This is a genomic window from Daejeonella lutea, assembly GCF_900168015.1.
Taxonomy (GTDB): Bacteria; Bacteroidota; Bacteroidia; order Sphingobacteriales; family Sphingobacteriaceae; genus Daejeonella; species Daejeonella lutea.
This window is the reverse complement of the sequence record NZ_FUYR01000001.1, coordinates 964971-1887716: the sequence shown is the minus strand read 5'-3', so window position 1 is coordinate 1887716 and position 922746 is coordinate 964971. Positions and strand designations below refer to the sequence as shown.

At 42.5% G+C, this 922746-nt stretch carries 804 protein-coding genes, 8 tRNA genes, 1 other RNA gene, 2 pseudogenes and 1 riboswitch; of the genes and pseudogenes, 444 read left to right on the top strand and 371 right to left on the bottom strand.

From position 1 onward, the window contains the following. The first annotated feature begins 296 nt into the window (after positions 1–296). From B5X60_RS08425 to B5X60_RS08415, 3 genes are all read left to right on the top strand, one after another. Positions 297–369: transfer RNA gene (locus B5X60_RS08425), tRNA-Phe, on the top strand. Positions 370–639: 270 nt separating this feature from the next. Then, a complete protein-coding gene (locus B5X60_RS08420; RefSeq protein WP_079702138.1) occupies positions 640–1002 on the top strand; it encodes a DUF4180 domain-containing protein in 363 nt (120 codons plus the stop codon). Between the two features lie 115 nt (positions 1003–1117). Beyond that, the gene (locus tag B5X60_RS08415; RefSeq protein ID WP_079702137.1) at positions 1118–1807 is read left to right on the top strand and encodes a PAS domain-containing protein; all 690 of its coding nucleotides are present in this window, start codon (positions 1118–1120) and stop codon (positions 1805–1807) included. Between the two features lie 42 nt (positions 1808–1849). On the opposite strand, the gene B5X60_RS08410 is transcribed toward B5X60_RS08415, so the two are convergent. The 3 genes from B5X60_RS08410 to B5X60_RS08400 form a co-directional block, all read right to left on the bottom strand. Further along, positions 1850–3427 (bottom strand): aminotransferase class V-fold PLP-dependent enzyme, encoded by a 1578-nt coding sequence (locus B5X60_RS08410; protein WP_079702136.1) that lies wholly within the window; start codon positions 3425–3427, stop codon positions 1850–1852. Between the two features lie 227 nt (positions 3428–3654). Next, a complete protein-coding gene (locus B5X60_RS08405; RefSeq protein ID WP_079702135.1) occupies positions 3655–4062 on the bottom strand; it encodes a response regulator in 408 nt (135 codons plus the stop codon). Between the two features lie 84 nt (positions 4063–4146). Continuing rightward, positions 4147–4797, bottom strand: coding sequence for a glucosaminidase domain-containing protein (locus B5X60_RS08400; protein WP_079702134.1), 651 nt, complete (start codon positions 4795–4797; stop codon positions 4147–4149). Positions 4798–5184: 387 nt separating this feature from the next. On the opposite strand from B5X60_RS08400, the gene B5X60_RS08395 reads away from it, so the two are divergent. After that, entirely contained in the window at positions 5185–6291 is a 1107-nt protein-coding gene (locus B5X60_RS08395) for a glycoside hydrolase family 18 protein (protein ID WP_079702133.1), read from the top strand. A gap of 110 nt (positions 6292–6401) precedes the next feature. On the opposite strand, the gene B5X60_RS08390 is transcribed toward B5X60_RS08395, so the two are convergent. Continuing rightward, entirely contained in the window at positions 6402–6734 is a 333-nt protein-coding gene (locus tag B5X60_RS08390; protein ID WP_079702132.1) for a YegP family protein, read from the bottom strand. 207 nt (positions 6735–6941) lie between these two features. Between B5X60_RS08390 and B5X60_RS08385 the strand changes: the two genes are divergently transcribed. The 6 genes from B5X60_RS08385 to B5X60_RS08360 all read left to right on the top strand — a co-directional run bounded on the left by B5X60_RS08385 (position 6942) and on the right by B5X60_RS08360 (position 13559). Beyond that, positions 6942–7151 (top strand): hypothetical protein, encoded by a 210-nt coding sequence (locus tag B5X60_RS08385; protein WP_079702131.1) that lies wholly within the window; start codon positions 6942–6944, stop codon positions 7149–7151. Between the two features lie 492 nt (positions 7152–7643). Beyond that, positions 7644–8033 (top strand): BlaI/MecI/CopY family transcriptional regulator, encoded by a 390-nt coding sequence (locus B5X60_RS08380; RefSeq protein WP_245803485.1) that lies wholly within the window; start codon positions 7644–7646, stop codon positions 8031–8033. A gap of 3 nt (positions 8034–8036) precedes the next feature. Then, the gene (locus B5X60_RS08375; protein WP_079702130.1) at positions 8037–9710 is read left to right on the top strand and encodes a M56 family metallopeptidase; all 1674 of its coding nucleotides are present in this window, start codon (positions 8037–8039) and stop codon (positions 9708–9710) included. Positions 9711–9779: 69 nt separating this feature from the next. After that, positions 9780–10889 carry a TlpA family protein disulfide reductase gene (locus tag B5X60_RS08370; RefSeq protein WP_079702129.1) on the top strand — a complete coding sequence of 370 codons (1110 nt, stop codon included), beginning with the start codon at positions 9780–9782 and terminating at the stop codon, positions 10887–10889. 116 nt (positions 10890–11005) lie between these two features. After that, on the top strand, positions 11006–12142 hold the full coding sequence (locus B5X60_RS08365) for a glycosyltransferase (protein WP_170878409.1): 1137 nt from the start codon (positions 11006–11008) through the stop codon (positions 12140–12142). A 232-nt stretch (positions 12143–12374) separates the two neighbouring features. Continuing rightward, a complete protein-coding gene (locus B5X60_RS08360; protein WP_245803484.1) occupies positions 12375–13559 on the top strand; it encodes a GAF domain-containing sensor histidine kinase in 1185 nt (394 codons plus the stop codon). Positions 13560–13564: 5 nt separating this feature from the next. On the opposite strand, the gene B5X60_RS08355 is transcribed toward B5X60_RS08360, so the two are convergent. From B5X60_RS08355 to B5X60_RS08340, 5 genes are all read right to left on the bottom strand, one after another. Beyond that, the gene (locus B5X60_RS08355; RefSeq protein WP_079702127.1) at positions 13565–13816 is read right to left on the bottom strand and encodes an RNA polymerase sigma factor; all 252 of its coding nucleotides are present in this window, start codon (positions 13814–13816) and stop codon (positions 13565–13567) included. Positions 13817–13834: 18 nt separating this feature from the next. Next, positions 13835–14161, bottom strand: coding sequence for a sigma factor (locus tag B5X60_RS08350; protein WP_079702126.1), 327 nt, complete (start codon positions 14159–14161; stop codon positions 13835–13837). 12 nt (positions 14162–14173) lie between these two features. Further along, on the bottom strand, positions 14174–14311 hold the full coding sequence (locus B5X60_RS18260) for a hypothetical protein (protein WP_170878408.1): 138 nt from the start codon (positions 14309–14311) through the stop codon (positions 14174–14176). Between the two features lie 398 nt (positions 14312–14709). After that, on the bottom strand, positions 14710–14982 hold the full coding sequence (locus B5X60_RS08345) for a hypothetical protein (RefSeq protein ID WP_079702125.1): 273 nt from the start codon (positions 14980–14982) through the stop codon (positions 14710–14712). Between the two features lie 360 nt (positions 14983–15342). Further along, complete coding sequence (locus B5X60_RS08340; RefSeq protein ID WP_079702124.1) at positions 15343–16146, bottom strand: DUF3667 domain-containing protein; 804 nt, start codon at positions 16144–16146, stop codon at positions 15343–15345. 230 nt (positions 16147–16376) lie between these two features. On the opposite strand from B5X60_RS08340, the gene B5X60_RS08335 reads away from it, so the two are divergent. Continuing rightward, positions 16377–17885 (top strand): sulfatase family protein, encoded by a 1509-nt coding sequence (locus tag B5X60_RS08335; RefSeq protein WP_079702123.1) that lies wholly within the window; start codon positions 16377–16379, stop codon positions 17883–17885. Positions 17886–17974: 89 nt separating this feature from the next. On the opposite strand, the gene B5X60_RS08330 is transcribed toward B5X60_RS08335, so the two are convergent. Continuing rightward, complete coding sequence (locus tag B5X60_RS08330) at positions 17975–18859, bottom strand: hypothetical protein (RefSeq protein WP_139377402.1); 885 nt, start codon at positions 18857–18859, stop codon at positions 17975–17977. 493 nt (positions 18860–19352) lie between these two features. Here B5X60_RS08330 and B5X60_RS08325 point away from each other — a divergent pair, with 493 nt between their 5' ends. The 10 genes from B5X60_RS08325 to B5X60_RS08280 all read left to right on the top strand — a co-directional run bounded on the left by B5X60_RS08325 (position 19353) and on the right by B5X60_RS08280 (position 33271). Next, complete coding sequence (locus B5X60_RS08325; RefSeq protein WP_079702121.1) at positions 19353–22268, top strand: ligand-binding sensor domain-containing protein; 2916 nt, start codon at positions 19353–19355, stop codon at positions 22266–22268. Then, the gene (locus B5X60_RS08320) at positions 22258–22890 is read left to right on the top strand and encodes a response regulator (RefSeq protein WP_079702120.1); all 633 of its coding nucleotides are present in this window, start codon (positions 22258–22260) and stop codon (positions 22888–22890) included. The genes B5X60_RS08325 and B5X60_RS08320 overlap by 11 nt, the downstream gene beginning before the upstream one ends. Before the next feature lie 127 nt (positions 22891–23017). Continuing rightward, positions 23018–23383: a hypothetical protein gene (locus tag B5X60_RS08315; RefSeq protein ID WP_079702119.1), complete on the top strand. Its 366-nt coding sequence runs from the start codon at positions 23018–23020 to the stop codon at positions 23381–23383. Between the two features lie 3 nt (positions 23384–23386). Continuing rightward, a complete protein-coding gene (locus B5X60_RS08310) occupies positions 23387–24250 on the top strand; it encodes an AraC family transcriptional regulator (protein WP_079702118.1) in 864 nt (287 codons plus the stop codon). Positions 24251–24633: 383 nt separating this feature from the next. Then, the gene (locus B5X60_RS08305) at positions 24634–27738 is read left to right on the top strand and encodes a SusC/RagA family TonB-linked outer membrane protein (protein WP_079702117.1); all 3105 of its coding nucleotides are present in this window, start codon (positions 24634–24636) and stop codon (positions 27736–27738) included. Positions 27739–27751: 13 nt separating this feature from the next. Then, positions 27752–29257, top strand: a complete 1506-nt coding sequence (locus B5X60_RS08300) for a SusD/RagB family nutrient-binding outer membrane lipoprotein (RefSeq protein WP_079702116.1) — start codon at positions 27752–27754, stop codon at positions 29255–29257. A 213-nt stretch (positions 29258–29470) separates the two neighbouring features. After that, positions 29471–30607: an HlyD family secretion protein gene (locus tag B5X60_RS08295; RefSeq protein ID WP_079702115.1), complete on the top strand. Its 1137-nt coding sequence runs from the start codon at positions 29471–29473 to the stop codon at positions 30605–30607. Continuing rightward, positions 30604–32037, top strand: a complete 1434-nt coding sequence (locus B5X60_RS08290; RefSeq protein WP_079702114.1) for a TolC family protein — start codon at positions 30604–30606, stop codon at positions 32035–32037. The genes B5X60_RS08295 and B5X60_RS08290 overlap by 4 nt, the downstream gene beginning before the upstream one ends. Before the next feature lie 190 nt (positions 32038–32227). Continuing rightward, a complete protein-coding gene (locus tag B5X60_RS08285) occupies positions 32228–32665 on the top strand; it encodes a TlpA disulfide reductase family protein (RefSeq protein WP_139377401.1) in 438 nt (145 codons plus the stop codon). A gap of 3 nt (positions 32666–32668) precedes the next feature. After that, positions 32669–33271 carry a thioredoxin family protein gene (locus B5X60_RS08280; RefSeq protein WP_079702112.1) on the top strand — a complete coding sequence of 201 codons (603 nt, stop codon included), beginning with the start codon at positions 32669–32671 and terminating at the stop codon, positions 33269–33271. A gap of 6 nt (positions 33272–33277) precedes the next feature. On the opposite strand, the gene B5X60_RS08275 is transcribed toward B5X60_RS08280, so the two are convergent. Next, positions 33278–34027 carry a Rossmann-fold NAD(P)-binding domain-containing protein gene (locus tag B5X60_RS08275; RefSeq protein WP_079702111.1) on the bottom strand — a complete coding sequence of 250 codons (750 nt, stop codon included), beginning with the start codon at positions 34025–34027 and terminating at the stop codon, positions 33278–33280. Positions 34028–34097: 70 nt separating this feature from the next. Between B5X60_RS08275 and B5X60_RS08270 the strand changes: the two genes are divergently transcribed. From B5X60_RS08270 to B5X60_RS08195, 16 genes are all read left to right on the top strand, one after another. Continuing rightward, the gene (locus B5X60_RS08270; RefSeq protein WP_139377400.1) at positions 34098–34478 is read left to right on the top strand and encodes a winged helix-turn-helix transcriptional regulator; all 381 of its coding nucleotides are present in this window, start codon (positions 34098–34100) and stop codon (positions 34476–34478) included. 106 nt (positions 34479–34584) lie between these two features. Beyond that, complete coding sequence (locus B5X60_RS08265; protein ID WP_079702109.1) at positions 34585–35439, top strand: DUF5694 domain-containing protein; 855 nt, start codon at positions 34585–34587, stop codon at positions 35437–35439. An 84-nt stretch (positions 35440–35523) separates the two neighbouring features. Next, a complete protein-coding gene (locus B5X60_RS08260) occupies positions 35524–35973 on the top strand; it encodes a nuclear transport factor 2 family protein (protein ID WP_079702108.1) in 450 nt (149 codons plus the stop codon). 244 nt (positions 35974–36217) lie between these two features. After that, a complete protein-coding gene (locus B5X60_RS08255) occupies positions 36218–36805 on the top strand; it encodes an RNA polymerase sigma factor (RefSeq protein WP_079702107.1) in 588 nt (195 codons plus the stop codon). Between the two features lie 67 nt (positions 36806–36872). Further along, complete coding sequence (locus B5X60_RS08250; protein ID WP_170878407.1) at positions 36873–37871, top strand: FecR family protein; 999 nt, start codon at positions 36873–36875, stop codon at positions 37869–37871. A 130-nt stretch (positions 37872–38001) separates the two neighbouring features. Continuing rightward, on the top strand, positions 38002–40665 hold the full coding sequence (locus B5X60_RS08245; RefSeq protein ID WP_245803483.1) for a TonB-dependent receptor: 2664 nt from the start codon (positions 38002–38004) through the stop codon (positions 40663–40665). 3 nt (positions 40666–40668) lie between these two features. Continuing rightward, complete coding sequence (locus B5X60_RS08240) at positions 40669–41472, top strand: DUF4249 domain-containing protein (RefSeq protein ID WP_079702104.1); 804 nt, start codon at positions 40669–40671, stop codon at positions 41470–41472. 371 nt (positions 41473–41843) lie between these two features. Next, positions 41844–43091 (top strand): efflux RND transporter periplasmic adaptor subunit, encoded by a 1248-nt coding sequence (locus B5X60_RS08235; RefSeq protein WP_079702103.1) that lies wholly within the window; start codon positions 41844–41846, stop codon positions 43089–43091. A gap of 2 nt (positions 43092–43093) precedes the next feature. Then, on the top strand, positions 43094–44593 hold the full coding sequence (locus B5X60_RS08230; RefSeq protein ID WP_221406216.1) for a TolC family protein: 1500 nt from the start codon (positions 43094–43096) through the stop codon (positions 44591–44593). A 78-nt stretch (positions 44594–44671) separates the two neighbouring features. Further along, positions 44672–45340, top strand: a complete 669-nt coding sequence (locus tag B5X60_RS08225) for an ABC transporter ATP-binding protein (RefSeq protein ID WP_079702102.1) — start codon at positions 44672–44674, stop codon at positions 45338–45340. A gap of 151 nt (positions 45341–45491) precedes the next feature. After that, positions 45492–46691 carry an ABC transporter permease gene (locus tag B5X60_RS08220; RefSeq protein ID WP_079702101.1) on the top strand — a complete coding sequence of 400 codons (1200 nt, stop codon included), beginning with the start codon at positions 45492–45494 and terminating at the stop codon, positions 46689–46691. Further along, positions 46688–47797: an ABC transporter permease gene (locus tag B5X60_RS08215; RefSeq protein ID WP_079702100.1), complete on the top strand. Its 1110-nt coding sequence runs from the start codon at positions 46688–46690 to the stop codon at positions 47795–47797. The genes B5X60_RS08220 and B5X60_RS08215 overlap by 4 nt, the downstream gene beginning before the upstream one ends. Beyond that, positions 47731–49062, top strand: coding sequence for an ABC transporter permease (locus tag B5X60_RS08210; protein WP_079702099.1), 1332 nt, complete (start codon positions 47731–47733; stop codon positions 49060–49062). The genes B5X60_RS08215 and B5X60_RS08210 overlap by 67 nt, the downstream gene beginning before the upstream one ends. Further along, the gene (locus B5X60_RS08205; protein ID WP_079702098.1) at positions 49059–50240 is read left to right on the top strand and encodes an ABC transporter permease; all 1182 of its coding nucleotides are present in this window, start codon (positions 49059–49061) and stop codon (positions 50238–50240) included. The genes B5X60_RS08210 and B5X60_RS08205 overlap by 4 nt, the downstream gene beginning before the upstream one ends. A gap of 199 nt (positions 50241–50439) precedes the next feature. Then, positions 50440–51822: a sigma-54-dependent transcriptional regulator gene (locus tag B5X60_RS08200; RefSeq protein WP_079702097.1), complete on the top strand. Its 1383-nt coding sequence runs from the start codon at positions 50440–50442 to the stop codon at positions 51820–51822. After that, a complete protein-coding gene (locus B5X60_RS08195; RefSeq protein ID WP_079702096.1) occupies positions 51806–53098 on the top strand; it encodes a sensor histidine kinase in 1293 nt (430 codons plus the stop codon). The genes B5X60_RS08200 and B5X60_RS08195 overlap by 17 nt, the downstream gene beginning before the upstream one ends. A 210-nt stretch (positions 53099–53308) precedes the next feature. On the opposite strand, the gene B5X60_RS08190 is transcribed toward B5X60_RS08195, so the two are convergent. The 6 genes from B5X60_RS08190 to B5X60_RS08165 all read right to left on the bottom strand — a co-directional run bounded on the left by B5X60_RS08190 (position 53309) and on the right by B5X60_RS08165 (position 59042). Beyond that, complete coding sequence (locus B5X60_RS08190) at positions 53309–53863, bottom strand: cupin domain-containing protein (protein WP_139377399.1); 555 nt, start codon at positions 53861–53863, stop codon at positions 53309–53311. Positions 53864–53928: 65 nt separating this feature from the next. Continuing rightward, the gene (locus B5X60_RS08185; protein ID WP_079702094.1) at positions 53929–54570 is read right to left on the bottom strand and encodes a Crp/Fnr family transcriptional regulator; all 642 of its coding nucleotides are present in this window, start codon (positions 54568–54570) and stop codon (positions 53929–53931) included. Positions 54571–54693: 123 nt separating this feature from the next. Continuing rightward, the gene (locus tag B5X60_RS08180; protein ID WP_079702093.1) at positions 54694–54930 is read right to left on the bottom strand and encodes a hypothetical protein; all 237 of its coding nucleotides are present in this window, start codon (positions 54928–54930) and stop codon (positions 54694–54696) included. A gap of 414 nt (positions 54931–55344) precedes the next feature. After that, entirely contained in the window at positions 55345–56946 is a 1602-nt protein-coding gene (locus B5X60_RS08175) for a PAS domain-containing sensor histidine kinase (protein ID WP_079702092.1), read from the bottom strand. Positions 56947–57370: 424 nt separating this feature from the next. Continuing rightward, positions 57371–58351, bottom strand: coding sequence for a hypothetical protein (locus B5X60_RS08170; protein ID WP_079702091.1), 981 nt, complete (start codon positions 58349–58351; stop codon positions 57371–57373). A 118-nt stretch (positions 58352–58469) separates the two neighbouring features. After that, positions 58470–59042: a helix-turn-helix domain-containing protein gene (locus B5X60_RS08165; RefSeq protein ID WP_079702090.1), complete on the bottom strand. Its 573-nt coding sequence runs from the start codon at positions 59040–59042 to the stop codon at positions 58470–58472. 318 nt (positions 59043–59360) lie between these two features. On the opposite strand from B5X60_RS08165, the gene B5X60_RS08160 reads away from it, so the two are divergent. Next, complete coding sequence (locus tag B5X60_RS08160; RefSeq protein WP_139377398.1) at positions 59361–59831, top strand: hypothetical protein; 471 nt, start codon at positions 59361–59363, stop codon at positions 59829–59831. Positions 59832–60374: 543 nt separating this feature from the next. Here the strand turns inward: B5X60_RS08160 and B5X60_RS08155 are convergent. Next, a complete protein-coding gene (locus tag B5X60_RS08155; RefSeq protein WP_079702088.1) occupies positions 60375–61208 on the bottom strand; it encodes a DUF3667 domain-containing protein in 834 nt (277 codons plus the stop codon). Between the two features lie 184 nt (positions 61209–61392). Between B5X60_RS08155 and B5X60_RS08150 the strand changes: the two genes are divergently transcribed. Genes B5X60_RS08150 through B5X60_RS08130 form a run of 5 tightly spaced genes read left to right on the top strand, consistent with a single transcriptional unit; the run spans position 61393 to position 65253 of the window. After that, on the top strand, positions 61393–62253 hold the full coding sequence (locus B5X60_RS08150) for an STAS domain-containing protein (RefSeq protein ID WP_079702087.1): 861 nt from the start codon (positions 61393–61395) through the stop codon (positions 62251–62253). 11 nt (positions 62254–62264) lie between these two features. Further along, the gene (locus B5X60_RS08145) at positions 62265–62669 is read left to right on the top strand and encodes an STAS domain-containing protein (protein ID WP_079702086.1); all 405 of its coding nucleotides are present in this window, start codon (positions 62265–62267) and stop codon (positions 62667–62669) included. Continuing rightward, on the top strand, positions 62632–63063 hold the full coding sequence (locus B5X60_RS08140) for an anti-sigma regulatory factor (RefSeq protein ID WP_245803482.1): 432 nt from the start codon (positions 62632–62634) through the stop codon (positions 63061–63063). The genes B5X60_RS08145 and B5X60_RS08140 overlap by 38 nt, the downstream gene beginning before the upstream one ends. After that, positions 63056–64066 (top strand): ATP-binding protein, encoded by a 1011-nt coding sequence (locus tag B5X60_RS08135; RefSeq protein ID WP_079702085.1) that lies wholly within the window; start codon positions 63056–63058, stop codon positions 64064–64066. The genes B5X60_RS08140 and B5X60_RS08135 overlap by 8 nt, the downstream gene beginning before the upstream one ends. Next, a complete protein-coding gene (locus B5X60_RS08130; protein WP_079702084.1) occupies positions 64063–65253 on the top strand; it encodes a sensor histidine kinase in 1191 nt (396 codons plus the stop codon). The genes B5X60_RS08135 and B5X60_RS08130 overlap by 4 nt, the downstream gene beginning before the upstream one ends. Before the next feature lie 50 nt (positions 65254–65303). On the opposite strand, the gene B5X60_RS08125 is transcribed toward B5X60_RS08130, so the two are convergent. Then, positions 65304–66677: a L,D-transpeptidase family protein gene (locus B5X60_RS08125; protein WP_079702083.1), complete on the bottom strand. Its 1374-nt coding sequence runs from the start codon at positions 66675–66677 to the stop codon at positions 65304–65306. A gap of 355 nt (positions 66678–67032) precedes the next feature. On the opposite strand from B5X60_RS08125, the gene B5X60_RS08120 reads away from it, so the two are divergent. From B5X60_RS08120 to B5X60_RS08085, 8 genes are all read left to right on the top strand, one after another. Further along, positions 67033–67704, top strand: a complete 672-nt coding sequence (locus tag B5X60_RS08120; RefSeq protein ID WP_079702082.1) for a response regulator transcription factor — start codon at positions 67033–67035, stop codon at positions 67702–67704. 2 nt (positions 67705–67706) lie between these two features. Then, the gene (locus B5X60_RS08115) at positions 67707–68984 is read left to right on the top strand and encodes a sensor histidine kinase (RefSeq protein ID WP_221406215.1); all 1278 of its coding nucleotides are present in this window, start codon (positions 67707–67709) and stop codon (positions 68982–68984) included. 85 nt (positions 68985–69069) lie between these two features. Beyond that, the gene (locus B5X60_RS08110) at positions 69070–69501 is read left to right on the top strand and encodes a thioredoxin family protein (protein WP_079702081.1); all 432 of its coding nucleotides are present in this window, start codon (positions 69070–69072) and stop codon (positions 69499–69501) included. A gap of 4 nt (positions 69502–69505) precedes the next feature. Beyond that, positions 69506–70441 carry an FAD:protein FMN transferase gene (locus B5X60_RS08105; protein ID WP_079702080.1) on the top strand — a complete coding sequence of 312 codons (936 nt, stop codon included), beginning with the start codon at positions 69506–69508 and terminating at the stop codon, positions 70439–70441. A 1-nt stretch (position 70442) separates the two neighbouring features. Continuing rightward, positions 70443–70673, top strand: coding sequence for a DUF4266 domain-containing protein (locus tag B5X60_RS08100; RefSeq protein WP_317043744.1), 231 nt, complete (start codon positions 70443–70445; stop codon positions 70671–70673). Between the two features lie 6 nt (positions 70674–70679). After that, positions 70680–71888, top strand: a complete 1209-nt coding sequence (locus B5X60_RS08095; RefSeq protein ID WP_079702079.1) for a DUF3570 domain-containing protein — start codon at positions 70680–70682, stop codon at positions 71886–71888. A gap of 96 nt (positions 71889–71984) precedes the next feature. Continuing rightward, positions 71985–72440, top strand: a complete 456-nt coding sequence (locus B5X60_RS08090) for a DUF2231 domain-containing protein (RefSeq protein ID WP_079702078.1) — start codon at positions 71985–71987, stop codon at positions 72438–72440. Positions 72441–72532: 92 nt separating this feature from the next. Continuing rightward, positions 72533–73006 carry a LuxR C-terminal-related transcriptional regulator gene (locus tag B5X60_RS08085; protein ID WP_079702077.1) on the top strand — a complete coding sequence of 158 codons (474 nt, stop codon included), beginning with the start codon at positions 72533–72535 and terminating at the stop codon, positions 73004–73006. Positions 73007–73260: 254 nt separating this feature from the next. Here the strand turns inward: B5X60_RS08085 and B5X60_RS18255 are convergent, their stop codons facing one another. The 5 genes from B5X60_RS18255 to B5X60_RS08065 all read right to left on the bottom strand — a co-directional run bounded on the left by B5X60_RS18255 (position 73261) and on the right by B5X60_RS08065 (position 78707). Further along, positions 73261–73410, bottom strand: a complete 150-nt coding sequence (locus B5X60_RS18255; protein ID WP_170878405.1) for a hypothetical protein — start codon at positions 73408–73410, stop codon at positions 73261–73263. A gap of 59 nt (positions 73411–73469) precedes the next feature. Continuing rightward, a complete protein-coding gene (locus tag B5X60_RS08080; protein WP_079702076.1) occupies positions 73470–74000 on the bottom strand; it encodes a hypothetical protein in 531 nt (176 codons plus the stop codon). 373 nt (positions 74001–74373) lie between these two features. Then, positions 74374–76818, bottom strand: coding sequence for an ABC transporter permease (locus B5X60_RS08075; protein WP_079702075.1), 2445 nt, complete (start codon positions 76816–76818; stop codon positions 74374–74376). A gap of 145 nt (positions 76819–76963) precedes the next feature. Further along, the gene (locus B5X60_RS08070) at positions 76964–77692 is read right to left on the bottom strand and encodes a LytR/AlgR family response regulator transcription factor (RefSeq protein ID WP_079702074.1); all 729 of its coding nucleotides are present in this window, start codon (positions 77690–77692) and stop codon (positions 76964–76966) included. After that, on the bottom strand, positions 77658–78707 hold the full coding sequence (locus tag B5X60_RS08065) for a sensor histidine kinase (protein ID WP_079702073.1): 1050 nt from the start codon (positions 78705–78707) through the stop codon (positions 77658–77660). Before B5X60_RS08065 ends, B5X60_RS08070 begins: the two co-directional genes overlap by 35 nt. A gap of 252 nt (positions 78708–78959) precedes the next feature. Between B5X60_RS08065 and B5X60_RS08060 the strand changes: the two genes are divergently transcribed. From B5X60_RS08060 to B5X60_RS08050, 3 genes are all read left to right on the top strand, one after another. Continuing rightward, on the top strand, positions 78960–79898 hold the full coding sequence (locus B5X60_RS08060; RefSeq protein ID WP_079702360.1) for an ABC transporter ATP-binding protein: 939 nt from the start codon (positions 78960–78962) through the stop codon (positions 79896–79898). A gap of 20 nt (positions 79899–79918) precedes the next feature. Next, positions 79919–83503, top strand: a complete 3585-nt coding sequence (locus tag B5X60_RS08055) for an ABC transporter permease/M1 family aminopeptidase (protein WP_221406214.1) — start codon at positions 79919–79921, stop codon at positions 83501–83503. Between the two features lie 112 nt (positions 83504–83615). Next, entirely contained in the window at positions 83616–84008 is a 393-nt protein-coding gene (locus B5X60_RS08050; RefSeq protein ID WP_079702071.1) for a VOC family protein, read from the top strand. 57 nt (positions 84009–84065) lie between these two features. Here B5X60_RS08050 and B5X60_RS08045 read toward each other — a convergent pair whose 3' ends face one another. After that, positions 84066–84425 (bottom strand): response regulator, encoded by a 360-nt coding sequence (locus B5X60_RS08045; protein WP_170878404.1) that lies wholly within the window; start codon positions 84423–84425, stop codon positions 84066–84068. 289 nt (positions 84426–84714) lie between these two features. On the opposite strand from B5X60_RS08045, the gene B5X60_RS08040 reads away from it, so the two are divergent. The 8 genes from B5X60_RS08040 to B5X60_RS08005 all read left to right on the top strand — a co-directional run bounded on the left by B5X60_RS08040 (position 84715) and on the right by B5X60_RS08005 (position 95435). Continuing rightward, entirely contained in the window at positions 84715–85578 is an 864-nt protein-coding gene (locus tag B5X60_RS08040) for a chromate resistance protein ChrB domain-containing protein (protein ID WP_079702069.1), read from the top strand. 60 nt (positions 85579–85638) lie between these two features. Further along, entirely contained in the window at positions 85639–86799 is a 1161-nt protein-coding gene (locus B5X60_RS08035) for a chromate transporter (RefSeq protein WP_079702068.1), read from the top strand. A gap of 154 nt (positions 86800–86953) precedes the next feature. After that, positions 86954–88423, top strand: a complete 1470-nt coding sequence (locus B5X60_RS08030; RefSeq protein ID WP_079702067.1) for an ankyrin repeat domain-containing protein — start codon at positions 86954–86956, stop codon at positions 88421–88423. Position 88424: 1 nt separating this feature from the next. Next, a complete protein-coding gene (locus B5X60_RS08025; RefSeq protein ID WP_079702066.1) occupies positions 88425–88916 on the top strand; it encodes a DUF2271 domain-containing protein in 492 nt (163 codons plus the stop codon). A gap of 9 nt (positions 88917–88925) precedes the next feature. Continuing rightward, on the top strand, positions 88926–91121 hold the full coding sequence (locus tag B5X60_RS08020) for a PepSY domain-containing protein (protein ID WP_079702065.1): 2196 nt from the start codon (positions 88926–88928) through the stop codon (positions 91119–91121). A gap of 1 nt (position 91122) precedes the next feature. Continuing rightward, positions 91123–92115 carry an FAD:protein FMN transferase gene (locus B5X60_RS08015; protein ID WP_170878403.1) on the top strand — a complete coding sequence of 331 codons (993 nt, stop codon included), beginning with the start codon at positions 91123–91125 and terminating at the stop codon, positions 92113–92115. Between the two features lie 74 nt (positions 92116–92189). Beyond that, positions 92190–94361: an alpha-L-fucosidase gene (locus B5X60_RS08010; protein WP_139377397.1), complete on the top strand. Its 2172-nt coding sequence runs from the start codon at positions 92190–92192 to the stop codon at positions 94359–94361. A 234-nt stretch (positions 94362–94595) separates the two neighbouring features. Further along, on the top strand, positions 94596–95435 hold the full coding sequence (locus B5X60_RS08005) for a hypothetical protein (protein ID WP_221406213.1): 840 nt from the start codon (positions 94596–94598) through the stop codon (positions 95433–95435). Positions 95436–95581: 146 nt separating this feature from the next. Here the strand turns inward: B5X60_RS08005 and B5X60_RS08000 are convergent, their stop codons facing one another. Further along, positions 95582–95989, bottom strand: a complete 408-nt coding sequence (locus tag B5X60_RS08000) for a hypothetical protein (protein ID WP_079702063.1) — start codon at positions 95987–95989, stop codon at positions 95582–95584. A 207-nt stretch (positions 95990–96196) separates the two neighbouring features. Here B5X60_RS08000 and B5X60_RS07995 point away from each other — a divergent pair, with 207 nt between their 5' ends. Then, complete coding sequence (locus tag B5X60_RS07995; RefSeq protein ID WP_079702062.1) at positions 96197–96652, top strand: SRPBCC family protein; 456 nt, start codon at positions 96197–96199, stop codon at positions 96650–96652. Between the two features lie 120 nt (positions 96653–96772). Here the strand turns inward: B5X60_RS07995 and B5X60_RS07990 are convergent, their stop codons facing one another. Beyond that, complete coding sequence (locus B5X60_RS07990) at positions 96773–98287, bottom strand: sensor histidine kinase (protein ID WP_139377396.1); 1515 nt, start codon at positions 98285–98287, stop codon at positions 96773–96775. Positions 98288–98661: 374 nt separating this feature from the next. Here B5X60_RS07990 and B5X60_RS07985 point away from each other — a divergent pair, with 374 nt between their 5' ends. The 6 genes from B5X60_RS07985 to B5X60_RS07960 all read left to right on the top strand — a co-directional run bounded on the left by B5X60_RS07985 (position 98662) and on the right by B5X60_RS07960 (position 103679). Further along, complete coding sequence (locus tag B5X60_RS07985) at positions 98662–98991, top strand: DUF6970 domain-containing protein (protein ID WP_079702060.1); 330 nt, start codon at positions 98662–98664, stop codon at positions 98989–98991. Positions 98992–99122: 131 nt separating this feature from the next. After that, entirely contained in the window at positions 99123–99335 is a 213-nt protein-coding gene (locus B5X60_RS07980) for a hypothetical protein (protein ID WP_079702059.1), read from the top strand. Positions 99336–99976: 641 nt separating this feature from the next. Then, complete coding sequence (locus B5X60_RS07975; protein ID WP_079702058.1) at positions 99977–100411, top strand: LexA family protein; 435 nt, start codon at positions 99977–99979, stop codon at positions 100409–100411. Then, a complete protein-coding gene (locus B5X60_RS07970) occupies positions 100395–101648 on the top strand; it encodes a Y-family DNA polymerase (protein ID WP_079702057.1) in 1254 nt (417 codons plus the stop codon). Before B5X60_RS07975 ends, B5X60_RS07970 begins: the two co-directional genes overlap by 17 nt. A gap of 324 nt (positions 101649–101972) precedes the next feature. Beyond that, complete coding sequence (locus B5X60_RS07965) at positions 101973–102587, top strand: SOS response-associated peptidase family protein (protein WP_079702056.1); 615 nt, start codon at positions 101973–101975, stop codon at positions 102585–102587. A 174-nt stretch (positions 102588–102761) separates the two neighbouring features. Beyond that, positions 102762–103679, top strand: a complete 918-nt coding sequence (locus B5X60_RS07960; RefSeq protein ID WP_317043743.1) for a hydroxypyruvate isomerase family protein — start codon at positions 102762–102764, stop codon at positions 103677–103679. 110 nt (positions 103680–103789) lie between these two features. On the opposite strand, the gene B5X60_RS07955 is transcribed toward B5X60_RS07960, so the two are convergent. Beyond that, a complete protein-coding gene (locus tag B5X60_RS07955; protein ID WP_079702055.1) occupies positions 103790–104578 on the bottom strand; it encodes an energy transducer TonB in 789 nt (262 codons plus the stop codon). Between the two features lie 28 nt (positions 104579–104606). Further along, positions 104607–106760 carry a GH92 family glycosyl hydrolase gene (locus tag B5X60_RS07950; protein WP_079702054.1) on the bottom strand — a complete coding sequence of 718 codons (2154 nt, stop codon included), beginning with the start codon at positions 106758–106760 and terminating at the stop codon, positions 104607–104609. Between the two features lie 387 nt (positions 106761–107147). On the opposite strand from B5X60_RS07950, the gene B5X60_RS07945 reads away from it, so the two are divergent. The 6 genes from B5X60_RS07945 (at position 107148) to B5X60_RS07920 (ending at position 117471) form a co-directional block, all read left to right on the top strand. Then, positions 107148–110192: a SusC/RagA family TonB-linked outer membrane protein gene (locus B5X60_RS07945; protein ID WP_079702356.1), complete on the top strand. Its 3045-nt coding sequence runs from the start codon at positions 107148–107150 to the stop codon at positions 110190–110192. A gap of 21 nt (positions 110193–110213) precedes the next feature. Continuing rightward, positions 110214–111932, top strand: a complete 1719-nt coding sequence (locus B5X60_RS07940) for a RagB/SusD family nutrient uptake outer membrane protein (RefSeq protein WP_245803481.1) — start codon at positions 110214–110216, stop codon at positions 111930–111932. A gap of 184 nt (positions 111933–112116) precedes the next feature. Further along, positions 112117–113004, top strand: coding sequence for an ROK family protein (locus tag B5X60_RS07935; protein WP_079702053.1), 888 nt, complete (start codon positions 112117–112119; stop codon positions 113002–113004). 11 nt (positions 113005–113015) lie between these two features. Further along, positions 113016–115307 carry a GH92 family glycosyl hydrolase gene (locus B5X60_RS07930; RefSeq protein ID WP_079702052.1) on the top strand — a complete coding sequence of 764 codons (2292 nt, stop codon included), beginning with the start codon at positions 113016–113018 and terminating at the stop codon, positions 115305–115307. A gap of 41 nt (positions 115308–115348) precedes the next feature. Next, positions 115349–116392 carry a LacI family DNA-binding transcriptional regulator gene (locus B5X60_RS07925; RefSeq protein WP_079702051.1) on the top strand — a complete coding sequence of 348 codons (1044 nt, stop codon included), beginning with the start codon at positions 115349–115351 and terminating at the stop codon, positions 116390–116392. A 5-nt stretch (positions 116393–116397) separates the two neighbouring features. Continuing rightward, a complete protein-coding gene (locus tag B5X60_RS07920; protein WP_079702050.1) occupies positions 116398–117471 on the top strand; it encodes an acyltransferase family protein in 1074 nt (357 codons plus the stop codon). A gap of 14 nt (positions 117472–117485) precedes the next feature. Here B5X60_RS07920 and B5X60_RS07915 read toward each other — a convergent pair whose 3' ends face one another. The 4 genes from B5X60_RS07915 to B5X60_RS07900 form a co-directional block, all read right to left on the bottom strand. Next, on the bottom strand, positions 117486–117899 hold the full coding sequence (locus B5X60_RS07915) for an EamA family transporter (RefSeq protein ID WP_079702049.1): 414 nt from the start codon (positions 117897–117899) through the stop codon (positions 117486–117488). Between the two features lie 22 nt (positions 117900–117921). Next, positions 117922–118569, bottom strand: a complete 648-nt coding sequence (locus B5X60_RS07910; RefSeq protein WP_079702048.1) for a phosphatase PAP2 family protein — start codon at positions 118567–118569, stop codon at positions 117922–117924. Positions 118570–118580: 11 nt separating this feature from the next. Then, positions 118581–119762, bottom strand: a complete 1182-nt coding sequence (locus tag B5X60_RS07905; protein WP_079702047.1) for a BamA/TamA family outer membrane protein — start codon at positions 119760–119762, stop codon at positions 118581–118583. 166 nt (positions 119763–119928) lie between these two features. Beyond that, positions 119929–120288 carry a response regulator gene (locus tag B5X60_RS07900; protein WP_079702046.1) on the bottom strand — a complete coding sequence of 120 codons (360 nt, stop codon included), beginning with the start codon at positions 120286–120288 and terminating at the stop codon, positions 119929–119931. A gap of 213 nt (positions 120289–120501) precedes the next feature. Between B5X60_RS07900 and B5X60_RS07895 the strand changes: the two genes are divergently transcribed. Then, positions 120502–121236 (top strand): DNA-formamidopyrimidine glycosylase family protein, encoded by a 735-nt coding sequence (locus B5X60_RS07895; protein ID WP_079702045.1) that lies wholly within the window; start codon positions 120502–120504, stop codon positions 121234–121236. Here the strand turns inward: B5X60_RS07895 and B5X60_RS07890 are convergent. The 4 genes from B5X60_RS07890 to B5X60_RS07875 all read right to left on the bottom strand — a co-directional run bounded on the left by B5X60_RS07890 (position 121216) and on the right by B5X60_RS07875 (position 124791). Then, the gene (locus tag B5X60_RS07890) at positions 121216–121467 is read right to left on the bottom strand and encodes a PLDc N-terminal domain-containing protein (RefSeq protein WP_079702044.1); all 252 of its coding nucleotides are present in this window, start codon (positions 121465–121467) and stop codon (positions 121216–121218) included. The two genes, B5X60_RS07895 and B5X60_RS07890, sit on opposite strands and share 21 nt — an antisense overlap. Positions 121468–121561: 94 nt before the next feature. Continuing rightward, the gene (locus B5X60_RS07885) at positions 121562–123241 is read right to left on the bottom strand and encodes an aminotransferase class V-fold PLP-dependent enzyme (RefSeq protein WP_079702043.1); all 1680 of its coding nucleotides are present in this window, start codon (positions 123239–123241) and stop codon (positions 121562–121564) included. 417 nt (positions 123242–123658) lie between these two features. Then, complete coding sequence (locus B5X60_RS07880) at positions 123659–124255, bottom strand: fasciclin domain-containing protein (RefSeq protein WP_079702042.1); 597 nt, start codon at positions 124253–124255, stop codon at positions 123659–123661. A 71-nt stretch (positions 124256–124326) separates the two neighbouring features. Further along, a complete protein-coding gene (locus B5X60_RS07875) occupies positions 124327–124791 on the bottom strand; it encodes an NUDIX domain-containing protein (RefSeq protein ID WP_079702041.1) in 465 nt (154 codons plus the stop codon). A 73-nt stretch (positions 124792–124864) separates the two neighbouring features. Here B5X60_RS07875 and B5X60_RS07870 point away from each other — a divergent pair, with 73 nt between their 5' ends. Further along, the gene (locus B5X60_RS07870) at positions 124865–125074 is read left to right on the top strand and encodes a DUF6965 family protein (protein ID WP_079702040.1); all 210 of its coding nucleotides are present in this window, start codon (positions 124865–124867) and stop codon (positions 125072–125074) included. Between the two features lie 90 nt (positions 125075–125164). On the opposite strand, the gene B5X60_RS07865 is transcribed toward B5X60_RS07870, so the two are convergent. Beyond that, entirely contained in the window at positions 125165–125611 is a 447-nt protein-coding gene (locus B5X60_RS07865) for a hypothetical protein (protein ID WP_079702039.1), read from the bottom strand. A 254-nt stretch (positions 125612–125865) separates the two neighbouring features. Here B5X60_RS07865 and B5X60_RS07860 point away from each other — a divergent pair, with 254 nt between their 5' ends. From B5X60_RS07860 to B5X60_RS07840, 5 genes are all read left to right on the top strand, one after another. After that, positions 125866–126609, top strand: coding sequence for a DeoR/GlpR family DNA-binding transcription regulator (locus B5X60_RS07860; RefSeq protein ID WP_079702038.1), 744 nt, complete (start codon positions 125866–125868; stop codon positions 126607–126609). Positions 126610–126785: 176 nt separating this feature from the next. Further along, positions 126786–127979 carry an anhydro-N-acetylmuramic acid kinase gene (locus tag B5X60_RS07855; RefSeq protein WP_079702037.1) on the top strand — a complete coding sequence of 398 codons (1194 nt, stop codon included), beginning with the start codon at positions 126786–126788 and terminating at the stop codon, positions 127977–127979. 32 nt (positions 127980–128011) lie between these two features. Then, complete coding sequence (locus tag B5X60_RS07850) at positions 128012–131026, top strand: SusC/RagA family TonB-linked outer membrane protein (RefSeq protein ID WP_079702036.1); 3015 nt, start codon at positions 128012–128014, stop codon at positions 131024–131026. 19 nt (positions 131027–131045) lie between these two features. After that, a complete protein-coding gene (locus B5X60_RS07845) occupies positions 131046–132356 on the top strand; it encodes a RagB/SusD family nutrient uptake outer membrane protein (protein ID WP_079702035.1) in 1311 nt (436 codons plus the stop codon). Between the two features lie 59 nt (positions 132357–132415). Further along, a complete protein-coding gene (locus B5X60_RS07840; protein ID WP_079702034.1) occupies positions 132416–134212 on the top strand; it encodes a serine hydrolase domain-containing protein in 1797 nt (598 codons plus the stop codon). A gap of 42 nt (positions 134213–134254) precedes the next feature. Here the strand turns inward: B5X60_RS07840 and B5X60_RS07835 are convergent, their stop codons facing one another. Together B5X60_RS07835 and ligD are read right to left on the bottom strand one after the other, a co-directional pair. Next, positions 134255–136912: a PAS domain S-box protein gene (locus B5X60_RS07835; RefSeq protein ID WP_079702033.1), complete on the bottom strand. Its 2658-nt coding sequence runs from the start codon at positions 136910–136912 to the stop codon at positions 134255–134257. Positions 136913–137053: 141 nt separating this feature from the next. Continuing rightward, the gene (ligD, locus tag B5X60_RS07830; protein ID WP_079702032.1) at positions 137054–139747 is read right to left on the bottom strand and encodes a DNA ligase D; all 2694 of its coding nucleotides are present in this window, start codon (positions 139745–139747) and stop codon (positions 137054–137056) included. Between the two features lie 218 nt (positions 139748–139965). On the opposite strand from ligD, the gene B5X60_RS07825 reads away from it, so the two are divergent. The 4 genes from B5X60_RS07825 to B5X60_RS07810 all read left to right on the top strand — a co-directional run bounded on the left by B5X60_RS07825 (position 139966) and on the right by B5X60_RS07810 (position 146255). Next, positions 139966–140724: a hypothetical protein gene (locus B5X60_RS07825; RefSeq protein ID WP_079702031.1), complete on the top strand. Its 759-nt coding sequence runs from the start codon at positions 139966–139968 to the stop codon at positions 140722–140724. Beyond that, the gene (locus tag B5X60_RS07820; protein ID WP_079702030.1) at positions 140721–143489 is read left to right on the top strand and encodes a TonB-dependent receptor; all 2769 of its coding nucleotides are present in this window, start codon (positions 140721–140723) and stop codon (positions 143487–143489) included. The genes B5X60_RS07825 and B5X60_RS07820 overlap by 4 nt, the downstream gene beginning before the upstream one ends. Before the next feature lie 283 nt (positions 143490–143772). Beyond that, on the top strand, positions 143773–146190 hold the full coding sequence (locus B5X60_RS07815) for a hypothetical protein (RefSeq protein WP_139377395.1): 2418 nt from the start codon (positions 143773–143775) through the stop codon (positions 146188–146190). Further along, positions 146181–146255 (top strand) — tRNA-Val (locus B5X60_RS07810). Before B5X60_RS07815 ends, B5X60_RS07810 begins: the two co-directional genes overlap by 10 nt. Positions 146256–146306: 51 nt before the next feature. Here the strand turns inward: B5X60_RS07810 and B5X60_RS07805 are convergent. Further along, positions 146307–146756 (bottom strand): response regulator, encoded by a 450-nt coding sequence (locus tag B5X60_RS07805; protein ID WP_079702028.1) that lies wholly within the window; start codon positions 146754–146756, stop codon positions 146307–146309. A gap of 170 nt (positions 146757–146926) precedes the next feature. Here B5X60_RS07805 and B5X60_RS07800 point away from each other — a divergent pair, with 170 nt between their 5' ends. Further along, positions 146927–149731 carry a S8 family serine peptidase gene (locus tag B5X60_RS07800; protein WP_079702027.1) on the top strand — a complete coding sequence of 935 codons (2805 nt, stop codon included), beginning with the start codon at positions 146927–146929 and terminating at the stop codon, positions 149729–149731. Here B5X60_RS07800 and B5X60_RS07795 read toward each other — a convergent pair whose 3' ends face one another. Together B5X60_RS07795 and B5X60_RS07790 are read right to left on the bottom strand one after the other, a co-directional pair. After that, complete coding sequence (locus B5X60_RS07795) at positions 149732–150190, bottom strand: hypothetical protein (protein WP_079702026.1); 459 nt, start codon at positions 150188–150190, stop codon at positions 149732–149734. Between the two features lie 185 nt (positions 150191–150375). Beyond that, positions 150376–150960: a thymidine kinase gene (locus B5X60_RS07790; RefSeq protein WP_079702025.1), complete on the bottom strand. Its 585-nt coding sequence runs from the start codon at positions 150958–150960 to the stop codon at positions 150376–150378. Positions 150961–151100: 140 nt separating this feature from the next. Between B5X60_RS07790 and B5X60_RS07785 the strand changes: the two genes are divergently transcribed. Then, entirely contained in the window at positions 151101–152036 is a 936-nt protein-coding gene (locus B5X60_RS07785; protein ID WP_079702024.1) for a hypothetical protein, read from the top strand. Here the strand turns inward: B5X60_RS07785 and rodA are convergent. Both rodA and mrdA read right to left on the bottom strand, forming a co-directional pair. Continuing rightward, on the bottom strand, positions 152029–153288 hold the full coding sequence (gene rodA, locus B5X60_RS07780; protein ID WP_079702023.1) for a rod shape-determining protein RodA: 1260 nt from the start codon (positions 153286–153288) through the stop codon (positions 152029–152031). The two genes, B5X60_RS07785 and rodA, sit on opposite strands and share 8 nt — an antisense overlap. Continuing rightward, on the bottom strand, positions 153285–155207 hold the full coding sequence (gene mrdA / locus B5X60_RS07775) for a penicillin-binding protein 2 (RefSeq protein ID WP_079702022.1): 1923 nt from the start codon (positions 155205–155207) through the stop codon (positions 153285–153287). The genes rodA and mrdA overlap by 4 nt, the downstream gene beginning before the upstream one ends. Positions 155208–155493: 286 nt before the next feature. Here mrdA and B5X60_RS07770 point away from each other — a divergent pair, with 286 nt between their 5' ends. Both B5X60_RS07770 and B5X60_RS07765 read left to right on the top strand, forming a co-directional pair. After that, positions 155494–156384, top strand: coding sequence for an AraC family transcriptional regulator (locus B5X60_RS07770; protein ID WP_079702021.1), 891 nt, complete (start codon positions 155494–155496; stop codon positions 156382–156384). After that, positions 156362–156799 (top strand): DUF983 domain-containing protein, encoded by a 438-nt coding sequence (locus tag B5X60_RS07765; RefSeq protein ID WP_079702020.1) that lies wholly within the window; start codon positions 156362–156364, stop codon positions 156797–156799. Before B5X60_RS07770 ends, B5X60_RS07765 begins: the two co-directional genes overlap by 23 nt. Positions 156800–156808: 9 nt before the next feature. Here the strand turns inward: B5X60_RS07765 and B5X60_RS07760 are convergent, their stop codons facing one another. The 7 genes from B5X60_RS07760 to B5X60_RS07730 form a co-directional block, all read right to left on the bottom strand. Then, positions 156809–157324 carry a rod shape-determining protein MreD gene (locus B5X60_RS07760; RefSeq protein ID WP_079702019.1) on the bottom strand — a complete coding sequence of 172 codons (516 nt, stop codon included), beginning with the start codon at positions 157322–157324 and terminating at the stop codon, positions 156809–156811. Further along, positions 157324–158151, bottom strand: coding sequence for a rod shape-determining protein MreC (gene mreC / locus B5X60_RS07755; RefSeq protein ID WP_079702018.1), 828 nt, complete (start codon positions 158149–158151; stop codon positions 157324–157326). The genes B5X60_RS07760 and mreC overlap by 1 nt, the downstream gene beginning before the upstream one ends. A 90-nt stretch (positions 158152–158241) precedes the next feature. After that, positions 158242–159264, bottom strand: coding sequence for a rod shape-determining protein (locus B5X60_RS07750; protein ID WP_079702017.1), 1023 nt, complete (start codon positions 159262–159264; stop codon positions 158242–158244). Positions 159265–159399: 135 nt separating this feature from the next. Then, the gene (gene purH / locus B5X60_RS07745; RefSeq protein WP_079702016.1) at positions 159400–160926 is read right to left on the bottom strand and encodes a bifunctional phosphoribosylaminoimidazolecarboxamide formyltransferase/IMP cyclohydrolase; all 1527 of its coding nucleotides are present in this window, start codon (positions 160924–160926) and stop codon (positions 159400–159402) included. A 107-nt stretch (positions 160927–161033) separates the two neighbouring features. Further along, a complete protein-coding gene (gene purN / locus B5X60_RS07740) occupies positions 161034–161612 on the bottom strand; it encodes a phosphoribosylglycinamide formyltransferase (RefSeq protein ID WP_079702015.1) in 579 nt (192 codons plus the stop codon). Between the two features lie 265 nt (positions 161613–161877). After that, positions 161878–163002, bottom strand: coding sequence for a 4-hydroxyphenylpyruvate dioxygenase (hppD, locus tag B5X60_RS07735; RefSeq protein WP_079702014.1), 1125 nt, complete (start codon positions 163000–163002; stop codon positions 161878–161880). Positions 163003–163021: 19 nt separating this feature from the next. Further along, positions 163022–164188, bottom strand: coding sequence for a homogentisate 1,2-dioxygenase (locus B5X60_RS07730; protein WP_079702013.1), 1167 nt, complete (start codon positions 164186–164188; stop codon positions 163022–163024). Between the two features lie 319 nt (positions 164189–164507). Here B5X60_RS07730 and B5X60_RS07725 point away from each other — a divergent pair, with 319 nt between their 5' ends. Both B5X60_RS07725 and B5X60_RS07720 read left to right on the top strand, forming a co-directional pair. Next, entirely contained in the window at positions 164508–165509 is a 1002-nt protein-coding gene (locus tag B5X60_RS07725; RefSeq protein WP_079702012.1) for a fumarylacetoacetate hydrolase family protein, read from the top strand. A gap of 91 nt (positions 165510–165600) precedes the next feature. Continuing rightward, positions 165601–166488 (top strand): flavin reductase family protein, encoded by an 888-nt coding sequence (locus B5X60_RS07720; protein ID WP_079702011.1) that lies wholly within the window; start codon positions 165601–165603, stop codon positions 166486–166488. A 50-nt stretch (positions 166489–166538) separates the two neighbouring features. Here B5X60_RS07720 and B5X60_RS07715 read toward each other — a convergent pair whose 3' ends face one another. The 6 genes from B5X60_RS07715 to B5X60_RS07690 form a co-directional block, all read right to left on the bottom strand. Continuing rightward, on the bottom strand, positions 166539–167279 hold the full coding sequence (locus B5X60_RS07715) for a LytR/AlgR family response regulator transcription factor (protein WP_079702010.1): 741 nt from the start codon (positions 167277–167279) through the stop codon (positions 166539–166541). Positions 167280–167281: 2 nt separating this feature from the next. Then, positions 167282–168250 carry a sensor histidine kinase gene (locus tag B5X60_RS07710; protein ID WP_079702009.1) on the bottom strand — a complete coding sequence of 323 codons (969 nt, stop codon included), beginning with the start codon at positions 168248–168250 and terminating at the stop codon, positions 167282–167284. A gap of 153 nt (positions 168251–168403) precedes the next feature. Beyond that, positions 168404–169207, bottom strand: a complete 804-nt coding sequence (locus B5X60_RS07705; RefSeq protein WP_079702008.1) for a LiaF transmembrane domain-containing protein — start codon at positions 169205–169207, stop codon at positions 168404–168406. A 185-nt stretch (positions 169208–169392) separates the two neighbouring features. Beyond that, on the bottom strand, positions 169393–170154 hold the full coding sequence (locus B5X60_RS07700) for an NYN domain-containing protein (RefSeq protein WP_079702354.1): 762 nt from the start codon (positions 170152–170154) through the stop codon (positions 169393–169395). A gap of 212 nt (positions 170155–170366) precedes the next feature. Then, complete coding sequence (locus B5X60_RS07695) at positions 170367–171440, bottom strand: winged helix DNA-binding domain-containing protein (protein ID WP_079702007.1); 1074 nt, start codon at positions 171438–171440, stop codon at positions 170367–170369. 32 nt (positions 171441–171472) lie between these two features. Further along, the gene (locus tag B5X60_RS07690) at positions 171473–172216 is read right to left on the bottom strand and encodes a DeoR/GlpR family DNA-binding transcription regulator (protein ID WP_079702006.1); all 744 of its coding nucleotides are present in this window, start codon (positions 172214–172216) and stop codon (positions 171473–171475) included. 169 nt (positions 172217–172385) lie between these two features. On the opposite strand from B5X60_RS07690, the gene B5X60_RS07685 reads away from it, so the two are divergent. The 6 genes from B5X60_RS07685 (at position 172386) to B5X60_RS07660 (ending at position 178475) form a co-directional block, all read left to right on the top strand. Next, a complete protein-coding gene (locus tag B5X60_RS07685) occupies positions 172386–174200 on the top strand; it encodes a glycoside hydrolase family 9 protein (protein WP_245803480.1) in 1815 nt (604 codons plus the stop codon). Next, positions 174197–174907, top strand: coding sequence for a polysaccharide deacetylase family protein (locus tag B5X60_RS18485; protein WP_079702005.1), 711 nt, complete (start codon positions 174197–174199; stop codon positions 174905–174907). Before B5X60_RS07685 ends, B5X60_RS18485 begins: the two co-directional genes overlap by 4 nt. A 35-nt stretch (positions 174908–174942) precedes the next feature. After that, a complete protein-coding gene (locus B5X60_RS07675) occupies positions 174943–175893 on the top strand; it encodes an ROK family protein (protein ID WP_079702004.1) in 951 nt (316 codons plus the stop codon). A 5-nt stretch (positions 175894–175898) separates the two neighbouring features. Then, positions 175899–177059, top strand: coding sequence for an MFS transporter (locus tag B5X60_RS07670; RefSeq protein ID WP_079702003.1), 1161 nt, complete (start codon positions 175899–175901; stop codon positions 177057–177059). A 21-nt stretch (positions 177060–177080) separates the two neighbouring features. Next, the gene (locus B5X60_RS07665) at positions 177081–177842 is read left to right on the top strand and encodes a sugar isomerase domain-containing protein (RefSeq protein WP_079702002.1); all 762 of its coding nucleotides are present in this window, start codon (positions 177081–177083) and stop codon (positions 177840–177842) included. 135 nt (positions 177843–177977) lie between these two features. Then, positions 177978–178475: a hypothetical protein gene (locus B5X60_RS07660; RefSeq protein ID WP_079702001.1), complete on the top strand. Its 498-nt coding sequence runs from the start codon at positions 177978–177980 to the stop codon at positions 178473–178475. Positions 178476–178482: 7 nt separating this feature from the next. Here B5X60_RS07660 and B5X60_RS07655 read toward each other — a convergent pair whose 3' ends face one another. The 5 genes from B5X60_RS07655 to B5X60_RS07635 all read right to left on the bottom strand — a co-directional run bounded on the left by B5X60_RS07655 (position 178483) and on the right by B5X60_RS07635 (position 183010). Then, on the bottom strand, positions 178483–179679 hold the full coding sequence (locus tag B5X60_RS07655) for a glycoside hydrolase family 88 protein (protein ID WP_079702000.1): 1197 nt from the start codon (positions 179677–179679) through the stop codon (positions 178483–178485). An 8-nt stretch (positions 179680–179687) separates the two neighbouring features. Continuing rightward, positions 179688–180863 carry an alginate lyase family protein gene (locus B5X60_RS07650; RefSeq protein WP_079702352.1) on the bottom strand — a complete coding sequence of 392 codons (1176 nt, stop codon included), beginning with the start codon at positions 180861–180863 and terminating at the stop codon, positions 179688–179690. 14 nt (positions 180864–180877) lie between these two features. Next, on the bottom strand, positions 180878–182068 hold the full coding sequence (locus tag B5X60_RS07645) for an alginate lyase family protein (protein ID WP_079701999.1): 1191 nt from the start codon (positions 182066–182068) through the stop codon (positions 180878–180880). Positions 182069–182217: 149 nt separating this feature from the next. Then, positions 182218–182727 (bottom strand): hypothetical protein, encoded by a 510-nt coding sequence (locus tag B5X60_RS07640; protein WP_079701998.1) that lies wholly within the window; start codon positions 182725–182727, stop codon positions 182218–182220. Positions 182728–182776: 49 nt separating this feature from the next. After that, positions 182777–183010, bottom strand: coding sequence for a RagB/SusD family nutrient uptake outer membrane protein (locus B5X60_RS07635; protein ID WP_079701997.1), 234 nt, complete (start codon positions 183008–183010; stop codon positions 182777–182779). Between the two features lie 443 nt (positions 183011–183453). Between B5X60_RS07635 and B5X60_RS07625 the strand changes: the two genes are divergently transcribed. Beyond that, positions 183454–183690 carry a hypothetical protein gene (locus B5X60_RS07625; protein ID WP_139377394.1) on the top strand — a complete coding sequence of 79 codons (237 nt, stop codon included), beginning with the start codon at positions 183454–183456 and terminating at the stop codon, positions 183688–183690. Positions 183691–183731: 41 nt separating this feature from the next. On the opposite strand, the gene B5X60_RS07620 is transcribed toward B5X60_RS07625, so the two are convergent. Both B5X60_RS07620 and B5X60_RS07615 read right to left on the bottom strand, forming a co-directional pair. Continuing rightward, on the bottom strand, positions 183732–185015 hold the full coding sequence (locus B5X60_RS07620; RefSeq protein WP_079701994.1) for an MFS transporter: 1284 nt from the start codon (positions 185013–185015) through the stop codon (positions 183732–183734). A gap of 102 nt (positions 185016–185117) precedes the next feature. Beyond that, a complete protein-coding gene (locus tag B5X60_RS07615; protein ID WP_079701993.1) occupies positions 185118–186629 on the bottom strand; it encodes a family 43 glycosylhydrolase in 1512 nt (503 codons plus the stop codon). A gap of 224 nt (positions 186630–186853) precedes the next feature. On the opposite strand from B5X60_RS07615, the gene B5X60_RS07610 reads away from it, so the two are divergent. The 4 genes from B5X60_RS07610 to B5X60_RS07595 all read left to right on the top strand — a co-directional run bounded on the left by B5X60_RS07610 (position 186854) and on the right by B5X60_RS07595 (position 192062). Continuing rightward, positions 186854–187957: an acyltransferase family protein gene (locus tag B5X60_RS07610; RefSeq protein ID WP_079701992.1), complete on the top strand. Its 1104-nt coding sequence runs from the start codon at positions 186854–186856 to the stop codon at positions 187955–187957. 140 nt (positions 187958–188097) lie between these two features. After that, the gene (locus tag B5X60_RS07605; protein ID WP_079701991.1) at positions 188098–190872 is read left to right on the top strand and encodes an outer membrane beta-barrel protein; all 2775 of its coding nucleotides are present in this window, start codon (positions 188098–188100) and stop codon (positions 190870–190872) included. A 61-nt stretch (positions 190873–190933) separates the two neighbouring features. After that, the gene (locus B5X60_RS07600; protein ID WP_170878401.1) at positions 190934–191632 is read left to right on the top strand and encodes an SIMPL domain-containing protein; all 699 of its coding nucleotides are present in this window, start codon (positions 190934–190936) and stop codon (positions 191630–191632) included. Between the two features lie 37 nt (positions 191633–191669). Further along, a complete protein-coding gene (locus tag B5X60_RS07595; RefSeq protein ID WP_079701989.1) occupies positions 191670–192062 on the top strand; it encodes a VOC family protein in 393 nt (130 codons plus the stop codon). Here B5X60_RS07595 and B5X60_RS07590 read toward each other — a convergent pair. The 7 genes from B5X60_RS07590 to B5X60_RS07560 all read right to left on the bottom strand — a co-directional run bounded on the left by B5X60_RS07590 (position 192049) and on the right by B5X60_RS07560 (position 197980). Next, positions 192049–192408: a cupin domain-containing protein gene (locus B5X60_RS07590; RefSeq protein WP_079701988.1), complete on the bottom strand. Its 360-nt coding sequence runs from the start codon at positions 192406–192408 to the stop codon at positions 192049–192051. The two genes, B5X60_RS07595 and B5X60_RS07590, sit on opposite strands and share 14 nt — an antisense overlap. A 6-nt stretch (positions 192409–192414) precedes the next feature. Then, entirely contained in the window at positions 192415–193038 is a 624-nt protein-coding gene (locus B5X60_RS07585) for an alpha/beta hydrolase (RefSeq protein ID WP_079701987.1), read from the bottom strand. Positions 193039–193043: 5 nt separating this feature from the next. Then, positions 193044–193979, bottom strand: coding sequence for a ring-cleaving dioxygenase (locus B5X60_RS07580; RefSeq protein WP_079701986.1), 936 nt, complete (start codon positions 193977–193979; stop codon positions 193044–193046). A 78-nt stretch (positions 193980–194057) separates the two neighbouring features. Beyond that, a complete protein-coding gene (locus B5X60_RS07575; protein ID WP_079701985.1) occupies positions 194058–194639 on the bottom strand; it encodes a Crp/Fnr family transcriptional regulator in 582 nt (193 codons plus the stop codon). Positions 194640–194703: 64 nt separating this feature from the next. After that, the gene (locus B5X60_RS07570; protein ID WP_079701984.1) at positions 194704–195315 is read right to left on the bottom strand and encodes a DedA family protein; all 612 of its coding nucleotides are present in this window, start codon (positions 195313–195315) and stop codon (positions 194704–194706) included. 49 nt (positions 195316–195364) lie between these two features. After that, a complete protein-coding gene (locus B5X60_RS07565; protein WP_079701983.1) occupies positions 195365–197677 on the bottom strand; it encodes a DUF4838 domain-containing protein in 2313 nt (770 codons plus the stop codon). A gap of 54 nt (positions 197678–197731) precedes the next feature. After that, positions 197732–197980, bottom strand: coding sequence for a hypothetical protein (locus B5X60_RS07560; RefSeq protein WP_221406212.1), 249 nt, complete (start codon positions 197978–197980; stop codon positions 197732–197734). Positions 197981–198047: 67 nt separating this feature from the next. Between B5X60_RS07560 and B5X60_RS07555 the strand changes: the two genes are divergently transcribed. Next, positions 198048–198260, top strand: a complete 213-nt coding sequence (locus tag B5X60_RS07555) for a DUF5808 domain-containing protein (RefSeq protein WP_079701982.1) — start codon at positions 198048–198050, stop codon at positions 198258–198260. Between the two features lie 2 nt (positions 198261–198262). Here B5X60_RS07555 and B5X60_RS07550 read toward each other — a convergent pair whose 3' ends face one another. Further along, positions 198263–200845, bottom strand: coding sequence for a family 78 glycoside hydrolase catalytic domain (locus B5X60_RS07550; RefSeq protein ID WP_456073009.1), 2583 nt, complete (start codon positions 200843–200845; stop codon positions 198263–198265). 202 nt (positions 200846–201047) lie between these two features. On the opposite strand from B5X60_RS07550, the gene B5X60_RS07545 reads away from it, so the two are divergent. After that, positions 201048–202502 carry a sulfatase family protein gene (locus B5X60_RS07545; protein WP_079701980.1) on the top strand — a complete coding sequence of 485 codons (1455 nt, stop codon included), beginning with the start codon at positions 201048–201050 and terminating at the stop codon, positions 202500–202502. Positions 202503–202615: 113 nt separating this feature from the next. Here B5X60_RS07545 and B5X60_RS07540 read toward each other — a convergent pair whose 3' ends face one another. After that, entirely contained in the window at positions 202616–206038 is a 3423-nt protein-coding gene (locus tag B5X60_RS07540; RefSeq protein ID WP_245803478.1) for a DEAD/DEAH box helicase, read from the bottom strand. 144 nt (positions 206039–206182) lie between these two features. Between B5X60_RS07540 and B5X60_RS07535 the strand changes: the two genes are divergently transcribed. Beyond that, entirely contained in the window at positions 206183–207094 is a 912-nt protein-coding gene (locus B5X60_RS07535) for a pirin family protein (protein ID WP_079701979.1), read from the top strand. A gap of 15 nt (positions 207095–207109) precedes the next feature. Here B5X60_RS07535 and B5X60_RS07530 read toward each other — a convergent pair whose 3' ends face one another. Genes B5X60_RS07530 through B5X60_RS07485 form a run of 10 tightly spaced genes read right to left on the bottom strand, consistent with a single transcriptional unit; the run spans position 207110 to position 216642 of the window. Next, entirely contained in the window at positions 207110–208024 is a 915-nt protein-coding gene (locus tag B5X60_RS07530) for an SdiA-regulated domain-containing protein (RefSeq protein WP_139377393.1), read from the bottom strand. A gap of 26 nt (positions 208025–208050) precedes the next feature. Next, a complete protein-coding gene (locus B5X60_RS07525; RefSeq protein ID WP_079701977.1) occupies positions 208051–208497 on the bottom strand; it encodes a PepSY-like domain-containing protein in 447 nt (148 codons plus the stop codon). 56 nt (positions 208498–208553) lie between these two features. Further along, positions 208554–209819, bottom strand: a complete 1266-nt coding sequence (locus B5X60_RS07520) for a sensor histidine kinase (RefSeq protein ID WP_221406211.1) — start codon at positions 209817–209819, stop codon at positions 208554–208556. Next, complete coding sequence (locus B5X60_RS07515; RefSeq protein ID WP_079701976.1) at positions 209816–210496, bottom strand: response regulator transcription factor; 681 nt, start codon at positions 210494–210496, stop codon at positions 209816–209818. The genes B5X60_RS07520 and B5X60_RS07515 overlap by 4 nt, the downstream gene beginning before the upstream one ends. A 50-nt stretch (positions 210497–210546) precedes the next feature. Beyond that, positions 210547–211893 (bottom strand): DUF58 domain-containing protein, encoded by a 1347-nt coding sequence (locus tag B5X60_RS07510; protein ID WP_079701975.1) that lies wholly within the window; start codon positions 211891–211893, stop codon positions 210547–210549. Positions 211894–211914: 21 nt separating this feature from the next. Then, positions 211915–212892, bottom strand: coding sequence for an AAA family ATPase (locus B5X60_RS07505; protein WP_079701974.1), 978 nt, complete (start codon positions 212890–212892; stop codon positions 211915–211917). A gap of 1 nt (position 212893) precedes the next feature. Further along, positions 212894–214072 carry a DUF4350 domain-containing protein gene (locus B5X60_RS07500; protein WP_079701973.1) on the bottom strand — a complete coding sequence of 393 codons (1179 nt, stop codon included), beginning with the start codon at positions 214070–214072 and terminating at the stop codon, positions 212894–212896. Beyond that, positions 214069–214794 (bottom strand): hypothetical protein, encoded by a 726-nt coding sequence (locus B5X60_RS07495; RefSeq protein WP_079701972.1) that lies wholly within the window; start codon positions 214792–214794, stop codon positions 214069–214071. The genes B5X60_RS07500 and B5X60_RS07495 overlap by 4 nt, the downstream gene beginning before the upstream one ends. 5 nt (positions 214795–214799) lie before the next feature. Then, positions 214800–215687 carry a hypothetical protein gene (locus tag B5X60_RS07490; protein ID WP_079701971.1) on the bottom strand — a complete coding sequence of 296 codons (888 nt, stop codon included), beginning with the start codon at positions 215685–215687 and terminating at the stop codon, positions 214800–214802. Next, entirely contained in the window at positions 215671–216642 is a 972-nt protein-coding gene (locus B5X60_RS07485) for a stage II sporulation protein M (protein ID WP_079701970.1), read from the bottom strand. Before B5X60_RS07485 ends, B5X60_RS07490 begins: the two co-directional genes overlap by 17 nt. A gap of 82 nt (positions 216643–216724) precedes the next feature. Here B5X60_RS07485 and B5X60_RS07480 point away from each other — a divergent pair, with 82 nt between their 5' ends. Then, the gene (locus B5X60_RS07480) at positions 216725–217462 is read left to right on the top strand and encodes an RDD family protein (RefSeq protein WP_079701969.1); all 738 of its coding nucleotides are present in this window, start codon (positions 216725–216727) and stop codon (positions 217460–217462) included. Here the strand turns inward: B5X60_RS07480 and B5X60_RS18635 are convergent. Beyond that, positions 217459–217752 (bottom strand): DUF2752 domain-containing protein, encoded by a 294-nt coding sequence (locus tag B5X60_RS18635; RefSeq protein WP_079701968.1) that lies wholly within the window; start codon positions 217750–217752, stop codon positions 217459–217461. The genes B5X60_RS07480 and B5X60_RS18635 overlap by 4 nt on opposite strands. 124 nt (positions 217753–217876) lie before the next feature. Beyond that, positions 217877–218779, bottom strand: a complete 903-nt coding sequence (locus B5X60_RS07470) for an aldo/keto reductase (RefSeq protein ID WP_079702348.1) — start codon at positions 218777–218779, stop codon at positions 217877–217879. Between the two features lie 224 nt (positions 218780–219003). Here B5X60_RS07470 and B5X60_RS07465 point away from each other — a divergent pair, with 224 nt between their 5' ends. The 4 genes from B5X60_RS07465 to B5X60_RS07450 all read left to right on the top strand — a co-directional run bounded on the left by B5X60_RS07465 (position 219004) and on the right by B5X60_RS07450 (position 223997). Then, on the top strand, positions 219004–221949 hold the full coding sequence (locus B5X60_RS07465; protein WP_079701967.1) for a ligand-binding sensor domain-containing protein: 2946 nt from the start codon (positions 219004–219006) through the stop codon (positions 221947–221949). Between the two features lie 3 nt (positions 221950–221952). Continuing rightward, complete coding sequence (locus tag B5X60_RS07460) at positions 221953–222585, top strand: response regulator (RefSeq protein ID WP_079701966.1); 633 nt, start codon at positions 221953–221955, stop codon at positions 222583–222585. Between the two features lie 139 nt (positions 222586–222724). Next, positions 222725–223144 (top strand): VOC family protein, encoded by a 420-nt coding sequence (locus tag B5X60_RS07455; RefSeq protein ID WP_079701965.1) that lies wholly within the window; start codon positions 222725–222727, stop codon positions 223142–223144. Further along, complete coding sequence (locus B5X60_RS07450; protein ID WP_079701964.1) at positions 223113–223997, top strand: AraC family transcriptional regulator; 885 nt, start codon at positions 223113–223115, stop codon at positions 223995–223997. The genes B5X60_RS07455 and B5X60_RS07450 overlap by 32 nt, the downstream gene beginning before the upstream one ends. A gap of 15 nt (positions 223998–224012) precedes the next feature. Here the strand turns inward: B5X60_RS07450 and B5X60_RS07445 are convergent, their stop codons facing one another. Continuing rightward, on the bottom strand, positions 224013–224570 hold the full coding sequence (locus B5X60_RS07445) for a hypothetical protein (protein ID WP_079701963.1): 558 nt from the start codon (positions 224568–224570) through the stop codon (positions 224013–224015). Positions 224571–225443: 873 nt separating this feature from the next. Here B5X60_RS07445 and B5X60_RS07440 point away from each other — a divergent pair. The 3 genes from B5X60_RS07440 (at position 225444) to B5X60_RS07430 (ending at position 230968) form a co-directional block, all read left to right on the top strand. After that, complete coding sequence (locus B5X60_RS07440) at positions 225444–228695, top strand: SusC/RagA family TonB-linked outer membrane protein (RefSeq protein WP_079701962.1); 3252 nt, start codon at positions 225444–225446, stop codon at positions 228693–228695. Positions 228696–228761: 66 nt separating this feature from the next. Further along, on the top strand, positions 228762–230369 hold the full coding sequence (locus B5X60_RS07435; RefSeq protein WP_079701961.1) for a SusD/RagB family nutrient-binding outer membrane lipoprotein: 1608 nt from the start codon (positions 228762–228764) through the stop codon (positions 230367–230369). A 101-nt stretch (positions 230370–230470) separates the two neighbouring features. After that, positions 230471–230968 carry a hypothetical protein gene (locus B5X60_RS07430; RefSeq protein ID WP_079701960.1) on the top strand — a complete coding sequence of 166 codons (498 nt, stop codon included), beginning with the start codon at positions 230471–230473 and terminating at the stop codon, positions 230966–230968. Positions 230969–231053: 85 nt separating this feature from the next. Here the strand turns inward: B5X60_RS07430 and B5X60_RS07425 are convergent, their stop codons facing one another. The 4 genes from B5X60_RS07425 to B5X60_RS07410 form a co-directional block, all read right to left on the bottom strand. Beyond that, on the bottom strand, positions 231054–232292 hold the full coding sequence (locus B5X60_RS07425) for a PQQ-dependent sugar dehydrogenase (RefSeq protein ID WP_079701959.1): 1239 nt from the start codon (positions 232290–232292) through the stop codon (positions 231054–231056). A gap of 90 nt (positions 232293–232382) precedes the next feature. Then, the gene (locus tag B5X60_RS07420; RefSeq protein ID WP_079701958.1) at positions 232383–233783 is read right to left on the bottom strand and encodes a serine/threonine-protein kinase; all 1401 of its coding nucleotides are present in this window, start codon (positions 233781–233783) and stop codon (positions 232383–232385) included. A gap of 128 nt (positions 233784–233911) precedes the next feature. Beyond that, positions 233912–235177, bottom strand: a complete 1266-nt coding sequence (locus B5X60_RS07415) for a cysteine desulfurase-like protein (protein ID WP_079701957.1) — start codon at positions 235175–235177, stop codon at positions 233912–233914. 46 nt (positions 235178–235223) lie between these two features. Next, positions 235224–236420 (bottom strand): alanine racemase, encoded by a 1197-nt coding sequence (locus B5X60_RS07410; protein WP_079701956.1) that lies wholly within the window; start codon positions 236418–236420, stop codon positions 235224–235226. A gap of 191 nt (positions 236421–236611) precedes the next feature. Here B5X60_RS07410 and uxaC point away from each other — a divergent pair, with 191 nt between their 5' ends. The 6 genes from uxaC (at position 236612) to B5X60_RS07380 (ending at position 244393) form a co-directional block, all read left to right on the top strand. Next, positions 236612–238012 carry a glucuronate isomerase gene (uxaC, locus tag B5X60_RS07405; protein ID WP_079701955.1) on the top strand — a complete coding sequence of 467 codons (1401 nt, stop codon included), beginning with the start codon at positions 236612–236614 and terminating at the stop codon, positions 238010–238012. 170 nt (positions 238013–238182) lie between these two features. Next, positions 238183–239205, top strand: a complete 1023-nt coding sequence (locus B5X60_RS07400; RefSeq protein WP_079701954.1) for a putative metal-binding motif-containing protein — start codon at positions 238183–238185, stop codon at positions 239203–239205. A gap of 138 nt (positions 239206–239343) precedes the next feature. Further along, complete coding sequence (locus B5X60_RS07395; protein WP_079701953.1) at positions 239344–239793, top strand: (2Fe-2S)-binding protein; 450 nt, start codon at positions 239344–239346, stop codon at positions 239791–239793. 25 nt (positions 239794–239818) lie between these two features. Beyond that, complete coding sequence (locus B5X60_RS07390; protein WP_139377392.1) at positions 239819–241915, top strand: xanthine dehydrogenase family protein molybdopterin-binding subunit; 2097 nt, start codon at positions 239819–239821, stop codon at positions 241913–241915. Between the two features lie 489 nt (positions 241916–242404). After that, positions 242405–243526, top strand: a complete 1122-nt coding sequence (locus tag B5X60_RS07385; RefSeq protein ID WP_079701951.1) for a lactonase family protein — start codon at positions 242405–242407, stop codon at positions 243524–243526. A 102-nt stretch (positions 243527–243628) separates the two neighbouring features. Beyond that, entirely contained in the window at positions 243629–244393 is a 765-nt protein-coding gene (locus B5X60_RS07380) for a DUF72 domain-containing protein (protein ID WP_079701950.1), read from the top strand. A gap of 12 nt (positions 244394–244405) precedes the next feature. Here B5X60_RS07380 and B5X60_RS07375 read toward each other — a convergent pair whose 3' ends face one another. The 3 genes from B5X60_RS07375 to B5X60_RS07365 form a co-directional block, all read right to left on the bottom strand. Next, positions 244406–245206, bottom strand: coding sequence for a mechanosensitive ion channel family protein (locus tag B5X60_RS07375; RefSeq protein WP_079701949.1), 801 nt, complete (start codon positions 245204–245206; stop codon positions 244406–244408). 67 nt (positions 245207–245273) lie between these two features. Beyond that, positions 245274–246869 carry an ATP-dependent DNA ligase gene (locus tag B5X60_RS07370; RefSeq protein WP_079701948.1) on the bottom strand — a complete coding sequence of 532 codons (1596 nt, stop codon included), beginning with the start codon at positions 246867–246869 and terminating at the stop codon, positions 245274–245276. Further along, positions 246866–247891 carry a ligase-associated DNA damage response exonuclease gene (locus B5X60_RS07365; RefSeq protein WP_079702347.1) on the bottom strand — a complete coding sequence of 342 codons (1026 nt, stop codon included), beginning with the start codon at positions 247889–247891 and terminating at the stop codon, positions 246866–246868. Before B5X60_RS07365 ends, B5X60_RS07370 begins: the two co-directional genes overlap by 4 nt. A 111-nt stretch (positions 247892–248002) precedes the next feature. Here B5X60_RS07365 and lepB point away from each other — a divergent pair, with 111 nt between their 5' ends. Then, the gene (gene lepB / locus B5X60_RS07360; protein ID WP_079701947.1) at positions 248003–249112 is read left to right on the top strand and encodes a signal peptidase I; all 1110 of its coding nucleotides are present in this window, start codon (positions 248003–248005) and stop codon (positions 249110–249112) included. Positions 249113–249132: 20 nt separating this feature from the next. Here lepB and B5X60_RS18565 read toward each other — a convergent pair whose 3' ends face one another. The 3 genes from B5X60_RS18565 to B5X60_RS07345 all read right to left on the bottom strand — a co-directional run bounded on the left by B5X60_RS18565 (position 249133) and on the right by B5X60_RS07345 (position 255522). Then, the gene (locus B5X60_RS18565) at positions 249133–253224 is read right to left on the bottom strand and encodes a PKD domain-containing protein (RefSeq protein WP_139377391.1); all 4092 of its coding nucleotides are present in this window, start codon (positions 253222–253224) and stop codon (positions 249133–249135) included. A gap of 233 nt (positions 253225–253457) precedes the next feature. Continuing rightward, on the bottom strand, positions 253458–254717 hold the full coding sequence (locus B5X60_RS07350) for a prephenate dehydrogenase (RefSeq protein ID WP_079701945.1): 1260 nt from the start codon (positions 254715–254717) through the stop codon (positions 253458–253460). Between the two features lie 40 nt (positions 254718–254757). Further along, positions 254758–255522, bottom strand: a complete 765-nt coding sequence (locus B5X60_RS07345) for a DeoR/GlpR family DNA-binding transcription regulator (protein ID WP_079701944.1) — start codon at positions 255520–255522, stop codon at positions 254758–254760. A 253-nt stretch (positions 255523–255775) separates the two neighbouring features. Here B5X60_RS07345 and B5X60_RS07340 point away from each other — a divergent pair, with 253 nt between their 5' ends. The 3 genes from B5X60_RS07340 to B5X60_RS07330 are packed head-to-tail and all read left to right on the top strand — an operon-like array spanning position 255776 to position 259626. Then, the gene (locus tag B5X60_RS07340) at positions 255776–257377 is read left to right on the top strand and encodes a glycerol-3-phosphate dehydrogenase/oxidase (RefSeq protein WP_079701943.1); all 1602 of its coding nucleotides are present in this window, start codon (positions 255776–255778) and stop codon (positions 257375–257377) included. Positions 257378–257381: 4 nt separating this feature from the next. Next, positions 257382–258869: a glycerol kinase GlpK gene (gene glpK / locus B5X60_RS07335; protein WP_079701942.1), complete on the top strand. Its 1488-nt coding sequence runs from the start codon at positions 257382–257384 to the stop codon at positions 258867–258869. A gap of 25 nt (positions 258870–258894) precedes the next feature. Next, positions 258895–259626, top strand: a complete 732-nt coding sequence (locus B5X60_RS07330) for an MIP/aquaporin family protein (protein ID WP_079701941.1) — start codon at positions 258895–258897, stop codon at positions 259624–259626. 72 nt (positions 259627–259698) lie between these two features. Here B5X60_RS07330 and B5X60_RS07325 read toward each other — a convergent pair whose 3' ends face one another. The 20 genes from B5X60_RS07325 to B5X60_RS07230 form a co-directional block, all read right to left on the bottom strand. Further along, positions 259699–260382 (bottom strand): GDSL-type esterase/lipase family protein, encoded by a 684-nt coding sequence (locus B5X60_RS07325; RefSeq protein WP_079701940.1) that lies wholly within the window; start codon positions 260380–260382, stop codon positions 259699–259701. Between the two features lie 7 nt (positions 260383–260389). Further along, positions 260390–261727, bottom strand: coding sequence for a glycerol-3-phosphate transporter (glpT, locus tag B5X60_RS07320; protein WP_079701939.1), 1338 nt, complete (start codon positions 261725–261727; stop codon positions 260390–260392). A 1-nt stretch (position 261728) separates the two neighbouring features. After that, entirely contained in the window at positions 261729–262628 is a 900-nt protein-coding gene (locus B5X60_RS07315) for a glycerophosphodiester phosphodiesterase family protein (RefSeq protein WP_079701938.1), read from the bottom strand. Between the two features lies 1 nt (position 262629). After that, positions 262630–264042, bottom strand: coding sequence for a calcineurin-like phosphoesterase C-terminal domain-containing protein (locus tag B5X60_RS07310; protein ID WP_079701937.1), 1413 nt, complete (start codon positions 264040–264042; stop codon positions 262630–262632). A 129-nt stretch (positions 264043–264171) separates the two neighbouring features. Beyond that, positions 264172–265728: a DUF5689 domain-containing protein gene (locus tag B5X60_RS07305; protein WP_245803477.1), complete on the bottom strand. Its 1557-nt coding sequence runs from the start codon at positions 265726–265728 to the stop codon at positions 264172–264174. Between the two features lie 23 nt (positions 265729–265751). Continuing rightward, positions 265752–267305, bottom strand: a complete 1554-nt coding sequence (locus B5X60_RS07300) for a SusD/RagB family nutrient-binding outer membrane lipoprotein (protein ID WP_079701936.1) — start codon at positions 267303–267305, stop codon at positions 265752–265754. 11 nt (positions 267306–267316) lie between these two features. Further along, positions 267317–270616, bottom strand: coding sequence for a SusC/RagA family TonB-linked outer membrane protein (locus B5X60_RS07295; protein WP_245803476.1), 3300 nt, complete (start codon positions 270614–270616; stop codon positions 267317–267319). A 254-nt stretch (positions 270617–270870) separates the two neighbouring features. After that, positions 270871–271353, bottom strand: coding sequence for a hypothetical protein (locus B5X60_RS07290; RefSeq protein WP_079701935.1), 483 nt, complete (start codon positions 271351–271353; stop codon positions 270871–270873). Positions 271354–271579: 226 nt separating this feature from the next. After that, positions 271580–272077: a DinB family protein gene (locus tag B5X60_RS07285; protein ID WP_079701934.1), complete on the bottom strand. Its 498-nt coding sequence runs from the start codon at positions 272075–272077 to the stop codon at positions 271580–271582. Positions 272078–272177: 100 nt separating this feature from the next. Continuing rightward, complete coding sequence (locus tag B5X60_RS07280) at positions 272178–274415, bottom strand: xanthine dehydrogenase family protein molybdopterin-binding subunit (RefSeq protein WP_079702344.1); 2238 nt, start codon at positions 274413–274415, stop codon at positions 272178–272180. A gap of 2 nt (positions 274416–274417) precedes the next feature. After that, positions 274418–275413: an FAD binding domain-containing protein gene (locus tag B5X60_RS07275; protein WP_079701933.1), complete on the bottom strand. Its 996-nt coding sequence runs from the start codon at positions 275411–275413 to the stop codon at positions 274418–274420. Beyond that, the gene (locus tag B5X60_RS07270) at positions 275400–275888 is read right to left on the bottom strand and encodes a (2Fe-2S)-binding protein (protein ID WP_079701932.1); all 489 of its coding nucleotides are present in this window, start codon (positions 275886–275888) and stop codon (positions 275400–275402) included. The genes B5X60_RS07275 and B5X60_RS07270 overlap by 14 nt, the downstream gene beginning before the upstream one ends. Then, positions 275869–276753, bottom strand: coding sequence for an SMP-30/gluconolactonase/LRE family protein (locus B5X60_RS07265; protein WP_139377390.1), 885 nt, complete (start codon positions 276751–276753; stop codon positions 275869–275871). The genes B5X60_RS07270 and B5X60_RS07265 overlap by 20 nt, the downstream gene beginning before the upstream one ends. A gap of 73 nt (positions 276754–276826) precedes the next feature. Beyond that, complete coding sequence (locus B5X60_RS07260) at positions 276827–277624, bottom strand: DUF1835 domain-containing protein (RefSeq protein ID WP_079701931.1); 798 nt, start codon at positions 277622–277624, stop codon at positions 276827–276829. 64 nt (positions 277625–277688) lie between these two features. Beyond that, complete coding sequence (locus B5X60_RS07255) at positions 277689–278819, bottom strand: acyltransferase family protein (RefSeq protein WP_079701930.1); 1131 nt, start codon at positions 278817–278819, stop codon at positions 277689–277691. Between the two features lie 138 nt (positions 278820–278957). Next, on the bottom strand, positions 278958–279719 hold the full coding sequence (locus tag B5X60_RS07250) for a TIGR03915 family putative DNA repair protein (RefSeq protein WP_221406209.1): 762 nt from the start codon (positions 279717–279719) through the stop codon (positions 278958–278960). Between the two features lie 18 nt (positions 279720–279737). After that, the gene (locus B5X60_RS07245; protein WP_079701929.1) at positions 279738–280991 is read right to left on the bottom strand and encodes a putative DNA modification/repair radical SAM protein; all 1254 of its coding nucleotides are present in this window, start codon (positions 280989–280991) and stop codon (positions 279738–279740) included. A 95-nt stretch (positions 280992–281086) separates the two neighbouring features. Continuing rightward, positions 281087–281338 carry a hypothetical protein gene (locus B5X60_RS07240; protein WP_079701928.1) on the bottom strand — a complete coding sequence of 84 codons (252 nt, stop codon included), beginning with the start codon at positions 281336–281338 and terminating at the stop codon, positions 281087–281089. Positions 281339–281369: 31 nt separating this feature from the next. Next, positions 281370–281912, bottom strand: a complete 543-nt coding sequence (locus B5X60_RS07235) for an SRPBCC family protein (RefSeq protein WP_079701927.1) — start codon at positions 281910–281912, stop codon at positions 281370–281372. A gap of 10 nt (positions 281913–281922) precedes the next feature. After that, positions 281923–282423 (bottom strand): hypothetical protein, encoded by a 501-nt coding sequence (locus B5X60_RS07230; RefSeq protein WP_079701926.1) that lies wholly within the window; start codon positions 282421–282423, stop codon positions 281923–281925. Positions 282424–282582: 159 nt separating this feature from the next. Between B5X60_RS07230 and B5X60_RS07225 the strand changes: the two genes are divergently transcribed. The 9 genes from B5X60_RS07225 to B5X60_RS07185 all read left to right on the top strand — a co-directional run bounded on the left by B5X60_RS07225 (position 282583) and on the right by B5X60_RS07185 (position 291451). Continuing rightward, complete coding sequence (locus B5X60_RS07225; protein ID WP_079701925.1) at positions 282583–283161, top strand: YbhB/YbcL family Raf kinase inhibitor-like protein; 579 nt, start codon at positions 282583–282585, stop codon at positions 283159–283161. Between the two features lie 176 nt (positions 283162–283337). Next, positions 283338–284588, top strand: coding sequence for an L-fucose:H+ symporter permease (gene fucP, locus B5X60_RS07220; RefSeq protein WP_079701924.1), 1251 nt, complete (start codon positions 283338–283340; stop codon positions 284586–284588). Next, the gene (locus B5X60_RS07215; RefSeq protein WP_079701923.1) at positions 284585–284914 is read left to right on the top strand and encodes an L-rhamnose mutarotase; all 330 of its coding nucleotides are present in this window, start codon (positions 284585–284587) and stop codon (positions 284912–284914) included. Before fucP ends, B5X60_RS07215 begins: the two co-directional genes overlap by 4 nt. Next, positions 284914–286590 carry a UxaA family hydrolase gene (locus B5X60_RS07210; protein ID WP_079701922.1) on the top strand — a complete coding sequence of 559 codons (1677 nt, stop codon included), beginning with the start codon at positions 284914–284916 and terminating at the stop codon, positions 286588–286590. The genes B5X60_RS07215 and B5X60_RS07210 overlap by 1 nt, the downstream gene beginning before the upstream one ends. A 17-nt stretch (positions 286591–286607) precedes the next feature. Beyond that, positions 286608–287372 (top strand): SDR family NAD(P)-dependent oxidoreductase, encoded by a 765-nt coding sequence (locus B5X60_RS07205; RefSeq protein ID WP_079701921.1) that lies wholly within the window; start codon positions 286608–286610, stop codon positions 287370–287372. A 72-nt stretch (positions 287373–287444) separates the two neighbouring features. Continuing rightward, positions 287445–288302, top strand: a complete 858-nt coding sequence (locus tag B5X60_RS07200) for a fumarylacetoacetate hydrolase family protein (protein ID WP_079701920.1) — start codon at positions 287445–287447, stop codon at positions 288300–288302. Further along, the gene (locus B5X60_RS07195; RefSeq protein ID WP_079701919.1) at positions 288289–289125 is read left to right on the top strand and encodes an amidohydrolase family protein; all 837 of its coding nucleotides are present in this window, start codon (positions 288289–288291) and stop codon (positions 289123–289125) included. The genes B5X60_RS07200 and B5X60_RS07195 overlap by 14 nt, the downstream gene beginning before the upstream one ends. Positions 289126–289160: 35 nt before the next feature. Further along, on the top strand, positions 289161–290669 hold the full coding sequence (locus B5X60_RS07190) for a sulfatase family protein (protein ID WP_079701918.1): 1509 nt from the start codon (positions 289161–289163) through the stop codon (positions 290667–290669). Next, the gene (locus B5X60_RS07185) at positions 290669–291451 is read left to right on the top strand and encodes an L-fucose dehydrogenase (RefSeq protein WP_079701917.1); all 783 of its coding nucleotides are present in this window, start codon (positions 290669–290671) and stop codon (positions 291449–291451) included. Before B5X60_RS07190 ends, B5X60_RS07185 begins: the two co-directional genes overlap by 1 nt. An 80-nt stretch (positions 291452–291531) precedes the next feature. Here B5X60_RS07185 and B5X60_RS07180 read toward each other — a convergent pair whose 3' ends face one another. Continuing rightward, the gene (locus B5X60_RS07180) at positions 291532–292890 is read right to left on the bottom strand and encodes a putative oxidoreductase C-terminal domain-containing protein (RefSeq protein ID WP_170878399.1); all 1359 of its coding nucleotides are present in this window, start codon (positions 292888–292890) and stop codon (positions 291532–291534) included. A gap of 185 nt (positions 292891–293075) precedes the next feature. Here B5X60_RS07180 and B5X60_RS07175 point away from each other — a divergent pair, with 185 nt between their 5' ends. Continuing rightward, positions 293076–294221 (top strand): glycoside hydrolase family 18 protein, encoded by a 1146-nt coding sequence (locus B5X60_RS07175; protein WP_139377389.1) that lies wholly within the window; start codon positions 293076–293078, stop codon positions 294219–294221. 368 nt (positions 294222–294589) lie between these two features. Here the strand turns inward: B5X60_RS07175 and B5X60_RS07170 are convergent, their stop codons facing one another. Beyond that, complete coding sequence (locus B5X60_RS07170) at positions 294590–295486, bottom strand: serine hydrolase (RefSeq protein ID WP_079701914.1); 897 nt, start codon at positions 295484–295486, stop codon at positions 294590–294592. A gap of 131 nt (positions 295487–295617) precedes the next feature. Here B5X60_RS07170 and B5X60_RS07165 point away from each other — a divergent pair, with 131 nt between their 5' ends. After that, the gene (locus tag B5X60_RS07165; protein ID WP_245803475.1) at positions 295618–297102 is read left to right on the top strand and encodes a M14 family zinc carboxypeptidase; all 1485 of its coding nucleotides are present in this window, start codon (positions 295618–295620) and stop codon (positions 297100–297102) included. A 104-nt stretch (positions 297103–297206) separates the two neighbouring features. On the opposite strand, the gene B5X60_RS07160 is transcribed toward B5X60_RS07165, so the two are convergent. From B5X60_RS07160 to B5X60_RS07150, 3 genes are all read right to left on the bottom strand, one after another. Then, positions 297207–298190 carry a glycosyl hydrolase family 18 protein gene (locus tag B5X60_RS07160; RefSeq protein WP_079701913.1) on the bottom strand — a complete coding sequence of 328 codons (984 nt, stop codon included), beginning with the start codon at positions 298188–298190 and terminating at the stop codon, positions 297207–297209. A 10-nt stretch (positions 298191–298200) separates the two neighbouring features. Further along, positions 298201–299139 (bottom strand): N-acetylmuramoyl-L-alanine amidase, encoded by a 939-nt coding sequence (locus B5X60_RS07155; protein WP_245803474.1) that lies wholly within the window; start codon positions 299137–299139, stop codon positions 298201–298203. A gap of 97 nt (positions 299140–299236) precedes the next feature. Continuing rightward, a complete protein-coding gene (locus tag B5X60_RS07150; protein ID WP_139377388.1) occupies positions 299237–300532 on the bottom strand; it encodes a D-alanyl-D-alanine carboxypeptidase in 1296 nt (431 codons plus the stop codon). A gap of 195 nt (positions 300533–300727) precedes the next feature. Here B5X60_RS07150 and B5X60_RS07145 point away from each other — a divergent pair, with 195 nt between their 5' ends. Continuing rightward, positions 300728–301858 (top strand): DmpA family aminopeptidase, encoded by a 1131-nt coding sequence (locus B5X60_RS07145; protein WP_139377387.1) that lies wholly within the window; start codon positions 300728–300730, stop codon positions 301856–301858. A gap of 7 nt (positions 301859–301865) precedes the next feature. After that, positions 301866–302681 (top strand): aminotransferase class IV, encoded by an 816-nt coding sequence (locus tag B5X60_RS07140; RefSeq protein WP_079701909.1) that lies wholly within the window; start codon positions 301866–301868, stop codon positions 302679–302681. A 101-nt stretch (positions 302682–302782) separates the two neighbouring features. On the opposite strand, the gene B5X60_RS07135 is transcribed toward B5X60_RS07140, so the two are convergent. Then, positions 302783–303232 (bottom strand): YhcH/YjgK/YiaL family protein, encoded by a 450-nt coding sequence (locus tag B5X60_RS07135; protein ID WP_079701908.1) that lies wholly within the window; start codon positions 303230–303232, stop codon positions 302783–302785. A gap of 75 nt (positions 303233–303307) precedes the next feature. After that, positions 303308–304333: a sugar kinase gene (locus B5X60_RS07130; protein WP_079701907.1), complete on the bottom strand. Its 1026-nt coding sequence runs from the start codon at positions 304331–304333 to the stop codon at positions 303308–303310. 216 nt (positions 304334–304549) lie between these two features. Between B5X60_RS07130 and B5X60_RS07125 the strand changes: the two genes are divergently transcribed. The 3 genes from B5X60_RS07125 to B5X60_RS07115 all read left to right on the top strand — a co-directional run bounded on the left by B5X60_RS07125 (position 304550) and on the right by B5X60_RS07115 (position 309364). Beyond that, complete coding sequence (locus B5X60_RS07125) at positions 304550–305212, top strand: bifunctional 4-hydroxy-2-oxoglutarate aldolase/2-dehydro-3-deoxy-phosphogluconate aldolase (RefSeq protein ID WP_079701906.1); 663 nt, start codon at positions 304550–304552, stop codon at positions 305210–305212. A gap of 242 nt (positions 305213–305454) precedes the next feature. Further along, entirely contained in the window at positions 305455–308178 is a 2724-nt protein-coding gene (locus B5X60_RS07120) for a PKD domain-containing protein (RefSeq protein WP_079701905.1), read from the top strand. 172 nt (positions 308179–308350) lie between these two features. Next, a complete protein-coding gene (locus B5X60_RS07115) occupies positions 308351–309364 on the top strand; it encodes a PorP/SprF family type IX secretion system membrane protein (protein WP_079701904.1) in 1014 nt (337 codons plus the stop codon). A gap of 135 nt (positions 309365–309499) precedes the next feature. Here B5X60_RS07115 and rpoN read toward each other — a convergent pair whose 3' ends face one another. Then, positions 309500–310972, bottom strand: a complete 1473-nt coding sequence (gene rpoN, locus B5X60_RS07110; protein ID WP_079701903.1) for an RNA polymerase factor sigma-54 — start codon at positions 310970–310972, stop codon at positions 309500–309502. A gap of 158 nt (positions 310973–311130) precedes the next feature. Between rpoN and mscL the strand changes: the two genes are divergently transcribed. The 5 genes from mscL (at position 311131) to tsaB (ending at position 313217) form a co-directional block, all read left to right on the top strand. Then, positions 311131–311544, top strand: a complete 414-nt coding sequence (gene mscL / locus B5X60_RS07105; protein ID WP_079701902.1) for a large-conductance mechanosensitive channel protein MscL — start codon at positions 311131–311133, stop codon at positions 311542–311544. A gap of 113 nt (positions 311545–311657) precedes the next feature. Further along, positions 311658–311816, top strand: a complete 159-nt coding sequence (gene rpmH, locus B5X60_RS07100) for a 50S ribosomal protein L34 (RefSeq protein ID WP_079701901.1) — start codon at positions 311658–311660, stop codon at positions 311814–311816. A 75-nt stretch (positions 311817–311891) separates the two neighbouring features. Then, positions 311892–312287 carry a ribonuclease P protein component gene (locus B5X60_RS07095; RefSeq protein WP_079701900.1) on the top strand — a complete coding sequence of 132 codons (396 nt, stop codon included), beginning with the start codon at positions 311892–311894 and terminating at the stop codon, positions 312285–312287. Then, positions 312277–312513, top strand: a complete 237-nt coding sequence (gene yidD, locus B5X60_RS07090; RefSeq protein ID WP_079701899.1) for a membrane protein insertion efficiency factor YidD — start codon at positions 312277–312279, stop codon at positions 312511–312513. Before B5X60_RS07095 ends, yidD begins: the two co-directional genes overlap by 11 nt. A gap of 17 nt (positions 312514–312530) precedes the next feature. Then, complete coding sequence (gene tsaB, locus B5X60_RS07085; protein WP_079701898.1) at positions 312531–313217, top strand: tRNA (adenosine(37)-N6)-threonylcarbamoyltransferase complex dimerization subunit type 1 TsaB; 687 nt, start codon at positions 312531–312533, stop codon at positions 313215–313217. A 3-nt stretch (positions 313218–313220) separates the two neighbouring features. Here the strand turns inward: tsaB and B5X60_RS07080 are convergent, their stop codons facing one another. Both B5X60_RS07080 and B5X60_RS07075 read right to left on the bottom strand, forming a co-directional pair. Then, positions 313221–314633, bottom strand: coding sequence for a DUF5723 family protein (locus B5X60_RS07080; RefSeq protein WP_079701897.1), 1413 nt, complete (start codon positions 314631–314633; stop codon positions 313221–313223). 39 nt (positions 314634–314672) lie between these two features. Continuing rightward, entirely contained in the window at positions 314673–316289 is a 1617-nt protein-coding gene (locus B5X60_RS07075) for a hypothetical protein (RefSeq protein WP_139377386.1), read from the bottom strand. Between the two features lie 214 nt (positions 316290–316503). On the opposite strand from B5X60_RS07075, the gene B5X60_RS07070 reads away from it, so the two are divergent. The 4 genes from B5X60_RS07070 to B5X60_RS07055 all read left to right on the top strand — a co-directional run bounded on the left by B5X60_RS07070 (position 316504) and on the right by B5X60_RS07055 (position 321170). Beyond that, a complete protein-coding gene (locus tag B5X60_RS07070; RefSeq protein ID WP_079701895.1) occupies positions 316504–317457 on the top strand; it encodes a carboxypeptidase-like regulatory domain-containing protein in 954 nt (317 codons plus the stop codon). Positions 317458–317590: 133 nt separating this feature from the next. After that, positions 317591–317977, top strand: coding sequence for a DUF423 domain-containing protein (locus B5X60_RS07065; protein WP_079701894.1), 387 nt, complete (start codon positions 317591–317593; stop codon positions 317975–317977). Further along, on the top strand, positions 317977–320460 hold the full coding sequence (gene priA / locus B5X60_RS07060) for a replication restart helicase PriA (protein ID WP_079701893.1): 2484 nt from the start codon (positions 317977–317979) through the stop codon (positions 320458–320460). The genes B5X60_RS07065 and priA overlap by 1 nt, the downstream gene beginning before the upstream one ends. Before the next feature lie 53 nt (positions 320461–320513). Further along, the gene (locus B5X60_RS07055; RefSeq protein WP_079701892.1) at positions 320514–321170 is read left to right on the top strand and encodes a protein-L-isoaspartate(D-aspartate) O-methyltransferase; all 657 of its coding nucleotides are present in this window, start codon (positions 320514–320516) and stop codon (positions 321168–321170) included. Between the two features lie 6 nt (positions 321171–321176). On the opposite strand, the gene smpB is transcribed toward B5X60_RS07055, so the two are convergent. Beyond that, positions 321177–321626 (bottom strand): SsrA-binding protein SmpB, encoded by a 450-nt coding sequence (gene smpB, locus B5X60_RS07050; protein WP_079701891.1) that lies wholly within the window; start codon positions 321624–321626, stop codon positions 321177–321179. A gap of 147 nt (positions 321627–321773) precedes the next feature. Here smpB and B5X60_RS07045 point away from each other — a divergent pair, with 147 nt between their 5' ends. Beyond that, positions 321774–324053: a TonB-dependent receptor gene (locus B5X60_RS07045; protein ID WP_079701890.1), complete on the top strand. Its 2280-nt coding sequence runs from the start codon at positions 321774–321776 to the stop codon at positions 324051–324053. Position 324054: 1 nt separating this feature from the next. Then, positions 324055–324510: a thioredoxin family protein gene (locus B5X60_RS07040; RefSeq protein ID WP_170878398.1), complete on the top strand. Its 456-nt coding sequence runs from the start codon at positions 324055–324057 to the stop codon at positions 324508–324510. A gap of 17 nt (positions 324511–324527) precedes the next feature. On the opposite strand, the gene B5X60_RS07035 is transcribed toward B5X60_RS07040, so the two are convergent. Together B5X60_RS07035 and B5X60_RS07030 are read right to left on the bottom strand one after the other, a co-directional pair. After that, the gene (locus B5X60_RS07035; protein WP_079701888.1) at positions 324528–326399 is read right to left on the bottom strand and encodes an Nramp family divalent metal transporter; all 1872 of its coding nucleotides are present in this window, start codon (positions 326397–326399) and stop codon (positions 324528–324530) included. Next, positions 326396–327052 (bottom strand): metal-dependent transcriptional regulator, encoded by a 657-nt coding sequence (locus B5X60_RS07030; RefSeq protein ID WP_079701887.1) that lies wholly within the window; start codon positions 327050–327052, stop codon positions 326396–326398. Before B5X60_RS07030 ends, B5X60_RS07035 begins: the two co-directional genes overlap by 4 nt. 135 nt (positions 327053–327187) lie before the next feature. On the opposite strand from B5X60_RS07030, the gene B5X60_RS07025 reads away from it, so the two are divergent. Further along, positions 327188–327658: an Lrp/AsnC family transcriptional regulator gene (locus B5X60_RS07025; RefSeq protein ID WP_079701886.1), complete on the top strand. Its 471-nt coding sequence runs from the start codon at positions 327188–327190 to the stop codon at positions 327656–327658. Between the two features lie 58 nt (positions 327659–327716). Here the strand turns inward: B5X60_RS07025 and ung are convergent, their stop codons facing one another. Then, complete coding sequence (ung, locus tag B5X60_RS07020) at positions 327717–328394, bottom strand: uracil-DNA glycosylase (protein WP_079701885.1); 678 nt, start codon at positions 328392–328394, stop codon at positions 327717–327719. A 74-nt stretch (positions 328395–328468) separates the two neighbouring features. Here ung and B5X60_RS07015 point away from each other — a divergent pair, with 74 nt between their 5' ends. After that, on the top strand, positions 328469–329023 hold the full coding sequence (locus B5X60_RS07015) for a hypothetical protein (RefSeq protein WP_079702340.1): 555 nt from the start codon (positions 328469–328471) through the stop codon (positions 329021–329023). Between the two features lie 66 nt (positions 329024–329089). On the opposite strand, the gene B5X60_RS07010 is transcribed toward B5X60_RS07015, so the two are convergent. Both B5X60_RS07010 and lysS read right to left on the bottom strand, forming a co-directional pair. Further along, positions 329090–329299 (bottom strand): hypothetical protein, encoded by a 210-nt coding sequence (locus tag B5X60_RS07010; RefSeq protein WP_079701884.1) that lies wholly within the window; start codon positions 329297–329299, stop codon positions 329090–329092. A 114-nt stretch (positions 329300–329413) separates the two neighbouring features. Further along, positions 329414–331135 (bottom strand): lysine--tRNA ligase, encoded by a 1722-nt coding sequence (lysS, locus tag B5X60_RS07005; protein ID WP_079701883.1) that lies wholly within the window; start codon positions 331133–331135, stop codon positions 329414–329416. A 491-nt stretch (positions 331136–331626) separates the two neighbouring features. Between lysS and B5X60_RS07000 the strand changes: the two genes are divergently transcribed. Further along, positions 331627–333270: a tetratricopeptide repeat-containing sensor histidine kinase gene (locus tag B5X60_RS07000; RefSeq protein ID WP_079701882.1), complete on the top strand. Its 1644-nt coding sequence runs from the start codon at positions 331627–331629 to the stop codon at positions 333268–333270. A 46-nt stretch (positions 333271–333316) separates the two neighbouring features. On the opposite strand, the gene B5X60_RS06995 is transcribed toward B5X60_RS07000, so the two are convergent. Then, on the bottom strand, positions 333317–334153 hold the full coding sequence (locus tag B5X60_RS06995; protein ID WP_079701881.1) for a ferritin-like domain-containing protein: 837 nt from the start codon (positions 334151–334153) through the stop codon (positions 333317–333319). A gap of 11 nt (positions 334154–334164) precedes the next feature. Next, positions 334165–334866, bottom strand: coding sequence for a ferritin-like domain-containing protein (locus tag B5X60_RS06990; RefSeq protein ID WP_079702339.1), 702 nt, complete (start codon positions 334864–334866; stop codon positions 334165–334167). A gap of 215 nt (positions 334867–335081) precedes the next feature. On the opposite strand from B5X60_RS06990, the gene scpB reads away from it, so the two are divergent. From scpB to B5X60_RS06975, 3 genes are all read left to right on the top strand, one after another. Continuing rightward, the gene (scpB, locus tag B5X60_RS06985; protein ID WP_079701880.1) at positions 335082–335648 is read left to right on the top strand and encodes an SMC-Scp complex subunit ScpB; all 567 of its coding nucleotides are present in this window, start codon (positions 335082–335084) and stop codon (positions 335646–335648) included. 100 nt (positions 335649–335748) lie between these two features. Then, positions 335749–335961: a hypothetical protein gene (locus tag B5X60_RS06980; RefSeq protein ID WP_079701879.1), complete on the top strand. Its 213-nt coding sequence runs from the start codon at positions 335749–335751 to the stop codon at positions 335959–335961. A gap of 64 nt (positions 335962–336025) precedes the next feature. Then, positions 336026–337147 carry an N-acetyltransferase gene (locus B5X60_RS06975; protein ID WP_079701878.1) on the top strand — a complete coding sequence of 374 codons (1122 nt, stop codon included), beginning with the start codon at positions 336026–336028 and terminating at the stop codon, positions 337145–337147. 76 nt (positions 337148–337223) lie between these two features. Here the strand turns inward: B5X60_RS06975 and B5X60_RS06970 are convergent, their stop codons facing one another. From B5X60_RS06970 to mce, 8 genes are all read right to left on the bottom strand, one after another. Next, a complete protein-coding gene (locus B5X60_RS06970; RefSeq protein ID WP_079701877.1) occupies positions 337224–337559 on the bottom strand; it encodes a helix-turn-helix domain-containing protein in 336 nt (111 codons plus the stop codon). Between the two features lie 418 nt (positions 337560–337977). After that, entirely contained in the window at positions 337978–338820 is an 843-nt protein-coding gene (gene prmA / locus B5X60_RS06965) for a 50S ribosomal protein L11 methyltransferase (protein WP_079701876.1), read from the bottom strand. A 75-nt stretch (positions 338821–338895) separates the two neighbouring features. Next, positions 338896–339663, bottom strand: a complete 768-nt coding sequence (tpiA, locus tag B5X60_RS06960; protein WP_079701875.1) for a triose-phosphate isomerase — start codon at positions 339661–339663, stop codon at positions 338896–338898. A gap of 77 nt (positions 339664–339740) precedes the next feature. After that, on the bottom strand, positions 339741–340925 hold the full coding sequence (locus tag B5X60_RS06955; protein ID WP_079701874.1) for a putative sugar nucleotidyl transferase: 1185 nt from the start codon (positions 340923–340925) through the stop codon (positions 339741–339743). 65 nt (positions 340926–340990) lie between these two features. Continuing rightward, entirely contained in the window at positions 340991–341239 is a 249-nt protein-coding gene (locus B5X60_RS06950) for a type B 50S ribosomal protein L31 (RefSeq protein WP_079701873.1), read from the bottom strand. Positions 341240–341328: 89 nt separating this feature from the next. Then, a complete protein-coding gene (gene bla, locus B5X60_RS06945) occupies positions 341329–342102 on the bottom strand; it encodes a subclass B1 metallo-beta-lactamase (protein ID WP_079701872.1) in 774 nt (257 codons plus the stop codon). A 33-nt stretch (positions 342103–342135) separates the two neighbouring features. Continuing rightward, a complete protein-coding gene (locus B5X60_RS06940; RefSeq protein ID WP_079701871.1) occupies positions 342136–342840 on the bottom strand; it encodes a hypothetical protein in 705 nt (234 codons plus the stop codon). A 68-nt stretch (positions 342841–342908) separates the two neighbouring features. Further along, positions 342909–343322, bottom strand: coding sequence for a methylmalonyl-CoA epimerase (mce, locus tag B5X60_RS06935; RefSeq protein ID WP_079701870.1), 414 nt, complete (start codon positions 343320–343322; stop codon positions 342909–342911). Positions 343323–343447: 125 nt separating this feature from the next. Here mce and B5X60_RS06930 point away from each other — a divergent pair, with 125 nt between their 5' ends. From B5X60_RS06930 to B5X60_RS06915, 4 genes are all read left to right on the top strand, one after another. Continuing rightward, on the top strand, positions 343448–344659 hold the full coding sequence (locus B5X60_RS06930; protein ID WP_079701869.1) for an IscS subfamily cysteine desulfurase: 1212 nt from the start codon (positions 343448–343450) through the stop codon (positions 344657–344659). A 135-nt stretch (positions 344660–344794) separates the two neighbouring features. Continuing rightward, positions 344795–345208 (top strand): Fe-S cluster assembly scaffold IscU, encoded by a 414-nt coding sequence (gene iscU / locus B5X60_RS06925; RefSeq protein ID WP_079701868.1) that lies wholly within the window; start codon positions 344795–344797, stop codon positions 345206–345208. Between the two features lie 29 nt (positions 345209–345237). Continuing rightward, positions 345238–345564 (top strand): HesB/IscA family protein, encoded by a 327-nt coding sequence (locus B5X60_RS06920; protein WP_079701867.1) that lies wholly within the window; start codon positions 345238–345240, stop codon positions 345562–345564. A 130-nt stretch (positions 345565–345694) separates the two neighbouring features. Next, positions 345695–347605: an AMP-dependent synthetase/ligase gene (locus B5X60_RS06915; protein ID WP_079702338.1), complete on the top strand. Its 1911-nt coding sequence runs from the start codon at positions 345695–345697 to the stop codon at positions 347603–347605. A 48-nt stretch (positions 347606–347653) separates the two neighbouring features. Here the strand turns inward: B5X60_RS06915 and B5X60_RS06910 are convergent, their stop codons facing one another. Continuing rightward, complete coding sequence (locus B5X60_RS06910) at positions 347654–348430, bottom strand: LytR/AlgR family response regulator transcription factor (RefSeq protein ID WP_245803473.1); 777 nt, start codon at positions 348428–348430, stop codon at positions 347654–347656. 96 nt (positions 348431–348526) lie between these two features. Next, positions 348527–349651 (bottom strand): cyclic dehypoxanthinyl futalosine synthase, encoded by a 1125-nt coding sequence (gene mqnC, locus B5X60_RS06905; protein ID WP_139377424.1) that lies wholly within the window; start codon positions 349649–349651, stop codon positions 348527–348529. Between the two features lie 190 nt (positions 349652–349841). On the opposite strand from mqnC, the gene B5X60_RS06900 reads away from it, so the two are divergent. From B5X60_RS06900 to B5X60_RS06875, 6 genes are all read left to right on the top strand, one after another. Continuing rightward, positions 349842–351077 (top strand): M16 family metallopeptidase, encoded by a 1236-nt coding sequence (locus B5X60_RS06900; RefSeq protein ID WP_079701864.1) that lies wholly within the window; start codon positions 349842–349844, stop codon positions 351075–351077. Between the two features lies 1 nt (position 351078). Further along, on the top strand, positions 351079–352356 hold the full coding sequence (locus tag B5X60_RS06895; protein ID WP_079701863.1) for a M16 family metallopeptidase: 1278 nt from the start codon (positions 351079–351081) through the stop codon (positions 352354–352356). Between the two features lie 138 nt (positions 352357–352494). Next, the gene (gene guaB, locus B5X60_RS06890; protein WP_079701862.1) at positions 352495–353964 is read left to right on the top strand and encodes an IMP dehydrogenase; all 1470 of its coding nucleotides are present in this window, start codon (positions 352495–352497) and stop codon (positions 353962–353964) included. A 97-nt stretch (positions 353965–354061) separates the two neighbouring features. Continuing rightward, positions 354062–354646 (top strand): LOG family protein, encoded by a 585-nt coding sequence (locus tag B5X60_RS06885; RefSeq protein ID WP_079701861.1) that lies wholly within the window; start codon positions 354062–354064, stop codon positions 354644–354646. A gap of 394 nt (positions 354647–355040) precedes the next feature. Next, the gene (locus tag B5X60_RS06880; RefSeq protein ID WP_079701860.1) at positions 355041–355901 is read left to right on the top strand and encodes a sigma-70 family RNA polymerase sigma factor; all 861 of its coding nucleotides are present in this window, start codon (positions 355041–355043) and stop codon (positions 355899–355901) included. Positions 355902–356184: 283 nt separating this feature from the next. Beyond that, positions 356185–356967, top strand: coding sequence for a PhzF family phenazine biosynthesis protein (locus B5X60_RS06875; RefSeq protein WP_079701859.1), 783 nt, complete (start codon positions 356185–356187; stop codon positions 356965–356967). A gap of 119 nt (positions 356968–357086) precedes the next feature. Here B5X60_RS06875 and B5X60_RS06870 read toward each other — a convergent pair whose 3' ends face one another. Further along, positions 357087–357794: an LOG family protein gene (locus tag B5X60_RS06870; protein ID WP_079701858.1), complete on the bottom strand. Its 708-nt coding sequence runs from the start codon at positions 357792–357794 to the stop codon at positions 357087–357089. A 19-nt stretch (positions 357795–357813) separates the two neighbouring features. Further along, a complete protein-coding gene (locus tag B5X60_RS06865) occupies positions 357814–359322 on the bottom strand; it encodes a sodium:solute symporter (protein WP_079701857.1) in 1509 nt (502 codons plus the stop codon). Positions 359323–359466: 144 nt separating this feature from the next. Here B5X60_RS06865 and recR point away from each other — a divergent pair, with 144 nt between their 5' ends. From recR to B5X60_RS06850, 3 genes are read left to right on the top strand one after another with little or no spacing between them, the layout of a single operon-like run. Then, complete coding sequence (gene recR / locus B5X60_RS06860; RefSeq protein WP_079701856.1) at positions 359467–360084, top strand: recombination mediator RecR; 618 nt, start codon at positions 359467–359469, stop codon at positions 360082–360084. A 20-nt stretch (positions 360085–360104) separates the two neighbouring features. Further along, on the top strand, positions 360105–360920 hold the full coding sequence (locus B5X60_RS06855) for an SDR family oxidoreductase (RefSeq protein ID WP_079701855.1): 816 nt from the start codon (positions 360105–360107) through the stop codon (positions 360918–360920). Then, positions 360917–361762 carry an alpha/beta hydrolase gene (locus B5X60_RS06850; protein ID WP_079701854.1) on the top strand — a complete coding sequence of 282 codons (846 nt, stop codon included), beginning with the start codon at positions 360917–360919 and terminating at the stop codon, positions 361760–361762. The genes B5X60_RS06855 and B5X60_RS06850 overlap by 4 nt, the downstream gene beginning before the upstream one ends. 8 nt (positions 361763–361770) lie before the next feature. Here B5X60_RS06850 and B5X60_RS06845 read toward each other — a convergent pair whose 3' ends face one another. After that, positions 361771–362634, bottom strand: a complete 864-nt coding sequence (locus B5X60_RS06845; protein WP_079701853.1) for an SDR family oxidoreductase — start codon at positions 362632–362634, stop codon at positions 361771–361773. Between the two features lie 133 nt (positions 362635–362767). Between B5X60_RS06845 and B5X60_RS06840 the strand changes: the two genes are divergently transcribed. After that, positions 362768–363079 carry a DUF3817 domain-containing protein gene (locus tag B5X60_RS06840; RefSeq protein ID WP_079701852.1) on the top strand — a complete coding sequence of 104 codons (312 nt, stop codon included), beginning with the start codon at positions 362768–362770 and terminating at the stop codon, positions 363077–363079. A 216-nt stretch (positions 363080–363295) separates the two neighbouring features. Here the strand turns inward: B5X60_RS06840 and B5X60_RS06835 are convergent, their stop codons facing one another. Next, positions 363296–364195, bottom strand: a complete 900-nt coding sequence (locus tag B5X60_RS06835; protein ID WP_079701851.1) for a YitT family protein — start codon at positions 364193–364195, stop codon at positions 363296–363298. A gap of 327 nt (positions 364196–364522) precedes the next feature. Here B5X60_RS06835 and trpD point away from each other — a divergent pair, with 327 nt between their 5' ends. From trpD to trpA, 4 genes are read left to right on the top strand one after another with little or no spacing between them, the layout of a single operon-like run. Next, positions 364523–365509, top strand: coding sequence for an anthranilate phosphoribosyltransferase (gene trpD / locus B5X60_RS06830; RefSeq protein WP_079701850.1), 987 nt, complete (start codon positions 364523–364525; stop codon positions 365507–365509). Beyond that, complete coding sequence (locus B5X60_RS18360) at positions 365506–366165, top strand: phosphoribosylanthranilate isomerase (protein ID WP_245803472.1); 660 nt, start codon at positions 365506–365508, stop codon at positions 366163–366165. The genes trpD and B5X60_RS18360 overlap by 4 nt, the downstream gene beginning before the upstream one ends. A 51-nt stretch (positions 366166–366216) precedes the next feature. Beyond that, positions 366217–367425 (top strand): tryptophan synthase subunit beta, encoded by a 1209-nt coding sequence (gene trpB, locus B5X60_RS18355; protein ID WP_079701849.1) that lies wholly within the window; start codon positions 366217–366219, stop codon positions 367423–367425. 17 nt (positions 367426–367442) lie between these two features. Beyond that, positions 367443–368213 carry a tryptophan synthase subunit alpha gene (gene trpA / locus B5X60_RS06815; RefSeq protein ID WP_079701848.1) on the top strand — a complete coding sequence of 257 codons (771 nt, stop codon included), beginning with the start codon at positions 367443–367445 and terminating at the stop codon, positions 368211–368213. A 126-nt stretch (positions 368214–368339) separates the two neighbouring features. Here the strand turns inward: trpA and B5X60_RS06810 are convergent, their stop codons facing one another. Beyond that, a complete protein-coding gene (locus tag B5X60_RS06810) occupies positions 368340–368960 on the bottom strand; it encodes an L-threonylcarbamoyladenylate synthase (protein WP_079701847.1) in 621 nt (206 codons plus the stop codon). 76 nt (positions 368961–369036) lie between these two features. Here B5X60_RS06810 and B5X60_RS06805 point away from each other — a divergent pair, with 76 nt between their 5' ends. After that, positions 369037–369528 carry a VOC family protein gene (locus B5X60_RS06805; protein ID WP_079701846.1) on the top strand — a complete coding sequence of 164 codons (492 nt, stop codon included), beginning with the start codon at positions 369037–369039 and terminating at the stop codon, positions 369526–369528. Between the two features lie 63 nt (positions 369529–369591). Here the strand turns inward: B5X60_RS06805 and B5X60_RS18245 are convergent, their stop codons facing one another. From B5X60_RS18245 to B5X60_RS06785, 5 genes are all read right to left on the bottom strand, one after another. Next, positions 369592–369762, bottom strand: a complete 171-nt coding sequence (locus B5X60_RS18245; protein ID WP_170878397.1) for a hypothetical protein — start codon at positions 369760–369762, stop codon at positions 369592–369594. A 108-nt stretch (positions 369763–369870) separates the two neighbouring features. After that, on the bottom strand, positions 369871–371319 hold the full coding sequence (gene asnS, locus B5X60_RS06800; protein ID WP_079701845.1) for an asparagine--tRNA ligase: 1449 nt from the start codon (positions 371317–371319) through the stop codon (positions 369871–369873). A 374-nt stretch (positions 371320–371693) separates the two neighbouring features. Beyond that, positions 371694–372119 carry a c-type cytochrome gene (locus B5X60_RS06795; protein WP_079701844.1) on the bottom strand — a complete coding sequence of 142 codons (426 nt, stop codon included), beginning with the start codon at positions 372117–372119 and terminating at the stop codon, positions 371694–371696. Beyond that, positions 372109–372759: an SCO family protein gene (locus tag B5X60_RS06790; protein WP_079701843.1), complete on the bottom strand. Its 651-nt coding sequence runs from the start codon at positions 372757–372759 to the stop codon at positions 372109–372111. Before B5X60_RS06790 ends, B5X60_RS06795 begins: the two co-directional genes overlap by 11 nt. A gap of 38 nt (positions 372760–372797) precedes the next feature. Next, entirely contained in the window at positions 372798–374534 is a 1737-nt protein-coding gene (locus tag B5X60_RS06785) for a phospho-sugar mutase (RefSeq protein ID WP_079702336.1), read from the bottom strand. Positions 374535–374701: 167 nt separating this feature from the next. Here B5X60_RS06785 and B5X60_RS06780 point away from each other — a divergent pair, with 167 nt between their 5' ends. The 3 genes from B5X60_RS06780 to B5X60_RS06770 all read left to right on the top strand — a co-directional run bounded on the left by B5X60_RS06780 (position 374702) and on the right by B5X60_RS06770 (position 377774). Continuing rightward, entirely contained in the window at positions 374702–376015 is a 1314-nt protein-coding gene (locus tag B5X60_RS06780; RefSeq protein ID WP_079701842.1) for an aspartate kinase, read from the top strand. 32 nt (positions 376016–376047) lie between these two features. Then, positions 376048–377202 (top strand): diaminopimelate decarboxylase, encoded by a 1155-nt coding sequence (gene lysA, locus B5X60_RS06775; protein ID WP_079701841.1) that lies wholly within the window; start codon positions 376048–376050, stop codon positions 377200–377202. Positions 377203–377468: 266 nt separating this feature from the next. After that, entirely contained in the window at positions 377469–377774 is a 306-nt protein-coding gene (locus tag B5X60_RS06770; protein ID WP_079701840.1) for a hypothetical protein, read from the top strand. A gap of 53 nt (positions 377775–377827) precedes the next feature. Here B5X60_RS06770 and B5X60_RS06765 read toward each other — a convergent pair whose 3' ends face one another. Further along, positions 377828–379048 (bottom strand): acyl-CoA dehydrogenase family protein, encoded by a 1221-nt coding sequence (locus B5X60_RS06765; RefSeq protein ID WP_079701839.1) that lies wholly within the window; start codon positions 379046–379048, stop codon positions 377828–377830. Between the two features lie 299 nt (positions 379049–379347). On the opposite strand from B5X60_RS06765, the gene B5X60_RS06760 reads away from it, so the two are divergent. Beyond that, positions 379348–379752 carry a hypothetical protein gene (locus B5X60_RS06760; protein WP_079701838.1) on the top strand — a complete coding sequence of 135 codons (405 nt, stop codon included), beginning with the start codon at positions 379348–379350 and terminating at the stop codon, positions 379750–379752. 105 nt (positions 379753–379857) lie between these two features. On the opposite strand, the gene B5X60_RS06755 is transcribed toward B5X60_RS06760, so the two are convergent. Then, positions 379858–380271, bottom strand: a complete 414-nt coding sequence (locus B5X60_RS06755) for a hypothetical protein (RefSeq protein ID WP_079701837.1) — start codon at positions 380269–380271, stop codon at positions 379858–379860. A 228-nt stretch (positions 380272–380499) separates the two neighbouring features. On the opposite strand from B5X60_RS06755, the gene B5X60_RS06750 reads away from it, so the two are divergent. The 3 genes from B5X60_RS06750 to B5X60_RS06740 all read left to right on the top strand — a co-directional run bounded on the left by B5X60_RS06750 (position 380500) and on the right by B5X60_RS06740 (position 382223). Next, positions 380500–380688, top strand: a complete 189-nt coding sequence (locus tag B5X60_RS06750) for a DUF551 domain-containing protein (RefSeq protein WP_170878396.1) — start codon at positions 380500–380502, stop codon at positions 380686–380688. Positions 380689–380832: 144 nt separating this feature from the next. Beyond that, positions 380833–381273 carry a DUF2147 domain-containing protein gene (locus B5X60_RS06745; protein WP_139377384.1) on the top strand — a complete coding sequence of 147 codons (441 nt, stop codon included), beginning with the start codon at positions 380833–380835 and terminating at the stop codon, positions 381271–381273. A gap of 38 nt (positions 381274–381311) precedes the next feature. Next, the gene (locus tag B5X60_RS06740; RefSeq protein ID WP_079701834.1) at positions 381312–382223 is read left to right on the top strand and encodes an SdiA-regulated domain-containing protein; all 912 of its coding nucleotides are present in this window, start codon (positions 381312–381314) and stop codon (positions 382221–382223) included. A gap of 37 nt (positions 382224–382260) precedes the next feature. On the opposite strand, the gene B5X60_RS06735 is transcribed toward B5X60_RS06740, so the two are convergent. Beyond that, positions 382261–383538: a sensor histidine kinase gene (locus B5X60_RS06735; RefSeq protein ID WP_079701833.1), complete on the bottom strand. Its 1278-nt coding sequence runs from the start codon at positions 383536–383538 to the stop codon at positions 382261–382263. Positions 383539–383678: 140 nt separating this feature from the next. Here B5X60_RS06735 and B5X60_RS06730 point away from each other — a divergent pair, with 140 nt between their 5' ends. Then, the gene (locus tag B5X60_RS06730; protein ID WP_079701832.1) at positions 383679–383978 is read left to right on the top strand and encodes a hypothetical protein; all 300 of its coding nucleotides are present in this window, start codon (positions 383679–383681) and stop codon (positions 383976–383978) included. An 86-nt stretch (positions 383979–384064) separates the two neighbouring features. Here the strand turns inward: B5X60_RS06730 and B5X60_RS06725 are convergent, their stop codons facing one another. Further along, positions 384065–385516 carry a M48 family metalloprotease gene (locus B5X60_RS06725; protein ID WP_079701831.1) on the bottom strand — a complete coding sequence of 484 codons (1452 nt, stop codon included), beginning with the start codon at positions 385514–385516 and terminating at the stop codon, positions 384065–384067. A 40-nt stretch (positions 385517–385556) separates the two neighbouring features. Further along, positions 385557–386327, bottom strand: coding sequence for a non-homologous end joining protein Ku (gene ku, locus B5X60_RS06720; protein ID WP_079701830.1), 771 nt, complete (start codon positions 386325–386327; stop codon positions 385557–385559). 183 nt (positions 386328–386510) lie between these two features. Between ku and B5X60_RS06715 the strand changes: the two genes are divergently transcribed. Further along, entirely contained in the window at positions 386511–386834 is a 324-nt protein-coding gene (locus B5X60_RS06715) for a hypothetical protein (protein ID WP_079701829.1), read from the top strand. Positions 386835–386877: 43 nt separating this feature from the next. Here B5X60_RS06715 and B5X60_RS06710 read toward each other — a convergent pair whose 3' ends face one another. Continuing rightward, positions 386878–387642 (bottom strand): 3-keto-disaccharide hydrolase, encoded by a 765-nt coding sequence (locus B5X60_RS06710; protein ID WP_079701828.1) that lies wholly within the window; start codon positions 387640–387642, stop codon positions 386878–386880. A gap of 74 nt (positions 387643–387716) precedes the next feature. On the opposite strand from B5X60_RS06710, the gene folB reads away from it, so the two are divergent. Genes folB through B5X60_RS06695 form a run of 3 tightly spaced genes read left to right on the top strand, consistent with a single transcriptional unit; the run spans position 387717 to position 390110 of the window. Then, entirely contained in the window at positions 387717–388076 is a 360-nt protein-coding gene (folB, locus tag B5X60_RS06705) for a dihydroneopterin aldolase (protein ID WP_170878395.1), read from the top strand. Position 388077: 1 nt separating this feature from the next. Next, positions 388078–389475, top strand: a complete 1398-nt coding sequence (locus tag B5X60_RS06700) for an FAD-binding oxidoreductase (protein ID WP_079701826.1) — start codon at positions 388078–388080, stop codon at positions 389473–389475. A gap of 2 nt (positions 389476–389477) precedes the next feature. Further along, on the top strand, positions 389478–390110 hold the full coding sequence (locus B5X60_RS06695) for an MgtC/SapB family protein (protein WP_079701825.1): 633 nt from the start codon (positions 389478–389480) through the stop codon (positions 390108–390110). Here the strand turns inward: B5X60_RS06695 and B5X60_RS06690 are convergent. Continuing rightward, positions 390079–390528, bottom strand: a complete 450-nt coding sequence (locus tag B5X60_RS06690; RefSeq protein ID WP_079701824.1) for an acyl-CoA thioesterase — start codon at positions 390526–390528, stop codon at positions 390079–390081. The genes B5X60_RS06695 and B5X60_RS06690 overlap by 32 nt on opposite strands. Positions 390529–390665: 137 nt before the next feature. Between B5X60_RS06690 and B5X60_RS06685 the strand changes: the two genes are divergently transcribed. Both B5X60_RS06685 and B5X60_RS06680 read left to right on the top strand, forming a co-directional pair. Then, the gene (locus B5X60_RS06685) at positions 390666–391115 is read left to right on the top strand and encodes an Hsp20/alpha crystallin family protein (protein WP_079701823.1); all 450 of its coding nucleotides are present in this window, start codon (positions 390666–390668) and stop codon (positions 391113–391115) included. Positions 391116–391213: 98 nt separating this feature from the next. Next, positions 391214–392524, top strand: coding sequence for a nicotinamide mononucleotide adenylyltransferase (locus B5X60_RS06680; protein WP_079701822.1), 1311 nt, complete (start codon positions 391214–391216; stop codon positions 392522–392524). Between the two features lie 30 nt (positions 392525–392554). On the opposite strand, the gene B5X60_RS06675 is transcribed toward B5X60_RS06680, so the two are convergent. Continuing rightward, positions 392555–393046, bottom strand: coding sequence for a YajQ family cyclic di-GMP-binding protein (locus B5X60_RS06675; protein WP_079701821.1), 492 nt, complete (start codon positions 393044–393046; stop codon positions 392555–392557). Between the two features lie 88 nt (positions 393047–393134). On the opposite strand from B5X60_RS06675, the gene B5X60_RS18240 reads away from it, so the two are divergent. The 3 genes from B5X60_RS18240 to B5X60_RS06660 all read left to right on the top strand — a co-directional run bounded on the left by B5X60_RS18240 (position 393135) and on the right by B5X60_RS06660 (position 396834). Beyond that, the gene (locus tag B5X60_RS18240; protein ID WP_079701820.1) at positions 393135–393776 is read left to right on the top strand and encodes a hypothetical protein; all 642 of its coding nucleotides are present in this window, start codon (positions 393135–393137) and stop codon (positions 393774–393776) included. 117 nt (positions 393777–393893) lie between these two features. After that, a complete protein-coding gene (gene ppk1, locus B5X60_RS06665) occupies positions 393894–395948 on the top strand; it encodes a polyphosphate kinase 1 (RefSeq protein WP_079701819.1) in 2055 nt (684 codons plus the stop codon). Between the two features lie 4 nt (positions 395949–395952). Next, positions 395953–396834 (top strand): Ppx/GppA phosphatase family protein, encoded by an 882-nt coding sequence (locus B5X60_RS06660; RefSeq protein WP_079701818.1) that lies wholly within the window; start codon positions 395953–395955, stop codon positions 396832–396834. A gap of 2 nt (positions 396835–396836) precedes the next feature. Here B5X60_RS06660 and B5X60_RS06655 read toward each other — a convergent pair whose 3' ends face one another. Together B5X60_RS06655 and B5X60_RS06650 are read right to left on the bottom strand one after the other, a co-directional pair. Next, entirely contained in the window at positions 396837–397472 is a 636-nt protein-coding gene (locus B5X60_RS06655; RefSeq protein WP_079701817.1) for a phosphatase PAP2-related protein, read from the bottom strand. 113 nt (positions 397473–397585) lie between these two features. After that, positions 397586–399031 (bottom strand): murein hydrolase activator EnvC family protein, encoded by a 1446-nt coding sequence (locus B5X60_RS06650; protein ID WP_245803471.1) that lies wholly within the window; start codon positions 399029–399031, stop codon positions 397586–397588. 15 nt (positions 399032–399046) lie between these two features. Here B5X60_RS06650 and B5X60_RS06645 point away from each other — a divergent pair, with 15 nt between their 5' ends. The 4 genes from B5X60_RS06645 (at position 399047) to B5X60_RS06630 (ending at position 402284) form a co-directional block, all read left to right on the top strand. Then, positions 399047–400186 (top strand): MFS transporter, encoded by a 1140-nt coding sequence (locus B5X60_RS06645; protein WP_317043741.1) that lies wholly within the window; start codon positions 399047–399049, stop codon positions 400184–400186. Continuing rightward, positions 400167–400376 carry a DUF3820 family protein gene (locus B5X60_RS06640; protein WP_079701815.1) on the top strand — a complete coding sequence of 70 codons (210 nt, stop codon included), beginning with the start codon at positions 400167–400169 and terminating at the stop codon, positions 400374–400376. Before B5X60_RS06645 ends, B5X60_RS06640 begins: the two co-directional genes overlap by 20 nt. 74 nt (positions 400377–400450) lie before the next feature. Further along, positions 400451–401860 carry an exonuclease domain-containing protein gene (locus tag B5X60_RS06635; protein ID WP_079701814.1) on the top strand — a complete coding sequence of 470 codons (1410 nt, stop codon included), beginning with the start codon at positions 400451–400453 and terminating at the stop codon, positions 401858–401860. A gap of 115 nt (positions 401861–401975) precedes the next feature. After that, positions 401976–402284, top strand: coding sequence for a hypothetical protein (locus B5X60_RS06630; protein ID WP_079701813.1), 309 nt, complete (start codon positions 401976–401978; stop codon positions 402282–402284). A 66-nt stretch (positions 402285–402350) separates the two neighbouring features. Here the strand turns inward: B5X60_RS06630 and ppnP are convergent, their stop codons facing one another. Continuing rightward, positions 402351–402632 (bottom strand): pyrimidine/purine nucleoside phosphorylase, encoded by a 282-nt coding sequence (gene ppnP, locus B5X60_RS06625; RefSeq protein ID WP_079701812.1) that lies wholly within the window; start codon positions 402630–402632, stop codon positions 402351–402353. Positions 402633–402684: 52 nt separating this feature from the next. Further along, positions 402685–403386 (bottom strand): sensor histidine kinase, encoded by a 702-nt coding sequence (locus B5X60_RS06620; RefSeq protein WP_079701811.1) that lies wholly within the window; start codon positions 403384–403386, stop codon positions 402685–402687. A 148-nt stretch (positions 403387–403534) separates the two neighbouring features. Here B5X60_RS06620 and B5X60_RS06615 point away from each other — a divergent pair, with 148 nt between their 5' ends. Next, positions 403535–403726: a Sec-independent protein translocase subunit TatA/TatB gene (locus B5X60_RS06615; RefSeq protein ID WP_079701810.1), complete on the top strand. Its 192-nt coding sequence runs from the start codon at positions 403535–403537 to the stop codon at positions 403724–403726. Between the two features lie 104 nt (positions 403727–403830). Beyond that, the gene (locus B5X60_RS06610; protein ID WP_079701809.1) at positions 403831–404853 is read left to right on the top strand and encodes a glycosyltransferase family protein; all 1023 of its coding nucleotides are present in this window, start codon (positions 403831–403833) and stop codon (positions 404851–404853) included. 47 nt (positions 404854–404900) lie between these two features. On the opposite strand, the gene B5X60_RS06605 is transcribed toward B5X60_RS06610, so the two are convergent. The 7 genes from B5X60_RS06605 to trpS form a co-directional block, all read right to left on the bottom strand. Next, entirely contained in the window at positions 404901–405272 is a 372-nt protein-coding gene (locus B5X60_RS06605; protein ID WP_079701808.1) for a VOC family protein, read from the bottom strand. A gap of 242 nt (positions 405273–405514) precedes the next feature. Further along, positions 405515–406387 carry a cysteine synthase CysM gene (cysM, locus tag B5X60_RS06600; protein ID WP_079701807.1) on the bottom strand — a complete coding sequence of 291 codons (873 nt, stop codon included), beginning with the start codon at positions 406385–406387 and terminating at the stop codon, positions 405515–405517. Then, a complete protein-coding gene (locus tag B5X60_RS06595; RefSeq protein ID WP_079701806.1) occupies positions 406387–407202 on the bottom strand; it encodes a serine O-acetyltransferase in 816 nt (271 codons plus the stop codon). The genes cysM and B5X60_RS06595 overlap by 1 nt, the downstream gene beginning before the upstream one ends. 164 nt (positions 407203–407366) lie before the next feature. Beyond that, the gene (locus B5X60_RS06590; protein WP_079701805.1) at positions 407367–408458 is read right to left on the bottom strand and encodes a serine hydrolase domain-containing protein; all 1092 of its coding nucleotides are present in this window, start codon (positions 408456–408458) and stop codon (positions 407367–407369) included. 32 nt (positions 408459–408490) lie between these two features. Then, complete coding sequence (gene kdsB / locus B5X60_RS06585) at positions 408491–409237, bottom strand: 3-deoxy-manno-octulosonate cytidylyltransferase (RefSeq protein ID WP_079701804.1); 747 nt, start codon at positions 409235–409237, stop codon at positions 408491–408493. A 19-nt stretch (positions 409238–409256) separates the two neighbouring features. Further along, the gene (locus tag B5X60_RS06580; RefSeq protein ID WP_079701803.1) at positions 409257–409871 is read right to left on the bottom strand and encodes a deoxynucleoside kinase; all 615 of its coding nucleotides are present in this window, start codon (positions 409869–409871) and stop codon (positions 409257–409259) included. A gap of 81 nt (positions 409872–409952) precedes the next feature. Then, positions 409953–410948 (bottom strand): tryptophan--tRNA ligase, encoded by a 996-nt coding sequence (gene trpS, locus B5X60_RS06575; protein ID WP_079702334.1) that lies wholly within the window; start codon positions 410946–410948, stop codon positions 409953–409955. Between the two features lie 96 nt (positions 410949–411044). On the opposite strand from trpS, the gene B5X60_RS06570 reads away from it, so the two are divergent. From B5X60_RS06570 to B5X60_RS18110, 6 genes are all read left to right on the top strand, one after another. After that, positions 411045–411791, top strand: coding sequence for a lysophospholipid acyltransferase family protein (locus tag B5X60_RS06570; protein ID WP_079701802.1), 747 nt, complete (start codon positions 411045–411047; stop codon positions 411789–411791). A 14-nt stretch (positions 411792–411805) separates the two neighbouring features. Next, positions 411806–412099 (top strand): Asp-tRNA(Asn)/Glu-tRNA(Gln) amidotransferase subunit GatC, encoded by a 294-nt coding sequence (gatC, locus tag B5X60_RS06565; protein WP_079701801.1) that lies wholly within the window; start codon positions 411806–411808, stop codon positions 412097–412099. Positions 412100–412156: 57 nt separating this feature from the next. Continuing rightward, positions 412157–412912 (top strand): ABC transporter ATP-binding protein, encoded by a 756-nt coding sequence (locus B5X60_RS06560; RefSeq protein WP_079702333.1) that lies wholly within the window; start codon positions 412157–412159, stop codon positions 412910–412912. Between the two features lie 111 nt (positions 412913–413023). Beyond that, on the top strand, positions 413024–413572 hold the full coding sequence (locus B5X60_RS06555; RefSeq protein WP_079701800.1) for a cob(I)yrinic acid a,c-diamide adenosyltransferase: 549 nt from the start codon (positions 413024–413026) through the stop codon (positions 413570–413572). A gap of 81 nt (positions 413573–413653) precedes the next feature. Continuing rightward, positions 413654–413875, top strand: a complete 222-nt coding sequence (locus B5X60_RS06550) for a DUF2795 domain-containing protein (RefSeq protein WP_002996718.1) — start codon at positions 413654–413656, stop codon at positions 413873–413875. A gap of 135 nt (positions 413876–414010) precedes the next feature. Further along, a complete protein-coding gene (locus B5X60_RS18110; protein ID WP_139377382.1) occupies positions 414011–414166 on the top strand; it encodes a lmo0937 family membrane protein in 156 nt (51 codons plus the stop codon). A 46-nt stretch (positions 414167–414212) separates the two neighbouring features. Here the strand turns inward: B5X60_RS18110 and B5X60_RS06545 are convergent, their stop codons facing one another. Together B5X60_RS06545 and queA are read right to left on the bottom strand one after the other, a co-directional pair. Then, positions 414213–414884, bottom strand: coding sequence for a 2-C-methyl-D-erythritol 4-phosphate cytidylyltransferase (locus B5X60_RS06545; protein ID WP_079701799.1), 672 nt, complete (start codon positions 414882–414884; stop codon positions 414213–414215). A 53-nt stretch (positions 414885–414937) separates the two neighbouring features. After that, positions 414938–415987, bottom strand: a complete 1050-nt coding sequence (gene queA, locus B5X60_RS06540; protein WP_079701798.1) for a tRNA preQ1(34) S-adenosylmethionine ribosyltransferase-isomerase QueA — start codon at positions 415985–415987, stop codon at positions 414938–414940. A 291-nt stretch (positions 415988–416278) separates the two neighbouring features. On the opposite strand from queA, the gene B5X60_RS06535 reads away from it, so the two are divergent. After that, positions 416279–417526 (top strand): ABC transporter permease, encoded by a 1248-nt coding sequence (locus tag B5X60_RS06535; protein ID WP_079701797.1) that lies wholly within the window; start codon positions 416279–416281, stop codon positions 417524–417526. A gap of 265 nt (positions 417527–417791) precedes the next feature. Here B5X60_RS06535 and B5X60_RS06530 read toward each other — a convergent pair whose 3' ends face one another. Next, a complete protein-coding gene (locus B5X60_RS06530) occupies positions 417792–418769 on the bottom strand; it encodes a bifunctional heptose 7-phosphate kinase/heptose 1-phosphate adenyltransferase (protein ID WP_079701796.1) in 978 nt (325 codons plus the stop codon). 251 nt (positions 418770–419020) lie between these two features. Continuing rightward, on the bottom strand, positions 419021–420217 hold the full coding sequence (locus B5X60_RS06525) for a pyridoxal phosphate-dependent aminotransferase (RefSeq protein WP_170878394.1): 1197 nt from the start codon (positions 420215–420217) through the stop codon (positions 419021–419023). A gap of 126 nt (positions 420218–420343) precedes the next feature. Here B5X60_RS06525 and B5X60_RS06520 point away from each other — a divergent pair, with 126 nt between their 5' ends. From B5X60_RS06520 to B5X60_RS06505, 4 genes are read left to right on the top strand one after another with little or no spacing between them, the layout of a single operon-like run. Then, entirely contained in the window at positions 420344–421327 is a 984-nt protein-coding gene (locus B5X60_RS06520) for a cation diffusion facilitator family transporter (protein ID WP_079701795.1), read from the top strand. After that, the gene (locus tag B5X60_RS06515) at positions 421320–421772 is read left to right on the top strand and encodes an NUDIX domain-containing protein (RefSeq protein ID WP_079701794.1); all 453 of its coding nucleotides are present in this window, start codon (positions 421320–421322) and stop codon (positions 421770–421772) included. Before B5X60_RS06520 ends, B5X60_RS06515 begins: the two co-directional genes overlap by 8 nt. After that, a complete protein-coding gene (gene bioA / locus B5X60_RS06510) occupies positions 421754–423028 on the top strand; it encodes an adenosylmethionine--8-amino-7-oxononanoate transaminase (RefSeq protein ID WP_079701793.1) in 1275 nt (424 codons plus the stop codon). Before B5X60_RS06515 ends, bioA begins: the two co-directional genes overlap by 19 nt. 1 nt (position 423029) lies before the next feature. Continuing rightward, positions 423030–423638: a hypothetical protein gene (locus B5X60_RS06505; RefSeq protein ID WP_079701792.1), complete on the top strand. Its 609-nt coding sequence runs from the start codon at positions 423030–423032 to the stop codon at positions 423636–423638. Positions 423639–424120: 482 nt separating this feature from the next. On the opposite strand, the gene B5X60_RS06500 is transcribed toward B5X60_RS06505, so the two are convergent. From B5X60_RS06500 to B5X60_RS06485, 4 genes are all read right to left on the bottom strand, one after another. Next, positions 424121–424903 (bottom strand): class I SAM-dependent methyltransferase, encoded by a 783-nt coding sequence (locus B5X60_RS06500; protein ID WP_079701791.1) that lies wholly within the window; start codon positions 424901–424903, stop codon positions 424121–424123. A gap of 1518 nt (positions 424904–426421) precedes the next feature. Next, entirely contained in the window at positions 426422–427573 is a 1152-nt protein-coding gene (locus B5X60_RS06495) for a MalY/PatB family protein (protein WP_079701790.1), read from the bottom strand. A gap of 12 nt (positions 427574–427585) precedes the next feature. After that, complete coding sequence (gene egtB, locus B5X60_RS06490) at positions 427586–428779, bottom strand: ergothioneine biosynthesis protein EgtB (RefSeq protein WP_079702331.1); 1194 nt, start codon at positions 428777–428779, stop codon at positions 427586–427588. Positions 428780–428790: 11 nt separating this feature from the next. Next, positions 428791–429777, bottom strand: coding sequence for an L-histidine N(alpha)-methyltransferase (locus tag B5X60_RS06485; protein WP_079701789.1), 987 nt, complete (start codon positions 429775–429777; stop codon positions 428791–428793). Positions 429778–430050: 273 nt separating this feature from the next. Here B5X60_RS06485 and B5X60_RS06480 point away from each other — a divergent pair, with 273 nt between their 5' ends. Then, a complete protein-coding gene (locus B5X60_RS06480; protein ID WP_079701788.1) occupies positions 430051–430434 on the top strand; it encodes a VOC family protein in 384 nt (127 codons plus the stop codon). 139 nt (positions 430435–430573) lie between these two features. Here the strand turns inward: B5X60_RS06480 and B5X60_RS06475 are convergent, their stop codons facing one another. After that, positions 430574–430717: a hypothetical protein gene (locus tag B5X60_RS06475; RefSeq protein WP_221406207.1), complete on the bottom strand. Its 144-nt coding sequence runs from the start codon at positions 430715–430717 to the stop codon at positions 430574–430576. A gap of 203 nt (positions 430718–430920) precedes the next feature. On the opposite strand from B5X60_RS06475, the gene B5X60_RS06470 reads away from it, so the two are divergent. Further along, a complete protein-coding gene (locus tag B5X60_RS06470) occupies positions 430921–431580 on the top strand; it encodes a DUF305 domain-containing protein (RefSeq protein ID WP_079701787.1) in 660 nt (219 codons plus the stop codon). Between the two features lie 26 nt (positions 431581–431606). Then, positions 431607–431951: a four-helix bundle copper-binding protein gene (locus tag B5X60_RS18560; RefSeq protein WP_079701786.1), complete on the top strand. Its 345-nt coding sequence runs from the start codon at positions 431607–431609 to the stop codon at positions 431949–431951. Positions 431952–432297: 346 nt separating this feature from the next. Here the strand turns inward: B5X60_RS18560 and B5X60_RS06455 are convergent, their stop codons facing one another. The 4 genes from B5X60_RS06455 to B5X60_RS06430 all read right to left on the bottom strand — a co-directional run bounded on the left by B5X60_RS06455 (position 432298) and on the right by B5X60_RS06430 (position 436933). Further along, positions 432298–433356, bottom strand: coding sequence for an NAD(P)-dependent alcohol dehydrogenase (locus tag B5X60_RS06455; RefSeq protein ID WP_079701784.1), 1059 nt, complete (start codon positions 433354–433356; stop codon positions 432298–432300). 222 nt (positions 433357–433578) lie between these two features. Beyond that, positions 433579–433977, bottom strand: coding sequence for a hypothetical protein (locus tag B5X60_RS06445; RefSeq protein WP_079701782.1), 399 nt, complete (start codon positions 433975–433977; stop codon positions 433579–433581). A gap of 227 nt (positions 433978–434204) precedes the next feature. Further along, positions 434205–436067 (bottom strand): LTA synthase family protein, encoded by a 1863-nt coding sequence (locus B5X60_RS06435; protein WP_079701780.1) that lies wholly within the window; start codon positions 436065–436067, stop codon positions 434205–434207. A gap of 194 nt (positions 436068–436261) precedes the next feature. Continuing rightward, positions 436262–436933 (bottom strand): DUF4412 domain-containing protein, encoded by a 672-nt coding sequence (locus B5X60_RS06430; RefSeq protein WP_079701779.1) that lies wholly within the window; start codon positions 436931–436933, stop codon positions 436262–436264. A 163-nt stretch (positions 436934–437096) separates the two neighbouring features. Here B5X60_RS06430 and B5X60_RS06425 point away from each other — a divergent pair, with 163 nt between their 5' ends. From B5X60_RS06425 to B5X60_RS06405, 5 genes are read left to right on the top strand one after another with little or no spacing between them, the layout of a single operon-like run. Continuing rightward, a complete protein-coding gene (locus B5X60_RS06425; protein WP_079701778.1) occupies positions 437097–437888 on the top strand; it encodes a PorV/PorQ family protein in 792 nt (263 codons plus the stop codon). Beyond that, positions 437878–439908, top strand: a complete 2031-nt coding sequence (locus B5X60_RS06420; RefSeq protein ID WP_139377381.1) for a ComEA family DNA-binding protein — start codon at positions 437878–437880, stop codon at positions 439906–439908. Before B5X60_RS06425 ends, B5X60_RS06420 begins: the two co-directional genes overlap by 11 nt. 1 nt (position 439909) lies before the next feature. Further along, a complete protein-coding gene (locus B5X60_RS06415; protein WP_079701776.1) occupies positions 439910–442006 on the top strand; it encodes a ComEC/Rec2 family competence protein in 2097 nt (698 codons plus the stop codon). Between the two features lie 36 nt (positions 442007–442042). Then, positions 442043–442819 (top strand): enoyl-CoA hydratase/isomerase family protein, encoded by a 777-nt coding sequence (locus B5X60_RS06410; RefSeq protein ID WP_079701775.1) that lies wholly within the window; start codon positions 442043–442045, stop codon positions 442817–442819. Between the two features lie 37 nt (positions 442820–442856). Continuing rightward, positions 442857–443912 carry a metallophosphoesterase gene (locus B5X60_RS06405; RefSeq protein WP_079701774.1) on the top strand — a complete coding sequence of 352 codons (1056 nt, stop codon included), beginning with the start codon at positions 442857–442859 and terminating at the stop codon, positions 443910–443912. Here the strand turns inward: B5X60_RS06405 and B5X60_RS06400 are convergent. Together B5X60_RS06400 and B5X60_RS06395 are read right to left on the bottom strand one after the other, a co-directional pair. Continuing rightward, positions 443884–444813: a diacylglycerol/lipid kinase family protein gene (locus B5X60_RS06400; RefSeq protein ID WP_079701773.1), complete on the bottom strand. Its 930-nt coding sequence runs from the start codon at positions 444811–444813 to the stop codon at positions 443884–443886. The genes B5X60_RS06405 and B5X60_RS06400 overlap by 29 nt on opposite strands. 3 nt (positions 444814–444816) lie before the next feature. Further along, the gene (locus tag B5X60_RS06395) at positions 444817–445152 is read right to left on the bottom strand and encodes a MerR family transcriptional regulator (protein WP_079701772.1); all 336 of its coding nucleotides are present in this window, start codon (positions 445150–445152) and stop codon (positions 444817–444819) included. 153 nt (positions 445153–445305) lie between these two features. Here B5X60_RS06395 and alaS point away from each other — a divergent pair, with 153 nt between their 5' ends. The 5 genes from alaS to B5X60_RS06370 all read left to right on the top strand — a co-directional run bounded on the left by alaS (position 445306) and on the right by B5X60_RS06370 (position 452297). After that, positions 445306–447921 carry an alanine--tRNA ligase gene (gene alaS / locus B5X60_RS06390; protein WP_079701771.1) on the top strand — a complete coding sequence of 872 codons (2616 nt, stop codon included), beginning with the start codon at positions 445306–445308 and terminating at the stop codon, positions 447919–447921. Positions 447922–448051: 130 nt separating this feature from the next. Further along, positions 448052–449524: an Asp-tRNA(Asn)/Glu-tRNA(Gln) amidotransferase subunit GatB gene (gene gatB / locus B5X60_RS06385; RefSeq protein WP_079701770.1), complete on the top strand. Its 1473-nt coding sequence runs from the start codon at positions 448052–448054 to the stop codon at positions 449522–449524. Beyond that, positions 449521–450618: a peroxiredoxin family protein gene (locus B5X60_RS06380; RefSeq protein ID WP_245803470.1), complete on the top strand. Its 1098-nt coding sequence runs from the start codon at positions 449521–449523 to the stop codon at positions 450616–450618. The genes gatB and B5X60_RS06380 overlap by 4 nt, the downstream gene beginning before the upstream one ends. A 103-nt stretch (positions 450619–450721) precedes the next feature. Beyond that, complete coding sequence (locus tag B5X60_RS06375) at positions 450722–451411, top strand: response regulator transcription factor (RefSeq protein ID WP_079701769.1); 690 nt, start codon at positions 450722–450724, stop codon at positions 451409–451411. 166 nt (positions 451412–451577) lie between these two features. Then, on the top strand, positions 451578–452297 hold the full coding sequence (locus tag B5X60_RS06370; protein ID WP_079701768.1) for an RluA family pseudouridine synthase: 720 nt from the start codon (positions 451578–451580) through the stop codon (positions 452295–452297). Here B5X60_RS06370 and B5X60_RS06365 read toward each other — a convergent pair. Together B5X60_RS06365 and B5X60_RS06360 are read right to left on the bottom strand one after the other, a co-directional pair. Further along, positions 452294–452827, bottom strand: a complete 534-nt coding sequence (locus B5X60_RS06365; RefSeq protein ID WP_079701767.1) for a DUF695 domain-containing protein — start codon at positions 452825–452827, stop codon at positions 452294–452296. The two genes, B5X60_RS06370 and B5X60_RS06365, sit on opposite strands and share 4 nt — an antisense overlap. Before the next feature lie 155 nt (positions 452828–452982). Further along, positions 452983–454365 (bottom strand): arginine decarboxylase, encoded by a 1383-nt coding sequence (locus B5X60_RS06360; RefSeq protein ID WP_079701766.1) that lies wholly within the window; start codon positions 454363–454365, stop codon positions 452983–452985. Positions 454366–454445: 80 nt separating this feature from the next. On the opposite strand from B5X60_RS06360, the gene rocF reads away from it, so the two are divergent. Both rocF and argS read left to right on the top strand, forming a co-directional pair. Then, positions 454446–455411, top strand: a complete 966-nt coding sequence (rocF, locus tag B5X60_RS06355) for an arginase (protein ID WP_245803469.1) — start codon at positions 454446–454448, stop codon at positions 455409–455411. Positions 455412–455438: 27 nt separating this feature from the next. Next, complete coding sequence (gene argS / locus B5X60_RS06350; RefSeq protein WP_079701765.1) at positions 455439–457217, top strand: arginine--tRNA ligase; 1779 nt, start codon at positions 455439–455441, stop codon at positions 457215–457217. Positions 457218–457379: 162 nt separating this feature from the next. On the opposite strand, the gene B5X60_RS06345 is transcribed toward argS, so the two are convergent. Continuing rightward, positions 457380–458267, bottom strand: coding sequence for a 3-hydroxyacyl-CoA dehydrogenase family protein (locus tag B5X60_RS06345; RefSeq protein ID WP_079701764.1), 888 nt, complete (start codon positions 458265–458267; stop codon positions 457380–457382). A gap of 400 nt (positions 458268–458667) precedes the next feature. On the opposite strand from B5X60_RS06345, the gene B5X60_RS06340 reads away from it, so the two are divergent. Both B5X60_RS06340 and B5X60_RS06335 read left to right on the top strand, forming a co-directional pair. Then, positions 458668–461646 carry a SusC/RagA family TonB-linked outer membrane protein gene (locus B5X60_RS06340; RefSeq protein WP_079701763.1) on the top strand — a complete coding sequence of 993 codons (2979 nt, stop codon included), beginning with the start codon at positions 458668–458670 and terminating at the stop codon, positions 461644–461646. Between the two features lie 11 nt (positions 461647–461657). Continuing rightward, positions 461658–463049, top strand: a complete 1392-nt coding sequence (locus tag B5X60_RS06335; RefSeq protein ID WP_079701762.1) for a RagB/SusD family nutrient uptake outer membrane protein — start codon at positions 461658–461660, stop codon at positions 463047–463049. Positions 463050–463123: 74 nt separating this feature from the next. Here B5X60_RS06335 and bioD read toward each other — a convergent pair whose 3' ends face one another. From bioD to B5X60_RS06315, 4 genes are all read right to left on the bottom strand, one after another. Beyond that, complete coding sequence (gene bioD / locus B5X60_RS06330; RefSeq protein WP_079701761.1) at positions 463124–463735, bottom strand: dethiobiotin synthase; 612 nt, start codon at positions 463733–463735, stop codon at positions 463124–463126. Next, on the bottom strand, positions 463725–464852 hold the full coding sequence (locus tag B5X60_RS06325) for an aminotransferase class I/II-fold pyridoxal phosphate-dependent enzyme (protein ID WP_245803468.1): 1128 nt from the start codon (positions 464850–464852) through the stop codon (positions 463725–463727). Before B5X60_RS06325 ends, bioD begins: the two co-directional genes overlap by 11 nt. A gap of 67 nt (positions 464853–464919) precedes the next feature. Continuing rightward, positions 464920–465369: an EMC3/TMCO1 family protein gene (locus B5X60_RS06320; RefSeq protein WP_139377380.1), complete on the bottom strand. Its 450-nt coding sequence runs from the start codon at positions 465367–465369 to the stop codon at positions 464920–464922. A gap of 77 nt (positions 465370–465446) precedes the next feature. Next, positions 465447–466223, bottom strand: coding sequence for an XRE family transcriptional regulator (locus B5X60_RS06315; protein ID WP_079701759.1), 777 nt, complete (start codon positions 466221–466223; stop codon positions 465447–465449). A gap of 97 nt (positions 466224–466320) precedes the next feature. On the opposite strand from B5X60_RS06315, the gene B5X60_RS06310 reads away from it, so the two are divergent. After that, positions 466321–466695: a GIY-YIG nuclease family protein gene (locus B5X60_RS06310; protein WP_079701758.1), complete on the top strand. Its 375-nt coding sequence runs from the start codon at positions 466321–466323 to the stop codon at positions 466693–466695. On the opposite strand, the gene msrB is transcribed toward B5X60_RS06310, so the two are convergent. From msrB to B5X60_RS06295, 3 genes are all read right to left on the bottom strand, one after another. Then, positions 466696–467190 carry a peptide-methionine (R)-S-oxide reductase MsrB gene (gene msrB, locus B5X60_RS06305; RefSeq protein WP_139377379.1) on the bottom strand — a complete coding sequence of 165 codons (495 nt, stop codon included), beginning with the start codon at positions 467188–467190 and terminating at the stop codon, positions 466696–466698. It abuts the gene before it with no gap. A 151-nt stretch (positions 467191–467341) separates the two neighbouring features. After that, positions 467342–470467, bottom strand: a complete 3126-nt coding sequence (locus B5X60_RS06300) for a DPP IV N-terminal domain-containing protein (protein WP_079701756.1) — start codon at positions 470465–470467, stop codon at positions 467342–467344. Between the two features lie 95 nt (positions 470468–470562). Continuing rightward, positions 470563–473025: a transglycosylase domain-containing protein gene (locus tag B5X60_RS06295; RefSeq protein ID WP_079701755.1), complete on the bottom strand. Its 2463-nt coding sequence runs from the start codon at positions 473023–473025 to the stop codon at positions 470563–470565. A 122-nt stretch (positions 473026–473147) separates the two neighbouring features. On the opposite strand from B5X60_RS06295, the gene B5X60_RS06290 reads away from it, so the two are divergent. Continuing rightward, positions 473148–474029: a polyphosphate kinase 2 family protein gene (locus B5X60_RS06290; protein ID WP_079702327.1), complete on the top strand. Its 882-nt coding sequence runs from the start codon at positions 473148–473150 to the stop codon at positions 474027–474029. Positions 474030–474041: 12 nt separating this feature from the next. Here B5X60_RS06290 and B5X60_RS06285 read toward each other — a convergent pair whose 3' ends face one another. The 3 genes from B5X60_RS06285 to B5X60_RS06275 are packed head-to-tail and all read right to left on the bottom strand — an operon-like array spanning position 474042 to position 476349. Then, positions 474042–474326: a GNAT family N-acetyltransferase gene (locus B5X60_RS06285; protein WP_079701754.1), complete on the bottom strand. Its 285-nt coding sequence runs from the start codon at positions 474324–474326 to the stop codon at positions 474042–474044. A gap of 60 nt (positions 474327–474386) precedes the next feature. Beyond that, positions 474387–475166: an amidohydrolase gene (locus B5X60_RS06280; RefSeq protein WP_079701753.1), complete on the bottom strand. Its 780-nt coding sequence runs from the start codon at positions 475164–475166 to the stop codon at positions 474387–474389. Between the two features lie 40 nt (positions 475167–475206). Beyond that, complete coding sequence (locus B5X60_RS06275; RefSeq protein WP_079701752.1) at positions 475207–476349, bottom strand: methionine aminotransferase; 1143 nt, start codon at positions 476347–476349, stop codon at positions 475207–475209. A gap of 416 nt (positions 476350–476765) precedes the next feature. On the opposite strand from B5X60_RS06275, the gene B5X60_RS06270 reads away from it, so the two are divergent. After that, on the top strand, positions 476766–477536 hold the full coding sequence (locus B5X60_RS06270) for a queuosine precursor transporter (RefSeq protein ID WP_079701751.1): 771 nt from the start codon (positions 476766–476768) through the stop codon (positions 477534–477536). Here B5X60_RS06270 and B5X60_RS06265 read toward each other — a convergent pair whose 3' ends face one another. Then, on the bottom strand, positions 477537–478289 hold the full coding sequence (locus B5X60_RS06265) for an FKBP-type peptidyl-prolyl cis-trans isomerase (protein ID WP_079701750.1): 753 nt from the start codon (positions 478287–478289) through the stop codon (positions 477537–477539). Positions 478290–478479: 190 nt separating this feature from the next. Here B5X60_RS06265 and B5X60_RS06260 point away from each other — a divergent pair, with 190 nt between their 5' ends. Further along, positions 478480–479694 carry a sterol desaturase family protein gene (locus B5X60_RS06260; protein ID WP_079701749.1) on the top strand — a complete coding sequence of 405 codons (1215 nt, stop codon included), beginning with the start codon at positions 478480–478482 and terminating at the stop codon, positions 479692–479694. Continuing rightward, entirely contained in the window at positions 479688–480383 is a 696-nt protein-coding gene (locus B5X60_RS06255) for a lysoplasmalogenase (protein WP_079701748.1), read from the top strand. Before B5X60_RS06260 ends, B5X60_RS06255 begins: the two co-directional genes overlap by 7 nt. A gap of 74 nt (positions 480384–480457) precedes the next feature. Here B5X60_RS06255 and B5X60_RS06250 read toward each other — a convergent pair whose 3' ends face one another. Beyond that, a complete protein-coding gene (locus tag B5X60_RS06250) occupies positions 480458–481252 on the bottom strand; it encodes an SRPBCC family protein (RefSeq protein ID WP_245803467.1) in 795 nt (264 codons plus the stop codon). A gap of 170 nt (positions 481253–481422) precedes the next feature. On the opposite strand from B5X60_RS06250, the gene B5X60_RS06245 reads away from it, so the two are divergent. From B5X60_RS06245 to B5X60_RS06225, 5 genes are all read left to right on the top strand, one after another. Continuing rightward, positions 481423–482169 (top strand): hypothetical protein, encoded by a 747-nt coding sequence (locus B5X60_RS06245; RefSeq protein ID WP_079701747.1) that lies wholly within the window; start codon positions 481423–481425, stop codon positions 482167–482169. After that, positions 482166–484952 carry a TonB-dependent receptor gene (locus tag B5X60_RS06240; RefSeq protein ID WP_079701746.1) on the top strand — a complete coding sequence of 929 codons (2787 nt, stop codon included), beginning with the start codon at positions 482166–482168 and terminating at the stop codon, positions 484950–484952. Before B5X60_RS06245 ends, B5X60_RS06240 begins: the two co-directional genes overlap by 4 nt. 305 nt (positions 484953–485257) lie before the next feature. Further along, positions 485258–486412 (top strand): DUF4249 domain-containing protein, encoded by a 1155-nt coding sequence (locus B5X60_RS06235; RefSeq protein ID WP_170878393.1) that lies wholly within the window; start codon positions 485258–485260, stop codon positions 486410–486412. A gap of 9 nt (positions 486413–486421) precedes the next feature. Further along, positions 486422–488839 carry a hypothetical protein gene (locus B5X60_RS06230; protein ID WP_079701744.1) on the top strand — a complete coding sequence of 806 codons (2418 nt, stop codon included), beginning with the start codon at positions 486422–486424 and terminating at the stop codon, positions 488837–488839. Between the two features lie 2 nt (positions 488840–488841). Further along, positions 488842–490518 (top strand): gliding motility-associated C-terminal domain-containing protein, encoded by a 1677-nt coding sequence (locus B5X60_RS06225; RefSeq protein WP_079701743.1) that lies wholly within the window; start codon positions 488842–488844, stop codon positions 490516–490518. 215 nt (positions 490519–490733) lie between these two features. On the opposite strand, the gene B5X60_RS18630 is transcribed toward B5X60_RS06225, so the two are convergent. Further along, positions 490734–490988 carry a pentapeptide repeat-containing protein gene (locus tag B5X60_RS18630; protein WP_221406206.1) on the bottom strand — a complete coding sequence of 85 codons (255 nt, stop codon included), beginning with the start codon at positions 490986–490988 and terminating at the stop codon, positions 490734–490736. A 34-nt stretch (positions 490989–491022) separates the two neighbouring features. Between B5X60_RS18630 and B5X60_RS06220 the strand changes: the two genes are divergently transcribed. The 3 genes from B5X60_RS06220 (at position 491023) to B5X60_RS06210 (ending at position 494675) form a co-directional block, all read left to right on the top strand. Continuing rightward, on the top strand, positions 491023–493497 hold the full coding sequence (locus tag B5X60_RS06220; protein WP_079702325.1) for a family 20 glycosylhydrolase: 2475 nt from the start codon (positions 491023–491025) through the stop codon (positions 493495–493497). A gap of 112 nt (positions 493498–493609) precedes the next feature. Next, positions 493610–494065, top strand: coding sequence for a GNAT family N-acetyltransferase (locus B5X60_RS06215; protein WP_079701742.1), 456 nt, complete (start codon positions 493610–493612; stop codon positions 494063–494065). 145 nt (positions 494066–494210) lie between these two features. Further along, positions 494211–494675 (top strand): hypothetical protein, encoded by a 465-nt coding sequence (locus B5X60_RS06210; protein ID WP_079701741.1) that lies wholly within the window; start codon positions 494211–494213, stop codon positions 494673–494675. A 111-nt stretch (positions 494676–494786) separates the two neighbouring features. Here B5X60_RS06210 and B5X60_RS06205 read toward each other — a convergent pair whose 3' ends face one another. Continuing rightward, positions 494787–497243 carry an ABC transporter permease gene (locus B5X60_RS06205; protein ID WP_079701740.1) on the bottom strand — a complete coding sequence of 819 codons (2457 nt, stop codon included), beginning with the start codon at positions 497241–497243 and terminating at the stop codon, positions 494787–494789. Positions 497244–497521: 278 nt separating this feature from the next. Here B5X60_RS06205 and B5X60_RS06200 point away from each other — a divergent pair, with 278 nt between their 5' ends. Continuing rightward, on the top strand, positions 497522–498328 hold the full coding sequence (locus B5X60_RS06200) for a DUF1206 domain-containing protein (RefSeq protein WP_221406204.1): 807 nt from the start codon (positions 497522–497524) through the stop codon (positions 498326–498328). A gap of 159 nt (positions 498329–498487) precedes the next feature. On the opposite strand, the gene B5X60_RS06195 is transcribed toward B5X60_RS06200, so the two are convergent. Continuing rightward, complete coding sequence (locus B5X60_RS06195; RefSeq protein ID WP_079701739.1) at positions 498488–500596, bottom strand: ATP-binding protein; 2109 nt, start codon at positions 500594–500596, stop codon at positions 498488–498490. Positions 500597–500978: 382 nt separating this feature from the next. Here B5X60_RS06195 and B5X60_RS06190 point away from each other — a divergent pair. Continuing rightward, a tRNA-Lys gene (locus B5X60_RS06190) sits at positions 500979–501052 on the top strand. Between the two features lie 266 nt (positions 501053–501318). Here the strand turns inward: B5X60_RS06190 and B5X60_RS06185 are convergent. The 4 genes from B5X60_RS06185 to B5X60_RS06170 all read right to left on the bottom strand — a co-directional run bounded on the left by B5X60_RS06185 (position 501319) and on the right by B5X60_RS06170 (position 503904). Continuing rightward, positions 501319–501984 (bottom strand): hypothetical protein, encoded by a 666-nt coding sequence (locus B5X60_RS06185; protein ID WP_079701738.1) that lies wholly within the window; start codon positions 501982–501984, stop codon positions 501319–501321. A gap of 3 nt (positions 501985–501987) precedes the next feature. Beyond that, positions 501988–502491 (bottom strand): RNA polymerase sigma factor, encoded by a 504-nt coding sequence (locus tag B5X60_RS06180; protein ID WP_079701737.1) that lies wholly within the window; start codon positions 502489–502491, stop codon positions 501988–501990. Between the two features lie 306 nt (positions 502492–502797). Continuing rightward, the gene (locus tag B5X60_RS06175; protein ID WP_079701736.1) at positions 502798–503193 is read right to left on the bottom strand and encodes a VOC family protein; all 396 of its coding nucleotides are present in this window, start codon (positions 503191–503193) and stop codon (positions 502798–502800) included. Positions 503194–503394: 201 nt separating this feature from the next. Next, positions 503395–503904 (bottom strand): DinB family protein, encoded by a 510-nt coding sequence (locus B5X60_RS06170; protein ID WP_079701735.1) that lies wholly within the window; start codon positions 503902–503904, stop codon positions 503395–503397. A 249-nt stretch (positions 503905–504153) separates the two neighbouring features. On the opposite strand from B5X60_RS06170, the gene B5X60_RS06165 reads away from it, so the two are divergent. Further along, on the top strand, positions 504154–505500 hold the full coding sequence (locus tag B5X60_RS06165; protein WP_079701734.1) for a serine/threonine protein kinase: 1347 nt from the start codon (positions 504154–504156) through the stop codon (positions 505498–505500). A 561-nt stretch (positions 505501–506061) separates the two neighbouring features. Here B5X60_RS06165 and B5X60_RS06160 read toward each other — a convergent pair. Further along, on the bottom strand, positions 506062–506418 hold the full coding sequence (locus B5X60_RS06160) for a DUF2200 domain-containing protein (RefSeq protein ID WP_079701733.1): 357 nt from the start codon (positions 506416–506418) through the stop codon (positions 506062–506064). A 164-nt stretch (positions 506419–506582) separates the two neighbouring features. Then, positions 506583–510014 (bottom strand): gliding motility-associated C-terminal domain-containing protein, encoded by a 3432-nt coding sequence (locus B5X60_RS06155; RefSeq protein ID WP_079701732.1) that lies wholly within the window; start codon positions 510012–510014, stop codon positions 506583–506585. A 155-nt stretch (positions 510015–510169) separates the two neighbouring features. Between B5X60_RS06155 and B5X60_RS06150 the strand changes: the two genes are divergently transcribed. The 5 genes from B5X60_RS06150 to B5X60_RS06130 all read left to right on the top strand — a co-directional run bounded on the left by B5X60_RS06150 (position 510170) and on the right by B5X60_RS06130 (position 518841). Continuing rightward, positions 510170–513088 (top strand): gliding motility-associated C-terminal domain-containing protein, encoded by a 2919-nt coding sequence (locus B5X60_RS06150; RefSeq protein ID WP_079701731.1) that lies wholly within the window; start codon positions 510170–510172, stop codon positions 513086–513088. A 318-nt stretch (positions 513089–513406) separates the two neighbouring features. After that, a complete protein-coding gene (locus tag B5X60_RS06145; RefSeq protein WP_079701730.1) occupies positions 513407–514483 on the top strand; it encodes a calcium:proton antiporter in 1077 nt (358 codons plus the stop codon). A gap of 488 nt (positions 514484–514971) precedes the next feature. Further along, entirely contained in the window at positions 514972–516789 is a 1818-nt protein-coding gene (locus B5X60_RS06140) for a PAS domain-containing sensor histidine kinase (protein WP_079701729.1), read from the top strand. 396 nt (positions 516790–517185) lie between these two features. After that, the gene (locus B5X60_RS06135) at positions 517186–517539 is read left to right on the top strand and encodes a helix-turn-helix domain-containing protein (protein WP_170878392.1); all 354 of its coding nucleotides are present in this window, start codon (positions 517186–517188) and stop codon (positions 517537–517539) included. Positions 517540–517542: 3 nt separating this feature from the next. Continuing rightward, positions 517543–518841 (top strand): type II toxin-antitoxin system HipA family toxin, encoded by a 1299-nt coding sequence (locus B5X60_RS06130; RefSeq protein WP_079701728.1) that lies wholly within the window; start codon positions 517543–517545, stop codon positions 518839–518841. A gap of 554 nt (positions 518842–519395) precedes the next feature. Here the strand turns inward: B5X60_RS06130 and B5X60_RS06125 are convergent. The 6 genes from B5X60_RS06125 to B5X60_RS06095 all read right to left on the bottom strand — a co-directional run bounded on the left by B5X60_RS06125 (position 519396) and on the right by B5X60_RS06095 (position 526875). Beyond that, positions 519396–520757, bottom strand: a complete 1362-nt coding sequence (locus tag B5X60_RS06125; RefSeq protein WP_079702322.1) for an alpha/beta hydrolase family protein — start codon at positions 520755–520757, stop codon at positions 519396–519398. Positions 520758–521187: 430 nt separating this feature from the next. Beyond that, positions 521188–522927 carry a hypothetical protein gene (locus B5X60_RS06115; RefSeq protein WP_079701726.1) on the bottom strand — a complete coding sequence of 580 codons (1740 nt, stop codon included), beginning with the start codon at positions 522925–522927 and terminating at the stop codon, positions 521188–521190. Next, positions 522924–523754: a hypothetical protein gene (locus B5X60_RS06110; RefSeq protein WP_079701725.1), complete on the bottom strand. Its 831-nt coding sequence runs from the start codon at positions 523752–523754 to the stop codon at positions 522924–522926. Before B5X60_RS06110 ends, B5X60_RS06115 begins: the two co-directional genes overlap by 4 nt. A gap of 286 nt (positions 523755–524040) precedes the next feature. Then, the gene (locus B5X60_RS06105; RefSeq protein ID WP_079701724.1) at positions 524041–524499 is read right to left on the bottom strand and encodes a hypothetical protein; all 459 of its coding nucleotides are present in this window, start codon (positions 524497–524499) and stop codon (positions 524041–524043) included. 234 nt (positions 524500–524733) lie between these two features. Further along, positions 524734–526056, bottom strand: coding sequence for a PAS domain S-box protein (locus tag B5X60_RS06100; protein ID WP_079701723.1), 1323 nt, complete (start codon positions 526054–526056; stop codon positions 524734–524736). A gap of 381 nt (positions 526057–526437) precedes the next feature. Next, positions 526438–526875, bottom strand: a complete 438-nt coding sequence (locus tag B5X60_RS06095) for a response regulator (protein ID WP_079701722.1) — start codon at positions 526873–526875, stop codon at positions 526438–526440. 204 nt (positions 526876–527079) lie between these two features. On the opposite strand from B5X60_RS06095, the gene B5X60_RS06090 reads away from it, so the two are divergent. Then, positions 527080–530184, top strand: coding sequence for a lantibiotic dehydratase (locus B5X60_RS06090; protein ID WP_079701721.1), 3105 nt, complete (start codon positions 527080–527082; stop codon positions 530182–530184). On the opposite strand, the gene B5X60_RS06085 is transcribed toward B5X60_RS06090, so the two are convergent. The 10 genes from B5X60_RS06085 to B5X60_RS06050 all read right to left on the bottom strand — a co-directional run bounded on the left by B5X60_RS06085 (position 530165) and on the right by B5X60_RS06050 (position 542126). Further along, the gene (locus tag B5X60_RS06085) at positions 530165–530881 is read right to left on the bottom strand and encodes a LytR/AlgR family response regulator transcription factor (protein WP_079701720.1); all 717 of its coding nucleotides are present in this window, start codon (positions 530879–530881) and stop codon (positions 530165–530167) included. The two genes, B5X60_RS06090 and B5X60_RS06085, sit on opposite strands and share 20 nt — an antisense overlap. A 4-nt stretch (positions 530882–530885) precedes the next feature. Continuing rightward, positions 530886–531860 carry a sensor histidine kinase gene (locus B5X60_RS06080; RefSeq protein ID WP_170878391.1) on the bottom strand — a complete coding sequence of 325 codons (975 nt, stop codon included), beginning with the start codon at positions 531858–531860 and terminating at the stop codon, positions 530886–530888. Positions 531861–532401: 541 nt separating this feature from the next. Beyond that, positions 532402–534048: an alpha/beta hydrolase family protein gene (locus tag B5X60_RS06075; RefSeq protein WP_079701718.1), complete on the bottom strand. Its 1647-nt coding sequence runs from the start codon at positions 534046–534048 to the stop codon at positions 532402–532404. A gap of 10 nt (positions 534049–534058) precedes the next feature. Further along, positions 534059–536815, bottom strand: a complete 2757-nt coding sequence (locus tag B5X60_RS06070; protein ID WP_079701717.1) for an outer membrane beta-barrel protein — start codon at positions 536813–536815, stop codon at positions 534059–534061. Further along, on the bottom strand, positions 536816–538576 hold the full coding sequence (locus B5X60_RS06065) for an O-antigen ligase family protein (protein ID WP_079701716.1): 1761 nt from the start codon (positions 538574–538576) through the stop codon (positions 536816–536818). A 7-nt stretch (positions 538577–538583) separates the two neighbouring features. Continuing rightward, positions 538584–539024, bottom strand: coding sequence for a hypothetical protein (locus B5X60_RS06060; protein ID WP_079701715.1), 441 nt, complete (start codon positions 539022–539024; stop codon positions 538584–538586). Further along, the gene (locus B5X60_RS06055; protein WP_079701714.1) at positions 539021–540214 is read right to left on the bottom strand and encodes a DUF4221 family protein; all 1194 of its coding nucleotides are present in this window, start codon (positions 540212–540214) and stop codon (positions 539021–539023) included. The genes B5X60_RS06060 and B5X60_RS06055 overlap by 4 nt, the downstream gene beginning before the upstream one ends. 62 nt (positions 540215–540276) lie before the next feature. Next, positions 540277–540450 carry a hypothetical protein gene (locus tag B5X60_RS18235; RefSeq protein ID WP_170878390.1) on the bottom strand — a complete coding sequence of 58 codons (174 nt, stop codon included), beginning with the start codon at positions 540448–540450 and terminating at the stop codon, positions 540277–540279. Positions 540451–540494: 44 nt separating this feature from the next. After that, positions 540495–540677 (bottom strand): hypothetical protein, encoded by a 183-nt coding sequence (locus B5X60_RS18095; protein WP_139377375.1) that lies wholly within the window; start codon positions 540675–540677, stop codon positions 540495–540497. Positions 540678–541316: 639 nt separating this feature from the next. Further along, positions 541317–542126, bottom strand: a complete 810-nt coding sequence (locus tag B5X60_RS06050; RefSeq protein ID WP_079701713.1) for an N-acetylmuramoyl-L-alanine amidase — start codon at positions 542124–542126, stop codon at positions 541317–541319. Between the two features lie 590 nt (positions 542127–542716). On the opposite strand from B5X60_RS06050, the gene B5X60_RS06045 reads away from it, so the two are divergent. Beyond that, the gene (locus B5X60_RS06045) at positions 542717–543349 is read left to right on the top strand and encodes a hypothetical protein (protein ID WP_079701712.1); all 633 of its coding nucleotides are present in this window, start codon (positions 542717–542719) and stop codon (positions 543347–543349) included. A gap of 254 nt (positions 543350–543603) precedes the next feature. Here B5X60_RS06045 and B5X60_RS06035 read toward each other — a convergent pair whose 3' ends face one another. After that, entirely contained in the window at positions 543604–544722 is a 1119-nt protein-coding gene (locus B5X60_RS06035; RefSeq protein WP_079701710.1) for a Fic family protein, read from the bottom strand. 168 nt (positions 544723–544890) lie between these two features. On the opposite strand from B5X60_RS06035, the gene B5X60_RS06030 reads away from it, so the two are divergent. The 15 genes from B5X60_RS06030 (at position 544891) to B5X60_RS05955 (ending at position 565027) form a co-directional block, all read left to right on the top strand. Further along, a complete protein-coding gene (locus B5X60_RS06030) occupies positions 544891–545658 on the top strand; it encodes an SDR family NAD(P)-dependent oxidoreductase (RefSeq protein WP_079701709.1) in 768 nt (255 codons plus the stop codon). Between the two features lie 37 nt (positions 545659–545695). Beyond that, positions 545696–545926: a helix-turn-helix domain-containing protein gene (locus B5X60_RS06025; protein WP_079701708.1), complete on the top strand. Its 231-nt coding sequence runs from the start codon at positions 545696–545698 to the stop codon at positions 545924–545926. Positions 545927–546068: 142 nt separating this feature from the next. Beyond that, positions 546069–546383 carry a hypothetical protein gene (locus B5X60_RS06020; protein WP_079701707.1) on the top strand — a complete coding sequence of 105 codons (315 nt, stop codon included), beginning with the start codon at positions 546069–546071 and terminating at the stop codon, positions 546381–546383. 126 nt (positions 546384–546509) lie between these two features. Then, positions 546510–547292, top strand: coding sequence for a hypothetical protein (locus B5X60_RS06015; protein ID WP_079701706.1), 783 nt, complete (start codon positions 546510–546512; stop codon positions 547290–547292). 533 nt (positions 547293–547825) lie between these two features. Beyond that, complete coding sequence (locus B5X60_RS06010) at positions 547826–549454, top strand: DUF6119 family protein (RefSeq protein ID WP_079701705.1); 1629 nt, start codon at positions 547826–547828, stop codon at positions 549452–549454. Between the two features lie 393 nt (positions 549455–549847). Further along, entirely contained in the window at positions 549848–551290 is a 1443-nt protein-coding gene (locus tag B5X60_RS06000) for a PD-(D/E)XK nuclease domain-containing protein (protein ID WP_079701703.1), read from the top strand. A 198-nt stretch (positions 551291–551488) separates the two neighbouring features. After that, positions 551489–554563 carry a type I restriction endonuclease subunit R gene (locus B5X60_RS18455; protein ID WP_079701702.1) on the top strand — a complete coding sequence of 1025 codons (3075 nt, stop codon included), beginning with the start codon at positions 551489–551491 and terminating at the stop codon, positions 554561–554563. Between the two features lie 5 nt (positions 554564–554568). Beyond that, positions 554569–556185 carry an HsdM family class I SAM-dependent methyltransferase gene (locus B5X60_RS05990; protein WP_079701701.1) on the top strand — a complete coding sequence of 539 codons (1617 nt, stop codon included), beginning with the start codon at positions 554569–554571 and terminating at the stop codon, positions 556183–556185. Beyond that, positions 556178–557575 carry a restriction endonuclease subunit S gene (locus tag B5X60_RS05985; RefSeq protein WP_079701700.1) on the top strand — a complete coding sequence of 466 codons (1398 nt, stop codon included), beginning with the start codon at positions 556178–556180 and terminating at the stop codon, positions 557573–557575. The genes B5X60_RS05990 and B5X60_RS05985 overlap by 8 nt, the downstream gene beginning before the upstream one ends. After that, positions 557562–557870: a hypothetical protein gene (locus B5X60_RS05980; protein WP_139377374.1), complete on the top strand. Its 309-nt coding sequence runs from the start codon at positions 557562–557564 to the stop codon at positions 557868–557870. The genes B5X60_RS05985 and B5X60_RS05980 overlap by 14 nt, the downstream gene beginning before the upstream one ends. A gap of 5 nt (positions 557871–557875) precedes the next feature. After that, a complete protein-coding gene (locus B5X60_RS05975) occupies positions 557876–558592 on the top strand; it encodes a hypothetical protein (protein WP_079701698.1) in 717 nt (238 codons plus the stop codon). Beyond that, the gene (locus B5X60_RS05970) at positions 558579–560750 is read left to right on the top strand and encodes an AAA family ATPase (protein WP_221406203.1); all 2172 of its coding nucleotides are present in this window, start codon (positions 558579–558581) and stop codon (positions 560748–560750) included. The genes B5X60_RS05975 and B5X60_RS05970 overlap by 14 nt, the downstream gene beginning before the upstream one ends. A gap of 9 nt (positions 560751–560759) precedes the next feature. Then, positions 560760–562142 carry a 5-methylcytosine restriction system specificity protein McrC gene (locus tag B5X60_RS05965; protein ID WP_079701697.1) on the top strand — a complete coding sequence of 461 codons (1383 nt, stop codon included), beginning with the start codon at positions 560760–560762 and terminating at the stop codon, positions 562140–562142. A gap of 245 nt (positions 562143–562387) precedes the next feature. Beyond that, a complete protein-coding gene (locus tag B5X60_RS05960; RefSeq protein WP_079701696.1) occupies positions 562388–563584 on the top strand; it encodes a phospholipase D-like domain-containing protein in 1197 nt (398 codons plus the stop codon). 6 nt (positions 563585–563590) lie between these two features. Next, positions 563591–565027 carry a hypothetical protein gene (locus tag B5X60_RS05955; RefSeq protein WP_079701695.1) on the top strand — a complete coding sequence of 479 codons (1437 nt, stop codon included), beginning with the start codon at positions 563591–563593 and terminating at the stop codon, positions 565025–565027. 139 nt (positions 565028–565166) lie between these two features. Here the strand turns inward: B5X60_RS05955 and B5X60_RS05950 are convergent, their stop codons facing one another. Continuing rightward, entirely contained in the window at positions 565167–566093 is a 927-nt protein-coding gene (locus tag B5X60_RS05950; protein WP_079701694.1) for a Shedu anti-phage system protein SduA domain-containing protein, read from the bottom strand. 544 nt (positions 566094–566637) lie between these two features. Between B5X60_RS05950 and B5X60_RS05940 the strand changes: the two genes are divergently transcribed. From B5X60_RS05940 to B5X60_RS05925, 4 genes are all read left to right on the top strand, one after another. Next, complete coding sequence (locus B5X60_RS05940; protein ID WP_079701692.1) at positions 566638–566817, top strand: hypothetical protein; 180 nt, start codon at positions 566638–566640, stop codon at positions 566815–566817. A 124-nt stretch (positions 566818–566941) separates the two neighbouring features. Next, a complete protein-coding gene (locus B5X60_RS05935; protein ID WP_079701691.1) occupies positions 566942–567763 on the top strand; it encodes a helix-turn-helix domain-containing protein in 822 nt (273 codons plus the stop codon). A 66-nt stretch (positions 567764–567829) separates the two neighbouring features. After that, entirely contained in the window at positions 567830–568198 is a 369-nt protein-coding gene (locus tag B5X60_RS05930) for a VOC family protein (RefSeq protein ID WP_079701690.1), read from the top strand. Between the two features lie 12 nt (positions 568199–568210). Further along, on the top strand, positions 568211–568636 hold the full coding sequence (locus B5X60_RS05925) for an LIC_13387 family protein (RefSeq protein ID WP_079701689.1): 426 nt from the start codon (positions 568211–568213) through the stop codon (positions 568634–568636). Positions 568637–568972: 336 nt separating this feature from the next. Here the strand turns inward: B5X60_RS05925 and B5X60_RS05920 are convergent, their stop codons facing one another. Both B5X60_RS05920 and B5X60_RS05915 read right to left on the bottom strand, forming a co-directional pair. Next, positions 568973–569758, bottom strand: a complete 786-nt coding sequence (locus B5X60_RS05920; RefSeq protein WP_079701688.1) for a TonB-dependent receptor plug domain-containing protein — start codon at positions 569756–569758, stop codon at positions 568973–568975. A 5-nt stretch (positions 569759–569763) separates the two neighbouring features. Beyond that, a complete protein-coding gene (locus tag B5X60_RS05915) occupies positions 569764–571515 on the bottom strand; it encodes a hypothetical protein (protein ID WP_139377373.1) in 1752 nt (583 codons plus the stop codon). A 496-nt stretch (positions 571516–572011) separates the two neighbouring features. Between B5X60_RS05915 and B5X60_RS05910 the strand changes: the two genes are divergently transcribed. The 3 genes from B5X60_RS05910 (at position 572012) to B5X60_RS05900 (ending at position 575695) form a co-directional block, all read left to right on the top strand. After that, positions 572012–572290 carry a hypothetical protein gene (locus tag B5X60_RS05910; protein ID WP_079701686.1) on the top strand — a complete coding sequence of 93 codons (279 nt, stop codon included), beginning with the start codon at positions 572012–572014 and terminating at the stop codon, positions 572288–572290. 15 nt (positions 572291–572305) lie between these two features. Further along, positions 572306–573562, top strand: coding sequence for a hypothetical protein (locus B5X60_RS05905; RefSeq protein WP_079701685.1), 1257 nt, complete (start codon positions 572306–572308; stop codon positions 573560–573562). A 129-nt stretch (positions 573563–573691) separates the two neighbouring features. After that, the gene (locus B5X60_RS05900) at positions 573692–575695 is read left to right on the top strand and encodes an AAA family ATPase (RefSeq protein WP_079701684.1); all 2004 of its coding nucleotides are present in this window, start codon (positions 573692–573694) and stop codon (positions 575693–575695) included. 221 nt (positions 575696–575916) lie between these two features. On the opposite strand, the gene B5X60_RS05895 is transcribed toward B5X60_RS05900, so the two are convergent. Beyond that, a complete protein-coding gene (locus B5X60_RS05895; RefSeq protein WP_079701683.1) occupies positions 575917–576414 on the bottom strand; it encodes a hypothetical protein in 498 nt (165 codons plus the stop codon). 544 nt (positions 576415–576958) lie between these two features. Beyond that, complete coding sequence (locus B5X60_RS05885; protein WP_079701681.1) at positions 576959–577963, bottom strand: IS110 family RNA-guided transposase; 1005 nt, start codon at positions 577961–577963, stop codon at positions 576959–576961. A 789-nt stretch (positions 577964–578752) separates the two neighbouring features. Between B5X60_RS05885 and B5X60_RS05875 the strand changes: the two genes are divergently transcribed. Then, complete coding sequence (locus tag B5X60_RS05875; RefSeq protein WP_079701679.1) at positions 578753–579478, top strand: hypothetical protein; 726 nt, start codon at positions 578753–578755, stop codon at positions 579476–579478. A 35-nt stretch (positions 579479–579513) separates the two neighbouring features. On the opposite strand, the gene B5X60_RS05870 is transcribed toward B5X60_RS05875, so the two are convergent. Both B5X60_RS05870 and B5X60_RS05865 read right to left on the bottom strand, forming a co-directional pair. Next, the gene (locus B5X60_RS05870; RefSeq protein ID WP_079701678.1) at positions 579514–581187 is read right to left on the bottom strand and encodes a hypothetical protein; all 1674 of its coding nucleotides are present in this window, start codon (positions 581185–581187) and stop codon (positions 579514–579516) included. A 115-nt stretch (positions 581188–581302) separates the two neighbouring features. Continuing rightward, positions 581303–582187, bottom strand: a complete 885-nt coding sequence (locus tag B5X60_RS05865) for a type I restriction enzyme HsdR N-terminal domain-containing protein (protein ID WP_079701677.1) — start codon at positions 582185–582187, stop codon at positions 581303–581305. Between the two features lie 98 nt (positions 582188–582285). Between B5X60_RS05865 and B5X60_RS05860 the strand changes: the two genes are divergently transcribed. From B5X60_RS05860 to B5X60_RS05840, 5 genes are all read left to right on the top strand, one after another. Further along, complete coding sequence (locus B5X60_RS05860) at positions 582286–583350, top strand: DNA adenine methylase (protein ID WP_139377372.1); 1065 nt, start codon at positions 582286–582288, stop codon at positions 583348–583350. Between the two features lie 2 nt (positions 583351–583352). Next, positions 583353–584933: an ATP-binding protein gene (locus B5X60_RS05855; protein WP_170878389.1), complete on the top strand. Its 1581-nt coding sequence runs from the start codon at positions 583353–583355 to the stop codon at positions 584931–584933. A gap of 4 nt (positions 584934–584937) precedes the next feature. Next, positions 584938–586134, top strand: a complete 1197-nt coding sequence (locus B5X60_RS05850; RefSeq protein ID WP_170878388.1) for an AAA family ATPase — start codon at positions 584938–584940, stop codon at positions 586132–586134. Then, positions 586134–586319 (top strand): hypothetical protein, encoded by a 186-nt coding sequence (locus B5X60_RS05845; RefSeq protein WP_079701674.1) that lies wholly within the window; start codon positions 586134–586136, stop codon positions 586317–586319. The genes B5X60_RS05850 and B5X60_RS05845 overlap by 1 nt, the downstream gene beginning before the upstream one ends. A gap of 421 nt (positions 586320–586740) precedes the next feature. Next, positions 586741–586968, top strand: coding sequence for a hypothetical protein (locus B5X60_RS05840; protein WP_079701673.1), 228 nt, complete (start codon positions 586741–586743; stop codon positions 586966–586968). Positions 586969–586986: 18 nt separating this feature from the next. On the opposite strand, the gene B5X60_RS18625 is transcribed toward B5X60_RS05840, so the two are convergent. Then, complete coding sequence (locus B5X60_RS18625) at positions 586987–587229, bottom strand: helix-turn-helix domain-containing protein (protein ID WP_079701672.1); 243 nt, start codon at positions 587227–587229, stop codon at positions 586987–586989. Between the two features lie 334 nt (positions 587230–587563). Between B5X60_RS18625 and B5X60_RS05830 the strand changes: the two genes are divergently transcribed. The 4 genes from B5X60_RS05830 (at position 587564) to B5X60_RS05815 (ending at position 593888) form a co-directional block, all read left to right on the top strand. Next, a complete protein-coding gene (locus B5X60_RS05830; protein ID WP_079701671.1) occupies positions 587564–587887 on the top strand; it encodes a hypothetical protein in 324 nt (107 codons plus the stop codon). Between the two features lie 126 nt (positions 587888–588013). Further along, positions 588014–589312 (top strand): TlpA family protein disulfide reductase, encoded by a 1299-nt coding sequence (locus B5X60_RS05825; RefSeq protein ID WP_079701670.1) that lies wholly within the window; start codon positions 588014–588016, stop codon positions 589310–589312. Between the two features lies 1 nt (position 589313). After that, the gene (locus B5X60_RS05820; protein ID WP_079701669.1) at positions 589314–592502 is read left to right on the top strand and encodes a SusC/RagA family TonB-linked outer membrane protein; all 3189 of its coding nucleotides are present in this window, start codon (positions 589314–589316) and stop codon (positions 592500–592502) included. 30 nt (positions 592503–592532) lie between these two features. Next, the gene (locus B5X60_RS05815; RefSeq protein WP_079701668.1) at positions 592533–593888 is read left to right on the top strand and encodes a RagB/SusD family nutrient uptake outer membrane protein; all 1356 of its coding nucleotides are present in this window, start codon (positions 592533–592535) and stop codon (positions 593886–593888) included. 49 nt (positions 593889–593937) lie between these two features. Here B5X60_RS05815 and B5X60_RS05810 read toward each other — a convergent pair whose 3' ends face one another. The 3 genes from B5X60_RS05810 to B5X60_RS05800 form a co-directional block, all read right to left on the bottom strand. Beyond that, a complete protein-coding gene (locus B5X60_RS05810) occupies positions 593938–594234 on the bottom strand; it encodes a hypothetical protein (RefSeq protein WP_079701667.1) in 297 nt (98 codons plus the stop codon). A gap of 120 nt (positions 594235–594354) precedes the next feature. Next, on the bottom strand, positions 594355–594771 hold the full coding sequence (locus B5X60_RS05805) for a MauE/DoxX family redox-associated membrane protein (RefSeq protein ID WP_079701666.1): 417 nt from the start codon (positions 594769–594771) through the stop codon (positions 594355–594357). A 55-nt stretch (positions 594772–594826) separates the two neighbouring features. Then, positions 594827–595045, bottom strand: a complete 219-nt coding sequence (locus B5X60_RS05800) for a DeoR family transcriptional regulator (RefSeq protein ID WP_079701665.1) — start codon at positions 595043–595045, stop codon at positions 594827–594829. A 202-nt stretch (positions 595046–595247) separates the two neighbouring features. Between B5X60_RS05800 and B5X60_RS05795 the strand changes: the two genes are divergently transcribed. The 3 genes from B5X60_RS05795 to B5X60_RS05785 all read left to right on the top strand — a co-directional run bounded on the left by B5X60_RS05795 (position 595248) and on the right by B5X60_RS05785 (position 599913). Beyond that, positions 595248–598034: a lantibiotic dehydratase gene (locus B5X60_RS05795; RefSeq protein WP_079701664.1), complete on the top strand. Its 2787-nt coding sequence runs from the start codon at positions 595248–595250 to the stop codon at positions 598032–598034. A gap of 71 nt (positions 598035–598105) precedes the next feature. Further along, on the top strand, positions 598106–598897 hold the full coding sequence (locus B5X60_RS05790) for a hypothetical protein (protein WP_079701663.1): 792 nt from the start codon (positions 598106–598108) through the stop codon (positions 598895–598897). 23 nt (positions 598898–598920) lie between these two features. Beyond that, on the top strand, positions 598921–599913 hold the full coding sequence (locus B5X60_RS05785) for a protein-glutamine glutaminase family protein (protein ID WP_079701662.1): 993 nt from the start codon (positions 598921–598923) through the stop codon (positions 599911–599913). Positions 599914–600008: 95 nt separating this feature from the next. On the opposite strand, the gene B5X60_RS05780 is transcribed toward B5X60_RS05785, so the two are convergent. Continuing rightward, positions 600009–600752 (bottom strand): LytR/AlgR family response regulator transcription factor, encoded by a 744-nt coding sequence (locus B5X60_RS05780; RefSeq protein ID WP_079701661.1) that lies wholly within the window; start codon positions 600750–600752, stop codon positions 600009–600011. 1 nt (position 600753) lies between these two features. Beyond that, entirely contained in the window at positions 600754–601830 is a 1077-nt protein-coding gene (locus tag B5X60_RS05775; RefSeq protein ID WP_079701660.1) for a sensor histidine kinase, read from the bottom strand. A gap of 299 nt (positions 601831–602129) precedes the next feature. On the opposite strand from B5X60_RS05775, the gene B5X60_RS18230 reads away from it, so the two are divergent. The 23 genes from B5X60_RS18230 to B5X60_RS05655 all read left to right on the top strand — a co-directional run bounded on the left by B5X60_RS18230 (position 602130) and on the right by B5X60_RS05655 (position 623333). Further along, positions 602130–602288, top strand: coding sequence for a hypothetical protein (locus tag B5X60_RS18230; RefSeq protein WP_170878386.1), 159 nt, complete (start codon positions 602130–602132; stop codon positions 602286–602288). 97 nt (positions 602289–602385) lie between these two features. Continuing rightward, a complete protein-coding gene (locus tag B5X60_RS05765; protein WP_139377369.1) occupies positions 602386–602583 on the top strand; it encodes a hypothetical protein in 198 nt (65 codons plus the stop codon). Positions 602584–602784: 201 nt separating this feature from the next. Beyond that, the gene (locus B5X60_RS05760; protein ID WP_079701657.1) at positions 602785–603210 is read left to right on the top strand and encodes a helix-turn-helix domain-containing protein; all 426 of its coding nucleotides are present in this window, start codon (positions 602785–602787) and stop codon (positions 603208–603210) included. A gap of 327 nt (positions 603211–603537) precedes the next feature. Next, positions 603538–604830 (top strand): hypothetical protein, encoded by a 1293-nt coding sequence (locus tag B5X60_RS05755; protein ID WP_079701656.1) that lies wholly within the window; start codon positions 603538–603540, stop codon positions 604828–604830. Between the two features lie 222 nt (positions 604831–605052). After that, a complete protein-coding gene (locus B5X60_RS05750) occupies positions 605053–606303 on the top strand; it encodes a hypothetical protein (RefSeq protein WP_139377368.1) in 1251 nt (416 codons plus the stop codon). A gap of 263 nt (positions 606304–606566) precedes the next feature. Beyond that, positions 606567–606836: a hypothetical protein gene (locus tag B5X60_RS05745; protein WP_079701654.1), complete on the top strand. Its 270-nt coding sequence runs from the start codon at positions 606567–606569 to the stop codon at positions 606834–606836. Between the two features lie 753 nt (positions 606837–607589). Further along, complete coding sequence (locus B5X60_RS05735) at positions 607590–608234, top strand: DUF6266 family protein (protein WP_079701652.1); 645 nt, start codon at positions 607590–607592, stop codon at positions 608232–608234. A 240-nt stretch (positions 608235–608474) separates the two neighbouring features. Next, positions 608475–608843: a hypothetical protein gene (locus tag B5X60_RS05730; protein WP_079701651.1), complete on the top strand. Its 369-nt coding sequence runs from the start codon at positions 608475–608477 to the stop codon at positions 608841–608843. A gap of 253 nt (positions 608844–609096) precedes the next feature. After that, entirely contained in the window at positions 609097–609753 is a 657-nt protein-coding gene (locus B5X60_RS05725; protein WP_139377367.1) for a DUF6266 family protein, read from the top strand. Continuing rightward, on the top strand, positions 609743–610609 hold the full coding sequence (locus B5X60_RS05720; protein ID WP_079701649.1) for a hypothetical protein: 867 nt from the start codon (positions 609743–609745) through the stop codon (positions 610607–610609). The genes B5X60_RS05725 and B5X60_RS05720 overlap by 11 nt, the downstream gene beginning before the upstream one ends. 11 nt (positions 610610–610620) lie before the next feature. Further along, positions 610621–611136, top strand: a complete 516-nt coding sequence (locus B5X60_RS05715; protein WP_079701648.1) for a hypothetical protein — start codon at positions 610621–610623, stop codon at positions 611134–611136. A gap of 55 nt (positions 611137–611191) precedes the next feature. Next, positions 611192–611794 (top strand): TetR/AcrR family transcriptional regulator, encoded by a 603-nt coding sequence (locus B5X60_RS05710; protein WP_079701647.1) that lies wholly within the window; start codon positions 611192–611194, stop codon positions 611792–611794. Between the two features lie 76 nt (positions 611795–611870). Beyond that, positions 611871–612362, top strand: coding sequence for an acyl-CoA thioesterase (locus B5X60_RS05705; RefSeq protein WP_079701646.1), 492 nt, complete (start codon positions 611871–611873; stop codon positions 612360–612362). A 36-nt stretch (positions 612363–612398) separates the two neighbouring features. Then, positions 612399–612938: a DUF1572 family protein gene (locus B5X60_RS05700; RefSeq protein WP_079701645.1), complete on the top strand. Its 540-nt coding sequence runs from the start codon at positions 612399–612401 to the stop codon at positions 612936–612938. A gap of 47 nt (positions 612939–612985) precedes the next feature. Continuing rightward, complete coding sequence (locus tag B5X60_RS05695; protein ID WP_079701644.1) at positions 612986–613501, top strand: DinB family protein; 516 nt, start codon at positions 612986–612988, stop codon at positions 613499–613501. An 84-nt stretch (positions 613502–613585) separates the two neighbouring features. Further along, positions 613586–616234 (top strand): DUF7133 domain-containing protein, encoded by a 2649-nt coding sequence (locus B5X60_RS05690; RefSeq protein ID WP_079701643.1) that lies wholly within the window; start codon positions 613586–613588, stop codon positions 616232–616234. 365 nt (positions 616235–616599) lie between these two features. Beyond that, the gene (locus tag B5X60_RS05685; RefSeq protein ID WP_079701642.1) at positions 616600–616875 is read left to right on the top strand and encodes a hypothetical protein; all 276 of its coding nucleotides are present in this window, start codon (positions 616600–616602) and stop codon (positions 616873–616875) included. A gap of 2 nt (positions 616876–616877) precedes the next feature. Beyond that, the gene (locus B5X60_RS18620) at positions 616878–617249 is read left to right on the top strand and encodes a phosphatase PAP2 family protein (protein WP_079701641.1); all 372 of its coding nucleotides are present in this window, start codon (positions 616878–616880) and stop codon (positions 617247–617249) included. Positions 617250–617519: 270 nt separating this feature from the next. Beyond that, positions 617520–619931, top strand: a complete 2412-nt coding sequence (locus tag B5X60_RS05675) for an outer membrane beta-barrel protein (protein WP_079701640.1) — start codon at positions 617520–617522, stop codon at positions 619929–619931. A gap of 14 nt (positions 619932–619945) precedes the next feature. Next, positions 619946–620560 (top strand): HD domain-containing protein, encoded by a 615-nt coding sequence (locus B5X60_RS05670; protein ID WP_079701639.1) that lies wholly within the window; start codon positions 619946–619948, stop codon positions 620558–620560. Positions 620561–620623: 63 nt separating this feature from the next. Further along, positions 620624–621391, top strand: a complete 768-nt coding sequence (locus B5X60_RS05665) for a phosphatase PAP2 family protein (protein WP_079701638.1) — start codon at positions 620624–620626, stop codon at positions 621389–621391. Between the two features lie 26 nt (positions 621392–621417). Beyond that, positions 621418–622098 carry a response regulator transcription factor gene (locus B5X60_RS05660; protein ID WP_245803465.1) on the top strand — a complete coding sequence of 227 codons (681 nt, stop codon included), beginning with the start codon at positions 621418–621420 and terminating at the stop codon, positions 622096–622098. Continuing rightward, the gene (locus tag B5X60_RS05655; protein WP_079701637.1) at positions 622095–623333 is read left to right on the top strand and encodes a sensor histidine kinase; all 1239 of its coding nucleotides are present in this window, start codon (positions 622095–622097) and stop codon (positions 623331–623333) included. Before B5X60_RS05660 ends, B5X60_RS05655 begins: the two co-directional genes overlap by 4 nt. A 292-nt stretch (positions 623334–623625) precedes the next feature. On the opposite strand, the gene B5X60_RS05650 is transcribed toward B5X60_RS05655, so the two are convergent. The 3 genes from B5X60_RS05650 to B5X60_RS05640 are packed head-to-tail and all read right to left on the bottom strand — an operon-like array spanning position 623626 to position 625410. Continuing rightward, a complete protein-coding gene (locus tag B5X60_RS05650; RefSeq protein ID WP_079701636.1) occupies positions 623626–624153 on the bottom strand; it encodes a DUF892 family protein in 528 nt (175 codons plus the stop codon). Positions 624154–624169: 16 nt separating this feature from the next. Further along, a complete protein-coding gene (locus B5X60_RS05645) occupies positions 624170–624532 on the bottom strand; it encodes a response regulator (RefSeq protein ID WP_079701635.1) in 363 nt (120 codons plus the stop codon). Between the two features lie 41 nt (positions 624533–624573). Then, positions 624574–625410 carry a PAS domain S-box protein gene (locus B5X60_RS05640; RefSeq protein ID WP_079701634.1) on the bottom strand — a complete coding sequence of 279 codons (837 nt, stop codon included), beginning with the start codon at positions 625408–625410 and terminating at the stop codon, positions 624574–624576. Positions 625411–625621: 211 nt separating this feature from the next. Between B5X60_RS05640 and B5X60_RS05635 the strand changes: the two genes are divergently transcribed. The 3 genes and pseudogenes from B5X60_RS05635 to B5X60_RS18615 form a co-directional block, all read left to right on the top strand. Further along, positions 625622–626830 (top strand): GAF domain-containing sensor histidine kinase, encoded by a 1209-nt coding sequence (locus B5X60_RS05635; RefSeq protein ID WP_079701633.1) that lies wholly within the window; start codon positions 625622–625624, stop codon positions 626828–626830. A 393-nt stretch (positions 626831–627223) separates the two neighbouring features. Then, positions 627224–628393, top strand: a complete 1170-nt coding sequence (gene nhaA / locus B5X60_RS05630) for a Na+/H+ antiporter NhaA (RefSeq protein ID WP_079701632.1) — start codon at positions 627224–627226, stop codon at positions 628391–628393. 118 nt (positions 628394–628511) lie between these two features. Further along, a pseudogene (locus B5X60_RS18615) lies at positions 628512–628727 on the top strand (TlpA family protein disulfide reductase); the annotation flags it as partial. Here B5X60_RS18615 and B5X60_RS18610 read toward each other — a convergent pair. Then, positions 628722–628880, bottom strand: a pseudogene (locus B5X60_RS18610) (SDR family NAD(P)-dependent oxidoreductase); the annotation flags it as partial. The pseudogenes B5X60_RS18615 and B5X60_RS18610 overlap by 6 nt on opposite strands. 73 nt (positions 628881–628953) lie before the next feature. Then, on the bottom strand, positions 628954–629643 hold the full coding sequence (locus tag B5X60_RS05615) for a YczE/YyaS/YitT family protein (RefSeq protein ID WP_079701631.1): 690 nt from the start codon (positions 629641–629643) through the stop codon (positions 628954–628956). A 248-nt stretch (positions 629644–629891) separates the two neighbouring features. Here B5X60_RS05615 and B5X60_RS05610 point away from each other — a divergent pair, with 248 nt between their 5' ends. Next, complete coding sequence (locus B5X60_RS05610; RefSeq protein ID WP_079701630.1) at positions 629892–631133, top strand: glycosyltransferase; 1242 nt, start codon at positions 629892–629894, stop codon at positions 631131–631133. Between the two features lie 269 nt (positions 631134–631402). Further along, a complete protein-coding gene (locus tag B5X60_RS05605; RefSeq protein WP_079701629.1) occupies positions 631403–633868 on the top strand; it encodes a TonB-dependent receptor domain-containing protein in 2466 nt (821 codons plus the stop codon). Between the two features lie 95 nt (positions 633869–633963). On the opposite strand, the gene B5X60_RS05600 is transcribed toward B5X60_RS05605, so the two are convergent. The 4 genes from B5X60_RS05600 to B5X60_RS05585 all read right to left on the bottom strand — a co-directional run bounded on the left by B5X60_RS05600 (position 633964) and on the right by B5X60_RS05585 (position 638217). After that, positions 633964–634455, bottom strand: coding sequence for a hypothetical protein (locus B5X60_RS05600; RefSeq protein WP_079701628.1), 492 nt, complete (start codon positions 634453–634455; stop codon positions 633964–633966). A 189-nt stretch (positions 634456–634644) separates the two neighbouring features. Then, positions 634645–635010, bottom strand: coding sequence for a response regulator (locus B5X60_RS05595; protein WP_079701627.1), 366 nt, complete (start codon positions 635008–635010; stop codon positions 634645–634647). A 413-nt stretch (positions 635011–635423) separates the two neighbouring features. After that, positions 635424–637508: an NHL domain-containing protein gene (locus tag B5X60_RS05590; protein ID WP_079701626.1), complete on the bottom strand. Its 2085-nt coding sequence runs from the start codon at positions 637506–637508 to the stop codon at positions 635424–635426. 160 nt (positions 637509–637668) lie between these two features. Next, positions 637669–638217 (bottom strand): RNA polymerase sigma-70 factor, encoded by a 549-nt coding sequence (locus B5X60_RS05585; protein ID WP_262485818.1) that lies wholly within the window; start codon positions 638215–638217, stop codon positions 637669–637671. Between the two features lie 196 nt (positions 638218–638413). On the opposite strand from B5X60_RS05585, the gene B5X60_RS05580 reads away from it, so the two are divergent. The 11 genes from B5X60_RS05580 to B5X60_RS05530 all read left to right on the top strand — a co-directional run bounded on the left by B5X60_RS05580 (position 638414) and on the right by B5X60_RS05530 (position 652003). After that, positions 638414–639553: a FecR family protein gene (locus B5X60_RS05580; protein ID WP_079701624.1), complete on the top strand. Its 1140-nt coding sequence runs from the start codon at positions 638414–638416 to the stop codon at positions 639551–639553. Between the two features lie 131 nt (positions 639554–639684). Then, the gene (locus B5X60_RS05575; RefSeq protein ID WP_245803464.1) at positions 639685–643299 is read left to right on the top strand and encodes a SusC/RagA family TonB-linked outer membrane protein; all 3615 of its coding nucleotides are present in this window, start codon (positions 639685–639687) and stop codon (positions 643297–643299) included. A gap of 20 nt (positions 643300–643319) precedes the next feature. Further along, positions 643320–645059 (top strand): RagB/SusD family nutrient uptake outer membrane protein, encoded by a 1740-nt coding sequence (locus B5X60_RS05570; protein ID WP_079701623.1) that lies wholly within the window; start codon positions 643320–643322, stop codon positions 645057–645059. Further along, positions 645053–645937: an endonuclease/exonuclease/phosphatase family protein gene (locus B5X60_RS05565; protein ID WP_079701622.1), complete on the top strand. Its 885-nt coding sequence runs from the start codon at positions 645053–645055 to the stop codon at positions 645935–645937. The genes B5X60_RS05570 and B5X60_RS05565 overlap by 7 nt, the downstream gene beginning before the upstream one ends. Positions 645938–646007: 70 nt before the next feature. Continuing rightward, positions 646008–647084 (top strand): SGNH/GDSL hydrolase family protein, encoded by a 1077-nt coding sequence (locus tag B5X60_RS05560; RefSeq protein WP_079701621.1) that lies wholly within the window; start codon positions 646008–646010, stop codon positions 647082–647084. A gap of 153 nt (positions 647085–647237) precedes the next feature. After that, positions 647238–647414, top strand: coding sequence for a DUF3606 domain-containing protein (locus tag B5X60_RS05555; protein WP_079701620.1), 177 nt, complete (start codon positions 647238–647240; stop codon positions 647412–647414). A 200-nt stretch (positions 647415–647614) separates the two neighbouring features. Continuing rightward, complete coding sequence (locus B5X60_RS05550; RefSeq protein ID WP_079701619.1) at positions 647615–648868, top strand: cation:proton antiporter; 1254 nt, start codon at positions 647615–647617, stop codon at positions 648866–648868. 134 nt (positions 648869–649002) lie between these two features. Next, positions 649003–650535 (top strand): sensor histidine kinase, encoded by a 1533-nt coding sequence (locus tag B5X60_RS05545; RefSeq protein WP_079701618.1) that lies wholly within the window; start codon positions 649003–649005, stop codon positions 650533–650535. Then, complete coding sequence (locus tag B5X60_RS05540; RefSeq protein WP_079701617.1) at positions 650536–650910, top strand: response regulator; 375 nt, start codon at positions 650536–650538, stop codon at positions 650908–650910. 136 nt (positions 650911–651046) lie between these two features. Beyond that, on the top strand, positions 651047–651409 hold the full coding sequence (locus B5X60_RS05535; RefSeq protein WP_079701616.1) for a response regulator: 363 nt from the start codon (positions 651047–651049) through the stop codon (positions 651407–651409). Between the two features lie 63 nt (positions 651410–651472). Beyond that, positions 651473–652003, top strand: a complete 531-nt coding sequence (locus B5X60_RS05530; RefSeq protein WP_079701615.1) for a DUF892 family protein — start codon at positions 651473–651475, stop codon at positions 652001–652003. Here the strand turns inward: B5X60_RS05530 and B5X60_RS05525 are convergent, their stop codons facing one another. After that, entirely contained in the window at positions 652004–653845 is a 1842-nt protein-coding gene (locus B5X60_RS05525) for a PAS domain-containing sensor histidine kinase (protein WP_079701614.1), read from the bottom strand. 295 nt (positions 653846–654140) lie between these two features. Between B5X60_RS05525 and B5X60_RS05520 the strand changes: the two genes are divergently transcribed. Continuing rightward, positions 654141–655715, top strand: a complete 1575-nt coding sequence (locus B5X60_RS05520) for a glycosyl hydrolase family 18 protein (RefSeq protein ID WP_079701613.1) — start codon at positions 654141–654143, stop codon at positions 655713–655715. 315 nt (positions 655716–656030) lie between these two features. On the opposite strand, the gene B5X60_RS05515 is transcribed toward B5X60_RS05520, so the two are convergent. From B5X60_RS05515 to B5X60_RS05500, 4 genes are all read right to left on the bottom strand, one after another. Further along, positions 656031–656102 (bottom strand) — tRNA-Arg (locus tag B5X60_RS05515). A gap of 57 nt (positions 656103–656159) precedes the next feature. Then, positions 656160–657260 carry a redox-regulated ATPase YchF gene (gene ychF / locus B5X60_RS05510; protein ID WP_079701612.1) on the bottom strand — a complete coding sequence of 367 codons (1101 nt, stop codon included), beginning with the start codon at positions 657258–657260 and terminating at the stop codon, positions 656160–656162. A gap of 287 nt (positions 657261–657547) precedes the next feature. Then, complete coding sequence (locus B5X60_RS05505) at positions 657548–657877, bottom strand: DUF3276 family protein (RefSeq protein ID WP_079701611.1); 330 nt, start codon at positions 657875–657877, stop codon at positions 657548–657550. 158 nt (positions 657878–658035) lie between these two features. Beyond that, entirely contained in the window at positions 658036–659820 is a 1785-nt protein-coding gene (locus tag B5X60_RS05500; RefSeq protein ID WP_079701610.1) for an ABC transporter ATP-binding protein, read from the bottom strand. A gap of 562 nt (positions 659821–660382) precedes the next feature. Between B5X60_RS05500 and B5X60_RS05495 the strand changes: the two genes are divergently transcribed. The 9 genes from B5X60_RS05495 to B5X60_RS05460 all read left to right on the top strand — a co-directional run bounded on the left by B5X60_RS05495 (position 660383) and on the right by B5X60_RS05460 (position 666408). After that, complete coding sequence (locus B5X60_RS05495; protein ID WP_079701609.1) at positions 660383–661471, top strand: Glu/Leu/Phe/Val family dehydrogenase; 1089 nt, start codon at positions 660383–660385, stop codon at positions 661469–661471. Between the two features lie 30 nt (positions 661472–661501). Next, positions 661502–662449: a transcription antitermination factor NusB gene (nusB, locus tag B5X60_RS05490; RefSeq protein ID WP_079701608.1), complete on the top strand. Its 948-nt coding sequence runs from the start codon at positions 661502–661504 to the stop codon at positions 662447–662449. 7 nt (positions 662450–662456) lie between these two features. Beyond that, positions 662457–662918, top strand: a complete 462-nt coding sequence (locus tag B5X60_RS05485) for a DUF1573 domain-containing protein (protein WP_079701607.1) — start codon at positions 662457–662459, stop codon at positions 662916–662918. A gap of 27 nt (positions 662919–662945) precedes the next feature. Beyond that, a complete protein-coding gene (gene yajC / locus B5X60_RS05480; RefSeq protein ID WP_079701606.1) occupies positions 662946–663230 on the top strand; it encodes a preprotein translocase subunit YajC in 285 nt (94 codons plus the stop codon). Between the two features lie 82 nt (positions 663231–663312). Continuing rightward, positions 663313–664260, top strand: a complete 948-nt coding sequence (locus B5X60_RS05475) for a CdaR family protein (RefSeq protein ID WP_079701605.1) — start codon at positions 663313–663315, stop codon at positions 664258–664260. Then, positions 664260–664859 carry a dephospho-CoA kinase gene (coaE, locus tag B5X60_RS05470; protein WP_079701604.1) on the top strand — a complete coding sequence of 200 codons (600 nt, stop codon included), beginning with the start codon at positions 664260–664262 and terminating at the stop codon, positions 664857–664859. Before B5X60_RS05475 ends, coaE begins: the two co-directional genes overlap by 1 nt. Then, positions 664849–665796 carry an MBL fold metallo-hydrolase gene (locus tag B5X60_RS05465; RefSeq protein WP_079701603.1) on the top strand — a complete coding sequence of 316 codons (948 nt, stop codon included), beginning with the start codon at positions 664849–664851 and terminating at the stop codon, positions 665794–665796. The genes coaE and B5X60_RS05465 overlap by 11 nt, the downstream gene beginning before the upstream one ends. Then, positions 665790–665948: a DUF5522 domain-containing protein gene (locus B5X60_RS18225; RefSeq protein ID WP_170878385.1), complete on the top strand. Its 159-nt coding sequence runs from the start codon at positions 665790–665792 to the stop codon at positions 665946–665948. Before B5X60_RS05465 ends, B5X60_RS18225 begins: the two co-directional genes overlap by 7 nt. A gap of 10 nt (positions 665949–665958) precedes the next feature. Next, entirely contained in the window at positions 665959–666408 is a 450-nt protein-coding gene (locus B5X60_RS05460; protein WP_079701602.1) for a MarR family winged helix-turn-helix transcriptional regulator, read from the top strand. 151 nt (positions 666409–666559) lie between these two features. Here the strand turns inward: B5X60_RS05460 and B5X60_RS05455 are convergent, their stop codons facing one another. The 3 genes from B5X60_RS05455 to B5X60_RS05445 are packed head-to-tail and all read right to left on the bottom strand — an operon-like array spanning position 666560 to position 668566. Further along, a complete protein-coding gene (locus tag B5X60_RS05455) occupies positions 666560–667273 on the bottom strand; it encodes a ZIP family metal transporter (protein WP_079701601.1) in 714 nt (237 codons plus the stop codon). After that, positions 667255–667836, bottom strand: a complete 582-nt coding sequence (locus tag B5X60_RS05450) for a phosphatase PAP2 family protein (protein WP_079701600.1) — start codon at positions 667834–667836, stop codon at positions 667255–667257. The genes B5X60_RS05455 and B5X60_RS05450 overlap by 19 nt, the downstream gene beginning before the upstream one ends. After that, entirely contained in the window at positions 667829–668566 is a 738-nt protein-coding gene (locus tag B5X60_RS05445; protein ID WP_079701599.1) for a class I SAM-dependent methyltransferase, read from the bottom strand. The genes B5X60_RS05450 and B5X60_RS05445 overlap by 8 nt, the downstream gene beginning before the upstream one ends. A gap of 85 nt (positions 668567–668651) precedes the next feature. Between B5X60_RS05445 and glmM the strand changes: the two genes are divergently transcribed. The 4 genes from glmM (at position 668652) to B5X60_RS05425 (ending at position 672526) form a co-directional block, all read left to right on the top strand. Continuing rightward, positions 668652–670040: a phosphoglucosamine mutase gene (gene glmM / locus B5X60_RS05440; protein ID WP_079701598.1), complete on the top strand. Its 1389-nt coding sequence runs from the start codon at positions 668652–668654 to the stop codon at positions 670038–670040. A 9-nt stretch (positions 670041–670049) separates the two neighbouring features. Beyond that, a complete protein-coding gene (locus B5X60_RS05435; RefSeq protein ID WP_079701597.1) occupies positions 670050–671189 on the top strand; it encodes a cysteine desulfurase family protein in 1140 nt (379 codons plus the stop codon). A 139-nt stretch (positions 671190–671328) separates the two neighbouring features. After that, on the top strand, positions 671329–671538 hold the full coding sequence (locus tag B5X60_RS05430; protein ID WP_139377366.1) for a hypothetical protein: 210 nt from the start codon (positions 671329–671331) through the stop codon (positions 671536–671538). Positions 671539–671629: 91 nt separating this feature from the next. Continuing rightward, positions 671630–672526, top strand: coding sequence for an MBL fold metallo-hydrolase (locus B5X60_RS05425; RefSeq protein WP_079701595.1), 897 nt, complete (start codon positions 671630–671632; stop codon positions 672524–672526). A 70-nt stretch (positions 672527–672596) separates the two neighbouring features. On the opposite strand, the gene accD is transcribed toward B5X60_RS05425, so the two are convergent. Next, entirely contained in the window at positions 672597–673439 is an 843-nt protein-coding gene (gene accD, locus B5X60_RS05420; protein WP_079701594.1) for an acetyl-CoA carboxylase, carboxyltransferase subunit beta, read from the bottom strand. 165 nt (positions 673440–673604) lie between these two features. Here accD and fbaA point away from each other — a divergent pair, with 165 nt between their 5' ends. The 4 genes from fbaA to B5X60_RS05400 all read left to right on the top strand — a co-directional run bounded on the left by fbaA (position 673605) and on the right by B5X60_RS05400 (position 677297). Continuing rightward, entirely contained in the window at positions 673605–674684 is a 1080-nt protein-coding gene (gene fbaA, locus B5X60_RS05415) for a class II fructose-bisphosphate aldolase (protein ID WP_079701593.1), read from the top strand. A gap of 192 nt (positions 674685–674876) precedes the next feature. Next, a complete protein-coding gene (locus B5X60_RS05410; RefSeq protein WP_079701592.1) occupies positions 674877–675428 on the top strand; it encodes a low affinity iron permease family protein in 552 nt (183 codons plus the stop codon). Then, positions 675418–675846 (top strand): GNAT family N-acetyltransferase, encoded by a 429-nt coding sequence (locus B5X60_RS05405; RefSeq protein WP_079701591.1) that lies wholly within the window; start codon positions 675418–675420, stop codon positions 675844–675846. Before B5X60_RS05410 ends, B5X60_RS05405 begins: the two co-directional genes overlap by 11 nt. A 20-nt stretch (positions 675847–675866) precedes the next feature. Next, entirely contained in the window at positions 675867–677297 is a 1431-nt protein-coding gene (locus B5X60_RS05400) for an arylsulfatase (RefSeq protein ID WP_079701590.1), read from the top strand. A 14-nt stretch (positions 677298–677311) separates the two neighbouring features. Here B5X60_RS05400 and B5X60_RS05395 read toward each other — a convergent pair whose 3' ends face one another. The 8 genes from B5X60_RS05395 to B5X60_RS05360 form a co-directional block, all read right to left on the bottom strand. Continuing rightward, entirely contained in the window at positions 677312–678160 is an 849-nt protein-coding gene (locus tag B5X60_RS05395; protein ID WP_079701589.1) for a hydroxymethylglutaryl-CoA lyase, read from the bottom strand. An 82-nt stretch (positions 678161–678242) separates the two neighbouring features. Next, positions 678243–679550, bottom strand: coding sequence for an NAD(P)/FAD-dependent oxidoreductase (locus B5X60_RS05390; protein ID WP_079701588.1), 1308 nt, complete (start codon positions 679548–679550; stop codon positions 678243–678245). A gap of 144 nt (positions 679551–679694) precedes the next feature. After that, entirely contained in the window at positions 679695–680015 is a 321-nt protein-coding gene (locus B5X60_RS05385; protein ID WP_079701587.1) for a 2Fe-2S iron-sulfur cluster-binding protein, read from the bottom strand. A gap of 2 nt (positions 680016–680017) precedes the next feature. After that, positions 680018–681022 (bottom strand): NAD(P)/FAD-dependent oxidoreductase, encoded by a 1005-nt coding sequence (locus tag B5X60_RS05380; protein WP_079701586.1) that lies wholly within the window; start codon positions 681020–681022, stop codon positions 680018–680020. Between the two features lie 94 nt (positions 681023–681116). Continuing rightward, the gene (locus B5X60_RS05375) at positions 681117–681551 is read right to left on the bottom strand and encodes a MarR family winged helix-turn-helix transcriptional regulator (protein ID WP_079701585.1); all 435 of its coding nucleotides are present in this window, start codon (positions 681549–681551) and stop codon (positions 681117–681119) included. A gap of 101 nt (positions 681552–681652) precedes the next feature. Continuing rightward, entirely contained in the window at positions 681653–684619 is a 2967-nt protein-coding gene (gene secDF, locus B5X60_RS05370) for a protein translocase subunit SecDF (protein ID WP_079701584.1), read from the bottom strand. Between the two features lie 111 nt (positions 684620–684730). Beyond that, positions 684731–685216, bottom strand: a complete 486-nt coding sequence (locus B5X60_RS05365) for a dihydrofolate reductase (RefSeq protein WP_079701583.1) — start codon at positions 685214–685216, stop codon at positions 684731–684733. After that, positions 685213–686007, bottom strand: coding sequence for a thymidylate synthase (locus B5X60_RS05360; RefSeq protein ID WP_079701582.1), 795 nt, complete (start codon positions 686005–686007; stop codon positions 685213–685215). The genes B5X60_RS05365 and B5X60_RS05360 overlap by 4 nt, the downstream gene beginning before the upstream one ends. Before the next feature lie 250 nt (positions 686008–686257). Between B5X60_RS05360 and ispE the strand changes: the two genes are divergently transcribed. After that, positions 686258–687061: a 4-(cytidine 5'-diphospho)-2-C-methyl-D-erythritol kinase gene (gene ispE, locus B5X60_RS05355; RefSeq protein WP_079702316.1), complete on the top strand. Its 804-nt coding sequence runs from the start codon at positions 686258–686260 to the stop codon at positions 687059–687061. Between the two features lie 62 nt (positions 687062–687123). Here the strand turns inward: ispE and B5X60_RS05350 are convergent, their stop codons facing one another. From B5X60_RS05350 to tgt, 8 genes are all read right to left on the bottom strand, one after another. Further along, the gene (locus B5X60_RS05350) at positions 687124–689223 is read right to left on the bottom strand and encodes a S9 family peptidase (RefSeq protein WP_079701581.1); all 2100 of its coding nucleotides are present in this window, start codon (positions 689221–689223) and stop codon (positions 687124–687126) included. 102 nt (positions 689224–689325) lie between these two features. Next, positions 689326–690771 carry a SusD/RagB family nutrient-binding outer membrane lipoprotein gene (locus tag B5X60_RS05345; RefSeq protein ID WP_079701580.1) on the bottom strand — a complete coding sequence of 482 codons (1446 nt, stop codon included), beginning with the start codon at positions 690769–690771 and terminating at the stop codon, positions 689326–689328. A gap of 11 nt (positions 690772–690782) precedes the next feature. After that, positions 690783–693905, bottom strand: a complete 3123-nt coding sequence (locus B5X60_RS05340; RefSeq protein WP_079701579.1) for a SusC/RagA family TonB-linked outer membrane protein — start codon at positions 693903–693905, stop codon at positions 690783–690785. A 619-nt stretch (positions 693906–694524) separates the two neighbouring features. After that, positions 694525–694812, bottom strand: coding sequence for a hypothetical protein (locus B5X60_RS05330; RefSeq protein WP_079701577.1), 288 nt, complete (start codon positions 694810–694812; stop codon positions 694525–694527). A gap of 61 nt (positions 694813–694873) precedes the next feature. Next, complete coding sequence (locus B5X60_RS05325; protein ID WP_079701576.1) at positions 694874–697594, bottom strand: TolB family protein; 2721 nt, start codon at positions 697592–697594, stop codon at positions 694874–694876. 799 nt (positions 697595–698393) lie between these two features. Beyond that, positions 698394–699281: a DMT family transporter gene (locus B5X60_RS05320; protein WP_079701575.1), complete on the bottom strand. Its 888-nt coding sequence runs from the start codon at positions 699279–699281 to the stop codon at positions 698394–698396. Positions 699282–699362: 81 nt separating this feature from the next. Next, positions 699363–700442, bottom strand: a complete 1080-nt coding sequence (locus tag B5X60_RS05315) for an LptF/LptG family permease (protein ID WP_170878384.1) — start codon at positions 700440–700442, stop codon at positions 699363–699365. A gap of 2 nt (positions 700443–700444) precedes the next feature. Further along, a complete protein-coding gene (gene tgt, locus B5X60_RS05310) occupies positions 700445–701575 on the bottom strand; it encodes a tRNA guanosine(34) transglycosylase Tgt (protein WP_079701574.1) in 1131 nt (376 codons plus the stop codon). A gap of 112 nt (positions 701576–701687) precedes the next feature. On the opposite strand from tgt, the gene B5X60_RS05305 reads away from it, so the two are divergent. The 4 genes from B5X60_RS05305 to dprA all read left to right on the top strand — a co-directional run bounded on the left by B5X60_RS05305 (position 701688) and on the right by dprA (position 705241). Continuing rightward, positions 701688–702803, top strand: a complete 1116-nt coding sequence (locus tag B5X60_RS05305; RefSeq protein ID WP_245803463.1) for a glycosyltransferase — start codon at positions 701688–701690, stop codon at positions 702801–702803. Next, positions 702794–703408: an RNA polymerase sigma factor gene (locus B5X60_RS05300; RefSeq protein WP_079701572.1), complete on the top strand. Its 615-nt coding sequence runs from the start codon at positions 702794–702796 to the stop codon at positions 703406–703408. Before B5X60_RS05305 ends, B5X60_RS05300 begins: the two co-directional genes overlap by 10 nt. Beyond that, positions 703398–704024, top strand: coding sequence for a 16S rRNA (guanine(527)-N(7))-methyltransferase RsmG (rsmG, locus tag B5X60_RS05295; protein WP_079701571.1), 627 nt, complete (start codon positions 703398–703400; stop codon positions 704022–704024). Before B5X60_RS05300 ends, rsmG begins: the two co-directional genes overlap by 11 nt. 128 nt (positions 704025–704152) lie before the next feature. Continuing rightward, on the top strand, positions 704153–705241 hold the full coding sequence (dprA, locus tag B5X60_RS05290; RefSeq protein ID WP_317043738.1) for a DNA-processing protein DprA: 1089 nt from the start codon (positions 704153–704155) through the stop codon (positions 705239–705241). Between the two features lie 13 nt (positions 705242–705254). Here dprA and B5X60_RS05285 read toward each other — a convergent pair whose 3' ends face one another. From B5X60_RS05285 to sppA, 4 genes are all read right to left on the bottom strand, one after another. Then, positions 705255–705755: a SixA phosphatase family protein gene (locus B5X60_RS05285; RefSeq protein ID WP_079701569.1), complete on the bottom strand. Its 501-nt coding sequence runs from the start codon at positions 705753–705755 to the stop codon at positions 705255–705257. Then, the gene (locus B5X60_RS05280; RefSeq protein ID WP_079701568.1) at positions 705748–706725 is read right to left on the bottom strand and encodes a glycosyltransferase family 9 protein; all 978 of its coding nucleotides are present in this window, start codon (positions 706723–706725) and stop codon (positions 705748–705750) included. Before B5X60_RS05280 ends, B5X60_RS05285 begins: the two co-directional genes overlap by 8 nt. A 1-nt stretch (position 706726) precedes the next feature. Continuing rightward, positions 706727–708397: a DNA polymerase/3'-5' exonuclease PolX gene (locus B5X60_RS05275; protein WP_079701567.1), complete on the bottom strand. Its 1671-nt coding sequence runs from the start codon at positions 708395–708397 to the stop codon at positions 706727–706729. 310 nt (positions 708398–708707) lie between these two features. After that, a complete protein-coding gene (gene sppA / locus B5X60_RS05270) occupies positions 708708–710477 on the bottom strand; it encodes a signal peptide peptidase SppA (RefSeq protein WP_079701566.1) in 1770 nt (589 codons plus the stop codon). An 86-nt stretch (positions 710478–710563) separates the two neighbouring features. Here sppA and folK point away from each other — a divergent pair, with 86 nt between their 5' ends. Together folK and B5X60_RS05260 are read left to right on the top strand one after the other, a co-directional pair. Next, complete coding sequence (gene folK / locus B5X60_RS05265; RefSeq protein WP_079701565.1) at positions 710564–711046, top strand: 2-amino-4-hydroxy-6-hydroxymethyldihydropteridine diphosphokinase; 483 nt, start codon at positions 710564–710566, stop codon at positions 711044–711046. A gap of 16 nt (positions 711047–711062) precedes the next feature. Continuing rightward, the gene (locus B5X60_RS05260) at positions 711063–711449 is read left to right on the top strand and encodes an Hpt domain-containing protein (RefSeq protein ID WP_079701564.1); all 387 of its coding nucleotides are present in this window, start codon (positions 711063–711065) and stop codon (positions 711447–711449) included. Here the strand turns inward: B5X60_RS05260 and purS are convergent. From purS to rho, 3 genes are all read right to left on the bottom strand, one after another. Beyond that, positions 711446–711697 carry a phosphoribosylformylglycinamidine synthase subunit PurS gene (purS, locus tag B5X60_RS05255; protein WP_079701563.1) on the bottom strand — a complete coding sequence of 84 codons (252 nt, stop codon included), beginning with the start codon at positions 711695–711697 and terminating at the stop codon, positions 711446–711448. The genes B5X60_RS05260 and purS overlap by 4 nt on opposite strands. Then, a complete protein-coding gene (gene pssA, locus B5X60_RS05250; RefSeq protein WP_079701562.1) occupies positions 711694–712380 on the bottom strand; it encodes a CDP-diacylglycerol--serine O-phosphatidyltransferase in 687 nt (228 codons plus the stop codon). The genes purS and pssA overlap by 4 nt, the downstream gene beginning before the upstream one ends. A 75-nt stretch (positions 712381–712455) precedes the next feature. After that, positions 712456–714123, bottom strand: coding sequence for a transcription termination factor Rho (gene rho / locus B5X60_RS05245; RefSeq protein ID WP_079701561.1), 1668 nt, complete (start codon positions 714121–714123; stop codon positions 712456–712458). 233 nt (positions 714124–714356) lie between these two features. Between rho and pyrF the strand changes: the two genes are divergently transcribed. The 3 genes from pyrF to B5X60_RS18445 all read left to right on the top strand — a co-directional run bounded on the left by pyrF (position 714357) and on the right by B5X60_RS18445 (position 716805). Continuing rightward, positions 714357–715187, top strand: a complete 831-nt coding sequence (pyrF, locus tag B5X60_RS05240) for an orotidine-5'-phosphate decarboxylase (RefSeq protein WP_079701560.1) — start codon at positions 714357–714359, stop codon at positions 715185–715187. Between the two features lie 114 nt (positions 715188–715301). Beyond that, a complete protein-coding gene (locus tag B5X60_RS05235; protein ID WP_079701559.1) occupies positions 715302–716582 on the top strand; it encodes a DUF2851 family protein in 1281 nt (426 codons plus the stop codon). A 1-nt stretch (position 716583) separates the two neighbouring features. Further along, positions 716584–716805, top strand: a complete 222-nt coding sequence (locus B5X60_RS18445; RefSeq protein ID WP_079701558.1) for a PspC domain-containing protein — start codon at positions 716584–716586, stop codon at positions 716803–716805. A gap of 188 nt (positions 716806–716993) precedes the next feature. Here B5X60_RS18445 and B5X60_RS05225 read toward each other — a convergent pair whose 3' ends face one another. Next, positions 716994–717641, bottom strand: a complete 648-nt coding sequence (locus B5X60_RS05225) for an ankyrin repeat domain-containing protein (protein ID WP_079701557.1) — start codon at positions 717639–717641, stop codon at positions 716994–716996. Between the two features lie 298 nt (positions 717642–717939). Between B5X60_RS05225 and B5X60_RS05220 the strand changes: the two genes are divergently transcribed. The 4 genes from B5X60_RS05220 to B5X60_RS05205 all read left to right on the top strand — a co-directional run bounded on the left by B5X60_RS05220 (position 717940) and on the right by B5X60_RS05205 (position 722271). After that, the gene (locus B5X60_RS05220; RefSeq protein ID WP_079701556.1) at positions 717940–720474 is read left to right on the top strand and encodes an FtsK/SpoIIIE family DNA translocase; all 2535 of its coding nucleotides are present in this window, start codon (positions 717940–717942) and stop codon (positions 720472–720474) included. A gap of 32 nt (positions 720475–720506) precedes the next feature. Next, positions 720507–721160: a LolA family protein gene (locus B5X60_RS05215; RefSeq protein ID WP_079701555.1), complete on the top strand. Its 654-nt coding sequence runs from the start codon at positions 720507–720509 to the stop codon at positions 721158–721160. Between the two features lie 71 nt (positions 721161–721231). Then, the gene (locus B5X60_RS05210) at positions 721232–721507 is read left to right on the top strand and encodes a hypothetical protein (protein ID WP_079701554.1); all 276 of its coding nucleotides are present in this window, start codon (positions 721232–721234) and stop codon (positions 721505–721507) included. Beyond that, a complete protein-coding gene (locus B5X60_RS05205; protein WP_079701553.1) occupies positions 721504–722271 on the top strand; it encodes an MBL fold metallo-hydrolase in 768 nt (255 codons plus the stop codon). Before B5X60_RS05210 ends, B5X60_RS05205 begins: the two co-directional genes overlap by 4 nt. 59 nt (positions 722272–722330) lie before the next feature. Here B5X60_RS05205 and B5X60_RS05200 read toward each other — a convergent pair. Together B5X60_RS05200 and B5X60_RS05195 are read right to left on the bottom strand one after the other, a co-directional pair. Beyond that, positions 722331–722414, bottom strand: a tRNA-Leu gene (locus B5X60_RS05200). A 41-nt stretch (positions 722415–722455) separates the two neighbouring features. After that, a tRNA-Leu gene (locus B5X60_RS05195) sits at positions 722456–722539 on the bottom strand. 100 nt (positions 722540–722639) lie between these two features. On the opposite strand from B5X60_RS05195, the gene B5X60_RS05190 reads away from it, so the two are divergent. The 6 genes from B5X60_RS05190 to B5X60_RS05165 all read left to right on the top strand — a co-directional run bounded on the left by B5X60_RS05190 (position 722640) and on the right by B5X60_RS05165 (position 728870). Then, positions 722640–723077 (top strand): DUF2147 domain-containing protein, encoded by a 438-nt coding sequence (locus B5X60_RS05190; RefSeq protein ID WP_317043737.1) that lies wholly within the window; start codon positions 722640–722642, stop codon positions 723075–723077. Continuing rightward, positions 723074–724093 carry a WD40/YVTN/BNR-like repeat-containing protein gene (locus tag B5X60_RS05185; protein ID WP_079701552.1) on the top strand — a complete coding sequence of 340 codons (1020 nt, stop codon included), beginning with the start codon at positions 723074–723076 and terminating at the stop codon, positions 724091–724093. Before B5X60_RS05190 ends, B5X60_RS05185 begins: the two co-directional genes overlap by 4 nt. Before the next feature lie 119 nt (positions 724094–724212). Further along, positions 724213–724749: a class I SAM-dependent methyltransferase gene (locus B5X60_RS05180; protein ID WP_079701551.1), complete on the top strand. Its 537-nt coding sequence runs from the start codon at positions 724213–724215 to the stop codon at positions 724747–724749. 52 nt (positions 724750–724801) lie between these two features. Continuing rightward, positions 724802–725836, top strand: coding sequence for a hypothetical protein (locus B5X60_RS05175; protein WP_079701550.1), 1035 nt, complete (start codon positions 724802–724804; stop codon positions 725834–725836). Between the two features lie 72 nt (positions 725837–725908). Next, positions 725909–727537: an acyl-CoA carboxylase subunit beta gene (locus B5X60_RS05170; RefSeq protein WP_079701549.1), complete on the top strand. Its 1629-nt coding sequence runs from the start codon at positions 725909–725911 to the stop codon at positions 727535–727537. Positions 727538–727712: 175 nt separating this feature from the next. Then, a complete protein-coding gene (locus tag B5X60_RS05165) occupies positions 727713–728870 on the top strand; it encodes a dipeptidase (protein WP_079701548.1) in 1158 nt (385 codons plus the stop codon). Positions 728871–728951: 81 nt separating this feature from the next. On the opposite strand, the gene B5X60_RS05160 is transcribed toward B5X60_RS05165, so the two are convergent. Further along, a complete protein-coding gene (locus tag B5X60_RS05160) occupies positions 728952–731132 on the bottom strand; it encodes a DUF5916 domain-containing protein (protein WP_079701547.1) in 2181 nt (726 codons plus the stop codon). A 285-nt stretch (positions 731133–731417) separates the two neighbouring features. Between B5X60_RS05160 and trxB the strand changes: the two genes are divergently transcribed. From trxB to B5X60_RS05145, 3 genes are all read left to right on the top strand, one after another. Continuing rightward, entirely contained in the window at positions 731418–732383 is a 966-nt protein-coding gene (trxB, locus tag B5X60_RS05155; protein WP_079701546.1) for a thioredoxin-disulfide reductase, read from the top strand. Positions 732384–732534: 151 nt separating this feature from the next. Continuing rightward, entirely contained in the window at positions 732535–733134 is a 600-nt protein-coding gene (locus tag B5X60_RS05150; RefSeq protein WP_079701545.1) for a DUF4230 domain-containing protein, read from the top strand. Between the two features lie 91 nt (positions 733135–733225). After that, positions 733226–733852 (top strand): hypothetical protein, encoded by a 627-nt coding sequence (locus B5X60_RS05145; RefSeq protein WP_079701544.1) that lies wholly within the window; start codon positions 733226–733228, stop codon positions 733850–733852. Positions 733853–733939: 87 nt separating this feature from the next. Here the strand turns inward: B5X60_RS05145 and B5X60_RS05140 are convergent, their stop codons facing one another. The 4 genes from B5X60_RS05140 to B5X60_RS05125 are packed head-to-tail and all read right to left on the bottom strand — an operon-like array spanning position 733940 to position 736181. After that, positions 733940–734545: a hypothetical protein gene (locus B5X60_RS05140; protein WP_079701543.1), complete on the bottom strand. Its 606-nt coding sequence runs from the start codon at positions 734543–734545 to the stop codon at positions 733940–733942. Continuing rightward, on the bottom strand, positions 734532–735041 hold the full coding sequence (locus B5X60_RS05135) for an RNA polymerase sigma factor (RefSeq protein ID WP_079701542.1): 510 nt from the start codon (positions 735039–735041) through the stop codon (positions 734532–734534). Before B5X60_RS05135 ends, B5X60_RS05140 begins: the two co-directional genes overlap by 14 nt. A gap of 24 nt (positions 735042–735065) precedes the next feature. After that, a complete protein-coding gene (locus tag B5X60_RS05130; protein ID WP_079701541.1) occupies positions 735066–735584 on the bottom strand; it encodes a hypothetical protein in 519 nt (172 codons plus the stop codon). 6 nt (positions 735585–735590) lie between these two features. After that, complete coding sequence (locus tag B5X60_RS05125; protein WP_139377364.1) at positions 735591–736181, bottom strand: hypothetical protein; 591 nt, start codon at positions 736179–736181, stop codon at positions 735591–735593. Between the two features lie 1017 nt (positions 736182–737198). On the opposite strand from B5X60_RS05125, the gene B5X60_RS05115 reads away from it, so the two are divergent. The 4 genes from B5X60_RS05115 (at position 737199) to rpmA (ending at position 740184) form a co-directional block, all read left to right on the top strand. Next, positions 737199–738605 carry a dicarboxylate/amino acid:cation symporter gene (locus tag B5X60_RS05115; RefSeq protein ID WP_079701538.1) on the top strand — a complete coding sequence of 469 codons (1407 nt, stop codon included), beginning with the start codon at positions 737199–737201 and terminating at the stop codon, positions 738603–738605. Between the two features lie 50 nt (positions 738606–738655). Then, complete coding sequence (locus B5X60_RS05110) at positions 738656–739162, top strand: hypothetical protein (RefSeq protein WP_170878383.1); 507 nt, start codon at positions 738656–738658, stop codon at positions 739160–739162. Positions 739163–739288: 126 nt separating this feature from the next. Beyond that, a complete protein-coding gene (gene rplU, locus B5X60_RS05105; protein ID WP_079701537.1) occupies positions 739289–739600 on the top strand; it encodes a 50S ribosomal protein L21 in 312 nt (103 codons plus the stop codon). Positions 739601–739698: 98 nt separating this feature from the next. Further along, complete coding sequence (gene rpmA / locus B5X60_RS05100; RefSeq protein WP_079701536.1) at positions 739699–740184, top strand: 50S ribosomal protein L27; 486 nt, start codon at positions 739699–739701, stop codon at positions 740182–740184. A 52-nt stretch (positions 740185–740236) separates the two neighbouring features. Here the strand turns inward: rpmA and B5X60_RS05095 are convergent, their stop codons facing one another. The 11 genes from B5X60_RS05095 to bamE all read right to left on the bottom strand — a co-directional run bounded on the left by B5X60_RS05095 (position 740237) and on the right by bamE (position 753275). Then, positions 740237–741211: a polyprenyl synthetase family protein gene (locus tag B5X60_RS05095; protein WP_079701535.1), complete on the bottom strand. Its 975-nt coding sequence runs from the start codon at positions 741209–741211 to the stop codon at positions 740237–740239. A gap of 125 nt (positions 741212–741336) precedes the next feature. Continuing rightward, positions 741337–742545, bottom strand: coding sequence for a DUF1624 domain-containing protein (locus B5X60_RS05090; protein WP_079701534.1), 1209 nt, complete (start codon positions 742543–742545; stop codon positions 741337–741339). A gap of 181 nt (positions 742546–742726) precedes the next feature. Further along, complete coding sequence (rnr, locus tag B5X60_RS05085; RefSeq protein WP_079701533.1) at positions 742727–744856, bottom strand: ribonuclease R; 2130 nt, start codon at positions 744854–744856, stop codon at positions 742727–742729. 369 nt (positions 744857–745225) lie between these two features. After that, entirely contained in the window at positions 745226–745939 is a 714-nt protein-coding gene (locus B5X60_RS05080; RefSeq protein WP_079701532.1) for a 3'-5' exonuclease, read from the bottom strand. A gap of 70 nt (positions 745940–746009) precedes the next feature. Continuing rightward, the gene (locus B5X60_RS05075; protein ID WP_079701531.1) at positions 746010–746654 is read right to left on the bottom strand and encodes a YceH family protein; all 645 of its coding nucleotides are present in this window, start codon (positions 746652–746654) and stop codon (positions 746010–746012) included. Positions 746655–746827: 173 nt separating this feature from the next. Further along, positions 746828–747013, bottom strand: coding sequence for a hypothetical protein (locus tag B5X60_RS05070; RefSeq protein WP_079701530.1), 186 nt, complete (start codon positions 747011–747013; stop codon positions 746828–746830). 78 nt (positions 747014–747091) lie between these two features. Next, positions 747092–747496 carry a hypothetical protein gene (locus B5X60_RS05065; protein WP_079701529.1) on the bottom strand — a complete coding sequence of 135 codons (405 nt, stop codon included), beginning with the start codon at positions 747494–747496 and terminating at the stop codon, positions 747092–747094. 21 nt (positions 747497–747517) lie between these two features. Beyond that, a complete protein-coding gene (topA, locus tag B5X60_RS05060; protein ID WP_079701528.1) occupies positions 747518–750097 on the bottom strand; it encodes a type I DNA topoisomerase in 2580 nt (859 codons plus the stop codon). Between the two features lie 218 nt (positions 750098–750315). Then, complete coding sequence (gene mnmA / locus B5X60_RS05055) at positions 750316–751404, bottom strand: tRNA 2-thiouridine(34) synthase MnmA (RefSeq protein WP_079701527.1); 1089 nt, start codon at positions 751402–751404, stop codon at positions 750316–750318. A 105-nt stretch (positions 751405–751509) separates the two neighbouring features. Next, entirely contained in the window at positions 751510–752880 is a 1371-nt protein-coding gene (locus B5X60_RS05050; protein WP_079701526.1) for an NAD-dependent succinate-semialdehyde dehydrogenase, read from the bottom strand. A gap of 14 nt (positions 752881–752894) precedes the next feature. Continuing rightward, complete coding sequence (bamE, locus tag B5X60_RS05045) at positions 752895–753275, bottom strand: outer membrane protein assembly factor BamE domain-containing protein (protein WP_079701525.1); 381 nt, start codon at positions 753273–753275, stop codon at positions 752895–752897. An 88-nt stretch (positions 753276–753363) separates the two neighbouring features. Here bamE and B5X60_RS05040 point away from each other — a divergent pair, with 88 nt between their 5' ends. Further along, positions 753364–754503, top strand: coding sequence for an alpha-amylase family protein (locus B5X60_RS05040; protein WP_139377363.1), 1140 nt, complete (start codon positions 753364–753366; stop codon positions 754501–754503). Between the two features lie 3 nt (positions 754504–754506). Here the strand turns inward: B5X60_RS05040 and B5X60_RS05035 are convergent, their stop codons facing one another. Then, positions 754507–755751, bottom strand: coding sequence for an APC family permease (locus tag B5X60_RS05035; protein WP_079701523.1), 1245 nt, complete (start codon positions 755749–755751; stop codon positions 754507–754509). 114 nt (positions 755752–755865) lie between these two features. Further along, positions 755866–756061, top strand: a riboswitch (cobalamin riboswitch). A 93-nt stretch (positions 756062–756154) separates the two neighbouring features. Here B5X60_RS05035 and B5X60_RS05030 point away from each other — a divergent pair. The 4 genes from B5X60_RS05030 to B5X60_RS05015 all read left to right on the top strand — a co-directional run bounded on the left by B5X60_RS05030 (position 756155) and on the right by B5X60_RS05015 (position 760733). Further along, positions 756155–757123 carry a ribonucleoside-diphosphate reductase small subunit gene (locus B5X60_RS05030; protein WP_079701522.1) on the top strand — a complete coding sequence of 323 codons (969 nt, stop codon included), beginning with the start codon at positions 756155–756157 and terminating at the stop codon, positions 757121–757123. Positions 757124–757227: 104 nt separating this feature from the next. Next, the gene (locus tag B5X60_RS05025; protein WP_079701521.1) at positions 757228–759621 is read left to right on the top strand and encodes a ribonucleoside-diphosphate reductase subunit alpha; all 2394 of its coding nucleotides are present in this window, start codon (positions 757228–757230) and stop codon (positions 759619–759621) included. A gap of 14 nt (positions 759622–759635) precedes the next feature. Beyond that, positions 759636–759845 (top strand): cysteine-rich CWC family protein, encoded by a 210-nt coding sequence (locus B5X60_RS05020; protein ID WP_079701520.1) that lies wholly within the window; start codon positions 759636–759638, stop codon positions 759843–759845. Positions 759846–759983: 138 nt separating this feature from the next. Next, positions 759984–760733 (top strand): MBL fold metallo-hydrolase, encoded by a 750-nt coding sequence (locus B5X60_RS05015; protein WP_079701519.1) that lies wholly within the window; start codon positions 759984–759986, stop codon positions 760731–760733. Positions 760734–760841: 108 nt separating this feature from the next. Here the strand turns inward: B5X60_RS05015 and B5X60_RS05010 are convergent, their stop codons facing one another. The 6 genes from B5X60_RS05010 to B5X60_RS04985 are packed head-to-tail and all read right to left on the bottom strand — an operon-like array spanning position 760842 to position 769156. Then, a complete protein-coding gene (locus B5X60_RS05010; RefSeq protein ID WP_079701518.1) occupies positions 760842–761996 on the bottom strand; it encodes an aldose epimerase family protein in 1155 nt (384 codons plus the stop codon). Positions 761997–762006: 10 nt separating this feature from the next. Then, positions 762007–763065, bottom strand: coding sequence for a glycoside hydrolase family 2 TIM barrel-domain containing protein (locus B5X60_RS05005; protein WP_139377362.1), 1059 nt, complete (start codon positions 763063–763065; stop codon positions 762007–762009). 12 nt (positions 763066–763077) lie between these two features. Beyond that, entirely contained in the window at positions 763078–764172 is a 1095-nt protein-coding gene (locus tag B5X60_RS05000; RefSeq protein WP_079701516.1) for a glycoside hydrolase family 43 protein, read from the bottom strand. Next, positions 764156–765586: a sulfatase gene (locus tag B5X60_RS04995; RefSeq protein ID WP_079701515.1), complete on the bottom strand. Its 1431-nt coding sequence runs from the start codon at positions 765584–765586 to the stop codon at positions 764156–764158. The genes B5X60_RS05000 and B5X60_RS04995 overlap by 17 nt, the downstream gene beginning before the upstream one ends. A 17-nt stretch (positions 765587–765603) precedes the next feature. Next, positions 765604–767838 (bottom strand): glycoside hydrolase family 2 protein, encoded by a 2235-nt coding sequence (locus B5X60_RS04990; RefSeq protein WP_079701514.1) that lies wholly within the window; start codon positions 767836–767838, stop codon positions 765604–765606. Positions 767839–767848: 10 nt separating this feature from the next. Then, entirely contained in the window at positions 767849–769156 is a 1308-nt protein-coding gene (locus B5X60_RS04985; RefSeq protein ID WP_079701513.1) for an alkaline phosphatase family protein, read from the bottom strand. A 222-nt stretch (positions 769157–769378) separates the two neighbouring features. On the opposite strand from B5X60_RS04985, the gene B5X60_RS04980 reads away from it, so the two are divergent. Beyond that, on the top strand, positions 769379–771352 hold the full coding sequence (locus B5X60_RS04980) for a DUF1800 domain-containing protein (RefSeq protein WP_079701512.1): 1974 nt from the start codon (positions 769379–769381) through the stop codon (positions 771350–771352). Positions 771353–771366: 14 nt separating this feature from the next. Further along, a complete protein-coding gene (locus tag B5X60_RS04975; protein WP_079701511.1) occupies positions 771367–772635 on the top strand; it encodes a DUF1501 domain-containing protein in 1269 nt (422 codons plus the stop codon). 7 nt (positions 772636–772642) lie between these two features. On the opposite strand, the gene B5X60_RS04970 is transcribed toward B5X60_RS04975, so the two are convergent. Continuing rightward, positions 772643–773239: an RNA polymerase sigma factor gene (locus tag B5X60_RS04970; RefSeq protein ID WP_245803462.1), complete on the bottom strand. Its 597-nt coding sequence runs from the start codon at positions 773237–773239 to the stop codon at positions 772643–772645. Positions 773240–773489: 250 nt separating this feature from the next. Between B5X60_RS04970 and B5X60_RS04965 the strand changes: the two genes are divergently transcribed. Together B5X60_RS04965 and B5X60_RS04960 are read left to right on the top strand one after the other, a co-directional pair. Further along, positions 773490–774800, top strand: coding sequence for a M23 family metallopeptidase (locus B5X60_RS04965; protein ID WP_079701510.1), 1311 nt, complete (start codon positions 773490–773492; stop codon positions 774798–774800). A gap of 56 nt (positions 774801–774856) precedes the next feature. Further along, positions 774857–775114: a hypothetical protein gene (locus tag B5X60_RS04960; RefSeq protein WP_139377361.1), complete on the top strand. Its 258-nt coding sequence runs from the start codon at positions 774857–774859 to the stop codon at positions 775112–775114. Positions 775115–775163: 49 nt separating this feature from the next. Here B5X60_RS04960 and B5X60_RS04955 read toward each other — a convergent pair whose 3' ends face one another. Continuing rightward, positions 775164–775418, bottom strand: a complete 255-nt coding sequence (locus B5X60_RS04955) for a SemiSWEET family transporter (RefSeq protein WP_079701508.1) — start codon at positions 775416–775418, stop codon at positions 775164–775166. Positions 775419–775507: 89 nt separating this feature from the next. On the opposite strand from B5X60_RS04955, the gene B5X60_RS04950 reads away from it, so the two are divergent. The 4 genes from B5X60_RS04950 (at position 775508) to B5X60_RS04935 (ending at position 781448) form a co-directional block, all read left to right on the top strand. Beyond that, the gene (locus B5X60_RS04950; protein WP_079701507.1) at positions 775508–776188 is read left to right on the top strand and encodes a helix-turn-helix transcriptional regulator; all 681 of its coding nucleotides are present in this window, start codon (positions 775508–775510) and stop codon (positions 776186–776188) included. Between the two features lie 265 nt (positions 776189–776453). Beyond that, entirely contained in the window at positions 776454–777005 is a 552-nt protein-coding gene (locus tag B5X60_RS04945) for a helix-turn-helix domain-containing protein (RefSeq protein WP_079701506.1), read from the top strand. A 111-nt stretch (positions 777006–777116) separates the two neighbouring features. Beyond that, a complete protein-coding gene (locus B5X60_RS04940) occupies positions 777117–779432 on the top strand; it encodes an InlB B-repeat-containing protein (protein WP_079701505.1) in 2316 nt (771 codons plus the stop codon). A 78-nt stretch (positions 779433–779510) separates the two neighbouring features. After that, positions 779511–781448, top strand: a complete 1938-nt coding sequence (locus tag B5X60_RS04935) for an OmpA family protein (protein ID WP_079701504.1) — start codon at positions 779511–779513, stop codon at positions 781446–781448. Positions 781449–781569: 121 nt separating this feature from the next. Here the strand turns inward: B5X60_RS04935 and B5X60_RS04930 are convergent, their stop codons facing one another. Further along, positions 781570–782529, bottom strand: a complete 960-nt coding sequence (locus tag B5X60_RS04930) for a hypothetical protein (protein ID WP_079701503.1) — start codon at positions 782527–782529, stop codon at positions 781570–781572. Between the two features lie 64 nt (positions 782530–782593). On the opposite strand from B5X60_RS04930, the gene rlmF reads away from it, so the two are divergent. The 16 genes from rlmF to B5X60_RS04850 all read left to right on the top strand — a co-directional run bounded on the left by rlmF (position 782594) and on the right by B5X60_RS04850 (position 796658). Further along, complete coding sequence (rlmF, locus tag B5X60_RS04925; protein ID WP_245803461.1) at positions 782594–783553, top strand: 23S rRNA (adenine(1618)-N(6))-methyltransferase RlmF; 960 nt, start codon at positions 782594–782596, stop codon at positions 783551–783553. A gap of 139 nt (positions 783554–783692) precedes the next feature. Beyond that, the gene (locus tag B5X60_RS04920) at positions 783693–784793 is read left to right on the top strand and encodes a toxin-antitoxin system YwqK family antitoxin (RefSeq protein WP_079701502.1); all 1101 of its coding nucleotides are present in this window, start codon (positions 783693–783695) and stop codon (positions 784791–784793) included. Between the two features lie 195 nt (positions 784794–784988). After that, the gene (locus B5X60_RS04915; protein ID WP_262485816.1) at positions 784989–785588 is read left to right on the top strand and encodes an RNA polymerase sigma factor; all 600 of its coding nucleotides are present in this window, start codon (positions 784989–784991) and stop codon (positions 785586–785588) included. 39 nt (positions 785589–785627) lie between these two features. Then, positions 785628–786884, top strand: coding sequence for a hypothetical protein (locus tag B5X60_RS04910; RefSeq protein ID WP_079701501.1), 1257 nt, complete (start codon positions 785628–785630; stop codon positions 786882–786884). Continuing rightward, positions 786884–787432, top strand: a complete 549-nt coding sequence (locus B5X60_RS04905) for a YceI family protein (RefSeq protein WP_079701500.1) — start codon at positions 786884–786886, stop codon at positions 787430–787432. Before B5X60_RS04910 ends, B5X60_RS04905 begins: the two co-directional genes overlap by 1 nt. Positions 787433–787441: 9 nt before the next feature. Continuing rightward, positions 787442–788347, top strand: a complete 906-nt coding sequence (locus B5X60_RS04900; RefSeq protein WP_079701499.1) for a DUF5777 family beta-barrel protein — start codon at positions 787442–787444, stop codon at positions 788345–788347. 29 nt (positions 788348–788376) lie between these two features. Beyond that, complete coding sequence (locus tag B5X60_RS04895; protein ID WP_079701498.1) at positions 788377–788808, top strand: QcrA and Rieske domain-containing protein; 432 nt, start codon at positions 788377–788379, stop codon at positions 788806–788808. A 385-nt stretch (positions 788809–789193) separates the two neighbouring features. Beyond that, on the top strand, positions 789194–791020 hold the full coding sequence (locus tag B5X60_RS04890) for a serine hydrolase domain-containing protein (RefSeq protein ID WP_139377360.1): 1827 nt from the start codon (positions 789194–789196) through the stop codon (positions 791018–791020). A gap of 333 nt (positions 791021–791353) precedes the next feature. Next, complete coding sequence (locus B5X60_RS04885) at positions 791354–791677, top strand: ArsR/SmtB family transcription factor (RefSeq protein WP_079701497.1); 324 nt, start codon at positions 791354–791356, stop codon at positions 791675–791677. Positions 791678–791698: 21 nt separating this feature from the next. Then, entirely contained in the window at positions 791699–792166 is a 468-nt protein-coding gene (locus B5X60_RS04880; RefSeq protein ID WP_079701496.1) for an SRPBCC domain-containing protein, read from the top strand. A 5-nt stretch (positions 792167–792171) separates the two neighbouring features. Next, positions 792172–792558, top strand: a complete 387-nt coding sequence (locus B5X60_RS04875) for a DoxX family protein (protein ID WP_079701495.1) — start codon at positions 792172–792174, stop codon at positions 792556–792558. Between the two features lie 21 nt (positions 792559–792579). Then, positions 792580–793137 carry a DUF4256 domain-containing protein gene (locus tag B5X60_RS04870; RefSeq protein WP_079701494.1) on the top strand — a complete coding sequence of 186 codons (558 nt, stop codon included), beginning with the start codon at positions 792580–792582 and terminating at the stop codon, positions 793135–793137. A gap of 11 nt (positions 793138–793148) precedes the next feature. After that, positions 793149–793739, top strand: a complete 591-nt coding sequence (locus tag B5X60_RS04865; RefSeq protein ID WP_079701493.1) for a YdeI/OmpD-associated family protein — start codon at positions 793149–793151, stop codon at positions 793737–793739. 1269 nt (positions 793740–795008) lie between these two features. Further along, the gene (locus tag B5X60_RS04860; protein ID WP_079701492.1) at positions 795009–795326 is read left to right on the top strand and encodes an ArsR/SmtB family transcription factor; all 318 of its coding nucleotides are present in this window, start codon (positions 795009–795011) and stop codon (positions 795324–795326) included. A gap of 7 nt (positions 795327–795333) precedes the next feature. Then, positions 795334–795819 (top strand): SRPBCC family protein, encoded by a 486-nt coding sequence (locus tag B5X60_RS04855; RefSeq protein WP_079702308.1) that lies wholly within the window; start codon positions 795334–795336, stop codon positions 795817–795819. After that, positions 795819–796658, top strand: a complete 840-nt coding sequence (locus tag B5X60_RS04850) for an alpha/beta fold hydrolase (RefSeq protein ID WP_079701491.1) — start codon at positions 795819–795821, stop codon at positions 796656–796658. The genes B5X60_RS04855 and B5X60_RS04850 overlap by 1 nt, the downstream gene beginning before the upstream one ends. 93 nt (positions 796659–796751) lie before the next feature. Here the strand turns inward: B5X60_RS04850 and B5X60_RS04845 are convergent. Next, positions 796752–796837 (bottom strand) — tRNA-Leu (locus B5X60_RS04845). 64 nt (positions 796838–796901) lie between these two features. Beyond that, positions 796902–796977, bottom strand: a tRNA-Gly gene (locus B5X60_RS04840). Between the two features lie 234 nt (positions 796978–797211). Between B5X60_RS04840 and B5X60_RS04835 the strand changes: the two genes are divergently transcribed. The 4 genes from B5X60_RS04835 (at position 797212) to B5X60_RS04820 (ending at position 801523) form a co-directional block, all read left to right on the top strand. Next, positions 797212–797439 (top strand): hypothetical protein, encoded by a 228-nt coding sequence (locus B5X60_RS04835; protein WP_079701490.1) that lies wholly within the window; start codon positions 797212–797214, stop codon positions 797437–797439. Further along, positions 797439–798068, top strand: a complete 630-nt coding sequence (locus B5X60_RS04830) for an HAD family hydrolase (RefSeq protein WP_079701489.1) — start codon at positions 797439–797441, stop codon at positions 798066–798068. Before B5X60_RS04835 ends, B5X60_RS04830 begins: the two co-directional genes overlap by 1 nt. Positions 798069–798124: 56 nt before the next feature. Continuing rightward, positions 798125–800977 carry a M16 family metallopeptidase gene (locus B5X60_RS04825; RefSeq protein WP_079701488.1) on the top strand — a complete coding sequence of 951 codons (2853 nt, stop codon included), beginning with the start codon at positions 798125–798127 and terminating at the stop codon, positions 800975–800977. A gap of 300 nt (positions 800978–801277) precedes the next feature. Next, positions 801278–801523, top strand: coding sequence for a hypothetical protein (locus tag B5X60_RS04820; protein ID WP_079701487.1), 246 nt, complete (start codon positions 801278–801280; stop codon positions 801521–801523). A gap of 10 nt (positions 801524–801533) precedes the next feature. Here the strand turns inward: B5X60_RS04820 and B5X60_RS04815 are convergent, their stop codons facing one another. Beyond that, positions 801534–801872 (bottom strand): cupin domain-containing protein, encoded by a 339-nt coding sequence (locus B5X60_RS04815; RefSeq protein ID WP_079701486.1) that lies wholly within the window; start codon positions 801870–801872, stop codon positions 801534–801536. Positions 801873–801978: 106 nt separating this feature from the next. On the opposite strand from B5X60_RS04815, the gene B5X60_RS04810 reads away from it, so the two are divergent. Next, positions 801979–803292, top strand: coding sequence for a hypothetical protein (locus tag B5X60_RS04810; RefSeq protein WP_079701485.1), 1314 nt, complete (start codon positions 801979–801981; stop codon positions 803290–803292). Positions 803293–803476: 184 nt separating this feature from the next. Here the strand turns inward: B5X60_RS04810 and B5X60_RS04805 are convergent, their stop codons facing one another. Next, positions 803477–803953 (bottom strand): regulatory protein RecX, encoded by a 477-nt coding sequence (locus B5X60_RS04805; RefSeq protein ID WP_079701484.1) that lies wholly within the window; start codon positions 803951–803953, stop codon positions 803477–803479. A 59-nt stretch (positions 803954–804012) separates the two neighbouring features. On the opposite strand from B5X60_RS04805, the gene B5X60_RS04800 reads away from it, so the two are divergent. Together B5X60_RS04800 and B5X60_RS04795 are read left to right on the top strand one after the other, a co-directional pair. Next, positions 804013–806472: a bifunctional UDP-N-acetylmuramoyl-tripeptide:D-alanyl-D-alanine ligase/alanine racemase gene (locus B5X60_RS04800; protein WP_079701483.1), complete on the top strand. Its 2460-nt coding sequence runs from the start codon at positions 804013–804015 to the stop codon at positions 806470–806472. Continuing rightward, on the top strand, positions 806465–807055 hold the full coding sequence (locus B5X60_RS04795) for a DUF502 domain-containing protein (RefSeq protein WP_079701482.1): 591 nt from the start codon (positions 806465–806467) through the stop codon (positions 807053–807055). The genes B5X60_RS04800 and B5X60_RS04795 overlap by 8 nt, the downstream gene beginning before the upstream one ends. A gap of 75 nt (positions 807056–807130) precedes the next feature. On the opposite strand, the gene B5X60_RS04790 is transcribed toward B5X60_RS04795, so the two are convergent. After that, on the bottom strand, positions 807131–807703 hold the full coding sequence (locus tag B5X60_RS04790) for a 2'-5' RNA ligase family protein (protein WP_079701481.1): 573 nt from the start codon (positions 807701–807703) through the stop codon (positions 807131–807133). 133 nt (positions 807704–807836) lie between these two features. Further along, on the bottom strand, positions 807837–809885 hold the full coding sequence (locus B5X60_RS04785) for an OPT family oligopeptide transporter (protein WP_079701480.1): 2049 nt from the start codon (positions 809883–809885) through the stop codon (positions 807837–807839). A 71-nt stretch (positions 809886–809956) separates the two neighbouring features. On the opposite strand from B5X60_RS04785, the gene B5X60_RS04780 reads away from it, so the two are divergent. Next, positions 809957–810442, top strand: coding sequence for a D-glycero-alpha-D-manno-heptose-1,7-bisphosphate 7-phosphatase (locus tag B5X60_RS04780; protein ID WP_079701479.1), 486 nt, complete (start codon positions 809957–809959; stop codon positions 810440–810442). Positions 810443–810551: 109 nt separating this feature from the next. On the opposite strand, the gene B5X60_RS04775 is transcribed toward B5X60_RS04780, so the two are convergent. From B5X60_RS04775 to ffs, 3 genes are all read right to left on the bottom strand, one after another. After that, complete coding sequence (locus tag B5X60_RS04775; protein ID WP_139377358.1) at positions 810552–811529, bottom strand: YpdA family putative bacillithiol disulfide reductase; 978 nt, start codon at positions 811527–811529, stop codon at positions 810552–810554. 133 nt (positions 811530–811662) lie between these two features. Continuing rightward, entirely contained in the window at positions 811663–812322 is a 660-nt protein-coding gene (gene fsa / locus B5X60_RS04770; RefSeq protein WP_079701477.1) for a fructose-6-phosphate aldolase, read from the bottom strand. Positions 812323–812432: 110 nt separating this feature from the next. Then, an RNA gene (gene ffs / locus B5X60_RS04765) (signal recognition particle sRNA small type) lies at positions 812433–812532 on the bottom strand. Between the two features lie 216 nt (positions 812533–812748). On the opposite strand from ffs, the gene gltB reads away from it, so the two are divergent. After that, the gene (gene gltB, locus B5X60_RS04760) at positions 812749–817275 is read left to right on the top strand and encodes a glutamate synthase large subunit (RefSeq protein WP_079701476.1); all 4527 of its coding nucleotides are present in this window, start codon (positions 812749–812751) and stop codon (positions 817273–817275) included. Next, complete coding sequence (locus tag B5X60_RS04755) at positions 817275–818750, top strand: glutamate synthase subunit beta (protein WP_079701475.1); 1476 nt, start codon at positions 817275–817277, stop codon at positions 818748–818750. The genes gltB and B5X60_RS04755 overlap by 1 nt, the downstream gene beginning before the upstream one ends. Before the next feature lie 168 nt (positions 818751–818918). On the opposite strand, the gene B5X60_RS04750 is transcribed toward B5X60_RS04755, so the two are convergent. Genes B5X60_RS04750 through B5X60_RS04735 form a run of 4 tightly spaced genes read right to left on the bottom strand, consistent with a single transcriptional unit; the run spans position 818919 to position 822156 of the window. After that, entirely contained in the window at positions 818919–819719 is an 801-nt protein-coding gene (locus tag B5X60_RS04750) for a GNAT family N-acetyltransferase (RefSeq protein ID WP_079701474.1), read from the bottom strand. Positions 819720–819722: 3 nt separating this feature from the next. Continuing rightward, positions 819723–820385, bottom strand: coding sequence for a YdeI/OmpD-associated family protein (locus B5X60_RS04745; protein WP_079701473.1), 663 nt, complete (start codon positions 820383–820385; stop codon positions 819723–819725). 11 nt (positions 820386–820396) lie between these two features. Next, complete coding sequence (locus B5X60_RS04740; protein ID WP_079701472.1) at positions 820397–820924, bottom strand: RNA methyltransferase; 528 nt, start codon at positions 820922–820924, stop codon at positions 820397–820399. 2 nt (positions 820925–820926) lie between these two features. Then, entirely contained in the window at positions 820927–822156 is a 1230-nt protein-coding gene (locus B5X60_RS04735) for an MDR family MFS transporter (protein ID WP_170878382.1), read from the bottom strand. A 129-nt stretch (positions 822157–822285) separates the two neighbouring features. On the opposite strand from B5X60_RS04735, the gene B5X60_RS04730 reads away from it, so the two are divergent. After that, complete coding sequence (locus B5X60_RS04730; RefSeq protein WP_079701471.1) at positions 822286–822867, top strand: hypothetical protein; 582 nt, start codon at positions 822286–822288, stop codon at positions 822865–822867. Positions 822868–822947: 80 nt separating this feature from the next. Here B5X60_RS04730 and B5X60_RS04725 read toward each other — a convergent pair whose 3' ends face one another. After that, a complete protein-coding gene (locus tag B5X60_RS04725; protein WP_079701470.1) occupies positions 822948–824666 on the bottom strand; it encodes a M56 family metallopeptidase in 1719 nt (572 codons plus the stop codon). Between the two features lie 4 nt (positions 824667–824670). Then, entirely contained in the window at positions 824671–825048 is a 378-nt protein-coding gene (locus tag B5X60_RS04720) for a BlaI/MecI/CopY family transcriptional regulator (RefSeq protein ID WP_079701469.1), read from the bottom strand. Positions 825049–825325: 277 nt separating this feature from the next. On the opposite strand from B5X60_RS04720, the gene mutS reads away from it, so the two are divergent. Next, the gene (mutS, locus tag B5X60_RS04715) at positions 825326–827902 is read left to right on the top strand and encodes a DNA mismatch repair protein MutS (protein WP_079702306.1); all 2577 of its coding nucleotides are present in this window, start codon (positions 825326–825328) and stop codon (positions 827900–827902) included. Between the two features lie 85 nt (positions 827903–827987). Here the strand turns inward: mutS and B5X60_RS04710 are convergent, their stop codons facing one another. Both B5X60_RS04710 and B5X60_RS04705 read right to left on the bottom strand, forming a co-directional pair. Continuing rightward, entirely contained in the window at positions 827988–829217 is a 1230-nt protein-coding gene (locus tag B5X60_RS04710; protein ID WP_079701468.1) for a PQQ-dependent sugar dehydrogenase, read from the bottom strand. A 110-nt stretch (positions 829218–829327) separates the two neighbouring features. Further along, complete coding sequence (locus tag B5X60_RS04705) at positions 829328–829816, bottom strand: YMGG-like glycine zipper-containing protein (RefSeq protein ID WP_079701467.1); 489 nt, start codon at positions 829814–829816, stop codon at positions 829328–829330. A gap of 125 nt (positions 829817–829941) precedes the next feature. On the opposite strand from B5X60_RS04705, the gene B5X60_RS04700 reads away from it, so the two are divergent. The 4 genes from B5X60_RS04700 to B5X60_RS04685 all read left to right on the top strand — a co-directional run bounded on the left by B5X60_RS04700 (position 829942) and on the right by B5X60_RS04685 (position 832777). After that, the gene (locus B5X60_RS04700; protein WP_079701466.1) at positions 829942–830244 is read left to right on the top strand and encodes a hypothetical protein; all 303 of its coding nucleotides are present in this window, start codon (positions 829942–829944) and stop codon (positions 830242–830244) included. After that, complete coding sequence (locus tag B5X60_RS04695) at positions 830241–830897, top strand: ATP-binding cassette domain-containing protein (RefSeq protein ID WP_079701465.1); 657 nt, start codon at positions 830241–830243, stop codon at positions 830895–830897. The genes B5X60_RS04700 and B5X60_RS04695 overlap by 4 nt, the downstream gene beginning before the upstream one ends. Before the next feature lie 106 nt (positions 830898–831003). After that, a complete protein-coding gene (locus B5X60_RS04690) occupies positions 831004–831549 on the top strand; it encodes a C40 family peptidase (RefSeq protein ID WP_170878381.1) in 546 nt (181 codons plus the stop codon). 286 nt (positions 831550–831835) lie between these two features. Continuing rightward, complete coding sequence (locus B5X60_RS04685; RefSeq protein WP_079701464.1) at positions 831836–832777, top strand: 3'-5' exonuclease; 942 nt, start codon at positions 831836–831838, stop codon at positions 832775–832777. Between the two features lie 12 nt (positions 832778–832789). On the opposite strand, the gene B5X60_RS04680 is transcribed toward B5X60_RS04685, so the two are convergent. From B5X60_RS04680 to queG, 6 genes are all read right to left on the bottom strand, one after another. After that, a complete protein-coding gene (locus B5X60_RS04680) occupies positions 832790–833620 on the bottom strand; it encodes a hypothetical protein (protein WP_221406200.1) in 831 nt (276 codons plus the stop codon). Positions 833621–833659: 39 nt separating this feature from the next. Further along, a complete protein-coding gene (locus tag B5X60_RS04675) occupies positions 833660–834340 on the bottom strand; it encodes a LytR/AlgR family response regulator transcription factor (protein WP_079701462.1) in 681 nt (226 codons plus the stop codon). Positions 834341–834389: 49 nt separating this feature from the next. Further along, on the bottom strand, positions 834390–834962 hold the full coding sequence (locus B5X60_RS04670; protein ID WP_079701461.1) for a hypothetical protein: 573 nt from the start codon (positions 834960–834962) through the stop codon (positions 834390–834392). Between the two features lie 135 nt (positions 834963–835097). Next, positions 835098–836624, bottom strand: a complete 1527-nt coding sequence (locus B5X60_RS04665) for a sensor histidine kinase (RefSeq protein WP_079701460.1) — start codon at positions 836622–836624, stop codon at positions 835098–835100. A 25-nt stretch (positions 836625–836649) separates the two neighbouring features. Continuing rightward, positions 836650–839076 (bottom strand): beta-sandwich domain-containing protein, encoded by a 2427-nt coding sequence (locus B5X60_RS04660; protein WP_079701459.1) that lies wholly within the window; start codon positions 839074–839076, stop codon positions 836650–836652. A 267-nt stretch (positions 839077–839343) separates the two neighbouring features. Further along, positions 839344–840273 (bottom strand): tRNA epoxyqueuosine(34) reductase QueG, encoded by a 930-nt coding sequence (gene queG / locus B5X60_RS04655; RefSeq protein WP_079701458.1) that lies wholly within the window; start codon positions 840271–840273, stop codon positions 839344–839346. A 150-nt stretch (positions 840274–840423) separates the two neighbouring features. Here queG and B5X60_RS04650 point away from each other — a divergent pair, with 150 nt between their 5' ends. Further along, a complete protein-coding gene (locus tag B5X60_RS04650; RefSeq protein WP_079701457.1) occupies positions 840424–841785 on the top strand; it encodes an OmpA family protein in 1362 nt (453 codons plus the stop codon). Between the two features lie 94 nt (positions 841786–841879). Here B5X60_RS04650 and ruvB read toward each other — a convergent pair whose 3' ends face one another. The 3 genes from ruvB to B5X60_RS04635 form a co-directional block, all read right to left on the bottom strand. Continuing rightward, positions 841880–842899: a Holliday junction branch migration DNA helicase RuvB gene (ruvB, locus tag B5X60_RS04645; RefSeq protein ID WP_079701456.1), complete on the bottom strand. Its 1020-nt coding sequence runs from the start codon at positions 842897–842899 to the stop codon at positions 841880–841882. A gap of 54 nt (positions 842900–842953) precedes the next feature. Continuing rightward, on the bottom strand, positions 842954–843715 hold the full coding sequence (locus B5X60_RS04640) for a polyprenol monophosphomannose synthase (protein WP_079701455.1): 762 nt from the start codon (positions 843713–843715) through the stop codon (positions 842954–842956). A 159-nt stretch (positions 843716–843874) separates the two neighbouring features. Then, entirely contained in the window at positions 843875–845236 is a 1362-nt protein-coding gene (locus B5X60_RS04635) for a peptide MFS transporter (protein WP_079701454.1), read from the bottom strand. A 157-nt stretch (positions 845237–845393) separates the two neighbouring features. Here B5X60_RS04635 and B5X60_RS04630 point away from each other — a divergent pair, with 157 nt between their 5' ends. Further along, on the top strand, positions 845394–846644 hold the full coding sequence (locus B5X60_RS04630; RefSeq protein WP_079701453.1) for a DUF819 family protein: 1251 nt from the start codon (positions 845394–845396) through the stop codon (positions 846642–846644). Positions 846645–846945: 301 nt separating this feature from the next. Here the strand turns inward: B5X60_RS04630 and B5X60_RS04625 are convergent, their stop codons facing one another. The 3 genes from B5X60_RS04625 to B5X60_RS04615 all read right to left on the bottom strand — a co-directional run bounded on the left by B5X60_RS04625 (position 846946) and on the right by B5X60_RS04615 (position 850171). Further along, the gene (locus B5X60_RS04625) at positions 846946–847839 is read right to left on the bottom strand and encodes a hypothetical protein (RefSeq protein ID WP_079701452.1); all 894 of its coding nucleotides are present in this window, start codon (positions 847837–847839) and stop codon (positions 846946–846948) included. Between the two features lies 1 nt (position 847840). Next, positions 847841–849022, bottom strand: coding sequence for an acetyl-CoA C-acyltransferase (locus B5X60_RS04620; protein ID WP_079701451.1), 1182 nt, complete (start codon positions 849020–849022; stop codon positions 847841–847843). 135 nt (positions 849023–849157) lie between these two features. Continuing rightward, positions 849158–850171, bottom strand: a complete 1014-nt coding sequence (locus B5X60_RS04615) for a metallophosphoesterase family protein (protein WP_079701450.1) — start codon at positions 850169–850171, stop codon at positions 849158–849160. Between the two features lie 97 nt (positions 850172–850268). Here B5X60_RS04615 and B5X60_RS04610 point away from each other — a divergent pair, with 97 nt between their 5' ends. Further along, positions 850269–851129 (top strand): metallophosphoesterase, encoded by an 861-nt coding sequence (locus B5X60_RS04610; RefSeq protein WP_079701449.1) that lies wholly within the window; start codon positions 850269–850271, stop codon positions 851127–851129. Positions 851130–851503: 374 nt separating this feature from the next. On the opposite strand, the gene B5X60_RS04600 is transcribed toward B5X60_RS04610, so the two are convergent. Next, the gene (locus B5X60_RS04600; protein ID WP_079701447.1) at positions 851504–851983 is read right to left on the bottom strand and encodes a DinB family protein; all 480 of its coding nucleotides are present in this window, start codon (positions 851981–851983) and stop codon (positions 851504–851506) included. A gap of 135 nt (positions 851984–852118) precedes the next feature. Then, complete coding sequence (locus B5X60_RS04595; protein ID WP_079701446.1) at positions 852119–854608, bottom strand: family 10 glycosylhydrolase; 2490 nt, start codon at positions 854606–854608, stop codon at positions 852119–852121. A 265-nt stretch (positions 854609–854873) separates the two neighbouring features. Between B5X60_RS04595 and B5X60_RS04590 the strand changes: the two genes are divergently transcribed. Then, on the top strand, positions 854874–856310 hold the full coding sequence (locus B5X60_RS04590) for a phytoene desaturase family protein (RefSeq protein WP_079701445.1): 1437 nt from the start codon (positions 854874–854876) through the stop codon (positions 856308–856310). 2 nt (positions 856311–856312) lie between these two features. After that, positions 856313–857569, top strand: coding sequence for a YeiH family protein (locus tag B5X60_RS04585; RefSeq protein WP_079701444.1), 1257 nt, complete (start codon positions 856313–856315; stop codon positions 857567–857569). Between the two features lie 241 nt (positions 857570–857810). Here the strand turns inward: B5X60_RS04585 and B5X60_RS04580 are convergent, their stop codons facing one another. The 5 genes from B5X60_RS04580 to B5X60_RS04560 form a co-directional block, all read right to left on the bottom strand. Further along, positions 857811–858230, bottom strand: coding sequence for an arsenate reductase ArsC (locus tag B5X60_RS04580; protein ID WP_079701443.1), 420 nt, complete (start codon positions 858228–858230; stop codon positions 857811–857813). An 8-nt stretch (positions 858231–858238) separates the two neighbouring features. After that, positions 858239–858730 (bottom strand): GNAT family N-acetyltransferase, encoded by a 492-nt coding sequence (locus B5X60_RS04575; protein WP_079701442.1) that lies wholly within the window; start codon positions 858728–858730, stop codon positions 858239–858241. A gap of 9 nt (positions 858731–858739) precedes the next feature. Beyond that, positions 858740–859300, bottom strand: a complete 561-nt coding sequence (locus tag B5X60_RS04570) for a DUF6428 family protein (RefSeq protein ID WP_079701441.1) — start codon at positions 859298–859300, stop codon at positions 858740–858742. 38 nt (positions 859301–859338) lie between these two features. Then, positions 859339–859668 carry an ArsR/SmtB family transcription factor gene (locus B5X60_RS04565; protein ID WP_079701440.1) on the bottom strand — a complete coding sequence of 110 codons (330 nt, stop codon included), beginning with the start codon at positions 859666–859668 and terminating at the stop codon, positions 859339–859341. Positions 859669–859754: 86 nt separating this feature from the next. Then, positions 859755–860189 carry an OsmC family protein gene (locus tag B5X60_RS04560; RefSeq protein WP_079701439.1) on the bottom strand — a complete coding sequence of 145 codons (435 nt, stop codon included), beginning with the start codon at positions 860187–860189 and terminating at the stop codon, positions 859755–859757. 48 nt (positions 860190–860237) lie between these two features. On the opposite strand from B5X60_RS04560, the gene B5X60_RS04555 reads away from it, so the two are divergent. Then, entirely contained in the window at positions 860238–860681 is a 444-nt protein-coding gene (locus B5X60_RS04555) for a PaaI family thioesterase (RefSeq protein ID WP_221406199.1), read from the top strand. 4 nt (positions 860682–860685) lie between these two features. On the opposite strand, the gene B5X60_RS04550 is transcribed toward B5X60_RS04555, so the two are convergent. The 3 genes from B5X60_RS04550 to B5X60_RS04540 all read right to left on the bottom strand — a co-directional run bounded on the left by B5X60_RS04550 (position 860686) and on the right by B5X60_RS04540 (position 864236). After that, positions 860686–861216, bottom strand: coding sequence for a DinB family protein (locus tag B5X60_RS04550; RefSeq protein ID WP_079702303.1), 531 nt, complete (start codon positions 861214–861216; stop codon positions 860686–860688). A 373-nt stretch (positions 861217–861589) separates the two neighbouring features. Beyond that, positions 861590–862834 carry a nucleoside recognition domain-containing protein gene (locus B5X60_RS04545; protein ID WP_079701438.1) on the bottom strand — a complete coding sequence of 415 codons (1245 nt, stop codon included), beginning with the start codon at positions 862832–862834 and terminating at the stop codon, positions 861590–861592. Between the two features lie 169 nt (positions 862835–863003). Continuing rightward, a complete protein-coding gene (locus B5X60_RS04540; protein ID WP_079701437.1) occupies positions 863004–864236 on the bottom strand; it encodes a M14 family zinc carboxypeptidase in 1233 nt (410 codons plus the stop codon). A gap of 725 nt (positions 864237–864961) precedes the next feature. Here B5X60_RS04540 and nhaA (B5X60_RS04535) point away from each other — a divergent pair. Next, on the top strand, positions 864962–866128 hold the full coding sequence (nhaA, locus tag B5X60_RS04535; RefSeq protein WP_079701436.1) for a Na+/H+ antiporter NhaA: 1167 nt from the start codon (positions 864962–864964) through the stop codon (positions 866126–866128). Between the two features lie 109 nt (positions 866129–866237). Here nhaA (B5X60_RS04535) and B5X60_RS04530 read toward each other — a convergent pair whose 3' ends face one another. Beyond that, entirely contained in the window at positions 866238–866504 is a 267-nt protein-coding gene (locus tag B5X60_RS04530) for a hypothetical protein (protein WP_079701435.1), read from the bottom strand. Between the two features lie 143 nt (positions 866505–866647). On the opposite strand from B5X60_RS04530, the gene B5X60_RS04525 reads away from it, so the two are divergent. The 3 genes from B5X60_RS04525 (at position 866648) to B5X60_RS04515 (ending at position 869588) form a co-directional block, all read left to right on the top strand. Beyond that, entirely contained in the window at positions 866648–867418 is a 771-nt protein-coding gene (locus tag B5X60_RS04525) for a potassium channel family protein (RefSeq protein ID WP_079701434.1), read from the top strand. 84 nt (positions 867419–867502) lie between these two features. After that, positions 867503–868882, top strand: coding sequence for a TrkH family potassium uptake protein (locus tag B5X60_RS04520; protein WP_079701433.1), 1380 nt, complete (start codon positions 867503–867505; stop codon positions 868880–868882). 28 nt (positions 868883–868910) lie between these two features. Beyond that, complete coding sequence (locus B5X60_RS04515) at positions 868911–869588, top strand: potassium channel family protein (protein ID WP_079701432.1); 678 nt, start codon at positions 868911–868913, stop codon at positions 869586–869588. Between the two features lie 44 nt (positions 869589–869632). On the opposite strand, the gene B5X60_RS04510 is transcribed toward B5X60_RS04515, so the two are convergent. The 4 genes from B5X60_RS04510 to B5X60_RS04495 all read right to left on the bottom strand — a co-directional run bounded on the left by B5X60_RS04510 (position 869633) and on the right by B5X60_RS04495 (position 873297). Continuing rightward, positions 869633–871783: a cation:proton antiporter gene (locus B5X60_RS04510; protein ID WP_079701431.1), complete on the bottom strand. Its 2151-nt coding sequence runs from the start codon at positions 871781–871783 to the stop codon at positions 869633–869635. A 12-nt stretch (positions 871784–871795) separates the two neighbouring features. Next, entirely contained in the window at positions 871796–872368 is a 573-nt protein-coding gene (locus B5X60_RS04505) for a hypothetical protein (RefSeq protein ID WP_079701430.1), read from the bottom strand. Between the two features lie 25 nt (positions 872369–872393). Continuing rightward, positions 872394–872636, bottom strand: a complete 243-nt coding sequence (locus tag B5X60_RS04500) for a hypothetical protein (RefSeq protein ID WP_079701429.1) — start codon at positions 872634–872636, stop codon at positions 872394–872396. Positions 872637–872724: 88 nt separating this feature from the next. After that, complete coding sequence (locus B5X60_RS04495; RefSeq protein ID WP_079701428.1) at positions 872725–873297, bottom strand: hypothetical protein; 573 nt, start codon at positions 873295–873297, stop codon at positions 872725–872727. Between the two features lie 328 nt (positions 873298–873625). Between B5X60_RS04495 and B5X60_RS04490 the strand changes: the two genes are divergently transcribed. The 5 genes from B5X60_RS04490 to B5X60_RS04470 all read left to right on the top strand — a co-directional run bounded on the left by B5X60_RS04490 (position 873626) and on the right by B5X60_RS04470 (position 880522). Beyond that, entirely contained in the window at positions 873626–874723 is a 1098-nt protein-coding gene (locus B5X60_RS04490) for a mechanosensitive ion channel family protein (RefSeq protein ID WP_079701427.1), read from the top strand. A 19-nt stretch (positions 874724–874742) separates the two neighbouring features. Beyond that, entirely contained in the window at positions 874743–875588 is an 846-nt protein-coding gene (locus tag B5X60_RS04485) for a universal stress protein (RefSeq protein WP_170878380.1), read from the top strand. A gap of 524 nt (positions 875589–876112) precedes the next feature. Next, entirely contained in the window at positions 876113–877822 is a 1710-nt protein-coding gene (locus tag B5X60_RS04480) for a tetratricopeptide repeat protein (RefSeq protein ID WP_079701425.1), read from the top strand. A gap of 290 nt (positions 877823–878112) precedes the next feature. Beyond that, entirely contained in the window at positions 878113–878250 is a 138-nt protein-coding gene (locus tag B5X60_RS18605) for a hypothetical protein (RefSeq protein WP_407641462.1), read from the top strand. Between the two features lie 67 nt (positions 878251–878317). Further along, positions 878318–880522, top strand: a complete 2205-nt coding sequence (locus B5X60_RS04470) for a bifunctional alpha,alpha-trehalose-phosphate synthase (UDP-forming)/trehalose-phosphatase (protein WP_079702301.1) — start codon at positions 878318–878320, stop codon at positions 880520–880522. 27 nt (positions 880523–880549) lie between these two features. Here the strand turns inward: B5X60_RS04470 and B5X60_RS04465 are convergent, their stop codons facing one another. Continuing rightward, entirely contained in the window at positions 880550–882337 is a 1788-nt protein-coding gene (locus B5X60_RS04465; RefSeq protein WP_079701424.1) for a glycoside hydrolase family 15 protein, read from the bottom strand. A 190-nt stretch (positions 882338–882527) separates the two neighbouring features. On the opposite strand from B5X60_RS04465, the gene B5X60_RS04460 reads away from it, so the two are divergent. From B5X60_RS04460 to B5X60_RS04450, 3 genes are all read left to right on the top strand, one after another. Next, positions 882528–882929 (top strand): hypothetical protein, encoded by a 402-nt coding sequence (locus B5X60_RS04460; protein WP_221406198.1) that lies wholly within the window; start codon positions 882528–882530, stop codon positions 882927–882929. A 227-nt stretch (positions 882930–883156) separates the two neighbouring features. Beyond that, entirely contained in the window at positions 883157–884347 is a 1191-nt protein-coding gene (locus tag B5X60_RS04455) for an AGE family epimerase/isomerase (RefSeq protein WP_079702299.1), read from the top strand. 54 nt (positions 884348–884401) lie between these two features. Beyond that, positions 884402–885643, top strand: a complete 1242-nt coding sequence (locus tag B5X60_RS04450; protein WP_079701423.1) for a sugar MFS transporter — start codon at positions 884402–884404, stop codon at positions 885641–885643. Positions 885644–885659: 16 nt separating this feature from the next. Here the strand turns inward: B5X60_RS04450 and B5X60_RS04445 are convergent, their stop codons facing one another. After that, positions 885660–886490: an ion transporter gene (locus B5X60_RS04445; protein ID WP_079701422.1), complete on the bottom strand. Its 831-nt coding sequence runs from the start codon at positions 886488–886490 to the stop codon at positions 885660–885662. Between the two features lie 285 nt (positions 886491–886775). Between B5X60_RS04445 and B5X60_RS04440 the strand changes: the two genes are divergently transcribed. Next, complete coding sequence (locus B5X60_RS04440; RefSeq protein WP_079701421.1) at positions 886776–887453, top strand: hypothetical protein; 678 nt, start codon at positions 886776–886778, stop codon at positions 887451–887453. A gap of 88 nt (positions 887454–887541) precedes the next feature. On the opposite strand, the gene B5X60_RS04435 is transcribed toward B5X60_RS04440, so the two are convergent. Both B5X60_RS04435 and htpG read right to left on the bottom strand, forming a co-directional pair. Continuing rightward, positions 887542–887916 carry a DoxX family membrane protein gene (locus tag B5X60_RS04435; RefSeq protein ID WP_079701420.1) on the bottom strand — a complete coding sequence of 125 codons (375 nt, stop codon included), beginning with the start codon at positions 887914–887916 and terminating at the stop codon, positions 887542–887544. Positions 887917–888129: 213 nt separating this feature from the next. Continuing rightward, positions 888130–890013: a molecular chaperone HtpG gene (htpG, locus tag B5X60_RS04430; protein ID WP_079701419.1), complete on the bottom strand. Its 1884-nt coding sequence runs from the start codon at positions 890011–890013 to the stop codon at positions 888130–888132. A gap of 401 nt (positions 890014–890414) precedes the next feature. Here htpG and B5X60_RS04425 point away from each other — a divergent pair, with 401 nt between their 5' ends. After that, positions 890415–892133: a L,D-transpeptidase family protein gene (locus B5X60_RS04425; protein ID WP_221406197.1), complete on the top strand. Its 1719-nt coding sequence runs from the start codon at positions 890415–890417 to the stop codon at positions 892131–892133. A 154-nt stretch (positions 892134–892287) separates the two neighbouring features. Here B5X60_RS04425 and B5X60_RS04420 read toward each other — a convergent pair whose 3' ends face one another. Both B5X60_RS04420 and B5X60_RS04415 read right to left on the bottom strand, forming a co-directional pair. Next, positions 892288–893880 (bottom strand): peptide chain release factor 3, encoded by a 1593-nt coding sequence (locus B5X60_RS04420; protein WP_079701417.1) that lies wholly within the window; start codon positions 893878–893880, stop codon positions 892288–892290. Positions 893881–893920: 40 nt separating this feature from the next. Further along, positions 893921–894853, bottom strand: coding sequence for a Smr/MutS family protein (locus B5X60_RS04415; protein ID WP_079701416.1), 933 nt, complete (start codon positions 894851–894853; stop codon positions 893921–893923). A gap of 72 nt (positions 894854–894925) precedes the next feature. Between B5X60_RS04415 and B5X60_RS04410 the strand changes: the two genes are divergently transcribed. The 5 genes from B5X60_RS04410 (at position 894926) to B5X60_RS04295 (ending at position 908461) form a co-directional block, all read left to right on the top strand. Beyond that, entirely contained in the window at positions 894926–895210 is a 285-nt protein-coding gene (locus B5X60_RS04410; RefSeq protein ID WP_079701415.1) for a VF530 family protein, read from the top strand. Positions 895211–895336: 126 nt separating this feature from the next. Continuing rightward, positions 895337–905695: an Ig-like domain-containing protein gene (locus B5X60_RS18090; protein ID WP_170878379.1), complete on the top strand. Its 10359-nt coding sequence runs from the start codon at positions 895337–895339 to the stop codon at positions 905693–905695. Positions 905696–905805: 110 nt separating this feature from the next. Then, entirely contained in the window at positions 905806–906360 is a 555-nt protein-coding gene (locus tag B5X60_RS04305; protein WP_139377356.1) for a hypothetical protein, read from the top strand. An 89-nt stretch (positions 906361–906449) separates the two neighbouring features. After that, positions 906450–906989, top strand: coding sequence for a DUF3347 domain-containing protein (locus tag B5X60_RS04300; protein WP_139377355.1), 540 nt, complete (start codon positions 906450–906452; stop codon positions 906987–906989). Positions 906990–907171: 182 nt separating this feature from the next. Further along, positions 907172–908461, top strand: coding sequence for a citrate synthase (locus B5X60_RS04295; RefSeq protein ID WP_079701412.1), 1290 nt, complete (start codon positions 907172–907174; stop codon positions 908459–908461). A 38-nt stretch (positions 908462–908499) separates the two neighbouring features. On the opposite strand, the gene B5X60_RS04290 is transcribed toward B5X60_RS04295, so the two are convergent. The 5 genes from B5X60_RS04290 to B5X60_RS04270 all read right to left on the bottom strand — a co-directional run bounded on the left by B5X60_RS04290 (position 908500) and on the right by B5X60_RS04270 (position 913220). Next, complete coding sequence (locus B5X60_RS04290) at positions 908500–909504, bottom strand: DUF3667 domain-containing protein (RefSeq protein ID WP_079701411.1); 1005 nt, start codon at positions 909502–909504, stop codon at positions 908500–908502. A gap of 1 nt (position 909505) precedes the next feature. Then, entirely contained in the window at positions 909506–910747 is a 1242-nt protein-coding gene (locus B5X60_RS04285) for a nucleoside permease (RefSeq protein ID WP_079701410.1), read from the bottom strand. An 85-nt stretch (positions 910748–910832) separates the two neighbouring features. Further along, the gene (locus tag B5X60_RS04280) at positions 910833–911429 is read right to left on the bottom strand and encodes a bifunctional nuclease family protein (RefSeq protein ID WP_079701409.1); all 597 of its coding nucleotides are present in this window, start codon (positions 911427–911429) and stop codon (positions 910833–910835) included. A 38-nt stretch (positions 911430–911467) separates the two neighbouring features. Further along, positions 911468–912445, bottom strand: coding sequence for an electron transfer flavoprotein subunit alpha/FixB family protein (locus tag B5X60_RS04275; RefSeq protein WP_079701408.1), 978 nt, complete (start codon positions 912443–912445; stop codon positions 911468–911470). Positions 912446–912482: 37 nt separating this feature from the next. Then, positions 912483–913220: an electron transfer flavoprotein subunit beta/FixA family protein gene (locus tag B5X60_RS04270; protein WP_079701407.1), complete on the bottom strand. Its 738-nt coding sequence runs from the start codon at positions 913218–913220 to the stop codon at positions 912483–912485. Between the two features lie 44 nt (positions 913221–913264). On the opposite strand from B5X60_RS04270, the gene B5X60_RS04265 reads away from it, so the two are divergent. Both B5X60_RS04265 and chrA read left to right on the top strand, forming a co-directional pair. Further along, the gene (locus tag B5X60_RS04265; protein WP_079701406.1) at positions 913265–913600 is read left to right on the top strand and encodes a hypothetical protein; all 336 of its coding nucleotides are present in this window, start codon (positions 913265–913267) and stop codon (positions 913598–913600) included. Next, positions 913601–914803, top strand: a complete 1203-nt coding sequence (gene chrA, locus B5X60_RS04260; protein WP_079701405.1) for a chromate efflux transporter — start codon at positions 913601–913603, stop codon at positions 914801–914803. Between the two features lie 21 nt (positions 914804–914824). Here chrA and dnaB read toward each other — a convergent pair whose 3' ends face one another. Beyond that, the gene (gene dnaB, locus B5X60_RS04255) at positions 914825–916384 is read right to left on the bottom strand and encodes a replicative DNA helicase (protein ID WP_079701404.1); all 1560 of its coding nucleotides are present in this window, start codon (positions 916382–916384) and stop codon (positions 914825–914827) included. 287 nt (positions 916385–916671) lie between these two features. Between dnaB and rlmB the strand changes: the two genes are divergently transcribed. Beyond that, the gene (gene rlmB, locus B5X60_RS04250) at positions 916672–917457 is read left to right on the top strand and encodes a 23S rRNA (guanosine(2251)-2'-O)-methyltransferase RlmB (protein ID WP_079702297.1); all 786 of its coding nucleotides are present in this window, start codon (positions 916672–916674) and stop codon (positions 917455–917457) included. On the opposite strand, the gene B5X60_RS04245 is transcribed toward rlmB, so the two are convergent. Then, positions 917450–918532, bottom strand: a complete 1083-nt coding sequence (locus B5X60_RS04245; protein WP_079701403.1) for a mannose-1-phosphate guanylyltransferase — start codon at positions 918530–918532, stop codon at positions 917450–917452. The two genes, rlmB and B5X60_RS04245, sit on opposite strands and share 8 nt — an antisense overlap. A gap of 15 nt (positions 918533–918547) precedes the next feature. Beyond that, positions 918548–919513 (bottom strand): KpsF/GutQ family sugar-phosphate isomerase, encoded by a 966-nt coding sequence (locus B5X60_RS04240; RefSeq protein WP_079701402.1) that lies wholly within the window; start codon positions 919511–919513, stop codon positions 918548–918550. 94 nt (positions 919514–919607) lie between these two features. Between B5X60_RS04240 and recQ the strand changes: the two genes are divergently transcribed. Together recQ and kdsA are read left to right on the top strand one after the other, a co-directional pair. After that, on the top strand, positions 919608–921794 hold the full coding sequence (gene recQ / locus B5X60_RS04235; protein WP_079701401.1) for a DNA helicase RecQ: 2187 nt from the start codon (positions 919608–919610) through the stop codon (positions 921792–921794). Then, positions 921794–922606, top strand: coding sequence for a 3-deoxy-8-phosphooctulonate synthase (gene kdsA, locus B5X60_RS04230; protein WP_079701400.1), 813 nt, complete (start codon positions 921794–921796; stop codon positions 922604–922606). Before recQ ends, kdsA begins: the two co-directional genes overlap by 1 nt. Positions 922607–922746: the final 140 nt, after the last annotated feature.

The window sequence follows — 922746 nt, the reverse complement described above, 5'->3', positions numbered from 1 at the left end:
ATATCTTTGAATATAAAAGATGCATAGATTGAGATGCGTCGATCAGACAGGAACAAAAAGTTTATAAACCGCTATTTGGGGAAACGGCGGGCTAAGCTGTAGGAAAGGGAAGTTTAGAGGATAAGTATATAGGTTTAGGTTAATGATAAAGGATTTGTCTTCAGGGGCAAGTCCTTTTTTATTTCGCAGGTTTATGATATTGTTTAATCACAACTGTCGCGACTATTTTTAAATTTTATTTTCTTAAACCAAAAAAGACACTACATTTGCAGTCCCGAACAAAACGGGTATGGTTTGGTGCCATAGCTCAGTTGGTAGAGCAAAGGACTGAAAATCCTTGTGTCGCTGGTTCGATTCCAGCTGGCACCACAAAAGCTTCACAGAGATGTGAGGCTTTTTTTGGTTTTAAAGCAGTTTGAGATTTTTGGTCGCTGGTTCGTTACGATAGCTATCGGAACCAGCTGGCATCACTTAAAGCCTCAGAGAAATCTGGGGCTTTTTTTGGTTTATCCCTTAGAATTCTACTCGTTTCATAAGCACAATTATGATGGGTTTTGGAATTCTAAAAAGCGACATTTAGTCACCCTTTTTAGAAGTTCTCGCCGAGTAGTTTTAGATAATAGATTCTACCTTTATTAGATGATTATTGAAATACATGAACAAGGAGAAATCCGTATTGCCGAGCTTATAGCCGACCAGATTCTTGTAAATAATGCCGATGAAGGACTTCAAGTGCTTGTAGATCTTTATTACCAGGACTTTGACCGAATCATTTTACATGAGAAGAATATCAGTCCTTCGTTCTTTGACCTTAGAAACAAGCTCGCTGGAGAAATACTTCAAAAATTTTCGAACTTCCGGGTGCGGCTCGCTATTGTTGGTGAATTCAATAAATATACGGGACAGAGTATCCGGGATTTTATAGCTGAAAGTAATAAAGGAAACCTTGTTTGTTTTGTGCCTGATCTCGCAGCTGCTAAGCAAAGGCTTTTCGAGCGATAACGTCAAAATCCCAGTTCTTATTCCCCCGGCCAGATTACTTTAACCGGCAATAATACAATCAAAGTCGTAAATTGCGGACCTTATCAACTGGAGGAAAAGGGTTTAGGTTTAAAATATGTCGGAGGGCACCCATAATTCTAAGTCAGCATTTGAGCAGGCCATAAGGCATGAAAAGGAACTCGAACTGATCTACAATACCGTCACGGATGTCATTTATATGATTGATGTCGAACACGATGGGAAATTCAGGTTTGCGTCTATTAATCAGGCATTTCTGAGTGCTACTGGCCTGCAATCATCTGATGTCGTCGGAAAATATCTTGACCAGGTAATTCCACCAGCTTCAATCGATCTCGTACTCGGTAATTACAGGGACGCGATCCGCACCGCTTCTTCAGTCACGTGGGAGGAGGTTTCCGTTTATCCTTCAGGCACCAAATACGGATTGGTCACGGTCACGCCAGTGTTTGATGAAAATGGAGTGTGTGTTCGAATGGTTGGATCCGTCCATGATATAACAGAAAAGAAAGAAAAGGACCTGGCGATCAGTAAGGTTATAAAGGAAAGGGAAGACCTTCTTGCACAGCTGCTAAAACGAAATGAAGATCTAGAACAGTATACTTATATTGTATCTCACAACCTAAGGGCACCGGTAGCAAATATCATGGGTCTTGCAGAAGTACTCAAAACAACGGAGCTGGAGATAAACGAACTGCTCAGTGTGATAAGTGATCTCTCGGAGTCAGCCATTAAACTGGATAATGTGATCATTGAACTGAATACTATTCTGCAGCCAGGCAAATAAAATTCCAGTTAAAGCTCACTTATCTCGCTGGTGTTGCCACGGTTATCTCACAAGCAAAGGGGGATAAACATGGCGTGTAGCTTTCCACTCAGCATGCCCATATTCACTTAAGCTTAGTTTTCCTATTAATTCGCCGGCAATTATTTTACCGGTAAATGTATAGTTTATTCTTGCCCCACCCGCGCTATACGAGCTCCGGATCAAAACATCATCACCGTATATGCTTCCTTCAAGCCCGCGGGAGCCAATTGATCCATAATGCGTGCCGACCAGCTTATTTCCCTGCTGCTCAATAACGAATGTGTGGCTGACGGTACTCGCAGTAAACATGATCTGCAGATCCCATTGCCCAGTTAAATCTGCCGATGGATTCCCTGAAGGCTTGTCCAGTTTTGGCGGATTGGACATTAAAGTAAATATTCGGTCTGCTATAATCCTATCTTCCCCGGGTTCGAGCTGAGATGCGTTTACGCTGATCGAGGGCTGCAGGTTGGGAGGGAAGGGCAGGTAGCTCCCTGAAAGACTAACAACAATCCGGGGATTTCCATCGTAAAGAAGACGTTCGGCATCGGAGCCTGTCAGCGGTATTTTTTCCATGTCCCAGCTAATCCTGAGTGAAGCGGCATTCGCCGTAAGGATTAATCCGGGTATATTTTTAAGTCGGCTGGCCATGTTCTGAACCAGGGCTGCGCTCTGCTTCGCTTCTGCCTCCATATCCCGTTTGAACCACATTTCTACTGCCGCCATCAATCCCATGATCTCCTCGCGGCCAACCTTATAGCCCCTTCCGAAGCCATGGTGCGGACCTGTGTTAATCCGCGCAGCAGGGATCAGGTCTTTTCGCCCGATCAATAAACCTGAGCATTGCGGACCCCGCAGCTTTTTGCCGCCGCTATAGGCTACCAGGTCGGCTCCCTGACTAAGATGCGGATTCGGAACTTCCAGGCCCTCCGCGGCGGCGTCAACCACAATTGGAATCCCCATTGGCTTGGTGACACCCGCAATGACAGAAACTGAGAGCGGGCCGGTGCGTGACAACGCCCCGCCTAAGACCAGCACCATTGCCGTTTTAGGTCCCACAGCTGCACGAAGTTCCTCCACAGTTGATACCTGCACCATTTTCGCACCCGTGGCTCTCGCAGCGGCATCATAGGCTGTGCGGGAGTAAGCAGGAATAATCACTTCATCTTTCATCCCGCGGGTGTCAGGCAGCATCCACATTTTATCCGGGTCGCCACCCGTAATGCAAGCTGCCGTTGCCGCGGTTATTGCCGCTGAAGCTCCCGGAGTGATACATCCCGATTCAGCGCCTGTAAGTTCAGCAAGCCTGCGGCCTACACCATCCATTAGTTCGAAAAGGTGCACATATTCTTTTACCGCACCATCCATTGCTTTTTGAACTTCGGGCAGTACACGGCTGGCGCCCACCACGGTAACCGTCCCTCCGCCGTTTAATAGCGGTCGAACGCCCAAAGGTTCGTAGATGCTTTTATTAGTGAGCTTTTGCGGCTGCGCTGCACGAGTTTCATCTGAGCCTAATGCGGAGTTTAGAGTCCCTGCAATTGCTCCGGAAGTCAGTGGGAGCAAGGTGAAACCTTTGATAATATCGCGTCGTTTCATATGGTCTACTTTTAGTGGTGGCTTTTCGAACTTCTGCAATTTCCTGCATGGAGAACGAGGCAATATTAAGCGCCCCGCGTGATCGCGAACATTTCAAGATCCGACAGCCATAAATAAGAGTGTATATTTTCGAATATTCCCTAGTCAGGTTCGCGCGTAGTGTAAAAAAAGACAGCGAATATCAATCCGCTAAGCGAATAGAATAGGGTTTAATAGACTTTATTGACTTATTCAGCTAGAACGCCCTCTTTGATCTTATTAAACGTGTCTCGCGACAATGGTTTAAGCTGAAATCCGTCCACGATGTCATACCCTTTAGCTCTTTGCATATCTTCAGCAGAGATCGAAGAGGTTAGCATGAAAATATGTACTTTTTTCTGCAGGTTTATTTGAGTTAATCCATCAAGAACCTGGAACCCGTCCAGGTCAGGCATGCTCAGGTCCAGGAGCAGAATGTCCGGCAGCAGTTCTTCATTATTTTGATGTTGAATAAAATACTCAAGGCCCTGCTTAGGATCCACAAAAGACCGGGGATCGCAATCAGGTTCGCAGCTCATTATAATCTTTCTGGCAATAAACTGACTTACCGGGTCATCATCAATAGTGATAACCGAAAGTGGTTTTACTCTGTTCATTTGAGGAGGCGTAATTCAGAATAAATTTAAACAAAAAAAGGTTGCCGAAATAGGCAACCTTTAATAATTCTTATTTTTTTGTTTTTAACGCTTTAATGTGCTGGCCGCTATACCACCTCCAGTAACCAAACCTGGAATGGCTGAAATGGTGCTGAATATATCGAACGGATTCATACTTGCCTGTGAAGTGATCATATTTTTTTGTGTGTTTTCTGATCCGAAAATGGCGTTGCTGTTTATAGCTCTGTCAATACGTACTAAATAATCTGAGGTGGTCGAATAGAACTTCTGGATATAGGTTCGATACTCCTGCTTATTGTTGCTGGGAAGCTTCGCAATAATAAAGCTTTGAAATAAAGCATAGTCCACTACTGATTCTTTCCAATTCCTGTACTGAGCATGGTTGCGGTTCGTCCCGATTGCAGAGGTTGGCCTGCTTCCAGCTACCTTCATTCCAAATAGATTGTGGTTTTCTTTGAAGATATCTGAAGTAAAATTACCGGTCTCGAGTATTGCCTGGGCCAATACTGTCTCAGGATATTTTATTTTAAGTTTCTTCATATATGCTAGTAAAGCTTCGGCTGAAAATTCCTCAGTATCTGTGGTGTCAACAGCAACATATGCTTCAGCGGGATTTGTATCCTTGGTTGGGAAATAAAAGTGACCAGCACCATATCCCATGAAAATCAGTAACCCATAAAACAAATAGCTTTTCAAACTCTTTTTCTTTATCATAAATTTTTATTTAGGTGCACCAAACGTGCCGTTAATAATAAATGTATACATCTTAAACGGAGCTTATTTTGGTTTAGTACGCCTTTTTTGACCCTTTTACGGGTTCTTATGCGGGAGGCATAGCTGCGAAACAAAAAGTGCCTCAGTGCGCTTTAAACGCACTTTTTTCGTTGGTATTTCCCCGGAAAAATCAGTTAAAATTGTCATGAAATTGCCATTAAAACTTCAGCTGCTACTACGAGTCTTCTGAAGCTATAAAATTGGACCTTTACAGTTACGAGGTGTCAGGCAGGCTTAAAAGGATTGCAACATTTTCAACAGGAAAGCATTAATTTCTTTCAAATGAATATATTTAAATGAAGATATTATCCCTGTAATCCTGGTCTTATGCTAACAATAAAATTCGCAAAATCTAGTGCTCTTGTAGCGCTTTCTTTACTGACACATACTGCATTCAGCCAGATCCCGAAAAACAACATTAAGGTATTATCGTATTATTCGGGCTCAGCGGCCGGCCTCGATAGCGTTGATGCAAATCAGATGACTGATATCATTTTTTGCTTTGGCAGGCTGGAAGGCAATAAATTTAAACTGAGACGAGCGCAGGATACATTGACCATTCGAAAAATGGTTTCAATGAAAGCACAGAATCCGGATTTGAAGGTGCTGCTTTCTCTTGGAGGTTGGGGCGGCTGTCCCACCTGTTCCGATGTATTCGCAACCGAAATTGGAAGGAAGGAATTCACCCGGTCAATAAAGGAGCTTTATGATTATTTTCAGGTAGATGGTCTGGATCTCGACTGGGAATACCCGGGTGTACAGGGCCCTGAAGGACATAAATTTACACCGGAGGACAAGCCGAATTTTACCCTGCTGGTCAAAGAGCTCCGAAAACTTGGGAAGAAATATCAGCTGAGCTTTGCAGCAGGTGGTTCGCAGCGTTTCATTGATGACGCGATCGAATGGAAGAAGGTGATGAAGAAAGTAGATTATGTGAATCTGATGAGTTATGATCTTGCAGGTGGCACCCGGGCGACCCATCATACGGCTCTTTACTCCACGGAAAAACAACCCAGGTCTGCTGATACCATTGTTAAAACACTTTTAAAGATTGGTGTACCGGCCAAAAAAATAGTGGTCGGTGGTGCCTTTTATGGGAAATTGTTTGAGGTGCCTGGCATTGAAGGAGGTCCTTATCAAACGGGTACCCAGAAAGGGACCGTTAACTATAAACAAATTGCAGCCCAAATGCCAAAGTCGGCAGGCTGGCAATACCTTTGGGATGACGTAGCTCACGCACCGTATATCTACAATCCGCAGCTAAAGCAGTTATTTGTGTATGACGACAAGCGCTCAATTGCCGACAAAACCAAGTATGTGATCGACCATAAGCTTGGCGGTATTATGTTCTGGCAGCTGGGGGGTGATATTTATAGAAACGGGCTTTTAAACGAGATTAATACCGTTAAAATGACCTACGATTCACTAAAATAAACGTACGTCGTTTTTTACTTGCCGTCAGGTACGGTTTGAGTGTCAGACATTAAATGCACCCCGGCCTTTGTTTAGGACCTGTATGGCCAGGGAGCATGGTGTATGGCATCTTATACAGTCTGATCATCCACTTTTGCACCTTTCGCATTACTCTGTACAGAATCAACTCCCTTGTCTCGGGATGATGAACTTTCATACATTTCACTGGTGCCAATAATTTGTCCGTTTGAAGCTTTAAGGCTGAAATAGTATTTCATATTTGCCGAAATCTTTCTTTCGAACCTGGATTCATCCTGAGAATTCGTCCTTACTGATTCAATCCCATTCTCACACCCCGATTTTGTGGTGTAACCTTCACTTGTTAGGATGGTCTGTCCGTTTCCTGCTTTCAGGTCGAACTGAAACTCCCCATTATTCCGTTTTTTGATTACAAATGTGCCCATGAGTTTATGTTTAGTTAGTTATACTAAATCTAAAAAATTATAATCAATTACATACGGTCATTTCGACTATTGTTTTTATCGCCAGAATAAGTATGTACAGCCTCCGGAGTCCTGGCGCCATTTTATTTAAAATCGGAAAAAATAATTTGGATGTGTAGTATTTATGCTTACTTTGTATATCAAAGTACTTTTTTATTACCAAACAATATGAAAAATAAAGCAGGTAAGATCATCGGTTTTCTCATCGGCTTCGCCGGATTTTTATTATTCTTTAAACTGGTCTTTCTGGATCGTTTAACACCAGAAGATGAACTCGCACCTGGAGTAGTTATGATTGCGGCGGCGGTGAGCGGGGTGGTGCTGGGATATTTAGGAGGCTTAGTACAGCAAAACTTTATCAGACATACTGAAATTTAAATCGGCATTTCATGCAAATATCGGTGGATAAACCTTTTCATTCGATCTTTGCAAGCCCTTAGTAATCTGATCATTTTAGGTCGATAAGTAATCCCAATTACTGATTTAATAGGTCATAAAAAAGGGCCGGGTATAAATACCCGACCCTACATCTACCTATGAAAAACATGCCCTTTTGGAGGGCATATAAATCTATTCAATCCTTATACCAGATCCTTAAATTGCTTTTGTAAGCAGGAAAGGCGGTATGCCAATTTTTTCAAATCTCAGTTTGAGAAATTTAAACCTCTCAACGGGTCGTTATTTCTACAGCTTCCTTCATTAAGTTTATATAAAGTAAATAAAGCTTCATTCCTGTGGGCTGAGGATAAAAATATCGATTCAATGCCTGGCGCTTGACCTTGAACTTCAAGTTATAATAAAAAAATCAAAAAAAATTTGAATGTACGATTTAAATCGTACATTAGATTTTAAATACGATTTAAATCGTACATGGAGCCTATTATGAGTATCAAGAACTATAAGCCAAGTGAAACAGAGCTGGAAATTCTCCAGATCCTGTGGGATAAAGAAAAATGCACTGTTCGTGAAGTACATGAAATCCTGGAGCAAAATAAGGAGACTGGATATACAACAACTCTGAAACAGATGCAGGTCATGCACGAAAAGGGATTGCTGAGCCGAGATGCGTCGTCCAAGATCCATATTTACAAAGCTGAGGCAGGTAAAGAAGAAGTGCAGCAGCAGATTCTAGGCAAAATGATAGATACTGTTTATAATGGATCTGCGGCAAGGCTTGTTATGCAAGCCCTGGGGAATCATACGGCGAGCGACGAGGAAATTGATGCGATTCAGAAATACCTCACACAATTAAGAAAATAAGCGATGGCAAATTTTTATGCGACATTGGTTAAGGCTACCGGCTGGAGTATTATCCATTCATTGTGGCAAGGAGCATTGATCTTTTTACTTCTGCATTCTATATTAATACTTAATCCCAACTTAAAACCAAGATTAAAGCATAATCTTTCATTTATTGGGATGTGTGGTATGCTGCTCTGGTTTATTCAAACCTTTTACGTTCAATTTAATTCGGGAATGGGTGTTGGGATGGCGGGAGAGCCGACGGTAACATCCACTGACTATCCGGATGTTGTCTGGAATTTGAGCTCTTCTGTGTTTACTGAAACGGAACAAATTTTCCCCCTGATTGCTTTAGTATATACCCTGGGCTTAATTACACAGGTTGCTATTCTTTTGGCGGGGTATCACAAAGTAAACCAAATTAAAAATAAGGGGATAAGTGCAGTTTCCGACGAACTGACTGCCAGGTTCCGTACGCTAGCCCTGGGCATGGGCATAAGCCGGGTAATAATTTTCGTCCAATCCGCAAAAGTTTACGTGCCTACGGTGGTTGGATATCTTAAGCCGATGATATTGCTGCCAGCTTCCGTCTTGAGCCAATTTACTCCCCAACAGCTCGAAGCAATTATTATCCATGAGTTAGCACACATTCGCAGAAATGATTACGTGGTCAATATGCTGGTAGTAAGTATTGAAACAATTTTGTTCTTTAACCCCTTTGTTTGGTTAGCCGGAAGATCGATTGATACCGAAAGGGAGAATGCCTGCGATGACCTTGTCTTGGAATTAACAGGGCATCCTCTTGATTATGCTCTAACGCTGTTAGAGCTTGAAAAGGTTAAAAAGCAGGATCAGTTATTAAGCATGGCAATAACAGGGAAAAGCTATTCTTTGTTAAATAGAATTAAAAGGATAACAAATGGGCAGCCCCGCCGCCTGAATCTTAAGTTTCAATTATTTGCAATCTTAGCGGTGCTCTCCAGTATTCTATCCCTGGCCTGGTCGCCAGCGGAAAATGATCTGCGTATTGATAACGTGTCGAAAAATTCGACCCCGGTTTTACCGCAGACTAAAAGTGATATGCTCAAAATTGGGCCAACCGTATTGCTGAGCGTTAACAAAAAGCCTTATGATACAAAGCATATTTCTGCCCGCCTCAGTCGAGTATTGACACCTGACACCAATGCTTCGATCTCTCAAAACGCAAGCAACGAAAATGCAGGACAGAAATCTTCCAATCTTACAATTGCAGCTGCATCTACAGATAATTATAACTCTGCTTTTTATCCGGAAAGAAGTGTAATCTGGCTGGATAAATCTGGTAAGCTAATCTCAGCAGATCCCAAAATAATCTATTATTCACAAACCCTTTCCGGATACACCATCGACAAAGATGGCAACATCCTCGACGGTAATGGCACTTTGCTGGATAAGCTTGAAGGAGGTAAGCCGATAATTAAAATAGATAGCACTGGTAATACGTCCCAAAATTCAACCCATTCGGTGACCGGCATTTTAGGAAATCCGCGTCTTACAACAGCTAAAACCCTTACCGGGTTCAACAAGGCTCACAAGCCCGGATCTGTAAAACCTGATTCAACAAAGAATATACGAAGTACCGCGCGCAGTTACGACGTTACTGAATTCCTTAAACAAAATGCAATCCTGAAAGCACATACCACCGGGGTGCCATAACATAGGCTTAATGGCAAGTCCCGTATAGAGAAAATCAAAAACAAATATTTTATTTAAACTAAAAAGTATATGAAAACTATCCTTCTAGCCACTGCTTTGATTTTTTTTCAGCAGTCATTGTCGGCACAAATCCCAACTGAACTATTGGATAAGGTCTTTAAGGCCCAGAGAAATTTAAAAACAATCTCATACCGGCTAAACAGGCAGGACACGCTTGTCACGGGCGATAACCGCACGGTCAGTGGCCAGGCTAAAATCCAGGTCAACGCGGCAGATAAAGTTTTTGGATTTTCTTACTGGGGGCGCCGAGATGGTGTTAACAGGGAAACGGTTTACGACGGCAAGTCAGTGTTGGATGTGAACCATGGTAACAAAACCTATCAGCTTACTAAAAGCCCGGTTATGTTTGCACCCTCACTGGGTCAGCCCGGGGGACAAATGATCTATACCGACCTTATCAGGCTTGATACCACAACCGTCACCGCATATGATGTGACAGAAGATTCTAAGAACTATTATCTGACAATGCATTTTCCTGATAAAAAAGAGCTGGATCTGGCAAAGAGATATAAAAAACTGACTATTGATAAAATTCTGATGCTGCCTGTTGGAATAAAAAATCACCAGGAAACTCTGGGTAAAGTGCAGGATCTCACGTATATCATATCAGATATCCACATTAACGATCCTTTATATGCATATGATTTCAGCGCTCAGCGTTTTCCCGGCGACTATTTACCAGCGGCTGCCTCCGCATATGCACCATCACCTCTTTTACTTAAACCTGCGCCACTTTTCGAACTAACTTCTTTTGACAACAAGTCGGTTAACCTAAAGGCCCTCGAAGGAAAAGTTGTCCTGCTGGATTTCTGGGAAGTGTGGTGCAGTCCATGTATTGGCTCTATGCCAAAGGTGGATAGTCTGTATAAAATGTATCGCGACAAGGGATTGGAAGTATATGGAATTGTAAACGATGTTCGACAGGTTGAATCTTCTAAGCTATTCCTCCAAAAAAGAAAAGTCGAATTTCCTTCCCTGATTGGTAGCCAGGCTATTGAAAAAGATTATTTCGTGAATGGAATCCCTTACTATATTCTTATCGACAAAAAGGGTGTTATAGCTTTCATGAGTTATGGGTATACAGATAAATTGGAGGAAGCAATACGAAAATTAATGTGACAAGCAGCGTTCAGGCAGCTTTTTAAAATGGTAATTTAACAGGGCGGGGCACAGGCTTCGCCCTTCGTATATACCCAAAAAATGATGACTTTTGGATTTAAATAACCCCTATAAATTTGCTGCTATTTTATTACCTGCTGGTCTGTCTGATTCTTTGGTTAGGAATCGCAATATATCTCGGTGTAAATCTGCGTAAAATCCAATTTCTTCGATCTCAGGAGCTTTCAGCTGAGTCACCTGCTGTTGCGATAATTATTGCGGTGAGAAATGAAGAGGAAAATGTCGGGCAGGCATTAAAGAGCGTCTGTGAATTAAATTACAGCAATTATCAGGTCATTGTTGTAAACGACAGATCAACCGACGGCACTGCGGAAATCCTAAAACAGCTTACAGCCCAATATCCCCATTTGGAAATACAGGAAGTCGAAACGCTTCCTCACCTTTGGCTTGGTAAAAATCATGCGCTTTTTAAGGGATCAACAAACCGAAAAGAAGAATGGCTGCTTTTTACTGACGCAGATGTGGTGTTCGACCCTGGTACGCTGAACAGGGCAATGAAGTATTGCCTTACGAATAAGCTGGACCACCTGACCATCCTCCCCGATGTACACTCCAGATCAACGATCCTGAACAGTGTTTTGGCCACCTTTAAGCTCATGCTATGTATACGTCTGCAACCCTGGGCTGCTAAAAACCCCCGTTCAGATGCATCTATCGGTGTGGGTGCTTTCAACCTTCTTCGCAGAACTGCCTATGAGACTGCAGGAACGCATGCGGCAATCAAAAACCGGCCGGATGATGATCTGATGTTGGGAGCCTTACTAAAGCGCTGCCGGTTCCGTCAGGATGTTCTATACGGTGACGATCAGATCAAACTGGAATGGTATCCGGGTATTCGTGAATTTGTAGACGGACTGATGAAGAATACTTTTGCGGTCTCTAACTACAATGTCACCATGGCCTTGTCGGGCGGCACGGCGGTGATCTTCTTTTTTTCGCTTCCCGTTCCCGCCGGTCTACTATCCGGTTCCTCAGTAAATGTGCTCCTGGCATTATGCCTACTGGCGATCCAATGCCTTCTCTTCCTGGTAATCCCTGGCAGAAGGCGCTGGTGGGATTTCCTTATGATTCCATTTGCCGGTATGCTGATGTCGTATATCATATTCAAATCGACATTTCTCACCTTGCAAAAAAATGGTATCCACTGGCGGGGAACTTTTTTTTCACTTGATGATCTGCGCAAGAACGATTAACTGTGATCGTAGGTGATCCGACAAATTCTGTGCGAATTTTGTTTGCATTGATAACTCGACATGAAATTACTTACAACCTTTAAGAATAGTTTATGAATTAGATAATGACTCTGCTCCAGTATATTACCCATTTTTTGTATTATTGAGGTCTGCGCGTTAGAGCAAACAAGACGCAGGGTGTTTTTCGATTTAAATCGAGTTTGATTATTTTAGTATATAAATACCGCGAAATTTGAACTCCCTACCATCCGATATTCAACAGGATATCACCCGGATTGATAAAATATCTGTTGTCCCTACCATCCTGGAAATGATTTGCCGTACCACTAACATGGGCTTTGCAGCCGTGGCGAGGGTAAGCGATTCATATTGGGTAGCTTGCAGCGTGCGGGATGAGATCGGCTTCGGACTCAAACCCGGCGGCGAATTGAAACTCGAAACAACGATCTGTGATGAGATCAGGCAAAGCGGCAATGGGGTGTTCATTGATCATGTTGCAGAGGATGAACACTTTTGTAGTCATCATACGCCTGCCATGTATGGCTTTCAAAGCTATATCTCTATCCCAATCATCCGGAGAGATGGAAGTTTTTTCGGCACCCTTTGCGCAATAGACCCACAGCCGGCAAAAGTGAATAATCCGGATGTAATTAATATGTTCAGGATGTATTCGGAACTAATTTCCTTTCATCTGGATGCACTCGAACAGCTCGAGCAGTCGGAGCAAAGACTGAAAGAAGAGCATTATATCGCTGAACTCCGTGAACAATTTATTGCCATTTTGGGCCACGATCTAAAAAATCCCATTGGTGCAATCGCAAACAGTGCGCAGCTTTTGATGCGGCTCAATGGGGATGAGAAATCGCTGCGGCTTGCAAACATCATAGCCGATAGTTCTTTCCGTATGAGCGGACTGGTGGAAAATCTACTTGATTTCGCACGGGGAAGGCTGGGCGAGGGAATTCAATTAAAGCTCAGCGAGGAGCAACAGGCGCACGTTTTCCTTCATCAGATTATTTCGGAACTGCAAAGCATCTGGCCGGAGTCGACCATCGAAGCAAGGTTCGATGTCAGTCACCCGGTAACCATGGACAGTAAGCGAATTTCCCAGCTTTTTTCTAACCTGCTGGCGAATGCCTTGAGTTACGGTAAGCCGGGGCATCCGGTGATAGCCAGGGCATATTCGTGTCCCGATTACTTTACCCTGGACGTTTCCAATGCTGGCGAAAAAATTTCTGATTCTTCGATGCCCTTACTATTTCACCCTTTTTCGAGGGGTAAGGTGCAGCATGGAAAAGAAGGTTTAGGATTAGGATTATTTATCGCTTCCGAGATTGCAAAAGCGCATGGAGGTAAATTAACAGTCACCTCTACTGATGAGGAGACTACCTTCTCTTTTCATATGCCTTTAAAGTAATATCGCTATTCTGGGCGGCATCCAGCCCGGAGTTGTCGTACAGCTAACGCTAACCGCAGCTTCACTTCCGCAACCGGCAAAGAAAACCGGGTAGAAATTTCTTCAACACTGAAACCTTGAAAATAGATGAGGTTGAGCATCATCCTGTATTTAGGCTCTATGGAATCGGCCAGTTTCCGTTCTCCATTCTTGTCATGTGTCACTCCGGCCGCATGAACAACCCGCAGGCTTACTGTTCCCGGCTTATCTTTATGCATATGTTGCTCTTCCTGTATTTACTGATCCTCTAATTCGGTGGAGGCAACCATCCGCGCAATGGAAACCATCCAGGTGAATAAGTGCAATTTTGCGGGGTCATATTGCTCGATAGTTTCCCAGGTTCGTTCCAGGCTAAGCTGTAAAACTTTTTCAGCCCCGAAATCATCCTGCACAATACGCCGGATTATCCCATACAGTGCCGCAGAGTAGGTTTGCTGCAGCAATTCCATAGCATGAACATCACGCTTTCGCAAAGCACCAACAAGCTCATTTTCGAATTCGCGGTCCTGGTTCAGGTTAATACCTCTTTGTATGTCAGGCTTTGGTGCAAATAAAGGAATCATTTTCTGGCTTCTTTATGCAGCAAACTTACGTGATGGGCGTGTCGCTGTATTTAGCGATTTCAAAATATTTAAATCACTTTTCAACAGTTTGAATAATTGCTTGTCGAAGCTTATCAGTAATTTCTCGGCGGTGGTTTTGGTCGGTTTCATATGCGGTTTATTTATACAATAGATACTTCAAAACCATGCCGGGCTTCTTTAAAGCCAAAACCCCTGAAATTAACCTGCTTTGTCTGCTGCTTAGTACATTCGAAAAGGATTGTGTTTATCAGACAGGGCAACATTTCTATTTTAAACTTTGAATATTGTTAAACACAATGGGTCTTGTTTTCTTTATTCAATTTGCTATACTACAACCAGCTACAAAGACGCGTTTCGAGTTGGGTTTGAACCTAAAAGGCCAGCCGGCTGAGGGCAAATAGAGGCTATTAGCACTCCGGGTGCCATGTGTTCACATAAGATCAATCTGACAGGAAGCGACGAAATTGATGCGGAGGTTGTCGAATGGCTAAAAAAGAGGTACGAACGAAGCTGAAGCAATTACCTGATTATCCGAAAATACTCAGCAGGATCAGCCAGGTACAAAATCCTACTGGTACAAGGATCGCCGCACTGACCAGGAAGGATTTGCCAGCTTCCGCTTTTCCAATCAAAAAAAAGAAGATGCCCGCTATCACATTCAGGAGCACCTGAATAGCAATGCACACGCCCATTCCAACGGCAATATTAAATCCCTTGTCGGCAATTGATGAACTTAAATTAATGAGCAGGCCATAAGCTGTAAATACAAGGAGATTGATACCTACTACTTTCTTGATCATAGCTTTTTTACAGTTAAAAATCTATCTGCAAAAGCTGTGCTAATAATTATAAAATGCGGGAAAGGCGAGAAGTGCCAGGGATTTTACCGGTAATCATATTTGTATTGTTGGTCACAGAGCCGCACTCTCTTTATAAAGTAATTATGAATGGACCGGGTACCTATTACTTTTTTACTGGCGGACTAAATAAAACACAATTCTGAGAGACAAATTAAACATCTTCAACAACCAATTCGAAGTAGACATTCAATTGGAACAGTAGGCGAAATGATTAGTAAACGAAAACCATGGGGATTGGGATTTGGAGTTATCAATCATTTATTTACGGTGTGATGCTCATCAAAACAAAAGCACGATAAATCATAAATATCGTGTGAGTACCGGGCTAATCATCGATATGATGGTGAAATAAATGATCTGTACTAAAATTCCCTTAAATATGGTTCGCCACTTCGGTTCCTGGAAAAACTGCCTGTATGCAACAATAGAATAAATTATATTGATCAGGATATAACCATACATTATTGGGACCACTTGTGAAGGTATTAGCAGGTAGAGGGGTATAATGAATATTAAAAAGATGGTGGTATAACCACAGGTCACAAAAACCTCGAGAACCAAATTTTCCGCATAATTGAATTTTTGCTTCCTGAAGAACCTCCAGGTCAATAGGGAAATTACTGGTAAAAACAGGAAATTTATGAGCTTCGAGTGATCCATAGCTTTTTTCGTACTGGTCTCTGCCTCATCCATCTTCTTTTCCACTGTTCTAATCTCAGCATCGGCCTTATTTTTATCGGCCCTGGAAGCAGTACTGCTCGATTTAATATAGCCGGTAGTTATTTCTTTAACCCGTTGGGTGAAATGCCCATAGATATTTGTCTTATTGCTGACATACACCATCAGGGCAATCAGTATAATGAGCAGTGTAAAGGGATTGAAATAGCGTTTTCGCATCCCCGAAATATATTCATATGCTACCCGCCCCGGCACATATAAGAGCTTCCTGAGTAGAAGCAATGCACCACTGTCAAAGTGGGTAACGTTGTGAATTACTTCATGTACAATGTTTCCCAAGGTCAGGCGATGTACGCTGGCACTTTGAGAACAGTTTGGGCAGTATTTTCCGGTAAATTCAGAGTGGCAATTTTTGCAGGTTGTCATGTTAATAGTAATTCATTTCAGTCATATAAAATAGACCGACGGTATGGATACGGGCTAACAGCCTAACTGCTAAGATATGGCAAATGAAAATGTCAAGTGTGCCGAAATAACTTTTTTTATTTCAAATTATACAAAGGAAATCTGGATAAGTAAAATTTTTTCAAGCCCATTTTGCTGATGGCTTTTAGGGTTTTTCTAAGATTTACTAAATTGTACCTAAATATTTTGAGATGAAAAAAATCTTCATTTTACTTCTAATTTCTTTTTTGACATGCGATCTATTCGCTCAACAGCGATACAATGTCGTCTTCATTTTGGCAGACGATCATAGATATGATGCCATGGGATTTATGGATAAGTTTAAAGGTCTCAAAACCCCAAATATGGACATGCTTGCCGCAAATGGCGCACATATAAAGAACGCGTTTGTTGCAACAGCTTTGTGTTCGCCTTCGCGGGCTACCATACTAACAGGACTGTACCCTCACGCTCATACCGTGGTTGATAATCAATCGCCGGTTCCAGATAATTTACGTTTTTTCCCGGAGTATATGCAGCAGCAAGGTTACCAAACAGGCTTTTTTGGCAAATGGCACATGGGCAGTGATGGTGCCGAAAAACAGCGGGGCTTTGACCAGTGGGTCAGCTTCCGGGGGCAGGGGGTGTATTATAATCCAACCTTATCGGTTAACGGGAAGGCGGTTTCGTATAAAGACAGTTCGTATGTTAGTGACCTGCTAACTGATTATGCATTGGAATTCATGACCAAAAGGAAGCGCGACAAACCGTTCTTCGTTTATCTTTCTCACAAAGGGGTGCACCTTGATTTTGTTCCTGCCAAACGCCACAAGGGAATGTATGAAAATCTGACATTTAATGCACCACCCTCCATGTTTAATACGGCTACTGATAGCTCCGACTACATAGACCTCTGGAAAGAAAAAAGCAATCCCAAGATCCAGGGAGGCTATCCGGTAAATCACAACGATATTCCCAAATGGGTCCGTAACCAGCGCGATTCTTATCACGGTGTTGATAAGATGTATTATGGTACGCCGAAATTTCTTCCTTTCTACCGGGATTATCTCGAAACGCTGATGGGAGTTGACGAGAGCGTCGGGCGTGTGATAGATTATCTCAAAAAGAATAACCTGCTTCAAAACACCGTGGTTTTCTATATGGGAGACAATGGTTTCAGTTTTGGAGAACATGGCTTAATAGATAAGCGCCACGCTTACGAGGAATCTATGCGGGTACCGCTACTGGTTTACGCTCCGTCCTTTATTGAACCTGGGACTAAGGTTGACCAGGTTGTTCAAAATGTTGACATAGCCCCAACCATTTTAGACATAGCCAGAGTGCCTAAGCCTGGCAATTTCCAGGGCAGTTCATTTTTACCATTGCTTAAAAAGCAGAGTATACCCTGGCGCGATCGGGCCTTTTATGAGTACTACTGGGAATATGCCTATCCTCAAACCCCATCAATGTTTGCCGTTCGTTCAGACCGATATAAATACATATTCAACTATGGTAACTGGGAGATAAATGAATTATATGACCTGAAAGCCGATCCATACGAGATGAATAACCTTATCAGGAAACCGGAGCATGCTCAACTCGCGCTCGGGTTTAGAAAGGAAATATTTGACTGGCTGGAAAAGACTGGTGGCTTGCAGATTCCCCTGCGGCCATTAAAGGATCAGCCAAGGATAGATCATTTGTATAAGGATACCTACTGATTGTAAGGACGTAACCACGGAGTATACCTTTTTCCTATTGTTTCGGCCGGTACGTCAGAAAGGGCGGAGGCAGCTCATTTTTTCGAACATTATTTCAAAATCTCTGGGACTCTTTCCTTGTTCTCCAGAAGCTGATCAATAAGGTCATTGACAAAAGGCAAAAGCTCTCGCTTCAGCATAGCTAAATCGAAGTCCCCCTTATTCAAATCCCGCGCTAATGCTTGCAGTTGGGTAATAAAAATGGGCAGCAGCGTCTCCTTTTCAGAGAATTTCACGTCGTCTGCCATGAAGTCCAGGTGATGTTTGAAAACGCGGGCATTTCCTACCTTAATGAGCATCCTGAGATAAGAAGGAATATAGCGGGTCTTGTAGAAGTTCTGGCGCTCGCCGCAGTATCTTTTGCAATAGGGGAGGTCCTTTATATCGCCAACCTGTGCAAATACTTCTGTTATAGCTATATCGAGGTCACTTTTAGATGTTTCAGCCCTGAATTTAGCAACTTTGTACGCCTTTTCTATATCCAGTTTTGCAAGCGCCTTTAAACCAGCTGCTGCCTCCTTCGCATTTTTCAAGAGGGACGAATTAAAGAACAAGTCGTAGTGAGCCTGAGTGTCTATCTCAGAGAGTTTTTCCAATGCTAACATCCGCATTTGAACCTTTTCATCTTCTTTCGCTAAACGAGCCAACTCCATCTCAATTTCTGCAGTCACCTTTTTGTAATCAAAATTCTCCACGGCAAATTCCCTGATCATAGAGCAGGGGTCCTTCATCGCATCCAGCATGATGTATGAAGGGACAAGCCCGCCCGACAGCATTGCCAGATTTTTTATTGCCGACAGTCTTGAGTGATAATCGCTTGACGTGTAAAATTCGTTCAGATTATCAGAGGATTCCTTAGTATGGAGTTTAAGGACCTTGTAAGTATTGCGGGTAATGGGTCTGATCGAATTTTCCTGATTATGGTTTAACTGCATAACATTTAAATTTGAAGTCAATGAGCTCATAGGGACTGGTATGGGGCAAAATTACTTATACGGATATCCTATACTATCGACACAAATCACCATTTATAGAGCTAAGGACGAGAGATTCGAATATCCCTGTTACATTAATAAAAAATATCATCAAAGATACCGCTGTGCTTCCAGCGCTACTATCACCCAAGTCGGGGGGTTTTTGAAAATTTTAATTAAATCTGCAATACTTCTGTTACAAATCCTCTCAATTTAAAGCTTCACAGAGTGGAACAATAGGGACATTAATAGGCATTATTGTGAAAAAAGGTGATTTGGGTATATCATTGATTAAGATGCTATCCTTTATACAAGCTAAATTTGTCCGCCCGGCCATTCGGCAGAAAGCATTTCACATTAATCGTTGTTAGATTTACATGATTGGTTGTTTATTGTCGTTTTTAACTATATTATGTATCGTCAAACTTCTTCAATGAAGTTCCCTTCATCCTGAATGTCTACAACAGCAGTAAAATATATTCTGGCAATATTTCTGGTAATTGCTTTTCGATACCAGGGCTTCTGCCAGAAAATGATATTTAATCACTATGAGGTCGGGGATGGCCTGGTCCAATCGCAGGTTAACCAGATTTCGCAGGATTCCACCGGAACGCTTTGGATCACTACCCTTGGCGGGATAAGCCGCTTTAATGGAACAGCTTTTTCCAGTCTGACTAAAAAGGACGGACTATTAAATAACAGAGCCTTTGCAGCTATAGCCGACAAAAAGAAGAATATCTGGATAAGTACTGCCGGGGGCATTTCAATTCTTCGCGATCGACATCTTAAAAACTTAAGAGTTCCCAGGTTTCATAATGAATGGATGTGGGATATGGTGTGCGACAGTAAAAACCGGATCTGGGGAGTGGCAAGAGGGTCATTGTTTATGATCACTGATACCCTGATTACCCAGATAATCACTATTAACGGCAGACAGCCCCAAATTGAGTCAATTCAAACTGATAGCGAAGGGACACTATGGGTGAGCATCCGCAAGGAGGGTCTCTATTCATTCAAAGATAGGTGGATTAAAGAAGTCGACTTCTCATTCCTCAAGGAAGATGAGACTATCCGGAGTTTTTTTGTAGACCCATTGCGCAAAGTTTCGATGGTAACTGGTTCTGCTCTTTATCTTTTTGATGAGCAGGGCATTAGGGCTATCCATAGTGAATATTTCAAAAACATTACCGAGGATTTGTATTCGGTGTTGGTGGATTATAATGGATATACTTGGATAGGGTCCAGTAAAGGCGCTTTCAGAGTGTCGGAACGATCTCAGGAGCATTTCACCGCAAAAAATGGCTTGACAGATGCCCCTATCTACGGCCTGTTCATGGATTTTGAAAAAAATCTCTGGCTGGGTACCAACGGTTACGGCTTATTCCGATTCAGTAACGATGATTTGAAAGTTATTGATACCGACTTCGGTCTGGTAGACAATGTAGTTACGGCTCTTGAGACGGATAGTAAGGGTAAAATATGGATCGGCACCGCCGGAGCAGTTTATGTATTGGAGAACGGGAAATTGCAAAGGCTTAATCATCCATGGCCTGCGAGTCAGGTACTAACCATTTACCGGGATAAAACCAGCAGGATCTGGATTGCAACAAGTGCCGGCCTGGGATATTTTTTGGGCGGTACCTTTAAGATCATTGATAATATACCTAACGTATTATCCATTGCTGAATCCGATGTACACGGAATATTGATTGGGGCGCGGACAAAATTATACTCGTATCATAAGGGGCATCTTCAGGAGATACCACACTTCAGTGATATGCCCATTTCCTTCTGTCAGATAGATAATGGGAAAATTCTAATCGGCACTACTAACGGAATTCAAATGTTATCCGGGCAGAGTCTGACGAAGCCTTATGAGTCGCTTCCATTTTCTCATTCGCAAATTGTTTCGCTGGTCAAATACCAAAATCTGATGCTTGTCGGTACCAGTGACCAGGGAATATTCTTATGGGATATGAAAACTGGTAAAGTGGCTAACTGTACAGTGGTCGATGGGCTGCTTTCGGATGTAATCTACAGCCTAAAAGAAGATAAATATGGCGTGGTCTGGGCTGGAACGGGCAGAGGTGTGAACAAGATTAAGATAAATACCGAAAGATTCAAATTCCAGGTATTTCCGGCTTCAGAAGGCGGTACCCCAGCGGTAGAATGTAACACGATGGCATTAATATTCAATGGTGGTGAAGTCTGGTTTGGTACTACAAAGGGTATCTATATATATAATATTAAATCCGTTACGGCACCTGTTTTCGCACCTAAGCTACAGATCACCAACACCCAGCTTATTAATATTATAAATGGCAAGGCCACGTTAACTAATGTTTCAAAAGATCACAGGCATAAATTCAATCCAGATGAAAATAATTTAAATATAAGCTATCAAGCAGTTTATTTGAGCGACCCGGAGAACGTCAATTACCAGCATCGGTTGGTCGGACTTGAGAGTGCTTATTCTCCTCCTGGCAGAAATACAAATGTTTCTTACAGTTCGTTGAGCCCGGGAGAATACGAGTTCCGGGTGATTGCTTATAGCCCCCGCGGAGTAAAGTCGAACACTGCAACCTTTGCATTTTACATTTCGCAGCCCTATTACGATACACTGTTATTCCGTTTATTTATTATTCTGCTGATGGGCATAACGTTTATCAGTATCAGGGAATACCTTGCTGCGCGCAAGCGTCAAAAAGTGCTGTTGCGGGAGCGGATCAAAGAAGAGGAGCAACTGAAAGTCCGCCAGCAGACTTCCGAAGATTTCCATGACGATCTCGGAAACAAACTTGCGCGGATCTCTGCCTTGTCAGATCTCCTTAGTCGCATGACTGCCGGGAAGGATGAAGCGGCGAAAGACGTTATCAGAAAAATAAAGCTCAATGCCGCTGAGCTTTACGAAGGTACTAAGCATATCATTTGGTCTATAAGTCCGGAGAGTGATAATTTTTATGAGATCGTTTTATTTATCAGGAATTATGCGACGTCTCTTCTTGAAGATACAACTATTGATTTCAAGGTATCCGGAGTATTTCATGAGCTAAACGAAATTCAGCTCCCATACCAATATTCCCGGCACCTCACGATGATCTTTAAAGAGGCATTGAACAACGTTTTAAAGCATTCGAAAGCTTCGAGTGTTGAGCTTGCGGTAAGCCAGCCTGACAATAATCGCATCGAGATCACTTTGTTCGATAACGGTATCGGTATTCAGGAAGACATCAAGAAGTACAGCAATGGCTTAAAGAATATGAAAACACGTGCGCAGAGGATAAATGGCGACCTCCAAATTGATTCGATTCCCGGCAAAGGCACCACGATAAAATTAACATTCTCACCTCTCGGAAAGCATGAAGGATAAAGATTTAATAAGGGTCACAATAATTGAGGATGACCACGTGCTACGTGAGACTTATGCTGCGCTAATTGATAGCGAACCCGGCTTTATAGTAGTATCTTCTTATAATTCATATGAGCAGTCGGCAGCTGAGATCGGTGCCGACGATCCTGACGTAATCTTGCTCGACATCGAGCTCCCAGGGCTGAGCGGAATTGAAGCTGTAACACATTTGAAACAGCTAACACCCCGCAGCCAAATTGTTATGCTGACCGTTCATCAGTTTGAAGAGGGTGTTTTAAAAGCCTTGTCTAATGGTGCTATTGGATATCTCACTAAAGATATTTCAATAGAAAAAATGCTCAGCTCTATCAGGACTGTCGTTAGTGGAGGTGTGCCATTAAGTGATAACATTGCGCGAATGGTCATTCAAACTTTTCATAAGAATCCCAACTCTCCGCTGTCAGAACGACAAACTGAAATTCTTAAGCTGATGTCGCAGGGGAAAGGGCGTGGTGAGATAGCGAATGAACTGAATATTGATGGTGAAACGGTTAAGTCACATGTGAAGAATATTTATCTGAAGCTGGAGGTAGGGTCTAAAGTTGAGGCTATCCAGAAAGCAAAGGCACTAAAGCTCTTATAATAAATTTTTGTAACGAAAATATTGCCCTACTATTTCTTTTTAAGTTAAAAACCCCCCGACCTGGGGGATAGTACACCTAAGCGTTCCTCAATACCTTTGTTTATCAATTACTGATAGAATGGGGAGAATGGATAATTTAGTAAGGCTTGGTGTTCGTTATCCTGTATTTAAAGCGAAAAATACAAATATCGCTGTGCAGATCTACAGCCAGCTTTTCGGATTAGAAAATACAACAAGCGTCGAAATGTTCGACGCATTGGTAATCAAAAACTCTCACGCCAGCGACAACGGATTTGTTCTTGTCCGGAACAGTCCAACCCTGTCCTATTCCTTCCTTACAACAAGTAACTGCATCCATCACACACTGAGACTAAAGAATTCAGGCTTCAGCTGTACTGAGCCCCCAATCTCCACCACGCTGGGCTTAGCCTCAAAGTTTCAGGATGAACTAGGAAACGTAATAATACTGCTTGAAGAACGCGAATACTCATAGAATATGAAACAGGTCAGAGTTTTAGAGACAAATAGTGCGCTGATGTCTCACGTCATTACAGATGAAGGGTACCAGGAAACTATTTCCGGATTCTCGATTCATACCGTCTTTAACGGAAATAAAGAGTATCTCCTGGGACGTCGGAATGTGACCATTTATCCAGGTGATTTTCTGGTATTAAATAACGGTAGCTCCCGATCTGGGACCTTTGATTCCAAATCGCCCGTTAATGCTTTTTCTATTCAGTTTAACCCTGGCTTTTTGAGCGACTACCGTTCAGTGCTTGTTAACCGTACTGAAAAGCTGCTTGACAATCTGGACCTCAGAAAGGACGGACAGCAATGGTGCCCGGAAAATATTTACCCGTTTAAGGGTGATATGAAGTATAATATCATGCATTTAAAGAACTACATGGATAATGAACTGGAGGACGACCTGCTGCTCCAGGAGCATTTATTCAGATGCCTGATCGATTTCTCTAAGGTATACCACAATGAGGTACTGATGAAGGCTGAAAAACTCAAGTTCTCAAGCCTCTCTACCCGAAAGGAAGTTTACCGGAGACTGGCCATCGCCCGCGACTATATCCTGAGCAATTATAACAAAGCACTCACGCTGTCAGAGATCGCGAACGCAGCTTGCCTTTCCGTTAATCATTTGCTCCGAACATTCAAAGATGCCTTTAACCAGACTCCCTTTCAGTTCCTGACCAGGATCCGGCTTGAACGTGCACAGTTTATGCTTAAAACCAGTTCATCAAGTGTGCGGAACATTAGCATGGAAGTAGGCTTTGGATGCTCCAGCGCATTTATCAGGGCTTACAAGCGCACATACAGCACTACCCCAACAGAATTGCTTAGGGCTTGAGGTCTAGGTTATAGGTTGTAAGTTATAAGTTGTAAGTTATAAGTGGAAGCATACCTCGTTGGTTATACGTGAAAGCGTAACCGTTATTTATACGTTATATGGGAAAGCGTACCTAACGGTTAAACCTCTATCAATTACCGCTTCCTTATCCGCCCAATTCTAAAACGTAATCCCCCTTCCTCCGCCCAGACTTATAACTTACAACCTAAAACTTACTACTCCACACCCGCCCATACGTATAACGTATAACGTACAACGTACTACTCCTTCCCCCGCCCAGACGTATAACTTTAAACGAACAACTCCCCAATAGGTGATCTGGGTATATACTTCCGGATAGAGAACTGCTACTATTGCCGATTGATAACCATAACCAATTTATTATGAAAGTAAAACTACTCATGTTATTATTATTGGGGGTCTTAATCTCCCAATTCACGATTGCTCAAACCAGGGCAATCTCAGGTACTGTTAAGGGAGATGATGGGCTGCCTTTACCAGGAGTTTCGATCCGTGTTAAGAATACCAGCGCCGGCACAACAACAAGCTCAACCGGCCAATACGTGTTACAAGTTCCCCGGGGAGCCAGCCAGCTGGAGTTTAGCTATGTAAGCTACAAAACGCAGCTTATTACAATAGGTAGCTCGGATGTAATCAATGTAACGCTTGTTACTGATCTGACCATGCTCAACGAAATCGTTGTGACAGCAGGGGGTGTAAAAAGAAACAAAGCTGATTTGGGTTATTCAGTGGCAACAGTTTCCAGTGAAGAGCTGATTACCGGAAGAACTTCCAATCCGGTTAACGCTTTGGCTGGTAAAGTAGCCGGTGTAAGAGTAGCGTCTACAAGTGGAAGTGTGGGCTCGTCTTCAAGTATTTTTATCAGAGGCTTTACAACGTTTACCGGTTCAAATCAGCCCTTATTCGTTGTTGATGGCGTGCCAATTGACAACACCGGAGGTTTAAACAGTATAAATTCAGGTGTAACAAATTCGAACAGAGCTATTGATATTAACCAGGACGACATTGAAAATATGTCTATTCTGAAAGGTCCGGCCGCTGCTGCCTTATATGGCTCGAGAGGCTCAAATGGTGTTATTCTCATCACTACTAAAAAAGGCAAAACTGGGGCTAAGAACAGCGTTGAGTATAATTCTTCTTTCAACCTGGTAGAACCAAATGTGCTGCCTGATTATCAAAATACTTACGCGCAGGGCACGGGCGGGACTTATAGTGCGAATTCGATTTTATCCTGGGGTCCGGAAATTAAGGGCCAGGCAGTAACTAATTTTTTAGGCACAACTGAAAATTTGACTGTATATCCGAATAACGTTGAAGATATATTCAGACAGGGTCATAACCTGCAAAATAACGTGAGTTTTCAGGGCGGAACCGATAGGTCTAATTACAGATTATCATACGGTAACTTACAGGAAAAAGGCTATTTGACCAATAATGACCTGAAAAGAAACAATTTTACCCTGAATGCAAGTTCACAGGTTGCTCCGAAGTTTTTAGTCGGGGTATCTGCCCAATATGTCCTTTCGAATTCTTCGAGATCACAATTCGGTAATCAAACCTCTAACCCTTTTTTCAGGGCTTATTTCCTGCCTCGTTCTTATGATCTGAAGAATTATCCTACGGAAACCGCCGATGGTTCTCCTATATACTTTGACGCTACAGACAATCCAATCTGGACCTTGAAAAATAACACCTATGATGATGTTGTCAACAGGGTAATTGGGAATGCTAATTTCAAATATGATGTGCTGCCATGGATGAGTCTTAACTACAGGTTGGGTGTGGACTCTTACGGTCTGGATGCCCTGTCGTACGACCAGATAGGAGCCAGAGGTAACGGTAGTACATCTGCTTCCTCGACCGGCGGAATCTTGAATGAAGCGTTAAATTCACGGGACATCAATTCCTATTTCCAGATTATTGGAAGCAGGAATATCACCAAGGATTTAAGAGCTGATTTTAATATCGGTAACGAAATTGTAGAAAGGAACTATAGCTATACCTCAACCACAGGTAAATCATTATCTATAAGAGACCTGAAAAACGTTTCCAATGCAGCAACAATTACTGCGTCAAACAGTAAAAGCCAAACCCGCTTGATTGGCTTATTTGGGGAGCTGAACTTTGGGTATAAGGGTTTTGCAAATCTTAGTTTTACAGGAAGGAATGATTATTCATCGACATTCGGTGCAGCAAATAATTCATACTTCTATCCTTCAGTTGCCGGTAGCTTTACAGCCACCGAAGCTTTCCCGGGTCTTAAAAATAATATTCTGAGCTTTTTGAAAGTTTCTGCAAACTATGCGAAGGTTGGTAAAGAGGCAGGCGCCTATGCTACGAATACTGTGTTTGTGCAGGCGAGCGCATCTGATGGGTTTGGACCTGCGATCGCCTTCCCGTATAACAGCTTGAACGGACGAAGTTTGAGTAATATCCAGCGGGATCCAAATTTGAAACCGGAGTTTACCGCCTCCAAAGAAATAGGACTTGAAATAAGGTTCTTAAAAGACAGGTTGGCTATTGAGGCAAACGCTTACAGAACATCATCTACTGACCTTATTTTTGAGGTTCCTGTCGGTCCTTCAACAGGATTCCAGTCACAGAACAGAAATGCCGGCACATTAAAGCAAAAAGGCTTCGAGCTGATGCTGTCAGGAACTCCATTGAAAACGCAGAATGGTGCATGGACAGTTTCTGCAAACTGGTCTAAAATTACGCCGACTGTCGAGTCATTAGCACCTGGAGTAGCCTTTATCCAATTGGGTGGTTTCGTATCTCCCGGAACACGTTTATACGCGGGTCAGCCTTATGGCTTATTATTTGGCTCCAAGTTTAACCGTGCGCCGGATGGTAAATTACTCATTGGAGCAAACGGATTAACATCCTTAAGTCCGACATTGGGTGCTATCGGTAATACAAACCCTGACTGGACTGCCGGTATCACGAACAATATCAGGATCAAAAACTTCAATACCAGTTTCCTGCTGGATATACGTAAAGGGGGAGATATCTATTCAAGGAATATAGGTGACATTTATAGAACGGGTGTAGCAAAAGAAACTGCAGAATTCGCCCGTCTTGATGCTGCCGGTGTACAAACTAAACCTTATGTAATTGAAGGAACTCTTGCCAACGGACAGCCGAATACTACACCAGTTACGGCACAGGCATATTGGGATAACTTATATGCATTCGGTCTCGGAGAATCATACGTTTTTGATGGCTCATGGTTCAGAGTAAGAGAAGTATCTGTTTCGTATACACTACCTGCTAAATTGCTCCAAAAAACGCCAGTAGGTAAACTGGAAATTGGTGTGAATGGAAGAAACCTATATCTGTATGCGCCTAACTTCCCTCATTTCGATCCCGAAACTGCCGCGCAAGGTGTTAGTAATTCTCAAGGGTTTACATCAAATGATTTGCCTCAGGCAAGAAATTATGGTTTCTTCCTTAGAGCTACACTATAATTAACTGAAAAATATGAAGAAGATTAAAAATATAATAATAGGGTCGATGGCAATGGTTTTGCTGTCAGTGACCTCCTGTGAGAAATATCTGGATATAAATACGAATCCAAACTCACCGACCTTTGCTCCAATCCAACAGGTGTTAACAAATGTAACTGTCAATGTTGGTTTCAACAACGGGAGTGACCTCCACAGGTTTACAGCTACAACTATACAGCAGTTGGATGGTCAGAATGCGCCTGGCACACAGTCGAGAGAATACACCAGGTATCAGATTCAGCCTACGGATCTAAATACAATGTACAGCCGGATGTTCGCAACCATATTACAGGATATTGAGTATGTCCTAAAAAACAGTGCCGGAAGTCCTCATTACACCGGGGTTGCGAAAATATTGAAAGCCTATGTATACTCTCAGGGAGTTGATCTTTTCGGAGATCTACCGTACTCTGAGGCTCACAAGGCACCTGAAATCAATCAGCCGAAACTTGACAATGACGAGGATATCTACAAAGCGATCATCGTTTTGCTCACAGAGGGGGCAGCTGACGTTAAGGCTACCACATCTGCCTTATCGCCTGGTACAAACGAAACGATTTTCAAAGGAGACAGGGTTAAATGGGAGAAATTTGCAAATACATTGAAATTAAGGTTATTTCTGCGTTATTCAGCAAAGGACGCGGCTTTCGCAAAGGCACAACTAGATGCGTTAATTGCGAGTAATGCGCCGTTCATGACCTCAAACGCTGATAATTTCCAAATGGATTTTGTCGACGCAGCATCTTCATATAATCCAATTCACCAATATGAGATTTCGAGGTCTGACCAATATTTCCCAAGTAAGTACTTTGTCGATCTGTTGAATTCTAAATCAGATCCGCGGAGACCAAGTTATTTTACAGAATATCCATTTGGCTCAGGTCAATATAAAGGTTCTACGCCTTTGGACGCTCAATCTTATGCATATTCAAGGATGCACACTTTCTTAAGAGGCAACTTGAAATCAGCTTTGGTTCCTGATGCACAGGGGAGAATCCCGGCTAATACAACGAACAACAATGCCTATACAGGAGCAGGGCCGATAAGAATGCTGACTTTTGCCGAGTATAATTTCATCAGGGCAGAACATGCACTTAGATATGGCGCTGGCGCATCGGCGGCTCAGCCGTTCTTCGATGCTGGGATCAGGGCATCAATGACAATGGCTGGCGTGGCAGCTTCAGCTCAGGATGCGTATATATTGACCCAGGGGCAACTGAATGGTGCAAACCTGGAAGCCAATGTAGCTAAGATCATTACGGAAAAATACATTGCTAACTATGGAGTTGCTCTGGAGCCATGGAATGACTGGAGACGTACAGGATATCCGGTACTTACCCCTGTTGACGCTTCGATTCGCGCTGAACCTGAAATACCACGCTCGTTATTTTATCCGGAGAGTGAAACTTCTGCAAATCCGGCAAATTTCGTGCAAAAGCCAAATAGGTTAGCCAAAGTTTTCTGGGATACCAGGCCTTAATCTTAAAAAGGTTAAAACCTGAATTTACTGCCGGGTATGATCCGGCTCAGTGAATCCTTTTAAATAAAAAGGCCCATCGCGTAAAAGGCGGTGGGCCTTTAGAGATTTATACAATGGCGGTAATGCTTAACCTGAATCGCGTAATGTCAACGCTGTGGATGATGAATCGATTTTTTAACCTGTGGCACTACAACAAGCATAAACATTCAAACTTTGGAAAGGGATATTAATAAAAAGAAGTGGGTTGAGACAAAGATACCGGTAATTGTCGGCGCTTTAATAGTCCTCGCCTGTGTTGCCGCTGCCTTATACTTTGCCTCCGGAATCGAGAAGCTTGCAATAGAAAAATCATTCGTAAAAAAGGGCGCATATCAGGAAACTGTTGCAATTGATGGAATCGTTATGCCCCTGGCGGCCGTTCAACTCGATGCGTCAGAAGGAGGCAGAGTGGTTGAGATTTTGGTTTCAGAAGGCGATTATGTGAACAGGGGGCAGGCGATACTTAGGTTATCGAATACCGATCTGCAGACAAGCCTCGCAAATCAGGAAACGGCTGTACTTAACGTTCTTTCTAAAATGCAGAGCATCCGCAATAGTTCTGATCAGAATTCAATGCGGCAATTGAACCAGCTTGCAGAAGTTGAGAACGCGCTTGCTGAAGCTGAACGCGTTTATAATCTTAATAAATATTTATTCGCCGAGAAGGCCATTGGCTCCCAGGAATTAAAGTCGTACGAGAATAGCTATAAATACCAATTAAAGCGTCTAAGCCTGACGCGTGAGGCATTAAGCAAAGATTCTGCATCTGTAAGGCGGCAATTGCGGCAAATGGAAAATATTTATAACCGAATGCAGAGCGAACTGGCGGAATTACGCCAGAAATCGGGGAATATGATTGTGCGATCCCCGGTCGACGGTCAGCTCAGGTCGGTAAACGCCAGGGTCGGCCAGGTAAAAGGTAAAGGCGAAAGCCTCGGACAGGTTGACATCGTAAGCGGATACAAGATCAGGGTCGGACTAAGCCCGTCGTATAAACAAAAAGTATTTGAAGGTATGAAAGGCTCATGCACCGTCGATGGGATCAATTACAGGCTGCTTGTGCATAAAGTTTATCCTGAGGTCGTAAATGACCGGTTCCATATGGATATGGTCTTCGAGGAGAAAGTGCCTGTCGGGCTTCGCAGTGGCGGGAAATTATCTGTACAGCTATCTCTTATCGAAAGGCTACAGGCCTTTCTGTTCTCACGGCCTGCCCCTTTTTCATCAACCGGACGACAAATGTCGTGCTGTGATAAATATTGGGATACTCAGGAACTGATAAATGAAGCAATTAAAATGCACCGATTATGAAGACGAGATATTTTTTATGTTTAGCAGCTTGCTTGACGATAGCTCATGGAGCTTACGCTCAGCAGGAAGTTAAGAAATTGACCCTAAAAGAGGCTGTCGATATTGCTTTAAAAAATAATCCGCAAATCGCGGAAGCCGCGCTCAGGTCAGAATCATCCGCTATAACCCTGAATCAGTCCAAGCGGGATTTGCTGCCGTCCATTCAGTTCAACGTTAATCACGGGATGAACCAGGGAAGAAGTATCGACCCTTATACAAATTCATACATCGGTCAGGACCATAGATTTGCAAGCTATTCTTTTGGGGGGAATGTAATGCTCTTTAATAGCTTGCTAAATCAGAATGCTATCAGGCAAAACAATTTGGCTTTGCAGGCATCCAAAATGGAGGAGTTGAAGATAAAAGAATCTATCACCCTGAATGTAATGCTCACTTATTTGCAGTTACTTTCAAATACTGATCTGCTAGCGCAGGCAAAGCTTCAGGCGGAATTAACCCGTGTGCATGTGAAACGCCTGCAAACGCTTGATAACGGTGGTGCCATACCTCCCTTTCATTTGTATGACCTGGAGGGTCAACTCGCAACAAACGAGCTGAGCATTACAAATACTACCAATTCAATAAATGCGTCTAAGCTCGCTCTGGCGCAGTTAATGAATGTAGATTTTATTCCTGAAATTTCGGATCTGATAAGCAGCAGTGCTGTTCCACAGAAGTATGGCTACTCTGTGGCAGAAATTCAAAATTCTGCGTTAAACCATCTGGCAGCGATCACCGGAGTTAAGTTGCGGAGGGAAAGTGCGGAACGCGGTCTGCAGATCTCCAAAGCACAGCGCTTTCCGAGCCTAAGCTTGGGTTCAAATGTTTACAGCAATGCTTCCTCGCTGGTCAATAATTTTGAGCTGATAGGTTTGCGGCCCGTAAGAACTCCTGACTATGTCATCTTAAACGGGAATCAAATTTCCGTGATCAGGCCGCAACCCACGTTTTCATCCACAAAAGTTCCATATAGCGAGCAGTTAGGAAATCATTTAGGTTCATCACTTAGCTTTAATCTCCGAATTCCTATTTTAAACTCGGGGTATTCGAAGATGAAGATTGCCGAATCCCGGGTGCAGTTGAAGCGCGCAGAGCTTAGTGAGCAAACAGAGATAACTCAGGTTAAGCAGGCTGTTGACCTGGCATATCTGAATACGGAAGCTGCCTGGGAACGTTTGCAATCAATTAATAAGCAAGTAGAAGCGTATCAAAAAGCTTTTAGGGCAGCACAGGCACGTTTCACTGTTGCTGTTGGCAATTCGGTCGATTACACCACAGCTAAAAATAGTTTAGATCAGGCGCAGATCAATCTTATCAATGCGCGTTATGATTATGTTATGCGGGCTAAAATTCTGGACTATTATCGTGGGGAACTCACCCTTACTGAATGATATAAAACTAAATGATCAACAACTCTACCCGTCGTTTCACAATGCGAATGAGAAATATTGTAACAAGTAGCGGCTGAACTCATCAAAAATCAAATAAATCATCAATAACAGCCATTAAATAAATTTTTTAAATTATAAAATGCGTACGCTTTTCAGGTGCTGGATTATTTTCTGTTTAATATTTACTGTGATGCCGCGTGTAAACGCTCAAACAGTAAAGCTCCTCACGTTAAATCAGCTTGATCAACGAATAAAGCAGGGCAGGGATACCACCTATATTGTAAACTTCTGGGCTACCTGGTGCGCACCCTGTTTGAAGGAGCTGCCCTATTTCGAGAAGCTCGGAGCAAACCTGAAAAATAAAAAAGTGAAAATCTTTTTGGTCAGTGCCGATACAAAGTCTAAACTCGAAAAAGCGGTCATACCTCTCGCCAAACGATTAAAACTTAAAAACGAAGTTTTTCTGCTGAATGAAAAAAGCCAGCAGGTTTATATCGACCGGGTTGATAAAAGCTGGTCGGGTGCCCTGCCAGCAACCCTCTTTATTAATAAAGCTAAACGTAAGCGTGAGTTCTACGAAAAGGAGTTCACCTATGCAGAACTATTGAAAACCTATAATTCAATTTAAAATATGAGAAAGTACCTATTATTATTACTGATGTCGGCTGCCATTAGCAGCAGTGCTCAGATTAAGACCCTTGTTGTGGGCCAGAGTGCCCCGTTTTTTACGCTGAGAAACGTGGATAACAAATTGATTTCCTTTAACAGTTATCCAAAGGCTAAAGGTTTCATAATTGTATTCACCTGTAACACTTGTCCGGTAGCAAAAGCCTATGAGCAGCGTATTATTGAGCTCGGAAAAAAGATGGCTCCCCTGGGTTATCCTGTACTAGCGGTTAATCCGAATGATGCCGACATTTCATCCGGTGATAGTTTCGCCAAAATGCAGGCTAGGGCTAAAGATAAAAACTACCCATTCCCTTATCTCTACGATGCGGGTCAGAGGGTAACAAATATGTATGGAGCAACCAAAACACCGCAGTTATTTATAGCCCAAAAGACTAAAAAGGGTCTGATCATTCAATACACCGGTGCGATAGATGATGATCAGGAGCTGGAAAATCCCGGGCGCACTAAATACGTTGAGCGGGCGGTAGCTGCCCTAAACGCTAATAAGCTGCCAGCCATTAAAGCTACAAAGGCAATCGGGTGTTCGGTAAAAAGGGCCGACTGAGTCGGCTCAGCCTTTCCTCAGCTCATTTGTCAAAAAATAATCAAGGTAATACCGGGGATCAGCATTTGAAGTGGTGTTAGCTGTAGTTCGCGCAGCAATCTTAAATGCCCCCTGGTTAAACGGCTCAAAGAAAGATCTTGACTCTTCAGTCATCAACATTTCCCGGGAGTCTGCACCGGTCAGTTGGCAGAATTCATTCATTGAGTAATCCGCTGGACCGAGTAATACGTCGACAGAATGGCCGACAAAATTCCTTTTGCTCAAATAATCTGAAGCTACGCCTGCGATCTCATGTGTAGAAATATAGGGCAGTTTCAAATCTCCCTCGTACCCATTATTCAGGCCCCATTTGAGATTATCAAAAAAGTTGGCACAACGCAGGTGTTTTATATGAACATCCGCCAGAGTGTTTAGCTTCGTTTCAAAGGAATTTAAAATACTGGGCTCCCCATTCTTTTCAATAACAGCATTGCTGATATTCACAATATGGCTTACGGGGCTTTCTTTAATTGCATTTGTAAGCAATTCGGCATAATCTTCCCAATTTGGGTAAAGAGAGCCAGGAAGAATGGAGAAAATGGATTGAGCATTTGAGGCGATGTCTTTCAGGAAGTCCGGGTCCATCAGGTCGCCGCTGCGAATCCCATCTGGAGCACCGTTTGCCGACCTGATACCCAGGAAGGGTATATCTAAATGTTGAAGATTTGCTGTTACTTTTGAGCCTACATTTCCTGTGGCACCAATTATTACGATCATAATTTTTAAATTAACTTTGCTGTTCTTGTTTCCGGAAGCAAGTCTAGCTGATCGCCAAAATATATCCTATATGGGACAAATTAATCCCCCTAAAAAATCGGTAACATACAGTCGTAAAATGGACATCAAGGCGGATTGCCCCATGGAGGTTTCGCTGCATGTATTGACAGGAAAATGGAAACCTGCTATTCTTAGTGCTCTTTTCAGAGGGCCTCAACGGCCACGTGATTTTGCTGCCGGTCTTCCTGACGCCTCAAAACGCGTATTAACCCGCCAGTTAAATGAACTTGAGGCGCATGGCCTGATCGCTAAAACAGTTTTTGACGTTCTCCCGCCCAAAGTTGAATTCTATCTGACACCCTTAGGATTGAGTATGAAACCTCTTATGGAGGAACTGAATAATTGGGGATTGCATTTTGAAAAGTTCAATCGCGAAATTCTCCCCAAATAATGGCAAACGTATTTTACCGAATTAGGTGAAATTGGCACATCTTTCTAAATTCATCCAGCATACTTTTAATTTCTAAGGGCTAACCTGCAAATCCCTAAGAAATAGTATGAAGCTGATTTTCTGCGCTACGTGCGCCTTCCTTTTATCTATCACCCATTTCGCGAACTCCCAAACTAACGGTAAACCGAACTCTCCCTCCGATTTCTTTCCGAAAGAAAGAGCCAGGGTGCTGACGGTGGGAACCTTTCATTTTGATTATCCTAACCTAGATGTCAATAAAATTGATGAGGAGAACAAAATCGACGTGCTGAAAGAACCTAAGAAATCTGAGGTAACGGAGATTGTAGAACACATCAAGAAATTTAAGCCCACAAAAATTGCTATTGAAGCCTTGCCTTCCTGGAAAGCAGGTGAACGTTTCCGGAGATATAAAAAAGGCGAATTCCAGACACAACGCGACGAGCGCTATCAACTGGGATTTCGTCTGGCGCGCGACCTGCAGCTCGACACCATTTACAGCATTGATGCAGGATCGTTTAGTGACGACCTTGAGAAACTGGATTCTGCTTATGCAAAAAAGCTGTTCGCTGATTATGACTTCAAGAGCAGCGATAAATACGATAAGATGTTCACAGAATGGTTCGACTATGAGCAGAAACTGCCAGCCAAAATGAACCTCCTTGATTATTTAAAACGGACAAATACCCGGGAATCTCTACAGCTCAATTATGGGGCTTATTTGGTCGGCGATTTCAAACTCGACAAACAAAGAGGAGCAGACATCCTTTCGCTGTGGTGGTATAACAGAAACATGAGGATTTTCCGCAAGATCCAGGAAATCACTACGAGTGAACAAGACCGTATCCTGGTAATATTTGGAAATGGCCATGTCTCTATCTTAAATCAACTACTGGAAAGCTCACCGGAATTCGATCTTGTGGAATTCGATAGCTTAAAATAAGGTAAACCTTCGAAGTAAACTAAATGGTGTTTTGGGTCAATTAAAATAAAGCGGCATAATTCATATTTAGGAAAAATTAAGAAAATGAAAATAAGATCTTTTGCCTTCAGTGCCGTCTTGATAGCTGCTATTGCCAACTTATCATTCGCCGGGTTTCCCCCACGCGACATTAAAAGCATCCTCAGTGAATTTGCCGACAGCCATGTGAATAGCGACGTGAGAAAAATGGAGGGTATTTTAAGTGAGACGGCGGTACTTAAATTTACAAGAGAAAACGAAGTTCAGACCTATAGTCAGCAGTCCATCATACACTTAATGAAGTTAAACCTGGGCGTCAAACAGAATTGCACAACACAAATCGGTGTCATTGCAGACAGCGACGCACTTGCCATTGCCAAAGTAAACTTTATTTATGACGGGTTTGTGATAGAAAACTACCTTACGCTTGAATGGCATAAGGGGGCATGGAAGATAACACGGATCGATAAGTTCTTCAATGCCGATAAGTCTCCGAAAGTACTGACGCAGGAATAAAAGTCTTTCCCGAACCATCAGTATTTGATAGTAAATTCCGGCTATAATTTTTAGTCCTATATAAGAAATCACTCCACTCGCTTACAATTGTTCCCAGCTAACAATTTAAACGTCCGGGTGATGATATTCCTCAATGATCATGAAGCTCCGAGCTATTCCTTAGCTAATAGTTTGAAGTTGCGGATTTCGGTCAATCGTTTGCGCTTTCAATTTCTTTATATTAACGCGCCCTCTAAATTGAACAATGCAATCCGAGCTTAATACAAAATTGCTGGTACATCAGCTGGTCGAAGGCAACATTCGGGCGTACGACGCATTATACTGGCAGTATCATCAGGCCATTTACCGGAACATTCTCAAATACGTTAAAGATCCACAAGACTCGAAGGATATTTTACAGGATGTTTTCGTGGTGCTATGGGAACACCGCCATGAGCTTGATCCCGGAAAATCGATCAGCGGCTGGCTGCATGTGGTGAGTTTCAACCGTTCCATGGATCATATAAGAAAAGTACTCCGGGCAAGAACCCTGGAGGGACAGCTCGCTGCCGAAATGGAGAAACCGGAATCGCTCCAGTCGGAAAGCGATGATCTGCGGGATGAGATCCTGGAAGAGGCGATCAAGAAACTCTCCCTACAACAGCAAAAGGTATTTATCCTTTGTAAAATTGAGGGCAAAAGCTATGCAGAGGCCGCAGCAGAACTCAATATCTCAAAACATACCGTAAAGGAATATCTTTCCCTCGCCATGGCTGCTGTAAAAGAATATGTTAAGCAGTATCCGGGCGACTATCATTTGGTGCTGGCAGCCCTGGTGCTCAACTGCCTGTAAAAATAAAAATCGGGTACCCCCCCCCCCCCTTTTTACTCCGATCGGCGTATTTAGTAAAATCAACACCATGAATACAAATCAGGAAAGGGCAAAGCAGCTGATCAGCCGGTACCGTAACTTGTCTCAACAGGATAGCATATGGTTGTCTAACTATTTGGAATCAGCTGACCCCGATGAGTTTAGAGAGTTTCTTGAACCTCATCCGGAAGGTGAGAAATCACCGGAAGCTGACCTCTTAGATAAAGCTGTATCCGCAAAATTGTTAAGTTCTATTCACAAGCGAATTTCGTCAGAGTCTGGCAATCCCCCGGTCCGAAAATGGCCTGCTGCCCTGCTGGCAATTGCAGCATCGCTACTCCTGTTGTTAACTATTGGGATATTCTACAGGAATAATCTATCCATAATTACCGGGCAAGAACAGCTCAGTGCAGCAACTTCGTGGGGTGAACGTAAAACAATCATCCTCCCGGATGGAACAAAAGTCTGGCTGGCACCAGGCACGAAGCTAAATTATCCAGATCGTTTTCAGGGCAACATCCGCCCGGTTGAACTCGAAGGCGAAGCCTTTTTCGAGGTTTCGCACGATAAAGAACACCCTTTTATCATATCCAGTGGAGAAGTCAAGACGACGGTGTTAGGCACCAGCTTCAACGTTAGCGCCTACCAGAAGGAGCAAACTATTAAAGTTGCCGTGTTAAGCGGAAAGGTGCGGGTGGAAGCCAGTGAGCAGGGAAAAACCCAGCGGCAAATACTGCTTCCTAACCAGCAGGCAATTCTTGAAAAATCCAGCAAGTCGCTCAGTATGCAAAGCTACCCGCAATCTTCAAAATATCTCTTGCAGCGGGAGGGCAGGTTCGAATACCAGGGAGCGCCTATTCAGGATTTGGCTGCTGAAATGGAACGACAGTTCAATGTTCGTTTTGTCGTCGACGAATCCCTTAAGGGTAAGGCCTTTTACGGCAGTTTGGATATGAATAATAAGCCTGCTGAAATACTGAAGAAACTTTCTTTGGTCATGGAAACCACCTGGGAGGAAAAAGCTGGTGTCTATTTTATTAACCCTTAATCTCCCTTTATGTAATTAGATAAAAAAAAGACCCGCTCTGCAAGCAGAATCGGGCCCTTGTGGAAACAACAGCTTGCCCCAGCCTTCGAAAACATAGGGCAATGCACATCATTAACCTTCAATTAAAGATATGAAAATCTACACATTTATTGGCGTTCTATCGATGTCTGACCCGCTCAGGCGATACACGTATACCGCATTCCTGTGCTTCGCATTGGTATTGATCAATCAGCTTTCCTTCGCACAGAGCGTATTGGACAAAAAGATCAATATTGTCATTAATGATGCCACTCTTAAAGAATCTCTGGGCCAGATCACCAGGGTGAGTGGTATAAAATTCACCTTTAACGAAGAGGTAGCAAACGATAAACAAAAACTGAGTGCCAGGGGAGTTAATAAGCCCCTCAGGATTTTGCTGTCTGAACTGTTAAAATCCACCCGCTATAGTTTTACAAAACTAGGCAGCGAAGTCTTGATACGAATCGATCAGAAAAACCAAAAGGTTTACCCAGGAGCGGCAAGGACCGACATGTCAACTCAGAGCTATGCCATCAGCGGCAGTATCAAGTCGGCCAGAACCGGTGAAACCATTCCCGGAGGTACGATCATGATCGCAGGCCTCCAGCAGGGTACAAGCACAAATGATTACGGCTTCTACTCGTTGCGCTTACCTCAGGGTAATTACAGTTTGATCGTTAGTGCAATCGGGTTTAAAGAAAGACAGCTGCAAGTTTCGCTTAGCGCCGACTCCACGATGAATTTCGCACTTGATGAAAGTTCATACCAGCTAGCAGAAGTAAAAGTAACAGGTGATGAAGGCAATCAGCCTTTGAATGCTCAGATGGGGCTTGATAAGGTGAGTGTCCGCGAGACTTCCAACATTCCTGTTCTGTTTGGCGAAAGGGATATCTTAAAGACTATTCAGCTCCTGCCTGGGGTAAAAGCCGCAGGTGAAGGAAGCAGTGGTTTCTATGTGCGGGGTGGGGCAGCGGACCAGAACCTGATCTTGCTCGACGAGGCTCCTGTTTACAATGCCTCACACCTGATGGGGTTTTTCTCCACCTTTAATTCTGATGCGATAAAGAATGCCAGTATCTATAAAGGGGGTATGCCGGCACAATATGGAGGCAGATTATCTTCTGTACTGGACATCAAAATGAATGATGGCAATAACCAGCAGCTTGGTGTGAGCGGGGGAATCGGGCTGATCGCGAGCAGGCTTAATGTGGAAGCACCTATACAAAAAGGGAGATCTTCCTTTCTGATATCGGGCCGGCGAACTTATGTAGATCAGTTCCTCAAATTGTCTTCTGACACGGCTGTTGACGGTATAAAGCTCTACTTCTACGATCTGAATGTAAAGGCCAATTACCAGATAAATAACAGTAACAGGCTTTATATCTCAGGATACTTTGGCCAGGATGTGTTAAGCTCCGATGATTTGGGTGGAATCAATTGGGGAAATGCGACAGGTACCCTGCGATGGAACCACATTTTCAACAACCGGGTGTTTTCAAATACATCGTTGATCCTTAGTAATTACGACTATAAGATCAATGTCAATCTCGGCATTAATAAGTTCAATATTTTTTCACAGATCCGGGACTGGAACTTTAAGGAAGATGTGCAATGGAACCTTAACAACAGGAACACATTAAGTTTTGGTCTCAATTCCATCTACCATACCATCAAGCCGGGAGAGATCTCGGCCCAAGGGGTTGCAACTACGGTGCGGGAGCGGCTGCAAAATCAGTACTCTGTTGAAAATGCTGTATATATCAGCAATGCCTGGAGTATCAGTAATAAGCTTAGCGCTACCTATGGCCTGCGCGTGCCGGCCTTTACTATTCTGGGGAAAGGGAACTTTTACACGCTTGATCTGAACGGAGAGGTTCTTACCACCAAGAGCTATAAATCGCGCGAAGTAGTTAAAACCTATATCAACTTTGAGCCCAGGCTGGCTCTGGGGTGGGAGTTCAGCCCGGGCAATTCGGTTAAAGCATCGTACGTCCGCAATACTCAAAATTTACACCTGATCAGTAATTCAACTGCAGAATCTCCAACTGATAAGTGGGTAGGAAGTACTAACCTTATAAAGCCCGAAACAGCCGATCAGTTTTCCCTGGGTTTTTATAAAAAAGCGGCCGGCAACGTTTATGAATTCAGCACCGAAGCCTATTATAAAACAATGAGCAATCAGATCGACTATCGTCCGGGAGCTGATGTATTCACTAATGCTCCTATAGAAACCCAATTGCTTTATGGAAAGGGCAGGGCTTATGGTATAGAGTTTCTGGCAAAGAAAAAGGCTGGAGCACTAAGCGGATGGCTGAGTTATACCCTTTCGAAAACGGAAAGACAGATCAACGGCATTAATAACAACAACTGGTATAATGCACGGCAGGACAGGACCCATGATGTAGTCATTACGGCCATGTACCAGGTGAACCCCAAATGGGCATTATCCGCGAACTGGGTGTTTTATACCGGAGATGCGGTCACCTTCCCGAGCGGGAAATATCGCGTTGATGATCAGACCATTTTCTATTTCACCGAGCGAAACGGGTATCGCATGCCTAACTACCAACGCCTGGATCTTGGCGCAACACGCCAGCTTAAACAAACGAAAACCTTTTCATCCGAATTGATTTTAGGTTTGTATAACGCGTACGGCTACAACAATGCCTACCGGATCACCTTCAGGGAGAGTAAGACGGTCCCCGACAAAGCAGAGGCATTGCGAACTACACTATTCAAATATGTCCCATCGATCACTTACAACTTTAAATTCTAAACAATGAAACAACTGATCAACTATACATACTTTTTAATTGCCACGGCAATACTATGCTCCTGTGAAAAAGTTATCGATGTAAATCTCAGTGATAGCGAATCGAAATACGTGATCGAGGGCATCGTAACAAATGAAGCAGGCAGCAGCAGGATATTGGTAACCCGTTCCAATAACTTTGCTGATGGATCTTATGAAAATATCAGGGGTGCGCTTGTGGAAGTAGAAAGCAATGGTACGGTCACCACCTTTACTGAAGCTAATCCTGGTGTGTACCGTAATACAGCGTTCAAAGGGAATTCCGGAAATGTTTACAACCTTCGAGTGGTAATCAATGGCCAAACCTTTACCTCGAAATCAACTATGCCGGCGAGGGTGACTCTCGACAGCTTATTTCTCACCGTCGACAATCTCGACAAAACAACCCGATATGCAACGGTAAGCTATCGCGATCCGAGGGGCCGTAAAAATTATTACCGGTTCATACAATTTAAGAACGGCAAAAAGGAGAAAAGCATTTTTACTGAAAGCGATGAATTCAGCAATGGCGACCAGGTGGAAACCCAGTTAGACAATTCCGACCGGATCGATGATTCAAACCCAGCGCTCAAAAAGGGCGACTTGCTGGAAGTCGAAATGCAGTGTATAGATGCCGCGGTATATAAATACTGGTTTAGTGTTGTCGATGGCGGCGCCAACGGCAATTCTGAGAATGCAGCACCAGCTAATCCCGTCACCAATATTATCGGCGGCGCATTGGGTTACTTCAGCGCCCATACCATGCAAAAAAAGTCGCTGATTATTCCCTGATCATTATTGCAGATTATCAATGACGTCTCCTCTCTGTGCTATGTTTTCGAACACTTCCGGGTCTTGATTTATACAAAAAATAGTAAGAGTTGATTTCACACGTAGTAATTAAATAACCATGCATTTCGTCAACGCATAGGTGGGGTGTTTAGATAGTCTCGAGTCACATTGGGTATATATTTGTGCAGCAAACTTTAGCTGTTAAAGTCCCCGTGTTAACTTTTCAGGAATTTACTGTCCACTATGAAACAACCTGTCCATTATGGAACAGTTTTCAAGGCTTATAAATTTTTAACTATCAAATTATCAGGTAGTTAAATGTGGCACAATCGTTGGAAACTCCCCGGTATTAACAGAGGAATAATACCAACATGGACACCGAATTATCCGCAGATTTTAAACGGAAGGCTTTATTCAGAAAATGGCTTATCGCAGGCTCAATCATTATCGCAATGACGATTGCATTTTTTGGTTTCAGAAGCCTGATAGAACCGTCAATAGAACGCTCAAAAATTACAATTGAAACAACAGAGGTTGGAACCATAGAAGCAACCATCCCTGCTTCCGGGGTGATCGTTCCTGAATACGAGTTTTTGATCACAAGCCCTATCAACGCGAAGATTGAGCAAGTTCTGCACAGTGCCGGGGAGGCTGTACAGATGGGCGAATCCATTTTGAAACTCAATAAGGAAACTACTCAAATAAATTACGACAAGCTGCTGGACGAGCAGGAAGTTAATCGCAACAAAATAAATCAGCTCAGGCTCAGTTTGGAGCGCACCTTAAATGACCTGCAAACCCAGTATTCAATAAAGGAAATGCGAATCCAGAGCCTGGAATCAGCTCTGGAGCACGAGCGTTCCTTACTTAAGATCGGTGGCGGCACAGCAGAAAGAGTGAAACAGGCTGTTCTTAATCTCGACATCGCGAAAATTGAATTAAAACAACTGAAGAATCAAATTTCCAATCAGCAAAAAACCATGCAGGCCGACCTGCGAAGCCTGGGTCTGCAGATGAGTATCCAGAATAAAAGCATCTCGGAATCTGACAGGAAACTTAACCAGGCTGAAGTACGCTCACCAGCAAACGGAATAATTACCTGGGTAAGCAGCCAGATAGGCTCAGAGGTTAGCGAAGGGTCAGAAATCGCCAAAATAGCGGACCTTCGCAGCTTTAAGGTTGAAGGCAGCATATCAGACGCCTATGCGTCTCAACTGCGGAATGGCGGATGGGTAATCATCCGTATTAATGATACTGATCTGCGCGGCCGGATTAGCAGTATCCAGCCAGCCGTAGAAAACGGCACAGTAAAATTCTTTGTGAACCTTGATAAGAAAGATCACCCGCTTTTGAGATCCAATCTCAAGACTGAGATTTTCATAGTGACTTCGGTAAAAAATCAGGTGCTGCGTTTAAAGAACGGTTCCGCCTTCGATGGGTCTGCACACCAAAAATTATTTGTGGTGAATGGAAATCAAGCATCCAGCAGGGTAGTGACTGTTGGGGAAAGCAATTTTGACTACATAGAAATCCGGTCAGGGTTAAAGGCTGGGGACAAAGTCATCGTCACCGATATGAAAGATTTTGAGAACCAGGATAAAGTTGAAATTAAGGACTAGCGATGAAAAGGAATAGATTCAACTTTAGCATTCGTTTCAATCTAACATGTTTCGGTTGTGCTTATGCGGCCATGGTATTTCTACTTTCTTTTCAAAGCTATGCCCAGGAAATACCTGTAGTACGTCTGGGTTTAAAGGAAGTGATAAGCATTGCTAAACAAAACTCCACCGCGTCACTGCAGGCTGCAACTATAAAAGAAAACCGGTATTGGCAATGGAAAACATTCAGGTCTAATTACAGACCCCAACTGATGCTTAATGGTACCCTGCCTGAATTCAACCGCGACAATATTCCAGTAACGCAACCGGACGGGACCGTTGAATTTCAACCCGTGGCAAATGATAATTCGTCGCTAAACCTGGGGATCACGCAGAACATAGGCCTGACAGGTGCCCAGGTATTTCTTAACTCCAGCTTACTTCGTTTCCAGGATTTCGACCGGAGGCAGACCCGTTACAATGGAAATCCCCTGATCATTGGCTTTAACCAACCCCTCTTCGCTTTCAACCCGCTTGCCTGGGATAAAAAAACAGAGCCATTGAAATATGAAGAATCGCAAAAGAAATTTTCCGAAGATATTGAAGAAGTAGGCTACAGGGCATCTTCCTTATTCTTTAACCTGATGATCAGCCAGATCAATCAGGGTATAGCCGAAAAAAACAAGATTAATAATGATACCATCTACAAAATAGCTTTGGTAAGGTCCGAACTGGGCAAGCTTTCCAAAGACGAGCTGCTTCAGCTCAGGTTGGCTTCCTTAAATGCCGGGAAGGCACTTGCACAGGCAAATCTAAATTCAGAAAGTGCAATGCTGCAATTGAAGTCGTATATCGGCTACAAAGAAAACAGTGTGATCGAGCTCGTTCTGCCAGAAAACCTCCCCAATTTCGAAGTTGACCCGGAGGCCGCCATTCGTGAAGCCCGGGCTAATAAAAGGCAGACCGTGGAATACAAACGTGCATTGCTTGAGGCACAGCGTGAAGTTGCCCGTGCACATGGTGATAATGGACTTAATGCAAGTCTTTTTGGGACTTTTGGTCTTACCAACCGCGCGCCGGATATTGGAGGCATATACCGCGACCCCAGGGATCAGCAGCGCGTCCGACTGGGTTTTCAGATCCCCATCATGGATTGGGGAAGATCTGCTTCCCGGATTAAAACCGCCGAGGCTAATCAGAAACTGGTACAGTATACCATTGCCCAGGAGGAGATTAATTTTGATCAGGCCATTTTAACCCAGGTGAAACAGTTCAACATGATCCGTGCACAGATGCAAAGCAACCGTGAAGCAGATCAGACTGCGGAAGAACGGTATGGAATAGCGCGAGCCAGGTATATGCTGGGCGATCTGAGTATAACAGATCTGAACATTGCACTTCAGGAGAAAGACCAGGCAAAAAGGGACTATATTTTCTCGCTCAGAAATTTCTGGGATGCTTACTTCAACATCCGCACACTGACATTATACGACTTCGAAAAGAACCAGAAAATACTGAACTAGAAAGCATACTTAATACTTAATACTTAATACTAATACGCGATACTTAATACTTAATACCTGATAATTAATACTAAACAAATGATAAAGTTAACAGACGTAGAAAAAGTTTACCGCACGAGCACCATTGAGACTATGGCCTTGAGCAAAGTAAATATTGTTATCAATAAAGGCGAATTCGTTTCCATTATGGGTCCGTCCGGATGCGGAAAAAGTACACTTCTGAATATTATGGGACTTCTTGATGAACCCAGCTCCGGCAAGATAGAGATCGACAACACACTTATTTCAGGGTATGCCGACAAACGCCTGGCACATATGAGAAATCAGAAATTGGGTTTTATTTTTCAAAGCTATCACCTGATCAATGACCTTTCTGTGGTCGACAATGTAGAAATCCCCTTACTCTATCGCAAAGGTGTATCGGGATCTGAACGACGCAAAAAAGCCCTTGAGGCCCTTGAAAAAGTCGGCTTGAACAGCCGCACCAAGCACTATCCGAACCAGCTTTCCGGCGGACAAAGGCAACGAGTGGCAATTGCCCGTGCCATTGTGGGCAACCCCGAGATCATCCTGGCCGATGAACCAACAGGTAACCTCGACAGCGTCATGGGAGAAGAGATCATGAACATCATGCTGCAATTGAACAAAACTGAAGGCACCACCATTGTCATGGTCACACATGACGAGAACATGGCAAATAAGACCGAGAGGGTGATCCGGTTTTTCGATGGAAGGCAGGTGAATTAGGGAGAAGAGATTAGGTGTTAAGTATTAGGATTTAGGCTTTAGGCTTTAGGCTTTAGGTTTTGACAAGCGTACCTATTCGTACAACCGTGAGTCTAACCGAGCGGAAAGGCCCTAAAGCCTAATACCTAACACCAACTAACCAACTATACCAATGCTAAAAAACTACATAAAAATTGCTTTCAGAGTCATGCTCCGGCAGAAGTTCTTTACGGCAATCAGTATTTTCGGAATAAGCTTTACGATCATGGTTTTTTCCATCATAGCGAGCATAACTGCCATTACGTTCGGAAATGATGCACCTAACATAAACCGTGAGAGAACGCTTTACTACAGGGGTTTCACTGTCGAAGGAGATCAATTCAGATTTTCGGCCCCGGAACCTGTTTTCTATGATCAGGTCGAAAAGCTGGCGAATGTCGAGACTATGGGCCGGTATATCGCTGGCCAGCTGACTTCTTTTAAAAATGGTAAAAAAACCTCAATCGACGTGGTTTTCACTGATGAGAAAGTCTGGAAAATCTATAAACATGATCTTCTCGAAGGGCGTACGTTTACCGCCGATGAAGCCCGTGGAGCTCAGTCAATAGTGGTGATAACTGAATCAGTTAAAAAACATTATTTCGGCGATGAAAAAGCGGTTGGTCAATTCCTCGAAACCACTCCCAGGCTCAGAGTAATCGGGGTGATAAAAGATTTCCTGCATATTGGAGGTGTCGGACCAGAGGCTGCTCAGGCATTCATACCGTTAAATCGCTACCACTTCGGTGCAAATAAAAACCCGATCTATTCTGCTATAATAGTCGCGAAGCAACAGTCGGATCTTCCTGAAATTAAACAAAGTCTTAGTAAACTGATAAACGAACGCTATAATCCTAAAAAGCGGAACGTCGAATTGTGGGCGAATGATGTATATGAGCGCAATGACTTTGGCGATTATTTGGCTATAATGGCTGTATTCATATTTTTCACCATGGTAATTCCGGCCCTGAACCTGGTTGGTATAAATATCGGCCGAATCGCTGAGCGGAGATCTGAGATTGGCATCCGAAAAGCTTTTGGCGCTTCGTCTTCCGTGCTGGCTGGGCAATTCATAGCAGAGAGTATTATCATAACACTGATAGGTGGCCTATTGGGCGTCCTGTTAACCTACGCTTGCTCAGGCCTGGTTATCACCCATATCGTGGCCTCCAATGACGATGTCATAGCATCTAACAGTGTGCTTATTCATTGGGATGTAATTATGTACGCTGTGCTCGCATCCTTGTTTTTTGGTTTGCTGTCGGGTGCAGTGCCTGCCTGGAGGATGTCCAGGCTACATGCCGTAAAGGCCTTAAAGAACGGAAACTTATGATCAGGCACCTTTTGAAACTAGTGTGGAATAAGAAGATGAAGCATCTTGTTCTTACAGTCGAGCTTTTTTTTGCGTACCTGGTCATGTGCTTTTTGTTCTTACTCCTTTCCCTGGCAGTAACAACCTCAAAACAGCCAAACTTTAATGTTGATCAGGTGGTAAGCGTGTATCCAGGCTCTTCCGGCGACACAGCCAGAACCATCTTGCGTTCGATAAAAGAAGTACAACATATCAGTAACACATCGCACAGGCCTTATTCAAATATTGCCACAAATGACACCCTCTTTTATGGTGACAAATTTATGCGGGTCTACAAGAATCACGCAGATGAAGGACTGACATCAGTACTCAAGATTTCCATGTCTTCCGGCAGATGGTTCGACCAAACGGATCGGGGAGCTGCAAAACTGCCTGTTGTGATAACGACCGTATTGCGTGACCAGCTTTTTCCAAAAACAAAAGCAGAAGGTCAGGTACTTAAAATAGGGACGACAGTATATAAAATTATCGGTGTGGCAAATGATCTGAACGATCCCACAGGTTACCAGGACAGGCCCCATGTTTTTGTTATGGAACCGGCAAATATGTTCCTTGTGAGGCTGACGAAACCCATTGATGACAAAATTTATAATAAACTAAAATCTGCCGCGGGCGGTGATGAAAGCGAATTTTCGGATAATATCATTCCAATCAGCCTTTATAAAGCGGAATATGATTCCGAACACAGTCGTATGATGGCCGGTATGATGATCATGAGTAGTTTTCTGCTGATAAATGTCGTGCTGGGGCTTTTTAGTATTCTTTACCAGAACATCAACCGCCGAAGGCCGGAGATCGGTCTGAGAAGGGCTGCCGGTGCAACGTCCGCACAGATATACTGGCAAATAGTGCTTGAAGTAGGCTTGCTGGCAACAATCGCTATTATCCCGGGAGTTATCGTGGCTTTACAATTCGTCTTTTTCGAGTTCTTTGGTAAACAGCCGGGTTATTACCCGTCAATCATATATGCAGCTGGTGTAATCTACCTGGTAGTTATGCTATGTGCCTTGTATCCGGCTGGACTCGCTTCAAGGATCCAACCGGCGGTGGCGCTCCACGAAGAATAATCGATATGCTAAAAAACTACATTAAACTCGCCTTCAAGGTAATGCTTCGCAAGAAGTATTTCACGTTCCTGACGCTCGTGGGTATCAGCTTCACGATTATGATCATTACTATAACAGCGGCATTTATCGACCAGATCGTGGGTGCGAGTGATACGGAGCCCAACCGCGGGCGAACACTCGTCCTCAAAGAAGTTTTCCTCATGAAAGATGACCGGGGCCGTCCTGACGAAGTCAGCCTGCCCTTCCTGCAGCGTTATATTACCACCTTGAGAACACCGGAGAGAATTTCGATTTATCGGGATGGGGGATATGTCTCGGCCCGTAATGGGGTTCCCAGAGCGCACCGGTTAAAATATTCCGATGAAAATTTTTGGTCGATAACCAACTTCAAGTTCCTTGAGGGCAGGCCATTCGATGCCCGGCAGGTAAAAAATGCCAGCAGGGTTGTAGTTATCTCTGAAGAACTCAAGGATTATTATTTCGGTGAGGGGAATGCTGCTGGAAAGATAATTGAGCTATTTGGTATCCCCTTCCGCGTAATAGGGGTTGTCAAGAGTGCACCGCTTTTAAGTGATGCAGGATCTGACGCCTGGATACCTTATACTGCTGATCCCGCTCCTGTACCGCCCCCTGCCGAATGGCCGACCATCCATGGTCAATATAAAGCAATGCTGCTTGCCCGCTCGGGCGAAGATGCGGAGAAAGTGAAGGCTGAAATCGATGCCAGGATGAGGAAGATTGTACCTCCCAATCCGCAGTTTACTTCTGTAAAAGCCAATGCGCTCACAGCCTTACAGCACTTCGCAAAAGTACGCAACTCTGATCCTGATCCAGATTTCGCCCAGTTATTTACGGCACTTTTTGCTTGCCTGTTCTTGTTCCTGCTGATACCAGTGATAAGCCTCATCAACCTTAATATAAGCAGAATTTCAGAACGGGCTGCAGAGATAGGTGTCCGTAAATCGTTCGGAGCTTCATCATCCACTCTTGCAGGACAGTTTATTGTTGAGAATATCATCCTAACGCTAACCGGCGGGCTTATCGGAGTAATCTTAGCCTATTTATTTTCAGATGCGCTGATCCTGATGCTGAACGCTTTCGATCCCCTCTTCCAGATTTCGTTCGGGCAGTTCATACTGAGCTGGAGGGTGGTCGCATTTTGCATTGGCTGCTGCTGTTTTTTCGGCTTTCTTTCCGGCGTATACCCAGCATACAGGATGTCTAAAATGCATCCCGTTAACGCACTTAAAGGCAATAACTTATGATCAGACACACCTTCAAAATGCTATGGCGCAAGAGGAAAAGTAATTTTTTGCTGGTCTTCCAGTTGTTTATTTCATTCGTTGCTCTGACGTTTTTTATAGCACTTAACGTCGACAAGTTTTTAGCCTATTTCAAACCCTACTATTATAACTATGATCATGTTTGGGCGATATCATTGGGCCTGGATAAGGTTCCAACAGATAAGGCGCAAGGCTACGTAAGTGCTATTGAACAAAAATTACGCGCAATGCCTGAAGCGGAACTGGTGAGCAATGCCTCCCTGATCCCGTTCTATTCATGGCCAACTGATGAAAAAGCTGTCATTCAGAACAATAAATTATCTTTCAGAACCTTTATTGCGGACGAGCACTTCAATCAGGTATTAGAGCTCCCGATAAAAAAGGGGCGATGGTTTACAAAGGACGACAGGCTTTCAGCTATCGTTCCAATCATAATTACGGAGGATCTTTCAGAGGAATATTTCAATGGTCAGGATCCGATCGGTCAGACAATCCTTCTGAGCGGCAAAAAGACGAGGATAGTAGGTGTGACTGCTGAGTATAGAGATAATTTCTCCCGCGAGATAGGAGGTAATGGGAAGGGCTATATATTTAAACCGATTGGTCCGGATACCACCGGCTCAGCGATCCTGGTAAAATCAAAATATGCCAATAATTTTTTCTTGATGGAAGGAAAGATCAGGAAAGTACTTGAAACAATCAAAGACGACAATTTTACTGTACGGAATAGCTCGCCAATGAACATGGTAAAGAAAATGAGCAATAAAAATGATCTCATTCAGCTCACACTGGCTTTAGTGGTCTTCGGTTTTCTGGTTCTCAATATCTTCCTTGGAATTTCAGGAGTATTCTCCTACGCAATCGCGAAAAGAAGATCGGAAATTGGTTTAAGGGTAGCAACCGGCGCGGTCTCAGGTAATATCCTGAAGCAATTCCTGACTGAAACAATTGTACTAAGCAGTTTCGCCACTATACCAGGAGCATTTGTTGCCCTACAGTTCATCATCGCCGGCTTTTTCGGAAATCTTAGTCTTCGTGAAGGAATGTTGGGCGTTGCCGGCGCTGCACTTTTTATATACCTGTTGATGATCGCCTGTAGTTTATATCCAAGTTTAAGAGCATCCAAAATTCAACCTGCAGAAGCTTTGTATGAGGAATAGGTCCACTGCTCAATTTACTGGGTATTTATTGATGACAATTTTTTTTACCTTGACTGGAAGTCGTAGGCTGAAGTCGGAAGGAGGTCTGAAGTCTGAAGCTAGACGTCTAGCACCTAATGCCTAAAACCTAATACCTAAATAACTAACCATACATATCCGCCCAGACTGGCAACTGATAACTCGCAACTGACAACTGACCATGATCCTCATCATCGACGACGATATCGCCATCCGCACCTCCCTAAGCCTGCTTTTAAAACAGGAAGGCTTCGAAATCACTTCCGCTGAAGGACCCGAAGAGGGGTATGCCCGTCTTAAAGAAAGGGCAATTGAATTGGTGCTGCTTGATATGAATTTCTCGCTGGAAACCTCCGGTTTGGAAGGGCTTCAGGCGCTGAAAACAATAAAGAAATTGAAGCCGGAAATTCCAGTTATCCTGATGACAGGCTGGGGCTCAATAACCCTGGCTGTTGAGGGGATGAAGAATGGAGCTGCCGACTTTGTTCATAAGCCCTGGGATAATGCAAACATCATGCAGGTAATCCGGACCGCATTGGAGCTTTCGGACAAAAATCGTTTACAAACAGAAAACTCATACAACAGAAAGCAATTAAATGACAAATACGGATTAGAGAATATTATAAGCGAGGATGCCCGTATGCTGTCGATTTTAAAAACTGTTGGCCGTATCAGCTCGACCGACGCCTCGGTTCTCATTACCGGGGAAAGCGGCACCGGAAAGGAATTGATTGCCGAAGCGATTCATCAAAACAGTAACCGGCGTAATAAACCCTTCATTAAGGTAAACCTGGGCGGGATTTCCTCTTCGCTGTTTGAAAGTGAAATGTTCGGGCATAAGCGCGGCTCATTTACTGACGCTAAAAATGACCGTCTTGGCCGTTTTGAAATGGCGCACAAAGGCACCATATTTCTTGATGAAATTGGAGACCTGGATCTGAACAGCCAGGTAAAGCTCCTCCGGGTACTTCAGGACCGAACCTATGAAGTACTGGGCGATAGCCGCACCAAGACAGTCGACGTACGCGTGGTTTGCGCTACAAACCGCAACCTGCAGGAAATGGTGGCTGAAAACAAGTTCAGGGAAGACCTGTATTATCGCATTAACCTGATAACGGTTAACCTGCCACCATTAAGAGAACGTTCAAATGATATCCCTTTACTGATTAATTATTTTCTAGATAATTTAAAAACGATTTATGGACGTGATGAACTGAACATCAGCCGAGAAGCAATCAACTGGCTCAAAAGCAGATCCCTGCCAGGGAATATCAGGGAACTTAAAAATCTGGTAGAGCGCACCGTTCTGGTCAGTGAAACAGATATGCTTGAGATAAAAGACTTTGAGAAACAAACCGAGCATCGCAAAATTCAGAACTCCAAGTTTACTTTGCCGGAAGTAGGAAGCGTGACGATCGACGAGATGGAATTGTCCATGATTCAAAAAGCAATGGAGTTTCACAGGGGAAATATCAGTAAGGTGGCACGCTCGCTGGGCCTGAGTCGCGGGACACTTTACCGCAAGCTCGAAAAATATAATATCCCGTATGAAGCTCAGAAGTAAATTTCTGCTCTACAGCAGCCTGACACATCTTACTTTGATCTTTCTGCTATTTCTGCTCCTGGAAGTAAATAAATACCTGTTTATTTTGGGAGAAATCCTTGTCCTGTGTTCCATTGGCGTTTCCATTTGGCTTTACCGGTCCATTAGTGAGCCGTTTAAATTAATTTCCTCTGGCATTGAATCGATAAAGGACAAGGATTTTACTACCCGGCTTATACATGTTGGCCACCCGGAGATGGATGAGCTTATCGATGTGTACAATCAAATGATCGACCAGCTTCGTGAAGAACGAATCAAGCAAAGTGAAAAGAACTATTTCCTTTCCAAGCTTATAGAAGCATCTCCATCAGCGATAATAATGCTTGATTCTGAAAACAAAATAGCTTCGATGAACCCGGCGGCAGCAACTCTTCCCGGTTTTGAAGCCAATTTTATCGGGCAAAAATTAGATAAGCTCAGTGGAACCCTTGCATCTGAGTTGAACAACCTGCAGGATGGGAAATCGGAAATCTTAACGATTAATGGAACACAGATTTACAAATGCCAAAAAGCTTATTTTGTCGACCGCGGGTTTTCCCATTATTTCATCATGATCGAGGAGCTTTCGGACGAAATCTACAAAAAAGAAAAGAGCGCTTTTGAAAAGGTAATACGTATGATGTCGCATGAGACCAATAATTCCATCGGCGCGATCAACTCCATTCTTAGCACCATATTAACGTATAAAAGTCAGCTGGAGGAAAAGTACCGTGATGATTACGACAATGCCCTAACCGTGGCAATAAACCGTAATAAGGCACTTAGTACCGTCATGTCTAATTTTGCCGATGTCGTAAAAATCCCCGAGCCCATCAGGGAATCAATCGACGTCCACTCTTTACTCAAAACCGTACAGGTCTTGATGGACGCTCAGGCTAAGGATAAAGTAATTAACTGGGAGTGGCAGCTGGAATCGAAGTCGCTTATAGTTGAAATTGATGTGCAGCAAATCGAACTGGTACTTATCAACGTGATTAAGAACGCTATTGAAGCAATTCAAAGTACTGGCACCATCATTTTACGTACCTCCAGTTCACCCCGCAGCCTGTCAATTTTGGATAACGGGCACGGTATTTCCAGGGAAGTTAGCAAGCAGCTATTCTCCGCATTTTTTAGCACGAAGAAAAATGGGCAAGGTGTTGGCCTTACCCTTACAAGGGAAGTTCTTTACAATCATGGAATGGAGTTCTCCCTGGAGAGCAGGGGAGGCTGGACGGAATTTAAAATATCTTTCTGATGGCAGCAACAAATACAATGCAATATGAATAATGAGACCCAAAAACCAAGAAATGCTTACCAGAAATTTTTATTGTTTCTGGTGGCATTAGTGATTTTACTTTTTATGTATAGAGCCTATCGGGAATTTAATTCTAACGCGAACGACTCGAAAATTGAAAAAGTTCCACGTTAGTTCCGCCTTGCTCAGGAGGTGAGCGTACAACAAGCTTTACTCCATTCCGGTGTACTTGGTATATGATTTACCCCATCCGGCAATAACACCTGCAGCATAAAAGATAGTGATCACAGCTTTGAAAACTGGTGTGGGAATTTGTACCGGTCGCGTTAGCGAACTGATTTTCATCCGTCTCATAAAGTAGCACATTTTCGGAATATTTACCTGCCCGCGCTTATCATAATCACCATCCAGCACCAGGCCCGCCATACATTGAAAAAATGTAAAAGTCTCGGATGCATTGCTAAATTCCACTTCACATATAAGAACATCACTGCTGTTATTCATAGCAATATGCGGCTGGCCTTTATAGGCCGTAAAGGTATCACCGGGTTTTCCCACGTGTTCTTTGCCGTTCACCCTGATCAGTAATTGCCCTTGCTTTACCCTGAAGGTTTCGTCCTGATTATAGTGAATATGTTCTGAAGGTACGTGCCCTCCGGGTTGAACGGTCCATTCGAAAACAAAAGTTTCTTTGGTACTGGAAATGCAACGAAAGGTTTCGCCTGCATTGGGATTGGTAAATCCTTCAAAAAGATCAATTGCCATATTTTCATGTTTGATGGCAAATCTAAAGGCAACCCAAATTTCATCAGTTGATTTCAATCAACTAATCATTTCCCGGCAATTTTTCTGCGGATGCGGCTAATCGTTTCAGTCCGTATACCGAGATAAGCCGCGATATAATGCTGGGGCACACGAAGTATGAGAGAGGGGCGGGTTTGAATTAAACGCAGATACAAACTTTCGGGGGTATCAGTTTTTAGTCGGGTGGCCTCATTGATAATTCGGTTATGGTCCACCGCATAGCGCACATCAAGGAATTTTCTGTAGGCAGGAAAAGATTGTAGCCCAATTTCGGCATTATTCAAACTGATTCCCAGGATCTCGCAATCTTCAAGCGCCTGCAGGTACATCTCTGTTGCGGAGTTCATTCGCATACATTGCACTTCTCCGGCAAACCAGCCTTCCTCAGCAAAATAAACGATTTGTTCATCGCCTTCTTCATTAATGAAGAATTTCCGCATGCAACCTTTCAGGATAAATGGGCTGTATTTAGGAATGTCACCGGCACGGTAAAAATAATCTCCTTTGGCAACTTTAAACGGTTTAAAAAGTTCCAGGAATTCCGGAAAGTCTTCCTCCTTAAAGTCCGAATACTTCTGTAATTCCTGCAACAATATATGAGTGGCCATTCCAGAGACAATAATAGCGAAAACAAAGGTTCCCCCAAAAGTCTCTATTATGGTCGACATACTCGACCGTCCAGATTGTTAGCGGTTCGCATTTAAATGTTGACGAGTTATGTGCGACCGCCTTTGGGGTCGGGATGGGAGCATACAACTATTTTGTCCCGGGATTAAGAAACGACTGCTGTGTTAACTCAGCCTAAACCGCAGCGAAAGCGAATGCCCAATGGCATTGAGCAAGTCGGGTTTTAAATGCTGAGCATCTGAGTTTTTTTGAGCCCAGCCTGTTGGAGTTTTGCAAATTAAGATCTCTTCTTCCCCTAACCGGATTCTAAATTCCTTTGTTTCTTTAGTTACCGGGCTATCTTTGATAAGCTTAAATACGTAGTCAGAATTGTTGTGCGTGATTCGTAAAGGATGTTCCATAGTACTATTTCTAACGCACGATATTGATAATAGGTATAGGAATGAAAAATAATTCTGGTCTCTCGTAACTTAAGAGTTGAATGAAGTGATACTAAGTGATCCCATAAATCTGAGGGCTGATTCCGGTATCTGCCGCATTTTCAGAATATTATGGATCTTCCTTAGCCCCCTGGTTTAAGAGTTCAGCGAAGCGCTCTTAAATCATAGCAAGAAAGAAGAGGACTCTGTCCGGCATCAAAGCCAGCATTTCGTTTATGGAGTACTCGACAATTGCCGGACAGAGTCCTGATTTTTATTTTTAGGTTTAAGTGATCCTTTGGAACACTTAAACCAAGAGGGATAATAGGTATAGAAATGAAAAATAATTCTGGAGCTTCGGGACGAGTATGGATGATGGTAAGCCCGTTAAGCGACCTAAACAGCTGGCTTTCGGGGTAGCGAGAAATGAAAACTGGATCCTTTGCCTGGATCGCTTTCGACCCAAATTTTACCCCCATGGCGTTCAACAATTTCTGCACTGAGATATAATCCTATACCGAAGCCGGATATATGTAAGGTTGAGCTGCTTTCAACACGGTAGTAACGGTCAAAGATTTTACCCTTATTCGGTGTGTCAATACCTATTCCTTCATCGGTCACGCTTACGGTGACTTCGTTTTCGCTGGCAGAGCAGCTTATGGTAACTGATGTACTTTCTGCGGAGTATTTAACGGCATTGCTCACCAGATTGGATATGACAGAGCTTATTTTATCCCGGTCTGCATAAATATCTGTATTAACACAGGCATTCAGCTTTAATTCATGGGTTCTGTTCGTAAGTCTGATTTCGTCAATTACCTCGTGCATTAATTCGCCGATATCAAATACCTGTTTCTTGATAATGATTTTTCCTGACTCCAGTCGTGAGATATCCAGAAAACCATTGATCATGGTGGTCATCCTTCTCACCTGGGCTTCTGCCTTTGCCATGGCAGTTGCTAAAAACTTGTCCTCGCTATTTTTCAATTTAGCATGTGAAACCTGGATGATGGCCGACAGTGATGTAATTGGAGTTTTGAGTTCATGGCTAACCATCCCTATAAAATCATTCTTCCGTTGTTCCTCGGCTCGTCTTTCCGTTACATCCATCAGCACACCGGTCAATGCTGAGAATTCGCCGGAAGGATCGGCTTTCAAATTCCCTATTGCCCGGAGCCAGCGAAATCGCTTGTCGTGCAATCCGATCACCGGATAGGTTACGTCAAAGTCTTCCTTATTTGTAATCGCATTTTCAAGTTTGATTGCGATTAGGTCGCGGTATTCATCCGTGATCTGAGCGAGCGACTGTTCAATAGAAATTTCCTCATCCGGCAAAAATCCGTAAAGTTCCTTCAGGCGTACGTTTGTAATAAATTCCCGGGGTTTCGAATTAATGAACCAGGTGCCAAAATTGGCGGCTTCTATAGCCAGGCGTAAAGCGGCTTCACCGTCTTCCACTTTTTGAGTAGCCTTCGTCAGCCGCTCATTGAGCGAATTCAGTTCGTCATTTGCAGCGATTAATTCTTCGTTGGATGTTTCGTATTCTTCATTTGAAGCAGCTAGTTCTTCATTGGTGGATTGCAAGGCCTCTTCTGCAAGCTTCCGGAACGTTATATCGCTTGCTGCTCCAAACCATTCGATTATTTCGCCCTTGTCATCTAAAATCGGCACCGCCCTCGAGAACGTCCATCCGGGTGTCCCGTCTGCACGGTTAACCCTATGCTCAAGCTGAAATATAGATTTTGTGCGGATCGCTTCGTTAATGGCATTATTCACCATCACCATGTCATCAGCGTATACGTTGGTAGTTTTCCAGGTGGTGGTTGGTTCCACTGCATCTAATAAAAAGCCGCGTCCATCAAGCGGATACATCGTACTCCAGTCCGGACTTAAGCTATAGATGACATCTGAAGTGGCTATGACCAGGGCTCGAAATCGTTCTTCATTTGCAGCAATCTGTTGTGGTGTATGTTCTTTCTTCGGGACGGATTTGGCCATAGCAAATAAAATTATTTGAAGCACAGGAAAAATATGAAAATGTTTTTTGAAATGAGCTTGCCAGAGGCATATTTAAGCGATATGCAGGTTCGCGCAAACCTGTCGGCAGACAGGCTTGTGCGGGAATGACGCCTTATAGGAAGATGTGCGATTCCAGCTTTCGCGGGAATAACATGTATGGTTAGAAAGCCCGAGGTACTTGGGTATTACTTCCCAAGTCTCCCCTTGGTTTAAGAGTTCAGCGAGGCGCTCTTAAATCATAGCAAGAAAGGAGAGGACTCTGTCCGGGATCAAAGCCAGCATTTCGTTTATGGAGTACTCGACAATTGCCGGACAGAGTCCTGGTTTTCATCTTTAGGTTTAAGTGATCCTTTGGGACACTTCAACCAAGAGGTATGGTTAGAAAGTCCTTGGTATTTGGGTGTTATTTCCCAAGTCCAAACCTCTTATTCCTGGTATCAAGGATCAACTTATGTCCGAGGAATAGTTTATTTCCCGTCATACCTCCCATACCCATTTTGACCATCATGTCGATCTCGCTGGTGCGTGCACCTTGCATAAAGGTGATATGCTGCAAGGGTAGCGTCTGGCCTCCAATTTGGATGAGGGCGTCGGTGCTAAGGGTGTTTGCGATCATTGTTCTTCCCCAGGAGCTGACCTTGCTGGTTACGGGTACTGCATTCGCCACGGCCATAGCCTTTGCTGTTTTTTCATCAGTAAGGAGCGAGTATCTGCTTGAGCCTGTATCAAAGAACAGCATAGTTTTTTTATTTTGAATAACGGCCGGCAGCAGTATACTGCGCTGGTTATAGGTGAAGGGCATATATGTGATGCCTTTTTTAAGTTTTTCAGGTATTTCGGGACTAATAGTAAGTTTTTGCTTCGGGTAATCGATAACGAGGGTTTGACCATCAAAAAGATCGACTCCAATAGTCCCGATTATTTGTGGTTTTTTACCGGACCAATCAATTTCATTGCTGCCAAAGTCCCGGATATTTATTTCCGCTGCGTTAATTTCACTGCCCCTTTGCTTGAAACTTAACGAAGCCGTGTTTGCACTGGTTACATTTACTTCTGTTCCCGGGTATTTATTTTTAATGGCTTCAAGCTTCTTCTTGTAGAAAAGTGAATAGGGTGCGCCAAGGTCAAACTGCAGGTAGAATGTCTTGGGGCAGCCTTTCAGTTTTACCGGTACCAGGATGGCCGAGTGCTTTTCGAAGGTATTATTGACACTGTCTCCCTGCCATTCAAATTTCAATTGGTAAGCGCTTGCTGGCAGGCTCAGTTTGTTGTAAATCTGTTGCGGCATCTGCGATTTTGCAGGGAATGCCATTGATAAGAGTAAAAGTATAGCCAGGAAATTCGCTGATCTGATAGGAGTGTTTAGGAAGTTTTTGTTTTGCATATCGATTTTTTTGTCGCTGCAAAGTTATCCTTAACACCTTCCCTTAATGCCGTTTAACACGCGTCTTTCGCACGACAATCAAGCGACATTTCGTCCTTTGTTCTGTTTTTTAGGGGAATTAGCGAAAATGACGATTGATGGTGACGAAGTTTTTCGTCAGGATTACAGCATTAAGTGTGTACATGATAAAGAAGGGGAGCAGAAAATTGATAATGACAATTTTATCAAAGTAGATGGCGCTGATAAAGTTAGAAGCAAGGCAGGCCAGCATGATTCCGTTGATTGCCACTGTCCAGATAATCTGGGTTCGGATAGTCTGCCTTGCCACGTTTAGGGTCACTTCGTCATGGCTGCCAGATTTTTTTAAAATATAGATTGGGATTAAAGCATGTACGATCGGGATCAGCAAATAACTAAAGCAGCTTAAGGTTAAGAGTTTTAAGAAGTGCTTTTCTTTCTCGTTTGTATTCTTAACACTTGTTATTTCATTATCCTGCACTTCAGCTTGCAGTTCCTGGAATGTCGTACCCAAAGCCTCGGCGATAGCGTTAATAGTAAATGCTCGTGGTATGCTCTGGCCATTTTCGATTCGCTGGATGGTTCGCGTGGTTAAATTTGTCAGATCTGCCAGCTCCTGTTGGGTGATTCCCTTCTGTTTTCTCGCTTTGGCTATTTTTTCCCCGGCTTCCATGCTTCTCAATTAATGATTTATCTACCGCGTTCAATCCGGGAGAGATGGGGGCGAATTTAGTATTCCGGATTAAAAGATGTTTGTTTATTTACAATTGTTATCCTGCTGGTTTAGGGTCTTTCTGATATCCTGAGGATAGTGGTTCATCCAGTCATTTTGTAGTATGGGTATATAGGTCTTTGTTTAAGAGGAAGATTAGGTGACATTGATTGCTGAGTATATACTGTGATCACCTTTATCAAATACGGATGTTGCGTTTCTTATTTCAGACCCGTACTTGGATTTAAAGGACCCACGGAAACATTAGAAAAAATGAAAATGAAAAACTTACAATACGGACTGATCACATCGCTATTACTGATAACGGCTTCATGTGATGACAAGGCAGAGACTGGAATCTCGTTAGATGGCAACTATTCGGGCTATTTTTACCACATCCCTCCGGGACAGACCAAAGTTGTTAAAGCCCCGGCAGAAGTGAATATAAAACTGGATGGCAGCCAATTCGCTGTAAATGGAACTCAAAACAGGTATCCTGCGGGAGGATCCGGAACTTTCAGCGTGATAAACCGGAAAGAGGTTGATTTTAAAGATGAAAATTTCTGGACGGCTGACTTCGACTGGAATCTGATTTTGAATGGGCGCTATAGTTATGAAATCAAGAGTGACAGTTTAATCCTGACACGGACTCGCACTTCTTGCCCTTCATGCGATTATGTCGATCCGGATGGCAAGACTAGCCTCTATCAATACCGTTTAGGGAAGGTGAATGTAATGCAGGCGAAATAAAATGGGGCATCCCGCGTGGGGAATATGTGCGCTGCCAGCAGCAGCGCACATATTCCCCACAATCCCCAACTGTCGCATGTCATCCCGGCGAAAGCCGGGACCTCCAGATATTTCCTTACTAATTCATCTGTATTGCAATCCCGAAGCCGGGACCTCCAGACATTTCCTTACTAATTCATCTGCATTGCAATCCCGAAGCCCGGACCTCCAGATATTCCCTTATCACTTCAGCTGCATTTGTCATCCCGAAAGCCGGGACCTCCAGACATTTTCTTACTAATTCATCTGCATTGCAATCCCGAAGCCCGGACCTCCAGATATTCCCTTTTCACTTCATCTGCATTTGTCATCCCGAAAGCCGGGACCTCCAAACATTCCCTTACTCATTCATCTGCATTGCAATCCCGAAGCCGGGACATCCAGATATTCCTTTGTCACTCATCTGAATTTGTAATCCCGAAAGCCGGGACCTCCAGATATTTCCTTACTAATTCATCTGCAATAATATCCCGACGCCGGGACCTCCGGATATTTCGAGAAGGCTCAGATAAATATCACAAAGGTAATAATCCCATACAAGATCATTGCGACTATATACCCAGAACAGAATAACACCATGCTGAGCGTACTTTTCCAGAGATTAAGATTATAAACCCGCTTAAAGAAGAATAAAATGTAGCAACAGATTGCTAACAGGCTTATTACCACCATCGCAATAATTGCAGTTTCACTTTTAAAAATAGCAAGGATGGCCTGGGTGATCAGGCCGACTATAATATAGAACCCGGCCACGATAAGAGAATTAAGCTCTAACGATGCGATGCCCATATCATAAGGACTAAGTTTTTTATCCTTGTGAAACTTTAGAAGCTTTTGCACTCCCCAAAGCACGGGAATGGTCAACGGTAAAAACAGGAGGGTGGCCAGCTTTCCGTAATTGTGCTTTTTTTCATTATAACGTCTGGCTAATGCTGTTTCACTCAGATGTACCCGCCGGCTTTTATTCAGCGCTATCTCTTTCTTCCACTTACTCACTCCACCGCCCGAAACTTCCGTCTGATACGTGGTTACCATATTATTACTGATGGTGAAGGTATTGGGAATTAGGAAATACACCAGTGTGATAATAACAAAAAGGGAGCTCAGTTTGAAGTAGCGCTGCGTTATCCCTTCTTTGACATGGAGGGTAACCAATCCCGGATGTGTAAAGATCGTTTTTAAGGTCTTTACAAATTTTCCATCGAGATGGGTAAAGAAATGCACGAACTCATGTGCCAAATGGCCAAGTGTTCGCTCTTCTGGAATTATATTCTTCTGGCCGCATACATGACAATATTTGCCTGCCAGACCGTTTCCGCAATTTTTGCAATTTCCCATCTACCAGGCTAAAATAAGAAATTCAATCGGGACCTCTTTCTCCATATTCCAATGCTGTCCCTATATCCAATTAAGGCGGTAAATATTTTTAGATATTAATCTGTTTGTTTACCTTTCCTGAATTAATTCAACTTGCACAAGTTTGGATAGTATAGATTAATCGCTAACCTGTATCCTTCATTCAATGGCACTTAAAACCTATAAATTGTTACAAAATAAAAAAAAGAACATCCTTGAACTCTGGATGAAGAACCAGTTGGCTGATGAAGGCCTGCGGGAGGATCTGATCAGCAATGATGAATTGCGGAGCCAGTCAGAAGAGTTAATCACAGCCCTTGTTTCTAATCTATCCGACGAAAATTTCAACGATCTCAATTCTGACGAATGGAGCCCGGTGCTTGAAATTTTAGGCGGGATCGCAATAACCAGAGCGCGACAGGGATTCAGCCCGAGGGAAACAGGCAATTTTGTATTCTCTCTGAAGGAAGCTTTGCTGCAGGTCTTGCAGGAAGAATTAAAGGGCGATCAGCAGGCATTTTTTAACGAAAGTGCTAAGATCAACCGCTTAATGGACAATTTAAGCGTGATAACCTTTGAGACATTTATCAAAGGCCGTGAAGAAGTGATTTTGCGCCAGACTGATGAGATCGCTGAGATCTCTACGCCGGTAATACGCGTATGGGACGGAATTCTTGCCTTGCCTATAATTGGTACGCTGGACAGCGCCAGGACACAGGTTGTAATGGAAAACCTTTTGCAGGAGATCGTGGAAACTGGTTCCAGTATTGCCATCCTTGATATTTCAGGTGTTCCGGCAGTAGATTCGCTAGTGGCCCAGCATCTGATCAAAACGGTAAGTGCCACGCGCCTGATGGGTGCGGAGTGTATCATCAGCGGTATCCGCCCCGAGATTGCTCAAACAGTTGTGCATTTAGGAATAGACCTTTCGAATATTGTAACTAAGGCTACCCTGGCTAGCGCATTGGCACATGCCTTTAAGATTATGCGCTTAGAAGTGAAAAAATCTACGATCATTAAATCCTAAATCAAAACCTGATGGATAAAATTCCTATTCTCAGAATGGGGGCCTTTTTGCTCGTGACCATACAGGTGGATCTGTACGATAGGTTAGCTCTTAACCTGGAATCAGATCTGGTTAATATGGTGAACAAGACAAGTGCGAAAGGTGTACTAATTGATATTTCTGCAGTTTCTATTGTCGATTCCTTTATGGGACGAATTATAGGAAACATTGCCAGCATGTCAAAAATTTTAGATGCCGAAACGGTAGTAGTCGGTATGCAGCCTGCTGTAGCGATAACATTGATCGAATTGGGTTTACCCCTGAAGGGTGTCCACACAGCTTTGGATATGGAAAAAGGTATGTCTCTTTTAAAGTCAATGATGGACAGCGATGATCCTGATGAGCAAGAAACTGCCGATGATACTATCACTGAGTAAAGACCCCGTCCAGGTACGTCAGGAACAAGACGTGGTTTTTCTGAAAAACCGGGTTAAGGAGGTGGCCGTTAGGATCAAGATGGGCCTTGTTAATCAAACACGCCTGATTACCGCAGCCAGCGAATTAGTCCGAAATATGATGAGGTATGGCAACGGTGGTGTATGTCTGATTGAAGTCGTATCAAGCGGCAGGATCAACGGCGTTCGGCTTACTTTCACCGATAAAGGCCCGGGAATACCCGACATTGCAGCCGCCATGAGAGATGGGTTTTCGACAGGAAAAAGTCTGGGACTCGGATTGCCGGGAACAAAAAGACTAGTAAACGAGTTTGATATAAAAAGCAAAGTGGGAGAAGGAACAACGGTGACAATTATAAAGTGGGCAAATGGTTGATGCCACGCACGTTAGCTTTAATGCAAACGACCGGAGTTACTTTTCGCTGATCAAGAAGGAAATTCATCGGGTTGCAGAAGAGGCCGGAATGAACTCCGGCAGGATAAATGAACTCGATCTGATCGTTGCTGAGTTAACTTCCAATCTTTTCAAGTACAGCGATGATGGAGAGATCTTGATGGGCGTTTTCTCCAATGGCGGTTCTCCATATATTGAGCTGATCAGTATCGACAATGGTCCTGGTATGGCGAATCCATTACGGATGATGCAGGACGGGGTGTCTACGTCAAATACGATGGGCCATGGTCTGGGAAGTATGAAGCGATTGTCGGATGTATTCGAACTTTATTCTATCCTGGGCTGGGGAACAATAGTTTTATGCCGGATCTATAATGACCCGGAGGCAGCCAAAGGCCGGCCGGATGTAACGATCAGACCGATAGTTGTTTCCAAGCCAGGTGAAACAAAAAGCGGGGATGGCTTTGTTGTAAAGCGCACCGACAAGTATATCAAAATCATGGTAGTGGACGGCCTTGGTCATGGGCCGGAAGCGAATAAAGCTACTAACGAAGCAGCAATGGCTTTTAAGGTATTTCCGGAATATAGCCCAACTGAAACCTTGCGTTTTATTCATAGTTCCATTAAAAAAACACGCGGAGGGGTGATCAGTATTGTTGGATATAATTTTTCAACGAAAACATGGTCCTGTGCAGGCGTCGGTAATATTGCTGTCAGAATGTTCAGTCCGGCCAACCTGAGAAACCACATGTCTTATAACGGAATTGTAGGTCATAATATCCCAGGATCAATGAAAGATCAGCACTATTCATCGGATGATTTTAATCACGTGATGTTATGCTCAGATGGAATTAAGACCCGGATAGACCTTATTAAATACCCGCAAATTTATAAATACGATTTGTCCGTTTTAGCGGCGGCTATTTATAAAGACCATGCCCGCAAGAGTGATGATATGTCAGTTGTCTTAGTAAAAGTCAAATGATTAAAGTTGTAAGTATATCGTTAGAAAATGAAATGGACCTTGTTTTAGCACACAAGCGTTCTATGAAGGTGGCAGAAAGGCTGGCACTTACCGTGGCCACTCAAACTACATTTGCAACAGCTGTTTCTGAAATTGCACGGAGCGTTATCGAGCAAACCGACAATGGCACCCTGGATATCGGTCTGGAGCAAAACAAGCAACGTTATAACCTCGTCTGCATGGTGGCATTTGATTGCGGCATTCGCTTCACCAATGATGATGCTGGCTTCCATTATGCACAGAAGCTGGTTCCTGAGTTCTTTTTAGACGAGGGTCCGGAGCTTAATGTCATCACGATGAAATTAGGTTTGCCCCGGTCGCTAAAGCTTGATCCGATTAAGATTAATTTATTGCAGAAATATTTCGATGCGGATCAGCCCCTGAATCCCTACGAAGAAATTAAAAAGCGGAATGTAAGCTTGCATAAGATTGCGGGTCAAAAAGATGAAGAACTTCGCCAGTCCCGCCTGATCGATGAAAAAAAGACAGAATTTATATCCATTGCAAGCCACGAGTTTAAAACCCCGATAACAATCATCAAGGCCTATACTCAAATAGCGAAAAAAATAAAACCGCAGACCAACGATCAGGTTACCTCGATATTAGACAAGATAGATGCACAAGCATCCAAGCTTCAATCCCTGGTGATGCAGTTGCTCGACGTTTCTAAAATGGAAAACGGGAGCCTGCAATATAATATGGAGCAGGTGGAGATGAATCAATTCATTGAAAATATGATTGATATTCAAAGGCATATCTTACCTGATCATGCTGTTGTTTTCGATGTTCCGGCGAGCGTTACCGTGTTTATTGACAGGCTGCGGATGGAACAGGTTTTTTCCAATCTCCTCGGCAATGCGGCGAAATATTCACAGAAGAATACGAAGATCTATATAGGTTGCCGGAAGGAGCTGGACGGGTTTTTGACTATCTCGGTGGCAGACGAAGGCATTGGCATGTCTGCCAGGAGTATAGATTCAATTTTTGAGAAGTTCTACAGGGATGAAGATGTTATAAAGACACATGCTGGATTAGGCATGGGCCTTTATATTTCTTCAAAGATCATCAATGACCATGGCGGCAAGATCTGGGTGAAGAGCACTGAGAATGTGGGTTCAACATTTTACTTCACCATTCCAATTCAATAAGAATACATCTCCCCGACCTGGATTGCCCTGCAAATCCCCGCTGAAACCCTTTACTCTCCTGCATTTAACATAACCGCAGCCGGATATCCCTTTCCTTTAAGTGCTGCAATCGGAACCGACAACTCTTTTATTCCCGTGACGTTACGGGTTACCTTGCCGGTCTTCGCTCCCTGCTGCTTACTGGCAGCTACACCATCTTTAGCTGGAGTTGTGGAACCTGTACTTGCTAAAGTTGTATCTGTTGAGCTGCTTTGTTCGGCTATCGGATTTCCGTTTGAATCAAGATTCATTTCCGTCAAAGCTGTGGTTAGCGACTGTTTTTCTGCAGGGCTTAGCTTTTGATAATCTACACCGTAGACCTGCAGGATACGCACAAGGTCGGCTACCGTATTAGTTCCGCGTTCATACACATCCTGGAAGATATGGATACTGCCATTTTCGGCAACGATGGTTTCGTACCGGAGCTCAATTGGCACAGGTGTAGAAAGTTTTATCGTTTCAGTCTTTTTTGGTTGTTTCTCAAAATTGCTGATCTGCTCTGCTGTTACAGAAGAGCCCCCGAGTTGTCCGAGCATCGTAGTAAAGTCTTGAACCTGCTCATTCGTCAAGCCCACACAGCCATGGGAAGCAAAATTGCCGAGTTTTTCTTTGTCTTTTCCACCGTGGATCAGTGAAGGCAAACCGATAGGGATCTTAATAACGCCCAGCGGATTTAATTTACTGCCTGCAGCTACCTTTCTGCCCGGCTGGAACTTCCCTTTTACCCATGGCTCATCGGGTGGGGTCCAGGTGGGATTAAAAATGATACTTTCGGCTTTGCGCATTCCGGTCGGTAAGGGGAATTCGGGATAGCCAATACCAATCTTATAGGTTTTTACCAGTTTTCCCTGCTGAAAAACATCCATCCTGAAAGCCGGTGCGTTGATCACAACCCGGGTATCATTTGGCACTGCATTAGGTGTTGTTGGGAATAAGCCTTCAATATCCCCACCGGCATAGCGATAGGCCACCAGCCGGGCTAAAGATTCAGCTTTCTCCTCCCCAAGAATACGGCGGATCTCGTCCTCCGATTGCTTCCGGGCGGCACGTGCCGAGCCCAGGTAGTTTGTTCCACCTTCACTTAATTCTGCTACGGCTTCACCAGCTGCGGTTTCTAACTGCTTGATCTGTTCGTCTGTAATCTCCAGCTCTGTTTTCAATTGTTGTTTAAATCCTTCTTCAATGAAGAGTGCGTTAAGCACAGGCAGCGTGAGGCTGAAGTCCTGGACCCTGCTTGTCGTGTCAGTTTTGACTGGTGGCGGAGGGGCCTGTGTAGCATTTGTTGAGGTCGTTTTTTGATCATCGCACGATGCGAGTAAACCAATTAGCCCGAAAAAGATCACCGGGCGGTATATGATGCTTGGAAAAAAATTGGATATATTCATAAGGTTGAACTATAAAAAATCTTGAAGGAATTTCAATTGATGAGATTGGGGTTTCTAGCATATCCGTTTATACGCCTTGTAGCCATCTGTTATACAACTGATGGGGTGGGATTTTGTTTAGTCAGGGTGAGATTTTCTTGATCACAGCGCTGCACTTCCTTTGCAGAGTACATCAGGCGGGTTTGGTTTTCCTGTCGCTTATTTGGTACGAACTGGTTAAATTGCATGTACGGAATCGATCTGGTGAAGACGATGATAAATGAGGACATTGCCTTGCCGGAACACCAAATGGTTAACACGCCGATTAACAGATGAACTTCAAACTCTCCACAAAATTAATTATCATATTTACGGGATGAAGCTCCTGATCATTGAAGATGAAGCCAGCCTGAGAAGCAGTATACAAAAGTATTTAACCGCTGAGGGAAATGTGTGTGATATCGCCGGGAATTTTGATAATGCTTACCAGAAGATTGCTATATATGAATACGATTGCATCCTGCTGGACCTCGGATTGCCCGGGGGTGAAGGATTGGATCTACTTCGTTTTCTACGCAAAGAGCAGAAGGAAGATGGTGTGCTCATTATTTCTGCCAGGGATTCAATAGAACAAAAAATTGAGGGTTTAAGCCTGGGTGCCGATGATTACCTGGTTAAACCTTTTCATTTATCAGAACTTTATGCCAGGATACACGCCGTGGTTAGGAGGAGGCAACAAAAAGGAAATAATATTATTTCCTTCAATGAAATTGAAATTGATGTGCTGGCAAAGGAAATTAAAGTGTACGGTGTGACCGTGTATTTTACCAGAAAAGAGTTCGACCTCTTATTATATTTTGTTTCGAACAAATCAAAAGTAATTTCGAAGGCTGCCGCAGCGGTTCACATTTGGGGTGATAATGCTGATATGGCTGACAGTTTTGATTATATCTATACGCACATTAAAAACATCCGAAAAAAGCTTACCGATGCTGGCTGCAGGGATTATTTCCAATCGGTGTACGGTGTTGGATATAAATTTCAATGAGTATGAAGCTGTTTACCCAGTATAACAGAGTTTTATTGCTCATCGGATTTTTTGGCCTGCTGGTTATCGGATCCTTATTCTATCAGACACTCAGTTATTATCTTAATAAGCAGATCGATAATTATTTGCTGGAGGAATTATTGGAAGTGCAGGATTACGATCATAAGATGAATATCCATCCTGCACCCATACTATTTAAAGACCTGGTTATTGAGTATCGAAAGGTCGAAAAATTCCGTAACATCAAAATTTTTGCAGACACTGTTTTTTTTAACCCAAAAAAGCAGATCACCGAATCGGCAAGATATCTGAAAACAGGTGTTAAGCTGCAGGATGGACCTTACAACGTTACAATCATTACATCGAAGGTTGAAAGCCAGAACCAGGTCATGACAATTTTGCTTGTCATTATAATTCCCGTTTTAGTATTGCTTCTTATTCTTCTTGTGATCAACCGGCTTTTGATGCGTCGCTTGTGGGATCCGTTCCGTCAGTTGCTGGAAAATATTAAGTCATTTAATCTGAACAAGGAGAGGCCGTACGAAACTATCAGCACTCCCATCCTGGAGTTTCAAGAGCTCAATAATGCGATCCTTGACATTTCTTTAAAAGTCCGTTCTGATTTCCAAGAAATAAAGCTGTTCACTGAAAATGCTTCCCATGAGATGATGACTCCGCTGGCGGTAATTAACGCTAAACTCGATACATTGCTGCAGTCCAACACTCTTGGTAAAGAGGAGAGCGACACATTGATTGATCTCTACAGGGCCACCTCGCGTCTAACGAAACTGAACCAGTCACTTTTGTTGCTGGTAAAAATCGATAACGACCTGATGGGGGAAAAAGAAACTGTTGATTTAATGGAGCTGATCGAAGACAGTATCGTTTATTTCAGGGAACTCATTCAGGAAAGAGATCTCACTGTCTTTAAAAATTTTCAAGCTGTTAGCGTATTTGGCAGCAGGCAGCTTTTGGAAATTATGGTAAACAATCTTTTTAGCAATGCCATCCGGCATAACTATGAGGGGGGAAGTATTTCAATAATACTGAGTCATGAAGCGCTGATCTTTCGTAATACCAGCAATCAGCCCGAATTGGATGAATCGGTCTTCGATCGTTTTTCAAAAGGCAGGGATTCTGAAGGTACCGGCCTCGGTCTCTCAATCTTAAGGCAAATTTCTTCAAAGCATGGAATGAGGCTCACATATGAGTTTAAACGTGGCGATCATTGCTTCATCGTTACATTCAAGCCTGAGGTTTCGCCGGGAAGTTTAAAATAAAATCAAAACTTCATGTTTCCTCCAGAATTCGATTGGAACTTTGGAGGAACAGGTTAGGATCATTCCTCCTTATTAAATCTTAATCATGAAAATTCTTCTTATATCATTGCTTTTTGCGTTCGCGACACCGGTTGTGTGGAACGGAAACATTACTACAGTATTGAAGCAGGCAAAAAGCTCCGACAAAAATGTCCTGATTAATTTCTCAGGTTCCGACTGGTGTGGGCCATGCATCCGCCTGAAAAAGGAAATATTTGAGTCGGAAGCCTTTACCGATTATGCCAGCAAAAATCTGCTGCTTGTTCGTGCCGATTTTCCACGTCAAAAAAAGAACAAACCTGCTGCTGAGCAAATTAAATTAAATGAGGCGCTAGCCGAGAAATATAATCCTGCCGGCAAATTTCCTTATACTCTTTTGGTAGATGAAAATGGTAAGGTTCTTAAATCCTGGGACGGTTTGCCGAAAGCGACTGCCCCGGAATTTGTAAAGGAAATTTCGAAGTTCGATTCAAAGTAGTTATATGCAAAACCTTGTCTCTTGTAAGCGAATTCTGAAACTGATGGGCAACCGTTTTGAGTTCACTGTTCTGGCAGAAGATGAGCAGCAGGGGCAGGATGCTATTGATTCTGCGATCAACGAAGTGATACGGATCGAAGAGCTCCTGTCAACCTTTAAGGAAACCAGCGAAACAAATCTTATAAATCAGAACGCAGGCTCAATGCCGATAAAGGTTTCAACAGAAGTGATTGAACTTATCCTGCGAAGCCAGAAAATATCTGAAATAACGCAGGGAGCTTTTGATATCACCTACGGTTCGCTGGATAAGAGTCTCTGGAATTTTGATGTGAAAATGACAGCCTTGCCCGACCCCGATCTTGCTCTTCAGAGTGTGCATCTGATCAATTACAAAAATGTAATTGTCGACCCAGAGAATAATACAGTTCAATTGAAAAACCCAGGAATGAGAATTGGCTTTGGTGGTATTGGAAAAGGATACGCGGCAGACAGGGCAAAGATCATTCTTAAAAATGCGGGAATACGAAGCGGAATTGTTAATGCTGCGGGCGACCTGATCACGTGGGGAAAGCAGCCAAACGAAAAGCCATGGACTATAGGAATTGCCGATCCGGATAAAAAAGGTCATCCTTTTTCTTCTCTTAATGTCAGTGATATGGCCATTGCAACCTCGGGCAATTATGAGAAGTTTGCAACAATTAATGGGAAAAGGTATTCACATACAATTAATCCCAGGACAGGTATGCCGGTGCATGGTATCAAAAGTGTCAGCGTGATCTGCCCAAGCGCTGAACTGGCCGATGCCCTTGCGACTCCTGTGACGGTGATGGGGAGAGAGATCGGTTTGGATCTTATTAATCAGCTCACAAACGTGGCATGTATAATAGTTGATGAAAACAATCATGTGCATACCACCAACAATATTCATTTGAAAAATTAACATGGAACCAGTGATGAAAAATGCTTTGAAAATAGCTTTAGCTGTTTTTGTTATAAATGGCTTAAGCTCATGCGTGGCAGTAAAGCCTTACCAAAAGAACAAGCTGAATGATGCGGAGATGAATTTATCTGCCAGGACGGCTCAGAAATTTGAACAAAGCTTCCAATTGTATCGCGAAGGCAGTTCAGGAGCTAATGGGGGCAAGAGCGGTGGTGGCTGCGGGTGTAATTAGTAGTTTATGAAAAAGGTATTTTTAAACGTTCTGCTGCTGTTCCTGGGAATCGTAGGAGTGAGGGGGCAGGTTAAATCCACTGCTGAGCCCCGGGATACCACCGGTTATGTAAGCAGGAAACTTAAGTTAGATGAGGTAAATCTGGTATCCGCTTATTATCATCAGGAAGGTAATAACTCAGCAGTTACAGGAGGCCTGGGAACGGAGAAATTAAGTGATTTTGCCAATACAATTGATCTTCAACTGTCAAAATATAATAAAGCCGGGAAGAAAAACACCTTCTTTTTAGAGCTGGGAATCGACCATTATACGTCGGCATCTTCTGATAAAATAGACCCCAATACTATATCGTCGGCATCCAGCGCCGATACCCGTATTTATCCTACCTTGAACTGGACGCGCAGCAACGAACAAACCGGCAATTCTTTTGGATTTACAGGTTCATTGTCTCATGAATATGATTATCAATCAATCGGAGCGGGTTTCAATCTGACCCGACTATCAAAAGACAAAAACACTCAGTTTGACTTTAAGATGCAGGCCTTCATGGATACCTGGAAAGTGATACTTCCCGTCGAGCTCCGTGGCCGCAGTGGCGGCACTCATCGCGATGGCCAGTCAAGCCCTAGAAATTCTTTCAATACATCGTTCTCCGTATCGCAGGTTATCAATGAAAAGCTGCAGGCGCTTTTAATTTTGGAACCAGCGTATCAGCAGGGCCTTCTAGCGACAAAATACCAGCGCGATTACTTCACCGACGGATCTGTGAGGGCAGAAACCCTCCCTGACAACAGGACAAGGTTTCCTATAGCGGCGCGGTTGAATTATTTTGCTGCCGAGAATTTAATAGTCCGAAGTTTCTATCGGTACTATATGGATTCCTGGGGTATTAAAGCTCATACTGCGGAGTTGGAAGTTCCGGTTAAACTATCGCCCTTTATTTCCCTTAGCCCCTTCTATCGCTATAGCAAGCAGGAAGGAACTAAATATTTTGCAGCGTACGGGCAACACAGTCCTTCAGCAGAATTTTACACCAGTGATTATGATCTGGCATCCTTAAATAGTAATTTTTTCGGGGCAGGAATTCGAATGGCTCCGCCTAAAGGTGTACTGGGACTGCAGCACCTAAATATGATTGAAATTAGATATGGTCATTATAACAGGTCTTCAGGTCTTACTTCTGATGTAATTACGCTGAATTTTAAAGTGAAATAAAGAAATTAGGAACTCCAGAGTTCCTACAAATTTGCCTGGTATTATTGTAACAATGAATTTCCAAAATAATCCATTTACGAAATTAATCGCGCAGCCATGGACCTTACCCACCTTCACTTACTAATAACCCACTTACCTATAGTTGGAACATTATTAGGAACATTTGTGCTAATTTATGGCTTATACACCGACAGCCATTCAACCGTGATTGCATCGTACTGGGTTCTGGTCATTTCTTCTATAGGCGGTGTAATTGCTTACCTTACCGGGGAATCGGCGGAAGAGGTTGCCGAGCACCTTCAGGGAGTTTCAGAGCAAGTTATTAAAACTCACGAGGAAGCCGCAGAACTTGCACTCATCTCATTAGCTATATTAGGCCTTTTGGCCCTGATTGGCGTGGTATTTAATGCCAGATTGATTGCTTACAAACGAACCCTATCCATTTTCATTTTGGTCTTTTCTATTATTAGTTTCGCACTAGTAGCCAGAACCGGATATTTCGGTGGCATGATCAGGCATTCTGAGGTTAATCAGGCACTGCACGATTCCTGATAAACGCGCATGTAGAGTGTTCGCATGATCCACGAGTTGCGACTCCATAAGATAAGGGTAGAACGGTATGGGAGGTTGATGTTATAGTGCTGGTGTTAAGCTTTGCCGATCTGCAGGGATTTAACTATTCAGAGCTGAGGTCAAAGTCGGGGGCAAAGATTCTTGTGATGGCCAGTCTTGACCCGGACTACAGCGTAGTTAGTGCCCTCCACCCGGGTGCTGATGGCTATGTACTGGCAACAGATCCTGTTGAAGAGCTGGTACTGGCTATTACACGCCTCGCTGAAGGAAAGCGTTTTTTGGCGAGCTCGATCGGCTTTGCGCTCCTGACCCCGGAGAGATGGAAACAGCTAAGCGTTGACAGGGTGCATTCGACAAGCAGGGAACTGGAGATCCTCAATTTGATAGGGGATGGCCTGACCAACCAGGAAATAGCCGACCGTTTATTTACTAGTAAACGAACCGTGGAAGGGCATCGCGGTACTTTGCTTCAAAAAACAGGAGCCCGTAACAGCGCTGCCCTGATCAAATTTGCGATGGCAGGGAAGCTCATGATTAATGAGTAATAAAGAATAATAAAAAGCTATATCCGAAGACATAGCTTAATTGTCAAACTATAGGAAGGGTAGATGTAATGTCCGGAAAACGTTAGCATTTCCCACAAAAAAGGGCTCCTCCCAGGAACCCTTTCAACTAAACCTATTAACCTATGAAAATTCTTTAATTATATCTTTTGTGTCTTTCTGTGTATCTCCGCCCAACTCTTTCGGCTTTCCGCTTTCCACTTTCAACTCTCCTCTTCCACCTTTCACCTCAGCCGTCAACCATCAAATGTCACCTTTCCTCTTACACCTTCTTCCTGTACTTTCCGCCCAGCCACTTTCCACTTTCCACTTTCCACTTTCCACTTTCCACTTTCAACTTTCCACTTTCCACTTTTTCCTGTGCTCTCCGCCCAGCCACTTTCCACTTTCCACTCTCAACTCTCCACTTTCAACCGTCAACCGTCAACTGTCAACTCTCAACTGTTTAAGGTTGCGTCACCGTATAAACCACCGGTATCACATTCGCACCAGTCGTCTTTCCTGCATAAGCACCATTAGCACCGATCAGGTAAGAAACATTGAATTTATTTGTTGAGTTAGAGCCGTTCCAAGATGAAGACGTTGCTGTAACGATTGTTGCTGCTGTACCACCTGATGCTGGTAAGGTAACTCCTGACCCGTAAGTGATGCCGGCAGTATTTCCTGCGTTAGTAGTTCCGATTGCTGAAGTCAGCTTTACTGAGCCGGGAGTTAATGCTGCAGTCCCAGTTACTGTTCCGGCGATTGCTTTAACAACAAATCCTTTAGAGCTGACAACACTGATATGATCAGTTGCTAAAGCAGTGATACCATTGGTGTATTTTTCTTCTGTATCAAAGTTTACAGTAAGAGCAGCGGGCTGAGTTACTGAGAATGAAAGAACATCAGATAAGGTGATGTTCAGATTTGCTGTTTGTGCAAATGATGCTGAACTTATTAGAGTAACGAATGCGATTAGTGCGAATATCTTTTTCATTTTTTGTCTTTCGGTATTTGCATCTACTAAGACAAAGGCGGGTCCAAAATGGAAAATGCGTTTTTAAGACTCCAAATGCGTTTTTTTTCTGAGATGCCAGAAAAATTATTGGGATAGAATTCCCCAATTGGGGAAAGCTTTCCCGATTGAGAAGACTGACGCAAAGACTCATATCCACCCCCAACCCCCGCCGGCGGGGAACAAAGGGCGGCAATGTAAAACGAAATCTGAGTTATCAAGATTTGACATGAAGAACCGATATACTTGAGCATCCTAGTTCACGCTGCCTACCCGCACTTTCTACCTGATACCTGATACCTGATACCTGATACTTCATTCTTCCTGCCTCTCACTTCCATTCCAATCCTCCATCTCAACTCCTTAAATTCCTGACCGGGCTTGAGAGGGCCGCTTTAATCGCCTGGAAACTTGTCGTTAACAAGGCTGTCAAAATGGCGAGGAAACCCGCAGCGGCGAACATCCACCATTCTACATCTATATGATATGCGTATTCCTGCAGCCACTTGTTTGCTCCCCACCAGGCAAGCGGAAAACCGATACAGATTGCTATTAATACCAGTTTCAGGAAATCTTTTGATAAGAGGGCAGCCAATCCAAGAACATCCGCTCCCAGTACTTTGCGTATTCCGATTTCTTTAACCCGTTGCATTGCAGAAAATGTAGCCAGGCCGAACAAGCCCAGGCAAGCAATAAAAACACTGGATAATGCTGCCCAGATAATCATGGTTTGACGCCTGTGATCTTCGATGTAGAACTTTGCAATCTGGTCATCGAGGAAGTTATACTCAAAAGGATCTTGCTGATCATTATTCAGCATTACTTCCTTTAACTTGCTCAGGCTGCCTTTAACATCTGAAGATGAAATTTTAGCTGTAAAGTAATCTATCGGTTGCACCGGATTTTGGTTGTATGCGAGTACCAGCGGTTCAATTTTATCTCTTAGCGATTGAAAATGAAAATCTTTGACAATACCGATTACTTTGGCTTCAAACGGAAGATTTGAATCTGAGATGGCCTGGTAAGATAATCCGCCGCTGGCAGCTGAAGGGATCTCAACTAATTGCTCATCAGCCCGTGTAATACCCAGCATCTTTGCTGCCGTTTCATTAAGAATGACAGAGGCTGAATCATTCACAGTATCAAAAGTCCTTCCATCCAGGAGATGAACACCGAAGGTTTTTGTAAAATCTTTATCTGCCCCCACGAAAAATGCAATCCGGTGATCATCTGAGCTGCCTCGTGGTTTGATCTTGACGTTCATAAACGTTTTCCACTCTCCGGGAACCCTTGATGACACTGACACACTTTTTACGGAAGGGATCTTCATCATCTCATTTTTCACCATTTCAAAATTTGATCTTGCTTTACCGGAATTCACATCAATAACCACCAGGAGATCCTTATCGAAACCGAGATTGGTTTGATTCAGGAACTGAACCTGCTGGTAAAGAATAATTGTAGCAAAGATCATCACCGTTGAGATCGTGAACTGGAATACCACCAGTACTTTCCTTAAGGATACATCTTTGTTTGAGTGCAGGTTTAACCCTTTCATTAAAGAAACGGGTTTGAAGCGAGCAAGCAAGAATGCAGGATAGGTGCCGGCTAAAATCCCTGTTAATGCCGTAAACGCCAGCGCATACAGCCAAATTTTAAAATCTGTTGAAAAGCCCAGGGACAATTCTTTGCTCGTGAACGTATTAAAAGCCGGCAGGGCAAGATTTAATACGATTACAGCCAGCGCAAAAGAAATAAAGGTTAGCATCAATGATTCTATAAGAAATTGCCTGATCAGGTGCCCCTGCATAGCGCCGGCAACCTTGCGTACACCAATTTCTTTCAAGCGGTTAGATGCCCGTGCAGTAGTTAGATTCATGTAATTTATACCACCAATAAGCAGCACGAAGAAAGCGATAAATGAAAATATTTTGATATATAAAAGGCTTCCGCGGGGCATTGGATCGACATTTGAGTTCCTGGCCCCATCCCTAATTTCAGAGGATTTGAGATGGAGATCGCTCAGGGGCTGCAGACTGAACGAAAAGCTTGTTCCTAACTCCGGTTGAATTTTATCAAGAACCAGTTTTGTCAGTTTAGTCCCGACAAGGCTTGCATCGGTATCTTCTTCCAGCACCGTGAAAACGTTATAATCGTTTCGGAGCCAGTCAACCGGACCCTCATTTTTAATTGTGGCATCTGATAATAGTAAATTAAATCTCAGGCTAGAGTTTGCGGGTAGTTTTTTCAATACCCCGGTAATTTTTAAAGGCTCTTGAAGAAAATTAAACACCAGGGTGTTCCCCAGCACATCCGTACTGTTAAATAATTTCTTTGCCAGCTCTTCATCCACAACGATAGAATTTGGCTCTTTTAACGCAGCATCCTTATTGCCGTAGAGCAGGGGGAAGTCGAAAACTTGCAGAAACCGTTCATCGGCCATGGCTATTGTCTCCTGGTTATTCACCGGATTTTGTGGGTTTACAAGATTATCCCGGCCGATAAATCTGATCTTAGTCGTGTTTTCGATCTCAGCAATGGATGATCGTGATTGCTCAGCGAGAGTGTGACTTGCAGAACCGATGATACTTGCTTCACCCTTAGTATTTATATGCTGTACAACCCGGTAAATCTGCTTTGCTTTGCTATGTTGCTGATCAAATGTTAGTTCATCAAAAACATACAGCCCGATAAGCAGGAAACAGGTGATGCCAAAAGTCAGCCCTGCGATATTCAGGAGGGTATAAAGCTTGTTGCTGAATAAATTACGCCAGGCGGTTTTTAAGTAATTCTTTATCATACGGTGATCATCTATCGTTCAAGCCAGCATACCTAAACCAGTGCCAATATTTTAAAGCCTTTATTTTCAGCACCTTGGGTGTAGATTCGCGGAAGTGCTGTTCACATTCGGACAGTATATGTTCGATTAAGGACGGGCGCCAGTATTATGACAAGCCCTTCAGCTTATTATAAAACGCCTCAGAATACGTGTCACTGATCGGAATGATCTGATCAGCGATTCGGATCCTGTTTTTTTCAATATGATCGATTTTGTCCATTGCAACCATGAAGGAACGGTGTACGCGGACGAAATTATTTGCCGGCAGAAGTTCTTCGAGTTTGGCAAAGCTGGTCAGCGTCATGATCTTTTCAGAAGCCGTCGAAACCCGGAGGTAGTCTTTCATGCCTTCGATCAGGAGGATATCGCGGATGTCGATGCGTTGGATGCGGTGGCCAACTTTCAGGAATATGTAGTCCTGATCGGGTTTGCTTTCGGTCAGGTTGGCTTTCTGCTCAGGTGCTTGTTTACTGCTGTGATCCTGGTACACCCGCAGAACTCCCTTGTAAAATCGTTCAAAGGAGAAGGGCTTTACCAGATAATCTATCACTTCCAGCTCATAGGCTTTCAGCGCATACTGGTCGTAGGCAGTGGTCAGAATGATCATCGGTCGCGGGTTCAGCATAGGAATGAAGCTGAGCCCATCCAGGTCAGGCATGTTAATGTCGAGCAGGAGGAGGTCTGGCTTATCGTTCTTTAACTGCTCAGCAGCCTCAAGGGGGCTTGAGAAAGTGCCCTTCAGTTCAAGAAAGGGAACCTTGCTCACATATTCTTCGAGGATCTCCTGGGCGAGGTACTCATCATCTATGATATAACAGGTCAGCTTCTTTTTCATGAGCCATTAATTTGAGGCCTTGGATTTTGAGTTTTACAGTAAATGTCCCGCCGGAGTTGTTTGCTTCTAAAGAGTGCTTGCCGGGATATAATAACGCCAGCCGTTTCCTGACATTCGGCAGGCCGATTCCGCCCGGTTCATCAACCTTTCTACCCGGATTGGTGCTAACAGGGTTTTGTACCATGAAGGTAAGAGTATCTCCGGTGATTTTCATGTTCACTTTCACCTCTCCTGGTTCGAGGCGTGCAGGGCTGTGCTTGTAGGCATTTTCCAGTAGGTGTATAAACAAAAGCGGTGCGATATGGCAGCTGTCAGTAAGACCCTCCACCTGCAGGTCAACTACGGGTGAATTTTTATATTTCAGCTGCTGTAAGCTCATGTAATCCTGCAGATAAGTCATTTCACGACTGAGCGGCACCAGTGGGGAATTCGATTCGTAGATCATATAGCGCATGAGCGATGCCAGTTGAAGTACAGCCTCAGGAGCTGCCAGAGCCTGCTTATATACCAGTGTGTGGATATTGTTTAAGGTATTGAAAAGGAAGTGTGGGTTTATCTGCGATTTGAGATAATAAAGCTCGGCTTCCACGGCCTGCTTCTCCAACTGCTCTTTTTTAAATGTATTTATCACGAGGTTTTCGGTGACCCGCGCCAGCCAGCTAAGGAACACGAAAACAGGTACCATAGAGATGAGGCTGATAATGTAGTAGTTGAAGAAGAGGAAGAATGTGTCAAATTTTACATGATGAAATAGCAGGAAGGGTAGGTTCCCCGTAAGGATGATCAAACCCAGCCTGAGAAAGTAAGGACGCCGTTTCTTTTTGCCGGAAAATTGTTTGAGAAGAATAAAATGGCTGTAAAAAACATAAAGGGTGGTCAGCATGATCCCTGTGGTCATGGTAAGCCAGTGCTCGCTACTCGGCCGATCCTGGCTGAGTTGGAGAGCTACGAGCAGGCCAAACAAAACCCAAAGAACGATATGGACATTGCGGAATACCCTTTTAATTCGATGCATAGGACAAAGGTATTTTTTCCGGCTATTCTTTAATAACCTTCTCGACAGTTGCCTTCTTCCGATCTGCGAAAGTGCTGAATGAGCCTGCCAGCTTTTTCGCGGATGCAAAGCAGGGCTTGGTCGATTAGTTTACGGGATCGGTATATGGGGTTTGGGGATGGGGGTGAGGAATGGTTGTTTTGGAGAAAGAAAAAAGAGCAAAGAACAAGGAACAAAGACTTGGTCAGCTTGCATTTAAATAGACAGCATAGAATGAAAAATATCAGCGAACACGCACAAGATCTGACGATACGGAACGTCTCAAAAACTTATGCAAATGGCGTTCATGCTTTAAATAATGTGTCACTAACTATTCCTCCGGGGATGTTTGGACTGCTGGGCCCGAACGGGGCGGGTAAATCAACATTGATGCGGACGCTGGCTACCTTACAGGAGCCAGACCAGGGGGAAATTTTTTTGGGAGGACTGGATGTGATCAGGCAAAAAGATCAAATACGTCAAACTTTGGGCTACCTGCCCCAGGAGTTCGGCGTATATCCGAAAAGTACGGCCGAAGAATTATTGGATTACTTTGCCGTGCTTAAGGGTTTTGCGAACCGGGCTTCCCGAAAAGAAGTAACCGAACGGCTGCTTAAACAAACCAATTTGTGGGACAAGCGCCGGCAAAAGCTGGGCGGATATTCGGGCGGCATGCGGCAGCGCTTTGGGGTGGCTGTAGCACTCCTTGGTAATCCCCGCCTGCTGATCGTTGATGAGCCTACCGCGGGATTAGATCCGGCAGAGCGGGTGCGCTTCCTGAACCTGCTGAGTGAGCTGGGTGAACAGAGTGTTGTAATCCTCTCGACTCATATTATCGAAGACGTTTCGGAGCTGTGTACAAACATGGCCATAATCGACAAAGGCAAAATACTGTTGGAGGCAAAACCCGATCAGGCTATCGCAGATCTGCAGGGTAAGATCTGGCGTAAGCTTATTGATAAAGATCAGCTGAATGATCTTTCAAATGAACATCAGGTGATTTCTGCTAAACTATTGGGCGGGCGCACCATAGTGCATGTGTATAGCCAAACAGACCCCGGTGCTGGCTTTGAACAGCAGCATCCGGACCTGGAAGATATTTATTTCAGTGCCATGACCGGTTTTCATGGGCGCAGGACCGAACTTCAGCAAGCAGGGGAGGTGCAGTCATGAAGTTTCGAAAGATTTTGCTGATGGAGCTCAGCTACCAGTTAAGGCAAGTTTCTACCTGGCTGTATTTTTTGGTGATGATGGTTCTGGCTTTCTTACTGGTCCAGGGAAATTTTGTTCATGACGCACGTGATGGATATCACCTTGTGAATGCCCCGGTGATCGTTGGCTGTGTCACGGTTTTATGCTGTACTTTCTGGCTTTTGATCGGTGGGGCAGTAGCGGGGGATGCGGCCGCGAGAGATGTGCAAACGCGGATGTTTTCACTGACTTATACCAGCCCTGCCCGCAAATCGGTGTACCTCGGCGGGCGATTGCTTGCCGCTTTTCTGCTGAACGGCTTTATTCTGACCGGTATCCCACTGGGTATTTTGCTGACCATGTACTTTACTGGCATAGAGGCTGAGCTTCTCGGTACATTCAGGCCGGCTACTTACCTGAGCACATACTTCTTCCTGGTTCTGCCGAACGCGTTCTTTGCGACCAGTATACAATTTGCCCTGGCTGCGGTCACACGGAAATCAATGGCAAGTTTCCTTGGGGGAGCAATTCTTTTTGTCGCCGCTTATATCCTGGGGCAGGTGTTAGATGGTCCATTGGCCATGCGGGATTTGGGCACCCTGATAGATCCGATGGGATTGACCCCCGTCCTCGCTAAACAAAGTTCCTGGAGCACCATTGAATTGAATACCCGCCTGATTGAACTCGAGGGGATCTTTCTGGCAAATCGCTTAGTCTGGCTGGGTATATCTCTTTCAGTGCTTGCCTTCGCATATTTCCGTTTTCAGTTCACAAGCCCTGCTTCTGTTGGCAGTGCTAAAAAAAGTGTAAATGCTGATAGCAGGACTGATTCAGCGCTGCTCGACTGGCGTGGTACAGCATCGTTACCATTAGAAAGCGGCGATTTTAATCTGGCTGCAGGGTTTCAGCAGCTAAGGGTCATGGTATCTCAGTCGTTTATGGCGATTGCTAAAAAGGGTTCGGGACTTTATCTCCTGGCTTTTATTGCGCTTATCGTCGGGGCGGCGATGCCAGGAAACTTAAAAGCCAAGGGTGTGCCCCTGCTGGCATCAACTGACCAGGTATTGCTCCTCTTAAATGGCCCGCTTACTAATCCGGGGAAGTTCTGGATCCTGATCTATCTGCTAACTATTTTCTATGCGGGTGAGCTCCTATGGCGGGAAAGGGAAAGCGGTGTTGCCGAGCTGTTAAACCCGGCACCTGTACCTAACTGGGTATTATTCGTGAGTAAGTTCCTGGCGCTAGCACTTATGCTTATTTGCTGGTTGGTATTTTTGACGACAGCAGGGATTTTAGCCCAGCTCGCCATAGGGGGAGCCAGCTTGGAGCCGTCGCTATACCTGAAAACTCTTTTTGGCTTTCAGCTGATCGAATGTCTGATTTTTGCGGCCTTGATCCTGTTTTTGCATGTGCTGATAAATCAGAAATATGTTGCCCACCTGGTTTCCCTCATTGTTTTTGCATGTATCGTTTATGCCGCAAATCTCGGTTTGGAACATAAACTGCTGATATTTAGTGCCAGTCCGGAATGGTCCTACACCAGCATGGGCGGGTTTCAGTCTGTATCAGCATGGCTTTGGTTTAAGGCTTATTGGATAGGCTGGTCGCTTTTGCTCGCCGTGATTGCTAAACTGCTTTGGGTTCGCAGCAGGGAGACGAGCCTGGGAGCACGTCTGCAGCAGATGCGGCGGCGCTTTTCGCGCCAAACTGCCTTTGGACTTTCTGCTGCAGTTGCTCTTGTGGTATTGACAGGTGGCTTTATCTATTACAATACTAACATCCTCAATGAGTACGTCCCATCCACGGACATTACTGCCGGGCGGGCGGAATATGAACACCGTTATGGCCGGTACAGAAACCTGGCTCAACCCCTTGTAGCCGACGTCGACCTGCACGTTGAAATATTCCCTGGCAAAAGGCAGTTCACCGCGAGGGGGAACTATCAATTAGTGAACAGGAGCCCGGTATCAATTGACACGATATTAGTTGCAGTATCCGATCTGTCGGAAACTAACGGAATAAACTTTAGCCCTGCGGCAAAGCTGCTTGCAACTGACCGGGAAGCAGGTGTATTGATCTATACACTTCAGGAATCACTTTCTCCGGGCGACTCGCTCCGGATGAATTTTCTTGTTGAGCACCAGGCGCGCGGGTTCACGAATAATGGGGAGATCCAGATAGTGAAAAATAAGGGTACAAATTTCAGCAATCGGGAGCATCTGCCTGTCATTGGTTATCAGCCCTACCGCGAACTTGATGAAGCTGGTAAACGTAAAGAGTTTCAGCTTGCTGCCCGCCAGACTAATGCTTCGCTATATGACCTGCAGGCGAGGAAATATGCGCCGTTCGCAGAGCACATCAAGTTTAATGCAGTCGTCGTTACTGATGCTGATCAGTTGGCGGTCGCACCCGGAACATTGCGCAAAACCTGGACGAAAGGCAAACGGAAGTACTTTCACTACGCTTCAGATGCGCTGATCCGGAATGAGTACTTTTTCTTTTCAGCGAACTATGCCAGTTATCGGCAGATATGGAAGTCGTCCAACGCAGCCTTCCCGCCGGTTGCTATTGAGATTTTAAATAACCCGGGTCACAGCGAGAACATCAGTCTGATGGTGAACAGTGTTAAAGCCTCGTTGGATTACTTCAGCCGGGAATTCGGTCCTTATCCCCACAAACAGATCCGGTTTGTGTCCTATCCCGGGTATGGAATGGGCAATCATGCATCAACAATTAATATTACCGCCGAGGAAGGATTCTTCCTGTTAAATCCAAAGGAGGATGAGCGTGGTTTTGACCTGGTGACAGCGGTAGTGGCTCATGAACTTGCACACCAGTGGTGGGGCAACCAGCTGCGATATGCCTATCTTGAAGGTGCCGGTTTGCTGTCGGAAAGCCTGGCGTGGTATACCGCAATGGGGGTCATGGAGGAGAAATATGGTGCCGGCCACCTGGAAAAACTCTTGAATTTTCTCCGCGAGGAATACGAAAACCCACGTACCCGTGCGGCGGTTCCCCTATTGATGGCTGCTGATTTTTACCAGAATTATCGCAAGGGCCCACTGGCGCTGTATGCGATGAGTAAATACATTGGCCGAAACAAAGTGAATACGGCCATAAGGAATCTGCTCAACAAGCACAGTAAGCCCGGGCAAAGCCTGTCCAATTCCCTGGATCTATATCATGAACTGGAAGCAGTTACACCGGATTCTGTGCAGTACCTGCTTGCCGACCTCTTTAAGAGAAACACCTTTTGGGACCTCGAGGCTAAGCAAGCCAAGCTCAGGAAGACCAAAACCGGACAATGGGAGGTGACCTTTGTAGTGAATGCCCGTAAAAGTTTAGTAAGTGCCCGCGGCCGGGAAACCGAAGTTCCCCTGCGGGATTGGATTGAAATCGGGATTTATGCACATGCAAAAAATGCTCAGGAAAGAAGGGCGCTTTATCTTGATAAGTATCTTATACATTCGAAACAGCAGACGATCACGGTGACAGTTCCAACTGAACCTGCTGTCGCTGCTATAGACCCGGCAAACCTGCTTATTGACTGGGATACAAAGGATAATTTTATTGAGGTGAAAAAATAAGAGTGTCAATCCTGATCAGTTTGTCCGGAACTGCCCCCTAACATGACCTGTTTGGCATTTTAAAAAATTCTCGTATGCCCTAACTTTATGAGATGAACTAATACTTATCAATATGAACGAAAACATTATTTGCTGGTTCGAGATCTATGTAAAAGACATGGAGCGGGCAAAGAAATTCTACCATGCGGTTTTAGGGACGAATTTTATTGACAGTGGAGCTCCCGGTGATTCTCCTGAAGAAATGAAGATGTCTTTTTTCTCACCAATGGAAAACCAGGGTGTATCCGGGGCACTGATTGAAATGGCGGGCACCAAAGAAGGAGACGGCAATTGTGTCAATACAATGGTGTATTTCCCATGTAAAGATGCCAGCGTAGAAGAAAGCCGCGTCAAAGAAGCAGGGGGAATAGTAAGCCGTCCGAAATTTTCTATCGGCGAATTCGGATTCTGTTCGATCTGTGTAGATACTGAAGGAAATCCTTTCGGGCTCTTCTCAATGGAATAATTTATTCCTGTTCCTGTAAAGGATATTTACAGGAACGGAATATTTAAAGAAATAAGACTACTCTGCCAGCTCGCTTTCAACAGCGTCGATCAGGTCTGAAATATCAAAGGGTTTGCCTATAACTTTATCAGCACAGATCGAATGGATCTTATGCGGTTCCATATGTGTCGATAGGGCAATAATTGGTGTATACTTCAGCTCGGGATCAGCCTTGATTTCCCGGCAAAGAATGGTGCTTTCTGCCGTAGGTCTGATAATGTCAAGTAACACCGCATCGGGCTTTTCATTCTGAATTCTTTCCAATACTCCAAACTCAGCCGAAAACGGTGTAACCACATATCCATGGTCCTGAAAGATATGTGTTAGGATGTTCAGGATATCAGGATCCCGTTCAACAATAAATAAGTTTTTCCTCACGGATGCAAAGATAAATAAATAAGTGGAAAGTTGAGAGGGGACGGTTGACAGTTGACGGTGGACGGTTGAGGGTTGAGAGTTGAGAGTTGAGAGTTGAGAGTGGAAAGTTGACGGTTGACGGTTGACGGTTGACAGTTGACGGTTGAGAGTTGAGACTTGAAAGTGGAAAGGTGAAGAGATTACCGATTACCGATCACTGATTACCGCTTACCATTTCACATTTAACGGGAAGGTTTAAGATAGGGAATTACGGTTCATATTCTGGATATTTACTTCCTCAAGGAACAATATGACAAAGTGGATTACTCGTGAGAAGCCGAAAATTGACCGTATTGCATGTCCGTGGTTGATCAGGCGGTTTATAGATGCAGAAGCGGAAATTATTTATGTGCCTTACGACCGGGTGCTTTCTCAGGCTAAGGAACTTGGCGCAATTCCCTTTGATCTGCCCGGCGTGGAATACAGTCATTATGATGATCAGTGTACCTTTGATTATATTCTGAAAAAGCATCAGCTGAAAGATCCGGCGCTGTATCGTATTGCAGCGATCGTTCGGGGAGCCGACACCGATCGCCATGATTTTGCACCGCAGTCTGCAGGCCTCGAAGCTATTTTTTCGGGTCTGGCTTATAACAGCTCAAATGACCACGAATTGCTTGCTATAGGTCTGCTTATATATGATGGCCTATACAGCTGGGCTCGGCATTTATATAAAAAGAAGCACAGTCAGGGGGATACCGCGGAGCAGCTTTTATTACAGGTTTACCATCAGTATCTGAAAAAAGAAAAGGGCAGCCGAACACCCGCATGGGCAAAGTCGCTGAAAGAGATGATCCAGGATCAGCTGGACACCAACATGACCTTAAGCCTGCAGCAGGCTTCCAGTGAACTGGAGATTAATCCGGCATATCTTTCCAGGGAATTCTCCAAGCATTTCGACAATCTAAGTTTTGGCGATTATATGCGCAAGCTGCGGATCGACAAAGCCTGTCAGTTAATCGAAACCGCCGAGCATAGCCTTACCGAAATTGCTTACCTGACGGGCTTTTCTGACCAAAGTCATTTTACGCGGATCTTCAAGAAACAAACAGGGGCCAGTCCGGCGAACTATAAAAAAGAAAACCTGAAAAGTAAAAAGGATGCTAAAAGTTAATAACGTTCTATTTTAAGGTTTGCCAGGAATGTAATCTTGCAAAAAGATTATTGATCGCAAATGAGCAAGCCGTCCTATTCACTAAAGGAACTCACTTTATATTTCTTAAAACTCGGTACATGGGGCTTTGGCGGGCCTGTTGCCCTGGTCGGCTATATGCACCGCGATCTGGTGGAGGAAAAAAAATGGCTCACCGAGGAAGAATACAAAGAGGGGCTCGCTTTGGCTCAGCTGGCTCCCGGACCCCTGGCAGCTCAATTAGGAATCTATATCGGCTTCGTACATTATAGGCTGTTAGGTGCAACACTGATCGGCCTCGCTTTTGTGCTTCCGTCCTTTGTCATGGTGCTGCTGCTGGGAATGGCTTATAAATTATATAGCGGGCTACCCTGGATGCAGGCCGTTTTTTATGGAGTGGGCGCTTCTGTTATCGGCATCATTGCAATGAGCGCTTATAAGCTTACCATTAAATCAATTGGTAAAGTAAATTTGGATTCCTTCAGGTCAAACTGGCTGCTGTGGATTTTTTATTTGATCGGTGCGATCATTACTGTGATCACTCAGCGGGAAGAGGTACTGTTGTTTGTGTTAGCTGGTCTGATCTACATGTTTATCAAGGCTCCCCCGAAATGGTTTAAAAAGCCGGTACTACCATCAGTGTTATTGACAGGAATAGGTTTTTGGGATTATTCAACAACAACCTTGGTCCAGATAGCCTTTTTCTTCACCAAAGCCGGGGCATTTGTTTTTGGCAGCGGGCTCGCGATAGTGCCGTTCCTGCATGCTGGTGTCGTGCAGGAATATCGGTGGCTGACTGAAGCTGAGTTTGTTGATTCGGTAGCCGTTGCTATGATTACACCCGGACCTGTGGTAATTACCGTGGGATTTATAGGTTATCTGGTCGCGGGATTTCCCGGTGCATCAGTTGCTGCTTTGGCGACCTTCCTGCCTTGTTTTCTATTTACGGTTGTTTTGGCGCCTTCCTTTAAGAGAATAGCAAAGAATCGGAGTATAAAGGCATTCGTCGACGGTATTACGGCGGCCGTAATTGGTGCACTTTTAGGTTCGGTGATCATTATTGCTATGCGATCAATTATTGATACCCCTACTGCTTTAATCGCGGCAGTATCTGTGTTGGCATTGATTTATATTAAAAAGCTGCAGGAGCCCTATGTTATTTTAGCGGCGGCTATCGTCGGAATACTGATAAAAAGCTTTTAATTAAACATTCCCGCTCCAGGCCATTCAGCGCTTAATTCAGACCATTAATAATATATTTCACTCGATCCTTCTTATTTAGAATCAATCTTATTAAATTTGCCGGCAGCTGGGTAACCAGTCTGGAATTTTAATATCATCATCTTAAATAATTGAAATGAAGTATTTATTAACTGCAATGCTGGCTTTCGGTTCATTCGCTGTAAGCGCACAAAATGTATTTCTTGACCGGGCTTACTGGAAAACGGCTCCAAATGTTGCTTCTATTCAGGCTGAAATCCAAAAGGGAAACGACCCGGCAGCGTTAAACAGCGCCAACTATGATCCGGTGGTGTTAGCGATTTCAGAGAAAGCCCCCAATGAGTCGATAAAATTTCTGCTGTCGCAAAAAGGAAACGACGTGAACAAACTTACCCATGACGGTCGGACTTATATTTTCTGGTCGGCCACTGCCGGTAACACCGAGATTATGGAATTCCTTTTGAATAAGGGGGCAAAAGTAAATATGGTTGATGACCATGGTGCAAACCCGGTAAATTTCGCGGCTGGTTCTGGTCAGGCGAATACTAAGGTTTATGACCTTTTGCTGAGCAAAGGTGCAGACCTGAAAAAGGATGTGAACCAGGATGGAGCAAATGCCTTGCTGATCAGTGCCGGCGCCGACAAAGACTTTGCTCTGCTAAATTATTTCACGTCGAAAGGACTCGATATCAATAATACAGATGCCAATGGAAATACTATTTTCAATTATGTGGCCCGAACAGGTAAAATAGATGTTTTAGCTAAACTGATTGAAAAAGGTGTGAAGTACAATGATAATGCATTCCTTTTTGCAGCCCAGGGCGGTCGCTCAGGCGCCAATACGCTGGAATTATATCAATACCTGGAGAACTTAAAATTAAAGCCGACGGTGATTGGTAAAAATGGCGAGACTGTGTTACACGCTATAGCACGTAAAGACAAACAATCTGAAATAATAAAATATTTTATCTCGAAGGGAGTAGACGTTAATAAAGCCGACATTGACGGTAACACTGCGTTTATGAATGCGGCAGCGGCGAACAGAGACCTGGCGGCAATTGAATTGTTAGGTGCCAGCGTAAAAGACATCAATCAGAAAAATAAAAATGGCCTTTCGGCACTCGCTCTGGCTGTGCGCGGTAACAGTCCTGAAGTTGTGGCTGCTCTGATTGCCAAAGGAGCTGATGTTAAGGTTGTGGATAAGAATGGAGATAACCTGGCTTATTACCTGGTACAATCTTATACTCCGCAGAATTCAGTTGCTTTTGATGCTAAGTTAAAGCTGCTTCAGGACAAGGGATTAAATTTTGCAGCACCTCAGCAAAACGGCAATACCCTTTACCACCTTGCTGTTGCGAAGAATGACCTTACACTTATCAAAAAGGTTGAAGGTCTTAATATTGATAAAGACGCGAAAAATAAAGAGGGATATACTGCGTTGCATAAAGCAGCAATGAGTGCTAAAGACGATAGCCTGATTAAATACATGCTTGAGATTGGTGCAAAGAAAGCAACCAAGACTGAGTTTGATGAGACAGCGTACGACCTGGCCAAGGAAAATGAGTACTTGTCGAAAAATAAGGTATCAATAGACTTCCTGAAATAATATGAATAGCCTTTTTAAAATAACACTGGCGTTTGCCCTGTTGATCTGCAGTTCAGTTTTTGCTTTCGCGCAAAAGCCCGGGACTAAGAAATATAAATGTATGGTCCAGATGACCAACTACGTGGGTGAGGAAGCTTATATCGTCGTTTCTCTTATAAATCCGAAGGGTGCGTATGAAAAGACTATCTATATGATGGCTACGGATAAAGAATGGTACAAGGATCTGGAAGAATGGCATAAGTTTCAGAAGAAAAAGCCTGTTAACATCAGCGCGATCACTGGTGCTTCAGTAGCTGGAGGCGACCGTGCAATCAAGGTATTCGAAATAGAAGATTCGAAGATCGACAAAGGTTATACGCTGCGGTTTGAGGTAGCTGTGGAAGACAAAGAATATCACGTTAAAGACCTGGAAGTACCCCTTACCAAAGCAAATGTTTCCGGCAAAATTGATGGCAAAGGCTATATTCGATACGTTCGCATGAGCCCTAACTAAGCAGGCTTTATGACGATTTCAATCTGGAGATACAGTCATTTAGCCCTGGCTGTATCTTCTTTTATTTTTATACTTCTTGCTTCCTTCACCGGCATCATCCTGGCCTTTGATCCGGTAGCTCAAAAAACTCTTCCCTACCGGGTTAATAATTTCAACCAGATCACACTGGCAGAAGCGATACCAGCGATAAAAAAAGCTTATCCTGAGGTAACCGACATTACGGTTGATGCCAATCAGTTTGTGATCCTGAACGGTACAAATGAGCAACTGGAGAATGTAACCGTATATATCGATCCCCGGACAGGAAAGTCCCTGGGTATCCCGGCCGAGCAGAGCAGCTTTTTTCAATGGGTTACTGCATTTCACAGGTCTTTGTTTTTAAAAGAAACCGGAAGGTTTATAATCGGGCTTACTTCATTTCTCCTGCTTCTGATTGCCGTTTCCGGCACCATTCTGGTCATACAGCGGCAGCGCGGGGTAAAGCGTTTTTTTTCAAAGATCGTCAGGGAGAACTTTGCACAATACTACCATGTGGTACTGGGGCGTGTTTCTTTGATATTTATCATAATTATCGCTTTTTCGGGAACATATCTGTCGCTTGCCAGGTTCGAGGTAATAAAAACCCAGCAGATCTCACATAATATCGACTTCGACTCTATCAGCACTGATAATAAGCGTGTACCAGCAGAATTTCCGGTCTTTACTAAGACTCTTTTTGCCGATGTTAAAAGCATCGAATTTCCTTTCTCAGAAGATCCTGAAGACTACTATACCCTGAAGCTTAAGGACAGGGAGTTGGTGGTTAACCAGCTAAACGGCGACATCCTGAGTGAAATACCTTATACCCAAACGGCCATGCTGACTGAGCTCAGCCTTGACCTTCATACCGGGCGAACGAACTGGATCTGGGCTTTGATCCTTGCCCTGGCAACCGTTAATATTTTGTTCTTTATCTATTCTGGTTTTGCTATTACGCTGAAGCGGATCGCTAATAAGGTGAAGAATAAATATAAAGCGGGTGATTGCCGTTTTATTATTTTAGTAGGCTCGGAAAACGGCAACACCTTCTTTTTTGCCAGAACGATTTATAAGCAGCTTTTAGATGCGGGGGAGAAGTGCTACATCGCTGAGCTTAATAGTTATGATACCTTCCCAAAAGCAGAGCACCTCATCGTGCTGACTGCAACCTATGGCCTGGGTGATGCTCCGGTTAACGCTGCGAAATTCCTGTCGCGCCTTGAAAAAATCCACCAGCCTAAGCCGGTTAAGTTTTCTGTTGTGGGGTTCGGATCGCATTCCTACCCGGATTTCTGCAAGTTTGCTTTTGAGGTCAATAATAAGCTTGCGGCTCAGGAATGGGCCCTGCCACTGCTGGAGATCCATACGGTCAATGACCGGTCGCCTGACGAATTTATGCAATGGGCTTCCCAATGGTCGCAGCAGGCTGGAGTGCAATTAAATATTTCTCCGGCAGTATTCCAGGTGAAGCCGAAACGTCCTCAGACCCTAACCGTGACCGGAAGATCGGAGCTTAGCCATGCGGAAGGGGCTTTCCTGATCACGCTCAAGCCTTCGGGACGGGTGAAATATACGTCAGGGGATCTGTTAGCTATTTATCCGGCCAACGACCACCGCGAGCGCCTGTACTCGATTGGGAAAATCGGCGACGCTATCCAGCTAAGCGTGAAACTCTATCCCGGTGGGCTCGGATCCGGTTATTTGAACAGTCTTAAGCCCGGAGATAAGATCAGGGCACGGATAGATGCGAACAAGCATTTCCATTTCCCTAACAATGGAGCACCGGTTCTGATGATTTCCAATGGCACCGGTATTGCGCCTTTTCTGGGTATGATCGACCAGAATAAATTGAAGTCTTCGTGCTATTTGTATTGCGGCTTCAGAGGGGAGCAATCATTCCGTTTATATAAGGATCTGCTCGACGCAAGTTTAAGAAGTCTGAAATTAAAGCAATTGCAGGTAGCCTATTCACGCGAGGGCGACAAGAAATACGTTAAAGACATACTGGCCAGAGATGAAAGTTTTGTGGCAAGCCTGCTGGACGATGGGGGTACCATCATGATCTGCGGATCGCTGGCCATGCAGCAAAATGTGATTGAATTACTAGAAGATATCTGCGGGAAGGTAAATAATCGTGACGTAAGTTACTTCCAGGCGAGGGGACAGATCCTGATGGACTGTTATTAAAATGAAACGGATTCTGATCATTATATTCTTATTCCTTGCTTTCAACGGCAGCGCCCAGGTTTTGCAAAGCAGGGCCGTTCGCCTGATGGGGAGCCGCTTTGATATCACCATTGTTGCCAAAGACAGCGCCCTGGCGGAGAGATACATTGATACCGTAATAGCCGAAGTGGACCGGATAGAAAATCTGATATCAGACTGGCGGCCGCAAACCCAGGTCTCGGAGATTAACAGGAACGCCGGTATTAGACCAGTAAAAGTCGACCGCGAAGTTTTCGAGCTGACTGAACGAGCTCTCTATCTCTCCAGGATAACCGATGGAGCTTTCGATATTAGCTTTGCAGCCATGGACAGGATCTGGAAGTTCGATGGTTCCATGAAAGAAATGCCGGCACCTGAAGCAATCAGAAGATCGGTGGAAAAGGTGGGTTATAAAAACATTATTCTCGACAGGGAAAACAGCACCGTATTTTTGAAGCTGCCGGGCATGAAAATCGGTTTTGGTGCGCTGGGCGAAGGCTACGCGGCAGATCAATGCCGCAACATGATGAAGGCTAAGGGCGTCACCGCAGGTATTGTGAATGGATCGGGCGATATGAACACCTGGGGCCGGCACCCTAATGGAGATAGCTGGAAGATAGGAGTAACAAACCCGGTTGACGATAATGAGCTTTTTGCAATCCTTCCGCTGGAAGAAAAAGCTGCGGTAACTTCGGGCAGTTACGAAAAGTACGTGGTATTCAACGGAAAGCGATACGCCCATATCATCAACCCGAAAACAGGATACCCGGTAAGCGGCTTGTCAAGCGTGACCATTGTTGGCCCGAGTGCCGAATTTGCAAATGGCCTGAGCACGTCTATAATGGTGCTTGGAAAGAGAAGAGGTTTAAGGCTTTTAAGGTACTTTCCAAAATATCGCGGGATTTTTGTCAGTGATAAAGGAAAAGTTACCACCACCAGGGGCATGAAGATCGAAACAGTTGATCGTCTTCAATAAAATTCAAATTCCATCTTTGTTGGGAGTGTAATTATCGAATCCTTCGGTATATTGCTTTAACAAAACCTAGAAAAATGACTGGAAGCTCAAAAAAATCATCCACTTGTTTACTGCTAATTCTGCTGTGTCTAATGCTCAATGCTGGATTGGCGAAAGCTCAGCAATACCAGCCGAACTGGCAGAGCCTGGATAAACGCACGGTGCCTGAATGGTACACCCAAAGTAAGTTCGGGATCTTCATTCACTGGGGTGTGTATTCAGTGCCCGGCTGGAGCACCAAAGGGAATTATGCCGAATGGTACCAGCAAGGTTTGCAAACGACCGACAAAGCACGGCAGGAATTTCACAAAAAGAAGTTTGGCGACAGGACCTATTACGATCTGGCAAGCGATTTCAAAGCCGAATTATATAATCCAGATGACTGGGCTAATCTTATTGAAAGCTCAGGCGCAAAATATGTGGTGCTGACCTCCAAACACCATGATGGTTACGCGCTCTGGCCGAGTAAAGAAGCCGACAGAACCTGGGGCTTTCCCTGGAACTCTGTGAGCTCTGGTCCGAAGCGTGACCTCCTGGGCGATTTGTTTACCGCATTACGTAAAACTTCAGTGCGGCCGGGAATGTACTATTCATTGTATGAATGGTTCAACCCGCTTTGGAAAACTGATAAAGACAAGTATATAGATACTCACATGTGGCCTCAGATGAAAGAACTGGTAAACACCTATAAGCCCGAAGTTTTCTGGACAGACGGCGAGTGGGATCTGCCTGCTGAACGGTGGAAATCGGAACAGTTCCTCGCATGGCTTTATAACGACAGCCCGGTGAAAAATTCGGTGGTAACCATCGACCGTTGGGGGTCGGGCGTGCGCTTTAATCATGGCGCTGTCTACAGTCCGGAATACCAGCCCGATCTGGATTTTGAAGATCACCCATGGGAGGAAAGCCGGGGAATTGGCTATTCCTATGGCTACAACAGGGAAGAGGATGCCTGGGATTATACTTCAACGCAGTCGCTTGTCATATCCCTCGTTGATAAGGTTAGTCGTGGCGGGAACTTCCTGCTCGATATCGGTCCTGATGAACATGGGAAAATACCGCCGATCATGCAGGAGCGCTTGCTGCAGATTGGCGACTGGATGAAGGTTAATAATGAAGCGATTTATAATACAGTTAGATGGAAAACACCCTCACAGTGGAGCGAGGGCAACCGCAATTATGTGGCGAAAAAAGTCGAGGGCGACTGGAAAACCACCAACGATTACATGATGAAGATCACCGTGGATCCGGATTTGGGCTATGCAGTGAAGGAGGTGTTTTATACCTACAATCCAACTAGCAATACCTTATACGCGATCCTCCCAAAATATCCTTCTTCGAAGAAAATTACATTGAAGGATGTGCAGCTCGGTCAGCAGGTAAAAGCCAGGCTGTTAAATTCCGGATCAGATTTGACTTTTAGAGTCGATGGGAGCGGGACCGAAATAAGCTTGCCCGAGTATGACCCGAATACCGTGAAAGCACCCTATGCGTTCGTTATCAGATTAACAGATTTCGGGGCATTTGCAAAGCGGCCATCCATTTCAGTTTTACAAAATAATAAATCGCTAAAAGCTGAGGTAAATATTACTGCCGAACCCGGATCAGAAATCTTTTATACCCTTGATGGAAGCGAACCATCCACCTCGTCTACAAGGTATTCAAAACCATTTGCCTTAAACGCACAAGGCACTATTAAAGCTATTGCGGCAAAGGCAGGCATGCTTGATAGTAAGGTAAGCAATGCTGATGCAAAGCTATACACCTGGAACAGCGCTTTGCGTGCTACAGTTAAACCTGGCATAGCCTACGAATACATTGAGCCGGAAGGAAAAATAACAATGGAAAGTGCTGACCAGGGCGCTGCTAAGATCACAGGTACAGCAGGGGAATTCTCGCTTACCCAAAAGCAGCGGGCTGAAAAGTTTGCATTTCGCTTTGCGGGTTACCTTAGCATTGAGTCCGACGGGATCTACACTTTTTTCCTTGATTCTGATGATGGGAGCAAGCTGATGATTAATGATAAACTGATCGCCCTGAATGACGGCCCCGAGAAGAAACCTGAGGGAAGCATTGCGCTAAAGAAAGGGCTTCATAAGATCAACTTAAGCTATTACGATAGCGGGGGCGGTAATCATTTGAAAGTCAGCATTCAGAAATATGGAGGTGAAAAAATTCCTCTGCCGGCTGCATTGCTGTTCCGGTGAAAGCACGGCACTGACACCATTTTGACTTTTCAAAACTAACCCGAAGTCTACTTTACCGAACTAATTTTTATTTTCACAAGAAAATTAATTGTAAGTTAAGATTTGCATTTACTGTAAATTGGGACCTTCAAGAATTAATACTTGTTTTTAAAAAAAGCCGTGAAGTGCTCATAAGAATTAAAACAATCCATCATGTCCTGTTGTAATTCATCTAAACTAACTGAAACTAATGCTATGAAACTATTAACCAACTACTGCACACTAATTTTGCTGCTCTGTGCTTTACCCGGGTTTGCCCAGCAGGACACGACTACCCGAAGAACAAATACCAGGGGCGACCGAAACACATCCGTTACAACTTCCTCTCAAACCAATGTGCCAAGGGCCCAAAGGCAGACTATTCCAACAAGTCCCTATAGGCCAACTGACCCAATAGGCTCAGATCAGCCTGATGTTTTGCTGGATGTTCCCCATCTTTCAGTAGATGAGATCACTGTTGAGGTGGAGAATTTAAAAGCCAATCTTTCACTGGATGCGCGCGTTGCAAGCCTGGTGCAGCTTAAAGCTGGTGTGGATGTGGGGATCGATAAAGTAAAAATTGGGATAAAAGGCGTTCAGGCGAGCGTATTGCTTGTGGTCCGACTGGATAATGTGAGAGCAATTATTGACAAGACCCTGACCACTTTAGATAACAACCCGCAACTAGTTACTCAATTGCTTCAAACCGTTGATAACACTGTAAATACAGTAGGCGGTGTTGCTAATACAGCTTTAGCGCCCGGAGGTGTATTAAGTCAGACCATCAACACCCTCGGTCAGACTGTTCAGCGTACTCTTGACACAACAGGAAATATCGTTGAAAAAACACTGGACACCACCGGTAAAGTTGTAAGCTCAAATAACGTGGGTAAACTGCTCGATTTACCGGTTATCAGTCAGACTACAAATGCCGCTGGCAATGTAGTAAAACGGGTTCGCGATACTACCGGCGCAGTACTTGAGTACACGCTCGACTCAGCAGGTAAAATTTTGAACTCCCGGGTGGTAAGTTCAGGACCGGCAACGAATAAATAGAATCAGGCATGGAATTTCAGGGTCGTTTATCGCAGCCATCGCGTTGTGCATAAACGACCTTTTTTATTATTTGCATTCTAATCAATTTCAGCTCCTGATACCTGACTCCTGATACCTCATACCTCATACCTCCTACTTCTTACTTCTTACTTCCTACTTCCTACCTCAGACCTCCGACCTCCCTTATCCAACACATACAGCATCCCAGACGAAATAACACACATCAATACCGAGGCGATAATCATTGAATTCTCTTTTTCGAGCGTTCCAATTATCGCATCCCCGATAAACATAACCAGGAGGAAAATATAACTGATGGTAAGCATTGGAACCGATTTTTTATAGGTGGAGTACGCTAAAATAACACCCAGCGCAAATTGCCGGGCAGCCCACATATATATCAGATAAAGAACACCCGACGCACCGAGATCCACTTTTTCTGTAATAGATTCAGGCGACAAGCAGAGTGCGAATGCAGCGAAAATTTCCATTAAGGCGAAAAACCCCGATACGATCAGGATCCAGACTGGCAGTGTTTTTTGATTGGCATCCATGCAGTTCTTTTTCCCTGAAGTTACAGAATTTTTAAATTACATATTACCCCCGCATTTCTCCATTCTCCATTCTCAATTCGTCCTTCCACCCAATAAATCCCTTAGTCGCAATCTCCCCCTAATTTTGTCTCTTTTAAGCCTCATCTCCTGAACCCTAATCTGTTATTTTTGTTCATTACCTAATACCTAATACCTAAATACTCGACCATGGAAAAGTTAAAATTCACTAAGGAAATCAATGCTCCGGCACAAAAAGTATGGAAAGCTCTTTGGAATGAAGAAAGCTATGCCCGGTGGACTGAATCATTTAACCCGAACGGAACCGGTTCTGCAATGACCAGCGACTGGCAAGTAGGAGGCAGAACGATCTTTTCGGACAAGGAAGGCAATGGAATGATCAGCACGATCAAAAGCATGAACGAACCTACTGATGTTGTATTCCAGCATTTGGGAGAAATAATAAAAGGTGTTGAAGATACCACCAGCGAAAAGGTACTAAACTGGGCAGGCTCTCTGGAATCGTATCATCTGACCGAAAACAATGGAACTACCACCCTGACTGTACAGGTAGAAACCCTAAAAGAGTGGGAAAAAATGATGACAGATGGGTTTGGTAAGGGGTTGGAAATTGTGAAGGAAATTTCGGAGAGAGTTGACGGTTGACGGTTGACAGTTTACGGTTGACGGGTGACAGTTGAAAGGTGAAAGTGGACCCAGACTCCCTGTCGGTAGCTTTTGACATCTGACATCCGACCTCCGACCTCCGACTTCCGACTTCCGACCTCAGACTTCCGCAGGCAAACTTACCCAAAACGTGCTTCCTTCGCCGGGTTTGCTTTCGGCCCATATCTTACCTTCATGCCGCTGGATAATCTGGTGAGTGAGGTACAGGCCTATACCTAAGCCTGATATATTTGGATCATCTTCTGCCCTGTAAAAGCGGCCGAAAACATGCTTAAGCTTATCTTCTGATATTCCTATGCCATAGTCTTTGATGCCAATTATCACCTGATCATTCTCATGATGCAGTGAAACCTCGATCACGTCTGCTTTAGGTGAATATTTGATAGCATTGGTCATCAGGTTAACCAGGGCTTGCTCTATCCGGTGGGCATCGGCATTGATGGTTAACTGAATACCATCTGAATGAACCTTAATTCTATGGGTAGTGTTGGAATGTTCTAGTAATTGAATAGCGTCATCCAAAACTTCTCTGATATTAACATGAGTTTTTGTCAGGTGCAGCTGCCCGGATTCGATCTTTGATACATCCAGGAGATCGTTTACCAGTGATGACAGTTTGCTTACCTGCTGCAGTGTTTTTGTAAGGAACATTTTTGGCTTTTCTTCCGTAATCACCCGGTCAAGAATCTGAAGATAAGCCGAGATAGATGTCAGCGGGGTTTTTAGCTCGTGGCTCGCCAGGCCGATAAACTCATCTTTCTTGGAATTCAGCGATTTAATCTCCTGATACAATCTTTCCGCTTCTTTCTTTGCCTCGACCTCGACCGTAACATCCCGGGCTATTTTTGCCGCCCCAATAATTTGGCCGTCAATGATTATGGGCGAAACGGAAAGGGAGATAGGTATCAGTTTGCCATTCTTATGCCGCCTGTAAGTTTCGAAATGGTCGACTTTATTTCCTTGTTTAATCTTGCCGATTATATAATCTTCTTCCCTGATCCTTTCCTCAGGTATAAGGGTCGAAATATGCTTCCCTATAATTTCATGTTCCGTATAGCCGAACATCTTTTCCGCGGCTTTATTCCAGCTGGTGATTATCCCCTCCAACGTTTTGCTCAGGATCGTATCATCCGAACTATCTACAATCGCTGCCAGCTTCGCCTGCCTTTCGCTGGCTACGGTTTTATCTGCAATGTCACGCGCGATCTTCGAGGCACCAATCACCTTCCCATTTGCGTCGTGTATAGGTGATACAGATAATGATATCAGCACTTCCTTTCCCGATTTTGCAAGCCGTACTGTTTCGAAATGGTCGATTTTAGTACCTTGAGAAACCTGTCTTATAATCAGGTCTTCTTCGTTTAACCTGTCTTTAGGAATAATCAGCGAAATGTGCTGCCCAACAGCTTCCGCCTCAGTATAGCCAAACATTCTCTCCGCCGACTTATTCCAGCTCGTGATAACCCCTTGAAGCGTTTTGCTGATAATCGTATCGTCGGAAGTATCAATAATCGCCGCCAGCATAGATTGTCTTTCTTCTGGGGAAAGTGTGGAGGGCAGGTTTTGCAGCATATAATATGATCTGGTATTTTGGGGATGACCTATCAATCTCACAACAAAAAGTTGTAAGCGATTCAGCTTGTTAACAATCGTTAACCGAAATTGTTAGTCTAGTTGGTTATATAATGCAGACGGCCAACTATTCCGATCGAGTAGTTGACTAGTCGGTAGTTAAACGTAGAGACTTGCAAGTATTTGATCTGTTTGAAAGCAGTTTGTTCGAATAAGCAGTAAATAACGGCATATATCGAGCTCTCGTTTACATATGAGCGGTCGATCTGATTATACCCGTCTAAAAACAAGTTCTAAAAATTCTTGTTATTTCAATGAAATCGCCCTGGATGGGATTTTTAGTTACGTTCATAATTTGCATCGCTTAGTGCCGAGGCACATAATTTTAAGCTTGACAATTTTTTAATTCCCTGCCTATGAAATTTTTGACTTGTTTGCTTCTGTCTGCAATAATCGTGGTTGCCTGCACCACACAAAAACCTTCCCTGCCAAAATGCCTTGAGGCTAAGATCAAAGAATACAGCACATCATCATCCTGTAGCGATGCTAAAGTTGATGAATATACTTTCCAGGGAAAGACGGTTTATGCCTTTGGCCCGGGTACCTGCGGGGCAGATATGACGACAGAAGTTATGACAGCTGATTGCACAACATTAGGGCGTTTAGGTGGAATAGCAGGAAACACCAAAATTAACGGAGAGGAATTTTCGAACGCAAAATTTGTTAAGACCGTTTGGAAAAAATAATCTGGTCTGGATCTCCTCTTTTCAGAAAACTTATTACAAATCAAACATGTATGTAATAACCGCATTACAGGCGCGGGTGTTGTAGTAGCAAACCTGAATATTTAAATGCCGAAACTTTTTAGATTGAAAATATGGAAGTTTATTTATCAGATTTCAGCCAGGGGAATATTCGTGCTTTTGTTACCCAAGACCAGGCACGGAGCTTTCTAGTAGATATTCCGCAGTACAGGCTTTCATTAACCCTGGTTGAAGAGGAAGAGGAATGGCGATGCAGCCAGTCTTCAGGAATCTATAACCCGGCCTGGATTAACGAGATCGTCTGGCAAATTCGTCAGATCATTTAACATTTATCTTGACATAAAATCTGCCTCTGCGTGCGGTTGATAAGGATATGTTTGGGGATACTCCACAGGATATTGTCCAAAATTTATCAACCAACAAGCAACGCACAAGTGTTGTAGTCACTTTCATGATTTGCAATAAATTCATACGGCTTGTATTGCGCCGTTAAGACTAAAATGTGGATTTGCGAGAAATATCAGGCAGGCGCGGCTGTTACTCGTATTTAGTTATTGTTTTAAGGCACTCGTGATTTCCCTCTGGTCCTTTATATTTGGTTTTATCATAGAAATCGGCATGCCTACTTTTTGCCTGAAGAAACCTCGGCAAAGCGGAAGCTTTAATGCCTATAAAAAACATCGTAATTAAATTCTTATTGGGAGTAAAATAAAAATACTAAAAATATTAGTATTATCAATTCCAGATACCTAGCTTTGATTCCTATTTGCAGAATATGAGTTTACAGCACAATATCCCAAGTGACCATGTAAAACAGAATCTATGGTAAGGCCGGATATATCCCCAATCAAGCTTGAACTATTGGAGCACAGGAAATATATCCAATTTCAGCGCCGCAATGAATATCGTGCAGCGGTCCAGAACAGTCTGTACCCCTATTCAAACGAAATTGAAACAAGTGATAACGATGACAAGAGTAAAAAAGCAAGCCAATAAGCGCGATGTACTTGGTTTCCGGCTGCCCATGATGATGCATGAGGAGCCGACACTTGACATCAGTGATATTTTAGTGATAGATCCTGATAATACCTTTTACATGCGTATGGGAAGTGAGGCGATGACCAGTTACCATATACTGAAAGATCAGGTCCTGGTAATTGACCGTGGACTTAAACCTATTCCAGGAAGCATTGTGGTCTTCTATCATGGCGACGAGTTTTTGACGCGTGAGTACCGACCGGACGGATCCCGCTTGTTGTTGAAGGCAGCGCGTGAGCAGGATACGATCGTTATAGACGATACAGATACCTGGAGCTGCTGGGGAGTAGTTACAGTTACATTAAATCCGGTATTGCAGCCGGGGCATATGATAGGGAGGTACGCACGTGTTTGCGCATGTTGACATCAATAACTGCTATGTAAGCTGCGAAACGCTTTTTCAGCCTCATCTAAGAGGGAGGGTGGTAGTGGTACTGTCGAATAACGACGGCTGTGTGATAGCCCGAAGCAATGAGGCAAAGGCTATCGGAATTAAAATGGCCGACGCTGAATTTCTTGTCCGCAAGCATCTGGCAGAAAATAATGCAATCATTTTTAGCAGTAATTATGCATTGTATGCAGATATGAGCGCCCGGATGATGAACAACCTAGCACGTTATACCCCGATGCTCATGGTTTACAGTATTGATGAAGCGTTTCTGGATCTTCAAAATATTAGAGGCCTCGATTTGCACAAGCATGCACAGCTAACGAGCACAAATGTGATGCGGGATACCGGGCTTTCGATCACACTGGGTATTGGCCCCACTATGGCGCTTGCTAAATTGGCGAACAAAGCGGCAAAAAAGCTAAAGCGGGATTACTTAGTGCTCGACACGGAGGCCAGGATCAAAGATGCGGTAAAAAAATTCCCGATTGAAGATGTATGGGGTATTGGTCCGGCTTATTACAGCAAACTACGCCAGTATAATATTATGACAGCTCAGGATTTTCGCGAACTCAAGCCGGATTTTGTACGTCAGCACATGACGGTACAAGGATGGCGTTTACACCAGGAACTTTGGGGTAAACCCTGTAACGTAATCAATGATGTGGCCGAGCGATCAAAGGGAATTGAATCCAGCCAGAGTTTTAATATCTATCAAACAACCCTGGAGCCCATTGAAGAAGCGGCAGCCATGCACGCAGCTGCTGTTGCACTCAAACTGCGGCAGCAAAAAAGTATGGCAATCACGCTCACCATTTATTTGCGCACCAACAAACATAATATCAAACATGATCAGCATTATCCGAGCATCACCGTGAAAGTTCCTTTTGCTGCGAATAGCACCCATCAGTTAACCCGTATTGCCGTGCAGGCGATCCGTGCTATCTGGCAGCCGGGCTATAATTACCTTAAGACCGGGGTTCGCGTTACTGGAATTATTCCCGAAAACGAAGTCCAGTACAACCTTTTTACCAAATACGAGCATAGCCGTGAACAAAAACTGGCAGGCCTGATGGATGATTTAAACGGCCGTTACGGCCGGGGTACGCTGCGTTTGGCAGTCGACAGCCTTGAGAGGAAATGGGCAATGAAACAGGAATACCTGAGTAAACAATATACCACCGACTGGAAAGACATTATCGTAACGCAATGAAAAGGATATTTTACAAGGAACTCCAAAGGCCTAGCTGTTCTTTCCACCTGAAAAGAAGAAGAAAAATATCGATGAATTTGCCCGGAAGGTCTGCCTGATCATTTGTGCAAAACTTAAGGAGCTGGGGAGGGAGGACATTTCAATCACAATCACGATGCGGCATATTGTTTCCGAAATCAGTCATTGGAAGACCTTTTACATCGACAAGCGTCAAAGCGAAAAGCAAGTGGCACCCTCACTGGAGAAAGAGAAGGACTGGTATTACAGCGCTGCATGAAAACTAAAAGACTAAAATAATTAGTAAAACTATTCGTTTAGAATGGTATGTGCGGACACGTAGAAATTGGTGAGCAAAAGGACCTCAGGATTATTAGCAGGGATGGCTCATCGTACACTCCAAAAAGCGATAGTGGCGGTAAACCTGGCTCAATGATGCCAGTCGTCACAGATGCATCACCAACCAAAGTTCAATCCTTTCGGTGGGGTTTACTGTCTCTTGACGATGATCGGATCCATAGCAAGAACAAACATGCGCGCATTGAATCCCTGTTCACCGTCCCGGTATGGAAAGAGCTCATCGGCCGAAAGCACTGTGTGGTTCGGATCCAGGCTTTTTTTGAATACAACCGTGAGCAGGAGCGAACTTACCGAATCGAACGTGCAGATGGACAGCCATTTTATATCGCCGGTTTATGGGATATCTGGCTGGACATCAAAACCAATGTGCTTCTACCCACTTTTGTGATGATCACCATGCCGCCGAATTCAGCGATGGCAGAAATTCACGATAGGATGCCTGCGATCCTGGAACGTAATCAGGTTAAGACCTGGTTAAACGGAACCTATACCGGATCGCAGCGGGTTGCATATTTGAGGGAAAATCCTTGTGTTGCTGAGGATTTGAAGATTCGTGTTGAAAAGGATCATCGGATTGGGTGATAGTAGGTTGACGTCATGTTTTGCCGTTACTTCGAATATCTTTTTTCACGAAAGAACGCAATGCCACCGCTAAAGTTTGTGTATTATTTCAGCCCCTCATTAGATTTTTGCAAAGAAATAATAACTTGCGTTAGAGTTCCCTAAGACTACAATGAACTTGGGTATTAAATTCCTATGATGAAAAGAAACGAATTTCTTAAAAAAAGCCTTTTGCTCGGTGTGACAGCTGGTTTCGCAAACTCAGGTATGGCAGCGATGCTGAACAATCCAACGGCGGAGAAGACTTTTAATCTCAATTATGCACCTCATGCGGGAATGTTTGAAAACCATGCGGGGAAAGATTTTATTGACCAGATAAAGTTTATGCATGATCAGGGTTTCCGGAGCATTGAAGACAATGGCATGATGGGGCGCAGTCCGGCAGATCAGACGAAGATTGGCGAAACTCTAGCCCGCCTTGGAATGACAATGGGAGTTTTTGTGGTGGAAAAGGGAGGGAATTCAGCAAATACTCTGGCCGCAGGAAAGAAAGAATATATCGACATATTTTTAAAGGGGTGTACAGAGGCCGTTAACGTGGCAAAGCGAGTAAATGCAAAATGGGTGACGATCGTGCCGGGTGACTATGAAAGGAATCTTCAGATTGGTATACAGACCGGACATGTGATCGAGGCATTGCGCCGTGGGGCAGATATTCTTGCTCCACATAACATCACCATGGTGCTGGAACCGCTTAGTGATAGCCCCAATCTGTTTCTTCAGAATGCGGATCAAACCCATTTAATTTGTAAGGCTGTAAACAGTCCTGCATGTAAGATCCTGTATGATATCTACCACATGCAGCGGAATGAAGGCCATTTAATAATGACCATGGATAAATGCTGGGATGAGATCGCTTACATCCAGATCGGTGATAACCCGGGCAGGAAGGAACCGACCACCGGGGAGATCAATTACAAAAACGTCTTAAAACATATCTACAATAAAGGATACAAAGGCGTTCTGGGAATGGAACATGGAAATTCGATAAAGGGGAAGGACGGGGAGCTGGCGCTTCTTAAAGCGTACAGGGAGGTGGATAGCTTTATATAAGTATCAGGAATTAAGTACCAAGAATTAAGTATCAAGTATCAAGTATCAACCTGCCCACAGTTGATGCAAATGACCTGCTTGTGTCCATCACAGGCTGGTGTTTGATCTTATCAACCCAATCTAAAATTTAAAGGCATCTTGTGCCTCGCTTTAGCTGGTCGCCCAAATTGTAAAGCCGGAATCCATAAGGGCATGCCTTTTACTACGCGAATGGCTTCGTTGTCGATATCTTGACTAACACTTTTTAAAATAGTGATGTCCTTGATCTCTCCAATGGCGGTGATTGTAAATGCTACAATGACAGTGCCCTGAACTCCCCTTTCTCTGGCTTCAGGGGGATATTTTAAAGTACGAACCAAATAGGCACCAAAACCCTTATCGCCTCCGGGGAATGACGGCTGACGGTCAATTTTTGACCTATCGGTTTCTGTTTCACCGTTTGTTTTGAAGTATTCCGCATTGACTATGTCACCTTCCTTGTATACAACCGCAGCGGAGACCTTATCATCGAGATAATATTTCCAGGGGCCTTCATGTTTGTCGTTTTCATATCGCCCATGGCTGTCAACATTTTTACCGAGATAAGTTACCGCGTAACCATGCTTGACTTTAAGCTCAGCATCCATGTAAGTAATTTTCTGCTCCGGTTGACTTGTTTTACTGAATATCTCTTCCACATAACCGCTGTCGGTTTTTGTGACAAGCTTCAGGTATTGTGCCTGCTTTCTCTTGCCGACTTCCTTGTATTCTGAATTTAGGTAGAGGGTGTCCCGTTCAGATAAATAGGTTGAACGTTGGAAGGAGAGAGTTGAAGGGAGCCGAAGAGCCCGATTGTGAATCAAGGGTGGCTTAAATGATACAAGCGCACAAGTCAACAATGTTAATAAGATGAATTTCATATTTTCAGAATAGATGAACTAATATAAATTATTTTGTCAGGATTTGGATCGTACCTCCATTTTTAAAAAGATCATGAGGCACATAATAGCCCTTATTCTCTTTCCCGTCTACCCGGATAGATTTCAGGTCGCGGCCCTTCCCGGGTTTTTTGATTGTCAGCCATTTTCCGGTACTCGTTTTCCATTTCACTTCGTCAAATAAAGGGACTGTTACCAGGTATTCCGGATCTGTTGCTGAAAATGTATAGAGGCCCAAAGCGGTAAAAACATACCAGGCCGACATTTCCCCGGCATCATCCATCCCCGAAAGGGTGAGTCCGTCACTCATGCCGTATAAATTATTCAGAATGTAGTCAAGTATCTTCTGGCTCTTTTCCGGTTTTCCTATGAAATAGTAGCTGAAGGGAGCCTCATGATCAGGCTGGTTTCCATGACAGTATTGTCCGATCATCGTTTCAATATTCCTGGCGATGTGATTTGGATTCCAGGGTACAGTAAAAAATGAATCAAGTTTTGACTCGAACCCTTTGGGACCGCCATATAGTTTGATCAGGCCAGGCATATCGTGCGGTGCGTAAAAAGAAACCTGCCAGGCATTGGCCTCCCTGTACATATATTCGTAATAGGGGTATTGCGGATCGAAGGGTTTGATCCAATCACCATTATCCAGTCGGCCGCGCATAAAGCGGGTGGATGGATCAAACATGTTTTTGTAATTACCAGAGCGGGCCATAAGTATGCGGTAGTTCGCTGTATCGCCCAACTTTTTTGCGATCTGAGCCAGGGAGTAGTCATCGTAAGCGTACTCAAGGGTTTTGGATACCCCTGCTTTCGCTTTTGTTTCCACATGGGGTTTGGGGATGTCCGGATCAGAGATATAACCTTTAGCCATATATTCAGCGAGGTGCGGGCGCGCCCGTCCCGGTACATTTGCATTTCTAAGCAATAGCTGATAGGTAGCCCTGATGTCAAAACTATCTATACCCCGAAGGTATGCCCCAGCTATTGATGAAGCGCCATGGTCACCATGAAAGAAGGTCGGAATATAGCCTGTTTTATCACCAACATCTTTCATTGATTTTATCACGTCGACAGTAACATCAGGGCTGATTAAGCCCAGCAGTACGTCTTTATTGCGATAGGTGTCCCACAAGGAAGGCTCGGTATAGTAGTTAAAATTTCCTTTTACAGTATTCTTTGCTGCATCCTTATATTCTCCGTTTACGTCGCTGCGGAGTGCCGGCCAGAGAAACGAACGGTACAGACATGAATAGAACATTTCCCGCTGTTTCTCAGAGCCACCCTTAACCTGGATTTTTGAAAGGAGCGTTTCCCATGTCTGATTTGCTTCTTTACGAATTGTTTCGAAAGATTTGTTACCGATTTCCGATTCAAGATTTTGCTTTGCGTTCGCTGCGCTGACGAATGACAAACCAATCTTTAATTCGACTGGTCCAGCAGTGCCATCAGCGAGATGTACAATAGCATATCCGGACTTGGTACCTTCATCAGTTTTCACCAGTTTTTCTATTTTGGTATTAAGTACCGCATAGAAATATATGTTTTCTCCGCTCTGAAACCCCTGTAATGCAGCATCACCGGCCTGTTCTATGTTCCAGGTACTCACCCGGCTAAGTGCTTTTGAAAGATCAAAAAGGATTTGCCTTCCTTTATTGTTTTTGAATTCATATTTGTGATACCCAGCCCTCAACGTGGAGGTCAGACTGACCAATACATTGTAGTCGTCGAGATATACCTGGTAAAAACCCGGCGAGGACTTTTCTTTTTTATGTGTAAAGCGTGAGCCAAATTTCGGCCCGGGATTAGAAAGCGGCAGTACAGGAATATTTCCGAGGTTCCAATGCCCCTTATTTGTATGGCTGAAACTCACGATCACTGAATCTTCGTACTCATACCCTGCGCCTGCGGGCTGGTATTTAGTCATGGGGCTGAGCTGCACCATTGCATTCGGTACTGAGCTGCCGGGAAAGGTCAGGCCGGCCCATGATCTCCATCCCTCAGGCAGCTTATATCCTAAAATTTTGGGGTCGGTGAGTGGACTGGTGCCTACGAAGGTGTTTACGTATCGGGTATATCCCGAGCTTGTTTGCCCGTAAATACTGGTACTGATTTGAGACGCTGCAAAAATGAGCAGTAAAGAAATTTGCCTGAAACATTTCATAGTAGATGAATAAGTTTATCAATATGCTAAAATGATTTAGTATTTATCTATAGGTTTATTGAGAGTGAAAAATATTTCGTTGTTCAATATTAGCTTGCAGACCTAATGCACGCATATTGTTACATGTAAAATGCGTATTTCACGCAATCGAACCAGTTTGTAACTAAATTATTACTAATATACTTTAACTATTCTTTTTTTTGTCGTTGAAAGATTTCTAATTTCAGTTTGCTAAAACGTTTTAGTAAAACTATACCTAATCTTTCGAAACATGCCTTTAAACCAAATGAAACCTTTTAGCCACGGCTAAGGTAAACCTGCCTGGACAAAATTTCAGGCGCTTTAATGAAAAACCAACTAAATCAATTTTTAACAAAATCTATTATTATGACTAAAAAGTTTACCAGATTAATCGCCCGGCGATTTACTAAGAGCGGGTATGCCTATTGTTTAGGATCCCTCTTTTTTATTGGCACGACAGCTTCGGCCGGAGCAGCAAGCTTAAATTCAGAACCGGCTAATGCTGCAAGCAGTGTCAGGAAAGCTGATATTGTGATCAGGGGAAATGTTAAAGATGAAGGTGGAGTTACTCTGCCAGGTGTATCTGTAAAGGTAAAAGGAGCAAGTACTTCAACCAGCACAGATAACAACGGTAATTTCACCATTAATGTACCAGGTGAATCTTCCGTGCTTGTATTTACCTATGTTGGCTTCACTTCTCAGGAGATCGTTGTTGGATCACAAACAAATCTGAATGTCCGGCTTGCAATCAGCACTAAATCATTAGAAGAAGTTGTTGTAGTTGGGATTGGTTACGGTACGCAGGGTATTAAGGAAGTAACGTCAGCGGTAGCCCACGTTGGTCCGGAGCAATTCAGACAAAGTGGGTCGAGAAATCCACTGGACCTTATACAGGGTAAAGTTGCAGGACTTAACCTTACCAGAACCAGCGGCTCAAATCCTAACAGTGGGGTTTCAATTCAGTTGCGTGGCGTCGTTTCCGTTGCAGGAAGTGCCAGCCCATTATTCGTGATTGACGGAATTCCAGGTGCGAACGCAGATCTTCTGCAACAAGACGATATTGAATCGATCGATGTGTTGAAAGACGGGTCAGGTGCGGCTATTTATGGAACCAGTGCAAACGCAGGAGTTATCATCATCACTACTAAAAAAGGCCGTCCAGGTCCGCCGAGATTCGACTACAATAGTTATTTGAGGACGGAAAGGCTTGGGCCAAATAGAAGAGAATTCCTTACCGCTGATGAGTTCCGTCAAAAGATCAAGGAAGGACAGATAGCGCAGCAGGATTTTGGAAGTTCGACAGATTTTTTAGATCAGCTTATCAATCACGATAACCTATCGCAAAATCATAACCTCTCTATGTCAGGTGGTAGTGATAAGACAAGTTACCGGGCTAGTTTAAACTTTCGGAACCTCGAAGGGATAAGTAAAGAGAACAGCAGGAAAGAATATGCTTTAAGGTTGAATATGAATCAGAAAGGTCTTCAAGACAAGTTGAATGTTCAACTGAACCTGGTTACTAATTTCAATAATGCAAATTTATTAGGCGGTGGAGGCTGGGAAAGTGAAGCGACCAAGAATCCGACGCTTTCTAACTTCAAACCTGACGGAACGTACCGCTTTGACCTTACCAGTACAAATGAGTATGCTCGGTTATTCCAGGAAACCAATTACAGAAAACAGCAAACCAGTTCAGCTGATGTTAAGGCTGATTTAGAGATTCTCAAAGGCCTGACGGCATCTGTTTTTGGATCGGTTACACGTAATAGCTGGCTGGATGGTCAATACCGTTTAAAGGCAAGCGAGAATTCAGTTGAGAACACGGATTTTCCAAGTGGCGGGTATGCTTATCGCAGTCCTTTCCTGTCAAACGCGTTTGCTGTTGAGCCGACTATTACCTACAATAAACTAATTGATAAGCATAACGTGACTGCCCTTGCCGGATATAGTTATCGTTACTACCTTGAAGAAGGTGGCGCATTTTCCAACCGGGGTTTTATCAATGACCTGTTTCATGAGGATAACATTGCTCAGGGATCTGCTCTCGCGCTTGGAAAGGCAAGCATGAGTAGTTTTAAGAATGATAATACCCTGATTGCATTCTTTGGGCGTGTAAATTATTCATACAACAACAAATACCTTGCGCAGTTTATCCTGAGAAGAGAAGGTTCATCCAGATTTGGTGATCAAAACAAATGGGGATATTTCCCCGCGGCCTCAGTTGGCTGGAATATTTCCGACGAGTCTTTCATGGATAATGTAAATTTTGTTGATAACCTGAAACTTAGGGTAGGATATGGTGTGACTGGGAACAGTGGATTTGCCAACAACGCCTCCAGGGTAACTCTGGGTGGTGGTGGCCGTTACTTATTCCCGGATGGACAGTACCTCGAAACCTATGGGCCAACGCGGAATGCTAATCCTAATCTGAAGTGGGAAACGAAGCATGAGCTCAATGTAGGCATGGATTTTTCATTGTTCAAAACTAAAGTCAACGGTAGTCTTGAAGTCTTCGACCGCCGGGTGGTAGACCTTCTGGATACCTACACTTCACCTCAGCCGCCTTTTATACAGAGCAGCATTTACACGAACGTGGGGACTATCTCTTCCAAAGGGATTGAGCTTGCTTTCAATTATGCTCCAATAAATCGCAGCAACCTCGGATGGGATATGGACTTCACGGGAAGTACCCTCAAGAATGTGCTTGATTCTTATTCCAATGACGAGTATAAGGTGCTTTTCAAAACTTTCGGTGGTATCGGCGGCGCTGGTGCGTTGGGAGACGCGATAGTAACCTATGAAGGGGAACGTCTTGGTGAATTCTGGGGTAAACGTTTTGCAGGATTTGACGCAACGGGTAAATGGCTGTTCTATAACCGTAAAGGTGAAAAAGTACTGAACGCGCAAATCAACAATTCCAGAGATAGAGCAGTTACAGACCTTGTTAAAATCGGAAACGCGATTCCTAAATTCTATGCCTCGATGACACAGAACCTAAGGTTTAAAAACTTCGACTTCCGTGTTTTCTTCCGAGGTAAATTCGGACATGATATCCTGAACACTTCAGCAATTTCCTATGCAAACAAAACCTGGAGTGGTAACCTGCTGAAGAGCACCTTTGATAAATACAGTGAAATTAAGGATACCTACATGTATTCTGATTACTACCTGGAAAAAGGCAGCTATGTTAAGCTTGATGAAATTACGCTGGGATACAACTTTAAGTTGAACACGAAATACATCCGTAATATGCGGGTATATGCGAATGGTCAGAACCTCGCGACCATTACAGGATATACAGGCAGTGACCCTGATTATGTACCTGATAATGGATTAGGCCCTGGTATTGACGGCAGGGGACCCTATCCAAGCACAAGATCGTTTATGGTAGGATTGAATTTAGGCTTTTAAATTTTTGAAGATGAAACCATCATGGGCATACCGCTCACAAACGGACATGAATATGCCCACGATAGCTTCATTGCCGATAAAAAACAAAATTATATTCAAATGAAAAGTAAGAAATTATTATATATGGCAATAACGGGCATTCTGTGTGTTAGCACGGCATGTACCAAATTGGATGAGAATGCTTATGACCAGCTCCTCACCGATGATTTTTACAATAACAAAGCAGAAGTTCTTTCGGCGGTTCTAAGGCCTTACACACATGCCAATGCCTGGGTTACACCGTCGGGACAAGACGGATGGTGGAGACCAGCTGAGCTTTCTGGCGACCAGCTTGCATGGCCAACAAAAGGGCGTCATGGTGAAGACGGCGGAAAATGGAAACGTCTGCACTACCATACCTGGACAACTGATGAGGGAGGATTGAATAATGCCTGGTCACTGATGTTCTGGGGTATGGGCCTTTGTAATGACCCAATTGAAAATATTTCTAAAAGGGATATTTCTAAAATGGGAATCACGCAAGCTGAAAAGGACGGCTATGTGGCTGAGCTAAAATTGCTGCGTGCGTTTCACTACCTGAAGTTGATGGACCTTTTTGGAAATATTCCAATTGTAACGCAGGTTGGTGTTCCAGCGAAGCCAGAAACTATGCCTCGTGCTGAGGTCTTCAAATTCATAGAAAAGGAGATCAAGGAGAATATTGACAAAGTGCCAAAATTATCGCGTGCGATGATGGGACGTATGTCACAAGCTGGAGCTTATGCGATGCTGGTTGAACTTTACCTTAATGCAGAGGTTTGGACTGGTACGCAAAGATGGGATGATTGTATCGCCGCAGCAAATAAGCTGATCAGCGGTGAAGCAGGTGGACAAAATGGTGCAATGGCATTGGATCCAAATATCATCGATACTTACAAGCCAGAAAATGACCTTTCGAAAGAGGTGATCTTCAGTATTGCCTACAATTTCAGCGTTGCTAACTTCCAGCCTTCCTGGACCGGTGAGTTTTATCACTTCAAACAACAGGAAATTTATGGTGGAGGTCGTAATGGTAACGATGGTATAGTGGTTATTCCAGGTGTTTACTCAACTTTTGAAGCAGCTGATCAACGGCGCTCGAACTGGATGCTGATAGGCCCGATGGTGAAATTTACTGATGGCGTTACTCCGGTTCTTGCTTCGGAAGAATATGCCGGACAGCAATTGGTGTTTGTTGACAATATCCGTAAAAATAAAACCAACTCAACCGTCACAAACATGAGCGAAGGTGAAGAAAACAGCGGTGTACGGTTTAACAAGTACAAGCTTGGAAATCAATTCCCGGGACCAGGCGGTAATCCACCTATCAATCCAAATTATAATAACACCGACTGGAATATCTATCGCCTGACGTGGATCTATTTCGCAAAAGCCGAAGCTATTATGCGGAAAAACAATAAAACGGCAAATGCTGAGGCCGTTCAATTGATAAATGACACTAAAAAGCGCGCATTCTTTGCAGCTGATTGGGCAACACGAGCTTATACTCCTGCAACCCTGACTATGGACGAATTACTTGCTGAACGGGGAAGAGAATTTATTTTTGAAGGATTCAGAAGAAACGATTTGATCCGTTTCGGTAAATTCAGTACTGCAGCATGGTGGGATCATACTCCTACAGCAGCAACTCGTGAGCTGTTTCCAATTCCACAACAGCAGATTAACCTTAATGGTAACCTGAAACAAAACCCTGGTTACTAATTCTGCCTATACAAAGCGGGTGCCTTATGCACCCGCTTTTTTAATACCTGATAATCCCAGACAGATGATGCCAGGATATATTATCCCGTCTCTAGATCTTTGTCAAAATTTGCCATTTTTAGCAGGGATTAATTAAAATACAATTAAGTTTAGGGTGTTGCGGGCATCTTTTTTAAAATTAGAAATGGAAAATCCTCTTGTATTGGGTGTTGATATCGGAGGTTCACATATAACAGCTGGGCTGATTAATCTGGGAGAGCGAAAAATAATCAGCACATCTATAAAGTATAAAGAAATAAACCCTCATGAAAAAGCTGAGGTGATTATAAATGCCTGGTGCCAGGTAATTGAAGAAGCCTATGCAGGCTGGAATGTCAGGGAGAAACGAATTGGGCTTGCATTACCAGGACCGTTTGACTATGAAAATGGGATCTGCCTGATTAAGGAACAGAATAAATTCCAGTCTCTTTATCTGATGAATATCAGGGATGAATTTGTTCGACGTTTAAATGTCAAGCTCTACAATATTAAGTTTGTTAATGACGCGGAGGCGTTTTTAAGAGGAGAACTATTCGCTCATCCACCCGGCGAGCAATCAGTGCTTGGGATCACATTGGGAACTGGCCTTGGTTCAGCCTTATGCCTTAAGGGCGAAGTCTCTGATGCAGATCTTTGGAATACGCCATTTTTGGATGGAATTGCCGAGGAATATTTGGGAGGAGGATGGCTGATCACTCGTTATCACCAATTAACAGGTGTTCGCTTACCCGGGGTCAAAGAATTGAGTGCAAGGGTGAACAGCGATCAGAAAGCAAAACAGGTGTTTGGAGAATTTGGACATAACCTGGCGCGCTTCATCGACAGCCAGATTAATATGCATCGCCTTGACCAGGTGGTTATAGGAGGGAAAATCTCCCATGCTTTTGATCATTTTTCAAAGGAACTCACGGCAAACCTGCTCCATAGGGAGGAAATGGTGTTAATCCGGGTTTCAGAATTGAAAGAAAATGCAGCGCTTCTGGGGGCTGCAACCGAAGAGTTTGACAGGAAATTGAACCGACAGGAATTATAAATAAAGAAACCATGAGAAATAAATTACTGATTATACTTATCGCATTACCATTTTTTGGCGCTTTTGCACAGAGCGTCCATAAGTCTGCTGAACTGGTCGATTTCGTTAATCCACTAATGGGGACTGATTCAAAGCCATCATTGTCCAACGGAAATACCTATCCAGCAATCGGCCTGCCCTGGGGAATGAATTTGTGGACTCCACAAACCGGCAGAATGGGGGACGGCTGGGCATATACCTACGCTGCGGATAAGATTGTAGGTTTTAAACAGACTCATCAGCCCTCACCCTGGATGAACGACTACGGTCAGTTTTCAATAATGCCTGTAACCGGCAAACTCAGGGTTGCCCAGAATGACCGTGCCAGCTGGTTTTCTCACAAGTCTGAAATCTCAAATCCATATTATTACAGTGTTTATCTGGCTGACCACGACGTCACGACCGAGATCGTCCCTACAGAACGTTCGGCACAATTTCGATTTACGTTTCCAAAGTCAGACAGCTCCTTTGTAATATTAGATGCTTTTGATAAGGGCAGTTTCGTTAAGATCATCCCTGCAGAAAGAAAGATCATCGGATATTCCACACGTTACAGCAGGGGGCCACTAAAGAATTTTAAAAATTTCTTTGTTATCCAGTTTGATAAGGACATTACCGTGTCGGGGACATGGGATGGAAAGGTTTTCACGGCGGGGAAAAACGAACTTCTTGCCGATCATAGCGCTGCAGTCATTGGATTTAAAACAGTTAAAGGTGAGCAGGTGAACGCTCGGATAGCATCGTCATTTATAAGTGTAGAACAAGCTCAGGTAACATTGAACCGGGAAGTAGGAAATTCGACATTTGATCAGACGAAAATGAACGGGCGTAAGATATGGAACGAGACGCTGGGCCGGATTAAAGTTGAGGGTGGAAGTGTCGACCAGTTAAGAACATTTTACTCCTGTCTTTACAGGTCGGTGTTTTTCCCAAACAAGCTTTATGAGATCAATGCAGAAAATAAAATAGTTCACTGGAGCCCTTACACCGGAGAAACACTTCCGGGTTATATGTTTGCTGGGACTGGATTTTGGGATACGTTCCGGGCCCTGTATCCATTTTTGAACCTGGTGTACCCTTCTATCAATAAAGAAATGCAGGAAGGGCTGATCAATGACTATAAAGAAGGCGGCTGGCTTCCTGAATGGTCAAGTCCGGGATACGCCAATATAATGATAGGGCAGAACTCTGCATCGGTGGTAGCAGATGCTTATATAAAAGGTTTAAGAGGTTATGATATTGAAAGCTTATACCAGGCGATAGTCAAAGGAGCTAATAATGAAGGACCGATAGAGGCCGTTGGCCGGGAAGGTGTGGAATATTACAACAGTTTAGGCTATGTTCCTTATGATGTGAAGATCAAGGAGAACGCTGCCCGGACACTGGAATATGCCTATGATGATTTTGCGATCTATCAGCTTGCAAAGGCATTAAATAAACCGCAGGCGGAAATTGATCTGTATGCAAAGAGAAGCCAAAATTATCGTAATTTATTTGATCCGTCAACGGGTCTTATGAGGGGAAAGAATAAAGATGGAAGTTTTCAATCCCCGTTCAATCCATTTAAATGGGGAGGAGCTTTTACAGAGGGGAACAGCTGGCATTATACCTGGTCTGTATTTCATGACGTAAAGGGGCTCGCAAATTTGATGGGCGGCAATGAGAAGTTTGTTACCAAGCTGGATTCCGTATTTTCAATGGCTCCTATATTCGATGAAAGCGCTTACGGTGGGGTAATTCATGAGATCAGAGAGATGCAGATTGCAAACATGGGCCAGTATGCCCATGGAAACCAGCCTATCCAGCACATGATCTATCTGTACAACTACGCCGGGGCGCCCTGGAAAACTCAATACTGGGTACGCCAGGTTATGGATCGTCTGTATAAGGCTACGCCTGATGGATATTGCGGAGATGAGGATAACGGTCAAACTTCTGCGTGGTATCTTTTCTCGGCGATGGGGTTTTATCCCGTTACTCCGGCCACGGATCAGTATGTATTAGGGGCACCATTGTTTAAAAAGGTAACCTTAAAACTGGAAAATGGGAAAGAGCTGGTCATCAAGGCACCTGAGAATTCAAGCTCTAATGTATATGTTCAGCAAATGAAGCTAAATGGTAAAAATCATGAGCAGAATTGGGTCAGTCATCAGCAGCTATTGAAGGGCGGCGAGCTTAACTTTAAAATGTCCGCATCACCTGAAATGAAAAAAGGTATCACTTCTGTGACGTTTCCATATTCCTACTCAGACGATAATAAATAAAATATAAGAAAAGAATATATTGCGTTTATAACGTTTTCAGCTTGAAGAAAAGATCGTCCATTACTGATATTGCAAATGTTCTAAAGATTTCGCCGACTACAGTATCCTTTATCTTGAATGGAAAGGCGAGGGAAAAAAGGATAAGCGTCGAACTTGTAGAAAAGGTAGAGAAGTACATTGCGGAGGTTGGGTATAAACCAAATTCCCTGGCAAGAAGCCTGCGTACTGGAAAGACCAATATTATCGGGTTGATGGTTGAAAGCATTTCCAATCCCTTTTTTGCAACGATCGCGCGGAGGATTGAAGAGCTTGCTTACAAAAATGGCTATAAGATTATCTACTCCAGCACCGATAATAATACTGTAAGGACCAAGGAGCTTATCCAAATGTTCCGCGAACGGCATGTGGATGGTTATATTATTAGTCCCCCCGAGGGGATAGAGGAAGATGTAAGCTCCTTAATAAATGCGGGTATTCCAGTTGTTTTCTTTGACCGATACCTCACGGATGTTGCCGTCGACTCAGTAACAATTGACAATTTTTCAAGCAGCTATGATGCGGTTAAACATTTGATCAGTACAGGTTGCAGGAATATCGGTTTTGTTACCCTGGATTCACTGCAAACGCAAATGCAGGACCGGCTGAGCGGCTACGAAAAGGCAATCGAAGAAGCGGGGCTTACCCTCCATGTGAAGGAGATTGGTTTTAATCAAAGTACCGAAAACATTGTGAGGCATATCGTTACTTTTCTTAAACGAAGTGTCAAACTTGATGCTATTTTCTTTGCAACGAATTACTTGGGCATCAGCGGCCTCAAAGCAATCCGGACACTTGAACTGGACGTGCCTAATGACCTTTCTGTAATTACGTTTGATGATCATGAATTATTCGAATTACATAAGCCTTCCATTACAGCGATCTTTCAACCCGTTGATGAGATTTCGGATAAAGTCATAAACATCTTGCTGAATAAAATGAAATCGGGAGCGAAACATAAAAAGGAGCAAAACCTGGTGCTCCCTACTGAGTTAGTAATACGTGATTCGACCATCGCGGCCACGGTTCCTATGGTAAATAACGACTAAAGGTCATGAACACCGACCTGCTTCAATCCAAACAGCATTTCCAAATTCTAGATGGTTTGAGAGGAGTGGCTGCACTGGCTATAGTTATTTTCCATTTTATGGAAATGGTGTTTGAGTTCAGCAAAAATTTCATTGGGCATGGTTTCCTGGCAGTTGATTTCTTTTTTTGTTTATCCGGATTTGTAATAGCTTATGCTTACGATAATCGCATCGCAGGCATGGGAACCTGGGAGTTTTTTAAAGGAAGGCTAATCCGACTTCATCCCCTTATAGTGTTTGGGTCGGCCCTGGGACTAGTAAGCTTCCTGATAGATCCGTTTTCTGCTTACAGCAACGTGTACAGCGCGGGAAAGCTCGCCTTAATGTCTCTGGCTTCAATCTTTCTTATCCCCTTGCCCATAGCCGAAGAACGTTCTTTTAATCTTTTTACTCTGAATGCACCGACCTGGTCGTTGTTTTGGGAGTATATTGTCAACATTTTTTATGCCTTGATTCTTTATCGCTTAAGTCGGCGCCCCTTGTTATTATTGACAGTCATCGCGGGTCTTATCTTGTGTTTTGTTTCATTTCGTGCAGGAAATCTGCTTGGTGGATGGAGCGGAGGTACTTTCTGGGACGGCGGTGCGCGTGTTTGTTACTCCTTTATGATCGGCATGCTAATCTTCCGTTCAAACTGGATCATTAAAAACAAGCTGGGCTTTGCTGGCCTGGCAGCGCTTCTTTCTCTGGCCTTTATAATGCCCTATTCAGATTGGAATTGGCTGACCGAAGCGATCGTGGTATTGTTTTATTTTCCACTGATTGTTGCTTTGGGTGCCGGAGCCACTGTTAGCCCGGAGATGAGGAAGCTCTGTGAATTCTCGGGGAATATTTCATACCCTCTTTACATGACACATTACATGGTCATTTGGGTGTTCCTTAATTATTATACTGCTTATAAACCGGAAACTGCTCAGCTCACCCTTATTATTATCATTGGGACAATGCTGTTGATCGCGTTTGCTTATCTTGTAATGATGTTTTACGACATCCCTATCCGAAGCTATCTGGTGAGAATAAGGAAGCAGAAACTTCGTTAGAAGCATCTTCTGACTCAGGAAATGATCACAAATGTTCCTGCTACAATGAGCAAGCCGCCGATAACAGTTTTTAGTTCCATCGGTTCCTTTAGAAACACAAACGATAAACCCATTGCGATGGCAACACTAAGTTTGTCGATAGGTGCTACTTTTGAGACGTCGCCTGTTTCTAGGGCCTTGAAATAGAATATCCACGACAAGCCTGTTGCAACACCCGAAAGAACCAGGAAGATCAGATTTGTTCGGCTAAGCTGCTTTACTTCCTTTAGTTCGCCTGATAATAAAATTATCCCCCAGGCCATGAAAAGAATGACAACGGTTCGGACCGCCGTGGCAACGTTCCCGCTAATTCCTTTTACACCTACTTTTGCCAGCACAGCTGTTGCGGCTGCAAAAAGGGCAGATAACAGCGCATAATATTTCCACATACTTAAACGTAAGGATTAGCACTCAGGAATGCTCACTATGATTATGATTCTTCATGTAAAAATAACTTAGTCCAAACAGTATTAAAATACCAAGCAAGGCTCCGCCAAGTACATCTGTGAACCAGTGAGCGCCCAGATAAATTCTGGAGACCGGCACGGTGAATATCATAAAGGCACAAAATGCCATCACGCAAATCCGCAATGACTTGTTAATATCTTTCAGATGATACATCAAGATGATAAGAAAACCAAAGAATGAAACATAGAACAGTACATGGCCACTTGGAAAACTTTGATGTTTGGCTTTCTCTATAATAAGGACCAGGTCGTCTGTTGGCCGGGGACGGTCGATCAAGATCTTTAAGGACCGACCTATAATTCCTGATATCATCGTCAGCAAAATAAAAAGGCTTTCTTTTCGGCGTTTGTATAAGAAAAAGATCGCCGCTACGGTTAGCACAATTATAATCGACTGAGGGGCATAACCTGGCCAGCTAATAATCTTCATGACAGAATCAATGAAGGGGTGCTGGTGTTCCTGAATTTCTTCCGAAAACTCCCGGTCAACTACAGAAACAGGAAATGAAGATACCAGGATGGTAAGAGCTATAAAGCCCAGAAATATTCCTCCGAGCACATATAGTAAGATACGTTTCCTCCGTTCCTTCATAAATGGCTCTGCTAGAAACGCTGCCGAAGAGCTACTGTAGGCTGTAAACGCTCATTTGAAAACCCAGCAATTCCACGGATAAAGAGTTTATTGAATGGTGTTGCAAATACACCGGCACCAAATCCATGGTGAATGGTGTTTGATGATTCATTTTTTACCCATATCCGGCCTGCATCGTAGGATCCGATAAAACCAATTTTTCCAGGCATAAGCTTGCGGAGAAAATTAGGGATGGTTATTCGTGCTTCCAGGTTATTGTACAATACATGATCGCCTGCAAACCTATGTTTCCTGAATCCTAGCAAATTATCCTGACTGCCGAGAAAAGCGCTTTGATAAAATGCCGGGCTCCCGATGGTAAGCCCGCCACCAATTCGATTTGCAAGGACGAAGTTTCCATTCGCGTCCAGTGATTTGTAGAATGATAACTGGCTGAATAATTGCGCAAATGACTGCGAGCTCTTGTTTAATCCTTCAAAACCCTGCGCTAATATGTTGAAATTTATTCCCCGGGTTGGGAGCACTTTATCATCACGGCGATCCCAGTTAAAGTCGATCAACAATCCACCATGCAGTTTGTCGGTGTAGAGATCAGTAAACTGAGTGCTTACTGCCGGAGTATTAAAATATCTGCCGTCATTGCTGCCGTCGACAAAATGCTGAAGGGAAGGCCCTGCGGTTATCGAAACTTCCTTATTTAACTTGAAGCGCAATGCCGGTTTTAATTCGTAAAACGAAAAATTTACCCGATAGTATTTTCTGAAATCGCCCGACTGATCAAACTCTGTGTCGTTACCCAGACCAAAGAAATTAATGATGTTACCGTTCATGTCTGCCAGGGCTTTAATCGTAAGATCTGTGCGGCCGAAGACCTCTTTTATATCAGCTTCGTACTCAATCACAAAAGAGCTCGTAGTTAGGCTGTGCAGGGCTTTTATATTTTGAAAACTACCAGCCTGCCCACTGCTGGATTTATCACGTTGAATTTTGTAGGAAAGGCCAAGCGAAATTCCATCGATAGCCCGGAGATCAGCGGTGGGGCTTAAGCGTGCACCAAGAAGACGATTGCCAAGCCCAGGCTCCTCCGTTGTATCTTTAATGCCTTTTAGCGTCTCGGGCTGGCCTATTCCCTGAGCAGATGATGAAACTGCGAAATGAAACGTAATTAAAAAAAGGATCAGAATTCTTGACATAGTGTTTGTTTTTGATGGTTAAGAATTCGCGATTCTTGGTGTATTGGAATGCTTGGTCTATACTTTGATTTTAGCGATAACAAAAATTTAGGACCGAAGTTTCTTTTTAGTATTTATATGTCACTTGTATTACAAAGCTTGTTCTCTGGTCAACATTCGATAGAGGTCAATTCACATACGTTTCGACCTGGGTTAATAAGTACTGGATATCGAAAGGCTTAGGAATGAATGTTTCCGCATTGCAAGTTTTTTCCCCAGCAGAATATATCGTGTCTGAAGCTGATATGATGATGATAGGAATATGTTGAGTACGGGGATCGCCTTTTAAGTATCTGCAAAGATCGCGTCCGTCAATATCTCCGAGAACTATATCGAGCAAGATAATATTTGGATCATAGTCGATAACCGAATCTGAAAGATTTAAGCCCGAATTGATACACTTAACTTCGTAACCATTCAACTCCATCAAAATTTTGATCACGTCGAGTATTTCCTGGTTATCGTCTACAACTAAGACTCTTTTCATTCAGAATTTGTGACTATGCTCGTAAGCAATTTTTATGCCCTGTTATCTCAAATATTAATAGCTGGCCTCAGAAACTTGAGTATATATTAAAAAACTATCTCATTCAGCAATATTGTGACAAACAGAGCCGATTGTATAAACCAACGGCTATAAAAATTGTACAGTGCTGAACTATTTTTTAAACAGTTCCTTCAGCCCTGTGTTAAATAATTCATGCCTGAAGGACCAACCATTAAATTGTTAGCAGAAGAAACTCAGCTATTCGTTGGAAAAAAAGTAATCAAAGCTTCAGCCCTGACAAATGATCTTGACCTTGCTCGCTTTAAGGGCCAGAAGATAAAATCGATCAAATCGTTTGGTAAACAGTTGCTGATAAGTTTCGATGACTTCGCTGTTCGAATACACCTTATGCTCTTTGGGTATTACGCTATCAACGACACTTTTCCTGCAGGTAAACTCCGTCTCGGACTTCATTTTAAGGAAGGTGAAATCAATTTCTATGCGGCCGATGTACGATTTTTAGAAGAGCCTATTACAGATTTATATGATTGGAGAATAGATGTACTAGACTCCGTTTTTGATAAAAAGTTAGCTGTGAAGAAGCTTAAAACCCTTGACAATGAACTCATCTGTGATGCATTACTGGACCAGTCGATCTTTGCCGGTGTTGGAAATATTATCAAAAACGAAATGCTCTTTAAGGCCTGCGTACACCCTTTGAGTAAGGCAGTTGATATACCGGATGAGAAAAAACGGGAACTGGCGCGGGAAGCTGTTATTGTTAGTATTGACTTCCTCGATTGGAAACGTTCCGGGGTGAAAAAGAATCGGTTTATTGCACACTACAAAAAGATTTGTCCGAGAGATGAAGTACCTTTTAAAAAGTTGAAAGTCGGAAGGGGAAAGCGGGTGTGTTACTTTTGTGAATTATGCCAGGTTAAATATTGATGTTTTAGCCTGGCTACTCCCGGAAAAGTTTTTTCCGTAAAAAATATACACGAATACACCAAATAACGGGAAGAGCAGTACGACATTTGTCCATGCCCATTTTTTATCTCTCAGTTTGTACGGGTGTTTGGAGATATCGTATACGGCCCAGATGTCGAGTATGATAATTGGAATTGCCAGAATGAAAAATATTAACATTGGAAAATGCCGGAAGTATTCTAACAGACTCATCGTTTAAGTTTGAGTTTAAAGATAAATTATTTTCAGTAAAAAGCCGCCCATATAGGAAGGCGGCTTAGTTCGAATCATCTTGAATTTTATATCCTCAATTTCCCAATGGCGGCCCCTTAGGAACGACCACGTTCACTCTGGCATTTGGATACGTGTAGCGTTTTGCGGTAAATTTCGAAGTGAGATATTCTCCCATGTGTATGTCGCCAGTCATCGTATCACCCGACACAGTACCGTAGAAAGTATAATCAATCGTGTCTCCAGGAACCGACCATCTGCTGTTGAATTTTATTTGATCGCCATCAATCGATCCAACTAATTCGCGGGATGAGAAATCTCCTTTATGTGTGCCCTGAATATAATTTCCGTCTTGCTTTTCAATGTAAAAATTGTGCTGGCTTGTACCCGTATAAAATTGCACCGTAACATCCCAGCGGCCTGCCAAATCTGTCGATGGAGCTTTCATAGGTATTACTGTTTTAGCTTCCCGTTTTCTGGTAAGCACTTCCGTGATGCGGTCGCCTATTACTTTTATCTGATCGGGCTGCAACATCGATCCACTTACGGATATCGAGGTTAAATTCGGGTTCGGTGCCGCACCTGCCGGACCGCGGCCTCCACCGCTTAAACCTATTCTTGGTGGGGTATTGGCAAGTTCATCGGTAAGCTCCGCGCCCGTGATGTGAAATTTGTTTGGATCCCATGATATAGTAACCCGCGGGCTTGCGTTATTTAGGGTTTCAGGGGCTGGTTCTGTAACCTGCGCGGTGACACCATCGATAGCAGTCACCTTTTTGGCAATAGCATCCATCCATGATTTCCATAATCTGGCTTCAGCAGCATGATCGCGGACTGCCCAGGCCTCCACCGCGGCCAGCATTCCAATGTGTTCCTCACGTCCGACTTTATTGTCGCGACCCGGACCATGGTGGGGTGAGCCTGATTGCCATGCAGCCATAAGCAGGTCTTTTTTCCCAAGGAGCAGTCCTGCACATTGCGGACCACGGATAACCTTACCCCCGCTGTAGGCGACAACGTCGATACCATTGTTCAGGTGGACATTGGGAATGGTAAGCCGTTCAGCAGCGACGTCGAGGAGAGTTGGTATGCCTTTAGCTCGAGCTATTTTTGCGACTGCCTGTGTGGTAAATGGTTCGCGATACCCAAACATGTAAATCAATGCCGTTCTCGGGCTAATAGCATTTTCAAGTTCTTCAAGTGTTTCAGGCATTATAACCTTCATCCCCGTATTGCGTATTGCATGATCGTAAAAATTCCGCATTGGCTTTGGAATAATTACTTCGGTTTTTTGAAAGCCTTCAAGGTTTGGAATCCGAACCAGCTTTTCGGGATTACCATCAGTGAGGCAGCCCACAGCCACGTGCTTTAGACCTGCAGCACATCCCGACGAGACCATACCCCATTCAGCACCCGTAATCTCACTCAATCTCTTTCCCACGGCCATAGCTAACTCATCTAGTTGAACATTGTAGAGTGCAGCATGCTCCATCGCTGTACGCACCTCAGGAAGTTCAACAGACGCCCCAATCATCGTAAGCGTTCCCCGGCCATTGATGATTGGCTCAACGCCGATCGATTGATAAATTCTTGGTCCTGGTTTCAGCGGCCCCGGAAGAACAGGTTCCGTGTTTAAAGGGTTTGGAAGCAGTCCTTCTGTGCCTGTTTCAGCAAAGGCAGACTGTAAGGAATTGCCAGCCACAGCCCCCGCTAATGGCAAAATTGACAAGCCTTTGATAACGTCTCTGCGTTTCATATTAATACTGTTTTTAGTTTATTGATTGCATTATAAATATGAAGAAATAAATTCCTAATTGGAATGATATCAAGGTAATATATGCATTACGGAGGGAGGCTTTTCAGAGAGAACGTTGTGAGTATTTACCCCTGGAATCTGAGATAGGAGGACTATGGTATATATGATCGGATCTTAAAGACAAGGATCCGAATTATATAATGGGGACGCAAAAATGTCGACCTTTTCCGATAGGTTTAAGGTTAAATGAACGTTCGTGGTCCTTGTCTCGCGAACACCTTCGAGCGTTTGCGCCGTCCTGCCTGCAGGTTTAATTATGTATCCAGCGACTTTTTTTCAAATTCGACATAAACAGAAAAAGCCCTCTCAAATTAATGAAAGGGCTCCTTCTGAAAAATTATTAAATAACTCTGCGGTTTAGTTAGGCATTAAAACACCATCTATAACATGAGTGACACCATTGCTTGAAACCACATCAGGAATGGTTACGGTCGCTCCACCAACCCATACCTTACCGTCTTTGACAGTAACTTTAAGTTTTTGACCCTGCACGGTAGTTAATTCCTGTCCGTCTTTCAAATCTGCCGCCATTAAAGCTCCCGGAACAACGTGGTAAGTAAGAACTTTCGTCAAATCAGCTTTCATCTCCGGCTTCATCAGGTTATCTAATGTTGCTTTAGGAACTTTAGCGAAAGCTGCATTTGTAGGCGCAAATACGGTGAATGGGCCCGTACCACTTAACGTTTCAGCCAGTCCTGCTGCCTGAACCGCCGCCACCAGGGTGGTGTGGTCGCTTGAACCTACAGCATTCTCAACAATATTTTTTGAAGGAACCATCATTGCACCTCCAACTTCAACACCTTCTGAAGTCATAGTTGATGCTGAATCCATCATAGCTGTTGAATCCATCATGGCACTGTCCTGGCTAGCAGATTCTGTTTTTGTCGAATTACACGCTGTCATTGTAGCGGCGAAAGCTGCAGCCACCATCAGGCTTAAAAATTGCTTTTTCATAAAATTTTGTTTTGGGTTTTAAGTTTTATGAGGCTACATACGATGTTAGCAGAAATTCGGATTTGCAGAATTTAATTATTTTCTAATAATTTCGAAAGCTCGTCAAGTAAGGGTACCTGACCAGCTATTATTTTTTCTTTAGCAGCGGTGATGCTTAACCATTCAACCCTGTCGATTTCTGCAAACTGTTGGATTTTTCCCGATCCCGGAGGCCATTCCAGGGGAAAGGTGTTTGATTGGATCGTCGATGGATCCAAATCTCCTTTAACTGCCCAGGCCAGTACCTGCTTGCCTGATTTTTGAACAACCGGATGTAGCTCGATCAAATCACCGGCAATACCCGTTCCCAGTTCCTCTTTAAATTCACGAATAGCGGCATCCTGAGGTTTTTCAGTGTCATCGAATTCGCCTTTCGGAATAGACCAAACGCCCCGGTCTTTGTTCCTATAATATGGACCTCCGGGATGAGCCAGCAGGACTTCAGGGAGATCATTGTTGCAACGATACATTAGAATGCCAGCACTTCTTTTTTTCATCTGGTCTAATTTTTGTGTTATAGGATACGATAGTCTACAGGATTGTAAACCTCACCTTTAAAAGTTTCAATTTATGGCTTTAGATGAACTACATGCATTTTTCAGCTCGGTAATTTTGCCTGATACGATCTTCGTGTCTGAAGGAGTTAAAATAATTAATGTCCCTGATTTTATACAGGGGCATTTACAAGCGTTGAAGGCAGTGGGTGAAGAACCTGTCGCAGCAGTTTTTTATGAACGCCTTGTGATGATCAAAGACTTGCTTATCAATCAAGTTGCCTGACAACCAGGGATGCAAATATTGATCTGGTAATTTTGAATTGATATAGAATTGGTATTGCCCGCTGTTACTGCAAGCAATACCATTGAATTTTTAAGCGGATTTTTTCCCCATGAGACTTAGTACACCTGCGGTCACTATCGCACCGAAAACGTAATAAGCAACAGTCATTATTTCCCTCTTATCACTATTAGCTACGTGTTTTTCATTTAAACCCATAGGTTTAGGCGCTTTAACCGCCGCAATTCCAGCGGATATTCCTGCCCCTATGGCACGGAGAAGCATAAATTTCCGGCCACCCATCCCGATTGCGGCAAAATACGAAGCATTCGTAACCATATCTCCGGCCAGCGTTATTCCATAAAGTTTTTTACCAGTCGGTGCATCAACATTCATCGCCTCAGCAGATTTCTTTACTGCCTGTTCTCCAACAAGATCCATCCTTGGAGCCTCGCTGTCAAATTTTCTCATAGTTTCATGCAGGATATTAAGTGCTGCTGCACCGGCAAAGCCTGCTATTAGTGATTTTGCAAAGTTCATAGTTGTAGTTTTAGGAGATAACAGAATAGGGAAGGGAAGGTTTTGGGAAATGATCTTGATGGTGGGAGGTCGGAAGTCTGAAGTCGGAGGTTAGAAGTAGGAAGTCAGGACAATGGGATAGGGTGGTGTGGAAGTTAATGGTCAGTCAGGAGTTAATTGAACCCGGTACGTTTTTAGTCAACTGTCAACCGTGAACTGTCAACCGTCAACTTTCAACAGTTTTTCCTAATTTGTCTCCCCAATTGACACTGCTCATGCTCAAGGAAGAACGATTAAATTACATAATCAGCCAAATAAACATTCATAACAAAGTTTTGTCTGCAGAGCTCAGCCTGCAATTAAGTGTTTCCGAAGATACTATCCGACGGGATTTGAATGAGCTCACAGAAAGCGGACTGATATTAAAAGTGCATGGCGGGGCAATATCCCGGTCATTTCATTCTCCCTTTTCAGAACGGGGGGTGTATAAAAAGGACGCAAAAAAGGAGATTGCGCGACGTGCCCTCGGATTAATTGAGGATGGGATGGTTATCCTGGTAGGTGGGGGAACGACCATGATCGAATTAGCTCGGATGGTTCCTGAGCAGCTGCATTGCACTTTTTTTACTATAAGTCCCCTGGTAGCTTTAGAACTGGCTGAATCTCCAAATCTTGAAGTACATCTTATAGCCGGGAAACTTTCTTCAAATTCTCAGATCCTTGTCGGTTCACAGGTAATCCATCAGCTCAGCGAGATCCATGCTGACCTGTGCTTTCTGGGTGCAAATAGTGTTTCGATAAAGGACGGTGTGACAGATTCTGACTGGGAGGTCGTCCAGGTGAAAAAGGGGATGATCAAAGCAGCGTCAGAAACAGCAATTCTGACCATTGCTGAGAAATTAAATTCCTTTCAGAAAATGAAAGTGTGTGGTCTGGGTGATATCAAGTACATGATCACTGATTTAGATAAAAAGCATGAAAGCTTCCAGCAGTATTCTAAGAAAGTAAAACTGATATAAAGATAAGTTAGACACCAGGCCTTGCAGTATTTTGCAGGTTTTTATAAAAGCGTGCAAAATAATTTGGTTTGTGATGAAAATCTCCCCACATTGCATTAAATATCAATTATTTTAAAAAGTTTAAAGCTCTTTTTTTCGTTTATTATGATTGATAATTGCTCTCGATCCAATAAAAAATGAATGCTAATATTCAGAATTTATACGATGTTGCGTCTAAGCCGGTTAGACGAATAATCGGTTTAATGTCTGGTACCTCCTTCGACGGACTAGATATTGCCGTTTGTGAGTTCCAAGGGAGCGGCCTTGGCACCCAAATTAAGGTCTTAAACTTCGTAACCAAAGACTATAAAGCGGAATTCAAAGAAGATCTTAAGTCTATTTTTGCAAAGAAGTTTGCCGATCTGGAAAAGATCACCCTGCTCAACGCGGTTATCGGAACTTATTACGCTGAATTAATTCTGGAATGCCTCGCTGAATGGAACATTTCACCAGATGACATCGATTTAATTGCCAGTCATGGTCAAAGTATTTACCATGCTCCATCACATCAGCATGGCATCACGGGCTACCCGAACGCAACCCTTCAAATCGGAGATGCAGACCATCTTGCGATGAAGACCGGAATCACGACATTGAGTGATTTTCGTCAAAAGCACATAGCTGCAGGCGGCGAGGGTGCGCCTTTGGCTGTGTATGGTGATTACCTGATCTTTTCAAGTGCAACGGAGAACCGGATCATGTTAAATATTGGTGGAATCGCCAATTTTACTTTTCTGCCTTCTGGCCATTCAACAGGTTTTTTCTCTTCAGATGTTGGCCCAGGAAATACGCTGATGGATCAATTTGTTCAACTGAAGTATCCTGGTAAATATTATGACAAAAATGCCGAAATCGCTAGTTCCGGTAAGCCCGACGTAGGCTTGCTCAACGCATTGCTGGATCATCCGTTTTATCAGGCAGGTTTTCCTAAAACTACGGGTCCTGAGCTGTTCAGTCTGGAATATTTAAACGGTGCGATGGCTCGGTCAGGGCAAAATAATCTTTCCAATGAAGATGTAATGGCAACCCTGGCCTTATTCTCTGCGAAAGGTATTATAATGGCTATAGAAGAATCCGTGAAGGGTAGAGGAGAATTTGAAATTTATTTAAGTGGTGGAGGAATGTATAATCCACTTCTGGTGAACTATGTGGAAGAACATTTCAACCGGAAGTTAAAATTTACATCCGATCTTGGGATTAATCCGGATGCTAAAGAAGCTGTGTTATTTGCTTTGCTGGCAAATGAGGCAGTGGCCGGTGGTAATACGCCTTTTGGCGACCGTCCGGGCGTACCTACTGTGTCAATGGGGAAAGTCAGTTTCCCTAAATAGCTAAATTAACAAATCAATTAAAAATCAGAAGTATGGAAAAAGTGTTACAAACATTCAGAAGATGGCCACAGCTGCTTGTAGTCGTAGCCATTATGTGTTGTCAGTTGGCAACAGCGCAAACTTCGCGATCCACCATTAAGGGTGTTATCACAGATGCGCGAAATAAGGAGCCACTCATTGGGGCTGCTGTTAAAATTTCAGGTACCAATCAGGGTACATCGACTGATGTCAATGGTGCCTTTACATTGAATGCTGATTTGCCTGCCGGAAGTTACCCGGTAGTCATCAGTTATACCGGTTATAAAAGCGTCACACGGACAGTAGCTTTAAACTCAGCAGGAGTTACACTGAACGTAGAAATGACAGAAGATGCCCTGAGCATCGACGAGATTGTAGTTACCGGTACCACGGTGGCCACAAGTAAAAGGCAATTAGGAAATGCAATATCTACGGTTTCTGCAAAGCAACTGGAAGGTGGGGCTGCCACCTCGGTTGACCAGGCTCTTGCCGGAAAGGTTGCCGGTGCCCAGATCTCCCAAAACTCGGGTAACCCTGCGGGTGGAATTAGTGTCCGTTTACGTGGTAACAGTACGATCGCAGGATCCAGTGATCCGCTTTATATTATTGATGGTGTAATCGTTAATAACAGTTCTGCAGAGCTTGTCGACTTGGGTGGATATACTCAGAACAGACTTGTTGACATTAACCCGGCGGATATTGATCGGATTGAAATCATTAAGGGTGCAGCTGGTGCAGCTATTTACGGATCACGTGCAAGCAATGGCGTGGTTCAGATATTTACTAAGCGAGGTAAATCAGGCGCCCCGGTAGTTTCAGTTTCAACCCAGTTCCGCAGCAATTCACTAAGGAAAAAGATAGAATACAATGAATATCCTTTCCGTTTTGTTGATATTTCTGCAGCTGCAAATGCAAACACAACACAGGTTCCTGTGACTCGTTACGATATCCAGGATGAGATCTTTGAAACGGCATTAGGTTCAGAAACAAACGTTTCTGTTTCCGGTGGTTCAGATAACAGCCAATATTACGTGAGTGCTGGATACCTTGGAAACAACGGAATTATCAAAAATACTGATTTCAACAGGGTAACTGGTCGTTTGAGATTTGACCAGCGGTTTAACAGCTGGTTGAAATTAAGTACCGGTTTAAATTATACAAGAAGTACCAGTGCTGAATTACCGAATGGCGGTATCAATTCTGCCTGGGGTGCTTTGACAGGATTTATTTTTGGCAATAACTATGTCAATCCAAATCCAGATCCTGTTACCGGGGTTTATCCAACATTAGCCCCAACAGGTTTATTAAGAACAAATCCTTTAGAGGCGATAAATCGTTTCAATTTTGATCAGCAAACAAACCGTTTGATCGGTGACGTAACGCTGTCTGCCGAGCCGACAAAAAATTTCTCGGTTAATTATACTCTCGGACTTGATAATGCTACGCAACTTGCTACAGCCTATATTCCAATTGGGAACACAACACCGGCAAACACTACAGGGTATGCTAGAAAAGCGGACAGGATTAGTTTGTTGCTAAATAACGACCTCAACCTGGCTTATAAAGCTAAAATTGGTTCATGGCTGGAATCGACGACTACTGCTGGTGGAACCTTGCAGTCGGAGCGTGTTAATTCTAACAGTATTACCGGAACTCAGTTAAGTCCTGTTAGTCAGGCAGCATCAAGTGGTGCATCAATTGTGACAGGAGATTTCAATTCGACTTTGAATATTTTTGGTTTCTACGTTCAGCAAACCTTTGGCATAGCCAACAAGCTATATCTTACTGGAGCTATCCGCAGGGACGTGGCTTCTTCTTTTGGTGTAAACAACCGCTGGAAGACCTATCCTAAGCTGAGCGGATCTTACATTATTTCCGAGGAAAACTTCTGGAAGGAATCTGCTCTTGGTTCGGTTATCCCGAACCTGAAGCTGCGTGCTTCTTACGGAAAATCAGGGAATTTAACTGCGATAGGGCCTTACGATCAATTTACTAATTATGCAAACGTTTCTTTGGCGGGCTTGCCGGGACTGTCGGCTCCAGGCCAGTTAGGAAATCCTGACGTTAAACCAGAGCGCCAGACTGAAAAGGAAATTGGTTTAGATGCAAGTTTCCTGAAAGACAGGTTAGGTCTTGAAGTATCACTTTACGACAAATCAGTTCAGGATCTGCTCCTTTTAGTAACCTTACGTCCTTCAACGGGTTATCTGACTCAATATCAGAACATTGGTAACATGACTAACAAAGGTTTTGAAATGATGCTTCGCGGTGTTCCTGTTCAAAGCAGCAATTTCAAATGGAGTTCAGCGTTAATCTTCTCGAAGGTTAAAAATAAAGTTAGCGATGTTCCTGGTGGTGTAGTTACATTCCCTGGTGGTTTTGGGCAGGTAGCGGCAGTAAATGGTTATCCCCTCGGCGCATTTTATGCAACAAAATTCGCGCGTGACGCGTCTGGTGCCTTACTTCTTAACGCTGCGGGATTCCCTCAGCCAGAGCAGAGAAGCCGTAACGCTGCTGGCCAGCCAACTGGTGGTAATCTTCCAGGTGTTATTGGAGATCCTAACCCGGATTGGACTGCATCATTTACGAATGAGTTCAATGTAGGTAAGAATCTTACCCTGAGAATGCAGTGGGATGCGTCCTATGGTAATGATGTGTTCAACTTTACCAGACGTGTCGGAGATCGTGATCTGTATGGTGGTTTGAAAGGTTATGAGGATGAGCTCCGCGGAACGGTTAAAAAAGGAACTTCAACCGCTTTGTTCAGCATTATGGAAAACTGGATTGAAGACGGATCTTATTTAAAGTTCAGAGAGATCGCAGCTTCGTATGATATCCGTCTAAAGGCGTTGAATAATAAACCACTAAAAGTAACTGTTTCCGGTAGGAACCTGTTATCGATTGATAAGTATAAAGGATGGGATCCTGAGACTAATGCCGCTGGTCAAAGTACTGGTGTGCGTGGTTTTGACTTTGTTGAAGTTCCAATCCCAAGAACTATTGCTGTGGGCTTAAATTATACTTTTTAATTATTAAAACTGAAAAGAGATGAAAACGAATTTTATATATAAATATCTCCTTCCTGTGATGGTGTTATTTGTCTCCTCGTGTGACCTGGATCAAACAAACCCTAACAATGCAACTGATGCGCAGGTGCTGAACTCTAAAGAAGGTCTTATTGCCCTTAGTATCGGGATAAGACAGAACTACTCAACAAATGGACTTGGCAACTTAATGCTTGCTCCAACCGTTACTGCGAGAGAGATGAAAGGCTTTGCAACTTTCACAAATACCCTGGAACTTGAGGCCGGTGGTACTGCATTACCAAGCGCAAATGGCATTATTCTGAACTACTGGTCAGGAATGCAGAAACAAATGAACATGAGTGAGAACCTGATTGCAAATGCGCCGAACGTTGCCGGTCTGGAGCCGGGACTGCTGAGCGGAATGATGGCACAGGCTTATCTGTTCAAAGCGCTTGCATTGGCTAACCTTGCCCTGGTATTTGAACAGGCTAACCTCAACAGCGATATTGCTGAGCCGGTAACCTTCGTGCCACGTGCCCAGGTATTGGCGGAGTCTCTAAGACTCATCGGACTTGGGATCACTGCAATTACCACAACACCGCCATCTTCGTCATTTACTGCACAAATTTCTGGTCCGGATTTCGACCTTAGAAATTCCCTGTATGCTATGCAGGCTAGAGTAAATATGATGGCAGGAAATTATGCGCAGGCCTTGACAAGTGCTAATACGGTAGACCTGACTAAGAAGTCAAGCTTTACCTACACCACCATCAGTCCGAATCCTACGTATACAATTTACAATGTCACCAAATCATATCGTCCGAGAGAGAATTTCGGACTACCTGCAGGCTTGTTCGAACCAGCTGATAAACGTTTAGCGTTTTATTTTACTACTCCAAGAGATGTATTAAACGGAGATCCGGTTGTTACCTTAACTGGATTTTCAGCCGCTCAAACAACTCCAATACCGGTTTATCTACCAGATGAGATTAAGCTGATCAAAGCTGAGGCAATTCTGAGAACTGATGGTCCTTTGGCTACAGCTCTTGCATTGATCGATGAGGTCAGAACTCAAGCATCAGGCGATCTTTTCGGTGTGAATGCTGGTCTTCCTGCATATACTGGCCCGGTTACAAAAGATGCGTTGCTGCTTGAAGTTTACAAGCAGCGTTGTGCTGAGCTTTATCTGAGCGGTTTAAAGTTGGATGACACCAGACGATTCGGTCGACCGGCCCCGCCTGCTAACAACTCAGAACGCAATCGTATTTTCTATCCTTATCCGGATCAGGAAAGGATAAATAATAAAAATACTCCTGCAGATCCTGCAATTTAATTTAGACACAAGTACTGAGAGAGGAACGAATTGTTCCTCTCTTTTTTTTGACCTCAATTATGAGAAAAATATTATCTCTACTGCTCATTTTCGCTTCGTCAATAACTTTTGGGCAGGAATCAGGTACCTCCGCTGGAATGAATGTTGCGGAACATAGCACTGTTGTTCTTAATAATATTTATGGAACGATTCCTCTGAAAAATTTAAGCGACCTGAAAATTGCGAGTTTAGATCTGCGATTTCCAAACTCGGCTGCATTTGACAGCATCGCACGGAAGTACTGGGCGGTAGTCGATTTCAGGGGTGATACGATCAAAACTTCTGAGGGTTTTAACTTCATGCACATGAAGCTGAAACTGTACAATACAGTTATTCTTAAATTATCGGATCAGAGCACCATTAATTCAGCATTAAATCATTTCATCTCGGATCTGGAAAGCCAGACCAGGTTAATTATTGTTCTATCGGGAAACGGAAACACCCTGGCAAAGTTAGATAAAGTGAAATCGCCGGTAGTTTGGATGAAGCTAAAAACTCCGGAGGCCGCGTCTGTTGCCGCTCAGGTTATTTTTGGAGGAGTGGCGTCAAAAGCAAAACTTGATAATAATTACGGTACAACCTTCAGGAAGGGAAGTGGCTTTAATACTGACAAAATCAGATTAGGATATTCTGTTCCTTCAGAAGTTTCATTGAGCCCAAACTTTGGTTCTGGTATTGATGCAATTGTGAAAGAAGGAATAGCCGCGCATTCTGCACCTTCAGCGGTAATTCTCGTTGCTAAAGACGGCAAAGTCATCTTCAATAAAGCTTACGGATCGCATAGATATGATGGGCCAGTTCCCACAAAACTGGATGACATTTATGATATGGCATCCGTAACTAAGGTGACAGCCACGACTCCCTCTATCATGCGTCTTTATGATCAAAAAATGATTGGGCTGGACAGTCTGATTAGTAAATACGTGGCTACAACGCGAAATATCCCGGACAAGAGCGACATAAAAATTAAAGAAGCCTTACTTCACGAAGCCGGATATTTCCCTTATATCAAATTCTTCGAATTACTTAAACCGGGAGAGATGAGCAAAGATTCCTCGGCTGCTTATCCTGTTAAAGTTGCTGACGGCTACTTCCTGCGTGCAAATTATTTTGAGGATGTGATGTGGCCGGTAACGTTGAAGTCGCACGGTGGAACACGGGGAAAATTTGTATACAGCGACATCAGCATGTACATGTTAAAGGAGGTTGTTGAACAGGTAACTCATCGGCGACTTAACGAATATGTAATGAACGAATTCTATCTCCCTCTCGGAATGCAGGCTACTGGTTTTTTACCGCGGAATCGATTCGACCGATCGCGAATCGTCCCTACTACAGAAAATGATAATTGGTTTAGAGATATGCTTGTTCAAGGCTATGTGAATGACCCTGGTGCCGCTATGGCCGGCGGTGTGGAAGGCCATGCAGGACTGTTTTCGAATGCCAATGATCTTGCTATTTATTACCAGATGCTGCTCAACAAGGGCACATACGGTGGTGAGAAATTTTTTAATCCGGCGACGGTAGATCTGTTCACTTCACGGCAATCCCGGGTTAGTCCGCGTGGCTATGGTTTTGCGAGATTAACCGAAGCAGAAGAAAAGGCAAATAAAGGTTATCCTTCTCAGCTTGCATACGGACATAGCGGATATACGGGAACCTACGTTTGGGTTGATCCGAAGTATAATTTGGTGTACATCTGCTTAACTAACAGGGTATATCCCGACGATAATAAGACTTATGGTGTTTCGAAGGTTAACTTGCGGGCAAGGGTTTTAGACTATGTTTACGAGGAGATTATAAAAGCTCAAAATTAGTAGAAAGGATAGTTCAAAGATATTTTACTGGCAGCTGCAAATTCAGTTATCAGGCACATTATCTGCAGCCAGCGGTAGTGCAAAACAGAATGTTGAACCTTTGCCTTCCGCACTGGTGACCCAAATTCGGCCACCTTCCCGTTTTATTATCTCGGATGAAATGTAGAGACCGAGACCAAGTCCTGGAAAAGTGTGCTGCATATTTCCGCTTACCCGGTAAAATTGCTCGAACACTTTTTCCAATTTATCCTGTGAAATGCCGATCCCGAAATCCGTGACACACAATTTAATCTCGTCTTCTTTTACTGAAGTATGAATGATGATCTTTTCAGAATTTGGGGAGTATTTGATCGCATTCGTTATCAGGTTCGAAATCACTTGTCCAATACGTTCTTTGTCACCAAATACTAAACCATCGCCTTCATATTCCTCAACAAGGAGATGTTTGTCGGTAGTACGCTGAAGATCTTCAATCAATTCTTTTACCATTGGAATAAATTGAAAATCCCGATCATTGAACTGAAGTTTTCCTGAGTTAATTTTTGTTACATCAAGAAGGTCGCCAATAAGACTGGTAAGCCGGTTAATCTGGCCATCCATTCTGCTAATCATTTCAGCTTCTTTGGTTTCGCCTTTTTTGGAAAGTATTTTTTCAAGTACCTGTGTGTACGCCTTAATACTAGTAACCGGAGTTTTCAGTTCATGGCTAGCGATGCCTATAAAATCATCCTTTTGCTGCTGTAGGTGCTTTTGTTCTGTAATGTCTACACATGCTCCAATATATCCTGAAAACGTTCCGTCAGCACGGTATTGCGGCTGTCCGTTTGTAACACACCAATGAATTTTACCGTCGCTATGCAATAGCCGGAACTCAACTTCATAGAAATGCTTTTCTGCAAGATCGGATAGGATTTTATCCTTCACCCGGTTTCGGTCGTCTTCGTGGACCGACTCCAGCCAATTCCAGCCCAGGTTTTCTTCAAAACTACGGCCGGTCCAGTCAAGCCAGGTTTGATTGTTATACGTTACAAGCCCTTGCTCATCAGCCATCCAAAGTGCGGTTGGAGCGGCTGTTGTAATAGTTCTTAATAGTTGCTCACTCTCAGCCAGGGCCTGTTTTGCCGCCAGTTCAGGGCGTAGGTCTCTCATGACTGCTCCGACAGCGATCGGGTCTCCGGAAACAGGATCATCGATTCGGATACAGTTATTGAAGACGGGGAAAACTTCTCCCGTTTTCAGGTGTTTGACCCTCATTTGACCCGACCAGCTTCCTTCTTTCATGACCGTAGGCAGAACATCTCTCTCTACGATTTCCAGGTCTTCAGGTAAATGCAGGCTGCCAATTGGAGTCGAACGCACTTCTTCATCCGTGGTGAATCCTAGTAAATCTTTCCCCGCTTTATTGATATATGAATTTATTCCCTGTAGGTTCAAAATTGACATGAGGTCAACGCTATTGTCAACGAGTGTTATGAGTTTACGTTGTTCCTCTTTGGCTATTCTCTGTTCAGTAATGTCGAGCAGAGTTCCCAGTATCCGAACAGGTTTTTTACCCTGATAAATTACTTTCCCTTCAACTCTCACCCAATGCACGGATTTGTCTTTCCAAATCACCCGGGCTTCGTAAAACAACTCGCCTGTTTTCAGAGCATCTTTATGAGCCTGTTCTCGTTGATCAAGGTCGTCGGGGTCAAAGACTGTCACGTATTTCCGGCGTGAGACAGGTTCATCAAAGCCAAAAATATTCGCGAATTGCCTGGTTGTGAACATCTCCCCGGTGAGGAGATTCAGATCATAAGTGCCAAGCCCGACTGCATCAACTGCCAGGCGTGCACGTTCTTCTGCATCGGCGATTTGCTGTTTGGCATTAACCTGATCGGTAACCTCGGTTGCTAAGGCAATTACTCCGCTAATCGTTCCGTCGCTTTCCCGATATGGTTCGTAAACAAAATCGACGTAAACTGTTTCCAATTTCCCCTTTCGCATAAGCGGAACCATCATGCCTGCGCCTTTGAATGGCTCACCAGTTAGTCGGACATTATCCAGGAGAGCCTCAAACCCCATTCCCTTAGCATGTGCAAGGACATCGAAAACATTCTTTCCCGCCATCTCCTCCATGGTTTTCCCGTAGATTTCGCTCAGGGGCGGATTAATAAGATCCACAATGTAGTCTGGTCCTTTGAAAATTCCGATGCCAACGGGTGCCTGCATGAAAGTATTATGCAGCATTTCCTCCTGGTTACGCAGAGCGGTAATTCCAGCTTTTTCTCTTTCAGAAAGTTTATAGAGCTCTGTTACATCCAATGGTGAGTGAATGAAATAGATCACCTCACCATTATCATCAAGCACGGGAGTATTGCTCGTTGTCCAATATCTTTCTTCAAATTCATTAGTGCCCGGAATAGGGATATCATAGCGGTAATTGCTCATTACGTGAGCCTTCTTACTTGTAATTGCCTGGTGAAAAGAAAAGATAGTGCGTTCGATATTTTTAGAAATATTATCCGTCGGATTTTCCGGAAACACTCCAAATACCGGTTTGCCGATTAAATCTTCGCGGGTTGTATTAGTCGCAGCCAGATAAGCATTATTCACATCAAGCATGGTGTAATTTGGCGCATCAATGTCAATGATCAACATGGTGGCGGGACTGTTGTAGAAAATTTCTTTGTATTGGTCTCCGGGAAGTTTTTTGCTCATGCTTGATTGTGGGATGTCCAGCTAATTTAGGAATTATATTACGACGCAATTTCAGTTAATCGAAACATATGTGACTAACCGTATAAACACCGGGTTTAAAAAAGTGAAAATAACAAGTTTAAAGAATGGTGTAGAAAGCATTTAAATATCAAAGGTATTTTGAGCTTTTTTTATCACTTTTTCGAGCTCAATTCCTTTTTCAAGAACACCTTTAAATAAGTCCCCCTCAGCTTTCAAACGATCCATGGCGTTGAAAATGGTAAAATGTTTCATTGTCAGTCCCGGTTTCACCTCGTCCCAGTGCAGAGGCATGGAAACCGTAGCTCCCGGTTTTGGACGTAGTGAATACGGCCCGGCAATAGTTGCCCCAGGTCGGTTTTGTAAAAAATCCAGATACATTTTTCCATTTCGTTTAGCAATCATCCGTTCGAGGCTGGTGTACGTGGGAAGCTGTTTGTGAACGATATTGACAATAATGCGCGCAAACATTTGCGATTGATCATATGAATATTTTGCCCCCAGGGGGATGTATATATGGATACCTGTAGATCCCGAAGTTTTACAAAAGCATGGAACGTCGATAGCATCGCAAACTTTTTTAACCTCCCGGGCAGCCTCAATCACCTGATCGAATGTATTTTTGTCTGGGTCAAGGTCGATAACGCAATAATCCGGATTATCTGGCGACTGTATTCGGCTAAACCATGGGTTCATTTCTATGCATCCCAACGAAGCCATCCACAGTAATGTCGCTTCGTCCGCTCCCACCAGATATTCTTTGTGTTCACCTTCACCGTTTACGTAGGGAAATGTTTTTACCCAGTCCGGGGCTTTTCCTTTAACATCCTTCTGATAGAAACTTTGCCCGTGGATGCCACCAGGAAAACGGTTCAGAGACTGCGGGCGGTCTTTTAGGTAGGGAAGTATAAAATCGGCTACTTGGTAGTAGAAATTGAACATATCTCTTTTTGACACACCATCCTCTGGCCAGTATAATTTGCTGAGATTTGTAAATTTAAGATCATGCCCGCAAATTTTTCTGACCTGAGTTTCATCCTTAGGGTTCAGCAGAGTTTTCTTTGTTTTATTTTTTGGCGGGCTTACGGCAGCTTTATGAATAGATTCCTGTTCATCTACAACTACCTCCGTGGACTGAGGAACTTCCATTACAACCTTGCTGGCGGTCTTATCAATTCGCATTCCCTGAAATGATGGATGGCGGAAAACACCATCACTCGTTACCTCTGTAAAAGCAACTTCGCAAACAAGTTCCGGTTTAAGCCAGGTCGCTTTTGCTTTTGGAGGGTTGGGACGGAACCTTGAGGGTTTATTATAATCCGGCTCAATAGAAAAAGGGCTTTTATCGGTAATCAGAGGTTTAAATTGGCTGATCATTTCTTTTTGCTGGGCTAATGAAAAACCAGTTCCTACTTTTCCGACATACTTAAGGTGGCCACGATCATAGACACCGAGTAATAAAGAACTAAATGCCTTGGTAGTGTCCTCATTTTTTGTGTAGCCCCCAATTACAACTTCCTGACGTTTACTTACTTTGATTTTAAGCCATTCCCTTGAACGGACATTCGGCGAATAAGTGCTGGCTGCTTTCTTTGCAATGATGCCTTCGAGCCCCATCTTTTCGGCTGCTTTAAAAAAATCGGTGCCGCTGGCATTAAACACTTTACTCAACCTGATGCTGTCATCATCTGTGGGGAGTACTTCTCTGAGGACCTGTTGCCGCAGCAATAATGGAAGTTCGGTCAGGCTTTTACCCTCATACCATAGAATATCGAATACGTAAAACACTAGTTCACCGTCGGCCTCGCTCCGCCAGTTCTGAAGGTTTCCGAAACTGGAAACACCCTTGTCATTAATAACCATTATTTCCCCATCAACAACGGCATTTATTTTCCAGGTCTCCAGTGTTTTTTTGATGGGATAGAATTTGTCATTAAAGCTTTTGTTGTTCCGTGAGGAGATGTCAACATTGCCGTTTTGTATAAAGGCAAGCGCCCTGTAGCCATCCCATTTTACCTCATATACCCAATCCTGATCATCAAAAGGCTCATCAACAAGCGTTGCGAGCATAGGTTTCATGCCAGCTGGAAATTTTGACTTTCTTGTTTTTTTAAGGATTTCTTTTGCAGTTAATGCCGAGCTAATTGAGGCAGCATCACCTGGTTCTTTAGTTTTTTTTTTGAGAGCTTCTTCAGTCTTCTTTATTGATTCTTCATGCCCGGCTTTCCAAACTTTTTCGCTGGTTTTTTCCATAGATTCAATCGTTTTACCAGACAAGACAGATTTATCTTTTTTTGTAATATCCGTCGGCGAAGCAAAGTCGTCTTTATGTTTAATTAGGAGCCAGCCATTTTCACCCATGCCATTTGTTTTTACCAAAGCGTATTCGCCTTCCACCTTTTTACCCTTCAGCTTTATTTTTAAAGAGCCCTCTTTTAACTGCTTGAGGAGATGTTTTTCCTGTGCTTTTTTGCCTTTTATTTCTTCAATAGGCTCGTAGGTTCCCTCGTCCCACACAATGACAGTTCCTCCGCCGTATTCTCCCTGAGGGATAATTCCCTCAAATAGCCTGTAGTCATAGGGGTGATCTTCCACCATCATGGCAAGGCGTTTAGTCTTTGGATCGGTCGAAGGACCTTTAGGTACGGCCCAGCTTTTCAACACTCCCTCCATTTCCAGCCGGAAATCATAATGGAGCCGGCTGGCGTCGTGCTTTTGAATGACAAACCTAAGTTTCTCCTTATCTTTGCTTTTCCCTGCCTTCGGCTCAGAGGTTTTTGTAAAATCTCGCTTTTTTACGTACTTATCAAGGCCCATTGTTTTGAAATTTAATACGGAGGTGTGGTAGTTTAACACCCGCGAAACCGAAAAGTTTATGGAATTGATTTCTGGATAGCTATGATAACCGTTTACAATGATTATTTACAAAACCTTTGCTTTCATAGAATTTTATTAATAGGTTTAGTAGGGCTGAAATAAGTAAACCTTTAAAGCCAGCCATGACTTTTAACTTTTGAAGAACTTAATCATTGTCAATGAGGAGAATATTTTGGGTTTTTGTTAATATCCTGGCGTTTTCACCTATCTTTTCTAAGGCCCAGCTTATCGCTGATACGACTTCTAACTCCCCTGGTTTAGCAAAAGCATTATCTTATTACATCGCTGCTGTGGGAATCAACGCAGCAATATACTCTGGCAGCGAGAACGTAGAACCCAGGTACCCAATACATGACGGCTATGCATTTTTCGAAACAAATGAACCGGTGCCTGGCGAAATACTTTATGATGGTATTCTTTACAAAGGCGTTATTATGTGGTACGATATCGTTCGGAATGAAGTGGTGGTACAACATCCTACTATGAACTCAAGAATAGCCTTGAACAACAAAAAAGTAAGCTATTTCCGCATAGGAGAACATCCTTTTGTGCCGGTTAACAGGGAATTGCCTGGATCTGCAGATATGCCGGATAAATTCTACAAGGTACTCCATGATGGTAAAACGACGCTCCTTGGCCTTTATACTAAAAATATGTTTGAAGGCATTCAGGAAAGTCATTATGTGACTAATTACGGTAAACAACAAAGCGGGTATTTTCTTCAAAAGAATGGCAGATACCAGCCAGTGAAAAGTATGGGTACGCTATTGAATATCCTCGGGGATAAAAAGCAGGAATTGCAGCAACATCAAAGAGAATTTGAGCAAGATGCGAAAAGTAATAAAATTCGGAAGAAGGAAACTCCTGAACAGTCGATGGTACGGGTATTAACCTATTATGACAAGATCAGCTTATGAAGTTTAATATCTTCCGCCTGGTTGTTATTATTCTAGTCCTCTATTGCAGCAGCGGCTTTTCACAAGATAAAAAGCCAATAAGTGGCAATTTCAAAGATCTTACAATAGAGCAGTTTGCCAAACAGTTGGAAGCACAAACTGGATACAAGATCTATTACGACCAATCGCAATTTGACAGTCTCAGGGTAAATCTTGATGTAAACAACAAGCCCATAAGTGATGTTTTTTCTGAGCTATTCAAGAATACCAATTATTCATTTGCAATTGACAGGAATAATCGAGTTTATCTGACTCGCGGGCGCAGAATCAATACTGAGCTTCCGGCAGGTCTATTCGCTTCACGCAGCCAGGGAGCCATAATTGAGACTCAAATAACTGATCTAGGTACAACTAATGAAGCTGGGCCTGTTATAGCGACGACTGAGAATAAATTGTATGAAGTTGGAATACGCACGTCCTCTTTAACCGGCACAGCAACCCTTAGCGGCGATCTGCGAGATGCTAAGACAGGGGAAGCATTGGTTGGCGCTGCAATTTATGTTGATAATCCCCGTATCGGCACAACATCCGACCAGTTTGGTTCTTATAATCTTACCCTGCCTAAAGGTGCGCACACATTAAATATCAAGGCGATGGGGATAAAAGATACCAAGCGTCGTATCATGTTGTATTCGAACGGAAAGCTGAATTTCGACGTTCAGCCGGAAATAACATCGCTGAGGGAGGTCATCATTTCCGCTGATAAGGTTGCGAACATTAAGGATGTGCAAATGGGTGTGGAGAGGATAAGTATCGCTACAATTAAGCAGGTTCCGGCGGTTTTTGGGGAAGCCGACGTGTTGAAAGTTGTTTTGACTTTGCCCGGCGTGAAGTCGGTTGGGGAAGCCAGCACAGGATTTAATGTTCGCGGGGGGGCAACGGACCAAAATCTTATACTTTTCAATGACGCTACAATTTATAACCCAACCCATTTTTTTGGACTTTTCTCTGCATTTAACCCCGAGGTCGTAAAGAATGTGGAATTGTATAAAAGCAGTATTCCGGCTCGATTCGGAGGGCGCCTTTCGTCTGTTCTTGATGTAAATGGCCGCGACGGAAACATGAAGAAGATAACCGGAACTGCGGGGCTTGGTCTGATCACAAGTCGTATAAACGTCGAAGGGCCGATTGTTGAGGACAAGTCTTCATTTATATTGGGCGGCCGCACAACGTATTCAAACTGGCTGATGAAGCTTTTGCCAGACGACGCCTCTTATAAGGATAGCAAGGTGTCATTCTATGATCTCAACCTGATGCTAACAAATAAAGTGAACGATAAAAATGATCTTTATTTTACGGGGTATATGAGCAGCGATGCTTCTAATTTGAATACAGATACTTTATTTGGATATAAGAATGCTAATTTTTCCATCAAGTGGAAGCATGCTTTCAACGACAAGCTGGTAGCAGTAGCGACAACGGGGCTCGACAAATATTCGTATAACAATCATACCCAAAACAGCAGTGTAAACGCCTACGACCTCGATTTTGGGATTCAGCAGCTGAATGGAAAACTGGATTTTAATTATTTCCTTAATTCAAGATATACAATTGATCTTGGCTTTAATACGATCAGATACATAGTCGATCCCGGGAATTTCCAGCCACGTGGTTCCGAATCCCTGGTGATGCCTGACTTGCTGGAAAGAGAACAAGCTCAGGAAAGCGCACTTTACCTCGGAAATAGATTTGATATCACGCCTGCATTTTCCGTTGATTTCGGTGTCAGGTATTCGATGTTTAATTACCTGGGTCCGAAAAAAGTGAACCAATATGCTCCAAATGTCACCCGCGACCCAACGAGTATTACGGGAACCACTTCATATGCAAAGGGGGATTTAATTAAAACCTATCATGGGCCTGAAGCCCGTTTGTCAGCACGATATGCTCTTACAGAAGATTTCTCAGTTAAAGCAGGATACAACACCCTTAGGCAATATATCCATATGTTGTCCAGTACAACAGCAATTGCACCGACAGATATCTGGAAGCTCAGTGATCCAAATATAAAGCCGCAATATGGGGATCAAGTATCATTCGGACTATATAAAAATTTCAAAGCTAATACCATCGAAACGTCTGCAGAGGTGTACTATAAGCAACTGAAGGATTATTTAGATTATAAAAGTGGTTCGAAGATCGTGATGAACCACGATATCGAAAATGCTGTTTTCAATACAGAAGGGAAAGCTTACGGATTGGAGTTGATGATTAAAAAGTTAACGGGTAAATTCAATGGCTGGCTTAGTTATACGTATTCAAGGACCCTTTTGAAGCAGGATGATCCGAACGCCGGCGAGGTCGTTAATAATGGGGATTACTATCCTTCAAATTATGATAAGCCTCATGACGTAACGCTGATAAGCAATTTTAGAATTTCACACCGTATAAGTTTTTCATTCAACAGTACATACAGCACCGGACGACCAGTGACTGTACCGATAGGTAAATATTTTTATTCGGGATCTTTCAGGGCTTTGTATTCGGACAGGAATGCTTATCGCGTGCCGGATTATTTCAGAATGGATCTTTCCTTGAACGTTGATGGAAATCATCGAGTAAGTCAAACGACACATAACTTCTGGACTTTTGGGGTTTACAATCTTACCGGAAGGAAAAACGCTTACTCTACTTACTTTATCTCAGAGAAGACTGAAATAAAAGGGTATAAGCTTTCTGTATTTGGCAGCGCGATCCCGTTTGTTAATTACAATATTAAGTTTTAATCGTGGTTCGGGCTCTTAAAATAGCAAGTTATATCATTTTGGTCCTCTCCGGATGCCGGGAGCCTTACGATCCCTCTTTAGAAACAGGAGTACTGAATTATCTTGTTGTGGAAGGATTTATAAGCGGTAACGGAAGTACCCACATTCGGCTTTCCCGAACCCAGCAGTTAACCAACCCCATTTGCGTTGATTGCAGGTTAAGAGGAAACAGTACTAAACCGTCGTTTTGGTAGTATCAGAACGCCATTGCAGAAAATTAGAAGTGACGAATGAAATGAGTTATATGAACATTAGACTTCCAGGGATTATGAACAGCCTCCGAGCGATGGCAATCTTTGTAATTTTGCTGATCTCCCTTAATTCAGCGTTGGCTCAGCAGAACTTTACTCAAGTCAAAGCGGCATTTGAAAGATATCAATCGGGTGCATATTATGAGAAGGTATTTATTCACACTGACAGGGAGTTTTATCTGGCTGGTGAATTAATGTGGTTCAAATCATATAATACAGATGCCGCAACAAATAGACCATCGGTTCTCAGTAAAGTTACTTACCTCGAACTTTTCGATGCTAATAAAAAATCAGTACTTCAAACCAAGATTCCTATAAATGGTGGGTCAGGTAATGGTTCGGTCTTTTTGCCCTTATCCTTACAATCAGGAAACTATGTTTTAAGAGCATATACCAGCTGGATGATGAACTTTGGTCCCGACCTGTTTTTTGAAAAAAAGATAACTATACTAAATTCTTTATCTCCAGGGGGCGTGGAACCTGTGTCTGCGTTGAGCTATGATGTTCAGTTTTTCCCGGAAGGAGGAAACCTTCTAGCAAATGTTGAGAATAAAGTTGCATTTCGGGTTACAAATAGCGGAGGATTTGGGGAATCTTTCCGTGGAGCGGTAATTGATGAGCGTAATGATACGGTTGCCAGGTTTCAGCCATTAAAGTTCGGTATTGGTAATTTCTCTTTTATGCCGGCTGCAAACAAGAAGTATCGGGCTATCGTATATGTAAAAGGCAATTCACAGACCGTATCTGCTGAACTCCCAACTGTTCGTACATCGGGTTATAATCTCAAAGTTATCACAGCTGGTCCCGGGCAGGTAAATGTTAAAGTCAATTCCGTTCAAAACAGTGGGCCAGTTTATCTTTTTATACATAATAGGCAGCAAACAAAGGTCGCGGAGGTTGGTGTGATTGAAAACGGGACAGCTTCATTTAACGTTGATATTGCGAAATTAGATGAGGGGATATCTCATTTCACTATTTTTAATTCCGACCTCCGTCCCGTGGCCGAACGCTTATATTTCAAACGCCCGAAAAGACAATTGGCTATTCAGGCTACGACAGATAAGCGCGATTACAGCCAAAGGAATAAGGTGAACATCGGCGTGGAAGCTCAACTGAACAACAGGCCGGCAGAAGCAGATATGTCTGTGGCGATATATAAATTGGATTCCCTGAGTTCGGCTTCAGGAACCGATTTTTTCAACTATCAATGGCTTTCTTCTGAGCTGAAGGGCAATGTAGAACAAGCGGACTATTATTTTCGGGAAAGCGGATCTGAAATTGATCAGGCGCTAGATAATCTGATGCTAACGCATGGTTGGCGTAGATTTCAGTGGACTGACGTATTGAAAGGTCAGGAGCCGGTGATAAATCATATACCTGAATTTGATGGGCATATTATAACCGGCACCATTAAAGATCGCAATACCGGCCGTCCCGCATCTGGTATAATGACATTTTTGTCAATTCCATCTAAGAGGACGCAGATTTATTCTTCGCGAAGTGATGAGAATGGGAAAATCAGGTTCTTCACTAAAGGTCTCCAGGGCCCGGGCGAGGCTGTGGTGCAGACTAATTTAATGCAGGACAGTTCTTATGTGATTGAAATCAGCAATCCATTTTCCGAGGCGCTGCCACAAACTTTGGCAGGTGTATTCAAAGTACCCGGGGTTTCGTATTCCTTATTACAGGATCACCATGTAAATACACAGGTTCAGAACGTATATTTTGCAAACAAGCTTAGAAGTTTTAAAGCATCCTCAGTCGATAGCACTTCATTCTACGGCCAGCCGGAGTTTATTTATAACCTCGATGATTTTGTGCGTTTCAAAACAACGGAAGAAGTTTTGAGAGAGTATGTTCCTGCGGTAGTTATTTTCAGACAACGTAATAATTTTAACGTGGTAGTTGACAAAAAGACAGCTTCCGGACCGGTAGGCTCTGTTCCCTTAATAATCCTGGACGGAGTACCAATTTTCGATCGAGGCAACAAAATTATGGCCTATGATCCCGCTAAGATCCAAAGACTTGAAGTGTCGACTAAAAATTCTTTTCTTGGAGACACAACATTCAATAGTATTGTTAATTTTACATCATTCAAAGGTAACCTGGAGGGTTTCGAACTGGATCCACGTGATTTGGTAATTGATTATGAAGGCTTACAGCTTCAGCGGGAATTTTTCTCACCATTATATGAGACTGAAGTAGAGAGGTCATCACGCTTGCCAGATATGAGGCAACTGTTGTATTGGTCGCCAAATGTCAGGACTGACAAGAACGGGAAAAGCTCAGTAAGTTTTTATACGTCTGACCAGTCTGGAAAATACGTAGTAGTAATTCAAGGAATCACTGCTGATGGTAAGCCGGGAAGCGCTGCAGCAACATTTGAAGTTAATAACAGCCAGGGAAATTAGCTCAGCTGGTTTAGAGCACTACCTCGACAAGGTAGGGGTCGCTGGTTCGAACCCAGTATTTCCCACTTGAACAAAAAACCCCTCAGATCACTCTAAGGGGTTTGTTGTTAATTTCTCTATTCAGGACAATTGTGGAGGTTATATTCTTTCATCAGTGCTCCATGGAGTTGTAGAAGGTAATTAACTGAGATAGGATGCTTAAGAAAATCAATAACAAAGGGATATTTTTCTGCGCGTAGTATATCGCTTTGATCTACAGACTGTGAGGTAATAACAATTTTTGTTTCTTTGAAGAAAGGCCATATCCGGGTGGTGAATTGGTCCATAAACTCCCATCCATCCAGGACCGGCATCTGAAGATCAAGAAAGATAACTTTCGGATAGTTGCCATTTAGATATTCACCTTTATCTACAAGCTGCTGGCAATACCTAAACGCCTCATTACCGTCCTTTTTTTCCACTATCTGCTCGGCGAAGTTTGCTTTGCTTATGGTGCGTTTTAGAATGAATAATGTGATTTCGTTATCATTTACGCACAACACTGTATTTAATTTTTCAAGAAGCATCTTTCGTTTTTCTCCGCTGATGGTTTTTATACGATATCCGCTGAATTAGTGTTTCATTAATATCTATTCATTAACGCAGGATTGATAAATGCGAGACAATTTATCTCCGAAGAGTGTTGATCGTTATACAGTTATGGCCTGATTTTGTTATTTTTGGGAAACGCTGCTATATGAGGAGACTTTTACTGCTAATTTGTTGCTTTCTTGGATTAACAGTATATGGTCAGAGTAATTTGACCAGCAGTCCCCGAACCTTTAAACTTCCCAATGGCGTCGGCGCAAATGACTTTTTACCGAATACGGTTATCATCAAATTCAGAGATGGCAGCAGTATCAATCAGATAAGAGCTGCCACGACTACTCTCACTTCGAATTCTCTTAATATTACTACGGCTGATTTGAAGGATGTTAAGCAACTCTTTAAGGCAACTGTTCAGTCAGCAAATTGGCCGCAACAAACTTATGATCCCTCTAGTAGTATTGGTCTCGATCGAATTTATGAGTTTAGGTTCAGCGGGAGCAATGCTATAGAAAAGGTTATCAATGAGATTCTGGAAAACCCAATTGTTGAATATGCCGAACCAAGCTACATTTATCATACTTCATACATTCCATCTGACCAATTTTATAATTCTTCCCAAAATTATTTAAGGCAAATAAAAGCCGACCTGGCCTGGAATGTGATCAGGAATTCGTCGGGAATTATCATAGCCATTGTCGATTCCGGATCAGATCTGGATCATGAAGATCTCAGACCCAATATCATACTTCCGGGAAAAGATTTGGTGGGTGCGAGTTACACCACCATGATTGAAGACAACGATCCTGATGTTAAAAGTGATTCAACCGATCATGGAGTTCGCGTTAGCGGTCTTGCATCAGCTGTTTCAGACAATGGGATCGGCATAAGCAGTGTTGCGTTTAACGCAAGGCTCCTGATTGTGAAAGCTGGAGCCGATAATAATGCGACTGCGATTTACAGAGGCTATGAAGGAATTAAGTATGCCGCCGACAATGGTGCTAATATTATCAATTGCTCATGGGGTGGTCCCGCAGGAGGTGCTTACGGACAGGATGTTATCAATTATGCGATAGCAAAGGGTTGTCTGGTAATTGCCGCCGCTGGGAATGAGGGGTCGATTGAACCTGAATACCCAGCAGTTTACCAGGGGGTAATGGCGGTAACAAGCGTCGATAACCTCGACAAAAAGAGCAGTTTTTCAAATTATGGATCACACGTTTCTATTTCTGCTCCAGGGGAGACGTTTTCGACTGGGAACAGGAATAATTATACAATTGCACGTGGGACATCATTTTCAGTTCCGCTTGTTTCAGGAACGGCCGCCCTTGTCAAAACCCGGTTTCCAAACTTTGACATGAGTCAGGTAAAAGAACAAATAAGGGTGACTTCCGACAATATCGATGCGGGAAATTTGAACTTTGTCGGTCTGATTGGGAAAGGAAGATTAAATGTGTTCCGGGCGGTGACGGAAAGTCCGCCTTCTGTTCGACATCAAAAGATAACGTTAATTGATAAGAGCCGCGGTTCTATTCCACCCGGGGACACCTTGCGAATATTTTTTGATCTCAAGAATTTTTTATCGCCTGTTTCGGGTTTGGTTGTCCGGCTGAGCTCTGATAATCCCGACGTTCAGGTAATTGATGAACAGGTAAATGTCTCCTCTTTAGGTACCTTGCAAACTCAGGCTATGGTTGGAGCATTCCGCGTTTTTATAAAGCCGGGTGTTTCTGATAATGAGGATGTGATTTTTAAACTCACTTATACTGCGGCTGGCGGGTATAACGATGCCGAGAGTTTTACTATCCGTGTTGCACTTGATTATTTGAACATAAGTGTCAATAAAATTGGAACGACCATAAGTAGTAATGGCAGGATTGGTTTCAGCGGCCCCGAGGGCACAAAAGGCTTAGGATTTACATACATGAATGAGCAGCTGCTGTTTGAAGCTTCGCTGATGATTGGCAGTTCACCTACAAAGGTTTCTAACAATGCCCGGAATGATAAGGGAGGAACCGACGAGCATTTCGTAAAAAAGGTACGGGTCGGTAAATTGGAAGATAGTCAGTCGGCCTTCAAAGCACAATCTGAGTTCGAGGATTCAGCAAATCCATCGCGGGTGAATGTTGGGGTTAAACATACACAGACGGCATTTGCATCCGCACCTGACGATAAATATACTATTGCTGAGTATGAGATCCGAAATACCAGCACTGCAACAATAAGTGGTCTGTATGCCGGAATATTGACGGATTGGGATGTCGATCCGTCTAGTCGTGACGTCACCAGGTTTGATCCCTTAAATCGGCTGGGAATGGTGTTCCCAAAAACAGGAACTGGCAAATTTGCCGGAGTCAAGCTGCTTACCTCTGAATTTGCTCCCTCGTATTACCCGATGTCTGATCAAATAGTTGGTGACCCATCTCAAAGTGGGGGCGGACTAAGTATTTCTGAGAAGTATGAAAGCTTATCCAGCGGCATAAAGGCGACTACACTGGGTGAAAACACGCCGAATGGAATTGACGTAATGTTTGTAAGTGGTTACGGCCCATTAACGATACCGGTAAACGGATCAGTAAAAGTCGCTTTTGCTTTATTAGCAGGGGATAATTTGACGGATTTACAGGCTAGTGCACTGGCCGCGCAAAAGAAATATAACGAGGTTATACAGCCTGGACCTGTTATTCCACAAGATGATTTTATACTGGAGCAAAATTCTCCAAACCCTACGGTTGGATTAACTACAATTAATTTTAGTATTCCGGAACCTGGGATGACTTCGATCATTCTCTATAGTATCACCGGTCAGCAAGTGCGTGAACTTGTTAACTCTAGTTTACCGAAGGGTAATTATACTATAAATTTGGATTCTTCAGGGCTTGAGGCAGGGATTTACGTTTACAGAATGAAGTTCAAAGCGAAGGAAAAAGCCCTTAAGCTTATCGTAGCAAAATAATCACTTCTTTAAAAAGGTTTTCCGCTCAGCGATTATTGAAAGTGGAATTCCTACGCATATTATAAGGATTGTAACTGAAGTTGCTGCGCCGAGATACGTAGATTGCTGAGAGGGGGTGTTTGAAAGCGGAATGATAAGAAATTTCATTATTAACCACACGAAAGTGCCGTAAATCATTAAGATCAACACGTTGTTTTTGATTAAAGAATGCATTTTTGGGTATAAGAAAAAGAATAGGACGGTAAATGCTAGTGCGATGAGGTAGTGGAAAATAAGGCCTGCAAACGCCATCACATAGCCTCCACTGAAGGCTCTGGCTCCGAACACTCCGCTTGCTATAAATTTGAATACTGCCGAAGGCTCCTTGCGGGTATTTAAAATGAATTGGAGACACGCAGCAAGAATATCGAGTGTCCCAACCAGTAAGCCAGCTTTTAGAATCTGATTTAAATTCTTCATTCAGATGATTTTATCTCTAAAATTAAAAAATATCGGAATGATAAATACTTGATACTTTCTTTCTAATTAATGAAAGAATTGCTCTATTTCTTGTCGACGTACATGTTATTCTGGATAGGGTCTCAAGGAATGGAATCATTAATTAAGTGTTGCCTTGAAAAAGGAGAGTCAATGTATCTGATTACCTATATATCTGAACTCGAATTATAACACATCCGGCATCTTGGCTCATAGCTTTCTTTTTCCCCAAGCAGGATTTTTGCTTCGCTCGCAGCGGTTCTGTAGGAATACGTTGCCGGACCACCGCATTGAACGCACACAGCATGAACCTTGGTTACAAGTTCAGCAATAGACATTAATGCTGGCATTGGTCCGAAAGGTCTTCCTTGAAAATCCATATCCAGTCCGGCAATTACCACACGGATACCTCTGTTTGCCAGTTTATTACATACGTCGGGTAATTCATCATCAAAGAATTGAGCTTCGTCAATTCCTACCACTTCTGTATTCGCACCGAGTAAGAGTATGGAGTTAGCGCTTTCAACTGGAGTAGAATGAATCGAGTTAAGATCGTGAGATACTACAGATGTTTCATCATAACGTGTATCAGTCTTGGGCTTAAAAATTTCGACATTTAGTTTGGCAATCTGAGCTCTCCTCAACCGTCTAATTAGTTCTTCTGTTTTGCCCGAAAACATGGATCCGCAAATAATTTCAATACTTCCTCCAAGTTCTTTTCGCCGTTTAAAATTGTGCTCACTAAATAACATCTTATCCTTTCACCCGTTTGTTTAAGACTTCTAATATCTGAATTTCAATGGGAAAAAATGCGTTATTGTAATTATCTTTGAAATATCGATTTAATGCCTGAGAACCAAATAAATGATCTGGTCAGCATATTTTAATGAGGATGAATAAAAAGGAAATTTTAAAAAAGGTCGGTGGCATACTTGCTGAATTGAATGAACAGTATGAGTATCTTTCCCAAAGTCCGGATAATCATAATGAGTTAGAACTGGAGCTGTTTTCTGCTAATGCTAATTTCCTTTCTGATCACTTGTCAATATTAGTCAAATTAAATCTTAGTAAAACACCGATTCAGCAAGCGGCAGATCCTCCCGTAGCTGAGAACAACAACGTGGAGGAACCTGAAGAGCCAGAATCCGAACCAATTCCTGTAGAGGAGCCGGATATATACAAACTAGAAGCAGAAGAACCTGTCGCAGACTGGAAGTTTGAGTTAGAGAAGGAGCCCCCCATGACCTTTGAGTTTGAGGAGAAAAAGCCTGATGCTCTTTTTGACCGTCCCCTAACTGAAGAGGAAAAAAGAGTAATTGACGAAAAGACAAGGCTAAAACCTGTGGTTGAGGACGACAAAGACTATATTGATTTTGAGGAAGAGACAGAAGATGATATAGAGGAAGTGGTGGCTGATGAAGATGAGGAAACTGAAGAAAATATTCATGTCAAGGAAGTAGTTATATCTGAGCGTACGATAGCAGTTCCGGTTGAACTACCAAAAGAGGAACCTGCAGTCCCTACGGTCAATGATCTTCTTTCCAGGAATATTTCGCAAGCAACTATTGCGAGTCAATTTAACTTACGTCAGACTAAGGATCTAAAGAGCCTGATAAGCCTTAACGATAAGCTGTCATTTGTTAGGGATCTTTTTAACGGATATAGCCTGGCTTATAGCGAGGCAATTGAACTCTTAAACAGATTCGACAGCTTTGAAGCTGCTGATAATTTTCTAAAACAGAATTATGCCTCTAAGAACAATTGGGGAGCGAAGCAGGATGTTGCTGATAAGTTTTACGAGATACTTAACCGCCGTTTCTCTAAATAATTCCCATTCTGTTTGAATCCAGCTTAAGCAGAATAAATAGCAATATCGTAAAGCTCCATAGCGATGAACCCCCGTAGCTTAGAAATGGCAGGGGAATACCAATTACGGGGATCAGACCAATGGTCATACCTATATTGATAAAGAAGTGGAAGAAAAGGATAGATGCTACCCCGTATCCATAGATCCTGGAGAATGAAGAACGCTGCCTTTCCGCGATTATAACAATCCTCAGCAGCAGGAAGAGATAAAGGCCAATTACTACAAAGCATCCTGCAAATCCCCACTCTTCGCCAACTGTGCAAAAAATAAAATCGGTACTTTGTTCCGGCACGAAATTGTATTTCGTTTGCGTTCCCTGTAGATATCCTTTTCCCCACAATCCGCCTGATCCAATAGCGATCTTGGACTGGTTCAGGTTATAACCTATGCCCCGTGGATCGTTAACTTTTCCTAGAATCACATCAATACGATTTTTTTGATGCGGCTTTAATATGCTGTTATAAGCGAAGTCCACAGAGAATACAAAAACAACCGAGAAAACAAGCCCGACACCAATGACGGTTATCATATTTCGGTTCTTCCGATAAAGATATATTAAAAGCCCCGCGAGCAACATCACGCCGACAATGACAAGATATTTATTATAGAGGACCGTAAGAACAAATAATAAGATTGACAGACCTTCAATTACCAGGAAATATCCTGAAAGGCCTTCCCTGTAGAGGACCAAAATCAGGGAACTAAATGTAAGGGCGGACCCTGCATCGGGCTGCAAAAGGATCAGGGCAGTTGGAATCAAAATTATAAAAGCAGCTATAACCTGAGTCCTGATATCCTGAACTTTAACTGTGCCTGAGCTTAAATAACGTGCTAACAGCAGGCATGTCGCAAATTTTGCGAATTCAGAAGGTTGTAATCTGAAACTTCCGATAGGAATCCAGGCCTGATTGCCCCCAACATTTCTTCCGATTACTAGCACTAAGACCAGCAACAATAAAGTTATACCATAGAAAATAGGGGAAAAGGCATTAAAAAATTTTCCTTCTAGCAGGAGTATTACGAACCCTATTATTACAGCTGATATAATGAAGATCAGTTGCTTACCATAATTTGTATCGAGATCAATAATACTTGGGTTTTCAGGATCATATACTGCCGCATGGATATTGAACCACCCAATAATACACAGAGTTAGATAGGTTAATATGATAAACCAGTCAACATTAAAGAAGAGGCTCCGCTGGTTATTCATCTTGTTGTAGTTGTTGGGGTTGCAGGTTTTTGAACTTGATTTTTTCCCTTCGCGCTGTCGGGTGTGGCTCCTTTTTTAGGGACCTTTGGCTTAGGTATTCCGGGCAAAAGATTTGCTTCGAGGAGTCTATCCATATAAGCTTTAGGCCGGGAGATCGAATCGGTTAGGTATTTTTCAACCATCAAACTGGCTATAGGGGCAGACCATGTAGCACCAAATCCTGCATTCTCAACGACAACTGCAATTGCGATTTTCGGATTGTTTCTGGGTGCGAATGCCACGAACACAGAGTGATCTTTACCATGCGGATTCTGAACCGTTCCGGTTTTACCACACATTTCAATATTATCGATCTTGGAATAATAAGCTGTTCCCCATCCTTGATTCACCACCTCGCTCATTCCCTGAATGACCACATCGAAATATTTAGAATTGATTCCTGCGCTATTTTTAACGGTATATTCCTCTTTAACAACTTTTTCATCTCCGATGGCTTTAATCAAATGGGGTTTATAGAAGAAGCCCCGGTTGGCAACAATTGCCATTACATTAGCCATTTGTAAAGGAGTAATTCCAAGTTCTCCTTGTCCAATAGATAAGGAAATCGTGTACGATGAACCCCACTTATCATTCCTGAAACGTTTGGTATAAAGTTCGTCAGTTGGTAACAGTCCCTTACGTTCTCCTGGCAGATCAATTCCAAGCGGGCTTCCAATGCCGAATGCTGAAACGGAATTCCTCCACCTTTTATATGCATTGACCGGCCTCATACCTGCCTGGTCGATCATTCTTGCGTAGGTGTATCCATAATATGTATTGCACGATTCCCTTATGGATCCACGAAGATCAATAGATCCATGAACATGCGTGCAGCCCATCCAACCCCTGCGGCCATATCTGTACCCACCAGGACAGAAGAACATGGTTTTTTCATTTATCATCCCATATTGTTGAGCGACAAGGGCATTAACAACTTTAAAAATTGAACCTGGAGGATACTCAGCCTGGATTGGGCGCACAAACATCGGTTTATAGGTGTCGTTAAGAAGTGCCATGTAATTATTGCCGCGCTGGCGACCGACCATGAGGTTTGGGTCGTATCCCGGGCTGCTGACAAAGGATAAAATTTCACCGCTGGAAGGTTCGATAGCCACTATGCTGCCGATCTTATTCTTCATTAGCTTTTCGCCAAGTTTCTGAAGTTCTTTGTCAAGAGATGAAACCATATGCTCTCCTGAAACTGCAACGGTGTCATATTTGCCGTCTGCATAGTGTCCTTTCGGCCGGTTTAGCGCATCAACCATAAGATTTTGTACGCCACGCTGCCCGCGTAGCAAATCTTCGTATGATTTTTCTACACCAGTGATGCCAATGTAATCTCCAAGATTATAAAAGCCGCCGGACTTCTCAATTGCTTTTTGATTCACCTCGCCGATATAGCCAACAAAATGGGCCCCAATACTATCCGGATAGCGGCGGACTGTTCTATTTTGTACGAAAAATCCGGGAAAGTCAGATAATCTCTCCTGGAATGATGCATAAATTTGGACGGAAAGCTGTTTTTCGAAAATAGACGCTTTATATGGTGAGTAATTTCGGGCCTTTTTAAACTGTCGATCGAATCTTACTTTGTCAATGCCAATAAGTTTACAAAATTCAAGTGTGTCAAAAGGTTTAACTTCTCTTGGTATGACCATCAGGTCATAAACAGGTTCATTTTGCACAAGAATCCGCTCCTTTCTGTCAAGAATTACGCCTCTTGCAGGATAAACCGGAAGTCTCCTAATAACATTATTCTCCGCAGAAAGCATATATTCATCGCTGACGACCTGGATGTAAAATAATCGCATCAGCAGAATAATTGCTATGGCAATAAAGATCCCCTGCACAACAAACTTTCTGGCAAAAAAACTATTCATTAATTTTTATATAATATTTCGGTTAACGCAGCTTTAAGCGTGCTTGTATGTGAGCTGGAATCAGACTGTAAAAGTAAGAAACAATTAATTCAAATTTCTATTTAAGGCTGCTGATGAGGAGTTTCTTCCGTAATAAATTTCTAAAATAATTGCTCGTCCATTATATTTCAAACGGGCATTTCCAGATTTCATTATTTGGGTTAGAATTTTATGTCAATAAGTAAATAGTACCATTTATTCCACGAATTGTCCCATAATATGAGTTCAGATATGGGTAAATTTGTATATGTCAAAACAGGTTCCTGTCTACGATATCAGTTCCGTTTCCGAGTTTCGCAAGGAAGATCTCCTGATCAGCCGTTTTGCGCCATATTACGAAACCCACACAAATCTGCGTCAGGCTCACCGTCATAGCTTTTATCACCTCGTTTTATTCACAGAGGGGAAAGGCACACATTCTATAGATTTTGAAACATTTACTATACAGCCCTTTCAAATTTATTTCATGATTCCGGGACAAGTTCACAGTTGGGATTTTGAGGGCTTTGTAGACGGGTATGTAATTAATTTCTCCCCCGAAGTGTTCAATTCCTTTCTGTTGAATCCTGATTTCATAGAATCATTTAACTTTTTCCGCGGTAATGCTTCCGATTCTGTTATCAATATCCCTGGAGAAAGCCGTCCGAAAATAAAAAACCTGTTTGATGAGATCCTGGTGGAAAGCGTTGAGAATAAAGGCTCGGAATTTTTTATGATTAAAATTTTGATGATTAACATTTTTCTGCTGGTTTCTCGTTTTGGTCCCTCAGCAGAACCCGAAATTAAGTCGTCATATAATTATACCTTGCTCAAGAATTTCCAAAAGCTTATTTCTGGTAACTATAAGATTTTGAAATTACCAAAAGACTACGCCCAACTTCTTTACATAACACCAAATCATTTAAATGCATTGTGTAACGATCTACTTGGACAATCAGCTGGTGAAGTGATCCGAAACCGGGTTTTCCTCGAGGCAAAACGCTTGCTAATAAACCCTGAACTGAGCATTTCAGAAATTGCAGGCATTCTGAATTTTAAAGATAACTCCTATTTCACTAAAGCATTTAAGAAACATCTTGGGTTAACTCCTGAAGAATTTAAAAAAACAATTAAAGATGAAAGCATCAACCGAGAATAATAATCGTAAGACCTCGCAATTCTACGCCCTTGTACATTCGAAATGTCCCCGCTGCAGAAGGGGTGATGTTTTTCAAAATTCTATGTATGGGTTTAAATCGCAGAAGATGAACGACAATTGCCCGCATTGTAACCTCAAATTTGAACGTGAACCGGGTTACTTTTATGTGGCGATGTTCGTAAGTTATGGATTCAATGTATTGCAAATGATCCTGGCAGGATTAGTCACGTATCTTATTACCGGGAATACTACAAATCCTTGGCTGTATATGGCAGTTATTTTCCCGGCAGTGGTGATTCTTTCGCCATTTAATTACCGGTACTCCCGGCTTATACTTTTGTATTACCTAACCCCGGGACTGAATTATGTTCCTGAAATGAGCGGAGATCGAAAGTTAATTGAAAAGCGCAGATAGGTAGGCTGACTAGCGAACTTTTTTACGGTAAAAGACAAATTCGGTAATCAGGATCAGGCAAGTGCTGAGTAATGCGCTCAACAAAACTCGGATTATTGTATATCCAAATTCCGAGATTCTGAAGGCTTCGAATGAAAACAAAAATAAGTGATGGAAAAATGCTAGAATAAGAGCATAAAATATGAACCATCTAAATCCCATAATGCCAAGACGTGGTTCTGGTTCATTATCAAATCCATCCCTTTGGACAGTCACACTTATAAATATTATCCTCACAAAAGCCATAACACTGCATGCAAGGGCATGCAAGCCTAAGGTATCATAAAAAACATCGATTGAAATTCCTGTAATAAATGCTAGCAAAAAGAGGAGCCCATTTGGAATATTGAAGGGCAGTAAAAGAATAAACAATATATAAAGATAAGGGACGCTCAGATTATAATAGCCTGTATTTTTCAGGAGAAAAACTTGTGTTGCTATTAGCAGGATAAACCTTATTGTATTAACAATTATCGCTCTTCCCATTACTCAACTTTGTTTAAAGCTTCAAGAGACAATTGTTCATTGGAAAGCATGTTGGTTATCACGTAAACGTACTGAAGCGCTGAAAAGTCCGTATCAAGCTTAACCTGGATGTTTAATGCACTGTCGTCTCCTTTGACTCCGGTTTTAAACACTTTGCCAATATTTGTTCCTTGCGGGAAAAGAGAAAATTCAGAGGTGACCACCCTTGAACCCTTTTTAACAACCAGATGGGCTTGAATATCTTTCAGTATTGCATAACGTGCGTCAAAGTTGCCTTCACCCCATACCAGCGATCCAATATTGCCATCAACGCTTGCACTTACCTTAGTTTCTGTATGTAGTAGCGACCTGATCGTTGAGAAATTATCCGATACGTTCAGAACAATACCAACCACTCCAGTTGCCGACGTTACTCCCATGCCTTTTGCAATGCCATGTTTTTTACCGCGATTGATAGTTATATAGTTATTTTTTTGATGAACTGAATTATTTATAACCTTGGCGACTGTATAGGTGTATTGCTGTTTCAGGAGAGTATCGTTAACTTGTACTTGTTTAACGCTGTCGCTGAACAGGGATGATTTTAAAAGGTTCCGAAGTCGTGCATTCTCCGCAGCGAGACTGTCATTAGTCTTTCCAAGAACAAGATAGCTGCTGAACTGATTCACCTTTTCATAGGTGCTGCCAACAAGCTGATTGGAAGAATTCCAAACACTGGCGCGCTGATATGAGTTATTATTCACCATTAATATTAATGAAGTGGTGAAGAAAATGACCAGCAAAAAAAATGCGTTGTACTTACTTATGAAAAGCCAGAGGTTACGCATGGGTATTAATTACGAATTAAGAATTGCGAATTAGGAGTTAGTATCCTTCTGTTTAAGACGTAAAACTTATCACGTATAACGTCCAACTCTCTACTGCATTAAGAATTTGAAATTACCGATATTTTTCAGTGCGATACCTGTTCCTCTTACAACTGCACGCAGGGGATCTTCTGCAACATGCACAGGGAGTTTAGTTTTTGCAGCGATACGCTTATCCAGCCCACGAAGTAGTGCTCCGCCACCTGTTAGGTAAATGCCAGTCTGGTAAATATCTGCAGAAAGCTCCGGCGGAGTGATCTCCAATGCTTTGAGGATCGCCTCTTCAATTTTTGAAATCGACTTATCAAGACAATGTGCAATTTCAGTGTATGAGACAGTAATCTGTTTTGGAACCCCTGTCATCAGATCTCTCCCCTGAACAGCATAATCGGTAGGAGGGTCCGACAATTCAGGTAATGCTGCACCAACTTCAATCTTAATTTTTTCGGCTGTGCGGTCGCCAATCATAATATTGTGCTGACGACGGATATATTGAACGATATCACTGTCGAAGTTATCACCTGCGACACGGATAGACTGATCACAGACAATTCCTGAAAGAGCAATAACCGCAATCTCAGTAGTTCCACCACCGATATCAATGATCATATTTCCCATTGGCTCTTCCACGTCGATACCGATCCCTACCGCGGCTGCCATTGGCTCATGAATTAAATAAACCTCCTTCGCACCAGCTATCTCAGCAGAGTCACGTACCGCGCGTTTTTCGACTTCTGTAATCCCTGAAGGAATACAGATCACCATACGCAAAGATGGAAAAAACCAACCCTTACCGTTGTTGATCATCTTGATCATACCACGAATCATGTACTCTGCAGCATTGAAATCAGCGATTACACCATCTTTCAAAGGTCTCACCGTCCGGATATTATCGTGCGTTTTACCTTCCATCTGCATTGCCTGCCGACCGATAGCGATAACCTTGTTTGTTGTACGGTCAAACGCCACAATCGAGGGCTCGTCCACAACAACCTTATCGTTATGTATAATAAGAGTATTTGCGGTGCCCAGGTCAATCGCGATCTCTTGTGTAAACCAATTAAATAAACCCATTCGTGTAATGTTAGATGTTGATAATGTTTGCTAAGATAAACTCTTTTTTGGTAATCGTTATTGTGGAGCGTCAGTACTTATTCGATTGTCGTTTCATATAAGCCGCCTCAGGCAGAATTCATGACACTTATCTTCTTAATGCTTAAAATGTCTGATTCCAGTGGTAACCATGCCTATGCCTTTATTGTTTGCCATGTCTATGGAATCCTGGTCCTTGATAGAACCGCCCGGTTGTAATACCATGACCACACCAGCATCAGCAGCTATTGACACGCAATCTGGGAATGGAAAAAATGCGTCAGAAGCCATGACACTTCCTGAAAGATCGAAGTGAAATGCCCGGGCTTTCACAATCGCTTGCTGAAGGGCGTCTACGCGCGATGTTTGACCTACTCCGCTGGCAATTAAACGGCTATCCTTTACCAATACAATTGTGTTTGATTTAGTATGTTTAACAATTTTATTAGCAAAAGCTAGATCTTTCAGTTGCTCCTCATCTGGTTTCCTGTCTGTAACCGACACCATTTTTTCTGCGCCCTCGATCTGCAAATCTTTGTCCTGCTCGATCACACCATTTAGAAGTGTTTTAAATTGCTTTGTCGGAAGCTGAACTTCTTTTCTCTTAAGAATGATCCTGTTCTTTTTGCCGGTTAGGATAGAAAGTGCTTCATTTTGGTATGAAGGTGCTATTAGCACCTCAAAGAAAAGGTTGTTTATTTCTGAGGCGGTATCTGCATCGATTTCTCGGTTGCATATTAAAACCCCTCCGAAGGCGGAAACGGGATCGCAGGCAAGGGCCGCTTTCCAGGCTTCCAGAATTGAGTCCTTAGAAGCTATACCACATGCATTCGTATGCTTTAATATAGCAAATGTCGGCTCCTCGAACTCATCAATTAATGAAACTGCAGCGTCAACGTCCACAAGATTATTATATGAGAGCTCTTTGCCATTAAGCTTTTCAAACATTTCGTTTAAATCACCATAAAAGAAACCTTTCTGATGCGGGTTTTCGCCGTACCGCAGAGTGCTTATTTTTTGCTCACTGTATTTGAACACTCCTATCGGATCTTCCTGATTGAAATAATTGAAAATTGCTGTATCGTAATGCGATGACGTATTGAAAGCCTGGCGGGCAAATGATTTACGATGAGATAGCATGGTATACCCACCATTTTCTGTTAATATATCACCTAAGGTTTTGTAATCGTCTTTTGATGCGATGATAACTACATCGTTATAGTTTTTTGCGGCAGCACGGATGAGTGAAATGCCGCCTATGTCGATCTTTTCAATTATATCTTCTTCCTTTGCACCAGATTTGACTGTTTCTTCAAAAGGATATAGATCAACGATTACCAGGTCAATTTCCGGAATCTCATATTCTCCGATCTGGCTTTGATCTTCTTTGTTTTCACGACGGTTTAGGATACCACCAAAAACTTTAGGATGAAGGGTTTTCACCCGCCCTCCCAGGATGGAAGGGTATCCTGTCAGATCTTCAACGGGAATAACATCAATGCCAAGGTCACGAATAAATTTCTCGGTTCCACCAGTGGAATAAAAAGTAACCCCATCAGCATGCAATTGCCGGATAAGCGGTTCTAAATTATCTTTGTAATAGACTGAAATTAAGGCGTTTTTAATCTTGACAGGATGGCTCATTGAAAAATATTACTTGAAGCCGCAAAGATAGTTTTTTTGAAGGGGAACGAGAAAATAGAATCGATAAAAAAGGGAGATAAAAAGAAGTCTGCCCCTGGACCAAATAATTAACTCTTCATTTTCTTGAGCAATCCTTCCACAACCTTAGGATAATGCAAATGCTCCAATTGCTGACCCTTGAATTTGATCATTTCCAGATCATCCCCCTGCTCAATCCGGAACCGGGATTGATGGATTACCTCGCCGTCGTCAAAATTTTCATTCACAAAATGCACAGTTATACCTGATTCTTCTTCTTTTGCATCCAGTACTGATTGATGGACTTTATCACCATACATACCTTTGCCTCCAAATTTTGGCAGAAGAGCCGGGTGAATGTTAATGATCTTGTTCGGAAAGGCTTTCAAGAGATTTTGAGGAATCAACCATAAAAAACCAGCCAGCACGATGAGGTCAATTTGAAGGTTTTTTAGAAGCTGAACAATGTCATTAGTTTTCGTAAATTCATGTTTATCGAAAATGTGTGAGGGTATTTCAAAATTGTCTGCACGCTGCAATACGTATGCTTCTGGGTTGTTTGTAAGTACAATAGCAACTTCCGCGTCATCATGTTTTTTGAAATACTCCATGATCTTTTGGGCATTAGATCCGGAACCTGAGGCAAAAATGGCTATTCGTTTCTTCAAACTATATGTTTTTTAACAAAGATATTATTTTGAGGCTTTTACCGAAATGATTTAAAGAATTCGTAATATAAACACAGAGCCTTTGGGGATTTTGCTTACTGGATTGCTGGTGTTAGTTTATAAGGATCATCAAAATCGGAATGATGGTTTCCAGCGCTAAACCCTTGTGTGAAGCCAGGGCTCGGCACTTAAACGTTTTTACTTTTGAGAAAAAGCTTTAAATGTCGAGCCCTGAGGTAGTATAATCGCTTGTTAAGAAATGTTCTTATAAATTACCTCTCAACTCCTGCTCTCTTTCCAGCGCCTCAAACAGGGCTTTGAAATTGCCCGCTCCGAAGGACTTTGCACCTTTACGCTGGATTATTTCGAAAAAAAGCGTCGGTCTGTCTTCAACAGGCTTTGTGAATATTTGAAGGAGGTAACCTTCTTCATCCCTGTCGACAAGTATGCCTAATTCCTTTAAGGGCTCAATATCTTCTTCTATTTTTCCGACTCTCGCCTCGAGGTCATCATAATATACCGTTGGTACTTTTAGGAATTCTACACCTCGGTCCTGAAGTTTAGTTACTGTGTCAACGATATTGTTTGTCGCAATAGCAATATGCTGAACACCTTCATCTCCATAGAAATCTAAATATTCTTCTACCTGGGATTTCTTTTTCCCTTCTGCCGGTTCATTAATTGGAAATTTAACATACCCATTGCCGTTACTCATAACTTTGCTCATCAACGCAGAATACTCAGTGGAAATTTGCTTATCATCAAATGTCAGGATGTTTTTAAAGCCCATAATGTCTTCATAGAATTTCACCCACTTATCCATTTGGTTCCAGCCTACATTTCCCACGCAATGGTCGACATACAATAATCCGGTCTCTTCCGGATTGTAATGGCTCTCCCATTTTGCAAAACCGGGCATGAAAAGGCCATGATAGTTTTTTCGTTCCACAAATAAATGCACTGTTTCACCATATGTATAAATCCCGCTCATTTTTAGAACGCCGTTTTCATCTTCGAGTGTTTGGGGTTCCATGTAACTTTCCGCACCACGCGACACGGTTTCATGGTAAGATTTATAGGCATCGTCTACCCACAGAGCAATGATTTTAACTCCATCACCATGTTTGGTCAGCTGTTCCGAAATTGGGTGTTCGGGGTATAATGGAGTGGTGAGTACCAGTCTGATCTTGTTTTGGATAAGGACGTAGGAAGCTCGATCTTTTACACCAGTTTCCGGGCCCGCATAGGCCAGATTTTGAAATCCAAAGGCGGTTTTATAGAAATGCGCAGCTTGCTTTGCGTTCCCCACGTACATTTCTATATAATCCGTGCCGTTTAAGGGGAGGAAATCGGTATTTTGAGTTTTATTTTCGGTGGTTTCTGTTTTCATAATTCAATTTTTGAAGCTGCTATTCGACGTTTTCCTGCCAGCTTTTATGGTAAGATTCATCTTCAATGCTAATGGCATAATCTGTAAGCATCAAAGGTTTAAATGGATCGATCATCACGGCAAGTTCTTCTGTTTTTTCCTTGCCAATCGATTTCTCAACAGTTCCCGGATGAGGTCCGTGAGGAATTCCCCCGGGATGTAGAGTAATTTGGCCTTTGACTACACTTTTTCGGCTCATAAAGTCGCCGTCAACATAATAAAGTACCTCGTCGCTATCTACATTGCTATGATTGTAAGGTGCCGGGATCGATTCAGGATGATAATCATACTTACGTGGTACAAACGAGCATATCACAAAATTATGTCCTTCGAATGTTTGGTGTACTGGCGGCGGTTGATGTACTCTCCCGGTGATGGGCTCAAAATCATGAATGGAAAATGCCCATGGGTAATGAAAACCATCCCAGCCTATGAAATCGAAGGGGTGGGTTCCATATATATAAGGATACATTAAGCCTTGCTTTTTAATTAAGACTTTGAAGTCCCCGATTTCATCATTGGTTTCCAGATCTTGCGGTCTTTTGATATCCCGTTCGCAAAATGGCGAATGCTCCATTAGCTGACCCCAGGCGTTTCTATAACGTTTAGGGGTTCTTATCGGACTAAAACTTTCAATTATGAAAAGCCTGTTGCTTTCGCTATCGAATTCCATCTGATATATGGTTCCGCGAGGGATAACCAGATAATCACCATATGCAAACTTTATTTTACCAAATCCAGTTTTTAGAATTCCGCTTCCCTCATGAATAAATATTACCTCGTCAGCCTGGCTGTTCTTATAGAAATAGTCAGTCATTGATTTTCGCGGAGCAGCCAAAGAAATATGAAGATCGCTGTTTACAAGCACTGGTTTTCGGCTTTCCAAAAAATCATCTTCGGGTTTGATATTAAAACCAATAAGACTGGTATGTTTCAGGTGCTTTTCCCGGACAATAGTGGGTTCAACCGAATAGGGCTCACCTAACGACTTTACAATCGTAGGTGGATGCGTATGATAAACCAGTGAATATAGGCTGGAAAATCCTTCAGTAGAGACCAATTCCTCAGCATAGAGCGTTCCATCCGGTTTACGGAAAACGGTATGTCGCTTATGAGGAATAGATCCTAATGTATGATAAACTGGCATAGATTAGAATTTATTGGTTGTATAATTGGTAATGCAAAGGTAACGATTTCCAGTAATGAAAGTTTCAATAGAATCAAGTATCAAAGACTCATCCGAATGTCGCTTGGACAAAATGGGAAGAAAAAATACAGGACAAGCCCTAGCGGAAAGGTACTAGAATATGACGGTTATAAGATTGAATCGTTTGGCTTTGTCGTTTTGAATCTGGTAACTCACAACTAACAAGCAATCCAACATTCAATACGCAAATTCTCATTTTTCAAAAAACCTTAATCCAATTCAGTAGTTTTGAATACTCCGCTAACCAAAACGAAACGCTATGAAATTAGTTTCCTATAAAACTGAAGACCGTGAACACCTCGGTGTTTTTATAAAAGGACATATATATAATCTCAATTCTTGTGATAAGCTTATTCCCGATAATATGAATGAGTTTTTGAGTGGAGGAGAAGAACTGATGGAGCGGGCTAAAAAGGTTAATGAACAGATCAAATCAGGGAAACAGGAAGCAAAAGAGGAAGTTTTCTATGAGGTGCTCGCCCCTGTACCCCATCCTTCATCCTGCCGGGATGGTTACGCCTTTCGGCAGCATGTAGCATCGGCTCGAAAGAACCGGCGCGTTGAGATGATACCGGAGTTTGATCAATATCCAATTTTTTATTTCACCAATCATAATGCGATCCAGGGAGTTGGTGATATCGAATGTATGCCAGATCATTTTGAAAAGCTTGATTTTGAACTGGAGGCAGCGATAGTGATTGGAAAAAAGGGAAAAAATATCCCAGCCGCTGAAGCAGATTCATATATAGCCGGATACATGATTATGAATGATCTTAGTGCACGAACGCTGCAAATGGAAGAAATGCTGCTTAATCTCGGTCCAGCAAAGGGGAAAGACTTTTCCACCGTAATCGGACCGTGGTTAGTAACACCCGACGAACTTGAGGAGTTTAGAACCTCGCCAAAAGAAGGTCACACAGGAAATGCTTACGACCTTTCTATGAAGTGCTGGGTAAATGGAATCGAGGTTTCTTCAGGGTCAATGGCAGATATGGACTGGACCTTTGCTGAGATCATAGAACGATGCTCTTATGGTGTAGATATTTTACCGGGTGATGTTATCGGATCAGGAACTGTTGGAACAGGATGTTTTCTTGAACTGAATGGAACAGGGCTATTAAAGGATCCAAATTATAAACCACAATGGCTGAAGTCAGGTGATATTGTTGAAATGGAAATAACCGGGCTCGGACGCCTGACTAATACTATTCGTAAGGCGGATACGGATTGGTCGATACTTAAATTGAAAAAGAACAAATAAAAAACACAGGGAAAAGAAATCAAGCCATAACGGTAAATGTTGCCTTTGGAATCTTGATTCATGGTCCCTGATCCCTGGCTCAACAAAGAAGATGTTAACCCTCAACCCCTCAGATCTCACTACTGTCGAATTGCAAAACTATCTGCAATATGCAATTGCGCCTCGACCGATCTGTTTCGTGTCCACAATCGATAAAGAGGGGAACGTAAATCTTAGTCCGTTCAGCTTCTTTAATATGTTCAGCACGAATCCGCCGGTTTGCATTTTTTCGCCGGCGCGTAGAGTTAGGGACAATACAACAAAACATAGCCTTGAGAATGTTATTGAGGTTCCTGAGTGCGTGATCAATATTGTTAATTACAATATGGTGATGCAAACATCGCTTGCAAGTGTTGAATATCCTAAAGGAGTTAATGAATTTATCAAGTCAGGGTTGACAGCTTTGGCATCGGATCTGGTTAGGCCGCCAAGGGTTGGTGAATCGCCTGTTCAAATGGAATGTAAGGTAAAGCAGGTTATACAACTGGGCGACAATGCTGGTGCTGGTAATTTGGTCATAGCTGAAATACAACGTATTCATATCAGTGAAGAAATTCTGGATAGTTCAGGCAAGATCGATCAGGTAAAAATCGATCTGGTGGCAAGACTAGGAGGGGATTGGTACTGCCGTGTCACTGAAGATAATCTTTTCCAGGTTGAAAAACCGGTCCGCACTTTGGGAATAGGGGTGGATACCATTCCAAAGACAATCAGGAACTCTAATGTCCTCACAGGAAATAATCTGGGTCAATTAGGAAATGTTGAGCAGCTCCCAAGTGATGACGAAATTGCGCAGTTTCAAACGGATCCTGAACTTAAACAAATACTGGATGCCACAATCGGCGATATTACAAATCGCGAACGTGAGCTTCATCAGTATGCCCGTAAGCTATTGGATGAGGGAAAGGTAATTGAAGCTTGGAAAGCCCTTCTGTCTTAGATTGTCGGTAATCCAGCAGTATTTACTGTCAACTCTCTCTAAACAACTAATCAAAGGCCCAGAACCTGTCTCAGTTTCGGATAACCGGTTTTACTTACTGGAATTTTCTCCCCTGATTTAAGAATGGCCAGATGAGATTCCTTTTCATATGGGTCAATCCTTGTAATCTCATCAATTTTTACAATGTATGAGCGATGAACACGCACAAAATCATCGTCGCCTAATAGCTTTTCGAAGTAAGCCATGGTTTTGTTTTTAAGAAACGACCCTTCGGCAGTGTGTATCTTTACATAATCATCGTCAGCGGCAAGGAAGATAATATCATTTACAGGAATGATCTTGATCTTATTTCCAGTTTTTACAACTACACGCTCATTTTTGGGCGAGGAAGTTTGGATATTATCAAGGATTTCCGTTGTATCTTTTTTAGCTTCTACAGTTGGCTTAGTATCGAGCCATTTTTGGACGGCCTTGTCAAAACGTTCTTTCGTGAATGGTTTCAGCAGGTAATCGATAGCGTGCTCCTCGAATGCCTTAATTGCGTATTCATCAAATGCTGTTGTAAAGATGACTGAAGGCGGTTGGTCAATTAGTTCGAGCATCTCAAATCCGTTGATTTTAGGCATTTGGATGTCTAAAAAGATCAGGTCAGGTTCATGCTGGGCGATTGCTTTAACGCCTTCAAAGCCGTCGCTGCACTCCTGCACGATCTCTATCTGCGGCCACGACTGCAAATATTCTATTACTACCGAACGAGCCAGAGGTTCGTCATCAATTAAAATAACACGCATTTTTATACCTGAGGAATTTTTACAGTTGTTGTAAATATATGGGTATAAGATGTAGTTTCCAATAGGTCTGTGCGGCCGAATAATAAATGTAATCGACGTTTCACTCCGCTGAGTCCGAACCCGGTGCCATGCTTAGGTCGGGTAGTATCCGGATCATAAGGATTTTGTACCGTTACATGGAGCTCATTTTCAACACATTCTGCAAAAATGCTGATTGTTACCACTCCTGTGGTATCATAGAGGCCAAACTTAATAGCATTCTCCACAATAGGCTGCAACAGCATTGGAGGTAACAGCAATGATCTGCATGATTCGTGATAAGATATTTCTGTTGATAAGCGATGCCCAAATCTTACTTTTTCAATATCAAGATAAAGTTGCAGATGTTCGAGTTCGGCTTCCAGGGTTACAGGTGCCTGATCTTCTTTTTTGAGGGTTCCCCGTAGGAAATCTGAAAGCTGGTGAATCATTTTTCTGGCTTCCTCCGGCCTCCCGCCGATCAGAGCAGTTATCGAATTCAAGCTATTGAATAGAAAGTGCGGTTGAAGCTGTTGTCTTAAATTGTAAAGCTCGGCGTCGCGGGCAAGCCTCTCAGCTTCGATTTTACGTTTTTCAGTTTCTTTTTGATCTTGCTGAGTATAATATACAACACTTATCATTGCCATCAGGCTGATCATCAACAAACCCAGAAAAAATCTTACAGGTAAGGAGTTATAAAGAAATTCACCATAATGCGGATCAGTTAATACCAGCGAGTCGAGAATCCAGTGATTAATTAACAGCCAGATTGAAGCCAGTATAGCACAGTACATTAACATTAGAAGGTAACGGTTCTTCTCTGGCCTGTAATATCTTAAGTTATTGCCGATTAAGTAACAGGCAATTGCAAGTAATATGGTACTGACGGATCCGTCGATTACTGATGTTGCCGGAGTAAATCCGTACCAGAATAATATCGCCGATTGTGCCATAACACAAACTACAATACACTGGATTACAATCAGGATGATCTTATTCCTCGACAAAACTGCGCCTGATATTGCAGATGATCTTATTTGATGCTGAGACACCGACGTTGGATATGATTTTACTGGTAGATTATATTGTTTTAATGTATTGACTGATTAGAAACTTTTGATGTCTATGCCACCAAAAATCGATGTCCCCTGAATTACAAGTACCTTTTCAGCTGCTGCATTCAACTGCGGTGGACGTTTATCTTCAATTCCACCGAAGATGGCTACCATCTCAGAATGAACTGTCCAGTTAGCCGGCACTATAATCTTAGTTCCGCCAAATACCTGAACAACTTCCAGATGTACCCGACCAGTTACATCCGCCTGCATCAGATTGATTTCGGATCCGCCAAAAAAATTTACTATTTCACCACCTTTGAAATTTTTAGAAACGATGTTCTTTTTAATCCCTCCAAAGATCGAAACTGATTCTACGCGATCCTCAGGGAAAGGTGTTCCACCTGCTTGGTCAGGGTTTAACGGATCTGCAGGACCTGTAGAAGCCGGATCAACCTCGGTCGCAGACCAGGCATTGGGATCGTAATCTGATTTCTTCCCCCAATTGGAGAATCCGTCCATTTTTGGTGTTTTTCTACCCATGATCATCCAGACACCGAAAGCAATAACAAGGAAGGGCCAGAAAAACCTGCTGAGGTCCATATCTGGTAAAACGCGATTGCTTAAAAAGATAACACCAATGATCAGTGGCACGAAAGCCGACGGCCGGTCAAAGCCCTGACGGCTTCCAATAAAGCAACCTATGATTATCATAAAAACAGGCCAGCTTAACAGCCATCCCGGTATAAAAAATATGTCGAGTGTTCTGAGTAATAATATACATCCCACACCAAGTAATATCATCCCAACTAAGGCTTTACCTGATTTTTGATTGGAGCTTTTTAGATTTTGCATATCGTATTAATTTCTATCTAAACTAGTGTAAAAAAGGGCATGAGCAAATGCATATTAGGCAAGGTTACCCTAGTTGTCGGTGAATGTCGGGAATTTGTCGGTAAAAAAATAACTGCATGACGCGTGTTGTAGGGCTTGCGCTGAAAAAGAGTACGCATCGGTGCTCCAAAGTGACGAAAATTCAATTACTTAATTTTAATATAAACATGTTTTATGTTCGCTTTGCCAGTTACGCGCTCGTCGAAATCAAACATATTCAAACTCTTTATTAGCGGTAATAGTTTAGGGTAGTTGTAATTTCTCGAATCAAAGTCAGGTTTCTTTTTCAGGATAAGATTTCCAAGGTTTCCCAGGTATGCCCAACCATTCTCATCTTCAAGATCCGAAACGCTGTCTTTTATAAGCCTGATCAGTTCTTTATCGATGTTATTCAAAGGAGCAGCGCTCTTTCGATTAGTATTTTTTGATTTTTTTACCGGTTGTTGATCGTCTGCTGATGATTCGTTGTCCTTTAATATTTCAAGGTAAATAAATTTATCGCAGGCGGTAATAAATGGAATCAACGTTTTCTTTTCTCCGATTCCAATTACTTTCATTCCAGCTTCTCTCAGGCGCGTTGCTAACCGTGTAAAGTCACTGTCACTTGATACTATGCAAAATCCGTCAACTTTACCGGAATAGAGGATATCCATGGCGTCAATGATCATTGCACTGTCGCTTGCATTTTTTCCAGTCGAATAACTGTATTGCTGAATTGGCGTTATTGCATTCTCAAGCAGTACTTTTTTCCACCCCGATACAGTCGGTTTTGTCCAGTCTGCATAAATACGCTTGAAAGTTGGTGTTCCGTATTTGGCAATTTCCTGAAACATGGGTTTTACGTTGGAATAAGGAACGTTATCAGCGTCGATAAGGACAGCGAGCCTGAGATCTTTTGTTATTTCCATTCTGTTATAGTCTGATTCCATGAATCTAATCTAACCTTTATATTTATAGTTTAACTCCTTTCTCGCTAGCTTTATCAGCCGTCAAGCCTGTATGCTTTAATGGATTCATGTTTGGTTGTCATGATCAGATTTAACATATTCTCTAAGTGTAAGGTGCTTGCTTCTGAAAAAAAAACAAGCTTTAGCGTTTCGACTTTTAAAGAATATCTTCTTCATTTTTTCCTGTTCAAGTTTTCAGAGAATTGAACGTAGTTTTCGACAGCTTTTTCCATTGCTTTTATTTCGCTACGGCTAAGATCCAGGAATGGGAAGGCTTCAACATGTACTGTTTTTCCTTTGACTGTACGGGTCCATGTGCCTTCAATTTTGCCACTTAATATTATCATCCTATTAAATATTGGATTGCCGCGGCTTACGGTTTTACCCTTATTCCTTGGGTTGAAAAGTGAAGAACGATCCTTGTATGACATGCCATATTCATCGTAGTCGGGCATGAGGAAAGATATTTGATCATTAATGTCTAGCTTGTATTCCCTGTCCTCGAAAATATATTCAGACCCATCAATATTTTCAGTTATAAAACCTTGAGTCATCCCCGAAATACCTTCCCGTGCTTCTTTAACCGTTAATCCTGACCAAGTGGTAAAATCCCGAATTGTGGCTGGGCCACGGCTTCTGAAATACTGATCGCAGAGTTTAGCAAGGGCTTCTGCCTTCAACATGTCCTTAACTGCTGGAACACGTTCTTCCAAAAGAGCATAGGTGAATTGTTTTCCATCACGGGGTCCGCTGCAGATTACACCTTCCAATTCGGCATACATCATAATTGCACTGAGCCGAATTCCTTCGGCGATAATATTATGTCTTTTAAGTTCCAAGTTGAGAACTTGCCGGTTAAGATGTTTTCCACCCGTGAGCTTTTTTTCTATGATCTTCGCACACTTAACTAAAATATCGGTGCTCAACTCCATCTGCCTATAGGTAAATGAATTAAACTGATGAACTCTGGGTGCGGTTAGTTTAGTCATCCATCGGATGTCTTCTTTGCTCACAAAATGCCATGTCGGCCGCATAATATGAGTCCGTAGTATTGACCAATTGTTGAAAGCTTCTTCAATATCCTGGTCGTTCGATCCGACGCAGCGTAGGCCTATAGCCCATTTGGCCATTGCATATTCCTGGGCCTGCATGGCCACCATCCAACTTACAACTTGCGCCGGGTTTGTGAATTTTGATCGGGCAATCTGTTGGTTGATTAGCCGGTACGTGTTAATTCTGCCGATCATAGTTAAAAACGTAGCGAAATTGAATCCTCCGCTTAAATGATTTTACAAGTTTGCGAGTACGTCAAAAGTTTCTTATCGCCCGGGTCTAAATCAGTGATCAGGTAGTCTAACGCATTTATTTTGCACACCTGCAATTTATGATTGGTTTCAAGTTTTTCGCTTATACTCATCACCGCAACCTTTTTTGCAGATTTTATCAGGCTCTTTTTTACCTGAACAGTCTCCCAGTCGTATTCTGTAAGACCGTCGCCCAGCGACAAGGCATTTGTCCCTAAAAAGCACAGGTCTGCATGAATTTCGGAAAGTTGGCTAACAACCGATGCACCAGTGCATATGTATGAATTTGGTGATAATTGTCCGGCCAAAAGGATAACATTGACGCTTGAACGCTGAGCAACTTCTAATGCAACAAGAGGACTAACGGTAAAGAATGTGCCAATGAGATCAGGCGGAATTATTTTTGCCAGCTCCAACATTATTGTGCCTCCCCCCGTCAAAATACTCATTCCATCATGAATCAGTTTTAACGCTTTCTCAGCGATCTTTTTCTTCTCCGCCTGGGCATAAATTGCGGGCTGTTGAAATGGCTGATGAAATGTTTTGGCCAGCGCTCCGCCATGCACTTTTATAATTTTCCCATCTTTCTCTAATTCAGCTAAATCACGTCTCACCGTATCTAATGACACATTCAACAGCAAACAAAGATCATTCGACAATACTTTATGGTGCAGGGTGATTTGCTGTAAAATTATTTTATGTCTTTCTTCCTGAAGCATTGTTGTTATTTCTTAGATTAATTCTGAAATTATAGTCAAATATAATCGAATCTAATTAACAGGAAGTTTCTGAAAATCGGCAACAACTTAAATTTGATGTATGCGTTTTATTGCAATATTTATATATTTGAAATTGAATATCGCAAATAATTGCACAACCTGAGATGCCATGGATATAATTAAAAGTACATTATTGGTGATGTGGATAGGGGCTTTTTCCATAGGTGCTGTAGCACAGCAATCCGCAAAGAGTTGGATCAGGATCAATCAAATGGGATATGCTGAAAATGCAGTTAAAGTTGCTGTGTTGGGATCCAAGAGTCACGACAAATTAAAGAATTTTGAACTTATTGATGCGATCACCTCCAGGGTGGTTCTAAAAAGGTCGATCGGAAAAAACTTCGGGGAATACGGCCCGTTCACTTCAACTTATCGTCTTGATTTTTCGGAATTTAAGTCGCCTGGATCATACTATTTAAAGGTAGGTGATACACGCTCACCAAAGTTTTCAATTGGATCGGAAGTATATACAGGATCGGCAGATTTTGCACTGAAATATATGCGACAGCAAAGATGTGGCTATAACCCTTTTTTAAAAGCCAGTTGCCATCCTGTTGACGGATATTCAGTTTATGGGCCAATGCCTGATAAGACTTTTATCGATGTGACCGGAGGCTGGCACGACGCGTCAGACTATCTTCAATATTCAACAACGTCTGCAAATGCAACCTATCATCTCCTTGCAGCTTATCGAGATTTTCCTGCTGTTTTTTCGGACAAGCACCTTTCAAATGGTCTTGACGGGGCCAATGGATCGGCAGATGTTCTAGATGAAGCAAAGTGGGGATTAGACTGGCTCCTTAAAATGCATCCACGTGAAGACTGGATGTTCAATCAAATAGCAGATGATCGGGACCATGCTGGCTATAGATTACCCCACCTGGATTCGGTAAATTATAGTTACGGCCGCGGAACAGGGCGTCCGGTATATTTTATTACCGGAGAAAAGCAGGGTTTGGGGAAATTTAAGAATAATGCCACGGGGACCGCTTCAACGGCAGGCAAATTCGCGAGTGCATTTGCTCTGGCATCCCAACTGTATAATTCAAAAGATAAATTCATGGCTGATATGTACCGAAAGCGGTCAATTTCCGCTTATAATTTTGGTCTTGCTAAGCCTGGTAATGCACAAACCGCCTCAGTATTATCACCCTATATTTATGCGGAAGGAAACTGGGTAGATGACATGGAGCTCGGCGCTGCAGCTATTTATCAGATGACCGGGGAAGAAATTTATATGAATCAGGCGTCAAAATATAGCGACGAAGAAAAAATAACACCCTGGATAGGAGCTGACACAGCCAATCATTATCAATATTATCCCTTTCATAATTTTGGGCATTTTGAACTGGCTAAGAAAAGTGATGAAGCCACCCGGGCTAAGCTTATTGGATATTATAGAGAAGGAATCGAAAAGGTTTGGCAGAAATCAAAAGGTAACGCATTCTATAGAGGGGTACCATTTATATGGTGCTCAAATAATTTAACAACGTCATTTGCCATTCAATGTTATTTATACAGAAAATTGAGCGGAGACAATACCTATCTTCAACTGGAACAGGCTAGTTTTGATTGGCTTTTCGGACTCAACCCCTGGGGAACAAGTATGGTGTACGGCCTGCCATCCCATGGCGATACACCAGTGGATCCACATTCATCTTTCACGGTCCTGAAAAATTATCCATTGGACGGCGGTTTAGTTGACGGACCGGTTTATGGCAGTATTTATAGCAGCCTTATTGGCATTCAGTTGAAAGATCCTGATGAATATGCTGAATTCCAGTCCAGACTTGCGGTATATCATGATGATACTGGTGATTACAGTACAAACGAGCCTACTATGGACGGTACAGCGTCTTTAATTTATTTACTTGCTGCTAAAGAGAATGACTCCAGGGAGGGAGCCAATGGAAAAAAGCAATAGCCGACTCGCATGGAGCATTAATACGAGGCGATGTTTCAAGAAAGAATATATCAATCGTTTTCACTGGCGATGAGTTTGCAGACGGTGGTGAGGTTATTCGTAAAGCGTTAAAAGAAAATCATACTCCCGCTTCGTTTTTCCTTACTGGCAACTTTTATGCGAACAGTAACTTTAGTAAACTCATTAAAAGTCTAAAAAAAGAAGGCCATTATTTAGGCGCACATTCCGATAAACATCTATTGTATGCTGATTGGGTAAAAAGGGATAGTCTTCTAATTAGCAGAGACGAGTTTGAAAACGATCTTCGTAAAAACTATGAAAGAATGGCAAGGTTTGGTATAAGCAAATCGGATGCACCCTATTTCTTGCCGCCCTATGAATGGTACAATAAGACAATAAAAGTGTGGACTGATAATCTGGGATTTAAACTCATCAATTTTTCACCCGGAACCCGATCTATTGCTGATTATACATATCCGGAAATGGGGGCTTCTTATCGGCCGAGTGATGAAATTTACCAGTCGGTGCTTGACAAGGAAAAGGCTGATCCAAATGGTTTAAATGGATTTATCCTCCTCGTGCACATCGGAACAGATCCACGTAGAACTGATAAATTTTACAACTTGCTCGACGGACTAATTAAGGAATTGAAACTCAAGGGATATAGGTTCGTACCCTTAAAAACCCTTTTTCTGGAGAAAAAATAAGACACAGTTAATAATCGAATTATTAAATACTAAGCATGTCAGTACTCGGAATAGATATAGGCGGAACTAAAGTAGCTGCTGCACTTTTTACTGAAGAGGGGGCGATGATTAGCAGGAAATCTGTAACTATTGGAAACAAGGGTGGGGTGGAGGTGGGACAACTGATCATGGATTTTGTTGCTGAGTTTTTAAGTGCTTCTGGAGGGAATGAAATTCGTTCTGTTGGAGCATGTGTCCCAGGGATCAGCCGGAGCAAAACGGGAACAGTGTGGGCACCTAACATCATTGGGTGGGATGATTATCCGCTGCTCGATGATTTAAAAACTGTTTGTCGGGGTTTGCCAGTCAGTATCGACAGTGATCGTGCTTGTTATATCCTGGGAGAACATTGGAAAGGAAATGCGCAGGGTTGCAGCGATGCAATTTACCTTTCAGTTGGTACAGGGATAGGCGCCGGTATTCTCATAAATGGAGCAATACTGCGAGGTGCGCATGATGTCGCTGGGGCAATCGGATGGATGGCACTTGACCGTCCTTTCAAGGAAGTATATACATCATGCGGATGTTTTGAATATCATGCGTCCGGTGAAGGAATTGCAAAAGTATGCAGGAATTTGATTAAAGAGACAACTGAGTATACAGGATTTTTCAGCAATATAGACCTGGATAAGTTATGTGCTGCAGATGTGTTTTCTGCATATGAAAACGGTGATGGTATTGGAAGAGAAGTGATAAGGCAATGTATTGAATTTTGGGGAATGGCAGTTGCTAATCTGATAAGTTTATTTAATCCGGAAAAGATCATTTTGGGCGGGGGAGTATTTGGTCCTGGACTACAATTGATTTCAGAAATAAAATCTGAAGCTGATAAATGGGGTCAGCCTATATCCGTAACTCAGGTTAGCATTGAGAAGTCAGGTCTAGGAGGTGATGCAGGGGTTTACGGTGCTGGATTTTTGGCTTTGCAACATCTAAACAAGCTATAGATATCATGTATAAAGCCAGACTAGTTTTTTTTGCTGCCTGCCTTGGACTTCTTCTTTTCGGGATTGGTCTGATTACACTTGGTTCAGTAGCGACCGGGCTCCATGATAAATTTAGCCTAGATGAACTGACAGCTGGAACGTTGTTCTCAATCATGCCCTTTGGTATTCTTACCGGGTCCTTAATCTTCGGGCCGTTGTGCGACAAATATGGTTATAAGTTGTTCCTGGTAATCTCCTGTCTTTGCATGTTTGGTGGGTTTCAGGGAATTGCTTATGCAAGCAACATTGACCTATTGAAAATATCTATTTTTCTGTTCGGAATAGCCGGCGGAGCTATTAATGGCGCAACTAATGGGGTAGTCGCTGATATAAGCATGAAGAATAAGGCAGCCAATTTAAGTCTGCTTGGTGTTTCTTTTGCAATAGGCGCTCTTGGTATGCCATTTATTCTTGGCGCATTCAATGAGCGATACTCATTTAGCGTAATTCTTTCCTCTGTAGGTTTTCTAGCGCTCTTCGCTGCGGTATTTTTTATAATAATCAAATTTCCCCCTCCTAAACAAAAGCAAGGAATTCCAGTGTTGCAGGGAGTTAAACTTTTTAGAGACAATTTTATTCTTTTGATCGCATTTTTCCTGTTTTGCCAAAGTAGTTACGAGGCGATCATTAATAATTGGACTACAACTTTCCTTATCGAGCAGCTTGATGTTTCGAGGAGTGCCGCTCTATATTCATTATCGTTATATGTAGTGGGTATGGCGCTTACTCGGCTTGTGGTCGGAAGTGTTTTTCGAAGCGTAAAACCCGAGGTGGTGATGTATGCATCATTAGCATTGCTTTTAGTTGGAGCTACACTTCTGCGATTGAATTATTCATTTCCGGTTTCGGTCACGGGCTTGATCCTCACAGGTGCCGGTCTTGCTTCAGGATTTCCAGTAATGCTAGGCTTTGTAGGCGAAAGATATACGGATCTTTCAGCAACCGCCTTCAGTTTTGTACTCGTGATTGCCCTTACAGGAAATATTCTGATTACTTATTCAATGGGTCTTATCGCTCAATTTTACGGCATATCGAATTTGACACTTGTGACTTATGTGCTTAATGCAGCCATGTTATTATTAACAATATTCATACTTAGGGAAACAAAGATCACGACAAATAAATAATCATAAATAATATATACAGTTATGCTAGCACAACAATGGCTAAAAAATGCAAGGGACGTAATGACCCGGATCGAAGAAACGCAGATGGACAATATTCGGATTGCGGCCGAAATAATGGCGGATTCAATTGAGGCAGGAAGGTGGGTTCATACCTTCGGATGCGGCCACGCTACTATCCCGATTGAGGAAATGTATCCAAGAATAGGGGGCTTCGTAGGTTTTCACCCAATGGTTGAGCTCCCATTAACTTTTTTTACCAGAATTACAGGTGAGATGGGCGTGCATCAATTCGTATTTCTTGAGCGGGTTGAAGGATACGGTGTCGAGATCATGAAAGGATATACCTTTGACACACGTGATACCATGTGGCTTTTTTCACACACTGGAATAAATAATGTAAATATCGACGTCGCGCTGGAAGCAAAGAAAAAAGGCATGAAGGTTATTGTGTTCGGATCAGCCGCCGAAGCAGTTGGTAAGAAAACACGCCATTCAAGTGGGAAAACAATTTTTGATATTGCTGACCACGTTGTTGATTCATGTGCTCCTATCGCGGATGCATCTGTTGATCTGAAAAATCATCAGGACAAAGTTGGACCTGTTTCGACTATGGCATTTATAACCTGTGTTTGGATGACTGTAACAACCGTTGCAGAAATACTTGCTGACCGGGGAGTTAAGCTCTTCATCCATCCCTCACACAATGTTCCCGGAGATGACACTGCGAAGGAAAGGTTGGAGGATTGCCTCGCAGAGTACAAAAGGAGGATTGCAGGCGTGTAGGGTATCTTTCAGATATTCTTGAACTCATGTTTTGCTCGAAGGGCTGCTTATATTGAATTAAGCGGCCTTTTTATTGTTCACCTTTATGGAAAACAGTCTGCACGAACATCTTGTTTATAATCTAAACCATGACATATGACCAAGAAAAAAATCCTGATCGGTTTTCTGATTCCCTTAAGCCTTGCAATATTTGGGTGTAACCGTGACCAGACTTCCAAAAAACCAGTAGTCGAAAAAAAGATGGCATGTTACAAATCCATATCTGGTAACGATACCGCCTGGCTTTCAATTGATACTGCCAGAACGGAAATTACAGGTACGCTTAAAGTGAACTATGCGACTAAAATGGAAATCTTTCACGGCAAATTCAATGGAAAAATGTATGGTGATACATTGAAAGGTTATTTTGATTTCAAAATTAATAAAGGAAAAGAGCCGTTTCGTAATCCCCTCGCATTTCTTAAACGAGATAACAAGCTGACAATGGGAGTGGGGCAATTCATGATGGTTATGGGGACAGCGCATTTCGATGACAAAGTCCCGATCGATTACGGAGCTGCGCGGTTTGTTTTTGAGGCTGGGGAATGTGAAAGTACCGAACCAATTGGTACTGGAGAGAAGGTCGGGCAATAGAACAACGCTAATACTTGACCTTCTGTTTTCGGATCAGTGCCTCCAGGTAGTAGTAGTCTGCATAGTTAATTGGTACATCTATTTCGCTTTTAGCGGGTTTATTACCCGTACTATGATTGAGGATAAATCCATAATTTGTTCCAGGCTTTGAAGAGTATTTAGTTGTTACACTGTTCATGATCTTATCAGCTTTCGCCAGATAATCGCCTCGGTTATCGTCACTGTAGGTACTCAGCTCGTATAGTGCGGCAGCTGTTACCGTTGCTGCCGAAACGTCTCGGGGCTCGCCTGGCAATACCGCAGCATCATAATCCCAGATGGGCACCAGGTCTTCAGGCATGGATGGGTGGGAGAATATAAAACTTGCTATCTTTTCCGCCTGACGGAGGTAAATGGGATTCTTTGTTTCGCGATAGCACATCGTGTAGCCGTAAAGGCCCCATGCCTGGCCGCGCGCCCAGGAAGACGTGTGACTATACCCCTGGTGAGTTTGCTTCTTTACCACTTCCCCGGTTTCAGTGTTGTAGTCTACCACATGCCAGGTACTGTTGTTATCCCGGTAATGGTTCTTCATGGTGGTATTTGCGTGAGATACAGCAATCTTGTAAAAACTCGAGTCTCCTGTGAGCCTGGTGGCTTCAAATAATAATTCTAGGTTAAGCATGTTATCGATTATTACCGGGTATTTCCACAGGTAGTCGTGGTGATCCCATGAGCGTATAGCACCTACTTTTGGATTAAACCGGGTAGACAGTGTTTTTGCACCTTGTATGATCACTTCTTTCGCATGTTCATCTTTGGTTAGACGGTATTGGTGGCCAAAGCTGTTATAGATCTTAAATCCCATGTCGTGTGTAACGCCATTCATTTTTTCCCGCTCAACGGGCTTGGTATATTCAATGGCATGATCACGCCACTCGGGTTTTCCGGTAAGCTCATACAGGTACCATAAGTTTCCGGCAAAAAAGCCGCTGGTCCAGTCGGTAGAGGCAACCAATTTCAACTCATTGTTTTCAACCGTCCTTGGCGAAAAAAGGGCAGTGTTCTTCTGGGCTGCCTGGGTGCGCTTTGTCTCCTCAAGCAAAATCTTCGTTTGCGATTCGGCATGGGCAAGAACTTTAGAAACGATTAGTTTTTTAGAGCAGGCAGACGAAAGGAATGCCGCGGCAAATAAAAGGATCAGAACTTTAGGATATCTTCTCATAGTAATTTTTAAAACCAGATCAGGGGATTTCTAATAGGCATATTGCGCACCACTTCAGCTTCTGTGGGATTATGGTCGAGATTTTTCCAGGTATTAAACCAGTCTGCATTTGCAAAGGCCCTGGCACCAAATAGTAAGGCCGGCTGGGCGACCGGCCAGGAATTCCAGTACATGACATCCTGTTTGAAGGGCCAGGCCGCCTTATTTTTCAGGTAGGGGTACAGGTATTCAATGCCTTTTTTAATGGAGCGTCCGTCCGTCGTCTCATACGTCCATAGCTTATCAGAATCTACGGATAGTATCTGACAGATAGCAGCCATCGCATCGAGATTGAATATTGAATAACCGTATGGTTTTGTCCTGGCGAGTTCAAGCGGGAAACTACCATCGGCGGCCATCTGGTTTGGCAGGAGCACTGTTTTATACCGTTCGCGGCAATCTGCCATAACCTGCTCGTTGGCTGTGAACTTAGCGAATGAGGCTACCTGCATTACCCAGCAGGTGGCATGATTATTCTTTGCCTGCTTCTCATCCAGGCCATTCTTGCTGGTGGTAAGCCAAACAATGTACTCGGAAAACCAATGCTGTATTGCGGAATAAACAGTTTTGTCGATTGCAGATCTTAGTACGAGAGCACCCTGTGCCACCTCCATCAAATGGACGGTATCGATAATACCCACCCCTCTGCCTGTTGTTACGCCTTTAATGGCCTGCGCGTAATTCAGGTTTGGATTCATTCGCGTATCTGTGTCGAGGAACCAGGCTTTCAGATGAACCACGGCGTGACGAGCATACTTTTCATCACCGGTGATCTTGTAGGCTGAGGCCAGGCTTCCGATGATGGTCCCGAAACGGATCATAGCCAGTCGGTGATCAGAAAAGTTATCCGGGTTGCTTAAGCCGTCGCGCTGAATGTAGGGTCCCGAAGGATTAGCCGGATTTGGCCACCAGTAATCGCCTTCGGAATAGAAATCATGCTTCCCGCCGGCACTGCGTGCGGAAAATGCAGCAGTAACCGTAAGGGGCTTTTGCCCGAGCGCCCATTGGGCCTGCTTGAGCACCTGGTCTTTTAGTACAGTTTCAGCATTCTGCACCCAACTCGAACGATCTCTTTTACCCACAGTACACCCAGCCGAAATCAGCAGCAATACGATGAGCGAAGTAAAAGAAACAGTTCTGTTCATTTTCATTCAGAGGTTCATTTTCCGGGCAAGGAGTAAAGCAGATCGTCGATTGCTGTAGCAGTAGAAGGTTTATAGGAATTGGCAAGGTTGTTAAAACTCTCTTCTTTGTATTTATGGTGGGCTATTTTGAGCAAGGAGTAAACATCTTCCTTATTAAAAGGATTGATCTGTTCGTAGGTTCGTTTTTCAATGCCTACTGTAAATGGAATGAGCCATTCAATTGCTCTATGAAGTGCTGGTGGTGTACCGCCAAGTTTCCACAGATCATAGTTGAACTTCTCGCCAAGTAACGCGAGGCTATACCAGCCACTGAGATTCATAGCGCTGTACGAATAGGCATTGGTACGTTCTAGTTCAAGAGGCTGCTTGCCGTCTTCGTGGATCTGCAGTTTGATCCTGTCTTTAAGCTTGTCAAAAGTCTTGCCGATCTGGGTTTTGTTATTTGTAAACGCAGCAAAAGAGGCTACCTGTAACTCGTAGAAGGTACCATGATTATTTTCAGCCTTTGATTCATCCACACCATTCTTGCTTTCAAGCAACCAGCTCAGGTATTGAGCAAACCAGTCTTGCAAACCTGGTTTGTTTTTGGCAAAGGACACATCTGCTGAAAGAAGGTCTATCCAATCCACCAGGTACGCTAAGAGCCTCGATTCGATAATACCAATCCCTCTGCCTTCATTCAGTCCGGGTATAGCCTGGCCGAAATTAAGGTTGGGGTTCATCTTGGTTTCGGGGTTCAGAAACCATACCCGTATTAGTTCATTGGCTTTCTCTGCGTATTGGGGTCGTCCTGTAAAGTAATAAGCCAGGGATAGATACTTACAGCGTGTTTCCAGCTGACCCAAATAATCCCGGTCGGTTATTCTATTGATTTCAGGATTTCTTTGCCCGTCCTTGCGGATGTATGGCAGTCCGTCAGGCTTTGCCGGATCCGGCCACCAGTAAGGTCCCATGCTCATGTAATCGTGCTTCGTTCCGCTCGACGGAGTAAAATTCTTATCCATTACCGAAAGCGGTTTAACATTCAGCATTTCATCAGCACGGCGAATGATCTGATCCACTTTCTTCACGATTGCAGGATCCTTTTTCTCGTAGGCCTTTTTGTTCTTCTGCAAAACCTGGGGGTCGATCAGGAAGACTTCCTGAGCACTTAAGGAGACTGAATACAGCAGGGTGAATGAGAGGCAGGTGATAAATCGCTTCATTTGATAATTGGTTGTTTACGCTAAAATAGCAAAATGCCGGAGCTGCTGTGTATAAAGCGCTTACCTTTAATTACACCTTTCGGGAGTATCAGATCTTTTAGCAAAGCGGGCATTGAAAGGATGGCCCCACATTGTGCAGGGCCATCGGTTTACCTGATCTCCAGCGGACGTTTATTAGCAGTAGAAAACATATCTACACGGTAATCCGGAAGAATATTATAGATGATATTTATGTCAACCGAACGGGTTCCCGTTGCCGGGTTGTTCAGTAATTTCACATAAATCGTATCGGTAGCTTTCGCCGCTTTAGGGAATACCAGTTTGTATTTCCCGTCAGTAGAGGCGATTACCGCACCGTTCTTGTCGACGATATTAAAGTCCTTACCTAACACCGCCGGGGCAGTTATTCCCGTTGTGGAAACTTCGTAAACGGCTACAGCATCATAGGACCTGACAAAGGCCGAATAGAACTGAACCGGGAATTTAACAAGCGCGGTCTGATTCTTTGTCACTGTAACCTTGGTATTATTATTCGGAAGATAGGCGGCATAGTAGTGATTGTCGAACTCCGGTGTTCCTGCTTCATAATCATTGTCTTCGCACGATGTGAAGTGCATAAGCATGATAGAAGCGAGTGTTATGTATGTTAATGATTTCATATTACCTGTAATTATTGCCAGTTAGGATTTTGTACAACATTGCCATGACTCAGCGGTTTGTGCGGAATGCCCGTTTAGAAGCTTCTTCAACAACCAGAACACCATCAGCATTGAGAAGTAAGCTGTTTGCAGGCGTGTTTGGCCAGTCGGCGGCTATAAACTTTGCACCAAGCAAGGCTTTTGGCTGCACTGTTTCGGCAGTTTTCCATCTGATCAGATCGTCGTACCTGAAGCCTTCAAGCGCAAGTTCTACGGTGCGCTCCCTGCGAATCTCTTCCCGCATGTTTAGGTTATTGGCGCTTACAAATGCGTTGATTTAGGATAAAGTCGCCGTTGCGTTTCAATATCTCAGCAAATGAAAGTGATGAAGATGTGTCTTCCAGAAATTCAATTTCTGCGTTATGGAAAATATGTTCTTTCCTTAAGCTGTCGAGAGGAAAAGGGATTTGCGCAAACACAGGGGGAGCTAGCCACACTAGTATAATTGTGACAACAAGGATCAGATTACTTCGAATGCCCATTAAGCTTGTTTCGGATTTTTTACAACCTATAAATATATAAATAGATCAGAATCAATCCTGAGGGGAAGGAGTTATTATTTTTATGCTTTCCAGGTTAAAATCCTTAATTCAAATTGTCATAAAGTTGCTATTGAACAATGTTCCTTATGAATCTGCGTTTAAATTTTTTTACCTAAGGCATCTTTTCCACCTCATAATGGTTAATATGACACATCAAATCGTTTTATCCGGACACGGAACCAAATATGTTTTGCAGTTGATAGCATCTACGTTAAAAAGCTTAAGGGTTTGGAATGTACGGTTTCAGGACGGAGCTGAAGCAGTACTTTTCAAATGTGGTAGCGAATGGATGCAACGTAATGAAGACAATCTGGACCATTGGCTAATTAAAGCGATTGGTGAAAAGATCGATCAGATCAATCCCCAGATCTCTTTTTCCTGAACTATTAATCACGGATCTTTCGAACCTTAAAATCAGAATAATTATTCTGCCGGGTCTTTCATCATGCCGCGAGAACCCAGCAACGCGAGCAGGGTGAGCCCGGCGGCGACGGTCAGATAGTAGCCCACATATGTCAATCCGTAATTCTGCGCGAGTGTTGTAGCTAAGTAGGGTGTGAGTGATGCCCCTAAGATTCCTGCAAGTGTAAAGGCCAATGAAGCGCCTGTATAGCGTACGCGTGCCGGGAATATTCCTGCCAATGCGGTACCGATAGGCCCATATGTCAAACCCATAAGAAACATGCCGAGCGAGAGGAATATGCCAGTCATTGGCAGATTCTCAGCCTTAAATAGAGCGGCAAATACCAGTCCGAATACCATGATACCAATTGTGGCGGTTACTAACATCCGGTTACGGCCATATTTATCAGCCAGTACGGCGGACAATGGAATGCCAAGTGCGAAGAACAACATGGATATCATTTGCAGGATGAGAAAATCACTCTTCGGGTAATGTAATGCCGATGTTCCCCAACTAAGGGTGAACACGGTCATCAGATAAAAAAGCAGGAAAGTTGTGATTGTAGCAAGCGTCCCGAGGGTAATTGCCTTGGTATGTTTAATAAATACGTCAGCAACTGGCATCTTTGAGCGCTGATTGTTGTCGAGGACCTTTACGAAATCTGGAGTTTCCGATATTTTGAGCCTAACATACATTCCGACAAATACAAGCAGCGCACTGGCGATAAAGGGTATGCGCCAGCCATAGCTGATAAAGTCGGCATCATTCATTGTTTGAGTTAGAATGTAAAATGTGCCGGTAGAAAGGAGGAAACCGATTGGCGCTCCTAACTGAGGAAACATCCCATACCAGGCTTTTTTATTCGGTGGGGCATTTTCAGTAGCCAGTAGTACAGCACCGCCCCATTCTCCTCCCAGGCCTAATCCTTGGCCAAAGCGAAAGATCGCTAGTAAAATTGGAGCAGCAATTCCGATAGAATCGTAGCCGGGTAAGAGACCGATAGCTACTGTGGATGGTCCCATTGTCATGAGTGCAGCAACTAACGTTGCTTTCCGTCCCATTCTATCGCCGAAGTGGCCAAAAAGTGCAGCACCTAAAGGACGGGCAAAAAAGGCAAGTGCAAAAGTCGCGAGAGACTCGAGAGTAGCAAGTGCCGGGTCTGAGGCGGAAAAAAACAGCTTAGGAAATACCAGCACAGCAGCGGTGGCATAAATATAAAAATCGAAGAATTCTATTGTTGTGCCGATAAGGCTGGCGGCCAGAATGCGGCGTACTGGATTAGCTGGAGCGGGCTGCTTTGTCATGGGATCAAGTTTGTGGAACGGAATATATTGAACAGTAAATTGGAAATGAAGTAATAAGCAGATAGAGCGGCGTCATCCTGGTCTGATAATTATATTTAATACTTATTGATACGTAATATTGAAATTATCGAATTGCCCATCCTGGTCGGGAAGGCCTTTGAAATGCAAGCCTGCTCTCGGACTCCTGTCCCATTGTGGTAAAGCGGCGGCAGTTACAGGGTTATGAGCTCGAAGCTCTTTCCAGTCGCTGTTTATCTGTTTGTAGAAAAACTTACAGATCCTATCGGGACCGAGCTGAAGCCGGAGCTGGACTGGTGATTCAGCAACAATAGTTTGGGAAACCAATTCCGCAAACTTATTCCCTTTAACCAACCAGACTATCACCCGGTTATTTTCGACACCTATCCCAAGCGAAGCATTGGCATCGCCGTAGTAGGACAATCCTTTAAGTGCTGTATTGTTGTTACTAATCGTGGTTGTCATTGTGAAATTATCTGACACAGGTCGGATTGTAAGGACAATTCCAGACTCATTTCCTTGTTTTAAGCTTCCCGACAAATAGAGTCGCCCATTTTGCTGTTTAACTACAGGGCTGGAATTACGGAAATCCCATTGCCAGTAAGTATCGGGCTTCTTTGAATCGAAAGAACTATTTACCTCGGTTATCGGGTTGCCAGCACTTTGCTGCGCGTTAAAGGTCGGCCAATCCTTGCCCCAGTTCAGTTCGGATAGCAAGCCCTGGCGACCGGTAAAAACGGTGCTTTGTTTGTTATAGGCATGGTGTAGATAAACATCATTATTATCCGGGCTCTTGACAAAGGTTCCATGACCCATACATTTCCAGTTGTCATTTTCAGAAAGTATAGGATTATTTGGGTGCGCTTCATAAGGACCAGTAAATGCTTTCGAGCGGACAACAGTTGCATTGTAGCTGCATTTTACACCGCAACAATTACCCCCTGAATAGAAGATGTAGTAATAGTCTCCGTGTTTTAGAATGCTTTGGCCCTCCATTCCCAAACCTTTTTCATCCTTTAACAGCGTGAAGGGCTCGCCCTCTAGCCTTAACCCATCAGACGAGAGTTTGCTGGCGAGAATTTCAATCGGGCGTTTGTCCAGCCCATACGCTTTAAAGGTGATGTATAGCTGACCCTCATCTTTATAGATGAATGCATCAATTGCTTCTTTTCCATAGGTGACAAGCAAACCGTGGTCGATAAAGCCTTTATCTGGGTATTTAGATGTCGCAACTCCGATGTAGGAGGTGTTATCGGATTTTCGCCTTGCGGTATAGTATATATAATAGGTGTCTTTTATTTTATAATATTCCGGTGCCCAGAAAGAAGACGATGACCATTCGGGCGTCTTGTCAAAAACATAGCCTGACTGTTTCCAGTTTTTGAGATCCCTGGATTTAAAAATGGGAAAGTGGGGAGCCCATTCTGATGAAGTTCCGACAGCGAAGTATGTCTTCCCAACTTTTATAACAGAAGGGTCAGCAAAATCTCCGGGGATAATTGCTGCATCATTTTTCTGCGCAGAGAGTGAAAAAGGGAAGATAAAAGCTACTGTAATAGCCAGGATAACTTTAGTGAAATGTGAGGATTTTATCATGTCGATCAGTACAAGAATGGGTTGAGCGGGTTAAAATCAGATGCTAAGATTTCACTCATAAATTCCTTGCTTTTTAAAAGTATCAATTTTTACTTAATTCACATGATCCGCGTGACCGCCAGAACACATTGATTAAACTTTCGAACTGTTTATTGTGGTGTTTTTTATTCGCAGAATATCTCTTACATTGGTTGTCATTATTTCCAATTTGTATCAACGCTCAGATGAAGTTTACATTAATTCAGGTTTTTCGTGGTATAGCAGCCATGCTGGTTGTAATGCATCACCTAATAGCAAATTCCAAGAGTCACCTCAATTACATTCCATACAACAACTTCTTTAACTGGGGCTTTGTAGGAGTGGATTTCTTTTTTGTTTTAAGCGGGTTCATCATCACCTACGTCCATTTCGACGATCTGAAGTCCGACGGAATAAATTCCTGGAACTTCTTTAAGAAGCGTTTCATCAGGATCTATCCCATTTATTGGATTATCGCCATTCTTTTTGTTGCTGTATACTTCATAAATACTCCGCAGTTCATGGTGGATGAGGGTTTAACGATGGATTTTACTTCCCCTCCTGTAGTTAAGATGCTCACTGAGTCATTTCTGTTGCTTCCCAATCCTGACATACGTTTAGTGGGAGTTGCGTGGACACTATCTTATGAAATGCTTTTCTATATAGTTTTCGGAATATGTATTACTTACGGTTTCGGGTTCTCCAGGATTATAGCTGCACTGTGGGTTTGTCTTATACTTCTATATACCTGGGCGAAAACTCCTGGTGGAATATACCCGGATTTCTTTTTTAACATTCTTATTCTGGAATTTTTAATGGGGTGTATGGTTGCCTACTTTATCCGCAGTAAGGTCGTGGTGCCAGCTAAGTATATTATGCCATTACTTGTTATCCTGCTGATCCTGTTGACGCAAACGATGCATATAAATGGACTTGTGTTTTTCAGGGATATTGTAACAGTCACGTTGATGGGCCTATTCTTTTCGCTAATCACTTACCTGGCTGTGAGATTTGATCAAACGAATACTTCTGTAAAGTTTCCGGCATTCCTGATACTAATCGGAGATGCATCCTATTCAATTTACCTTTCGCACAACATGTTATTATCTGCTTTGACCAGAATCTACGCACTGATAAATCCACAATCGTCAGGTAAAGAATTTTTGCCGGTAGTCGTGACCTTTATATTTCTTCTTGCTGTGTTTATCGGCGTTCTTATTCACCTTTACGTCGAAAAGAAACTGTTGAGATATTTCAACCGAAAGTTCTTCCCACAAAAGGGTAGGGTAACTGCAAATGCAATGGCCTGATGATCCAGGTTCATCAATCTGTAACGCTCCTTTTACCTCTCTGCATATATCACCAGCAACAATAATTATATCTTTAAGGTATTCGAAATGCGCTTTTAAGATCATCCTATGTTTCCTGGCAAATTTGGCGGGGCTGCTCAATGAAAAAAACAGTTTTACTTTTGTTTACAATAATTTTTGGCAGTCATGTGTCAGCCCAAACCAGCCGGGAAGTCAGCGGGTCGGTTCGGGATACCTTAGGAGCAGGAATTATAGGCGCAACGGTGAAGATCGTGCCTGCCGGAACAAGCGACGACACCTTGCGCACACGTACGGGCATTGATGGAATATTCAGCTTTAAGAATGTAAAATACTCACAGTTTACGATACAAGTCACCAGCCTCGGATTCCAGCCTGTTCGTATCCGATCCTTGAATGCCGAAGGTAGCACACCAATTATTCTTGATGTACCAATAGTTATGCGGAGCACCTCGATCAGCCTCAATCAGGTTACTGTAATTGGTGCCACACCGGTAGTACTTAAGCAAGACACTATAGAATACGATGCCTCAACGTTCAAATTAAAAGAAAATGCTGTCGCGGAGGATCTCATCAAGCGATTAGATGGCGTCGAAGTCGACAGGGAAGGAAATGTAAGTTCGCAGGGCAAGGCTGTAACCCGGGTGCGTGTTAATGGCAAAGATTATTTTGGAGGGGATGTAAAAACAGCAACTAAGAATATCCCGGTTAAGGCGATTGCAAAGGTACAGCTGGTGAATGATTATGGCGACCAGGCAAATTTCACCGGGCTCAGGGACGGTGAGCCTGAAACGATCATTAATATTGTCACCAAGCCAGGTATCACCAAAGGAGTAATAGCTAATGCAACTGCAGGAGCAGGAACGGACAGCCGATACCAGTTCTCCGCATTTGGAAACCAATTGAAAAAAGAGCGAAACATTGGTTTGACAGCAAACCTTAACAATAATGGCACCCAGGTGGGGGGCTTCGGTTTTGGAGGCAGGGGAGGGCCAAGTGCAGTCACCATGGTAAACACCTCGGGGGGGAGTGGAAGTTTTGGTGCAGGTGGCGGAGCAATTACAGGCGGCCCATCTGGTATCACAATTCTAGGATCTGCGGGGCTCACTTACAGCGACCGCTGGAATAAAAAGCTTATGGTTACTGCTGGATATTATTTCTATAACACCGATAATAGTACGATCAGTACCAGCATTGGAGAAAATGTGACTGCTCTCGGTATAATATTCGCCAACACGGCATCCGATCGCGGAGTAAATAGTCATGCTCACAGCATGAATGCACGCATAGAATATTCGATCAGTCCTAACGATATGATGGTGATTTCGCCATCTGTAGGATTTACAACCGGACGAAGTGATTTGCTGAGGTCAAATTTCCAGAGTGGCATTGCAAGACAGGATCAGCGAACCACTGTTGATAGTAAGATTTACACACCAAGTATTGGAGGGAATGCATTGTACACCCATAAATTCAAAAAGAATGGACGTAATTACTCCTTGAACGTTGGGGCACGTACCAATGGAGTTGACTCGGATGACGACAATCTGAATAATATACGATACTATAATCTTTTGACCAATTCTCTTGAAAAGGATTCTATCGAGCGCCGGATAAATTCCATAAACAACCAGACCCTGTTAACAGCGGTGCGTTTCATTTACAGCGAACCACTTACCAAGACCAGCAGCATGCAGTTCAGCTATAATTTGAATTATAATCATTATGAAAATAGCAGGATCACAAGCAGAGAAAATCCGCAGGGAACTGTAGCTGCAATAGATTCGTTAAGCAATATTTTTGACTATTCATTCACATCTCACCAGGTTGGGGTCAACTACAGCTACCGAAACACAAATGATGAATTGGCGATAGGAGTAACAGCTAATCCTGCAAATCTTACGGGTAATTCGATTTCGCTTGCAGCGCCTGTCAGCCGTTATAACTTTTACTTAGCACCGATTTTACGTTATACCCACCGCTTCTCCCGGACTAAAAATCTCCAGGTTAATTATACAAGCAGGGCGAGCGAGCCTACGTTCAGCCAGCTTCAACCGGTACGGGATATTTCGGATCCGCAACGACAGCTGATTGGGAATCCCAATCTTAATAGCTCATTTAACCACAATTTAACTGCCAATTATAATACATCTAACCCAGATAAATACACTTCTTTCTTGCTCCGGATTCAAGGTTCATTAACCAGTGACCGGATCGTAACCAATACCATACTCGTGCCTGATGTTTATAACAGCTTTAAGCGTGAGATTCGATATTTGAATGCCGGCGGCACTTATTCATACAATGGGAATTATAGCTGGCAAAAGTCTTTTGCTGACCGCCAGTATACAGTAAAGTTAAATGGAAATGCAGGATTCGCAAGGAATGTATCATTTGCGGATGATTTAAGGAACTCTGCAGGAGAATGGAGTGCAAGGCAAGGATTAGGGCTTCAGATCAATCCCGGCAGCTGGCTGGAATTGAGTCCGGCTCTTTCATACCGTTATGCTAACATTGCATATACCCTCCCAACGAATAGGGATATTAAAATTCAAACCTATGCTATCGATGTCGACGGGAATGTCTTCTTCCTGAAAAACCGCTCTCTAATATGGCGTTTTACAGGGATTAAGAATTTTAATTCTGGCTTTTCAGGACCGCTGAACATGAATCCCTTTGTTTTAAATACATCGATTGAAAAAGCTTTTCTCAAAGACAGGTCGGCAACAATCCGGCTGCTCGCATTTGACGTTTTTAATCAGGCGAATAATATTTATCGGAACTTAACAGATAATGGCTTTGCAGATATCCGAACTAACCGTTTAACACAGTATTTCATGATGACCCTCACAATGCGTGTGAATAAGCTTGGAGAAGGCAAAACAGCGGAGAATTAACTCATAGCAATTTTTCTGTATGGAAATATCCTTCTTTTCACATCATATTATAAAAGCTATTATGAAGAAGATAATTTTATTATTCGTGGCAGGATCCGTCCTTTGGACATCGTCATGCTCCGAAAAGTCGGCCAGCGAAAAGATTGAAGTAGTGGGAAGTGCTGAAACCGAAGTTACTCCCGATATTGTTTATGTGGGCATTTCCTTGCGGGAATACTTTGTAAGCGGGACTAAGCAGCGGGTCTCCATTGAAATACTGGAAACAAAACTACTGTCGTCTTTACAATCGGCAGGAATTGATTCGAAAAACCTTTTGGTTAACAATGTTGCAAGTTACCAGGAGTATTATAACAGAAAACGCGACCCACAATTCCTGGCAGGAAAACAATACCGGTTAAAATTGCCTGATGTAAAGAAGCTTGATGCAATTCTTGCTGCAATTGACCCGCGCGGGGTTCAGTATACCCAGATTGAAGGGTATGATTATTCCAATCTGGACACTATAAAGAAGAATCTTAAAATCAAAGCCTTGAAAGCAGCTCAGGCTAAGGCACTTTATTTAACTGAATCGATTAATAAAGAATTGGGTGAAGCCATCGAAATCTCTGAACTTGCTGAACCAACCCAACAGATGAACCGGCAGATGAACGCAGGTAATGGTGCTTTATATGAAGCGGTGGAACAATCAGCTGCGTCTGCTGTTAATTTCAAATCAGTGAAATTAAGTTCGCAAATAAGGGCTGTTTTCGAAATGAAATAGAATCCTTGAAAATGTTAACAACTCCAATGCTTCAGTAATGTCCATAACATTTACCCGGATTAATCATTTTCATATTTGTGTCGAACCAGAAAATTTGGAGGAAGCAAAGATTTTTTACAGTGAGATCCTTGGATTACAATTAATTGAGCGCCCTGATCATATCTTTGAAACTCCGGGATACTGGTTCAACATCGGCGATGCCCAACTTCACATTGGAGTTGAGACACGTCGCCATACCACCGACAGACATACTGCTATGGAAGTTTCAGATATCAAATCAGCCAGAAATCATCTGGAAGCCAACGACATTGAAATACACGCCCAGGCTAAAGTCGCCGGCTGGGAAAGGTTCGCATTTGTTGATCCATTTGGGAACCGGATGGAATTGCTTCAAGTTACAGGCAAGGAATCCACCTCTACTGAAATGTGATAAATAAAGATTCGCGCTCTATTGCCTCAAGGTTTCGGGTGCGATGACCTTTTCCGGTAATATCTTCCACCTGCAGAATTTCTCCAGCACCAAAATTGCGTTTTTCTCCCAGCGAGGTTTCAATCTCAATCGTTCCGTTGAGAAGCACGATGAACTGTTTGGAAGGAGGGTTGTGGAAATCGTAATCGTAAGAAGGAATGACCTTCCGGAAAATCAGGTTTTCCACTTTATATTTTTCTGAAAGATAACCAATTGTCCCACCAGAATGCAAGGGGATACTTATGTTTTCAAAGTGCGAATCCCCATTAACATCGGAGTAAATACGAGTGATTTTTAGTGCATCCATTGTATATTATTTCAAAACAAGGTCATTTGCAAGCTGAAGCTCTTCGTTCTGAATAGTATGAGATCTTCCATTGTAAACCTTTAAAGTGACACTGGCATTCAAATTTTTTAACATGTTCACTGTTTGTTCAACACGAACTAGGGGAACATGCGGGTCCGGATTTCCAGTTGTAATTAATACGGGTGTGCCCGCTAAATCCCCTGTGTACTTTTCTGAATTTAGCTGATCTCCGATCAATCCGCCTGTATAGGCAATTACTCCGCCATAGCCTTCAGCATGACGTGCTATATACTCGAGAGCGAGACAAGCTCCCTGAGAAAACCCCAGAAAATAAATTTTATTCAGTGGTATCCCTGCTGCCAAAGCATCTTTCACCAGATCATCAATAAGCCCGAGTGCTGAATCCAGGGCCGGCTGATTTTGTTCAACCGTCACCAGAAAGCTATAAGGGTACCAGCTGTGATTGGTTGCCTGAGGTGCTATAACCGCTGCTCCTGCTAAATGTAATTCATCTTTCAAACTCATTATACTTTCCGCGGTGGCACCCCTGCCGTGCAGCATAATGATTGCTTTTTCAGCTTCTGCAAGGGGCAAGCCACTTGTCAGAATTTGTTTACTATGTTGGTACATATCTTTTAGACTAAAACTGCCAGTCGCTTGGTAATATCATCTCTGCTGCTTTCATATTGGGCAGGAAGCTTCAAGCCAGATCCTAATTCTTCAACCGACTCATCAATCGCAAAACCTGGATTATCTGTAGCAATCTCAAACAGAACACCGCCGGGTTCACGGAAATACAAAGAATAGAAATAATTTCTGTCAATCTTTTCGGTGATGTTTAATCCAGCGGCAACAACTTTATCTCTGTAATGCATCAATACCGTATCGTCCTTTACGCGGAAAGCAACATGATGCACCGAACCTGCGGCCACATGGCCGATAGATTCACCGGGAGCTTCCACCAGGTCTACGATGTTTGCTGTGTCAATTGCATCGGTTACAAAGCGGTGTCTGTTTACATGGCTCTCCAAAAGCTTATAGCCGAAAATATTTGTTAGGACATTTGCTGTGGCTTCCATTTTATTAGTGGTAATTGAAATGTTATGAAACCCTTTTAAAGCGTGTTCTCCGGAAATTTGTTCTGTTTCCCAGGGCAGCCGGGTGTCGGATTGTTTTGAAGTGATCAATTCAAACTTCAATCCATCCGGATCCAGGAATGTAAGATATTGTTCTCCGAATTTCTCCGATATTTTATTATAGATAACGTTATGCTTTTCAAAACGGGAAAGCCAGAAGTCAAGGCTATTCTGAGGGACCGAATACCCGATCTCAGTTACCTGACGGCTGCCACGGCGGCCAGCCTGCATACCTTCCCATGGGAAGAATGTCAGTATAGATCCCGGGGTACCGACTTTATCTCCATAGTAAAAATGATATGTGTATGGATCATCGAAATTGACTGTTTTCTTAACTAATCGTAGTCCCAAAATATTAGTATAGAAATTGTAATTGCGTTTTGCTTCACCGGCTATCGCTGTGATATGATGAATTCCTAATATTCTATCTTCCATCGTTTTTGTTGTTTTCTGTAATTGATAGTACAAATTTACGGTATACAGAAACCCAGACTCTTGATGTAGGATAAGAACTCAATCTTTTTTTAAGATTTTTGATTTGATGCGGCTAAGTGATTCGGGGGTAATCCCAAGATAGGAAGCAATTTGCAGCTGGGGAACCCTTTGCGGGATGCTTGGATATTTTTTAAGGAAATCCAGGTAACGATCCTCCGCCGAATGGGTAATGGTGGCATAAAAGCGACTTTCCAGCACAGAGTAGGCTCTTTGCATCATGATGCGAAATACACGCTCAAGAGAGGGTATTTCACTGAATAAAGACTGTTTACTTTCAAAATCAATCATCAAAACTTCTGTGTCCTCAATAGTTTCTATAAAAAGATTTGATGGCTTTTGTTCGGAAAAACTGCCGATATCACTGATCCACCAGTCTTCTAAAGCAAACTGCAGTATGACTTCTTCCCCTTCCGGATCGATATAATATTTCTTGACACAGCCTTTTACGATGTAAGCTTCAAATTTGCATATTTCGCCCTGCTCAAGCAATCGTGTCTTCTTTTTAAATGTTTTATGTTTCAGTTTCAGATGAAATCTTTCCAGATCAGAAGATTCAATCCTTGCACAGCGGGTAATATGATTATCTACTTCTTGAAACACTTTTACAGTTGACGGTTGACGGTTGACGGTGAAGGGGCTAATATACGAAGCAAGTGTGCTTTCCTCAGCGTTCCAGTTCAGCCTTTTTTCTCACTTCCCTGATTACAGGAATCAGGGCAACTATTATGCTGGCGGGGAGTATATACCCGAGATAGTTTTTAATTTCTGGGAACTGCGATCCGATCAAAAATCCTGTAACAGTAAAGACGCAGGTATATGAAGCGATTGCGACAAGCGAAAGCGCAAAGAATTTCGAAAAGGGCATAGCGCTGGTACCTGTTATTACTGGAGTGAATGGTCGGATGATGGGCAGAAATTTACCAATAACGATAGCCCCTTTTTTGTGCCTGCGCACATACTCTTCAGCGAGGGTCAGGTATCGTTTTTTGAAATACCATGTGTCCTTTTTCTTGTGAAGACGATCTTTAAATTTCTTACCAATATAAAAGCCAGAAATATCCCCTGAGATACCCGCTAGGATGACGCCGATCAGCAAAGTGCCTATGTCCGTCTGGAGTGTTCCAGTACTTACTAACAAGCCGGAGGTAAAAAGCAGAGTTTCGCCACCGGGTACAATAATTCCCAGCAGTAAACCGGTTTCTAAAAAGACGAAAGCTAGGATAATAAATAATCCGCCCCATTCAATCAAATTGGAATTTTCTATTAAAAGCAACATGTATTGTTAACGAACAAGACTTAGAATGGTTTCCTGGTAGTACACTACTTCACATAACAACAATTTGATCCGTGTAAATTGATATTGGTTGTCCTGATCGAATATGCCATTTTGGTGTTGTAAGCAAACTTTCTGCATGAACTTTTACATAACGGGCAATTTCTCCGTTAAATTCGGAGTGAAAGGGTTGAACATAGGTATTTATAATCGCAGGATTTGTTGCCGGATCGGGGTTATGCGGGTTTATGATCACGACAGGTTCAGTATATTTTTTTCCGTCAGCAGAGATTGAGTAACTCACTGATTTCGGCAAAGCAAAAAGGTGCCAGTCGGGTTGTGCCTGCGGATTTAAGAAATCCATATGAACCGAATTAATGGGAATTAACGCCCCAAGGTCAAGTACGAAATCCATGTGCTCACCTGTGTAATAAACGAAGTTTTTATCTGCGGATTGCCAGGATTCAAATGATCCAAATAAGCCGTCAGTAAGCGCCTCTGGACCTTTGGATTTTTGATTAGGCATGGTAAGCGGGATTATCTTTTTACCAAAAGACTTTGTTTTGCTGGTTGCATCCATTTTTTCGAAGATGCGGGTGTAGGAGGCAAGGTAGTGATCGGGTGTGCCCGCTCGTTCCCTTATTAAATTTACATTTTCTGCCTTGCATTTCGAGACAAAATCCTGCACAAGTGCCTTCATTTCTGGCTTAGCTAATGTTATCCCATCAGTGCCCTGTTTGTACATACTTCGTTCCGTGTTAATTTCAGTCCGTCCAATTTGAATCGCCGCATACATAATTGGTAAACGCGCTGTTTGTACTCTTCTTAGCAATGTTTTATTCGCCCCTACGGTTTTTTCAGCCTGGTCAAATAGATTGTTGTATTTAGACATCATATCCGCTGATAAGAAGGCCTCTTTCGCGTCTATCGGATCCCCGAAAATATTCAGCTTCATACCGCTCTTTACCAGCGAAGCCTGCATATCGTCAATATACTGGCGAATATACATGCCTGCCGACCCGAAATATCCATTTAGGAAATCGTCTATAAGATCTTTTTCGCTGGCTTCAGGCTGCCACATTAACTTATTAATTAGGTAGGCCCGCAAAAGTGCCATATCTGCTGCCGGCTCATTATTCGCCTGCATGAATAATGCCTTAACGTTGTTATCTGTGTAAAATTTAATATTGGACTTTAATGTGAAGAGATTAGGAAAGGGTGCAATGAAATTCGTAAACTGAATATTGTAATCCCATATAATTATATCGCTCGCTATAGTGCCCCAGTCTTTAAGGTCTGCAGAAAAGGCGGGGTCGGTTTCGTATACCGGGGCGTGTCTTAGACTTTCAATATTGCACAGCATGATATTAACATTGGGCTCTGCCTTTATATTTTTTGGTGCCTTGCGCGAATACCAGTAGGCGAGAGTCGAGATCATTTTGCCAGGTATAGCCCGTGCAACCTTATTGACAAAATGAATAATACTACCGCTTGGAACGCCACCAAATTTTTCATTTAGTGCGTTGCAGTTATCGCAGCCACAATATTGATCATTATCATCCTGACTAACCGACCAGTACCTGGAAGCAGGTTTTTCAGCAATTTTCTTCTTTAAATTCGCAATTAGAACCTGTACTACCTCGGGATTTGACAGGCATAACTGAGTTCCTGGTCGGCGCGTTCCATTGATCAGTGAAAAATATTCGGGGTTTGTGTCCGCATAATCTTTTGCTGGGATGAGGGTATGAAAAGTATGAACAAAAAGACCCCATTCAGATCTGGATGACAGTTTGTGCCAATTGCTGTAGTCTTCTCCACCCATTGCACCATACGATGTTGTTCGGTAATTTATTTTCGGCGCGAATGATCTTACCGACTTAGGAATCATAAGCGCCTTACTTTTTGGGATAAGGGTAGAGTCGGGCGCATATTTCCGAAACCCCATTTCCTCAAGTAAATCATAAACGCCATACAAAAGCCCTTTCTTCGATCCTCCAGCTACGATTAAATTATTTCCGACTGGTTTTAAGATATAAGCATCTTCGGAGAGCTTATTGAAATCAATGCTTTGAGCTTTGGCAAATGCTGTCTGACCCAGATAAAAGGCATTTTCAATTATATTTTGATCTTCCTCCACTACAGAAATTGTTGCTTCTGGGAGCTGCGACAAGTATTGTTTGAGTTGCTCGGCGGCAAACTTCTCTGGTGCGCTGCCCATTGATGGGATAATAATGCGGAAGTTTGCAGCTGTTGTTGTTGTCATTGATCTTACCATGCCTGGAAGGAATGTCAGCCCTGTTGCTATAAGCCCCGAGGTTTTTAAGAATTGAAGTCTGGACAGATCGCCGTTATTACCTTTTGCCATGATGATGAAATTTGCTAACTAAATATATTAAATATAGCCGGTTTCTCATTTTGATTAACTGGACGCTCTCCATATTCCAATAACCCCGACTGCAATCCAGAAAACGTTCAGCAGGGTGTAGGCTTTATCTTTTTTAAGGACCGAACACCATGATAGCAGGATCGCATCGGCCGTATTAAAGATCCAGACAAACAAAAAAGGACTTTCCGGCCCAAGCCAGCTAACAAGAGTAAAGCTTATTATTCTCATCATAACGCCGGTCATCTCAAACGCCCTGATATTCTGGAGGATATATTGATTCATATTCAACTTCTTAAATTTATGGAATGGGCTGTGAGTATTTTGTAGATTAATTTCTCAACATAAAAACATGAACGAACTTGACGAAGAAAATCTTAAATTTTGGAAAGCAGGGATAATTTACAACAATCCTAATGATCCCGATATTTGGGTAAGGAAAAAGACTGGCTTGGGGTGGACGCTAAATTTTGCACACTCGCAGTCTTACTACATTGTTGGACTTTTTCTTGTATTTACTTTGACTATAGTGGTATTTGCAATGTTAAATGATCAAACTGTCTAATTTCACTTAATTTCAAACTCATATATGCCTGCTTCAATCCTGATATCCTGAGCTATTTGCTTCCCCTTATTATACGCTTTTTGACCCGATAGTAATGGAAAATGTACATTGGCTGTAGAATTTGCAGGAATAAAAACTGAGTATGTGACCGAAGTGCCATTTCGCTTCCAGGACGAAACAATTTTCCCAAATGGACCCTGATGCGCAGACTCGAAGTAATCCAATTCGCTCACAAAATTTGGTTCCAGCTTTACGTTTTTGAATCCCGGATTCTCCTCGTCAACCTTTATTCCGCCGAGGCCCTTGAAAAACCAGGCCCCAATCTCACCAAACATCATGTGGTTTAAAGAGATGTCCCGCTCGGCATTGATATCCCAATTTTCATAGAGCGTTGTCGCACCATTTGCGATCCACCACCCCCATGAAGGGTAGGTATTTTGTGCTGCGAGTTTGTAGGCGGTTTCAGCCTGACCATTATCGCTGAGGGCGTTAAGAATAGCTTTTGCGCCCAGGACACCCACGTCGAGATGCATGCCGTCTGCTTCCACCCGTTTTGCGAGATTTGACGCCACCTTGCCTTTTAAAGTTTCCGGAACCAATCCCCATTGCAGCGCTACACTTAATTCAGTTTGTGTACCGCTTGCATAGCTGGCTTTGTTAGCATCAAAATATTTCCTATTTACGGCATCTTTAATTTTTCTGGCAAGGTTTGAATAATAAACTCTGTCATCTTCATGGCCAAACAGCTTCGCAGCCTTTGCAAGGATTGTAGCGTCGACGTAAAAATAAACAGACGATGTATATTCAAGTGAAGATGTTGATTTTACCGGTACCCAGTCACCACGTCCCCAGGTGGTCAGGCCGGATGGGCTAATCTGGTTGATATAATTCACATATTTCTTAATGGCACCATAACTGTCTGAAAGTAATTTGCTGTCGCCATAAAACATATAAATGTTCCATGGGATAATTGCGATCGTACTCGTCCAGTCGGTGCCATTGGCTGTTCCATATCCCCAGCCTCCCGTAGGGATAATATCAGGGAGCACGCCATTAGGTTGCTGCTCATCGCGATGGTCAGCCAGCCATTTTTCATAAATCGTAATTCCGTCAAAATTGTAAAGGCCCGTTTCTATCGCGAAGTGACCATCACCCGTCCAGCCATTTTTTTCCCGCTGAGGGCAATCGGTCGGGTAACCATACAAATTAGAAAGATAGGAGTTATTCGTTGCCCACCACAATTTATTAATCAAAGGATTAGAAGTATTGATAGTTCCAGAGGCTGGTACATCGCTGTGCATAAAGTATCCAGTCAGACTTTCCTTATTTAATTTTATTGGTCTATTGCTTGTGACTTCAACATACTGAAAGCCCTTGTAGTTGAATTTTGGCATGAAATCCTCATTTTCTCTTCCACTTAAAATTACAATATCGGTTTGAAAAGGATCTTTATCATCTTTCGGACGGTGATAAACATCGATATTTGACAAATCCACCCGGCCGTTTGAATACAGCCGTTCACCGTGCTTTAAACGTATAATCGTACCAGTTTCGCCGGAAAGTCTGATTTTACTTACTCCGGCAATGTTTTGGCCCAAATCGAAAATGTAGGTGGTGTCGTTAATCTTGTTGATCGATTTTGCAGGGATCTCTTCAACGTTTCGGATTGGATGCAAAACCTGTGCGACAATATTTTGTGAAGGCGCTGCACGGAGGGTAATGCCGTTCCATTTGCTATCGTCGAAGTTTACAGTATTCCAGCCCGGTTGTTCCAGGCGGGCGTCGTAATGTTCGGCAGTATATATACTGTTGAACACAATAGGACTAAGCTTAGTTTTCCACTGGTTGTCTGTGTTTACAACTTCCACGGTTCCATCATCATATGTGATGCGGACATCAAGGCAAAATGTCGGCCTGGCACGCCATGGTGCATTATGGAAATCCCATACCGCCAGCGACTGGTGGTTGTACCAACCGTTTCCAAGTAAAACACCTATTGCATTCTTTCCACTAAGCAAATAGTTCGTAACATCATAAGTAACATACAGGTTTCGTCTGTCAAAACGCGTGTACATAGGATCCAATCGGTGATTTCCAACTTTTTTTCCATTTATAAATAATTCGTATAACCCTGCGGCTGAGATGTATGCCCGAGCAGAACGAATTTTGCGCGATGAGGTAAATGTTTTACGGAAATAAGGAGCTGGGCGAATGTTGATGTCATTCCTGTCACTTATCCAGGTACCAGTCCAGTTTTCCATTCTCATCATACCGGTTTCGAAAGTGGCAACTTGTGTTCTCGGCAGGAGTGTGCCGTCTTTGGCCCACTGGTCAACAGTCCAGAAGTATTTTGTAAATGGCTCCAGTGTTGTGCCTTGATAGATCACTAAGTTCATTGAGGAAGGCTTCTTTCCCGAATCCCACACCATATTCTTTTTTTGCAATAGCGATACCGAATCTTTTGAAACATATACACGATAGGCTGTCTGGCGTGCTCCGGGGCGAGTGTCGTCCATGATCCACGTCAAACGGGGATCTGTTACATCAATGCCAATCGGATTCCACATGTGTTCGCACTTTAACATTCGGTCTGTTGAAGCAGGCCTACCATTAGACTTTGAAGTGGAAATTATCAGAAGAAGAAACAAAATTGATGACAATAGTTTCATAGGAAAGATGCTGGAGGTTACCAAAATAAGCGCATTACCGAATTTATAAAGAAAGGACTTAGATGTTGAATATTTCCCAAAATTTTCAATAAGCTTTCAATTTCATTAATTTACCTCTATGAACTATTTATTCTCATTAAGATCTCAACGGTTCTTGCTAGCCTTGGGTACACTGTTCCTTCTGCTATCAACTGGTGCCACCCCGAAAGGAAAATCGCAAACCCCCAATATCGTGCTTATCTTCCTGGATGATATGGGTTATGGGGATCTTTCAATAACGGGCGCTCTTAATTATCAAACACCTAATATCGATCGTATGGCCGCAGAGGGAATCAGATTTACGAACTTTCTGACTGCTCAGGCCGTCTGCTCAGCGTCAAGGGCGGCTTTGTTGACTGGCTGTTATCCGAATAGGTTGGGAATTAGCGGCGCGTTTGGCCCGAATTCTCAAGTGGGTTTAAATCCGAAAGAAGAGACGATTGCAGAACTGCTCAAGGCTAAGGGTTATGCAACCGCCATCTTTGGAAAATGGCACCTTGGGGATCACCCGACAATGCTACCCATGGCCCAGGGGTTCGATGAGTATTTTGGAGTGCCTTATTCGCACGATATGTGGCCGCTTCACCCAAACCAGACCAAGGCTAATTATCCACCATTAAATCTGATAGAGGGAGCGAAAGTGGTTAAATCTGTTCAGAATCTTGATGATGCTGCTGAGCTCACTACGGCCATAACGACACGGGCGACAGCATTTATCCGACAAAACAAAAGCAAGCCATTTTTTTTATACGTACCACACCCGCTTCCACATGTGCCTCTCGCGGCATCGGCAAAATTCAAAGACAAAAGTGGGAGGGGCATATTTGGCGATGTGATGATGGAGATCGACTGGTCTGTGGGACAAATATTATCAGAATTAAAAAAACAGAATATTGATAAAAATACTCTTGTAATATTCACCAGTGACAATGGACCATGGCTTAACTATGGTGATCATGCCGGATCGGCCGGAGGATTTCGGGAAGGTAAGGGAACCACATTTGAAGGTGGGCAGCGGGTACCATGTATCGTTCGCTGGCCGGGAGTTGTCCCTGCAGGACGGATTAGTTCAAAACTGATAACTGCTCTCGATATTCTACCTACGATCGCAACAGTTTGTGAAACAAAGCTGCCGGCACTTAAAATTGATGGAATTGATTTCTCTAAAATACTGAAAGGCGATGATTCACAATCTCCCCGCGAGCAGTTTCTATATTACTATCGGAAAAATAATCTTGAAGCAGTAAGGCAAGGTAACTGGAAATTAGTTTTTCCTCATCCGGGCCGAACTTATGAGGGTTTTGTACCCGGAAAAAATGGACAGCCTGGCCAACTAAATGAAAATTACAGCATCGCTGGGGGTTTGTATAACCTGGAGCGAGATCCCGGTGAGCGTTATAATGTCAGGAGTGAATTTCCGGAAATTGTGAGTGCGCTCGAGAAAATTGCAGAAGCAGCTCGTGCTGATCTTGGTGATGATCTTCAAAGCCGATCGGGCGCAAATAACCGCCCAGCAGGGAGGATCAGCCCATAGGGTTAAGCTTTGGCCTTCCTTATATTCCAATGCTATTCAGCTAGATATTATTATTAATCAATGTTAAACGCAAGTTTGAATGGGTTTTTCCAAGAGCCAAAGGATTTTAACTTTCATCCAAGAACCCTTAGCAATTCATCCTTACTAAATGATTTGACAAAACTCCCGTCAGTCTTGACCAGCTCATTCATAAGGCCTTTTTTAGATTCCTGCAGTTTTAAAATTTTCTCTTCTACCGTTCCCTCACATATCAACCTGATTGCGACTATATGTTTATCTTGCCCAATTCTGTGGCAACGATCTATCGCCTGGTTTTCTACTGCCGGGTTCCACCAGGGATCAACCAAATATACATAGTCGGCAGCGGTAAGATTCAATCCCGTTCCGCCGGCTTTCAGGCTAATCAGGAAAACTCGGATTTCAGGATTATTCTGGAACTCATTGATAACTCCTTCGCGCTTAGTAGTAGTGCCGGTTAAATAACTGAATTTAATCTCACGATCAATCAGTTCTTTTTTAATTAAATCCAGCATGCCGACAAACTGCGAGAAGACTAAGATCTTATGGTCAGCGCGTTTGTTTTCTATCTGTTCTATAAGGGTGTCGATCTTGGCCGAAGAATAGGCGGTTAGTTTACGGTCGGAAAGGAGGAGGGGCGAATCACAAATCTGACGGAGAGTCGTTAGGCCCTTCAATACATTCATTGGATTTTTCTTCAGCTCTTCATTATCTGAAGCAGAGATATACTCACGGAACTCTTTTTCATAAGCGTCGTATATTTTCTGCTGCTCCTCTTTCATCGTGCAGTACAGCACCATCTCTGTTTTATCAGGAAGTTCTTCGGCAACCTCCTGCTTCGTACGGCGCATAATGAAGGGTTTGATAATGTGCTGCAGTTCCCTGGCCCTTCTTGTATCATTGAAACGGTCGATGGGACTCGAGTATATATCCCGGAAGTATTGTTTTGTGCCGAGTAATCCTGGGCAGGCAAACGACAACTGACCGTACAAGTCGAAAGTGTTATTTTCGATAGGGGTCCCGGTGATGGTTATTTTGTTTCTTGATGTTAGTGTTCGGGCAGCCTTATACCGCTGTGACTCTGGGTTTTTAATGTTTTGAGACTCATCAAGGAAGATATAATTAAACTCGTAGTTTTTAAGAAGACTGATATCTGTAAGCAAGGTGCCGTAAGTTGTCAGGATTATCTCATAAGCAGCCCAATCGTCTGATCTTTTTTTCCGATCAGCACCGTAAAATGTTTTTATCCGGAGAGACGGGGCAAATTTTGAAACTTCGGCCTGCCAGTTGAATACGAGTGACGTGGGTACGATTAGCAAATTGACGTTATTTTTAACTTTTTCTCGCTGAGATAAAATAAATGCAATGATTTGCAGTGATTTGCCCAGACCCATATCATCTGCCAGACATCCGCCAAAATTGAATTCATCCAGGAAATTCATCCAATCAAGTCCTCTTTTTTGATAAGGACGAAGCGTGGCATTTAGGTCTTTTGGAATTTGCACGGATGTGATCTGATCAAAATCGCCAACTTTCTTCCGATAAAGGTTGATTTCATTCTTTACCTCCTCGCTCCACAGTTTTTCATCATAATATTTCTCTATCGCTGAGAAATTTGATTTCGGAGTTTGTAAGGTTTCCTCGTCGACAATTTCGCCGGCATTGAAATAATTGGTGAACTTTTCCAGCCATTCTGCCGGCAGGATTCCCTGACTGCCATCGTCCAGGCGGACAAACTTCGTTTTATTGCGAATAGCACGATAAACATTCTTAAGCGAAGCCTTCTTTTTACCAAAGCGCACGTTTATAACTGTATTAAACCAATTGATGCCGCTGATCACCTGAATAGTAATCTTGGCCTTATTGGGATTAAGCTTATTACCTGTCAACTCGCTGAACCCATGTATAGTGATATCGTTTCCTTCCCATTCTTCAAATGCATTTAAAAACCATTCTTCTTCAAGAAACCGTTTCTTGTGCAGATAGAAATATTGAAGACCGTTTGTGAGTTGCTCTTCGAAAAAGGGGTGCTGCCTGATCAATAGGGAAGTAAAGGCAATTTCTTCATGCGTGTCACGGTAAATCATAAATTCATTACCCTTGCTATCGAGCTGGTAAACCTGTCGCCCTGAGCGAATTGATATTTCTGCCTCACCATATCTCATAACGGGAATGATCATAACCTGGCTGCCAAAATCCGAAAGGTAGATAATCTTTTCCAGGCTGTGCTCGGCTTCGTATTGCTCAAGCTGTAGATGTGTTGCTGGTTTGATGTATTGATAATCTATTGGAATGCTGTATTCAAGTCTTTCTAAAAGCTGTCTTTTAAATTCTTTGTATTGAGAAGCATGAACGAGTAAATTATCAGACTTTTTCTTCAGCAGGTCGATAAGTGAAAGAAGATGCAGGTTGTCCACAAGAAATAACTCGTTATCTAAGCGGAGAAAATAAGTAAATTTCAAGTCCAGCTCCCTGAGGTCGTATTCGCGTTCTTCTATTCGAATAATTAAGGAGATCTCATAGAATTGATCCTTTCGGCTAACCCGCACTATTATGTTATTTGACAGGTTCCGCAATGTAACCGGAACCAATGAGGCTGCCGTTAAGTTTTCGGATACTGCACTGTCGTGATAATAGACGTGATAAGATAGCGGATTTTCTATTATTGCGAGTAAGGCGTTAATGTCGTGCTGGCTTCTTGCAGGATCCAAAGCATTCTGAAAAGCCGTAATTCCGGTATAAAATTTTAATTCCTTCTTGTCCTCGGACTGCCAGATCAAATCACGCGGCGATAAGAAGCTTAAGGGATTTTTTATTTTTTTCTCTTTGGTGATTTGTGCGTCAAAAAGTTCGACAAGCAGGTTTTTGTAGTATTTATGCTGTTTAAGTACCAAGCCTGTAATTTTTTCCTCATCAGGCCAGGGAGGAGGACTTAAATTAATTTCCAGACCCAGCTGTATTTGCAAATTGTTTAAGCCGGCTTTATTCGCAGGGAGTAAGCCGGGAGATCGTGGGGTGATCAGCACCTTTCTTTGCTGATATCCGATTTCAAAAAACCTTTCCAGGTCTGTTTCAGTTTGCAGGCCGAACTCTGCCGCGAAGCTTTTTAATCGTTTGAAGCGAAGTTTCTCATCAAAAAATATCCGCAGGTCATCGTTTTTCAGGATAGCAAGGAGTACATGAGACTGATGCTCGCAAAGCCGTTTTTCTTCTTCAGAACAGGCGCAGGAAATCTGGAGCTGTTCGGCAGTCTGTAATATGTTAACATCCGGGAAGCTTAGTGTGCCCGACTGATTGGTAAATGTTCCTGCGTTTAGAGCCAGCTTTTTAGGAAAGATGTGTTTGTAAAAATCTTGCGAATGGAGGGCAGCCGGACTATGCTCAAATATGAATTTTGCGGATAATGAACTGATGCCGTGACCTTCAATAACAATTGCGTGGTCGGGGGAGGAAAAGTCTTTTTGAATGGTGATAGGTGACAATTTATTCAGCTCAAATGCAGCGGCAAGATATCTCAAAGAAAATTAATTAGCTTTATAATTTGTTAATTTTGGTGGTGCTTAGTTAAGGTTGGTGACTGCTTATTAATTGTAGTATTTTATAATTTTTCAACTGCCGCTGCGCACTTTCAATAGTCCATTGTCAACTGTCATCTATTTATTATGCTAGATATCGTTATTGAAGCCAGAAAAGCGGCTCTTGCTCCTGGTATGGATGTAAAGCGGATCCTCCCGTTTAGGTTACATCGAATGGTTGGTCCTTTTATATTTATGGATCATGCAGGTCCGGTTAATATACAGCCTCAGATAAGTTCAAATATAGATGTTTTGCCGCATCCGCATATTGGCCTCTCTACGGTAAGTTATTTATTTGGCGGGCAGGTAATGCATCGCGATAGCCTGGGAGTGGAGCAAATAATCCTTCCCGGCGAGGTGAACTGGATGACTGCTGGCAGAGGAATATCACATTCTGAACGGTTTGAAGACCCTGCAGTTTTGGCCAGCGGTCAGCTTGAAATGATCCAGACCTGGGTAGCGCTGCCTGAAAAGGATGAGGAAGCGGACCCTGCATTTGATAATTACAAACCCGAAGAGCTTCCGATCTTCACAGACGCCGGGGTATGGATGAGGCTTATAGCTGGAAATGCTTACGGTCTTAAGAATTCTGTTAAAATTCACTCGCCATTATTCTACATGCATATTGTGCTCAATAAAGACGCACGATTTGGCCTTCCCACTGAACATGAAGAGCGGGGTTTTTATATTGTCAAAGGACGCATCGAATTATCAGGTGTTAGTTATCCTGCTGGTCAAATGCTGGTATTTACGAGAGGTGTAGATCCGGTGATTATCGCCAAAGAAGATTCAGTGCTGATGATGCTCGGGGGAGAGCAATTGGGTCCGCGCCATATTTGGTGGAACTTTGTTTCCTCGAGAAAAGAACGAATTGAACAGGCTAAAGCAGACTGGGCTGCGGGCAGGATTCTGCTGCCACCGACAGATAATCTGGAGTTTGTTCCATTGCCCCAGGATAAAAGGGCACAGGGCAACCCTCCACCCGAGGCTCTGTCGTGATGCCACAAAATAGCTTTAAAATTTAGAGATATCTACCCTTAAAATATTACCCGGAGCTTTGTTTCCTTCGTTCGAAATATAAAGCTCACCATCCGGACTAAAGCTTATGCCCTCTGGCTGGTTGAAGTCCTTGCTGTTGAGGTCTCTAACTGATTTTATTACACTTTTGTTATCCAGGATAAGCAACTTAGGCTTGGTGCCTTCAGTAATATAAAGATCACCTGTTGACGGGTGGATTGCTATTCCGGATGGTTGCATCTGGCTCCCCTGCTTCTTCGCTTTAAAGCTTGCCAGTGCCGGGTCTCCAAGGTTTATCTTATATGCCGGAGTTTTGTCCATTTTGAAATCAGAAAGGCTCATACTATAGATCCCTTTATAATTCGTGCCTGCCGGATCAGGACCTTTGATGGCGATCAATAATCGATTGTTCTTATTGTCGTAGCACAAGCCTTCAGTATCCTGTTTTACCGTCAAATGAGTTTTATGCTGAACCGTTGTGCTTCCAGATGCTGAATAACCTTTGACCTCAAAAACAACTCCATCAGCGCGAAGCACATAGGCATTCTTTCCAACGACTGCAAGGCCCTCATAATCGCCAGCAGCACCAAATTCTATTTCATTTTCTATTTTTTTGGTGCTTGTGTTATAAATAAAGATCGTACCTAATTCGTCCTGCACACATGCGAAACGATCTTTGTCGAGATAAACAACTGCCGAAATCTCTTTAAGCACTTCGGGAAGGTCATGTTTGGTAATAATTTGGACATCAGAACTGCCTGCAGTCATATTATCATCTTTGTCTTTATCCTTCTTTTTTTCTTTTTTACCTTTTTTATTTTCTACGATATCCTCAACATTTGTGAAGCGTATCGTAAAGGCTATTCCGATAGCGAGTACTATAAAAGCGATGATGAATATTGCGGTGCGCATGATCTGATGTTTTAGTGAACGTTTAGTTAATCCCAATAAGGTAGTGCAGAATTCTCTTTGCCATCTGCTGAAAAAACTATTTTTCTATCTGGTTTCCCTTTTCTTTCAAGTTCAACCTGATAGTAGGTTATCTCGGCTCTCATTACCTGTTGTACATCATCAATAAGATAGCTGCTAAACTGGTCTTTCAAGAGGGAACTGATGACTGCAGGTAGTGAGCCTTCCGGAATTTCTTTCTTGTGCATTAGTTTTCTCCCATCGGTGGCAAATTGTGCATGCTGTTCAATACCGTTAAGTTCAAATTCAACTTCATAATTGCCTTTGATTTTTTCCCATTCAAGTTTTTTTGCTGCAGGAAAATCCGTTTGAAAGGTGTTTAAAACGACAGACGGTACTTCGGCAATGGGGATGTCATTACTACATGCTCCCAATGTTGTTCCGAACAAGCAGATTATTAATGCTAAATTCTTCATAAGACAGATTGTATCACAAAGGTGCTATACAAATCTGGAAAGATTTGGGAACGAGCTTACACAGCGGGTGTTACCGTAAAAATATGTTTTCCCTCATACCGGTAATTAAGGCTCAGAAGGCTTACTTTGGCAATTGCCTTTGCGATGGCAAGCCCGAGGCCAGTAGAACTTTCTGACTTGCTAATCTTGTGAAAACGCTGGAATAGGAGTGACTCATCTAATGCTGCCGAACCTTCATTTTCAAAGCTAATTGACGAGCTTTTTATTTTGATACTAATAATGCCTCCCTGTGGTGTGTGTTTAATTGCATTCTTTATAAGATTGGAAAACATTATGTCTGCCAGGTCGGGATTCATTCTCCAAATACATTGTGATTGCTCGCTAAATGTGAAAACTAGTTTGTAAAAGTCAATTTGATCGCTAAAGTCATCTTTAAGCTTATTTATCAGCAAATTGACATTAACTTCCCTCACATCTTCGAATTGATCATTTTCTATTTTTGACAAAAGCAACAAAGATTGGTTAAGACGTTTTAGGCGCTCGAGATTGTCCAGCGCAGTTTCAAGTAATTCCGCCTGTGCATCACCCAGTGAATTGTGTTCTGCCAAGAGCTCAAGCTTATTTATTGCAATTGCAAGCGGAGTCTGGAGTTCATGAGATGCATTTTCAATGAATTGCTTTTGCTGATTATACACAGACACCGTATTGTCAAGGAAGAGTTGTACGGTGTTTTGCATCAGATTGAATTCGTCAACCCGGGTTTGCGACATTTTTATCTGCTGGATATTTGTAAGCTTAAATGTCTGCAATTGCCTGATTAGCCTGTAAAAGGGTTTCCAAATATTCTTCAGCAAAAAGTTATTAAGCACAAGAATCGTGGCTACAAGTCCAAAATATAGCCACATCAGAGAATAGCCCAGTTCAGAAACTAGATCATCTTCTTCGACCATCGAAGTTATCACCCGCATTTGATAATAATCCTCACCTTTACGGAATACTGTCTGCAGCATTCTGACTGGTTCAAAATCTTTCTCGTTTTGCATGTACATCATCGTGTCGATATACAAATCTGTATGTTTCCTGGCTGCATTAGGAGAAACCGGCATAACGGCATAATTACCTTCTTCAAAATCTTTATGAGTAAGAATTGCGGTGTCGAGTGCTGCTTTTGAGATAATAAGTTGCCGTTGATTGTCCAACCCGTCATCCATACTGTCATACACTTCATCCAACATCGCATAATAAAACAACCCAGCCCAAATAGGGATGATAACCATCAGAACAATCAAAAAATACCCTGAAGTGTAATTGAGAAGTTTCATTCTGCCTGAAGCTTATAACCCACTCCATAAATGGACTGGATATCTACCAGAGCTTTCGCGTCTTTAAGTTTTTTACGAATGTTTTTTATTTGTGAATAGATGAAATCGAAATTATCCGCGCTGTCAATATGATCACCCCATACATGCTCAGCAAGAGCGGCCCTGTTAACCAAACGATTCTTATTCGTTACAAGGTAGAGTAAAACTTCAAACTCCTTTCTGTTTGTAATAAACGGCTGTTCGCCTACATAAGCAGATTGCTGGCTGATGTCTATCTTTAAATTACCTGCATTGATGTGGTCATTGCCTGAGAAACTGCGACGCCTGATTACTGCCTTGACCCGAGCCAGTAATTCCGATAGATGAAATGGTTTAGCCAGGTAATCATCGGCACCCAAATCCAATCCCGCAACTTTATCGTCAAGGGAATTTTTTGCCGAAACGATGATGACTCCATCAGCTTTATTTAGCTTTTTGAGTTCGCGTAGAATATCTAACCCGTCTCGGGTATTTTGTAAAGAAATATCCAAAACGATACAATCATATTGATAGTCGGAAACTTTTTGAATAGCGCTATCATAGTTGTCGGCCGTTTCAACCAGATATTGTTCGCCTTTAAGCGCATCGACAATATTGTCTAACATAGCTGCTTCGTCTTCAATAACTAAGATCTTCATTTACCTTTAACGAATTAAGGTGCAGGTGGTTTGATTTTACCTCTTTAGGTTCAAAAGCTTTGGCGAGCTTTAAGTTCGAGGTATTTGTTTATTGTATTCACCGTTAGCTGCTGGGGTGTGCTCAGAATTGTCTGAATGCCGTGTCTTGCGAGTTCCTTGACAATTTGTTTCTTTTCATGCGCGAACTTAGCCGCGATAGTTTGAATATAGATTTCTTCGATATTTCTCGCCGGTTCTTCTTTTAACTTCTGAAGCTCTGTGTTTTCAAAAAATATCACAAAAAGCAGATGAAACTTTGCTATGCGCTTTAAAAATGGCAGCTGCCTTTCCATAGCCGACAAACTTTCGAAGTTCGTGAAGAAAAGTAGAAGACTTCGTTGCTTTGCTGTTGTACGAACGGTGCTGTACAGCAGTTCCATGTTTATCTCCAGATAGCGGGTTTTTTCTCTATATAACACCTCCAGGATCTTGTTGAGCTGGGCGGGGCGCCTGTCTGCCGGAACTATAGCGCCGATCTTTTCAGAGATGGTGATAAGTCCGGCTTTATCTTCTTTAATTAACGCAATGTTTGAAAGTACGAGGCTCGCATTGATAGCGTAATCCAGCAGACTTAAGCCTTCAAAAGGCATTTTCATGGACCTGGATTTGTCAACTATGCAATATACATGTTGCGACTTTTCATCAGTGTATGAATTAATCATCAGGTCACCTTTCCGGGCAGTAGCTTTCCAGTTCACACTTCGCTGGTCATCACCGCTTACGTACGTGCGGATGTGCTCGAATTCCATGCTATGCCCCAGTCTTCTGAGCTTTTTAATACCAGTTTCACTTAGACGGTTTGAAATTGCCATCAGCTCATACCTGCGCATTTGTAAAAACGACGGGTAAACAGGTAGTATTTCTGAATCATCAAATTGATATCGTCGTGATATCAGACCTATAGGAGATCTTACATAGAGAAGAATCCTGCCGAAATCATATTCTCCACGCTTTACAGGCCTTAACTGGTAGGAGATAACCTTAATTTCTCTGGGCTTTAGTTTTACATCGAACCAAATATTCCTTTGTTGAAACTGGAATGGTATCTCATCAATGATCCCCACATGAATACTGAATGGATAAAAGTTTTCGGTGTGGATACCGAAATCATTATCATCGCCATTACTCAAACGGTCTGGCGAATGACGCCTGGCGAAGATGCCATTTTGAATGCGGTACAATAATAGTAGGTCAATGGCAATGAGCCCCAGTAAAGTCACAAATGAAACGAGTGGAATAACTCCCAGCCAGGGAAAGAAGAAAGAGAATGTAAACAGCAACGAGACACCACCCAGTCCCGCGAACAAGCGGTTCTGCAAGAATAGATTTAAATAAAACTGGTTAAAAAGTGATCTCAAAGTTGTGTCGTTAATGCGAATTTATCTGGGTATTTCGATCTTCTGGATGATCTGGGCTACCACATCATCCGGACTGATCCCTTCCATTTCCTTCTCAGCAGTAAGCATAATTCGATGTCTTAAAACGGCCGGTGCAATTTTTACAATATCGTCAGGTGTGATAAAATCGCGTCCATTGATCGCGGCAATGGCTTTCGCTACATTGATTATTGCGATCGAGGCGCGCGGAGAGGCACCAAGAAATAATGATTTATTCGTGCGGCTTTCATGGATGATCTTAGCTACAAACTCAATCAGTTTTGGTTCAACATGAAAGGCACGAATCTGCTTCCTGTAACTTGTGATCTCATCGCCTGTTATCACTGGAACCACACGATCAAGCTGTTCTCTTGTAGTCTGAGAATGTTGCATGGTCAGAATATTGATCTCTTCCTCAAGGGTGGGATATTTCACTTCGATCTTTACGAGAAATCGATCCAGTTGAGCTTCGGGTAATCGGTATGTGCCTTCATGTTCAATTGGATTTTGTGTAGCAAGAACGATAAATGGTTCGTCCATTTTATAGGTCCGGCTGTCCATTGTGACTTGACGTTCTTCCATAACTTCAAATAATGCCGATTGGGTTTTGGCAGGTGCCCTGTTAATCTCATCCACAAGAATTATATTTCCAAATATGGGACCTGACTTAAATTCAAATGACGTTTCACGCGGATTAAAAATGGAAGTCCCCAGCACGTCAGAGGGCATAATATCTGGTGTAAACTGTATCCTTGAAAACTTCGCACTCAACGTTTTTGCAAGCAGTTTGGCGGTCAATGTTTTTGCAATTCCCGGCACACCTTCAATCAAAATATGGCCATCCGCAAGTATGCCGGCAATCAGCAGTTCAACCATTTCGGTCTGACCGACTATGATACTGCCCAGCGATTTTTTTATCTGCTCAACTGCCGAGCTTAACTGGCTTAAATCTGTTCTTTGTCCGGTAAATTCCTGGTCCATATTATGCTGATTTATTATAAAAATTTTCTATTTCCCTGTTGAATTCGATGAGTTGCTGATCGCTAATCTTTGTAAGTTCTGAATAGTGTTTAACTAAGGCCATCAGATTTTGGATGGCTTCTCTTGATATCTCCGTTTTATTGCTAAGTGTTGTAATAAATTCCTCGTCAATATTATTCGTGTTGAGGCGGTATCGCGAGCGGATGTTTTCAAACAAGTAAGCAATTTTTTTGTCAATCAGGTTTTTATGGTCCTTGCGTTCATAGTAAACCTGACCTACTACATTCACAAATTCTATGGTGTTATTTTGCAAAGGCTGAATTATGGGTATAATGCGCTGGCGTCGCTTTATTTCGAAAAACACGAACGCGATCAGGCTGAATAAAGCTATGTAATAAGCCCATTTTAATTCGGGAATATTTAAGAATACACTAAGTGGGGCATTGACTTGCCCGGGTCCTTTTGCTGAAAATTCATCCCAAATTAAATCTCCGCCCGGCGAAAGGTATGACATTGATTTGGCCGCAAAGTCAGCTCCATCGTACTTAATAAGATTATAATTGGTAAAGAATTGAGGGCTCGACATTAAGTACAGAGCACCTTTACCGAAGGGATATTTAATAAATGTGCTGTGTCCATTGTTGTTCACGGCTAAAACAATAGCTCTTGTAGTGTCTAATTTGCTGAAATACTGATTCCCTATATCCTTATCGAATAAGTATTTTTTTGCCGGATTCAAGGATGGATTGGTGAAGTGCTGCGAATATCCCTTATCATTCAGCTTTATTTCGCTGCTTATTGTTGTCTTGAGAGTGTCATTCAAGAAGTTACCGAGGTAATATGTCGCGATAAAAACATTGCTCCCCGCTTGCATATACTTGACTAGCTTTTTAAAATCATATATGTCAAGGTTAATCGAACCTGCAATAATCAAATAGTTGCCTGCTTGGACATTCTCTTCCTGAAAAACGTTGAATACAGGCTTCCGCCGAACTAATACCTTGCTTCCCGGTAGAATATCATTAATTTGACGGTGCAATAAGTAGGTGCCATACGGAATTTTGTCGTCCTTTGAATACGTCGGTGTCCAATCGACTGGCAGCGGTTTATTATGTTGGGCAATCAGATAAATCACTAAAAGAAGTGAACCTAAGGCAATATAGATCTTAAGGTCTCTCATGATAAACCCTGGTTAAAATCCTTAAAATCTTGCTTGATAGCTGTAAACACGGACTGGTCTATGTTAAATTCTCCATACCAGATAAATTCGAATTGTCGTGTTAGTGATGCAAACTGTTGTTTTCTGTCGTGATTTACTAGCTCAGAAATATAAGCGGAGTTTGTCTTGTCGATTTGCCATGAAATAAATCCGGCATCACTAAGTTTCTTAAGGCATTTAAGGTATAGCATACGTACAGCGAGCCGGTAATCACGATTTTGCGTTGCTTTCTCGATTTCAGGATCAAAGTCAATCTCATGAATATTGTCAAGAGATTCAGCGTACGCCAAAGGCACGACCCTGGCTTTTCCAGTAAATAGCTGCAGGACTCCCGCCCCGGAAAATTTTATTACAAGAAATATGATCAAACCCGCCAGGATAATTGCTGAAACATTTCGTGCGAGGTTACTCGATGTCGAATCGGAGACTGCGCTGCTGAACTGGTTCCAGAACCATTTCCAAAAACGGTCCCACCACGATAATGCAGTTTGGTACTTCTCTCCATACTGAAAGTCGGAATCCGAGCGATGCTTGTCCAATGCCGCCTGATTAAATGATTTTGCTACTACAAGACTGCTATCCAACTGGATGCGGTTTGGCTTTTTCACGTTGACCGCGCTGAATGATTGAGGGATAGTTCCCAGAGCAAGAAGTAGGAATAAAACAAGGATGAATTTCTGCATTCTGATCAATATTCCTCGGGCGCCAGCTCGGGATTACCCGTGTCTTTTTTTCCGAAACTCTTTATTCGATCCATGAGACCTGTACCATCCTTCTGTTCGCTCAAACTGTAGTAGGATAAGGCGATGGCAATATTTGGAAAGACGAAAAAGGCCATGTTAATATGGGCAATCACAACCTTTAGAACTACGTTGAGAGTATTCATTTTGGCGATGCCGGTGAAGAAGCCGCCCATACCAGCGACCATCATCGGAATATAAAATACGAACCCTGCCAGGGTAATAAGTATTAGCATAATTGCCTGTACCCCAAAGGTTGCCCACCAGTTGCCTTTGATCAATGTAAAGGCTTTACTAAATGCGAATCCCAGGTTAGTGCTTTCTATAAGCATTATCGGGAAAATAAGGGAGATAATAGGATATAGATAAATTCCGGGGACCAGGCAAAACATAAACCCCACAAAAAATAGAATAAACATTAGTATTCCGCTTCCCAGGAATTGGAAAAAGTAAAATTTAACAAAAGTCCAAACCTCTTCTACAGTAGGAACTTCATTTCCTTTTTCCCTGTATAAATGTATGAATGACAGCGTGGTTAGGGTGATCACCGTGTACGTCATAAATGAGAACAGCATGGCGACTATATATTCGAATCCCAACATGTTTGATAAAATGCCAAACGGATTTCGGGGAACATTTGCAAAGCCCTCCCGCATTCCTTTCATCATCCGAAACTGCTGTAACAGCGTGGCAAGCAAACTTCCAATCACAAAAAAGCCGCAGATCGTTGCATAAGCCTTCAGTAAAGGTTTCCAGGTTTTGAATATGAAGACGAAGGTGTCATTTATGATTTCTCCGAAATCGCGCACTTTCCTGGGTTCAAAGCTTTCTTCCATTGCTCGTTTTATAGCTTAATGATTTATGTAAATAGTTAGGGTATAATATGACATACCAGATGATAAATAACAGGGAGCTTCCAAGAATGAAAACGCTCATCCAAACGGGCATGTCTGTATGTCTGGTTATGAAGCCTTCCAGGAACGCTGCAAAAACCCAAATTGGCACAAGTCCAATGCAAATTTTCATACCATCCTTTGCGCCTCGTTTAAATGACTCCATCCGTTTATATGTTTTTGGAAATAGAATGCTGTTCCCGAGCACCAGACCAGCTCCGCCGGTTAAAATTATGGCTGAAATTTCGAGGGTGCCGTGGATCCAGATAACCAGGATAGACTCTATGCCCAAACCTTTACTAAAAAAGTAATATTCAAAAGAGCCCAGCATAATGCCATTTTTCAAAAGAGCAATTATGGTTCCTACGGATAGAAAAATCCCACTGGTGAATGTGTAAAATGCGGCATTCAGGTTGTTTTGTGCGATATAGTAAAACATTGGAAATTCAGGGGCTTGTTTATACACTCCGAACGGATCACCTTTGGCGATGTTTTCATTGGTCATGTTGACGTACTGGTGGCCCATAATCATTCTGACAAACTGATCATCGTATCGGGCGGAGAAAATGCCGATCAGAAGGGCGAACACGAAGAAAACAAACGAATAGAACAAAGGCTTTTGATATTGTTTGAAAAGCATTGGCAACTCGATTTTCCAAAATAATATAAACCGGTTGGACTTCTCCTTTTTGTTGCGATAAATAGTCTGATGAAATCGTGAGGCGAGTCCATTCAGATAGTCAGTGGTTTTAGATTTTGGATAAAACGTCTTTGCGTAGGCCAGATCATCCGTGATCTCCAGAAAAAATTGAGCAAGTTCATCCGGATTGTCGGATTTGAAGCTGTCGTACTTTTTCCATTTAGCAGAATTATGCTTTACAAACAAAGCTTCTCTCATTGGTAGATGATCCGAATATTGTGTTAAAATAATTACATTTTTTAATTTATTCTAACAATATTGTTGAACATTATTATTGTCGATGCAAACGGTAAAAATCCACACTTCTCAAAATATCACAATTGATTATCCCGTAGCTGGTTTGGGGGAGAGAATTCTGGCAAGGCTAATTGATTTAGGGATATTCATTATCCTGTATATTCTGCTAATGACAATTTCCTCCTATGCAACACCAAGTGGACTGGGCAAAAACCGGACAGTCGTACTCTGGACTTATGGCGCTATCTTCTGCTTTTATGACCTGGTCTGCGAAGTTTTTTTTAGGGGTCAGAGCATTGGTAAGGTGGCCATGAAGATTAGAGTAATAAGCTTGAATGGCGCAAGGCCAACACTGGGCCAGTATTTAATCAGATGGGTATTCAGGATGGTCGATTTTTCTCTTACTGCCCATTTAGCAGCGGTAATTTCAGTAGCTTCAACACCCAATAAGCAGAGAATTGGTGATCTCATTGCGGGGACCACGCTCATTAAGACGGAACCGCACACACAGTTGGATCATTTAGCTTTCATTCCTGAAGATGATAATTACCAGCCAGTTTATCAGGAAGTCATTCATTTAACCGACAAAGAAGTACTGCTAATTCAGGAAGTATTGAATACTTTCTCGGCCAGCGGCAACAAGAATTTATTGTACAACATGAAAATCCAGGTCGAGGAGCACCTTGGAATAAAAACTTCAGGGTATGTTAGTGAATTAGAGTTTTTAGAGACTATTGTCAAGGACTACAACCACCTTTCGGTTCGCAGCGATTCGATTTAACCTCCTGCATTTAGCAGCTTTAAAATGTAAGATATAAATACAGTTGCGACGGATAAAAAAAAGAGCCCTTGAGTAATCAAATTATGATTCTTGACCGGGTAACGTGTCCCAAGGATTGTCCATAAACCAAAAAGCAGAATAGGAATCAGGCCAGGGTAAATTGCAAAACTGCTAAGAAAATCTCCCCGTATCAAATAAATAAGCGATCGCTGAAATCCACATCCGGGACAATCCGCTCCGGTGATCGCTTTAAATACGCATCTTAATAAATTATTCTCAATCCATTCCATTTTTCTGATTGACAGTTGACACCCGATAGCTAAAGGTTGAAATGGACAATGTAAGTTTAGCTTTTGTAATCGCTAAGGATTCCAAAAGCGTCTAGACAACTGTCAACTCTCCACTGTCATCTAGTTAAGATTTTACACCCTGGAATTCAGCAGAAACATTATAAAGCTCATACCAATCCTGGTGATCAAGGTCTATTGAAAAACTATTAGCAATGTTTCTTATTCGCTGCTCATTAGTTGTGCCAATCAGGGGAATTGCTCCGAGTTTAACAAGCCAGGCTACAGCAAGTGCTTCGATGTCAGCATTGTACTTTCCGCTTAGTTCGTCAAGCTTTTCACGTACTCTGGTAGCTTGAATTCCAGTGCCATTCGCTATCTCTCCCTCTGCAAGAGGTGCTGACGCAAGTGCCTGCATATATTTTTGCTTGATATAATCGAGTTGACCGTTATCAAGCGCCTGAGTTTTCAATAGGTTGAACTCGATGTGATTTGTCACAATTGGTTTCCTTAAATACGAACTCAGTAGCTGATGCTGGAAGACTGAGAAATTTGCAATTCCAATATTTTTAATCTTTCCCGAATCTGCAAGCTTTTCAAGTGCGAGTGCCGTTTCCTCCAGGTTGGAGATCGGGTCAATCCGGTCCAGTAAGAAAATATCGATATAATCGGTTCTTAACTTTTTTAAAGACGCGTCAACACTTTTCGTAACATGTGAAGCGGATGTGTTATAATGCCTAGTGCGGATATCCGGGTTATGAGAGTTCGGAACCCGCAGGCCACATTTTGTAAAAAGTACAACGTCTTCTCTTTTGAACACTTTATCGGCGATAAGCTCTCCAAACAGCTCTTCGCATTGATAAGCACCATAACTGTCGGCATGATCAAAGGTGTTAATCCCTAGTTCGAGACAAAGGCCAACTATTTTCTTTAAGGTGGTCCTGGGATCTTTAACATCTTCCCACCTGTAAAATCCGTAAACCGCGGGCGAAACCTTCAACCCAGTATCGCCCATGTATATTTTCTGCATATTCATTTTATAGAAGTCGATGCAAGTTAATCAATCTGACAATTTACTTTTGAAAAATTCTGAAATACTAATCCACCTTAAGGGTGGACAAAAATGACGATATTCGCATATCCCACCCGCAAAACCTAAGCCTTCCAGTTCGTATCTTCGCTCAGATTTGCATATTTATGCTAATTAGGTAATTTTAGCTAGAACACCTGATAAATAGTCATTTTCCAATTATAATGTTTACGATTCTTAGTAAGATAATTTTCCGAAGTTTTATCGTTATGATTTCTCTGGTCTTGAACCAGCAAGTATACGGTCAGCGTTATAATTTTAAGAACTATGACATCGAAGATGGACTTATTCAGTCGCAGGCACAGAGGATTTTTCAGGATCGTGAACACAATTTATGGATTTCCACATTTGGGGGCATTTCCAGATTTAACGGCCGGGACTTCACCAATTTTATAAGCAGTGACGGTGCCGCTGGAACTGCAACCGCAATGGCAGAGGATGGTGCTGGAAGGGTGTGGTTTGCCAGCCGCACATTAAGTTATTTTGATGGCCAAAACATGCTGACGCTAAAAAAGCCGGCAAAATATGGTAAAGGGATTTTTCATCATTTGGTAAAAGCGAAGGATGGGAACTTGTGGGGAGCTGTTGGATATGAGATGTTCATGGTGAAGGATCTTCGAGTTCACGCTGTTGTTCTTCCATGGAAAGTGTCAGTAGACGCAATGGCTACTGATCCTGAGGGTAATATTCACGCATCGTTCCGACATAAGGGTTTGTATCGTTTACAAGGAAAAACATGGCATCGCGTCACGTCATACGGAAAAATATATGATCAGCTTGCAGTACGCAACATAATTTTCGATAAGATCCGCAAGCACACCATATATCTGCAGTCTTTCGGTGATTTTTTGTCCGTCGAAAATGGTAAGATCGCAGCCTATGCGAATCCTGAAATAAAGAAAATCCATGGGGCGATCCTCGCGGTTAAACAAGATGAATCGGGTTCTCTGTGGTTTTGCACAACTGCTGGTTTGTTTAACATTGGCTACGATACATTCAGAAGTTTCAATTCATCAAACGGCTTCACTGACAATGCCGTGAACGATGTTTGCCTGGATAATGCCGGGAATATATGGCTCGCCACTGAAGGATCAGGTATTTTTCGCTTTAATGGCGATATGTATGTAAGGTTTGATCAGACGCAGCGGCTACCAAATGAAGTTATCATGAGTCTTGCGGGCAATAAAAGGCAGGGAATCTGGATGGGTACCTTTGGAGGCGGACTGGTTAATTACAAAAACAATCAGTTAAGCTACTATAAAATCCCTGCCGATGGTCCTCGCTCGCAAAGTATTTTTAGCTTATATATTGACAGGGAGGAAGCATTATGGATCGGAACCTTAAGAGCTGGATTGTGGAAGTATAAAAACGGCAGATTTACGCAAACCCCGCAAAGTCCAACGGGGCCTTACCTGGTTAATGGGATTATTGGTGATCATAAAGGCCAGGTTTGGGTTAGTTCGCCGGAGGGCTGTTACTATTACGAGGGCAGTAAACCCGTGAAGTTAAGCGATTATAAAGGATCAGCCAGTTGTATCGCGGAAATAGGAAAAGATTCAATTCTCCTGGGTAGCGATAATGGGGTTACGTTAATTACCAACAAAAGAGTGGATCTCAGCTATAAAATACCTGGGATTGAAGGGAAAAATATACTCAGTGTTAAAAAATATGGCAGGTTTATAATGCTTGCGACAGCTATTGACGGGTTGTACATTTTGAACACCCATAATAAAAAGGTAAAAAATTACAGGCAGGCAGATGGACTTTACTCAAATGCGGTGTATAGCATCACTTCCGATAACCGAAATATTTGGCTTGGAACCGGCAGAGGAATTAATAAGCTAAGACTGGATCCTGCCACAATGAATATCACAATATTAAACGATCACCGTCCAATCAGACTTGTTGTAGAAGCAAATCAGAATGCCGCATTGTTTGATGGCTCAAAAATCTGGATTGGAACAGCTAAGGGAGCTTTTGTGTATGATCCATTGAAAACGATGAAGTTTACGCGACCTGAAGTTAAAATTCAAACAGTCAGGATTTCTCAGCCGGGAGTGGATACGGTTGTGAAAGGCACTCCTTCTGTTAAGCTTCTAGAACCAAATAAGACCCATAGTCTTCCGTATAAACAGAACAATTTAGTGATATCATATTCCGGCATTTATCTAAGCGATCAGGATGCGTTGAGATATCAGTACCGACTTGTTGGCCTCGCCGACAATTTCAGCATCCCGGTAAGAAATACAACGGTAAATTATCTATCCATCCCAGAAGGGTCTTATACCTTTGAGGTCAAAGCTGTATTAGAAAACGGCATGTCATCGTCCGTAAAGAGCTTTTCATTTGTAATTGTGCCACCTTTTTATCGTACAACTCCCTTTAGAATTCTGGTATTTTTGCTTATCGTACTTCTGATATTTTTGACTCAGTCTTATCTAATAACGAGAAAGGAAAAACGAAGGCTACTGATCCAAAGTATAACAAGGGAGGAGAAACGCAAGATCCGGGAGCAGACCGCCGAAGATTTTCATGACGATATGGGCAACAAACTTACCCGTATTTCCATCCTTTCCGATATTCTTGCCTCTAAAATTGATCCCGATAAAATCGAGGAACGAAAGCTGGTAACTCAAATAAAAGACACAGCTTCAGCGCTCTATAATGGAACAAAGGATATCCTTTGGGCTTTGGACCCGAAAGCTGACAATTTATATGAAATATTAAGCCACCTGTATTATTTTGGGAGTGATCTGTTTAGCAATACAGGAATCACTTTCCATTTTAACGAGCCCGAAAGCTCATTTAAAAAGATTAAGCTGCCGATGGAATACAGCAGGAATGTGACGATGATTTTCAAAGAGCTATTGAACAATGTTTTAAAACATTCTGACGCTAAAAATGCATGGTTGAATGTTAGCGTTACAAATGGAGAGATCAAAATTGAACTTTCTGATGACGGAAAAGGATTTGATACTAATAAGAGTCATTCAGGCAAAGGGATGATTAATATTCGAAATCGTAGTGCCCGCTTAAAAGGGGACGTTACTATGGTATCTGAAACAGGTAAGAGTACAATAACAACTTTGAAAATACAGCAGCCGGGTTAATCCATGACAGACAAAGAGAATATTCGAATTATATTAATTGAGGATGACGAAGTTATTCGGAATGGCTATTCTTTTTTGCTGGGCCAGGTAGATGGATATGAAATAGTTAGCACCTATGGTTCTTGCGAGGAGGCGGTGAAGAATTTGCGTATCGACAATCCTGATGTAATTTTGCTTGATGTTGAGTTGCCGGGAATTAACGGTGTAGAGGCAATTCCATTGCTGAAAAGTATCGTGCCATTTGCAAACATTCTTGTCCTTACAGTCCATGATTCGCAGAAAACGGTGTTTGAAGCGTTTTCAAACGGTGCAGCTGGCTATATTACCAAAAATACACCGCCGCCGAAAATACTCGAAGCAATCAAGGAGGTTTATGAAGGGGGATCTCCTATGAGCGTAAATATAGCGAGGTTGGTTGTTGAATCGTTTCAAAAGAGCAAAGAATCACCTTTGTCCAAACGCGAAACCGAGGTTCTCAAGCTGATTAGTTACGGGAAAAATCGTGCTCAAATTGCCGAGGAACTTTTTATCAACGTCAGTACTGTAAAAACACACATCAAAAATATCTATGTAAAACTAGATGTCGACACACGTGATAAGGCTCTTAAGAATGCTCGCCGCGACCGACTGATCTAGTCTGTTTACTGATTCAAAGCCTACGTGCAAAACCTTCTGCATAGGCTCGAATGATCTAAATTTTTGTTACATAAATATCACCCCTTCGGGTTGAAGACAATGGCATGCCACAGATCTAAATTTGTTAAAACGATCTGCTATGGAAGAAAGCTACATCCCCGTCATTGTAAACAAGCTCGATAGAGCCCTCCGGTTTTTTACCGGCAAACTGAATTTTATTGTTTCGCAGGAAGTGGAATTGCTTCCTGGTTTGAAAACCCAGGTGGTAAGCCCTCAAAATAGGACCCTTTCCCTTGTCCTAGTAGAGTCTCCAAGCAGTGATCACATCTACTCCAGAAACAAGATCATCATTAAAACTGACGATTGTATCAGGGATTACTGCACGTTCAAAAAGGCTGGGGTTAGATTTAAGAGCGAGCCTCAGTACAACTCCACCGGCTTAATGGCAAATTTTAGTGATCCTTTTGGAAATTTATATGCATTGCTGGAAGTAAGGAATTATAAAGTGTCTGATAACTATATCGAGAATGAGAATTACCAAATATCTGCGGGTTCTTGATAACCGGAATGAAATATTCTATGAAAAGGTAACTGAGGCTTCAGATCAGCATGTTCGAAGCAAGTTTTCCTTACGTGTGGTGTTTTCGGGTAATGAAACCTATATTCTGGGGAGCCGGCAAATAACACTTTATCCGGGAAGTTTTTTGGTAATAAACGAGGGAACGAGTTACACACGTATAATTCATTCAGAAGTCCCTGTAACTAGTTTTTCAATTTCCTTCGATCCTGAATATCTCGACAAATTTTCACGGTCGCTCAAATCAAAACGGGCGGGTGATCTCTTCATGCCATATCGAACCAGCGAGAACGAAGACCTAATATTGATAGATTCGATGTACACCTTAACGGGGGATATGGAATATAATATTATGCATTTGAAAAATCATGCTGATAAAGGCTTAACCGACCAGTTCATGATAAGCCAATATTTACAACATCTGTTGTTAAATTATTGCAAAATTTACAACGAGCAGCTTTATAGTAAAACCAGCAAGCTCCATCAGAATGCTAAAAATGGTGTGAGGATGGATATAATCAAGCGCATAGCTATGGCTAAAGATTTTATCATTAGCAACCACGAAAAGAATATTAAGCTTGAGGATATTTCCAATGTAGCGTGCCTGTCCGTTAGCCATCTTATCAGAATATTCAGACTTATCTACGATAAATCTCCGTATCAATACCTTATCCAGGTTAGGCTCGAACGTGCTAAATACTATTTGAGAAATAGCGGATCATCAATTCAGGAGATTGTGAATATGGTAGGTTTTGAAAACCCCAGTTCTTTTATACGTTCATTCCGAACAACCTACGATATCACACCAGGCGCGTTCAGGCAGGTCCAGCTTTAGGACCTTATCCAAATCTTATTTTCTCAGTGAGCGATGTGCCGGGGTAAGATACTTCCGGAGAAGCACTTTAGGTTGCTCTGTGACAAATGAATCGCTGAATTCGATGAGGATATTTATTTGGCCGAGACAGAAAAGCTCTGAGTGTATTATCCCGTAGGCAATCTGGCTAAAAGACAAATGATTGGGAAAGATCCGCTCAGTTACTTCGAGTGACAGCACTTTTTTAAGCTCCGCTATTAATAGGAAATGGACACTTTTGAGATCCGCAATTAGACTTGCCCATTCTTGATCCAGAATATTCTCGGGAGCGGTTATTTTCATTTTTTCAGCCTCTTTATTGAAATTTATGTCTTCCCCTTTTAGATATTCAATTAATAGTTTTTTCCATTCCACAATTTCCATAAGCATAATCCATAGATTCTTTTTGATAAAGTCGGGTTTACTTATAATATTCCTCGGAGAATTGCGCAAAAGAATGCTTTCGGTGGTGACCCCATGCCAGGGATGGCCATCGTAATTAGCTTTGAATATTTCGATAATCTTCAGAAGATCCTGTTCAAATGAATGTACCATAAATTCCTGCCAGAGCTGTTATTTAACGATTCAAAGATAGCACAAAGCTTAAGCTCACCTTTAGAGTATATCAACTATGGCGATTCTTGCATACTTTTTAAATGGTCCCATTCATTCCATCGATTATCAATTAAAAGCCACCTGTAAATTTCGACTCCTATGGCTCATTTTTGTTACCGGTGGGTCGGTTAGAAACGGCAAAAGAGTTTTGCGTTCGCCTGTTTCTTTTTTGAATGCGTGAATCCGCCTTTGCGTACTAGTTAATCTGCGAACTTTGGCACATAAAATCCATTCATCTTGTTGTTTTTTTAATAATGAATTTATAATGAAGTAGTTGTCTTGGAATTAAGTTTCTGGATTTTATACTAATTAAGCTGTTTTTTGATACGATGTTAAGTCTGTTACACACGAAAACACACTTCAGTATTCATGAGGATGCGAGTAAAATTGTAAATTACTGGTAATCAACGAAATGGCCTTTAATCTTATTTTGATTTCCATGTCTTAATTTTCGCTAAAGTGCGCTTTATCAGTATTTTTTGACCTATCTGCATTATTTCAACAAGGCAGCTATTGTGCGAAAATGATCATACATATCACGCCGCTTAATAAAATCACGTAAGGCGCGAAGCTTTATAGCCATTTCAATTAAACTTTCCAAAATGCCCTGATTACCCATTTGGGTGGAGATTTTAGGAAGTATTCTGACATAAATTCAATCTTTAGTTCCGGAAGGTAGACAAACGCCATCAAAACTAAGGTCTTCAAACATCATCATTCCCGCACATTTAAATTTAGGCGTCTTAGATATCATTGCGGTTAATTTACGTGTGAAGAGGTGCTTCCCACTGACTAACCAAATTCCATATTATTATGAAACAAAAATTACTAATGTTATTGTTATTGGGATTATCTGTAGCCCAAATAACTTTCGCCCAAACAAAAACCGTCAGGGGGACTGTGAAGGGCGCGGATGATGGTTTGCCAATACCTGGTGCTACGGTGAAAATCTCCGGCACAACCAGAGGTGTGCAAACCGGGGGTGATGGGACATATTCCATCGAAGTAGCCGGCCCAGCAGCCCAGCTGGAATTCAGCTTTATTGGATATTCTACTCAGCAAATTACTGTCGGGTCATCCACTACCATTAATGTATCCCTACGGGTTGACGCGAAACAACTTTCTGAAGTCGTAGTTACAGCCTTTGGAATCGAACGTCAGAAAAGGTCGGTTGGTTATTCTACCTCTACTGTTGGTGGTGATCAGCTATCTCAGAAGTCTGAAATAGATCCGTTGCGAGCTTTGTCGGGAAAAGTTGCAGGAGTGAACGTTACAGCAGCAAATGGCGTCCCGGGAAGTTCAACAAACTTTATTATCCGTGGAAATAACTCCTTCCTGGGTAATACTCAGGCCCTGATGGTTGTTGATGGAATTCCCTTTGATAATGGTTATGCACAGTCAGGTGCTTCAGCTTTAGTGAATAACAATGCCGTATCAAACCGTGCTGTCGATCTTGATCCGAATAACATAGAATCTATAACCGTTCTGAAGGGTGCAGCCGCTGCAGCACAGTATGGTTCCAGGGCTGCTAATGGTGTGGTATTAATTACTACCAAAACTGGCAGGACAGGCGCAGGTCGTAAAGGTTTTGAGGTGTCTTATGTCGGCGGTTACGCAATTGAGCAAATTACCGGCCTGCCAGACTATCAAAATAAGTATGGAGCGGGTACGGAGTTTAATTATGCAAACGCCAATGGAAGCTGGGGTCCTGCTTTTGATCAGCCTAGCATATTCCCTCAGGGTAACGGTATTACAAACGGTACTATTCCACATTGGTTCGCGGGTAATGCAGCATTACCACAATTCCCTGCCGGGACTACAACACCATACAAAGCTTTTGCAAGTAACGTTGAAGATTTCTTTGTAAACGGTGGTGTTATGGAGAACTCAGTTCAGATTTCCAGCGGCAATGATGTAAGTAATTTTACAGCCTCACTCGCCAGAAGCAAAAATGACGGTATTATCCGCAATTCAGATTTCACCCGTACTAACGTTAATATTGGTGGAAACTATAAACTGGCAAACAAAATAAATGTTTCCGGCTCTTTGTCATACGTTAATTCCAATCAGAATGGGCCGATCCTTGGAGCACAGAATGGTATTGGACAAGCCTCGGCATTTGCCCGGACTCTTTACCTTGGTCGTAACTGGAATACATCTGATTTTAGTGTAATGCCCTACCAAAATCCGGTAACTCTTGGGCAACTTTTCCCTGTGGCAGGAGTTGACAATCCATACTGGTCAGTAGAAAATAACACATACAAAAGTGATGTAGACCGCGCATACGGTAACGTTGGCTTTGATTACAGCATCAATAGCTGGCTTAAATTGAACTACAAAATTGGAGTTAATACGTATACTGACAGGCGTATTAGGACGATAAGAAGAGGATCAGTAGGGGCGAATGGAATCGGTGAAGTTACTGACGATGTCCTGGCGAATCAGGAGATCGAGTCTACTCTGCTTGCAACCGTCTCAAGAAAGCTTCTTCCGGATCTGAACTTTAGCGCAACCTTAGGACATAACGTCAATCAAAGAAAGTTTGAGAGACAAGCTGTTCAGGGAACTGGAATGGTCGTATTTAATATCGATGATATTGATAATACTGCTACCGTTGTTCCTTTTGGCGGTGGCTTTACTAAAAGAAGAATTATAGGAGCTTTTGGTGATGTTCAGTTTGATTATAAATCATATTTATTCCTGAACGTAACGGGACGTAACGATTGGTCATCTACCTTGCCTAAGGCTAACCGTAGTTTCTTCTATCCAGGTGCGAGTACGGCTTTCGTGTTCACTGAGCTTATCAACAATGAGAAGATCAAAAACATTATTTCTTATGGAAAGCTAAGAGCTGCTTATGGTAAAGTTGGTAATGATGCCGATCCTTACTCACTTGATGCTACATACCTTGTTAATCCGACATTCGGAAACAATGCAAGTAATATCGTATTTCCGTTCCTGGGCACCTCGGCAGGGACAGTTGGTAACGTATTAACGGATCCTAACTTAACACCGGAGTTTACTACCGAGTACGAACTTGGTGGTGAGCTGAGGTTCTTAGAAGATCGAATTGGTATTGATTTCACCTATTACAATAAATTATCTGAAAATCAGATTGCTGCTATTTCTATTCCAAGTTCAACCGGGTTTGTTTCGAAACTGACTAACTTCGGAAAGCTTAGCAATAAGGGAATCGAAATTGGGCTCGACCTGAATCCAATTAAAAATTTAGGCGGTTTCAGCTGGAATATCTATGGAACATTTGCGAGGAACCGCAACCGCGTTGAAGAGTTAACAGCAGGACTTAATGAGATTTCTGTAGTTCCTAGCTTCGGCGATCCAGCAGTTGTTTTGCGCCCGGGAAGGCCGTACGGTATCATGGTTGGAACCAAGGCAGCGAAAGATGACGATGGCAATTTTCTTATCAATCAGCAAACTGGGCTGATGCTTCGTGTTCCGCTTCAGGAAATAGGGGATCCAAATCCTAACTATACTTCTTCCCTTACAAACACTTTCAAATTCAAGGGTCTAAGCCTTTCTGCGCAGTTAGATTACCGTGATGGTGGGGATCTTTATTCAGGAACCGTAGCACAGTACTTAGGTCGTGGTGTAACTACCGACACAGAGGACAGGCTTACTCCGAAAATTATCAAAGGATTTTATGGAAACGCGACGACATTCAAACCAATTCTTGATGCCAGCGGGAACAAAATTCCTAATAATGTTCAGACGACGGCAAACGACCTTTACTTCAACGGTACTGGTGGTTTAACAGGTGTATCAGAATTGATGATTTACGATGCGACCGTTTTCAGAGTGAGAGAGGTGGCATTGGGTTATGACATTCCGAAAAAATGGTTAGGCGGAACGCCACTCGGATCATTAAACCTTTCTGTGACTGGCCGTAACCTTTATTTTAACGCCCCTAACTTCCCTAAAGGAACCAACTTCGACCCTGAAACCAGTACATATGGTGCCAGTGCAACCAGGAATGTTCAGGGTATTGAATATACAAATGCTCCTACCACCAAGAGATTTGGTTTTAACCTGAGGGCAACGTTTTAATTAACTAATTATAAGATAGGTAAGCCAAAACTCGGGCTCATCTTCTTTACAACTAAAAAGAATAGAATGAAAACTAGGTTTAAATATATAAGCAGTATAGTAGCTGTCGCAGCTGTGCTAATATTGCCAGCCTGTGAGAAGAATTTTTTGGATATCAACACTGACCCAAAAAATCCTACTGACTTGCCGCTGACGCAGATCCTTCCGGCGGGCGAAACTGGCCTTGCTTTTAACCTGAGCATGAATATTGCAGGTTTGAACGCAGCAGCTTCAACATTTGTGCACCAGTTAGTCAACTTCAGAGTTGAAGAATATGTGGTGGACGGAACAAACTTCGGTAATGCGTGGAGTGGTTCCGGTGCCACTTATGGTTTATATTCAGGCACACTTAAAGACCTGGAAACGGTAATTGAAAAAGGAAAAGCGGTTAATGCTCCGCATTTCGCAGGTGTAGCACAGGTTCAGAAGGCATACGTTTACAGCATCTTAGTCGATCTTTTTGGGGATATTCCCTACACGGAGGCACTTAAGGGGAACGAATTTCTGACCCCTAAATTTGATAAAGATTCTGATGTTTATGAGAGCCTACTCAAATTGCTTGATGAAGCTATAACGAACCTTAACGCTACAACATCATCCATTTCCCCTGACGCAAGCAACGAGTTTATATACAGTGGCGATCGCGTCAAATGGGTAAGGTTAGCAAAATCGCTTAAACTGAAGATGTTGAATCAGATTCGGTTAACGAGAGATGTCAAAGCTGAAATGAATACGTTGATCACTGAGGGAAATTTAATTCTAAATGCTGCGGATGACTTTCAAATTCGTTTTGGGACATCAAGTTCACCGGAGAATCGTAACCCCGGCTTCGTAGCAAATTATAATGCTGCAGGGCAGAGAGAAAGCTGGGTAAGCCCATTCTTCTATAATGTTATGAAGAATAGCACTGACCCGCGTTTGCCATATTACGTTTACAACCAATTGACTGCTACCAACAATCCAGCGAACCCAACAGACTATAGGGATGGCAGGTTCGTTTCAAGAAGATTCGCATCGCAGGGCCCTAATAAATCTTTTGACCAGAGGAATTTTCAGTCGCTTGTGGGATTGTTCCCGGTTGGTGGCAGGTATGATGATGGAGCTGGAGGCACAGGAACGTTAACAAATGGCCCTTCTGACGCGCCATTGCGTTTGCTCACTTCTTATACGATGAAGTTTATTCTTGCTGAAGCTGCCTTAACAGCCGGAACAAATGGTAATCCGCGTACGTTGCTCGAAGAAGGTATCAGGGCACATTTTACAAAGGTTAATGCTTATGCTGCCACCGTTCCGGGATCTGTACAGACTGTTCCTCAAATCCCGGCTGCAGCAATTAATACTTATGTTAATGCCATTCTGGCGAATTATGATGCAGCCACCGCAGCGGGAAAACTTGAAATTATTATAACTCAAAAATGGATAGCAGGTTTTGGTTTCGGAATCGACCTTTATACAGATTACAGGAGAACGGGTTATCCGGTAATTCCTGACCCGGTTACTGATGGTGACGCAGAAACTCAGGCACAGAGGACATTCCCGAACAGGTTCCCTTATCCGAATTCTGAGATTCAGGCAAATCCGAATGCACCGGCACAGCCTGATGTTTACACAACAAAAATATTCTGGGACAAATAAAAAAGACGTTATGAAACCATTATGATTTTCCCATAACCCTAGGGGTATAATTATTAAATCATGATAGCTTCATCACCGAATGAAACTTAAAAATTAAACAGATGAAATACCTTAAAATTATATTATCTCTTCTGGTTGTAGCAGGCCTTACTTCATGTGAGAAGGAAGATCGTTTTCCGGAAGTTGAAAATGGCGCTAATGCTCAGTTTACCCGGGCTCTTGGTGTGCCAGCAACTGTTGCAAGTTTTAATAATGCAACATTAAGCAAAGCTAATCCGACAGTAAAAGACAACTTTACATTGAAGATCGTCGAGTCAGGAAATGTAGCTTCTGTCCGCCTGATGGTGGATTATATCAAGGGAACAACCACCACAACAAAACAGCTTGAGGAGGTGAAAACCTGGCCGGCAAATTATAGTTTAAGTCTAAATGATTTGACGGCGCTAATGGGTATAACAACAGCATCCACCGCAGCGGGCGACAGATTTATATTGAGAACCGATTTTACTCTTAAATCAGGCACGGTAGTATCGAGTCAGGCAGCAGTACTTGCAGCGGCACCTTATGCGATCAGGCTGACTTATACTGTTGCTAATTAAACAATGGAATAGAATAAAACCAGTTGTAATTAAAAAGGCCCTGACAAACAGGGCCTTTTTTCACATCTGCAAAAAATGATTTGCGTTATTTTTTTCCAATCCAATACAATTTTCCTTGATCGGTGATTGCATACAGCGCACCATCTTTACCTTGTATTACAGCTCTGAATCGCTGGTTTTCTCCTGCAAGAAGTCTTTCTTCGCCGGTGACTTTGTTATTTTCAATAACGAGTCTGGCGATGTGCATCCCGCTTAAAGCTCCTACAAACAAATTGTTTTCCCACTCTGGAATACTAGTCCCTTTATAGAATGTCATTCCGCTGGGAGAAATAACCGGATCCCAGTAGTAAACTGGTTGTTCAAGACCGTCTTTCTGTGTAATGCCGGCACCTATTGTTTCGCCACTGTATTCGATACCATATGTGATAGTCGGCCATCCATAATTTTTTCCTGGTTGTACAAGATTGATTTCATCTCCACCGCGTGGACCGAATTCACCTTCCCAAATATCTCCGGTAGTGGGATGGATAGCAAGTCCCTGGACATTTCGGTGTCCATATGAATATATTTCCGGACGTGCAGCATCTATTGTCGGGTTCCCCGATGCAGGCTTGCCCTCAGTTGTCAATCTGATCACTTTACCCAGCCCTGACTTAGGATCCTGTGCCTGTGGGCGGGTAACCATATCCGACCGCTCACCGGTACTAAGAAGGAGATTTCCATTATTATCAAAAATCACCCGTCCGCCATAATGTTTATCGCCGTTATAGGCAGGCGTAGCCCGATAGATCACAGTTGCATTTTCAATGCTTTTTTCGTCTGCGGAAAGCTTACCCTTTGCCAGGCTTGTATGATTTCCCCCGGATACAGGTTCTGAAAACGCCCAATACACCATACGATTTTGATCAAATGCCGGATCAATCGTTACCCCCAGTAGTCCACCTTGTCCTTTAGAATCTACAACTGGAATTCCGGATAATGCTGCGCTCACCGTACCGGAAGTGGTCACGATTTTCATCGTTCCACCTTTCTCTGTTACCAGCAATTTTCCATCAGGCAGGCTGGCAATTCCCCATGGACTCTTCAAGCCGGATGTTAAAACTTTGCTTTGGTATGCGGTGGTAGTTTTCACCGAAGGAATGCGTGTTTGGCCTGCAAAAGCTGGTTTGTAGGTTGAATTTGGCGCCTTGGTTTCAACAGGAACGGATACTGAATCAGATGAAATGGAATCCGTTTTTGATGAGTTTACATCTGTTACGTTGTTACCGCAGGCATACAGGGCCAGGGTTGCCGCCGCCATTAAAATTGGAAATTTTTGTTGCATGATCAATATTTTAGGTTTGTCAGTTATTTAATTAATTAGCAAAAATTGTGCCTTAAGATTACAGAAGAAGGATAGGACCGAGTGGAGAAACTAATCCTTTCGCCTCTTCTTAAAGAGAAATTTAAGGAAAGGCTTTCTAGTGCGTGTTTCTCCTGTAGTTACCTCCTCATTATCTTCGGATGACCTGACAGGTCGGACCGTGGAGGCTCTCAGCGTTCTTTTTCTTAGCTCACTATCTTTAATACTGTCGAGATTCAAAACGACAGTAGCTGGGAACGCCCTCGATATATCATTTGAAACATCCCGGTCGCTGATTGGATTATTAGCTGTACTGTCAGCTACTCCCATAACAACTGCTGGTCGATCATTGCTGAAATAATTATACCCCGCGAAAAGTAAAAGGGCTGATAACAGGATAACTGATACAAAAAATACTGGTGCAGGAATGCGAATAGCTGATCTGCTGCTCCTTCTGTTTTCCCGAATTTGCTGGCGAAGAGCTGATATTTTAAGATCTTTTTCAGATATGATTCGCTGATATTTTTCGTCTCCTTTTGTTTGACTTAATTCGCTAATCTGCGCTTGTGAAATACTATTTTCGATAATGAATTCCTGTAGCTCTATGCCGCTTCCAAAGCGTTTTGAGGGCTTTTTCTGCAGACACTTATTTAAAATGGTCAGCAACCATAGTGGAACCTGCATTTCCCTCGCCTGTTTTTCTGGAGACCACGTGATCGGGAGATTTTTCCTGCGAAGTTCCAGAACATCGGGAATTGGCGTTTCTATATGTGAAACGCGAACATTATTACGCGCGGTCTCACCGTTGTCAAACAATGGGAAGGGAACTTGTCCAGCAAGAATTTCATATAATACAATCCCGAAACTATATATATCAGATTCTAAGAGCATTTGCCCTTCATATTGTTCAGGTGCCATGAACTCAATCGCGCCGGCGTGCCGCAGACTTGTTCTTCGTTGCTCATCAGACATGATAGCCAGTCCGAAGTCTAAAAGAACATAATTCCCCGTAAACGCATTGTATTTGACATTATTGCTCTTAATATCACCGTGCTTTACATTCACCGAATGGCAATGTGCGATGGCATTCGCCAGCTGCTCCGTTACTTTAATTGCTTCTTTTAATGTAAAGATTGGGTCATGAGGAGGTTTTAACAACTCTTCCAGGTCATGCCCTTCAATGTATTCCATTTCAATGAAAGGGAATGAACCACTATCAGATAGACCTGAACTGAGAATTTTAACTACATTAGGACTTGGATTCTCATTAACTTTCTTCAGCTTCTCAACTTCGTTGCTGAAATCACGATAGTTTTTATTCTCCATACTTTCTTCCAGAATAGGTGTTGGAAGAAGTTTTACAGCAGTAACAATCTTGCCCGTTCGCCTGCCCTTATAAACAGAACCCTGCCCTCCTGTTCGGAAGGCCCCGAGGTTTTCTAAACCATCCGTGATTGTGAATACTTTGCTCATTGATTTCTGGTCGCGGCGCTCCGCTATACTGTGTAGATATGTTTAGTAAACAATTCTCATACCAGTTCCTCCCAATGAGCATAAAATTCTGTATTGTTGAAAAATATCTGGAAGTCAAAAGCAATGGATTAGGAACCAGCGATCACTTTAACAACTGATAATGTCCGATCAATTTCGTCCTTTGTGTTGTATGGAGCGAGCCCGATCCGTACCAATCCTCCACTTTCGCTTAAGCCAAGCGCCCGCATAAGGCCAACAGCATAGAAGCCGCCCGCCCACACGAAAATTCCTTTTTCAGCCAGGCTTTTTGCAACGTCTAAAGGGTGCAAATCCTCGAGCCTGAAGGATATAGTAGAAGTGCACAAATGTCCCTTCGGAGGCGAAAAAAGTCCTAATCCCTTAATTTTTTTAAGCTCATCTTTGAAATATTCGGCAAGAGGGATTTCGTATGCCTCCAGCGCTCTCATCCCGCTGATAATATTATTTCTTCTTTGACTCGCAACCGAATCCGGAGTAAGAATATGTTCAGGATGCTTCCTTCCAATATCCGCTATGAATTCAATTGCTTCGGCCGCCCCGGCAATTGCTTCATGGTTTAGCGTGCCGGTTTCAAACTTGTCAGGTGCATAGTTCTTTTGTGCGCTTACTTTTAGAGTTTTGAGCACGTTCATCCGTTCGCTCTTACTATATAAAACTCCAATATGCGGACCGAAAAATTTATAAGCCGAACAGAATACAAAGTCGGCGTCGAGTTCTTTAACGTCTAACACACCATGTAACGCAAAGTGCACAGCGTCAACCACAGTAATGGCTTTTACAGTTTTTGCAAGATCAATGATTGTTTTTGCATCACTGATTGTCCCAACTGCATTAGACCCATAGTTAAAGGCAACAACTTTTGTTTTTTGAGTAAGCTTGCGTTTATAGTCTTCGAGGTCAATGGTTAGTGTTTCAGTGTTTACCCTAACACTTTGAACAATCACACCCCTTTCGGCAAGTATTTCCCATGGACTTCTATTAGCATCGTGATCAATATCCGTAATAATTATCTCGTCACCTGCCTTGAGGTCCCTTGCTATTGCCTGCGATAATTTAAAATTGAGTGTAGTAGAATTTTCTCCAAAAGATATCTCCTCCGGAGAACAATTGAAAAAATCAGCAAAAGATTTTCTTGTTTCTAAAATCATGCTGTCGGTTTCAACAGTAGTAGCGAAAACACCACCACTGTTAGCGTTGTGGTTTATCATATAGTCCACCATTTTGTCGATCACCCGTTGCGGAGTTTGGGTGCCGCCCGGGCTGTCTAGATAAATTGCCTGGTTTCCGTTGATATTTCTTTTCAGCGATGGAAATTGAGATCTTATACCTTCGATATCAAAACTATTTTTGATCATTTTATTTGAGTGTAATTCGTGTGGTGAAACTGAGCAATCCTAAAATCTAGGAATTCCAGTTCTTGTTATTAAAAGCATCTAGGGTATAATCAGAAATTCGGCTGTTAACCACTCCGAGTGCCCCGAGTATATCATAGCATCCGCTGATATCTGCAAGGAATTTTATATCAACATTTGGTCCTATTACTTCAGCGTAATGATATTTATCCAGAATCTCTTCCGGTACATCAGTTACATCAACTGTAGTTGCACCGGAGGAAATCTTGCCGATGACAGGGATTTTGTAACCGGCAATAAACATGTATACACCTTTTGGATTACTGTCAATCTCACTTAGGAGCCGGAGATAGCCATGCTTGTATCCGATATGAACCAAGGCAAGGCGGATATCCCTTTTCGTTTTATACGCCCCGCCGTATCCTATCGTTTCTCCCTGTTTTACCGTTTTAATCTGGGATATTTTCGCATAGACCTCCATGGTGTGCCGCGCGTCAGGCGAAATTGGACTGTTGGCGTTCGGGGCACCGCCAACAAGGCCTATACCCGGACGAATCATGTCAAAGTTGAAAATTTTGTTGTCCAGCAGGATTACGCTGTCTGTACAGGCAAACGAAACAGGCCTGAAAGGAAGTTTTGAGCGATAATCGTTAAGTACGTCAAGTTGTTTATAACAGTTCGACGGGTCTGATCCTTTGATGTCAAAGAAGTGGCTGATGTAAAATTCGATTTCGAGATGTGAGGTCAGGATTTCAAAGTTTTCACTTAATTCCAGAACTTCATCATCCAGAAAGCCAAGTCGATTCATGTGGGTGTCGAGATGAATAATTGCGGAACCTTTCCCATGATTTTTGCAGTAGGAATTCCATCGCTTTAGCTGCTCCAATGAATTCAGGCACGGAACAATGTCAAATCTTTTAAAATAGGCTTCTTCGTTATGGAGAAGTCCGCCCAGTGCATATATATGTATATTATCATAGGGGAGCAATCCTCTCAATTCGATTCCTTCACCGAGCTCCTCAATAAAAAAATATCGCGCACCTGCATTATAAAGTGCCGGCGCTACATCCTTAATCTGTAACCCGTAAACATCACCTTTTAAAACCGCTGCGCAAATCGTACCTGTCGCATCGGCTTTAGCTTTAAATAAATTATAATTATGTACTACAGCATCTATATCCCGTATTCGGACGATAGCTTTACTGCCAAATGCCTCGTCAGGAATATGCCTGAAATTTTGTGTCATGTTTACTTAACTGAAAACCGGCTCAAGATAGGAAATTTTGAACGGATGTTGATTTCGATGCTGTTTTTGCGGTAATGAAAAACTATCTTGTAACCCTAATGAAGGCTATGTTCAATAATTGTAAGTACTGCATTCCGGAGTTTTGCATCGTAATTAAAATACCTTAGATTTTCTCAAAATATTTCTCAACTATGAAACCATTTTTAGACGAAGACTTTCTTCTGCAAACCAATACGGCAAAAAAACTTTACCATGATTTCGCGGCTAAGATGCCCATCATCGATTACCATAATCATCTGCCACCGGAACAGATTTCATCCGATAAGATGTTCGATAATATTACCCAGGTATGGCTTTCGGGAGATCATTATAAATGGCGAGCAATGCGTGCTAATGGTGTAAATGAAAGGTTCTGTACTGGTGACGCTTCCGATCGTGAGAAGTTCGATCAGTGGGCGGCGACAGTTCCTTATACGCTAAGGAACCCTTTGTATCACTGGACGCATCTGGAGTTAAAAAGATATTTTGGTATTAAGGAAATCCTCTCTCCGGAAACATCTGCACGGATTTGGGATGAATGTAATGAGAAGTTGAAGTCGCCCGAATTTTCAGTTCGAGGCATGCTAACTATGATGAACGTTAAAGTGGTCTGTACAACAGATGATCCACTTGATAAGCTGGACCACCATCAGAAAATTTCAGCTGACGGCTTTAGTATAAAGGTTCTTCCTGCATTCCGTCCGGATAAAGCAATGAATGCTGATGACTTGCAGGGGTTAAATAATTATATAGATAAACTGCAAGAAATTGAAAATGTCAGTATTGCCGACGTTTCAAAGTACTTAGAGGCGCTAAAAAATCGTCATAACTATTTTGCTGCTAATGGCTGTACCATTTCAGATCACGGTATGGACAGGATTTATGCCGATGATTGGACTGAAGAAGAAGTTGATGTTATATTCAAGAAGATTCGTTCATCGCAACCAATCTCAGTGGCAGAAAGTTCTAAGTTTAAATCAGCAATGCTTGAACACTTTGCATTGTGGGATCATGAAAAAGGTTGGGTGCAGCAATATCATCTTGGTGCACTAAGGAACAATAATTCGAGGAAATTTAAAGAGCTTGGACCGGATACAGGATGGGATTCCATTGGTGAGTTTACTCAAGCTCAAACCTTATCTAAATTTCTGAGTAAACTTGATAATAATGATCAGTTAACCCGCACGATTCTATATAATCTCAATCCTTCTCACAACGAAGTTTTTGCGGCGATGATAGGAAACTTTAATGATGGCTCTGCAGCCGGAAAAATGCAATTCGGTTCAGGATGGTGGTTCCTGGATCAAAAGGATGGTATGACCAAGCAGCTTAATGCACTCTCCAATTTGGGCTTGCTAAGTAGGTTTGTTGGAATGTTAACTGATTCAAGAAGCTTTATGTCTTTCCCGCGGCACGAATATTTCAGGCGAATAGTATGTAACCTGTTTGGCTCAGAAGTAGAAGCGGGCGAGTTGCCGAATGATGTAGAATGGATTGGAAAAATCGTGCAGGATATATCATTCAATAATGCAAAATCATACTTCAATTTTTAATCGGGGGTTTACCACTAAGTTTGTTTCGGCGGCGTAGTGATTACCATAGCTTAGCAAGATGAAATTGGAATGTCGGCAGGCCATAAGTTGACTGCAGTTTTTGTAAAATTTTCCTTGAGTTTCAATTAGGTTTTATATAACTTGGTGTAAATAAACCTACTAGAAATCCTATGAAAAAGTTTTTTTACGTTTTTGTACTATCGCTATTCACATTTGTCGGCTGTCAGAAGCCGGAGCAAGGGCAATTTTTTGATGGAGATACTGGCAAAATGTTGGGAAAGAGTGACAAGGTCACAATTTGTCACTCGACCGGAAATGGAGCTTTCCAAACTGTCTCAGTTCCTCAATCAGCTTTGAAGGCCCATTTAAATCACGGAGATTATATTTTGGATGCTGACGGGGACGGTTATACAGCAGTCGGAGCCTGTGAAGGCACCAAAAATGATTGCAATGACAACGATGCATCTATTTCTCCAGCAGCATCTGAGGTGTGCGGTGATGGAATTGATAATAACTGCAATGGAATAATTGATGAGGAGTGCGGCCCGGATTTCAGCGTATTTTACATCAGAAATTCAAATTTAACCGCAAATAAAATTTCAGCACCCTGGGATACAGACATAATTCTCAGCGAAAATGCTGCTGGGGACGGTTTCACCTATGGCACACCCCGGGGAGGTCAAAAAGTAGGCTACGGAACGAAATTTTTTGACGGGTACAAAATTAATTCCATAAGCAGTACAAACTGGAATTTAGTCTATGGCAATCCGGGAGTAGGACCCTATTTGAATATTTGGGTGACTGACGGCCTGGGCAATTATGCTGTGATTGCTTCGGAAAACCAATACAAAGGAACTGACTTTGCGACCCGCAGGGAGTGGAAAATCTTTGAATATGGGACTTCCACCAGTAACTTCAACTGGCTGTTTGACGGTGGAACCGGCGGAAGGGATGCCAGCCAATATTTAACACATAATGGAACAAGAGTAACCTTGTCGCAGCTTAGTGACAGAATCATAATAGGAGATCCGGGCTCATATCCTTTGCCAAATGTTGGCACCGGGGCTCCGAGAGGTGGATATGGGTTTAATCTGATTTGGGGTGATACCCAGGCAAATTTCACCCAGAAGAATGGTCAGATAGCAGGTCTGACCGTAAGCAGTGGGGGTGTAACTCACGTAGCGGCCGATTAAGTACATCATTTTTTTCGAAAGGAATATCCCGGCAAGGTCGGGATATGCCTTTTTTTAAGCGGTTCCGTAGTCATTATTTAAAATGTTACTTGGATGAGTTTGCCTTTTGATGTAACTTAAGATGTTTAAGGACATATCATGGTTCTAACAATTAATGGCAAATCCGTAACTGTAAATGCCGGTCCTGATTCAGATCTGCTCACTGTTCTGCGCGAAGAGCTCGATCTTACTGGAACTAAATATGGATGTGGAGAAGCAGCATGCGGTGCATGTATGGTGCTTATCGACGGATCGGCGACACCTTCGTGCGTCACCCGCATTAACTCTCTTGAGGGGAAAAAGATCGAGACTATTGAAGGCCTGGAAAAAAATGATAAGCTTCATAAAGTCCAGGAGGCTTTTCTGAAAACTGATCCTTTTCAATGTTCCTATTGTGCTTCGGGAATGATCATTGCGACAGTATCGCTACTTTCCCGAAACCCTAAACCGACTGATGCTCAAATCGTCGATGTCATGAACCGTAATATCTGTCGTTGCGGTACATATGCAAATATTATAAAGGCCATTAAGCTGGCCGCATCGAGCTAAGGCTATGGAGAAGACCGAGAAACAAATGAGCATTCACAGCGATCCGGGTCAAAATTATCTAAACCGGAGGAAATTTTTCAAGCTTTTGGGAGGCGGCCTCGCGGTGGTATTTGTTTCCAATGATCTATTATCACTTGCCTCAAATCGAACTTTCATCCCAATCCCTGAGAACCAGATTGGTGCATGGGTTCATGTAGGTGAGGATGGAATAATCACCGTGTTCACTGGTAAAACAGAGGTGGGGCAGAACATTCGGACATCGCTTGCGCAGGTTGTTGCTGAGGAACTGCAAGTTTCATTAGATTCCGTCAGATTGGTCATGGCGGATACAGATCTGGTACCGAACGATTTCGGTACCGTAGGCAGTCGGTCAACTCCTCAGATGGGTGCTCAGTTACGCAAAGCCTCTGCAGCAGCCAGGCATGAACTTATCAGGGTGGCAGCAGCTGTATGGAAGACGGATCCTGACACATTAGTTGCCGACGGGGGATTTGTCAGCGATCCAACAAACAAGAATAAGATGTCATATGGGCAATTGTCCGGAGGAAAGCGGCTCCTTGTCCCGATATCCGATGCTACTAAAGTTATACCCATTGCTGAAAGAAAGATAAGCGGAACATCTGTTCCAAAAGTCAATATCAAGTCCTTTCTTACAGGTAAACACAAGTATGTTTCCGATATGAAAGTAACGGGAATGGTTTACGGTAAGATCCTGCGCCCCCCGGCATACAAATCCGAGTTAATTGATGCCGACACCTCGGCTGCAAAGGCAATTCCCGGCGTAATTATCGTGCAGGAAGGCGGCTTTATAGGTGTCACAGCTAATGACCCATGGACAGCGGCAAAGGCTATTAAAGTCATTCACGCAAACTGGAAAACATCCCCGCAGAAGGCGCGTTCAGAACTATTTGAGCACTTAAAAAACACGGGTGATCCGGGAAGGTCATCGGGTATTCAGGGAGATCTTAGTAAGGGACTCAGGGAAGCTGACCATAAACATAAGGCAAGTTACCAGGTTGACTATATCGCGCATGTGCCGCTCGAGCCCCGTGCAGCAATAGCGTTCTGGGAGCAGGGAAAACTAACTGTTTATACCGGCACTCAGCGTCCATTTGGTGTGCGTGATACACTTGCCGGATTGTTCAACATTCCAAAAGAAATGGTCAGGGTCATCGTCCCCGACACCGGATCAGCATATGGAGGTAAACACAGCGGTGAAGCCGCTGAAGAGGCCGCAAAACTATCTAAGGCTGTTGGCAAACCAGTTAAACTTGTTTGGACGCGCGAAGAAGAATTTACCTGGGCCTATTTCAGACCAGCCGGTGTCATAGAAATAAATAGCGGTGTCAGGAAAGATGGTACGATTACCGCATGGGATTTCCATAATTATAATTCCGGCCCCGCCGCTATCGCGACGCCATATACCGTTGCCAATCAGCAAAATCTATTTCACCCAGCCGATACTCCTCTCAAGCAAGGTTCTTATCGGGGCCTTGCATCAACTGCAAATGTATTCGCCCGCGAAAGCCATATGGGAGACCTGGCACGGATGCTGGAGATGGATCAGTTGGATTTCAGGCTTAAAAATCTGAAAGAACCACGGTTCAAAGCTGTGCTGGAAGCCGCCGCAAAAAGCTTTGGCTGGGGGGCACGAAAAAAGTCTCCAGGCAATGGATTTGGAATCGCTACCGGTTTCGACAAAGGCGGATATGTGGCCACCTGTGCAGAGGTATCCATAATTAATAATCGCGTTAAGGTTATTCGAATTACTGAAGCATTTGAGTGTGGGGCAATTGTTAACCCGGCTCATCTTCACAACCAGATTATGGGTTCGATCGTACAGGGCCTTGGCGGTGCTTTGTTCGAAGCAGTGGACTTTGCTGGGGGCAAAATCTTGAACCCTTCCATTTCATCATATCGTGTCCCAAGATTTAGTGATCTCCCGGAAATAGAAATAGTTATGATCGATCGTAAGGATCTTCCATCGGCAGGAGCTGGCGAAGCACCTATTATTGGTGTAGCACCGGCAATACGAAATGCAATTTTAGACGCAACAGGTATCGGATTGACAGCCCTGCCTCTCATCCCCGATGGTAAAGTAGCAGATAATGTGTCGGGATAGCTCCAAATAATTTGCAATCCTGAATTTATTTTTTAACTTTAAGTAAATAATTCCAGCCCTATTTATTGATTAATTTTCTGACTATTCTAAAAGCGTATATGCTTCGGGAAGGGTAGGTAGCTGTTAGGTACTTGCTACGTACCAGTTCCGGGACAGTTCCGGGACAGTTCCGAGACAGCTTCGGGAAATTACCGAAACCATCCCGAATCCTTGGCGGATCTTTCATCTATCGTTTACGAATTTGCCTACAAGAATTTCCGAGCAGCAATTGGACCTAATAGTAAGGAAAGTAAGGAGAGGATTGAAAATCAGGAGGGAGTATTTCGTTAAACGAAAATACTAAGAGCTGAGATTTATAACAATTTTTACTGAAAATTCTCTGCGCAATAGAACTGCAGAAATAACACATTGTAACACTGTAGTTTGAAAAGCCCTATTCTTTTATACTAATCTTTAATTTTTATATCTTGGGATCTTAAAACTAAAAACATGAACCTTAAAAAAATTATAAGCTTTTGTGCCATTCTTGGACTGACAGGGTCTTTGTTTGCTCAAGGCACTAAGTATCATTTGTTGATCGGTACCTACACATCTCCGGAAAAGAGTGAAGGGATTTACGTTTACGAGTTCGACACCAAAGATGCATCCACTACATATAAATCAAAGGTTGTTTTAGGCAGTCCATCATATTTTGCTGTAACAAACGACCGCAAGTTTGTATATACTGTGAGCGAGGACCGCAGCAAGAACATCAATGCCTTATCATTTGATTCAAAGACAGGTGATCTTAAGCTTTTAAATAGCGTTCCTTCCGGCAGCGGGGGTCCGACGTATATCTCAGTTGATGCGAAAGGGAAATATGTGTTTGCCGGTAACTACGGTGGTGGAACATTAACAGCTGTGCCGATCAATGCCGATGGAACATTAGGTTCTGATATACAGGATATCAAGCATGAAGGTAAAAGCATAGCAAAGAATAAACCGTTTGTTCACTCTGCAGTAGTTTCGCCGGACAATAAATATGTGATCACTGCGGATCTGGGAACAGATAAGATGAATGTATATGCTTTCGATGCCAGCAAACGGCCAAATCCACTTACTCCCACTGCTCAGGGTTTTGTCACTCTCGCACCGGGTGCTGGTCCCCGCCACTCTACTTTTCATCCTAACAAGAAATTTTATTATGCTGTAACGGAGCTTGATGGAACTGTGAATGCCTTTACCTACAAAAAAGGAAAGATCAATTTGATTCAAACCATCAAAATGGCTGCGGATAGTTATACTGGCAAACCAGATGGCGCTGATATCCATGTTTCGTCTGATGGCAAATTTTTGTATGCCTCAACGCGTAATGTACTCAATGAAATTGCGATCTATTCTGTGGACCAGAAGACCGGAAAGCTTACTGTAGTTGGCAGACAACCTATAGGAGGCAAGAGTTCAAGGACCTTTGACATTGATCCCTCAGGTAACTGGATGCTTGTTACCAGCCAGGGTACGAATGAAATCATTTTCTTTAAGAGGGATCAGCAAACCGGTTTGCTAACCCCAACAGGCCAGAAAATCCAGCACGACAAGCCTTCACTGGTGAAGTTTGTTAAAATGGACTAAGAAAAGAGGAATAGATTAAATATGAAGAGGGGCTCATTTGGGTCCCTCTTTTTTTATACAGTAATTTCTCAAACCTTAACATGTGGATGATGTTACTCAAACATGAATCTGCCAAAGAATTTCTATTCAGGAACAAGCGGGATGGCATTGCCCGTACCAAATAAGACTTTATACCCTAAAGAATTTCAAAGCGGATCGCGACTCAACTATTATTCTCACCTTTTCAACAGCATTGAAATTAACAGCTCATTCTACAAAATTCCTATGGCCAGAACTGTGGCCAATTGGGCTGCTGAGGTGCCAGATAATTTCCGCTTTACCTACAAATTATGGCGCGATATCACTCATGTGAAGGACTTGCTATTTAAAGATGATGATGTTCATAGGTTTATGCAGGTTATAAATACCGTTGCTGATAAAAAAGGATGTTTGCTTGTTCAGTTTCCTCCTAAACTCGACCTGTCTGCGGAAAAACGGGTCGAGCGCTTATTGGTTAAAATTCGTGAAGCAGATCCTAACTACGAGTGGAAGGTATTTCTGGAGTTTCGTAGAATGGATTGGTATAAAGAAGACGTTCATCAAATGCTGGACAGCTATAAGGCTGCCTTCGTACTGCATGACAAAGCAGGATCCCAATCAGAATTTATCGAACAGGACGGAAATGACGTTTATCTGCGGTTTCATGGCCCTGGTGGAAATTACAGGGGCTCGTATTCAGATGATTTCTTATTCGAGTATTCCCAGTACATAAGATCCTGGTTGACAGACGGGAAATGTGTATACACCTATTTCAACAATACCATGGGTGACGCGGTCAAAAATCTGTCCGTCCTTAATTCCTTTGTGGCGTCAGATGATGCAGTATGATTATGATTTCGATTATTCTTTTGCAGGTTCCATTCCCGGAAGTAATACCCCCGATTTCTTCATGTATGACATGATTTTTTCCTGCAGGGCGAGCCTTGCATCGTGATACCCGTGAGCATGCAGCCACACATTGACCATAACTTTATAGCCATCATCATCAAGTGCTGAGACACCTACTCTTCGCTCAGCTTTGTGGAGAAGATTGACAGAGTCGTCAATGGCATTTTCCAAATTCCGTTTGATCGTTTCATATTCAATACCGTAACTGAATTTTAATTCTAAATCCAGCCGACGGTTACCCTCTCTGCTCAAATTTATTATCACCTCATTCAGCAGCTTACCGTTGGGTACAATTACCGATCTGTTATCAAACGTCGTTACAATCGTGTAAAATATCTCGATCGTGGTGACTGTACCTTCCATGTTTTGAGTGATGATATTATCACCGACAACAAAAGGTTTTAAGAGTAGAATGAGCACACCACTGGCAAAATTTTGTAATGTCCCGGAAAGGGCAAGACCCGCAGCCACACCTACAGCTCCGATTACTGCAGCGAAAATGGTCATTTGGATGCCGACAATCTGCATAACGACCAACACAAGCAGCACGCGAAGGGCAATTCCGACCAGGCTCAGAAAGAACGGTTTCAGTGATGCGTCGACCTCTTTCCTACGCATATGCGCCTTGAACCAGTTCAGCGTTACGCGTATAAGCCAAAAGCCCACAAGGAGTATTATCAATCCGAGCAGTACACGTGGGCCGCTGGAAAGTACCCAATCGTAGGCTTTATCGTAGAATTTTTCGCTTTCCATGACTATCCAACGTGGAGCAGTCTTAATTGTTTAGGAAGAAGGATAGTAAAGGAAATTTTTACATTCACTAATTGAACTGTGATAAGAGGGCTTTGAGATTCTGCAGCGTATCTGCCTCATTAACTGTTTTGTCAGTTCGCCAGCGTAATATCCGGGGAAAGCGAACTGCGATGCCGGATTTATGCCGGGTTGATGCGTTGATACCTTCAAAGCCAATTTCAAACACCAGCTCTGCCTTTACCGTGCGCACAGGACCGAATTTTTCAAGAGTGTTCCTCTTTATAAAATAATCGACTTTTCCAATTTCCTTGTCGGTAAGCCCAGAATATGCTTTCGCAAAGGGTACCAGCTTGTCTTCATCCCACACAGCGAAGGTGTAGTCGGTGTAAAGTTCAGCTCGGCGGCCGCTTCCTTTTTGGGCGTAGACCAGAACGGCATCGATACTCAGGGGATCCGTTTTCCATTTCCACCAGTCGCCTTTTTTTCTTCCGGAAAGATAAGGTGCTTCCTTATGTTTTAGCATAAAGCCTTCAGCAGCAAATTCCCTTGCACGCAAGTGAAGATCTTTCAGCTCCTGCCATTCGCGGAAATCGATAAGGGGTGAAAGTTTGAACACCGCTTGAATGCCTGCATCATTGACTATCGTTTCGAGTACTTTTCGCCGTGCTTTCTGTTCTTCATTGCGGATATCTTTTCCTCCAAATTCCATGAGATCGTAGGCAATGAAAACTGCCGGTGCTTCCTCGAGGATTTTTTTGGTGAGATTTTTCCTGCCAATACGAGTTTGTAACACATTAAATGAAAGGGGCTTTGTTTCACCAAAACAGATGAGTTCGCCGTCGAGAACTGTTCCCTCGGGAAGGTGATCTTTCAGGATGTGGAGTTCTGGAAATTTATCGGTGATAAGTTCTTCACCCCGCGACCAGATGTAAATTTCGCCATCGCGATAGATGATTTGTGATCTGATCCCATCCCACTTCCATTCTGCAAACCAGTCTTCAGGACTGCCAAGATCGTCAACAGTGCCCTGAATTGCATATGAAAGATAAAAAGGATAGGGTTTGGAATACTCATCCCCAGCGTTTTCGGAATGAATCAGTTCCTTATAGGATGTCGAAGCCGGATCCCATGATCCCATCAACCGATGGGAAATAATAGCGGGTGTACTGTCAGTTATCTCTGAGATAGCTCTTGTTACCAGAGTTTGGGACACGCCAATCCTGAAGCTGCCCATAAGCAGTTTATTAAAAACAAAGATCTCGAAAGCCGAGAGTTGTCTCCATGCTTTAAGGATAAAGTCTTTCTTTTCTTCATCGCTGGCAGTTTTCAAGTCAGCAAGACCACTGAACCATTCTGCTAATGTTTTTTCCTCGCTAACTTCCGTGGGCTGTGGCAGGATCAGTGAAACCGTTTCCGCCAGGTCGCCAACACTGCCATAGCTTTCCCTGAATAGCCAATACGGTATACCAGCGAGCTCGAGTGCCCATTCTTGAACCTGCGATGATTTTATTTTTCGTGGTGGTCTTCTTCCGGTAAAAAGTGCGAGTGCCCAAATCTTATCCTCGTCAGGTGCCGAAAGAAAATAGCTTTTAAGCAATTCAACTTTCTCGTTCGTTTTGTTCGTTCGGTCGAGTTGAAGGAATAGTTCGGTAAATCGCTTCATGACTCCGCAATTATTTCTTCTTCAGCTGCCTCTTCTTCCTGCCCGTACATTGTTTTTACCTCAGCGGCTTCAATACCTTTTTCATTTAGCCAACGTGCATACGTGTCTGTATATCCGTGTGTAACGTACACCTTTTGTGCTCCTGTTTCCGCAATAGCCGATTCGAGGTCATTCCAGTCTGCGTGGTCCGACAGCACAAATCCCCGGTCAATCGCTTTCCTGTTTTTGGCACCCCGAACTGCCATCCAGCCTGAGCAATATCCAGTTGAATACGGTTCGAATTTCTTTATCCAGCTGGTATTTAACACCGATCCCGGGGCAAGTATCAGGGCTCCCCGAAACAGCTTCCGGTCTGTGTCTTTAGTTATCAAAGGAATAAATGGCAGGTCATGACCTACAGCTCTCAGCCGCTCATTGAGATTAAAAGTTGCCCCATGTGCAAATACAGCTCCATCAAATGGCTGCAGGTTTTTAATGAGACGCTGCATCTTCCCCAGGGAATAGCCCATTAGTATACTAGCTTTCCCTGTCATGCGGTTCTGACGCCACCATTCACTGATATCATTCATTATGTCAGCCTGAGCCGGCCACTTGTAGATTGGTAAGCCGAAGGTGGATTCTGTAATGAAAGCATTGCATTTGACGGGTTCAAAAGGTGCAGCAAAGCCATCGTCCTGTAGTTTGTAGTCCCCGCTTGCAACCCATACCTCGTCTTTATGCTCCACCCTGATCTGCGCAGATCCTATAATATGTCCTGCGGGATGAAGTGAGAATTTTACACCGTTTATGCTAAATTCCTCTCCATATTCGACCGTTTGAAGTGAAATGTCTTCTCCTAGTCGGAGACGTAAGATGCTCTCCGAATCCTTATGGGCTAGGTAATGCTTGCAGCCGAACTTCGCATGGTCGCTATGGGCGTGGGTGATAATTGCCCGGTCGACTGGTTTCCACGGATCAATATGAATGTCCGCGGCAGGGCAATAAATACTGGATGGTGTAAATTTTAACAGAGGTTTATTCATGTTCAGCACGTTGCTATTAACAACACCGGGAACCGGTATCAGTTTTGAATGCCCGGATTTTGTAACAAACTTTTGCGGTTTTAGTCTGATAAACAACTCAATTTCCTTGTTATGAAACTTTCAAAATTGTTCGCACGCAAGTCCAAATCTGAAGAAACTGAAGTAGCAGAGCGAAAAAGCAAAACCCGGGAATGGTTAGATGCCATGGTATTCGCAGTAATTGCTGCCACGGTGATCCGGGGCCTTTTGTTCTCGGCATACGCCATCCCAACAGGCTCTATGGAAGGAACCCTTTTAACAGGTGATTATCTATTCGTTAGCAAACTTTCTTACGGACCAAGAATGCCAATAACGCCTGTATCGATACCGTTTTTGGAATCCAGGCTAGGTGAATCAAAGATCAAAACTTATTGGGAAGGAATTAAATTACCATACTTCAGGCTTCCCGGATTGGGAGAGGTAAATAGGGGAGATGTGGTCGTGTTTAATTATCCCCCAGATTCAGACAATCCCGTAGATATGCGGGTACATTATATAAAGCGCTGCCTTGGTATTCCCGGCGATGTTGTTTCAATGAGAGATTCGAGAGTTTATATCAATAATCAATTATTCAAAAATGCTCCTGAAGCACAGAGTTCATTCCTGGTCAGCACCGACGGGAATGGAATTAATCCGGAATTACTTAAGGATCTTAACATTGAAATATTCCAGCAAGTCAATACCACAGATTATATTATGATCATCCCTCCGGCAAGTTTTGACGATTTTAAAAGCCGGAATAATATCAAGTCAATCACCGAGGTTATTACACCCCACGGTGTTTATGATGAAAACGTTTTCCCGCAGAGCAAGCTGTTCCGTTGGAATCAGGATAATTTCGGTCCTCTGACCATCCCCGCAAAGGGTTGGACGGTAAGGCTTAACGATACCACGATGGCTTTGTACAGAACTGCTATTGAGGTGTATGAAAATAACAAAGTCGAAAAATCTGCCGGGAAGTTTTTTATAAATGGTAAGACAGCGGAAACCTACACTTTTAAAATGAATTATTACTGGATGATGGGTGATAACCGGCATAATTCTGAAGATTCCCGATACTGGGGATTTGTACCCGAGGATCACATTGTTGGGAAAGCAATGGTTACATGGCTGAGTACGGATAAAGATGCATCTCCATTAGATAAGATCCGCTGGAGCAGGATTCTGCGTGGAATTAATTAAGGCGCAACGGACTTATTTTTCTATCGTATAATTGAAACCGAACCGGATACAACCTTTCGCCCGTTTTTCGGATTAATGATATAGTAATAAGTACCTACCGGTAACTCTGAGCTATTAAAGGTGCCATCCCAGGGTTTCAGATAATTTTCGATCTTAAAAAGCCTGTCACCGTATCGATTGAATATATCGACGGTTGCCCCGGGGTAAAATTCGAGATGTTTTACGTTCCAGGTATCGTTAACACCATCGCCATTAGGTGTGAATGAATTAGGGACCTCAGGCATTTTGAGAACCTTGACGAATACGCTGGCTGTGGCTATGCAGCCTTTATCCGTGGTAACAGTCAGGGTGTATGTTATATCATCAGTAGGTTTAGCTACAGGGACAAGAATATCATCGTTATCCAGATAAAGAGCCGGGCTCCATTTATATGATATGATATTACCAGTGACCACTGCAGGAAGCTTGATGTCTGCTCCATCCAGCACAAACAGCGGCGGACCAAGGCTTGCAGTAGGAATTGGATTAACAGTTATTGTTTGTGTTTTGGAATCAACACAGCCATTGTCTGCAACAAAAGTATAAGTTATGGTGTGTGTCCCTAAGCCTGCTATTGCCTGGCTAAATTGACCAGTTGCGGTTATGCCTTTGCCTGTATAGGTTCCCTTACCACTTAACACACCATGTATTTCTTTAGCCTGAGTGAGAGTAATCGGCTGCGAGTCAGAGCAGATGTCAGGGATTGGGTCAAATTGGACACGCGGTACGGCATGTAATGTCACCGAGACTAATTCTTCATCCACACAGGTTGCTCCAGAAAAAGCCAGCATTCTTACAATGACTGTTTTAGTCGCAGGACTGAAGAACATCGGGTACGAATGGGTATACTGCCGAGGAGAGTCAGTACGTTTTGCCGGGTTATCATCAGTAAATTTCAGGCTGGGATTGTTCCCATAATCATAGTACCATTCTATTTTCGTGACTTCCCCGAAAGCGATTTTTGTATGATCTTCGAAAATTACTGGTGCATCGCTGCACAGCTTATCCGGAGTAAGAACTGTGAATGCGGCATCAGGCACGCTGCCAGCAACTGTAAGGGTTTTGATTATGGTTGTTGAACATCCACTTGAAGAAGTAACCACTAACTTCACGATGTAATCCCCAGCTTTTGAATATTTATGCGCAGGGTCAGTTTCACTTGATATATTTGGATTCTGAGGTGTCGAGAGTGTGTCACCAAAATCCCACGCATAACTTAGCGTCAGACCTGTTCCGGCGATGCTCGACTTATTCTTGAATTCAGCCGTTCCGTTCGTCAAACAAGCCGGGGGCAGGTCAAATTCTGCCAACGGGACTGCCAAGACAGTCACGCTTTTAGTGATGATACTTACACAGGTTCCCCCTGTATACGCAAGTATCCTGACCTGGTAGGTCATTGAAGCAGGCGAGGTGAATGTTGGATATTTATGAGAATAAACACGGGTAGGTGCTGCCCGGATTGCAGGCTCATCATCAATTTCCTTAACCGTTGGATTGTTGGCGAAATCATAAATCCATTCGATCTTTGTGACTTCTTCATCGAGATCGACTACCACTTTGTCTTCGAATTCTACCAGCCCATTGCTGCAGGCGCCTGGATTTTTTATGTTGAAATCGGCTTTTGGAACGCTTCCATTTACAACGAACATTTTGGTGATCGTAACTTCGCAGCCATTAGCCGATTTAACGGTCAACCTGACAGTGTATCGGCCGGCCTTGGTGTAGCGGTGTGAAGCATCTTTAAGTGTGGAAGTATTTGGACGCTGTGCATTTGCCTGTGAATCACCGAAATCCCACAGATAGGTAAGTTGAGAGCCAGTGCCGTCAGCGATTGTCGTTTTGTTGGTGAATTGAGCGGCTCCGTCTGCAAGACAGAAGTCAGGAACTTCGAACGCAACTTCCGGTATTGCATTAACGACAACATTCTGTGTAGACTCGTTACTTAAACAGCCCTTATCGGTCTGCACTATGAGTTTTACAACATATGTTCCTGCTTTAGAGAACGAATGAACTGGATTTTGTTCCGTCGACGTGTTTCCATCCCCAAAATCCCAGTTCCATTTCGTGATCGATCCCTCATTGGCGACGGATTTATCTGTAAATTGAAAGGCCTGTGTTTCACACTTTAGAGCCGGAACGGAAAATAATGCATCCGGAGTTCTATTTATGTGAATTGCCAAGGGCGTTATAGGCGAGGATTGGCAGCCTCCATCGGTTTCGGTTACCAGGGAAACCTTATAATCTCCTGCAGCGGCATAGCTATGCTGCACAGGTTCACCTGTAGTTTTTATCTCTTTTATACCGTCACCAAAATCCCAATACCATTTTACGATTGTGGTTCCGTTTGAGACTGTTCCGTCTGTAAATGTGATGGGTGATGAAATGCAGGACTGTTGTATGTCTGAGGTGAATGAAGACTGGGGGACATTCTGCATGTCCAGATCAAGATTTACTTCATCGGCTGAGCCACATCCATCGGTTGTAGATTTTTCGACGATAAGCTTTATGGAATAACGTCGGGCTGTGGTAAATTTTACATCATTAATAACCTCATAAGTATAGTTTGTTACACCATTTATCACTTCAGTTTTGGTGAGCTTTATAGGCACCTGCACAGCCGGGTCTCCGTTGTCCAGATCAAGAGTGAGTTTAGTGGGTTCATATGGCAGTGTCACGTCGAAATTATATCCTTCATTAATGCAGCCCACTGTTTTTACTTGTTTCGTGGATGCTGATCGAGCCTGTAATCCCGCAGATTCCAGGCTTGCACCTGCGGCGTATCCATAAGACTCCGCTGAACCAAAACCATAAGCTATAGCGTTGAAACCAATATCTGCCTGAAGATTATGGGTTCCCGCATTCATATCAAGTTGAGCATAAGAAAAGCCGGGCGCACTGGCAACTGGTAAAAAGAGTGCTGATTTGGAAACCCCATCGACTTTAAATGATGAAACCCCGCTGGTTGGTATTACCACATTTATATAGTGCCGCAAGATCTGAAACAATGGTGTCGAATACATCGTTATCTTGCTTAAAGTCTGCGAAAGTGGATTCAGGAAAATCATTTCCGGATCACCAACATCCCCTGCAATAGGTGCGCAGTTAATCGATTTCCCCTGAGTAACTGCATATTGTATGACCTGGATAGGCTTATCTGATTCGACATAGTTAACCACCTGCGAAGGGAAGTCGTAATACAGCCCATTTGTGAAATCTGTGGACTGGATGATAGCTCCATTTACTTTCACTACCGCACTTGGGTCGCTTTTAAAAACTCTATAGATATCGTAATTCCGATTCTTTGAGGGTACTGTTACAAATGAATTTCCCCAGGTAGCGGTTGGATATACCTGTTGAAACAGATTGTCAGCAGATCCAGCCTGGCCGTTCGGGGCATTGTTAGCAAGGCAACCAATAGAGATCTTCCCGCTGCCGGAGAAAACGGCTATTTTTTTGCAGATTTCGTTACTTGTGGATATTGATTTGATTACTGATCCTGTCAGGTCTGTTCCGCGAAATGGGTTTGACGATGATGTTTTAGTGCCAAAAACCTGATATACTTCGCCTTTATTGAGTGAAATCGGAGCAGAAGTTACGCCAGCTTGCAATCCTCCTAAGGTGTTGACTGAAGGTTTGATAGTTATTTGGGTGTTATCTTCAATGGCAACGACAAAGAAGAATGAAAACGAATTATCATCGTTTGAAACTTGCTGATAATTAATTGAATAGTATTCCTTCCCAAGGGTATTTGTGGGTAAAACAAGCGTTGCACCTGACACTGATGTGTCATAGATATGTGAGTATACAACCACCGGTTTTAGTGACGTAATATGGATGCCTTTGTTAGTGATCTTTCCTTCCGAATTTCCTAAGTATGCAGCTTGAGGAACATTTACGTTGGTGATTGCATTAGCCGTGACGGTGAAGGGAATGTTCGTCCCCCCGACGCTTAGTATTCCTGAAGTGTTCACATCGGATGTGATGTAGACAATCATTTCCTGCCCAATCACCGGCGTATAGCCTCTTACATGGTTTCCATAAGCCAGCCAGAAGTCTGTACCCTTATTTGACAAGTTTTGGGCATAGCTCAAATTAAAATTAAGCAGCCACAAAAATGTGCTAAGTAAAACAACTTTAATTAGAGAGCGCAATGGTTATAAAGCTAAACGGAGTAAAGATAAAAGTAATAAAACATTTTATCAGCGCACCACTATTTGTAAAAATGATCACTCCCAGCGGCTCTAACTATAGGTTTACGAAAATTAATGTCGGGAATCAGATCAGACCTCTGACTTCAGACCTCAGTCTATTCCATCTGAAGTTTTCTTATTAGTTCTGCGCTCTGTTTTCTACCCTGATCGAGTCTTTCTGAGAAAAAGGATTTAACCTGTTCGAAATGTTGTTTGTAACCTTCCATGTCGCCATAAACAATTATAGACGACCATTCACGAACAGCAGAGTGAAACTCCAGATCATCGCCGCGTATAGTTTTGTCAAAAAGAGCAGCGTTGATAGATTCTTCCAGCAACTCTTCATTTTTGAAAAGATACTCTGCAATTCCAAGCCTCAAGCGAAACGGTGGGGTCTGGCAGATAAGGTTATCGTAAGGATTTACCTTAAGATGATGCCATGCATCAACCATGCTTAAAAGGCTCAAATGTGAATTGGGCTTCCTGCTTTCCGAACCGGCAGATAGTGAAAACTCCTGCATAACTTTTTCATCAAGCATCAGCGGTTTGTGATCTTTGCCGAATATAAAATCCCGCGCCTGATATAGTCGTTTTCTAAATGCTGCTTCTTCCTCCTTTATCATAAGCTTGAACAGCTCAGATTCTGATTCAGCATAACGTTTTATTTGGTGGCGTGCATAAGGATTCAGTATTGCCAGTCCGCCATAAATGTGGGCTTTGTAACTAAAGATGCGGAGAGTGATCAGGATCTTCACATTATCTATACCGCCGAGGTAAGAAGCATTTTCCCATGGAAAAAATCCCGCTTCCTTCCAGGCTGTCCCCATGCTTTCAAAACCCATATGGGTAACAGCCTGGGTATCGGCCACGATTTTATCGTGTTCATGATAATCGGGGATTTCGTTTATTACGGAACCCAGTCCGGATAGCAGATCTGTCATTCGCTGGTATGCTTCTTTACTTGTCCGGTGAGGAATGACAATCATTTTTTGCCCTTTAGGATCAAAACCGGGCCCATGCAGAGAGTGGCAGGTAATGATGTGAACGTCTTTGGGCAGGAATTTTTCAAATGCCTCAATTTCAGGGTGTTTAACGGACGTTTGTCCGGCGACAATGGCTCCGTGTTTCGTATAAGAACCATATAACTGCACTACCTCTGCAATTCGTTCTGCTTCCACCGAGTAAAAAATTACATCGGAAATTCTCGAAACTTCCTTTCCGTCAGCAAGTACTTCTATCCCCGCAGGTTCAAGTTCAGCCTTGAGCAGCTCAGTGCGATGAGGAAGATCACATCCGTACACGCGATGGCCGGCTGTAGCAAATGATTTTGCGTAAATGCAGCCCATATCACCAAGGCCGATAATTCCAATATTCATCTTATTTGCAGCAGTATTGGTAAGACAATTGAAGGATTGATTAGACGATTGTAACCTTCACACCCATACTTTCCAGTTGTTTCACTGTATGATCAGAAATGCCCTTATCAGTAATTACATGATCGATTTCATCAATATTGCAGATCTTGCCAAAGCCGCGTTTGCCGAATTTCGTCGAATCAGTAAGAACAATAGTCTTTTGGGAAACGCTAATCATCTGGCGATTCAGGTGTGCCTCCATCATATTCGTCGTAGTCAGGCCGAATTCAAGGTCGATTCCATCAACACCAAGAAATAGTTTATTGCAGAAAAAGTCCTTTAGGATATTTTCAGAATAAGGGCCCATTACAGATGTTGAGCTTTTCCTCATCATTCCGCCAAGCTGAATAACCTCGGTGTTTGGATGCCGTGATAATTCCATGGCCACGTTTAATGCCGATGTGATTACGGTAAGGTTCAGGTTTACAGGAAGACAGCGGGCGAAGGCCAGCACAGATGTGCCAGAAGCAATAATGATAGAATCGTTCTCTTTGACCAGGTCCGCAGCTACCTGACCTATACTTGATTTTTCATTAGACTGAAGCTTCTCTTTTTCGTTTACTGAGCGGTCGACTGTATATGGATTGCTCAGGGTTGCTCCTCCGTGAATTTTGAATAGCAGATTCTTATCTTCCAAAAGTTTTAAATCCTTTCGAATCGTTACAGACGAAACCTTTAGTTCAGCGCAGAGGTCTACCACATTTATGTACTGTTCCTTTTGAAGCTTTTTAATAATATACTGGTGTCTTTCGGCTAAACTACTCATGTAATGACGTCTTTTGTGATAATGCAAAATAAGGAAAAATTATTAAAAATTGCTTATAAAACCGCTTGCCGGGCAAGGCTTATTTTTTTTTAAAGAATAAGCAAATGGTTTCGAAATGTTTATTATAATTGCGTATTATTTCGATTTATTATTTTTATGCAACCCGTGGCCGGCGCACAGCATATTTAAAACAATTGATAGTCATAGGATAGCATCAAGCGGGTTGTAGCCATAAAAGACAGATTATATACTAATGAAATATTGTAAACAGGAACGGGGAATTCTTGGATCAACAACTGAATGGGACCTCATCGTGATAGGGGGAGGTGCCACGGGCTTAGGCACGGCCCTGGATTCTGCTTCCCGCGGATTTAAAACACTTTTACTTGAGCAATCAGATTTTGCAAAGGGAACATCCAGCCGAAGCACCAAACTGGTTCATGGAGGGGTGCGGTATCTTGCGCAGGGAGATATTTCGCTGGTATACCAGGCTTTAAGAGAGCGGGGATTGCTCCAGGTAAATGCAGCACACCTGGTCTCAAAAGAAGAATTCATCATCCCTTGTTTTAGCTGGTTCTCAGTAGCGAAATATCTGGCAGGACTTAAGATGTATGACTGGCTGTCCGGAAAATACAGTTTTGGCCGGTCGAAATTTTTATCACGGAAGGAAGTTTGTGCAAAGATACCCGGACTTGATGACAAAGGTCTAATTGGAGGAATAAGTTATTTTGATGGGAAATTCGACGACGCGAGACTAGCCGTAAATATTGCCCAGACGTGTATGGAGCAAGGCGGGACTGTCCTTAATTATGTAAAAGTAACTGGTCTTTTAAAGGACGAAAATGGCAAAATTTCAGGTGTCAGTGCTTTTGATTCCATTACTGAAACAAAGCATAAATTATATGCAAAGGCTGTGGTGAATGCAACAGGGGTTTTTGTTGATGATATTCTTCAAATGAATATCCCTAATGCAGAAAAGCTGGTTCGACCAAGCCAGGGAGTTCACGTAGTTTTAAATAGCTCATTTCTGAACAGTGACTCGGCTTTAATGATTCCTGAAACTTCGGACAAGCGAGTTCTTTTTGCAGTGCCATGGCATTCCCGTTTATTAGTTGGTACTACAGATACACCAATTGAAAGCCACAGTCTGGAACCACGTGCTTTAGACCAGGAAATTGATTTTATTTTGAGCACAGCCTCCCAGTATTTTAAAACGGAAGTGACTAAAAAAGATGTCCTGAGCGTATTCGCTGGCTTGCGACCACTTGCTGCTCCGGGGAAAAATGATACGAACAGTACCAAGGAAATATCGCGCGACCATAAGCTGATCGTTTCTGATTCTGGCCTGGTTACCATTACAGGTGGTAAATGGACTACTTACAGAAAAATGTCCGAAGAAACAGTCAATCAGGTAATCCGTACCGCGAATCTTGAGGACAGGAAATGTGTGACTAAGGAGTTAAGAATTCATTCTTCAGAGGTCAGTTCTTCCAAAAGCCATTTAAAAATTTATGGGACCGACCGGCCGTTTATTGAAGAATTGGTTAACGAGAATCCCGAATGGAATGCTAAATTACATCCGCATTTTCCAAATATAAAAGCAGAGATTGTTTGGGCAGTGAGAAACGAAATGGCCTATACAGTCGAAGATGTTCTTGCACGCAGACTTAGAATATTATTTGTCGATGTAAGGGCAGCTATGGAAATGAGCAGGGACGTAGCAAAATTGATGGCCGCTGAATTGAATAAAGGAGCCGATTGGATTGAAGATCAGGTCCGAGAATTCAAGGCAATAGCAAATCAATATTTATTAGAACCACAAATTGAAACGGAAGAGATCTTATTAACCAAGTAATTTTATGGCAGATTATATTTTAGCGCTAGACCAGGGTACAACAAGTTCAAGGGCAATAGTTTTTGACCGGAAAGGTAATATTAAAGCCATTGCCCAAAAGGAGTTCGAACAAATTTATCCTCAGCCGGGGTGGGTGGAACATGATCCAATGGAAATATGGTCCAGTCAGCTTGCAGTAGCAGCTGAAGCAATTGTAAAAGCTGGAATTGGTGCAAGAGATATTCACGCGATAGGAATTACAAACCAGCGTGAAACAACGGTAGTTTGGGACAAGGAATCAGGCCTGCCTGTTTATAACGCTATTGTGTGGCAGGATCGCCGTACTTCAGACTATTGTGATTCTATTCGTAAAACTCATGGTGAAATGATCCGGAATAAAACCGGTTTGATCATCGACTCTTATTTTTCAGCTACTAAAGTCAGGTGGATTCTTGAGAACGTAGAAGGAGCAAGGCAAAAGGCAGATGAAGGGAAACTTCTTTTCGGGACAATTGACAGCTGGCTGATCTGGAAATTATCAGGCGGCACCACTCACGTTACCGATGTGAGCAATGCTTCCCGAACTATGATCTATGATATCAATACGTTGAAGTGGGACCAGGAATTGCTGGATACATTTGGTATTCCAAACTCCATGGTTCCTGATGTTCGTTCGTCGAGTGAAGTCTATTGTGAGACCGCAGGAAATATCCTTGCAGCGAAAATTCCAATCGCAGGAATTGCCGGAGATCAGCAGGCAGCCCTTTTTGGTCAAATGTGTACAGAAGTAGGAATGGTTAAGAATACCTACGGTACGGGTTGTTTTATGTTGATGAATATTGGTTCGAAGCCGACCATATCAAAAAACAACCTGCTAACTACTATAGCATGGCAGATCAATGGCAAGGTAAGTTACGCTTTGGAGGGTAGTATATTTATTGGAGGAGCTGTAGTACAATGGCTTAGAGATGAGCTGGGGATAATTAAAACTTCCGGAGATGTTGAAGATCTTGCTGCAAAAGTTAAGGACACTGGCGGCGTTTACATGGTTCCGGCTTTCGCGGGATTAGGTGCGCCGCATTGGGATCAGCATGCTCGCGGCACGATCACGGGGATAACAAGAGGCACGAATTCCGGGCACTTTGCCCGGGCTGCACTGGAAAGTATCGCTTACCAGACCAGGGACGTTTTGAAAGCTATGGAAGCCGATGCAGGCACTCCAATAGCTGAACTTAGAGTCGATGGCGGTGCGACTGCCAATAACCTCTTGATGCAATTTCAGGCTGATATTCTAAAAAGCAAAGTTATCCGACCAAAAGTGACCGAGGTAACGGCTTTAGGATCAGCTTATCTGGCCGGTCTTGCAACGGGATTCTGGGGTGGTGTGGATGAAATTGCTGAGCAGTGGCAGGTTGACAGAAATTTTGAGCCAGCTGAACTTGCGAATCACGATGAGTTGATTAACGGCTGGAACCGCGCAATAAAGGCAGCGAAAGCTAATGTAAGTTTGTAGTTTTAATCTTTAACCGTAAAAAAATATGACGCCATTTTTAGCCGAATTTCTCGGTACCGCATTATTGATATTATTGGGCAACGGGGTAGTTGCCAATGTAGTTTTAAATAAGACAAAGGGGAATGGGGGAGGATGGATCGTAATTACAACTGCCTGGGCGCTTGCTGTGTTTGTTGGAGTCGTTGTAGCAGGCCCTTATAGTGGGGCGCACTTGAATCCTGCTGTAACTATCGCTCTTGCGATTGCCGGGAAATTTGAATGGGCGATGGTCCCGTCATATATGCTTGCACAATTGCTGGGAGCTATGACGGGAGCTTTAGTCGTATGGTTAAAATACATCGATCATTTTAAAGTTACTGACGATAAAGGTCTTAAACTTGCTGCATTTAGCACAGGTCCGGCAATCAAAAATACTACTGCAAACCTGTTCAGCGAGATCATCGGATCATTCGTTCTTTTATTTGTGATCTTCTATATCACCAGTGCTGAAATTACCGACACCAAAACTCCAGTCGGCTTAGGGTCAATTGGTGCGATACCCGTAATGTTCCTGGTATGGGCGATTGGTTTATCGCTAGGTGGCACCACCGGGTACGCTATAAATCCTGTTCGTGACCTTGGGCCAAGAATCATGCATGCTATCCTTCCGGTTTGGGATAAAGGCTCAAGCGACTGGTCGTATTCCTGGATACCCGTTTTGGGACCAATAATAGGTGCAAGTCTTGCCGCGGTACTTTATAATGTTTTAAATCAATAAGAAGTTTGAATATTCAGTGAATTTGCAAATGGCTCATGGGGTTAAATTTGCAAATTCCCTGCTTATCCGCTGCTATTTCAAATATTTTCCATCCCGGAGTAATTTCACCCAATTCTTATATCCCGCTGCAGTTAAATGCAGCCCATCATGGGTGAATTCGGAAATTAGTCGTTTGTCCTTGTCCAAAAACGCGGGGTAGAGATCAATCACAAATACTTTTTCATTGTCGGCCAGCTTGCGTATAGCGTCATTCACAAAGAGGATGTGCTGATCTTTCCCATAATGATTCGGAAATTTGTTGAATGTATGATTTACAGGCATCAGCGTATGAATGTAAAGCCTGGTTCGCGGTGATTCGGTTCTAACTCTGCTCACAATGCGCTGCAGATTCCTAACAATTAGTTCATCAGGAATATTTCTCGAAATGTCATTAATTCCTATGAGCAGGAAAATTTTTGAGGGCATTCCTTTGGTCACATCCGATAGCCTTTCGAGTACACCAAAAGTAATATCTGCTGAAATGCCTCGATTTTTCGCCCTTTTTTCTGACAGTAGCTCAGCCCAGTCGGTATTGGCTGTAATGCTGTTGCCCAGGAAAACAAAATCACGCGGGGAGCTCTTGTACGAACGAAACTGGTCAACCTTTATATTGTAAGCTGGCGGACGAAATGTGCTGTCCCAGGCAGCGGTCTGCGCCTCTGCTGGCCTGTTATAAATTGTAAGTAATAGAGCAAAAATGTATACTAACTTTTTCATAGGTATTTTAGAGATTTAAGTTTGCTTTTTCCCTGTTCCAGGTGAATGCGGTAAAAATTATTGACAATACGCAAGCTAAAACGATCACGATAAATCCGCCAGTCCAACTCCATTTATCAACGACAAATCCCATGGCAATATTGGCAAACAAGGCTCCGCCAAGGTATCCGAATAAACCTGTGAGTCCAGCTGCAGTACCTGCGGCCTTTTTAGGTACAAGGTCTAAAGCCTGAACACCGATAAGCATCACCGGTCCATAGATCAAAAAGCCGATAGCAATCAGGGCCGCATTATCAACCCAGATGTTCCCCGGAGGATTTTGCCAGTAGATAATTACAGCTATTAATACCAGTATCATGTAAATGATAGTCGCAGGAGCGCGTCGGCCTTTAAATACCTTATCGCTTATCCAGCCGCAAAGAAGGGTGCCCGGGATGCCGGCATACTCATAGGCGAAGTAGGCCCATCCAGTCTCTTTAACACTAAAGCCCTTGGCTTCTTCAAGATAAGTTGGCGACCAGTCAAGTATGCCATATCTAACCAGGTAAACAAAGGCATTCGCAATGGCGATATACCAAAGCATACGATTATTGAAAACATAATTGAAGAAGATTTCCCTGGCAGACAGCTCCTCTTCGTGTTTTGCTGAATAATTAACCGGGTAGTCGTTCTTATATTCTTCGATGGGAGGAAGGCCCATTGACTGCGGCGTATCGCGGATCATTAAATATGCTATCAGTGCCACAAATAAAGCCACTATTCCCGGGAAATATAGTTTGCTTTCCCAATCTGAAAAAATAGCGATCGCTAAAATCGCAACAGGACCGATCAATCCTCCGCCGACATTATGCGCCACATTCCAGATCGACATTTTGGTTCCGCGTTCTTTTGTTGAGAACCAGTGCACCATCACTCTACCACTCGCGGGCCAGCCCATGCCCTGAAACCAGCCGTTTATAAATAGCAGAATAAACATCAGGGCGATAGATGATGTAGCAAAAGGTACTAATCCCATGAAAATCATCGTGAATGCTGATAAGACCAAACCTATCGTCAGAAAATTCCGGGCGTTACTGCGGTCTGATAAATTGCCCATTAAAAATTTGCTCAGTCCATAGGCTATAGAAACACCTGAAAGAGCAATTCCCAGCTGCGATTTGGTATATCCCTGATCTATCAGATCCGGCATTACCAGGGAGAAGTTTTTTCTGACAAGGTAGTATCCGGCGTAACCGATAAAAATTCCCAGGAATACCTGCAGCCTGAGTTTTTTATATTCCGGATCCTGACGATCGACAGGAAGTAGTTCTTTGTGAGGTGCTGGCTTGAAAATGTTGAACTTCATCTTACTTGGTTAAGAGATTTGGATAGTCTGAAATAATTCCGTCAACACCCAGGCTTTTTATCCTGGATATTTCGTCTGCTGTGTTTACAGTCCAGGGAATTACTTTCATGTTTTGCTGATGCGCCTGGCTAACAAATTCCTGGTTTACCATTCTCGCTATAGGACTGATGATGAATGGCTTGAATCCAAGAATGGCAATGTTTTCATTCAAAGTCTTATCGTTGTCAACCAGCAAAGAGGTCTTAATATGCGGGTATTTACGATTGATCACCTGCAAGGTTCTAACATCAAAGGATTGTATAACGGAGTATGGAGTAATTTTTTTCTGGTCGAGAACCTTTACAAGCAAGTCGACAAATTTTTCCGGAGCAGGATGAAGCTTATCATCTCCCGCAGGCTTACTCTTTGTTTCAATGTTATAAAATACCTGCTGTTTACCTTTTGATTTAATATAGTTCTGAACTGAATCGATTACGTCAGCCAGCAAAGGGATATAGGTCTTGATTTTTTTCTGCTGAGGAAATCCTGTATTACCTTTAGAACCTGCATCAAATTTTTTTATCTCAGCATAGGTCATTGTATACAGTGGATATTTCTTATTGTCCGTTTTTGCGATTTCCCTTCCCTCCGGATCCAGGGTGAAGAGTGGATTTATAAAATCATCATGTGACAACATTACCTTTTGGTCAGCACTGATGTGCGTATCCATTTCCAGTGTAGTGACACCAAGATCGATGGCATTTTTCATAGCTGGTATCGTATTTTCTGGCATGAGCCCCCGTCCTCCGCGATGGGCCTCGGTAGAAAATGAAGGAAATGCTACGGGCGTACTTGTTGGGCGTGTTTTGCAGCCCGCAGAAGCCAGAGTAAAAAAAGCAAGGGGTATGATGATATTTCTCATGTTAACTGTCAAATTTTATTGTCTTTTCGTATTTCTCGCCAAATCGATCTGTTGCAACCACTCTCACATGCTGAACTTCAGGGCCAAAATGTGCGGCAAACATATGCTCGTTCAGTCGCGGTTCAGGGAATCCTCTTCCAGCAGGCAGGTTTGGTCCTTTGTAAAGTTTTACGGCAAGCGGATCATAAGCCTTTTCATTTGGAAGCGCGCCCATTGCTTTTTTGTCGAGATAATACTCGACTTTCCACGCCGGATCCCAGTTCCATACATTGGCGATAAGTCGTTTTTGATTGGTTAATGTGTCAACTGTGAGGCTTATCTGATGGTCTTTCGGGAGGCCGGTTGGTTTATAGTACCACTTTAACTTTGTTCCATCCACTTCATATATCCCATATCCCCTTGGCGTTCCATCTTCGCATATAGGACCTGTCCACCAGGCTCCGCAAACGGTTCCATGATTATGTTCGTAAAGTCCATTTTTGACCACATTAACGTTGTAATGAGTGTGTCCTGACATGATATGGACGTTTTTGAAACCTGTTAGTATTGCATAGAGATCTTGCTTATTTTTAACGGCATTATGAACCGGGATATGGACGCATACGATCAGGAGGTGATCTTTAGGTACATGTTTTAGGTCATTTTTGAGCCAGTCGAGCTGATGCTGCGAGATAAACCCATCGTAAAGCCGGTCTTTGCCAAGATACCTAACATCGTCCATCACAACATAATGAGCCTTTCCACGATTAAAAGAGTAATAGGTAGGTCCGTAAAAATCCTGGAAAGTGCTGTCTGATGTTTCGTCACCGCCTTTGTTGTAATCCATGTCGTGATTACCGAGAGCCTGGAAGAATGGTATCCCCATGCGACCTACGGCCTTATTGTAATCATTGAAGAAACTAAGGTTATCCCAGGCAAGATCACCTACACCAATGCCATGGATCAGCGTACCGTATGGCAGCGTGCTGACATATTGCTGTACATCTGGAACCGAGGTTGCCATCATTTGCGCAACATCATTCGCATTTCTTACCTGAGGATCGGCCCATATGATGAACTGATGTTTAGAGTCTTTTTTTGAAAGCTTTCTAAGATTAAAGTCATACTCGCTTCTTACACCAATCCGGTGGTAGGACCGCGCAATATTATCTACTGTATTGAACTCATAACCAGAAGGAATGCTGATGTGTACAAACTTCGCATCAGCATGATTGTCAAATGCGTAATGGCCCTGTTTATCGGTGAGAACTACACTGTAGCCATCAGAAACTACAACATTTGGTACGCCGCGATTGCCATCCAGCACTTTTCCGTTTATCCGCTGAGCTTTTTTAAAAAACGGGTATGCGTCTACGCTTAAACCCAGGCTCCCGGTAAGTAATCCGAGGCGGGAAACGAACGATCTTCTATCCATAGATGTTTCAAAATATAACAAAGGATACCCAGAGAGTATCCTTGAGTACGAATCAACTCCGTACAACACAAAAAAAAGTACAATAGAACGGAAGCTCCGGGAAGCTTCCGTGTTTTTGGTTAGCAGTTATTATTTAATTTCAGTTGTTACGTTGGGTACGTTCTCAATTTCGGCGATCGTCGAGGTTGCAGTCATTAGAATTCCTGTTTGTGATCTGACCTTAGTCCACTTGCCGAGATTGGTATCAAATGCGCCACCGAAAGCCTGAAAAAATCCTGCGTCACCTGGTGTCAGGTAAGGGAACGCATTTAAGTTTGTACCGGCGCGGTAAAATTCCTGAGGAGCTCCCGTGCTAGGATCAGACTGGTCATACAGGTCGCTCGTGGTAATACGATATCCTGCTGCCGGCGGACCTGCACTATAGATCGTACCGCCTGTTCCAATAAAGATAACATCAACCGGCACGGTGTTTATATTGACAACAATACCCTTGAATATAGCAACCCCTGACGCGTTTCCGCTGTTAGCAAGCAAGTTCCCCGTTTTAGTTCCGCCGGCTGCTGTGGCACCGTTAAGGATATCACTGTCCAATCCATTGTAATCATATGACCTGATCCATTTTGCGGAAGCTATAGATGTTGAACCCGATCCGTTTATCGTTTTCTGTGTTCCGCCAACATAAAAGTATTCGCCTTTCACTACAGTCCCTGAAGTCATGTTGATCTTGTAGGTTCTCGCACCGCCAGTACCCCAGCCATAAGGCGGAGTTCCAGGGCTACCTGCGTTGTTCGTTGTTACGACTGAGTAGTTTTCCGTAGCAAAATTAATATTACGTGTAGCTCTGAACTGTATGTATTCGTAGTTTACATCAGAACCTTTAGGGTCAGCACAAATTCCGGTTATCACGAAAGGTGGAACTTCGGGGGCTGTAAGAACTTTCGCGTCAGCAGTAGTTCTCATCCTTAAGTGTGGTATCAATTTACCATCAGTATTTGCTGTCAATACGATCACGCCAGTGTAGTTGGCATAAACGTTTGGTTTATCGTTCGCGAATGTCGCACCTGCATCCGTTCTGAGGATGAGGTCACCAAAGGAATCATTTATAAGCTTATCTCCTGAATATGTTCCGGTGGGAGCCAGGGGAGGATTAAATGTCACCTTCGCTATAGTCACCTGAGAGCTTTCGTAACGCGCTGGATCTGCCAGAATTTGAGCTGTTGTTGCTTTATTCGTCGGGATGGTATTTCCGGATGACACCTTCGTAATATCCGATTCGGCAACACCTGTTACCTGAAGCATCCCATTTTTACGCGTCAGCGTTTTGCCTTCTATTTTTACCCGAACAAGATCCCCAAGTTTGTAGTTAGCTGCGGCCGGGCCGGCAGAGATTGCAATACTTCTAATGGAGTCAGCCGAAGAAATGTTGCGGGCATTTTGAACCATAAGGTAGCCGCTAAGCATGTTCTTCGAAGTATGATCAGAAACAACCACTCCCTCAATTGAATTTGCTCCGCCCATATTTTCGCTGGTAAGTACCACGTCCGCATTTTTATAGATTTTGAGCAGATCGAAAGCAAAAACGTATGGGCTGGGAATCCCGCCTTTATAAGTGGTTTCATCATCACATCCCGACCATGTTGCAGCCATTGTGAGGACAATTAAACAGTTATATAATATCTTCTTCATGTTTATAAGTTTATCCGTTAAAACTATGGTTTTTGCCACCATACCTGAGTGCTGATCAGATCCGGCCCTTGTATTGCTATTGTAGCATTATAATTATCCCGATTTGCAGTTTGAACGATCACCGGGTAATATAAACGTGCTGGCATAACGCCGCCATTGGCAAAGCTTGTCCCTGATACATTGACCGGCAGTATCGGGTGTCCGGTTCGGCGGTATTCAAACCATTGCTGTGAGTCAACAAGAAATAAGGCGTAATATTTTTGCAGTAGAAGTGCTTCCATTTTGTCCTTCATCGGCTGTGCATCTTCCCATTGGATGTCTGCTGCAGTCATGTAGCTGTTTAAGCTACTCGTCGGATAGGTAGGTATCCAGTATTGGATCATATCTAAAACGCCCTTATTATAGTATGTTGCAACTGAACCTGTGATCCAGCCCTTTAAAACTGCTTCTGCCAGAATAAAATCAACCTCTGCAACGTTCATAAAGATGCCTGTGTAAGGGTCAACCTGCAGACTGTAACCTGCTGATGCAGTACCGCTGCCCGGAACATTATCGAAAGAATAGAACTCTGATTGGGCACTGCTAATGCTGCCGGGACTGAACCCGCTCGGTACACCAATTAAGTTCCCATTAACCGGCCTGATACCCCAACGATTAACGTTATTTCTTCCATATGTAGCACTGTTCAGCACCGGGTGTCCCCAGTCGCGAAGATTATCGATAAAGAATTTTGAGATAGCACTCCTGAAATCAAGACCACGAATTGTTGTATAAGGAGATGAATATAATGCAGTACTCGTAGATGAGGTTGTCCACAATAGTTTAGCTGTATCGTTATTAGTAGTCATGATTGGGTACTTACCAGGATTACCAACGATTTCTTTGAATTTGGCTATAGTTGTAGCTGACACTTCCGATTTTCCCGAAATACGCAGCAATAAGCGGAGATAAAGTGAATTGCCAAATTTGCGCCATTTTGAAATATCTCCCGAGAAAACAGGGTCACTTGCTGCTGGAATAGCAACTCCGGATGTCAACAGGGTGTTTGCTTCTTCCAGATTTTTGAAAAGGTCAAGATAAATATCTTTCTGCCTGTCGAACTTAGGCTCTACTATCCCTAATTTTCCTTTGTTAGCCTCCGTATAGGGAATATCGCCGTATGTATCTGTCAAAATGGAGAATGCGTAGGCTTCGAGGATCCGTGCGATCCCCATAAACGAGGAATTCTGGTTATCCTTTTCACTTGCCAGGGTATAAATGTCGCGGACGTTTGTCAGCTCGGTGAATAATCCGTTCCATGTATAATCAGCCCAGTTTCGGCGGAAATCGTAACGATTTACAGTACCTTCAGCATCGCTGATTGATACGGAAACCTGCATCAGCTCGTTGTTAAAAGTCCTGCCTCTAAGCATATTTACTGACAGTAAATTAACCAGTGCTGGCGCCAAAAGCTGAGCAGGAGTGGTTGATTTATTCCCGATAGGATCGGTGTTAACTTCTGTGAAATCCTTGCATGATGGCAGCATGAAGCCGACGATTAATGCAGTACAGACAATTTTTATCTTAATATTCTTCATTTTCTTTTTGATTATATGCCCACAACTAAACGGAATCCATAACTGCGGGTTGATGGAAGCTGTCCAACTTCAAAACCAGTCACGATATCATTACCTGACAGGGAACCGAACTCAGGATCAAAAACAGGCCATGGTGACCAGATATACAAATTACGACCGAAACCGCCTATCGTTACTTTGTTTAAACCGAGCTTTTTGGTAAATGTTGCCGGAAGAGAATAGGTGATATTAGCTTCACGAAACTTTATGAAGTCTGTGCTGAACATAGCACCTTCAGCGTTATCATAATAAACGGTTCTATAATAAATTGGTATGTTCGTGGCAATAACATCGTTGGGAACAAAAGTGCCAGCTGATGTCATTTTAACTCCATTACCAATGATACCGTTATATCTTCCAGGAAGAGTAAGTACTGACTTTCCATTTTCAGCAATCCTTGCCAATGAGAAGGCATTGCCTACGGCACCAAACTGAGCGTCGAAGAGGGCAGAAAAACTAACTTTTTTGTAACTGAGGGTGGTTCCTAAACTGCTTTTAAATTTAGGGAGTGAATTACCAAGGTAAACAGGGTTAGCGTCTACTAAAGGCATTCCGTCCTTGTACACAATTTGTCCGTCCGGTGAACGCACAAACCCAAGTCCGTACATGTCTCCCATGCTGCCCCCAATGTTCGCTACTACCTGTGCATTACCGATTGGACTGTTACGAAGTACCACCGAACTATCCAGCAACTCTTTTATTTCATTCCGGTTAGCAGAGAATGTCGCGGTCATATTCCACTTAAATGATTTTGTTTGAATTGGTGTTCCATTTAAGCCAACTTCTATTCCTTTGTTGTCGATTCTACCAGCGTTAATTACCGCGCTTGCGTAACCAGATGAACGGTCGACCACACGACTAAGAATTTGATTTTTTGTATTACCCATGTACAACGCTACGTCAAGGTTCAAACGATTTCTGAACATTCGAACATCCGTTCCCACCTCGAAAGTTGTTGTCATTAATGGTTTAAGGTCTAAAGCAGGAAGTAATGTGGGGTTAGTCGTCGATCCATTTGGGTATAATCCGTTATTCGCTGGCAAGTAATTATATGCCGTGCGATAAGGTACTGTACTACCACTACCAACCTGTGAATATGAGGCTCTGAATTTAAGCATATCGAATACTTTAGGCATATCCCAAAGGTCAGATGGGACAAAGGCCATGTTTACAGATGGATAGAAGAATCCAACGTTGCTCGAACGCAATGGTGACGCGAGTACACTGCTCCAATCCTGACGCCCGGTAACATCCAAGAACAAGTAATCCTTATAGGAAGCAGAAATCAGTCCGTATGCACTCACAAATTGGTAACGCGCGGTATCAGGAACCGATATGATCGGGTTTATGTTATTCGAAAGATCAAAAACGGCAGGAACTCTCAATCCGTCTGCCCTGCTTTCGCCTTTGCGATATTCATTGTTTAGCGTACTTCCTCCGCCAGTTACACTAAGAGTTATATCCTTGTTAATCTGACGATCGTACTTAACCATGACGTCAGTATTCTGCTCATAGGTCGTAGCACGTTGGATACGATATGAACCCTGAGCAAATTTAGTTCCGGCCGCGTCATAAGGACGTAGTTGTTCGGTTACGTTCTTATTTAAATCGAGCGAGGTACGTACTTGTGCGACCAGCCCTTTTGCAATTTGGTATGAGGCCTGAACACTTCCGAGAATACCATTACGGCGTTGAGTATTTATATATTCGTTCGAAATCGCCCATGGTGATTCAAGGGTCGTTGTGGTGATGTTTGTGAACTGGCGATTCTCCAGTCCTCTAACCCAGTAATCCCGATAATAATTGGGATCTACGTTTGGCTGTGAAAAGTATACCCAGTACATGTACGATTGGTTACCAAAGCCGGTAGTTGGCAGGTTGTCGCTGTTTTTATTGTTATAAGTCGCTTTAGCATTCAGGGAAAGCTTCTTAGTGATTTTTGAATTCGCCGACAACGCTACAGATGTTCTGTCGAAACCGGTATTCGGTGCAATCCACTTGTTTTCACCATGATTAACCGCCAAACGAAGAGCAGTATTCTTTACGTTTCCATCGAGACTAAGAGAGTTGTTGATATCGCTGCCGGTTCTGAAGAATGCGTCAATCGGATTCTCTTTTGCAACCCAGGGTGTGCGGGTTGTTCCTGTATTTTGAAGTGCCGGATCCCATTGGAAGTAGGATTGACCGTCAAACTTTGGACCCCATGCAGAGCTTGTAGCATTCGTGTTCGGACCGTCTGCAGAAGCATTTCGGGAATAGTAAGCCGCTCCTCCAAGTCCCTGTCCGTATTCTCTCTGAAGTTCCGGCTGTCTGTTGATATCTTCAAAGGTCGTGTTTGATGTAAAGTTGATGCCTACCACTTTCCTTTTTGCATTTCCAGATTTGGTTGTGATCAAAATCGCACCATTTGCACCACGTTGTCCATAAAGTGCAGATGCACCAGGACCTTTCAGCACGGTTACACTTTCAATATCTTCAGGGTTGAGATCATTAATTGCGCTTCCATAATCCACAGGCATATTATCACCCGAAGTGCCATAAACACCTCCGGAAGGAGATCCACGACGGGAGCTGCTAGCGCTGGCTACCACTCCGTCGATAACTATAAGGGCTTCGTTGTCACCTGTAAGATTGTTTTCTCCACGGAGAATGATTTTGTTAGAACCACCCGGACCGCTGTTACGAACAAGATTTAAACCAGCAACTTTCCCTGATAAGGCATCAGTCCAGTTGTTTGAAACGGCATTTGTAAGAGCGGTACTATCGATCACGGAAGTTGCAAAACCCAGTGATTTCTGCTCACGTTTTATACCCAAAGCGGTAACAACTACTTCACTCATAGTATTAGAAGAAGCTGTCAGACGTATAGTAAGTCCTGTCTGATCAGCTGAATAGGTCGCTGTAGAAACCCCGTAACCCAAATAATTAAAACGGACCTCAGTACCCTTTGGGATGCGGATCGAAAAAGCACCGTTCACATCAGTTATGCCGAGCACCTTGCGCTGTGCGTCGGCAATGGATACTCCTGGCAATGGCAAGGCATCACCGCCATCAACTACAGTCCCTTTCACCGTAATAAGATCCTGTGCGAAGGATGTGTAGACCATAGGCGGTGCCATATGTACAGCAACCAGTAACAACACCTTAACATACATCAGCCTGCCTTGCGGTCTTTTTAGCAGGTTTAGTACGGATGTCTCAAGCCTGTTGCTTACCTGCAACACATTTTGAGACAGCACCTTACCCAAGTGTTCAGTAAATGTTTTGTTCATAATTTAATCATTTTAGGAGTAGAGGTTTTGTATTTCGTTTTATTTCATGTTGGTTCGAAAACTTACTGAAAATCTTTTTAAATGTTTCGAATTTAATCAATTAATAATAAAACGAAACTATAAACAAAAACTTACAAAAGGAAAAAAACTTTTAATTTTAATACTGGCGTAACATTAGATACGAGAATTACTTAAAAAGCTAGTTTCAAGCAAGTTTTATTAATAAATTGTTAACAAAAATTAAATATTAGTTTTTATTTCGATTGATCGGCGAACGTAACATTTTTGCCAGTTATCAATCCCGTAAGATTAAACTTGAACTCTTCGCACGGGAGTTCGGAATTTATTGCACACCAGTTTATAATTGCTCCAAGACAAATGGAAGACTGGTTCAAGACAAGTCCAAGACAAATTCGATCCACCGCCAGGTGGTTGACGGGATTGCCTCGAGGCTTCTCCGGCATTTGTTTCGGTGTTCTTCGGGGAATTATGTGCATTTGTAGCACCACGCTTCGGGAGTTGTTCGGGAAAACACCCCATTTGTTCGGGAACTCTTCGGGAAACGTTCGGGAAAAGGACGTTTTCTTCGGGATTCCTTCGGGAGCTGCAGAAGGGTTTCGCAATCTTTGCCGAAGCGCAGCGAGTAAACAAGAAGTGATGAGTCGAATCTGTCTCCTCTTTTTCTCCCCTTCTTCTGCTCTTTGTCTGCCATCATTCTGGATCAAATCTTCAGGCATCCTTCTTTGATCAGAGATTAATATCCGTCGCACCGGCAATTCACGGTAATTGGCGGCAATTGGCGGCAAAAAATTGTATCTGTTTTAAACATTAGCCATCTTCAATTTAAATAAATCGCTGGTGGAACGGCAGATTGTTCTTTGACATATCGAGCCCAAAGATTTGACGGTTGACGCAAACGAAAGCCGCTCCGGAACAGTTGAACTCCGGCCAACTCACATTAATCTACAAAGCGCTGATAATCTTTTTTAATTGATTGTTATGGCGCATGGTATGAAAATTTATAAAACTTAGCCATTCAAATCTTGTCAGACAGCCATTTGCAGGAAATGCGAAATCCAGGCATAACAGCGAAAGGTCATCATTTTCTGCGATCGCCATGAGCGCATTAGTGCGGGTGCGGAGGCCCTGAAGCATCTTTTCCTTTTCGATGGGCTCATTGGAAGGGATAATGAAATCCGGTGATTCCATCTTAGTCTCAAAATTTAAAAATATATCTTTCAACCCCTGCACGTTTTGGTCATACGGCCTGCTTGGAGCTTCGGTTCTGCCTTTCAGCACGTTTACAGCATCATAAGATTTGAATAAATGATCAGCTAATTGGCCTGGAGTCCAGCTTCCTTCAAATGGAACTGAGTTGAATTTCTTCTCGTCAATAGAGGACAACATTGAGATCAATTCTCTAAAAGTTTGTTCAACTTCCTGCTTTAATGAATTCGACATGGCATTATTTGATTTTACGACATAAAATTAAAGCTAATACTGATCGTAGGGCTTGTTCAAACAAGCCAAAAAAGAGGGGCAATTGCGACAAGCAAATGACTTAGGCCATCAATTGATCAAGCGTAATTGGGAGATTGTTGATTCTTTTTCCTGTGGCATGAAAGATAGCATTTGCTATGGCCGGAGCTACTCCGACGATGCCGATCTCACCAATTCCCTTTATCTGCAGATCATTCACGATTGTATCATTCTCCTCGACGAAGATGACTTCCAGTTTATTGATGTCTGCGTTGACCGGGATATGATATTCAGCCAAACTCGAATTCATGATCCTTCCAAAACGGTGATCCATAATAGTTTCCTCCCGGAGAGCCTTGCTGATTCCCCAGACCATTCCACCCAGAATCTGGCTTCGTGCAGTTTTGGGATTGATTATCTTACCTGCCGCAACAACATTGAGCATACGGGTTACTTTAACCAGGCCAAAGTCTTCGTCAACTTCTACCTCAACAAATACTGCGCTGTGCGCACAACGCACATATTTTCGCTGCTTCAAAACACGGGGAAAGCCAGTGTTCCTGCTTTTTATCTCTTTTTGCCCGGTTGCCGCTACGATGGCTGAGAGTGATAATACTTGATCTGTCGTGCCCTTGATCCTGATCGAATCATTTGCAAATTCAACGTCATCTGTTGTTGTTCCCTTAAACATCTCAGGCTTAAGCTTCTTAGCTTGTTTAAGTAATTTACCCTGCAAACCGAGGCAAGCCGCCTTTACAGCCATCCCAACGGAGGCTGCTGTAAAGGATCCGCCCTGAATAGGGGCGAAGGGCATTTTGGTATCCCCTAATTGAAATTCTACATTGTCGATACTCATCCCCATACCATCTGCTGCGATTTGAGCCATTACAGTATAGGTGCCCGTGCCGATATCGGCAGTAGCACTGCTCACGATCAATTTTCCATCAGCCCGAAGCAGGCATTCGGCGCGTGCCGGCAGATGATTAGCGTCCCATAATCCCACAGCCATTCCCCAACCGACAAGCTTCCCATCTCTTTTCATCGATCGGGGTTCCGGATTTCGCTTGTGCCAACCAAAACTTTCGGATCCTTGACGGAAGCATTCTTTAAGGTCTTTACTGGAATAGGGCTTGCCGCTACTGTCGTCGTGATCAGAATAATTTATCATCCTGAATTCGATAGGGTCGATTTTAGCTGCAAATGCCAGCTCATCTATGGTGCACTCAATCGCGTGGAGGCCAGTTACGCCTCCAGGGGCCCTCATATCCATAGGACTGGCAACGTCGAGGGGGACCAATTTATAATCCAGACTTACATTTGCAGACGGGTAGATCATATTAGCCCAGTTCACTACTGTTTCTGAATAATCTTCAAATCGTGATGTTTCGCCTATTGCCGTATGGTTCAGCGATTGGATCTTTCCGGCGCGATCTGCTCCGAAATGCGTGTCCTGTACCGTATAAGGTCTATGGCCAAAACTGAACATCTGATGCCGGTTCATGCTCACCCGAACAGATCGTTTTAAATCTAGGGACGCCATAACTGCCAGAAATAACTGGTGCTGGGGGCGGAGCGCTGATCCGAAGGCACCGCCAACGTATGGTGAAATAACCCGTACATTTTTGAAAGACTTTCCGAATACATTTGCAACATACAGCTGGGAATTTACGGCGCCTTGCGTTTTATCGTAAATAGTCAGCTTGCCGCCCTCTTCATACATTACTGTCGAAGAGAACATTTCCATGGGATTATGGTGCTCCATGCCGTGGATAAACTTGCCAGAAGCTTTGAAAGCCGAACTTTCGAATACTTCGTCAGCATTACCTTTAGGTTTAGGCGGACCAGGTTTAAAGAACGAAGCTAAACCCTTTTTGGGCTTCCTTGCCGCATCTAAATTTGCCATCAGGTCGGTATGATGATCTTCCGTATCATAATCGATCTCCACAAGCGTGGCGGCGTACCTCGCAAGTTCGAAACTTTCGGCGACAACCAATCCAATTGGCTGGCTGTTATACCTGATTTTTTTATCGTGCAGCGGTTTGAATGGAATCCCGGGGGGAGCATCCATATCCGCATACTTTAAGTCCAGCCATGCTGTATTCTTACGGTTCTTGTAGGTGAAAACTTTTACGACACCTGCAAGTGCAGTAGCTTTTTCCGTCCTGATGGTTTTAATCTCGCCCTTTGTAATTGTGCTGTTGATGATGTATCCATAAAGCAGATTGGGGGCATTGAATTCTGCCGCGTACTTAGCTTCTCCGGTGACTTTTGCATAGCCGTCTACGCGGTTTATTGGCTTACCAAAGTAATCGTTCTTCATGCTCATACCTGAGATTGATTTACGGCCTTCAGCCCATTACGAACGATTGCTCTTTTAGCGAGCTCTATCTTGAACGTATTGTGTTCATAGCCTTTTGCTTCTTTAAGAATAATATCAGCGGCTATCGCAAAGTTCTGTGCATTTGGCTGATTATCCTTGAGATATCCTTCCGCCTCACTATTCCTCCAGGGCTTATGGGCTACGCCACCAAGAGCTATCCTGGCATCTTTAATTAACCCGTTTTCTATTTTAAGAGCAGTGGCTACAGATACGAGGGCAAATGCGTAAGACGTGCGGTCCCTAAGTTTAAGGTAGGAGTAATGCGAATCAAACCTTTCAGGAGGAAGATCGATCGAAGTTATAAGTTCGCCAGGCTGTAAATTATTATCCAATTCTGGTGTGTCTCCGGGAAGCCGATGGAAGTCGGCAAAATCTAATGTGCGGTCGCCATTTATGCCGCTGATGTTGAGGCTAGCACTGAGAGCAGCCAATGCAACGCACATATCACTGGGAAAAACTGCTATACAATTATCGCTAGCCCCAAGTATGGCATGAATGCGATTATAACCACCAAGGGCGGAACATCCGCTCCCGGGATCTCGCTTGTTGCATGGGGTTGCAACGTCGTAAAAATAATAGCATCGCGTACGCTGCAACAGGTTGCCTCCATTTGAAGCCATATTTCTAAGCTGGGGTGAAGCACCGGCGAGAATTGCTTGCGAAAGCAAAGGGTATTTTTTTGCGACGATTGCATGGTAGGCAGTATCCGCATTTTTTGCGAGAGCTCCAATGCGGAGGCTGCCGTCCCTTAGTTCTTCGATCTGCCCAATACCCTGGATTTTGTTTACGTCTATTAGGGTATCCGGCCGGGATATATTCTCCTTCATCAGGTCGATGAGGTTGGTTCCTCCAGCGATAAATTTGCTCAGGATGTGGGACTGTGAAAGACTGGAAGCTTCAGCCGTGCCTTTCGCCACCAGATAATTAAAGGGGACCATTTTTACCCTCCTTTACTTCCATGATGGCATCAACAATATTCGTATATGCGCCGCAACGGCACAGATTACCACTCATTAGCTCCTTAACGTCCTCCCTGGTATTTGCATGCCCTTCATTTAACATCCCCACCGCCGAACATATTTGCCCGGGTGTGCAATAGCCGCACTGAAAAGCATCATGGTCTATAAAAGCCTGCTGAAGCGGATGAAGCTGAGTTTCAGCGAGCCCTTCAATGGTAGTGATCACAGCCCGATCATACATAACGGCAAATGTCAGGCAAGAGTTAATCCGCTTCCCGTCAACCAGAATAGTGCAGGCTCCACATTGCCCGTGATCACATCCCTTCTTAGTCCCTGTGAGATTTAAATGCTCGCGCAAGACGTCCAGCAAACTAGTCCAGGCCTGAACCTGAACCAGCGTTTCTTTGCCATTGATATTTAGAGTAATTGAATGGCTACTTAACTTCGTATGCAACTATCGTATTTTTAAAGAATGTTGGTACATAAACGGTCTTGGTTTCTTTATCAAAACCAATGTCTGCTGTATTTTTTTGGGCCGCCCTGGTGTCAAGCAGCATCTCTTTGGTTCCATCAGCGTTAATATACCAGATAAGGCCTTCCCAGCACGAAATGATATAATCACTGCCTATTACATTCTCTAGTCCGTCAGCGTTTCCATCCAGTCCGTCTGTAATTTTAGTTAAGGTCCTGTCAGCATTGACCTTGTGCATCGCCTGATTGTCCAGCACAAAAATATCGGTTCCATTGATGAACAATCCATTGGGGCCATTCAGATTGTCGAGAAACACTTCAGACTTGCCCTTTTCAAAACGAAAAACCCGTTTTCCTGGCGAATCAGAGATGTAAAGCACACCCTGACCGTCAACAGCAATATCATTCAGTCCTACTGCACCTGCAATAGGAACTTTTTGTTCAATTTTACCTGAAGCAATGTCGATGATGACAAGGTTTGTCAGATCGGCAGCATATAATTTCCCGTTAAACATCCCCAAGCCTTTGGGAGATTCCAGTCCGGTAACCCATTCGGCAGAAATTACTTTTCCATCGAGATCAACCTTACCGATCGACCCTTTCCCATCAGCTTTCCATGGGTCCTGGCCATCTATATTTGAAACGTACAAAACTTTGTTTTGCCTGTCGAGTAAAACGGACTCTGGGACCTTCAATGAACTATCAGTTTCCCATTTGAGTACAAGCTCGTGTTTTGTGCTGTCACCCGTTGAAGTGCTATCTGCTGCTGATTCACTTGTCTGTGATGAATTACAGGCCGAAAATAGAATTGGCGATGCAGCAAGAAAAAAGAAAGTTGTGATTTTCATGATGTTAGGATTAGGTTAATTACGCTAATTTATATTTAATTCCGCAAGATATTTACCCAACACAGAAGAAAGCTCAGAGTTTTAATCTGACTGAATAATCACGTATTTCATAAAGAACCCCCTGGTAATCGAGTTTACCCATACGAACTAATTCTTTCAAGCGCCAGTTAAGATAAGAGCCGCATGCCGTTTGCCATTGATCAAAAATGTCTGCAAGTGTTTCCCCAACTATCCAGGCTGATCCCCGAAAATCGCTGGTACATCGCATAATAAGTTTATCGTCCAAATAATCGTCTCCAACATGCTTGATATCACCAAATTCCATTCTCAATAAAGAATCTGAATTTGATATTTCCACCCAATCGTTTATGTAGGTGTTTCGCTCAGCTTGGCCCAGAGATTCGAACAGCACATCAAGCTCAGCGATCTGTCCGGGACGTAGCAGGCCTACGTGAAGAAACGGAAACTCACCGATCGGATATTGCACAGTCTTTGGGTATCGTAGAATGAAAATATTAAGGTTAAGGTCGGATAATTCAAACATTAATCTTAAAAAGCCGAGATGACTTTTGGTATCCGCTCCGCACCAGATATAAATCGGTTGAGATGAGGTGATGGCCTTAATTATTTCATAGGTCGCCAGATCTGAACTAAGCAGGTAGGGAAGTGATGAGGTATGAGCACCGATTTCTGAAAGCCAGGCTGTTCTCGCTGTACGCCCATCCTCCATATGGATATCCCGTAAAGGGCCGATTGATAAATCTTCGTTGAGTGCGATGATTTCACCCGCCAATGCCGGATTAAACTCGAAGCTTTGTTTTACATACGATTCGGCAAAAGTTCCAAAAGTTATATGAATGGGTGAGGTCATTGGTTATGATTTTCCGTTAGCTTTTTGAACCGCGAAGGTACGACCAATTAGCTGGGACAATTTCTCACACCCGCAAAAATACTTTCTTTCTATAGAGGAAATATAAAAATGCCCATTGAACTAGTACAAAGCAAATTGCCTTTACCACCGCATCATAAGGTTCGCCTGTGAGCTGGAAAAGCCATCTGAAGACACCGTTGCTTGCATAATCCCAATCGATAAACCTGCCTGATATATAGATCAGGATTGAATTCATACCGATAATTTTAAAGAAGAATGCCCATCTGGTAAAACCAAGGGTATCAATTATATAGTAGAAAAGAGACAGCAACAAAAGGCTCCAGCCGCCTACATACATCACAAAAGAGCTGGTCCATAGATTCTTGTTTATGGGAAAATCGAGGTTCCATACCTGCCCGATGATCAGACAGACAATTCCAGCAAGCGCCATGTAAAGCGCTTTCTTCTGCCGGGATTCCACACCATATTTGAGCAGTCCACCAGTCAGGATTCCGAGTAAAGCTGTTCCGATCGACGGGATCACTGACACTAACCCTTCAGGATCATGAATTTTTAGATACAGTCTTCCTGGCAGAATTGAGCGGTCAATGTAAGATGCGAAATTACCTTCCATTGTTAGATCGCCCGGTGCAAAGCCTGGAGCCGATGTAAACTTCAACAAGAGCCAGTAACCTATGAGCAGTCCACCAAACCAGATCATTTGTCCGGTTCTTTTGGTATATAAAAAAATAATATTAGCGAACATGTACGCAAGTCCAATTCGCCCCAATACGCTGCAGAACCGGAATGCATCAACACTGTCGCGCAGACGCAGGCCATTATTGTAAATTACGCCCAGCAGCACGAGTACCAGACCCCTTTTTATAACCCTTATGAGAAGTTCGTTGCGGCTTTTCCCATTTTCAAGTTCGCGTCCTACAGAGTAGGGGGTCGCAACACCCGCTAAAAACAGAAATAACGGAAAGATAAGGTCATAAAAAGCGAAGCCATGCCAGTCAGGATGAGTCAGTTGGTCGGCCATCGTTACCCAAAGAGGGAAGCCTGTAATCTTCGCCAGGCTGTGGAAGATTTCTTCGGCCCCCATAATCCAGAACATATCGAATCCGCGGAGAGCGTCTAATGAGTAAAGTCGTCCTGCGTGAGCTTCGACTGCAGCTGTTTCTGATCTTTTCATCCCCTGATAAGAAATAAATTAAAATGACTGTGTTTATTTTCTGTTATCGAAGGTGTAAAAAAATAACTTAAAAGAAAAGAGTGGGAGAAGTCTGTAAGTAAGAATCAATTACGGCGAATCTGCGGATCTCTTGAACTGCTAATCAACCAATTTCTCGGTTAGATGCTTCCAGTACCGTCGCGGTACATGCATTAGATGGAGTTTAGTGTTTTTTCGTTCGGTGATGTTAACGTGGGCAAAGTATTCCTGCCATAATTTTTGATACAAAGGCTCGTCGTCAGAAAAAATATTTTTGCCTTTTTTTTCTGCCCCGGTACGGTCAATAATTACTTCTGACACTACTTCGAGATCATAATAGATTCCATAATTTCTTTTAAGATCAAATATTAACCAGCGCTGATCAGCATACCGGTTCTTAAAGTGCTTAGCAATCAACGGAAGAACATTGAAATCCGGTTCGATTGTGGCGAAGTAAAGGTCATCCCGGGTTAGTTGAAACCGGATAAAAGCTTCCATTCTATGTTTTTCCCGATGGACCATCCGATCAACTTTACTAATCCGCAAAACTGATGGTATTGCATACGCTTGTTCGGGTGATTCCGGCATGTCAAATGCTAGTCGGATAAACGTGCAGATCGAACTTCCAATATCGGGCAATTCTGACAAATAGCAGGTGTAGAGTCGGTGCATTGCTTTTTTCGAGATTCGAGTAGCCAGCCCGTCCCAGACTCTTCTTGCGCGTAGCTCATCTGAAACAACTTTATTCACTTCGCTAAATGCATCAGGCATAAAGCGACTTTCAGATACAACGGCAATTTGATCTAGCTTTTTTGCATAAACCTCATAAACACAACAAAGAAGGCCTATCCATGTGCCATCATATACTAAAGTGTTCATCATTTTTAAAACTTCCTCGGTTTAAAATAGAGCAAGCTGTTCTGTATTGTTTCTTAGATATTTACTATGAGATTCTGCAAGGATAAATTGCCTGATTTTCATCTCTGTTAAATCTCGTCGCTCGAACTGATTGCTGCTGCAGATAATGAAATATTTAGCCCGGTTGAGAGCTACGCCAATCTTTTTAAGATTTTCCCAGGTTAGTTTTTGGAATCTGCGGGCCTGTGTAATTTTATGCGCAGACTGCATACCAACTCCGGGGATTCTAAGGATCTGTTTTATGTCTGCTTTATTGATGTCAACGGGAAAGCAGTTCAGGTTTCGCAAGGCCCAGCTCAGCTTAGGATCTATATCCAGATCGAGGGTGGGATTATTCTCATTCAGTAGCTCTCGAATATCAAACCCGTAAAAACGCATTAACCAATCGGTCTGGTAAAGGCGATTTTCTCTAACCATTGGAACTGCGGTGCCAATAACAGGCAAGCGTTGATCATTGCTAATCGGAACATAACCCGAATAATAAACGCGTTTAAGATTGAAACGCTTATATAATTTATTAGCGGTATACATAATGTCACGATCAGTTTCCGAACCTGCGCCAACTATCATCTGGCTGCTCTGGCCTGCAGGTACAAAAAGGGGAGCGCTTTTAAAGAGCTTTTTCTCATCTTTCTTGGAAATGATTTCGTTTTTTAGATACTCCATGGGCATGATCATGTCTTTTCGATCTTTGTCCGGAGCAAGCAATTTTAGTCCGCTTTCCGTTGGAATCTCGATATTAATACTTAAACGATCAGCATACAAGCCAGCTTCATGCATAATTTCGTCGCTTGCTCCAGGAATCGACTTTAAGTGAATATATCCGTTGAATTTGTGTTCTGTGCGCAATTTTTTTGCAACCTGAACCATTCGCTCCATGGTGTAATCTGCATCCTTGAAAATGCCGGAGCTTAAAAAAAGGCCTTCAATATAATTTCTGCGATAAAAATTAATGGTCAGGTCGACCACTTCCTGCACAGTAAATGATGCACGCTTGATATCGTTACTTTTCCTCGTTACGCAGTATGCACAATCGAAAATGCAGACATTGGTAAACAGGATCTTTAATAGCGACACACAGCGTCCGTCTTCTGTATAAGTATGACAGATTCCATTCCCAGTATCCCCAAGGCCCTTATTTTTATTTTTGCGTGTGCTTCCGCTGGATGAACATGAAACATCATATTTAGCAGCGTCCGAAAGGATACGAAGCTTCTCAACTATTCGGTCAGACATAAAGCAAAAATACTAATAATTTTAGTATTTTTGCTTTATGAAGTTGCAATATCAACTCCTTTTGGGAATAGCTAGTGAATAGAAATTTGACGAGTCTATTTGGGACACTCATGCCTGGAGAAAACGTCCACTTCATCCTCAAGTACCTCAGCGTGAAAGCCAGACTCGTTAAGGATGTCGATAATATGTTTTGGATCTACCTCTGTTTCACATTTTACTCGTAAGATGCGATCACGGTCTTCGAGATCAAAATTAACGCTGTAGTTTGAAAATGTCCTTTCCAATTTCTCAATTAGCCTGCCGGCATCATCAAAATCTTCAATATTTGTTTTAAAGACTTCTACCATGGAGGGTTTTCACGTTTCGATTTACCTTCGTTTAACTATGTGAATACGTTTTTTCCAATATCCTTTTCAATGTGGTAAGACTCGTATCCATATCCTTTACCAGCATTTTTTTCATAAAAAGGGTCATTAAATTCATTGGGTATTTCTGCGTGCCTTCCATCGACCAATTTACTTTGGTTTGATCAGAGCTAACACCTTCAGTGTTCAACCGAGTTTGTGCGACACCCTTGAAAGGCTTTTCAAAGCGGATTTCAATATCGACGTTTTTCCCTTCAACGATATCTACAATTTCCTGTTCTCCTTTCCCTGCGCTTTTATTTTCACTGTCCCAGGCATAAATAAATCCAATGGAACCATCAGTCCCACGAAAGTCTGTTTTTTTGTCAGGATCACTCATTACCCATTTACTGTAAAAGTCCTGATTTCTAAGGTATCTGACATAGTCAAACACTTCCTCCTTAGGTCTATTTATAATTATTTCACTTTCGACACGATAGGTTTTGCTGACAAATAAGGCTGCGACTAAAATTAACACCAGCAACGCAGCGATGATTAATAGAATGTTTACAATCATAAATAAGAAATTACATATATTTCATCGCTTCATAGCCAAGAAGCCTTCTCCATAAAGCTATCTGCCCGATGCAATTTGCTTCCCTGTAGGTTACAAAAGTGATCATATCGAAAAGGGGAAATTGCATCCCGGGCATTTCTATATTTTTATCAAGCTGTTCGTCGGTCGCTTTAATAAGTAGTTCCCTCAAAATCGGACTGATCTCTTGCCAATCGTTCTTGAATTGCTCAAGAGATGGGTATTGTAAACCATCCTTTATTCCCTGGTTATCTTTAAATAACTGATCTGCCTGTTGTTTATATGATGTCGATTTATCGATATCACAAGCAAGTTCGCATCGCTGCTGAACCAAGCTTCCCGCCAGCCAGGCAATGTGATTAGCCTTTGTCTCAAGGCGGGAATGCGCGTCTTTATCGGATATTCCTTCAAGAGCACTAATGAAGAATTTGGTTTGCATATCATAAAGGGCAGGAATTGTCGCCATTCTGATACTTTTCGTTTTTACGTCCATATAATACAGATTGTTTAAACAAATCTAATTAAAAGGACCGCCGTCAAATGGGGTTGAATAAGACATTCTAAAGGGTTAATTGCGACATGCACTATAAATTGTGAGAATTATTTGGGAACAGGTATCTAATGACTATTTTGCTTTTCAAAATAAAACCACATGAAAAATATCCTCGCAGGAATATTGATATTAATTTCCGCTTCGAACGTTACAGGACAAACACCTGTAGCGCCTTCAATTATGGCTCTAGCCACGCCAGCTTTTCCCGATGGGGGTATTATTCCGGTAAAATTTAGTCAGGCAGCGCCCGGAGCGGCACCAGGAGAGGGCACTTCGCCCGCATTAAGCTGGGCCGACGTCCCTGCAGGAACACAAAGTTTTGTACTTCATATGCATGATCTTGATTTCGTGAGAAATAAAACCACGGATGACCAGGTACATTGGCTGGTTTGGAATATTCCTGCTGATTCCAGGGGCTTTCCGGAGGGATTGCCTAAAGGGGCAACGTTGCCGGACGGTAGTTATCAGATCAGCGTAACAGGACTGGTTTATCGGGGACCCGGAGCAGCAGCAAATGGCCCGGTTCATCATTACGTTTTTGAGCTTTTTGCACTTGATAAAAAACTCGATGTAAAGCCTGCTGCCGATGCATTTGAATCACGGAAATTGGTTATGGAAGCCATGCAGGGACATATTTTGGGACGCGCAGCGTATGGGGGAAGATTTAAGAGGCCTTGATGGGTTGAGAGTTGAGAGTTGAGAGTTGAGAATTGAGGTTGAGAATGGAGAGAACTCCCAAGCTAGTGCAATAGGTGTGTGTCTTTAAAGCTCATAGCTTTCTTCGACCTAATAGTTAAAACAGATTACCCATAGCTATTTATTATTATTGTAATGCTGATTTCAACAGCCACGAGATGACAAAAAATAAATATTTCTTTCCGCTGGTAATGGTCACATCCCTTTTTTTTATGTGGGGATTTGTACATAATCTCGATCCGATCCTGATACCGCACTTAAAGAAATCGTTCAGTTTGACTAACCTTCAGTCGTCATTGGTCGATTCGTCGGTTTTCATTGCTTATTTGTTGATGGCCTTGCCAGCTGGTTACCTGATGAAAAGGTTCGGCTACAAGGCTGGAATCATTACAGGATTGCTATTATTTGCAGTAGGATCTTTCCTGTTTATTCCAGCGGCAAATACCCAGTTGTATGAATTTTTTCTGGCAGCATTATTTGTCATAGCATGCGGTCTTACAATTCTGGAGACAGCAGCAAATCCCTACGTTTCTCTGCTTGGGGATCCGGCGACCGCAACCCGCCGTCTGAATTTCGCACAATCTTTTAACGGGTTGGCGGCTACCCTGGCTCCCATTATCGGAGCGCGGATAATACTTACAAAGGGCTACCCTGATGCAGAGCTCAACGCGATGTCGGAATCTGCAAGACAAGCAGCGTTAGCATCCGAGGCATCAAGTGTTAAAGGACCTTATCTTATTTTAGGCAGTATCATCCTTATAGTCGCCATCATATTTTATTTCATTCGTTTACCTGAGATTGAAGAAAGCTCCGAGAAAACGGAAAGCAAAAATGTATTTCACGCGCTGCGCCATAAACATCTTAGCTGGGCAGTTGCAGCACAATTTTTTTATGTCGGAGCTCAAGTATGTGTTTTTAGCTTTTTTATTTTATATGCTGTTGATGTAGCAGGACTGGACAAAGTCATCGCGGCCAACTATCTTGGTTGGGGCTGCGGATTAGCTTTTATGATAGGACGCTTTTTTGGTGTTTTCCTGATGCGGTATATGCTCCCTGAACGTTTACTTGCCTTATATTCACTGATTTGTATTGCACTATCACTCATTGCTGTTTTTGTGTCAGGCATGCCAGCGGTATACGCTGTTGTCGGCATCGCATTTTTTATGTCTGTGATGTTTCCGACGATTTTTTCGCTTGGAATTAAAGGGTTGGGAAGGGACACTAAGTTTGGCAGTTCTTTAATAGTGATGTCGATAGTGGGAGGGGCAATTCTGCCACCATTATTTGGATATATCAGCGATATTACCGGCGATATCAGGTACGGACATCTGGTTAGCCTGTTATGCTTTGCTGTGGTTTTGGCTTTTGCCTTGACGGGCCATAAGATCGTTAAACCTAGGACGGTATGAACAGATATTGCCTTACGCTGGACTTAAAAGACGACGCAGACCTGATCCGTGAATATGAGCGATTTCATGCTAATGTTTGGCCTGAAATAAAGGATAGTATCCGTTCATCAGGGATTGAAAGTATGCAGATTTACCGATTTTTAAACCGGCTTTGTATGATCATGGATGTTAATGATAATTTTAGTTTTGAGCTAAAATCGGCTGCAGATGCAGATAATCCTAAAGTACAGGAATGGGAAAATCTAATGTGGAAATTCCAGCAACCTGTTCCAGGATCAAAAGCTGGTGAGAAGTGGGTGTTGATGAATAAAATTTTTGAATTGTAATGGACACAGAATTAAAAGGTAAGATAAAACATCAGTTTCTGCAGATCCATGAGAGGGATAACGTTCTCGTTGCTCTTCAGGATCTGTCGCAGGGGACTAATATTGCATTTAGAGGCGAATCGTTCTATCTCGTTACCCCGGTAGCATCCAAGCATAAGTTTGCTGTTCAATCGCTGGAAAGGGACGACAAGGTTTTTATGTATGGTGTTCTGGTTGGCAAAGCTTCTACTAAGATCGAACGTGGCGAAGCCCTGACTGTTAATAATGTTTACCACGCATCTGATGATTTTGTGCTTGGCGACCGTAAGCTTGATTGGAATCAACCCGACACGAGCAAATTTATTCAAAGAACGTTTCAAGGGTATCACCGAACTGATGGCTCGGTGGGCACATCAAATTACTGGCTCGTTATACCCCTTGTGTTCTGCGAAAACAGGAATATAAATGTCTTGAAGGAGGCTCTTGACGAAAAATTAGGATATAAACGAACCAAAAGTTACGAGAACGAAGTAGAGGGTTTGATCTCCCTATATAAAACCGGAAAGTCAACAGAGCAGATCCTTAATGCTGATATGCAAAGTACTCCAACAGGCGATCGTAAAACGCGACTTTTCCCTAATGTGGATGGCATTAAATTCCTTACACATGATATGGGTTGCGGAGGTACTCGTACGGATTCGGATGCCTTATGCGGATTAATTGCCGGATATATTACCCATCCAAATGTGGCTGGTGCTACCGTGCTAAGCCTGGGATGCCAGCACTCGCAAATAAGCATACTTCAGGATGAAATAAAAAAACGAGACCCTGAGTTCGCGAAACCCCTGGCAATCCTTGAACAGCAAAATCTGGGCACAGAAACCAGGCTGCTTCAGGAAGCTTTGAAGCAAACTTTTGCCGGGCTGATCGAAGCGAACAAAGTTACACGTCAGCCGGCGCCGCTTGCAAAGCTTTGTATAGGTCTTGAGTGCGGCGGCTCAGATGGCTTTTCAGGAATTTCCGCAAATCCGGCTTTAGGATATCTTTCTGATATTCTTGTAAGCCTCGGTGGTTCTGTTATCCTTTCCGAGTTTCCCGAGCTGTGCGGTGTTGAGCAGGAGCTGAGCGACCGGTGTGTAGATGAGATAACGGCTAATAAATTTATGCACCTGATGCGGACATACAACGCCAGGGCAGAAGCTGATGGTTCTGGGTTTTACGCTAATCCATCACCCGGAAATATCAGAGATGGCCTGATAACGGATGCCATAAAATCAGCCGGAGCTGCAAAAAAAGGCGGAACATCCCCCATCACCGCGGTTCTGGATTATCCCGAAAAGGTAAGCAAGCCCGGTTTGAACCTACTGTGCACACCGGGGAGTGATGTGGAAAGCACAACTGCCGAAGTTGCATCTGGAGCGAATATTGTCCTCTTCACTACCGGTCTCGGAACGCCAACAGGTAATCCCATCGCACCAGTTATCAAACTCAGCACCAACACAAGAACTTTTCTGAAAATGCCTGATATTATCGATATTGATTGCGGTCCAATCATCGACGGCCTTGAGACAATTGAAGAGTCGGGTATCCGTATCCTGGATTATGTGATCAGCGTGGCAAGCGGGGATGTTCAACCTAAAGCCGTACAGTTGGGGCAAGATGATTTTATTCCATGGAAAAGAGGAGTGTCACTTTAGTATTCAAATAATTAAATATGTTCAGTTTAAAGGGTAAATCGGCAATTATAACAGGTGGTGGCAGCGGCATTGGCAAAGCAATCTCCGTGCTTTTCGCTGCACAGGGAGCACATGTGCACATTGTTGAATTGAACTCTGAGTCGGGCGAAATAGTTGCAGGGGAAATCAGGTCGAACGGAGGACAGGCGTCTGTACATTCCTGCGATGTCTCTGACCAACAAAAGGTAGTAGCGCTTTTCAAGGGTATAGAAAAAATAGATATACTGGTAAATAATGCTGGCATAGCGCATGTCGGGAAAGCGGACACTACCTCTGCTGAAGATTTTGAGCGGGTTTATAATGTTAATGTCAAAGGCGCATATAACTGTTTGTTCGCCGCCATTCCCATCATGAAAAGCCTTGGTGGCGGAGCAATCGTCAACCTGGCTTCAATTGCGGCGATCGTGGGTCTTTCCGACCGGTTCGCGTACTCGATGAGTAAGGGAGCAATTTATGCGATGACCCTTTCTGTAGCCAAAGATTACCTTGGGCATAATATTCGATGCAATAGTATTTCCCCGGCTCGCGTGCATACTCCATTTGTAGATGGTTTTATCGCGAAAAATTATCCGGGGAAAGAGGATGAAATGTTTGATAAGCTCTCGAAAAGCCAACCCATTGGTCGGATGGCTAAACCTGATGAGGTGGCCAGCATGGCCTTATACTTATGCTCGGACGAGGCGAGTTTCCTGACCGGGTGCGATTACCCTGTGGATGGCGGCTTTATTAAATTGAATACCTGATAAGGGTCTAACATTTGTTTATACATAAATCTAATAGCGGCCTACCGCTTAATAGCATAAAAATCAACAACAATGAAGTTAATACGATGGGGCAATCCCGGTAATGAGAAAACGGGCGTCATTATCAATGATCTGAGGTACGATACATCGGGTTTTGGTGAAGATTATAATGAGGATTTTTTTGAGAATGATGGGCTGGAACGCCTGCGCGGGTACTTAAAAGCTAATGATGGGAAGCTACCTGTCGTTAGTTCTGACGAACGTTTGGCAGCTCCGTTTGGCAGACCCTCAAAAATTCTTTGTATTGGTCTTAATTATGCTAAGCACGCTGCGGAAACCGGCGCGGCAATTCCTGCAGAGCCGATATTATTCATGAAATCCACCACCTCTCTTGTTGGTCCAAATGATGACATCATTATCCCAAAAGATTCTCTGAAGACAGATTGGGAGGTGGAACTTGCTTTTGTAATTGGCAAAAGGGCGAGCTACGTATCAGAGGAGGAAGCTATGGATTATGTGGCCGGCTATTGTCTCCACAATGACGTGTCAGAGCGCGAATATCAGCTTGAGCGCGGAGGAACCTGGGATAAGGGCAAGGGTTGTGATACGTTTGCCCCTATGGGACCTTTCCTTGCTACAACTGATGAGGTTCCAGACCCTCATAATCTTAGACTGTGGCTTAAGCTAAACGGTGACATTCTACAGGATAGCAATACCGACGACCTGATTTTCAATATTCCTTTCCTGGTATCCTATGTAAGTCGGTTTATGACGCTGCTTCCAGGTGATGTAGTTTCAACGGGGACTCCAGCAGGCGTAGGATTGGGGCTTAAACCCCCGGTTTTTTTGAAAGAAGGCGATGTGGTTGAGTTAGGTATCGAGGGCCTGGGTGAAGCCAGACAGGTTGCAAGAGCCTATGTTAAAAGTTGATTCACATCAGCATTTTTGGATTTTTGATCCTCTGAGAGATAAGTGGATTACCCACGATATGGAAAATATTCGTCGAGATTTTCTTCCGGAGGATTTGAAACCTATACTTCAGGATAATGATATCTCAGGATGTATTGCAGTTCAGGCAGACCAGTCTGAGCAGGAAACGAAATTTTTGCTTGACCTGGCTGAATATAACGACTATGTGCTAGGGGTTGTAGGCTGGGTTGATTTACGCGCTGGCAATCTGAGGGAGAGGCTTGAATACTATAAAACGTTTTCAAAACTTAAGGGTTTCAGGCATATAGTGCAAGCAGAAGGCCCGGGTTACATGGTTGATCCGGTGTTTTTGAGGGGTATCCGTACTTTGACGGACTATGGTTTTGCATACGATATTCTGGTCCGCTCAGAACAGATTTCAGAGGCATCAAAGCTTGTTGAATTAAACCCCGATCAAAGGTTTGTGCTGGATCACATAGGGAAACCACTGATCAAAAAAGGTGAAATTAGAGACTGGGAGAAAGAAATCCGGCAATTTGCATCCTACGACAATGTTTCTTGTAAACTTTCAGGTTTGGTAACAGAGGCAGATATTGAACATTGGAAATACTCAGAAATACTTCCTTATATGGAGATCGTGCTGAATGCATTTGGCGCGAACCGAGTGATGTTCGGAAGTGACTGGCCCGTGTGCAAGTTGGCGGCAGAATACGGTGCAATATGTGATGTCATCTCGTCTTTTTTAGAACCGCTAAGCAGCTCTGAAAAGCAATTTATTTGGGGGCAAACGGCCCTGGAGTTTTATAGACTTGAATTGAATTAGTATTCATTAAATTTAGATTGCTTTACTTATTTACTATGAAGAAAATCCTATTTGTTCTAATGTGCTTGTTCCTTGCTGATGAAGTAGCAGCCCAAACTCCATATAATGTTGTATTTATCCTGGCAGATGATCACCGTTACGACGCAATGGGATTCATGAACAAATTCAAGGGGCTGAAAACGCCGAACATGGACATGATGGCAGCTCAGGGTGCACATATTAAGAATGCTTTCGTTGCAACCGCGCTTTGTTCGCCCTCAAGGGCAACAATACTTACGGGCTTATATCCACATGCACACGCGGTAGTTGACAACCAATCACCTGTTCCTGAGAGCCTGCGATTTTTTCCAGAATACCTTAAGCAAAGTGGTTATCAAACTGCATTCCTCGGCAAATGGCACATGGGGGTTGAGGGGGAAAAGAAACAGAAAGGTTTCGACTATTGGGTAAGCTTCAGAGGGCAGGGAGTTTATTATAATCCTACTCTATTTATTAACGGCGAAACAAAAACCTTCAGGGACAGTTCGTACGTTACCGATCTGTTAACTGATTACACCATAGAATTTCTGGAGAAACGTAACAAGGCCAAGCCTTTTTTTATTTACTTGTCGCACAAAGGCGTACATGATGGTTTTCAGGCCGCGAAGCGACACAAGGGAATGTACAAGAACTTGACTTTTGAAGCACCGCCGTCAATGTTTATTACCGCGACGGACTCTGCTAAGTATCTGGATCTTTGGAAGGAAAAAGGCAATATGAAATCTCAAGGGGGGTATCCGGTAAATCAAAACGATATTCCGAACTGGGTTAGGCATCAAAGATATTCCTGGCATGGCGTGGATTTCATGTATCACGGTGCGCGGACCTTTATGGATTTTTATCCTGCCTATCTGGAAACCCTTATGGGGGTTGATGAAAGCATTGGGACCGTTATTGGTTATCTAAAGAAGAACGATCTGATGAAAAATACAGTGGTTTTTTACATGGGTGATAACGGATTCAGTTTTGGAGAACATGGCCTGATCGATAAACGACATGCCTACGAAGAGTCCATGCGTGTGCCATTTCTAGTTTATTCACCCTCAATGATACAGCCGGCAACCCAAGTGGAACAAGTGGTTCAGAATGTTGATATAGCACCAACAATATTGGAGATGGCGGGTGTAAAGAAGCCTGCGAATTTCCAGGGAAGTTCATTTCTGCCTTTATTGAAAAAGCAAAACATTGCCTGGCGGGATCGCGCCTTTTATGAATATTATTGGGAATATGATTTTCCGCAAACTCCTTCTATGTTTGCTGTAAGGACAGATCAATATAAATACATTTACAACTACGGGATTTGGGATACGAATGAACTGTATGATCTCAAAGCAGATCCTTATGAAATGAACAACCTCATCAATAAACCGGAACACAAACAACGAGCTCTTGGTTTCAGGAAAGAAATTTTTGAATGGCTTGAAAAAACGGGCGGAATGCAAATACCTCTCCGGCCACTTGGAAATCAAAGCAGGTCAGATCATATTTTTAAAGGCAGATACTAATGGATCTTCAACTTAAAGATAAGGTCATTATCGTTACCGGTGGTGCAAAGGGAATTGGCGAAGGCATAGTAAGAGTTTTGGCCTCAGAAGGCGCAATACCTGTTGTAGTTGGGCGAAACTTATATGATAACCAGAAAGTTGTTTCAGAAGTCGAAACGACCGGCGGGAGAGCCTTTCAGGTCGTGGCCGAATTAAGCGACCCAAAACAATGTGAGGATGCTGTAAGGGCAGTAATCAAAGAATTTGCGAAAATAGATGGCCTGGTAAATAATGCAGGTGTAAACGACGGTGTTGGTCTTGAAAGTGGGAACTATGAAAAATTTGTTGAAAGCTTACACAGAAACCTCATTCATTATTATCTCATGGCTCACCATGCGCTGCCTGAACTGAAAAAATCAAAAGGTGCAATTGTTAATATCGGGTCTAAAACTGCTGAAACGGGGCAAGGAGGTACTTCTGCCTACGCTGCTTCCAATGGCGGCCGCAATGCGCTTACCCGCGAGTGGGCAGTAGAGCTTCTTCATGAAGGGGTCCGTGTAAATTCGGTCATTGTAGCTGAATGCTGGACACCTTTATATGAAAGCTGGATCAGGACAGTGCCAAATCCTGAGCAAAAGCTTCAGGAAATTGTTCAGAAAATTCCATTGGGGAATCGTATGACAACTACCAGGGAAATAGCAGATACTGTTGCGTTTTTACTTTCAGAAAGATCCAGTCATACCACCGGGCAATTGATCCATGTGGATGGAGGTTATGTGCACCTCGACCGGGCTTTGGGCTAGGGATCAAGAATCAAGAATCAAGAATAAAGAACCAGGAACCTAGAACAAGAATCAAGAAACAACAGCGAGTAATCAAGAGGCTATTCTCGTTTTGCTATCTTAAGCGCCTCAATCGTTGTGAAATATTTTGCTCTCATATTTGGAGCTTCCCATTCAGGCATCCTGCCCTCTTTGATGTAACTGATGGCTACTTCGGCTGAGTTGGTGCGTTGAAAAGCCCCTGGTTTTATCTGCCATTGATCACCAATCCGAATGAACTCAGTCCCCGGATATTTTGCCTGTAGTTGTTGCTCTGCGGTTTTAATATATTTAGCAAACTCATCAAGGTCAGTATATTTCCCAGGTTTGACAAACAGTGTGGCTTTATACTGTTCTGCTGCCCCCTGGCGGATTTCCAAATCTGCCTTTGTGCCGCGCATAAGGGAATAGTGGGTGTCACTGCTTCCAGGCGGCTCTTTGTAATTCCACAAGACGGTGACTTTTGAATGAATTCCCTTGATTGTATAATTAATTTCTCCATTTGAATAGACAGAGAGAATGCTGTCTTTGAGATCTTTTTTGAGATATTCGGGGTACTTATTGAGCTTTGTTACCAATTTGAACTCCGAAGGCGTTAGCCTGGATGCCCACTCTCTGGACGAAATCACTTTGATATCAGTTTTATAATCCAATGATTTACCAGGAAAGCTGAGCCATTGATTAAGGTCAACAAGATGGGTACTTACATCTACGATTCCATGTCCCTGCTGGTTCACGTCGAAAAACCAACCTGGCCTGACTGCCGTTTGACCGGCTGGTCCCTTCAAATAATGGTGGAGGTTCGCCTGCACCAGGGCAGGGTTTTCCAACGTGCCCTTTTGGAGGCTTCCAAATAGTTCGGGAATTTGAGAAAGTTCCTTTTGCAGAATGTTGCTGATGTCATACCGCAGATCCATAGGATCAAACAGAACAACTTTTTTGCGCGCAGCTGTAGCAAATGATTTTTCCAGTGATTTAAAATCATTGATGGCCATTGGCTTATCTGCTATCACATGAAAGCCTGCGTCAATGGAGCGTGTTATATACTCGGATTTTTTGCTGTTATTCCCCGAAATTAGAACTGCATTACCTTTTTTATCAGCTATCATCCTTTCCAGGTAGTCAGAGTGGGTATACATTACCAGTTTCCAGTTGGTCGGATTTGATTTCCTGTTATTACCGCGTTCGATAGCATTTATATATTGCTGTACATCCGGGCCTGCAGGCGCATAAACGTGTACTTCCTGATCTATCGCAGGATTCATCGTTCCCTGCATAAAGGTTGCATGGCCGTGGCCCGGATCAAGGATAATCAATTTTACAACCGGGGAATCAACTGTGTTGATTAAAAAACTAACGTTAGTAGTCCATATTACCCCAATGCAAACAATTAACGCTAAGGATTTTCTAAAAAATTTCATTTTGAACATAATCTAGATGAAAATATGAAATACTAACTCAATAGAATAAAGATTCTCACCTTTAATCTTTCAGGCAATAAATTATCGTCAATATTGTGACATCAAAAGGCATTGAACTATTTGTATATTAGTCACCTACAGCATTCATCAGCAAGTTTTATTGAATATTAACACTTATAAAAATTATGATAGCAAAGTTTTTTCAAGCCTCGAAAATTGCATTAATAATCATCATGGCTATGTGGTCGGCCAGCTCATTTGCACAGGTCAAAAAGAAGAAATACATTGTTAATGGATATGTCGGCGGCTATAGGGGGCTTGTTAATGCAGATGAGATTGATGCTGCAAAGCTGACACACATCAATTATGCGTTCGTGAATGTAAAGGATAGCATGGCCTTTTTAACAAATCTTAAAACAGATTCAACAAATTTCCGCAAGCTCAACGAGCTGAAAAAGATCAACCCGGATCTTAAGATTATTCCATCGATTGGCGGCTGGTCATGGAGTGAGAACTTTTCGGATGCGGTGTTAACTCCATCATCAAGGAAGAAGTTTGCCAAAAGCAGTGTCGATATTGTTAGAGAGTATAAATTAGACGGAGTAGATATCGACTGGGAATACCCAGGAATGCGTGGCGAAGAAGGGAATGTCTACCGGCCTGAAGACAAACAGAACTTTACGATGATGTTCGAAGAGATTCGCGCGGAGCTAGATAAACTTTCAGCTGAAACAGGTAAAAAATACTTGCTTACTGCTGCTGTTGGGGGTTCGAAGTCTTTTGTCAATAATACGGAGATGGACAAGGTCGGCAAGATCCTTGATTACATCCTTATCATGACTTATGATTATGGTGGCCGAAATGTTTCCCATCACACGAATCTTTATCCTTCCAAAGGACAGGAGGGTGGAAGTTCAGCCCATCAGTCAGTCGTTGATTTCATGGCAGCTGGAGTCCCGTCCAATAAAATTGGTTTAGGTGCGGCATTTTATAGTCGTAGTCGCGAAGCAACAACGACTGATCAGAATGGTCTGTTGCAGGCGTCGGTTAGTGGATCTAAAGCCGTGGCCGGTCAGGGCGGCGGATATACGAAGATGAAGGACGAATTTATTGACCAGAAAGGTTACAAGAGATATTGGGATAAAGCTGCTCAGGCGCCTTATTTATTTAATCCTGAAAATAAGGTATTCCTTACATATGATGATGAGAGATCTATTCAGAAAAAAGCTAAATACATCAAGAAAAACAAACTAGCTGGAATCTTTTTCTGGGAATATTTTAATGATCCGAAAGAATACTTATTGACAGAAATTGACAGGGTCCTGCCGTAGTGAACAAAGAGCAAAGATTAAAGAACAAAGACAAGTGGAACAGATTTGAGTTTCTATTTGTCTTTTAATTAGAGGGAACTGTGGTAAAGTATGTGGTAACGAGTGGGGATCGAGGTTCCCACTCAATGAACAATGCCCTTTCATAGAGAAAGTCGGTTAGCTGAGGTTCCCGCTTTCGCGGGAAGGACAGGTTATTTCATTAAAGAGAGGGGAAGATGTGGGCTGCCCGCAGCAGCCCATATCTTCCCCTCTAAATTCCCAAATGCGCTTTGTCATCCCGGCGCAGGCCGGGACCTCAAATAGCTATTTGTATCTCCCAAACACAGCCTTCTATTCTTTAGCCTTTATTCCTCGCTCCTTTATCCTTACTAACTCCCGACAAAGTAATCATAAACCATCTTGCTCACATTTGCCATCGCAGCTACTCCAGCCTTATCATCCGTCATTTCTTTAGAAAGCAGCACCAATACATATTTCCTTCCATCCGGTAGATAAACGATTCCTGCATCATGGTTAATACCTTTGATCCAGCCGGTTTTATGTGCCACTTTTACGTTTTTTGGAAGCTGAGCAGGGATCTTATCATTAAACGCCTGGTCGAGCAGGATTTTAATCATAGCATCTGACGACTTTTTATTTACGATCTTTCCCGTTGCCATAGCTTCAAAAATGAGCATCTGATCATAAGCAGTAGTGGTGTTATTCATTCCTTTTTGAAACGCTTTGCTGTCTTCTACACCACGCAAAACCTGTATGTCGTGCGCTCCCAATTCACGCATGGTTTTGTTGGCGTTCTGGGCCCCGACCAGATCAATAATAATATTAGTCGCAAGATTACTGCTCTTAATGATCATCAGGTAGAGGAGATCATATATGGGAAGTTTAGTGCCGACTTTAGTGTAGAGTAATGAATCACTGTCGTCGCCAGCGTCAAGCGAGTACAAACTGCCGTCAACTATACTTTTAAATTCATTCTTGACTAGTATCGGCTGGTCGATGTTGAATTTTCCTGCTTCAGCTTGCTTATATGCTTCGATCAGTACCGGAGTTTTCATTGTGCTGGCCGCATGGAAGTTTATTCTTTCATTTATCAGTATTTCTTCGCCTGTTTGGATATTCTTGAAAGCAATACCAAAAGTCCCTTTTTGTTTCGCAAGTTCTGCCTTAATCTGTTCTTTGAGCTTTTCGGGGTTCATTTTCGGGTTCAGGGTAGGCAAGATCATCACTGAAAGAGTAAGTAGGATAGCTGATACGGTTGTGGTCATAATAATTTAATATAATTAAAGATACAATTGTATTTTTATCTGATAAAGCCACCAAACATTAAATTCTTGTATGATATTATTCAGAAACAAGTTTTAATCAGGAGCCATAAACATTAAAAACGTACAATCAGATGAAAATTAGATTATTGGTATTTTTTAACCTCATGCTTGTCACCTCTCATATTGCGATGTGCCAGAGTTCATCACAAAATAGTGTTGCGATAGAGAAGATCTGGGGACAATATGACAAGTATAAAGAGCCTGCAATTAAAAACAGGTTTATGAAACACGCGGAAATGATGCCTTTGATACAGAAACACGTCGATTCGAAGTTATTATCCAAAGAAGAAATTGGAAAATCTGTACGCGGAAGAAGCATCAACCACCTAACAGCCGGCCGCGGTAAAACTAAAGTTTTGCTTTGGTCCCAAATGCACGGAGACGAATCTACAGCGACTATGGCCTTATTCGATGTGTTCAATTTCCTGAGTTCGAACGATGACAATAACGAGTTAAAGAGGCTGATCCTGGATAATCTTGAGCTTCATTTTGTTCCAATGCTTAATCCGGATGGTGCTCAGGCATGGAAAAGAAGGAATGACCTCGAGATTGATATCAATCGCGACGCACGTATGCAGGTTACTCCAGAAGGACGTGCCCTGATGGGCCTGGCAAAGAAACTTCAGCCTCAAATCGGGTTTAATTTACACGACCAGAACTACCTTTACTCTTCAGGGCGATCAAAGAATTCAGCTACAATATCTTTCCTGGCGCCAGCTTACAATTATCCGAAAGATATGAACGCTGTCCGGAAGCGGGCAACTCAGATCATCCTGTCGATGAATAAAGCCTTGCAAAGTAAATCGCCGGGAAACGTAGCGAAGTACAATGATGATTTTGATCCGCGTTGTTTCGGGGATACTTTCCAAGGAATGGGAATATCAACAATTTTGATTGAGTCCGGTGGGTACTATCACGATCCGGAAAAGCAGTTCATCCGTAAACTTAATTTCCTGGCATTGCTTACGGCGTTCGAATCAATTGCCAAAGGCTCATTTGAAAAAGAAGATATCAAAGATTACGACGCGATCCCCGAGAATGATAACTCCTTGTATGACGTTTTCGTGAAAAATGTTATGATTACCAAGGAAGGGCAGGAATTTATAACTCATTTGGGTGTAAATAGATCGCAGATCCGGGCATCAGATAATTCCGCCATGACCTACAGCGGGCGCATTGCTGAAATTGGCGATCAGGAGCTTGTTTTTGGATATGATGAGATTGATGCTAGTGGTTTGAAATTTACTCCCGCAAAAGTCAAAACAATGACTAGAGCAGAATGGGATAGACTAACCCCTCAACAAGAACTTGATTTGATAAAAGAAGGGTATCTTTTTGTTAAATGGTCGGATGGCCAGTCTCCAACTGGAGCGATAAAAAATCGCTTGTTAAATCTTACAAACAATGCTGAAAACACAGTTCAGTCAGCAAGTATAGGTCAGAATGCGCAGTTCCTTCTTTCCAAGGATGGTAAACCGGTATTTGCTGTCGTGAATGGTTATAAGGTGGACTTAAGTCAGCCGGCAAAAGTGTTGGTTAATACGTACGGCTATTAGCTTTGAGCTTTGGAGTGAAGCATACAAAATGGGGCAGCGATAAATTCACTGCCCCATTTTTATTTAATATCAGTATAATTTGCCCGAAGCTCACAGCTCAATGCTCATTTCCCGTAACCAACATCGTTAATCAACTTCAGCAGCGACTGATCGCCGGGAGCATCGCCCAGAATTTGCCAGATCATTATTCCTGAAGCCTTTTCCTTTGCCAGTAGGACTTTCTTCCTCATTGTCTCCGTTCCGTTGTAATACATGATCTGCCCGGTAGGTGTAGTTACCTGATCTGAGTTTTCAGCACCAGGGAATGTTTTAATTATTTGACCATAGTTCATGCTGGATGCTTTAGATGTTAGCTCAGGTCCGAACCCGTACCCGTAAAAGCCAACTCCTAAAACAATCTTTTTTTTGGGGATCTTACGATCTACAGTAAAATAGTTAAGGTCCGCAACTGCATGTTCGTAAGTAGAATGCGGCCCGGGTTTCGAAGGGGTCCATGGTCCGGTATGATCGTAGCTCATCAGATTGACAAAGTCATATTGCTTAAGGGCGCGGTCGGTTAACTGATTTTTGTAGAATACAGCGATTGCGGAGGTCGTTAGTTTTTTCCTGGCTTTTAGCGCTTTTTTTAATTCAACAACGAATGCTTCGTAATTAGTGTCAATATCACTCCCTTCAATATCCACATCGATTCCATCAAAGTCGTACTTTTCTGCAATAGCTACCAGATCATTCACAAATTTACCACGCATGTCATCGCGAAGAAGTTTGTGATAATAGTCATGTCTGCCTCCGCCCGCAATTGATGGCAGGACTTTTACTCCTTGCTCATGAGCTGCCTTGATGAATGGAGCCAGGCCGGAGAGGTCCTGGGTGAAATTTCCCATTGTATCAGGGTTTAGAAACGAGAGATTAACATGCGTCATTTTGTCAAAGGGGACGGTTTTGAGATCAGCGTTCATTGCAGATCGTAGGGAGTAGTAACCTACAACTCTGAATTTCTTCTTGGCAGAAGCACTGGGCTTTGTTTGAGCCTCTGCCTGACTGAAAAAGAACAGAAATGCTGTAACTAAAAGTATTGATCTTTTCATTATTATGATTTTAGATGTTGGGATAGAATTCTCTTACGCGTGTTTCTTCCTGAATGGCTTGCTCCGTTTTACCTAGTTTGCGCAAAAGCACTGCGCGAAATTTGTGACACTTGCCAGCTACCGGTGAATCAGGGAAGGATTTTGCAGATTGCGAGAAAAGGTCGTATGCTTTTTGTAAGGAGGCTGAATCTTTATTTTTCATCAACTCACGTCCGTCAATATAATCCTGCATCCAGCGGCGGGCGATGGGGCTCATACGTTCTGCTTCCTGTAAAGTTTGGAACTGCGGTGGGAATTTAGAAAGAGTTTTTGGAAGGATAGCAGCAACAGGCTTCCTGAAAAAGGTCTCTATTGCATTTGCGAAGGCAATCGCTTCACCCAGATTATGTTCTTTTTCTTTTAGCCTGCTTTCCTCGGCTGGATTCGTAAAAAATGAAGCTTCTGCAAGTACACCTGGTATCCCGTAGGTGCCACGAAGCACGCTCGCTCCACTCCCCGAAAAGATCGTGAAGTCGGAAACAATACTAACATGGGTCTTCGTTTTGTACATATGCTTTCTGAGATTTTTCGCCAGGTGCTTGCTAAATTCCACGCTTGCAACATTTTCAGATGCAAGACCGTGATAATAAATAATAGGAAAGTTTACAGCTGGGTCTGCGGTCGCATTGTGGTGAATGGAAACAAAGAAGTCTGCTTTATTATCTACAGCCATTTTAGAACGTTCCGCCAGCGGAAACGTGACGTCTTCGCTTCTTGTTAGAAACACTTTAGCACCTTTCTCTTCAAGTAAGCCTTTTAAAAGTATTCCTACGCGTAGGTCAATCCACTCTTCCCGCTCCCCTGTAGGTCCCTGTCTATAGCTATCTGTAGCTGCAGAGCCCCCGTGACCAGGATCTATTACGATTACTTTTCCTGTTAGCGGAGTTGACTTCTGGGCGTTAGAAGTCAAAATGCCCGTCAGTAGTATACAGCATGAAAGAAAACCTATTCGTTTTATTTTATTTAACAGTAACATCTTGATTATATAATTTCCTAATTGACTAAACCTAATATTTCTCGTGGATCATAGTCATGATACGCACCATCTCATTGCTGATGTCAGCAGAAGGAATTAAGAAATTATTATTCATGAAAGAATAGATAAATTTTTTCCCTTTGCGTGTGACAATATAGCCACCCTGGATTCTTACGTTAGACAGCGTTCCTGTTTTCGCCCAAACAAATGGAACTCCATTATCAGTCTTAAACGCTGTGCGCAAAGTCCCGCTAACACCACCAACCGGGAACATATTAAGCAGTCGCTGCTCGTTGCCGACTTTATCACGTACCTTAATAAGCATTTTCACGATTGACCGCGGACTAAAGTAATTATTCCTTGACAGGCCGGAACCATCACGCCATTGAAAAAGATCCGGAAGATCGGTCAGATAGTTTTTTAAACTATGAGCAATTGCTGCCTCGACACTCAGTTTTCCCGGAAGGGTTGACGAGCAAAGGTAAAGGATTTGCTCGGCCAGGTAGTTATCGCTCGGAAGCATCATCCTTTTGTAGAGTGAATCGGAAGGGATACTGTAAAGAGTTTTAGCACTTTCAGGTAAGGCCATATTTGTAACATTAACAGGTTTTCCAAGCACTTCACTGAGAGTCTGCTGTGTCAATCCAGCTCCGGGAACAAGGTACACCGTTTGCTTAAAACCTGCCGGCACCGCCATAGAGGGATAGCTAAACGTGTTAGTACGCTCATCCCGTCGTACCGTAAATGATCGCGGATGATAGGAAGTGTCTTCCTTCAAGTAGTTATTTAGAAATTCTGGTTTCAATCTTACTTTTCCGTCGGGTCCGGCATACGCCTGTGCAGTGTTTTCTCCAATAGGTAATGAAACCATCGCAATTGTATAAATAGCCGAACCCACAAAATCAGTACTCGCATTACTATGGGAATAGAAAAGCTTTTTATTGGAGTTTTTTAAGAAGTCGTAGACTTTTGTAGATTTTAGATCGGGATGCATCATAGAAGGATCGCCAGTCCCCCAAAATATAAGTGAGTCACCCTTTGTAACGTAGCGCAGCCCGGGAATTGAATCACCGAGCATATTCAGTGCCGTGTATAACGTTATAATTTTGGTATTTGATGCGGGAATAGCAGGTTTATTAGCGTCCAGCTCATAAACCATTTTGTCTTTAACAGGATCGTAAAGTGCAAAACCTGTATAGTGATTGTTGACAATCTCAGAAGCTTTAAAGATCTTTTCAATCTTTCTCTTGCTTTGTGCTTTTGTTTGATCAAATGTTGCCAGGAATAAGATCAATGCCAGGAAGTAATTTAATTTTGTAGTTTTCAATTTTTTTGTTTTTGTAATGAGCGCTGGTTTTGAGAGAGCTTATTTTGGGTAAAATCTTTAATGCTTTAGGGCAGTTTGGTAATTTCAAATGCAATATAGTTCTCTGATTGATAAAATAAAATACCCCGGTTAATGGTCCAGATTGGCCATAGTAGAATTTCTTTGGACTCGGGATTATTGATTAATATTGTGCAAATGCAAAAACAATTTTTTCTAGCACTGCTTTTTCTAGCTCCTCTATGTGTTTGTTCGCAGGAAAGGCCACTTCCACGTAGCATAGGCTTAAAAATTGGGGTAATTAACCCTGGTAAGTTGAATGCCATCACCGATGTACCGGGGGTTAAAGTTGGGCATGAAACCATAATTAAGGGTGATTCTATAAGAACCGGTGTAACAGCTATAATACCTCAATCCGGCAATATTTTTCAACTGAAACTCGCGGCAGCTATTTTTAGCGGCAATGGTTTCGGGAAGCTAGCCGGCAGTACTCAGGTTGACGAACTTGGAAATTTGGAGACCCCAATTATATTAACCAATACTCTTGGTGTCGCTGCAGCGATGGAAGGCTTGATTGAACATACGTTGTCTCAGCCCGGAAACGAGGCAGTTCAGTCGGTTAACGCTCTTGTGGGTGAAACTAATGATAGCTATCTCAATGATATTCGTGGCCGGCATGTCAGCAGGCAAAATGTCCTAAATGCTATTGACAATGCAAAAGAAGGCCAGGTTGAACAGGGAGCAGTTGGTGCAGGGACAGGAACAGTATGTTTTGGCTTTAAGGGCGGAATTGGAACATCATCAAGAACCTTACCCCAAAGTTTGGGAGGATACACAGTGGGTGTTCTCGTACAAACTAATTTTGGCGGTGTGCTGCAAATTGACGGCGTGCCTGTAGGGGAAGAGCTTGGAAAGTTTTCCTTCAGTGATAAGTTGCTAAATAACGTTGATGGATCTTGTATGATGGTGGTGGCTACCGATGCCCCACTCGACGCACGCAACCTGGAAAGGCTGGCTAAAAGAGCTTTTATGGGCATGGCTAAAACTGGCGGTATTGCGTCCAATGGTAGTGGTGATTATGTGATTGCTTTTTCAACGGCTGCAGCGATTCGGATTCCGCACCAGCCACAAACTCCCGTTTCCACGACTGGCTATCTTCACAATGATTTTACTTCCCAGGTGTTTATGGCTGCAATTGAAGCGACAGAGGAAGCTATCATTAATTCCCTGTTTTCCGCTACAACGACACGAGGACGGTCGTCGCGCTTGGTAGAAGCATTACCACTCGATAAAGTTATCCCGATACTAAAAAAATATAATCGTTTATAAAATAGATATGTACGTTCTGCTTAATAACTCAATAATTGCCGAAGAAGAAGCGACTCTCAAAATCTCTGATCTTGCTATTCAACGCGGATATGGAATATTTGATTTTTTAAAAACTGTTGGAGGGAAACCTATATTTCTGGAGGACCATCTTGACCGCTTTTATAGCTCTGCGGAGCAAATGCGACTGCCGGTAAAACTTTCAAGAACAGAGTTGACAGAACTCCTCTACATGCTTATCGAAAAAAACCAATTGGCAGAATCGGGTGTAAGAATAACCTTAACCGGGGGATATTCGCCAGATGGATTTAACATAGCCGCGGCATCAAATATCATTGTAACACAGCAAGACTTTGTTATTAACAGAGATTTCGAAAAATCGATAGGATTGATGACATACGACTACCAGCGCCAATTCGCTTCAGCCAAAACACTGGATTATTTAAAGGCCATCTGGCTTCAGCCCGTTCTTAAAGAAAAAGGGGAAGACGATATTCTATACCACGATAATGGAGTTTTACGGGAATGTCCGCGAGCGAATTTCTTTCTTATAAATGAAAAAGATGAGATTCTTACTTCCAAGAGCAATATCCTCAAAGGTGTTACCAGGAAGCACATTCTTAAATTCAGCAATCAGAATTTCAAAATTGACGAGCGGGAACTGACTATGGACGATCTAAGGCACGCAAAAGAAGCCTTTATCAGCAGTACAACAAAGAATATTTTGCCGGTGACAAGGGTTGATGGTCGTGTTCTTGGCGATGGGACACCGGGCCCGGTTACAAGAGCGTTGATGAAACAGTTTGACAAATATGTCTACGGTTGATTCATGATCTAAGAACAAATAACAAAGAGCAAAGACAAAGTATTTAATACCTGATTTTTATCAAGTTGTCCTTGTTCTTTGCTCTTTGTTCCTTTATCCTATTAGGCTTTTACCTTGATAATCATTTTCTTAACTACGCCGTCAGCTATCATCGGAGCATGAACATCCTCAGGAAAGAAGATTGCAAATTGATTGTCGTTTAGTGTAAAATGCATATCCGGAGCATCGTTAAAAAACAGAACATCTTTTTCTGCATTATATTCTCCCTTTGGCGATGAACAGGTGCTCCTTGGGCGCCATCCAAATGTTTCAGGACCAGTTATAACTAACTGGATGTCAATGTTATTGTTATGACACTCGAATTTCGTTGCAGACTCTTCTGCTGTCATACCTTCTTTTTCCGCAATAGCTCCTTTTAATCCTTCACTAATATCGAATTTGCTTACTTCAAGCGACTTAAGATTTTGCTGACTGATATATTCAAATGCTTTTTGAAAAAGGGGGTGTACGCCGTAATATTTAGCAGCGTTGTCAAGAGTATCTATGATCATATTTCTTCAATTAAATATTAGGTTTAAAAAAACCCACCTATTTGAGTAGGTGGGCTCTTTATTTTTATGTTTTAATTATCGCTGCACACGGCCAGATCCGTCGCCACCAACTAATGCTTTTACATCAGATAATGTTGCGTGGTTAAGATCTCCAGGAATTGTGTGCTTAAGTGCCGATGCAGCAACACCAAACTCAGCAGCATCAGACATTTTCATTCCTGTTACCAAGCCGTAGATGAAACCGCTTGCAAACGAATCGCCACTACCAACACGGTCAACGATACGCACTTCGTATTGTTTAGTTCTGTAGAATTCGGTTCCATCGTAAACCAGAGCCGACCATCCGTTATCAGATGCGCTGTGGCTTTCTCTCAAACTCGAAGCAACATATTTGAAGCCAAATTTTTCTTTTAACTGCCTGCAAACATCTTTGTAACCATCCAGATTCAATTCTCCCTTGGTTACATCTGTTCCTTTGCTAGTAAAACCTAGGCTGTCGTGAGCGTCTTCCTCATTTCCGATACATACATCAACATGCTGACAAAGTCTGGTCATTACTTCCCTCGCTTTTTCTTTACTCCAAAGTTTTTTACGGTAGTTAAGGTCGATACTTGTCGTAATTCCTTTAGCTTTTGCAGCTTTTAACGCCGCTTCAGTCAACGCCGCAGCGGAATCACTTAGCGCGGGCGTAATACCGGTTGTATGGAACCAGTCCGCACCTTCAAAAATTGCATCGAAGTCGAATTCTGATGCGTCAGCTTCCGATATTGACGCATCGGCACGGTCATAAATTACCTGTGACGCGCGCATGGAAGCACCTGTTTCAAGGAAATAGATACCTAATCTTTTACCACCTCGAGCAACATGTTGTGTATCTACCCCATAACGGCGTAGATGGTTGATTGCAGACTGACCTATGGCATTGTCGGGAACTTTAGAAACAAATGATCCATTTAATCCATAATTGCAAAGTGCGGCAGCTACGTTTGCTTCACCGCCACCATAGGTTACATCAAAACTGTCGCTTTGTACGAATCTTTTGAAATCAGGAGTTGATAAGCGTAACATTATTTCTCCAAGGGTTACGACTTTTTTAGCCATTGTTGTGTGTTATTTAAGTTGAAAAGTAGGTTTGTTAATTAATCGCAAAGGATTAAACAAAAATACACTAATGACCCGTATTTGAAAGTTTTTCGCATCCAAACGTAAAAAAACTTGAAAATTGTTACGTATGAATTTCAGCACAGATAGGTGATAGAGATTTTACATAAAGAAATTTATAAAATCTTTACATTAGGCCTTCAAATAACACATCAAATGAGTAAGAAAGCAGAACTTTTAAAACTAATACCTGAACAGGGAATTTTACCTCTATATTTTTTTAAAGATGAGGAAACAAGTGTTGAAATATTAAGAGCATTATATAGCGCAGGCATCCGTACTGTTGAGTACACAAACCGGGGCGAAGCTGCATTAAATAATTTTAAAAAGCTGCGGTCAGTCGTTGATGCTGAAATGCCAGGAATGTACCTCGGAATCGGAACAATTAAGGATGGTGCAATGGCACAGACATTCATCGACGCTGGTGCAGACTATATTATTTGCCCGGGATTAGTTGAGAGTGTTGCTCAGGTTGCCGATAAACATGATGTGCTATGGGTACCTGGATGTATGACTCCAAGTGAGATCATTAAAGCCGAAACCTTAGGCGCAAAGATGGTGAAATTGTTTCCGGGAAATATCCTGGGCCCTGGTTTCATGTCTGCAATTAAAGAATTATTTCCTAATCTTTTATTTATGCCTACCGGTGGTGTAGAGCTTGACAGAGGTAATATTGAAGGTTGGTTTAAAGCAGGTGTTTGTGCCGTAGGAATGGGCAGTAAACTGGTAAGCAAAGATGTGATGGAGAATAAGAAATACGCTGAACTTACTGCATCAACACAAGAAGCGCTAGAAATTATCAAATCCCTGAGGAAATAGTCGTTCCATGATAGTATTACAAAGCCGGAAGATCAGTTCTTTCGGCTTTTTTGTTTTACAATAACTTTCATTAATACGAGTTTATTGTCGGTTATTGGTAAGCGTCTGAATTGAAGGCCATTGATTCAACAGTTAAAAGGGATTATCCAAGATATTTTTTAAATAGAACAACCGCGTTTTGCCTTGTTAACGTATCTTATATAAAACTTTGATATATTTTTGCAGGAACAATACAACGAGGAATGTGTAACAGGATAATTTACGGGCTTTCGGTCACCCTCATTTTGCTTTTTTATCTCTCCTCTGCAAAAGCTCAAAGTACTTCCAATGAAGGGACGGAGTTTTACGCGGCATTCCCATCTCACGTTGCTGCTAATATAAACGGTGTAAGGCCGCTCGCTAATTACTCGATTTTCATTACCGGTAAGGAAGCTTCAACAGGGACAGTAACCGTTGGCAGCTTTTCGCAAAGGTTCAACCTTGCACAACCCAATACGGTTATCGAGGTTAAAGTACCGCGTGCCGATGCCTACATAGATAATGCGGAATCTAACCGGGTGTTATCAAACCGGGCTATCAGAGTGCTTGTAGATGCAGGAAAGCCCAAGGTTGTGGTTTATGGTCACATCTTTGCCGGCGCGCGCTCAGCGGCTTCATTGATATTACCAAAAGATGCGTTAGGACAGCAGTATTTCAGTATGAACTATACAAGTGGGAATACAATGGATGGTGGATTGAATCATATAGTCGTCATTGCCAGCGAAGCCGATACTAAGATTTTTTTCAAACGAAATGGTGCTGATCTGATACCCGGGGGAGTTGTGCTTGCGAACAAGGGAGATGTGTATGAGTATCTTTCAGCAAATGATCTTACTGGGGTTAGTGTGTCGGTAGATCCGGCAACATCTGCGTGCAAGAAGTTTGCGATGTTTTCAGGTACCACGAACTCCAGCGTTACAGCTGCTACAGGATGCGCCGGGAATGTTTCATCAGATCCACTTTATCAGCAGAACTATCCAGTTGAAAGCTGGGGTAAAACATACGGCTTTGTTCCTTTTAGTTCTAAAAGCCCCAGCGGAACAAATGTCAGGACGCGTGGAAATTATATCAGGGTGGTGGCCAAGGAAAATAACACACCTGTAGAGTTTAATGGGGCGTTAGTGGCAACTCTTAATGCCGGTCAGTTTTATCAAACTATTTCGCCTACCAATACACCGACGTATATTTCGTCGACAAAAGCAATCGCTGTCGCTCAATATTCGCTGACGCAATCCTGTGCCGGAGGAGGCGTGAGTGATCCGGATATGGTGATCCTAAATCCGATTGAATATAATATTAAGAATATTACCGTTTACTCATCTAACAAAGAAGACATTAGCGAAAATTACGTGAATGTCCTTATTAAAACTTCTGCAGCCAGCAGTTTCCGGGTAAATGGCGCGGCGCCGAAAGGGACCTTTTCAGTACTCCCTGGTTCGCCAACCCTTTCATATTTGCAGCTCAATTTGAACCAATATGCAACTCAGATCTTTAATCTATCAGCTGCTGATGGATTCAATGCAATTGCGTATGGATTTGGTGATGTAGAGTCTTACGCGTACTCAGCAGGTACAAACCTTGCATCTAATCAGTCTGCTATCGCTGAAACCCCGGATACAAAAGAAGTAATTAATGACGCCTGCAGCAAGCAACCCTTCAATTTAAAGGTAACCCTTACTTCACCGGTTTCGAGTCTCTCCTGGCAATTTGAAGCTGGCGGTATTGTTGAGGAACAACTTATAACCACGTCTGTGCCCGTGATCAGGAATGGGACAACATATTACGATTATTACTTTCCCAAAACAGTTTCCTACCCGACTGCGGGGCAGAAAAATATCAAAGTGCTGGCAAAATATCCATCAATTGGGGGCTGTGCTTTGTCAGAGCAACAAATAGATTTGACTCTTAATGTCTACGATCCGCCAACATCGAAATTCAAAACATCAACAAATCTATGTGCTGTCAGTGAGATCCAATTTACAGACGAAAGCCTGGCGAATGGAAATCCTATTACTTCTTGGCTATGGGATTTCGGCGATGGTAAGACATCAACTGAGCAGAATCCAATTCATTCTTATTCAAGTGCAGGCACTTACACCGCCAAACTGTTGGTGAAAAATTCGACAAGTTGTGCAACGGTTGCATATGCCCAGACTATTACCATCAGTTCTATACCGACGCCCGCATTCAGCTTGTCTAAGCCAGGTTGTAATAACACAAATATCACTTTCACGGACAATTCAACTATACCCACTGGCTCTATTGTGAAGTGGAGTTGGGATTTTGGCGACGGGACAACAAGTGTAAAGTCCAATAATCTCGCCTTTGATCATACATATGCGAGCGGGGGTAATTATCAGGTTGTTTTGACAGTAACAAGTAATACCGGATGTGAATCTACACTAACACAGACCGCCAACGTCAGTACCCCTTCGCTTGAGGCAGGACCTGATTTTATCATGATACGGGGTGGCTCAGTAGCTTTTAATATTGCCGCAACTGGAACCAATTTGCAATACAAGTGGAGCCCTTCGATCGGCCTTGATCGGGATGATGTCAAAAATCCTATTGCTTCTCCAACTGAAGATACCCGGTACACTGTAACTATTACTTCGGAAGAAGGTTGTGTTGTAAGTGATGAGATTTTTGTGAAGATAGTCGACAAGCCCATAATTCCTAATACATTCACTCCCAACGGCGATGGGGTGAATGATGTTTGGGAAATAGAGTATCTTGATAGCTATCCGGAGGTAAGAGTGGATATATTCAATAGGTTTGGTGTTAAAGTGTATGCCTCTATCGGTTATATAAATCCCTGGAACGGAACATTAAATGGCAGTGATCTGCCCGTAGGGACATACTATTATGTCATTGATCCAAAGCTAGGAATTCCGGCTTATTCCGGTTGGGTAACTATTTTAAAATAGCGACAGTTTGTAAATCAATTTATTACGTATGTGTGTTATGCGATATGGAACAATAATTTCACAATTAGTAAGTTACATAAACGATAAAAAAATTGTATCTATGCTAGATGGAGTGTCTGGATCACTTTCAAATGCGTACTCTGGATATGTGTTGAACGCTCAATAACTGATAATGAAGAGAATTTTACTTTTAATAATGTGGCTGGGTTCAATTGAGTTGGCTTATTCGCAGCAGCGGCCACAGTACACCCAATATATATTTAACAACTTTATTCTTAACCCTGCTATCTCTGGTATCGAGAATTATATCGATGTTAAAGCCGGATACAGGAGTCAGTGGCAGGGATTAGACGGGGCCCCGGAAACTTCGTATATATCTATTCATGCGCCGTTAGGTAAGAACTTTCTTTACGGAACATCGACTTCTGTACCTCAATCGGGTGGAACCAATCCCAACAGCAGAAGTTATGTTCAAACATATATGGCTTCAGAACCTCATCATGGCATCGGATTTCACGCTGTTTCTGATAAAGCCGGCCCAATTTCAAGGACAGATGTCAATGCCACCTATGCTTATCATATGGGTTTAAGTGCAAATGTTAACCTATCGTTAGGAGTTGCGGCCGGAGTATCAAAGATCTACCTTGACCGTTCAAAAATCACTTTGGAAAATCCTATTGATCAAGCGATTGGTACCGGTGATTATGATCAGCTCAAACCTGATCTCAGCGCGGGCGTTTGGTTGTATGGTCCAAGATACTTCGCGGGTGTGGCGGCTCAACAACTTTTAGCCAGCCCGATAAGTTTCAGCGATGATGCAGCCTACGATCAAGGTAAAAAGGTGCCACATATGTTCATTTCTGCGGGATACAAGGTTTATTTGGGAGATGATTTTGCAGCAATGCCATCAGCAATGGTGAAGATAGTGTCACCAGTACCAGCATCTGTAGACGTGAACATGAAAGTAGCATACAGGGATAAATTCTGGATGGGAGCGAGTTACCGAAAAGATGATGCTTTTTCGGCAATGGCAGGGTTCAATGTGGGTTCGTTCATGAACTTGGGTTACTCTTACGATTTTACAACATCGGGCCTAAACACTGTTAGCAATGGTTCACACGAAATTGTACTGGGAGTATTTTTGAATAACCGCTATAAAGTTAGCTGCCCGCAAAAAAGTTGGTGAATAAGTTGACAGTTGAAAGTGGACAGTTGATAGCAGCAAAACCGATAGCCTAAACGCTGGATATAAAATACAAGAAGTTTTACGAGACAAATTTCCGTCCAGCCTGGTAACTGTCAACTCGAATAGGGCAAGCCATTACAACTCTTTCCTCAACCTCGCTACTGGAATATTCATCGCCTCACGATATTTAGCAACAGTGCGTCGGGCAATATTATATCCTTTTTCCTTTAAGATTTCAGTCAACTTTTCGTCTGCAAGTGGACGCCGTTTATCTTCTTTCCCGATACACTCTTCAAGGATCTTCTTAACTTCTTTGTTAGATACTTCCTCACCGCTATCCATCTGGATAGCTTCAGAAAAGAAAGATTTTAAAAGGAAAGTGCCGAATTCAGTTTGAACATATTTTGAGTTTGCCACCCTGGAAACCGTTGAAATATCCATTCCTATGCGGTCTGCGATATCCTTTAAAATCATTGGTCTCAGGTTCTTGTCATCGCCCGTCAGAAAGTACTCGTATTGATAGTTCATGATTGAATTCATGGTCTTCAATAATGTTTGCTGACGCTGTTTTATTGCATCGATAAACCACTTGGCTGAATCCAACTTTTGTTTCACAAACTGGACTGCTTCTTTGAGCTTTTTATCTTTTTGTGAGGTCTTATCATAATGCTCAAACATTTCCTGGTAGGAGCGGCTAACACGGAGTTCCGGAGCATTTTGCGAATTTAAGGTAAGAAACAATACGCCGTCATTGTTGCTGATGTGGAAATCAGGAATAATCTGTAATTGTTTTGTAGTGACTGCATTTGAATCACCCGGCTTTGGATTAAGCTTAAGAATTTCATTTACCACATCCTTAAGCTCCTCCGAATCCATATTGAGAGACCGTTCCAGCTTGTCATAATGCTTTTTTGTAAACTCGTCAAGATATTCCTCAACAACTATCATTGCCTTCTGAACAACAGGAGTATGATCACGTTTCCTCAGCTGAATAAGCAGGCATTCCTGCAAATCCCTTGCCCCAACCCCCGCTGGGTCAAACGACTGAATTACTTTTAGCATTTCAAGAACTTCATCTTCTTCAGCAAATACATTTTGTGAAAAAGCAAGATCATCTATGAGCGAGCCTATTGGCCGGCGCAGGTAGCCGTCATCGTCAAGGCTTCCTATAATCTGCTGACCGATTCGGAAATCTTTGTCAGACAAAGGAACAAGATCTAATTGTGCTTGCAGACTCTCAAAAAAAGAGCTTTGTATAGCGATTGGAATTTCCTTACGGTCATCATCATCATCGCCATTCTGGTCGTATTTTGAGCCGTAATCGTTTAAGTTGTCTTCCTGAAGGTAGTCGTCCACATTAAATTCGTCCATGGTTTCCTGAGTGTCTTCAGAGTTGAAGTTGTCGTCGTCCGGGTCACGGTCAGGATATTCCTCTGTGGGTTCATTCATGTTTGCAAGGCTCAGGTCTTCAAGAGCTGGATTGTCTTCCAATTCCTCTTTAATCCTGGTGTCCAGCGAGACAGTAGGCACCTGCAAGAGCTTGATAAACTGAATCTGTTGGGGAGAGAGTTTCTGAAGAAGCTTTTGTTGTAGGTTTTGTCTTAACATGGTACGGTATGAGGCGTAAAATTACATAATAATGGTGGGATGGAATAAAACTTGAATAAAAATATCTCTTTCATAAGGCCAGCGATAGCTTTAAAATTAATTATTTTGGTTATTAACGTTTTAAACTTAATTTAGATTGAACCATTTAATTTTAAATTATGTCAGTTGTTAAGGAATTCAAGGAATTTGTCTCCAAAGGAAATGTCGTTGATCTCGCAGTTGGTGTGATAATCGGAGCGGCATTTGGAAAGATCATAACTTCTCTTGTTGATGATATTATAATGCCTCCAATTGGATATATGACGGGAGGTGTGGACTTTGCGGATAAGAAAGTAATACTGGTTAGCGCTGATGCTGTAAACAAAGTTGAGGAGGTTGCAATTCGTTATGGCAATTTCATCAATACCCTAATCCAGTTTTTTATTGTAGCAATTTGTATTTTTGCTGTGGTAAAAGCTATTAATTCGCTTAAGAGGAAGGAAGAGGAATTGCCGGCAGCACCTGCTGCTCCGAGTCGGGAAGAGGCTCTTCTGGCGGATATACGCGATATTCTTAAAAGCCAAAAAAGTTAATTTTTTGGTAATATATCTCAGTCAGGGCTTATTTTGATTCTGTTGTTTGAATTGTGAAAAATCAATCTTATATTTGCACTCCTGTTTTTTAGAGCAATAATAGATTAAAAGTCATGAAAAGAACATTCCAGCCTTCTCAAAGAAAAAGAAGAAATAAGCACGGATTTAGAGAGCGTATGAGCAGTGCGAACGGAAGAAGAGTTTTAGCATCAAGAAGAGCTAAGGGTAGAAAGAGATTATCAGTATCTGACGAGCGTCGCCACAAAGCATAATTTGGGTGTTATTCGTAGCCTTTACGAATTTTGCAGATATAAATCTGCTTGTTGATCAGGCTAAGTAACAATCAAATGTATAGTTTTAGTAAGGAAGAACGGTTATGTAGTATAAAGCTTATTGATAAGCTTTTCCATAACGGTTCTTCTTTTTTGTTATACCCTTTTCGCATCATTTGGCTTCAGGAAGCTCTTCCAGCTGAAATGCCTGTTCAAGTGTTAATCAGTGTACCGAAAAAGAAATTTAAGCGCGCGATTGATAGAAATTTGCTCAAACGCCGGATCCGGGAGATTTATCGCCTCCAGAAAGCGGAACATTTTTATCCTTTTCTTACAGAGCACTCTCTGACAATACTTCTTGGTATTAACTATATTGGTAATGAGATCGGGGATTATGCTTTTCTCGAAAAAAAATTACATGCCGCAATTCTGAAGTTTAAAAAAACTTATTTAGAAAACCATGTGGAATAGGCTGATCAAACCATTTTTTACTGCTGTTTTTCTTTTAATTATAAAGATTTATCAAACGCTGATATCGCCAATTCTAGGCAAATCTTGTCGCTTCACGCCAACTTGTTCACATTACGGAGTTGAAGCGATAAAAAAGTATGGTCCTTTTGAAGGAGGCTGGCTTACTTTAAAGCGAATTGGCAGGTGCAATCCATGGGGCGGGCACGGCCACGATCCAGTTCCATGATCTTTAAAATATAATCCATGGGTGAAAAACTTATACTGCTTATCGAAACTGCGACCACCTCTTGTTCTGTTGCCTTAAGTGAAGGTGGCAAAGTGATAGCTGTAAAAGAAGCAAATGAGCGGAACATTCACGCGAGTCATATCACGCTTTTTATTGAAGAAGTTATGAAAACCGCAAATAAGCAATTTTCAGATTTGAATGCTGTGGCTATCAGTAAAGGACCAGGTTCCTACACCGGTTTGAGGATTGGAGTTTCTACAGCCAAAGGTTTATGTTATGCATTAGACATACCTATGCTAAGTGTTAATACACTGGAGGCAATGGCTTCAGGCCTGTTGAAAGCAAGAGAAATATCTAGATCTGCCTATCTGATTCCCATGATAGATGCGAGAAGGATGGAAGTTTACACTGGAATTTACAGTCCGAATCTTGAATTAATTGAAGACGTGAATGCAAAAATTATTGATGAGTTTTCATTTGATCAGTACCCTGATAAAGAATTAATCTTGTTTGGAGATGGAGCTGAAAAGTTCAAAGAATTGTTCTCAAAAAAGATAAATATTCAATTTCAACACTTTGAAAACTCGGCAGCACACCTAGGGTCATTTGCTGATGAAAAACTTCGGAAAGGTGAGGTCGAAAACACGGCTTATTTTGAGCCTTTCTACCTGAAGGAATTTGTTGCTACAAAGAAGGTCAACTGACTTTCACTTTTCCTTTTTTTTGAATATTCCCTTGAAAAAACGAGTTGCCCACGGTTCATTGAAACCCGGTATAAAGTTAGCATTTGCAGGATGCTCAAGAACGCGCCCAAACTTCATCCCAAATCCCATATAGAACGACATGCCAGCATATCCTGATGAATATGGCCCGGTATCCTTGCGTGATTCCTTTATCAATTGTAAGGTTTTAAAAAGTTGATCGCTGCCCAGGAAAAATTCCGCATTGGGTGATTTGACCATAAACTGACCGCCTACAGCCAGGTATTTACTCGTATTGTAGTCTGCAGATGCTGTAAATACAAAATTCCTGTAGTGATAATTGTTTGTCAATACAATATCAGCCCCCTCATAATACACACTTTTTGAAAGGATCAGGTTTGGTTGATAATTCCCGTAATTCTTATTTAGGAGTACTTCGGCTTTTCCATTAAGCAGGCTGAAATACGACCTGTTTGTGGAGCTATTGCTTATTCTTTTATCGAGGCTATCTGCAAGTCTGTTATCTGCAGAGGAATTCGATGCATTCAGGATGACAATGTTTGAAGCATCAAAATTATATTCGTATGATTCTTTATTCCACTTGATGAAGCCAAGGTCTTTGAGGTTCCCCATTAAAAACCATCCATTTCGGAATTTGTAACTCGCGCCAGCTGTAAATGAAAGGCCAGGGTTTTTGAATTTTGGTTTTATAGCCTGGGAGTCAAAATTATCAAATTTAAAACTGGAACGTAAGTTGCCGATTACGGATACCCCAATAATGTCTTCTTCCTGGTCGATGGCAACATCTGATTCAGTCACTTTGAAAGCGGTGTGAGTGATACCACTTAGCAAACTTCCTTTAGCTCCAATAGAAAATCTTTTTGTTAAATCCTGCCGGTATGATAAACTAAGCTGGTGATAAGATTGATTGTACCCTTTGTTATTAAAAAACCCTTTGGCGGATGTGGTATTATTGAACAAATCATAATCATCAAATATGGCCAGGGTCTCATTTGTCGCTTTAATCCGTCCATCGTCGCGTACCTGCCATGACAGGCCTATTTCCTGAGACTTTTTAACTGTATGCAACCAACGGAGCATTATTATATAAGTGTTTGTGTTAAAAGCTACAGTATTAAATTTATTTTCGCCGATGGGAATATTATCTGCGTTAATAACCCCATCGTAGATTAGTGGTCTGAATGCAGGGCTTGCCGAACCGCTGGCGGAGGCATTGATTGTTATTGTCGGGATAAAAAAGTTAAATGCCATACGGCGACTCGTGTCGATCTGGTAAGCACTTTGCGATGGATTTTCAAATACATCGTATAGCGTGCGGCTATTATATAAATTGAATTGTTGTCCTGCAGCCTGGCCAGCCGAAATCAAAAAAATAAGTAGCCAAAAGATCTTTTTCAAAAAAACGAGTTTAATCGTATTAAATATATTTCTCGGAAATTAAGGAATATTATCCTCATTATATACGAGTGAATCAGTAGAAAGTGCTGCTTTTTCTTCGTAGCCAAGGTAGAAATTTGTAAAGAAATGTTTTGTGTTGCTTGTTAGCTGGTAGGAGAATCCATAGAAATTCCTAAAACCATAATCTTTGCTATCAATAATTCGGGAATAATTCTTTTTTAGCAAGTTCCTAAAAAGAGCGTTTGAGTTCTTTGAAAGTAATATAAAGGATATGTTACTTTGATCTGCAACGAGTTGATCAAAGTGTGAGAAAGCTTCAGATTCATAGAGCAATCTGTCACTTCTGTAATCATTCAAAAATCTCTGAACTGTTCCGGGTGAGTTCGAAATTATGATAAGGTTGTCGGTTATTGCATAGTACGGTTTGCTGTATTTTTTTAACGGATCTCCGAAATAATAGTAAAAGAGATTCTCATAATTCAGTTTTTTTATATCATCTGAATAATTTGTGCTAAGCGGATCTAAATAGAATTGCAATTGGCGACCGTTGGATACCCTGATTACACCAAGATTTTCGAATGTTGAAAGCTGGATGTTAGTGAATTCGTTTCCCCATAGTTTTTTAATATCACGCTCCGTATTAATTCCAGTCTCGGCAGTTATTTGCTGGATCTGTGCATCCAAGCCTGGAAGTTCTTTTCTGATCCCGAAAAGGCGCTTTAGGTCTGTGCTATAATCACCGTAACTGGTTATGCCGTAGCATATGGCATTCGACATGTTATAAGGCAGGATTTTTTTGATGGTGTTCTTTACCGGTTGCTGATTCAGGAATAAATTAAGGTAGCCGTCATGTTTTTCTGTAATGCGAGTGATGCCATTGAACATCAGGGCATCGCTCTTGTAATTTAAGTTAAGATTTGAATATGCGGGAAAGCTGCTAAAGAGACCAAAGTTACCATTAGGTTTTTGTTTGAAAATGGGTTGCATAAACCCAGGTTCCCCATGATTAATAAAAAGACTGGCAAGTGCGTCATCATCCTTTAACAGTGCGTCATTAATCTCGTTAATATATTCTTTACTTATCTTTTTGCTATTTTTATCAAGACTAGACAGGAGCAAGGGCTTTGAGAAACTAGCCCTGGCGATTCTGCCGATTAATCCGATGTAAAAACTATCATTGGTCACATTGTTTTTTATTTCGATCAGCTCCTGTTGGGAATCAGTTATCGTCTTCACTTGATTCCCATTTTGATTGGCGATCACTTCGGCAATGTCAGCTAATTCAAGATCTTCCTTTAATGGCATTACCCATAAAAATTGCAGGCTATCGCTTGACATCGGGTGGAAGGACAAAAATATCCTTCGCCCTTGTGTAGAATTGTAGAAGTCACGGTTGTTTAGAAGAAGTGATTTGAGCCATGAAAGCTGTTCCTTTTTCTTCTTTCCTGTTAGAGCATCAAAAACGGTGTAATCTTTAAAGATCTCGTATAAACTCTGATCGTTTGAAAAATTAAATACCATCGATGCATCGGAAGGGATGGCTGCCAGGGTCTTATCATTGCTTCTGCTGTCACCTGTCAAATTGGAAAAGTACAAATACGCTACGGAAAATACAGCAAGTAGTAATACGGATGTAATTCCAAGAATTATTTTCATTTGGCTAAATTGCTTCCTAGGGTAATATCCCGGTATCATTTGGGTGCTTGTACAAAATTACAGTTTTAAGCTAAAGCGAAAGAACTGTAAGATGTAAGTTCATGCTTTCGCGATTGAAGGTACCTTTTTAACTCGTCTCGCGGCGAAAGTAATTCCAGTGGTTGTTCTTGAACTTCATGTTGAAGTTTTCTGCTCAAAAATTTAACTTTAAGAGATGAAGCATTGGGTTCTCGTTTTATTGATTCTAATTTCGGAGCAAAGTTTTGCGCAGGTAATTTCAGGTAGAATACTTGAAGCCAGCACAAATATTCCTATCCCCCGGGCTAGCATCTATATTGAAGGCTCCTTTCGTACAGCTATTTCCGACAGCAGCGGCTATTTTTCGTTGAATACAGGTGTGAGTAATCAGGTTCCGATTATTGTAAGTTGTGTTGGATATTCATCGTTAAGCGTTACTGGATATAGGCCTACATTAGAAGTAAAACTGGAACCCAAAACATATCGGTTGGGCGAAGTTATAATCACTGATGACGGAATGTCATATGCGGAGAAATTAAGTATATTCAAGATGGAGTTTTTAGGTACTTCACCGGCGGCATTAAATTGCACTATTGAGAATGAAGACGACCTGGTATTTCGATATGATCGAAATAAGAAGTCCCTCGAAGCCATTTCCGTACAGCCTCTGATCGTTTATAACCGCGATCTTGGTTACAGAGTGAATTATTTCCTCGACAAATTCGTAGTAGTAAAAGGGACAACGGCTTTGAATGGAAGAGGGAAATTTGAACAAAATGTAAAGGACAATGCAGATGATTCGCTATTCATTGGCAATAACAGAAGAGATACATACTTAGCATCCAGAATGTATTTCATAAGGTGTGTCTGGAATAATACACTCGAGAAAAATAATTTCCGAATTTATGAACCGAGCGGAAGAAGGATTTTCGCAAATGATTTGATAGTATCTAAAGACGGGGCAAAATATCTTCGCATCCCATTTAAAATAAGAATAGTGAGGAAGGGAATTGAATCCACTTTGTACGCTCAAAACCGGCTTGCTCTAAGTTACATCGATAAGAATGGATATTACGACGCTAATGAATTAGTCTGGAGTGGAGCAATGGCTTCACAGCGCGTCGGTGATCTGTTGCCTTTCGAGTATTAAGTGGTCAGAAGGTCCGCTTGATCAATAACCATGGTCCTTTCTTTGTCATATACCTTCAACTCAGTTAACAAATAAGGATGAGATTTGCATCCTAGATCAAGGAAGGGTAATTTTAACGATCTAAACCATCGATATGAACAAACGGATAATTGTTATTGCTACGGTTTTCGGAATTCTTGCTGTAATATTGGGAGCATTCGGTGCTCATGGTTTAAAAAAACTCATCAGTGCCGAGCAATTAGAAACCTGGCAGACTGCTGTTCAATATCAATTTTACCATACATTGGCAATGCTTTTCCTCTCTACTTTTTCAAGGTTTAAAAGCCGTGCGATCAACACTGCCTCCTGGTTCTTTACATTAGGCATATTGCTTTTTTCAGGATCACTCTATCTCATATCCGCAAAGGATGTATTAGGTATTGCTTCGGTTAACATTCTTGGTCCACTAACCCCGATTGGCGGTTTGTTTTTCATTATTGGTTGGGGATGTCTTCTTGTAGCTACTATTAAGAATAAATAATGCTTGAGTTTCATGAAACGCAAGATACCGCGCGGAAGACAATCTTCGTGGAAGTTATTCTACCGCTGGCTATTTCAAAAACCTATACTTATAGGGTGCCGTACGATATCGATAAATCGGTTGACATTGGAAAACGTGTCGTAGTTCAATTCGGGAAAAGCAAAATATACACGGCAATTATTTATAATATTTCTGATAAGCCGCCAGGTCTTTACGAAGCAAAGTATATTATTGATGTTCTGGATGAGGAACCGATAGTTAACCATTTTCAACTTTCCTTATGGAAATGGATGTCAGATTATTATCTCTGTCATCTCGGCGAGGTAATGCAGGCAGCATTGCCGGCGGCATTGAAGCTGGCGAGTGAGACTAAGATAACACTTAATCAATCAGCAGAATTCGAAAGGAGGAATTTGTCAGATAAGGAATTCCTTATCCTTGATGCCCTGGAAATACATTCAGAACTAAGAGTTAGCGACATTAGCAAGCTATTGGGTCAAAAGACTGTTTTCCCGTTACTTCGCGCGTTATTTGAAAAAGGAATCGTCTTAATTTCGGAGGAGATTAGTGAGAAATTTAAACCCCGTAGAAAGGCCTTCATTATCCTGAATCCTTTTTATAACGACTCAGCAAACCGCAAAGCTCTTTTTGAAGTTTTGGAAAGAGCCCCAAAACAGCTGGAGCTGTTGCTGGCATACTATAAGTTGGAAAAGTATCAGCAGGAAATTGCAAAATCTGATCTTATCGAAGCCAGCGGAAGCAGTGCCGCTGTGTTAAAAACGCTGCTTGAAAAGGAGATTTTCTTTCAGGAAAACAAAGTTATCAGCCGATTGAGTAGTGAGGAACTTGAAATCTTCATGAAGTTTGAACTTAATGAATCTCAGGAGAAGGCGTTAAGTCAGGTTAAAGAGGCGTTTTCGGAACGAGATGTAGTTTTGCTTTATGGAGAAACCTCATCAGGCAAGACGCAGATCTATATAAGGCTGATAGAGCAAATGCTTTCCGAGGATCGGCAGACCTTATACCTTTTACCGGAAATCGCTCTCACCACTCAGGTCATTGAACGGCTGCGTGAGTATTTTGGAAACCAGGTCGGTATTTACCATTCAAAATTCAATGACGCGGAACGAGCTGAAGTTTGGCAGAAAGTTTTGAAGGGGGAGTACAAAATGGTGTTGGGAGCCCGCTCATCGATTTTTCTTCCATTTCAAAACTTGGGATTAATAATAGTCGATGAAGAGCATGAGTCGTCTTACAAGCAGTATGATCCGGCACCCCGATATCATGCCCGGGATACCGCCATATACCTTGCCCACCTACACAAGGCTAAAATTGTTCTGGGATCGGCAACGCCAAGCCTGGAGAGTTTCTTCAATGCAAAGATTAAAAAATATGGCTTTGTAACTCTGAAGGGCCGATTTGGAGGAGTTCAATCCCCGCTTATCGAAGTCGTAAGTATCGGAGAAGAATCAAAGCGAAAGACTATGCAGTCTCATTTCACTTCGGTGCTGATAAACGAGATAACTGGCGCGCTGTCTCGAAAAGAGCAAGTAATATTATTTCAAAATAGGAGAGGTTACACACCTGTTTTGTTATGTACCACATGTGGTTATACCCCAAAATGTATTAATTGTGATGTGAGCCTGACGTTCCATAAAAGCAGCGCAAAACTACACTGCCATTACTGCGGCTATAAGCAGGAGCTTTTGAACGCATGTCCTGCCTGCGGATCCACTAAAATTGAACAAAAAGGGTTCGGAACTGAGAAAATCGAGGATGAACTTCAGCTGCTGTTTGAAAACGCCAGGATAGCGCGGATGGATCTTGATTCCACGCGTTCCAGGAACAGCTTTCAATTATTGCTTAATAACTTTGAAGAGGGGCGAATAGACATTCTGGTTGGTACACAAATGGTAGCTAAGGGACTTGATTTTGGCAATGTGACAACAATCGGTATTGTTAGTGCCGATAGTATGCTTAAATACCCCGATTTTAGGGCCTTTGAACGCAGCTTTCAAATGCTTTCACAAGTTTCAGGCCGAGCAGGCAGAAGGTCCAAGCAGGGAAAGGTAATCATACAGGCCTACGATACATCACATCGTGTGATTAGCCAGGTGGTTCGCAATGATTACGAAGAGATGTTTGATACAGAAATCCTGGAACGTAGAAATTTTCACTATCCGCCAATTTATAGGCTTATTCAGCTAGATGTGAAACACAAGGATTTCACTAAGCTTTTAAACATTGCAACTTCGCTGGCTGGAATATTACGTTTACAATTTGCAGATCGCATATTAGGCCCGGAAGCTCCTTTAATCGGGCGGATCAGAAATTACTATATACAGACCATTCTCATTAAAGTCGAAAAGGAAGGGGTTTCGATTCAAAAGATCAAAGATGCTTTGCGCGATATTCTTGCAACATTTGAAGCAGATCCGGCTAATAAGGGAGCATATATACAAATTGATGTGGACCCTTACTAAGTTTCAAGTGGATCTAATATAATTGAAACTTAAGACTATTTTTGGCTGGTAGAATGGCACATAAGTTAATAGATAATTATCGTGAAAGGGGAGCCCGAAAAAAGCTGGTTGAAAAACTGAAAGATAAGGGGATTAGTGATGAAAAGGTGTTAAAAGCGATCGGAAAAGTTCCGCGACACTATTTTTTTGACGAGACTTTCTGGGAACAAGCTTACAAAGATATTGCCTTTCCCATAGGTAACGGACAAACTATTTCACAACCTTATACTGTCGCCTATCAGACAGAACTCCTACACATACGGAAGGGGGATAAGGTGTTGGAAATCGGAACCGGTTCCGGCTACCAAACATGTATCTTGCTCGAGCTGGGTGCGAAAGTTTTCACAATTGAGCGTCAGGAAAATTTGTATAACCGCACAATTCAGGTTTTACCGCATATGGGTTATAAAGCTGAATTTTTCTTTGGTGACGGATCTAAAGGTATCGATGAGCATGCTCCTTACGATAAGATAATTGTCACCGCTGGCGCGCCGCTCGTGCCCCAGATATTACTAAAACAACTCACAGTGGGTGGTATTTTGGTTATACCGGTGGGAGATGAAAAATCTCAGAAGATGATCACTGTGTTAAGAGTCAGTGAAAACGACTATGAAAAGATTGTCTTAGATACGTTCAGGTTTGTGCCCCTGGTAGGAGAGCAAGCCTGGTAGAGAGATTTAACGCTTCATCGCCCTGGCCATTTCCACTTTAGCATCACGGTCCTTCAATGTTTCGCGTTTATCGTAGATTTTCTTGCCCTGGGCTAAGCCAATTTCAAGTTTTGCAAAACCGCGATCCGTGGTAAATATCTTTAATGGGATAATGGTAAATCCTTTTTCTTCGATCTTGGTACGTAGTTTTGAAATTTCTTTTTTGTTTAAAAGTAGGGCGCGATCCCGTTTAGCTTCGTGGTTGTAAAAAGATCCGTGGGAATATTCCGCTATCTGCATATTCCTCACATATAGATTGCCATCCAAAAAAGCACAAAATGCATCATTAATATCAGCTTTACCCTCCCGGATTGATTTAATCTCTGTCCCAAGAAGTTTCATACCCGCCGTATAAGTTTCGAGAATATGATACTCGAAATGTGCTCTTTTATTTTTAATATTTATTCCGCTTCCCATGGCTTTCTAAAACGCAAATATCAGAAAGAATTCTGATAAGCGAAATTCATTAAATTTTTAAAACCATAAATATTATTTTAGGTTAATCTAAAATAGTATTTTTGTAAATCTAATTTAATATTTTTGATTGTCTGATTCTTTGTTTACATGAGGCTCTATATTTATCTATTTTTATTCATAACGACCAGCAGTTTTGCGCAAACTGGATCTGTTCACGGACTTGTAAGCTCCCAAGAGCCAATTGCATTTGCTACCATTGCGGTGCAAAATTCTAAACATGGCACATCAACTGACTCAGATGGAAAATATAAAATAGAAGGATTAATGGCAGGAAAGCACGTAATTACGGTTTCTTACCTCGGATACAAAACTAATAGCACAACCGTAGTGGTCGAATCTGGTCAAAGCACAGAAGTGAATTTTACTCTGGTGCCATCAAATAATGCATCATTAAATGAAGTAGTTGTAACAGGTACGATGAAGGAAGTTAGCAGGTTAGCTAGTCCGGTGCCTGTTGAAGTTTATAGTCCGGCTTTTTTTAGAAAAAATCCTACTCCATCTGTTTTTGATGCCCTGCAAAATGTAAATGGGGTAAGACCTCAACTGAACTGCAATATTTGTAATACAGGCGACATCCATATCAACGGTCTTGAAGGACCATATACAATGATCCTTATTGACGGTATGCCCATTGTGAGCGGTCTGTCATCCGTTTACGGCCTCTCTGGAATACCAAATGCGTTAATTGAACGTGTCGAAATTGTAAAAGGGCCGGCTTCATCACTTTATGGCTCGGAGGCGGTAGGCGGCTTAATTAATATCATAACAAGGAAACCACAAAACGCTCCGGCATTTTCAGGGGATGTATTTAGCACCTCCTGGGGGGAAGTGAATTCCGACCTTGGCTTTAAATTCAAAGCAGGGGAAAAGGCGGAAGTGTTGACCGGGGTCAACTACTTTAAGTATGGTAATCGCATAGATAATAATAAAGATAATTTCACGGACGTGACTCAGCAGGACCGGATTTCGCTTTTTCAGAAGTGGAATTTTACAAGGAAGGAAAATCGCCAGTTTAGTCTCGCGGCGCGATATAATTATGAAGACCGATGGGGTGGGGACGTCACCTGGAACCCGTCCTTTCGTGGTGGGTCTGACCGATATGCTGAGAGCATTTACACGAATCGGTGGGAACTTTTGGGTTCCTATCAACTTCCAGTCAAGCAATCGATGACGTTCGCATTTTCGTTAAATGACCATGACCAGAATTCGGTTTATGGCAGTACACTATATAAAGCACGTCAGAAAATTGCGTTTGGTCAATTGGTTTGGGATAAGAAGATTAAAAGTCATGATCTTCTATTTGGAACCGCACTTCGATATACGCTGTATGATGATAATACTCCTGCTACTGCACAATTCAATGGGAGTAATGACGCAGATAAAGTATGGTTGCCTGGTGCGTTTGTTCAGGATGAAATTACTCTGAATGAAAACCATAAGGTTTTACTGGGGATGAGGTATGACTACAACTCGGCACACGGAAACATTTTTACCCCCCGATTTGCTTATAAATGGATTATTAATGAGAACAACATACTAAGATTTAATGCGGGCACAGGGTTTAGAGTTGTGAGTTTGTTTACAGAAGAACATGCGGCGCTTACTGGATCGCGGGAAGTGGTGGTTACAGAAGAGTTGAAGCCCGAACGGAGTTATAATGCCAATCTTAATTTCATTAAGAAAATTTATTTTTCTGGCGGTAGTTTTATAAATGTAGACGCTTCAGCATGGTATACACATTTTAATAATCAGATAATTCCAGATTATGTAAGCAACCCTGATCAAATAATTTACAGCAATCTGAACGGATATGCGGTTTCGCGCGGGTTGAGCGCAAACTTCGATATGGTTTTCACTAATGGGCTGAAAGTTATTGCGGGTGGATCACTGTTGGATGTTTTTTCAAAGAATGACATTAGTCAGCAGGGTATGAGGCCGATGTTAACGGAAAGATGGACAGGTACTTGGGGCATTTCATATCACATTATTAAGCTAAAGTTGGGGTTGGACTACACTGGCAATATTTACGGTCCGATGCGATTGCCTCGCTTGGGTAATTCGGATCCACGCAGTGGCGTATCTCCCGTGTGGAGCCTGCAAAATATTCAGTTTACATATGCGGGATCGAATAAGGTTGAGATCTATGGCGGGATAAAAAATTTGCTTAACTGGACGCCGGGAAGATCAGAACCCTTCCTTATAGCAAGAGGTGACGACCCTTTTGACAAAAATGTGCAAACCGACGCGTTCGGCAGCGTGATCAGAACACCTTCAAACCCCTACGCGTTGACCTTTGATCCGGGCTATGTTTATGCTCCAAATCAGGGGATACGCGGCTTCCTTGGCGTCAGACTTACCATCAAATAACATGTACAGAACACTTGCTATTACGTTAGTTTTTACGTTGCTTACATTCAAAAGTATAGGGCAGAGTAAAGCTCTGAAATTCGAAGAACTTGATGAACTGCAGGGTGCCGTACAAAAGCCCGTCATAGTGCTGATTATGACCGACTGGTGCAAGTTTTGTCACGCCATGCAGAATTCACTACTCCGGAATCAAAAGCTGCAACCTTTAGTCAGTTCAAAGTTCTATACGGTTTTCCTGGACGCGGAAGAGAGATCCGATATATTATTCGCAGGTAGGACTTTCAAATATAAATCGGGTATTAATCAGCTCGCCCGGGAGTTGGCCACCAAGAATGGGAAAATTTCCTACCCTACATTATGCATTCTAAACAGCAACAGTGAGATCATTTATCAGCATGAAGGATATTTGTCCCCTCAAGAACTGCTCTATACCCTGAAGAAGATTACGGAAATTTAGAAAAGTTGCAATTACAATTACTTAATGATCAAGATAGGGATGTTCACATTGTGTCTGACAGTATCAACCGTAGTCCCAAAAATAAGATCGCTGATGCCTTTATGACCATGAGCTCCCATAACGAGCAGATCAAGATCATTGGTTTTAACAATCTGTGATATTGCCTTTGCCGCGACACCATAGCCTATGACAATTTCAGCGTTATAGCCCAGTTCCTTGAGATTAAGTTTATATTTTTCCAGATTGTCAGTGTCGCTTTGTGTTTCATGATCCAATACTTTTTCCCCATGAAAGCGCGCGCCTGCCGTTTCTACAATATGAATAAGCTTATAATCTGTGCTTTTTCCACCCTGGATCAATGCATGCCTTATGGTGTTGAGGTCTTTCTTTGAAAAATCAACTGTAATCCCAATTTTGGCATAGTGAACGGAATCTATGTTCCCAATTTCCAAAGCATTTCCATGTGGGACGTTCGAAGCATGTTCCCGATTGTATCTCCTGAAAAACGGTACGAATATGACATACAGTAGTAGCATGCTGACGATTATTATGACAGGTACTACGAAAACATAAACAAGCCATACATCTTCACCACCGCTTATCCAACCTGTAACTTCCTGAAAAACCAGCTTCACGTTTAATCCTACAATGATGAGCGCACTTAACCATGCGAGAATTTTCACCCAGGGTTTGATCGCATACTCGTTCATTTTTCCACTGTCGGAATTGAAATGTATTAAAGGAATTATCGCAAAACCCAACTGCAAGCTTAAAACGACCTGGCTCAATACTAGTAGTCCGCCAAGAGCTTCTTCTCCGAAATAAAGGATTGTAAAGAACGCAGGGATGATAGCAAGCAATCTCGTTAGCAAACGCCTAATCCATGGCTGAATACGGAGGTTTAAATGGCCCTCCATGACTATTTGCCCTGCAAGTGTGCCTGTAATGGTTGAACTTTGCCCGGATGCAATCAAAGCAATCGCAAAAAGAGTGGGGGCGAGCGAACCGAAAATATTATCAAGTAGTTTATATGCATCCTGAATTTCTGCGACCTCATGCAACCCATTTTTGTAAAAGGCCGTTGCAGCGAGGATAAGTATTGCAGCATTTACGAAAAAGGCGAGATTTAGGGCTATTGTGGTGTCAATCAGGTTAAATTTCAAGGCTTCTCTGATTCCCTTGCTTGTACGATCAATTTTTCTTGTTTGAACCAGGGAAGAATGCAGATATAGATTATGAGGCATGACCGTCGCTCCGATGATACCAATAGCGATATATAATGCGTTGCCCGATAAAATGGAAGGTTTAAATCCCGATAAAACTTCCCCCAGGACGGGTTTGACAATGAACATTTCGGTCAAGAATGATATACCCACTATAAATACCATGGAAACGATGAAGACTTCCATCATCCTCATTCCTTTGTTCATCAAGAAAAGGAGTAGAAATGTATCAAGGATCGTAATTGAGATTCCCCAAATTAACGGTAATCCGAAAAGGAGATTTAAACCAATTGCCATACCAATAATTTCTGCAAGATCGCAAGCGATAATCGCGATTTGGGCTAAAACATATAATGGAAAATTGATATATTTCGGATAAGCATTTCGAGATGCCTGAGCCAGGTCTAATCCCCTTACGATACCCAGGCGGGCACTCAACGATTGTAATAAAAGTGCGATCAGATTTGACATCAACAAGACCCAGATCAGCTTGTAGCCAAACTGGCTACCTCCTGCGATATCAGTTGCCCAGTTGCCAGGATCCATGTATCCAACACTCACCAGATACGCCGGTCCGATGAATGCCATTAGTTTTCTCCATCCGGTTTTACCGGATGTTGCTACAGAACCGTGTACTTCGCTTAGTGACTCGTCGTTTTTGTTCATAAAATAACCAGGATATTTTTAGCCACCTCCCGGCTAATAGTTCTTTCTTTAGTTTTGTCAGCTATTAGCATGATGGAACCATCAAATTCGATGATGTCCGAAATTGTGATTTTAGTGCCAAGAGTTAAACCCAGTTTCTCCAAATGTTTAAGAAATAGTGAGGAATGTTCATTTACTCCGGAAATGGTTCCAGTCTGGCCTTCCTTCAGGTCGGAAACTTTCACAAGCTTTTTATGAACAAATGTCCCTGTTCTATCTGGTATAGGATCTCCATGTGGATCGGCGGCCGGGTTTCCGAGAAAGTCATCCAGCCTGTCAATCAGTGAAGCTGAGTTGATATGTTCTAGTTCTTCAGCGATATCATGCACTTCGTCCCATTTAAACCCAAGTTTTTCCACTAGGAAAACTTCCCATAACCTATGTTTGCGAACAATATTGACCGCGGCTTGAATACCAGTGTTTGACAAGGTCACACCTTGATATTTTATATAATTGATCAATTTTTTGTCTGCCAGTTTCTTCAGCATGTCAGTCACCGATGCTGCTTTTGTGTTGGTTACCTCGGCAATAGAGTTTGTGCTGACGACAGTGTTGTTGGCATCACTTAAATGATATATGGCTTTAAGGTAATTTTCTTCAGTAAATGAATGCATAGCTTTAGGATTAAACAAACCTAATTAAAAATTTAGATTAATCTAAATTTTTAATTAAAAATATATGCCAATTTCTGGAGGCTTTTTAAAAATAAAATTTGGTTGTACTGTTTAAAACTCTATTTTTGGTTGACTATGGCTATAGAACTTGATAAGATAGATTTTAAAATCCTGAAAATTCTTCAGGAAAATGGACGGATAACTAACCTGCAGTTATCTCATGAAGTTGGGTTGTCTCCAGCTCCCACATTAGAGCGGGTGAGAAAATTAGAACAAGCGCGCTATATAAAAAGCTATCACGCACTGGTTGATGAAGAGCTTTTAGGGCTGGGTATAAAGACTTTTATACAGATACAGCTCGACTTTCATAAGAACAATACGATACAGGTTTTTCTTGAAGAAATTGCCGCGATAAAGGAGATTACAGAATGTCACCATGTTACCGGGCAGTGTGATTTCCTTCTGAAAGTTTATGTGAAGGATATCAAATCTTATGAACGCGTTATAATGGATAAAATCAGCAAAATATCTGTGGTAAAGACCTTTCAAACGATGATGATCATGTCAACAAATAAGAAGGAGCCAGCGGTGCCGCTTGAATATTAGAATTTGCACGCAGCAATAGAAATTGCTTCAATTTTTACCATTGCCATTAAATTCGCCATTAAGTTATTTCCCAATTTATCCCAGTTTTCCCTTCTTTTTCAAGAATTTCATTTACTCTCTTAAAATGATTATTGCCAAAAAACCCATTGTGAGCAGAAAAAGGAGACGGATGGGCTGACTGTAATATATGGTGTTTACTATCGTTGATCAAATTTGCTTTCGCTTGTGCGAATTTCCCCCATAGCAGGAATATTATTCCAGATTTTTTTTCTGAAAGGTTCTCGATAACCTTATCGGTAAAATTTTCCCAACCTTGTTTTTGATGTGAGCCTGGTTTATGTGCTTCAACTGTTAAAGTGGCGTTCAAAAGTAATACACCCTGGTCGGCCCATTGTGAAAGGTCGCCGTGTGCAGGATATTTGAACTCTTTATATTCAGACATTAATTCTTTGAAGATATTTTGGAGCGATGGCGGGAACTGAACACCTTTTTGTACAGAAAACGATAGCCCGTGTGCCTGATTGGGACCATGGTAAGGGTCTTGCCCGAGTATCACTACTTTAACTTTATTAAAAGGAGTATGTTCAAAGGCATTAAAAATGAGTTTACCTGATGGATAAATGGTTCTGCCTTGTGTTTTGGCTAACTGAAGATAGCTGCGCAAGTTTTTCATATAGTCCTTTTGAAATTCTTCATTCAGAATTTCCATCCAGCTCGCTTCAAGTTTTACAGACATAATTTCTTAGATAGATATTGGTTAAACGCTTAAATAAACGGATATTTGCAGCAAAATTAATAGATAACAAGATAATGCCTAATTTCATAAGATTGATTATAGCAGCCATCGTATTTGGGGCCGCAGTAACATTGATGGTTTACGGATATTGGGGATGGGGAGTGCTTTTAGTCCTTGTAGCCATTCTAATCGGTGTAACGTTTCTTTTCAATGAAAAAATGCTTATTGCTCAATATTACTTGAGAAAAGATAAGATGGATGAGGCAGGTGTATGGCTTGGGAAAATTGGCAATTACGAAACAGAATTATTCAAGGGTCAGCATGGATATTATAACCTGTTACTTGGACTTATTGAATCAAGAAAAGCACCTCTGCAATCTGAAAAGTATTTTAAAAGGGCAATTAGTCTTGGAATGACTATGGATCATAACCTGGCACTTGCTAAGTTAAGCCTGGCAGGAATTGCGATGGCAAAACGTAATAAACGTGAAGCAACTCTTTACCTTCAGGAAGCTAAAAAAGCAGATAAGAATAAATTGTTAGCAGATCAAATCAAGATGATGAAAGATCAGATGGGGCAAATGGACAGAACGGTTGTGCAGCAGCGGGGGAACGCTCGTAGATTTTAGATCAACTGATTGCCAAGTATCATGATAGATGGTCTTCGTAGTTTTCACCTCAACTACCTTTTCAATTTATTTGTCTCTTAAATCGTCAAATCTAAATTCCCTATCCAGATTCCGACTGAGCAAATCTTCCGGTTCTTCTTCGGATTTATAGCGGAAAAAAAATTGTTCTGCTTGTATTCTTCTCAGCAGTTGATGGATAAATGAAATATTATATTCTTGTCTTGGAACCTTAATCAGATATTCCTGATCTGTGATCTCTATGGTTGAGTTTTTCATAACTAATGATTGTACTTTCCAAAAATACTAAAGGCCATTTTCATGGAAGTAAAGTGGCCTTTATCTATATGTTATGTTTACGTTAATTTATGCCTTATAGAAGTGTCCCTCCATTTAATTAAACCATTCTAAAACATTCTCCTTTGTGGGCATAACAATGTCGAGTTTCATTTTCTTTCGCATGCCACCGAGGTCATTAAAAACTTTGTTTGGATTTCCTGCTTTCAACTCATCTGGTGTTTTGAATCCCATCTTATTCAAAACTGGAACCCATTCTGCAGGAACGCCGATGGCCGTAAATTCATCCGCTGAAACTGTTTTGATTTTTTTCTCGGGCCTCATTTGCGGGAAGAATAACACCTCTTGTATAGTACTCTGATCGGTCATTAACATAACAAGACGGTCGATTCCAATTCCAAGCCCTGAAGTAGGAGGCATGCCATATTCCAGTGCGCGTAAGAAATCTTCATCCATCGCCATCGCCTCTTCGTCGCCGCGACCTGCAAGCAGCAGTTGTTCTTCCAAACGCTCGCGCTGATCGACAGGATCATTCAACTCCGTATAAGCGTTCCCAATTTCTTTCCCAAGGACGAAAAGTTCAAAACGTTCAACAAGGCCTTCCTCACTGCGGTGCTTTTTGGCGAGAGGGGTCATTTCAATTGGATAATCGGTAATGTATGTTGGCTGGATCAGGTTCGATTCTACTTTTTCTGAAAAGATTTCATCGATTAATTTACCACGACCCATAGTTGAATCAATTTCAATCTTCAACTCTTTGCAGGTGTTACGCAGAGCGTCTTCGTCCATTCTTGAAACATCTATCCCAGTATACTTTTTAATCGAATCATACATTGAGAGTTTCTCATATGGTCCAGCAAAGTCAATTTCATGATCCCCAACTTTCACGTTAGTTTTTCCATGGATTGCGATTGCAATTTTTTCGAGGCACTCTTCGACCATACCCATCATCCAGATATAGTCTTTGTAGGCTACATAGATTTCCATAGAAGTGAACTCAGGGTTGTGAGTACGGTCCATTCCTTCATTTCGAAACATTTTCCCGAATTCGTACACACCATCAAAGCCTGCAACTATAAGTCGTTTCAGATATAGCTCGTTGGCGATGCGTAGATACAGCGGCATGTCCAGAGCATTATGATGAGTGTTGAAAGGCCGTGCCGCGGCGCCGCCATGAATTGGCTGTAGGATAGGAGTTTCCACTTCCATCCAACCCTGGTCATCAAAATAACTGCGCATCGTGTTGATCACCTTGGATCGGTTTTGAAATATTTTTTTGTAATCAGGATTTACCGTGAGGTCGACATAACGTTGGCGGTACCTCAGTTCTGGATCGGTAAAGCCATCATAAATATGCCCTTCATCGTCCCGCTTTACGATAGGGAGCGGCTTCAGGGATTTAGCAAGGACTTTCATTTCATTGACGTGGATGGAAACCTCGCCGGTTTTTGTCGTGAAAACATAGCCTTTAACACCGATAAAGTCACCAATGTCCAGTAATTTCTTGAACACAGTGTTATATAGTGTTTTATCTTCCCCAGGGCATATTTCATCCCTGTTAAGATATACTTGAATACGACCGGTAGAGTCTTGTAGCTCCGCAAAAGATGCACTGCCCATAATACGCCGGCTCATAATCCGTCCAGCGAAACTGATACTTTTATAAGAAGTTTTATCGCGATCGTAATTATCCTTTATATCCCGTGCATTGACATTTACCTCAAATGCTTCGGGCGGGTAGGGATCAATACCAATTTTGCGAAGTTCAGCCATCGCCTCACGGCGAAAAATTTCCTGTTCAGATAATCCGATGCTCATTTTTGTATTAGAATTTGTGCAAAAGTAAAGATTTTGACCCGATTTATGAAGGAGTTAGGTGGATGGACGGCAATTTAAAACCATTAACTCAGTAATAGCTACCGTTCATTAATTGATCTCGTTGAAATATTTTAAATACACCATTTTCATCTGCTAAAGCGACTTATTATACGTCAGCCTATGATAAATTATAATCGGTTATAAGATGCGGTTGAAATGTGTGGGGCATTTCGCCGCTCTTTTTATTCACGGGAAATAGACTTAACTTGAGTTTTAGTATAGTAATACCGCGTCGTTTAAAAATCGCTCACTCATCTACCGTGAAAAAGAAATTTTATTCATACTTGGTATATTTCCTATTGTGCGGTTGTGTAATTATTTCGATTGCTCATTTTACGGGCGTTATACCGATTCGAAACATTTTTCTGTCCTCAAATAATTCAAGCCCAGACTTTTTAGCAGATTCAGTAAGGGTCAGAAGTCTGAATAAAATGGCTTTCAAAATCCGTCTAGCCGATCCTAAAAAAACCATACTGATCGCCACAAAGGCACTGAAATTAGCTAAAAAAATTAATTACATACCAGGTGTGGCTGAAGCAAACCGTGTGGCTGGCGTGGGGTTTTCCTACCTTGAAAATACCCCTATGGCGACAAAGCATTACATAGAAGCCCTCCGCTTTTATAAACAACTTGGTGATAAAAGGAATGTAGCAAGGATTTATAACAATGTCGGAAATTTATATAAATATAGTAACTACGATAAAGCCTTAAAGCATTATAATAACGGATTGAAAATCGCCAAAAATATAAACGATGAAGAACTGACTGCCGGGATGTATTTTAACACTGCATTGATTTATTCAAAAAGATTCCAATATGAAAAGTCGATGGACAACTTCGATAGAAGTTACGGTATTTTTAAAAAGCTAAAGGATACCACTTCAATAGCCATCTATTTTCAAAACACCGGTCATGTCTTCCATCGGATGGGAGAAATTGATTCTGCTAAAACGCGATTGTTTAAAGGAATTTCTACGGCAAAAGATTTGGGATTATATTCAACACTGGGTGGCTGTTATTTATCGCTCGGGTACATTTATTTGCAACAAGATCAATTTACCCTATGTGAACAAACCATAGGTGAAGGCATGAAATATGCCAGCAAAGTTAATAGTCTGACGCTCGACAACGATTTTACTCGCCTCTTCTACGAGTTGGAATTAAAGCGAAAAAATTATCGAAAAGCTTTGAAGTATTTGGCTTTAGTGTACCACAACGATAGTTTGCTGCTCAATGAAAATCAGTCCTCAAATATAGACTTTAACTCACAGCACTTTCTTCAGCAACAAAAAATTCAGGAGAAAGAACTAATTATAGCAGAGCAGAAGTACAGAGAGGCGAGGACCGGGTGGATAATCACACTAGGTATTTTGATATTACTATTAACAGTAGGTGTAGTCCTGGCCTGGTATTTTATAAGGGAGAAAAAGCGACGAAGGGAAGAAGTTCTAATTCAAAATAAGATCACAACTTTAGAACAAAAAGCTTTGCATGCAATGATGAACCCACATTTTGTATTCAATGTTATGAACTCTATTCAGCATTTTGTAAATCAGTCGGATCTTAAACAGGCCAATCAAGTTTTATCGGGATTCGCACGGCTGGCCAGAAAGCATTTGGAAATATGCATCAACAGTACAATTTCCGTTCAGGAAGAACTTGTGTATCTCGAACTTTATCTTTCAATGGAGAAAACCAGGTTTCCTGATAAAATGAACTATATAATTTCCTTTGACAAAGATATCGATACAGATGAAATAACTATTCCCTCAATGCTTATCCAACCCTTTCTCGAAAATGCAATTTGGCATGGCATTATGCCAAAGGAGGTGGGTGGTAATGTCTCCGTTCATTTTGACATGATTGATACAAATCTTCTTGTTAAAATTATTGATGATGGTATAGGCATATTGAACTCTGAGAAACTAAAAAAAACTCGACATGTTAGCCGGGGAATGACACTTATTCGCGAGCGTATTAGCCTTTTAAATAGGCTAAATAAACATGAGATTTCCATTGACCAGCGACAAACAGGAGAATCAGGAACTGAAATTTTGATAAAAATCCCGATATAAAAAAAAGGGAGCCAATTGGCTCCCTCTCTCATCCTAAAACTTAACACTAAACGATAAAAGGATCGACAATACTCAACACCTGAGCCATTGTAAGCGGTTCATCAAAAGACTCAGTGGCTGCATTAACGCTTATAGCCTGTCCATTGATTCCAGTGATCTTAACTCCTGCCTGTGTTTCTAAATCTTCACCGTCATAAGAAGGTTGAACTGCTGCAAGACCAATTCCATTATCTTTACCAGTGATCCATGGCTTAACATTAGCACCACGTGCTTTACGCATTTGGCGTATGTGGGATGCATGACGGGCCTCAACAGAGTGTATATTTAGGGCTGCCGTTAACACAGCCCCTTGTCTTAAAAGATTTGGCGCTTGTCCTTTGTATGCACGTACACCAGTGTCTTCGAATACTTGTGCAACGGCCAGGAAGGTGTCATAGTTAGTAAACACACTCGCAAATGGTCCAGTTCCTGATCCGTTACCTGCTGAAAAATCAAAAGTTGGCTTTGCTACAGGTGTTTTAGAAAGTGAAGTAATGGTATTTCTTAAAAAGGTCACATGCTGATTCTCATGGTCTCTAATTGTGGTGATGGCTCCTAGCGGAGCACCAGCAGGAATGAGTCCGGGAGCAGCAACAGCTTTAGTGTAAAATTCCGCTTCCAGGTACTCCAAAGTCAATGCATACTGAAGTACTTGTTCAACGGTGGCAGTCGACTGGCCGTATGCAGTTTTAAACATAGATCCCAGTGCCATTGGAACAGCTGCCAATGCGACCTTGCTTCCGAAGTTAAAGAATTGCTTCATTGCTCTTCTTCTCGGATTTAAACGCTCGTATACTTCAGCGTCTACTTTTTCGATTTCGTCTAATATATTTAATAAGTTCATGTCAGGTTGTTTTAAGTTGTTGGTAAATCGTTAGCGTTTAATTTAGTTTTTACAAATGCAGAAGCAATTCCAAGAACTTCGCTAGGCATACGTGATTTGTCGAGACCATTAGCGTCAACAACTTCACTGTTCGCAAATGAACCATTACTGATCAGATCGCGAATTAATGCTGCATGGCGTGCTTCCACAGAAACTATTTTCCCTGCAACTGTTAAATAGCCAGCGTCTTTGATTAAAAATCCGGCACCATTATAAGCTGACACTCCCAGATCTTCGAAAGCTTTTGCCGTTCCAAGCACGCTCGTCCTATCTGCAAAATTTATTGAACTAAAATTTACTTCAAGCCCGCCAATAGCATTTGACCCCAGAGCATTTTTGAAGAACTCACGGTGTGCAATTTCATGGTCACGGATATCGATAAGGAGATCTTTTTCTGCCTGAGTTGCGCCTGTGTAAAACGAAGCGGCTACCTGAGTATAAAATGCCGCTTCTAACTGCTCTAATGCGTACGCATAATTTAGGATACCAATGTCCCCGCTACCAAGATAGAACCCGGCTTCCATTTTGTCTTTTTTACATCCGGCTGCAACAAGTGCCATTCCTGCAGCTCCTGCACCGGCGAAGCGGAGAAAAGACCGGCGCTCTAGTTTGGAGGAAAAGAAATCCTGCTCTTTAATTAAAGCCTGATCCTCAGATTTTGTTGAGTTTCTCATATTCATAAGTTTTGGTTTTTGAACCCCCATGTTTTTCAGAACATTAGAGTTTCGATTGTAATGGGTTAATTTTGTTTATTTGTTGATTGCCTTTATGTACGACAATATTTTAAGCCCGGTTTTCAAGTTCTTACACCTTTTGGGAATAGCCTGCATATCCCCAATTATTATTAGGGAATTCTTTCTGATCGAATTGCTTTATATTATGTTTGTTTATGAGTTCGTATAAACTGGAGAATTTTATTGAAGCTTTAATATTTGCTTCCGAAAGAGGCATTAGTGTTGATGAGATTCAGCAGGTGATGGAAGAAGCTCAGATTAAAAAGCTTAATGCACCAATTATTATTGAGATGGTTGAAACAATCCGTAAGAAGTATGTTTCTTTGGACCTGGCACTCGAACTCGTATTCATAAATGGCGGGTATCAATTTTTGACACGAAAGGAGTATTATCCTGTAGTTAACCAACTTCAAATCCAGCGTTCAAAAAAGAGACTCAGTCAGGCCGCCCTCGAAACTCTCGCGATTGTCGCTTACAAACAGCCGATCACTAAGTTGGAAATTGAACAAATCCGTGGTGTCAATTGCGATTACACAGTCCATAAGCTTCTTGAGAAAGAATTAATTTCGATTATGGGAAAGGCTGACACAGTAGGGAAGCCTATTCTTTACGGAACGAGTAGTGTTTTTATGGATTATTTCGGAATAAACTCCACTGAAGATCTCCCTCAACTTACTGACCTACAAACGGAAAATAATTCTATCGGAGAGCAAGCCGACTAATTCAGATAAAAATTAAAAAAGAAGTTTATAAAAGTTAAAAACTTGCTAATTTTATATTCACAATTAAGATAAAAGAAAGTGTAATTCGCTAGAGATGATAATGTCAAATAATGCACCAATAGCCAGGGATACTTTTATGGGTTCCCTCGATCCGAGAAAGAGAATGAATGAAGATGACGAGGACGATGATGATGATCCGAAAGAGTCAAAACACGTCGCCGATGAGGAAGACGATGATGATTTCGATCTTCCTTTAGATGACGATATTAAAGGTTTTGATGAATATGATGACGATGACGACGACGATTATTAAATTAATATTAATGTAGAATTTAAGGCATTCGGTATTTACTGAATGCTTTTTTTATTTAATTCGGATGATTATAAAGGAAGTTTTGGATTCGACTGGTGCTCAAGATTTTTTGGATGTCGCTAGGCAATTATATAAAAACGACGAGAATTGGGTATGTCCATTGGATAAAGATGTTAGTGCAGTTTTTGATCCCAATAAAAATATCTTTCATAGTCATGGTACAGTTACGAGATGGGTTCTAAAATCAGATGATGGGAAATTGATTGGTAGGATTGCAGCTTTTATCAATGAACATAAAGCATATCAAAACGATCAGCCTACAGGCGGCATTGGTTTTTTTGAATGTATCAATGACCAGGAAGCCGCGAATCTCCTTTTTGATACTGCGCAGGCATGGCTTTTAGCGCGAAACATGAGGGCTATGGACGGCCCGATTAATTTTGGCGAAAATGATAGTTTTTGGGGTTTGTTAGTTGAAGGTTATACAACTCCGTCTTACGGCATGAACTATAATCATAAATACTATCAGAAGTTGTTTGAAAATTATGGGTTTACGACTTTATACGAGCAAATAACAAATCACTTGGATGTGAATAAACCTTTTCCTGAACGGTTTACTAAGATCGCAACTTGGGTAGCAAATAAACCAGGATATACTTTCAAGCATCTCGAAGCTGGCAAATTGGAGAAATACGCCGCTGATTTTGCTGAGATTTATAACGATGCGTGGAAGGATTTTAAGAATTTTGTGCCACTCAACGTCAAAAATGTTCTTGAGACCTTCAACAAAATGAAGACTGTTATGGACGAAAAATTAATTTGGTTTGCTTACATCAACGACGAGCCTGCATCAGTTGTGGTAATACTGCCGGATGCTAATCAAATGATCAAAGATTTTAATGGCAGGCTGGGTATCATGCAAAAAATCCAGTTTCTTTATAAACGCTGGAAGGGGGTAAATAGGATGCGTGCGGTCGTGATGGGTACTAAACAGGCTTATCAAAAACACGGACTCGAGTCAGCGTTATTTATAAAGCTCAAAGAATATGTCCTTCCGTTGAAGCAGTATGAAGAATTGGAGCTGTCCTGGGTCGGCGACTTCAATGACAAAATGCTTGCTCTTCATGAAGCTACCGGAGCATCCTTTGGAAAGCGACATGTCACTATGAGGAAGGTTTTTTCGTAATGTCATGAAAAGTAAAAGGCTTCAAATCGAAGCCTCTATATACTTTCTGGATGAAAAGGAATTCAATGTATAAAAATTAGTGTTTTGCTTTCCTCAGTTCTTCGTAAAGTTCAATAATTCTTTTTTGCAGATCTATCACTTCTTTTTCACGCTCTGTAACCTTCTTGTTTAGTTCTTCCACCTCTGAGGTGTATTTTTCCTGACTCTCTGCATCGTTGAATGTCAGCAGTTGAACCACACTCATATCGAATAATTTCGAGATCTGTTCCAGACGTGATAGATTTACATCAGTAATGCCTGTTTCTATCTTAGAAAATGCCGGGATAGAAATCTCCAGTCGTTTAGCAACATCTTCCTGACTCCAGCTTTTTTGATGCCTCAGTAATCTGATTTTTTTACCTAATGTCTTCATCGTAATTTTATTTAATCATTCTGAACGAAATTAATTCATAGCCTAATCAACCCACAAGTTGCGGGGTAACTAAATGTTATTACTTTATAATTAATGTAATTCAAAAACCTTTCCAGTATATGCTAATTTTCCTGACGAGTTAAATAAGTTATGAAAACCAGTAATTATACTGTTCAGAACGTTAATAAACCGTCATTTACCGCAATAATATTTATGAAAGGAAAACGCTCAAATAAAGAGTGTATTTTCGCTATTAGGGGATTTAAGCACGCCTCATTAGAAAATCAACTGTTAATTTAATATCCAATTTGGTTGAAAATATTATTTCGAGGCGATCATTATATAGTTAATGCCTTGTTGCCTAGTTTGTTTCAAACGAATAAATTTTTCGTCTACTATAATGTACAATCGTGTATCCCTATCCTTTAGATTGAAATTGTGCAGCTACCCATTGGGCATTTACCTTATGCGAAATATAACTCAGTCCATGCACATTTGATTTTTCTTTAATCAGTTGTAAGTCTGGTTCTTCGTAAAATCCGCTAAAAAAAATTAGCCCACCTGGTTGCAAAACCTCAGCATAGCGATCAATTTGATCGAGAAGGATGTTTCGATTAATATTAGCTAAGATAATATCAAATTTTTGCTCAGGAATAGCTTCTTTAGACCCGCAAAGTGTTTTAATATTAGCAACGTTATTCAGAAGGGAATTTTCTATAGTACTTTCAAAGCAAATGTGATCACAATCGATCGCTACAATTTGTGAAGCTCCCATCTTTGACGCTAGAATAGCCAAAATGCCAGTTCCGCAGCCCATATCCAAAACTTCTTTATCGGTAAAATCGGTCTCCATCATTAATTCCATCATCAAAGCGGTCGTTTGATGGTGGCCAGTGCCGAATGCCATTTTTGGATCGACTATAATCTCAAACTCAAATTCAGGATGCGGTTGATGAAAAGTTGCCCTGATATAACATCGATCATTAATTCGAAGTGGTTCAAAGTTACTTTCCCATACCTCATTCCAATTTTGATGAGGAATGCTCTTTGTTTCAAATGTAAACGTGAACATATTGGAATACTCCTTACCAATTTGATCGATAAGTTCTGTAATGCCTTCTCTATCTGAAATATATGCCTTAAAACCACTCTTCATGTCTTCAAACGTATCAAATCCGATCTCAGCAAGGGAGTTGATTAATAGATCCTGATGAAAATATTCGTTACCGGAGAGTATAAAAGTATATTCTATGTAATTCATTTTTGTTGAACTAGAATCGGAGAAGTTGATTTCAAGAAAATTGGAATTTGTTGAAGACTAGTTAAATTGAATTTTCTATGAATTAAAAACTTTTATGATATCAATAAAATCGAGGGCTTTTAACGAAGCTCCACCGATTAGGCCGCCATCAATATCTGCCTGGCTAAATAGATCTGCTGCATTTTTCGGGTTGCAGCTACCACCATATAGGATTGTTAAATCATTTGCAAGTTCTGCGCCGTAATGTTCAGAAACTTTGGAACGTATAAACGCGTGAACTTCCTGAGCTTGTTCCGGGGTGGCTGTCAAACCAGTTCCAATCGCCCAGACTGGCTCGTAGGCAAGTACTAGTTGTCTGAACTGACCATCATTTAGGTGAAACGAGGCTTCCTTAAGTTGACTTTCTATCACGTCGAAATGGGTTCCTGCATTACGTTGTTCCAAAGTCTCTCCGATACAGAAGATCGGAGTCAACTCGTTTTTTAATACGGAGTCAAGTTTTTGTGCTAAGACCAAATCATCTTCTGCAAAGAATGCTCGGCGCTCAGAATGGCCGATAATAACGTAAGTTGCTCCGCTTGATTTAAGCATTGATGCAGATATTTCACCGGTATATGCGCCAGAGTCAGCCTGATGGCAGTTTTGCGCTCCAACTGAAACATTCGAATCAGCCTTTAAAAGTTGGGCAAGGCTGCTAATGTGAACGAAGGGTGGGCAAATAACTACTTCCTGATTTCCTTTTATATCGGAATTGACAAGATTAAGGATTTCAGCGAAAAGTTGTAGACCCTCAGCGTGGTTGAGGTTCATTTTCCAATTGCCGGCAACAATGTTTTTTCTCATTTATTTTAGATTATAGGTTGATCAATTTTATATTACATTATGTTTTCCTGTTAGATTTGAAGTCGGGATGCCGGCCGTTACGCCCTTCTGTATTTTTCACTAAGTTCGAATACCCTAGTAAGTATCTTCTTGTCAATTTCACCAAATACCTGATCTTTCCTTTCATATACTCGTTCGGCTGTTTCAAACATTTTATTAAGTGTATAGGTCTCAAATCCCTGACTACCGCCCCATGCAAAATCGGGTATGAAATTACGTGGAAAACCGGATCCAAAAACATTTGCACTAACACCGACTACAGTCCCGGTGTTAAACATCGTATTTATACCGCATTTAGCATGATCGGCCATAATCAAACCACAAAATTGAAGTCCTGTTCGTCGAAAATTCTGTTTTTGATAATCCCAAAGCCTGACTTCGGCATAATTATTTTTCATGTTTGAATTATTGGTGTCAGCACCAATGTTGCACCATTCTCCTAGAACCGAGTTTCCCAAATATCCCTCGTGTCCTTTAGCTGAATTTCCAAAAATTACTGCATTATTTATCTCACCACCTGCTTTAGAATGGGGTCCAATAGTTGTCATCCCATAAATTTTAGCACCCATCTTGACTATCGATTCATCACACAAGGCAAATGACCCTCGGATTTGTGACCCTTCCCAAACCTGCGAGTTCCTGCCAAGGTAGATAGGACCTGAGTTAGTATTAAATGTTGCACATTCAGCAGTTGCTCCTTCTTCGACGAAGATATTTTCGCCAATTATTGTATTGGTTCCGCTTAGGGATGCTGACATACGGCCTTTGGTCAGAATGCCAAAATCCATTATAATTTCCTGATGATTGTTCGTGAATATGTCTTCCGGGTAAGAAATCCTCAAGAACGGGCTAGAATATTCTTTTTTTCTATTCCAGTCAGTTTTTCTACTGTCAAATTCCCTAACGTCACTTTCACTTAATTTTGCAGCAATCAATACATTGCCTGCAATAAGTGCATCCCCTTCTGTTAATTTGTCGATCGCTTCGACAAGCTCATGATTAGGACATATAGAACCGTTTATGAGCAAATTAGATTTGCCGGGTACGAATGGATATTTTTTCTGAAGATAATCTTCTGTAAGGTATTGTGTGCCAGTATTAAAGTGTAAATTCCATTTTTCAGCAATTGTTAGAATTCCTATCCTGATCTCAGATACCGGCCTGGTATAAGTAAGTGGGAGTAAATTGTTGCGAAACTGGTCGTCGAAAAGAATTACAGTCATGGACAAAAATAAAAAAAGTCCCGGCCTAACAAGGCGGGACTCTTATATAATATATAAAAATATTATTATTTCTTCTCGTAACGTGAACGGAATTTGTCAATACGACCTGCGGTATCAACAAGTTTCATTTTACCAGTGTAAAACGGGTGAGAAGTGTGTGATATCTCAAGTTTTACTAGTGGATATTCATTACCATCTTCCCATTTGATGCTTTCTTTTGTATCAATGCATGATTTTGTTAAGAAAGAATATTCGTTAGACATGTCTTTAAAAACAACTAACCTATAATTTTTGGGATGCAATTCAGCTTTCATCTTCAATACTTTTTAAGAGGTGCAAATATAGGGAAAATTATAATTAGTTAAAAGTAAATTGGAAATAAATTTCGTATTCAATGATATCCTTATTTAAATAGCTTGCGCGTGTAATCCAGTAATTCCAGACCCCCAATTTCACCATGTCCAGGAATCACAATCTGTGTGTTTGGGTACTTATCATACACTTTCCTGATTGTTTCAGGCCAAGCGTTGACATTTGCATCAGCTAAATTACCTTTTGATGCGTTAAGTTCTTTTACAAGACATCCTCCAAATAATATCTTATCATCCGGAAAATAAGCAACGACGTTATCGCGAGTATGACCTTCACCTAGAAATTCAACGTGAACGGACTTGTTGCCGACCTTAAACGAAAAATGATCCTTGAAAGATTTTTGGGGAATTGTTGCATTTACTGACTTTGCGAGCGCAATTGTTTTTACGTTTGCATAGCTTTTGACACCCATCGCATGAAAGGAATCCAGACCGCCGAGACAATCAGCATGGAAATGAGTTGCAACTATCGCCTTTACTTGTAATTTCAGATCATTAATCAAGAATCTGAGTAATTCTTCTGAATCAGAATTGGTGGATGGTGTGTCAAAAACCACAGCTTCCTGTTTGTTCGAAACAATCATCCCATTACAGGAAACCCGGCCGAAGGTATTTGTATTTAAGAATGAAGTGTGTTCGTAAACGTTTCGCGATAGCTTTCGAATAATTAGGTTATCTGATTTATAAACTGTTAGAATACTGTCGGCTGTATAATATCGTAGCCTTAAATGGTTCGTGATTGTTATACCGGCGGAAGTTGCGACTGTAATTGCCAACACTACACTCAATATCAAGAGACGTTTCATCAAATCGATTATCAAATTCTAATACATGGGTCTTTACTCCATCAGCCTTTGGTAAATTTTTACGACAACGAAAATGAACATAATAATTGCCGACCAATTATCCTTGGCCCCATAGTCAATATTATGATCACGTTGTGTTTGTCTGTATGAATAGATCGTTCCACCAATCCATACCGATCCGCATAATGCTATAATAATCTTATCAGTTGAGTTCCATAGTATTAAAAAAGCTACTACGGCAATGATCAAGCCTATTGTTTTTAAGGTAGAAGTGTGCGAACTTTTTTCTATTACTGGCCTAATCTTGTTTAGCAATTCATAAAGTTTACCGGTATCATCAATGTGTGCTGGAATTTCTATATAACTATCCCATGTTTCAGCTTTGATCCGGTAGAATCCCTTTTGATCCCGAGATATTTCTGTAATCTCGGCCAACGGGAAAGTTATGGTTGGTGTGTTGTATTGTTCCCGTGTTATGACGTTGTCCTCAAGTCTAAAAGTGTAGCTTTCAAGCATTCTCCTGTATTGGTTGGAACCCACGATAATTATGAAAATGAGAAGAATTACCATGACCCCAGTTCCGACCACGAGTGTTTGTGGGGCAATAGGTCTTTCGGATATTATGCGTGCAATGGCGGGACAAACTACCATGGCAACGATTAATGTCATCCCAAAAGTTAATCTTCTGTTCCGGATCAGCTTGTCGATCCCATCATGATCTAATGTGAACTGCTGCATTATTATTTGACTCTAGTCAGAATTTTCACATTCATTTTAGGTTAAAATTAAAATTCCAATTCGAACATTCAAATGTTAATTTCCTCAATTTCCTGGCACAACTCGACCAGAACCCCGCTGGTTGTTTTAGGATGTACAAAACAAACCAGTTTATTGTCCGCGCCCTTACGTGGTTGTTCGCTTAATAGCTGAAATCCCTGTTCTTTAAGCCTGGCCATTTCGTCAACAATGTTGTCTACGGCAAAGGCAATATGATGAATCCCTTCTCCTCGTTTTTCTATGAATTTTGCTATCGCACTTTCACCAGAAAGAGCCTGGAGTAATTCGATTTTACTGTTACCAATCTTAAAGAATTCAGTGATCACATTTTCAGATCCTACTTCTTCGGTTTTATAGCGTTTATAGCCCAAAAGCCTCGTGTAAAGATCTGACGAGTAACTGAGGTCTTTAACAGCTATACCGATGTGCTCTATCTTGTCCATGATTACCTTATTATGGCATAAAAATGACCATTTTATGTATATCTAGGTAATGATTTATAATAATTACTGCAAAAAATATTTCGTATCTTTGTGCTATTACAAGAACGGATAATAAATATAAAAAAATGAATTTGCCGATATACCTAGATAACAATGCGACGACCCCTATGGATCCCAGGGTTCTGGACGCTATGCTGCCATACTTCAACGCGAAATTTGGTAATGCTGCGAGCCGGAATCACGCTTTTGGATGGGCTGCTGAAGAAGGGGTTGATTATGCACGTGAACAGGTTGCAAAGCTTATAGGTGCCAGTGAGAAGGAAATTATTTTTACTTCCGGAGCTACAGAGTCTGACAACCTTGCGATCAAAGGTGTTTTCGAAATGTATAAAGACAAGGGTAATCATATCATTACCTGTGTGACGGAGCATAAAGCCGTAATTGATGCCTGCAAGCATGTGGAGAAGCTAGGCGGCGAGGTAACCTATCTTGGTGTTAAAGCCGATGGCTTAATCGATTTGTCAGAGCTTGAAGCTGCGATGACTGAAAAAACGATCCTTGTCGCTATTATGTATGGCAACAATGAGATTGGTGTAATCCAGCCAGTAAAAGAGATTTCAGCGATTGCTCATAAGCACGGTGCATTATTTATGACCGACGCGACACAGGCAGTTGGCAAAATTCCAGTAGATGTTAATGCCGATGGAATCGACCTTATGGCATTTTCAGCACATAAGATGTATGGACCAAAAGGTGTAGGGGCGCTGTATGTTCGTCGTAAAAATCCAAGGGTAAAAGTTACTGCTCAAATGGATGGTGGCGGCCATGAACGCGGGATGCGTTCGGGCACATTAAATGTTCCGGGTATCGTTGGATTAGGTAAAGCATGTGAACTTTGCCGTCTTGAAATGGATTCAGAGGCACAGAGATTATCTGCATTGCGTGATAAACTTCAGGCCTCACTAACAACCATGGAAGAAAGCTATGTGAATGGGAATACGGAATATCGTTTACCACATGTAGCAAATATTTCATTTAAATACGTTGAAGGTGAGGGATTAATGATGGCAATGAAGGACTTAGCTGTTTCGTCAGGATCTGCATGTACTTCAGCATCCCTTGAACCATCATATGTATTAAAAAGTCTTGGATTGTCTGATGATCTGGCTCATTCGTCTATACGTTTCGGTTTAGGCCGTTTTACCACCGAAGAAGAAGTTGACTTTGCAATCGAACAGACAAAAAAGGCAGTTAATCACCTACGGGACCTTTCACCTCTTTGGGAAATGTTTAAAGAGGGGGTTGATTTGGACAAAATCGAGTGGGCGGAGCATTAAAATATTTGAGAACAGACATTGATTCAGAGATATAAATCACCATCTGTAGCTGATCTCGAAAACGTCAATAGAATAAAGAACAAAAAATAGTTTACAAAAATACTCTTCCCTGAGGGAAGACTTAAACAAAATACAATGGCATATTCAGAAAAAGTAATCGATCATTACACCCATCCCCGGAATGTTGGAACATTAGATAAAGCCAGCAATACTGTTGGAACCGGACTGGTTGGAGCTCCTGAGTGCGGAGACGTAATGCGCCTGCAAATCCAGGTTGACGAAAATCATATGATCACCGATGCAAAATTCAAAACCTTTGGATGTGGATCGGCTATTGCTTCTTCTTCTCTCGCCACAGAGTGGCTCAAAGGAAAATCAATTGACGATGCAATGAAGATTGACAATATGGATATTGTTGAAGAGCTTGCTCTTCCGCCTGTAAAGATCCACTGCTCTGTATTAGCAGAAGACGCGATTAAAGCTGCGATCAATGACTATCGCATTAAAAATGGAATGGAAGCTCTTGAAGTAGAGAAATCTCATCACTAAGAGAGATCCTATTTATAAGAATAATAAAAATGGTAACAGTAACCGAAAAGGCTAAAGGCAAAGTCGAGCAGCTGATGAATGAAAATGGACTAGACAATAGCTATTTTCTTCGAGTCTCTGTTCAGGGAGGTGGATGCTCGGGGTTATCCTATAAAATGGATTTCGATAACGAAGAAAAACCTGGAGATCAGTTCTTTGAAGATCAGGGAGTTCGACTCGCACTAGACATGAAATCTTTCCTCTATCTTGCAGGTACAGAACTCGATTTTTCCGATGGGTTAAATGGAAAAGGTTTTAATTTTCACAATCCTAATGCAACACGGACTTGTGGTTGCGGAGAAAGCTTTTCCGTTTAATCTAAAAGTCCCGCCCGCCGAATTTAAATATTTTTGAAAACAAAGTCCCTGAAACGGGACTTTTGTTTTTTACAGGTATTCAGTATACTTGTCGGATATAAAAAGCGTTAAGATCCCAAACTCTCTCAAAATGAATCCAATAACCGATTCCACTACCATTCCAATGCTATTAAGGGATGTGGTCAGTTACGTTCACGATGAAAATACCACCTTTTTATTTCACAAGGTGAAAGATACTTGGGCCGAAGTAAGCTACAAACAGGTTTTAGATACTGCTGATGCCATTTCAAGTTATTTTCTGGAGATGGGAATTCAAAAGGGTGACAGGCTGGGTCTGATCATTGAAAATTCTGTCGACTGGGTATATTACGACCAGGCTCTACAGCAGATTGGGGGTATCAATGTGTCAATATATCCTACGTTATCTGAGAATGAAATTGAATATATACTCAAAGATTCAGAGGTAAAAACATTACTTGTTGGAAACCCATTCCTTTTTAAGAAGATATTAAAGATCGCCAATAGTTGTCCAGACCTGCAGCGAATTATCCCGGCGTTCGATGATTACGAAAAGCATATTTCCACTTCTGATATTAATGCTGGCGTGATTAGCTTCACCAATCTTATCGCAGAAGGTGAGAAATGTATTTCAAGGTACAAGGAGGAAATAAATTCACTGAGACGAGCAATACTTTCGTCTGACATCGCTTCCCTAATATACACCTCTGGAACAACCGGGACGCCAAAGGGAGTAATGCTCACACATTCAAATTTTGTTCAGAATGTAAAGGTCTGTTTAGATCAGATCCCTGTTATTGATGAGACCGATACATTCCTTTCATTCCTTCCGTTATCCCATGTCTTTGAACGCACTGCAACCTACCACGTCTGTTGCGCCGTAGGATCAAAAATTGCATTCGCTCAAAGCCTGGAGTTGCTGGCAAAGAACATGGCCGAAGTCAAACCATCGGTAATGAGCTGCGTACCCCGTTTGCTGGAAAGAATCCATGATAAGGCCATGAAAACTGGAACTTCAGCTGGAGGAACGAAGGCTAAGATTTTCCTTTGGGCGATTGAAGCAGGAAAGAAACATCGTGAAGTAAAGGAGTCAGGAAGAACTCCGGGAATATTTCTAAGCTTACAGCAAAACCTGGCGGAGAAACTTGTGTTTAGGAAAATAAAAGAAAAGACAGGTGGCCGTCTGAAATTTATGATTTCCGGAGGTGCTGCTTTGCCTAAGAATGTAGGCGAATTTTTCGGGAACCTTGGTATAAAAATCCTCGAGGGTTTTGGTTTAACTGAAACATCGCCGGTCATGTCGGTGACAGAATACCACCGTCAGGTTTATGGTACAGTCGGTCGGGTCATTCCAGGTATAGAGGTAGCTATTCAGGATGTGGAGAGTAAAGAAATGATAAGTGTTCAGACCCACGAAACTTTTGATGAGAGTTATGAATGCCCTGAAGGAGAAGTAATTGTCCGTGGACATTGCGTGATGAAAGGTTATTGGAAGAAACCTCAGGAAACTGCTGGTGTGATAGATAAGGATGGTTGGTTTCACACGGGTGACGTAGGTCGTTTTTTCAAGGGTAATCTCCAGATAACAGACCGGATAAAGAACATGCTGGTTAACGCATACGGGAAAAATATTTATCCAACTCCAGTTGAAAATACCTACCTGAAAAGCCCAAAAATAGAACAGATCTTTCTTATCGGCGACAAGCGCGAATATGTTACAGCTATAATTACGCCATCAAAGGAAACATTACAAGAAACCTTTAATCTGAAAGAAGATTTTTTCAATCAGAAAGAGCAGTTTATAGAAGATAGAAAGATTATCGATTGGCTTGACGAAGATATTAAGAAGTATTCAACTGAACTGGCTAAATTTGAACGACTTAAGTCATTCTTAGTGAAACGTACACCGTTCAGTATTGAAGAGGGTGAAATTACTCCAACAATGAAAGCTAAACGTAAATTCATCGAGAAAAAATACGCTGGTGAAATTGATGAAATGTATCTTCAAGAGACAGAATCTTAGAAGCTAGACTGCAAATGACTTTGATGAATTGGTAATTGGAGAAGTTTCCTACTTTTTAAACATATCCTTTACAGTATCCATGAAACCCGGAGAGCGCCGTCTTGACACAGAATGCTCAGTGCCGTCCGACATTTTTACAACTAATCCATTTTTGTTAGAATAACTCTGCAAGTGCGACAGATTTATCATAGTCGATTTATGAATCCGACAGAATTCACAATCCTCCAGAATGCTTTCATACTCTTTTAAATGTTTAGAAACGACAATTTTTTCTCCTTTGTCAATGTGAAATATTGAGTAGTTGCTATCGGCTTTTATATAAAGGATATTGCTAATATTGAGTACATGGAAGCCATTAGAATGAGGAAGATTTAATTTTTTGATCTTCTTAATCTCATTCAGATTTTCGTTCAGGCTGCTAAAAACAGTTTCATGGCTAGCGGCAAGTAGGTCGTTGTCTGAAGTTCTTGATTTCCAATCAGCTGCCTTCCCAATAGAGTCCTGCAACTCCTGTATATCGATGGGCTTTAAAAGGTAATCTACCGCGCTCGCGCGGATCGCCTTAATAGCATATTGGTTGTAAGCAGTTGTAAAAATTACCGACGTAATATTCCTTTGGAGATCTGGTAAAAGACTGAATCCATCTTCTACTGGCATAGCAATATCAAGGAAGACTACATCAATTTGTTCAGACTTCAGAAGTGATCTTGCTTCTGCTACAGAGCGGGCAATTCCTCTAACTTTCACGTCAGGACAATATCCGTTTATCAGAAAAAACAAAGATTGCCTAGAGTACTCTTCGTCGTCTACTATTATAGCATTCATAGGGGTAATGGTCATTTAAAACTACTAATACCAATGTAAAAGTATTTTATTGTTTAAATGAATCTGACTGAGGGAACGGTAAACGAGTGTATCCCGCTAGTAGGTAATTACTTGTTGTACAGTAGTTTCCGGCAAATCTCGGAACTCATACTGCTGCGTGCGCAGCTGCGGTTCGAAACCTGCTTCACGGATGGAATCCTGAATACCTTGTGAAGTAAACCGATGAGGGGCACCGGCAGCCGACACTACATTTTCTTCAATCATAATTGACCCAAAATCATTTGCGCCAGCTTGCAAACATATTTGAGCCACTTGTTTACCAACCGTTAACCATGAAGCCTGGATATTCTTGACATTAGGAAGCATAATACGGCTTAAAGCGATCATGCGAATGTATTCATCAGCCGTAACTTGATTAGTTATTCCTCGAACTTTTTTCAAAAGAGTTCCATCATCCTGAAAAGGCCAGGGAATGAATGCAATAAAGCCTTTTGCGTGATCTGGTTTTTCAGATTGCACTTCACGAAGCCAGACAAGATGTTCAAAGCGTTCTTCCAATGTTTCTACATGACCGAACATCATTGTTGCTGATGTTGTTAGATCAAGCTTGTGAGCGGCGCGCATAACATCAAGCCATTCCTGTCCACCACATTTTCCTTTAGAGATAAGCCTTCTTACCCGGTCATTTAAAATCTCAGCTCCGGCTCCGGGAAGAGAATCCAGACCTGCATCCTTTAAGGCGAGTAATACGTCGAAATGGCTCATTCCTTCAAGCTTTGAGATATGAGCAATTTCGGGCGGACCAAGTGAGTGTAACTTTAAAGTAGGATAGAGTTCTTTTAATTCCTTAAAAAGATCAACATAGAACTTCAGACCAAGGTCAGGGTGATGTCCCCCCTGAAGCAGCAACTGCTCACCGCCATATCGAAAGGTTTCTTCGATTTTTTGTTTATAAGTTTCAATATCAGTGATATAACTCTCATCATGCCCAGGGCGTCTGAAGAAATTACAAAACTTGCAATTTGCAATACAAACGTTCGTAGTGTTTACGTTCCGGTCGATGATCCAGGTGACTTTTCCATGTGGCACCTGCTTCTTTCGAAGTTCATTTGCCACATACATTAGCTCCGGTGTGTTGGCATTTTTAAACAAATACAAACCTTCTTCAGCAGAAAGGAATTCGAAGTTAAGTGCGCGTAAAAGAAGGTCTGAAATTTTCACAAAACAAAGATACATCTCTCCCGCAAATTTGGTGCTGAGTAAATTGGAATATGGATAATTCTGACATCAAAATGAATCTCAGTTGGCGTAAAATCTATAATCATTCTGCCCTTGCACATTCTCTAAACAGTCCATTGCCTGAATTCTCTTTTAATCCCTAAATTAGCGACCCTAAAACGATCACAACTTTATGGTTTCTTTTGAACGCTTTACCCTTGATAACGGACTTAGAGTACTGGTCCATGAAGATCCGACAACGCCCATGGCAGTACTTAATATTCTGTACGACGTTGGGGCAAGGGACGAGAATCCGGACCAGACAGGCTTCGCACATCTTTTTGAACATTTGATGTTTGGAGGCTCTATAAATATTCCATCTTACGACGAACCTTTACAGCGAGTTGGAGGCGAGAATAATGCGTTTACCAGTAATGACATAACCAATTATTATATCACACTCCCAGCAGTGAATCTGGAAACAGCATTCTGGCTAGAAAGCGACCGGATGCTGAGTCTAGCATTTTCTGAAAAAAGTCTTGAGGTTCAGAGAAATGTAGTTAGCGAGGAATTCAAGCAGCGTTATCTGAACCAGCCTTACGGCGATGTATGGCTGAAACTTCGGCCCCTGGCTTACAAAGACCATCCTTATAAATGGGCAACGATCGGAAAATCGCTTAAACATATTGAAGATGCTACTATAGATGATGTAAAGGCTTTTTTTAAGAAACATTACAATCCGGCAAACGCAATTATGGTTGTGGGCGGCGACGTGCAATTGGAAGAAGTTAAGCGGCTTTCCGAAAAATGGTTCGGCAATATTCCTGCAATTGGAAAGTCGCAGCGTAATCTGCCTGCAGAACTTCCTCAAACGGAAGCGCGAATTGAGACAGTCAAGGCAAATGTGCCATTGGATGCCATTTATAAAGTTTTTCATATGCCTGCAAGAACAGATGCTGGTTATTATTCTGCAGATTTGATATCCGATATCCTGTCGAGAGGGAATTCCTCTCGTTTATTCCGGAATTTGCTGAAGGATCAAAAGCTTTTCAGTGATATAAATGCGTATTTAACGGGCAGTCTCGATGCCGGATTATTTGTTGTGGAAGGTAAGCCATTGCCTGGTATTTCTATGGAAACAGCCGAGGCGGCGATATGGGCAGAGCTTGATAGAGTGAAAAGCGAACTCGTATCTGAGCAGGAACTAACCAAGGTGAAAAATAAAATGGAGTCAACAATGGTTTTTTCTGAGATGAGTCTTTTAGATAAAGCAATGAACCTTGCTTATTTTGAGCTTCTTGGTGACGCCGACCAATTGAATTCTGAGACAGGGAAATATCTGGCAGTTAGTGCAGAGGAAATTCAAAAACAGGCACAATCCATCTTCCGCAAGGAGAATTCCTCTACCTTATATTACTTAGCAAATTAAAATGATCGATAGAACAGTAGCTCCGTCTTTCGGACAAGTTGAAAATATAGAACTGCTTAAAGCAAGACCAATTGTACTCGGTAACGGACTAAAAGTATTTAGTATAGCAGGGGGTGAGCAAGACCTTGTTCGAATTGAATTTATATTTGAGAATATCGCTTACACTGCGTTAAAACCTTTGCAGGCGTACGCCACAAATACTATGCTGAACGATGGCACAAGCGAGTTAAGTTCATCGGAGATTGCGGATAAAATAGATTATTATGGCGCATTTCTGCAAACCGATTTTAGCAACGATCAGTCTTCAGTTACTTTATATTCGCTCAACAAGCACCTGTCTGCAACACTACCTATTGTTAAGGCTGTCATTTCAGATTCCATATTCCCGCAAGTGGAACTTGACACATTCATTAGAAATCAGAAGCAGAAGCTTAGTGTGAATCTTGAAAAAAATGATTTTCTAAGCCGCAAGATCTTTAATTCAGTCTTATTTGGTAATACGTTATACGGTTATGATACCCGTGCAGAAGATTATGACAAACTTACCCGTGATCAATTGCAGGAGTATTTTAGCATGGCATACCAGCCTGAGAACTGTACAGTGGTAATTTCCGGTAAGGTTACTGATGCAGCACTTACCCTAATAGATCAATTGTTTGGAGCTAGCTGGAAGGGAGGAAAAGTTATAAGTCCGAATAGCTTTAATTTTTACAGAGGTTCCGGCCAGGAACACTATGTGGAAAAGCCTGAAGCCTTACAATCCGCAATTCGACTGGGGAAAGTTTCCATCAATCGCGCGCATTCTGATTTTCCTGGTTTTCAAGTGCTAAATACTATTCTTGGTGGCTATTTCGGATCACGCCTGATGGCTAATATCCGTGAAGACAAGGGTTACACATACGGCATCGGCTCTGCACTTGTGTCAATGAAAAATGCGGGTTATTTCTTCATTGCTTCCGAAGTGGGGGCGGAGGTTTGTAGTTCTGCTATAGATGAAATTCATAAAGAAATCGAAATTCTAAAAACTCAGGAAGTTAGCGGCCAGGAACTGGGTTTGGTCAGAAATTATATGCTTGGCTCTATGCTTGGGGGACTGGAAAACGCTATGTCGCACGCCGACAAGTTTAAAAATATTTATTTTTCGGGATTGGGGTATGATTATTACCAAAACTACATAAAGACCGTAAAAACAATTACCCCACAGGAGCTTTTGGCACTCGCTAAAAAGTATTTGGACTGGGCTGAATTGGAGAAGGTTATCGTCGGGAAAAAGAGCTGAAAGTATACACGTAGAAAAATTATATTGTAAAGAGACTGTCAATTGTTGTTAACGAAAAAGGATTCTTGGCAGAGCATGCTCAGTTCTCCCATTTTTTAGTAACTTTGCCCGGCAAGTAATAACCCACAATTATTTGCCATGCAACTCGATCCTACCAAATTCGTATCCGAAGGACTTACCTACGACGACGTACTTTTAATCCCCGCTTATTCCGAAGTTTTACCACGCGATGTGGATACAAGTACTTATTTCACAAGAAATATTAAGTTAAATGTTCCTATTGTTTCGGCTGCAATGGACACGGTCACTGAGTCGGGTTTGGCAATAGCCATTGCGCAGGCTGGTGGTATCGGGATGCTTCACAAGAATATGAGTATTGCGGCTCAGGCAGATGAGGTACGCAAAGTGAAACGTTCAGAAAGTGGAATGATTCAAGATCCGGTCACTTTAAATGAAGATGCGCTCCTTTCTGACGCCTTTATCATAATCAAAGAATATAAAATTGGCGGTATACCAGTTGTCGATACAGACAATAAGTTGGTTGGAATTATTACAAACAGGGACCTTCGCTTCCAGAAGGATGTCAAACGTCCTGTCAGGGATGTTATGACGAAGGAAAACCTGATAACAGCCCCTGAGGGAACAACCCTTTCCCAGGCTGAATTGATATTGCAGGATTACAAAATAGAAAAGCTGCCGGTAGTCGATAATAACGGCTGTTTAATCGGTTTAATAACCTTTAAGGACATCCAGAAGTTTAAAAATTATCCGAATGCCTGTAAGGATGCTCATGGCCGCCTTCGAGTTGGAGCAGCGGTTGGAGTAACTCCTGATACATTAGATCGCGTAGATGCCCTTGTCAAAGCTGGGGTGGACGTAATTACAATTGACACAGCTCACGGTCATTCGCGGGGTGTAATAGAAAAATTAAAAGAAGTCAAATCAAAATATCCAAACCTGCAAGTTGTTGTTGGCAACATTGCAACAGGCGAAGCAGCTATTGCTTTGGCAGATGCCGGTGCAGATGCAGTGAAAGTGGGTATCGGCCCAGGATCTATCTGCACTACACGGATCATTGCAGGGGTGGGTGTACCTCAACTTTATGCAGTATATGAATGCGCGAAAGCCTTGGAAGGACGTGGGGTACCAGTCATTGCTGATGGGGGTATTAAACAAACGGGTGACATAGCTAAAGCCATTGCAGCAGGTGCGAGTACCATTATGGCCGGTTCGTTATTTGCAGGTGTTGAAGAATCTCCTGGAGAGACGATTATTTACGAAGGTCGTAAGTTTAAATCGTACCGGGGCATGGGATCAATCGAGGCTATGGAGCAGGGTTCTAAAGATCGTTACTTCCAGGATGTTGAAGATGATATTAAGAAGTTGGTTCCAGAGGGTATTGTAGGTCGGGTTCCTTTCAAAGGCTCATTGTCTGAAGTGATGTACCAGCTTATCGGTGGCTTAAGGGCAAGTATGGGTTATTGCGGATCAGCAACTATCAAAGACCTTCAAAATGCCAAGTTTGTTAAGATAACTGCTGCAGGAATGCGTGAAAGTCATCCCCATGATATAACAATTACTAAAGAGGCTCCTAATTATAGTCGCTAACGAAAGGTGAACCGATTGATTAGTTTCACATCGGATTTTTAACTTAAAGGATTCAAATTTTAGGTAATTCTAAAACGATTCATGTAAATATCAATCTATGAATGCTATTTCCGTTTTCTGTGGTGCAAATTTCAATGGTGATCCGGCATTGCTTAAAGCAGTAGATGATCTTGCCGACGTATTCGCAGAAAAGGACATCTCTCTGATTTTCGGTGGAGGCAGGGTGGGTGTGATGGGCCTAATAGCAGATGCGGTTTTGAAACGTGGCGGTAAAGCTGTCGGCGTAATCCCGCAATTTCTAATGGATAAAGAGATTGGGCATACTGGCCTTACAGAACTGATTATTACCGAAAACATGCATGAAAGGAAGCAAAAAATGGCTGACCTTTCCGATGGTGTGATCACGTTACCAGGTGGATTTGGAACACTTGAAGAGTTTTTTGAAGTGTTAACATGGCTTCAGTTGGGGTTGCATAATCATCCGATAGGCTTACTTAATATTGATGGGTTTTACGATTCGTTACTTGAACAGATGGACCTGATGGTTGAGAAGAAGTTTCTTAAACCTGTTAATCGTGAACTTGTATTGAGCCACTCAATTCCCTCCCAACTGGTTGAGCAGATGGAAAGATTCAACGCAAAACCCGATCAAGTTTGGTTTGACGTGAGAAATTTGACGTAATCAAAGTTTCGGCTTATAAAATTTCATTCAAAAAAAATTGCTTTATTGCTTTTTCTGTGGCATTTAGTTCCCGCATGGGGAATCAGTTGCATTATAGTAATTACGTTTTTTTGATCCGAAGGCAATTTCCGAACTATTTTTTATGAGAAGTTTTGAATAAAAAGCTACACCTTAATGTTTTAAATTGAATTCTTTATACAAGACATTCTAATAATTTTCGTTAAGATAATTAGATGCCTGTTTTTGCGTTTTAATGGAATGATTTTTGTGCTGTAAAAATTAGATTTTTTTCCACGTAAATCCTTAAAAATCAGCTAAATTTTCTTTTAACTTGTCGTTAAAATGGCAGATTTGTTTAACTTTGCAGACTTTTAAAGGGAGTATTTATTCATAAATGAGACAACTCAAAATAACCCAATCCATTACCAATCGTGAATCTCAGTCGTTAGACAAGTATTTACATGAAATTGGTAAAGTAGATTTAATTACCGCCGAAGAAGAAGTAATTCTTGCACAGAAGATCAGAGAAGGCGATCAGGCGGCACTTGAGAGACTAACAAAAACCAATTTACGTTTCGTAGTTTCCGTAGCAAAACAATATCAAAATCAGGGACTAACACTTGGCGACCTTATCAATGAAGGTAACCTTGGTTTGATTAAAGCCGCAAAGCGTTTCGATGAAACTAAAGGTTTCAAATTCATTTCGTATGCAGTTTGGTGGATTCGTCAATCTATTCTTCAGGCTATTGCAGAACAATCCAGAATTGTTCGTTTGCCACTAAACCAGGTAGGTTCGTTAAGTAAAATAAGCAAGGCTTTTTCAAGATTGGAGCAAGAGTATGAGCGCGAGCCGTCTCCTGAAGAGCTGGCAGATAATCTTGAGACGACGGTTGAAAAGATATCAGATACCCTTAGTAATTCTGGTCGGCACGTTTCAATGGATGCGCCATTTGTTCAGGGCGAGGAGAATACACTTCTAGACGTTCTTGAAAATAGTGATCCGAATACAGACAGCAACCTTATCAACGAATCTCTTTCTGAAGAGATTAAGCGTTCTTTGTCTACATTGACTGAAAGGGAAAGAGAAATAATTGTTCTCTTCTTTGGTCTGAGTACAAATCATCCGCTTTCACTCGAAGAGATAGGGGAGAAGTTTAACCTCACTCGTGAACGTGTTCGCCAGATTAAAGATAAAGCGCTTCAACGTCTACGTCACACTTCTAGGAGCAAAATATTAAAGTCATACCTGGGATAACAGGCAGTTATTTAAAAAGGCATTGAGGCCGGGCAATTTGCCTGGCCTTTTATTTTAGTTACGTTCAAAAATCACTGTTTTTGCTGACGAATGGTTCAGCAATTTTGAACTGTGATCAATTTGATTTGACAAGTTTTAATCCGCAGCCTTCAATGCAAGGTGGATTTAACTCCAGTGTGTCCCCCGAAAACCTATAGTGGTAAGATGAAGTGGGTTGGGAAGAAAGGTCAATTTCCTATCAGCACCCACCCCGGACAATTACTATATTTGAAGAAAAACAGATATGATAATTCCTATTTATCAGGCTGACGCGTTCACGGAGGAATTGTATGGAGGAAATCCCGCTGCCATTTGTCCGCTAGCTGAATGGCTTCCTGCTCCACAAATGCAGAAAATTGCTGCAGAGAATAACCTTGCAGAAACGGCTTTCTTCATTCCTCAGGGAAATGATTTTGAATTAAGATGGTTCACTCCGGAGTTGGAGATAGATCTTTGTGGGCACGCGACGTTAGCAACTGCTCATATCCTATTTACCGAACTGGGCTACGATCGTGATGTGATTCACTTTCACACTCTGAAAGCGGGCACATTGAGTGTTCATAGAAATGGCGATAAATATATGCTGGATTTCCCGGCCCGAGCACCTGAAGCCGCACAAACGCCTACGGGACTTATCGAAGCTATAGGCGGTAATCCTGTTGCTGTGTTGAGATCGAGGGACTACTTTTTAGTTTATGAAAAGGAAGCCGATGTCGTAGCTTTGACGCCCGATTATAGCGCTTTGAGTAAAATAGATTCTATTGGTTTCATCGCAACTGCCCCTGGGGATAATAGTGATTTTGTGTCTCGATTTTTTGCTCCTTCAGCAGGCATTAATGAGGATCCGGTAACCGGTTCAGCGCACTGCAATCTGATACCGTACTGGGCTGATCGTCTAGGTAAAGAAAATATGCATGCCTACCAGGTGTCGGCGCGCCGTGGCGAGTTATGGTGCCAATTTAAAGGAGATCGGGTATTAATGTCAGGTAGGGCAGTTACATATCTGAAGGGGGAGATCTATGTATGATGGCCGAGAATTAAAAATTAACGGCCAATAGGCATTTTACTTACATAATATTAATTCCTTCTTAAAAAGAAAAGAGCAAGAATTAAGATATAATTTCCTTGCTCTTCATTTCTTTTCATCTAAAAATTCGGTTTCAAGACATACTTGTCATAGAACCTGAAAATGTGTTCCGTGGCTTCTTCGGCTGTATCAACAAGCCTGAATAGGTTCAAGTCGTCTTCGTTGATATTTTTTTCATCCTGTAGCATCGTATTGGTTACCCAGTCAATCAGTCCTGACCAGTATGACTTTCCAACCAGTACGATTGGAAACCGTGCAACTTTTCCAGTTTGAATTAAAGTTAGGGCTTCAAACATTTCATCCATTGTTCCGAACCCGCCAGGGAGAACAATGAAACCCTGCGAATACTTCATAAACATAACCTTCCTGATGAAGAAGTAGTCAAATTCAAGGATCTTGTCGCGATCGATATATTTATTGTGGAACTGCTCGAATGGCAATTCAATGTTTAAGCCAACCGACTTTCCGCCCGCTTCGAAAGCGCCTTTATTCGCCGCTTCCATAATACCAGGACCACCACCTGAAATAACACCATAACCTCGTTCTGTCAAGAGGCGTGCACAATCTTCCGCTAATTTGTAGTATTTATTTTCATTCGAAGTTCTCGCGGATCCGAAAATGGACACGCAAGGCCCAATTTTGGCAAGCTTTTCGAAGCCGTCAACAAACTCCGCCATAATCTTAAAAATCTGCCATGAATCAGTTACCTTGATTTCCTGCCAGTTCTTATTTTCGAAAGCACTTCTTATTTTATCATCACTTGTCATAACTCACTTTGTAATTCAATTAAAATTGGGTTTTAGCCGTTGTAGGCTTGCTGATCAAAAGCAAACCGATAAAGGTTATTAAACCGTTCACGACGATCAGTTCATTATCAAAAACGTAGCCACCCATTAGTGTTGCTGAATTTTTATTGAGGAAAAAGCAAACAGCAGGGGATAGTAAACAAATAAATGGAACCAGTTTATCATTTACACCGCGATTCTTCATAAACAAACCGAATCCATAGAGTCCTAAAAGTGGACCGTATGTGTACGACGCCACTGTGAATATTGCGCTTACTACTGCTGCATTATTTACCGCATTGAATAAGATGATTACCAGGAACATCAAGATTGAAAAGCACACATGGACGAAGTGCCTGGTTCTAACAACTGAAGGTGCATTCAAGTCTTTTTTCTTAGCAAAGGCCAGAAAATCCACACAGAAAGACGTTGTCAGCGCAGTTAATGCAGAGTCTGTTGTAGCGAATGTAGCCGCCGTAAGCCCTAGCATAAAGATCACACCCGGTATTATTGTAAGATGATTAAAAGCTATTTCAGGGAACAAAAAGTCCGTACGTGGTTTGCCGGTGACAGCATCAACAGGAATTTCAATGCCATTTTTGGTAGCATAGATATATAATAATGCCCCCACACTCAGGAAGAAAATGTTGATGACAACAAAAACAGCAGTGAATGTGAACATATTCTTTTGAGCCTCCCCAATATTTTTGCAGCTCAGGTTTTTCTGCATCAAATCCTGATCAAGACCGGTCATCGCGATAGTTACAAAGATTCCGCCCAACAGTTGTTTAGTGACGTGGAACTTGCTGGTTACAAAATCCTCGAAGAAGAATATTTTAGAATAACCGCTATTCTTTATGGTCTCGAAAGCTTCCGGAATGTTCAATCCCAGGCTTGAACAAATAAAATAAATGGTTAGAATCACCGAAGATACCAGAAATACAGTTTGAAGAGTATCAGTAATAATTATCGTTTTTAGGCCTCCTTTGAAAGTATAAGACCAGATCAAGCCCAAAGATATTAATACCGTAGCCCAAAAAGGAACGCCATAAGAATCAAAAATGAAGCGCTGCAGTACGATTACAACAAGATATAAGCGGAAGGCAGAACCTATAGTACGGCTCAACAAGAATATACTTGCGGCAGTTTTATAGCTGTGGGTTCCAAGTCGCTCTTCAATATATGTGTAAATAGAAGTAAGCTTCATTCGGTAGTAAAGAGGAAGCAGGACTGTCGCTATTATAATAAAACCGATAGCGTTCCCCAGAATGAACTGGAAATACTTAAATTCATTACCTGCTGGGTTACCGACTTCACCCGGAACAGAAATAAACGTTACCCCCGATAATGCGGTTCCAATCATTCCAAAAGCTACGAGGTACCACTTTGAGTTCCGGTTTGCAGTAAAGAATGTTGAGTTATCCGAGGATTCCTTTGAAGTTAAATAGGAAATACCAATTAGCATGAGGAAGTATGCTACAAGAAAGCTGAGTAATATTGATGGCTCCATGTTTGATTTTAGATAAGCGCCTAAATTAATAATTAAGTTCTTAATACGAATTAATTCATTTCGTATTGTTTCTGGCTATTTCGGTAGAACGTAATTAATCACCATATTACCTACTTAAAGATTATTTTTAGTTTAAATTTGCGAATGAATTTTTCTTCCAAACTGCTTGAAAATGCAGTTAATGAGTTTGCATCATTACCCGGTATTGGCCAGAAGACCGCATTGAGATTGGTACTTCATTTACTAAATCAACCTCAGGCCGATGTGGAGAAATTCAGCCATACACTTCTGCAGTTAAGAAACGAAATTCGATTCTGCGAAACTTGCCATAATATTTCGGATCAGAAAGTTTGCGAGATATGCAGCGCGGTAAAGCGTGATAAATCTCTCATATGCATTGTTGAGGATACGAGGGATGTAATGGCAATTGAAAACACTGGCCAATATCATGGCGTTTATCATGTGCTTGGTGGGCTCATTTCACCCATGGATGGGGTCGGTCCTTCAGATCTTAATATAGAAAGTCTAATTAACAGGATAGATAACAGCGGAGCAAATGAGGTTATCCTGGCACTAAGCGCAACCATGGAAGGAGATACCACAATATTTTACCTTTACAAAAAGCTTAAAGATAAAAATATACAAATTAGTGCAATTGCCAGGGGAATAGCGTTCGGCGGGGAACTTGAATATGTGGATGAAATAACCCTCGGTCGTTCAATTGCCACACGAATACCATATGAAAATACCCTCGCCAGATAGCTTGATTACTTTAGACTCAAATGGATCTGAGACATAAAACGATAATTATTACAGGTGCCTCTTCGGGCATTGGAAGGTCATGTGCTGAGGAGTTCGCTAAACGGGGTGCTAACCTAGTGCTTGGCGCACGTCAATACGTAACCTTATGTGAAATCGCCCAGGATCTGGAGGTTAAATATAAAATCAAAGCCATAGCATTTCAGTGTGATGTTTCAAAAGAGGAAGACTGCAAGGGCCTTATTGACCAGGCATTGATCACATTCAAACGCATTGATGTACTTATCAACAATGCCGGAATTTCTATGAGAGCTCTGTTTGCTGATGTTGATCTGAAAGTACTCCGTAACTTAATGGACGTAAATTTTTGGGGTGCTGTATATTGCACCAAATTTGCGTTGCCTGAATTGCTTCGAAATAAGGGTTCAGTAGTTGGCGTATCATCCATAGCAGGTTATAAAGGGCTCCCAGGTCGCACAGGCTACTCCTCCTCAAAGTTTGCCCTAAATGGATTTTTAGAATCTCTTCGTGTCGAAAATCTTAAAACCGGTCTGCATGTAATGGTTGCATCACCAGGATTTACAGCCTCTAATATCCGGTATTCTGCTTTAGTTAAGGACGGCAGTGCTCAAGGTGATACCAGTATGGAAGAAGGTAAAATGATGACCTCAGGTGAAGTAGCCGAGATCATCGTAAATGGTGTTGAAAATAGAAAACGCTCATTAGTAATGACTGGCCAGGGCAAGCTAACTGTTTTTCTAAACAAGGTTTTACCATCGTTCCTTGACGGACTTGTCTATAAGCATTTTACACAAGAGAAGGACCCACTAATAAAATGAGATTTGGGATAATCTGGCTATTTTTCTTTTGTTGCGGATATCAGTCGGCATTTTCCGGGGGAATCAAAATCGAACGAGACATTTCCTATTCAAAAGGCGTCCCGAATGTAAGGGAGAATCTCCTGGATATCTACTATCCAAAGGATAAATCAAAGCCAAAAGATGTTATTGTTTTTATTCATGGGGGTTCATGGAACAGCGGCAAGAAGGAAACGTATTGGTGGCTGGGAAGAAATATGGCCTCTAAAAATGTCGTTACCATCATTATTAACTATGGTCTAAGTCCAGCATATCAGTATGAAAAGATGGCGGCTGACTGTGCCAAAGCGTTGAAATGGGTTAGCGCAAACGTTTCAAGTTATGGCGGCGACAGAAACAATATTTATGTAATGGGCCATTCGGCAGGTGGACACCTGGCAACACTGTTGCATTCTGACCCGCGATATTTTGTGAATGAGGGGATAAGTGATCCTATCCGTGGACTTATACTAAACGATGCATTTGGACTGGATATGTACGAATATCTCACGAAAGCCGCGCCAGACCATTATACCACAAGCTTCCTCAATACTTTTTCACAAAATCCCGAAGTATGGAAAACAGCTTCACCTTTATATTATATCCGAAACTTCAAAGTGCCTGTATTGATGTTTGTGGGAGCGAACACATATCCGGCAATCAGGCTCCAATCTGAAAGGCTACGGACGGAACTTCTTACATTAAATACTAACACCGAGCTCAAAATTATTCCCAAGAAGAAGCACGTTCCTATGATTGCGCAGATGATTTTCAAAGGAAATATCCTTTATGACTACATTTTAGAATTTATGGGCAGGATTTAAATGTAGCCTCAACCGTTAATAAGTTCCCCGCCATTCACATGGATCACCTGCCCAGTTATATAGGATGCATCTTCACTTGCCAGGAATACATAGGCTGGTGCAATTTCTGACGGCTGCCCTGCTCGTCCCATCGGCACTTTCTTGCCAAATTGCTTAATCTCCTCTTTATCAAAACTTGATACGATGAGCGGAGTCCATACAGGTCCTGGAGCCACCGAATTGACGCGTATTTTTTGAGGCGCGAGATTTTCACTGAGCGAACGGGTGAAGCTAACAATGGCACCTTTGGTTGAAGAGTAGTCAATCAGATGCGGACTACCGCGATAGGCTGTGACAGAACTTGTATTAATTATACAATCGCCATCCTTCATATTTTTGACTGCGGCTTGCGATAAAAAGAAGTAAGGAAGAATATTAACATTGAACGTTTTCTCTAGTTGACCTTTACTAATCTTTAAAAAGTCGTCCTGTGGAAACTGCTGTGCAGCGTTGTTGACGAGAATGTTGAGGGTTCCAAGTTTGGATATTGTCTGGTTTACGATTTTATCACAGAATTCTTTCTTGCGGATATCTCCCCTTAAAAGGATACATTTTCTGCCGGCCTGTTCTACCAGTCTTTTTGTCTCCCTGGCGTCCTGGCTCTCATCAAGATAGGCAACCGCAATATCTGCGCCCTCCATGGCAAAATGGATTGCTACAGCCCGACCAATTCCGCTGTCGCCACCTGTGATGAGGGCAGTTTTGTTTGTCAGTTTCCCAGCGGCCTTGTAATTGGGATTGATATACTCCGGTCTTGGCGACATTTCTTGTTCTGTCCCAGGCTGACTGTCTTGTTTTTCGTTTTCAGAAAATGATTTAGGCTTTGCATTCATGTGTCACTAGATATAACAAGAAAACGGACACTGCATATTAATTGTTTGGCATAAATCCATGATCATTACTTTCCTGTGATGTTCAGCTTCTACGGAATTTCTATTTTTGCGCTGAATTTTATGTGTCAAGAATATGTTTAATACTCCGCTAAGCCGTTTCAGACTTATTGCTTTTCTTGAAGGCTGTTCTTTTTTACTTATCGGCCTGACAATGATTTTAAAATATAAATATGCGATGCCTGGCCCGAACTATGTTGTGGGCATGGCGCACGGTTTATTATTCATATTGTACATCGCGTTGTTATTACATGTCGCCTATGTGTATAAATGGAGCTATTGGAAAGTAGGTTTAAGTTTCCTCGCGTCACTGATTCCTTTCGGGACTTTTTATGCGGATAAGAAGCTTTTCAAAAACGAGGAGCGGGAAGTGGGACGCGATATTTAAGACTTTAGGAGTAGCTGCCTACATACCCAGCGTTTAGTTGGGTAAGGGATCGAAGCATCAGCTTTTTGCCAAAACACAGTATTCTCAGTTGCAACGAATTTTCCTGGCAAAAACTACTACGTAGAGCCCGGGCCTTTAGGCAACCCCATGAAAATTTTTACTATTATTAGAAGCGCTTGTAGTTCGTTGAAAATCTTGATGAAGATGTACTGATTATCAGTGCAACGGCCTTGGCTTTATGATGCCTCCTTTGGTATCGCTGATGGTACTCATCACAATAAAAGCTTTGTGATCTATCTGATCTATCTCCTGTTTTAATTTAGAAACTTCCAATCGTGTAACCACCGTAAAGATAATGTCGATGTCTTTACTTTTAAACTGAGCACTTTCAAAGCCTCGCTCACCTTTGTACACGGTAACGCCCCGTCCCAGGTTTTTAGTTATTGCCTCCCGGATCTGTGCACTTTTGGCGGAGACAATTGTAACTCCGGTATACTCTTCAATCCCTTGAATGATGAAATCTACTGTTTTTGATGCCGAGAGGTAAGTGAGTATTGAGTAAAGTGCATTTTCAATTCCTAAAACAAATGCAGCCAGAAGAAAGATGATCACGTTGATAAGTAAAATGATATCACCCATGCTTAAGATACTTTTTCTATTGAGGTATACTGCCAGGATTTCCGTCCCGTCGATTACACAACCCCCTCGAATGGCAAGACCGATACCGGCACCCAGAAAGAAACCTCCGAAAATTGCGGTCAGCACTTTATCATCAGTAATTTGAGGGAAGTCAACTAAAAAGATCATTGCAGCAAGTACAAGAATTGCTATTGATGTACCGATGGCAAATCGACGGCCTATCTGTTTAGCACCAAGAATGATAAATGGAATGTTAAATAATACGAGCCAAAAAGAAACTGGAATACCGGTGGATTTGTATGTCAGTTGGTAAGTCAACAGGGATATTCCGGTTATCCCGCCGTCGATAAAGTGATTTGGGAGGAGAAAGCCTTTTAATCCAAAACATGCAAGGCCAACTCCGATGAGTATTAATGCAGCCTTTCCCGCATCAATTTTACGTTTTAATCGTTGCCTGGATCGTCTTGTCGCTTTCATTTTCTAAAAATACTTAAAAGGTTTGCAGCTAAAGAAAAGATTATCCATATTTGCTTTACAAGATGAAAGCAAGCAATATATATACAAAGTGGTGGTGGCAGATGAATAATCAATCGGCGATCAGTAAGCGTATATAGTTATTCCATATAAAGAAACTAGATATGAAGGGTTGCCTAAAGGCAACCTTTTTTATTTATATATAGTTTGTTTTCAAATGCCGTGCTGCATGCCTGCCTTTAGGATGGGCAGAATTTAGCTTGATTCAAGTTATGATGTGAACAGTCGGGAATTGCAGAATTTTGTTAAGAACGAATTAAGAATATAATTGTGAAGAAAATATTAAATCACCTGTTTGAACAGAAAACGTTCGGCAGAGATGAAGCAAAAGAAATACTCACCAATATAGCACTGGGGAAATATAATCAATCTCAAATGGCTGCTTTTATGGCTGTCTATTGCATGAGGACGATCACCGTCGATGAACTTGAAGGTTTCCGGGACGGAATGCTTGACCTATGCCTTAAACCTAAACTTCAGGATTACGATTTAGTGGATCTGTGCGGAACAGGAGGAGATGGTAAAGATACGTTCAACATTTCTACTCTTGCTTCATTTGTGGTTGCCGGTGCAGGGTACCAGGTTGCTAAGCATGGTAATTATGGTGTTTCCTCAGGATGTGGGTCTTCAAACGTGATGGAATTTCTTGGCTACAAGTTTACGAATGATTCAGATGAGTTACGCAGGAGTCTTGATACGGCAGGAATTTGTTTTCTGCATGCGCCTCTTTTTCACCCGGCCATGAAGAACGTTGCACCAATACGCAGGGAGCTGGGAGTAAAGACATTTTTCAATATGCTGGGCCCTATGGTTAATCCAGCACGGCCTCAGAATCAGTTGGTGGGAGTTTTTAGTCTTGAACTGGCAAGACTATATGCCTACTTATATCAAAAATCGTCGTTGAAATATACCATTTTGCATGCTCTCGAAGGATATGACGAAATTTCTTTGACATGCGACTTCAAGACGTTTTCGGGCAGTGGTGAACATATTTATTCGATATCTCAATTAGGTTTCGAAAAGATTGATCCTTCCAAAATTGGCGGCGGTAGTACAGTAGAGGATTCCGCTACTATTTTCAAGGACGTTCTTGGCGGGAACGGAACTACTGAGCAGAATAACGTCGTAATCTGCAATGCCGCAATTGCGATTCGTACAATAAAGCCACATCTGTCTTTTGCTGATTGCTTTTATGAGGCAGAAGAATCGTTAATAAGTAAAAAGGCACTTGACTGTTTTAAGAAACTTGTAGCATGATACTGAAGGTTTGTGGAATGCGGGAACCAGATAATATCCGGGAATTGGTGGAATTGCAGCCCGACTATATTGGCTTCATATTCTATCCTCATTCAAGTAGATTCGCTGGCAAACTTGACTTGACTACCATCGGGCAAATTCCAGCTCATGTAAAAAAGACTGGTGTGTTTGTAGATGAAGCGATGGATACTATGGCGGATGAAGTGATACAATATAATCTCGATGCCATACAATTACATGGCAGCGAATCACCGGAATTCTGTAGATCATTCAAGAAATTCCTACATAATATGCAAACAGAAAAGCACGTGGAATTAATTAAAGCCTTCGGCATACATGAAGGTTTTGACTTCACAGCTCTCGATGCATATGAAGATTTTGTCGACTATTTCTTGTTTGATACCAGCACAGCAGGTCATGGAGGATCCGGGCAAACGTTCGACTGGAATATTCTTCAACATTATCATGGCACAAAGCAATACTTCCTAAGTGGAGGCTTAAGTCCCGATAACATCGATGCGGTAAGGTCTTTAAAGGATGTTCGTCTGCACGGACTGGATTTAAACAGTAAATATGAACACGAACCAGCTTTAAAGGACATTGATAAAATTCGAGAGACCTTTGACAAGATCAGGGCTTTGAGAATTAAGAAATAGGAATTAATAATCACGGAAAACCGACAGGGCGAGGCTAAGGTACTAAGCAATATGAATAGAGAATTTATTAAAAGTTCAGTGAACTGGGGAGTGAATGATAAGGGTTATTATGGTGATTTTGGGGGAGCCTACATCCCTGAAATGCTATATCCTAACGTAGAAGAGCTGCGAACAAAGTATTTGGATATCATTTATGACCCCTCATTTCAGGAGAGTTTTCACAAGTTACTCAAAGACTATGTAGGAAGGCCTTCACCATTGTTTCTGGCTGGGCGATTATCTGAAAAGTACGGTGCCAGGATTTTCCTCAAGAGAGAAGATCTCAATCATACGGGGGCTCATAAGATCAACAATACGGTCGGACAAATTCTGCTTGCTCAGCGATTGGGTAAGAAGCGCATCATTGCTGAAACCGGAGCAGGGCAGCACGGTGTAGCCACAGCAACGGTTTGTGCCTTAATGGGCCTCGAATGTGTAGTCTATATGGGGGAGATCGATATCCAACGCCAGGCACCAAATGTTGCCCGTATGAAGATGATGGGCGCTACAGTCGTGCCAGCCACTTCTGGCAGCAAAACCTTAAAGGATGCAACTAATGAAGCTATGCGCGATTGGATCAACAATCCCGTAGATACGCATTATATTATCGGGTCTGTTGTCGGTCCGCACCCTTATCCTGATATGGTTGCGAGGTTTCAGGCAATTATTTCCGAAGAGACAAAGGCCCAGCTTAAGGAGCAAACGGGTTCGGAGAATCCCAATATTGTTATGGCCTGCGTTGGCGGTGGCAGCAACGCCATAGGGATGTTCTATCACTTCCTTGATGATGAAGATGTCAGGCTAATTGCTATCGAGGCTGCCGGCTTAGGTGTCGAGAGTGGGGAATCAGCGGCGACAACTGCCCTTGGAAAAGAGGGTGTTTTACATGGCAGTCGGTCCATCCTGATGCAAACTAACGATGGTCAGGTCGTAGAGCCCTATTCTATTTCAGCAGGTCTCGATTATCCAGGTATCGGTCCGCAACATGCTCATTTATTCAAGACCGGTCGTGGCGAATATGTCAGTGCCACGGATGATGAAGCAATGGACGCCGGACGATTGCTAGCTGAATTGGAAGGGATTATTCCAGCCATAGAAAGTGCACATGCCCTGGCGCACCTGGATAAAATGAAATTTAAAGGAAATGAAACTGTGGTGATCTGCCTTTCGGGGCGCGGTGATAAGGACCTGGACAACTATATGAAACACTTTAACCTTTAATCGCCATTTTATTAATAATGAACAGACTAAACGAACTATTTAAGAATAAAAAAAGTCCGATACTTTCAATCTATTTTACCGCTGGCTATCCAGACCTAAACAGCACGCTGGATATCGCTGAAGCATTGGAAAACGGTGGTGCCGACTTTATTGAGATAGGCTTCCCGTACTCTGATCCGGTTGCTGATGGCCCCGTCATCCAAGCAAGTTCACAGGTTGCATTGAAGAACGGAATGACACTGCCAATTCTTTTCGAGCAATTGAAAGATCTTAGAAAACGTGTATCTATACCGGTTTTGCTCATGGGGTATGTTAATCCTGTTCTTCAATATGGTGTTGAGAATTTCTGCAATAAAGCTGCGGAAGTTGGTGTCGATGGAATTATCGTGCCCGATCTGCCGATGTATGAATATGAAAGCCTCTACAAGGATTGCTTCCTTGGAAATAAACTAAGCAATATATTCCTGGTAACCCCGCAAACGTCGGAGGAAAGGATAAGAAAGATCGACGGCTTAAGCAATGGATTCATTTATTTGCTTTCTTCATCTTCTACCACCGGCAAGGATCTAAAAGTGTCTAATGAAGCTGATTCATATTTTCAAAGAATTAGGGATATGAATTTGCAGAACCCTACGATGATTGGTTTCGGTATTTCTGATCAGAAGAGTTTTAATAAGGCTGCAGAATACACCCGCGGCGCAATTGTTGGAAGCGCTTTCGTGAAGCTCCTGGGCACTGAAAACGCGCTGGATCGGGTAGGGGAGTTTTTAAAAATGATACGAGGTTAGGTGAGAGGTGAAAGATGACGGTTGACAGTGGACAATTTGGAGTAGGGGCCTGTAAGAGTACAGGCCAAAGGAGAGGTTTAGATCAGATAGGTACGTTTGATAAACCTAACACCTAAATTCTACACCTCAGAGGAAAATGTCCAGATCACCTTTACCTTGCCTAAGGATTTCAAATTCTCCTTCGCTGCAATCCACCACAGTAGAAGGTTGATTATCCCCATAACCCCCATCAATTACCAGATCAACTAAGTCTTCATATTTTTCATGGATCAACTCGGGGTCTGTAGAGTACTCTACGATCTCATCATCATCATGTATCGAGGTTGACATGATTGGGTTTTCCAGCATCTTTACGATACAGCGGGCGATGCTGTTATCAGGAACCCGAATTCCCACAGTTTTCTTATTAGAGCTTAATAGCTTCGGTACGTTTTTACTCGCATTAAAGATGAAAGTGAATGGACCTGGCAATGCTTTCTTGAGAATACGGTACGTTTCGTTGTCAATGGGCTTTGTATAGTCTGAAATATGCCGTAGGTCGTAACAGATAAAAGAGAAGTTAGCCTTTTCTGGCTTGATGCCTCTGATCTTACAAATCCGCTCTATGGCACGCTGGTTTGTGATATCACAACCAAGACCGTATACCGTGTCGGTTGGATATATAATCACGCCGCCCTTTTTGAGTACATCAACTACCTGCTGTATCATTTTCTCATTGGGATTCTCTGGATAGATTTTGATAAGCATGTTTAAAAGTACTAAATTAAAGTTCTGCTAAGACAACATGAGATTCCCGGCCTTGTTCAAATAAATTTATAATTACATGAAGACATATAAAATTCCTGATTCTACACGTATTGGTCACGTCCATTTGAAAGTGGCTGACCTTGATAGGGCGCTTTCTTTTTACCAGGGACTATTAGGTTTTGAAATTACCCAACGTTATGGTGATCAGGCTGTCTTTATCTCAGCAGGGGGATACCATCATCACATTGGATTAAATACCTGGTATTCTAAGAATGGGCCACCTGCCCCACAAAACTCGCCGGGATTATTTCATACGGCCATCCTATACGAAGAACGCAGACAACTTGCTGTCATCCTTAAACGTCTGTTAGATGCTGGTTATCCATTAACGGGCGCATCCGATCATGGAGTTTCTGAAGCTTTGTATTTAGATGATCCTGATGGTAACGGCGTAGAGCTATATTGGGACCGGCCGCAGGACACGTGGCCAGTTGATCGAAATGGCAATTTGATAATGAAGACTGACAGGTTGGATTTGGAGGAGTTGCTGGCCTTAGCAAAGCAGTGAGGCCGTTAGGCATTAGGCGTTAGGTTGGATCCTAACGACTAACGCCTAATCCCTAATCCCTTATCACGTCCCCTTAAACGAAGTTCCAATCGCCAACAATACAAACCCAACCAACAGAAGTATAAAGCTATTTTCAGATATGTACGTTACGGAAGTAAGATGACCCACAATTCCTAGAATACCTGCAATAAGAGCAATTGCCCAAAGAATTTTGTTTGGTGCTGATGGTTTCATAATCCGTTTGTTTTGTGTTTATTGATATCCGGCCCTTCCATTATCTATGGACTAAACCGAAACTATAAGTAAGATAGACAAAAACCCGGAAGTAATTGTTTTAAAGAATTAAAACTCAGCGTTTTTCGGCGTTCTTGGGAAAGGGATGACATCTCTGATATTTGTCATACCCGTTACGAACAATACCAGTCGCTCGAAACCAAGTCCGAAGCCAGAGTGCGGAGCTGAACCAAAACGACGTGTATCCAGGAACCATGACATTTCTTCCGTAGGGATATTTAGCTCAGCCATACGTCCCTCAAGTTTCTCAAGTCGCTCTTCCCGCTGTGATCCGCCTACAATTTCACCAATGCCCGGAAAGAGAATGTCCATTGCACCAACGGTTCTTCTTCCTTCAGCATCAGGTTCATTTAAGCGCATGTAAAACGATTTAATCTCAGCTGGGTAATTAGTCAGGATAACTGGCTTCTTGAAGTGTTTCTCTACCAGGTAACGCTCGTGCTCAGATTGCAGATCAGCACCCCATTCATCAATGAGATATTTGAATTGCTTTTTTTGGTTTGGCTTTGAGTTTCTCAGAATACTAATGGCTTCTGTATAGGTGATTCTCTCAAAATCATTATCAAGACAGAAGTTTAATTTAGCAAGCAGATCAAGTTCAGAACGCTCGTTCTGTGGCTTCTGCTTTTCTTCTTCCAGCAACCTGGATTTAAGGAACTCCAGCTCGTCAGAGCAATTGTTGATCGCATACCGGATCAAGTATTTCAGCAGCTCTTCGGCCAGATCCATGTTGTCATTCAGATCATAGAATGCCATTTCCGGCTCGATCATCCAGAATTCTGCAAGATGGCGTGTTGTGTTAGAATTCTCTGCCCTAAATGTCGGACCGAAAGTATAGATATCACCAAAAGCCATCGCCGCAAGCTCGCCTTCCAATTGACCGGACACGGTAAGATTAGTTGCCTTGCCAAAGAAGTCTTCCTTGTAGTTAATTGTGCCGTCATCATTACGCGGAATGTTATCTGGATCAAAAGTAGATACCCGGAACATCTCACCCGCACCTTCAGCATCTGAAGCGGTGATGATAGGGGTATGCATGTAAACAAAGCCTTTATCATTAAAGAATTTGTGAACAGCGTAAGCGAGTGCATGTCTCACTTTGAAGACAGCATTGAAGGTATTGGTACGAAAACGCAGGTGCGCTATCTCACGTAAGAATTCAAGACTATGCTTCTTCGGCTGCAATGGGAACTTCTCTGCGTCACTGTCACCAAGAATTTCCAGCCTGCTAACTTTAACTTCCACACGTTGACCTTTGCCAAGGGATTCAATGATTTCACCTTCAATTGCAATTGCTGCGCCAGTCGTCAGTCTCTTTAAAAGGCTTTCATCAGTCGAATTAAAATCTACTACTGCCTGGATATTATTTATGCTGGATCCGTCATTAATAGAAATAAACTGGTTATTTCTAAATGTTTTAACCCATCCCATAACAGTTACCTGTTGTCCAAACTCAGTAGTGTTTAATAGATCTTTAATTCGTGTACGCTTAGCCATGATTTTTTGTTGAGCTGCAAAAATACGAATAGGATTGTATTAGGACGAATGAAGAATCAAGTATCAAGAATCAAGTAGCAAGTATCAAGAATCAAGTAGTAAGAATCAAGACACACGATACGTCGTTGGCGTTCACAGCGGCTATTCATGGGGCGAATACTCCTTCTTAGATGGTGAGGGTTCCTCCCTTTGGTCGGAATGACGAGTGATATCGTGTTGGAAGGGGGCGGGGGCAAAAGAAGCGACGCTTCTTAGCCCCCGCCTTCTAATAAAATGCGACCCGTCATTCCGAGCGAAGCGAGGAACCTCTAAGAACTTAGCCCCGAAACTTATAATAACCCTAACATTGAACCTTGGGCTCCCAGTTGCGATTGCTATCTGCAATTCTTTAGATCGTCCCCAACTTGCCCCTGATCGTAAAACCCCTGCTTATTTCCGAAAGAATTAGTCACGTAAACTATGATCTGAGCAATGTCGATATCCGCGAGGGCGGCATTTCCCGGCATTTGGGTTATAAGGGTAGTGTCGGCAGCCACTCCTTTTCCGGATATACCATGTTTTATAATACAGGCAAGAATCGACTTGTTTTTAGAAAGGCGCATGGTGTCGGTCAGTGCGGGATATAATTTACCAAGGCCCTCACCATTAGCACCATGGCAGTTCTGGCAGTTTTTTTCGTAGAGACCTTTGCCATTCACAAAGTATCTCTGATAATTAAGCTGCTGCTCGTTGCTGCACGATTGGAATATCACAATGCCAACAAACAGGCTGGATATTATATAAAGAAGCTTATTTCTCATCCAGCTTTTCTTCCGCCAAAAGCTTTTCCATATCCAGCATCATTTGCTTTACCTGGTCTTCTTTTGTTCCATCATATGCTCCGCGAAGCTGCTTTTTGGTATCCACCAATACAAACCAGCCCTGATGGACCAAGCCCTGCGGATCTGCTTTGTCTTCATAAGCCGCTACCAGGTAGTTTTTAGCAGCGATGTTGTAGATAGAATCCCTGGTCCCGTGAACAAATGCCCACTTGCTACTTTCCACGCCCAGCTTAGTGGCATATGCTTTTAATCGGGATGGGAGGTCATGTTTGATATCAATCGAATGTGAAAGGATCTTAACGTTTGGATTATCTTTGAACTTGTTGTAAACAGTCAGCATATTCCGGTGCATGATCGGACATATGGTATTGCAAGACGTGAAGAAGAAATCTGCGATATAGATCTTACTCTCAAAATCCTTTTCTGTTACTAACACACTGTCCTGATTCAAATAGCTGAACGCCGGTATAGTCTGGTAAACCGTATCAATCACGGTTTTGCCATCCACAGTTTTTTCAACTGGGGCACGTTCTCCTAAAATTGGAAGTTTGGTATCAGCAGGATTAGTACACGACTGAAAGATGCAAAGTGCAAAAGCAAGTAAGTACAGTGATTTCATACCGCAAATATACCTGCTTCAGTCAAATAAAATCGAGTCTAAGCAGTGAGATCTGCCATGATCTTTTCGATTTTATCATCCTGTTCTCTGCTTTTTGCTTCAAACTCAGATTTACTCTTGAGATCCGTCTTCACACTGCAATAGAATTTAATCTTCGGCTCGGTTCCTGAGGGCCTCGCTGATATAATACAGCCATCTTCTGTGATGAATTGCAGGACATCCGACTTCGGATAATCTAACTTCTGCGAGGTTCCGGAAACAACATCTGTCACCTTGCCGAGTTCATAGTCTTTAAGAGTTGCAACTTTAGATCCGCCAAGGCTCTGCGGTGTATTGGTTCGGAAGCGCTCCATCATCGCCTTTATCTCTTCAGCTCCGGTTTTACCTTTTTTAGTGATTGATACCAGCTTTTCCTTGTAGAACCCGTATTTCTGGTACATATCGAGCATAGCCTGGTAAAGACTGCTCCCCTTATCCTTATAATAGGCGGTCATCTCGGCGATGAATGCGCATGATATAACAGCATCCTTATCTCTAACTAGATCACCAACAAGATAACCGTAACTTTCTTCTCCACCCGCTATAAAGGTTTTCTGCCCTTCCAGCTTAGTCATTACTGCGCCGATCCATTTAAAGCCAGTCAGGGTTTCGTAGAAATCCACATTCTTTGCTTTCGCGATATCAATGATCAGCGGAGTGGTAACAATGGTGGAAACGATATATTCATTGCCCGTGAGTTTACCTTGATCTTCCCAGGCGCTCAGCATATAGTTGATCAGTAAGCTTCCGGTTTGGTTACCGTTTAACAGAATAAACTCACCATCATCATTTTTTACTGCAATACCCACACGGTCGGCATCCGGGTCTGTAGCAAGCACCAGGTCGGCATCTATTTCTGCGGCCTTCGCCAAAGCCAAGGTTAAAGCTTCTTTTTCTTCCGGGTTGGGATAAACAACTGTAGGGAAATTACCATCTGGAGTTGCCTGCTCATCTACAATCGTCACACTAGTAAAGCCAAACTGTTTCAGGGCCTTCGGGACTAAAGTTATACCAGTTCCATGAATTGGTGAGTAAACGATCTTTAGATCATTTTGACGCTTTATTGCATCCGGCGAAACCGAAAGCTCAGTTATTTTATCCAGATACAACTGGTCTATTTCTTCACCGATCAATTCAATATTTGAATCTATGCGATTGAATTTCACATTATCGATACTTCCCACAGCAGCAACTTCGTCCATTACCATCCGGTCATCGGGAGACGTGAATTGTCCGCCATCAGCACCGTACGCTTTGTAACCATTATATTCTTTCGGGTTGTGCGATGCAGTAATCATTACACCACTCCTGCATCCTAAATGACGAATGGCGAAAGAAAGCTCAGGAGTTGGGCGAAGCTCTTTAAAGAAGTAAACATGAATACCATTGGCTGAGAACACTTCAGCGGTAACATTCGCGAGGAAATCTGAAAGATTACGGCTATCGTGGGCAACAGCGACCTTGATTTTCTCGCCCGGATATTTCTTCAGGAGATAATTACACAAGCCCTGGGTAGCAGAGCCAATAGTATATTTATTTACTCGATTTGTTCCCGGACCCATTGTGCCACGAAGTCCACCTGTTCCAAACTCTAAATCACGGTAAAAAGAGTCTGTTAGCTCCGTATGGGATTGATTCTCCAGCAGATTTTGAATACTTGATTTAGTATCAGCATCATAGCTGCCTTCCAGCCATTGATTTATTCTATTTGAGACAGATGGTTCTAAGTTTTGCATGAAATCTTTATTCTTTTGTTGGTATATATCTGAATAACCCAAATTTAGCGTGTTTGTTCCCAATTAAATTCAACTAAAGGTGGAATTTTAGCGCCTTTTTCGTATTTTTAGCTGCGCATTGTGCAAGTATAATTATCCTTTGCTGCAATCTAAAATTCAACAATTAAATGAAGGTACTAAAGTTCGGAGGAACGTCAGTCGGCAGTCCCGATCGCATTAAAAAACTATTAGACATTATTCAACCGCAAGACAGGCAAATCGTTGTTCTGTCTGCTGTGTCAGGAACAACAAACAGCCTGCTCGAAATCGCTCAGGCTTATCTGGCAGGAGAAAAACAGAAAGCTACAGATCTTACAAAAGCGCTGAAGGATAAATATGAGACCTTCATTAAGGAGCTTTTCTCTACTGAAGAAGGTCTTGAAAACGGCAAGGAACTGATTGATTATCATTTCAACCTGATTTCATCTTTCGCAAACGAACATTTTACAACAATTGAGGAAAAGGTTATCCTGGCTCAGGGTGAACTTATCTCCACAACCTTATATCATATTTATCTTACCGAAATAGGCGTCAGATCAAGATTGCTTCCCGCTCTCGACTTCATGAAGATTGATGAGGACAATGAACCAGTTATTGACTACATCACCGAACACCTGCAGCCATTAATTGATGAAGATCCGTCTGAAACATTCTTTATTACTCAAGGATATATCTGCCGGAATTCGTTTGGCGAAGTCGATAACCTCAGAAGAGGCGGCAGCGACTATACGGCATCTCTGATTGGTGCGGCAATCCGTGCGGAAGAAGTACAGATCTGGACGGATATTGACGGCATGCACAATAACGACCCGCGGGTGGTGAAAGGAACCAAGCCTATTGCTCAACTATCATTCGATGAAGCTGCCGAGCTTGCGTATTTCGGTGCAAAGATCCTTCATCCGCAAAGTGTTTTCCCTGCACAGAAATACAAGGTTCCGGTACGTTTGCTCAATACCATGGAGCCTGAAGCTGGCGGTACGCTAATTACCAATGAGAGCGAACGTGGCCGAATTAAATCGATTGCTGCAAAGGATGGCATTACTGCGATTAAGATCCAGTCGAGCCGGATGTTGCTTGCCTATGGATTCTTACGTCGCGTATTCGAAGTGTTTGAGCGTTATAAAACTCCGATCGATATGATCACAACTTCAGAAGTTGCCGTGTCTGTAACCATCGACGAGACCCGTAACCTGGATGATATTATAAAAGAATTAAACAGCTTTGGTTCTGTGGAGGTTGACAGCAATCAAACGATTGTTTGTGTGGTAGGCGACTTCGGTGCGGATAAGCATGGCTATGCATCACGTGTTTTTGAAGCATTAAAGCATATCCCGATACGTATGATCTCTTATGGAGGAAGCAGTTATAATATTTCGCTTTTGCTTGATGATAAGCACAAGGTTGAAGCACTTCGCTCACTTCACAGTCGTTTATTTGAATAACCTGCATCAGCCTGGCTGATAGAAATTTAGATATGTTAGATCATAACACCGTAGCGCGTTTTGAAGCGTTAGATACCCCATTCTATTATTACGATCTGGAGCTATTACAGAAGACACTTGCTTCGTGTAAGGTGGCGTCAGACAAGTATGGCTTCCACGTACACTACGCTTTTAAAGCTAATTTTAATGAGCGGGTGCTGAAAGCTATTCAGCAAATAGGCTTTGGCGCTGATTGTGTTAGCGGCAACGAAGTAAAAAAGGCGATTGAGATCGGTTTCGATCCGGGTAAGGTTGTATTCGCGGGTGTAGGTAAATCAGACCGGGAAATTATTGAGGGCTTAGAGAATGATATCTACTGCTTTAATGTAGAATCAGTTCAGGAACTCGGTATCATCAATGATTTGGCTGCTAAACGCGGGAAAACTGCGCGGGTAGCTATTCGTATCAACCCCAATGTGGATGCTCACACGCACCACTACATTACAACAGGGCTGGAAGAGAATAAATTTGGGGTTAACCAATGGGAGCTCAAAACTTGTGTGGAAGAGTTAAGAAAATCGTCAAACCTGCAACTGATAGGAATACATTTCCATATTGGTTCACAGATCACTAATCTGGACATCTTCAAAAGCCTGTGTGTTAAAGCGAATGAGCTCAGCCAGTGGTTTGAGGAGCATGGCTTCCAGCTTCAAATATTAAATGTTGGAGGTGGTTTTGGAGTTGATTACTACAATCCTGATGAGTCGCCAGTAAACGATTTTGAAAGTTATTTCGAGATTTTTAATAAGTTTCTCGAGCGTAAACCCAACCAGGAAGTACATTTTGAGCTCGGCCGGGCGCTAGTTGCTCAATGCGGCAACCTTATTAGCCGTATCCTGTATGTGAAGAATGGTTTAAAGAAGAATTTCCTTATCCTGGACGCCGGCATGACTGAGTTAATGCGACCTGCACTTTACCAGGCTTACCATAAGATACAGAACCTTTCTGCTGATAAAAATGCGGAAACGGTAAAGTATGATGTGGTAGGACCTATCTGTGAAAGCACTGACTGGCTGGGCAAAGAAGTAGAGTTACCGTTATCAAAGCGGGGCGATCTTGTTGTGCTGAGAACTGCTGGTGCATACGGTCAGGTTATGGCCTCTGGTTATAATTTGCGTGATATTGTAAGATCAGAGTATTCTTCATAACGCCGCTGTAAATCAATTCGTTTACACCAAAACCTTTTTGAATTTTTTCCGTAAACTCTTATTTTAGGACAAAGGGCTTTGATTGCTATTGTACATGATGTGGTGGTGTATTGATAGGAGTAGGCAGGTGTAATCTAAGCACTTCGTTCAACGTAGGATAAACGTAGGATAAACGTAGGATAAACGTAGGATAAACGTAGGATAGAGCCTTCTCGGTGCTACCCTCTTAAATACAGAACAATACCAAGGATATTAAATCGTCAACCATGGCACGTTTTAAGAATAACTTATTAATGAAAGGAACCAGCGGTCAGTTGAACCAGCAAATGGTCCTGAAAACTTACGGAAACAAGACTTTTCTATCGAAGCTCCCAGATATGAGTAAGGTGGAGTTCAATGAAAATCAGAAAGCAGAACAGGGGTTATTTTCTGATGCTATAACTTACGCCCGCTCAATTATCAACGACCCCAAGAGGAAAGCTGAGTTTAAGGCAACTCTAGAGCCGGGTCGCAGAGTCTACAACGCAGCTATATCAGCTTATCTTAAAGAACACAAAAGCAAAAAGGACTAGAGCATACATTGCCCCAGTCCTTGTTCTTTGCTCTTTGTTCTTTTATCTGGTACTTATTCAAACGCCGCCATCCCCGTCACATCCATACCTGTAATCAAAAGATGGATATCATGCGTTCCTTCGTAAGTCACAACAGATTCTAAGTTCATCATGTGGCGCATTACCGGATACTCACCAGTTATTCCCATTCCACCCAGCATCTGACGAGCCTCGCGAGCTACATTCATTGCAGTTTCAACGCTGTTACGCTTAGCCATAGAGATCTGCGCAGGAGTTGCACGATTCTCGTTTCTCAGAACACCGAGTCTCCAAACAAGCAGTTGTCCTTTAGTGATCTCCGTGATCATCTCGGCCAGTTTCTTTTGCTGCAGTTGGAAACCGCCAATTGGTCGCCCAAACTGCTTGCGTTCTTTAGAATAACGAAGTGCCGTATCATAACAATCCATTGCCGCTCCAAGTGCACCCCAGGCAATGCCGTAACGTGCCTGGTTCAGGCATCCCAGCGGTCCTTTCAAACCGGATGCATTTGGCAGCAGGTTTTCCTTAGGCACTTTAACATTATCAAAAACAAGCTCACCGCTGGCAGAAGCCCTCAGGCTCCACTTGCCGTGGATCTCAGGAGCTGAGAACCCTTCCATGCCTTTTTCGACGATCAGGCCTTTGATGACCCCCTCTTCATTCTTAGCCCACACAATGGCAATGTCCGAAAAAGGGGAGTTGGAGATCCACATCTTAGCGCCGTTAAGCAGATAATGGTCGCCCTTATCCTTAATATTGGTGATCATGCTGCCCGGATCAGAACCGTGATCTGGTTCAGTGAGCCCAAAGCATCCAATGAATTCACCAGAAGCAAGCTTAGGTAAATATTTCTTTTTTTGTTCTTCAGAACCGTATGCATAGATCGGGTACATAACTAATGAACCCTGAACAGAGGCAGTTGAGCGTATCCCTGAATCACCACGCTCTATCTCCTGCATAATTAAACCATAGGAGATATAGTCGAGGCCGGCGCCGCCATATTCAGCAGGGATAGTTGGACCGAAGGCGCCAATGTCAGCCAGCCCAGGTATTAAATGTTTAGGGAATTGAGCTTTCTGAGCGAAATCTTCAATCACAGGACTTACTTCTTTCTTAACCCAGTTACGCACGCTATCGCGAACGAGCTTGTGCTCATCGCTTAGGAGTTCATCGATCAGATAATAGTCTGGAGCTTCATACAGATCTTTCTTGGACGACCTGTGTATATCTTGTTGCTTTTCAGTTTCGAATGACATAAGGAAATGATTTGTCCAAAACTAAGAAAAATGTGCTTGGGAAGAAGTAAGAAGTATCAAGTATCGGGTATCAAGTTTCAGGATTGATCGGGACAAACCGTTTACCGGGCAAAACACCACCATTTTGACGGTGAAAAACCTAAAGCATAATCCCTAAACCCTAAGACCTTCTTCTACCGATTTTTCCCCTGCTTTCACCGAGTTTAGTCCTGTTTCTGCCAATTAGAACTAGGCCAGCGTTCAATTCCGGGGTACTTTTGAATCAACAAATCAAACAAGAAATATTAAAATATATAATTATGAAAACTATATACACTCTGTCAACAATCGTTTTAATCGCACTATCATTAAACAGCAAAGCTGATGATAAAATTAAGAATCGGGATAAATCAGCCACAGTTTCGGTAGCACCATTTGTGTGGGGGGATCCTGAAGATGCCGTTCCTGCAGAATTAAAAGAAGTGAAAAAAGTTATGGTTCCAGTTGCGCCATTCGTTTGGGGCTCACCTGAAGATGCTGTAAATGTCACTGCAAATAACAACATGAATGTTCCGGTCGCTCCATTCATTTATGGAAACCCGAATGATGATGCACCAGAGGGTTTAGCATCCATCAAAGCAGTTGGTGCCCTGGTACCGGCAGCACCATTTGTACTTGGAGAGCCAGGAATCGATATTCCAATGGAACTTGAAAGGAATAAATAAAAGAATATCGGTATCGCATTACCTGAAATATCGCTCACACAAAGAGAGCTCCGATTGGAGCTCTCTTTGTTTTTATACTAATCCGTAATTTTAAATACCGACTTATCAGGTCCTTGCAGGCCTCCCCAACATCCATCCAGCAACAGTTCCAGCCGGAGCCATCATCAAAGCACAGCAGATTGCATCAATAAAAATATCTTGAATTGAATACATGTTCATTTGGCCGAAGGCAATGAATCCCGATCCAAGAGCGTACAAAAAAAAGGCGAGGGCGGCATAACTAGCGCCCCGTGAGGCAGTAATAACATTAGCTGAGTTTAAGAGCCAAGCTAATAAAATACCCCAGATTAGACTTCCAACACCAATAGCCCAAATTTCTCCCGGATCTTTGAGAAGCCCAGGATAGGAAGGCATCGCAGAAACAAAATAATCTGCCATTGCGAGTCCATAGATTAAAAATCCAGCGAAGAATGCAACAATTCCAGCTACAATCCCAGCAATTAATGTTTTTGTGTTCATGTCGATTGTGATTAAGAGTTTAGTTTAAAGAAAATTAATGTTTTAGAATGAGAACTGCAATAGCTTTAAACAGTTAAGAATAATCATTTACACTGGCAGACCGGAAGTTGGTAACAAATACGGAAGACTTCGACTAAAAGGGGTCCGAGCGCCTTGCTCAATGCAACGCTAACGATGTCTTTCGTCTTTGTTCTTTGCTCTTTGTTCATATGTTCCTATCTTTACTTTATGGTTTGGAAATTAGTAAAAGACGAGTTGCCGGAACAAGCAAAGGATGTGCTCTTGTTTGACGGCGGACAGATTTATTTTGGATATTACAGTGAGAAATATCACAAGTTTGTGGTTGCAAATGACAAAGTTTCCCTCGAGGACTTTACTCACTGGATGACCCTGCCACCATTCCCTCCCAAATCTTAAACATAGCGTTCGGCATTCCTTGCCAAACTCAGCTTTATAGTAAGTTTCACTTGCCCGGCATTGTTTTTGCATAACAGGCCAAACAACGCGTTGACCTGTATGAACATATACTTCGCAGGTCATAACTGAAATATATCTATTATTATGAAGTTTAAAATATTGTTAGCGTTCCTGGCCCCTATATGCTTTATATTACCGTCAATGGCCCAAAGTGGAGACGCCGTTCTTGGTGTTTGGCAAAGCGGAGGCGGAAATGTTAGAGTGCAAATATTTAAGTCAGGCCAAACGTACAACGGCAAGATTTCCTGGCTACGAGAAGAAAACGATGAATCAGGAAATCCCAAAACTGATAAACATAACCCATCAGAATCTCGCCGAGGACAACCGCTTTTAGGCCTTGAAGCATTGAGCGATTTTAATTATAGTGGAAATGGAGTTTGGGAAGGTGGTACCGTATATGACCCACGTTCGGGGAAAAAGTACAGTTGTAAATTATCAATCAGCAATGGAGGTGCTTTGGAAATCAGAGCTTTCATGGGAATCAGTCTGATAGGCAAAACACAGGTTTGGACTAGGGTGAAATAAATTTAGTTGTAGAACATACACATAATAGAACCAAAATAATGGTAGACAAGACCCCTATTAAAATTATCGCCCTGATCGTAATCCCCCTCGTGCTAGCAGTTGTCTTCCGTTTCGTAAAAGGCAGTAAAGACGACAAAACTGGAAAAGGAGCCGATAAAACCGAAATCAAAGACCTCCTTGATGCGAAGAATGACCAGGATGCAAAAATTTTAATCACCTGGCTTCTGCCGAAAGAGCTGCATGAAGTGTCTGGTATATCCTGGTTGGATGCAAACCATTTTGCCTGTGTACAAGATGAGGTAGGCACCGTGTTTTTATTTAATATTCGGGATAATAAGATTGACAAAGAAATACCTTTTGGTCCGCAGGGAGATTATGAGGGGATTTCAATCGTTGGTAATACCATCTATGTTCTACGTGCCGATGGAGTAATATTTGGGATTGAAAACTATACGAGTAAACAGCGAGCTGTGAAAATGTATAAGACTCACTTAGGGAAAAAGCAGGATAGCGAAAGCATGGCTTACGATAAGAAAAACAATCGCTTACTTATTGCCGTGAAAGGTGCAGATCCTAATAGCCAGGATTACAAGGGAATCTATGCGTTTAATCTTGCAACCAAAAAGATGTCAGAAACTCCAGTCTATAAGATTGATCTTAACCATGAAATCTTCAAGGACACCAACAAAGGCAAGTCGAAAAATTCCATCAGTCCATCAGACATAGAGATCCATCCGGTGACAGGCGAAATTTATGTTCTCGAGGGTACAAAACCAAAGCTCATTATTATGAATACTCAGGGCGCTATCCGTTCATTATATAAACTTAAAGGCCCTGATTTCCCACAACCTGAAGGTTTGACGTTTGGTCCAGACGGAAAGATGTATATATCGAATGAAGGTGCGGACGGTGAAGGAAATATTCTTCAGGTAGAGCTTGTTGATAATTAGTTGCCGGCTTGATCCCGACAAGAAGGTACATTCAAGTTTAGGAACGCGGCATTGTTATATAAAAGGTTGTTCCTTTTCCGGTCTCACTTTCGAACCATAACTGCCCATTTTGGAGTTCAGAAAATTCTTTGCACAGACTTAGCCCCAGTCCAACACCTTTTTCATTTTTAGTGCCATAGGAAGACTTTCCCTGTAGGCTAAAAATGCTGGATTTGGTTGCGTCATCCATTCCAATACCCGAGTCTTTTATTATAATCTCACACATCTCACCTTGATAATTGGCAGTTAAGTCTATTTTGCCTCCGGGGTGTGTAAATTTTATAGCATTGCTTAGAATATTTCTGATAACCAATTGCAGCATATTCTTATCGGCTATTACTTGCAGATCAGGTGCAATTGTGTAAGTCAGTTCAACCTCTTTACGGCTTGCTATAGGTTGAAAAACCTCAATTACAGGGGAAATAACTTCGACCAGGTCAAGAAGCTTCTTATCCATATTAATCCCTTCCATTTGTGATTGCGACCACATTAACAGATTTGAAAGCATCATATCAGTGTTTTGAGTCATCAGCATCAGGTCGGCCTTTATTTGGCGCCTGTCTTGATGGTCGATGTCCATCACAGAAAGTATTTCCAAATAGCTTTGTATTGACGCAATTGGTGCCTTGAGATCATGAGATACTATCGAAAACATCTTGTTTTTAGCGTGATTAATTCGCTCGAGGTCTTCGGCTTTGGCCTTCAACATGTTTTGTGATATGTAGTAGTTTTTCTTGATGTAGCTTAAGCCTATTAATATAATCACGGCACACAAGCAATAACTGGTGCCCAGGTCGGCGAATTTTGAAATCTGACTTACATAATTGCTTTGAATGCTATTGGGGAAAAAGTATTCAATCAGTGCCAGCCCTGAGGCAATCAAAATATTGAAGCTAAGCCAATATTTGTATGAACTCCGGGGAGAAATTGCGCTTACCAGAAAGAAGACTGCCAGCAATAGTAATAGACTTGGACCTGCAATTCCTGAATTATAAAAATAATTGGCGATCAGGATTATGTGAATTATAATGATCGACAACACCAGGCTCAATTGTGTTTTCTTGAGAAACCTGGAAAGGTAATACAAGAAAGACTGTATCAGCATTGCAACTAGCGACAGCCATGCTGAAGATGGTAAATCGAGGAAAAAATTAAGAGGTACGCAATAAGCAAGCGTGACTATCGCAACTATACAGATGGAGTGGAATATTCTTGATTCTAGCGTAAATTCAGAATAGTCACCCGTTAAATAATGTAACGTTTTTTTGAGAGGCATTAAGAAGGTAAATATATATGTTTAAATGCATTTAAACATATATATTAAAAAAATTTAGTAAATAGAAAAGCTCTCACAGAAACTTTTTTTGAATACAGATGTTCAGGTATAAACTAATTATTCACTAAACCAAACATTCAATGGAAAGCCTTAAAACAATTAACTTAAAAAGCTTGTCTGCAATCTTTTTCCTGACTCTAACAACCTTAATGGTTAATGCACAGGATAGCACAAGTACATCTACAACGACTAGATCAAGCAGTTCTGTTACAACAGAAACAACAACGGTTGAGCCGTGGGTATGGATAGTTGGAGCAGCGGTTCTTATAATTATTATCGTTGCTTTGGTACGTGGTAACAGCGGTCCTAGTACCACTACTTCAGGAAGCACTGATCGCGTGACTGTTACAAAGAAGGTTGAGCGTGAGAAAGACGTATAAGTCTTAGTTGTGTAAACCGAATCTAACTTCAAAAAGAAAGCCCCGTATCAGATATGATATCGGGGCTTTCCTTTGACATTTTTGGCCTATTGGGCGATCACCTTAATAAGAGAACCCTGTGTTACCCGGTCGGTTAAGTTCATGCCATTCAAAATAGAAACTTCTTCAAGCTTATTTTGTGGTACACTGTAACTAACAAGGGCTTGCTGTAATGTGCCAGTCTGCTTCACAGATTTGATTCTAACCCTATCAGCCAGCTTGTTAATCTTTTGCGCGTCAGTAAGCTGACGGAAGCTTTTCATGCTTTGTGAAAAGTATTGAGCATAGTTATTAAAGTCGTTAGGTGATGAAGCACCCAATATCATATAGATATTTCCTCCATATTCAATTAGGTAAGTCATTGTTCTTGCTGTTGAAGCCTGACCTTGCTGCTGAGGTTTAACGTCTGCCACCATGTAAATTGCATTCAAACCATTAACACTTACTCTGTTTGATTCGAGTACTTGTAAATTGTTTTGCTGAACAACCCCGTTTGCAGCCTCTTCAAGGGTTTTCCCAGGAGAAAGAGTCATCATCATTAATGCCTTTCCATCTTTTGGAGCCATTTGAACCCGCTGAGGTGTGTTTTCATAATTCCAGTTCTGTGGCACAGCAAATTGGAACTTTAATACAGGATGGTAAAATGCATTATTTTCCAAATAGCCGCCTTTAGGATCTTCTCCATAAATTATCCCATCAATCTTTCGGAGATAGCTATCACGGTTGACTTGAGGATTAGTTAAGTTTAGTTTTTTCTTCCATTCCACTGACAAATTATTTACAGCAACGTTTCGGTCTGCAGGATTAGGATGGGTTGATAAAAAGTCAGGTAGTTCTGAGCTGCCCGTTCCGGCACTTTTTCTTTCAAGAGTATTGAAGAAACCAGCCATTTCCTGTGCATCATAACCAATTTTTGATGAGTACTCAACTCCAAGGTCGTCCGATTGCCGCTCAGCATCCCGGCCAAATTTCAGGAACAGGACACCCAAGCCCTGCGAAAGTGGTTCTGCAAATTCACCAAGTTGAGGGACGAGGATCATGCTACCAATCAATCCTACCTGCCCGAGAACGGCCTTTGTTTGTTGCGATACAGTATGACGTGCTGTAATATGGCCTATTTCATGCCCAAGTACACCGGCAAATTCTGCTTCATTATTAAAGTGGGCCATAATACCCCTGGTGAAATAAACATATCCTCCGGGTACAGCAAATGCGTTAACCACATCTGAATCAACTATCTTGAATTCATATTGGAGATTTGGGCGATGGGAGACCGCGGCCATTGCTTTGCCCTTCTCAGTTATAAATGCCTGCAGGTTCTTGTCGTCATATAAGCCGTATTGTGCAATAATTTGAGGGTCAGCCTCCTTACCCATCGCAATTTCCTGCGCTTCTGACATCAGCACAATTTGTTTTTTGCCTGTTACGGGGTTTACTGCACAAGCATTTACCAGGAATAGCGAACTGGATATGAGCCCAAATAAAATATATCTTTTCATGATGATTTTGTATTGTAGTTTATAATTGGTTAGTTTTTAATTAGGCTCCTTTTCTTGAGCTTAGGCTCTCCATTAATTGAGAGTATAAATCGTCGCTTGATGCTTTTTCAGGCTTGAGTTTTTTGATAGAAGGGCGTTTTCCTTTTGCCTTCGCTTTAATGATTTTTAGGAGGTCACTTGTGTATTCGTCCTTAAACTGGTCGATCTTGAATTTCGAAGTATATTGGTCTATAAGAGCCAAGCCAACATCGAGTTCTTTTTTATTGATGTTAATATCCGTGGGGGTAAGGATCTCTTCTGTAGACCTAATCTCCTCAGCAAAGCGGATCTTGCTTATCACGATTACTTTATCAAGCGCATGTAGAACGCAGAGGTTTTCAGTGCTTCGTAACACAAAGCGGCCAATCCCGGCTTTCTTTGATTTTAAAAGTGCCTGCAGCAGTAAGGCATATGCTTTTCTACCCTGTGTTTCCGGTTCGGAGTAGTAAGATGTTTCGTAATAGATTGGGTTTATTTCGTCTATTCCCACGAAGTTTTCTAGTTCTATCATCTTAGTTTTCTTAGGACTTGCATCTTCGAAATCCTGATCGTCTAGAATAACATAATCGTCGTTTATCGCATAACCCTTGACGATTTTTTCGTAAGGAACTTCTTTGCGGGTCTTCTCGTTTATGCGTTGGAATTTAATTCTTGAATGATCTCTTCCGTCCAGCATATCCATGTCCAGACTGCTGTTTTGCACTGCTGAGTATAGTTTTATGGGGATGTTTACAAGGCCAAAACCTATTGAACCTTTCCAAATTGCTCTCATAATATAGGTCCTTTAGACCTTATCAACATTCTAGTAATGAAATGGTTTTGGTATTAATCCGTTGATCAAAAATAACTTTGCCGGTTTAATCATGTGTTTTACCGAGTAACCGACCAGCTTAACCTAATTTGCATTCGCCTGCCCATCAAGTTGATATATTTTTGATCAACCAAACAACATATCATGAAACACATCATCACCTTAGTCTCAGCATTAGTCCTTCTTTCTTCTGCAATACACGCAGATGAAATCAAAAATAATAGAAATAATAAAACTCAGAATGTAGCAGTTGCCCCCTTCGTATGGGGTAATCCCGGGGAGAATGTTACTATTGAAGTAACTACTCCTTTAAAGAAAAATATGAAAGTTGCGGTCGCACCCTTTGTGTGGGGCGATGCCATTGATGCTCCGCGGGTATTCGAAGCCGCTCAGGTCAAAGTACCGGTTGCACCTTTTGTATTTGGAAATCCCGACGAGAAAATCACACTTGAATTGCAGGTGCTGTGAGCTGTCCGGGCAAACAATAATTTGCCTGTACATGTGAGCTGGTCTAAAGCTCTCTTACCCAAATATTCCTGAAACTTATCGCAGGACTAGGATCTCCATGGTCCTGTAATTTAATCGGTGAAGGTCCATGTTTTTTATATACTGGCGGCCCGATGTAAGCAGTCTCACCTTTAAGCTCAATATTGTTTTGTATAAGAACGCCATTATGCAGAACAGTAACTCTGGCTGGAGTTTTAATGGACCCGTCTTCATTAAACACGGGTGCCATCCAAACTACGTCGTACGTCTGCCATTCCCCAGGCTTTCTGGATGCGTTCACCAGAGGGATATATTGTTTGTAGATACTTCCAGCTTGCCCGTTACTATACGTGACATTATTGTAAGAATCTAGAACTTGCAATTCATACCCGCCATCGCCTGTCCCGGTTGATGCAAGAAATACACCGCTGTTCCCCCGAGCCTGTCCTTCCCCCGTAATATTTGCAGGTATCTTCCACTCAATATGAAGTTGATAATTATTAAAGGATCTTTTAGTTTGAATATTCCCTGTTCCCTTTTTAACGGTGAAAATATTGTCCGCGACCGTCCACTTTGCAGCCGACTTATCTTTAACGGTTACCCATTCATCCAGGTTTTTGCCGTCAAACAAAACGATCGCATCTGCTGGTGCTACCTGCAAATCCACCGGAGTTGATATTATCTTAGGTACTGGACTCCATACTTCCGTGTCTTTTGGATTTCCGCCTTGAGCGCTAACTAGTTGAGCCGCTAACAGGAAGGATGCGGTAAAACAGAAGGTTTTTTTCATGTTTAAGATTTTGGTGAAACCAATATAATGAAAGGAAACACTATGCTCAAAATACTTTATTTTTGTTTATGGGAATGATAAAGCAAAAAGTTAGTCTGGAGGAGGTTCGTTTTTTTGCTTACCATGGATTTTATCCTGAAGAACAAGTGTTAGGCACCGAATTTATCGTTGATATAGATACCGAGCTCGAAGTTTTTTCATCTGGAGAGGACGAGATTTCCAATACTGTGAATTATGAAAAGTTGTTCAAGATTGTTGCTGACGAAATGAAAATTCCACGAAAGCTCCTTGAAACAGTTGCACATAGCATTCTGGAACAAATCCGACATGAGTATTTAGCGGTTAAAGCCATACGTGTCCGTATTCGTAAGATGCATCCTCTCTTAGGTGGCGAAGTGAAGAACTCGACCATTGAACTAACCTATAGTCGCTAAAATGGCCTTTAATAAGATTTCAAATTACTTGCTGGAGCGATTCACCGAAATAGTTGGACCTGAAAATATATTCACCACTCCGGAGCAGCTTCAAAAATATGCTCATGACGAAACCGAAGACCTTGTCTTTTTTCCTCAGGTCGCAGTGAGCCCCGTCAGTGCTGCTCAGATATCTGATCTATTAAAGTTGTGCAGCGAACATTTGATTCCCGTTACGCCCAGAGGTGCCGGCACTGGCCTCAGCGGCGGTGCGTTGCCTGTTTTACAGGGATTGGTTATTTCAACTGAGAAACTAAATAAGATCATCGAAATTGATCAGCGGAACTTGCAGGCTACTCTCGAGTCAGGTGTAATTACTGAAGTTTTTATGAACGCAGCAGTCGAACACGGACTCTTCTATCCCGTAGATCCATCCAGCAAAGGTTCTTGTTTTATAGGAGGAAATGTTTCGCATGGAAGTGGTGGGCCCAGGGCCGTTAAATATGGCACAATAAAGGAATATGTGTTGAATTTGGAAGTCGTGTTGCCTAACGGTGAGATCATCTGGACCGGCGCAAATACACTCAAATATGCATCCGGATATAATTTAACTCAACTGATGATCGGGTCGGAAGGTACACTCGGTATTATTACCAAAGTTGTTTTGAAATTACTTCCGATCCCCACCCAAAATCTAGTGATGCTCGCTTCTTTCCCAAATAGTGAGTCAGCTTGTGCTGCAGTTTCATCAATATTCAGGACGGGTATAACTCCATCATGCCTGGAGTTTATGGAGCGGCGGGGAGTGGAATGGGTGATAGAATACGACCATTTTCAATTTGATTTGAAGCCTGAAGTAGATGCATTCCTTATGATTGAGGTAGATGGCCATGATTCGAATTTATTATTAACTGAGGCCGAGAAGATTAACACCGTGCTTGAATCTCACGGTTGTTCTGATGTTCTACTGGCAGATACTTCAGCGCAAAAGGAAGCAATTTGGAGATTGAGGAGGAATATGCCCCTTTCGGTGAAATCAAATTCAATTTACAAAGAGGAAGATACAGTTGTCCCCCGGGCCGAACTGCCGAAGCTAATTTCTGGAATAAAACTTATAGGTTTGCAATTTGGTTTTGATTCTGTATGTTATGGTCATGCTGGCGATGGAAATTTGCATGTTAATATCATAAAAGGAAACATGACCGATTTCGATTGGAATAACAAGCTAAAAGATGGCATCCGTGAAATATTCGAGCTTACTGTTTCGCTCGGTGGAACCATTTCAGGGGAACATGGGATAGGGCTGGTGCAACGGGAGTTTATGGATATTAAATATTCAACGGTTAATTTAAACCTTATGCGCGGCATTAAAAATGTATTTGACCCGAAAGGAATACTCAACCCTGGTAAAATATTTTAAAGATGGAAGTACATTCGAACGATCTAACCACAATGCTTGCTTCCGTTCTATGCGGTGCCCTACTAGGTGTTGAGCGCGAGTACCAGAACAAGTCTGCTGGATTACGAACAATAGTTTTAATCTGTCTGGGTTCGACAATCTTCACTATGATTTCTCAACGTATTGGGGGGAGTGATGATCGCGTGGCTGCGAATATTATTACCGGAATTGGTTTCATCGGAGCAGGTGTTATTTTCAAAGAGAACTTTAATGTCAAGGGATTAACAACGGCGGCAGTTATTTGGATTTCTGCGGCCATTGGAATGGTTATCGGTGTAGAAGAATACAAAATGGGATTTCTTCTTTCGTTTATAGTTCTGGTGGTGCTCGGCGGTTTTGCCAAATTGGAGGCTTTGATCGATTTTGTAAACCACAAACGGACCTATCGTATCACTTTTGTGGATGATAAACTAGAAAATATAGATTGGATCAAAGACTTGGTTGAGGAAGAGAAGCTCAATGCAACTGTTGGCCACTTATCTAAATCTCATAATCGTTTGATGGTTAATTTCGAAGTCAGGGGAAATAAAAGGCACTTCCACGCCCTTACTGAAAGACTCGTTTCTAAGCCTGAAATTCTGGGGATAGAACATTAATCGCCTCGAATTCCTTCATTTTATTTCTCTGGTATGCAGGAATAGCGACTGTTTTACTTTGATTGTAATCATAAGTAACGCAACTGGTTAAGCCAGTTGTGCAAATCTCCTCTTTCCCATTTACCTTTTTCACAAGGATATATTCAACGTCGAAACTACTATTACCAATTCGTGAAGTTCTGACGTAAGCATAGATCTCATCATGAAGTGTTATTGGTTTTAAATATTCTATTTCAGATTTTCTGACGATAATTCCAACCTGTTTCCAGTCCCACCGAATAATTTCTTTCCAATAAATAGAACGTGCAATCTCAAAATAAGTTAAATAGGTTGCATTATTCACATGGCCGAATGCGTCAATATCAGCAAATCGAATTGGAATTGATGTCTTATAATTGTAGCCGTCTATAGTGCACATGCCGTTCTGTCGTATATATTTTTTAAATAATGCCAATTTGGCATCAAATACCCTCGTATTCTTTAGTGATAACACGATGGTATATCTATTGTTCTCCCATCTCGAAAATAATTACTAACAATTTGGAGGATATAAAAATGACTTTAGTAAAATTCACAAACGGACAAAAAAATAACGCTTTAAAAACACCTTATTCAGATATTTTTGGATCACTGTTCAATCCTGAACCCTATCTGTCTAAAAGTTTAATTTCCCGTGTTCCTGCAGTTAACATAGGGGAAACGGATAATGAGTTTCAAATTGAACTTGCTACACCAGGCCTGAAAAAAGATGATTTCAAAATTAACGTTGAAAAGGATCAGTTGACGATATCTACTGATAAAAAGGTAGAAACTACTGAAGAAGCGGTGATAAGAAAATATAATAGGAAAGAGTTTAACTACAATTCATTCACCAGAACATTTACTCTTCCAGAGGCGGCTGATCAAGCCAATATTCAGGCCGAATATACGGACGGTGTTTTATTTGTAACAATTGCCAAAAAGGAAGAAGCTAAAATTCAGGCAAGAGAAATTTCAGTTAAATAAGTTTAGGTTTAGGTTTGTTGATTAGATAGGCGGTCTGTTTTCAGGCCGCCTTTTCTTTTTTATTTATCCTGTCAAATCAAAAATTGTAGATTTGCGCCATGCCGAGAGAAATTTTAGAAAATAAAAGGAAAGCACTCAAAATAAACCTCGACGAGGCCATTTACGGAACGTTTGCCGAAATTGGAGCAGGGCAGGAAGTTGCTAGAAATTTCTTTACGGCTGGAGCAGCGTCAGGTACAATTGCGAAAACAATGTCGGCATACGACATGGTTTTTAGTAACTCAATATACGGCTCTGAAGAATCTGGAAGGTACGTTTCAGAATCCAGGCTTGATAAAATGATTCGTCATGAATTCGGGTTACTATCTGAGCGCTTGCATGGACCTCAGTATGAAAATAAAACTTTTTTCGCTTTCGCAGATACAGTAACTACGTTAAATTTCAATAAAACAAATGATCCTCACGGATGGCTTGGAATACGCTTTCAACTGACGCCCGGAGGTGAGCCTCATGAAATCGTGTTTCACGTTAGACTACTTGACAGCGATTCAAACCTGCAACAGAACGTTCTTGGAGTACTTGGTGTGAATCTTGTATATGCCGCCTACTTTTATAACGATGACCTGCAAACGATGATTGAATCGCTTGTAGACAACCTCTCAGTCGGCTCTGTGGAGATTGACCTGATTAGTATCAATGGCCCGAAATTTAAAAACGCAAATGATAGGCTGGTCAATTTATACCTGATTGCCAAAGGCTTTTCCGGCGCAGCCATCTTCGACCCTAATGGCGAAGCAAGACAATCCAAAGACGTCCTTTACAAAAAGGATGTAATGATCCTTCGCACGAAGTTCGGCCAGAAGTCTACTCCTAATTTCGACCTTTTCAACCGCGCGGTTGAACAGTTTAAAAGATCCCAGAAAGTTGACGATAAAAACATCGTTGTGCTCATTGAGATTCTTATGACAAATTTCTTAGATGACACTGCGGAAATTGGCAGCGACGAACTTGAGAAATTTGCAAAACGAGCAGAGGAATTATGCGCTACCGGAAATCATGTGATTGTGTCTGATTTTGCACGTAATCATAAACTTGCTCAGTATCTTTCCAGATGTAATCCCAAAAGTGTAGGCATTTCGACAAACATTGCCAACTTGAGGAATATTTTTAACTCAGAAAATTATAACGATAATTATACCGATGAGTTGCTCGCATACATAAGTGACCTCTTCAGTAAAAAAGCGAAATTATACGCTTACCCTTATCTCGATAAAACCAACAATCAGATCATAACCACTAAAAATATGCCCGTTTCAAAAGAAGCCAAACACCTGTTTGAGTTCCTCGTTCAGAACGGGTACATTACTGATATAGATGACTATGATACAAAAGACGTTAAGACAGTCTAGGAACTAAGTGGTGATTACCTATAACGATCCCTAATTCCTCATATTAATATACTGTAAAGGCTGGCCAAAATCTTCCTTCCTGCAGAGTGCAATAACGGCCTGCAGATCGTCGATCTTCTTCCCCTGTACCCGCACCTGGTCGTCCATGATGGAGGCCTGGACTTTTAACCCACTGTCCTTAATACTTTTCACAATCTTCTTAGCAGTCTCTTTGTCTATCCCTTCTCTGATCTTGATCTCTTTGCGAAGCATATTTCCCGAGGCATATTCGTCTTTTCCAAGATCCATACTTCCCGGATCAAGGTTGTGCTTCACCATTCTCGATATTATTGCATCCTGAATAGCCTTCAATCGCATATCATTTTCCGTAATGACTGTTATTTCGTTAGTTTTTTTATCCAGTTCGACACTACTTTTCGAATCGTTAAAATCATACCGGTTGAGTATCTCTTTTTTTGCTGTGTTTATTGCGTTATCGAGGGTTTGCCCATCAATTTTACTAACGATATCAAATGTTGGCATAATTATTATTCTATTGGTTAATAAAACTTTTGTTAATATATTTAACTTGACACCTTTAAGTTAAGTCTTTAAATAGAATCCTTAAATCATGAAAGCAAATAAAGCAAAAACATCTAAGAAAGCTGTAAAAAAAGTTTCTAAACGGGCTGTTAAAAAGCAATTAGAAACTTCGATATCTGATAAGTTCCTGGAAGCATTAAAGGGACTTGGCCACGATGCCGAAAAGCTGTCTAAAGAAATAAAAAAGGCGAGTAGGGTGGTTGCAAAAAAGCTTTCAGAGAAATATCAAGAAGTTAAAATAGCGGTTGAAGAAAAACTGGAAAGTAGTAAGAAAGCCAAGGCAAAGAAACCAAAAAAGCAGATTACTTCACCTAAAAGAGCAGTGACGTCAGCTGTCGTGAAGGCAGAGAAGGTGGTAGCAAAGGCAACCACTGCAGCAGCTAAGGGAAAGAGTACTGTTGCTAAGCCTGCAAGCTCTGTAAGTTCGCCAAAAACTAATCAGGCAAAAGCTGCAACACAAAAATCTAAAACTGCAAGTACCCTAAAGGCTCCTGCAAAAGCGAGTACAGCATCGGTTAGACCAGCACCTGCGAAGTCAACATCGGTGACTAAAAAGCCGGTGGCAGCAAAACCAGCGGCAAAGAAGCCAGCAACTAGTAAAGCAGTAACTCCAGCGGCGGCGAAAGCTCCTGCCTCTAAAAACACTTCAGTTAGGGTTGCCAAAAACTAATGTGTAAACTAATTGTTTAATTGCAAGAGACTTGATGTGCTTTTAACATTAAATTAATATATAATTAAGATTTTCACAGTCCCGTCCCTAAGGTTCGGGACTGTTTATTTATACAAAATGCCTAAGAATATTCCGCTTATCAATCGTGAGATTAGCTGGTTGTCATTTAACGACCGTGTGTTGCAGGAGGCCGCGGATAAGACAGTTCCGCTTGTTGAGCGAATTCGTTTTCTTGCTATATTTTCTTCAAACCTCGATGAATTTTATCGCGTAAGGGTGGCGACATTAAGCAGGCTTTCGAATTTAAATACAAAGTCAAAGGAAATTTTCGGCTACAATCCCCGCAAAACACTGAATCAGATTAAGACGATTGTGGTTCGCCAGGAAAGAAAGTTCAATCATCTTTATGAGGATGATATTGTAAAAGAGCTTGAACGTCAGAAGATATTCATTATCAACGAAAAGCAAATGAACGTTTCCAGGGGGCAATTTGTACGGGAATACTTCCGAAATAAGGTGTTGTCCACCCTGGTGCCGGTTATGATTGATAAAGACGCACCCTTTCCGCAGCTGAAAGACCGGGCAATTTATTTCTTCGTTAAAATGACGAAAAATAAAAACAAAGAGAAGCATAAATTTGCCCTAATAGAGATTCCGACTGACGGTTCGAACAGGTTTATCGTTTTACCGGAGACAAACAACCTTAAATTTATTACGCTGATCGATGACATTGTCAGGTATTGCCTTGACGATATATTTTTCATTTTTGACTATGATAGTATTGAGGCGTATTCCATTCAGCTCACACGAGACGCAGAATTAGATCTGGACCGGCATGTAAGTGAAAAATTTATAGATGCTCTGTCAAAGAGTCTCCAAAAGCGGGGTAAGGGTAAGCCGATGCGTTTGCTATACGATACAGACATGCCTTTGGACATGTTAACGCATTTGGTCGCTGAGCTCGATTTATCAGCCGACGGCCTGATCCCAGGGAACCGGTATCACAATTTCAAAGACTTTATCAGTTTCCCGAATGTTCGCGGACCTGAACTGGAATTTCCGAAGATCGCACCGTTACCCGTTAGTAACTTATCGAGCGTCACCAGCCTTTTCGCACAGATCGCAAAGCGTGATTTCCTGATCAATTTACCTTACCAGTCCTTCGACTATATAATCCATTTTTTAAGAGAAGCAGCCATTGACCCGAAGGTTAAGGAAATAAATATCACACTTTACCGTCTTGCCGAGAATTCGCGGGTTATCCACGCCCTAATAAACGCTGCCAAGAATGGTAAAAAGGTAAACTGTTTGCTGGAATTGAAAGCACGGTTTGACGAGCAGGCAAATATTTACTGGACTAACAGGCTGGAAGACGAAGGTATAGAGGTTAATTATGGGATGCTAGATTATAAAGTGCACTCGAAAATCTGCCTCGTAGGCAGAATGGAAAAGGGCAAAATGGTTTATTATGCAAACCTTGCAACTGGTAATTTCAATGAAAAAACGGCATCACTCTATTGCGACCACAGCCTGTTTACTTCAAATCCATTAATTACTAAAGAATTGGTCAAATTATTTGACGGCCTACAAAAAAAGGTCTTCTACAGGGGTTTTCAGAATCTGATTGTATCGCCGCTTGAAAGCCGGCAAAAGATTTATGACCTGATCGATGCCGAGATTAAGATAGCTAAGTCTGGCACCCCCGCCTACATCATATTAAAAATGAATAGCCTTACCGATGAGGATATGGTTTCAAAATTATATGATGCGAACAATGCCGGGGTTAAAATTAATCTCATAATTCGTGGAATGTGTTGCCTTGTGCCGGGGGTTCAAGGTTATAGCGAGAACATTGAAGCTATAAGTATAGTCGATCGTTTTCTGGAGCATGCCCGAGTATGGATCTTTGGTAACAAAGGGGATGAAAAGGTTTTCCTATCTTCGGCCGATCTGATGGCCAGAAATCTGGATCATCGTGTCGAGGTTGGATTTCCCATTTTGGATCCGGCAGTTAAATCGGAGATTCGGGATATTATCGACATCCAGCTAAAGGATAATTCAAAAGCCCGGGAAATAAACCAATTAAATAATAACCGTTACAAGAAAAACAAGCTCAAAACTGAAAATCGGGCTCAGATCGATACATATACATACCTTAAATATAAGAAATAAGCCATTGAGATACGCTGCTATAGATATTGGTTCAAATGCTGTAAGACTGCTTATTGCGGATATTATAGAAAATGGTAAAGAGGTTTCCTTTAAAAAAAACACATTAATACGGGTACCTCTTCGTCTTGGTGATGATGCGTTTCTGGACAAAAATATTTCCGATAAGAAAACAGAGGAGCTTATTAAAACCATGATCGCCTTTCGGAATCTGATGGATGTCTATAAGGTGACAGACTATATGGCTTGTGCAACCTCAGCGATGAGAGAAGCCGGGAATGGCCAGCGTATCGTGCGCCAGATTAAGAAGGATGCATCAATTGACCTGGAAATTGTTGAAGGGCAGCGCGAAGCGAATATTATATATGCCAGCCATATAGAGCAAAGTCTCGAGCGTAAGAAAAATTATCTCTATATCGATGTGGGTGGAGGAAGCACGGAACTTTCGGTATTCAGCGAGGGCGAACTCATTGTTTCTCGCTCATTTGATCTTGGCGGCATCCGTATACTTGACAACCAGGATAAAGCCGAAACCTGGGCGGAAATGAAAGAGTGGGTTAGAAGTAACGTTCACCAGTATAAAAATCTTTCAGGAATTGGTACAGGAGGGAATATAAACAAGTTATTCAGAATGGCAGATGGTAAGGATAACGATCCAATCACCTATGCAAAACTTCAGTCCTTGTACAACTACCTAAATTCATATTCCCTTAAGGATCGGATCAATGTTTTAGGCCTTAATTCCGATCGGGCTGATGTAATTATTCCTGCTGCTGAAATATACCTTACTGTTATGAAATGGGCAGGGGTAAAGCAGATCTACGTGCCGCGTGTCGGGCTGGTAGATGGGGTAATTCAGTTACTTATTGAGAAAAATTTTAAATCCTGAATTCAGGCCTCGACAATTTTCTTAGCAGCAACCCACAAAAAATAGGTAATTATTGGAGCCATAAATACGTCCATCGTATAGTGAACGTGCTGTATGAGTACTGCAATGCCTATAACGATGGTCGCAATAAAAGTGAGAATCTTATCAGACCTCTTTTTAAGGCATAAGAACATCAGGAACATGGCAGCGGTATGACCTGAGAAGAATAGGTCCTTGGTGATAAATTTAGGTCCGTAAAAGTAATTGCTTATCGGGTCGTGAATAGCGACAAGACTATCTGGTGCATTGAGAGGCACCAAGCCAATGGAAACAAACCTTGATAAGTTTATCAGAATGAATCCCCATAAAAAGGTAAGAAATATTTGCGGGTCTTGTTTGAAACGGTGGAAGGTTAACAAGGCCATCGACCAGATGGTCACAAATATGAACAATGATAAATCATAGGCCGGAAGCCACTGAAGTAAATAATCGTTGAATTTAATCCCATTCCTTTGCTCAATAGCCTGGTAAAAAAAAGGCAAGGTGATAAGAATTAAAGAAATGATAATTAGCCCAGAGATTAATTTTCTTCTGTAGTCAGTAGATTGCCAGTTGTTTTTCCATAAACTTACAACGGCTGTTTGTTCTTGTATCGGCATCCTCGTTTGTTAAAAATCCTGCAAAAATACATTTTTATACATAGACTTTAAATTAATTTAAAAGTTACGATAAATTAACAGGAAAGAGCGTTAAAGACGAGGCTACGGGTTTTTCATCGAACCCATCCCGATGGGTCCACAGGCTTGGTGCCTTTCCATATCTGAAATTGCATTTCACTAATTCCATCGGAAGGATCATTGGCAACTGTACCAATTGCTTGTCTCGTGCTCACCTTTTGGCCCGCCGACACGCTTACGCTTCTCAGCTTCGAATAGATGGTGAAATATTCGCCATGCCTCACCATAACTGCGTAATTATTCAGTACCATAAAAACCTGACTTACCTGACCTTCGAAAATTGCATAAACTGTAGCACCTGCTGCGGTTTTTATATTTATGCCAGGGTTGAATAGCGTTACATTCGATTTATATTTATACTGACCAAAACCTTGTGTCACAATTCCCTGCGCGGGTTTTTGTAATCTACCCCTATTCCCCATAAAGCTGGATGATAACTTTGCGTCCTCAGGGCTCGAGGCCAGTACTGATGAACCACTTGCCGGTTTTACGGCAGGTTTGGTGGCCGCTGCGGGTGTCGGAGTTTTCGCAGTTGTAGTAGCCTTTGCTTTAGCGGCAGCTGCCAGTTTCGCCTGGCGGGCCTGCTCAGCCAAACGTGCTTTCTCAGCTGCCCGACGTTGTGCAGCAAGAATTTCTTTTCGAATAGCCGCCTGAATGGCATTATTAAGACTGGAAGCTTCTTTTTGTTTTTTTGCAAGTTGCGCCTGTAATGTTTTTTCTTGCTTAGTTAGGTTATTGAGAATTTTGGACTGCTCATTTTTGTCTTTGCCCAGAGTCTGTTTTTCATTCAGCTGATCGCTTAAAAGGTCGCTTTTCTGCCTCTTATTTTCATCTAGTATAGAGATCTGCTTCTTAAGAGTAACTTGTGTAGTTTCTATATATTTCGCCTGAGATTTTCTGAATTTTCCGACTTGCTGGATATACTTCAATCGCATATACGCTTGATTGAAGTCTTTCGCAGCGAAGACAAACATCATTTTATTATAGGCACCCTGGTTCCGGAAAGCAAAAAGGATCATCTTCGCGTACTCTTTTTTGAGCCTGCTCAGGTCTGATTGTAAGGCTTTCACCTCGGAAGTATTAGTTGAGATCTTATTATCAAGCATTTTAATTTCGGAATTAATCGTTCCGATTTTTTCCTCTCGTAGCTTAATTTGTGCGTTTAATAAGGTGATCTGAGATAGTGATAGCTTTTTATTCTTGTCGATTTTACTGCGGGTCTTTTTCAGCGATTCGATTTCCCGGTTTATCGCATCCTTTCTTTTCTTGAGTTCAGCACTGCTCTGGCCGTACGATGTTTGAACCGATAGAATGAGCAAAAGAAATGTTATAAACCTAAGTAGCGGCATAGTGTTGTTGTGCGCGGCAAAACTATCAACAATAGATGAATACGCGGCCATGTTTTTAATCTTTTTTCTACTTTTGCTGCACACCGCAGCTCCCTCATGCCCTATCAACGCCATCCTATCTACAATCTCCAATTTGGGTTGTTGTGTATGAGCTCTTTTCTTTTTTCGGCAAGCTTTAACATGCTTATTCCTGAGCTTCCTGCCTATCTTGCAAGCCTTGGCGGTGCAGAATATAAGGGCTATATAATTGCTCTATTTACCTTAACTGCTGGAATATCCAGGCCTTTCAGTGGTAAATTAACAGATAAGATCGGGCGTGTACCGGTTATGGCCGTTGGGTCCCTAGTGTGTGTTATTTGCGGCTTGTTGTATCCGCTCCTAACCTCCATCGCCGGATTTCTGTGGCTCAGGTTGTTTCATGGTTTCTCAACAGGATTCAAACCAACTGCTACGGCGGCCTACGTCGCCGACATTGTTCCCGGCAACAGATGGGGCGAAGCAATGGGGATTCATGGATTATGCTTCAGCACGGGTCTGGCTATCGGTCCGGCCATAGGAAGCGAGCTGTCAGGAAGATTCTCGATTAATGCACTATTTTATTGTTCTTCTTTATTCGCCTTGCTTTCTATCGTAATTCTGATGAACATGAAAGAAACTTTGGTAAAAAAAGAACGGTTTAAGCTATCTCTCCTTAAAATAAATAGTAGGGAGATCATTGAGAAGAGGGTGATAGGTGGCGCATTTATAACATTTTTATCGTATCTCAGTTATGGGGCAATCCTCACAGTCGTTTCAGATTGGGGAACACATTTGGGAGTGGCTAATAAAGGGTTGTTTTATATGGTCTTCACGGTGTCTTCGCTTATAATTAGATTTGCATCAGGGAAGATGTCTGATCGCCTTGGAAGGGTCAGCATAATTAAGTTTTCACTCTTATTGCTTGTTGTTGCTCTGGTACTGATAGGGAGTGCAAATTCGCCACTTTTTCTTATGTGTGCTGCCGGACTTTATGGAATCGCAACGGGCATGCTATCGCCAGCACTTACCGCTTTTATTATCGATATGAGTCACCCGGACCATCGGGGAAAGGCTGTCGCTACGATGTATATCGCACTTGAAGCAGGCATTGGATTGGGGGCGTTCTTCGCCGGGGCCTTGTATATCAGCGATGTGAAGATGATCCCCCCAACGTTTTACATTGTAGCAGTATTAACTTTTTTTGCGTTCATTTACCTACAGTTTATATTTAAGCGCAAAGCAAAGTTCAATGAATCCCCAAATACTTAAAGACCTGGTCAGCGTCTACATGCCCTATGGCAAATACAAGGGGAGGCTTATATGCGATATTCCTGAGTATTACCTTGTCTGGTATGAGAATAATGGATTTCCGGATGGTAAAATCGGTGTTCTCTTGTCTACCATGTATGAGATTAGGCTGAACGGACTTGAATACCTCCTCAAACCTCTCAAAAAGTAGAAATAACATTCCTGCTAAAATTATTAGTTTTAAATCCTTTGCCTTATATTTGAGATCTCATCTAAAAATCAAATATGTACGCCATTGTCGATATTGAAACTACCGGAGGTCATGCCAGCGCAAATGGTATTACTGAGGTGGCTATTTTAATCCACGATGGAAAAGAAATAATCAGAAAGTACAGTACACTCATTAATCCGTTGATGCCGATTCCGGTTTATATTCAGGCGCTGACCGGAATAGACGAGGAAATGGTAAGTCGAGCTCCCACTTTTAATCAAGTTGCGAATGAAATCTATTCTTTGCTCCAGGATAAAGTCTTCGTTGCCCACAATGTAAACTTTGACTTTTCATTTCTTCGCTATCACCTGGCGGCTGCAGGGTATGTTCTGCAAACGAAGAAGGTTTGTACCGTAAGATTAAGTCGTAAGATTATGCCGGGGTTTAGTTCATACAGCCTCGGAAAGCTCTGCAAACAGGTAGGCATTGATCTAATTGATCGCCACCGCGCAATGGGCGATGCATCGGCGACAGCATGTCTTTTCACAATGCTTCTCGAAAGAGATACCGAAGGGCATATTCAAAAAGCCCTTAACCAGCGTTCTAAGGAGCAGTCACTACCTCCGCATTTGCCTAAGGACGACATCGATAAGCTGCCATCAGTTCCCGGGATATACTATTTTCACAACAGTAAAGCGAAGGTGGTTTATGTGGGTAAGGCGATAGACATCCGTAAAAGAGTTAACAGCCATTTTGCCAACAACAAACCCGGTCGTCAGAAACAGGATTTTCTTCGAGACATCCACCATATTACATTTGCCGAATGTGCGACAGAATTGATGGCATTTATTCTGGAGGCAGTGGAGATCAAGCGTCTTTGGCCAGCACACAACCGGGCGCTTAAACGTTTTGAGCATGCCTTTGGGCTTTACGTATTTGAAGATCAAAATGGCTACCTCAGGCTGGCAGTCGATAAGAGACGAAAATTTTCGCAACCGGTATACACCTTCAATTCAATCTTTGAAGGTTATGCTTTAATTAAGCAATTGGTTAAAGAATTTAACCTGTGTCCCAAATTGTGTTTTATTCAGCGCAATAATGACCAGTGTTTAGGAATGCACGATCATTCTTGTTTTGGTGCATGCGAACAACATGAAATAAAAGAGGACTATAATTCACGGGTTCTTGGGTCGATCGATCATCTTAATAGCGTGCTGCCGAGTTTCGCTATCGTAGATAAAGGGAGAACTCTTTCCGAAAAAAGCTGTATATTGATGGAAAAGGGTATTTTTTATGGAATGGGATTCATTCCGGAAGATCAGCACATTGATAATATATCGAGCCTTAAAGACCAGTTAACTATACATCCTTCAACTGACTATATCAGGAACATGATTCAAAATCATGCGCTTAAGCATCCTCAAAAACTAATTTACTTTGATAGTCAGACCTACGAAATCCAACCCCGAACCAACGGAAATTAACTTGCTTTTTGATTAAATTAAGTCTGTGGAACAATATTTGTATCATACAGTTAAATAATTCCTAAACATTTTATAGTACTTACTGTTTAATCAAAAAACCCCTAAAACAATCGAAATGAAAAAGAAAATTTACTTCCTGGCAACAGCATTAATGTTAATGTTTTCTGCCCCTGCAGTTATGGCTAAAGATGCTAAATCTAAACCAGATATGACTGAAACTCAAAAAGTACGTTTAGCTGAAATCAGCAAAAGGGCAGAAGAAATCAGGAGCATGGACAAATCAGAATTGAGCCGTGCAGAACGTAAAGCACTTCGTAACGAAGTTCTTGAAATGAAGAAAGAAGCAAAAGCAATGAGCGGTGGTGTTTATCTTTCAGTAGGAGCAATCATTATCATTCTTTTAATTTTGATTCTTATTCTTTAAGATATTCAAAACAATAAAAAGGCCGCCCGAAAAGGCGGCCTTTTTTATTCCTCAAAACTACTTCAGCTATTTGTATTTACATAAGTAGGATACCTGGGCATCAGCCTGAACATCAAATGTGCAGTCCGCATCTATCTCGAACGACTCTCCGGCATTAATTAATTTCCAGTCGATCTCTCCTGGTAAACGTGCTTTCAGCGATCCCTCAATCACCCTCATAGTTTCGTGCTTGGTCGTCCCGAACTGATATACTCCCTTTTCAATTATTCCAATTGTTGATTTTCCATCAGCGGATTGGTAAGCAAGGGACTTCACATTCCCTTCAAAATATTCATTAACTGTGATCATTTCTATTGTTTAGGTCGTAAAAATAGAAATATTCTTAGGTAAACGGGAAGCCTTATTCGGGGTAATTATTTACATGCCGTACAATTCGCCTGATCCGTTCATCCAATTGATTTACAGATTTGTCAAGCAGCTCTAGGTATTCAGGTTCCTCCTTAATTGAGTTTTCTTTTAGTAAGATCATCAGACCCATTATGGACGCTACCGGTTGTCTGAGCTCATGCGATTCAATTCTGGCGACTTCTCTCAGCACATTATTCTGTTTCTTTAATTGCCTTAAGCTACGATCGAGTTCCATAATATGGCTTACCTGGTTAGCCAGTGCGGCCAGGCAATCCAGCTGCTGCTGACTAAGATCCTTGGGCTGTGTATCGTATACGCATAATGTCCCAACGTTATATCCATCGTGCGACTTCAGATTAGCACTTGCATAAAACCGAATATGCGGATCATTTGCAACAACAGGTGCATGAGCAAATCGCTCGTCTTTGCTCGCATCTTGAACAACCATTACTTCCTCCCTCTCAATCGCATGAGTGCAAAAGGATGTACTTCTGGGCATTATTTTTTGCTGGGTACCGATTGCAGCTTTGATTAACTGAATATCATAATCCATTAGAGTGATTAGCGCAATAGGAGTATTGCAAATGACCGACGCAAGCATTACAATTTCCTGCAGATCTTTTTGCCTTTCTTCGCTAAATTTTATGTACCGCTGAACGGCTTTTACTCTTTTGTTTTCAATTAAAATATCCATAGTGTTAGCGTTGACGTAATAGCACCTACGCAGATGACGTGGTATTGGATTTATCGAAGATTAAATATTAGTTCCAAAGTCTATCGACATTCTAAAACCGGCATTCATTTTTCGTCGTATATGAACAAATAAATTAAAAGAAAGAATTATGGGATTAGGTGCTCCGGAATTGATTATGATAGGGGTAGTTGTTTTACTCCTTTTTGGGGGTAAGAAATTGCCTGAATTAATGCGAGGTCTTGGAAAAGGCATTAATGAATTCAAAAACGCAAAAGATGGTACAATAGAAGAAACCGCAAAGCCAGCACCAGTTAGCGAGCCTGCAGGCAATAATTCTTAGTCCGCAGATATACGTCTGAGTTAATAAAGTTTCATTGCTGTAAACATCTTCTTCGTTGAATGGTTATATACGTGATGATATTTATAACTTAGCATGGAATATCGATGAAGATCTTATATGCTATTCAGGGAACGGGCAATGGCCATTTAAGCAGAGCTATGGACGTTGTTCCTTGTCTTATGCAACATGGTGAAGTTGATATAGTGGTTAGTGGAATTCAAAGTGACCTAACTCTTCCTTTCCCAATTAAGTATAAGCTGCGTGGGCTAAGCTTTATCTTCGGCAGGAATGGAGGTGTTGACTTATGGAATACCTTGATTCGTTCAAATGGCCGTAAGCTCATCAAGGAGGTCCGGGAACTACCTGTCGAGAAATATGATCTCGTTATCAACGATTTTGAACCTATTTCGGCATGGGCATGCTACACCCGAAATGTTCCATGTATTGGACTGAGCCATCAGGCTGCTGTATTGGCTGAAGGAGCTCCGGTACCCGATGTTACGGATATGATGGGCAGATTTATCCTCAAACACTACGCCCCGAACACTGTTCAATATGGTTTTCATTTCAAGCCTTATGGAGATGATATTTATACACCCGTTATCCGTAAGCAAGTTAGAGATCAGGTGATTGAAAATGGTGAACACTACGCTGTTTATCTGCCATCTTATGATGATAAGCGGCTGTTATTAAAGCTCAATCAGTTCAGAAACGTGAAGTGGGACGTATTTTCTAAGCACAACCGCAAACCATTCAAAAGCAAGAACGTATCAATTCAGCCAATCCATAACGACAAGTTCGTTAAAAGTATGGCTGGCTCCGCGGGAGTATTATGCGGTGCAGGCTTTGAAACGCCTGCCGAAGCGTTATTCATGAAAAAGAAACTTCTCGTTATCCCGATGAGGAATCAATACGAGCAACAATTGAATGCCGCTGCCCTCAAGGAAATGGGTGTTCCCGTAATAAAAAGCTTGAAAAGCAAATATGATATGGTAATCGCAAGCTGGTTAGCCAACGATCGAATTGTGGATGTTAATTACCCGGATATCACCGCTTCGATTATCAATCGAATTATTGATAATCATATTCCAAGTGAACAAATAGCAGGTCTAAAGAAAATTAGCTAAGTCAACCTACGATTTCTTCTCGTCTTGTTCCAGGTTCTTATGTCAACTTACTCACACAACATCATATAGGCACCTGCCGGATCCTGGATCAGACTGTAATATCCTTCACCCATTTTGCGTTTGTCGCCGAGCACTTTACCACCTAGTTCAACGCATTTTGCCAAACTCTCATCCAGATTAACCACCTTCACGTACATGAGCCACTGGGGCGGGAGCGCTTTATTAACTCCGCGTGCATGGCAGACACCGGCTACAACATCGCCATCTTTTGAACTTTTGATCATGAAGTCGTCGTAGTCATCCATGCTAAGTCCTTCTTTTTCCCAACCGAGTACCCCATGATAAAAATCGCTTACTTCTTCTGCATTTTCTACGGTTAGGTCATGCCATAGAATCTGGCCCGGTTTTGATTCTTCCATTGCTTTGTTTTTGTGAAACACAAGGTACAAAAGTTTTTAATCACCTTGACAGGGAGATTGCTTCGCTATGCAAGCAACGGCAGGTTGTTCGTGATAATTGAGGGTAGATCGGGAAAAAAGAGCTCTTCTTCTTTTTTTCTAATCACCATGAGTACGAGGACCCACGGAGAACAACCTGGCAAATACATAAACGTTAACTCGTTATCAAAATTCTGCGATCTCTTCGCTAAAATTTCGGTTGCTTATCCGAATAGCTCGCTAGACAAATACCTGTCCCCACGATCGCAGACAATAAACACAATGACACCGCTTTCGAGTTCATGTGCCAGTCTTATTGCTGCCGACGCTGCTCCACCGCTGCTCATCCCTGCAAATATGGCTTCGGTCCGTGCAAGTTCTCTGGTTGTTGCAACGGCATCCTGCTCTGAAATGTCCATAATACGATCTACTCGACTTGGATCAAATATCTTTGGAAGATAGGCTTCCGGCCAACGACGTATGCCCGGGATTGATGAATCCTCTGTAGGTTGGCATCCTACAATTGTAATATCTGAGTTTTGCTCTTTGAAGTATTTGGAACAGCCCATTATTGTTCCGGTAGTTCCCATGGAGCTAACAAAATGGGTGATTTTGCCGTCAGTATCTTTCCAGATCTCCGGTGCAGTTGTTTTGTAGTGTGCCAGGTAATTATCAGGGTTGGCAAACTGATTTAGCATAAAACTTTTACCTGAGGCCGCTTTCTCGTCGGCGTAATCGCGGCACGCCTCAATACCTTCAAGCAGGGTCACCTTCGCCCCATAAGCTTCCATGGTCAGCGTACGTTCTTTTGTAGAATTCGAAGGCATTACCAGCTCAATTTCTAAATCGTAAAGTCTAGCCATCATTGCCAGGGCAATTCCAGTGTTTCCGCTGGTTGCTTCAATCAGGGGAATCCCTTTTTTTATATCGCCCCGCTCGAGCGCACTTTGGATCATGTTCAATGCCGCTCGGTCCTTGACACTCCCGCCTGGGTTGGTACCTTCCAGCTTTGCATAGATCTTGACATTTGGATTCGGGTTAAGACGTTTAATCTCAACCTGAGGGGTATTGCCCACAAAATCAATTATACCAGCCATTATATATTTAGTTTCCTGCCTGTGGAGATAACCACATCAGCGGTATTATAAACTGAGGAACCGGGAGGGACACTTTTCGTAAGCCACACATTTCCGCCAATAATACTATGGTGACCAATTATAGTCTCTCCACCGAGAATAGTAGCGCCTGAATAAATCACTACATGATCTTCAACCGTTGGATGCCTCTTTGTATTGGCCATGCTTTTATCCACACTTAAGGCTCCCATGGTAACTCCCTGGTAAAGCTTCACATGCTTGCCGATTTTACAAGTTTCACCAATCACAACGCCGGTGCCATGATCGATATGGAAATATTCATCAATGTCTGCCCCCGGGTGAATGTCTATTCCAGTTTTGGAGTGCGCATACTCAGTCAGGATCCTCGGCAGGAGGGGGATGTCTAGAAGAGAGAGGGTGTGGGCCAGGCGGTAAAAAGAGATCGCATAAAAACCGGGATAAGCTCTGATGACTTCAAACTCGCTTTTTGCAGCTGGGTCACCTTCAAAAATAGCCTGGATATCAGTATTTAAAACCCGGTATACTTCGGGAATCTGCGCAAAGAATTCTTTAGACAATTGTGCATGACTGCAATGGTCGCAAGCCTTAGTAGCAGCCATGATTTTGGTCAACTCAACTTCAAGCTGGCCGAACTGGATCTTAAGCTCATCTACCGAACCAACTGGACGTTTAGATTGCTCTGGAAAGATCAGCCGGATTAGATCTGTCGCCCATCTTGCAATCTCTTTATTTGAAGGCACCTCATCTGCATCTTGCTGCTTCTGGAAAATATGCCTGAAAAAATCCTCGTTCATTGTTAGTACAGTAGCGTCAATGGTAATTTACAATGCAAGTTTAACTAAAAGAATGTTTGCGATTTGTAAAAAGTTATTGAGTTGACAGTTGAAAGTTGAGAGTTGACAGTGCACACAATGTGGAGTCAAACCGTTACTTCCCACGTTCCACGAGCAACTGCAAATTATCTTGTTAATTCATGAAGTTGAAACACTTGCGCGGGGTTCGCTATTCCTTCACTCGCTAAAATTTCCAGGATCTTTTTCCATGGAGCCGAATTATTAGCAATGTTGGAATAATAAACAATTGATGTTTTTTGCCCCGGAATGTTGATAGAGAAGGTGCTAAACCCGCAGGTACTTCCCGAATGGAATAGCGAGGGCTGATCTTTATCGAAATAAAACCATCCGGGACCGTAGTAACTTCCGGTTACTTGCTTTATGGGGAAATTCAATCGCTTTAAAACCGCCGGAAGATCTACTAACTTACCCTCCCATAAAGCATGTGTCCATTTGCTATAATCGTTTAGTGACGTGTAAACCCCTCCATCTCCTTTAACAGCACTGGTTGAACTTTGGTCGTTCGCATAGAGCATTTTGTTCCTGTCCCTCGCAAATCCCATAGCCCGATTTGGGATAGGGGTAGAGCCCTCATACATCAGCGAATTTTTCATTTTAAGCGGCTTGAAGATGCGGTCTTTCATAAATTGAGGAAACGACTTGCCCGATACCCTTTCCGTTATTAGCGCGAGCAAAGCATAGGCGGAGTTACTGTAGCGAAACTTGCTTCCCGGGGTAAAATAGGTCGTGTCCTGCTTTGAAAGGAGCGTAAGTACATCAGCATCCAGAAGCTGGGTAGTTTTCGAATTATCCATGATGTTCTCATAGTCGATAATTCCTGATGAATGGGTTAATAAATGCCGTAAAAGGATTTTATTCCCTACAACTGCCGGAATTTCAGGAAAGAAACGTGATATTGGATCATCAAAAGAAACCTTCCCGTCCTTTTCAAGCAGCAGGATGCACATTGCAGTAAATTGCTTGGATACCGATGCCATTCTGAAGTTTGTAGTTGCAGAAAGTTTTTTGCCATTCGTATTATCTAAGCCAAAGGCATTTTTATAAATCACCTTTCCATTGTTTTCAACGTACAATGCAATCCCCGGCTCACCTGATTGGACGGAGCTTGCAATTGCCGAATCGAGTCGTTTTTCCAGCTGGGCAAGTGTGGTTTGGCTAAGCATGATTAGAGAAAGAGATATAGTGAGTATTTTCATTGCCAAAGTGTTGCTGTGTCAGATTTGGGGTATCAGGTATCAGGGCTTAGGAGAGCAAGGACTTTTTGTAGGTCTTCGGGTGTGTCGATCGCCTGACTCTCTTTCTCCGTGATAGCGACTTTTATTTTATAACCATTCTCCACCCATCTTAGCTGCTCAAGCGACTCGGCTTTTTCAAGACCCGACATTTCGAGCTGGGTAATCTCGGAAAGGATAGTGGTACGATAACCATAAATCCCAATGTGTTTATAATACGTATGATCGTTCAGCCAATTCTCTTGTTTTGAATTTCTAAGAAATGGAATGGTGTTGCGACTGAAATAAACGGCTTCCATGTTTTTGTTGAAAATAACCTTCGGAGTATTGGGATTGAACAGTTCGTCTGTTGCTATTACCTTCTTAACAAGAGTAGCCAGCCCTACGGCCGCATCTTTAAAACATCCGGATACCAGATCAATCTGTTCCGGGTCGATCATTGGCTCATCGCCCTGGATGTTAATGCAGATGTCAAAGTCAGGAAACATGCCCGCAACTTCATTACAGCGGTCAGTTCCGCTTGAATGTTTTTCGGAGGTCATAACAGCCTCACCGCCAAAATTAAGAACATGGTCATGAATGCGTTTATCATCAGTAGCAACAACAACCTTATCAAGCTGTGTTGATTTTAGGCATTGCACATAAACCCGCTGGATCATGCTTTTTCCAGCAACATCTATCAAAGGCTTTCCGGGAAAGCGGGTGGATGCGAAACGTGCAGGTATTATTCCCAGTATCTTCATCCTTGTGATTTAGTCGCGACTAAAAAAGTCCATTTATTTCCCGCTCGATGCTGTTGATCACAAATCCGAGGTCTTCCGGGTTATTAGCAAAGTCGAGCTTATCCTTATCAAGAATAAGCAGTTTCCCTGCCGTGTACGAGTCAATCCATTTTTTGTACTTCTCATTCAATTTGGAAAGATAATCCAGTCTGATTCCCGCTTCATATTCACGGCCCCTTCTCTGGATATTATTTACCAGGGTAGGGACAGAAGCTTTGAGGAAGATTAAAAGGTCAGGTGGTTTGATGAATGATGTGATGTTTTCGAAAATGGAAGTATAGTTATCATAATCACGGGAGGTCATCAAACCCATGTCATGTAAGTTCTCCGCGAAAATATAAGCGTCTTCGTAGATAGTACGGTCCTGGATAATATTTTTGTTTGTTCGCTGCAGTTCAAGGATCTGCTGGAACCTGCTATTTAAGAAGTAAATCTGGAGATTAAAGCTCCATCTTTTCATATCACTGTAGAAATCCTCTAGGTAAGGGTTATTATCAACAGCCTCAAACTGGGCTTCGTACCCCAAATGCTTTGCAAGCAATTCTGTAAGGGTAGTTTTGCCCGCCCCAATGTTTCCAACGATAGCAATATGCATGATATAAATAAGGTAAATGCCAAGCGGCAGGCGCAAAGCGAGTTTGAAAATACTAATTGTTTTTTTATTCCGGCAAAATCGTTAAAAACTTTTGAAGCCGATGATTTCGCGTACTTCCCTGATCGTTTTCGCAGCACTTTCGCGGGCTTTGATTGCCCCAAACCGAGCTACTTCCCGTAAGTAAGTGTCATCTGCATCGATCTCCTTGATTTTTTTCCGGATCGGTGCAGTTGCCAGGATCATGTCTTCTGCTAGCTGTTTTTTAAAGTCGCCGTAACGGATCTGACACTTGTTATAAAGCTCGTCAAAATGAGCATACGTATCTGGTGCTGAGACCACCTTTAGCAGGTCAAACAGGTTCTGAATGGGTTCAGCTTTTGGCTGGTTTTCTTCTGTAGGCCCGGCGTCACTCACTGCGCGCATAACCTTTTTACGGATAACTTCGGGCTCATCTGAAAGGTATACGGCATTACCTTCTCCTTCAGATTTTCCCATTTTACCCTTTCCATCCAAGCCTGGCACCTTAACCAGTTTGTCGGTAAAACTGAACGCATAGGGCTCCGGGAAGTAATCGTTGTTATAAAGTCTATTAAATCGGTTTCCAAATGTTCTTGCCATTTCCAGATGCTGCTCCTGGTCTTTACCGACAGGAACTTTGGTAGCCCGGTGGATCAGGATATCAGCAGCCATCAGCACCGGATAGGTGAGCAGGCCAGCATTAACATTGTCAGGATTTGCACGTACTTTATCTTTGAAGGAAGCGCTTCTTTCGAGCTCCCCTTTATACGCATTCATATTCAGGTATAGGTAAAGCTCAGCAATCTCGGGAACATCCGACTGTACATATATGGTAGCCTTTTCAGGATCGATGCCAGCGGCGAGATATTCCACAAGTACCTGCCTGACATTTCCATGCAAGTCAGCTGGAGTAGGGTGAGTGGTTAGCGAGTGATAGTCAGCTATGAAAAAATAACAATTATATTCGTGCTGCATCTGCACAAAGTTTTTAACCGCCCCGTAAAAATTCCCCAAATGCAGTTTTCCGGTGCTCCGGATGCCACTTACAACAGTTTCCATATAGGGGCGAAAGTAAGGTTTTTTCTCTAACGGATCAACGGAACCAGCCATTAATGTCCCTGTCAATTGTTTGGGAATTTCCTATTTTTGATAAGAATGAAAAGATTTCTGAAGAAGCTGCACCTTTATTATTTTCTGATACTGCTTGCGTTTGCTTTTATTATTCTGTATCCGCTCATCTACCTGTTTTCACGCAAACCTGTAAATTTCAAAGGTATGAACGCCGTTCGGTGGGTCTTCAGTTTCGTGAGCTCCACGCTTTCAGGCATCTTCTACCGCTTTACTTTTGAGCAGGAAGTCGACTGGAGCAAAAACTACATTATATGCGGCAATCATACTTCCAATCTTGATATCACCGCCGTGATGCTGCTGGTTAAAAAGAATATGGTATTCATGGGAAAGGAAGAGCTACTTAAGAACTTTGTGACAGGCATCTATTTCCGCACAATTGATATTCCCTTAAACCGCGAAAGTAAGATGTCGGCCTTCAGAGCATTTAAAAAAGCTGAAGAAAGCATAAAGGAAGGTAAGCATGTCATTATATTCCCCGAGGGGATGATCAGCGAGCATTATCCGCCGATCCTTCAGCCCTTTAAAAATGGTCCCTTTAAGCTGGCAATTGATCAGGGGGTGCCCCTCTTGCCCATAACGATTCATAATAACTGGGAATTAATGTGGGATGATGGGGCGCGGTATGGAAGTAAGCCCGGGATTTGCGATATTTACATCCATGCTCCGATAGTAACGACAGGAATGCTGCCAGCAGACGCAGAAAGCCTGAGAGATGAAGTTTTTAATATGATGGAAGCTCGATTCAACAATTATCGCTCAGACAAAAATTAGAATTACCCAATAAGATGAAGATAGATCTGGATACGATTGAAAAAGTTGCCCACCTGGCGCGACTAGAGGTGAAAGACGAAGATAAGCAGGGCCTGCTGGACGATATGAACAACATTCTCACGTTTATGGATAAGCTGAATGAAGTCAACACCGACAATGTTGAGCCCCTTATCTATATGAGTGATGAAGTGAACGTAGTGAGAGATGATGAGGTGATCCAGGTGATCAGCCATGAACAGGCATTACAGAATGCGCCAAAGCATGACGGCAAATATTTCCGTGTCGCGAAAGTCATCAATAAACAGTAATTTCATCTCGCCCCTGTAACAATGCAGGTAGGACGGCAGTCAAACAACAAAAAACAAATGGCGAAAGAGTCTCTCATTACCTTAACAGATATCGGTAGAAAATATGTCATTGGCGCCGAGACCATCCACGCATTAAAGTCGGTTTCCCTAACTATTAATAAAGGCGAGTTTGTAGCACTTATGGGACCTTCGGGCTCTGGGAAGTCAACACTAATGAATATTCTTGGCTGCTTAGATACACCAACTAAGGGTATCTATATTCTTAATGGGAATCAGGTGAGCGAAATGACAGATAGTGATCTGGCAGAGGTAAGGAACAAAGAAATTGGGTTTGTTTTCCAGACATTTAACTTACTACCGCGTTCTTCTTCCCTTGAAAACGTTGCCCTACCCTTAGTATATGCGGGAATTGGTCGCAGTGAAAGAGAATCAAGAGCTCAGCAGACCCTTGAAAATGTAGGCCTCGGAAATCGTGTTCATCACAAACCGAATGAATTATCCGGAGGTCAGCGCCAGCGTGTGGCTGTAGCGCGTGCGCTGGTTAATAATCCTTCGATTATACTTGCCGATGAGCCTACCGGTAACCTGGATACAAAAACTTCCGTGGAGATCATGGGCTTGCTCGAAGAGATCCACTCCAAAGGAAATACAATTATCCTGGTAACTCACGAGGAGGACATCGCACAGCATGCCCACCGTATTGTACGTATGCGTGATGGCCTGATTGAAAATGATTACCAGAACGAAAATATTAAAACCGTTTCCCCACGCCTCGAGAAGATGAAGGGTTCGGATTTTGAGAAGATTGAATGAAGTCGGAGGTCTGATGTCAGAGTACCGAAAGTAACCGTTGATGTATCCCACCCTAACAATATTAACCTGATAATCTCAGACCTCTGACCTCAGACTTCTGACTTCTGCTACATGAAAATTTACACCAAAACCGGAGATACTGGCCTCACATCCCTGATAGGAGGTACGCGGGTTCCAAAGTATGATCTCAGGATTGAGAGCTATGGAACTGTCGATGAGTTGAATTCCTATATCGGAATGATTCGAGATCAGAACATTTCGGCCGACCAGAATGAATTTCTGAAGGAAGTTCAGGACAGGCTGTTCACAATCGGCGCGGCCCTCGCATCCGATCCTGAAAAGTCTAAAATGAAGATACCCGACCTGAAGCTATCAGATATTGAAGTGCTGGAAAGGCAGATGGACGAAATGAATGAAGTATTGCCGGAATTGAAACATTTTGTGCTTCCAGGTGGCGACCAGGCAATTTCATTTTGCCATATCGCTCGATGTGTATGCAGGCGCGCCGAGCGTATCACGGTGCATCTTAAACAGGACAGTTTCGTTGACGAAAAGGTAATTATATATTTAAACCGCTTGAGCGATTTCCTTTTCGTGCTTGCCCGTAAGCTATGTTTCGACAGAAACTTGCCGGAAAATAAATGGCTTCCGAGGGTTTAAGTAACATGTTAAAAATTAATTAATAATCTTATTTAAATTATTATACTTTTGCACAAAAAGTATAAATCAAATTCTAAGAATATGTATTGGACATTAGAATTAGCGTCGCATTTAGAGGACGCGCCATGGCCGGCTACAAAGGATGAACTTATAGATTACGCGATCCGTTCAGGTGCCCCTGTAGAAGTTATTGAAAATCTTCAGGCGCTTGAAGATGACGGTGAGCCGTATGAAAACATCGAAGAAATATGGCCTGATTATCCTACTAAGGACGATTTCTTCTTTAACGAAGACGAATATTAGACATTTATCCCGCTCATGCGGGATTTTTTTTTGGTATACCTGCACCATTTTTTTACACAAGTAAAACAATCGGTACGATTTTAGCATTAATGGTATGAAACTTAATCAGCTATTAATTAACTAAACACTAAAACTATGGGTAATCTACTTTATTTGATCGCAGTTATTTTAATCATTTTCTGGATCTTTGGAGCCTTCATTTCACCGATGGGTGGTAATTTAATCCACATTCTTCTTGTAATCGCTATCATCGCGATCTTACTTCGCGTCATCAGAGGCGGTACCGTCTAAGAAATAAAATTAAAGCACCCGTTTATTTATTTAAGCGGGTGCTTTTTTATGATAGGTAGGCTTGCGCCACCTGAATATCCTCCGGATAGGTTATCTTCAAATTCTTTGTGTCGCCTTCAATCAGGCGGATCTCCACCCCGGAACGTTCAACAACGGATGCATCATCAGTAAACTCACTCCGATATTCCTGCTCATAAGCTTTACTTAATATTTCACTTCTAAAGACCTGTGGTGTCTGGATCAGATAGATTTCCTCACGGTTGAGACTAACGGTGCCGGTATCGGTTACTTGTCGTACAGAATCTCTGCTTTTTACCGCAACAACCGCATTTCCAACTTCTTCAGCCTGTTTATATGCCGATGCTATTACCTTCTGGGATATGCACGGACGGACAGCGTCGTGGACCGCCACGATACCTGGTTCGGTTATAGCCTGCAGTCCATTTTTTACTGAATGAAAGCGCTGCTGACCTCCGCTGATCAATAAATGCGGGATAGTGAATTTATGTACTGAACAGAGATCTTTCCAGTATTGATGGAAATCCTTACTCAAAACCAGGATGATCGCCGGGCTTACAGCCGAAGAATGAAAAGCTTCGATAGTATGCATAAGTACCGGTCGGTTATTCAATAGCAAGAATTGCTTTGGTATATCCGATTGCATTCGGCTTCCCGAGCCGCCGCCAACAATTATTGCATAATATTTCACACCAGGCATTTTTTAGATCTTCTGGTTATAAGTATATTAAAAACCGGTTTAAGAAGGTTTGCTTAGATGATCAGCATGGCATCGCCATAACTGTAGAAGCGGTATTTCTCTTTTACAGCAACTTCATAAGCCTTCATCACATGATCATAACCACCAAACGCAGCAACCATCATCAACAGAGTAGATTCCGGGGTGTGGAAATTAGTGATCATCGAATTTGCAATGCTGAATTCGTATGGAGGAAAAATGAATTTACTGGTCCAGTCGTTAGCAGCCTTTAATTCTCTGCCAGCCGAAACAGCCGATTCAATTGCACGCATAGAAGTTGTCCCAACGGCACAAACTTTCTGCTTGTTCTCAATAGCTTTGTTCACAATATTCACAGATTTCTGCTCAATAATAAATTGCTCAGAATCCATTTTGTGCTTGGTAAGATCTTCAACCTCCACCGCACGGAAAGTTCCTAATCCTACGTGAAGGGTAACCTCTGCAAAATCAACGCCTTTAAGTTCAAGCCGCTTCATTAGCTCCCGGCTAAAGTGTAAGCCTGCAGTTGGCGCGGCAACAGCGCCTTCCTTCTTTGCAAATATGGTTTGATACCGTTCTTTGTCTTCTGCAGTTGCTTTGCGCTTGATATACTTAGGTAGTGGAGTTTCGCCAAGGATCTCAATATTACGGCGGAATTCCTCATCCGTTCCATCAAAAAGGAAACGTATTGTACGACCGCGTGAAGTAGTATTATCAACAACCTCTGCAACCAGCAGGTCATCATCACCGAAATAAAGTTTATTTCCAACACGGATCTTACGAGCCGGATCAACAAGCACATCCCAAAGGCGAAGCTCGCGGTTCAATTCACGAAGTAGAAAAACCTCGATAGTAGCACCGGTTTTTTCTTTGTTACCGTACAAACGCGCAGGAAAAACCTTTGTGTTGTTAAGGATCATCACATCTTTATCACCAAAATATCCCAAAACATCCTTAAATATTTTATGCTCGATAGCACCGGTCTTTCTGTCTAAAACCATCAAACGGGCTTCGTCGCGTTGTTCTGATGGATTATGAGCTATTAGCGACTCGGGTAAATCAAATTTGAACTGGGATAATTTCATATTTTATATTATGTGATTTCAGGGCGCAAATTTAGGAAAATAAATCGGGAAAAGGGAAACGGCAAACGAGAATCGAGAAACGAGAATCGAGATAGATTAAGGGGTAATGACCTTTAGATTACTGATTCGATCTTCTCAAATTCCTTTCCCGCGGCTTGATAGGCGTTGTTTCTGAAAATTAGGCAGTTTGTCCGGAGCTCGTTTCTCGCTTCTCGTTTCTCGTACCTAAATATAATTCCCAAATCCTGTTCCCCGTGTAACCTTTTTAATTAAATTTGGTCTAAACGCAATATGATATTTCTTAAACTTCTTAAAGAAAGCTTTCTTTTCGCTTTTGAGGCTCTCAGGCAAAATAAGCTACGCACCATTTTATCCTTGTTAGGTATAACAATCGGTATCATGACCATCGTCAGCGTTTTTTCTGCAGTAGATACCCTGCGGAATAATATCCAAAGCAGCGTGGAGAAATTAGGAAGCAATACCATATATATCCAGAAATGGCCATGGACCGGCGGTCCGGATTTTCCCTGGTGGAAATACATCAGCAGACCGCAGCCATCATTGCGTGATTATGCAAAACTGAGCGATCGCTTGCAGGGAGCGGAAGGAATCTCATACGAACTGGGTATTGGCAATCGCACCATAAAATTCAAAAATAACAGTATTGAAGGTGCGCAAATATCCGCAGCGGCGCACGACTACTATAAAGTTTGGAAATTTGATTTCGAGGGAGGCCGTTATTTTACTGAAAGTGAATCTAAAGCAGGCAGGCCATTGGCGATCATTGGATTTCAGATTGCAGAAGGCCTGTTTCCAAATATTGATCCCATCGGGAAAGTAATTACAGTCCTGGGACGAAAAGTCACTATTGTAGGTGTATTCAAAGAAGAAGGTGAAGATATGCTTGGCGTATCCGCTGATAAAACCGTCCTTGTACCGCTAAATTTCGCAAAAGGAGTTATAAAGGTGGAAGACGAACGATATGGCCCCCAAATCACGGTAAAAGGGCGTGAAAACGTAAGCGTAGAAGAATTGGAAGCTGAACTGAAGGGCACTTTGAGGTCTATTCACAGACTCGGCCCGCGTGATGATGACGATTTCTCACTGAATAAAACTACCATTCTTACCGCCCAGCTCGATCAGCTTTTTGGTATCATTGATTTCGCCGGAGCATTCATTGGAGGCTTTTCCATCCTCGTGGGAGGCTTTGGTATCGCCAACATTATGTTCGTATCTGTAAAGGAGCGAACAAATATTATTGGAATCCAGAAATCGCTTGGCGCGAAGAATTACTTCATCATGCTGCAGTTCTTGATCGAATCGGTCTTGTTATGCCTTATGGGCGGGGCTATCGGACTTGGAATTGTATTCCTGCTGGCTTTCGTCGCCAAAACCGTCGCTGATGTGACCATTGTCGTCGATATCAGTAAGGTCATACTTACCATTATTCTTTCCACAGCAATCGGTTTGATCTCAGGATTTATTCCGGCCTTCATGGCATCAAGGCTTGATCCGGTGGAAGCGATTAGGAGTAAATAGTATTCGGTTGACGGTTGACTGTGGACAGTTGAGAGTTGAGAGTTGAGAGTTGAGAGTTGAAAGTTGAGAGTGACCTGCAACCGTACCATAAGACAAAATTTGCCCACTTCGATCCGTTAGCTATCGGATCCAGTAGGCTGGAACCTCTTAGCTTTTCAAAGTTTTCCAGCCCCTAAAAAGGATCACGTATTTATTGAAAACCATGTTGTGATTTCCCGACCCCGAAGGTGGTCGCATATGTATTGATTGGAAATTAATTTCGGTGTTACTTCAACAATAACACTTCCTTCAACAACACCTCTTTATCAATAGGAACTACTCCCACATGCTCACACACAAGTCCGCCAGCAAGGTTGGCAATCGCCGCACTTTGATATTCGTCAAGGCCGGAAGCCATACAGAGCGCGGCGGTAGCGACGACTGTATCTCCTGCACCTGAAACATCTGTAACATTTCTCGGATGCGCCTGCATCATTTTCTGATCTTTTGCCGTGCTGATGAAAACTCCGTGCTCTGATAAGGTCAGCATCACACTTTTTGCATTTAACTGCTCTTTAATCTGATCAACAGCAGCTTCGATCTGGGTTACACTTACGGGATCTATTTCCGTTTTAAGCCCTTCTTTAAGCTCCTTCAGATTAGGTTTGAACATGCTTACATTCTTATAGAAATGGAAATTCCTCTTCTTCGGATCAACGATAGTCAGAATCCCTTTTTGATTCGCAAGGCTGACAGTAAAGGTGATCAGCTCTTCAGAAATGAGCCCTTTATCGTAATCTTCAAAGATGATGGCGTCGATATTTTGAGAAGCGATAATCTCCGCGATTCGTTCCTGCACCTCACGGCTTGAATCGTCCGGAATATCCGTATCTGTCTCTGCATCTACACGAACAATATGCTGATTATGGGCAATAATGCGCGTCTTGACGGTCGTTTGCCGGTTTTTAACTGTAATTATGCCCTCCCTCGAAAGCTTAGCTCCATCCATAAGGCTCAGCAAATCTGTTCCTTCCTGGTCATCGCCGATAACGGCGCAGATAATCGGTTTGGCGCCCAGCGACTGAATATTCAAAGCTACGTTTGCTGCACCACCCAGGCGGTTCTCCTTTTTCGTCACCTGCACCACCGGCACCGGAGCTTCAGGTGATACGCGATCGATTCTGCCCCAAACATAACTGTCCATCATTACATCCCCGATGACGAGGATGTTGAGGGTGTTGAATTTTTCGAAGATGCCAGTCATTTGAGTTATACGTTATACGTTGTACGTTATACGTGCAAACCGCATAACCTCACGTACAAAACTTATTGTTTACTACTTTTAGGTTGCCTATTGCTTATTAATCTACCTTATCCGCCCAGGCCACGTTATAAGATATACGTGCAAAACGCATAACCTCTCGTACTAAACTTTAGTTTAATACTTATGTTACCTATTGCTCATTAATCAAACTTATCCGCCTAGACGTACAACGTACAACGTACAACGTATAACTATTTTAGCGCTCCCAATGCCTCCTTAATCCGCTTCATCGCTTCGATCAGCTTTTCATTCGCTGCTGCGTATGAGAGACGTATAGAGTTTGGATCGCCGAAAGAATCACCACTTACTGTAGCCACATGGCCGGTGTTCAGCAGATATAAAGAAACATCTTCTGCATTCTTAATCGTTGAACCATCCGGAGCAGTTTTACCGAAGAAAGAACTTACATCAGGGAAGAAATAAAACGCCCCGCCCGGTAAATTTACTTTTAGCCCCGGGATGTCTTTTAGCAAGCCGTAAACCAGGTCGCGGCGTTCTTTGAAAACCGCCTTCATTTCCTTGATGGTATCTAATCCACCTTCGTAAGCAGCAATTCCCGCTTTTTGAGTGATAGAGGAAGTACCGGAAGTGATCTGGCTTTGAAGCTTATCGCATGCGGCAGCAAGTTCTTTGCTGGTAGCAGAATAACCAATTCTCCAGCCAGTCATCGCGTAAGCTTTAGAGAGCCCGTTGATAATGATCACACGGTCTTTAACACTTTCGAACTGTGCAATAGATTCGTGCTCATTCAGGAAATTGATGTGCTCATAGATCTCATCCGAAATGATATAGATCTGCGGATATTTCTCAAACACTTTAACCAATGCAGCAAGTTCATCACGCGTATAAACCGTTCCTGTAGGATTGTTTGGCGATGAGAACATGAAAAGCTTTGTCTTCGGTGTAATAGCCGCTTCAAGCTGTTCCGGGGTGATCTTGAAATCACTCTCCAGGGTAGTATTGATGAATACAGACTCGCCGTCTGCTAATTTAACAAGTTCAGAATAGGAAACCCAATAAGGTGTAGGTATCACAACCTCATCACCCGGGTTAACGACACACAGAATTGCATTGGCCAGTGATTGTTTTGCCCCTGTTGATACCACTATCTGATCGAAATCATAGTCAAGGTTATTCTCGCGCTTTAACTTAGCGGCAATCGCCTTTCGCAGTTCAGGATATCCCGGAACAGGAGTGTAGTAGGAAAAATTCTGGTCAATAGCTTCTTTAGCTGCCTGTTTGACAAAGTCAGGAGTGTAAAAATCTGTTTCTCCTAGACTGAGGCTGATAACATCAACGCCTTTTGCAGCTAATTCCCGGCCCATTTTTGCCATTTTAATGGTGGCTGACTCGGATAAATAGTTAATTCTGTTTGATAATGTGTTCATAATTAAGGCAAATATAGAAACCTGATAAGGCAATGCAAAAATTAAAGAGAAATGAGCCTATAATTTCCATTTTGTTAAAAAACTCCCTCTTGTATTGTCTAAATTTGCCCTAAATAAGCCCCCGGTTTGCAAAGTCAAAAAAAAGTAATCCTGATTTCACTTGGTACCGGTATCTTATTGATGCTGGCCAAGTTCACAGCGTATTTCATCACAAGCTCAAATTCAATTCTTACAGATGCTGCTGAAAGTATCGTCAACGTTCTGGCGAGTGCCTTTGCATTTTATAGTATTTATGTTGCCGCACAGCCCCGTGATACCAATCATCCTTATGGTCATGGTAAGGTAGAGTTCTTTTCTGTGTTTATTGAAGGCAGCCTGATCATTATTGCAGGTATCCTCATCATCTTTAAATCAGCTTACAACCTGGTCTATCCGCACGAGATTGATGAGCTTATAGCCGGTTCCATCATTATAGCTGGAACAGGATTGATCAACTTCATACTTGGTTACTATCTCATCAGCCAGAGCAAAACGCTTAACTCTATTACGCTTTTCGCGGATGGTAAGCACCTGCAGACCGATGCCTATACAAGTGCCGGGCTTGTCGCCGGACTCCTCCTCATTTACCTGACGGGATTGAACTATCTCGATAGCGTACTCTCAATCGCCATTGGATTTTTTATAATTTACAGCGGCTACAAGCTGGTCAGGCGCTCGGTTTCGGGCCTGATGGATGAGTCTGATATTGACACGGCCGAGGAAGTTATAACCTTGCTAAACTCATGCCGTAAAGATAGCTGGATTGACATGCACAATCTCAGGACTCAGCGCTATGGCGCAGATATCCACATAGACTGTCACCTCACCCTGCCATATTATTTCGATCTCAATAAGGTCCACGAAGAGGTGTCCGAAGTGGATGCAATGATGAACAGTCAGGTTAGTTCATCCATCGAGTTTTTTATTCATGCCGATCCCTGTGTGCCCGAATGCTGCCACTATTGCAGGATGGATTCCTGCCCTGTAAGATCGGAACCGAAAAGCAAGGATGTGATCTGGACGATTGAGAATGTTACCCGTAATATGAAACATTTTTCTGGCGATGTATAAATTTAATGTCAGGGTTTATGGCCTGCTCATCAACGAGAACAATCAGGTACTGCTCAGCGATGAGGAGGAGTATGGCTTCCGCTTTTCTAAATTCCCGGGTGGAGGGCTCGAATACGGTGAAGGACTGATCGATGCGCTGAAGCGGGAATTCGTGGAAGAATGCAATACCGAAGTTGAAGTCCTGGAGCACTTTTATACGACCGATTTTTTCATACAGTCTGCTTTCAACGACAGCCAGATCATAAGTGTGTACTATATCGTCAGACCGCTGGCTGACCTTCAGCTGTGCTTTAAAGACAAGATCTTTGATTTCGATGGAGAAGGCGATATTCTGCAGGCATTCCGATGGAAAAATATTAACGAACTCCGTATCGAAGACGTCACATTTCCAACAGATCAACGGGTTATAGAACTATTAAAGGAGAGATGGCTACAAGATCACTAGCAGAGCGCGACCAGGCTGTTATCTGGCATCCTTATACCCAGATGCAAACGGCTGCTGCACCCATTCCCATAGTTAGGGGGGATGGCGTTCATCTTATTGCTGAAGATGGTACCAAATATATCGATGCCGTATCTTCCTGGTGGGTTAACATCCATGGACATGCGCACCCTTACATTGCAGAGAAGGTCGCTGAACAACTGCGTACACTCGAGCACGTTATATTTGCCGGCTTCACACACCCGACAGCTGTAGAGCTGGCTGAGCGTTTACTGGACATCCTGCCGGATAATCAAAAGCGTGTCTTTTATTCAGACAATGGATCCACTGCCGTTGAAGTCGCCCTCAAAATGTGCTTCCAGTACTGGAGCAATAAAGGGCAGCCCCGCACAAAAGTCCTCGCCTTTCACAATTCATACCATGGTGATACCTTTGGCGCAATGGCCGTAAGCGCCCGCAGTGCATTCACCAAACCATTCGATCAGCTGTTGTTCGATGTGGAGTTCATAGACCTTCCTAACGCGGATAACATTTCCCGCCTTAGGGAGCATATTTCAACTTTCAGTTTTCAGTTTTCAGCTTTCATCTTCGAACCACTTGTTCAGGGAGCCGGAGGAATGAATATGTATGAGGCGAAATACCTGGACGATCTGCTGGCCCATTGTAAAACAGAGGGGATTCTCACCATTGCTGATGAGGTGATGACGGGTTTTGGCCGGACAGGAAGGCTGTTTGCCTCAGAACATTTAACCGAACAGCCCGACCTGATGTGCTTCTCAAAAGGAATAACGGGCGGTACGATGGCTCTTGGCCTTACAACCTGCACCGCTAAGATCTACGATGCTTTTTTATCAGATGATAAACTGAAAACCCTGTTCCATGGCCATTCTTTTACTGCCAATCCGGTAACCTGCTCAGCGGCACTCGCTAGTCTCGACCTCCTGTTGATGCCAGAAACCCTAGCCAATATCAGCCGTATTGAAGAGCAGCACAAGCAGTTTGCCGCACGCGTATCAGCGCACCGCAAGGTCAGGACTATCCGGCAAACGGGCACTATCCTGGCGATGGAGTGGGAGACAGGCGACAGTACATCGTACTTCAATACACTCCGCGACCAGCTATATAACTTCTTCCTCGGCGAGGGTATACTTTTACGCCCGCTGGGTAACATCATTTACATAATGGCTCCATATTGCATCACAAATGATGAGCTGGAGTATATTTACAAAAAAATAGAGCAAGCCTTAGATCAATTTTAAAATGGACTTCCAGCATCTCCTTAACGCAATAGTAGCCGATCACGAAAAACACGCCAAATGGCTTAATACCTTATCCCTGATGGAGAATACCGGCGCACGCAAGATCTCCGCCAGCGAACACAAAACTGATGTCACCCTTATTATATTAAAGCATGCTGCAGAAGAGCACCGTCACGCTTTTTATCTCAAAAAACAGATCTCCAAGCTGGGCGCTAGCTTATGCCCGGACTATTCCGATCAGTATCTCTTAGCTACCCACGATAGTCGATACTACCTCAACATGCTTGATGTACACGTATGCAAGTACCTCAAATCAGAACTGAACCTGTCCGGCAACGAACTCAAATTCGCGGCGTACCTCCTGGTAACATACGCCATTGAAGTCCGCGCAGATGAACTTTATCCTGTTTACCAGGACGTATTAGATACCAACAGGAGCAAGGTTAATGTCAAATCCATTATTCTTGAAGAAGAAGGCCACCTCGAAGAAATGCTTGTCCAGCTGAAAAACTTCTCAGCCGACTGGCAGCGGCACGCGGATAAGGCGGTTGAGTTTGAGACGGATTTGTTTGGGAAGTGGTTGGTGGGGTTGGAGAGGGAAGTTTTATAGGGAACAAGGAGCAAGGAACAAAGAGTTAGGAACAAGGAACAAAGAATAAAGAGTAAGGACCTGGGCTGGGTGATTTGGGAATTTGATTTTTAGTGAAAGAGATCGGTTTGTACGCTAGTGCCCAAAATAGCTAAGAACCAACCTGCCTGCCCGCAGGCAGGGGGTCAGGAACCAAGTGTGGATTGGTAATTTGGGAATTGGTTTAGTGGTGGAAGCTGCCGGTGTGTATGTTAGAGCCCAAAGAGCCAAGAACTATCGGATGACAGTGTAGGGTTAAAAGAGAGGGCATCGGAGGTTCCTGCTTTCGCAGGAATGACAGGTCCTCTTTTTAAAAAAGAGAGGGAAGAATTGGGCTGCCCGCAGCAGCCCAATTCTTCCCTCAATCCCCACAACACACCATGTCATCCCGGCGAAGGCCGGGAACTTCTCGACGGCCCAAAATTCCCATCTTTCAAGCTAATGCTGCAACCACCTTAATTGTTTCAATTCCCAATTCCCTTATCATTCTTACTAAACGTATGCACCCTCTTCTTCCCAAATAAGCTCTTCCGTAGCCGCATAAAGAATGTCTGCTTCTTTAATTCAGTAGGTACATAACTTGCAATACTTTCTTCGCCTCGCCTAGTATGAAATGCCTTTGGGCGTTTAAGCTTCTCAAAAACCACGATACTGTCGTAAAAGGCAACCGAATTGATATGCCGGGTTCTTTCGTCCCTTACAATAGAATCCTTATATTGTACATGATCCTCATACAGGGAATCTACGAGGTCTTTGGAGTACTCAATAAACGAACCCGGTTTCTTTAGTCCGCCATGAAACTCGTACCAATAGGAGGTGTGGGTATCCTCCACAATAAATAATCCGCCTTCCTTAACTTTCGGATAGAGCATTTCGAAGGACACGATCTGTTGCTCCATGGTATGTCCGCCATCGTCAAGCACAATATCCAGATCAGGCAGTTGGGCGATTACATCCGATAGAAATTGCTTGTCGCTTTGTGAGCCGATAAAGATCTTTGTCTTTGGGTCTTCAAACTGCTTGCAGAGCGGATTTATGTCGATGGCATAGAGGTTTATCTCATCCCCGAAGTAATTCTTCCACAGGTCAAGCGAGCCACCCTGAGAAATACCGATCTCCAGCATGTTCAGCTTCCTGCCTTTGTATTTTGAGAAAAACTTTTCATAAATCTCAAAATAGTGATCCCATTTGTGGATAAGCCTTCCATCATGATTATAGAAGATTTCGCGTAAGGTTTTGTCTTGCATAGGTAATAGTCCCTACGCGCACTTAAGTCTTTGTGTTACATGACACATACAATTCCCTGTTGTGTTACAGACCACATCTTTCAAATAGTCTGAAATCAGAGGTCGGAAATTCATCAGACTTCCGACCTCCGACATCAGACTTTACTTTTAGCAGAGTCTTCATACTTACCGCCTCTTTCGCGTTCAGTGTACTTCCGCCGGTTCGGACCTCACCATACTAACGGCACCATTCGGGATTAGAACCCAATAACTGTAATGCACCAGTGTTTGTGTTTAAAGCAACAGTAAGCTATTGACCGTAAGGCAGGTCTTTCTTTGCCGTTTTAATGGTAGTCAATAATCAGTAATCGGCCTGCCTGACGGCAGGCGGCTAATTGGATCTGGTCTGGGTAGAGAGCCCATCCGCTCTTACCCTTTCCCGAAAACCCGCCTCAAGCCCAGGAAGATTTCCAAACAGTACGTGGCCACATACTCCAGTCGCCCCTCTCAGACTTCTGACCTCAGACTTCCGACTTCAGACTTCCTTCTTCATACCTTATGTTTCATTCTTCCTTTCCCATACGCAATAATTTAAATGGTTTATATTTAATACTCATACCGGTACAATCCTCTCAGGCCCCATCATACGTTCATCTCACGCCAATCCCTGCCTGACTCTACGTTCATCTTATGCCTCTCCCATAGCTACCCATCCAGCTCAGACTTCTGACCTCCGACCTCCGCCTTCCGACTTCAGCCCTCCGACTTCAAACCTCGTTTCACTTCCCGCTAAAACCCGCAACCCTGTCCGTCATGCCCTCCAAAACCGCACATCCACGCACCAATTCCTGTCGTTTTATCTAAGGGTGATCTCAGTGCTTAGACAGTGTGATCTCAGTGCTTAAACAGGGTGAAGCCCTAATCATCAAAATGGAGTCAATTTGAGTCAAAAGCTGCAGGTTTCTGCATCGCATCCCAATCCGTCCCAGCTCTCCAACTTATTTCAGCTTTTCCACTTTCAGCTTTCAACTAATTTTCCTGCTCCAGTGTCCTTTTTCCTGCTTCATTCCTCGTACCTGCTGCTTCGACTCCAAACCTTCCTCATAAAACTACCTGCCACGTCCGGCCTCCGACTTCAGGCCTCTGACCTCAAACCTCCGTCCTTCCCCTTAATTTACGCACAAAATCCGCTCCTGAACCCCGTCAAGTCACTTTTGCGAGATTCATAATGCCGGTTAACTCGCAATTATGAAATCCGCAACGTCGGAACTTGACGAATTATGAAATTCGCAAGCCCGGCACTTGAGGAATTATGAAATTCGTAATGAAGAATTCGCTTTATTTTGAGATTTGTAAAGAAAATGGGTAGAAATTCTGCGTGATTTTTGTTTTCGAGCGAACTTATCGGGAAGGGATGATCATCATTCTCTTCGTTAACAAAAGCAAGTCATCGGCAATGCGTTGACGAACCGCCACAAGGTAAGGTCCAATAAAATTGAAGTGGTAGGTTAGAAATTAAATACAGAATCGATGTAGAACCTACAGGATATTTTTAAGACGATTTAACCCGTCGATCAGGGTTTGTCGTGGGCACGCAATGTTTATCCGTAAAAAGCCCTCACCAGCTGCTCCATACATATCTCCGGGATTAACCCACAAATTTTCGTTTTTTATTAGGTGGTCTGCGAGTTCTTTCGACTTCATTCCAGTTTGCTTACAGTCCAGCCAAACAAGGTAAGTTGCTTCAAGCGTCAAAACCTTGATATTGTTCATATTTGTGCTGATAAATTCTTTAAGAAACTGGTAGTTTCCGTGGAGATAATTATTAAGTTCATTTAGCCATTCATCCCCCTTTGTGTAAGCGACTTTTAACGCTTCGCAGGCCAACAGGCTTGGTGCCGCGGCTCCCTGGGCCCAAAGTTGTACTTCAATTTCTTTCCTGATGGCCTCGTTATCAACAAATAGATATGCTGCATGCAAGCCTGAAAGATTGAAAGTCTTACTGGCGGCGCTGCAGACTATTGCCTGGTGCTGAGCGGCTGTAACTGACAGGAAGGAAACATGTTGTTTTCCAGGAGCAAGGAGGTCAGAATGGATCTCATCGGATACCACGTAAACGTCATGCCGTGTGCAAATGGACGCTATCGATTGCAGCTCATGTTCGTTCCATGCGCGGCCCACAGGGTTATGAGGATTGCAGAGCAACAGAATTTTGGCCTTGCCAGACCTTGCTTTAGTTTCAAGATCGTCGAAATCAACCTTGTATACACCATCTTCATAAAACAGCTCATTTTCCACTGGTGTGCAGCCTGCACCCTTTATAACATTGTAGAAATGATTGTAAGCAGGTGTCTGAATAATAACCTCGTCTCCAGGTTTAGTCAGGACTGAAAAGATGGCTGATATGCCAGCTACGACACCTGTTGAAGGGAGTATTGAGTCTTTTTTTATCTTATATCCATGGCGTTTCTGCCACCAAAGCATAATTGCCTCATAATATTCACTGGGGACTATATTATAACCGTAATGTCCTTGCGCGGTAGTTCTTGTCAGCGCATCAACAATGGGAGGAAATGTCCTGAAGTCCATATCCGCAATCCACATTGGTAAGATTTCATCCGCGTCAGCAGTATCCCATTTTATGGAATGCGTGCCTCTTCTGGCCTGTACTTCATCAAAATTGTACTTCATTCTTCGCTTTTTTCATCTGCTTATGCCATCAGCCAGCCTGATTCCCGTGAGCTGCCATTGGTGATGTGCATGAAAGAAATTACGATATGTATTTCTGCTATGTCCCTTGGGGGTGGCCTCTGACGCACCCCTTAATACCATTTGGTTTACCATAAATTTGCCATTGTATTCGCCGACTGCGCCCGGTTCCTTTTTGAAGCCTGGATAGGGCAGGTACGCACTTCCAGTCCATTCCCAACGCTGTCCCCAATTGAATTGATTCGAGGCAACTTCCCATTCGGCCTCTGTTGGTAATCGTTTTCCCTTCCATGATGCATAGGCCGAAGCTTCATAAAAGTTAATGTGGCAAACTGGAGCATCAAGGTCGAGCACCTGTAGACCCTCAAAGGTATAATTCATCCACCTCCCATCTATCTGGTGCCAGTAAAGCGGAGCTTTAGCACTTTCTTTAGCCCAGTCCCAACCTTCGGCGTGCCAGTGACGGAAATCTGTATAGCCACCGCTCGTAATAAAATCAAGATATTCCCCGTTGGTGACCAGCTGATTTGAAATTTCATAAGCATCAAGGTAAACCCGGTGCCGGCCCAGTTCATTGTCAAATGAAAAACCATCACCAGTGTGCCCGATTTCATAAACCCCTTCAGGAATTCTGACTATTTTGCGTTCTTCAGAATTATTAATCAGAGTTTTATAATCGCCACTATATAGCGGAAAAAGTGGGTTATGGCCCAGGATATATTTAATGTCGGTGTAGAGTAGCTCCTGGTGCTGCTGCTCGTGGTTGAGTCCCAGTTCCAGCAAGGTTGCAATTGGCCCGGCAACTAGGCCGCTAGTTAAAAACTCCTGCATTTTCTGATCAACATATTCGCGGTAACGGTAAACATCGTCGACAGAAGGCCGGCTGAGGTTTCCACGGTCTGTTCGGATTACCCTCGCTCCAACAGTCTCATAGTAGCTGTTAAATACAAAATTGTATTGTGAATCGAATACCGTGTAGCCAGGGAAATTAGGCAGCAAAATAAAAGTTTCGAAAAACCAGGTGGTATGGCCTAAATGCCATTTTGGGGGACTTACATCCGCAATCGGCTGCACGACATAATCCTCTGTCTGCAATGGAGCGCAGATGTCTTCTGAATGTTTTCTAACCTCCAAATATCGTGTCAATAATTCTGGTTTAAGTTCGGAGATGCTAATAGTCTCTATCATTGCAGTTGAATTTACTTTTTCCAAGCCGAATCCACGAACCAGCCTCTAGAATCCTGTATGTTCTTTAATAGTTTAAAACCAGAACGTTCTGCTAAGTCAGCGATTTCCGTTAGGGAAAACTTTTGGGATACTTCAATATTGATAAATTCATTTTGTAGAAAAGGGATGGTAGTACCACCGATCGCCACATTTTGATCTTTCAAGCTCACCAGATAGCTGCGGCATGCTCCACTAACCGGATCGTATGTTTGGTAGTGCTGAAACTGTTCAGTGTCGAAATCTGCTCCAAGTTCCCGGTTTAACCGCGTGAGCATATTTAGGTTGAATGCTGCCGTAATGCCTGCTTTGTCATTGTAGGCATTCAGAATGGTATGAGGATTTTTTCGAAGATCGAAACCGATTAGCACCATGTCCCCTTGTGAAAGACTTTGGTTTAACTCCAGGCAAAATTTCTCAATCTCCTTCCATTCCATATTGCCGATATTACCGCCCAGGAACAATACGACCTTCCGCCGGGCTGATAATGATGTAGCTTCTCCAAGCATTTCAAAATATTCCCCCGCTAAAGGATCAATTTTAAGTTCTGGGATTTCCTTCCCTAATCTATCTTCCAGTTCATTTAAAATATGACCGGAAATATCAATCGGGCGATAAGTAAATTTTATACCTTCATTCACGAGGTGTTTTAAAAGGAAGGACGATTTCATAGCGTCACCCGCACCCAGTTCGATTAAATCAAATGGCTGACCATCCTGAATAATAATGTCCGAGAGTTCGGCAGTTCGATTTTTAAATATATCGAGCTCGCAGTCAGTGAGGTAGTACTCAGGCATTTTCATGATGTCCTGGAAGAGGCGATCACCGGCCTCATCATAAAGATATTTGGACGGCAGGGTTTTGCTGATTCCCAAAAGGCCATCAACAGCTTCCTGTTTCAATTTCTCAAGTAGGGAAGAATCAGTTTGTATGTTTGAATTTGTGTGTAATTCTGTATTCATTTTATGGATAGGTAGGTCAGGTAAGTATTACTATTTTGCCAGTGCCTGAATCAGTCTCCATCAATTCATGCGCCAATATGATTTGGTCCATAGTGGATGTTTGTTTACTATTTGGGTATCAACCATCAGCCTGTTTTTCGGAATAAATTCCGCCGTCCGACCAATCTGTCCGCTTATTAACCTTAGATATAGGATCTATGTTTTAATTAATTCTGTGATTATCACTAAACATTAAAGTAGCTGAATTGTATTTCTATCATAAAGCGATAACGTATGCTCAGAGAATCAAATGTATTCAGCAGCTTTTCTGTAAATGACATTGAAGCCGCGGAGAAATTTTATGGTGAAACTTTACAGTTGGATGTTGATAAACAACCAGAAGGACTCGCATTGAAGCTGACTGGTGGCCATGATGTATTCATATATCCAAAATCGGATCATCAGCCCGCCACGTTTACTGTACTTAATTTTATCGTAAAGGACCTTGAAAAAACTGTTGATCTCCTCACTTCTAAAGGAATTTCTTTTGAGCAGTATAATTATGACGAGTTTAAAACAGATGAAAAAGGAATTCTAAGAGGCGATAGGGGCCCGAAGATGATCGCGTGGTTCAAGGATCCAGACGGTAATTTTCTATCGGTTCTTCAAAAGGAATAAAGGTTCACACAAGTCTGCCCAAGCAGCCTACCATGTTATACCTTTAATCCATGTCCTTGATGAAGCAGGGTAACCGATCTCACATAAGCCAAGCCTATAGCTCCTAGTTAACAGCCCAAATCCCAATGCTCATTACCCTTTACACCTTCAATGTCCCCATATCAATCACAAACCGATACCGCACATCACTTTTCAGCATCCATGCATAAGCTTCGTTAATCCCCTGCATCCTAATTACCTCAAATTCCAAAACGATATTATGCTCACCGCAGAAATCCAGCATTTCCTGTGTTTGAGGAATACCATCGATCACCGAACCGGCAACAAATTTTCCGCTTGTAGTCGTTGACTATCTTCCCGTGAACCCTCCGATGAGCATGATTTTGCATTCTTAAAAACTGCTATTGTCAAAAAAAACCAACAAAATACTTTCTTAACTGTCACTTATATGTATAGTTCAGATTGATTTATTTAACAATTCTTAGTATGAAAATAAGCACTATAAAGATGGCAGCTTTTGCGACGGCACTAGTTTTTTCCTCTTGTCAAAACAATACATCGACGTCTGATACACATGATTCTACAATAGATACCCATGACATGGAAGTGGGGGCAATGCCTATGAATTCAGGTATGCAGCAGGCTATGGACAAAATGATGACTGATATGCATCAAATGAAAATGACTGGAAATGTAGATTATGATTTTGCCATGATGATGAAAAGTCATCACCAAGCTGCTGTTGATATGTCACAGGCCGAACTTGAGTCAGGTAAAGATGAGGAGGTAAAGAAAATGGCGCAAAATATTATAGATGCGCAAAAAAAGGAAATTAATGATTTACAGGCTTTCCTTGATAAGCATAAAAATCCTGAAAAGAATTATGATCCTGCCATGAAAGATCAGGGGTTTGCCAAGATGATGGATCAGAACATGACGATGATGATGGATATGCCTAAAATGGATAGTACCTCGTCTACAGACAAACACTATGTACAAATGATGATTCCTCACCACGAGGGTGCTGTGCAGATGGCAGAAGGATTTGTACAGTTTGGAAAAGACGCTGTTTTGATTTCAATGGCTAAAAAAATGATAGCCGATCAGAAAAAGGAAATTGAGCAGTTTAAAAATTGGACTGAATAAAGTTATACACTTCAATCAATAAAATTATGTCACATCAAAAATTTCAGGACTGTATAGATGTTTGTGTAGCATGTGCAATAGCGTGTAGTCATTGTGCCACGGAATGTTTAAAAGAAGAAGAGGTTAAAATGATGCGTCGATGCATTCAGCTAGACATGGAATGTGCTGCTATTTGCCGCTCCGCTGCGGAAGTCATGAGCCTTGGTAGTGAGTACAGCTCTCAACTGTGCAAAATATGTGCGGACGCATGTAATGCCTGTGCGGAGGAATGCGAAAAACACGCGTCGATGGGTATGGATCATTGCAGAGAATGTGCTGAAGCATGCCGCAGATGTGCTGAAGCGTGTGTGCAAATGGCAAGGGCTGCTTAGTATCCCCTCAATAGCTTGCACTAAAATATTCTAGCGACCATAATTTGATCATAGAGAATATAAGTTGCTGGTCGGGCTGCTCAGATACGCAGAGCAACAAACCTTAGCATAGATAAGAAGGTGGTTTTCCGTTTGGTATACGGCGATTGGCAGCAGATCTAATGCATGACTTTGAGCAACATTATGATAATGAGCCATTGCAAAAAAGGGGGTAAGCATAGGGCTGACCGCAGCTGCCAAATGCTTACCCCTATTTCCCCCAACATTGTTTGTCATCAAAGCGGAAGCTGGGATTTCACAGACATAATCGAATTAACAAATACGTATCACTAAAGCCAAACACCCGCTAACCTTTCAAAGTTCCCATATCAATCACAAACCGATACCGCACATCACTCTTCAGCATTCGCTCATATGCTTCGTTGATTTCCTGCATCTTGATGATTTCAATTTCTGAAACAATACCATGCTTGCCACAGAAATCCAGCATTTCCTGGGTTTCTGCAATACCGCCGATCACAGAACCGGCAACAGACTTTCTGCCGAGGATCATGGGCACCGTGTTGAGCATGGGTTCAAGCGGCCCAAGGTAACCTACCAGAACAATTGTTCCGCTGATGGTAAGTGTTGGGATATATTCATTCACATCATGAACATAAGGGACTGTATCAATGATCAGGTCAAATTTATTTTTTGCACCTGCCATTTGCTGCTTATCGGTCGAAATAACTATGGCGTCAGCGCCCAGTTCTTTAGCGTCTTTTTCTTTTTCAGGAGATCTGGAGAACAGCGTTACATTAGCACCCATTGCTTTTGCAAGTTTTATCGCCATGTGACCCAAGCCACCTAGGCCAACCACCGCAACATTATCGCCTTCTTTTACATTCCAATGCCTAAGCGGCGACCAGGTTGTTATACCAGCACACAATAGGGGAGCAGCAGCTGCCGGATCAAGGTTTTCTGGTACACGCAGAACAAAGCTTTCTTTAACTACCACCTTCTCTGAATACCCACCGAAAGTATGACCTCCAAGGTGCTTATCCTTGCCATTATAAGTGCCGGTAAATCCTGGTTCACAGTATTGTTCCAGGTCTTTTTTACAGCTTGGGCAAATACCACATGAATCGACCATACAGCCAACACCAGCAAGATCACCGACCTTGAATTTGCTAACGGCACTGCCAACCTTAGTCACCCGGCCTATTATTTCATGCCCAGGAACTGAAGGGTAGATACTTCCGCCCCAGTCATTCCGTACAGTATGCAGATCGGAGTGACACACCCCGCAAAACAGGATGTCAATTTCCACATCTTCATCAGTAGCCTGTCTGCGGCTTATATTTATTTCTTTCAGATCAGCCGTTGTTGATGCGGCTCCATATGCTTTTACTTCGAATTTTTCCATGATATAAGTACCTTAAATGTGCTAATAAAGTTTGACATAAATTTCGTCATATTTTAGATTAATGCTGCAACGACTCGAGCTTCCAGGGTGTATGCCCAGCAGACGGGCTTTGTCGAAATCCGATAGCAATAGGATGGCAAATTGCTTCCTTCCAGCCCCCACAATGAACCCTGTCATCCCGACGAAAGCCGCGACCTCCATTGGCAGTGTCTAAATTTAAATCTATTTGACTTTAATCGCTACAATCCCAATGGCTACAGCCCACGTGAGCATAAATGGTATCAGAAGTAAGACAGCCACAGGCATCAAAAGCGCGAAAAAAGTCATGTAAGCAAGCGGCAGAAAAAACAATAAATGCTCAAAATATCTGTATTTGGTCAGTAATATCAGCGATAAAACACCTATGTGCGATAGTATAACTAACAAGGACAATATGACGGTTCTAACCAATATACTGCCTTCTAGATCACTCATGTAAGCGAGGGACTCAAATTCCCACCTGAACAAAGACCAATAGCCCTTATTGGTCTGAATACCCGTAAAAAAAGACAATAATGCCATGATTACGAGTGATATTATCATGAGTTCCGGGTACTTTAATGCCGCTCTATCCTTGCCCATTTCAATCACTTAAAAATTGAGCCTGAACGCACGCAGCAATCGACAACAGAATAAAGAAAATAGTGATTTTTTTCATGCCTCCGCCAGCTTTGGCTTTTCCAATATCCCAAATAAAAACGGTAAACCCCAATCGTGTTATAACCGAAGGTATCCACTTAATCGTTAACACCCGTTTCACATTAACTGCGCTAATCTTGATTCCTGATACTTGATTCTTGATACTCAAATCAATAATCCAAATACTCCTGAAACACCTTCTGCATATACGCCTTACCATACCGTGTCAACTCAGCATCATGCTTCACATTTGTTGAGTCGCTGCGCAGGATAATGCTTTTCCCGACATTGTCGAAGGAGATTACCTGATCCTTATTGGCAAACCCAAACCCATTATCCCAGTTAAAAAACGCGAATTCTTTTGTTCCCGGGTTCAGCAGGTCTTTGCTCCAGGTATAACGTGAAGCACCAATTCTAAGCTGGCTGAGCAGGGTAGCAGCAAGGTCGGTCTGGCTGCCTGTGCGGTCGATAGTTTTTCCGCGTACTTCAGGTTTCAGCACATCCCCGAAAAACAGCAAAGGTATATGGTAGCGTTTGGCTTCGTATTCTGAAATCGTTCCCGGTAGCCTGTGACTGTGATCAGCTATCACAATGAATAGCGTGTTCTTATACCACGCTTTAGTTTTAGCCTCCTTAACGTACGCGCCAATGCATGAATCCGTATAAAAGAAAGTGCTCCGGTACTTATTATCGACATCATCACCCTTAAACTTCGGTGTGCCCGGCACTTCGAAAGGCTCGTGGTTCGTCAAGGTTAAGATCGTCGAAAAGAAGGGCTGTTTTTCCTTGTCGAGATCCGCAGCATTCTTCCTGAATACCATATGATCATAGGTACCCCACTTCGAATTCATGTCTTTTTTATCGAAAGAGTGCTCATCCACCAGCCGCTCATAATCGTGCCCCAGGATATAAGATTTCATGTTGAAGAACTCGCTTTCGCCGCCATAGTAGAATGAAGTAGCATAGCCATTCTTCCGCAGGTCCTGCGCAATTGCCGGCAGCTTTTCCTGCTTATCATTCTGTTTCATTATGGTGCGGATCGCCTGCGAGGGGAATGCACTCAGTGTCGCAACCACGCCTTTGTCAGTGCGCCCGCCGGCAGCGTAAATATCAGTAAACAACAGTCCTTGTTTACTCAGTTCAGCCATATTAGGAGCAATACCTTTTTCACCGCCCAGATTTTCGATCAGGGCAGCGGTAAAACTTTCCACGATGATCAGGACGACGTTTGGTTTTGGTGTAGTGAGTATTAGATCGGTTTCTGTTACCGGCTTGGGAAATAACTCGGCGACGATCTTTGCAGATTCCTCTGCCGAATAGTATTTATAGGGGTTTTTAGTCGCGAACTTATTATTGATGATATCTTGCAATAGATTCCATTCTGTATTAACTGCGGCATGGTTGAGTATAGTTTTGTTCGAGAAATATGCCATGCTCTGATTTACCGGCGTCAACTGCCAGCCACCTCTGGCCATCAGTACCAGCACGACAATAGCTGTAAAACTCCCCGCTATCTTGTAAAATATTGGTTTCCCCCTATCGGCAACCCTGAAGTCAATCAGCAGCCATGCCAGCAGAAGCCCCGTCACGAAAAGTACGAAAACTACGCAGGCCGAAAGGAAGATCGGTTGTGAAGCGCTGGATGCCATGGCTTCTTTCGTTGAATTGAAAGCCATATCCACTGCACGGTAATTGATCTTCGATCCCCATTCGCGGTACAGGTTCCAGTTAAATCCACCCACAAAAACAAACACCACCAACAGGAATATGACATAAGCTTTCCCTGCCCATTGGGGTAGAAAGCTTCTTTTGAGAAAGAGTTGGATAGTATAAAATATCAGCGGAATTGCTGAAATATAAGCCACCATTGCTGAATCCAGCCGTAGTGCATACCAGAAAGTTGCTGCCTTTTCGCCGAAACTTACATTCCCTAATTGATCAGTAAAAAAAAGTAGAAAAACTAACCTGTCGAGTGCAAAGAACAGGATCCAGAAGAGGTAAAACCGGAAAAAAACGAAGAAGCTTTTTAACATAGGGCAAGTTATGAATTTCGCCGAATGTTAAAAAGCTTTAAAGATTGTGTTAAGGGAAGCGTACCCATAGGTTTTACCGCGGAGAACGCAGAGTTTTACGCAGAGAGCGCAAAGATGAAAATAATTCGCTGTGCAACTCTGCGCACTCTGCGAAACCTTTTCGGTCTCTGCGGTTAAAATGATTATTGTTCAGTTTACCTGCCCCCTTGCATTTGCATCAGCTGATCAAAAGTGATCTCTTCGAAATCTTTGCTCGCACCAAAAGTTCCTGCAGGCACAGATTCTGCTTTAACATCTTTCAATGTAGCTTTAACGCTTAGCCCGTTCATATACGAGGTAAATTCAACCGGAAAGCCAAGACCTTTGTCAAAATAGCGGGTTAATGGGTTTTGAGTGCTCACCTCAACATCTTTGGTAAACCATGCGGTAGAAGTGGCATTGCTTTTCTTTTCAGTCACATCATATTTTGTAGCATTATAACCGGCAACTGTTTTTGTTTCAGTGCTGGCTTTGATTGCCAGATCAGGGGCATTCGCAGCAATTTTATCCTGATCGGCAGGGGTAAAGATCACCGAATATTTCTTGTTCATCATAGGTATTTCCAGCAATAAACGCTCATATTCCTTGCTCAAATTCGTGATGTTCGTGCTGCTGTACATCTGCGAGCCAGTCTTCAGGCTGGAAGAATCTCCTTTGAAATGTACCTTTATCTCAGTAGGGAAATTGCTTGCCATAGCTTTCATCTGCTCAGGCAAATTCCATTCTACTCCATAAGTCAGTGTTCCTTCTGTTACCTTTTTCGGCCCTTGTGCAAATGCTCCTGCTCCCAAAAGCAGTACAGCGGCGGTAAAAATCAATCTTTTCATTAGTTTTTTAGTTTTTGTTTGGTTAGGGCCATAAACTTAATCCCGGCCTTTATAAATGTAATATAGTAAAACTTACAAAACAGACTTATATTATCCGCTATTGTTACGCTTGCCGTTAAATAATTCCATTTTCCTACTCTGAAGTGCTTCAATAATTTCAGGTATGAAGTTTCTTCTTTTTTTATTCATGCTATTATGTGCCGACGTAAAGGCGCAAAACCCGGGACCAATACTTTCCGCAATGGGATCAGGTGGCACAGCGGTGTCCGGTATCTGGTCTCTACAGCAAAACCCTGCGGGTATTGCCAGACTGAGGCGGGCGCATCTCACGATGGCGTATGAGCAGCGCTTTTTGGATGAAGAGTTAAGTACTCAGACTGCTTTGTTTGCTGCTCCCTTTTCACAAGGCGTGATCGGAGCTAGCTTCGATTCGTATGGCTTTAGTGAGTACAAGGAAATACAGACCGGCTTATTCTACGCTAAAGGTTTTGGCGATTCATTTACTATGGCGGTCGGTGCCAGATTTCACCAGCTAAATATCAAAAATTATGGTTCCGCCAAGGCTTACACTGTAGAGCTGGGCTTTCAGCTAAAACTTACCGATAATCTCACAATTGCAAGTCATCTTTCTAACCCGAACCGAAGCCGGTATACTATTGAAACAGATCCCGGGTTACCGGTTAAGCTCTCTTTTGGCGCCTCATACATAATTAGTGATAGAATATTGATGTCCCTGGATGTTCGCAAGGTCTTAACTGATCCCCTGGATGGGATGGCAGGAATACAATACAATTTGGTGGATTGGTTTTCATTACGGGGCGGGGTCTCAGCCAATCCCTTCAAGCAATACACAGGCTTCGGTATAAATCACAAAAGAATTCATGTGGATGTCGCAGTGACATCCCACCAAAACCTTGGCTATACGCCTCAAATTGCTTTGGGATATGAGTTTTAGGTTCCCGTCCGTGATATTACTAATGTTCATACCTCTCCTGTGTATCGCTCAAGCTGATCATGAGGATCCGGTCCAGGAGGTGATTGAGTATATAGCAGATAATTCACCCGAGGATCGGGACTACTCCGAAATTACTGAACGATTAAACTATTATAAAAAGCATCCATTGAACATCAACCTGCTTACGAGTTCGCAACTTCAGGAATTGATATTTCTATCGCCTCTTCAGATTGAAAAGTTTATTCAGCACCGCGATGAAAGCGGCACATTTCATGATATTCTGGAATTACAGAGTATCGATGGATTTAGTGTTGAAATTGCGCGCTGGCTTGCAAATTTTTTGGTCTTAAATCCTCCTGAATTATTCTCTGGCATCTCCCTTAATCGGGCAATTTCTCGTGGCGAACATGACCTTATCCTCAGGGTAGGAACAGTGATGGAAAAACAGATCGGTTTCGTTTCTTCAGACTCATCGAACGCGAAATATTCTGGATCTCCCGAAAGGATTTTTGCACGATACAGATTTAATTATTCAAGCAAAATTGCTGTCTCCTTAAATATGGAAAAAGATGCTGGGGAACGTTTTTTGGGAAACGGGGGCAGGGGGTTTGATTTTTATTCGGCAAACATCTTTTTCAGGGGTAAGCGCCTGGTGAAGAAATTGGTAGTTGGGGATTATTCCCTGCAGTTCGGGCAGGGACTGGCTTTGTGGTCGGGTTTGGGGTTTGGTAAAGGTGCTGGGCTAACAACTGTCGTAAAACAGGGCCACGGGCTCAGCCCGTATAGTTCCGTAAACGAATCTTCTTTCTTACGAGGTACTGCATTAACTATTGGTTCGAAGTCGTTGTCAATAACACCATTCATCTCTTATAATAGGGTAGATGCCGTGTTAACGGGGAGTAATGCGATTAGTTCGATCAGCATTAGCGGATTACACAGAACACCTTCTGAGCTGCAGAATAAAAATTTGATATCCCAACTTGTTTACGGTGCAAATGCTCAATACTTGCGTCAGGGCTTGCTTTTTGGGCTTTCCGGTTATAGAAGCCATTTTAGCAAGCCATTCGGCAATAGCGATATTTTATACAAGAAGTACGATTTCACGGGTCGCTCGCTTACTAATGTCGGCTTGTATTATGCATACAGTTTTAAAAATGCATACTTTTTTGGTGAAGCGGCCAAAGGTCTCTTATCCGGATCGGCATTTCTGACTGGAGTTCTGGCAAGTTTGTCGGGCAAGGTTTCCGGGCTATTACTTTATCGCAACTATGCAAGAGACTACCATTCCCTGTTCAACCAGGGATTGTCTGAATCTACCAAAGCCACAAATGAACGTGGTATATATGCTGGCTTAACTATAAAATTTAATCCTAAAACCGAATTTGTAAGCTATTTCGATCTCTTTAGGTTTCCCTGGCTTAAGTTTCAAGTAGATGCTCCTTCACAGGGACATGAGATGCTCGCTCAGCTAAGCCATAATATAAGTAAGAAGTTCAAAATTTCCGGGAGATTTAAGTTCCAGCAAAAGGAAGAAAATGCCGACGAGGCCAGCGTTTTTGGCGGCCTCGAAAATGTTGAGAAGCAAAGCTATCGGATCGAACTGGCTTACAAGCTGAATGACCGCTTCTCGGCTAGAAGTCGCCTAGAGATATCATCATTTAAAAAGGGAATCACCAGGCGAGAGTTTGGGGTTCTAAGTTACCAGGACATTATTTACAAACCATTAAGCTCAAAGTTTGCCGGTAATATTCGGTTCGCAATGTTCGAAACTGGAAGTTTCAATTCGCGAATTTACGCTTATGAAAATGATGTGTTGTACGGCTATTCTGTTCCTGCCTATCAGGGGAAGGGTTTAAGAACCTACTTTAATGGAAGGTATTCAATAAACCGTGGTGTGGACGTTTGGATCAGATATGCTATCTCAAGTTTTCTGGGTCAGGATGAGGTTGGCTCAGGAAACGATAAGATTTCTGGTAACAGCAAATCAGACCTTAAGTTGCAACTGAGGCTTCAATTTTGATATGTTTTATAAGGGTGAAATACCGTTCGTCAGGCTTATCATACCCTTGATCATCGGTATACTAATAGCATACCGCTTTACCGGCGCCCTTACTTTCTATGTTTCTCCCATTCTGGCTCTTGCTGTGTTTTTGCTGTTGCTCATACTCATAGTTTATTACAAGATGCTGGCATTGTACCGTTACAAGTGGCTATTGGGCTTAACCGTCCACATTTTGATCATAATCGCGGCTTACTGGCTAACAGTCCGGGCGTCCGAAAAGTATTCTGCAAATTATTTTACTCTTCATTCTGCGGATGCATACGTGGTTGAAGTGAAAAATGAACCTAAGATAACTGGCGCGGTATCGAGGTTTGAAGCGCGTGTGCTCTTCAGCTTAGGTCAAAATGAATACCGTGCCGCAACTGGAAAAGTGATGGTGTCAATAAAGGCCGGCAATAAGCAGGAAAGAACCCTCAAGTATGGCGACCTGCTGTTGATTCCTGCTGCTTTAGACAGCATTGATCCGCCTTACAATCCGGGTGAATTTGATTACAGAGGGTACCTCGCTGACAGGCAAATTCATCAACAGTTGTTTCTTCAGGGGGATGAATATTATTTAGTTAATCATAGCCAGGGCAATCCATTGATATCATTTGCACTTGACTTGCGAAAACATCTGGTAGACAAATTCTATAGGTATTTGCCCGATCAAAATGCAGCTGCTTTTGCTTCGACGTTGATTCTAGGTTACCGGGCAGAACTTAGCAGTGAAATAATAGAAGCATATTCTAAAACCGGAACCATGCATGTATTGTCGGTTTCCGGGATGCACGTTGGAATTGTTTTTATGGTGTTGTCGGTCGCCCTCCGGTTTATGAGTAAAACACAAACCACCCGTTTGATTCGTGCGTTTTTGATTATAACCGTTATTTGGTTTTATGCTCTTATCACTGGTTTTTCGGCGCCGGCTTCCCGTGCAGCTGTAATGCTAAGTTTCGTCGTCATTGGTAAAGCCCTGAATAAGAGTCAAAACACCTATAATCTTATTGCGATCTCTGCATTTTTCTTGCTGATTTATAATCCTTTTTATTTAGTGGATGCAGGTTTCCAGCTCTCATACCTGGCGGTGGCAGGAATCGTGTACTTTCACCCCAAAATCTATCAGCTGTTTGAGATAAAAACAAAAGCCCTAGACTATATCTGGAGTTACAGCGCCTTGTCGTTAGCAGCTCAAATAGCTACGTTCCCGATTAGTGTATATTACTTTCATCAATTCCCGGTTTATTTTCTGCTAAGCAATCTGTTGATCGTTTTGCCGATAGCCATTATCATGTATTCGGGTATACTTTTCATGTTCATCCCCAACTCTGTAGTATTAATTTATGCTGGAAAAATTCTCAGTTTACTCATAAATTTTACCAACGAGATCCTTTATTATATTGAGAATCTTCCATTTTCGAGTCTTGATGGAATTTGGATAACGGCAACAGAATGTTTTCTGATTTGCCTTTTACTTATCTTGATCAGCATTCGATTATCGCTTAACGTTCGAAATATGAATCTGCCAATAGCTCTGTTATTGCTCGTTCTCACTTTAAACATCTGCAGGGAATCGATCAGCAATTTCACTCAGCAACGCATTATCTTCTATAATCTTAAGAAGAAAAGTGGTATCGCATTTGTCACACGAAGTCGAAGCATAATAATAAGTGATATAAATCCGGGCGAGAAGCTTCTGAACTTTTCATTGTTGCCTGCGGTAAAAAGTTTTGGCTCCGGCCAGGAAAGATTTTATAACGAATCAGAATCCTTTTCAACTCACGACTATTTCGGCACTTCAAACTTTTACCAGTTCGGTCGTATCAGGATTATTAAATGGGATAAGAATTTTGATGGTAGAAGTTTTTCACATGGCCTGGCTGCCGATATTGTGCTGATAAGCAATAATCCGAATATTAGTTTAAATCAAATCGCTTCATATCTGACTTTTAAGAAGATCGTAATTGATGCGACTAATCCGGATTATAAAATAAAGCGTTGGATCGCTGAGGCGAATAAGCATGGTTATAAATATTACGTATTGAAGAAAAACCCGGCATTAGTCCTGAACCTTTAAATTTTTCAGGTATTTTTGATTACAACACGACAAGCTTTGACAGAACTAACAAAATATTCAACAGAAAACCGCGTAGCATACATTACTATAAACCGTCCTGAAAAGCGCAACGCTCTAAATCCGGCGCTCGTTGAAGAACTTACCGACCAGTTTTTGCGGGCCGGGCACGACAATGATGCAAAAGTAGTAGTGCTTAAGGCAGCCGGTGAGGTTTTCAGCGCCGGTGCGGATCTCGAATACCTCCAGCAGCTGCAGAATAATTCCTCGCAGGATGATCTTGAAGACACTATTGCAATTAAAGAGTTACTCTGGAATATTTACACTTTGCCAAAACTGGTTGTCGCCCAGGTGGAAGGCCACGCTATTGCTGGCGGATGCGGATTGGCGGCGGTATGTGATGTTGTTTATGCTGTCCCTGAAAGTAAGTTCGGTTATACCGAGGTCCGTATTGGTTTTATACCAGCATTGGTTTCCTGTTTCCTGGTGCGTAAGCTGGGGGAGGGCCGTGCGAAAGAATTATTATTAAGCGGCGATCTGATTGATGCAGCTACGGCATCGTCGTACGGACTGATAAATTTTGTCACCGAAAAAAGTGAGATTGCTTCCTCAGTTCGAAATTATGCTGAACGTATGGCAGTCAGTGCTTCAGGTCAGTCAGTAGCACTTACCAAACAACTCCTTCATACTGCCCAGAACCTGAACCTTGAAGAGAGTCTCGAAGCCGCTATTAAATTGAATGTCCAGACCCGCTCTTCAGAAGACTGTAAAAAAGGCATTGCTTCCTTTTTAAATAAGGAGAAATTGGGTTGGTAATAAAAACAGGATCGCATTTACAGGGTTAGATATAGGGATGCGAGCCAAAAAAAGCGAAAATAAGCCATACGAAGTGTTCCTGATCGGGGATACCGGGAACATCAACAGGCATAAGCCAGACCCGGTGATGGAAACGCTGAAATGCCATTTTGATAAAAACCAGCATTCGGCGGTGGTTTTCCTGGGCGACAATATTTACCCTCGCGGCCTACCCCCTAAATCCAATATTCTTTACAAAGACGCCGAAGATGCTCTAAAAGCTCATTATGAAGCAATAAAGGATTATCATGGCAAGGTTCTTTTTATTTCAGGGAACCACGATTGGAACAAGGGCCGCAAGGATGGGTATGAATATATCCTGCGCCAGGAGAAGTATCTGGAGAAGCTCTTTGGTAGTAATGTTATGCTCCCGTCAGGCGGTTGTCCGGGCCCTACAGAAATTAATGTAAACCCTAATGTCACCATGGTCCTGATCAATACGCAGTGGTGGCTTCAATCTGGATTTCGGCCGATAGGGCAAAGCTGCGGCTGCCGTGTGAATTCAGAAAATGAATTTTTTGAACACCTGCAAAAGATCCTTGACAATAATAAGGGCAAGCGGATTATCATTGCTGGTCATGCCCCAGTTTATAGTTATGCTATTCATGGAGGGCGTTATAAGTTGCGTCATCATCTTTTTCCTTTTACAGTTTACCATAAAAAAGCATACGTTCCACTCCCTTTTATTGGTTCCCTGCTGCCGATTTACCGCAAGTACTTTGGGGCAAAGGAAGATATTGCGCATCCGCGTTATCGCTTAATGCGAAAGCGCCTCATCCAGATCTTTAAATCACATAAGGGCCTCATCTACGCTGCCGGGCATGAGCATAATTTGCAGCATATAACCAAGGATGATAATCACTATGTGGTAAGCGGAGCGGGCTCAAAGCTGAAGTATGTGCTGCAGGAAGGCAAGAACCTTAAATTTGGAATGAAAGCTAAAGGCTTCTTTAAGATCCGGTTCGATACTGACGGAACAGCTGTCCTCTCGGCCTGGGTTGTTGATCCGGTATCAGATAAGGGAACTATGGTTTACGAACAGCCTCTGTCTTAAAATCCTTTGGTACAAGTACACTGAGCGCTTTTGGCATGATAGAAAGCTTGATCTCCTTCACCTTTCCTATGACTTCGCCGTCAACTTGCAGGGTCGTCTTCCGGCTGCTAATGATCGTAGCTTCCTCGCAGGAAATGATCTCAACATAATCGGATGTATGCAATTTCCCTCTGAACATTTTCCAGGCAATGGACATCAACTGTACACGTGGGAATGGCTTTACGATCACTAATTCAAATTTGCCGTCGTCCAATATGCCGTGGGGGTTTATTATGGCTCCGGTACCATATCGCATGGCATTGGCGAAGGTGATAGAAACTCCTTTGCGGGAGATCTCCTCATCATCATGCTTGATTTGGAAGCGGTAGCTTTTCAAAAAGAACATCTCGCCGAAAAGGTGCTTAGCATAGATTAACTTGCCGCGCTTAGGGTCTTTTTCAAAGCGTTTAACTACCCTTGCATTCAATCCAACATCCGCCAGGTGTATACAGATCTCCTTATTGATATTAATAAGATCAATCGGCTTAACTTTTCCTGCTGACAGGAGCTCGAGCGCAAAATCGATATCGCTGATATAAAGCTCTTTTGCCATGCCATTAGCTGAACCATAGGGGATGATAGCGAGGGTAATTTTGGTATTAGCCAGGATGCCTGCAACCATCTTCACCGTACCATCGCCGCCTGCTGCGGCAACAATTGAGGGGCGGAACCTTTTAATTTCTGTGCTGATCCGTGCCTCGTCATTCCCGGTCATATTATAGATCTGGAAATCGAAGTTTTGTGTTTCGGCTTGTTCCGATATAAGGTCTTTAAGGGTATCATCCTGTGCTGACCCGGATTTGGGGTTGATTACAAATAAGACTTTGGTACGGCTTTTTGCAGTTTTTAGTGCTTGCTTCATGGTTTAAAGCTGCTCTTTGACTTCAAGGAGAAACTGCTTCAGCTTCTCTAACGAATCAATCACCTTTTGGTTTTCCTTAACCTCGCCTTTATTATTCCGGATATAATCTTTAGCACCCTGAAGGGTAAAGCCTTTCTCCTTAACAAGATTAAAAATGATCTTTAGGTTCTCAACATCGTCTGGCGTGAATAGCCGGTTCCCTTTTTTATTCTTCTTGGGTTGAAGGATCTCAAACTCCCGCTCATAGAACCTGATCTGCGACGCATTTACGTCAAACATCTCCGTTACTTCACCCATGGTGTAGTAGAGTTTGTTTATGTCGCGTTCTTTGTATGGCATGGTGGTGGTTTGCGGTATAAAAGTAAGGTTTATTTGGGAAATGGAAATGAGAAACAAGAATCGAAAAACGAGAATCCAGATACGAGTTGGGAGATGGGTTAAATCTCGCATCTCGCTTCTCGTATCTCGCCTCATCTCCTTATATTTGCCGCCATGACCACCAAAGAAATACGCCAGTCATTTTTAGACTTCTTCAAATCAAAAGGCCACCAGATCGTTCCTTCCGCACCTATTGTAGTAAAGAATGATCCGACATTGATGTTTACCAATGCGGGCATGAACCAGTTTAAGGACTTATTTCTTGGTGAAGCGCCAATAAAACATCCTCGTGTAGCCGATACTCAGCGATGCCTGCGCGTGTCGGGTAAGCATAATGATCTTGAAGAAGTGGGAATAGATACTTACCACCATACCATGTTCGAAATGCTGGGCAATTGGAGCTTTGGCGATTACTTTAAAAAAGAAGCAATTGCCTGGAGCTGGGAACTGCTCACCGAAGTATACCAGATACCTAAAGATCAGCTGTATGTTTCTGTCTTTGAAGGGGATGAAAAAGAAGGTCTGGCGAAAGACCAGGAAGCATATGATATCTGGAAACAGTATATAGCCGAAGAACGGATCATTCTGGGAAACAAGAAAGATAATTTCTGGGAAATGGGCGAGACAGGTCCATGCGGTCCATGTTCAGAAATCCACGTTGATATGCGCCCTGAAGCCGAACGCCGGCGAATTGATGGCAAAACCCTCGTGAATAACGATGATCCCCAGGTTATTGAGATCTGGAATAATGTATTCATGCAGTTTAATCGTCTAAAGAATGGCTCCCTCGAGAAGCTTCCTAACCAGCATGTTGATACAGGGATGGGATTGGAACGTCTTGTGCGTGTGATACAGCAAAAGGCTTCTAATTACGACACGGATGTATTCCAGCCTTTGATCCAGTATATTGCCCAAAAGTCGGGTATTGCTTATGGTAAGGAAGAGAAGACGGATATTGCCATGCGGGTTATGGCAGACCATATTCGCGCGATCTGTTTCTGTATCGCGGATGGCACTTTGCCCTCGAATAATAAGGCTGGTTATGTGATCCGCAGGATCCTTCGACGTGCCGTTCGTTACTCCTTTACATTCCTCAATTTTAAAGAGCCATTCCTGAACCAGCTGGTTCCGATCCTGGCTGATCAGTTTGATGGCGTCTTCCCCGAGTTGAAACAGCAGCAGGATTTTGTACAGAAGGTAGTGTTGGAAGAAGAAAATTCCTTCCTGAGAACCCTGGCAACTGGCATCCAGCGATTCGAACGATTTGATACATCTGATAAAATGATAAAAGGCGACTTTGCCTTTGAATTATATGATACGTTCGGCTTCCCGATTGACTTGACCGAGCTTATGGCCCGCGAAAAAGGCTGGACGGTGGATATGCAGGCTTTCGAGCTGGAGCTGCAGCAGCAAAAAGACCGCTCGCGTGCCGCTACTGCTATTGATACCAGCGACTGGATTGTGGTAAATCCTGGTGATAATGTCGAATTTGTTGGCTACGATGAGCTGGAAACTGAATGCCGAATTCTGCGCTACCGTAGGGTTACCGCTAAAGGGAAAGAACAATACCAGGTAGTTCTTAACATCACTCCATTCTATGCCGAGAGCGGCGGGCAGGCCGGTGATGTGGGAAAATTGGAAGATGCATCGCGCTTATTTGAATATCCTGTAATCGATACAAAAAAAGAAAACGGGCTGATTGTCCACTACCTCGAGACGGTGCCCCCTGAATTGACCGGTCCTTTTTGGGCAGTGGTTGATCCTTCAAAGCGAACCAATACCGAGAACAATCACTCGGCAACTCACCTGCTTCACGCTGCTTTAAAGCAGGTTCTTGGAACTCATGTTAATCAGAAAGGTTCCTTGGTCAACAACGATTACCTGCGATTTGATTTTTCCCATTTTTCAAAGGTGACCGCTGAAGAGCTTGGTCAAATTGAAAAGATAGTAAACGCCAAAGTGCGTGAAAATATTCAGTTGAAAGAAGAGCGCTCGGTTCCATATAATGATGCGATCAAGTCAGGTGTCACCGCATTGTTTGGTGAGAAGTATGGCGATTTTGTAAGGGTCATCACCTTTGATGATCATTTTTCAAAAGAGCTGTGTGGAGGTACACATGTCAAGGCAAGCGGACAGATCGGTTACTTTAAGATCATTTCTGAAAGCGCAGTTGCGGCTGGCGTTCGTAGGATAGAGGCTATAACTGGTGAGCGTTCTGAGCAATACCTTAATGAGCAAATTAGCCAGGTGTCGGGATTAAAGGAATTGCTTAAGAATCCAAAAGATCTTCAGAAAGCGGTGGAAACCTTGATGGAAGAGAATGCCAGACTAAAAAAGGAAATCGATAAGAATACACTCGAACGTTCTGCCGGATTAAAGCATGAACTGGTAAAGCTGGCTGAGCATGTAAATGGGGTGAATTTCCTGGCTCAGAAAGTAGAATTGCCGAATGCGGATGCGATTAAAAATCTGGCCTATTCAATTAAGGATCTTCTGGATAATGTATTCTTGGTGCTCGCAGCCGATACCGATGGCAAGCCTAGTCTTACTGTTATGATCTCTGAAAATCTGGTAAAGGAAAAAAACCTCAATGCCGGAAATATCGTACGTGAACTGGCGAAAGAGATCCAGGGGGGCGGCGGCGGACAGCCCTTCTTTGCTACGGCAGGAGGGAAGGACGCCTCGGGGATAGACGCCGCTTTAGTTAAGGCGAGAACTTTTATAAACTGAAAAGGGAAAGCTGAAAACTGAAGCAGGCGTACTGGGCGAATGCGAAAAAAGTAAGTAAGGGTGTAGTCATACTTCCACTTTCAGTTTTCAGTTTTCAGTTCTCAAATCTCAATTCACTACCTTTGCATCAATGACGGTAATTCCCGATAGTATAAAAGATAAGTACGAACTGGTTGTTGGCCTTGAGGTCCACGTGCAGCTGTCAACGGCGAGCAAAATATTTTCTACAGACTCAGCGGGTTTTGGTGCAGGACCGAATGAGAACATCAGTCCCATTAGCCTAGGATTGCCGGGAACGCTGCCACGACTAAATAAAAAAGTGGTTGAGTATGCTATCAAGTTGGGGTTGGCTACAAATTGCGGCATCAACATGCATAACCATTTTGATCGTAAGCATTACTTCTACGCCGATCTTCCCAAGGGCTTCCAGACCACGCAGGACAGTGAGCCGATTTGCAAAGAAGGATATCTGGATATCCAGACCGCTAACCAGGCTAAATCCAGGATCAGGATCCATCGCATTCACATGGAAGATGATGCGGGCAAGAGTATGCATGATCAGGACGACAGCGATTCGCTGATTGACTTGAATCGTGCGGGCGTGCCTTTGCTGGAAGTGGTATCCGAACCCGATATCCGCTCTGCGGCAGAAGCTGCGGCCTATCTCAACGAAATCAGAAAGCTGGTGAAATACCTGGATATCTGCGATGGCAACATGGAGGAAGGCAGTATCCGTTGTGATGCTAATATCTCAGTCCGTCTCAAAGGTGCGAAAGAGTACGGTAACCGATGTGAAGTGAAGAACCTCAATTCTATGAGAAACCTGCAGCGAGCAATTGAGCATGAATTTGTACGCCAGGTCGGTATTCTTGAAGCTGGAGGGCATGTCGAACAGAATACGCTCAATTTTGACGCCGAAACGGGTACCACAAGTCCTTTGCGTAGAAAGGAAATGGCAAATGATTACCGTTATTTCCCCGAACCGGATCTGCAGCCACTGGTACTTAATGAAGAATATATAAATGAGATAGCCGCTTCCATTCCGGAATTGCCGGCACAGAAAATAAACCGTTATACCGCAGAGTTTGGACTGTCAGAGTACGACGCAGATTCAATAGCGTCAGATAAAGACACAGCTGCATATTTCGAAACCTTTGCCACTTATAACACAAACTTTAAATCAGGGGTGAACTGGATAAATGGCGCTGTTAGGTCCTGGTTGAATGACAATGGAAAGAGCATTGCTGACTTTAGTGTGAAGCCCGCAGCACTTTCAGATTTAATTACCCTTATCGATAACGGATCGATTAATAACTCGGTCGCTGCTCAAAAGGTGTTCCCTGAAATGATCGCCAATCCGGAACTGCCGGCTATGTATACTGCGAAAGCATTGGGTGTTTTAATTGATACGTCAAGTGACGAATTAAGCAGTATTATTGACGAGGTTTTGGGTTCGTATCCCGATAAGGTAAAGGAATACCAAAACGGTAAAAAAGGTGTGCTGGGGCTTTTCATGGGTGATATCATGAAGAAGTCGAAGGGTAAGATCAATCCCCAGGTTGCAAATAAATTAGTAGTAGAGAAATTAGAGAACAGATCGTGAAAAAATTAATCATAGGCGCCTTTGCGGCAATCGTTTTTGCAGCATCCTGCAAAAACAGTAATGAGTTGAATATCTCCGGAAAAGTAGAAAATCCGGGTGAAGTGAAAAAGATCCTCCTTTATGAAGCCGACTCACTGGTTGATTCTGCATTTCTTAATGAAGACAGCGAGTTCAAATTCAGACGTGTAGCACCAGATCCGAATTTCTATACGCTGGTGATCGGTGAAAAGAATTTCCTGGTTATTGGTAAGAATGGCGAAGAAATAGAGCTTAATACTAATTACTCTGATACCACAAACACCTACACAATTAAAGGTTCTGATGAATCTGCAAAGGTTCAGGAGGTAAATATGATGCAAAGCGATTTTGGAAAGATTTACCAGAAACTTCAGGCCGAATATGCTGCCAAGGTTTCCGCAGATACATCAAAAAGGGATTCCATATACAAAGTTATAATGCCTGAATTTCAGGCGAACATGGATAAATATGCCGAGACAGTCTTAAAGTTTGTCGAGGAGAACAAGGATAACCTCGCTGCTTTTTATGCGGCCGGTACCATCGATCAAAACAAATATGAGCAGCAACTCATCAAATATGCTGAAGAGATTAAGCCTAAATTCCCTAAAAACAAGGCGGTGACGATGTTCGTCAAAAAGATGGAAGGCATCAAAACGGTGTCGGTCGGCCAAATGGCGCCTGACTTTGCGCTAAATAATCCTGAAGGGATCCCAATAAAACTATCTGAATACAAAGGGAAATATGTATTACTGGATTTCTGGGCATCTTGGTGTGGTCCTTGCCGTGAAGAGAACCCGAATATCGTAAAACAGCATCAGGCTTTTGCTGCGAAAGGGTTCGACGTGCTGGGAGTATCACTGGACGACGACAAAGGTGACTGGATGCGTGCAATTCGATACGATAACCTCCGCTGGAATCATGTATCTGATCTGAAGCGCTGGGACAGCGAAATTGCGGCCCTATATAAGGTGGAGGGCATTCCAGCTTCATTTATGATCGACCGTACCGGCAAGATAGTAGCTAAGAATTTAAGGGGTCCGGAACTGGAGAAATTCCTGTCTGAGACATTAAAATAAGAACATCAGAGTGTTAACAGGCAGCATGTCTTTACAATTTCTTAATGCTGGCTTAACGATTTAGTGTAATTAACAGCTTACTTTTATAAAAAATAATCCATCTATGAGTACAGCTAAGCATAAGGTCCTTATTGTTGATGATGAGCCGGATATCCGTGAACTTATAGAATACAACTTGAAAAAGGAAGGTTATCAGGTGTATACCGCTACCAATGGCCAGGAAGCTGTAACTGAGGCAAAGCGCGTACTCCCAGATCTGATCATTCTTGACATCATGATGCCTAAGATGGATGGTATCGAAGCGTGCAGGATCCTGCGGTCGATGAATGAGTTCAAAAACACGTTCATGGTTTTTCTTACCGCGAGGAGCGAGGAATATTCTGAAATAGCCGGGTTTAACGTTGGTGCGGATGATTATATCGCAAAACCCATTAAGCCAAGGGCGCTTACCAGCCGCGTAAATGCTATTCTTCGACGGAATGTGCAGGCAGAATCTGAAGAAGAGAATAAGCTTGAAATTGCCGATCTGATCATTGATCGCGAGGCATTTCTTGTTTTCAGGAATGGTGAACGGATTACCCTTGCGAAAAAAGAATTTGAATTGTTATACCTGCTTGCTTCTAAACCAGGCAAAGTTTATACCCGCGACGTAATCCTCAATAACATCTGGGAGGAATCTGTAGTAGTCACCAATCGTACAATCGACGTCCACATCCGCAAACTACGCGAGAAGCTGGGCGACCGTTACGTAACAACGGTTAAGGGGGTGGGGTATAAGTTTGAGGAGAAATAGGGGTTAGGTGTGAGGCTTTAGGCTTTAGGTCTTAGGTGCTGGGTCCCTATCCATTTTGAAATTTTTCAGAATTAAACATCTTTGGCAAGTCCCTAATACCTAAGTCCTAAAGCCTATTCTCAGTCCTTTCCCGAAAAATCCCTACCTTTGCGGAAATCCATTAGCTGTGAAATTCCCTGCATTTAAAGACCTCATCCTCTTCGAAAACCCCAATCTCATTGTCGTTAACAAACCCGCGTTCCTAAGCTCGCTTGACGATCGTGAAGGCGGAGAGATCAACCTGCTGCGGTTGGCAAAGCAGTATTCGGATGATGCGCAGATTTGTCATAGACTCGACCGGGAGACATCTGGGGCTTTGATAATTGCCAAGAATCCAGAAACCTACCGCTTTATTTCCATGCAATTTGAGCATCGTAAAGTGAACAAGGTTTACCATGCGGTAATAAACGGCACGCAGGTTTTTGAGGACTTGCATGTAGATCTGCCAATTCTAAACCTGGGTGGTAAAAACGTTGCAATTAACCGCCAGGAGGGTAAACCGGCCGAGACGATCTTCAATTCACTTAAATACTATAAACATTATACCCTGGTAGAATGCCGGCCAATTACCGGCCGCATGCACCAGATCAGGATCCATCTGGCTTCACAGCGGGCTAATATTGCCGGTGATGAAATGTATGGAGGCTTGCCAGTGTATTTGTCTCAGATAAAGCGTGGATATCGTTTAGGTAAGGATCAGGAAGAGCTGCCTATCATGAAACGTTTCGCACTGCATGCACGGCAGGTGACTTTTAAAATTGACGAAAACACTGAAATGTCTTTCGAAGCTCCCTACCCAAAGGATTTTGCAACGCTGATCAAATTACTTGATAAGTTTGACGCTTAATTGGGTACAGCCTCGTAAAATGGAGCCACCGCTTCCCATTCAGGATCAGGTTCAAACGTATAAGAGCTGAACCGCTCATTTTCTTCTTTAATCTTATTCAGTATCGCTGTCGCCTTATCCTGATTTTCAGGGTTAATGTATAGCAGGATATCACGATAGCCGTTCATTGTTGTTGTTCCAACATGGCAGTACACGAAAGCATTACTCAGTTCTCGAATAATTCGGGATTGCAGCTCGTGGAAAATTACAGCTTCTTTTTCTGTAGGATGCCCGTTCTGATCTTTATCCGTGGTGTTTACCGTCAGGAATAACGACAGCGGGAATGTCGCTTTATTCTTATAGTTCTTGTATTGCTTATTAATAACAGCAACCGCGGGCTTACTGTCCATCTCGAACTTCAGGGTAGTGAAAACATCTTCTGGTTTGGAAGGGGCTGCTTTTTCGGTACCAGCAGTTTCTTTTTTGCTATTGCTTTGTGAGCAAGAGACAAGTGGCAGTATGCAGAATAGTAGGATGTAGAGTTTTTTCATTTTATAGTGCAAAATTGAAACGCAAAGAACGTAGAGCACAACGTAAGAGCGCAAAGATTGCACTTAGCATGATAAGTTTTTGGTTAGGCTCGGTACACTATTTTGCGGCCATCGCGAAAACCATTGCGACCTTTGCGTTAAAAATCTCCGTCCGGTTAGTAACCCAATATCTTCAGAACCTGCTTACTATTCTGCTCCTCACCAAATACCTCGAAGTTAAACGTCTCATCCCGGTTTCTTCTGATGATTACGTGCTTTGGTGAAGGTAACAGGCAATGATGGATACCGCCATAACCGCTGAGGACTTCCTGGTACGCTCCTGTATGGAAAAATCCAAGATATTGCACCTTTCGCGTTTTAGGCATGAAGACGTTATTCATATGGGCTTCCTGGCTGTAATAATCCTGCCCGTCGCAGGTTATGCCCCCAAGGTTAACCCGCTCATATTCAGAATCCCAGTTATTCACAGGTGCCAGGATGTATTTTTGGTTAAGTGCCCAGACATCCGGAAGGTTAGTAATAAATGAGCCGTCAAGCATCAGCCATTTTTCCCGGTCGTTCTGCTGTTTCCGTCCTAATACTTTATATAATATGCCTGAAGCTTCTGCCACAGTGTATTTACCGAATTCAGTGATTATATCCGGCTCAATTACGTCATGCTCAGCACAGATCTCTTTAATTCGTTTGACAATCTCGTTTACCATGTACTCATAGTCGAAATCGAAAACCAGGGAGTCTTTGAAAGGCATCCCGCCGCCGATATCCAGCGTATCCAGATCAGGATTCACTTTCTTGAACTTACAGTATAGCGTTACATATTTTTCAAGCTCATTCCAGTAATACGGAGTATCAGAAATTCCGGAGTTGATAAAGAAGTGGAGCAGCTTAACTTTGAAGTTAGGGTTCTGGGCAATCTTATGATTGTAAAAGTCGATTACATCCTCAAGACGAATTCCAAGCCGCGAAGTGTAAAATTGTGAGTCTGGTTGTTCCTCTGCCGCAATACGTATACCAAGGCTGCAGGGGATGTCCAGCTCATCATCATAAATATTGAATTCTTCTTTGTTATCAAGTACCGGCACGATGTTTTTAAACCCGTCATGCAGCATATCAATGATATACTGTTTGTACTGGAAGGTTTTAAATCCATTGCAGATAACTGTGATATCCTTATTTAACGATCCTTTTTTCTCAAGAGCGTCAATCATCGGCATATCGAATGCGGATGATGTTTCCAGGTGGATGTCGTTCTTTAGCGCTTCTTCGACAATATGCCTGAAATGCGAGCTTTTTGTGCAGTAGCAATATTTATAACTACCCCGGTAGTTATTCTTTACAATTGCTCCCTGAAATAGAAGTTTTGCCTGCTGGATCTTCTTGCTGATGATCGGAAGGTAGGTGAACCTTAACGGCGAACCGTAGGTTTCTATCATTTCCATGAGGTTTAGATCATGGAAGTACAGCTCATCATCGATGATATCAAAACCTTCCTGTGGGAAGCCAACGCTTAAATCAAGAAACTCCGCGTAACTCTGCATTTTTTTATAATTTTGGCAAAGATATAAAAAGCATATAGCATAGAACATACACCAGCGTGTAAAAGTTTAAGTCTGCCTTTATGCTATCACAACAGATAATGCGGGAATTAAGAATCATAGAGGTCAAGTCTGAAATCGGTGCAGGGACGCGTGGTTCCAGCCTGGGCAGTGATGCTATAAAAATTGCAGCGCTCGACTTTGGCAGCCGCTTTTTCAAACAGCATAAGCTTACCGAGATTCCTAATGAGAACCACCTGCTGCTTGAGTCCTCAGGCAATGCACATGCGAAGCGGATTTCAGGTGTGCTTACCATGACGGAACGCATCTCCGATGAAGTATGTAAAACACTTCAGAATAAAGAATTCCCTGTAGTGCTCTCGGGCGATCATAGCTGTTCAGCTGGAACGGTATCCGGCATAAGAAAGGCATTTCCGAAATTGAAGGTCGGCGTGATCTGGGTGGATGCCCATTCGGATATTCATTCGCCTTACACAACTCCGTCGGGTAATATGCATGGAATGCCAATTGCAGTACTCCTGGATGAAGATAATTTAGATTGCCGGGTAAATACCCCGGATCAGGAAACGCTTAATTACTGGTATCAGTTAAAAAATATAGGGAATATCGCCCCGAAGATCACCTATTCTGATCTGGTTTACATCGCTCTAAGGGATTTTGAGAAGGAAGAAAAGTATCTGCTTGATAAGAATAAGGTAAAGATCTTTCCGATATCAGCTATCCGCAAGGACGGTGTGGAAAAGATTGCAGATGCGACGTTAAAATACCTGGATCATTGTGATCTCATTTATGTCTCTTTCGACGTGGATTCGCTGGACCCATCGCATCTCAAAGGGACCGGAACACCAGTCCCGGGTGGCATGACAAAAAAAGAAGCTGAGGAGCTTGTAGTGAGGCTCGTGAGCGATAAAAAGGTTTGCTGTTTTGAGATCGCGGAAGTTAATCCGACTCTCGACAAGGATAACCTGATGTCGGAAAATGCATTTGAGATCTTGCGGCATGCCAGCGACACAATACTTACTGTTTAGAATAGGATAGGGCATCGCCCGGACAATATGGACATAGAAAATAAAATAGTTCAGAATATTATTGAAGCTGTACAAAAGCTTTACGGTACAGCTGTAGAAGCCGATAAGATCGTAATTCAGGAAACCCGCAAGGAGTTTGAAGGACAGATTACCGTGGTCACCTTTCCGTTCACAAGATTATCAAAAAAGACTCCTGAGCAAACTGGCGCCGATATTGGCGAGTATCTGAAAGCCAACGTTGAGGATGTTACGGATTTTAATGTGATAAAAGGATTTCTGAATCTGACTATATCCGAACAGTACTGGACAAATTGTCTGATATCAAATGTCCTTAGTGCAGACTATGGCCAGTTCAAGCCCAACGGAGAAAAGGTAATGGTCGAGTACTCTTCGCCAAATACAAATAAGCCGCTGCACCTGGGGCATGTCAGGAATAATCTGTTGGGTTATTCTGTGGCTCAAATCTTATCCGCAAATGGTTACGATGTGATCAAGGCGAACCTGGTTAACGACAGAGGTATTCATATCTGTAAATCGATGCTGGCATGGCAGCAGTTTGGAAATAACGAAACTCCTGCAAGCACCGGATTGAAAGGCGATCATCTGGTGGGGAAATACTATGTAATTTTCGACAAGGAATATAAGAAGCAGATCTCTGAATTGGTTGCTGGCGGTCAAACTGAAGACGAGGCGAAGAAGAATGCCCCGGTTATAAAGCAAGCTCAGGAAATGCTTCTTAAATGGGAATCGGATGATCCCGCTGTTAAAGAACTCTGGTCAAAAATGAACGGCTGGGTTTACGAGGGTTTTGGAGAAACCTATAAGAAGCTGGGCGTTGATTTTAAAAAATACTATTACGAGTCGGACACCTACTTGCTGGGTAAAGACACGATTGAAGAAGGTTTGCAGAAAGGTGTTTTCTTTAAAAAAGAGGATGGCTCTGTATGGATCGATCTTACCGAAGACGGACTCGACCAAAAGCTGGTCCTCCGTGCCGACGGCACCTCGGTATATATAACCCAGGATCTGGGAACTGCCCAGCTTAAATACGACGATTTCAAAATGGATAAGTCTATTTACGTAGTTGGAAATGAACAGGATTATCACTTCAAGGTTCTTTTCCTGATTCTCGAGAAGCTCGGCAAGACCTGGGCAAAGGGGCTGTTCCATCTTTCGTATGGCATGGTTGACCTACCATCTGGTAAAATGAAATCGCGGGAGGGTACTGTTGTAGATGCCGACGACCTGATGGATGAGATGATCCGTACTGCGAAGGAGAGGACCGAAGAGCTTGGAAAGGTTGAAGGATTTACCGAAGAGGAAAAGAATAAGCTCTACGAAATAATCGGCATGGGTGCCCTTAAGTTCTTCCTTTTGAAAGTAGAACCTAAAAAGCGTTTGTTATTTGATCCGAATGAATCCATAGACTTTCAAGGGCATACCGGTCCATTTATTCAATATACCCACGCACGAATCCGTTCGGTGCTCGCGAAGGCAGGGTATTCCGGTAAATTGACTGAGAGCTATTCACTGGTGCTTACCCCTTTGGAGAAAGACCTTATTGTTAACCTTTCCAAATATCCCGATGTTATCGCAGCCTCGGCCAGCGAGTACAGTCCCGCACAAATCGCAAATTATGTATTTGAGCTCGCCAAACTGTTTAACAAGTTCTACCACGAAGAAAGCATTCTGAAAGCCGAAGATGCGGATGTAAGAAACTTCCGGCTTGACCTTGCATCAGCTACAGCATCCGTCATCAACAAAGGCATGGGACTTCTTGGTATTTCAGTGCCTGATCGGATGTAGGGAAGTGGTGATTGGTAATCAGTAATCAGTGATCAGTAATCAGCAATCAGTGATCAGTAATCAGTAAGCAGTAATAAATAAGGGCATTCACAGGTACAAGCTTTCCGATCAGGTACGGCTCCAACTGTCAACCGTCAACTGTCAACTGTCAACCGTCAACCGTCAACCCCATCTCTTTGAAACCACCAGTTCCTTTGTGCCTCCGGTGTAATCATAAAATCCCGATCCCGATTTAACCCCTAACTGCCCCGATGCCACCATATTAACCAGCAAGGGAGAAGGTGCGTACTTGGGATTGCCGAAGCCCTGGTAGAGTACATTCAGAATAGCCAGACATACGTCGAGACCAATAAAGTCTGCAAGTTGCAGGGGCCCCATCGGATGGGACATACCTAACTTCATTACCGTATCGATTTCATGCACCCCTGCTACACTCTCATGCAGGCACTGGATAGCTTCATTGATCATCGGCATCAATATTCTGTTTGCGACAAATCCGGGGTAGTCGTGCACTTCAACAGGCACTTTGTTTATCTGTGCAGAAAGATTCATGATCGTCTTGGTTGTCTCATCGGAAGTGCTAAACCCCCTGATGACTTCAACAAGCTTCATCACCGGCACTGGGTTCATGAAGTGCATGCCTATTATTTTGTCCGGCCGACGTGTCACCCCGGCAATTTTAGTTATCGAGATAGAGGATGTATTAGAGGCGAGGATGGTATCTGCCTTGCAAAACTTATCCAGGTCTTCGAATATCTTTAGTTTAATGGCCACGTCCTCAGTAGCTGCTTCAATAACCAGCTCGGCATCGCTGACCCCTTCGTTCAATTGCGTGAAACTTTGAATATTCTGCAACACATCGCTTTTTTGATCAGCAAGGATTAGTCCTTTCGATATCTGCCGGTCAAGATTTTTTTCTATGGTAAGCAATGCAGCGTTTAACCGCTCCTGATTGAGGTCTATCAGGTTTACTCTGTATCCTGCCTGAGCAAAGGTATGCGCAATGCCGTTTCCCATCGTACCTGAGCCAATTACTGCAATAAGTTTCATATAAATGTTTTTGAGTATCCAGGGGTCAAACACATCTCCCGATTATGCTCAAAGGTAGCAATTAGCAAATTACTAACCGTGATCATGTAGGCTTGTTAAATTCGACTTCTGGGTACTTTTGTCATCGGATATTTGTGCAACAACTTTGTTTCGATGACTAGGGGGTGATTTAAGGCTTCTAATCGGGGAAGGCTCTAACTACTTAAAAGTCACTAATTTGGAAAAACAAGTAATATACATAGAAGTGTATTTGTTTTTTAAAATATCTCTATTTGCAACACTTTTGTTACGCTATTGTTACACGTCAAATACACAATTATGTGCGAAAACAGCTATTCTTGCAAATTAATACCCTATTTGCGGGGTGTCATAACCAATTAATTAATTAAACTATATTCAAATGAAAAGAAAATTACTAGCTTTCTTATTGTTAGGGTTGTTTGCAATTACTAGTGCAATGGCTCAGAATAAGACAATCACTGGTAGAGTAGTGGGCGCGGACGATGGCCTTCCTTTACCTGGTGTATCTGTACGTGTGAAAGGCGGAACTGCCGGTACTAGTACAGGTGCAGATGGAAATTATTCCCTTACTGCACCATCGAACGCTTCTGCACTTACCTTTACTTACATAGGTTTTGTTACTCAGGAAGTAAGTATTGGTTCTTCTAATCGTGTTGACGTGCGTTTAGCAACTGATGCTAAGCAACTTTCAGAGGTTGTTGTTGTTGGTTACGGTGCTCAGAGCCGTGCATTGAGTACTCAGGCGGTTTCAACTGTAACTGCTGAGTCTTTCAAGAATCAGGTTATCCAAAGTCCTCAGCAAGTTCTTCAGGGACAGGCTGCAGGTGTTAACATGGTGAATTCATCAGGTTTGCTTGGAGCAGCTTCCAGTATCACTGTTCGTGGTGGTTCTTCTCTTAGTGCTGGTGGTCAGCCATTGTACGTTGTTGATGGTGTTCCTTTGAACACTGGAGATTATACTCAGGCTCAAGGTGGTTCATCTGGTTTGAATCCATTATTGAATATCAATGCTAACGATATCGAAAGCATGACAGTTCTTAAAGATGCTGCTGCTGTTTCTATCTACGGTTCACGGGGTTCTAACGGTGTTGTTTTGATCAAAACTAAATCTGGTGCTAACAATACAGCAACTAAGATCAATGTTGATTATTTCACTGGTACTTCAAAACCAACCGACATCTTAAAGTACATGACTGCTGATCAGTGGCGTAATTTCCGTAAGGAATATTTAACTGCTAATGGTACAGCTGTTCCTGCTTATCCAACTACAAGTTTTGATTGGGCTGACGCTGTTATCAGAACTGGTATCGTTAATAACTTCAATGCAAATGCTTCAGGTGGTGATGACAAAACTAAATATTTCGTAGGTGGTACATTCTCTGATGAGTCTGGTTACACTATCGGAAATGATTTAGAGCGTCTTTCTGGTCGTTTTAACTTCCAGCACAACGTAAGCAATAAGTTACGTTTCGGCCTTAACTACAATATTGCTCGTGTTAACTCTGACCGTGTAGGAGCTGAAAACAGCACCTATGCACCATTAACTGCTGCGTACCTTCAATTGCCATATGTAATGCCGTATGATGCAGCAGGTAATTTTGTAAATACTGGTTTCGTTCAAAACGTGTTAGGTCTTGAAGCTACTGGTTTCAACAAACTTAACTCTAACCGTAATACAGGTAATGCATTTGCTGAGCTTGATATCACTAGCGGTTTAACCTTCAAAACTGACTGGGGTATTGATAATGTTCTTTTCGATGAGAAATATCGTGAAGTTGACGTGTTCACACCAGGTGGCTACGGTTACATCTCAAGAAGTGGTGATAACAAATGGTTAACTCAAAATACATTAAACTACAACAAAATCTTCGGACAGAAACATTCTGTTAGCGCATTAGCTGGTTACTCTTTTGAGACTGCTAAAGCAACTTCTGGATTATTTGAAGGACAAGGTTTTGCAAGTGATGATCTTCCTAACCTTGCTTCTGCTTCAACTCCTCTTACTGCTTCTGAAACTGTTGCAGAATGGGCTCTTGAATCACAGTTTGCTCGTTTAGGTTACACTTACAATGATAAATACCTTTTTGAAGGAACAGTAAGAAGAGATGGTTCTTCACGTTTTGGTCAGAATAAGAAATATGGTGTATTCTATGCTGCATCTGCAGGCTGGATCCTTTCTAACGAAAGTTTCTTCAACAAAGACAGCAAGATTGCTCAGTTCCTGAAATTAACAGCTAGTTACGGTACTGCTGGTAACGACCAGATCGGTTACTTCAACTACCTGGGTACTTTCGCAGCTGGTGGTGCATACAATGATGCTTCTGCATCTGCTCCAAACCGTGTTGCTAATCCAAACTTAAGCTGGGAAGAAACTGCACAATTGGATTTAGGTGTTACAACCAGATTGTTCAATGCGATCGACCTTCAGGTTAACTACTACAACAAACTTACTACTGGTTTATTAGCTGGTGTGCCTTATCCATACACAACTGGTTTCGCAAGTGCAACTCAGAACGTTGGTGAAATGCGTAACAGAGGTGTTGATTTAACTATCGGCAGCGAGAACGTTAAAACAACAAACTTCTCTTGGAGCACTAGCTTCAATGTAGGTTTCAACAAGAACACTGTATTGTCATTACCTGAGAATAAAGATCCTGAAGGAAGAAACTTCCTTTCTGGCTCAACGGCTCAGAGAGCGATTGTTGGTGAGTCTAGAAATAGCTTCTACCTGATCCGCTACAAAGGTATCAACCCTGCAACGGGTGATGCTGAATGGTTGAAGAAAGACGGTACAGCTACTACAGCTCCAACTGCTGCTGATCGGGTTGTTGTTGGTCATGCTAATCCTGATTTCCAGGGTGGTTTCACTAACAATTTCAGATACAAAGCTTTTGACTTAAGTGCATTCTTTAACTTCGCATACGGAGGTAAAGTACTGATCGATGGTCTTCGTTTTACTGAGAACTTCGCTACTGGTTCATACAACAAGAGTACAGATCTACTTGATTACTGGAAAACAGCTGGTCAGGAAGCTTTTGCACCTCGTTTGAACAGTCCTACTCGTACTACTTTTAACCAATTGTCTACTAGTCAATTGCAAGATGGATCATATGCCAGACTTAAAGCTGTGACTTTAGGATATAACCTGCCGGCCTCATTATTGGCTAAAAGCAAAGTTATCAAGTCAGCAAGGATCTACGGTTTGGGTCAGAATCTATTTATCATAACGGCTAAAGATTTCAGAGGACCAGATCCGGAAGTATCTGCTAACGGAGCAAGTAACCTGGTAATGGGAGAGTCTTTCTTCGCTGCACCTCAATCTAAATCGTTCACATTCGGTGTTAACTTAGGATTTTAATAAAAGAAATAATGAAGATTAAATATATATTGGCAATCTCAGCGCTTACGCTTTCACTAAATTCTTGTGAAGATAAGCTAGCGCTGACACCAGAGCAGGATTTGACCGAAGAGGTTATTTTCAATAACGCTGCGACCACTAAAAGCGCGGTGTTAGGATTATACAATACAGCTCAGACACTTGAGTTTTCAGGAAGTCTTCCAGCTGTTATCGACGAGTACATGGGTGATAACGTGGATTGGGTAGGTTCATTCCCTACACTGACCGAGATCTATCTTTTCTCAACGATTTCAACTAATTCTAATGTTTCGGGATTATGGCAGGTTCACTATCAGGTTATCACCAGAGCAAACAAAATTATTGCAAAGGTTCCTGGTGTCCCAGGTTTATCACAGGCAGATAAAGATCTTTACTTAGGTGAAGCGAAATTTATGCGTGCCCTTGCATACTTCCAGTTGGTTAATATGTTTGCACAGCCTTTCCAGGTTAGTGGTGGTACAAATCTTGGTGTTCCATTGGTTCTGGAAGATTTTACTGGGAATATTACATACCCGGCTAGAGCTACAGTGAATGATGTTCATGCACAAATCAAGAAGGATTTGACAGAATCTGCAGCTGCGCTTGGTGCCACGCATCCTGATGGTGTTGGCCGTGCAACTAAAGGCGCTGCAAACGCACTTTTAGCGAGATTAAACCTTTATCGTGAAGATTGGGCTGGTGCAATTACTGCTGCAAGAGCTGCAATAGCTGGTCCGTACGCTCGTGCAACTGATTATACGTTCTGGGATAAGAATACTGCGGAAGATGTTTTCACAATCCAAAACTCTGCAACAGATAACGGACGGACAGGTTCAGGTGGCTGGGCTGCTTACTATAGCCCAACAGCCGTTGGTGGTCGTGGTGATGCTCCTTTCTCTGTTAATCTGACTGCTGCTTATAATGCAGAGCCAGCTGACAAGCGTTTTGCTTTGAAGAGAACGGGTACCGCTGCTGATGGTTTATCTAAAACTTTTACAACTAAGTTTCCGGATGCGGTTACCAATGCTGATAACTCACCAGTTATCCGTATCACTGAAGTTTACCTGACTTTAGCAGAGGCATTAGCACAATCAAGTGCTACTCCAAGTGCTGAAGCCATCACTATTGTGAACTACTTCAGAAACCGTGCTGGTTTGCTTCCAGTTGCTCCGTTGACAAAACAAGCAACAATTGACGCAGTTCTTCTTGAAAGAAGAAAAGAGCTTGCTTTTGAAGGTTTCAGAAGAATGGATATGCTTAGATACAAGCAAAATCTTAGACCAGGTGTTGCTGCGGCAGCCTTTGGAGCTCCTAAGACAATCCTGCCAATTCCACAACGTGAAATTGATCAGAACCCAAGCTTAGTTCCTAATCCAGGATTTTAAGTCATTAGGTTATAAACAAAAAAGTCCCGCAATATGCGGGACTTTTTTTGTTTATAGAGATTACGGCAACGTTTTTAAAATATTAATGTAGAAGCAAAGTCTTGAATAGCTGCTGTATTCATCTCGGCAACATGGGGTATGTGGATTAAGTTTTGTTTTGTATGCTTGGAAATTATCGCCTCGGAACTTTCGTTTGGTACACCAGAAACAATCAACTTATTTAATTTAATTCCACGGTGTTCTAAGATCTCAGCAGACATTAGGGTGTGATTTATACTTCCCAGATAATTTTGAGAGACAAGCACGACCTCTGCATCAAATTTCTCGATTAGGTCGATCATCAGATCATTATCATTTAATGGGACCATTAAGCCACCCGCACCTTCTATTATTAGCCGGTTTTCAGTAACAGGAAGTGTTATAGAATTTAAATCGATCACTATATTATCTATTGCTGCAGATTTATGGGGTGAGAAAGGCTGTGTTAGCCGATATATCTCAGGATGAAAGATGCTATTGTTATTAGCGACAAGGCTCCTCACGCGATCGGTGTCGGTATTATCGAGATCACCGGACTGGATCGGTTTCCAATAGTCGGCCTTTAGATTCTCCACTAAAATGGCAGAAATAATAGTTTTTCCAACTCCGGTACCAATGCCGGTGACAAAAATTGGTTTATGCTTCACAATGATGTTTTAAAGAATCACAAAGGGCATTTATTTGTTCAAACGAGTTATGGTTATGTATGCATATTCGGAGTCTTTCCAAGCCAGTAGGTACAGTTGGACTAAGAATTGCGCGCACATCAAAGCCAGAATTTTGGAGTTTAGAGGCAATGCCTTTTACTTTTGCATTTCCTGGAACTAATAGAATTTGAATGCCCGAGCGACTATTCGCCAGACCTGGGATATTGTTTAAATTGTTCCTGAATTTTTGAATTTTCTCATGGAGTTCCAACTGATGATTTCTTGATTTCAGGTAATCATGGGATACTTTTATTGCAACGTTAGAAACAAAGGGCTGAGCGGTTGTATATATAAATGGACGCGCAAAATTGATCAGGTAGGCTTTTAATTCATTATTGCCAAGCACTGCAGCTCCATGAACTCCAAGCGCTTTTCCAAAGGTTACTACCCGGGCAAACACCCGGTTAATGAGTTTTAATTCGCTTACTATTCCTCGTCCCATCTCACCAAACACGCCGATTGCATGGGCCTCGTCAACTATCACAGCTGCATTATATGTTTCTGCAAGTGAGCAGATTTGCTCCAGCGGTCCTTCGTCTCCATCCATAGAATACACGCTTTCTACTCCAATAAATATTCGCCCTTGCGCAGCCTTTAATTTCTGTTCAAGGCTCTCCATATCATTGTGTTTGAAAATAAACCGTGCAGCATGGCTAAGGCGGGCACCATCGATAATCGAGGCATGGATGTTTTCGTCACAGATAATTGTATCTCCCCGCTGAGGAAGGCTGGAGAATATGCCAACATTAGCGTCGTATCCGGAATTAAAAAGGAGTGAGGATTCACAATTATGAAACTCAGCTATTATTGCCTCCAGATCTTCAGTATATTGATCATTACCCGCAAGCAGACGAGATCCACCTGAGCCTAATTTATATTCAGGATACTTCTCAAGTTCGTCCTCAAAAAGTCTTTTCAAATCTGCTGATCTGGAAAACCCAAGGTAGTCATTGGAGCAGAAGTCTTCCAGGTTTGATTCAGTTTTCAAGATCCGCAGGGCATTATCTTTTTCGCGGGTATCTAATTTTTCTGAAATGAAATTCCTGATTGCTTTCAAGTTTTTTTTGCTAAAAATAACAAAAGCGACCCAAAAGGCCGCTTTTTAAATTATTTCAGGCAGACTACTATTTAACCCTGTTGCGAGGTCCTGCTTGAGGACGACGGGCCTTCATTCTATCACGGGATTGTTTTTTCATATCCTCGTAAGATTTGCGCTGCTCGTCAGTTAGAATTTTACTTAACTTTTTATCAGATTCTTCCATTAGAGATTTGTGTTTCTCCATCTGATCTTTACGAAATTCGCGTTCAGACTTCATAGTCTTTTCCATTTTCTCAGCACGCTCGAGGTTCAAAGCATAAACCTTTGTCTTTTGCTCAGCAGTTAAGCCCAACTTCTTTTCTAAAGCATCGGTTGCCATTTGCGCCCGCTGTTCAGGTGTGCGAGGCTGACGTTGCTGGCCCTCAACTCGTGCTTTTCTGTCTCCTTCACCGCGAGGTCTTTCCGGACGCTCCTGCGAATATCCCAGGCTTGCGATAGTTACTACCAGGGCCGCTGTTATCATTAATTTTTTCATATTCATATCTATATGGTTATTTATAATGATAGATGGTAATACCTGGCTAAAGTTTAATCGTCTTATGTTAAAATTTGTTAATTTTTATCTCTGTCCAGTTTGGAGATGGATTTCTGCATTTGCGAAACCATACTTGTTAATGTTTCTAAGGTTGGCTCAGGAGTTGGCTCTGGGAATTGGGTGCTTATAAAAGCTTTTGCTTTCCAGATCTCCAAAACATCTTCTCCAGGTATTGTATATGGCTCATAAACCGGATTGTCTGAAATAAGCTTAAGCGATTTATTTTCTTTGAAGCGATTTCCAATACGTTTGTACACGATGCCATCATCTTTACTTATTACTACATAAGTTTCTCCCGGTTTAAGATCGTTCCAGTTGCTGAGATATTCTCCTACAACTACCGTCCCGGATTGGAGTGGTAACATGGAATCACCTTTGATCTCAAACGCACGGTAAGTTCCTTGTTTGAACATGGGTAAATGAAATTTTGGAAGTTCACTTATATATTCCGGATCTCCATATCCATTTAAATAACCTGCGCTGGCTTTTACAGGTACCAATTCAATATTTTCCCGATCCTGACTATCTACAGAAATACTAAGTACCCGTATGTTCGCAGGATCTCCCTTTGGTTTTGGCTTCCACTTATCGTCGATTCTGTCGTTAATTAATTCGTCCATTGATAACTCGTAAAATTCGGCGAATTTTTTTAGCAATTCATATTTAGGTTCGGCACGATCTTCTTCATAAGCACCCACAAGGGAACGCTTAATATCTAATGTGTCTGCGAATTGCTGTTGTGTAAGACCCTTTTTCTTTCTCAGGTACTTAAGGTTGGAAGAAATATTTGCCATTTTAAAAATAAATTTGGAATTACTAATATTGTTAGTAAATTTATGCTCATAAAATTAGCAATTAATTTCAAAACACACAATTTAATTTTAAATATATATGCCGATCCTTAACACACCACTAGCTAAAACTAAAAAGTACGTTTACTTAGTTACAGACCGTAATCGCAGTTGTCTTCACGTTGGAATGAGCACTGATCTCATGAAAACGATGACTTTTTATCGTCAAATGCCTAATTTGTTTTTTGATTCAGGCCACCAGTTAACTCGTCTGGTTTATTTCGAAGAGTTGAGTTCTGAGAACAGCGCGGTTCAACGTTTTAATCTGATCAGTAAGTTTACACGGATACAGAAAGACAGGATGATCAGATCAGTCAATCCTGATTGGATAGATCTTACGGTAGGTTTAGATTTTGAACAAATCCTTAGATCAGGAATACAGCCAGTTAATAAAATGGCTCCAACTTACTCCTGATTATTTTTTAACGAACTTTAATGCTGCAGAATTCATGCAGTACCTTTTACCACCTCTATTTTTAGGACCATCATTAAAAACATGACCTAGATGGAGACCGGTTTTTGCTTCTACAACTTCGCTGCGTACCATTCCATGGCTCGTATCGGTAACAATTGCAATAACACCAGCTTTGATCGGCTTGGTAAAACTGGGCCAACCAGTCCCTGACTCAAACTTATCGTCGGAACTGAATAAAGGCTCGCCCGTTGCTGCGCTTACGTAAATTCCTTTTTCATGATTATCGTGGTAAGCATTATTGAAAGGAGCTTCTGTTGACCCTTTAACCATGACCTGGAACGAAACAGGACTAAGTATTTTTTTCCACTCGCTCTCTGATTTTTGAACAGGGTAGACCTTGCCGTTTTTTCCTGCTTGCGGATTTTTACGAGTCTGAGCATTTGCGGTACATGCAAGGGCAATTAGTGCGAGGGTCATTAGCCTTAAATATTTCATGATGAATTTGCTGTTGTTTTGAATATTTACGGAAACTTATCCTGTTTAGTTTTTAAAAACTTGTTTGTGCATGTTTATGATTCTTAAATGACCTTAACTCTTATAAACAAAAAAAGCGACACGAAGGTCGCTCTATATTTCTTTAAACGTATTACCAGCCTGGTGCAAATACTAAACCAAATACTCCCGCATTCACGTCAGTTCTTTGGAATGGAATGGCGTAATATGGTTCAAGAACAAAATATCCAAATACATTTACACGCAGTGAGATACCTGCACTCATTGCAGGTACACGTTCAGGATAGGCACCCGCTCCGGTTCCTACCATGCCTGGCTTCTTTTTGAAGGCAACTTTTGAATCACTATCGTAAGCCATACCCATATCGAAGAATAAATTCAGATCCGAAAACAGGAATTTAGACTCAATCTGGGCTAATTTTGCTGGCCCTGTAAATGGTAGCCTTACTTCAAAGTTTGCTACAGCAACCCGGGAGCCAACTAATTGATTGATATCATATCCACCGGTAGTAGCAGTACCATTTTTGTAAAACGAATTGGCTTCATATCCTCTGATCAGGTAGCCGTACCCAGCATACATCTGGTAAAGACGGTTCTCGTCGCGACCAAACCTTGAATAGCTGTATAATCTTGCAGCAAAAGTTACCGGCTTCATTCTCACATATTTCCTTCCGTCGGCGGTTAGAGCTCCTAGTTTATAGTCTCCCATGTAGTTTTCAATACCCAGGCGGTAACGGAAACCGTCAAGAGGTGAAGTAACTCCTGAAAAAGAATTGTCCCCCACGAAGGCAGCATTTAAGGTTACCGTAGTGAACGGATCAAACGGCACTCCATAGGTTGCCTGAGCTTGTTCTTTAGACAACTTATTTTTATCTGTTCCGATAGGATAGAAGCCATTAGGGTCATAGTAATTACTATAGCGGTCAATCCTGTAACTGTACCTGGATAAACCAGACCCGGCTTCGAAACGGTGGTTTTTAGAGAATGGATAAGATCCGAATACCTGAAGCTGATCCTCAAAGGTTCGGATGATATCATAACTTTCATTGTAAACAGGACCGTAGCCATCGAGATTTTCAAATCCTTGTGAAACCTGACCGGATACGTATGGAATATGAGATACTACTACGCCCCAGTTAATACGGCTTTCCTGGTTTACATACGCAACCTGACCTCCAAAGTCATAGATCTCCCCGTTAACCGCGGCTGTTGCATAAATTTGGTTCCTTCCTAAGATATCACTGAATACTCCTTGTATACCACTCGATAAACCGGTTCCGAAACGGCCTACAGAAGCACCCACGCCATTACTTGACAAATAATCAAGTTTGAATTTAGGCTTATATCCAATTGTACGAATGGAGTCGTTTGGAATTTCTTCGAACCGCTCAAAGTTATTGAGGTTTGCATTGATAATATTCACACCCACAGATTTCGCCGGCGGCAGCAGTGCAGCATCAAAATTCAGGGCATTAGGCTCAACTTTTTCAGGTGTAAAATCGCTTACCTTGGCATTGTATATAGTATACTTTTGAGCCCGGTAATAGGAGTAAAGAACATCATCCTTATTCGAAAGACTCAATGCAGGAGAAAACTCTGTAATTCCGCTAATTCCCGTAAAATAGCTCGTGAGTTTTTCAGTTGTATTTCCGGCAATAGAATATCGGTACATATTCCTAAAACCATCTCTATTTGACAGAAAGTATATGCTCTTATTGTCGGCTGAGTATTGAGGGTTAAGGTTATTCGCACCGTCAAAAACTGGGATGTCCGTAACGGATTTAGTAGCTAGATCGAGAATCGCCATGTTCATGGTGATGTCTACATTAACTGATGATCTGTCGAGAGTGCTTCTATCGGTACTGAAAACCATCGTTTTCCCATCTTTCGAATAACTTGGGTGATACTCGGAGTACCGGTCGTTAGTTAGCTGAGTGAGTACTTTGGTATTCAGATTAAACTGGAAAAGATCACTCTGACCTTCCTTCAATCCTGAGAATGCCACATCAACGCCATTTGGAGCCCAGGTTATGTTGCTGAATTCCTCAACCGCACCCATGGCCTCTGTGGAAAGTGTTTTTCCTGTAGCAATATCCACGATGATCAATTTTGTAACACCCCCACTAAATGCACTGAAAGCGAATTTCCTGCTATCCGGCGACCAGGCTCCCGCGGATTCTATAAAGTTGAACTCATCAATATGTGAGTTCTTCGCCTTACTGGTAAGCTTTCGAATAATCTTCCCCGTTTTCGCATCTGCCAGGAATAAGTCTATACTTAATAGATCCTTCTCAGAAAGAAAGGCAACATAATTTCCATCAGGGGAGATTGCAGGAGCGACATTATAGCTTTCTCCACCATTCTTCTCATTGATGATCAGCTTTCCAATTGGAACCTGAGAAGTGTCTTGAAGGTATGGTTTATAAGCGTTTTCTATGCTCGTCTTCCAAAGGCTTGATAAAGTCCGTTCGTCATATCCGAAAGTTCTTCTAATAGCCATTTGATAGCCATACTTAGCAGTTTCTTTGAAAAACGGAACTATTACTGTATCGCCGTAAGTAGATCCGATATACGACCAGAATGCCTGTCCATAACGATAAGGAAAGTATTTATTAGATTCTGTCAGGTCCTTTAAAGATGGAATGTCTTTATTTAAAAATGCGTCACGCATCCACATTGCAGTGTATGCATCTTGTTTACCGACAGAGAGATATTCCGCCATACCTTCAACCATCCATAAAGGCAAGTTGCCAATGTTCTCCAAATTTGTAGAATCTCCCTCTATCAGAGAATGATATTGGAAAGCGTGAACAAGCTCATGCCCTAATACGTGCCTTGTTTGATGATTTAGCTGCGAAATTGGCATAATAACCCGGTTTTTCATACCCTCAGTTACACCGCCGGTTCCAACTCCGATCTCACCATCCAGGGCTGTAGTTTGCTGAAAATCCGGATGATTTGAATAAAGAATAAAAGGATTCTTTTTAGTAAAGGTATCTCTGAACACCTGCTGATGCAGATCATACCATACCTCTGCCTCCTTCGCAAATCTTTTTACCAGGCTATCATTCTTTAGATAGTAGTAAAGTTCAAAATGGGGGGTTTCATAAACCTTGAATTTAAGGTTTTTGTATCTCACCTTGTTTTGACCAAAGTACTGAGCCTGTACCTCGGTGACCGAACTGAAAAAAACAATTAGAAATAGGGAAGAAATAAGCCAAAATAAAGGCTTCTTCGGTGTGGTCTTATCTTCTATCATTAGCTATATGGAAATGTCTTATCCTAAACTACGTAAAATTTATCATTTCGATTTTTTTTACCAGCAGCTTTTTCTTGTATAAGAAGAAAGATAGGCTAATTGTTTTGTTTAGCCTTATTTTCTCTGCGTTCTTCGCGAAGCTCTTTTCTGGTCTTTTTCTCCGGAGCTGCGGGTTCAACTTTAACGGGAGCAGGGGGACGGTTAGCGGGCTGTTGAGTAGATCTGTTATCCTGTGGCTGTGGTGCAGGATTGACAGGATCAGGCGTAGTACTAATTGCAGTATCCGAACTGATGTCTGGAACAGTTAAAGAATCCATAAATGTACTGTCTACTGCAAAGGTGTCTACCTCATATCGTGGAGTAGGACATTGATATACCCTTGAAATTTCGACCGTCGGTTTTGGGAACGGGCCGAGTGTAATTCCCAGGCTTGGGTCGCGGTAGACCTTCTCCATAAATTTAGCGAAGATGGGCAGTGCGGTTCTGGAGCCTTCCCCAGTCTCAGAAGTTTTGAAATGCACACTGCGTTCATCACAGCCCACCCAAACACCAGTCACAAGGTCTTTTGTAACACCCATATACCATCCATCGACATAATCAGACGATGTTCCGGTTTTTCCACCTATCTGATTATTTTTCTTGAAGAGATCCCATTCCCATAATGCCTGAGACGTTCCGCCGGGTTCTTCCATTCCACCACGCAACATATAAATCATCAGCCACGCTATTTCCTCGCTCAGCGTGCGCTTTTGCTCAGACTTGAATTCCTCGATAACCTTTCCATCCTGATCAGTAATCTTCTCTACAAGGATTGGCTCAGACCTTACACCCTTATTTAAAAATGTCCCGTAGGCTCTAACCATTTCAAAAACACTGACATCGTTCGGTCCAAGGCTTACTGAAGGCACTGCTTTCAGATCGCTTTCGATCCCGCTGAGATGCGCATACTTGACCACATTTTCGGCGCCTACCTGTTCTGTTATTTGCGCAGTTATTGAATTTACTGACTTACCCATCGCCCAACGCAGCGTCATCTCCCGGCCGGAAAAATTCCAGTCTGCATTCTTTGGCTCCCAATATTCTGTTTTGCCTTTATCCTCGTAAGGAATGCGCACAGGTTTATCGACTAACTTATCGCAAGGATTCATGCCAGACTCCAATGCTGCGAGATAGGCAAATGGCTTAAAGGTTGACCCCGCTTGCCTCTTAGCCTGGTTTACGTGGTCGTAATTGAAATAATTATGGTCTACCCCACCAATCCAAACCTTGATGTGGCCGTTGAATGGATCCATCGTCATCATTCCTGTGTTCAGGATCTTTGCATAGTATTTTATTGAATCTATCGTCGAGTAAACAACTTCTTTCTCTCCAGCCCAGTTAAAAACCTTCATTTTCTTTGGCTTGTTGAGATAATAATCAATAGAGTCCTGGTTATTATTATACTTCTTTTTTAAAGCATCATAATAAGGCAGACGCTGAGCGGCTTTCTCCGGAAAGTCAAGAATTTCTTTGCCATCGGCAGTTCTCCAGGGATTTTCATTACCCCATACATTTTCCAGCCGCCGCTGTAAGATCTTCATTTGGCTATTAACCGCTTCCTGTGCATATTGCTGCATCCTGGAATCAATCGTAGTATAAATCTTTAGTCCGTCGGTGTCGAGATTGTAGCCGTTATCCTTGCACCACTTTTCGAGATAGCGTGAGACTGCAGATCTCAGGTATGAACCTCCTTCACTGCCCTCGTCAAGGGTGCCTGGATTCAGTTTCAAAGGCTTCTGACTATACTTTTTAAATTCTGCGGCTGTGAGGTACTCATACTTTTCCATCTGCGAAAGCACGGTGTTTCTGCGTTCCAGTGATTTTTCAGGATTGCGGATGGGGTTATACGTAGTGGTTGCTTTTAACATTCCCACAAGCAAGGCCGCCTCGTCAACCTGCAGCCTACTCGCCTCTTTGTTAAAATATCGTTTTGATGCTGTCTTTATCCCAAACGTATTGCTGCTGAAGGGTACCGTGTTCAGGTACATCGTAAGAATTTCATTCTTGGTGTAATTGCCTTCGAGCTTGTAAGCAGTTATCCATTCTTTGAATTTATAGACTGCAGTTCTTACCAGGGGGATATATTTCACCGCACCCTGAGATTTCCTGTTTCTGGTGCTGTAAAGATTCTTTGCGAGCTGTTGCGTGATAGTACTTGCACCGCGCTTGTCACCGGTTGCTGTCGAGACCATGCTGGAAATGAATGACCGGAAATCAACCCCGCCATGCTTGTAAAAGCGAATATCTTCTGTAGCTACCAGTGCATCGATAACAGCAGGCGAAATGCTGTCAAATTCCACAGGGGTACGATTTTCTTTATAGTATTTCCCGATAAGTTTCCCATCTGAAGTGTAGACTTCAGAAACAATGTTCAGTACCGGTGTTTTAATATCCTTAATTGTCGGGGAGTATCCAAAAAGCCACAGGAAGTTAAGCTCAAGGGCACAAAAAAACAAAATGATGAAGTATAAGGTAATAACGGAGTAGCGAAGCGGTTTATTCGTAATTCTTCTGAACATATAGTAAAGGTCGGGAAATCGTCAGTAATATGGTGTAAAATTAATGAATTTTAGAATTTCAGGAATTTAACGTAATCAGGAGTAAAAAAATTTTACATTGTCTGTTACCTAATTATTTTATGATGGAAAATACTACAAAGAAGTTTAAGGTTGTTAATCCCACAGGATTTAAAATAAAGGACCATGATCCAGCCTTTACGGACAAATTAAAAAAGGATCAGTCACAGGGAATTCTGGAAGGTTTAAAGACCGAGATGGAATCGCTGCAGGAACAATTATATGTTGCCAACAAACACTCTTTGCTCATTATTTTCCAGGCGATGGATGCCGCGGGGAAAGACAGTGCCATCAAGCATACGATGAGCGGATTAAATCCTCAGGGATGTCAGGTGTTTAGTTTCAAGCAGCCCAGTTCCGAAGAGCTCGATCATGATTTTCTGTGGCGCCATGCTAAGGCATTGCCAGAGCGCGGCAGAATAGGTATCCACAACCGCTCACACTACGAGAATGTCCTGGTGTGTAAGGTCCACCCGGAATACATTCTAAACGAACGAATTGCTTCTATTTCATCGGTCGCGGATATCAATAAATCATTCTGGGAATCAAGGTATGAAAGCATCCGTACCTTTGAAAAGCATTTGAGCGACAATGGGACAGTCATTATCAAAATATTTTTGAATGTCTCAAAAGAGGAGCAAAAGAAGAGGTTTATGGAGCGCATAGAAGACCCGCTCAAGCACTGGAAATTTTCTTCGGCTGACCTGGACGAACGTGAACTCTGGGATGATTATATGAAAGCATATGAAGAAATGATCAGGGAAACATCTTTTGACCAATCCCCATGGTACGTTATCCCGGCTGATAAAAAATGGTTTACCAGAATTGCAATAAGCCAGATTATAATTGACGCCTTGAAAACCATGAAACTTCAGCCACCGCAATTGACAGAAAAGGAGGTAGCCCGACTTGCTGAATGTAAAGCGCGTTTGGATGCTGAAAAATGATGGTTACGATTGTTATTTTAGTAAAACATCATCGTAAGCAGGCATTTTGTTAAATACAGACCTGGCGAATGGACATAGTGGGATAATTTTGAAGCTTTTATCCCTTGAATATGAAACGGCTGCGTCCAGAAGCAGATTTCCAACGCCCTGTCCCCTTAATTGATCAGAAACGGATGTGTGATCAATGATCATTTTGCCGGGCCCGGCCAGGCTATATGTCATTTCGGCGATAAGAGCACCATTTTCTTCAACATAAAATGACCCTTTATGCGCGTTTTCTAAATGATTTATTTCCATACAACACCAATCGTTAGCTTGTCCGCTCGCCGGACTATAAATTAAAACTATGAATTACTCTCAGTCAATAAGCTTGAATTTGTCTGCGTCTTTTAAGAACGGAAACGCAGTTCTTGCATTGCCAACTTCCTCTTTATTGATACTAAACGTGTAAAGATCTTCATCATTAGGCTTGTAATAAACAACTTTTCCGCTTGGATCTATACACATTGAGTCGCCGGAATGATAAACTTCATTTCCATCATGACCAACCCGGTTTACAGCAACAATAAACGCTTGATTTTCTACAGCCCGGGCGGGTATTAGGGTCCTCCAATGCAATGATCTTTTTTCCGGCCAGTTAGCAACCACTAAAAGCATGTCGTAGTCGTCACTGACGTTCCGGAGCCATACCGGAAAACGTAAATCATAACAGATAACCGGACATATTTTCCAACCGTGGAGTTCAACAAAAAGCTTTTTGTTTCCCGCAGTATAGTGCTGATCTTCCTCCCCTAATCCGAATAAATGCCTCTTGTCATAATATTCGTAGCTTCCGTCTGGACGCATCCAGATCAGTCGATTATAATACTTCTTTCCGTCTTTGATGATCAAACTACCCGTTACGACACTTTCGAATTTCTTTGCCTGATCGAGCATCCAGGTCATTGTCCGCCCGTCCATTTCCTCTGCTAGTTTTTCAACATTCATGGAAAAACCCGTGCTGAACATTTCCGGCAGAACAATCAGATCAGTTTTTTCCCGAATGGAGGACAATCTCAAACCAAGGTTTTGAAGATTTTTATCAATATTCTCCCAGAACAGGTAGGCCTGGAAGGTGGTAATTTTAAGTGTATTCATTTAGTAATACTCATACGTTTAGCAGTGGTAAAAGTTGCTGTTACACCTTAGTTAATCTAACAACGGCTTTTTCTAGTGTTTCTTGCTTTTTAGCGAAACAAAAACGTAATACATGGTGATCCGTACCTTTACTATAAAATGCCGACACAGGTATGCTTGCTACACCAAATTCTACTGTGAGCCTCCTCGCCAAGTCGGTGTCTTTCTCGTCACTAATACGGCTGTATTGCACTGACTGAAAGTAAGATCCGTAACATGGAAGCAGATCGAACCGGGTATCTCTCAGCAAGTTAGAGAAAATATTCTTCTTTACCTGAAAAAAATTACGGAGTTCAAGGTAATTCTGTGGATCCTTAAGAAAATCTGCAATTGCGTATTGTACGGGGGTATTAACACTGAAGACCAGGAACTGGTGGACTTTCCTGAATTCCGACATCAGCCATTCAGGGGCGAGGCAATAACCAACTTTCCAGCCGGTTGTGTGTAGGAGTTTTCCAAATGATGCGGTTATAAAACTACGTTCCTTCAATTCAGGATACCTGGAGACACTTAAGTGTTTAGCTCCGTCGTAAATGAGATGCTCATAAACTTCGTCGCTAAGTATCAGGATGTTGGTATTATCGGTTATGTTGATCAGTTCCTGAATGTCAGCCTCATTCAGCGTAATGCCAGTTGGGTTATTTGGGGAATTGACGATGATCATTCTTGTCCTGGAGCTAATAGCTTCCTTCACTTCCTGCCAGTTTATTCTATAGGTCGGGGGACTTAACTCTATCGTTTTCACCATTCCGCCGAGCAGGGTAACAGTCGGTGCATAGCAATCGTAAGCGGGATCAAAAATGATCACCTCGTCACCGGCCTGGATCACACAAGCAAGGGCGGTAAAAATTGCCTGAGTGCCGCCTGCAGTGATCGTTATTTCTGTATCCGGATTGTATCCGGTTTTGTGCAGGAGTTGTTGTTTTTCAGCTATCCGTTCTCGCAAAGAGATGAGCCCGGCCATCGGCGCATATTGATTGTGGCCTGCATTCATATATTTGCTGACCAGGTTAATGAGCTCTGGAGAGCATTCATAATCCGGAAATCCTTGTGAAAGATTTATTGCATGATGCTGGGCTGCTAATTGGGACATCACGGTGAATATGGTGGTCCCCACATCCGGAAGCTTCGACTTTAATAACATAGTGGGGCTAAAATAAGGATTAGGATTGATTAAGATTGTCTAGAATAGGATTGTCTGGAGTAGAATTATAGGATGACTGGATGTAAAATTAAGATTGTCTGGAATAGGATTGTAGGATTAAGATTGTCTTGAATAGGATTCATAGGATGATAGGATTCATAGGATGCTGGGAGGAGATTTTTTGGGTCAACCGATAGCTATTTGATGTGAGCCTGCCTGCCGGCGGGCAGGCATAGCGCGGCAAAATATAATTAGGATGATCCGATTCCAGGATTACAAGCCCCGTGTCTTGTACCTCAAACCTGAAACCTGATACCTAATACCTGCTTCCTGATACCTGCTTCATGATATCTGCTCCCTGAACCTTGGTTCCTGATACTATTTTTGCGTATTTTCAACCAACCAAACCACACAACGTGACGTTTAAAACCAAAGAGAGCCGGCTTTTTATAATCCTCGGATCTTTTTTAATCTCTAATGCGATCCTTGCCGAATTTATTGGCGTAAAGATATTTACTGTGGAGGGTTCGCTGGGCATCCCGAAATTTGATATTAACATGTTTGGAGTAAAAGATTTGTCGTTCAACATGTCCGCGGGCGTGGTTACCTGGCCAATCATTTTTATCATGACCGATATTATTAACGAATACTTCGGGGTAAAGCAGGTGCGGTTTTTATCCATCCTGGCTTCGATAATTATCTGCTACGCTTTTTTGGTGGTTGGATTCGCTATGGGGCTGGTGCCTTCAGATTTTTGGATTAACCAGAATGTGAGTGGCGAAGCATTAAACATGAACGTAGCATTCAACGGTATTTTCGGACAGGGGATGTGGATAATTGTGGGCTCGATTACTGCGTTCCTGATCGGGCAGATGGTCGACGTAGTTATTTTTCACAAGATCAAAAAAGCCACCGGAGAGAGGTTTCTCTGGCTACGAGCAACCGGATCTACACTGGTTTCTCAATTCATCGATAGTTTTGTAGTGATCTTTATCGCTTTTTATATTAATCCTCAGTATAGCTGGAGCTGGCAAATGGTTGCCGCAATAGGCCTGGTGAATTATACATATAAATTCCTGGTGGCTATTCTCATGACACCCTTGCTGTACATAATACATTCTATCATAGACAGATATCTTGGAAAAGATCTTGCTTTAAGATTGGTAAAAGAAGCTTCCGGAAAGTAATTACTTAGCCTGCACGCTGATCAACTCCACTTCAAAAATCAGGGTGCTGTACGGTGTTATGTCCGGTCCAGCTGCTCTTTCCCCGTATGCCAAAGCGTAAGGAATAAAGAATCGGTATTTAGACCCTGCCGTCATTTGCTGCAGACCTTCTGTCCAGCCTGGAATTACCTGATTTAACATGAATGTCGCAGGTTCTCCGCGATCATAGGAGCTATCGAATTGTTTACCATTTAGCAGCGTGCCTTTATAATTCACCGTCACTTCGTCTGTCGCCTTAGGCTTTACACCTGTTCCCTGGGTAATTACTTCGTACTGTAGCCCGCTTGGAAGCGTAACTACTCCCTGCTTTTTAGCATTTTCACTAAGAAACTTTGTGCCTTCATTAATGTTGCCCTCAAACTTTTTCTTTTCAACTGACCCCAGGAAGCTCATAATAAGATCCTGGCATTTTTCCGGACTTAAGAGGGTAGATCCGCCACCAAACACATCAGTCATCGCTTTCGCCAGCACTGCGGAGTTTAAATTACCTACCCCACGTGATTTAATATCGTTTGCAATGCTCACACCAAAGGCATAGCTGGCTGAGTCGACGGAGGTTTTTAGCAAAGGTGCATTGACTGCCTTGGGAGGCGTTTTTACCGCCGGCTTAGCTTGTGTTGAAGGGGCTTTAGGTTTTGGTGGTGCGGGTTTGGTCTGAGCCGAACTATATGTATAAACTGCTACTAATGCAAATGCAAAAAAGATCTTTTTCATCGATGAATCTATTGTGAAGGCGCTAATATATAGAGAGCCTGTTAAATAAGAACTATATCATTGAGTTTTTTGTTTCGGATTTTAATCCTAAATTGAAACCTGCATATGTATATGGGTCCGGCAATTGCCGATGTCTCTGAATAGTTAAAACAAACGGTTTACTATGCACTTGATATGTTGATTGAAAACTATGCCGGTTAATTACATTGCTTTGTCCATTCCTTTCTTCTTTGTTTTGATAGGCATTGAACTTGCCTACACCATTTACAAGAAGCTGGGTTATTACAGATTAAACGATTCTCTTTCTAATCTCAGCCAGGGAATTGGATCACAGCTGGTTGGCATTTTCCTCAAGACGATTACCTTCTTTTCCTACCTCTATATTTACAATCACTGGAGATTTTATGAATTCCCAAATACCATTTGGACCTGGCTTATATTATTTCTCGGGGTCGACTTTTTCTACTATTGGTTTCACAGAATGAGCCATGAGGTTAATGCCCTCTGGGCAGCTCATATTGTACATCACCAGTCGGAAGAATATAATTTGACGGTAGCTTTGCGGCAATCCTGGTTTCAGGGAGGTTTCTCCTGGGTCTTTTATCTGCCTCTGGCCTTTGCAGGATTTGAACCGATCATGTTCCTGACAGTTAGTTCATTTAACACAATTTACCAGTTCTGGATACACACCCGCGCAATTGGTAATATGGGTCCGCTGGAATGGATAATCAACACCCCCTCGCATCACCGGGTACATCATGGCTCAAATCCCAAATACATTGACAAAAATCATGCTGGGACATTAATTATTTGGGACAGATTATTTGGTACTTTTCAAAAAGAAGAGGATGAAGTGGTTTATGGAATTACCAAGCCACTCGCAAGCTGGAACCCGGTATGGGCGAATTTACATTACTGGTCTGATCTTACTCAAACCGCACGCAAAAGCAAAGGATTTCGCGACAAAGTGAATGTGTTTATTAAGCAGCCTGGATGGTTTCCGGAGTCACTTGGAGGAATGCAGCACCCACAGGAAATCGATAAAGAACAGTATAAGAAATATAGTCCCCAATACAGTTCTGCGCTAAACCCTTACATACTGGTACAGTTCCTGATATTTTTAGCCGTAAGCAATTTTCTTATCCTTCAATATCGCAGTCTTACAGCATTTCAATTATGTGTTAGTGTTGCCCTGGTCATCGCAACACTTACCTTGTGCGGGGCTCTTTTAGAACAGAGGAAATGGGTAAAGAAGTTTGAGTATACACGCTTGCTGATCTGGATTCTGGCTCCATTAGTATTTTACAGCCATCATTATTTTTCCTACCTGATCCTCATAAACAGCCTTTTAGCGATCATCTCAGCCGTCTGGTTCTATCGCATGCAGAAATTAAATCTATGTTAAAACGCCATTTTATTTTCACGACTATTTTCCTGATCATCACAATTGCAAACTTATATGCTGATATTCATCTGCTCAGAGATGTCAGGTTATTTGTTAAACCTTTGATCTGTATATCCCTCGGGATTTATTTCATCCAAAAAGTGAAGCTTGACATCGGTTTTAACCGACTGATCCTGGCTGCACTCATTTTCTCTTTGTTCGGCGACTGCTTCCTGATGTTTGCACTCGAAGGTAATCCATTCTTCATCTGTGGGCTCATTTCTTTCTTAGTAGCGCACATCCTTTATTCACTAGCGTTTTTCCGTGATTTTAAGAATGACCCCCAGGCCTCAAAGATCTACGGTCATTTAATGCTATTCCTGATGGGTGTATTTTCATTGAGTTATTACTCCTGGCTTCGTGACTCCCTCGGTGATATGAGAATCCCTGTGATGGCCTATATGTTTGTAATCTCAATTATGGCAATATTAGCCGGTTACCGCCATAAGCGGGTTAATGGGCTAAGCTTTCGTATGATATTTACCGGAGCCATCTTTTTTGTCATTTCCGACTCCATACTTGCATATAATAAGTTTGTTATGCCCTTTCCGTACTCAGGTGTAGCAATTATGGGAACGTATATGCTGGCACAGTATCTAATTACTATTGGAGGGATAGAGCGAGTGGTCAGCCTTCGCTCGAATCGATAGGCACAGGATGAGAATATAATGGAGAAATTCCCTGGGAGCGTACGGCTTGTCCGGTAGCTCCCAAGGAACGGTATTTATTTAAAGGTATTCACCACATCTTCCACATGATCCCACAAAGCAGGTTTGTGCTCATAGGTCTTATATTCTTCCCCTTCGATATAGTGCTTAAAGTTTGTCACGTCTTCTCGGACAGCTTTCTCAAAGACTCCGTTTAATAGTCGCGCGATTCCCTGTCCAAGGCTTCCTGCCGGAGGGAAATAACTGATGTCGACAGTGAGTTCTGTTCCGGAGCCGTTAATTGCGTCATGGAAAGTCACTTTACCAGCATTTTCGACCATCGATCCTTCTACGGACTGCCAGCCGATATAATTATTTTCGTCCTCACGGGTAATCTCCGCATTCCAGTTCAGCTTCAGGATCTCACCAGGAAGATTTGCCCGCCAATGGGAATTTTTTCGATCATATTCATCCACTGAAGCAAGGTGCTTCATGAAGCGGGGCAGGTTTTCAAGGCGGCGCCAGAATTTGTATACTTCTTCACGCGGACGGTCAACTATAAAAGTTTCAGTAATATTCACTGCTGCCGGATCGGTACCATCCTGATCCAATGCATTGTAAACAGGGCAGAAGCCAGTGGCCCCCCTGTATATTAGCAAACCGCCTGCAATCGCCTCCTGCACACCAATAAACGGGTGATTCTTTAAAGTTTTCAGACTTTTATAGGTTAAGAAAACCCCGCCCATAACGGATAAAATTCTTTCGGTCAGATCCACATTAGGCTTTTCAGACTGAATTGAACCAATGTTTTCGCGCAGGGAAGACATATTTAAATTGTCTTTCAGCCTATCTGTTATATTTTCCAAGTTCATAGCTGTTTTTTTTATTCGGTAACACGGAGTCTGCACGAAGTGTTTCAAAATGTTAGTTCTTTTATTAAAAAATAGCGACAAATTTAGTTTTGCAATGTCTTCATTCATTGCAAATTATGTACATTTATGGTTAGAACTTTTTGACTTTCTTACCTAGATATTAATAATTAATGAACCATCGTTGTTCCCTGGTTTTAACTCTCACATTCACTTTCTTTCTTGTAAATACAGCTTTTAGCCAGCAAGGCAGGAATAGTAACGAAGACCTGGCATTGCTGCATGCACGGGAAATATATGCTGCAAGTCTCGCAGATCAGGCTGCCATATATAGTGGCGTCGATTACATTGGATATCCCCATCCCATAAAAAAAGGCCAGCAGTTCTTCATTTCTGGTGATGTCCGGCGCGGTGAGATCCGGTACGACGGCATGGTGTACAGGAATGTTCCCATGTGGTTCGATATAGCCAAACAGGAAGTTGTTGTTCAATACATTGATAATTATTCACGTATTAGCCTTCACCCCGAAAAAATCAGCGATTTTACTATTGAAGGCCACCATTTTATCAGAATTGCTGGTGAGTCTGCCAGGCAGTACGACCTAGGTGAAGGTTTCTACGATCAGATCTACAAAGGGAAATCCGAGATCTTAGTTAAACGGGCTAAAGACTTCCTGATAAGTACAGATACGGATGGTGTGTGGATCTCTTTTTCAGGGGATAAGAGCGATATCTATGTCCGTACCGGGGATAAATTTCACCCGGTTTCAAGCCAGAAATCTGTCCTGGATGTACTGGGGAAATATCAGAAAGAGGTTCTCGCACATCTCAAGCAAAACAAGATTAAGTTCCGTAAGGAACGTGAAAAAGCTATAGTCATGATGCTGGCGTATTTTGATCAGCTAAACAGTGAAAGATGAAACTGATCCGCAATTTTATCTTGTTTATTAGTCTACTTCCCTGCGCAGACGTTTATGCTCAGCAGGAGCCAGGCGTTTTAAGTGTTGATTTAAAAAACGCTACAATCAAACAGTTAGTAAGTGACATCGAATCAAAAGCTGATTTTCACTTTTTCTATGATGCCAGGCAGCTGGACAGTGTCCGCATCACCGTTAAGATCGTATCCGAACCTCTGGCATTTATCCTTAAAAAGGCTTTTGAAAATACACCGGTTAAATTTACAATCGATCCCGACAGAAACGTGTTCCTCACCCGTGATAAAGAAATCTACGCCTCTCTGCCTTATGGATTATTTGAAAGTGAAAAAGATTCAAGCCGAATAGTCAACCAAAAAGAACCATCAACGCTCGCAACAGTATATAATCAGAATGAACAGGGAAGCGTAACATCGACACAGGAAAACAAGCTGGTTGAGATTGGAATAAAAACCAGCGAGATACAGGGCGGTAACGTAGCTCTGGCTGGTTACGTGCGGGATGCGGCAAATGGTGCACCTGTCATCAGGGCTGCAGTTTTTACTGACGCACCACGAATCGGAACGTATACAGACCAGTTTGGCTACTATTCACTTATTCTGCCGCGTGGTGCCCACACCCTGAATATAAAGGCTCTCGGTATATCCGATACCAAACGCCGGATCATGCTTTACTCAGAAGGAAAGCTTGACATCGAAATCAAAACCCAGGTTTTATCACTGCGCGAGGTAGTGGTATCCGCAGAAAATTCAGCCAATGTGCGCAATGTACAGATGGGGGTAGAGAAGCTGAGCATCGCTACCATAAAGCAGGTGCCGGTAGTTTTTGGCGAAGCCGACGTAGTACGCGTCATGTTAACCCTTCCCGGTGTGAAAACAGTAGGCGAAGCTGCTAACGGCTTTAACGTTCGGGGTGGAGCAGTAGATCAGAACCTGATACTTTTTGACGACCTGACCATTTATAACCCTTCTCACTTTTTCGGCTTCTTCTCCGCATTTAATCCCGACGTGGTAAAGGACGTGGAGCTGTATAAAAGCAGTATCCCCGCACGTTACGGCGGCCGGCTTTCATCGGTGCTCGACGTGAGCAGCAAGGATGGTAACTCCAGGAAACTTGCGGGCACGGCAGGGATCGGCCTTCTGACCAGCCGCCTGAATGTGGAAGGACCACTGATAAAGGATAAAACGTCATTTATTGTAGGAGGGAGGACAACCTATTCGAACTGGTTATTGCGGCTGCTTCCCGAAGATTCTAACTATAAAGACAGCAAAGCATCGTTTTACGACGCCAACGTCAGGCTCAGTCACAAGATCAATGATAAGAATAATCTGTACCTGACCGGCTACCTAAGTAGTGATGATTCAAATCTGAATAGTGATACATCGTACGCGTACAGTAATAAAAACGTGTCAATGAAATGGAAGCATGTATTCAGTAATAAGTTTACCGGCGTACTTGTGGGTGGATTTAGCAGTTACGATTACAATACCCGCAGCAATATCAACCCAGTGAATGCCTACAAGCTTGGATTTGACATCAAGCAGGTCAATGTTAAAACAGACTTCACCTATTATCTTAGCCCGAAGCATACCCTTGATTTTGGTGTCAGTACCATTCAGTACAAACTTAATCCCGGTTCGTTTACACCCTACGCCAAGGAATCCCTGATTGTCCGCGATATCATTGCACCCGAACAAGCTTATGAAAGTGCTGTTTACTTCGGCGATCGGTTTGATCTCACTTCAAATCTTTCCCTTGATCTGGGGCTAAGGTATTCGATGTTTAATTACATGGGTCCGCAGTCCATTAATAATTATGCTCCTGGCTTACCCCGATCAGAGCCAAATTTGCTTGGAAGTACTGATTTTAAGAAAGGCGATATTGTGAAGACTTACCACGGACCGGAAATGCGCTTTTCAGCCCGCTATCAGATCACGGAAGACCTGTCCGTGAAATCCGGGTATAATACACTGAGGCAATATATCCACGTTCTGTCGAACACTGCTGCTATGGCACCAACCGACATATGGAAGCTGAGTGATCCCAATATAAAACCGCAGTTTGGCGACCAGGTATCTCTCGGGCTTTATAAGAACTTTAAATCCAATACAATTGAGACTTCTGTTGAGGGATATTATAAGCGCCTGAAGGATTACCTCGATTACCGCAACGGAGCAGTCCTGGTGATGAATCATGATATTGAGCGGGATGTCATTAATACACAGGGCAAAGCATATGGTGTTGAGCTGCTGGTCAAAAAGCTGACCGGCAAGTTAAATGGCTGGCTGGGTTACACATATTCGCGCACTTTGCTCCGTATGGATGATCCCACGGCTGCACAGCTCATCAATAACGGCGAATACTATCCTTCCAATTTTGATAAGCCCCACGATCTTACCCTGGTTGGAAATTACCGCTTTTCGCACCGGTTCAGCATGTCTTTGAATACCACTTACAGTACTGGCAGGCCAATAACAGTGCCGGTTGGCAAGTACTTTTATGCCGGTTCACTGAGAGCCCGGTATTCAGGCCGAAACCAGCTGCGGATCCCTGATTATTTCCGCACTGACGTTTCCATGAACATTGAAGGTAATCACAAGATCCATCAGTTAACGCATAGCTCATGGACCGTTGGAATATATAACCTAACCGGCCGCGATAATCCATACTCAACTTATTTTACTTCTGAGAAAGGTGTAATAAAGGGTTACCGCTTGTCGGTTTTTGGCAACGCTATCCCGTATGTGAATTATAATATTAGGTTTTAGTGGCGAGCGGGATAAGAGACGGAAGATTCGGGATTTGAGATATGTGATGTTAGAAATAAGATGAGGGAGAAGGAATCAAGTTAATGGATAAACGATAAAGAAGGGTGAGTTTGCTATAACGTAGGCATCGCCAAGCTTCAAACGTAAGATAAACGTAGGATAAACGTAGGATGGTGCTGCTACAGCTACAAGATAACATCGCAGTAAAGAAGGCTTTATCTGCTTAGGAATTAAGAATTAGTAAACCAATGACGAATTGCCATTCATTATTTAGAATTGGGCGGAGTCTTGAACAGGGAAAAACAATGAGGAAACTATTTACGATAGGAATTTTTGCTCTTCTCACCGTGGTCGGATGTAAGAAGCCTTTCAACCCGGAAGCAATCAACGGGTTCAGTAGCGCCTTAATTGTAGAGGGAGTGATCAATCCGTCGGGCGTTACGAATATCTATCTCAGTCGTACACTGGACCTGGATGATAAGGTGGTGATAAAGCCAGAGCCAAAGGCCGTTGTTCAGGTTCTCTCTGAAAATAATACAGCGGTTACTCTGGCCGAGAAGACCGGTGGGCTCTATTCAATACCGGCGCTCAGCTTGAACAGTACACAGAAATACCGTCTCCGGATCCGAACAAGCGCGGGTGTGGAGTATATGTCGGATGCCCTGGCTGTTAAAAATACCCCTCCCATTGATAAGTTTTACTGGGAAAGGTCGCCGGAAGGTGTTGGCATTTATGTTGATGCCCAGGACAGTCAGAATAATACAAAATATTACCAGTGGGATTTTGAAGAAGACTGGGAAATACGTTCCATTGATTCCGCAAAATACTCCGGTGTACCCGGACCAATGGGGGGAATAGCCGTTGTGGCGCGCGATTCAAAGGAGTCTGCCTTGATGTTTACCTGCTATAAGTCGCAGCGGTCTACTAATATTGATATTTTCTCAACGGCAAAGCTTAGTGCGGATGTGGTTTCCCGTCACCGCGTAGCCTTTATCCCGAATATTTCTGACAAATTAAGCGTGCGGTACAGCATACTTGTCAGACAATATGCCCTCAACTTTGAAGCTTTTGAATACCTGAGCATGATGAAAAGGAACACAGAGCAATTGGGCTCCTTTTTTGACGCACAGCCTTCAGAGTTAGTTGGCAATATCAGGAATGTGAGCGATAAGAATGATGTTGCTATTGGCTATATCGTGATTGCTCCGGTGCTTGAAAAGAGATTGTTTATTACGATCAGCGATGTTCCCGGCTGGGGCTTCCGCCTGAATTGTAATACATTTCCAGTTAAAAACGACCGTGATAGTCTTGCTGTGCATTTCGGACCAGGCGCTGCATATACTCCGCAATATCCAGTGCAAAACAGTGCTGGTGGCATAACACACTGGACTGCAACTCCTGCTTCATGCCTCGACTGCCGGCTGCGCAGCGGTACTAATGTTAAACCCGCATTTTGGTAGGATATGACGATGCGAGAACTCACACAAGGAATCAAGGGAATGTTTTGCCGGCAAAGATTGCTGTGCCTGCTGGGCTTCTTGCTATTGGTTAGCGATACCTTTGCCCAATCGGTGAGCCTGGACAGTATCAGCTCCCGATTTAACCGCTTCAGCAAGAGCAATCTGCAGGAAAAAGTTTACCTGCACACCGATAAGGACCTGTATCTGGCCGGCGAGATCGTATGGTTCAAGGTTTATAATGTGGGCTCGGAATCCAACAGCCTGCTTGACTTCAGCAAAATAGCTTATACAGAGATCCTGGATCAGGATCATAAGCCGGTCATGCAGGCTAAGATTGCGCTCGATAAAGGAACAGGAAATGGCTCTCTTCATTTGCCTGGCGATCTCAGTTCCGGTACCTATCGGATAAGATCCTACACCAGCTGGATGAAAAACTTCAGCGCTGACTATTTCTTTGAAAAGCCACTGCATATCGTGAATACACTCGCTAAGCCTGTCAGGCTACCTACAGCAAGCGTCAGGAATTACGACATTCAGTTTTTCCCGGAAGGAGGCAGTCTCGTGGAAGGGCTTGCTTCGAAGGTTGGGTTCAGAGTGGTTGATGATAGCGGCCGGGGTGTAGACTTTAGGGGCAGTATTGTTGATGAAAGAAATGACACTATTACCCGCTTCAGGCCATTAAAATTCGGTATCGGCAATTTTATAATGGAAACCGGAAGCAACAAGTCATACAAAGCAGTTCTGAACCTGCCTGGCGGACAAACCCGTACTGTCGACTTACCACAGCCTAATAAATCGGGCTTTGTCATGTCCTTAAGCGAGACTTCAGGCAAGTTAAATGTGAGTATTGCAGGAAATACATCAGATGCCAGGGAAATTTTATTGCTCGTGCATACCCGCCAGCAGACCAGGCTTGCTGAGAAACTAAGGCTAAACGAGGGTAAGGCAGTTTATCAGATCGATAAGTCTATCCTGGGCGATGGGATTTCACATTTCACAGTCTTCAGCAGTTCCGGTCAACCTGTAGCCGAGCGTCTTTATTTCAAACGTCCTTCCTCCAAACTAACGTTTACGGTAAAACCGGATCAGCTGCAATATGGTAAACGGAAGAAAGTTACCCTGGATCTTGCAGCAATCACTGAAAATGGTGCAGCAACTCTAGCTGAGGCGTCAGTGGGTGTATATGCATCAAATGGGCTCTCATCAAATAGCACAGACATATTAAACTATTTATGGCTGAAATCAGATCTCAGGGGCAACATCGAAGACCCTGGATATTATCTTAAGAATACTGACCCACAAGCCAACGAAGCCCTTGATAACTTAATGCTTACTCACGGCTGGAGAAGATTTGTATGGGAGGAGGCTATGGGCGGCAAGCCTGCAGCAATAACTTTCCTGCCAGAAATCGAGGGTCATATTATAAGCGCTAAGTTAACAGACTCGCGCACGAACTCACCTGCAGGTGGAATCGTATCGTATCTGTCAGTTCCCGGAAAGAATGTCCGGCTCTACACCGCACGGAGCAATACTTCTGGCGACCTTAAATTCTATACAAAAGATATTTATGGCCCGTCTGAGCTCGTTGCCCAGACCAATTACAAGCAGGATTCGACTTATCACATCGAACTTCTAAGTCCTTTCTCAGCTAAAACCACTAATTATTCGCTATTGAGCGATCCTCTTACCGAGAATTTTAAAGATGAACTTCTGACTCTGAGCGTTGGAAACCAGGTGCAGAATGTCTACCTTAACGAAAAATTGCGGACCTTTTATGCGAAGCCGCAGGATAGTGTGTCCTTCTATCTAAAGCCCGACAAGAGTTATCTTCTGGATAACTTTGTGAGATTTAATACCATGGAAGAAGTGCTGAGAGAGTATGTATTAGAAGTGCCCGTCACAAGGCAGAGAGACGAGTTTTCCGTTTGGGTTTCATTCAAACCCCATTACAATGATACCTATAAAAATGTTGAGCCCTTAGTATTATACGATGGAGTGCCCGTATTCGATCGCGGAACCAAGATGGTTAAGTATGATCCGAAGAAGGTGAAAACTATTGATGTTCTTACTAAGAAATACTACCAGGGGCCTGTCACATTTAACAGCATAATTAATTTCAAGTCTTATAAAAACAACCTTCCTGACTTTCAATTGGACAGCAGGGCGACAGTTGTCGATTATGAAGGCACTCAGCTGAGAAGAGAATTCTATTCCCCGGTTTATGAAACCGAGGCACAAGCAGCAGACCGTTTACCTGATTTTCGTAATTTGTTATTTTGGTTGCCCGATGCGGCCATCGATGCTAGCGGTAAGAGAAAAATGACCTTTTATACCTCTGATCAAAAAGGAAAATACACTATCGTTGTTCAGGGAATCACACCGTCAGGTCAGCCAGGTGTCGCATCTTCAACCTTTGAAGTAAAATAGCCATGCTGACGAGGGCTCTCATATTCCTAACTTGCTTTTTTAGCACAATACATAGTTACCCTCAGAGCATTAACGATTGCCCTCAAAATATTGGCTTTGAAACCGGGACCTTCGCAAACTGGAGAGCGTATAGCGGCTTTGTCAATGTGGTGAATAATAACAATGTCCGGACAACAAATTATGATCTTAGTGAAACAGGTCCTCAATATGGCCAGCATACCATCATTCCCAAGGGAATCGACAAGGATGAGTACGGTGGATTCCCTCTCAATTCTCCGAATGGCAGTGAGTACATCGTTAAGCTGGGAAATAATGTAGGCGGGCATGGTGCCGAACGTGTTAGCTACTCGTTTGAAGTCCCTGCAAATGTCGCGGCGTATTCAGTTATATTCAATTATGCGGTGGTCCTTCAGGCTCCCAATCACCAGCCCTATGAACAACCGAAGTTTACCGTTCAGATCATCGATGAAACTAATAGTGCCTCAACCAGCTGTGGTTCTTTTGAATTTGTAGCAGGTGGCGCTTTGCCTGGTTTTAAGCGGTCGGAAACTCAAAATGATGTAGTTTATAAACCATGGTCGCCGGTATTGCTTAATCTGACAGATTATATTGGGCATCGTATCAGGCTTGAGTTTACGAGCAACGATTGCACCTTTAATGCCCACTTTGGATATGTATACCTCGATGTTACCGAGAATTGTTCGTTCCCGGTTACCGGAAATATCATCTGCCCTGGGGCTGAGCCAATCGTACTGAAATCATTACCCGGGTTTAACGAATATGAATGGAGAAATACTCAAACCGGCGATTTACTCGGAACTGCCGATAGCCTGGTACTGCCGGCTGATACACCGGTAGGCACTAATATTGCGTTGAAACTTATACCCTTCCCTGGGCTTGGCTGTATACAAACTCTTTATACAACACTACAGGGACTCACCATTCGTGTGAAGCAGCCTCCTCCCGAATGTGTATCGGTTGACATGACTTTGCCGACGCATGTTTCGGGGAATTATCCGGATCTGACTTATACTTACTGGGAGGATGCAAATGCTACAATTCCGCATCCCAACCCAAAGAAGATTACGAAGAGCGGCACCTATTACATCAAGGGGCAAAACAAGCGCGGCTGTTTCGCTATCGCCGAGTTTAAAGCCATAATTGCCGAAAAACCTACCATTACGATAACAGATCCTGACCCGGTTGATTACCCCGCAACAGTCGACCTGACCCGGAGCTTTATACCGGATCCGACGATGAAATACTCTTATTGGCGGGATCCAAAGGCTACTGTGCCTGTGGCCGATGCAAAGGCCGTTAACAGGGATGCAACCTTTTACATTAAAGTAACCAATGCAGCCGGATGCAGCATCGTCGAGCCGGTAGTAGCAAATATTATCTACGAGGGCATCGTCATTCCGAATACCTTCACACCTAATGGCGACGGCATAAATGACCTGCTTACTGTACTTATTGACAACGCAATCACAGTCAAAAGTTTCAAAATATTCAATAAGTGGGGTGATGTTGTATTTACCACCACCGATATCTATAATTATTGGGATGGAAACAAAAACGGAACATCGCTTCCGGTTGGGGTGTACTATTGGTTTGTAGATGGCGTTGATGATAAGAACGGGAAGGTTAAGAAGTCGGGGTCTGTTGCGGTGTTGAGGTAATCCTATCATCCTATAAATCCTATCCCAGACAATCTTAATCCTATCACCCTATGAATCCTAGTTAAGGCAATTTTAATCCCACCATCCTATGAATCCTAGTCCAGACAATCTTAATCCTATCACCCTATGAATCCTAGTTAAGACAATCTTAATCCTATCATCCTATGAATCCTAGTCCAGACAATCTTATTCCTTTTTCGTAATTTTCCCCAAATTTAAAACCATCTCCCTATGATCAGGACTTTCATATCACAGACCAAAGCCCTTAACCTCTTCATTCTACTACTAGTTGCACTTGCAGTACCTGCATTTTCACAAGTCAAAACTACGCCAGCTAAAGCCACGCCAGCTAAAACTACGCCAGCTAAAACTACGCCAGCTAAAACTACCCCGGCGAAAGCTGCGCCGGCGAAGACTACACCAGCCAAGACTACACCGGCAAAAACAACACCAGCTAAAACAACTACCACAACAAGCGCGGCAAAACCAGCTCCGGCCTATAAGCTGCGGGTGGAATGGAAGCCAGTCCAGAATAACTATGAAGGGAAGAGCCAATCCTTGGCGAATTTGATAATCTTTAACGATTCTGATATCGATCTTCCACCGAATGGATGGACATTATATTTCAATTATAGCGGAAGTTTTCCTAAGCCGGAAAGCCGCGGCCTGACTATCTCCTATATAAATGGCGATTTATATAAAATTGAACCCAATCCGGCATCTGATGGTATTGCTGCCGGGGCAAGCATCAACTACCCAATGGTCCGCTCAGGATCAATAGACAACATCACAATGAACCCGCAGGGCTTTTATCTGGTAATGGACAGCGCACCAACGAAAGCTATTCCGGTGCCGGCAACTTATCCTGATCCAGACAACACATTTTTAAAAAGCCTCGCTGCGGCATCAAATAGCTGGATGAATCCGGCTAACGTTTTTGCCAGAAACCTGGTGGTTAAGGATGTTGATGAAGAACAGCTTGTTAAGATATTTCCGACACCCGCTTTATATAATACTGCAACAGGACAATTTTCACTCTATGCCGGAACGCGGATTTATGCTGAGCCGGCATTTGCGAAAGAGGCCAACTATCTTGCCAGCGAGTTGGAGAAAGTATTATTGTTAAAACCTGGGATCGTTCCAGAACTACCGACGGGAAATTCAATCATACTTCAGAAGAATACGCGGATGGCCCCAGAGAACTATTCACTAAAAGTTACCTCGGCTGGTGTGGTAATCTCGGCCTCTAGTCCCTCAGGCGCATTTTATGGCATCCAGTCCCTGAAAACTCTGATGCCGGCATCAAGCTGGAAGGGGAAACAGCAAACCATCCTGATCCCGGGTGTGGAAGTGATGGACGGTCCCCGTTTCGGCTACCGCAGTCTGATGCTTGATATTTCTAGAAACTTCCAGCCTAAGGAAGAGATTCTGAAGGTTCTCGATGTAATGAGCCTGTATAAATTAAATGCCCTGCACCTGCACTTTTCTGACGATGAAGGATGGCGTGTTGAAATCCCTTCACTCCCTGAATTAACGACAGTGGGTAGTGTGCGTGGCCATACGGTCGACAACAAAAATAATATTCAACCTTCATTCGGCTCGGGCGGCGCAGTAAATGTGCTTCCTGGCAGCGGCCATTATTCAAAAAAGGATTTCATAGAAATCTTGAAATACGCGGCCGTAAGGCATATCAGTGTGATACCTGAAATTGAGTCGCCCGGACATGCCCGCGCGGCAATCAAGTCTATGGAGAACCGTTATGCCAAGCTCATGAAGGCTGGTAAAGCTGCGGAAGCGAACCGGTATCGCCTTGCCGAACCCGCTGATTCGTCCGAATATCGCTCTGTCCAGGGCTGGAGCGATAATGTCATCAATGTGGCATTACCATCTGCCTATAATTTTATGGAAAGGGTTACCGACGACCTGATTGCTATGTACAAGGAAGCAGGAGCACCTTTGAAAACAATTCATTTCGGCGGCGATGAAGTTCCGGCGGGTGTTTGGGAGAAGTCACCAGCCTATTTAGCGCTTCAAAAGACAAATCCTAAGATCAAAACCACAGATGATTTGTGGTATTACTACTTTGGCAAACTAAATGATATGGTGAAGAAACGTGGACTGTATGTTTCCGGTTGGGAGGAAGCAGGCATGCGCAAAACCACCCTCGATGGCAAGTCTCATTATATTGCAAACCCGGATTTCGCGGATGACAACTTCCATCTGAATGTCTGGAATAATACGATTGGCTCGGGTGCTGAAGATCTTGCTTACCGCCTGGCAAATGGCGGCTACAAAGTGGTACTGTCACCAGTTTCTAATCAATATTTTGACTTGGCATACAACAACTCGTATTTCGAGCCGGGTTATAAGTGGGGCGGACTGGTTGATGCTGACAAGCCATTTTATTTTATTCCCTTCGACATGCTAAAGAATGTAAAAGAGAACGGTCAGGGAAACCCGATCGGTAAGCTTGACCAGACTGGCAAGATTCGTTTAACAGACTACGGAAAGTCAAATATCGTGGGTGTTCAGGGGCTCCTTTGGTCGGAGAACAATATAAGTACAGGCCGACTGGAATACATGTTACTTCCAAAACTACTGGGCCTGGCTGAACGTGCCTGGTCAAAAGACCCGGATTGGGCTACAATTAGCGATGCTGCTCAGGCAGATGTGCTCTATAATCAATCATGGATCGAGTTTGCGAATCGGTTGGGCAAACGTGAGCTACCACGATTAACTTATTATAACGGCGGATATTCATATCGCATTCCGGAACCTGGCCTTAAACAGGAGGGCCGCCGTGTTGTCGCTAATATCCAGTATCCTGGCCTCGAGGTTCGGTATACCACGGACGGCTCCGATCCTGCGGTTCTGAGTAAATTGTATACCGGTCCGATCACGGAGCGAAGCACCATAAAAGCAGCTGCATTTGATGCGAGTGGCAGGAGAAGCAGAATAGTGGAATTGGAGAACAGGTAGAAATATCGAGTATCAAGTATCGAGTATCAAGTATCAAGTATCAAGATACGGGGAATGTGAATTGGTTTAGGGTGGCATGGTGGATAATCGTAATTCTTAATTCAAACAACCCATGAGCGAAAGCAACCAGATTGCGGTTCATATAAGAGAAAGCAGGCCTGAGGATTGCGAAGAGGTTGTTGCATTGCTGCAGCAGCTATGGCCCGACCGTGAACTGAATCAAACGGCACTAAAAGAAGCATTTCTTAGATCCTTCAAGCTCGAGGGGCATATAATTCGTGTAGCGGTGCAGGGGAACCGACTGGTCGGACTATGCTCAATAAGTATCCGGAACAATTTAAAGGCAGAAGGGAACCTGGCTAATATTGATGAGCTGGTTGTGGATGAGAGCATGCGAAGCCAGCGCATCGGAAAGCAGCTACTGGACGACGCTGAGGAGATTGTCAAAATGCACGGCTGCCAGGTATTAGGATTAGAATCTTCATTTCATAGAGTGGATGCGCACCGGTTTTATGAGGAGAATGGGTACTGGAAGCAGGGGTATTATATATTAAGAGACCTGGATTAGGATTGTCTGGAATAGAATTAGTAGGATGATAGGATTAGAGGATTAAAATGGTGGAATAGGATTGATAGGAAAGGATTCATAGGATCAAGGTATTCTGCATTTGTATAACGCTATTCACCAATTTGGAGCATAATTAGCCCTTTCAATGTACCCAACAATTATTGCCCTTCATTCTCTCATTCGCTGGTTCGTATTGATCAGCCTGCTCTATTCTATCTCCCGCGCGTACATTGGCTGGCTCAGAACGAAACCTTTTGCAAAGCATGATAATCTGTCGCGTGCCCTCACCGCAAGATTTGCTGAGATACAATTCCTCCTTGGCGTGATCCTTTATTTTCTCAGCCCGATTGTCGATTACTTTTTACATAATTTCAAAGATGCCATTCACCTTCGGGAGATCCGTTTCTTCGGCATGGAGCACATCACGATGATGATCATCGCGGTAGGAGTGATCACCACCGGATCAGGCAAAGTAAAAGGCATGCCAACTGATCAAGAGAAGTTTAAAACAATGGCAATCTGGTTCAGTATCGGACTTTTGATCATACTTACCTCCATTCCATGGCCATTTTCACCACTGGTAAGCCGGCCATGGATACGAACGTTTTAAGTAGGGAATAGGAATTAAGAATTAAGAATTACGGCAGGCTGTCAACTGTCAACTGTCAACCGTCCACCGTCAACTGTCAACTGTCCACCCTCAACTGTCCACCGTCCACCGTCAACCCACCTTCAGGCTCTTCACCGGATTTGCTCCCGCTGCCTTTACAGCCTGGAAACTTATTGTTGCCAGCGCCACGATCATCGCAGCCAGGCCACCTGCAGCGAAAAGCCACCAGCTGATATTAATCCGATAAACGTAATCCTGCAGCCAGTTATTCATGAAGTACCAGGTGAGTGGGCTTGCAATTAGAAATGCCACTGCAATAAGGACAATAAATTCTTTCGAGAAAAGGAGAACGATATTTCCTGCTGATGCACCCAGCACTTTCCTGATGCCAACTTCCTGTATCCGCTGCACTGCCATGAATGAGGCTAAGCCGTACAAACCGAGACAGCTGAGGAAAATCGCTATAGAAGCAAAGATCTTATATAATTGTGCTAGCTGATCTTCCTGTTTGTAAAAGCTTTCAATCTTCTCATCCAGAAACTTGTATTCGTATACATAATCCGGGAAGCTTTGTTCCCAGACCTTTTGAATTGCACCAAGCGTAGCATTTATATTCGTAGTTGAAAGTTTGATGGCCGTCTGACGATACATGGTACTGTTAGTGGTGATCACCAAAGGGGCAAGGCCATGGCGTAATGAGCGGTCATTAAAATCTTTAAGCACTCCTACAACAGGTAATTTAATTAAGCCGCCCATGATGCTGAGTTCTTTATTAAGAATATCCTCCGGCCGTTTAAACCCAAGGCTTTTTACAAGTGACTCATTCACCAGAAATTCAGAGGTATGACCGGAAGGTTGAAGGTTCTTGCCGGCGACCAGCTGCAATTTATATGTGTCAACATAGCCCTCATCTGCGAACTTGGTGATCACCTGGAAATCAGATTCTTTACTATCATTCACCAACTGTACCTTGCTCCACATCTCATTATCATCTTCAGCAGGAGTGTTTGAGCTGAAGCTTAAAGACTGAACACCATTTACCTTCATAAGCTGCTGCCTTAAATAATCCGTGCCGCGTGTGCCGGTACTGTCAGGGCGAAAGGGAACATTCACGATAGCCTCTTTATCGAAGCCGAGCGGCTGATCCATAAAGAAGTTTATTTGTTTTGCGATGATCAGCGTTCCAATGATTAGTCCCTGTGCAATAATAAACTGAAATACCACCAGTCCGCGACGTAATGAAATGCCTTTTCCTGTAGCTTCATTCAGCTTGCTCTTTAAGGCGTTAACCGGGTTGAAACGCGAAAGCACCACCGCTGGATAGAAGCCGGCGAGGGCAGTTACGAGTAGTGTAAGTCCGATAAGAAATGCGATTAAGTCAGGCTTGATTAAGGCATTAAAGGAAAGCGATAGCTCCAGAAGACTTGCAACCGAAGGGAGGACGAAAATAGTAAGCAGAACAGCAAGCAAAACGGCCCCGCTTACAATTAGGAATGTTTCAACAATGAACTGGATCTGTAGCTGATACTGGTTAGAGCCCAGCACTTTCCTTACTCCAACTTCCTTCGCCCGTGTGGCTGCCTGAGCAGTGGCAAGGTTTATAAAATTGACACAGGCTATCAGGATAATAAAAGCAGCAATCAGCCACAGCACACGGATCAGGTCGCGGCTAATGGTTTTACTGCTGTAATTGCCAATTTCTGTGTCATAATGTACCTCACTCAAGGATTGTATGGTGTAAGTATCGCTGTTTCCAGCCGATTGCAACTTGGCTGTATGCGTCTTCAACTGCCGGTCGAATCGATCAGCAGTCATGCCCGGAGGCAGCAGTACATAGCTCCCAAATTCCGGGGAACTGTGGCCCCATTCGGGCTGCTGTAAACCATAGATATTATCTCCCGTGAAATCAGTTCCCCAGGCTATTACCAACTTGAGCTGGAAGTCAGTATTGGCGGGAATGGTTTGCAGAATCCCGGTTATATTCAGCACAATTGGTGGAAACTGAAATAAAGCTGATCCGATGCGATAATATCCTGTTAGACGGATGTTTCTACCCAGCGCACTTTTCCAGTCCCCGAAATATTTTTCCGCAATCTCTTTCGTCAGGAACACATTGTTCGGATCGTTCAACGAAGCGTATGAGCCTGCCAGCAGCGGAAAGTCAAACATCTTAAAAAAGGAGGGATCAGTGTAAAATACCCCGGTTTGTTCCTTGAAGTTCTTTACCGGACGTCCACTTGCATCTAGCACTTGAAGCTGATCGTTCCGGCTGGCATAAATGGGAGCAACCTGCACTTCAGGGAAGGCTGATTTCAAGCTGCGGGGCATTGGGAAAGGAATACTCGTGCTGGCAGAAGCACTGACTCCTTCCGCCTGATGTTCAGTCAGCAGCCGGTAAACCCCTTCTTTCTTTGCATGGAAGGAGTCGAAACTGTTGTGAAATTGTATAATAAAGAAAATCACCATGCAAACGGCAATTCCTACCGCCAGCCCGACAATATTTATTACCGCATAATTCCTGTTACGGATCAAATTTCTGAATGCGATCTTGAAGTAGTTCTTTATCATGGTGAGATATCTTCAGCTTAAGACTGCCTGAAGTAAAATCCGTACCACGAATATAATACTCTGTTAATCAATATTTTGTATGGTATACTATGCATCGTAATTGTTCGGATTCGGACGCTTGGTGTACGTTTTGTTATTTGTGGGGTCTAATTAGCCGCCATTGCATGGTGGCCTACTAAAATCTTTTCAACTCCTAATAATTCCAATCCTTCCCAACACAAAACACCATTCAGCGGGTTATACTGTATTCTATCGGTAGCGATATACATTAAGATCTTATGCCAAAAAACATCATCACCCGTAATATGAAACCTATTGCCCGTGCCGGGTTGTCAGCGAAAGGGATCGTTTACGTGCTACTTGGAGCCCTGGCTTTTATGGCGGCATTCGGGATAAGCGGAAAATCCTCACAGAATACCAGTAAATCAGGGGTATTCGACTTCATATACGACCAGCCGGCTGGAGCGGTCCTGCTATGGATTGTAATTGCCGGACTAATCTGCTACGTGATATGGAGAATGATCCAGGCATTCGGTGATTCCGAGGAAAAGGGTGATGACACAAAAGGACTTGCAGTTAGGGGACGATATCTCTTTAGCGGCCTTGTATATGCGTCTGTTGCATTTAGTGCCTTCAAGATGGCAGTTTATCACAAAAAGGATTCAGGTAGCAGGTCGCAGGACGCAGCCCAGGAAATGCTTTCCCAACCTATGGGACAATGGCTGGTCGGTTTCGCGGCTGTGATCCTGCTTGCAGTAGGCGTGTACCAGATCTATTATGGGCTTTCCGAAAAATATCGCAAACACGTTAATAAGCATGTGCCTGCAGCTGCAAAACAATATCTGCTCACTGCCGGTAAGCTGGGTTATATAGCACGCGGAGTAGTCTGGCTGTTGTTTTCGTATTTATTTATTCAGGCGGCGTTAAGTTCAAATTCCAATGAGGCTGGTGATACGTCAAAAGCTTTCGGTATGCTGAGTCATAGTGATTACGGTCCGTATTTCCTGGCGCTTATCGGCATCGGATTGATGCTGTACGGACTTTTTAATTTCATCCGGGCGAGGTATGAGGAGTTTGGAAAGTAATCTTTAATTGCAATTAATTGCAGACCTGTTAATGTACACATGTGGTTGCAATTGAATGAATCGGGTAATGTGTTGACGGGCGAGGAATTACCTGGTTATTTCGGGATCCTGTTGGTGCTTTTTTTACTGGCAACCTGGGCTATTTGAAAATGTACCGCGTTACAATGGAAGCGTAAAATAGAAGGTTGAACCCTTTCCTTTCTGACTTTCAACCCAGATCCTGCCATTGTGCTGACGGATTATTTCAGAACTTAAATACAATCCAATTCCAAAACCTGAGATATGGCTATAGTTCGGATTATCTACCCGGTAAAACCGATCGAACAGGAATTTGATATCGGCCGGTTCAATTCCCATCCCATGATCAGTCACGCTCACTTCAATTTCCCCCGATCTCGTATGACACTGCAATTCAATCGCGGTTCCTTTCTCCGAATATTTAACCGCATTGCTTAACAAGTTGGAAATGACAGATCCGATCTTATCATGGTCGGCATAAACTACGGTCGATTCACAAGGGGAAAGGTTAATTACATGGGTGTCTGAAATGACTTTAGTTTCACTGATCACATTTTCGATAAGCTCTTTTAGGTTGAACTTACTTTTCTCCATTTGGATCTTTCCCGATTCCAGCCTGGAAATATTCAAGAACCCATTGATCAGGGAGCTCATTTTTTTAACCTGGACCTTAGCTTTGTCGAGCGCACCGGCAACAAATGAATCATCACTTGACTTTAGTTTGGAATGCAGCACCTGTACAATTGCCGTCAGGGTAGTGAGGGGTGTTTTAAGCTCGTGACTCACCATTCCAATGAAGTCGTTTTTACGCTGCTCATCCTGGGCCTGTTCCGTCACGTCCTGTAACACACCACTCAGGCGGACGGCCTGCTTGTTTTCGTCAAACTGTGTTTTGCCTTTGGCACGCACGATCCGGGGAATCGGATTTATTGAATTATAAATCGAATATTGAACATCATAATCCCCGCCGGATTCGAATGAAAGGGCATGATTTATGGCCGCCACAACTCGATTGCGATCCTTTTCATCAATTTGATCAGTAGCTTCGTTTAGAATAATTTCATCCGTTGATTTTAATCCAAACCATGATTTCAACAGGTTATTCCCAATAAAGCGACCAGTCCTGGGGTTTAAATCAAAAGTTGCCAGGGAAGCGGCATCGATTGCCAGCTGCAGTTCATCCTGGGCAACTTTATACTTTTCATTTAAGTCCGATAACTCATTATTGATCTGAGTCTGCTCTTCGTTCGATGCCGTGAGCTCTTCATTGATACTCGCTAGCTCTTCATTCAGAGCCGCCAAGGCATCCGATATTTCCTGCACTTCCTGCTTTGCCAGAACATTGTCCGTAACATCGGCAGCCGTGTTCATGACACCGTAGATTTCACCAGCGTCGTTTATTAAGGGAGTGAAGTTGTAATTGAAGTAAAAAATTTTAGGCTCACCATTCACCACAAGATCGATCCGCTGACTGCGGGCTTCAAAAGGTATACCCGTGGTAAAAACTGCGTCAAGCTGTGGGTAAACACCCTGTTCTTCCAGTTCCGGCAAGACCTCTCGATACAACTTCCCTACAACATCAGGCCCTTTTCCCCACACGTCGGTGATCGATTTATTCACAAACATGATCCTCATTTCCCGGCCGATATAGACACCAATAGGGAAAGGTGCTGCCTCCACGATACTCCGGGCCCGCCCTTCACTTTCCGAAAGGCGGAATAAGGTTCTTCTAAGCTCGTCCCGGCTCGCAGACAGTTCCGTGTTTGAGGCCTGCAGCTTTTGGTTGATTTCAATAGAATCCTTGATCACATCTTCCATTCCCTGCTTGGAGGCGTCAAGTTCAGAGTTTATAGCCACAATTTTCTGACGGGCTGCCACCTGCAAAGTATTTTCCATCACCCATATGGTCACCTTCTCAACCTGGCCATTGTTTTTAATGGGCGAGTACACAAAATTGACGAAAATCGATTCTTCCTTACCGTGGCGGATCAGCTGCAGCTCAACTTCATTCGCATGAAAAGCCTCACCCGTCCTGATTACCGTATTCAAAGCATCTTCATAAATGTCCCGTACTTCAGCAAATGCATCCCAATAAAACTTTCCGTAAATCTCCTCATAAGGTTTCCCTGCCACCTCCAGAAATTTTTCGTTTACCTTCTCTGCAACAAGGGTCTTTGCATCAAGGATACAGATGCCGATAGGAGCGTGGTCAAAGGTGTAGAGTAATTGAGATTCTTGAAGTGGCGACATTCTCTGGCAGTAGATGTGTAATATCTGCTAAACTAAAATTTTTTTGAGACAAAGTGGATATTTAGAGGAAAAGGGAATGGGTATTCTCCTTCATGGTACCCTGAGAGTCCACATTTTTCAAAAGTAATCTTCCTCTCGTAGCCGTGGGAGATTACCCTGCCAGTGCCATTCATGGGTATCATCATCTCGTCCGTTACCTGAACCGTACTGGAAGGGTTTATATTTTGACTGAGTTAAACGAAGGTAAGCTGTTCTGAGGGGGCCTTATGAGCAGGTCGAAGATTTAATAACACGTATTGGTATGTTTTATCCGGACAGAAATAGGCAACAGGTTTCCTTTAACAATTCTGAAATTTTTCGTTTCTTTGCAACCTAATCAAACGACTCCTTAGCTCAGCTGGTTAGAGCTACTGACTCTTAATCAGTAGGTCCTGGGTTCGAGTCCCAGAGGGGTCACAGATAAGTGGATAGTTGACGGTTGACAGTTGACAGTTGACAGTTGATTTCGCCTCGGAATATAACGGTGGGGTATAACAATTAACGCAGGTACGCTGAAAGTTGGGGACTGAAAACTGAAACTTGATGGTGAACTATTCACACAGGGAATAAAAAATGCCTTCATGATGCAGATCGTGAAGGCTTTTTCTATTTCGGGAAAAGTTAGGCGCGGGTTAAGAATGAAAAATTAATTTCTCGCAGCGTTTAGTCTCAGACCTCAGACCTCAGACCTCAGACTTCCGACCTCCCACCTCACTTTTGTACTCTTCGATCTGCTTAAGGAATTCCATGGCCTTTATTAGTTTTTTACCCCCATAGCCCTCTATAAAACCTCTGACCCACTTACGGTGTATATTCTCATGGGTCAATGTGTTGAACAGGTAGATAGAGCCAGCCACGAAGACTGTTACGATACTAAGATTGATCGCCCAGAAGGTAAAGCCTGCGTGGTCTACAAGTTCCTGGTTGTACCAAAAGGTGCAATAGAACGGGGCTTGCAGAACGAGGATCCGGCCTACGTTGTTTAGCGACACTTGTATCACTGCCAGTTTCTGCTGGGAATCGGTAATGCTATCGGAAATATCTACCTGATCTAGCAGGACAAGGTGCCGGATGTAAGCTGCTACGGCGAAAACATTAAATAACGCGATCATTCCTACAGAGGCAACGAAGTACAGATTGTGCAGAGTGTTAACCACTAAGAAAACAAGGATCATAATCCAAATCACTCCGGCTACTACGGCCGCTACCTGGTTTCTTTTAAAAGAGCCGATCTGGTCCTCGTACTTTTGCGTCTGCATCTCTTTGATGATCCGGTAATTCAGCTGCAAGCTCTGTTCCAGCTTCTTGTCGTACTCATGCCAGAGTGCTTTGATGGCTAATTCTTCCATTACTTATTGATTGATATGTGAAAACTTCTTCTTTAACTGTTCTTTAATGCGGCTGATCTTGGTGCGGATGTTCAGTTCCGAAAGCCCCAGGATCTCTGCCATTTCCTTCCCGCTCTTTTCTTCAAGGTATAGGATCATCAGCGCCCGGTCCAGCTCCTTCAATTCCCTGATAAATTGCTGGAGCAGGTTCAGGCTTGTTTCATCGTATCGATCGGTATCCGCAAATTCGAGCATGCTGTCGCCCAGTGGCACGAATACCTCTGTTTTCTTCTTGTCTTTTCGGTAGGAAGTGATGGCTACATTAAGGGCCACCCGGTACATCCAGGTAGATAGTTTGCTGCTGCGGTCGTACGTATTGAAAGAGCGCCAAAGCTGGAAGATGATTTCCTGAACCAGGTCTTTTTTATCGTCTTCATCTTTTTTGAAAGAGTTGGCGATCTTATAGATGATGCCCTTGTTCTCTTCGATTACCGATATAAATAATTCCTGCTGCGGATTGCTCTCCATTAATTCCTGCTATTTTAACAATGATTCGCCCGGATGGGGGAAATGTTACGGATTAAGAATTAAAAATTACGAACTATGAAAGAAGAATTAAAAATTAAGAGTTAAGAATTAAGAATAGCCAATTTCCATAGGGTTTAAGAAGCCTTCTTGTTGTATTAGTCAACGCTGTTTCCTTGTTCCGGTAGATGGGGCCAGTTAGCAATTACAAATCACCATCTCACAGCGTTTAGCCTCGGACCTCAGACTTCAGACTTCCGACCTCATACCTCAGAATATAACCACCTGACCAGTTAATGTCATTGTTTCTTACATACCACCTTCCAGCAGCAGCACATTGAACATGTGGCCGTCGGGATCAGCGAAAGCAAAAACATAATAGTTGTTTTCATCCCTGCCAGCTTCGCGCAGAATCCTCCCGCCGGCTGCCTTGACTTTATCCGACCAATCGTTTACTTCGGCTTCTGTTTCTGCTGAAAGAGTAAATATAATCTCACCCGATTTCGGTCCGGCAGGAAGGTACTCGTCAATCTGCGAGCCTGCTTCAAAGAAATGGATGATAAAGTTGTCATCACCAAAAAGGAAGCTGGCCAACTGTGGGTAATTGCCAGAGCCATTAACCTTAAATCCCAGTTGTTTGTAGAAATTGCTTGTGCGGGAAGCGTCTTTTACGCTGAAATTAGCCCAGATTTTTTTTGCGTTCATAGGTATTAGGTATTAGGTATGAGATATGAGGTATGAGGTATGAGGTATGAGGTATGAGGTATGAGGTATAAGGTATGAGGTATGAGGTCCGACAAGTTACAAATAATAGTATTTGCAGCGTCTAGTTTCCGACTTCAGACCTCAGTCCTTTCTCACAGCGTTTAGTCTCCGACCTCCGACTTCCGCCTTCAGACTTCTTTCCTATCCCTGATTTCGCACATCCTCCTCGTAAGTTGGCCCGTACATACCAGGAACCTTATTCCCCGTAGCACGCAGATATACGATCATCTCACCGCGATGGTGGTAAATGTGATTGAAGAGGAAACCGCGAATCACACCGATTCTGGCCATAGGTCCCAAGACCACTTTGTCGCCCACCTTCATTGTCCAGTTTTCCTTTAAATTTTCTTCGGTCAGGGATTTGAGGGCTTCCCGGGCTTTTTCAACATTGGTTTCGAAAAGCTCCAGAGTAGCCTTTATGTCGCCAGGCGATCCGCGCTCGAGCTGATCCGCCGCCATATCATATTCGTCCATTGTACAGGTGCCTACGTACCAATAGTAAATGGTAGCGATGTGCTGAGCGAGTTCGCCCATGGTCCAGGAAATATCGGAGGGTTTGAAGGCCAGGTCCTTTTCAGGGACGGCTTGTAAAAGTCTGCGGGTGCTGGTTACTTCGTGTTCGAATTCGTTAGAAAGAGATTTTAGGATCATAGCAGGGTTTTTTGGTTATTGGAATTGGCGGCAATAATAGTACCATTGTTGCAAATTTATTTCTGCCTCATGCCGGCAGACTGGCACCTACTTTTCCATCAGCTGAAAAGTAGGCAAAAAGCTGTCGCTCCGCCTGATGCTACACTGCTCCGTATCAATTACTATTAAAACTTTTATCTCTAATTCAGGTTTACCAAATAGTTTCATAGCCACAATTAATTTCTCTCTATTCATATTGTATCAACATAAATGGGCAAAATCTTTTCAATAACTGAAGGCCTCGAAAACCTTGGTGCTCTCCGTACTGGCGGGCAGGGTTCTGTATACAAAGCCCGCCGGGGGGAGGAGATCACTGCAGTGAAGATCCTTCCTACACCGCTGCACTCGGAAGACCTCGCGGATAAGAGCTACCGGGATTTTCAGAACGAGGTGACTAAGCTCAAAATGGTGAACGAATCGCCAAGCCCGCATGTGGTCAAGATCCTCAGCTCGGGGATTACTGACAGCGGCTCTTTGCCCTTCATTGAAATGGAATTTATTGAAGGCCCTGACCTTCAGGATATGCTGCTTGTACCCGGTACGAAGGCCTTTACGGTCGACGAGTCGATACGCGTAGCCGAACAGCTTTCCAATGCTCTAGCTCATTGCCATAAGGTGCAGGTCAAGCATGGCGATATTAAAAGTAATAACGTCAAGCTGAACGTAAAAACCGATAAATATATGCTACTGGATTTCGGACTGTCTATTATGTCGGATGAGCAGCGCCGTACCAGTTTAAGACATGCCGGAGCAATAGAGTTTATGGCTCCTGAGCAGAATGATGGGGAAATGCTCATGGAATCCGATGTCTACAGCTTTGGCATTATCATGTTCGAGCTCCTCGCCGGCCAGGTGCCATTCCCTTTAAACAGTAACAGCGAAACCTCGAGGAATGCCGTGATGGTATCTCACATGGAAAAACCAGTGCCCGATCTCCTGGAAATCCGTCGGTCAAATATGCCGGAAAACTGGGATGAAAGTAAACGCGAGGCAGAAATGCAGATCCCCGCGTGGCTGCAGGCGGTGATCGCTAAATGCCTCGAGAAGCTCCCGGTTAATCGTTTCCGGGATGGAGTGGAATTGAACCAGGCAATTGTTGAGAGTATCGCCGGCCGAAACGCATTTGCGTATACACCCCTGGCTGCTGCGATACCGCTGGTTGTTCCCACTCCAGAGCCCGTAGTCGCAGTTCCAGCCCATAAACCCGGAATCGATGCTATCCCCGATAATCCGGCATTAAATTTGGATTCACCCACATCCTCCAGGGATTACAAAAAGCCACTTATTCTGGCAGCAGTTTTCCTGCTGATCTGCCTGGCACTATTCGCCGGGTATCGTAGTTTAAAATCCCCTGCAGTCGACACCGTCGACAGTACCGCTATCAATGCCGAAAATCAAAGGCTTTTAGATTCTCTTGCTGACGCCGAGAGGATACAGGATTCGCTGGATAACTTACCAAAATACACAGAACCAGCGCCGGTGGCACAAGTTAACAGGGGCAATGGTAAAGGTAATGGGAAAGGAAAGGGAAGAGGGAAGGGGAAAAAGAAAAAATAGGTGTATGTATTACCGCCTGGTGCTGGCAGAAAAAACCATTTAGTGATGTTGTGCCCGCCTCGTGCCGGCGAAAGAGCACATACTTTTTTTCATTTCTTGCTTAATGTTCTTTAAAGGCATTCAAGCTTCCTTCGGAGGTTGCTTTAGGTCAAAAAGTATGCAATGCCGAACGGAGGGAGACCACGAATTCCATTAAAAACAAATTAAAGTGTTGAGTAAACCCCACCGCTGCGTCTGCTGCTTCGGAAGTTACTGCTTGGGCTTGGCCTGAAGTTACCGCACCAGCCAATGCGGAATGACGGTGAACGGAGAGTCAGTGGTTTGGCTTAAGAAGCGTACACATCGCTTAGCTGGTGTAAAAATGCTGGCCTGCGGCCCGCGGTGTGTACGCTAATGTCCCCCGCTGGCGGGGGGTGGGGGTGGATTCTTTGTGCGGTGTGTACGCTGGGTAGCTAACATAAACACAACGTCTGGCCCTGCAAGTTGCAGAACTCGCCCTCCTGAGACGCGATTAATATTGTTTTTCCGTGTCATTTCGTCGGCACGAGGCACAAAAACATTTTACTCCCTCAAAATCTTTTCCATCTTCCTCCCTTTCGCGACCTCATCCACCAACTTATCCAGATACCTTACCTTTTGCATAAGCGGATCTTCAATATCTTCTATCCGGTATCCGCAGATCATGCCTGTTATCTTTGAAGAGTTTGGATTTAGTGCGGGTGCTTCAGCGAAAAAGGTTTCGAAGGTGGTCTTCCTGTCGATCTGATCCTGCAGCGATTTTGCATCATAACCGGTCAGCCAGAAGATCACCTGATCCAACTCGGCCTTTGTGCGGCCTTTTCGCTCCACTTTCTGTACATACATCGGGTATACCCCCGCAAAGATCATTTTGTATACGCGTTCGGTGTTGTCTTTCATGCTAACGTAATGAGTTAATGGATACTAAATTCGAGCTGTCAGATATACCTTAGGACAGCGGAGATTCCGCTCAACACGGTACAGATTATCAATTATCGCATCTAATTAATATCTCTGCAAATCTCGTATTTCTGAGGATGAAGTCCTATTATAATTGCCAATAATTATCTGAGAATTGTGATACTGCCTTTCAATGGTATACAACCTCTGCGAAGTTCAATCAGATAGAAGTATGACCCAAGTGGAAGATCTGAACCATTTCGCTTCCCATCAAAGGGGGTTTTGTAACCGATGCTTTCGAAAATGACCGTTCCATTACGGTTGAATATCTTGATTCTTGCTTCCGGATAATGAAACATATTGTCAAGTTTCCAGTGATCATTTACGCCATCGTTATTTGGAGTAAACACATTGCTAATATTTAGCTCATCAGTGCCAATATAAACCGTAATTTCAGTTCGGGGACTTTCACAATCACCATCAGCAAAGCTTAAATAAAACGTTTTCTCACTATCGACATCCACCTTGAAGATTCCTTCCTGGCTTGATGCAAGTATTGCATTTGAAGTCAGCGTCTCATAAAGACGATAGATTCCCCGCTGATTATTATTGACTTTAATTACGGCATCTCCTGGTGCACAAATCCAAACATTATCACTTTGAGGGGCTTTAAGAATGACTTCATCGTTCTTTATTACAAATGCTTCACTGATAAATTTGCACGTGCTTTGATCAGAAAGCTCAAGGACATAGTTTCCAGCGCTGATATTGATTAGATCCGCGGTGGTCGCAACGATATTACCAGTATCATCAAACCATCTATAATTATAGGTGCCTATGCCACCAGATCCGGTGAGAAACTTTATCGATCCCGTTTTCTTGCCGCAATACGCATTTGTCATTGAAGCAGCAGAAGTGTTTAAGGTAAGGGCGGGGGTTTTTGTAAGTTCATATGTCCTGTATAAACTTTTGCAATCATTCGCATCCGTTAGAAACAATCGATACGTGCCAGCGGGGGTTGAGGTAATAGATCCGGTCGTGCCAACAACTTTTCCGCTGGCATCCCTCCATTCAATAGCTTTGGGTAAAACGGTGCTATTAAACGAGACGACGATACTTCCGTTTTGCATATCACAAGGACGTGTAATGCTGGCCGGATAGTCTGGAAAAGGTAACATTGCAGGCTGAAGGACTGTAATTAACTTGCTCTCCAATACACAAGGCCCATTATTGATTACTCTTAGCCGATAATTGCCCCCAGGCACATTAAGCAAATCCGGGCCTGTTGTAGTTTCATATAAAGTTCCGTCTTGATTTAGCCACTCATAACGGCTTGCCCCGGATACAGTAATTCCTTTTATAGATCCAGTTGACGATCCGCATGCGGAAGGCGAAACATTCACCGTATTGTCGTTTAATGAAATAGGGTTGGTAGCCTTCAATTCAAATACGCGAGATACCGCGGGACACGAAGCACCATCTGTTATCTGCAAAGTGTAATTCCCTTGCGGAACATCAGTTAGATCTTGCGTGTTCCCAACAATTGTAGACGAGCTGTTTCTCCAAGTGTACGTAACAGTTCCATTAGTTCCCCGGATGAGTAGACCCTTAATTGAGCCATTCGGGCGTCCGCAGCTCGGATTTACAAGTTTTACCTGGCCGTCATCTACTGATTTTCCGTTACTTATTTTTATAGCGAAGGGACCGATAACTGCGCTGCACGCTGTGCCGTTTAGGACCGTAAGCGTGTAAACACCGGACTGCACGTTTGTAAGGTTTAAAGAAGATCCGTGGATAAGCCCCGTTTGATCGCGCCATTCATATGTTAGCCCATTTGCCTGAATACCAGTAATTGACCCGTTTGATTGCCCACATCCGGCATCATTTATTTTTATCGCTGTGATATCAGCGGCTATAGTATTATCTTTTATCTCATAAAATGGAGTGGTTTGTGAGCAAAAGCCATCCGTGATTACTAATTTGTATTTTCCAGTTGGCACGTCTTTCAGATCCGCCCCCGTCCCTACAACCGAACCGGCTTCATTATACCAGGTAGCCGAACTTGCATTTTTATATGCGATGCCAGTGATAGAGCCTTTCTCACCATTACAAACCATTCTTAACTTGACATCGGCCGGCTGATTATCGAATCTAACTAAAGTGAAAAGAGATGATTGTCCGTCAAGGGTGCCGGCAACAATTATATTATCAGGTTGTAATGATCCTTTATATTCCCAATTTCCGCTATTGTCTGCTGTAACTGAAGCGAAGTATTTCTCAGGCTCACAAAAGTTACAATTGAGAGAATAATAGAGGTCGACTCTTGATCCAGGTGAAGCAGTTCCATTTATTTGGTTTGCCGATCGGGACGAGATGGCTGCCACAGGTGCAACAAACTTATTTTGGGTATTGATGCTGTAAGGCACAGGAGTTTTGTTGCAATAGAAGCTATTGTTTATCAGTTCAAATTTTGGTGAACCTATGTTGATGACTTCACCAATTTCACCGTTCAGCGCACGAGTTGCCCAGCCGCCGGCAAAAATATTTTTATCAGCTAGAGCTGTGCCACCGATAATTCCTCCGCCACGGCAATACCCAATAATTATAGCACAATAATCTGTACCCAGAACTTTTGTACCTGTAATGTCCAACCCAAATTTATTGCCAGTGACTTTTATGAACGAGTTGGTTTCCGCTAGATGCAGGTAACTGCTGCCGCTAAAAAGATTTGCGCGAACCTCAACACTTTCAGTATGTGTCCCCCAAAAATTTATATTGCTTCCCGAAACACCATTTGGTATCGTCTTTGTGCCTGTGAAATTTACACCTACCCGATTGTTTATAAACTTGTAATAACCAGTAGGGAGATCCGTCGCAACATAGTCGATATAACCTGATGCATAACTAATACAATTTCCTTCGGCAGGAGTCTCGCCTCCGATAGTTAGATTCTTAATAGTGCGAAGAAACATTGAAGTTGGGGTAAACAGCTTTGCTAATGTCTCACCATCTTCATCCAACCCGAAAATGTTGGCGCTTATTTTGACATTTTCCGAAAAATTCGTAGCCTCTGTTTTGGGAAATGAAATATCCATGACAGAAATCCCGATCTTGAACAGATTACCTTTTCCAGGGGCGCCTAATATCAGCCCCTTTACTGCCGTAAATTCAAAAGCATAGTATCCCGTTGTAAAATCAGGCGATTTTTCAAACATCAACCCATACAATTCGATATCTGATTCTTTGTAACACTCCAATACACCGATGTACTCGCCCTGGATGCGGGCAAGTAGTATAACCCTGGCATCAGATACACCGAATGGAGTGCCCGGCTGGGTTGAACCATCGATTACAAGGTTTGAGCTAAGTTTGGGAAGTGCGGTAGAGATAGTGATGGTCCTACTGCCCCGCGTTGTTCCTGTAAGATTAAAATGTATGTAATCTTTTAGAGCACTTCCGTTTCCAGCAGCAAGAGTTAGAGCTTCGCGAAATGTGCCTGGGCCGCTGTCAGCATTGCTGGTAACTGTAAATATGGCTGCATTCGAATTTAGTGTAATGACGAGCAGTATACAACAGATATAAATTAGTCTTCGCATTATAAATGCTTTATTTTGTTGTATTGCAATAATACAAAAACTACTGACTCCTGCATTACAGTTGTGAAGCAACGGAGAGAATTTTGATAAACTTCCACCGTCCACCGTCAATTGTCAACCGTCAACTAACCTTAAGTTTTCGTATTTTAGTTCAAATGTCACTGAAGTCGAGTTTCTTAACATTGTTTTGTCTGCTCTTATTCCATCTGAATGCGGATGCTCAGGTTATCATGGTGACGAGCAATGCCAACTCCGGGGCTGGAACCTTGCGGGAAGCGCTGACTAAAGCGGCGGCCAATGGTACGGCTACAGTAGATCAGATCCATTTTAACATTCCCGGGACAACGGAGGCAGAGAGAACGATTACGCTGTTGTGGGAGCTGCCGCATGTTGGGTCGAAGACGATCATTGACGCAACTACCCAGCCGGGAGCAAAGTTCGGAAGGAGTGATGCAAAGATTGGCATAAAGGCAGACAGGACGGTATATGCCAATCCGCTTCTGTATACAGGTGCATTTTTTATTGATAAGGCCCAGGATGTGGAGATCTACGGTTTTTACATCCACGAGTTCTACGACCTTATCAACAGCTTTCCAAAAGATACCCATCTGAAAGATGCGGGGATCTATATCCAGTCTTCTGTGAATGTAACCATCGGCGCACCGGGTAAAGGAAATGTGCTCGACATCAATGAGCACGGTATCTATGCGGACGGAGATGAGAGCCTGCCAAAATCGGAGCGTATCACTATGCAGTCGAACTGGATCGGTTTGAATCTCGATGGAACGATCCCGGATATCACCACAAACCGGGAGGGCATATATGTCTACGCTAAGAATTCGGTGTTTGGGGGCGACACTCCGGACAAAGGGAATTATGTTGCTGCACACCAGGCAAGCACACCGGGTGTGGGCGGTACAGCAATTAAGTTCGGCGGGTCGGGCACTGTACTCCGTTATAATAAATTAGGGATTGATATAGACGGAAAGCCATCAACAAAGATCGTTCAGATCACCAGTCAAAATGTCAACAGGGTCACGAGTTTTCTGATCGCAGATAACGTAGCCAATGTTATTTCATTCTCAATAACTCAGGTGACCGGCTTGAATGTTTTGAGGAACAGGGGAGTGGTTCAGGGCGACGGACTTCTGGGTATTTACAATTGCAGCGAGGGAACCATTGGCACAGATCGCGAAGAAGACATGAACATTTTGTTCGGGACACCAATATATATTAATGCCGGTGAGCGCATCCAGGTAAGGCGGAACAGTATATGGTGCACAGTACTACCCCTGCGCATTGTTAATTCGACAATTCCAGACATCCAGGTGCTGGTAAATTCAGACTCGGAATATTCCGGCACGGCTAGTGCAGGAGCAGAAATTTATATCTATTCCGACAACTCGGGCTGTGTATCCTGCAATCCCAAAGACCTCTATGGAAAAGTGACGGCTGATGCAGCCGGCGCCTGGAAGATCACAGGCAATCTTGCCGGCAAAAAGCTGACCGCCAATGCTACGCTGGCCAGTTCCTCTTCGGAGTTTACAGTACCGTTTTTTTTATATGACGTAAGTGTAAGGCAAACTGCCGTAGTGCAACCTACCTGTGAAGTCGATGTTGGATCTATCCGCTTGCTCAGTGTGAAGCATGCAATGAATATAGAGTGGTTTGAAAGCAGCGGTAAAAAGGTTGGCGACGGAATGGAAGTAAAGAACCTGCCCCCCGGACGATACTACGCCAGGCTCTACAACGGAACCTGTTATACTCAGGCGCTAGACGTAGTCCTGGCGCTGCCCAGACTGGAGGTTCTCAGTACTGATGTGGAGATCCGGCAGCCGAGTTGCGGATTAAATAATGGCCATATCAAGCGGCTTTCCATATTTTCTGATGCGAGCAGTACGCCTCTGCTTGAATGGCGCGACAAAACCGGGAAGGTTGTGGCAATGGGCAATACTGATGTCACGGACCTCGGGCCGGGAGAGTATACCTTATTTGTCACTACGAACGGTAAGTGTGCAGCAAGCTACGGGCCGGTGATCCTTGCCAATGTCCAAAGTCCGGTAAGTACATTTCCTGTTTACGAGACTGTGATCGGGTCAGCTTCCTGCGGGGCAAGTAACGGCTCGGTACGAGTAGACGTGACTGGCTTTGTCGTGCCGAATTCATTTAAGTGGTTCAATGCAGCCGGCGAACTGGTGGGGAATAAAGACGACCTTGGCGGGATGCCGGCGGGGGTATACCGTCTTTTTGTCGGCGACGATAAAGGCTGCGAGGGGCTTTATAAAACATTCACCATTCCGGCTGTTACTAGCCTCGGGGTTGATCAAGCAGCGGTGAAGATCATGCCTGACCGATGCTCTGGCAGTAACGGCAGCATCAGCGGGATCCTCGTTTTAGGGGGTGGCGGGCCATATCAGTATTCATGGACCGATGCGGCGAATAACATTGTTGGCACTACAGCCGACGTCAGCGGATTAAAGTCTGGGAAGTATACGTTGCGGGTGAGTTCTACAACAAGCAGCTGCTCCGGCACTATACAATTCGACGTCGGGGAAGAAGGTGAGACTCTGGTGCCGCCGGTCGTGCCAGACGTCGTTGTCTGCGCTGCTGGCCCGGCAACCTTGATCGTCAGTAAGCCAAAAGCAGGGACCTATCGCCTATATCCTAATCTGGAAACTCTGACGCCTATCGCCGAAAGCACGAGCGGTGTGCTTAGCGTGACTGTCGATGCCAGCAAAACCTTTTACATCACTTATTACAATGGCAGTTGTGAAAGCAAAGCAACACCCGTACGAATAATAGTTCCTTCAAATAGTATTATCATCCCCAATACCATCTCCCCGAATGGCGATGCGGTTAATGATACCTGGGAAATTAAAGGGCTGGATGATTACAAGCCCGTCATCACGGTGTACAACAGGTACGGTCAGGCAGTGTTCCGGTCTAAGGGTTATCAAATACCTTTTCGGGGAGAGCGAAATGGTAAGGAATTGCCCATGGGAACATATTATTATGTGATTGATTTAGGGACGGGGTGTCGGGGCGTGAAGGGAAGTTTACTCTTAGTAAGGTAACCCGCCTTCGCTGAAGCTACGGCGGGCGAAGTCCGAAGTCAGAGCTCTGAAGCTGGGTGGATACGAGCCTCGGCTCGCATCTCGCATCGCGGTTCTCGCATCTCGCATCCACTTCTCTGCGTCCTTAGCGGAAAACTTTGCGTCCTTTGCGTTAAATCCTTGTCGGAAATCCACTTGCCGGAAATCACTTGTCGGAAATCACTTGTCGGAAATCCAGTCAGACCTCTGTCTTCCGACCTCCGACCTCAGTTCAACCCCAATCCTAACACCTTCTCCCCATTTTCCCTAACTTTACCCGCCAAACCAAAACCCCACCGTATGAAACTCCTCCTTCAATGGACCATCATCATCCCCGTAATCGCCTGGCTGCTTTTCTTCTCCGGACTGATATACGACAGCACCATGTTCCAGATCGTTGCGAGTGTGCTGCTGATTCTGTGTGTGATGGCGGCGGTGCATCATTCAGAGATCATCGCCGAAAGGGTTGGAGAACCCTATGGTACGATCATTCTGGCGATCTCGATTACGGTAATCGAAGTGTCGATCATCGTTTCGCTAATGTTGTCGGAAGGACCGGCGGCCGCTTCATTGGCACGGGATACGGTATTCGCGGCAACTATGCTGATACTGAATGGAATTATCGGGCTGTGTTTGTTTATCGGGGGACTAAAACATTACGAGCAGAACTTTTCAGCCTCCTCGGTGACGATAGCGCTGGTGTCGCTGGTCTCCATTTTAGTCTTCACCCTGGTATTCCCAACCTTTACCGAAAGTGTTAAAGGCTCCTACTATTCTATGCCGCAGCTGGTATTTGCATCCGTAGCGTGTTTGGTTATTTACGCATCTTTTCTTTTCGCGCAGACCAGCCGATATCGCCAGTATTTTCTTACCATAGGTCCGGAAGAAAATGAGGATTCCGCGCAACCTATTGCGATCAGCAACAAGGTGTTTACGAGCAGCCTGATCGCGCTTCTTGTGAGTCTGGGCATTGTGGTGATGCTTGCTAAAACTCTCACTCCAACCATTGAAAGCATAATTGTAGGTTACTCACTTCCCAAGTCGTTGGTGGGGGTTATCATCGCAGCTATCATCCTGCTGCCGGAAGCCACTGCGGCTGTCATGGCTGCCCGTCAAAACCGCCTGCAAACGAGTATAAATCTCTCCCTGGGATCAGCACTGGCGAGTATCGGGCTGACTATCCCCGCTGTGGCTGTAGTTTGTATCATGCTGAATATGCCCGTCATCCTGGGACTGGATATTAAATCAATCGTGCTGTTGGGATTATCGGTGTTGACGGTAATGCTCTCGCTCAGCAGCGGTAAATCGAATATTGTGTACGGGGTGGTGCTGCTGATGAATTTGTTTGCGTTTGTGTTTTTGATGATATACCCTTGACGGTTGACAGTTGACGGTTGACAGTTGACAGTTCACGTGTTAACGGATTGTTCCCCGACTAGATCGGGGATCTTGTCACGGCACGCGGCCACAGCCGCACGTGCCAGTCAGTCTTTACGGCCGCCAGTGTCTGTCGATTTAGCTCCGCTGTGGATTTAAACCCAGGTAGTCGAAATTCCCAGAGGACGCGAGCCGCGCGTCTGCGGGAGATCCCGATCAAGTCGGGGAACAACTCTGTGCCCTCTGTCTGTACTCAGCGGTTAAACCTTGTCGGAAATCCACTTGTCGGAAATCCAACCTTTGCATCCTTTGTGTCCTCTGCGGTTAAACCTTGTCGGAAATCCACTTGTCGGAAATCCATCATACCTCATACCTCATACCTCATACCTCATACCTCCTACCTCATACCTCCTCCACCAAACCCCTCTCCACACCTCTTTCAATATTTCCCTATAAACAATACCTTTACAGTATAACTCTTTTGAATTTTGTCGCCCGAAAATATCTACCAGAACATTGTTGAATTGTCGCCTTTCCCGGTATACGTAACTACCGGCGAGGATATGATCATTACTGTAGCCAATGATGCTACGCTAAAGGCCTGGGGCCGCGATAAATCAGTGCTCGGTAAGAAGTTTTCCGAAGCCTTGCCGGAATTAAAGGACCAGCCATTTGCGGGTCTGATCCAGCATGTTTTACGAACAGGAGAAGTATATCATACTGAAAACGACCGCGCGGATTTAATGGTGGACGGCCGCCTGCAAACCTACTATTACAAATTTACATACCAGCCCATGTCTGACGCGAGCGGCAATATTTCCAGTGTGCTTTGTTTTGCTTCGGACGTAACCGAACTGGAGCTGGCACGGCAGGAAGTGGCCCGCACAAACCAGCGACTATACAACATGGTGCGCCAGGCGCCAGTGGGGATCTGTATTGTTACCGGGGACGACCGGATCGTAGAGGTTGCCAATGATTCCTACCTGGAAATCGTTGGCAAGCAGCGGTCGGAGCTTGAGAGCCGTTCCATCTGGGAAGGTGTGCCCGAAGCGGCAGAATCTTACCGGCCGGTGCTGGATGAGGTTTTCCGAACAGGAAAGCCCTTCTATGCGAACGAGCATCCTATTCTGCTTGTTCGTAATGGGATGGAAGAATTGGTTTATGTCGACTTCGTCTATGAGCCGGTAAAAAATACAGTGGGTGAGGTTTCGTCAGTCATGGTAGTTGCTATTGAAATCACCGATAAGGTTTTATCGCGCAAGGCCGTAGAAGATTCGGAGCAGCGTGCATTGCTCGCTATTGAAGCCACTGATATGGGAACCTTTGAGGTCGACCTTGATACCGGCATCCTGCGAACTTCGGAACGCCTGGATGTGATCTTCGGTGTTGAGGGCTCGCTGAGCAGGAAAGACTTTGTGGACCGTATCCATCCCGACGATATAGAGGTGAGGGCTGAAGCTTACCGGGAGATGGACCGTACCGGGCGTTTGTTTTATGAAGCGCGGGTAGTCTGGCCGGATGGCTCGGTACACTGGATCAGCGTTCATGGCAAGGTAGAGAAGAACGGACAGGGGCAAGGCGTGCGCATGCTGGGAACGGTACTTGATATCACAGATTACATTCATCTGCAGCAGCAGAAAGACGATTTTATCAGTGTGGCGAGTCATGAGCTCAAAACACCTATGACCAGTGTCAGGGCTTCCATGCAGGTCGTCGACCGCCTGTTAAAATCCGACCCTTCCTCACCCCGCTTATCAGAGTTTGTCGATAAGGTGAACTCCAACCTGGCTAAAATGCAGCAGCTGGTAGAAAGCCTGCTGAATGTGTCCAAGATATCTTCGGGACAGCTGGCCCTGCACAAGACTGATTTTGTTGTGGCCGAAATGGTGGAGGAGTGCTGTGACCATATCCGCATGGCAGGGGAGTATGAGCTTAAAACTACCGGCGATACCAGCCTGAGGGTGTATGCCGACAAACATCAGATCGATCAGGTGCTCGTAAACCTCGTGAACAATGCGGTGAAATATGCGCCGCTGTCAAAGATCATCGAGATCAACATCTCCAAACCTCACGAGAACTACATAAAAGTTTCGGTCATCGACTTTGGTCCCGGCATTCCCGAAGCTAAAATCCCACACATCTTTGACCGCTATTACCGCGCCGATACAAGCGGAATACAATATTCCGGCCTGGGCTTAGGGCTCTATATCTCGGCAGATATCATTAAACGTCATGGCGGGGATATTGGAGTGGTAAGTAAGGAGGGGGAAGGAAGTGAGTTTTGGTTTACGCTGCCGGTGGGGTAGGGTGACGGAGGACTGAAGTCGGAGGGCTGAAGTCGGAGGTATGAGGTCTGAAGTCTGAAGTCGGTGGTCAGAAGTCGGAGGTCGGAGGTCGGAGGTCAGAAGTCGGAGGTCAGAAGTCCGAGGAGGGCGTATAACCCTGACTACCCGTGTATCGTTTCTCATACATCTTGACACGCGTTTAGCCCGCCCAGACTGATTACTGATCACTGATTACCGATTACTGATTACCGATCACCGATTACCTGCTTGCCCGATGTCATTATGAATGAAACATCATACATTAAGCTAAGGTACGTGCCCCAATGAACGGTAAATCATTCATTAACCTTGCAAATTATAAAAACATTTCCTATATTTGTATGGTTAATCATGCATTAAAACTCTAAAGATAGGATTATGAATGAGTTGTCATTCAACGAATGGACTTCTATGAGTGATCAGGCTATTGCAGCCCAAATCGGGAAATTTGCCAGGCATCATCGCATGGAACAAAACAGGACACAGAATGAACTGGCCACTGCAGCCGGGATCAGCCGTTCGACGCTGAGTTTACTGGAAAGGGGAGAAACAGTTACTGTCACCACCCTGATCCAGGTATTGCGGGTCCTGGATCAATTGCCGGTATTAATGGCATTTGAAGTGAAGGAGACGATCAGTCCGCTGGCCCTGGCTAAATTACAGAAAGAAAAGCGCCAGCGCGCACGTGGGAAGGCGAACAGGAGCGAAGGCCGCGGGGAATCAGACTGGTAAGCCATGGAAGTAGCTGAAGTCAAAATATGGGGAACCTTGGCCGGCGCCGTAGCATGGGATCCGGCAACAGGATATGCTGTGTTTGAATACGACCCTAAATTCAAGCGATCGGGCTGGGATCTGGCGCCGCTTAAGATGCCGCTTGCTGATAACCGCAGCCAATTCTCATTTCCTGAGTTAAGAAAGGAAAGAGATTCTGAGCACGACACCTTCAAAGGCCTGCCGGGATTACTTGCAGATGCTTTGCCCGACAAATACGGGAACCAGTTAATCAATTTATGGCTGGCGCAGCAAGGCCGGCCGCAGGATAGAATGAACCCGATTGAAATGCTCTGTTTCATCGGAAGCCGCGGGATGGGGGCACTCGAATTCGAGCCTGCTGTGCTCAAAGAAAACAAACGCACCTTCTCCATAGAAATAGAAAGCCTGGTGGCCACAGCGCAGAGAATGCTCGACCAGCGTGAAGCATTTGCTACTAACCTCAATAAGTACGAAGAGCATGCCGTGCTGGACATCTTAAAGATCGGTACCTCTGCCGGCGGCGCCCGCCCTAAAGCGGTGATCGCATGGAATGAAAAAACCGGCGAAGTTAAATCTGGCCAGACCAAAGTACCTATAGGTTTTGAACACTGGCTGATCAAGCTGGATGGGGTCAGCGATGTACAGCTGGGCAGCAGTTCTGGCTACGGCCGTGTGGAAATGGCTTATTACCATATGGCCCAAGACTGCGGGATCAACATGATGCCTTCCAGGCTGCTGGAAGAAAACGGCAGGGCACACTTCATGACTAAGCGCTTTGACCGGGAAGCTAATGGAACGAAACATCACGTTCAGACTTTCTGCGCGCTAAAGCATTACGACTATAACCTGGTGAACAGCTTCAGTTATGAGCAGCTTTTCCAGTGTATGCGTGAATTGAAACTGACCTATGCCGAAGCGGAACAGATGTTCCGGCGCATGGTATTCAATGTCCTCGCACGGAACTGTGACGACCACACGAAGAACTTCTCTTTCTTATTAAAACAAGGCGGGCACTGGGAGCTCTCCCCGGCCTATGACCTGTGCCATGCCTACCGCCCCGGAAGCGAATGGGTGAGTCAGCATGCATTGAGCATTAATGGAAAACGGAATGGAATTACCAAAGCGGATCTATTGGTGATCGGCGAATCAATCCGATGTAAAAAGGCTGCAGATATTTTCGAAGAGATTAAGGGCGTAGTCGGAAACTGGAAAAAGTATGCGGATGAGGTAGGAGTGAAAAAGGGCTTGAGGGATGAAATTGGGGGGACGTTGTTAAGTTGAGAGTTATTTAGTTGAGAGTTGAGAGCCGATAGCTATCGGGTGGAAAGTGGAAAGTGGAAAGTGGAAAGTTGAGAGGTGAAAGTTGAGAGTTGAGAGTGGAAAGTTGAAAGGGGAAAGTTGAGAGTGGAGAGTTGAAAGGGGAAAACTGAAAGCTGAAAGTTGAAGCGTGATGGGCTAAACGCTGTGTTAATTTTTAATCTAAAGACGCAAAGATTGCTTCGCGTTGCAATGACAATCTTCATAGTGGTTGGGTTGGAATAATGTCGACCTTTTTACCTACAACTGCCTGAAAAAAATGCCGCTTCTGTCATTGCGAGGAGGTACGACGAAGCAATCAAATCTCTTAATAATTTAATGTGTGAGGTTCCCTGCCTACCGGCCAGGCAGGCAGCATACGCTGGATCCGATAGCTATCGGATCGCAGTGTGACTAGTGCCCTTTGTGAAAAACTTTGTGTGCTTTGTGGTTAATCTTTGTCGGAAATCCAATGCCGGAAATCCATCCGACCTCCGACCTCAGACCTCATACCTCCGACTTCAGTCTTCAGACCCCCCTCACTTCGTCCTCCCAAGCACCCACTCCGTCACATCCTTTAACACCTCCGGAGCAAACGTCTCCTCCAAAGCTTCAAAAGGATAGCACGTCGTACACGTCTGGAACATGTGATTCAGTCCGGGGTATTCTTTTACCGTGAAATTCTTATTACCCGATTCGGTAAGGATATTTTTAATACCAGCAAGATTTTCTGCGGGGAGGACCTGCACATCCTTTTCGCCAGTCAATGCCAGGACCGGAATTTTAACTCTGCTTAATACCGGAACAGGGTCGTACTTCAGGAAGCTGACCATCCAGGGATTGGTGATACTTGACACCACACCGTTTGCCGCACCCTCTGGAGCCTGGATACCCATTTGGAAAGTCACGTACTTGCCGACCCTGGTTTTCAAGCTTGGGTCATTTTCGGGAGACTCCCAAATCATCTGGTAAGCTTCTCCGTAAAATTTAGCGCTCTCCTGAACCATTTTATCGGGCACTCCCATAGCCCTTTGCATTTTCTCCATTTGCAGCAATAGCAACTTATATCCCGGCAGGCCGGGACCGGCTAACATGACGATAAACTTCACATCAGGCGATTTTGCTGCCAGCATCGGGGCAATGATCCCGCCCTCACTGTGGCCTACCAAGCCTATTTTTTGCTTGTTTATCTCTTTGCGGGTTTTCAGGTAAGCCAAAGCACTTTCCACGTCCGACGTAAAATCAGGGATGGAAGCTGTCTGGAAATTTCCCTCTGATTTTCCCACACCCCGGTCGTCGAAACGGAATACAGCAATTCCGTTTTTAGTCAGGTGATCAGCAAGTACAAGCAATGGCTTGTGCCCTGCAATTTCCCCGTCCCTGTTTTGCGGACCGCTGCCCCCGATAAGAATTACAGCCGGATAGTTGCCGTCTTTTGCAGGCAGAGTTAATGTTCCGGCCAGAGAGATATTCGCCGCACTGTTTCTAAATGTAAGGTCTTCTGTATAATAGGAAAAGGGAGGTTTAGGTTCCTGCGGTCGTTTAGAAGCTGGGATCAGTGTTTTGGTCAGGGTCAAAGGGATCGGCATTCCCGACTGAATGAAAGTCCCCGAAAGAGTATCGTTTTTTAATACTCCCTTGTATTCTATCTGTAATTTTGAAATCTCCAGTTTCAAATTCGGTGCTTCGAAGGTCGTTGCCGTTACGGGTATTTTCATCGCACCCTGGTCCGGACTGTCCATCGTGGAGCTATAGCCGGACTCTGTTTTGGTGATGTGGAACACGACCTTTAGTTTCATTGCCCCGGCGTTTAAGGTACCACTCCATTGACCGCTGATGGGCTGGGCAAGGGTGGTGAAAGTGACTACTAGTAGGATGAAGATGGAGGCGGATGTTTTCATACGAGGAAGATACTTAGAATTGTGGCGGCTCCAGTGTGCCATTGTAGGCAGCTTCGCCGGCATCGAACGTTGGACTTTGTTGCATTGGTGAAAAATTTTATATGCCTTATATTTAATCTATGCCGGAAATCCACTCCTCTGTTTCCTCCGTGTTTCCTCCGTGTCCTCCGTGGTAAATTCGTCGGAAATCCAATTCTTTGCGCCCTTTGCGTAAAACTCTGCGCTCTCTGCGGTTAACCCTTGTCGGAAATCCAATGCCGGAAATCCACTCCTTTGCGCCCTTTGCGTGAACTCTGCGCTCTCTGCGGTTAAATCTTGTCGGAAATCCACTTGTCGGAAATCCATCAGACCTCCGACCTCCGACTTCAGTTTTCCGACCTCCGACTTCCTTTGCCAGCCGTAGCTTAAACGAAGGATGGTGACCTCCGATCTACCTAAAACTATACCCAAAAGAAACCCCCAACCCCGATCTGAACCCCCGGTTGTCATAGGCCGGACTGTACGTTGCCCGAACAATCAAGCCTTCCCGCAGCGGCTGCAGCCGGTAACCCAGGTTGGCTACGACCGCCAGCGAAGGATTTGATATGCCATTTCCTGTTGCGAAGCTGGGTGTAACACCCAGGCCAGTTTCAATGCCGCTCCGCTCATTGCGGAAGATATAATTGTAAGAAAGCGGGATCGCTAATCCAAAGTACCTATAATCGTCTTCATAAAGCACTGCACCATAACCCACACCAGCCCTGAACCCCGGCCCGTCATTACGACCCGGCCTCAAGCGCATATCGAAATTTGCTGAGAGCCCGAAAACGTTGCCGCCGCCTTCCACAAAAATGGCTTTCCTGTACCGTCCGGGTGCTGGCTCATCAAGAACTTTCTCAGTCGTTAGTTTTGGCAACCGGGGAGGTAATTTAGGTGTGTTGAATGTATACCCAAAAGAAAGTCCTTCCCAAAGCGGAGTATAAAAATAACCCTTCCCGGTATACATAAATGAATTGGTAGCTCTAAGCAGCAATTTTGGGCTTACCTGGTATCGGTATCCAATAGTGAATAGTTCTGCCGAGGTTATTTTGGGGTGCGGTTCATCATCATACAGGTCAATGAAGTAATTTGCCCCAGAAGCATTGTGAAAAAAGGTAACTCCTAAACCCATTTCAAAACCATGCTTTCTCTTACCCAAAACATAGTTAATTCCCAAAGGCAGGGTTGTCCAGTTGCCAGAGTACTCGTCCGGTTCCCAGCCGAGCCCGGCGCGGAAGCCGAAACCGTCTTTCCGGTCGGGTTTGAGGCGCATATCATAATTCAGGCTATATCCCATACCGGCACCCTGCAACTCTCCATACACAACCCGCTGATATTTTCCCGTGGCGGGCACCATTTGCAATTGCTTCACCGATTCGGGTTTCTTCTGAAAGCTATACTTATAGGCCAGGTCTACTCCAAAAAATCCAGCACGCGTGTTGAATTTGCCGGTATATAGTTTATCGTTCATCTGCACCTGCAGTATCCCGGCACCAATAGGTCTCAGTCCGAAGCTTTTCCGAACACCAATCACAAAACTGCTCGATGGGGAAAGTTTTCTTTCTATACCCAAGCCCGCTGCCAGATAAAGGTCGAGCCGATGCCCTGTTCCCGGTATATCGACGAGCAGGTCGGCAGGAAGGGTTGCCGGATTTTCCGGATCGTAGGGTACCGCGCGGTTAAAACCATCCGTGAACCCATCAAAATTGTCTTCACTATAGCTGTAATACATCAGTGAGGGCTCGGCGAGGATTCTGAGCGAAGTGCGTTTGTTCAGGGCGAAATTCCGTAAGCCGCGTGCAGTTATACCCTGATACTTATAGGGATAAAAGTAATAGCCGATATCTAAATTTCCCTTATCCTGTTTGGTGCCAAAGGCTGAACTGGGTGCACTGAAATCCATCCGATAGACGGTGCTTCCCAAGGTGATTCCTCCACCAACACCCCATTTTTGATTCAGCATATGGGTAAAGGTCACACCCATATCATAAGCAATTTGCGTAGGAGCGGTGATCCTTGCCGGCGAAGGGTTTTCAATTTCGGGCTTCTGACTTATCTTGGGTGTAAATCGAAACTCCAGGGATTTCTGGCCACGAACCAGCTGGGCTGTTAACAGTATCAGGACCAGCGTTAAAATCTTAAGCTTGCTCATCGTCTGTATGGTTGAGGTTCCTGATATTTTCTCACGAAGGAGAATCCAAACTGCAAAGCGATATAGCTGCCGGTATCGCTGAAAGTGCCAGTTTGTTGTCCGCTCTCTGGGTAATAGGCGTAATCCCCCTGATTATATATTACCGGCGAATAGTTAAAATTGAACCCAAAGAAGATCTGATTACCCCTCCGTAATGTTTTTGATGCCCTGGCATTCAGGGTATACGTTAACCAGGGATGGAGTTCGCTATAATAGACGGAAATTTCTTGTACCGGGTGCCTAACATTTGCGTTATCCCAATAGTACGATCCGCTGCTCAGATGTGAACTTTGCACGCTGCTTATGCTAACGCCTCCCAGAACTGATGGTGCCCAATTACCGATCTTCTTGCTAAAGGCATAGCCGGCCTGGATCGGAAAGTAGAAGTGGCCATTGATTAAATTCGAATTTTTCGACCCGAAATTTGAAGTAGAGGGTCCGCCGGAGGCCAATTCGTTGTAATTCACGTCGAACTTGTACGCAACCGGAATCATGCGAAAGTGTATTCCTCCGGCGAAGGTTAATCCGCTCAGGCTTACCCTTTGATAATCTACCCCGACAGCAAAGCCGGGAGTATTTAATTTCTTCATCACATCCCTGTCTGTGGCCCGGACGATTGTCGTCCCGGTTCTAAACAAGGGCTGCGCGTCAAAGGAAATATATTCCCGGCTTTTATGTGCTGCCTGTCGGGCTAAGAGCAGGCTGTCCTGCGCGCTGGCATAACCGATGTTCGCCAGGAGAAGGACAATGAGCGATGTCTTTATCGCTGCGGATTGGATGTTTCGCATGTACAATCGGGTAGAATGTAACGGGAATGTATACATTTAATAGGAAAATCGGAAATTATTTGATGGAGAGGGTTGGAGGACTGGAGTCTCCATCCTTCGTTGAAGTTACAGCTGGCAAAGGAGGTTAGAGGTCTGAGGTTTGAACTCGGCGGACTAAACGCAGCGAATAGCAATAAGTGGCGATCCGGGCAGGGACCGATCTGATGCAGATCCTGCGAGGCTCGCCTACCCAGGATATTCGAGTTGAGCGTGATCGGTCCTGAAACAGCCATAAATCCATGAAGAATTATTTTTTCGATAATTTGATAACTGAATAATCTGAGTACGACACGCCGTTGGCAGCATCAGTTGATCCTTCAATGCCATTCAGAAGCGTAAAGCTGGCGTCTTTATCGAATTTATAATAACCAATAATTTGTGGTTCCTTCACTGGCATAGGGTTAGAAATCCGGATTGTTTTTGAACCGCCCTCTTTGCGGGTATAATACTGGAAGTTAACACGGCCGGATCCATTTACATCATACCAGCCTGTGCAATTCCCTCCAACTCCATCCTTCATGGTACAGTCGTCGAAAAAAATGGTTCCGGCAGTGATGGTTAAATTCGTTGACTGGCCATTATCATAATTAATAATGCTTTCAACTTTGTATTCCCCTGCAATTTCCGAAACAAGCTTTTGATCCTTGTCACATCCCAGGCCTGCCAGACAGCACACCAGGATAAATAATTTGTTAATGTTTTTCATAAGATTTGTTTTTCAGGTTTAGTGTTGTTCAGTTACATCATAAAATCCAAATTGATGAACTAAAAATGTACAATAATAAATACGCTAACACTGCAAGCAAATGCCTGGTCAGGGATACAAACGGTTTTTGAATAGATGAATATGAGTATTCGATAGATCAATATGAAGGAATTGTGATCACGCCCTGCAAACTTTACCGTATACATACTGGCCACCGATCATCCATGTACCCAATCACCAATAACCCTTAACATTTGAATCCTTCCAATAATCCTCAACCGTTATCGTCTCATCCGTAATCTTCTTTACAATTTCATCCATCTTTGTTGCTGCTTTCTCCATCAGTGAGAAAAATTCCAGGTCGTCGGGGTTGGTCAAGTTTGTACGGTCGAAGAGCGGTAAAAGGCCAAGAATGTTTGCCACGGGTGCTCTCAATTCGTGCGATTGGATCCAGGCAATCTTTCTGAGCTGCTCGTTCTGTTTTTCGATCATTTGGGTATAGAGGTGCTGTTTTGTGATATCACGAGCAAAGGTGCTGACACCAACAACCTGGCGATTTTTGTCGAGAATTGGATTGAAGCTGATTTCCTCGAATATGATCCGCCCTTCCATTTTATCCTCACGGATGATCTTGAAAGCCTCGCCTGCAAAGCAGCGGTTATAGTATTCGCTGAACTCCTCCATTGTTTCCCTCTCGAAATCTCCTTCAATGAGTTGTGATACCTTCCGCCCGGTCTTTTGCTCCAGGCGCTCCCAGAACGCATTATTTGCCGAAATGAATTCATAATCAAGGCCTATCGACCAGATCAGGTCGGACGTATTGTTGATGATCGCACGAAGGTTCTCTTCATCTCGCAGGATCTTTTCCTGGATCTTTTTCTGCTCGGTGATGTCTACAAAATAAACTGCTATGCCATCCCGTGTCGGATAAACATGCATAGAACCCCATACGCCAAGCGGGGCATAGCATTCCTCAAAATGTACGCTAATGCCCTCGTTCATTGCCCGGGAATATTCGGTGTAGAACCGGCCATTTTTTGACTCAGGAAAGAATTCCCAAAGATTTTTACCTATAATTTCTTTTCGCGTGCAGCCCAGGACCCTCTCAGCGGTTTTATTAAAGTAAGTGACCTCCCAATTCCTGTTCAGCGCATAGAATCCATCGGTGATACTTTCCAGGATATTGGCTATATCCGATTCCGTTCTCACTGTGTCCTCGATATTGATGGCTAAAACCACCCGCACTTTTTTTCCTTCAAACTCGGTAGTATGCGCGTAAACCTGGACATTGAATATCTCGCCGGTCTTTTTTAAATGCCGCCACCTTCCAAAATCAATGTACCTCTCGGGAGCGCCTTTGGTCGCATGATAAAAAGAGGCGACCTCCTCCTGCGGCCTGATATCCGTAGCCTTCAACTGAAGGAATTCGGCTTGTGTATAGCCGTATTGTTGAAGTGCAGCTTCATTAACCGAATAGAAGTCAAACGTCTCGGCGTCGAAGACGTACATCGGGACGGGACTATTATAGAACAACTGCTTATAAGTGGCCTCGGTCATTAAGTAAGTTACATAAAATAGTCCAGCGTTTTAGAAATAAGAATGATCGGCAAACTTTAATAGATTTAATAGGGCTTCAGTGCAATCAGGAGCGCCGATTTTAACCATGAGCAGGTAAAACCTTATAAAACCAAACAGGAGTGGGTGCAACCGTTCAAGAAAACATTTCGCTTTACAGGTGGAGAAATTGTCAATGAAGTTTTAAAGAGTAATGGTTATCTGCGGGGGCGCATTTTGAAGATGGCGTAGTACATGCAGCGGTTTTAAAGCAGGATCCGATGTGGGCAGCGAGTAAATGAATGTGGTTGAGGCTGATCGGGAATCAAGTCCGAAATTCACGTAGGAAAAACCTTATAACCCCATTGGAGAAGGTGCTGCTAATTACATGAATCTTCTTTTTTTAGAATCGTTGGTTCGGACATTGAGCCGCTGAAAATTTCCGAGCGTAATTACAAAGTCAGCTGTCAACGGCTTCAGAAAAGCTCCCTTCACAAAATTATATCGCTTAAGTGAGGTCTTTGCTTTATGATCAGCAGATGATGAAATGATCACCACCGCTATGTCCTTTTTGATGTAGGGTTTTAATCTGCTGAAAAGGTGCAAGAAACCCCAACCACTAAGCTGGGGCATATCAAGATCCAACAATATCAGGTCGGGGAGGTATTCGATTTCAAGGTAGAATTCGCTAAGGTATTCTATGGCAACAGAGGCATTTGTGAATGAAGTGCATTTAGTTAGGGGCTGATGCTTACCGATCAGAAATTCACCAAGTCGCAGTTGGATCGGATCATCATCAATCAGAAATATATAAGTGTTCATATGACCCGGCTTGTAAATCAAACACCGGCTCGCAGTTTCGGCGGGCCAGTGAATTGATTAGTGAATATTCCATTAGCATTTTTAGGTAGATGCAGGGCCGACTGTTCGGCTCCCCTTTCTGGATTTCATCAAAAGATAGTCAGTACACTCGTTGAGCAGAAGTTTATTACACGAACAAAGCTTTTCTATATAGGAACGTAGCGATTGTCTATAAAAGTAATCCCAGAAACTAACACCGGAAAACGGCACATTAATGAAATTACAAATCCAGTAGACCAAAAACACCTATTCACCATTCAAGTTTATAATCAAACCACCAATGGTTATCTTAGAAAAATGCTGCCTTATGTTTTTTCACCCGTTCTGTTTGTACGTTGCCCTGCCTTACCTGTTCCTGATTTCAAAAATGCTTACGATTTCCATTTTCTAAGGAACGAGTCCTTCAGGAGGGCTTTATATTTTGCAAGCCCGGATCTCTACCATCAAGTAAAACTCCAGAACTTCGACCCGAAACTGATTAAGCCAGGTGCCCGCGATAGTCTGCTGAAATATTATAACCGGATGTGCTATCGGGCGACACCGTTCGGGTTGTTTTCTTCGTTCTCCTCAATCGCCTGGGGAAATGAACCCGAGCCGCTGACTTTTACTGGCAAAAACACCGAGCACATCGATCTTGATTTTAAGCTAGCTAAAGAGATTATCGATGAATGTTTCGGAGAGGAACTTGTAGAACCCTTCCATTTTAACGCAAGCAGTTACCGGGTAGGTAAGGAATTAAGGTATTTAAAAACTTTACCGCAGACTAGCAAGGATTCCGGCTCTTATGGAATAGCTGCCGTAGGGTACAATAAATTGCTGAAGGAGCTTAAAACACTTACGCGGTATGGGACAAGCCTTTCAGAATTGCGGGATTTTTTTTTGCGAAAATTTCCTGAAGATGAACCTGATGAGATCTTGCTGGAGTTTACCGCAGAAGAGCTTATACTGAGTAGCACGCTACCAAATGTGACCGGGGAGAAATACCTCGGGCGAATTAGCACCCAGACTGGGAATTTACGAATCAGGGATATTGTCAATTCACTAAGATTACTAAACGCCCCACATACCGATTGCTTTTATAAAGCAGCGGACACGCTTAAATCCGCGCTCGGCGATATCAAAACGACAGACAGGTTTTATGTAAATTATACGCGTTCGGTTAACGGTACTCTAAACGAGAGTTTCCAGGTTAAGCTGCTTGATGCAATCGCTTGTTTATACCGATTGCATGACAATAATGAATCCAGCTTTCTTAGCAAGTTCAGAATTCGTTTTTCTGAGAAATTCGAAAAACAGGAAATCCCGTTGATGTCTGCCCTTGATCCTGAGATTGGGATATCGTATGCAGGACTGGAAGGCAACTCTGGAGAAGAAGAATTGCTTGGCGACATTAATTTTAATAAACCACCCGGCCCGGATCGCATCACCTGGGGGGCCGTGCAGAGTATGCTCGTCACCAAAATGACGAAACCAAGAAATGACCCGACTATCATTATTACCGATGACGATTTAAGAAAACTTCCAGAGAACACCACGGCATTTGCTTCCGGGATATCTGTCATGTTCAGGATACATGACGACAAGGTATTTATTGAAGCTGCAGGCGGGGCTGGTGCAACAAGCCTGATTGGAAGGTTCACTGCTTTCGACGAAAAGATATTAAAGGAAGCGAAGCAGATCAATAAGATAGAGCAGGAAGCAAATGACAGTGTCATTTTTGCAGAGATAGCCTATTTTACTGATGAGCATGCGGCGAATATCAATGTTCGGGGGCATGTATGCGACTATGAAATACCCGTGATGGTGAATTCAACCCTGGATTCCGCTCATGTAATTCGTCTCGATGAGCTAATGATTTCTGTTAGGGGAAATGAATTGATCCTGCGATCCTCGAGATTAAATAAGCGGGTTATACCAAGGATGAGCTCGGCATACAACCATGGCCGAAGTGAGCTTCCTGTTTTCAGGTTTCTCAGCGATCTTCAGCATCAGACGGTGGGTAAAAGCCTGACATTAAATCCCGAAGAGGTCATTCCCGGGCTAAGTTATTATCCCCGAATTGAATACAAGGACACAATTCTTTCACAGGCGACCTGGATCTTTACAGATGCCGAACTTTCCCGTTTAACAGACGGGCAATCTTTTATAAAAATAGCTTTGGAGCGGTCTTTCCCCCGTTACTTCGCTCTAAGTGAGGGCGACAAGCAGCTGGTTTTTGATCTCCAATCTACCGAAAGCATTCAACTCCTGCTAAGAGATATTAAGAAAAGAGATAAGGTAACATTTAAAGAATTTTTCATGCCGTCTAATTCGGATGCAGGTATAAAAGATGGTGAAAATGAGATCCATATCAGCCAGTATATTGCCTGCCTGACAAATCCTCAAAAGGTTTACGCAGGGCTTGCAGCCTCAAAACCTCTTAAGTCAACACAGGATCGTGTTTTTTTTCCTGGCAGTAAGTGGATCTATCTTAAAATCTATTGCAGCGACCAGGCGACTAATCACATCATATCCCGAAAAATTTATCCATTTATAAAAAGGAACGCTGCAGATATTCATAAATGGTTCTTTATCCGGTATAATGATCCGGATCACCATTTGCGTGTGCGCATACTAGGGAAACTGGAATTTGTCAAGAACGTTTCGGAACAGTTTAATACAATCCTGCGACCACTGGGTATTTCCACGGTGATCAGTAATATGCAGATTGATTCTTATAAGCCTGAAATTGAACGTTATGGCGTAAAAACGATCGGTCAGGTTGAGAAAGTCTTCCAGGCTAGCAGCCTGCTTATTGCCGAACGCCTGTCAAGACAACCCGATGCAGAGATGCTAATTGAATTCGGGGTGATCGGACTACGGGAGATCTTTAATGCCTTTAAAATGGACCTCGATCGCCGGATAACCCTGCTGGAGGCAGCTTCGAAAAGTCTGATGGCCGAAAATGGTGATGAAAAGACCTTGCGTGCCGACCTAAATAAGAAATATCGGGTATTCCAGAGGCATGTGAACATGGCTTTTAATAACAATCCTACGGTCGGGAAGGAAAAAAGGGCTTTGAACCAATTCAAGATGGAGCTAGAGCTCCTTTATGAGCAGGTCCGGGGGCATGCAATTCTAATACAGGATCAGCTTGCCCTGGATATCTTTCATATGCATATGAACAGACTCTTTAATACCGAGCAGCGAAAAAATGAAATGGTAATATACTATCTCTGCTTACGTCATTACATGTCAGTTAAAGCAAGATTTAACGTGAAGAGGCAATAAGCTTTTCAGAAATATAATTCTGCAAAATGTCCTTGTAGGTTTGCCCTACAGGTATTTTTGTATTGTTTGATAATTGAATAGAAGCGCCGTCAATCGCCTTGATATAGTTTTTATTAACGATGAAAGACTTGTGAACTCGTAGAAATAGATTTTCAGGTAAAACCTTTTCTAGTTCTTTCATGGTCAGATAGGTAACATATTTATTGTCGCCCGTGTAGATCGAGAGGTAGTTTTTGATAGATTCGACATGTACAATATCGTTAAAGGCCAGTTTAATTACTTTCCCTTTTATATTCGATTTAATATAAAAATGATCATCCGCTGCATTTGCTTTGCTGGCCGGCAGATTATCCGTCACCTTTTTAATCGACGAAAGGAAGCGTTCAAAGGAGACCGGTTTCAGCATATAGTCACTGGCATTTTTCTCAAATGCTGCCACTGCATAATCTGAAAAGGCAGTGGTAAAAATAACCTTTGTCCGATCATTTATAAGACCGGCCAGCTCTATCCCTGAAAGTTGGGGCATATCGACATCCAGGAAGGTAATATCAGGGTGTACAGATTTTGTAATTTCTTCAAGTGCGACCAGCGGATTTGTGGCAGATCCGATAAGGACTAAGCCGGGGACTTTTTCAACGTAAGCTGTGAGGGTTTCAATCGCATGACTTTCGTCGTCAACTATATAGCACGTTATCATAGGGTCAGGTTAGAATAACTGTTAATTTGAGTTTATATTGAGTATCTGTGTCTTCTATTTCCAGCCCATACGCATCCGCATAATATATGTCCAGGCGTTCCCGCAAATTTTTTAATCCAGTACCATGCCCGGGCACTATTCGACCCGCCCTCTTTTTGTTTGAAGCCTCTACCTCCAGTTCATTTTCGTGCAATGTTATCACTAGTGATGCCGGGTATTCAGGATCGAGCAAATCGCCGTATTTGAACATATTCTCGACAATAGTAATCAATGAAAGCGGTATTATCCGGCTGTCGCCAACACGTCCATTAACCCGAAAGTCGATAGAAAGCTGCTGATCAAACCTAACCTGGTTAAGATCAATGAAGTTTTTGATATGTTCAATCTCATTTCTTAGCAGCACCTTTTGATCCTCATCTATCCGGGTTAAGGCATACCTCATGATGTCAGAAAGGGTAAGTATGGAAGTCGACAGCTTTTCGGACACCTTCATCGACGAATTGTACATGAAATTCAATGTATTGAAAAGAAAGTGGGGGTTTACCTGTGATTGGAGATAGGCATTTCGTGCAGATAACAAGTCTTTCTGCAACCTTATCTTATCATTTTCCTGGACAAGCCGCAGGCTTTCAAGTTCAATGATTTTCTTGTTACGCTGTACGGTGATGATTGAAAACCAATACGCTGTACTAAAGAGGACGTAATAAAACGACCTCAGTATGTTACTCATCGCATAAGCGCGGTATTCTACACTTGTATTCAGACGGATGCGGTCACCAATGATCAATAAATTGAGAGGGTATTTGATCAAAACGAATACAAATATCTCAAGAAGAACTATACCCCCGATTAAAAGCCACGAGATTTTTAGTCTTTCCCCGAAATAGTCCAATATGATATAAGCATTAAAATAGAAAAGGGAAATGTTTAGAACATAATTGACAGTTAATCCATCAACGTTCTGAATGCTGCCTGTCATTACAAAAATGTAAGTCAGTTCATAGGCAATAAAGATGCTCCAACACAATAAATGCTTGTAAAATACCGGCCAAAAAGCAATCCGCTTACTCTCCATTATTAACCTGAAATCACGGCAATATACATGTTTGGATACGGCAAAACCAGATTGGTGTAATAAATTTTTTACTAATAGGCGGGACCAATAACTTTTTGAAAAACAAAATAAAGAAGTTATGAAAAACAACCTCAAAACCCGTGGGTTTATCAAGTCCAAAATTGTGTTCAAATTCAAAAAGCGTTCAGCAAATTTACTTTGTAGTGGAGGAACAGTTGATCCTACGACTATCACCAATACAGTTTCATTAGGGTGCTAGCGGTATAAATGCCCCTTGATAGGGGCATTTATTATACTTTCAATTTATCGAATTTAAAACCGGATTTGGTCTAGAGATCAGAGCTATTTGGTTTTCAGTTAAAATCATTAACTAAATCTCGGTAAAAACTTTCACCTAAGTACACCCGGATCTACTCACTAGTAATGTATTAGCAAACTAAGTACTTTATTCGTCATGAGAGGAAAATAACGGCTTCTCATCACAATAAAAGGTGAGAATATTTCTAATAAGATCGCTATTGTTTTCCTGATGACGAATCCAATGACCTTCATTTTCGTAGCTTATAATTTTGTTATCATTGTTTTGGGCCAAAATCGTGTGTTTACGACTTTCAATGTCAATAATCGGGTCATTCTGCCCGAGGACGTATAAACCACGTTTATCAGTAAATTTCAATTCATCGGACGCTATACCAAATAGAGAGGAAAAAGCGGTAACATCCTTCCCATTTTCTTTCAAAGATTTCTCCATTAATATATTTCCTGAACTTGATGAAAGGTAGTACAGAGGATAGCCCGAGAGGTTTGCTTTTACGTATTCTTTCCAGTGGTTAATATCATTTACTGCAGCTTGTAAGTCAGACTGATAAAATGTTTGCCCATAGCCGGAAGACATTGGATAATTTGGTGCGAGAATTATATAACCGTTCATAATAAGATTAACAATCACTGGATCCCAGCGGGGAGAGAAGTCGCTATGCAGGCCAGGATGAAAGTATAGTATTACGCCTTTGTAACTCTTGTCTTTGGCTTTAATCAAATATGCATTAGATCCGTCTTTATTTTTTATTGCTCTATGGGTAAAAGAAAGTTGCCGTCTCGATCCCGTTTTTATGGAAAATTTTTCATTGTCTCTGTTATAATCTGCAATACATTTGGGGTTTTCAAAGTCTGAATAAGATAGAATTATATTATTTTTTGCTCCAAACTCATACATATATATCACGCCCTTACTTGTAATCCGCTTAACTGTTTTGTCTCGCAGATTCATCTCAGAAAGTAAGTATTCGCTGTTAACCAGTTCTAAAAAATATAAAAGATCCCCCCTTCGTTTTGGCATACGAACATCGTATCCTTCCTTCTTGTGCATTACCCGGCTTTCTAAAGGATTTACCTTAAGATTAACCTCAAAAATTTTATAGTGATTCTCGTTGCCCTGGTTAGCGTAATACAAAAATAAGTCATCAGTTATGAATGCATTCATACTATCACCATTTACATTTTTAGCAATAAGTCGCTCGGATTTTGTTTTAAGATCGTAATGGGACAAATACCCATCGTAGTTTATTATGAAGGAATTAGTATTAAGTTTCAAAATATTGTGGACTTTTTGAACACCGTAAAAAATGGCTGTTTTTGTTTCATTAGATAAATCCAGAAGGTAGACTGTATTATCATTGTTTAGCTGAACTACTACTTCATCAGTACCTGGAAATACATGGAGGTATGTGATAAACCGCCCTCCAATTAGTTTTTTTATGATACCATGGTCTGTTGTATAATTCTGATCTCCATTCTTGTCAATTAGGCCATATACTTTGTTATCAATTAAAAATGGACTTAAATACCCATCTCGGTGATCTTCTTTTTTCAAGCCTGAACTGGTATATTTATATATCGAGTATGTCCCTTGATCAACTGCGCTAAAAACAACATCACCATTTGATGCAAGGACAAATTTGGGCTCTATTTCGAATGCCGGGGAAATTATTGAAATCGGATGGCTGCAAGTTGTTGTTCTTATAAAAACAAACAAAAATATAATCGAAGCTGAAACAGTAGCAGCAATTGGGATAAACTTTTTAAGGATCAAAGTTTTTCTTTTAAAACGTCTGTATTAATTGGTTTAAGCCGCCTTTTTTTGTGCCAAAATCTCTAATGTTATAGGTGAAAGTTAACAGAGTATATCTATTCAACACTGAGCTTTGTCGATCCTCAATTAAGTTTTCCCGGATCGTACGCACTGTATTTATATTCTGATCCAGTAGATCGTACACAGATAATTTCATCAATGCGCGGTTTTTCATGAAAGAATATCCTACCGCGCCATTTAGTCTGGATGAGGTTTTTTGAAATCCTGGGGGTACATCCGAATTATAGCGGAAAGTAACGGAAGATTCCCAAACAATATTTTTTGGGTATCGTAGTATAAAATCGCTTTTCCAATCTTTTCTGTTGAGCCTGATGTCGTTTATATCTGGGGATTGATATTTACTATTTTGATTTGTAAATCCAATTGTTTGGTTTAACTCAAGTAGGTCGCGTAAGTTAATCCGAAGTTGCAAATTAGGGTTAATCTCGCCAATTCTGACTTTGCTCTTTTCACTATTAAGTATGACATAGGTATCCCGATTACGGACGGATAAATTATTACCGATTGAGATTTTATTTTTTCCGAAAGTGAAATGTTTAAAAAAGCTATACTGGCCGTACCATGATTGCACCCCGTTGGTATTAACGGGACGTACAGTTTGTATGCCCTCGTTTGAAATAGTTCTGTCACGGATGATGGAGTTCTGTTCAACATTATGGGAAAGTGACAAGGAATAATTTAGTGTGATCTTTTGTAAATATTTACCGTGATAAGCACTGAACGAATGGTTTAATGTAGGCTTCAAGTTGGGATTTCCCGTGATGATAAAAAGGGGGTTTGTGTTATCACTTACTGGTTGCAAATCCAGTATCTGGGGCTCCAGGACACTTGTCGAATATGCAACTTCAAGTGTTTTGTAAGATCCGTATAAACTAGGGTTGAAATAGAAAAAATTCTGATTAATCGGCATAGATTTCAGAAACGAGTTCTTCAGAATTATTGATGTTAATTGTAATCCGGGGGTTATTATAAAGTTTTTGCCCTTAAACTTGACTGTATTTGTTAATCTATTTCTATATCCTATCCGGGTCAGCTTTTCAGATAAGGAGCTAATTTTAAAAATGTATTCTCCGCTTATCGGATCATACTCCCATGTGTCGACAGCATCATTAAAACCAAAATAGTCGTTAAACAACCGTGTTGTTGTACTGACAGTTTTTGAAATTGGTTCCGTATAAAGAAGGGTATTTCGGAGAGAATAGCTTTGTCTGTCATTATCCCTAAGTTGGTCAAGTTTTGTCGGCAGTTGCCCCGCAAAAGTATTGTTGGCTGCGTTAAATTGATCGAATCCCCCTGAGTTATAACCGTAACTGGTATTGATAGAAACCACCCGCCCAGGTTTCTTGAACAGCTTGTTAATGAACAATTGTGCGCTAAACGTTAAATCATCATCGTCTAAATCCTGTTCGTTGCCGCTGGAGTTAATAGCAGTCGTGAAATTTCTAAACGTGTTCAGAGTTGTCGACTGATTATTTTGCAGGCTTTTAAACGCAAAGCTCGGCTTAAAATCGACACTTGTGAGTGAATCTAACTGCCACTTGAGTCTACCACCCAGCCGATGTGTGGAATTCAAATTAGTTTTATCGCTGCTGGAGCTAGTACGTAGCTGCCCATCTTTGGTCGTCTGATCTGTATTTATTAGCTGTTGTATGTCTGATTTTACACTTGCATAAAAATATTGGGAATTGATTGCAAGTTTTTTTGATAGTATGGTATTAAAATTTACTCCTGCACCAGTCGACTTTTGCCGCCCTTCCCCGGTTCCCCCGAACGACAGATCATCCAGAGAAAACCCCCCATCGTTATATGACGTAACCATATCGTAGCCACTTCTGTCAAAGCCTCCGATCCGGTTTATATCTGCAAAGCCAAAGCCCGGGCGATTCAAGTTGTTGGTATACCCGAGAACGCTTATCTGTGTCGTATCGCGGAAAATATTAAGGATACCGCCACCCTCATATTTAGAGAGCACCCCTCCGCCACCATATATTTTCCCAAATAATCCTTTTTTAATTCCTTTTTTCAAAGTCAGGTTAATTACTTGTGGTACTCTGCTATCCGGAATATCCGGGTTCCTTTCAAGCACTTCGGAGTCTTTCGTAACTTTAACTTTGTCAATCATATCAGCTGGTAAATTCCGAGTAGCAACTTTATAATCTCCACCAAAAAACTCCTTACCATCAACCAGAATCCTGTTGACCTTTTTACCATTTACGGTAATATTTCCGTTCACATCAACTTGCACACCGGGGAGTTTCATAAGTAAATCCTCCACCAATGCGGCCGGAAGGGTTTTGAATGACGAAGCATTAAATTCCAGCGTGTCTTTGCGGATTATTAGTGGCGGTATTTCGGCAGTAACAATGACCTCGTTTAAATTTAGAGGTTGCAGAATCATCTCAATCGAACCAAGATGTAAAGGCACTTTACCGTCAACTTTGAATTCTTTTCTAAAAATAGAGAACCCGGTTTTTGTCACAAGTAATCTTAACTGTACGTTCGACGGTAATCCACTAAATTTAAAATTACCATTGTCGTCGCTGATCTTAAATGAAATTAGCGAAGTGTCTTGAGCATGATATACTGCTACTGTAGAGTAAGATAAAGGTTTTTTTGTTTCCCCATCGACAATAACACCTTGCACATCCTGAGCCGATGTGGAATATATTCTCAGGAAAAACACTAAAAAAACTATTGAATATCTCATCTATCTGTTATTTTTTAAAAATTCTTTCATTTCCATTTTAATCCCGCTTACAGTTTCAGATGGGATTTTTACAGGCATGTTAATTATCTGTTTTGCTATGATTTTAGCTTGTAATGTGTCATTTTTCAACAAGGCAATTTTCATCAGTTGATGACGTGGAACGAATCTGTTCGGAAGCATGGAACTTAAATTACCAAATGTTCGTTGAGCCTGACCGTATAATTTAAGTTTTAGATATGCCTGTCCCAGCAGTACACAGTTTTTTTCAGTAATATAATTAGCCTGCGATTCATTGAAAATTACCACCGCTTTGGAGTAATTTTGATAATAATAAAGTGTTTCTCCATAGTTAGATAAAAAAACGCTATTGGTTTTTAAGTGTGAATATAGCGACTCATATTGTTTTAATACACCGCTATCACTCTGTAAAGCTTTCAACTTTACCGTATGCCAATCTAAAATTTCCAGGTAATATCTGCCTAAATACGTGGTCATGAATAAACACCCAGCAACTACTACGACTTTCGTAAGATGTTGGAAAGCTCTTGGAAATGAAAAGACAAAACCTTTGGATTGAAAAGCTGAAACCAACCCTGAATTGATTGCAAGCAGAACCATAATTGGCGCAGTATGTAGGGGATATGAAAAAAATCCGGAGGTTATAATCGCAAGTACCGATCCTCTGATTGCTGTAAGCAGCTTATGATTTGAGTTGTCGCCATTTGTATTCGTTCTGAATATTGAGAAAAAAAAGTAGCACCAACTAATGATGCCTAGTATCCCGGATTCCAAAAGTATTTGTAGAAATTCGTTAAAGGCAACATAAGAGACGTCTGCGACAACCTTAAAATGGCCAATATCATCCGGGTATTGTTGAAAGTAGGTTGCTTGCCAGGTTGGATAGAGTTTAGCGAAAGATCCATACCCATACCCAAGTATAGGGTTTGCAAGGAAATTTATAATGCTAACCTTCCAGATTAGCAGCCTCCCTATTGAGGAGTCCAATTTTAAAAAGGTAAGAGATGTAATACCTAATATAACAATGGTTACAGTAGACAGGATAACCCACCTTTTTGTTATTAGAGATTTTGCTTTTGAATTTATACTTATCAGCATGTATAGTCCAACCGCTACTAAACAAACAATTGATGTCCGGGACTGAGTCAACAGGATTACGCAAAAAGTTACGGTGAATAGTGTCCCTATACCCAAATATTTTAAATATCGCGACTTTTGCTCATTGAGTATATAGATGGGGAATGGGAGTAGCGCTATAGTGAAAATGCTAAATGGCCCGGAGTTATAAAACAAACCGACAACGCCCATCCCGTCATCAATCAAAAAGTTATTTCCGGACCAGTTAATATAAGCACAAGTGATTTGGAATATATAAGTCGAAGCAAGGCCCCATACTAAAACTCTTGAGCTGTTCTTTCCATAATCGGCTCCTCGTGTGAATATATAAACGAGACTAATGGAAATAAATAGTAATAGAGCTTCATTATAGACTGACACATGCTTTGATGAGAGTATCGATAGGAGTGTTGTAAATAACACCGCTATCGCCGTCATATCAATCCAAGTCAACGAGATTTTGTCAGAGCTGCTTTTATTGAACGTTATAAGATTCGCCAGCCCATATATTGCATATATGAGGATCAGGAAGAAGAACGATTCTTTTTCATCCAGGAAAAAGTTGGTAGAAGCTTTAAAAAACAACGAAGAAAAAAAAACGACTAGAATTCCAATAACGGGAAACATGTTTTCTTCAATTTAACAGCTTTCTCATATCATTCGACTCCACATCTAGTTCCTTAATATCAGACACGTTACCTTCCTCTAAACTAACTATTTGAGGGTAAACAGACATGGCTTTTAGCTCCAGGAAGTGGTTTAGGGAATCGATGTGAACATTTTTCTTTTTAAGAAAGTCTTCGCCGACAATAAGTTTCAAAAGTTTTTTATCGGATATGCCTGTAAAGATTATTTCAACTTGCTGAAGACTGTCAATTCTGGGTTTTAAATAGCCAATTGCATTGTCAATACATCCTCCGCAACCTGCCCTCGGAATAAGGATGATATTTTTAGTGTTACTTAACTGGGCAGTACTAAGTGTTTTTTTTAGACCGTCGTCGACACTTTTGAATCTTGGATTTGGCTCCCCTTTGCATGCTGCAAGAAGGAGAATAAAATAAAATATCTTTCTCATTTTTTAGCAATTTTTAATATATCATATTTAATACTGTCACCATTACCTTGTAATTCTGGAATTTTAGCGAGATGTAGTCCTTCGTTCGCTATGAAAAACATATTTGTATTGTAGGTTTTATATGGTAAAACAATCTCACCTATTTTTCGAAAGTTGGAATCAGCAATTATTACAGATTCCTTCCTAAAACGCTTATTGGGATCTTGATACTCTTCATCAGTTAATGGTAAATAGGCAAATCGATAGTACATGTTTCTGTATTTGTCGAACAAGATCTTACCATACTGGGGTGTGACCATATCATGTTTCTCAAACATCTTTAGGTCAACTTTGTCATTGGCTACTTTTTCTTCGGAAAACGGAATAACTTTCTCAAAATATTTACTCCCGATATAATGCTTTTTAGGTGAACCTGAGTGGTCTGTTTCATATAAAAAAGGGTCACCCCCATATCCGTAAATAAACATTTTAGTGTTGTCATTATAGGTATTGAACAACTCGTAAGATGATGCGCCCCAGGAGCCCTTGTTAAACAGTTCCGTTCGCGGAAAAACCCGGCCAGGTTGGAAATTAGTCATATCAACAGTGAGCACATTTTTAACCGAAGTATGATCTGGTATGTTTAGATCAGTTAAGTTTCCGGTTACATATAGTGTATTGCCAACTCGTTTCATTTCTCGAGATGGTTTCGCAGTAGGCCCGGTTAGAAATTTGCCTGATCCAGGCTCCGGGAATTCAACTTTTCCAATAACTTTAGCCGAATCGTTTACGATGTAAAAGCGACAAAACCATTCGTTATTGATATAAATGGTATCGATACTTTTCATATAATGATTCAGGTACTCGGCTTTACCCACACCGTTTATTCCCTCATGAGCCAGTTTCACCGATTTAACAAGTTTACGGCTGTCGTAATTATAAATGTTTAGTTGTTCGTCGAATAGACTCAGGCTGGTGTAATATCTGCCTGACTCATCAGTGAAAAAATGAATAGACTTAGACAATAGGGGCACGTTGGCAGACAAAGGGAACGATACGCTCCCGTTGGCCTGCAGCGTAACACTGTCTTTATATTCCAAAGAATTTTTTTTATTGTAATATGGATCGCTGCTTTTAACAGCTACTTTTTCTTTGCAGGAGATTAAAAATATGAGCAAGTACAAGGTACTTGCTAAAGAGATATTTTTCATAAACGATTAGGTAGTTGAGTAAATAAGTGCATGTATAAACATGCACTTACGCAAAAAAAAAACTAGATAGGGTTTCCGCAACAGGCTTCACCCACTTCATTTGTGGATGCGCACCATTGTGATGAACATTTACCCTTGTTCTCAACAGTACTGCATTCTAAACAATTTGCATAAAGTGTAGTGCCAGCTCCTGTGAGTAGTACAGCAAAAAGAATTGCTCTTTTGATTTTTTTCATGGTTTTTGATTTAAAGTTTAATTACTAGAATTCTTGCGAAATAATCAGGTGCATCCTGCACAAGTATTACCGTTACAAGCTGTTCCGGTTTCGTTTGTTCTTTCACAACCTCCACCGTTGCATTTACCTGGATTGTCAGTAGCACTTTCAGTACAAGTTGCATACACACCGATACTGCCGATGCTTAGCAAAAGTGCCAATGAAAGGATCTTTAATTTTCTTTTCATACTTTTTTCGTTTTTAATTATTGAATAAATCATCTAGATGTTGACCAAACTTAGACCCCGAAAATGCAATTACACTGCACTCTGTTTTTTTTTCAAAAAATTATTCCAAGGGCTCAGAGGAATCCTTTTTCGAAAATTTAAAGCAAAAATTGCCGTTTTCCCGATAGTAATAGCAGTTACGTTGCTTGCAGTACGAGATGGGCGCACCAAGGCCTTTTAGAAGGTTAAGGTAATCATGAAGTGAACGTAGGGAGATCCCAATTTTTCTGGCAAATTGGTGTGATGAGCCGGTCGATTTTGTCCTAATGCAATAGTCCATCCGTTCTAACCGCTCAATGAAGCTTGTAAACATAGTCGTCTCAATTAATAATTTACCATCGCCAAGTGTTTTGTAGGATATCCAAAAACCAGGTTGAGAGCGGCATTTGTAGTAATCTGGAATAAGGTTCCACATCAGTTGGCGTGGTAATACGGATTGAATCTATCTAGAATTTTCCGATCGTCCAAAAAAAATTTCACATAAACTTCTGATTTAAAGATAGTTATGTGTTGACAATATTGTTGTTGGTGTATATTAGGATATACTTCATCTACGGAATCCACAGCTTGGTGTAAAAACCGAGCGCCTGATTATCGAAACTAATTAGTGGATTTAGTTGCAAGGTTTGATAAAATAGATTTTTCGTATGGAGATAACCGAGTCGAATCATTGGAGGGGATAAAATGCCTTTTGAATGCTACGATTGCACCGTTTAGGTCGCGGGTGTCATATCCAATTGCTTTCAAATGCAATTTGGAATTGAAGTCAGCGCTGACCTCTTTAAGTGTCGGATCGTACCACAGACCAAGGCCTTTGCTGGCAAGATGAGCCCAGGGAAACTTTGTGTGAGGGTCGTATTTGCGATAAGTTATATCGGAGTGTGCCAGGATATTGTAAGAGGGTATGTTATATTTTTGGGTAATAAAATTCAACAAGTCTATCAAAGCAGCAACTTGTTTGGGAGGGAAGTCTTCTTCACCATCGTTGTCAAGCTCAACGCCGAGCGAGCATGAATTCATATCAGTGATTGAGCCCCACCTGCTTTCTCCGGCATGCCACAGTCGTAAATAGTCACTCCCCATTTGTACAATCTCACCGTTTTTCTTTACAACATAATGAGCACTTACTTCGCGCTTGCTGGTTAACAAGTATTTTAAAGCCTCGTTTATTTCTTTTTCTCCCGTGTGGTGAAGGATGATGTAATTAGGTTTTCTTAAGTTGAGGTTAATCGTTCCCATAAACTCAATATTTAAAACATTTTTACGTTCACTTGCATGTTCAAAAAGATACTTAACATGATCCTGCACTACTTTTTTGTGCTTGTAATTGGCCCGATCGACTTCGTTCGTACAGGACAAGTGGAAGAGGATGATAAATAGTACCGAAATGTTTAGTTTAAGTTTTTTCATATCAAAGCATTTACTCGTTGTCCCGATGATAGTTGTAATTTTCTAAATATAAACCTTTGCAGGGGGTGAATTGACCGCTAAACTCCATTTCTAAGACCGCTTGCCTGTCAACTACGTCACCCGCCAGCTCTGTACTTTTTTTTAATAGTTGTCATCGTAAGACCTGCTGCCGGCTGATAGTGAACCGGCTGGCATTTAACTTCGAAACTAACAAAGTAGTTCGAATTTTTTTATCGATTAGACAAACAGCAATATTCGATAGTCTAATCAACCAAAAGCTATGCGAGGTGAAGAAATAGTTAGAAAGAGCGTGGAGGAATTTTTAAGATATTTAAGGCAAATTCTGAAGCCTTAATAAAGAGTTAGTTGTGTTTACGGGGCGAGGTCGGAAGTTAAATGCTCTTTTCGGTTTTTGTATTTCTATGTGCACTCTGAAATTTATGAGCCGATTATATTATTTATTCGGCTCATGGACTTGCTTAAGATTTAATATCATTAGCCATTTCAAATATTGGGTAGGGCATATCTTGCACGGATAGGATCAAGACCTTTACCTTTGTCAATATTCCACGGATCTCATAAATTTTATTATGCTGAATCACCCCGACAAGCCAAGCAACCGCGGCCGGCAGGCTATGTACAGCCTTTCCGCCCGAGCTAATCTCATAGTGCGGTATTTGCCAGACGATCCGGAGTGGCCCCTAACTAAACTCGAAGCCTTTGAAAACAGACAGCTGGCAAAAGAACTGCTCATCCGGATCAGGGAAATGCTTGTTAAACTATCAAAACTCACAGCAGCCAGATCCAGAAGTACTCACAAGCTTTTGAGGACTGCCGTAGACGGAAAAGTGATCGATACCTATCCAGGCCAGCAGGTTTCTCTGTCTGATTTGATCCTGGCCACCGGCAAGTGGCCGGTTTCCGATGTCTACAATATGACGATGGGGGTAGATAAATTCATGGAGATTCAATGGGATCCGAAGCCAGGAGCAGGCGAAAGTGAAGATGATGAGCTGGTAATACTGTTCGCTGATTTTTTCGATGGTCAGGTGTGGGTCTGGGCTCAACGAGGGATACCACGGGGTGCGGGATCATTTGCAGTAAATTGTGCAGCGGTGGATCGGGCAGGAGAAATCAATTGCTGGATGACGTTCAAATCCGCCACACGTATCGGAGAATATTCTGAACTTCGATATGCTGGCTGGGTATCGTTTTCGGATTAGGGCTCGGAGGCATGAGGGATGAAGGAGGAGGGATGACCGGATTTCCGATGTTGGATTTCCGACAAGGATTAACCCTGCCTGCCGGCAGGCAGGCGCAAAGAGCGCAAAGTTTTACGCAAAGGGCGCAAAGATTGCTGGGCGGAGATTCAAATTCGGATACTGGGCGGAGATTCAAATTCGGATTTCCGACAAGGTTTAAACCTGCCTGCCGGCAGGCGCAGAGAGCGCAAAGTTATAAAGCCAATTCCTTGTAATTAGAGCCTGCCTAAGTAAATTTCATACGACGTACTTCTGCCACTCATACCCGCTACGGCAACGAAAATACCTTGTTCAACCAAATCTTGTAAGTCTCTGGTCGCCGTTGCTTTCGATACCTGAGTAATGGAACCGTATTTTCTAGCATTCATTCCACCTTGAAAACCTTCCGGCCCTTCTTCAAGCATCCTCCGTATAACTTTAAGCTGCCTTTCAGATAAGTGATCTTTGAACTTGTCGAAAAACTTTGTCTTTCTCAATGCAAATTCAATTTGTTGCTCTGCGTCAGTTTGCGCAGCGATAACCATTTCTACAAACCAGGCGATCCATGCTGTGATCTCGTTCGACCGCTGGGCGGTTTTCAATGCTTCATAATATGCCGCTTTGTTTGCCTCGATTATTTTGGAAAGTGCAAGCAAAGCGGGACGGCCTATTCCCTGAGAGATCGCCTTTTCAGAAATAGCCCTGCCAATCCTGCCATTGCCATCTTCAAAGGGGTGGATAGTTTCAAAATACAGGTGTGCAATAGCTGACCGTACGGGTGCCTGGATGATCTGATACTTTCCACCGGGAGTCGTTTCATTAAACCAATTGATAAACCGCTCCATTTCTTTCGGAACGCGATCGGAAGGGGGAGCTTCAAAATGGATCTGCTCTTTTCCATACGTACCCGAGACAACCTGCATTGGCTCCGCAGAAGCTCTCCATTGTCCGGCATTAATCCTCCGGTCATTTCCTAAGAGCATTCGGTGCCATGAGAATAATGTTTCCTGATCCAAAGGGATTGAAAATGTATTCCGAACATCAACCATTAATTGCCCGATCCCTTTTGCTCTTTTGTCCGGCACCGGATCAGGATGCTCATTCAGGCCCAGATTGTTCCTGATGGAAGACACCACATCATTCCGGTCCAGGAATTCACCTTCGATCGCAGAAGTCTTGATCGCTTCGGCTACCATTGTATCGATAATTGCCGACAACTGTGTATCCTCCGGAAGCGACTTTAACACGCCGCTTACCGTTCCTGTCTTCTCCGAAAACAGATACAATTTCTGTTCTATCTCTGCGAGGTCGTACGTAAAGTCAGGCCAGGTTTCTTGTTCCCAATTATAGGTCATGAGCCGATTAATAATTTTATTCGGCTCAAATATAGTGAATTTGTGAGCCGATTGTATTATTTATTCGGCTCATGGGACTTGCTTAAGATTTAATATCATTAGCGATTTCAAAAATTGGATAGGGCCATATCTTGCAGGGATAAGATCAAGACCTTTACCTTTGTTCCTATGCCAAGAATATTCATTACCGGCTCCGCCGACGGTCTCGGACAGCTCGCAGCGAATGCACTTATAAAACAGGGACACCAGGTTGTTTTACATGCCCGGAATGCGGAACGTGGTCGGGATGCCCTAAGAAGTTGCCCCGGAGCGGAAGCTGTATTAACAGCTGATCTCACCGATCTCAACGAAACAAAAAAACTCGCTCAGGAAGTAAACAGCCTGGGGTTATTTGATGCTGTGATTCATAATGCGGGTCTTTACCAGGCTCCTGCAAAGGACGTCTTTGCGGTCAACGTGCTGGCACCATATATTTTGACCTGCCTTATAAACAAACCGATAAGACTGATCTACCTGAGTTCAGGGATGCATTTACACGGGCATGCAAAGCTTGAGTTCTTCAAGACTGACATCGGTCGTATCAACTATTCAGATTCCAAGTTACACGTATTGATGCTTTGCCTGGCGACTGCACGGAAATGGCCGGATGTGTATGCCAATGCCGTAGATCCGGGATGGGTGCCTACTAAAATGGGAGGCCGCGGCGCGCCGGACAATCTGGAAAAGGGTTATGCTACGCAAACCTGGCTGGCTGCAAGCGATGATATAGATGCGAAAGTTAGCGGCCGTTATTTTTTTCATCAGAAGGTTCAATCGCACAATCCGGAAGCGGATGATGTTTTACTGCAGGAGAGGTTCCTGGATCTGTGTGAGGAAATGACGGGGTGGTGTTTCCGAACTATCAGAATTAACACAAATAGGTTCTCCAAAGCTTGAAGCTTGTTCCGATCTTGACCAAACCAAATCACTCAATATGAACGAACCCTTTGACAAAATCTTAAAGACTTTCGGTAATCAATTGCAAAAGCTCAGGCTTGAGAAAGCCTTAAGCCTGCACGAAATGTCCAGGAAAAGTACCATAAGTATTGCACGATTACGCAGAATGGAGAATGGCGAAATCAATATCAGGGTGAACACAATGCGTCTACTAGCCAGGGCCTTAGGCGTGCAATTGTCCGATTTTTTTATTGATGACTCAGGCTAATCTGCACTCGATTTTAGAACACCAAAATTCAATTCGTTTATCTAAAAATGAGCGAGATAGTTTTACCTGTTGATTTACCGGGAAAGGACGTCCTAACAAATTTAATTTGCTAATATTATTAGTATTTACTTATGTTTGTATCATGAGCACCGTTCAAAAACTTAAAGGCAAAGACCTGGATTATCTCCGCAGAAGAAAGCTGGCTGCTGACGCGTATCAGAAAGGATACTGGATATATCAATCGCGGGAGCAAAAGTGGTATACACCGGAAGAGTTCATGGCAATTCCTTATGCTATTGACGCGGATGTTCAGAATGGATATTATCAGATCCATAATCCCCGGGTAGAGGTGATGGCCAGACTGAAGGATATCGAAAAAATGCAGGCCAAATTGGTGGAGTTCATTGGACGCATAAATACGTATTATAATTACGTGCCTAAGCGGGAGAAGAAGTAATTGCACCCTTAATTTCGATTCATTTACTGCTATTGTTAAAAGATGATAGCAGTATTTTTATACAGGATTGTCTTCGACCCATACAATAAATGGACATAATTATTCGCTAGTTTTGTACAGATATTGATGAGAACGATAATCTTTCCTTTTATCCTATTACTGCTATACTCTGCACCTGTTTTGTCGCAGTCTGCTACCCCAAACCGCCTCTCACATAGGTTCTCCGTTGTAGGAGCCGGATTGTATGGTACCGGAAGAAATGTTGGTGAAATCACAACCGGTTCTGTAAGTAGAAATACGATCCCCGGAGCTACTGCCGCTTTTGAATATTCTTTGCAATTTAAAGGTATAACAGGAACATTAGGCGTTGGTATGCAAATACTTCCGGCTGGGGGAAAATACCATTTGCCGCAAGAATTTTTCCTTACGTCTGAGGAATGGGATGATTTTGAAGGCCGGCTTGCTCAATATAGTGTACCTCTCACTTTTGTACCGGCAAAGCTTGGCTATACATTTAAAAGACATAATAAATGGCAGGCTTCTCTTTCAGCCGGGATGAATTTTTACAGGCAGTACTCATATTCGGTTTCATACAATCGATCGTATAATGATGCCGGCTATGGGAGACTGCCAGTATCCCGTTTCGTGGTTAGATCGCCAAGCAGTGGGCCAAGACAAGTAATGAAGACTTATAACGCGACATTCCGGTTGGCGAGAGTGCTGCCCAATAGCAGTGAGTTACTCGTCGGGATAGTTTCTAATTTTTCTAACGAAACCTTGTATACCGGGAGTTTTTCTGCGGCTTACGCTAATGGAACCCAAACAGCGGATTACCACGATAATGGAAGTTTCTTGGGGCTGCAGTTCGGCTATACTTTTCCCGTTAGGAAGGAAGGGCGTAACCAGTAATTCATTTAAAAAGGCGCTGTCTTTTAAGACAGTGCCTTAATTCGTTTGAAGGTCGAACTCTGAAAGGTTTGAATGAAGACTTACTTGTAGTCTGCTCAAGGCGCGGAAGTCAGGATACAAAGTATCTGTGAAATACAAAGGGCTTGCTATAGGCAAATAGGATAAGCCAGAAGAAAATAATACATTTTCATCTTTACACCAACACCATTTTTATATATATAAACACCAATTTAAGCCTATACCAACTCCCGTATTATATTATTAACTTACTCATAACCAATTGAGTAATCGGTATTTTTATTTGTATTAACGGTTTCTTTCATTTAAGTTTATTAAACCTAAACGCTCTCACGTTTGAAAAATTTAACGGTCCAATATTTCAGGGATCTGAATATCAGTAATCCTTTATTGCCAAAGAAATCTTTGCTGGCTAATTCGCGAACATCTAACTCGGTTGATTCAAGTAGTATTCGGGTGCTGTATGCCGATAAGTTAATATCACCACTTGACTTATAGATTAAATTTCAACCGAAATGACAGAAATTAACAACGATGATAAAAAGATATATAATCTCAGTATTTACTTACTAAAGGAGTCGGTTGAAAATTTCGAGGACGCGCTGAAATATAAACCAAAGTACATATTCGAAATAAAGGAGGATTTAGAAATTGACGGAATAATATGTTTGGGAGACGAGAAGACAAGCGTCCCACATTGGCTAGAGTTGCTTCAAGAGGGAATAGATCAAACACTTCCAGACTTTTCCAATACTTCTAATCGGGCCCTTATATTGATCAGTTTTGAAGCGAGAATTTTCGCTATTCCATTTGGGTACGGTAAATCAATGCTGAAAGATGACGTGATTGATAGGGATGTGGCCCTGAAAACCGCACTAAACATGATCAATTCCGATAGTTTAAGGAGTTTAGATCGGGCAAATCTAGATAATTTGGGGGTGATGACTAAAACTCAATCTAGCGCGAAAGGAAAACAGGAAAATTTCAATGTCGATCCCGTCAGAGATCTACTGAAAGGAGTTACAGGCGGAACTGACGCGGACAAAATGGTGTTAGGCCCAAATGTTACAGGAAGCGAAGGAATTTCAATAAACCCAAGTATAGAATTTGCTGATATAATTTCTATTATTGAAAAGATTAACGAATCTGCTGCAAGCCTAAAGTACAAGGCTAAATTTGGTTGGATAGACAATCTTAAACAGGCGAAGGATCCGCTTGTTATCGATGCGCTACAAGTAGAGTTGCTTAAGGATCTAAAAGCGAAGGATTCAGATAAAATTGTTTTAACACCTAATGCATTCATTGAATGGGAGGTTTTTGAAGGTGTGAGCTTCACCCCAAAAGGAAGCCTTTATCAGGATTTTAATATTGAAACTTTCTATGAGGTTAGTGAACGTGAAATAACTGAAGACTGGGAGCATTTCCAAAATTTCAGAATCTATTTCAAATACTCGAACTCAGAAGTCCGCGAGAATATGCCCATATGGCGGTGTATAAACTACGAAACCACCTATAATGGGTTTTTATTCGTTTTCATGGGTGGAAACTGGTATAGAATCAATAAAGATTATGTTGCCGAAATAAAATCATTTGCGGAAACATTTTTGGAGTCTGAACTGAATTTTATTGATTGTGAATCCGGTTGGACTGAAGAGGTGTTTAATGTTCGCCTTAGTGAATCCAATGCAGATTACCATTTGCTTGATAGAAAGCTTATTAGAACCGATTTGATAAGATCTGAAATTGAGCTTTGTGATGTTTTCACTCAGAGTAAAGAATTGGTTCATGTGAAGTTTTATAAAGGCTCATCTTCATTAAGTCATTTGTTTTCCCAAGGAAGGATTTCCTCTAATTTGTTAATGAAGGACGAGTCATTTAGAAGAAATGCGAGAAAGAAAATTGGAAGCTTGGGTGTAGACCGAAATTTGATTCCCATTAATAGAAATGATTTCAAAAGGCATGAATACACTATCACTTTTGCTATCATCGATAAAAAGGAAAGGAGCTTTGTAAATAGTCTGCCTTTCTTTAGTTTACTCAATTTCAGATTATCGGCGGAGGAATTATCAAACTGGGGATATAATGTTCGTGTCAAAAAGATAAATATGGTTGAGGACTTACTTCTAGGCCCTAAAACACCCTGAGTGATGATTAAATTAGAAAAAGATGTATTAGACTTTCATATGAACCTTTCGATATTGGATCTTAGGATGGAAATATCAAAGAATGAGAGATTTATTAACAATCATCCTAGGATATTTAGGTATCCGAAGGATGAGACAGACTTTTATTTATTGAAAGATCGAATAGTAATCTTGAAGGGAATATTTGATTTTCGAACAAATCAGATTTCGGAAAAGGAATTCAACGCCCAATTCGATTTTGTACGGTAGTATATCAACTAAGTTTCAGTTTTGAACTTGAACTAGTTTTTAGTTCTAAGAGCTTTGTAAAACGGTGCTAATCTTCTGAGACTGAAAACTTATGGATTTCAAGGTTTACAAATAACATAATTTAATGAAAAATTTTACGTCCAGATGATTAGTGCACTTTTAGCGCCATTTCGCAACCTTCGTGTTAATGTAGAAATAGATCCGTTACTGTTACCATTTTTGAAATGTCCCGATAAGTTGTCCCTAACTCGCCCGATTACGGTCAATTTATTTAAGTTGATTTACACTATAGGTACAATTCAAACACGTCGGTTTGCTCCATCACGCAGGCAAAAATTCACAGATAAATCCGATTTATTGGAAGCGGTCGATACAGCAGGAGGAGATTTTAAGGTTCGGATTTCTAATGTGCAGATAACTTTAGGAAGTGAAATTTTAAAAACACTGTCCGAAGATTTTGGTGTTGGCTTATCTGTTATTATTGCCGCAAACCTTTTTCATATTAAAGATTCCACTATTCAACGGATCTATTCACATGACAAACGACCTGACTGGCAATGTCAGACAAAAGGGAATGACTTGCTAGTAGTAGAGAGCAAGGGAGCATCCAGCGACACTACTTCGGAGCGGCAACGGTTAAATGCTGTTCGTCAGAAAGGAACTCGAGTGGCAGACATCAGGGTCGCGTCGTTAACTGTCATCCGTGAACATGCTCCAAGTAGCACGAAATTTGTTGATCCACCCGTTAATGAACCGAATATGAACGTCGAATTGCAACGGCAGATCCTGCGGGCAGGACATTATGCTTCCGTGTTCAGTTTTTTAGGACATAGTGAGTTTAGTAGATATTATTCAAAGATGCGCAAGAGAATCATCTCGACTATCTCGAAACGTGAACAATTACAAAAAGATCAGATGTTTTTTAAGATTAGGGACGACTACAGCCATGTTAATTTTAAAGATAATGAGTATTTAGGAAAATTTAGTGAAATTATTAGTGGGCAATACCTTTTCGTCGGCGTGGATGAAAATCTCATTTCTTACCAGGGATTTTTAACTTTTGAAGATCATAAGGAAGATCTTGAGGAAGAAAGAGATAACAATCATTACATGAGATTTAAAGACGGGATACTTGTAATTGAGATTAAGAATATTCAGCGATTTTCTAACGATGTAATTGTACCCCTAATTTCAAATTACCAGATGCAGACAACCATTACAGACATCGACGCGATGACCGAAATTTCTTTCATGAAATACTGGACATATGTACTTGCTCAAAATAATTTTCAGATTATGACCGAAGTCGCGAACTCTCAAGGACGGGCGGATTTTGTCGCTTTTTTCGAAGATCAATTTTATGTATTTGAATTGAAATTATTAAAAAACCGCAAGCTGAACCGTTCCCAAGCGGAAAAGATTGTCAATACTGTAGTTAATATAGAAGCAGATTACCGGGTACTTGTAACTAATGCAAATATCCCGATTGAAAATATTTATGATTTAGGGGTTATTATTATTGGCCGGGATCAACTTAAAGCTATCGTCCAAAACGAAAAGCATTTAAGCGTACTGCTGAACATTTAAATATTTATTTGATGCTACTGGGATGCACTACTTTCCGAGTTCAGATTATCAAAGTCCAAAAGAAAAATATACATTTAAGGCTGTAACCAGCATAGTTAACTTCTATTTAAATGTCTAATCAAACTTCCCGAAATCTTCAAAACTGTCATAATCGAACAGTTAAAAAAAATCTTAGCGAAAATATAAGGGGATTTTGTAATGGCATTTAATGAAGACTCCCGTGTTAAAATCCCGGCTTTACTACATTTGGTTCGATTGGGTTATACTTATATTCCTAGAAAAGAACAGCTTCGGCAAGAAGAAAGTAATATTTTTCCAGAATTATTTAAGCAGAGCATCAGTAGAATTAATAAAGGCATTGAAATAGAAGAGATTGGCCGATTATTAGACGAGCTTACTTTAAAACTCGATTTTGATGATTTAGGTAAAGAGTTTTATAAAAGACTTACCGCAACTTCAGGAATCAAGCTGATAGATTTCGAAAATTTCAACGTGAACAGCTTTCATGTCACTACAGAATTAACCTGTAAAAACGGAGAAGAAGAATTCAGACCTGATATTACCGTGTTAATAAACGGAATGCCCCTGGTATTTATTGAGGTAAAGAAACCTAATAATAAAGATGGCGTTTTAGCAGAGCGTAAACGAATTAACGACCGCTATAAAAACAAAAAGTTTAAGCGTTTTGCCAACATCACCCAGATGATGTTGTTTTCTAATAACATGCCTTATGAAGATGGGGTAATAGAGCCGTTGCAAGGTGCTTATTATGCCACATCGGCCTATTCTGATTTGCAATTCAACTATTTTAGAGAAGAAGAAAATCTAAACCTCACACATTTGCTGGCGTCTGAAAGCGATGAGCAAGAAAATCTTATTTTAAAGGACAACAACATCACAGCCATTAAGCATTCGCCGGAGTTTATTACCAATAAACATTATAATACCCCAACCAATACCATCCTAACTTCATTATTGAGCAAAGATAGGCTCGCCTTCATCCTGAAATATGCACTCACTTATGTGGATGAAGAAATAAAGGGTAAGATTGTTACGCTTAAGCATATCATGCGTTACCCGCAATTGTTTGCCACAAAGGCCATTGAGCGTAAATTGAATGAAGGTGTAAAAAAAGGAATTATCTGGCATACACAGGGCAGCGGCAAAACGGCTTTGGCCTATTATAACGTAAAGTTTTTAACCGACTATTTCCAAAAGCGTAATGTCATAGCCAAGTTCTACTTTATCGTAGACCGAATTGATTTGGCGAATCAGGCCAGTACAGAGTTTGCTAATAGAGGGTTAGTGGTCAACCGGGTAAATTCACGGACAGAATTTCTAGAAGACATTAAAAAAGTAAGTGTTGTCCACAATAGCTCGGGTGATCGCGAAATTTCGGTAGTTAACATCCAAAAGTTTACCGAGGAAACCGTTGCGATAAAAGATTTAGCTTACGATATCAATATCCAGCGGATTTATTTCGTGGACGAAGCACACCGGGGTTATAATCCGAAAGGAACGGCATTGGTTAATCTGCTACGTTCAGATGAAAGCGCTATAAAGATTGCCCTTACCGGGACCCCTTTATTACGCGAGGTAGCCAAAGACTTTGATAGCAAGGTTCTATTTGGCAATTATATTCACAAGTATTATTACAATATGTCCATCGCCGATGGCTATACCCTGCGTTTGATTCGCGAAGGGATCGATACCACCTATAAAATGCAGATGAAGGAGGTGCTGGATCAAATTAAATTAGTACAGGGTGATATTCCGAAGAGCAAAGTCTTTGCACATCCCAAGTTTGTGCGACCCATGCTGGATTATATTGTAAAGGATCTCATTCAGTTTAGAAAAACCGAAAGTGATAATAGCCTTGGCGGCATGGTGGTTTGCGATACCAGCGAGCAGGCCAAAACCCTGTTCGACTATTTCGACGAACTGTACGGGGTACAGGAAGTTCAATCTTTAGGGATGACTGCAGAACCTTCAGAAAAGTATGGTAAGGAGAATCAAGTACTTAAAGGAGCACTGATTTTACACGATACCAATTCTAAAGATGATCGTAAAGAACAGGTCAAAGCTTTTAAAGCTGGAGACATTGATATCTTGTTCGTTTTCAATATGTTATTAACAGGTTTTGATGCCAAACGTTTAAAGAAGTTATACTTAGCACGTGTGGTAAAAGACCATAATCTATTACAAACTTTAACCCGTGTAAACCGGCCCTATAAAAAATACAAATACGGCTATGTGGTTGATTTTGCCGATATCACCAGTGCTTTTAGAGACACCAACGATAATTATTTTAAAGAACTGCAGGGAGAGCTGGGCGATGAAATGCTCAACTATACCAATCTCTTCAAATCGGCAGAAGAAATTGATGCCGAAATTCATGAAATTAAAGAGAAGCTTTTCCATTACGATGCCATTAATGCCGAAATATTTAGTCAGCAGGTAAGCCAGATTAAGGAGAAGAAGGAATTACTGGAGCTGATCAAAGTATTGAGCAATGCCAAAGAACTCAAAAATATTATCCGCTTAAAAGGTCTGGATGAGCAGTTAGACAAATTAGACTTCTTCAAGCTGAACCAACTCTTAAATGTAGCACAGGCACAACTGGATAAGCTGAACCTAATTGATAGTATCAACAGCGATGCCGAGACCAGCAATTTATTAAATGCGGCTTTGGAAGATGTGATATTCTTGTTTACCAAAGTATCTGAAGAAGAATTGATTCTAGCTGATCAACTCCGCGGACAACTGAAACGTACCCGAGAAGCCCTTCTTTTTAACTTCGACCAAAAAGACCCTGAATTTGTGTCATTAAGGGAGGAGTTGGAACGTATCTTTAAAAAGAAAAACCTGGGAGAGGTGGATCAGGAGGATATGCGGGATAATATCCTGCTCCTGCAATCGATATATGATAGGGTTACAGAGCTGAACCGGAAAAATAACCTGCTCAAAGCGAAATACGAACAGGACGAAAAATACGCCCGATTGCACAAACGTTTGGTAGAAAACAAGGGGATTTCCGCCAAAGAAATTCAGTTGCACCAGGCTTTAATGAATGTAAAGTACCAAACAGACGAACAATTAATCAATAATAAGAACATCTTAGATAACGAAGCTTTTTTTAACCGGTATCTGCTTAATTTAGTCGCTAATGAGTTTGTAAAGAACCAGAGCATCAAATTAGATTATCATACCACAAAAAGCATCAACACCCTTATTGCAGGCGAATACTTGCATGAGTATAACAGTTACTTATAAAATAAATGACCGATTTAACTTTTATCAATAAAACCAAACAGCTGATTGATAGCTTAAAAAGCGTTTGTGCCAATTATGGATTAGGTAATGATGGCAATGAGTTCAAAATTATTACACAGGTATTTCTGTATAAGTTTATGAACGATAAGTTTGCCTACGAAGCCAAAACCATCGAACAATTTAAATTAGCACAGGCAGATAACTTTCAGGAAGCATTAGAAGCGCTGGACGACGAACAATACAACTTTCTTTTAGCTTTTATTAATGCCAATACGCCACAATTATATCCGCATCAAACCATTACTTATTTACACAATAAGCAAAACAGCAGCGATTTTGCTAAGCTGTTTGATGATACATTACGAGAAATCAGCATCAACAATGCAGAGATTTATTCTGTAAAATCAGCAAGTGGCGCAAAAGATAAAATGTTTGATGAGCTGAGTCAGTTTATCAGCGATTCTTCTCAGCGTGATGCTTTTTGCAAGGCTCTCATTAGTAAGTTATTTGAGTTTAGTTTTGAAGGAATGTTTGGCGAGAAATACGATTTCTTTGCCACCATTTTTGAATACCTGATTAAAGATTACAATACCGATAGCGGCGGTAAATATGCCGAATACTATACGCCCCATGCCGTTGCTCGGATTATGGCTTCGATCATGGTAAACGATAAGCCAAAAGGTGTAAAAGTTTATGACCCCAGTGCCGGTTCGGGAACTCTGCTTATGAATATCGCTCATGCCATTGGTGAAGATAATTGCAGTATTTACAGTGAAGATATCTCGCAAAAATCCAGCAATATGTTGCGCTTAAATTTGGTGCTGAATAATTTAAGCCATAGCATTCCGCATATTATTAAGAGCAATACAATTTTAGAACCTTATTACCGGGAAGATAAATTTGATTATATCGTCTCCAACCCACCCTTTAAGCTCGATTTTTCTGATTTTAGTGTTGCTCTTGATAAGGACATTAACAAAACCCGATTCTTTGCCGGCATACCCAATATCCCGAAAGCCAAAAAAGAGAGCATGTCCATTTATCTGCTATTTATCCAGCATATTATGTACAGCTTAAGTGCAAAAGGTAAAGGGGCGATTGTAGTACCCACCGGTTTTATTACTGCTCAAAGCGGCATTGAACGTAAAATACGCGAAGCCATGGTCGAGCGTAAACTGCTACGCGGTGTGGTAAGTATGCCCAGTAATATTTTTGCCAGTACCGGTACCAATGTAAGCGTGTTATTTTTAGATAACCGGGCCGATGCCGAGCATATCGTGTTAGTTGATGCCAGTAAACTGGGCGATACCATTAAAGAAGGCAAAAACCAACGAACCGTACTAAGTCCCCTAGAAGAGCAACGAATTATTGATGCGATGAATCAGAAAGTAGCGGAGGATAATTTTAGCGTGGTAGTTTCAGTTGAAGAAATTAAAGCGAGAAACTATTCTTTCTCGGCCGGGCAGTACTTTGAGGTGAAGATTGATTATGTAGATATTACCGCGGTGGAGTTTAAAGAGAAGATGGAGGGTTTTGAGAATGGATTGAGCGCTCTTTTTGATGAGGGAAATGCTTTGGATGTTGAAATTCAGAAGCAATTGAAAGGGTTGAGATATGGCTAGCGAAATGAATTTAAAGTCGTTCATTGATGAACAAATATCTGGAGATTGGGGTAAGCCGGAAGAAATATTATATAATAATAATCTGGTTTATTGCATTAGAGGTGCAGATATCAACGATGTTAACTTAGGTGTATATCATAAATTGCCAAAGAGATTCATTCATGAAAGTAAATTAAAAGGTTTATTGAGGAACGGTGATTTAGTTATTGAAATATCGGGAGGAAGTCCTAGTCAGTCAACTGGTCGTGTTGCTTTTATATCTAACGACGACAAGCGTTTAATTTGTTCAAATTTTTGCAGGGGTTTAAGGATTAAAGTCGACCAAAACTCAAAATATTATTATTACTTACTAAAGAACATTTACAATTCAAACATATTCTTCAATTTTGAAAGTAAAACATCAGGAATAAAAAATTTGCTATTTGATACAGCCTTTGAGAACATCAAAGTAAAAAAACGAGATTTACTTTCCCAACAAAAAATCGCATCCGTTCTCTCCGCATTAGACGATAAAATAGAGCTAAACAGTAAAATAAATGCCGAGTTAGAGGCCATGGCCAAAACGCTTTATGATTATTGGTTTGTTCAGTTTGATTTCCCCGATGTAGATAACAAACCTTATAAATCATCTGGTGGCGAAATGATTTATAACGAGGTTTTGAAGAGGGATATACCGAAGGGTTGGGAGGTTTCAGTATTTAATGATTGGGTAGCAAAAACAAAAACCGGAGATTGGGGGAGAGAAGAAATTGAAGGAAATTACACTGAGCGTGTTTATTGTGTTCGCGGTGCTGATATTAACGGCTTGAATGGTAAAGGAGAAGTAAAAGCACCTGAAAGATATATCCTTAAAAGTAATTTGTCAAAAACTTTACGACCAAACGATTTTATAATTGAGATTTCTGGTGGTAGTCCAGTACAATCTACCGGCAGAATTGCCCTATTGACAGAAGCTACATTTGAGAGATTTGAATCAAATGTTATTTGTTCAAATTTTTGCAAAGCCATTTCTTTGAAAGACGAAAAATACGTGTTCAATTTTCTACAAGAATGGAAAAGGCTTTACAATGCTAATGTTTTTTTCAGTTTTGAAGGTAAAACAAGTGGTATCAAAAATTTCCTTTACGACTCTTTTATGGATACATATCGTATTGTGAAACCAGCTAAAGATATTGCAGAAAATTACTATAGTTATGTTCAATCATTAGAAAATAAGAAACAATCTAATTTAAAACAAAACCAACAATTAGCCTCCTTAAGAGATTGGTTATTGCCCATGTTAATGAATGGGCAAGTTAAGGTTGCTGGGGCGGATGAAGAAGTTGTGAGGGAATTGGGGATGGTTGCGGAAGATCCTGTATCGTATAATGTCTGTAATGATGAAATATAAAAAAACACAACCTGTAATTTCTTATCAAGACTTCTACAATTTAGCTGAATCGGCAACCAGCTTCAAAAGCTTAACAGGTGAGTTTTATGATGTGATAAGCATCGATGACTCAACAATGAACTTTGTTCGCAAGTCTTCGGGAGAGCAATGGAAAATGGACCTAAAAGGCGTACATCAAGCTTATTTGGAACTGAATGATTTTCAAACAGCGAATTTCAACCCCTATGTTCCTCGGACGCATTCTCCAGCGTTGGGCTTGTTGTTGTATTTGGGTTTGTTGACAAATGTAGATTGAGGATTATGGAAGAATTCTACGACAGTCGTGACGATGCAATCTCATCGGTCTCTGAGCAATATGGTATCAGAAACTTAATATCAACTCAAAATTTTTATGATGAAAAAGATTATTGGCCTCGGTTAGCAAATTCCAGTTTTTTTCCTAAACTATTTGATGAACACCGGTATCACTTTCTTTATGAAATACAAGGCTTGAGTAGCCAATTGCATTTCGGTTTAGCGAATTGCTTTTTACTTAGAGAAAAAATAAGTCACAAAAGAGGACGACCAAATATCTATAATCACAGATATACCTTTATGATTGAATCTACTATCCATAGTATCTATGCGTATTGGAACAGGGTAGGTTTAGTTTTAAACACATATTTAAAAAATCCGAAAGACCTTAAGCGTGTATATTTCCAGGCAGTTGTTGACCAACTTTTTATTGATTACCCTGAATTGTTACAAAATCAATATTACGTTTGGATAAAAGACGTAAAACTAGAATTGGATAAATTAAATAGAAATGAGTTTACTCACAATAATTCTTTGATTATGCAGGATTTTTTCCGAGAAGCTTACGAAGGTGAAAATCAAATAGATTTATTAGCATTCCCTGAATTGCTCTTATCGCATAACAAATATATAGTTGGAGAAATAGATAATTTGGTGAACCTGATAGAAGTATTGGAAGGGAAACTGGCGATGATTAAGGAGGTGGGGAATGGAATCGCTTAAAAAAATTATAAATAACATTCAGGTCTGGGATGGATGGTTGAACTCTTACAAGAAGTTTGTTCCAATGTTTATAAAGGAAGCAAGTACAGGTCAAGCATGGGATAAGTGGGATAAGGAGGCTTTTTTTGAATATTTTGAAAAGTCGAACGGTCAATGTGTTTCTTCACTCAAACAGGGCTATTTCACGAAATCAGAAAGGGATGAAATAAAAAAAAATTGGGATACTATAGCACCACATATTGAAAGAATCGCAAAAAGCCAGGATGTTCCATTATTTGTTGAATATGAATTATTAAAAAAAGAGATTAGAAAATATACAAATCAAGATAGGAGAGCTGCAACTTATAGAATGATTGCAGGCCTGCAACCAAATCTGTTGTGTACGATTGTAAAAGAAGAAGATCTAAGAAACTTGTATCATAGCTTAATAAAAGAAGATGATAACAAACTTCCTCGTTATCAATATAACTGGTTTAAAGACAGTGTTGAAATATGTAATCTTTTTAAAACTAGTTCGGGAAGTGCAAACCCAATTGATTTAATCACCTTACCTTGGCAGGTAAAGGAGTATCTAGAGAACGAACATGAAATTAAAGCGATACCAGCATCAAAAAGTATGATTTTAAAAGAGACTTTGAATTTACTGAAATACAAAAAACAAATCATTTTGCAAGGACCTCCTGGAACGGGTAAAACTAGGTTAGCTAAAATGATTGCGCAAGACATTTTACTCGATGAAATGCCTCCGTTCACTCTAACAAAGGAAATTATAAAGAATTATATGGTACCTGGTCTTAAATTTCCAAGCGCCAAAGATCGTATCGAATATGAAGTTGAAAAAGTCGGAAGTTCAGGAATTAGCATTATAGCCTCATCTAAAAATAGTTATGTCCCCTTATATAACGAGATAATTACAGCTTACAATGATCAGGTTTGGGATAAGGAAGGAGCAATTACTAAGGGCAATGATTCATACAGTGCTGCCATCGCAAAATACATTTATATTAAACAACAAGAAGATCGCACAAAAATAGAGGATTCACCTCAATTTAGATTAATTCAATTTCATCCGTCGTATACTTATGAAGATTTTGTAAGAGGTATCGTAGCTGAAACTAAAGGTGAACGAATTGAATATAAAAATGTAAATAAAATCTTAGGAAAGTTTGCCGATGAAGCCTTCAATAATTTAGAACTTAGTAAAACCGATAATTCAAAAGTTCAGAAAAGTCTATGGGTTGATTCAAATTTTGAGGATTTTAAGGAAGAAATTAGAATACATGTAGAAAATCAACCAATTACATTGTCAAATAATATTACGGTTTTTGACGTTGAGCCGAATTGTTTCAGATATGCAAAAGATTGGAGTGTTCCGTCCAGAATAAATTTCAAAGATTTCAAAATCCTTTTGGCTGCGGTATTAAACGGAACACTCCAGATTGATGACAACAGAATTCCAAAGGAACTATCTGTTCATGCACATTATAGGTTTACTTATTATTTGGCCCTTTTAAGATTGTTTTTTGAGAAGCATAATTTCAATCAAACACAAGATAAACAGCCACTTAAAAACTATGTGCTTATAATCGACGAAATAAATAGAGCGAATCTATCCTCTGTGCTTGGGGAGTTGATTTACGCCTTGGAATATCGGGGTGATAAAGTAGAGAGTATGTATGAAGTAGAAAATGAAAATTCCCTAGTGCTCCCATCCAACTTATATATTATTGGTACCATGAATACCGCTGACAGAAGCGTGGGCCATATCGATTATGCGGTACGTCGGCGATTTGCTTTTGTAGATATACTTCCAGAAAAGCTAGAGGATACGGACGAGATGATCTTTTTTCCTGATTTATTTAAGCAAGTTGCAGAATTGTTTATCAAAAACCACGATGAATACCTGGGCGATAAGTCTTTACCTTTAATAAGGGCTGACTATTTGTCGCCGGAATTTGAAGCCAAAGATGTATGGTTAGGGCATTCTTATTTTATTCAGAAGAAAGTTAAGGGGACTGGAGAGCTTGTACCAAAAGATTTCGGTATCAGAGTTAAATACGAGATTATCCCAATTCTTAGAGAATATGTTAAGGATGGCGTTCTTAATGAAAAGGCCATTGCCAAAATTGATGAGATCGAAAAAGCACATTCGGTTTAGTAAACCACAATGGGAATTATTTTAACAGAACATTCTGAACAGATTATTCAGTTTGAAGTAGCTGATGCCGAGCGCTATTCTTTAATAAAAGCCACAATATTCCCGACAAAAAGAGGCGGAAATAATTGTTTCCACAGTAGAATAGAGAATAATTCCTTGTTTTTAAAAGCTGATTATTATGTGGGCGTTGATTGGTTGATTAAGGGAAAGCGATCTATTCAGGTCAATCCAAAGTTAAACACCAAGATCCTCGAGAGGTTTGAGAATGAATTAGGAAAAGAAGAGAATGTTTTACCGGGCGAGGAAAATGAATCAAATCTCGAGGAATTCGATGAAGATAATGATTTCAAGCAGCTAAATTACCTTAAGCTTTTGATGGATGCGTTTCAGCATCCTGTTATTGTAAGGGAAACCAATAATCTGGTTTTGATTGATTGGGAATCACCGCAAATAGAAATTAATCAGGAAGATGACGTTTTAACTCCATTCTTAGTGGTTCAATATCTAAATATCTTAAAGCACATCGTTAGAAAAGGTTTAAAGAAATCGTATTATAATGTTCAGGAAAATTTAAATAACCGGATGAAAGGGAAAATTTTAGTGGGTGCCAACATTAAACAAAATATTCTAAAAAATCGGATTACCAAAACCATTTGCGAATACCAGCAATTCGGAATAGACCATCTGGAAAATCGTTTCTTGAAAAAAGTACTTTACTATTGTAGCAATTACGTCCACCAAAACGCTGCTTTTTTTGCCGGTAATCAAAAAAGCTTAGGGCAACTTATTAGCTATTGCAAACCAGCATTTGAATTAGTAGGTGAAGAAGCTGAAGCTAGCACCCTAAAAAACATCAAACAAAACCCCTTTTTTAAAGAATACAAAGATGCCATAAAAATTGGTCAATATATCTTAAAGCGATTTTCCTATAACATCAGTAATACTGCAAGCAGTAAACAGATAAAAACACCGCCTTTTTGGATAGACATGCCCAAATTATTTGAGCTGTATGTTTATCACCACTTGTTGACTGCATTCAATTACAACGAGATTAAATGCCAGTTCTCGACTTATGGCAATGCGTTAGATTTCCTAATAACTAAAAAGGAAAGTCAGATGGTGGTAGATGCCAAATACAAAATGCGATATCGTTCAAGTCATATCCATCAGGATATTCGGCAGGTCGCTGGTTATGCCCGACTAACTAAGGTTTATGATGAGTTGAAACGAAATGGTAATGAAAATATTGACTGCTTAATTGTTTATCCCACCAAAGAAGACGCGGCTTTAGACTCTCATTATTCCTTTGCAAAACCTATGATAGAAAAGCAATTGCTTACTGCCTATAAGGGAGTTTATAAGTTAGGTATTCCCATGCCGTATATAAGTTGAAAAGGAAATAGTGCTTCCATTCATTCGCCTTTATGTGGCAAGCTACCTGTTTCGTAAGTAATTGGCTTAAAAAATGCTCCCAGGAACTGTTTAAGGGTTAAATCCCTTCGCAATCAGTGTGCCGAGGTCTACGAGCGGAAAGACCGTTCGCACAGAACAGCCAAATCAAAAAAGCTCTGTCAGCTTTACTTTTTTATATTTAAATATTAGTTTACCGGATCGAGCTACATCATCATATCCATAATATGCTAAAAATTATTACAAATGATCGGCAGCCTTCACACCTGTCACTACTAAATGAACTGTTGAAAGATGCAGACGATGTTTCAATCGCGGTTGCTTTTCTAAAAGTCGAGGGATTAAAAGTCCTTCTTCCGTATTTTCAGACAAAAACCAGATTCAGGATTATTACAGGCCCTAATTTTGGCATAACTGATCCTGCAGCTCTGGAGGTTTTGCTAGAGAAATCATCGTCGAGTAATGTATTTGGATATCTAAATAGTTTGTCTTCAAAAACTACGTTTCACCCCAAAATGTATTTAATCAGGCATAAAAAGATTGGACATATCATTATAGGTTCGACAAACCTTACAGCTGGAGGGCTGTCAAAAAACAACGAATGCTCTTTATATTACACCTGTAATGTTTCCGAAAAAATTTGGCAGGAAGCACAAACGGAGTTTGATAATTTTATTGCTCCAAGTAATGCTGAATTGCTTAACGATCGAATCATCTCCATTTACAAAACCTATTATAAGCGCCAGAAACCTCTAAACGAAAAAATTGAACCATATCCGGATGTCGATAGCAACCCATTCTATAACTTGGAAAAGTTGCGATCAAAATTTGACAAGTTGGATCATAAAAAACTTCGCAAGGAATTTGCGGAGAAAATGAAGCATTATGGCGTTGCCAGGAAAGTGCTTGATGAAATTATAGAAAGCAAACATTCATCTAAGAAGTTTAGTGATCTTGTCAATGATCTTGTTGGAAAGAAGGGAACGCGCGGCTTCTGGTATTCTAACGGCATGTTCCGGCATAAAACCAAAATCTTTAAACAGCAGTCTAAGTTTCAACAATTGATAAGATCGATTAAAAATGATATTGGACAACCGGCAGCTCTCGTGTATTCAAACGCAAGAGCGATTGAAAAGAAAATTAATGGTGTGGGCCCAAATTTCATTGGAGAAATCATGATGACTTATGATTATAAAAACTATGCGAACATAAACAGGAACCCCATCACGGTCCTGATAGAAGAGGGCAGTGTGGATTTGAAAAACCATTCACAAAGGTTCAAAGGGCGTGATTATGAACACTATGTGAATATAGTCAAAGAGATCAGTGTTAAGCTTGGGCTAAAAAACATGCTTGAAGCCGACCATTTTTTTAATGGGATCTATCAAGATTTAAAGGGATCCCGAAAATATGGGGTTAAATAAATACTCATGCCGTCTATTTTAAAAGCAACGCCTTATCAAACCATTAGTAGCATAGAGCCTGGGCAGGCTATACTACCGATCAAAAACGATGACTTCCGTCTGGTAAGGTTCAAGGAGGGCACAACTACCCTGAATTACTCACGGTGCAGATTCAATCACCTTACTATAGACAATGTCGAGGATATAGTGTTTGGTACTGTCCACGTGGCATTCTTCAATTGCATTATCGACAACCTCGTAATTGAAAAGATCATATCGAAAAATCTTACCTTTTCATTTTTTAGTTGTGTGGTGAATGCGCGAATAGATGGAGAAAATCTATTAGATATCACCTTCAATAATTGTGTAACCACTAGTGGTATTTACATTAACAGAGGACAGAAAGTAAATATAAAATTCACAAAAGAGAACTTTAATGAAGGAGATTGGAAAAGCTTATTTATTCAATACTACATTACAGATATCAAGGATATCCTTGAAAGCAATCAACGGTATTCCATAGATAAGGCGACAGAGATCATTTGTAGTTCAAACTTTAAACCCGAAAAACACCCCTGGGAGCTGAGCGTCATACTTAGCATTTCTTATGATTCTGAATTAGAAGATAGGTTAACGCATATAAGCGATATGACGTTAAGATCGCTTTCGCTTCGAGGCTCGGCTAACGGGAAAATCTTAGTGGAAAACACCACGATTGACGAATGGTATATCAGTGATTTTGAGCCAAAAGGGGAGGTAGCATTTTATGATATCGAGCCTGTTGATGGTGGTACCTCTAAAAAAATAGGTATTCACAGTAGCAACCTTGACTTTGTAAAGTTTGATCGGGTTATTTTTGCAAGCTATAATGCCATTTCATTTTTTAGGACCAGGTTTTCGAAAGCGGTCTTTACATCATGCGATTTTCCTGATAATTATAATGCTTTTTCAAGATTCATGAACATTCCAAATGTTCATTATGCTGAAGAAAAGCCAAAGAACTATGAAAAAAGACAGTACGAGATGTTTTTGCAATTGAAGATAGCGCTTGAAGAAACTGGTAATATATATGAAGCGCACAAACTGCATGCAATATCACATGAAGCTTTAAAGAATATTCAAGGGCTACCCGGTTGGGATAGGGCAATATTGTCGATTAATAGCTTTTCAAATGATCATGGGCTATCAATAAAAAAAGCAATCAGGGGTTTTTGTTGGTTTTCAATTCCTTTGTATTTAATGTACCTATTCAGCATCGGCAGACTATTGAACGGTAATCCTATTGATTGGAACCTGATTGGTTACTATTTCAGTTTTGTTGATTTGACCCACAAGAATGATTTTTTAACAAATAAAAATGAACTGAATGGATGGTCTTCATTTTTTGATTGGGGAGGAAAAATCGTTGTAGGGTTCTTTATTTATCAATTCATTGCTGCGTTCAGGAAGTACGGCAAGAAATAATCCTTGAAGCCTGGAGATGTTATCTAAGTCACAAAAAGCACATAATGGTCACCAATGGGACTCTAAAATTCTGTTGTTTGGGATCAGGTAGGACTACTCCAATTCCTATTCAATGCACATTGCATCTAAAAAGTCGATGCTAACTAACTTTAAGCAGGTTTTGCCGATTTAAAAATTTCACTTGATATTCGAGTAGTTCATCATATGTCATTAAGTGGATGTGATGCTGATTAAACTTGCGAATGTTCTTTTGAATGAAGTGCTCGTTTTCATCCTTATCAGGCTGCCGTCCTATTAATATGTTATAATCCACCTTGCGAGGAACAAATCCGAACTTGGAGTTGATGCAAGGATTATTTGATGATTCTTCCAGGTATTCCTTGTAATCATTAACCTGACTTAAATGTTTAAACACCTTGGCTAAAAATGTCTTGTGAAAATTCGAAATCTGGACAAAACCTTCATTTGGTAATTTTACTTCCACTAAGCTAAGATCAGTTTGATAATTGAAATTAGGTTTCATCATAAAATCAGGATCGTAATGCTTTCTGTCTTCAAGCTTTAATTTTGCTTCATGCCAAGTACGGGAATAACGGTCCCGTTCCAGAAATGCCGGGTTATCTTCGAAAAAACGATGATAAAGCAATTCTTCAGCTTTCTTTTTACGATAATCTGAGCGGTTTAACATTCCAATAAATTTGTCAATTGCCCTTTCTATTTGGCGCGTGTTATTTCCAAGCCAGTGGTATCTCAGCTTTCTGGGAAACAACTGAAAATTCTGAGACAATATTTCGGTGGAGAGAATAGTGTCACGCCGTGTATTGAAATAAAGCGAATAGTCTATATAGCCTGAGTTAAACTCAATTCCCAGGTTATCCAGTTCATCAATAACTTGCCGACGCCAGTTCCGAATACTGCTGGCGAGTTCAGCAGTGTGAAGAGCAAGCTTTTCCGCTCCCTCGTCTGAGAGAACAGTTGTATAACGGTGTTTCTGATAAAAACTTTTGCTCTCATTTTCATCAAGTAGTAGCACAACAGGAATCTTGTATAGGTTAAAATTCCGCATTGAATACGTTTGCGTAGGATCTTTATTGATAAATCTTCAAACTACTCAGTTCGGGAAAAATACCGTCTCTGTTTGACAATGATAAGATCCAACTGTTCTTGACTCTTAACGATCCTATTGTTTATAAAGTCAACCGCATCATCGTATGAGTCCACAAAGTAGACGGAATCTCTTTCTGCAATATTTGATAAGACGTTCTTATAAACGTCTTCATCATTTACATTGTTAGCTATAAAAAGAATTCGCATTTAACTTACATTATGAATCTGCAAAGGCACCTTCTATAATCTTGGCATCCTTTTCATTACTAGGACGCTCGACGATGCAATCTAATATAATAGCCGGAAGACTTAGGATAATTTCAACAATTAGTTTGCTAATAATATTAGTATTTACCTATGTTTGTATCATGGGTATTGTTCAAAAACTTAAAGGCAGAGACCTGGATTATCTCCGCAGAAGAAAGCTGGCTGCTGACGCGTATCAGAAAGGAAACTGAATATATCAATCGCGGGAGCAAAAGTGGTATACGCCGGAAGAGTTCATGGCTATTCCCTATGCTATTGATACAGACGTTCAGAATGGATATTATCAGATTCACAATCCGCGGGTAGAGGTGATGGCCAGACTGAAGGATATCGAAAAAATGCAGGCCAAATTAGTGGAGTTTATCGGACGCATTAATACGTATTATAATTACGTGCCTAAGCGGGAGAAGAAATAAAACACACCATTTATTTCGCCTCATTGCTAAACGTGTCTCAGTCTCACGGCTTACGGCAGGCATTTGATTTTTATTGAATTATTGCGATCTTCCAATCAGATGCTTAATATGTTAAAGGACAGCAATGAAACTTGAACTCGTGCAACCGCGAATCGAATTAAGGGCTTTTATCGCTAAGATATGGGTTTTTGAAAATACCGGCCGCTTGCCTGAGGAAGCTATGAAACTTATCGTACCGAATGGGATGGCAAAGCTTGTTATCCCATTCCGGAATGGACTGCTGGGAAAATACAAGGACTGGTACCATCATTCTAAAGAAGCATCGATTACCTTAATTGGTATAGCCGACAGCCCAGCCATTGTCGATATCGAGCATGATGCGCCCCACGGAAATATCGGCATCGAGTTCTCTCCCATAGGGGCATATCGACTGTTCCAGGTTCGGCAGGTAGAACTTACAAATAAGATTTTTCAACTGACCGATGTATTGGGGAAAACAGCTCATGAAATAAACGAGCGCATAACGAATGCCGAAGCCATCAGCGAAAAAATCCAGATCATTCAAACTTACCTGCTTAGCTTGCTTTCAAAATCTGAACCCGATCTTGTTCTTGATTATTGTCTTCGCCAGATTGAACATTCTAATGGTTTGGTTACAGTAAATGAATTAGAAAAAAAGACCGGCTATACCAGTCGCTGGATCCATGAGAAATTTATTGAAAAGGTTGGTCTGAGTCCTAAAAACCTATGCTCGGTAACCCGATTTATGCACTTCTATGAAGCTGGGGCGAAAAATCCCGATGTAGATTTTTTCAAAAGGGATGTCTACAGGTATTACTATGATCAGGCTCATTTCACAAAAGACTTTAAGCGCTTCACCGGCCTTTCGCCAGTAAAATTCATAAAGAGCGATAACGAGTTCGGGCAAATTTTCTATAAAGATTGAAACTTCCGATTCTTACAATTATTCTAGAATAGCGCCAGCTACCTTAGATTAATAAACTGAAAGAACATGGAACATTTAATCAATTGGGTTGAAATACCCGCAACAAACATTAACAGAGCTAAAACTTTCTACTCCACTATTTTTGGCAGCCTTGAATTTCACGACATGGACATTGAGGGCGTAAAATATGCTTTATTCCCTTCCGAGGATAAGTTCAATTGCGGGGCTCTCGTGGAAGGCGAGTATTACAAGCCCTCATATGATGGGGTCACGGTATATCTGGATGGCGGTAAGGATATGGCTAACATTTTAAAGCATGTTGAAGATGCGGGAGGTGAAATTGTGATGCCGAAAACCTTTATGGGGAAGGAAGCAGGCTACATTGGAATGCTCATTGATAGCGAGGGAAATAAAATCGGGTTGCAACATTTATAACAGAGAAAAATTATGACCTTGAAGGCAATTTTACGAACCGCATCCCTGGTGATGCTGCTTCACGACGCTGGGCACCTGTTCGGCGCTTTAACATGGAAACAATCTGAAGACCCGTTGATGCAGCGTGTAATAAGAGAAATGACGCAAAACGAATTTCCATTTATGGGAGCCGTCCACAGCATCGGAGATTATTATGATGGCTATGGATTGCTTTCTGCACTAGCCATGCTCCTGATCGCAGGTATCTTGTGGATTGCATCGAACGTTTCCCCGGAAAATAAGGATATCGTGAAAAGTCTGCTTATTTTAACGACTACCATTCTGTCGCTCTGGGCTGTTTGCGAGTTAATTTTCTTTTTCCCTTTCGCTGCGGCGTTTAGTCTGGTAGCATCTGCACTGACTTTTATTGCAATTATGAAACTCAACAAAACTTCCTGAATGCAATACAAATGAGGTGTTTAATGCCCATGGGTTAGAAGAGTAAGAGAACAGGATTTGCCTCCAATCTTTTACATAATGATATAAAAGCAATAGCCATTTTTAAAAAAATGGATAGGGCATATATTGCAGGGATAAGTTCAAAACCTTTATCGTGGTGAAATGCCAAGAATATTTCATTATCGGATCCGCCAACGGGCTCGGACAGCTCGCAGCGAATGAAATTATCAAGCAGGGAGTGTTTAGGAACTTATTTTCTTGCATATCGATTTTTTGTCGCTGCAAAGTTATCCATAGCATCTTTCAATATGCCGTTTAGGACGTTCTTTCACACGATCACCGAATCTCCCGACTAAAAACCTTCCTAAACACATTCCCAAATTCATCTATCCCTTCTATTACAAATCTGTACCGACCTGGCTTATTTCCGGTATAGAAACTAAATTCCTGGCTAAGTCCCTCGCGCGTTAGTAGATTAGGATTCCAGTAAATGGTTTTACGGTAATCAATCGCTTCGATTTGCACAGGCTTGTCAAATCGCGGTGAATAGAATTCGCGGTTAAAGCTATATCCATTGACCATAATGCTTGCCTGGCCCATTGAGCTTGAGGACTTGGTCATTCCGGTTTTGAGCGTTACGAACAGTATAGCTTTTCGGCCATAAAGAGCAGACTGGGCTCCTGTGAGCACCTCCAGGCCAGCAACATCCGCTGTATTGATATCCCGTACCCGAAAATCTGCGTCCATGGGGACACCGTCAACGAATATCGAGATGCTATCATTCCGGAATTTCATCAAATTGCCGTTAAAGACCAGCGACGGGATTTTTGATTCCAGGGCATCTCTCATATTGGAATATTGCTCAAAATGCTTTTCCGGTAAGGTATATATTGCAGGTGTCGTATTGATGTTTTTTGAGTCGTTAATTTCATTTACTCTTTGGGCGCTAACCTTCACTTCATCCAGTAACTGCATCTTTTCGATCTGCGCAACGCGAAGCAGGCGATTCACTTCAGCTTCGTCAGTGAGTGCTAATATTGCGCTGTCAGGTATCTGCTGTAATGCATATTCTTTTTGTACCTGGGGCGCAAAAACGCGTTGATGGCTTGTTGTGTCAGGCACTATGTTTACGTTAGATTTGCCCTATTATTCGAAGCTGTTAGTCTGAGAGTATTCGGCCCTTCGAAATAAAGGCTGTCAAATACAAATCCACCTTTCTCATTGGTCTTACTGGTAAAAATTCCATGTGAGCCATCACCGACAATCAGATTTACTATAGAGGATGGGGCAGGGGAGTTTAAGGGTGTGAGGACTTTTCCGCTGACGCGTAAGCCTTTCTCAGCTTCATAAGGTGCCGGTATGGCCTTTGCTATCATGTTAAATCTCCGCCAGCCTTGTGTCAGTAGTAAATTATCTAACTCCCGCCTTTTATTACCATCCACGTTAATGAAATAATAGTTGGGATTTTCGATGTTTCCTTTTATCTCAGATGTTAACAAAAGGTTTGAAAGTATGGTCACTTCCGACTCTTCCTGATGCATAACACGATCCTCGTCCGTTATTGCCAATGAAAAGCTGCCAAGCGCAGGTTTGCCACTCGCATCGTTTGCTTTCAAGGTGCTTTTAATCTCGTTTTTAATCGGGAAGCTCTCACGATCCTCGCCCAGCGCGGCCGACAGACTTTTAAGTTGATCCACGAATATCAATCGTTCAGCCACCGGCAGAGATTCTGAAGCCATCAAAGTAACTCTGTTGACCCCTGCCGGAAGTTCAGCTTTGAGAATTCTGATAACCAGTTGGGGTAATACTGCCTTTTCGCGAATATTAATTATCTCCCTACCGCCAGCACTAACTTGCAAAGTTACTGCTGAACCAACTTTGTCCGGACTGCTTTTAATTCGGGCAATGAAGTTTAATGAGTCTGACGAAATTGTCATCACATAGCCGCTGGAAGCAGCAGCTGGAATAGTGAATTTTTGGGTCTGATTGCCTTTTGTTTGTACGACTGCTGTGTATTGTTCCCCAGCCTGCGGATTAAGCCCAAAAACACCCATCCCGCCAAATTCGGTATTGAAGGAAGCAATGTGAGATTGTTGTTGGTTGATAATATATCCGGTAGCCTCCCTCGGTAAACCATCAGCGCCCGTGACTTTCACACCAATACGGCTAGCTAGGCCTGTTACCAGGCCGCCACCCTCGGGAAAAAATTGGGCATCAAAGACATCATCATTCACCGGTAAATGAAAATTCCTTACTACCGGTCCAGTTTCCATATCCAAAGTCAGATCCAGATCAGCCGAATTGTCGTTTAGAGGAATTTGCAGCTTACCTTGAGAATCGGTTCTCGAATCACCTTTTACTAATTTGCCATCCCTAAGTGTGATAGTATACTTAACGGTTGTTTGTGCAAGAGGGCTTCCATCAATATTCTGTACCGTTACGTTAGCGCTTTTCTTGTTGTCACTATTCAAAACCCTATTCGTTACTACGACTCGCTTGCCGGTGAGATCGCTGACATTAATCGTCTTGGTGAAAAAACTTTCCTCGCCATAATTTTTCATCCAGTTAGTATAAGCAAGGATTCGGTAAACCCCGCCCGGAAGCCCCGCGTCAAGAGCTATATGTCCCCATCCTAAACCTGCCTCGACCGGGATTTTCGTCGACTGAATGGTCTTACCGCTTGAGTTAATAAGGTCGATATACATAACCCTGCTATTCTCTGTCAATTGGTTCGATCGCTGTACGAGATAGCTTTTGAACCACATGGTATCGCCGGCTGAATAGTGCGCGCGGTCAAAATGAACGTGGATTTTTTCGACCGGGTTAGGCGATTGAAGGGTGTCCAGATTAAATTCCAAATCTCCCGATATTTCCGCCATCCCCCACAAGGAATTGGGTGATCCAATTATGCAGAAAATAACAAGAATAAATAACATGGAAATTCTCATAGGTCGATTCGTTGTTTAAACTTTCGCTCGAACGGACAAAGGGTGTATTGCTTTTATGTCACTAGTAAACTTAATTGTTTTTTTCATTTATACGGTTTCTTCAGCCTCCAATCTTGAAGCTAAACCCCAAGTTACGCAAACAACGCTTTCAGATAGAACAAATGGCTTAATACCTATACGAACTCTGGAATTGTCGAATGAAAATTTTTCTTAAATCAATTAAATATCTGTAAATCAATCAAATAAGATTTATTTTTTTTGCTTTGCTCAATTGTTCTAGTTACATTCATCTAACTAACACTCTCACATATGGATACTCTTCCCGTAAGATGTTCAGCCAATCACGGCTCAACTTAGTCTTTAGCTAGACCTCGGTCTATCACGAAGCATTTGTCTTCATATCAAGTTTCTCAACATAAAATCCTATATGGCAAATTTTACAAAAGAAGACCTGGCTTATCCGGGTTATAAACACACAGCTTGGCCGGACGATGACCCGAGGCTAACTGGTAAACCTGACAGCACTATGCTGAACAGGAACGAATCTTATGAGATGGTTTATTTTATTAATAGGTATATGAGTGCTAATAATTGGAAACTCAAAAAGACATTTCAAAGGTTAGAAGCTTACTTAAAGGACCATAAAGAAAAAGGTAAATCGCACGCTTTCTGGAGGAAAGATCTTGCTCAAAATTTTAAGATATAACATTTGTTTTTTACGATGGCATCCAAAGATACAATAAAGCAAAAGAGAGACGAGGCAGTACGGCTGGTTGAGGATATTTTACGAATTACCCAAGTCGCAGAAGAAAATGTTGTAAAATCAAGAGAGCTTTTAAAAGAAAACTTGGCTACCTATAATGCCGGCAAAGAATCAAATCAAAATCTTACCAGGCTCATTGGCACTACTAATCGAACTATCGAGAAATTTCGTAAAGACCGCGACTCAGTTACGCGAATACTAAAACAGGTTAACGAATTTCACGACAAAAAATACTTGCCAATATTTAATCAAATTACAGATAAGTCAACAGGACTAAGTTCTGTTGTAAAATTTGCAACTAGTTCCAAAACTGAGATTCTCAACCTCCAGGAGGCTGCTAAGAAACAATATGGGGAAGTTCGAGACTACGCAATTGAACTGAGGCGGAAAAGTAAGGAATTGAATGCTATAGACGTGGGGTTACGTAAGTTATCGGAGAGTCTTACTACAAATCAAGGAAAAGTAGATAGTTCGCAAAAAAACATCCTGGCGGTAGAAAAAGAGGTTACTAAAACCGTTGAGAAAATTGAAAGCCTTCAATCAAAGAGCCACGAAAGAGAGAAGAGAATTGCAGGTCTGTTGATAAGCTCTGAGGCTGCGCTACAAGATATCTCAAAATACAGGGCAGAAGGCACAACTCTTTTAGCAGATATAAGGGAGATTTATGGACTGGCAGCCGAGACAGGAATGAGCGGTGATTTTGATCGTGGAAGGGCTAATTTTAAACTCCTTTTAAACAAATGGGAGTCAAGGATATTCATTACGTCACTCGTGCTTTTGATTTTTATCGTGGCTATGTTCGTGCTGCAGCTTTGGGCATACAAATGGGATCTGGAAAATCATACGTTTGATGTAAACTTTTACATTCGCTTCTTAATCACGTCGCCAATTATATTCTATTTATACTTCTGTTCCACACAATATTCACAAACCAGGGCATTGTATGATAAATACACTTTCAAAACCACCCTGGCTATGTCCATTAAACATCACCTGGAACTTTTAGCCAACCACGATAAATTCAATACTCCGGAAAGAACAAATCAAATCCTCGAGTTTATTCTCGAAGGATTTCAGAAAATCTATTCGGAGCCGTATTCAGCAGATGATTACCGAGTAAAATTGAAATTGGCGAAGCTTCAATTTGAAATGGAAAAGAGAGTGACTGATACTATTTCTAAAGCAGTGACGGCGGCAACAAGTAGTGTAAGTTGACGAGCCGATAATACTCGTTAAACGAATAGCTGATAATCTCAACCCTCCAATCCAATTTCTCACAGAAGATGATGTTGGGGCGAGTAATTTCAATAGCACCAAACATACAAATTATTTAAAAATTACTGAATGAAACTAAATAGCCTTTATATTGAAAACGTCAAAAGCTTTCGCGACAAAACAGAATTAGATTTCAATACAGATTTCAATATCTTAATTGGCCCAAATGGAAGTGGCAAAAGCAATTTGCTGGATATTATAACACTTTGTTTGAAGACTTACTTTCTAAAGCCGGCAAGCATTTCTGATAACATGCCCGGCAATGCAATTGGACGCAAAAGTATTAGTCAAAATCACAACATCGACCAAGTTCGGACTGAACTTGAAAAAAATATCCAGCGTCCGGGCGATCCGATGAAGCTCGTTTTTAAATTTATTATAAGTGAAGACGATCTTAAAAACATTCAATTACTGAAGGATAATTCCCCTCTAGTAACTGAAATTCTAGATGAGTTTGAAAATTCTTCTCATTTCTCGCACGTTTATGACACATCGAGCTGGAATATAGATAACTTAAAAGCAGGTTCCTCCGTTTCATACACTATCGAAGATTATGTGCTGCTAGGTGATTCTACCCACCAGCATCCCTTTCCCGGAGCGCCAATAGGAGTAGCAAACGATCATGCATTGTCAGTCGAAGAGGAGATTATCCTGAACTATCTGCAATTCTTTGAGATGGCCCTTATACTTTTTAAAGATCATGACTCCATCGCTCTAAAGCCAAACTTTTTGTTTTTTAGTCCTTACCGCGGAATGTCATCACCGGAGAGCTTGCAAGCAAACTTGTCTCAACGATCATTTAATCAAGCCTTGCAAGAGGTACACACATGGAATTCGAAAAGCAACACATCTTTAATTTCCATTGCATCTATATATTTCGCTGCAAAAAGACGCAGATATGAAAGCCAATCAGCGTCGACAGCATTTGATGAAGCCTGGAAAAAGGACGATGAAGTACTGCTGATGACTGAATTTCTTAACAGATTGGGCTATGACTGGAAGTTAGAATTAAAGGACCCCAATCGCAATATTTATGAAATAACTTTATTGAAAGATGGCCAGAGGCTATTGCTATCACAAGCTAGTTCAGGAGAGAAAGAAATTTTAAATTACTTATTTGGGATATTTGCCCTCAATATAAAAAACGGTCTGATTATGATCGATGAACCGGAGTTGCATCTTCATCCTCGTTGGCAGAACCTCCTGTTAGATTTGTTTTTTGAGATTTCTAAGTTAACAGGTAACCAATTTATAATTTCGACCCATTCATCGATTTTTATTCAGGAAAGATCTTTAAAACATTTAGTGAGGTTGTTCAAGGAGGATGGAACAAGCAAAGCCTTATTATTACGAGATAAATCGTCATTAAAAATAAAAGACCTGCTTCATATCGTAAATAGTACAAACAACGAGAAAATATTCTTTGCAGATCTTGTTATACTAGTAGAAGGCGTGACCGACAGGATAGTTTTTCAGAAAATTGTTTTGGAAGTCGTGAATGAAAGGAAACTTTTGCAAGTCGTTGAAATAGTAGATATTGGAGGAAAAAATAACCATGGAAAATATTCTGAATTTTTATCTTCACTCAAAGTACCGCACTTTTTTATTGCTGACTTAGATTATATTAATCAGGTCGGCACTCCTGAAATCAAGGGGCTGTTTCTGGTTGACAAAAGTAAGGTGGATAGATTTGCTATGAAAAATCCGGATAGCAAGGACGCTCCAAAATTGATTGATCTCCTTGATGAGGCTATCCTCTCAGGATCAACTGAAGAGCTGAAGCTTTTCGTTGATTATATCAAAAGCTTTAGGACGAAATTGAAACCGTCGCTAACACCAGAGGAGGAAGCGTTGTTGTTGAAATTTGCTTTGGAACAGAAAAAAAGTAATGTTTTCCTGTTGATACAAGGGGACATAGAAAACTATTTTCCTGAGGGGTATCGAAAAAAGGATTTAGATAATGTTATAGTCCTTTTAAACGAGGTCAACTATGACAGTTGGCAGAAGACTGAGGGATTCAAAGAGTTAAAAAATTTAGCTAGTGAAATCTTGTTAATCGCGTTCCCTGCATAAGAATCTATAGCATACAATTCACCAGCCATCGCTACGGTATAATACTGGACAAGGGAACATGCCAGGGGTCATCTCTTGCAAGGATTATATTTAAACCCCTGTGGCGAGCTCCTGGTTGACCGTTATCCAGGCTCTGCTATATCTTCTGGCTACTCATTACCAATAGTAGATGATGGAGGTCATGAACGTGACTTTGTGCGATAAAAAGGGGTGAACTTAGTCTAGCTGATTAACCTATAGCGAGCGCGTTCACTGTCATCTTCAAGATCCTCTAAGAAAAAGTCAAAAGTTTCCGCACGGATTGCTACCAATGCGCGGGATATGGAATCGGTATGGGTCGTCGTCACCCAGATGTTATCAATTCTATTATCGGGCGACAAATAGCCTTCACATCTGTAACTATTGCAATTGGCTACTAAATTTAATATAACAGGGTTATTCGTCCTTAATGTGTTAACCTCGGGAAGCAAATCCTCAAATAATAATAGAAGTCGATTTTCAACCTGATAGGATACAAGCCCATCTTCATTTGCGCCATGTCCAAGAAACGTTAACATTAAAGATTCGTTGTCCGTGTTAACTTGATTAAGAGTCTCAAAAATTACTTCAGTAGAATCACATTTGATAACTTCATAGGGTATTAGCAAATCTTTGATGGATTCATATGAAGATAAGTCCAAATCGGAATCACCTAAGAAGTTAAAAATTATTTTCCTCATAATAGTTGATTGAAGACCGAGATAATAGTGGTATTCGTGATGGCATTGTCGTGACTAATGAATCTATTCATTCTCGACGTATATTATAAAAATAACTTAACGGCCCTACATGCCTAGTTGTAAATGTGTTAGCATCCGAGCTACCTATCTTAAAAAGGACTAAGTTGTTCCCCAATTTCTTTGTTTTAGGATCATAATTCTTAAAAATTAGATCATCCCCGTATTTTCTCAAAAGGATAAAGTTTTTTCTCTCTACTGATACTTCGTAAACTGTTTTGGAATAAGCCTCTCGTCTGCCTAGCAAATAGCTAAAGCTCACTAGCCCGATTAAAATAATAATAAAATATTTTTGCCTCTCAGTTATTCCAGTGAAAATAGATCTAAAATTCAAGACGTCAGGAAGATCCAAAACAGGAAATGGAACGTTAACATCCTTATTCCAATGGAGGGCAATATCATCATAATCTCGAGTTTCTACCTCCTTCTTAATATATGAGTACTGCATGAATGCTAATAAGTTAATGACCACTGCGATTTCTATGGTCTATGCAAGTGTTATTTCACAATTTTTCTGATATAGTTTATTATTTCTAACACATGCGAATACTCGCCATATAAGTTTGTTTCTAACAGCATTAATGACTGACATTTTGCTTTTCCTTTCTTCTACCTTTCTTTGATAATACGCTTTGAGATCAGTATTATAAATAATCGCTGTTAAGGCAGCCATGTGCAGCAGACTTTTCATCGTTTTGTTAGCCTTATGCGACACTCTGGGCCGGCCTCTCAAGCTGGTTCCTGATGAATGTTCAAATGGAGCTACACCAGAATAGCAAGCAAACTTGGAAGGTTCAGAAATGTCTTTGAATTCATTAGTTGTAATGATCATCTCTGTTGCCGTTACCTTACCGATACCATCCACAGAAGTGACAACCTTAAACAGTCGTTGTAACTCCGGATCTGATTGAATCACACTATCCAGTTTCTCGGCTACCTGATTAATATCTGCATCTAATGCTTTTAGAGACAGCTTGCAAAGTTTCTTCATTTCTCCTGCAGCTGCTTTTTCAAAAGGCACAATTTCTTTAATTGCTACAGCCAATTGTTTTCTTGCGTTGATTAATCTGGAACGTAAAGCTGATAAATGTTTAAGTTGCTGGATGACTTCCCTTTTAGGATGCCACAGTTTAAGAGTTTCCTTGTTTTTGCAGGCGTACTCTGCTATTCTAACAGCGTCTATTCTGTCATTCTTGCCTCGCTGTAAGCCACCGGACAGTTTGATATGAACAGATGCTTCCATGGATATATTTGCTTTTTTGCCATACAGGAAGCTTAATATATGCTGACTGTAAACACCAGTATGCTCCAAACAGAAGATAGTCTTCTCCAGGCGAAATGCCTTGATGGATTTCAGCTGGTTCCAGAACTCCCTGATTCCTGAAAGCTCATTACAAATGGTGGTTTGTAAGAGCAGCTCCTTTCCTTCAGATACTGCAAAGTCAAGTGTGTTTTTGGACACATCAATACCGATAAAAAAAGTGTAATTCATAAATTTGCCCTTGAATGGTTAAACAATGGTTAACGACGTTTAAACACAATCAAACCCTTACTAATGAGTCTGCAAACTCTAATTTCTATTTGATGCTTGTTTAAACAACTGACAGAGGACTAAATCGCGGAATAAAGCTTGAATTTTGGCTATGAGATAGTGCTCCTCTGTCAGTGTTAACCTTTCCACAAAATTCACAGCTTATTAACAAAAGAAAAAGAAGCAAAAAGAAAATCTTACAATAATAACAATTGTAATTACCTGTGATTATTTGCTGACACAAACCTAAAGGGCTATTAGGAACATTATCAAACTGCCTACCCAATCTAAATTATAAGTTGCAGTATATACAACACCTAGACAAGCTATGAAAAGAATAAGATTTGCACGAAAAAACGGATATAGCTCAGGCTTCATCGCAAGTCTCTCGCCAATAGATAAAAAGGCAAGGTGATGTGGGAGGTAGTAAATTAAATAGACACTGAAAAATAGTGAGATAGAGTAATACAAGTTGCTTGTTAAATCTGGTCGAATAAACTCGCTCGGAATTCCATAGAAGCTACAAATGCCTTTCTCATACGAGTATGAGCATAAGTAGACGTAAGCAGGTATTACAAAAATCATCATTGAGACCGTAAATATTGACTCAGTAGATTTAGACTTTCTTTTCTCTTTCATGGTTGCCTTGTAAATTTTGAAGACTTTAGACAGGTGAATTCTGACTGTATCCGGTTTTAAATATGAATAACTAACTTATCAAAAATTAAATTCTCGTGTAAATAAATCACTATGCTCAACCAACTTTCGGTAAAGAATCTTAATTACATATATATCGTGCCTTACATAACCATATGTGGCGCACTATTTCATGTAACCTTTTGGGATAAATTTGATGTTAATGGTCTTGCGTTCATAAGTATCTCAGATATTATAAAGTCGTCAGTGTATCCAATATTTTCAGTCTTACTGGTCGTAGTATATAATCTGGCCGTCCAGAACCTGATTCTTCCCTCTTCTGCCGATGGTTCGATACAAGCTTCTGTAGAGAAAAAACCGAACAATTTAACTCTATTGATATTATACTTTTCGGGTAAGCTTGTTGCTTTGTTTTTATTTTACCTCACAAACACCACGAAGGATCCGACTAACTTTATAATCTATGGTGCGCTAGACGCAATTTTCGTTTCTATCTTTTTAGTGAATAATAACTTTCTACGAGACCAGTTCATGTCTGAACGTTTAAGAAGATTTGCTATTGATCTGATAGTGTTTATTCCTATTGTTTCCTATTATTCCGGAAAGTACAGTAGTGAAATAATATATCAGAACATAAAATATAGATATTCAGTAAATCAAAATAAATCATCTGCTGATAGCACACACATAACAAACGACACCCTGAAGTTCATAGGAAAAGCTGAGAATCATTTGGTATTTACCGATCTAAAGAATACTAAAATTGTGATGGTCAGAACAGAAGGAGTGGACACTATAACTTTTTTTATCAAAAAATGAGACGCAACTTTTAATAGATCAGGAACTTCCCGAACTTAAACCTTTTCCTTCAGCTTAAAGATCGTAACAAGATTCTTAAATATTGCTTTTTGATCCCTTCTGTAAATCCCTTCCTTCCCGATCGACAATTGATCGAAGCCAACCATTGCTTTCACATAATTCTCAGTTGATGGAAACTTCTTGTAACTCAATTTTCTGTTTTGAATAGCGGAATGATAACTCATTATCAGACGTTTGAACAGGCTTCTGTCGTTTTGTAAAAGTTCAATATTCTCTAGAAAGAAATCACAACTGATCATTGTCAATGGCCGTATAGATTTAAAGTTATGTCTCAATGCTTCAAATTTCTCCTCTGCAATGCCCGACACGTAATCATTAACTCCGTGGACACCTGCCTGCGGGTCTACAAAGACTATTATTGGAAAAACATTCAGCTTAGACGAGGGCTTTTTTAGGGACAACAACTTAAAACGATCATTCGTCAGGTAAGAAATGTTTCTTACAAGTTGTTGCACCCCTTTTTTACCACTAAAATTATCATCGAGGTATGTCTTGAAGCCTACTAAATCTTGTTGATCAAAAACCCGGTAGTGAACCGAAACCGCCTTGACTTCAATAATGAACACGTCAGTCTCATTGACGATTAAAGTAAAATCCGAAAGGTTATTATCATCGGAGGCAATCATTCTTACCCCAGGTCTTTCCATGGTTGTGAAAAGTCCATTCAAAAGATATCGCTCATAGTAATGCAGTCCGAAATGCCCGAGCATACCATTGTAATTTGTTATGGCCAATAATTCACAGATATTGCTTTTATGGTATAGAACGTACATAAAAACCCGCTCAATCATAAGCGAAAAATCCCGATGATCTAGGATATATGTTTTGCCATCCGAAGTTTGAAAAAAAGGGTGGGTTAAAAGCGTGCCTACATCAAAATTTTCAGTTTCTACACTTTCACGGTCTAATACTAATCCCATTAATTTTAGGTAGGAATAGTTTGGGTCTTCTAGGTCAATCTGGGGTAGAAGTGAGTTCGGGACATCTCTTTTAGTCAAGAATGAAAAGATACTTAGAAATATCGCCAAGAATTGGTTAATATTTCCCATTCCTGTACTGTCTTTTAGACTTTGCTCGAACCGCATAAAATGCTTTCCAACAGTTGTTCGCAGGTATCGCAAAAATATTAGATGCTTGATCGGTCCCGTCCTGGCATAATGGATCTCGTTTACACCACTGAGGTTCTGCATCATCATTAGCCCCCAGACCAGTTCGTGACTATCCTGCGCTCTTTCACCCAACATATTATCGTAATGTTGTTCATTATAGATTAAAATGAGATCAAGTATTCTTTCCTCATAATGGCCTTTTTCAAAATCAAGTATGGGTTTATTTGAAGATAATTGCCGGAAAAGGTCAACCAAAACCTTAGAAATTACCACAGAATGTATTAGTGTAAATTGAGGATTTCCAAATAGGAAACTTCTCAACCTTGTCGATTTTTCAGTAGGTAGCTCACTAATCAAAGCACTCACCATGTTGTCATGTTGCAAATCATATCGATTTCTCTCCAATGAATTTCTGAGTGCAACCAGCATTAATATAACCTCTTCAATGTTAAAGTCGCCTACGAGGTCAAGGGGCCTGGCAGGAATTTCCCAATTGGGATAAAATGTACTATAGTTTAAAATTGGGACTGCTGTGGCCACTAATAGGTGATTTAAATGCGGTATAAGCCAACCGGACTTCCGGATTCAATTCTCATAAATACTTATAAAACTTTCAAATGCCGGCTGAGGCGTTTTTTTTTCGGGCTCACCACGTTTAAATAAAGCGATTTACGACTAGAGGCTGAAAAATTTCATCAGTGTTCTCTTCTAGTTGACTACCCACACGGCAATCAATGTGCACCACAAAAGCATCATTTGCAAAAGAAACAGCCTTCCTAGGCCCGTTCTCTCGTTTACTTAAGTCGTTGAAAGCAGTATCTGGTATTTTTCCTTTTAATTGTTGAAATGTAAGAGCATCAAAGTCGAAGGTAACAACAAATCGTTCACCATCATTGATGATGGCGCCTGAAGTGCTGTACATATCAGGATCTAACTGTCCAATGTTAGTTAAAGGTACTGATGGGAAAAACATACTTTCAAACTGGTCAAAGCCCAATCGTTTCAAATGCAATCCGAGATCTTTCGCCAGTTTTGCCTGGGCATTGTTAAAAATTGTTTGAGGGCTTAATATTCGTTGCAAATCTCCCCAATACAACGATATTGCTGGTAAAGGGAATCTTAATACCGGCTCAATCTTGCTAACATCATATAACACAAATTCGTATCCATTGCAAAGCGCGAAATAGTTTACACGGATTTCATTGTGCATAGCGTAAGAGTACGCTTGTTCCACATGTTTTGATTTAACAAGAGCTTCTCTAGGGCCTTTAGCATCCATGATCCAGGCAGGTCGGTCATTAACTTCAAAAAGATAATCCGGAATTATATAAATTTTCTCCCTTTTTGAACCTATCGAAACAAACGGGTGTAATAGCTTCCGACTTCTAATTATTTGATTAGGTTTACTAATACGATATCCTAAGCCTTTTATTATTGGAACTACTAACTCCTCCCGCACAGCATCCTCCTTAAATTCTGGGTTGTCCAGATTAGAGAAATCGAATCCCTCAAGGATGTTAAAAATAGGTTGTGTTTTCATAAAGTATCGATTCGAATTTTCCGGTGGAATGGTGCTTGCACGTTTGAATTTCGGATTTTAACACGTGATATAAAAATTATAGATATCTTTGTTTTTAAGTGGAAGTAAATTTAAAAGAATACCCAATTACCCGCTATCAGGGTAGCAAAAGGAAAATTATACGCTGGATGAGTCAGGTCCTAACCGGATTAGACTTAAAATACGAAACGGTATTGGATGGCTTTGGCGGCACTGGTACCGTCAGCTATCTATTCAAGAAACTAGGCAAAACGGTTACTTATAACGATCTATTAAAGTTCAATCATATTATTGGCAAAGGATTAATAGAAAATGATTATGACCTACTAAGCGAGAATGACCTTGTAAATCTAACTAACTACATTTCGGAGAGAAAAATTGTTGAAAGAAACTTTCAAGGGATATTTTACCTGGACGATGAAAATCAATGGATCGACAATCTAACAGAGGGGATCACGGAATTGTTTGGGGATCAACAACACAAACAGGCTTTGGCATACTATGCCCTTTTCCAAGCCTGCCTTATAAAGCGTCCATTCAACCTGTTTCATAGAAAGAATCTTTCCTTAAGAACAAATGACGTTGTCCGAAATTTTGGTAATAAAACAAGTTGGGAAAAACCGTTTGATTCATTATTTAAACAGTTTTCCGATGAAGCAAACTCTTTGGTATTTTCAAACAATAAGATGTGTAACTCTCTAAATAGTCATATATTAGACCTTGATGAGTATGGTTACGACCTGGTGTACCTAGACCCGCCATATTTTAATTTAAAAAGCGGACACGAAACCTCAAACTACCATAAGTGCTATCACTTTTTAGAAGGGTTGTCTAAGTATTCCGAATGGGAAGGCTTAATTAATCAAGATACTCTTATTAAACGACTGGATGATCACAACGATATAAATCAACTTACAAAGGCTAACATTTCCGAAAAAATGGAAGAATTGCTTTATAAGTTTAGGAATTCGATTGTAGTTGTCTCGTACAAAGAGGGCGGGGTGCCATCTATTGAAGAGATAGTAGCAATGTTTGAAAAACTTGGTAAAAAAGTTTTTTCCGAAAGTATTCATTATAAATACGCTTTAAATCACCAAAATGGTGATGCTGCAAACAATCGAGAAGTTTTAATTATCGGAGTTTAATGTTGGACGAAAATAATGACATCTGGCCAAAAAGTATTACGGTAGATAAAAATATCGTTAGCGTACTCAGCCAGTCAACCTATCAGAATTTTCCAAGAGCTCTTAAGGAGCTTATAACTAATAGTTACGATGCAGATGCTAAATCTGTAACTATAGACATCGATCTTGATACTGAAACAGTCGTTATCGAAGATACTGGGAGAGGTATGAGTGATAAGGATTTTGAATTCTATCTGAGAATCGCTGGCAAAACAAGGCGTAAGGAAGACAATCTTACACCACTGGGTAGACCTATTATCGGACAATTCGGAGTTGGATTCCTTTCGGTATTTCCGTTTTTCAGAAACTATAGTATTGAATCTAAACGTGCCGGGACAAGTACTAAACTACATGCTACAATCCCGCTTTTTAAATATTTTTCAGACCAAAGCAAATTTGTTGATGTCAGTAGCATTTTGATTAACGGAGGTAGGGTGCAGGACTTTTCTCAAAGTACTCGAAGCTTCACTAAAATCACTCTTACAGGCTTTAATGATCTCACCAAATCTTTTTTTTATCCCAGAAAGCAAAAAACGAATAGGGTTGACAATAGTTCGGTTGACAATTTTGATGCTATTAGAAAATTACAGTGGATTTTATCCGATGATTTGCCTATAAAGTTTGAAGACGACCGTTTCAATACGATGTTCGATCTTCATAGCAACATCCCATTTGAAGTTCATGTCAACGGCGAACAATTATTTCGAAAAGTATATGGAAATGAGATTCTTGAAACACACAAGGAACCATACAATCAAATTGGCAAAATCAAATTTAAATACGCTATTCTCACGTCAAGGAAAAGTGTCAAACCTTACGAAGCTCGCTATCTAAAAGTTAGGAACCTAAATGTTGGTGTTGGGGATAAAAGAGAGAACTTTTCCTCTAGTCATGGCGCAACAAGATCAAGGTTCCACTGGCTAACCGGGGAGGTTCATATTATTGAGGGAATGAATGAATTAATAAAGGTTTCTAGGGATGATTTCAACTTTAGTACCGATTATGAAGAGCTAAAAGATTTTCTAAGCAGGCGACTGAACTACTTTTCAAACCGCTTGGAAGATGAAGCTGATATTATTCGCGAAATTAAACAAACAGGTAAAGAATTCAGGGTCAACAACTTAAGTTTATTAAACCCAGTAAATATTCAAAAAAAACTGCAAAAACTTGAAGAAGAAGGCTTTGATCTCAAGACAGAAAGTGATAATTCAAAAGGAGTAGTTATTAACGAGGAAAATAAAGAAGTTATCGTATCTGAGAATCTTAGTAGCCTGGAAAAGCATATAATCATTAAAAACAAAAAATATTTGGTTAAGTCTGAACACTGGGATTTCAAAACCTCTTTATTTCCGGCCTGCAAATTACAAGACGATACAATTATTATAAACTCATCATATCCTTTGTTTACAAGTAAAAAATTCACTGATGTCTTCGTGAAGATGCATTTAATGCTGTTGTTTAACCATCGGGAAAATAAAATTACAGAAGATGTGTATCTTTTATTAATAAATGAGATCTTGGAGTATTATTCTGACTATAAATAAACCTATGAAAGTAACAGAATTTTCTATCGCTAATTTCAAAAGTTTTAGCAACTATCAAGCCCCACCTACAGGCGTTGCCAGTGGCCTGAGAACCATAAACATGATTTATGGCGAAAATAATAGTGGAAAGTCTAACATTCTTAAGTTTATAGATATTGTATTTAGCGGAAAAATATCCCGCGAGGCTCCTGTTATTGTGGAGGGGGCGCTTACCCAAAGAGATCAGTTTATTGGTGGGTTCTGGCAAGGTGTCATCATGGATCAACCGTTCATTTATCATAAAAATGAGAGGACACGAGTAATAGAGATATTTTTTAAAGTGGAGATATTGAATGACGAAATTGAAGACTCGGGATTTGAGAAATTAGAAGTTTTGTTGAAAGAATTTCCTACAGGTTCAAACGTCTCAACTATAGAATTCAAAGCGGAAATCAAAAATTTCAAAGATCCGTACACTTCTCTTTTTGAACTAAAAGAAGCGAAACTTAATGGTCTGGAAATATATGCTGACATAACCGGAAGCAAAAAAAGATATTTCAATAATGGAGCTACTGGCCATGCTCTTTATGAGGATTCTGTCTCTTTTGAAAGCTTAATAAGTATTCTCAATAATAAAGTTCTGTTTTTAGACAACGATCGCTATTATTCCAAAGAGATTGACACAAACAGCTTAATACTCACTACGAAAAACTTCAAAAACTGGCTTTATAAGTTGTCGTTGGATCCGATCAATTACAAGAAATACGAAAAATTCAAGAAGTTCGTCCGAGATCAAAGCTTCCGTGGAGTAGCCGGTAGAATTTTTAAAGACTTCGACCCTACATACTCTAACGTAAATGGTGAAATCGAATTAAATTTAAGTAATGGGTCGGATCGATTGCCTATTAGCAGCTTCGGTACTGGCATACATCAAATACTGTTTTTATTAACTCTAATTTTTGAGACCAAGGCCAAAATACTATTGATTGAAGAGTTAGAATTAAATTTATCTCCTCAATCACAAAGAGAATTATTACAGATATTCCGACGGCTAATAGGCAGCAAAGTTGTTGATCAGGTAATATTTACTACCCATAGCCCTTACTTACGCTCGACAACAGATTTTTCGATTTATGAAGTTTCTATGAATTCTGTCGGTGTTTCGCAAATAGAGAATAAAGCAGCAGTACGGCCATCCTTTTTTAACTACAAAAGGCACTAATGGAAGAACTGGAAGTTGGCGATTTACCGTTAATTATAGATGCTTTAATTCAATTAAAGAGGAAAGTTGTAGATACTCCTATTGGTGATGTAAGCGGCTATCCAGACTATGCCTTTAAAAATGCTCAGATACAGCGTATTGAATCCGTTTTAGCAAAGGTACAGCGATTGAAAGCAGAGTTATAAATAGAAAAGTGATACTACGCGTGTTCAAGGTTGGTTTCGTTACTCATTATCTTCGTTGACGTACAGTGAGTTATTACCGAATTAGAACTAGGGGCGCATTTTTTCAGGTTTCAATCTAACTCTGAAAAATCGATAAGTTCATCTAGCGAAACAGATAAAGCCTCAGCAATTTGAATTAGCAGAAAAGCTGTAGGATTTGCTCCTTGCTTTTCATACGGTTAATAAACGGTTTGTCTTTTCCGTTAAGAATTGCAGCAAGTTCAGTTTGATCAAGATTTTGTCGCTTTCGCAATAGCGCAATTCGCTTTCCCAGCTTAATCCTGAACCTCCAAACAACTTCTTCCGTACCGTTCCCTCATCCCTTTCTCCCTTTTCCCACCCCAATCCTTATAATTGAAAAAAAATTATAACTCAACTCACCATGACAACAGATCAAGCCGAACTCAACTTAAACAATTTTCTATCTTCCTATAATATTCAGGAAAGTACAGAATTGTTAAACCAGGTATTCGACCAAGTTAATAACTCAATAAATGCTGACCAGGTGGACGGTAAGGCAGAAGGGATGCTGGATTTTCTAGAAGCATTGGAGGAGTTAATCCCCTGTATTTATACCCCAACAGGTGGTCAAAAAAGCGAGCGAGATTAATATCAGGCCACTGATTCTTTATAGTGGTTTAGTGGGGAGGAAATCTTTAGGAGACAAGTTGAAGTAATCAGCCAGCAAGTTGACATGGCTTAGATTGTATTTGGCTGGATGCTTTGTGCTTTCGACGTTTGTTATATACGTTCTTGTTACTCCAATAATGTTTGCAATCTCTTCTTGGCTCAAATTACTTGTATCTCGTAGCTTTCTTACGAAATCAATCACATATTGATCGATTAGAGATATTCCTTTTTGCGCCTCCATTTTCTTCACCTAAGTAAGGGAAGAAATGCATTTATTTTGGACACACTATTGTGACATATTATTTTTTATTCTTATCTTCGGATTGGAAAAAATAATTAATGAGCATGATATAAATTATTTTAGCGGACTTCATAAATATTGAAGCATTCGCACTTAGAGTCTCGTCTAGGAAACTGGTAATTTCAATGGGAACGAGAGGATAGGTGAAATGCTCACGCTATAGGCGTGGGCTCACTTATTTGTTCCCGGGTATACCAGTACCTCTAGACAGTAGGTGGGTTCCACGCCTTATTTTTGGTGCCCTCTTAAGACTCATAGTACTAATTGATAAACTATGAGTGCAAAACCAAATCATTCTAATCTTGAAGCTGCGATCAGGAAGCTCGGTGGTTTCTTTTCCTCTCAATTCCGCTTAAAAAGCAGTGAGGACCTTCGCGATTCGTTTGACTGTTTTCTTACGGACGAGCCAGTCAGTCTGGAAAGTGCTGAAGAACTCAAAGTCACAAATTACTTCACAATCCTAGAAGAAATTATTGGCGTGTTACATGAGCTGGAAGAACAACTTATCTCCGAAGGGGTCAAAAGTCAGGCGGAAGAAACCTCTCAGGTCGATTCCAGCAATCGCCTCTATGCTTCGCTGAAACGCCACCCGGAATAATCCATGTGCCTTTAGACGGCAGCCAAATTTTTACTTGGTTAATTGCCTGCCTGCCGGCAGGCAGGGTTAGATCAGTTTAGGGCTGCCGTTCTTTCTTAATTTTTCTTCATCATCAAATTTTTATATATGAAAAAAACGATAAAATATATCGCTGTGGCTATGCTTTGCTTTTTTTGGGCAAAGCCCGCCCTGGCACAAATAGCGCTCAGAATAGGGGATAAACTCCCTGAAACTTTCCTTAAGAACATTATGAGCCCGACCCAGCATGAATTTAAGACAACAGATTATGAAGGAAAGTTGCTAATACTCAGTTTTTGGAGTACGAATTGTCGGGCCAGTACCGAGTTTCTTTCAGAAACAGCCAAACTGGAAAAAAGCTTTGATGGCAATCTGAAGATAATTTCTGTTGGAAAGGGCTCTTTAGATCGAATGAAAGCTATTGCTCTTGAAAGGGGATTATCCAATCAGACATTGATTTCCGAAGACCTTACATTAAACAAAATATTCCCCCATTACCTATATCCGCACATGGTATGGATCGGTCGGGATCAGAGAATCCTGGGGATTACGAGCTCTGAGGATGTTAATGTAAACGTCATTAGCCGGATAATGGAAGGCAAGCCATATGTATTCAGCTCCCCAAAATCGGATAATATGCAATATAACTCTAGGGAGCCTCTTTTTTCAGTGTCGAGTGCAGCTCACACCAGCAGCTTATATTATTCGGTGCTATCTGGCTATTCAGAAGGTGTACCCGGAGGGATGTCGATCCGCAAGGATAGCAGTGTAGTGCAGATGAAAGCTATAAACCAGGGAGAATTGAATTTGTTCTTTTTAGCCCTGAAGCTGCCAGGGTACAGATGGCCTATGAACCGGATCGCCTACCAAAATGCTGTTCCCCCAATGACCATTGATCGAACAATCGCTATTGACAAAGGGGCAAATAAGTACTGCTATGAGCTAAGCCTGCCAGCGTCCTTGGGCGATCGGATCCACAACTTTATGCTGGACGATCTCGAAAAGCTATTCGGTAGATCTGCACGCGTGGAAAATAGAATATCAACCTGTTATGTCCTGCGCACGATACCGGGAAAGGTGAAACTCGAGACAGGCGGAGCACTGGCTTCTAGTAACCTGAAAAAAAATGGCCAGGATAAAAAGGCGATGGTGAATTCCACTCTCAATGTATTGACCGACTATATAGCAGATCTTGCTGGTGGCCTGCCCGTTCTTGATGAAACGAATTTTTCAGGCAGGGCAGATATATCCTTCAGAGGAGATATTAATAGTGTCGCTGGCTTAAATGCTGAGCTCGCTAAATATGGACTAATGATCGAGCAGGCTGACCGGCCGATCGATATACTGGTCTTTTACTCTACAGACAACCAACATTCATCTCGTTCTCACCTCATAAACCACAATTAATATGAAGACAATAGCTATCATAATGGTTTTGATACTCTCCGCGCTCTATTGTTTAGGGCAGGAAGATATAAAAGGCAGGGTACTTACGCAATCGGGAGAGCCTCTGCCGGGAGCTTCTGTAATACTGAAAAAAGCTGGGACAAGTACTTCCGCCGATGCTAATGGTGATTTTATCTTGCGTTCCACTTATGCATCAGACTCGCTATACATAACTTTTGTTGGTTATAAGCCGCTAACCTTGGCCGTTACCTCATTACGGTCGGAAAAAATCGTGGCAGTGCTGCTCCCGATAAGCCGGCAGCTTGAAGAGGTTAGTGTGAGTACAGGCTACTATCAGGTTCCAGCGGAACGGAGCACGGGTTCATTCGTGTTCATTGATCAGAACACCATTAACCGTACTAACACAACCGATATTCTTGGCCGCCTAAAGGGTGTAACGAACAGCGTTCTTTTTGATGAGAGAAATCAGGGGGAGCCGAAGGTAAGCGTCAGGGGGCTTAGCACAATCTTCGCTGGCCAGGCACCGCTGGTTGTATTGAACAACTTTCCATATGAGGGAAATATAAAGGATATCAATCCCAATGACGTGGAGAGTATTTCCATTTTAAAAGATGCCGCTGCGGCATCTATCTGGGGCGTACGAGCCGCAAATGGTGTAATTGTGATTACCACAAAAAAGGGCCGCGCAAATAAAAAGCCCGAAGTTGGATTCAATTCGACCTTCAGTATAGGGAACCAACCAGACCTTGGCTATAACCGCACGATTTCATCAGCCGAATTAATCAATGAAGAAAAAACTCTGTTTGATAAAGGTTTTTATAGCGCATTAGAAAAAGATCCTTCACGACCAGGATTGTCGCCAGTAGTGGAAATCCTGATAGCGCGTCGTGATGGTAAGTTGTCTCCCGCGGCTGCCGATGAACAGTTGGCAAGACTAGCATCCAATAATGTCATGGATGATTTTGAGAAATACATCTATAAGAACAGCTTTAACCAGCAGTATGCGGTCAATGTCCATGGCGGGTCTGAATGGAATAGCTATTACGTATCAGCCGGTTTTGATAAGAACACTAACTTTACTTCAGGGCAGTACGATCGGCTTACACTGCGCGCGGATGAGGTGATTTCACTAGGCAAAAAAGTGAAGATCAGGCCGAATATCGCCTACAGCAGCGGAAAAGAGATAGCTGGAATGCCGGGTATAGGAGAGATTTTTCCCGGGCAGAACACAACCCTATATCCTTATGCGCGCCTGGCTGATGACCAGGGTAATCCAGCGATATTAACCAAGGATTACCGCACTTCCTTTGTAACCAACATTGAAGATAAAGGCCTACTCAACTGGCAGTACAGGCCCCTGGAAGACTATAAATACCAGGAATTAAGGACGGACCAAAAATCACTGATTTTAAATATGGGGGTGGATTATCAGATTCTTTCAGGCCTGACTGCAAAGGTTCAGTACCAGTTTGAGAATAGCAGGACTGATTACCGGGACTGGAAAGGAGTGGAGAGCTATTTTGCCCGCGATCTCATAAACCGCTTTACGCAAGCTAATAGTGCTGGCGCCTTAAGGTTCGAGGTCCCACGCGGCGATATCCTGAATCTGAACTCAACCGCAATTGCCAGTCATACCGGGCGAGGGCAACTAGAATATCAAAAGGCATGGGCTAAACACCGTGTAGATGTACTTGGTGGAGCGGAAATCCGTGATGTGGGCGTCAAAGGAAATGCCTACCTCACGTATGGTTATTCAGATGATGGGCTCTCAAATGTCCCCGTGAATTTGATTGATCAGTTCCCGATGTACCAAAATCCCCTGAGCAATCAGGCTATACCTAAAGGGAATGATTTTACAGACCAGCTTAACCGGTATACAGCCTGGTTCGCGAATGCGGCCTGGACTTATGATAATCGCTATATCATTTCAGCCAGCGGAAGGAGAGATGCTTCTAATTTGTTTGGCGTTAAAAGCAACCAGAAAGGAGTGCCATTATGGTCTGCCGGTTTTGCCTGGAATTTGCACAACGAAGATTTCTATCACTTCAATTCCCTGGACCATTTGAAATTACGACTGACCTATGGTTATAACGGTAACCTTGATAGAAATCTTTCAGCAATAGCCACTATTACCCAGTTCAGCGGGAATTTCAACAGCAGCCCATATGCCCAGATCCGCTCCTATCCCAATCCGGAACTTAGCTGGGAAACCGTGGGTGTGCTCAATGCGGGGGTCGATTTTGGAATCAAAAACAGCAGGGTAAACGGCAGCATAGAATACTATATCAAAAACGGGAATAATCTTATTGGGGATCAGCCAATCGATCCAACCAACGGTTTAGTGTCAGGAACTATCCGCCGCAATGTAGCGGATATGGTAACACGCGGTGTAGATTTACAGATCAATTCATTAAACATTGACAGAAAGGTTAAATGGAATTCTAATTTCATATTTAGCTACAATGCCAACGAGCTTAAATCATATTATAATGAAGGCGCGTTTTCAGCGGAATCCTATATAAATAGCGGCCGGGGTGTTGTCCCACTTAAAGGAAAGCCTGTTTATAGTCTTTATAGTTATCCCTGGGCTGGTCTGAATCCGAATACCGGCGATCCCATGGGATACGTGAATGGCCAGGCGGTATCGAATTATCAGGCTATAGCCTCCACCACTACTGTAGATAACCTTGTCTTTCACGGTCCTGCTCTGCCGCCTGTCTTTGGTGCATTGGGGAATACAGTTTCTTATAAGGGCTTTTCTGCCTACTTCAACCTTACCTACAAATTTGGATATTACTTCCGACGCCAATCCATTTCCTATTCGCAATTATATAGCAGGGGCGGGGGCCATGGCGACTATTCGCAGAGGTGGCAAAAGCCCGGTGACGAACAGCATACTATTGTGCCCTCAAGGGTTTATCCCGCGGTTGCGGCCAGAGATAATTTCTATCTAAACTCGGCCGTTCTCGTCGAAAAGGGCGACCATATCCGGCTGCAGGACGTGAATTTCTCTTACCAGTTCCAGGGAGAACGTGTTAAGGTGCCGCTAAAAGGTATGATCCTGTTTGCTAACGTCAGAAACCCTGGCTTTCTCTGGAGATCTAATCAATCAGGCCTCGACCCCGATTATCCGGGCTCTCCGCTGACCCCGTCTTATAGCTTATCGTTCGGACTACGTACGAGTTTTTAATTTAATCTCAAGTCATTAAACCAAAGAATCATGAAAATAAAATATAGCCTGATCATATTATTGAGCTGTCTCAGCATATCCTGCGAGAAATATCTGGAAGTGAAACCTGATAAAAAGCTTGCGGTGCCTTCTGACAATCTAAGCAATTTGAAGCTCTTGCTCGATGATACGAATACAATGAACCAGCAGGTGCCGGCATTGGGTGAAGCAGCCTCTGATAATATTTTTATACGGGATACACAGTTCGATCCGGTCGCGCAGGTATCGATAACATCCGTAAATTCTTATTTATGGCAAAGTGATGTCTTTAACGATAAGGCGAGGAATGATTGGGCCTTGCCTTATGCTGTTATAATTAACACAAACCTTGTGCTTGAGGGAACGGATAAGATTCAGCCCAGAGCTTCAGAACAGCAGTTATGGAATACTGTTAAAGGCTCGGCACTATTATTTCGGTCTTTCGCCTTTTATACGCTCCTCCAGGAATTTGCCAGACCCTATAATGTTACTACTGCTTCACAGGATCCTGGCATTGTCCTTAAATTGAATTCCGATATCAACGAGGTTTCGAAAAGGTCTAGTGTCAGGCAATGCTACGATAAAATTGTAAGCGACCTGACCGAAGCTGTGAAACTGCTTCCTGAAAATGTAACGTTCAGGACAGAACCGACGACGGCAGCGGGATATGCTCTCCTGGCGCGTGTCTATCTTAGCATGAATGATTACAGTCAATCTTTGATCAATGCTGAGAAAGCACTGCAGTTATTCCCAACTCTAATGGACTATAACTCATTAAGCGCAGCTGCTACCTTTCCGTTTAAGCGCTACAATGAGGAAGTGATCTTTCATGCTTCACTAGTTCAAGACAGGGCTCTCGCTTACCCATATGCCTGCGCGGACGAAATTTTATACAACGAATACAGAGCAGACGACCTGCGAAAAAGTTTATTTTTCAGGCGCAACGGTCCGGCAGACATCCAGTTCCGGGGAAGCTATGTGGGTTCACTGACTAACTTCGGCGGGATGGCAAGTGATGAGCTTTATCTTATCGCAGCCGAGTGCGCGTCAAGAATAGGAAATCGTGCAAAAGCGTTGGATTATTTGAATAAGCTCGCTGCCAAAAGATATAAGCAGCCCGGTTTTGTAAATTTTCAGGCTGGTACAGATCAGGAGGCTCTCGACCTGATCTTGAAAGAGCGTAGAAAGGAGCTGCTTTTTAGAAACCTCCGATGGGGAGATATAAACCGGCTGAAAGCCGAGGCGCGCTATCGTACTACTATAACTAAAGTGTCGAAAGGTGTGGTTTACGTGCTTCCAGCGGAAAAGAACTATGTGTTTTTAATTCCGCGAAAAGTTATTGAAGCTAGTGGGATGGCACAAAATTAAAACGAATGTTAAAGTAAGACCCTGCCCGGGTCTTACCTTTTTTTATAGTTTAAAGCTCCTCTCTAACCGCCACAGGAGAATCTACTCCGGCTTGTGTTGGTTTTCCACTAATGCCATCTTCTTCTGCCTGTATAGCACAAAGATCTGCATCACCATTACATTCAGGCTCGCCAGGTAATTCGCTGTAAGCTTGGGGATCATCCGGATCACCTGCGAGCGGATTATAAGAAAACCATTGGATTGAACTTCCAATATTTTGTTTTGCTTCTGGTGCTTTGAATGCGAAAGCAACAAATGAACCCAGTATTAAAGCAATTAGACCGAAATTGATTTTGAAATTTTTCATAATTAGGAATGCTTTTTTAGATCAAAAAGCAAGCGAAAAACTTTGGTTTATATTTTTGTTAATCAACACACTGGCCTCTCACTTTCTTAAAGTTTCAGCCCATTTCCCATTATTATTTTCTTATGCGACCTCCTTTTTTAATGAAACAAATCCTATAAGCGCCAATGCTAAAAAGACAAGATTGAATGCAAGATGCTCGGACCATCCAAGCTGCGATAATACGCCGCCGCAAGAGCAGGGTATTTTGCCAAATACGCCTGCCAGGATCAGGACGATATAAATACTAAACCAAGCTAATAAGACTGCCGACAGCACAAATCCGTAGATCCGGGTCAGGGTGAAGCAAAGCAAGCCCGCCAGTACTAATTCAGTAAAGGGGACCAGGTATACCAAAATATCCGCCACCTCTGCCGTAAAAACTTGCTTGCTCATTTGACTTTTAAAGTATGAGAATACTGCAAGCTTACTGACTGCTGCATAGGACCACAGAAGGATGAGCAGTCCAGAAGTGATTGTAACAATGAGCGGGCATTTCATAGTAATTGATTTATGCATGTAAAGAAAAAAGACCAAAACGGAAAAAAATTCAGCTTTACTTTTTGTCGTCGTTTTTTTTCAAAACGTATCGCTGGAGGGAGCGGGAAAAGTGTATCTCATGGCCTTCGTCCCGAAGCTCGTTAAGCCAATTTGTGATTGTATCCTCACTGCAATCGAAATATCGTGCAGCCTGTTGGCGGGAAATGAAGCGGCCTTTTTCAAGCATTTCCAGCATCACCTTCAGATGTTGTCCGTGGGAACGATAGGAATTCATATTCCGGCTATTAAAATTCCGCTTAAGGGTTAAGCCGTACTTTGGTTGGGCACGCTTACCTCTATTTTCAGATGAATTTGGACGATATCTGCTGGTGTAAGAATTTATTTACACCATCGTCGCAACTCGCTTGATGAACACGGTTTAATAGCAGGCTACATCATGTCGAAGGCGTAGAGTCTCGGGGTAATTTCGATTGCCTATGATGAACTACGATCTCCATCCCCGGATCATTCTGCGTGTACCACGATTTCCTGTAAATAGGGCAGGGGCTGGGATGGATGAAATGCTCAAGGATCCGGTGTTCAGAGAGGCCCTTTACCTGGCGAGTGATTCACTTTACAAGGAGTTGGAGAAAAACGATTTTGAGTTGAATGCTTGCAGTAAGAAAGTAAGGCATTCCCTGGCAAAATACCAGAAGCGAATGTGCTACAGGCCAACACCTTTCGGAACTTTTGCTGGAGTGGCGCTTGTTCCAATCGTCGGAGAATCCGGGATAATTGTTAAAACTGATTCGTTTAGAGCGCTTGTAAAAGAAAAGCATAAAACATCTGATATAAGTCAGTGTTCCTCCTATCGCGTCAATCCATTTCTTTACCCTTACGGCGAGGATTTTCGAGTTCTTACGAAAACGGAAAATGGTTCTCAATCTACATTTTCAATTTCCGAGGTTTTCGGTTCCGGTTTAATAGGAAAGCTTATCTCAAAACACGGTTCCTTTAGCAATAAATATCTGGAGAATTTAATTCGGGAACACGGCATCAATAACGCTGAGCTTAATGAGTTTGCTGATCAGCTAAAAAACTTGCAGATCATCCTGCCGGCTCATAAAAGCCTGCAAGAGTACCCCGTTTTATTGGCGGCGAAACCCAGGAAGGCTCCGGGATCAAAATACGATTCTTATTGTACTGTGCGTGTGGATGGTTCTTTACCTACGGGCATAGAGCGGAAGATCCGACAGGGTATTCATTGCCTGGAGAAGATCAGTATCAGGCATGAGTCTGCAGCATTAACTCAATTTAAAACACGATTTGAGAAGCTTTTCGACAGGAGAACAGTACCCTTGCTGCAAGCGCTGGACCCGGAGCTCGGAATAGACTACGACGGATTGACTGGTAATAGCTCGGCCGAAAGACAGGCAGGAGCTGCGGGCATCCCATGGTCGCCACTGCATGAGCTGCTGCTTTCTAAATGGACGAGCCATAAAGGTTCAATTCCCGAACTGGAGATATCTGATAGCGACCTCGCCGGCCTGAAAACCAGTGAGAGAGTCTATCCTCCCGGCATGGCAGTCATGTTCAGCTCCCTGGGCGACAAGCTCCATGTTAAAGCTGCTGGAGGAGCTAGCAGCCTGAATATGATCGGTCGTTTCACCGCTCTTGACTCAGTTATCCTGGATGTCGCGAAGGAGCTTGCTTCAGTGGAGATCAACCATAACCCGGAAGTAGTGTTTGCTGAGATCTTGCATGTAGATGGCCCGGATGTAGCTAGTGTGAACACCAGGGCCACAGTTTACCAATACCAGATTCCTTTTTTTGAAGCACCGGATGTTCAGGACGAATTTGTTTTAGATCTGGGCGATTTGTATGTATCCCTGGTAAACAATCGACTTATTCTACGCTCTGCCCGGTTGAACAAACAGGTAATCCCCCGGTATAGTAATGCCTATAACTTCCATCGGAGTACGCTGCCAGTATTTCGTTTTCTTTGTGATCTGCAGCACGAGGGACTTGATTCAAATTTAAACTTCAGTATGGCCGGGCTTTTCCCCGGACTAGCTTTTTATCCAAGAGTAGTCTATAAAGACGTAATACTTGAAGCGGCCTCCTGGCGAATGAACGCTAAGGAACTCTTTCCAGCTGCCGGAGAGTATCCTACAACGCAATTCTCCGCCTTCAACGAATTTGCCTCCCGGATAAATCTCCCCGAAGAATTCTATTACGAAGTTCACGATCATTTGCTCCACATTAATCGCTCCCTTGGAGAGGATGTTGCACTGTTGCTGCAAACTATCCCTGTAGCCGGCAAGGTCATACTGCGGGAATACTTTAAAAGTCAGGAAACCATGGTGAAAGATGAACAGGATAATGGATATACACACGAGTGTATCGCTTTTCTGACCAATAGGGAGATAAGCTATCCGAACCTCGTCGGGCGCGAAATACTCATGCATGAATCGAAGAGCAAGTTGCTGCCTTTTGATGAGTGGCTGTACCTTAAGATTTACCTGCATCCTGCAGGTTATCCCGATTTGCTGCTAAACTTCATTCAGCCCTTTATCAAAGAAAATCTGGATAGTGGCAATATCGTTTCCTGGTTTTTTATCAGCTACTATGATGATGACTTTCATTTACGGCTTCGGGTGAAACAGGTGAACATCCGGTACGCGATTCTCTTGGAGCGATATCAGGAATTGGAAAGCAAGCTGCGCCTATTACCCAACATAAGAAAGATCGAATTGTCGACTTATTTCAAGGAGACGGAGAGGTATGCACCTATAGGCATTGAAAAAGCAGAGCGGATTTTTGAGATGAGCAGCGAAATTGTTTTATCAGAGCTGAGCGATGCTGGGCCAGGAAGTGAAGAAAAGCTGATTTTCTCTGCAGTTAATCATTTGCTTATCCTCTTTAATGCACTGAATTTCTCTTTATCAGACTTACACGAGCTTTGCGAAGGTGTTACAGGAAATCTGGGGAAGAGTAAGAGAATTGACTTCGATACCCAATTCAGATCTTATCGGCGCGAACTGCTGCAACATGTTGGTCGACATGTCGGCACCTCATTAGAGAAGCAATATTTGGAATATGTCCGGATAGCTGTTATGGCTCTCCCGTCGTGGACAAAGCCGCAGATGATCATAGATATAAATCATATGCATCTTAACAGGCTTTTTCTTCATGATCAACGTGACAACGAAGTTCGCTCATATTATTTCGCGGCAAAAATCGCCAGAGCCCTTGCATCTCAATCCGTGTTCGATCGGGAATAATGAAAGTTAAAATGGTGGAAATCCACCAGTTACAGTTATATATATATAATTAAATTCGATAAACTAAGCTTATGAAAACAACTTTCACATTTATTTTTGCGCAGCTTTTATTTTTAACAGCCTTGGCGCAAATGGGGCCGAACTACATTAACAAGTCCCAGAAACCTAATTTCCTGGATAGCACAATAACCGATACCGATCTAAAATTCGACATAATCGGAGCAGCCGGTCTTTTCGACGGACTGAACGGTGAATCTGATAAGAGTCTCGGGAAAGGATCAACCGGTGTTTCGTTTTATAAAGAAGGACGTCTTCAGGGAAATCTCATTTTCTCCCTGCAAAATAATTCGACTATAGACTTTACTGGAGATAAGTCTAACGGGGGATCTTTGTTATTGCCTGGAAATGGTGGACACTCTTTCCAATTTGATTTGCGATCAGTTTTTAAACCCGGTAACAAATGGGGTTATAATACTTCGTTTATTGCTGCCTCTGTTGACTGGAGACAAGACGCGGTGACGTATAAGGCAACTCCATTAAGTCTAAAAGCCCAGCTTACGCGTTTTCTTTTTAACCATGAAGGGCCAAAATCAACGATTTCAGCAACAGCTGATCTGGGCTTGTCCTACCGGGGATTTAAGGGCGACGCCTCAACGGAAGATGACTTTAAGCAGAAAATATTTGGAACAACCAAGACAGGCTTTTGGGGGGGAGAATTAAATGTTGACTTATGGTTTAACGATACACATTTCTTTTTTGCATTACCTGTAATAGGTGGGGCAAAAATTAAGGGTTTGACTAATGGACAGGTAACTATCGGCGGTGCAATAAGCGGAAAACTCTTTAAGGATATAATTAACTAAACCTCAAATTTAATAACAACTATATGCAAGCGATCGTTAAAAGTTTTCTTGTCGCATTTATTATCATAGCAAGCTATTCCAAGGGAAGTGGCCAGTCGCATTTCAGTGTTAACGAATATGCTGTAAATCTTAAAAATTATCCGGCATATTCGGCTGCGGAAGTACAGGCCGCAATTCAGAGCGTTAAGACAAGTGAATATTTTGATTATCGTTACATAAACTCCGGGTGTAATTTCAAATCACATTATATTAGTTTGTGGCTCAAGGCTAAGTTCAATATGGAGACTTTTAAGGTTTGGAATTTTGCTAAAAACATGATTTATCCGAACGGGTTTGGTGTGCAGTTAAAGATGCCTGACCCAAATCACCTCACGAAAAATGACAGCATCTATTGGGGTTTTCATGTAGCAGCGGCCATACTTCAGAAGAGAATTGTGAACGGCAAAACATTTACCGATACGATGGTTATAGACCTGCCTACCAACCCCAATCAGTCTATTCCACTATCTAATTGGCTCACAGCTCAAAATCAAAACAATTCATATTTCACATTCACAGATAGAAAGTACTGCAATTTTAGAACCGTGCCAGTGGAAGGCGCTAATATTTTTGCCGGGGTGTTTTGGGATGATACCTATAGTATGAACAACAGTCTTGTTGCAAATGCACTTGCACGGGATATTGTGGTAATGAAGTATTTAAATGAAAGCCTTTTACCGCAGATCTCGAACGACAATTTAATGCAGCAACATGTTCAGATGAGAGAACAACGTCGAGCGCAGATGCCGCAGATGAGGGCTGCTAAAAAGGAGCAGGGATTTACAGATGAGCAAATAGACGCTGAGTTCAAACTTATGGAGTGGAAGGCTGACAGTGCTATGCAAGCCCGACGATATGAGTTTACCAAAACGATTGCTGATATATCCAACTTAAGCCTCCCTGTTGAATACCAAAATCAAATTACGCCCCTAACGACTCGAATTCAAAATCATATCATAGCAGATTTGAGGAAATAACAGATTCGTTTGGCAGCACATTGAATGAAGTCATCGGTTTTTATACGGTGACGATAGAAGGTTGAATGCTGTGAATCCCTCGTATAAACGTAAGGCTAATCGCCGGTTTTTCGGCGGTCCGTAGAAAAAATTCTATTTTTTAATCTGATCAGCAGTTCCTGCCGGTAGCTTGCCCCAATGGGTACTGCGAATTCATTTTTCATGTAGAGCTTGTTATCGATATGGCGTGCAATACTGTCGAGATTTACAACATAGCTCTTGTGGACTTTTAGGAAATTATTCCGGTTGAGCTTAAACTCAAATTCCTTAAGCGTTAAATAGGTAATGTGAGTACCTTTTTCCGTATGCAGCTTGACATAATTTTGCAGTGATTCGAGGTACAGGATTTCATTAAAATGAATTTTTATGAGTTCACCCTGTCGGTTTCCCCGGATATAGAAGTAAGTTTCTTCTTGTGGGGCAGAATTGACTTCGCTTTGTATCCGGCTCTGCACTTTAGCAACTGCTTTCAGGAACCTCGGGTAAGAAACAGGTTTGACCAGGAAATCATAAGCATCTTTTTCAAATGCTTCTAATGCATGTTCGGAATGCGAGGTAACAAAGATCACCGCTGTATGAGAATTGATCAATCCGGCGAGTTCCAAGCCTGTAATACCAGGCATCTCTATATCCAGGAAAGTGATTTTAGGTTTGCCATCCTTGGGTATAACCGAGAAAATGTCCCGTGGATTGTTAGTGGAATAAGTAAGTGAAAGACTGGGTGTCTGCGCTACATAATCTTGCAGGATCTCAAGTGAATCAGCTTCATCATCTACAATGTAACAGCTATAATCTGACATATCATTTTAGGTTAAGATGTAATTTGAGTTTGAAAATATTCTTATCAGCTCCATATTCAAGGCTATACCTGCCTGGATAATGCAATTCCAGCCGCTTACGTGTATTGGTCAAACCAACTCCATTGCCTCGTCTCGGATCCGTTCTGGTGTAGTTGCTGGTTTGCAGGTTGAGTTGCCCATCCAAAACGCTAATCTCAATAATCGGGGGAATATCTGCTCGATTCAGATCACCATGTTGAAAAACATTTTCCACCAAGCTGATCAATAACAAAGGAATAATCTTCAGCTCCCGATCCTCATTAAAGATCTTTAAATCAATATGCGCCGAGTATCGCATTTGCTGCAGTTTGAAGTAATTGCTAATATGGTCCAACTCATCTTCCACCGGAACCTCCTCTGTGGCAGCCTGTGGCTTCAGCGCATATTGCATCAGATCCGCTAATGCCATCACATATTCAGCACTATTTGGATCATTTTTACGAATGCGGTTGTACACAGAGTTCAGTGAATTGAAAAGGAAGTGAGGGTTGATTTGGGATCGGAGGAACGATAATTCGGAGTTAAGCAATTCAGCTTTTAGCGACTCTTTCTCTTTCTGATGAGTTAAAGTCTCAGTCAAGTATTCGATGTTTCGTCTTTGACTTGCTAACAAGTTTAACGCTATACGAAATCCAGTGCTTAAACCAGCGATGTACAAAAACCGGTAGAACGTTCCTAAATGAAATAATCGTGACGACGGATCAATAACATTTACTTCCCAACCGCTCGCGGCCAGATAGTTATTTATTAAGACATTCAACCCATAATAAACTGCAAGTTCTAGGCCGAGAAAAAGAGACAACTTGACGAAATCAATTACCGTCTTAACAGATAAATCTGCCAAAATTATAAAACAGTGTACGTAAAATAGAATAATATAAAGCGGGTAATGAAATAGGTAATCAGAGTAATGATTGTATGACCCTCTTATGGCGGCCGACAAAGTCACTTCATAACAGATAAATACTACCCAGGCAACTACATGGTAGTATATTGTATAACGCTTCTCAGGGATATTTTTTAAAACTAAATCACGCATCGAGCCGCTTTTATCAAGTAGGTTCTGGTGTTAATGTAAAAGATTAGGTAGAAAAAAGTAGAGGGCGCTTCTTTATCATAAATATAGAAATTTATGAAAACACAGAAAGCAAAATTCGCCCTATTGAAAAAGTCTGGTTGCTTTACGTTCGGTAAATCAAAAAGTCACACCGCTCCTTTTTCAGATTCAACAATTGTCATCACTACCACAGTAACCTTTGCCTTACCACGTAATTCTTAACGCTCACATTGGAAAGCTTCCGCAAGGAAGCTTTTCCCTTAAATCTAAATTTACCAATCATGAAAAAACTAACCATACCCCTTTTACTGTTCATCATCACACTGGGCACATCCTGTGAGAAAGACGAAATCACCCCTGCAAACCCAAATGCTAAACAAGAAATAATCGAGTGCAGAAAGTGCATGGAAGGCTGGGATATCACCGATCCAATTCCATAATTATTTTTATCTTTAAATTCGAAACCACATGGCCTACATAGCAGTAACTCCCGAAATAATTCTCAGGTTAAAATCTCTTGGATTTACATCCTGCGAGATGAACCTGCTCCAGCCCGATGAGCCAACGGAGGCAAGGGTAGAGCTCGTTCCCGGTAAAGTTCAGAATCTTACAATTGGAATGATCTCCCTGGAAGACCGTGACATTTACCAGTACATCGACGAACCATCACCGATGGCCAAATACGTCATCGACGAGTCCTACCTGGTGAACGTCACAGTGCCAAAACTTCAGTAGTTCCAGTCTAACTTTTTGTATTCACCATACTATCTTCTCAGGTACTTCACCACGGTATTTTAGCGGTTCCCTTGTAGACGTATGGTACCTTAGCCAGACACTTTCAACTTTCAACTTTCCACTTTTAACTTTCAACTGAAAAGTTTGGTACGCTAGAAAAGCACCGTCAACCGTCCACCGTCAACTGTCCACTTAATAATTATGGAAATCTTCAACTTCGGAGCCAACCTCCGCCGCAAGCGCATCCTCGCCGGTATCAGCCAGGAAGCAGTCGCTTTTAAAATGAATATTTCACAATCCAAATATTCCCGGATCGAAAGGGGCAGATTTTTGCCGGATGATCAGTTTATTGCGCAATTAGCGGAATTTCTCGGAATTCCGGAAAGCACCCTGAAACCAAAAGGATGGGATCATTCTAAAAAAATTAAGCTCGTTTCCTCATTAACGTATCCCGGCGTGATAGCTTATCGCATTCTGCTGATTGTAGCTGCATGGGACGTGACACGGGGGTTCTGGGACGGAGCACAAATCTCATCTATCGTGACGAAGTTGGTGCTAGCTTGTTTAATTGGATTCGCGGCTTTGGTGTTTTGGTATTATACGGAGTACACCATTGATGAAGAGTAGGGGTTTCCATCCATCAAGTCATTTTGGTCGTTTTGAACCTTATCCCGGTGGTTTATAACATAATCCTGCTTTGTATCTACAGCAAGTCGACGATCGTCTACACAATGTGCTGAAATTAGAGGAAGTTCATAGTTTGTAACTTTTTCATCTTGATTGTATAGGTAACTTTAATTCAAAACCTAAACAACTAACTATGAAAACAGAACAAAAATCCTTCTGAGACCTACGCGACCTTTACTGTCAACGGCTATTGTCCCTTTACAATTCACCTCAGAAAATGAAGGTCCCTGCCCGATAAATGCACATCATTTTTGTCGATATTTAACAATGCCTATATTTAATTTTAAGTATTATGGCTTCAAGTATTATGGTTGGTTCACAGCCATAATACTTTTGTGTTTTTCTATTACATCGAAAGGTCAGAATTCATTTGGTGTTCGGATCACCCCCAGCCAAATCGTTTCTCCAAAGGTAACTAACACGTCGAGTGCGCTTATTTATGGCGAGAGACGACTTGCTTTTGATGCCGCAGTTGATTATAGGCACGAGCTCACTAAGAATTTTTCAATTGGCACTGGGCTGAATATTGGACTTATCGACTTCAATCATGTAATGATAGCACCAGTAGATGCTTTCGGAAGTGGAACAGGTTCTGGGAAGATCTATATCAACTCCACTAACGATAATTTTGTTTATACCGGGTTAATTCTAACTCCCGATTACCGTTTCAAAATACATCGCTCAACCTTGCATTTATCATCTGGACCAAATATTAGAGCATACTATGGCAATGAGGCACCCGATGTTTCCAACTATGCTTTTAATAGAACTGCTCCATGGAATCCAGTCATTGATCCTGCCGATTTCGAAGTCAGTATCCCGTCCGCTAAGGGTAAATTAAGGGTGGACTTAACTACTTCTTTAACAATAGAACGTAGAGTTTCTGAGCGAACCAACATCCTTTTCGGAATCCGATACAATTTGGGTTTCAAACCAATTTCCGAGGGAACTATGTATGTCAACATGTATGGGCAGAGATTTGATGGCCGTTTCGACATCCGGTCAAGTTACATAGGATTAGACCTCCAACTTAGATATTTAACAAAAGCTCCTAACAGCGGGTATGATAGATTGGCTCCTATTGCGTCCGATAATCAGGACTTTAGGCGGGCAATTTACATCGACGTGTTAGGTAGTAGCCCGCTTGGATCTATAAATTACGATATGAGGTTAAAGCGTCATCATAACGATGGACTTGGATTTCGGGCAGGTTTTGGCCTCGGGAGTTTCGTGCAATCTGATTATACCAAAACGTCCAGGTACTATTCACTTCCAATTGGAGTCAGCTATGTCGTCGGACCAAAACGGCATGGGCTTGAAGCTGGGATAGGTTACACTGCTCAGTTTTTAACTACTACTACTCCACCAGATGTGGAAAACAATTCTTCCTTTGCAAATCTCAATATTGGTTATCGTTTTCAGCCTCTGAAGGATGGCCTGTTATTTAGGCTATATTGGACACCGACATTTAAAAACAATGATTTTTATTATGACCAGCCGGGCGATGCAAATTTTCACACTCAATGGGCTGGTGCTTCGATCGGGTTTAGTTTTAGATAGTTTAAGAGCAGTTGAGGCATTTTCCTTAATGCAGGCGCCATTGCAAACAGTTCCGATGTTCAGGTTTTTGCAGGAATATTCAGAGTGAGGAAGATATCATGCCAACGACCTCCAGTATTACTTTCAGCGAAAGAGATTTCTAGAATTCTCTTCGCCATTAGTTTTGTGGTGCAACTTGTACTCTAGATGGAGACTTTGTACGAGTATTTACACTGTATAAAAATGAACTATTCTTTGCAAATGCGATGCGGACTTCTGTCCGCAATTCATTTTGTTGTTATGATCGGTACAGGAACGGCGCAGAACACCATAGGTCTCCGTTTTACTCCCAATATCATTTCCAATCCTAAAGTTGTTAATCCATCACCAGCACGGATATATGGAGAACGGACCTTTTCATTTGACGCCGGGTTTGACTATAACCACCAATTCAAAAAGAACTGGGGAATTAGTGGGGGAATTGACTTAGGTATTGTCGACTGGAATCATTATTTTGAAGCGCCGGCAAACGCTTTCGGAACGAAAAAAGGTACTGGTATAATTTCTGATAATTCAAACGGAGAAAACTATTTCTACTACGGCCTTTCATTTCAGGCGATATATCGTTTTAGCTGGGGCGAAAATACATTTCGTTTATCCGGTAGGCCAAATATACGAGCATACAACAACGGGCGAGAGAGCGATATAACAACATATGCAATCAACCGCGCAACACCATGGAACCCCAATGATCCCAATGCGGGTCCTCCTGACTTTCGGCTTAGTCTGCCCCCGGTTAGCCCTCAATTACACACAAATTTAAGTTTAGCTTTAGGGATAGAACGGCGAGTTTCCGACCAGATGCAACTTGTTCTGGGAATACGGAAAAACTGGGGCCTAAAGCCGATTTCGGACGGTACACTTCTTGTTCAGATGTATGACCAGGTATACAATGGGGGCTTTGCAACCCGTTCAAATTATATTGGCCTCGACCTCCAGCTTCGGTATGCAACAAAAAAGCCAGAAATCAAATATTCACGTGCAGAACCTCTACCGTCTGACAAACAAGGTTTCAGGAAAGCAATATTTGCTGAAGCGCTTGGAAACAGCCTCCTCTCATTAAATTACGATATGCGATTACAGCGCTTCAAAAACGATGGATTGGGCATAAGAGCTGGATTAGGGCTGGGTCAGCAGTTTGATAATTCATTCAGTGATTTTAATCGTTTTATCGCAGTACCGGTAACAATTAACTACATTTTCGGCGCCCAACGCCACGGCATTGAGACTGGAGTAGGAATTACACCTCAAATAGCTTTGTCGAATAGCGGCACATCGGATCAGATCAAGCCTTTGGGTTTTTTCAACTTAGGTTACAGGTATCAACCTTTGAAAGACGGGCTTTTATTCCGTGCAACATGGGCTCCGCACCTTGACTCGGGATCGATCCAGTATATTTGGTTAGGAGCGTCAATTGGATACAGCTTTCGATGAGTAACTATCAGAACTGAAAGATGGGTCTAAGGCCCACAGCTCATTCCTCCCATTTCCACAACAACCTATATCATTCCAGCGAAGGCCCGGTCCTCATTCCAATTCCTGAGGCAAACATCCATGTTAAGTATTTGATAGTTAAATCTTAATCAATTTCAGTCACGCACCTAACTAATTTAGTCACTCATCTGACTAGTTTAGTCACTAAAAAACTAGAGATTTTTATCCTGTTCTAACACATTTGTGCATTCAATCATTCCACGGTGGAAGACGAACGCATCATACAAGTTTTAGAAAAGATGGAGGCCAACCAGCAGGTCATCATAAGTCTTTTGCGTGAGCACAACCTCGCCCTGCAATTTGATCCAGACATGTGGAAAGACAACCTTGTAGCGCAGAAGATCTTAGGCGTTAGCAAATCAACCCTTTTAAGAATCCGCGATCCCGAGGAATTTATATATGAGCAGCGCGGGAAACGCACGTATTACTACTTACCGAGTATTTTTCCGAAGGTCAACGCGTATCTCAAATAAGCTAAGTACGTCGTTTGCAGCGTTGGTGTGCTGAAACCTTAAATATAGAGACGAGGTTGACGGTTGACAGTTGACTGTTGAAAGTTGAGAGTTGACAGTTGGGAATGCAGGTAAGTAAGAGGGTGATCTCCAATTGAATTGAAGGTCCGCCGTAAATTGGATCTGGAACTCGACTCTCGCAGCTCATGTCTTGCTTCTCATAGCTGATCTCTCCAAACCGCCTTCTAGTGTTCTCCTTCGTACCTTGTTTGTCTATTATTGCCCTGGCGCTAGTTAAAATGCGGTTGGAGACGAAGAAAAGACGAAGAAGGTACAAACAAAAGGTATTTTTTGGTCTGGGATGCCCCTTCGGTTCAAAAACTAGCTTTAAGGGCTGTTAAATTTTCATTTTGACATGAGGTTGTAGTCGGAGGTCTGAAGTCGGAAGTCTGAGAAAGCCAGTTAATCAGGAAATCGCTCCTTCTGTTTCCTATGTATTCTTTCAAGTATCCAACACCGTTCGAAAACAACCCGTACTTGGCACTCCATTTCCAGTCTAGTTTCCCTATTCCCACAAAAAAAAACCTCTCCAATTTCCAACCCCCCGCTCTGACCTCAGACCTCCGACCTCCGACTTCAGATGTCGCATTCCGTTTCATTCCGCGTCAATTCGTGTCAAATCGTTTCAAAATTTCAGGTCCAGTCTATTTCTCCCCACGTTTGTGCTGTACATGTACAACAGCATATTTTTTTAAACCTTAAAAATTAGAAACAATGGGAAAATACAATAAAGGAATACTAGGAGCCTTTTCCGGCAAGGTCGGGACTGTAATTGGAAGCTCCTGGAACGGGATCGATTATATGCGGAGTTTGCCGCGGCCTTCAAGCAAGGCACCGTCAGATGCGCAGTTGATCCACAGGGCGAAATTCGGACTCGTCAACGGCTTTCTCGGCCCTGTTAGCAGTCTTGTGAACATCGGCTATAAGAGCCTGGCCACGAAAAAGACTGGCTACAACGTGGCCATTGCCGAAATGATGTCTGATGCCATTACCGGCATATACCCTGACTTTGAGATCGACTACACGAAAATCTTCTTCAGTAAGGGGAGCCTTACCGGTGTGTATGGTGTGCTTGCCGCATCAACTACCGCCGGTGAGATTGATATCACCTGGGCAGACAATTCCGATTCAGGAACCGCGAAGGCAACTGATAAAGCAGTGGTTTTAATTTACAACCCGGCCAAATCAGTCTTTGTCTACAACCTCGACAACGGAGCTTTGAGATCAGCAGCAACGGATACAATCATCCTTCCTGCTGAATTCTCCGGCGACGAAGTTCAGGTCTGGATCGGGTTTATGACCCCTGACAAGAAAACCTTCTCTACCAGCATTCATGCGGGGCAGATAGTGGTGGCGTAATTAACAGCGGCGGGGTGAAGAACCCCGCCTTGTGTATCAAGAATCAAGTATCAAGAATCAAGACTCGGGGGAAATAAACGACGGGTTTCTGTCCAATTAAAATGGACGATGAGAGAGATTGCCGCGCTGCGCTCGCAAAGACAAAACGGGTTTCGTGCTGCGCCCTTATCACCCAAGAGCCTTCCCTGACTTATAACCTAATACCTACAACTTATATCGTACAATTTACAACTTAACAAAATGCATCTAACTCAAAAATACTTCCTCCCTGCACACTTTCCTTTTAGAAAGGAATTCGCAGGCATACTGGTGATCATCATCATCTTCTTATCCTACCCATACTTCATTCGGGAGATTGACATGACTGCAGCCGCGATAGACCCCGGGGTTTACAGCGCGATCATTCTTGCAGTCTCAGCAATCCTGATCTTCAAAGCTGCAACCTGGTGGATCATTAAAAATATCTGGCCGGTGTTTGCGACCTATTCGGATTATCATTTCGAAGGGAATTTTAAGAGCCTCGCACCCGGGCAGAAGGTGCTTGTTTACCTGGGATTTTATTTAGTAATTCTTTACGGGTTTATTGAGGTACTGGGGGCTTTTATATAGTTTCTGAACAGGAGCAAAGAACAAAGAGCAAAGAACAAGGACCGTCGAGAATCAAGAATCAAGAGCCAACCAGCCGCCAGCAGGCAGGGAAGCAAGACAAAGGGACGCCAAAATCAGGCGAATGTTACAACTATCTCGTAGATGAAAGCACGCTCAGCTCGCTGTGCATCTCCGCCCAGTCTGTCAACTGTCAACTGTCAACTGTCAACTGTCAACTGTCAACCGTCCACTATCAACTTTCAACTTAAATAATATGGCACATTTACACTCAGGCATCATGGGACCCGTTTCCGGTAAGATTGGAAACCTGGTCTATTACATAACTAAAGGAAAAAATTTAGTTCGCCGGGCACCCGGCAAAAGCAAAAAGAAACCGACAACTAAGCAACTGGCTCAACGGGCAAAGTTTGGTGAGGCGATGCGTTTCATTTCACCGATCTCGAAACTTATAAATGAAAGCTACAAGCTGTTCAATCGCCGCCAGATCGGGACAAACTTCCTTATCCGGGAGATCTTGAAAAATGCGATGATGGGTAAATACCCGCACTTCTTTATCGATTACCCCAAGGTAAGCCTGGTCCGCGGAACTTTGCCCTGGGCTATGGGCTCACTCCAGCATCAAGCGGGAACGTGCAATCTGGATATCACCTGGGAAGTTGCTTCCAACCCAATCTATTTGGAGGATGAGCTAATGGTACTGATCCGTTGCTGTACGACAGGAAACTGGTTCATTGCTGAAAAGGTTGCCCAACGCGCACAAGGCGGCTGCACCATTCGCATAGAAGCACCAGTCGACCACGGGATGGTGCAGGTCTGGATAGTATTCCGCTCTCCGGATCGCAGCAGCTACTCTAACAGCGAGTACCTCGGAGAAGTAATTACTGATAAATCACTGAACTATGAAAATTAACAGCACATTAAATGGAGGCGTAAGGAACCACGTCTCCATTCTTCCGGCTCTGTTTCCGGCAATTGTTTTTCTAATGATCGGGATGAATGTTCGTTCGTCGGCTGTCCCTCCAGTTATGAAAGTCAATCCCCTTGTTGAACGTGTCCGCCAGATCTACACCTCCCAGATCGGCATCCGCGAAAAGCCATCCAACTCCGGGCCGCAGGTTGAGAAGTATCTAAAGTATGTTGGCTTAGGCAAAGGCAATCCCTGGTGTGCGGCGTTTGTGTGCTGGAGCCTCGGCAAAGCTGGTGTGTATAATCCTCGAAGCGGCTGGTCTCCAGATCTTTTTGCCGGTAAGAGAGTAATCTGGGCTTCGAGTTCTTTGCCAGTATCAAGTATCAAGAATCAAGAATCAAGACTCGGGGGTGTTAAACTGGGTGAACTTTCTCTGAATACTGTCGATTGGATTCCGACTGCCGTGCGTTGTGCATGTCCCCCGCTGGCGGGGGGTCGGGGTGGATTTCGTTCTTTTAACCTTCCCTCTCCAAGCTCCGAGTTCCAATTTCAGACGTCTTCGCGTGCATATCCGCCCAGACTGGCAACTGATAACTGGCAACTGACAACCACCCCCTTTTCAAATAAAAGACCCCCACCCAATCCCTCAACCCCAACCACCGGAGACATCTTCGGTCTCTATTTCCCCGAAAAAGGAAGGATATCCCACACCGGCTTCATCGACCAATGGGACGGCACCTGGATGATCTCTGTGGAAGGCAATACCAATATCGCTGGCAGCAGGGAAGGAGATGGGGTTTACCGAAAGCGCCGGCTGGTCAAATCGGTGTATCAGGTGGCGCGATATATCAACGATTAAGACTCAAAATCATGAAAAATCTAAAGAAACGTATAGTCGAATTCATGGTCGTGGCGATCGGGCTTTCAGCGTGCGGGGTTGGGAAGTTCCTGACAAAGAACTCCACCCGGAATACCGAACGAAGGGAAGTAGAAATGTCAAGCCATGTTAGTAAAGATGAAGCTTCATTTGCCGAGCGAGGAATCCTTTTTAGCGATTCAAGTCAGCATGATTATCGTGTGATTATCTTCCCGCGTGATAGCTTTTCCTATATTTTTCAGGATGGGTTTAGGGGGACGGCGCATAGGGTTGAAATATCCGGGTCTGCTGCCCGCGTTGTAGATGGTAAGTATTACCAGATTGATTCTGAGAACACTACGTTAGATAGCAGCCAATCCTCATCAGAAACATCAAAGAACAATACACGGGTGGTTTCGAAGGAAATAACAACACGTAGCTCTGTTGTATTGATCGTTCTCGCGGTAGTGATCATTTGCATAGTAATTTGCCTTGGGTGGAGACAACGCCAAGGGTCCCGGCAGTGGTGATGATAATATTCTTTTTTTTATACCGATCGGTATATTTTTATATCTTTGTCTTACAATGACGAAAGACACCTCCAAATCCGACCGTACCAGGCAATTTATCGTCGAGCGCACAGCCCCCGTCTTCAATGAAAAAGGTTACGTGGGCACTACGCTGACGGACCTGACCAGGATTACCGGCCTGACCAAAGGGAGCATCTATGGCAACTTCGAAAACAAGGATGAAGTAGCGTTGGCGGCCTTCGACTATAATTTCGAGCGAATCACGGATTACGTTAAGGTAAGAATACTCGCAAAGGAAAACTCAATAGAACGTTTACTAGTCTACCCCGAAGTTTACCGTGATTTTCTGACCATACCCCTGCTTAAAGCGGGCTGCCCGATTTTAAACACCGCGACGGAAGCGGATGATACGCATCCTCAATTAAGGGAGCGGGCAGCGAGGGCACTGGACTTCTGGAAAAAGGCATTGGAAAATCAAATTAAGAGGGGGATAGCGCGCGGAGAAATTAAGGCCGATACCAACGCCACGGAAGTTTCAGTGATCTTAATGTCGCTGATAGAAGGGGCAATCATGCAGGCCAAGGCAAGCGGAAGTCCGGTTGAGTTACGGATAGCCATGTCGTACCTCGAAAAGCTGATCATTAGCCTGAGGGTATAGTTTTTTTTTTTGAATAGGAATATACCGTACGGTATAAATTAGGTGACATTTTTTGTTTAGAAAATAATCCAATCATATGAGACCCTTAGCCAAAACACTGGAGAGCAAAGTCAGGATCCAGTACCAGGACTGCGACCCATTTAATCACTTGAACAACTCCAGGTACATCGATTATATAATGGCTGCCCGGACGGAACAGCTTGTGGAGCACTATCACTTCAACACCTCCGAATATGCCTACGGTAAGAATATTGGATGGGTGTCGGCGCAGACGCAGGTTTCTTACTTTTACCCGGCTAGCTGGATGGAACTGGTAACCATAGAAACCCGGCTGATCCAGTTTTCGGAATCGAGCCTGTTGTTTGAAGGCTTGATGTGGGACGAGCACAAAAGTAAACTGAAAGCAGTTATGTGGGCCAAGCTGGTACACTTTAACCTGGAAACGCAAAGAAGCTTCAGGCATTCGGCAGATTTGATGAACCTGTTTCAGGAAATACATGATCCGGTGGAATACGGGAACTTTGACGAGCGGGTAGGCGGCCTCAGACGAGTGGCAGCGGCCGGGTAAAGGATTTATTAGGATATTATTTTAACTCGATAGACGATGAAATTGAACTATTTAAAAAGCGTAATTAGCCAGCTGGAGAACTATAAGAGTCTGGGGGAAAGAACATTTGATCAAGTTACGGAGGATAAATTATTCTGGCAGTACAATGCAGAATGCAATAGTATGGCTACGATTGTAAAGCATCTCTGGGGAAATATGCTGAGCCGGTGGACGAGCTTTCTGAATTCCGACGGGGAGAAGGAATGGCGGAACAGGGATGCGGAGTTCGATAATGATCTTACTACCAAAAGGGAAGTGCTGGACAAATGGAATGAGGGTTGGACCTTAATGCTGGAGACAATAAATTCCCTCCACGAGGATGACCTGGAGAAGACCGTCTACATCCGGAACGAAGCCCACACGGTAGTTGAGGCCATCAACCGATCACTGGCTCACAGTGCCTATCACGTTGGTCAGCTTGTCTTTATCGGCAAGATGTCGGCCGAGAACTGGACAAGCCTGACCGTTCCCCGGGGTGGTTCACGGGACTACAACGCCAAAATGTTCTCAAAGACTGATGAGCCGGAAAAAGAATAGGGAGGGAATTCTCTTCGCTCAGTGATAATTAAACCAAGACGATATATATGGATTTTAAGAAATGGGCAGAAGTCCTGACCAACACACCCAAAACACTTTCGTCCCTTTTCCACAATCTGAGTGACGAATGGATAAATGCAAATGAAGGCGAAAACACATGGAACGCCAAAGAAGTCCTTGCACACCTTATTGTCTGCGAAGAAACGAACTGGCTGCCCCGGGCAAAGATCATTCTTGCCGGCGACGAACAGCAGGTATTCACCCCCATAAACATGGAGGCTCATTTTCAGCTGGCTGAAAACAACCCGGTGCGTCACCTGCTCGAACAGTTCAATGACCTTCGCTCGTACTCAATCCGGTATCTAAAAGATTGCAAGCTGCGTGAAGAAGATCTATCCAAAACAGCCCTGCACCCCGTAATGGGAGCGGTCACCCTCCGCCAGATCCTCGCAACTTGGGTGGCACACGATATGACCCACATTTCCCAGATCGCCAGGATCATAGCCAAACAGAATAAGGATTATGTGGGGAGTTTTGAGCGTTATCTGCGGATATTGAAGTGATGGGTTTTTAGACGAGTGCCCGCAAGCCGAATTGGATAATAAAAACATTTCCTACACTCCGATCTAAATAGATAAATTTATCCTATGTTAAAACTCATATTAAGCCTTTCTTTTTCATTTTTCATGCTGTTGGGTTATCAGGTTTATGATAATTTCAATGGGAAGAATTTCAATAGCAGAAAGGGTGAAGCCGCAGCCGATTCCCTGCGCAATGCGTCTAAATGGCCGTCCGATATAACGGTTAGCCACTTTGCCGGTTCTGATCTGACTCCGAGTCCGGCCTGCCTGGCAGTACATGCAAACGGCGCGGTATTCGTGGGTGTCGACAAGATCGGATCTCTGGGTAAAACACCGGGGAAGGGAAGTATCATTAAACTGGTGGACAGCAATAATGACGGGAAAGTGGACAGCCACACAGAATTTGCCGCCGTTGATAATCCACGGGGAATCCTAGCCCTGGGCAACCAGGTTTTTGTGCTGTACACTACCTTTTCGGAAGAAACAAAACTGGCTACAGGCATGGATCTGGCCGTCTTTACGGATAAGAACGGGGATGGGATAGCCGATGGAAAGGCCGAGGCGCTGATACGCGGACTCAGTTCGCCTAAATTCCTGCAAAGCCGCGGGACCGATCATGCAACCAATGGAATTCGGATGGGTATCGATGGCTGGATCTACATCGCTGTTGGCGATTTTGGCTTTCATGATGCTGTTGATCGGTCGGGGAAGAAGTTAACCATGCTGGGCGGAGGTATTGTAAGAGTGCGGCCGGACGGGACCGAAATGGAGGTTTATACTCATGGATTACGCAACATATACGACGTAGCGATCGATCCCTTCATGAACATCTTTACGCGCGACAATACCAATGATGGCGGGGGATGGAATATTCGCTTCAGTCACCATATACAAACCGCCGAGTACGGCTACCCGTTGTTGTTTAAGCATTTTACTGAGGAGATTGTACCAGCACTCGCCGATCTGGGCGGGGGTTCGGGAACGGGCTCCTTATTTATGGACGAGGCAAGCTGGCCTGAAAAATACAATAAAGTTCCTTTAATGGCTGATTGGGGCACGAGCACCTTATACATACACCGCGTCACAGCGGACGGTCCGAGCTTCCGGCAGGAGAACGAGGATTTCATCAAGTTAGCCCAGATTACCGACCTGGATGTTGATGGCTCAGGGCGCTTGTATCTTTCAGCTTGGGACGGTGCGGGTTATTCCGGTAGCCCTGACAAAGGATTTATTGTTCGGGCCGTGCCGAAAGACTGGACCTACAAGCCCTTTCCGGATCTCAGGAAAGCTTCTTTCGAGGTTTTAACGGCTCTGTTAAAATCGCAAAGTGCCGTTGGGCGATTGAATGCTCAACATGAAATGCTAAAGCGTTCTCCTGCAAAAGCCGCTGCTGCTGCATGGAAAATTGCTGCCGACAAAAACCTGCCTCTGGATGTGCGGGTAGCGGGAATATTTACCTATGCACAGGCTGCGGGTAAGAACTCAACACAAAAGCTGCTTAGCCTCGTTGCCGACGAAAAGTTAGGAGAGTTTGCGCTGCGTGCGCTGGCCGACCGGAAAGGTAATGTCAGCAAGGTTCCAGCGGAACTGTTTTTGTCTGCTTTACGCAGTAAGTCTCCGCGTGTTCAGTCGGCAGCGATAGTCGCGATCGGTCGTCTTGGTCGGCCGGAATTAAGTAAGGCTTTGCTTGACGTAAGGGTACCACCATCATTTCGTGCACCCGACGGCGCTGCAGAAGGACCGCACGCAACACCAAATTCTGCATTAATTAATGCGCATTTAGCCGTACGTGCGCTGGTCGGCTTAAATGCTTTCGATGAAGCGATCGATGCCATAGGCACAAAGAACTCTGTTTTGGCACTGTGGGCGCTCCGCTACATGCATCATCCAAAAGCGGTGCAGGGTTTAATCGAGGCTTACCGAAAATCTGCCGATCCGGCTTTAAAGAAAGAGATCTTGAGTACCCTGTCAAGGCTCTATAAGAAGGAAGCACCTTATGCCGGAGAATATTGGTGGAGCACCCGGCCGGATGGTCACGGACCGTATTATAATCCTGTTGAGTGGGAATCCTCGCCCTTAATACGGCAGACGCTCGTGACAGCATGGAATAGTTCGAGCGCCGCAGACAAGCTGTTTTTTACCCGTCTTAATGATAAGCATCAAATGGGGATCAGCGAGTTCGGCAGCCAGGAAACCACAGTCACATCGGAACAAAGCATTGACCTGGAAGCCATCAAAATGAAGAAAGGCCAGATTGGAAGTACATCGATTGAAGATGTGATGCTGGCCTTACCTAAAATCAAGGGCAATGTGGATCTGGGCAAGGCAGTTTTTCTGAGACAAGGCTGCCAGGCATGTCACAGCACAAGTGCTTCCGAACCGCTTAAGGGTCCGTTCATGGGGCAGATCGGCTCGATCATGAATCCCGAACAGATTGCCGAGTCGATTTTAAAGCCTAATGCTTCAATATCTCAGGGATTTGCGACGGTTATGATCACTACCAAAGCCGGAAGGAATTTCATGGGATTTGTGACTGCCCAGTCGGTGCAGTCCTTAACATTGAGAGATATCGCCGGGGGAGTACGAACCATTCCAGCAAGTGAAATAGTCAGTCGTAAGGAGATGGAAAATTCGATGATGCCGGCCGGTTTGGCGAATTCATTGTCGTTGGAAGAATTTGCTTCTTTGGTGACTTATTTATCGCAACAGAAGTAGGAGGGGTTTCGATTACCCGGGCAATCTAATATTTATCTGCTACTTCGCAGCTTAAGGTTTTTTGACCCCTCAGCCGATAACTATCGGCTCCGCCTCGGGCGGACAGCTCCCCTTGAAGGAAGGGTAGCACTAACAAGCCCGATTACTTGGCCGGATCTTAATTGATACGCAGGGTTACTGGATGTAGGACGGGGTTATTCTTACCATCGCCGAAAAGGAACAGGTTGCGAAATTCATTATTGACTATCTGGAATCCTTTAAGCGGGATTTGGCATAGCGATCGAATCGCAGCGATCCGACAGTCGAGCGGCTTCAGAAATTATTCAGAATCTCCCAATACTTTGCCCGATGCAAATTGTGCTTTGATGGAATTAAGGAAAAAACGGATCCTGTTTTATGTACTTGGGGGAATATTATTGGGCTTCATTTGCCTGAGTATAATCATAGCGTTTTTCCCCGTATCCTTTATCGACCTTAAATTCTCGGAGGAAGTGCAGGAACATCAGTACCCCGTCCTGGATTTTATCATGAAGGGAATAAGCTGGCCGGGTTCATTGCCTGAGTCAATTGTGATGGTCCTGGCTATTGCACTTATATTAACACTCACCGGGCTTAAAAGGGAGGTGTATTTACGGTATTAACTCTGTTTTCAGGGGTAGTTAGCCACTTCTTAAAGATCCTGATCAACCGGCCGCGGCCCACAAAAGATCTGGTCAGGATCATAGAGAACGCAAGGCATCAGAGTTTTCCGAGCGGGCACGTGCTGTTTTACATCATATTTTTTGGTTTCATGATCGTATTACTGTACCATTTGAAATTATTTAGTCGGCGTATACGAATCGCACTGATCAGCTTTTGTTCCGTGATGATCCTCGCGATACCATTCTCGAGGATTTATCTTGGCGCCCACTGGTTTACAGATGTGCTGGCAAGCGTGTTTTTGGGAATCATTTTCCTATTTATACTAAGCTATTTTTATCTCCAGGCATCAGTCACGCGGCATGAGGCAAACTAGTATATCTCTTTGCTGAAGGTGTGCTCTTTCTTAATCTTCAGAATTTCTTCGGAATCAGGCCGGACCTTTACGTTGTAGGTTTTACGTTGTAAGTCGTAGGTTTTAGGTATTAAGTTTTTTGTCTGGACGTATAGCACAGCGTTTAGGAGCTTTCAACTTTCAACTTTCAACTATATTAAGTTTTAAGTCTGGACGGATAACACAGCGTTTAGATACTTTCAGTTTTGAGCTTTCAATACTGTCACCTGTCAACAAAAGAATTGGTTTGCTATGAAAAACATTGTTCTACCATTTTTGCTCCTTCTATTCTCGGTATCCGTTTCGTTTGGCCAGAGTAGTTTGGTGACTATCTCCGGGCAGGTAAAAGATGCGAAGGACAAAAGCAGCCTGCCCTACGTTAATCTGCTGCTTAAAAATCCTGGCGACAGCAGTCTGGCTCAGGGTACCATCAGCAATGAAGATGGACGATTTACCTTTTCGGGAATTAAGCCTGGAAGATATCTGCTCGAAGTGAGTTATATAGGTTACCGCCTGTATCGTACCGAGCAACTTGTTGGCAGCCTGAGTCCTTTTCTGGACCTGGGGACTATCGAGCTGCAGCAGGATACACGGGTGCTGGGCGAGGTCGTGGTGACTGCGAGTGTTGAAGACGGGGTATCAGATAAGATGGATAAAAAGGTTTTTACCCTTGAAAATAATGTCAGCCAGTCGGGCGGCTCTGTTTTGCAGGCCATGCAGAATCTTCCTGGCGTGACCCTGCAGGACGGCAAGGTGCAGTTACGCGGCAATGATAAGGTCGCTGTACTGATTGACGGCAAGCAAAATGCTATCACGGGCTTCGGGAGTCAGACGGGCCTGGATAATATTCCGGCTTCTGCTATCGAGCGGATAGAGATCATCAACAATCCTTCCGCGAAGTTCGATGCGAACGGTAATGCAGGCATCATCAACATCATCTATAAAAAGAACCGGCAGGAAGGTTGGAATGGTAAACTAGGACTTACTTCGGGCCTGGGCGCACTTTGGGTGAGGCAGGAGAATTTACCGGGCATACGCCCCCAATTCCAGTCGACGCCCAAGCTGAACCCTTCTCTTTCCCTTAACTACCGGAAAAACAAGCTGAACACCTTTATGCAGGCCGACTGGCTATACACGCAGACACTGAACCGGAATGAGTTTGGGGAACGCAGATACAGCAGCGGGGAGCTTATCAGGCAGCAGGTTAAACGGAATCGCACGACCACGTTTTCGACGATTAAGACCGGTGTGGACTGGAATCCGGATGAACATAACAGTTTCACCCTATCCGGGTTTTTTAACCGGGAGAAGATCATCGACAAAGGTGACACGCCTTATTTTAATGGGGACCTGAGTCAGCGTATGCGCCTATGGCAATTCCTGGAGGATGAGGTGAAATATACAGCAACCGGCTCTGCTCTGTTCCAGCATAAGTTTACACAGCCCGGGCACTTGCTCAATGCCGGATTCAACTACACTTTCCACCGTGAAGACGAGAAATATTTCTTCACCAATATCATGCCTTCGTTCACCGGGAATGATTCGTTTAAGCTCCTCTCTGATGAGCATGTTGCCGACCTCAACCTGGATTATATCAAACCCATGAAGCATGGCCGGTTTGAAACCGGACTGAAGTTCAGGCGCAGGACCATTCCGACCAATATGCAGTTCTTTCGGGGACTGAACTCACCCCTTGACGCGAATGCGGGCGGCTGGGCAGATTATAAGGAAACTATACCTGCCTTGTACGGCAATTATATTTTTGAAAGCAGGAAGGTAGAAATTGAGGCGGGGATCCGACTGGAATATGTAAAGGTTGACTATGACGTTAACCCGAATCATAACACCTATAAAAGTGATGGCTATGATTATGCGCAGCCATTTCCGAACCTGCGATTTGGATACAAGCTGAGCGATAATAATAAGCTATCAGTATTCTATAACCGGCGGGTCGATCGTCCGAACGAAGTGGACATCCGGATCTTTCCTAAATATGATGAACCTGAAGTGCTGAAGGTTGGGAACCCCACTCTGCGGCCTCAGTTTACCGACCGCTTTGAGCTTGGAAATAAACGGAGCTGGAGCGGCGGGAGCCTGTATACCGCGCTCTACCATACAGCAACTGAAGCTACGATAACCCGTATCGGTACAATCGTTCCCGGAAATACTATTATCTATAATATTTTCCAAAATGCGGGCAGTAGCGCCAATACAGGGGGGGAACTGTCGCTACAGCAGCAACTCAATTCCTGGTGGAACTTCAATACCAGCGCTGCCCTGTATCGCAATAAAATTGATGCATTTACCATTGAAAACCGTTACCCGGTTCCGACTACCTATACCATGGCTGAGCAGCAGATCACATCGGGCAACATAAAGCTGAACAATATGTTCAAACTTCCCGGCCAGGCTGATCTGCAAATTGCAATGGTTTATCTCGCCCCGGATATCATTCCGCAGGGCAGGATCGAGTCCCGTTTCTCGGTTGATGCGGGTATAAAGAAACAGATCCAGCAAGGCAAGGGGGAGTTGTTTGCCAATGGGAGCGATCTTTTTAATACGCTCCGGATAAAAAGAAAGATTGTGGGTAACGGATTCAATTTCAATAGTACCGACTATTATGAAACCCAGGTGATCCGCCTGGGATACAGTTACAAATTTTAAACAGAGGCAATTTTATGCTAGCAACGGAAAAATTAATACCAGCAGTTCAGAGTTTTGTGCTCAAATTCCTGACGGAAAATTTGCCTGAAAATCTATCGTTCCACAATGTGAATCATACCCTTGAAGTTGTTCATGCAGCCAAGGAAATATCTGGGCAGGTGGAGCTGAGCGAAGAGCAGCTTCGTATTATTCAGGTTGCTGCCTGGTTCCATGATTGCGGCTATGCCAGGGCTTATACCGGACATGAAAACTTTAGTAAAGAAATTGCCGCTGAGTTTTTAACTGAGCAGGATTACGGGGAGAGTTTCATAAAACAGGTCCAGGATTGTATCGAAGCTACCCGATACCCGCAGAAACCACATACCATGGAAGCGCGCATATTGTGTGATGCGGACCTCTATCATTTTACCAAACCGGATTACCACTGCTATGAAATTGCCCTTCGTTCGGAGTTAGAGATCTATTTTAAAAATAAATACACTGATCCGCAGTGGGCGCGTATTAACTGTTCCATGCTCGAGCACCACGAGTACTTTACCGATTACGGGAAGGATATATTGCAACAGTTCAAAGCCATTAATATGGAGCGTATGCGCTGCCTGGCAGTCGATAACCGGGCTAAAAAGTAAAATTTTCTGAATTCAGAATTTCTTCAAAATCGTGTGATAGTTTCAGTTCTTTAACTGAGTGCTATGAACAGGGTTTTGCTGGTGCTGCTATTACTGAGCAGCCTGCGCGGTCTATCCGCAGAAATCGATTCTATTGAAACAAAGGATTCTAGCCTGGTCCGGCAAAAGTCGCATGCTAAGTTCCGCGCCTGGGGCCGGATACTTGCTCCGGCGGTATTGGTGAGTTATGGTTTTACGTCGCTGGACCAGGGACTAACAAAGCAAGCCGATAAGCACATCCGGCATGAACTCCTGGAGGAAATGCCCCATTTTTCAACCCATTTCGATGATAAACTGCAGTATGCACCGGTAGCAGCGGTGTACGCCCTAAACATGGTAGGCGTTAAAAGCCGGCACAACCTGGTAGACCGAACCGCTATTTACTTTATTTCGAACACCTTAATGGGCCTTTCGGTAAATTTCCTCAAGGAACACACCGCGAAACTACGTCCGTCGGGAGACGACCGGCGATCATTTCCTTCCGGGCATACTGCGACCGCATTCGTTGCAGCGGAATTTATGCGGCAGGAATTTAAAGATGTGTCTCCCTGGTACGGCGTGGCGGGTTATACCATGGCGGGAACAACCGGCGCCTTGCGGATGATGAATAACAAGCATTGGTTCAGCGACGTGCTTGCTGGTGCAGGAGTAGGGATTCTGAGCTCGAGATTTACCTATTTTGCCTATCCATATATTAAGAATAAGATCATAAAAACCAAAGGCTTGAATTTTGTAGCAACTCCTACCTTTCAAAATGGTAATTTGGGTATCGCCGCATTGATCCCGCTTTAGGTAATATCTTTGGGCAGGTGTAAAAAATGATGAAGTTACTTTTCGTTGAAGATGAACCCGTTCTGCTGCAGGAGATGCAATTGTATTTCAGGTCGCTCAATTACACCTGCGAGCATGCAGCGAATTTCGCGGACGCTGCTGAAAAAGTAAATAGTTACGTCTATGATATCGTGGTGCTGGACATTACCCTGCCGGATGGTAATGGGATTGACCTGATACGGGATATACGCACCCAGCATCTGGAAACCGGCATACTGATCCTCTCGGCGAGGGATTCGCTACAGGATAAACTTAACGGCTTAAACATGGGGGCAGATGACTACCTGACCAAACCTTTTTATGTCGAGGAGCTGAATGCGAGGATCAATGCCCTATACCGCAGAAAGGTGCTAAAGGGATCCAGCAAGGTGGTGTTTGACGATTTTACGATCGATCCTGAATCGAAGCAATTGTTTTTTGATCAAAAGGCGCTGCCGCTGACGCGCAAGGAGTTTGAACTGCTGGTTTATTTCGTGGTCAATAAGAATCGTGTTCTCAGTAAATCCTCCATCGCCGAACACCTCTGGGGCGATCATGTCGACCAGTTTGACAATTTTGATACCCTCTACGCACATATAAAGAATCTTCGCAAAAAGCTTATTAACGTATCCGGGAAAGATTATGTCAAATCCGTTTATGGGATGGGTTATAAATTTGCCCTGGAATGAAGCTGCTAACAAAAACCAGCCTGAATCAATTCTGGCTCAGTATCATTATCATCGTCATCACGGGCATTATGCTCTTGTTCCTCCTGCAGCGGGAGGTTTCGGTAGAGATTGAGGAGCAGCTGGAAATGCAGGCTGCGGCGATTGTGCACGAGATTGAAGCAGGTAGGCCGGTAAATTCCCCGATGATTCAGATTATCAGCGATGACAGTCCGATGTTGGACCAGCCCAGGATCTTCAGAGACACACTGATTTTCGATCAGCTGCAGCAGAAAACAGAAGGATATTATTACCTGACCGATAATTATATCATTAAAGGCCAGGAATACCGGATCCGTGTGATGACAAGCCATATCGGCATCGATGGATATTCAAAAGCCATTATCTACATTTTTATCATTATGGCGCTGCTCCTAATTATCTGCGGTTCTGTGATGAACTATTTTGTCAACCGTAAGATCTGGCAGCCATTTTTAACCAACCTCCAGCGACTGAAATCGTATTCCGTCTCGTCCACTGAGCAGCTGACACTCGACCGTTCAAATATCCATGAGTTTGAAGAGATGAATACGGTGCTGATTGAGCTGGCAGAAAAAGCCCGTGCTGAATACATCGCATTAAAAGAGTTCACTGCCAATGCATCGCATGAAATACAGACGCCCCTAAGCATTATTCAGTCGGGACTGGAGTCGATCAGTCAGTTTGAGCTGCAGCCAGAAATTGCGGGCTACGTGGTGAACGCCAAGGAAGCAACAAGCAGGCTTAGTAAAGTCAATAAAAGTTTGCTGTTACTGGCCAAGCTGGAGAACAACGACTTTCCGGACAAGAAAAAGGTTGATCTGAGTGCGCTTCTGAATGAGCAGATTGACCGTGCGGAAGACCTGTTTTCGTTTAAGGGACTGCAGCTGGAACGGCAAATAACTTACAAAGAGGTTTATTCGAGCCTGTTTCTCCTGGAAGTTCTGATCTCGAACCTGCTCTCAAACATCGTGGCCCATGCTGGTCAGGGAACACAGGTAAAAATCTCACTGACCGACGCAGCTATGACTTTCGAAAATGGTGGCGAAGCCCTTACTTTTCCTGAGGGACAACTATTTGCCCGCTTTGGTAAGGGTACCGATAGCAATAAGGGGAATGGATTGGGCCTGTCGATAGTTAAGCAGATTTGCCTGGCAAATGGTTGGGAGGTGAAATACCACTACGCTGATAAAATGCACGTATTTAAGGTGTTTTTCTAAACAGTTTACTTTTCGATAAGAATAGGAAGAACTTTTACTATATTGAATTGAATTTGACCCCATGGAAATAAAATCTAAACAGGCTACTGAGTCATTTGATCAAATTTTCACGAAGTATTATTCGCGGCTTTGCTATTTTTCTTTCCAGATGCTCAAAGACAAGGCTGCAGCTGAGGGAGGGCTTTCATTGAACAAAACGGAATTCAGAGGCCAAATCCCAGAATAAACAGCCCAGCGCCATGAAGGGCGACCCAGGTATGGGATTTTAATCTTCAGGAAGCTTAACCTGAGTTCACGTGGTGATATATTTTGACGAGATTAATAATAACAAAGTCCGGTCAGCCTTTGCTTCATCATAATTCTCTTTAAGCAATTGGCTTACCTGTTTGTTTTTTAATTTGATAGCTGCCATTTGCAGAATTTGGAAGGAAGCCATTTCAAGACTTTCTATATTTTGCAGGTAAAAGATGATACTAAGGTCACGGAGTTCGGGTTCTCCATTTTGCTCATTAATAGCTTCGAATGCATCATCGACCAGGCCTGTCAGACCATGTATGCTCCCCTTTGATACTTCAGCGTCTAACAAGGTGTAAATGACCTCCATTCTGGCTATCTGTTTTTCCACATCTGCCACTGTTTCGGAGATAGCCTGTTTCAGATCAGAAAATTCAGCCTCTTCCTGAAGGCTGGGCAGCCTTGCTACCAGGTGCTGTTTAGCACCATAAATGCGATCTAAATGTCTAACGAAAAAGAATTTAAGTCTTTCTGATCCTAAATTAATCTTTTCCCATGAACTGGATTTTTCCGGTTTATTACTCATGGCCGCAAATATTCACCTAAAATATAAATTCTTTCACTCTTGAAACCAGCTTGTCAATATTGAAGGGTTTTGGGATGTATCCGTCAGCTCCGCATTTATCAGCAAGTGAAGCTATATTGAGCTCCGCAGAAAGCAGTAGTACCGGGATGTTAGTTAAATCTTGCTGTTTTTTTATTTCCACACAGATCTCCGGGCCGGACTTCTCGTACCCGGCAATCCTGATGTCAAGAATGATCAGATCCGGATTCAGATTTTTTATTTGCTCGACGGTGATGCCTCCGTTAAACACTATAGTATCAAAACCGTCTTCTTGAAAAATAAAATTTAAGATCGTAAGGATATCCTCGTCGTCGTCAATTATAAGTATCCTCTTCCCCATGTTTTTAATTTCCAGTCCTGCTATTTCTTGGGTTTTAATGCCTAAAGTAAGTCCGAAACATTAATGCCATAAACCTCGCGGAAAAGCTTACTGAAGTGAGTCCTGGAACTATAACCAGCAATGTTGGCGATCTCTTTAATGGTACGGTATTTCCCGGAAGCAATAGCTTCCCAGGCAAGTTGCAAACGGATGACCCTAACTAATTTGTTGGGCGTAATGCCCAGTATCAGGTTAACCCGGCGGAACAGCTGTCGCTGGCTCAAAGCGAGTTCACCACTTATTAATTCCAGGTTCAGATCTATTTTTCCGGCGTGTTTGCGAACTGCAGCTTCAAACTGGTTTAGCCAAAATTGATCAGAGTATGTTGGTTCGTCTTTTACACGTTTAATATTCCCTATTCCGTTTATGCTTAGATTTTTGGGGATATCGTTTTTAACGATTTTTTTAAATCGCTTGTGATGATCGTCATTAATCATACCCAAAACTGAAGATATCCGATCATATTCTTCGAGTTGTTTCTTATAGGTAATGTCTTTAGCAATGCCAAAAATCACCTCGTCCTTCTTAATGGGTACAGATGTCCAGGAGAGCCAGACCACCGAACCATCTTTATGAAGATAACGGTTTTCGAAATTTAACAGCGAGTGCCCGTCGATAAGTGTCTCCATCTTATGATTGCTTAAAAGCAGGTCTTCAGGGTGCACAAATGAGCTTACCTGGCTTGAGAACAATTCAGTGTTATCGTAACCCAATGTTTTAGACACCGCCGGGTTAATTTTTTTGAAATATCCGTCAAATCCGTAAATACACAGCAAATCCGGTGATATCTCAAAGAAGAATTCCAAATCAAAAACCATATCAGAGTTTACTTTTACCATTTTTGGAGAATCGTGTGATCGGAAGTTACAAACCATTGAACTAATCACACCTGCAATACAAATTTGATCTAAATTGTTTTTACTTGATTAAGTCGTACCGGATTATGTCAAGTTTGCGAACAAATTAGGCAGTTCTGTGCTTCTTCTTGCCTAATTTATTTATTTAGCTTGGCCGACTATTTATTTGCACAATTTACCATATCTGATCATTATGAATAACTTAAATCCAATTCCGGCAAATGAATTGCAACGAATTTTAGATCTGTCGGATTTCAATCTCGATTACTCCAACTTTAATGATCAGTTTAACGACCTTGCGAAATTAGCTGCAAGCGTTGCTGGCACGGAAATATCCCTTGTAAACCTGATTGATTCTTATACCCAATGGACAATTTCGAGTCATGGTTTGGATGTAGATCAGATGCCCCGTGAGGAGTCCGTGTGCCAGTATACCATCTCTAAGGACAAGCATTTTGAGATAGTTAACCTTAACGAAGATGAGCGTTTCAAAAACAAATTCTATGTAACCAATCACTTGCAGCTGAGATATTATTATGGGATACCGCTGAAGTCGAATGGGCACAATTTAGGTGCTTTATGTGTTATGGACAGAAGTCCAAAGATATTGGACCCCGAAAAAGCCGAATTACTCGAAATAATAGCTGATGAGATCATAAACAGGCTTAATACTTTTAAGATTATTGACTCTCTCAGAAACCAGGTCAGGGAGGCTACTGACACTAAGAATAAAGTAGTACATGACATCCGGGGACCTATAGGAGGGATAATCGGTCTTGCCCAAATTATAAGTGAGCAGGGCAAAGAAAATAAGATGGATGAGGTTTTACAATTTATCAATCTCATTTATAAAAGCGGTAAATCCATTCTGGAACTGGCAGATGAAATTTTAAGTTCGGAAAAGAAACAGCCGAAAATTAAAATTAAAGGAGATGAGTTAAACCTGATGATCTTAAAAGAGAAACTGGAAAAACTTTATCTTCCTCAAGCCACGGCTAAAGGTGTTTCATTCACTGTAAGCATTAGCCCTGCAACAGCAGATATACCATTTTCTAAGAATAAATTGCTGCAGATTATTGGTAACCTTATTTCTAACGCAATAAAGTTTACACCGATGCATGGTAAGGTGGGAGCAAGCCTTGCCTTAATTACGGGTGCCAGGAGCACTCTCAAGATCATAATAAGTGACACCGGAGCTGGATTGACGCAAGCTCAGATTGATGATATACTTACTGGTACGTCAGCCAGTACCAAGGGTACAAACGGTGAACCAGGATATGGCTTTGGCCTTGCACTCGTAAAACATCTCATTAATGGCCTGGGAGGTATACTTAACATTAAATCCGATAAAGAAGGTGCTAAGTTTATTGTTGAATTACCCCAGCCACTCGGGATGGTGTAGAATAATAATTTCGATTCATAATCCATGTTCGGAGCTTTACTTCGAAAAGTGCCTGGGCGGTGGATACTGCTAAGTTGCAGAGGATTACCACACAAATATGAGTTGCAGAAACAAGCAATGGCTTATTAACAATCGGCAGTTACATCTAAGCTGTTTATAAAAGTTAGGGCCAGAACTTTTTTGCATTCTGCGAACCCGGTCGAGGGCTGCGAAAGCTTGATACGGTACAGGCGGCAACAGGACGTTTTCCCAAGCAGGCACAATCGGGATTGCCGGAGATTGTACAGTTGGTTCAGGAAATTTTACAATAACCAACAGTACTGGAGGGGTGAAAGGTAAAATGGAAACGCTGTCAGTTCGAAATTTGTATTTTCGCTGTTTCTAATTTTGTATATGGTCAAAATTAATATAACTCCTTTCAAGGATTTCTTTTCTTCAAAATCAGCGGGTGGGATCATACTGTTGGTGTGTGTCGTAATTAGTTTGATCATTGCCAATACTGGTGCCGGTAAAGGGTTTGAGGACCTGTTAGCAATGGAACTGGGGCGTGAATTTGGGAATGTGACCCTGCGTTATCCTGTGTTATTGTGGATTAATGACGGTCTGATGGCGATCTTTTTCCTCCTTGTGGGTCTGGAGATTAAAAGAGAGCTCGTTGAGGGTGAGCTGTCAACTGCAAAGCAGGCAGCACTTCCAGTATTTGCTGCCCTTGGCGGTATGCTTGTGCCGGCACTGATATTTGGTTTATTCAATAACAATACGCCAACTTCCGGCGGATGGGGGATCCCAATGGCCACCGATATTGCATTTGCAATTGCAATTTTATCGCTGCTGGGCGACCGGGTACCGCTGGCCCTGAAGATCTTCTTAACAGCCCTGGCAATTGTCGACGACCTGGGGGCGATTCTGGTTATAGCAATATTCTATTCCTCAGAAATCCATCTGGATTACCTGGCCTATGCAGGTGCCGTTTTTGCTTTATTGCTAGTGATGAATCGAATGAAGGTAATGAATTACGGGTTCTATCTCATTCCGGGATTATTCATGTGGTATTTTATCCACCATTCTGGCGTCCATGCTACCATTGCCGGAGTACTTACGGCCCTTACTATTCCCACCACACCCGACGAAACGGAATCACCACTCGAAAAATTAGAGCATGCATTAACCCGACCTGTTAATTTTATAATCATGCCACTTTTTGCACTTGCTAACACGAATATCCGGTTTGAAAGTGGTATGGTAGATGGTTTGACCAGCAATATGGGCTTGGGTATCATTTTTGGCCTTTTACTTGGTAAACCCATTGGGATCGTAATCATGTCATGGGTGTCGGTCAAAACAGGTTTGAGTACACTTCCTAAAAATACCCTGTGGATTCAGATTGCTGCGCTTGGGGTAATTGCGGGTATTGGTTTCACGATGTCTATTTTCATGGCTATGCTATCGTACAGCCAGGCTGAATTGCAAACGGAAGCAAAGTTTTCTATCCTGCTGGCCTCGGTATGTGCGGGTGTTATTGGCTACACCCTTTTACGAGTGTTTTTTAAGAGGGCAAAATAACACCACTTCCCAAGGGTTTAAGCTTCGGCTAAGCGCTTTTAAGTAATTGAATGAGATGAGGAATCTGTTCATTAATAGTATCCAACGCCATCTTTCGCACTAGTGGGAGCGGGAAGCAGTGGCGACCTGGTGCCCGCTCTGCATCGCCGAGAAGCCCTCAATTCAGGCCTTACAGAACAAGCTGAAAAATAAAGAGGATGTGATCTTTGCCATGGTTGATGCCGATGCCGATCTGCCAAAAGCGGTAGCGTTTATGCAGAAGAAGAACTACCCGTTTGAGGTTTATCAGCAGGCGAGTACCCTCCCTGAAAGTATGTACAACGGAACCTTGCCGACCACTCTCATTATTAACAGAAAGGGCCAAGTCGTGATGAAGCACGATGGACCCGACGCTCGCACCCTCATGGGCAAGGCCTAATGCTATTGCACGTCCGATACCTTTTCCAGCCCCTGTTACCAATGCGATCTTTCCTTTTAACGATTCCATAATTTTTCTTTTTTTGGCTAATAGGCCATGTATGGTTTACAGTTTATTTTCTTTCAGCACAACGTTCCACACGCTAGCTGTTCTCAACCCCAATAATCTTGCCACCGGCCCCTGGATATCGGCCTTGCTGAAACCTGGTGAATACCTTTAAGGATAGCTGAAAAATTGGGCTTTGAATAAAGGTATAGAGGAAGGTAACGATGAACACCGGTCCCCCGAGGATATAACCAATACCCACAGCTAATGATTCAACAATTATGCGGGTCTTACTTACCGAATGGTGAGTATGATCTGAAATAGTGAGCATAAAACCATCCCTGGGCCCGGCACCGATACCACCTGATACGTATAAGCCGCCTCCCGTACCCATAATTGCAATAGCAGCACATAGCCACAAATAATCGGTCCAGGAGAATGCTGCATTTGGTAATATGTCTATCCAGAGGAAAAAATCAAGCATGGGGCCAAGCAACAATGTGTTCAGAAAGGTGCCGATATTAATATGTTTTCCACGCATGATCAGCGTCAGAATAATCAGAAAAATTCCCATCAGCACGGTCCACGTGCCGATGCTTAAACCCAGTTTCTGATAAAGAGCAACGCTGATAACGTCCCAGGGGGCCAGCCCAAGATGCTTCATTTTAATGGTTATGGCCGTTCCGAAGGCGATAAGCATTACTCCCAACAGGAAGAATGTGTAGCGAATAATCCAATTTTGAATGGTGTCGCCCCGCAGTGAATAAGATATAATTTTAAAGGGCATTTCTCACAAAATCCAGCAGTTTGACCGCAGCCATCCCGGCCGCAAAAGTAGCTAAGATTTTCAGAAATGGAATGCAGGTTTGTGCCTCCTGGAGCATTATGACGCGGGGTAAACAATAGAAGCAGTGGAGAGCGGCCGGTATTCTTTATGGTTCATTTATAAAGAGTGATCGAGGGGATCATTTCTTTTTTTGTTTTTATGCCTCACAGTTTGGCGCATAATCTGTTATCCCAATATAATCTAAATCTATGAAGGTCACATTATTCACATTAGGTACCCGCGGCGACGTACAGCCATTTGCAGTACTTGGAGCTGCACTGGCCGACCGGGGCTATACGGTAACCTTATGCACGGCTGAAAATTTCCGTGAACTGGTTGAAGGTTATAATATCAGTTTTCATCCGGTGGGAATCGACTCTGAAACTATGATAAACTCAGAGCAAGGGCAGCAGATCATGAAAGTGGACCTCTACAATCTCAAGAAAAACTTGAATGAAGTGGTTTACCCGATCATTAAAACCTCACTAAGTGAATTCTATAAACTGGCCAAGACAAGTGATGTGATTATATACAGGACAAAAACCTTGGCGGACGTGTTTTTGGATCAGCTGGACTGTGTGGCTATCCGGGCAGCTGTTGTGCCTGCCATGGAAGAGACGAGTGCGTTTCTCAATCCTATCATGAGCGGACTCAAAATACCTTCATTCCTGAATAAAATGAGCTTTCGTTTCAATGAACTGAGGTTTCGCTTTTTTAAAAAGCCTCTGGATCAGTTCCGGGTAGAGCATGGCCTGGTAGACGTGGGCAGTTCTTCCGGTGACATTCCCGGCATTTATGGAATTAGCCCTCATTTTCTAGACCGCCCTGATGATTGGTCGCTGAACCAGCATTTAACCGGCTTCTGGTTTCCGCCAAAGAAGGAATATATTGAGCCGCGAGTGGAGCGATTTATCAGCCGCGGGAAAGCACCATTGCTTATCACCTTTGGGAGTATGCCGGTTGAAAAGGGATTGGGTGACATGTTATTACGTGGCATGGAGAAGATCGACGAGCGCTTTATCGTTATCAAAGGCTGGGCAGAGTGGGAGGTTGAAGAGTCAGAAAAGCTGATGGTGCTGAGCACCGCCAACTTCGATGCATTATTCCCGAGGATGAAGGCAATCATTCATCATGGTGGTATTGGCACAACGGCCGAATGCCTGCGCTCTGGCAAGCCGATGTTTATTTGTCCGCCTGTCTATCCCTTCGGCGATCAGTTTTTCTGGGGTGAGCTGGCCTGTAAGCAGGGGGTAGCCGTCAAACCAGTTCCGCTCTCACAGTTAAATGGGAAAAAGTTTATAAAAGGGGTAAAGGAGTTAATCAGCGATGAGAGGCTGTATCAAAACAGCAAGCGACTGGCTGCAAAACTCGCAGGCGAGGATGGTGTCAAATCTGCCGTAGAGCTGATCGAAGATATTATGAATTCTCATTTCGCAAAGCGATCAGCGTAGGTGTTAGGGAATTCGGAATTAGATGGGTTTGTTGGGTCAGTTAAATAGTCTACCCACGAATTCAATCAATTATTTAGTCCACACCACTCTTTTAGGCGTTCCGTTTGTTTTCTAGTACTTCCGGTATGAAACATGAGTGCTGTCGCTTTTTCGTCCTGCGGAAATCGTTGGTTAGAAGAAATTAGGATAATTAAAGTCTGTAAAGGTGATTATCAAGAATATTACCATAAAACTGTCCTGAATTAGATATCATTGTCAAAATTTTCCAGATGACTACCAGGCTGCTGCTAACTTTTCTTTCTATTGCTTTTTCAACAACTCTTTTCGCGCAAACCGGCTCTGTAAAGGGGCGGATCGTTGACGGCCTGGATAAATCAGTAATTGAATATGCAAGTGTCTCAGCTTTTAATGCAGCTGATTCGACTTTAACAGCAGGGCAGGTCAGCACAGCTGATGGTTCCTTCATGATATCGAAACTGCGTGCCGGCACTTATTATCTGCGGGTCGCATTTATCGGTTATGCGAGCAAAATGATCCCTGGATTCAGTATCTCTGCTGGCGAAACAAAAGATTTGGGTGCCATAACTTTAGAGCGGGGCGCTAAGTCACTTGCAGAAATAACTGTGAGCGGTCAGCAGGTTACATCAAGCAATAAAATTGACAAACAAACCTATAAAGCTGCCCAGTTTGAGTCGGCAAAGGGGGGTAGTGCGATTGATGTTATGAAGAACCTGCCTTCTGTATCAGTGACCGGACAGGGAGAAATAAATGTGCGGGGATCTGCAAATTTTCTGGTGTTAATTAATGGAAAGCCAGTCCTTACTGACGCTCAAACAGCCTTAAGCCAGCTGCCGGCAAATAGTATCGAGAATATCGAACTGGTAACTTCACCGTCTGCAAAATACGACCCCGACGGAAAGGGCGGCATAATAAATATTACAACGCGAAGGGGTGCTACCAACGGCTTCACACTGGCTGCTAATGCAATGGGCGGCCTGCCGAGTACAACCACTTATAATAATGCGAAAAAGCCTGTACGATTTGGAGGGGATATTACCCTGAATTTCAAGCAAGATAAATGGGATATTTCAGCCGGGGGTAATTACAACCGAAATGATAATACAGGTTACCGGGAAGGAGAGGTTTTTACAAAAAACTTTCAGAACAATACCATCACACGTTTCCCATCTGAGGGTGAACGAAGTTTCGTGAAAGAAAATTATGCTGGTCGCGCTTCCGTAATATTTTCGCCCGATGCTTCTAATACATTTTCGGCGGGATTCTTCAGCGGACGCAGACATCAGGTCCGTGTAGCCGATATTCTGTACAACAATACGACTTCAGATTTAACAACGAATAATTTAATTCGAAGCTTGAGATACTTCAATTCTAATCATCAAACCAAGAACGGAAATTTTACGCTGGGGAATTTTGACTATACGCATAATTTTAAAGACAAGTCTGCGTTGAATGCATCCGTTTTGTACGAGCGTGCCCGACTATATGGGAACACAACTAATACGAACGTTAATTTTCCTAACACGGCGACGGTAATTCAGACAGTAGTTAATCCGTATGAAAATCCTATTGATGGTTATCGTTTCAAACTCGATTATTCGATCGGCATTGGGAAAGGAAAGCTGGAGAGCGGCTACCAATTCAGGTATGATACCCAGGACGGCAAGTTCGATTACTTCGTTAGTCCGGCAACTTCCCAGCCCGACGCAAATCGCTTTCGCGGAACTGCTAAGGCAAAAAACCAAATCAATTCAATTTATTCACAGTATGCAGGGAAGACAAAGAAACTGGATTATATCGCAGGATTAAGGTATGAGCTTGCCCGGAGAACTGTTCGATTGTCTTACGACCCCAATCCGCATATCTTAAACCTTTCAAATCTCTTCCCTTCCGCCAACTTGCTCTATCATGTCAATTCACAATTGAATCTTAAAGCCGGCTACAGTAAACGGGTGCAAAGGACAAACAATTACGAGCTGAATCCTATCCCTGAACGTGAGCATTCCGAAACGCTGGAACAAGGTGATCCGGATCTCCTGCCGGGGTTTATAGATCTCGCAGAAATCGGATTGAACAAGACTTTAAAATCGGGGTCGCTATTTGCAACACTTTACTATCAGGGAATTAAGAATCCCATCCAGCGAGTAAACAGTGTTTATGCTGATACTATTCTGAACCGGGTGTTTACTAATGCTGAATTTGCGCGTTCTCTTGGAGTGGAAGCAGGTCTTAATTTACAGCCATTTAAATGGTGGACACTATACCTGGGAGGGAATTTGTACAACTATAAAATAAGAGGAGATCTAAACGTTTTGGGAATGACAACGAATGTATCTAATAATGCTCTGGTACATTCAATAAACACTAATCATACTTTTAGGCTTAGCAATACCTTATTCGTTCAGGGGAATATAAATTACTTATCAGCAAGGCCTACTGCTCAGGGTGAGGACTCGAGATTTATTACGCCGAATACATCTGTTAAAAAATCATTTATGAACGGCCGGTTCTCCACAACTCTCCAATGGTTGAATATGGATCTGGGGACTGAAAAATCCAATAGGCAAAGGATTACAACTACCGGCTTAGACTTTTACACCACAACAAACTACATTTACGAGACTGATGTGTTTATGCTGAACTTCAGCTTCAATTTGAATAAGTCGGCCGCCAAAGCAAAATTACCGGCCAGTGAATTCGGAGATAAAGAATTTTAATCGGATTTGATATGATGGAATTCATGGCGGAATTACCTGCCAGGCAAAAAAAAGGTTGCCTTCTTATAGGCAACCTTCTCTTCTTGAATTAAATATTAATTCTTACGTCCTGCTCCAGTTGTCCTGCCAGCACCGGCAGTTCTGCCAACTTTAGCGGGTTTGTTTGCTGTGCTTGCGCCTTGCATTCTTTCTCTTGACTTTCCGTTAGAGCGTGCAACATCCCTTACTCTTTCGCCTTTTTCGCGGCCTTCAAGCGTTGTTCCACGCGCTATACTACTCACATCACTGCCATGATTATCAGGATGCCCTGCTGAGCCATTCAGGATACCATCGTCGTTGCGATCAGCTTTGCGGTTTTCTTTCCAGGCCATTTTCGCCGCCCGGCGTGCTTCACGTTCTTCGGGTGAGAAGTCACCGTCCTGATTCACATCGTATTGATCACCATCAAATTTCCAGTCTTTATCTTTTGCTGCTTTGTCAGTAGACTGGCTATTGGGATCTTTTTGTTTTTTAGATGCACTATTTGATTGTGCAAATGCAGAGACCGCAAATAATGCTATCGCTGCTGAAAGAAGTATCTTTTTCATTTAGATAATTTATTTGGTTAGACTAGATGTATACGAAACATGACGCCAAAAATGATGGATTTCTGAAGCAATGGGTTGTGAGCTATGGGCTGTGAGTTCCTTTCAAACACCGGGTGTCCCTGGCACTATCAACTGTCCACTCTCAACTCTCAACCCTCAACTGTCCACTGTCAACCGTCAACCCTCAACCTAATTAATCGTTCTCGCAACCCTCAGCAGCAAATAATCAATATCAAATGGCTTTGAGATAAAACCATCTGCCCGATTTTGCTTCGGATGCAGATCGTGTGCACCGGACACCAGCAGGATCGGAATTTCCGAGGTTTCTTCATTGTCCTTCAGCATCGTGCAAAGCTCACGCCCGTCATATTCACCGAGCATGATATCCATCAGGATCAGATCTGGATTTACATTCAGCACCGTAGAAATGATATCAGCGCCGGTAGAATGGGAGTGAACATCGTACCCTTTGTCACTCAGAACCATGCCGACAACCTGAGATATATCCTCATTATCGTCGACGATTAGTATTCTTTTATTGTTTGTGCCGGTCATGTAATAGCCTGGTTAAAGAATGTGAGTTTTATCTTCCTTTTTGTAATGTCAGTATAACAATTAAAGGGGGACTTGGTTTTTAATTCGAACTTCTAATGGACCATGAACAAAATGCCATAGTGGATCTGATCATTCAGTAGCGGCATCGGATTTACATTCTGCCTGCAAATTGATAGAGCTGTCAGGTTTAATCCGGCGAGGAAGTTGATTGGATGATGGTTTTTCGGCGTCTTCCGGCGTCTTGTTAGCGATTTTTATGTTAGACTAAAACCATTATTTGTTTGCCCCTCCATGCATAATTAGTTTGTTCAATTTAAGCTCAAAATGACGAATGGAGGCCAATTTCTGACCTCCATTCATTATTCTTTACAAATAGAAAACTGTCGTTATGTGCATTCGCCAGGAATTCGTTATTAATTTGGCATTACCGAGATCGCGCTTCGCATATTAGTTCGCTGATGATAGTAGGGATTGTCCGTACCGGGACATGACCCTTCAACGCTTGCCTTATAATTCGGATAATTAATTACTCCAAGGCCCCCGGTGATACCACCGTTATTTGCTCCGCCCTTTAACAACATGGTTGATGACCCGCCACCATCAAGATTCAGCGCATATGGTGCATGGAAATACTGCTGGATGAACTGGGCAAAGTCCGGGGTAGTCATGCCCCACCAGGTTGGATTCGAATAACAGGTTTCCGTGCCATTTGCTAGGCCGTCGACATTAATCAGTAAAAGGTGATTATTTGTGGTAGGTATAGTAATTGCCGTTCTCGCTGCGATAGCTGTGCGGATATTTTGCGGTACGGTGCTTACGCCGGGGTTCCATGGATGTGTCGAAACCCGTGTAATCTCGACAGGGACGCTATTGTGGATGAGGATAGGAGCTCCTGTGGTTATGTTCTTGTGTACGCCGGGATTAAATGGATCCTGATTCATGTCACTGAATACCATTCCCTGTGTGCCGTTATCATCCATGTAATAATATCCTTCGTGATACACCCAGTAATTAGTTCCGCTCTTAAAGATGTTTGCTGACCATAAAGTGACGTTATTGTTTCGGACGTATCCTGTTGGATTTCTCTGAGGCGCTCCGGGAGGGCCATATTGGGTGGTTGCATACGTTCCGCTGATAGCTGCAAGGGCAGGAGTACCAGCGCCGACAAGCCCTGTTACGACGTCGTCTGTCCCCGTAGCAATGAACTCAACGTGATTTATTGAAAGGTCAATATCAAGCACATTTACATTCTGGCTCTTATTCACTCCCGCCGAGGGGAGGAAGAAGCGGTTGCCGGTGAAACGATACCGGGTAACCCCTGGAAAGGGAGTTGTTATGCTCCATCCGTGTGTGTATTGAAGTGTTCGTAATTCGGGGACCATTTTCCGTATCTTATTGTTTCCGGCATCAGCCACATAGAAGTTTCCTGAATTATCGATGGCAACCGATGTGGGCGTGTCAAATGTTGCTGAAATGCCGTCAGCAGCACCAGCTGTTCCGGTGCCTGCGACGGTTGCCACGAAGCCTTTGCTAATGCGGCGAATCGTATGGAAGTTAATGTCCGCAACGTAAATGCAGCCATCGTTTGCTACAGTAACTCCGAAAGGCTCGCCAAAGCGTGCGTGTGAAACAGGTGCATCAAGGCTATACTCCGCCTCTAATGGTTTTCCGGCAATAGTGGTAGTAACCCCTGAGGTTGTAACTTTTCGAACACACTTGTTCAATCGATCGGCAACAATAATATTCCCTGAATTGTCGAGAGCTACACCTGAAGGGTTTTTGAATTTAGCCGAGCTCCCGGTTGCATCAGTATGGCCTGGGGTGGTTGATCCCGCCAGGGTAGAAGTAGCCCATGATGTTCCGTTGTACAGCACTTTCTGTATGCGGTGATTTTGCGAGTCGGCTACATACACTTTGGTTCCATCGGACGACACGGCCACATCGGTTGGCCAGGTGAACTGCGCGCTGCCGGTTCCGGGGCTGCTTCCTGCGATAGTGGATACCACGCCGGCGGGTGTAACTTTCCGAATCCGGGCATTGCCGCGATCGGCTACATATAGATTGTTAGCTGCATCAATTGCCAAACGGATCGGATTGTAAAATCGGGCGATGGTAGCAGCTCCATTTGCTGCACCCGATGTTCCGGCCAGACCTGCGAAAGTGCTTACCGTACCTGAGGGAGTGATTTTCCGGATCACATGGTTATTACAGTCGGCCACGAACATGTTGCCGTTGGTGTCAAATACCAGTCCCTCCGGAGTCTGGAATTGTGCTGTCTGCGGGTTACCAGCAGTGCCGTTTGCGTTGCCGGCGGTACCAGATCCGGCGTAAGTCTGGATAGTAAATGCGGAATCGTTGCTGGCCACCAGGCCGCTGACATCAATTTTCTGAACTTTTGATCCGTCAACAATCTCCGGGGATTCTTTAGGCAGCTCTGTTTTTCTGCAGGAGTGCAGAACGATGCCCAGGGCAAGAAGGATAAGGATGTTTCTTTTCATAGCGGGTTAAAGGGTTTAGAATGCTTTTGATTAAAGACACCGTAGATCCGGTTACCCGTTAGTTGACAGTTTACAATTGACAGTTACTAAACGCTTGGATAAGTGGAGAGTGGAGAGTAGAAAATTGAGAGTTGAGAATTGAGGGTGGGCAACGTGGCAATTATCTTTCGAGAAGATAGAGCAATGCTGCGAGTCCGGCTGCGCCCATAGAGCTTCTCAAATCTCTAAGGGCCTTTCTCATATGCTGTTCAACGGTATTTTCAGATATACCCAGCCGGGAAGCGATATCCTTGTTGCTGAGGTGTTCTTTCCTGCTCAGTTTAAAAACTGCCCGGCACTTTGGAGGCAGGTTTTCAATTTCATGGTCAAGCTGGCGTTCAATCTCGCGCGACTGTATTCCAAGTTCCGTTGAGTTGTCCTGTTCCCCGAAGGTGCTGGCTAAATACTCCTGGTATCTACGCCGTGCAGATTCCTTCCTGTAGTAATTAAGGACCTTGTTTTTTAAAATGACGTAGAGATATGCCCGAACTGAGCGTATTTCCAGCATTGAAGCTTTCTGGCTATACAAATTTACAAAGGTATCCTGCACCAGCTCTTTGGCTGTCTCTCTGTCGCCGGTCTTCTGTACAGCAAGTGACAATAGCAGGCTTAGATGCCTTTTATAGAGGATCTCAAATGCCTGCTCATTTCCGTTATACCAAAGAAGTATAAGCTCAGAATCGCTATGTGCTTTAAGAGTTTCGATGGTGCTAAAGTAGTAATTGAGTGGACAGCCAAATTTAACTTAGTGTAATTTAATCATTAATAAACCGTACAAACAAGTAAAAATATATTTTTTTGTCCCGACTAACGGTTGGCTGCGAGCTGCGTGTCTTACCTACAACATCATTGTTTAACGCTTGTAAATGAAGGACGAAAGGCTCAATTATCTTTTAGAAAAGTATCATTCCAACAGCTATACACCTGAGGAATTCGAGGAACTGAACAACTGGTATCACAGCCTGAATTTTCGCGACCAAAGCTTTCAGCAATGGGTTGATCAGGAGGATGAGTTATTTGCTGATTTCCAGCAAAGGATAGCGCCGAAACCTTCACGGAGCCTGCTTCGGAGAATAGCTGTGTATTCGTCGGCAGCCGCGGCAATGATCATTATCTCTGCAGGATTGTGGTTCTTCAGGGAACAGCCACCTACAATTCCTGTTAGTCAGGCGAAAATAGATTCCATTAAACCGGGCGGGAACAAAGCCTACCTAACGCTTGCCGATGGTTCAAAGATATCTTTGACAGATGCAGCGAATGGTGCCCTAGCTCAGCAGGCCGGCATTCAGATCATCAAAACAGCCGATGGACAGCTGATATACGAGGTCTTATCAGTTTCTTCAGCAGATCAAAATAAGTTTAATACCATAGAGACCCCGCGCGGCGGGCAGTTCCAGATCGTACTTCCCGACGGCAGCAAAGTCTGGCTGAATGCAGCTTCGTCACTTAAATATCCTGTTCAATTTAGCAAGGATGAGCGCAAGGTTGACCTTCAGGGGGAAGGGTATTTCGAGATTGCGAAGGACCGGGAAAGGCCATTCAGAGTTAGAAGCAATAATCAAACCGTCGAAGTGCTTGGAACACATTTCAATATCAGCGCATATGAGGAAGAGAAATCAATATTTACTACCCTTCTTGAAGGTTCTGTAAAAATTCTTACCACCGAAGGATTATCAAGAACCATGAAACCCGGCGAGCAGTCTGAACTTTCTGCAGGCGGCAAGCTAAATATATCACAGGTTAATACCTCTTATGCAGTCGCCTGGAAAGAGGGGAAATTCATATTCAGGAACGAGCCGCTGCCGAGCGTTATGCGGAAGCTGGCACGATGGTATAATGTGGATGTGGTCTATGAAAAGGGAGTGCCAAATAAAACAGTATGGGGGAATGTCTCCAGGTTTGACAACGTGACGGACATTTTGGAACTGATCGAACTATCAAAAGTTGCCCGCTTTAAAGTTCAGCAGGGAGACGGTAAGGGAAGGAGGATTATGGTTATGAATTAATTCTACATAATCTAATCCAAAAAAAATACCAGGAGTGTTTCGACCACCCCTGGCAAAATTTGGATCTGCTTCCGCCGAAGCGGAAAAACTTGATGCTCTAACATAAGTAATAACCCAAACCAATCAAAGGTATGAAATTTTATACTTCCCGGGCGGGGCAGCATGCTGCTGGTCTGCAACGCTTTTTGCTGTTCTCCGGAAACACATTAATACAGTCTTTAAAGACTAACAAAAGACAGGTCATTATGCGGATCAATCTGATAATCATTTTCTCAACTTTTCTCCTGCTGCAGGTTAATGCCAATGGCTTTGCGCAACGGGTAACGATAAGAGAGAAAAACACATCACTCGAGGATGTTCTCACAGCGGTAACGCAGCAAACAGGGATGAATGTGCTTTGTGATGGTGAACTAATAACTAAAGCACCTTCGCTGGATGTCAACTTCCGGAATGCGACGATGGCCGAGGTTTTTCAAAAGTTCTATCCCGGTAATAACTTTAGCTTCTCCACCAGAAATAATTCGGTAGTGGTTAGCAGGAGTGTTGATCTGGTGTTTGCAAATGAGGTTGAGAAGTTGGCTGACATCAAAGGGAAGGTTACTGACGAGAAGGGGCTGCCACTTCCGGGCGCTGCAGTAAAGGTTAAGGGCACTACCCAGGCCATGAGCACTGATGTTAATGGGGAGTTTAATTTAAAAGACGTGCCCACGGACGCTATTCTGGTGATTAGTTATACTGGTTTCGTAAGTCAGGAGCTGCCAGTTTCGCGAAGTACTTATATCAATGTCGTATTAAAGGAAGACCTGCTTGAATTGAGTGCTGTGGTGGTTGTGGGTTATGGTACCCAGAAGAAAGAAAATCTTACCGGTGCGGTTTCCCAGATTAGCGGTGATGACCTGCAGGTAAGGCCGACACCGAATATCATCACTTCCCTGCAGGGCGCTCTTCCTGGTCTGAACATTCAATCGAATAACGGTAACCCGGGTGATGCACCTGAGATTAACATTCGTGGTTTTAACTCGATAAACGGTGGTTCACCCCTGGTACTGATCGACGGGATTCAGGGAAATATAGACCGGGTCAACCCGCTGGATGTCGAATCGGTGACCATCCTTAAAGATGCAGCCTCATCCGCCATTTATGGCGCACGTGGAGCCTTTGGGGTTATCCTGGTTACCACCAAAAAGGGAAAAGAGGGCAAGCTTACGGTTAACTATATCAATAATTTTGGACAGACAACGCCAACAAACCGTACCGATTACATTTCGGACCCCTACCTGTACGGCAAAACCGTAGATGCTGCTTTATACGGATATAATGCAACGACCTATACAGGATATAATGACGCTGACTACGAGCAGATCCGCAAGGTTAGTGCCGGCGAGATAGCACCCTACCGCGAGCTGCAGCCTAACGGGACATATAAGTTCTACGACAAAACCGACTGGTACAGCTATCTTTTTAGAAAATGGCAGCCTACGCAGACACATAACCTTTCCATCTCCGGTGGTAATGACAAGATTCAAGGGTATCTATCCGGAAGAGCTTATAAAAGCACGTCGATACAAAACATTGTTGATGCCGATCTTACCAAGTATAACCTGAAAGGAAATCTGAACTTTAAAGCTACCGACTGGCTGCAAATCTCTGATAATATCCAGGTGAGCACAGATGATAATATAGAATATGGTGGCGGTCGTACAGGTTATGGCGGCATTTTCAGTAATACAACATGGTATTTCCTGTTTCCATTTTATCCCGCTGAAATTGACGGCAAATCGTTCGATTTCTTTGGAAGCGGTGCACAGGGTGCTTTGAGAGATGCCTCTAATTATGTCAGTGGTTCGTCGGAGCAATTAATTAATACCCTTAGTGCCCGTATCAATCCGCTTACCGGACTCCAATTTAATATTGAGTACAGCAATACGTTTAATTATAATAATCTGACTACACGACTTAATCAATACGATTACCTGAGTACAGAACGCATCACTCCTTTGGTAGGTGGATTGAACCGCCTTACCGAACGCCGGGATAAGAGTAATTATAACGCGTTGAATGTTTACGGCACCTATTCGAAAAGTCTGTTTAACCAGAACCATAACATTAAATTTTTGGCTGGTTATAACCAGGAAGATTTTAAATCGAATAACCTTCTCGCGGAGCAGGGAGAATTGCTGGTTAATAACCTCTCGAGCTTGAATTTGGGAACACAGCTGCTGAGAGCTACCGGTTCCGGCGCCTTATGGGCAATTCAGGGCTATTTCAGCAGGTTTAATTACGATTTCAAGAATAAATATTTACTGGAAGTGAATGCCCGTTATGACGGCTCCTCTAAATTTCCTGAGATCAGCCGCTGGGGATTTTTCCCTTCTGTTTCTGCAGGCTGGGTAGTTAGTAAGGAAAACTTTTATAAACCACTTGAGAAATATGTCAGCTCATTAAAATTACGGGCATCCTACGGGAAGTTGGGTAACCAGAATATTGCTGATAATACCTTCTCGCAAATCCTGGCTACCGGGCAGACTGTTTGGCTGAACAATTCTAATAAAACAAACTTTGTTGGGGCACCCTTACCATTACCGAAAGTAGTAAGCTGGGAAAATTCCAAAACACTTGACATTGGTGCTGACCTGGGTTTCCTGGACGATAAGATCACGGCTTCTTTCGATTGGTTTGAGAAGAACATCGAAAATATGTACCTGCCGGGCGAGCCTTTACCGGGAGTATTCGGCGCGTCTGAGCCAAAGGAGAATATTGCCAGTCTTCGTAATCGTGGCTTCGAATTTAGTCTTGGCGTTAACAGCAGGATCATGCTGGGAGGCAAGCCGCTACGTATGCGTGCTTCGGCAAGTGTGTACAACTTTGAAGGCGTGATTACAAAATACCCGAACCCGAATGGCCTGATGAGTACGTATTGGGAAGGGCAGAAGCTTGGAACAATTTACGGATATAAAATTGATGGCCAATTTAAGTCGGATGCCGAGGCCATGGCTTACCAAAACAAGTTCACTAATCCAAGTGCTTCCCTCGGACAGGTCTATAACTATGAGCTTAACATCGTTCAAAACAGTCAGTGGAAAGGGTTGCGTGCAGGAGACATCAAATACCTGGATCTTAACGGCGATGGTGCAATTAACAAGGGCAAGAATACCCTTGCAGATCATGGCGACCTGGCGGAGATTGGAAATGCCATGCCGAAGTTCCCTTTCGGATTTAACCTGAATGCCGACTGGAAATCGTTCGATTTTTCGGTAGCAGGGACCGGCGTTGCAAAACAAGATTGGTATGCGACAGGAGATATATTCTGGGGTCCTTATGAAAGGCCTTATTTATCCTTTATCCGGAAAGACCTGGTGACCAATGCCTGGACGCCGGAAAATCCATCGGCACCTTATCCTCAAATCGCCAGGGGCTATGCTGCCCTTGGGGCTTTACGATCGCTGGGCGAGGTAAATGATTACTACCTAATGAATGTAGGCTTTATGAGGGTGAAGAATCTGACCTTCGGTTATACATTCCCTGAAAAGCTGACTCAACGGGCAAAGATCAATCGTCTGAGAGTTTATTTCAGCGGTGAAAATATCTTCACCTGGAGTTTCGGCGGACTGACCAAATACATCGATCCGGAGATGGCTGGTGCAGGGATAAACTATTCAAATCCGGGTAACCAGGTTTCAAGAGCACGCGCAGAAGATTATCCGATTGGAAAATCTTACTCACTGGGAATTAACCTGACTTTATAATTCATTCAAAATTAGATACAATGAAAACCCGATATATATCCTTAATAATCCTCCTGCTGGTTTCCTTTGCCGGATGTCAGAAGGATGCGCTGGATACCACCCCAGTTGATAAAATAGATGCTGCAGTATTTTTTAACACCGCGACAGACCTGGAAGTGTACACGAACAAGTTCTATGATATGCTGCCGGATTTCAATTTATATGTTGATGATACGTCAACCGATAATGCGATAGCTCTTACCGTGGCCGACCGGGTAAAGGGAACGAGGGTGCTGCCCGCCTCCCGTACTGGAACAAAATGGATCTGGGACGATCTGCGTTCCATAAACTACTTTCTGGCGAATTACGAAAAGTGCAAGGATGCCGCTGCAAAAGCTAAGTTCAGCGGCATTGCACGATTCTTCCGGGCTTATTTCTATTATGATAGGGTAAAGACCTTTGGAGATGTGCCTTTATATACGAAAGTGCTTGAAGCTGAAGATCCTGATCTGTATAAGGCAAGGGATTCGCGTAAGGTTGTAATGGCCCAGGTGCTTGAAGACATAAATTATGCGATTGCGAACATCCCCAAAGAAGTACAGCTTAACCGGATCACGAAGCATACTGCATTGCTGCTGAAAGCCAGGATCTGCCTTTTTGAAGGAACTTTTAGAAAGTACCATAAACTTGGTGACCACGATGCGTTCCTGAAAGAAGCTGCGGCTGCTTCAGAAGAGCTTATTACAAGTGGTGCATATAAATTATATACTGCTGGTGGAGTTAATGTGGCTTACCGCGATCTGTTTGCACGCTCAGATCAGGAACCTACTGAAACCATACTTGCCCGCGATTACAATCCAACATTCGGTCGGCACGGTCTAAGTTACCTGATGACAGCGCCAACTGCAGGTGTATATGGAATACCCAAAGACATGATTGATAGTTATCTGATGAAGGATGGTTCTAAATTTACCAATCAGGCAAATTATCAGACAAAAGGTTTCTACGAAGAGATGCAAAACCGTGATCCGCGCCTTTACCAAACTACTCCGGGACCAGATTATGCCCCGTACGGAGAAACTGCGCGGGAGGCGGTAAATCTGAATATTACCACCACGGGTTATCGAATTATCAAAGGCCTAACAACCCGTGATCAGTGGGGGCCGACAAGCTCTTATAATGATGTGATCATATTCAGATTAGCAGAAGCCTTGCTGATATTTGCAGAGGCCAAAGCCGAACTTGGGACATTAACACAGGCAGACCTGGACAAATCCATCAATAAGCTTCGTGAGCGGGTGGGTATGCCAAATCTGATTCTTACGGCAGCGAATGCAGCGCCGGATGCTTTCCTGGCGTCATTCTATCCGAATGTAGATGCCGGAGCCAACAAAGGAGTGATCCTGGAGATCCGCCGCGAGCGACGAATTGAAATGTTTAATGAGGGATTGCGGTGGGATGATCTGATGCGCTGGAAGGAAGGTAAAAAGCTGGAAAAACCAATGGTCGGCATTTACTTTTCGGGCCTGGGTTCTCACGACTTTAATAATGATGGAAAGGCGGATGTGTTCCTGCATACCGGTGTTGCAACCGGTGCGCCAGCCGGAACGTCCAGCATTATCAACGTTAACCAAAAACGGCTGACTAATACCACATCAGGTAATTTTAACCCATTGGTAACCACTCCAAGGACTTTCAACGAAACTAAGGACTATTACTATCCGATTCCGGTGCAGGAACTAGCCCTGAATAAAAACCTGGTTCAAAATCCGGGATGGTAAGGAGCGTAGTGAAGAGATACTTTTTGGTATTGTTCGTAATGATTGGTTTGCAGGGTAGCTTGTCCGCACAGGAGCGCCCTTTACGCCTGCTGACCTATAATATTCTGCAGGGTATGCGACTTGATTCAGCTGCCGGCAAGCCGAAATTCACGGCCTGGATCAAAGAACTCGACCCGGATATTATTGCCATGCAGGAAGTAACTGATTTCACCCAGGCCAGCCTTGAAGAGCTGGCCCGGGGTTATGGCCACCCCTATGCCGTATTATTGATCGAAGGGGAGAAGTACCCTGTTGCCCTGACTTCGAAATTCCCGATAACAAATGTGCAGAAGGTGACGGATAATATGGATAGGGGAATGATCCAGGCGAACATCCGGGGATATTCTGTTGGTGTTCTGCACCTCACACCGTTTGATTACAGGAAGGCGCGGGAAGAAATAGCGGTTGTTTTGGCTCAGGTAGCAAGTAGTGCTGCAACGAACAAATGGATTCTGATGGGCGATTTCAATTCATTGTCCCCTCAGGATTCGTTGAACTACAAAGATGGCCGGATCATTCAGAATCTGAAGAACTATGAAAAGAACTATCCGCCAAGAAAGAAGCTGGATAATGGTCAGATCGATTATCAGGTCATCTCCCATGTTCTGGCTGCTGGCTTTTTAGATGGCTTGCGTCTGATTCGGAAAGACTTTGTGAAAACAGTGCATCCGAAAGCCTTCGAGCCAAAAACAGGTACAGATATCACCTCGCGAATCGACTTTATTTTTGTGAGTCGCGATTTGAAAAACCAGGTTCATTCTGCAAAGGTGGTAATGGACAGTTTTACGGACAAGTATTCAGACCATTACCCGGTCTTTATGGAACTTTCTACTAAATAATTTTGTGTTATGTTGGGCAGGGAGGCTCTGTTATGGAGCTTCCCGCAACATACATTCAACCTTATACATTATGAAAAATTATATCAGCCTGATGCTATTCATGTTTCAAGCAGCTTCAGCTTCTTTTGCGCAGGATTCTCTCGCATTAAAATTCGTTGACGGTCACGAACTTAAACTGAGTGGGAGAGCCTTTAACTCGAATCAAAATTACCACAGGCTGGATTCCTCTGACAGGAAGTTGCTCATCCCGCGTGTAAAAGAGCTTGCCACGAATTCCGCTGGGCTGAGTATCTCCTTTACTACTGATGCGAAGACCATAAGCCTGCAGTGGCGCCTGGCTCGCTGGCTTGATCAGTGGAACATGACACCACTGGCTGTAAATGGTCTTGACTTGTACGGCTTGAAAGATGGGAAATGGTCGTACGTAGCATCTGCCCGCCCTACAGGACTTAATAACTCGGCCGTGCTGGTTAAAAACCTCGATGGTCAGATGCGTGATTACCGCCTCTACCTACCCTTGTATACTGAGATCAGTGAGGTGGGGGTAGGAGTGCCCACTAATGCCACTATTAACAAGTCTGCTCCTCCAGCCAACCAGAAACGGGTAGTCATCTACGGCTCGAGCATTACCCAGGGAGCATCTGCATCACGCCCGGGAATGGCTTACCCGTCTATTATGGCCAGAAGTCAGAATATTGAAGTGATCAATCTGGGTTTCAGCGGAAGCGGAACCATGGAAACAGAGATTGTTGATGTTTTGGCAAAGATTCCAGCTGACGTTTATATCCTGGACTGCGTAGCAAACCCCTCGCCGCAAATGATCAAAGACCGGGCATACGGATTCGTTAAGAAGCTACGTACGCTGAGACCCAATACACCGATAATTATGGTTGAGAGTATTTTCCGGGAGACGGGTAACTGGGATTCGCAGATAGGAGCGCGAACCACGCAGCAAAATATGGAATTCCGGAATGCTTATCAGCGGGCCATGGGAGATAGTGATAAGAACCTCCATTATATTTTTTCAAAAGACCTGATTGGCAATGATCATGAGGCCACGATTGATGGGACTCACTTAACAGATGTGGGATTTATGAGGTTAGCGGAGGCTATTGGTGAGGAGGTGAAAAAGGTGATTGGGAAATGAGGTTATGATTTCATGTGAGGAAGGACCTCCACGACCTTCGTTCCCTCTGAGGACCCGGGATCAAACCAGGGAAAACTCTTTACAATAATTCTTCAAACAATCCCCGCCTGAACGATGTTGCCATTACATGTACTAAACTAAAACCAAACAAAAATGGCAGACGATAAAAATGTTCAGGATGGCCGCGATAGGGCACAGATTGACGGGAATTCAGATTATGAATTAGATTATGTTGCTCAGAAGCATGGAGTTTCGCGGGAGCAGATCAGAGAAGCAATACAGGCAGTAGGAAATACCCGGGAGGCTGTTGAAGCTTATCTGAAAAAGTAAATTTTATTTGTTAGTGGTTAACAAACTGAAAAAGAGTGGTCGGAAGATCACTCTTTTTTTGTTTGGATGACTGGATGGCTGGTTTGAAACAGTACATCAGGCAGTGAAAGGATCGACGGTTGTGCAACTTGTCGCTTAATCACTTACTATTCTCTCAATAGGCGAATTTATTATGGTATAGTACTTGCAATGGATGGTCGATGAATGAATATTTCCTGTTATTATCCCTCGTGGGTCTGGCCGCATTCGGCATGGCATGGATGCCTGCCATTTCCAGAATAACAGGAATATCTTACTCAATCATTTATCTGGCTGCCGGAGTGATTATTTATTTACTCTTTCCAAACTTGCTTCCTAAACCTGATGTGATGACTAATGGTCAGCTCACGATCCGTCTGACGGAATTAGTTGTAATAGTTGCATTGATGGGCACCGGCATTAAAATCGACCGGTCGTTTTCATTGAAAAACTGGTCATCACCCTTACGGCTCATTTTTGTTGCCATGATCATCTGCATTGCTTTTGCAGCTTTGCTCGGCTACACATTATTGAGCCTAAACATTGGTTCCGCTTTGCTTTTAGGAGCGGCACTAGCACCAACTGATCCTGTTTTAGCGTCGGATGTGCAGGTCGGTCCCCCGAACGAGCGAATTAAATCTGAAACCAGGTTTTCACTGACCGCGGAGGCGGGGCTGAATGATGGCATGGCTTTTCCCTTTACCTGGCTAGCTATTTTATTTGCAGTAAGCAGGCTGGGCGATATTGAACAGGGTAATCTTTTGTCATGGTTTGGGTATCACCTTATATACAAAATTATAGCAGCCATCGCAGTGGGCTATATTTTCGGTAGGGTGGTAGGGTACCTGGTATTTAAGGTTTCTGCAAAATTCCCAGCTCTGAAAACGAGGGATGGTTTCCTGGCAATTTCACTGACCTTAATGGTGTATGGTGTGTCTGAATTGCTTCATGTGTATGGGTTTGTCGCTGTGTTTATTAGTTCAATCACCTTACGGCATTTTGATAAAAAACATGATTACCACGATGAGCTTCATTCCTTTGCTGATCAGACTGAACGCTTATTGGTGGCTATGCTGCTGATTCTATTTGGTGGTGCACTGGTGGGCGGAATACTCGCTCCGCTTACCTGGCAGATGTGTCTGTTTACTTTTATTTTCCTTTTCCTCATCCGACCAGGTGCAGCTCTCCTGAGCCTGGCAGGATCGGATGTACACGTGAAGGAGAAGCTGGCGATCTCATTCTTTGGTATCCGTGGAATGGGGTCGGTGTTTTACCTGGCCTTCGCATTTCAGGAGGCCTTTTTCGGTAACGAGGAGGAACTATGGGCGATTGTGGCATTTACCATACTCATCTCGGTTCTAATTCACGGGATGACGGCCACGCCGGTAATGAACTATCTGAAACGGGAAATACCGAAGGAGAAGGAACCGGACTAGACTGAGTTAAATAGTCTGATCCGATTGCTTGATATGATCAGCCCACATGTGAAATTATTTAAATTAAAATAAATTGTCCGGAACAAAAGATATGGATTGTTGTTCCTCCCTAAATATCACTTTCTCCAGTTACGATGCGCGACTCTCAAGACCAGCTGCCGAATCCAAGTCACTCCGAATCAAGGCTATTTGAAGCGGCCCTTGATGCTTCAAGCAATGGTGTTGTTATTACAGACAACTTACTTCCTGATCAGCCAATCATTTATTGTAACCGTGCTTTCGAACAGTTAACCGGATATGATAGGGATGAGATCATTGGACATAATTGCCGCTTTCTGCAAAGTGGGGACCGTGATCAGGATGCCCGTTCTGAAATTCGCGAGGCAATAGAAAACGGGAAAAATTGCCAGGTAGAAATCCGCAATTATAAAAAGAACGGGGAGATGATCTGGAATGAACTGATGATTTCGCCAGTAACAAATAACGAGGGGCAGATCACTCATTTTATCGGTATACAGAATGATGTTAGCCGTCGTAAAGCTGCTGAAACCGAGCTCGCTAAAGAAAAGGAATATTTGGAAGAGCGGGTTGTGGAACGTACACGCGATCTGGAGCTGAGCGAAGCATATCAGGCTAGTATCATTGAAACTATCCGGGAGAGTCTGGTGGTGCTTGACAAAGAAATGAAAGTGTTGAGTGTTAACGAACATTTTTGCAAGTTTTTTAAATTAAAGAGCAAGGAAATCATTGGGCAGGTTTTGTTTTCAATTGGCGATAACGGTCAGTGGGATATTCCGGAGCTAAAGGATCTGCTGCTTAAAATTCTGCCACATAATAATCCTTTCGAGGGCTTTGAACTGGAAAATGAATTTCCCAGGATCGGAAGGAAATTATTAGTCCTTAATGCCCGGCAGGTTATGCTAAAAGGAAAATATCAGGAAAGGATTCTACTGGCGATTGAGGATATTACTGAAAGAAGGGAGATCGAGCAGCGAAAAGAGGACTTCATCAGTATTGCAAGTCATGAGATGAAAACTCCACTCACAAGTATTAAGGGCAACATCCAATTGCTTGAACGTAAGGCGCAGCGAAATAACGATTCGGAATATATGGTGGGTTTTACCAAGGCGGCCAAGTCGATTGAGCGCCTTGAACGGCTCATCGATGATCTATTGGATGTCTCTAAAATACAGTCTGGCAAAATTGAATTTCACTTTACCGATTTCCAGTTCGATGACCTCGTAACTGAAGCTGTGAGTGGGGTGCAGGCCGCCACCCAGACTCACAAACTAAATATAACAGGCAGCAGCAATACTGAGATTGCTGGAGACTATGGTCGATTAGAGCAAGTTCTTATCAACCTGCTGAATAACGCTGTCAAGTATTCGCCCTCTGCTGATGAAGTTAAGATCCATATCAGCAGGGTTTCGGATTATGTAAAAGTTGCCATTACCGACTCGGGAGTGGGTATCCACCAGCGTGATCATAAGCGGATATTTGAGCGATTTTACCGGGCTGAGCAGATCACTGAAAAATTTCCCGGTGTGGGAATTGGACTGTATGTCAGTAGTCAGATTATTAAGGAGCATAAAGGGACACTCTGGGTGGAAAGTGAGGAGGGGAAAGGGTCCGTATTTAATTTCACAATACCCATTAAAAAGAAATAGATGAGCGCAAAAATATTGGTTTGTGACGATGAACAGGAGATTCTCGACATTACACAAATGATCCTGGAAGATGCAGGCTTTGAGGTTACGGCAGTGATTGACAGTCTGAAAGTGGAGAAATTGATTGAAGAACAAAAACCTGATATTTTGCTCATCGATCTTTGGATGCCCGGTATGTCAGGCGATCAGGTGATTAAAAGCTTACGGCTAAACATTAAAATAAATCATACGCCTATTGTTGTGATATCGGCGAGTCGCGACGGGAAGGAAATTGCGCTTGCTGCAGGTGCGGATGATTTTCTGGAAAAGCCATACGACATTGATATTCTCATCGATACCGTTAAGAAAAATTTAAGCAAACCATTAAGTGCTTAGGAACGGCTTACTTAAAATGGTCATTTCATAAGATCTGGTATCCGACTTAAGTTGTGATTAAGGCTTTCCAATCAAATAATGCATAACAGTTCATGTTTATATGTAATAGCGGAACGGAAATTGCGTAACATACTTTATGAAGAAAAGGATACTCATCATTGATGACGATGATGACATCTTGGATATTCTTGATATGATATTCCGCGATGAGGGTTATGACGTTGTTGTTTCCAATACGAGCGACGCCGCAAGCCAAATACACATCATCCATCCCGATGTCATTTTACTTGACGTCCGTATTGAAGGTTCTCCTAAAAGAGGGGACGAAATCTGCGCGGAAATTAAAGCTCAATACCCTGACAACAGATATCCCGTAGTTTTGGTATCTGCCGAATCCAATCTGGACATTCTGGCTAATGAGTGCGGTGCAGATTTCTTTATCAGAAAACCATTTGACATATATGAGATGGTGAAACAGGTGCAAAAATGCTTAACTTAAGGGTTCCAATAGGATATGATGTTTTTACGTCATAAATAATATATTTGGATTTTGCCGCTGCTAATGGAAGAACGATCAAATGAACGCAAGTCAGGAAAAATCAACCTTGGACCTGAGAAATTACGTGCTTACTTTATTAATAATTTAGATAAGATTTATGCCGCCAAAACTCATCTGGTGGCGAATCTTCCAATCATTGCCGATGAAATTCATTTTTCAGACCTCCGTGATGCTATTTTTGAAACCTTTCATGATGTAGAAAAGCAGATTGCCAGGATGGATATCATCTATGCGATTCTGGATGTTGAACCAGCAAAAGGCAACTGCAACGGCCTTGTAGGTCTGGTTAATGATGCTTTCAGCGATATCAAACAGCACAGTAAGAATCCTGAGCTCCGTGACCTGGCCATAGCATTCTATATGCAGAATATTGAGAGCGTAGAGATGGCCTCGTTTCAAGTCCTGGAGATGGCTTCTGTTAAATTGAAAAACAAACAGATCAAGCAGCTGATCAAAGAGAATTATGATGAAGCAAAAGCCGACCGAACATTACTTTTACTGATCACTGCGAAATATATTACCTCAAAAAATTAGCTACCGTTCGTCTTTTGGGATGGTGAACCAGAACGTACTGCCTTTGCTTAATGTGCTTTCGACACCAATCTTGCCTCCATGATTATTAATGATACTCGCACAGATATAAAGGCCTAAACCCATTCCCGAGTAGCGTTCTGACTTGCTTTCCACCTGGTAATATCGGTCAAACAAATATTTCAGTTTTTCTTCGGCTATACCTTTACCGCGATCTATTACACTTACTTTTACATCTTTGTCTGACTCGCTGACATTGATCTCAATGAATTCAGACTCACTGGCATATTTGAGGGCGTTATTTACATAGTTCACCACAACTTGTTCAATCTTACCTGCGTCGGCATGGACATCTATAGCCTTTAAACCGGTCTGCCTGATTGCGATTTCCCCGGTATTGAGATAGGCTATTGCCTCACTGATCAGACCGATCAGTTCAAACCAATCCTTTTTAACTGCGAGTTCACCTGTTCCGATGCTGTTCGCGTTGAGCAGTTCATCTACGAGTTTATTTAATTTGCGCACATTGGTGTATGACGCACCCACAAGTTTGACAAAAAGCGGATCTGGGTCCTGACGTTTATGAAGCATCTTTTCCATGAATTGAATATTAGCACTCAATCCCGTTAAAGGGGTCTTCAATTCATGGCTGGCAATATTGATAAACTCATCTTTTTGTTGTTGTAAGATCTTCTGCTCATTTATGTCAGTGCATGTGCCAAACCATTTAATGATGTTACCGTCATTGTCAAAATAAGGTGCAGCCCTGCCAAGTACCCATATATACTCACCAGTATACTTCCGCAGGCGATATTCGATCTCGTAGGGTGTTCCTGTTTGCAGGGAATGTCGCCATACCTTCCATGCTCTTTCCCGATCATCAGGATGAAATACATGATTCCATCCCTCACCCTCAGTTTCTTCGTGAGTAGTGCCAGTGAAATCGTACCATCGCTGGTTATAGTATTCGTGCATCCCTTCGGCGTCCGTTACCCAGATCATCTGAATGATAGAATCGGCCAGCTGTCTGAATTGTTTTTCACTTTCACGAATGCGTTGGGCAGCAAGTTCCTGAGTGGTTACATCAATCATGCTGCCGATATACTCAACGGTAGCACCGTGTACCTGGCTAGGCGATGCCCGCATAAATACCCATCTTATATCGCCTTTGTGATCCAGAATCCTGAAAGTGCTTTCATACGATTCATTATTATTTACGGCCTGCTTTAATAAGGATTTCTGCAAGGCGGCATCTTCAGGGTGAAAAGCATTAAAGTATCCTGAGCCGAGGCTATTCTCGAAACTAATTCCTGTAGTTTCAATCCAAGCCCTGTTTACGTAAATGCAGGAAGGTCCCGCACTCCGCCAGATCATAAAAGGAGATTCATCAGCCAAAGCCTTAAAGTATTCCTCCCGGGATTTTAGCTGTTTACTTTGGGTAACATCGGTTACCGAATGTATAATGTACAGAACCTGATCATTTACGATAACGGGTGTGTTCACAGGAACCCAGAACTTTTCGATAAAACTATCACGCCCTGCAGCGGGAACTGGGTAACGTTGAACCGGCATCTCATGATTTCTTTTGGTCTCGAGAACTTCCGCGAACGAATTGGATAAATTCAATACCCCATCAGCAGCAGGATCGTTTGGATCGTCAGGAAAGGCTTCGAATACACTCACTCCGATCAAATCTTCTCTTCTGCTATACGTTGCGACATTATAAGCTGCACTTACTTCAGCTATGGTGTAATGCGGTGTATTGGGTAATAAGATCAGGTAATTTCCGGGCAGGTTTTTAATAATGGCCAGCATGGCCTCCTGTTCTTTAATCAGAGTTGTCAAAAGGTGAAATCGTATTGAGCAAAAATCAAAATTATGGATTTAGCGGGAATTATTGAAATTGATCAGATACTCCAAGGAAATGAAAGCTCCCTGCAACAACCTGCTGTTTTTTTATTCCCGCACCTATAGGAATTTCCCCTGCGTTCATTGTATATTTATTTATCTATCAGTTATTTCCAGTTAAACCTTAAACCCCGGCCTATGAGTTGAACCCAAGGAACCACGAAATTAACGCGCTTCTCTGCATGAATTTGCAAGAATGTTAAACGAATTAAACTAAACCACCTACTCAAACATGAAACTAAAAAACATTACCTATGGCATACTGTGTCTGCTCATCATCTCGTCCTGTCAGAAAGACTTTACCCCGGCTGAACCGATCCTTGAGGCCGGATCCAAAAGCCAAAGCACAGAAACCAAGATTTCCGCGCTTGGCGATAACAACATGAAGATTGTTGCTTACTTTCCTTCCTACCGCGATCCGGCAGGCGTGGCAGCAAGTAAATACCAGCTCATCACTCACCTGTATTATGCTTTTCTTAGTCCGAATGCCGATGGCACGCTCCAGGCCCTGCCTAACCCGGCCTATTTTAACAGTGTAATTGCTACAGCCCGTGCGAACGGTGTGAAAGTGGGGATCTCTGTCGCAGGAGCCGCCAACCTGAAACTTGCCTGTGCAAATGCTGGTACGCGGAGCACACTGGTGACAAACCTGGTGAACTTTGTGACAACGAATAACCTCGACGGGCTGGATATGGACTGGGAATTTCCGCGGACCACCGACGGAACCGACCTGACTTATTCGGCTCTCATGCAGGAGTTATCGACAGCACTTCATGCACAGGGTAAATACCTGAGCGCAGCCCTTACTGCGGGTGTTTATGCGGGTGCTGTGCGTGATGCGATCCGCACAGAGGTATTCGGGTATGCCGATTTCTTTAATATCATGAGCTATGATGGCCTCGGCTGGGATCCGGCAGAGCCTAACCAGCATGCCTCGTATAATATGGCGGTTGCCAGTTTAAACTACTGGGCTACTACGCGGGCGATGCCTAAAGAGAAAGTAATATTGGGATTTCCGGCTTACGGAAGAAGCAATGCGACTTCAGCATCGGCTACCTACAAAGACCTGGTAGCTGCGGGTGCGAGTACCAGCGGAGATTACTTCACGTATAATGGCTTTCCTTATGGATACAATGGAACGACAACCATTACCAACAAATCAAACCTGGCGAAAAGCGTAGGTAATGGGGTAATGATTTGGGAATTGTTCCAGGATTCGAATGGCGGTACCAATCTGTTGCAGGCTGCCAAAACTGCGCTAGGTATCGGGAATAACCCGGTCGGGATATTTGATGGCTTTGAAAGTGGTGTGGGTCGTTTTACACGTGCCCCTACCTATAGCGGCACTACAGTAGGACTGGCGACTACCTCGACACTTGCGCAGGCTACCGGTTCTGCGCATGGCGGCACAGGCACCCTTAAAGCAACTCTTAACGACAATACTTCAATCACCACCCCCTGGAAGGTACGTTTGCTTTCCGGCGACGGAACTCCGGCAAACAATATCGCCACAGCAAAAAATGGCATCGTTTATTTCTGGCTTAAAACCAGTACTGCACGTCCGGGAGCAACTGTTCGGGTATGGATAGACGATAGTGACGGCACTTTACAGTCTCCGGCCATCGCCGTCATCAACGACGGAGCATGGCACCGCTATGCATGGAACCTGAACAACTTCGGCGGTACTCCTGTCAGCACTGGCAATAACGTGGTTGACGCAATTAATGTCACGGTTGATGCGATCATTCTTGAGCAGGCTAATACCTCTATTCAGTGGACGGCGTTTATTGATGATGTAGGGAATTGAGACTGAAGTCGGAGGTCTGAAGTCGGAGACTAAACGCTGTGATAACTTTAGCGCAGAGTACGCGCAAAGATCGAAGAGGCATATCGGGGAATCAATGTTATCACGGGTCGCACTTTGCGTTCTCTGCGAAAAACTCGTCCTCTGTGGTTTTAATTCGCTGTGCATTTTAATCAGCGTTCTCCGCGTTAACCTTTGCGCCCTCTGCGTTTAAACCTTGTCGGAAATCCAGTCAGACCTCAGACCTCATACTTCCGACCTCCGACTTCTGACCTCCAAAAAAAGCCCTCCCGATTTTTCAGGAGGGCTTTTCTTTTGTGCACCCTAAGGGATTCGAACCCCTATCTTTGGTACCGGAAACCAAAATTCTATCCGTTGAACTAAGGGTGCGGTTATTTGGTGTGCAAACTTAGGAAAAAAGAAGGAAAGGCGAAAGAAATGCTTTACCTAGACATTAAACCTGAAATGCATAATATCTCCGTCCTGCACGATGTAGGTTTTGCCTTCCACGCCTAGTTTACCAGCTTCCTTACAGGCTGCTTCCGATCCGAGGTTCACAAAATCATCGTACTTAATTACTTCAGCGCGGATGAAGCCTTTTTCAAAGTCGGAGTGGATCACTCCGGCTGCCTGTGGTGCAGTAAATCCCTGAGTGATTGTCCATGCCCGCACCTCCTGAACACCTGCTGTGAAGTAAGTTGCAAGGTTTAATAGCTTGTAAGCAGCACGGATGAGCTTGGTAACACCCGATTCGGTTAAGCCAAGGTCCTCGAGGAACATCTGACGTTCTTCATAGCTATCAAGAGAAGCAATTTCAGCCTCGATCTGTGCTGAGATGACAAGCACTTCAGCATTTTCTTCTTTCACCGCTTCGCGCACTTTGTCTACATAGCTATTGCCGGAAACAACAGACTTTTCGTCTACATTACAAACATACAGCACCGGTTTTTCAGTGAGGAGCCAGAGGTCTGCGATAAATTCGCGGTCTTCAGGACTGATAGGAGCGGTGCGTACCGATTTGCCAGACTCCAGGTGAGCCTTTACAATGGTACATACCTCGAAGGTCTTCTTTGCATCTTTATCGCTGCCGGTCTTAGCCATCTTCTCAACCTTCTGAATCCTTTTAATGATGGCATCAAGGTCTTTCAGCTGCAGCTCGGTATCAATGATTTCCTTATCGCGGATCGGATCAACAGAGCCATCCACATGTATCACGTTATCATCATCAAAACAACGCAAAACATGAATGATTGCGCTGGTTGCACGGATATTTCCAAGGAACTGGTTCCCTAGTCCTTCACCCTTGCTCGCACCTTTTACCAGTCCAGCTATATCAACGATCTCGATTGTATTCGGTTGAACCTTTTGCGGTTGAACGAGTTCAGCCAGCTTGGTTAAACGCGGATCAGGGACAGTGATTACACCTATATTTGGTTCGATGGTACAGAACGGGAAATTCGCCGCCTGCGCTTTCGCATTTGATAAACAATTAAACAATGTTGATTTGCCTACGTTTGGGAGGCCAACTATTCCGCACTGTAATGCCATATTTGAGTTGAGAGTTGAAAGTTGAAAGTGACTGAAAGTTGATTACTTGTTGGGCTTTAGGCTTTAGGCGTTAGGTCCACTTATAGCCTATTACCTAGCACCTAATGCCTTATGCTTATTGAGTATTAGGTTTAAGCGCTTAGGTTGGACCTATTGCCTAAGACCTAACGCCTAATTTCCCGCAAAGATAGAAATCAATTCCGATCTTTTTAAATACGCCTGAGTTTTGGGCAATAAAAAAGCCATCCATGTTAGTGGACAGCTCAGTATATAGTTTGTTAAATGTCTTATACCTCGAAGGAGAAGTCGTCTTCTATTTTCGCGGTTTCAGGGTGATGATCTGAATATTCGTAACGTTTTTCAACAACTTCCTGATTTGCTTTGATATAATCAATGGTTTCTTTCAAGCCCTCAGCGAATTTTTCGAAGTCTTCTTTGTAAAGGAAGATCTTGTGTTTAATAAATACTCCGTCTTCTAAACGTTTTTTACTTTCTGTTACAGTAACATAATAGTCGTTTGAGCGTGTAGCTTTAACATCGAAAAAATAGGTGCGCTTCCCCGCTCTTACCTTTTTTGAAAAAACCTCTTCTCTTTCTTTGTTGTCGAAATCTCCCATTGTTTATTTTTTATGTTGGGGTAAATATAATAGATATTCGCAAAGTAACAAATTGATTTTTTTTTGATAGGGGGAGGATTAGGGATTAGGCTTTAGGTATTAGGGTTTGAGGTATCAGGCCTTAGGCGTTAGGTACGCACGCACCTAATGCCTAAACCCTAAACCACCTGTTCCTCCAGCAGCTGCTTTTCGTAGAGCTCGAAGTAGATGCCTTTTTTTGACATCAGCGACCGGTGACTGCCTTGTTCCATGATCTCACCACCTTCGATGACTAGGATCTTGTCGGCGTTCTTAATGGTAGAAACGCGGTGGGCGATGAGTATACTGGTCTTATTTTTCATTACGCGCCCGAGGTTATTAAGGATCTGCTCTTCGGTGCGGGTATCTACAGCTGAAAGACAATCATCAAAAACAAGGATCTGAGGTTCTTTGATAATGGCCCTGGCAATAGACAGGCGTTGTTTCTGTCCGCCAGACAAAGTAATTCCCCTTTCACCGATCAGGGTTTCAAATCCTTTTTCGAACTCCACGATATTCTGGTACACAGCGGCATTTTTCGCAGCGGCTTCTATTGTTTCCTGATCCGGGGCGGAGATGCCGAAGGCAATATTATTCTTAATACTGTCGGAGAAAAGGAATACTTCCTGCGGAACAAAGCCGATCTGTTGGCGGAAACTGTTCAGGTCAAGTTCCCGCAGCGGTTTGCCGTCGATAAGAATCTCGCCGCTATCGGTATCGTACATGCGCATGAGCAGGTTGGCGATGGTTGACTTCCCCGAGCCTGTGCGTCCAATGATTGCGACAAATTCCCCGGGTTTGACTTCAAAGGATATGTTCTTGATGGCCTGTATTCCAGTATCGGGATAGGTAAAACTGACATTTTTAAATTCAATATGTCCGCTGATCGCTGCCGCTTGAGAGCGCGGCGAGGTAATTTCTGGTTTGGTATGCAGGAATTCATTGATCCGCTTCTGGGATGCTGCAGCCCTTTGGATGAGTGAAGTTACCCAGCCCAGCGACATCACAGGAAAAGTCAATTGGTTGACGTAAACAATAAACTCGGCGATGTTACCCGAACTGATGGTACCGTTCATGACTTCGATGCCGCCAATATAAACTGTGATGATGGTGCTTAGTCCGACGAGCAGTAATATCAAGGGAAAAAATAATGCCTGTACTTGTACGAGAGCCATCGACTGGGATTTGTAATTTTCGCTTTCCACATCAAACTTTTCGCGGACATCGTCTTCGCGGACATAGGCCTTAATTACCCGTATTCCAGAAAAGGTTTCCTGTACAAAGTTGGATAGTGCTGACAGCTGCTCCTGGATCTTCTCGCTGCGGTTGTTGATCATCGTGTTCACAAAGTAAATAGTGATAGCAAGGAGAGGTAAAGGAAGAAGGGAGTACAGCGCCAGTTTGGCGTTGACGCTAAACATGAAGGCCACAATCATGATAAAAAGTACCACAGTATTAATGGTATACATGATTGCCGGGCCGAGGTACATGCGCACCCGGCTGACATCTTCTGTGACACGGTTCATCAAATCGCCGGTATTATTCCGTCGGTAGAAGGCCATGGAAAGCTTTTGGTAGTGGTTATAGATCTCGTTCTTGAGATCGTATTCAATATGCCGGGACATCAGTATGATGGTCTGCCGCATAAAGAAAAGGAATATCCCGCGCAGCAAGGCAAGCATCAACACAATGGCGCCAAAGAGCATGAGGGTGTAACCAAAAATTTCGTTGATCACATCCTGGCGGTCGAAACCGCTGAACAGCCTGTAAACGGTAATATTTTCGCTGACGAGGTCGAACGAAATTTGAATTACCTGCGCAGGAAGTACGCCGAAAATATTGGAAATTATCACGAAAAGGATCCCAGGAATAAACCTCCAGCGATACTTGTAGAAAAACTTATTAAGGTAGGCGAGATCCTTCATTGTGATTGTTAAGCAAAATTAGAGAGAATTTGTGAGATTGTGGTTGCTTCGCTCCGCATTAGAAGAGGTTCCTCCCTTCGGTCGGAATGACGATGTCTGGTTTAGAAATAAGAGATTTCTCCTCGCTGTGACTTTTAAAGATAAAATTGATGTGTGCTGGCTCGTCGAAATGCCCTAAAATTAACGTTGGAGCCGTATTTCGACGAGCGACCCGTCTCAATAAATTTAGGGGATACGTGCTGCGAGGAGAAATCTCTCTTTTAAACACGGGGTTCGTCATTCCGACCGAAGGGAGGAACCTATATATTCTTCATTGCTTGCTTGTCGGCCTGCCGAAGGGAGGAACCTATACGTTAGCCATTGCTTCCCGCCTGACCGAACATTTAAAAACCCGCAAGACCCGAAGGTGGTCGTATGTTTATAGCCATCACATATAACCGTCCTCCCGACTCCGAAGGCGGTCGAATGAAAAAAAATGATGCACATGTGGCCACCTAAATTCTCTTGTCCCACCTTAATATGGAATTTTTACTACTTTTGTCCCATAAAGCAAGCAATCCGTATGGCGTTATCTCAGTTTGATGAACAATCCGTCTTTAGTAAGCTTGAACAATCAGGGCATCAGAAAATCGTTTATTGCAGTGATCCGGGCACGGGACTGAAAGCGATTATTGCCATACATGATACAACACTTGGGCCTGCATTGGGTGGGACGAGGATGTTCGCTTATAAAACTGAAACAGAGGCATTGAACGATGTTTTGCGTCTATCGCGGAGCATGACTTACAAGGCAGCCATTACCGGCTTAAACCTTGGCGGGGGTAAAGCAGTTATTATCGGCGACAGCAGGCTTCAGAAAAGTGAGGCTTTGATGCGCAGGTTTGGACGTTTTATTGAAAACCTCAACGGCTCATTTATAACGGCTGAGGATGTAGGTACCAGTCCGAAAGACATGGAATACATCCGGATGGAAACGAAATATGTTACGGGTATTCCTGAATCCATAGGAGGCAGCGGAGATCCTTCACCGGTAACTGCCCGCGGGGTATTTATGGGAATTAAGGCTTCGGTAAAGGAGTTTTTCGGTAATGATAGCCTGGCAGGGAAATCGGTTGCCGTGCAGGGTATCGGGCATGTGGGAGAGATCCTGGTTGGTTTGCTGAGGAATGAGAATGCTAAGGTTTACATCAGCGATATTAACGAGGAGCGACTGGGGCAGGTAGCGCAGAAATATGGCGCTGAGGCGATATCGACAAACAAACTCTTTGATCTGGATATCGATATTTATTCACCATGTGCACTTGGTGCAACGGTAAATACTGAAACTATTAACAGGCTGAAATGTTCCATTATCGCAGGATCGGCAAATAATCAGCTGGCGGATGAGGAGGTTCATGGTAGGATGCTGCTTGAAAAAGGTATTTTATATGCTCCGGATTACCTGATCAATGCCGGCGGTTTGATCAATTGTTATTCGGAAATAGCTGGGTTCAATAAAAAGAAGACGCTCCAGATGGCTGAGAATATTTACGAGGCGACGCGAAGAGTACTAAAGAAATCAAAAGAAGATAATATCCCCACCAACGAAGCGGCGAATAAGATCGCTGAAAAGCGGATTGAGGATATTAGAAAAATAAAAGCTGCCTGGTAATCAGGCCAAATTAATAAATCGTTCTTATACATGTTAAATAGAAGGCACCTGCGGGTGAAAGCGTTACAGGTATTATATTCCTACCAGCAGTCGGAAGTGAAAGATGTGAAGCCTTTTGAAAAGGCTTTGCTTCAAAGTGTGGATAAGGTATATGAAATGTACGTATGGTTGCTTTCTTTGCTGATTGAAGTAGCTGATTACAGTGTTATTGATGTGGAGGAGCGAGCGAACAAGCATTTACCATCTGAGGATGATCTGAATGCAAGCGATATGCTAAAGAACAATCTTTTCATTGCCTCGCTACAGCAGAATCAGGAATATATCGCGGCTGTTAAGAAGTATAAGATATCCTGGGATTTCGATCCGGAAATCGCAAAGTCGATATTTTCCAGCCTGAAAACCAGCGCTGAATACAAAGATTTTATGGCGCTGCCGGAGCATACCATTAAATCCGACAAGGATGTAATCAAATACATCTTTAAGAAGCTGATCCTTAAGTCGCCGGGAATTGAGCAGGTCTTTGAAGAAAAATTCATCAACTGGCCGGTAGATAAGGACGTGCTGCAGGCGCTGGTTGCTAAAACATTCAAGAATTTTTCAAGTGAGGATCCTTCACAGAACGAACTGGCTCAAACCTGTCCGAACTGGGATGAAGACCGGCCCTTCATTGTCGACCTGTTCCATAAGGTAATAGCCTTTGAGAATGAATATCAGGAGCTGATTTCACAAAAGACAAAAAACTGGGAAGCTGAGCGGATTGCGGTGATGGATATCCTCCTGATGCGTATGGCCATTGTTGAACTGGTTCACTTTTCGTCCGTTCCGGTAAAGGTAACGATGAACGAATACATTGAAATAGCAAAAGAATTTAGTACCCCGAAAAGTAATTCGTTTATAAACGGTATTTTAGATAAAATTTTAGCCGATCTCAAAGCAAAAGGAAAAGTTCGAAAGGTTGGCAGAGGACTTATAGAATAAATTAAACATGAAGAAGATCATTTTATCCCTGGCTTGCGTGGCCGTATTGGCATCATGCAGCAATCAGGAAAAGCAAACCGCAGCAACAACAGAAACACCAGCCGTAACCACAGCAGCAACAACAGAAACTGCCCCTGCAGATGCTCCGGTTTTTAAATTCGTAAAGGAGTCGTACGATTTTGGCCAGATCACTGATGGTGAAAAAGTGTCTTATGACTTTAAATTCAGTAATACAGGCAAAAGCCCGCTGATCATTACCAGCGCAACAGCGACTTGCGGATGTACCGTTCCGGATTATCCGAAGGAGCCGGTTGCTCCGGGTGCAGAAGGTGTAATCCGCGTAGTATTTGATAGTTCAGGTAAATTAGGCATGCAAAATAAGGTGATCACGATAACTGCTAACACTGTACCTGAAATTACCCAGCTTAATATTTTAGGGAACGTGGTTAATGCCACCACAGCCAAGTAATTATATTTTTATTTAGACAATTATACTATGCAACAAGTCGGGCAATTTTTACCAATGATCCTCATCATTGTGGTATTTTATTTCTTTATGATAAGACCACAAATGAAAAAGGCAAAAGATCATAAAAAATATGTTGAAGAATTAAAAAAAGGGGATAAGGTTATCACGACTTCCGGAATTCATGGCAAGATCGTAGATATGAACGACACTACTTTTTTGATTGATGTAGACGGCGGAACGAAAATTCGCTTTGAGAAGTCGTCAATTTCTTTGGAAGCATCTCGGGCATTAAATACGCCTTCTGTTAAATAGTCAGGCTCATAAATATTGAATGGCGCCGCTTCATTTTGAGGCGGCGTTTTTATTTGACTAAATTTGAGGATATAAATCTGGTATGCCCTTTATTAAATTCAGCCAAAGCGAGCGGCGGCGAATTTCATTATTCTTTATTTGCCTGGCGGTTGCCCTGGGGGCATGGCTGTTTTTTGCATTATCCAACAGCTACGTGTATCAGGCGCGTACAGTGGTTCGATTTGTCAATTTTCCGCAGAACAAGGCTTTTCATTCCCTGCAGTCGGATACTGTAAAACTACAGATAGAGGGGACCGGATGGCAATTGTTGTTCTCGAAAATGCGTATTAATCCCCGGTCGGTTGATATTGACCTCAAGGACCTCAATAAGCAAACTTTTATCAATTTATCTGACCAGTTAGGGTATATAAACCGGCAGTTCAGCTCCACGCAAAAGATTGTCTATGTGCAGCCGGATACCCTTTATTTTGATTTCTCGTCGCGAGCGATTAAGAAGGTTCCGGTGGAACTGGTTAGCGATATCAAGTTTGTAAAGCAATACGGAATATCAGATGATGTCAAAATAAATCCTTCATATGTTACGGTTACTGGTCCTAAGGAAGACCTTTCCAAAATCACCGTGTGGAAAACTGATACGCTGACAGCCAAGAATATTTCCCGAAGCATCAGCTCAAAGCTGGCATTTAAGCATCCTTCGATGGCGAATATTAACATATATCCTTCATATGCAGATGTGAAGATCCCGGTTGAGGAATTTACAGAGAAGATGGTTGAGGTCACGATCAAAGTGCAGAATAACCGGAATTACCAGGATGTTAAATTACTTCCTGAAAAGGCGAAAATCAGGTTCATGACGGCGCTGAGCAATTATTCTAAAATAGACCGTGATTATTTTGAAGTGGTTGTCGACCTGGATAACTGGACGCAGAAATCCTACAATCAGCTGCCCTTGAAGATTGCCAAATTTCCAGATTTTTGCAGGCTGATCAGTATAGAGCCCCAGGCGGTAGATTTTATTATTCAGAAGTAATGTTGAAGATAGGTATAACTGGTGGAATAGGAAGCGGCAAGACCACCATATGCCGGATTTTTGAGGTATTGGGCATTCCTGTTTTTTATGCGGATAATGCAGCAAAGTCGGTGATGCATTCGGATGCCTTGCTCCGCCAGGATATCATTAAAGGTTTCGGCCAGGAGTCGTATTTCGAGACCGGCGAGCTGAACCGGAAGCATATTTCTTCGATCGTTTTCAACGATGCCGAGCAGCTTGCGAGGCTAAACGCGCTTGTCCATCCGGCCGTGTTCAGGACATTTGATACGTGGGTGGCCCTGCAGAGTAATGTGCCCTATGTTTTAAAGGAAGCTGCGCTGCTGTTTGAAAGCGAGTCCTATAAAATGTGTGATCGCTCCATCCTGGTGAAATCCCCCGAAGCATTAAGAATTGCCCGCATTATTGCACGGGATAATATAACAGCAGAAGAAGTACGATTGAGAATGAACAGGCAGTTCTCTGATGAAAAGAAAGAGAAGCTGGCCGATCATATTATTATAAATGATGAAGATCTGCTTTTGATTCCGCAGGTACTGGAACTTCATCAGCATTTTTTAAGTCTATCTGATGATCATTGACGATTTCCTGGTGTTGAATGAGAACGGCTTATATTGCAGGACCGGTAAGTTCTACCTTGATCCGGTAAAACCAGTCACACATGCTGTTATCTCTCATGCCCACGGGGATCACGCTGTTAAGGGTAACGATACCGTTTATTGCACGGCGCCTACCGAGGCTATTATGCGCCATCGTTATCAGAAGAACGCGGGCAATGATTTTATTAATTATTCCTTTAATACGCCATTTGTGCTGGGAGGGGTGAAGATCACTTTCATTCCGGCCGGTCATATTATTGGTTCCGCCCAGGTGTTGATGGAGTACGAAAATGTGAGGTACCTGTATACCGGAGATTATAAGCTTCAGGATGACCCAACCTGCGAAAAAATGGAGTTTGTCCCCGCAGATGTACTGATCACCGAAACTACCTTTGCGGATCCCGCCGTTCAGCATCCTGATGCCGGCGAAGAAATCCGGAAGTTAAACGACTTTAATCACAACGTTCTTCTGGGATCATATTCCCTTGGCAAAGCCCAAAGACTGATCAGTCTCATAACGGAACATTGTCCGCAGCGTTCAGTGCTGGTGCACCATTCTATTCTTCCGCTCAATAAGATATATGAGTCATTCGGTTATCATCCCGGTAAATATGAGCTCTACACTCGTAAGTCGATGAAGCAAGCGGGGCAAAATCTCGTTTATATTGTGCCGCCACTAACATTTGACAGTTATATCCGTGCGAAGAATGTGGTCAGGGCTTTTGCATCGGGATGGAAGCGCTTGCAGGTAAATAATGGCCTGGAGCTTTTAATATCGGACCATGTTGACTGGAACGATATTCTTTATATGATGGGTCAGGTTAAACCAAAGGAGGTATGGACCCTGCACGGCAATGGCAAATATCTTCGTGAGCATTTCATAAACCAAATACCCGTTAAATTGTTGAACGCATGTTGATTGAGAATGTAGATTATTATCTTGATGAGCACGGAAATCTTGTTTTTACTGAAAAATATCATTTGAAAAGAGGATATTGCTGTAAGAATAAATGCAGGCACTGTCCGTGGAAATACGGTCAGGAAAAGGAAGCTAAGTCACCTGAAAAGTGACCATTAACATATGGAAATAGAAAAAGAAATATTCAGCAATAAGTTTGAAGACAATCATCAGAAGGCGATTGTGAACCTGATCTATACCTATGGATGGATCACGAATTTGCTGAAGCGGAAGCTCAATAAACATAAGATCACTTTGCAGCAGTACAATATTCTGAGGATCCTGCGCGGGCAAAGTCCAAAGCCGGCAACCATAAACCTGCTTAAGGAACGTATGCTCGATAAAATGTCCGATGCTTCCCGAATTGTCGAGCGTCTGGTACAAAAAGACCTGGTACAGCGCTGCGTCAATGACAAGGACCGGCGCGCTGTCGACATCCGTATCAGTCAGACCGGACTGGACATTTTAAAGAAGCTGGATAGCGAGCTTTCGTCGAAGGATATATTAGGCGGGAATATTAGTGATGAAGAGGCGGGAGTGTTGAGTGGGTTGTTGGATAGAATGCGAGGGTAAGGGGAGTTATACGTCGTACGTTTTACGTTGTACGTTTTCTAAACGCTCTTTAAAGTTGTACGTAATACGTTTGTAAGTGATACGTCATACGTTTTCTAAACGCTGTGCAATATCCGCCAAGACGTATAACGTATAACGTAAAACGTACAACTTAGTGCATAAAATACCCTACTAAAGCAATCCCAACACCCAGTAAAACCGCAACAAACTTCTTCAGATTGAACTTATGATCGACGCTTGATTCAAAAAGTATCGTTGTTGAGATGTGCAGGAAGATTCCGATGACAACACCCATAATGCTTCCAAAATACATATCGATATTACCAAAAGTTCCTTCGCCAATTCTGACACTTAATAGGTAGCCGAGCGGGCTCATGAGGGCAAATAGTACCAGCATGGCTATCGTTTTTCCTTTCGGCTGATGGGCATGCAGCAGGACACTGCCAAGGGCAAAGGCTGCGGGAATATGATGAAGGGCAATTCCGTAAACGAGTTCGGTATGCTGCCCCTGCGCAAGTGGCATCCCTTCCAGAAAGGCGTGCAGGCAGAGACTAAGCATTATCCCCAAAGGGAATACATAATGTTCATGATTGTGTTTATGGATGTGCCCATGCTCAATACCTTCGGAGAACTGCTCCATCAGTATTTGCAGCAGGAAGCCGCCCAGGATGAAAAGCCCGATTTGAGCCTCACCACTGCTATACACGTCCGGCATCAGGTGCAAGACAGTTATAGCAAAAAGGTAAGCTCCGCTGAATGATAAAACCAGTTTTAGCCTGTTTGTATTCTCGCTTTTGAAAAAGAACACACTTAGCCCGCCCAGGAAAGCGCTGCTAAACAATAGAATTAGTTCCCAGATTTCCATTCTTTAAAGCCTTTTGTATTAAGTAATAGTATTGCGAAGACATAGCCGATCATTCCGCCGATTATACCGCCCGCTGTTACGTCGAATGGATAATGCACCCCCACATAAACCTGTGCAAAGGATATCGAAAAAGCCCAGAGGACAGCAAGCGGGAGAATAGCTTTCCAGCGACTATAGAAAATAGTGATCAGGAAGAAAGCCAGTGCAAAATGGTTCGCGGCGTGGGACGATGGGAGACTGAACCCTGTGCCGCAAGGGATCAGGTTGTTAACTTCAGCCTTGATCGACGGGTCATTGCATGGCCGGAGTCGTTCGAATGATGGTTTGAGGATAGAAGAAGAGAAATAGTCGGTGAATCCAAATGTCAGGCCCATAAACAACAGGATGAGCCAGCCTTGTTTGCTATAATTCCTGACAAAGAATACGGCCATGAACAGGTACAGCGGAGTCCAGAAATACCTGTTGCGCAAATAAGGCATTAGCCAGTCAAAGAAAGGATTTGAAAGGCCGTTGTTGATGAAGAAGAAGATATTCTGATCCAGCTGATTAATTTGTTCAAGCATCGGCTTTGCTGCATATAAAAATTAGGCGATCGGATCGGGTTTCATCAAAAGCATTCAGTGAATGGTCTCCAAAATGATTAAGGATCTTGAACCCGCTTTTCTCAAACATCGTTTGAAAGTCGGCAAAGGTAAACGCTTTTACTTCTTCTTTAAAGGAGAAATCTTTATTCTTATGTTCAAATGATATACTCTTGATTATTTTACCTGCAGCAACTTTTTTGCTGATATAGAAGTCGATTCCATCAACATGCTTTACTTCCTGCTGGGTGAGGTTACGCAGTATCTTCTCGGTATTGAAGTAATCCAGTACCAGGATGCCATCCTTCTTAAGGGATTTCCGGAATGTTTTTAAGGCATTTACATGATCTTTTTCAGTTTCGAAATATCCGAAACTGGTAAAAAGGTTAAACGCGATATCGAAATAATTGATGTAGAAAAGGTATCGCATGTCATGCACGTAGAAATGCAGCTTCTCATTTTCAAACTGTTGTGCAAAACGGATACTGGAAAAGGAGAGGTCGATACCGGTTACGTCATAACCCTTTTTATTGAGGTAAACAGCGTGCCTGCCGCGGCCGCATGCGATGTCTAAAAGTCGGGAATCTGTTCCTGGCTTTAAATACGCGCAGAGGTTGTCAATAAAAAATTCAGCTTCCTCATCATTTCTCTGGTGATATAAGATATGATAATAGGGAGAGTTGAACCAGTTTTGAAACCACTTTTTAGGCATATACGATTTCTGGATTTAGATTCAAAGATAGACATTTAGTGTTTTACAGTATGGGTATAGAATGGAATTGTTATTTTTGCCCTTCATGACTTTAATCAAATCAATATCAGGAATAAGGGGTACAATAGGAGGCATAGCCGGCGATGGCTTAACTCCGCCCGATATAATCAAGTTTACGGCAGCTTACGGACGTTGGGTTGTTCAAAAAACCGGCAAGAACAAGATCGTTATCGGCCGGGATGCCCGTATCTCGGGTGAAATGGTGAGGAACCTGGTGGTGGGTACCTTGCAGAGTATCGGCATTGATGTGGTTGATATCGGCCTTTCAACCACCCCTACTGTTGAAGTTGCTGTTCCGGATGAAAATGCCGGCGGGGGCATCATTTTAACAGCAAGCCATAACCCTAAACAATGGAATGCGTTAAAGCTCCTGAACGACAAAGGTGAATTTATTACCGACGCAGACGGTCAGCTGGTTCTTACTATGGCTGAAGAGCCAGGAATTGAATACGCTGAAGTGAATGCGCTGGGCAAGGTTACTTACGATGACGGTTACCTGCAAAGGCATATTGATAAAGTTTTGGCATTACCACTGGTCGATGCTGAGCTAATCAAAAAGGCAAATTTTAAGATAGCCATAGATTGTGTTAATTCATCAGGCGGGATTTTTGTTCCAGCCCTGCTTCGCGCCCTGGGTGTGGAAACAATTTATGAACTTTACTGCGAACCGGATGGTCAATTCCCGCACAACCCGGAGCCACTTCCTGAAAACCTGGTAGCTCTCTCAAAAGAGGTTGTTGCCAAAAATGCCGATCTGGGTATTGCGGTTGACCCGGATGTGGATCGCTTATGCTTTGTATCTGAGGATGGAACGATGTTCGGTGAAGAATATACCCTTGTTGCTGTAGCTGACTATGTGCTTCAAAACACACCAGGGAATACGGTGTCTAACTTATCATCCACACGTGCCTTACGCGATGTTACGGAGCACAATAAGGGTGTTTATCATGCTGCTGCAGTAGGTGAGGTGAACGTGGTTAATAAGATGAAGGAAACCAATGCCATTATCGGCGGCGAAGGTAATGGCGGGGTAATTTACCCGGAATCGCATTATGGCAGAGACGCTTTGGTTGGAATTGCCTTGTTTCTAACCCATCTTGCTAAAAGCGGCAAAACCGTATCTGTTTTGCGTTCTGGTTATCCAGCTTATTTTATCTCGAAGAATAAGATTGCGCTCACTCCGGAAATGGATATCGATGCCTTGCTGAAAGAAGTGGAGAAGCGCTATAATAATCAGCCATACAGCACAATAGATGGATTAAAGATTGAATTTGACAAGCAATGGGTTCATCTCAGACGGTCAAATACAGAACCAATCATTCGGATCTATTCTGAAGGTGATTCGGAAACCGTAGCCAACAACCTTGCTCAGAAGATAATTTCTGATATCCAGGAGATACTTAGACTTAGTTAATTCATACCAATGCGTGTATACTTTGATAATGCTGCCACAACCCCGGTAGATAAGGATGTTTTGAAGGCGATGTATGAAGTGATGGAGACCCAGTACGGCAATCCATCATCTATTCATGCACATGGGAGGGAAGTGCGTACTATCATAGAAAAGGCCCGAAAAACCGTTTCGGGACTACTTCATGCTTCGCCTGCTGAATTTTTCTTTACGTCGGGTGGTACCGAAGCTGATAATATGGCCATTCGTAGCGGAATTATTGACCATGGGATTAAGCACGCAATTACTTCTGCGATAGAGCATCATGCAGTTGTGCACACGCTGCAATCACTTGAAAAGAGTGGGGTAATTAAGCTGAGCTATGTAAACATCGACAAAAAGGGCAATGTAGATCTCGCCCATTTGGAGGAATTGCTGAAATCAGCGGACCGGAGTTTCGTTTCACTGATGCATGCCAATAATGAGTTAGGAACTATTACAGATATCGCGGCGGTCGGTGAAATTTGCGAGCAATATAATGCGATTTTCCACTGTGACACCGTGCAGACTATGGGACACTATGTCCACGATCTGAGCAAGCTCAAAGTGCACTTCCTGGTGTGCGCGGCGCATAAACTTCACGGACCGAAAGGTGTTGGTTTCCTGTATATCAATCATAAAATTAAAATTAATCCGATGATCTTCGGTGGCTCGCAGGAGCGGAATATGAGGGGCGGGACCGAAAACGTGTATGGCATTGTGGGCTTAGCAAAGGCACTTGAGATCGCTTACGCGGAAATGGATCAGCATCAACAATACATACAGGGTTTGAAATCGTACATGATTGAGCAGCTCCAGGAGAATATCCCAGGAATTGCCTTCAATGGAGAGACTGAGCCGGAGAAGAGCCTGTACACTGTGCTGAATGTTTCATTCCCTGCAATGGATATGGCCGAGATGCTGCTTTTCAGTCTTGATATTGCCGGTATTTCTGCTTCAGGGGGAAGTGCATGCAGTTCGGGGACCAATATCGGTTCCCATGTTCTTAATGGCATACAGGCAAACCCAGACCGCCCCGCAGTTCGTTTTTCATTTAGTAAGTACAATACAAAAGAAGAGGTGGACTTTGTTGTTGGAAAGGTGAAGGAGATTTGTAAGGTGCCTGTTGCTTGATAACTATGTGAGATCCTGATAGCTTCCGGCCCTCCTGCTTACCGCAGTCAGCACCCTTCGCCTTCGGTTAAGAAATTGACATTTCCTGAAACAAAACGCCCCGCTTGTTCATTATCCATATGTATCAAAACCTATGGCTATGGAACCAGTAAATAAAAATCAGACAAAAAGAAATACTGACCCGTCGAATGTAAGTCAGAACCCTACACATAAGCAGAGCAAAATTAATCCTGCGGAGGATGATCAGAACAGCACCTCTGTTGATCTGGATAAAGCAAATTTTGCCGATCGCAAGCATGGCAGGACTCACGACTCCCTGGGGCCGGACCATGAGCCCGGAACGGTGTAAATCAGAATAAGAACAAAAAGTATAGATCATATCCCGCGCAAGCGGGATTTTTAATTTATCCGATATTCACTACTTTAGTTAAAATATATTTATGAAACGCAGAACATTCATTCAAAGCGCCGGCATGTCGATCGGTATGCTTGCCCTTTTGCAAAACAAAGGATTCGCAAATCTTATTATGCAGGCGCCGTACAAAATGACGCTGCTTAGGAAAGATGTCGGGATTTTCACTGAACAGGGTGGAACTATTGGATGGATGGTAAACAACGAAGGTGTGGTAGTAGTAGATACTCAATTCGCCAACACAGCCGCCCATCTAATAGAGGAATTGAAAAAGAAATCGCAAAAGCCTTTTAAATATTTAATTAACACTCACCATCATGGTGATCATACCGGAGGTAATATTGCATTCAAGGGTCTTGCTGAGCACGTGATAGGCCATGCAAACTGCCTGATCAATCAAAGGGCTACCGCTGCGGCCCAAAAATCGGAAGACAAGCAATTATTCGCCGATACCGTGTTTAACGATCAGTGGAAGACCAAGGTCGGATCGCAGGGCATACATGCTCAATATTTTGGTGCTGGCCATACAAACGGGGATGCGATCATTCATTTCGAAGATGCAAATATTGCTCATATGGGCGATCTGATGTTTAACAGACGCTTTCCCTTCATTGACAGGGCGGCGGGTGCTAACATTAAAAGCTGGATCCAGGTACTTGATAAGGCTGTGAATAAATTTGACTCCGATACCCTATTTATATTTGGGCACTCCTTGGATCCGGAAAAAGTTACCGGTAAGAAGGAAGATCTGAGAGCAATGCAAAACTATCTTGAGAAGCTTTTGCTCTTTGTTGGAAATGAGAAAAAAGCCGGTAAATCAAAGGAAGAGATATTAAAAGCTACTTCTATCCCGGGCGCAGAAGATTATAAAGGTCAGGGCATTGAACGGAGTCTAACCGCAGCTTACGAGGAACTTTCGGCTTAGAGAATTGAGAATGGACAGTGGAGAATTGAGTTAATACTTTATTGTTCTATTTCCCATTCTCCATTTCCCTCTATTTTACCATTTTTAAAAACGACGTCAATTTGGCTTTCATCTGCCTTCTGTCGACTATAAAATCAAGAAATCCGTGTTCGAGTACAAATTCGGAAGTCTGGAAGCCTTTTGGAAGGTCCTTTTTGATTGTCTCCTTGATCACACGAGGTCCGGCGAAGCCAATCAGGGCACCAGGTTCCGAAATATTGATGTCACCAAGCATAGCATACGATGCTGTAACACCGCCGGTAGTAGGATCGGTAAGCAATGAAATGTATGGTATTTTGGCTTTGCTCAAAAGGGCAAGTTTGGCTGAGGTTTTAGCCATTTGCATAAGTGAGAATGCTGCTTCCATCATTCGGGCACCACCTGACTTCGAGATCATCAGGAAAGGGATCTTGTGTTCTATACTGTAATCAATCGACCTGGCGATCTTTTCACCAACAACCGAACCCATTGAGCCACCGATGAAATTGAAATCCATACAGGCAATTACAAGCTCTTGTTCACCTAAAGTACCGGTAGCCGCACGGATAGCATCGTTTAAACCTGTTTTTGCATAACTCTCTTCGAGTCGCTCCGTATATTTTTTAGTGTCAGTGAAATTCAGAGGATCGCCTGAGCGGATATTCGCGAAAAGCTCGGTGAACTTATTATTATCGAAAAGGATCTCGAAATACTCTTTTGAACCTATTCTAAGGTGGTAACCGCAGTAATGACAAACGTATTTGTTTTCAACCTGCTCTGCGTAATGCAGGGGCTTCTTACACGATGGACATTTGTTCCACATGCCATCAGGTGTTTCTTTTTTTTCTTCGGTAGAAGTAATTATCCCCTTTTTTTCTCTCTTAAACCAGGCCATTTTGGATATCTGTATAACGTACAAAGAAACAAAAATTTTAAGAAAGCAAGGTCACACAAACTCAATGCCTGAAATGTTAGGATAAACAATGGAATTCTATGATGATTTGCTTGATCCTGATTTGAATTTTCCTAATTTCGGGGCACTAAACATTAATCTAAACGAATGGACTTAAAGCAATTAAAAGGAGTACTACATGGTGATGCAGTGCAGGAATTATTTGAAGCTGCCAAAAAACATCAGTTTGCTCTGCCAGCAGTGAACGTTATTGGTACAAATTCAATAAATGCCGTAATGGAAACAGCGAAGGCTGTCAATTCTCCGGTCATTATACAATTATCAAACGGCGGAGCCCAGTTTTACGCTGGAAAATCGCTGAATAACGACAACATGCAGGGATTTATTCTGGGTGCAGTTTCAGCTGCACACCACGTGCATTTGCTTGCTGAACACTATGGGGTTGCCGTTATACTTCATACAGATCATGCCGCAAAGAAATTGCTGCCATGGATAGACGGACTGCTTGACCATGGCGAGAAGTTCTTCGCACAATATGGCAAGCCCTTGTTTTCATCTCACATGCTTGATCTTTCAGAAGAATCAATCGAAGAGAACATCGAAATCAGTAAGAAATACCTTGCCCGTATGAAAGCAATGGGTATGACTCTCGAAATAGAGTTGGGAGTAACAGGCGGCGAGGAAGATGGAGTGGATAACAGTGATGTGGATAGTTCTAAGCTTTATACCCAGCCTTCAGAAGTAGCGTATGCTTATAAAGAATTAAGTACTGTCAGTGATAAATTCACTGTTGCTGCAGCGTTTGGAAACGTCCATGGCGTTTACAAGCCAGGAAACGTAAAGCTACAGCCTGTCATTCTGAAGAATTCACAGGATTTTGTCCGTAAGGAGTTTAATAAGGAAGCAGAAAAGCCAGTGAACTTCGTATTCCATGGCGGATCTGGATCTTCGAAAGAGGAAATTCGTGAGGCAATATCTTATGGAGCAATTAAAATGAATATTGATACCGATATGCAGTGGGCATTCTGGGAAGGCATCAAGGATTATTATAAATCTAAGGAAGGCTATCTTCAAACTCAGATTGGAAACCCTGACGGCGAAGATTCTCCGAATAAAAAACACTATGACCCACGTGTTTGGCTCAGGAAAGGAGAGGAAAGTTTTGTTAAACGTCTTACCCAGGCTTTTGATGACCTGAATTGTATCAACGTAAATGATAAGCTTTAAATTCTAACCAACAAATCCAACCAGAAGGTTGGATTTGTTGGTTAAGAGGAATGAGGTAGAATGTAAGAAGTAGGAGGTAGGAAGAAAGAAGCAGGAGAATCCGGCTCCAGTGTAATAAAGAGAATCTTTAGATTTATGAGATCATAGCCCAAAACCCAAAGCAACAGCGTACCAGTGTAAAACCACCCCTATATGAGCAACAAAAAACAGCTAAGTTTCTTTGAACGTTTTTCGAATAAAGTGACCTCATGGGCGGGGAGTTCGTATGCTTTTTCTGGAGCTTTCCTTGTAATACTGGCCTGGGCAGCCTCCGGGCCATTCTTTAATTTTTCTGAGACCTGGCAGCTTGTAATTAATACGGGTACCACTATAATTACCTTCCTGATGGTATTTCTGATCCAAAAAGCTCAGAACAAGGACAGTAAGGCCATACAGCTGAAGTTAAACGAGCTTATTGCCGCTGATGAACGCGCCAGTAACCGTATGGTTGACCTGGAAGATATGACGGAGGAAGAACTAGACAAGCTTCATAAATTTTATGAGAAGTTGTCGGATCTTGCCGAGAAAGAGGATGATATTCATACATCTCATTCAATTGACGCGGCGGAAAAAGTAGATCAGATTAAGAAAGCTAAAAAAAGCAGCCCGGTAAAAAAAGTTGGCCTGACGGGCAAGAAGGAAGACATGTTGTCTGATGCAACAGGCAAATCTAAAAAACCTGTAATAAAGCGAAATGCAAAATAAAGTAGAAGTAAAGCGAGTTACGGATCCGGAAGACCTTGAACAAGTCTTTGCAATAAGAAGAAAGGTATTTGTCGATGAGCAAAATTGTCCGCCGGAACTGGAATGGGAATTTGAAGATGAATCCACGCATTTCCTGGGTACAGTCGGCGACGTTCCCGCAGGTGCCGCACGGTGGCGTAAAACTGACAAAGGATATAAGCTGGAGCGTTTTGCTGTTTTGCAGGAGTTTCGCGGGAAGGGTATGGGAAGGGCTTTGGTACAAACAGTTTTAGATAATCTGCCTGAGGAAGCAGGATATATCTATTTAAATGCGCAATTGACCGCGATTGGATTATATGAGAAATTTGGCTTTGTTAAGGAAGGTCCACAATTTGAAGAAGCGGGAATTCAACATTTTAAAATGGTGAAAAAAAGTTAGTTTGAATTGTCATTACTGCTATGACGAGATGCATCAGAACCTTTTTGATATTTTCTATCATCCTGATATCAGGTAGTTCGAGGGGATATGCGAAGGATAAGCCGAACGTAATATTTATAATCGCAGATGACCTGGGGTATGGTGATATTGGGGCTTACGGACAAAAACTAATAAAGACACCTCATATTGATGCACTGGCCAAACAGGGAATCAGATTTACGCAATTCTATGCAGGAAGCTCTGTTTGTGCTCCATCACGTTCTTCATTAATGACCGGGCAGCATACTGGTCACACGCCAATTCGTGGAAATAAGGAAGTTCTACCAGAAGGACAGTTCCCATTGCAAGCATCAGCATATACCATTGCAGAATTGTTTAAGGATGCTGGTTATGCAACGGGAAATTTCGGAAAATGGGGACTGGGTTTTATTGGAACCGAGGGGGACCCGAACAAGCAAGGCTTCACACAATTTTACGGTTATAATTGCCAGCGTCTGGCGCATGATTACTTCCCGGATCACCTTTGGGATAACCACATTCGGGTCGCACTGCCTAATACGCTGACAGTTTCCGAGATATACGCGCCCGATTTGATTCAAAGGAAGGCTCTCGAGTTTCTCGAAACGCATAAAAACCGCCCTTTCTTTGCATTTCTATCGTATACTTTGCCGCACGCAGGTCTTGAACTACCTGAAAATGACAGTTTGTTTTCCCACTATCGTAAAATATTCAATGAGGTGCCAAAAACTGTTGAGACCGTTAAAACTGAACCATCTCTTTACAAAGGACAGCCTTATCCACACGCTGCATATGCCGCAATGGTTACACGTTTGGACAATTATGTTGGAGAAGTCGTAGCAAAGCTTAAGAAGCTAAGGATCGAGAAAAATACTGTCATAGTTTTCACAAGTGATAACGGACCGCATGTTGAGGGGGGTAATGATCCCCAGTTTTTTAATAGCGCCGCCGGTTTCCGGGGTGTAAAGCGCGATCTGTACGAAGGCGGGATACGTGTTCCTATGATAGTTTCATGGCCGGCTGTAATAAAAAAAGCACGGATTTCCGGCTATATTGGCGCGTTCTGGGATTTTATGCCCACATTTTCTGAGATGACTGGTAAGCCCACTCCCCGAAATCTTGATGGGCTATCGATATTGCCGGAGATTAAGGGAAAAGGAAAACAGCCAGGTCATGAATATCTGTATTGGGAATTCCATGAGAACGGCGGCAGACAGGCTGTTAGAATGGGAAGGTGGAAAGGTGTCAAGCTAAATGCCCGGACCAACTTCGACTCATCAGTAGAGCTTTATGATCTCGATAATGATATTGCCGAAGTTAAAAATATAGCTGCGGCACATCCTGATATCGTAAAAAGGATCAGTGAAATTATGAAAGATGCGCGTGTGGAGAACGCAGATTATCCGTTTATGTCAAATGTGAATCGACCATAATTATCAATTCCTGATCAATTAAAAATCCTCGGAGAAAAGCGCAATGCCTCCTGCCATTTTTCCATATTCAGGTTTAGCGGCTCTTTTTGTCGTTCCAGGAATGAAATAAGCCCCTCAGTGGCAATATTTCCGGTTAGGGAATCTGTGGCCATGGGACATCCTCCGTAACCTCTCAGGGCTGAATCGAACCTTCTGCAGCCGCTATTCCACGCGGCCTCCAGTTTCTCCAGGGAGAGTTCGGGTGTACTATGTAAATGGACTCCAAGTTCAATACCCGGAAACTGCTGTTGCAAATGAGGGAAGAGGTAGTTGATTTTTTCAGGGCTTGAAACTCCGGTTGTGTCAGCAAGGGAAATGATCTGGGCGCCGGCTTTCACCAGCTCGTGCGTCCAATGCTCCGCTATTTCATTATTCCACTCGTCGCCATAAGGATTCCCGAAAGCCATTGATAGATAGATCACCGCTTTCTTATTTGTTCGATCACATAAATTAAGAAGCTCTGTAACTGTGGCGAGCGACTGTTCAATACTTGAGTTTGTGTTACGCTGCTGAAATGTTTCTGATATGGAGAAGGGAAACCCGAGATAACTTATCTGTTCATGGCGTGCAGCTTCTTCAGCACCTCTGACATTCGCGACAATGGCCAGTAATTTTGACGCTGAAGAATTGAGATCAAGCATGTCCAATACTTCGCTAGTATCCCTGAGCTGGGGAACAGCCTTAGGAGACACAAAGCTGCCGAAATCTATCGTGTCAAAGCCCACTTTTAACAACAAGTTTATATACTCAGCTTTCAGTTCGGCTGGTATATAATCGTGAAGGCCTTGCATGGCATCGCGGGGGCATTCGATGAGTTTTGGCATTTGGGTATTAGGTATTAGGTGTTAGGTATTAGGTATTAGGTTTTAGGGATTAGGTGTTAGGTAATGGGCGAATAAGGTAGCTTTATTTTGCAAGCGGGTCTTCGGTCATTGATTGGCGGCTAAACCTTCTGATGATCAAACGAGTTCCGCGATCGTAACTAAAATAGCTCCATACCCAATTTACAAAAGTAACGACCTTATTCCGAAATCCAACCAATGACATCAGGTGTACAAACATCCATACGAACCAGGCGAAAACGCCCTGAAAGCGGATCTTGCCGATATCAACAACTGCTTTATTGCGTCCAACGGTTGCCATCGAACCTTTGTCAAAATATTTAAAGGCCTCGGGCTGCTCGTTGTTTATGAACCTGATAATATTCTTTGCCAGCTGTGTCCCCTGCTGTATGGCGACAGGAGCCACTCCAGGTAAGCCATTTGGTGTTTCCGGAGTAATTTGTGCTGCTACATCACCAATAGCGAAGATGTTGGCCTGGCCGGACACCCGGTTAAATTCATCTACAATAACCCTGTTTCCCCGGGCTATTGACTCTGTAGGAAGGCCATCCAAGACTGCACCTTTTACGCCTGCAGACCATAATACGTTCTTTGTATTGATCGCTTGACCGTCGGACAGCTTGATTACATTTCCATCGTAGGCTTCCACCCGAAGATTTGTAAACACTCTCACACCCATTTCTTCCAGAAATTGCTTTGACTTGGCAGAAGCCTGATCAGACATCACACCTAGCAACTCATCCGATCCTTCGATCAGATAGACATTAATATCTTCAATACTCAGTTCGGGGTAATCTTTCGGTAGTATGTGCTTTTTAAGCTCTGCGAGTGATCCGGAAAGCTCTACGCCAGTTGGGCCTCCACCGACTACTACAAAATTCAACAATGAGCTTTTGGCAACCGGGTCAGTGACAACGAGAGCTTCTTCAAGGTTCTGCAAGATCATGCTCCGCAGATTTAGCGCTTCCGGAATGGTTTTCATCGCCATTGAAAAATGCTCTATTTCCTTTTGGCCGAAGAAATTGGTGTCGGAGCCAGTCGCCATGACCAGAAAGTCATAGCTGATTTCCCCAATTGACGTGTGAACTGTATTCCTTGACGGATCGACACTTTCAACATCGGTTACTCTGAATGTGAAGTTTTTCTGGTTTTTAAATATTTTCCTCAGCGGGAATGCGATCGAATCGGCTTCAAGTCCGCCGGTTGCTACCTGGTACAGCAATGGCTGGAACGTGTGATAATTATGCCGGTCGAGCATAAGAACTTCGACCTCTTTGTTTTTTAACCGTTTTGTAAGCTCTATCCCGCCAAAACCACCACCTACAATAACTATTTTAGGAAACTTCGTTGAATTATTCGTCTGATGGTCCATGTTATTTATTTGGGTATGTAAAGGTTAACAATTAAAGGGTGAATTTGCTTTGGGCATTGGGCATTGGGTATAGGCTTTAGGCTTTAGGTCTACACAAGTTCGGATAAAAAAAAGTAACATTAAAAGGAGTTCTGAGCTCATCTCTTATTGCTCATCACCACGGATGCGGAATATCATCCCGTTAAGGCGTTCATCGATTCTGATCTGGCAGGCAAGTCTGCTGTCAAAGCCCGCATCCGGCAAGGTGTCGAGCATGTCCATTTCTGCATCCGCAGGAGCGGGCAACAGATCCAATCCCTCGAGCACCTGTACGTGGCAGGTGGCACATAGTGCCATGCCGCCACAGGTTGCCAAAACATTATATTCCGAGGCTTTTAATACCTCCATCAGGCTCAAGCTTATATCTTCTGGTATTTCAACCGGCTGCTGCTCTCCATCCCGGTCTTCGACAATAATATTAATCATTTTTAAAATGCATTTACACCGTAAACAGTTGTGTATTTAAAGCTAAGTTTTTGGTCAGGGTAAACATGTTTGAAGGCGCTTTGAACCATTAAAGCTGCTTCGTGAAATCCGCAAAGGATAAGTTTCAGTTTACCGGGATAGGTGTTAATGTCTCCAATAGCGTAAATACGGTCCACATTTGTGGAGTAGTCGAACGTGTTAACTTCAATAGCCGATTTGTCGATATTCAACCCCCAGCCGCCAATTGGACCCAGTTTAGGGCTTAACCCGAAGAGAGGGATCAGGTAATCCGTTTTCTGTGTGATATTAACCTTATCCCGACCAACGTAGCTTACTTCTTTTAGATGGCCGTTGCCGGATACGCTTAAGAGATTAGATTGCAGAACAAGGTCGATTTTCCCGCTGCTTGCCAGTTCGTGGACTTTCTCAGCCGAATCCGGTGCTCCGCGGAATGTGTCGCCCCGGTGAATCAGCGTTACATGTTCTGCGATATCTGAAAGGAAGATGGTCCAGTCCAACGCAGAATCACCACCACCCGCCAGGATCACCTTCTTATTTCGGAAATGTTCCGGGTTTTTCACCATATATTCCACGCCTTTGCCTTCGAAATCAAGTAATCCGTCAATTTCTGGCTTACGTGGTTCAAAGCAGCCCAGGCCACCAGCTATTACGATTACCTGCGCGTGAACGATTGTCCCATCATTCGTGCCAACCAGGTAAGATCCATCATCCTGCTTTACAAGGGTTTCTACACGCTCTCCAAGGGTAAAACCTGGATCGAAAGGGGCAATTTGTTCCATCAGGCGATCAACGAGTTCCTGTGCTTTAATGTCGGGGTATCCGGGAATATCGTAAATAGGTTTGTGCGGGTATATCTCCGAGAGTTGTCCACCTACCTGTGGTAATGTGTCGATCAGGTGGCATCTCATTTTTAATAGGCCAGCTTCGAAGACAGAGAACAGGCCGACCGGGCCGGCTCCAATTATGCATATATCTGTTGTTATCATTTTTTTGGTGTTAGGTAATAGGTATCAGGTAGTAGGTAATAGGTATTAGGTATTAGGTGTTAGGTTTTAGGTATCAGGTTTCAGGACTGGGCGCTTAGTCGTCCAGGTTATTGTAAATGGTGTCAAGGATCCGCTTAAGATTTATGTAGTCTTCTTCCGTCAGGTTCTCCCAGGCTTTCATTCTAATTTCTGCCATTTTTGGGGTCCATTCCGCCACTGTTTGTGTTCCCAGTTCAGTCAAATGGACCGTAAAACATCGGCGATCGGTCGCGTGGATCCGCCGTTCGGTGAGGCCCTTTTTGCAAAGTATGTCGATGATCCGCGTAAGAGTAGGAGTGTCCTTGCCGGTAATCTCAGCAAGTTGGGTCTGGTTTAGGTCGTTATTCTGATTTAGTCGTTTGATAATTATCCACTGGTCAACGGTAATGTCATAATTCTCCGCATTGAATCTCCGCTGGGCATATTGCTTTACCTTTCGTGCCGTACGATCGAGCAGGTAAGAATAAGTACTAAATAGTTCTGTTGCCATACATATTGTTAGTATGACAACAAATATCTGAATATAAAATGAATTAAACAAAAAAAGTCCCGCTATTGCGGGACTCTCATCTTATAAAATCAATTTAGGATTTAGCTTTTCTTTACTTCATCGCCTTTTTCCTTGATGAACTCCACCACGAAAGGCGTAGCCACGAACAGGGAAGAGTAGGTTCCGAAGATCACACCAATCAGCATGGCGAAAGAGAAACCTCTAAGGATTTCACCACCAAAGATGAAGATGATAATCAATACAGCCATTGTACATAAACCGGTAATAACGGTACGGCTCAGCGTGCTGTTAAGAGCATTGTTAATAACAGTAGGCAGGTTTTCTTCTTTCGAATGGTGTTGTCCGATGTACTCACGGACACGGTCAAATACAACAACCGTATCGTTAATAGAATAACCCATGACCGTTAATATTGCAGCGACAAAAGCCTGGTCGATATCCAGCGAGAATGGAAGCCATCCGTTGAATATGGTAAATATCGCGAGCAAAACAAGCACGTCGTGTACAAGTGCCAGAATCGCTGCAAAACCAAATGCCATTCGCTTAAAGCGGATGATGATATACAGGAAGATCACCAGGATAGAGAAACCAACGGCATAAATTGCTGAGGTTTTGATGTCGTCTGCCATAGTCGGACCAACCTTCTGAGAATCTTTAATCTCATAAACCGGACTTATCTTTTTCAGACCTTCTGCAAGCTTTACTTTAACGTTATCATCAGCGGCAAGCGAATTGTCGTTGATCATGTAAGCTGTAGTGATTTTAACCTGGTTGGAAGAACCAAAAGTCTTGACCTCTACAGGTGTTTCAAATGTATTTGTTAAAATCTCACGTGCATCCTCTATATCTACTGGTTTATCAAACGCTACAAAGTAAGAACGTCCACCAGAGAAATCAACACCGAGGCTGAATCCTTGTGTAAAGGCGGAGATAATTCCGGCCAGGATAATAGCTGAAGATAGAATATAGAACTTTCTACGTCCTGAGATAAAGTCAAATTTAGAATCCTTAAACAGGTTTTGAGTTGCTTTTATCGAGAAGCTGATAGGTTTCTTTCTATCAAGCATCCATTCGAATACCAATCGCGAAATGAAGATAGCTGCGAACAGAGATGTGATAATACCGATCATCAATGTCGTTGCGAAGCCGACAATGGGACCCTGGCCGAAGATGTAAAGGATCACACCCGTTAAGAAGGTTGTAATGTTCGAATCGAGAATCGATGGCATCGCCTTAGTGAATCCTTCAGCAATTGCAAGTCGTATAGACTTGCCCTCCGAAAGCTCCTCACGGATCCGTTCATATATAAGCACGTTAGCATCAACCGACATACCCAGGGAAAGTACGATACCTGCAATACCTGGAAGTGTTAACACAGCGCCCAGTGATGCAAGTACACCCATCAGGAAGAATAAGTTAACAAGGAGAGCAATATTTGCCACTAAACCAGCTGTACTGTAGTACATGGCCATAAATAACAGGATCACCACGATACCTGCGATGGTTGAGATCAATCCGGCAGAGATAGAATCGGCTCCAAGAGAAGGACCTACAACATACTCACTTACAATTTTTGCGGGTGCTGGTAACCTTCCGGCTTTAAGAACGTTGGCAAGATCCTGAGTATCTTCAATTTTGAAGTTACCGCTGATCGATGATACACCATTTGGAATTTCACCCTGTACCGTTGGAGCCGAATAAACAAGGTTATCAAGTACTATGGCAACACTTTTCTTATTATTTGGATCGGCAGATGCATTAGCTGTCAATGTTCTCCAGGCGCGGGCACCTTCAGTATTCATGACCATCACAACTTCAGCGTTTCCGCGCTGATCATAATCAGAACGTGCATCAGAGATGACATCACCTTCCAATGCCGGACCACCAGCAAGATTGCTTGTTTTTAATGCGTATAATTCGAATACCTTGCTTTCTGGTGTAATTGGCTTAACACCCCAGAATAACCTGATGTTAGATGGGATGACTGATTTTACTTGAGGTGAAGACAAATAAGCATTCACCCGTGCTGTATCTTTTAATGCCGCATAACCAACTACTGGTCCAGGACGCAAGCTTGGCTGTCCGTTTTCTCCCTTGAAAGTAGCAGGGTTAAGGATGGAGAATAGTGGATTAAGCTTAGCCTGCTCAGCCTGCACTTTATTTAAAGCGGCAGCGCTGTCGACCTTACCCGTAGTATCTTTTTTGCCAAGAGCGGCAAGTTTGCTTTTTGCAGTATCCTGAGCGGCTGCAGGGCTAGCTGTAGTGTCTCCAGCCTTATTTGTTGAAGCTAAAATGCTGTTAACATTCTGCAAAAGAGCAAAGATCTCACTGTTGTCGTAAGTCTCCCAGAATTCAAGTTTAGCTGATCCCTGTAATAAATTACGAACTCGGTCCTGGTCTTTAACTCCTGGAAGTTCGATAAGTATCCTGTTCGTTCCCTGTTGTTTTTGAATATTAGGGGAGGTTACACCAAACTTATCGATACGAGTACGGAGAATGTTAAAAGACCGGTCAATTGCGCCGTCCGCTTCTTTCTTCAGGAAATTTACAACATCCTGATTGCTGGCATCGATCTTAACATTTGCTGAATTTTCTTTTGTAGCAAATAAGGGGGCAAGTTTTCCGTTAGGAACGAGTTTCTCATATTCCTTGGCGAACGCAACAATTAGATCATTGTCGCCTTTTACAACCGCTGCCTCAGCATTTCTTATTGCTGCATTGAAGTTTGCATCCGGATTTTTATTGGCGAGGTTACGGATCATGTCACTTAGAGCGATCTCCATAGTCACGTTCATACCACCTTTTAAATCCAGACCCAGTGGAATCTCACGCTGTTTTGCGTATTCGTAGGTGATATAACTTAGGCTGCTGAAAACAGGTACTGAAGCTACAGAATCTAGATACGCCTTTTCTTTTGCCGGATTTCCTTTAGCAAATTCTTGCGCATCCTTTTCAACTTTATTCGCTATCCACGTAAATGAGAGTGAATATAAACACGCAAGCGTTAATGCTATTGCGGCGAATTTTACTAGTCCTTTACCTTGCATTTTATTTTAATTGTATACTAATATTGATTTAAGCCTGTTTTGGTTAAGACGGCAAAGCTAATTAAATTTTTGTTTTTAAAAATTCTTTAAAGCAGAAATATCCGTATTAATTCAGGCCCTAATATATTTGATAAATGTATAAGAATAAATATTCTTTTCATCGGGCTCGTGGGTGCTGCTTTCGGCCTTAAGCCACTGAGATTGGTTGATTTGCGGGAAGAATGTATCAGCGTCAAACGCATGGTGTATAACCGTCAGATATAAGATGTCTGCCTGAGTTAATGCTTGTTCAAAGATCTGGGCACCGCCAATAACAAATGCCTCCATTTCATCATCACAAAGGTCATAAGCATCCTGCAGCGAAGACACAACAATTGCACCTTCAGCAGCATAATTATTCTGCCGGGTAATTACAATATTAGTACGGTTAGGAAGTGCTTTTCCGATAGACTCGAACGTCTTTCTGCCCATTATAATGGGATGCCCTGTTGTAAGTGTTTTGAAATGTTTCAGATCAGCCGGGAGGTGCCAGGGCAGTTGGTTATTTTTCCCTATTCCGTTATTCTCATCCGTAGCAACAATAAGACTGATTGTCATATGGCAACAGCTCCTTTAATGTGTGGATGCGGATCGTAATTTTCGAGGGTAAAGTCTTCGAACTTAAACCCGAAAATGTCTTTTACGTCCCGGTTCAATTTCATTTGCGGAAGCGGGCGTGGTTCGCGGCTTAACTGCAGCCTCGTTTGATCCAGGTGATTATTATACAGATGAGCATCACCCAGCGTATGAACAAAATCGCCAGGTTGCAGATCGCATACCTGGGCTACCATCATCGTAAGCAAAGCATAAGATGCGATATTAAACGGTACTCCGAGAAATATGTCAGCGCTTCGTTGGTAAAGCTGGCAACTAAGTTTGCCATCAGCGACATAAAACTGGAAGAAACTATGGCATGGCGGAAGAGCCATGTTCTCTATTTCTGCCACGTTCCATGCCGATACTATAATTCTTCTTGAATCGGGGTTGGTTTTTATCTGTTTTATGATACCGGTGATCTGATCAATATGTCCGCCATCCGGTGTAGGCCATGAACGCCATTGGGAGCCATAAACAGGACCTAACTCACCATTCTCATCGGCCCACTCGTCCCAAATGCTAACCCTATTATCCTTTAAATATTTTATGTTAGTTTCTCCCTTTAAAAACCATATTAGTTCATGAATGATCGATCTCAGGTGAACTTTTTTGGTAGTTACCAGTGGAAATCCTTCCTGAAGATTAAAGCGCATTTGATATCCGAAAACACTGATAGTTCCGGTGCCGGTGCGATCGTGTTTTTGAGTACCGTTGTCCAGTACATGCTGCATTAAATCGAGATATTGTTTCATATACTGGCGTCTCAGGTTTTTTAAAGCGTACCACCCGGGTTTTAATCCCAAAGGGCGCAAAGTAACATGTCGGACGCTTGCTAATGCTTATCAGGCAATATTCAAGCTTTGCGATCTTTGCATACAGTTTGCCCCGTCTGCGGTAAAAAGATGTCGCTTGCAAGCTCGAAGCGCTCTTCCTCTTGCAAATAAAATAAATGTATTTTTGGCATCCTATTTTTGTTCAAAACTAAATCAGGATGTGAAGAATATGATAGCTTTTCCTAATGCGAAAATCAATATTGGACTGAATATCGTCAGAAAGAGGAGCGATGGCTATCACGATTTGGAAACCGTGTTTTATCCAGTTATGATAAAAGACGTGCTAGAGGTGGTGGAAGATCGGGAACTGTCGTTTAATTCAAGTGGGATAGCCGTTCCGGGCCGGCCAGAAGATAATATTTGCCTAAAGGCCTATAAGTTGTTATCACATGATATAAAACTCCCGCCGGTTAAGATTCACTTACATAAAAATATTCCAATTGGTGCAGGCCTGGGAGGAGGCTCAGCCGATGCCTCGTTTTTCATCAAGCTAATGAACGAAAAATTTACATTGGGGCTAAGTATTGAAAAGATGGAGAACTATGCGTCACAATTGGGAGCAGACTGTCCTTTCTTTATCCGGAATCAGCCAGTGTACGCAATTGAAAAAGGCGACAAATTTGAGAACGTCCGTTTAGACCTGAGCGGTTATCAACTCGTTCTGGTGATGCCAGACATCCACATCCCTACTTCAGCGGCGTTTAGAGATATATCCCCATCTCCTTCGACTAAAAGCTTAAAGGACCTGATCAAAAATAATATTTCTGAATGGAAGGACTCCATCTCCAACGATTTTGAGCCAGGTATTATGAAACACTTCCCTGAAATACTGTCCATCAAAGAATCATTATACGATGCAGGGGCGGTATATGCTTCGATGAGCGGCAGTGGATCTTCCGTATATGGGATATTTAATGCTCCGGTAAAACTGGAGGAGCTGGAGGAGGGGAATAGGGTTTTTTATGGGGTCTGATAAGTTGAGAATTGAGAGTGGAGAATATGCTGCTCAGTCAATTCTCCACTCTCCATTCTCAACTATTTCATAAGTTTTCTCTTCAAAAAGTCCGCTGTCACCTCGCTAACTTTCACTCCATTTGAGTATTTCATCCAGTGATGGGTATCGTCCGGGATAGCCAGGTACTCAAAATCAAACTTCTTGTCTTCAAATCGACGTGCAAGGTCAACACTCTGGCTGAAGTTCACATTCCTGTCGTCATCTGCATGGATGATGAGGGTAGGTGAGGTCCAGGTATCCAAATAGGTAACCGGCGAAGACTTAATAACAGCTTTCTCATAGAGATCTGCATCAGGCGCGGGCTCGCGGGTGCTTTGTGCAGATCCGGCGAAACGGTTATTTACTCCGTGGATATCGACTCCGGCAGCGAAAAGCTTGGAATCATGACCGAGGGCGAGCGCCACCAGATACCCGCCGTAAGATCCCCCATATATGCCGATCTTTGTTGCATCGATATTTGGTTGTTTAGCCAGCCACTCTCCTGCGGCTTTAATGTCCTGATATTCTGAAGCTCCCTGTGCACCTGCATTGACAGCCCTCTGAAATTTATAACCGTAGCCTATTCCCAGCCGGTAGTTAACCGATAAAACCGTAAATCCGAGATTGGCTAAATATTGATTCAAACCATAATCAATGGAATAGTAATCCATGAAGTGCCAGCCCAAAACCATCTGGCGTTGTGGTCCGCCATGAACATAGACTATAGCCGGCCTTTTACCCGACCCTGCATTTTTAGGCTCAAATAACTGACCGTAAACCGTTTGCCCGTCAGGTGCTTTGAAAGTAACGTGTTTTGGTGTTACAAGCTGTGATGTAGGGAAACTTGATGGTATCAGATTCTCGCCAATGAGTTTGACCGGTCCTTTATTGAAACTCATGACAGCAGGTAATAGAGGACGCTGCGCAGTAGAACTTAAAAAAGCTATCGTAGAATTATCAGCAGTTATAACCGGGTACGCCTCTATGCCGGCGCCGGGGGTAAGGATCTCCATTGCTGGCTTATCAACAGGAACCCGAACAATGTGACGTCGATCAATATCTGATGGATCACGTCCAGTGTTTGCAGCAAATACCAGCCATTTTCCATCATTGCTGAGGCGAATCTGTTCAACCATAAAATTTCCAGGGGTTAACAGTAATTCTTTTCCTCCTTTAGCATCTACAGAATACAGGTGAGGCCAGCCATCCTGGTAAGAAACAAAAACAATTCTGTTTCCCCCTGCCCAATGCAGGTTTGTTCCTCCTTGAGTCTGTGGTACTGAACCTTCAAGAGTTTCGGGTGCTTTCCAGATCGGGTTCCCTTTTCCGGTTGTAATATCGGCGGTCCAAATGGTCCAGGGCTGATGCCTCCTTGCGAAAATTGAGTCTGTTTTTCCACCCTGTCCTGGCATCCTGACAAACGCAATGCTTTTGCCGTCTGGCGACCAGCGCGGGGAGTTGTCCCGTGAAAACGCAGGCAAAATCCAGTTGATAGGTGTTTGTTCGTCGGAATAAATACCGATAAATGAGTGATCGCCCCTGGACGATACAAATGCTATTTTAGATCCATCGGGAGAGTAGCTGAGGGAGCCGGTCGTGCCTCGCGCATAGAATAAGGGTTTAGCACCTGCTGAACCATTTATAGGAACAGACATCACCTGACTACCTCGGGAGAACAGCACCTTATCGCTGGATGGTGAGATAATTGGGTCGTCTGCTTCAGCAAGTATGTTTGTCTTTCCTCCTTCAAAAGGAATGCTCATGATCTGTACTTTTGGTGCAACCGGGTCGAATGCTGCATTTACAGGCATTGAAGAGTTACTGCCACTATGGTCGCCGCCGCGGACATAAATTACCCATTTTCCATCCGCTGAGATGCTTAAGCTGGTGAGCTCCTGCCCATCATCTTTATTATACTCAGTTATCTTTCTGGGAGTGAATTCCGGCGCTTCGGCAACATAAATATTCCGTCGTCCCTGCTCATTCAGAGCCCAGGCAATTTTAGATCCTGAAGGACTGCTGATAAGCTCAGTAGGGAAAGGGTAGGCCAGGACGGATTCAACGGAAAATGTCTGTGCGAATACTTTGGAACTTAAAATATTGAAGCACAGTAACACCAGGAACGATGCATTTTTTATCATTAGAAACAGGTTTAGAATATGTTAAAAGATCGAATATAAGTATCTGGTACATAAAAAAGCCCCCCGAGAGTTCGGGAGGCTTGTAATTTTATAATAGCACGTTTATAAATCCCACCAAAGTCTGGTAGTACGAACTGTTGCCGCTGGAACCTGTGTCCCATTTTTGCTTCTTTCACCAATTGGGTAATCCAATCTTCTGATGAATGTAGGTAATACAGCATTTAAAGGCATCCCGAAATCTTTGTAGCCATAATTGTGTCTTCTGGCATCATTCCATGCTTCCGGATTGAGGTATGTAGCTACATATTTCTCTTTAAATATTAGTGCCAAAGTTAAGTTCGTTGCACCAACAGAAACCCGTGGGTCTGCAACGTATGCATCACGGTCGGCAGTGGCAACCTGTAGTTTATCCATGTTAGCTCTAATCCCGGCAAGGTAAGCTGCGTATGCTCTTGGCTTGTCAGTTGCGAAAGCAGCTTCAGCCTCAATGAATTTTAGCTCAGCGTAGGTAACCAGCAGGATCGGTGCCGTATCATTTGTCCACGGCGAAAGGAAAGAAATGTAGTTTTCATCTTTCACTGTGTTGTTATGAGGCGGATTGTTTCTGTTTCCAGCACCATTAACAGTTCCGATCCATTTAGGATAGGTTGCATTATTAGGAACTGTAGTTGCTTCCGTAATTTTTGGGAGTCTTGGGTCAAATAAACCATAAGTCGTTCCGTTCAAATGATCGATGAATTGTTCAGACAACCATCCCCCTAACGTAAGACTGGCATTATTTCTTGAAACTGTTGCCCAGTTATTCCGAGTTTGAAATGTTGCCATTCCAGCATCATCAGCGTTTGAAGTATAAGAATTCCCTAATGCCGTTAAAACCGCCGCTGCGTTGAAGGTTGGTGTCTTACTGGTCTTGATTAAAAGGCGGGCTTTGATAGCATAAGCAGTCTTTAGCCATTTCGCTCTGTCGCCCTGGTGAATAAGATCACTTCCTGCTGCTAATTTTACCGTAGCAGTCGTTTTCGTCAACTCTGTGATTGCATCATCAACAAGCTTGACTGTCGTTGCATAGATTTCCTGATCTGTATCATATTTGGGAGTGAAATTACTTGGGTTGAATGCCTCAGAAAAGGGTGCAGCCCCCCAGAAGTTGTTCACTATGATCAGGTGGTAAGCGATTAAAAGGTTTGCAACTCCAAGGTACTCACTTGATCCCTGAGCCATTGCAAGCTTTTTCATCTCGTTGATATCGGCCATAGCGAAATACATTCCATCCCAGGTGCCTGTGAAATCTATTGTTTCATAAATATCACTGGCAGCGCCAGCAGTTGGGTTGGCTGTATATTGTACATATGGATTAATAACGCTTCCTGCGTCGTAGGTACGTAAGCCGGCTTTGCTCGTGGCAGTTGCCAGAAGTGCTGGTAGCGTGGGAACATTGACCTGATTGGGATTAGCACTCAATTCGTCAAAATATTCCTTACCGCAACTTTGAAATACTAAAGCTGCAGCAGTTGCTAGTATGAATGTGTATTTATATATTTTTTGCATTATCGTTATGATTAAAATCCAACATTTAAAGTAAATAAGAAGGTTCTCGCAGCAGGATAAGTCATACCCGCAGAACCATCCACGTTGCTTCCGCTATCAGCTGAAAGTGATTCCGGATCTAAACCATAGTAATCGGTGTGCAGCCAAAGATTGTTTCCTGTAACAGAAAGAGAGGCATTACGGATAGCTTTCGACGGCAACCAGCTTGTCGGTAAGTTATATTGTAAGCTTGCAGAGCGCAGGCGAACCCAGGATGCATCTTGTACGAACGGTTCTGACAACGACCTGTGATATAACCTGTAATAACCTTCACCATAGTTAACCCCATCCGGACCAGTTGCCTGGCCTAACCAAACTTGTTTAGTATTTGGCGTACCATCGGCTAAACGACCCTCAAAAACTTTGAACTCTCTTCTGTTTCTGGTATAGTCAGCAATTCCGAATGCAGAATTGAAGTTTTCAAGCCTGTTGAATTTCTCAAATCCCCAGCGAGCATCCACGATGGTGGAGAGCGTAAGACGTTTGTAAGTAAAATTATTAGTCAAACCACCAATCCAGTCTGGTTGTGAGTTTCCCAACAGTTTTTGTTTTGTCAACGAAGAGATAGGGAACCCATTTGCTCCAATAAGTAAAGGACGATTTTTATCTGTATAAACAGGATCTTCTTTATCAGTTCCATAATATCTCAGGTAGTAAGAACCGTAGATGTTACCGTAAGGTTGTCCAGGTATCAGCTTAAAAGTAACTGGGGAGTTGATGTAACCCCCAGTACCTGCACCGTAAACGATCTCAGTTAAACCTTCTTTCAGGCTCATAACCTTGTTTCTGTTCGCTGAGAAATTGAGTGAGGCATCCCAACTAAAGTTTGTAGTCTGAATTGGAGTTCCACCCAAAACTAATTCGATACCCCTGTTTCTTATACTTCCCGCATTAATTGATGCTGTCACATAGCCAGTGGCAGACGTGATCTGAGCACGAGTGATTTGATCCTTACTCAAAGAGTTATAATACGTAACATCAAAACTTAGACGGTTATTGAAGAAAGCCATTTCTAACCCTGCCTCATATGTGTCAGTAAACTCTGGTTTAAGATTGATATCGCCAAGATTCGAAGCTATAGTTAAACCGGTAGTACCTGTAGGTAAACTACCATAGTTTCCGAAACCTGTAGATGTTGAGTAAGGAGAAGCATCTTTACCTATTCTGGCGTACGATAATCTTAGTTTACTTTGTCCAATAAATTCAGGGAGCTTGACATTATCCGAGAATACATAACTCAAACTTGCTGATGGATAGAAGAATGAGCGGTTTTCTGGTGAAAGGGTCGAAGTGATGTCCTGTCTTCCCGTAAGTGACAAGAAAAGGAAATCTTTGTAATCAAAGTTAGCTTCTCCAAAAAAGCCGTTCGAACGATAATCAGTTCTGCTTTGCGAAGGATCAAGAACCTTCGCGTTTGTCAGTCTAAAATCATTATAAATACTCAGGTTTGTACCAAGAATACCTGAGTTTTTCTGGCTCCTGTCATATAGTTCAAAACCTAGTCTTAAAGTTCCGGTAATATCCGAAGTAAGTTTCGTGCTTGCATTAGCGAGGAAAGTTGAGTTTATCGCGCGGTAACCAGTATTGTATTCTCCAACGATACCATCTCCATTGTCGTATACTTGTTCACCAGGTAAGCCTGTCCTTCCAGGAGCGGTTCTGAAGCGGTTATCGGTATAAGTGTCAACCCCTAGTCTGTAATTAAAGTTCAGCCAGCTAGCGGGGGTGTAGGTAAAGTTAGCGCCAGCAATATAACGGTTTACATTATCCTTCATACGGTTTGTTGCTGCACCAAATATGGGGTTGTTCGTTCCCCGATATCTTTGGATACCTTCAGGGGTGATGTAGTCACGTACATCCCAGCGGCCAGAATAATATGTTAAGCTCTCTCCGAACCGGTCGGCATCAAAACGATAACCTCCTGAGTTAGTAAAACTCATATTTACGCCTGCTTTCAATTTCGGGCTGATTGTAATATCAGTATTCAGACGTGCTCCCAGATTTTTGTAATCTGTGAACGGAAGCATCCCGTCATGATGGAATTGCGACAATGAAGAAAAGAATTTCACATTTTCTGAACCACCGGTAAACGAAAGTGTATTTCTGATCTGAGAGCCAGTATCAAAAGCATTTTTGTAATTTTCAAACAATTTGTCAGGGTGTGTAGGGTCGATTGCTTTCGCTTCTGCAATAGTTGGTCCCCAAGCCGGGCCTAAACCTATCGGAGTATAAACACCAAGGATACCAGCAGTGTATTCTGTTTGAACCGCCGGAGTCTTGTTCACATTTTCAAATCCGTAAGTACTGGTGAAGTTTGTACGGATACCTGTACCAGTTCCTTTTTTGGTAGTGATTACCACAACACCGTTTGCTCCGCGGAGTCCGTAAAGTGCAGTTGCTGCACCTCCTTTAAGGATGTTGATGGATTCAATTTCATCAGGGTTGATATCCGAGATACGGTTACCGACAGAACGAACATTCGCACCAGAGCCAGCTCCGGATAAGTTCGTTGAGTTATCTACTTGAACTCCGTCAATTACGTATAAAGGTTCGTTAGATGCTGATGCATCGATGGAGTTGATACCCCGTATACGAATGTTAGCACCTTGACCCGGACCGCCACCTACACTTGAGATTGTTGCTCCCGCAACCTTACCTTGAAGTGCATTCAATAGGTTAGACTGGCGATTTACGTTCAATTCCTCTGAATTGACTCCCTGTGCAGCATAACCCAAGGATTTTGATTGCCTTGCAATTCCAAGCTGGGTAGTAACAACAACTTCTTCAAGTGCTTTACTATCCGCAGAAAGCGCAACATTGACTACAGATTGTCCGCCGACAGTAACTTCCTTGGGTGTAAAACCGATAAAGGAAAATACTAATACTGCGCCGCTATTGGGCACCTGGATACGATACATACCATTTGCATCTGTAGTTGCGCCGGCAGTTGTACCCTTAAGCCTTACGCTCACCCCTGGAAGAGTTGATCCGTCTTCCGCTACGGTAACTTTACCGCTGATATCCCTAACCTGAGCATTTGCTGCAAAGGCTATGAATAGCAGGATGGGTAAAAAAAGAGTAGAGATTTTTTTCATATAAAACAGGATTTAAATGTTAATGATGAGGTAATTTACACAAATGTTGCAGAAATAAAGAATTACTGCAAAAAATATATGTGCGAGAATGGACAGAATTAGTTGAGAGTGTTACCCAATAATTTTCGTTCTGAAGACTTTATGCGGGAAAATGGGAGTGAGAAAGAAGATCTTCTCGGACTAAATTATCTTTATCCCCTTTGAAAGAGTGGTGCGCGCTTATGCAGGCTTTGAATTTAGATGCAGGATTTTTCCTGTTTCAAAGCCTGATGTGCGCCGCTAATTTTTATAAACTTGCTGGGTTGCATGAATTGATAAATACTGATAATAGGATCAAAAATGAGAAGACCCAGAATAATCTCATTTTAAAATTTGATGACCTTTTAACTCGTGTATACGCCCTTTTCATAATTAGTTAGTTTCAATGATGAGAAGTATACAATTTATGAACCAACTGTTCGTTTGGACGGAAATTACCCATTTGTGGGTTTATAAACAGAGAGTTGTACGCTTACGGCTATTATTTTTAGTATTCCGGGTAAAAAGTGTATACTTTATTATACACTAATTTCGCATCTTATTTTATCATAATAGCTTATAAGTTGTTGAAGAGGCTTGATTACCTGATGTATTCCCGATCCTCATCACTTAAATCGTTGTGATTATTGTCCCGGATAATTTTGATATCATTTTGGTTATCGTCATATGTTTCCTCAACCACTTTCTTCTTCGGCCTACCAAGAATAAAACCTACAATAAGACCTAAACCGAACATGGATCCCAGGATTGCTAATTTGGGAATACGCGCGTCGCCAAACAACCAGAAATCTACTTCGTCGGTGTTATTCATTAGAACAAGGGTAACTAATACTGAAATTATGACTATGATGATGGTCTTGAAACTCATTAGGATAAGTTAGATGCTTCTAATATCGTTTTTTACTGCATCAATTGCAATTGCAATAATTCTACAAGTTATAATTAAACCCAAACTCTAATATCGTCGAGGGGCGAGTTTGGCTGTTAATAAGAATCACTTTCCCGCTAAGAGCGAAATCTGGAAGGTAGAATCGTAAGATATTCATATCTGCATTTAATTCGAAACCATAAGATGCTGGTCTGAACGGATTGCCTTTTCCTACATTCTCAAAATCTGCAAAAATGTCACCCCGGAGGCGCTTGATATAAGCCAAGGTAGCAATCTCGGCATCAGGATAAAAAAGTGGGAGCCGGTAATCGAAAAGAAGCGTGTTTCTAACAAATTGGGTCCTGAGATGGGTATATCCACTCACTCTTGGAATGTCGTTGTTGAACTGGTATATGCCACTTGTGTTTTGATAGTTAAAGCTGGCTTGTATCGAGTGATTTGTTGCCAGTCCAGGCGTGAAGAAAGAGGTTTGCAGGCGGAGAACGTCACCGCTTAAATTTTTGTCAAATGGTAGTGACTGGTAAGAGATGTTAATATTTTGGCCCCACCGGGGAGCCAGATCCCTTAAACTGCGTTGTGTGTTATGGCTGAAGTAAAATTGATATTGTAAGGGAAATCTGATTTTATCGGCAAAGCGGGGAGGACGGTTGCTTACCTCGTACCTGGAGGTGTAGCTGCTGAGTGCGCTGACACCCATAGCATATGTCTTGTTCAGGCGATTGGCAACAACGGGGATCCTTACCTCCATTTCAGCGAAATTCTCTCTCCAATTGACCGGTATTAGGGTGGTTATTCCGCCCGATGTTTGGGGGGAATAGGCAAGCCGCGCACGATTGATGTACTTAAGCCCTAATTCCGGATAGAAGCGCCTGTATTTTAGGCCAGCCAGGTATTCACTTTTTCTAAGGGCATAATTAAATTGATAGCCAGTAAAGAAATCAAGGGTGTTCAGTTGATTGTTGGATTTTAGTTTTATACCGATATTTAGGTCATTATTGAATTCGTTGTCTTCAAGGATAGGCGCAAGGCTGTGAAAGTAAAAAAGGTTGTTAATTTCTTTATAGCTTTTTATCGGGTATTCTTTCTGGGGAATTTTATCAAGAATACTTGAATCTGATTCCTGCTTGATGATAGGCTGGGCATAATTAATAAAGGAATTCTTGATTGTTGAAAGAGGTAATGTCGGACCACTAAGAGGAATTAAAGAAATATCATAACCCTTGCTCTGAAAGGTATTAAATAGGATAGAATTGGTTTCTTTATCGTAAGATGGATTAGCCGCCCCGTATTGGGCAGATGTGAGCTGTACAGTATTTCCTCCTGGGCGCAGTGAGTAAATGTTGTTGATGCCATTGTAATGTGCTCTGAAAATAATGTCATCCCCGGCATACACGGGTCGGCTGAGTTGTTGATAATGAAAATCAAGGAGTATCCGGAAAGAGTCGTCAGTCGTGTTAAATTCTAACAATGAAGCACCTGTCTGATTTATTGCAACGCACACCAACTTTGTTCCATCTTCGCTATAAGAAGGAGTTTGCAAGATGTAATCACCTGGGCTTGTAAAGACCTTAAGTTCTTTTCCACTCTCAGCATCAATTTCTACAATTTCTGATCGATTACTTAAGTCGACCCGTACGACTGCGATACGTTTAGCGTCAGGCGCGAGGGTAGGGGAGAATAATCTGCTCTTATGGGTAAGCTGCTTATATTTTCCTGTCGACAGGTCAATGCTATTAATTACATTATATGAACTTTTTTGGTAGCGCTTATCATACCGAAGTTCGTCCCACACAATCCTTCCATTTCGATAACTAAAATTACTTTCAGTTTGGTAGCCGATTTTTATTACTTCAATTTCCTGCCCACCCTCTGCAATCTTCACTATGGCGGGAGTTTTATCCAGGCTTTTTTTCAACGTCAAGATAGAACCGTCATTGATCTTTACCGGCAATAAATAATCCGCGGGTGCCATCCCTGTACGGCTGTTGAGTACCGGATATTGCTCACGATCTTCCTTATAGGCCTGAGCTCCCCAAAGCTGCTTTAATTCTGCTACAGTTATATCATGAAGCTTGCGACTTGTATTCCCAGTATATTTCTTCAATGACCGGCTTAGATTATAAGGACGAAAGGGGTGTCGCGACATGTCGGTCATCAGGCTGTCAATTATGCCATTGTCAAAGTCGCGTTTAAGTTTACTGGTCATAAAATATCCGAGCTGGTAATAGCCGGGAGTAAGGTCCTTGAATGAGCCAAGATAATTTTTTGAGTACGAAAAGTTCTTTCCACTTAGTGTATTTGTTCGGAAAATTATCTCCCAATCTGGGAGCCTGCCTCGACCCGCATGGCTTAAGGCTGTTTCGATACCAACAGCATCCCCTTCAAAGAACCAGGGCGGGAGGGTAATGCCAAAAATTGCCAGGGCAAGTTCTTCGAATAGGGGTCTTTTCAAGTTGCCAGTTAGCTTGTCAAACTGGACCACATGACGCAGTTCATGGATGGCCAGGCTGTTAAGCCAATCCTGCATATCGAAGTTCTGGGGAGGTACGGTGAAGAACTCCGAACGACGCGGTGCAAGCTGGACGAAGCCATTCGAAACCACACCCTGATTTTGCAGAATGATTGTGATTTTCCTCGGGTTTTTGCCCATGCTTTTACTGACACTTTTTATGACATGTTCGACCGTGTTTGCCACTCTCATGGCTTCGGTTTTGAATTCAGAAGGGTAGAGGATTTGGAAGTTAGGAGTGTTAATTTGCATCCATTTTATACCAGGGCGGTTTTGTGCACTATCAAAAATCTGTGCGTTTACCCATGGTGAACTACTTAACAATATAGACGTTGTAAATAGACTGATTAATAATTGTTTAAATGATCTATTTAATCTCATTACAGGGTGGTGCTAATTAAATTAGTTTTTATATTCTTCCGTTCAATTGAAATCATATATTTATACTTCATAAGTAGTATATTAAATTTCTCATTATTAATAACTTATATAATATGTAAGTTTTTGGACCAGTCGTTAAAATTTGTAAAATAATGTCAAAAAGGGCGCTTATCTCGACAAAGCATGTACTCTGAAATTTTGGAAACGAGATTTTTCTTAACCGATCCTCATTGTATGAAAATACGAAATCTTAAACGGATAAAATTTTGATTGGTGACTTCTATCTGAGATTTTATTCCGACCTAGATTTTCTTGGTCGATGAGAATTTGTTGGCTGGAAAAAACCGTCGTTCATCCACTCGATTTTTGAGCTTGTCAGGCTAATCTTATGGGCTCGAAAATGGTCAGCTAATTGACCGAGATAATCCTAATTTTTTTTATCTGTTTCATGAATTGTAATGTCCAGTATGAAACAACATATGCACGAGAAAATTTATAATCGAAATGAAAGTTATCCGGGCAGGGAACTGATTAAAATATTTTATAAGAACCAAGTAATTCAGCCCATTCTATTTACTAGATCTTTGTGTTTTTTTTCTTGAAATCTGCTGGAGTTAAAATTAACCTTAGTGTATAATTGTGATTTTATTCTGACCGTTTAGGTTTGAGGTTAGTTTGTTTTCTTTCGGTTTTTGATGACCGGATAAATAAAGATGGCACATAAGATTATGACGGCACCAGCATAAAATCCAGGAGTCATTTGTTCTCGTTTTCCGAAGAAAATGAAAGCAAGAATAATCCCGTAAACCGGTTCGAGATTCGTGATTAGTGCCACTCTAAATGCCGATAACTCTTTCATTACCGCCACGCCGGCTACATACGCAAGGGACGTGCAAACCGTTCCCAGTAGGACTAAATACATTAAGTCTTGAAAATTGAGGCCCATAGAAGCCGTATAACCGTCTGAAATAAATAAATAGATAGAAATCCAAACCCAGGCCCCTATGAGCTCATAGAAGCTTATAATCGGTGCGGGCCTATTTTGGATCTGTTTTGAATTGATGATTGAGAAGATGCTGGCACATAGGGCGCTCAACAGACCGAGGATTATACCCTCAGTATATCGCGCTTCAAACTTGAATATCATGTAAATACCGCAGATTATAATCAGTCCCGTTATGATTTCAAAGAGTGAAATTTTCTGCTTTTTAAACAGTGGTTCTAATATCGCCGTAAACAGGGTGAGTGATGAAAGGCATACTAAAGTTACCGAAACGGTGGATGATTTAATTGATTGAAAGAATAGAATCCAGTGTAATCCCACGATTGCCCCTGTAAAGAATAGCTTCAGGAACACTACTCTTGAAACCTTAAGTGGAACTCCAGCCACCTTGAAATAGGCAAATAGTGTGACGAAGGCGATGAGAACACGGTACCAAACGAGCTGGGTGGCCGGGATAGAAATTAAAGCCCCTAATATCCCGGTAAAGCCCCACACGAAAACGGTGAGGTGCAGGATCACCAGGTTTTTATTGAGAGGTAAAGTTTTATTTAACATGCTGTAATGATTTTATTCCGAAAGCCATTGTCAGCTTCCAAAATTGATACTCTTGACTTCCCGTCCATTGGAGCACTAAACTTATTTTGGAGCTTTTGCTAACAGATAAACACCCAATATTCCGAATATGATGTTAGGAATGAATACGGCAATAATAGGGGGAAGTCCGCCTTTAAGGGCGAACATATTGGAAAACTGTATGAACAGAATATAGGCAAAACTCAGAAATATCCCGATTCCTAGCGGAAGACCAATACCCCCTCTTACTTTTCGTGAGGATAGTGAAACGCCCATCAAAGTAAGTACATAGGCCGACAATGGATACACGAAACGCTTGTACTTCTCCAGCTGAAGATCAACCATCACACCCGTTCCGCGGGTCTCTTCCTTATCAATACGCACGTTCAACTCCCGCATATTCATTGCCTGATAGATATTATCATAGATCTGGAAATCTTTGGGGCGCATATCAAGAGTTGTATCTTTCCTCAAACCAGAACTCATTTCTTCTTTCAGGCCTTGGATGGTGCGTAAAGAATAGTTTTCGATAGCCCATTTGGTTTTCACGGAATCCCAGGTGATCTTGTCAGCTGTCAGTTTTTCCTTCAGGTTAAAACCCTCATATTTTTCCAGGGTAAATTTGTAGCCGACTCGATTAGTATTATCGAAATTCTCAATATAAACATAAGTGTTTGAATCAATTTGCATATGTGTGTACATCTTCGAATTATCCGATTTGGGATTTACATACACATTTTCAAAATCGATCTTTAAGCCATTGGTTTCGGGTATTATAAAGAGATTAAAAACGAGGGTCACAATAAAGATTACCGTTGAGGCTACAAAGTACGGCCAAAGGAAACGACGAAAACTGACACCGCCACTGAGAATAGGGACGATTTCCGTCTGATCCGCCATCTTGGCTGTAAAAAAAATTACTGCGATGAAGTTTATAAGCGGAGAAAGGAAGTTAAGGTAATACGGAATAAACCCAGCGTAATAGCTGAATATTATCTCTTTTAGAGGTGCTTCGTGCCTCAGGAAATCATCTAGTTTTTCTGAAACATCAAAAATGACGAAGATCACGGTAAAGATACCCAGGGTAAAAATGAATGTCCCCAGGTACTTTTTTATGATGTACCAGTCGATGATCTTAATCATCCTTACAAGCGTTGAGCAACCTGTTTCACCATCTTATTTTTCCATTCGTTGAATGTTCCTTCAATGATTTTCGCCCGGGCTTCCGAAACAAGCCAGATATAAAAGTGTAAGTTATGCAAAGTTGCTATCTGGGAGCCTAAAATCTCATTTGAATGTGCAAGATGCCGGAGATAGGCTTTGCTGTAATTTCTGTCAGCAAATAAATCACTGTCTTCTTCGATAGGTGAGAAGTCATTTTTCCATCGTTCATTCTTTATATTGATAATGCCGTTTTTAGTAAAAAGCATTCCATTACGGGCATTGCGTGTGGGCATTACGCAATCGAACATATCAATTCCGAGCGCGATATTCTCAAGGATATTTACCGGTGTTCCTACGCCCATTAAATACCTGGGTTTGTCGGACGGAAGGATATCACACACTATTTCCGTCATTTCATACATATCTTCTGCCGGTTCACCGACAGACAGACCACCAATTGCGTTACCCTCTCGTTCAAAAGAGGCTATCATTTCTGCCGACTGCTTTCGAAGATCTTTGTACACTGAACCCTGTACAATCGGGAAAAGGGTTTGAGAATAACCATACTTGGGCTGAGTTTGATCAAAATGGTCGCAGCAGCGTTTCAGCCATCGGTGCGTCATCTCCATCGAGCGTCGGGCGTATCCATATTCGCATGGGTAGGGAGTACATTCATCAAAAGCCATAATAATATCCGCCCCGATAATACGCTGGGTGTCCATAACACCTTCGGGGGTAAACAAATGTTTGGAGCCATCAATATGGGATCGGAAGGTGACACCCTCCTCTTTTATCTTGCGAACCCCAGATAAAGAATAAACCTGGTAACCCCCGCTGTCGGTAAGGATTGGTTTTTCCCAGCCATTAAATTTGTGAAGACCCCCTGCCATTTCCAAGGTGCTCAGACCAGGCCTTAAATAGAGGTGATAAGTATTGCCGAGAATTATCTGAGCTTTGATGTCATTTTCCAGTTCCCGCTGATGAACCGCTTTCACAGAACCTGCCGTACCAACGGGCATAAAAATCGGGGTCTGAATTACGCCGTGATCAGTTGTGATCTCACCCGCACGTGCCTTGGTATGGCTATCGGTAACTTCAAGCTTGAACTTCATTCAATAGTTTATAGGACCGGCAAAAATAGTAAATAGATGCGAGTAACTGGATGAATCTCATTTCTCATCTCTTTTATCTAAATTTACCTCCTTAATAAAGATATTTTCTCGCGTGGACTATTTGTATATAATTGTTTTAATTGCCTTTCAAATTTGCTTTTTAATCCAACTATATTATTTAATAGTAATAAACAGGAAGTTAGCAACATACAAAATTGCTGAGCCTGAATCCTTTATCGAAAGCCCGGTTTCGGTAATTATATGTGCACGAAACGAACTAAACAATTTACAGAAAAACCTTATCCTATTTCTCGAACAAGATCATCCCGATTTCGAGGTCGTCGTTGTAAACGATTGCTCGAATGATGGCACCGACTGGTATCTGCGGGATCTTTCTGCAGTTCATCCGAATTTGAAAGTTGTTACCCTCAGTGATCACCCCAGGTTTAAGCATGGGAAAAAATTTGCCGTTACGCTTGGTATAAAAGCAAGTAAGAACGAGAATATGATTTTTTCGGATGCCGATTGTCGCCCTGCCTCCAAATTTTGGCTTTCGCGAATGCAAAGACACTTTAGAGATAACACAGAGATAGTGCTTGGATACTCCCCCTATGAGTCTACCGGTGGCCTGTTGAACAAGATTATTCGTTTTGAAACATTTTCAACTGCTTTAAACTATATATCGTTTGCGTTATCAGGCATGCCATACATGGGAGTGGGAAGGAACCTGGCATATAAAAAATCACTTTTTTTTCGGGGGAAAGGTTTCGCTTCCCATATGCATATTCTCTCAGGGGATGACGACTTGTTTGTAAATCAGAATGCGAGTGATTTAAATACAAGCATTGAAATACATCCGGATGCTCAAGTCTGGTCGGAACCAAAGCATACCTACGGCGGATATTTTAATCAAAAGATCAGGCACCAGGGTGCTGGTAAAGCCTATCAGTTAAGGCATAAACAGATTCTAAGTTTGCAGGCTGGATCAGGAGTTCTTTTCTACATTCTTCTTTTCGCACTGATAGTTATTCAGGCACAATGGTGGCTGATTTTATCAATTTATTTGATTCGCCTTGCAGTACAGTTATTTGTTTATGTACCTTGCTTCAGAAAGCTGAGCTACCCCGACTTAATCTGGTGGTTGCCCATTCTAGATTTCATTTATTACCTTTATATAATGGTTCTTAGCTTTGTTTCCTTGTTTAAGAAAAGATTGGAATGGAAATAAATCCTAACTTTTCGCCGAATGCGAAGAATGATTTTCATGTAGTTTCCAGGGCTAAACAGGGCGACCAAAAGGCATATGCAGAACTTATGCAGCGTTATAAAGACTCGATATACTTTATGGCACTGAAAATGGTCAATAATAAGGACGATGCGATGGATCTTACGGTGGAAACTTTTGGTAAGGCATTTGAAAACCTGGAGAAGTACAAACCTGATTTTGCATTCAGCACCTGGCTTTTTCGGATTGCTACAAACAATTGTATCGACTTCATCCGAAAGAAAAGATTGAATGTCGTTTCATTAAATACCTTAACCGACCAGGATGGCGAGGAGAGGCATTTTGAAGTACGGTCTGAGAGCTTAAATCCAGAAGAAAATTCTATTAAGAAGCAGGAAAACGAAAAGCTTAAAAACATTGTCGAGCAGTTGCCATTGAGATACCGTACCTTGATAGTATTGCGATATTTTGAAGAACAAAGCTATGAAGAAATTGCACAGCAGCTGGATCTTCCACTGGGTACCGTTAAAGCACAGTTATTTCGCGCCCGTGATTTATTGGCAAATATTATGAACCGGAAAAAGAATAATCTTCGAAGTGACTTCTGAACTAATACTCCATTATTTCCCGGATTTGACTCAGAAACAGAAAGATCAGTTCGCTGGACTGGATGACCTTTATCGGTTCTGGAATTCTCGTATCAATCTGATTTCCAGGAAGGATATAGACATGCTATATCTTCACCATATTCTCCATTCGCTGGCGATCGCTAAAGTAGTAAGTTTTCTCCCAGGGGAAAAGATTCTTGATGTCGGGACTGGTGGAGGGTTTCCAGGTATTCCGCTTGCTATTCTATTTCCTGATACTCATTTCCACCTCGTCGATTCCATCGGGAAGAAAGTTAAAGTAGTCAACGAGGTAGCTTTAGCCAGCGACTTGAAAAATTTAGTGTCCACGCATGCAAGGGCTGAACAGATAAATGATAAATTTAATTTTGTTGTTTCGCGCGCAGTAACCCGACTATCCGAATTCTATCCATGGATTAAAGGGAAATTCCTCAAAGATTCCGTAAATGACATTCAGAATGGTATACTTTATTTAAAAGGCGGCGATTTAACTGATGAAATCAAAGAATCTAAACTGGATGTCACACTTATTCCCCTTACCAACTATTTCAAGGAAGATTATTTCGAAACTAAATACGTGGTTTATATACCTCAGTGAGGTCGGGAGACGAGCATCTTCTCGTTGTTCTAATCTCAGATTCCATACCGTTCCCTTTTTCTTTCGCACATATTAGTCGTTTTTTTGCCGCGCTGTAAAAATATGCTGACTTTGACTATATGTCATTAATGCATCAAATTGCTTTGTCCTGCCTCCCGGGTATAGGCCCTGTTCTTGCAAGAAATCTAATTAGTTATTGTGGTAGTCCGGAAGAGGTTTTTAAAATCAATGAAACTCGTCTGCGAAAAATACCAGGAATAGGCCCAAAAACGGTTGAAGTAATAAGGAATCACTCCGTGTTCGACCGTGCAGAGAAAGAAGTTTCCTTCATCGAGAAATACAAGATCAACGCATTATTTATTACTGATGACAAGTATCCAAAGCGACTAAAGAATTGTAGCGATGCTCCGGTTATGCTGTATTTTAAGGGAAATACCAATCTGGATTCTGAAAAGGTCATCAGTATCGTAGGTACCAGAAAGTCAACGGAGTATGGAAAGGATATCTGCCGGGAATTACTTGCTGGCTTAAAGATCCACGAGCCTTTGATTATAAGCGGCCTGGCATATGGTATCGATTTTTTATCACATAAAGAAGCATTGAAGAATTCTCTCGCTACTGTCGGGATCATGGCTCATGGGCTGGATAGAATTTATCCTGCCCAACACAGGTCTTTAGCTGAAAAGATGATTGCCGATGGTGGATTGCTGACAGAATTTATTTCGGGGACTGTTCCTGACAGAGAAAATTTCCCGAAACGTAATCGCATTATTGCTGGACTGGCAGATGTAACAATTGTTGTTGAAGCCAATATTAAGGGTGGCGCACTAATCACGGCAGAACTTGCGAATTCGTACAATAGGGATGTTTTTGCCTATCCGGGCAGGATAAATGACGAGTACAGTTCCGGCTGCAATCACCTAATCAAAACTAATCGTGCAAACTTAATCACCAAACTGGCAGACCTTGAGTATATATTAGGGTGGATGAAATCCTCTGTTAAACCCCCAGCAAATCAACAACTGATCTTACCAATGGACCTGTCGGATGATGAAAATCTAATTGCAAATGTTCTGATGAACAAGGGAGACGTTATGGTGGATGACCTGGCGCTGATGACTGGTTTTCCCCAAAGTAAATTAGCAGTTCACATCCTGGGGATGGAAATGAAAGGTATCATTGTAGGGATGCCAGGAAAAGTTTATAAACTTGCCTAAAGGATAATTTACTCTAATCCTGTCCATTCTTTGGATAATCATAGAAGATTAGGTCGCCGGTTCCAGCGCTTACCATTGACCAGTCATCGAACGGGAACTCAATCAGTACCATTCCACAGGTAGGTATATTAACCAAGTCGTTGTTGCAGAGATTGCTAACGACACTTGTAATACCCGGGTTGTGTCCGAATAGTGCAGTGAACGAAGAGTGATTGTCCAGGTCATTTATAACAGCCATCAATGTAGATGTAAGGGCCTCATAGATCTCAGGTTCTGTTAAAATTAAGGATTTCTCAATACCAAGTTCTTTGGCAAATAAACGGGCGGTTGAGAGAGCCCGTAAAGCCGGGCTGCTTACTAACTGCTCAGGAATCAGCCTTTTTTTTAACAGCCTGTTAGCCATTTCAGGTGCACTTTTTTCTCCCCGGGTGTTCAAGGGACGATCAAAATCAGATAATTTTGCGTTATCCCAATCGGATTTGGCGTGTCGAACCAGTAAAAGTTGTTTAGGCATGAGCTTGCTGACTAATAGTTATGAGATCAATTTTGTTCATGCAATTAAAGTGCCCAAGCGGACATTTTTGGTATCCAATTTTAGAACACGGCCTGCATGAAAGTCCTTTAACTTCATGTATTTTGGATTCTTCCGCCATATATGGATACATCCCGAATTCGGGAACAGTATTACCCCAGACTGAATGAATAGTTTTCTTAAATGCGGCAGCGATGTGCATCAGGCCCGTGTCGTGAGTTATTACACTTGCTGACATCTTCACGAGAAAGGCGGATTGATCCAGCTTGAACTTACCGCACCCATTAAAAACATGATCTCCTCCAGCCGTAGCAATTTGTTCACCCCGCTCTGTGTCCTCAGGCCCACCAAGCAACACAACAGGGTGTTTCAGCAGTTGGCACAATTCAATTAATTTATCGGTAGGAAGTCTCTTTGTTGCATGTTGCGCGCCAATAACAAGCGCAATATATTGGTGATGGGAAGGAGGAAGCAGGAGGGAAAGGTTATGATTATTTAACAAGAAATAATCCAGTCCCTTTTCATCATTTTTGACGCCAAGAAATTCAACTGTCTTCAAATATCGGTCAACAATGTGCTCATTTGGTAAAAAATTGACCTTGATTCTAACCAGTAGCCATTTCTGCCAGTTAAGTTTATTAAAGGATGATACTGGTTTACCTAAGCTTCTTTTAATGTATAAAGTTCGGATATTGTGGTGAAGATCAATAACATGATCAAAATTTTCTAACTTCAAATCTGCTACAGTTTCAGATAGAGAATCCTTAAGAAAATGTATTTTATCGATGTATGGATTCGCCGAAAGCACCGGTTCGAAAGCTTTTTTAGTAAGATAATGTACTTCGACACTGCTCAGTTGCTCTTTGACACAACGAATAACCGGAGTGGTCAATACAATATCGCCGATCGAACTGAATCGAATGATAAGAATTTTGAGATTCCCTGTTTTCAACTCAGCTTCTTTTTTTTGTGAACAAGGTTTTGATCTGATCCAGATCCATTGCGTTAAGACAGTTATTTCGGGACACACCTCCTTTGCGCGCTATAAGAGTACCGTAATGCATATCATAAAAACCTTCCTTCCGATGTGCATCGGGGTTTATAGATAAAAGAACCCCTTTTTCTATTGCATATTGTTGCCATCTCCAATCGAGGTCGAGTCTCAAGGGATTTGCATTTATTTCAATAATCACATTGTTGGCAGCACAGGCGTCAATTACTTTTCGGTGATTTATTGGATAGCCGCCCCGACTTAAAAGCAATCTGCCTGTCGGGTGCCCTAAAATTGTGGTAAATGGATTTTCCACAGCTTTTATAAGGCGCTCGGTTGCTTTATCTTCGGTCATTTTCAAGATGGAATGTACTGAGGCAACAACAAAGTCAAAAGATGCCAAAACATCCGATGAATAGTCCAGAGATCCATCATACAATATATCAGACTCTATGCCTTTAAATATATAAAAAGGTGCAAGCTTAATATTTAGTTCTTCAATTTCACGCTGCTGTGCTGCAACCCTGATTTCATTTAGCCCGTTTGCATAGAACGCCGATTTGGAATGATCACATATTCCGAGATAGGCTAGTTTTAATTCATCGCGGCAAAAAACAGCCATTTCTTCCAGAGAATGAACGCCATCACTCCAGGTACTGTGATTATGTAAAGTTCCTTTAAGGTCAGTGTAGGAAATCAGATCAGGCAATTTATTGGCAGCTGCTAGAGGAAATTCGTTTAAACCTTCACGCAATTCAGGCTCTATAAATGGAATGCCAGCAAGCGCGTAAATTTCGTATTCACTTTTGCCACTTACATCAGTGTTTACCAATTTCAAGGCTAGCTCATCAACATGGTCATTATTGCCCGTATGCAATATCTTTTGCCATCCAATATTTTCGGACGTACAGAAGATCAGGTTCACTTTTATCCCAATTTCCGCTTCACATTCTATCGCATTGTTAATGAAAGAGCCAGGATTCAGTCCCGCATTTTCAAGCAACTGTTTAATATCATTGGTAAGGGAATAACTCGTTAAAATGTCCAGGGAATCAATGATCTCACATCTCCTGCGGTATTGTCCGACTACGTATACCTGATCAGTTCTAAATTGCCTTTGGAGTTCTTGCAGGAGACCCTCTGCAAAATGTTCAATTCTAGCATAGATGAAGCGGCCACTGCTTGCCATGCTGAACTCAATTGCTTTTTTTATTTCCTCCTGGGTCTTAAGGCCAAAACCTTTTGCTTCTATCAGGCGGTTTTCATTGCAGGCATAATAGAGCTCGCCGACGTTCTCAATTTCGAGCTCCTTCCAAATAACAACAATCTTTTTGGGCCCCAATCCTTTTATCCGCATCATTTCGACGATTCCTGACGGGGTTTGGGCAAGCAGGTCACTTAATTCCGGGATTGAATTAGTTTGAACAAGAGCCCATACTTTTGAAGCAGTGCTTTTACCTAAACCGTCGATCTGTTCCATTTCGGTTAGGCTTTTCCCTGCGATAGGATAGGGCAGCTTGTCAATTTTGAATGCAGCATTGGCGATCGATTTGACTTTAAATGGATTTTCGTCATGAAGCTCCATTAGCTGACCAAGAAGGCGAAGGGTTCTTGCGATTATTTTATTTTCCATGGACTAAGGTCTGTTCAAAAATAAGCAGAACTATGTAATAAACTTTAGTTTGGTGATTTTTAATGAAGCATTGGAGCTCGCGCTTACGCCACTTTTTTTACCGTCTAGAAATTTTTAGAACAGTTAGGAACGGGCTATCTTAAACCTGCCTGGCGGCAGGCATGCGCAAAGATCGCAGGGTAACCCCCCAAGTGTCGCAGGGCCTGCATGATGCTATTAATGCGTTTCAAATATTCGTTTGGCTTCTTCGCGGCCTTGCGAAAATATTACCTCCTTTGAGGGTAAATAGGTGTTAAGCCCAAGTAGAGTGCTATCTGATCGTGATATTATAAGGAATTCTCGTTTGAATTCCGGAAATACTCAATGCCGATTTCAGCTGCTCGTAATAAGTGAAATTGTCCCCTAGCTCTCTTTTAGCAAAATAAACCCTGACTTTATCGGCCGAATTATCAAAAAACGATTTGAATGGATCAACCTGAGCAGGATAACTCACTACCTTATAATCACTTAGTTTGGCTTTTTTCGCAGCAGAAGCTATCGCATCGTTTATATCTCCCAATCGATCAACCAGTCCATTATTCAGTGCTTCTGTTCCGCTCCATACTCGGCCCTGTCCGATGCTGTCGATGTATGTCTGCGACTTCTTTCTTCCGTCAGCTACCTTCTTAGTAAAAGTGTTATAGGTTTTGTTTACTTCCTGCTGGAAAATCAATTTTTCGTCTTCAGTTAGTGGACGACTAACGTCGCCCAGGTCAGCATATTTACCAGTTTTTACGCCATCAAATGTGATCCCAAGTTTATCATTAAAGAATTTCTGCATGTTTGGAATGATGCCAAAAACGCCAATAGAACCTGTAATTGTATTTGGTTGAGCAAAAATCGAGTCGGCCGCACATGCGATATAATAACCTCCGGAAGCAGCTACGTCTCCCATGGAAACGATCACAGGCTTAACTTTTTTAGTCAGAACGACTTCTCTCCACATTACATCAGATGCTAAAGCACTACCACCAGGAGAATTGACTCTGAGTACAACAGCTTTAATCTTATCGTCGGTCCGGGCTTTGCGAATAGCCCTGGAAATTCGTTCTGAGCCCATGGTATTATCATTTCCTTCTCCACTGATGATCTCACCGTTAGCATAAATAACGGCGATTCTATTGGATGATGTGGTACTCTCTCTCTCGTCCTTTCCTGCGTAATCTTCAATGCTGACGGATTTGACGTCTTTCTTTTTATCACTTCCGGAACGTTTCTTTAATTCATCAAGGACCTGATCTTTATAAAGCAGACCGTCTACCATTTTGAAAGACACTGCATCCTTTGGATCCCTGACTTTCGCACTGTCAGCTATTGAGAATAAATCAGCCTTCGCAATTTTGCGGCTTTCTGAAATTTTATTGAGGAAGTGATCATACATTGAGCCAAGGAATGAGGTAACCTGGCGGCGGTTCGGTTCACTCATTTTTTCCAGAATGAACGGTTCAACAGCACTTTTATAAGTGCCTACTTTAATTATTTGCGCCTCGATACCGAGTTTGTCAAGCGAGCCTTTGAAAAACATACTTTCTGAGCTCAAACCCCTGAAATCGACCATCCCTTCAGGATTTAAATATATTTTGTCTGCTGCGGTAGCAAGGTAATAGGCACCCTGAGTGTATACTTCACTATAAGCCAGAACAAATTTGCCGGATTTTCTAAAGTCTATCAACGCGTTTCTGATTTCTTCAATTGTTGCAAACCCTGCTGAAACTGAGGAAGCATCGAGATAAATCCCTTTGATATTTTCATCAGTTTTAGCGGATTGTATTCCGGCGAGAATCTCTTTTAGCCCAAGTGTTTTTTTGCTTTCAAAACCCATAAAATTGAACTCGGAAAATGGGTTTTTATCGGCGCGTTCAGAAATTGGATAATCCAGACTCATGTGCATAACGCTATTAGCCGACACTTCCACCTTTTTGTCGCTTCCCGCGGAAGAAACTAGAACGGTGATGAATATTATAAAAAGGATGAAAATCGCGAAAAACGAAAGTATTACACCAACCATGGATGCGAAAACAAATTTGAAAAATTCTTTCATATAAGGGTCAAAAGTTTTAACTATGCAATTATACTAAATAACAGATGCTGTACCTGACTAAATGTTACAGAACCAGCTAAAATAACATGAATATCGCGTATTTATTACTGGGAAGTAATCTGGGGAATAGCATCAAATATCTGTCAGATGCGTCAAAATTGATTACCCAGAGGCTGGGCGCAGTTACTTCAGCATCATCGCTTTATCAAACAGCATCCTGGGGTAAAAACGATCAACCGGACTTTATTAATCAAGTGATAGCCATTGGGACAGAATTAGGCCCTTCCGACCTTCTAAAAGGGGTTTTATCGATAGAATTGGCGCTCGGAAGAGAGCGAAAAGAAAAATGGGGCTCAAGAACTATTGATATCGACATATTATTATATGGAGACCAGATAGTTAATGAATCTGACTTGAAAATTCCCCACCCCTTTCTTCATGAACGGCGTTTTTGTTTAGAGCCTTTGTGTGAAATTGCGCCAAAGCTTGTTCATCCCTCGTTAAACCGACCGTTTGTCGATTTGTTAAATGATTTGTCGGATAGTTTATTCGTAAAAAAGTTATCTTAGCTGATATTTATTTCTCATGTCGGAAAACCAATCTCAAAACAAAGCAGAATTCAAAATTGATTTAACCTATCTCCGCGATGTATCTAGCGGGAGCAATGAATTTATGATTGAGATGATCGAATTATTCCTCGATCAGACACCGGCATATTTTGATCAGCTGAAGCAATATATCGCTGAAGAGAACTGGTCGAAAGTAGCGGAAATTGCTCACAAGATAAAACCAACCCTTGCGTTTATGGGAGCCGATTCAGCAAAGGAAAGTATGGCGGAAATTGAGAATAATGCGCGGAGCCTTACAAACACAAATTCAATCGGCCCAGCATTTGAAATGCTTTATGAGTTTAGCGGAGATCTGTTCAATAAACTAACGGAGGTAAAGAAAGAACTCGAGCAGGCTGGTTAAGCAGGCTGTAATTCAAATTCGTAGCTTTCCATAATCAGATTTGCCAACAGTTTCCGGCAAGCTTCATCTACCTTTTGATTAGCTACTGTCTCATTTGGTGCTTCCAACTCGAGTGTAATATGTTTACCCACTCTAACATTATGAATTTCCTGTAGACCGAGATTTTTCATGCTGCCAGTAACGGCTTTGCCCTGAGGGTCCAGAATTTCCTTGAGTGGCATTATATTTACTTCTGCGATAAACTTCATTTTGCTGTTCTGAATTGGATAAAAGATAGAATAAAGTATAAAATCAATATGAGTGGAACTGCGGCAAATTTAAATATTACCAGCAGAATGAGTGAGGAAAAAACTAAAATATAACGATTTGTATTCTTCCTAAGATCCATACTGCTGAATTTTAAGGACATAAGATGAATTTCTGAAACGAGTAATAGTCCCATTCCTAAGCTAAATAACACGAGAAAAAAGTGATTTTGCAGGTAAGGTGAGACGAAATTCTGGTCCGCAGCGATAAACGGTAAAGAGGCGATGAGCATAGCATTTGCCGGGGTTGGCAAACCAATAAAGTTCTCGGACTGCCTGGTATCATTATTAAACTTTGCTAACCTCAGGGCTGATAAAATTGCAATTAGAAATGCTGAGAAATTTATCCACTGGTTAGGCGAAGACGACTGGAGGAAGAACTGATAGATAATTACCGAAGGTAAAACTCCGAAACTCACCATATCGGCAAGTGAATCCAGATCTTTGCCAATATCAGAATAGGCTTTTAACAAGCGTGCGAGCATGCCGTCAAAGAAATCGAAAATAGCTGCAACTATAATTGCATATGAGGCAATTTCAAGCTCACCCTGAAATGCATAAACGATTCCCAGGCAGCCGCAAAACAGGTTTAGACATGTTACGGTATTGGGAATGTGTTTAACCATTTTTGTGAACAGGTTTAGGCATTAGGCCTTAGGAAATGGGGCAGGTAAAAACCTAACGCCCAAAACCTAATTATCCTATGAGTTCATTGAAATTAAGAATTCTTCGTTAGTTTTTGTACCGCGCATTTGTGATTGGAGGAATTCCATTGACTCCTGCGAGTTCATATCTGCAAGGTGGTTCCTTAAAATCCAGATTCGCTGAAGGGTATCCTTATCCAAAAGCAAATCATCGCGACGGGTACTTGAAGCAGTAAGATCGATAGCAGGGAAGATACGCTTATTAGACAATTTACGGTCTAACTGCAGCTCCATATTGCCAGTTCCTTTGAATTCCTCGAAAATTACCTCATCCATTTTAGACCCGGTTTCAGTAAGGGCAGTTGCTAATATAGTTAATGAACCCCCATCCTCAATGTTTCTCGCTGCTCCAAAAAAGCGTTTTGGTTTGTGTAGTGCGTTTGCATCAACACCCCCCGAAAGAATTTTACCTGATGCAGGTGCTACCGTGTTATAGGCACGCGCAAGGCGGGTGATTGAGTCAAGAAGGATCACCACATCATGTCCGCACTCTACCATTCTTTTAGCTTTTTCAAGTACAATGTTGGCAATTTTTACATGGCGCTCGGCTGGCTCATCAAATGTTGATGATACAACTTCAGCACGTACGCTTCTGGCCATATCAGTAACCTCTTCAGGCCGTTCATCAATAAGTAGGATGATCAGGTATACTTCCGGGTGGTTCTTGGCAATTGCATTAGCCACATCCTTTAAGAGCATAGTCTTTCCCGTTTTGGGTTGAGCAACGATCAGGCCACGCTGACCTTTACCAATAGGAGTGAAAAGATCTATGATCCTTGTTGAGTGATTTGCCGTATCAACAAAAAGGTTTAATTTTTCAGTCGGAAAAAGAGGTGTAAGATAGTCGAACGGTACGCGGTCACGGACTTCCGCTGGCATACGCCCATTTATTGCCTCGACTCTAACTAGAGGAAAGTATTTTTCACCCTCTTTTGGCGGCCGAATGCTTCCTCTGACAGTATCTCCGGTTTTTAAGCCGAATAATTTAATCTGTGATTGCGAAACATAAATATCATCAGGTGATGAAAGGTAGTTGTAGTCTGAAGATCTCAGAAAACCATATCCGTCAGGCATGATCTCCAGAATCCCCTCATTAACAATAACATTGTCAAAATCCAGGTTAATAGCAGGTTCCTGGTTCCTGTTTTGATTTTGATTCTGATTGTTTTGGTTTTGCCTGCGGTCAAATTTCTTTTGGTCACCCTGGCCGCCAGTTCGTTGGCCCTTAACTGCTTCGGTATCTTCTACAATTTCAGAACTCGTTTGTTCTTCGGATGCATTCGATTCTTGAGTTTGTGTAATGTTATCTGAAATGTTTTGTTGTTCGGACGAGTCGCTGATTGCATCCTGCTGGGAAATCTCCTCCTCTTCAGGAAAATCGAATGTACGTGTATTATCAAGATGAACTTCCTGGTGTTGTTTGGTTTCGTTCTTTGCTTTTACACTTCTTAAACGTTTACGGGGTTTGCCATCAGCCTGATTTGTATCGCCTTCATTTATAGTAGCTACCGTAACTTCAGGTGAGGGAGGGTTTGCCGAGCTTTCAATAATTTTATGAATGAGGTCCTGCTTGCGCAATGTATCAGTGTCGGCTACGCCAAGGCTTTGGGCAATTTCACGCAGCTCAGAAACGAGCTTATCGTTCAATTTATTACTATCCAGCATTAAATATGGTTTATAGTTTTGGGATTTTTAGTTCAATAATTCATCCTGGAGAACGACAGCACAAATAAATTCAAAAAATGATATCTAGGAATTATTGTGATTTCCTGAATTCAGGGATAAATTGAGATTACAGCACAATGCTATACAATTAAATGAAATAATCAAAACTTTAATTTCTTTTTTTGAGTGCATGACACCTTCTTTATTTATTTTCGCTCAAAATTATATTCCTGATGAATAGACAGCAGTTAGTTAACCAAATAAAGCAGAAGAAATCGTTTTTATGTGTTGGACTAGACACTGATATAAGTCTTATTCCAAGCTTTTTGCTAGATTTTGCTGATCCTGTTTTTGAGTTTAATAAACGAATCATTGACGCGACTCACGACCTGTGTGTGGCATACAAACCAAACAGTGCATTTTATGAAAGCAGAGGTATAGCTGGGTGGCAAAGCCTTATCATGACTTCCCAGCATATTCCGAAAACCTGCCTAGGCCTTATCGATGCTAAACGCGGAGATATTGGAAACACTTCAACGATGTACGCTAAAGCTTTTTTTGATAAGGAGTCTTCAGGAATGAGTTTTGATGCCATTACTGTAGCACCCTATATGGGAATTGACTCTGTTAAACCCTTTCTTGAATTTGAGGGGAAATGGGTTGTGCTACTAGCTTTAACATCAAATGAAGGTGGAAAGAACTTCCAGTTTTTAACAACTGGAGAACAACGCTTATTCGAAACAGTTATTGATACCGCGAATACCTGGGCCGGTAATGACCGGATCATGTATGTAGTTGGAGCTACGAGAAGTGAAGAATTTATAAATATCAGAAAACACGCACCCGATCATTTCTTACTCGTTCCCGGTATAGGTGCCCAGGGAGGAAGCCTGCAGGAAGTTGCAAAATTTGGAATAAACAATGATTGCGGCTTACTTGTGAACTCATCACGATCAATAATTTATGCATCCAGGGGTGAAGACTTTGCTGAGAAGGCACGGGAAGAAGCATTAAAGCTTCAACAAGAAATGAGTCATATTCTTGAAGAAAATAATCTTATATAATTTAAGGAGGGAAACTGGAACTACATCGCTGAAAATTCCCGCCACTTATTGAATACATTATACCGGTAATTCAATCTAGACCCTTTCTGCCTTATAAGTGCCGTAACTTAAACTATGGCCCACCATGAAGATTTTCTACATTATCTTTGGAAATTTCGCTTATTCGACCAGAAAAATCTCACAACCAGTTTAGGGGAGCCGATTAAGATTTTAAATGTTGGGTCACACAATACTCACTCCGGACCGGATTTTCAAAGCTCTGTTGTGAAAATTGGAGATACCTTATGGGCAGGTAACGTTGAAATCCATTTACGTTCATCAGACTGGTCTCGACACAAGCACCAGACAGATCAAGCCTATGATAATGTTATTTTACACGTAGTTGGGAAGCACGACAAGGATATTGTTCGAACGGATGGTTCGTTAATTCCAACGCTCTCGCTCGAAGAGCTTATCCCGGCTAAGATTTCCGATGCCTATCTAAGTTTAGTAGAGTGTATGGACTGGATTCCATGCGGAAGACAGGTTGGACAAGTCGATACTTTTCATGTCAGGAACTGGCTCTACCGTGTTGAAATTGAGAGGTTAGAACAGAAGTCAGCTGCGGTTGAACACTTACTCATGGAATTTAAAGGAAGTTGGGATGATGCATTTTACATTCATCTTGCATCCAATTTTGGCTTCAAGACGAATGCAATGCCCTTTGAGATGCTCGCCAGATCCTTGCCTCGATATTTATTAGACCGTTATAAAGATAAGCCTTTACAAATTGAGGCCTTGATTTTTGGACAGGCTGGGTTTCTAATGGACAGGCATACTGATGCATATCCAAAATTGCTCCGAAAGGAGTATGAATTTTTGACGAAAAAGCACGGGTTAATAATGATGGATAACTTCTTATGGAAGTACATGAGAATGAGGCCGGTTAATTTCCCGACAACACGTCTTGCGCAATTCGCTGGACTTGTGCTCAGTTCGAGTCATCTATTCTCAAAAATACTACGTGAAAAGGATGTCAATCGGGTTATCCATATGTTTCAGGGGTTGTCTGTAAATGAATATTGGCAGGATCATTACCGATTCGACGTACCTTCACAAAGACGTTTCCCATTGCTGGGAGAACATTCATTAAATAATATACTTATTAATACTGTTGCTGTTTTTTTAATGGCTTATGGACGGCAGAATTCATCTCAAGATCATATTAACCGAAGCATTTTGCTTCTCGAGAGCCTGCCGCCCGAAACAAATTCTATTATTGCTCGTTTTAAAGAAATTAAGTTAAGTCCAGAAAGCGCATTTTTTTCGCAGTCGTTAATTCAATTGAAAAAAGCCTACTGCGATGAGAAGAAATGCTTATCTTGTGGCATCGGGATGAAATTATTGAACATTTGACATGTTACAGAGATTTATTACATTTTTTGAGAAACGGTCCTTCGGTGTGTGTACCTATCTTGGAGAGCGTCTGAACATCTCCATATCGAAGATCAGATTATTTTTTATTTATTCTTCCTTTTTAGCCGTCGGGTTTCCTTTGGTATTCTATGTATGTGCCGCCTTAGTATTAGATATTCGCCACTTCATCAAAAGGAAAAGGGCTGGAGCTTGGGATTTGTAGATAGAGGCAGCAACAAAAATCAAGAGAAAGGCACCTTTTTTCAGAAATATTGAATTGTCGACTGGATCATTTTCGTTCATGTGGAGCCAATGCCGCACATTCGAGTTAACATAATCGGTATTTCCCCTTTAATAAAGTTTGACTGCCGAAATCCTTAATTGTTGTTTGAATAAGTTAACTTCTTGATACTAAGAAAGTATCTTGGCGATTTCCGCAAAACCCTTTTCTGAAGCTTTATCAGCCGGGGTTTTCCCATCTTCTGTCAAGGCATTAACATCTGCACCTGCTTCCAATAGAACTATCAGTAGGTCAATATTTCCGTTATGCGCCGCAGAATGTAGGGGTGTGGCTCCCGACATTTGGACCACATTGACATTTGCACCGGCTTCGATCAGCATTTTGGCTATCATGTCGTAATTTGATGCCACTGCAGAATGGATTGGATAAACGTTGTATCCATTCATAGACGAGGTATTTGGGTCAGCTCCTTTTAACAATAATAGCCGAACGACATCTTCGTTTCCGAAATATGACGCCAGGCCAAGGGGTGTAAAGCCATCATCTGAAAAATCATTGATTAGACCAGGTGATTCATCAATTGCTTTTTCTATAATGTCTGTTTTGCCAATTGCAGCGGCTTCGAAGAAGGTAATTTTATCTAAATGCTTGAAAATAATCTCAGCAAGTTCTGGCTGCCTGTAATAACAACATAGCATCAAAGGCGATACCTGATGACTTGTTTTTACCGAAGCAATTTTGGGATTTGATGTTAACAGGGCGTCGAGCTCAAAAGAATTGCCTGTTTGTATGTACTCTTCCAGTAAATCTTGATCCATTGTAATTCTTTTTTGATGGATAAAAGCCCGTATGTAAGTCAATATTAATAAAAATAAATAAAAAAATCCCACCCCATTTTAAGGAGTGGGATTAACCACCTAAACCTAAACTAATCGTATGACTCTTCAGAGCCGATATTTTCTCAAAATAATTCTACTTCAACTCTAAATCTATTCAATACTAAGACCGCAAGGTTTTTTAAAGGTTTAATTATTCGGGAAGAAAAAACAGGCATACAGGTAATATCTGATTATTCTTTATAACGTTATATTTGTCAGTACATAATTAAGATATCGGATGCCCTTAAGAGGAAATCAGTTCCGGAATGAGAATTCATTTCGTGACGAGCCAAAATCAAAGCCCACCACAAAATCGAGGATTTCTAGGGAAACTGCGGATGTAATGCCAAAGTTTAAGTTTAACGACGACCGTGCAATTAAGATCATTGGATTGTTCTTCCTGATTGTTTCCTTGTATTTCATGATAGCCTTTACATCCTATCTTTTTACATGGAAGGATGATCAAAGTTATGTGCTCGATGCAAATGGAGGTTGGGGTAACCTTTGGAAGACGCAAGCTGAATTGATTGACATGGGATTGAACCAACCCGTGGTGGAAAACTGGTTGGGTAAATTTGGAGCTTTACTTTCACATCAGTTTATTTACGAATGGTTTGGTGTCGCTTCATTCCTTTTTATTGGCGTGTTCTTTATTGTGGGTTACCGCATGCTGTTTAAGATAAAGGTGTTATCAATCTCAAAAACGCTTTCTTATTCGTTTTTTCTTCTGATTTTTATCTCGGTAACGCTGGGATTCTTTCATGCCTTTTTAACTGATTACCCACATTACCTGGAAGGTGAGTTCGGCTTCTGGACGAACCGCCTGTTACAGGCCCAAATTGGGAATGCAGGTATAGCCGGTCTTTTAGCTTTTGCTGGCCTGACAGCCCTTATTATAGCTTATAACATCGATTTCAAGATTCCGGAGCGGAGCAGAGAACCGAAATATGTTGTTCCCGAGACATCCGAAAATATAGAATTGGAAGAGGAAGTGCGCTATGAACCAGTTGAATTTAACCTTCCAAACCGTTCAAATTCTGAAAATGGCAATTCAAATAAGGTTAGTCAAAATCTGCCACCACTACAACCTATCGAGCCTGATCCAGACCGCCATGTTAATGTGGTGTTAAGTCCGTCAAGAAATGTACCGATGGAAACTGCAGTGGCCGTTGTGAATGAAATTAAAGAAACTCCACCACTAACGATCGAAGTTACAGAGGAGGAGAAAAAATCTTCAGAACTTGTGGAGCAATTTGGGATGTATGACCCCACACTTGACCTTTCAAGTTATAAGTATCCTCCGCTTGACCTGTTAGAAAATTACGGATCAAATAAGATAGCTGTAAACGCGGAGGAATTGGAGGCGAACAAGAATAAAATTGTCGAAACTCTCAATCACTATAATATTGAGATTGATAAGATAAAGGCCACCATAGGTCCCACCGTTACCTTATACGAAATAATTCCAGCTCCCGGAGTTAGGATTTCGAAAATCAAAAATCTTGAGGATGATATCGCGCTAAGCCTTGCCGCTTTAGGGATACGGATTATTGCTCCTATGCCTGGCAAAGGTACAATTGGTATAGAAGTCCCAAACCAGCACCCGGAGATGGTGTCTATGCGATCCGTGCTGGCTACGGAGAAGTTTCAGAATACCACAATGGACCTTCCTATTGCCTTGGGGAAGACAATTTCGAATGAAGTTTATATAGCAGACCTTTCAAAAATGCCTCACCTCCTGGTAGCGGGAGCAACCGGGCAGGGAAAGTCGGTGGGTATCAATGCGATCCTCGTATCTCTGCTTTATAAAATGCATCCTTCGCAATTGAAATTCGTGCTTGTTGATCCCAAAAAAGTGGAACTGACCTTGTTCAGAAAGATTGAACGGCATTTTCTGGCTAAGCTCCCTGGAGAGGAAGATGCGATCATTACGGACACCAAAAAAGTTATCGCTACACTAAATTCTTTGTGTATCGAGATGGATCAGCGGTATGATCTGTTGAAGAATGCACATGTAAGAAATCTTAAAGAATATAATCAAAAATTTATCAGCAGAAAGCTCAATCCGAACGACGGCCATCGTTTCTTGCCGTTCATTGTGCTGATTATCGATGAATTTGCGGATTTAATGATGACGGCTGGAAAAGAAGTAGAGACCCCTATTGCGCGTATAGCCCAGCTTGCCCGTGCGGTGGGTATTCACCTCGTAATAGCAACTCAAAGGCCTTCTGTAAATATTATTACAGGAACAATTAAGGCAAACTTTCCAGCCCGGCTTGCATTTAGGGTTCTCTCTAAAATCGACTCCCGGACAATTCTCGACAGCGGGGGAGCTGATCAGTTAATCGGGCGAGGGGATATGCTTTTATCAACTGGAAGTGATCTTATACGGATACAATGTGCATTCGTAGATACACCGGAAGTTGAAAAAGTGTCTGATTTTATCGGTGCACAACGGGGATATCCGTCTGCTTTCATGTTGCCGGAATATTTAGATGAAAATTCGGAATCTTCAATGAAAGAGTTCGATGCGTCGGACAGGGATCAGTTTTTTGAAGAAGCTGCGCGACTCATTGTCATGCACCAGCAAGGATCTACGTCATTAATTCAGCGAAAATTAAAGCTGGGTTATAACCGGGCAGGAAGAATAATCGACCAATTAGAAGCTGCCGGAATAGTTGGCCCTTTCGAGGGAAGTAAGGCACGTGAAGTTCTAATTCCTGACGAATATTCTTTGGAACAGTTCTTGGGTACATTAGATCAAAAAGAATAACGTTATACATAATAGATTATAATTATAAAAATATGAAGAAGGTAGTAATATGCGCGTTTGTTGTTTTAGGATCGGCGATGAACCTGATGGCGCAAAGCGAAGTGAAGGCTAAGGCGATTCTCGCTGAAGTAAGTAAAAAATACAGAGCCTACGATGTAATTAAAACTGATTTTTCTTACACTCTAGAAAACCCACAAGCTAAAATTAAAGAAACTCAGGCAGGTACTTTATTTGTAAGATCCAAAGCGAATAAGTACAAAATTATTCTTAAGGGTCAGGAATTAATAAGTGACGGAAAAAACCAGTGGACTTATTTGAAAGCGGATAAGGAAGTGCAGTTAAGCGAAGTAGATAATAATGCTGAAGGATTAAATCCCGCCAAGATTTTTACTATTTATGAGAAAGGGTTTAAATCCTTATATACAAATGACACGAAGGCAGCCAATGGTCGCATTGTTCACAATATCGATTTGACCCCGACAGATTCAAAACGTACGTTTTTTAAAGTTCGTTTGCAAATTGACAAACTTAATAAGCAGATTGCTAATGCAGTGATCTTTGACAAGAATGGCAATAAGTATACGTATTCAATTAAAACGTTTACTCCAAATATCAAAGTTCCTGAATCAACCTTTGCTTTTGATGCTAAGAAGTATCCTGGTGTTGAGGTAGTTGATTTGAGATAAGTTTTTAAATTTTCCTGAAAAGGGCTTAAGCATATGATGTTTAAGCCCTTTTTATTTATTTTTGATTTAGAATGTCCCTTTCTTACACACAGCACACACTTGAAAAGCTTGAATCCCTGCTGAAATCGCTGGGGTTTAAACTGCGCTATGAAAAAGGGAATTTTAAAACAGGTGCTTGTATTTTGGAGCAGAGCCGGGTAATTATCGTTAACAAGTTTTCCAATCTTGATAACAAAATCAATGCCCTGGCCGATCTTCTTCAAAATACAGAAACAGACGATAACCTACTCGATGAAAAGCAAAAAGCATTTCTGTATTTACTGAAACAAACCAAGCTGGAATTTTGAAAATAACTTTTCTAGGAACCGGGACTTCGCAGGGTGTTCCAGTGATTGCATGTGATTGCGAAGTATGCACGTCGGCCGATAGGCATGACAAGCGGCTTCGTGTTTCAGTTTTGATAGAGGAAGCTGGAAAGTCTTTAGTTGTAGATGCCGGACCAGATTTTCGATATCAGATGCTTAGAGCAAACCTGAAGCACCTTGATGCTATCCTATTTACCCACGAACATAAAGATCATGTGGCTGGATTAGATGATGTTAGGGCATTCAATTTTAAGCAGCAGGCAGAGATAGACGTCTATGCCGATATGCGGGTTCAAAATGCCCTGCGACAGGAATTTCATTATATATTTTCAGAAGCAAAGTATCCGGGCATTCCACGACTCGAACTCCACGAAATAAAGGCGAATCAGCCGTTTAATGTTGCCGGAATTGATGTAATACCTATTTCTGTTATGCATTATAAGTTACCGGTATTTGGTTACAGGGTCGGCAATTTTACGTACATCACTGATGCAAAAACGATAGACAAGGAGAATATTGAAAAGATACGAGGATCGAAAATTGTTGTCATAAATGCGCTGCAAAAGGAAAGTCATATATCTCACCTTACCTATGATGAAGCGCTCAGTATGGCGAAAGAAATTGGCGCGGAACAAACCTATCTGACGCATATTAGTCACCGCCTTGGAACACATAGTAAAGTTTCCCAGGAGCTACCAGAAGGCATTTTCCTCGCATACGATGGGCTCGAGCTGGATGTTTTTTAAAAATTTATTTAAGTTACACACCTGGGTTGGTGGTATTTTTTCGTGGTATAATTATTAAGTGCCCAGGAGCAGATTCGAACTGCCACACCCGTTAAGGCGCCACCCCCTCAAAGTGGTGCGTCTACCAATTTCGCCACCTGGGCATTAAAGAATCTATAAGTAATTGGTGATTATTTACTTACAGTGCCCGAAGAGAGACTCGAACTCTCAAGGATATAACTCCAACGGCTTCTGAGACCGCAACGTTTACCAATTTCGCCATCCGGGCATTTTCTAAGGGACTGCAAATATAAAATCTTAGAAGAAGATTTTACTGTTAAAATGTAATTTATCGATATTTTTATAGTTCAATATCAAAAATACGACCCATGATGAGAAGATCATTGTTGTTCATCCTATTATTCGTTGCATTTAACCAGTCCTTTGCACAGACTAAAGATGCTGTTGTTGGTAAATGGCTTACAAGTACAGGTGATGCGCAGATTCAAATATTTCCAGTTGGTGGCAAGTTCTCAGGCAAGATAGTTTGGTTGAAAAAGCCCAACGATAGTACGGGAAAGCCGGAAACGGATGATAAAAATCCAGATAAGAGTTTAACAAAGCGGCCGATATTGGGACTCGAAATGCTTAGAGGTTTCAGCTATTCTGAGGAGGGGGTTTGGGAAGGTGGAACAATTTACGACCCTAAAACAGGCAAAACATACAGTTGTAAGATTAGTATGGTCGACAATAATCAAATCTATGTCAGGGGCTTTGTTGGGATCTCACTCCTGGGAAGAACCGAAACCTGGTCAAGAGTACGATGAAGAATTTGATCATCATTTTGCTGATTTTAGGTTCGGGAATTTCCACTGTGTTATCGCAGTCCATACGAACGCTTAGTTCCGGTACAAAAACAAGCATCAGGGGGCTGTCGGTAGTAGACAACAATGTAGCCTGGGTAAGTGGGAGTAATGGATGGACTTCTGTCACAACTGACGGAGGGGTAAACTGGAAATGGAAGCAGATAACAGGTTACGATAAATATGATTTTAGAGATATTGAGGCCTTTTCAGGAACTGATGCCATTGTCGTAAGTGCCGGTTCTCCGGCAGTTATACTCGTTACTAATGACGGAGGCCTTAATTGGAAGGAGGTTTACAGAAATGAATTGCCGGAGATATTTCTGGATGGAATGGATTTCCTTGATAACAAGAATGGGATTATTTATGGTGATCCTATTAATGGCAAGATGCAATTGCTCAGAACCGAGGACGGCGGTCGAACCTGGGTTGATATAAGCAATAATTTAAATATAAAGCTGATAGAAGGAGAGGCATCATTTGCAGCTAGCGGGACGGGAATTAGAATACTTAACGGAGGACATGTTTTAATCGCAACGGGAGGTGCCCAATCGCGGCTGTTTGTTTCTAAAAATTTGGGTATTTCCTGGAAAAGCTATCCGTGCCCAATTATCCAGGGAAAGAATTCTACCGGACCGTTTTCGATAGCTTTTATCAGTGCAAAAAGAGGTCTGGCTGTCGGCGGTGACTATCTCTCCGATACTTTAAGCACGAATAATATGCTGCTGACAAAAAATGGCGGACGAACCTGGACACATCCTGAGTCAAATCCTTTTGGATATAAATCAGCTGTAGAGTACATAAATCCTGAGATTGTAATAGCAACCGGAACTTCGGGAACTGATATTTCTAAAAACGGTGGTAAAACCTGGATGAAGTATTCACCTGAATCCTATAATGCTGTTCGAAAAGCAAAGACCGGGTCCCTGGTACTTCTTGCCGGATCAGGGGGTAAGGTTGCCATACTTGAAGGACTTTAACATCGTTTATATTATTAGGTTGGTCAAGTAATTATACTATCTTTATTGGTCAGCCCGATATTTGACCGGTGCAAATATCTAAAAGTCTCATACAGGCTTATCTGAATAAAAGAAGACAAATGATCTCAAAAGCATTAAGCTACATAAAAAACATTAAGACGACTGGTGCTATATATGAATCATCGCGTTTTGTGTCACGTAACATTACCAATGAGATCAATAACCATAAGCCACAAATTGTCATTGAACTTGGAGCAGGCAGCGGTAATATCACAGAAAGAATTCTTTCAAAACTTCATCCCGATTCACAATTGTTTTGCTTTGAGATAGAACCCCAATTTTACGCAAAGCTTGAAAATATAAAAGATAGCAGATTTCACCTGATCAAGGAATCCGCGGCAGATGTTACAAAATACTTTGACTTGTCGTCAGTTGATGTAATTATCTCCGGTCTGCCATTGAGCCTTTTTGACGATTCAGACCGACGACAGCTTCTTAATGACTGCTATAGTCTGTTAAAAAAAGGTGGTGTGTTCCGGCAGTTTCTTTATTCATTGCAAAAAAACTATTTCATGCCGATTTTTGACCGCATGGAGACGAGCCTGGAGATGAATTTGCCGCCTGCTGTACTATATTCGTGCTATAAATTAAATTAGCACCCTTGGTAAATTAGCAAAATAGGGAATTTGAAAATTAGTAAAATTGGAGATGAGGAGATTCAACCTTCTTTTTATTCTTGCAATATTTTTCGTAGTCTTCTGCCTGGTTGATCGGAGTTTGGGACAAAACAAACAAAAACCTGAATTAACAGGGTTTGTACCCGGCATTATTCCCGAGGAGGCCACCCTAACAATATCTGACAAGCCAACTGATGTTATTATACATATTAACTCTCCACGGGCCGATCTGATTGATCCACGTAAGAAAACCAGGCTTATTTATTTTGCTCTTCCAAATGGCAATTCAATCGAATGGACTGCCGGCAAGAAAATGACATCAGAGGATGATTGGCACTACGATATTCAGCACCTTGCTGCACAAACCCGATATATGCGCAGCAAGTTGAATGATTTTAACATAATAACCGTGTATCTGGCTACCAGACAGAAAAGCTGGCCGGCATGGAAAAAAGCGCATCCCGGGTATCCACAACTTATCCAAAACTTGTTTACCTCGATTAATGCCAATTTTGAAAGCCTTACGCCGATGATTACTTTGAATAGTCATAGTGGTGGAGGTAGTTTTATTTTTGGATATCTTGATGGTGTTTCTGATATCCCAATGAATATAGACCGCTTTGCTTTTATTGACAGTGACTACGGCTATGAAGAAAAGTACGGGCACCAGCTTGCAAACTGGCTGAAAGTCGATAAAAAGCGTTACTTGAGTGTTTTAGCATATAACGATAGCGTGGTGGTTTATAACGGAAAGCCGTTAGTCTCACCGACAGGAGGGACGTGGTACAGAAGCAAGTTAATGCAATCGCATCTGGCTCGGGAGTTTAAATTTAAATCACGGACTGACACCAGCTTTATACGTTCCGAGGCACTTTCCGGGCGTATTCAATTCCATTTAAAGCAGAATCCCAAGGGACTTATTTTCCATACCCATCAGGTTGGACTCAACGGATTTATCTTCAGCAATTTGAGCGGTACGAAAGAAATGAACAAGGCTCGTTTTACTTATTTCGGTGAACAGGTTTACAATGATTTTATAAATTCTCAGCCAGAGAACCTACACTAACCAGGCAATTTTGCATGTCCTCTAATTCTCAAATTTGCTAATTCATCTTTAGTAATTTCCTAACTTGCTCACATGAATTTGGAATTCAATAAGAACGAAGATATCAACAAGCAGCTCTGGTTTGAGGTTAAGAACCGTTTAAAACAGATCTACGCCGGTGGAGGCGAAAAAGCAGGGGCCAAACAAAAGGAAAAGGGAAAGATGCTTGCCCGTGAGCGCGTTTCATACTTACTTGACAAAGATACACCCTGGTTAGAAATTGGTGCATTTACTGCAGAAGATATGTATAAGGAGTATGGCGGATGTCCATCAGCTGGTGTTGTATGTGGAATCGGTTATGTTTCGGGAAGGCAATGCATGATCGTCGCAAATGATGCCACAGTTAAGGCGGGCGCGTGGTTCCCAATGACCGCCAAAAAGAATCTGCGTGCGCAGGAGATAGCCATGGAGAATCGCTTGCCCGTGATCTACCTGGTCGATTCCGCTGGCGTCTTTCTGCCTTTACAGGATGAGATATTTCCCGATAAAGAACACTTCGGCAGGATCTTTAGAAATAATGCCATAATGAGCAGCAGTGGAATTGTTCAAATATCTGCAATCATGGGATCTTGTGTTGCCGGTGGCGCATATCTGCCCATCATGAGTGATGAAGCAATGATTGTTGATGGCACCGGATCTGTTTTTCTGGCTGGCAGTTATCTCGTCAAGTCGGCGATTGGTGAAGACATCGACAATGAATCACTGGGTGGTGCGTCCACACATTGCGAAATTTCCGGAGTTACAGATTATAAGCATCCGGATGATGCCGCCTGTTTGGAATCCATTAGAAAGATCATGAGCATGCTTGGTACTCCAAAAAATGCAGGCTTTGATCGGATTAAATCAGCTCCACCGAAACTTGACGAGCAGGAAATTTATGGCATTCTTCCTGAAAACCGGGAAAGCCCTTACGATATGCGGGAAATCATCAAGCGGCTAGTCGATAAATCGGAACTGGAGGAATATAAGGAACTTTACGGCCAGAGTATAATATGCGGCCTGGCAAGAATCGATGGGTGGGCGGTTGGAATAGTTGCAAATCAGCGAAAAGTTGTAAAAAGTAAAAAGGGAGAAATGCAGTTTGGAGGTGTAATATACTCTGATTCTGCGGATAAGGCTACTCGATTTATCATGAACTGCAATCAGAAAAAGATTCCGCTGGTGTTCCTGCAGGACGTCACAGGCTTCATGGTGGGTAGCAGGTCAGAACAGGGTGGGATTATCAAAGACGGGGCGAAAATGGTCAACGCCGTTTCCAATTCTGTTGTTCCTAAATTTACCATTGTTATCGGTAATTCCTACGGAGCCGGAAATTATGCCATGTGTGGAAAGGCTTACGATCCGCGGCTTATTTTCGCCTGGCCTTCTGCCAAAATCGCCGTTATGGGTGGATCGCAGGCTGCTAAAGTCCTGTTGCAGATTGAGGAAGCCTCACTTAAGGCGAAAGGTGAAGAAATTACCAAGGAGAAGGAAGACGAATTGCTGAAGAAGATAACTGACAGGTATAACACTCAGACTACTCCATATTATGCTGCATCCAGGCTTTGGATAGATGGTATAATCGATCCGCTGGAAACGAGGAAGGTGATATCAATGGGAATTGAGGCGGCGAATCAATCTCCTATTGAAAAACAGTTTAATTCTGGGGTTTTGCAGACGTGAAGGACTGAAGTCAGAGGGCTGATGTCCGACGTCAGATGCCAGAAGACTCAGAAAATTGCTACGTTTGAAATTCTCTGACCTATGACTCCCGCCTTCAGCATTTTATCTCAGGAATAAGTTATTTTTAAATACAATGACCACTTCTACGATCTGCTAATCACAACACAAGTTGAATATGAAAAAAGTACTGCTAGTTCTCTCATTAATTTCCTCAATACAGGTATTTGGGCAATCGGCCAAACTCCATGATAAAGCCATTGTTGTTGATACACACGGCGATATTATCTCTGATCAGATCAGATCTGGTATCGATGTCGGTAAGCGTCAGCCAGGCGGCAATTTCGACTTGGTTCGTGCAAAAGAAGGTGGACTTGATGTTCAGGTATTTTCGATCTGGTGTGATGCAACCGGCGGCTTTGCTATGGCTAACCGGCAAATTGATTCCCTGAATGCTCTTGCTAACCGGCATCCGGATAAGATAAGGTTGGTTAGAACTGCCTCTGAACTAAAATCGACTGTTAAGTCTGGGAGAATGGCCGGAATGATAGGTGTAGAAGGGGGCCATATGATAGAAAGCCGGCTGGAAAACCTCGAAGCGCTTGCCGCAAGGGGAATGACGTACATGACTCTAACATGGAACAACAGTACTCCCTGGGCAAGCTCTGCTTACGACGAAACCTTTCGCAAGGACAGTCTCAAACATATTGGTCTGACTGATTTGGGCAAACAGATAATTACGCGGATGAATGAGCTGGGTGTGATTGTCGACCTTTCTCACGTAGGCGAAACCACATTTTATGACGCGATCAGGATATCCACAAAGCCGGTTATGGCATCTCACAGTTCAGCGTATGTGTTTAATGCGCACCAGAGAAATCTTAAAGACGATCAGATAAAGGCTATTGCAAAAACGGGTGGCGTCGTTTTCGTTAATTTTTATAGTGGTTTTCTCGATAGCACATATAGCAGAAAACAGCAAAAATTTAATGCTGATCATAGAGCCGAGTTAGCAGAGCTGACTAAAGCTTCAAACCGTTCAAAAGCACAGAATGAGATTAATACAAAATACAGTCAGGAAATTTACGACATGCGGGCTCCGCTTGATCTGCTGATTGCCCATATCGACCATATGGTGAAGCTGGTTGGATCTGAACATGTCGGACTTGGGGCAGATTTTGATGGTGCAGAATCATATCCGCAACATCTTGATGATGTTTCCGACTACCCGGCTATTACTGAAGCGCTCGTGAAAAAAGGATACTCAGTTAAGGACATAAAGAATATTTTAGGAGATAACTTCGTGCGTTTGTTAAGGGCTAATAAAGGGAAGTGATTATTTCTGTTCGCTCGCATTGACACCTTTCATAAGTTACGTGACTGTGTTTTTGTCATTGAGCGCAGCGTGGCAAATCCACTAAATATTCCACCAATAAGTGAGCTTCAACACCAAGAACCTGTTCTTAACTGAAAACGGATTTGGCAAGTAGTTATCTGTATAAACGATAAACAGATCCGAAGCAGGCTTATATCTCCATTGCAGGCGGGTATTAATATTTAGATTTTCCCTCTGCTCATTATACTGCACAAAACCTGTAAAAAAGAGCTTATTGGTCATCGTAACATCGACACGCGGCCCCACCAGCCAGAATTTTGTCCTGTCCCATGGCTGCGGTAGTTTCAGATCATTATAACTTGAGCTTAAGGCAAGACTGAGGTATGGTTGGAAACGGTATCCTAGTTCTGAATTTATATTCAGGCGTGTACCGTCAGCGTAGTACCCGCCATATCGGGTAGAGAAAGCGTATGTAAATAAGCTTTGGGGCCGCGACACGAAATCAGTTCCCCAGGATTTCCAGTGATGTTCAGATCCTGTTGGAAGAGTAGCAACACCCAGGTTTGTAGGATCGAAAGGTCTGAGTAATTTGACATAATCCGCTGCAGCCCATGCCGAAAAAGTTGCCCTGCTTCTAAAGTTAATGTTGTAGGCAAGATAAGTGGTGTTGTCTGTCCTGTTAAATGACTGGTCAAAGTAATTTGCAGACACAATTTTTGGTCCGTGGCTTACAAGCTTTCCTTTTTTAGGAAAAAAGAGATATGCGGCTTGAGGGTTCAGATTAATATAACCAGTGCGGGGTACATAGCCGACTTCAGCATTATAATTGCGCCCAACAACTTCATGCTGCCAGTTTATATTCCAGTTTCCGCTGACATAATTAAGATTCGAGGCCTGCATAAAGTCATTTCCTTTTCTATCGGGACTAAAGGATTTCATCACGACAGTCTTTCCGGTCCAGGTGTTGCTTGAAGAAGCCAAATTATATTCCAAACCAGCATTTCTATTATATCTTGAAACTGGCGCCGCTGCATACGAAGGCTCGTAGTTAATCGATTGTTTATTGATGAACAGAGCACTAATGCTTGAGCGGGCAAATACTCTTCGTTGCAGTGACATGACTGCAAAATTTTGCGAAGGAAGGTCGTTGCCAAGTTTTGACGTCTGCATGTCCATCAGGCCAATTCGCCAGTCTTTATTAAGTTTTCCGCTTAAACGCGCACCAAATTGAATCGGAACACCCAAGCCGATACGCCTGGAAAAGAAAGGCCGTATGTTGGAATAACCATAATTTGAAAAAAGGTCACCGTTTTCAAGGAAATATTGCCTTCGTTCCGGGAAGAATAGCTCAAAACGATCCAAATTGGGTACCTGTCGATCCACTTCAACCTGCGAATAATCAGGGTTCACTGTCAGATCCAGGTTTAATGATGATGTAACAGCAACTTTGACATCCCCACCTATTTCGCGTTTATAATCCCGGCTAGAAGGGTTTACAGTATGATCGTTCGAAAATCCACCCAATACATATGGAATCAACGAAATGTTTTGCCCCGGCACCGGAGGGGGCTGATCCCAGATTAAGTTGCCGGTGTATGCAAGAGATGCTGTTGCAAATTGTCGTGGAACGGGTGCCCAGCTTGATTTTTCTGTTGATTTCAAGTCCAACCTGCTGAAATTTATCCCCCATTCGGTGATTCCCGCTTTATACCTGATTGATTTGAATGGGATAGCCGCCTCAAATATCCATTTGTCCTCGTAGTTTTTTACTGCAGAAACCCATTTGTTGTCCCAACTAAGGTCTACTTTACTGCCATCATACATTATCCCATCCCACTGCGCGCCGGCGGCATTTGAGCCGAATGAAAAGCCATTTGTTTTATCATCAAACGGATCCATAAACAGCAGGAAGTTATCATTCTTGTTGAACGAGAAATCTCTCCGCAGTGATTCCACGAAGTATGGTCCGGGTTGGTGGTAACAAATGGCGATGATGTACAAATTCTCTTTGTCGTAGCTCATCATAACATCGGTTCTGACTTTTGCAAAGCTGGTGTCCATCGGCTGGACCATGAAGAAATTTGAGGCTACGTTAGCATCAGTCCAGGTTCTTTCATCAGCCACGCCGTCTATTCTGATTTCTGAAGTTGCCTGCTTTAACTTTAGCTGATATGAAGCGTTTTTTTTCTGAGCTTGCAGATAGAGTGGAGAGAGAAAAAGTAATAAAATTAAGGCAGCAGCAACAAAGGAACTTCGTGACATTGGTGGTTTAAGTAATTTCGGTAATTATAAGAGTTTTTAGCGACTTCTGAGATCAACGCTTTCCGGTATGACAGTGATGACGGTTAATAGTTTTCTGCCTTCGGGAGGAAACCTCAACCAAAAACAGTTCTAATAAACGTTAGGCTGATCGGGCTTAAATAAAAGTGTTAAATTTTTGTACTTTCATTCAATAAAAAAGTCCCGCAAAGATTATAGAATAGCCTGACAAATGCGTATTGTTGATGCGCATACAAAGTTTTAAATTTGCTTTTTATACTATCGATAATGTCTCAAGAAACCGAACACGTACAATGCCTGATAATTGGTTCAGGTCCAGCAGGTTATACTGCTGCTATATATGCTGCCAGAGCTGATCTTAAACCTGTAATGTACACCGGGATGGTTCCAGGAGGTCAGTTAACTCAGACTACAGATGTCGAAAATTTTCCAGGTTATCCATCCGGAATTATGGGGCCTGAAATGATGGAAGATTTCAGAAAGCAGGCCGAAAGGTTTGGAACTGAAATTCGGTTCGGGTATGTTACTAAAGTTGATTTCTCCAGTGCGCCGCACAAGGTCATTATCGATGAGATAAAAACCATTACTGCTGATACGGTAATCATCGCAACAGGAGCTTCAGCGAAGTGGCTGGGGCTTGAAAGCGAGCAAAAATATAATGGATTTGGCGTATCAGCATGCGCAGTTTGTGATGGATTCTTTTTTAAAGGGCAGGATGTTGCCATTGTTGGAGCAGGTGATACAGCCGCCGAGGAAGCTGCCTATTTGTCCAAGCTTTGTAAAACTGTGCACATGCTTGTTCGTCGCGATGAATTCCGGGCTTCAAAAGCTATGCAGCATCGAGTTTTAAGCATCCCCAATATTGTGATTCATTATAATACGGACACTAAAGAAATCATTGGCGACGGTAAAAACGTTACTGGCGTCCGTGTATTTAATAATAAGACGAACGAGGAGAACATCATCGATGTCAGCGGCTTTTTCGTTGCTATTGGACATAATCCGAATACAGAAATATTTAAAGGATGGCTGGATATGGATGAGACGGGTTATCTTATCACACAGCCCGACAGCTCCAAAACCAACATTGAAGGAGTATTTGCTTGTGGTGATGCGCAGGATAAGCTCTGGAGACAAGCTGTCACGGCTGCTGGAACTGGTTGTATGGCTGCCCTGGAGGCTGAAAGATATTTGGCGGATAAAGAGCATCCGGTACAAGTGAACGTTGATTAGGATCAAGGAGTAAAGATCAAGGATCAAAGACCGCAACCGCAGATCTGACGGATTTCAGGTTTGATTTGGAAGCCGCTATATTCTTTGGTCTTTATTCTTTGCTCTTTGTTCTTTATTCCTCTTCAGGCATCTTTTTTGCACTTAATCTGCTATGAGCCAATCTTTTCTCCGCACCCGTACCGCAATTCTTCTAACAGTAGCAATTACTACTATAGTTCTAATTCTCGGGCTGTTTTTCTATATAAAGAGACAATTTTTTATTACCCGAACAGAGATCAATGATGATGTGATGGTCGAGAAGATCGTGAGTATGGGGAAGCTCGAGCTCGTCAAATATTCTATGAAGGATGTTATCGAGAAAAAGGAGATCAGAAACATATTGCCTGATAAGCGCATCCTTTTTGTCGCTGTCGGTGAAGTGACCGGTTGTATTGACCTTACAAGAATTAAAAAAAGCGATATTGTTCCTTCGGGATCCGATTCATTAACCGTATTTCTTCCTAAACCTGAAATTTGTTACGTCAAACTTGATCATCAGCAGTCTAAAGTCTACGACGTATCAGGTGCGTGGTTTCCAGGCGATTCTAAAAATATGGTAGAAGATATTTACAAGATTGCTGAAAAACAGATCCTGGACTATGCCGGCAAGCAGAATATCCTGGGAAAAACAAATGAGAACGCCCGTTTGATCTTTAAGCCTATGCTGGAAAATATTTCCGGTAAAAGGGTAGGAATTGAATTTCGCCAGTAATTATCCTGCTACACTGCTATCCTTACTCAGATTTTTTTAAATTTGAGAAAGCAGCATTCTGTGTAGTTGCCTGCCTAATTCAAGTTTACATATGAATTTTATAAAGAGTATATCCGGCATAGCATTGATAGCAGTCTTAATTAGTTCCTGCACAACCGAGGAGCAAAAGCCTGTAGTTTCCAATAAGCCGGCAGCGAAAAAGGTAATGCAGCCTTTCCGCTATCATAAAGCTATAGAGGTGAAGCCTGGATTAACACTCGACGTTGTTAGCTGGGGCAGAGGTTCAAACTCCGTTGGCGGCTATATGGTCTTACGATCTGATTCTACGCATTTGAATTACCGGTCTATATCTGGTGAATTGGATGGCAGGATTGTAGACGCCTGGGACATGGATCTCGATTCGGATGGTAATCCTGAGCTATATATTCAGTCGAAAGGCGAAGGGGAGGGCTCTTACCTCAGCATGTACATTTACGAGTATAATGAAAGCGGCTCTAACCAGCAGATCCGCTTCCCTGAGCTTGGCAGCACCTTGAAAAAGGGCTATAAAGGCAGCGATTCGGTATATGTAAAGGACGGTAAGCTGATGCGTCAATTTCCATTATTTAGCACCGATGACAGTATCAGTAAAGCTACAGGCCAAATTCGCAAATTGGAGTATACCTTAAGGAGTAATAGTCTGAGTGTGAAAGAGGTTGAGAAGGAGGAGGAGAATTGAGGTCTGAGGTCTGAGGTCTGAGGTCTGAGAAAACTAGTCAAGTTAATCGTTTTCATTCAGACCCGCCGGCCAAACGTAAAACGTTTACTATTCGAAGTCTGAATCTGCGAATTGCATTTCCAACCTTTCCAGATTTTCAATCATATCTTCAAGCTTCGATTCTTCCTTTTTAATATAGATTGGCATCAACACAAAATACCATACAATAATCCAGGCAAAGGTGAAAACGATCCCAGCTATTGTAACCCATAACATAGCCAGAAAAGCGATTTCAACAAAATAAAGCATAAATCCGGCAGTGACGAAAATAGAATAGATACGGTACTTCCTCGTATTGAATATAAATCTGTCATGTTTATATTTCTTTAAGTAAAGAATATATTCTTCGGGCTTGTCAAGGAGGCTATCGTATGTAATCTTTAGGTAATTAGCGATCTGTGCAATAATATAGTAAACGCAACATCCCAGAAAAACAGCCATTGCAAGATGGGTGGTCCACATTCTGAAAGGCATTTCTATCCATACATAAATAAGGAAAGCAGTTGCCAGAATCATTCCCAGCATTTCTAAGAGTAATCTGCTAGCAAGTCCTGTTCTGGTCTTGTTCACCTTTTCTAGTACGTCTTCGTGACTGACCTTCGGCAGCGCTACCTGGTTGTGCCAGATACTCTTTAATGCTTCAAAATCTTTCATTCTTATTATATAATTCAGTCAGTTTTTGTTTAATGCGGTGAATCTTAACTCTAAGATTACCTTCTGAAATTCCTGAAATTGTTGCTATTTCAGTATACGGAACTTCGTCGAGAACCATTGTTATAATAATTCTCTCATTTTCTTCAAGTTGAGCAATACACTTATACAACGATGCTACCTGCTCGTTTTTATCCGAGATTTCCTCTCCCTTTGTTTCAATTATATTATCGGTAAGCTCATCCTTGGGTTGCCTTTTCTCAACGCGCAGATATGAAAGACAGGTATTTACAGCAATCCGATAGATCCATGTAGAAATCAGAGCCTGATTCCGAAACTTGTCCAGATTTTGCCAGACCTTCATAAAAGTCTCCTGCATAAGGTCATTCGCGGTGTCATCATCACCAGTATAACCATAACACAAATGGTAGATTTTTTTAGAATTGGCCTGAAAAATTTCTTTGAAAAGCGCTTCTTTGCTCAAACCTGTAATTTTCATTTAGATAATGCCATTCAGGGATTGTTACATATAAAGGCTTTTACTAATCCATTTTGCCTGGCTGTCAGCTTTATGCAGCAGGTCCTCAAACTCACTTTGATAATCGAACTGGAGGTCTTCATGTAATTTAGGGAGTATTTTGCTGATCTTTTCCAACTGTCGGATCAACAGACCTTGAAGCGGTTTATGGCTTGTCCGAAGGTCGGCGTATTGCAGGAAATTGTTGCAGAACCATAAGGAGAGCTCAATTTCAACCTGTTTGTTTCCTGTATATTTCGTATAACGGTTCATGAGCCGTAAGATCTTCCTCAAGCTTTTAGTGCTGTAATAGTAATGTTTTTGCAATGCCTTAAATTCTTCTTCGAGAAGTGTTTTGATCTTCTCCCCAAACGCAAGAGGATCATCTGAGTCAAACAGAAGGTAATTCAAAAGCTCCTTATTCTCCTTTTTGTATTTCGCTATCCTCAGGCATATATCAGTAAGTTCCGGAACTGACCGGCTTAATAACTCTTTCTTTATATCACTTAATTTTTCAGGCTTCATTCAGAATTAATCCTCCACTACATTAACATCAGTTACATCCACTCTGAACTCCGGGTTCGCAAAAATATTTTTAGTGATCTTGAATTCTTTTTCATTATAGGGGTCAACATCAATCCGTTTGTCTCGGGTGATAAAGCCGCCGCTAATCTTGACATGATCGCCAACTTTCAAGGCCAGCAGCTTCTCTCGCAGCGGAGATTGAGCATCGCTTAACCATTCTCTGAAAACAACTGATTTATATCTGGCCGTCTCTGCCAGGCTAAAATTGTCGATACTCAGGCCAAACGCAAGCCTCACTTCATCACCATTAGGGTCTGTTTTTGTATTATCGAGGACTCTGGCGTTCCAGCCCACGAAACGGGATTTGAGTGTGTCGACTATGTACACCTTGAGCCTTTTCAGGGATTGATCAATCATCACAGGCCTGTTGCCATCATTTAACGGCACGCTCGCTGCTGAGTCTCTGACAGCTTTGACCATTCCGATAAAGGATTGCTGATCTTTTGGGCGCGTATCTGTTACCGTGCTCTCGCTGCAGGACGAAATTGAGAATGAAATTAGAATGGCAATGGTCATTAGGTTAAGGTGAGATCTCATAATGTTGATTTTGGTATCTTCTTAAGGGTGCGGTATTGCGTTTCAAGCTGGACAGTTATTCTTCTCTGCGTTTCTTTAAGCGATGAAATTTACGTAAAGTTCGACAATGTTCATGAAGGGGTTTTAACAAATCATTTTGTCATATTTAAGGGAATGTACTTCTCGTCCTCTCAAGGGTGCAATTTATCTCAGGTAAACGTGGATCTATACCTAAAATGCGCTTATTTATCCGACGTGATTCATCTCGTGGGGGAAAGCTCGACTAGGTTTTGCGCCGGCTCTTCGTCGTACCTGTAAAGATTTACCGGGGTATTCTACCTGAGCTACCGGATTAGAATTGACTTGTCAAACCTGATCTTCTTCTTTTTAACAGGCAAAGGTTTATCACTCATATATTCGGTAATTGTCAGGTTCCAGGACGAGCGAAAACCCAAGGGGGGAGGCCTTGACAAAGTATATCTCATTCAGCCCCGGTTGCTTAAACCTTACCATTGCAAGTTCTACAGCATCTGAAAAGCGTTTTTGAGCCATTTGTTGCCTTAAACTGTAAATTAGCTTACTGCGATCTGGAAAACGGCTGAGTACAGTTTTACCCCCGCATTGCCTGAAAAGCAAAGGCGGTTCACACTTCCGCGGAAGCCAGTAAACAGTGGTGAAGTTTGTATAGCCATCCTTGTAATATTTAATATGTGCAAATAAGGCTATGTCCGTGCCACTGCAAGATCCATTTTCGTTTTGTCCTTTTCCGGCTGGGTTGGTATGAAATAGTCGGATTTGCCTGGCTTTCTGTTCGTGCGACATCGCCACCAAAACAGCCTCATACCGCTCAAGTACCGCTCAAGTACCACTGCTTTTACGTTCAAATGTATTTTAAAGGAAGATGGAGTTCAGATGATAGGTATTCTTTATGCAAATATTCCATTTTAGTTAGCTAAGATGATCTGTTCAGTCGCTTGCAAAGCAACCTGAAATGTAAATCCAATTACTTACTTTTGTCCGTTATGCTAAACCCACAATATGAAATTTAAGAATATTGGATTAGTTGCCCTCATCGTCGTTTCGATAGCCGCGCTTCTTGCTTTTCTGAATCATTACAATATAATTCCTGTTAATCAAACTGCCCTGATGTTTTCCAGATGGCTGGCTATTGCGGGCTTATTTCTTTATGGTCTGAAAAAGAAGTCCCTTACTACATGGATTCTGATTTCTATGGTTGTGGGGGCAGAAATTGGACATGATTATCCGGAAGCGGGCATAAAACTTCAGGTCTTGAGTAAGGTCTTTTTGAAAATGATCAAGACTATTATTGCTCCATTGCTTTTTGCTACGCTGGTGTATGGCATTGCCGGGCATTCAGATCTTAAGCAGGTGGGTCGGATGGGCTGGAAATCTATTCTTTATTTCGAAGTGGTTACTACAATCGCACTGTTTATCGGGCTTGCTGCTATCAACATATCTCAGGCTGGTATGGGCATAACACTTCCTCCGGGCGCACATGAGGAATTGCCTGTAGTGCCACCGCAGTCGTTCAACGATATCATTCTGCATATTTTCCCGGAAAATATAGCCAAATCTATAGCTGATGGTGCTATTCTTCAGATTGTGGTATTCAGTATACTTTTCGGAATAGCACTAGCAATGGTGAAGGAAGATAAGCGTCAGCCGATGTTGAAGGCTACTGAAAGCCTTTCAGAGGTAATGTTTAAGTTTACTAATATCATTATGTATTTCGCTCCAATAGGAGTAGGTGCGGCCATTGCCTATACCGTGGGACATATGGGGCTGGGAATTCTGGTTAATTTATTTCAGCTTCTTATCACTTTGTATGTTGCTCTGTTAGTTTTCCTGATGGGGGTACTGCTGCCTATAGGATTAATGGTGGGAGTGCCGATCAAGAAATTCCTGCAAGCAATAGCGGAACCGGTTTCCATAGCGTTTGCTACAACAAGCTCAGAAGCTGCTTTACCCCGGGCTATGGAAGCGATGGAAAGGATTGGAGTTCCGCGTAAGATCGTTGCGTTTGTGATGCCGACGGGTTATAGCTTCAACCTCGATGGGACAACTTTATATCTGTCATTAGCATCAATTTTTGTTGCTCAGGCCGCTGGAATCCATTTCACATTTGGACAGCAATTACTAATTGTATTTACTTTGATGCTTACAAGTAAGGGGGTCGCTGGCGTCCCGCGTGCCTCCCTGGTAATTTTATTGGGTACAGCTTCATCTTTCGGAATGCCGGTATGGCCGATTTTTATCATTCTTGGGATAGACGAGTTAATGGATATGGCGCGGACTTCAGTGAACGTGATTGGTAACTGTCTGGCTACAGTGGTTATCGCAAAGTGGGAGGGAGAATTCCATCCGCCTGCAGAGCTTAGTGCGCCAAATGAAGCACGCATTCATAAGCTCGAAGACGAAGCTTAATTTCATATTTTCTAATTTTTAAAAATGGGCTGTACTGCCCAAAAATAGCCATGACCGAAAGAGGGAAAAAGATATTTTTAGCTATTTGCATTATTACCCCATTCCTGCTGTATTGCGTTTATTATTATTCGATTATGGTGAAAAATGCGCCATACAGGTTTGCGGATTTTGAATCGATAACGTTTAAATATGGGTTGGGCGACAGTCTTGTAAATGAATTTAATTCAAAAACCGGGGACTACCAGTACATAAATAGCCGTGATTCCCTGATACGTACTAAGGTCAGGATGCGTAAAGATGATCTGCTTTACCTTCATAGAAAAGCTGCTGAACTTGGGTTCTGGAATTTCCCCGAGAAAATATCCGGAGAAGGTAACCCAAACCATAGTACCAATTCGCCGCAATATTACATTGAATTTAAGTATAAGGGAAAAGCAAAGCACGTATTATATGATGCTCAAAATACAGAAAGCCCTAAGCTGAACGATGCCGCAAAATCCCTGATCACCGAAATAAGCAATATGATCAATGATACGAGGGATAAGGATTTGAAATAGGTATTAGACTTAAGTGAGTAGGGATCAGTGATTAGTGGGGCTAACGCCCAAACCTTAAGCCTGATTTGTTTTCTTTTTTAAATATTATTTCCTATATTTGCACCTCATTTAAAAAAACAATTAATAATGTACGCAATAGTAAATATAGCCGGACAGCAATTTAAAGTTGCTAAAGACCAATATCTTTTTGTACACCGTTTACAGGGAGATGAAGGCGCTAGTATTGAATTTGACAACGTGTTATTAGCAGAAAATGGTGGTAAATTCTCAATCGGTGCTGATGCATTGAAAGGAGCCAAGGTTTCTGCTAAGATCGTGTCTCATTTAAAAGGTGAAAAAGTGATCGTTTTCAAAAAGAAACGCCGTAAAGGTTACAAAAAGAAAAACGGACACCGTCAGCAGTTCACTAAGATCGAAATCACGGGCATTACTTTATAATGTTTTGGTCGGGTTGAGTACTTGATACCTGATACTTGATACTAAAATAAAAAAGTTTAACATCCTGAATTGGCAACAATTCATAAATATAAAATATAATGGCACATAAAAAAGGAGCCGGTAGTTCCAGAAACGGTCGCGAGTCACATAGCAAGCGTTTGGGTATTAAGATATTCGGTGGTCAAGCTGCAATTGCAGGAAACATTATCGTGCGTCAGCGCGGTACTAAGCATCATCCGGATAAAAATGTTGGTATTGGTAAAGATCATACATTATTTGCGTTGATCGACGGTACAGTAATTTTCAAAAAGAAATTTGACGATAAGTCTTACGTGTCTGTTCTTCCTAGAGAAGCACAGGTAGTTGTTGAAGATGCACCGGTAAAGCCTAAGAAAGCTGCGGCTCCGAAAGCTGAGGCTGCTCCAAAGGCAGAAGCACCTGTTAAGGAGGCTGCTGCTGAAAAGGAAGAAAAAGCTGAGCCAAAAGCTGCTGCAAAGAAACCTGCTCCAGCGAAAAAAGCTCCTGCTAAAAAGGAAGCTACAGAAGAAGCTCCTGAAGCACAAGCTCCGGCAGAAGAATTATAAATTCCAGATTATTATATAGAAAGCGCCTTGTTGGAATCAGCAAGGCGCTTTTTTATTGCTGGCGGATGAGCAAAGCCCTAGCAAAGTCTGCGAGCAGCTTTTTAGATTTGTTCTCTATACCAATTTGTTCCAGGGCTGACAAGGCTTTGCTTACAAATTGGTGCATTTGAACCTCGGCAAGTTGCCTGACTTCGAGACTGTCATAAATTTCCGTAACAGCCGCGATCTTGTGAGAAGGTTCATGTGATGTCCCGTTTAGCCATTTGGCTAGCTCTTTGCTTTTATTGTCATTGGCTAATTCCTTTGCCTTGATCAGTAGAAAGGTTTTTTTGTTAGCCAGAATATCGCCCCCGACAAGTTTTCCAAATTTTTCCGGATCACCGTAAACATCCAAAATGTCATCTTGGAGCTGGAAAGCAAGTCCTAAATTTTCGCCGAATTCATGCAGCAATTTAGCCTGGTCTTTTTCCGCGCCGCCAATTAAAGCGCCTATCTCCATACTTCCAGCAAGCAATACAGCTGTTTTTTGCTTAATCATATAGAGATACTCTTCAACGGACACTTCTTCACGATTTTCAAAATTCATATCGGCCTGCTGACCCTGGCAAACTCCTGACGCTGTAGCACTGAAAATATCAAGTACTTCTCTTAAAATTGCATCATCAACTTTGATCATCATTTTATAGGCCTCTACGAACATCACGTCGCCCGACAAAATAGCGGCACTCTCACTCCACTTGGCATGAACCGTTGGCTTCCCTCGTCGGAGGGGTGCCTTATCCATTATATCATCATGCATTAGCGTGAAGTTATGGAACAGCTCAATCCCTATCGCCGCATCCAAAGCCTTCATCACGTTACCGCCAAATAGTTCAGTTGACAACAATACCAGAACTGGCCGCATACGTTTTCCTCCCAGTTCCATGAGATAGCTTATTGGCTCGTAAAGTTCAGTAGGTTTTTGAGTGTATTTTGTACTGGCTATTGCCCTGTTTACTATTTCCTGTAATTGTTCTATCGAATGCATTTAAATTATTCTAAGGCCGGGCTAAAATACCAAAACTTCCTTAGGAACGGGGTATCAAGTATCAAGAATCAGGAATCAAGTAACAGGTCACTGTCGGTATGCGACCGGGTCGATCACGCAGTTATTTACAGGTAACTCAACCACCATTTCCTGTGAGTTTTTTTATACTCACTAAACCATTTACAGATAGGATAAAGAATGATAACGACACAGATCCAAATAACGTAAACTATGCTCAAAGAATAACCTTCGTTTGCAGCAATGAAATTCGGAAGCATGTTCGGCCCTTCATGAATTCCTTCACTGAAATTATGCCCCCGGAGAAGGAAAAATACCATGCACAGCGCATGTATTAGGAAGAAATGAAGTACGTAATAGAGAAAGGGTACCCGGCCAAACACCACTATAATATTAGTTAATGCATTTTTCGTCTTCTCGAAAAAACTGAGGAAGAGTATACCCGGACCGATTGTCATGGCCGCATACAGTAAAGAAGGAGGATATTTTTGAGTATCGATAAATGAGAAGATAGTGTGCAATACATTATTTTGAACGGACCAGAGTTTAGGGTCACCATAAACATTTATCGCTCTTATAATTACAAAAAGTATGATCACACCGAAGCCTAATTTCATTAAGATTTTTTGTCTTTCAAGGCCGGCATAGGCTGTAAAGAGTTTGCCAAAACAATATCCTAAAATCATTACGCCTAGCCAGGGAAGGACTGGGTAAAACACAAATAGACCATGACCTTCGCCAAGAGAAAAGAATCCGGGACGATGGATCATGGAGTATATAACCGAGAAAGTACCCTTATGTGAGGCTTCATAGAAGTCGAGAGAATTATGTCCCAGGATAATTACTAAGCCGATGCCAAGTATCCAGGAAAATGGCAACCAGATAAGTAAACCCAGAAATATCATACTTACCCCAATTGACCAAATCGTTTGCAGCGCTACGATGGTATATGAAGGATCGAATGAAAAGGCAAAGTTGAAGATCACTATATCCACTATAACCAACCAAATTCCTCGTTTAATCAGAAAGGTGCTAAGGTCTTTTCTGTTCTTATTTTTTGACTGAAACCAGATTGAAGTGCCTGCTAGGAAAGTAAATATCGGGGCGCAGAAATGCGTTATCCAGCGGGTGAGAAAGAGCGCTGGCGTTGTCGTAACGAGGTTCAAAGGATCCTGGGTCCATGCGCTAATATGAAAGTAATCCCGCGTATGATCAAGCGCCATAATGATCATCACCAGGCCACGAAGAAGGTCGATCGAATCAATGCGATTTCCCGCGGCCAATACGCGATCGGTAGTTGTAACACTCTCTTTCATAAGCTATTTCGGATTGGTAACATTAAATCTACAGAAATACTTTTAGAAAGAACGAGCTAGCCATTAAATGGATGGCAGTGAGAAGCATGAATTGTGAAGCATGAAGTCTGAGCGTTTGTTACTTCACCAGGTAGTAAATTTAACCCGGGCTCCACACTGCCGGCATCATGCCTCCTTTCAATCAATGCACCAGTGAAAAATCAATTTGTCGTTTACTCAGATCTACTTTTTTAACCATAATGGTTACTTCATCGCCAAGCTGAAATTTCTTTTTTCTTCTTTGCCCGATAATGCAGTAATTCTTTTCGTCCAAAACGTAGAAATCGTCGTTCAGGTCGCGTAAACGCACCATTCCTTCACACTTATTCTCGATGATCTCAACATACATACCCCATTCGGTGAGGCCGGAAATTATTCCCTTGAATTCTTCACCAATATTTCCCTCCAGATACTCAGCTTGTTTGTATTTTACTGACGCTCGTTCTGCATCCGCCGCCTTTTTCTCCATCTGGGACGAATGCAGTGACATCTTTTCATATTCTTCTTCGTTGACAGATTTTCCCCCTGCAAGATACAGCTCTAATAAACGATGAACCATCACATCTGGATATCGTCTGATTGGTGAGGTAAAGTGAGTATAGAAGTCGAATGCCAAGCCATAGTGGCTATGTTTTTTTGTGGTATAAATCGCTTTCGCCATTGACCTAATCGCTAATTGCGTAAGCACATTCTGTTCTTTTTTCCCTTCGACATCTGCCATCAAAAAGTTTAGTGACCGTGCAGTTTCGCGACCAGAGCTTATGTCGATCTTATAACCAAACTTCATGGCGAATTGCGAGAAACTAAGTAAGGCATCTTCTTTTGGCGAATCATGGGAACGGTAAACAAAAGTTAGTTTTTGCTTCCCCTTACCTTTTTTTGCTATAAACTCAGCGACTTTCTTATTTGCGAGAAGCATGTAATCTTCTATAAGTTTATGGGCATCCTTGCGCTCCTTTACGTAAACGCCCAGGGGCTTGCCGTGTTCATCCAGTCGGAATTTGACTTCAGTGCTTTCAAAGCTGATCGCACCATGCTTGAATTTGCGGTCTCTCAGTTTATAGGCTAGTTCATTAAGTTTCAAAAGTTCTTCACTATGCTTTCCCGTTTTATTTTCAAGGATTTCCTGTGCTTGTTCGTAGCTAAAACGAGTATCTGAGTGTATAATGGTTTTGCCAAACCATTCATGAATAACATTTGCTTCATGGTCAAGCTCAAACACAGCTGAGAAGCATAGTTTATCCTCGTTAGGCCTCAATGAGCATAAACCATTCGAAAGCCGCTCTGGAAGCATTGGAATAACCCGGTCAACCAAATACACAGAGGTTCCTCTTTCGAATGCTTCTTTGTCAAGTGCTGAATTTGGGCGGACATAGTGAGATACATCGGCAATATGCACCCCAACCTCTATATTACCGTTATCCAGTTTTCTAAATGATATAGCATCGTCAAAGTCTTTTGCATCAGCCGGGTCAATTGTAAAGGTTAAGATGTTTCGGAAGTCTCTGCGTTTGGCAATTTCTTCACCGGTTATCGCTTCTGGAATTTCATCTGCTTCTTTTTCCACCAGAGCAGGAAATTCCAGAGGGAAACCGTAATCAGCAAGGATAGCGTTCATCTCCGCGTTATTCTCACCCTGCATGCCAAGTATGTGAGTGATTTCTCCAATGGGGTTTTTAGCATCCTCTGGCCAGTCTGTGATACGCGCAACTGCCTTTTCGTTGTCCTTTCCACCTTTTAGGCCATCCAGGGGAATAAATATATCATGAAGCATTTTACGATCATCGGGCACGAAAAAGGCAAACCTCTCGGACAACTTGATTATCCCGGTAAACTCCATTTTTGCTCGTTTGATGATCTCTACGACTTCACCATCTTTCTTTCGCCCCTTACTTTTGGCGTATACATATACTTTTACTGTATCACCGTGCAGCGCATTCCGAAGCTTGCGGGGAGCTACGAAGATATCTTCCTCAAACTCATCTTCACTAACAATGTAAGCTGATCCATCGGCGGTCATATCGACCCTGCCAGTCACGAATGTTTTCAGTTCTTTTAATATAAATTTGCCTCTCTCCGGTTCTGATAAAAGCCCTTTCCGGCTTTCATCCTTTAAAATTTGTAATATTAATTCACGCGACTCGTCATCATGTAAATTTAATTTTGATGCAACTTGCTTATAATTTAATGGCTTGTTTCCTGATTTTTCAAAGACTCCACTGATGAGCTTTGTTAGCACCAGATTAATGTTATGGGGTTTCTTTTTAGACATATTGTACTAATTTCTACTAAGATAAGTATAGGATGTAAGGTTTAGGTTAAATTATTATTGGGATAACAAGGGGAAAGGGCGATTGTTGGTTTAGGATCGATACGATGGATGATTTGTCTGGAATAGGATTCATAGGATGATAGGATTGATAGGATGCTGGGTGGATATTTGTCTATTCAGTGAACGAATGGATTCAGAGCAGTTTATTTAAGTCAGGGTGAACTGGTGTTATCAATCGAACCCGCAGTTCGGACAAGGGTAAATAGGAGGTATAGGATTGTAGGATTGTAGTGAAAGGGAGACTGAATGGCTGATTTTTGGTGAATGGGATTGAGTTGACCTTGTGATTTCAATTTCCTATTTGCATTATTAATCAACGATTGTGATGAATTGAGGCGTAAGGAGAGGGAGTAACTTAAATCTCAGTATCAATTGAGCGGTGGTGATAACATCCTTTTCACAATAAGCCCGGATCCGTTCCAGATTTCTTTCCTTCCAGTACACGTGATGTACTTCACTTCCGTCAATATCATCTTTTGGAGAGTGGATATTGAATATCTCAGCTAGTAAGTTTAACGAGGTGTAGTTTTTGTAATCGCCAAACTTCCAAATGTCCATTGTATCCAGATGATTTACCTCCCAGGGTTTTTTCCCGTGCGTATTCAGTTGGGGTGGAAGTTGAATTGCGTTAATGAGCATTCTCCGACACAAATACGGAAAGTCAAATTCCTTGCCATTATGAGCGCAAAGGATCACATTGTCAGACAACCTTTGTAAGGTTGTAGCCAATGACTCCAGAATAAGGCGCTCATTATCGCCATAAAATGATTTCACCCTCAGCGAGACCTGATCCTTGTAAATTGAAAATATTCCGGCGGAAATACAGACTATTTTCCCGAATTCCGCCCAAATGCCACCACGGGTATAAAATTCAGCCGGAGTTTCCCCTTCCTTCCGATGAAATCGTGTTTTATGCTCCCATAGAGTTTGATATTGCCCGGGAACTTCTTCAAAGGACGAATACTGAGGTACGGTTTCAATATCAAGAACCATAAGAAGACGTAAATCGATATTCTCCAGCATAACGCTGTAAAATATGAAGGAAATGGGGACTAATCAGATGTGTGTATTAAATTTTCTAGGAAACGGCTGTTTAAGTCAGTGCTTTCATTAGTTTATCGAACTCGCTCCTCAATTCACCTAATTGAATTTCAAGTTTTGCAACCCGCTCCTCTAGCAAAGTAGAATCCGGAGTTGCCGATTTATCAGCATAATTTTCCGAAGTTTCATCTGGCACGTCACCTAAAAGGTGAACATACCTGACTTCTTTTTGACCGGCTCTTCTTTCCATTGGCTTTACAAATGGCATTTCTGAACCGGAGAGCTTTTGAAGGACCTCGTTCACTTCGTCAAGAGTTTCAAACTCATATAGACGACCGGAGTTTGTGTTAAGCTCACCTGGTGTTTGCGGGCCTCTCAAAAGCAGGAGACAAATTATAGCAAGGTCAGACGGGACCAGCGGATATAATATCGCGAAATTATGCTTGTATTTGATAACACGACTCGAGCCACCGGTCGCTGTAGATATTAGTCCTTTTTTCTTTAATGAGTCAAGTGTATAAACGATTAGGTCCTCGTCGTATTGAACTATCGGGGATCTCGATGTTTTCTGATTGCATGCAGCAACGAGACTGTTTAACGTCATTGGATAGTAGTCAGGCGTAGTCCTGCTTTTTTCCATAAGTGAACCCAGGACTCGCTGCTCTGCAGCTTCAAGATGGGGGATATGCTGTTCCATTATCAAAGATAAGACACAGATGTAATTATCCTCCTGAAAGAATCATAAATGTTTGATTCCTTCGGTACTATGTGCGTGCCTAAGATTTGAATGGCAAAAAGACGTAATAAATTTAAGTTATCGTATTTTTTGCTTTTACAAAAATGTGTGAGCGAAATAATACGAACAATAAGTTATCCCGCAAGTTTAGAACTTCTGTTACGAAGTTTCATAATTTCTTTGCCAGCTTTTTTAAGCCACATATCTTTTTTGACCTGGATACCAGAATATATAATTTCCGGTTGTTTCATCCCAAATAAATATTTCACTAGCGTGCCATCCGGGTACGCGGTGTTTGCTACTTTTAATATAATTTCCATTGGTATATCGTTGTATACCTTTGAATATCAATCATTGTGCCACCGGGGCATCATTTGGAGTGATCAGAACTAAATTTATTAACCAATCATGACACCTGGTTTGTTGAGGATGGGTACACGGATCAAATTAGATTCTACAATGCTCTCGGGAACGAAAATGAATTTTTTATCATAGATTTGCCCGTTTATATAGTAGCTGAGCCAATATTCATTAGTTAAACCGAATACCTGTTCATCAATCATTTCGATCATTGCATAATCACGAGAGGCAACATTTCCTATTGAATGGCGGAGTATCGAAGTCTTAACTGCCTCGCCATTTTTTTCGCCATAGCCTTTCGAACTAACCAGTACAGTCTCTATAATTTCGTCCTTTAAATTGATCAGATATACGTTCCAATTTTTGGACTCGGGGCTTGCACTTTCCATCACAACTGCGATAGATACATTTTCGACGATGTTTTCAGGCAGGTCTTTCTTCATCAGTTAGTGTCCCCGGTATGGTTATTTTTTCACTTTTGCAGGAACTTTCTTCCCGGCAGGTTTTTTTACGGTTTTTTTAACTTTCGGAGCAAATGCGTCCGGGACCTGTTCGGTAATCAACTTCTTTACAGATTCCAAAGGAAGGATGGAGAGTTCGTCTGCTGTAAATTTATCGTTTGTCGCCGGGTTTTTGCCCAGTTTCAGCATTTGCTTACCAAATCGAATAAAGGGCCCCCAACGGCCGTTTTCTATAGCGATCTTTTCGCTATCCCATTGCTGGATAAAACGATTGGATTCCTTTTCTATTTTCTTGCTTATTAGTTCCTCGATTTCAGATTGACCAAGCTGGTCAAAGTTGTAACGTGCTGGAACATTAATGTACAAATTATTCCATTTAATGAACGGCCCGAAACGGCCTTTTCCTTTTGTCACACCTAAACCCTGGTAGTGGGCAATAGGAGCATCAGCAATATTTTTTTCATTAATAATTTCAATCGCACGTTCAATATTTACCGACAATGGGTCTTCACCTTTTGGCAAGGAGATAAAGCTTTCGCCCCATTTTATGTATGGTCCGAACCTTCCTACACCCACACTTACCTCTTTGCCTTCGTAATTTTCAAGCTGGAACGGAAGCTTGAAGAGATCCAGGGCTTCCGCAAGTGATATCGTTTCAATCATTTGTCCTGCACGCAGGCTTGCATACCTAGGTTTTTCACTGTCTTCATTTTCAGCTGCTTCACCAATTTGTACAAAAGGCCCAAAGCGACCGATACGTACGGATATTTTCTTCCCGGTTTCCGGATCAACACCCAATTCACGCTCACCACTTGCCCGGTTCGCGTTCTGCAACGTTGTTTCTACTTCGTTATGGAACGGGTTGTAAAATGATCTGAGCATTTCAGTCCAGTTTTTCATCCCCTGGGCTATTTCATCAAATTCTTTTTCTACCGAGGCCGTGAAATTAAAGTCTACAATGCCCTTGAAATGTTCAACAAGAAAATCGTTAACAACTGCGCCGATATCGGTAGGAAAGAGCTTGTTTTTCTCTGCGCCCGTATTTTCAGTTTTTATATCAGATATAATATTTCCATCCTTAAGTTTTATTACTCTGAAATCTCTTTTCTTGCCTTCGCGTTCCTCTTTTACTACATATCCCCGATTTTGAATTGTAGAAATAGTTGGTGCGTAGGTAGACGGCCTGCCAATACCAAGTTCTTCCAGTTTTTTAACCAGACTTGCCTCAGTGTATCTAGCGGGTGGCCGTGAATAGCGCTCAGTGGCATTCATTTCGCGAAGATTCAATTTCTGGCCTTTAGTCAAAGGGGGCAAAATTGAGTTTTCGTTGTCCTCATCAAGGTTTATTTCTTGTTCTTCTTCATCGGTCGACTCAATGTAGACTTTAAGGAAACCATCAAATTTCATTACCTCTCCATTCGCCACAAATACTTCGCTTCTGGTAGAAATGTCAATTTTTGCTGTCGTCTTTTCAAATGCAGCTTCAGCCATCTGCGAAGCAATTGACCGTTTCCAGATCAGATCATAAAGTCGTTGTTCTGATGGATCGCCACTGATAGTATGCTGTTCAAAATAAGTAGGTCGGATTGCTTCGTGAGCTTCCTGGGCGCCAGCAGATTTTGTTTTATACTTTCTTAATTGATGGTATTTTTCGCCGAATGCTGATTTTATTTCTGCCGCAGCTGCATTTAAAGCAGTGTCGGAGAGATTAACAGAATCAGTACGCATGTAAGTGATCTTTCCATGCTCATAAAGCTTTTGTGCAACAGACATCGTTCTGGCAACTGAAAATCCCAGCTTTCTGCTGGCTTCCTGCTGCAAAGTAGATGTAGTGAAAGGCGCTGCGGGGCTGCGTTTTGTAGGCCGTGTTTCCAGGCTGTTGACTGTGAAAATTGCATTGACACAATCCTTTAAAAAGCTTTCTGCCTGTGGAGCGTGCTCAAAACGTTCTGGTAGCTCGGCCCTAAAAATTTCCCTTTGATTGTCGGTGAAAAAAATAGCAACGACGCGAAAAGCAGCCGTTGGTGTAAATTTATTCACTTCACGCTCTCTGTCAACTATAAGCCGTACTGCTACTGATTGAACCCGGCCAGCAGAAAGGGAAGGTTTAACTTTTTTCCATAATACGGGCGAAAGTTCGAAACCAACCAGCCTGTCAAGCACTCTTCGTGCTTGTTGCGCGTATACAAGATTATAGTCTATTTTCCGTGGATTCTCAATCGCTTTAAGAATTGCCGTTTTTGTAATTTCATGAAATACTATCCTCCTCGTCTTGTCTTCCTTTAGACCAAGCGTTTCGAAAAGATGCCATGATATTGCCTCCCCCTCCCGGTCCTCATCCGAGGCAAGCCAAACCATTTCAGCATCTTTTGAGAGCTTTTTCAACTCGTTTACCACAGCTCTTTTATCAGCCGGAACTTCGTAGCGTTGTTCAAAATTATTGCTGACGTCGATTGCATCATCTGTTTTGATCAGGTCACGGATATGTCCATAGCTTGATTTAACAAGGAAGTCTTTACCTAGATAACCTTCTATAGTTTTAGCCTTCGCCGGTGATTCAACAATAAGTAGATTTTTAGCCATTCAGTACAATGATATTTTGCAAATAAAGGTAATATTAAAGGGAAAGACAAATGGAAGGGTACTATGAACCTTAATATTGGGGCAGAAAACTAGTATTCGGTAGACTTCAATCAGACAATAATTAAAGGCTAACAGCACGGGATCCACTGGCATTGGCCAGAGAATAATCATCACTTGCCGTGTCACGCCACTGATTACTGATTACCGATTACACGTACTTATACCAGAAACCCCCCGCCAAGAAGATCATTTCCCTCATAGAAAACAGCGGACTGTCCCGGAGCAATTCCTGAGACAGAATGATGAAAGTCAACTTTAATCGTATCGCCTAGTTGGGTCAGCGTGCTCATCGCACCTGAATCCTTATATCTAATTTTGGTTATTGCCTCAAGAGGTTCATTGATGCTCTCATATTTAACCAGATTGATATTCCGTACGAGAGCTTCCGAACGCTCTAATTCGTCAACCGTTCCAAGCATTACCGTATTAGTTTCCGGCAGTATTCGGGTTACGAACATCGGATGCCCAAATGCCACCCCCAGACCTTTACGTTGCCCGATGGTATAGTAGGGGTATCCCTGGTGCTTTCCTGCAATTGTACCATCGCTCAGCATGAAATTTCCCGGACCAATCCGGTCATCAAGGTCTGAAACTTTATTTCTTAAAAAGGCGCGGTAATCGTTATCAGGCACAAAACAGATCTCGTAGCTCTCAGATTTGTTCGCAAGCTCCAGTTGCCCCATATCTTTTGCCATCTGCCTTATCTCAGCTTTTGCGAAGCTGCCTAATGGGAACTGTGTACGGGCAAGGTTCTCCTGCGAAACTCCCCATAGCACATAAGATTGATCCTTATGTTCATCCTTGCCTTTCGAAATTACATATCTGCCGCTATCCTGCTGACGGATGTTCGCATAATGTCCGGTGGCTATAAATTCACAATCAAGTTTGTCGGCACGTTTTAACAGTGCTTCCCATTTAATGTGAGTATTACATAGAACACAAGGATTCGGGGTCCTGCCTGCCAGGTATTCATCAACAAAATTGTCGATTACAAAGTCGCCAAACTCGTCGCGAATATCAAGTATATAATGGGGGAATCCATACCCAACTGCCAGTGCGCGGGCATCGTTTATACTGTCAAGACTACAGCATCCGGTTTCCTTAGACGAACCTCCTGAAGAAGCATAATCCCAGGTTTTCATCGTCAGGCCAATCACTTCATAACCCTGCTCATGCAGCATTACTGCTGCTACAGAACTATCAACACCGCCGCTCATGGCTACCAGAACTCTACCTCTTTTACTCATTGATTCCCAATTCGCTGCAAAGATAGCGGTTTGCACCGTAATTTGGTAGGGTGAGTGTCAGCGAGGGGTCTTTTTTGGATGGGGGTCAGGGCTTAAGGACCCGTTCTAGCCTCCGATATAAACCGTCTTAATATTTACAAACTCCTTAATTCCATAATTTGAAAGTTCTCGTCCGTATCCCGACTGTTTTATCCCACCGAAAGGTAGACGTGAATCAGACTTTACAAGTGCATTCACAAAGCATGATCCGGCCTGAAGCTGGGTCGCCGCGATCTTTTCTGCACGCTCAATATTCCTGGAAAAAATTGCCGCTCCAAGTCCATAAATCGAATCATTTGCAATTTGGATCGCTTGATTTTCGTTTTTAGCGCTAATAATTGCCGCTACTGGTCCAAAAAGTTCTTCATCATAGGCGGGCATGCCCTTTGCGACATTAGTTAATACAGTAGGAGGGTAAAAGGCATTGTTTCCCTCTGGAATAAATCCGCCTAGCAAACAAATAGCTCCTTTGCTAATGCTTGCTTTCACCTGCTCATGTAATTGATCGCGCAGGTCGGTTCGGGCCTGCGGACCAATGTCTGTTTTTTCGTCCGCCGGATCACCCATTATTTTCGAAGCCATCTTTCTTACAAAAAGGTCTGTGAATTGGTCCAAAATTGGCTCCGCAACAATGAAACGCTTTGCGGCGATGCAACTCTGACCGCTATTTATCATCCGACTGTTTACGCAAGTCTCAGCTGCAAGCTCTAAATCCGCGTCTTCTAGAACTATATAAGCATCACTTCCGCCAAGCTCAAGAACAGTCTTTTTTATCAATGATCCGGCTTTTTGGGCAACTTTTTTACCAGCTGCGGTGCTCCCCGTCAGGGTTACTGCTGCTATAAATTCATTTTCGATTACGCGCTCTACTTCTGAGCCAGGTATCAAAAGGGTCCTGAATACATTGTCTGGAAATCCTGCCTCTTTGATAATATTTTCAATTTCCAGAGCACATCCAAAAACATTTGAGGCATGTTTTAGAACACCACAATTTCCAGCCATTAGCGTCGGGGCAAGAAACCGGATTACCTGCCAGAAAGGGAAATTCCAGGGCATAATAGCAAGCACAACACCGATAGGTTCGAAAGTCACGTAGCTTTTTCTAGCGTCTGTGCTCACAAGTTCCTGTTTTAATAGATCTTCAGCATTTATCGCATAAAATTCGCAACATTCAGCACATTTCTCAATTTCAGTAATGCCGCTTTTTAATGGTTTTCCCATTTCAATGGACATTAGCATAGCTAACGCAGATTTTCGAGCTCGAAGAATTTGGGCCGTTTTATGCAATAGTGTCGACTTCTCAGCGAACGATACTTCCCTCCACGCATCCCATGCGGTATGCATATCGCTAATAATTCCGTCAACAAGGGCAGCGGAATATGGGGTGTAAGACTGGATTACCGCTCCATCAAATGGATTTGTTGAATTTATTTTCATTTCCCGCTAAGGAATCATTTTTTCTTTACAGAATCGCCATCAATCTTATCTTTTAATCTTTGGCTGGCGCTGTCGATTGTATCGCCTGTTTTCTCAAGCTTTTCCTTAAGTCCTTTTCCAGCGTTTTTAAGAGATGCTTCGATGGAATCTACCCGTGCTTCCGTACTTGTAATAATGTCGTAAACGTTGCCATTTCTAAATACTACACTTCGGTCAGCCAGGTCATATTTCCATACTTCTGCTACAAGAATGTCGCGCTTTGTGGTAGGCTCTCCTACGAGCTTAACTACTTCTTCCTTTGTCATTCCTTTTTTTACACTTGAGAATTCCTGTTGCTTTTGAGTGCATGAGCCAAGGATGATAAAGCTCATGAAGATAATTAAGTATTTTTTCATCTTGGAATATGTGTTTGATTTCTGGTAAACAAGTCACATTGATATAAGTTTTTTAACTTTAGTTGAATACTGAAATTCAAAATACCGTATGAAAAGAATTAGTTTATTCGCATTTATAATAATGATGACAGCCCTAATCTCTACCGGGCAAACAAAACATGATCCCAATTATTTTCCTATCGCTGTATGGCTTCGGAGTACGTCTAATGCTCAAGCCTATAAATCAAATGGTATAAACATGTATATAGGCCTTTGGAGAGCCTTGGATCAAAAACAACTTAGCGAATTGAAGACTGCAAATATGAAGGTAATTTGCAGACCTAATACTTTTGGGATGGCAAACCTTCAGGAGGCTTCCATCTACGCATGGATGCATGATGATGAACCCGACAATGCCCAATTGAACAAGGTCACAAAAAAATATGACCCATGTATCGATCCGGCCCTTATTATAAATGGGTATGAGGAGATAAAGAAAAAGGACCCGTCCCGTCCAGTTTACCTGAATTTATCTCAGGGAGTAGCCTGGCAAAATTGGTATGGGCGCGGAACCTGTACCGGGAATACTGACATGTATAAGGTCGCCAACAATGGCTATTTAAAGGGCTGTGACATTGCGTCTTTTGATATCTATCCTGTAAATAATTCTGATGCTGAAACCAAAGACAATCTCTTCTATGTTGCCAAAGGAATCGACAACCTGAACATGTGGTCGGAGGGCAAGAAACCTGTCTGGTGCTGGATTGAAACAACGGCAATTCATCCGAAAAGCCTGAGAAAGCCACCCCCGGCCGAAGTTAAAGCCGAAGTATGGATGGCACTGATACATGGGGCTAAGGGTATCGGGTATTTTTGCCATTCATTTAAGGAACCACAGGATGAGGCTGCTCTGCTTCACGATAAGGATATGATTGCAGCGATCAAAGTTATTAATACTCAGATAACCTCGCTGGCCGGCATTTTGAACAGTCCCACTACTTATTTATTTGCCAGCGCTGCGAGCAGTAATGCAGCAACGCCGGTCGACATAATGACCAAAAGGGATAAAAACGCAGAGTATATTTTTGCTGTCGCAATGCGTAAGGAGGGCACGAAGTCAACCTTTACAGTTTTAAAGGGTAAAAAGGCCGAAGTTCTTGGAGAGAATAGAACGATAAGCATCAAAAATGGAAAATTTTCAGATGATTTTGATGGTTATGGAGTTCATCTTTATAAGATCACGAACTAATCATCAACTAATGAGGATATAAACATTAAATCCAAAAAGCAGCAGCGTCATAGCCATTCCCAGAAAACTTATAATGGGCATGTTATTCACATTTAGGGGTATTTTGAAGGGACGTACTTTCTGAGGATCGGATTGGCGAAGGAGAATAACGGAAAGGTTTATTGTAAAGAATGTGATGAAGATGAACAGGTTAGCTATCATGGCAATAACCTCGATCTTTCCGATCAGGGCAAATGCAGACATAACAACCAAAATCAAAATAAGTGCTGCATAGGGAGTTTGCCTTTTCGAAACGCGCTGGAATACACCCATTATCTTTACTTCTTTGGCCATATCATAGATTACCCTTGAGCTGCCCAGCATATTTGAAAGTATGGTATTGGACGTAGAAAACAGCGCGATGATGATAATAATCAGCCCTGCTGTCGTACCCAATCCATCTTCGGCAATATCGGAAAGCGGGCTGGACGATGCCGCGAGCTTCTCAACAGGCAGGGCTGAAACTGCACTCACAGCAACAATAAAATACATAATAGTTACTATTGCACTTGCAACAAAAAGTGCCCGGGGGATCGTCTTTTGCGGGTTTTTTGTTTCTTCCGCCAGTTTAACAATTTCCTCGAATCCGATAAAAGCGAAGAATCCCAGAGAGGCTGCCATCAGTACAGATGCCTTTCCGGATTCTGCACCTTCGAGTAAATTCACTGAACCGATTTTTGGAAATGCGGCTATAATCACCAGTACAAGCCCTGAAAATTCAATTAAAGTAAAAATGATATTTATAATCGAAGATTCCCGGATTCCTGAAAGATTTACAAGGAATATAAGTGCAATAATTCCAAGGGCAGCGATGACAATAGGAGTGTCGACAAGTTTAACCAGGTAACCCCCAAAGCCTACAGCAACTGTCGCTCCGCTAATAATCCCATTCAAGGCAATAATAAAACCTACTCCAGTGCCTATTTTTTCGCCCATCGCCTTTTTCGTGTAGACGTACTCGCCACCAGCTTTGGGGTAGACCGCGCTTAATTCCGCATAGGAGAATGCTGTAAGCAGTGCAGTTAAGGAAGCAACAAGAAACGCAAGCCAGGTCATATTTCCTGCAAATCCAGCAACTTTACCTACGATGGTATAAATCCCGGCACCCAAAATCGAACCTACTCCAAAAAAAATACACTCAGCAAGTGAGAGGGTTCGTTTAAGCTTTTGCGCCATGGTTTCAGTGATTAGTAAATCATCTCTTAACATATTTAAACCGCTATGGTTCTACTTCTGATTAAAACATGTTAAGAACTTAACACCATGTTTAAAACTTAAAAGTGCGGTGAAGCGATTTAACTTCTACTTTTAGTCCATAAGTTCTTTTACATAAACTATCCAGGTTTGTTCGCCCATGGCGGACAATTAAAAGGGAACCGTGTGAAAATCACGGGCTGACGTGCAACTGTAATCTAAGGGTTCGGGTGTCAGGTTTCAGGTATTGGCGATGCGCTAATACCTCATACCTCATGCCTCATACCCCGGAAAGCCAGACACCTGCCAAAATAGTTTGTTCAAAACTTTCACGACTAAAGTTTTGGCAAAAGCCCGCCCATTTTCTTCGAAGGAATGTTGCCTTTTGTCATCTCTTGTCGCCACAAAAACATAAGATATGCAACACGAAGAAGTATTATTAAAAGAGAACAAGGACCGTTTTGTGATCCTACCTATCAACTATCCCCAGATTTGGGAGATGTACAAAAAACATGAAGCCAGTTTCTGGACAGCTGAAGAAATCGATCTGTCGGGCGATCTCAAAGACTGGGAAAACCTAAATCAGGGAGAACGTCATTTCATTTCCCATATTCTAGCCTTTTTTGCAGCAAGCGACGGCATTGTCAATGAAAACCTGGCAGTGAATTTTATGAGTGAGGTGCAAGTTCCTGAAGCTCGTTGTTTTTATGGGTTCCAGATTATGATGGAAAATATCCATTCGGAAACCTATGCTTTGCTGATCGATACTTATGTTAAGGACAACATGGAAAAAGATCATCTTTTCCACGCGATCGATACGGTTCCAGCTGTTAAGAAGAAGGCTGAATGGGCGCTTCGATGGATAGATAACGGCACATTTGCTGAGCGCCTGGTTGCTTTTGCAGCTGTGGAGGGAATTTTTTTTAGCGGGAGCTTTTGTTCGATCTTCTGGCTTAAGAAACGCGGCCTGATGCCGGGACTTACATTCAGCAATGAACTCATCAGCCGTGATGAAGGCTTACACTGCGAGTTTGCTTGTATGCTTTATAGGATGCTGTCAAACAAGTTGCCTGAAGAACAAATTCATTCGATAATTCGGGATGCAGTTGAAATTGAAAAAGAATTTATCACTGAGGCTTTACCTGTAGACCTAATTGGGATGAATGCAAAGCTCATGCAGCAATATATCGAATTTGTAGCCGATCGCTGGATCGACGAATTAGGTTATTCGAAGATTTATGGTGCTTCAAATCCATTTGATTTTATGGAAATGATCTCCCTGCAGGGGAAAACTAACTTTTTTGAAAAAAGGGTGGGAGACTATCAAAAATCAGGCGTGCTTTCCGGCAGAGAGACGCAGAGTTTTTCCTTGGAAGAGGACTTTTAACCTAGGTGAAAGGATAAAGTGGAAAGTTGAAAATGCCTTTCAATCTTACTAATTCCTTATACATATAGCCTAATACAAAGAATTATAAACTACAAACGAAAACAATGTACGTACACAAAAGAAACGGAAAACTTGAAAGTGTCAAGTTCGATAAGATAACTGCGCGGATTCAAAAACTGTCGTATGGATTAAGTCAATTGGTTGATCCGATCGATGTTGCAAAAAAAGTAATTGAAGGGCTTTTTGATGGAGTAACCACTACTGAGCTTGATAATCTGGCCGCCGAAACCGCAGCTTCCCTGACAACTAAACATCCTGATTATGCCTTGCTGGCTAGCAGAATAGCAGTAAGCAATCTTCATAAGAATACGGAGAAATCTTTTTCTGAGACGATGATAAAACTGTATAACTATACAGATGAGCATACCGGACGAAGAATGCCGCTCATCGCTGATGACGTCATAGAGATTATAAAAAATAATGCAGAGATACTCGATAGCTCGATCATTTATGATCGGGACTTTGGTTTTGACTATTTTGGTTTTAAAACACTTGAGAAGTCCTATCTGCTTAGGCTTCAGGGAAAAATTGCAGAGCGGCCTCAGCACATGTATATGCGGGTAGCAATTGGCATCCATAAAGATGATATAGAGAGTGTGGTTGATACTTATAATCAAATGAGTGAGCGATGGTTTACCCACGCAACCCCCACCTTATTTAATGCGGGTACACCTAAGCCCCAAATGTCGTCTTGTTTTCTGCTGGCGATGAAAGACGATAGTATAGACGGCATTTATGACACATTAAAACAAACGGCAAGGATCTCGCAAAGTGCAGGCGGCATTGGACTTGCGATTCACAACGTCCGCGCCACAGGAAGTTACATTGGTGGTACGAATGGCACGAGTAATGGGATCATCCCGATGCTAAAAGTGTTTAATGATACAGCACGGTATGTCGATCAGGGCGGAGGGAAGCGAAAAGGTGCTTTCGCAATTTACCTGGAGCCATGGCACGCCGATGTTTTTGAATTTCTAGATCTGAGAAAAAACCACGGCAAGGAAGAGATGCGGGCCCGGGATCTTTTTTACGCGTTGTGGGTGCCTGATCTGTTTATGAAAAGGGTAGAAGCGAATGCGGAATGGAGCTTGTTCTGTCCGCATGAGGCACCGGGACTGCACGAATGCCATGGTGAAGCATTTGAAAATTTGTATCACCAGTATGAGGCAGAGGGAAGGGCCCGTAAAACTATCAAAGCTCAGGAACTCTGGTTTGCAATTTTGGACGCGCAAATCGAAACGGGAACACCTTATTTGCTTTACAAGGACGCCGCGAATAGTAAGAGCAATCAGCAAAACCTTGGTACTATCAAAAGCAGCAACCTGTGTACGGAGATTATGGAGTATACTGATGCAAATGAGGTTGCGGTTTGTAACCTGGCTTCACTTGCCCTGCCAAGATTTGTAATTAATAATAGTTTCGACTTTGAGAAACTCTACCAGATCACTTATCAGGCGACCAAAAACCTCAACAAAATCATCGACAATAACTACTACCCAGTCGAAGAAGCCAGAAGATCGAATATGCGCCATCGGCCTATTGGGTTAGGTGTGCAGGGACTTGCTGACGTTTTTATACTTATGCGCCTGCCCTTTGAAAGTGAACTGGCCAAAATGCTCAACAAAAATATCTTTGAGACGATTTATTTTGCGGCGATGACCGCGAGTAAGGATCTTGCTAAAGAAACCGGGGCATATGAAACTTTTCAAGGCTCACCGCTGTCTCAGGGTAAATTTCAGTTTGATTTATGGGATGTCAAACCTTCAGAAAGGTATGACTGGGAAGGCCTGAGAGCCGAGGTGATCAAGTATGGTGTAAGGAACTCATTGCTTGTTGCACCCATGCCAACTGCGTCAACGTCCCAGGTTTTAGGAAACAACGAATGCTTTGAACCTTACACCTCCAATATTTATACGCGAAGGGTCCTTAGCGGGGAGTTCGTGATCGTAAACAAACATCTTTTAAAGGATCTGGTACAATTGGGTTTATGGAATAATGCGATGAAGGATAACATTATTACTGCGAATGGCTCTGTACAGCATATTGAGGCTATTCCTGCTGAGATCAGGGAGCTTTATAAAACCGTTTGGGAGATTAAACAAAGGAACCTGATAGACATGGCAGCAGATCGCGGGGCATTTATCTGTCAGTCACAATCCTTAAACTTGTTTGTGGATAATCCAAATACAGGGAAGTTGACCTCCATGCACTTTTATGCATGGAAGAAAGGTTTGAAAACGGGGATGTATTATTTGCGCACTCAAGCTGCCAGTAAGGCGGTACAGTTTACTGTTGAAAAGCAAGGCGGCAAAACCATGGAGCCACTCGTTCCGATTATAGAGGACGCAAGTAAAAATGATATTGCAGGAATTGAACCTTCAATCGTCAGTGGCCCGAGCTGCAGTATGGATGAAGGGTGCGTGACTTGCTCGTCATAGTGCCAATTTGAAATATGGATTTATCAAAACACGAAATCATTTCTTGTGAACGCTGTGGTAAGCGGGTTGAGTGTAAGGCTAACTCGTATACCAAGTGCCAGTGCAGTAAGGTTCAGCTTAACCTCAATGAGGTGCAATACGTGAGTGAATGTTTTGAAGGATGTTTATGTGCGGACTGCCTGATTGTTTTGCAGCAGGAATATCGGGCATTTTTGAAATCATAGGGACTTTGCAGGAAAATTCTTAAAACCCTTGCTTCCATAAAATAAACATAATCGCAGCAAACGTTTTTGACATTCAAAACGTTAAAAATTGTGTCTGAAACCAACAGATAGTTAATTATATTGGTAAAAAATAAGACCATGAGGCTTAAAATATTTTTCGCAGTTTTTTTTATTGGGATTTCTCAGGTGATGGCACAGAAAAGCCCGACTGACGAGATAAAAACAAGCAAAGGCTTGTTAAAAATTCATCCGGTAATGCATGCTTCCGTGGTACTGACCTGGGATAATAAAACGATTTATGTCGATCCCACGGGAAGCCCGGAGATGTATAAGTCATTTGCTGCACCAGATATTATCCTTATTACTGATGTGCATGGCGACCATATGGATTTAAAGGCCCTGGAAGCACTAAACACAAAACAGGCAATTATTGTCGCCCCTCAAGCTGTCGCTTTGCAGCTTCCCTTATCACTGAGAGAGAAATTGGTGATTTTAAACAATGGGATGCAAACTAGTCAGCTCGCCATGATGATCAAGGCTATTCCAATGTATAATTTGCCTCAGGACGCTGAAGCACGACATACAAAGGGGAGAGGCAACGGGTATCTTTTAACAATAGGTGGTAAGAGTATTTACATTTCGGGAGATACGGAAGATATTCCGGAAATGCGCGCTTTGGAAGACGTAGATATTGCGTTTGTGTGCATGAATTTGCCTTACACTATGGATATAAATCAAGCAGCAAGCGCAGTGCTTGAATTCAAACCTGGAATAGTTTATCCCTATCACCACCGTGGACAGGATATAAATGCATTTAAAAAGCTGGTTAACGAAAAGAACAGAAAGATTGATGTTAGGATAAAAAATTGGTACCCTGGATCAAATTAAATTTATAGAATGACAGGTTTTGTAGAACTGTTAAAATAACAAATAACAAAAGGCCAAATGATGATGTCAATTGGCCTTTTGTTTTTACGTTGCTAGCTGCGCCTAAGCCTATTTTTCTGTTGAAAATTTGTAAATGGAGACGGTATGATACTTTTCTCCGGGATTTAGCAAAGTAGTTGGGAAGGTGGGTTGATTAGGAGAATCCGGAAAGTGTTGGGTTTCCATCGCAAAAGCGGTCCTGAATTCATCTGTACTACCGTTTTTAAACTTGTTTTTACCCTGCATGAAATTGCCGCTGTAAAATTGCATAGCAGGCTCCTGGGTATAGATATCCATCTTTATTCCAGATTTATCACCTTTTACTGCTGCAGCATGTAGCATGCCGTTTTCTTTATTGCCTCTGAGAATGTAATTATGATCATACCCTTTCCCAAATTTTAACTGCTCATCATCAGCATTAATTCTTTCTCCAATGGTTTTTGCACTGGTAAAATCAAATGGTGTGTTTGATACGCTTTGAAGCTGTCCCGACGGGATCAATGTACTATCCACCGGATTAAATTTATCGGCGAAGATCTGCACCGAATGCTTGAGAATTTCACCGCTTCCCTCTCCGTTCAGGTTGAAAAATGCGTGATTCGTCAGATTTACAACCGTCTTTTTATCGGTGATCGCCTCATACTCCATCTTTACTTCATTATCGGCAGTGATTGAGTACGTGACTTTCGCTGTTAAATTGCCAGGAAATCCTTCTTCACCATCTTTCGACAGATAAGTAAAAATTAAGGTTTTACTATCAGGCTGCTTCACATCCCAGACAACATCCTGAAATCCCTTCTTTCCGCCATGTAATGCATTTTGGCCGTTATTTAACGGCACATTATATTCAACGCCATCAATCTTGAATTTTCCTTTGGCTATGCGGTTACCGTATCGACCGATTGTAGCACCAAAATAAGGTTCCGTTGAATTTAGATATCCATCAATGTTTCCAAAGCCGACAACCACATCGGTCATTTTTCCGTCTTTGTCCGGCACCCAGAGACTTACGATTCGGGCACCATAATTTGTGAAATGTGCTGTGATTTTGCCATTTCCAATTTCATACGAACTGACTTTTTTTCCGTCATATACTTTGCTAAAAGCTCCTGTGTCCAGGTGGTGTGTTATGCTGTCGTCCATTGTTTTTTCAGATTGACGGGTGTTACAGGCAAAGAATCCTGCTGATATACAAATGAGTGCTCCGGTGAATATTCCTTTCATCTTATTTAGTCTATTTGTTATTTAACTTCTTAATCAGATCAGTCTCCGCAGTCCGGTAAATCCGGCCGTCCGGCCAGAATATGTCGTGAAACCAATCAGTTGGCTGACTTCCGTCTTTTATAGGCGTATCCCAGGCATAAATAGTATTGGTTTTTCCTGCAACGAGTCCCCAGTTGATTGCACCTATGTTCTGTGCTTTGAGCATGGGCAGGGTGTTGGCGAAAGTACTGTTCTTTGTTCTTGCCATATATTCGGTGCAAATCATTGGTCGGTCGTGAGTTTTTAGCAACATCAGCACGCGTTTATGCCATTCAGGAGCTTCGTAATCATGATAGGTAATTATATCAGAGTTCGCAATTTGAAAAGCATTAAGCTTTTCAAAATCCCATCTCCAAAGACCTGCAGAAATAGGCTGGTCAGTATTTGCTGAGCGGGCCCATTCAAAAACTTTTTTCAGCAGTGGCAGGGAAGTGTCCAGCTTTCCGGAATTCCCGGGTTCGTTGTAGAGATCCCATAAAAGTATGCGTTTATCCTTTGAAAAATGCCCCATCACATCTTTCACATATTTTTCAAGAGCCGGAAAGTTTTCGCTTTCCTTGTGTGCCGGATCTCCCGGATCCTGTACCCAGCCTGAATTATGAATTCCAGGTTGCGGAGCCGGCTGCTTGCCAATTACGCCGACCTTATTCCAGCAGTCGTCAAAGAACACAAAGATCGTTTTGATGCGGTGTTTATCGGCAACTGCAAGATACTTTCCCATTCTATCTTTAAAACCCGCGGGATCTTGTTTGTAAGCAAGGCTGTGAAGGTACACTCGCATGGTGTTGAACCCTAAGCTTTCAGCCCATCCCAATTCCCTGTCAATAGTTTGGGGATCAAATGTGTCTGCCTGCCACATTTCTAACTGATTTATTGCATTACTGGGAATAAAGTTTGCGCCATTAATCCATGCATGCTCCGCATACCATTTTTTTGCTTTTTCTGCACTCCAGCGACCATTAGTTTGTGCGCTGAGATTCAAGGACAAGGCCATTAATAATATGGCAGATAATACGTTTTTGATCTTCATATAGTGTTTGATTTATTTCTCACCTGATGGTTTTTTTATTTTTTCCCCTGCAGGGATCGGTTTGCCAAATTGAGGATTACCCTGCTTATCCCAGAAAAATTGTTGTAAACGGAGATCTCTGTTCCAACCGGGTTCTTTCCCAACTTTTGAATGGTAAAAGATCCAATGTTCTTTATCGTCCGGAGAGGTGGTAAAGCTTGCGTGGCCGGTACCTAAAACTTTGTCAGTTCCCTGAAAAACAGGACCGCTTTTGGTCCAGCTTGAGAGAAGGAGAGGGTTTGAACCTTGTTTTAGTTTTAACTGGCCCAGACGATATTCTGGAGTCCAGGATTCGCGGGCAGAATAGATAATGAACACATCCTTATTGTTCTTTAAAAATTGCGGACCCTCATTCAGATTGAGTGGGCCTCCAATTTCCCACGGCTCAACAGGACTTGAAATTTTTACTCGTTCAGAACTTATGGTCCAGGGATTACTCATCTTTGCAATATAGAGATGCTGAGATGTTTTGTCAGTATCACTATTTTTCTCCCAACCTGACCATACAGCATAGAGCTCGTTATTAATTTCGGTAACTGTTAGGTCAATTGCCCAAATGGTTTTGCTATCATCCTGTGGGTCATCGCCTGTTATTAGCATACCCTTGTCCGTATAATCTCCCTGGGGATCACTGCTTACCGATTCCAAAACTCCCGAACGTTGATAAATATATGGCGGGCCAGATTTACCTGCGGTATAATAAATGTACCACTTATCACCCAGGCGGTGAAGTTCGGGTGCCCAAAGGCATTTGCTGTTCCATGCGTTTGCAGGGGGTGTCCATACCTTTTTTCTGGAACCGATCTTAGTTAAAGCCGCCGACTTTGAAACGGCGATGAAATTTCCGTCTTTCGGGTTATTGACGCTGAATATACTGTAATATGAATTGTTATCTTTTATGATCCATGGGTCGGCACCTTTTCCCACGGGGTTTGTAAAATATGAGGTAGAGTCCTGAACCGAATTTGACTGCGCATAAACAAAGTCAACGGAAAAAGTGAGTACACCCAGGAGAAGGGAAATTAATAACGGTCTTCCAGATCGAATTGATTTATTGTGCGTTAACATCTTTGCGCCATTTTTGGAGTCCGACGAGCAACTCCTTTACTTTTTCGGGGTTTTTACTAGCCAGGTTATTGGTCTCTGAAATATCCTGTTTTAGATTATATAATTCTACACTTTTATTATCGAAAAACTCAATCAGTTTCCAGTCACCGCTTACGATGCTTCCAGCGGATCGCCCGCCCAAAAAATGTGGAGAATTAAGGGGATAGTGCCAGAAGAAGCTTCTCGATGGATTAGGCTTATTGCCTTTGAGAGCGCTTGTAAGCGATACACCATCCAGTCGTTGAGAATTCGGTTTTGCTTTAATCAAATCCATGAATGTCGGATAGAAGTCGAGGTTGACTGCAGGTTGGTTTACGGTCGCCGGCTTGAAAAGCTGAGGGGCCCAAATGATGCATGGCTCAGTAACTCCGCCCTCGTAAAGCATACTTTTCCCTCCTTTGAGGGGTGCATTCGTGGTAATCGTTGTTTCGCCTCCATTATCACTTGTGAACACGATTACTGTATTTTTATCCAACCCAAGTTCTTTTAATTTGGTCCTTATCATTCCAATTCCCTCGTCGACCACAAAGAGCTGCGCCGCCAGGTGCGGATTATTCAACTTTGCCCTTGAATCGGCCGGCCAGCGTTTAAACAGATCGTTTTCTGGGTTATTTTTTGTGGGTAGACTAGTGCCTGCACCTTTTTTCTGCCTGAAATGATCGACCAAAGCCGGTTTACCATGTACTGTTGTATGCACGGCATAATGGCTCAAATACAGAAAGAAGGGTTTGTTTTTATTCCTTTCGATAAACTCAACAGCCTCAGCATTTTGCCTGTCAGTTATGTATTCACGATCTCCGGCTAGTTTCTTTTGAATATCCTTATTGAATAAATAGGGGTGGAAGTACCAGCCTTCGGCAATTCCTTCGTTCTCGCTGACTAACACTTCGTCAAATCCATGTTTTTCCGGTAATGTTTCTTCCGAAGCACCGGCTTTTACATATCCGGACAAATGCCATTTCCCTACTATGCCTGTGCGATATCCATTTTGCTGGAACATTTCGGGCATAGTGGTTTCAGAAAGTCCAAGATGGTCGGGGGCATTGGGCCTCAGGTAATCATTGATCCCGAGTCGGGCCGGATATTTGCCAGTCATCAGTGCTGCACGGTAGGGGGAACACACTGGGGCTGCTGCATAAAATCGATTAAATTTTACGCCCTCTTTCGCAAGAATATCTAGATTTGGCGTTTCATTAAACGTGTTGCCATAGGAACCTAATTCGGAGTATCCGAGGTCGTCAGCAAGTATGTAAATAACATTTAACCTTTTTTGTACAACAGGGATGTGCTTAGCGACATACCTGTCCGTCGGAGACATCAAGAAGATGCAAGCGGTAATGATGTACGAAAGAAGTATGTTTTTTTGAATTTTCATCAGACACAAATAGAGGCTTAGTCAAATCTATATAAGCCAAAGTCAAAATCCGAATCTGCCTCGACTTTTTTTAGTTCGAATGCCAATACATTATCGCCTGGTTTTATTAGATGATGGTACTGGCTGATATTAAATTCATCATAGTGTCGCCGGGTTAGAATTTTCTTATTGTAAATTTCCTGCCCGTTCAGAAATACAGTTAGATCACCCTGTCCGTATAGTTTCATTGCAAGTTTCTGAGGAACTTGTTCAATTGTAAAATTGCTTAATGCTCTGATGTTCTGTCCTTTACTTAACTTTACCGGTGCTGAGACTTCTTTGAATCGGCCATCCGGCGAATTTAGCGTTTTCCAGTTTTTGTCCTCATCTACATTGCTGGTAAACATTTTTGATAGTTTAATTTCAGAGTCTGCAATTAGGATTCTAGCTTTAGGATACTGATGATAAAGCGGCTCGCTCATTTCCTTCATCGCATCAATCGAAATTTTATTATACCTGCGATCGTAAGTCATCAATCCGTTTACTTCGCCCTCAACATCGGATGTCTGAGTGTAAATTGCGGCCGAAAGTCCTTTAGATAACATGGGATAAAGATTTCGAATGATCTGGTTAAGCTGCATTTTATACTCAGCCTCCGTTAAGAATGTGCGGTAACCCCAATTCCTTTTCGCCTCATTCCATAAATGACCTTTCACGGGCCATCCTAATCCACCAAACTCTCCCAGCACAATCGCACGGCCAGGATGCTCTTCTGCTGGTTCCATGGCAGGTCCCGGATACTGGTGCGCATCATACATATGGCCAACCTTGCGGTCAGTCCAGCCGCTTGTAGCATCTACCAGTCTGGACGGATCGTGACTTTGAGTCCATGCTGTGATTCTTTTAGTATCATATTGTCCCCATCCCTCATTGAATGGCACCCAAACCACGATAGAGCCAAAAAAACGAAGATTATCCATTATCGACTTCCATTCTGCTTCGAATTCTTCGGCTGATTTTTTTGGTCTGACCCAGTCATTCGGATCATCGGCCCTAATGTGATTAACAGGATCGTTGAGCTTCGTAAAGCCACTTGGCATATCCTGCCAAAGCAGCATTCCGAGCGTGTCGGCGTGGTAGTAGTAACGGGCCGGCTCAACCTTAATATGCTTACGAATCATGTTGAAGCCCATTTTTTTAAGTACTTCCATGTCGTATTTCATTGCCGCGTCAGAAGGGGGGGTGAGCAGGCTCTCTGGCCACCATCCCTGATCCAATGTACCCCATTGGAACACAGGCTTGTTATTTAACATGATACGGGTATAACCGCGGTCATCAGTGCCCATAGAGATCTTTCGCATGGTGAAATAAGAAGAAAAATTATCCAAAACTCTCCCGCCCCTGCTAAGATTAACCTTAATCTTATAAAGATTTGGATTGTCTGGCGACCAGAGGGCAGCGTTTTGCATGTCCATTTCAATGATTTTATTGAAAGGGACTCTGATCTTCTTTACCTCTTTATTCTTATGGCTCACGGTCATCTCGACTATTTCATTGCCTTGTGGTTTAGTGAGGCCGATCTGGAAAGCAATCTTACCATTGTCAATATCTGCTACAGGATTTAAATATGAAATGCTGGTCGCATGGACTGGCTCAAGCCATACTGTTTGCCAGATGCCCGATACCGCTGTATACCAAAAGCCTTGGGGGTTCAGGACCTGTTTGCCACGGGCTTGGATGTAGCTATCAGTGGGATCGGTGACCTTTACGAGGATTTTTTGAACTCCTGGTTTTAGGTGAGAAGTTATGTTGAATGAAAAGGGATCGGATCCTCCGGTATGCTGGCCAATTTCTTTGTCGTTAATATATATTGTGCTTTGCCAGTCAACCGCTCCAAAGTGAAGTATAACATCCTGACCTTTCCAATCCGCGGGGATGTTCACCAACTTTTCGTACCAAAGTTCTTGGTCAGGTAACAAGGGTTTTTGCACTCCGGAAAGACTTGATTCTACACTATAAGGGACTAAAATTTTCCCATCAAAAGAAGAAGGTACCGTATTTCCTTTTGCAGTGATTTTATAGTCCCAAAGGCCATTTAAGTTCAGCCACCTGTCTCTCACTAACTGAGGCCTGGGGTATTCTTGCCAGGCATTTTTATCATTCACATCTTTGGCCCATTGGGTCGAAATGCTAACGGGTTTCTGGGAGTATTGAGCAAAAGTAAATGAGGTAGAGAAACAGCAGAAAAGAAATAAAGAAAGCTTTTTGTTCACATTGAAGGTTTTAAGGTTTTAAGATATGCGGAGGAAGTACACCATCTATTGAAACGAAATTTAAAGATAAGAGGCGGGAGATAATAGGAGCGACGTCCTTTATTCCCATATTTTTTATCTCATCATGTGGGCCAATTCCTGCTCCGGAAGCTATAAAACCCGTTTGAATCTGAGAGAAATCGGGAAAATGTCCATGGGCACCCCCAGGTTTCTTTTCATTAACCGCCATACCCTTATAAGCTCCATTACTAACAATACCTTCATTCATGGTCAAGGCCAAAAAAGCTTCCGGGTCGGCACCGACTTTGTCCATCTGTTCGCGATTTATGATTCGAAACAACTTTCTTTCTTCCGCAGGCAGATTTTCCAGCATGATAAGAATTTTATTTCCTAGGCTTTTGTCTTTCAGGTATAAAAAAGCGGAACCTCCTGTGGCGGCAAATTTAGCCTGCCAGTTTTTGTTGTCAGTTAACACACCCATTTTAGAGAGCCAAACATTCGGAGAAAGCGATTTGCTGTTATCAACAAATCCGTGGTCACCTGTAATAATCAAAGTTGTTGAATCAGCGATTCCAATTTCTGAGAGTGTCTTCAATAATTTTCCTATTTCCAGATCGATAAGCTCAACTTCATGATGTGCTTCTTTTGAATCTCTCCCGGAAGCATGTTGAGCATGGTCTGCACCAAGAAAATGGATTGCCAATAAATTGGGTTTATACTTTTTAAGAATATATGAAGACATATTACCAGTAGTCTCATCAATTTTGTCTAAAAACTGTATTTTATCTCCGGAAATTATACCAGCTTTTTTTAAATCGCTGATTAATGTAAGGGGTGTTACGACGGGCGTTGTCACACTAAGCTGATCTAAAGTTTCATCATTGTCTGCACGCCGAACAGGAAAATTATAGTCTATCGGAGCCCCGACCGTTACTGGCCACATCACGGCACCGGTTTTTAACCCTGCCTTTTTTGCCGCATCCCAAAGTGTTTCGGTTGTTATCAGCTCCTCCTCGAAATACCAATGACCGGACGGCGAGTCTCGCTGTGCATTATATAATATCCCGTGGTTTTTTGGGTAAGCGCCGGTCACTAATGTTGTGTGAGAGGGGTATGTAACCGACGGAAAAACGCTGTTTACACCTTTTGAATAAACACCCTTATTCATAAGCATTTTTAAATTCGGTGTGCTCCAGCCCTCGTTCAAATAAAACTCCGGACGGAATCCATCAATGCTTACCAGAACAACATGTTTTGATTGTGCATTAATATTGGAAAATGGTAAAAGGAAGAGGATAAATATTAAAATATTTTTCATAGTCGCTAGGAGGAAACTTATTCGTAGTAGGTTATCAAAGCTATTTATAAAATTTAATCCCGGCAATCAATTTTAGTGTTTGTGTTTTATTATTGAATGTGCTTTGCATTTTTCCTTTTCCTAGATTCAAAACCATTTATACATTTTTGTTACAAAATTTCGTTTTTCTTTTAATCCTTCAATGTATTTAATAGTCACAACGATATACATCATGGTCCCAATATGAAAACCACATTAAAGTATTTTTTTCTGCCTTTGAGTCTTTTCTTCACGGTGACAATTTCAGCTTCCTTTATTAGCGACTCACCTTCAGGTAAGCCTTTCCCATATAAGAGTGCAGGGCTGAGTGATCGGCAGGCTGCAGCTCATTTGCTGAGTCGGTTTACTTATGGGGCGCGGCCGGGCGATATAGATGCTGCATTAAAGATTGGCTTGGAGAAGTGGTTTTCACAACAATTAATGGGCGATCTGGCAGACGATTCACTGAATCTAATGCTCAAAGGCTACAATGCGATCAACCTTACTAATAATGAAGTATCTAAACTTTATCCCAACCCCGGCCAGATTCTGAGACTGGCCATTAAAGATGGCATCATTAGCCAGGATTCGATTGTTCAGACGGGCAAAAAGGACTATCGGGAACAGCTTAAGGGATATATGTTGCAGAAAGGATTCAGGCCTCAGGCTGAACTTCAGCGACAATTAATTAATCAGAAGATTTTAAGAGCCGCCTATTCGAATAATCAGACGCGGGAGCTGCTCACTGATTTCTGGTTCAATCACTTCAATGTTTCATTAACCAAAGGCCAGTCCGCAGAGTTTATCCCTGCCTACGAACGGGATGTGATCAGGCCTAACGTTTTTGGAAGTTTCGAAAACCTGGTGCTCGCCACTGCGAAATCTCCTGCGATGTTAACTTACCTGGATAATGTTACAAGTTCCGGTACACCTGAGAGCCTTTCTCAGCAAGTTAATCCCCAGGTGCAAAAGCGAATGGCTGCACGCGCTTCAATGAATATTGCAGACACAGCGATGAGAGCCAAGGCTGTCGCAAAGCTTCAGCAGAACAAAAAAACTCAGGGTCTTAATGAAAATTATGCCCGCGAGGTAATGGAGCTTCACACCCTGGGGGTCGATGGAGGTTATAGCCAGTCGGACGTTACCCAAGCAGCACGGATCTTAACCGGATGGACAGTTTATCCTATGGAAAACGGATACGCGTCTGCTGCAAAAAACCTGATTGAACGTATCGGAGAACAAAATTTGGAAAAACGAGGCTTTGTGCATGAAGGTGATTTTCTTTTCGCAGCAAACAGGCACGATACTGGAGAAAAAACAGTCCTGGGAAGAAAGTTTCCGGCTAACGGAGGTTATGAAGAAGGAGTTGAGCTTTTAAAAATGCTGGCCAATCATACATCATCGGCCAAATTTATTTCACGAAAGATTGCCATTCGATTTGTGAATGATAATCCATCCCAGAAATTAGTCGACAACATGAGTGCTGTATTCATTAAGTCGAAAGGAAATATTGCTGAAGTGTTGCTAACAATGGTTTCGTCACCTGAGTTTTGGAATAAGGAAGCCCTGCGTGAGAAGACAAAATCGCCGTTTGAACTTGCTATAAGTGCAGTCAGAAGTCTTGATGCAGACATTTACCAGCCCTATCAGCTCTTCACCTGGATAAATAAGATGGGTCAAAAAATCTATTCATACCAGGCTCCAACAGGTTTTCCAGATAAGGGCCAATATTGGATTAATACGGGATCATTATTGAACAGAATGAATTTTGGGCTTGCACTTGCCTCGCAACGCATACCTGGCATCCGGGTTAATCTTGCTGCTATGAATAAGAATCGGGAACCGGAAAGTTCTGAAGCAGCGTTAGTCACTTACGGACGTTTGATAATGCCTGAACGGGATTTAAGCCAGACAGTAGATCGCCTCCGGCCGATGCTAAATGATCCTGAACTTCAAAAGAAGATTGAAGTTGCGGCTTCAAAAAATGCTGTTCCTGAGACTAGCGCGACGATGGTTGATCCGGGAGTTGTCATGATGGATGGGACAAAAGAGAAGCAATCAGCACAGGGGTCTGTGAAACGTAACGACGGTAAGGTGCTAGCAATGTCGGGTTCGAATACAATGTTAGCGCAGGTGGTGGGGATTATATTAGGTTCCCCGGAATTTCAACGTAAGTAATAAAATTATTGATCATGATATCAAGAAAAGCATTTTTGAAATCAGGTGGCTTGGCACTTTTTGGGATCAGTATGGGTGGTATTCCCACGTTCCTTGCAGAGGCAGCTAATCTGGTTCAGGCTCCGGGTCTGTTTAAGCGTAAAAAAATTCTAGTTTCTATATTTCAACGTGGAGCCATGGATGGGCTAATGGCTGTGGCTCCTTTTGGAGATAAATATCTTCAGGCAGCCAGGCCAGGCTTGATGATGTCTGCCGCCAGAACAGCTGACACGAATCCTTTGATCGACCTCGATGGCCGTTTCGGGCTTCATCCTTCAATGTCATCTTTTGAAAGCTTGTTTCGGGAAAAAAGACTGGCAATCGTCCATGGTATTGGGTCGCCTAACAATACCCGTTCTCATTTTGATGCACAGGATTACATGGAGTCTGGTACCCCCTTCAGCAAAGGAACCTCAAGCGGTTGGTTAAACCGTGCTGTGGGCCTCCTTGGACATGAAGCAACGCCATTTCAGGCGGTAAGCCTAACCTCATCCATGCCCAGATCATTCTACGGAGATATGCCATCTGTAGCAATAAATAACTTGCAAGATTTTGCCATCCAAATGAAGGGAAACCCAAAAGGTTCCAGCCAGGTGTCAAAGAGCTTCGAAGACCTTTATGATCAAACGTCGTCGGGTTTGCTAAAAGAAACCGGAAAAGAAAGCTTTGATGCCATGAAAATGTTGAAAAGTGTGGATACAAAAAACTATAAACCCTCCTCCGACGCGGTCTATCCTAATACAGCACTTGGGAATTCATTGAAGCAAATTGCACAATTAATCAAAATGGATGTGGGGCTCGAAGTGGCTTTTGCTGAATCAGGAGGCTGGGATACTCATTTCAACCAAGGCAAGGATACAGGAGTATTTGCTCGCAATGTTACAGATCTCAGCAAATCAATCAGCGCATTTTGGACTGATATGACTGCTTATCACGATGACCTGACGGTGATGACCATGACTGAGTTTGGCAGGACGGTAAAACAGAACGGTACTGGCGGAACGGATCATGGCAGGGCTTCATGTAATTTTATTTTGGGAAATGGCGTGAATGGAGGAATTGTTCATGGAAACGTTCAAGCCCTTGCTATAGAAAACCTTGAAGATGGTCGAGATTTGGCTGTTACCACTGATTTCCGGAGTGTATTCAGTGAAGTTGCAAACAGGCACCTCTTAATAAACAATAACAAAGTGCTATTCCCAGGTTTTGAAGGAAAAGGTATAGGGGTTATGAGGGGGGGTTAATAAACTTTTATCTAAACACCCTCCGTAATTCATCAACCGCCATTCTCATCCTGGTTTTTAGGGTACCAATAGGAATATTTAGTTCCTCGGCAGCTTCGACATGGGTATAACCTTTGTAATAGACTAGGTCTATTATGCATTTATATTCAGGTTTTAGCTTAGTTACAATTTCCCGTACCCCTATAGTTTCAGGGTTGTGTTTTACATTGAATTGGTTATCCACAGTGACCTGGAGGTCGCATATTTTATCATTCAGATTATTATTACGGTAAGATTTACTCTTGAGTTTATCAAGTGCCAGGTTACGCGCGAGGTTTGACATCCAGGTGAATAGTCGTCCTCTGGTAGGATCATACATTTTAAACGATTGCCAGATTCTTATAAAAGTTTCCTGTAGAACATCTTCTGCAATTTCTTCCTCCTTCACAATCCGTTTAATAATGCCGAATAAGGCACCGCAATACATGGAATAAAGTGCTTCATGTGATTTGCGATCACCGCAGGAAAGGCCATAAATTAAGTCAGTTTCGGTAGCAGCGGAACCGCTTGAAGATCGATTTTGATTTTCCGGAGCAATCGGGACTATAAATGCAACTGTATTCAACCTGGAATTATTAGTTAAAAAGACATAACAAATTTCAGACCCCTTTACGAATCATTGATATTTTAATGAAAAGTGTATGGTAAAAAATATTATGTGCCTAGACTTGCTTTAAATAACATACACACCTATTGATTCTTAGCACTTTGGGGAATATTGGGCAGTTTGGTATAGAATATGAAATCTAATTAACGGTAGACTTCGCTTCAAACATCCTCCTGTATCATTAATATATATTCCAAAAATCCCAGAAATGATTTACCATAATATTAAAAAGCCAATCCTGATTCTTGTCGTATTCACAGCTATTTTCCTCTTTTCTTGCAAAAGCGGCCCTTTTAATGTTTTAAATTCAGCTTCTCCGCATGAGCGCTACAAAAGGAGTTTGAGTAATTCGGGCATTGATAAAACCACTATGGGTAAGACCTGGATGGAATTGTCCGAGCGGGTGCTTGATAGCCCGCTCAATATAAAAGTCCCATACCTGGAAAAGGGTTATTTTCCATCGGAGAAAGTGCAGGCTGCAGCGTTTGCATTTAACATGCAGCGAGGACAAAAATTACATGTCAAACTAACCAGAAAGCCAGTTACAGGATTTATGATCTTCACTGATATCTGGGAAAAAGGTGATGGTGTCGATCGAAAGCTTCTGGGTTCAACTGACACCCTCGGCAATGTATTTCAATCTGAAATAGAACGAACGGGCACTTATATTTTGCGGATCCAACCTGAACTTTTAGCCGGTGGCGAATATACTTTGGAGATCACTGCTGGCCCTTCGTTAGCATATCCCTTAAAATCATATGAAAGAAATCAAATAAGGAGCTTTTGGGGAGATGGCAGGGATGACGATTCCCGTAAACATGAAGGCGTCGATATTTTTGCATCCTTTCGGACACCTGTAATAGCAGTTGCTGAAGGCACAACCAGAGTAAACGAAAATAACTTAGGGGGTAAAGTAGTTTGGCTGCGACCTACAGGAAAGGATTTTACACTATACTACGCTCATCTTGACGAGCAGTCCGTTAGTGATGGTCAATCGGTCCGAATTGGCGACACAATCGGAAAAATGGGAAATACAGGAAATGCCAAAACCACACCACCGCACCTTCATTTTGGTATCTACACTGGAGGTGGAGCGGTGGATCCATTACCATTTATCAATCCGGTAATTGATGATGCGCCACAAATCACATCTCAATTAGATAATTTAAATTCTCTATCAAGAATTGCCGGCAACACTGCTTTAAGAGGTGGACAGTCATCCGCAACATTAAAAAGTGGAACTATTCTGAGGGTCGTCTCTGCTTCCGGCAGTAATTATCGGATAGAGTTACCTGATGGAACAAGTGGCTTCGTTGCTTCAAACAAGGTCGGAGTTATTTCTGGTAGCCTTAGGACGTTAATGTTGAATGCTGCTCAGGTAGATTTGTTTGATAAGCCTGATAGTTCGGCTGCCGTAAAGTTAAGTCTTCGACCCGGTGATAATGTCAAGGTGCTGGGCACTTTCGGCGAATTTGACTTTGTTAGTGCCGGCGGTACACAAGGTTGGATCAGGCGATAACGATTTTTCTCGCAACCAATAGCCGAACGACTTCCAAAAATCTTATCTTCGTACTAATGGTTTCTCAAGGAAATAATTATTTAAAATACGCGGGCCTCACACTCGTGTTTGTTGCTTTGTTTTCAGTATACGCGTACAATACTCATACTGGTTCAAGAAATCCAGATAAGTTCGGCGGAACTACCGTGGCCACGGGTCATGGAAAGACAAGAAAAATGGTGAAGGGTGCATCTTGTTGTAAGGCTTCGTTTTCCCGTTCTAAGATGTTGTCTGTGAAAAATAATCACACCAATATAGCTCCTCAGGGAAAATAGAGGTCTGATAAATTCATACCAACCAACAGCCTTGGTAGTAAATCGTCCATTATTTCTTCCCGTATTTTATTCTTAGAAATAACATAATTACGTCCATAATGAAGCCGAATGAATTTGTAATGATTATTGGCATTGAATCGAGTATTATGCCATACCAAATCCATAAGCCATTTCCTCCGATGAGCAGCAGGAACATTACCGGGCTAACATCCACCTTTTTCTCCTGGATTGACTTAACAAATTGAGGTACAAGAGAAGCGGCGGTAAGAATTCCTGCTATAATACCTACTACTTGTTCGTTCATACAGGATTAAGCCTGTAAAGCCAATTTTGTTTTCGGGTTTTACTTATTTGTAGTTTGTAATAAAAGCTATACCTTGTTAGTCATTTACTATGAAAACGTATACCGGGCGGGCGAGTTTAGACGAACAGATTGGAATAATTGCAGCGGGTTCAGCTTTGCTGCCAGGAGCTGTTATTGTTCATTCGATAAAGGATTGGACGGTGACTTGGATGTCAGACTATGGCCTAAAAGGCCTCCAAATTTCATTAAAGGAAGTAACAAGTCTTAGTGCGGAGGAGTATTATTCCAGGTTCTTCAATGAAGAGGATTCTAAGGATTATGTGCCTAAAATCCTGGGTCTTTTAGAGAGGAATAATGATGATGAAATAGTCACTTATTTCCAACAAGTGCGTATTTCTGGAAAAATCGGATGGACCTGGCATATGAGCAGCTCCAGAATATTCATGAGAGATGAGCATGGAGAACCACTCTATACGGTTACGATATCATTTCCAATCGATGCAATGCATCACATGACCAGCAAAGCTGCGCGTGTTTTAGAGGAAAATAATTTTCTAAGGCAGAATTTCCAGAAGTATTCACGGCTAAGTGCGAGGGAATGTGAAGTACTAAAAGAGTTAGCCCTTGGTAAAAGTTCTGGAGAGACCGCAGCGGAACTTTTTATCTCCCTGAGCACCGTCGAAACTCATAGAAAAAATATCCGAAAAAAGCTTGAAACCAACTCATACTATGAGTTGTGTCAGTACGCACGATCGTTCGATTTGATTTAAACCAGGTATTTACAACCAGAAATTAGTCTACATAATACATTAATTCTGTTATAACAGCCACTTTCACACTATCTCGTAATTAAAATTTATTCCCAAAATAACTATTAAATAATCTTTAACGAAATAATATACTCCAGTAGAAAATAAATTGTTTATTAAGTTATTTATTGGGCGATTTAAGTTTAAATCTCACTAAACAAGTATTTGACCCTCTCTTTGAAAAGTCGCCTCTTTTCGGGGGCACTTCTTTTGTACTGTGAGGTAGATGGAAATCTTTATTAGAAACATGGTCTGCAGCCGTTGCATAATGGTGGTTCAGATTGAATTGGATGGTCTGGGTTTCCATTGCAAGTCGATTGGATTGGGTAAGATCGATGTTGTTGAAGAAATTTCTCAAACTGATTTGCTGCAAATTAAAGCGGCTTTGTTAAAATGGGGCTTAGAAATAGTCGACAACAAAAAGCACCGTCTGATTGAACGTATTAAATCATCGGTGTTTGAAATGATTCATCATTCTGATCGCCAGGTTAAGTTAAATTTCTCCAGCTATCTCAGTTCCACGCTCGGCCTTGATTACACCTATCTTGCAAATGTTTTCTCCGAGACGGAGTCAATGAGTATAGAGCAGTTTATCATCCTCACCAGGATAGAGACAGTGAAGGACCTTATCGCAAACAGTGAATTGAATCTCACGGAGATCTCCTGGAAATTAAACTATAGCAGTGTTGCCCATCTCTCCACACAGTTTAAAAAGATCACCGGTGTAACGCCATCTTTTTTCAAAAACAACACACAGCGGGTTCCCGAAAAAGTGTGAATTATAGAACTAATAAATAAAGTTATATAACATTCGCAAGACGTGGTGAGGCTACGTTTGTACAACCAATGTTCTGTTCCGAACGGACATTTTCTTCCAACTATTTATTATATGAAAAAACTATTTACGTTAAGTGAGAATAGCGCTCCAGTGCATACGCGCGGGGCTTATTCTAAATTAGGCAGCAAACTATGTTATATCGCGATGCTCGCTATCGTCTTTCTATCAGCTTGTAAAAAGGATGATTTTGAAGGAGAGGTTATCGGATTGTGTCCGGTCGTCGTGTCAACAGATCCAATGGATCTGGCGGTAGATGTGGCATTAGATAAGCTGATTACAATAACCTTTAATACTGCGATGAGCGCAGCAACAATAAATAATTCTTCCTTCACTATAAAACAAGGAGCTACCTTAATTCCGGGGAAAATAGCAGCCACTGCTAATACAGCAGTTTTTACGTTTAAGCCTGATGCACCTTTGTCGCCGTTCCTTAAGTATACCGGCATGATCACCACTGCGGCAACAGATACACTTCGTACGGCTATGGTTGCTGATTATGTCTGGTCATTTACCACAATTCCGGTAGTTACCCTTGCATCAAATCCATCAGCCGCAGGAACAACCTCAGGAGGAGGGTCATTTGCTAATGGCTCACTCGTGACTGTTACAGCAACACCAATAAGCGGTTTCACATTTACGAACTGGACGGTGAATGGAACTGCAGTTTCAACAAGTGCCAGTTATCAGTTTAAAATGGCTGGAAATATTTCCCTGGTGGCCAATTTCGCACCGGTACCAATTGGACAGTTTGCAGTCAATCTATCTTCCAGCCCCGCTGCCGGTGGAACAACGACCGGTGCTGGCTCCTATGATACTGGTTCGTCTGTTACGGCAACAGCAACTGCCAACAGTGGATTTACGTTTGTTGATTGGACTGAAAATGGTGTGAGAGTCTCCACCAGTTCAAGTATTCAATTCTTTTTGACGGCGAATAGAACATTTGTTGCAAACTTCAGAGCCATTCCGGCATCTCAGTTTGCAGTAATATTATCATCTAATCCTGCCGCCGGCGGAACTACCGATGGGGAAGGTGCTTATTCTTCCGGCACGTCCGTAACGGTCACTGCTGCCCAGAATGTCGGATACACCTTTGCAAACTGGACCGACAAGGTGAGCGGAACAGTTTTGTCAACCAGTCCAAACTATACCTTCGTTCTAAGCGCTAACCGTACTCTGGTAGCTAACTTTACCCTCAACACATATTCCCTTGTTACAAACGCTGTAAATGGTACCGTTTCCAAAACGCCGGACCAGACCCGATACAACCATGGTAGTACTGTGGTTCTTACCGCTACCCCGAGCACAGGATATGTATTCTCCTCATGGAGTGGAAGTGCGTCAGGGTCAACCAATCCACTTACCGTTACCATGGATCAGGACAAAAATATTACTGCCAATTTTACTGCTATACCCGTGAATACTTTCACCCTTACAGTGATTGCAGCAAATGGATCGGTAGCTAAAAATCCAAATCAAGCTACCTATAGCAGCGGATCTACTGTGGTGCTGACAGCTACTCCTAACTCAGGATATAACTTTACCTCATGGAGCGGGGATGCAACAGGTTCAACGAACCCACTTACTGTAACAATGAACGCTAATAAAGTCATCACTGCTAATTTCTCCCCAGTTGCAGCACCTCTATTTAGCTCAATTTTTGGAGCCTTCGGAGGGAGTGCAGGTATAACCAACCAGGGTATAAATACACTAATAAACAACGGAAGCATTGGAACGACAGGGGTTTCCACTTTAATTACCGGCTTTCATGACGGTACCACTGGTGATGTGTATACAGAAACACCTCTTAATAAAGGTTTAGTGACCGGTAGGATCCATACTTCGCCTCCTCCGCCGGGATCTGCGGCATCATCAGTAATTGCAGCACAGGCTTTGCTTGCCATGAACGCATTTTACGTAAGCATATCACCAGCCAACAGACCTGGCGGCATTCTTCTTAGTAACGATGAACTTGGTGGCCGAACTCTGGCACCCGGGACATACAAATCTGCGAGCGGAACGTATGCAATTACAAACGGAAACCTTACGCTAGATGCCCAGGGCAACGCTGATGCGGTATGGGTATTCCAGGTACCTTCTGCATTAACGGTTGGTGTTGCTGGTCCTACAGGGGCAAGAAGTATAATCCTGACCAATGGAGCCCTTGCCAGAAATGTATACTGGTATGTTGGTACGGCCGCAACTATTAATGGTGCCGGTGGCGGAACTATGGTAGGAACAATCATCTCTTCTGCTGGTGTTACTTTCTCAACAGCTGGTAATACTGTACAGACAGTATTGAATGGCAGGGCACTGTCGCTGGTAGCTTCAGTTACTATGGTTAACACCACTATTAACGTTCCCCAATAAACCACATAAAAGTATTAGTAAATCCCCTTCGGGGGATTTGCCTGAAAAAGAAATTAATTTTTAAATAGAAGATCTCATATGTTTCTCAAGATAAAAATCATACAAAAGGTTGTCATATGTTCCATCATGATAACCATAGCCTGCGCAACTGCACAGGCTCAGACTCCGTCTCCATGGTGGTTCGGTGTTTCAGGAGCTGCAAACCTGAATTTTTACGATGGTACAACGCAGCGTTTGAATAATTCCCTTTTTGTTCCAACGGCATTTCATAAGGGATTTGGAGTGAAACCCTACGGCTCGTTATTTTTAGAATATCGCCCCGGACCAATCTGGGGTGGGATACTGAATGTCGCGTATGACGGACGTGGCTCAAAATTTAACGACGTAATTGCTCCATGTAATTGCCCGGCAACACTCGAAACAAAACTCAGTTATCTAAGTGTGGAGCCGAGTTTGAGAATGGGATCTGCCACATCCAATTTCTTCTTTTTTGCAGGGCCAAGATTTGCCTTTAACAGAGGTAAATCGTTTTCTTACACACAGTTGAAACAGCCTAATACAGATTCGGACCTCAGTGCGGTGAAAAAGACAATCATATCTGGTCAGATAGGTGTCGGATATGATTTTATTGTTTCTTCGCCAGCAAAAGAATCTAAAGTTGCCCTTTCGCCATTTCTTTCTTTCCACCCTTATTTCGGGCAAGATCCGCGGACTATTGAAAGTTTATCTATATCAACACTACGTATGGGCGTAGCTTTGAAATTTGGTAAGGGTAAAGTGGCCGATTTAACACCACAACCCACAGCTATTTTAACACCGGCCCCTGAAATTACATTCTCCGTTAGGGCACCATTGACCAGGTCGGTTAAACGCCAGGTAAGCGAAACTCTTCCGCTTCGTAACTATGTATTTTTCGATGAAGGCTCGTCTTCAATACCGTCCCGTTATGTATTATTGACCAAAGATCAGGCAATCAACTTTAAAGAAACACAGTTGCAAAATACTGAGGCTGTTAGCATGAATGGTCGTTCTGCCCGCCAGTTAAACGTATACCATAATATTTTGAATATTACAGGCGATCGTTTACGGTCGAACCCTGGTACTACTATTTCTTTGAGCGGGGCATCCATGCAGGGCGCTGAGGAGGGAAAGATGTTTGCAGAGGGAATAAAACAATATCTGGTTAATGTTTTCTCAATTAACGAATCCCGGATCTCCACAAACGGTCGTATTAAACCCCTGCATCCATCTGAACAGCCTGGCGGTACCAGAGAACTTGACTTGCTTCGCAGCGGCGATCGACGGGTTGATATTGAAAGTACATCACCTGAACTGTTGATGGAAGTTGGTGGCGGAATGATGAGGCCTGTTCAACTCGAAGCAATTCAATTCGATCCCCAGGACGGTCATGCAATATTTAACGTCGGAGGTGCAACGGGTGAGCTTAAATCATGGTCTGTTGACGTGGCTGATGAAACTGGAAAACTTCAGCATTATGGGCCGTTTACGTCAAATAAAGAAAGTATTCCCGCCAATACAATTCTTGGTGGCCGCCCTGAGGGAACTTACAAGGTTACGATGAAAGGTGAAACAAAGAGTGGTTTGCCTATCACTAAGGAAAGTACGCTGCGGGTAAGCCGACAGGAAGATATCATTGAAAAAGCATTCCGTTACAGTATCTTATTCGATTTCGATAAGGCTACTACTATCCAGGCCTATGCAAATTTCCTTAAAGATGTGGTTAGCCCCCAAATACCTGACGGTTCCAATGTAATTATTCACGGACACACCGATATAATCGGAGAGGAGGAATACAATACAACCCTGTCTCAGGGACGAGCTGCAGAGGCGCAAAAAATTCTGGAGAGCGCTTTAAAAGCTGCAGGAAAAAACAATGTAAAGTTTGAAACGGTCGGCTTCGGTGAAAATGATTCCCGATCTCCGTTCAATAATAGTCTGCCGGAGGAACGTTTCTATAATAGAACCGTAATAATCGACATCGTGCCAAATAGATAAACAAAATAATTTTAAGTTGATAGTTTCGAAAGAGCCCCCATTAATGAGGGCTCTTTTTTAATTGATTTTATTCAGGCTTTTTTATTTAAAACATGACCGAAGCCAGCATGAATAAAGGCGACTAATCGATTTTCTTTCTCAGGTCCAGTGCGGTGCCAAATAGAACACCTATTGTTATGTAGGAATAAGAATCTTCGAAATATATATTATAATCATCCTGCCCGCGGTATCCAGCTCCCAGAGCAAATGCAACGTTTTGTGTAAAACCCGGCTGATAACTGTATTGCAAGTTAAAATTGAGACGTTTACGCAGATTCGTAAATGAGTAATTTTCATAATTATCTGCTATGTAAGTGAACATAGTCTGCATGCGATGGTGGTTTCCGTATTTTTCACTATCAATTTTTCCACTTCGCAAACTATAAATCCAGCCGCTATTTATTCGTACGAAACCGTACTTGCCTTTAAGTTCGCGGGAATAACCCCTGTTAAAAAGGCCGGTGTGTAGTTCGATCCCAACCGACCCATACTGGCTTACTGCCCTATGCGGACTAATTATTTTCTTGCCCAAGGTATAATCAAGTGTGTAGTAGTTAGTGGTGAATTTCCCAATGCCCCTGTTAAATTGTCCCAATGAATCTAATGTCGTTCCATCCTGCCCATTTGAATGATGCGAGTAGGCTAGCGCTAAAAATTGAGGCCGTTCCGTGTCCGAATTTATCCTGCTGTAAATCTTTAATCCCGGCATATAGCTCGGTGAACGCACCGGCGCCTTTCGTGCTTCCAGCAGACGAAGTTTAACCCTTGGGGAGAACAGAACAAAGAAGCGTGATTTGCTTGTATTCACCAAAATGACATTTGGATTGACATCCGCAACCAACGAGGTTTTAATAGGGTTTCCATACTCATTCCCGAAAAATCCCGGGATTACGTTTTCCCTGTAGATGTTGTTGAATAGATAATTAATACGGTGGTTTTGGGAGATGGTATCCTGCATTCCATATGCAAATCCTGCCACGGATAAAGTTAACCCCAATGAAAAAATAAGCCTTGAACTAAGGCTGATTAATCGAATTGACATACTATACAATACGAATAAGGAACCCTGGTGGTTTTCACTGACAGCTTAGCAATTATCCCGCAAAATGCCTGATATAACTATTCGCTACGAATTTTCCTACTTTAGCTGCATGATCAAGCCGGACAGACTCGACCTCAACGAAAAGCAGCAGCTCCATTCCCGAAATAAACATCGTGGCCGATATGATTTTCAAACTTTAGTCCGGTCATGTCCCGAACTGGAGGAATTTGTGATCTTAAACCCGCACGGCAGCCCATCAATAGATTTCAAAAACAGCGATGCGGTAAAAACGTTAAACAAAGCACTGCTAAGTAATTTCTACGGCATTGGGCTATGGGATATCCCCGAAGGGTATTTATGTCCTCCAATACCCGGTAGAGCAGATTATATTCATTATCTCGCTGACCTGTTGGACGATGGAGAAGGGGAACCCAGAAGGGGTAAGCCGGTAAGAGTTCTTGATGTAGGAACCGGCGCGAACTGCATATATCCCCTGATTGGTCATAAAGAATATGGCTGGACCTTTGTGGGCTCAGAAATCGATCACCTTGCATTACGGTCGGCAAAGAATATTGTAGAAGCAAATCACCTCACAAAAGCGATAAGCATAAGGAAGCAAAGCTCGGTGGAAAATATTCTTGAAGGGATAATCCATCACGGAGAAAAATTTGATGCGGTGATGTGTAATCCACCATTTCATGCATCTCTGCAGGAATCCATGACTGGCACAGAACGTAAATGGAAAAATTTGGGGAAAAGACCCGAACACAATGACCTTAATTTTGGTGGTAAAGACTCAGAACTTTGGTGCGAAGGGGGCGAACTTCGTTTTGTTACTCAAATGATTAAGGAAAGCGCATCATTTGTTGATTCCGTCAAATGGTTTACATCACTTATATCGAAAAAAGAGACATTGTCCTTGTGTATAAGTGAACTTAAAAAATTAAATCTATCGGATGTTAAATTTATCCCCATGTCGCAGGGACAAAAAGTAAGCAGAATTCTTGCATGGAAGTTTAGATAGGAATGGAGTATTTGAAAGAGTAGTCAGGGATTAGATAGTAGGCTTGTGAAGTGAGTTTTGGGTCTCCTGAACTTGGTACAAAAAGGCTTGGTCAGATTTGAATAAAATTCGATAATATTGATATACCTAATCTATCACTATGAAAGTCATTTTTACCATTCTTTTTACGATCATTACCGCTTTTGCATTCTGCCAGCCCCAGCCTCGCCGGATAATGTTCAGAACCTTGGGGAAAGATAGTATCAATCTTCATATGGATGAGAATTACGCATTGATTGAAGATAGCTGCAGCACCGTAATTCGTTATGGTCATCTGCGAATGCAGGATCGAAAGTTCATAGGAACGTTTCGCGACCTGAATAAATATGACCCTTCGATAGTGCTTGCCGAAGGCCGATATACCAATGAAGGTCAACTGGATGGTCATATGATAATGAATTATCTGAATGGCGAACCTCTGGCGGAAGGAACTTTTGACAAGGGTATTATGACCGGCAAATGGATTATATACTATCCTGGGAATAAAAAAAGGTTAGAATTCGAGAACAATGCCGGACAAACGAGAATTCTAAATGCATGGGACATCTCTGGAAAACAAACGGTCATAGATGGCTCTGGAACATATAGATCGGATCTGGACATGGTGTATTGGGAGGGGAAACTTGTGAATGGCCGTCCTGATGGTGTGTGGCGAGGTAAAAAGCATGAAGATCGGACAGGGACTGTTCTGGTTTCTGAGACTTTCAAAAATGGATCTTTCGTGAAAGGTAGCGGTCCAATTGGAAATTATACCGACGAGTCACGGATAGTGCTGGCTGGTAACAATTTAACACCGATAACAAAAGCGGGATTGCTCATGCCATCTCCACGTGCTTGTGGTGCAGCAGCGTCAAGGAAAAAAACCGTTCTGGCTGTGTACAAAGACGGAAACATGGCGTTTATGGAAGCTGTTAAAACCGAAATTCAGCCCGTATTTGCCAAAGTAGATCTGAATATGTATCCATACAAGACTTTTCAGATCAAAGCAGGAATCGATTCAAAAGGAAAATTAACATCCTTCCATTACGTCGACGGCTGGGAGGACAGACAGGCTTCTGCCCTTATTCAGGCATTGAGCCGCTTGCCATATTTGGAACCAACACTTGTTGATGGTCAGCCTGTAGCATCTGAAATTTCGTTCAACTTCAAAATTGATCGAAATCTATACACCTATTCGTTTAGAATAACGCCAATCAAATAGATGTCTCTCGCCTACTAATTTCTGACACAGTTGCCGATAGGTGTATTTGGCAACCACTGATTATCAATTGGTTTTCTCGTGTGTCGTAATAAACATCTGGAAACTTGTGGATTTCGTATGCATTTAAAAATGTATTTTTAAATAATCAGGCAACCTTTACTTGATTTCCTACGTGTTGTCCCTAGAAGCAAAATTGTGATCAGCGAAAATGAACTAAAAGTTTTAATTGGCAGGTGCATAAAAAAGGAACTAAACGCGCAGGAATTGCTGTATAGAAACTTTTACGGATTCGCCATGAGTATCTGCTTAAGATATTCTTCAAATCGCTCGGAGGCTCGGATTATAATTAATGATGGTTTTTTAAAGGTCTTTAATAACCTTCACAAATTCGATCCCGAAAAGCCTTTTGAGCCATGGGTTGGACGAATTATGTCAAATACCGCCATCGATCATTATCGAGCTGAGTTGAAACATATGAATTTGGTTGATATCGCTGAAATTGACGAGGTTTTTGAATATGCAACTGTAGAACAGAAATTATACTACGATGACCTGATCAAACTTGTGCAACAGCTGCCGCCATCATATCGAACAGTGTTTAATTTATATGCGGTAGATGGATTGACACATGAAGAGATCGCCCAAAAACTTAAGATCAGCGTTGGAGGATCTAAATCTAACCTGTTTAAGGCGAGGAAAAGGTTAAGGGAGCTCCTCGAACTTGCGTATACACAAAGTGAGAAAATAATTAACATTAATGAACCTGAATATCAGCTTTTGAGGGTTTCCAAATAAAACACGATTTAAAGCTCGTAAGAGTTTATATATAAATAAATGAAGAATTTTAGTAAACAAGATTTCGATGAGATTTTCAAGGCGGGGCTAACCGCTCCTGACATGAATGAAATCGATGAAGATTGGGCGCTGATGAAAGCGCGTCTTCAAAATCAAAAGGCCCGCAGCCTGGTGCCGCGCTATATGATCTGGATATCATCCGTAGCCGCAGTTTTATTGCTGGTGTTCGCTGTAATGTTTAATTCTTCGGAGCAAGGGCAGGAGCCTGAAATTACCGCGGTAAAGGTTGAAGATGTAAGTTCCACTGAAATTCCGGTTGTAAACAACACCGAAAATATTGCAAAATCCAATCCGGAGGATGACAAATTAATGCCCGGGAATGTATCTATTGGAGAAGTAGCGAAGAATTATAAAAGTACATTCAATGCAAATCCTCAAGTGATTGAACATGTAGAATTTTCTAAGACCAGCATTTCGAATAGTACAGAAACTTTTGCAGTAGAAGGAAATAAAGTGACAACAGAAATTGCGCCCAGTTCACAAGCTCTGGCCGCGGTAGAACCGGCAACTGCCGATTTGAATACTATTTCTAATGAAAATTTACCAATAAATGAAAAGGCTGTTTCTTTGAATGAGGCGGTCCTTACTGCTGCTTCAAAAGAGGAGCAGAATAATTCGAAATCGGAGCCTGTAAAAAGCCGGTTTTCCCTTGCAATTAATTTAGCGCCCGATCTTAGCGGTGTTGAACAGCTTCAAAACAACAAAGTAAATTATAGTCTTGGTGCAGGCATGATCTATAAAATATCCAATAAGCTCTCAGTTGAAGCTGGTGCAGCCTATGGGAAGAAAACCTATCAAACCGGCTTTTCATCTTTTCGACCGGCCAGCTACAATCTTTTTCAGGTTAAACCTAATGTTGTCAGCTCTGGGTTTGACATCATGGATATTCAGTTAAATCTCGCATATACGTTGTTAAATAAAGGTAAATCGAGCTTTGGTGTTGGAGCTGGTATCTCATCTTATTTAATGCTTGATGAGCAATATTCTTTTACTTATCAAAACAGGAATGCCCGTAGTGTCGGCTCATTTAGCACAGGTTACCAAAACAATCATTTTTTTGGGATTGCTAATTTAAACCTTAGCTATAAAAGAAACATAACCAGCAATGTAAAACTCGCACTTAACCCATATTTAAAGTTGCCTTTAACGGAACTCGGATATGGAAATATCAAGCTGCGGTCTGCCGGTATGAGCGTGGGAGTAATCACTAACCTGAACAAAAGTAAAATTAAGTAATGTACACCGCACTGCTGCTTGGCTTTTTTATTTACATGACCCCTGTTAAGGAGAGTGTAAAAGCAGTTTTTTCAACTAAAACAGCAGAATTAACGCTATTCTCCGAAGCTCCAATGGAGAATATTGAAGCGGTTTCTAAGAGTGCATATGGTGTCCTTAACACAGATAATGGTGAGATCCAATTTGGTGTTTCGATCAAAAGCTTTCGCTTTAGGAAGAGCCTGATGCAGGAACATTTCAACGAGAATTATATGGAATCCGATCGATATCCAGCTGCCAAGTTTAAAGGAAAACTGAACACGCCAATTGATGTCACTAAGGACGGGGAATACGAGGTTACGGCAATTGGGGATCTTGAAGTCCACGGAGTTACTAAACGGCGCTCCATCACAGGGACCATTAAAGTCCTTGACGGCCGTCTTGAAATTAAATCGGCCTTTGATGTAAAATGCAAGGACCACAACATAAAGATACCGGCGCTGGTATTTAAAAACATAGCAGAAACTATTAGAATAACCTTGAAAGGTACTTTCAGTACCATCACTTAAAGCCAGTTTATGAACAAGATTACTATCTTACTGATTGCATTTTCGCTATCAGCTTACCAGAGTACTGCCCAAAATACGGATTCTTTAATGCGGAATTTATCTGCCACCGGGGAAGGAGACTATGCTACCGCGTCATTTAAATCGAGTCGCTTAATCCTGTCTCAAACGACAACGATGGTAAAGAAATATGACCTGGATTTTAAAGTTATTCACAGATTCGGAGATATTGGCGGTTCCGATGGCGGTTCCAAAACACTCTATGGTCTTGACAATTCAGCAGATATCTACATTGGATTTGAATATGGGATCTCTGATCGGTTGAATATCGCATTCGGCCGCAGCAAATTCGAACAGTTATTGGATCTCCAAATGAAATATGCGGTTTTGCAGCAGAAGGATAAAAATGGCACTCCTATTTCTTTTAGTGCACTTTTGAAAACAGGTTTCACACCTTATAAAGTTAATACCGGTGTTTTTGATAGCTATGGCAATCGATTTTCTCACTTCATTCAGGCGATTATATCAAGGAAATTTTCACCTGAGTTATCACTGCAGGTGACACCCGGTGTGTTGTTCAGAAATGTCGTTCTGGCCACAGGCGATGAAATGACATTGTTCTCCACCGGCATTGCCGGACGGTATAAATTAACAAAACGCTTTGGGGTTGTCGCTGATTATTATTTGATCAGTTCCGATTACAGGAAAAACAATCCGAACACGAATTTTTACAATCCCCTCGGCTTAGGAATTGAAATTGAAACTGGCGGCCACGTTTTTACGATGAATTTTGCAAACGCGAAAGCGATAGCAGAAAATAATTTCCTTGCCAATTCAACATCATCATGGACCAAGGGGCAGTATCGATTTGGATTTACTATTTCCAGAATGTTCACCCTTTACAAACCTGAACCATAACATCATTCAATAAACCAAACTCTAAGCATATGAAAAGGACAGAATTTTTAAGCACGATTGGTATTGGCCTGGCGGCGGCATGCACCGGTTGCCTTTACGCCTGCGGAAAAGGCGGGGAAGCTAAACCCGAAATAAAACCTCCTGTACCACCATCCGGAGTAAGCTTCACTATTGATCTGAATACAGAAATTAAGTCGGTAGGGGAAGCTAAAAGCAACAACGGCGTTATTGTAGCCAGAATTGGTGCCGGAAACGTGGTATCATCGTTTGCTGCGGTTCAGCTTGCCTGCAGTCACGAGGGAACATCGATTGGATACAGTCCAACACAAGGAAGTTTTGTTTGCCCTAACCATGGCAGTATTTTTAACAATTCTGGTGTTGTTACAACGGGCCCAGCAACAACTAATTTAAAACAGTACACAATGGCCATTTCTGGCAGTGTTCTCACAGTTACAGGATAATTTTTAAACGTGGGGCGATCGGCAGCGAGCTGGTCGCCTTTTTTTGATTAATAAAGGCATTAGGGTTTTGGCGGTGCAGCATTTCCGCAAGCTATCAGAGGCTTTACCCTGGGTCTGGGATTTTAACCGCTCTTGATCACTGATCAAAAAGGGTTACATGTAAAGCAACATGTGGCCCTTTTTGCGTTTTAGGTGCCTGATTCTTTACCATTCCAGTAATGATTTTAATTATTTTCGATTATCTAGAATATAACCGAGCTTCTTGCGTTTTTAATGTATCTAAGCTATATTAGCTTATATCGATTAAGAAAAAGGGGATTCTTAATTGGGGGAGATCTGAAAACTGCAAAGTTGATGATTAGTGTAAACGATTAAATTTGTTGTTTTGGGGAAAAAGATTTTGAAAAGTGGAGCCACCTGGATTAGCCTTACAACAGGAATGCTTCTGATGATCGTTATGTTCGGAGGATTTAATGATCGTATAAGTCCGGCACAAATTACAGCCGACTTAAATTTGCAAGCGGACGCGCAACAGTCTACTGTATTGCTAAACAATGCGTCCAACACTATTCCGCTAATAAACCTTAAGGACCGGAAAATCGCCTCAATAAATATTGGGTTACCCTACGCGCAGCCTTTTAATGCTGTTCTTAGAAATTATGCTCCGGTTACTGAGTTTGAACTTGCAAAAGCCACACTAGCAAATCTTGAATCTTACACAACTGTTATCGTTCAGGTCAATGCTGAATCTCTTGCTTATCCTGAAACTGTGAGCTACATAATGAGCCTGCAGCAGGAAAAAGAAGTCATTCTTGTGGGTTATGGAAATACATTCGCCCTGAAGTTGCTCAGTTCTTTTACCGATCCTATCATCTGGAACCCAGAGACTTCAATGGCAGTAGCTGATTTCTCTGCCCAACTGATTTTTGGGGGTACTACGGCCCAAAATCGTCTAAAGGAGGCAATCAGCGACGTATACCCGGCTGGCGCAGGGTATACGACAGAAAAAATCAGATTGAGATACTCAACACCTGAAGATGTGGGTATCAATTCGTCGAACCTGAATAAAATAGACAGGATCGTGAATGAGGCAATAAGCCAGCATGCAACGCCAAGTGCTGTTGTTATGGTTGTTAAGAATGGCAATGTAATTTTTAACCGTGCTTATGGCTCACACACCTATGGGGGAGAAGAGCCAACTAAGACTGATGATATTTACGATCTGGCTTCCGTAACCAAAACTGCGGCGACTACTATAGCGGTAATGCGCCTCTATGAGCAGCAAAAGCTGGATCTTAACGCTGGAATTGGTTCATATTTTCCTGAAGCAAAACTAACAAACAAAGAATTTATCCCCCTGAAGGAAGTGATGCTTCACCAGGCTGGTTTTATCAATCTGGATTTTCCGAGCTATATGAAATCACAGGATCATAGTCCCGATTCGTCATATGCTTATCCTGTCAAGGTTGCCGACAACTATTTCGTTCGCCGCAATTATTACCAGGAAGCAATGCTCCCGAAAATGCTTAATTCGCCAATTAAAACCCGCGGACAGTATGTTTACAGCGACATCAGCATGTATATGATGAAAGAGGTTGTGGAACATCAGGCTGGAAAACCCCTTGATCAGTATGTCTTAAATGAATTCTATGCGCCTCTGGGGATGCGCACTGCGGGATTTAATCCACGTCAGCGTTTCGGACGAGAAAAAATCGTACCTACCGAACAGGATAATTATTTCAGGAAAACTCTCTTACAGGGTTATGTTCACGACCAGGGAGCTGCTTTGGTGAGCGGTGTTTCAGGCCACGCCGGATTATTTGCCAGTGCGAACGATTTAGCAATTCTTAATCAGGTACTTCTTAATGGTGGCAAATACGGTGGTGTTGAGTACTTTAAACCTGAAACGGTTGATCTTTTTACCTCACGCCAATCCGGTGTCAGCAGACGAGGCCTGGGATTTGATAGGGGGGATGGAGGTACATATCCTTCTTCTCTGGCTTCTGCAGGCACTTATGGGCATACAGGTTACACAGGAACTTGTGTATGGGTTGATCCTAAAAACGACCTGATCTATATCTTCCTGTCTAACAGAATAAACCCATCTGTCAGCAATAAACTTAATACCCTCAGGATCCGTCCGAGGATTCAGGATGCTATTTATGAAGCTATTTCTAAAGGAATAGATTATCAGGTCAGTTCTGAGGAATAACTCGGGAGTAGCTACCTTCACCAAAGTTTGTTCTTCTATCAATTGCCACGGGCTTCAGCCCGTGTCTCACAATATCCAAGGATTGTGCTTAATCCCAAATTCAAGCGCTGGAAGGCCTCTGTTAGTTAAACTATACATCCGGAGTTAAAGCTGGATGCGTTTTTTCTGGTCTTTCCTTTTTTCTCTCGTCAATTAAAATACGACAATTCCTCATAGTTCCTGGACTTGCCATTTCGGCCATCCCAATCTAACCTCTAGTCCCTGTTGAAAAAATATTAATTAATTTGCGTAGTCAAATAGCTACACTTATATTTGTAGTCAAATAGCTACATAATGAATTTAAGACGAGATGTATTTCAGGCAATAGCAGATCCTACCAGGAGAGCAATACTTCTGCTGGTTGCTTCGCAGTCTATGACAGCCGGGGCTATAGCAGCGAACTTCAATACCGCCAGACCTACAGTTTCAAAACACCTTCAAATACTAATAGAGTGCGAATTGCTTGGACAGGAGCAGACCGGCCGTGAGATATACTATCACACAAACGCAAAAAAGATGAAAGAGGTAGCCGATTTTATAGAACCTTTCCGCCAGATGTGGGACGATCGGTTTAATAAATTGGAAAGCATTATGAAAAACTACCCGAATAAGAAATAGAAGTATCTAAGTAATAAACATATGGACCTAAAAACAAAAATTGATGCCGAAGATGGCAAGCACTTTCTGGTAATTACACGGGAATTTGACCTGCCATTGGAACTACTTTTTAAAGCCTATGTAGAGCCTGAAATTGTAGAACAGTGGATGAGTACAAAAGTGCTTAAACTTGAAAGCAGAAAGCATGGCAGCTGGCAATTTCAAACTTCTGATCCCGAGGGTAACATATTATTGAAATCTGGAGGTGTTATTCATGAATTTGTTCCAAATGCAAAGATCGTCCGTACGTTCGAAATGGAAAATACACCATTCCCTGTGCAGCTGGAATTTCTGGAATTCGAAAAACTCAATGATGATAGGAGCAAGCTTACCATGCAAATAGTGTATAAATCGGTAGAGGACAGGGATGCAATGCTCAAACTGCCGTTCGCTAAGGGCATAAATATGGCGCACAACCGCTTACAGGAAGTGGTCGAAAATATAATATAGAAACTATGACTAAAAGAAATCGAATAATCTATTGGATCGCTACAGTCTGGCTATCCTTTGGAATGACCTCAACCGGAATAGTTCAGTTAATGCAGATCCAGGAAGAAGCTGATATGATGGAGCGTCTGGGCTATCCACTCTATTTTCTTACCATCCTGGGTATCTGGAAATTGTTGGGGGTGATAGCGATATTGCTGCCCCGGTTGGCCATGGTGAAAGAATGGGCATACGCGGGATTTTTCTTTACGGCTTCAGGCGCCATATTCTCCCACCTGGCGGTGGGGGATGGCGCAAAGGAATTGTTCGGACCGGCACTTTTACTAGTGTTGACCATAGTGTCCTGGTATTTTAGGCCGGACGAAAGAAAACTGGCGCCTATTGGTAATTTATAGCTTATTTAATAGTTTAAGGAAATGAAAAAGCAACTATCTCAAGACCAGCGGCAAGAATTGCTGCAGACTTTGAAAACCCGTTTCGAGAAGAATATGGATCGTCATAAAGGCATCGAATGGGCAAAGGTTCACGCAAAGCTCCAAGAAAATGAAACCAAGCTTTGGTCGCTTGACGATATGGAGATATCTGGCGGTGAGCCGGATGTAGTGGGATATGATAAAAAGACTGGCGAATTTATTTTTTACGATTGCTCTGCTGAGAGCCCCAAAGGACGCAGAAGTATCTGCTATGATCACGAAGCTTTAGAATCCAGGAAAGAGCACAAACCAGCCGACAGTGCAATTAATATGGCGGCCAATATGGCCATTGAGATATTAACTGGAGATGAATACCGGGAATTGCAAAAACTTGGAAAATTCGACACTAAAACCTCCAGCTGGATAAAAACTCCGGCAGATATAAGAAAGGCCGGAGGCGCTCTGTTTTGCGACTGGCGTTATGGGCATGTGTTTACCTATCACAATGGGGCAGAATCTTACTATGCTGCAAGAGGCTTTCGTGGTGCCTTGAGGGTTTAAAAGAAAAGAAAATGAATCCTCAGGCAGATTTTTTTTTCAATAAAGGTAAGTGGCAGGAGGAATTACGACTGCTAAGAGCAATCGCTCAGGATACTGCTGCGATCGGCTATCAGTTAAGTGAAGAATTGAAATGGGGTTGTCCCTGTTATGTTTACCAGAAAAGTAACATCGTCCTGATCCACGAATTTAAAGATTACTGCGCATTTTTGTTTTTCAAAGGAGCACTGATGAAAGACCCTCAGGGTATTTTAATCCAGCAAACCAAGAATGTTCAGTCTGCCCGCCAGATTCGTTTCAAAAGTGCTGAAGAAATTATCAAATTGGAACCTTTCCTGAAAGCTTATATCCGCGATGCAGTAGAAGTCGAAAAGGCGGGATTAAAAGTACAATTTAAAAAGACCACGGATTTTCAAATCCCGGAAGAGTTTCAGAATAAATTAGATGCAATGCCCATATTAAAAACTGCCTTCGAAGCTTTGACACCGGGGCGACAGCGTGCGTATATTTTTCACTTCTCCCAGGCGAAGCAATCTAAAACCAGGACGGATAGGGTTGAGAAATATATTCCGAGGATTTTAGAAGGCAAAGGGATGGAGGGTTAATCAATAGTAAAAGTCAGAAAGGGGAGATGCTGTTGTTCCATTTTTCTGGCAGCCTGCTGGCTCCATTTTAAAATCGCTTAGTGTATTTTTGAGTTTAGAACCTTGCAGCCTCGAGACCTTAATGAGCTTTTTTTACTTTCTTTAAATTTGCACTTGGGGAAATTGGATATTTCATCTTGATTTTCAAAAGTATTTCATTCTCTTTAAGAAAGATGAGTGACCCACGATAAGGCACCGATTTTAGCTTCAAATCAGCCATTCTCAAGGACTTTCTACTACATGACGAGACAATGTAAGTAGGAGACGCAAAAACTTCCTATAGCCCTTTATTTTAGCTCGGCAATTTGGGAAAGACTAAAAACCTTGTTTAAATACTATTAAACACAATTTTTCCAGAAAGCTTTTGTTAATTGTTCGACAGAATTTAGTACTTCTTCGGAAAAGTTGACATAAAATGCGCTTTTCCTTCATAGTTCTTCGGAAAAATCGGAAGTTTCTTCGCTTGCTCTTCGCTTCGGCTTCGCTATTTGTTCGCTTCCGCTTCGCTTTCTGTTCGCTTTGTTTTCGAGTCTGCTCCGAGACTGCTTCGTACCTGCTCCGGGACAGATTCGGGAAGGCTTCGTGTATTTTTCGACTGTTCTTCGGTAGGAAATTTAATCGGGTTTCGACGGACTTCGTGTACTCCTCTGTACCTGTTTTACGAGGGAACGCCGGGTACCGAACGGCATCAGAAGGGGACCTGAAGAATTGCCGAATTCGACTCGGCGTTGGTAATAACCTGATATCGATCACATACGACAAGAGGTCGAAGAATGATCAGATCTTAGTATCACGTAAAACCTTATCGCAATCGTACCTTTCGGACAATTTTCGTCAGGATATCAAGTGTCAGGAAAAACTTCCCACAGGAGTTCTACTAAAGGCAATCCTTTATTTAATATAAAACTAACCAACAGGGTGGCTGATTTAATTGGAAATCTATATATCGAACTGATACGGACGTAAAAACAAAAGCCCTCTGTTTCCAAAGGGCTTTTGTACTCCTAAAGGCACAGATTTCGCATAATTTCCAAAATGATTTACAATTTCTTATCGATACGATGCTAAAAAATTGAAGATCTAGATGGCAACAGGATAATTAGTCTATCTTTTAATAGTTGTCATTACTTGACTTTACGGCTATCTCTCGAAATATTACTAAAAATATTTTATAAAATATTTTGCACAACCAAATGGTTGCCCTTATATTTGACAACCATTTGGTTGTATATGATAGAAAGAAGAGATGTGTTTCAAGCTATTGCTGATCCCACCAGGAGAATCATCATTATTAAATTGTCGCAAGGACCGCTAAACATTACGCAGATTGGCGAAGACCTTGATATAAGCAAGCAGGCTATTGCCAAGCACATAAAGATATTGAAAGAATGCGGAATGATTGTTATGAATCAAAAAGGACGGGAACAGGTTTGTGAAGCCCAACTTACCCAACTTGATGAAGTGACTGATTGGGTAACGCAATCCCGTAAATTATGGAACCAGCGGTTTGAAAAGCTAGACCAGTTCCTTGCCTCTGCCAAAAAATAATACAGATATGAAATCCGAAGAAAAAGAATTACTAATTAGCCATCTTTTTGATGCGCCGCGCGACGTTGTTTTTAAAGCATGGACAGATCCAGAACAATTAAAGCATTGGTATGCACCAGACGGGTGTACTATTGAATTTAAATCAATCGAAGTTAAGACAGGTGGGCATTTTCATTACGTTATACAAGATCCGGTTCATGGACCATGCTGGATCATTGGAACATACCTAGAAATCCTACAAAATGAAAAATTAGTATTTACCATGGTAATGTCAAATGAGGCTGGAGAAACAGTAAGCTCAGTTGCCAATGGCAAGGTGGAAGACTGGCCGGAACGTCATGTGGCAACAGTCTATTTTGAATCGATTGGCGAACGCACTAAAATGACGATCCACCAAACGGTTTCTGAAGAAAAGGCAAAAGAAACAGGTGCTTACCAAAGCTGGATTAAAATGTTCAATAGATTAAATCAACTTGTTAAACCAATCTCATAGTGAAAAAGCTTTTAATTTTAACCAGTTTAATCGCATCAAATTTATCCTTGAATGCACAATCGCCCTCAAAAAGCGGCTATGCTCCGGTTAAGGGTATCAAAATGTACTATCAGGTTTACGGAGAAGGAAAACCACTTGTGTTGATACATGGTGGTGGCTCTACAATTGAAACGTCTTTTGGCAGGATAATTCCAATGCTAGCAAAGCATCGCAAAGTCATTGCTGTAGAACTGCAAGCTCACGGAAGGACTAGTGATAGAAATAGCGATCTTTCCTTTGAACAAGATGCCGATGATGTGGTAGGTTTACTAAAGGAGCTAGAGATTGATAAATCCGATTTCTTCGGTTTTAGTAATGGTGGAACCACAACATTGCAGATTGCAATCCGACATCCGGAAATTGTAAACAAAATTGTTCTAGGCTCAGCTCTTAGTAAGCGAAATGGCGTTCCTGCACAATTTTGGGATTTTATGAAGCAAGCCAATTTGGATAACATGCCGCAAGAACTGAAAGATGCTTACACAAAAGTTGCGCCTAACCCTTCAGGACTTCAAATTATGCATGATAGAGATGCGAAAAGAATGCTGAATTTTAGGGATATTCCTGATGAAAAAATAATATCAATCAAGGCACCAGTATTGATTATTATTGGAGATAAAGATGTAATTATTCCTGAGCATGCGCTAAAGATACACCGTTTGCTTGCTAGTTCTGAACTGGCTATTATTCCCGGCACACATGGTGAATATATTGAAGAAATAACTACGCTTAAGTTTAACACGCATCAGGCGAGTTTCGTAATTCCAATGATTGAAATTTTTTTAGATAAAGTTAAATAACATCCACGCCAGTTTTATTCTCAGGAAACGGGATAAAACACAAACGCCATTTCTGATATCAGAAATGGCGTTTTGGATAGAAGTCCTATATTGTACTCGGAGCGGGAATCGAACCCGCACTCGCTTTAGGGCGAACAGGATTTTAAGTCCTGCGTGTCTACCAGTTCCACCATCCGAGCGTGGAGTCCCGAAATATCGGGATGTTTCAAACAAAAATTCCCTCTTTGAGGAGGGAGTTTCTATTGGAGCGAAAGACGAGATTCGAACTCGCGACCCCGACCTTGGCAAGGTCGTGCTCTACCAACTGAGCTACTTTCGCGTTTTGGTGAGTGCAAATATAGACAGAAAAGCGTTTTTGTCAAGGATTTTTTATTTTTTTTGATGACGAAAAGTTAATGGATTGTTAATCAGGGGTTGAGTTGCCTTAATTTTGCTTTTCAAAGCCAAAGGCGGTTAAATAAGAAGAATTTAGTTTATTACGTTGATCTGATTATCAGATTTATGTTTTTTAGGTTGACCGAAGAATTTTCAACCGTCAGTCTTATCTTTGTTTATGCAAGAACCTTTCGACATTCAAATAGGCGCTGTAACCTATTCCGTTTTTCCAGAAGAAGACAATACGTATACAATTTTTAAAGAAGGAAAAGAACACACTCACATACAGAAAGATACCGAAGGAGTTTGGCTGAAACTCGATTATGAAACTGATCTCCCTATCTTTGATGAAGATGCAGAAATAAATGAAATCGGCCGACAAATTAACCTGCATCAGCACGAATAATGCTTACCATAATAATTGACCTCGATAATACAATTTATCCGGTAGCCTCAACAAGTGGTCTTCTATTCAAACCAATGTTCGATCTGATTTCAAGATCGGAATTTGGTCTAGGTGCTGAAAAGATTGAAGCTGCAAAGAAAGACATACAGCGTACTCCCTTTCATAAAGTTGCCGTGATGCATAATTTCCCGGGCGAACTGGCTAAGCAGGGCGCTGAATTGTTGCGTAATATGGAATATCAAGGAGAAATGGACGTTTATGATGATTATTCGTACATCAGAGATCTTCCGGCCAGACGTTTCCTGCTTACTGCAGGATACACAAAGCTTCAACTGAGCAAGATAGATCGCCTAGGGATTAGAGATGATTTTGAGGAGATTTTTATCGTCGACCCTGATAATACATCTGAAACCAAAAAGGAAGTCATCCAGCGGATCATTAAGAAATACGACCTACACAAGGATGAAATCGTTGTCATAGGCGATGATCTCGACTCTGAGATCAAGGGAGCACGGGAACTGGGATTAAAAAACTTCCTGATGGATCCCTCCAACCGATATCCGGACGAGCCGTTGGAAACAAAAGGCACCCGGCTCAGCGAGGCGGCCAAGGTGATCAGCTCGGAATGAGCTATTTGCAGATTTATCCATAAATTATTACTTTGCCTATCCAATTATAAAACCCCATGAGAAAAAAAATACAGTTAAGCATATTAATGCTTGCATTTGTCGGCTTGCAACTGCAGGCGCAGACTATGAAATCTCCCAGTCAGACGAAACTGGTAGAGAAAGTTACCCGGAAAGGAACAGAGCTTGTCATTCCTTATGAAAAATATGTTCTGCCTAACGGACTGACAGTTATCGTTCACGAAGATCATTCTGATCCTATCGTTCACGTTGATGTGACTTACCATGTCGGTTCGGCACGCGAAGAAGTAGGTAAATCAGGCTTCGCCCATTTCTTCGAGCATATGATGTTCCAAGGATCAGACAACGTTGGGGATGAAGCCCATTTCAAGATCATTTCTGAAGCGGGGGGAACTTTAAACGGAAGCACTAATCGCGACAGGACAAACTATTATGAAACTCTTCCAAGCAATCAGCTGGAAACCGCTTTGTGGCTTGAGGCTGACCGGATGGGATTTTTGCTTGACGCTGTAACACAGAAGAAATTTGAGATCCAGCGGTCAACCGTTAAGAATGAGCGCGGACAGAATTATGATAACCGTCCATATGGCCTGGTATATGAGAAAGCATCTGCTGCCCTCTATCCTTATGGACACCCATACTCATGGACAACAATCGGTTACCTGGAAGATTTGAACCGCGGTAATGTCAATGATTTGAAGAACTTCTTCCTGCGCTGGTACGGACCGAATAACGCCACATTGACTGTTGGAGGTGATGTAACTCCTGCACAGGTTGTTAAGCTTGCAGAAAAGTATTTCGGGCCGATCCAGAAAGGGCCGGAAGTTCAAAATGTAAAGTTACCGATGCCGGTTCTGGATAAAGACCGCTACATTTCTTACGAAGACAATGTTCGTTTCCCAATGCTGCAGATGACTTTTCCATCAGCTCCGAGATTCTCACCTGATGAAGTGCCATTGGACCTTTTAGCAGAGATCATTGGATCTGGTAAGAATTCTATCCTTTACAAAAACCTTGTTAAAACTCAGAAAGCAGTTCAGGCAAGTGCTTCAAATCCTGCATCAGAATTGGGAGGTGAGTTTTCAATCACCGTGCTTCCTTTCCCTACGCAAACTCTTGCAGATATGGAAAAATTAGTTCGTGAGGCTTTGTTGGAGTTTGAGAAAACAGGTATCTCTGACGATGCCCTGACCCGCTTTAAGGTTTCTTATGAGACTGGCGAGATCAATACACTTTCCAGTGTTGCTGGTAAAACATCAGCTTTGGCGGCATATCAAACTTTTACCGGTAATCCTAATTACCTGCCTCTTGACTTGAAACGTTATAAGGCGGTGACCAAAGAGGATGTTATGCGAGTTTATAACAAATATATTAAAGGAAAACACGCTGTTATTTTAAGCGTGGTGCCGAAAGGGAAAGCAGCGACTGTAACTGCTGCTGATAACTTTAAAGTTGATGAATCGGGCTATGTAGCTCCGAAAGATCAGTATAGTGGGTTGACATACAACAAAGCAAAAGATAATTTCGATCGTAAAATAAGACCAGCTTCCGGAGCAAATCCTGTGGTAAATGTGCCGGCATACTGGACAGATAAAACTCCGAATGGTGTTCGTATTATTGGAGCTAAAAATGATGAAGTGCCGACTGTAACGATGCTGGTATCGATTAAAGGAGGTCATAAACTGGAAGCTAAAGATCCCTCCAAAGCTGGTATTGCTTCGCTAACTGCTTCAATGTTAAACGAAGCTTCACAAAAGTATTCATCTGAAGAAATTGCGAGTCAGTTAGAAAAATTAGGATCGTCAATCAGTTTTTACAGCGGTTCTGACCGGATGAATATACAGGTACAATCACTTGCGAAAAATCTTGATGCAACTCTGGCACTTCTTGAAGAACGCATGCTGCATCCTCGTTTCGATCAGGCCGATTTTGATCGCTTGAAAAAGCAAACACTTGAGTCGATCGCAAATCAGAGTACACAAGCGCCAGTAGTCGCTTCTAACGTCTATAACAAGCTGTTATACGGAGAAGGGAACATTATGGCTATTCCAAGTATTGGTACTACCGCAAGTGTAGGATCGATCACGCTCGATGATGTGAAGAAATTCTACAACGATAATTTCTCTGCATCTGTTGCGGACATCGTTGTGGTAGGCGATACAGAGCAAAAGGTTATCATGCCGAAGCTTGCTTTCCTGAGCAAATGGCAGGCGAAACCAGTTCAGATCCCAGCGGATGCAAAACCTGCAACGATTGATAAGACTAAGATTTATCTGGTTAATAAAGATAAAGCTGCACAGTCTGAAATCAGAATTGGTTACATGGCTTTACCTTTTGATGCTACTGGTGAGTATTATCGTGCTGGAATAATGAACTACATTCTTGGCGGAGCTTTTAACAGCCGTATCAACCTTAACCTCCGCGAAGATAAAGGTTATACATACGGGGCTGGTTCAGGTTTCTCAGGTACTGAATCTGCAGGGCCTTATACAGCATCTGCAGGTGTTCGTACTAATGTATCTGACAGTTCAGTGGTGGAGTTCATGAAAGAAATTAAACGCTATAAAGAAGAGGGGATAACTGATGCCGAGCTTGCATTTGTTAAAAGTGCAATTGGTCAGAGTGACGCTCGTAAATATGAAACAGGTTTTCAGAAAGCATCTTTCTTAAACAATATTATCCGCTATAATCTGGATGAAGGATTTGTACAAAAGCAAAATGATATTCTTAAGAATATTACGAAAGCCGAGATTAATGCCCTGGCGGCAAAACACTTGCCTGTCGATAAAATGAACATTGTAATTGTTGGAGATAAAGCGGCAATTAAACCTGGTTTGGAAAAGCTTGGCTACGAAGTGGTCGAGGTAGATTCAGACGGGAAACTGTTGTAGAGCTGCGAGAAGCTAACAACGAGTTTAAGAACTGAGCGAATATGCCCGTGCCGGTCTACCGGGGCGGGCATATTATTTTATATTGGATGAGCAGATACGCACATTGATCTTGTGAATCCGGCAAATCTTAACGACATTCACCGGTACAAGGAATTGGAATGAATAAGCTTAATGTGCAAGAATATCTCTCGTTGGGATATTATATCTCCTGTTTTTGGGACTTGTTACCGACACAATTTACTATGGATTTTTAGATGTCAATATATTAGAATATTCGTCTATTTCTGATGTCCTGGTATCATGGTCTTGAGTTACTTTCTTGGAATTGGTATTGGACTAGGACTTAAAACTGAAAACGAACTTCGAAACGGAATTAAAAGATTAGATCATCAAATCACTTTCTCCAATTACAAGTCCCTCAACGTAAAAGTTGTGGGGCGAAATAGCCTGTATATTTTTTACGCATTACAGGGCGGAAGGGAAGTTATCAGTACTCCGATCGATGGAAATGTAGTTGCAATAAAAAAGCTGCAACGTTTTAAATGATATAAGGGTGTTATCCGAGAAAATCTTCTCGCATGGGGCTAAAAACATCAACGAGCACGCCCGCCTCAATACAAAGTACCCCATGGATATCGTTAGGTGGTGCATAGAAGCTATCCCCGGCTGAAAGAACTTCCTTATTCCCGTCGATGGTTACCTCAAAAACGCCGCTTGCCACGTAGGTTACCTGTGAATGATAATGATTGTGCAGCGGCCCTATAGCACCAACTTCAAATTTAACTTTGACGAGCATAATCTTGTCATCGTATCCTGAGATCTTTCTGGACACGCCATCGCCGAGATCCTCCCAGCGGGAATCGTTGTCACGGTAAAATAGGGGGGTGTTCGACATCTAAATGATTCGTAATATTTAAGTGTTGCAAAATAGCAATAGATAATGGTTAGTTGAAGGTTTTGATCAATTCGAGTTTTAACCTTTAAAATCAATATTTTAGAAGATGGATAGCAAGCAATCAACAGCCCCGGTAGGTGCCAGGCACGATCAATTATTGGAATGGACTTTTATAGAGAAGATACTTTTTAGGTTTATATTTCTTTTGTTCAGTTTATTCATCGTATTCTTCAACAATGGCGCATATCCTCTTTTTCGATTGTTGATCCATTATCCAACTCTTATTTTAAATAAGCTCCTTATTAAAGTTTCAGCCGATATCCTTCACATCGAGCACGAATTGATTACTCAACCCAATGGGAGTGGAGATACCACATACAACTATATTCTTCTACTGTTCATTTCGGTTGTTGCCTTCCTTGGTTGTGTAATTTGGTCCATGCTTGATAGGCACCGGTTGAACTATCAAAAGCTTTACTACTGGCTTACTGTAGCAGTTAGATTTTATCTTGCACTCATGCTGATTAATTATGGCATGGTTAAAATTATAAAATTGCAGTTCCCTTTTCCGAGTCTTTCCCGGTTATCATCCACATATGGTGAATCCAGTCCAATGGGTCTAGCCTGGACCTTTCTAGGATTTTCGACGGGGTATAATATGTTTATGGGTGTTGCGGAACTGTTAGGAATACTATTATTATTCAGGAGAACCATTGCTTTAGGGGCGATCATTGCACTTATGACCACAGCTAATGTAATGGCTGTTAATTATTTTTATGATGTTCCGGTGAAAATCCTGTCGACTGCACTAGTATCTATGAGCTTATACCTGCTTGTTCCTAATGTTAAAAGACTATTTGTATTTTTCATTTACGGCGAGGCCACGAAACTCAGAACTATCGAACCCCCAGTTTACGCAAAGAAATGGATACCGAAGGCAATACCAGTGTTAAAAATCTTGTTGATTTTTGCCCCGATACTTTTTGTTTTTCTAATGTTAATCCCTCAACGTCAGAAATTTGATTCTAAGCCTAAACTTCCGTTGTATGGAAGTTATGAAGTGAATTCATTCAAGTGGAAGGGCATCCCAGCCACCGATTCGATTTATGCACTACAATGGAGAACGATGTTAATCGATACTAAGGAAAGGTCTTTGATAAAATTTATCGATGAATCCAGGGAATTTTGCAACATGGAGATTGATACAAATAGCAAGCAAATTATCGTACGTTTCATAGATGATGAAACAGTCACTCATAAGTTCTCTTACAGTACGGAGTACAGCAGTTCTTATCACGAAAACTTAAGACTTGACGGAGCTTTATTTGGAAAACCCATTGTAATCACTTTTAAGAAGCAGAAACAACGGCTAATGGAGACAGGGTTTAACTGGATTAACGAGTTTCCGAACAACCGGTAACATCAAGCATTTTTCGTAAATTCCTCAGGGTCCTGTCGGATCTTATTCAAGCAAGGAACATTTGTCAGGTCCTGGTAGTCGGAACCGTTAAGTAGCTCTTAAAAGTAATGTTGGAAATCTAAATAACCCACTCAGTCAATATCCTGTGCGTCCGAAAGGTGAATTGAAGGATAATTCATAAAAACTATTCATTCAGAAGATCCCCGATCAAATCCTGTTCATAGCCTTTTGATGCAGCATATCTCGATAAAAGAAAGCGGCGCTTATAATGGTCTTTTTCGTGCAGGGTTTCGCTTTTTTTGTCGATCAATACCTTTAGCCTGGCAGCATAATCATCCGGATCAATTGACTTAAGGGATTTTGCGATCATTTTATCAGGTACCTTTTTTAGCTTAAGTGCCTGTTTTATCTTGATTTTTCCCCAGCCTTTAATTCGAAACTTTCCAAGGGTGTAGGCCAGGGCGAAACGCTCTTCATTCAGGAAGTTAGACTGGATAAGTTCTGATATAATTTCCTCAACGTCACGTTCATGCAAACCCCACTCATATAGTTTGTTTCTCACCTCATGTTGCGAGCGTTCCTGATACGCACAATAGCTTTCCGCTTTGGCCTTACATTGTTCTCTGCTGAAAACTTTAGGGGGTGATTGTTCGTTTCTCAAATCGATGAAATATCGCAAATATTAAGTTATTCCTTAAAATTTAATGAAATTAGCAAGCAATGAATCATATCCTTTATCCAGTGGAAGAATTAACGGAAAGCATGGACGCGAAAGCATCTATTCAAATAAAGGATGCAATGATCAGGACGCTCCTCACTGACAGCAGGAAACTTAGTGATATGGATCAGGGATTGTTCTTTGCCCTTAAAGGGCGACGTGACGGCCACACCTTCATTGAAGAAGTTTACAATGCGGGTGTAAGAAGCTTCGTAATATCCGATCCAGATTTTGACCACATCAAGTTTAAAGGTTGCAACTTTTATCTTGTCGACGATACTTTAAAAGCTCTTCAGAATCTGGCATCAGTTCATCGGTCGAAATTTGACTACCCGGTAATAGGTATAACTGGCAGCAACGGGAAAACAGTGGTCAAAGAGTGGCTTTACCAGCTATTGGCACCAGAAAATAATATTGTAAGAAGCCCGAAAAGTTATAATTCCCAACTCGGTGTGCCCTTGTCCGTTTGGGAGATGAATGAGGAAAATGATCTTGGTATTTTCGAAGCAGGAGTGTCCAAAGGAGATGAGATGGCAGCTTTGGCGGCTGTGATTCGCCCGACAATTGGAATACTGACTAATATTGGTGAAGCACATAACGACGGATTCGACACCCTGGAAGATAAAATTGCAGAAAAATTAAAACTGTTTGAAGGGGTAGATCTTTTCATTTACTCATGTAAATATCTCAACCAGTACACCGGCGAGCTGCCGGGAACTAATAAATTTACCTGGTGTTATCGGGATAAGGCTGATCTGGAAGTTTTTGATGACGAAGTATTGGAAGATAAATACCAGTTTCTGCGCGCGAGATTTAATGATACGGAAGTAGAAGCAGTAATTCCTTTCACTGACCAGGCCTCAGTTGAAAACGCCATTATATGCTGGGCAACTTTACTTGCATTAGGGTACGAACCGGAGGAGGCCGATAAACGGCTTGAGAAATTAGTTCCAATTGGCATGCGGCTGGAGCTAAAGACCGGTATAAATTATTGCTCCGTTATCGATGATTCTTACAGCCTCGACCTTTCTTCGCTCGCAATCGCTCTGGATTTCCTGAACCAGCAGAATCAGCATTCGAGACGAACCCTTATTCTATCCGATCTGCCGGGAATAGATTCGCCTGAGGTATACGAACAGATTCACCAGATGATCGAAAATAAATCGGTCGACAGATTGATAGGAGTAGGGCCCCTAATTAGTAAGTATGGTCACGAATTTTCTTGTGAAAAAGAGTTTTACGAGTCTTCAGAGGATTTTCTGCAGTCTTTTCCGTCCATAAAATTCGGACATGAAACAATTCTGTTAAAAGGAGCTAGGGCTTTTGAATTTGAAAAAATAAGTCAGCTCCTAACCCAGAAAGTCCATGAAACAGTGTTAGAGATCAACCTGAATGCGCTCGAACATAATCTCAATTATTATAAAGCATTATTGCCTAAAGGTAAAAAGGTGATGGCTATGGTAAAGGCCTTTTCCTATGGCAGCGGAAGTTTCGAGATTACAAACTTACTTGAGTTCAACAAGGTTGATTACCTCGCTGTAGCTTACGCTGATGAGGGGGTAGCTTTAAGGAAATCAGGAACCACCCTTCCCATAATGGTGATGAGCCCTGATTCAATGGCATTCGATGCGATCATAGAGAATAAGCTCGAACCTGAGATATACAGTATGCGTATTCTGGAGGAGTTTGTTTCGGCTCTTAGCCGCAAAGGGCATAAAGACTACCCGGTTCATATTAAGTTAGATACTGGTATGCATCGCCTGGGTTTTATGGAAGGTGAGGTCGAACAATTACTAGAGTACCTCAAGGATAATAAATCGATACATATACAAAGCATTTTTTCACATCTTGTAGCCAGTGAGGATCCTGAACACGACAAATTTACAGAACAACAAATAAACCTGTTTTCGATGCTTTCCGAAAGGATAATGGAACTATATAATTACCATATTATCAGGCATATATCGAATACTTCAGGTATAAGTCGCTGGCCAGATGCAGTTTTCGATATGGTCAGACTTGGCATTGGTCTGTATGGGATTGATCTTTCGATCAGGGATAAATCTCCTTTACAAACCGTAACTTCGCTGAAAACAAGTATCTCTCAGATCAAGCAAATTCCAGCAGGCGACACAGTTGGATATGGCCGGGCGGGAAAGATGCCTGACGGCGGTACCATTGCAACAGTAAAAATAGGTTATGCCGATGGTTACAGCAGGAAGCTGGGAAACGGTATTGGAAGCATGCTGGTGCGGGGTAAAAAGGTGAAAACCATTGGGAAAATCTGCATGGATATGTGTATGATCGATATCACAGGAATTAATGCTGCTGAAGGCGACGAAGTGATTGTTTTTAACGACAATATCCGGGTTGAAGATTTGGCAATGAAAATGGAGACCATCCCGTACGAAGTCTTAACAGGAATATCACAAAGAGTAAAAAGGGTATATTACTATGAATAGAATTGTCAGGGCTTTATTGAATTACATGATCAGGGGTGCCCTGGTGATCGTGCCAATTGCAGCTGCGATTTTTCTTATTTACTGGATTTTTGTAAAGGTTGACTCGGCATTAAATATCAGCGACGTTATTTGGGTTGATCAGGCTGGAAAGCCGATATATATTCCGGGACTTGGAATTCTCACAGTTCTGTTGGTGTTAATTGTTGTTGGAATCGTTGTAACCAATTTTGTAACTGATCCGATCAAGAAGTGGTTTGCCCGTTGGTTCAAGAGGCTGCCGGTTTTTAATGTGATTTACACGTCATTTAAAGACCTTACAGAAGCATTTGTAGGTGACGACAAAAAGTTCAGTGAACCCGTGGTCGTAGAAGTGAACGAAACGGGCTTAAAAAAAATAGGGTTTATCACTCAAAAAGATCTTACTAAAATTGGTTATCCTGGTGATGTGGCAGTTTATTTCCCACTGTCGTATTCTTTTGCTGGTCAATTGTGCTTTGTAAATATGGAACGCGTGAAGCCCTTAAACATGAGTGCAAGTGAGGCTATGAAGTTTATTGTATCGGGCGGAGTGAGCCATTTGTGAGATGCGAGCAACGAGCAGCGACAATTCAGCTCACGTGTGACGCATAAGTTTGTAAGCTTTGATTTATAGTAAGATTTAGAACAGATCCAACTGGCCTTTCTGCCCCGATAGTTTGAAATCCTGAATTTTGTTCCACTCTTTGCCATCATGTTTCAGAATGCTGAACTGATCATTTGTAAAATTCCGTTTAAAACGCACGTCTTTGTATTCCTGCCATAGCATCGGAAAGACCTCTGGCAGTATATCTCTGTAAGCTATGGCTACGTGAGGTCTGAAGGCCAGGTTTTTGGATCCAGCAGGCTGCTTATCAAGCTTATTCTTTCTAAAAATAGATGCAACAGAACGTTGGAGTTTCATCATTTGCGGGTTCTTCAGCGCACGTATCACCACTGCATTCATGTCAAATGCTTCGAAATTTTCAAGGTCCTGCCTGAATGGCTCAAATCCGGATGCAACTGACTGCAGCATACGGCACATTTTACTTTCAAAGGCTTGCTCCATTTTAAAAGGACGGTATAAGCTGATGTTAACCGGAGGTTCCAGTGCTCTTCTAACCCCAAACTTTTCCGAACATTGGACCCTGATCTCATTAATCTGACTTGAAAGATCGGCAGGAGGCAGTATCGCTATTAAATATAAACTTGACATGATAGTATTTCTATAGAATAAAAATACTAAAAATATTAGTAAGTTCAAATAGTAGAAATACTATTAATAATGAACCAATAGTCAGGAACCAAGAAGCAAGTCCTCGGGTCAAAACTATTGGTTATTTCGCCATTCATTTCTTACTTACCGCAATTCTATACAAGGCGATGCCCATAACTACAAAGAATAGAAATCCAAGGATCTGGAAACCACCCTCTCCTAAAGCACCTACCAAGTGTTCTTCCATATTTAGTGAACCTACAGGCCCAGCCGTACTTTCGAAGGCCATCAGGAATGCATAAAGAACACCCATTAAGGCGCCGCCAGCTACAAGTCCTGTTGCGAAAAGATTTCCGCGGCCCAGGTCTTCGTCTTCTTGCTTTTCGTGTTTGTTTTTAGATCTGCGATCAACCAATCCTTTTATTGCACCTCCAGCAAAAATCGGTAGCGTAGTAGATAGAGGCAGATATGCGCCGACTGCGAAAGACAGCGACTTCACACCACATAGCTCCATGGTAATTGACAGGAATACTCCTACAAGTACAAATTGCCAGTCGAGGTTAAACGAAAGTAGCCCTTTTATAAGGGTAGCCATTAGGGTACCCTGTGGGGCAGGGTACATTTCCGTTCCAATTGCATGGTGGATGCCTTGTGATACCATCTCGGCATTCGGCCGATCCAGAATGGACAAGGTGAGTCCGATAACAACAGCAGAAACTATAGCGCCGACAAATAAAGCCAGCTGCTGATAGCGTGGTGTTGCACCAACGATATAACCCGTTTTGAGGTCCTGTGAGGTAGCTCCGGCATTAGCTGCAGCAATACATATCATACTGCCCACTACTAGCGCCATAGGTTCGTATAATTGACCAGTCCATCCGATACTTATAAAAATAAGGCAGGTGCCCATTAGGGTTGCTATGGTCATACCTGATACCGGGTTGGAAGAAGTTCCGATTAAGCCAACAATCCTGCTTGACACCGTTACAAAGAAGAACCCGAAAACGATGACAAGAATCCCTATCAATAACTTGTTTAAAATAGAATCGCCCGGAATTTGCGGCAGGACTGCCATTAATACTACAAGAGCGATACTTCCGAATATCACCGTTTTAAACGACAGGTCATCGTCAGTCCGTTTAACCGCCTTTTTCTCATCCCCGCTTTTATTTATCGATGCCAGGCTGGATTTAAATGAAGATATGATCGTGGGGATGGTTTTGAGCAGTGTAATAAAACCTCCTGCAGCAACGGCACCCGCACCAATTTGCCGCACATAGGCCAAGTACACAGCTGTTGCGGTATTAGCAAACGTCTTTGTTGCCGGATCCCAACCCGCCGAACTGCCATGGCTTAAAATATCTTTTAAATAGCCAAGTTTTACGAGCTGGGTAGCAATACTTTCGGCAGGAACGAGGCTGGCAAGTAGAGGAATAAGTCCCAGCCAGGCGAGCACACCACCTGCTACCAGTACTCCTGCAATCTTTGGACCGATTATATATCCAACACCCATGTATTCAGGTGTTATCTCACCGTTTACTGTTGCAGATGGAAAATATTTGTTGGCCTGAGTGGTGGCCCAGGTAGGTGCCTCAGCAATCACATGAAACACTTTCTGCAATATTGCATAAGCGAAGGCAAAGCCAAGTCCATAATACGCTGTTTTAGCAAAATCACCTCCCTTTTCACCGGCTATTAATACGGAAGCACAGGCGGTGCCTTCTGGATAAGGCAGATTATTGTGCTCTTCGACAATAAGAGAACGGCGCAGTGGAATCATCATTAATGTGCCTAAGATCCCACCAAGGGATGCCAGAAGAAATATTGGCCAATAGGAAAAAAATGACTCACTGCTACTGCCCGCCGATAGGAAAAGAAATCCTGGAAGTGTAAATACAACGCCAGCGGCTATAGATTCCCCGGCGGAGCCAGTTGTTTGAATGATATTATTCTCAAGAATTGTAGTCTTAAAAAATTTCCGGCCTATAGAAATAGCAAGTACTGCTATTGGTATAGAAGCAGATACTGTAAGCCCGGCCTTTAAAGCCAAATAAACGGTTGCTGCACCGAAAATTACGCCGAATACTGCTCCAAGAAGAACGGATTTTACTGTAAACTCCGCTACTTTGCTATTTGCCGCGATGTAGGGCTGAAATTCCTTTTGAGTTTTAGTCTCTGACATAATGGTTAGATTTGTGAATAGTATTTTAAAGATAATGTTTTTACGTTATCAGAAGTAGCAACATACCTTATATGAACAAAGCAGTTTTTTTAGACAGAGATGGAGTTTTAAATAAAGAGTTAGGGGACTACGTATGTAAATTTGAGGATTTCTCAGTTTTAACACATAATTATGAACCGCTCAGGGAACTGCAGGCCCGGGGCTTTCTCCTGATCGTGATCACTAACCAGGGAGGCCTGGCGAAAGGTTGGTATACTCCGGAAACGCTGCAGCAGATGCATGATCATTTAATAAAAACATATGCCGATCAGGGTATTACTATCACTGAGGCATACTTTTGCAATCATCATCCGCAATACAATGGCAATTGCCTTTGTCGTAAACCTGGTTCATTAATGCTTGAAAAGGCAATTGCGCGATACCAGGTAGATGCTTCCAAATCATATTTCATCGGCGATCGTGAACGGGATGTTATCGCTGGAGAAGCAGCAGGGGTGACTGGAATTTTAATAGATAGTGATCAGCCGATTGGAGAGGTGCTACACTTGATACAATAAGAGGCGTGGAGAATATAAAGTGGTTTTTTAAAACAGTAAACAGTAATCAGTAATTAAAATTTACGCTTCGGTCGCCACATGTCGTAAGCACATGATTTCTGACCACCGATTACCGATTACTTTCTCCCTTCACAATATGCCCAACAATCCTCTCCCCATGATCTCTCGAATTCTCGATAAACCATTTGTGCGTGTTCATTCCTCCACAAACTACGCCTGCCAGGTAAAGACCTTTCAGGTTGGTTTCCATAGTTTCGGGATTGTGTTCCGGTAAGCGTAAATAGTCTTTGGAAAGATTTACTCCGATTTTTTCGAGGAACGAAAAATCCGGCTGATAGCCGGTCATAGCAAGAACAAAATCATTAGGGATTGTAATAGTTCCTTCGGGACTTTCAATATCGACCTCATGTTGACGAATGCCGCTAAGGTTGGAGTTGAAATATGCTTTAATACTGCCTTCCTGAATCCGGTTAACAATATCCGGACGAACCCAGTATTTTACCCTTTCTCCGATCTGGCCGTTTCTGATAACCATCGTCACATCGGCGCCTTTTCGGTAAGTTTCGAGCGCGGCATCCACAGATGAATTATTTGCCCCAACGATCAGAACCTTCTGTTTGGCATAAAAGTGCGGATCCTTATAATAGTGATTCACCTTTGGCAGATCTTCACCCGGTATATTCATCAGGTTAGGAAGATCGTAAAAACCAGTGGAAATGATAATATTATCTGAGGTGTAGGAAGTTTTAGCGGTGCGGACTTCGTAGTGACCTTTCAGTTTTTGTATACTCTCTACTAACTCGAATAAGTGAAGATTCAGGTCAAATTTGTCAGTTACCCTGCGATAATATTCCAAAGCTTCGGCCCGCGTTGGTTTAATATTATTGGATACAAATGGAACGCCCCCAATCTCCAGCTTCTCTGAAGTTGAGAAAAATGTCATGTTTGCAGGATAATTGTACAGAGAATTGACCAGACATCCTTTTTCTATGATGATATAAGACAGCCCGGCCTTCTGTGCTTCAATTGCGCAGGAGATGCCGATTGGCCCGCCACCGATTATTAATATGTCGAAGTGAGCTTTCACCGTCAAAGAAATGGATTAAGAATTACGAATTAAAAAATTGCATGACGCCCTGTTATAGGCTCAGTTTTCCGACAAGACTTATAACTTAGGACTTAAAACTCAAACGTAAAACGTTTAACGCACAACGTATTCCTTACTTCCCTGCCGCCTTTGCGTGATCCGCTAAGAACTGAGCGAGGCCACTGTCAGTCAAAGGGTGTTTCATTAATGCTGACATTGCTGATAATGGACCAGTAATAACATCAGCACCAATTTTCGCACAGTTAATTATATGCATTGGGTGACGAACTGATGCAGCCAGAATCTGAGTATCGAAGCTGTAATTATCATAGATCAAACGAATATCTTCAATAAGCGTCAGGCCATCGGTTGATACATCATCTAAACGTCCAATAAATGGGGAAACGTACGTCGCACCAACTTTCGCTGCCAGTAGTGCCTGACCCGAAGAAAATACCAGCGTACAATTAGTTTTAATTCCCTTTGAACTGAAATATTTTATAGCCTTGATCCCTTCAGCAATCATTGGCACTTTCACAACAATCTTAGAATCCAGCGCGGCTAATATCTCGCCTTCTTTCACCATGTTTTCGAAGTCTGTGGCAATCACTTCAGCACTAACATCGCCGTCAACAAGATCACAAATAGCTTTATAATGTTTTATAACGTTCTCATGACCAGTAATACCTTCTTTAGCCATAAGACTTGGATTGGTAGTTACACCATCGAGTATACCTAAAGATTGTGCTTCTTTAATTTGAGCAAGGTTTGCTGTGTCAATAAAAAATTTCATTATTGTTCGATTTAGGGAGTTTTGTTACTATTCTGTTTATGGCAATTATATGGTCCTTAAATGGGATTTATGGCTTTGGGGAAGTCATATAACATAATTGAGAAAGAAAAAATGGGCAAGCACCTTTTATCGCACCGCTACAACCTTCTACCCTTGCTGCGTTCCCACCCTGGGGGAGTTCAAAGGGAGCTGGTCGTAAAAGACTTGCCCGCGACAAAAGTAGGAAAAAATTAGAATTCTATGCCCTGAGGTATCAAATGAAGTGTGAAATGCTATTTTGATAATGAAAAAGGTAAATAATTGCTAATTTGGTAATTTCTAATGTGAATAATGATAGTTTTTGATTGAATGGCAAAAATTATTGAAAATTAAGTAATCACGTCCATTTTGCTTAATTTAGACGGATTTATTAATTCTAGATTTTTGATGACAAATACTGACAGCCAGCAGCAAGGATTATATAGTGCGGATTACGAGCATGACGCTTGTGGAGTTGGTTTTATTGCGAATATTAAGGGCCGGAAGTCGCACCAGATCGTAAGTGATGCCCTTACTATTTTGGAAAACATGGAGCATCGCGGAGCCTGCGGTTGTGATCCGGATTCGGGTGATGGAGCGGGTATATTAATGCAGCTTCCACATGAGTTTTTTCAAAAGGAAGCATTGAAGCTAAATATTAGCCTCGGCGACCCCGGGACTTATGGAGTGGGCATGCTGTTTCTTCCAAAGAAAGCAACTATTAAAGAAGCCTGTAGGGCAACAATCACAAAGTGCGCTGAGAAACTAGGACTAAGTATACTGGGGTACAGAATAGTTCCTATAAATAAAGGTATCGTTGGAGAGGCGTCTTTCTCAGCTGAGCCAGATATTGAGCAAATTTTTATTGAGAGGACTGCTTCTCTTCATACAGCGGAAGATTTTGAGCGTAAACTGTACGTTCTGAAGAATTTAATTACTAAAACAGTCCGAGATACAGTGAGAGGTGCGGAGCAGCAGTTCTATGTATGTTCGCTTTCTCAGCATGTGATTATATATAAAGGTGAATTTACCAGCAGCCAGGTTCGGATCTATTTCCAGGACCTGACGAATAATGAAGTGACTTCGGCCTTTGGTATGATCCATTCCAGATTTTCGACAAATACGTTTCCATCATGGCGTTTAGCACAGCCGTTCAGATTTATCGCCCATAATGGCGAGATTAATACCCTTAAAGGCAACTTGAACTGGTTTTATTCCGGAATCCGGTCGTTTGCATCTCCATTTTTCAGCAAAGATGAAATGGACATGCTTCTTCCGGTCATTGACAATAATCAATCTGATTCAGCCTGTCTTGATAACGTAGTAGAATTATTGTTCCATTGCGGTAGGTCACTTCCACACGTGATGATGATGCTGATCCCCGAAGCATGGGATGGCAACGAGCAGATGGACCCTATTACCAAAGCATTTTATGAATATCATGCAACGCTAATAGAACCCTGGGACGGGCCAGCTGCGATAGCATTTACGGATGGTCATACTATCGGTGCCACCCTTGATCGTAATGGTCTGCGGCCTCAGCGATTTGTGATAACGAATGATGATCAGATCATCGTTGCTTCCGAAGCGGGGGTTTTACCCGTTGACGAAGCGAAAGTTGTCAAGAAGGGCCGCCTTCAACCTGGAAAGATGCTGGTTGTTGATACTTTAAAGGGAGCCATCATTGAAGATGATGAGATCAAAAAGCAGGTAACAGGCCGCCAGCCGTATGCGCAATGGCTTGAGAATTACAAGATCAGACTGGAAGACCTTGCGGAGCCAAGAGTGGCTTTTACACAAATGTCTAATGAGTCGACCTTTAAATATCAGCAGGTATTTGGTTATTCCAGAGAGGATATAGATACGCTGATCAAGCCAATGGCTTTGCTTGGAAAAGAGGCAATCGGTTCGATGGGCACTGATACACCGCTGGCCGTTTTTTCAGATCGGCCACAGCACTTGTCAAATTACTTTAAACAGCTTTTTGCCCAGGTAACTAACCCGCCGATAGATCCTATCCGTGAGCGCCTTGTAATGAGTCTTGCGGGCTTTATGGGTAACAACGGAAATATTCTTGATGAGGATAAAATGCATTGCCATTGTGTTGCTTTACCTCATCCGGTATTAAGCAATACAGAGCTTGAAAAGATCAGAAGTATTGATACAGGGTCATTCCAGGCTAAAACTTTACAAACATATTTTAAAGCGGATGGTCAGCCAGGGTCTCTGCAACGGGGACTGGACAGGCTATGCCGCTATGCAGAAGATGCTGTTCATGATGGATTTGAGGTTCTTATCCTGTCAGACAGGGCATTGGATTCTGAGCATGCACCAATTCCTTCCTTACTTGCAGTTTCTGCCGTTCACCATCATTTGATTAAGAAGGGTTTACGTGGCGCGGTAGGTATAATGCTCGAAGCGGGTGACGTTTGGGAAGTTCATCATTTTGCATGTCTTATTGCATTTGGAGCCACAGCTGTCAACCCTTATCTGGCACTTGCAACCATCAGGAAATTGAAAACTGATGAGAAGCTCGATACGACTCTCGACCTGAAATCACTTTATAAGAATTATACTAAATCTGTTAATGATGGTTTGCTGAAGATATTCTCAAAAATGGGCATCTCTACGCTACAGTCTTATCACGGTGCTCAGATCTTTGAAATAGTCGGTCTAAACAAGGATGTTGTAGATAATTACTTTACGGGAACGGTATCCCGAATTGGCGGTCTGGGGCTTGATGATATTGCCCAGGAAGCCTTGCACAAACACTTTACCGGTTTTAGAAGGACAGGAATAGAAGCGAGGATACTAACTGCAGGCGGCGTATATCAATGGAAGCGAAGAGGTGAGGCGCATTTGTTTAACCCGGAAACGGTGCATTTGCTGCAGCATTCAACGCGCACAAACAACTTTGATGTTTACAAAAAATATGCATCCCACATTAATAAGCAAACCGATAGCCTGTATACAATACGGGGGCTTTTAGATTTCGCACATCATCGCCAGCCTGTACCATTGGACGAGGTTGAACCGATTGAAGCAATTTTGAAGAGATTTGCCACGGGGGCTATGTCTTTTGGCTCAATTTCTCACGAAGCACACAGTACCCTTGCGATAGCGATGAATCAAATTGGTGCTAAGAGCAACACAGGAGAAGGTGGCGAAGACGAATTAAGATATGAGCGTATGCCTGACGGCGGATCAATGCGTTCGGCTATCAAGCAGATTGCCTCTGCCAGATTTGGGGTAACCGCTAATTACCTGGCGAATGCCGACGAGCTCCAGATAAAAATGGCCCAGGGAGCAAAGCCAGGAGAAGGCGGACAACTGCCAGGCGATAAGGTTGATGAGTGGATTGCAAAAGTTCGCCATGCCACACCGGGAGTTGGTTTGATATCGCCTCCGCCGCACCATGATATTTATTCTATTGAGGATCTTGCACAATTAATATTTGACCTGAAAAATGCAAACCGTGCGGCGCGGATAAGTGTGAAACTTGTTTCCAAAGCCGGGGTAGGTACAATCGCTGCGGGTGTAGCCAAGGCTCATGCAGATGTGATCCTAATATCTGGTTATGATGGCGGTACTGGTGCTTCTCCGCTTACATCCATTGTTCACGCTGGTTTACCATGGGAGCTTGGGCTTGCTGAAGCACAACAAACCCTTGTTAAAAATAAGCTGAGGAGCAGGGTTGTTCTCCAAACTGACGGGCAGCTGAAAACCGGAAAGGACATTGCTATTGCCACTTTACTTGGAGCAGAAGAATGGGGTGTAGCAACAGCGGCTCTTGTTGCCGGTGGCTGTATCATGATGCGTAAGTGTCACCTTAATACGTGCCCGGTTGGTGTTGCGACTCAGGACCCGGAATTGAGGAAATTGTTTAGTGGTAAGCCCGAGCATATTGTCAACCTCTTTAAGTTCATCGCTGAAGAATTGCGTGAGATCATGGCAGAGCTGGGCTTCAGAACAATCAATGACATGGTTGGTAAAGTTCAATTCCTTAAAATGCGTGATGACGTGGATCATTGGAAGATCAAGAATATTGACCTTTCTGGCATATTGCACTTTATGGACAATCCATCGGGAATGACACTTTACAATAGTGAAAAGCAAGATCATGCGCTGGATAATGTGATCGACTGGCAGTTGGTTGAGGCAGCTAAAGATGCAATTGAAAGTAAAACACCGGTATTTTCCGCATTCGATATCAAAAATACTGATCGGACAACTGGTACAATTCTTTCAAATGAAATTACTAAAAAGTATTTCTCTGCCGGATTACCGCACAATACGATCAACTACAAATTCACCGGTTCGGCTGGGCAAAGTTTCGGAGCCTTCTGTACAAAGGGCATATCGTTTGAACTCGAGGGCGAAGCAAATGATTATGTAGGAAAGGGACTTTCCGGAGCGCAACTGGTAATATATCCATCATCAAAAAATACTACGACACCTCAGGAAAATATTATCATTGGAAATGTGGCTTTGTATGGAGCAACTTCAGGGGAGCTATTTGTGAGAGGACAGGCAGGCGAGCGGTTTGCTGTTCGTAATTCTGGTGGTACAGCTGTAGTTGAAGGAGTTGGAGATCACGGTTGTGAATACATGACCGGGGGAAGAGCGCTAATTCTTGGAAAGACCGGACGGAACTTTGCAGCTGGAATGAGCGGCGGTATAGCATGGGTGTATGACCCTGACAATTCATTTGTCGCAAATTGTAATTGTGAAATGGTGGATCTAGACCCGCTTTCGTCTGAGGATGAGGAAGAGATCAGAACCTTGCTAAACAAACATGCGCAGCTCACTCAAAGCCAGGTAGCAAAATATATATTAGACGACTGGGAGCAACAGTCTGTATTTTTCATAAAAGTATTCCCTAAAGAATACAAAAAAGTATTGAACCTTCAAAAAGTTCAGCAATCAGCAGGATAATGGGAAAACCAACAGGATTTAAGGAGTATGGCAGGGAGCTTCCTTCAAAAATAGCCCCTGCAGAGCGTGTAAAAAATTATAATGAGTTTGTTCATGAATATCCCGCAGAAAAACTAAACGAGCAATCTGCGAGATGCATGAACTGCGGCATTCCATTTTGTCATTCAGGATGTCCCCTTGGAAACGTTATTCCGGAGTTCAATGATGCTGTTTATCAGGGTAAATGGGAGGAGGCGTACCTCATCCTGAATTCAACGAATAATTTTCCTGAATTTACAGGAAGAATTTGTCCGGCGCCGTGTGAAGCTGCATGCGTTCTGGGGATTAACAAGCCTCCGGTTGCCATTGAGGAAATTGAAAAACATATAATTGAGATCGCGTATTCCAAAGGATACGTAAAGCCAAATACGCCCGTATTGCGATCTGGGAAAAATGTTGCAGTTGTCGGTTCCGGACCCGCCGGGCTGGCTGCAGCGGCTCAGTTAAATAAAGCTGGTCATACGGTTACAGTTTATGAGCGCGACGACCGTCCCGGTGGATTGCTTCGATACGGAATACCAGATTTTAAACTGGAGAAAAATGTAATTGACCGTCGATTGCAGATTATGGAGGAAGAAGGGGTAAAATTTGTTTGTAATACTGAAGTTGGCGCAAATGGAGGCATGAAGGATTTTATTGATCAGCATGATGCTATTATTATGGCTGCAGGGTCAACAATTCCCCGTAATCTTAATATTCCTGGCCGGGAACTGAAGGGCGTTCATTTCGCCATGGATTTCCTGAAGCAACAAAATAAAACAGTCAGCAATATTTCTTTTCCTGACGAAAAGATTCTAGCCACTGAAAAAGATGTGATAGTTATTGGAGGAGGCGATACCGGATCCGACTGTGTAGGTACTTCCAATCGCCAGCATGCCAATACAGTGAAACAGTTTGAATTAATGGGCCAACCCCCTGCAGATCGCAACGCAAATATGCCATGGCCAACATACCCAATGGTACTGAAAACAACTAGCTCTCATGAGGAAGGCTGTGAAAGGTTCTGGGGAATTAACACCAAAGAATTTTTAGGCAATGAAAATGGAGAGCTTCGGGGGATTTTGGTATCGGATGTTAGTTGGGAGCTTGACCCATTAGGGCGGCCGGTAAAATTTGTTGAAATAGAGGGATCGGAACGCGAGCTTCCTTGCCAGCTAGCTTTACTCGCTATGGGCTTTTTACATCCGCAGCATCATGGGCTTGTTGAAAACGCAGGCTTAGAGCTTGATGCAAGGGGCAATGTCAATGCAATTGAAGGCCAGTATGCGACCAATATCCCCAAAATATTTGCCGCAGGCGACATGCGTCGTGGCCAATCATTGGTGGTTTGGGCTATTTCGGAAGGACGGGAAGCTGCCCGTCGAGCGGATGAATTCCTGATGGGAAAATCAAGTCTGCCGAGTAAAGACAGAGTTAGGGAATATATAATCGGTTAGGAATTATACGTTATACGTTTTACGTCTGAACGGTTTACAAAATGGAGCTTCCTGAAAGGGAAGCTCTTATTTATTTACAACCGTGTATATCCGTTCTGCAAAGTATCACGTAAGTTTTTGGACACTCGAACTTATCCGATCAGTAACTTATAACGTATAACGTACAACTCAACCGAGCCCACCACTGATCCGATGAAAGATGCCCTTCGCATCCCAGTCACGCTTCTTACCAAGAATCATTCGTTTAGATGCTCCGGTAACCTGATACCCGTTACTTTTTAGAAAGTTGATACATGCTGTATTTTCGGCGGGAAAACGTGCGGTGGGCTTATTCCGCATTCTTATCTTCATCAATTCCGTTCCAGCGATCGGGTCGACAGCAAGGACGAAACCGTCAAGCAGGAACGGAAAGTATGCTCCCTGCAATTTTCCTTCGGACACGAATAGGAGTGAAGATCGGAGATGGGGTTCTAAAACATCAATGCGGTCTTCGGCGGAAATTGTCCTGTCCATTGCCAAAAGCTCTTCTTTGAGCTCTTTCCGAAATGGTATAACAGATGAAGGATCAATGAGATACTGGTCAGTATTTCTTCCTTCCAGATGTATATATTCCGTTTCAACTTCGAAGCCAAGCTTTTTATAGACCGGATAACCCATATCAGTAGCATCCAGGTAAATAGTACTAAAACGTTTCCTGTCGAGATTTTCTATCAGCGCTGAAGCCATTTCTCTGCCCAGTCCCCTATTACGATATTCCGGATGAACAATAATGTGTGCCAGCCAGGCTGAATCCTGGTGCTGTATATTTGTTCCGACGGCAATCACCTTTGCATTATCGCAAATCTTTAAAGGCTTACAAAAATGCGATGCGGAATAATAGTAAAAATATGGCCTTATATCCGTCCATGTTTCAGGCTGAAGCGCTTTCAACAGATCAATATCGACGTTTTCTAAATCTTTTATTTCCATGAATTATTTGGATGTAGGATTCTTTTTACCCGATGCAAGCATGTCTGCCGCTTTCACAACCCTGTCTCTCCTTGTTTTATCCTGCTTGGCAGTGAGAATCCATGTAACGTACTCTTTTTTGTTTGTCCAGGATAAGGTTTCGAAGAAATGCAAGGCCTGCGGTTTATTTTCTAATTCAAGTTTGAGGTCGGGCGGGAGCGTGACAATTCGGTTCTCAACATCGATGTATTCCCTCATTTCACTTCCCGATATCTCCGTTTTTCCCAGACCTGACTTCTTAACAAGGTCACCAGGTTTGAATCTAAGAGCTGTCCATGTTTCGTCGATCGATGCGGAAGAAACTGGGCGCAAGCTGTATTTTTCAGGTTCTTCCCATGAATTCATCATGTCAAGGTTAGTTTTGATCCGGGATGATTTTTTCGGATAGATAACCCAAAACACTGTCGTTGGCATAAGCAGTTTATGTACCACATTCAACCCATTAACCAAGTCATCCACAGTTTTGACGAACAAGTGAACATGATCGTAGCTCCCTATCAAGGAACTGGATATATTGCTATTTTCGGGTAGGGGCTCAAGGAGTAATTGATAGGACTGAGGTGCATTCCATAAAAGAATGCTTTGTCCGGGTTTAATCTGAAGTTTCTTGGCTAAGTAGTTCTCCATATGGATGTCAATCAGTTCATCTTAGAATAGAAGTCCCAAAGAATTATACCCGCAGACACGACAATATTAAATGAGTGTTTAGTTCCAAATTGAGGGATCTCAATACAACTATCCGCCATTTCCATAGCTTCATCGCTCACTCCCTGAACTTCATTGCCGAAAATGAGGGCGTATTTTTGCGAGCTATCGGGTTTAAAACCTGTGAGCATCTGGCTATTTTCTGCCTGTTCAATGGCAATTATTGTATAACCAGAGTCTTTCAACTGTACGACTGCCGAAGTTACGGTTTCATAATATTTCCAATCAACTGATTGGGTAGCCCCCAGGGCTGTTTTTTCAATCTCCCGATGGGGAGGCTGGGCAGTGATACCGCAAAGACATATTTGCTCCACTGCAAATCCGTCGGAAGTTCTAAATATTGAGCCGATATTGTGCATACTCCGGACATTGTCAAGAACTACGACCACAGGTAACTTATTCTGTATCTTAAATTCTTCAACACCAACACGGCCAAGTTCTTCCAGCTTTAACTTCTTCATCGTCAAAAATAGCGTGATTTCTTCCACTTTCTCAACGGTTCAAGATAATTTATGATGATGAACCCCAATGATGAGAGGATACAGATTAATGTTAAAAACCACCAAAACAACGTGAAACCTCCTTGTTGGATTAAAAATGCTCCGTAAACAGGACCAATTATCTGTGCTATTGACCAGGCAATTGTATAAAGTGCTGAGTACTCACCACGATTGTTTTCGTTAGATCGGCTGATCCAAAAGGCATTCATAAATGGCATGGAAAGCATTTCGCCAAATGTTATTAATACCACCGAAATTACAGCTGCCCAGGCAGAAGGAGGGAGGATATTAAGAGCAACGTAACTCAATGCAGCCACAAAAATCCCGACGGAGATAAAATACAAGGGATTTCGCCGGCCCTCGAGATTATGAACTAAAACCATTTCAGTGGTTACAATGATTATCCCGTTAAGGGCCATAAGCCCGCCAATGAACTGTTCGGTAAAGTGCCATTCTGATTTAAAGAATACAGGTTGCAGAATAAAAAACTGAAAAAATGATGATGCAAATGGTATGGTAAGGAAAATGAACGCGAGATATAACTTATCGCGGTAAGCAGAGCGCAGAGGAGGACTGTCAGCTGTGTCTTTTAACAATTTTTCTTTTTTAACAGCAGGCAGAAGTTTGAGCAGAAGTAATCCTGCCAGAATATTCGTGCAACCATCTACATAGAACAATAAATGATAATCTATCGAAGCTATAAATCCTCCTAAAGCACCTCCAAATGACCAGCCCAGATTAATCGCCAAACGATGGAGGGAATATGCCCTGGTTCGAACCTTTTCCGAGCTGTAGTGCGCTATCGCAGAAGAATTTGCCGGCCTGAATGCTTCATTGCAGACACTTAAAAGGAAGGTGCCAACAGCGAGAGTTAAAAATGTTTCCAGAAAGGCCAAGGAAATGAACAATACGCCGCCACTTAATAGAGCGCCCAATTGTATATAATAGAAGCCGAACTTGTCGCTTATTTTGCCGCCAAAAAATGCGCCGACAATTGAACCTAAGCCAAACAAGGACATGATCATTCCTGCCTGAACAATGGAGAAATTTAATTTTTGGGTACAATAGATAGTCATGAAGGGAACAACCATTGTTCCGCTCCGGTTTATGAACATTACTATTGACAGATACCAGTTTTCTTTACTTAATCCGGAATATGCAGCTTTGTATAGTTGTATAGGACTTGCAATCACAGCTCAAATATAATTTATTCTATGATGTTGATATAAACCCCTTTTGCCAGGTGTGTACGGAATCACTGTTTGTGGGTATTGTCAGGAAATAATCCCTGCATTAATTTTGGTCTTATCAAACACTCTATTATGTTAAAACAAAAAATCAAATCAATTATCTTCCTTCTCGTTGTGAGTGCAGCCATCTCTTGTTCAAAAGATGAAGAGAGCGGCCCGGATTCTGACACGGGTGGTACCGGGACGAAGACGCCTTTTATCGAGTATAAAATCGGTACTAATGCTGCGGTGAGGGTTGACTGTAGTGAAATAAGTTTTGAAGCCCGTCCAAATGAGACAGTTAGCGGCGTCATAGCTACCTCTGCATCAACCAAGGCCTCATTTTCATTCGCTTTTCCCGCACGAACTTCAGAAATCAACAAATTGTCAGCTGGATTTTATCCGATCAAGGCATTCAATGGAACTATTCATAGCGAATCGTTTCATATCAGCCTGCGTGTTCCGAAAACCCCGGGAGGAACAGATTATTACTCATCGTTGGAAGCAACAGGCACAGCTTTTAAAAATGAGGTAAAAAGCATTGAAAAAACGTCAGCCAATGGGAAACAAACCAGCTTTGTAAATGGTGTATTCACACTGGAGGGAAAAAATGCTGCTGGAGATATACAAACAGTAAGTGGAAGTTACAGGTTCAAGCTAATTACGATTGATTAGAACTTGCGAACCCGTTTAAATCCGATAAACAAGAACAGCCCCTGATTTTCTCAGGGGCTGTTCTTGTTTATTTCGTTAAATTAGTTTGTTGGCTTTACAGATTTTTCATCAACCTTTTCAGCTTCAAGCTTCATTTCCTGAGCCGTTTTCTTTATTTCCTCAATTTGTTTTTTCCATTCCGGAGATTCAACACGCTTTTTCATTTCCTCGGCATTGAGTTTCATTTCCTCAATTTTCTTTCGCCATTCAGGTGAATCAAATTGTTTCTTCATTTCCAAAGAATGAGTTTTCATTTCCTCAATCTTCTTTTTCCATTCAGGACTATCAAATTCTTTTTGCATCGCGAGCGCATGTGATTTCATCTGCTCGGCATTGATTTTCATGTCAGCTATCTGCTTTTTCCATTCGGGGCTTTCAAAATGTTTCTTCATCTCGTCCGCATGAATCTTCATGTCAGCCATTTGCTTCTTCCATTCAGGGCTGTCAAAATGTTTTTTCATTTCTTCGCTGTTGACTTTCATATCCTGAATTTGTTTTTTCCATTCCGGGCTATCAAAATGTTTTTTCATTTCGGCAGCATGAGATTGAATTTGTTCCATTTGCTTTTTCCATTCTGCACTCTTAAAATATTCGTTTACCCGATTTGTGTCGGTGTCGGCAGATAATGGTGGTAATGCCTTGAGGGAATTCTTTAATTTGGGAAGTTTGGCCAAGACTTTTGGTTTCGGCTGCTCAGAGCGAACATCATAAGCAAATGAAACGGGTGTTACTTTTTTGAAGTTTGACTTAGCGTCGGCTTGCGGAATGGTTGTCTCAGCAGGTATAATGCACGCAAGTGAGACAAAGGCTGCTCCTATGCTTAGCAATGCAAGCAGTCCTGATTTTGGGTTATTAGCTTGTGTATTCATGTTTTTTAATCGTTTTATACGGTGGAAAAGGTTGAATTTTTTGTCGCCGGAGGCAGCAATTCCCAGAGAAGAGTTTGTTAGGTTACTCTCGGCGATGTGAAGTAAGGCCCGCGCATACTGCTTTGAATCTTTAGTATGTTTCATTACCTGGTCATCGCAGGCATATTCACGTTCTTGTCTTATTAATTGGGATATAAGCCATATAAATGGATTAAAGAATAAAATAGTTTCCATGATTTTGTGGAAAATATTGAGAATATAGTCGTTACGCCTAATGTGCGCCAGTTCATGAAGTAATATTGCCTCAACCTGATCAGTGGTCAGACGATTTAACATAGCTATTGGGAAGATGATCACGGGCCGGATAAAACCAGCGGTGAATGGGCTAAATATCCGCTCGGCCAGTTGAAGTTTTACAGGCTTTATGATGTTTAAGCGTTTACAAAGTGTTTCGAGCCGATCTTCCCAGACTTTGTCTGTCCAAACACTACGTTTATTAAATACCTGCAGTTTATAAAGCCCGGCCAAAATTATACTTGCCTGAATAAGTATTCCGGTAAAATATAAGCCGGCAATCCATTTTTCGTAGTTTATATTTTGAAAGAATGAGGGCTCAGGACTCTGCTGTGTTGAATAATGCGTTATTGTGGATAGGGCAGAGTTGAAGACGGCGTTTGAAGCAAGTTCGGCATTATAGGTACCGACAAGAGAAGTGATAAAACCTGCCAGGATTAGTACCGTCGCGTAGTACAAAAATCTAAACTTGTTTTCGGCGCTCATTCCCGGCGCTGATTTTAACAATATCCTAACAAAGACATACACGACAAATCCTTGCCCAACGGAATTTAATATAGAGGTGCTAAGGGCTGAAAAAAAGGCGTTTTGTTCCATCTTTTTATTTGTTATCTAATTCATCCAGATATTTTTTGATCATTTCAATCTCTTTCTTTGACGATTTTTTGTTGCTTAAGGCCTGCATAACGAGTTGCGCTGCTGAGCCGTTAAAAACATTGTCAATTAAAGCATCAAGCATATTCTGACTTGTTTTTGATTGTGTGACCAGGGCTCTGTAATGATGGGTTCGGCTGCTGGTCTCCCTCTCCAATAGGCCCTTTTCATGCATGATTTGCATCAGTTTAAGGGTTGTTGTATACCCAATATCCAGACCTTTTTCCCTGGATAACTCTTCATTTACTTCTCTGACGGTTACAGTTCCCTGTTTCCAGATGATCTGTAAAATTTCTAATTCACTGTTTGTTGGTTTCACTATCATGATACTACGAATGATTTCGTATACAATAATACGAACACTTTCGTATTATAAAAATTATTTCACATTTTTTAACAAATTTCTAAGTTGACAGTGGAAAGTGGACAGTTGAAAGCGAGCAGACGTATGCACCGTTTAGTTAACTGTCCACTGTCAACCTTCAACTGTCCACATACTAACCTTTTTTCAACATCCACCATAAAAACTGGACAATCCACTAACTTTATAGCTTTACAAAGAAAACTTGTCTAAGAAAAGCGAACATAAAGAAACCCCTTTAATGCTCCAATACAATGCGATCAAGGCTAAGTATCCAGGTGCATTGCTGTTATTTCGGGTAGGAGATTTTTATGAAACATTTGGGTCGGATGCTGTAAAAGCCTCCGGGATTTTAGGCATTGTATTAACAAAAAGGGGAAACGGTTCCGGAACTCATACTGAGCTTGCAGGTTTTCCGCATCATTCACTTGAGACTTATCTCCCCAAATTAGTCCGGGCGGGCCAGAGGGTGGCTATATGTGACCAGCTGGAAGACCCCAAAACCACCAAAACCCTTGTAAAGAGAGGGGTCACGGAATTAATAACTCCCGGAGTATCGTACAGCGACAATATTATCCAGCAGAATACTAATAATTACCTCGCGTCATTATATTTCGAGAAGAACTCATTTGGAATAGCATTTCTTGATATCTCAACAGGCGAGTTCCTTGTAGCCCAGGGAAACGCGACGTATATAGACAAGCTGTTGCAAAGTTTTAAACCCAGCGAGGTTATTTTCCAGAAAAGCCGTCAGCGGGATTTTATCGAAACGTTTGGCGACAGGTTCTACACCTACCACCTCGACGACTGGGCATATAGCGGTGATTATGCAAGTGAATTTCTGTTGAAGCACTTTGAGGTTAAATCACTTAAAGGTTTTGGAATAGAGAAATTTCCCCTGGCTATTACCGCTGCGGGAGTGGCTTTACACTATCTTAACGAAACTGAACACCGTAATCTTCAGCACATATCATCCGTTTCAAGGATTGAAGAAGACCGGTATATGTGGCTCGATCGCTTTACGATCCGCAACCTGGAGTTAATTGGTTCTGCAAATGAAAATGCTGTAAGCCTGGTCGACGTGCTAGATAAAACATGTTCCCCAATGGGAGCCCGGTTGCTTCGCAGGTGGATAATAATGCCATTAAAGGAACTGAAGCCTATCCGTGAACGTTTGGATGTGGTAGAATATTTGGTAAATTCTGAAGAAGTCAGAGAGAATTTGCTTCATGAACTTAAGCAAATAGGGGACCTGGAGCGACTTATTTCAAAAATAGGCCTGCTAAAAGCTAACCCCCGTGAGGTAATGCAACTCAAAAGGGCATTGTATGCAATTGCAAACCTTAAAACTATTTGCGAAAATAGCGATAGCTATGCGCTGAAAACTATTGCCGAGCAGTTAAACAATTGCGCACTAATTCGGGATAGGATAGAACGCGAGCTAAATCCCGATCCCCCAGTTTTGCTCATCAAAGGAAGCGTTATTGCGGATGGTGTTGACGAAGAGCTTGACAGACTCAGAAAAATTGCTTTTGGGGGTAAAGGCTATTTGCTGGAAATCCAGAAAAGAGAAGCAGAAATCACAGGGATTCCTTCCTTGAAGGTTGCATTTAACAATGTATTTGGATATTATCTTGAAGTAACTCATACTCACAAGGATAAGGTGCCTGCTGAATGGCTTAGGAAACAGACCCTTGTAAATGCTGAGCGCTATATCACTCCCGAGCTTAAAGAATACGAAGAACAGATTCTTGGGGCTGAAGAAAAGATCCAGGTGCTTGAGACCAGGTTGTATGGTGAATTAACTTTTGCGCTTTCGGAATATATTAAGCCTATCCAGTTAAATGCGGCTTTAGTTGCTCAGCTGGATGTACTTCTGAATTTTGCTGTGTTGGCCATAAAGAATTATTATGTGAAGCCTGAAGTAAACGGCAGCAATGTAATTGATATTAAAGGTGGGCGACACCCGGTAATTGAGAAGAATTTGCCAACAGGCGAGGAATACATTACCAACGACGTATTTCTTGATGGTGATAGCCAACAAATTATAATCATCACAGGGCCGAACATGTCGGGGAAATCGGCACTTCTACGGCAAACGGGATTAATCGTACTGATGGCCCAGATGGGCTGTTTTGTTCCTGCCAAAGAAGCGAGCATTGGCTTTGTAGATAAAATTTTTACCCGTGTAGGAGCCTCAGATAACCTGACCTCAGGAGAATCTACTTTCATGGTTGAGATGAATGAGACGGCCAGCATCTTGAACAATTTATCTGAAAGGAGCCTGATTCTGATGGATGAGATCGGGCGTGGTACAAGTACTTATGATGGAATTTCTATAGCCTGGTCCATTGCTGAATATTTGCATACCCATCCGGTTGCGAAAGCAAAAACGCTTTTCGCGACCCATTATCATGAGCTCAATGAACTTACGAATTCTTTTAACAGGATAAAGAACTTCAATGTTTCTGTAAAGGAGGTTGGGAATAAAGTCATTTTCCTGCGTAAACTGGTACCGGGAGGGAGTGAACACAGTTTCGGTATCCACGTAGCGAAGATGGCAGGCATGCCTGCGAAATTGGTTGGAAGGGCTAATGAAATATTAAAACGACTGGAGCAGGAGCGAACAGGTGGGGAAGATATCAAAGAAAGCATGAAAAAGGTACAGAAGCAGGCTTACCAGCTGCAAATGTTCTCTATTGATGATCCGGTACTAGTTAAAATCCGGGATATGCTGAACAATCTTGAAGTAAACACATTAACCCCGGTAGAGGCCCTGATGAAACTGGATGAGATCCAAAGGGTTCTTAAATCCTAAAGAGAACAAAGAACAAAGGTTAAGGAGCAAAGACACAATCCTTTATATCTAAAGGAATTTTATACTTCATAAGATGATCCTGTCTTTATTCTTTGCTCTTTGTTCCTTGCTCTATTTTATAAATCTTTCCGTCACCATACGAGCATATATATAGCTCGTCATTAGCGTCCTCTCCGAACGAAGAAATCATTCCTTTATGTTTAATTACCAAGGCATTGGCGTATTTGCCTCCGGACGAAGGGGTGAGTGCCCATATATTCCCCGTAACATAATCGCCATAGATATACTTTCCCTGGAGTGATTTAAGGCTTTTACCTCTGTATACATGGCCGCCAGTTACTGAATTACCCGTTTGGGGCCCCTGACGATATGACCATACCGGAAGGATTAACTCTTGAGTATTACAGTTAGCCGATCCGTAACAATCTTCTGCTTCCATGATATTCCATCCATAATTTCCACCCCTTGTAACGATATCGATTTCCTCCGTTTTGTTTTGCCCTACATCTCCCAGCCATAAACTACCAGTAACTTTGTCAAAGCTGAACCTCCAGGGGTTACGGATCCCATAGGCAAAAATCTCTTCTCGGAATCCCTGAGAGTTTCCTTTATAAGGATTATCAGAGGGAATTGAATATTTTAATGTTCCGGACGTTTTATTTACATCGATTCTCAAGATTTTACCAAGAAGGGTAGCCCTGTTTTGACCATTTTTCTGTGGATCACCGCCGCTTCCACCATCACCAACACCTATATATAGAAAACCATCGTTGCCAAATGCCAGTTTGCCACCGTTATGATTGCTGTATGCCTGTTTAAACGTTAAAAGAATTTCTTCTGAAGTCTCGTCGGCAACATCCGGGTTGTTTGATACTTTGAAACGGGATATAACAGTCTCAAGTCCTGAATTATTCCGTGTAAAGTTCAAATAAAAAAATCTGTTTTTCTTAAAATCCGGATGAAAAGCCATCCCAAGGAGTCCACGCTCTCCGCCAGCTGTAACTTTATTTTCTATATCCAGAAATACCCTGCTTTCCTTGACATCCGAATTGTTCTCAAATACGTGAATTTTGCCGCGCTGGGCCACTACAAAATTTCGATTCGTACCATCTTTCGGACTGAGAAATTCCACGGGCATATTAAAATCGAGTGCTGGGAAAGCATCTTTCAAAACAATACCCTGAACTGGTAAAATGCCAATCTTTTCCTCATAGGCCTCCTTTTTTTGCCTGGCAACTTGTTTTGCCTGCAGGAAAAATACGGCACCAAGAACTATGAACACTAGGGAAGAAAGCTGTTTGCGCCTGAATCTCATTTCAATTCGTTTAATTAGTAATTAACAAAAAATATTAGAAATAATTAAAAATAAGGCACAAAAAAACCCGGTCCGAAGACCAGGCTTTTAAAATTATAGGAGAATCCAGATTACTGAACTCTTCCGGTTCTTCTGTCTTTACTACGTCCGATTACATAACCGGTACCTGCACCGACAACGCCACCAATCGCCGCACCGCGACCATCTTTCTTATCGACAAGAATACCCGTTGCTGCACCAGCTACACCGCCAATTACGGCACCTTTAGCAGCTGAGCTCCAGCCTTTCTTCTGGGCCGGTTGTGGAGTAGTGTAAACTACATCCGGGTTGCTGGATATGTAACTAGCACGATTTGAAGATCCGCTATATGATCTTGTTCGGCTTGTTCTTGTTGAAGCTCGCTCTTTCGCTACAGCTGCGGCGGCAACTACTGCCGCTTTTTCAGCTTCTTCAGCTCTTTCGAAACTATCAAGCCTTGCTTTTTCGTGCGCAATCCTTATCGAATCCCGTACGGCATTTGCGCTTGCTACTTCTTTCGCGTTATTGTTACATCCTGCAACTATTGCAGCGAATGTAAGTCCTAATAAGATACGTTTCATGTTCTTTAATTTAAGCAAAGCATTAGTATGCGATTGCACAGTACATTAAGAAAAAATGGTGCCAAAGATCATACTAGTATTGCAATGTTACGTCCAAACGGTATATTAGAAAAAGCAACAATTCTATGCAAACTTTACTCCGGTCTCTGGTAACCTTTTATAAAAGCTTCGCGCTTTTAACTCTTATTATAAACGTTTTTTGTATCGCTATTATTGTCGTCACTGAATTTAGACTATTCCCTTTAATGTTCTGGTTCAGGGCGACGGTTCATGCAATTATCTTCTACTTTATAAATGATTATAAGAAGAAGGAGTTCTACTATTACCAAAACCTGGGGATCTCTAAAAACACAATATGGGCCTATATTGTAAGTTTTGACCTGGCAATATTTTTATTGGTAAACTATATCATATATGCGATTATATGAGACATGTATTGGAGGCAGACGGCATCGAGTTAGGTTTTTCGGGTCGAAAGATACTTTCAGACATATATATTAAATGCGAGACGGGGGTAGTTACAGGTCTTTTGGGCCGTAACGGACAGGGTAAAACATGTTTGATGCAAATTATATACGGGACACTCAAACCAGATATTAAATCTGTCCGATTCGATGGGCGTCATGAAAACACACCGTATAAGCGCTCAGACCTTCTTACCTATGTTCCACAGTTTAATTTTATTCCTGCCACACTAACAATCGAACGAATATTCAAGGATTTTAATGTAGTTGCTGTTGACTTTGAAAAAATATTTCAATCGTCAGATATCAGCATCAAATCAAAAATTGGGAGCTTGTCCGGCGGGCAGAGACGGCTTATCGAGTTATACGTTGTTATAACGTCAAAATCTAAGTTTGTGATGTTGGACGAACCATTTAGTCACCTCAGCCCTGTCCAGATTGACGAGGTAAAGCAGCTAATTTTGTTGGAGAAATCTAATAAAGGCTTCTTGATCACAGACCATATGTTCAGGCATGTGATTGATATAGCTGATCAAACTTATTTATTATCGAAGGGAAAGCTGCATCTAACAACAGCTGTCGATGATTTAGAATTTCTGGGGTACGCACACTTTTAGTGTTTTCCATGGTCTGAAATGAATTCGATGTGTTTTCCGGCACTTATTCACACGATGTTAAAAATCTCTGATATGAGCGGCAATCAAATTAAATGATCTTCGTTAAATGATCAGTTACCTAAGAAGTAAAGGAATTTATATAATATTATTTCCGGCACTTTTGCTTTATTCATCATGTAAAAGCAAAAAAATCCTGACCGACTCGTCAAAAGCAAGATCAGTTGCGTCCGGCAGCTTAACAGAGCGATATGCAGCTCTGTTAAATGTTAAGGAGAAGGAGCTGGGAAATGAAAAACTGTATCGTTTTATAGACAGTTGGATGGGGGTTCCGCACCGAAGTGGGGGAATGGATAAAAAAGGCATTGACTGTTCTGGCTTTACCAGTATCCTGGAAAAGGAGATCTATAACAGGGCAGTCCCACGAACTGCAAAATCGATGGCCGAATCGGTTAAAAGAAAATATGAAGAAGATCTTAAGGAAGGTGATTTAGTTTTCTTTGATTTTCAGGGACAAAAATTCAGTCACGTGGGAGTGTATCTACACAATAATAAATTTGTTCATGCTTCAACCTCCAAAGGGGTGATAATCAGTGATCTTAAAGATCCCTGGTATTATAAATATTTTTCGCGGGCCGGAAGTATTAAAAACTGAGAGTTAAATCATGAATTCAACAGTAATAGCAGAAGAAACTGCGAGATTTTGCCGGTATAAAAGATAAATTTACAGCTCACTTAACTACATGCGCGAACCTCAAGGCGATTATTCATTCTGGACTAAATATAAGCGGTTCGCAACAACAGAGATCCTCCTCTATCTGATTATGATAATTGGCATTACCCTGGGGATTATCATATTCGGCTAAAGCCCGTTAATTAAAAATATAAAGCTAATATCCGCGTATTATAAATGATTTTGCGATGTTTGTCCAATACATACTATGAAACTTAATTTAAAACGCCCGCTTGCATTCTTTGATCTCGAGACTACAGGTGTTAATGTTGCATCCGACCGGATAGTTGAAATTTCAATTCTTAAGGCAATGCCTGACGGCACTGAGCAAATCAAGACGATGCGCATAAATCCGGGTATTCCAATTCCGTTGGAATCATCCCTGATTCATGGTATTTACGACGAAGATGTAAGCCGTGAACCGACATTTAAGCAGGCAGGTGAGGAACTAGCTCGTTTTCTTGATGATTGTGATCTTGCGGGTTATAATTCGAATAAATTCGACATTCCGGTGCTGATGGAAGAGTTTCTTCGTGCCGGGATAGATTTCGATATCGACAACAGGCATTTTGTGGATGTGCAGAATATATTCCATCAGATGGAGCAGCGTACGTTGCGGGCGGCATACCAATTCTATTGTGGTAAAGTGATCGAAAATGCACACTCAGCCGAAGCAGATATTAAAGCTACTTACGAGGTATTATTAGCACAGATTGGTCGGTATGAAAATCAGGAATGGGAAGATAAGAAGGGTATTGTTTCAAAACCAGTTCAGAATAATATTGAGGCGCTTCACAAGTTTACAAACTTAAATAAACCAGTTGATTTTGCTGCCAGGATGATTTACAACGACGACGGAGTGGAATTGATTAATTTCGGGAAGCATAAAGGACGATCAGTTGAAGATGTTTTTCAAGCGGAACCGAGCTATTATAACTGGATGCAAAATGGCGATTTCCCTCTCTATACAAAACGTTGTCTTGAACAGATCTGGAAAAGATGGAATGCGAAGAAAGAGGCATTACGAATAGAAAAACAGAACGCAGTTAAACCAGAACAAACAACTCAGCAGCAGCCTAAAAAAGTCGAAGACCCCAAGCCTGTCGACAATGACATGCTGCAGCAGTTGAAGATGAAATTCGGGAAGTAGTGTTAATAGTACTTAATCAGTAGTTGGGTAGAAGGGCGATAAAATAGGACCTTCATCACTCAAAAGTGAATTCAATTCCTCTGAGGCGAGTATCTTTTGCATGGAACTTCTCTTGCCATCTACCCACAGTTTGTTTTGTATGATACGGATACCGTGGCTGTAATCTACGTGAATTGTACTATGACCATTATAGAGTGGCTGTATTGCTTTTCCGTCGGGCTTATGCCAACCATAAATAACAACCCTCAGAACCCCTTTATCATTATAAATCTTGTTTGAAATGACCACATCCTTTTTGTTCCCTGCAACCAAACTTCCTAATGGGTGGGAAACCAAATAGGGTTTTCGCTGGGCGTTGACGAGAGTGTTATGCTTTTCAAATACTGGTACAGTGATCATTTGCGGTGATGGTGGAATTGGTTCCGGCACTAACTTGACAGCAGCATTTTTATAGATCCTATCGGATATCTTTCGTGTAGGAAGACTGCCCTTTAGCAATTTTCCCACACGCTGAGCTAATTGTGGTTTCATCGGGCAGTAGAAATAATCTTCATTAGATCCAATAGCGATAAAATCAGGAATCACAAAATAGCGGATTGTATGAGTTTTACTATTTACCACTACAGTATCCCTTATTTCCGTTAAACTCCGATAGAAATTCGGAATGTTACCCGATTTAATCTGCTTGAAAATAATCTTTTCCCTTTCAGCGAGAGTGATTTCTGTATCACGTATACTTTTTGAAAATTCCGATCCGGAGAGTGCATCAGAAGCCCGTTTTTTTATCTTAAGCTGTTGACCTTGAACTAATGTCGTCCCGATGACAAGCAAAAAAATAAGCATGAATTTCATACTCTAAAATAAGCAAAATCTTAGCTCAATTCAACGCCCGTGCAGGCCGACCAGGTTCTGCATGTACGATTCGCTTATCGGTATCGTAGATCCTTGTATATGAACCTGATGACGTTCAATTCTGTCGATATTACTTACAGCTACCATATAGGACCTGTGCGTTCTAATAAACTTATCTTTTGGCAAAATCGCTTCGAGCTCCGCAAAGGTCATACGGGAGAGCAGGCTTTTCCCTTTTACCACGAAATTGACATAGTTTCCTGCGGCCTCGAGCCATAAAATATCCCCGAAATGTACTTTTTCCTGCTCGTAACCGGTTTTCAAGAAAATGTAATCAGCCATGCCGCTTTTATTTCGGAGCTGGAATAGTTCATAAGCTTTATTGCACCCCTTTACAAAGCGACTTAAAGAAAATGGTTTCAAAAGGTAGTCGATTGCGTCCAGTTCAAAACTCGTTACTGCATGCTCAGTATAAGCCGTTGTGAAAATCACCATTGGCTTCTTATTTAGGCTGTTCAGGAAGTCAATGCCAGAAATGTCAGGCATCTTTATATCAAGAAAAATGAGGTCGATATTTTCTTTTTGTAAGTATTCCATTGCCTGAAATGCATCAGTAAATTCGGCCTTCAACTTTAAAAAAGGCACTTTTGAAGCATGGCTGCGTATTACTTCAAGCGCTAGTGGTTCATCATCAAGGGCGATTGCATTCATCTAATAAAAGTAAGATATTAAAAGATCTAATGATTGATGTAAAATGGTTTTAGCCTTTGCCATGTCCGATTAGATTAACAATTAGCTGGTCTACTACAAAAATTGCAGCCATAAAAACCAATACAAAAGCGATTTTCATCAATCGGGCATTTAATGTGGCTTTCTCAGCCGGTGGAAAATCTGTAATGGAACGTAAAATACCAATGATCTTGTCTTTGTTAATCAACAAAATCACAATTAACATTGAAAAGTAGATCAATGCACTTGCCAAAGCACCATAAGTATCCAGGAAGATGATGTCAAATACAATAATATTCACCATAATTGGCAGCAGGATAAAGACTCCTATCAATTTTAATTTCCCTGAAAGAAGCATCCATGCACCCATTAGTTGCGAAAGACCGATGAAAAGGATATAGGTATATGAATGCCCCATAAATGTCCATGCCAGATCAAAGCTTTCAACTTTTCCAAGCGGGATCGCCGCAATTTCTGCCGGCAACCGTTCAGGCGTATAAAACTGTCCGCCCATAATTTTACCAATGGCATATAGGTTTAGGAAAGTGAATACATATAAGCGGCAAATCAGCTCAATAAAATCTTTGAGTTTACTTTCAGTCATAAATTGATTTCAGCGTTAGATTATTTATTACAACAGCTAAGTTCTGTGAAGATGATTCTACCTGCATTGAATACTTCCTTGCCAGTGTTTATCACCACGCAGAAAAACAATACTAATAGGACCTTTTTCATACTATTAATCCAGTTGAATTGTCAGGTGTACGAAGAATTCTTTACCGCTTTCTCTAATTGACAATTCATGGCGCGAAGGGTACATAAGCCTTAACCTTTGCTGAACGTTTGCCAGGCCGATACCATTATTATCCTTTTCAGGATCATTGGCTGGTTTATCATGCATGCTGTTTGAGATATCAAAATAGAGGGTTTTGTCTTTGGTCACCAGGCTAATGCGGATGATCGACTTTTCTTTTAAACTAATGCCATGCTTGAATGCATTCTCGACGAAGGGTATTAGCAGCATGGGCGCGATCTGCAATATCCCTACATGATCTTCGATCTCTGTACTAATGGTAATTTCGGGTGAGGCTTGCGTGCGCAGTGATTGAAGTGTGATGTAATTGTTCAGGTATTCTATCTCACGATTTAAAGAGATCTTCTCCTGCAGATTTTCGTGCAGCATAAAACGCATCATATCCCCCAGCTTCTGAATGCCTTCCGATGTTCGTTCAGCCTTTTCCTGTAATGATGTGCCATACAAGGTGTTCAGGATATTGAATAGAAAATGGGGATTTATTTGTGATCGGAGGAAGTTTAAATCAGCAGTGGAACGCCCAAGCGCAGTCTGCAAACCTTTTATCTCATAATCCACTTTTACGCGATGCTTGTACACGTACCAGGCGAGAGGGGCTGTGAATAATATCTGAAATCCAAGGTTGAAAATCGCTGTAATTATTGATAATTCATCGTTATGCCTTGGAACAACAATTAGTATCACTGCAAAAATTGGCAGAGAGCTAAGTGCTGCAATCCAGAAGAATTGCTTTAAGTAATTCCTAAATGGCTTTGCGGCCCGTTGACTTCCCGGTAAAAGAAAATACATGGCGTAGCAGTATAGGAATATCCCAGCAAGAGGACAAACTGCCAAAACCACTACAACTTCTGAATCTGCCTGCCCCATTAGAAGTAAGAACAAACCTATCATCCACACAATAAAGGCATAAATTCCATCTCTTGTTATGACCCGGTATTTAGCCTCAATAAGATCCGAGTTACCAAGTAAATATATCGCCAGGTACTTAATGATATTATAAAGCGCAAACATCATCAGAAGCCAGAACGAGAAAATTGCACTTTCCTGAAATACCTTTGCATACAGCGCATCTTCGCTGTAAGTACTAAAAAGATAACCTCGCAACCAGGTATCAGTGATCGCAAGAACTACGCTAATCAGATAGAATATTATCACCGTTAATATAATATTGACGGCAATATTTTGTTTCCTCGTCAGGGGTGGAACGATAACAAAGGTCAGGAGCAGGTAGCTGCCATAAAATGTTATATATCGAACCAGTACGGGTAAAAAGTAATTATTGAAATACGAGTAGTGTTGTTGAGCTTCTTTGAACGTTGCAGTATCATACCGCCAATCCTGGATGTCAACAGAGCTTGATACAAGAAAGAATATCGAGAAGACGAACATGGTCGTTGCTGCCCAGTATTCAATTCTGTTGATATCTGATGGGTTTTTTATGAAATTCTTCATGTTGTATAGTTAAATATAATTGGTCTTATTGAGCGCTATTTGAAACATCATCGTTTTTTATTCCCCTTGAATTTTTCTTGATCGCAGATTTTAATTTACCAAACTTATACGACAGGTTAGTATTGAAGCCTCGATAAAAGACCCTGTTGTTATTAGTTTGAAAGAAATCCGGTCCGAACGACTCGCGGATGTTATTCCTGTATTTGCTAAACGGGTTGCTGGTAGCTGCCGAGAATGTTAGCTTATCTTTAATGATGTCTTTATTTACGCTGAATGAACTTCCGAAAAATGTATTGGACGAACCCTGAACAGATAAATTAGGACCATTGAAATGCAGATTGCTGCTTGCACGCCAGCCTTTTTCGAATCTATAGCTTGCTGAAGTTGAAAAGTTGTACATCAGGCCCTGATTTCTCACAAGGATGTTATTCACCATTGCGTGCACCCGGCCATGAGCCAGACCGCCGTTGAATGTCATATTCATCTTTTTTGTTAACGGGTAATTTACATTTACGTTGAGAGTAAAAAGCCTTGCACGTCCGGTATTGTCGAAAGTGTTTTTGGTAATATAAGTAACAGGATCAAACACAGAGACAGGCATAATCAGGTCTTTGAACAATCCATATCCCAGGATGTAGTTGAATGAACCCTTTTTGGATTTGCTGTAGCCAATTGACAGGTTGCTTCCTACTGTAGGATGAAGGTTTGGATTACCGCTTGACTCAAAATTAGGATTAGATCTGTCGACAAATGGATTTAGCTGATAGATACCCGGACGCTGTATCCTTTGTGAGAACCCGAGGTTTATATTACTCATGTTCTTCAATTTTCTGTTGATACTCACTGACGGAATCAGATTTAGATATTCCTGCCTTACCTGCGATTGGCTTGAAACAAAGTCAGCGTCAATTGTCGTTTGCTCCAGCCTGAATCCGCCTTTGAACCCCCAGTTTTTAGTATTGTACTGATAAGTATTATATGCGCCGAGCACTTCCTGAGTGTTATCAAAAACATTGCTTCTGGTAGGATCTGTTACGAATTGGCCACTCGTTGAGTTCAGCGACATAAACTGGAAATCACTCTCATTCTTTCTTCTGATCGCCTTTAGTCCGGCTTCTATGGTTAATTTCTTTACAGGATGAACATAGTCGATCTGCATGGTTTGTTCAGCCGATCCGCCTTCATTTACCTGATTGTAATCGGCAATATTATAGTTGAACTGGTTCGAGCTTGTCAGCAAGTTATTTTGCCCATTTGTATAATCGTAAAAACGGTATGAGAAGGTGAGAAGCTGTGCTTTGTTCTTCTTAAAACCCAACTGATAATTAAGTGACGCGTCCATTCCGTGGCCGTCAGATAGATTGTTGCCTGCAAGATTATAGCGCTGTAAACTGCCTGTTGAGCTGCTCAGTTCTGAATTCTGGTTGCTAATGCTTTCGTTGGAGTTCCCGTTAAAGTTGAACTGCCCGGATATTAGGTTCAAGCTATCAAGTTCATAGCTCAGTTCACCACCAATGTAACCGTTCTTGTTATTTGATTCTCTCGTCAGGAACTGGGAAAGACTGCTTGCATTTGTGCCGGTAGTTGTCCTAAAAGTCCCGTTCTGTGTTATTGGAATTTCTGCAGAGTTAGCTCCACCAAATGCTGAGATTCCGAATTTACCTTGCTTTAAAGTCAAGTTTCCTCCAACTCCCGGACCGCCGGCAGGGAAGCGATGGCTGACATTTACCGATGCATTATATCCATTATCAACCTTTTTGTTGGTTATGATGTTAATTAAACCAGCGATCCCTTCCGCATCGTATTTGGATGGAGGGGTAGTAATCACTTCAATATTTTGAATACTGGATGCAGGCATACTTTTCAAAACCTCCTTTGCGTTGCGCTCCATCATGCTGGAAGGCTTGCCGTTTATCAGGATTTTATAGTTTGCGTCACCTTTCAGAAGGATATTATCTTCTGCATCAACTGATAATAAGGGAACTTTCCTCATGATCTCCATCACGCTGTTTGTTTTGCTTTCAGGATCAGCCTGCAAGTCATAAGATATTCTATCTACCTCCTGTTTGATAATAGGCTTATCAGCCATCACTACAACTTCCTTGAGTTGATTTGTTTTTGTGGAGATCAGTATCGTCCCCAGATCACGCGTCCTTACAGAACCGATTAGTTCAACAGGGATGGTCTTTGTCTTGTAACCTACAGATATGACAGATACTACATATTTGCCAGCCTTTACGCCGGAAAAAATAAAGGAACCGTCGTCTTTCGTAAGTACAGACTTAAGCGGGATATTCTTCTCGGTTTTCAAACCTATTGTTGTGTAATCGAGCGCTTTCTTTGAAGCAGAGTCAGCCGTTAGTCCTTTTATTTCATACGTAAGCTCCGGCGTGGTCTGTGCCATAAGGCTGAAGCTGAAGCAGCAGAGCAAAAGAAGTAAAAATGGTTTCATTGTCTTAAATTTTATGGGTCTGTGTGTCCCGTTTTTTAATTGCTTTACGAATTTTGAAACAATATTACCCTGCTTGCAACCCTGCTGCTAATAAATGTGACGGGTGGGCGGGAAAATGTGACGAATCAGGGACTTGGACGTTTTTACTGATATTTAAAACGTTGTACGTAATACGTTCTACGTGTTACGTTGCATACGATATATAGACTCTGCAAACCGTTAGGTACGTTTCCAAGTACGTAAAACGTATGACGTAGAACGTACAACTCAGCTTTTTAAGAATTCAATATTTCTCTTCAATCCACTGAACTTTGTACGCTTTACAGCGGAGTTTTTAAAGACTTTGCTAAATGTCTCCTGGGTGATTTCCCGCCATTCGGGAGCGGTCATACCAAGTACCGAAGGGTTGGCTTCAAATGAGGGTTCGGTATGAAGCAAGGAAAATTTATTCCAGGGGCAAACGTCCTGACAAATATCGCAGCCAAACATCCAGTTATCCATTTTTCCTTTGAATTCGGATGGTATTTCGTTTTTCAGCTCAATTGTAAGGTAGGATATACAACGGCTGCCATCAACTACATATGGCTCTACGATCGCGTTAGTCGGGCAGGCATCTATACATCGTGTGCACGTTCCGCAATGATCTTCCGTGGGCGCAACGTCGTATTCCAGTTCAAGATCGGTAATGAGTTCTGCCAGGAAAAAAAAAGACCCAACCTTTTTGCTGATGAGGTTTGAGTTTTTCCCTATCCAGCCCAGGCCGGACTTATTTGCCCAGGCTTTATCTAAAACAGGAGCGGAGTCGACAAAGGCGCGGCCGTTTACCTCACCAATATGTTCCTGTATAATCTCGATTAGCTGCCGCAGCTTGTCTTTTATAACTTTATGATAATCCTCTCCAAAGGCATAGCGGCTTATTTTGGGTGCATCCGGATCAGTCTGCAGTTGATCAGTATAATAGTTTATAGAAAGAGATATCACTGACTTCGCCCCATCAACCAGCAGGGTGGGGTCCAGGCGCTTGTCGAAATGATTTTCCATATACCCCATTTCTCCATTCGAACCATTTTTTAGCCAGGTTTCCAACAGTGGGGCTTCTTTCTCCAGAAACCCGGCTTTTGAAATACCACATGAAAGGAAGCCAAGCTTTTGTGCTTCACTTTTAATGAATTTGGTATAGTCTTTCTTGCTAATCATCCGACACGCAAAGATAAAAATAAGAGTAAGAGCATGATACTGATTTACAGTTAAATGGTTAACACACGGTTAAATTTATTTTTATTATAAAAAACATTAGCTGCTTGTGGTATAGCTTTTGTTATAAAGGGTAAACAAACAAATAAGACTATGAATTTAAGATTTCTAAAACTTTCAGCGCTGGCTTTGGGCCTGATCGTATCTTCAGAAACGTTTGCACAGGATAGCGTATCTGCACCTTTAGCAGTTCCACCTGTCTTTTCTCCTGCTTCGTCATTCAGTACCTGGTCATTTGGTATCAATGCCGGAGTTCTTGCACCTACGGTGATTGCAGGTAAGAACGACTTTACTAAATGGAAAGCAGATTTAGGCTACGGTGCATACATAAAAAAGCAGATATGGCCGGCTTTTGGGATACAGGCCAATTTCCTGGGCGGTAAGCTTAAAGCTGATAATTCGAGAGATTGGGGTAATGGTACTGCTCCAGTAAGTCCGTATACAAATTATGAAACTTTGGTTAAATATTCTGCAAGTCTAAACGCATACTGGAGTCTTGCAAATATATATTGGATGAACAGGACAAATGTTATTCAACCATATTTAACAGCTGGATACGGTTGGATGGGTTATGATGTTGATATTACCAATTCAGCGGGAACAACCCGATTCAATCCCGAAGCAACTGTGCATGAGTCTTTCATCCCAGTTGGTGCAGGCTTAAAGTTCGGACTATCTAACAACTTAATGCTTGACCTCGGTTATCAGATGAACTTTGTAGACGGAGATAACCTGGACGGATACCGCGCAGGTCCACAAAGCGATAAATTCTCTTACACACATATAGGACTTGAATTTGCATTAGGCGGTAAGACCAAGCCTGCTTTATCTAGTTACAACCCTGTTGCGGCATTGGAAGCGGATTATATTGCACGTAACGCAGCGTTACAAGCAGATTTGGCCGCTGAACGTGCTAGAAATGCTGCTCAGCTAGCTCAAATGAATACTGATTGGGCTCGTTTCAAAATGGATTCTGATGGTGACGGTGTTTCTGATTACTTCGATAAATGCCCGAACACTCCAGCCGGAACTCAGGTTGATGGTGCTGGTTGTGAAATTAAAGTAACAAACACAACCGTTAATCCGGTTCGCGTTGTGGTTACTGAAGAGGATAGAAGGGTAGTAGCTGAAGCGATTAAAAACCTTGAGTTTGATTTCGCAAAAGCAACCATTCGCCCATCTTCTTATCCAAGCTTAAACAGAGTTGCAGATCTATTGAAATCTAAAGATTTCAGTCTTAAACTGGCCGGTCACACCGACAATGTTGGTAGTGACGCTGCTAATCTTAAGTTATCTAAAGATCGTGCGGAATCAGTTAAGTCGTATCTGGTAAGCCAGGGAGCTAATCCTTCAAGGATTGAAGCAACTGGTTATGGTGAAAGCCAGCCGATCTCTTCTAACAAAACAGCTTCGGGTCGCCAGAACAACAGAAGGGTAGAGTTTACACTGTACTAAACCTTAAACTAAATAGGTAAAAAGGGCTTTCCGATTGGAGAGCCCTTTTTTATTTCAATCAACTTTTAAGGTTGAAGTTCTACACTACAGGGAATTAAAATAACGTATTTCCCCCCGATTTAATTCGTCCAAGGTGTTTATAGGCAATCTCTGTACATTCTCTTCCCCTTGAAGTCCGCATGATGTAGCCTTCCTGGATCAGGAATGGCTCATAGACTTCTTCGATTGTTCCTTCTTCTTCGCCTACGGCAGTCGCTATAGTTTTCAATCCTACAGGCCCTCCTTTGAACTTATCGATAATGGTTACAAGTATCTTATTGTCCATCTCATCTAAACCATGTTCGTCTACATTGAGCGCGTTTAGCGCATACTTCGCGATTTCAGTATCGATACTCCCATTGCCCTTAATTTGAGCAAAATCACGAGTCCGGCGTAGCAAAGCATTTGCTATACGTGGTGTGCCCCGGCTTCGTCTGGCGATTTCATATGCGCCTTCGTCCGAAATTGCAGTTTTAAGGATCTCAGCAGAACGCAGTACGATCGTTGTTAATAGTTTGGCATCATAATATTCCAACCGGCTGTTTATTCCAAAACGTGCTCTCAAAGGGGCGGTAAGCAAGCCTGAACGGGTGGTGGCTCCGACAAGCGTGAAGGCATTCAGTGATATTTGTACCGAACGGGCATTGGGACCCGTTTCCAGCATGATATCTATTTTGAAGTCCTCCATTGCAGAGTACAGGTATTCTTCGACCAGGGGACTCAGTCTATGAATCTCATCAATAAAAAGGATATCGCCTTCTTCAAGGTTTGTCAACAGCCCTGCCAGATCTCCTGGCTTGTCCAGGACAGGTCCTGAGGTAATTCTGATATTGACGCCCATTTCATTGGCTATGATATGTGACAGGGTTGTCTTTCCTAATCCGGGGGGGCCATGCAGAAGAACGTGATCCAAAGCCTCGCCACGCTGTTTGGCGGCCTGAACAAAAATCTTCAGGTTCGACAGTATCTTGTGCTGTCCTGTGAAATCCTCAAAAGCCTGCGGCCGCAGTACTTTCTCTATCTCCCGCTCTACAGGTGAAAGATTCTCCTCTCCGGGATCAAGATTTTCATTCATAGGATTGCTGTTGAATTGGAATTTATTAAGTCTTGTAAATATAAAGTTTCAGACTTAATTTTTTAGGCTCCTGGCTTCGATCTTTGTTCTTGAATAGTCCCGGAAGAAACTGCTCAGCTTAATCTGTATAACCCCAAGGAAAGCCTCTCTAAAGATTTTGGTACTCATTTTGGATGTGCCCTCGGTGCGATCAGTAAATATAATGGGTACTTCAACAACGTTGAAGCCAAACTTTATTGCAGTGAACTTCATTTCGATCTGGAAAGCATAGCCAATGAATTTGATCTTGTCCAGGGGAATGGTTTCTAAAACGATACGCCTGTAGCATTTAAACCCGGCAGTTGCATCCTGAATATTAATCCCGGTTACAAATCTCACATAAACCGATGCAAAGTAGGACATAAGTACCCTGCTCATGGGCCAGTTTACTACATTAACTCCTTTGATATAGCGCGACCCTATTGCCAGATCAGCTCCGTCAACGCAGGCCATTCTAAGTCGTGAAAGATCCACAGGATTGTGTGAAAAATCGGCATCCATTTCGAAGATGTACTCATAACCGCGATTGAGAACCCACTTAAATCCTTCTATGTAAGCAGTACCAAGACCTAACTTGCCTTTTCGTTCAAGAATATGCAACAAGCCTTCGTATTCGTTCTGAAGATGTTTTACAATATCCGCAGTTCCGTCAGGCGATCCATCGTCAACGATCAGAATATGGAAAACATCGGACAGGGAAAAAACCTTCCGAATGATGTTTTCGATGTTTTCTTTCTCGTTGTAAGTAGGAATAATGACAATGCTGTCTGATGCCACGAACTAAAGTTTGGAGAGGCGAATATAGGAGTTATACTTTAGAGGGTCCAGGCTGGGAGGAATATTTAAGGTTTTTTAACAAAAAGTAATCAGCAATCAGTTTATGATTTTTACTCACATCCTGATTACTGATCACTGGATACTATTCAATGTTAGTGATTAAGCAGTGGCAGTCTTGCCCATAGTCTTTTCGGAGAAATCTTCCGCGCCATGGGTAAGCCTTTTCAAAGGTTTTCTAATTGCAATAACAAGTCCGGCGATTATCGTACAGAAAATGGCAATACCCATAAAAATTTCCAATTCGCCTGCGGTTTGTGACCAAACGCCAACCCATGCTGCAACGTAATTTCCTAGCCCAGTTGCTGCGAAATATACTCCCATCATGATCGAAGCATATTTAAGCGGTGCAAGCTTGGTTATGAAAGAAAGAGCCACCGGAGATGCGCATAATTCACCAACAGTATGGAAAAGGTAAGCCAGAACTAACCAATACATTGCTGAAGAACCGTTTTCCTGATATTGCATAGACGCTGCTGACATGAATAGGAATCCCCATCCCATTATAAGTACGCCCATAGCAATTTTAAATATAGATGATGCTTCTTTGCCTTTCTTTTTCCAATTGTACCAGAACGCTGCTACCGGAATACCCAGGGTGATGATAAAGAATGAGTTTACCGATTGGAACCAGGTTGCCGGAACCGTCCAGTTTAAAAATCCGATCACCCGATCAGTTTTCTCGGATGCATACAAATTCATTAAACCTCCGGCTTGTTCGAATGCTCCCCAGAATATGATAACCATCAAGAAGGAAAGCAGCATAACCAATACACGGTCTTTCTCAATCTTAGTAAGGGGTTTGTCCAACACTGCCTGATCTGCTTTAGAAAGGGTCTTGGTTGCTTCTCCAACACCCTTCAGATCTTTACTCCCGAGAATAAAAATGATCAGTCCGATAAGCATTCCCAATCCTGCAAGTCCGAACCCATAATGCCATCCCATTGTTTCACCCACATATCCGATAATGATACCTGCAAGGAAAGCTCCAACGTTTATACCGATATAAAATATCGTGAAGCCTTTATCTCTTCTGTCGTCACCCTTTTGGTACAAGCCACCGACCATAGTTGAAATATTAGGTTTTAAGCAGCCTACACCCGCAATGATCAATCCTAATCCAATATAGAAAGCGCTGATGTTCTGAACAGCGAGGATACTATGTCCGATAACAAGGAGGACTCCGCCCACTATAACGGCTTTCTTCTGGCCGATATATTTATCTGCAAGAATACCCCCGGGAATTGAAGAGAGGTAAACCAGAAACGTATAAATTCCATACAATTTCAATGCTTCGCTGCTTGTCCATCCGTAACCGGGATTTTCGCCATTTACCGATGAAACAAGAAAGAGGACTAAAAGTGCCCTCATGCCATAGTAGCTGAACCGTTCCCACATTTCCGTAAGGAAAAGAATGTAAAGTCCGCGCGGATGTCCAAAAAGCTGTTTTTGTTGAATTTCCATATTAAGTTTTAGTAATCTCCGTCTGAGGAGCTGTTTATTTGGTTAGTTGTTCCAATACTTCCTATAAAGTTTAATCAGAAGTAAAAAGTTCAATTATAATTAAATTTTGTCTAAAATTGGCCCTTTAACCGATATGCTGAAATATTAATTCTTATAAATGACAGCCCCAACTCCATTAATCACTAACGATGCCGTAGTATTAGGATTGTTAATGAGCATATTAGGACTCGTTTTCTGGTCTGCCGAAAGCAAAGTTCCTTTTTTCAGAAAATTCTATAACGTCATCCCTCCAATACTTCTCTGCTATTTCCTGCCGGGTATATTGAACTCTGTTGGTATTATTTCCGGAGAAACGTCATCTCTATATACAATTTCATCAAGGTATTTGTTGCCGGCAAGTTTAGTTTTATTTACACTAAGCCTTGACTTAAAGGAGATATGGAAATTACGTAAAAAGGCCGGCCTTATGTTTTTAACGTCTACAATCAGTATTTTATTGGGCGGGCCTATCGCTGTTCTTCTGATCTCAATTTTTGCTCCCGATATAGTTGGCGGGGTAGGACCGGATGCCGTTTGGCGTGGATTAGCGACCGTAGCTGGCACCTGGATAGGTGGAGCGGCAAACCAGGCGGCTATGTTTGAGATATTCAAGCCGAGTGCTGACCTGTTCTCAGCTATGGTTACCCTTGATGTGGTAATTTCTTATACCTGGATGGCACTTTTATTATATGGTGCAACTCAAACGGTCAGAATAAACAAGTGGTTAAAAGCAGATGATAGTTCCGTGACGGAGATTAAAGAAAAGATAGAGGCATATCAGCTTTCGACTATGCGAATCCCTTCAACTTCAGATATTGTGTTGATCCTTGCTGTGGCATTTGGTGTCACGGGGCTTGCTCATTTTGGGGCCGACAATATTGCGCCCTGGGTAACGGCAAATGCACCCTATTTGAGTAAATTCAGTCTTACATCAGGCTTTTTCTGGATCGTAATTATTGCAACAACTATAGGGATGTTACTTTCGTTTACAAAAGTCAGGAATCTGGAAGCTGCTGGCGCCTCACGGCTTGGAAGTGTATTGCTTTATGTGCTCATTACCACCATTGGTATGCAAATGAACATTATCGCTATTTTCTCCAATCCCGGGATATTACTTGTTGGTGTAGTGTGGATGTTGATTCATGCGATTATCGTAATCATTGTAGCCAAATTGACTAAAACTCCATTCTTTTTCCTTGCGGTAAGCAGTATGTCTAATATTGGCGGGCCAGCTTCGGCACCAGTTGTAGCGAGCGCATTTCACCCGTCACTGGCTCCTGTAGGAGTGTTGTTGGCTGTGTTTGGGTACGTGGTGGGGACTTATGGAGCTTATATTTGTGGGTTGTTGATGCAGGCGGTAGCACCTTAGACGGGTTGACAGTTGACAGTTGAAAGTTGAAAGTTGACGGTTGAAAGTTTTGGAAACGCTGTAAATGAACAATGGGTGAGTTGAAAGGTGAAAGATGAAAGTGGAAAGTTGAAAGTTGAAAGTTGAAAGTTGAAAGTGATGCAAACGCTGTAAGCGAACAACGGACGAGTGGAAATTTGAAAGTGATGTAAACGCTGTAAATGAATCACAGTATTGCGAACGGGGAATTAATTTAGAGCCTTTGTTCGCTATGCCCAACTGTCAACTGTCAACTGTCAACTGTCAACGGTCCACCGTCCACTCATTTCATCTTCTTCGGATCATTAAAGTTCTCATCCTGATCCGTTGGTTGATTTTTTACCTCAATATCCTCAACCAGCTTCCAGCGGCCGTTAGCAAGTCGATAGCCATCATAAGAAAAGTCGGGGCCGTAAAGCTCAAACCTTCCTTTAAGTTTATCATCAGGCGGGGCAAGGTGATCAAATATGATGGTGGTAGTTTTTGGGTCGTAGTTTAAAACCATAGAAGCCTTACGATCATATTCAAAAATAGCACGCTTTTGAGTTGGGTTGTCTTTATCTCCATCAAACACAGGCATTCCGAAGTAGGCCTTGTTATCTTTGAAATGGATCACATCAATTACCTTTTTTGTAGATTTTACATTGTTTCCTTTCCAACCCAGCAGGATGTAGTACGGGGTTTTGACGTTGTTTATTACAGATATAATGCGATAATACTGAGCGCCGTACCATTTATCGTTAGTCGTGACACTATCGGCAGGCTTTTTAAATTCTGAAGTATAATCAACCAGCGGAAACATTTGAAGCTTACCATCCGGGTTATTCATTTGGACAGTCCCGTAATATCTGTAACTGCCGTCGGCATTCATTACGTGCCAGCTGAAGATCCTGAAACGTTTATCAGAAGAGGGTTGTATTGAAATTGTCTTCAGGGAATCAAATGCAAAGTTGAAGGAATACGGGGTTTTCAAGGCGCTTACCAATGTTCTAATGAACTTATAGCTGGCATTATATCGTTGTGGCTCCAAACTGTCGTTTATCATCTTAAAACTTAAGTCTTTCAGGGTATCCTGGTACGCCTTTAACTTCAGGTTACTACTGCTTGCTGAATGCTGTGCATGGACTTTGAATCCAAGCAGCATCAAAAGACTTACGATTATTACTGATCTTATCATTTCAATTAGACAGATTTTCTATCACCATGGCACTTGCACCACCACCGCCGTTGCAGATACCTGCTACGCCAATTTTACCTCCATTTTGCTGAAGCACGTTTATGAGGGTAACGATAATTCTCGCTCCGGATGCACCCAGCGGGTGGCCCATAGAAACTGCTCCACCGTTTACATTCACTTTTGCAGAATCAAGCTCTAAAAGTCGATTGTTCGCTAAGGACACCACAGAAAACGCTTCATTGATCTCGTAGTAGTCAACTTTATCAGCAGCAATGCCGGCACGCTCCAGGGCCGCTGGTATAGCCTTTGACGGAGAGGTAGTAAACCATTCAGGCGCCTGCTGCGTGTCCGCGTAAGATACAATTCGTGCCAGCGGCTTAATTCCCAGCTCATCTGCTTTCTTTTTGCTCATCAGCACGAGTGCGGCAGCACCATCGTTTAAGGTCGATGCATTAGCGGCAGTTACAGTTCCGTCCTTTTTGAACACAGGTTTTAGGGATGGTATTTTCTCGAACTTAACAGCCTGAACTTCTTCATCCATGGTAACCGAAGTGATGTCGCCTTTTTTATCTTTTATCTCTACCGGCACAATTTCGCTGTTGAATTTGCCCTCAGCCTGAGCTTTTTGTGATCTCCTGTAAGATTCAATCGCATAAGCATCCTGATCCTCACGGCTGATCTTACAATCAGTTGCACATAGCTCTGCAGCCGAACCCATATGGTAATCGTTATATACATCCCACAAGCCGTCTTTTACAAGGCCGTCGGTGATCTTACCATCGCCAAGGCGATAGCCATTCCGCGCTTTGTCGAGGTAGTAGGGAACATTGCTCATGCTTTCCATTCCGCCCGCAACTATAATATCTTTTTCGCCCAGGGCGATGCTTTGAGCAGCGAACATTAGCGCTTTGGTTCCGGAAGCACAAACTTTATTCACTGCAGTTGCGGGAATGTCGGGCAAACCGGCAAACTTTGCAGCTTGTGTGGCTGGAGCCTGGCCCAAATTTGCAGACAATACGTTGCCCATGATAACTTCCTGTACCTGACCAGAATCTATTCCTGCCCGTTCAACAGCCGCCTTAATTGCAATTGCTCCTAGCTGACTTGCTGATAAAGATGATAAACTGCCCCCAAAACTTCCTATCGGTGTGCGGACAGCGGATACTATATATACTTCTTGCATCTTCTAATTATATCGTGCAAATTTAGTCAATCTGCATTTGGATATTAACGTATTCTGAGGGCTTTTGTTACGCTCAGATACCCGTTCAATTTTTGAACTTATTCAACAATAACTTTTGTCTTGCGTGAAACCGCATTAATGATCTTTACGAGACGTGCCGTTAAATCCTATTATTGAATCAGGAAGGCTGGAGAGTTCTATTTTCACATTATCAGGCGTGTATGTTTGGTAAGTGAAATTTCTGGCATTTTTCACTGGGATGTCGATAATTGTGTAAGATTTAGCGGCTTCCGCTGTGTTACCGATCAATTTTCTTGGTCCATCGCCAATAGCTCCCATATTAAGAAATCGTATTTCACCTTTTTTCGAAGGGTAATAAGCATGCTGATGACCACTTATGTATAAATCCAGTCCGTATGTTTTGAAAAACTCCAGGGCCGCTGCAGGATCTGAATTCACTTCCCCGGGTTTGTTTTTGCTGTCAACTATGGCGTACAAAGGCAGGTGGCCTATCAGTATTTTCAGCCGGGCATTCCTGGCTATTTTACCCTCCATTTGGGCTTTCATCCAACGGTAGACTTCCGGCTTTATTTCTGCACCAGCGGCATCCCAGCTCATAATAAATACATTATTCTTTATGTAACTGTAGTAGAAAGGGTAGTTGGTGGAATCAACAAAAGTGAGATTAGTATTTTTAACGTTTTCTTTCCAAAAGTCTTTAGAGATAGCCCTATCTTTTGAAAAGGAAGGCGAGGCATCATGGTTGCCAACAGTAAAACCAAAAGGGATACCAAGGCGATTTATCGGATTCAATACTGTAGTTTTAAAACTGGCCCACATATCCGTTATATTCTGTTCAGTGAGGCTCGCTTTTTGTCCGGCAACCATATCTCCGGAACACAGTATTATATCCGGATCGATCTCACCCATCCGTTGTATTACCTGGGACACTTCATAAGGATATTGAGTTGAACCATAACTGGCGTTCAGATCGCTTATCACACAGATCTTAATTGGTTTGTCTTTCTGCTCTTTCCTGATTTTACGAGCTCTAGGGTTAGTCTCATGAATAGTATTTTCTGCGACAAACGCCGTTAGAATTATTGCTAAAAGAAGTGTTACCGCTATATAGGCATTCCTGAATTGCATGGCTGAGTTTTATCCAAAACTAAATAAATATGTTTAGTCCGAACCGACATACACGATAATTATTTCCTTAAATTCACGGTTATAAATATAGATCCCGATGTTGAAAACAATACATAAAAGCCTCCTGATTACCGCATTTACCTTGTTAGCTGCGAGTTGTGCATCAATTAAGTATACTGAGAAATTTACCTTCTTCCAGATGGCAGATACGCAGTTTGGATTCTTTAATGAAAATAAGGAATTCAGCAGGGAAACCCGGAATTTCGAGAAGGCGATTGCTGAGACCAATCGCTTGAAACCAGCTTTTATCATTGTTTGCGGCGACCTGGTAAACAAACCAGGGGATCTGGCCCAGATTAATGAATATAAGCGAATCGCAGCAACGCTCGATCCTGCAATTAAGATCTATAATGTGTCAGGTAATCATGACGTGGAGAACATCCCCACACCAGCATCTGTAAGGTTCTATCAGGAACACTTTGGCCCGGATCGTTATACCTTCAGATCAGGAAATATATTCGGAATCGTCCTTAATTCTTCACTTATTAAAGATCCGTCAAAGGCACCTGCAGAGGCCACAGAGCAGGAAGCCTGGGTAAGGACTGCCCTGGAGGATGGCAAGAATTCAGGAAGCAGGAACATCATGATCTTCATGCATCATCCATTCTTCCTTAACAGTGCTGACGAGCCCAATGAATATTTCAATATTGATATTGAAAGAAGAAAGATGTACCTGGAACTATTTGAGAAATATAAGGTAAGACAGATCTTCGCAGGGCATTATCACCGCAATGCTGGTGGCCGTGCAGGCAACATCGAAATGATCACTACAGGCCCTGTTGGGCGGCCATTAGGATCGGATAGCTCTGGATTTAGGATCGTAGATGTAAACGGTACCGCTGTAACTCACAAGTACTATCCGCTGGATGCTATGCCGACTCGTCTCAACCTGAAGTAGCTTATGCTTATCCGCTATGTTTTCCTCCGTTACATTTCGCAAACCAATTTTTTCCCAGAGCTATTTATAGCGCCCAGAGGACTAATAACCATTATTTTGTTCTACTCCATTCCACAGCATCTGGTGAGCAGCAAGTTTAACGAAGGGGTATTGTCCTTTATAATTTTAGCATCAGGCGTAATCATGATGCTTGGGATCGTGTTTGCTAAGAAAAAAGTAGTGATTGGGGAGTTGATCTCTGAGGTATAAGGTCTGAGGTCTGAGGAAACGAGCTATCAAGTTACGAGCATTCAGATAAAGCAAGCCAACCGCCGCAAACCTCTATTTCAGCATTTAGTCTCCGACTTCAGACCTCCGACTTCTGACTTCCGACTTCAGATCTCCTGCTTCTGACCTCTGATAACTCTCTTCTGCGCCATCATGTATCCAAAATGTAAACCTTCGTGAAAGGGAAGAAGAATGAGGCCATCATTTGCGCTTTCTATATCGACACCGTAACGGGTTGTCCATGCAGGGTAGTTGCTGAAGAGGTTCTGGTCAAAATCACTTTCGAGATGATCCAGACTGGAGAAAAGCAAAGCCTTAATTCGCTCAATCTCATTCGACGAAACTGATCCCTCAGGTTTTGAACCTGGTTTGTACGCATCGAAGTACTCCTGACTGATGTTTTTTAATGGATGTCCGGATTTAACGTAGAAGATATTATCCTGTGCAGCAACCAGATGAGCTATATTCCAGATGATATTGTTATTAAATCCAGCGGGTACCTGATTTAATTCTTCAGTACTCATGTCGCTTATCAGGTTCAGGATCGCTCTCCTGGTTTTTCTTACTACGTCGATCTGTTTGTTCATTTGATTAAGATATGTGGACTAAATTAACATTTTTAACTCAGACCCTAACTAACGCCAGGCAGGGTGATCTGGTAAATTACAGGAATAAAAAAAGCCTCCCGGGTTCTCGGGAGGCTTTTGTCGATCTTTATACAATTAATCTTTTACCAGTCTGAAGTTATATACCTTTCCTGGTGCCGTAAGGCGGGCATTGAAAAACTTACCCTGGAAGCCTGAGGCATCTATCGGGAAGGAATATTCTTGTCCCTCGTTAACATTGCCAGCGTAAACTCGTTTAAGCCGGTTGCCTGCCAGATCAAAGATATCAAGCGTTACATTGTTTTGTTTCTTTTCCAACTTGAACGTGAGAGTAAACTGTGAAGTGAACGGATTTGGATACCCTTTAATGACAGATACCTCGTTGTTGTCAGCGACATAGTCTTCAACGGAATCAATGATTGTAGTTCCTTCGGCACATTTGCCCAGAGACGATCCATTTGCAAGATGGGCAGGTACGGCATTTGCGGAAACGCAAAGCTGAACGCATTTCCCGCTGTTCCCGGCTGTTTTGTAAACCAATACTTTATCACCACAACGTACATCAATCACCTCTATGATAACTGATTTTACTGCTATACATCCGAATTCACTTCTCGCTTCCACAAGGAAGGTATAAGTACCTGCCTGAGAAGGAGTGAAGGTTACCGTTGAGCCAGTTGTACTGCTCAGACCCGTTGCCGGACTCCAGGAATAAGTTGTGCCGCTTGTCGCGGTACTGTCTGACGCAGTTAGCTGGAGTGTTTGTGCACCATATCCTAAAGCGATTGTATTGGCCGGTAGTCCTGTGTTGGTAGTGTTGGTTCTGCTCACAGCAATAGCAGGTTGAGGGATACGGCCGTTAATGGTGACAATGGCAGTGGCTGAATCGATATTGCCGGCCTTGTCGATGACTGTCAAGGTCACTGTATTGGGTCCGATGTTAGTGCAGTCGAAAGTTGATTTACTCAGCTGCATGGACGCAATTCCCCAATTATCTGAAGAACCATTGTCTATGTCTGACACGCTTATTGAAACATTTCCGTTCACAAGGTCGCGTGTAATGTTTTGAACTACAACTACTGGTTTAATTGTATCGTTGCTGGCAATGTTTGATCCTGCACTTTCGTTATACAGTCTGTCCAATGACGTTACAGCATAGTAATAAATGCTGTCGGCGACCACAGAGTTATCCGTAAAGGTATCTTCATCCTGATTCGTTATTCCGATAAGGTTATTGGCATTTTCCTTATCAATTACCGGACTGGTTGACCGATAGATTGCAAATCGTTTGGCTTTATCGAGTTCGTTCGGAGATGCAGCAGGTTTGTTCCATGAAAGAACGATAGATCCGGAAGTCCTAGCGAGGCCAAGGGAATCCGGGGCAGCTGGAGCAACGCTGTCTTTCCATGTCATGGCAGGAAGGAGGGCAGGTTTGTTATAAAAATGCTGCTTTAATGAATCCCGGTAATTAAGCGGGTTTGCCACAAGGAAAGCATGGCGGAAATGAGTTTGGCCAAACACATTAGGGTTGCTCCGGTTCAAACGCACCTGATTCGGTATTTCAGAACGACTTAGCCAGCCTGCAGTGTTTACCTTATAATCGGCCATACCGATATAAATATGCCTGCCGAAAGAGTTATTATTCCACCAAGGCACGAGCAGCTTGTAATCTGAGCCAGTTTGTCCTATATACCAGTAAACTTGCGGGGTAAGATAATCTACCCATCCGGATTGAATCCATTTCTTGCTATCTGCAAACAAGGCACTGTAATGCTGAAGTGCACCTGCAGATGTTGGTGAGCCAATATTAGGATCGGTACTGCTGCGGTAAATCCCGGAAGGGGACACACCAAACTTGACCCAGGGCTTAAGGACATTAATACTGTCCGAAACGCGTTTGATCAACAAATTTATGTTGTCACGACGCCAATCGGCACGGCCGGCAGTTGTCGCCGGAAATCCTCTGGGATCAGCATTGTAAGCTGCATCGTCGCCAGTAGTACCGTTCGGATAGAAATAATCATCGAAGTGGATACCATCGACATCATATCTTTTAAAAATATCGACAATTACATTTGTCACATGATCTCGAACTTGTGGCAGTCCGGGATTTAGGATCTGCACGGTTCCGACGGTTAACATCCATTCCGGGTGTGTCTTTGAAACATGGTTTGGTGCATATTGCGCAGGGATATTTGCATTCGCAAGGGTTGCAACTGCACGATAAGGGTTAATCCATGCATGGAATTCCATGCCTCTTTTTTTGGTTTCATCAATTGCAAATTGGAGCGGATCCCAAAGTGGGGATGGGGCTCTGCCTTGTTGATTAGTCAGGTAATAAGACCATGGCTCCAAAGCGCTTGGGTACATAGCATCTGACTGACTTCTCACTTGAAAATAGGCAGCATTCATTCCAGTGGCCTTGTTATGATCCAAAATGCCCGTAAGCGCAGTTTTTTGCTGGGTGGGGGTCTGAGTCCGGTTCGGCCAGTCGAGACTGATATGGGTACTTATCCAGACTCCCCTAAGCTCTCGTTTAGGGGGTGTTTGCGCGAAAGTTGTAAGCGCTGTAAGTAACACAAGAATTGCGGGTAGAAGTTTTTTCATAGATAGGGGTTAAAGGGTTTATATTTAAATTACATGAGCGTTTAATTTAATTGCGGGTTTATAAGTAAATGTATTAATAACACGCACATATTTGCAAATATTTAAGCCATAAGTTTCAATTTGTTGCGTGTGATTGCGGAATATTTCTTTTACGTAAACCAGTGTGTGTTGTTACAGCGGGATGAACAGGGCTTTCTAAGCCTATAAAATTCAGTATTCAACTTTCAACTTATTTAATGATATTCAGCAATTAAATAAGCTCCCTGTGAATAACGAATATGATGCAGTAGTTGTAGGTTCCGGGCCAAATGGCTTGTCGGCAGCAATTGTACTTCAGGAAGCTGGACTTTCCGTCTTGCTCCTTGAGGCTAAAGATACTGTCGGCGGGGGATTGCGTTCAGCTGAGCTTACCCTTCCCGGATTTATTCACGATGTCTGTTCTGCCATTCATCCTCTGGCAGCTGGATCTCCGTTTTTTAATAAACTCCCTCTACAGCAGCAAGGGCTGAAATACGTTTATCCAAAAATTGCAGCAGCGCACCCTTTTGATGATGGGTCATCTGCATTGCTGCAAGGATCGGTAGACGAAACGGCTGCTGCTCTGGGTGAAGATGGAAGCGCTTATGCGGATTTATTGGCGCCCCTCGTTAAAAGCTGGCCCGCCATGGCACCCGATGTGCTTGCACCGCTTCATTTTCCAAAACATCCGTTAGACATGGCGGCTTTTGGATTGAATGCGCTGCGATCAGCGACATCACTTGCGGATAAATTTAAAACTGCAAAAGCGAGGGGATTATGGGCTGGGATGGCTGCGCATTCGATTCAACCGCTTTCCAATCTCGCTACGTCTGCTATTGGATTGGTATTGCTGGCTACCGGGCATTTGAAAGGATGGCCGGCACCTGTCGGCGGCTCCATACAGATCGCTAATGCGCTAGCTGGATATTTTTTGTCCCTTGGCGGGAAAATCCAGACCGGCGTTCATGTACGCGCAATGAGCGATGTACCAACAGCAAAAGCGATTCTGTTCGACCTTACACCAAAGCAGATCCTTGATATTGCCGGCGAGCGATTTTCGCCTCTTTACAAATGGCAGTTGGAACGGTACCGTTATGGGATGGGAGTATTTAAGATAGACTGGGCATTGGATGGGCCAATCCCTTTTAAATCAACGGAAGCGAGAGAAGCCGGAACCGTGCACCTTGGAAACACGCTCGAAGAAATTGCTTCAAATGAGCTTGGTACGTCTCGTGGACAACATGTCGAAAAACCTTTTGTTTTGCTGGCCCAGCAAAGCCTGTTTGATTCAAGCAGGGCTCCTGCAGGCAAGCATACCGCATTGGCTTATTGCCATGTCCCTAACGGTTCGACAGTCGATATGACCGCTGCTATCGAAAACCAGGTTGAACGATTCGCACCCGGTTTTAAGGATCTGATCCTGGCAAAACACACGATGAATACAAAAGAAGTTGAAGCTTATAATCCAAATTACATCGGCGGCGACATTAACGGGGGTGTTATCGATCTCGCTCAATTGTTTACACGACCGGCGCTCAGGCCATCACCGTACCGCACATCTTCCAAAGGTATTTACATCTGTTCTTCTTCGACACCTCCGGGGGGCGGGGTTCATGGTATGTGTGGATATCACGCTGCTAAACAAACACTTAAAGATATATTTCAAATCAACACTTCACTCTAATTATGTCAGAAAAGAAAAAACTTGTCCTACATGAGGACTTGGTAGTAGTAATTTTAGGGGCCTTGATTATAGCGCTTTCCATCGGGGGCTTGATATTACCCGTACCTGCTTTTAGCTGGAGCAATGCTTCAGAGCTTACCCAAACAGTTTTAGAGCCAGCTAACCTCGGGATCATATTGATCCAGTTTGTTTTTGTCCTGGTTATCGCAGTAATAGGCGCGCTGCTCACGGGGAAATCCCTGAAGAGCTATTTGCTGGGTTTTCCGGTAGTATATTTTATGACGATTCTGGCACTTATCCTCGCGGGAAACAGCCAGGTAAAAGCGATCAATTTGGAGGCAGTTATTTTTAGTCTTGGCCTTGGACTGATAATCAGCAATTTCTTTAAACTACCTGAATGGTTAAAATCTTCGTTGTCTACTGAGCTGTTTGTAAAGATTGGCCTGGTATTGCTCGGAACTGGTGTCATCTTTGGAGATATTTTAAAGGCGGGGTCCTTAGGACTTATTCAGGCCCTTATAGTTGTGATATCGGTTTGGTATTTTGCATACTGGTTGTGTAAAAAGCTTAAGATTGATGACGAGTTGACCATGATGATCTCCAGCGCCGTATCTATATGCGGTGTTTCAGCGGCAATTGCAACGTCAGGTGCAATAAAAGGGGATTCCAAAAAACTTTCTTACGTCATCTCCATGGTGCTGATCACAGCTATTCCGATGATGATCTTTATGCCGATGTTTGCAAACTATTTTGGATTATCGCAGGCAGTTACCGGTGCCTTGCTAGGAGGAAGTATTGATACCACTGGGGCTGTCGTAGCTTCGGGATCTCTTGTCGGAGAAGAGGCCCTGAAGATTAGTACAATTGTGAAGTTCTCCCAAAATGTACTACTGGGTATTGCGGCGTTCGCCATATCAGTCTTCTGGACCTATACAAAACATCCAAACTCTAAGGACCCGGATTCAAAGCCGACCATCGGCGTAATATGGGAGCGCTTCCCGAAGTTCGTGCTGGGATTCATCGCCGCCTCGCTGGTTTTTTCCTTCATACTTGACGCGGAGACTATCAGTGCTGTAAAAGGAAGCCTGAAGAATTTACAGGGTTTATGGTTTGCCCTGGCGTTCACCAGCATAGGTCTTGAAACAAATTTTGCTGATTTGTTTAATAAACAGAGTAAAAAGCCGTTTTATGCATTTCTGATCGCACAGGGGTTTAATGTTGTGGTGACTTTGATTGTGGCACTTCTTCTATTTAACTAGATTCAAGGGATAGTAGGATAAATAGGATCAATAAGATTCATAGGATTATAGGATTCATAGGATACTGTTGTGGCATACGATATCTATCGTATGCAAGGGCAGGAAGAAAAATAGGATTGGTAAAAGTATAAAGGCCTTTTGAGCTTGAATCAAAAGGCCTTTGCTACATAGGAGAGTAGGGTCAATATCCTTTTATTGCAAGAACTGTGCCGCTACAACTTTTTGCTATATCACCTTGAGATTAATTTTCAAGGTTTGCTTTAACAAAGTCGGCCGAATATACCTTGATCATATCCCGCACGCGCCTGAATTCATCCATTATTTCCTGCTCAGTGCCACTAGCTTTGGCCGGATCCGGGAAGTTTTCGTGGAAATGCTGAACGGTAGCAGGAAAGACCGGGCAGGATTCTTTTGCATTGTCGCATACCGAGATCACATAATCAAAAGAGACATCGCTGTATTCGTCAACGTTGTTGGATGTATGTTTCGATATGTCCAGATGGTCTTCAGCCATGACCTGAACGGCACGGGGATTTACCCCATGAGTTTCTATGCCAGCACTGAAAATTTCTGCTTTGTCGGCGGAAAAATGTCTTAAATACCCTTCTGCAATCTGGCTGCGGCAGCTATTACCGGTGCATAGCACTAACACTTTCTTCATATCATTCGTTATTCTTGTCCTGCAATGCTGCTTCTGCGCTCCATTAACACTACATCTCTCCAGGTGCCTTCCATTTTTCCAATCTTTTCCCGGTAACCAACTGTTCTAAATCCGTTCTTCTCGTGCAGGGCAATGCTGGCTTTGTTTTCGGGAAATATTCCCGACTGCAGTGTCCAGATGTTTTGCTTTTCACTATCGCTAATCAGTTGGGCAAGCAATTGGGCACCAACACCTTTCCCACGATAGTCTTCATGAACATACACGCTTACCTCATTTACACCTGCATATACACACCTGCCGGACACTGGTGTAAGCGCTGCCCAACCGGCAACGACATTATCAATAAGGGAAACGAAACGGAGTGATGACAGGTGTTCCCTGTCCCATTCTTCCCATGAAGGAGCGCCTGTTTGCAGTGTGGCATTTTTTGTGGCGATACCCTGCAGATAAATATCTCTAACCGATTCCCAGTGATCTGGTGTCATTTCAATTATTTCCATATTATCTTATTAACAGCATCCACCTCCCGGAGTACAGCAATCAGTTGCTAAAGCGAGATTTTTCATTTCAACTTTCTCTTTAGCAACAGGTTCACAGCATTCGACCCCTTTGTCGTCAGTGCCGCAGCTTCCGCCACGCCCGATGGCTTTGCATTGAGTAAAATCAGGTTGAAGATCGACAATAAGATTTTCATCATCAATTTTAATGTTACCCGGATACATTTGGCGGGTGTCAAATTGCGAATTTCCAAATTCAATCTTTACAACGGCCAGATCTTCAAGCCGAAGCTTCTTTTCTACGACTTCCACTATAGATAGCGCTTTTCTTACTTTCATGGCCCGTTCCTGCTGCTTTTCACCGGGCTCCCAGAGCTGCACGATGATCTCCGTCCACTGATTGAGTACACCGCCGCAATCAACAGACGTGATTGGTGCCTGTTTAATCTCTGTAATGTGGTATGATGCATCAACCCATTTATCTTCCGCATATTGGAATTGAAGATTAAGATCAGGATGCTGAAGCAGGGCTTCTTTGAAGTTCTGCCAGTTTAAGGTTTGTGTAGTTTCCATATTATCGTAATATTACGTTTGATTAAGTCAAATTTTTTTTAACAGCAGTTAGCGGTCGGTTTGTAGGTGCTGGTGAATTGTTGAAAATGGCGCTCCATTAGTTCCCAGGCTTTAGGATCAATGCAATAACATATGCTTACGCCGTCGATAGTGCCCTGAATTATACCTGCGCTTTTAAGTTCTTTCAAGTGTTGTGAGATAGTTGCCTGGGCTAACCCGAGTTCTGTGACAAGATCACCGCATATGCAGGTGTTGAGTTCGATTATACGCTGGAGAATAGCAATCCTTGCGGGATGGGCGAGGGCTTTAAACAAACTTGCAAGCCTGTTTTGTTCATCCGTAAAAATTTCTGTCTTACTTAGTCCCATTACATCGCAATATTACGATGGATTAATGAGAAATGCAAATTATTCTGAAAAAACATCAGTAATAGCTCTAATTATATCGGTATGGCCTATTCTTTTCCCGGGATCAGATTACTGCTAATGACAATCGGGTTGGTCATGATGCGGTGTAGGGGGCAACTGTCAGCAATTTTTAACATCCTTTGCTTTTGCTCCTCGCTGATGTCTCCAAGAATGGTAATATGCTTCTTAATGTAGGTGGTTTGGGTTTCGTTACCCTTCACGATATCCATTTTCAGGTCGACCAAAATGCTGTCTACCGGCCATTCTTTGCGATCGGCATACATGCGAAGGGTAATGACAGTACAGCTGCCTAAACTCGCCAGGAACAGTTCGTTGGGGTTAACCCCTTTATCCTCTCCACCAATATCAAGTGGTTCATCTGCTATAATGGTATGATTTCCAGCTGTAATCTCTGTTCTGTAATGATCTCTTCCAATTTCAACCGATGTGCAGGTCGTCCCGGTGCAATGCTCCAATTCCATGCTAAATAGTTAATTTAGGTTCAAAGAACGACAAAAAAAACCAAAGTTATGACTGAGACGAACGAGCGCCTGGAGCGGATGCGCGAATATATCGGAGGACAATTTCATGAAAGTCCTTCGCCATTTATGCGATGGCTGAATCCCATTATCCGGGCAGCGGAATATGGCGCGTTGACGTTTGAGTTTACAATTCGCGAGGAAATGACTAATCCGATGCAATTGCTTCACGGAGGAGTTACAGCCGGCATTATGGATGATATTATTGGCGCTACTGTTTTTACTATGGGATTCAGCAGCCATTACACTACGATAAATAATAATATCGATTACTTTGCACCAGCAAAGGCCGGTGATATAATAGAAGCACGCACTTCGGTAATCAAACGCGGACGACAGATAATCAATTTGCAATGCGAGCTTTGGCTCATAGGTAAAAGCAGGCTTCTTGCAAGAGGCTATTCAAATATGATAAAACTTGAAGGGCGAGCTTAGCGGTTTACCCAGCCATTTCATCAACTTGCGCCATGGGCATACTAATCACATTTCCATGATGTACGCTTCCATTACTCCAGAAATTGCCCGCTTGTTTGAAGATCTTATAAAACTGCTGCGATTCGTGAAGCAGAAAAAACTCCATCCACTGGCAGATGTTCATCCGGCCAAGAACCGCATGTGTACCAACACGTGAGTATTCAGCAGGGCTCAGGTTGGTTATCATCCGCTTGATTTCATCGCGTACGCGGTAAATTTCGTGAAGTAGCGCTCCTGTTGTGCGTGCAGCGGTGAATTGATATTCCGCGTCATTCTCCGGTTTATATGCAACGAAAAATGGATTTATTTCATTGGTGATGGTCTTCAACCTCTCCATAAAAACATACTGGTACCGACACAGGTATGCAATCGTTTCGTGAATTGACCATTTATCTGGAATAAATCGGGTGTGTATTGCCTGAGAAGGTAGGTCTTCAATATAATGCTTTACAATCCTGTACTGGCTGCAAAAGCGGTTCATTGTTTCAGCGTGCATTTCCATCGTTTATGGTATTAGGTCTTATAATAACGAAGGTACGCGAGGCTTGTTTGTCAAAGCGTTAACAAAATGTTACTATTTAAACAAAAAGTTGTTAAAGGAATATTATGAGATTAATGGTTTATAATATTTCGGGGGACGAAAGTGGGAGTTGTACGTTTTACGTTGTACGTTATACGTTCTGGGCGGATAGATGGTAGGTTTTACTTGACGGGTACGATGGATTTATGGGCCCAGGATTGAAGTAATAAAGAAAAGGTCCTCTTATTACTGTTTCCTGACCAAATCCCGTAAAATCACATGAGTCCTAAAATCTGCCTAAATCGCTAATTGGAAGTGTGAAAACGTACAACGTATAACGTAAAACGTATCACTTAATCGTTGATCCGAAGAACATGTATGCCAGCAAGATCGCTGCAATCACCCCAACGAAATCAGCGATCAGTCCGCATACGAGTGCGTACCTTGGTTTTTTGATGCCAACGGATCCAAAATAAACTGCCAGGATGTAAAAAGTAGTTTCGGTTGAACCCTGGATGATACAGGCTAGTCGACCCTGGAAAGAATCTGCGCCATAGGTCTTCATTACATCGACCATTAATCCTCGGGCTCCGCCACCGCTGAGGGTTTTCATCAGCCCCACCGGAAGAGCGGGAACGAAGTTAGTATCCAGTCCGAAGAGGGCAACAAACGAGCCTATGGCATTAACGACGTAATCCATACAGCCTGTGGTACGGAAGGCACTAATTGCAACGAGGATGGCAATTAGAAATGGGATGATCATTACTGAAGTGGTGAAACCTTCTTTCGCGCCGTCAATAAAAGCTTCGTAAACATTGATCTTCTGAAAGGCTCCATGGACAATGAATAACGTGATCACCGAAAATATGATGATTCCACCCAGCAGGCCGGCATATAGCGCGATCTCATCCGGAGGAAGGGCACCAAGCCAGAAGTACAGCCCAAGCATCAGTGCGACGAAAAATGAAAAGAACGCCAGAATAGGTAATTGCAGGAGGTTTATTTTTTGATAAATGGCTACTGCAATCATTCCCGACAGGAAAGAAATAAATGTTCCAATTAAACACGGTATAAAGATATCTGCCGGATTTGCGGCACCATTGGCCATCCTGAGCGCGATAACCGAAGTGGGTATTAGAGTAATCCCGGCGGTATTCAATACCAGGAACATAATCATGGCATTACTTGCTGTATCCTTGACTGGATTTAATTCCTGCAGTTCCTGCATGGCCTTTAATCCGACCGGTGTAGCCGCATTATCAAGGCCTAGTGCGTTGGCCGAAAAGTTCATGATGATCGAACCGTTTGCCGGATGACTTTTCGGAACATCCGGAAATAAGCGGCTAAAGAATGGACTCAGGCCTTTCGCAAAAAGAGAAATCATTCCTGCCCGTTCGCCAATCTTCATGATGCCCAACCAAAACGTCATGATTCCGATAAGACCAATTGAGATCTCTGCACCTGTTTTGGCGCTGTCGAACATTCCGTTGACCACATTATTAAAAATCGCAGTATCACCAAGCACAACAAGCTTGATAAGAGCAACTATGAAAGCGATGACAAAGAATCCTATCCAGACGTAGTTAAGAGCCATATGGTTGTAAGTTATAGATTATAAGTTGTAGGTTCTAAGTTGCAAGTTAAACGTCGCAGTTAGCACATATTCTAAGTTATGAGTTTTTAAGTGTAAATTATTGGTATACTATTGAGTTCCCCTTACGTCGCCGTCAGTTTACTTATAACTTACAACTTAATACTTACAACTAAACAGTGGAATTTGTTATAACTCCATTCTCAATCGCGAGCAGCACTTCCAAGCCATCCATTAAGACCAGATCTGCAGGTTCGTCGAATATGATTTTATTTGTTGGAATCAGTTTGAATGACTCGCAATCAATGTCTTTGTAGCCGAAGCGGTTAGAGAGGTCGCCAATATCACCAATGAGGTAGGTGTAGGTCATCGACTTCAGGTCGTCGGATATCTTTTCTTTGACGATCAAACCGATGTCTACAGTATATTCAGAGTTCTGGTTTGCAGTTTCAATCTGCTTTGCCGGCAGAGAGGTCTGTAGCTTACAATTCCTGAGCAGGATCTGGAAATGGTGCAGCTTATTGTCCGGAATTGTGAAATAGTCGCTAACCGTTTTGCGTAGAAAAGAACGCTCAGCGATAGATAAAAGACCGGTCATCATAGCAACAAACACAAGTTTTCGGATATGCTGTTTCTCGGGGTCGTCGGCATATCCACCAGCTTCGATGAGAATGGTGCTGGTTCCAGCAGCCTGGAAATTATCTCCAAAAGCCCGCATTTCGTATTCGTCATCAAATCGTCCAACGTGTCCCGGAATGACTTTCTGAAGTGTATCGTTCATTTCTGCGATCACTTGCATCGCGATTTGCCTGATCGTGTTAATACTCAGAGCATCATCATAGGCCGGTGCCAAAAGAGAAATAGTAGCAGGGTTACCGAGCTGTCCGGCAGACCACATGGTGGTCTGATCATGTAAATTGAAGCCAAAATGAGGTTGGATCTCATCCCTTAGCTGACGCAAAATTCGTCCCTCCGGAGACTGTTGACTGTGAAAATCCCTGTTAATGTCGATCTCCAGAGCATTACGTCGGTTAAAAACCTCGGCGCCGTCAGGATTTACCATCGGCAGGAAATAGAGGGTACAGTTCTGCAGAATACTGTCTTTAACATCGTCCCGGCAATCATCTCCAAGGAAATTAAAGAGATCCATTAAAGCCATTGTGGCTGTAGCTTCATTTCCGTGCATCTGGCTCCACAAAAAAACCTTTGCAGTACCACCACCGCATTTAATCAGGTTCAGTGAACGTCCTTCGACAGATGTTCCAACTTCCCTGATCTCGAACAATGGATTTGTTTTTAAATTGTCGAGGACATTAAGTAAGTCGCTGTGTTTGAAGAAACGATCCTTGATATCGTTATTATTAAATGTATGATAGGAATGAAGCAGAGAGATAATGGAATCCATGGCACGAATGTAGGATTTCGAGGGGGAAGGAGCAAAAGATGGTTGTAAATTTGAATGAGATAGGGTGGTACAGTGCTTTTGATCCTTCGGGGCGGTATTGAATATTTGGCCAATTGGTGTTCGGGTATGCTTCGGGTTTGCTTCGGGATTGCTTCGAGACAGCGCCGGGACAGATTCGCAAACTCTTCGGTAGGTGTTCGGTAGCGCTTCGGTAAGTGTTCGGTAGGTGTTCGGTAGTTGTTCGGAAAGTGTTCGGTAGCGCTTCGCTAGCTGTTCGCAAAACCTTCGCTACGGTGCTATTTTTTCCGAAGACTAACCGAACCAGGGGCAAAGCAGTCTCGAAGCAGGTAGGGGACAGTCCCGAGCCTGTGGAGGCGGGTTAAAGGTGGCACAACAACACTGAATGATAAAAGGCTTTTGGGTGTTCCTCCGGGATTTATGCGCATCAACTTTTTAATTACCGCTATCATAATGCTGGAGTTCCAGACCCGTTATGAAGAGGAAATAGGGGAGCTTTTCTCTAGCATCTGCCTTATTTTCACGTTGATGTGGCAGTTTGTTGCATTTAGGAAAAGATGTTTCAATCCGAAGTTCACCTGGCCTGAAACCTAGAAAGTTAGATAGGGCGAGAGAGGACTACCAAAGGTCGCTGAATATACCGGGGTTTACCAAACGTCAGTCGATGCATTAGAAATTTGTATTTTTGCTGTTTGTGAATGCATCCTATGGTTAAACTTGATATTACTCCGTTCAAGGACTTCTTTTCATCAAAATCAGCCGGCGGGATTATACTGCTGGTGTGTGTTGTAATTAGTTTGATCATCGCAAATACAGGGGCAGGTGAGGGTTTCGAGAATCTGCTCGCTGCGGAGTTAGGCCGTGATTTTGGGATTGTAAATCTAAGGTATCCTGTATTATTATGGATAAACGACGGGCTGATGGCGATTTTTTTCCTGCTCGTGGGCCTGGAGATAAAGAGAGAACTGGTGGAGGGTGAGCTATCCTCTGCTAAACAGGCTGCACTTCCGGTTTTTGCAGCTGTTGGAGGGATGCTTGTACCGGCACTGATATTTGGGTTGTTCAATAACAATACGCCTACCTCCGGAGGTTGGGGAATACCGATGGCGACTGATATCGCGTTTGCAATTGCTATTTTATCGTTGCTGGGCGACAGGGTACCACTTGCACTGAAGATCTTTTTAACAGCGCTGGCAATAGTTGATGACTTAGGGGCTATTCTGGTTATAGCAATATTTTATTCGTCAGAAATTCATCTGGATTATCTGGCATACGGTGGTGGTGTATTTATTTACCTGATAGTACTAAACCGAATGAAGGTGATGGGTTATGGGTTCTATCTCATTCCCGGATTATTCATGTGGTATTTTATCCATCATTCCGGTATCCATGCCACTATCGCAGGTGTACTTACTGCACTTACGATACCTACTACACCGGATCAGACTGAATCCCCGCTTGAAAAATTAGAGCATGTTCTAACACGGCCTGTTAACTTTATCATTATGCCGCTCTTTGCCCTGGCCAATACGAATATCCGTTTCGAAGAAGGGATGATCGATGGTTTATACAGTAATATGGGAATGGGGATAATTTTCGGTCTCCTACTCGGAAAGCCGATTGGTATTGTGATCATGTCGTGGGTGTCAGTTAAAACCGGTTTGAGTGCGCTTCCCAAAAAAACCAAGTGGATCCAAATTGCGGCTCTCGGTGTAATAGCTGGCATAGGATTTACGATGTCGATATTTATGGCAATGCTGTCATATAGCCAACCAGAGCTTCAAACAGAAGCAAAGTTTTCAATCCTGGTTGCGTCAGTAATTGCGGGAGTTACTGGATATACGCTTTTACGGGTTTTTTATAAGAGAGTTTAGTATTTCCCTGTGGTTTTTTGATCGGTTGCGTTGAACCACACCATAAATCAAGCGGGAATTCCTGTCCGCCTTATTTGAAAGTCCCGGTTAACGAATCTTGTTTTAACAGTCAAGTATACTGGATGCCCGCCTCTGCAATTTCCAGTGCTAACTTCTCATCGGAAAAAGTTGTATTGCTAACCGGGATACCTTTGGCTTCCTGGTCGGGACTATCCATAGTAGAATTATAGCCATTGTCAGAGTGAGCGATATGAAAGACCACCCGCAGCTGGCTTGCTCCAACTTTCAACACGCAGTTCGACTGGCCGCCGATCTGCAGGCCGTAAACTGAAAACACTGTTAGAAGAGCGAATAATGAGGTTGCAAGTTTTTTCATGGCAGTTGATTACAGATGATATCTACAATTAAATTTTATTATGCCTGGTGATAGTTTTTGTGTTCGATCAATCTGATAGCAGCTTATAATATCCTTGTTTCGGGAACTGTTTGACGACTTTTTTGTTAACCAATAAACGCAAAATGGACGAGAGCAATAATTTTTCATCAAGTCGAAATCGGCTGGTTATCAAACTGGAAAAAAAGCTTGAAGGTCCGATGATCATTCTGGGGTTCATCTGGCTTGTATTGTTGATCGTTGAGCTTATTAACGGCTTCGATAAGACGATGGAGCTCATCAGTACCGTCATCTGGATTGTTTTTATCTGCGATTTTATCCTCAAGCTAGTGATAGCATCAGAAAAATGGCTCTTTTTGAAGAAGAATATCCTGACAATTGTTTCTCTGATAATCCCAGCACTGCGGCTGTTCCGGATTTTCCGGTTTATCCGCCTGCTCCGGGTTTTCAGAGGCACGCGACTGATAAAAGTTGTGGCCAGTGTTAATCGTGGTATGAAAAGCTTAAATGCAACAATGGGCCGCCGGGGTTTTGGGTATGTGATGGCACTAACGCTCGCGGTAATTTTGGCTGGTGCTGCCGGTATGTTCGCTTTTGAAACAGGTAATTTTGAATCGTATGGGGTTGCACTGTGGTGGACAACCATGCTTGTGATAACTGTAGGTACGGATTTCTGGCCCAAATCAATAGAGGGAAGAATTTTAACCACCCTCATCTCCCTCTATGGATTTGCGGTTTTCGGATACATCACTGCAACCCTGGCGTCTTTTTTTATAGGAAGTGACGCAAAAGTGAGAGGGGAATCCTCGATTAATTCGGAGGAAGTAGAGAAACTCAGGTTTGAAATCAGGGCGCTTAATAAAACAATCCAGGATTTTAAGGATAACCGGAATTGATACTAGTTGCAAATAGGTAAATGGCGGGATTAGGGGCCCATAATAGCTAAGTTTACACGTCGAAGTACTTTTATTCATTGCTTAATGAAATATTTGAATCCTAGTTTAATCTTCATTCTGAGTTTTCTATTTCTCATTATAGTTGGTGCCGGATTATTGATGCTGCCTGCTGCATCCAAATCATCACAAGTTAATTTTGTAGATGCGTTATTTATGTCAGCTAGCGCGGTGTGTGTAACCGGATTGGCAGTATTTGACCTGAATGCTAAACTTAGCCTCTTTGGTCTGAATGTTATTCTGGTATTGATACAGCTTGGTGGGCTGGGTATTATGACTTTCACCACTTTTTTGGGTTACCTGATATCGGGCAAGTCATCATATAAAGATCAGATCATGTTTTCCCAGTTACTAAATCATAATAAATTGGGCTCTGTTATCAAGGCTTTGATCAAAATCGTAATTCTAACGCTTGCTTTCGAGTTGGCCGGTGTAGCACTGATATTTTCTGTCCTCGATGACAATCAATTTGGTGGTTTCACTGATAAACTCTTTTTTTCCATATTTCATTCTGTCTCGGCATTCTGTAATGCCGGTTTTTCTACGCTACCGCTGGGCTTTTATGACGAAAACTTCCGCTATAATTATCCGTTGCACCTAATTATTGCGACTTTGCTCATTCTCGGGGGACTTGGCTTCACCATCATTTTGAATGTTCAAGTATTTATCTCTCGCTGGGCTGTATTGATCTATAACCTAATACGTTTCAAGAGGAAAATTAAATATAAGGCATGGGTTATGACTTTTAATTCGAGATTGATCGCCTATACCACCTTTGCATTGTTGGTGTTTGGGTTTGTTGCGTTCTTCATCCTGGAATATGATCACACTCTGGCGGCTCATCCTACACTTTTCGGCAAAATCGTGACTGCTTTTTTTACCAGCGCGACGCCTAGAACAGCGGGGTTCAACACTGTTGATTTAAACAGTTTAGCTTTTCCATCAATAACAATTATGATGGTGCTGATGTGGATTGGGGCATCACCGGGATCAACAGGAGGCGGTGTACGTACAACTACATTTGCTGTTGCTGCTTTAAATATTGTAAATTCAGCCAGAAGCTTCAGCAGGATCTATGTATTTAACCGTCAAATTTCCAGTGAATCGCTAAAAAAGGCGTTTGCAATCATAAGCCTTTCCATTCTCTGGCTGGGTGTTTCAATTTTTATATTGTCGATAACAGACGGGGAAAAAGGACTAAAAGCCTTGGCTTTTGAAAGTGTTTCTGCCTATAGCACGGTGGGTTTAAGCTTAGGAATAACGAGTGTGTTGAGCACTGGTGGAAAAATAATTATTCTGTTCACGATGTTTCTTGGCAGGGTTGGTACAATTACGTTGCTGGTGGCCCTGGTAAACAGTGTTATGGTTCGCCACTATGAGTATCCAAAAGAGAACGTGATATTTTAGTTGCTTTAGATTAACAGACAAATAAATTATGAAGTTTATAGTTATCGGACTCGGCAACTTCGGAAGCGCCTTAGCTGTGCGGCTGACCGAAATGGGGCATGAAGTTATTGGTGTTGATAACAACATGGCTAAAGTGGAACGGGTAAAAAACGTGATCACCCATACGGTATGTCTTGATGCTACCAATGAAGATGCGGTAAGCTCCCTGCCCTTAAAAGATGCTAACGCGGTAATTGTAGCGATAGGCGAAGACGGAGCAGCATCATTACTAACAACAGCTTTATTAAAGCAGCTCAAGGTTAAACGTATCATCGGCCGGATAATTTCCGATCTACAGAAGACTGTACTATTGGCCATGTCAATTGAGGAGTATGTGCTCCCTGAAGAAGAATCAGCTGAGCGCCTGGCAATGAGGCTCGACCTTGAAGAAGTGATCGATTCATTTAAAATATCTGATAAATACAGTATTGTAGAAGGATTAGTGCCTAAAAAGTATGCAGGAATGACTATCGGGGAAGCCGATTTTATTAACTCCTACAAAGTGCTTGTTTTAACTCTGATAAGGGAACAAATTTCAAAATCAGGGGAAAATTTAAAAAAAGAAGCTACCGGGATCGCCACTGCTTCTACTTTGCTACATGAAGGTGATGTTCTTGTACTGTTTGGAGAATTAGCCAATATAAGGAGCTTGCTGAAGCAAGATTAATGACGCTGGCCTTCCCACCGGGTAATCAAATGCATAATCGCTATTCAGGAAGTACGTTTTTTAAAAATGCTTTTGAGTGAACTCCCAACTTTGCTCATTGTGTTGCCGCTCAGGGTTTCGAGCAGTGAGTGATCTCCCTGCTGAATGTTCGCCATATTGAACCCTTGCTCCAGCTGTTTAGGGTATAGAATGATAAAACTATTGTTTTGGAAATAAGTTTTCATGTAGTAAGGAAGTTTCTCAAGATACTCACCGTAAGATATATTTCCTTCTCTGGAAGTTATTACTATAAAGAAATCGTTGGTTTGTAATTCACCTTTGAACATCAGGAAATCATCCCAATTGTTAAATTCATTAAAGGTAATCTTAACAGAGCTCCCATTTGTTTGTACTTCAAGTTCACGGATCGTACTCCTGCTGGCGTAAAAGGTAACAGACATTCCGGCTTCTTTTGCCAGGTTAGTTAATTTTGACAGCCAATGTCTAAAGCCGGGCTCTAGCTCGGCCTTGGGAGGAACCGCAACCACCATCCGTTTTAGAGTGTTGAAAGGCTGGATCGGCTTGTACATGTAGATCGTGTCGGTTATGCGGGTAAAAATAGCCTGGGCAGTTGGGCCAAAAAAATCGTCGTGACTGTTAATGTGAAGTCCGATAATGATATCTGTTATTTCATGTTCTTTTATTGAATAGATGATACCGTGGCTGATATTTATATCATGGCGTGTTATAGGGAATAAAATATCTTCTGTCGCAGCAGCATGTTTAACAGCTTTTTCAATGATCTTTTTGCCTTGTGGAGGTGTCGCTCCGTTCGCTTGCTGGTCGTCTGTTACATGTAAAGCATAAACCGGAATATCGCTTTTACGTGGCTTAAGCATAAGGCCGAGATCTACCAGTTCGACCACGGTTTCCGGATAAGCCAGTGAAATCAGTATTTTCTCTTTGCTCTCTTTGTGAACTTGCCCATTATCATTTTTATGTGCTATTATTTGTGCTGCTTTTTCCACAGCGAAGGAACTGATGGTACACGTAACAAGTATCATCAGGATGGTGCCATTTAAGACATCCTCGCTTAATAACCTGATAGGCTCGCCCGCAGCAGTTTCAGCAATAATGATATTATAGCCAACAAGTACGATGGCCAATGTCGCGCCAACCCTTGCGGTACTCAGCCCAAATATGAGACGTCTGTCGTCAGACGACAGCCTGAAAGTTTTTTGTGTGAAAAGGGCAGCAAGATATTTGGATAAAACGGCTACTATGATCATTACGGCGGCTACGCGAACAGCGCCCCAGCCGTTAAAAAGTACGCTGACGTCAACCAGCATGCCCACGCTAATGAGGAAGAATGGAATAAAGAATGCGTTGCCAACGAAATCAATCCTGTTCATCAGCGCCGAAACGTGAGGGATGAACCGGTTTAATGCCAGTCCTGAAAGAAAAGCACCAATTATTGCTTCCAACCCGGCAACTTCTGCCAGGAAGGATCCCAGGAAGACCATTGCCAAAACAAAAATGTACTGCGAAATGTGATCGGCGAACTTTTTGAAAAACCAACTGGCTATAAGGGGAAATACGTAAAAAATTATAGCCCCGAGCAGGATCGAGCCGACGACAATTCTAAGCCAAAATTCAGGTCCGATATCGCCCTTTGTCATGCCGGTTACAAAGGCGAGAGCCAGAAGCGAAAGCACATCGGTAACGATAGTTCCTCCGATAGTTAATGTAACGGCCCGTATGCCGGCAATTCCATATTTACTCACAATGGGGTAGGCCAGAAGGGTATGGGTTGATAACATACCTCCCAGTAATATCCCCTGCATCATGTCAAAGTTTAGAAGATAAACTGCTGCAAGAGTGCCGAGGATCATAGGCAGCAGAAATGTGACCAGTCCGAACACGAGGCTTTGGAATTTAGTTTTCTTAAACTCCTCCATTTCAATCTCAAGGCCTGCGGTAAACATGATATACAAAAGTCCCACAGTGCCAAATAACACGATACTATTATCCCTGAGAAGCAGATTAAACCCGTAAGGCCCTATAATTATACCTGAAATGATAAGCCCGATAATATGCGGCACCTTGATCCTGTTGAATAATATTGGTGCAAAAAGTATAATGAACAGAACCAGTGAAAATATAATGACCGGATTTTTTAAAGGCAGTGAAAAGTCTAATGCAGAGAGTAATATCATAGCTACAGGAGATTATTGTTTTTCTGCTTTTAGTGTATAAACGGTGCGACAAATTCCAAGCCTGTTAATAATGCGCTGACCTTCCATTAATCCTTTTGTGGTAGCATGCGGTGTAAGGAGCACATCCATATGAGTTTCCTGATCGGGAGTTTCCAGAGCTGCAAGTTGAAGTGCGTTTTCTTTATATAATCCGTTATACACACGTATAACGTTGGCATTCGCCTGAGCACGGGCAATTACCTTGTTGTTTTGGTAGGAGATGATCCATTGTTCTGTTTTTGTGTCGCCTACAGCGGATCCCTCGCACGTTGTTTCAATGCAATTCATGGTGACCTGCCATGTGCCCACGAGTTCCGGATTGTAGGTTCCGATGGTATCTGATTTACCCCGTATGCTATCAATTTGCTGCTGTAGCTTTGCAAGCTCAAGTTCCTTCAGATCAACTTGCTGTTCGCGGGCCAGTAGTAACTTTTCGCGGGATTCGAGATCCACAGCCATTTGCTCAAGCTTACGTTCTTCAGCGCTTTTACCGCATGCTGTAAAAAATAAAAAAAGTATCAGGGTTAGTAATCTCTGGAATCTCATGGGCGGCAAAATACATTTTTTTTCATTAGGCTTCCGTATTCAATTCCTTTTCAATAGCTGCTTTAAATTGATCTATTTCCAGTGAACTAAAGAGGGATTTAGGGGTCGTGGAATACTCGCCATTTGCGTTATTTCTGTACAAATATTCGTAGTGGCTGTCGTTCAGCCGAACGTCGAATATTGAATATAATTCATCATCGCCATTTATATCCCTCGATACCTCGAATAATCGGGGATCATTTATTAACTGATATTTGAATTCTCTCATAACTTATTTGCTAAAAACAAAATTTTATTTGTCGGGTGGGCCATTCCAGGCCTGAAAACCTTCTCATAAACTACGATACTTAACCAATTTAAAACTTGGCTGGCGGTACAGCGAAGCGAATAGCCACGGTGCCCAGTCTGGAATTGAAGCCCATAACCGGACTTGTAATTATTATAATACTGTCGCCAATATTTTGTGACATTGTTTCATTTGAGGGGAGAGAGGCTACACTCGCAAAAACCGAGATCGGACTTCCCTCATCTTTTTTATTAGTAGATGAAATGATTATCCCTTTATTGTCAGCTACCGCAATGCGCTGGAAATTTTTTTCTTTTACCATATCATTTAGGTACATATTGACCTGTTCGATATTGCCCTGAATCATTTGAGATCGAAGTGCCCAGATCATTGGCTTTACCAGCAATTTTAAATGTTCTTCATGACTATTGAATAGTTGCTTTTGGGCGGAATGAGTTAGCTGAGTTTCCCGGGAGAGTGCTTTCTCACTGATATTATTTATTTGATACGACTTCCACAGCCATAATCCAGCAATTAGTCCGAGAGATATAATCACTATAAACCTTATAGTTTTTTTATCCTGAGAGTCGCTATTTTTTATGGAATTATCAGCTCTGTTTATTTCCTCGTTTTCATTCTTCATACAATCTTCAAAGCTCTATTACAGTTTGGTGTTGTTAATTATAAGTTCAAACATTAAAGAAATGTTTTAATTAATAAGTTTTAGTTAAATCCTGAGTGGGTAACAAGATTATTGCCGGTATAATTTATGCGTTAAATGCAAAATACGTACCTTTGTCCTTATCAGAATCTCTGCCCTTCACGAATTTCGATTCACCACAGAAGGCTTTCTTTCTATTAATCAAGGCATTCAGCCTTTAGCCAAGTCCCACGAATTACGGCATTTTAGTCAATGAGGCTTAGGCTAATATTTTCTAATTTCTCCATTGAGAGACACAGAATAATTGCTTATGAATAATTTTTTCAATAACGTCTATTTTGGCAATTCCATCAAAGACTGGACAACTGCGTTATCTATACTGCTTTTGGGTGTACTGATTACACTATTTTTCAAGAAGCGAATCCTGACATGTCTCAAAAGGTGGGCTTCTCGAAGCCAGACCACCCTCGACGATTTTCTTTTGGCTACTATTGAAACGTCGGTAGTCCCCCTTTTTTATGTGGGCGCTTTCTCTGTTGCGATCAAAGCCTTAAGTATACCTGCAGGAATAGGGGCCGTAATTCATGTCGCTGTGCTACTTTTCTCGACATTCTTTGTGTTGAAGGTTATCACTTCCATTGCCAGGCAGTTTGTGTTTTCATTTATAAAATCCGAAGACTCTGACCAAATACAGGCGAAACAAGCACGCGGCCTTATTCTGATCATAAACATTGTGCTTTGGATACTAGGTATTATTTTCCTGATAGACAATCTCGGTTATAATGTAACGACTCTAGTCACGGGTTTAGGTATTGGTGGAATAGCCGTTGCGTTGGCGGCACAAACCATACTTGGTGATCTCTTTAGTTATTTTTCAATCTTTTTTGACAGGCCTTTTGAGATAGGTGATTTTATTACAGTTGATGATAAAGCAGGAACAGTCGAGTATATCGGGATCAAAACCACCCGACTGAGAAGTCTTAGTGGTGAGCAAATGGTTTGTTCAAATACCGATCTTACCAATGCCCGGGTACATAACTACAAAAGAATGGAGCAACGTCGGGTGGTTTTTAAACTCGGGGTGATCTATCAGACTGAAGTCGGCAGGGTGAAGCAGATACCTGGGATTATAAGAGATATAATCGAGTCAAAAGATCTTGTACGTTTCGACCGCGGCCATTTTTCAGGATTTGGAAATTTCAGCCTCGATTTTGAATTTGTGTATTATGTTCTCAGTTCAGAATATAATGTATATATGGATAAACAGCAGGAGATATTCTTCGACATTCTGAGCGGTTTTGAGAGCCGCAAAATTGAATTTGCCTATCCAACACAAACCATCATTGCAAGTATACCTCTAAAGGAAGAAAGCCCATTGGATGGTGTTACCGACGAACGCAACTATTGACCAATATAAGCGACTTACTATGCAGAGAGCAATAAAAAATGTTTTAATACCTGTAAATTTTTCAGCGTCAGCAACTCATGCAATTGAAACAGGCATAGGAATGTGTATGCGGCATGGCGCCACTTTGCACCTTCTTCAGGTAAACCGGGATTCCGTTATGCCTCATCCTGCGGGAAGAAACGCATTACTAATGGATTTGCGCCTTCAAGCACGTAAGAATGACCAGGACGCACTGGAATGGAAAGCAAAAAGTATTGCGCAAGACTATCGTATTTCCTGCTTTTTTCATTTGAGAGAGGGACAATTTGCTAAAACAGTTGCCAGCGTTGCAAAGGATTTTTATTGCGATATGATTTTGTTAGAAAGGCAAATTCCATCATCGTTTGCCGGCTTAATAAACACGCACAGTGCATACCAAATATTATTTCAAACAGATTGTCCGGTAATGGTAATACCCGCCCGCTGTGCAAAAAAACGTTTTGACTCCATTTTATTTCCAATAAGCCCAGCCCAAGCAATTGGATCTAAACTAGACGTTTCGTTGCCCATAATCCGGGAAAATAAAGCGACAGTTACATTGATTGGGTCTACCACTTCCCGGAATTCAATTTCCGAATGCGTTCATGTTAACAATCTGATTCAATCGGCCCATTCCGTTATTTCACGAAACACGAATAAGGTGGACAAGGAGCTGGATCCTACACGGAGAACGGCGAAGAAAATTATCAGGAAGGCTATTGAGAAAAGTACGGATCTTGTGATTATTTCTGCATCTTTCAAAACAAGCTTAGAGCATCTTTTTACAGGTAACTATACACAGCAAATGCTTAATACTTGTCCGGTACCCGTACTGAGTGTAAGGTAAGTTCTGACGTCTTTTCTGACGTGGCGATAACCGAGTAAAACAGGCGATCGTGGTACTTTCTAATTTTGATTTATGAAAATAAAACCGTATATTGTGCTAACGAGGTCATATTTGCCCTTGATCGTATTAAATTAAGTGTTTGGTTTTTGGCAATTCAACTCTACGAATTGTCATTATTTTCATAGCCATTTTCTGCTTTCAGAACGCTTATTTGCTTTAACTATCGGCATTCTGAGGACTTCCCGCGGGGACACAGCCATCAATTAAAGACTAGTTTAGAAGATTAGGGCTTTCTGCAATGATGCGTTTTTGTACTCATAGCCTGGATTGAGCAATAATATTCAAAGTCTGCCAACTTGCTCATCACAAACCTAACCGGAATCTGGGCTGGCGTTTATGCGGGGAAAAATAAATGCTGATAGTTTGTAGGCAGCTTAACTTGTTAACCATTTTACACAAATATAACTTGGCCAGGAACTGCGAGCAGTCAATTGAGCCAATATTTATTAACTAAAATCTAGATTATGAAGATCCTGAAAATCAAAAAAAGCATGCTGGTTTTAATTCTTTCAATGACATCTTTTGTTGTGCAAGCTCAGACTATTAGCGAAGTTGAAAAAGCGATAGATGCAGAACAGTATCAAAAAGCAAAGGAACTAACAAAATCCTTGATACTTTCTAAAAGTGATGGTGCCCGAAATTATTTCTATCTGGGTAATATTTATCTTGAAACGGAGCAGCCGGACTCGGCGCTGATTGCTTTTGATAAGGGAATAAGCGTAGACCCCGAATATGCCTTAAATTACGTTGGGCGAGGTGCAGTAAAATTGGAAGGTTCTACTGATCAGGCCACCGCTGACTTTAACAAGGCGCTTGAGCAAACCCGGAAGAAAGACCATCAAACTGAGTTATACATCGGCCGCGCACTGATCAAGGCGACAAAGCCTGACTATGAGAATGCCATCCTGCATTTGCAGAGGGCAAAAGAAATTAACGATAAAGATCCGAAGATCTATTTGTTTCTTGGCGATGCTTATCATGGGATGCTGAAGAATTCCGAAGCATATAAAAACTACACCCAGGCATTTGCGCTGGACAATTCCCTATTGCGTGCTAAACTGGCACTTGGCGTGATTGTTAAACAATCAAGGGCATTCCGTGAATCAGCCGATGAATTCAAGAAAGTTAATGCTTTAGATCCCAACTATGCGCCAGCTTACCGGGAACTTGCAGAAACATACTACTTATGGGCAATGAGCGAACCAAAAGCCTATAAAGACAAGATGAAGTTAGCCCTCGAACAATACCGGAAATACATTAAACTGACAGATCTTTCGCCTTTGTCGCGTATGAGGTATGCCGATTTCCTAATTCTTGCAGGCGACTACAAAACACTTGAACAGGAAGCCCGTGAATTAGCTAAATATGAGAAATCAAACAAAAGGATCTATAGGTACCTGGGCTATGCAGCTTTTGAAAACGGAAATTATCCTGAATCGGAAGAAGCTTTAACTGAATTCATATCAGGAGTTGACACCAGTCGGGTAATTGCAAAGGATTGGCTATACCTTGGAAAGGCATTAATAGAGAGTGGTAAAACCGATACCGCCGCCTGGAGCTTACTGAAAGCTAGCGAGAAGGATTCAACTTTACTAAAGGATATTTCCACAATAGCAAAGGATTTATACACTGCAAGGAAGTATGAAAGTGCCGCAAGAATTTACGAGGTAGCAGTTTCAGACTCTGCTTCTAAAACGTATGCTTATGACAACTTTTATCTAGGTATGTCAAATTATTTCCACTATGCCGCCAAAGTCAAGGCCGCCAAAGATTCGTCGCTTACAGTTACAGCTACGGCAGATACCAGCATACTGGCAAGGGCAGATACAGCTTTCTCCCGGGTGATTAAGTTATCGCCCTCAACGGCCGATGCATATTTGTACCGGGCTAGGGTCCGACGTCTGCTGGATGATGCAACACAACCTGAGGGCCTGATGGTCCCTGATTACGAAAAGTATATAGAATTGGTTACCGGCAAACCTGACTTCCAGAGCAACGACCGGGCGAAAAAGACAGCCGTTGAAGCATATTCAAATCTGGGGGCAATTGCAGCCCGTAGTGATAATCCAGAAGAACAGGCGGTTGCAGTGGAATACTTTAATAAGATTTTACAGTTGGAGCCCGACAATAAATACGCCACAAGCTCTTTGGAGGTTTTAGAAGATCTGGACTAATTTATGGGAATGTGATGGTTCATTGGGACTGAATCATATGAAAAAGTGAATGTTGTATCATGTTAACAATAATAAAATCATATACGTTATGGGATATCATGAATGGAAAAAATGTATTGACGCGTGTTTAGAATGTGCGTCGGTTTGTAATCATTGCGCGAGCGAATGTGCGAAAGAGGAAGATGTTAAAATGATGGCAAAATGTATACAACTGGACATGGAGTGTTCAACGCTATGTTATAATGCTGCCCAGTTAATGAGCTTGGGTAGTGATCTTGCAAAACAGGTCTGTGCAATTTGTGCTGAAATTTGTCGATTATGCGGTGAGGAATGCGGAAAACATCAAACTGAGCATTGCCGCGAGTGCAGCAGAATTTGTCTTGCATGTGCTGCGGAATGCAGGAAAATGGCTGCCTGAATTTGGGTGAGCCACTTTGGAAAGTAAAGCCAGATGTATACACTCTGGCGTCCTCCTACACTACTAATACAGAAAAAATGAGTAAAACAATAATTATATCAAACAGGCTTCCGGTCAAAGTAAACCAAATTGAACACGGTTTTCAATTTACCTCGAGCGAGGGCGGCCTGGCAACCGGGCTTGGGTCGATGCACTCTGCGGACGACACTATTTGGATAGGCTGGCCAGGCATAGCAGTGAAAAATAAAGAAGACGAGGCCAACATTACAAGCTTTTTAGATAAACGGCGGCTTGTGCCGGTGTTTTTAAGTGAAGAAGATATAAATGAATATTACGAAGGATTTTCAAATGATATTATCTGGCCAATATTTCACTATTATGCCTCCGTTCATGCCAATTATAAGCAGTCAAACTGGGAATATTATAAGTCCGTTAATCAAAAATTCCTTGATGTTGTGACAAGAGTAGCAGGGCCAGATGATACCATCTGGGTGCATGACTATCAGCTCCTGCTGTTGCCAGGTCTGTTGAGGTCGGCGTTACCTGGCAGTACGATTGGGTTTTTCCAGCATATACCTTTTCCTTCATTTGAGTTATTCAGGTTAATACCCTGGCGTTCAGAACTTATTGCTGGAATGCTTGGCGCCGATTTGCTTGGATTTCATACGTTCAATGATGTAAGGCATTTCCTTGACGCTGCTACCCAACTGGCACCTGTAAATACATCAGCAAATTCACTGACGTACGAAGGACGAATGGTACTGGCAGAATCGTTTCCGATGGGCATAGACAATCGAAGGTACTTAGATCTGGCAAAAAGTGATGTTGTAAAACAGCATGTCGCAGAAGTAAAAGCTGTTCATACTAACAAGCGACGACTAATTTTAAGTATAGACAGGCTTGATTACAGCAAAGGGATCCTGCAGCGTCTGCAGGCGTTTGAACTGTTGCTCGAATCTAATCCTGAATATGTTGGAGAAGTAGCCCTGCACATGATTGTTGTGCCGTCAAGGGATACTGTTCCACAATATCGCGATCTTAAAGAACTTATTGACAGACGTGTGGGAGAAATCAATGCGAAGTACAGAACCATCAATTGGACTCCTGTTTATTATTTTTACAGGCCATTCCCTATTGAAGAGCTTTCCGCGCTTTATCTGAGTGCTGACATTTGTATGGTAACACCGATGCGCGACGGAATGAACCTGGTAAGTAAAGAATATGTAGCTAGTCGCGTTAATCAGGATGGGGTATTAATCCTCAGCGAAATGGCAGGTGCAGCGAAGGAGCTGGTAGATGCAATTTTAGTAAACCCAAGTAATATTGCCTCTATGCGGGATGCGATTGTTACTGGCTTAACCATGCCCAAAGCGGAACAGAAGCGCCGTATGGTGCTGATGCAGAGGGTAGTTGCCAAGTTTACTGTGGCTCACTGGATGAAATTGTTTATGTCTAGACTGGCCGAAGTAAAACAGATGCAAACTTCGCTTTCTACGCGGCACATCACGGACATCACAGCTAAAGCTATCCGAAAAGTTTATCACAAATCAAGAAAACGCATTATCTTCCTGGATTATGACGGCACACTTGTGGGATTCAATCCCGAAATCAGTGCCGCAGTTCCTGATGAGGAGCTGTATCGGATACTTCAGCGACTTTGTAATGATCCGATAAATAAAATTGTGTTAATCAGCGGCCGCAGCCATGCCGATATTGAGGAATGGTTTGGCCATTTAAACCTTGAACTCATCGCTGAACACGGTGCCTGGCAAAAGACAGATGGTATCTGGCATAGTGCGCCAGGTATTAGTGACCATTGGAAATCAGACATAAGGCCTTTAATGGAGACTTATGCAGACCGGACGCCTGGTGCTTTTGTTGAGGAAAAAGACTATTCCCTAGTCTGGCATTACCGTAAAGTAGAAACCGGTCTTGGCGAGCTTCGCACGAGTGAGCTGATGAACAACTTGCGCTATCTTACTAACGACCGCGGCCTGCAGCTTTTGGCAGGCAATAAGGTTGTGGAGATTAAAAGCATTGAGATAAATAAGGGTAAAGCTGCTGCTGCTAAACTTAAACATGACGACTATGATTTTATAATGGCTTTTGGAGATGATCATACGGATGAAGATATTTTCAAAACCCTGCCTGATGATTCAATAACGGTAAAAGTAGGAAGCAACATCTCGGCAGCACGATTCTACCTTCGCGATCCGGAAAAGGTACGTGCGTTGCTTCAAGATGTAGCAATCCCAATATCCGAAGAGCAATTTCAGCTTTAAAAGGCCAAATACTTTTTAAAGAAGAAACTATAAGAAAATGGGTTTATCAAGCTTTATGGCTATCCGATATGCTGCATTCATCAGCCCTACATGGCTGTAGGCCTGCGGGAAATTACCCCACTGGCTTCCTGTTTCTTCATCAACATCCTCGCTGAAAAGCAGGAGATGATTGCAGTATTTCATTATTTTTTCAAATTCGTTGATTGCATCATCGAGCCGGCCCACACATGCCAGAGCTTCGATATACCAGAAGGCACATATGAGGAAGGTTGTTTTTGGTTTGCCAAAATCGTCAGCATGCAAATACCGATAGAAAAGTCCACCGGGTGTTTTGAGTTCCTTTTCAAGTGCAAGGAGATGATCCTTTGCCCGCTGCGAAGCAGGGTCAAGGTAATTCATAATTATGAGCTGTAGGGTGCTTGCGTCTAAGTGAGGACTATTTACAGCGTGTGTATAAACTTTACGCTCAGGATCGTAACAGTTTTCTATATGGATGGCCGCTCTCTCCATCAAAGCATTCGCCCGCTCTTGCAGCTCTGCATTACCGATTGTTGCAGCCATTTTCGCAGCTGCTTTGCATCCGGCCCATTGGAAAAGATTACTATATGCGTGCATATTAGCGATGTTCCGGAATTCCCAAATACCAGCGTCAAACTCGTCAATAGTGCGTTCTATTTTATTCAGGAGCGACCTGATCCACTTGTCTGAATCCTTTCGCTCTCGGAAGATGAACCTATGATCAGTATATAGGGGCAGGAGCGATATGAGCACTTGTCCGTAGATATCATTTTGAATATGCTCATATGCCTGGTTACCAATCCTCACTGGTTTATTTCCGAGATATCCGCTAAGATGGTCCATGATATTTTCGTGGAGTTTCTTCGTGCCGGTAATGCCATATAGTGGCTGGTACCGGTAATCTTCACTCTCCGAAAGCGAAATATCTGTTATGTAGTTAAAATAACGTTCCATCTCTTCAAAGTGACCAATATGGTTTAATGAAGTAAGTACATAATAGGTATCCCGCATCCAGCAATAACGGTAATCCCAGTTGCGCCCGCTTCCAGGGAACTCCGGCAGGCTGGTTGTGCTGGCAGCGATCACTGCCCCTGTGTCTTCATATTGGTGAATCTTAAGAACGAGTGCAGACCTGATCACATATTCCTGGTAGAAGCCGGCTATGGACGAATGTTTTATCCAACGATGCCAGTACCCAATCGTTTGGTAAAGAAAGTTGTCTGCGGTACTGACAAGAGGTGCTTCCAGATGCTGGCCATAAGTGAGGACGAGGTACTTCGAATCATTAAGCACGAAATAGCGTTCTTCTGCAAGGTAACTGATCGCCATATTACTACTAAGCCTTATTGTTTCATCGCAGCCCTGATATTCGATGTGATTGCTGCCACGAACCGGCCGAAGTTGCCTCTTTCCATAATCGCACACCGGTTTACATTTCACTTTTATCCGCGGCGTCCCATCAAGCGGTTCAACCTTGCGAATCAGCATCAATGGTTTAAAATAGCGTTCATACTGGTGAAACCTGGGGGCAAAATCGGTCACACGATAGCTTCCACTTTCACAGGTAATTTCAGTACACAGGACATTTGTATTTTCAAGATAATATTGATTGGAACTGAATTCGCCTTCGGGTAAAATTGAAAATTCGCCTCCCTTATCAATATCCATCATCCCGCCAAATACAAAGGTACTGTCGAACGCCGGCCAGCAAAGCCAATCCACATTCGTATTCACATTGATATGTGCCAGGTATGCGCAGTTGCCGACGAGTCCTGATTTATAAAGGTGTTTGTCCATGTGATTGAATAAGCGTGATAGAAAATCGAAATCGTCGATTGCGGGTTCGATTGCATATAATATAACTACAAGCCAACCATTTTCTTGTTTCGTAAAATGTCAACCATTCCAATGAATCGATTCGTTCCATACTTGAAAATGTCTTTAGTTATGTATATTTAATTGGAAATTGCTAACAAATAGGCAACCAATGATGGAGTTAATTTTAATTTCAAAATGGGTAACATTTGGTTTTGGCCTATTCTTTATCCTGATTGGCATTCTGATGGTTTTGAAGCCGGAAACAGCACGGAACGTTCTGCGTAAAGCCGGAAGCACTTTTTTCATCAATTATGCTGAGATTACGCTCAGGCTTATCCCGGCTTCGGCTATGATTATTTTCGCTGATTATTCGAAATACCCTGAGCTCTTAATGGCATTCGGCTGGTTTATGCTGGCAACTTCTTTAGTGTTGTATTTTGTTCCCAGAAAATTACACCATAAATTTTCGCTAAAGGCTGCGGGAATTTTGAAACCTGTATATTTTCAGCTTATTTCACCTTTCTCTATGTTGATAGGATGCTTTTTGATATATAGCGTGTGCGGATGTTGAAAAAGACATTCGTTTTGCTTGTTCAAAAAGAGAAGCACTCTTTTTATGACTACTGTCTGATAAATTACTAATTAATCAGGCTTCAAGGAAATTGATTGCTACTTTTCCCCATCATCAATTGAATATTATTATTTAATCTTGCGTGCTATATTAGTAGAAAAATGATTTACAGATGTCCGCCAGGCAGCTGATAGATAATGATCACTCAAATATGAATGTTAAAGCCAATGAACTACACTCAGCTTGCATCCCAATACCGCGATAATCTCCTTAACGATGTGATTCCATTCTGGCTTAAAAATTCCCCTGACAAAGAATACGGAGGTTTTCTGACCTGTCTTGACCGTGCAGGGAAGGTTTTTGACACCGATAAATTTGTCTGGCTCCAGTTTCGCCAGATCTGGTGTTTCAGCATGCTTTATAATAATGTAGAACAAAAACAGGAATGGCTTGATTTGGCTGTTCAGGGCGCGGAGTTTATGAAAGAGCATGGCAGTGATGATGCAGGCAATTTTTATTTTTCGCTTACCCGCGAAGGCAAACCACTTATTCATCCATATAATATCTTTTCTGACTGTTTTGCTGCAATGGCATTTGCCCAATTGTACAAAGCAAGCGGCGTGCAGGAGTATGGCGATCTTGCCGTAAAAACATTTAACAATATCCTGGCAAAACAGGATAATCCCAAAGGTAAATGGCTCAAGGCGTATCCCGGAACACGGGAGCTTCAGGGATTTTCTTTGCCGATGATCCTTTGCAATCTGGTACTTGAGCTGGAGCACTTGCTGGACAAGGAGGTAATTGAGAAAACGATCGATCACGGATTGCACCAGGTAATGGAGGTTTTTTACCAGGACGACTTGGGTATAATATTGGAAAACGTAAAGCCAGACGGTTCGTTCTCCGATACGTTCGATGGCCGGCTGATCAACCCCGGGCACGGTTTGGAATCGATGTGGTTTGTTATGGACATCGCTGAACGCAGGAAAGACCAGGCATTGATCAGAAAGGCAGTCGACACTACCATTAATATTCTTGAATACGGCTGGGATAAAGACTTCGGAGGCATTTTATATTTTATGGATGTCAAAGGCCACCCTCCACAACAATTGGAATGGGACCAGAAACTCTGGTGGGTACATGTAGAAACCCTCATAAGTTTGCTGAAAGGATTCCTGCACACAGGTGATGAGCGATGCTGGTCGTGGTTCGAAAAAGTTCATAAGTATACCTGGGAACATTTCCCTGATCCGGAACACGGCGAATGGTTCGGCTATCTGAACAGGAGAGGGGAAGTTCTGCTTCCGTTGAAAGGTGGTAAATGGAAAGGCTGCTTTCATGTTCCCCGCGGTTTGTATCAATGCTGGAAGACCCTCGAAAAAATTGAGGCTAAATATGGCTTAAATAGCAAATTCTAAATTTTATAGCGCCAAATTACTGAACCCTTATTTTATTAGATCATACCCACCCTAATGGCAAATTTCTCTACAAGCACTGCTTCAACCGCAGAGAGCTCAAATCCGTCACAAAACTATCTACCGGCATTAATTTCCCTTGGAGTTTTATACTTCATGAATGGATTTATTACCTGTCTTAACGATACACTTGTGCCTTTTTTTAAGGAAGGTTTCACGCTCAGCTATGCCGATTCATCTCTGGTCCAGTTCTATTTCTTCCTGACATATGGACTCATGAGTTTCCCTGCGGGCATTGTAGTAGAGAAGATCGGATATAAAAACGGAATGGTTTTGGGATTTGCAATCGCTGCCGTAGGAGCCTTGTTATTCTATCCTGCGGCGGACATGCATCTGTATTATCTTTTCCTCTGTGCATTGTTTGTGTTGGCAATTGGAATTGTTGTGCTGCAGGTAGCTTCAAATCCTTATATCACGGCATTAGGGCCTGCCCGGACAGCGTCCTCACGTTTAACCCTGATTCAGGCCATTGGCTCGATAGGGACAACAACAGCTCCCTTATTCGGAGCAAGTTTTATCCTATCACGCCTGGAGGAATCGGGCGCTTCGAGTGATGCCGTTAAATATCCTTATTTGGGAATAGCGGCGATGCTTGTGATTATTGCCTTGGTGGTTTTTAACCTGAAACTTCCTAAGATCAGCACCACGGCAAATTCTATTGAGACTACGGCTGCCGAGCGCCGAAGTATATTTTCATTCAGGAATCTTAATTTTGGTTCCTGGGCAATATTTGCATATGTAGGAGCCGAGGTTTCCATCGGGACTTTCCTCACCAATTATATATCGGACACACTTCGTCTTCCGATCGAAGAAGCAAACGCCTTTGTCACGTATTACTGGGGTGGGATGCTTGTTGGCAGGCTTATCGGATCTTACCTGCTTCAGCGCTTAAAGCCTTCTTCAATATTAACATTTTGTGCTGCCGCAGCCATCGCACTTATTCTTATTTCTGTTGTAAGTACAGGAGCGATTGCCGTTTGGACGATGATTGGGGTTGGATTGTTCAATTCCGTTATGTTCGCAATAATCTTTGCGCTTTCTGTTGAAGGCCTCGGTAAATATACTACCAAGGCATCAGGAATTTTATCTACCGCTATTGCTGGAGGAGCAATCGTTTCATTTTCTCAGGGTTATTTGAAAGATCATTTTTCCTGGGCAATTGCATTCATGTTGCCGGTGGTCTGCTATGCTTACATCGTATTTTTTGGGATAAACGGACACAGACAGGGGAAAAAGTAGTCACACCCTAAGGGAGCTACTTAATTTCCACTCCGCAGCCGCTGCAGTAGCGGGCGTTGATATCGTTTGAATGACGGCATATCTCACATTCTTTTTTGTGAGATGCCGCTTTGACCATTGCCGCAGTAAAGATTCCGGTCGGGACGGCTATAATCGCATAACCAATGATCATTACCATTGATGAAATGAACTTTCCGACCACTGTTTGCGGAACGATATCTCCATAGCCCACTGTAGTGATCGTGATTATAGCCCAGTATATACTTTGCGGGATGCTCGTGAATTCATTTTCAGGTCCTTCAACGACATACATTACGGTTCCCATTACAACAACAGTGATTAGTACTGTAAAAAGAAACGTGCTTATTTTATAAAAGCTGGATTTGAGGCCTTCTCCCAAGGCTTGTGCTTCATTAACGAATCGAACCAATTTTGCCACACGGAACACCCGGAGCAATCGTAATGAGCGAATAATAAGCAAGTAGTGATAGCCCGGGAAAAGCAGATAAAGGTAGGTAGGGGCTACAGACAAGAAATCGACCAGGCCCCAAAAGCTAAAGATATATTTCCATCGATGCGGGCTAACCCAAACCCGTATAACATATTCAAGGGAGAAAATTACGGTAAAGAAGATCTCTATTGTGAAGAAGAAAGTGGCGTTGCGCGGGCCTATTGTAGGAATACTTTCGAGCATTACCGCTAGAATGCTTCCCAAAATAAGCCAGAGAAGGATGATATCAAAACGCCGTCCGGTCTTAGTGGTATTGCCGAAAACAACCAGGAACAAGCGCTTTTTCAGCGGTATATCTTCCCGGTCGTTTGTTGGAATGGTTTTTTTTGCGGGCATGGACTAAGATAGGCTATCTCAACGGTGGAACAGTAGTAAAGTAAGATTGTTTGGAAATAAGTGTTCATTTAAGGGTTACATATTGATAGCCTTTTGTATTAATTATAAAGAAAGAGAGTTTTGCAAATCTCGTCAAGGAAAGGAGGATACTCATCGCGAAAATGACCCGAAATATATCTCCAAGATGCATAGGTTGATTCAAATTGCTTTCATGGCGTTTCCGAACTTATGAGATCATAGTCTACAAATCGCATTAATTTTTCCTTTAAATTAAATTAAACATGTATGAAAAAGTTATTTTATACTGCAGGGATTTTTATTGCCCTAAATTCTGCTTGTTCTGAGAGTCAGACTCCTTCGGCAGTTATTTTTGCTAATCCACAACCAGAGGATGGAATGGTACTTCGAAAATTTCCAATTAGTCTGTTAGGTGAATATATTTCGGATAAGGACAGCAATAGTTTGGTCATACAGCCGGAAGGTATTTTCCGGTATGTTCATTATAAAAAAAATGCACATGTTAATCAACTAGACTCAGGCGATGTCCTTATTGGTGATTCCGTGATCAGGGACACGGAATGGAATTTAAACTTTCCAGTCAAACGTGTGGGGGATACAGTTTATTTTGAATTAAATACAGTCGATACCTTATTCTTACTGAGTGCAGATCACATGCTTCGCAAATCCAGGGACACTTATATTCTAAACCGGCGCCAGGAAAAAGGATGGAAGGTGGTAAAGCTTGAGAAAAAGAATAAGCAATTGATCTGGGCCTCAGTTTCAGAGAACGAGGCAGATCACTTAAAAAAGCTTTCTGATAATTATATTGATTCCGTTCCTTATGAGTTTCACCTCAGTGCTTCAAAATTCAGAGAATTTTTAAAGGCAGATGGATTTCAGGATACCGATACCTTCAAGGCTAAAAGCCGACGCAAAAAGGCGTACAATAGAATAAACAAGTGATTGACAAAATCTGGTTGGGAGGAATTTTAGATTAAACCTCCTCCCAATCAGAGATAGTGGGTTAATTAAATTGTATACAAGACTACCCTTAATCAGTTATCAGACCCTCGTATTTTTTCCAATTATCTACAATTGCGAGGATATTAATGGCCATTAGGGCAACGGCGATTACAATGCCACTGGGATCGACGGTAAGATGGTGTACAAATATTCCAATCATTACCGGGAGTAAAACGATCGCGCCAAGGGCACGGGTTTTGGGTATCATTACTAAAATCCCGCCTATTACTTCTACAGCCGCCACAAGGGGTATTAGCCAGGAGATAGAAGCAAATGCCGTAAAGAACTTTAGCTGTGCCGGAGTCAGCTCGGGCATCGGCATATAGTTGAAAAATTTGTTCAGACCAGCGTTTATGAACATCAGGCCGAAAAGAATGTAAAGTACGAGTTTAACAATTTTCATAGAACTACAAATTAGGTTTAATGATTATCAGATTTCAAATTAGGGAAACTCAACATGTAATACCAAGCCTTTGGTGATAAGTGATAATTAAATGACGAAGGCTGTAGCGTATCATGATCATGACCTTAAAATCCTTCTCTGTTCTTATTTAAAAAACAAAAGATCCCTGCCGGCACGACAGGGATCTTTAAAGTGATGATAAAAATGGCCTAATTAAATCAGAGAAACACTTCTATTAACAAATTCCGTTAACTCAGCTCCTGTCAGCATACCCTGAGAAAGCAATGCCAAATCGAAGGCCTGCTTTGCCAGTTGAGTTTGTTCAGCTTCGTCGCTGGTTTGAAGGATCTTACCTACAAGCTTGTGATTCCCGTTGATGGTGACATTATAGCTATCTGGCAGGTTACCGTAGAAATTCATCCCACCGCCCATTGCTGCCATATCTTTCATGCGGCGCATAAACTCATCCATGGTAACAATTACGGGAAGTTCATCCGGATTAAGACTGTCAACTTCGACTTTCATACCCGGTTTAACGATCGCCTTCTCGAAAATGCCCTTCACTTTTTCCTTTTCTTCATCGTTAAGTACAGCAACAATATTTTCGTCTTTGCTGATGATTTTATCCGCAGAGGCAGCATCCACTCTTTTAAGATTTACTTTCTCCAGCTTTTGCTCCATCTGACTGATGAAGTGTGTGTCGATAGGAGAGTCCATTAAAAGGACGTCGTAGCCTTTCTTGTTAGCAGACTGGATAAAACTATCTTGTTTTGCAGCATCGGTCGCGTATAGCAAGACCAGATTGCCGTCTTTGTCCGTTTGATTTGCCTTAACCTTTTCTTTGTACTCGTCAACTGTGAAATATTCTTTCGCAGTATTTCCCATCAGAACGAAATCCTTTCCCTTGTCGTAGAATTTCTCTTCGCTGATCATACCATATTTCACGAACAGACCAATATCTGACCATTTTTCTTCGTAGGCTTTACGGTCGGCTTTGAAAAGTGAAGCAAGTTTATCCGCTACCTTTTTAGTGATATAAGTGTTGATCTTCTTCACCGAGCTATCGGCCTGCAGGAAGCTTCGTGAAACGTTCAACGGAATATCCGGTGAGTCGATAATACCATGAAGCAGCATCAGGAACTCCGGAACAACGTCTTTCACCTCGTCTGTAATGAATACCTGACGTGAAAACAACTTGATTTTATTACGTTGCATTTCAAAGTCATTCTTCAGCTTAGGAAAGTACAATACACCCGTTAAATTGAACGGATAATCCACGTTCAGGTGGATCCAAAATAAGGGTGCTTCCGAGAATGGATACAGCTCTTGATAGAATGAAAGGTAATCTTCGTCCTTTAACTCTGTCGGCGACTTCGTCCAGATAGGAGAAGTGTTGTTGATGATATTCGGAACCTCTACCGATTTATATTTTGGTTTGCCATCCGCGTCTTCACCATCAGGCTCAGACGTAGATTTATTACCAAATTGCACCGGTACTGGCAGGAATTTGCAGTATTTATCAAGAATGCCCTGCAGCTTTCCTTTATCCAGGAATTCCTTAGATTCTTTATTTACATGCAGGATGATATCAGTACCGCGCTCGGTACGGTTGCCTGCGCTTATTTCAAACTCGGTGCTTCCGTCACAGATCCACCGAGCAGGCTCAGAACCCTCTTTATAGGATAATGACTGTATTTCAACCTGGTCGGCAACCATAAAGGCTGAGTAGAAGCCCAGACCGAACTTTCCAATGATCTCATTCGCGTCTTTAGCGTCTTTGAACTTCTCTACGAATTCCGTAGCACCCGAAAACGCAATCTGATTGATATATTTTTTTATCTCTTCACCGGTCATTCCCAGACCATTATCAGAAATTGTAATGGTTTTCTTTTTCTCATCAAAAGAAACTGAAACTTTAAGTTCTCCCAGGTCGCCTTTGTATTCCCCTAATGAGGAGAGGCGCTTAATTTTTTGCGTTGCATCCACCGCATTTGCCACCAGCTCTCTCAGGAAGATCTCGTTATCAGAGTATAAAAACTTCTTAATGATCGGAAATATATTTTCCGTGTGGATCGAAATGGTTCCTTTTTCTTGCATTGTACAGAGTTTTTTTAAATGTCTTAGTTGGGACGCTTATATCAAACCCTATTCCAAACCTCAGACGATGCCAACTTGACATAGCATGTTATATAAGCCCAGTTTCAATGAATGTTTAGCATGCAGATCAACGGCAAATGAACGGCAAATGAACGGCAAATGAAACTACCGTAACCAGAGTCTGGCGTTTGATTTATCTATCGAAGTCGATTCCGATGCGCAGCCAAATATCTTCCGATACGCGGATCTCTAGCGTTAAGCTAGTTCCTCACATCAACGGCACATTTGTTGCAATACATCAAATGAGCATGTGTAGTAAAACTTCTCAGTTTTCTATAATGCTGGTAATTAGCGTTTTAAACAATTTTAAAAACTGTCACTAACCACTTATGTATACTAATATGCACCAACAACCTTACAAAAGCACGTATTTTGACGTTCTCAGAAAACGGCTGCTGCTCGTCGCAGGAGTGTCCCTGATTGTTTTCTCATCAGCTTGCGGTGGCAAGAAAAAGCAGGAGCGCCAGGTGGCCAGAAAACCTCAGCCAGTACTGGACAGCACCTATTACATTAGTTACATGAACAATGACCCGTTGCTGAAAGAGCATACCGACTGGGCGAAGAAATTCTATCGGGAGCGTGGTTTTAAGCTTGGTTGGTTCAAGAATAACGAGATCGTGCCGCAGGCAAAGGAAATGCTAACCATGATCAGTAAGGCTGATGAAGAAGGATTAGACCCGAAGAAGTATCAGTTTAAGGATTTCAACACCATGTTTACTAATCTGGAAGCCGCAAAAGCAGATTCTGCCAAATTTACAGCGATACAGAAGGAAATAGACGTAGCACTTTCTGCTACTTATTTTGTATGGGCTTCTGATTATTACAGAGGAGTTGTTATTCCAAAAGAAAATAAGGAAATAGAATGGGATGTAAAGCGTAATAAAATCAAGCTTCATAAAGCCTTAATGACAGTGCTGAAAGAGCGTGAAAGTAAATACTCTTACGCAAGCTTTAGTCCGCTACATCCAGATTATGCCAGGCTTAAATCAGCACTTGCATCATATCGAAAAGTACAAGCGGCAGGCGGTTGGCCTAAGATCACAGCAACAAGCTTAAAAGAGGGTCAGAAGTCGCCGGCAGTTGCAGCATTAAAAAAACGACTAGGATTGAATTCAACAGATTCAACCTTTAATGCCGAAACTGTTAATGCGTTAAAAAGCTTTCAGTCCGCTCAGGGCCTTAAACCTGACGGAGGCCTTGGCCCGGAAACGGTAAAGCTTCTCAATGTTCCGGTTGATCAGCGTATTAAGCAAATTATTCTGAATATGGAACGCTGGAGATGGATACCGAAGAGCTTCGAAGAAGATTATCTTATTGTAAATATCCCGGAATACAGACTGCGTGTATATGAGAAGGGAAAAGAAGCGATCGCCATGAACGTTATCGTGGGTAAAACAATGAACAGTACACCGATATTCAGTGACAAGATGGAGAACGTTGTACTTGCTCCTTATTGGAACGTTCCTGCAAGTATTGTTAGGAATGAGCTTGGTCCTAAAATATCCGGTGATCCAAGCTACCTTGACCGTACTAATATGGAGCTGATCGATGCGAAGGGTAATCCGGTTAGTCCATCATCTGTCGACTGGGGATCAGTCACCCGCGAGAACTGGAGATATACACTTCGCAAGAAACCAGGCCCTAAAAACGACCTTGGGGATGTAAAGTTCATCTTCCCGAATACAAATGACATTTATCTGCACGATACCCCGCATGATGAATTATTCAGCCAAACGAAACGTAATTTCAGCCACGGTTGTGTGAGAGTTGAAAAACCATTGGAACTTGCTGAATATCTACTTCGTCCGGTAGGTTGGGATATGAGCAAAATTCAAAGTACCATTGCACAGGGACAGGAAAAATATGTAAAGTTAAAGCAAGTGCTTCCGGTATATCTGGTATATTTTACAGCATGGGCTGATGAAAGTGGTAACGTTCACTTCCGTGAGGATATTTACGGGCATGATAGGACCCTGGCACAGCAGTATTTCAGCGAGGTAAGTGCATCTAAAGTGATAGCAAGAGCTCCCGCTGCTAAAAAGACCAAGGGCAAACTTTAATACAATGGTAAGTTTAACGTTTCACGTCTGGGCGGATTGCACAGAGTTTAGAAACTATTAGTTGTAGGTTGTAAGTTATAAGTTTTACGTCTGGACGGATAACCCAGCGTTTAGAAACTTATAACTTACAACATATAACGTATAACGTATTACTTTATCCTTGTTGCCTTTTAAACTCTGAGGTAGAATGAAACTCCACATCAGGAAAATCTCTCTTAGCCAGATTCAGAGTCCAGTCGTTATCCGCCAGAAACACAGGATTGCCATCCTTGTCAGTAGCGATATGATGATGGCGTCTTTGAACGATCTCGTTGAGATTCTTCTTATCCTTTGAGGTTAACCAGCTTGATTTCCGGAACGTCAGGGGCCGGAAAGCACACTTGGCACCATATTCGTGCTGCAACCTGAAAGCGATTACTTCGTACTGTAATTCTCCTACCGTTCCAATGATCTTTCGGTTACCTGGCTGTTGCACAAATAGTTGAGCCACACCTTCTTCTGTAAGTTGTTGTAAGCCTTTCTCCAGTTGTTTCGACTTTAGTGGATCCCTGTTCTCAACTTCTTTAAAGATCTCAGGGGAGAAGCTTGGTATGCCTTTGAACTGGAGCTGTTCCCCTTCGGTGAGAGTGTCGCCAATTTTGAAGTTACCACTGTCGTAAAGACCAACCACATCACCCGGCCATGCCTCTTCAACAAGACTTTTTTCATTGGCCATAAAGTCCATCGGATTCGAGAATTTAAGCTTCTTGCCTTGACGGGTATGAAAATAGAATTTATTGCGTTCAAACTTTCCCGAACAGATTCGCAAGAAAGCAATCCTGTCGCGATGATTTGGATCGAGGTTAGCGTGGATCTTAAAAACAAACCCAGTGAAGGCTTTCTCTGTAGCAATAACCAAACGCTCATTGGCTTCCCGGCTTTTAGGGCTTGGCGCGATTGATACGAAGGTGTCAAGCAATTCCCGTATACCGAAGTTATTAATTGCACTTCCGAAGAATACTGGAGCCAGTAGTCCCTCAAGGTATAAATCCTTGTCGAGAGTGCCGTATATGCCTTCGACCAGCTCCAGATCGTCTTTTAATGTCTTTAATTCTTTAGGCTGGAGATGCTCGGTTAATAGTGCATCATCCAGATCTTTTACCTGGATGAGGGTTTCTGCGATCTTTGATTTATCAGGACGGAAGAGATTAAGAGAATTATCGAAAATATTATAAACCCCTTTAAAATTATGTCCCTGACCAATAGGCCAGGATAGGGGGCACACACTAATGTTCAGATTGTTTTCAAGTTCATCGAGCAGATCAAATGTGTCCTTACCTTCACGGTCTAGTTTGTTGATGAAGATAATTACGGGCGTATTGCGCATCCGGCAGACATCCATCAGCTTCTGCGTTTGCTCCTCGACCCCCTTAACACTATCGACTACAAGGATAACACTATCTACCGCAGAAAGCGTTCGATAGGTATCTTCAGCAAAGTCTTTGTGGCCCGGTGTATCCAGAATATTGATCCGCTTACCATTATACTCAAATCCCATAACGGAAGTAGCAACAGAAATTCCTCTTTGCTTTTCTATTTCCATGAAATCTGATGTGCTGCTCTGGTTGGCCTTATTGCGTTTTACCGTTCCGGCAGTATTTATAGCACCTCCAAACAGGAGAAATTTCTCTGTAAGGGTTGTTTTACCGGCATCGGGGTGACTAATGATTGCGAAGGTTTTCCGTTTCTCTATTTCAGGGTTGAGCATATAACATCAGGGAATTACAAAAATGCAAAGGTAGTAAAAATCACTTCAGAAAAACCTCCGTGCCGCCATACCCAAACCTTTCCTTATGTGCGTCCATAAAAGTCCTGACCTGTGGATGCTTGCTAATTACTTTGTAGATCTCGTTTCTAAGTGTACCGTTGCCGTTCCCGTGGATGAGAACAATTGATGGTAGTTTGTGAACGATCGCGGCATCGAGACTTTTGCGGAAATGCGCAAGCTGAATATCCAAGATCTCCTTATTAGTCAGGAACTGATAATCATCCCTTAGTTTTTCGATGTGTAGGTCAACTTCTTTACCTGGACTTTCAACTTGCCGCTTTTCGGCAGCAGGCTTATAAAAGCTTTCTTTCAGCTTTTGCGGGTCGATAATTGGTTCATTTGAGTCAAGCTGAATCATCCATGCCGGATGATCGAGATATTCAGAGCTCTTTTTGGCGCCTGAGAAATCCTTCGCACGCAACTTTTCCGAGAACATTATGGGCTTTTTAATTTCCGCACCTTCGCTGGCAAATAACAATATCTGTAAATGAAATTTAGGCCATTGATCGAGTTCATTTAAGGAGGCGGAATATATCTGGATAGCAGATTTAGCAGAGATTATCCCATGATATTCACCTTTAAATTTATTAGGTTTTTCTGTGGTTAACGTAAGTAATAGCTTATATGAGCTGGTATTTACAAGATGGAGGTGGACGACAGCGCCCGCTTTTTTATCCGGTACTGCTGCCACGAAAATACCGCTTGATACAAATTCCGTTTCCTGTTTGGTTTCTATCTGGGTTTGTACATCTTCACTTTGGCCATGGACCCGGGTTACCTGACTTGCTAACACTGGGATTTCAAATCCATCCTCGTCGGTAACCGCTATAGTCGCATCGTCGATTATACGGGTTATATACCCTTCGCGTCTTTCTTCGACAAAACGGACAAACTCGCCTAGCTTATATTTCATAATTAGATTATATGTGGGAATGAGAAGCAAAATTACGGATAAGATTAGGGTAAATCTGTATTTTTGCACGATATGGGCAATACTCAGCCAAATAACCCTCTCCATGGTAAAACTTTGGAATCGATATTGATTTCCCTTATTGAGGCTTATGGGTTTGAAAAACTTGGTTTCCTGATCAGGATTAAATGTTTCAATGAGAACCCAGACCTTCAGTCGTCCTTAAAGTTCCTGCGTAAAACTCCTTGGGCACGTAAAAAAGTTGAAGACCTTTTCTTAGAACAAAAAGAAATTAATCTAAGATTCATTTTACGTCCAAATATGGTTAAGTTAAAGAAACGCTTAGGAGCTGCTATTTAATCGCATTTTTCGGGAACCTTTACTTGTGTATTTCGTACAACATGCATCAAGGCATTCGAAACACAAATGGGGATTTTTACGAAGCACTTTAAGCGCTTTTTTTATTTGATTCTGGGTTGTTTTATTATGCCTGTTTCTGTATTCGCAGATTCATATCCGGCGCGACTCCACGAGTTCTTTCCTTCATTTACCCCCAATGCCCCCACCGTAATTAAGCCAGGATTTTTACTTTCGAAATCTAGAGTTGCAAATGCGGCGCCAGAAGCAATCGATGTTAAGAATTTTTATCTTCAGGCTATAAACCTTCCATACCAGATTTTGCCACTAATTGGAAGTGATGCGGACGGTTCAATCGCATCGTTTAAAATAATAACCCGAACCCCGGCTAACCCACAGGGAAGGTTAATGCTTAATAATGTGCAGGTGTCCAATGGCCAGGTATTGACTCCTGCCGAAGCTAAACTGTTGAAATTTGAACCAAGATCAGGATTTACGGGTGTTGCCAGCTTCACCTATACCGTAACGGATAATGCCGGGTTAAGCGATTCAAGCCCGGCGACTTTCACTATCCCGGTAACGAATGATCCATCACTTCTGGTTTGCAGCGGTACAGGTCTTGGAACAAACATTCTCGGAGCAAACGGAACATTTAGCAGCCCATACATCACACCGAATAACACTGTTAACAATTGCATTAACAATGGTTCCACCACAGCTGGTCCGGTTGGAAACCTTGGAAACTCTAAACCTTTGCAAACGACATATACGTACGCTTCTACTTCCGGTGGGTTGGGTCCTGAGGGCACATACTCATTTCTTAAAACATTAGGAACCATCAGTGCCTCTGATCGAAATTGCATCAAAACTGATTGGGTCGCTTCTGACCATACCGGAGATGGAGGATACGCCATGATCGTTAATGGTTCTCCAAATTCGGCGACATTTGGTAAGACATTTTATCAGGCAACCAGCATAGCCGTTTGCCCTAATACACTTTACGAATTCTCCGCTTATGTGATAAATGTCCTGCCAGGAAACCATGTTGCGGCCGCAGCAGGATCTGAACCTAACATCAGTTTCTATATAAATGGTGAGTTAGTTTCGACTTCCGGTGCGATAAGCTATTCGACCGCAGCGACTAACTGGGTCCCTCAATGGGTAAAGGTTGGAGGACTTTGGTATTCCGGCCCAAATACTTCGGTCGATTTAAAGATTGACAATGCCACCTTCGTAGCAGGGGGTAACGATTTAGGTCTTGATGATATTTCTATGGCTATCTGCGGACCAGATATCACCTATCCCAACATTGATTTGACTGCAAGATATTGCTCTTATGGTGTATTGCCATTAAAAGCAGATATAAAAGCTTCGATTAATACCTATTCAGCCTACATTTTTCAGAACAGCATCGACGGGGGATTGACCTGGACAGACATGGGAACAGCCAAAATCGGCAGCCCGGTATATAACTCAACTTTGAATGTGTATGAGTATCAGGCTACTTATGGGGATATTCCAATTACACCCTCTATGGATGGATATCGCTATCGCCTCAAGGTTGCTACTGATATTAACAATCTGACCGGAACGTTGTGTAACGTCTCCGCGGATAAAATAATAACAGTTTCTACATTTAATTATCCGTCAGGCGGAGCAGATATAACGGGCTGTAATAGTAGCGCTACAGCGAAGCTAGTTGCGGCAGCTGCTGGGGAAACATGGACAACAGTAGCCGGAAATCCATCTTCAGCAACCATTGATCAGTCCGGTAATATTGCTGGGATGACGGCCAACGGCATCTATAAGTTCCAGCTCACAAATACGGTTGGATGTTCGGACACCGTAAATGTAACCCGCGATGAAATAAAAAGCGCCGGATCGGATGCGTTCGTTTGCGGCTCTTCGACCACCCTCAAGCTGGCAGATGCCGGAGCTGGTTATAAATGGGAGATAGTTGCAGGAAATCCGGCCTCAGCGACGATCAACCCTTCAACAGGTGCGATTGCGGGACTAACTGTCGACGGAGTGTATCGTTTTATATTACGCTCGGATTACGGCGGATGTACCGATGAGATACTGATCACGAAGGCAACGATTTCTCCTACAAGTACAAAAACTGATGTTTTATGCTTTGGAGCATCTACCGGAGCAATAGATCTGAGTGTGACCGGTGGTACGGGTCCTTATTCTTATAGCTGGAGTAACGGGCAAACGACACAGGATTTAGCTGGATTGCCTGCAGGAACTTATACGGTATTGATAACCGATTCAAAAGGTTGTTCAATAACTTATCCGGTTACAATAAACCAGCCTTTAGAACTGACCTTATCCTCTGTGAAATCAGATGTGCTTTGCTTTGGCGCGAGCACGGGCTCGATCAACTTGACTGTTGCTGGAGGTACCGGACCTTATACATATAGCTGGACCGGTGGAACAACATCAACAACGGAAGATTTGACCAATCTTTCTGCGGGAAGCTATACCGTATTCGTAAAGGATGTCAATAACTGCAGTGCAACTGCCACCATCATCATCACACAGCCTGCAGCAGCACTGAGCGTAACTTCGACAAAATCAGATGTGCTTTGCTTTGGCGCCAGCACGGGATCAATTAACCTGACATCCGCTGGTGGAACAGGACCTTATACATACAGCTGGACCGGTGGAATTACAGCTACCACGGAAGATCTCACTAACCTCGCTGCAGGGAGCTATACGGTAACTGTAACTGACGCCAATAACTGCAGCGCGACCGCTACGATTACGATTACCCAGCCTGCAGCAGCTTTGACCCTCAGTTCAACCCAGGTGAATGTGCTTTGCTTTGGAGCAAGCACCGGATCAATTAACCTGACTGCTATTGGCGGAACAGGATCCTACACCTACAGCTGGACCGGCGGAACAACAGCTATCACAGAAGACTTGACCAACCTTGCAGCAGGAACTTATACGGTAACTGTTAGCGATGCGAATAACTGCAGTGCAACTGCCACCATCACCATTACTCAGCCTGCAGCAGCACTGAGCTTAACTTCGACAAAATCAAATGTTGTTTGCTTTGGGGCCTCAACAGGATCAATTAACCTGACAGCTACTGGTGGAACAGGACCTTATACATACAGCTGGACCGGTGGAACCACAGCAACCACGGAAGATTTGACCAATCTTTCTGCGGCAAGCTATACAGTAACTGTAACTGATGCCAATAACTGTAGCGCTACAGCCACCATCACGATCGCTCAGCCTGCAGCTGCCCTCACTTTAACGTCGACACAAACAAATGTTCTGTGCTTTGGCGCAAGTACCGGATCAATTAACTTGACTGCTGCTGGTGGGACAGGAGCTTATACGTATAGCTGGACCGGTGGAATTACAGCTACCACGGAAGACCTAACCAACCTTGCAGCAGGAAGCTATACCGTAATTTTAACCGATGCAAATAACTGCAGTGCAACAGCTACGATCACCATTACCCAACCTGCAGCAGCAATGACCCTCAGTTCAACCCAAGTGGATGTGCTTTGCTTTGGAGCAAGTACCGGATCGATTAACCTGACTGCTACTGGTGGGACAGGAGCTTATACGTATAGCTGGACCGGCGGAACCACAGCCTCGACGGAAGATTTGACCAACCTTGCAGCCGGAACTTATATGGTAACTGTTACCGATGCCAATAACTGCAGCGCGACAGCCAACATCACGATCGCTCAGCCAGCTTCCGCTTTAACATTAACTTCGACAAAATCAGATGTGCTTTGCTTTGGCGCAAGCACGGGATCAATTAACCTGACTGCTACTGGTGGAACAGGACCTTATACATACAGCTGGACCGGTGGAACCACAGCAACAACTGAAGACCTAACTAACCTTGCAGCCGGAACTTATACTGCAATTGTAACCGATGCGAATAACTGCAGCGCCACAGCCACCATCATGATCGCTCAGCCAGCTGCCGCTTTGACATTGACTTCTACTAACACAGACGTACTATGCTTTGGCGCCAGCACAGGCTCTATCAATTTAACCGTTTCGGGTGGAACAGGAGCTTATACTTATAGCTGGACCGGTGGAACCACAGCGTCTACTGAAGACTTAACCAACCTTCCAGCAGGAATGTATACAGTGACCGTCACGGATGCAAACAACTGCAGTGCCACGACAACTATCTCAATCATTCAGCCGGCCTCTGGATTAACCGTCAACTCTACACAATCGGATGTGAGATGTTTTGGAACTTCTACAGGAGCTATAGATTTAAGCGTAACCGGGGGTATTGGTCCTTATACTTACAATTGGAGTAACGGACTGGCGACCCAGGATCTATCAGGGTTGGCTGCCGGGACATACACAGTTACAGTTACTGATTCGAAAGGATGTTCAGCGACACTGACCTTTACAATAAATCAACCACTTATGTTGACTGTAACGTCGACACAAATAGATGTCCTATGCTTTGGCGCAAGTACCGGATCGATTAACCTGATTGCTACCGGTGGAACAGGAGCGTACACCTACAGCTGGACGGGCGGAACCACAGCCTCGACGGAAGACCTGACCAATCTTGCTGCAGGAACTTATACCGTAACTGTTACGGATGCAAATAACTGCAGTGCAACTGCCACCATCACCATTGTTCAGCCGGCAGCAGCACTGACCCTCAGTTCAACCCAGGTGGATGTGCTTTGCTTTGGAGCAAGCACGGGATCGATTAACCTGACAGCCGCTGGAGGTACAGGACCTTACACATATAGCTGGACCGGCGGAATTACAGCTACCACGGAAGACCTGACCAACCTTGCAGCCGGAACTTATACCGTAACTGTTACGGATGCAAATAACTGTAGCGCTACAGCTACGATTACGATTACCCAGCCTGCAGCAGCACTGAGCTTAACTTCAACAAAATCAGATGTTCTTTGCTTTGGGGCCTCAACAGGATCAATTAACCTGACAGCTACTGGTGGAACAGGACCTTATACATACAGCTGGACCGGTGGTACCACAGCAACCACGGAAGATTTGACCAATCTTTCTGCGGGAAGCTATACCGTATCAGTAACTGATGCCAATAACTGTAGCGCTACAGCCACCATCACGATCGCTCACCCTGCAGCTGCCCTCACTTTAACCTCGACACAAACAAATGTTCTGTGCTTCGGCGCAAGTACCGGATCGATTAACTTGACTGCTGCTGGTGGGACAGGAGCTTATACGTATAGCTGGACCCGTGGAATTACAGCTACCACGGAAGACCTAACCAACCTTGCAGCAGGAAGCTATACCGTAATTGTAACTGATGCCAATAACTGTAGCGCTACAGCCACCATCACGATCGCTCAGCCTGCAGCTGCCCTCACTTTAACCTCGACACAAACAAATGTTCTGTGCTTCGGCGCAAGTACCGGATCGATTAACTTGACTGCTGCTGGTGGGACAGGAGCTTATACGTATAGCTGGACCCGTGGAATTACAGCTACCACGGAAGACCTAACCAACCTTGCAGCAGGAAGCTATACCGTAATTGTAACTGATGCCAATAACTGTAGCGCTACAGCCACCATCACGATCGCTCAGCCTGCAGCTGCCCTCACTTTAACGTCGACACAAACAAATGTTCTGTGCTTTGGCGCAAGTACCGGATCGATTAACTTGACTGCTGCTGGTGGGACAGGAGCTTATACGTACAGCTGGACCGGTGGAATTACAGCTACCACGGAAGACCTAACCAACCTTGCAGCAGGAAGCTATACCGTAATTGTAACTGATGCAAATAACTGCAGTGCAACAGCTACGATCACCATTACCCAACCTGCAGCAGCACTGACCCTCAGTTCAACCCAGGTGGATGTGCTTTGCTTTGGAGCAAGTACCGGATCGATAAACCTGACTGCTACTGGTGGGACAGGAGCTTATACGTATAGCTGGACCGGCGGAACCACAGCCTCGACGGAAGATTTGACCAACCTTGCAGCCGGAACTTATATGGTAACTGTTACCGATGCAAATAACTGCAGTGCAACAGCTACGATCACCATTACCCAGCCTGCAGCAGCACTGACACTCAGTTCAACCCGGGTGGATGTGCTTTGCTTTGGGGCCTCAACAGGATCAATTAACCTGACAGCTACTGGTGGAACAGGTCCTTATACATACAGCTGGACCGGTGGAACCCAAGCAACAACTGAAGACCTAACTAACCTTGCAGCAGGAAGCTATACGGTAACGGTGACCGATGCCAGTAACTGCAGCGCGACATCCACCATCAACATTACTCAGCCTGCTTCCGCTTTAACATTGACTTCTACTAAAACAGACGTACTATGCTTTGGCGCAATCACCGGCTCGATCAACCTGACTGTCGCTGGTGGGACAGGAGCTTATACGTATAGCTGGACCGGCGGAACCACAGCTACCACAGAAGACCTGACCAACCTTGCTGCAGGTACTTATACGGTAACTGTAACTGACGTCAATAATTGTAGTGCTACTGCGGCGATCACGATTACCCAGCCTGCTTCCGCTTTAACATTAACTTCGACAAAATCAGATGTACTATGCTTTGGTGCCAGCACGGGTTCAATTAACCTGACAGCTACTGGTGGAACAGGAGCTTATACGTATAGCTGGACCGGCGGAACAACAGCTACCACGGAAGATTTGACCAATCTTTCTGCGGGAACTTATACGGTAACTGTTACCGATGCCAATAACTGCAGCGCTACAGCTACGATTACGATTACCCAGCCTGCAGCAGCACTGAGCTTAACTTCGACAAAATCAGATGTTCTTTGCTTTGGGGCCTCAACAGGATCAATTAACCTGACAGCCACTGGTGGAACAGGAGCTTACACGTATCGCTGGACCGGAGGAACCACAGCTAGCACTGAAGACCTGACCAACCTTGCTGCCGGAACCTATAGCGTAATTGTAACTGATGCAAATAACTGCAGCGCTACAACTACCATCACCATTACCCAACCTGCAGCTGCCCTCACTTTAACGTCGACACAAACAAATGTTCTGTGCTTTGGCGCAAGTACCGGATCGATTAACTTGACTGCTGCTGGTGGGACAGGAGCTTATACGTACAGCTGGACCGGTGGAATTACAGCTACCACGGAAGACCTAACCAACCTTGCAGCAGGAAGCTATACCGTAATTGTAACTGATGCAAATAACTGCAGTGCAACAGCTACGATCACCATTACCCAACCTGCAGCAGCACTGACCCTCAGTTCAACCCAGGTGGATGTGCTTTGCTTTGGAGCAAGTACCGGATCGATAAACCTGACTGCCACTGGTGGAACAGGAGCTTACACATATAGCTGGACAGGCGGAACCATAGCTACCACGGAAGACTTGACCAACCTTGCAGCCGGAACTTATATGGTAACTGTTACCGATGCGAATAACTGCAGCGCCACAGCCACCATCACCATTACTCAGCCTGCAGCAGCACTGAGCGTAACTTCGACAAAATCAGATGTGCTTTGCTTTGGCGCAAGCACGGGATCAATTAACCTGACTGCTTCTGGTGGAACAGGACCTTATACATACAGCTGGACCGGTGGAATTACAGCTACCACGGAAGATTTGACCAATCTTTCTGCGGGAAGCTATACCGTATCAGTAACCGATGCGAATAACTGCAGTGCAACTGCCACCATCACCATTACTCAGCCTGCAGCAGCACTGACCCTCAGTTCAACCCAGGTGGATGTGCTTTGCTTTGGCGCCAACACCGGATCAATTAACCTGACAGCTACTGGTGGAACAGGACCTTATACATACAGCTGGACCGGTGGAACCACTGCAGCAACTGAAGACCTGACAAACCTTGCAGCCGGAACTTATACCGTAACTGTTATTGACAGGAATAACTGCATTGCAACAACAACCGTCACTATTAATCAACTCCCGGCGTTAGCGCTAACCGTTTCTAAAATTGGAGTGGACTGTTACGGTTCAAGCACAGGTGCCATAGATATAAATGTAGTTGGAGGCAGCGCACCTTATACCTACTTATGGACAGGGGGAAAAACGAACGAAGATATCTCAGGTTTAAAAGCTGGAACTTACAATGTATTGGTTACAGACAAAAACAACTGTATGGTAACAGCGTCCATAATCATTGAGGAACCTGCAGCGCCGTTGACTTTAACCTTTACGAAGACTGATGTTCCTTGTTTTGGTTTTAGTAATGGAATTATCAACCTTAGCGTATCGGGTGGTACAGCCCCATATAAATATTCTTGGACAGGTGGACGTACAACCGAAGACCTTGTTGGTATTGCTGCAGGTTCGTATAATGTGGTTGTCACTGATGCCCGAAACTGTACCGCATCAACTACGATTACTGTGTCTCAGCCACCCATTGCTCTTTCGTTGAATTCAACACATAAGGACGTGCTTTGCTACGGTGCAGAAAACGGATCAATAGATCTAAATGTAACTGGTGGCACAGCGCCTTATAAATTTGTTTGGACGGGAGGATCTTCCACTGAAGATATCTCTGGTCTAAAGGCGGGATCTTACAACGTTACGGTAACGGATGCTAACAATTGCAGTGCGACACTTTCAGTGACAATTAACCAGCCAACTACAGCCTTGGAATTAAATTTATCAAAGACCGACATAATTTGTTTTGGCGGAAATGCCGGTGCCATCAATGTTAAAGTCTCTGGCGGTGCAGCTCCTTATCGATATCTCTGGTCAGACGGAAATACTGCAGCAGTTCGTACTGCGCTTGCTGCGGGGGATTATGAGCTCACTGTGACTGATGCGAATAATTGCACAAAATCTGCTTCAGTAACAATTGTACAACCTTCACAACCATTCGCATTAAACCATACCCAGAGCAATATCTATTGCTATGGTGCTTCAACTGGTTCGATCGACTTGAATGTAATCGGTGGTTATGCACCATATAAATACATATGGGATAACGGTAAAAATACTGAAGATTTGTCTGGATTGTCGGCCGGTTCATACACAGTTACAGTAACCGATTCTAAGGGATGCGAAGTTACATCATCGATAACAATAACCCAACCTCAAAGCATTGAAGTGGAAATTTCGAAAACCAATATTTCGTGCTATGGATCAACTAATGGCGCAATAAGTCTTGTCGTGAGGGGTGGTACCGCACCCTATACCTACAGTTGGAATAATGGCAAGACAACCAAAGATCTGATAGGTCTTCCTACTGGTGTTTACAGTGTATTAGTTACTGACGCAGCAAACTGCTCGGTAAAGAAAGAGATAATTATATCTCAACCAGACCCTCTAAAAGCTGTTTTAAGTGTAAAAAATGCAAGCTGCCTAAATAATGATGGAGCTATTTCGAGCAGTATTACTGGCGGCATAAAGCCATATAAAATATCGTGGACAGGAGACAAAGCACTATCTGGAGATGCCCTGGTTAACTTAAAATCAGGTAGTTATGAAATGATTGTTACTGACGCTGCAGGATGTACAACCAGTGTTAAAGCCGAACTTATTCTGGGGACATGCGCCCCAGTTGCTCATAACGATAAGTTCAGTGTTGAACAAGACAATTTATTAATAGGGGATGTGGCTCCAAATGACATAAGCCCGCTGGATGCTAAGCTGACTTTTAGTAAATTGACAGATCCCAAAAATGGCACATTAACATTTGAACCAAACGGTAAATTTACATTCTTACCCGACAAAGGATTTGCTGGAATTGTTGAGTTTTCTTATCAGATATGCAATGCTTCAGGAGCCTGTCATACAGCAAAGGTTGAAATAAATGTAAGCAGCTTCTCTGTAGTGAATCTTACACCGGAACTTTCCTCAGTTTGGGAAGGTAGAAAAATTTCAGTGACTGCGAGATTAGAGCGTGCGGTCAAGGACGATGTAACGATCACCGTTGAGTATAGTGGTAAGGCAGAAAAAGAAAGGGATTATTTGGTACTCGATCAATATTTAAGTTTGACTATCCCTAAAGGTTCTTTATCAACTACTCAAAAGATGACAATCGCTGCGCTTAATGATGGTTTCCAGGAAGGGGATGAGGATATTATTATAAAAATAAAAACGGTCTCCAATCCTGAGGTGCGTATAGGGAATGGTGCGGTAGTTATAATTAATGATGTTTATCCTCCTCCACCTACGACCGATGTTCCGCAAGATGAACCTATCAATGCAGAGATCGTACCCGACCCTCTGATGTCACCAAATGGTGATGGGTCCGGTAATGAATTTTTCACTATTCAAAATATAGAAACCTATCCGGATAATGAGGTAGTGATATTTAACCGATGGGGGAATGAGTTGTTCGCAATTAAAAATTACAATAATAACGATAGAAACTTTAAAGGCTTTGCCAATAAAGGCCTTCTCGTCAATTCGGACCTGCCTTTAAGTGACGGTGTATATTTCTATATAATTACAACATACCGGACGATTGGACCCGAGCGGACAAAACAGGTCAATAAGGGTTACTTGATACTTAAAAGGTAAAATCTTAGCGGCAAATTCATACGTTTAAACATTTAATTACCCCAAATCGGATCATTGGCACAAACCTTGTTTTAAGTGGGCCTGGGCTAAAAAGCTCTGTTTACTCAATTATGAAAAGAACAAAATTACTTTTTGCTTCTGCAGCAGCTGCAGTAGCTATTCTCATTGGATCATCAAATTCTAATGCGCAGACCGCTCCTGTGAATGATGGAGATTCAAAAGCAACCCGTTTAGGTATTGGATTAAGTGCGGGAATACCCACAACAGATGGTTATAAATTCGCATTTGGTGGGGACCTGAGATTACAGCAGGATTTTACCAGTAATGTATCAGGTATTTTGTCAGTTGGATATAATACGTTTTCACTAGAATCGGGGCCTGCTGCAACTTCATCGGTCGACAATATTGATTTCATACCTGTAAAAGCAGGAATTAAAGTATTTCCTGTTGCACGATTTTATTTCTCTGGCGAAATTGGAGCTGGATTTGGAACGCGAGATGGGTCAAAAACAGCATTCATCTACGCTCCGGGAATTGGGGTAGGAACTAACACAGGAATTGATATCGGCTTGAGATACGAAGGAATGACAGGAAATTCGGCCATAGGTCTTAAAAATCCGGGACAGGTTGCTCTCCGTCTGGCATACGGATTTAACCTAAACTAATTTTGAAAGTCCCGCAGATATGCGGGACTTTCTTGTTTTTAAACAACACATTCATCTTTAATAACGATATTTACAAAAAATCAGATAGTATGAATTTACGATTAGTCATCTCAGCCTTATTAATAGCAGGAGCGCTTACCTCATGTAACCAAACTGCGGAAACGAATGAATCAAAAGTTGCTGACAGTGCAGCAGTCGGATCCGCGCCAGCTGCGGATCTTAAAGACGAAAACAGCCAAACCGTTTACAACGATTATCTCAAGTTGAAGGACGTTTTAGTTTCGTCGGATGCCTCCGGCGCCAAAGCTGCGGGTAAGGAATTGGCAGCTGCATTGAGCAAAATTGATGGCTGCGAAAATACTTCAGCATTAGCAAATAAGATTGCTGAAGCAAGTGACCTTAAAACTCAAAGAATGCATTTTACTGCACTAAGCTCCGATATAGTTGCACTGATGAAACATACTGATGTGAATTCAGGCGCTATGTACGTTCAGTTCTGCCCAATGGCAAATGAAGGAGAAGGAGGCTATTGGCTTGCAGCTGAGAAAGAAGTTAGAAACCCTTACTACGGTGATGAAATGCTTAACTGCGGATCTGTAGAAGAAACAATTGGTACTGGCAAGAATTAAAACGGTCATGTGAGCAATTTTTCTCTTCTCGTTTAAATTAGTGGCAATTAATTTTGGATTAAATCTTTGATTGCCAATGTTTATACATTGTCATTAACAAAAATATTGCAAAACCTTTCATCAAAATTGCCACATAAATGAGCATAATTATTAGTTTTGTCTAATAACTATTATAAACCAATATGTCTGAATCAGCATCCTTAAAAATAGGAGACAAAACATACGATTTACCAATAATTGAAGGTACTGAGGGTGAAAAAGCAATAGATATTTCGAAACTTCGTGATCAAAGCGGATTTGTCACCCTGGATTCTGGTTACAAAAATACTGGTGCAACTAAAAGTGCAATTACTTTCCTCGATGGCGAGGAGGGCGTGTTGAAATACAGAGGATATGCTATTGAGGAACTTGCAGAAAAATCTACTTTTTTAGAAGTCGCATATCTTCTCATTTACGGTGATTTGCCTAGTCAAACTCAGCTGGATGCCTTTCAGGCTGATATCTCTAAGCATACTCTCGTTCATGAGGATATGAAGAAATTCTTCGATGGGTTTCCCTCAAAATCTCATCCAATGGGCCAGTTGTCCTCCTTGATTTGCTCACTTTCAGCATTTTATCCTGAATCTTTAAATTCCAGACAAACCGCCGAGGAGCAAAATCAGACGATTATTAAGCTTTTGGCGAAGATGACCACGGTCGTTTCCTGGATATACAAAAAATCGCTGGGCCATCCTGTAATATATCCACAGAACAATCTGGGTTATGTGAGCAATTTTCTAAACATGACATTCGGACAGCGTACTGAGGATGTGGAAATTGACCCGGTATTTGTTTCTGCAATGAACGTTTTGTTCATTCTGCACGCTGATCATGAACAAAATTGTTCGACTTCAACAGTTCGGATGGTGGGATCTTCGGAATGCAATCTTTATGCGTCAATTTCTGCCGGTATTTCTGCATTGTGGGGCCCACTTCATGGTGGTGCGAATCAGGCTGTTATAGAAATGCTGGAACAGATTAAAAATGATGGCGGCGATACCGACAAATGGATCAATAAAGCCAAGGATAAGAATGACCCGTTCCGTTTAATGGGATTTGGACACCGTGTGTACAAGAACTTTGATCCACGCGCTAAAATTATCAAGAAAGCATGTGATGACGTTCTTGATAAATTAGGGATTGATGATCCGGTTCTCGATATTGCTAAGAAACTAGAAGCTGCGGCTTTAAGTGATCCTTACTTTGTTGAACGTAAGCTTTATCCAAACGTTGACTTTTACTCGGGCATTATTTACCGTGCATTGGGTTTTCCAACTGATATGTTCACTGTTTTATTCGCACTTGGCCGTTTGCCTGGATGGATTGGACAGTGGAAAGAAATGCGTGAAAACAAGGAGCCCATAGGTCGACCAAGACAAATTTACATAGGCGAGACTCTTAGAGATTATGTCGAGCTGAAAGATAGAAAGTAAAAAAAAGCCGGTTCAAATGAGCCGGCTTTTTTTATGACCTATGCCAAGCTTATCGCGATAGCCATTCCAACTACTTCGGTAATAACCAGTGATAGCACGAACAATATAGAAATTGTAAAAAGTTTCATGACGGTTTTCCATCTTGATCGCTCATATACTGTCCTTATAGATCTATAGGTATACCAAATCAAAATGGCGAAGAATATTAGTTCAATAACTTCACCCCAGTTTGCAGGCAGTACATATTGCAAAAATTCGGAGACAAAAAATGTAAAGAATGCAAACGAAAAGAGGTGTATTGTATAGATCAAATGTTCCAAATATAACTTCTTATTCCGTCTGAAATTCAACATAAGGAAAAAGGCAAACAAGGGCATTAGGAAAAATAGGAGTTTCGGAAAATATTTATCTTTGAAGGCGGCTTTATCAAAAGTGTGGCCAGTCTTTTCTCTATATCCCACCTTTAGCTCTTTCCAAAATTTAGTGATTTTATCATCTCTAAGGGAATCAGGCAAAGCTGCTTGGCGGTTATGATACGATGTAATGTTACTATCCGCGGCAGTTAGGTTTATTCTCCGGTAGGTCTTAAGAATTTCTTCATCTGAACTTCTTTGCTTTTCGGATTCTTCGTGTTTTACCGCTGAATCTAATCTCGCAATTTTATTGAGTTGAACTGAATAACTGTCAAGTCTGAAGACTTTATACATCGCTTCTTTTTCGTCTACGTCCTGTTTGTTAAATACTGGAGCAGAAAGAAAATATACTAAGGTAATGAAAAGGTACAAACTGATTGGAGGAATATGTGATGCCATCCGGCCATCCATATAGTCTTTTGTCAGCTGCCCTGGTTTGGTAAGAAATGGCCGGAGGGTTTTCTTAAACTTCGAATCATAGTGAAAATAATGACCTACGCCATGACTCACAAAAGCCCAGAAAGGTTCCTTAATTTCGATATTCTCTTGTCCGCAGTTACTGCAAAACTTGCCATTAACAACTTGTCCGCAATTAAGGCAGTTATTTTCCTTACGGTAATGTTTTGACATTTTAATGCTTTATCGCCTTCAATTGATCAGGTACATGCTTGTATTTAAACACAAAGGGGAAAATTATCGCTAGAAGTAACGCATAACCTGCGAAGGTGAACCAGATACTTTGCCAGTCCCGAACTCCGCCACTTGTAAAGAAGTCGACAACCCAGCCGCTCAATATTCCGCCAAAAAATGCCCCCAGGCCGTTTGTCATCAGCATGAATAATCCCTGAGCACTTGCACGGATAGCGGGATCAGCCTCCCTTTCTACGAATAATGATCCGGAAATATTGAAGAAATCAAATGCCATTCCGTAAATAATCATGGACAATACGAGCAACCAAAGGCCATCGCCCGGATTTCCTATTCCAAATAAAGCAAATCGCAAAACCCAGGCGATTATACTGAACAACATGACCGTACGAATTCCGAATTTGTATAGAAAGAATGGAATAGTGAGTATAAATAGGGTTTCAGATATCTGCGAAATCGAAAGTAATAAATTCGGATGCTCAACACCAAACGAACCAGGATAGGTGTTTTTAAAATCATCCAAAAACGAGCCTCCAAAAAGATTCGTAATCTGCAGGGCAGCACCAAGGAACATTGAGAATATAAAGAAGATAGCAAGTTTGCGTGATTTGAAAAGCACAAGTGCATCCAATCCAAGAGTAGACGAAAAACTTCTTGCGTCGCCTGATTTGAGTGGTGGTCGGGGAGGCATGGTGAAGGAGTAAAGTCCTAATGCCAGAGACGCGGCAGCACTGACATAAAGCTGCATGGGACTTTTTGTTAAGTCCAATAAATCGACTACCCACATTGCTGCAATAAACCCAATCGTTCCCCACACCCGAATAGGTGGGAACGATTTTACAATATCCATATTATTTTTCTCTAAGGCATTGTAGGATACAGTGTTAGCCAAAGCGATTGTCGGCATATATGCCATGCAATTAAAAAGCATGATAATGTAGAGTGAAGGGTAATCTTCGATTTGGGCTGCAAGAAAAAGGAGCAATGCCCCTGCAATATGACAGGCTCCTAGTACCCGCTCTGCATTGAAAAAACGATCGGCAATGATACCCATTACAGCAGGCATAAACAGCGAAGCAATACCCATGGTGGCAAAAATACTGCCGACCTCAACACCCGTGAAATTGAGGGTAACAATCATGTATCCGCCAAGGGATATTAGCCATGATCCCCAGATAAAGAACTGCAGGAAGTTCATGACAATTAGCCGTAGTTTTATATTCATATTTTGCGCAATTTATTGCAAAAGATAGAACTAATTTGGAATATAAACCAATCGGATATTAAAAGTTTGGCGAGTACGCTAACGATCAGGACGATCTTCTTTTTGAAAGTTCGTCACGGATCTTCGCAGCTCTTTCGTAGGCTTCGTCAGCAAGGGCTTCCTTTAGCTTGACTTTCAGTTCGTCTTCACTAAGTGAACTATAACTCAACGCCGCTGGGGGTGTTTTTTCTTCTGGTTGAGGTTCAATATTTTCCAGGAATACAAACTCATTTCCTTCAATCACGATGCCTGCAGTTGCGAGAATAAATTCATAGGTATAGATCGGACAATCAAATCGAACTGCGAGCGCAATTGCATCAGAAGTTCGTGCATCTATTTCCGAAACTTTCTTCCCATCACTACACATGAGTTTAGCATAAAAAATCCCGTCTACCAGGTTGTAAATAATAACTTCTTGTATAGTGACATTATAAGTCTCAGCCAAGGATTTGAAAAGATCATGGGTGAGGGGGCGGCTGGGAGTCATCTTTTCTATCTCAATGGCGATTGCCTGCGCTTCAAAACCGCCTATAATGATAGGTAATCTTCTTCTGCCATTTACTTCGCCAAGCACCAGGGCGTATGCTCCTGACTGTGTTTGACTGTAAGATAACCCAACTATATCTAATTTTAACTTCTTCATCAAGAAAGCTTAACACGTAAGAAAATCACGCAGAGAATTTAAGAATGTGATTTATAAGCTTTAATAGCCTCTGTTAATTTCGGCACTACTTCAAATGCATCGCCGACAATGCCATAATCAGCAACCTTAAAGAATGGAGCCTCAGGATCTTTATTGATAACAACAATTGTCTTAGATGAACTGACACCGGCCAAATGCTGAATAGCCCCGGAAATCCCAACAGCAATATATAAATTCGGGCTAACAGCAATTCCTGTCTGACCAACATGTTCTTCATGTGGACGCCAGCCTGCATCGGAAACCGGCTTAGAACATGCTGTGGCAGCACCAAGCACATCAGCAAGTTCTTCTATAATATTCCAATTCTCCGGACCTTTTAGTCCACGGCCGGCTGAAACGACTAATTCAGCGTCTGGGAGGGCAATTTTGTCAGTAGCTCTAACGACATTTGTCACTTCAATTCGTAAATCCGAGTTATTTATTTCCGGATTGAAGTCTTCGATTGTAGCTTCAACCGGTGATTCATTGACTTGGTAGGAATTAGGGTTTAAAGCGATCACTTTTTTCGCAGAATTGAATTCTACCATAGCAAACGCTTTACCAGAGAATGCTGTTTTTTTGACGGTGAAGCTGTTATTTTCGATTTTTGGAAGATCGACCGCTGAATCAGCCAATCCCGCCTGTAATTTCACTGCGATACGGGGCGCGAGGCCTTTACCGCTAAAAGAATTTGCAAGTATCAGTATGTCGGAGTTTTCTTTATTAGCTGCATTAGTAATAACTGAAGCATAAGCCTGGATCACAAAGGACTTTAATTTATCATTGTTGACATTCAGTACCTTTGCAGCACCAAATTTGCCAAGTGAAGTTAATTCATCCTTGCCGACATCACCAATCGAGATTGCAATCAATTCTGTGTTTAACAAAACGGCCACCGATTTGGCGTAAGAAACCACTTCGTATGTTGATTTCTTAAACTTGCCGTCTGCATTTTCTACATATACTAAAACTGACATATTTGATCTTTTTCCCTGGAGGAGTTTAATTATTTCGTTAAATAACTTTTGCTTCTGTATGTAATAAATTTACAAGCTTTTCTGTTTCGTCAGATGATAACATCGTTACAGAGCCGCGTGGAGCAGGGGTAGTGTACGATTTAAATGTCACCAATTGCTCTATATCCAAAGCTTCTATCACCTGTAAAGGTTTTGTCCTGGCAGACATTATTCCGCGCATGTTAGGAATCTTCGGTTCTGCAACTCCCTCGGCACAACTTGCTACAAACGGAAAATCAACCTTGATTACTTCTTTTCCGCCTTCAATTTCCCTTTCTAAACTGGCACTTGTACCGTCAGCATCGAGCTTTTTTATAATTGAGGTTGAAGGAAGATCGAGAAACTCACCGATCATAGCGCCAACTTGAGACCCATTATAGTCAATTGATTCTCTTCCTGTCAGAATTAGATCAAATCCATTAGTCTTCGCATACTCTGCTATCTGATATGAAACGAAGTAGGCATCGCGCGGCGCGGCATTTACACGTACTGCGTCGTCTGCACCGATGGCCAAAGCTTTTCTGATTGTCGGCTCAGCTGACGCTTCACCTACGTTTATTACGGTAACTGTGCCTTTTCCTCCTTCAGATAATTCAATCGCCCGCGCTAAAGCAATCTCGTCGTACGGATTCAATATATATTGTACACCAGCGGTATTGAATTGTGTATTATCACTGCTAAAAGTTATTTTTGTTGTGGTATCGGGGACATTACTGACACAAACTAATATCTTCATATAGATTCTGTTTTTACAAATCTACTCAAAAAAGCGAAATTAAAATGCATCAAATACGATTACTGAAGCTGTTGAATTTCCTCGAAAGCGAGCCGAATGACCCCTTTTTAAAATACGCACTGGCAACTGAATATCTAAACGCTAAAGAGCTGGATAAATCTTTGGAATACTACGAAGACCTTTTGATGAATCACCCTGAATACGTTGGTACATATTACCACGCTGGGAAATTGTATGAACAACTCAATCGCAAAGATGATGCAATAGCTACCTATAAAAAGGGCATGGAGGTATCACGGAGCGCAAAAGATATGCATGCTTTTTCGGAGTTACAAGGAGTGTACAATTCGATTATGGGCTTAGATTACGAAGACGATTAAATGCTCAGCAAACGCCATCTCATCTTTCTGAGCGATGTTGTTTGGTTTACGCTAACAGCATTCGGAGGTGCACAGGCTCACATCGGTATTATGCTGAAGAATTTTGTCTTCAAACGCAGATATATTACGGAAACTGAGCTGCTGGAACTAAATGCCCTAACCCAAATTCTTCCCGGACCCTCATCAACACAGACCTTGGTTGGGATTGCTTATAAAGTAGGGGGCCTCCCAATTGCAATTACTACATTCCTAATTTGGATGCTTCCATCCGCTGCAATAATGTGTTTAGCAGTTATCAGTTACACCACACTTGGGCAAAAGGAAAAATTCGAAAATGTACTCAACTTTATTCAACCCGTGGCGGTTGGGATTGTGGGCTTTGCTGCCTATCGGTTCGGCCGGGCGATATTGAAGACGAATACAGCAATTTGGCTCGCTGGTTCTTCCTTAGTAGCAACATTAATTCTTAAAAATGCTTATGCTTTCCCTATTATCATTTTGATAGGAGGGATAATTTCATCGGCAATCGATACCCCCTTTGAAGAAACAGAAATTCGAAGTAAACTTTTTTCGAAGGTTAACCCTAAAAAGATTGCCTATTTTATTGGCGTACTTTTGTTTTTCGCAGGGCTCGGTGCTATAATTAATCGTACATCGCCATTCAGCTTACCAATACGTCTTTTTGAAAATTTCTATCGAAACGGCATTATGATTTTCGGTGGAGGGCAAGTCCTTGTGCCATTCATGTATACAGAGTTTGTGGAGATGAAACAATATCTGACGTCCGATCAATTCCTGTCGGGTTATGCTCTACAGCAGGCCTTACCGGGGCCAACTTTCTCGTTTACCTCGTTCGTCGGAGCTATGACCTTGAAAAATTCGGGTTACAGTGTTTTAGGTCAGGTTTTAGGGGGCCTTATCGCTGTGCTTGGAATTAATTTACCAGGATTGATATTGATATTGTTTATTGTTCCCTTCTGGAATGATCTGAAAAAGATAACCCGAATAAAAAATTCCCTTTCGGGGATTAACGCAGTATCCGTAGGGTTTATGGGTGCTGCATTTATCTTACTTATGCAGCCTATTGGCATAAGCATGATTTCCGTTGCTGTTGTTACCGTTACTTTTCTATTACTTGTGTTCACCAAAATCCGAACGCCGTTTCTTATTCTGGCTGGTATTTTATTGGGAATTTTTTCTTAAGAACCCCCTGAAAATTTAGCATTAGAACGGTGGCTCGTCATCCAGATCGTCCATTCTCGATGGCCGTATGATGAAGTTGTTGGGCTTTTCAAAATCCTGCGATGGTGCAATACCCGCAAATGGATTTGCGTTTGCCGGGGCTGTAAAATCTTCTTCCAAATCGACAAACTTTACAAACTTTCCAACAAAACGTAATGGTACTGTACCAGTTTCACCATTTCTGTGTTTGGCAACTATTACCTCTCCAATACCTACAGTCGAACGACCTTGTTCATCCTCAGTAAGCCCATAATATTCCGGTCTGTATAAGAAAAGCACCATATCAGCATCCTGCTCAATGGAGCCCGACTCCCTTAAATCCGACAACATCGGCTTTTTACTTCCTCCAGGTCTGTTTTCAACGGCACGGCTTAACTGCGATAGCGCAAGTACGGGAACATTCAACTCCTTTGCCACTGATTTTAACGCACGCGAGATACTACCAATCTCCTGCTCACGATTGCCACCTTTCCCATCACTTTTACCATGCATCAATTGGAGGTAATCTATGATGATCATCTGGATATCATACTGAGCCTTTAAACGTCGGCATTTCGCCCTGAATTCGAATATATTTAGGGCTGGAGTATCGTCAATGAATAGGGGAGCTTCTGTTAATTTGCCAATTTTTGAGTGCAGCTGCTGCCATTCCCATTCAGCTAAATGGCCTTTTCGGATCTTTTCCTGCTCTATTTCCGTTTCGCCCGAAATAAGACGATTTACCAATTGAACTGAGGACATCTCGAGAGAGAAAAAGACAACGGGCTTGCCAAACTGAACTGCAGCATTTCGGGCACAGCTTAAAACGAACGCAGTCTTACCCATGGCAGGCCTTGCCGCAATTATTACCAGATCAGAGGGCTGCCAGCCGGAAGTTATGCGGTCAAGTGCAGTAAATCCGGAGGCCACTCCTGTAAGTCCGTCTACCTTGTCTTTAATTTTCTCCAGGTTTTCCAATGACTCACGAATAATATCATCCATTTTCCTGGAATCGCGTCGAAGATTATTTTGGGCGATATCAAACAGATTCTTTTCTGCATGGTCAAGCAGATCGAATATGTCAGTTGTATCTTCGTACGCATTACTAATAATTTCTGTGGATATCCTGATCAGCTCGCGCTGTATAAATTTCTGTGAAATTATTCGAGCATGATACTCGATGTTGGCAGCAGAGGCAACACGATTGGTCAGCTCGGTAATGTAATATGCACCCCCGATCATTTCAAGATCACCCTGCTGACGAAGTTGAGCAGTTACTGTTAAGATGTCAATTGGTGACGATTTTTGAAAAAGGAACTGAATCGCCTCAAAGATCTTTTGATGGCTGTCTTTATAGAAGACGTCGGGCTTTAATATGTCGATAACTGCAGAAAGCGCATCCTTTTCGAGCATAAGCGCCCCTAAGACAGCCTCTTCCAAATCTAATGCTTGTGGTGGTAGTTTTCCTAAGCCACTTGCGATAGTACTAAGCCTGTTTCTGCGATCCCCTGATATTGTGTTTTTGTTTCCCCGGTTAAAATCCTGGTCCTTATCTAAACTCATAACAACAAAAGTATACAAAAAAAAAACCGTAATTTTTTAAGTTTTTCACACCGTAAATTTTTAGCAAAAGACACTATTAGCAATCAAAGCGCTCAATCACTTTACAATTAACATCTTATGTGGATAAACATATCAAAACGCCAAAAATATTGCTCTGTATTTAAAAATTCGGGCTGTTTATAACTTTTTTGGTTGTTAACAAGTCTCTGGTTGCTAATGATAGATTAGTCATTTTCCCCCTCCAAATAGAAATTATATCTAACTTGGCAATTCTAAAATTAATATCAATGAACACTAACTCTTTCAATAGGCGGCGTGACGCTCCACAACATGAGTCTAACCAAATGATCTTCGGAATAAGAGCAGTAATAGAGGCCATAAAAAGTGGAAAAGAAATAGAAAGCTTGTATATCCAGCGGGGCTTAACTGGAGGAATAATACTGGAGTTAAGGACCTTGATTAAGGAGAATGACCTGCCTTTCCAGCTTGTGCCAATAGAAAAATTAAATAGACTCACACCAAAAAATCATCAGGGAGCGGTCGCATTTATATCGCCCATAACATATGAAAAGATAGAAAATGTAATTCCAGCTATATATGAAAGAGGTGAAGTACCTTTAATTCTAATGCTAGATGGAGTGACCGATGTTAGAAATTTTGGCGCCATTGCTCGAACCGCCGAATGTGCAGGTGTACACGCATTGATTGTGCCATCAAAAGGCTCGGCACAAATTACTCCGGATGCTGTTAAAACGTCGGCTGGAGCACTTTACAAAATTCCTGTCTGCAGGCATGACAGCCTTTTTAAAATAGCGAAATTTCTTCAGGAATCAGGTCTGCAATTAGTTGCCTGTACAGAGAAAACGAATGATTACCTATATCAGCCAGATTACACTGTGCCAACGGCGGTTATAATGGGATCAGAAGAAAGTGGCATCTCTACAGATCTTATCCGAATCTCCGATCACCTTGCGAAAATTCCTATGTTTGGTGAAATTGAATCACTGAATGTTTCAGTCTCTGCTGGAGTACTTCTATACGAAGCAGTCCGGCAAAAAATGAAATCTAAATAAAATCAACACCGAAACGCTGTTTCACATCGGCAACAACCTGCTTGATCTCCTGCTCGCGGTCACGCGGGCAGATCATCAGGGTATTGTTGTCTTCCACAACGATAAAATCGTGTAAGCCCTGTAAAACTACAACCTTTCCTTCCGGCACATTTACCATGCAGTTTGAGGAATCATACATTATTACTTTCTCTGAAGGAATTACGGCGTTTCCGACGTAATCTTTGTCTGCCAGCTCATAAACTGAGGCCCAGGTTCCAAGATCTGACCAGCCAAACTCGGACGGTAAAACGTAGACATTTTCAGCCTTTTCCATCACGCCGTAGTCGATAGAGATATTGGTACATTGGGTAAATGCCGTTTGTATGAAATCTTTTTCTTTATCGGTATTATAAACGGTTGCACCTTCATTGAAGATATCATTTATCTCAGGGAGGTGTTTTTTGAACGAATGGAGAATATTTTTAACAGACCAAACAAAAATGCCGGCATTCCATAAAAAATCGCCACTCTGAACAAACGTACGGGCTAGTTCAATGTTGGGTTTTTCCGTAAAAGTTTTGACTTTGTAGAAATCATCATCGATCTTTTTTGTATTGTATTGGATATATCCATATCCGGTATCAGGTCTGGAAGGTTTTATTCCAAGGGTAATCAGGCAATCATTTTCCGAAGCTGTTTTAAGTGATTTGTTAATACATCTTATAAACTCTTCGTTATTTAATATTAAATGATCAGATGGAGCAACGACAATTGCTGCATCAGGATTCAATTTCTGGATCTTATGACAGCCATATGCAATGCAGGGGGCCGTATTACGCATGACAGGTTCACATAAAATTCTGCTCCTGTCCATATCAGGGATCTGTTCCAGTACCAGGTCTGCATAGATCTCGTTGGTTAGAATAAAGATATTTTCCTGTGGAACTATGTTTCGAAATCGCTCAAACGTTTGTTGTATCAGAGTTTTTCCAGTGCCAAGGATATCAATAAATTGTTTTGGATGTGCAGTGCGGCTAATAGGCCAGAACCTGCTTCCAATTCCCCCTGCCATTATTAGGGCGTAGTTATTTTTCATAGAGTCGTTAATACCTTAAATTATACCTTCCCGAAGAAGATCGTGGAGATGTATGAATCCTTCAAATTTGGTTTTGGAACCAACCAGGATCTGAGTAATGTTATTTTTTCTCAAAATGTCTAATGCGTTCACTGCAAGTTCGTCTTTGTCAATATATTTTGGCGTTGTGCTCATAATGTCTTTCGCCAAAAGGCCTTCAATGGAATTGTTCTTTTCCAGCATTCTTCTGATATCACCATCAGTAATAATGCCAGCAAGCATTCCACCATCAACAACAGCTACTGCACCTAACCTGTTTTTAGTAATTTCAATTATGACATCTTTGACAGTAGAAGATGATACAACCTCTGGTTTTTCGTTCTGTGAAGCTAAATCACCAACTTTTAAATAAAGACGTTTCCCCAAAGAACCACCTGGATGATATTTTGCAAAATCTTCTTTTGTGAATTCCCTGCACTCCAGCAAACATACTGCCAATGCGTCACCCATCGCCAATTGGGCAGTTGTACTAGTAGTAGGAGCGAGGTTATTGGGACAAGCCTCAATTTCAACGGATGTGTCAAGAATCCAATCCGCTTGATTAGCCAAGTAGGAATTAGTGTCCCCAACCAATGCAACTAGTTTATTATCAGACTGTTTAAGTAATGGTATCAGGACCTTGATTTCCGGAGTATTGCCGCTTTTGGAAATGCAAATTACCAGATCATTATTTTGAATCATCCCCAGATCACCATGAATAGCATCCGCAGCATGCATGAAAATTGCGGGTGTTCCGGTAGAATTAAACGTTGCCACAATCTTTTGTGCAATAATTGCGCTTTTACCTATGCCAGTAACTATTACACGGGCGTTTAGGTATAAGATTTGATGTACTATCTCAGAAAAATCCTCGTTTAACTGTGTAGAAAGTCGCATAATTCCTTCTGCTTCGATCTGCAGTGTTTTTTTTGCTATTTCTAGTATTTCTTGTGGATTTTTCAACCAGATTATTTTTTAGTTAAAAAGATAATTTATGGCAAAAATATGTTATTTTGAATATTATTATGACCCATTTTTCATTTTTTCCAGATAGACAATGGAAATAAACAAATCCCTATTCGATAATCTTCAGAACTTTTTTGGGTTTGATAACTTTAAGGGGGATCAGGAAGCAATTATCACCAGCATACTGCAGAAAAAAGATACGTTCGTAATAATGCCAACCGGTGGTGGAAAGTCAATTTGCTATCAGCTACCCGCATTAATGAGCGACGGCACGGCGATCGTTATTTCGCCGCTAATTGCCCTCATGAAAAATCAGGTTGATCAGTTAAGGGCTTTCGGCGGAACTGACAGTATTGCACATTTTTTAAACTCATCACTTAATAAGTCCGAAATCACAAAGGTCAAGGAAGATGTAACTAGCGGTGCAACAAAATTATTGTATGTCGCCCCTGAGTCCTTAACCAAAACCGAAAATATTGATTTCTTAAGAGGCATATCTATTTCATTCGTAGCTGTGGATGAAGCTCACTGTATTTCTGAATGGGGTCATGACTTCCGGCCGGAGTACCGAAAGATCCGGCAGGTTATTGACAATATAGGTGATAACATTCCAATAATAGCACTTACGGCCACTGCTACTCCAAAGGTTCAGCAGGATATCCAGAAAAACCTGCAGATGAGTAATGCGTCACTTTTCAAATCCTCATTTAACAGGCCAAATCTATTTTATGAAGTACGGGCGAAAAGAGATGTTATTAAGGAAATTGTCAGATATGCAAAAATGAATTCCGGGAAATCCGGAATCGTATATTGTCTGAGTCGCAAAAAGGTAGAGGAAGTAGCTGAAGCGCTTAAACTAAATGGGATTAAGGCTCTTCCCTATCACGCCGGGCTTGACCCAAAAACACGGGCTGAAACTCAGGATAATTTCCTGATGGAAGATGTTGATGTAATAGTCGCAACAATTGCATTCGGAATGGGTATTGATAAGCCCGATGTTCGTTATGTTATCCATCATGATATTCCTAAAAGCATGGAGGGGTATTATCAGGAAACAGGCCGGTCTGGAAGAGATGGAGGTGAAGGTATTTGTGTAGCTTTTTATTCCCAAAAGGATATTGATAAGCTTACAAAATTTATGAAAGATAAACCTGTTTCTGAACGAGAAATAGGAACTCAAATATTAAAAGAGGTTATCGATTATGCCGAATCTTCAGTTTGTCGACGCAAGCAGATCCTCCATTATTTTGGAGAGAATTTCAATGAAGCAGGCTGCAATAATATGTGCGATAATTGCCGGCATCCCAAAAAGTATTTTGACGCTGAGGCACCTTTATTGAGAGCCCTGACATTAATTCGTGATTTCGGTGAAAAATTTGACGACCAGTACATTATCAATTTCATGCTAGGAGTGGATAATGCTCAGATTTCATCCTACGAGCACGATAAGTTACCATTGTTTGGATCGGGTAAGGAGGAAGGTGAAATTCTTTGGAAGTCCTTAATGCGTCAGGCGGTGTTGAATAACTTTGTTCTGAAAGATATTGATAATTACGGGCTTCTAAAGCTCACCAAATCTGGAAAAGCATTCATTGAGAATCCTTATTCTGTTAAATTTATTCTCAACTATCTGATGGAGACGGCTGAGGATGAAGTTGAAGAATCGCAGCATCAGGCTGGGGCTTTGGATACAGTGTTACTGCAGATGCTGAAGGATCTTCGTAAAAAGATCGCCAAGCAGAAAAATCTCCCACCGTTTGTGATTTTTCAGGATCCTTCTCTTGATGAAATGTGCACTCACTATCCTGTTTCTTTAGATGAGTTGAAACAAATCCAGGGTGTAGGTTCAGGCAAGGCAATGAAATTCGGCCCGCCATTCATAGAGATGATTAAGAAATATGTCGATGAGAATGATATTGATCGTCCGGTCGACCTTGTAATCAAAAGTGCGGCAAATAAATCTGCCCTAAAGGTTTCTATTATTCAAAATATCGACAGGCAGATTGCGCTTGAAGATATCGCTTCGGCGAAAGGTATTTCATATGATGAGATATTAAAGGAACTTGAAACGATCGTTAATTCGGGTACAAAGCTGAACCTGAATTATTATATCGATGAAATTATCGAGGAAGATAGGCAAGACGAGGTATTTGACTACTTTCGCGGATCGGAAGTCGATTCAATTGACACTGCCTTAGCAGAATTAGGGGATGATGACTACACCCGCGAAGAAGTACAATTAATGCGTATTAAATTTTTATCAGAGCTAGGAAATTGATGATAAGTAATATTCCCAGGATAAAGCATTCTCAAACGAATAATTTTTTCCTGATGGCGGGGCCATGTGTAATTGAGGGTGAGGAAATTGCCTTGAGAATAGCAGAGCGTATCGTATCTATAACCGATAAACTTCAGATACCGCTAATATTCAAAGGTTCTTACCGTAAAGCCAACAGGTCAAGATTAGATTCTTTTACCGGTATTGGTGATGATACAGCGTTGAAAATTCTGGCTAAAGTTGGACGGGAGTTTGATATCCCCTGCGTTACTGACATTCACGAAAGTAATGAGGCTGCAATGGCTGCTGAATATGTCGACGTCCTTCAAATTCCAGCATTTTTATGTCGTCAAACCGATCTTCTCATCGCCGCTGCTAAGACAGGAAAAACAGTTAATGTTAAAAAAGGACAATTTCTTTCTGCGGGCTCAATGAGGTTTGCTGTCGACAAAATTACTGATTCTGGTAATCCAAATGTAATTCTCACCGATCGTGGTAACACCTTTGGATACCAGGACATTATAGTTGATTACCGTGGTATTCCGGAGATGAGGGACTTCGGTGTGCCGGTTGTAATGGACTGCACCCACTCACTGCAGCAGCCAAATCAAGCAAGTGGGGTGACAGGTGGTAAGCCTGCTCTGATTGAGACCATTGGTAAAGCCGCAATTGCAGTGGGAGCTGATGGTCTTTTTATTGAAACCCATCCCGATCCTGCGAATGCAAAGTCAGATGGGGCTAATATGCTTCAACTCGACCTTCTCGAAGGTCTAATGACAAAGCTAGTTCGGATTAGGGAAGCTATTCTATAGTGGTTTGAGATCCTATGTCCCTTGTTTCGCTTGCGCCAAACTAAAAAAGCCTTTATAAGTTCAGGACCAAGTTATGGAAAAAGAGAAAACGCAATCAGAACGGTAATTAAAAAAAACGAAAGCAGACTACTCGACATCAA

Excerpts from the sequence above, each read along its gene's own strand:
- B5X60_RS08420 (WP_079702138.1), top strand. The coding sequence starts at position 640 with ATGATTATTGAAATACATGAACAAGGAGAAATCCGTATTGCCGAGCTT.
- B5X60_RS08415 (WP_079702137.1), top strand. The coding sequence starts at position 1,118 with ATGTCGGAGGGCACCCATAATTCTAAGTCAGCATTTGAGCAGGCCATA.
- B5X60_RS08410 (WP_079702136.1), bottom strand. The coding sequence starts at position 3,427 with ATGAAACGACGCGATATTATCAAAGGTTTCACCTTGCTCCCACTGACT.
- B5X60_RS08405 (WP_079702135.1), bottom strand. The coding sequence starts at position 4,062 with ATGAACAGAGTAAAACCACTTTCGGTTATCACTATTGATGATGACCCG.
- B5X60_RS08400 (WP_079702134.1), bottom strand. The coding sequence starts at position 4,797 with ATGATAAAGAAAAAGAGTTTGAAAAGCTATTTGTTTTATGGGTTACTG.
- B5X60_RS08395 (WP_079702133.1), top strand. The coding sequence starts at position 5,185 with ATGCTAACAATAAAATTCGCAAAATCTAGTGCTCTTGTAGCGCTTTCT.
- B5X60_RS08390 (WP_079702132.1), bottom strand. The coding sequence starts at position 6,734 with ATGGGCACATTTGTAATCAAAAAACGGAATAATGGGGAGTTTCAGTTC.
- B5X60_RS08385 (WP_079702131.1), top strand. The coding sequence starts at position 6,942 with ATGAAAAATAAAGCAGGTAAGATCATCGGTTTTCTCATCGGCTTCGCC.
- B5X60_RS08380 (WP_245803485.1), top strand. The coding sequence starts at position 7,644 with ATGGAGCCTATTATGAGTATCAAGAACTATAAGCCAAGTGAAACAGAG.
- B5X60_RS08375 (WP_079702130.1), top strand. The coding sequence starts at position 8,037 with ATGGCAAATTTTTATGCGACATTGGTTAAGGCTACCGGCTGGAGTATT.
- B5X60_RS08370 (WP_079702129.1), top strand. The coding sequence starts at position 9,780 with ATGAAAACTATCCTTCTAGCCACTGCTTTGATTTTTTTTCAGCAGTCA.
- B5X60_RS08355 (WP_079702127.1), bottom strand. The coding sequence starts at position 13,816 with ATGCATAAAGATAAGCCGGGAACAGTAAGCCTGCGGGTTGTTCATGCG.
- B5X60_RS08350 (WP_079702126.1), bottom strand. The coding sequence starts at position 14,161 with ATGATTCCTTTATTTGCACCAAAGCCTGACATACAAAGAGGTATTAAC.
- B5X60_RS18260 (WP_170878408.1), bottom strand. The coding sequence starts at position 14,311 with ATGAAACCGACCAAAACCACCGCCGAGAAATTACTGATAAGCTTCGAC.
- B5X60_RS08345 (WP_079702125.1), bottom strand. The coding sequence starts at position 14,982 with ATGATCAAGAAAGTAGTAGGTATCAATCTCCTTGTATTTACAGCTTAT.
- B5X60_RS08340 (WP_079702124.1), bottom strand. The coding sequence starts at position 16,146 with ATGACAACCTGCAAAAATTGCCACTCTGAATTTACCGGAAAATACTGC.
- B5X60_RS08335 (WP_079702123.1), top strand. The coding sequence starts at position 16,377 with ATGAAAAAAATCTTCATTTTACTTCTAATTTCTTTTTTGACATGCGAT.
- B5X60_RS08330 (WP_139377402.1), bottom strand. The coding sequence starts at position 18,859 with ATGCAGTTAAACCATAATCAGGAAAATTCGATCAGACCCATTACCCGC.
- B5X60_RS08325 (WP_079702121.1), top strand. The coding sequence starts at position 19,353 with ATGTCTACAACAGCAGTAAAATATATTCTGGCAATATTTCTGGTAATT.
- B5X60_RS08320 (WP_079702120.1), top strand. The coding sequence starts at position 22,258 with ATGAAGGATAAAGATTTAATAAGGGTCACAATAATTGAGGATGACCAC.
- B5X60_RS08315 (WP_079702119.1), top strand. The coding sequence starts at position 23,018 with ATGGATAATTTAGTAAGGCTTGGTGTTCGTTATCCTGTATTTAAAGCG.
- B5X60_RS08310 (WP_079702118.1), top strand. The coding sequence starts at position 23,387 with ATGAAACAGGTCAGAGTTTTAGAGACAAATAGTGCGCTGATGTCTCAC.
- B5X60_RS08305 (WP_079702117.1), top strand. The coding sequence starts at position 24,634 with ATGAAAGTAAAACTACTCATGTTATTATTATTGGGGGTCTTAATCTCC.
- B5X60_RS08300 (WP_079702116.1), top strand. The coding sequence starts at position 27,752 with ATGAAGAAGATTAAAAATATAATAATAGGGTCGATGGCAATGGTTTTG.
- B5X60_RS08290 (WP_079702114.1), top strand. The coding sequence starts at position 30,604 with ATGAAGACGAGATATTTTTTATGTTTAGCAGCTTGCTTGACGATAGCT.
- B5X60_RS08285 (WP_139377401.1), top strand. The coding sequence starts at position 32,228 with ATGCCGCGTGTAAACGCTCAAACAGTAAAGCTCCTCACGTTAAATCAG.
- B5X60_RS08280 (WP_079702112.1), top strand. The coding sequence starts at position 32,669 with ATGAGAAAGTACCTATTATTATTACTGATGTCGGCTGCCATTAGCAGC.
- B5X60_RS08275 (WP_079702111.1), bottom strand. The coding sequence starts at position 34,027 with ATGATCGTAATAATTGGTGCCACAGGAAATGTAGGCTCAAAAGTAACA.
- B5X60_RS08270 (WP_139377400.1), top strand. The coding sequence starts at position 34,098 with ATGGGACAAATTAATCCCCCTAAAAAATCGGTAACATACAGTCGTAAA.
- B5X60_RS08265 (WP_079702109.1), top strand. The coding sequence starts at position 34,585 with ATGAAGCTGATTTTCTGCGCTACGTGCGCCTTCCTTTTATCTATCACC.
- B5X60_RS08260 (WP_079702108.1), top strand. The coding sequence starts at position 35,524 with ATGAAAATAAGATCTTTTGCCTTCAGTGCCGTCTTGATAGCTGCTATT.
- B5X60_RS08255 (WP_079702107.1), top strand. The coding sequence starts at position 36,218 with ATGCAATCCGAGCTTAATACAAAATTGCTGGTACATCAGCTGGTCGAA.
- B5X60_RS08250 (WP_170878407.1), top strand. The coding sequence starts at position 36,873 with ATGAATACAAATCAGGAAAGGGCAAAGCAGCTGATCAGCCGGTACCGT.
- B5X60_RS08245 (WP_245803483.1), top strand. The coding sequence starts at position 38,002 with ATGAAAATCTACACATTTATTGGCGTTCTATCGATGTCTGACCCGCTC.
- B5X60_RS08240 (WP_079702104.1), top strand. The coding sequence starts at position 40,669 with ATGAAACAACTGATCAACTATACATACTTTTTAATTGCCACGGCAATA.
- B5X60_RS08235 (WP_079702103.1), top strand. The coding sequence starts at position 41,844 with ATGGACACCGAATTATCCGCAGATTTTAAACGGAAGGCTTTATTCAGA.
- B5X60_RS08230 (WP_221406216.1), top strand. The coding sequence starts at position 43,094 with ATGAAAAGGAATAGATTCAACTTTAGCATTCGTTTCAATCTAACATGT.
- B5X60_RS08225 (WP_079702102.1), top strand. The coding sequence starts at position 44,672 with ATGATAAAGTTAACAGACGTAGAAAAAGTTTACCGCACGAGCACCATT.
- B5X60_RS08220 (WP_079702101.1), top strand. The coding sequence starts at position 45,492 with ATGCTAAAAAACTACATAAAAATTGCTTTCAGAGTCATGCTCCGGCAG.
- B5X60_RS08215 (WP_079702100.1), top strand. The coding sequence starts at position 46,688 with ATGATCAGGCACCTTTTGAAACTAGTGTGGAATAAGAAGATGAAGCAT.
- B5X60_RS08210 (WP_079702099.1), top strand. The coding sequence starts at position 47,731 with ATGTGCCTTGTATCCGGCTGGACTCGCTTCAAGGATCCAACCGGCGGT.
- B5X60_RS08205 (WP_079702098.1), top strand. The coding sequence starts at position 49,059 with ATGATCAGACACACCTTCAAAATGCTATGGCGCAAGAGGAAAAGTAAT.
- B5X60_RS08200 (WP_079702097.1), top strand. The coding sequence starts at position 50,440 with ATGATCCTCATCATCGACGACGATATCGCCATCCGCACCTCCCTAAGC.
- B5X60_RS08195 (WP_079702096.1), top strand. The coding sequence starts at position 51,806 with ATGAAGCTCAGAAGTAAATTTCTGCTCTACAGCAGCCTGACACATCTT.
- B5X60_RS08190 (WP_139377399.1), bottom strand. The coding sequence starts at position 53,863 with ATGGCAATTGATCTTTTTGAAGGATTTACCAATCCCAATGCAGGCGAA.
- B5X60_RS08185 (WP_079702094.1), bottom strand. The coding sequence starts at position 54,570 with ATGTCGACCATAATAGAGACTTTTGGGGGAACCTTTGTTTTCGCTATT.
- B5X60_RS08180 (WP_079702093.1), bottom strand. The coding sequence starts at position 54,930 with ATGGAACATCCTTTACGAATCACGCACAACAATTCTGACTACGTATTT.
- B5X60_RS08175 (WP_079702092.1), bottom strand. The coding sequence starts at position 56,946 with ATGGCCAAATCCGTCCCGAAGAAAGAACATACACCACAACAGATTGCT.
- B5X60_RS08170 (WP_079702091.1), bottom strand. The coding sequence starts at position 58,351 with ATGCAAAACAAAAACTTCCTAAACACTCCTATCAGATCAGCGAATTTC.
- B5X60_RS08165 (WP_079702090.1), bottom strand. The coding sequence starts at position 59,042 with ATGGAAGCCGGGGAAAAAATAGCCAAAGCGAGAAAACAGAAGGGAATC.
- B5X60_RS08160 (WP_139377398.1), top strand. The coding sequence starts at position 59,361 with ATGAAAAACTTACAATACGGACTGATCACATCGCTATTACTGATAACG.
- B5X60_RS08155 (WP_079702088.1), bottom strand. The coding sequence starts at position 61,208 with ATGGGAAATTGCAAAAATTGCGGAAACGGTCTGGCAGGCAAATATTGT.
- B5X60_RS08150 (WP_079702087.1), top strand. The coding sequence starts at position 61,393 with ATGGCACTTAAAACCTATAAATTGTTACAAAATAAAAAAAAGAACATC.
- B5X60_RS08145 (WP_079702086.1), top strand. The coding sequence starts at position 62,265 with ATGGATAAAATTCCTATTCTCAGAATGGGGGCCTTTTTGCTCGTGACC.
- B5X60_RS08140 (WP_245803482.1), top strand. The coding sequence starts at position 62,632 with ATGAGCAAGAAACTGCCGATGATACTATCACTGAGTAAAGACCCCGTC.
- B5X60_RS08135 (WP_079702085.1), top strand. The coding sequence starts at position 63,056 with ATGGTTGATGCCACGCACGTTAGCTTTAATGCAAACGACCGGAGTTAC.
- B5X60_RS08130 (WP_079702084.1), top strand. The coding sequence starts at position 64,063 with ATGATTAAAGTTGTAAGTATATCGTTAGAAAATGAAATGGACCTTGTT.
- B5X60_RS08125 (WP_079702083.1), bottom strand. The coding sequence starts at position 66,677 with ATGAATATATCCAATTTTTTTCCAAGCATCATATACCGCCCGGTGATC.
- B5X60_RS08120 (WP_079702082.1), top strand. The coding sequence starts at position 67,033 with ATGAAGCTCCTGATCATTGAAGATGAAGCCAGCCTGAGAAGCAGTATA.
- B5X60_RS08115 (WP_221406215.1), top strand. The coding sequence starts at position 67,707 with ATGAAGCTGTTTACCCAGTATAACAGAGTTTTATTGCTCATCGGATTT.
- B5X60_RS08110 (WP_079702081.1), top strand. The coding sequence starts at position 69,070 with ATGAAAATTCTTCTTATATCATTGCTTTTTGCGTTCGCGACACCGGTT.
- B5X60_RS08105 (WP_079702080.1), top strand. The coding sequence starts at position 69,506 with ATGCAAAACCTTGTCTCTTGTAAGCGAATTCTGAAACTGATGGGCAAC.
- B5X60_RS08100 (WP_317043744.1), top strand. The coding sequence starts at position 70,443 with ATGGAACCAGTGATGAAAAATGCTTTGAAAATAGCTTTAGCTGTTTTT.
- B5X60_RS08095 (WP_079702079.1), top strand. The coding sequence starts at position 70,680 with ATGAAAAAGGTATTTTTAAACGTTCTGCTGCTGTTCCTGGGAATCGTA.
- B5X60_RS08090 (WP_079702078.1), top strand. The coding sequence starts at position 71,985 with ATGGACCTTACCCACCTTCACTTACTAATAACCCACTTACCTATAGTT.
- B5X60_RS08080 (WP_079702076.1), bottom strand. The coding sequence starts at position 74,000 with ATGAAAAAGATATTCGCACTAATCGCATTCGTTACTCTAATAAGTTCA.
- B5X60_RS08075 (WP_079702075.1), bottom strand. The coding sequence starts at position 76,818 with ATGATAAAGAATTACTTAAAAACCGCCTGGCGTAATTTATTCAGCAAC.
- B5X60_RS08070 (WP_079702074.1), bottom strand. The coding sequence starts at position 77,692 with ATGAAAAAGAAGCTGACCTGTTATATCATAGATGATGAGTACCTCGCC.
- B5X60_RS08065 (WP_079702073.1), bottom strand. The coding sequence starts at position 78,707 with ATGCATCGAATTAAAAGGGTATTCCGCAATGTCCATATCGTTCTTTGG.
- B5X60_RS08060 (WP_079702360.1), top strand. The coding sequence starts at position 78,960 with ATGAAAAATATCAGCGAACACGCACAAGATCTGACGATACGGAACGTC.
- B5X60_RS08055 (WP_221406214.1), top strand. The coding sequence starts at position 79,919 with ATGGAGCTCAGCTACCAGTTAAGGCAAGTTTCTACCTGGCTGTATTTT.
- B5X60_RS08050 (WP_079702071.1), top strand. The coding sequence starts at position 83,616 with ATGAACGAAAACATTATTTGCTGGTTCGAGATCTATGTAAAAGACATG.
- B5X60_RS08040 (WP_079702069.1), top strand. The coding sequence starts at position 84,715 with ATGACAAAGTGGATTACTCGTGAGAAGCCGAAAATTGACCGTATTGCA.
- B5X60_RS08035 (WP_079702068.1), top strand. The coding sequence starts at position 85,639 with ATGAGCAAGCCGTCCTATTCACTAAAGGAACTCACTTTATATTTCTTA.
- B5X60_RS08030 (WP_079702067.1), top strand. The coding sequence starts at position 86,954 with ATGAAGTATTTATTAACTGCAATGCTGGCTTTCGGTTCATTCGCTGTA.
- B5X60_RS08025 (WP_079702066.1), top strand. The coding sequence starts at position 88,425 with ATGAATAGCCTTTTTAAAATAACACTGGCGTTTGCCCTGTTGATCTGC.
- B5X60_RS08020 (WP_079702065.1), top strand. The coding sequence starts at position 88,926 with ATGACGATTTCAATCTGGAGATACAGTCATTTAGCCCTGGCTGTATCT.
- B5X60_RS08015 (WP_170878403.1), top strand. The coding sequence starts at position 91,123 with ATGAAACGGATTCTGATCATTATATTCTTATTCCTTGCTTTCAACGGC.
- B5X60_RS08010 (WP_139377397.1), top strand. The coding sequence starts at position 92,190 with ATGACTGGAAGCTCAAAAAAATCATCCACTTGTTTACTGCTAATTCTG.
- B5X60_RS08005 (WP_221406213.1), top strand. The coding sequence starts at position 94,596 with ATGAAACTATTAACCAACTACTGCACACTAATTTTGCTGCTCTGTGCT.
- B5X60_RS08000 (WP_079702063.1), bottom strand. The coding sequence starts at position 95,989 with ATGGATGCCAATCAAAAAACACTGCCAGTCTGGATCCTGATCGTATCG.
- B5X60_RS07995 (WP_079702062.1), top strand. The coding sequence starts at position 96,197 with ATGGAAAAGTTAAAATTCACTAAGGAAATCAATGCTCCGGCACAAAAA.
- B5X60_RS07985 (WP_079702060.1), top strand. The coding sequence starts at position 98,662 with ATGAAATTTTTGACTTGTTTGCTTCTGTCTGCAATAATCGTGGTTGCC.
- B5X60_RS07980 (WP_079702059.1), top strand. The coding sequence starts at position 99,123 with ATGGAAGTTTATTTATCAGATTTCAGCCAGGGGAATATTCGTGCTTTT.
- B5X60_RS07975 (WP_079702058.1), top strand. The coding sequence starts at position 99,977 with ATGACAAGAGTAAAAAAGCAAGCCAATAAGCGCGATGTACTTGGTTTC.
- B5X60_RS07965 (WP_079702056.1), top strand. The coding sequence starts at position 101,973 with ATGTGCGGACACGTAGAAATTGGTGAGCAAAAGGACCTCAGGATTATT.
- B5X60_RS07960 (WP_317043743.1), top strand. The coding sequence starts at position 102,762 with ATGATGAAAAGAAACGAATTTCTTAAAAAAAGCCTTTTGCTCGGTGTG.
- B5X60_RS07955 (WP_079702055.1), bottom strand. The coding sequence starts at position 104,578 with ATGAAATTCATCTTATTAACATTGTTGACTTGTGCGCTTGTATCATTT.
- B5X60_RS07950 (WP_079702054.1), bottom strand. The coding sequence starts at position 106,760 with ATGAAATGTTTCAGGCAAATTTCTTTACTGCTCATTTTTGCAGCGTCT.
- B5X60_RS07945 (WP_079702356.1), top strand. The coding sequence starts at position 107,148 with ATGACTAAAAAGTTTACCAGATTAATCGCCCGGCGATTTACTAAGAGC.
- B5X60_RS07940 (WP_245803481.1), top strand. The coding sequence starts at position 110,214 with ATGGGCATACCGCTCACAAACGGACATGAATATGCCCACGATAGCTTC.
- B5X60_RS07935 (WP_079702053.1), top strand. The coding sequence starts at position 112,117 with ATGGAAAATCCTCTTGTATTGGGTGTTGATATCGGAGGTTCACATATA.
- B5X60_RS07930 (WP_079702052.1), top strand. The coding sequence starts at position 113,016 with ATGAGAAATAAATTACTGATTATACTTATCGCATTACCATTTTTTGGC.
- B5X60_RS07920 (WP_079702050.1), top strand. The coding sequence starts at position 116,398 with ATGAACACCGACCTGCTTCAATCCAAACAGCATTTCCAAATTCTAGAT.
- B5X60_RS07915 (WP_079702049.1), bottom strand. The coding sequence starts at position 117,899 with ATGTGGAAATATTATGCGCTGTTATCTGCCCTTTTTGCAGCCGCAACA.
- B5X60_RS07910 (WP_079702048.1), bottom strand. The coding sequence starts at position 118,569 with ATGAAGGAACGGAGGAAACGTATCTTACTATATGTGCTCGGAGGAATA.
- B5X60_RS07905 (WP_079702047.1), bottom strand. The coding sequence starts at position 119,762 with ATGTCAAGAATTCTGATCCTTTTTTTAATTACGTTTCATTTCGCAGTT.
- B5X60_RS07900 (WP_079702046.1), bottom strand. The coding sequence starts at position 120,288 with ATGAAAAGAGTCTTAGTTGTAGACGATAACCAGGAAATACTCGACGTG.
- B5X60_RS07895 (WP_079702045.1), top strand. The coding sequence starts at position 120,502 with ATGCCTGAAGGACCAACCATTAAATTGTTAGCAGAAGAAACTCAGCTA.
- B5X60_RS07890 (WP_079702044.1), bottom strand. The coding sequence starts at position 121,467 with ATGAGTCTGTTAGAATACTTCCGGCATTTTCCAATGTTAATATTTTTC.
- B5X60_RS07885 (WP_079702043.1), bottom strand. The coding sequence starts at position 123,241 with ATGAAACGCAGAGACGTTATCAAAGGCTTGTCAATTTTGCCATTAGCG.
- B5X60_RS07880 (WP_079702042.1), bottom strand. The coding sequence starts at position 124,255 with ATGAAAAAGCAATTTTTAAGCCTGATGGTGGCTGCAGCTTTCGCCGCT.
- B5X60_RS07875 (WP_079702041.1), bottom strand. The coding sequence starts at position 124,791 with ATGAAAAAAAGAAGTGCTGGCATTCTAATGTATCGTTGCAACAATGAT.
- B5X60_RS07870 (WP_079702040.1), top strand. The coding sequence starts at position 124,865 with ATGGCTTTAGATGAACTACATGCATTTTTCAGCTCGGTAATTTTGCCT.
- B5X60_RS07865 (WP_079702039.1), bottom strand. The coding sequence starts at position 125,611 with ATGAACTTTGCAAAATCACTAATAGCAGGCTTTGCCGGTGCAGCAGCA.
- B5X60_RS07860 (WP_079702038.1), top strand. The coding sequence starts at position 125,866 with ATGCTCAAGGAAGAACGATTAAATTACATAATCAGCCAAATAAACATT.
- B5X60_RS07855 (WP_079702037.1), top strand. The coding sequence starts at position 126,786 with ATGAATGCTAATATTCAGAATTTATACGATGTTGCGTCTAAGCCGGTT.
- B5X60_RS07850 (WP_079702036.1), top strand. The coding sequence starts at position 128,012 with ATGGAAAAAGTGTTACAAACATTCAGAAGATGGCCACAGCTGCTTGTA.
- B5X60_RS07845 (WP_079702035.1), top strand. The coding sequence starts at position 131,046 with ATGAAAACGAATTTTATATATAAATATCTCCTTCCTGTGATGGTGTTA.
- B5X60_RS07840 (WP_079702034.1), top strand. The coding sequence starts at position 132,416 with ATGAGAAAAATATTATCTCTACTGCTCATTTTCGCTTCGTCAATAACT.
- B5X60_RS07835 (WP_079702033.1), bottom strand. The coding sequence starts at position 136,912 with ATGAGCAAAAAACTTCCCGGAGACCAATACAAAGAAATTTTCTACAAC.
- ligD (WP_079702032.1), bottom strand. The coding sequence starts at position 139,747 with ATGGGCCTTGATAAGTACGTAAAAAAGCGAGATTTTACAAAAACCTCT.
- B5X60_RS07825 (WP_079702031.1), top strand. The coding sequence starts at position 139,966 with ATGAGGAGAATATTTTGGGTTTTTGTTAATATCCTGGCGTTTTCACCT.
- B5X60_RS07820 (WP_079702030.1), top strand. The coding sequence starts at position 140,721 with ATGAAGTTTAATATCTTCCGCCTGGTTGTTATTATTCTAGTCCTCTAT.
- B5X60_RS07815 (WP_139377395.1), top strand. The coding sequence starts at position 143,773 with ATGAACATTAGACTTCCAGGGATTATGAACAGCCTCCGAGCGATGGCA.
- B5X60_RS07805 (WP_079702028.1), bottom strand. The coding sequence starts at position 146,756 with ATGCTTCTTGAAAAATTAAATACAGTGTTGTGCGTAAATGATAACGAA.
- B5X60_RS07800 (WP_079702027.1), top strand. The coding sequence starts at position 146,927 with ATGAGGAGACTTTTACTGCTAATTTGTTGCTTTCTTGGATTAACAGTA.
- B5X60_RS07795 (WP_079702026.1), bottom strand. The coding sequence starts at position 150,190 with ATGAAGAATTTAAATCAGATTCTAAAAGCTGGCTTACTGGTTGGGACA.
- B5X60_RS07790 (WP_079702025.1), bottom strand. The coding sequence starts at position 150,960 with ATGTTATTTAGTGAGCACAATTTTAAACGGCGAAAAGAACTTGGAGGA.
- B5X60_RS07785 (WP_079702024.1), top strand. The coding sequence starts at position 151,101 with ATGAATAAAAAGGAAATTTTAAAAAAGGTCGGTGGCATACTTGCTGAA.
- rodA (WP_079702023.1), bottom strand. The coding sequence starts at position 153,288 with ATGAATAACCAGCGGAGCCTCTTCTTTAATGTTGACTGGTTTATCATA.
- mrdA (WP_079702022.1), bottom strand. The coding sequence starts at position 155,207 with ATGAATAGTTTTTTTGCCAGAAAGTTTGTTGTGCAGGGGATCTTTATT.
- B5X60_RS07770 (WP_079702021.1), top strand. The coding sequence starts at position 155,494 with ATGTCAAAACAGGTTCCTGTCTACGATATCAGTTCCGTTTCCGAGTTT.
- B5X60_RS07765 (WP_079702020.1), top strand. The coding sequence starts at position 156,362 with ATGAAAGCATCAACCGAGAATAATAATCGTAAGACCTCGCAATTCTAC.
- B5X60_RS07760 (WP_079702019.1), bottom strand. The coding sequence starts at position 157,324 with ATGGGAAGAGCGATAATTGTTAATACAATAAGGTTTATCCTGCTAATA.
- mreC (WP_079702018.1), bottom strand. The coding sequence starts at position 158,151 with ATGCGTAACCTCTGGCTTTTCATAAGTAAGTACAACGCATTTTTTTTG.
- B5X60_RS07750 (WP_079702017.1), bottom strand. The coding sequence starts at position 159,264 with ATGGGTTTATTTAATTGGTTTACACAAGAGATCGCGATTGACCTGGGC.
- purH (WP_079702016.1), bottom strand. The coding sequence starts at position 160,926 with ATGAGCCATCCTGTCAAGATTAAAAACGCCTTAATTTCAGTCTATTAC.
- hppD (WP_079702014.1), bottom strand. The coding sequence starts at position 163,002 with ATGAAAACAGAAACCACCGAAAATAAAACTCAAAATACCGATTTCCTC.
- B5X60_RS07730 (WP_079702013.1), bottom strand. The coding sequence starts at position 164,188 with ATGCCAGTTTATCATACATTAGGATCTATTCCTCATAAGCGACATACC.
- B5X60_RS07725 (WP_079702012.1), top strand. The coding sequence starts at position 164,508 with ATGAAATTAGTTTCCTATAAAACTGAAGACCGTGAACACCTCGGTGTT.
- B5X60_RS07720 (WP_079702011.1), top strand. The coding sequence starts at position 165,601 with ATGTTAACCCTCAACCCCTCAGATCTCACTACTGTCGAATTGCAAAAC.
- B5X60_RS07715 (WP_079702010.1), bottom strand. The coding sequence starts at position 167,279 with ATGCGTGTTATTTTAATTGATGACGAACCTCTGGCTCGTTCGGTAGTA.
- B5X60_RS07710 (WP_079702009.1), bottom strand. The coding sequence starts at position 168,250 with ATGGCACAATCGGCGATATTATTCTGGTACGGATTTACTCCGGCAACA.
- B5X60_RS07705 (WP_079702008.1), bottom strand. The coding sequence starts at position 169,207 with ATGCAAAATCTAAAAAGCTCCAATCAAAAATCAGGTAAAGCCTTAGTT.
- B5X60_RS07700 (WP_079702354.1), bottom strand. The coding sequence starts at position 170,154 with ATGGAAATAACAAAAGATCTCAGGCTCGCTGTCCTTATCGACGCTGAT.
- B5X60_RS07695 (WP_079702007.1), bottom strand. The coding sequence starts at position 171,440 with ATGATCGGCAGAATTAACACGTACCGGCTAATCAACCAACAGATTGCC.
- B5X60_RS07690 (WP_079702006.1), bottom strand. The coding sequence starts at position 172,216 with ATGCTTCAGGAAGAAAGACATAAAATAATTTTACAGCAAATCACCCTG.
- B5X60_RS07685 (WP_245803480.1), top strand. The coding sequence starts at position 172,386 with ATGGATATAATTAAAAGTACATTATTGGTGATGTGGATAGGGGCTTTT.
- B5X60_RS07675 (WP_079702004.1), top strand. The coding sequence starts at position 174,943 with ATGTCAGTACTCGGAATAGATATAGGCGGAACTAAAGTAGCTGCTGCA.
- B5X60_RS07670 (WP_079702003.1), top strand. The coding sequence starts at position 175,899 with ATGTATAAAGCCAGACTAGTTTTTTTTGCTGCCTGCCTTGGACTTCTT.
- B5X60_RS07665 (WP_079702002.1), top strand. The coding sequence starts at position 177,081 with ATGCTAGCACAACAATGGCTAAAAAATGCAAGGGACGTAATGACCCGG.
- B5X60_RS07660 (WP_079702001.1), top strand. The coding sequence starts at position 177,978 with ATGACCAAGAAAAAAATCCTGATCGGTTTTCTGATTCCCTTAAGCCTT.
- B5X60_RS07655 (WP_079702000.1), bottom strand. The coding sequence starts at position 179,679 with ATGAGAAGATATCCTAAAGTTCTGATCCTTTTATTTGCCGCGGCATTC.
- B5X60_RS07650 (WP_079702352.1), bottom strand. The coding sequence starts at position 180,863 with ATGAACAGAACTGTTTCTTTTACTTCGCTCATCGTATTGCTGCTGATT.
- B5X60_RS07645 (WP_079701999.1), bottom strand. The coding sequence starts at position 182,068 with ATGAAGCGATTTATCACCTGCCTCTCATTCACCCTGCTGTATTCAGTC.
- B5X60_RS07640 (WP_079701998.1), bottom strand. The coding sequence starts at position 182,727 with ATGAAATCATTAACATACATAACACTCGCTTCTATCATGCTTATGCAC.
- B5X60_RS07635 (WP_079701997.1), bottom strand. The coding sequence starts at position 183,010 with ATGCGGGAAGAGATTCGCAGGGAGCGCACCGTAGAACTTGCGCTTGAA.
- B5X60_RS07625 (WP_139377394.1), top strand. The coding sequence starts at position 183,454 with ATGACACATCAAATCGTTTTATCCGGACACGGAACCAAATATGTTTTG.
- B5X60_RS07620 (WP_079701994.1), bottom strand. The coding sequence starts at position 185,015 with ATGACAAAGCAGCCCGCTCCAGCTAATCCAGTACGCCGCATTCTGGCC.
- B5X60_RS07615 (WP_079701993.1), bottom strand. The coding sequence starts at position 186,629 with ATGATAAAATCCTCACATTTCACTAAAGTTATCCTGGCTATTACAGTA.
- B5X60_RS07610 (WP_079701992.1), top strand. The coding sequence starts at position 186,854 with ATGAAGTTTACATTAATTCAGGTTTTTCGTGGTATAGCAGCCATGCTG.
- B5X60_RS07605 (WP_079701991.1), top strand. The coding sequence starts at position 188,098 with ATGAAAAAAACAGTTTTACTTTTGTTTACAATAATTTTTGGCAGTCAT.
- B5X60_RS07600 (WP_170878401.1), top strand. The coding sequence starts at position 190,934 with ATGAAGAAGATAATTTTATTATTCGTGGCAGGATCCGTCCTTTGGACA.
- B5X60_RS07595 (WP_079701989.1), top strand. The coding sequence starts at position 191,670 with ATGTCCATAACATTTACCCGGATTAATCATTTTCATATTTGTGTCGAA.
- B5X60_RS07590 (WP_079701988.1), bottom strand. The coding sequence starts at position 192,408 with ATGGATGCACTAAAAATCACTCGTATTTACTCCGATGTTAATGGGGAT.
- B5X60_RS07585 (WP_079701987.1), bottom strand. The coding sequence starts at position 193,038 with ATGTACCAACATAGTAAACAAATTCTGACAAGTGGCTTGCCCCTTGCA.
- B5X60_RS07580 (WP_079701986.1), bottom strand. The coding sequence starts at position 193,979 with ATGGAAGATAGAATATTAGGAATTCATCATATCACAGCGATAGCCGGT.
- B5X60_RS07570 (WP_079701984.1), bottom strand. The coding sequence starts at position 195,315 with ATGTTGCTTTTAATAGAAAATTCCAATTTGATTGAATGGGGCGGATTA.
- B5X60_RS07565 (WP_079701983.1), bottom strand. The coding sequence starts at position 197,677 with ATGGCAAAAGGTAATAACGGCGATCTGTCCAGACTTCAATTCTTAAAA.
- B5X60_RS07560 (WP_221406212.1), bottom strand. The coding sequence starts at position 197,980 with ATGAATCAATATATCCTCCAGAATATCAGGGCGTTTGAGATGACCGGC.
- B5X60_RS07555 (WP_079701982.1), top strand. The coding sequence starts at position 198,048 with ATGAACGAACTTGACGAAGAAAATCTTAAATTTTGGAAAGCAGGGATA.
- B5X60_RS07550 (WP_456073009.1), bottom strand. The coding sequence starts at position 200,845 with ATGTTAAAGTGCGAACACATGTGGAATCCGATTGGCATTGATGTAACA.
- B5X60_RS07545 (WP_079701980.1), top strand. The coding sequence starts at position 201,048 with ATGAACTATTTATTCTCATTAAGATCTCAACGGTTCTTGCTAGCCTTG.
- B5X60_RS07535 (WP_079701979.1), top strand. The coding sequence starts at position 206,183 with ATGCTAGATATCGTTATTGAAGCCAGAAAAGCGGCTCTTGCTCCTGGT.
- B5X60_RS07530 (WP_139377393.1), bottom strand. The coding sequence starts at position 208,024 with ATGCGCACCGCAATATTCATCATCGCTTTTATAGTACTCGCTATCGGA.
- B5X60_RS07525 (WP_079701977.1), bottom strand. The coding sequence starts at position 208,497 with ATGAAGAATTTAGCATTAATAATCTGCTTGTTCGGAACAACATTGGGA.
- B5X60_RS07520 (WP_221406211.1), bottom strand. The coding sequence starts at position 209,819 with ATGAAACTTCTCAATTACACTTCAGGGTATTTTTTGATTGTTCTGATG.
- B5X60_RS07515 (WP_079701976.1), bottom strand. The coding sequence starts at position 210,496 with ATGAAGATCTTAGTTATTGAAGACGAAGCAGCTATGTTAGACAATATT.
- B5X60_RS07505 (WP_079701974.1), bottom strand. The coding sequence starts at position 212,892 with ATGGACCAGGAATTTACCGGACAAAGAACAGATTTAAGCCAGTTAAGC.
- B5X60_RS07500 (WP_079701973.1), bottom strand. The coding sequence starts at position 214,072 with ATGAGAGACCTTAAGATCTATATTGCCTTAGGTTCACTTCTTTTAGTG.
- B5X60_RS07495 (WP_079701972.1), bottom strand. The coding sequence starts at position 214,794 with ATGCAGAAATTCATCCTTGTTTTATTCCTACTTCTTGCTCTGGGAACT.
- B5X60_RS07490 (WP_079701971.1), bottom strand. The coding sequence starts at position 215,687 with ATGGAAGAAAGCTTTGAACCCAGGAAAGTGCGCGATTTCGGAGAAATC.
- B5X60_RS07485 (WP_079701970.1), bottom strand. The coding sequence starts at position 216,642 with ATGAGAGAAGCTTTGTTTGTAAAGCATAATTCTGCTAAATGGAAAAAG.
- B5X60_RS07480 (WP_079701969.1), top strand. The coding sequence starts at position 216,725 with ATGCAAACGGTAAAAATCCACACTTCTCAAAATATCACAATTGATTAT.
- B5X60_RS18635 (WP_079701968.1), bottom strand. The coding sequence starts at position 217,752 with ATGGAATGGATTGAGAATAATTTATTAAGATGCGTATTTAAAGCGATC.
- B5X60_RS07470 (WP_079702348.1), bottom strand. The coding sequence starts at position 218,779 with ATGCAGAAAATATACATGGGCGATACTGGGTTGAAGGTTTCGCCCGCG.
- B5X60_RS07465 (WP_079701967.1), top strand. The coding sequence starts at position 219,004 with ATGTTTACGATTCTTAGTAAGATAATTTTCCGAAGTTTTATCGTTATG.
- B5X60_RS07460 (WP_079701966.1), top strand. The coding sequence starts at position 221,953 with ATGACAGACAAAGAGAATATTCGAATTATATTAATTGAGGATGACGAA.
- B5X60_RS07455 (WP_079701965.1), top strand. The coding sequence starts at position 222,725 with ATGGAAGAAAGCTACATCCCCGTCATTGTAAACAAGCTCGATAGAGCC.
- B5X60_RS07450 (WP_079701964.1), top strand. The coding sequence starts at position 223,113 with ATGAGAATTACCAAATATCTGCGGGTTCTTGATAACCGGAATGAAATA.
- B5X60_RS07445 (WP_079701963.1), bottom strand. The coding sequence starts at position 224,570 with ATGGTACATTCATTTGAACAGGATCTTCTGAAGATTATCGAAATATTC.
- B5X60_RS07440 (WP_079701962.1), top strand. The coding sequence starts at position 225,444 with ATGAAACAAAAATTACTAATGTTATTGTTATTGGGATTATCTGTAGCC.
- B5X60_RS07435 (WP_079701961.1), top strand. The coding sequence starts at position 228,762 with ATGAAAACTAGGTTTAAATATATAAGCAGTATAGTAGCTGTCGCAGCT.
- B5X60_RS07430 (WP_079701960.1), top strand. The coding sequence starts at position 230,471 with ATGAAATACCTTAAAATTATATTATCTCTTCTGGTTGTAGCAGGCCTT.
- B5X60_RS07425 (WP_079701959.1), bottom strand. The coding sequence starts at position 232,292 with ATGCAACAAAAATTTCCAATTTTAATGGCGGCGGCAACCCTGGCCCTG.
- B5X60_RS07420 (WP_079701958.1), bottom strand. The coding sequence starts at position 233,783 with ATGAGCAAAGTATTCACAATCACGGATGGTTTAGAAAACCTCGGGGCC.
- B5X60_RS07415 (WP_079701957.1), bottom strand. The coding sequence starts at position 235,177 with ATGATCAAAAATAGTTTTGATATCGAAGGTATAAGATCTCAATTTCCA.
- B5X60_RS07410 (WP_079701956.1), bottom strand. The coding sequence starts at position 236,420 with ATGACACAAAATTTCAGGCATATTCCTGACGAGGCATTTGGCAGTAAA.
- uxaC (WP_079701955.1), top strand. The coding sequence starts at position 236,612 with ATGAAACCATTTTTAGACGAAGACTTTCTTCTGCAAACCAATACGGCA.
- B5X60_RS07400 (WP_079701954.1), top strand. The coding sequence starts at position 238,183 with ATGAAAAAGTTTTTTTACGTTTTTGTACTATCGCTATTCACATTTGTC.
- B5X60_RS07395 (WP_079701953.1), top strand. The coding sequence starts at position 239,344 with ATGGTTCTAACAATTAATGGCAAATCCGTAACTGTAAATGCCGGTCCT.
- B5X60_RS07390 (WP_139377392.1), top strand. The coding sequence starts at position 239,819 with ATGAGCATTCACAGCGATCCGGGTCAAAATTATCTAAACCGGAGGAAA.
- B5X60_RS07385 (WP_079701951.1), top strand. The coding sequence starts at position 242,405 with ATGAACCTTAAAAAAATTATAAGCTTTTGTGCCATTCTTGGACTGACA.
- B5X60_RS07380 (WP_079701950.1), top strand. The coding sequence starts at position 243,629 with ATGAATCTGCCAAAGAATTTCTATTCAGGAACAAGCGGGATGGCATTG.
- B5X60_RS07375 (WP_079701949.1), bottom strand. The coding sequence starts at position 245,206 with ATGGAAAGCGAAAAATTCTACGATAAAGCCTACGATTGGGTACTTTCC.
- B5X60_RS07370 (WP_079701948.1), bottom strand. The coding sequence starts at position 246,869 with ATGAAGCGATTTACCGAACTATTCCTTCAACTCGACCGAACGAACAAA.
- B5X60_RS07365 (WP_079702347.1), bottom strand. The coding sequence starts at position 247,891 with ATGAATAAACCTCTGTTAAAATTTACACCATCCAGTATTTATTGCCCT.
- lepB (WP_079701947.1), top strand. The coding sequence starts at position 248,003 with ATGAAACTTTCAAAATTGTTCGCACGCAAGTCCAAATCTGAAGAAACT.
- B5X60_RS07350 (WP_079701945.1), bottom strand. The coding sequence starts at position 254,717 with ATGAATATTGGAATTATCGGCCTTGGTGATATGGGCTGCATTTACGCA.
- B5X60_RS07345 (WP_079701944.1), bottom strand. The coding sequence starts at position 255,522 with ATGAGTAGTTTAGCCGAAAGACACCAGTATATTATTAAAAAGCTTCAA.
- B5X60_RS07340 (WP_079701943.1), top strand. The coding sequence starts at position 255,776 with ATGAAATATTGTAAACAGGAACGGGGAATTCTTGGATCAACAACTGAA.
- glpK (WP_079701942.1), top strand. The coding sequence starts at position 257,382 with ATGGCAGATTATATTTTAGCGCTAGACCAGGGTACAACAAGTTCAAGG.
- B5X60_RS07330 (WP_079701941.1), top strand. The coding sequence starts at position 258,895 with ATGACGCCATTTTTAGCCGAATTTCTCGGTACCGCATTATTGATATTA.
- B5X60_RS07325 (WP_079701940.1), bottom strand. The coding sequence starts at position 260,382 with ATGAAAAAGTTAGTATACATTTTTGCTCTATTACTTACAATTTATAAC.
- glpT (WP_079701939.1), bottom strand. The coding sequence starts at position 261,727 with ATGAAGTTCAACATTTTCAAGCCAGCACCTCACAAAGAACTACTTCCT.
- B5X60_RS07315 (WP_079701938.1), bottom strand. The coding sequence starts at position 262,628 with ATGAGAAATATCATCATACCCCTTGCTTTTTTTACTCTGGCTTCTGCG.
- B5X60_RS07310 (WP_079701937.1), bottom strand. The coding sequence starts at position 264,042 with ATGGATAGAAGATCGTTCGTTTCCCGCCTCGGATTACTTACCGGGAGC.
- B5X60_RS07305 (WP_245803477.1), bottom strand. The coding sequence starts at position 265,728 with ATGAAGAAGATATTATATAACTGTTTAATTGTCCTCACAATGGCTGCA.
- B5X60_RS07300 (WP_079701936.1), bottom strand. The coding sequence starts at position 267,305 with ATGAAGAATATTAAGATAAAAATTGTCTGTACTGCATTAATCGTCGGC.
- B5X60_RS07295 (WP_245803476.1), bottom strand. The coding sequence starts at position 270,616 with ATGAACAAAACATTTACTGAACACTTGGGTAAGGTGCTGTCTCAAAAT.
- B5X60_RS07290 (WP_079701935.1), bottom strand. The coding sequence starts at position 271,353 with ATGCCTGAAGATTTGATCCAGAATGATGGCAGACAAAGAGCAGAAGAA.
- B5X60_RS07285 (WP_079701934.1), bottom strand. The coding sequence starts at position 272,077 with ATGTCGAATTCATTAAAGCAGGAAGTTGAACAAACTTTTAGAGAATTG.
- B5X60_RS07280 (WP_079702344.1), bottom strand. The coding sequence starts at position 274,415 with ATGAAGAACGATTACTTTGGTAAGCCAATAAACCGCGTAGACGGCTAT.
- B5X60_RS07275 (WP_079701933.1), bottom strand. The coding sequence starts at position 275,413 with ATGGTCCCCTTTAATTATCTGGTGGCGAAAGGCACGGCTGAAGCTTCC.
- B5X60_RS07265 (WP_139377390.1), bottom strand. The coding sequence starts at position 276,753 with ATGAAAATCACAACTTTCTTTTTTCTTGCTGCATCGCCAATTCTATTT.
- B5X60_RS07260 (WP_079701931.1), bottom strand. The coding sequence starts at position 277,624 with ATGACCTCACCCATTCATATAACTTTTGGAACTTTTGCCGAATCGTAT.
- B5X60_RS07255 (WP_079701930.1), bottom strand. The coding sequence starts at position 278,819 with ATGAAAAGATCAGAAACAGCTGCAGTCGAAGCTCACGCAGGACGACTT.
- B5X60_RS07250 (WP_221406209.1), bottom strand. The coding sequence starts at position 279,719 with ATGATGAACACTTTAGTATATGATGGCACATGGATAGGCCTTCTTTGT.
- B5X60_RS07245 (WP_079701929.1), bottom strand. The coding sequence starts at position 280,991 with ATGTCTGACCGAATAGTTGAGAAGCTTCGTATCCTTTCGGACGCTGCT.
- B5X60_RS07240 (WP_079701928.1), bottom strand. The coding sequence starts at position 281,338 with ATGGTAGAAGTCTTTAAAACAAATATTGAAGATTTTGATGATGCCGGC.
- B5X60_RS07235 (WP_079701927.1), bottom strand. The coding sequence starts at position 281,912 with ATGATTGTAAACATTCTATTAATCATCGCTGCGTTGCTGGTGTTAATT.
- B5X60_RS07230 (WP_079701926.1), bottom strand. The coding sequence starts at position 282,423 with ATGGACGTAAAAACGAAAAGTATCAGAATGGCGACAATTCCTGCCCTT.
- B5X60_RS07225 (WP_079701925.1), top strand. The coding sequence starts at position 282,583 with ATGAAAAATATCCTCGCAGGAATATTGATATTAATTTCCGCTTCGAAC.
- fucP (WP_079701924.1), top strand. The coding sequence starts at position 283,338 with ATGACAAAAAATAAATATTTCTTTCCGCTGGTAATGGTCACATCCCTT.
- B5X60_RS07215 (WP_079701923.1), top strand. The coding sequence starts at position 284,585 with ATGAACAGATATTGCCTTACGCTGGACTTAAAAGACGACGCAGACCTG.
- B5X60_RS07210 (WP_079701922.1), top strand. The coding sequence starts at position 284,914 with ATGGACACAGAATTAAAAGGTAAGATAAAACATCAGTTTCTGCAGATC.
- B5X60_RS07205 (WP_079701921.1), top strand. The coding sequence starts at position 286,608 with ATGTTCAGTTTAAAGGGTAAATCGGCAATTATAACAGGTGGTGGCAGC.
- B5X60_RS07200 (WP_079701920.1), top strand. The coding sequence starts at position 287,445 with ATGAAGTTAATACGATGGGGCAATCCCGGTAATGAGAAAACGGGCGTC.
- B5X60_RS07195 (WP_079701919.1), top strand. The coding sequence starts at position 288,289 with ATGTTAAAAGTTGATTCACATCAGCATTTTTGGATTTTTGATCCTCTG.
- B5X60_RS07190 (WP_079701918.1), top strand. The coding sequence starts at position 289,161 with ATGAAGAAAATCCTATTTGTTCTAATGTGCTTGTTCCTTGCTGATGAA.
- B5X60_RS07185 (WP_079701917.1), top strand. The coding sequence starts at position 290,669 with ATGGATCTTCAACTTAAAGATAAGGTCATTATCGTTACCGGTGGTGCA.
- B5X60_RS07180 (WP_170878399.1), bottom strand. The coding sequence starts at position 292,890 with ATGAAATTTTTTAGAAAATCCTTAGCGTTAATTGTTTGCATTGGGGTA.
- B5X60_RS07175 (WP_139377389.1), top strand. The coding sequence starts at position 293,076 with ATGATAGCAAAGTTTTTTCAAGCCTCGAAAATTGCATTAATAATCATC.
- B5X60_RS07170 (WP_079701914.1), bottom strand. The coding sequence starts at position 295,486 with ATGACCACAACCGTATCAGCTATCCTACTTACTCTTTCAGTGATGATC.
- B5X60_RS07165 (WP_245803475.1), top strand. The coding sequence starts at position 295,618 with ATGAAAATTAGATTATTGGTATTTTTTAACCTCATGCTTGTCACCTCT.
- B5X60_RS07160 (WP_079701913.1), bottom strand. The coding sequence starts at position 298,190 with ATGAAAAGATCAATACTTTTAGTTACAGCATTTCTGTTCTTTTTCAGT.
- B5X60_RS07145 (WP_139377387.1), top strand. The coding sequence starts at position 300,728 with ATGCAAAAACAATTTTTTCTAGCACTGCTTTTTCTAGCTCCTCTATGT.
- B5X60_RS07140 (WP_079701909.1), top strand. The coding sequence starts at position 301,866 with ATGTACGTTCTGCTTAATAACTCAATAATTGCCGAAGAAGAAGCGACT.
- B5X60_RS07135 (WP_079701908.1), bottom strand. The coding sequence starts at position 303,232 with ATGATCATAGATACTCTTGACAACGCTGCTAAATATTACGGCGTACAC.
- B5X60_RS07130 (WP_079701907.1), bottom strand. The coding sequence starts at position 304,333 with ATGGCTAAAAAAGTCGTAACCCTTGGAGAAATAATGTTACGCTTATCA.
- B5X60_RS07125 (WP_079701906.1), top strand. The coding sequence starts at position 304,550 with ATGAGTAAGAAAGCAGAACTTTTAAAACTAATACCTGAACAGGGAATT.
- B5X60_RS07120 (WP_079701905.1), top strand. The coding sequence starts at position 305,455 with ATGTGTAACAGGATAATTTACGGGCTTTCGGTCACCCTCATTTTGCTT.
- B5X60_RS07115 (WP_079701904.1), top strand. The coding sequence starts at position 308,351 with ATGAAGAGAATTTTACTTTTAATAATGTGGCTGGGTTCAATTGAGTTG.
- rpoN (WP_079701903.1), bottom strand. The coding sequence starts at position 310,972 with ATGTTAAGACAAAACCTACAACAAAAGCTTCTTCAGAAACTCTCTCCC.
- mscL (WP_079701902.1), top strand. The coding sequence starts at position 311,131 with ATGTCAGTTGTTAAGGAATTCAAGGAATTTGTCTCCAAAGGAAATGTC.
- rpmH (WP_079701901.1), top strand. The coding sequence starts at position 311,658 with ATGAAAAGAACATTCCAGCCTTCTCAAAGAAAAAGAAGAAATAAGCAC.
- B5X60_RS07095 (WP_079701900.1), top strand. The coding sequence starts at position 311,892 with ATGTATAGTTTTAGTAAGGAAGAACGGTTATGTAGTATAAAGCTTATT.
- yidD (WP_079701899.1), top strand. The coding sequence starts at position 312,277 with ATGTGGAATAGGCTGATCAAACCATTTTTTACTGCTGTTTTTCTTTTA.
- tsaB (WP_079701898.1), top strand. The coding sequence starts at position 312,531 with ATGGGTGAAAAACTTATACTGCTTATCGAAACTGCGACCACCTCTTGT.
- B5X60_RS07075 (WP_139377386.1), bottom strand. The coding sequence starts at position 316,289 with ATGAAAATAATTCTTGGAATTACATCCGTATTACTACTTGCTGTATTT.
- B5X60_RS07070 (WP_079701895.1), top strand. The coding sequence starts at position 316,504 with ATGAAGCATTGGGTTCTCGTTTTATTGATTCTAATTTCGGAGCAAAGT.
- B5X60_RS07065 (WP_079701894.1), top strand. The coding sequence starts at position 317,591 with ATGAACAAACGGATAATTGTTATTGCTACGGTTTTCGGAATTCTTGCT.
- priA (WP_079701893.1), top strand. The coding sequence starts at position 317,977 with ATGCTTGAGTTTCATGAAACGCAAGATACCGCGCGGAAGACAATCTTC.
- B5X60_RS07055 (WP_079701892.1), top strand. The coding sequence starts at position 320,514 with ATGGCACATAAGTTAATAGATAATTATCGTGAAAGGGGAGCCCGAAAA.
- smpB (WP_079701891.1), bottom strand. The coding sequence starts at position 321,626 with ATGGGAAGCGGAATAAATATTAAAAATAAAAGAGCACATTTCGAGTAT.
- B5X60_RS07045 (WP_079701890.1), top strand. The coding sequence starts at position 321,774 with ATGAGGCTCTATATTTATCTATTTTTATTCATAACGACCAGCAGTTTT.
- B5X60_RS07040 (WP_170878398.1), top strand. The coding sequence starts at position 324,055 with ATGTACAGAACACTTGCTATTACGTTAGTTTTTACGTTGCTTACATTC.
- B5X60_RS07035 (WP_079701888.1), bottom strand. The coding sequence starts at position 326,399 with ATGAACAAAAACGACGAGTCACTAAGCGAAGTACACGGTTCTGTAGCA.
- B5X60_RS07030 (WP_079701887.1), bottom strand. The coding sequence starts at position 327,052 with ATGCATTCATTTACTGAAGAAAATTACCTTAAAGCCATATATCATTTA.
- B5X60_RS07025 (WP_079701886.1), top strand. The coding sequence starts at position 327,188 with ATGGCTATAGAACTTGATAAGATAGATTTTAAAATCCTGAAAATTCTT.
- ung (WP_079701885.1), bottom strand. The coding sequence starts at position 328,394 with ATGTCTGTAAAACTTGAAGCGAGCTGGATGGAAATTCTGAATGAAGAA.
- B5X60_RS07015 (WP_079702340.1), top strand. The coding sequence starts at position 328,469 with ATGCCTAATTTCATAAGATTGATTATAGCAGCCATCGTATTTGGGGCC.
- B5X60_RS07010 (WP_079701884.1), bottom strand. The coding sequence starts at position 329,299 with ATGAAAAACTCAACCATAGAGATCACAGATCAGGAATATCTGATTAAG.
- lysS (WP_079701883.1), bottom strand. The coding sequence starts at position 331,135 with ATGAGCATCGGATTATCTGAACAGGAAATTTTTCGCCGTGAGGCGATG.
- B5X60_RS07000 (WP_079701882.1), top strand. The coding sequence starts at position 331,627 with ATGGCTTTCAAAATCCGTCTAGCCGATCCTAAAAAAACCATACTGATC.
- B5X60_RS06995 (WP_079701881.1), bottom strand. The coding sequence starts at position 334,153 with ATGAACTTATTAAATATATTAGACGAAATCGAAAAAGTAGACGCTGAA.
- B5X60_RS06990 (WP_079702339.1), bottom strand. The coding sequence starts at position 334,866 with ATGAGAAACTCAACAAAATCTGAGGATCAGGCTTTAATTAAAGAGCAG.
- scpB (WP_079701880.1), top strand. The coding sequence starts at position 335,082 with ATGAGTTCGTATAAACTGGAGAATTTTATTGAAGCTTTAATATTTGCT.
- B5X60_RS06980 (WP_079701879.1), top strand. The coding sequence starts at position 335,749 with ATGTCAAATAATGCACCAATAGCCAGGGATACTTTTATGGGTTCCCTC.
- B5X60_RS06975 (WP_079701878.1), top strand. The coding sequence starts at position 336,026 with ATGATTATAAAGGAAGTTTTGGATTCGACTGGTGCTCAAGATTTTTTG.
- B5X60_RS06970 (WP_079701877.1), bottom strand. The coding sequence starts at position 337,559 with ATGAAGACATTAGGTAAAAAAATCAGATTACTGAGGCATCAAAAAAGC.
- prmA (WP_079701876.1), bottom strand. The coding sequence starts at position 338,820 with ATGAATTACATAGAATATACTTTTATACTCTCCGGTAACGAATATTTT.
- tpiA (WP_079701875.1), bottom strand. The coding sequence starts at position 339,663 with ATGAGAAAAAACATTGTTGCCGGCAATTGGAAAATGAACCTCAACCAC.
- B5X60_RS06955 (WP_079701874.1), bottom strand. The coding sequence starts at position 340,925 with ATGACTGTAATTCTTTTCGACGACCAGTTTCGCAACAATTTACTCCCA.
- B5X60_RS06950 (WP_079701873.1), bottom strand. The coding sequence starts at position 341,239 with ATGAAAGCTGAATTGCATCCCAAAAATTATAGGTTAGTTGTTTTTAAA.
- bla (WP_079701872.1), bottom strand. The coding sequence starts at position 342,102 with ATGAAACGTCTCTTGATATTGAGTGTAGTGTTGGCAATTACAGTCGCA.
- B5X60_RS06940 (WP_079701871.1), bottom strand. The coding sequence starts at position 342,840 with ATGCAGCAGTTCACATTAGATCATGATGGGATCGACAAGCTGATCCGG.
- mce (WP_079701870.1), bottom strand. The coding sequence starts at position 343,322 with ATGGACAAGATAGAGCACATCGGTATAGCTGTTAAAGACCTCAGTTAC.
- B5X60_RS06930 (WP_079701869.1), top strand. The coding sequence starts at position 343,448 with ATGAATTTGCCGATATACCTAGATAACAATGCGACGACCCCTATGGAT.
- iscU (WP_079701868.1), top strand. The coding sequence starts at position 344,795 with ATGGCATATTCAGAAAAAGTAATCGATCATTACACCCATCCCCGGAAT.
- B5X60_RS06920 (WP_079701867.1), top strand. The coding sequence starts at position 345,238 with ATGGTAACAGTAACCGAAAAGGCTAAAGGCAAAGTCGAGCAGCTGATG.
- B5X60_RS06915 (WP_079702338.1), top strand. The coding sequence starts at position 345,695 with ATGAATCCAATAACCGATTCCACTACCATTCCAATGCTATTAAGGGAT.
- B5X60_RS06910 (WP_245803473.1), bottom strand. The coding sequence starts at position 348,430 with ATGAATGCTATAATAGTAGACGACGAAGAGTACTCTAGGCAATCTTTG.
- B5X60_RS06900 (WP_079701864.1), top strand. The coding sequence starts at position 349,842 with ATGGTTTCTTTTGAACGCTTTACCCTTGATAACGGACTTAGAGTACTG.
- B5X60_RS06895 (WP_079701863.1), top strand. The coding sequence starts at position 351,079 with ATGATCGATAGAACAGTAGCTCCGTCTTTCGGACAAGTTGAAAATATA.
- guaB (WP_079701862.1), top strand. The coding sequence starts at position 352,495 with ATGCAACTCGATCCTACCAAATTCGTATCCGAAGGACTTACCTACGAC.
- B5X60_RS06885 (WP_079701861.1), top strand. The coding sequence starts at position 354,062 with ATGAATGCTATTTCCGTTTTCTGTGGTGCAAATTTCAATGGTGATCCG.
- B5X60_RS06880 (WP_079701860.1), top strand. The coding sequence starts at position 355,041 with ATGAGACAACTCAAAATAACCCAATCCATTACCAATCGTGAATCTCAG.
- B5X60_RS06875 (WP_079701859.1), top strand. The coding sequence starts at position 356,185 with ATGATAATTCCTATTTATCAGGCTGACGCGTTCACGGAGGAATTGTAT.
- B5X60_RS06870 (WP_079701858.1), bottom strand. The coding sequence starts at position 357,794 with ATGACAAGTGATGATAAAATAAGAAGTGCTTTCGAAAATAAGAACTGG.
- B5X60_RS06865 (WP_079701857.1), bottom strand. The coding sequence starts at position 359,322 with ATGGAGCCATCAATATTACTCAGCTTTCTTGTAGCATACTTCCTCATG.
- recR (WP_079701856.1), top strand. The coding sequence starts at position 359,467 with ATGAATTTTTCTTCCAAACTGCTTGAAAATGCAGTTAATGAGTTTGCA.
- B5X60_RS06855 (WP_079701855.1), top strand. The coding sequence starts at position 360,105 with ATGGATCTGAGACATAAAACGATAATTATTACAGGTGCCTCTTCGGGC.
- B5X60_RS06850 (WP_079701854.1), top strand. The coding sequence starts at position 360,917 with ATGAGATTTGGGATAATCTGGCTATTTTTCTTTTGTTGCGGATATCAG.
- B5X60_RS06845 (WP_079701853.1), bottom strand. The coding sequence starts at position 362,634 with ATGAATGCAAAGCCTAAATCATTTTCTGAAAACGAAAAACAAGACAGT.
- B5X60_RS06840 (WP_079701852.1), top strand. The coding sequence starts at position 362,768 with ATGTTTAATACTCCGCTAAGCCGTTTCAGACTTATTGCTTTTCTTGAA.
- B5X60_RS06835 (WP_079701851.1), bottom strand. The coding sequence starts at position 364,195 with ATGAAAGCGACAAGACGATCCAGGCAACGATTAAAACGTAAAATTGAT.
- B5X60_RS18360 (WP_245803472.1), top strand. The coding sequence starts at position 365,506 with ATGATACTGAAGGTTTGTGGAATGCGGGAACCAGATAATATCCGGGAA.
- trpB (WP_079701849.1), top strand. The coding sequence starts at position 366,217 with ATGAATAGAGAATTTATTAAAAGTTCAGTGAACTGGGGAGTGAATGAT.
- trpA (WP_079701848.1), top strand. The coding sequence starts at position 367,443 with ATGAACAGACTAAACGAACTATTTAAGAATAAAAAAAGTCCGATACTT.
- B5X60_RS06810 (WP_079701847.1), bottom strand. The coding sequence starts at position 368,960 with ATGCTTATCAAAATCTATCCAGAGAATCCCAATGAGAAAATGATACAG.
- B5X60_RS06805 (WP_079701846.1), top strand. The coding sequence starts at position 369,037 with ATGAAGACATATAAAATTCCTGATTCTACACGTATTGGTCACGTCCAT.
- B5X60_RS18245 (WP_170878397.1), bottom strand. The coding sequence starts at position 369,762 with ATGAAACCATCAGCACCAAACAAAATTCTTTGGGCAATTGCTCTTATT.
- asnS (WP_079701845.1), bottom strand. The coding sequence starts at position 371,319 with ATGGCTAAGCGTACACGAATTAAAGATCTATTAAACACTACTGAGTTT.
- B5X60_RS06795 (WP_079701844.1), bottom strand. The coding sequence starts at position 372,119 with ATGAGAAATAAGCTTCTTTATATAATATCCAGCCTGTTTGTTGGCATT.
- B5X60_RS06790 (WP_079701843.1), bottom strand. The coding sequence starts at position 372,759 with ATGAAATCACTGTACTTACTTGCTTTTGCACTTTGCATCTTTCAGTCG.
- B5X60_RS06785 (WP_079702336.1), bottom strand. The coding sequence starts at position 374,534 with ATGCAAAACTTAGAACCATCTGTCTCAAATAGAATAAATCAATGGCTG.
- B5X60_RS06780 (WP_079701842.1), top strand. The coding sequence starts at position 374,702 with ATGAAGGTACTAAAGTTCGGAGGAACGTCAGTCGGCAGTCCCGATCGC.
- lysA (WP_079701841.1), top strand. The coding sequence starts at position 376,048 with ATGTTAGATCATAACACCGTAGCGCGTTTTGAAGCGTTAGATACCCCA.
- B5X60_RS06770 (WP_079701840.1), top strand. The coding sequence starts at position 377,469 with ATGGCACGTTTTAAGAATAACTTATTAATGAAAGGAACCAGCGGTCAG.
- B5X60_RS06765 (WP_079701839.1), bottom strand. The coding sequence starts at position 379,048 with ATGTCATTCGAAACTGAAAAGCAACAAGATATACACAGGTCGTCCAAG.
- B5X60_RS06760 (WP_079701838.1), top strand. The coding sequence starts at position 379,348 with ATGAAAACTATATACACTCTGTCAACAATCGTTTTAATCGCACTATCA.
- B5X60_RS06755 (WP_079701837.1), bottom strand. The coding sequence starts at position 380,271 with ATGAACACAAAAACATTAATTGCTGGGATTGTAGCTGGAATTGTTGCA.
- B5X60_RS06750 (WP_170878396.1), top strand. The coding sequence starts at position 380,500 with ATGGTTTGGAAATTAGTAAAAGACGAGTTGCCGGAACAAGCAAAGGAT.
- B5X60_RS06745 (WP_139377384.1), top strand. The coding sequence starts at position 380,833 with ATGAAGTTTAAAATATTGTTAGCGTTCCTGGCCCCTATATGCTTTATA.
- B5X60_RS06740 (WP_079701834.1), top strand. The coding sequence starts at position 381,312 with ATGGTAGACAAGACCCCTATTAAAATTATCGCCCTGATCGTAATCCCC.
- B5X60_RS06735 (WP_079701833.1), bottom strand. The coding sequence starts at position 383,538 with ATGCCTCTCAAAAAAACGTTACATTATTTAACGGGTGACTATTCTGAA.
- B5X60_RS06730 (WP_079701832.1), top strand. The coding sequence starts at position 383,679 with ATGGAAAGCCTTAAAACAATTAACTTAAAAAGCTTGTCTGCAATCTTT.
- B5X60_RS06725 (WP_079701831.1), bottom strand. The coding sequence starts at position 385,516 with ATGAAAAGATATATTTTATTTGGGCTCATATCCAGTTCGCTATTCCTG.
- ku (WP_079701830.1), bottom strand. The coding sequence starts at position 386,327 with ATGAGAGCAATTTGGAAAGGTTCAATAGGTTTTGGCCTTGTAAACATC.
- B5X60_RS06715 (WP_079701829.1), top strand. The coding sequence starts at position 386,511 with ATGAAACACATCATCACCTTAGTCTCAGCATTAGTCCTTCTTTCTTCT.
- B5X60_RS06710 (WP_079701828.1), bottom strand. The coding sequence starts at position 387,642 with ATGAAAAAAACCTTCTGTTTTACCGCATCCTTCCTGTTAGCGGCTCAA.
- folB (WP_170878395.1), top strand. The coding sequence starts at position 387,717 with ATGATAAAGCAAAAAGTTAGTCTGGAGGAGGTTCGTTTTTTTGCTTAC.
- B5X60_RS06700 (WP_079701826.1), top strand. The coding sequence starts at position 388,078 with ATGGCCTTTAATAAGATTTCAAATTACTTGCTGGAGCGATTCACCGAA.
- B5X60_RS06695 (WP_079701825.1), top strand. The coding sequence starts at position 389,478 with ATGGAAGTACATTCGAACGATCTAACCACAATGCTTGCTTCCGTTCTA.
- B5X60_RS06690 (WP_079701824.1), bottom strand. The coding sequence starts at position 390,528 with ATGTGCACTATAGACGGCTACAATTATAAGACATCAATTCCAATTCGA.
- B5X60_RS06685 (WP_079701823.1), top strand. The coding sequence starts at position 390,666 with ATGACTTTAGTAAAATTCACAAACGGACAAAAAAATAACGCTTTAAAA.
- B5X60_RS06680 (WP_079701822.1), top strand. The coding sequence starts at position 391,214 with ATGCCGAGAGAAATTTTAGAAAATAAAAGGAAAGCACTCAAAATAAAC.
- B5X60_RS06675 (WP_079701821.1), bottom strand. The coding sequence starts at position 393,046 with ATGCCAACATTTGATATCGTTAGTAAAATTGATGGGCAAACCCTCGAT.
- B5X60_RS18240 (WP_079701820.1), top strand. The coding sequence starts at position 393,135 with ATGAAAGCAAATAAAGCAAAAACATCTAAGAAAGCTGTAAAAAAAGTT.
- ppk1 (WP_079701819.1), top strand. The coding sequence starts at position 393,894 with ATGCCTAAGAATATTCCGCTTATCAATCGTGAGATTAGCTGGTTGTCA.
- B5X60_RS06655 (WP_079701817.1), bottom strand. The coding sequence starts at position 397,472 with ATGCCGATACAAGAACAAACAGCCGTTGTAAGTTTATGGAAAAACAAC.
- B5X60_RS06645 (WP_317043741.1), top strand. The coding sequence starts at position 399,047 with ATGAGCTCTTTTCTTTTTTCGGCAAGCTTTAACATGCTTATTCCTGAG.
- B5X60_RS06640 (WP_079701815.1), top strand. The coding sequence starts at position 400,167 with ATGAATCCCCAAATACTTAAAGACCTGGTCAGCGTCTACATGCCCTAT.
- B5X60_RS06635 (WP_079701814.1), top strand. The coding sequence starts at position 400,451 with ATGTACGCCATTGTCGATATTGAAACTACCGGAGGTCATGCCAGCGCA.
- B5X60_RS06630 (WP_079701813.1), top strand. The coding sequence starts at position 401,976 with ATGAAAAAGAAAATTTACTTCCTGGCAACAGCATTAATGTTAATGTTT.
- ppnP (WP_079701812.1), bottom strand. The coding sequence starts at position 402,632 with ATGATCACAGTTAATGAATATTTTGAAGGGAATGTGAAGTCCCTTGCT.
- B5X60_RS06620 (WP_079701811.1), bottom strand. The coding sequence starts at position 403,386 with ATGGATATTTTAATTGAAAACAAAAGAGTAAAAGCCGTTCAGCGGTAC.
- B5X60_RS06615 (WP_079701810.1), top strand. The coding sequence starts at position 403,535 with ATGGGATTAGGTGCTCCGGAATTGATTATGATAGGGGTAGTTGTTTTA.
- B5X60_RS06610 (WP_079701809.1), top strand. The coding sequence starts at position 403,831 with ATGAAGATCTTATATGCTATTCAGGGAACGGGCAATGGCCATTTAAGC.
- B5X60_RS06605 (WP_079701808.1), bottom strand. The coding sequence starts at position 405,272 with ATGGAAGAATCAAAACCGGGCCAGATTCTATGGCATGACCTAACCGTA.
- cysM (WP_079701807.1), bottom strand. The coding sequence starts at position 406,387 with ATGGCTGGTATAATTGATTTTGTGGGCAATACCCCTCAGGTTGAGATT.
- B5X60_RS06595 (WP_079701806.1), bottom strand. The coding sequence starts at position 407,202 with ATGAACGAGGATTTTTTCAGGCATATTTTCCAGAAGCAGCAAGATGCA.
- B5X60_RS06590 (WP_079701805.1), bottom strand. The coding sequence starts at position 408,458 with ATGAAAATACTCACTATATCTCTTTCTCTAATCATGCTTAGCCAAACC.
- kdsB (WP_079701804.1), bottom strand. The coding sequence starts at position 409,237 with ATGAAGATACTGGGAATAATACCTGCACGTTTCGCATCCACCCGCTTT.
- B5X60_RS06580 (WP_079701803.1), bottom strand. The coding sequence starts at position 409,871 with ATGCATATTGCTATCGTTGGAAACATTGGGGCGGGCAAAACTACCCTT.
- trpS (WP_079702334.1), bottom strand. The coding sequence starts at position 410,948 with ATGGAAACTGTTGTAAGTGGCATCCGGAGCACCGGAAAACTGCATTTG.
- B5X60_RS06570 (WP_079701802.1), top strand. The coding sequence starts at position 411,045 with ATGAAAAGATTTCTGAAGAAGCTGCACCTTTATTATTTTCTGATACTG.
- gatC (WP_079701801.1), top strand. The coding sequence starts at position 411,806 with ATGAAGATAGATCTGGATACGATTGAAAAAGTTGCCCACCTGGCGCGA.
- B5X60_RS06560 (WP_079702333.1), top strand. The coding sequence starts at position 412,157 with ATGGCGAAAGAGTCTCTCATTACCTTAACAGATATCGGTAGAAAATAT.
- B5X60_RS06555 (WP_079701800.1), top strand. The coding sequence starts at position 413,024 with ATGAAAATTTACACCAAAACCGGAGATACTGGCCTCACATCCCTGATA.
- B5X60_RS06550 (WP_002996718.1), top strand. The coding sequence starts at position 413,654 with ATGTATTGGACATTAGAATTAGCGTCGCATTTAGAGGACGCGCCATGG.
- B5X60_RS18110 (WP_139377382.1), top strand. The coding sequence starts at position 414,011 with ATGGGTAATCTACTTTATTTGATCGCAGTTATTTTAATCATTTTCTGG.
- B5X60_RS06545 (WP_079701799.1), bottom strand. The coding sequence starts at position 414,884 with ATGCCTGGTGTGAAATATTATGCAATAATTGTTGGCGGCGGCTCGGGA.
- queA (WP_079701798.1), bottom strand. The coding sequence starts at position 415,987 with ATGAAATTATCCCAGTTCAAATTTGATTTACCCGAGTCGCTAATAGCT.
- B5X60_RS06535 (WP_079701797.1), top strand. The coding sequence starts at position 416,279 with ATGATATTTCTTAAACTTCTTAAAGAAAGCTTTCTTTTCGCTTTTGAG.
- B5X60_RS06530 (WP_079701796.1), bottom strand. The coding sequence starts at position 418,769 with ATGACTGGCATCTTCGAAAAATTCAACACCCTCAACATCCTCGTCATC.
- B5X60_RS06525 (WP_170878394.1), bottom strand. The coding sequence starts at position 420,217 with ATGAACACATTATCAAACAGAATTAACTATTTATCCGAGTCAGCCACC.
- B5X60_RS06515 (WP_079701794.1), top strand. The coding sequence starts at position 421,320 with ATGTATAAATTTAATGTCAGGGTTTATGGCCTGCTCATCAACGAGAAC.
- bioA (WP_079701793.1), top strand. The coding sequence starts at position 421,754 with ATGGCTACAAGATCACTAGCAGAGCGCGACCAGGCTGTTATCTGGCAT.
- B5X60_RS06505 (WP_079701792.1), top strand. The coding sequence starts at position 423,030 with ATGGACTTCCAGCATCTCCTTAACGCAATAGTAGCCGATCACGAAAAA.
- B5X60_RS06500 (WP_079701791.1), bottom strand. The coding sequence starts at position 424,903 with ATGCAAGACAAAACCTTACGCGAAATCTTCTATAATCATGATGGAAGG.
- B5X60_RS06495 (WP_079701790.1), bottom strand. The coding sequence starts at position 427,573 with ATGAAGTACAATTTTGATGAAGTACAGGCCAGAAGAGGCACGCATTCC.
- egtB (WP_079702331.1), bottom strand. The coding sequence starts at position 428,779 with ATGATAGAGACTATTAGCATCTCCGAACTTAAACCAGAATTATTGACA.
- B5X60_RS06485 (WP_079701789.1), bottom strand. The coding sequence starts at position 429,777 with ATGAATACAGAATTACACACAAATTCAAACATACAAACTGATTCTTCC.
- B5X60_RS06480 (WP_079701788.1), top strand. The coding sequence starts at position 430,051 with ATGCTCAGAGAATCAAATGTATTCAGCAGCTTTTCTGTAAATGACATT.
- B5X60_RS06475 (WP_221406207.1), bottom strand. The coding sequence starts at position 430,717 with ATGCTGGATTTCTGCGGTGAGCATAATATCGTTTTGGAATTTGAGGTA.
- B5X60_RS06470 (WP_079701787.1), top strand. The coding sequence starts at position 430,921 with ATGAAAATAAGCACTATAAAGATGGCAGCTTTTGCGACGGCACTAGTT.
- B5X60_RS18560 (WP_079701786.1), top strand. The coding sequence starts at position 431,607 with ATGTCACATCAAAAATTTCAGGACTGTATAGATGTTTGTGTAGCATGT.
- B5X60_RS06455 (WP_079701784.1), bottom strand. The coding sequence starts at position 433,356 with ATGGAAAAATTCGAAGTAAAAGCATATGGAGCCGCATCAACAACGGCT.
- B5X60_RS06445 (WP_079701782.1), bottom strand. The coding sequence starts at position 433,977 with ATGGGCAAGGATAGAGCGGCATTAAAGTACCCGGAACTCATGATAATA.
- B5X60_RS06435 (WP_079701780.1), bottom strand. The coding sequence starts at position 436,067 with ATGTTAAAAAGCTTCTTCGTTTTTTTCCGGTTTTACCTCTTCTGGATC.
- B5X60_RS06430 (WP_079701779.1), bottom strand. The coding sequence starts at position 436,933 with ATGAAAAGATTGATTTTTACCGCCGCTGTACTGCTTTTGGGAGCAGGA.
- B5X60_RS06425 (WP_079701778.1), top strand. The coding sequence starts at position 437,097 with ATGAAGTTTCTTCTTTTTTTATTCATGCTATTATGTGCCGACGTAAAG.
- B5X60_RS06420 (WP_139377381.1), top strand. The coding sequence starts at position 437,878 with ATGAGTTTTAGGTTCCCGTCCGTGATATTACTAATGTTCATACCTCTC.
- B5X60_RS06415 (WP_079701776.1), top strand. The coding sequence starts at position 439,910 with ATGTTTTATAAGGGTGAAATACCGTTCGTCAGGCTTATCATACCCTTG.
- B5X60_RS06405 (WP_079701774.1), top strand. The coding sequence starts at position 442,857 with ATGCGAGCCAAAAAAAGCGAAAATAAGCCATACGAAGTGTTCCTGATC.
- B5X60_RS06400 (WP_079701773.1), bottom strand. The coding sequence starts at position 444,813 with ATGAAGCAAGCACTAAAAACTGCAAAAAGCCGTACCAAAGTCTTATTT.
- B5X60_RS06395 (WP_079701772.1), bottom strand. The coding sequence starts at position 445,152 with ATGCCATACAAAGAACGCGACATAAACAAACTCTACTACACCATGGGT.
- alaS (WP_079701771.1), top strand. The coding sequence starts at position 445,306 with ATGACCACCAAAGAAATACGCCAGTCATTTTTAGACTTCTTCAAATCA.
- gatB (WP_079701770.1), top strand. The coding sequence starts at position 448,052 with ATGACGGTAATTCCCGATAGTATAAAAGATAAGTACGAACTGGTTGTT.
- B5X60_RS06375 (WP_079701769.1), top strand. The coding sequence starts at position 450,722 with ATGAGTACAGCTAAGCATAAGGTCCTTATTGTTGATGATGAGCCGGAT.
- B5X60_RS06365 (WP_079701767.1), bottom strand. The coding sequence starts at position 452,827 with ATGAAAAAACTCTACATCCTACTATTCTGCATACTGCCACTTGTCTCT.
- B5X60_RS06360 (WP_079701766.1), bottom strand. The coding sequence starts at position 454,365 with ATGCAGAGTTACGCGGAGTTTCTTGATTTAAGCGTTGGCTTCCCACAG.
- rocF (WP_245803469.1), top strand. The coding sequence starts at position 454,446 with ATGCTATCACAACAGATAATGCGGGAATTAAGAATCATAGAGGTCAAG.
- argS (WP_079701765.1), top strand. The coding sequence starts at position 455,439 with ATGGACATAGAAAATAAAATAGTTCAGAATATTATTGAAGCTGTACAA.
- B5X60_RS06345 (WP_079701764.1), bottom strand. The coding sequence starts at position 458,267 with ATGAAACTTATTGCAGTAATTGGCTCAGGTACGATGGGAAACGGCATT.
- B5X60_RS06340 (WP_079701763.1), top strand. The coding sequence starts at position 458,668 with ATGAAAAGAAAATTACTAGCTTTCTTATTGTTAGGGTTGTTTGCAATT.
- B5X60_RS06335 (WP_079701762.1), top strand. The coding sequence starts at position 461,658 with ATGAAGATTAAATATATATTGGCAATCTCAGCGCTTACGCTTTCACTA.
- B5X60_RS06320 (WP_139377380.1), bottom strand. The coding sequence starts at position 465,369 with ATGAAAAAATTAATGATAACAGCGGCCCTGGTAGTAACTATCGCAAGC.
- B5X60_RS06315 (WP_079701759.1), bottom strand. The coding sequence starts at position 466,223 with ATGGCAAATATTTCTTCCAACCTTAAGTACCTGAGAAAGAAAAAGGGT.
- B5X60_RS06310 (WP_079701758.1), top strand. The coding sequence starts at position 466,321 with ATGCCGATCCTTAACACACCACTAGCTAAAACTAAAAAGTACGTTTAC.
- msrB (WP_139377379.1), bottom strand. The coding sequence starts at position 467,190 with ATGAAATATTTAAGGCTAATGACCCTCGCACTAATTGCCCTTGCATGT.
- B5X60_RS06300 (WP_079701756.1), bottom strand. The coding sequence starts at position 470,467 with ATGATAGAAGATAAGACCACACCGAAGAAGCCTTTATTTTGGCTTATT.
- B5X60_RS06295 (WP_079701755.1), bottom strand. The coding sequence starts at position 473,025 with ATGTTCAGAAGAATTACGAATAAACCGCTTCGCTACTCCGTTATTACC.
- B5X60_RS06290 (WP_079702327.1), top strand. The coding sequence starts at position 473,148 with ATGGAAAATACTACAAAGAAGTTTAAGGTTGTTAATCCCACAGGATTT.
- B5X60_RS06285 (WP_079701754.1), bottom strand. The coding sequence starts at position 474,326 with ATGGAAATAAATCATTTAGAAAACGCGCATAAAGGGTCATTTTATGTT.
- B5X60_RS06280 (WP_079701753.1), bottom strand. The coding sequence starts at position 475,166 with ATGAATACACTTAAAATTACCACCTTCCAGGCCTACCTGTTCTGGGAG.
- B5X60_RS06275 (WP_079701752.1), bottom strand. The coding sequence starts at position 476,349 with ATGTTATTAAAGTCGAAGCTTCCGGATGTGGGGACCACCATATTCACC.
- B5X60_RS06265 (WP_079701750.1), bottom strand. The coding sequence starts at position 478,289 with ATGAAAAAGATCTTTTTTGCATTTGCATTAGTAGCAGTTTATACATAT.
- B5X60_RS06260 (WP_079701749.1), top strand. The coding sequence starts at position 478,480 with ATGCCGGTTAATTACATTGCTTTGTCCATTCCTTTCTTCTTTGTTTTG.
- B5X60_RS06255 (WP_079701748.1), top strand. The coding sequence starts at position 479,688 with ATGTTAAAACGCCATTTTATTTTCACGACTATTTTCCTGATCATCACA.
- B5X60_RS06250 (WP_245803467.1), bottom strand. The coding sequence starts at position 481,252 with ATGAACTTGGAAAATATAACAGATAGGCTGAAAGACAATTTAAATATG.
- B5X60_RS06245 (WP_079701747.1), top strand. The coding sequence starts at position 481,423 with ATGAACCATCGTTGTTCCCTGGTTTTAACTCTCACATTCACTTTCTTT.
- B5X60_RS06240 (WP_079701746.1), top strand. The coding sequence starts at position 482,166 with ATGAAACTGATCCGCAATTTTATCTTGTTTATTAGTCTACTTCCCTGC.
- B5X60_RS06235 (WP_170878393.1), top strand. The coding sequence starts at position 485,258 with ATGAGGAAACTATTTACGATAGGAATTTTTGCTCTTCTCACCGTGGTC.
- B5X60_RS06230 (WP_079701744.1), top strand. The coding sequence starts at position 486,422 with ATGCGAGAACTCACACAAGGAATCAAGGGAATGTTTTGCCGGCAAAGA.
- B5X60_RS06225 (WP_079701743.1), top strand. The coding sequence starts at position 488,842 with ATGCTGACGAGGGCTCTCATATTCCTAACTTGCTTTTTTAGCACAATA.
- B5X60_RS06215 (WP_079701742.1), top strand. The coding sequence starts at position 493,610 with ATGAGCGAAAGCAACCAGATTGCGGTTCATATAAGAGAAAGCAGGCCT.
- B5X60_RS06210 (WP_079701741.1), top strand. The coding sequence starts at position 494,211 with ATGTACCCAACAATTATTGCCCTTCATTCTCTCATTCGCTGGTTCGTA.
- B5X60_RS06205 (WP_079701740.1), bottom strand. The coding sequence starts at position 497,243 with ATGATAAAGAACTACTTCAAGATCGCATTCAGAAATTTGATCCGTAAC.
- B5X60_RS06200 (WP_221406204.1), top strand. The coding sequence starts at position 497,522 with ATGCCAAAAAACATCATCACCCGTAATATGAAACCTATTGCCCGTGCC.
- B5X60_RS06195 (WP_079701739.1), bottom strand. The coding sequence starts at position 500,596 with ATGTCGCCACTTCAAGAATCTCAATTACTCTACACCTTTGACCACGCT.
- B5X60_RS06185 (WP_079701738.1), bottom strand. The coding sequence starts at position 501,984 with ATGGAAGAATTAGCCATCAAAGCACTCTGGCATGAGTACGACAAGAAG.
- B5X60_RS06180 (WP_079701737.1), bottom strand. The coding sequence starts at position 502,491 with ATGGAGAGCAATCCGCAGCAGGAATTATTTATATCGGTAATCGAAGAG.
- B5X60_RS06175 (WP_079701736.1), bottom strand. The coding sequence starts at position 503,193 with ATGAACGCAAAAAAAATCTGGGCTAATTTCAGCGTAAAAGACGCTTCC.
- B5X60_RS06170 (WP_079701735.1), bottom strand. The coding sequence starts at position 503,904 with ATGATCCTAAAATCTCTTTCTAACGAATTCGAACACGAAGTAACCAGC.
- B5X60_RS06165 (WP_079701734.1), top strand. The coding sequence starts at position 504,154 with ATGGGCAAAATCTTTTCAATAACTGAAGGCCTCGAAAACCTTGGTGCT.
- B5X60_RS06160 (WP_079701733.1), bottom strand. The coding sequence starts at position 506,418 with ATGAAAGACAACACCGAACGCGTATACAAAATGATCTTTGCGGGGGTA.
- B5X60_RS06155 (WP_079701732.1), bottom strand. The coding sequence starts at position 510,014 with ATGCGAAGACTAATTTATATCTGTTGTATACTGCTCGTCATTACACTA.
- B5X60_RS06150 (WP_079701731.1), top strand. The coding sequence starts at position 510,170 with ATGTCACTGAAGTCGAGTTTCTTAACATTGTTTTGTCTGCTCTTATTC.
- B5X60_RS06145 (WP_079701730.1), top strand. The coding sequence starts at position 513,407 with ATGAAACTCCTCCTTCAATGGACCATCATCATCCCCGTAATCGCCTGG.
- B5X60_RS06135 (WP_170878392.1), top strand. The coding sequence starts at position 517,186 with ATGAATGAGTTGTCATTCAACGAATGGACTTCTATGAGTGATCAGGCT.
- B5X60_RS06130 (WP_079701728.1), top strand. The coding sequence starts at position 517,543 with ATGGAAGTAGCTGAAGTCAAAATATGGGGAACCTTGGCCGGCGCCGTA.
- B5X60_RS06125 (WP_079702322.1), bottom strand. The coding sequence starts at position 520,757 with ATGAAAACATCCGCCTCCATCTTCATCCTACTAGTAGTCACTTTCACC.
- B5X60_RS06115 (WP_079701726.1), bottom strand. The coding sequence starts at position 522,927 with ATGAGCAAGCTTAAGATTTTAACGCTGGTCCTGATACTGTTAACAGCC.
- B5X60_RS06110 (WP_079701725.1), bottom strand. The coding sequence starts at position 523,754 with ATGCGAAACATCCAATCCGCAGCGATAAAGACATCGCTCATTGTCCTT.
- B5X60_RS06105 (WP_079701724.1), bottom strand. The coding sequence starts at position 524,499 with ATGAAAAACATTAACAAATTATTTATCCTGGTGTGCTGTCTGGCAGGC.
- B5X60_RS06100 (WP_079701723.1), bottom strand. The coding sequence starts at position 526,056 with ATGACCGAGGCCACTTATAAGCAGTTGTTCTATAATAGTCCCGTCCCG.
- B5X60_RS06095 (WP_079701722.1), bottom strand. The coding sequence starts at position 526,875 with ATGAACACTTATATATTTCTGATTGATGATGATCCGATCCAACTGCGA.
- B5X60_RS06085 (WP_079701720.1), bottom strand. The coding sequence starts at position 530,881 with ATGATAACGTGCTATATAGTTGACGACGAAAGTCATGCGATTGAAACC.
- B5X60_RS06080 (WP_170878391.1), bottom strand. The coding sequence starts at position 531,860 with ATGACAGGCAGCATTCAGAACGTTGATGGATTAACTGTCAATTATGTT.
- B5X60_RS06070 (WP_079701717.1), bottom strand. The coding sequence starts at position 536,815 with ATGAGATATTCAATAGTTTTTTTAGTGTTTTTCCTGAGAATATATTCC.
- B5X60_RS06065 (WP_079701716.1), bottom strand. The coding sequence starts at position 538,576 with ATGTTTCCCGTTATTGGAATTCTAGTCGTTTTTTTTTCTTCGTTGTTT.
- B5X60_RS06060 (WP_079701715.1), bottom strand. The coding sequence starts at position 539,024 with ATGAGAAAGATATTTTATTTTATTCTCCTTCTTGCAGCATGCAAAGGG.
- B5X60_RS06055 (WP_079701714.1), bottom strand. The coding sequence starts at position 540,214 with ATGAAAAATATCTCTTTAGCAAGTACCTTGTACTTGCTCATATTTTTA.
- B5X60_RS18235 (WP_170878390.1), bottom strand. The coding sequence starts at position 540,450 with ATGAAAAAAATCAAAAGAGCAATTCTTTTTGCTGTACTACTCACAGGA.
- B5X60_RS18095 (WP_139377375.1), bottom strand. The coding sequence starts at position 540,677 with ATGAAAAGAAAATTAAAGATCCTTTCATTGGCACTTTTGCTAAGCATC.
- B5X60_RS06050 (WP_079701713.1), bottom strand. The coding sequence starts at position 542,126 with ATGAAAAAACTTAAACTAAACATTTCGGTACTATTTATCATCCTCTTC.
- B5X60_RS06045 (WP_079701712.1), top strand. The coding sequence starts at position 542,717 with ATGCTGAATCACCCCGACAAGCCAAGCAACCGCGGCCGGCAGGCTATG.
- B5X60_RS06035 (WP_079701710.1), bottom strand. The coding sequence starts at position 544,722 with ATGACCTATAATTGGGAACAAGAAACCTGGCCTGACTTTACGTACGAC.
- B5X60_RS06030 (WP_079701709.1), top strand. The coding sequence starts at position 544,891 with ATGCCAAGAATATTCATTACCGGCTCCGCCGACGGTCTCGGACAGCTC.
- B5X60_RS06025 (WP_079701708.1), top strand. The coding sequence starts at position 545,696 with ATGAACGAACCCTTTGACAAAATCTTAAAGACTTTCGGTAATCAATTG.
- B5X60_RS06020 (WP_079701707.1), top strand. The coding sequence starts at position 546,069 with ATGAGCACCGTTCAAAAACTTAAAGGCAAAGACCTGGATTATCTCCGC.
- B5X60_RS06015 (WP_079701706.1), top strand. The coding sequence starts at position 546,510 with ATGAGAACGATAATCTTTCCTTTTATCCTATTACTGCTATACTCTGCA.
- B5X60_RS06010 (WP_079701705.1), top strand. The coding sequence starts at position 547,826 with ATGACAGAAATTAACAACGATGATAAAAAGATATATAATCTCAGTATT.
- B5X60_RS06000 (WP_079701703.1), top strand. The coding sequence starts at position 549,848 with ATGATTAGTGCACTTTTAGCGCCATTTCGCAACCTTCGTGTTAATGTA.
- B5X60_RS18455 (WP_079701702.1), top strand. The coding sequence starts at position 551,489 with ATGGCATTTAATGAAGACTCCCGTGTTAAAATCCCGGCTTTACTACAT.
- B5X60_RS05990 (WP_079701701.1), top strand. The coding sequence starts at position 554,569 with ATGACCGATTTAACTTTTATCAATAAAACCAAACAGCTGATTGATAGC.
- B5X60_RS05985 (WP_079701700.1), top strand. The coding sequence starts at position 556,178 with ATGGCTAGCGAAATGAATTTAAAGTCGTTCATTGATGAACAAATATCT.
- B5X60_RS05980 (WP_139377374.1), top strand. The coding sequence starts at position 557,562 with ATGATGAAATATAAAAAAACACAACCTGTAATTTCTTATCAAGACTTC.
- B5X60_RS05975 (WP_079701698.1), top strand. The coding sequence starts at position 557,876 with ATGGAAGAATTCTACGACAGTCGTGACGATGCAATCTCATCGGTCTCT.
- B5X60_RS05970 (WP_221406203.1), top strand. The coding sequence starts at position 558,579 with ATGGAATCGCTTAAAAAAATTATAAATAACATTCAGGTCTGGGATGGA.
- B5X60_RS05965 (WP_079701697.1), top strand. The coding sequence starts at position 560,760 with ATGGGAATTATTTTAACAGAACATTCTGAACAGATTATTCAGTTTGAA.
- B5X60_RS05960 (WP_079701696.1), top strand. The coding sequence starts at position 562,388 with ATGCTAAAAATTATTACAAATGATCGGCAGCCTTCACACCTGTCACTA.
- B5X60_RS05955 (WP_079701695.1), top strand. The coding sequence starts at position 563,591 with ATGCCGTCTATTTTAAAAGCAACGCCTTATCAAACCATTAGTAGCATA.
- B5X60_RS05950 (WP_079701694.1), bottom strand. The coding sequence starts at position 566,093 with ATGCGGAATTTTAACCTATACAAGATTCCTGTTGTGCTACTACTTGAT.
- B5X60_RS05940 (WP_079701692.1), top strand. The coding sequence starts at position 566,638 with ATGGCTATTCCCTATGCTATTGATACAGACGTTCAGAATGGATATTAT.
- B5X60_RS05935 (WP_079701691.1), top strand. The coding sequence starts at position 566,942 with ATGAAACTTGAACTCGTGCAACCGCGAATCGAATTAAGGGCTTTTATC.
- B5X60_RS05930 (WP_079701690.1), top strand. The coding sequence starts at position 567,830 with ATGGAACATTTAATCAATTGGGTTGAAATACCCGCAACAAACATTAAC.
- B5X60_RS05925 (WP_079701689.1), top strand. The coding sequence starts at position 568,211 with ATGACCTTGAAGGCAATTTTACGAACCGCATCCCTGGTGATGCTGCTT.
- B5X60_RS05915 (WP_139377373.1), bottom strand. The coding sequence starts at position 571,515 with ATGGCGGAAATATCGGGAGATTTGGAATTTAATCTGGACACCCTTCAA.
- B5X60_RS05910 (WP_079701686.1), top strand. The coding sequence starts at position 572,012 with ATGGCAAATTTTACAAAAGAAGACCTGGCTTATCCGGGTTATAAACAC.
- B5X60_RS05905 (WP_079701685.1), top strand. The coding sequence starts at position 572,306 with ATGGCATCCAAAGATACAATAAAGCAAAAGAGAGACGAGGCAGTACGG.
- B5X60_RS05900 (WP_079701684.1), top strand. The coding sequence starts at position 573,692 with ATGAAACTAAATAGCCTTTATATTGAAAACGTCAAAAGCTTTCGCGAC.
- B5X60_RS05895 (WP_079701683.1), bottom strand. The coding sequence starts at position 576,414 with ATGAGGAAAATAATTTTTAACTTCTTAGGTGATTCCGATTTGGACTTA.
- B5X60_RS05885 (WP_079701681.1), bottom strand. The coding sequence starts at position 577,963 with ATGAATTACACTTTTTTTATCGGTATTGATGTGTCCAAAAACACACTT.
- B5X60_RS05875 (WP_079701679.1), top strand. The coding sequence starts at position 578,753 with ATGCTCAACCAACTTTCGGTAAAGAATCTTAATTACATATATATCGTG.
- B5X60_RS05865 (WP_079701677.1), bottom strand. The coding sequence starts at position 582,187 with ATGAAAACACAACCTATTTTTAACATCCTTGAGGGATTCGATTTCTCT.
- B5X60_RS05850 (WP_170878388.1), top strand. The coding sequence starts at position 584,938 with ATGAAAGTAACAGAATTTTCTATCGCTAATTTCAAAAGTTTTAGCAAC.
- B5X60_RS05845 (WP_079701674.1), top strand. The coding sequence starts at position 586,134 with ATGGAAGAACTGGAAGTTGGCGATTTACCGTTAATTATAGATGCTTTA.
- B5X60_RS05840 (WP_079701673.1), top strand. The coding sequence starts at position 586,741 with ATGACAACAGATCAAGCCGAACTCAACTTAAACAATTTTCTATCTTCC.
- B5X60_RS18625 (WP_079701672.1), bottom strand. The coding sequence starts at position 587,229 with ATGGAGGCGCAAAAAGGAATATCTCTAATCGATCAATATGTGATTGAT.
- B5X60_RS05830 (WP_079701671.1), top strand. The coding sequence starts at position 587,564 with ATGAGTGCAAAACCAAATCATTCTAATCTTGAAGCTGCGATCAGGAAG.
- B5X60_RS05825 (WP_079701670.1), top strand. The coding sequence starts at position 588,014 with ATGAAAAAAACGATAAAATATATCGCTGTGGCTATGCTTTGCTTTTTT.
- B5X60_RS05820 (WP_079701669.1), top strand. The coding sequence starts at position 589,314 with ATGAAGACAATAGCTATCATAATGGTTTTGATACTCTCCGCGCTCTAT.
- B5X60_RS05815 (WP_079701668.1), top strand. The coding sequence starts at position 592,533 with ATGAAAATAAAATATAGCCTGATCATATTATTGAGCTGTCTCAGCATA.
- B5X60_RS05810 (WP_079701667.1), bottom strand. The coding sequence starts at position 594,234 with ATGAAAAATTTCAAAATCAATTTCGGTCTAATTGCTTTAATACTGGGT.
- B5X60_RS05805 (WP_079701666.1), bottom strand. The coding sequence starts at position 594,771 with ATGAAATGCCCGCTCATTGTTACAATCACTTCTGGACTGCTCATCCTT.
- B5X60_RS05800 (WP_079701665.1), bottom strand. The coding sequence starts at position 595,045 with ATGAATTCCTATCGTTCCCACGGACAACATCTGAAGGTGATGCTGGAA.
- B5X60_RS05795 (WP_079701664.1), top strand. The coding sequence starts at position 595,248 with ATGATGAACTACGATCTCCATCCCCGGATCATTCTGCGTGTACCACGA.
- B5X60_RS05790 (WP_079701663.1), top strand. The coding sequence starts at position 598,106 with ATGAAAACAACTTTCACATTTATTTTTGCGCAGCTTTTATTTTTAACA.
- B5X60_RS05785 (WP_079701662.1), top strand. The coding sequence starts at position 598,921 with ATGCAAGCGATCGTTAAAAGTTTTCTTGTCGCATTTATTATCATAGCA.
- B5X60_RS05780 (WP_079701661.1), bottom strand. The coding sequence starts at position 600,752 with ATGTCAGATTATAGCTGTTACATTGTAGATGATGAAGCTGATTCACTT.
- B5X60_RS05775 (WP_079701660.1), bottom strand. The coding sequence starts at position 601,830 with ATGCGTGATTTAGTTTTAAAAAATATCCCTGAGAAGCGTTATACAATA.
- B5X60_RS18230 (WP_170878386.1), top strand. The coding sequence starts at position 602,130 with ATGAAAAAACTAACCATACCCCTTTTACTGTTCATCATCACACTGGGC.
- B5X60_RS05765 (WP_139377369.1), top strand. The coding sequence starts at position 602,386 with ATGAACCTGCTCCAGCCCGATGAGCCAACGGAGGCAAGGGTAGAGCTC.
- B5X60_RS05760 (WP_079701657.1), top strand. The coding sequence starts at position 602,785 with ATGGAAATCTTCAACTTCGGAGCCAACCTCCGCCGCAAGCGCATCCTC.
- B5X60_RS05755 (WP_079701656.1), top strand. The coding sequence starts at position 603,538 with ATGCCTATATTTAATTTTAAGTATTATGGCTTCAAGTATTATGGTTGG.
- B5X60_RS05750 (WP_139377368.1), top strand. The coding sequence starts at position 605,053 with ATGAACTATTCTTTGCAAATGCGATGCGGACTTCTGTCCGCAATTCAT.
- B5X60_RS05735 (WP_079701652.1), top strand. The coding sequence starts at position 607,590 with ATGGGAAAATACAATAAAGGAATACTAGGAGCCTTTTCCGGCAAGGTC.
- B5X60_RS05730 (WP_079701651.1), top strand. The coding sequence starts at position 608,475 with ATGCATCTAACTCAAAAATACTTCCTCCCTGCACACTTTCCTTTTAGA.
- B5X60_RS05725 (WP_139377367.1), top strand. The coding sequence starts at position 609,097 with ATGGCACATTTACACTCAGGCATCATGGGACCCGTTTCCGGTAAGATT.
- B5X60_RS05720 (WP_079701649.1), top strand. The coding sequence starts at position 609,743 with ATGAAAATTAACAGCACATTAAATGGAGGCGTAAGGAACCACGTCTCC.
- B5X60_RS05715 (WP_079701648.1), top strand. The coding sequence starts at position 610,621 with ATGAAAAATCTAAAGAAACGTATAGTCGAATTCATGGTCGTGGCGATC.
- B5X60_RS05710 (WP_079701647.1), top strand. The coding sequence starts at position 611,192 with ATGACGAAAGACACCTCCAAATCCGACCGTACCAGGCAATTTATCGTC.
- B5X60_RS05705 (WP_079701646.1), top strand. The coding sequence starts at position 611,871 with ATGAGACCCTTAGCCAAAACACTGGAGAGCAAAGTCAGGATCCAGTAC.
- B5X60_RS05700 (WP_079701645.1), top strand. The coding sequence starts at position 612,399 with ATGAAATTGAACTATTTAAAAAGCGTAATTAGCCAGCTGGAGAACTAT.
- B5X60_RS05695 (WP_079701644.1), top strand. The coding sequence starts at position 612,986 with ATGGATTTTAAGAAATGGGCAGAAGTCCTGACCAACACACCCAAAACA.
- B5X60_RS05690 (WP_079701643.1), top strand. The coding sequence starts at position 613,586 with ATGTTAAAACTCATATTAAGCCTTTCTTTTTCATTTTTCATGCTGTTG.
- B5X60_RS05685 (WP_079701642.1), top strand. The coding sequence starts at position 616,600 with ATGGAATTAAGGAAAAAACGGATCCTGTTTTATGTACTTGGGGGAATA.
- B5X60_RS05675 (WP_079701640.1), top strand. The coding sequence starts at position 617,520 with ATGAAAAACATTGTTCTACCATTTTTGCTCCTTCTATTCTCGGTATCC.
- B5X60_RS05670 (WP_079701639.1), top strand. The coding sequence starts at position 619,946 with ATGCTAGCAACGGAAAAATTAATACCAGCAGTTCAGAGTTTTGTGCTC.
- B5X60_RS05665 (WP_079701638.1), top strand. The coding sequence starts at position 620,624 with ATGAACAGGGTTTTGCTGGTGCTGCTATTACTGAGCAGCCTGCGCGGT.
- B5X60_RS05660 (WP_245803465.1), top strand. The coding sequence starts at position 621,418 with ATGATGAAGTTACTTTTCGTTGAAGATGAACCCGTTCTGCTGCAGGAG.
- B5X60_RS05655 (WP_079701637.1), top strand. The coding sequence starts at position 622,095 with ATGAAGCTGCTAACAAAAACCAGCCTGAATCAATTCTGGCTCAGTATC.
- B5X60_RS05650 (WP_079701636.1), bottom strand. The coding sequence starts at position 624,153 with ATGAGTAATAAACCGGAAAAATCCAGTTCATGGGAAAAGATTAATTTA.
- B5X60_RS05645 (WP_079701635.1), bottom strand. The coding sequence starts at position 624,532 with ATGGGGAAGAGGATACTTATAATTGACGACGACGAGGATATCCTTACG.
- B5X60_RS05640 (WP_079701634.1), bottom strand. The coding sequence starts at position 625,410 with ATGGTAAAAGTAAACTCTGATATGGTTTTTGATTTGGAATTCTTCTTT.
- B5X60_RS05635 (WP_079701633.1), top strand. The coding sequence starts at position 625,622 with ATGAATAACTTAAATCCAATTCCGGCAAATGAATTGCAACGAATTTTA.
- nhaA (WP_079701632.1), top strand. The coding sequence starts at position 627,224 with ATGGTCAAAATTAATATAACTCCTTTCAAGGATTTCTTTTCTTCAAAA.
- B5X60_RS05615 (WP_079701631.1), bottom strand. The coding sequence starts at position 629,643 with ATGCCCTTTAAAATTATATCTTATTCACTGCGGGGCGACACCATTCAA.
- B5X60_RS05610 (WP_079701630.1), top strand. The coding sequence starts at position 629,892 with ATGAAGGTCACATTATTCACATTAGGTACCCGCGGCGACGTACAGCCA.
- B5X60_RS05605 (WP_079701629.1), top strand. The coding sequence starts at position 631,403 with ATGACTACCAGGCTGCTGCTAACTTTTCTTTCTATTGCTTTTTCAACA.
- B5X60_RS05600 (WP_079701628.1), bottom strand. The coding sequence starts at position 634,455 with ATGAAAAAGATACTTCTTTCAGCAGCGATAGCATTATTTGCGGTCTCT.
- B5X60_RS05595 (WP_079701627.1), bottom strand. The coding sequence starts at position 635,010 with ATGACCGGCACAAACAATAAAAGAATACTAATCGTCGACGATAATGAG.
- B5X60_RS05590 (WP_079701626.1), bottom strand. The coding sequence starts at position 637,508 with ATGAAAAGAAACATCCTTATCCTTCTTGCCCTGGGCATCGTTCTGCAC.
- B5X60_RS05580 (WP_079701624.1), top strand. The coding sequence starts at position 638,414 with ATGAAGGACGAAAGGCTCAATTATCTTTTAGAAAAGTATCATTCCAAC.
- B5X60_RS05575 (WP_245803464.1), top strand. The coding sequence starts at position 639,685 with ATGAAATTTTATACTTCCCGGGCGGGGCAGCATGCTGCTGGTCTGCAA.
- B5X60_RS05570 (WP_079701623.1), top strand. The coding sequence starts at position 643,320 with ATGAAAACCCGATATATATCCTTAATAATCCTCCTGCTGGTTTCCTTT.
- B5X60_RS05565 (WP_079701622.1), top strand. The coding sequence starts at position 645,053 with ATGGTAAGGAGCGTAGTGAAGAGATACTTTTTGGTATTGTTCGTAATG.
- B5X60_RS05560 (WP_079701621.1), top strand. The coding sequence starts at position 646,008 with ATGAAAAATTATATCAGCCTGATGCTATTCATGTTTCAAGCAGCTTCA.
- B5X60_RS05555 (WP_079701620.1), top strand. The coding sequence starts at position 647,238 with ATGGCAGACGATAAAAATGTTCAGGATGGCCGCGATAGGGCACAGATT.
- B5X60_RS05550 (WP_079701619.1), top strand. The coding sequence starts at position 647,615 with ATGAATGAATATTTCCTGTTATTATCCCTCGTGGGTCTGGCCGCATTC.
- B5X60_RS05545 (WP_079701618.1), top strand. The coding sequence starts at position 649,003 with ATGCGCGACTCTCAAGACCAGCTGCCGAATCCAAGTCACTCCGAATCA.
- B5X60_RS05540 (WP_079701617.1), top strand. The coding sequence starts at position 650,536 with ATGAGCGCAAAAATATTGGTTTGTGACGATGAACAGGAGATTCTCGAC.
- B5X60_RS05535 (WP_079701616.1), top strand. The coding sequence starts at position 651,047 with ATGAAGAAAAGGATACTCATCATTGATGACGATGATGACATCTTGGAT.
- B5X60_RS05530 (WP_079701615.1), top strand. The coding sequence starts at position 651,473 with ATGGAAGAACGATCAAATGAACGCAAGTCAGGAAAAATCAACCTTGGA.
- B5X60_RS05520 (WP_079701613.1), top strand. The coding sequence starts at position 654,141 with ATGAAACTAAAAAACATTACCTATGGCATACTGTGTCTGCTCATCATC.
- ychF (WP_079701612.1), bottom strand. The coding sequence starts at position 657,260 with ATGGCATTACAGTGCGGAATAGTTGGCCTCCCAAACGTAGGCAAATCA.
- B5X60_RS05505 (WP_079701611.1), bottom strand. The coding sequence starts at position 657,877 with ATGGGAGATTTCGACAACAAAGAAAGAGAAGAGGTTTTTTCAAAAAAG.
- B5X60_RS05500 (WP_079701610.1), bottom strand. The coding sequence starts at position 659,820 with ATGAAGGATCTCGCCTACCTTAATAAGTTTTTCTACAAGTATCGCTGG.
- B5X60_RS05495 (WP_079701609.1), top strand. The coding sequence starts at position 660,383 with ATGGCGTTATCTCAGTTTGATGAACAATCCGTCTTTAGTAAGCTTGAA.
- nusB (WP_079701608.1), top strand. The coding sequence starts at position 661,502 with ATGTTAAATAGAAGGCACCTGCGGGTGAAAGCGTTACAGGTATTATAT.
- B5X60_RS05485 (WP_079701607.1), top strand. The coding sequence starts at position 662,457 with ATGAAGAAGATCATTTTATCCCTGGCTTGCGTGGCCGTATTGGCATCA.
- yajC (WP_079701606.1), top strand. The coding sequence starts at position 662,946 with ATGCAACAAGTCGGGCAATTTTTACCAATGATCCTCATCATTGTGGTA.
- B5X60_RS05475 (WP_079701605.1), top strand. The coding sequence starts at position 663,313 with ATGCCCTTTATTAAATTCAGCCAAAGCGAGCGGCGGCGAATTTCATTA.
- coaE (WP_079701604.1), top strand. The coding sequence starts at position 664,260 with ATGTTGAAGATAGGTATAACTGGTGGAATAGGAAGCGGCAAGACCACC.
- B5X60_RS05465 (WP_079701603.1), top strand. The coding sequence starts at position 664,849 with ATGATCATTGACGATTTCCTGGTGTTGAATGAGAACGGCTTATATTGC.
- B5X60_RS18225 (WP_170878385.1), top strand. The coding sequence starts at position 665,790 with ATGTTGATTGAGAATGTAGATTATTATCTTGATGAGCACGGAAATCTT.
- B5X60_RS05460 (WP_079701602.1), top strand. The coding sequence starts at position 665,959 with ATGGAAATAGAAAAAGAAATATTCAGCAATAAGTTTGAAGACAATCAT.
- B5X60_RS05455 (WP_079701601.1), bottom strand. The coding sequence starts at position 667,273 with ATGGAAATCTGGGAACTAATTCTATTGTTTAGCAGCGCTTTCCTGGGC.
- B5X60_RS05450 (WP_079701600.1), bottom strand. The coding sequence starts at position 667,836 with ATGCTTGAACAAATTAATCAGCTGGATCAGAATATCTTCTTCTTCATC.
- B5X60_RS05445 (WP_079701599.1), bottom strand. The coding sequence starts at position 668,566 with ATGCCTAAAAAGTGGTTTCAAAACTGGTTCAACTCTCCCTATTATCAT.
- glmM (WP_079701598.1), top strand. The coding sequence starts at position 668,652 with ATGACTTTAATCAAATCAATATCAGGAATAAGGGGTACAATAGGAGGC.
- B5X60_RS05435 (WP_079701597.1), top strand. The coding sequence starts at position 670,050 with ATGCGTGTATACTTTGATAATGCTGCCACAACCCCGGTAGATAAGGAT.
- B5X60_RS05430 (WP_139377366.1), top strand. The coding sequence starts at position 671,329 with ATGGAACCAGTAAATAAAAATCAGACAAAAAGAAATACTGACCCGTCG.
- B5X60_RS05425 (WP_079701595.1), top strand. The coding sequence starts at position 671,630 with ATGAAACGCAGAACATTCATTCAAAGCGCCGGCATGTCGATCGGTATG.
- accD (WP_079701594.1), bottom strand. The coding sequence starts at position 673,439 with ATGGCCTGGTTTAAGAGAGAAAAAAAGGGGATAATTACTTCTACCGAA.
- fbaA (WP_079701593.1), top strand. The coding sequence starts at position 673,605 with ATGGACTTAAAGCAATTAAAAGGAGTACTACATGGTGATGCAGTGCAG.
- B5X60_RS05410 (WP_079701592.1), top strand. The coding sequence starts at position 674,877 with ATGAGCAACAAAAAACAGCTAAGTTTCTTTGAACGTTTTTCGAATAAA.
- B5X60_RS05405 (WP_079701591.1), top strand. The coding sequence starts at position 675,418 with ATGCAAAATAAAGTAGAAGTAAAGCGAGTTACGGATCCGGAAGACCTT.
- B5X60_RS05400 (WP_079701590.1), top strand. The coding sequence starts at position 675,867 with ATGACGAGATGCATCAGAACCTTTTTGATATTTTCTATCATCCTGATA.
- B5X60_RS05395 (WP_079701589.1), bottom strand. The coding sequence starts at position 678,160 with ATGCCAAAACTCATCGAATGCCCCCGCGATGCCATGCAAGGCCTTCAC.
- B5X60_RS05390 (WP_079701588.1), bottom strand. The coding sequence starts at position 679,550 with ATGGACCATCAGACGAATAATTCAACGAAGTTTCCTAAAATAGTTATT.
- B5X60_RS05385 (WP_079701587.1), bottom strand. The coding sequence starts at position 680,015 with ATGATTAATATTATTGTCGAAGACCGGGATGGAGAGCAGCAGCCGGTT.
- B5X60_RS05380 (WP_079701586.1), bottom strand. The coding sequence starts at position 681,022 with ATGATAACAACAGATATATGCATAATTGGAGCCGGCCCGGTCGGCCTG.
- B5X60_RS05375 (WP_079701585.1), bottom strand. The coding sequence starts at position 681,551 with ATGGCAACAGAACTATTTAGTACTTATTCTTACCTGCTCGATCGTACG.
- secDF (WP_079701584.1), bottom strand. The coding sequence starts at position 684,619 with ATGCAAGGTAAAGGACTAGTAAAATTCGCCGCAATAGCATTAACGCTT.
- B5X60_RS05365 (WP_079701583.1), bottom strand. The coding sequence starts at position 685,216 with ATGACAATCAGTCTTATTGTTGCTACGGATGAGAATAACGGAATAGGG.
- B5X60_RS05360 (WP_079701582.1), bottom strand. The coding sequence starts at position 686,007 with ATGAAACAATATCTCGATTTAATGCAGCATGTACTGGACAACGGTACT.
- ispE (WP_079702316.1), top strand. The coding sequence starts at position 686,258 with ATGATAGCTTTTCCTAATGCGAAAATCAATATTGGACTGAATATCGTC.
- B5X60_RS05350 (WP_079701581.1), bottom strand. The coding sequence starts at position 689,223 with ATGATAAAAAATGCATCGTTCCTGGTGTTACTGTGCTTCAATATTTTA.
- B5X60_RS05345 (WP_079701580.1), bottom strand. The coding sequence starts at position 690,771 with ATGCAAAAAATATATAAATACACATTCATACTAGCAACTGCTGCAGCT.
- B5X60_RS05340 (WP_079701579.1), bottom strand. The coding sequence starts at position 693,905 with ATGAAAAAAATCTCTACTCTTTTTTTACCCATCCTGCTATTCATAGCC.
- B5X60_RS05330 (WP_079701577.1), bottom strand. The coding sequence starts at position 694,812 with ATGAGTTTCAAGACCATCATCATAGTCATAATTTCAGTATTAGTTACC.
- B5X60_RS05325 (WP_079701576.1), bottom strand. The coding sequence starts at position 697,594 with ATGCAAATTAACACTCCTAACTTCCAAATCCTCTACCCTTCTGAATTC.
- B5X60_RS05320 (WP_079701575.1), bottom strand. The coding sequence starts at position 699,281 with ATGTTAAATAAAACTTTACCTCTCAATAAAAACCTGGTGATCCTGCAC.
- B5X60_RS05315 (WP_170878384.1), bottom strand. The coding sequence starts at position 700,442 with ATGATTAAGATCATCGACTGGTACATCATAAAAAAGTACCTGGGGACA.
- tgt (WP_079701574.1), bottom strand. The coding sequence starts at position 701,575 with ATGAAGTTCAAGCTTGAAGTTACCGATAGCCATACCAAGGCACGTGCG.
- B5X60_RS05300 (WP_079701572.1), top strand. The coding sequence starts at position 702,794 with ATGGAAATAAATCCTAACTTTTCGCCGAATGCGAAGAATGATTTTCAT.
- dprA (WP_317043738.1), top strand. The coding sequence starts at position 704,153 with ATGCATCAAATTGCTTTGTCCTGCCTCCCGGGTATAGGCCCTGTTCTT.
- B5X60_RS05285 (WP_079701569.1), bottom strand. The coding sequence starts at position 705,755 with ATGCCTAAACAACTTTTACTGGTTCGACACGCCAAATCCGATTGGGAT.
- B5X60_RS05275 (WP_079701567.1), bottom strand. The coding sequence starts at position 708,397 with ATGGAAAATAAAATAATCGCAAGAACCCTTCGCCTTCTTGGTCAGCTA.
- sppA (WP_079701566.1), bottom strand. The coding sequence starts at position 710,477 with ATGAAAGAATTTTTCAAATTTGTTTTCGCATCCATGGTTGGTGTAATA.
- folK (WP_079701565.1), top strand. The coding sequence starts at position 710,564 with ATGAATATCGCGTATTTATTACTGGGAAGTAATCTGGGGAATAGCATC.
- B5X60_RS05260 (WP_079701564.1), top strand. The coding sequence starts at position 711,063 with ATGTCGGAAAACCAATCTCAAAACAAAGCAGAATTCAAAATTGATTTA.
- purS (WP_079701563.1), bottom strand. The coding sequence starts at position 711,697 with ATGAAGTTTATCGCAGAAGTAAATATAATGCCACTCAAGGAAATTCTG.
- pssA (WP_079701562.1), bottom strand. The coding sequence starts at position 712,380 with ATGGTTAAACACATTCCCAATACCGTAACATGTCTAAACCTGTTTTGC.
- rho (WP_079701561.1), bottom strand. The coding sequence starts at position 714,123 with ATGCTGGATAGTAATAAATTGAACGATAAGCTCGTTTCTGAGCTGCGT.
- pyrF (WP_079701560.1), top strand. The coding sequence starts at position 714,357 with ATGAATAGACAGCAGTTAGTTAACCAAATAAAGCAGAAGAAATCGTTT.
- B5X60_RS05235 (WP_079701559.1), top strand. The coding sequence starts at position 715,302 with ATGGCCCACCATGAAGATTTTCTACATTATCTTTGGAAATTTCGCTTA.
- B5X60_RS18445 (WP_079701558.1), top strand. The coding sequence starts at position 716,584 with ATGTTACAGAGATTTATTACATTTTTTGAGAAACGGTCCTTCGGTGTG.
- B5X60_RS05225 (WP_079701557.1), bottom strand. The coding sequence starts at position 717,641 with ATGGATCAAGATTTACTGGAAGAGTACATACAAACAGGCAATTCTTTT.
- B5X60_RS05220 (WP_079701556.1), top strand. The coding sequence starts at position 717,940 with ATGCCCTTAAGAGGAAATCAGTTCCGGAATGAGAATTCATTTCGTGAC.
- B5X60_RS05215 (WP_079701555.1), top strand. The coding sequence starts at position 720,507 with ATGAAGAAGGTAGTAATATGCGCGTTTGTTGTTTTAGGATCGGCGATG.
- B5X60_RS05210 (WP_079701554.1), top strand. The coding sequence starts at position 721,232 with ATGTCCCTTTCTTACACACAGCACACACTTGAAAAGCTTGAATCCCTG.
- B5X60_RS05190 (WP_317043737.1), top strand. The coding sequence starts at position 722,640 with ATGATGAGAAGATCATTGTTGTTCATCCTATTATTCGTTGCATTTAAC.
- B5X60_RS05185 (WP_079701552.1), top strand. The coding sequence starts at position 723,074 with ATGAAGAATTTGATCATCATTTTGCTGATTTTAGGTTCGGGAATTTCC.
- B5X60_RS05180 (WP_079701551.1), top strand. The coding sequence starts at position 724,213 with ATGATCTCAAAAGCATTAAGCTACATAAAAAACATTAAGACGACTGGT.
- B5X60_RS05175 (WP_079701550.1), top strand. The coding sequence starts at position 724,802 with ATGAGGAGATTCAACCTTCTTTTTATTCTTGCAATATTTTTCGTAGTC.
- B5X60_RS05170 (WP_079701549.1), top strand. The coding sequence starts at position 725,909 with ATGAATTTGGAATTCAATAAGAACGAAGATATCAACAAGCAGCTCTGG.
- B5X60_RS05165 (WP_079701548.1), top strand. The coding sequence starts at position 727,713 with ATGAAAAAAGTACTGCTAGTTCTCTCATTAATTTCCTCAATACAGGTA.
- B5X60_RS05160 (WP_079701547.1), bottom strand. The coding sequence starts at position 731,132 with ATGTCACGAAGTTCCTTTGTTGCTGCTGCCTTAATTTTATTACTTTTT.
- trxB (WP_079701546.1), top strand. The coding sequence starts at position 731,418 with ATGTCTCAAGAAACCGAACACGTACAATGCCTGATAATTGGTTCAGGT.
- B5X60_RS05150 (WP_079701545.1), top strand. The coding sequence starts at position 732,535 with ATGAGCCAATCTTTTCTCCGCACCCGTACCGCAATTCTTCTAACAGTA.
- B5X60_RS05145 (WP_079701544.1), top strand. The coding sequence starts at position 733,226 with ATGAATTTTATAAAGAGTATATCCGGCATAGCATTGATAGCAGTCTTA.
- B5X60_RS05140 (WP_079701543.1), bottom strand. The coding sequence starts at position 734,545 with ATGAAAGATTTTGAAGCATTAAAGAGTATCTGGCACAACCAGGTAGCG.
- B5X60_RS05135 (WP_079701542.1), bottom strand. The coding sequence starts at position 735,041 with ATGAAAATTACAGGTTTGAGCAAAGAAGCGCTTTTCAAAGAAATTTTT.
- B5X60_RS05130 (WP_079701541.1), bottom strand. The coding sequence starts at position 735,584 with ATGAAGCCTGAAAAATTAAGTGATATAAAGAAAGAGTTATTAAGCCGG.
- B5X60_RS05125 (WP_139377364.1), bottom strand. The coding sequence starts at position 736,181 with ATGAGATCTCACCTTAACCTAATGACCATTGCCATTCTAATTTCATTC.
- B5X60_RS05115 (WP_079701538.1), top strand. The coding sequence starts at position 737,199 with ATGAAATTTAAGAATATTGGATTAGTTGCCCTCATCGTCGTTTCGATA.
- B5X60_RS05110 (WP_170878383.1), top strand. The coding sequence starts at position 738,656 with ATGACCGAAAGAGGGAAAAAGATATTTTTAGCTATTTGCATTATTACC.
- rplU (WP_079701537.1), top strand. The coding sequence starts at position 739,289 with ATGTACGCAATAGTAAATATAGCCGGACAGCAATTTAAAGTTGCTAAA.
- rpmA (WP_079701536.1), top strand. The coding sequence starts at position 739,699 with ATGGCACATAAAAAAGGAGCCGGTAGTTCCAGAAACGGTCGCGAGTCA.
- B5X60_RS05095 (WP_079701535.1), bottom strand. The coding sequence starts at position 741,211 with ATGCATTCGATAGAACAATTACAGGAAATAGTAAACAGGGCAATAGCC.
- B5X60_RS05090 (WP_079701534.1), bottom strand. The coding sequence starts at position 742,545 with ATGAAAGAGAGTGTTACAACTACCGATCGCGTATTGGCCGCGGGAAAT.
- rnr (WP_079701533.1), bottom strand. The coding sequence starts at position 744,856 with ATGTCTAAAAAGAAACCCCATAACATTAATCTGGTGCTAACAAAGCTC.
- B5X60_RS05080 (WP_079701532.1), bottom strand. The coding sequence starts at position 745,939 with ATGCTGGAGAATATCGATTTACGTCTTCTTATGGTTCTTGATATTGAA.
- B5X60_RS05075 (WP_079701531.1), bottom strand. The coding sequence starts at position 746,654 with ATGGAACAGCATATCCCCCATCTTGAAGCTGCAGAGCAGCGAGTCCTG.
- B5X60_RS05070 (WP_079701530.1), bottom strand. The coding sequence starts at position 747,013 with ATGGAAATTATATTAAAAGTAGCAAACACCGCGTACCCGGATGGCACG.
- B5X60_RS05065 (WP_079701529.1), bottom strand. The coding sequence starts at position 747,496 with ATGAAGAAAGACCTGCCTGAAAACATCGTCGAAAATGTATCTATCGCA.
- topA (WP_079701528.1), bottom strand. The coding sequence starts at position 750,097 with ATGGCTAAAAATCTACTTATTGTTGAATCACCGGCGAAGGCTAAAACT.
- mnmA (WP_079701527.1), bottom strand. The coding sequence starts at position 751,404 with ATGAGTAAAAGAGGTAGAGTTCTGGTAGCCATGAGCGGCGGTGTTGAT.
- B5X60_RS05050 (WP_079701526.1), bottom strand. The coding sequence starts at position 752,880 with ATGAAAATAAATTCAACAAATCCATTTGATGGAGCGGTAATCCAGTCT.
- bamE (WP_079701525.1), bottom strand. The coding sequence starts at position 753,275 with ATGAAAAAATACTTAATTATCTTCATGAGCTTTATCATCCTTGGCTCA.
- B5X60_RS05040 (WP_139377363.1), top strand. The coding sequence starts at position 753,364 with ATGAAAAGAATTAGTTTATTCGCATTTATAATAATGATGACAGCCCTA.
- B5X60_RS05035 (WP_079701523.1), bottom strand. The coding sequence starts at position 755,751 with ATGTTAAGAGATGATTTACTAATCACTGAAACCATGGCGCAAAAGCTT.
- B5X60_RS05030 (WP_079701522.1), top strand. The coding sequence starts at position 756,155 with ATGCAACACGAAGAAGTATTATTAAAAGAGAACAAGGACCGTTTTGTG.
- B5X60_RS05025 (WP_079701521.1), top strand. The coding sequence starts at position 757,228 with ATGTACGTACACAAAAGAAACGGAAAACTTGAAAGTGTCAAGTTCGAT.
- B5X60_RS05020 (WP_079701520.1), top strand. The coding sequence starts at position 759,636 with ATGGATTTATCAAAACACGAAATCATTTCTTGTGAACGCTGTGGTAAG.
- B5X60_RS05015 (WP_079701519.1), top strand. The coding sequence starts at position 759,984 with ATGAGGCTTAAAATATTTTTCGCAGTTTTTTTTATTGGGATTTCTCAG.
- B5X60_RS05010 (WP_079701518.1), bottom strand. The coding sequence starts at position 761,996 with ATGAAAGGAATATTCACCGGAGCACTCATTTGTATATCAGCAGGATTC.
- B5X60_RS05005 (WP_139377362.1), bottom strand. The coding sequence starts at position 763,065 with ATGAAGATCAAAAACGTATTATCTGCCATATTATTAATGGCCTTGTCC.
- B5X60_RS05000 (WP_079701516.1), bottom strand. The coding sequence starts at position 764,172 with ATGTTAACGCACAATAAATCAATTCGATCTGGAAGACCGTTATTAATT.
- B5X60_RS04995 (WP_079701515.1), bottom strand. The coding sequence starts at position 765,586 with ATGAAAATTCAAAAAAACATACTTCTTTCGTACATCATTACCGCTTGC.
- B5X60_RS04985 (WP_079701513.1), bottom strand. The coding sequence starts at position 769,156 with ATGAAAAATATTTTAATATTTATCCTCTTCCTTTTACCATTTTCCAAT.
- B5X60_RS04980 (WP_079701512.1), top strand. The coding sequence starts at position 769,379 with ATGAAAACCACATTAAAGTATTTTTTTCTGCCTTTGAGTCTTTTCTTC.
- B5X60_RS04975 (WP_079701511.1), top strand. The coding sequence starts at position 771,367 with ATGATATCAAGAAAAGCATTTTTGAAATCAGGTGGCTTGGCACTTTTT.
- B5X60_RS04965 (WP_079701510.1), top strand. The coding sequence starts at position 773,490 with ATGATTTACCATAATATTAAAAAGCCAATCCTGATTCTTGTCGTATTC.
- B5X60_RS04960 (WP_139377361.1), top strand. The coding sequence starts at position 774,857 with ATGGTTTCTCAAGGAAATAATTATTTAAAATACGCGGGCCTCACACTC.
- B5X60_RS04955 (WP_079701508.1), bottom strand. The coding sequence starts at position 775,418 with ATGAACGAACAAGTAGTAGGTATTATAGCAGGAATTCTTACCGCCGCT.
- B5X60_RS04950 (WP_079701507.1), top strand. The coding sequence starts at position 775,508 with ATGAAAACGTATACCGGGCGGGCGAGTTTAGACGAACAGATTGGAATA.
- B5X60_RS04945 (WP_079701506.1), top strand. The coding sequence starts at position 776,454 with ATGGAAATCTTTATTAGAAACATGGTCTGCAGCCGTTGCATAATGGTG.
- B5X60_RS04940 (WP_079701505.1), top strand. The coding sequence starts at position 777,117 with ATGAAAAAACTATTTACGTTAAGTGAGAATAGCGCTCCAGTGCATACG.
- B5X60_RS04935 (WP_079701504.1), top strand. The coding sequence starts at position 779,511 with ATGTTTCTCAAGATAAAAATCATACAAAAGGTTGTCATATGTTCCATC.
- B5X60_RS04930 (WP_079701503.1), bottom strand. The coding sequence starts at position 782,529 with ATGTCAATTCGATTAATCAGCCTTAGTTCAAGGCTTATTTTTTCATTG.
- rlmF (WP_245803461.1), top strand. The coding sequence starts at position 782,594 with ATGCCTGATATAACTATTCGCTACGAATTTTCCTACTTTAGCTGCATG.
- B5X60_RS04920 (WP_079701502.1), top strand. The coding sequence starts at position 783,693 with ATGAAAGTCATTTTTACCATTCTTTTTACGATCATTACCGCTTTTGCA.
- B5X60_RS04910 (WP_079701501.1), top strand. The coding sequence starts at position 785,628 with ATGAAGAATTTTAGTAAACAAGATTTCGATGAGATTTTCAAGGCGGGG.
- B5X60_RS04905 (WP_079701500.1), top strand. The coding sequence starts at position 786,884 with ATGTACACCGCACTGCTGCTTGGCTTTTTTATTTACATGACCCCTGTT.
- B5X60_RS04900 (WP_079701499.1), top strand. The coding sequence starts at position 787,442 with ATGAACAAGATTACTATCTTACTGATTGCATTTTCGCTATCAGCTTAC.
- B5X60_RS04895 (WP_079701498.1), top strand. The coding sequence starts at position 788,377 with ATGAAAAGGACAGAATTTTTAAGCACGATTGGTATTGGCCTGGCGGCG.
- B5X60_RS04885 (WP_079701497.1), top strand. The coding sequence starts at position 791,354 with ATGAATTTAAGACGAGATGTATTTCAGGCAATAGCAGATCCTACCAGG.
- B5X60_RS04880 (WP_079701496.1), top strand. The coding sequence starts at position 791,699 with ATGGACCTAAAAACAAAAATTGATGCCGAAGATGGCAAGCACTTTCTG.
- B5X60_RS04875 (WP_079701495.1), top strand. The coding sequence starts at position 792,172 with ATGACTAAAAGAAATCGAATAATCTATTGGATCGCTACAGTCTGGCTA.
- B5X60_RS04870 (WP_079701494.1), top strand. The coding sequence starts at position 792,580 with ATGAAAAAGCAACTATCTCAAGACCAGCGGCAAGAATTGCTGCAGACT.
- B5X60_RS04865 (WP_079701493.1), top strand. The coding sequence starts at position 793,149 with ATGAATCCTCAGGCAGATTTTTTTTTCAATAAAGGTAAGTGGCAGGAG.
- B5X60_RS04860 (WP_079701492.1), top strand. The coding sequence starts at position 795,009 with ATGATAGAAAGAAGAGATGTGTTTCAAGCTATTGCTGATCCCACCAGG.
- B5X60_RS04855 (WP_079702308.1), top strand. The coding sequence starts at position 795,334 with ATGAAATCCGAAGAAAAAGAATTACTAATTAGCCATCTTTTTGATGCG.
- B5X60_RS04835 (WP_079701490.1), top strand. The coding sequence starts at position 797,212 with ATGCAAGAACCTTTCGACATTCAAATAGGCGCTGTAACCTATTCCGTT.
- B5X60_RS04830 (WP_079701489.1), top strand. The coding sequence starts at position 797,439 with ATGCTTACCATAATAATTGACCTCGATAATACAATTTATCCGGTAGCC.
- B5X60_RS04825 (WP_079701488.1), top strand. The coding sequence starts at position 798,125 with ATGAGAAAAAAAATACAGTTAAGCATATTAATGCTTGCATTTGTCGGC.
- B5X60_RS04820 (WP_079701487.1), top strand. The coding sequence starts at position 801,278 with ATGGTCTTGAGTTACTTTCTTGGAATTGGTATTGGACTAGGACTTAAA.
- B5X60_RS04815 (WP_079701486.1), bottom strand. The coding sequence starts at position 801,872 with ATGTCGAACACCCCCCTATTTTACCGTGACAACGATTCCCGCTGGGAG.
- B5X60_RS04810 (WP_079701485.1), top strand. The coding sequence starts at position 801,979 with ATGGATAGCAAGCAATCAACAGCCCCGGTAGGTGCCAGGCACGATCAA.
- B5X60_RS04800 (WP_079701483.1), top strand. The coding sequence starts at position 804,013 with ATGAATCATATCCTTTATCCAGTGGAAGAATTAACGGAAAGCATGGAC.
- B5X60_RS04795 (WP_079701482.1), top strand. The coding sequence starts at position 806,465 with ATGAATAGAATTGTCAGGGCTTTATTGAATTACATGATCAGGGGTGCC.
- B5X60_RS04790 (WP_079701481.1), bottom strand. The coding sequence starts at position 807,703 with ATGTCAAGTTTATATTTAATAGCGATACTGCCTCCTGCCGATCTTTCA.
- B5X60_RS04785 (WP_079701480.1), bottom strand. The coding sequence starts at position 809,885 with ATGTCAGAGACTAAAACTCAAAAGGAATTTCAGCCCTACATCGCGGCA.
- B5X60_RS04780 (WP_079701479.1), top strand. The coding sequence starts at position 809,957 with ATGAACAAAGCAGTTTTTTTAGACAGAGATGGAGTTTTAAATAAAGAG.
- fsa (WP_079701477.1), bottom strand. The coding sequence starts at position 812,322 with ATGAAATTTTTTATTGACACAGCAAACCTTGCTCAAATTAAAGAAGCA.
- gltB (WP_079701476.1), top strand. The coding sequence starts at position 812,749 with ATGACAAATACTGACAGCCAGCAGCAAGGATTATATAGTGCGGATTAC.
- B5X60_RS04755 (WP_079701475.1), top strand. The coding sequence starts at position 817,275 with ATGGGAAAACCAACAGGATTTAAGGAGTATGGCAGGGAGCTTCCTTCA.
- B5X60_RS04750 (WP_079701474.1), bottom strand. The coding sequence starts at position 819,719 with ATGGAAATAAAAGATTTAGAAAACGTCGATATTGATCTGTTGAAAGCG.
- B5X60_RS04745 (WP_079701473.1), bottom strand. The coding sequence starts at position 820,385 with ATGGAGAACTACTTAGCCAAGAAACTTCAGATTAAACCCGGACAAAGC.
- B5X60_RS04740 (WP_079701472.1), bottom strand. The coding sequence starts at position 820,924 with ATGAAGAAGTTAAAGCTGGAAGAACTTGGCCGTGTTGGTGTTGAAGAA.
- B5X60_RS04730 (WP_079701471.1), top strand. The coding sequence starts at position 822,286 with ATGTTAAAACAAAAAATCAAATCAATTATCTTCCTTCTCGTTGTGAGT.
- B5X60_RS04725 (WP_079701470.1), bottom strand. The coding sequence starts at position 824,666 with ATGGAACAAAACGCCTTTTTTTCAGCCCTTAGCACCTCTATATTAAAT.
- B5X60_RS04720 (WP_079701469.1), bottom strand. The coding sequence starts at position 825,048 with ATGATAGTGAAACCAACAAACAGTGAATTAGAAATTTTACAGATCATC.
- mutS (WP_079702306.1), top strand. The coding sequence starts at position 825,326 with ATGCTCCAATACAATGCGATCAAGGCTAAGTATCCAGGTGCATTGCTG.
- B5X60_RS04710 (WP_079701468.1), bottom strand. The coding sequence starts at position 829,217 with ATGAGATTCAGGCGCAAACAGCTTTCTTCCCTAGTGTTCATAGTTCTT.
- B5X60_RS04705 (WP_079701467.1), bottom strand. The coding sequence starts at position 829,816 with ATGAAACGTATCTTATTAGGACTTACATTCGCTGCAATAGTTGCAGGA.
- B5X60_RS04700 (WP_079701466.1), top strand. The coding sequence starts at position 829,942 with ATGCAAACTTTACTCCGGTCTCTGGTAACCTTTTATAAAAGCTTCGCG.
- B5X60_RS04695 (WP_079701465.1), top strand. The coding sequence starts at position 830,241 with ATGAGACATGTATTGGAGGCAGACGGCATCGAGTTAGGTTTTTCGGGT.
- B5X60_RS04690 (WP_170878381.1), top strand. The coding sequence starts at position 831,004 with ATGATCAGTTACCTAAGAAGTAAAGGAATTTATATAATATTATTTCCG.
- B5X60_RS04685 (WP_079701464.1), top strand. The coding sequence starts at position 831,836 with ATGAAACTTAATTTAAAACGCCCGCTTGCATTCTTTGATCTCGAGACT.
- B5X60_RS04680 (WP_221406200.1), bottom strand. The coding sequence starts at position 833,620 with ATGCTTATTTTTTTGCTTGTCATCGGGACGACATTAGTTCAAGGTCAA.
- B5X60_RS04675 (WP_079701462.1), bottom strand. The coding sequence starts at position 834,340 with ATGAATGCAATCGCCCTTGATGATGAACCACTAGCGCTTGAAGTAATA.
- B5X60_RS04670 (WP_079701461.1), bottom strand. The coding sequence starts at position 834,962 with ATGACTGAAAGTAAACTCAAAGATTTTATTGAGCTGATTTGCCGCTTA.
- B5X60_RS04665 (WP_079701460.1), bottom strand. The coding sequence starts at position 836,624 with ATGAAGAATTTCATAAAAAACCCATCAGATATCAACAGAATTGAATAC.
- B5X60_RS04660 (WP_079701459.1), bottom strand. The coding sequence starts at position 839,076 with ATGAAACCATTTTTACTTCTTTTGCTCTGCTGCTTCAGCTTCAGCCTT.
- queG (WP_079701458.1), bottom strand. The coding sequence starts at position 840,273 with ATGATTAGCAAGAAAGACTATACCAAATTCATTAAAAGTGAAGCACAA.
- B5X60_RS04650 (WP_079701457.1), top strand. The coding sequence starts at position 840,424 with ATGAATTTAAGATTTCTAAAACTTTCAGCGCTGGCTTTGGGCCTGATC.
- ruvB (WP_079701456.1), bottom strand. The coding sequence starts at position 842,899 with ATGAATGAAAATCTTGATCCCGGAGAGGAGAATCTTTCACCTGTAGAG.
- B5X60_RS04635 (WP_079701454.1), bottom strand. The coding sequence starts at position 845,236 with ATGGAAATTCAACAAAAACAGCTTTTTGGACATCCGCGCGGACTTTAC.
- B5X60_RS04630 (WP_079701453.1), top strand. The coding sequence starts at position 845,394 with ATGACAGCCCCAACTCCATTAATCACTAACGATGCCGTAGTATTAGGA.
- B5X60_RS04625 (WP_079701452.1), bottom strand. The coding sequence starts at position 847,839 with ATGATAAGATCAGTAATAATCGTAAGTCTTTTGATGCTGCTTGGATTC.
- B5X60_RS04620 (WP_079701451.1), bottom strand. The coding sequence starts at position 849,022 with ATGCAAGAAGTATATATAGTATCCGCTGTCCGCACACCGATAGGAAGT.
- B5X60_RS04615 (WP_079701450.1), bottom strand. The coding sequence starts at position 850,171 with ATGCAATTCAGGAATGCCTATATAGCGGTAACACTTCTTTTAGCAATA.
- B5X60_RS04610 (WP_079701449.1), top strand. The coding sequence starts at position 850,269 with ATGTTGAAAACAATACATAAAAGCCTCCTGATTACCGCATTTACCTTG.
- B5X60_RS04600 (WP_079701447.1), bottom strand. The coding sequence starts at position 851,983 with ATGAACAAACAGATCGACGTAGTAAGAAAAACCAGGAGAGCGATCCTG.
- B5X60_RS04595 (WP_079701446.1), bottom strand. The coding sequence starts at position 854,608 with ATGAAAAAACTTCTACCCGCAATTCTTGTGTTACTTACAGCGCTTACA.
- B5X60_RS04585 (WP_079701444.1), top strand. The coding sequence starts at position 856,313 with ATGTCAGAAAAGAAAAAACTTGTCCTACATGAGGACTTGGTAGTAGTA.
- B5X60_RS04580 (WP_079701443.1), bottom strand. The coding sequence starts at position 858,230 with ATGAAGAAAGTGTTAGTGCTATGCACCGGTAATAGCTGCCGCAGCCAG.
- B5X60_RS04575 (WP_079701442.1), bottom strand. The coding sequence starts at position 858,730 with ATGGAAATAATTGAAATGACACCAGATCACTGGGAATCGGTTAGAGAT.
- B5X60_RS04570 (WP_079701441.1), bottom strand. The coding sequence starts at position 859,300 with ATGGAAACTACACAAACCTTAAACTGGCAGAACTTCAAAGAAGCCCTG.
- B5X60_RS04565 (WP_079701440.1), bottom strand. The coding sequence starts at position 859,668 with ATGGGACTAAGTAAGACAGAAATTTTTACGGATGAACAAAACAGGCTT.
- B5X60_RS04560 (WP_079701439.1), bottom strand. The coding sequence starts at position 860,189 with ATGGAATTGGAGCATTGCACCGGGACGACCTGCACATCGGTTGAAATT.
- B5X60_RS04555 (WP_221406199.1), top strand. The coding sequence starts at position 860,238 with ATGACTGAGACGAACGAGCGCCTGGAGCGGATGCGCGAATATATCGGA.
- B5X60_RS04550 (WP_079702303.1), bottom strand. The coding sequence starts at position 861,216 with ATGCACGCTGAAACAATGAACCGCTTTTGCAGCCAGTACAGGATTGTA.
- B5X60_RS04545 (WP_079701438.1), bottom strand. The coding sequence starts at position 862,834 with ATGGCTCTTAACTACGTCTGGATAGGATTCTTTGTCATCGCTTTCATA.
- B5X60_RS04540 (WP_079701437.1), bottom strand. The coding sequence starts at position 864,236 with ATGGATTCCATTATCTCTCTGCTTCATTCCTATCATACATTTAATAAT.
- nhaA (WP_079701436.1), top strand. The coding sequence starts at position 864,962 with ATGGTTAAACTTGATATTACTCCGTTCAAGGACTTCTTTTCATCAAAA.
- B5X60_RS04530 (WP_079701435.1), bottom strand. The coding sequence starts at position 866,504 with ATGAAAAAACTTGCAACCTCATTATTCGCTCTTCTAACAGTGTTTTCA.
- B5X60_RS04525 (WP_079701434.1), top strand. The coding sequence starts at position 866,648 with ATGGACGAGAGCAATAATTTTTCATCAAGTCGAAATCGGCTGGTTATC.
- B5X60_RS04520 (WP_079701433.1), top strand. The coding sequence starts at position 867,503 with ATGAAATATTTGAATCCTAGTTTAATCTTCATTCTGAGTTTTCTATTT.
- B5X60_RS04515 (WP_079701432.1), top strand. The coding sequence starts at position 868,911 with ATGAAGTTTATAGTTATCGGACTCGGCAACTTCGGAAGCGCCTTAGCT.
- B5X60_RS04510 (WP_079701431.1), bottom strand. The coding sequence starts at position 871,783 with ATGATATTACTCTCTGCATTAGACTTTTCACTGCCTTTAAAAAATCCG.
- B5X60_RS04505 (WP_079701430.1), bottom strand. The coding sequence starts at position 872,368 with ATGAGATTCCAGAGATTACTAACCCTGATACTTTTTTTATTTTTTACA.
- B5X60_RS04500 (WP_079701429.1), bottom strand. The coding sequence starts at position 872,636 with ATGAGAGAATTCAAATATCAGTTAATAAATGATCCCCGATTATTCGAG.
- B5X60_RS04495 (WP_079701428.1), bottom strand. The coding sequence starts at position 873,297 with ATGAAGAATGAAAACGAGGAAATAAACAGAGCTGATAATTCCATAAAA.
- B5X60_RS04490 (WP_079701427.1), top strand. The coding sequence starts at position 873,626 with ATGAATAATTTTTTCAATAACGTCTATTTTGGCAATTCCATCAAAGAC.
- B5X60_RS04485 (WP_170878380.1), top strand. The coding sequence starts at position 874,743 with ATGCAGAGAGCAATAAAAAATGTTTTAATACCTGTAAATTTTTCAGCG.
- B5X60_RS04480 (WP_079701425.1), top strand. The coding sequence starts at position 876,113 with ATGAAGATCCTGAAAATCAAAAAAAGCATGCTGGTTTTAATTCTTTCA.
- B5X60_RS04470 (WP_079702301.1), top strand. The coding sequence starts at position 878,318 with ATGAGTAAAACAATAATTATATCAAACAGGCTTCCGGTCAAAGTAAAC.
- B5X60_RS04465 (WP_079701424.1), bottom strand. The coding sequence starts at position 882,337 with ATGGACAAACACCTTTATAAATCAGGACTCGTCGGCAACTGCGCATAC.
- B5X60_RS04460 (WP_221406198.1), top strand. The coding sequence starts at position 882,528 with ATGATGGAGTTAATTTTAATTTCAAAATGGGTAACATTTGGTTTTGGC.
- B5X60_RS04455 (WP_079702299.1), top strand. The coding sequence starts at position 883,157 with ATGAACTACACTCAGCTTGCATCCCAATACCGCGATAATCTCCTTAAC.
- B5X60_RS04450 (WP_079701423.1), top strand. The coding sequence starts at position 884,402 with ATGGCAAATTTCTCTACAAGCACTGCTTCAACCGCAGAGAGCTCAAAT.
- B5X60_RS04445 (WP_079701422.1), bottom strand. The coding sequence starts at position 886,490 with ATGCCCGCAAAAAAAACCATTCCAACAAACGACCGGGAAGATATACCG.
- B5X60_RS04440 (WP_079701421.1), top strand. The coding sequence starts at position 886,776 with ATGAAAAAGTTATTTTATACTGCAGGGATTTTTATTGCCCTAAATTCT.
- B5X60_RS04435 (WP_079701420.1), bottom strand. The coding sequence starts at position 887,916 with ATGAAAATTGTTAAACTCGTACTTTACATTCTTTTCGGCCTGATGTTC.
- htpG (WP_079701419.1), bottom strand. The coding sequence starts at position 890,013 with ATGCAAGAAAAAGGAACCATTTCGATCCACACGGAAAATATATTTCCG.
- B5X60_RS04425 (WP_221406197.1), top strand. The coding sequence starts at position 890,415 with ATGCACCAACAACCTTACAAAAGCACGTATTTTGACGTTCTCAGAAAA.
- B5X60_RS04420 (WP_079701417.1), bottom strand. The coding sequence starts at position 893,880 with ATGCTCAACCCTGAAATAGAGAAACGGAAAACCTTCGCAATCATTAGT.
- B5X60_RS04415 (WP_079701416.1), bottom strand. The coding sequence starts at position 894,853 with ATGAAATATAAGCTAGGCGAGTTTGTCCGTTTTGTCGAAGAAAGACGC.
- B5X60_RS04410 (WP_079701415.1), top strand. The coding sequence starts at position 894,926 with ATGGGCAATACTCAGCCAAATAACCCTCTCCATGGTAAAACTTTGGAA.
- B5X60_RS18090 (WP_170878379.1), top strand. The coding sequence starts at position 895,337 with ATGCCTGTTTCTGTATTCGCAGATTCATATCCGGCGCGACTCCACGAG.
- B5X60_RS04305 (WP_139377356.1), top strand. The coding sequence starts at position 905,806 with ATGAAAAGAACAAAATTACTTTTTGCTTCTGCAGCAGCTGCAGTAGCT.
- B5X60_RS04300 (WP_139377355.1), top strand. The coding sequence starts at position 906,450 with ATGAATTTACGATTAGTCATCTCAGCCTTATTAATAGCAGGAGCGCTT.
- B5X60_RS04295 (WP_079701412.1), top strand. The coding sequence starts at position 907,172 with ATGTCTGAATCAGCATCCTTAAAAATAGGAGACAAAACATACGATTTA.
- B5X60_RS04290 (WP_079701411.1), bottom strand. The coding sequence starts at position 909,504 with ATGTCAAAACATTACCGTAAGGAAAATAACTGCCTTAATTGCGGACAA.
- B5X60_RS04285 (WP_079701410.1), bottom strand. The coding sequence starts at position 910,747 with ATGAATATAAAACTACGGCTAATTGTCATGAACTTCCTGCAGTTCTTT.
- B5X60_RS04280 (WP_079701409.1), bottom strand. The coding sequence starts at position 911,429 with ATGAAGAAGTTAAAATTAGATATAGTTGGGTTATCTTACAGTCAAACA.
- B5X60_RS04275 (WP_079701408.1), bottom strand. The coding sequence starts at position 912,445 with ATGTCAGTTTTAGTATATGTAGAAAATGCAGACGGCAAGTTTAAGAAA.
- B5X60_RS04270 (WP_079701407.1), bottom strand. The coding sequence starts at position 913,220 with ATGAAGATATTAGTTTGTGTCAGTAATGTCCCCGATACCACAACAAAA.
- B5X60_RS04265 (WP_079701406.1), top strand. The coding sequence starts at position 913,265 with ATGCATCAAATACGATTACTGAAGCTGTTGAATTTCCTCGAAAGCGAG.
- chrA (WP_079701405.1), top strand. The coding sequence starts at position 913,601 with ATGCTCAGCAAACGCCATCTCATCTTTCTGAGCGATGTTGTTTGGTTT.
- dnaB (WP_079701404.1), bottom strand. The coding sequence starts at position 916,384 with ATGAGTTTAGATAAGGACCAGGATTTTAACCGGGGAAACAAAAACACA.
- rlmB (WP_079702297.1), top strand. The coding sequence starts at position 916,672 with ATGAACACTAACTCTTTCAATAGGCGGCGTGACGCTCCACAACATGAG.
- B5X60_RS04245 (WP_079701403.1), bottom strand. The coding sequence starts at position 918,532 with ATGAAAAATAACTACGCCCTAATAATGGCAGGGGGAATTGGAAGCAGG.
- recQ (WP_079701401.1), top strand. The coding sequence starts at position 919,608 with ATGGAAATAAACAAATCCCTATTCGATAATCTTCAGAACTTTTTTGGG.
- kdsA (WP_079701400.1), top strand. The coding sequence starts at position 921,794 with ATGATAAGTAATATTCCCAGGATAAAGCATTCTCAAACGAATAATTTT.